Raw genomic sequence first — 904,261 nt, 5'->3', positions numbered from 1 at the left:
AGCTGTCCTTGGGATAGGGCTGCTCGCCCCAGGTCTTATACGCAAGCCCGGCCGCGACGGCCTGCGCAAGCTTCTCCGGCGGCACGTTCTTGTAAAACCGATGCGGCTCGAACAGCATCTTCGGGCGCTTCTGGCCATCCCACGCCCCGCCCGCGGCCTCCACATCCATGACGGCGTGGATCTCGTCCTCGCCGACCTTGATGCGATACCCGATGCGAGGCAGGTCGATGTCGTCAAGCGGCTTCGCGCCGCCGCGGAAGTCGCGGAAGTCGGTCATCGTCTTACTCCTGCGGAAATGAAAAAGCCCGGCGCAATGGCCGGGCTGTCACCGGCGGAGGGCCGGCTCTCGACTCTCTGTGTGACCTATGGTCCCCTGCCCTCTACAACCGGGAGGACACCATGCACCTGTTTCTCGCCCTCGCGCTCTTCGCGGCGCCGGCTCAGCTTCCGTCGATCCTGACGGATCTGTTGGCGCCGCCTGTCATCCCGAACATGAGCACCGCGCCGAGGGTGGCGGACTCCTGCTGCAAGCACTGCTCGAAGGGGCAGCCGTGCGGCGACAGCTGCATCTCCCGCAACAAGCAGTGCAACAAGGGTCAGGGCTGCGCGTGCTGAGGTCCGATCAGGGGCCGCCAAAGCGGCCGCGCGCGTCGACCCAGCCGTCGACCATGATGTAGAGCTGCCCGGTTGAGCCGCCTGACCCGCGCGCCCTGATCTGGCCCGACGTGTTGGTCCGCAGGGTCTTCTGCCCGCCGGAGCCTGTGCCGTACTTGTCCGCCCGCCCGGCAGTCGCTGAGACGCCGAGATCCGGGACGAGCGGGCTCGACATCCAGACGATGTTGTTCGAGTTCGTGTCGGCCCACCAGTAGGTGTAGACCACATCCACGCCGATTCCTGTCGGCACCGGTAGCGACAACAGCAATCCGTTTGCGCTTGGAACGTTGGTGTTCGACACCGAAGGCATCGGGTTGTTCGTATACCAGAAGCGGTCCCCGTCCTGCACGAACAGGAGCACCGCCCCGCCGCTCCTGACGACCGACCCGATCCGGCGTCGCCGGTTGTAGCTTCCCGGCATCGTCGGCGACGTCGCCGAGGTCGACAGCAGCACGTCGACCGCGCCGTTGTCCGTGCGCATGATCGCGAAGACATGGTAGGTGCCATCGGCGGCCGACCCCGCATCGAGCCCGCCGGCGCCGGAGCCAGCAGACCACGGGCCGAAGCTCTTCGTCATGTTCGAGCTGAGCACGATGTCGCTGGTGATGTCGAAGGATCGGCAGCGGCCCGTCGTGACCGTCACGTCACCTCCCGACGTGGCCAGCGTCATGCCGTACAGAGAGCCGGGAGGCAGTTCAGTGGTGATGCCGAGGGTCGCGCGGGCCGCAGCACCGTCGGCGGCGCCGAGGATCGTCTTTGCGAAGGCCGAGACCCCGAGCGTCGTCAGCGCGGTTCCGGCATCCGCGTCATCGAGCAGCGTCTTTCCGAAATCGGAGACGCCGAGTGTGCTCAAGGCCGACGAGCTGCCGGGGCTGACCAGGAGAGTCTTGCCGAAATTGGTGGCGCCGAGTGTGGTGAGCACGGTCCAGCCATCTGCGTCGTCCAAGAACGTCTTGGCGAAATTGGACACCCCGAGCGTCGTCAGAGCGGTGGAGCTGTTGGCATCGTCGAGCAGCGTCTTGGCGAATGAAGATACGCCGAGGGTGCTCAACGCTATGGAGGCGTTCAGGTCGTCCAGTAGCGACTGCGCAAAGCTCGACACCCCGAGCGCCGCCAGCGCCGTGGCGCTATCCTCAGCGTCAAGGAACGTGCGGGCGAGCGGCGAGAAGTCGGAGAGGATCGCGATCGTCTCGGCGAGCCGCTGAGCCGTCGTGATGGCAAAGGCCGCCTCGGCTCTGCCCATGTCGATCGCATAGGCGCTGGTTCCGGTCGTGTCCGGCCATGGGTAGGCGAGCGTCAGCTGCGTGTCCGACTCGACCGAGAGGATCGGGATGGACACGCCGCCGCTCGAGAACAATCCGCCGTTGACCAAGCTGATCGCCCAGGTCGTGCCGGTGCCGGTCACAATAGCGCTGCCCGCCGTCACCGTGGCGGTGCCGGTCGTGTAAGGTGCCTGGATCGGCATGGAAAGTCCTTGATCTAGCCCGCGAAGATGAAGATGCCGATGCCGACATGCGGCGGCATCGGGAGTGCCACCGGCTGCCCCTGCCCCGCCGCGGCAGTCGTCTTGCTCGCTGCCGACGAGGTCAGGCCGTTGAGCAGCGGGGCCAGCCCGCTCAACAGCCCGCCTGATTGGCTCGTCGCCACCGCGGTGCTGTCGGTGTAGCCGTGCGCATGTGCTGGCAGATGCTCGACCCCCAGCGTAACCGTCGACCCACCGCTCGCGGCGCCGACGACTGCACCCGCCGAGACGCCCGCCGGCAGCCGGCCCCGGAAGTCGGGGAGCTGCGCAGTCGGGTTCGTCCATCCCATCGCCTGAAACAGCAGCGGGAGGTTGGTCTTGGCGACTGTTCGACCATCCAGGAGAAGCCAGCCGTCGTGGTCATTGCTGCGCAGGCTGAGCTTGCAGTCGCCCGGTTGAGCGATGCGGCGATAGCGCTGCGGCACCGTCACGGCCACAGATCCCCTGAGGTGACGTCCATGATCCGCTCTCCGGCCGCGAGGCGGTCCTTGATTTGCCGGGCTGCGAAGATCAGGCCCTGCTTGTGCATCATCGCCGCGTAGCCCATCGCAATCATCTGGTCGGCGTCGAGCGTGACGCGGGTGTTGTCCGCCATGATCCAGAGGAAGACTTCGGTGCCTGTATCTGGCGCGAGCAGTCGCTGCCACGCGAGATCGCCAGGCACGGCGCCGAGAAGCTTGGCGTCCTGCGCTGCCATGGCCGCGCCCGCAATGTTTTCGCGCGCATCCTGCCCGGAATCGACCGGATGGCCTTGGAAGACGAAGCCGGCCCCGATGCGCCGGTCGCGCTCCGCGTTCACGTCGTCCGAAGTCGGACGCGGCTTGCTGCCGGTGATGCGCATGTCAGGAGGCCCTCGCGGTGATGCTGAAGGACGTGTCGAGGAACGGCCACGCCCTGACGGTGATGAGGTATTCGCCCGGATCCTCGGCCGCAAAGTCGAAATGCCCGTCCTCGACGTCGTATGACGTGTCGTCGACGAACACCGTGCACGGCGCGGGCAACCCGGTGATGCTGATCGTGCTCTCGCCATCGGCAATGACCGCGGTGGAGGAAAGCTCGAATTCGATCGCCTCCCGCTGCCGCACCACCGTCGCGACGGACTCCAGATGATCCGCGTACTGCTGATCCGAGATCATGACCTCGGTGCTGCCGACAAGTCTTGTCACCCGGAAGCCTTCGGGCATCGGAGGAATGACGACATCCTGGGAGCCGTCCTCCCTCACGATGGTGTAAGGCTCCGGTACGGGCAGGCTGTTCGCCTCAAGGGCGGTCGCCTCGGCAAGATGCTGGGGCAGCGATGCGAGATCGACGTAGCGGGAAAAGAGGTCGACTTCCGGCACGAAGTCGTCCGGCACCCGCACCACGCCCAAGCCGACGTTCTGCATGCGCTCGACATAGGTCATATCGACAGGGTCGTGCACGGTCTGCTGAATGAAGCCGTCTGCGAGACGATAGCCGATGAGCATCAGGCGGCACTCCGGGTTCTGAAGAGGATGTATTTGACCGTCTTCGCGCCGGACGCAGAGTTATACATCCGAATGCTGGTCAGATCCTGCTTGAACGAGACGTTCATGGACGCGTCCCTGTTTGGCCACGGCAGCGGGTACGCCCACGACAGAATGTAGAAGGTGATGACGCCCGGGTCCGGCACCAGGATTTCACCGAAGGACGTGGCGGGAACGGTGACCATGCCCTTCACCCCGGCGGCCAGGCTGTCTCGGTATTCGGCGAACATGAGGTCGAAGTCGTTCGTCGAGTCAGCCTGATATCCGGGCTTCGCCACGCGGAAGAAACCCGGGCCGGCCCATACCCTGAGTGCCATGGCTCAACCCGAAACCACGTTCCAGATCGAAATGTACATCAAGACCTCATCCCACTCCTCGTTGATGTCGCTCGAATTCCAAGAGTAGAACAGCTCGATCTTGTCGTTGTAGGTCTTAAACCTCACGTAGGATTGGCTACCGTAGGTCGACGTGAAGAAGTACGGGATGTTGCCTCGTTCCGAGTTCTTCAGCCGCATTTCCAAGGTGCAGAAGGGGATGAACGGATAGACCCGCGGGAACTGCGGGGCGGCGTAGCCCGAGACGACGACGGTGTAGTAGCCGCCACTGTCCGCTCCCGGTGGCGGCGGCTTGTAGCTGGACGACCGCTGGACGGTGAGTGAGCAGACGATGACCGGGTCGAGCCGCTGCAGAAACTTCGCTTCCGAGCTGAAGAGTAGCCGTCCTCCATCCACATCGTGGCCAGGCGCCGAGACGCGGAAGCCTCGGCTCCCGTCGGCCATCTGTCCGATGACGAGCCGCTTACTCATATCGCCAGGATCATCCAGAAGAGGTCCTGCACCTCGTAAATGTTGTTGTAGGAATGGAACCGCTGCACCGTCAGGAGGCCCGGCGTGTAGCTGATGAAGTTCGACAGCGTCATGTAGTCCATCGCGACCTGCGTGACGTTCTTCGTCTTCCAGCTGCCGTCGTAGTAGTAGAAGTCGCCTCCACGGATCATGATCCGCACGAACGGCTGGAACTCGGCGGGTCCTAGAACCGGCATACTCGTGACGATCTGATGCGGACTGCTCACGTTCGTCGTGGGCACGCCGTTGTTCGTTCCGGTCTGCGGCGCCGGGTCGTAGTAGAAGCCGGCGTCGACGATCGTGCCGGAGACGTTCCAGTTGCTGTCGAAGACCTTCAGGTGCTCCTGAAGCGACGGGCTCGCGTCGTAGCCGGGCTTGCTGATGATGATCCGCCCGGGGGAAATCAGGGTGCGGAGCGCCATCAGTCGTAACTCGCGATGGTTCCGGTCGTGCCGTTGATCACGAGCTTGCTGCTGCCGCCGATCAGCTGGTTGAAGTAGGCGATGTTCAGCTTCACGACGCCGTTCTCGATCGCGAAAGGGACCGTGCCGTCCGTGAAGATCAGCTTCTGCGCCGCCATCACGATGCGCCCGTCCCCGTTCGCCATCGCGTCGAGGTAGATCCCGGCCTCGCTGTAGCCGGCGCCGGTGGAGGCCCGAACCTGGAGCGACATGCGCGCCGAGACACCCGAAGGCGCGGCAACGGCCACCACGCGGAACGTGCCCTGTGCCGTGGCATCGCCGACCTTCGCCGTGACGTCGGTAAGCGCAGAGGCCTGCGCGCTGATCTGTCCGTTCAGGCTGCTGACCGAGCTGTTGAGGCTGTTGATGGAGTTTGCCTGCCCCGCGACGGTCCCTTGTAGCGTCGAGATGGCGGCCTGCGCTGAGTTGATGTTCTGCGCCGCGGTGACGATGCCCTGCTCGTTCACTGTCACGCGGGAGCTGAGCAGCTGCGCCGCCTGGCCCTGCGCTACGAGGTCGTTCTTCGCGTCGGTCAGCCCCGCCTCGACCAGCACCAGCCGATCCGCCGCGGCGCTGTCGGCCGCCAACCGGACTTGCTCCTCAACGAGGATGCGCCCGGACAGCTCGACGGCACCCACAGTCAGGCGCTGCGTCTCCACCGCGCTCGTGGCACCGAGAACCGAGACCGCTTGCGCAAGATCCTCGATGGCGGTCCCGGCGTCGACGTAATCCTGCACGCCTTTCGCCATAACCTCCCGGGCCTCGGTCGCAAGGTCCGAAAAGTCGATGCCGCGGCCGCCGAACTCGGATGGCGTGATTGTCCGCTCGACCCACGGACCCTGCTCCTTGCCGATACCGGCGACACGGACCGTCAAGGTGTCGCGCGCCGCGGGCGTCGACCAGCGGATCTCCGGCCCATCATGCACGAGGGTCCATTGATCACTGTCGTCGTACCGGAGCTCAGCGATGTAGCGCTCGGCGCCCTCGGCTCGCTGGTGGCTCACGATCAGCTGGTAGGAGCCGCTCGAGCTATCGATGTAGGCGGCGAGGCCGTAGATGACGGGGCGAGTGACCTGCGTGACCCTGACGACGGTCGGTCCACCGACGATCGGTCCGACGTCGGCGATGTTGATCCCCGGCGCGTCATCCACGACCGAGATCTCAGCCGAGAAGTCCGGCCCCGGCTTGATCGAGAGAACGCGGAAGGCGCCCGTCTCCTGGCCGGCGAGGCCGAACATGAACAGATCACCCGGCGCCGGCGCGCCGCCGAGCACCGTGATGGAACGCTGCCACCCGGCGACCGTGACGACGGGAAGGACGACGGAGGCCGGCGCGCCATCGACGATGCGCCGGACCCGAAGCCCATAGCTCCGTCCGGCGGTCATCAGCACCTGCTCGTCCAGCTCGACGACGTTGCCGCTGACCGCCTTGATGCGCCCCTGATGCAGTCCCTTGCGGATGACGTCGTAGCCGATGACGACTCGGTCGCCGCGCGTGCAGACGATGTGCTCGATGTCCGCGCTGAAGGAGTAGACGGCCGGGCGGAGTTTCGCGTCGGCGATCCGGTAGCGACCGAACCTGTAGATCAGGTCGTGGTTGGTGATGCCGGGAAACTCGGCCTGCTCGTAGACGGTGGCGTTGGTCTTGTCGTAGCCGTCGTCGAAGACCAGCATCTCGTCTTCGCCGTAATCCTCTTGGGCGTTGACGAACTTGCAGCGCAGCCCGTGCGGCAGATCCCGATAATCCTGATGCCAGGTGAAATCGAGGGCGTTGCGCGGCGTGAAGTGCTGGACGATCGGCGCATTGTCCTCCTCCCACGCCACCGACCACATTGCGTCGCGGAAGAGCGGGATGGCCCGGCCCGCCGCGCAGACGTCGCGCAGGGTCTCCATCACCGACGCGCTGAAGTCCCTATACATATCGAAGGTCCAGCCCTTCGCGGCGCAGACGGCCGCCCACCGCTCGATCGTCGGCAGGTCGATCTGGGCATCGGACCGCGGTCGCACCGTGCCCGGCCCCTGCAGGATCAGCCTGTAGAGGTCGCCGGGGTTGCGGGTGGGCTGGTTGTCGACCCAGGCCGAGCCGTTCCAGCTGGTGGCCTTTGAGGAGCATAGGCCGTTGAGGTCGTCCGGCACGCCGTTCAGCTGCTTGGTGGCCCTGATCCGGATCGCGGTCATCGCGAGGGGCTTGTCGTAGAGGACCGGCTTGCCCGCGCGCAGGGTCCGAAGGGCCGTCCAGGTGACGCCGTTCGTCACGTCCGTGTCAGCCGGCGGCGAGTTCACCCGGGTGAGCCGCAGCGTGTACCGTCCGCCGCCGACCTTGTAGCTGAAGGTCCGGCGGATCGGGTCCGCACTCTTCGCCTTCAGCACGATGTCGTCGAGGTACTGGTAGGCTGAGTCCGGCGCGCCGTAGAGCTTGTATTCGAGCCGGTTGGTGACCGTGACGCTCGTCTTCCCGCCGGTCTTCGTGTTGATGTTCTGCAGCCCGCTCGGCGCGATGAGGTCGAGCTGGAACTCGACGCAGTCATCCTCCGTCGAGCGGACGATCGACGCGTTGTACTCCGTCTCGGCGTTGACGTCGCTCTGCAGGACGTTGCCCGGGTAGAGCGTTTGCTCGCCATCTCCCGGGTACCCGCTGAACGTCTCGATCTGGACGTCCTGATAGTCCGAGATCGAGGTATCGCCGAAGCGGAGGTCGGTGATGTCGAGCGGCCCCTGCCCCCAGACAAACAGCATCCGGAGATACTGGTCATCGCCGACGAACTCGGTATAGGGCGGCGCCGCGTATTTTGGCTTCACCCGGATGCTCCCGAGGACGACCGGGATCGGCCCCCACTTCGAGATCTCGTTGCGGACACCGGCGATCGAGTAGACGCTCTTCTGCTGCTCTGCCTTCGTGCTCGACGGCGGGAAGAGAGCGTTAAGCGCGAAGCTGCCGGCGAAGATAATGCCGCCGGCAACCAGCGACGCGCTGAGGCCGAGCGCCGTCCCAATGCCCGGCGCTAGGACGCTGGCGACGACGACGAGTGCGATCTGCAGGATCGAGCGCAGGAGCCCGCCCGCACCCTTGCCCGCTAGCGCACGGATATGCACGTGGGCGCCGGCCTTAACCCGCACGCGGTGCCAGATAGCGAACGGGATCTCGTGCCCATTGATCTCCACCCGCGCGCCATCAGCCAGTCGGGAGAGCCCGCCCTCGACGGCGCATAGCTCGACGATCTCCAGAACGCTGGATCCGACCGGCGCTTCGAAGATGTCGTGCTTCGCCTTCAGCGGGTGCAAGGCCGCGACGACCTTCAGGACGTCGCACGGCCTCAGCAGTTCGCCTTGCAGCGGGGAGTTGGCGAGGGCATTCATAAGGCGTTCGGATTCCGCTTTCGGAGGAGGCAGTCCATGCGGTCTGCTGCGGTTCTTGTTGTTGCGCTGGTCCTGCTGTCTGGTTGCGGCGCCGCGGTACGGGGCGGGCTACTCGCAAGCCAAGGCGCTCTGAGCATCGAGCCGTCCATCCGACCGGATGCCGATTACGACGTGGCGATGCTGAACATCTTCGATATCGGCTTCGACGCCTCAAAGCCGGAGGATCGGCGACCTGTGATGCTTGAGAAGGCACATGAACGGTGCCAACAGCCTCGTTTGGTGGCGGAGCGCGAGGTGCCGAACGGCACGACGCCTATAGGCAGGAGGCGCGTCACATACATTGCGAGCTTCAAATGCGGCTGACGTGGCGGTAGAGGCCGCTGACGCGGGAAGCGTGCCGGCCGGTGGTGTAGGGTTCGACGACGCTCGTCTTGCCCTCCGGCATGTGCAGCATCCGGCCGCGCTGCACGACGAGACCGAGATGCCACGGACGTTCCCGCAGAAGGACGACGTCGAGGGGCTGCTCGGTGCCCTTCTCGACCTCACGCCAGGCGCCCGGGTCTACCTCACGAGCAAGCTCGAGCCTCAGCATCTCGTCGTACACGATCGCGACCAAGCCGTAGCAGCTCGCCCCGCTCCGGTCGTGGCCGCCGGCGCGGTATGGGATGCCGACGAAGCCGTCGAAGATCACGTCGTCCCCCAAAGGCTCGGGAACGACGCCGGCGTGAAGTTGTCGGCCGGGAACGGCTCCTGCATCAGGGGATCGACGGTGAGGCTGAGCGTCACCTGATGCGCATCGACATCGACCGAGGTCAGCTGCATTTCGGGCAGCGTCATTTCCACGACATCCGGTGAGGACGCGGCGACGACCTCAATCGTCACGATCGCCGGCGACGTCGTCGACTGCAGCAGGTCCGTCATTTCCTGACCGACGTTGTCCAGAGCGATCTGAACGACCGGCGCTGCATCCTCAGCGTCCTCCGGCAGCGCCGGCGCCATCGGGAAGAACCCGTAGGCCTTGCCGCGGCTGAGCGTCCCCCTCGCCTGAGTCTCGAAATCGAGCATGTCCCGGTTGTCGCTCGACAAGAGGATGGTCTGTGTGAGGTCGGGATGCACGATGGTCAGCAGCATCACCGCGACCTCGCCGCTGTTCTCCCGAAACAGCTCGGCGAGAAACGCTGCCGACATCGATCTCATGGCAGCACCACCAGTTGCATCGTCACGGTCCACCGAAGCCCGCCGATCGGGTTCTTCCGAGGCATTCCCTCCCCCATCTGCACGACCCACGTGCCATTCAGCTGCTGCCACACCGGTAGCGGCGCCGGCATCTGAAACGGCAGCGTGCCGCCCTTCAACGTCGCCTCGACGAAGTCATCGAAGATGGCGACCTGCTCCGGCGATGCCTCGAACGAGCAACCCACAGTGTGGGGCGCGTAGGAGAACCGCCGACGGACCTTGGCTCCGCCGGCATCGTTCTGGCTCCGCAAGCGCCCCTCGCCAGTCGTGGCCTGGAAGCCTTGCACCGACATCCGTTGCGGCAGGGTGGCCGGCCAGACGATCATCGGCGCACGACCTGCGGGGTGACGCCGAAGTTGCTGCGGAGCGTACGATTGCCGCGGCGCCCGGGCGTCGTCATCTCGTCACGGGCAATGTCGCGGACCATCACCTCGATCTTGCGGTTGCCGGACGCGTCCGTCGTCTCTCGGGTCTCTACCGGTGCCGCTTGCGATCCGCGCTGATCGATCACCTGGACGCTGACGTTCCCGCCATTCCCGGCGTTGGCCGGCCGCTGCATCCGCGCATAATCAGGGATGCGCGGGACATAGCCGCCATCGGCATAGCCGCGCAGGCCGAGCCGCATGCCCTCCACCGCGCCGACGCCGCCGGCTCGCGCGATGTCGTCTTGGCTCCACACGATCTCGCCGCGGTGGACGATGCCCGCCGGCGCGTACCGGCCACCCGCGCCGGTGTAGCCGCCGCCGTCGAAGAGACCAGCGGCACCGCCGGCGATTGCCGCCGCCGTCGAGGACGAGATCCCACCGCCACCGCCGCCGAAGAGCGACCCGAGCAGCCCACCGCCGCCCGGCTGCTGCATGCCGTTCAGCAGCTTCGTCAGGATGCCGCCGAAGCCTGGCACGAACTGGTCCGCGACCTGGCCGATGCCGGCGTTGATGGAGCCGGTGATCTGGCCGAAGTCGTCCGTGAAACCGGAGGCTGACGAAGCGAGTTGCGTCGATGTCGTCCCCAGCTGCGACGCCGCCTGTTGCATCTGGCCGACCGCGACGGTGTGCGCGCCGCTGAGGCCCTGCCAGTCGCCGATGCCGGCCTTGCCCGCTCCGTACCACGCGCCCCAGCCATTGGTGGCAGCGTGGTTGAGCGCATAGTCTACGCCGGCATATGCGTTGCGTGGGTCCGACGGGTTGAGCCCGCTCGACCTCATGAACGAGTTGCCGAGGCCGGTGCCGAATCCGGTCCCCGGCCCGCCCATCAGCAGCTGGAACGGTCCATAGGACGGCTCGCGGTAGCCGCCGCGCATGTAGTTGGACTGCCAGATGCCGGCGCCGAGACCTTCGGAGCGTGCGACCCGCAGCGCGATATCCGGATCGATGTCGCGCGCGATCGCCGCCTGCCGGATGTAGGCGGTCATCTCGTCGACCGGGACGAGCCCGACGTTGTCGTTGGCGGCTAGCGCATTGACCGCGCCGAGGGCGCCGCCGCGCTGCACGGCCCCGACAGGTGCGTCTCCGATCAGATCGCTCAGGACACCTGCGCCCCCGGCCATCCGCACCCACATCGCGGACTGTTCGGTCGAGCCCAACGCTGAAGATTTGCCGAGCACTGCCGAGAGCGGGTTGTCTGCACCGCCGAAGACGGCACTGAAGAGCGCATCGGCACCCTCGGAAATGGCCTTGTCTGTCAACTCGCCAGCGAGGCGCTGGAGCGCATTGCCCACAGCATCGAGCGGCTTCGTGCCGTTGGCGATGTCCTGCCCGATGCCCGTCCAGACCTCTCGGTTGAGATCGCGATACTCCTTCAGCCGGTCGCTCGCGCGCTGATAGGCGGCGTATTGGACGCCGAATGCGGATGACGGGTCGACACCAGCGCTGCGAAGGGTGGTTGCAATGCGCGCCTCGCCATCGCTCATGAACAACTGCTGCCGCTCAAAGGTCGCATCCTGCGCCAGCTTCTGCGCAGCCAAGGCATCGGTGAGTTCCCCCACGACTGCCGCATGGCGCTTGATGCGTGCAATTTCATCCTCGCCGAGATCTCGCCCCTCTTCGTAGGCCGCCTTCTTCGCCTGATCGAGCAGCTGATACGATGTGGTCAGCCGGGCGGCTTCGCCGGCCGTCTTTCCGAGGACGTCGATCTGCAGCTGCAGCGCGCCCGCAGCGTCCTGCTCCGCCTCTACACGTCTGCGCAGCGACTCGCTCTGAGCGTACGCGCTTTGCGCCAGGGAAAGCTCACGGGACTCGCTGGCTCGCCGCTCAACCTCCTCGCTGCCGTAACCCTCAGCCCTCAAGCTGATGCGCGTGCGCTCAGCGGCGATCTCGGCCTGTAGGGCCGCCGATCGAACTCCGATAGAACGGATGTCCAACTGCCAGCCGGCTCGGCGCGCTTCTTCGGCTCGAGCGGCCTCCTTGGTGATCAGTGTGAGAGCCGCCTCCTTCTCAGCCTGCAGGGCCTGCAAACCAACGACGTCGCCGACCGTCCGCTTGTAATCGGCGAGCCGTCTATCGTAGTCGCGGGTCGCCTCCGAAAGCTGCCGCTGAAGGGGCGACAGATCGAACTCGTTCAGCTGGCCCTGCACATCCGCGAGGCTTTCGCGCGTGCTCCGCGAAAGCTCCTGCACGCCGCGCTGAAGCTCTTCCCAAGCCCGTTCCCCCATGCCGCTGATGGCGCTCGGACTGTTCGTCGCGGGGTTGAGCCGGCTGATAGCCGACATCTGTCGCTGGTAGTTTCGGACCAGATCTTCGTAATCGGTCGTCTTCTTCGGGAGCATGTGCTCCTGCTCGTCGCGAAGCTTCACGAGCTCCTGCTGCGCGATCTTGCTGGTCCTTGCCATGCCGTCGAGAACTGTCTGCGTCTCGCGGATGCCACCCTGCAACTTGACGAGGATCCCCACCGAATCTTGCAGCGTCTCGATGAATGCTCTGAGCTCACGGTTTGGTGTCGCGCTGCCCAGCTTCGCCAGGTCGTCCTGCAGGCCGCGGGCATCGAGCGACTGACGGAACTGGTCCACGATCGGCTGAAGCTCGCGGAAGCGCGCGACGTACTGGTAGACGCCACCGCCGTTCAGGTCGGGCGTGAAGGCTTCCGGTGCGATCTTGTTCGCGACCCCGGCTGCCTCAAACAGATACCGAGTCGAATCTCGACCGAGCCCCTGCCGCGCCTGAAATTCCAGGGCCGACTTAGACGAGCGCCCATAGTCCTCTGCGGACCTCGCGGCGACGCCGTACGCGTCGGCGATGTCCTTGATCCGCTTTTCCTGCTTCTCGAGCACGTCATCGATCGGCTGCAGGTTTCGGCGCGCGGATGTCGCCATGTAGTAGATCCCGCCGGCCAACGCTGCGGCGGCGAGGACAGCGAGGTTGAGCGGGTTCGTGATGAACGAAATCACGCCGGCGCCGACAGACTTCAGCGCCCCTTGAACCGAAGCACCCGGCCCGAACAGCTGGGTGATCTGCGCGCCCTGCTGCAGCATCACCGTGAACGGGTTCTGGCCGCTCGCCAGACTCACACCGATGTCGTTCAGCTGGTACTGCAGGATCTGAAGTTCCTGCGCGCCGAGCTTCGTCGCGCTGCCGACGCCTGCAAGCGAGCGAGCCGTGTACTCGTAGCGCTGCGCTGCCACCTGCTGCGCCTGCGCGAGCTGCTGCTGGGTCAGGTACCCCTTCTGCGCCAGCGCCGCATACTCGGCGAGCTCCACGTTGAGACGATCCTGAGCAGCCGTCAGCGGATCAATCTCAGCTATGATGCGGGCAAGACGAGCTTCGAAGGCAGCAGCCTCCCTTTCAGCCTCCGCTGCCTGTCGAGCGAAATCCGTGTTGAACACCTGCGCCGAATCCGCGGCAGACTTGCCCGGCGCCGCGCCAATGCCAAGCCGATCGTCGATCCCGGCCTGAAATTGCCGACCGATCCGCTCCTGGTTGGCGAACATCTCGTTGAAGGAAGCGGCGGCCTCCTGTGCAGAGCGCGCAACTCGGTCGAGACCGAGGCGCTCGTTCAGATCCTGCCGGAAGGCCTGCCCAACCTTCTGCTGATTCCGGAAGAGCTCCTCGAAGGCGTCAGCTGCGTCACGTGCAGAGCGCTTTGCGTGGTCGAAATTGAAGCTGTCGCGCACCTGCTGCCCGAAGGCCGCAGCCTCTCGAAACGACTGCTCGAAGATCTTAGCCGACTCGCGCGCTGAGGTGCCGATGTCGTCCATGCTGGCGCGGATACCGAGCAAACCGTTCAACGCCGACTGGTCGACGATGCCGGTCACCTTGAAGCTCTGCAGGCTCTGCTGGATCCGCCGGATCTCAGACGCGAACTGGCCGGCTGACAGCTGCCCGGTAGCATGCGCGTCCGAGACAGTCTTGAGGTCGCGCGCGTACTCGCGCATCGCCCGCGAATTGGTGACGGTGCGCTCGGAATAGCGGTCGAAGGCACGTGCGCTGTCAGTCGCCTTCCGCCCGCTCTGCTCGACGGCTGCCGAGGCGCCATCGACCGCCGTGCTCATCTGCTGAGCGGCGCGAGTGACGTTCGTCAGCCGATCATAGACACGCTGCGCGCCCTCTTCCCGGATCTCGACCGATTTGACGACACGATCAGCCATAGGTGTCCTCAAACGAGACGGCCCGCCGATTGGCGAGCCGTAGAGGTTCCGTTAGGGTGCCCTCACAGGGAGAAGGCAATGGTTCTTCGATTTCTTATCGGGGCGGCGTGCATCGCGGTGATTGCTGCGACCGGCGGGTTCTTCTTGGATCGACAGCAGGCGAAGGTCACTGCCGATGATCAACGTCGAGCTCTGCTGGATCAGAGGCTCAACGACGAGTGCTCGAACGCGCTCCTTCAGGTCCGTGAAGGCGGCGACTTCCTAGAGGCTCGGGCGCAACTTGATCTCTGCGAGGCGTCGGGCTGGAAGGCGCCGTAGTCGACCCGACACATGGCGCATCATCTCTGCGGTGTCTCCTCGGCGGCCTCGCGCTGCCGGTGCCGTTCCTCAAGATAGGCCTCGTCCATCGCCCTGATCACGCGGAGGAAGTCTCCCCGCTCGTCGACGTCGTTGACGCCGAACATCTGGCAGTAGGCGAGGATCTCGGAAAGAGGGATCGGCCCCTCGCCGCCCATGACGAGCGAGCGCGAGGCCGACAGGTCAAAGAACGCCTGCATCAGCCATGCGAGATGCGGCAGCGCTTCGGTCCTGTTCAGCCAAGCCTGCGTCGGCTTCCCCTCTGCAGCGAGATCTGCGAACCAGTCAGCCTGCGCGCCCCATTGGAGGAGCCAGCGCAGGCTCTCGGTTAGTTTCCCTCGACGGCCTCTGCGGCGTCGGCGAGGAACAGCGACCGGTCCTGGGCGGCACCCTGGATGTCGCGGAAGAGTTCCGGGAGGTCCAGCAAAAGCTTCGTCGCGTTCTCGACATTGAACTGCAGCGGGTTCCCCTCACGATCCGTGACGCCCTCCCATCCGACGATCACGGTTTCGGCGTAGAGCTCGGCCATCAGCTGACGGCTCACCTCCTCATCCATCGTGCCGTTCTGGATCTGCCGCGTGTACGGCTTCGTCTTCGCCTCGTAGCGCCGCAGGAACTTGCGATTGGCACCGCCTGCCCGGTGGATCGTGATGTTGATGCCCTCGCCGTAGCGGAGACTGATGCCGCGGCCGCTCTCCGCATCCTGATCGGTCGAGAACTGCTCATACAGGTTCATGTCTTCGGTCCTTGTTCGGGAAGGTGGCGGCCGGAGTCCCGAACCCCCCGGCCGCCGTTCTGCGCAGAAGGGTTCGGCCTCAGCCGGCCTTATCGGGATTCGTGGAAGCCTTCGGCGACGGCTTGGAGCGGGCGAGCCCGGCTTCGCGCATCTGTTCGGCGCGCTCCGCGGGAACCGCGATTTCGTCGCCCTTGGCGTGATGCACCTCGACGCCGTCGACATACTCGCTGAAGCCGGCGAGCACGGTCATCTTCTCGCCCATCGTCAGACCGCCCGGGTGATCTGCATCGTCGCGGCGATGCCGTCGGCGTAGAGCGCTTGGAAGTTCAGGTCAGCCATGACCTCCTGATCGTTCCCACCCGCAGTGATGGTGCCGCTCGTGATCTTCACCTTCGGCAGGACGACGGTATAGCGGGAGCCCGCCGCAGTGCCGAGCGTGAAGCTCAGCGACAGCGCCGAGTGGTCGATGAAGGCGTCGTAGAGCCCGCCGCCTTCGAAGTAGGCGTTGAGCGACCCGGTCACCTCGAAGCGGCCGTCGCCGATGCCGTAGGAGTCGATGGAGCCGACCCCGTCCTGCTGACGGAGGTTGTTGGTCGTGTTGATCGTCAGCCCCTTGATGATCGGGACGGAGGACAGCTCGGGCATCGTCAGGCTCGCGAAATCTGTCGCCGCCGACAGCACGGTGTTGCTGTTGGCATCCGCGTAGGTCGCGCCCGTGATGGCAGTCGTGGCGGCAGCCACCCCCTTGCTCATCACGTTGAAGACGAGCCCGATGGTCTGCTTCGACGTCACCGAAAGCTGCATCGTGTTGACCACCGCGCCCGGGAAACGGTGGAAGACGCTCGAGCCATCCGCCTTCTTGAACGTCTTCTCGAAGGTCATGGCCTTCTGCAGGATACCGTTCTTCAGGACGTCGGTCGCGAAGGCGCCGCCGAGCGCGCTTTCGAAGAGCGCGTCGAAGGTGCCGTAGCTGAACTCCGCGTTGATGTTGCCAGCCGCCGAGCGCCCCACCTGGATCACATCCGACACGTTCCGGTCCGGCCGGATCTCGTTCGACGTGACCGTTTCCTTGTCGGCGTTCAGACCTTCTCCGGTGAAGCGCAGGTTCTTGAAGGCCGGGGTCGCCGGCGTGGTGCCCCACGTCACCTCCGGCACATAGGCCAGGCGCGTCTTGCTCGAGTTGATACCAACCATTTCGGTCAGCTCCATCTGAGGGATGCGCTTGCCCAGGGCGCAGATACGAAAAAGCCCCGGCTGGGCAGCCAGGGCTTACGATTGCGGAAGGCGCTGAGCGCTCTACCCGAAGAGGTCGAACTGGTAGGGGCAGACCCACGCCAAGCGGTAGTAGCTGCCGGTGTCGTTCTCATCGTCCGTCACCGGGGACGTGGGCGCAAAGGTGAGCACCCCGTCGAAGCGATTGCCGCGAAAGAGGTTGGCGATCTCGGCGGCCCACTGCCGCCCGCTCTCGATGGCCGGCCGGTTCCGCGGCACGCTGAGAACGAAGCGAGCGGCCCCCTCCTCCCGATAGACGTTGTTTCCCGGATCGCCGACCGAGATCTGCTCGCTCGTGGAGAACGGGAACTGGAGAACGAGGAAGGCGCTGCCGTCAGTCGGCGCGGTCGCCATTCCCTCGGGATAGATCTGGCAGCCGCTAAAGCTCGACTCAAGCTGGGCCCTGAAGGCTTGGTCGACGATCGGATGGGCCATCAGTACGATCTCACAGAAATCGAGGGCTGCCGGCGGAGCCAGTCGTGCCGCTCGCGATCGCTCATCCGGCGCCGGCCCACCTTGAACATCGTGGTACGCTCCGCCCAGTTGTTCAGCGCGGACGCGCCGGTGAGCGGACGAAAGCTGAACCTGACGTCGGCGAGATTGCCGAAGCGCCGATCCGCCACGGCAGCGACGGCCTGAAACACTCCCTGCGGTGCCTGAGCCGAAAGCCCGCGTTCGAGCTTGCGCGCATACGGCTGTGAGTTGACGAACACGGCCTCGTCGAAAGTCTCCGGCAGGGCGCCCTTCGGATCATACTCGACGTCGTCGATGATCAGGAGGTGCGATTGCGAGAAGCGTCCGCTCCGCACTGGCGAGGCAGCCACCAGCGCGGCGCTGATCCACTGCAGTACCTCGCCGAGGAAACGCCACTCGGCGAACACCAGACCGCCAGCGCGAACCGTCTCGACCGGCGCGCCCTTCCGTCCGTCCACATACTGATCGAACGGCACCTCGGCGCCGGCGACGCGATTGTTCGTCTGCCGCGCGATATCGACCTCCGCACGCGCCACATCCGCCAGCCGCTTCGCCCGACCTTCTGGCGAGACCACGTCATCCATGAAAGCCGCCACCTGGCGGCTGAACGGATCAACGCGAGAGACTGCGGAGCGCGCCATCAAGCACCCGTTGCCACGAGCTCGTAAGCGAGAAGGATGCCAGAGACGCGGTGGGTCGAGTCGTCGACGCTAGCCACCCGCAGCGTTCGCGCCGACGGCGTTACTGGGCGGAGGACAATCTGATCGCCCTCACGGATGCCGTCGGCGAAGGTGACGTCCTCGGCGAAGATCTGAATCTTGCGGTCCCCGACGTCTACGCCGCCGACGACCTCGTCCGCCGAGTAGCCGCTCACGATGGCGCGCACCATCTCCTCCTGTGCGCCTGCGTCAAAGTCGTTTCGCTGCAGCACGACGATCTCGCCGGTGCGCATCTTCTGCCGCCACTCCTCCCGGGCGCGTGCCGGATCCGCCTCGCTCTCCACGGCGATCACCGTGACGCGACGCTTCAAGTCCTCGTCCCGGTCGATCGACGAGATGTCGAACACCTTGCCGCCGATGCGCAGGCGCATGAAGTCGGTGACGGCTATGCCGTCCATCCAGGCGAACTGCAGCGAGTAGACCTTGCGCGACAGCTCGACGCCAAAGCGCATCACTTGGTCGGCCTGCCGTGTCTCGGCGCGCGCCCACAACGTCGTGACGGTGGACCATTCCTCGGTCGGCACGCCATCGACGCGCACGTCCACAGACTGCTCGACCAGCACCTCGGTGTTCCGCTCGCCGGCCGCGTCGTCCATCAGACCGCCTCGTTCACCGGCATGTTCGCGTTCGGGATCCGATAGCGCGAAATGAAGTGCTCGGCCCCGTAAGGGATCGCCTTGCCGATGCCGCGGGCTCGTGCGTCGAAGGTCGCCTCTTCGCGATTGCTGTAGAAGTGCGAGGCCAGCAGCAGGACCGCCTGCTTCACACCGGCAGGAACCGCTTGCGGATCGGCGACGCCGGTCTTGTAGACGATCTCCATTGACCCGCTGTCGATCTCGCGCACCTCGTCAAAGCGCACAATCGGCAGCATGGACTCCACACCAAACGTCGCTGCCGAGGCGTCCAGATCGGTGGTGAAGCCGCCCATCGTCGTCTTCGCCGACACGATGCTCAAGATTTCGCCTTCCATGGGCGGGCGGAAGAGCGTGACGGTCGGACGCACCATGCTGACCGTGAGCTTGAAGGTCTGCTCCATGATCGATCGATTGGTGCCGAGCTCGATGATTTCCTCCGCGGCTCGGATCCAGCCTTCGATCAGCGTGTCCTCCGAAGTGTGGCTGACGCGCTTATTTGCCTTGACGGTCGAGACGCTCACGCTGAGCACGGTGGGAGGCGCGATCCTGGTGAGGTGCATCGCTCTTTGTCTCCTCGCGCGGCTGCGGCGCGCGGTAGTCGCCGCGGTCGGCCTGCATGTCCGTCGAATGGTATGCACCGGCCATCGATCGACGACGGCCGGGCCAGTTGCTCTTGGCGGTCATTGGACCGCTACTTGGTCTTGCGGGTCGGCAGCGGCGGCGCCGGCGGCGTGGCCGGCGTCTTGTCATCGTGCGCTTCGGGATCGTCGACCGTCGCCTTGTCCGAATCCTCGGCCGCCTTCGGGCTGTCGGGCGCCTCCGGTGCAGCGGAAGGCGTCAGGATCTCGGTCTCGCTGAGGCGGTTGCGACCGGGCAGACGGTCGCTGGCGAGAGGCGGCAGATGGCGATCGCCACCCAGCGCCGGCGTCTCGGGGACCGCCTGCAGCGACTCGTCGTCGACCGTCACCGTCTCGACGCCCTTCTCGGCCGCGACTTCCTCGATCACCGCCGTCTTGCCGGCCTTCAGCCGCTTGACCATGGCCGGATCGAGGCCGGCGATCTGACCCTCCGAATAGGGGCCATTCGCGCGCAGAAACTTCACCGGGACGAGCCCGGTGCTCTTCACCATCTTCATTTTCAGCTCCGTGTGGAGATGAGGCTGGCTGAGCCGCGCCTCGTTCAGAGGAGGCCGGCCCGGAAGCCGGCCAGCAGGCTCGTCAGAACTTCACGCCGGTGAGGACGTTTACGGACTCGACGTAGCGGGCGTCGAAGTCGTGCTCCATCATGAAGCGGAAGCCGGTCGAGTCGGTCGACCACAGCGACTGCAGGTCGCCGTTGCCGTCGCGGTAGGACGCCTCGCTCGAGATGTCGATCGAGAGGCCCTTCGCTTCGCCGAACAGCACCGACCCGAACGAGATGAGTGCGATGTACGTCTCGTTCGTCCCGGCGCCGAGGTTCGTCGGGAAGGTGCCCGCCTTGCGCGCCGGCAGACCGCGCCACATGCCGTTCGCCATCTCCGGATAGACGAGCTCGTCGTTCACGTTGCGCAGCGTGCTGAGGTAGAGCCAGGAGCGCGGCGCGAAGCGCCACTCGGCGCCGATGCCGAGTGCGGGATACAGATTGATCTTCCCCAGCAGCTTGTTGGCATCGGCCTCGATCTGCGCGAGGGTCGGCGTGGCGGTCGTGGCCGAGGCGACTGCGATCTTGTTGATGCCCGACAGGTTCATGATGCCGGTCGGGACATCGCCGGTCCCGGAGCCGAGATAGGCCATCTGGTCCATCTTCAGCGACATCGCCATGGCACCGTCCGCGCGGATGAACGACCCCGCCTCGTTAAGCGAGTAGCGCAGCAGCTGGTTGGTCACCGGCACGATCGCTGACAGCAGATGCGCGCTCATGTCGATCGAGCGGAAGGTGGGATTCGACGTCGCGATGTCGTCACCCTCGCCGCGGTACTGCGCCGTCGCGCCGGTCAGCGCCCCCGCCTGCCGATAGTTGCCCTCCGGCATCGGGATTCGCCGCGGGTTGCCCGCCATGAAGCTCGACTGCACGTAGAGCAGGTCGATGAAGGTGCGGTCGAAGTTCTCGGCCACCAGGAACCCACCGGACGCGCCGGTCAGGGTGGTGTTGGCCTTGTTGATCGCGCCGAACTCGTCGGCGGCCTTGCCGTAGCCGAGTTCCTGCATCGCCTTCAGCACGTTCTTCGCCGAGGTGCTGCCATACTCGCTCTTGGCGAGAAAGAGCGACTGGCAGGCCAGCGCCAGCTTCTCCTCAGCCGTGTTCGGCGCCTTCACCTGCGCCGGCGCCGACCCGCGCTCCTGCCCGCCATCGGCCGGCTTGGCGGCATCGGCGAGACGCTTCTCGGCACGCTCGGCAGCCTTCACCTGCTCCTCGATCACGTCCAGCGTATCGAGATGCTTGTTCAGCGCATCGAGATCCGCCTGCGTCGCCCCGTCCGCGAACGCCTTTGCCTTCAGCACGGCAAGCTGCGAAGTGCCAGCCGCCAGCTTTTCCTTCAGCTCCTTGAGCATCAGAAAACTCCTCGTTCCAAAGAAAAAGGCCGCCCACATGGACGGCCCCGTGATGCCCTTGCGGGCGATGCGCCGGCGGCTATGCCGGTTCGGTGACGCGCCGTTCGGTGGCGCGGATTCGGTTCTGTACGCGCTCGTCGATCGCAGCCTTGTCCTCGACTGAGAGCGAGATGGGCTCAGGAGGGGCGGCATCCTCAACGACGGGATCGCGCCACGCGACCGGGATGTTCTCCTTCGGCATCAGCGCGCCGAGGAGCTTCGACCACAGGCCCGGTTCCGCCGACTGCCGGGCGTGCTCGCGCACGACCGCAATCGTCTTCTGCTTCTCGTCGGACGCTGGATCAGGCTTTTCCACGCCCTGCTCTTCCTCGGTCGGCTTGGCCGGCTTCGCGGCGCCACGCTGAGCCTCGGCAGCGACCAGGCCTTCGCGCACGCCTCGGACTATGGTCTCGATCTGCGCGTCAGAGATGACGATCGCCGTACGGTCGCCGGTCGTCTGGCGGTACTGCGCCTCCAGCGTGTCGCGAGAGATGACCAGCCCGGTGCGGGGATCCAGCGCGAAAGTGTCGAGCGTCATCTCGATCAGCTCAAGCGCCTCCTTCGACAGCATGCCCGGTGCAATCGCCTTCATGGTCGCTGCCGGCAGCGCCGGCACCGGCACCAGGCTGCACTCGTAGAGCTCAGCCTGCAGGAAGCGGTACCCGGTGAAGTGGCCCTCGTCGTCGCGGATTGCTTCGACCGCATCCCAATCGGGGCGGAAGCCGATGCTGACGGTCCGCATCGTGCCCGCGGCGAGATGAACAGCGGCGCGGTCAGAATCGGCGTCATCGCCCTTGGCCAGGAGCATCATCGTGCCCTCGGTCCGCTTCGGACGCCCGGTCAGGTTCTTCTCCACGTCCACCCATTTACCGATCGGCCATGACCGCGAATTGTGGAAGAGCAGCGCCTGCGGGTTGGCCGTGAAGTTCGTCGTGTCGAGTCCCTCCTGGACAACCACATCGCCCATTCGGTCGGTCACCTCCGCCGACATGACGAACCGAGCCGAACGGGTCTCGGCGTTCCACGAGACCGCCTTCGCGATCTCCGGTGTCATCGGCACGCCCTTCACCAGCGTCCCGGTGGCGTCGATTGAATCCTTGCGCGCCGTCTGAGCCTCATCGGCCGAGACGCGGATGAACTTGGGCATGTGCCTCTCCTATTGCAGCCGATCGGGAACGAGGTGGCCGATCTCAGGCAGCTCCTTGCCGGCGTTCGCCCCAGCCTCGTCCTGCGGCGCCTGATCACCTTCGGCGCCAGGCGCATTGCCGCCGGCGCGCATGACAACCTTGTTCTGTCGATCGACCAGCACGAAGTTGCCGCTGATCATCCGCGTCTGGCCGGCCTTGCCGCCGTAAGTGTTCAGGCCCTGCTTCGCCCGCGCCTCGTCGAGCTCGAGCAGCCCCGCCTTCCACTGCGACGTGACGATCTCGTTCCTGGTCTTCGGATCCTGCGCGTAGGCGAAGTCGCGATCGAACCGGAAGAAGAGGTCGGCGTCAGCTTCACTGGAGACCAGCAACTGATCAAGCGCGTCCTCGATGCACTCGAAGACCGGGACCAGCGTGTCATCGACGTAGGCCCGGTTGATCGGGTCGATGTTGTCGTACTTCACATTCTCGTAGATGCCGACCTTCGTCGGCGGCATCCGATAGTAGCGCAGCACTTCGTGCATCGCCGCGACGTTCGACTTCACGAAGTCCTGGTCGACCGCCGACATCGAAAGCCGCTTCACTTCCGGCACGACGCCGCCGGAGCCTTCGAAGAGGATCGGCGTACCGTTCACCCGCGCCTTCTCGAACGCTTGCTGGAAATCATTCTTCAGCCGGGCATACTGCTCGTCGGCCAAACCGTCGGGGAACGTCACCGCCACTACACCGACGCCGCCGCCCTTGAAGGTGTTCGACTGGTACTCGTTCATCTTGCCGAGCAGGTCGAGCGCTTCCCGCGCCACATCCGCGTTTCCGATGGGATCGATCCCGTTCAACGAGCGCAGGCGCATCGGGACGATGTCGTCCGACGAAAGCGGCTCGCTCATCCACGACCACTGGATCTGGTCATGATCCGTCTGCGGCCACACCCGGTAGAAGTAGCGGCCGGCCTCAACGTTCATGAGCGTTTCGACCTGGCCGGACGGCACGCCCTGCACCTCGAGCACGCGGCCGGTGCGTGTGCGCCGCGCCGCCGCATAGTAGATCCGGGCAGCGGCAAGGTAGGCGCCCGCCATGCGGAGCCATTCCCTCCATCCGTAATAGACACTGGGCCGGCGCCAGAGCAGGTCCGCCACCGGATGTTCCTCCGGCTGCACCAGTACCGACCCATTTCGCGTGCGGCGGCGAAGTTCCAAGGGCGTCTTGGAGACGTCTTGGGAGATCACCTCCCAACACGCCAGCGACACACTCACCCGCACGATGTCCGAATGGCGAGCAGCGATGAAGTGCCCTTTAGAGAACAACTCGCCGAGCTCAACCCCCGTCCACGGGCCCTGACTTATCGAGCGCACCCGTGGTGCCCCCTCCCCAGCGGCCGCCTTATCGACACGGGCAATATTGGTGCTGGTCGCGTCGGACATCAGAGGATCCTCATGCCGCGTTGCGCCATCGGGTTCGGTCCACGCGGCTGCTTGATCTCGACCATCTGCAGCCGAGCAGCGTTCGCCTGCACCAGCGCATCGAACCCGTCGATCTTCTGCGTCGAGTTCGGTGCTGGCTTCTTCCCGAGGATGCGATCCGCGGTGTCAGTGCCGCCGATCACGTTCGCCATGTTCCATGCCAGCACACCGTTGCCGTCGTGGAAGAGCGATTGCTCCTCGCCGTTCACTCGCGCCATCAAATCCTTCGTCGGATCCGAGTGGTTCGACGCATTCTTGCGGTAGGCCACCACCGGCTTGTTCGCTTCCTGCAGGGCGGCAAAAAACTCGTTCGCCTGCTGGTCGTCGATCACCACCGCCTGAATGTCGTGCCCTGCATCGAAGAGCGCGAACAGGTCGCGGCGGAGCTGTGCATAATTGTGTCGGCTGCCTGGCGTAACCGTCAGCCAACCCTTCTCGCGCCACGCCTGATAGGGTCCGGCGAGATCTTCGTCTTCGACCCAAGGGCCGAGCTGCGGCACGTAGAAGCGACCGAAGGCATATAGGTCCGTGTCGGCGATGAAGCCGTCCTCGGTCTTCACCAGATCGCCCGTCTCGCGCTCGAACAGCGCCACCATGGCGACCATGTCGTTGCGCGAGGCGAGGTCGAGGCCGACCCAGCCGCGCAAGCCGAGACAGTGTTCGATCCGCATGCTCGGCCGCGACGCCTGCTCCCACTTCTCCGGCGGGAACAGGACGTTCTCGCCGAAGCCCCACAGGTTCAGCGCCGTGCGCAGGAACTCTGACTTCTTCGCCGGGTTCGCCTTCGCTGCCTGAGCGTCCTGCATCGTCTTGCGCAGGTCGACAGAGACGCCGAGGCCCGGCGAGGCCTTGCGGATGACGTGTTCCTTGTCCCAATCGCGAACATCCTCTGGGTCGACCGTGTAGATCGCCGCGAAGAGGTTCAGGCGGCTCGTCCGCCCCTCCAGCGTATCGATCGCCGCTCGGCGCTCGTCCCAGCCCGTGCCGAACGTGTGCCGGCCAGCTGAGCCAATCTTCAGGAACAGCGACTCCGGGCGGGCGCGCTGGGCCGACTGCATCACGTTGTAGATGTCCGCCGGGATCGCGTGAAACTCGTCGCCGATCACCGTCTTCGGATCGTGCCCGTCCTGCTTCTCGCCGATCGAGGAAAGCACGACCACCTGCGTGTCCGTCCGTTCGACGTAGCTCGCCTTCTTCGTGCTCTGGATGCCGAACATCTGCTCGAGCGGCCGGTTGTGCGCGACCATCTTCTGGTAGGGCTCGAGGATCTTGAGCCCCTGATCGAACTTCGGCGCGATGATGTAGAGGTCGTCCCCCTGGTTCGCGAGGACCGTTGTCTCGTAGAGGCCGATGCCAGACGCGAGTAGCGACTTGCCATGCTTCCGGGGCAGCTCGGCGTAGACATCGTTCACGACCCGCAGACCGTCGGCGTCCCACCGGAAACCGTAGATCGCGCACACCATCCACATCTGGTAGGGCTCGATCCGAAAATGCTCGCCGGCCAGAGTCCCTTTCACATGGTGCAGCGTCTCGATGAACGCGCAGGCCTCGATCGCATCCTCAGCCGAGAAGTAGATGCCCTCCGCGTCCTGAAATGACCGCGACAGCATCCGTAGATACCGTTCGCAGGCGAGGATGATCAGCCGGCACGCCGGTACCTGGCCGTCTGCCACCGCCCGCGCATAGCGAAGCGCCATCGCCGGATAGTCGGGATAGCGCCTGCCCTCGATCTCAACCGTGGCGCCGCTGTCGAGCGCGCTTCGCGAAACCGAAATGGGCGTACGGGTTTTCCGTCGCGCCGCCGGCTTGAGGCGTGTGACCGACATCGAGCTTCTCGATTTTCCGAAGGTACTTGGCCTTCTGCTCCATCGGGTAGCGGAGCGACTTTTTCTGCTTGAGGGCGACGGCGAGGTCGTGCACCGCCATCGCTAGCATCTCCACCCATTCGCGGGTGATCTCGGTCAGCGCGCCAGACGCCTGCAGCGTCCGTGACCACCTTTCATAAGCCTCCACGCCAGCCTCGTTCAGCGGCAGGCTCGGTGGCGGGATCTCCTTGAGGATCGGATGCGCCAAGACGCTCGCGCCAACGCTCTCGTCATCCTCGTCATGCACCAGAATCGGTTTAGCGGAAGGTGCCATCGGCGTTGATCGGTCCCGTCCGCGTGATCTGGAATCCGGCCGGCCGCGTCTCGGCCTGCTTGATCCAGATCGGCAGCATTTCCACCTGGCGCGTCTGCTCGGCGAACTGCTCCAGCCTGCGCTTCCACCCGTTGTGGTGGTCGTCGCATAGGGAATCGAGGTTGCTCGCGTCCAGCCTGCGGGCCGGATCGCATCGTATCGGCACCATGTGGTCGACGACGACCGCCGGCCGCAGGAAACCGCGCCGCAGGCACTCCTCACAGCTCGGACGCTCGCGGATGTAATCGTCGCGAAGCCTGTCCCACTCTGTGGTGTAGCCGCGGCTCCGGGCCGAGCCCCTGAAACGCTCCCTTGCCTGCTTCGGCGCGCGCGGCCGTAGCGACTGAGGCTTGGCGCGGCGGAAAGAAGGGACGGTCACGGGCACCCCTGACATGCGGAACCCGCCTTGGAGAGCGGGTTCCTCGGACGCAATTCAGCAGCCTGAGTCGCTATCTGACTCACTTTCTCTTATCGCGCAATCCCGCCCGATAGGTTTTTCTGATTGGGCGTGGCGTCGGTCGGCTCGGAGGCAGCCGGCCGCGTGAACTTCGCTCGAGCGTCCGCCTGCTTCTGAAGGGACATATGGGCAGCACGCAGCACCTCGAGGCGCAATCTCTTCAGCGCGATTTCCTCCGGCGAGCGAGCCGGGCGCCCTTTGACCGGCCTCTCGATCGTCTCGATGAAGGCCTCAGTCTCCTTCACGCGCAGGAGAACCTCATCGGCCTGCTGCTGGATTGTCGGCGCAGATGCTCCCATTTTCACCCCTCCTTCGGCGCCGGCAGAAGCGGCTGCATCTTGTTGTCGCGATAGCTCTCGGCGATCCGCGGCAGCACCTGCTCGGAAACGGTCGATCCGTCTGGCAGCATGATGTGCGGCATGAACGCCTGTTCGAAGCTCTCGATGCCGCTCTCGACGCTCTCCAGCTTCGCCTTGATGCACAGCAGGAGCGCCCGCCAGCGCGATCGGCAAGCCTGTTCCCAGGCGGCAAGGCGGCGATCAGCGGTCCTCGCCGCGCCACGGCCGTCCAACCGGAACTCCTTCGCATCGCGATCGGGGAGCGGAAGACGGAAGACGATCCGGCGATCCTTCATCTCGAAAGCGATCATCGCTTGCCCCGGCTGCTCCCCCGCCATCATGGCCGTCGCCCCATACCTTCGCAGGAGGGCTTTGATTTCCGCCTCGGTCTTCTCGACGGAGACGGTGGTTTCTTTGGCGTAGGCCATCACCCGTCCTTCCGCCGGATGGCGGCCGCGACCCGCGCATCCACGAACGCGGCGATGGCGGTGGCGATGCTTGCTGCGGTTTCTCGGGTGATCGTCGCTTCATGCTCGTCTGCATCGAGCGTCGCCGCATAGACGGCTCCCGGTCCCGGCATGTACGGCTGGCCCTTCTTGGTGTTGGGACCGCTTGCATCGGTGAAGCGCTGCTCCGCGAACTCGGCCGCTTCCTCCAGCGCGTCACGGCGGGCCGCCCCCAGCGCCTTCCTCGCAGCGTCCAGCTCGGCGCCCAGCCGCTCGTTCTCGGCGCGGAGTTCGTCGAACGTCATGCCGGACGCTCGCGCTGCTTGGCCCACCACTGCTCAACATGGCCCGGCTCGTCGTGCAGGGGATTTCCCGCGAACTCGCGCCGGTAAGTGTCCCGGGCCTGAACGTGGCTAACGATGCGGCCGCCGATCACGTTCGCCGTCGAGCCCGGTTCGGCACCCGGCGCGTACCAGCCGGCCTCGCGCTCCTGTTCCGAGAGCGGTCGGTTCTCGTCGTAAGGACCGATTTCGGAGGCTAGGCAATTGTCGCAGTGGTAGGGTCCGCACTGCGTGTAGCCGATACCGACGTCGACGAAGTCGGCGCGGCAGATCGTGCCGCAATAGGGGCAGGGCCTGGTGGGTTCGTGCTCCCCATGGGAGTAACCGCCGCTCATTCGAACACCGATTCTTTTTCGCCGCTCATAGCTGCGGCTCCTGCGGCGCTGCGGGCGCGGCCGCGAGCATGGTGCGGTACACTTCTTCCATGTCCGCGCCCTCTTCTGTCGAGAGCCCAGCGACAAGCACTGACCCGCCGGCTTCAATCATCGCCTCGGTCGGCTTCTCCGGCACGAGCCGCCACCCCTCCGGCACTCGCGCATCGGAGAGGGCGGAGCGGATGCGCTCCTCGAAGTCGGCCTGACACGCTGCCCTTGCGGCCTCCTCGGAGGCTGCATAGCCCTCCTCGCCGCACGGCAGATCCCACGGGAAGCCGCCTTCCCGCTCGCGGGCCACGTGATACGAGCCGACGACGCTGATGGCGTAACTGTCTCCGTCGCCATGATCGTTCCACTCCAGCGCCTTCACCGCCACAGGGGCGGGCGCCGGCTGAGCGACGAGGCATTGCGCGGCCATCTCCGCGATTTCGCGAGCCGCGTCGATGTGCTCGTCGGCGATGTCCTCGGCAGACATGCCCTTGAGGCTGCTGACGTGCTCGTCGAGGTAGTTCGGGAGCCACGCCTTGAAGTACGCCGGGGTTCTGTCGCGAGCGTCGACCTCCGCAGGCTGTTCCATCATTGCTTTGGAGAGGGCGGCAAAGGCACCGAGAGCGAGCGGCTTAATGTCCGCCAGCTTCTCGTCCTGGCGTCCGAAGTTTGCTTCGTGGATTTGCGCGATCGCTGTCAGCGCTTCAAGCGCGGCCTCTGCCACTGATCGCAGGTCAGTCATGGCTGCTGCCCTTCGTTGAACGGGCGAGGGCGGCGCGGGCCGCGCGAATGTCCTCCGCGCAGTGATCGCACCCTCGGCTCACAGCCCTGTTCAGCGCCTCCCGCAGCCGCTCGACTTCCGCCTCCAGCTCGACAATGCGCGGGTCGGGGGTGGCGCGGGCTGCGTAGGCGTCGAACGCCTCAGGCAAGGTCCGCATTGCTGGGTGATCGCCGCCGCCCTCCACGTAGCGACGCGTGCGGATGCCATAGTCCTCCAGCCAGGCGCGTGCCGCCGATTGCGCCGGCGTGTCGACGGCACGTGTGAAAGTCTCGCTCGTGCTCATGCTGTCTCCTGTGCCGCCGGCTGATGGGCGGGGGCGGGCAGTGCATCGATGTTGCAGCGATGCGGCTCAAAGCTGATCGCGACGACCCATGGGTTGTCCGCCCATGCGCAGCCGGGGCGCTTGCCGTTGATGCTGTCCCAGAGGGTGCGATAGCTCTCGCGCGCAGTCTGGCAGCACTGCGTCGATGGCATCAGGTAATCGCGCCATCCGTCGCTGTCGCACTCGACACCCTCGGCGACCGCATCCGCCTCGCTGATGTCTTGGAGCCGCTGGACCCGAACGTCGGTGACGATCAACGTCAGGCGGGAGAACTCGCGCGGCATGTGGATCGACGACCGCCACGGATAGCCGCGTGCCTCGGCGTCAAGGTCAGCGCAGGGATCTGTAGCCGCGTACCGGACTTCGCAGACGGAGCTCTTCGTCGGCAGGTAGTCGCCGAAGGATAGACCTTGCCACGTCTCCTGAACCCACAGCGCGTCGCCGATGGCGTAGGGCAGTACCTTGCGCAGTCTGCTATCGCGCAAGTCGTGCCATCGTTTGCAGGCATCGCGAAAATGCCAGTCGTAGCCAGCGGTATCGCTTGTCCCGAACTCAGTGATCGGACCAAATCCGGCCAGCCGCTTGATCGTCCGCCGGTCCTGCGTCTTCCTCCCGTTGAGGGTCGCCCGCACCATCGGCCCGCTGAACAGGATCGGCTTATCCATGGCGCACCTCCTGCGCTGGGGAGGCCATTACCCTGACGGCCGCATAGACCTGCCTGGCCTCCTCAACGGATCGGATCTCAGCGGTGTGGTACTCTTGCTTCCCGAGCGCCGCGGCGAGTTGCTTATAGACCTCGCTCCGATCCGCCCGTCCGCTCTGCCAGAGCGGGTCCAGGATGCGGTGGATGTGCTGGCGTGCGTTCTTGATCTCCGGTGTCGGGATGCATCCGAGCGGGCGCGTCCGGTCGCGGGTCTTGTGGTGGCACCCCACGAAGTTGCCGCATCCGTCGCAGCGCCAGAACGGCAACCGAGACAGGTCGGCCCGATGGGGATAGATCTCCCGACCGCTGGTCAGCCGTGCGAGGACGTCGGCGTTGCAGCCGCAACACCAGATGGAGCGAGGGCTAACCACGGCGCACCTCCGGGAAGCCGTCATGCGTCACGCCGTCGAGGAGCCGGCCTGCGGCCGTCTTGCTGACCCGGACAAAAATCTTGTCGCCTAGAACAGTAAGGCGAGCCTTCCCGCCAGGTCGGCACTGTGCGTCGCTGATCCGTGGATCGTCATCGCCGAGGGTATCTCGCGCGCACTCGACCTCAAGCCATTCGCCCCACTGCTTGAAGAGGAAGGGCACACCAGCATCGTCGCACTGGCTACGAATCTCGCGGACCCATTCCGGGTTCGTCGGCCGGGCGCCGGGGCCGCTCTCGCCGCCGACGATGATCCAGTGCAGCCGCTCTGCAGGCACGATGAACTCCCCTGGCCGGGGGCCGTCCAGCATGGGAAAGCTTGTCCCGCCGATGTCTGCAGAGGCCCAAAGGTACGGACGGAAATCGATCGGCCCGAGCAGCGGCTCGGCCGAGACCCACCGCACTGCCGCCGGCGTGTCGAGGAGGACCGGCACGCGCTCGTCGGCGCGCTTCTGGTCCTCGCAGGAGACGCCGAGCCAGACGTTCGGGAGGGGCAGGTCTACAGTGACGTCATCAGGGTCATCGACGACGCCGATTGATCGTACCGGCCAACGGTCGCCTGCCATAGCGGCGCGCGCATGCTTCTCGCCCCCGATCCATAGATCAAGGATACGCCGCGCAATCCGTCCGATCGATCGAGGGTCAGTCAGATAGTCCCGCATCCGCTCCGGCCGCTTCGTTAGCACCTGGAAGGTGTGCTGCGGGCAGAGCGCCATGACGGCGAAGATCCGGTCGAGCATGGCGTCGGTGACGCCCTCGGCGAACAGGTCGCCATGGGCGCAGACGCCATAACGGAAAGACTTCCGAGTGCAAAGCGGAGCCGAAAGCGTTGCTTCAGTAGGAGCCCACGTGCGATCAAAGAGCATGGGAGTCTCCAAAAATCGCGGTGCCGCAAACGGCCGGTTTATTCCGCGGCAGATCGACAGCACGAAGGAATGCAGCCGCTGCAGAGAAGCGAAGCCGCTGACCGAATTCGCCAAAGATCGAACGCGGTTCGACGGCCACGCCTATGTCTGCCGCCCTTGCCGGAATGTGAGAGTGGCTCCCGGACCTTCCAAGACAGACAGGCAGCAGGCGCGCGATAAGGGTCAGGCATGGTGCCGTGGATGCGAGGCGTGGCTGCCGTCGAGCACGGTGACTCGACAAGGCGTTTGCCAGCCCTGCGCTAATGCAGAAATGCGCAACCGATACGCGACGAGCCCAGAATTTCGCGAGAGACGAAGGGCGCGGACAGTTTTGCGCAGCAGGGGTGTTGAGATGGTCCCGTCGAGCGCGCACGCGCTCATCATGGAGGAGTTCGATGGGCTGTGCGCCTACTGCGACAAGCCAGCCAAAACTTGGGATCACGTTATCGCCGTTCGCCATGGCGGGCTGACCGAGCCCGCGAACATCGTCCCAGCTTGCCTTCGCTGCAACAGCAGCAAGCGCGACCGAGATGTTTGGGAGTGGCTGGCGCAGCACGGCCGACCCCCGACGGATCGGCTTATCAGACGCCTTGAGCTTGCGGATGTCTCTGTTGTCCCGCCGGAAGGTCCGACCGCCATCTGAGGTCGCGTCGGTCCATTCGATCTTCGTGCCGTCGGCCATCATGCAGATCCCTTCTGCTGCGACTGGCCCTCCCACCGAGCGATGATCTCCTTCATCGCTGCGATGGCGTCCTGCCGATCGATGTTGCTGACGTAGTTGGTCTGGGAGCCGGCCGGCCCTTTCGGGTCGAACGTCAGCAGGATGAAGCGGCTCGGAGCGACGCCCGGCCCGATCACTCGAGCAAGACCCTGCAGTCGCTGGTTCGTTCGGCTGAGATCGATCGCCATCAGCGCCCTGCCCGGCGCCTGCGGCGCTTGCCGACCTTCTGGCGGCCCATCTTCGTCGGCCCGAACCGCAGCGTCTTGCCCTGATGCTCGGCAGCGACAGCTTGGCGCGCCTCCTCCGGCGTGCTGGTCGCCTTCTCGATCACCGTGCGTTGGCCATCGATTTCGACGTGCACCCGGAACAGCGGCAGCACTGCATCACCACCTGCCTCGACAGGCGGCAAACTCACGATCGCACCCAGACGACCAGCCCGACCAACGCGAGCACCACGACCAGGCACACGAGCAAGGAGATCACCTGCTGGCGAGCGTCCGCCTCGAAATCATCCTCGTCTCGAAAGTCCGTATCAAATTCACCTGGATCCCACATGGACCGCCCCTGGCGTCGGTTTAAGACGACACCAGTGCTACCGTTAATTTCCGTCAGCCGCAATATGCCGGCACAGCAGTTGTCGTTTTTTTACTGCGTCAGAGAGATTGGGAGTCCGAAGTTTCTGACTGCCCCGACCGGTCCGGTCCCCCTCGACGGGTTTTAACCCGCTCCCCGGTAGGTCTGTTCTACGAGAAGGCTGCTAGACGGGTCTGCGCAGCAAGATCATTTTTATTCAGTCGGAGCGACGCGGAATGAATTTGCGCGTGGCGGTAGCTTTAGGCGTTGGTCGTCGACCTCGGCCGCGATGGGCTGGCTTCCACAGGCTGCCCGCGCATTGACCGAGATCAGCGCCTATCTCCTACTGTCGCCGCGCGCTCGGTTCTGGACGCCATTGGGTGGCTGCGATGGCAGAAGCCTATGGGAACGGGCGCCATCGTAAGCGGGCGGACGCTGGGAGGTGGGGAGAGGCTGGCGCCTCTATATGCCAGGCCAGGCGGGGCGACCCTCTGCGGCGCGGCGATCTGCGGCGAGCGACTGAGGTCGTCGAGCTGCGGCGCGGGCGCGCGCTTCAGCGTGATAGAGCGCAATGCCGTGCATGTCCCTCGCCCTCGTAGTATCCCGCTGTCGTTTTTTTCCGTCATACGTCTTGACCACAAGGTGATTCGGGCGCATTTTGACGACAGATGCCAATCGCGGCGTCTACTTCCCCGCCAATCACGGCGACCAGCACCAGGAGGGACATTCAGATGCGCACGCACCACAACGACAACCATCGTCGCCCGGACAACGACAACGACGCTTTCGCCAAGGGCGAGCGCGGGCGTGTCCGTCGCGGCGAGCGTCGGGCGGCGATCGCCCGCAAGATGGAGTCCTTTGCCCTGTAAGACGGGGCGCCTTCTACTGAACACACAGCGCCAAGCACGGCGCGCCACGACAGGAAGACGACGATGCACACCATTACCATCGGCACGCCGGCGCTCGACCAGTACGGCACCAGCGGCTTTGTTGCCGCAATCGAGAAGCCAGAGGCTTCTGGCTTCACAATCGGCGGCTCAGGCCTGCAGCGGACGCGGGAAGCATACTTGATATGCTGGGAAAGCGGACGGACGTCGAAGCTTCCCGACAGCATCGCGCGCCCGTTCTTCGACCGCGCGGCAGCCGCCAATCTTCCACTTGTCGATGACGTCGACGAACGCCGGGCACGCATTGAGCGCATGGAGGCAGACGCTAGCGCCGCGCGCATGGCTGAAGCGGAAGCCGCGCGCCAACGTGTCGCCGAGTTCAGAGCGGACGCCGTCGGCCGCGTTCCATCCTGTGCGCAAGCCGTGATCGTCGCCGAGCTGATCCAGGACGACTCCGACTCGATGTCCGACTATTACGGGTCGAAGACGCTGCGGACCGTCATCCTCGCGTTTTCCAAGCACAAACGCGACCTGTTCCCGGAGCTGCGCAAGGCGGCTGCAACCTTCCCGGAAACCGCCGAGCTCGCCGCGGCGCCGGAGAGCGCCGAGCATCGCGAGAAATACAGCATGGGCGGCGGATACTATCTGAAGGCTGGATTTCGCCACTCTTCCGGCTGGCAGGTGCGCAAGGTGCGCCTCTACCAGGGCGCCGAATCTGTACCGTTCGGCGAGTGGCACCTCGCCGAGGATGTCGCGGCAGCGGCGCCGATCGAGACGCCCGCCGGGATCCGGATCGAGGAACACACTCACACGAAAAAGGGCTTTCAAATGTTCGTTGCGGTCCTGGCGGATCGCGTCGAGCGTGACGAATTCGAGCGCTTGCGAGATCGCGCGGAGTCGCTTGGCGGCTGGTATTCACGACCCTGGGGGAAGACGCCGGGCGGCTTCGCGTTCAGGGATCGCGCGTCGGCCGAGGTCTTTGCCGGCGCTAGGGCGGACACGGCGCCCGCGGCCGATGCGCCGGCAGCGCGCGGCAATGACAAGATCGCCGAGAAATTCCGCGCGATGGCGGACAAGCTCGAATCCGAAATCGCTGGCAAGTTCGCAGACCGCCGGACTAACACGCCGAAGCAACAGCGCGAAGCGGCGAGCGCTCGCATGGACGGATGGCACCTCACCAGGACGCGGGACGCTCTTCGGGCGCTTGCAGACATGCACGAAGCCGGCACGGTTCCGGTGCTGCTCGCGCGCCTGACGAGCAAGGCGGCAATCCATGAGCTGACGCGGTCTTGCATCGATCGCAGCGGCGCCGGCTATTACGATGCCGGAATCGACACGAACAAGCCGGCGAACAACACGGAAGAGGCGCGCGCGCTGTGGGTGCTGCTCGGCGGGAAGTCGGCGGCCGATGTCGCGGCCGAGGAGCTGCGGACGAAGGTCGAGGCTCTGAAGCTCGCCCGGATCCCGGGTTACTTCCCGACGCCCGCCCCTATAGTGGCGGACATGCTGGAAGCGGCGGACATGCCGGCCGGACCGTGCCGCGTGCTCGAGCCGTCGGCCGGCAGCGGCGCCATTCTCGACGGGATCGCGGCCGCCTATCCGCAGGCGCACGCCGATGCCTTCGAATGCTGGCTTTCGCTCCGGGACGTCCTGAAGCTGAAGGGCGCGAACCTGATCGGCGACGACTTCACGGAACCGGAGCCGACTCCTGTTTACGACCGCGTGCTCATGAACCCGCCTTTCGAGAAGGGGCAGGACATGCTGCATGTCCGGATCGCCTTCTCATGGCTGAAGCCGGGCGGCCGGCTGGTGGCGATCATGTCGACGGGGCCGTTCTTCCGCTCAGACGCCAAGGCCCGAGCGTTCCGCGACTGGTTCGAGGAACTCGGCGGCTGCGCACGTGACTTGCCAGCCGGCTCGTTCAAGGAAAGCGGCACGGGCGTTGGTGTCTCACTCGTCATCCTCGACAAGTCGGAGGCGTGACCATGCGCGCGTTTCCCGATCCGACAGACCGCGTAACGCTGCGCGTGATCGCCGAGGAAACCCTGCGGTTCGCCGGCATGGTCGCGGCGGTTTGCCTCTTCACTCTTGCCGCGTGCGCATGGGCGCCGGTCCTCGGAGGCTGATCTATGGCTCTTGTGTTCGACTCCCTCGGTTATGCGAAACGACTTGAAGAGGCTGGCGTTAAACGCGAGCATGCCGAGGCGCACGCCTCCGCAGTTCGGGAATTCGCCATGCTCGACCTTGTCACGAAATCGGACCTTGCTGACGCGCTCGACAGGCAGACGTTGCGGCTTACCGTTCGGTTCGGTGCAATGCTTGTTGCCGCAGTTGGCGCTCTGGCAACGCTTCAACGTCTCCTGCTCCCGTAGCGTCTTGCGTGACGGGCGCCCTCGCCGCGCCCGTCATCCGGCCGCTATGAGCCGAACAGCGCCAATCACGGCGCGCCTGAAAGGAACGAACATGCAGATTCAGAACACCATTGCCGCCGCTCGCCCGTCCGCCGTCATCGAACGTGCGGAACTCGCCGGCGCCTTCGCCAAGCTGACGACCGTCGTCGAGAAGCGGCCGCACCTCCCGATTCTGGCGACGGCTCGCGTCGTCGCTCATGGCGAGTTCGCCAGGCTTTCCGCGACCGATCTCGACACGGAGATTCACATCGATATTCCGGCCGCCATCGACGCGCGCTTTTCGCTCTGCCTGGACGCGCACAAGTTCGCCGATCTCCTGAAGAAAGCGCCGGCCGCTGATATGGTCGCATTCGAGGCGCCTGAGGCGGACGACGAGAAGATGGCGGCCGACTTCGAGCGGATCCGTTACTCCCTCCCGGTTCTGCCGTCGGCCGACTTTCCGGACATTTCGCAGGACATGGTTGCCGCCAAGGTGTTCGAGCTCGACGGAAGGACGTTCCGCGACAGCCTTGCGGCGGTCGAGGGCGCGATCTCGACCGAAGAGACGCGTTTCTACTTGAACGGCGTGTTCATCCACCGGCCGGACTGGACTGCGGACGGTTCGGCTCAGCTCGTCATGGTCGCGACGGACGGCCATCGCCTCTATCGGCAGACGATCACGGCGCCGGAAGGCACCGAAGGCATGCCGGGCGTTATCCTGCCGCGCAAGCTGGTCGGCGTGCTGCTGAAGCTCTGGAAGGGCAAGGCGGCGCCGGAAACCGTCCGGCTGCGGGTGACAGGGGAGCGGATCGAACTCACCTGGCAAGGCGTCCGCATCGTCGCGAGGCCGATCGACGGCACTTTCCCGGATTACACCCGCGTCATCCCCATGCACAACGACAACGTCGCCGAGTTCAGCGCGGCCGCCATGCTTGAAGCAATCAAGGGCTTGGCTGCGATCTCGCCGGAGCGCGGGCGCGCCGTGCGCATCGAGGCAGCCGAAGGCGAGCCGTTGCGCCTCTCAATGATCGATCCGGAGAACGGCACCGCCGAGACGACGCTCGCGGCGGTCTATACCGGCGCGCCCATCGAGATCGGCTTCCGCGCCTCGCAGCTCGCCGAGATTCTCGCCGAGGTCGGCGAGCCGGCGCGCGCTGCCATGAGCGATGCGAGTGGACCCGTCGTCATCACCGGCGATCGCCCGGGCTGGACGGGCGTCCTTATGCCGATGCGAGTCTAAGGCCCTCCCACCGTAGCGACATTAGGAGGGGCGCCGGCCGCCCCTCCCCTTGTGCGGGCGTCTGAAGGCGCCTGACCATCACCAGCGCCACCCTCGGCGCGCCATTGAGGAAAAACCGTGACACCTGAACAATACGATCGTTGGAAGGATTTCGCCCTCCGCATGGCGAGGCACGCTTTCCCCGAAGCAACACCAGCCCGCCGCGCCAAAATCGAGGCGAGCGTCGAGAACTTCTTCTCTTGGCACGAGAGGGACAGTTCCGAGACTGCCGCCGTTGTCGACTGGGATAGTGGCGAAGAATACGAGGTGAACGGCTACAAGTACCGGCCTTGCATTTGCGATGACGTCTCTTCCCACCTGAGCGAGCACTACCACGAACGCGAGACGCGCAGCGGCTTCGAGCCGCGAGGCAACAAGTTCGAAAGCCAAGTCTCGTGCTGCATCCGCGCAGGTCTCGATCTCGCCTCATCGCCCTCGGCCGGCGTGCTCGGCTTTACTATTGGCGACCTGCGCCGGATGTATCCCGAGGGCCTACCGAGGTGGGTGATCGAGGGATTTGAGCCGCCGATCACAACAGAGACGCCGGACGACGCTGGCGTATGGCTCTGAAAGTGGCAGATGGGATGCTGAAGAAATTCGCAGAACGGGATCGGGCAGCCGTCGAACCGGCCGCCGAGGAGATCCAAGTCAAGGGCACACGCTGGGCTGCTGGCGAGCTCGTGCGGCTTCGCGAAGTCGAGCGCCAGTCGCTGAGGCTCAATCGCGTGTTGACACTCGGGCGGGAGCGGCCGTCCTAGCCTATCCCACTGTAGCGGCGTTGGCAGAGACCCACTGTAGCGGACATACTGCCGGCCGGCGCGCCCGTCGCGCCGGCCAATGCCGAACACGGCGACCAGGAAAGGAACGCGCATGAGCGCACGATACAGGCACAAGCCCATGACAGGTCGGGAGCTCTCGCAGGCGCTCAACCGGGTGCAGCTGTCGGTCCGGCAGTTCTCGCGGCTCACCGGCTCGCAGCCGCGCACGATCGAGAAATGGCTCGACGACCCGACGGCGCAGACGCCGCATTGGGTGCGCGTCCTCCTCGCGTTGCTCGCCCAGCCGGCGAACATGGAGGTGGCGCGGCACATCAGCGATGCGGCGCTGATTGAGGAAGAGGACAGGGGAGACACCCCCCATACCGTGGGAATTTGAGGCCCCATTGTAGCGACATTGGAGAGGAGCGAACCAATGGATGACAGCAAGACCGGCGAGCAGACGCCGAAGATCACCATCTGGCGATCATCGGGCCTCGGGCGACCCTATCAGTGCGATATCGACGAAGGCATCGGCCACCATGGCATTGGGAAGACGCCGGCCGAGGCGCTATATAACGCCGCAGCCGCGTGGCGCCGCGCCACCTATCTCGACGAGGGACATCCTGCCGATATCATTGATCCCTTCGACCATGCGGGCAGAGTGAAGCGTGCCCAGCTAGGCGAGTAGCGCCGGGATCCTGTAGGGAATAGTGCGGGCGTCCGGAGAGCGCCGCGCCGGCCGATCATTTCGCCCGGCGCGCCTCGTCGAGAGCCGGCCGCAGGATCAGCAGGTCGCGGACCTGCTTCCACCGGCGCAGCAGTCGCGCCTCCGGCAGTTCGCCCAGCGCCCAGGCCGCGAAGTCGAGAGCCAAACGCATGTCCTCGAGGAGGACCTTGCGCGCCTCCTTGCCCTCGACTGCGATCACGTCGAAGTCGTCGTTCAGGATCGCGCGATCGAGCAGATCCATGCACACCGGTGGCACCTTCGCTCGCACGCGCCCGACGACACTCATGGCGCCGAGGCGCGCGTCGGAGACAGTGCCGGGCCGACGGCCGCCGGTCGGCTCGCGTTCCAGATCGACGCTCTTGAGCGGGCTGCCCTCGGCCGCTTCGTTGAGATCGCGCAGGCGCACCATCACGCGGCGCCGGATCTCGCCGTAGTAGTGCGCGTTGTTCTTCACGCGGTCGGAGTCGGCAAAGCTGATCGGATCGTTCAGCTCGTTCGTGACGGTGAAGAAGCCGACAACGGACTGCCGCAGGTCGCGCAGCACGTTCGAGCGCCGATCGGGCTTCAGCAGTTGGCGACGGCGCCCGCCTCGACCGGCCGCGGGCGTCACCCCGGCAAGCGGCTGGACGGGGAGCCTGGTCATCGAGGCGAGGTCGACGTGGCAGTGCGGGCCCCATGCGGGGATCTCGATTTTCGCGAGACGCCAGTTTTCAAAGCCGAACTCCACAGACATCGTCGCGTAGAACTTCGCCCGGCGCCGCTCGTGCGTCCGGTCTCTGGCGTAGAAGGCCGAGAGCGGCAGCACGACCGGAACCCCCACCGTAGGGGCATGTGGGGGGACTGTGGGGGAGTCGGAGATGAGGTCGTCGAAGGCACTCATGCGGGCTCCTCGACGCGACGGGGGGCGAGGTGCTCGCGGAACCGGTGGAGGCGGGCCTCATCGAGCGGACGGAAATGCTCGGCGCTCCACCACGCTTCACTCACCTCCCACTCCGTAAGCGAGAGAGCGACTTCACCTTCCATGTTGTTGATGAGCCGCAGGCTTTCGACGGTATAGATCAGCCCCAGCACAGGGGCGGTCTGCGGGAGCACTCCGTTGTGGGTGCCCCAATCGTCATCAATGCAGACGACGCGCTGGCCGGTTACGATCTGGCATCTCATCGCACGCCCCTCGCATCTCGGCTGGCGGCGCGGAACGCGGCGGCCGGCAGCACGCCGTCATCGAGGCGCTTCTGCGCAAGCCGATCCAGCCATGTCTGCCGCTCAGGATCGGAGAGGCCGCGGAAGGGCGTCTGGTTGATGATGCCGCTCACCTTGCCCTTGGTCATGAGGCAGACGCCGGACTCCGTCATCTTCTCAGCAACGAGCCGCTCGCTCAGCCCATGCAGGAAGAGCACGCTTGCGACGTAGCGGACGCGATCGGTATGCTTGCGCGGGCGAGACTTCATGCCTGAGCCCTCCGCCGCCGCCGCCGCTCGACCTTCACCTGGTGCGTGCTCCCTCCCCTGCCCTTGGCGTAGATCACACCGAAGGCGGACTCCGGCGTCACCTCATCTCGTTGCGCGGCGGAGCCAAACACCTGCGCCTGCAGCTTCTCGTGCTCGCTCAGCTGGCGCTCGTAGCTCTCGGCGTAGATCGGCGAGTTCAGTAGGCCGAGGATGTGCTCGTGCGCGGCACGATCGGCCGCGCCGCGCGTCGGATAGAGGATCGGTTTGCCGTCCTTCTTCAGGCTGTAAGGTTCGGCCAGATGCGCCACGCACACCATCGCGAGGAAGGACGTGCCCTCCGGCCGCGCGTAGGCGCGCCACTGGTTGGCGCCACTATTCCGCATGATCAAGCTCCAGCTTTCGGCCCGGGCGGTGGATGCCCGTCCAGCAGTGGTCGTTTCGGTGAAGGGTGGTGACGACTGCGCCGTCCACGACGATGAAGCGCGCCTGGCCGACGATGATCGCGTAGCGCGGCGTGTGCGGGACGAAGCAGCGGGACAGCAGACAGAGCAGTTCGGCTTCGATCTCCGCCGCCACAGACCGGTCAATTCGGCCGGTGCCGTGCAGGACGAGCTCGCGATAGCGCTCTATGGCGGTCGCGGTGATGCGGAGCCGCTCGACCATCTCAGATATCCCTGAACGTTGTGGTTTCGCCGTCGAACCGAAGCTCGCGACGGACACCGCCGGCCAAGCCGCGCGTCTTGTCGGAGAAGACCCAGGCCTGCCCTGCCTCGCGCTCGAGCCGGCGCTCCCACGCCTGGTGCGGTGTGTCGCCGTCCTCGTCGCGCTTCTTCGCCGTCTTCGCAGGCTCCTTCTTACGGGTGACGAGTTCCGGCCGATGGATGAAGAAGACGACGTCGGCGTTCTGGACGATCGAGGCACCACCGAAGAGGTCGGACGCGATCGGCCAACCGCTCGGACGCTCCAGCAGGTTCTTCTCGTTGATCTGCGCCAGCAGAAGGATCGGGATGCCCAACTCGCCGGCCATGATCTTGGCCTCTATGACCGCCTCCATGACGCGATCCATCAGCGAGTCCTTTTTGCCGCCGCGGATCAGCAGGATGTGGTCGATCACCGCCATCGCGAGCCCGTAGCGGTTCTTCACCTGCATCATGCGCGACCGGATCTTCTCCATGGTCATGCGCCGGCGCTGGTCGATCAGAATCGGGTACTGGCTTGCCCACTCCCGCCCGCGGCTGCCGATGGCCTCGACCTCTGATCGGTTCAGCGCGGCCCGCTCTATCTTGAAGGACGGGATGCCGAGGTAGTCGGAAAGAGCGCGCGCTGCATGCTCTTCACCGTTCATCTCGAGCGAGGCGTTGTAGAGCCAGCCTTGCCTCTTCCGCTTGGCGTCGAGAGCGGCCGATTCCATGATGCTCTTCGCCAAGGCCGATTTGCCGCCGGAGGACATGCCGGCGAGCACGTAGACCTTCCCGCCGATCAGGGGACCGATCACCTCCTCGACCGCCTTCAGGCCGGGGCTAAGGCCGATGCCGCCGTTCTCCTCGTCAGCGATGGCGCGGTTCACCCGCTGCCCGAGAGCCTCTGCCCACTGCCCATAGGTGCGCATGTCGCGATCGAAGTCGCCAACGCCGGCGGACGTGAGCGCCCTCACCCCCTCGTCGACGAGATCTTCGATCGCGGTGCCGACATCGGCCGCAGCGACCTGAACGCGGGCCTGGTCGAGAGCCGCCAGCAGCGCACGCTTCTGCGCGAGACGGATGATGGTGTCGGTATAGGCGAGGAGGTCGAACCCTTCGATGTTCCTCGTGACGTCGTGGATGAGGTTCGCGATGTAGATCGTGAGCGGCGTGTCGTCCTTCTTGTCGAGGGGGTCGATGAAGAGGGCGACCATGCGTCGGTCAGGCGACTTGCCCTTCTCGACCGCTCGCTGCATGGCGGCCCAGATCCGCATGATGCGAGAGGTGCTGAAGTGCTCAGACTGCAGGCGGTCGTTGATCTCGAAGAACTGCGAGGGGTTCGCGAGGATGTAGCCGGCGACGGCGCGCTCTGCCTCTTCGGAGATGATCTCGGCAGGCGGCGGCGCTCGCTCCGGATATCGGCGGCGGTCGGTCATTCCGCCGCCTCCCGCACCGGCTCGGCGGCGAGCCCGGCGCAGTTTGCCGCCACCAGCGCGGCGGCGAGCGGCGGGCAGACGGAATTGCCGCAGCACGAGCCTTGCACGGTCGCCGAGATCGCCGATCCGTCGGGCCTTCGGTCGATCACGTAGCTGTCCGGAAAGCCCTGCGCCCGGAAGCGCTCGCGCGGCGTCAGCATCCGCATGCCGATGTCGGCGATGGCGAAGGTCTCGCCGTCGATCTCGACGGTGACGAGTCCGTGGCGCGGCTTCGTCGTCACCGTGTGAACCGGCTCGGCGAGCGACTGGCTGGGCAGGCCCTCCCCATAATATTTCGTCAGGAAGCCGGCGATCAGCGCGGCATGGTTGCCGCCGGCGCAGAAGGTCTTGGCAGGAAGGTCGAGATCGCCCTCGCCGCCGCGCGTGTTCGACGTGTAAGCCCAGTTGAGATGCGCCGCGACAACCGCCTGCTGTGCCCCGGCTGCCGTGATGGTCGCGATCGGCTCGTCCGCTCGCCGTCCCGGATTGACGCCGCCGACGCGCCGGCTGTCGTTGTTGTGCTGCGCCAGGAAGGCCGCGACGACGGCATGCTTGGCCGCGCCGCCAACCTGTGTCCCGATCGGCCGGTCGATGTCGAGCGCGCGAGGTGCCTGCCCTTCGCGCTCGCCATAGCCGGTCTGCACCATGGTCGCCGCGATCACCGCGTTCTGGTCCTTCGGGCTGGCCGTGATGGTGTGGATCGGCGCATCGGCGGAGCGGACGGACCCGCCTTGCTGCGCGGCCGTGATGACGGGAGCGACCAGCGCGTGATTGTTGCCGCCGGCGTGAACCGTGCCGAGCGGTTCCTCGATCGAATATTCGCGCCGCCCGCCTGAGTAGCCGTGCGCAAGCGCGGCGATCGACGGCACCACGATGCCGATCGGCGCGGCGCCGCCCGGGCGCTTGACGAAGCCGTTGGCGGTCACCGTCGCCAGCGGTTCGTCGAGCGCGTGCCCGGTCGAGCCGGTCTGGAACTTCACCACGAAGGGCTTCGCCGTCTCCAGCACGTAGCGCACCACGCCCCGCGCGATCCGGCGCATCGTGGCGTCAGCGAGCGGGCGCACCGCCCGCACCCCGTGCTTGGCCATGATCTCGGCCGACGTGTCGAAGATCGACGGGCACGGCAGCGACCAGTCGATGATCTCGGCGGCCGTGCGCCACGGCTTCGTTGCCTTCGAATAGTCCGGCTTACCGTTCTTGCGTTCACGCTTTCGGATCGGTCTCGGCACGTACGCCGGATCGTCCGGATTGCCGTAGCCGTCACGAAGCAATTCTTCCGAGGGGTAATGCGTTGGCGCCGGCCAGACGATCGGTTTGCCGTCGCGCCGTGCGATCAGGAAGAAGCGCTTGCGGATCGTCGGCGCGCCGTAGTCGCAGGCCCGCAGCTCCCTCCACTGCACCCGGTAGCCGGCGCGCTTCAGCCGCCGCACCCAGTCCTGGAACGTCTGGCCGCGCAGCTCAACGATCGGCGAACCGTCCTCGTAGAGCGGCCCCCAGGTGACGAACTCCTCGACGTTCTCGAGGATGATCACGTCCGGCCGCGCCTCCTCGGCCCAGCGCACCACGACCCAGGCGAGGTCGCGGATGTTGCGGTCGAGCGGCTTGCCGCCCTTGGCCTTTGAGAAGTGCTTGCAGTCGGGTGAGGCCCAGAACAGCCCGACCGCCCGCCCGCCCGTCACCTCCAGAGGCGAGACGTCCCAGATGTTCGAGTTGAGGTGATGTGTGTCCGGATGGTTGACCGCGTGCATGGCGAGCGCATCGGCCGAGTGGTTGATGGCGATGTCCGGCGAGCGGCCGAGCGCCATCTCGATCCCGGTGCTCGCCCCGCCGCCGCCGGCGAAGCTGTCGACGATCAGGGGCCTCATGCCGTAGCCCTCCGCCCGGTGAGCGGCTTCGCCTCATAGCCGTACTCGGCGGCGATGCCCGGCCAGACCTTCAGCGAGTTGCTGATCGTCGAATGATCGCGACCGAAGGCCTGCCCGATCTTCGTGATCGAGATGTCCGGCCGCAGCCTCGCGACCTCGTAGACAGCCCGATGGCGCGCGATGACGATCGGCTGTTCGAGGCGGTCGGACAGGATCGCATCCGCCGGGATCTGCATCTCGGCGGCGATGTCGCGAACGATGGTGATCGGCTTCGCCCGGCGATAGTCCTCGTCCTTCGTGCGGTTCTTGTACCGCACGTCGCGGATCTCGACGCTGCCCTGCGGCAGGATGCCGACGAGCATCCCGGCCTCCTTCGACGAGAACGCCTTCCGCATCAACGCGTCGTAGGCTTCCTTCTTGTCCTCCGGTACGGAGAAGCCGCGTCGGGTGTCGTTCCCCTTTTTTGCGAGCTCGGACCTGCTGACGCGGTCATGATGCGCCCGCTGCTTGGCGACATATTCAGGCCGCCGCCACCGCGCCCGAGCCTTCTCCCGCATCTTCTGGAGAGCTTCCTCAGAATGGCGACTGCCCTTGCGCTGTGCCGCCATGATACGAGTACCGCGCTGCCGATCGGCGAGCCCCATCTCGTCCGCCATATGCCGGACAGCCTCGATCGTGCAGTTGAGCGCCTTGGCGATCTCCTTGCGCGGCATCTCGCGCCGGTACATGGCCGCGAGCTCGTCCCGCCGCGTCTTCGTCCAGAACCGACGCGCCGGCGCCTTTTTCCCACCTCGGCCCGCCCGAAACTTCGCGCCGACCTCTGTGCGGTTCACGACTGCTGCAACCGCGCGCCTGGAGACGCCGTACATCTCGGCGATCTCGCCATAGTCGTAGCCGTCCTTCAGCAACAGGAAGACGTTCCGCAAGACGTAGTCCGTCCAGATCCGCGCCGTCACCGTGCGCGCTCCGGCCGACGGACCTGCGGGCGATCCCAACCCTTCGCGACAGCGATCTCAGCCGCATTGTCGAGGTCGTCCCGCAGACGCTGCGAGATGCAGGCCGCAGCCACCGCAAGCGGGATGAAGGGGGGGATGTCGTCCGAATGATCAATGCAGGGCTGCATGTGCCGTCCCGATATCCTTTTGTCGTCTATGAACGACAGATATCGGCTTAAGATGGGTTATTCAAGCCTCTATGTCGTTTTTGAACGACCTAAGCGTTAGGCTCGCTTCACCGCCTGCAGAGCGTCGAGATAATCGCCTTCCCTCGGAGGGTCGATGATGGCGGAGGGCTTGTGTTCGCCGACGAGCCGCTCCTTCAACACCAGCGCGGCCCTCATGCCGGGCGCCTCGTGCACCTTACCGTCGCGGATCTTCGCGATGTCGCCGTCGGGATAGATCAGGACCCGACGCACGAACGGCGGCGGGACGAACGTCATGATGCCGGAAGTAGATAGGCCGGCCCAAATCGGATGCCGGCGGTCAAGCTCGTGAGCGGCCAGCGCGGTCTCCACACCCTCCGCGATTCCGACGACTGGCCCCTCACCGCCGAGCCGCACCGCGCCGCCTTTCACGTTGCCGAGGCCGAGCTTCGCGTTCTCGACCTGAGCTTTGCCGCGGCCGTCGGGCGCGAGGAAGATCCGCCACACGCCGATCCCCTTTCCGTCCGGCCCCTGCACGCGGGCGACAAGCGCCGGATGCTTGCCTGCTTTCGGGTACGGCAGCGACGGATGGAAGCGCAGGTTCGGCTCGTCGATAAGATCGATGCCGCGGGCCCGCAGGTAGACTTCGGCGAGCGAGCCTGCCAGGAGCTGCGTGCTTTTCCAGATGCCGGCGGCGGTCTCAAGCTTGCGTTCGCTCTCCCGGACGGCGCGGGCGAGATCGGCCTGCTTCTTCCTCTCTAGGTCAGCAGCACGGCGCCGTCGCTTCTCCTTCTCGGCCGCGGTCTCCTCGCTAGCGCCGAGCAGCGGCACGCCGGCGAGCTGCGCCGCCATCTCGACCGCCCGCGGAAACGAGAGTCCGTCGACATCCACGAGGAACCGGAACACGTCGCCCGAGGCCCCGCAACCGAAGCAGTGATATCTGCCCTTCTGATCTTCGCAGTGGAACGACGGGCTCTTCTCGCCATGGATGGGGCAGCAGGCCCAGAAGTCGCCGCGGCTGGTGTTCGTCTTCCTGCTGTCCCACGTCACGCGAGAACCGACCACCGTTGAGATCGGCAGCCGGTCGCGGATGTCGTCGAGCAGTTGCTGGTCGAAGCGAGGCACGGCGCCTACACGTCCATGCCGGCCAGAATATCGCTTTCGAACAAGGTCGGCGAGGCCTCGCGCTCGCGGATAGCAGCTGCGCGGCTCCACCAGATGCCAATCGCGTCGGCGGCGTTGTCATCGCCGGGTTCGTAGCCGAGCGCGCGGCAGCGCTCGATCGTGGCGGCCTTCACCCACTTGCGGCGCTCGGGCTTCGGTACACGCTTCGGCGCCTGCGTTGGCACGCCGAACTCGCTGCGCCAGGTGCTCATGTCGACGTAGACGAGATCGACGCCGATCCGAGCGCACGTCAGGCCGATCACGGTCGCCTTGCCCGCCATGGCGATCATCGCGTCGAAGGACGTGACGCGGGGCAGAATAGGCTTCTCAGCGTACACGCGCTCAACGCGGTTCGCCTTGATCATGTCGAGCAGCATGGCCTCGAGCGCGAGCGCCTGGCGCGAGAACCGGCCCTTCGGAAGCCGGTGCGTGCCGTAGATCGGCGTGCCGTCGTGCTTGCCGAGGCAGAACCCCATCTGTTGCGATGGATCAAGAGCCAGCAGCATCATTTCACGACCCTCAGCTGCGTCGTCGCCGCGGCGTCGGCGAAGGCGATGTGATCGGGATAGCGTCGGCTTGCCACTGCAAGAATCTCTTCCGGCACGCCGCGGATCTGGCCCCAATGCGTGACCGTCACCCAGCAGATGAAGTCGATCATCGACTCGTTCTCGGCGTCGGTGTGCTCCGAGTCGAAGAAGAACGAGCCGTTGGGGCGGAGCATGATCCGCCCGGTCTTCTCCTCATAGAGGCGGATGATTGCCTCCTCGCTGGCGCAATGCACGATGAAGCGGTGCCACGCGGGCGTGAAGATGTCGTCGATCATGCGGCCTCCCCGAACTTCCCGACCTGATCCCCGAAGGACTGCCAGCCGTCGCGGCGCTCGCGGGCAAACACGTCGGCGCGCCGAGCGTGCGGCATCACCCTGTCGCAGATGGCATAGAACTCGTCGGGCTTGCGCGAGTGCTCACGAGCGACGCCGTCGAACACGGTTGGGGGAGCGTAAGCCTGCCGTGGGTTCCCGAGAGTGGCGACAACGACGAGCTCGCCCGAGCTGCGGACGCGGTATCCGGTTCCCCAGCGCATCCGACCGCTCGCCGTGGTCTTCCGCCAGATCATGAAGCTGCGATAGACGAACCCCCAGGCCTCTACGCTGGCGATCGCCAGCGGCAGCTTCGTCGCGGTTGCCCAGAGGTAGAGAAGGCAGTCCGCGGAAGCGAGATGCCCGATTGGCAGGTTAAGGATCTGCGCCTCGGACATCGTCTGATAGTGCGCTGATGCCGATTTCTTCGCGCCACCCGGCCCGTAAAGCTCAAACGGCCAGGGTGGGTCGATCACCAGCAACTCGTAGTGCAGAGGCAGAAGCGGATCGAACAACCAGGAGGAACTCACCGCGACCTCCTCGACTGGCCGCGGCGGATGCTGTCCCGCGTCGGCGGTCGCGCCGGAGCGCCGCTCCGTCCGTCGCGGTGGCCCTGTTCGTAGGCGTGCAGCAGCAGACGGTCGAACTCGGCGGTGAGGCTATCGTAGGCCGCCCATGCTGCCTCGGCGCGCCTGCGATCCTCCGCCTTGCGTTGTTCGTCGCGCGGCGTGGGCGGCACCTTCGGCGCCACGGGATCAGCCGGCCGCCCTTGCGGATAGCTGATGCGCGTTGGGCCGGTCCTGCGGATGCTGTAGGCCATCAGGCGGTTCGCTCAGATCTGCGGGTAGACGCCGACGAGGTGATCGCCGTCGTCTGCCAGCTGGCCGTCAAGGTAGTGGTGACCGTGGTCGCACGCGACGAACAGCCCGCCCTCATCCTCGGCAACATCGACGCGGGCACCGGCAATGCCGCAGGTGAAGCCGTCGTCGAGCCGAACCTGGCTGCCAGCTTTCAGATCCGACAGCCGAGCCCACTCGGTGCCACGCGTGTCGAACTTGCTCATGGCGCTGCTCCGTCTGATGGGGTGCCCGCTACTCTCCCGGGCTGGTCACGCCGTTTGCGCAAGCGTTCGCGTAGGGTTCCGCCTCGTTTGCGTGGTCGACAGTCACCCTCAACCGGCCACTCCACCTCGTGCCGCCGATCAGGCGGTGATGTGCTTGACCGCCCACATGACGGCCTCCTCGACGCGCTCGGCGGCGATGGAGAGCTCGCGGTCGTAGTGGCCGTAGGCGACGTCCATGTCGTTGCCGCCGTCGTCGATGATGTCCTGCGGCCGAGTGCGAAGAGCGTCGATCAGGCTGAGGAACTCTGCGCCCATGTCCTTGACCTCCTGCATCCGCGCTTTCTCAGCATGGGACAGGATGCGATACTGGTGACGAACCGCGTTGTTTGCCGTGCGGTCATCCGACGTGCTGTCGACCGTGTTCATGAGGCTGCTCCTGTCTCTGGAAGACGCGCCCGTTCCGAAGGGAGAACGGTGCCGAAGCCCCTCCGCGTCCGCCCGCGGCAAGCCTACTTGCAACTCCCGACGCATCGGTCGCTCCTGCGCGACTGGTGATGCCGTTGTCCGTGGTTGCTTTCGCTCTGGGATCTCAGGCCGCGTCCGGCGCGGCGCGCTCCCATTCCTCGTCTTCGGTCAGCGCCGGAGGCGCGGAAGGAATGCCATCGTCCCCGCTGTCGCCGGTTCCGTCCGGTTCGGCTTCATCATCGACCGGGACGACAGGCGGAGCCGGAGGCGCGGGCGGCGCCGGAGGAGCGGCCGCATCGTCGACAGCCGCCGGCTTCTCCTTCGGCGAGCGACCGCGGCGAGCCTTCGGCGCATCGTTCTTTGCCGCCTCCGTCACGGACCGCCCCTTGCCGTCCTTGATGCCGGAGAGGTTGCGCTTCTGACCGGCCTCGTAACCGCGCATCCATGCCTGGAAGCCGGGGCTGTCGGGCGCATGCGGGCACTTCTCGCGATCGACGGCGGTGAGGCCTGCGGTGAAGCCCTCATCCTCCCACTTCTGCTCGCGCTCCTCGTCGCTCATGTTCGCCATGTCCGGCGGCAGGTCGAGCATCTGAAGCTGCGCGCCGACCGGCGCCTTCAGCCACCGTGCATACTGAAGCTCGCGGTTTCGCTGGGCGATGACGTCGCGCGGATCGGCGCCGACGAGCTTCAGAGCGGCCTTCAGGTCGGCCATGTCGATGCCGTCGTCCTCGGCCTTCTTCTTCAGCGTCTTCTGCTTCGAGCGGACGCTGCTCGCCTCTTTCTCGAGCCGGATGTGCTCGTTCAGGATGCGGGTGAACACCTCCTCGGTGACGCCGCCGTTGTCGTTGCTCTCAAGGACTCTGCCTGCCATTGGTCCCGTCCTTCTGGTTCGGGGTCTGAAGGGGGTGAGGACGACGCTCTTGGGAGGACCAGCGTCGTCCTCTTCACCCGGCCGCCGAGGGGGCAGCGCCCGGGGTCGCTACTCGTCAAGCCGCAGGGCGGAACCTCTCGCTGGAGGCGATGCCGCGGCGAAGCTGTTCGGTGAAGTCGGCGATGATCTGGTCCGGATCAGCGCCGGTCTCTGCGGCAAGCGTCAGGATCGACGGCACCGTCATGTCGGCGATCAGCCTGATCGACTGCTGCTGGTAATGGACCTCGCCGAGATTGGTGCGGACGTGATCCTCAAGGTTCAATGCGGTGCGGAGCGTCGGGGATCTTCGCGCCCCATCCCACAGCCTGAAGGTCTTCACCGCGTCGGCATTCTTGAACACGTCGCGCGAGATCCCGCTGTCCGACCAGCCGAACTCCTGCCTCGCGCTATCGATCAGGCCGAGGATGAAGATGTTGCCGAAGCGCAACGTGAACGAGGGCGCGTGTTCCATGCACTCGTTTATGTCGTCTTTTAACGACGACGGCAATAGCCTTACGTCGTTTTTATTTGCATAGCGACCCTACGCAGCATCTGCGCAAAACGAAAGGAGCGAATCACCCTACGAAAGGAGGTTCACATGAATATCGACCCGGATCGGATCCGCAGTCGTCTGAAGGAGACCGGCCTCAACATGAGCACGGCGTCTCAGAAGGCTGGACTTCAGCGCGCCTGGTTGTCTCAGGTCATGAGCGGAAAGACACGAAACCCCGGCTTCGCCTCGATGAAGGCGCTTGCCGAGGTGCTGGGCTGCGACGTCGACTACCTCACCGGTGAGCAGGAGGAGCCGCGGAGCGTCCAAGGCGTAACCGTGCCGCGGCCGACGGGCACGCTGCAGGTGCAGGTGGCCGGTCCTGTCCAGGCCGGCCTCTGGCTCGAGATCGATGAGATGCCGCAAGTCGGCGACAACATCACCATCGACATCGACCCGAACTTCCCGCGCGCTGAGAAGGTGGCGTTCGACGTCCAGGGAGATTCCATGGATCTCGCGGGCATCCTCGACGGCGACCGCATCGTGTGCTGGCGGCTTCCCGACTACCCCTTCAATCTGCGCGATGGCGACGACGTCGTCGTCGAGCGCAGCCGTGACGGCGGGTTCCTGCGCGAGCGCACGGTGAAGCGTCTGTTCCGGCATCCGGATGGGATGCAGGAGCTGCGGCCGGTGTCGAGCAACAAGGCCCACAAGAGCCTGCGCATCATGCCGAACAACGACCCCGACGGCGACGAGCAAATCGAGATCATCGCTGTCGTTGAGGACATCGTGCGCAAGCACCGGCGGCGCTTCGACGTGTGAGGCGCCGTCAGGCGGCGCCGTCCCCGTCGACTTCAGAGAGCCCCCACGCGCGCCGGCGCCTGGTGATCTCTGTCTCGACCGCGATCTCGAACTTGTTGCGCTGCTCGACCGCCTTCTCCGGGGGCACGCCGACCGCGCGGAACTGGTTCTCGATCCCCTCGTAGATCTGCTCGCGCCAGCGCGCCTTCTGCTTCGCAGTGCCAGGCCCCATGAGGCGTTGGATGGTGTACTCGACCTTGTGCACACGGGCGAGCGAGGGGAACGGGATCACCTCAGCGACGCAAGCCGGCGCATCTTCGATCGGCCGCGGGTTGTTGTCGAAGATGCTCATGTGCAAACGACCTCCATCTCACGATCGGCAGAAGCCGCTTCGAACTTCGTCCTGGTCGCGGCAAACGCGAGATCCTTCAATCGCTGCCGCTCATCCAGGGGAAGGCGCTTGAAGCTGCCGGGACCGTGAATCTCATCGTAGCAGGGCATAGCGTTGCAGGCGGATAGGCGCCTGAAGCTTTCGATGAGGCTGCCATGCTCTGCAACGGCCGCCTCGTAGGACGCCAGAGAACCGCTTCCTCGAAAGATGGCCTCTTCGAAGAGATCATCTGAAGGCCGCGCGTCAGCGCGCTCGCTCAGGGTAATCTGATTCAGGGTATTTCTTATCAAGGTAGTTGGCCGCTCAGTGCGGCCTTCGGTGGAGCTACGCTGAGCAACCTTCGGTGAGCCACGCAGAGCGGCCTTCGGTGCATCCACCGACGGTTGCTCTATGCATCCTTCGGCGTGTTCGTCATCGCCGAGGACCGCGAGCATCGCGTCCAGTTTGTTCGGCGCCCCATCGGGCAACGTCAGAACGATGACACGTTTGCGACCGGTGATCATACCCTTCACCCGGGTCACCTCGGTCGTCCAGCGGATGCAGCCGCGCCGAGCGAGGACGTCGAGCCCGTCTTTCACCGTAGACAGGCCACAATGAGCGAGCGCCGCAAGCTTCTCGTTCGTTACCCAGCATTCGAGGCTCACGAGATGCGTCTTGGCCTCGATCGCCCGCAGCAGGCGTAGCGCTTGGATGTCTCCGCTGCAGATGCCGGCCGCCAGCAGCCCCCATGCCTCTCGCATCTTCCGCCGATCGGCATCGTCCTTGGGCCACATCAGATTGTTGGCTTCTGCCGACGGTAGGCTCTTGCTTTTCCGCACGCCCTTTGGATACTGAGCGACAGGGCTTGCCGTCCTGATCCTACCCCGGTTGCCGTCTTCAGCGGCGCCGGGGTTTTTCTTTGCGATCGCTTGCATGTGTCATCCGCTGGTTCGGTGATGCCGGCAGAAACGCCGAGCGAAAGCAGTTATCCTGCTGCGGGACGCTGAGGTCAATGCAAGAGGTCGTTCGATGACGACGGCGTCAACTGCTGATGTTATAAAAAAGCGACACAGCTCATTGACTGTCGTCTAAATACGACGCACATTGCTTCCTGCAACACGAAAGCAGGAGCGCAGCGCGATGAGCACTGTGACCGACTACCGGGTCGACGATTGGACCTGGTGGCAGACAGCCGTCGAAAATCCGCAGCGCGTGATGGACGGCACTCTTCCCGTCCATGACGGCGAGCCAATGACCGGCTTCTATCGCACCACCACCGAGAAGGGCGGCGAGTACAAGCCTGTCGCCTTCTGGTACGTCGGCGGCGCCCTCCAGGCAGCGGTGGATGGCAAGGTCGCAAGCGAAGACTTCGCTCGCAGCATCTGGACGCACGCATGCAAGCGGCCGGTGTCGCACGAAGCCTATCTCGCGAAGACCGAGAAGGGTGTGTGGCCGGACGAGGTCGTCGCCGAGATCAAGGGGGAGCGGCAATCGCTACAGGCGAAGCCGAAGACTGAGCCGGCCCCCAAGCGTCCGGTCCGGCAGCCGAGCGCTGAACCGAACCCGCGGGCGGTGATCGGCAACAATGCCGGCCCCGCGGAGAGCGCCGAGTTTCAGCAGCTGAAGGACGAGATCGACGAGTGGCGCCGGCGGCTCGACAAGGAGCTGAAGGACGGCGATCCGGCCGACGAGGACTCTGCGTCGCGCGTTTCGGACATCGGCACGAAGCTCAGCGAGCTCGAGCGGCAGGCTGACCAGATGCGTGTCGCCGAGAAGCAGCCGTTCCTCGACGGCGGGCGCGAGATAGACGCGAAGTTCAAGCCGCTCACGAACATGGCTGAAGACGGCAAGCGCAAGGCGAAACGAGCAGTGACGCCGTACCTGCAGAAGAAGACGGCGGAGGAACAGGAACGCCTGCGTCAGGAGGATGCGCAGCGGCAGCAGGAGCGCCGCCTCGACGACGCCGCGGGCTCGCGACGGGAGCCGAAAGCGCAGGTCGGCAATCGCAAAGCCGTGTCGCTGGTGAAGCGGAAGGTGGCCGTAATCGACGATCCGGTGACGCTGGCGACGTTCATGCTCACGAAGTGCGATCCGCCCCTGCCCGACTTGATCGAGGTGATCAGGACGGCGGCGCTCCGCATGCTGAAGGCCGGCGTCGCGGTGACGGGGGCGCACCTCGAAGAGATCGAGGAGGCGCGCTGACCATGGTCGAGATCAAGGAGGGCGGGATCTACCGCACCAGCCGCAACCGCAAGGTCGGCCCCATGAAGCGTTATCACGAACGCACGGACTGCGGCATGGCGTTCATCGTGGCTTTGGGCGACGGCCGCGGGTGGACTGCAGATGGGATCGGTCTGGCGAACGCGACAGGGGAGGACATCGTCTCAGAACGGCTGGACGATGTCGGCTTCGCCGATGGGTATCCCGACTTCGCCGAGGTCGAAGGTGCGCCAGACCAGCGGCTGCAGCTGGAAGCTGGGAAGATCTACCTCGATTCCAACGGGTACGTGCATGGCCCGATGCACGTCTTCGATGCGGTGCCAGGCGACGAGCGCCGTATCGCCTATGCAGGAAATCGCGGCTGGTACGAAGATGGGGAGCCGAAGAACCCTCATCTGGGAGATGGGGCGCTCGTCGCTGAGTGGACCTCGCCGGTGCCGAAGATCGCGATCGAGGAGAACGAGCGGCTGCGACAGGAGGTGCAGAACCTGCAGGCGCGTGTTGGCATCTTCAATGGCTTGACGCGCTCCGATGCAAACCACCTCGCCATGCGGCTGGGAGTCGAGAAGGTCGGTCAGAACCGTCACCGTTCAACCGTCTTTCACGAGTGCCTGCAGGCGGTCGATCGGCTGAAGCACGACGTCGAGATGCACCGCGACGCGGCAATTAATGCCATCGCGGACATGAAGCAGGCCGAGCGCCGCCTAGACACGCTCTGCGTCCCGCACTCGTCCTATTTCGATGGGTCTGTCGCAGCCGTTTTCGTGCCGAAGGCGAAGCTCAACGAGTTCAGTGCCTCCTGCTCCGATCTCGCCTGCTGGATGCGCGGCTTCGTCACCGCCCTACCCCCGGACGATCGGCTGACCTTCGCGCCGATGGGCCAGTACGTCGTCACCGAACTCAACATCCTCCTGAAGGCCGCACTCGATCGCGTCGAAGCGGCGGAGAAGAAGTCATGAGCAATGCCCTCGTAGCGAACGAGCCGCGTTCGGTCCTCAACACGATGTCCGAGCGCTACGGCATGGAGCCAGCTGCCTTCGAGGCCACGGTCCGGGCGACGTGCATGAAGCCTCAGGGGGGAAAGGAGGCGACACGCGAGGAGTTCGCCGCCTTCCTGCTCGTCGCCAAAGAGTACGGGCTCAACCCTCTGACGAAGGAGATCTACGCCTTCCCGGCAAAGGGCGGCGGGATCGTGCCGGTCGTCTCGATCGACGGCTGGGTCAACCTCATCCAATCGCACCCGGCTTGCGACGGCTTCGAGTTCGAGGACGAGCATGATGCCGACGGCAACCTGATTTCGTGCACCTGCACGATCTATCGGAAAGACCGCAGTCGGCCGGTCAGGGTCACCGAGTATTTGGTCGAGTGCATCCGCGCGACCGATCCGTGGAAGATGAAGCACCGGATGCTGCGCCACAAGACGCTCATCCAGGGCGCTCGCTATGCCTTTGGATTTGGCGGCGTCTACGATGAGGACGAGGCGGCGAAGATCGCCGAGATCAAGGACGTCACGCCGCCCACACCCCCTGCGCCCCCAGCCCCGCCCAAGCCCGAAGGCAATCAGAAGTCCTCTCCGTCTGTTGAGCACAAGCCTGAGCAGGAGCAACAGCCGAACGAGCAGAAGCGGGCCAATCCACCGGCGCCGCCGAAGGGCAATGGCAGCAAGACCATCGAGCACGACCCGTTCGACGATGTCGTGCAGAAGCTCGACTCCGCGCTGGCGAAGTGCGGCAACAAGGACGAGCTCGGCGCTGTCTGGAAAACGGCGCCGGCTGCCGCCAGTCTGACGAAGGAGCAGGACGATCGGCTTATCGCTCTGCGCGACAAGCACGTCGCTCGGATCAAGGCGCCGGCGGGATCGGCAACGGCGGTCGAGCAGAAGACTGAGGAGGCGGGAAAGCACCCTCCTGCCGACGTCGAGGCTAAGCCTTTCGACCTGACGACCTTCAAGGCTGAGATCCTGCAGCGCCTCGAGAGCGCGCAGTCGGCCGATGAGGCCGACCAGATCCTGATGGAGGTCGACGGCGCCATCGAGGAGGGCTTCCTCACCGAAGCGCAGAAGGAGGAGCACTTCGTCGACGCCATCTCGACCGCTTTCGAGAGGCTGAGCTGATCGATGCCGATCAAGTTGCTCATGGTCAGCGGCGGCGGGGTACTCCGCCCCGCCGCTCCGGCGGATGCCGACCGCCTCGAGCGTGTACCGGTCCGCACGCTGGTGACGACGACCATCACTCGCAGCCCATCGGATCGCATGCGCGCCTGGTATCGCGCTCTCGTGGAGCGTCTCGTCGAGATGACCGACCGATGGCCGGATGCCGACCAGGCGCACCGGGAACTGATGATCAAGTGCGGGTTCTTCGAATCCGTCGTGATCAACGGCCGCGGCGACGTTCGCTTCACGCCGCAGTCCACCGCCGAGTGGGATGCCTTCCAGTGGCGGAGCTATGTCGACTCGCTCCTCCTGAAGCTCGCCACCGACATCATTCCCAGCATCGACAGCGCCGAGGTCCGCGCGACGGTCGAGGCGATGGCCGGAATGTCTTTCGAAACCGCTGCACGGGAGGTCGCCTAAAGGCGCGCCATGATCCACGAACTTACGCCCGCATCCGACGCTACCGCACTTGACGTCCTCAAGGCCCTCGGCGTGGACGAGCTGTCCGAAATCACCTGGCCGCTGCCGAACATGGAGCCGGTGAGCGCCAACGTCTACTGGCAGGCCTTTGCCGAGGGCGCGCCGGACGCGCTGATCGAGATCGGCATCCGGAAGGTCGGCTACCGCGCCTGCCGCGTCTGGGCGACGTTCAACGAAGGGAAGCGCGGCGGCGTCGTGATCGCTCAGGAAATCGGTTCGCTCGAGCCGCAGTTCTTCACCTGGTCGGCGTGCGCGCACGAATGGGATGCTCGGCACGATCGGCTGATGTCCGTCTACCAGTGCACGAAGTGTCAGGTCGCATACCGCGTCGAGGTCGAGGGCTAATCCGTGGCGACGCTCATCTTCGACGTCGAGACCACAGGCTTGGTCAAGTTCGACCGGCCGCCTTCCGACCAGTCGCAGCCCCGGCTGGTGCAGATCGGCGCGGTGCTGTTCGACAGCAAGCGCGCCGAGGCCGGCAGCATGTGCTTTTTAGTCCGACCTGATGGCTACGTGTCGCAGGACGGTGCGCGGAAGGTGCACGAGATCTCGGCGCGCCGGGCGGAACTCTACGGGATCCGCATCAGGGCTGCTCTGTCGGTCTTCATGGATATGGTCCGCTCCGCCAGTGACCTCGTCGCCTTCAATCTCGAGTTCGACGAGTGCATCATCGACATCGAACTCAACCGCATCCGTGCTCAGCCGCCGGAGTGGAAGAGGGCCGGCCTGCGCCGGTCCTGCGCCATGATCGAAGCCGGCCAGGTCGCCAACGGCGGCAAGAGCATGAAGCTGCCGGCCGCGCACCTCGCGCTCACTGGCGCAGCGTACGTGCCGACCCACAACGGGCTCGACGACGCGCGGGCGGCCGCGCGCATCTGGTGGGCCATCTGCGATCGGAGGGCCGCAGCGTGAGCCAGATCGACACTCCGGGAACCGCGTTCTCTCTCGAGCGATCCGACGACCATGCGCCGCGGCAGCGCGACGAGCGGCACCTCGCCTTCATCCGCACCCTGCCCTGCGTCGTCACCGGCGTCTACGGCGTCGAGGCGGCGCACGTCAGCTACCGCGCGGCGGCCGTCGGCAAGCGTCAGCGCGGCCTCGGCGAGAAGGCCGATGATCAATGGACTGTGCCGCTGGCGCCGGTAGAGCACAGGCGCCAGCACTCGATGAACGAGCGCGCCTACTGGCAGAGTGTCGGCATTGACCCGATCGCAGTCGCGCAGGCGCTCTATGGCGTCTCCGGCGACGAGATGGCAGCCACCATGATCCTGACGACGGCGAGGATGGGCCTGCTATGAGCGCCAGGCGGCAGATCGAAATCCCAAGCGGCTCCTGGCCCATTCGGATGCCGGAAACCCTCGCCGCAGGCTACGTCGGCGAGCGCACGGTCGAGGGCTTCCTGAAACGCGTCGGATCGGAATATCCTCGCCCTGTTGTCGATGAAGGCAGCGGCAAGGGGCGTCGTCGCCTATGGCTGAGAGCAGACTTGGAGCGGGCCGTCCTGATGCGCGGGGGCGAGGAAGAGGACGAGGTGGCGTGACCGTTCGGGTCGAGATGCCGCGCTACGTCACGCCCAAGGCGTTGAGCGGCGGCCGCACAGGCTTCTACTGGACGTGCCCCTCGGCCTACCGGAAGGAGGGTTTCCCGATCAAGGCGAAGCCGCTCGGCATCAATCTCAGCCAGCGCGAGCTCGACGAGGCCGCCATCCCGATGAACGCCATGCTCGACGAGTGGCGCAGGCAGCGGAACGCCGATCAGCCCCTCGCCCCTGTGTCGGAATACGGCACCGTCGCATGGCTCTTTCGAACCTACCTCCGCGAGGACGCCTTCTTGGAGCGCGTCGACGCGCCCAACCGCGCCGACTACGAGCGCGCCTTCAATCGCATCGGCAACCTGCCGATGAAGAGCGGCAAGAGCTTTGGCGAGGTGGCCGTGTCGGCCGTCACGGTGAAGATGGCGATCGGCATCTATGGCAAGCTCGCCGACAGCGGTGCCCTGCGCGGCGCAGAGAAGGCGCTCACCTACTGCAAGGCCGCCTGGAAGCGGATGAAGCCTATCTACCCGTCCGTCTTTCCGGAGGGCGACAATCCGTGGGAGGGCGTCACGCTGCGCCGGCGCGAGAAGACGGTGAAGACCGCAGTCACCCGTGACGAGGTCTACCAGTTCGCCCGCGGCGCGCTGAAACTTGGCCGGCCGCAATGCGCCGCGGCTGCCGTGATCTGCTTCGAATGGCTGATGCGGCCGCGGAACGTTTCCGCGGGCCTCATCACCTGGTCCGACTATCGAGGCAGCATTGACCCGCAGGGGATCCGCGTGCGGCACAAGAAGAACCGGCAGACCCGGATCCACCCGCTCGAGTTCGACGACGCCGGAACCTCTGTCAGGCTCTACGCCGAGGCCGAGGAGATCTTGGCGCAGGTGCCGCGCTGGGGTTTGGCGATCGTCTGCAATCCCGACGGCAAACCCTACGGCGAGAACTCAAGCCGGCTGACGCAGATCGTCTCCCAGACGGCGAAGAAGCTCGGCATGGACGGCTTCACGATGGATGCTTGCCGGCACGGCGGCATGACCGAGCTCGAGGAGTCCGAGCTCACCGATGGTCAAGGCCGCGCCCTCTCCGCACACCAGACGCGCAGCTCCTATGCGGGGTACGCGAAAGAGACGCGGGAGCGGATGCTGACGGCCACGCTCCGTCGGCGCGAGGCGCGTCTGAAGCTGCTGGAGGAGGATGCCGAAGCCCATGCGCCAGCTGCTCGATCGGCGATGAAGAACGCCTGACGACGGAACGGCTCGCGAACGCTTTTTCAGAACGACGAGGGGAGCGTTTTTCAGAATGGCGGAAAGGCCTCTTGCAGAACCCCTTGCGCCTCAGTAGGTAGAGCGCCGTCGGGGCCTCGTGGCGGAGTGGTTACGCAGAGGACTGCAAATCCTTGCACGCCGGTTCGATTCCGGCCGAGGCCTCCAACAATTTCCTGAGGCCTACTCAACGCCTCAAAACGACTAGGCGCCGACGAACCCACTTGAAAGCGTGTCGCGTTTTGTTGCAGCGACTTCCATTGATTTACAACGCGTTTTTGAGACGTGCGGTAGCTCCACGCGACACGCAACGCGACATGGCTCCGCGGCGCCCGCAGCGATCCTGCAAAGCGGGTCCCTGACTTGCTCCAATCAAGTACACCCTCGCCGAGGACGCCTGTGTCTCCCGCTTGATAGGCTTTATGGGGCAAGCGGGGCTATTTGCACGCGTCGATTGAATTAGCCGGTTCTGCGTGGAATCGTTGCCTCCGGTTACTCCGGGGGAAGTGATGGCTGAAAAACTCAGTCTCGTGTTCGATGGCAAGCTTGCAACGTCAGGCGAATTGCATTTCTACGAGTATAGCCGAGCAGCATACGGCTTCGCGCGCTTCGTCTCGACGATCGAGAGTTTCCGCAGAACGGGGCGAGTGCCGAAGCGCATTGTTCAGGCAGCCAACATAGATCTTTTAATTAAGGCTCCGCGACAGGGCTCGTTCCCGATCGACATCATCGCGCCCGTTGCTACTGCTCTAGGAACAGAGCTCGCTGGCCTGCCTTTAAAGATCCTGATGGAGTACGTCATGCAGCAGGTTCAACGGCTGCTTCCGGGTCAAGAAAACGCGCTCCTTCGTGCCGCTGAGATACAGTTGGAGGTCGAGAAACAGCGAACTACTCAGTTGATATCCCGCGATGATGCGGAGACAGCAAGACTGGAGCTAATCCAGAAGATGTTTGCGGATCAAAATGTTACTACTCGGGCTTCTTTGTCATTAATTGAACAGGCGCAAAAAACGAACTCTATAGCACTCGACACCTTGCGAGAACAAGGCGGGGAGATCGTCGATTTACGGGATCGCTTGGCACTAATAGAAAAGCGGGAGGCTTCTTTCCAGGAATATTTGCCTGAGATCGAAAGCGTAGACGACAATTTGATGTTGAAGCTTTCGTCAAAGGTTAGGCCGCAGATTGCGGAGATGGCGCTTCCACTGCGCAAGTCGGCCAGTACAATGGCACTGACTGCTGGTGACGAACGAGTAGTTTCAGCTCGCTTGAACAGAGCTGAGGCCCAAGATATCAATAGTCGACACCTTGATGCTGAATCGATGCGTCAGAAGATCAGACTAGCTGCTTACGACCGTGATACAGGCGTAGGTAAGCTGGATCTTCTAGAATCAGATCTGAAACGTCTGAGCTTTTCAGTGCCCCCAGGTGCTCGCACACGACTCCGTTCAAAGATCGCCAGTGCGATCGATCAAGAAGAGGTGCACGCATCTTTCCGCCTATTCCGCAACCAGAGCGGCGAGATAACATCTGCTGTACTTGACGAGATCCCAGAAGCGGTAGCCGCCGCTGATGGGCCAGAGGAGGATCCTGGCCGCAGCGAGTAACATTGATGTGACGTCAGAGTTGCCTCGATCTGGGCGACCCGCCTCTCAGTCCTTACCCCATCAGATCATACTGGTACGGCACCAGCCAGGTCAGCGAGTAGAACCCCACCATGGTGTCCTAGATCTACGGGAACAAGCAGACAGTGTCAGATGTTCTCCAATTGGATGCGGTGTTCCCCCGGGAGGTACCAATGGGAAAGAAAGGCACCACACAGCAAGGCTCTGGCGGAGGCGGCAACCGCGGCAATGGTAATCAGAATGGATCAGGTGGCGGTACTGGGCAGCAGACCCGCACCGGATCCCGCGGAAAGTGATTCTTGGTAGGCCCGGGCTGTCCCGGGCCTTCTTTAAGTCGCTCAAGCCGCCACCCAGACTTCTCCAGTGATGCGGAGACCTTGTTGCACGGCCATGAAATCGAAGCGCGATGGCGCGGTCGTGCGCTGCGCGATCTGAAGCCCGAGGGCGAAAAAGCGATCTTACACGCGGGCAGTCGCCGTCTGCGGAAACTTGTCGGCGTCGAGCCTCGCCTGCGCCTGGTAGCACCAACTCGAGCAGAACTGCGCATTCTGCGATGTGATCTAGAAACCGCCCCGCAGAAGCTGCATTCGAGGCTGGTGATGACTCGCGCGTGATCCTCCACCGCCCCTTGCCGAGCTGCTGCGACATGCCCCTCGTCGATCATGTGGTGAAATGCGCCGGGCGGGCTGCTCCTGACGCGCGAACGGCGGGCGCGTTCGTGGGACCCACGGCCTGCAGTACGGCCGCCGCCACGTCGAGTTCGCGCGTCTTCGATTTCGTGATGACGAAGGTCACTCGCCCCGCAAGGTCCGGCGCGACGTCGTAGGCCGAAAAGACGATGACAGGCGTGCCGGCTGGAACATCAGACAGAAGATCGAAGCCGGACCCGTCCGGCAGCTTCTGGTCCAGGACCACGGCATCGAAGTCCTGCGAACGAAGCCGGCGCCGGGCCTCCTCGACGCTGCGCGCCGCGACGACCGCGCCCTTGTCGCCGACGGCTTGCGCGAAGACCTCGAGTACCGACATGTCGTCCTCGACGTGCAGGATGGAAACCCGGCCTCCGGCGTTCCTCTTGACGATGGCGCTCAGCGCCGCGCGAAGCCGGTGCTGGTCCAAAGGCGCCGTCAGCCAATCCAGGACCTCGCTCGCAAAGCCCCGGTGTTCGGCCGTCGCCGCGCCGTCGCTGCACAGCATGATGACCGGCAGCGTTCGACCCACCTCGCCGCCCCGCAGCGCGGTGAAGAAGTGGGCGGCGCACTCCTCCAGCAGCGCGCCGTCCAGAACGAGAGCCGCATAGGGCCGCTCGCCGACCAGCCGAAGACATGCGTCGAGATCGGGCGCCAGATCGCTGCTGAAGACGGTCGATGCGAGGGCCTCTCCCACCTGTCCGTTCAAGGTGCGATCGGAGCCGCAGATCAGAATGCGGTGGTTCTCGAGCGGTCCCGAAGCAGCGCTGTCATGTGTCGCGGGTCCTGGCGCAGCCACGACCGCCGGCAGGTCGATCGTGAAGGTCGTGCCCGTACCGATCGCCGAGGTGAAGTCGATGCGCCCGTCCATCCTCTCGACGATCGCGCGCGTGATGTTGAGACCGAGGCCGGTCCCGCCGCTCCGTCGCGTGCTTGCCGCCTCCGCCTGCTCGAACCTGCCGAAGATGCGCGACTGGAACTCGACCGGGATGCCCGGCCCTTCGTCGCGGACGAAGATGCGGATCGCACCGGCGATCGCGACGCTGCCGACGGTGACGGTCGATCCATCCGGCGAAAACTTGAGGGCGTTCGACAGGAGATTGGACAGCGCCTGGTGGAGGCGATCCGGATCGACCGACACTGCGGCTCCCGGCGCATCGTCCAGGAGAACGAGCTTGATCTGCTTCTCGGGCAGATAGTCCGCATGCGCCGCGAGAGCGTGCTGGAGCAAGGGACGGAGCTGCACGGGGCGCATCTCGATCGCCATCTTGCCCGACGCGATTTTCTCGATGTCGAGAATGTCGTTGACCAGCAGAATCAGGCGCTCGCAGTTGCTGTGCGCGATCGACATGAGACTGGCGGCGCGCGGCGGCAGTTGGCCGGCGACACCGCTGCTGATGAGGCCGAGCGAGCCGCGGATCGACGTCAGCGGCGTGCGAAGTTCGTGGCTGATGAGGGCGATGAAGTCCTTCTTCGCCTCCGCGCTCTGGCGCTCGTCGGTGATGTCGCGATTGTGGGTGATGATCCCGAGCAGCCTCCCGGACCCATCGGTCAGGGGCACCTTCAACGTGGAAAGCCATCCACTGCTGCCGTCGGGCCGCTTGAACGGCTCCTCGATCCGGGACGGGTTCCGGCTTTGCAGGACCGCTTCCTCGTGCTGCCGGTACGCTTGGGCGAGATCCTTCGGGTGGAAGTCTTCATCGGTGTGCCCGACGACGTCCTCGACGCGTTGCTGGCCGAGCGAGGTGGCCGTCGCCGGGTTGACGATGACGAAGCGACCGTCAACGTCCTTGAAGTTGAGATTGTCGGGCAGTTGCTCGACCATCGCGCGGTAGATCAGGTTCGTCTTCTCAAGCGTGCGGCGTCGCTCCACGCCGTCGAGCGACAAGCCGATGATGGCGGTGCCCCCGAAGGTGAGCACCACGAGCGGCAGCACAGCCGACGCAAGGACCGCGCTGAACACCTGGTCCGGCAGGGCGAAGATGCTGACGAGATTTGCGGCGGCCAGCAGCGCCGCCAGTGTCATCACGTCGAGGACCGAGCGCCCTCGCAAGCGACGGAGACGGTAGACCATCAAGCCAGCCCCTGTCGCGAGGACGAGGCTGAGGAGCCCGGCGGGGGCACCCTGCCCTCCGAGATGGAACCGATATGCGCCAGACATTGCCCCGGCGACGAGAGCACCCGGCACGCCGCCGAACAGACCCGCGGCACCCACGAAGGGCACGCGCAGGTCGATGAAGACGCCCGGCATGGGAGGCGGAAGCATCCCCATCGCGATGACGGCGCCGATGCCGAGCAGCGCGCCGGTGGTCACGCCGGGCCATGGTTCGCCGAAGCCGGCCGTCCTCGCTGCCGCCATGTCGAACAGATTGACCATGATCGCCACGAGCGCCAGATTCGCCAGGAGGGGCTGCCAGATCATGATGGTCTCGATCGATCTACTTTGCCCTGACGATCCTTGCGCGCAACGACGCACAGAGCGTTGTCGGCTCACTGTCCACATCGAGACGCTACGGCACGTCGGTTAACGCGCCATCAAAGGCTGCGGCGGCGGGCCTTACGCGTCAGGTCCGGGAGACGCCGCGCTCTGACACGCAGAAGCACCTGCCGATTCGGTCAAGGAGCGGCGGCCCGATGACGCGGGGGTGAGACGTCTCGGGTGCTGGCGAGAGCGCCTTGGTCCTGCACTCCGGCATTGCGGTGCGGGAGCGGCACGCCTCGGCCGAGCCGCCCCTGCTCGACCGGGTCAAAGGGGTCGGGCAGGCCAGGATGCGGAAGCGGCGCGGTCGCGCGAGCGGCTTGCGGCGTCCTGCCGCCCCGCACGCCGAGGCGCATCATCGGCTTGCGCGCGGACACCGTTGCGTTACAACCCTTGGCCAGAGCGACTGATGTTCACGCGCTGTGATTGCGGGTGACCGGCATCCGGGGCGAATGGGGTTGGGGACGATGGACGACGACAGATCGGCAGCCGCGGGTCTTCCCTTCGGCGCGGATCGCAGCGATCTCGACCGCTCGCCGCTGGAGGTCGAGCAGCTCCTGTCCAGCAACTGCTGGCGTGAGCTCCGGACCTTTCTGGCGGTCGCCAAGGGACGGTCCTACGCAAGAGCCGGCGAGATGCTGCAGATGAGCGCCCCGACCGTCAGCCGGGACATCAAGCGCCTGCAGTCGCTGTTCGGATCGCAGCTGGTGATCGCGACCCATTCGGGCACTGTGCTGACAAGCAAGGGACGCGAGCTCGCCATCCATCTCGCCGATCTCGACTTCCGCCTCTACTCGCTCGCCGCCAACTTGCGGCAGGAGCAGTCGGCCATCGCAGGTCAGGTCAGCGTCAGCGTCACCTCCGGCCTCAGCGTCGCCTTCGTGGCGCCGGCGGTGGCGCGACTGACACGCGAGCATCCGCGCATCCGGATCGACCTGAAGGAGCAGATGTCGTTCCTCGACCTCGACAAGAATCAGACCGACGTGATGCTCGGCCTGATGCCGATCCATCGCGCCGACGTGCATTGCGAGAAGGTCGGGGTTCTCCACCTGATCCCGGTCGCGGCGCGAAGCTACATCGAGGCCGAGGGCGTGCCGACGCGCCAGGGCGCGCACAGCCACCGCTTCATCCAGTGCAGCTACTACGTGTCCGAGACGCCGTTCTGGCAGCCCTGGAACGACCTCTTGGACAGCGGGACGTCGCATGTGTGCGAGAACTCCCTCGCCTACTTCTCGCTGATCAAGTCGGGCGCGGGAATCGGTCTTCTCGGCAACTACGTCCTGATCGAGCCGCATTTCGTGCCGGTCGATCTCGGCGTGCACCTGGCGATGCCGCTCTACGTCATCGCCTTGCGCGACCGGCTGCGCTCCAAGCCGGTGCGCGTGGTGCTCGACTGGCTGCGGGCGATTTTCACGCAGAACGTCTTCTTCGCCGACCGGCTGAACCTGACGGCCGGCGCCTCCGCACCGGAAAACGACTTCCGCGCCTTCTTCAACCTGGCGCCGAACCCGCCGAGCCGCGCCGCCAACGAGTGATCTCCTCGACATGATCGAGGTAGACGTTGGCAACATCCTCCAGGAACTCGGCGAGGTCTGCGGGCGGCGCCTCGATGCCGTTCAGCATGCGGCAGACCATTTCCGCATGCATCCGGGTCCGGTCGAGAATGTCGGCCATCGCCGACTGGGCGGCGACGTCGCCGCCCGGAAAGCGGATGACGTTGCTCATCGGGCGGGCTCGAAGGCGCTCGGCTTGTCCCAGTCGCCTTCCACCCGCAGCAGCACGGCGCCATCGGTCTCGAGCGTGATCGCGTCGTCGCGCGGCGCGATGGTGCCGACGACCGTCAGATACGGCTCGGGATGGCCCGCGATCTGCACCGGAGGCCGGTCGAGGACATCGAACTTGAACAGCTTCGTCCAGAGCGCGGTGAGGCGAGGCTCCGACTGCGTGGCGACGATCGTGTAGCCCTTGCGAGCGACATGATCGAAGGTCGTCTGGATGCAGCGCTTGATGACGAAGGGGTTGCGATAGGCCTCGCGGAAGCAGGTGCGTTCGTACTTGGCGAAGCCGGCGAACCAACGGATGCGCAGCGAGCCGATCGGATCGTCGCCGTCATAGAAGACGACGTGCGTCGCCTGATGGTCGTTGCCGTCGAAGATGAAGGCCGGCGAGATGCCGAGCTCCTGCACGAAGCAGATGCTGCGCAGGATCATGGAATCGCGAATGTGCTCCGGCGCAGTGGCGATAACGCAGCGCAGGGAGTTTCCGCGGCGGGCAGCTTGTGGTGTCATGGTGGCTCCGGCGACGAGGTGACCGGACCGTTTTGGCAGTTGACCAAAGCATTGCGAACGCTTCGTATTTTACGGGGAGCTTCAAATCTGAAACGCCATCTCGATGCCCTCTCTCTGCTGGCCGCCCTCTCGGCGGAAGGCGTCCGGATCTACGGCGACGATCCAAAGCGCGTCGCGGCCTTCGTCGATGCGCGCATCGCCGAGCTGCCCCCCGCAGAACGAGCTCGGCTGCGCGAACAGCTCTCGCTCGTCGCGGGCGATGGCGGGTCGACCCCCCGCCACTGAGCCGCACCCGGCGCCCAGACGGCGGGCCGCGTCTGGCGCCCAAACCCTCGTGACCGACTGGCATCACGCCGTCCAGCCCCGCGCGCGGGCATCGGGCGGCGCGCGAAGACGATGCCCCGATCGATCGAATGCGAGCCTTCGCTTTGAGAAATCTGCAAGCCTGCAAGACTTCTACTTCGACGCCTCGGATCATTGAAGATGGAGAGTCGGCCGTGCAGGATCCCGTCGATCGCCATGTCGGACAGCGCTTGCGGATCGCGCGGCTCGAGCGGCGCCTGTCGCAGACGAGTGTCGCCGAGGTGCTCGACATCACGTTCCAGCAGCTGCAGAAATACGAAAAGGGCCTCAACCGCATCAGTGCGAGCCGGCTCTACCGGCTGTCTCGAGCGCTCGACGTGCCGGTCGGCTATTTCTTCGAGGGGTTCGAGGCGCAGTCCTCCGACAACGTCAAGCCGGCGGCGGCGATGCGGCGCGCCCGGCGCCGCCACGCCATCGATTCCGTCACCGATCCTGGCGTACGCCGCGCGCTCCAGCAGCTGGTCGACACCTTGTCGAGCGACACGTCCCCCTGACGCCGGACCCCGCGTCCGGGGTCAGAGGTTCGCGGTCGAGAGCGCCGCCGGACCGCGGACCGGCAGCCCGCGCACCAGCGGCGCGATGTCCTCGACATTGCCCGGCCGGCTGAAGTGGAAGCCCTGGAAGAGGGTGCAGCCGGCCGCACGGGCAAGTGCGAAGTGCTCTTCCGTCTCCACGCCTTCCGCAAGCACCCGCAGGTCGATCGCCCGACCGATCTGGGCGAGCGCCGTGGTCAGCGCCCGCGAGAGCTCGTCGCTCTGCATCTGCTGAATGTAGCTGCGGTCGATCTTGATCAGATCGATCGGCAGGCGCTGCAGGTAGGAGAAGCCGCAATTGCCGGTGCCGAAGTCGTCGAGCGAGACGCGCAAGCCCATCTCGCGGATCGCCTTGATGCGCTGGATCACTTCGGCGCTCGCACTGCCGGCGAAGGTCTCGGTGATCTCGATGCACAGGCGGCTGCAATCGACGCCGGTTTCATCGATGACGGCTCGCAGCGTGCTGACGACGTCGTCGCGGCGCAGCTGCGCTGCCGATACGTTGATCGCGATCATGATGCCGCAGAACTGGCTGGCATCGAGGCAGACCCGGCGCATCACCCATTCGCCGAGGAGGTCGATCAGCGTGGACTCCTCGGCGATCGGCACGAACTCGCCCGGCGGGATCCAGCCGCGGATGGGGTGGTTCCAGCGCACCAGCGCCTCCACCGCGACGACCTTCTGGTCGATGTCGAGGATCGGCTGATACTGAACGGCGAGCTGATCGAGCAGAATGGCCGCACGCAGCTCGCGCTCGATGAAGCGGCGCTGGCGCTGATGGCGCAGCATCTCGGTGTCGAACATCGTGAGGCGGCCGCGGCCGGCATTCTTGCTCTCGTAGAGGGCGAGATCGGCAAGCGCGCGCAGCTCCTCGGCCGAGGTCGAATGCTCGGGGAAGCACGCCACCCCCAGCGAGGCGCTGAGGCGCAGCTGGCGTCCCGACATGACGCAGGGCTCGCGCAGGCGCGACAGGAACAGCTGCACGTTCTGGAAGAAGGCCTCGTCGGCCGGACTTTCGACCAGGATCGCGAACTCGTCGCCGCCGAGCCGGCCGACCAGCGCTGCCGGAAACACCGCGTGCGCGAGCTGGACGAGATGCACCAGCGCGAGATCACCGACCTTGTGGCCGAAGGCGTCGTTCAGGCTCTTGAAGTGGTCGAGGTCGACCAGGAGCAAGCAGTGGGGCGTGGCTGCAGGATGACGAAGCCGGTTCCGCAGACCATCGAGAAAGAAGCGACGCGCCAGAGCGTCCGTCAGCTCGTCGCGCTGCAGCAGCTGCAGCTTGACCCGTGCCGCGCGCTCGGCGGCGTCGAGGCGTCGACGCACCAGCCGCCGCATCCCGACGAGGACGACCAGGGAAAGCATCAGCGCGGCCGCGGCGACCCAGGCCGTGCTCGTCCGCGTCGTCGCCATCTCGGCCGGCAGCATCGGCTGTGCCACGACGCAAGCCATCGCGACGAGCATACCGGTCATCGTCGCTTGAAAGCCCCAGCGGCTGCGGCGTCGGCTTGACATGAAGAAGGTCATAGGCGCTCCCGATCGGGCTGCCCGGCACCTACCGTCACAGGTCATAAGATGTGGTGAACGACCGAACCAGAATCCGTGCAAAGCCTTATGCGTTCAATGACTTAACGCACAGAGTGCGCATGCGGCGCGGCAAGTCGGGGAGTGTGGCGTGGGGCTGCGGACGGCACTCCGTCCCCCGCGGGATCGTCCAATCGGCAATTGACGATGTTCATCTTATGTTCCATGAGCATCGGCATGGCGACTCTGATCGGATCACTGCGGCAGGCGGCTGCCCGAGGGATGCTGGTGACGGCGACCTGCCGCAGTTGCGGTCATGCCGCCTCGTTCCTGGCGAGCGATCTCGTGGCCTTCGCCAATCCCGGCAAGCCGATCGAGGCGATCCGCTTCCGCTGCCGGGAGTGCGACCGGCGCGACTGCGAAGTGGTGGCGGCCGAATTCGATCGGGATCGTCGGCCGGACATCATCATATGGCGCCCCTCCCGCCTGAGGTAGGGCTGCCGGACGGTGGACGTGAGCGCCTGCCCCCTCGCCGGCCCCATTGCAGCGTCGCGCGGCGGCGCCAGCGGCGCACGACGGCGAGATCCTGCGACAGCACGAAAAGGCCGAGCGGGATCATCCAGAAGCCGAGAATCGGCAGGAACCCGAGGATGCCGCCCGCCACCAACGCACAGCCGAGCACGATCCGCCGCCCGCGCGTCGCCGGAAGCGGCAGCCGGCGTCCGAAGACCATCGGACCGACGGCCGGCCGGCGGTCCGTCCCGCTCGGCAGGCCGGCGCTGTGCGGCTCCTTCGTCTCGACGGTCATGCGTTCGCCATCTCGCTGCGCAACTCTTGCGACCGAGTTGGTGACGAACCTTGCCCGGCGCCAGCGGCGCCGCACCATTTTCCCCGGCGAGCCGCTTGGCAAATGCGGCAGGGCTGCGCTATAGGCTCGCTCGCACCGATTCATTCGCGTGCCGTTCCCCGGTAGCTCAGTGGTAGAGCAATCGACTGTTAATCGATCGGTCGCTGGTTCGAATCCGGCCCGGGGAGCCATTACAGCACATCGTTGTTGCTCGCGAAGCACCGCGCCTTCGGTGCGCGGTTCTGGTGTGCTTTCAGACGAGAGCGGCGTTGATGTCGGTTCGGAAGAAGTCATCCCCGACGAAGAGCAGCGCGCACCCTTCTATATTGGCCAATTCGTACGCGAAGCAGTCTCCGAAACTGAGCGACGCCGGGTTAACGCCTTTTGTCCATTTGCCATAGCCAAGGCGACCCCGGCGCTTCGTAGCATCCGTCACGACGACGATCTCGAGGCCAAGCCCGCCGATGAGGCGAGCGACCTCCTCCCTCGCATGCCGCCGCGCGGCTACGATCGAGACTTCCGCCGGAGTTCCGGCCGAAATCAACACGCGGTCCACAGTCGCGAGGATCGCTGTGCACGCGTCCGCCCTCCGGCTCGTTCAGAACGATCGCCATCAGCGCCGACGTATCGACCACGATCACTCGGGAAGCCCGTCATCACCGTAGAGAAAGTCCTGACTTCGCGCCGCATCCGGTCCTGCCGTCGCTTTCCCGGACGCTGAAGAGCAAACCGCCTCGATCAACGCCTTTCGTGCGGCGGGATCGCCGGTCCGCTTGATCGGCACGAGGCGCACGGCAGCTTACCCGTGGCGCGTCAGGATGACTTCGTCTCCCGCTTCGGCGCGACGGACGAGATCGGTAAGCCTGCCTTTTGCCTCCGTGACGGAAATCTGCATGCCCCGCCTCGCTCTGATTTTTTGGCTTCGATAGCTGGACCATCCAATAGTCCAGAACAACACTGGACACGGCTGGAGGCTGACAGCTCACTCGCCTCCCCTAGCTAACGGCTCGTCCTTCCCCCGGTAGAGGCCGATGACTTCGCACGACGACCGCTCGCCCATCCTTGTCTGGTTCCGGCAGGACCTGCGCCTCGACGACCATCCGGCCCTCGCCCATGCGGCCGAAACCGGGCGACCCGTCGTCCCGCTCTATGTGCTCGACGAGGAGAGCGAAGGCCTGCGGGCCTGGGGCGGAGCGCACCGATGGTGGCTGCATCACGCCCTCGACGCGCTCGGCACGGCGCTGAAGGAGCATCACCTGCCGCTCGTTCTGCGGCGGGGGCCGGCCTTGCGCGAGGTCGTCGACGTGGCGAAGGCGGCCGGCGCCGGCGCGCTGTGGTACAATCGCCGGTACGGGCCGGGCGAACGAGCGGTGGATGAGGCCGTCGCCGAGGCGCTCGGCGACCTCGACTGCCAAGGCTTCACCGGCACCATTCTGCACGAGCCGGAGGCCGTTCAAACCGGCAGCGGCGGCTTCTATCGCGTCTTCACGCCGTTCTTCCGCAAGCTCCAGTCGCTCGGCGACCCGCGCGATCCGATCGACCCGCCGAAGCACCTCAAGACGAACGACACTTCGGTGCGCTCCGACCGGCTCGCCGACTGGAACCTCCTGCCGAAAAAACCGAACTGGTCCGGCGGTATCGACGAGGCGTGGCAAGCAGGCGAAGACGCCGCGCATCAGCGCTTTGCCGCATTCCAGGAGGAGATCCTCGCCGGCTACAAGGACAGCCGCAACCTGCCGGCGGAGGACGGGACGTCGCGCATGTCGCCGCACCTCCACTGGGGCAGCGTCTCGCCCTATCGCCTCTGGCATGACGCGCAGGCGCGCGGCAAAGGCGCCGAGGGTGCCGGCGCCTACCGGCGCGAGCTCGCCTGGCGGGACTTCAACTACCACCTCCTCTTCCACGTCGCAGACTTCACCCGCGCCAACTACGACAAGCGTTTCGACCGCTTCCCCTGGCGCAAGTCCCCGAAGGATCTGGAAGCCTGGCAGCAGGGCCGGACCGGCTACCCGCTGGTCGATGCCGGGATGCGCCAGCTCTGGCAGACCGGCTGGATGCACAACCGGGTTCGGATGGTCGCCGCCTCGTTCCTCACCAAGCACCTCCTGATCGACTGGCGTGCCGGCGAGGCCTGGTTCTGGGACACGCTGGTCGACGGCGACGCGGCCAACAACGTCTCGCAATGGCAGTGGGTCGCCGGCTGCGGAGCCGACGCGCAGCCCTTCTTCCGCATCTTCAACCCGATCGGCCAGAGCCGGAAGTTCGACAAGGGCGGCGACTACATCCGCCGCTTCGTGCCCGAACTCGCAGCCCTGCCGGACAAGGCGATCCATGCGCCGTGGGAAGCCGGAGAGGACGTGCTGGACGAGGCCGGGGTGGCGCTGGGCAAGACCTATCCGAAGCCGATCGTCGACCACGAGGAGGCGCGCAAGCGCGCGCTGGACGCCTTCGCTATGATCCGCGGCTGAGCCCGGACCGTATCGACCGCGCGCGCCACCACGGCCGGTGCCTCGTGCTTTACTTGCCCCAGCCCGAGCCATAGGTTCGCCGCTGACTCGTCCCACAGGTCGTCCGCCTTCATGTCCAGGTACCACTCCGTCATCGATGCCATCGGCAACACGCCGCTGATCCGCCTGAAGAAGGCGTCGGAGCTGACGGGCTGCGAGATCTACGGCAAGGCGGAATTCCTGAACCCCGGCCAGTCGGTGAAGGACCGCGCTGGCCTCTTCATCATTCGCGACGCCGAGGCCAGGGGCCTGCTGGAGCCCGGCGGGATCATCGTCGAAGGCACCGCCGGCAACACCGGCATCGGCCTTGCGATGGTGGCCGACGCGCTCGGCTACCGGACCGTGATCGTGATCCCGGAGACGCAGACGCAGGAGAAGAAGGACGCCCTGCGGCTCTACGGCGCGGAGCTGATCGAGGTGCCTGCGGTGCCCTACCGCGACCCGAACAACTACGTGAAGCTGTCCGGGCGCCTCGCCGCCCAGCTCGCCGCGAGCCATCCCGCCGGCGCCATCTGGGCGAACCAGTTCGACAACACCGCCAATCGTGACGGCCACGTCGTCACCACCGCCGAGGAGATCTGGCACCAGACCGGCGGCCAGATCGACGGCTTCATCTGCGCGGTCGGCACCGGCGGGACGCTCGCCGGCACCGCCGCGGGCCTCAAGAAGCATTCCGGCCACATCAAGATCGGCCTTGCCGACCCGTTCGGCGCCGCGCTCTACAGCTATTACACCACCGGCGCTCTGGCCTCGGAGGGCTCTTCGGTGACGGAGGGCATCGGCCAAGGCCGCATTACCGCCAATCTCGAGGGCTTCGAGCCGGACTTCGCCTATCGCATCTCCGACGACGAGGCGCTGCGCATCGTCTTCGACCTCGTGCCCGACGAGGGCCTCATGCTCGGCGGCTCCTCCGGCGTCAACATCGCCGGCGCGATCCGCATGGCCCGGGAAATGGGACCCGGCCACACGATCGTGACGGTCCTCTGCGACTACGGCAACCGCTACACCTCCAAGCTCTTCAATCCGACCTTCCTGCGGTCCAAGGATCTGCCGGTGCCGGAGTGGCTGGAGCGCAAGCCGGCTTTCGACGTGCCGTTCGTGCCGGCGGGTGAGACGCCATGACGAACCCGGTCTACCAGGAAGACGCGTATCTCTCGACGATGGAGGCGAGGCTCGAGCGCATCGAGGACGGCGGCCGGCTGATCTTCGACCGGTCGAACTTCTTTGCCAGCGGCGGCGGCCAGCCGGGCGACACCGGCATGATCGAAACGGCCGACGGCCGGCAGATCGCCATCGCCGACACCGTCTATTCCGACGACCGGCGGGACATCGTGCTGTTGGCGCCCGAAGGCGCCGAGGGACTGACGCCGGGCGATATGCTGGTGCTGCACGTCGACTGGAAGCGCCGCTACAAGCTCATGCGGATGCACACCGCCTGCCATATCCTGTCGGTGGTGCTGCCCTATCCGATCACCGGCGCGGCCGTCGGCGAGGACGAAAGCCGGGTCGACTTCGATCTGCCCGACGCCGAGGCCGACAAGGCCGAGGTGACCGCGCGGATGATGGAGGTCGTCGCCGCCAACCACCCTGTCTTCATCCGCTGGATCACCGACGAGGAACTCGACGCCAATCCCGGGCTCGTCAAATCGGCCAACGTCAAGCCGCCGCGCGGCACCGGGCGGATCCGCCTCGTCTGCATCGGCGAGGACGGCAGCATCGACACGCAGCCCTGCGGCGGGACGCATGTCGGCGAGACGCAGGAAGTCGGCGAGATCCATATCGGCAAGATCGAGAAGAAGGGCCGCAGCAACCGGCGCTTCCGCATCCGCTTCGGCCCGCTGCCGGCCGCCTGATCCCCTGGAGTTCTACCCTTGAGCTGGACACCCTTGCTGATCACGCCGCAGGAGCTTGCGGCTGACTTCGGTGGCGACCGCCTGTCGATCGTCGACGCCTCCTGGTACCTGCCGGCGCAAGGCCGCGACGCCAGAGCCGAGTTCGCCGCCGCGCACCTGCCGGGCGCCGTGTTCTTCGATCAGGACGCGGTGGTGATGCCGGACGCCGGCCTGCCGCACACCCTGCCCTCGCCCGAGATCTTCGCCGCGGCCGCCGGCGCGCTCGGCATCCGCGCGGGCGACACGATCGTCGTCTATGACGGCATGGGCCTGTTCAGCGCGCCGCGCGTCTGGTGGATGTTCCGGACCTTCGGCGCATCGGACGTGCGCATCCTCGACGGCGGCTTTCCCGCTTGGCAGGCGGCCGGCCTGCCGGTCGAAAGCGGCGGCGCCTTGCCGGAGCCAGCAACCTTCGACGTCCGGTTCGACCCGGACGCCGTGGTCGGCCTCGCGGAGATGCGCCGCATCGTGGAGGCGCGCGCCGTGCAGATCGCCGACGCCCGCCCCGCCGAGCGTTTCAAGGGCAGCCAGCCGGAGCCGCGGCCGGGCGTGCGCGCCGGCCACATGCCCGGCGCGCGCAGCCTTCCCGCCGCGGCGCTTGCGGCGGACGGCAGGCTGAAATCCGAAGCCGATCTGCGGACGCTCTTTGCCGATGCCGGCCTCGATCCGGCGCAGCCGGTGGTCACCTCCTGCGGCTCGGGCGTCACCGCCGCAGCGATCAACTTCGCGCTCGCCGCGCTCGGCGAGCATCCGGCCCGCCTCTATGACGGCTCCTGGACGGAGTGGGGCTCGCGCGGCGATACGCCGGTGGTAACCGGCGATGCTTGACCGGCCGGAGCCGCAGCTGGTCAAGGCGCGCGTCACCTATCTGGAGCTGCGCCGGCCGCCGGCGCGCGCGCTGTCCCTCACGCTGCCAGGACATACGCTGGCGCTGTTCCGCGTGCCCGAAATCCCGCTCGCCTACTACCGATTTCTCTACGACAGCGTCGGCCGGCCGCACCACTGGACCTCGCGCCGGCTGCCCGACCAGCAGCTCAGCGCCATCATCCACGCCGATCCGGTCCGCGTTTACGTGCTCTACTGCGACGGCGCACCCGCCGGTTGGTTCGAGCTCGACACGGCGCGCAGCGAGGGCGAGACACGGCTCGTCCACTTCGCGGTGATGCCGGAGTTCCGCGGCTTCCACCTCGCCCCACTGATGCTGTCGCACGCGATCGCCGCCGGCCTCGCCGCACGGCCGCAGGTCTTCTCGCTCGAGACCAACTCGCTCGACCACAAGGCGGCATTGCCGCTCTACCAGCGCTTCGGCTTCGAGCCCGTGTCGACGCGCGATGTCTGGGTGCCGGCCCTGACCGGCTGAGACCTGCGGCGGGCGAATCTACGGGTCAGCGCGCGCAAGGGCGGTCGGCCCGGCGACCGATCGCCTCGGCCGGATCGCTTGATCTCGTGGTCGAAACGGCTAAGGCTCGCCGCATCCTCAGCGCCCAGGGCTCCGCGTGACCATTCGCATCCTTCTCGCCGTCGTCGTCCTCCTCGTCCTCGCCGGCATCGGCCTCTGGGTCTTCGGCCCGCGCGAGCCGGTCGATACCACGGTCAGCTTTGATCGTTCGGCGATCGGCAGCGACCCGGACGCCTATCTCGCGCGCACCGAGGCCGACGTGCCGAACCTGCGGCCCGACGCGCAGAAGGCGATCGTCTGGGCCTACCCCGCCTCGCGCGCCAAGACCCCGCTCGCCATCGTCTACGTCCACGGCTTCTCCGCCTCCAAGGAAGAGGTGCGCCCCCTCCCCGACGAGGTCGCGAAGGCGCTCGGCGCCAACATCTACTTCACACGCCTGACCGGCCACGGGCGCAACGGTCCTGCGATGGCCGAAGCGCGCGTCAACGACTGGATCAACGACTTCGCCGAAGCCCTTGCAATTGCAGATAGGATCGGAGAACGCGTGGTCGTGGTCTCGACCTCGACGGGCGGATCGATCGCCACGCTCTTCGCGGCGACGCACCCGGAGCTGATGGGCAAGGTCGCGGGGCTGGTGGAGATCTCGCCGAACTTCGCGCTGCGCGACCCGAAGGCGTGGATGCTGAACCTGCCCTTCGCCCGCCGGCTGATGCCATGGGTGCTCGATGCGGACTATGGCTTCGAGCCGGTCAATGCCGGGCAGGCCGATCACTGGACGACGCGCTATCCGAGCAGCGCGCTCCTCACCCTCGGCGCCGTCACCAAGGCGGCACGCGAGGCCGATGTCGGCGTGATCCGCACGCCGGCGTTCTTCATCACCTCGCCGGCCGACGCGGTGGTCGATCCGGACGTCGCCGAGGCGGTGCTGGCGCGTTGGGGCGGCCCGCACCAGGCGCTGCAGATCCCGGTCAGCGGCGATCCGGCGAACCACGTGCTGGCCGGTCAGTACCTCTCGCCGCAGACCACCGACGAGTTGGCGCAGCGGATCACCGACTGGATCAAGCAGCTGCCGGCGCCCGTCGCGCTCGCGCGCTGATCGACGCGGAGGGCGGCGCGGCCGCCCTCGTGTCGCCGGGGAGTCAGATCAGGAGATCCGCCATGATGCGGTTCTCGGTGATGTCCTGATAGACGAACCCCTGCGCGTCGAGGCGCTCGAACAGCGAAGCGAAATTCGCGGCATCCGTCGTCTCCAGGCCGAGCAGGATCGAGCCGAAGTCGCGCGCCGACTTCTTCAGATATTCGAAGCGGGCGACGTCGTCGTTCGGCCCGAGGAGATGCAGGAAGTCGCGCAGCGCGCCCGGGCGCTGCGGCAGGCGCAGGATGAAGTACTTCTTCAGCCCCTCGTAGCGCAGGGCCCGCTCCTTGACGTCGGGCAGGCGCTCGAAGTCGAAGTTGCCGCCGGAGACGACGAGGACGACGCTCTTGCCGCGCACCGCCTCGCCGAGGCTGCGCAACGCGTCGATCGCGAGCGCGCCCGCCGGCTCGAGCACGATGCCTTCGAGGTTGAGCATTTCCAGCATCGTCTGGCAGAGCCGCCCCTCCGGCGCCAACAGCACGTCCTCGGGCCGGAAGCGGCTGAGCGTCTCCAGCGGCAGCGCGCCGATCTCCGCGACGGCCGCGCCGTCGACGAAGCCGTCGATCTGCTTCAGCTTCACCCGCTCGCCGCGCTCGAGGCTGGTGCGCAGGCTCGGCGCGCCCTCCGGCTCGACGAACAGGAGCTGCGGCGCAGAGCCGGTGCCCTCCGACACGTAGCGCGTGACGCCCGAAGACAGGCCGCCGCCGCCGACCGGCAGGACCATCAGGTCGGGCATTGCGCCGAGCTGCCGCTCGACCTCGAGCGCCACCGACGCCTGCCCCTCCACGATGTCCTCGTGGTCGAACGGCGGCACCATCGCCGCGCCGCTGTCGGCCGCATAAGCCTTGGCCGCGGCGTAGCAGTCGTCGAAGAAGTCCCCGGTCAGCTCGATCTCGACCGCGGAGCCGCCGAACACGCGGGTCTTGTCGATCTTCTGCTGCGGCGTCGTCACCGGCATGAACACCCGGCCCTTCAGGCCGAAGTGCCGGCAGGCGAAGGCGAAGCCCTGCGCGTGGTTGCCGGCCGAAGCGCAGCAGAAGCGGGAGGTGGTGTCGCCGCCGGCCAGCCGCTTGCGCATGAAGTTGAAGGCGCCGCGGATCTTGTAGGAGCGGACCGGCGTCAGGTCCTCGCGCTTCAGCCAGATCTGCGCGTCCCAGCGCTTGGACAAATGCTCGTTCAGCTGCAGCGGCGTCTCCGGAAAGAGCTCGCGCAGCGCGGCTTCCGCGTCGGCGACGCGGGTGCGGAAATCGGTCATGGTCGGTGGATCTTCATCTCGGACGGTCCGCCGCATCTGGGGGCCGGATCGCATCATGTCGGGTGGCCGGTGAGCACAGGCCGGTCGTTCGAGGCATGGCGTCTCCGGCTACGGGACGCGGCATGCGCCGGTCGCGACCCGGGGTCAGCGCCTTCGAGCGCTGCGCCGGGCGGCGCCGGCGCTTGTAATCAGGGACGCCGCTCCGCCGATCGTCAGCAAAACCCGCATCGCACGCCCCCTTCCCGATCCCGATCGTTCCCAATGCCATCCGCATCGGCCATCGCGGCGGCTTTGTAAAGAGACGAGGCGCCGGCCGCTCGATTCAGACGAAGAGATCGACCACCTCGAAGCGATCGCTGTCGACGATGCCGCGGTCGGAGATGCGCAGCGCCGGGATCACGACGAGCGCCAGCAGCGAGTGCTGCATGTACGCGTTGTTCAGCTCGCAGCCCGCCTCGCGCATGGCAGCGATCAGGCGGTCGGCCTTTTCTGCGACGACCTCAGCCCGCTCCTCCGACATCAGGCCGGCGATCGGCATCTCGATCAGCGCCCGCTCCTCGCCGTCCTGCATGAAGACGACGCCGCCGCCCACCGCGCCGAGGCGGTTCGCGGCGCGCGCCATCTCCTCCCGGTCCGTGCCGACGACGAGCATGTGGTGCGAGTCGTGCGCGACCGTCGAGGCCATGGCACAGCTGGCGCGATAGCCGAAGCCGGAGACGAAGCCGTTGACGACGGCACCGCTCGCCCGGTGCCGCTCCACCAGCGCGATGTGGCAGACGTCCTGCTCGCGGTCCGGCTGGACCAGCCCGTCACTCACCCGCAGCGTGCGCACCAACGCCCGCGTCGGCGCCTGGTTCTCGACGACCCCGATCACCCGCGCGGTGACGCCCTCGCCGGCCCCGGCCGGCGCATCGACGGCGAAGTCGGCGGCCTCGAGCCGGCGCCCGAGCCTCACGGTCGCCTTGGCTTCGGACGGATAGGCGTGAGCCGGCATGTCGATGACCAGCCGGCCGTCCTCGGCCAGCCTCTCGCCGCGGGCGAAGACGGCATCGATCGACAGGTCGGAAAGGTTCGATGCGAGCAGGAAGTCGGCGCGCCGGCCCGGGGTGATCGATCCGACCTCGCGCTGCAGGCCGAAATGCTCGGCGGTGTTCAGCGTCGCCATCTGGATCGCCGTCACCGGCGGCAGCCCCTGCGCGATCGCGTGGCGAACGACCCGGTTCATGTGCCCGTCGCGCACCAGCGTGCCGGAGTGGCAGTCGTCGGTGCACAGGATGAAGTGGCGGGGATCGAGCCGCATCTCGGTGACCGCCCGGATCTGCTCGGCGACGTCGTACCAGGCCGAGCCGAGGCGCAGCATCGCCTTCATCCCCTGGCGCACGCGGGCGGCCGCATCCTCCATGCGGGTGCCCTCGTGGTCGTCCTCCGGGCCGCCGGCGACATAGGCATGGAAGGCTCGGCCGAGATCAGGCGAGGCGTAGTGACCGCCGACCGTCTTGCCGGAACGGCGCGTTGCGGCGATTGCCCCGGCCATCACGGGATCGTTGGCGGCGACTCCCGGAAAGTTCATCACCTCGCCGAGCCCGATAATGCCGGGCCAGGTCATCGCCTCGGCGACGTCCGCCGGTCCGAGGGTCGCACCGGCCTCCTCGAGGCCCGGCGCCGACGGCACGCAGGACGGCATCTGCACCCAGACGTTCACGGGCTGCGCCAGCGCCTCGTCGTGCATCAGCCGCACGCCGGCAAGGCCGAGCACGTTCGCGATCTCGTGCGGATCGACGAACATCGAGGTGGTCCCGTGCGGGATCACCGCGCGGCAGAATTCGGTGACCGTCACCATGCCGCTCTCGACGTGCATGTGGGCGTCGCAGAGACCGGGCACGAGGTAGCGCCCGTCGGCCTCGACGACGACCGTCTTCGGTCCGACGGTGTAGCCGGCGTCCGGCCCGCAATAGGCAAAGCGTCCCGCAGCGACCGCGACATCGATGTTCGCGAGGATCTCGCCGGAATGGACATTCACCCAGCGCCCGTTGCGCACGACGAGGTCGGCGGGCGCGCGACCGGCCGCGACATCGACGAGGCGCGGTGCGACGGCTTCGAAGGGTTGGACGGGATGCTGGCTCATCGATTCTCCGGCTGCAGCGTGGTACGCGCTATCGCAGCCCGGGAGTATGAAGTGGAATCGACCGCCGTCCAACCGAACGCCGCACTTCGGCGGTCTCGGGAGGATGGTGCGGACGGCGGGACTTGAACCCGCAAGCCCAGTGGGCGAGGCATTTTAAGTGCCTTGCGTATACCGATTTCGCCACGTCCGCAGCCGCCCCCAGGCTCTGGCAGGCAGGTGCCTCCGCGCGTCGGTTCAGCAGGCCATCCCGGCCCGGATGCACGTCTGGCTCGATAGCTGATTTCCGTGGTTGCGCCAATCATCGCGGCCTGCGATCGTGCGCGGAAGCGGGAGGGCCGGGCCGCCACGTCCGTGACACGGGGCCCGCGCGTCGGCGGACCATCCGCACCACCGCGCAAGTTGCACGCCGGACGCGAAGCATGCGTTCACCACGACCACGATGTCGCACCCCGGACGTGCGTCAGGGCTTTTCCTCGCGCCGATCCTCTTCTATGGAGTGCTGCAGCTGCAGCTGCCGACAGCAATGATCAGAGACGCTACGCTAATTCGATATTATCGTATTGCGTCAATGTCCTACCCGGAAAATTGACACACGCGCTGCTATAGAGTCGTCCACTCAACAGAAGTAGGACCAATGGCCGAAGTTCATCCCGTCGATTTTCACTGCGGCGCGCGCCTGCGACAGCTTCGCATCTCGGCTGGTGTCTCTCAGGAGGCACTGGGCAATGCCCTGGGCGTCACCTTCCAGCAAATCCAGAAGTACGAGAAGGGCACGAACCGGATCAGCGCCAGCAGGCTCTACGAGATCTGCTGCTTCTTCGAAGTGTCGTCGACCTACTTCTTCGAGGGGTTGGCGCGGGAAGCTTCCGAAGACAATCCACAGCCGCGGATCCAGGCGAATGCCGCCTATCTGCGTGACCAGCTCACCGCCTCGATCCCGGACAAGAACGTGCGCCGCGCGGTCACCGGCCTCATCGCCGCGCTGGCCCGCTCGGAAGACGCGAGCGACGCGGCCTGATCTTCAAACGGCGGGACCGCGCCTCGCGCGCCGGACCGCGATCGTGAAGCTTAATAGCTCCTCGAACCGGGCGGCCGCGCCGCCCGCAGCGGATCGATGACGACGACGTGCTTTGCGTGAGCATGGCGCGGCGTTGCGATCCGTGCTTGAGTGTGTCCGGAAGTATCGTGTGCCCCGGCTCTCAAGCAGCGAGGTCCTCCGATGCCCTTCGACAGGCGCATGACACCTGTCCCGGCAGGTGATCCGGAAACATCCGAGCCGCAGGCCCGGCTGCTCGCGCATCTGCGCGGACAGAACCGGGCGATGGAAAACCTCCTCAAGGCCCTCGTCGAAGAGGCGCCCGAAGGCGCCGTCGGCCCTGATTCGCGCCGGCTGGAGAGCCGGAACTAGAGCGATCGGGTCGACCCGAGGCGGCGTATGCCGATCGTAGCCCGTCGTGTGAACGCGCCGGCGACGCTTCCAAGGCGCACGACGCAGGACGCGTCGTGCAGGTGCTTCTCGCGGAAGGGCGGCCCGGTGGCGGCCGTCAAGGCCGCCGCTGATGCCGTCGCCGGTCAGCCGACAAGCTTGGCGGCGACGCGTGCCGCGTGCTCTCCCTGGAAGCGGGCGCCCGCCAGCTCGGCCGGGGCCGGCTGACGCGACCCGTCGGCTCCCGCGATGGTGCTCGCGCCGTAGGGCGAACCACCACGGATCTCGTCGACCCCCATCTGGCCGCCATAGGCGTAGGGAAGCCCGACGATGACCAGGCCGTGGTGCAAAAGCACCTTGATCGCCGAAATCAGCGTCGTCTCGTTGCCGCCATGCTGGGTGGCCGTCGAGGTGAAGGCACCGCCGACCTTGCCGACCAGAGCGCCCTTCGCCCAGAGCGGCCCCGTACGGTCCCAGAACGACTGCATCTGCGACGACATGTTGCCGTAGCGGGTCGGGACGCCGACGAGGATCGCGTCGTAGTCGGCGAGCTCCATCGGGTCGGCTTCGGGATGGGAGGTGTCGGCGACGAAGCCCGCGGCCGCGACGACTTCCGGCGGCGCCGTCTCGGGCACCCGCTTCACCGTCACCTCGGCGCCCCCGGCCCGCGCGCCTTCCGCGGCCGCCTCCGCCATCTTGGCGATGTGCCCGTAGCTCGAATAATAGAGAACCAGAACCTTCGTCATGTCTCACCCGCCATTTCTTGAGTCACTCGAGCGCGACATTCGACGCGCCGATAAGGACGTAGAGCAAGACCGAGGCAGATGCAGGACGGCAGACCGGTGACGCAGCGTCTCCGTTGGGCAGACGACGACCGGCATGGAAGCGAGGACAGATCATGACGAGCACCGCGGCGATGCTGGCAATCGGCGACGAGCTTCTTTCGGGCCGCACCAAGGACCGCAACATCGCCCACCTCGCGGAGGTGCTGACGATGGCCGGCATCGATCTGAAAGAAGTGCGGATCGTCGGCGACGAGGAGCCGCCGATCGTCGAGGCGCTGAATGCGCTGCGCCAGCGCTGGGACTTCGTCTTCACCTCGGGCGGCATCGGCCCGACCCATGACGACATCACCGCAGACGCAGTGGGCTCGGCCTTCGGCCTGCCGGTCGGACCGCACGAGGCGGCCATGCGGCTGATGGGCGACCATTACGCGGCGCGCAATCTGGAGTTCACCGAGGCGCGCCGGCGCATGGCCCGCACGCCGCAGGGGGCGAGCCTGATCGACAATCCGGTCAGCGTCGCCCCGGGCTTCCGGATCGGCAACGTCTTCGTGATGGCAGGCGTGCCGTCGGTGTTCCAGGCGATGCTCGACGGCGTGCTGCCCCAGTTGCCGACCGGCGTTCCGGTGCAGAGCACCGCGATCCCCTGCGCCTTTGCCGAGGGCGTCATTGGCGGGCCACTCGGCGAGATTGCCAAACGTCATCCCGCCGTCTCCATCGGATCCTACCCACGCTCGGGCGGCGGCGGCCCTTATACCGAGCTGGTGGTGCGATCGCGCGACGCCGCGGCGCTCGAGGCCGCGGCGGCAGAGGTTCGCGCGATGCTCGAGGCGCTGGAGGCAGGCGCCTGATCGCTCGCTCAGACCGCAATCGCTGACTTGCGGCTGGAATCGAGGCTGAGCGCACCCGGGCCGGTACAGGCGATGAGCAGGAAAGCAAAGCAGAACAGGATCGCCGCGTCGCCACCGTTGCCGGCCGGGAAGACGCCGCCCGGCGCGTGGAACAGCCAGTAGGCGACCGCCATCTCGCCCGAGCAGACGAAGGCCGCGATGCGCGTGAACAGGCCGAGCGCGATGAGCACGCCACCGACGATCTCGATCAGTCCGCCGACGCCGAGCAGCGAGAACAGCTCGACGCCCGGACCGGGGATCGGGAAATTGAGTAGCTTCTGGGTGCCGTGCTCCAGGAAGAGCAGGCCCGACACGATGCGGAGAGCCGCAAGAGCATAGGGCGTGTAACGAGAGGGGATCATAGGCTCCGGGTCCTTCAAGGTTCGTCCCGCGCCTTGTGAAGCATCGATGCCGCGTGCGGGGAAAGCGCGGGCGCAGCGAACGGATCGTCAATGCCGCGCCTCTTGCGGAAGACGGGCGTGCCGACAGCCGGCTTGCACGACTGAGCGCTTTCGATCTATCGCAGCCCTTCAGCTGACAGAGGATGCGCTGCGATGTCGACGGCCGAGAAGTCCTTCCCCGTTTCCTGGGACCAGTTCCACCGCGACGCACGGGCTCTCGCATGGCGTCTCGCAGACCAGGGCACCCAATGGCGCGCCATCGTCTGCATCACCCGCGGCGGTCTCGTGCCGGCGGCGATCATCGCGCGCGAGCTCGGCACCCGGCTGATCGAGACCGTCTGCGTGGCGTCCTATCACGACTACGAGAATCAGGGCGAGCTGAAGGTCATCAAGGAGGTTTCGCCGACGCTGACAGAGGGCGGCGGCGAAGGCGTTCTCATCGTCGACGACCTGACCGACACCGGCAAGACGGCCGCGGTGGTCCGCGCGATGCTGCCGAAGGCGCACTTTGCGGCGGTCTACGCCAAGCCGAAGGGCCGGCCGATGGTCGACACCTTCGTCACCGAGGTGTCGCAGGACACCTGGATCTATTTTCCCTGGGACCTCGGGCTGTCGTTCCAGGCGCCGATCGGCAAGGGGTCGGCCGGCTGACTCCGCGGCCTTCAGAGCGGCCTATCCCGGTCGCCGCCGGGCTGCGTCACGCAGCGGCATGTCGGCGGAGAACACGAGGCCTCGAGGTGTCCAGTCGCGCTCCAGCCGGCCGCCCATCTGCTTGGCGATGAGAAGGTCGAGCAGCTGTGTTCCGAAGCCGCCGCCTGCCGGTTCGCGCTCCGGCGCGCTCGCGCCGCCGGCGCTGGCCACCTCGCGCCAGGTGAACTGCAGACGCCGGGCCGGCGCATCCTGCGCCTGCCACTCGACCCGCAGCGTCCCCTCCGCCCCCGGCCGCAGCGCCCCGTGCTTCACCGCGTTGGTGGCGAGCTCGTGCACGATCATGCCGACCGCCAGCCCGTCCTCGGCCGACAGTGCCAGCTCCCCTCCGACGAGGCTCGCCTGGCCAGCCTCGACGAAGGGGCCGAGTTCGCGGCCGAACAGCTCGCGCAGCATCGCGCCGCCGCTGCGTTGCAGAAGGCTCTGCGCATTGCCGAGGGCAGCGAGCCGGTCGAGGATCGCGCGGCGCGCCTCGGCCTGCGGCAGCGACGTGTCGCGCAGCACCATCCAGACGATGCCCTGTGCCGTCGCCAGGAGATTCTTGACCCGGTGCTCCATCTCGCGCGCAACGAGACGCGCCGTCTCCTCGGCAGCCGTGCGGCGGCGCACCTCCTCGCGCAGCACGAGTTCGGTCTCAAGACCGGCGACGAGATCCTCCATCGCTGCCCGATCCGCCGGGGTCCAGGCGCGGGGCGTGCCATCGATCGCGCAGAGCGAGCCGATCAGGGTGCCGTCCGGCGCAGCGATCGGCACACCGAGATAGGCGACGACGCCGATGTCGTCGATCGCCGGGTTGTCGCGAACCAACGCGTGACGGCGGGCGTCCTCGACCACCAGCGCCTCGCCGCTCGCCACCACGTGACGGCAGAAGGAATGCGAGAGCGGCGTCTCGCGGCGCGCTGACCAGGGCTCCGGCAACCCGAGCTGGCTCTTGAAGAACTGCCGGTCGCTGTCGAGGATCGAGACGAGCGCCACCGGCACGCCGACGAGTCGCGCCACCAGCCGGGTGATGCGGTCGAAGGCGGCCTCCGGGCCGGTGTCGAGGAGGTCGCTCGCGCCGAAGTGCAGCTGGCCATCCCGCTCTGACGATTCGCTCACCCGCCTGCCTTTCCTGCGATACCGGTGCACGTTGTGTGCGAGCCGGACCTGCTGCGCAAGCGCTCTGTGCGCTTGCGTGGCGCCGCCGGCCCATCGCGTGCACCGCAAGAGCCCCCGCGTTGACCCTTCCCGCCGACTCGCCCTAGCGTCCTCTCAACCGCTCGCAGGCGCTCGCGTGCTTATCCACAGCACCCCTGCCGCCGCCGGGGAAAACCGTGATCCGGCTGGGGACGAGCGCGCGTTAAGGCTCGATTAAGCCTGGCAACTGCACTATATCTAGCGTCGCAGGAGCCACACACCACAAGATGAGCTGGTGTCGCGGCGTCTTACGGCGGACGTCCAAGGCTCTCGCCGACAAATCAGAGACATACGAGGGATGTGACCGGCATGGGTATCAAGATCGAACGTCGCTACACGACGGCAGGCGCCGGAGCCTATGCCGGGGTCGAGTTCCGCAAGGCGACCAGCGAAATCAAGAATCCCGACGGCTCGGTCGTCTTCCGACTCGCCGACATCGACGTGCCGGCCCAGTTCAGCCAAGTCGCGTCCGACATCCTGGCGCAGAAGTACTTCCGCAAGGCCGGCGTGCCGGCGCGCCTGAGGAAGGTCGAGGAGAACGACGTTCCCGCCTTCCTGTGGCGCTCGGTCGCCGACGAGAAGGCGCTCGCCAAGCTGCCCGAGAACCAGCGCACCGGTTCGGAGATGGACGCCCGCCAGGTCTTCGACCGACTCGCCGGCACCTGGACCTATTGGGGCTGGAAGGGCGGCTATTTCGACAGCGAGGAGGACGCGGCTGCGTTTCGTGACGAGCTCGCCTTCATGCTGGCGACCCAGAAGGTCGCGCCGAACTCGCCGCAGTGGTTCAACACCGGCCTCTTCTGGGCCTATGGCATCGACGGTCCGAGCCAGGGCCACTACTATGTCGACTACCGCACCGGGCAGCTGACCCGATCGAGCTCGTCCTACGAGCATCCGCAGCCGCATGCCTGCTTCATCCAGTCGGTTGCCGACGACCTCGTCAACGAGGGCGGCATCATGGACCTGTGGGTGCGCGAGGCGCGCCTGTTCAAATACGGCTCGGGCACCGGCTCGAACTTCTCCCACCTGCGCGGCGAAGGCGAGAAGCTCGCCGGCGGCGGCAAGTCGTCGGGCCTGATGAGCTTCCTGAAGATCGGCGACCGCGCGGCGGGCGCGATCAAGTCGGGCGGCACCACGCGCCGCGCCGCCAAGATGGTGGTCGTCGACATCGACCACCCGGACATCGAGGCCTACATCAACTGGAAGGTGCGCGAGGAGGAGAAGGTCGCCGCCCTCGTCACCGGCTCCAAGATCGTCTCCAAGCACCTGAAGGCGATCCTGTCGGCCTGCGTGAACTGCGAGGGTCCGGACGGCGACTGCTTCGAGCCGATGAAGAACCCGGCGCTGAAGCGCGCCGTGAAGGACGCCAAGTCCGCGCAGGTCCCCGAGAACTACGTCAAGCGCGTCATCCAGTTCGCCCGCCAGGGCTACACCGACATCGAGTTCCCGGTGTTCGATACCGACTGGGATTCGGAGGCCTACCTCACGGTCGCCGGCCAGAACTCGAACAACTCGGTCTCGCTGAAGGATGACTTCCTGCGCGCTGTCGAGAGCGACGGCGACTGGAACCTGATCCGCCGCACCGACGGCAAGGTCGCCAAGACGCTCAAGGCCCGCCAGCTCTGGGACCAGATCGGCTATGCCGCGTGGGCCTCGGCCGATCCGGGCCTGCACTTCAACACGACGATGAACGACTGGCACACCTGCCCGGCGGCCGGCCCGATCCGCGCGTCGAACCCGTGCTCGGAGTACATGTTCCTCGACGACACGGCCTGCAATCTCGCCTCCCTGAACCTCATCCAGTTCCAGGAGACGGTGGCGGACGCGCAGGGCAAGGAGGTGAAGCGCTTCGACACGGCCGCCTTCGAGCATGCCGTTCGCCTGTGGACGGTGGTCCTCGAGATCTCCGTCCTGATGGCGCAGTTCCCCTCGAAGGAGATCGCCCAGCTCTCCTACGACTACCGCACGCTCGGCCTCGGCTTCGCCAATATCGGCGGCCTGCTGATGACCGGCGGCATCCCCTACGATTCGGCCGAGGGCCGCGCGATCTGCGGTGCCATCTCGGCGCTGATGACCGGCATCGCCTACAAGACCTCGGCCGAGATGGCGCGCGAGCTCGGCGCCTTCCCGGACTACGAGCGCAACGCCGAGTCGATGCTGCGGGTGATGCGCAATCATTCGCGCGCCGCCCATGGCATCGCCAACGGCTACGAGGCGCTCTCGGTCGACCCGGTGCCGCTCGACCATGCGAGCCTGAAGGACAAGCGCCTGTCGGGCCGCGCCAAGGTCGCCTGGACCGAGGCGGTCGAGCTCGGCGCCGAGCACGGCTACCGCAACGCCCAGGTCTCGGTGATCGCGCCGACCGGCACCATCGGCCTCGTGATGGACTGCGACACCACCGGCATCGAGCCCGACTTCGCGCTGGTTAAGTTCAAGAAGCTCGCCGGCGGAGGCTACTTCAAGATCATCAACCGCGCGGTGCCGGACGCGCTGCGCACGCTCGGCTATTCGGAGAGCCAGATCGCCGAGGTCGAGGCTTATGCGGTCGGCCACGGCAACCTGAACCAGGCCCCCGCGATCAACCCGGGCTCGCTCCGGGCGAAGGGCTTCACCGACGACAAGATCGAGGCGCTGAACGCCGGGCTGAAGTCGGCCTTCGACATCAAGTTCGCCTTCAACAAGTGGACGCTCGGCGAGGACTTCTGCCGCGACGTGCTCGGCTTCACCGACGCGCAGCTGAACGACTTCTCCTTCGAGATGCTCCCGGCGCTCGGCTTCTCCCGCAAGGACATCGAAGCCGCCAACGTCCATGTCTGCGGCGCGATGACGCTGGAGGGCGCGCCCTTCCTGAAGACCGAGCACTACCCGGTCTTCGACTGCGCCAACCCGTGCGGACGGATCGGCAAGCGCTACCTCTCGGTCGAGAGCCACATCCGGATGATGGCGGCGGCCCAGCCCTTCATCTCCGGCGCGATCTCCAAGACCATCAATATGCCGAACGAGGCGACGGTCGAGGACTGCAACGCGGCCTACATGCTGTCCTGGAAGCTCGCGCTGAAGGCCAACGCCCTCTACCGCGATGGCTCAAAGCTCTCGCAGCCGCTGAACGCCTCGCTGATCTCCGACTCCGAGGAGGACGAGGACGAGGTGGTCGAGGCGATCGTTTCGGCCAACACCCCGGCGCGCGCCGCCGAGGTCGCCGAGCGCGTGGTCGAGCGGATCATCGAGCGCACCGTCGAGAAGGTGGTGCGCGACCGCGAGAAGCTGCCGAACCGGCGCAAGGGCTACACCCAGAAGGCCATCGTCGGCGGCCACAAGGTGTATCTGAGAACCGGCGAGTTCGACGACGGCCGTCTCGGCGAGATCTTCATCGACATGCACAAGGAGGGCGCCGCCTTCCGTGCGATGATGAACAACTTCGCCATCGCGATCTCGCTCGGCCTGCAGTTCGGCGTGCCGCTGGAGGAGTACGTGGAGGCCTTCACCTTCACCCGCTTCGAGCCGGCGGGCATGGTGCAGGGCAACGAGGCGATCAAGAACGCCACCTCGATCCTCGACTACGTGTTCCGCGAGCTCGCCGTCTCCTATCTCGGCCGCAGCGACCTTGCGCACGTCCAGCCGGAGGACATCACCGCCTCCACGGTCGGGCGGGGCGTCGAGGGCGACAAGCCGGCGCCGCTGCCGATCTCGTCGGGCATGGTGCGCGGCCAGACGGCGAAGTTCCGCCTCGTCTCCAGCGAGCCGGCTGGTTCCGCCGAGGCCGCTCCCCGCGGTGGACGTCCCGTGTCGGCCAACGCGCCGGGGATGAAGCCGATCGCGGCCGCTCCGGCCACCCGGCCGGTCGCCCAGCTCGCGACCGCCGCGCGTCCGGTGACGACGATGGGCAGTGCTGCTGCGGCCGCCACACCCCTCGCCTTCAAGCGCGAGGCGCCGCTCGCCGATCCAGCGCCGGTCGCCGACGTGTCGCCGGCGCAGGGGCTGTTCGACCAGCCGCTCGCCTACTCGGCCACCAGCCGCGACACAGCCAATGTCGAGGAGAAGTCGGTCAGCGCCGAGCGCCGCGCCGAGGCGCTGATGAAGGGCTACACCGGCGAGAGCTGCTCGGAGTGCGGCAACTTCACGATGGTGCGCAACGGCACCTGCCTGAAGTGCGACACCTGCGGCTCGACCAGCGGCTGCAGCTGAAAAGATCTAATTATTCGTAATGACGAAGTCCGCTTGTGAAGGCTGAACACCAGGAGCCGAACCAATGACATCTCCCAGTGAAAACAAACCCAAAGGTTGGCCTTAATCAAGCAAAGTCTGCCGCTATGACAACCTTAGTATCACGCGCCACAGCATCTAGGTGTGCCGACATACAAAGATCACTCGAACGACAATGAAAATTGACTCTGCCTCAGGGTCGTCCAAAGACGCCGTCGTGGCACGGTAGGTGTGCCGCAGTTTCAAAGAGGGGCTAAGGCCTCTCCAAGTGCTCAAGACCTGCGCGCCGTCTGGCGCGCAGGAACGCAATCAAGAACAAACGAGCAACTCGGTTCGTGCCTCGAGTGTCCGGCATGAACGATCCGCCTCGCACAGATGCCCAAGCGTGCGGATCCGAACGGCAGGAGAGCCACCGTGGCAAACAACTGGAAGCATGATCGTGCGAAGTCGGCCATCGATGCTCGTATTAAGGACGTCGAGACGGTCACCATCGTGGACTACAAGCGGGAGACGTCGCTGGAGTCTATCCCAACTAACAAGGCGTACCGGATGGACGCGGTCCATCTCTACGTCGACATCCAAAATTTCGAGGCCATCCTCTCATCGACCGAAGTCGACGGTGTCACTGCCCACAAGCGCGCGCTTCGCTTCCTCGACCTCCACCAGCGGGCGGTTCACCGCATCCTTCAGAAGACTGACACGCGTCGGGTCGACTTTCACGGCCAGCGCCTTCATGCCGTAGTGGCAAAGCCGTATGGCGAGTCCGACGAGGCGACGCGGGTGCACCGTGCTGTCGCGATCGCGCAGCTCGTCACCGACGTCCTCTCCGAGACAGGCGATGACGAAGGAAAGATCCCGAACGCCGAAGTTCGCGTCGGCATCGACACGGGTCGAGCCTTGGTCGTCAATAACGGCCGAAGCGGATACCGTGAACCGCTCTTCCTCGGCCGGCCGGCCAACATGGCCGCCAAGCTGGCGTCTAGCGACGGTGCCGTCGGCATCTACCTAACGAACGACGCCCGCCGCGCAATCGATCTGGACGAGCTCGATGAGGACGACGTCGCGGACACGGCCCTCACCGCTGACGAGATCGACGCCTCGGTCGAGGCCGCGAACCTCGAGGTGTCGAAGGACGCGATCGTGAAGGGTTGGCGGAAGGACAATGACGATTACCCAATCGGGTCCTTCGTGTTCTCGCGGACAACGCCGCCAATCCGGCATCTCGACATCCCGTCGCTCACGCCCGGCAACTCTCGACGCATGGAGACGGTCTCAGTCTACGCTGACATCAACAACTTCACCGCCTACGTCGATGCCCACATCGACGACGATCCCGAAGACGTCGTCCGCTGCCTCCACGTGATCCGCGCCGAACTCGACCGCGTGCTCACGTCGGACTTCGGCGGGCGCCGCGTCCGTTTCATCGGCGACTGCGTCCACGGCCACCTGCTGGAGGGAACGGCGGCCGCAACAAACGCGACGGCGACGGTGTCTACGGGGGCGATCTGCGCAGGGGCCCTCCGGAGCAGCTTCGACCTCGCGCTGGAGCGCCTCGCCGACGCCGGGGTGGAGATCGACGAGCTGGGGCTCGCCATAGGATTCGAGTTCGGCCAGACCGCGCTCTCTCGGCTCGGCGTCCAGGGTTCAAGGACCCGCTGCTCGATCGGGCGCACCGTCATCGGCGCCGAGAACGAGCAGAAGCGGTGCGACGGGTCCGAAACCGCGATCGGGAAGGCAGCATACGACGCGGGGCCTGCATCGGTGCGTACGCTGTTCGGCGTGAACAGGCTGAAGCCCGGACTGACCTACGACGTCGTGATGGAGAGCCTTGAGGCCGACAACAACGCCGCGGCAAAGGCCATCCGTGCGGCCAGCGCTGTCTTGTCCACCCCGGCCGCCGCCCGCGCCGCCGAGACCACGTTCCGGCCTTATGCCGAGGACGGTGTCTGAAGATGGCGCTCCTCGACCTGGTGAAGCAGGTCGCCGAGGCCAACGACGGCGTGGTCGAGGCCGAGGACCGGGGTCGGGTGCGGATCGCCGTGCGGCCGACGCTCGACTCCGGTGCACTGGCTCCGACATACCGAATCGAGGTGTCGGTGGTTGGCGGCACACTCCGGGCCCGAGAGCACGGGACGCGCCTCTTGCCCGCCTACTGCCCCGAGCGCCACATCAACGTGGATGGATCCTTCTGCCTGCACTGGGCGGAGGAGGAAACGCTCGAGTTCTCAACGGAGGACAACGTCGTGCTCTGGTGGGGCAAGCTCCTCACCTTCCTGCGGCGCCAGATTGCGGTCGACAGCCTCCGACGGTGGCCGGGCAAAGGCGATGCCCGCGCCCACGGGCCGGAAGCGGCGCGCCAGCAGGCGTCGGCGGAGCGGGCGGCGGTTGCTCTGGGCGGTGGGTTCGCCGTCGCCCTTAACGAGGGTCGCCTGTCCGCGAAGCGTTCAAGCAATGCGGGCCACAATCGGGTCCGGCTTTTCCTTGACGGGCAGCGCGTGGTCTCGGTCGGCGTCGAAACAGGACGGGTCCTGACCCTCCGGTCCCGCTGCCCGTGCGGCCGACGAGACGGCAAGCCGCTCCCGATCATCGCCTGCGCTGACCATGCGTCCGCCCTAGCGACGCTGGCGCTGTCGCTGGAGGGCTCGGCGTCCGCCGAGCGGGAGTTCTTCGAGTTTGCCGCCGCGCGCGGCCATCTCTGCTGCGGTTCGGTCGAAGGGTGTCCGTTGCCCCGGGCCGTGCACGAGGCCATCCGAGAGGCAGCCTGAGAACCATGGCCAACGACGACCAGCAAGAGAGCTACGAGAGGATCCTGTCCGCGCACCACGGACGGATGATCGACTTCGTGAAGTTCGCCGAAACGAAGAACGCCGCCCTCCTGACGTTCACGTCGGTCTGGATCGGGTCGATCATCGGTTTCATGCGAGCCCAGACCCCGCTACCCCTAGGCTACGACACGGCGTTCCTGTTCGCGTTGCCGCTGCTCTGTGTGGCCGCCCTCGTGTCGCTGGCGTCCCTGCTGCCCCGGCGTCTCCACCATCATCACCGTGATGACGACGGGGCGAAGAATTTGCTCTTCTTCGGGGACATAGCGCAGATGGAGCCGCGGCAGTACGGCAACCGCGTCCGCGGACGCTACCTCCCTCTGGAAAACGTCACGTTTACCGACCGCTACCTTGAGGACCTGACCGTACAGATTGCTGTGCAGGCTCACATCGCCGACCGGAAGTTCAAGGCGTTCAACGGCGCTGCAAGGCTGGTCCTCGCTGCCTTCGGCGTGCTGACCGTCCCTATATTGAAGACGCTGGCCTCGCTCGGAGCTCGGTATGCCATCGCTCGCGGCTGGCTATAGACGTTCCGAAGGTCGGAGGGGGAGGCTGTCGAGATGGCCGTCCGCCTACGCCCGGCCATCGTCACCGCCGAGGTGGCCTTGGCGGACGGCAGTTTCGGGATCGACGCGGCCGACACGATCGTCCCGATGACCGACGCGTTGCCGATCTTCGTCACGGCGTTTTCCGAATGCCAGCCTTCGCGCCGCCTCGTGCTCTCGGAGCACCGGGATGATCTGTTCTTCCGCGAACCGCTTCCGCTTCATCGGTCCGGCTGACGTTGCCCCCGCGGCTTGATCCAGTTGAAGTTCGTTCTGGCCCATCGACAAGGACCAGGACATGAAGCGCAGTCGTTTCTCCGACGAGCAGATCATCGGCATCCTGAAGGAACAGGAGGCCGGTGTGCCGGTCGCCGAGCTCTGCCGCAAGCACGGCGTCAGCGACGCCAGCATCTACAAGTGGAAGGCCAGGTTCGGCGGGATGGACGTCAGCGAGGCCCGCCGGCTCCGCTCGCTGGAGGACGAGAACGCCAAGCTGAAGCGGATGCTGGCCGAAGCGATGCTCGACAACGTCGCCTTGAAGGATCTCCTGGGAAAGACGTGGTGACGCCCACTGCCAGGCGGAAGGCCGTCGCGCATCTCATGCAGCGCCACGAGATGAGCGAACGGCGGGCGTGTAAAGCCGTCGGCTGCTGCCGCATGACGATCCGCTATCGGTCCACCCCGGCCCGACGATCAGGATCTGCGCGAGCGGATGACCGCTCTCGCCCGAGAGCGCCGGCGTTTCGGGTATCGGCGCCTGCATGTCCTGCTCCGGCGCGAGGGCTATCGGGTCAACCACAAGAAGCTGTTCCGCCTCTACCGGGAAGAGCGGCTTGTGGTGCGCCGCCGCGGCGCCCGCAAGCGGGCGATCGGCACGCGGGCACCGATGCTGGTGCCGCTGGCGCCGGGCCGGCGCTGGTCGCTGGACTTCGTCTCTGACCAGCTCGAGGATGGCCGTCGCTTCCGGATCCTCACCATCGTCGATGACTGTACGCGCGAGAATCTGGCGCTGGTCGCCGACACCTCGCTGTCCGGTGTCCGCGTAGCCCGCAAACTGGATCGGCTGGTGGCCGAGTATGGCAGGCCCAAGATGATCGTTAGCGACAACGGCAGCGAATTCACCTCGAACGCCATCCTCGCCTGGCCTGACAGGAGCCGAGTCGAATGGCACGACATCGCACCGGGAAGCCCATGCAGAACGGCTTCATCGAGAGCTTCAACGGCCGCTTGCGCGACGAACCTCTCAACGAGACGCTGTTCGCGTCTCAACCCCCCGGCAATGCTGGCGTTCCGGCGCGCCGGCTACAACACGGCGCGTCCGCACTCGCAGCTCCGCTGGAGCACTCCGGCGGAGTTTGCCGCAACCATCAAACCGCGACGGGCTCTGGCGCTGCGCTCATTGAATGGCTCCGCGCCGCCGCCCGTCGCTCATCCCGCCCGTGAGGCCACCCCACCCGCCGGAAACGATCTCTCGGCTGAATAATTCTTGGGGGCAACGTCAGCCGACTTGTATCGCCGGCGTCGCAGCGAGCAAGGTCGTCCCGGCCCGGCCCGGCCCGGCCCGGCTCGTTCGGTCGGCGGGTCCGGCGATCCGCGACGGCAGTCCCGCGCAACGCAAAAGCCGCAGTCGCAGCGTAAGCCTGCGATGGAGCCGGCTGCCTCAGCAGGGTCCCGACACGGTCGAGACGTCGGAGCACGCGGGGACAGGGGCCACGAGATGCCTGTCGCATCCGGGGGCGTCTACTCCCCGGCTCCAACCGCGCCCGCGGGCGAGGCGCTTTTCTTCGGCTCGATTTGGAGCCTCACAACTCCTTCCACTCGCTTCGGACCTGCACCGGACTGGTGGCCCCGCCGGCGGTCCTGATCGTCCGCAGTTGCACCACCTGCGCCGGGCGCGCGGAACCGGTCTGGACGGCAGGTGCGCGCTGCGCGGAGCTTTCGCGAGCATGGGTTCGCGCCTGTCCCCCGGTCTTGAACTTGCCCGTCAGCTCCTCCAGTTCCTGCGTTTCGCCGAGCAGCGACTGCGCGGCGGCCGTCGTCTCCTCGACCATCGCGGCGTTCTGCTGGGTCATCTTGTCCATCTGGTCGGCGGCGACGGAGACCTCCTTCAGGCTGACCGCTTCCTCGCGCGCCGAATGCGCCATCTCGGCGATCAGCCTCGCGACGCTGCTAACCTGACCGACGATCTGCTCGAGGCTCTGGCCGGATGCCGATACGAGACTGACGCCCTGGGCGACCTGCTGGCTGGACATGGCGATCAGGTCCTTGATCTCCTTGGCCGCTTCCGCCGAGCGATGGGCGAGGCCTCGCACTTCCTGCGCGACCACGGCGAAGCCCCGTCCCGCCTCGCCGGCCCGCGCGGCCTCCACCCCAGCATTCAGCGCCAGAAGGTTAGTCTGGAACGCGATCTCGTCGATCACCCCGATGATCTTGCCGATCTTGTCAGAGGACGCCTCGATGTCACTCATGGCTTCGATCGCCTCCGCGACCACCGTACCGCCCCTTTCCGCCTCGTTCTGGGCGACGGTAGCGACCGCGCGGGCGTCGTCAGCACGCTGCGCCGTCAGGTTGACACCGTGGGTGACTTGAGACAAAGCCGCGACCGTTTCCTCAAGGCTCGCCGCCTGCTGCTCGGTGCGCTGCGACAGGTCGCCCGCCGCAACCGTGATCTCGTTCAAGCCGTCCCGCATCTTTCCGACCGCCCCAACGATCGCGCTGATGGTTTCCTCCAGTTGCGCGACCGAGTCGTTAAAGTTCGTTCGCAGCGGCTCCAGCGCCGGCGTCATCGCCCTGTCGATCCGCTGTTGCAGGTCGCCCCCGGCCAGGTGCCGCAGGGATGCGCCCAGTTGCTGGACCGCGGCGACGCGGGCGGTGATGTCAGTTGCGAACTTCACCACCTTGATGACGCGATCGTTCTCGTCGAAGATTGGGTTGTAGGACGCCTGGATGTGGATCTCCCGGCCGCCCTTGCCGATCCGGCGGAACTCGTCCGCGATGAATTCGCCGCGGCCGAGCCGGCTCCAGAACTCGGCATAGGCGGGGGACTGCGCCTCCGTCGGATCCATGAATATCCGGTGGTGCCGGCCGCGGATCTCGTCGAGGCTGTAGCCGACGGCGTTGAGGAAGTTCTCGTTGGCCGCCAGGATCGTGCCGTCGACCGTGAACTCGATCGTCGCCTGGGCGCGCGAAACCGCGCTCAGCTTGCCGATCGCCTCGAGCGCCGTTCGCTTCGCCGCCGTGATGTCGGAGGCGATTTTCACGACCTTGTACACCTTGCCGGAGCCGGCCTTGACCGCGTTGTAGGAAGCCTGGATCCAGACCTCACGTCCGCCCTTCGCCAAGCGCTTGAACTCGCCGGCGACGAACTCACCTGATCCGAGGCGGGCCCAGAACGCTTGGTATTCGGGCGACTGGGCGTAGGCCAGCTCCGCAAACATGCGATGGTGCTGGCCGACAATCTCGCGGAGGTCGTAGCCCATCGCGCGGCAGAAGTTCTCGTTCGCCGACAGGATCTTGCCGTCGGGGGTGAACTCGATGATCGCCAGCGACTGGCCGAACGCTGCAAGGACGTTCGCCGGGTCCGAGTTCATGAAGTTGAGCATTGCACTGACGCTCCGCCGACCATGACAAGAAACAACCGTTCACGCGATCGGCTTTGGTGATCCGGCACCCTGAACATAGGTGAATCGTTTTAACGAAACGGAAACACGTTCTCGAAATATGGAAAGCGGAGATCTTATAAAAAGAAATCCTGCAAAATTATTGTGATGAACACTGCTGTCAGCCTCGCCAAGCGGCTAACCATACCTCGGAAAGCCGCGTGATGGGCTTGACGCCGTCGCCTACGGTCCTGGCATGTGTGAGGCCCTGTTCCCGACTCGTCGGAAGAAGGACAAACCGCCGTCGATCAAGCGTTTCATGGCAACGTTCCCGGACGACGCCGCATGGGCCGAGCACCTTGCGCGAACGCGGTGGCCCGACCGCTTCGCCTGCCCGCACTGCGGCTCACGCAGGGCTGGCGCCTTGAGATGCGGCCGTGGCTGTTCCAGTGCGCGAGAAAGGGCGAGGAGCCAGGCGGCCGAAGGCAGACCTCGGTGACCGCGGGAACGGTGATGCACACGGCACGCACCTGCCGCTGCGCATTCCAAGCACTCTCGCATTCGGCCCGAAGACCTATTCTTTTGGAAACCGCTTCCGCTTCATCTGGCCATCCTTCAATCAAGGCGACTCTAATTCCAGGTGAAGGGAAAACTCAGCGGCAGGTCTGCACGTTACAAGAAAGCTGAGCAGACGGCTGCCCTAGCATTCGAGGGGCACGAAGCTTCGCCGCGGCGGCCGCGGTCCTCAAAGAAGGACGACCGATTGGCCTTCAGGAAGGCGATGACCTCATCGATGTGCTGGGTTCCCGCACCCTCTCGTCACACCAGCGAAATCGCCATCACCTAGCCTTGGCAGTCGACCACACGGGACGAGTGCGCCGGCGCGCATGGCCAGCGCCGTGCCACGACGGGGCCAGACGATGCCGCCGCCCGCGACCGTGGCTTCGACGATGGCGTTGGCGTCGTTCACGACGATTACCGGGCAGCGTCATATCCGCTCATATAATAATCACCTGACACTAATGACCGAAGACTGAACATTAGCCAAGATCCCGAGCACCGAGCGTATCCAAACGGCGATCACCGCCCGCCGCTCCAGAACAAGAGCTGGAGCGGCGATATCTTTACTTGATCCCGCAGCTCGGTCGAATCAGATGCGTCGAGCGCGACGCTCCGCTTCAGCCACGTTGCAGCTCATCGCGCAGCTTCTGCGCTTCTAGAACAGTCTGAGCGTACTGTTCCCAAGTTGCCCGGACCCAAAGCACGTTAGACGTAAGATTTTCGGCGACGTTTTCAAGCTCCTCAAGGCCGGCAAGGTTCTTGGCGAACAGGTTAGAGATGTCGCCCGGCGCCTCTCCCGCCTTCGTGCTTTCGAGCGCACTCCGCAGCACCTTTCCACTCTCTTCGGCCTGCGCAACGACGCGACCCAACTTCGAGTACAACTTGTCCCGCTCAGACTCCGCGATCTCAAGCTGCGGCCGAAGCTGTTCCAGAAGTCGGACCATATTCTTCCAGTCTCGCGCTCTACGATCCAAGTCGTCCTTCACCGAGCGGAAACCGCCGGGAATGCGCTGCGGCAAACGCGTCAGCGCCTCGCCTGAGACTGCGGGCGGCCGAATGGCCGGGCGTACCTGATGCGCAGGAGGGGAACTCACTCGGGCGGGTTCAGCGGCCACAGCGTCAGCTGCTTCGGGATTGGCACCATCCATTTCAGAGATACTCATTACACTACTCCGACTGCATAAGTTTCAGCTTGTGCAACTTACATATGACGGGATCTCCGAAACGTTCCACGTCCAAATTAGTAAGTGGTTAACTCTGCTGGCGGCAGACAGACAGCTCACCCGGCGCCTGAGTTATCCACGTGATAATTTTCTGCACCCCTGCGACTGCGGAATTTTCGATGGTAAACAGGGCGTGTTGATTTTTGGGGACAAACACATGCGAGATGAGCTGGACACCACCGATGACGCGGCGGCTCTGGCCGGGGCTGCCGCGAGGCTCTGGCTGCTGACAGCCGACTACATGCGTTGGGGTCTGGTAGCGCAGGCCGCAGTGGTGAGAGCTAGCGCGGTAACGGCCGAGGTTGAAATCCTGAAGCGTGAAGCACTAAAGCTGAGCCGCAATTAGCTGTTCCCTCAAGACCAGGACTTGAACATTGGAGGATGATCTTATCGAGAGGATTTCTGGGATCATCCTACGGGGCGTGTTCGCTTATCAGCCTACGGCAACGATCGCTGAGCAGGTTCTAAGTGTAATAAGTGAGGCACACGTGATCTTGCCGCGCGATCAGTTTAGCGGCCTACAGCGAGATCTCGATGAGGTGATGGCCGCTGTTCTCGCACTTTCGGAATCGCCGCAGCGAGGGCCTTCAACGGATGCATAATCAACGACGTTGTATAAAATTGTTAGCATCTGATATTTAACCATTTATTAGCAATCCGCTAGACCTTCCGGCGATTACAGATACTTACTGGGGCATCGGAATGGCTAGGAGAGTGAAATGCCGACCGCTACCGCAGACGAACTTGACATTGTCACCGAAGCTTCGCTCGAGAGGGAACTGTCGAGAGCGTTCAATCAAGAGCCAACTCGCAACCGCGTTCGCAGCGTCGGCACGGCAGTGCCCGCAGGACTAGATCGTCCAGCACGCCGACACGGAGCAGCTTTTAACACTGTCAGCGAAGACATTGACCGTCGCCTTCGAGACTGGAAGAGCATGCTGCGTGTGATGGAGCAGCAGAGGCCGCAGCTTGAGACGGCAGAAAACGAGCGGGACAAACTCTACAGCGCGCTTGCTCGTGTCCTGCCGGAAGTGCAGGAGAGTGGTCGGGTGGTGAAAGCCTTGATCGACGGAATTAAGAACGGTGAGGCGGCAACGGATCTGGCCACACAGTTCACGAAGAACCAGCGGGCTCTCGATCAGCTGGAGAGCATCGCTGAGGCGCTGAGTGCGAACCTCCTTTGGGTGCGCTCAGCCTGGGAGCAGTATTCCCGCTCCGTAGGCCAAGCTCAAGCGATGCGCGACGACATCAAATCCACATTCTGATCCGCAACCTTAGGGCCCGGCCGTCGGCGCCGGGTCCTATGCGTGCTCGTTGATATCGACATGACGCCGGTCCGTAGATACTGCTGAAGTCGCCAGTGAAGCCGGTGCACGACAACCCTGATACTCTGCTTGCACAAAGTGTAAATGGGCGGCGGCAAGCCCGTGCAGGCCTCAAGCGGCAGCGCGCAGCAGAACGTAGGAGTTGATCGCGGACCGAGGGATGCGCCCGAGTATCCCAACTTCATAAGCAAAACAAGCTGCTTCGGCACGGCTTCGATCAAGGCCCGGTGCCTTGATATCCTCAAGGGTAAAGATTGTCCCACCGTGAATAAAAGGAGCTTCGTAGGCGGCACGCGACGTTAAGCCGATGCTGATCTTGGAGGCAACGCTCTGCGAGACGATAGCCTCTACAGCACGAGCGACACGACTCGGGATCGTGGCCACTGCACTAGCCGCTAGGCACCAGTCACGACCGCGCCGACCGTGCTTGGCGTCTGACGCCAACAGCATCTCGGTTGCAAGAGCCGCATAAGCCGAGAGCGGTGAGAAGCGAAGGGGAATGATCGCCCGGTCTGACAGGCGAGCGCCCGCTTTGATGAAGTCGGCTCTGTCGCCGCAGTCCAGTATCATCAGGCTGCCGTCGCGGCGACCCGCTCTTACCAGCCGTTCCATTGCACCGACGTCTCCCACGCGCTCCACCGTTATAAGACTTGGACGACCTGCAAGAGCGGACCAAGTAAGAAGATCAGCGTCACGTGCACCATCCACCAGAATCACGGGAATTTCTGCGGCCGCGGCAACACTCGCTAGAGTGAGGGCCAGAGTTGTGCTTCCAGCAGTTTTAAGCGATCCTACAGCCAAGACAGAAGCCATCTGCAATTCCCCACATCATGCGATTACGCGTTAGCCCGCAGACATCAGTTGGAAACTCTTGTGTACTCTCTGGATATGTTTAACCACATTTTAACAGATAGATAAATATGGACGCGATACGCGGGTAAGTTTCGCGCAACCTTGGTTCTTGCAGGACATGAGCGCCACCTTCACCTTCTCCGGCAGGCGCCCTTTGATGGGAACTAGGGTTTTCCCGGAAGATTGGCTGCTCGGGCTCGTTATCGGTGGTCATAACATAGCGGCGCCGGGCATTGAGCCCTTGTGAACCGCACCGGCTTTCCGGAGACCTCAATTTCTGAGAGAGAGTTGGGTCGTCATGACGAAAGCGACATCGAAGAGATATTCGACGGAGGTCCGTGAGCGGGCTGTCCCAATGGTTTGAGAGCATCAGAGGGACTATGCTTGCAGTGGGAGGCGATTGCCTCCATCGCGGCGAAGATCGGCTGCTCCGGTGAGACGCTGCGCAAGTGGGTGCGTCAGGCCGAGCGTGATCGGGGCGTGCGCGCCGGGCAGACGAGCGAGGAGCGCGACCCGATCAAGGCGCTCAAGCGTGAGGTCCGCGAGCTTCGCCAGGCGAACCTGCGTGAGGCATCAACGTGTTTTGCCTTGGCCCCTTTCGCCGAATGCGAGCATTCGGCTGCTGGGCAAGGGGAGCTCGACCGCCAGTTCAAGCCATGACGGACCGCCGCTCCGCCGCGCAAACCAGGACATGGCAGCGGCGGCCGCCAGCGCCAACGGTAGGGAGCCAGGGCCCGGCATCTCGACGCGCCCCCGCCGTAATTGGTTCGGGCTCCGCGTCCAGCGCCGGCTACTGCCGGCTACTGCCGGCGCACCGCGCGAGCCCCCAGCCCCACATCGTTCCGATAGCTGTCGAGGGCGTCCATCTCGCCCGCCTCCACGATGGCACCGACATAGCCGTCGGGCCGGATCAGCATCCAGCTGCCGCGCTTCAGACCGTAGGCGGCGGCGAAATGCCCGGCATCGTCGCGCAGGTCGCCGTCGGCGCCGATTCGCACGACCCGGACGCCCTTGGCCGCTGCGGGGCCGGCATCCCGCGCGGTATCATAGCCGACCAGCGTCCAGTGAGGTCCCGTCAGCAGCTGGAACAGCCGCACCGGCTGGCCTGCCGCGCCGGTCAGCGACGCGTCCGGCGCGCGGTCGCCCGCTAGGATGCCGCCCGACCGCTCGGGCGCCTCGACCGCGAGCCGCGAGCCCGGGTAACCGATGTCGAGCTGGTGGACCTCGCGGCCGCGACGGATGATGCCCTCCTTGGCGGCGTCGAGGAGCCTGGTGGCGAGCCCCAGCATCTGTGCCGCGACCGGCCGGCGCTCCTCCTCGTAAGTGTCGAGCAGGTCGGGCGGCGCGCCGCCCAGCACCGCGGCGATCTTCCAGCCGAGATTGTAGGCATCCTGCACGCTGGTGTTCAGCCCCTGGCCACCCGTCGGCGGATGGGTGTGGGCCGCATCACCTGCCAGGAAGATGCGGCCATTGCGGTAGCGGTCGGCCAGGCGCGCGTTCATGCTGTAGGCCGAACCCCAGGACACCGACTGGACGACAATGTCGCTACGGCCGGTGCGCTCCTGGATCATCCGGGTGAGTCCCTCGGCCGAGACGTCGACATCGCCCTCGAGCGGGACGGGCGCCTGCACCTGGAACATCGCCGTGCCCGGCAGCGGGCAGAGCGACATCTGGCGCGCCATGTCGCCCTCGTTCCAGCGATGCCACGCGTCGCGGCCGACGCCGGTCAGTGTCACGTCGGCGACGACCGCGCGCACGGCCAGCGTCCTGCCCGGGAACGCGATGACGAGCGAGCGGCGCACGAAGCTGCGCCCACCGTCGGTGCCGACCAGGAGGCGTGCCCGGACCGTCTCCTCGCCCTCGGCCGTCGCGAGCCGGGCGGTCACGCCGTCCGCGTCTTGCTCAAAGCCGAGCAGCTCGACGCCATACTCGACCGCCCCGCCCAGCTCGGCCAGCCGCTCGCGCAGCACGCGCTCGGTCAGGAACTGCGGCACCAGGAGCGGGATATGGTAGGGCTCGTCCGGGGTCGGTGCGACCGGCTCCACCACGAAACTCTCCTCGTAGCTGCCGTCGGCGCGGTATTCGCGCTGCGGCGGATACTCTCCCCCGATCGCGACCAGCCGGTCGAGCACGCCCAGGTCCTCGAAGATCTCCTGGCTGCGCGGCTGGATGCCCTTGCCGCGCGAGCCGTGGAACGGCTCAGGCAGCTTCTCGACCAGGCGGAACGAGACGCCGCGTCGCGCCAAGTCGATCCCCAGCGTCAGGCCCGCGGCGCCCGCGCCGACGATCAGGACTTGGGTTGTACCACCTTCCATTTGAGCCTCCTTGTGTGTACGATACATACATACCTGGAGGAGCATCGGCGTGTCAATAAACAAAGTGCAGAGCGCACATATTCGGGAAAACCTTCCCGACCTGCACCGCTCGCTGATCGACATCGTCAGCGAGATGAACCGGCCCGAGCGCGACGAACAGATGCTCGCTGCGGCGGGGCTGAGCCTTGAACGCGCGCTGTTCCCGCTCCTGGTGCTGGTGGAGCGGCTCGGGCCGATCGGCGTCGTCGACCTCGCCAGCCGGGTCGGGCGCGACTACACCACGGTCAGCCGCCAGGTCGCGCGCCTCGACGAACTCGGCCTCGTCACCCGCCGGGCGGGCACGACCGACAGGCGAGTTCGCGAGGCGATCATCACGCCGCAAGGCAGGACCGCGACCGACGCGGTCGACGCCGCGCGCGAACGGATGGCGCAGGCGCTGTTCGCCGACTGGAGCCGGCAGGACTTCGACGACTTGAGCAGGCTGCTGCGGATGCTCGCCGACGGGCTCGACGGCCCGGAGGCGGCAGCTTAGGGCGGTCTTCGCCCAATGCGAGTCGGTGAGGATTCACACGAAGCAGGTTTTCTGATTAAGCCTGCCTGCGATCCGCTGGCGGCAGCTGGCGCTTCAGCACGGCACGCCGGCTGCACAGCCGCAAGGTGGCGATCGTCGCTCCGGCAAGATCAAGGACCATGCGGGGCACATCCACGCTGCCATCGAGAAGCAGTCTGACATCACGTTGGACGAGTTGCGCACGATGCTGAACGGACACAAATTCCGCGCGCGGATAGCCCTGTTCGAGAATGACCGGTGCCATGGATCGCCGGCGGCGGCGGGCTCGGAAGGGAAGCGGTCAGCATCGTATGAGCGGAGCCGGCGTTCAACGCGATTAAGAGGCTAGGCAAGCGCGCCAGCAGGTCTCTCGCCTGCGAAATCCTGCTGCCGCTTGACAGGACGCTTCCCCTGCGAACAACATCTGTAATTATGGAGGTTGATACATAATAGGGGAATATGCCGATGAAGAACTGCCTGTCCCTCGTCCTCGCCGCGGCGCTCGCCTCGGCCGCTCTGCCGGCCACCGCCAACGAGGTCATCAACGTCGCCATCATCGGCGAGCCCGACACGCTCGATCCCATGGTCTCCACCAAGGACGTGGTCTCGATCGTCACCCAGCACGTGGTCGAAACCCTCTACACCTTCGACAGCTCCTGGGCCGTGGCGCCGCTTCTCGCCGAGGATCTTCCGACGATCGCCGACGACGGCAAGACCTATGACATCAAGCTGCGCGAGGGGATCAGCTTCTCCGACGGCTCGGCGATGGACTCGGCCGACGTGGTCGCCTCGCTGCAGCGCTGGCTGAAGGTCGCCTCGCGCGGCAAGGTGGTCGCCGACAAGGTGAAGTCGGTCACCGCAAAGGGAATGTACGAGATCGAGATCAAGATGAGCAGCCCATACGCGCCGCTGCTCTCCCTCCTCGCCTTCTCCAATTCGGCCGCCGCGATCTATCCGGAGGAGATCCTGCCGCAGGGCGACGGCCAGATCGCCGAAGTGGTCGGCACCGGCCCCTACAAGTACGGCGAGCACGTGCCGGACCAGTACCTGCAACTGGTCCGTTTCGACGGGTTCGTGCCGCGCGACGAGCCTGCCAACGGCGGTTCGGGCAAGCGCGGGCAGGTTCCGGACGAGATCCGCTTCGTGCCGGTTCCCGATCCCAACACACGCGTCGAGGGCCTGCTCTCCGGCCAGTTTGACTTCGCTGATTCACTGCCGGCGGAAAGCTACGACCGCGTCGCGTCCAGCGACAAGGCAAAGCCCGTGCTGCTCGAGCCCTTCGGCTGGCCGATCTGGGCGATCAACCACAAGGCGGGCCTTCTTAGCAACCAGAAGATCCGCCAGGCGCTTCTCACCGCCCTGCCCTTCGACGACATGCTCTTCGCGGCCTTTGGCAACGACAAGTTCTTCAAGGTCGACGGAGCCATGTATCCGCAGGGCTGGGCCTGGAACACCGACGCCGGCACCGAACTCTACGACCAGAACGACCCGGACAACGCCGGCGAACTTCTGGAGGAGGCGGGCTATGACGGCACGCCGCTGCGCATCCTCACCTCGCGCCAGTACGAATTCCACTACAAGATGGCCGAGGTGGCCAAGCAGGCGCTGGAGGCGGCTGGCTTCAAGGTGCAGATGGACGTCGTCGACTGGGCGACGCTCGGCCAGCGCCGCGACGATCCGAGTCTGTGGGACATCTACATCTCCCACTCGCCCTTCCTGCCGGAACCGGCGCTGACCGACATGTGGTTCGCCTCCTCGCGCGTCGGCTGGTCCGAGCCGGAGAAGGACAAGCTGGCCGACGCCTTCGTTTCCGAGACCGACCCCGAGAAGCGCAAGGCGATCTTCGCCGAACTGCAGAAGAAGAACTACGAGGACGTCGGCTTCATCAAGGTCGGCAACTTCAATGCCCTGCTCGGCGAAGCGAAGTCGCTCGAGGGCGTCGACCCCTCCCCGTGGCCGTATTTCTGGAACGCGGCAAAGAAGTAGTCCGGGGCGGCAACGCCACCTGACTGACAGCTCCCGTCGCGGTTCCAAGGCCGCGGCGGCCTTGTTCTCCTCCGGCAGTCCCCGATGCGCAACTACATCCTGAAGCGCCTGTTCGGCATGGTGGTGGTGGTGTTCCTGGTGCTCACCATCGCCTTCGTCCTGGTGCGCCTTGCCCCCGGTGATCCGGCCGCGCTGATGCTCGGGCCGGACGCGACGCCGGCAGAAACGGCCGCGCTGCGGGCTCGCCTCGGTCTCGACCAGCCGATCCTCGTCCAGTACGCCACCTTCATCGGCCATGCCTTGCGCGGCGATCTCGGCCGCTCCCTCTTCTTCGACCAGCCGGTCCTGTCGGTGCTTGCCCACCGGGCCGAGCCTACGACCTTCCTGGCCTTGTTCTCCCTGATGTTCGCGGTGGTGATCGCCGTGCCGATCGGCATTTTCGTCGCCTATCGGCGCGGCACCGTCGCCGACCAGACCGCCGTTTCCGCCGCCATGCTCGCCGCCTCGGTGCCGTCCTTCTGGACCGGCCTCATCCTCCAGCGCTGGTTCGCCACCGACCTCGGCTGGTTCCCCGCCTCCGGCTATGGCGGCCCTGAGGCCTCCTACCTGGACCGGATGGGCTACCTGATCCTGCCCTCGATCGTGCTCGGCATCGTCAATTCCGCACTGATCCTGCGCTTCAGCCGCGCCTCGATGCTGGACGTGCTCGGCGAGGACTTCATCCGCACCGCCCGCTCCAAGGGTATGTCGGAGGCCCGGGTGGTGCTGCGGCACGCGCTGAAGAACGCCGCGATCCCGATCGTCACGGTGATCGGCTTGACCTTCGCCCTCCTTGTCTCCGGCGCGGTGGTAACCGAGCGCGTCTTCAACATCCCCGGGATGGGCAACCTCGTCGTCGGCGCGGTCCTGCGGCGGGACTATCCGGTGATCCAGGGCACGCTGATCGTGGTGGCGACGCTCTACATCCTGGTCAACCTCGCCGTGGACCTCCTCTACCTCCTGATCGACCGACGGGTGCGCTACTGATGGCCGCCGCCGCGATGTCGGAGGATCCGGGTCTGCTGCGCAACCTCGTGCAGCGTCGGGCGGTGCTCGTCGCTCTCGTGATCTTCAGCGTGATCCTCCTCGCCGCCCTCCTCGCGCCCTGGATCGCGCCCGCAAGCCCCGCCCGGATGTCGGTGCGCGCCCGACTGTCGCCGCCGCTCGGCCACTATCTTCTCGGCGCCGACGCCTTCGGCCGGGACGTCCTGTCGCGGCTGCTCTACGCAGGCCGCATCTCGCTGCTGATCGGGCTCGGCACCGCCCTCGTCTCGACCGCGGCGGGCATCGTGATCGGCCTGGCCGCCGGTTTCTTCCGGCGGCTCGACGCGCCGCTGTCGCGGCTCATCGACGCGATGATGGCCTTCCCGGACATCCTGCTGGCGATCGCGCTCGTCGCTGTCCTCGGCGGTTCCGTCGCCAACGTCGTCCTGGCGCTCTCGATCGTCTACACGCCGCGCATCGCCCGCATCGTAAGGGCTGCGACGCTGGTGATCCGCGAGCTGCCCTTCGTCGAAGCGGGGCGGGCGCTCGGCTCGTCCGACCTCTCGATCATGATCTGGCACATCCTGCCGAACATCGTCTCGCCGGTCACCGTGCAGGCCACCTTCATCTTCGCCTACGCCATGCTGGCCGAAGCCGGGCTCTCCTTCCTCGGCGTCGGCGTCGACCCTTCGATTCCGACCTGGGGCACCATGATCAACGAGGGGCGGCAATACATCGACCAGGCCCTCTACCTCATCCTGTTTCCAGGCATCGCCATCTCGCTCGCCGTCCTCAGCCTGCAGCTGATCGGCGACGGCCTGCGCGACGCGCTCGACCCCCGCCTTGCCAAGGACGTCTGAGACAATGGCTTTCACGCTGACCAACTTCCGCCCGATCGGCTTCGAGACGGCACCCGCCGCGCTTCATGTCGGCGACGACGGACGGCTCGCCGCCAGCGCGCCGGCCGGCGCGGCGACCGTCGACTGCCGCGGCAGCTACCTGTCGTCCGGCTGGTGCGACCTCCACGTCCATGTCTGGCACGGCGGCACCGACATTTCGGTGCGCGCCGCGGAAGCCGGCCGCGGCACCGGCGTCACCGCCATGGCCGATGCCGGCAGCGCCGGGGAGGCCACCTTTCACGGTCTCAGGGAGTACGTCATTCAGCCGGCGGCCGAGACCGTCCGCGCCTTTCTCAACATCGGCTCGATCGGTCTCGTCGCCTGCAACCGCGTGCCGGAGCTGATCGACATGCGTTCGATCGACGTCGACCGCACCCTGGCGGCGATCGAGAGGAACCGGGACGTGATCTGTGGCGTCAAGGTGCGCGCCTCCGGCGTCATCGTCGGCGCCTGGGGCATCACGCCCGCCAAGATCGCCAAGCGCGTCGCCGAGATCGCCGGCCTGCCACTGATGGTGCATGTCGGCGAGCCGCCGCCGCTGATCGAGGAGGTCTTCGACATCCTCACCGAAGGCGACATCGTCACCCACTGCTTCAATGGCAAGAAGGCGGGCTCGATCGCCGACACCGAGGCGCTGTGGCAACACGCGATCCGCCTCGCAGGCGAAGGCGTGCGCATGGACATCGGCCATGGCGCGGCCTCCTTCGACTTCGGCGTTGCCCGCAAGGCGCTCGAGCGGGGGTTGAAGCCGTGGTCGATCTCGACCGACCTGCACCTGCACAACATCGAAGGTCCCGTCCACGATCTCGCCACCACCGTCGCCAAGCTTCTGGCCGTGGGCCTGCCGCTCGAGGAGTGCATCCCGGCGATCACCCGTCGGCCGCGCTCGGTGCTCGGCCTCGCCACCGGTATCGAGACCGGCGCGAAGGCGGACTTCACGCTGTTCGACGTCGTCGACGCGGCGATCGACGCGACCGACGCCATGGGCAACCACCTGCGCCTCGACCGCATGATCGAGCCGCGCAGCACGGTGATCGGCGCCAGCCTGCAGGAGGCGGCGCGCCGGACATGACGGAAGCGCCGATCCTGTCGGTCGAGGCGCTGCGCGTCGCCTTCCGCTCCGGGCGCGGCGCGGTTACGGCGCTGCGCGACGTCAGCATCAGCCTGGCGGCGGGCCGCACGCTTGCGCTCGTTGGCGAAAGCGGGTCGGGCAAGTCGGTTACCTCGCTTGCGCTGCTCGGCCTTTTGCCGCCGAACGGACAGGTGACCGGCGGGGCGGCGCGCTACCGCACCCGCGCCGGCGGGGCCCTCGACCTCACGACGCTGCGGCCGAAGGACTTCCGCGCCGTGCGCGGTCGCGAGATCGCGATGATCTTTCAGGAGCCGATGTCTTCGCTGAATCCGCTCTTCACGGTCGGCGACCAGATCGGCGAGATGTTGCTCCTGCACGCCGACCTCGACGCGGCGGCGCGCCGGCGCCGGGTGGTCGAGATGCTCGAGCTGGTAGAGATCCCGGCTGCGGCGAGCCGGCTGGGCAGCTATCCGCACGAGTTGTCCGGCGGCATGCGACAGCGGGTGATGATCGCGCTCGCGCTCGTCTGCGCGCCGCAGCTCCTGATCGCCGACGAGCCGACCACGGCGCTGGACGTAACCGTGCAGGCGCAGATCCTCGACCTGATGCGCCGTCTGCAACGCGAGATGGGCATGTCGATCCTGTTCATCACCCACGATATGGGGGTCGTCGCCGAAGTGGCCGATGACGTTGCGGTGATGTACGCCGGCGCGATCATCGAGCAGGCGCCGGTCTCCGATCTCTTCCGCAAGCCGGCGCACCCTTATACGCGCGGCCTCCTCGCCTCGATCCCGCGCACCGACCGACCGGAGGGTGAGCGGCTGCAGGCGATCCCCGGCGCGGTGCCGCCGCTGACCGCGCTGCCGCCCGGCTGCGCCTTCGCGCCACGCTGCCCGCTGGCGATCCCGCCCTGCGACGAGCCGGTGCATCTGCGCGAGGTGCTGGCGAGCCACCGCGCCGCCTGCATCCGCGCCGAGGAGGTGCTTGCCCATGCCTAGCGAAACCACGCTGGAGGCGAGCGCGCCAAGCCCGCAGTCGGCAACCACAGCCGAACCGCTGCTGCGGATCTGCAACCTCACCAAGCGATTCCAGACGCCGCGAGGCACCATCCACGCCGTGGAGGACGTCTCGCTCGACATCGCTCGGGGCTCGATCACCGGCCTCGTCGGCGAGAGCGGCTCGGGTAAGACCACCTTCGGGCGCACGCTCTTGCGGCTGATCCAGCCCACCTCCGGCTCGATCCGCTTCGACGGCATCGAACTCACCGCCCTGTCGGCGCGCGAGATGACGGCGATGCGCAGGCGCATGCAGATCATCTTCCAGGATCCGGTGTCGTCGCTGAACCCGCGCCTCAAGGTCGAGCATATCGTCGCGGAGGGACTTCGGGCGCACGGCATCGGAACGCGGCGCGACCGGCGGGACCGGGTGGCGGCGCTGCTCGAGGAGGTCGGCCTGTCGGCCGACCAGATGCCGCGCTACCCGCACGAGTTCTCCGGCGGCCAGCGCCAGCGGATCGGCATTGCCCGGGCGCTGGCGCTGGAGCCGGACTTCATCGTCGCCGACGAGAGCGTCTCGGCCCTCGACGTGTCGATCCAAGCGCAGATCCTCAATCTCCTCCTCGACCTCAGGGTGAAACGTCGTCTGACGATGCTGTTCATCGCCCATGATCTCAGCGTGGTGGACTACCTCTGCGACCGGATCGCGGTGATGTATCTCGGCCGGGTCATCGAAAACGGTCCAGCGCGGCCGCTTGTGCGCCAGCCGGCGCACCCTTACACCCGGGCGCTGCTATCTGCCGTGCCGCAGCCCGATCCGGCCGCGACCCGGCAACGCGACGTGCTGGAAGGTTCGATCCCGAGCCCACTCGACCCGCCGTCCGGCTGCGTCTTCCGCACGCGCTGCCCGCGCGTTCTACCTGCCTGCGCCGACGCCTTCCCCCCGCCCGTGCCCGTCGGGCCGGAGCGGATCGCCCACTGCATCAACCTTTGACGGACTCATGAAATCAATCGACTTCTCGCCTGCCCGTGACGCTGCAACTCCCGAAGAGCGGCTCGTCGCTGTCGGCATCGTCCTGCCGGCGGCGCAGCGCCCGATCGGGGCCTTCACCAATGTCCGCGAGGTCGGCGGCCTGCTCTATGTTTCCGGCCAGGGGCCGATCCTGGAGGATGGGCGGACGATGCGCGGCAAGGTCGGCGCCGACATCGACGCCGAGGCCGCCCGCGGCCATGCCGAGCTAGCGGCGATCAACATCCTGGCGGCGCTACGCAGCCACTGCGGCAGCCTCGACAAGGTGCGCGGCATCGTCAAGCTGCTCGGACTGGTCAATGCGACGCCCGATTTCGAGCGCCATCCCTTCGTCGTCGACGGCGCCTCCAACCTGCTCGCGCGGGTGTTCGGCGAGGCCGGGGTGCATGCGCGCTCGGCCTTCGGCGTCGCCTCGCTGCCGAACAGCATCACCGTCGAGATCGAAGCGATCTGCGAGCGAGTCTGAAATACTGATGCCCCCTGCCCAATCCATCTCGGCGCCTTCGGGCGGCCTACTGCCAGAGCGAGCGCTCCACAGCCTCGGCTGCCGTCTGGACGGCACGGCCGAGCTCGGCCTGCCGCTCCTCCGCCTTGCGGTCCGGCAGTACGATGGAGATCGTGGCGACGCAGGCGCCCTCCTCGTTGCGGATCGGCGCTGCGATGCAAGCGACGGAGAATTCGCTGGCGTTGAACTGGAGCGCCAGGCGGTTTTCAAAGTCGGCTCGCGCCTGTGTCGCGAGGCGCTGCGGATCCGTCTCCGCCATGCCGGTCGCGGACGGGCGCGCCGTTTCGGCGAAGGCCGCGAGGCGGGCCGCGTCGTCGAGATGGCCAAGGAGCAGCCGGCCCGACGCCGTCCAGTTCAGCGGAACCCGCGTGCCGACATGCGAAGCGACGCGGAAGTGCCCCTCGCCCTCGATCATGCCGATCACCAGCATCATGCCTTCGTCACGGGTACAGATCTGGACGGTTTCGCCCGTTGCCTCGACGAGGCGGTGCATCTCCTGCTGTGCGAGGCCGAAGAGATCGAGTTGCGAGCGATAGACCAGCCCGTAGCGCATCAGCCGGGAACCCAACCAGACGGTGTTGTCGCGCCCGCGCGACAGCATCTCGCGGGCAACGAGCTCGTCGACCAGGCGGTAGATCGTCGAGATGGGCGCGCCGGCACTCTTTGCCAGATCGTAAGCCGACATCGGCACGCGCCGCTCGGCCAGGATGTCCATGACCTGCAGCGACCGGTCGATGCCGCTCGTCCTGTTGCGTGCCGTCGCGCTCATGCCGCCTCTCCCGTCCTGCTCTTCCATAAAACGGGAACACGCAGCCGGGTCAAGCGACAATCCCGCGACGGCCGGAGGATCGGTTTCGCGGGGCGCGCTGTTCCTGCCCTCTCGGGCCTGTCGCGACCGCGGCTGCCACCCCGTTTCCGCACCACTCAGGAGCTGCCATGACTGCCCCGCTTCGCCACAACTCCGAAATCCGCACCCGTCTCGGCCTGCGCCAGGTGATCAACGTGTCCGGCACGATGACGTCTCTGGGCGCCTCGATCATCACCGAGCCCGCGATCGCCGCAATGGCCGAAATCGCCCCGGAATGGGTCGAGATCGACGACCTGCAGCGCCGCGCCAGCGCCACCATCGCGCGGCTGACCGGAGCGGAGGCCGGCTTCGTCACCGCCTGCTGCGCCGCCGGCATCTCGATGACGATCGCCGGGGCGATGACCGGCATCGACCTCCTCGCGATGGAGCGGCTGCCGAACGATACGCGCGGCCTGAGGACCGAGGTGCTCCTGCAGGCCGGCCACGCGGTGAACTACGGCGCACCAGTGGACCAGTCGGTCCGGCTGGTCGGCGGCAGGGTCGTCACCGCCGGCACGGTCACCGCCGTGCAGCGCCACCATGTGGAGAACGCCATCACCGACAACACGGTCGCGCTGCTGCACGTCGTCAGCCACCACACGGTGCAGTACGGGCTCCTCAGCCTCGAGGAGGTGGTGGAAATCTGCCGGCCGCGCGGCGTACCGGTGATCGTCGACGCGGCCTCCGAGTACGACCTGCGCGGCTTCCTCGCGCGTGGTGCCGACATCGTGATCTATTCCGGCCACAAGTTCCTGTCAGGGCCGACCAGTGGCCTCGTCGCCGGCCGCAAGGACCTGGTGCGCGCCGCCTATCTGCAGAACAAGGGGATCGGCCGGGCAATGAAGGTCGGCAAAGAGTCGATCGCCGGTGTCATGGCGGCGCTCGACGCCTGGGAGACGCGCGACCACTCCGCCGTCCGAGCCCGCGAGACGGGGGCGCTCGGGCTGTGGCATGCGCGGCTGAACGCGCATCCCGGCCTGCATGCTCGGATCACGCCCGATCCGACCCACAATCCGCTCGATCGTCTCGAAGTCGCAGTGGCGCCGGAGAGCGGGTTCACCGCCTATGGGCTGGCAAAGACCCTCTCAGCCGGGGAGCCGCCAGTGATCGTGCGCGATCACGAGGCCGAGCTCGGCTTCTTCTATCTCGACCCTTGCAACCTGCATGACGGCGAGGCCGAGGTTGTCGCCGATGCCTTCGAGCGGGTGATGGCGGCGCCACGGCCAGAGGGCGCGATGGCCGTGGCGCGTCGCAGCCTGGCGTCGACGCTGCAATGGCCCGACTGACGGCGGAACGCCGGAAACGCGCGGTCGACGCTGGCAATGTCCCATGCATCCTGAGATTTTCTGGCGACCGGGTGACATGCCCAAGATTTTCCGTGTGGAGTTGGAGTCCCGGTCCATCACGTGCTCCCGTCTGTTGGCCACCCCACTGGGAAATATGCGAGGTGGTGTTCAGGTTGGCGAATTGCCCTCCGGAGGATGCAGAAGAACGTCTTCACCCCTGGTTGGGCGTAGTCTCCTTGGCATCTGCGCGGTTGGGGAGGCGCTCAAGGAAGCAACGACGCTTTTGAAGGCCAGCTTCTCTGCTTACTGTAGCCCGACTACAATATCGAGCCGCGAACAGCGCTTGTGTGTTGAAGACTTTGAGTGCTCCACGAAACGGAGCACCAAGATCACAGACCGAAACGAACGGGTTGTGTCCCGTTGATTGGTGTAGCTCGGCAGTCGCGCCACTGATGATGCCCGCGCCTTTTATCGCACTGTAGGGCGTCATCAATGGCGCGGTGGTTACCGGCGATCTCCGGTAGGGTCTGGTTGCTGACCTCAACCCGGACCGGAAAGACCAACGATGACCGACGAGATGATGAACCTGCGGGCGCTCGTGGAGAAGACGCCTGATGCTGATCCTCTGCGCGAGATGATCGGCTTTGCCGCCGAGCGGCTGATGGAGTTGGAGGTGGGAGCCGCCACCGGCGCGGCCTATGGCGGGAAGAGCTCGCTGCGGCTGCCCAGCGCAACCGCTATCGTGAGCGGGACTGGGGGCATGGCGCCTTGCCCATCGCGCCTCCGCTCGCTACCGCGGCACGGCGAGACGAGGGCGCCTTCGCACCACAGGGCGAACGGTCGGTAGCAATCGTGGAGACCATTGCGTTCATCGCGGAAACAAGCGATAGTAGTGGCATGACCTACCCGGGCGGCAAGGGCCGAATCTTCCAGCAGATCATTTCCCTGATCCCGCCGCATCGCGTCTACATCGAGACGCATCTCGGCGGCGGGGCGGTCATGCGCGCCAAGCGGCCTGCGGAACTCAGCTTCGGCATCGAGCGCGACTCGGCGGTCGCGGCTCAGTGGCGAGATGAGGGCTTTCCCGGCCTGTCGATCGTAGAGCAGGACGCAGCGGCCTGGATACGAAACCATGCCTTTCGTGGCGACGAGTTCGTCTACTGCGACCCTCCCTATCTCCCGTCGACGAGGCGCCGTCCGAGGGTGTATCGGCACGACCTCGGGGAAGCGGATCACATCCGGCTTCTCGCCCTCCTGCGCACGCTCCCTTGTCCCGTGATGATATCCGGCTACCCCAGCGATCTCTACGACCGGCATCTCGAAGGCTGGCGGATCGTCGACCTAAAGGTACCGAGCCAGACAGGTCTTCGTGACGAGAGGCTATGGCTGAATTACGATCCCGACGTGGTCCTTCACGATCATTCCCATATCGGAAGGTCGTTCCGCGACCGCGAGGCGATACGGCGCCGCCGGGCGACGATCGTGAAGAAGGTCGAGCGGCTTTCGCCGGTGGAAAAGTCGGCCGTTCTGGCGGAGATAGCCGCCGGCGATCCCCGGGCGTTCCTTTGGGTCGCCGCTCTCGTAGATGGTTCCGGCGCCGCCCGGAGTATCCGAACCGGGTATGGCGCCGTTGAAGCCTCCGGGGTCGCATCGTGACGCCCTTCGTCCGTTCCCCCGCGGCAAGACTGACCCTAGAACTCGGCTGGCCCGACCAGGATGCCGTCTTCGACCCGCAGAACGAACTGGTGCGGATCCATGCCGACCTAGTCCGCCAGAAGATCGAGCGCCCCCTGATCCGACTGGTTGGCGAGGGAATGGTCAGGACCGGGGTGCTGACGTCGCAAGGACCTGCGGGAACCGGTGTGGAGCTGCGGGCGATCGTCTGCGAATTCGCGCGCCCGGCTTCTGCCGATCTCCTCGACCAGGCGCATCGACTCGCTTGGAACTTCTGCCACGCGCCGACCCTCGTCACCATCGATCCCACCGAGATCAGGGCGTGGACGTGCTTCGAGCGTCCGAGGCTCTTCATGGGTGGAATGACGTCGCAAGCCGCGGAGCTTTCCACCGTACGCGGCGATCTGGGTTCCGACATTTCGCTGTCGGATCAGGCGGCCGTGGCGCTCGATATCGTCTCGTTCGTCACCGGACAGATCATTGAAGATCACGCCAATCGCTTCTCGTCGGATGGACGTGCCGACCGGCAGCTCCTCGAAAACCTAAAGACCGTGCGGCGTCGGCTGGTCGAGGGGGCGGCGCCTCTTCCGACGGACGTCGCACACGATCTCATCGCACGGCTGATGTTCGTGCAGTTCCTTTTCGACAGGAAGGATGCCTGCGGACGATCGGCGCTCGACGCGGATCGACTCGCGTCGCTCTTCGAGGACGGCACGCTTCGCCACAGGCACCAGGGTTTCTCGTCTATCCTCGAAAGCAAGGAGGAGACATACCGGTTCTTTCGTTGGTTGAACTCGCGATTCAACGGCGATCTCTTCCCCGGCAAGTTCGCTGAGGAGGCAAGGAACGAGGCCGAGTGGAAAGCCGAGACGGACGTCGTAAAGCGCGAGCATCTCGACGTGCTGCGGGATCTGGTCGTTGGAGACCTCGAAATCGCTTCCGGGCAGACGAATCTCTGGCGGCTGTATTCGTTCGAGACCATCCCCCTCGAGTTCGTCAGTTGCATCTACGAGGAATTCGTCTCTCCCAGCGCCATCGCAGCCCAGCTGACGAAGGAGGCCTCGACGAAGTCCACGGGCAGCCACTACACGCCGATCTATCTTGCCGACTTCGTTCTGGACAGCGTGCTGCCTTGGACGAGCGACGAATGGGACATTCGGATCATCGATCCCGCGTGCGGCTCCGGCGTCTTCCTCGTACGGGCGTTCCAGCGGCTGATCCATCGCTGGCGCAGGGCGAACCGGGCATCTGCGGTTCCGCCGGAAATCCTCGCATACATGCTGACGCACTGCGTATTCGGCGTCGATCTGAACCCGCATGCCGTAAGGGTCGCGTCCTTCAGCCTGTATCTGGCTATGTGCGACGAGATAGATCCGCGGGAGGACTGGATGCAGGTCCGCCTTCCCTCCCTGCGCGGCGACCGGATCGTCGCGGCGGACTTCTTCTCGGAAATCGAAGGCTTCGATACCGAAGGGAACGCGGAGCGCTACGACATCGTCATCGGCAATGCCCCGTGGGGCAAGAACACCGCCGCGCCAAAGGCCCGCGAGTGGTCGGAGATGCATGGCTGGCAGTTGTCGAAACTGGACGTAGGCAGTCTGTTTCTTGCGAAGTCGCTGACGCTGCTCCGTACCGGCGGGCGTCTCGCCATGATTCAGTCCGCGGGGACCCTGCTGTTCCACGAGGGTTCGGTCGAAACCCGCAGACGGATACTCGAACGGGCGAGCATCGACGAAATCGTCAATTTCTCGATCCTCCGCTTCCACCTCTTTCCGAGCGCGATATCTCCCGCCTGCAGCGTGACCCTCACGAAAGGAGCCGGACGGGACGAGCCCACGATCTACGTCTGCCCCAAACTACAGTTCGGCGAAGGCGATGCGTTCCGGATCGCCATCGAGAAGAACGACGTTCACGCCGTCGCGCCTGACGAGATGGACGACCCCGCAGTCTGGACCGTCCTCATGACTGGAACGCGTCGCGATCTGACACTCTGCCGCCGCATCGCTCTGTCCGGCGCGTACAACCTCCAAGATCTCGAATCGACCGGCTCGGTCGTGAGCAGGGAGGGTGTCATTCCCAAGGGCGATCGAAAGGAGCACAAGGCGCTCGCCGGCTTCCGCTACCTCGACACGCGGGACTTCCCCGAGGACGCATGGCTGACGCTCCGGTCCAAGGATCTGCCCCTGTTCGGCGCGACCAGGATCCATCGCCGCACCAAACCCGAGGCGTTCGCTTCCCCACAGATGATCGTGAAGCAGGGCTGGGCCAGTCGGCGCCGACGCTTCCGCGCCGTTCTCCCCGTCGGTCCGGCGACCGTTTGCACGCAAAGTTACCTTAGCGTGCACGCTCGCGACGAGATCGGGAAGGACGCGCTCCGCGATGCCTGCCTGTTCATCAACAGCCGCCTTGCCGCATATTTCCTTGCCCTCACCAATGGTAGGATGACCTATCGCCCGGAGCCGCTCGCGGGCGACTTCATGCGATTGCCGATCGCCAGATTCGACGATGTGGAAACGAAGGATCTACCGAACGAGGCCGCACTCGACGATCTCGTCGAGCGACGCTTCTCAGTTCGCCCTTCCGAGCAGGCCCTCATTGAGGATGCGCTGGAATTTTCCCTTCCCGAACTTTTGAGGGATTCCCACAAACCCGGGCGTGGCAGCACCAGCAAAGAAGGTACCCGCGATGCTCTCGATGCCTACTGCGAGAAGTTCCTGGATGTCTTGGAGGCCTCGACAGGCGGAGCCGATTTCTGCGCGACGATCGCGGACAAGGGACCAGATGAAGGAAGAGCGTCGCATCGGGTCGCATTCGTGCACTTCGCTCGGGTCGGCAAGAGCCGCATCCGAAGGTTCCCCGCGGACGAAGGCGCGCTCGCGGAAAGTCTTGCCCGATGGAAGCCGGTGAGCCGGACGGGAAGCGGCGTGCTCACAGGCAACCGTGTTGCCACGATCTTCGAGAACTTCCGATGTGGCGAATCCGGCGACCTCGTCCCAAGCGTCATGCTGATCCGCCCGGACGAGAAGCGTTACTGGACGAGGGCGCAGGCCATGCGCGATGCCGACGACATTCTCCTCGCCGGCTGGACATCCGGCCTGGCCATGGAGCGGACTGCCCCGGAAGCGGCCAGTCCGTGACGCGGCGCTTCACTCCGAGCGAGATCCTGTGGCCGAGCGATACGGGATTCCTGGAGGTGTCGGCTCTCTTCGTTGAGGGTGCGCAGCAGCAGATCCTGAACGCCCTGTGGTCCGGCTATGACAGCCTCATGGCCGTGGTCGCAGGCAGCGACCTCGATACGCGCATGGAAGACGTCGAACGGACGCTCACGCAACTACTGGAACCACATGTCAGGGACGCCCTGACGGGAGACGAGACCTTCTACTGCCAGCATGGCGTCCACGAGCACGAAACGCGACTGCCAGCACCAGCTCAGCCACCTCTCTACGATATCGGCTTCGTGCTGCGGGCCAATCCGCGGATCGTCTGGCCGGTGGAAGCGAAGGTCCTGAAGACCGAAAGATGGGTCGCCCCTTATGTCGCGGATGTCAGGGACCAGTTCCTCACATGCCGGTATGCTCCATTCACGGGCAGCGGTGCCATGGCAGCATATCTTCTTTCAGGCTGCACCGGCACCGTCCTTGAGAACATCTCGCACGCACTCGGCGCGACGATGGGTAGTCATCCGAGATTCCGGGCCGATCGGCACGGGGTAACTGACCACCTGAGAGCCGTTCCCGACGGAAAGCTCTACCCTTCGGCGTTCCGGTGCCACCATCTGATCATGCCGATCGGGACGAAGACCGGTCCCGGATGAGCCTCAGCAAACGATCGTGCCCCTTGTCCTTTCGAGGATCTGTGTCAGCGATGCCACACTTGCGAGCACGGCAGGCAGGTCTACGCACTCCTGCCGCGAGATGTGCCGTGCCACAGGGCGAGCGCGGGCGTGCAACCGAGCAGCAAGCACCCTAAGCGGCTTGGGAGCGACGTGGCGCTGCCCACAATCGAATCACATGATGATCTGGATTGTCAAATCCTGTGGAAGCAGCGCAATAGGGCGGCACCACCGGCGCGGTGGTCACCGGCATCCCCGGTAGGGTCTGGTTGCGACTGGAAGCGTCGATGAATGCTCTCATGTTGGCGAGTGCTTCCCTTTCTCCTCCACTAGAACTGGAGTCCGAGTTCGGGGTTGACATGGCGCGAACGCGGGGGCGGGGTCGTGCAACCTGCTTGGCGGCGTCGGCGGGCGTCAGCCGCCTACCTTGATGATTCGGCAGTAACAGAGTCCTCCCATCAGGTCGCTGCACCAGGCGGGGTATAGCTAAGCGAGGCGAACAGCGTCTCATTGAGGCGCTAGTAGCTTAGGCGGCCGTCGGTGAGGTGAGGCCCACTCCCGGCAGGGCGTTTAGTAGCACGATGCCGTTGCGGCCCATCAGCCTAGAAGCCGCTCTATCAAGGACCACAATCGGTCTCGACCTCGCCGAGCATTGGTTCTAGTTCGCGGAGTCGATGCGTGATGCCAGCTAGTGTGCACATGCTGCCTCCTGCGTGACGACGTCGCTCGCTTCTGTTCAGCTCCCCTGCCCTACCTTATCGGCGTGGAGGCATGCTGCGACGCCCATCATTGAGCACGAGCGCTGCAGGCGCTGGAGATTACCATCGAGCTGATGCCGCGCGATTACGTGAAGCCATACGTGAAGCGCAATCGTAGGACGGTGACGCGGCGCTTCACGCGCTTGAAGGCCGACTCTCCGCTTGGTGCAGTCCTATCACAATATCGAGCCGCGAACTGCGCTCGTATATCGGAAGACTTTGAGTGCTCCACGAACGGAGCAACAAACTTACGGATCGAAACGCGCCTTGGAGTGTAATGTGGTGATCGCAGGCGAAGGTCCTGTGGGCCCGCAACCGCGCCGGCCAGTCCCTGACCGTTGCGGACGTCAAGGCGCTAGTGCGTCGAGAGGCTGAAGCTCAGGTTGCGGCGGGATTCAATCAATTTTCCTAAACCGTGCGTTGCGGTCCCCTCAAGATGCCTTTGTCGAGGCGTCGGCCGTATCATGCTCGGTCGCGACCACCCTTAACCGGCTGCCGGCGCGAGACGTTTACTTCCGCACCCATTTCTGACGACCAGCGTGGACCGATCGCAGACGAACACCCGAATGAAGAGGCGGTCACACTGACCATCGTTGCCAACGGTACACTGTCGGCATACCTTGAACCACGATCCGACAGAATTCAGCTTTAGCTTCCATTCGTCGTGCTAGAGGCTCTGACATCGTGCCCGGCAATTTCGATGCGATCGGGATTGAGTATAGGTTCGCCTCGTGTGGAGAGAGCGCGCTGGCCGTGGTGTTCGGCGAGGGTATCGACCCCATCATCAGCCGCCGCGTAATGGCGCTGACGCAGTCGCTGCAGGATGCGCCCCTGCCGGATGTCGTCGAGGTGGTGCCGACCTACGGGTCGCTGCTGGTAATGTTCGACGTGGAGCGAGTCGACGGCACCATGATCGTGGCCGCGCTGCGTGAAAGGCTGGCGACGTGCGCCCAGTTGGAACATCAGCAGCCGCTCGTTACCGTGCCGGTGATGTACGAGGGGGAGGCGTGCCTCGATCTTGAGGCTCTAGCTAAGGCCAAGGATCTGACGGTTGAGGCGGTCATCGCACTTCACCTCGAGCCGGAGTACCGGGTCTACATGATCGGCTTCGCGCCAGGCCTTGCCTATCTCGGCGGCCTCCCGGAAGCGCTGCACACGCCGCGCAAGCCGGCGCCGCGCCAGCGCGTGCCGGAGGGCGCCATCGGCATCGGCGGCGCGCAGGGCAGCATCAACTCGGTGCCCGGCCCGAGCGCCTGGCACTTCATCGGACAGACTCCGCTGCGCCTGTTCGAGCCCCGGCGGCCGCAACCGTTCCTGCTCACGGCCGGCGCCCGGGTCCGCTTCCGACGGATCGACCGGGAGGAGTTCGCAACCCTGCGCGCGACGGCCGAAGCCGAAGGCGAAAACTACATCACTGAGGCGGAGCGGACATGACCGGGCAACTCCGCGTGCTGACGGCGGGACCGATGACGACGGTGCAGGACCTCGGCCGCTTCGGATTCCTGCGCTTCGGCGTCTCGGCCTCCGGCCCGATGGACAGCGCGGCCCTGGCTGTGGCCAACGCTCTTGTCGGCAACGCTCCCGGTGATGCCTGCCTTGAATTCGCGCTGACCGGCGGCAGCTTTGCGGTCACACGCCCGGCGCTCGTTGCCGTCACTGGCGGCACGGTGGAGATCTGCCGTGACGGACGGCGGCTGCCGGCCTGGGAGGCCCATCCGGTCGAGCCTGGATCGCGAATCACCGTCAGTGGGCTTGCCGGCGCTGTCTGGGGCTATCTCGCCGTCTCCGGCGGTCTCGCCACCCCACCGGTGATGGGCAGCCGCGCCACGCACCTGCGCAGCGCCGTCGGAGGCCTCGAAGGCCGGTCGCTGCGGGCCGGCGACGCGTTGCCGCTGGGCGACGACCCGCACGCCGTGCCGAAGCGGCTGGTTCTGCCCTTCCGCCCGCAGCGCGGACCGATCCTGGTGGTACCCGGACCCCAGGAGGATCACTTTGCTCCGGCGGTGTGGCGCACCTTTCTCGGCGGCGATTTCGCCGTCACCGCGATGCGCGATCGCATGGCGATGACGCTGGACGGACCCTCGCTGCCCGCGACGCGCGGCCACGACATCGTGTCCGACGGCACTGTGATGGGCTCTATCCAGGTGGCGCCGACGGGGCGGCCGATCGTTCTGATGGCCGACCGTCAGACCACCGGCGGCTTTGCGAAGATCGCGACGATCGTCTCGCACGAGATCGCCCGGCTGGCGCAGACGCCGGCGGGCCGCCTGGTCCGCTTCCGAGCGGTCGACGCCGAAACAGCCGTGCAGCGCGAGCGCGAAGCGCGAGCCCGTCTGGACGAGGCGATTGCGACCCTGCGGCCGGCCTGACTCGCTCCCGCCGCGGGTGCGCGGGGCCGGCGTTGCGTCAGTTAAGCTCGGCCAGCCGGCGCTCGAGCCGGGCGAGCAGGCGCTCGACTTCCGCCAAGGCTTCCGGCGCCAGCTCCGCCCCGGGCCGACGCAGCGCCGGCGAGGCGATGGCGCCGCGTTTGGCTAGGACGTGCTTGCGCACCGAGAGCCCGACCCCCGGCTGCTGCTCGTAACGCACCAGCGGCAGATAGGCGTCGAAGAGGTCCTGCGCCCGGTCGAGATTGCCAGCCTGCGCCAGGCGTACCACCTCGACCAGCATTTCGGGGAAGGCGAAGCCCGTCATCGCGCCGTCGGCGCCCCGGGCCACCTCCTCGGGCAGGAACAGGCCTCCATTGCCGCACAAGATCGACAGCCGGCGAGCGCCCGCCGCCTCGGCCGAGCGCAACGCGGTGATCTTGGCCAAACCCGGCCAGTCCTCGTGCTTCAGCATCACCACCTGCAGCAGATCGCGGGCAATGTCGAGGATGACCTTCGGGTGGATCTGAACGGAGGTGGAGAGCGGGTAGTCCTGCAGCACGATCGGCACGCCGGAACCGATGCTCTCCGCGACGTCGCCAAAATAGCCGCGGATCTCGGCATCGGTGCGCAGCGAAGGGGTCGGTGCCACCATCACGCCGGCGGCGCCGAGATCCATAACCGCGGCCGACAGCTCCGCGATGGCGGCTAGACCGGGCGCCGAGACCCCGACCACGACGGGAACCGCAACGGCCCGGCCGATCACCCGCTCGGCGACTTGGCGTGCCTCGGCCTGCGTCAGCTTGGGCGCCTCCCCCATCATGCCGAGAATGGTGATGCCGCTCACCCCGGCGTCGAGATAGAAGTCGGTCATCCGGTCGAGGCTGTCGACGTCGATGGCGCCGGTGGCTGTAAAGGGCGTCACCGCGATGACGAAGACGCCGCTTGCCGATGCGGTCAGAAGGGCCATGAGGTGTCCTTGTACTTCGGCCGGCTGGGGATCGGCCGCTCCGGGATCATGCCGCGGCGGGACAAACGAAGAGCTGCCGCGGGAAGGTGGTCAGCCGCTCGGTTCCCTCGGCTGTGACCGCGACGGTCTCGGACATGCCGAAGCCCCGGGCCAGGACATAGGTGTGGAACACCATCCCCGGCTCGAACGACCAGTCGGCCTGCGGATGCGCCTCCAGCGGCTCCCCGCCGTTCGGCTGCAGCATCAGCCCGACCGAATAGAAGGTCTTGTTGGTGTAGGTCTCGCGCAGGCCCGCCGACAGCACGCCGTCGCGGTAGATCGCGTCCGGCACGCGCGCCCGAACGCCCGGGCGGACCTCGGCGATCGCCGCGTCCTGGATCCGGATCAGCGTCTCGACCGTGCGGTGGTCGGCTTCCGTCGCCTTGGCAACGCGAAACGGCCGCATGAAGCGGGCGTGATAGTGCCGGCTGTTCGGCGTCACCTCCAGCTGGACGACGTCGCCGCGCTCCAGCACCCGGTCGCTGTAGCCGCCATGCAGGTGGAAGGCCCGCTCGCCGGAGGACAGGACTCCGGGGCCCGGCAGGTCCGACCCCGCCCGAACCATCGCCGCGCAGACCTCGGCCGCCAGCCGCCGCTCGCTGACGCCGACCCCGATGCAGTCGACGGCAGCGCGCATCCCGGCCTCGGCCGCCTTGGCCGCCCGCCGCTGATAGGCGATCTCGGCCGGCGACTTGATGAATCGCATGGGAGTGACGAGATCGCTCTGATTGACCAGGCGCGCCTCCGGCAGGCCGGCCTTGATCGCTTCCCAGCGCTCAGCGTTGAGGACCCAGGCGTTCATCTCGACGCCGAGGGCTGACGAACGTCCGACACGCGAGCGGATCGCCTGCAGGGCAACCGCAATCCGGTCGTCGCTGTCCGACCACATCACCCGGTCGGCGAAGACGCAGGTCGAGTCGAGATAGTACTCCTCGACGTCCCGGCAGAACAGCGTCGGCTCCCCATCCGCCGGGACGATGGCGAACTGGAAGGTGCCGTAGCCGCGGGTGAAGTAGCCGGTCAGCCAGGTGACCGTCTCGGGCAGGAAGGCGAGCAGCGCGTCGAGCCGCCGGCGACGCAACTCCGCCTGCACGCGCGCCAGCCGCGCCAGATACTCCGAGCGGTCGAACCAGTAGGCCGTCTGCACCACAGTCCTGTCTCCCTTACCGTTGGCCGTTCAGCCCCGCTGGACGAAATCGCCGAAGCGGGTCAGCATCGTCTTGGCCTCCGCCGCCTCTTCGGCGGCCGCGATGAACTGGTCGACGTCGCCGCCGTCGGCTTCCATCCGGGCGCGATTCTCGCCGAACCAGACCGGGGCTTGGGCTCGCGTCACCTCCGGATGACCCTGGATGCCCCAGGCGGGCACCCCACGGTGCCGCCACACCTGGTTCGGGCAGTCGTCGGAGGCGGCGAGGATCAGCATGTCCGGATGGTCGTGCCGCACCTCGTCATTGTGCCAGACGAACATCCGCACGGTGTGGCCCCAGTCGGCGGCGAGCGCGTCCTGCGCTGCTGCGGCGCTGACCGCGAGCGGCTTGTAGCCGATCTCGCAGCGGCTGCGCCGGAACACTTGGTCCCGCCCGCACAGAGCCGAAGCGAGAATCTGGCTGCCGAAGCAGATGCCGAGCATCGGGATGGCGCGCTCGGCGGCGTCACGGATGAGTTCGTGCTCCCGCAGGATGAACGGAACGTCTTCGTAGGCACCGTGTGGACTGCCCGACAGAAAGATGCCGTCATAGCCGTCCAGAGACTGCGGGAACTCGCCGCCGAAGGCCCAGCGTCGGTCGACGGCGAGACCCCAGCTCTCGAACCGCTCGTCCAGCCTGGCCACCGACTGCAGGCGCCGCCCGTTGCCGAGATAAAGAAGTCGTTTCGCCACCGCCGTCACCGTCTTTCCTGTCGTAGGCCTTTGGTATACCAATGGTCTTCCAGATGACAACCGGTTTCTGATCTGTCGCCTCCGGGCATTTGGAGGCTTCGAAGGCACGCACGTATGCAGATCGATCTGAACGCCGACCTCGGCGAGGGCTTCGGTCCCTGGAGCATGGGAGACGACTCGGCGATGCTGGCGATCGTCACCACCGCCAATATCGCATGCGGCCTGCACGCCGGCGATCCAGCGATCATGCGCAGGACCGTCGCAGCCGCGCGCGAACGTGGCGTCGCGGTGGGTGCCCATCCCGGCTATGCCGATCTGGCCGGGTTCGGCCGGCGGCCGCTCGCCGGGGTGACCGACCGCGAGATGGAGACGCTCGTCGCCTATCAGGCCGGCGCACTCGCTGGCATCTGCGCCCTAGAAGGCCATTCGATGACACATGTGAAGACGCATGGGGCGCTTGGCAACGCCTGCGCGGACGATGACGCGCTGGCGCTGGCGGTGGCTCGCGGCATTCGCGCCGTCGACCCCGGCCTCGCCTTCATCGTGATGCCGGGCACAGCCACCGAGCGCGCCGCCGAGCGGCTCGGCTTGCGTCCGATCCGCGAGGTCTATGCCGACCGGACCTATGCCGACAGCTTCAACCTGACGCCCCGCAGCCGGCCGGACGCCGTCCTGCACGACCCGCAGGAGGCGCTGGCGCGGGTGGTGGCGATGGTGCGCGAGCGGCGCATCCTGTCCACCACCGGCAAGGCGCTCTCGGTCGAGATCGATTCGGTCTGCGTGCATGGCGACAGTCCGAACGCGGTGGCGATGGCTCAGGCCTTGCGCGACGGGCTGGAGGCGGAGGGTTTTGCGGTTCGCCCGTGCCGGTCGGGCGTCGACTGACCAGTCCGCCGACGGGCAAAGCCGTCGGCCGAGCCTCCACTGTCTAAGGCTGCGTCGGACGTTTCAGGCTGCGCCGAGCGCTTCCACGACCGCCTCGGCCACGGCAATGCCGGTGCGCCGCAGCGCCTCCTCGGTGCTGCCGCCGATGTGTGGCGTCAGGATGAGATTCGGCGCGCGGCAGAGCGGACTGTCCACCGGCAGCGGCTCCTGCCGGAACACGTCGAGCGCCGCGGCGCGCAGCCTGCCGGAGGCCAGTGCCTCGACCAGCGCCGCCTCGTCGATCAGCGCGCCGCGGGCGGTGTTGATCAGGATCGCCCCCTGCCGCAGCCGGGCGAATTCGGCAGGGCCCAGCAGCGGCGCCTCGGCCGGTACGCCGTGCAGCGACAGGACGTCCGCCACGTCGAGCAGCGTGTTGGGATCCGGTGCGGCTTCCATCCCCGCCGCGCCGAGCGCCGCCGGATCGGCATGTGCCGACAGGACCATCACGCGCATGCCGAGCGCCTGCGCCAGCCCGCCGAGCCGCTCGGCGATCCGCCCGTAGCCCCACAGGCCGAGGCAGCGGCCCTGCAGCTCAAGCCCCCCGACCCGCTCGCGAAAGCCTGCATCGCCGGCGCGCAGCGCCGCGTCGGCCGTTGGGATCTGCCGCGCCGCGGCGAACATCAGGCCGAGCGCGTGCTCGGCGACGCTCTGCGCATTGGTGCCCGGCGTGTTGACGATGCGGATGCCGCGGGCGGCGGCCGCCGCCCGGTCGATGTGGTCGGTGCCGGTGCCGTGCGAGCCGATCACCCGGAGCCGCGGCGCGGCGGCCATCGCCGCCGCCGGGAAGCCCAAGTTACGGGTGACCACCGCGTCGGCGTCGCCGAGCAGCGGCGCCAGACAGTCCAGACTCGCGGTCGCGGCGGAGCGCACCTCCAGCCCGGCTTTGCGCAGGATGCGGATGCCGGCCGGATCGATCGGCTGCACCAGCACGCACACCGTCACGGTGCGGGCCGCAGCTCGCGCAGGCAGAAGGCCGCCAGGATCCGGCAGGCGGCAGCGAAGTCGGCCATCTCCATCGCCTCGCGCGGATTGTGGCTGCCGTTGCGGTTGCGGATGAACAGCATGCCGGTCGGAATGCCCGCTTGGGCGAACACCGCCGCGTCATGGCCGGCGCCGCAGGGCATCACCAGGGTCGGCACGTCGTCCCGCTCGGCCAGAGCAGCGAAGGCCTCGATGATTTCGGGATCCATCAGCGCCGGCTGGCTGGAGGTCTCCTCGCCAAGCTCGAAGCGCACCCCCTGCTCCCGTTCGATCGACGCGACGGCGCGCGCCAGTTCGGCGCGCATCAGCGTCAAGGTCTCGGTGCTCTGGCTGCGCACGTCGAGCGAGAAGTCGACCCGCCCAGCGATCTTTGAGAAGGCTGCCTCCGCCGCGTCGGTGGCGAGCTGGCCGAAGGTGACGACGAGATCGTGCCCGGCTTCGGCAAGTCGGAACCAAGAGTCGTCAAGCGCCACCATCAGCCGGGCCACGGCCAAGGCCGCGTCGCGGCGGCTCCGGCGCGGCGTCGCGCCGGAGTGGGCGTAGACGCCGAGGCAGCGGGCCTGTCGGTGGCGGAAACTCCCGCGGATGCCGGTGACAATGCCGACTGGCCGCGCCTCGTCGACCAGCGCTGGCCCCTGCTCGATATGCGGTTCGATGAAGACGCCGACCCGCCTTTGATCGAGAAACGCCTCCCGGCGGCGCAGCGCGGCGGTGTCGCCGCCGGCGGCGTCGATCGCGGCGCCGAGCCGGATCAGGTCGCCGGCGCGCAGCACGCCATCGAGTTCACTGCCCTCGAGGCGCCCCAGCGCCGCTCGGCTGCCGATATAGGAGGCGCCGAACCAGGTGCTCTCCTCAGCCCGGATCGCCGCCACCGTCAGATCCTGCGGCGGCAGGATCCCCGCGCGGCGATAGCCAGCGGCGACCGCGAGCCCCGCCAGCACCCCGGCAGCGCCATCAAAATTGCCGCCGAGCGGTACCGAGTCGAGATGCGAACCGACGAAGATCGCCGGCCGCCGCTCCGCACCGTCGGGGCCGGTTCGTAGCGTGGCGTAGAGGTTGCAGCCGGCGTCGGTCTCGCAGGTCATGCCGAGGCGGTTCGCCTCACGGCGCACCATGTCGTGCGCGATCTGCTCGCCGAGACCGTAGGACGCACGGGTGATGCCGGCCGCCGTGCCGGTGCGCTCGCGTAGCTCGGCGAACAGCTTCTCGGCGAGCGCGATGTCCGGCTCGGGAACGGCGGCAGGGTTCGGTGCGGGCCGGATGGAGGCGATCATGTGCGGGTCAGTCTCCGAACGATGCTGTCGCGCACCCGGCTGAGATGGGCACTCATGGCACTCGCGGCGGCCTCGCCATCTCCCGACTCGACCGCGGCGATGATCGTCAGATGCTCCTGGCAGGTGTCGGCGAGCCGCTCCGGCATGCTGCGCAGGTCGAACATCTGGGTCTGGCGGCGCAGCGTGCGAATGATCGTGGCGAGCTGTGGGTTGCCCGACATGTCGGCCAGCAGGCCGTGCAGACTCTCGTCCACCTCGCGCACGAGCGCACGATCGGCGCGCTCGGTCTCCGATCGCTTCAGGATGTCTTCAACCTCCGCACGCAAGCGCTGCGTCACCGTGGCGTCGACCCCGCCGGCGGCCATGCGCGCCACCGCGGGCTCGAGCAGCAGCCGGATCTGCAGCGCATCCATGTAGTCCTCGATCCGCATCTGCTTGATCTGCAGCGCTCGCCCCTGCCGCAGCAGCAGCCCCTCGCCCTCCAGCATCAACAGCGCATCACGCACCGGCGTGCGCGACATGCCGAGCTCGTCGGCCAGCCGGCGCTCATTGACCACCTCGCCGGGACCGGCCCTGCCGCGCAGGATCAGGTCCAGGATCTGCTCATAGGCCTGGAGCGCCAGACGCTTCTCGGGGGTACCCAACATGTACTGTGCTTCCTGATGATCCCGCCGGCAAAAAAATTCGGCTCTTCTTCTCACGCCGGGCCGCGCCCTCCCAGCCCTTCCTCAAGACGGTCCGAATTTTCCCGCGCCGCTTCGTATTCCAACGGTTGACGATTGGTATACCGACTCGTACGGTCAGTTCAACCGGACCGGCAAGACGCTTTCGCGACGGTCGACGGATCCTGCCATGTGTTGAAGGACGCTTCGATTGGTCGCCGCACCGGGCTCTCAGCTGCCGTTCGCCCGCACCGAGCATCTGGATCGCCAGAAACGCCTGCGGGCCGCGCTCGCCGAACGCGGCTTCGATGCGATGCTGGTGTTCTCGCAGGAGAGCCTGTTCTGGCTGACCGGCTATGACACCGGCGGCTTCGTCTTCTTCCAATGTGCCGTGGTGACCGCGGACGAGCGGCCGATCGTCCTCCTCACCCGACGTCCGGATCTTCTGCAGGCACGTCAGACCTCGACGATCGAGGACATCCGCATCTGGTGGGACGCCGACGACGCCAACCCCGCCGCCGATCTGAAGGCGATCCTCGCAGAGCTGGGACTCGCCGGAGGACGCATCGCGATCGAGCTGAACACCCACGGCCTCACCGGCTGGAACCTGTGGCGCTGCCAGGCGACCTTCGGTGACTGGTGCCAGCTGGAGGACGATGGCCACCTGATCCGACGGCTGCGCGTGGTGAAGTCGCCGGCCGAGATCGCCTACATGCGCAAGGCGGGCGAGATCTGTGACCGGTCGCTCGACCAGGTGATCGAGCTGGCGCGGCCCGGCCTCCTCGACAGCGAGATCAAGTCCGCCTACCTCGGCTCGATCCTCGCCGATGGCGCCGACATGCCACCGAACGCGCCGATCTTCAACTCGGGAGAACGGGCAGTCTACGGCCGCGGCGTCACCGCGCCGCGGCGCCTGGAGGCGCAGGACCAGCTGCTGGTCGAGTATCCGGTTCCCTATCGCCACTACAACGTCAAGACCGAGTGGACGATCCTGTTCGGGGCGGTGCCTGATCGACAGCGCCGGATGTACGACGTGGCGCGCGAGACCCTCGCTAGGATGACCGAGCTCGCCCGGCCGGGCACGACCCTCGGCGCGATCTTCGACGCCTATGCCGACGGGCTCGACGCGGCCGGCTATCGCGCCTCGCGCTATGGCGCCACCGGCTACTCGGTCGGCATCTCCTTCGCGCCAACCTCGATGGACGTGCCGCCGATGATCTACGCCGGCAACGCCACCGTCTGCGAGCCGGGTATGACGCTGTTTTACCACGTGATGAACGGCGACGGCGACACCGGCCTCGCGATGGGCGTCGGCCACACCCTGCTCGTCACCGACTGTTCGCCGGAGCTGCTCACCGGGCTGCCGGACGAACTGACCGTAGTTTCCTGATCCACCGAGCGGCCGCGACGGCCGGTGCCGAAGAGGAGTGCCTGCGATGACCCACTTCACCCTGACCCGCCGCCACGTCTTGCTGGGCGGCCTTGCGGCGGCGGCGCTGCTGCCGCATGCCGGCTTCGCCCAGACCGGCACGACCGCGGCCGGCACGCCCAAGTCCGGCGGCACGCTGCGCATCAGCCATTCCACGCGCATCGCGACGCTGAACGTCCTCAACCTGTCGGGACCGGCGGAATATCCAGTCGCCGACATGATCTATTCTGGGCTGACCCGCATCGGCCTCGACAACAAGCCGCACCCGGATCTGGCGACCAGCTGGGAGGCGTCGGACGACGCCAGCGAATTCACCTTCCATCTGCGCGACAACGTCACCTTCCACGACGGCCAGCCCTTCACCGCGGACGACGTCGTCGCCACCTTCAAGGCGATCCTCAACCCTGACGTACCGGCCGCCGCGCGCTCGGTGCTCGACATGGTTGACGCGATCGAGGCGGTCAACCTGCTGACCGTGCGTTTCAAGCTGAAGACGCCGTTCGCGGACCTGCCCTTCTCCACCGCCCACGCCAATGCGCGGATCCTGTCCAAGGCGGCGCTGGAGAAGCCGCTGACCGAGCTCGACACCAAGGCGAACGGCACCGGCCCGTTCAAGCTCGAGACCTATGACAGCGCCCGGATGGTGCGGCTGGTGAAGAACGAGACCTACTACCAAGAGGGCAAGCCGTATCTCGACGCCGTCGAGATGCTGCTGTTCCCCGACCTGACGGCCGAGACCGCCAACTTCCTGTCCGGCCAGACCGACATTATGCTGACCGTGCAGCAGGCGGACTTCCAGCGCATCGCCGGCGCCGCTGGCGTTGAGGCCAAGCGCGTGCCGGCCGGGCGCTACGTCTGCGTCGTCATGCGCCAGGACCAGAAGCCGTGGGACGACGTGCGGGTGCGCAAAGCGTTGTCGATGGCGGTCGACCGCGGCCTGCTGGTCGACGTGATCTTGGAAGGCCTCGGCCGCCCGGCCTATGACAGCATCGTGGCGCCGGAGCTGGAATTCGCCACCGACAAGCCAGAGATCGCCTACGATCCGGAGGGCGCCAAAAAGCTCCTCGCCGAAGCGGGCTATCCGGACGGCCTCAAGCTCACCCTCGTCGCCTCCGATCGCCCGGCGATCCGCGCCCAGACGGCGATCGCGCTGAAGCAGACGGCCGCCGCAGGCGGCTTCGACCTGACGATCCAGACCATGCCGCACGACACCTACCTCGCCAATGTCTGGCAGAAGGGGGCCTTCTACATCGGCTATTGGGGCATGCAGCCGACCATCGACGCGACCTACAACCTGCTTCTCACATCGGACGCCTCCTACGAGGACACCGCGTGGAAGAACAAGGAGTTCGACGCGCTGGTTGCGAAGGGCCGGGCGACCGTCGACCCGGCCGAGCGCGCCAGGATCTATGCCGAGGCGCAGGCGCTCGAGCTGGAGGACCGGCCCTACATCGTGCCGTTCTTCGAGGACGTGCTCACCGCAAACCGCGACGGCACGGAGAACTGGAGCGTGGCCCCGATCAGTCGCTACTTCTACGTCGAAGATGTCTGGCTCGACCGAGCCTGAGGTCTCCGCGTGAGTCTTGCCTACCTCCTGCGCCGGCTCGGCGGCATCCTGATCGTTCTCGCGATCGTCACCCTGGCGGTGTTCGCGGTGACGATGGTGCTGCCGGGCAACGCCGCGCTGATGATCCTCGGCGAATATGCGACGCCGGAGTCGCTGGCCGCCATGGAACGGCAGCTCGGCCTCGACCGGCCGGTGCCGCTGCAGTATCTCGACTGGGTGTCGGGCGCGCTGCACGGCGACTTCGGCATGTCGCTGCGGCTTTCGCTGCCGGTGTCGCAGGTGGTGGGCGAGGCGTTCTGGAACTCGGCCGCGCTCGCCGGGACCGCACTGGCGGGCGTCATCATCGTGGCGATCCCTCTTGGCGCGGTCGCCGCACTGCGTCGCGGCACGCTCTGGGACCTGCTGATCGGGCTGTTCTCGTACATCGGGACGGCGATGCCGGAATTCGTCACGGCGACGCTGCTCCTCATCGTCTTCGCAGCGCCGAGCGCGCCGGTCTTCCCGGCCGGCGGCTTCGTCTCGCCCGTCGAGGACATCGGCGGCTTCCTCTCCCATGTCGTGCTGCCGGCAACCACTCTCGGGCTGATCCTCGTCGCCCACATCTCACGCCAGGTGCGCAGCGAAATGTCGGAGGTGCTGTCCTCCGACTACATCCGCGCCGCCCGGCTGAAGGGCTTGCGCCCGGGCCGGGTGATCCGCCGGCACGCGCTGCCGAACTCGCTCGCGCCGGCGATCGCGGTGATCTCGCTCGACGTCGGCTACCTGCTCGGCGGCATCATCGTGGTGGAGGAAATTTTCGCCTGGCCCGGCCTCGGGCGCCTGCTGATCTATGCGCTGCAGAACCGCGACCTGCCGGTGATCCAGGCCGTGACCCTGCTGATGGCCGTGGTCTACGCCCTGTCCAATCTCGTCGCCGATCTGGTCATCGCGGCGCTCGACCCGCGGGTGCGTTATGCGTGAGATCCTGCGCAGCCCGACCGGCCTCGCCGGCTCGCTCCTGCTCGCGCTGGTCGTCGTGGCGGCCCTGTTCGGCCCCTGGCTCGCCCCCTACGATCCGCAGGCCTTTCATGCCACAGCCCGGCTGCAGGGGCCAAGCTGGGAGTTCCTGCTCGGCACCGACCAGTACGGCCGGGATCTGCTATCGCGGCTCCTGAACGGCGCGCCGGCTACCGTCTCGTTCGGCCTCGGCGCAACGATGCTCGGCGTCGGCGTCGGCGCCATCATCGGTGTCGTGGCCGGCGTCGCCGGCGGCACGGCGGATGCCGTCATCATGCGCATCCTCGACGGCGTCCTGGCGATGCCGGAGCTCCTGTTCACGCTGCTGATCGTCACATTGTTCGGCGGCGGCACCGGCCAGGCGATACTGGCGGTGGCGATCACCTTCGCGCCGGGGATGGCGCGCATCGCCCGAAGTGCCGTGCTGTCCGTGCGCACCCGCGAATACGTGCTGGCGGCGGTCGCCCGCGGCGAATCGCGGGCCTGGATCGTCGGCCGGGAGGTGCTGCCCAACGCGCTCGGCCCGATCATCGTTGAGGCGACGATCCGCGTCAGCTTCGCCATCATGATCGGCGCCACGCTCGGCTTCCTCGGTCTCGGCGCGCAGCCCCCCTCGACCGAGTGGGGCCTGATGGTCGCCGAGGCGCGGCAGTTCATGTTCCGCAACGCCTGGACCGTCGCCGTCCCCGGTGTCGCCATCGCGATCACCGCCATGGGCTTCAACCTCTTCGGCGACGCGTTGCGCGACGCGTTCGACCCGCGCAGGAGCCGCTGATGGAAAGCTCCAACCAGCGTCCCGTCCTCGAAGTTACGGACTATTCCCTCGCCTACGACACGCCCGACGGCCGCCGCGACGCGCTGAAGTCGGTGTCGCTGTCGATCCAGCGCGGCGAGACCCACGCGCTGGTCGGCGAGAGCGGCTCCGGCAAGTCGACGCTCGCCTGGTCGATCATGCGCCACCTGGCGCCGAACGCGGTGGAGCTGAGCGGGGCCATCCTCCTGTCGGGGGAGGACATGGTCGGCTCCACCACTGCGGAGATCGAGCGCGTGCGCGGCCGGCGCATCGCCATGGTGTTCCAGGACCCGAGCGCCTCGCTCAATCCCACCATGCGGCTCGGCGACCAGCTCGCCGAGGTGCTGATGCGCCATCGCGGCCTCGGCCGCGCGGCGGCCCTGCGCGAGGGTGAGGCGGCGCTGGCGCGCACTGGAATCGCCGATCCGGCGGCGCTGATGCGCCGCTACCCGCACGAGGCCTCCGGCGGCGAAAAGCAGCGGGTGGTGATCGCCACCGCTTTCGCCTGCAATCCGGAGCTGATCATCTTCGACGAGCCGACCACCGCGCTCGACATCCTGATCGCCAAGCAGATCCTCGAGCTGTTCGTGAAGCTGCGCGAGGAGACGGGCGTCGCCGCCCTCTACATCTCGCACGATCTCGGCCTCGTCGCCCGCATCGCCGACCGGGTGTCGGTGATCCACCGAGGCTCGATCGTCGAGAGCGGCCGGGCAGCGGAGGTGTTCCGCACGCCCCGACACGCCTATACCCGGGACCTTATCGCCGCGGTGCCGCGACCGGACGCCCGCATCGCTCTGCCGGTGCCGACCACCGACGCCGCCGTCTTCGCCGCCGAAGGCGTCGGCGTGCGCTACGGCGAGCCTGGCTGGCTCACCCGCCTGCTCGACCGCTCAGCCACCGCCCGTTACGGCGCCGAAGCGGTGAGCTTCACGATCCGGCCGGGCGAGCTGCTCGGTCTCGTCGGCGAGAGCGGGTCGGGCAAGTCGACGATCGCCAAAGCCGCGACCGGCCTCGTCGAGTTCGAGGGCCGCTTCGCCTTCAACGGTCGGCGCTTCGACGGCCGCCATGCCTTCGGCCCGAGCTATCGCCGGCACGTTCAGATCGTCTTCCAGCATCCCGATGGCAGCCTGAACCCGCGCCAGACCATCGGCGGGATCCTGTCGCGGCCGCTGAAGCTCTACGGCATCGTGCCGCGCCAGGCGGTCGGACGGCGGGTGGGCGAACTCCTGGAGATGGTGCGCCTGCCGGCCGACTACGCCAGCCGCTATCCGCACCAGCTCTCCGGTGGCGAGAAGCAGCGGGTAGCAATCGCCCGGGCTTTCGCGGCCGAGCCGAAGCTGGTGATCTGCGACGAGATCACCGCTGCGCTCGACGTCTCGGTGCAGGCGACGGTGGCCCGGCTGCTGGTCGACCTGCAGCGCGATTTCGGCGCCGCCTGCCTATTCATCACCCACGACCTCAACCTGATCCGGCAGCTGGCGCATCGCATCGCCGTGATGCAGCGCGGACACCTCGTCGACATCTTCGACGCCGCCGAGGCCGATGCGCCGGACCGCCACCCCTACACGCGCGCGCTGCTCGACGCGGTGCCGACGCCGGCAGAGATCGCGAAAGGACACTCCGCATGACCAGCAGCCCCGACCCGATCGCCCTCGCCCGCGGCATCGACGCCCGCGCCTGTCTGGCGACGCTCGCCGAGATGGTCCGCCACAAAAGCTACTCGCAGACGGCAGGCGAGCGGGCGCTAGCCGAGCGGATGGTCGAGATCATGCAGGACATGGGGCTCGACGAGGCCTACCTGATGCCGGTCGCCGACGGCCGGGTGAACGCCATCGGAGTCTGGAAGGGCACCGGCGGCGGCAAGAGCCTGCTGTTCAACGGCCATCTCGACACCAACCCGGCGACTGAGGGGTGGACGGTGGATCCCTGGGGCGGGCTGATCGACGACGCTTTCATCTACGGCATCGGCGTCTCCAACATGAAGGCCGGCGACGCCGCCTATCTCTGCGCCGTCCGCAGCCTGATCGAGGCGGGCGTGCGGCTGAAGGGTGACGTCATCCTGACCTTCGTGATCGGCGAGCTGCAGGGCGGCATCGGCACCCTGGCGGCGGTCAACGCGGGCCTGCGGGCCGACTACTTCGTCAATGCCGAGCCGTCCGACCTGCAGGCGATCACGATGCACGCCGCGGCCTTCACCTTCGTCATCGAGCTCGAGGGCGTCACCCGGCACCTGTCGAAGCGCGAGGCGGCGGTGGATGCGATCCGGGCCGCCTGCGACCTAGTGCCGGAGCTGACCGACCTTACCTTTTCCGACGCCCCGAGCGACGAGCACCGCTCTATCAACCGGGTGCATGTCGGGGTGATCCACGGCGCGCTTGGGCGCGACCTGCACGAATGGCGGCCGCCGCAGGTGGCCGATTTCGTGCGGCTCAAAGGCTCGGGCCGTTATGGCCCGGGCCAGACCGAGACCAACGCGCTGGCCGACCTTCGCCGCGTGCTCGACGGGCTGGAGGCACGCTGGCCCGGGCTGAAGGCCAGCCTGCGCACCGAGAAGCAGGAGGGGCGGCCGACGATGCCGGCCTTCGAGGTCACCAAGGACAGCCGCATCGTCACCGCGATCAACGCCGCCTACCAAGCGGTGCGCGGCGAGGCGCAGCCGACCGGCGCCATTCCGCCGCCCGGCTTCTTCGGCACCGACGCGGGACATCTCTACGCCGTCGGCGGGATGAAGGGCGTCGTCTGCGGCCCAGGCGGGCGCTACAATACCATGCCGGACGAGCGGGTCGACATCCCCGACTATCTCGACATGATCCGCATCTACCTCCTCACCCTCTGCGACATCTGCGAGCTGCAATGATCGACCTTGCGCAGGAGCATACCGGCCGAACCGGCTCCGGTCGGGCCGTCAGCCTGCGCTTTCCGGAGGCCGAGCACCGGGCGCGCATCGCCCGCACCCGGGCCGTCCTTGCCGAACGCGGTCTCGACGCCCTGCTCGTCTTCGCGCAGGAAAGCCACTACTACCTCACCGGCTTCGACACAGCCGGCTACGTCTTCTTCCAGGTTGGCATCGTCACCGCCGCGGACGAACTGGTGCTGCTCACCCGCACACCTGACAAGCGCCAAGCTGAAGTCGCCTCGCTTTACGACGATGTGCGGATCTGGCTGAACGCCGAGGACGCCGACCCGGCCCTCGACCTGCGCGCGCTCCTCTCCGAGCTCGGTCTTCAGGGCGCCCGCCTGGGTGTCGAGTTCGCGACGCACGGACTGACCGCCGCCAACGGACGCGCGGTGGAGGCGGCGCTCGCCGGCTTCGCCGTGCTGGAGGACGCCTCGGACGTGATCCGCCGTCAGCGGCTGGTGAAGTCGCCGCTCGAGCTCGACTACGTGCGGGCCGCCGGCCAGCTTGCCGACGCGGCGGTGGAGGCTACGCTCGCCGCCGCGGCGCCGGGCGTCTTCGACACGGCGCTGTCCGGCGCGGCGGTCACCGCGATGCTGGCCGGCGGCGCCGACATGCCGTCAGGTGGCCCGCTCCTCAATGTCGGGCCGCGGGCGCTGTTCGGGCGCGGCATCGGCGGTCCCCGGCGGATCGCCGAGACGGATCAGGTGCTGGTCGAGCTCGCCGCCTCGGCCTGCCGCTACCACGTGGTGATCGAGCACACCTTCGCGGTCGGGCGGGTCGACCCGCGGCAGCAGCGGCAGATGGCGGTGGCGATCGAGGCGCTGGAGCGGATCAAGGCGGCGGCGGTACCAGGCGAGCGGCTTGGCACGCTCGACGACATCCACCGCCGGGTGCTCGACACCGCCGGTTTCGCCCATGCCCGCTACGCCGCCTGCGGCTACGCGCTCGGCTGCACCTTCAAGCCGACCTGGATGGACGTGCCGCCGATGATCTACAGCGGCAACCCGCTGCTCCTGGAGCCGGGCATGGTGTTCTTCGTCCACATCATGATCCCGGACGCGACAACCGGCCTCGCCGCCGGCGTCGGCCAGACCTTCGCCATCCGTGAGCAGGGCATCGTCGAAACCTTCAGCGCTCTGCCGCTGCAGCTCTGGCAGGTCTGACAGGCGGAGCACCGCCGGGCGGATCGCGTTCGAACGCAACGCCCAAGCCGCTCCTCCGCCGTCCACGACGTCCGCAGATCCCCGCCGCCCGCTGAGGGTGACGAACCCCCTCGCCACGCCCTCCTCTCCATCGACCGTCCGCATGGCCCCACGCGAAGAGCCGATCGCTGGCGCCTCCACGGGGCGTCGGCGGCGGTCCGGTGCCGCTCCTGCCCAAGCGGACTCCAGCCTGCCGTCTGGCCGTGCAGCAACTGCCACGCGCTTCGGCAGCGAGGCCGCCGCTTACAAGGAACAGGGCAGCCCTGAACAATGCCGTCCGCCCGTTTCGGTCCTAATCTGCGTGGTGCAGCGCGTCATGCTGCCGAACGGACACCAGCTTGGAGAGGACCATGACCGAGGCGAAGACGAGAACACGGCAGGCGACGCTCGGCACCGCGGCAGCGGCGGGCATGCTGGCGGCACAGATTGCGGCCGCCGCCGGCCTGTCGGTTACGGGTGCGGCCGCGGCCGCTCCCGCGGCGCCCGCCGGCTGTGCGGCATTGCGCGACAAGTATCCCGAGCTCAACGGCAAGACGCTGGTCAACGCCATCAACCCGCACACCCCCGGCTACGAGGCGCTCGATCCTAACGATCCGTCGAAGTACATCGGTTTCGACATCGATCTCGGCGAGACGATCGGTGAGTGCCTGGGCTTCACGCTGACCTACAAGCCGGTGACCTTCGCCGCGCTGCTGACCACGCTTTCCGCCGGGCAGGCCGACATCGTCATCTCCGACATCTACGCCACGCAGGAGCGCGCCAAGGCGGCCGACTTCATCACCTACTCGAAGGTGTTCGACGGCGTGCTCGTCGCCAAGGGCAATCTGAAGAAGATCGACGGCATCAACATGTCGATGTGCGGCACGACGGCGGCCGAGAACACCGGCTATGTCGAGGTGCCGCTGATCCAGGACCTTGCGCCGAAATGCGAGGCGGAGGGCAAGCCCAAGCCCGAGATCCAGCTCTACGACAACAACGCCAACTGCATCCAGGCCATCCTCGCCGGCCGGGCCGACGTCTACATCAACGACGTCAATACCGTCGACCAGGCGGTGAAGGCCTACCCCGATCAGCTCGAGAAGGCGACGGCGGTCACCCTGCCCTACTCCGTCGGCATCGCGGTCCCGCGCGGCAACACCAAATTCCGCGACGCGGTGCTCGCGGCATTGACCGAGATCCAGAAGGCCGGGATCGAGACGGACCTCCTGAAGAAGTGGTCGCTGGACGCTGGTACACTGGAAGCGCCGAAGATCCTCTCGGTCGACTGATGGAGCTCTTCCTCCATTACCTGACAATGCCCTACCTGTTGTGGGGCATCGTCTTCACCATCGAGGTGACGGTGCTCGGTCTCCTCGGAGGCCTCGTCCTCGGTGTCGTCCTCGCGGCGATGCAGCTCAGCCGCTTCAAGGCATTGGCCATGCTGGCCCGCGGCTATACCATCATCTTCCGCGGCACGCCGCTGATCCTGCAGCTCGTCTTCGCCTATGATGCGCTGCCGCATCTCGGGCTGAAGCTGAGCGCGCTGGCCGCCGCAGGTCTGGCACTTGCGGCGAACGAAGCGCCGTTCATCGCCGAGATCGTGCGCGCCGGGGTCAGAAGCGTCGATCGCGGTCAGGTGCTCGCCGGCGAGGCGCTCGGGATGCGACCGTTCACGCTGATGCGCCACGTCGTGTCGCCGCAGGCGATCCGCTTCATGGTGCCGGCCTTCGGCAACGAGACAATCAGCGCTCTGAAGAACTCCTCGCTCGCCTCGGTCATCGCCGTGCAGGAGCTGACGCTTCGCTCCACCCAGCTCGCATCCTCGACGTTCGACTTCTTCTCGATCTTCTTCGCCTCCGGCCTGATGTATCTGGCGCTGACCGGAGCGGTGGCCGCGGCCCAGCTCATGGCCGAGGTGATGCTCGACCTCGATCATCCCACCCCGCAGGCCCGCTTCGCCCGTCTCATGCCCTGGCGCCGGGTCGCGGCGGAAGAACCGGTGATGCCGGCCGATGGCGAACCGCCGACCGAGACGGACGTGCCGTCGCAGGCTCCGCCCCATCTCGCCGTCGACCGCGCGAAGCGAGTCGAACGGCTGGCCGATGCCGCGGCGGCGGTCGAGATCTTCCGGTTGCGCAAGACCTATGGCCGACAGCTCGTCCTGAACGACCTGTCCCTTACGGTGCGCCTCGGCGAGGTGGTCGCACTTTTGGGCCCCAGCGGCTCCGGCAAGAGCACGCTCCTGCGCTGCATCAACCACATCGAGGAATGGGACGCCGGCACCATCCGGGTCACCGGCCGGCGGCTCGGCTTCGACGCGGCCGGACGAGCGCTCGGTCCCAAGGCCGTCGCCGACGAGCGCGCCAGGGTGGGGGTCGGCATGGTGTTCCAGCAGTTCAACCTATTCGCTCACCTGACCGCCAAGGAGAACATCGCCGGGCCGCTGCGCTGGGTGCATGGCATGCCGGCGGACAAGGCGGAGCGCCGGGCGATCGAGCTCCTGGAGCGTGTCGGCCTCGCCCATCGCGCCGACGCCCTGCCCCGCCACATGTCGGGCGGCCAGCAGCAGCGCGTCGCGATCGCAAGGGCAGTGGCCCCCGGCCCGAACGTGCTCCTGCTCGACGAGCCGACCTCGGCGCTCGACCCGGAGCTCGTCAGCGAGGTGCTCGACGTCATCCGCCGCCTCGCAGTCGAGGAGGGGCTCACCATGATCATCTCGACGCACCAGCTGCGCTTCGCCGAAGAGGTCGCCGACCGGGTGCTGTTTCTGGCCGGCGGGTCCATCGTCGAGGAGGGCCCGGCGCAGGAGATCCTTAGCAGGCCGAAGAACACCCGCACTAGGCGATTCCTGCAGATCATGGGCGCAAGCGAAGCCGTCTGACGCTGTCGTCCCAGTCCTTTTTCGGCCAGGCCCTCCACGCGGGCTATCGCCGTCGATCCCCTTCCCGCCCGAAAGCGCCAGCCGACAATTGGGAGAACCCTGATGAAACACCACTCGCTTCCGGTGTCGCCGCAGACCGTCCACTGGGGCTACTTCTCGAAGGCGGTGGCACCCGCGCTGACCGTGACGTCCGGCGATCGCGTGACGATCGAGACTCTCACCCACCACGCCAATGACGACTACGAGCGAATGATCGCCGGCGACTCCGCGGCGGAGGCGATCTTCCACTGGACCGCGGAGGAGAAGACGATCGCGCGGCGTGGCGCGGGCCCGACCGAGGGCCCCTTCCGCTACGGCTCCGGCGAGGGCGTGGGCGTCCACCTGATGACCGGCCCGGTGGCGGTCGAGGGCGCCGAGGCGGGCGACATCCTGGAGGTTCGGGTCCTCGACGTCAGGCCGCGCCCATCCGCCAGCGCCTGCTATTGCGGCCGCTGCTTCGGCTCCAACGCCGCCGCGTCCTGGGGCTTCCAATACAAGGACCTGATCGAAGAGCCGAAGCCGCGCGAGGTCGTCACCATCTTCGAGCTCGACACCAGCGGCGAGCCCTTCGCCAAGGCCGTCTACAACTATGTGTGGACGCCGCAGACCGACCCGGACGGCATCGTCCACCCGACCATCGACTACCCGGGCGTGCGGGTCGACCACACGCTGGTCAGGCGCCGCGAGAACATCCTGCAGAATGTGCGCGTGCCCGCCCGTCTGCACTTCGGTACGATGGGCCTCGCCCCCGCGGAGAGCGACTACGTCAGCTCCATTCCGCCCTCCTACACCGGCGGCAACATCGACGACTGGCGGATCGGTAAGGGCGCGCGGATGTATTATCCGGTCGCCGTCGACGGCGCCTTCTTCTCGGTCGGCGACCCGCACGCGGCGCAGGGCGACAGTGAGCTTGGCGGAACTGCGATCGAGACCTCGCTGACCGGCGACTTCGAATTCGTCCTCCACAAGCGAGCCGATCTCGGGGGTACGATCCTCGAAGGCCTCTGCCACCCGATGCTCGAGACCGCCGAGCAGTGGTCGGTCTACGGTTTCACCTTCGCCAACTATCTCGCCGAGCTCGGCCCGGCGGCGCAGACCGAGGTCGGCAACCACGCCAGCATCGACCGGGCGATGCGCGACGCCTTCCGTAAGCTGCGGCGCTTCCTGATGACGGCCCACAAGCTCAGTGAGGACGAGGCGATCGCGCTGATGTCGGTCGCCGCCGACTTCGGCGTGACGCAGGTCGTCGATGCCAATTGGGGCGTGCACGGCTCGATCCGCAAGGAGATCTTCCGCTGCACGGGGGTCTGAGACAGGGACTCGCCATCGCTTCTTCGCAGGTGCAGTATGGGTTCGGCCGCCGCGACATGCGGCCGCACGCATCACGGCTCGAGGCGGAGCGTCGACGACGGGCGCGGCCCGCCCGGCCCGCTTCGGGACGCGGCATGACGGTCCGGCATTATGCAAGCGAGTCCTACACCGAAGTCGCGCGCGGCGGCGCCTGGCGCGAGGTCCTGGCTGAGCTCGGCCTGCGCTCGGGGATCGACGCCGGACTGGCCGACGGCTACGCCACGGCGGTGCTGCGCGGGGCCGGCGACCGGCTGATCGTCGGCCGCCTGACCGCCGCTGCCCAGAGCTTCAGGCCGGCCCGCGGCCGCGGCCGTCTGTCCTGCCTGGTTCTTCCGCTCGACGACGGCGCCAGGCTGACGCGGGCGCCAGGACTCGAGGCGACCGCAGTCGAGCCGGGAAGCCTGGTGCTGCTGCCGGCCGCCGCCGATTGGAGTCTGACGCTCGACAAGACCCTGCCGGCCATCGTCCTGTGCGTCGGTGAGGCCGTCTTCAACGGCCGCCGGACCGGGCTCGCGGGCGTCGGCCAGGCGGAGATCGCGCCGACGAGCGGGCTTGTCGCGATACTGGCGGGACTGCTGCGCGCCGTCAGCGACGAAGTGGAGCACCTGTCGACCGTGGAATGGCAGTCGCTCGAGCAGAGCTTGGCCGAGCTCTATCTGACCGTGGTGCTGAGCGCGCAGAGCCGGCATGCCGCGGACGCTCCGGCCGTTGGGTCGAGCGGCCTCCTGCACCGGATCACGCGCACCATCGAGCAGCGGCTGGCCGACCCGGATCTCAGCGCGGTGCGGGTCGCGCGCCTGGAGGGCATTTCCGAGCGGTATCTCCAGAAGCTGTTCGAGGAAACCGGCGAGAGCTTCGGCCTGTACCTGCGCGAGCGGCGCCTTCAGGCGGCGCGCGCCACCCTCAGCGAGCCACGCGACGTGGGCCTGGCCGTGTCGGACATCGCCTATGCCTGCGGCTTCAGCGACCCCGCCAACTTCAACCGGCTGTTCAAGGCTCGCTTCGGCCAGTCTCCGGGCGTCTTCCGCAAACAAGCGACACGGCCGGACGCCGTCGCTGCGACCAGTCGGGCCGACCAGCGCGGCTGGCCGGTCGAGGCGCTCACGGCCAAGGCCATGCGGCCGCCGCCGCGCTCGATGCCCGTCCCTGAGCAGGCCGGGACCGCCGAGCGGCCGGAGCCTGCCGAGGGGCCGGTGCATCATCACCTCCCGGTTCGCGCCGCGCACGTTCATTGGGGCTTCTTCAGCCGCTCGCTGTCGCCGGTCCTGGAGATCGCCTCCGGTGACACCGTCACCGTCGAGACGATGACGCAGCACGCCTCGGACGACCACGAGCTGATGATCCGCGGCGATCCGGCCGCCGAGGAGATCTTCCGATGGGGGCCGACGGGCAAGACGATCGACCGGCGCGGCGCCGGCCCGATGGATGCCTCCATCTTCGGCCGCGGTGCCGGCGAGGGCTTCGGCGTCCACATCTGCACCGGCCCGATCGCCATCCGCGATGCCGAACCGGGCGACGTGGTCGAGGTGCGCATCCTCGACATGCAGCCGCGGCCGAGCCTGAGTCCGGGTCGGGAGGGCCGCTGCTTCGCCTCCAGCGCCGCCGCCTGGTGGGGCTACCACTACCGCGATCTGGTGGAGCGGCCGAAGCCGCGCGAGACGATCACCGTCTACGAAATCTTCCCCGATGCGGAAGACCCCTACGCTACGGCACTCTACGCCTATCGCTGGGCACCGCAGACCGACCCCTTCGGCATCGTCCACCGGATCTACGACTACCCGGGCGTACCGGTGGACACGCGCCGCATCGAACCGGTTGCGGACGTTCTTACCGGCATCCGCATCCCGCTGCGACCGCATTTCGGGGTCATCGGATTAGCACCGCGCGAGGCGCCGCTGGTCGATTCGGTGCCTCCGGCCTATTTCGGCGGCAATCTCGACAACTGGCGGCTCGGACGCGGCGCGGCGGTCTATTTGCCGGTCTCGGTGCCGGGCGGGCTGCTTTCAATCGGCGATCCGCATGCCACCCAGGGCGACGGCGAAGTGGCTGGCACGGCAATCGAATGCTCGATGACCGGCCGGCTTGCCATCCGCCTGCACAAGAAGGCGCAGTTGCCCGGTCGACCGATCGCCGACCTCACCTATCCGATCATCGAAACTCCGACCGACTGGGTGCTGACCGGCTTCAGCCACCCCAACTACCTGGCCGAGTTCGGCGCCAAGGGGCAGAGCGAGGTCTACAGCAGGTCCTCGCTCGACCTTGCGATGGCCGACGCCTTCCGCAAGACGCGGCGCTTCCTGATGAGCACGCAGGGCCTCAGCGAGGACGAGGCGGTCTCGCTGATGTCGGCGGCCATCGATTTCGGCGTCACCCAGGTTGTCGACGGCAACTGGGGCGTCCACGCCATCATTCGCAAGACGCTGCTGCGCCGGGCGGCGGACTGAAGGGGGATTGCGGCGGCATGCGGCCGTCGGCGCACGGTCCGCCCGGCTGCCGCGCGCGGCAGGGTGGGCCTTGTCGAACAACCGAGACAGCGAGGCGTGTTGCATGGAGTTCCACATGATCTCGAGCGGACCGAAGCCGGTCGCGCCGTTTAGCCACGCCGTCGAGACCGATGGCCTCGTCTTCCTCACCGGCCAGATGCCGGACACGCCGGAGATGCCGGGGGTGCTGCCGGAAGGCATCGTCGCCCAGACGCACGCCGCGATGGCGAACCTCCAGCTGGTGCTTGGCGGTCTCGGCCTCGGGTTCGAACACGTGGTAATGGCGCGGGTCTATCTTACGCGCTTCAAGGAGGACTACGCCGCCATGAACGCCACCTATCGCGACTACTTCCCGATCGACCGCCTCCCGGCGCGCACCTGCGTCGGCGTCACCGGCCTCGCCTACGACTCGCTGATCGAGATCGATCTCGTGGCCCGGCGTCCCTGAACCGGCCGCGCCGGCTCAGCCGGACGGCGTCGCCGGCGGCACCCTCACCTTCGGCGCGGCGCCGAGCAGCATGCGGGCGTAGTCGCTCTGCGGCGCGTCGAAAATTTCGCGCGTCGGCCCTTCCTCGACTAGAACGCCGCTGTGGATCAGCGCAACGCGGTCGCAGAGATATCGCACCACCGCGAGATCGTGGCTGATAAACAAGTAGGTCAGCCCGAGACGGTCCTGCAGGTCGATCAGGAGGTTGAGCACCTGAGCCTGGACCGATACGTCGAGTGCGGAGGTCGGCTCGTCGAGGAGGAGGAGCTCCGGCCCGGCGGCCAGGGCGCGGGCGATGCCGATCCGCTGCCGCTGCCCGCCGGAGAATTCGTGCGGATTGCGGGCAAGGTGCTGGGTCGAGAGGCCGACAAGCGCGAGCAGTTCGGCGGCCCGGTCACGCCGCCCGGCGCGGTCGAGGCGCAGGATGTCGCGGTGGACCAGCATCGGCTCGCTGACGATCTCTTCGACCGTCATCCGCGGGTTTAGTGAGGCGTAAGGGTCTTGAAACACGATCTGGATCCTGGCCCGCAGCGTCCGCAGCGCCTTCGGTCCCAGCCGCGCCATGTCCTCACCCTTGAACAGAATGCGGCCGGCGGTCGGGGCTTCGAGCCGCAGGATCGACCGGGTCAGCGTTGTCTTGCCCGAGCCGCTCTCGCCGACCAGGCCGAAGCTCTCGCCCGGAGTGACCGCCAGGGAGACTCCTTTCAGCGCATCGACGGCGGCGCTGCGTCCAAACAGACTGCGGCGGGCGGGATACGTCTTGCGGACGCCCTGGATCTCGAGGATCGGCTCAACCATCGGCGATCTTTGGCTGCCGCACGGGATGATAGCAGGCGACCGCGTGCCCCGGCGCGACCGGGCCGGTCCCCGGAAAGCGGGCCCGGCATTCCGCCGTCGCACGGTCGCAGCGGGGCGCGAAGCGGCAACCGGGGGGTGGACGGATCAGATCCGGCACGACCCCGGGCAGTCCCTGCAGTTGCCCGCGCGGCGTGTCGCGCATCGGAATCGCCGCCATCAGGGCCCGCGTGTAGGGATGCGCCGGCCGCTCGATCACCGCGGCGACCGGCCCAGTCTCGACGACATTGCCGGCGTACATCACCGCCACGTGGGTGCAGGTCTCGGCGACAACGCCGAGATTGTGGGTGATCAGGATCACGCCGATGTCGTGATCCGCGACCATGCTTTGGATGAGCTTCAGGATCTGCGCCTGCACCGACACGTCCAGGGCCGTGGTCGGCTCGTCTGCGATCAGGAGATCCGGCCGCCCGATCAGCGCCATCGCGATCAGGACGCGCTGGCGCATGCCGCCCGAAAACTCGTGCGGGTAGCTCGCAAGACGGGCTTGCGCATCGGGAATGCCGACCCGCTCCAGCAACCGTGCCGCAAGGTCGCGCGCCTGGCGGCGGCGGCCGAACTGCTGCGGCGTCGCATCGTCGAGGAGCGAGGGATCGTGCGACGCGGCGGCGAGCGCGACGTCGACCAGTTGCTCGCCGATCCGCACGGTCGGATTGAGATTGGTGGTCGGATCCTGGAAGATCATCCCGATCCTCTTGCCGCGCAGCGCCTGCATCCGGTGCGGCGCGAGCCGCATCAGATCCTCGCCCTCGAAGCGGATGCTCCCTTGCGGGTAACGCGCCGGCGGCGTCGGCACGAGGCGCGAGATCGACAGGCCGGTCAGCGACTTGCCGCAACCTGACTCGCCGACCACACCCCAGACCTCGCCCCGGCGTACAGTCAGGTCGACACCGTTCAGGACATGAGCGAGGCCGTCGAAGCTGGACATCGTGAGGTGAAGATCGCGGATCTCGAGCAGCGCCTCGGACATCAGCGTCGTCCCCTTGGGTCAAGCACGTCCCGGAGGCCGTCGCCGAGGAGGTTGAAACCGAACACGGCCAGGAACATCGCCATCCCCGGCGCCATCGCCGTCCACCAGTAGTCGGGCATGTAGGACCGGGCGGTCGACAGAAGCGTTCCCCATTCGGGCGTCGGCGGCCGGACGCCGATGCCGATGAAGCCGAGGCCAGCGACGGTGAGGATGGCGAAGCCCATGTCGAGCGACATCTTGACAATGATCGGCGACAGGCAATTGGGCAGGATGTGCCGAAACAGGACGCGCGCTGGCGACGCGCCGATGGCGCGTGCCGCGGTGACATAGACCTCCTCGCGCGCCGCCAGCACCTCGCCGCGCACCAGACGCGCGTAGCCCGGCCACCAGGACAGCGAGATCGCCAGCACCATGTTCTCGAAGCCGGGCCCGAGGGCCGCGGCGATCGCCATCGCCAGGATCAGGCTCGGGATGGTGAGCACCAGATCGGTGAAGCGCATCAGCGCTTCGTCCACAAGCCCGCCCGCGAACCCCGCCACGGCACCGACCAGCGTGCCGAGGAGGGAGCCGATGATCACGACGCCGAACCCGGCCAGCACCGAGACGGTGGTACCCGCCATGGTCAGCGACAGGACGTCCTGGCCGACCTCGTTGGTGCCGAAAGGATGGGCTGCCGAAGGAGCGAGAAAGCGCGCTGCGGTACTGACGCTGCCGCGCACGTCGTCCGGGTAGGGCGCGAGCACCGAACCTAACAGCGCGAAGAACAGGACGAGGGCGACGATCGCCGCGCCGAGCAGCGACAGCCGACTCTGGCGGAAGCGGAAAAGCGCCCGGGCGAGCTTTTCGCGGCGCACAGGACCTGCGGCCGTCGCTGCGATCGGATCGGCGAGCTTGCTCATGCGTAGCGGACCTTGGGGTTGATCAACCCGTAGGCGGTGTCGATCAGAAGGTTGGCGACCACGAAGATCAGCCCGGACACCAGCGCAACGCCGATCACCGGCATCATGTCCTGGGACACGATCGCCTTGGTGGCATAGAGTCCAAGCCCTGGCCAGTCGAATACGGTTTCGACCAGCACCGTGCCGCCGAGCAGCCAGCCGAAATACAGGCCGATCACCGTCAGCGTCGCCGAGAAGGCGTTGCGGGCGATCACCTTGGTGACGATCTTGCGGCGCGGCAGCCCGAGCGCCCGCGCGGTGGTGACGTAGTCCTGCCCCATCACTTCGATTGCCGACGCCCGCATCATCCGCATGATGGTGGCGAGCGGGGAGAGCGACAGTGCGATCGTCGGCATCGCGAGATGGCGCAGCGCCGTGACGAAGATCGTCCCGTTGCCGGAGAGCAGCGCGTCAATCGTGAGGAAGCCCGTCACCTTGTGCGGCGGAAAGACGATAATCGGCAGGCGGCCGCCGAGCGGCAGCCACATCAGCCACATGGCGAAGACGAGCTGCAGCAGGAGGCCGAGGAAGAAACGCGGCATCGAGATCGCGCCGATGGCCACGACCTGCGAGAGGTAGTCCGGCCATCGGTTGCGCCACAGCGCTGTCAACAGGCCGAGCGGCACGCCGAGGATAACGGCAAGCGCCAGAGCGGCGAGCACCAGTTCCAGCGTCGCTGGCAGGTAGGTCGCGATGTCTTGCGCCACTGGCCGGCGGGTCAGCAGCGAGCGCCCGAGATCGCCGCGGGCGAGCCCCGCCACATACGTGCCGTATTGCGCCCAGATCGGCCGGTCGAGGCCGAACTCCGTCGCCAGCGCCTGGCGCTCGGCCTGCGTCGCGTTCGCGCCAGCGGCAAGTCCGACGGGATCGCCCGGCAGGAGACGAGCGATCACGAACATGATGATCGTCAGCCCAAAGATTACAGGGATCAGCAGCAGAATCCGCCTGAGGATGAACTGGAGCATGGTGCTGGTCCGGGCTAGGTCGTGCCGCTTGAAGCGCGCCGACGGGATGCATGGGAGGCTCACCGATGATCGAGATGGTCGCCCGACGCGGACAGACGGCCCCGTCGAGCGGCTCGGCGGTCACCCGGGGGCGAGCGGGCGGTCCTCCGGGACCGCGGAGGCCCGGAGGCGGTTCGCGTCAAGCCAGGGACAGCGGCCAGCACTCGATGGCGTTAGCGGCTACCGGCGAGAAGGCGTAGTTCTCGACCGCGTCGCGCAGCCCGAGCTTGCGCTTCTCGAGGACGCCGAAGATATCGGGCGCGTCGGCGACAATGGTTTTCTGGAACTGCTTGTAGAGGTCGACGCGCTCGGCTTTGTCGGTCGCTGTTCGCGCCGCCTCAATCAGCGCGTCGACCTTCGGATCGTGGAACACCGGGTTCTGCCAGCTGCCATTGTTGGCCGAATGGTAGGCTGCGAAGGCGATGTTGTCGGGATCGGCATAGTTGGCTGTCTGGTAGACCGGGAAAAGGTCGGGGACCGTTTCGGTGCTGGCGCAGGCCGCCACCATGTCTGGCCAGGCGAGCGGCTGGATGTTGAGCCCGATGTTCAGCGCCTTCAAGCTGTCGAGCATCACGAGGGCGAAGCGCCGCTCCTGCTCAAGACCGGTGACATAGACCATCTTCAGCGTGAAGCCCCCGTCCGGCTTCTCGGTCTTGGCCATGAAGGATTTGGCCTTTTCGAGGTCCATCCGCGGCACCTCAAGGTTCGGATCATGCCCAAGGATGCCGTTCGGCAGCGGTCCGACCATCAACTCAGCATAGCCCGCCGTGTCCTTAAGCGCCTCGTAATTGGTGGCGTAGGAGATCGCCTTGCGCAGGTTCACGTCCGCGAGCGCGCCGTGGCCGGTGTTCATCTTGATCGAGAAGGTGCGGTATTCCGGCTCGATCACGCGGACCACGCTTGCAGCGCCGTCCAGTGCGTCCATGTCCTCCGAGGTCAAGTCGACGGCGATGTGCGCCTCGCCCCGCTGCAGCATCAGCCGCTGGGTCGCCGTTTCGCGCACGATCTGCCAGACGACACCGTCGAGATCGCCGCCGCCAGGCTGCCAGGCCGTTTCGGCGCGGCCAAGCTGGTAGAGCGTGCCCGGCTCAGCCCGCATGACCGTGAATGGTCCTGAACCGGCGAGGTTTGTCATCAGCCAGGTCTGGCCGTTGTCGCTGCCGAGATTGGCCTCCACCGCCGCCTTCTCGACAATGAAGAACCACGGGAGCACGGCAACGAAAGCCGCAAAAGGCTTTGCGAGGGTAAAGGTGACGGTGCCCGCGTTGGTCGCCTTGACGCTCTCCGGCGTCACGATGTTGCGGAGCATCCACGAATTGCCCTTGGCGAGCGTCATCGCGCGGCCGAAGGAGTAGACGACGTCCTCGGCCGTCACCTGGCTGCCGGACTGGAACTTGGCAGCGGAGTTCAGCTTGAAGGTATAGGTGGTGCCGTCCTGGCTGACGGTCCAGCTTTCGGCAAGTCCGGGAACCGAATCCGGCGGATTGCCGGCGACGCGAACCAGCGGATCGTAGACGTTGCGCAGGAGGAAGGCAGCCGAATAGCCGGAAGCGGTGTGTGGGTCGAAGTTCGGGATATCCTGGTTCGATGCGATGATCAGCACCTTGCCGGACTGAGCGAAGAGCTGCGGGGGGAACGACGCCGTGGCAAGCCCCGCGCCTGCCATGGCCAGCAGGCCACGGCGCGTGATCGAAAATGCGGACTGCGTCATCTCAATGCTCCTGGCTGCTTGGTCGGGACGGAGATCAAATTACCGGTTCGGCGTCGCTTCGGGCGGCGGGCGTCTTGGCGCGGTAGTGGGACTCGACATGGGCGGGGGTGACAAAGCCGAGCGCGAGATCCAGGGCCACATCGTCTGGATTGCGCTCCTGCGGCGAACCAAACCCCGCCCCGCCCGCCAGCACGACCTCGATGATCTCGCCCGTGCGCTTCAGCGTCAGAAGTTCACCGTGGCCGCAGTCCCTGAGGACGGTACCGTCCGCGTCCAGAACCCGGCCGGAGGCGGCACCGCCCGGCTTGCCCCCGAACAGGCCGTCGATCGGATTGTCGACGCCCTCGGGATAGATAGAGACCAGCATGTCGAGCCCGTCCTCGTCGCGCTTGCGTAGGCGCACGCGCTGGCCGAGGCCGCCACGGTGCCGTCCGGCACCGCCGGAATCCGGCTGGAAGGCCTTTTCGAGCACCAGTAGCGGAGCCCGAGTCTCGATCAACTCGACCGAGGTGTTGGCCGCCGAAGTCGGCCAGAGCAGCGCCGAGTGGCCGTCGCCACGTGCCGAGCCGCCCTGCCCGCCGCCGCAGAACAGCATGTCTGAGTAGAGGCGGCCGTCAGCGTCGCGTCCGTAGATGTTGGTCGGCGTCGGCAGGCCGGTGAAGGACTGCACGGCGTGTGAGGCCGCGCCGGACAGCGCGGTGAAGATGTTGGGCGCCAGGTACCAACCGGTGCGGGTGCGCATGTTCACCGCGGCTGGATAGGTCGGGTTGAGGATCGAGCCTTTCGGCGCCTGGACGGTGAAGGCTCGGTAGCAGCCGGCATTGCCGCGCACCGTCGGCGTCAGCATGCACTTCAGCGGATAAGTCGCATGCGCCGCCGTATAGTTCAGCGTCGAGTTGAGGCCGCCTTGCGGCAACTGCGGCGGCGCGCCGGCGAAGTCGATGGCTATGCGGTCGCCCGACACGGTCACGGTGACCGGATAGGTCAGGGTTTCGCCGAGCGGGTTGTTGGTGATCGTGCTGCGATATTCGCCGTCCGGGATCGCCCGAATGGCGTCGCGCATCGCCTTTTCCGAGAGGCCCTGCACGACTTCGCTGAGCGCGCCGAGATCGTACATGCCGTAATCGCCCATAAAGGCGGTGAGACGCTCGGCGCCGAGGCTGTTGGCGGCAACAAAGGAGAAGACGTCGCCGAGCACCTGCTCGCCGTTGCGCACGTTCTTGCGGATCAGCTCGATCAGCGTCTCGTTCGGGCGGCCCTCATCGAACAGCTTCATCGGCGGGATCTGAAGTCCCTCCTCATAGATCTCGCGGGCGTGCAGCGAGTCCTTCGTGCCCCCGATGTCGGAGACGTGGCCGACCGTTCCCATCAGCCCGACCAGCCGCCCGTCGCGGAAGGCCGGCGTGACGAGGGCGATGTCGAACAGATGACCGGCGCAAAGCCAAGGATCGTTGGTGATCAGGACATCGCCCGGTCGCAGCGTCTCGGCGGGGTAGCGGGCGAGCAGCGCCTTGACCGCCAAGGGCAGCGTCAGGTTGAACACCGGCATCGCCCGCGGCGAGTGGGCAAGCGTTTCACCCTGCCTGTCGAGCATCTCGCAGGCGAAGTCTTGCGCCTCGGCGATCACCAGCGAGAAGGCGGTGCGGCAGACGGTCAGCCACATCTCCTCGACGACGTTGACGAGGCGCGACCACATGATCTCAAGGCCGACCGGGTCGGCCGTGATGCGGGCGACTGCGGTCGCGCGGTCCATGCGCTCAGTGACCAGGGCCTCCGCGGCCGGCAGCGAGCCGATGGCGATGCACAAGGTCAGACTCGCGTCGATCGTCACCCGGTCGGACGGACCGATCACCGTCGTCGCCTCGCGCTCCTCAATGATGGCGGGGCCGGCGATCTCCTCACCCGGCTGCAGCGCGTAACGGTCGTAGACGGCCGTGTCGAAGGTCCCCTTCTCGAAGACGCAGCGACGCGTCCCCTTGATGCGACCGCCGGCCGAACCGCCGCCGGCCGCGCCGGTGAGCGCGAGCTTGGGCGTCGGGCCGACCGCCCGGACGCGGAAGTTCACCGCCTCGAAGCGCGCCCCTGAAAACGGCGCCGCGTAGCGGGCGGCATAGGCGGCGACGAAGGTGTCGCGGATCGCATCGAAATCCGACTGCGCCAACGGCCCGGCCGGCAGCGGGACAGCGATCTCGTGCATCTGGCCCACCAGTCGCATGTCGGCGCTGCGCTCGACCACCGCGTCGCCGGCTGCCACGCCGGCCCGCAGCAGGTGCTGCATCGCCTCGACTTCAAGCGCGGCGAGCGTGGCGTTCAGCGCGGCCGCGTCGAAGTCGGGCGCGAGTTCGACCCGTTGCGAGCGCACGCCCTCAAAGGACAGCGGCGCAGCGAGGAAGCCGAGCGCCGAGGCCGCGCCGGAGGCCGGCGGCACCAGAACAGAAGCGATGCCCATGGCCCGGGCAACGTCGACCGCATGTGCCGGCCCGGCGCCGCCGAAGCCGACCATCGCGTATTGCCGCGGATCCTTGCCGCGCTCAACCAGATGCACCCGGGCTGCCGAGGCCATGTTCTCGACCACGACCTTGTGGATGCCGAGCGCCATCGCATCGATACCGAGACCAAGCGTCGTGCCGAGCCGGCCGACGGCGGCTCGCGCTGCCTGGAGGTTAAGCGGCATCCGACCGCCCAGAAAAAAGCCCGGATCGTAGTAGCCGAGCACCAGATTGGCGTCGGTCACCGTCGGCTCCACACCGCCCATGCCGTAGCAAGCAGGTCCCGGATCGGAGCCCGCAGAGCGCGGCCCGACCTTCAGCAAGCCCACCTCGTCGGTTGCAGCGATCGAACCACCACCGGCGCCGATCTCGATCATCTCGATCACCGGCACCCGGATCGGCAGGCCGGATCCCTTGGTGAAGCGATGCACCCGCGCAGCCTCGATCTCGGGCGCGACCTCGGCCCGCCCGGCCTCGATCATACAGGCTTTGGCGGTGGTGCCGCCCATGTCGAATGAGATGACATCGGACAACCCGGCAGCCGCGCCGAACAGCGCCGTGGCAAGGCCCCCGCCGGCTGGTCCGCTCTCCAGGAGGCGGATCGGGAAGGCCCGCGCGGTTTCCAGCGACACGAGCCCACCTGCCGAATGCATCAGCCGGAGCGCACCCCCAAAGCCGGCACCGGCAAGCGCCGCCTCAATCTTCGTCAGGTAGCGGTGCATCAGCGGCTGCACGAAGGCGTTAGCCGTGGTCGTCACGGCGCGCTTGTACTCACCGATCTCGGCCACAACGGCGCTGGAGACCGAGACGGCGAGGTTGGGGAACGCGTCGCGAATGATCGCGGCGGCCCGCTCCTCGTGCGCCGGGTTGGCATAGGCGTGGAGAAACACGACGGCGATCGCCTCGCAGCCCTGCGCCACCAGCGCCTCCGCGGCCCGCCGAACCGCCGTCTCGTCGAGCGGGGTGACAATTCGGCCGAGCCCGTCGATCCGCTCGGGCACCTCGAGGCGCATGTCGCGCTGCACCATGGGCTCTGGAAACTGCACGAACAGGTCGTATATGTCGTAGCGCTGCTCGGTTCCCATCTCGAGAATATCGCGGAAACCCTGGGTAGTAATCAGGCCGACCGGCGCCCCCTTGCGCTCGATCACCGCGTTGGTGACAAGCGTCGTGCCATGGACGATCTCGGCGACGTCGGCATGGGTGATGCCGCCCATTTCGAGAAGCTCCAGCAGACCGATCAGCGCCGCCTCGGAAGGGTCGTGCGGCGTCGTCAGCCGCTTGTGCAGGATCACGCGCGCGTCTCGGGCATCGTAGAGGACGAAGTCGGTGAAGGTGCCGCCGATGTCGAAGCCGATGCGCCAACGGTTTTCTAGAACAGTCATGTCAGCACCTTGTTAATTAGCTTCGGCGGCTGGAAGGCCTCGTCACCAACCGCGTCGGCGATCTGCGCGGCCCCTCTGGCGAGCGCGGCGATCATCGCGTCGCGCTCCTTCTCGCTGACGGGCGAGTGCGGATAGACGATACAGAGGCTGACGGCCTCTTCGGTCATCGGATCAGCCACCGCGACGGCGATCCCGTCGACGCCGGCCGCCGCCTCCTGGTGCGACAGCGCATAACCCTGAGACCGGACGGCCGCGAGTTCGCGCCGTAGCGCCGGCGGCGCGTCCACCTCCGGATAAAGCGCCGCAAGCTGCTCGACGGAGAGTCGGGCCAGAAGCGTTCGCCCCGTTGCAGTCTGGTGCGCGGCGTGGCGCCGCCCGATCGTCGACACCACCCGGAGAGCGTTGGTGCCCTCGAAGTCGGCGACCGCGGTGACCTCGCGACCGTCGAGAATCGAGACGTATCCCGTGTGCCCGAATTCGCGACTGACCCGAAAAACCGCCGCGCTCGCCAGGCCGATGATCCCGGATGAGCGCCGAAAGGCCGCCGCGAGGTCGAGCATCGTCCGCCCCGGCCGGTAGCGGCGTGTGCCGGCGATGGTCTCGAGCATCCCGGCCTCCTGCATCGCCCGCAGCAGTCGCGAGGCTGATGCTTTTGGCAGGTCAAGACGCTCCGAGATGCCGGTCACCGTCAAGTCGACACAACCGGTGCCGAAGCAGCGCAGGACATTGGCAGCATTTTGCAGGATCGACATGCGGTTGTTCCGTTATCGGATACCGAGTTCCATTTGGCGAGACTGACAGACCCTCGCGCTCCCCGTCAATCCACCCTGCACAAAAAAGTAATAAGGCGAAAGATTAGGCATTCACCGCGCTTTGTCGATAGTGAGGCAGGTGACGCCGCGAGCGCCGGTGATACAGGTTGCGTGAAGACACTCGGTTTTGGCGCCGTCCAGTGGACGAAGTCGCAGTTGGCTCAGGGTTCGTCGCGGCGGCAGGGGTCGAGGGCGCGCCGGAGCGGCGCGTCGTCTGGCTGCATGAGCTATTACTCAGGCAGTGCTTTCTCGACCTTAACGCAGCCCGGGCGGCACCACCGTCATCAGCGTCGCCTTCATAGCCCTCACCCTGTTATCCAAGCTTCTGTACACCGTCGTCGACTCGAGCGGCCATCTCCCCTTCGGCCGGGGCACCGCCCGGCCGCGACTTGCGGGGGTCGCTGACCAGCGACACGCGTCGGCTCGCGGCTGCAGCAGACGGAGGTCCTCCACCTGCTGGCGTGTCTACGGGAGGAGTGAGCCCTCACCTCCATACTCGTCAGCCACAACCTCGCAGTGATCGACCACATGTGCGAACGGCTTCTGGTGATGCGCGGCGGCCAGCGGTTGAGGCAACTGAAGGCTCTGCGCTCGCCCATCGCCGGGCCGGTTCCGACTACACCCGTCCCTCCTTAGCCGCGGGCAGGATTCGCGCCGAGCGAAGCTGCAGCCGTTGCATAAGGGACTTGAAAGGAAGCTGCGTTTTACCAGTGATGGACTACGGCCCCTGCCGCGCCGCCGACCGAAAGGATTGCGCGCAGGAGACGGGCGCGGTTGGGCTCAGTGGTCAAGGCAACAACCTCTCGCTCACCCCGGACCAGATGCAACCCAATTTCGTCGAACGCGGCCACTACCGCAGCTGGTTCGAAAGTTGAAGGAACGTGAGGACGGCACTTTCGAGCGTCAATGCATTTCCAACCCCAGCGGAAATAGCTTCAACCGGCCCGGCCCTGCAATGGGACCTCCAGCTTGATTATGACGCCGTCGGCGGTGAATCGGCGTTCCAAGTGTCCGCCAAGGTCACTGACCGTTGCGAGCTGAAGCACCGAGCCGAAGCCCTCTCGTTCAACATGCTTCGGTGGCGACGGTACCTTCGATTCCAACCAAAGCATAAGAAGGCTTTCGCCAGTGCTTTGCAGTTCCACCGTCAAATTCCCACCAGAGCCGGACAGCGCTCCATACTTGACAGAATTTGTCGCCAATTCGTTGAGTAGCAGAGCCATTGACATAAGCGCTTTTCCGGCAATATCCGTGTCGGATAACGATATTATCCTATGGGAGCACTCATTTTTCACATAGGGCTCAATTATTGCCTTCAATAATGTAGCGACATCCGTTGGACGATCTACTCCGGTAAGACCGGAAACGTCAGGCGTTGTAAGTTTGTGAGCCCTTGATAGAGCGTGGATGCGTGATCGAAGATCTTCCGCAAGATCGGTTACACTAATTGCGGACTTTGCGCTAAGTGTAACTAAGCCTCCCATAAGGCTAAATAAGTTGCTGACGCGATGGTTCATTTCACGCAGCAAAATTTCCTGTCTCGCGACAGCGCGCTTCTGCTCAGTTATGTCGCGCGCGATTTTGGACGCACCGAGGATCGCGCCATTCCGATCGCGTACCGGAGAGACTGTGACGGAAATTTCCACCAACTCCCCGTTCTTCCGGCGGCGCACGGTCTCGAAGTGGTCCACCCGATCCCCAGCGCGTACCCTCCTTAGGATGTCGTCCTCTTCGGACAAGCGGTCCTCTGGAATTAGCATAGTTATCGGGCGCCCAACTGCCTCATCCTGGGCATACCCGAAGAGGCGCTCAGCGCCAGGGTTCCATGTCGTGATGACGCCATCCAATGTCTTGGTGACGATCGCATCGTCCGAGTTGTCAACGACGGCAGCTAGCCACGCGTTTGCTTCAGACGCCCATCCGCCTTCTACCGGAGCGCTCACCATGGCCGCTTGGCATCCGACCTCCTGGGAGGCGGTGTTCTCGATCATCTCGCACCTCTAAGGGCCTGTCGCGCTCACGAGAGAGCCTCGCCGCCTCGAATAAACCTGAATTCGTAAGAGAGTCGACCCTTAGCTTGCACCAGCCTAGCTTGGCGCTGATTGCGGATACCTCGCTGTCCGGCGCCCGCGTCATTCCGGGGACGGACCGGCTGGAGCCTGCCGCGAGCTACTTCCGACTGCGGCCCCCTCCCGGCAGGGCGATGCAGAACGGCTTCGTCGAACCTTCAATAGCCAAATGCGGGCCGAGCTGGTGAACTAGAGCCGTTTCTCGGCCTCGAGCATGCGCGTAATCTGCTTGCCGCTTGAAATCCAGGACTTCTAGAGTCGACGGCCGCACTTCTCGCTCGACTACCTGACCTTTGCGGACTTCGCCAAGACGATTCACCGCAAACACCTCCGGCGCTCAGTCATTGGCTTCGCGCCGACGCCGATTGTGGCGGTAAATCCGACACGTCGCAGCTGCGGCCTTGGAGCAAGCCCCGAAGGCCCGATGCAGTGACCTCTCAGCGGCTAAACGACGCAACGAGCTTCTTGCGCAGATCGTGCGGTTGATTAACGGCGCGCGAAGTCGACGGTTTACCTGTCTTAAAGTTGCTCAGCATTGCGGACAACCTCGACGATTCGCCTGCGAGTTCAGCGCTTGCCGCAGTCGATTCCTCTACCATCGCAGCATTCTGCTGCGTCGCCGTATTAAGGGTGCCAATCGCAATGTTGATTTCATCTAGTCCTGTCGACTGATTCCGCGCGCTCTGCACGATAAAGCGAACGTTGCGATCTATTTCGATGACTTCCGAAACGATCTCCTGCAGGGTGCGCCCGGCTTCATTGACCAGATCAACTCCCGCTTCGACCTGCTGTCGCGACTTCGAAATAAGCTCCTTGATTTCTTTTGCAGCTTCGGCAGAGCGCTGAGCCAAGCCACGAACCTCCTGCGCCACTACGGCGAAACCCTTGCCGGCCTCGCCCGCGCGCGCCGCTTCAACGCCCGCGTTCAGGGCGAGGAGGTTCGTTTGAAACGCGATTTCGTCAATGACCCCGATGATCTTGCCGATCGCATCCGAGGATTTCTCGATCTGGCTCATGGCATCCACCGCACGGCTGACTGTCACGCCCGACCGCTCGGCGCCGGACTTCGTCCTGGCAACGAGTTGACCCGCCTCCTCAGCCTGCTGTGCCGCCGATTTTAGCCCGCGGGTCAGCTCGGAGAAAGCCCCGGAAGTCTCTTCCAGTGCCGCTGCCTGCTGCTCAGTGCGCTTCGCAAGGTCGTCCGCCGCCATACGGATCTGCTCCGATCCGCTGGCTATTCCTCGGGCATTCTCGCCCACCGACTGCATGGCCTCTTGCAGACGATCCATCGAGTTGTTGAAATTGAGCCGCAGAGAGTCCAGCGACGGGATAAATTCGTGCTCTATACGCTGCTGAAGATCGCCATCGGCAAGGCGGCCGAGAGCCTCGTTAATTTCTGCAACGGCCTGCACACGTCCAGTAACATCGGTCGCGTATTTGACTACCTTAATGACATCTCCACCCGGCCCAAACACCGGATTATAGGAAGCCTGAATATAGACTTCGCGACCACCTTTCCCGATCCTCTTGAACTCATCCGCAACGAGACCGCCCTTCCGAAGCTTATCCCAGAATGCCGCGTAGTCTGCTGATTCCGCATAGGCGGGATCGACGAACATGCGATGCTGCCGCCCCACGATCTCCTCAAGCCGATATCCCATGGCGCTGAGAAAGTTCGAATTAGCTGTTATTACCTCACCCGTTACACTGAACTCGATGCTGGCTTGCGCACGGTTGATAGCATCAAGCTTCGCGTTATGCTCAAGGGATGTTTGGGTCAGTTTGGTTATGTCGTTCGCAAACTTCACGATCTTGATGACTTTACCGCGACGGTCCCGGATTGGATTATAGGAGCCGCGAATAAAGACCTCGCTCGCTCCCTTACCGATCCGCTTAAATTCGCTGGAGATGAACTTTCCCTCGCGCAACTGCTTCCAAAAGGCGTCGTAATCGGAGGAAGCAGCATATTCCGCTTCCACGAAAATGCGGTGATGCTGGCCTACGATTTCAGCAGCGGCATACCCCATCAACTCGCAGAAATTCACATTCGCATCGAGGATCTTACCGCTGAGATCAAAGTCAATGCGTGCCATCGAGCGATCGAGAGCTGCCAGAATAAGATCGCCACTAGACATGAACATGATTGATACTCTCCGCCTTCAGTTCACGGCGACACACCCTTGCCTTACAACAGGCTACGATCTACCTATTAAAATATCGAAAATCCGTAAGCGGCCAAAAAGTAAGCAAATCATATTGACGTACTCGCGGTGCATTTACGATTACATAACGTTGTCTTTACATACTTCCCGATTGTGGTCGGTAGCCCCGCCCCTCGCTGCCTCAGGCGTCGCCCCTACTCTTGAGATTGGGCTTCTAGAGACAGCTCGTAACCGTCACGCCGGCCCCACCTTTCGTGTTTTGGCCAGACGGGCGAGTCTGACGATTCAGAAGAGGATCGTTCTGTGCCTGGTTTTGACATTTCGCATAAGCCGATGCGCCGGATCGAGGTGATCAACGGCGCCGGGGGACGCCGCCGGTGGTCTGCTGACGACAAAGCGCGGATCCTGGAAGAGACGTTGGTTCCGGGCGTGGCGGTTTCGGAGGTGGCCCGTCGCCACGGGCTGTTACCGCAACAGGTTTTTGGATGGCGGCGTGAGGCGCGCCGGGAGGTCGATGCGGGCTTGGCGGCATCATCGGCTTTTGTCCCCGTCATCGTCGAGCCTCCCTCCGCGGCCGTGCCGCGAGATCAGCCGATGCCGCCGCGCCGCAAGTGGGCTGCGCCTCGAGCGAGCGGCGGGATCGAACTGGAACTCGGCGGTGTCGTCGTCCGCATCGGACCCGATGCGAGCCCGAAGTCGATCGCGGCGGCAAGCAAAGCCCTGAAGGCCGGCGTCTGATCGGTCCGACGGGTGCAGTCCGGGTGATGGTGGCCATCAAGCCGGTCGACTTCCGCAAAGGTGCCGAGGGGTTGGCGACCCCTGGTGCAAGAGACGATGGGCGCCTACCCCGACAGCGCAAGCGAAGGGAAGTCGGGCAGCACCGCCGAGCGCAACCAACCAGCCGGTCGCAGTACCACCATCCGGATGCCGAACACGTCGGCGAGTTGCCCCCCCGCGAGTAGCGGTTCCGGCGCCTCGTCGGCGACGATCCTGCCCGACTGCATTAGAAGAACCCGATCGGCAAAGCCTGCCGCGAGGTTCAGGTCATGCAGCACCGCGACCACCGCGCCGCCCGCATCGGCGAAGCGCCGGGCGACGGCGAGCACGTCGACCTGGTGGCGCACGTCGAGGCTCGCGGTCGGCTCGTCGAGGATCAGGAGCTTGGCGCGGCCGGTCTCGACCGGGGCGCCGATCTGGCAGAGCACGCGGGCGAGCTGCGTGCGCTGTTGCTCGCCGCCGGACAGGCTCGGATACAGCCGGTCGCCGAAGCGGGCGAGGTCGACGATCGCGAGCGCCTCCGCCACGATCCGCCGCCGCGCGCTGGCGTCGAGGCCGCCGCGTTGGCGCAGTCCGAGCTGCACGATCTCGAAGACGGTGAAGGGAAAGGCGATGGCGCTCGCCTGCGGCAGCACCGCCCGGCGGGTGGCGAGGATCGCCGGCGCCAGGGTGGCCACGTCGTCGCCGTCGAGGCGCACCCGGCCCGCCGCCGGGTGGATCTCGCCGCTCATCGCCTTCACCAGCGTCGATTTGCCGGCACCGTTCGGCCCGACTACGGCGGTGAGCGTGCGCGGCTGGAGCGCGATGGAGACCGGGCCGAGGATCTGTTGCCCATCGGCGCGCACGCAGACGTCGTCGAGGGTCAGCAGCATGGCTTAGACTCCCGTCAGCGCACGGCGCTGAAGCAGCAGCCAAAGGAAGAACGGCGCGCCGAGTGTTGCGGTGATGATGCCGATCGGCAACTCGGCCGGCGCGACCAGCGTGCGCGCACCCATGTCGGCGAGTACCAGGAGCACGCCGCCGCCGAGCGCGGAGGCCGGCAGGAGGAAACGGTGGTCGGCGCCGACGGCGAGGCGCAGGAGGTGCGGCACGACGATGCCGACGAAGCCGATGCTGCCGGACACCGCGACGGCGGCGCCCGTCGCCGCCGCGACGAGGAAGATCGCGAGGCGCTTCAGGCGCTGGACCCGGAAGCCGAGATGGAACGCCTCGGCCTCACCGAGCACCAGGGCATCGAGGCCGCGCGCCAGGACCGGCGCGGCAACGAGGATGGCGAGCATCACCGGCGCGGTGACGAACAGCTTCGTCCAAGTCAGCCCGCCGAGCCCGCCGAGGCTCCAGAAGGTGATGTCGCGCAGCTGCGTGTCGGTGCTGCCGAAGATCATCAGCCCCGTCAGCGCTGCGGCGAAGGCGCCGAGTGCGATGCCGGCGAGCAGCATCGTCGCGACCGATGTCAGGCCACCGCGCGTTGCAATGACGTAAAGCACCAGCGTGGCGAGAAGGCCGCCAACGAAGGCGGCGACGAGCAGCGCATAAGGGCCGAGAAGCAGCGCGACCGGAGCGAGCGGACCGCCGCCGAGGACGATCATCGCGACCGCGCCGAGCGCGGCGCCGGACGACACGCCGACGATCCCCGGATCGGCCAGGGGGTTGCGGAACAGGCCCTGCATCACCGCACCGGCGAGCGCCAGCGTCGCGCCGATGAGTGCGCCCATCAAGACGCGCGGCAGGCGGATCTGCCAGACGATCACGGTGTCGCCGAGTGGATAGGCGGTACCGTGCGGCCCGGCGGCGAGGATGGCAAGCACCCGGCCGGGCGGGAGGGCCGCGGGTCCGACGCCGATCGCCAGGATGCAGACGAACACCAGCGCAGCCGCCAGCAGCGCGATCGCGACCGCCTGCTGGAGCGAGCGATCACCGGCCGGCCGGTGCGCCGCCACCGACGCTTCGCCGGCGCTCACGGTGCCGGTTCGATCGCGCTCGGGTAGAGCTTGGCAGCGAAATCGCGCGCCGCATCCGCCGTGCGCGGACCGAAGCCGAGCAGATAGGCGCCATCCATACGGATCAGCGCGCCGGCCTTGCCGGCCGGGGTCGCCTTCAGCGCCGGCACCGCGAACGGATCGGCATCGTGCTGCGGGCCGGCGCCGGTCATCATCACGATCACGTCCGGCGCGAGCGTCGCCGCGGCCTCGGCGGACAGTGCCTTGTAGCCCTTTACGCCGGCAAGGACGTTGTCGCCGCCGGCGAGGCGGATCATCGCATCGGCCGCCGTGTCGGTGCCGGCGCCCCGCGCCTGACCGTCGACTACCGACAGGACGAAGAGCACGCGCTTGTGCGCGGGAAGCTTTGCGAGTTCGGCCTGCAGCCTGGCGAGCTTCGCCTCGACCGTCTGGGCCAGCGCCTCGCCGGCCGCGTCCTTGCCGACCGCCTTCGCGACCGTCTCGATCTTCTCGGCGAGTTCCTCAGCGCCGTGGCCGCTCGGCACGGACACCACCGGCACGCCCGAGGCCTTCATCAGCGCCAGGGCGTCGGGCGGACCCGACCCATCCTCGATCAGGATGAGATCCGGCGACAGTGCAAGGACGCCTTCGGCCGACAGCGCACGCATACAGCCGACATTCGGCTTCGCCTGAGCTTGCGGCGGATACAGGCTGGTCGAGTCCACGCCGGCGATGCGATCATCGGCGCCAATCGCATACAGCGTCTCGGAGACCGCACCGCCGACGGCTACGATCCGGCTCGGCTCGGCCGCATGGCCCGCAAGCGGCGCAAAACAGGCGAGAAGCGCCGCCAGCGTGGCGCACGTCAGCGCCGACCGGTAGGCGCGGAAGGTAAACGGACATTCGGGCATCACGCACACTCCTACTTGGTCAGGATGAGCTTGCCGGCGCGCGTCAGCCGCAGCCGGTAGCTGGTTTCGCCCAGGCGGATCTCGACCTCCTGCGCCGAGCCGAAGAGCTCTTCGGCGATGAGGACCCGTCGCGCCGCAACGAACGTCGCGGTCGTCGAGCGATCCTGCAGCGGCGGCGGTCGGTCATCACCCACTTTAGAACTGCTCCAATTTCCTCAACGAAATCAGTGTCATAGGGGAGTTTATTATCATATTCAGTCGGCGGGTCAACGCTTCTTCTCACGCGGCGAAGCCGGTTCCGGACGCGACCTCGAGCGCGGGCCTGCGCACGACTGCGAACATCGCACCGCGCATAAAAATTCATGCCGCCCGCGCGATCCCGTCACGGTCCAAACCAAATTCCGCCGCCCATGCGCCTTGATTGTTGACTTGGAAGTTCAACTTTTCTACAGCTCAATCGTCGGCGGCACTCTCCCGCGGACCAGCCAGCCACCGTGAGCGTGCGTCTTCGCCGCCGGCAGCCAGCCCTCCCTCCTCCTCATTCTGTCAGGTCAGCGTCATGACGATCGATCATGGCCGGGGGCTGCGCATTGCGACCTCGGCTCTCCTTCTCGCGTGCGGCAGCAGCGCAGCACGAGCGCAATCACCCGGCGACGACGCCGGCGCCGACGGCGCGATCCCGCTCCAGACGGTCGTGATCCAGGGCGGCACGCCGGCCAAGATCACCGGCGCAAGCGTGGTGACGGTGGACAAGGCGGAACTCGACGACAAGCAGGTCCAGAGCCTCGAGGAGCTCGGTCAGCGGATCGATCCGAGCGTCGACTTCAACCCGTCCAGCGACAGCGTCAACATCCGCGGCCTCGACGGCTCGCGTGTGCTGACGACCATCGACGGCGTGCCGATCCTCTGGCTCAACGAGCCGATCTACGGGGCCGCGGGCGGCATCAGCACCTTCGACTTCGACTCGCTCGCGCAGGTCGACATTCTGAAGGGCGCCGACTCCAGCCGCTACGGCTCCGGCGCGCTGGGTGGCATCCTTGGCCTCCGGACGCTGGATCCGGACGACCTGATCGAGCCCGGCCGGACCTGGGGCGGCCTCAGCACCTTCACCTATGACTCCCGCGACACCGACATCGACGTCAGCCAGGCCGTCGCAGCGCGCTACGGCGGCACCTCCGTGCTGTTGCAGGGCGGCGGTCGCTGGGGCAACGAGGTCGACAACCAGGGCGATGTCGGCGGTACCGGCACAACGCGCACGGAGCCCAATCCGGTCGACTACGACCAGTACAACTGGCTCGGCAAGATCTACCAGGAGGTCGAAGGCGGCCATCGCTTCGGCTTCACTGCCGAGCGCTACAAGCGCACGAACGAGATCGACGCGCTCACCAACATCGGCAGCACCTACTCGGACTTGGACACCGAGGAGCAACGCGAGCGGACCCGGCTGTCGCTCAGCTACGACTACGAGGGCGACGGCAGCGCTTGGCTCGATGAGGCATACATCCTCGGCTACTGGCTGGACACGAAGATCGGGCTCGACGACCAGTCCGTCCGGCTCACCACCCCAATCGGCGCGTATGGCCGCACCGACACGCTGGAGAAGATGGGCTTCGGCGGACATGCCGACGCCCAGAAGCAACTTGCGCTCGGCGGCTTCAGCAACACTCTGCGCTTCGGCGCCGACGTGTTCGGCGGCGAAAGCACGCAGTATCTCGCCGGCGACGACGCCTGCAGCATCGTGTTCAGCTATTCATGCTCGTTCTTCCACGTCAACCAGTCCTACCAGCCGGACGTCGACAGCCGCACCTTCGGTGGCTTCCTGGAGGACGACGTCAAGCTCGGCGGTGGCTTCACCCTGACGCCCGGCGTGCGCTTCGACTGGTACGACCACGAGCCGAAGGAAACCGCCAGTTACGAGGACAACGACGCGGCGCAGGACTTCGACGAGAACACCGACTCGCAGCTGTCCGGCAAGCTGCGCGGCGCCTATGACTGGGACGGTGGACGGGTCTACGCGCAATGGGCGCAGGGGTTCCGCGCGCCCACCTCGGACGAACTCTTCACGACCTACGGCTCGTCGACGACCTACCTGAACATCGGCAATCCCGATCTGAAGCCCGAGACCAGCAACAGCTTCGAAGTCGGCACGCTGGTCGGCGACGAGGCGCTCGGCGTCGGCGCGACCGCCTTCACCAGCTCCTATCGCAACTTCATCGACACCGAGACCTTCACCGCGGCCGATCTCGGCCTCACCGGCTATCCCTTCGGCGTCTTCGCCTATATCAACCGCGCCCATGTGCGGATCCAGGGCATCGAAGCCAACGCCCACTGGCAGTTCTACCAGGGCTGGAAGGCCTCGGTGGCGCTCGCCCTGGTCCGCGGCCGCGACACCGACATGGACGAGACCATCGACTCGATTCCGCCCTACCGCGGCATCTTCGACCTCGCCTACCAGGCCGAGACTTGGGGTGGGGGCGCGACTTGGACGGTGGCCGGCAAGCGCGACGACGTCGGCTTGCACAAGGGCTATACGTCCGGCTACGGGTTGCTCGATCTGCGCGCCTCCTGGACGCCGGACGAGGTGAAGGGCCTGAAGCTGACGGCCGGCGTGTTCAACCTGTTCGACCAGACCTACTACAACGCCCTTCATATTCCCTCGACGGCGACATCGCTGCCGCAGCCGGACGAGTTCTACTCGGAGGCGGGACGCACCTTCAAAGTCACCGCGGCCTACAAGTTCTGAGGCCGAAGGATGTCTCACGGCGGGCGGCGCGTGCGAACCGCGTGCCGCTGGACCCGAAACGATCCGCCGCTCCGGCGGCGCTGCCCCACGCGCGCCGCGCGCCCTTGTTCACGAGACGATACGGGGCGGCTAAGCGGCTCTGGCCCTGCATGGAAAGAGCTGATGATGAACGAATCCACGCAAAACGGCTTCGGCGAACCGGCAGTCGAGAGCCGAGCCAAGCGGCTGAAGGCTGCAACGCACGCGACTCACGAGCGCCTCGACAGCAGGATGATGGCAGCCGACTCCTTCGCCAGCCGCACGGCCTATGTCAGCTATCTCGCAGTCCAGTATCAGTTCCATTGCGAGATCGCCGCGCTCTACGTCGATGAAAGGCTGGCGGCGATCATTCCCGATCTCGGCCGCCGCCGCCGGCTGGAGCTGATCGAGAAGGATTACGACGATCTCGGCCATGCACTACCGGAGCCTGCCGGCCACGTTCTGTCCCCCGCAGATCGGCCGGTGGCACTCGGTTGGCTCTACGTCGCGGAAGGCTCCAATCTCGGCGCCGCGTTTCTGTTGAAGGGAGCGGCCGCTCTCGGCCTTAGCGAGGCCCACGGCGCCCGGCACCTTGCCGCCGCGCCGGAGGGGCGCGGGCTGCAGTGGCGCAGCTTCACCACCGCGCTCGATGCCGTGATCCTCGACGCGGCGGACGAAAAGCGGGTGATCAAGGGCGCGCATGCTGCATTTGCGCGGGTGCTTGAACTCGCGACGATTCATCTAAACAGAAGTCACAATTCTTGAACTTGAATGCACGGAGCTCGACTCGATCCGGCTCCTAAGCTCGATAGTTGAGGCCAGACGAAGTTGATCTCGGGACCGGGCCAAAATTCAAGAAGCGGGTTGTGGACGCGGTTCCGATAGCCTACCTGCCGACTTCGGCGAGGAAGTCGATCGCCCGAGCCTTCAGATTGATCATCGCGACCAGCCTGAGCGTCTTGGAGATCAGTAAACAATTTGCCCCGAAGGTTCCGCTGCTTCGGCCTAAGGCAAGCCGAGAAGATATTCCCTCACAGAAAGATGCAGCCGGCGGAGACGGTGAGCGCGTCGAGAAGGAGACCTATTCCGGCATTATCCGGTATCCGATATGCCGGATCCAAGGAACGTCTCGTCTGGTCGCGGCATGGAAGCTGCTTGCATAGGTAGAGCGGCAGGAAGAGACGTGCCGCTTCGATATCATCATCTGGCGCAGCCGCAGCTCAGAACTCCTCCCAGCCTTCCTCGGCGGGTGCGGCCTTGGGCGCCGCACTGCCGGTGCCAACCACCTTCAGCTGCGGTACGGCATGAGGCGTGGGAGTTGCCGGGCGGGCGCTCGGTCGACTTGCTGCGCGTTTCGCCTGATGCTGGTGGCCGGCCGAGGCCGCCGTCCTGAAGCGGGCGATCAGCCGCGCCAGCTCGTCGGTCTCGTTCGCCAGCGTCTGCGCCGCCGCCGTCGCCTGCTCCACCATCGCCGCGTTCTGCTGGGTCACCTTGTCCATCTGGTCGGCCGCAGTCGAAACCTCCTTCAGGTTCGCCGCCTGCTCCCGGGCGCTGCGCGCGATCTCCGACACCTCCGACGACATCGCCGCAACCTGCGCCACGATCTCCTCGAGCGACTTGCCCGAGGCCGAGACCAGCTCGACGCCCTCCTCCACCTGGCTCGACGAGGTCGAGATCAGGTCCTTGATCTCCTTGGCGGCCTCGGCCGAGCGTTGCGCCAGACCGCGCACCTCCTGCGCCACCACCGCAAAACCCTTGCCCGCTTCGCCGGCCCGGGCCGCCTCGACGCCCGCGTTTAGGGCGAGAAGGTTCGTCTGGAAGGCGATCTCGTCGATGACCCCGATGATCTTGCCGATCTGCTCGGACGACTGCTCGATGGCGTGCATCGCTTCCACCGCCCGGCCGACGATCGCGCCGCCCTTCTCGGCGTTCTTCTGCGCGGTCTGGGCCGAGGTTTGGGCCCGTGCCGCGCCCTCCGCCGTCTGGTTGACGCCGCGCGTCACCTCGCTGAGCGCAGCCACCGTCTGTTCCAGGCTCGCGGCCTGCTGCTCGGTGCGCTGGGCGAGGTCGTTGGAGGCCGTGTTGATCTCGTCGAGGCCCGAGCGGATCGACGACACACCGGTCATGACGCCGCCCAGCGTCTCCTCCAGCGCTGCCGTCGACTGGTTGAACTGCGCCCGGATCGGCTCGAACTCAGCCGCCACCGGCCGGTCCATGCGCACCGTCAGGTCGCCTTCGGCCAGCCGACCGAAGCCGCTCTCGATGTCGGCCACAAAGGCCGACAGCTCCTGCGACTTCCGCCGTTCGGTCGCCTGCTGGCGGGCCTCCTCGGCAGCCTGCTTCTCACGCAGCGCCTTGGCTTCCGCTTCCAACTGGGCCTGCTTGATCGCGGCCTGTTTGAAGGTCTCGACCGTGCGGGCCATCGCGCCAACCTCATCCCCACGATCAAATCCGGTTATGGAAACATCGAGCTGTCGGGCAGCGAGACGCTCCATTTGCCTCCGCAACGCATCGAGCGGACGAGTGATGCCACGAGAAGAAATTAGAAGTGCGCCCATCGTGCCAAAGACGCCGATCATCGATGACCCCACAAGGTTCAGCAAGATCATGGTCCAAATTGTAGTGCTCTGCCCAGCTGAGCGTCGTTCGTTCTCGCTAAAGGATGATTCGACCGTGGATTTTGCTAGATCGACGAAGGCCTCGATGTCCTTGTCCGCACGTGCGAGAAGCCCCTTGGCCTCGTCGTTCCTATTCACCAATCCAAGTGCGACGGCATCTCTCGATGCCCGATCGATCTGATCGAGCATCGCGCTCAGCTTGCCAAGCGCCTCCTGTGCTTCAGGAAGCCCGTTCGCTGCTGCGGCGAGACGCTCGCGCCCATTCTTGACCTGGGTCTCGCGATCGGTAGCAGAAAGTCGAGCTTCATCCGAAGCTCCGTCGTAAGCCATGACCTTGTAGCTGTCATAGCCGATACCTGCGATCGAGCGCTGAGCACGAGACAGCGCGATGAGTGCCTCACCGCGTACATCCAACAACTCGCTGTAAGAAGCGTCGACCTCCGACAACTCACTGGCCAAGTAACACGAGAAAGCAAGGCCGGTAAGACTAATGCCAATGACAATTGCAGCGATCTTGCTGCCAATCCTGATGTTTTTTAGCACGGTGAAACACTTTTAAGGGAGGTTACGGACATGAGTATGTGCTCAGTTTGTTAAAACATTGCTCATGTTGCCTCGGGAGATAGTTCGAAGGTCTGTTGAGCTCCCGTAGAGGGATTAGGCTTCTGCGTTGAGCGGGTTTTCGATTGCCTCAACGGTCACCGGTCCCTGTCGCGCAGCCGCACAAGCTGCTTGGTGTGCTTCTCGAGACGTCGCCGACGCCAACACCAGCTCCGCGTTCTCAAAGCTTCGCGGGGCTGCGCACATTAGAAATGAATAGCCCTCGACGAGGACGCGGGACACGTTCTTAGGCGATACATGCGGATGACCCACGTTGATCTTGTGCTCATGGCAGATCCGGACGATTGCCGCCATGGCGTCGAGCACAGCAGGATGCTCAGTCTGCCGCGGAAACCCGAGCTCCTGCGACAGGTCGCCTTCACCTATGAGGACGACGCCGATGCCGGGCACCTCCTTCAGCATCTGGGGCAGGTTGTCGATCCCGTGCGTGTCCTCGATCTGGATGACGACGAGGATCTCCCCGTCCGGAGCAAGCGGCCAGACATCGGCACGACGATAGTATTCGCTCTGGCTCAGGCCCCAGTAGCGCGCCGCTTGCATTGGTCCGTCGCCGCGGATGCCGGCCGGTTGGAAGCTCGGCTTGTCCGGAAGGCGTGCATAACGGCAGGCCGCAACAGCGTTGTGAGCTTCCTCCGCCGTACTGACATGCGGCCAGACGATGCCGTAGGCACCGATGTCGAGCGCCTGCTTGGCCAGGAACTGGTTCATCTCGCAGCCGTTCGCCGGCACCCGCGCGAGCGGCGTCACGGCCGGGGCCGGCCCGTTCTGCGTGACGATCTGCGCGCGGTTTAGGAGATATTGCAGGCTGTCGCGCAAGGCGGCGATATCCCAACCGCGATGTTCCCCTTCAAAAACAATTCCGTGGTAGGGCGAGGCTTGCAGTTCCACGGCGATGTCCGGTACTGCCGGCGCAAACAATGAGAGCGCCGGCTCACCCCTCTCAAGGCGCCCGATGAGACCATTAAGACGCACGGGCGTAACCTCCTGCGCCCCTCGTGTCCGCCGGATGCCCGGACTGCTCAAGCCGACGGTCAAGGCGAGGATAGACCCGCCGCGCGTTGCCCTCGAAGATCTTGTGCCTTGCCGCCGGATTGAGGAAGTCGAGCTGATCGACGTAGCGCTTGGTGTCGTCGAAGTGGTGGCCTGTCTGCGGATCGACGCCCTTCACGGCACCAAGCATCTCGGAGGCAAACAGGATGTTGTCCTCGGGAATGACCGTAGCGAGAAGCTCGATGCCCGGGAGGTGGTATACGCACGTATCGAAGAAGACGTTGCCCATCAGGTGGTCGGCGAGGAGCGGCCGCTTCATCTCCTGCGCCAACCCCCGATAGCGTCCCCAGTGATAGGGCACGGCGCCGCCGCCATGCGGGATCACGAACTTCAGCGTAGGGAAGTCGCGAAAGAGGTCGCCCTGGATGAGCTGCATGAACACCGTGGTATCGGCATTGATGTAATGTGCGCCGGTGGCGTGGAAGTTGGGGTTGCAGGACGATGACACGTGGATCATCGCCGGCACCTCCAGCTCGCTCATCGCTTCGAAGAGGGGATACCAGCTGCGATCGGTGATCGGCGGCCCCTGCCAATGGCCGCCGGACGGGTCGGGATTGAGGTTGACGCCGACGAAGCCGAGCTCCTCGACGAGCCGGCGCAGCTCAGGAACGCATTCGGCCGGATCGCGGCCGGGGAACTGCGGCAGCTGGCCGACCGGCGCGAAATTGTCCGGCAAGAGCGTGCAAATCCGGTGGATCAGGTCGTTGCTCACCCGTGTCCATTCCGCCGAAACTTCCGCGCTTCCGACGTGGTGAGCCATGCCTGACGCGCGGGGCGAAAAAAGCGTCAGGTCACCGCCGCGCTCGGTCTGCAGCCGGATCTGCGGCTGCACGCTAGTGACGAGCTCCTCGTCGCCGATCTCCGGCAGGCGAACGCTCGCTCGTCGTGTGCCGTCGACCAGGGCCGCCAGCTGCTGGTCCCGGAAGACGCGCAGGGCCGAGGGTTCGGTGGTGTAGTGACCGTGAATGTCGATGATCATGGTCGTCGTCCTTTCGCTGCGCTTATTCATCCTCGGTGTGGCGCCAGGGCGCGACCCAGTGCTCGAAGCGGATGGCGATGGCGGTGTAAACGACACCCATCAGCATCAGGCACAGGATGGGCACGAACATTGCCGCGGTCTCGAATTGGTTGCCGTATTTGATGATGAGCGCGCCGAGCCCATTGATGGCAGTGAAGAATTCGGCGACCACCATGCCGATGATCGCGCGCCCGATGCCGAGCCGGATGCCGGTCATCATGTAGGGGAGCGAGGCCGGCAGGATTACCTTGGCGAAGATCTCTCGCTCGCTGGCCGCAAAGGCATTGCCGACGTCGATGAGCTGGCTCGGCACATTGCGCACGCCGCTCGCCGTGTTGATCAGCACCGGGAAGATTGCCAAGATGAAGACGATGAAGAGCTTGGCGCTGAAGCCGAGGCCGAACCAGAGAACCACCAGCGGCGTGATCGCCACCAGCGGCGTCGAGTAGAGTGCATTCACCAGCCAGTCGGTTGCCGCATCCACGTAGCGGTAGCGGCCGATCAGCAGACCGAGGAGCACGCCAGCAATCGTTGCAAGCAAGAATCCGAGCGTCAGTGTTTCCATGCTGGAAAGGAAGGCGCCCCAGAGCTCGCCGCTGGCCGTCAGTTGAACGGCGGCCCGCGCGATCGCGCTCGGGTAGCTCATGAATAGCGGGCTCACCTGTCGTCCCACCACCTCCCACAATGCCAGGATCAGCACGATGGAGATCGCCCGAACCAGCCAGTAGGGTTTGCGTGCGGCCTTCGAACCACCGAGCTCCTCCAGCTCCGTTTCCCGCGCCGCATCGTCGACCTCAGTCGTCAGTGCCATTCTTCCCTCCCCCGCCGAACTCAAAGGGTCGGCCGATTGCTGATCAACTCCCAGATCCGGGAGCGAAGCGCCTGAAACCGCGGATCGCCACGCAGAAGTGGCAGCTCCGGCCGGTTCGACCCGAACGGCACCTCGATTATTTCCTTGACCCCTCCGGGTCTGGCACCGAGGACGATGATCCGGTCGGAGAGATACAGCGCCTCGTCGAGGTCATGCGTCACGAAGACGATCGTCTTGTGCGTTTCGGCCTGGATGCGCAGCAGCTCCTTCTGCAGAACCTCGCGTGTCTGAGCATCCAGGGCGCTGAACGGCTCGTCCATCAGCAGAAGTGCCGGCTCGATAGCCAGAGCACGCGCCAGGCCGACGCGCTGCTGCATTCCGCCGGACAGCTGATGCGGAAACTGTTCCGCCGCATCCCCGAGCCCGACGAGCTGTAGAAGTTTTCGCGCCCGCGCCGCCCGATCGGTTGCGGACATGCGCTGCAGCTCGAGACCGAACTCCACGTTCTCCTGAGCGGTGCGCCAAGGCAGCAGGCTCGGTTGCTGAAACACGAAGCCTCGATCGCGCCCCGGACCGGTGACGGGCTGCCCCTCGACCAGCAGTGTGCCGCTGTCGTGGTGGATGAGCCCCTGAATGATGCGCAGCAGCGTGGTCTTGCCGCAACCGCTCTCGCCGATCAGCGAAACGATTTCGTTGTTGTAGACCTCGAAGCTTATGCTCTTCAGCACCTGTAGAAGCGCGGCTGGCTGACTCGCACCCTTTCGGATACGGAATGCCTTGCAGACATTGGAGACGGACAGGCGCGGGGCTTCCCCTGCGCGATTTGGCACCGAGGCTGTGGTTGCGACATCGATCTGCTTCATGTGCAGATCTCCCGGACGCGAGGATCAAAGAGGTCGGCCGGTGCGAGGCTGCTTGGGATTAGCCCCTGCTCCCGGGCGATCTCGATCAGGAACTGCAGCGACGTCTCCAGCGCCTCGAAGCCGATCGGGTTCATGTCGATCCCTTGTTCGACACGACCGCCGCCATCGGCCTTCGCGGCCATCGCCAGGCGATAGAAGTCGCGCACCTTGTCCGGATGGCGATCAAGCATGCTCTCGCTGACCACCATCACGTGATTGATGGGCACCACACCCGTCCGTTCATACCAGGCGAAGGCGTCCGCTTCGGGGTTGGCCAGGATCGGCTGCAGGCGGGCGTCGTCTTTGGGCAGTTCATTGCCGATGATGGCCGCGTCGACCTTGCCCTCCTGCAGGAAGGCCGCGACCTTGCTTCCTTCAGGAGCGCGCGTGACCCCGGCAGGATCGCGAAACTCCGCGACGTGGGCGTCCTCGAAGCTGATCCAGCGAATCTTGCGGAGGTCGACGCCGTAGTTGTGCGACAACAGCCCGCGCACCCATACCCCGGTCGTTTGTGCATAGGAGCGCACGCCGACCGTCTTGCCCTCAAGCTGGGTGACGTCGGGCACGCCGAAGTCGGTGTTCCCCACCAACGTCCTCTGCTGGAAGCGAGCCAGCATGGTGATGGGCAGCATGTGGACCGGGTGGCCGTAGACCTTGCCCTGGAGCAGCGTCACGCTCGCCATCTCGCCGATATCGTAGGCTTGATGATCCAGCATCGGCTTGAAGGTCTTGGTCACCGGCTTGACGTCGACGAATGCGAATTCCTGGCCCGCAAGGTTCCGGAGCTTGGTCGCCAGAGGATAGTCCCCGAACGCCACGGTGAAGGGTTTCTCAGTCACGGGCTGCGACCTCCCTTTTGCCGCCCGCCTCGGCCAGCGCGGGATAGAGTGCCAGCGCGGTTCCGGCAAAGATCTGGTCAAGCGTATCCGACGGCAGGAAGGAGAGCCCGTCCTGCGCCGTCTCGAGCAGCGCCTTGAGACCGCCGGCGGAGGCGGGATGGTTCGAGCCCCAAGCGATGCGGTTTGCGCCATAGGCGGCGATCAGCCGCTCGAAGAACGGCTCCGGCCGAGCGCCGGCCGCCTTCAGGGCTTCGAAAGCGCGCACCGTCAACTTGAGGTACACCGCCGGGTAGCGGGCGAAGTCGAAGAGCTTTTGCGCCTGTGGAAACGCCTCGCCGCCGGAAAGATCCGGACGGGCCAGATGATCCAGAACGATCTTCACCCCGGGAAAGCGGCCGAGGATCTCCTCGAGGTCCGTCAGGCCGTCCTGCGTCATCTGCATACAGACCGGCAGACCGGTCTCCTGCGCGTAGGTCCAGACAGGGGCCGTACGCGGATCGGTGAACCACGTCGCCTGTCCCGGCATGGTGCTGCCCGTTGTGAAGAGGCGCAGGCCCGTCATGCCGCGCGACTGCCAGTACCGGATACGCTCCACCGCATCGTCGCTGAGGGCGTCGACAGACCCGACTGCCGTGAAGCGATCGGGCGCCGCCGCCACCGCATCCGTCACGTAGCTGTTGTCATAGCCGTAGCAGGTCGAGGCCTGCACGATGGCGGCCTGGTCGACGCCGGCCTCCTTCATGTCCGCCAAAAGCTGCTGCCACGATACCGGCCGCTCCGCGGACCAGTTCGACTGGTGGCCGCCGAGCGGCGCCATCGGGTAGCGGGCTGTATCGGATGCAATCACATGCGGATGGATGTCGATGATACGACGGGGCATCGGGTACCTCTTGTGCGGATGACTTGTGCGGGTCAGCGGGGATCGAGGAACAGCGCCTCGATCGGAGGGCGTTCCGGGATCAGACCCTGCTGCCACGCGTAGGTAACGAGCGCTTCGAGCGTCGCACGATTGGCGTCCAGCCCGTTCGGCAGCGGGTCGTCGACGACGAGGGGAAGAATATCGGCATACTTGCCGTGATCCGGCGCGGCCGGACCATCCGTGCGCAGCCGGTCAAGCCAAAGCGTTTTGGCCTCCTCGAAGGCCTCGAACAGCGACCGTGCTAGGAACGGATGCTCCTCCAGCAGTGCCGTTTTGACCACGATGCAGCCATGGACGGGGTAGATCCCCGTCCGCCGGTACCACTCCGCCTCGAGCCGGGGCGCGTCCTCGAACAGTTCGCGATAGGGCGGAGGCTCGCTCGCCTTGGCTTCCCAGCCGGAGGTGGGCGCCCCCTTGCGGCCGATACCCGCCCGGGCCCCGAAGCCGCCATCCAGGCGGCCCTGCGCCAGCATGTCGGCAAGCGACATACCCTCCGGAACAGGCTGGACGTTGTCAGGCAGCCGCAGCGACTGGACGTGCTCCTCGTCGTCGACGAACCAGGTGATGGCGTCGTTGTCGACGCCGTACTCGTTCATCAGGATGCCCCGGGTCCAGACGCCCGTCGTGACGGAGTAGGCGCGCACGCCGAGCCGCTTGCCTTCAAGATCCTTCGGCTCTCCGATCCCGGAATCCGGCCTCACCAGCAGGCCGGAGTGGTGGAAGCGGCGGCTGACGAAGATCGGCAGCGCGGTTATCGGTACGCCGGCGAAACGAGCGACGACATAGGTCGTCGGAGCCAGCTCGCAGATGTCGAACTCGAGGTTGCGCACCATGCGCCGGAAAGCGGCGATGATCGGCTGCACCTCAACCAGACGAAGATCGATCCCCTCGACCGGGACGCGACCGTCCTTGATGGCCTCGCTGCAGCCGTAGGAGCCGACTGCCATGCTCAGTTGCGGTCGTGGCCTCATGCCCGCCCCTCGATCAGCGCGACCGCGTCCTTGGCGAGTGACAGGTCTGCGACCTTGTCGAAGGGGAGCTTGGTCTTCTGGATGCCGAACTCCAGGTTCAGGTTCTCCATGTAGTCGATCTGCGCCGGGGTCAGCATCAGGTCGCGGGCATAAGTTTTCTTCTCGCGCGTGAAGCGGATCATCATCTCGCCCTGATCCTCTTCGCCCATTCCGATGACGCTGCGGTACGCATCCATGAAGGCCGGCTCAGCTCTCGGATCGTCCATCATGAAGCGGTACATCTTGCCGTAGGCAGCAAGCACCCGCACGAGGCCGTCGCGTTTTTCGTCGATTGCCTGCTGCCCAGCATAGGAGCCCTGATAGGGATATTCTGGGAGTTCGCTCCAGAAATCGGCGATGGCGCGTACGCCGTACTTCTCCTGCTGATCATAGACGTCGGTCATCGCCGGACCGGCATCGACGCGGCCGGCTACCACCGATTTGAAGACCGCGCCGCTCGAGCCGATGTTGACGAATTGCACTTCCGACGGATCGACCCCATGCTTGCGCAGGAGTGCCACCACCATCTGATGGAGAAGAGCTCCGATCGCGCCTGTACCGATGGTCTTGCCGCGAAGATCCTCCACCGACTTGATGTGGGGGTTCGACGTGTACAGCGCCTGCGCGATCAGGATGTTCGCGCCGGCGACGAGCTTCAGCTGGGCGCCCTTCTCGATCGCGGGAAGCACCTGCGAGAAGCCCGACAGCATGCAGATGTCATTTTCACCGCTCAGAAGGCTGCCAATCAGCTTAGAGCCGTCCTGCACGTTGATGGTCGCGGTCTCGACACCAAAGTCTCTGAAGTAGCCGAGATTTTCGACCAGCTTCTGTAAGACCAGCGTGGCGTTCGATCCGGTGTTGACGATGTTGACGGGATAAGAAAGCTTGGCAGGCGCGCCCACCGAGCCTTGCGCAAAGGCGCGCTCTGCGCCCAAAGCCATTGCAAGACTTCCGCCGGCGCCGAGCTGCAAAATGTGTCGACGCGACAGCACGAATGCTGCATCCTTCATCAGTAACCTCCCGTGTTGGCCAGCATCCTCCAGCCGGCACCGGCGGCTCTCCCAAACCGCCTGAGCGTCACGATCAAGACGTTGACGCCCTTCTACAGTCGTTCAATTCTGAATGGACACCAAATGAATTACACGCGGGCGGGTATAAGTTTTGCTTGTTGCGGCCATTAAACCCAACCGGGGGAACCTGAGCCTTCGGCAGCTTCACTACTTCGACGCCATCGCCCGACTCGGCAGCCTCAAGCGGGCAGCGGAGGAGCTGCACATCACCCAGCCCGCGCTGACCTACAGCCTCCACCGCTTGGAACAGCGGCTCGGCTGCCAGCTCTTCGACCGACAGACCGGCGGGAGCTTTCCGACGCCGGAGGGACAAATCTTTCGCCTGCGGGTCGAGCGCTCGCTGCGATTTCTGCGTTCGGCCTTCGATCCCATCCAAGCCAAGGACGCGGACGTGCATCGCGCTCCGATCCTGCGCAGCGCGACCGGACCGCAGCTGGCGGCTCTCGTCGCTATCGACGCTCAGCAGTCGTTCCGGCATGCGGCGGAGCAATTGAACATCTCGCTCTCGGCACTGAACAAGCATGCGCGCGACCTCGAACTCGTCGTCGGACAGCCCCTGTTCATGGCCATGCCGAGCGGGCGCACTACCAATCGTCGGGGAAAGCAGATGGCGGGCCGCATCCGCCTGGCGCTGCGCGAGGTCGATGCAGGGCGGGAGGAGGTCGCGAACTTCAATGCGACTGCCGCGAGTTCGATCGTCATCGGCATGCTTCCGATTTCAGCGGCACGGCTGGTTTCGCTCGCTATCGAGGGGATGGCGCAACGCTTCCCCAGCGCCTGGATCAAGGTGCTCGAAGGCCCGTTCGAAAGCCTTGAGCACTGGCTGCGATCCGGGCAGATCGACATCATCGTCACGACGCTTCGCAACGATCGCGACCTTCGCGACCTTCATCAGCACGGTCTGTTCAATGTGCCCTACAGCCTCGTCGCGCGCCGGGGACATCCCCTTGCCGGGCAGCCAGAAATTGCCGCGCTCGACATCTGCGACTACGAGTGGATCCTGCCGCGGCAAGGCACGCCGCGGCGTGCAGCGGCCGAGGAGCTGTTTGCCCGGCTCGGGTCTCGCCCGCACGTCCAGGTCGAGACGAGCTCGCTTACCTTGACGCAGCGACTGCTCGTGGCCGGAGACCGCATCACGATCTTCTCCCGAGAGCAGTCACTGCATGGGGACGAAGCCGGCGCCTTGACCACCCTGCGATACCGCGTCCCGGACAGCGACCGGATGCTCGGGACGATCACCCGGATCGACTGGCTGCCTACGGCGCCGCAGCAATATCTTCTGGAGATGCTTCGTGCTCGACGCTACGAGGATCTTTAGGCGGGCTTGCCATCTCGCCTGTGTGACTGCGCCACGCGCGCTCGTCGCGCTAATGCGAACAACAGACCTCCGTCTTCTAGTTCCCGCGTCAAGCCGATGCGCGACGATCTTCAGCACCGTGTCACCGACTACGCCGGTCGCCTACAGGAATGATCATCATTCAGCCTCAAGAGCACTTCCGCATTCTCAGCGGGCCGGCGCGTAGCGTTGAGCTGGCACACCGAGGCCCGCCGCCCATCGTAAGGCGCGGCGGACCTACACTGTCCAAACGGGAAACGTGCCAGTCAATATCTAAAGGGCGCATGCCACCGAAGACGCTTCTCTTGCTGAAGGCCGCCGGTTGGGGAGGAAAGTCACCCAAGCCAGAGTTCGCTGCCTTATCGTCTGCCTGGCTAATCCTAGGTGCTTGGCTGCATGACCATGTCTCGTTCGAAGCCGAGAGAGGCGCGGCAGCGCTTACTAAGTGGCTGCGATTCGGTCACGCAAGATACTCCTCTTTGCAAGACGTCCACCCGTTCAGCATCTCTGACCTGCTGTATGCGCGGAGCCTGAGCGTCCGGTGATGAATGCCTGCTCGAAGTTTTCTGCATTCTGAGGCTTTCCAAACAAGTAGCCCTGTCCCTCTGAGCAGTAAGCTTTCATGAGAACGGCCTGATCTTCCGTCTCGATACCCTCGGCAATGACCTCGAGCTCGAATCCCTTCGCGAGCTCCGCGATGGCGTTGACGATTGTCTGATCCCTGGCGCTTTGGTCGACCGTGCTGACGAACGAGCGGTCGATCTTGAGGCGCGTGACTGGATAATCCTTGAGCATCGTCAATGAAGCGAAGCCGGTACCATAATCATCGAAGGCGATACCGACACCCATCTCCCGGAGCTTCGCCAAATCTAGTTTGATGCCTTTGTCGCTATGGAGAATGATATTTTCGGTGATCTCCAGCTCAAGAGCTTCGCCCGGCAGACCAAAATCGCGGAGGGCCTGATCGACGACATCCGGAAGGTCCCTTGTCCGGAACTGGGCCGTGAAGAGGTTCACACCGACGCGGAAACCGGTGTGGCCCTGGGAACGCCATATGCTGGCTTGCTCACATGCCGTACGCAGGATCCATTCCGAGACCGGCACGGCCAAGAGGCTTGCCTCAAGATAAGGAAGGAAAGCCGCAGGAGCGATCAGTCCTCGATCGGGATGATTCCAGCGAATTAGGGCTTCCGCTCCGCTCACCTCTCTATCGGAGAGACGGACCTGCGGCTGGTAGTACATCTCAAGTTCCTGCCGCTCCCAAGCTTCCCGGATTCCGGAGCTGACGGACGTTCGAGTTTGCACGACGCTCCGCAGTTCCGGCGTGAAGAGACGCACATGGCTGCGGCCTGTGGATTTAGCGGCATAGAGGGCAAGATCCGCGTCCGCCAGAAGGTCATCGGCACGCCATAGAAGCGCCTCCGCTACGGCGACACCGGCGCTCGCGCCAACATAAACGCAGCGCTCATCCAGTTCGACCGGCTGCTCGATCGCTGCAATCAGCAAATCTCCGAGCGAAGTCGCTGAGATCGGATCGGCGGCTCCCTCGATGAATACGGCGAACTCGTCGCCGCCTAGGCGGGACAGCAGACCGGCGTCACCTATCCCCGCGCCAAGCCGCTGCGCGACGATCTTCAGCACCCTGTCACCCGCGGCATGCCCTAGGCTATCGTTTACATCCTTGAAGCCGTCGAGATCAATGAGCATTAGAGTAGCGGGAGTGCCGCTTTGCTCTGCGGCGCGCATGTGCTCCGTCAGTACTTTCCGATTGGCGATCTCGGTCAAGTAGTCGAAATCTGCTTCCCGTTTTAGGCGCCGTTCTGCTTCCTGCCGATCGGTGACATCACGCGCAATGGCGCCAAACCGCAATTTACCGCCTTCGGTCCAGTGGGAGAGCGAAAGCTCGATCGGAAACTCCGTGCCGTCGCGGCGCAGCGCGGGGACCGTAACAAGCTTTCCAATCAGCCTCGGTGCGTGGCCGGCGGCGAATCTAGCTATTCCGGCTTCGTGGCTCGCCCGCAATGCGAGCGGCACGATGATCGTCAAGGACTGGCCGATCGCTTCCGCGGCCGTGTAGCCAAAGATGTGCTCGGCCGCTCGGTTCCACGAGATAATGCGGTAGGATGCATCCGCGCATATTATCGCGTCCGCGGAGACCGCGGCGATTGAATCGAATTGCTTGCGGCTGTCGAGACCCCGTAGAGCGATCTTTCGAGCCTCAAGACGCTCCATGGCAAGACGGGCCAGGTCTTGAAGTGTCTGCTGTTGGTCGTCTGAGAATGCTGAACGGCTGTCAGTGTCTTTGATGCAGAAACTGCCGATGATGAAGCCATCGGGTGTCGTGAGAGGCGCGCCTGCATAGAAGCGGATATGAGGCTCGCCAGAAACGAGGGGCGAGGATGCGAAGCGCTCATCCGCTGCGGCATCAAGTACGACGAGAACGTCGTGTCTCTTGACTGCGTGAGTGCAAAAAGAGCCGTCCCGGCTTGTCTGGCACAGGTCGAGGCCGATGCGCGCCTTAAAGTACTGGTGATCTGACGCCACGAGAGAGATGAGGGCGATGGGAGCGGCGAATATCCGCCTCGCCATCGCGACCAGATCGTCGAATTCCTTTTCCGGCTCCGTACCGAGAACCGCATATTCATCAAGAGCCTGGAGCCGCTTCGCCTCATTCAGGCTTTCAGATGTATCGCGCTGTTCGGGCATTGATTTCTTTGTCCATACAGGGCTATGGGCGCCGCCGGCAACCACTGAGCACAATGCACTGCAACTCTTGCTTTTTTTCTAAGTCGGAGGTGCAACGCATAAAACTGGCATGTCGCTCTCTGCGAGAGCTGCCGCTTCTCACTGCCTGACGGCCAGTTAGCAGCCACTAGAGCACGTTTCCTGATCGATCGATTGGATGTGAAGAGACGGTTGACGCGGCGTCTGATTCAAAGTTTGGCTCGATGGAGGTGGATGATGGCCAGAGCGCTGAGCGAAGATCTGCGGTCGAGGGTTCTGAAGGCGTCGTCGGATGGCGTGTCGGCACGCTGGCTGTGGCCCGGTTCGGGCTTGGCATCTCCACGGCGATCCGGTGGATCGGGCGGGCGAAGATCGGAGAGCGGACGCCACGAGCACAGGGATGGCGGCGCGGGTCGGCTCTCGATCCACACGAGGCCTTCATCACCGGGATGATCGACGAGACAAGGATATCACGCGATGAGATGGTGAAGCGCTTGGCCGACGCGGCGGGTATTCGGATCGGCCGCAGTGCCTTGAGCGTGTGGCTCCGCCGCCGTGGCTGGACCTACAAAGAAAGTCGGCATACACACTGGAGCAGAAGCGGGCCGACCGCCTGAAGCGGCGCCAGGCTTGGTTCGACAGCCAGCCTGACCTCGATCCGGTCAAGCTCGTCTTCGTCGATGAGGCTGGCCTGTCCACAACAATGGCGCGCCTGCGGGGCCGAGCACTTCGGCGCCTGCGGGGCCGAGCACTTCGCGGTGAGCGTTGCAGGGCTGGGATCCCTCACGGTCACTGGAAGACGACGACGTTCACCGGGGCATGACGGCTGATGGGGATGACCGCGCCAATGGTGCTGGACGGGGCGATGAACGCCATCGCCTTCCGAGCCTATATCGAGCAGGTCCTCGTGCCGACGCTCGCGCCAGGCGACATCGTCGTCATGGACAATCTACCGGCGCACAAGGCCGAAGGCGTTCGCTCGGCGATCGACAGGGCCGACGCGCAGCTGCACTACCTCCCGCCCTACAGCCCTGACTTCAACCCGATCGAGATGGCCTTCGCGAAGCTCAAGTCGCTGCTGCGGGCGAGCGCCGAGGGATCGGTCGACGGCCTCTGGGAGGCCGTTGGCGCGGTCCTGCCGTTCTTCAAGCCTGAAGGGTGCGCCAACTACTTCGCCGCCGCCGGCTATGAGCCGGCTTAAGCCGGACGCGCTCTGACGCGGCAGGGTTGGCGTTTGAGCGCCTTCGTTACGTGGCAAGGAACCGACCGTTTGACTGCGCTCCAGGTAGCCGCTCAGAGGTGCGGCTGCTGAAAGGCCCAAGACAATCATATCTTTCTGGAAAACAGGCACTTAAACTTTCATGGCTACATCTCCTATGCGGAGATGATGATGATACAGCCGATAGTGACCTGCTTACAAAACCAGCATGACGCAGGCCTCTTGCTGCTGGCCGCCCTCGTGTGCACCATCGGTGTTTACGGCGCGTTGTCCGTTCAAGATCATACGAGCCGTGCCAAGGGCCAGGCGCGGATCAGGCTGATGATGACGAGCCTGGTGACAGCTGGATGCACCGCCTGGGCAACCCACATGATCGCGCTTCTCGCGTTCGATCCAGACATGCCCGCTGCTTTCGAACCCATCCAGACTGTGTTGTCGCTCATCCTTGGCATGATTGGGATCGGAGCCGGCCTGCTGGTCGCCACCGGACGCCAGCGGCGTCCTCGGCGAGCCGGCGGCGGCGTGCTTCTGGGCGCGGGAGTCGTCGTCCTCCATTATTTCGGCCAGACCGCCTACGTCGTGAGGGGCCGTGTCGAGTGGGATGCCGGCCTCGTGGCATTCTCGGTGCTGGCGTCCTTGCCACTTTTCGCCCTGTCACTTCTGCTCGCGGGCGAACGCAATCGCACCTTCCGCGTGGCGGCCGCTCCTTTGCTACTTCTGGCGATCGCCATTCTGCATATCTCGGGGATGGCCGCTCTCCGACTTACCTATGATCCTCGCATCGCCCTTCCGCATTGGTCGATCTCTCCCCAACTTCTCGCGCCCGTCGTCGCCGCCATCTGCATCGGGTTGTTCGGGGTCGCGCTCTTGAGCGTGAAGCTCACATTGGACGCGAAGGCCCGGGTGCGTGAAGATCAGCAGCGGCTTGGCGAGCTCGCAAATCTAGCGGTCGAAGGTCTGGCAGTCTGTGAGGAGGAGACCATCGTTTCCGCCAACGAAGGGCTGGCTCGTCTGGCGGGGCAGCCGCGAGATAAACTCGCAGGCCAGAACCTCTCCACACTGCTCCCGAGCACCCCTCTCGCTGACATCCCGGAAGGAGAGGAATTGGACGCGGCGCTCGTTCGGCCGGATGAACAGGTAGTCCCTGTCCGCGTCCTGCGCAGAACATTTCAGGTGGGGGCCGAAACACGCGCCGTGATCGCTTTCCGCGATCAGCGTGAGCGGCTGCGGGTCGAAGAGAAGATTCGTACCTTGGCATACACGGATAGTTTGACCGGCCTGGCGAACCGCGAATGGTTCAACACGATGCTGTCTGCCCGCGTCGCCCACTTCAAAGAGACCGGCAGGCCGTTTACGCTGCTGCTCATCGACTTGGACGGCTTCAAGTCGATCAATGACAGCTGCGGGCACGCTGGTGGCGACGAGGTCTTACGCGCCGTCGCGGAACGTCTCGTCGCAGTCGCAGGTCCCGAATACGAGACAGCGAGGCTAAGCGGGGACGAGTTCGCAGTCCTCATCACCGACAGAGCGGATCCCTTGGACGCTTCGAGCGTAGCCGAGCAGATTATTCGGAGGATCGAAGAGCCAATCCTACTGCGTGAGCAGATCGTCCACGTTTCTGCAAGCATCGGCATCCTTCCATCGGAACAGAACCATGCAACGGTGGAGCAGGTCCTGATGAACGCGGATCTGGCGCTCTACGACGCCAAGGCGAACGGACGCGGCCATGGGCGTCTCTTCCGCCAAGACCTACGACATGCGGCGCTCGCTCGCGTCGATACGGCTGTTGAGCTGCAGAGCGCATGGCAGGACGGGGATCTCGAAGTCTATTACCAGCCTCAAGTGCGTCTGGCGGACGGCGCTCTCACCGGAGCCGAGGCACTTATCCGCTGGAACTACCCCTATCGCGGCATCCTCAGCCCGGCCGCATTTCTGCCGGTGCTGGAAGCCGGGCCGCTGGCGGTTCCCGTTGGCGACTGGATTTTGAGGTCGGCCTGCCGACAGGCTGCACACTGGCGTGCCGCCGGGCTCAGGGACTTCCGCATCGGCGTCAACCTGTTCGCGGCGCAGCTGCGCTCGCCGCATTTTCCTGAACTGGTGCGGGAGGCTCTGGATCAGGCTGGACTGCCTGCCGACGGCCTCGAGCTGGAAGTGACTGAGAACATTCTCCTTCGAAATGAAGGTGACACGCTACGGCACCTGGCAAGCCTTCGTGGCTTGGGGGTGGGCATCGCCTTCGACGACTTCGGGACCGGGTACGCCTCCTTGACCATGCTGAAGGAGATTGCGATCACCCGGCTCAAGGTCGATCGGTCTTTCGTTCTGGACGTCGAAACAAGCCGAAAGGATCAAGCAATCATCGAAGCCATCGCCACGATGGCCAAGGGTTGCGATCTCGCTGTCACTGCGGAAGGCGTCGAGACCGCAGAGCAGGCGCGGTTCATGGAGGCCTATGCCATAGAAGCACAAGGCTACCTGTTCGGGCGGCCGATGACGGCTACTATGTTCGAGGAACAGTTCTGTCCCGCCACGCAAGTGGCGAGACAACTGCAACGATCCAACCGTGAGGCGATACAGGTTCGTCAGACTGCGTAGCACGTAGGCTCCATGTCGCCCGACGGCTCTGCATCGCCGCGAGGGCGACTGCGACTCGGCACCGGAGCATTCTACTCTTTATAGCGCCCCAACATGTCCCGCCGGCCCCTTTCGCTCCGCTGTCGCTCGCGGCTCTGCACGCCGTCTAGCCTCACGATGAGCAGCGTCACGGCACTTCATGTCGCTATACGATCGTCGCAAAAACTGACGTTTTCTCGTCCGTCCCCGCTTCAGCCCCGACATCACGGTTTTGAATTCGCGCCGCGCAGACCCGGCTGCAGGGTTCCATTGGATCGCAGCGGGGTCTAGTGTAGTTCCATGGAACTCGAAACTGCGGCCGGGATGCTAAACGCTCTCGGCAACCCGACGAGGTTGCGGATCTTTCATCTCCTGGCCCAAGCGGGTCCTGAGGGCATGGCGGTTGGAACGCTCGTCGAGACAATCGGCATACCGGGTTCGACGCTGTCGCATCACATAGCGAAGCTGGCGAAGACAGGCCTTGTTCGGCAGGACCGGCATGCGACGACGCTGATGTGTCATGTCGAGGAGAACGCAGTCAGCGAGCTGTCCGCTTATCTAGTTGCGAAGCGTATCGCATCACGACGTTAGCGCACACCGGACCTTCCTTCGCGGCTCGGCAAGTTTTGCAAAGGTCCCGCTCGCTTCGAGAGTTCCGTCTTGTTCGAGCTTTCGAAAAGTGCGTCTTGCCGCTTGAGTCTCACCTTTCGCGGGCGGGCAATGACCGGCGGCCGGAGAATTTCCATCGCGCCGAGGCTGCGGAAGAGGAGCAATCGGCCTCCCGCCGGTTACTCCGTGCGATGATCAAATCTTTACCATAAGACGGCATTTCTGCTGCAGCCCCTCGATCATCACAATATTTCGATTATATTCGAAATAGAAAGCGGCTCGGATCCTCGTGTCGCTCCCGAACAAGTCGGGTCGCATCGAAACCGGGACCGTAAACATGCTGGATACCGCCCCTCTTCCCCGCTGCCACGCCAGCCGACGCTATCGTCTGGAGAACGTCCTGCGTCGCGAGCGCCGCGTCAGCGAGGTGGGCATCGCCCTCATGAAGTCGGCCATGTCCGCGCCCGGCGAAAGCCTGACCCTCGACATCGTTATCCAGATTTTGGCGAACGCCTGCCCGGCCCCCTACGACGTCGTCTCGCGTGCCGTCCGCCAAGGACTGTTCGTCGTTGAGTTCGAGCCCGAGGCACTTCCCTTCCCCTTTCGTGACATCCTCGTCCGGCGCCTTTGACGCCTTGCCCTGGTGGCCAGGAGGTGTGTCCTGATCCGCACCATGATCGCTAACGATGGCGGATCCTAACGGGGGCTGACGTGACTGAAGAAACGAGAAGAGCCACCGAACTACGGCCCGGACGGAAAACTGCTGACGTTTTAACGCTCGACGGCGCGACCATCGTCGCATTTGCGATCCGCACTTCAGGTCGCCTGTCCGATGCGGAGCGTCACGCCGTAGCCGGATCGCTGTGCCGCCTCGCCTCGCCCGACGCAGCGGCCGGGCGACTCGTTGCTGCCTGGATCATGCATCGCCCCTGACGCGCCTGACGCGTCGCGTCGTGATTCGTCGACCGACGATGCTCCGCTTGCACGACCGAACGTCCGCCCGATCAGGCCGCAAGAGCAATCCGCGTTCCTCGAGAGGTCCTCCCGCATGAGCCGATTCCCTACTTCGTTCCCAGCGTCCCGTCCGGCGAGGAGCGCCGCGACCTCAAGACGCTCGAGGCGTTGATCCGCGAACCGCGCCGCTATGCGGACGGCGGCCTGCCGAAACCGAACTCGCGGGCGCTCCGATCGTCTCCGCTGGCTGACGGTCGGCGACGCGTTGTCTGTCCGCATCGCCGGCGAGGTGTCGTCGCACACGTGAATTGGACCCGGACCCGGCGTCACGTCGCGCATCTACGCGATGGGGCACCACCCCAACTGGGTCCGCCCGCATTCGCGGCTTTGGCGCCATGGACAGCCGCTGCCAGCGCGACGACGCCTGAGATCGCCTCCGGCCGACCGCCCGCGGATACGATTGCCTTTCCCGCATCCATGTAGAGAAGGAACACGCGCATGCTCGAACCCGTGATCGACAAGGTCGAACTCCCCACCCCGCCGGCCGATCCGCGCTCTTCGGCGCCCGTCGAGAGCCGTGCCGCCGGCACGCTCGCCCGTCGGTTCGTCGAGCTGCTGCTCGACGACACGGGCAGGGCCAAGGCCGTCGCGACCGGCCGGACGGCCGCGACGAAGACGATCTTCGACGAGTTCGGGCTCGCCGACGATCCGGAGGACGATGAGGTACCCAACAGGACGCTGCCGATCGACGAGGTGGCGGTCGCCGTCCTCCTGGCGGCGCAGATGGAAGACGACCCGTCGATCCTCCGCGCCATGCGCAAGGAGGCGCCAGTGGTCGTGGTCCAGGCGCCGGACGCTCGCACGACCAAAGCCACCGATTACGTAGTCAGAGTGTGCTGCTTCGGCCGCACGACGAGCATCCTGTCAACTGGAACGCTTGCTGACCTGAGCGATTCTGACCTGGCGAGCTCTGACCGTCGCCAGGGTGTGATCCTGTCCTGCGACGTTGACAAGCGGGGCCGGCAGGAATTGGAGCAGCGCGCCCTCTCGGCTCTCTCGCTCGCAGTGCCCGTCTGCGTGATCTCCGTTGACATCGGCCGCGCCGTTCCCGAGCAGGTCCGCGTCGTCGCGGATCGGACCATCGTGCCGGGCGGCTGGAACGCCCCGCTGCTGGCCGTCCTGATCGAAGCGGTGACCGGCACCGCCGTGACGGTCCCGGACGAGTCCTGGATTTCCAGCACGACCTTGGACGACTTGCGCATGAGCATCTCCCGCCACCGCGGCGCGGCAGGCTCGCTTGAGCGTCTGCGATCGACGGTGCAACGTCGCGTGTCGAGGGGCGAGGAGCTTCCCGACGTCCGCGACCTCCATGGCTACGGCGCGGCGAAGGCGATCGTCGAGGCCATGCTCGCCGACCTGAAGGACTACCGCGACGGCAAGGTCGCCTGGAGCGCGATGTCCCGCGGCCTGGTCCTCGCCGGTCCCACGGGAACGGGCAAGACCTTCCTTGCGCGCTGCTTCGCCCGTAGCGCCGGCCTGCCGCTCGTCATCGGCTCGATGGCGCAGTGGCAGTCGGCCGGCGACGGTCACCTGGGCGACTGCCTTTCGGCCATGAAGCGGACCTTTTCGGAGGCTCGCGCTTCAGCGCCGTCGATCCTGTTCATCGACGAGCTCGACTCGATCGGCGACAGGGCGACGTTCCATTACAGGCACCTGAACTACAGCTCGCAGGTCGTGAATTCGATGTTGGAAGAGCTGGACGGAGCGAGCGACCGCAGCGGCGTCACGGTCCTCGCGGCGACGAATCACGTCGACCGGATCGACCCGGCGATCCTGCGTCCCGGACGTCTCGACCGCGTCGTCACGATCGGCATGCCGGACGCGCTCGAACTGGCGGGCATCCTCCGCACGCTGATCGGCGTCGACCTACCCGGCGTCGACCTGATGCCCGTGGCGCTGGCGGGCCGCGGCGGCAGCGGCGCGGCGGCGGCGTCCTGGGTCCGCCAGGCTCGTGGCATCGCCCGTCGCGCCGGCCGCGACCTCGAGATCGCCGACCTGCTGTTCGCCGTCCGCGAGGGCCGCGAGATCCTGCCCGAGACGGAAAGACGCCGCATCGCCATTCACGAGGCGGCGCACGCCGCCGCAGCCGTGGCGCTCGACATCGGCGTCGTCGGCGGCGTGTCGATCCACGACGCCGGCGGGACGACGCTGGTGAAGCCGGCGGCCAGGGCTACGACGCGGCACGAGGCGGTCGCCGTCCTCGTCCACCTCCTCGCGGGCCGCGCCGCCGAGCTGCGCTTCCTAGGATCGGTCTCGGCCGGTGCCGGCGGACAGGCGTCGTCGGACCTCGCGCTTGCGACGAAGACGGCGATCGCGGTCGAGGGAAGCTGGGGTCTCGGTGAGAACGGTGCGGTTTGGTTCGGCGACGTCGGCAGTGCCGACTTCCCGTCGCTGGCGCTCGTCCCCGGCCTCCTCGGCTCCGTCCGTCGTCTGCTGCGTCACTGCGAGGCGGAGGCGGGCCGCTTCGTCGCGGCGAACGAGCAGCCGATCCGGCGCTGCGCGGGACGCCTGCAGGCCGCCGGCCATCTTGACGCGAACGAGGTCCTCGCCGCGCTTGGGCCGATCGACACGTTCGTCCCCGCGATCGACGTCGCCGTACCGCCGGACGGAACCAGTGTCACCTGACTCCGCCGGGACGCGACCCGGCATCCCCCGTTTCCCGAAGTCGCATGCCGGCCGCCTTCCGGCCGCCGTACCCCTCCGCACGGACACGAAAGAACAGCATCCATGCAGGCAGCCTTCCTCTTCGATCAACATTCCTCCGACCGCGCTTCCGACCTCGGCGCCGTCAACGCCCCCACACACTCGACGTCCCCGGCCGCGACCGCGGCGGAAGTCTCCGACGAGGCCGAAGTCCACCGTTTGCAGGCGACCGGCCGCTTCCGTGTGCTGCGCCGCCTCAAGCCGCGCCCCATTCGTTCCGACGCGCCGAAGCCCGACGGCGACCTGCTGCGCCTTGGCATCATCGTCGACACGGAGACGACCGGCCTTGATCCGATGTCCGACGAGATCGTCGAACTGGCGGCCCTGGCGTTCACCTACGATTCGAGCGGCATCCGCGATGTCGTCGGGACGTTCGAGGGGCTGCGCCAGCCGTCCCGGCCCATGTCGGCCGAAGCGGTCCGACTGACGGGCCTGACCGACGAGGCGCTCGCCGGAAACGCGATCAACGCCGCCTCGTTGGAGGCGTTCGTCCGGCCCGCGTCGTTGATCGTGGCTCACAACGCCGCCTTCGACCGCTCGTTCGCCGTACGAGCCTGGCCCTTCTTCTCAGGATCGCCTTGGGCGTGTTCCTTCGTCGACGTCGACTGGAAGCGGCTCGGCACCGACGGCGCCAAGCTCGGTCACCTGCTCGGCTCGATCGGAATCTTCCACGACGCGCACCGTGCGCTCTGGGACTGCCACGCCTTGCTCGAGGTCCTGGCGGCCCCGCGATACGCGGGCGCCGACGGCGCGTTCGCCCAGATTGTCCGGGCATCGTCCGCCGAGATGTTCGAGATACGGGCCGAGGGTTCCCCATTCTCGGCTCGCGACGTCTTGAAGTCCGCAGGCTACAGATGGGACCGGGGAGGGCCGGGCCGCAAGAAGAGCTGGTTCAAAATCGTGAATTCCTCGCAGGTCTCGAGCGAGGTGCACTTCTGCAGGTACGAAATCTTCCGCGACACTGCCGTGCCCGTCGTCAGGAAGCTCAGAGCTGCCGACCGCCTCCGTCGCTGAACGGGCGAAGGCCGCGGGGCATGGAGCGATGGTGCGTCCCATCGATCTCCGGGACGGGGCGAAGACGCCGAACCGTCCGCCTCGCCTCGGCGGGTCGCCCGTCGCACGACCCGCCGTCCCGCGGGGCGTAGAAAACTGACCCCGCCGCGACTGTAAAGCACACGAATCAGTAACCGGAAATTAACAAAAGGAGTCAACGAGTTGCGCTAACCCGTTGTTTTTGGACTCCGATCGCCCGTTCAGTCAATCGGATTGTTTGCCGACGTCGCCCTTGCGGTAAGGCGCGATTCGTTGATTCGTGTCGCGACGACAACGAAGAAGATGATTCGATGACCTAGATAGCCGAAGAGGAAAGGCGCGCCCGATTAGCCGTCGGACGCGCCTGATCGAAGGAGCCCTGCCAGGCCCCGTTCATTGACCACAGGACCAACCCGAGTCGCCGATGAGTGTCGCCGATCGCCTTCGCGCGGTCAAGCGGCGACGTCGAGCGTCGGGGGCGTTCGCAATCCCGACAGGACCATGTCCCACCCATTCTCCGCCTATCCCGTCCACGTGTCGTCGGACGATCCCGACCTCTGGATCCCGCCCCGTGGCTCGACCGCGTGCCGGCGACCCCCGATGAAGGGGGCCCGAACGTTCCGCACGGCTTTCGTCGACCCCGTCACGCGTCGCGAGAAGCTCGCCGAGAGCAAGCTGGAATCCGACGTGCGCGACGTCGCGCTCGCGGATCGCCGCATTGCCGCCGTCCACGACCAGCCGACCGTCATCCGGTACCGCGACCACGCCGGACGCCCGCAGCGCCACTACCTGGACTTCCTCTTTGTGCTGAGGTCCGGCGTTCGCATCGGCGTTCTCGTGAAGCCGTTCGCGAAGGCCGAACGCGACGGCCTGGAGCGTCTCGCCCGCGTCTTCGACGAGAAGGCCGCGGACGTCGCCGAACGCTTCGTCGTCATGACGGAGCGCCACGTTCCGCGGACCCGCGTCGCCGACGCCAAGCTGATCCTGAGGGCGCGTCGACACTCGTGTCCCGAAGCCCGCGCCGCTCTCGAGACCGTTGCTACGCTCCTGCGCGGCGACCTGACGATCCGCTCGCTCGTCGCCGCCGCCGGTCTACCCGCCGGCCGCGGCTTCGTCGCTGCGGTGGCGCTGCTCGATGTCGGAACCCTCGTCAAGGTCGGTACGACGCCGATCAACCCGGACACCGTCGTGCGACGTGCAGGCCGCCCGAACGGGGGACAGGGAGGCCGCGACTGATGCCGTATCGTCTCTCTCCCTCCGACAAGGTCGTCGTCGACGGCGTCGAATACGTGCCGGCCGCGATCGACCGCAGCGGCTATACCCTCCGCCGGCTCGATCCCCCGGACATCCACGAATCCTTCACCCTCGAGGCCTTCGGGGCCGGCCTGCGCGACGGGACCGTCCAAGTGTTCCGCGACCACTTCTCGCTGCGCAAGACCCGGCGTCGACTGACGCGCTGCGCCTTCTCGCTCGCCGACCTCGCGCCGCACAAGCGCGACAAGACCCTCTACCGCCTCGACGTCTGCAAGGGGTTTGAGGAGATGCGGGATCAGGGACAGGCGAAGCTGTCCGACGTCTCGATGAAGAAGGCGATCGCACGGATCGCCGGCCGGATCACGGAGGTCCAGGCGCTCCGTGAATCCGCCGACGGTCGCTGCGGCACGAAGGTGACGATCTGGCGGCCACCGAGTCCCCGGACGCTCCGCCGCTGGCTCGCGGCCTACGATGCCTTCGGCGTAGAAGGGCTCGTCGACTGGTACGAAAACTCAGGCAACCGCAAGGACCGCCTCGACCCAGAGGCGAGGAGCATCCTAGCCGAGTTCGCCGCGAAATACGTCGACCGTCGCCGGCCAACCAAGAATCAGATCCACCTCGACATGAGCGCCGAGTTCCTGCGCGTGAACGTCGAAAGGAAGGCTGGAGGGTTACCTTCGCTTCTATGTCCTTCGAAGGCCGCGCTCGCCGACGAGATCGCCGAACTCGACCCGTGGGAGACGTACGTCGGCCGGCACGGACTGGACAAGGCGAAGAAGAAGTACTTCCCGCGCAAGGGCGGTCAGACCTTTTACCGGCCCCTCGAGATGGTCGCGATGGACGAGCACCGGATCAAGCTCGTGACCGTGCTGATCCGGATGGGCGTCTACGAAAGCCTGTCGCCGGACATGCGGAAGAAGGTTAAGAAGGCGCGTCTCTGGGTCAGCTTCGCGCTCGATCTGGCGACAAGATACTGCCTCGCGGCGAAGATCGTCGCGGCGCCGTCCGGCGCGAGCGCGATGGCGACCCTCCGCGAAGTGATCGCAGGCGACGACGACATCGCGGATGCGGACGGCGACGGTCGCGTCGAACGCGGGTCTCCAGAAGCCGTCGCGACCGACAACGGCGCCGGCTTCATCGAAGAGATTTTCCGCATCGCCTTGGCAGAACTCGAGATCGAGCATGTGCTGGGTCCCGCCGGCGTGCCGCAGATGCGCGGAGCGCTCGAGGCGTTCCATCGCTTCTTCCATTCGAGCTTCGCGGCGCGTTTCGACGGCCGCACGCACGGCAACGTCGTCGCACGCGGTGACTACGACGCGATGGCGCATGCGGTTCTCGATCCCACGATGCTGAACGAGCTGCTGCAGGACTGGCGTGTGAACTTCTACAACCGAAGGCCGCATGCGGGCCTCGGCGGCGAGTCGCCCCTGGGCGCGTGGCGCCGTCTGGCGGCGGACGTCGACGTCCTGCCCCCGCCCCATCCGACGGTGATGCGGCACGTCCTCGGCCGACCGTCCGGCGCGACCGTAGGAAACAACGGCGTCCGCGTGGAGGGGTTGGACTACAACTCGCTCGCGCTTCAAAAGGCGCGCCCGGACATCGGTAATGCTCCGGTGCCCATCAGGATCGAGGATCGCGATCGCGGACAGGTATCCGTCCGCGTGCCGGCTGGCTGGCTTACGGTCCCGTGCGTCCGCAAGGAGATGGCCGGCGTCTCGTCCGCCCAACATGCAGCCGGGCTCGACGTGCTCGCCGCCCGGAACGCCGTGGACGCGTCCAGGAACGAGAAGACCATGCTCGAAGCGGTCAGACGCATACAGTCCGCGTCGGACGAAGCTTCCAAGCGCGTCGGCCTCTCACCGCCGCGTCCAGACGCGGCCGCCCTCGCCTGCATCTGGGACTGGCAGGAACGAGCCTTCGCGGTCGCCGAGCGGGACGCGGACGACCAGCCGTTCCTCGATCTCGACGACGACCCGACCGAGGCGCCCGTCGACTGCCCGAACGCCCCTGAAATGCCGTCGGATCGCGACGGCACCGGCCGCGATGGCGCCGCCGGCTTCTTCCTGGAGGAATGAGATGGAAAACCAGCAGAACGGATGCGGCGGGCCGCGCCTGCCGATGACGGACCTGTCGTCGGTCGATCGGATCCGAATGCACAGGTCGCAGGCTCGCGCCGACGTTTCCCGCCGCATGGCGAAGCTGAACGCGGCCTACGTCGGATCCGACCTGGATGCGCGCCTGAACTACGAGATCGATCTTATCCTCGACGGCATCCTCGAACGCGAGGACGCCGCCCTGAGCGGTGGAACGGCGGCGGTCGGACGCAACGCCGAAGGCCGCGGATTCGCCCTTCTCGGCGAAAGCGGCTTCGGAAAGACGCGTGCCCTGCGGCGCACGTTCGTCAAGCGTCCCGAGTTCGCCGGCTTCGGCACGCCCGAGTGCCTCCTGGTATCGGTCACCACTCCCTCGCCGTGCACGCCGCGCCTTCTCGCCGAGACCGTCCTCGCCGCTTCGGGTTACGTCCCCACGCGACGCCTCAGGGAGAACGAGGCATGGGACTTGGTCCGCCATCACCTGAAGATCGCGGATATCCGCATAGTCCACATCGACGAGCTGCAGCACGTCGTCCAGACTGGCGACGAGCGGGTGATCCAGAAGGTCCGCGACTCCTTGAAGGATCTCATGGCGCCGGGATCGGGCGTGAGCATTATCGCGTCGGGACTGCCCGGCTGCGAGACGCTCATCGACGACGACACCCAGATCGACCGTCGCTGCCGCGTCATCCGACTGGAAAAGCTCAAGTTGAGCACCGACCTCGATCACGTCCGGGAGACTGTGATCGCGTTCGCGACTCTCGGCGAAATCGCCTGCGACGAGGTGGTCGCCGACGAGTTCCTCGCCCGACTCTGCCACGCCGCGCAGTACGCCTTCGGAATTCTCGTCGAATACGTTCAGGACGCGGTCCGCGTCGCGCTGCAGTCTGCTTCGTCCGCGCTCGCGCCGCAGCACTTCGCCGCGGTCTACGTCGCCCGCACGGGATCGCGGTCGGACAACGTCTTCCTGATGTCGGCCGGCTGGAACGCGATCGACGTCGCCCGTGCCAAGCCGTTCCTCGAGCCGACGCTGCCGGCCGACCGGACGAGCGTCCCGAAGAACTGGAGGAACGCCTGATGCGCGTCCACCGAAACGCGGTCCCGCCTCTCGGCGTTGGCGAGACGGCTGCCGGCTATTGCAGCCGCATAGCCGCGCAGAACGGCAGGACCGCTCGCCAGTTCTGCCTCGACATGGGCACGGCCTTCCAGCGCGTCGTGGACGGTTCGCCGGTGGCGCTCGCCCGTCTGGCCGAGGCAATCGGCGACGAACGCCGCGGCTTTCCCGGGATCGCGCTGCGGTCGATCGGCTCGCGCATGTTCGATGTCGATGGCGAGATCCTCTCCCGAGCGTGCCTCCGGCGCGAGACCGTCCGCGTCTGTCCATTTTGCTTGGCCGAGGACATAGGACGGCACGGACTGCGGTGGGTGGCGCCGGCGCACCTGCGTCTCGGCTGGATGATCAGGGCCGTCCGCTCGTGCGGGAAGCACGGCGTGGCGTTGGTCGGGCTGGATGCCGAACCGTCGAGACGCGCGCTCCACGATGCGGCGGCGAGCCTCGCCGGCGCTCGCGACGCCTTGCCCCGCCTGATCGCGGACGCCAGGCCGGTACCGGAGTCGGCCTTCGAGACGCACGTCGCGGCTCGCCTCGGCGGCGAAAACCGGGGCGGCTGGCTCGGCAGGCTGCCCCTCTACGCCGACATCGGCGTCTGCGAGATTCTGGGTGCGGTGGTCTCGCACGGGCCCGACGTGGAACTGACCGGCCTCGACGAGACCGAGCGCCGTGCCGCTGCCGCCGTCGGCTTCCGACACGCATCCGAAGGCCTGGCCGGCATCCGGACGTCACTGGCGGAGATCGCACAACGCCGGCCGGCAACCCGACGCGCTGTCGGGCCGAAAGGCGCGTTCGGGCGTCTCTACGACTGGCTGGCGCACGAGACGGATGATCCGGCATACGATCCGCTTCGCGACGTGATTCGCGACTATGCAATCGAGAACATGCCGCTCGGGCCGCAAGATACCGTCTTCGGTGTCCCGGTGCCGGCTCGCAAGGTCCATTCGATCAGGTCGGCAGCGATTGGGTCGGCGTCGCACCCGAAGCGGCTCCGACGCCTGTTGAAGCAGGCCGGTCTGCTCGATTCCGGGGACGCCGCGTCGGGCGATCGCGTCCTCTTCCCGGTCGACGCGTCCGCCGCCTTCCTGAAACGGATCGCGGATGCCATGTCGCTGAAGGAGGCGGCTGCCTATCTTTCAATCCCCCGTCCGCACGATCGACTGCTAATGGAAGCCGGCCTTCTCGTGCCCGTCCTGCCCGGCGGCTACGCGGCCGGAATCTTTCACGCCTTCGCGCGTTCGGACCTCGACGGATTCCTGACGAGGCTGCTCGGCGGGGCGGCGGAGGTCACGGTCGAGCGGCAGTCGCAGCTGCGCGACATCCGCGGCGCAATGAAGGCTTGCAACTGCTCGGCGGTGGAGGTCGTCACGTTGATATTGGACCGTCGTCTACCCACGATCGCCGTCAACCCGAACGCCGCAGGTTACATGTCCGTACTGGTCGATCCGGAGGAACTGCGGCCGCTGGTCCGCGGCGAAGAGGTCGACGGGATGACGCTGAGGGAGGTGCAGACCCGCCTTTCGCTTCCGACGAGCGTCGTTAGGGGTCTGGTCGACGGGGGTGCCATCGCTTCCTTCACGGCGCTGAACCCAAGCAAGCGATGTCCCCAGACCTACGTGAGGAACGAGGAGGTGTCTCGGTTCCAGGAAAGCTACGTCATGCTTGGTGAGATATCGGCCCGGCTGGGTGTTGGGACGAGAACTGCGATGGTCGAACTCGAACGAGCCTTTATCCGCCCGGTCCTCGATCGCGAGTCGATTGGTGCGTACGTCTTCGATAGATCGGCGTTCGAGGCGCTCGCTTCGCGCCGACCAACGGCGCCGTGAATTCCTGATCGCTGACCGAGGCCGATCGAAGCCCGACCACCGAGGTCGGGTTTTTTTGACCATTCCGCAAAACGCGGCGTCCGATGACCCCGAATTTCACTGTGGAAGCGGTAATACACTCAGAATATCCATTACAAAACAATGGATTATGATGCCTACGCGGCATCCTTTGGCTTCATTTTCACCCACGCTGACCAAGTTCGGCTCGCTATGCCGTAGCATCCGAAGCAGGAGGGGTGTCCGCATTATAGAACAAGCAAAGGCTCTCGCTTGTGATGTTTCTGACGTTTCATCATACGAAACGGGGATCCAGACGCCGCCTCTAAATTATATACGACAGTTTGCAGAATGGACTAGATTGGATCTTGTCGAACATCAGTCCTTGATTAGCGCAGCGTACAGCAAAGGTAATGTTGTACCCTTCGACACAGCACGAAAGCGCGCCACGCCTACACTAAAGCTATACAGGAAGATACATGAACTAGCCCCGCGTGATATCCGTAATCTCGGCCTCAAATCAGAGGATAAACCGCAGTGACCACGGACTACTTCAGTTCACCCATGAGTCGCGTTGACATCGAGCAGAAAGCGTACGCGTGGCGTGAAGCGCTAAGTGTGCCTGTCGATCGACTTACGCCGGACCTCTTGAACATCCTTGAGCACGAACTACCGTCCATTTTCCCTGAGTTTGTCCTCTGTATAGAGGGTAATTCCGCGGATGGTATCGAGGCCTACACTCAGTTCGATCCCCCCTCGATCACAGTTCGTAATCTTGTCTATGAGAATGCTGCTGTACATGATGGTCGAGCGAGGATGACCCTGAGCCATGAGCTAGGGCATCTGGTTTTACATAAAAGTGCAGTTCCGATGCATCGCGCGCCGGTCAAATATGCGCAGCTCCAGAAGCTGCCGATCTTTGCGAGTGCTGAGTGGCAGGCAAATACCTTTGCATCAGCATTCCTCATGCCTGATTGGCTTGTAAAAGAGTGTTCGAGCGATACTGAAGTATCTAGCTGCTTCAAAGTCAGCTTATCTGCTGCCCGCGTCCGAAGGCAAGTACTGGGCCTCACTGATATCCGACCCATGAATCAAACCGTGGCAGATGACCTACGTACGCTGCGAGGCAGCGCTAGTAGGTTCTGAGCAGATTCCGCGCCATTGACTGCTCGGTCACAGTTCTAGCGGGTCACCCTCGGACGCTCGCGCGATCAGGCATTAAGCTCTGGTCGACGGTCGCCGACGTGTCGCCGGCGCAGGGGCTGTTCGACCAGCCGCTCGCCTACTCGGCCACCAGCCGCGACACGGCCAATGTCGAGGAGAAGTCGGTCAGCGCCGAGCGCCGCGCCGAGGCGCTGATGAAGGGCTACACCGGCGAGAGCTGCTCGGAGTGCGGCAACTTCACGATGGTGCGCAACGGCACCTGCCTGAAGTGCGACACCTGCGGCTCGACCAGCGGCTGCAGCTGATCTCCGGCACCAGCCGAAACGAAGACTCATGTGAGGAGCCCGGGCGAGATGGCCCGGGCTCTTTGCATTTGAGGTGTGGCGGCCACGGCCTCGCGCGCCGGGCGGCAGGCGGCGGGACGTTGCGGCGCAGCCGCTTGACGCTCTGTGGAGAACCGGATCCGTCGGGTCTGCGCTGCCTTTCGCAGGGGCGTCGAGCGGCTCGCACTTCAGCTGGCCTTTGCAATGCTGTGCCCGGCCGCTTCCACCAAACCCCACGCGTGACAGCGGCGTGCGAGGACGCTTGCAATTCGCTGATATATTACAATACTAGACCTCGGGTGTCGGGGAGGCATCCGTCACACGGGAGGATTCCATGAAGCTCGCCTTGGCGCAGACCTTGGCGGCGGCGGTCATCGCCTTCGCTGCCGTTCCGGCCCTTGCCGCCGACTACACCCTCAGCATCAACACCGCGCTCACCACCAGCGACCCGCTCTACAAGGGCCTCGAGAGCCTGCGCGACGAGGTCGCCAAGCAGTCGAACGGCGCGCTCGAGATCAAGCTGTTCCCCAACTCGCAGCTCGGACCCGACGAGGACGTCCTGGAGCAGGCGCGCGCAGGCGCGCCGGTGGCGGTGGTCGTCGACGGCGGCCGTCTCGCCGTCTTCCAGAACGAGTTCGGCATTCTCGGAGCGCCCTATCTCGCCACCGGCTACGACGGCATCCGCAAGGTGGTCACCTCGCCGCTCTTCGAGGAGTGGGCGAAGAAGCTCCACGACGGCTCGCAGCTGCAGGTGCTCTCCTTCAACTGGTGGCAGGGCGAGCGCCAGCTCTGGACCAACAAGGAGATCAAGACGCCGGACGACCTCAAGGGCGTACGGATGCGCACCCCGGGCGCGCCGGTCTGGACCAAGAGCATCGGCGCCATGGGCGCGACACCGACCCCGATGCCCTATGCCGACGTCTACTCAGCGCTGCAGCAGAACGTCATCGACGCCGTCGAGGCGCAGCTGCCGGCGGGCCAGGGCTCGAAGCTGTTCGAGGTGACGAAGTACCTGACCAAGACGCACCACATCAACCTGATCACCGGCCTGGTGACCAGCGGTCCGTGGTTCGACAGCCTGCCGGCCGACCTGCAGACGCTCCTGCGCGACGAGGCGCTGAAGGCCGGCGACGTCGCCTCCTACGGCACGCGCGATTCGCTCGACCGGATCGAGGCGGAGCTGAAGAAGGAGGGCATGACGGTCGAGGACATCGACACCGCCCCCTTCGAGAAGGCGACCGCGGGCGTCTACGACGAGCTCGGCTACGGCGACCTGCACCAGCAGGTCAAGACGCTCTTCGCGCAGTAACGATCGTCGCGGCCGGCCCTGCCCGGCCGCTCCCTTTCCGGCTTTCCGGTTGCGGATGTCCATGCTCAAGCGTCTTGCCCAGCTCGAACTGGTGGTCGCCGCACTCCTGCTGGCGGCGATCGTCCTCCTCGTCTTCGCCGCCTCGATCCTGCGCTTCTTCGACCATCCGCTGGTCTGGTCTGTGGATCTCGCGCAGCTGCTCTTCATCTGGCTGTGCTTCCTCGGCGCGACCCGCGCCCTGCGGCAGAAGGGCCATATCGGCATCGACCTCCTCGTCCGTTTCCTGCCGCGCCCCTGGCGGCTCGCCTGCGAGCTCGCCGTCTCCGGGGTCGTGCTGGTCTTTCTGGGGGCGCTGATGCAGCAGGGAATCAAGCTGACGCTCCTCAACAGTGCCCGGCAGTTCGGCGACAGCGGCCTGTCCTACGGCTGGGTCACCGGCGCGGTACCGGCCGGCAGCGTGATGCTGATGCTCGCGCTCCTCTCCAACATGGCCGTCGCCTGGCGGGATCGCGCCGACGGCCAGACCCTCGTCTACACCCGCACGTCCAGCGAGACGGCGCCGGCTTCGGAGCTCTGAACCTTCCATGCTGCTCGTCGGGCTCGCCTTCGTCGTCCTCATGGGGATCGGGGCGCCAGTGGCCTTCGCCATCGGCATCTCCGGCTTCGTCTTCTTCGTCACCAACCCGGTGATGCCCGCCTCCATCGGCGTGCAGAAGATCGCCACCATGAGCCAGAGCTTCCCGCTCCTGGCGGTGCCCTTCTTCGTGTTCTCCGGCCACCTGATGAACGAGAGCGGCATCACCGCACGCCTGTTCAAGTTCTCGCACGTGGCCGTCGGCTGGATGTCGGGCGGGCTCGCCCAGGTCGCGATCCTCCTCTCGACGGTGATGGGCGGCGTGTCGGGCTCGGCGGTCGCCGACGCCGCGATGGAGGCGCGCATCCTCGGGCCCGACATGGTGGCGCGCGGCTACGGCAAGGGCTTCTCGGCCGCGGCGATCGCGGTCGGCTCGCTGATCACCGCCACCATCCCGCCGAGCATCGGCCTCATCCTCTACGGCTATGTCGGCAACGTCTCGATCGGGCGGCTGTTTCTCGCCGGCGTCATCCCCGGCCTCCTGATGATGGCGGTGCTGATGCTCACCACCTTCCTGATCGCCCGGCGGCGCGGCTATGTCGTCGCCGACGCCCGGAAGCCGACGCTCGGTTCGCTCGGAACGGCGGTGTGGGGCGCCAAGTGGGCGCTCCTCTTCCCCGTCGCGCTGGTCTTCGCCATCCGCGGCGGCGTCTTCACCCCGTCCGAGGTCGGCTCCTTCGCCGTCGTCTACGCCGTGGTGATCGGCGTCTTCCTGCACCGCGACCTCAGGTGGGAGGGCATCAAGCGCGCCTTCGAGCACACGATCTCCGACATCGGCATGATCATGATCATCATCCTGATGTCCGGCATGATCGGGTTTGCCATCATCTTCCTGCAGGTGCCCCAGTCGATCTCGACGTGGATGCTGACGGGCGTCACCAACCCGCAGATGATCGTGCTCCTGATCATGGTCTTCCTGCTGGTCGCCGGCTGCTTCATCGAGAGCACGGTGCTGGTGCTGCTGCTGACGCCGATCTTCGTGCCGGTCGTCCAGCACATCGGCATCGACCCCGTGCATTTCGGCATCCTGATGATGAGCATCGTGACGCTGGGCGGCATGACCCCGCCGGTCGGCGTCGCGATGTTCGCGGTCTGCTCGCTGATGGACGTGAAGATCGAGGAGTACACGGTCGAGGCGCTGCCCTTCTTCTTCGCCGTGCTGGCGCTCCTCGTCGTGCTCCTGTTCCTGCCGCAGGTGGTCCTGTGGCTGCCGGACCTCGCCTTCGGATCATGAGGATCGCGCCACTCAGCGACCTGCGCTGCGAGCTCGGCGAGAGCCCGGTCTGGCACGAGACGCAGCAGCGCCTCTACTGGTGCGACGTCCACGCCTGCACGATCCACGCGCTGGATGTCGCCTCGGGCGAGGCGCAGGTCTGGCGCTTTCCCTCCAGCGTCGGCAGCTTCGGCCTTGCCCGCAGCGGCCGGTTGGTCGTCGCGCTGCGCGACGCGGTCGTGCTGTTCGACCCGTGCTCCGGCACGAGCACGCCGATTGCCCGGTTCGACTTCACCGTGCCCGGCATGCGGCTGAACGACGGCAAGGTCGGACCGGACGGGGCCTTCTGGATCGGCAGCGTCCACGAGGTCGCCTTTGAGAAGATGCAGCACATCGCCGCGCTCTTCCGGGTGAGCGGCGACGGCAGCGTCAGCACGCACGTGACCGGCCTCAAGGCGTCGAACGGTCTCGCCTGGTCGGCCGATGGGCGGACGATGTTCCACAGCGACTCCTGCGGGCCCTGGATCGACCGCTGGCGCTTCGACCCGGCGCGCGGCGCGATGGCCGACCGGGTGCGGATCGCCGAGCCCACCGAAAACTCGGGCCGGCCGGACGGCGGGGCAGTCGATCGCGAGGGCGCGTACTGGAGCGCCGGAACCTCGGCTGGCGTCCTCAACCGCTATGGCCGCGACGGCGCGGTTCTGCAGACGATCGCCTTGCCGCTGCCGAAGCCGACGATGCCCTGTTTCGGCGGCCCGGACATGCGCACCCTCTTCGTCACCAGCCGGCGTGACATGCTGACGGACGAGCAGCGGACGGCGTTTCCGCTCTCCGGCGCGGTCCTGCGGCTGGAGGTGGAGGTGCCGGGCGTGCCGGCCTTCCGCTTCGCCGACTGACCTTCACGGTCGGCGGACACCCCGCCGGCCGGGGCGTCTCGCCTCACCCGCACAACCGGCATGAGGCTCTGCAAGCTCGACGCCCGTGGAGACTCAGCGCCCGTTCGCTGCGCGCCACCGCGCAAAGTCCTCGAGCGACTTCGGGTTCGTCGCCGGATAGAGGCCGACGATCGAGCGCCCCTTCAGCACCTCCTCGGCGACGAAGTCCTCGTAGGCGGTCATCTCGACGGCCTCGGCCGCGATTTCCTCGGCGAGGTGCGCCGGCACCACGATCACGCCCTCGTCGTCGCCGACGATCACGTCGCCGGGCCAGACCGCGACGTCGCCGCAGCCGATCGGCACGTCGAACTCCAGCGCCTGGTGCAGCGTCAGGTTGGTCGGCGCCGAAGGCCGCTGGTGATAGGCCGGGATCTCCAGCCGCGCGATGTCCGGGCTGTCGCGGAAGCCGCCGTCGGTGACGACCCCGGCGACGCCGCGCGCCTGGAGGCGCGAGATCAGGATCGAGCCGGCCGAGGCGGCGCGCGCGTCCTTGCGGCTGTCCATCACCAGGACGCAGCCCGGCGGACAGGCTTCGACGGCGGCACGCTGCGGGTGGCTCGGGTTCTTGAAGACGTCGAGCGTGTTGAGATCCTCGCGCGCCGGGATGTAGCGCAGGGTGAAGGCTTGCCCCACCATCACGCGGCCGCGCGGCGCCACCGGGCGGACGTCCTGGATGAACTGGTTGCGCAGGCCGCGCTTGAACATCGCCGTCGCCAGCGTCGCCGTCGACACGCCCTCGAACTTCTCGCGCGTCGTCTCGTCCAGCCCGTCGTCGGTCATTGCCGCCCTCCCCTCGGATCCAAAAGTCATGAGATCAGTAGATGTCCGGCTCGCCGGCCGTCGGGCCGAAGTCGGTGCGCAGGAAGTCGAAGTCGACGCCGGTGTCGGCCTGGCCGACATGGCGCGCGAACATCCAGCCATAGCCGCGTCCGAACTTCTCCGGCGGCCGCGTCCATTCGGCCCGGCGCCGCTCGAGCTCCGCCTCGTCGACCAGCATGTCGAGCCGGCGGTTCGGCAGGTCCATGCGCACGATGTCGCCGGTGCGCAGCAGCGCCAGCGGGCCGCCGACATGCGACTCCGGCGAGACGTGGAGCACGCAGGCCCCGTAGCTGGTGCCGCTCATGCGCGCGTCCGAGATGCGCAGCATGTCGCGGTGGCCCTGCTTCAGAAGCGCCTTCGGCAGCGGCAGCATGCCCCATTCCGGCATGCCCGGCCCGCCATGCGGTCCGACATTGCGCAGCACCATGACGGTGTCCGGCGTGACGTCGAGATCCTCGTCGTCGGCCGCCGCCTTCATCTCCGGGTAGGTGTCGAAGACCAGCGCCGGGCCCTCGTGCACGTGGAACTTCGGATCGCAGGAGGCCGGCTTGATCACCGCGCCGGTGGGCGCGAGGTTGCCCTTGAGAACCGCGAGCGAGCCCTCCCTGTAGATCGGGTTGTCGAGGCTGCGGATGACGTCCTCGTTGAAGCACTCGGCGCCCTCCAGCGTCTCGCCGAGAGTCACGCCGCTGACTGTCATCGCCGAGCGGTCGAGCTTGTCGCCGAGCCGGGCCATCAGGGCGCGGAGCCCGCCGGCATAGAAGAAGTCCTCCATCAGGTAGGTCTTGCCGACCGGCCGGATGTTGGCGAGCACCGGCGTCACCCGGCTCGCCGCATCGAGATCGTCGAGCGTCAGGTCGACGCCGCTGCGCCGTGCCATGGCGATCAGGTGGACCACGGCGTTGGTCGAGCAGCCGGTCGCCATCGCGACGGTCGTCGCATTGTCGAATGCGGCGCGCGTCAGGATCTTGTTCGGCGTCAGGTCTTCCCACACCATCTCGACCGCTCGCCGGCCGACGGCCGAGGCCATGCGGATGTGGTTCGCGTCCGCGGCCGGGATCGAACTCGCCCCGGGCAGCGTCAGGCCGAGCGCCTCGGCGATCGCCGTCATGGTGCTCGCCGTGCCCATCGTCATGCAGTGGCCGTAGGAGCGGGCGATGCCGGCCTCGATCTCCACCCAGGCCTCGTCGTCGAGATTGCCGGCGCGCCGCTCGTCCCAGTACTTCCAGGCGTCGGAGCCCGAACCGAGCGCCTGGCCACGATAATTGCCGCGCAGCATCGGACCGGCCGGCAGGTAGATCATCGGCAGGCCCATCGACACCGCGCCCATGACGAGGCCCGGCGTGGTCTTGTCGCAGCCGCCCATCAGCACCGCCGCGTCCACCGGATGCGAGCGCAGCAGCTCCTCGGTCTCCATCGCCAGCATGTTGCGGTAGAGCATCGTGGTCGGCTTGACGTAGCTCTCCGACAGCGACAGCGCCGGCAGCTCGATCGGGAAGCCGCCGGCCTGGAAGATGCCGCGCTTGACGTCATCGACCCGCGACTTGAAGTGCGCGTGACAGGGATTGGCGTCCGACCAGGTGTTGAGGACGGCGATCAGCGGCTTGCCCATCCACTCCTGCGGCGCGTAGCCCATCTGCATCGTGCGCGAGCGGTGTCCGGAGCTCCTGAGATCGTCGGGTGCGAACCAGCGCGCGCTGCGCAGATCGTCTTTCGTCTTCATCTTGTCCGGCATCGCTGGCCTGGCCCGCTCCCTGCGTTACAAGGGTGCACCGCAGCACGACGCGCCCGGAAACATCCTAATATATCAGAGTGGCGGCGAACAAGTGTATGATGTTGACTGCGCGACGACGAGGAGAGCGAGGAATGCGAGCTGACGAGACCGAAGCGGCACGGCCGACGGCGGCTGCGGCCCTGGAACGGCGGTTCAATCTCGACCGGCGCCGTCCGGCCGCGCTTCAGGTCTACGAGGATCTGCGCGACCGGATCCTGACGCTCGACCTGCAGCCCGGCGAATCCCTGTCCCGGCCGGCGCTCGCCGCGTATTACACCGTCAGCCAGATGCCGGTGCGCGACGCCTTCCTGAAGCTCGAAGCGGAGGGCCTCGTCGACGTCTTCCCGCAGTCGAAGACACTGGTCGCGCGGATCGACGTGCGGCAGGCGCGCGAGACGCAGTTCCTGCGCACCGCGCTGGAACTCGAGATCGTCAGCGCGATCGCCGGGCGCGGCGGGCGCGACGCGGTCGTGTCGCGGGCGCGGCGGCTGCTCGAGGGGCAGGAGCGGGCCCGGGACGAAGCCGACCTTGCGCTGTTCGCCGAACTCGACCGGCAGTTCCACGCCACGCTCTACGAGGCCTTGGACCAAGGCGCGCTCTGGGACCTCGTGCAGGCGCGCTCCGGCCATATCGACCGGCTGCGCAAGCTCGACCTTCCGACCCCCGGCAAGATCGCCCGCGTGCTCGACGAGCACGGCGCGATCCTTGCGGCGTTGGAGGCGGGCGACGGCGGCGCCGCGACCGCGGCGGTCCGCACGCATCTGTCCGGCACGCTCGCCACCGTGGATCGCATTGCCGCGGCCCACCCGCACTACTTCTAGCAGTCGCCTCCCGATCTGCGCGCCGCAGGAGGGGCGGCAGGCCGGCCGCGAGTCCGCCCGCTCCCGTCGACGCCGCGGTGCCGTCGAGCCTGGCCTCCCACCAAAGTCGGGGATGCCGCTGTTTCGGCTGGAGAGGCTTGTTTCTTCGTGTTAGCTACGATCCGTCATGCGCGGGCTCTGCGGAGGACGCGGCCGGTCCGGCTGCGGTGGAGGCGACGCAAGGCTCGAACCTGGGAGAACGTCCGTGAGACATTCCATTACCGTGCTGGGCGCTCTGACGCTTCTGGCCGCATCGACGTCGCTTGCCTCTGCCGAGGACGTGATCAAGCTCGGCGCCTCGGTGCAGCTGACCGGGCCGCAGGCCAACACCGGCCGCTACTATCGCGACGCCTATCAGCTGATGGTCGACAAGATCAACGAAGGCGGCGGCGTCAAGGTCGGCGACACGAGCTACAAGCTCGAACTGAACGTCCTCGACAACCAGTCCGACGTCAATCTCAGCGTCCGCCAGTACGTGCAGCTGATCTCGGCCGACAAGGTCAACTTCCTGCTCGGACCCTTCGCCTCCAACTTCGCGCTGAACGACTCCTCGATCGCCGAGAAGTACCAGGTGCCGATGGTCCAGGGCGGTGGCGCCTCGACGGAAATCTACACCCGAAACTACAAGTACATCTTCGGTACGCTGCCGCCGGCCGACGACTACTACTTCTCGACCATCGAGATGCTGCAGAAGCTCGACCCGGTGCCGAAGACCGTGGCGCTCGTCGCCGCCGACGACAGCTTCGACGTGTCGGTCGCCAAGGGCACGCGCGAGCACCTGAAGAAGGCCGGCATGGAGGTGGTCGTCGACCAGTCCTTCCGCGACGGCGCCGGCGAGTTCGCCTCGATCCTGTCGCAGATCAAGTCGGCGGGCGTCGACGCCATCCTGTGGAGCGGCCACGAGACCGACGCGCTCAACTTCATCCGCCAGATGAAGAGCCTCAACGTCGATCCGAAGTCCTTCTACTCCTTCACCGTCGGCGTGCCGACCTCGGACTTCCGCAAGGCGCTCGGCTCCGACGCGAACTACGCCTTCGGCATGACCTCCTGGCTGCCGGACGAGTCGCTGAAGGACAAGTGGTACGGCGACGCCGCCCAGTTCGCGAAGGCCTACAACGACAAGTTCGGCTACCAGCCGGACTATCACGCGGCCTCCGGCGCCGCGGACGTCGAGACCTTCGTCTACGCCATCGAGAAGGCAGGCTCGCTCGACCCGAAGGCGGTGCGCGATGCCATCGCGCAGTCCGACTTCGACAGCCTCTATGCCCACATCAAGTATGGCGACAACGGCCAGATCGTGCTGCCGCAGATCGTCGTGCAGATCCAGGACGGCAAGCTCGTCCCGGTCTACACCGACAAGATCCTGAACCAGCCGCAATACCCGGTCCCGGCCTGGGGCAAGCGCGGCTGAGGCCGCGCGAGCGGACACCTTCTGGGGGCCGCGGCCACTGCGGTCGCGGCCCCCTCCTCGTTCGATCATCGCGGCGCGCGCACCGGTGTCCCCGGCCGCACCGGCATAGGAGGCTGCGTCCCGTGCTCCTGGCACAGATCCTCACCAACGGCGTGCTGCTCGGCGGCCTCTACGGCCTGATGGCGCTCGGCATGGCGCTGGTCTGGGGCGTCCTCAACATCGTCAACCTCGCGCATGGCGCGATGATCATGCTCGGCGGCTACGCCGTCTACTTCCTGTTCACCGGGGCCGGCATCGATCCGTTCCTGGCCCTGCCCATCGCCATCGTCGGCATGTTCGCCTTTGGCTACCTGCTGCAGCGCTTCGTGCTGAACCTCATCGTGCGCTCGGCGATGCTGAACACGCTGCTGATCACCTTCGGGCTGAACGTCGTCATCACCTATCTGGCGCAGCTCGCCTTCAGCGCCGACTTCCGCACCATCAATCCGAGCTATGCCGGCTCGAACGTCGTCGTCGGCGGCATCACCGTGCCGCTGGTCAATCTCGCCGCCTTCGTCATCGCCCTGGTGCTGGCGGGCGCGGTCTGGCTGCTCCTCAACAAGCTGGCGCTCGGCCGCGCCATCCGAGCGACGGCGCAGAACCTCGTCGCGGCGCGGCTCTATGGCGTCGACCCGCGCCAGCTCTACGCCGTGACCTTCGGCATCGGCGCCGCGCTCGCCGGCGCGGCGGGCGGCCTCTACGGCACGATCGCCCACCTGACGCCCTACATCGGCGCGAGCCTGACGGCGAAGTCCTTCGTCATCGCCATCATCGGCGGCCTCGCCAATCCCTTCGGCGTCATTCTCGGCGGCATCTTCGTCGGCGTCGCTGAATCGCTCACCGCCCTCTATGCCGGCCCGACCTACAGCGACGTGATCAGCTTCGGCCTCCTCGTCGTGGTGCTGATCGTGCGCCCCGCCCGCTCGCTGAGGGCCGCCTGATGAAGTCCCTGCCCTACGTCATCGCCCTCGTCGTGGTGGTGCTCCTCGTCTTCGTGCCGTGGGTGGCGAGCGACGTGATGATGCAGTTCGCCATCGACGCGCTGCTCCTCGCCGTGCTCGCGCAGGCCTGGAACATCCTCGGCGGCTTCACCGGCTACGTCTCCTTCGGCAACTCGGTGTTCTACGGGCTCGGCACCTACGGCACCGCGATCGCGATGGCCCAGTACCAGCTGCCCTTCTGGGTGGGCCTGGTGCTCGGCGTGATCCTCGCGGTGGTCTGCGCGCTTCTCATCGGCTTTCCGATCCTGCGCCTGCGCGGCCCGTATTTCGCGATCGCCACGCTCGGCCTGTCGGCGGCGATGGGCGCGATCGTCTCCAACATGCCGATCGCCGGCTCCAATATCGGCCTCGTGCTGCCGCTCGTGCGCGCCGACACGATGTTCTACGAGCTGTCGCTCGGCCTTCTCGTCGTGTGCACCCTCACCGTCGCCTGGATCTCGCGCAGCCGCTTCGGCATGGGGCTGGTCGCGATCCGCGAGGACGAGGACGCGGCCGGCACGATGGGCGTCAACACGACGACCTTCAAGATCACCGCGCTGGTGCTCTCGGCCTTCTTCACCGCCCTTGCCGGCGGCATCCACGCCTACTGGATCAGCTTCATCGACCCGGCCAGCGCCTTCGACCCGACGCTGAACGTGCGGATGGTGATCATGGCCGTCTTCGGCGGTCCGGGCACGGTCTTCGGCCCGCTGGTCGGCTCCTTCATCCTGTCGACCATCTACGAGTATCTGGCGAGCAGCATCTCGACCGCGGCGGCGCTGCTCTTCGGGCTCGTCATCGTGCTGGCGGTGATCTTCATGCCCCGCGGCCTGGCCAACATGGTGGGCGGCGTACGCGCGCATGGGCCGCGCTTCTTCCTCCAGAACATCCGGGAGAACCGGCTTTGAACGCGGCAGCGGACACGGCGGGCGGCACGCCCATCCTGCGCGCCGAGAGCGTGACCAAGCGCTTCAGCGGCCTCGTGTCGGTGGATCAGGTCTCGTTCGAGATGCGTAAGAACGAGATCCTCGGCCTGATCGGCCCGAACGGCGCCGGCAAGACGACGCTCGTCAACATGATCTCCGGCACGCTACGGCCGAACGAGGGCGCTCTGTACTTCGAGGGGCAGCCGATCGACGCGCTGGCGCCCTACAAGCGGGCGCATCTCGGCATCTGCCGCACCTTTCAGGTGATGAAGCCCTTCCCCGGCATGTCGGTCCTCGAGAACGTCACCGTCGGCGCCCTCTTCGGCCGCGACGGCGGCGAGACGGCGATGGCGAAGGCGCGCGAATCGGCCCGCGACTGGCTGGACTTCACCGGCCTGTCGCACCGCATCGACGCGCGCGCGGACTCGCTCGGCGGTCCGGACCGCAAGCGGCTCGAATTCGCCAAGGCGCTGGCGATGGGGCCAAAGCTCCTGTTGCTCGACGAGGTGATGGCCGGCCTCAACTCGGTCGAGGTCGAGGAGGTGATCGAGCTGATCAAGAAGATGCGCGAGCGCGGCGTGACGATCCTCGTCATCGAGCACGTCATCAAGGCGATCCGCAGCCTGTCCGACCGCGTCCTGGTGCTGCATCACGGCCAGAAGATCGCCGAGGGCGACCCGGCCGCGGTGCTGGAAGACCCGCAGGTGGTCGAGGCCTATCTCGGACGGAGGCGGCATTGAGCGAGGCGCTCCTCACCATCGCGAACCTGCGCGCCGGCTATGGCGCGGTGCCGGTGCTGTTCGACGTCGACCTGACCGTCGGGCGCGGCGAGATCGTCGCGCTCGTCGGCTCCAACGGCGCCGGCAAGACGACCCTGCTGCGCGCGGTCTCGCGGGTGATCAAGTCGGCCGAGGGCACGCTGCGCTTCGACGGCGACGACCTCCTGCCGCTGGCGCCCGAAGCCGCCTTCACTCGCGGCCTCGTGCAGGTGCCAGAGGGCCGTCAGCTCTTCGGCAAGATGACGGTCGAGGAGAACCTGTCGATGGGCGCCTTCCGGCGCACCGACAAGGCCGGCGTCGCCGAGAGCTTCGAGCGCGTCTACGCGCTGTTTCCGCGGCTGAAGGAACGCCGCCGCCAGCTCGCCGGCAACATGTCCGGCGGCGAGCAGCAGATGTGCGCCATGGGCCGGGCGTTGATGGCGGCCCCGAAGCTCCTCCTGATCGACGAGATGAGCCTCGGGCTTGCGCCGGTGGTCGTCGACCAGTTGCTCGAGGTCCTGACCGACATCCGAAGCCAGGGCGTCACCGTCCTCCTCGTCGAGCAGGACGTCTTTGCCGCCTTCTCGGTCGCCGACCGCGGCTACGTCATGGAGACCGGCAAGATCGTCGGCCAGGGGCCGATCGCCGAGCTGCAGAACGATCCGGCGGTGCGCGAGGCCTATCTCGGCGCCTGACCGGCGGCACGGGGCCGCCGCCCGCCGCGCCTATAGCCCCCTTTGCTGCGCCGACGGCGCCAACGATCAAGCGGCGCTCTCTCCTCAAGTCGTGATTGCGGCGCCAAGCCGAAGTGTCCCGTACGGTCGCAAGCCTGTCTCCGCCGCGGCGCTGACCTGTGGTCGAACGCCGTTCCGTTACGGCCAATCCGATCAAGCTGCATACATTTTCACAGCTGCGGCCTCTGCTCATCGCTCTTCACTCGTTAGAGCAGCTGCCCCTCTCTGCGATCCGGCGGTACATCACCGTACGAGACTTGCGACGCACCGCAGGAAATGTATACATAGGCAGGGGCGTAGCTGGGAGGATGCGCCTCTGATCGTCAAACGCTCCCGGGCCTGTCCCGATGGCAACGACCGACGCGCCGTCCGGCGAAACACTCATCATGCATGACCGCGGCGCCGCCGACCGGCTGCCGCTGCAGTCGCAGAGCGCGGCGATGGCGCTGCGCGACCAGATCGTCGGCGGCGCTTTCGCGCCTGGCGAGCGCCTGACGGAGGTCCGCCTCGCCGCGCGCCTCGGGATCTCCCGCACGCCGCTGCGCAGCGCTCTGGCCGAGCTCGAGCGCGAGGGGCTGATCGAGCGCCTGTCGACCACCGGCTTCGTCGTCGCCCGCTTCACCGCCGCCGACGTCGCCGACGCCATCGAGCTGCGCGGCGTCCTCGAAGGCACCGCGGCGCGCCTCGCCGCCGAGCGTGGGATCGACGCCGACGGCGCGCGCCGGCTGGACGAAGTGCTGGACCGGCTCGATGCGGCCTTCGGGCCCGGGCCCGGCGATCTCGACATGGACGCCTACGCTGCCGGTAACGCGCTCTTCCACGATCTCGTGCTCGATCTTTCGGCCAGCCCGATGGTGCGCCGGCAGGTCGAGCATGCGCGGCGCCTGCCCTTCGCCTCGCCCAGCGCCTTTCTGGAGGGGCAGCGCGACGTCGCCGCCTTCCGCCGCTCCCTGGTCGCCGCGCAGGCCCAGCACCGCGCCATCGCCGAGGCGATCCTCGGGCGGGAGGGTGCCCGTGCCGAAGCCGTGATGCGCGAGCACGCGCGCGTCGCCCGCACCAACCTGCAACACGTCTTGACCCGGGATCCCAGCCTCAGGCGACGGGTCCCCGGCCTTGCGCTGGTCGTCGCCTGAGCGCGGCGTCGATCGGCTTCTGGGAGGAACCGCAATGCTCGGACAACTGGACTTCGCGCCGCTCGACGAGGCGATCACCATCGACGCGCTGACGCTCGATCCCTACCCCATCTACAAGCGGCTGCGGGCCGAGGCGCCGGTGCTGCGCGTCAAGTCGGTCGGCCGCACGCTGCTGACCAAGGCGGCCGACACCAAGCACGTCAAGGACAACCCGGCGCTCTTCTCCTCGAACGATCCGAAGACGCCGATGCAGCCGGCCTTTCGGGCGCACACCCTGATGCGCAAGGACGGCCCGGAGCACGTTTCCGAGCGCATGGCGATGAACGCCAGCTTCATGCCGAAGGCCATCAAGGAGCACTGGGGCCCGCTCTACGAACGCCTCGCGGAGGACTACATCGGGCGGCTGCCCCGCGGCGAGACGGTGGACATCTTCAAGGCGCTGTGCGGGCCGATCGCAGCCCGGATCCTCGCCCACATCCTCGGCATCCCCGAAGCCACAGACGAGGAGATGCAGCGCTGGTCGCAGACCCTGATGGACGGCGCCGGCAATTTCGGCTGGCGGCCGGAGCCCTTCGCCCGCACCGACGTCGCCAATGACGAGATGGACCGGCACTTCGACGCGATGGTGGAGCGGCACAGGGCCGAGCGCGGGCCGTCGGCCTTCGCGATCATGCTGAACGCCGAACGGCCGATCCCGATGAGCCAGATCTACTCCAACATCAAGATCGCCATCGGCGGCGGCATCAACGAGCCGCGCGACGCGCTGGCCACCATCATCTTCGGCCTCCTGACCGAGACCGAGCAATTCGAGGAGGTGAAGCGGCAGGGCGCCTGGAGCGCCGCCTTCGAGGAGGGCGTGCGTTGGGTGGCGCCGATCCAGGCGAGTTCGCGCCTCGTCACCGAGGACACCGAGATCCGCGGCTACCGGATCCCGAAGGGCGACACGGTGATGACGATCCAGGCCTCGGCCAATCACGACGAGGAGCTCTTCGAGCATCCGGAGCGCTACGACGTCTTCCGCGCCAAGAACCCGCACCAGGCCTTCGGCAGCGGTCCGCACCACTGTGCCGGCGCCCACATCGCCCGTCGCACCGTCGGGCAGATCATCCTGCCGCTGCTGTTCGAGCGCTTCCCGAACATGACGCTGCCGGATCCGGACGTCGTCCAGTGGCGCGGCTTCGGCTTCCGCGGCCCGATCAACCTGCCGGTCCGGCTCGCTTGAGCCGGACGCGCACGCAACGACCGTGCGGGCTCAGCGCCCGCATGACCCCCCACACGATCCTGGGAATGAACCGATGACGAAGATCGTTTACGTCGCGACCGACGGCAGCCGCACCGAAGTCGAGGCGCGCGACGGCGACAGCGTGATGCGCACGGCGCTCGCCAACGACGTCGAGGGCATCGTCGGCGAGTGCGGCGGCTCGATGATGTGCGCCACCTGCCACGTCATCGTCGACGAGGCCTGGGCCGAAAAGGTCGGCCCGCGCTCCGACGGCGAGGAGGATCTCCTGGACGGTGCGGCCACCGAGCCGCGGCCGACCAGTCGCCTCTCCTGCCAGATCACCGTGCGGCCGGAGCTGGACGGGCTGGTGGTTCATCTGCCAGAGGCGCAGATGTAGGCCATCACGCGAGGAAGCGATGCAGAACCAGCGGATCGTCATCGTCGGCGCCGGGCATGCGGCGGTGCAGCTCGTCGCAAGCCTGCGGCAGGAAGGCCATGCCGGCGAGATCCTTCTCGTCGGCGACGAGCCGGGCCTGCCCTATCAGCGCCCGCCCTTGTCGAAGGGCTTCATGAAGGACGGCGATGCCGATCGCCTCGCGCTGCGGCCGGCGAGCTTCTACGAGAAGAACGCCATCACCCGTCTGGACGGCGTTCGCGTGACGGCGGTCGACCGCGCGGAGCGCGTGCTGACGACGGCAGACGGCGAGCGAATCGGCTACGATCAGCTCGTGCTGGCGACGGGGGCGCGCAACGTGCGGCCACCGATCGAGGGCGCCGATCATGCGAGCGTCGTGGAGTTGCGCACGCTTGCCCATGCCGAGGATATCCGCAAGCGGCTGGCACGGGCGCGCCGCGCGATTGTCGTCGGCGGCGGCTTCATCGGCCTCGAATTCGCGGCGATGGCCGAGGCGGCGGGCGTCGCGACGGTGGTGCTGGAGGCCGGCGCCCGGCTGATGGCACGCGCCGTCTCGCCGGCGATTTCCGAGCGCTTCCTGTCGCTGCACCGCGCGGCCGGCACCACGATCCGGCTCGACGCGGCGGCCGCGCGCATCGAGGCGCCGGGCGGCGGCGCGCCGGACCGCGTGACGCTCGCCGACGGTGAGGTCCTCGAAGGCGACGTCGTGCTCGTGGCGACCGGCGTGCGCCCCAATGTCGAGCTCGCACAGGCGGCCGGGCTCGCGGTCGACAACGGCATCGTCGTCGACGGACAGCTCGCGACCGCCGACCCGGCGATCTCGGCGATCGGCGACTGCGCCTCCGTCCCCGGACCGCTCGGCACGCACATGCGCCTCGAATCGGTGCAGGCGGCGACCGACCAGGCCCGGCATCTGGCGCGGCGCCTGCAGCATGGCGCGAGCGAGGCCTTCGAGGCGGTGCCCTGGTTCTGGAGCGACCAGGGCGACGCCAAGCTGCAGATCGCCGGCCTCACCACGGCAGCGGACGCCTGGCAGCCGGTGGGCGAGGACGTCGTGATCGGGCTGAGAAGCGGGCGGCTGATCTCGGTGGAGACGATCAACCAGCCGGGCCCGCACATGGCCGCGCGCAAGCTCCTCGCCGCCGCCGAGCCGGTGAGCGCGGCGGAGCTGGCGGCCGCGGACTGGGACCTTCGGGCACTGGCCAAAGAGCGCCAGGGTGCCGCGGGGCCCGCGCGTCCCGAAGCGGCGCGCACCGCGCCGTGAGCACACGGACTGCAAAATCGACGCGTGCGACATCGGCCGATCGCAAGGAGCTGCGTCTCGCCGAAATAACCCTCTTCGACGACGACCATACCGCCGGCAGACGGAATCTGCTTTAAACGCAGGGCGGGCTGGGGGGCCTGCCCACGAACGGGAGGAAGACATGGTTCAAACGAGACGCAGCATCCTGCGGGCGGCGCTCGCCGCATCCTTCGGCGCGGCGGCCGTCGCGCTCGCCGTGCCGGCGGCGATGGCGCAGGACACGGTGAAGATCGGCATGATCCAGCCGATGACCGGGCCCTTCGCCTCGACCGGCATCGAGGCGGTCGCCGGCGCCAAGCAGTACATGGCCGACCACGGCGACACCGTCGCGGGGAAGAAGATCGAGCTCGTCGTCAAGGACGATGCGGGCTCAGCCAACGACACCCGCCGAATCGCGCAGGAGCTGGTGGTCAACGACCATGCCAACGTCCTGATGGGCTTCGGCCTGACGCCGCTCGCCTTCGCCGCCGCGCCGATCGCCACGCAGGCCAAGGTGCCGATGGTCGTGACCGCCGCCGCGACCTCCTCGGTGGTCGAGAAGTCGCCCTTCATCGTGCGCACCAGCTTCGCGACGCCGACGGCGGCCGCGACGATGGGCAAGTGGGCGGCCGACAACGGCATCAAGACGGCCGTTACGCTGGTCAGCGACTACGCGCCGGGCAAGGATGCGCAGGACTGGTTCGCTAAGGCCTTCACCGACGGCGGCGGCAAGGTGGCCGAGCAGCTGACCGTGCCGTTGCAGAACCCGGACTTCGCGCCGTTCCTGCAGCGCGTCGCTGACGCCAAGCCGGATGCGCTCTTCGTCTTCGTGCCGAGCGGCGTCGGCGCGCCCTTCATGAAGCAGTTCCGCGAACGCGGCCTCGCCGACCAGGGCATCAAGCTGATCGGCACCGGCGACGTGGTCGACGACCAGATCCTGAACAACATGGGCGACGCGGCGCTCGGGCTGATCTCGGCGCATCACTATACGGCCGCGCATCCCTCCGAGATGAACAAGGCCTTCGTCGCCGCCTTCAAGACGGCGAATGGCGGCATGCGGCCGAACTTCATGGCGGTCGGCGCCTATGACGGCATGGCGCTGGTCTACCAGGCGCTGGAGAAGACCGGCGGCGACACCGACGGGACAAAACTCGTCGATGCCATGAAGGGCATGAAGTGGGAGAGCCCGCGCGGCCCGATCATGATCGACCCGGACACGCGCGAGATCGTCCAGAACATCTACATCAACAAGGTCGAGCGCCAGGACGACGGCGAACTCTACAATGTCGAGCAGGACACGGTGGAGAACGTCAAGGATCCGGCCAAGGCCAAGTGATCCAGGCGGCGGGGGTGCGATCCACGGACGCGCCCCCGCCGCCCTCTCGCATCCCGCTCCAGCTGCCGCTTGCCTGCCGACGGGCGCGCGGCGCAGACAGGCGGCGGCATCCACCCCGGCGGATCCACCTCGCATGACGATCATCTTCGACGGCATCGCCTATGGCATGCTGCTCTTCATCCTGGCCTGCGGGCTGGCACTGACGCTGGGGTTGATGAACTTCATCAACCTCGCGCACGGAGCCTTCGCGATGGCCGGCGGCTACGTGCTGGTGGTGCTGACGCAACGCGCCGGCGTGCCCTTCCTCGCCTGCCTGCCGCTCGCCTTCCTCGTCACCGCGCTGATCGGCGCGCTGCTGGAGCGCACGCTCTACCAGCACCTCTATGGCCGCAGCCATCTCGACCAGGTGCTGTTTTCGGTCGGCATCATCTTCATGGCGATCACGGCCGTGCAGTACGTCATGGGCTCCAGCCAGCAGATCGTCCGGCTGCCGGACTGGCTGCAGGGCCGGGTCGAGATCGCCGGCATCGGCATGGGCGTCTATCGCCTCTTCACGATCGCCATCTGCGCGGTCGTCGCCATTGCTCTCCAGGTCGGACTGGTCAGGACGAGGTTCGGCAGCCAGCTGCGCGCAGCGGTCGACGATCCGACGGTGGCGCGCGGGCTCGGCATCAACGTCTCGCTCGTCTTCGCGGTGACCTTCGCGGTCGGCTCGGGCCTTGCCGGCCTCGGCGGCGCACTCGGCGCCGAGCTGCTCGGCCTCGATCCGGTGTTTCCGCTGCGCTACATGATCTACTTCCTGGTCGTCGTCGCCGTCGGCGGCACCACGACGATCACCGGGCCGCTGCTCGCGGCCCTGATCCTCGGGATCGCGGACGTTCTCGGCAAGTACTACGTGCCGCAGCTCGGCGCCTTCATCATCTACACGCTGATGGTTCTCATCCTCCTCTGGCGGCCCAACGGGCTGTTCTCGCGCGCGGTGGCCCGATGAGTGCGCCCTCCCGTGCCGCGGACCAATCGTCCGGCGCCATCCCGGCCGACGGAGGGGTCCTCGCGCACACCCTGTCGCGCCCGCCGCTGCCGCTCGCCGCCGAGATCGCGATCTGGATCGTCGCCGTCGGCGCCTTCTTCGTCGTTCCCGACCGCGCCCTGCTCCTCAACGAGATCGCGATCCTCGGCCTCTTCGCCATGTCGCTCGACCTCGTCCTCGGCTATGCCGGCATCGTCTCGCTCGGCCATGCCGCCTTCTTCGGCGCCGGCGCCTACGTCGCGGGAATGCTGGCGGTCAACGGCTACGCGACACCGCTCCCGGGACTTCTCGCCGCCGGCCTCGCCGCGGCATTGATCGGCTTCCTGTCGAGCTTCCTGATCCTGCGCGGCTCCGATCTCACCCGCCTGATGATCACGCTCGGGGTCGCGCTGATCCTGCTCGAGATCGCCAACCGCTTCGACGATTGGACGGGCGGCGCCGACGGGCTCTACGGCGTCGCGATGGACCCGGTGCTCGGGCTCTTCGAGTTCGACCTCTACGGCCACACGGCCTACTTCTACAGCCTGTCGGTGCTGTTCCTGTGCGTCCTCGTGGCACGACTGGTCATCGCTTCGCCCTTCGGCCTGTCGCTGCGGGCCATCCGCGGCAACCGGCTGCGCGCCGCCCACCTCGGCATCGGCACCAGCCGCCACCTCGTCGCGGTCTACACGCTGTCGGCGTTCATGGCGGGCCTTGCGGGAGCGCTGAACGCCCAGACGACGCAGTTCGTCTCGCTGGAGGTGCTGGACTTCCACCGGTCGGCCGACGTCCTCCTGATGCTGGTGCTCGGCGGCACGGGCTACCTCTATGGCGGGTTGATCGGCGCCGTCGTCTTCAAGGTGCTGCAGACGCTCATCTCCGACCTCACGCCGCAATACTGGCAGTTCTGGATCGGCCTGTTGCTGGTCGTCCTCGTCCTCGTCGGTCGCGACCGGATGAGCGAGCGGCTGGGCGCCCTCCTGCCGGGGCGCCGCCGAGGCGTCGAGGGAGATCCGGCATGACCGCCGCGCTCGAGACGCACGGCCTCGTCAAGCGCTTCGGCGGGCTCGTCGCGACCAACGACGTGAGCCTGTCCGTCGGCAAGGGCGCACGGCACGCACTGATCGGGCCGAACGGCGCCGGCAAGACGACGCTGATCAACCTTCTGACCGGCGTGCTGGCGCCGACGTCCGGCCGAATCGTGGTCGGCGGCAAGGACGTCACCGGGCTCACCGCGCATCAGCGGGCCCGCCGCGGCATCGCCCGGACCTTCCAGATCAACCAGCTCTTCCCCGACATGACGCCGCTCGAGACCGTCGTCCTGGCGCATGCGGCCGCGCACGGCCGCGCCGGCACCTTCTGGCAGCCGGCCTCGCGCGAGCGCGCGAGCGTCGAGCGGGCCGGTGAGCTCCTGTCGCGCTTCGGCCTTGCCGACGTGATGTCCCGCCGCGTCTCGTCCCTGCCCTACGGCAAGCAGCGCCTGCTCGAGATCGCCGTCGCGATCGCCGCCGACCCGCAGGTGCTCCTCCTCGACGAGCCGGCGGCCGGCGTGCCCGAGGACGAGCGGCACGAGATCCTCTCGATCGTCGAGAGCCTGCCGGCGGACGTGACCGTGGTCCTGATCGAACACGACATGGACCTCGTCTTCTCCTTCGCCGGGCGCATCACCGTCCTGGTCGGCGGTGCCGTCTTCACCGAAGGCAGTGTCGCCGAGATCGCAGCCAACCCCGACGTGCGCCGCGTCTATCTCGGAGAAGGCTGATGGCGGATCTTCTGGTGGTCGAGAACCTGTCGGCCGGCTACGGCAAGGCGGTCGCGATCGAGCGGATCGGCTTCTCGCTGAAGGCCGGCGGCGCACTGGCCCTCCTCGGCCGCAACGGCGTCGGCAAGACGACGCTGCTGAACACGCTCATCGGCGTCACCACCTTCAAGGGCGGCCGCATCACGCTCGACGGCGCCGACGTCACGCCGCTGTCGCCGGAGCGCCGGGCACGCGCCGGGATCGGCTGGGTGCCGCAGGAGCGCAACATCTTCGCCTCGCTCACGGTGGAGGAAAACCTCACCGCGATCGCCCGGCCGGGGCCCTGGGACGTGGCGCGCGTCTACCAGATGTTCCCACGGCTCAGGGAGCGGCGCTCGAACATGGGCAACCAGCTGTCGGGCGGCGAGCAGCAGATGCTCGCGCTCGGCCGTGCGCTGATGATCAACCCGAAGCTCCTGCTGCTCGACGAGCCGCTGGAGGGCCTTGCGCCGGTGATCGTCGACGAGCTTCTGGCGGCGCTGCGCCGCATCGTCGTCGAGGAGGCGATGACCGCGATCATCGTCGAGCAGAAGGCCCGCAAGATCCTGCCCTTCACGGACCACGCGCTGATCCTCGAGCGCGGCACGGTGAGCTTCGCCGGTCCGAGCGCGCAGCTCCTGGAGGAGCCCGGCGCGCTGGAGGCACGGCTCGGTGTCGAGCGCGCCTGACGGCAACCGGACCCGCTCGGATCAGAGCAGCACGTCGACGAACAGCTTGGTCGCGAGCAGCCCGAGCAGGACCAGGATGACACGGTCGAAGGCCTCCTTCGGCAGCCGGCGGGCGATCCGCGAGCCGACGGGCATGAAGGCGACGAGCGGCACCAGCGCGGAGACGCTGGCGAGGAAGCTTGTCGTCGTAAGGAGGCCGAGCGCGCCGAGCGCCGGCACCTGGAAGCCCGAGATCGCCACGAAGAAGATCGAGACGGTCGCGATGAAGGCCGCACGGTCGAGCTTCATGGCGTTGAGGAAGGACAGCGACACCGGCGCGGAGATGCCGGAGGCGCCCTGCAGCAGGCCCGCCACGAAGCCGACCGGCGCGCCGACGCGACTCGCCACCTCCAGCGTCACGCGCCAGTCCGGCCGGAGGAATCGGAACAGGATGAAGCCGTAGACCGAGCCGGCGACGATCAGTGCCAGGGCCTCCTGCGGCAGGAGGGCGAGGATCGCGGTGCCGAGGATGACGCCGGCCGCCCCCGCACTTGCAAACAGCCAGGTGAACGGCCCCGGCAGGATCGCCTTCCGATACTGCCAGGCCTGCCAGAGGTTGGTGCACAGGTTCGGCATCACCATCACGGCGACCGCGAACTTGGCGTTGAACAGCATCGTCATCGCCGGCACCGCGAGCACCGGTGCGCCGGCGCCCGTTGCGCCCTTGAGAATGCCGCCCGCCGCGAGGCACAGGAAGACGAGCGCGTATTCGGTCAAAGGCATCAATCGATTCCGAGAACTGTGTCGCCGCTCCCGGCGGGCGGCTCCGGCGCAGCAGGAAGGGCATCCCAATGACGGTCGCGGGTCCGGCGGCCGGGGTCAAGCCCGCGGACGCCTGACGCCTCCCGTATCAGGAGACGCGTCCCGCCTCCGCCGCGATCGTCGCGGCTGCGCCGTCGCGCAGGAAGCCCGCCAGAATCGTCTCGACGTCGCCGACGAAGCGGGAGGCACCGAGGAGCTCGACCGGAAACAGCCCGGGCAGGGCCAGCAGGCCGACGGTCAGCGCCGCGGCATCGCGCGGCCCGCTGCGCACGGCCATCTCGATCAACGCCTTGCGTGGGTCGCGCAGGTCGTAGCGCTCGCCGGATTCGGTGCGGCCGACGCAGTAGCGCATCCAGGCGGCGACGGCGAAGGCGAAGGGCCGCAGCGACTGCCCTGCCCGCAGCGCGTCCACCGCCGGTGCGACGATGCGCTGCGGCAGCTTTTCGGTGCCGTCCATGGCGATCTGGTAGGTCGCATGGGCGATGGCCGGATTGGAGAAGCGCTGCAAGAGAGCCTCCGCGTAGGCGGCGAGGTCAATGCCGCCGAGCGTGCCGAGCGTGGCGGCAGCCGCCGACAGATGGCGGCGCACCAGGCCGGCGAGCGCCGGATCGGCCATCACGTCGCGGACATGGACGTGGCCGGCGAGAAAGCCGGCATAGGCGAGCATGGAGTGCGCGCCGTTCAGCATGCGAAGCTTCATCGCCTCGAACGGCGCGACGTCCTCGACGAACAGTGCGCCGCCCGCCTCCCAGTCCGGCCGGCCCGTCGGGAACCGGTCCTCGATCACCCATTGGCTGAACGGCTCGGTCTCGACGGCGGCCCTGTCCGTCCGACCGGTCAGGCGTTCGGCGGCGCCGAGCGTCGCATCGTTCGGCGCCGGCGTGATCCGGTCCACCATCGAGGACGGAAAGGCGACCTCGCGCTCGATCCGCTCGGCGAGGGCTGGATCGATCCGGCGCGCCAGCCCGACGACGCCCATCCTCACGAGCGCGCCGTTGTGCGGGAGGTTGTCGCAGCAGAGCACCGTGAACGGCCGCAATCCCGCCTCGAAGCGACGGCGAAGCCCCTCCACGAGAAGCCCGAGGACGCCCGTGGGCGCACGCGGATCGGCGAGGTCGGCCGCGACGGACGGATGCGACGGATCGACCTCGCCCGCGCGGCGGTCGATGCCATAGGCCTTTTCGGTGACGGTAATCGTGACGATGCGCGTCGCGGCCGCCGCGAGCGCGTCGAGGATCGCCTGCGGCTCGCGGCTGCCCGCCAGCACGCGGGCGATGGATCCGATCACCCGCGCACGCTGCCCTTCGGGCCCGGCCTCGACCAGCGTGTAGAGCCCGTCCTGCGGATTGAGCGCGTCGGCGATCTCGGTCGAGCGCAGGCTGACGGCGGTGATGCGCCAGTCGCCACCGGACCGGGCAAGCGCTGCGTCAGTGTAGACCGCCTGATGCGCGCGGTGGAACGCGCCGCAGCCGAGATGGACGATCCCAGCCGCGTGCGCGGCCGGATCGTAGCCGGGCCGCGCGACCGAAGCCGGCAGGTCGTCGAGCCCGGCGCGGCCGAGGCGCGTCACGCCGACAGGCCCACGGCCGGATGCTCGAGCGCGGTCATCACGCCGCGCAGCTCGGCGAGGCCCTTGAGGCGGCCGATCGCGGGATAGCCCGGCTGCGCCTTGCGGCCGAGATCGTCGAGGATGTCCTGGCCGTGGTCCGGCCGGAACGGGATCGAGTAATCCGCCCGTCCCGCCGCTTTGCGCCGCTTCTCTTCACGCAGCGCCGCCGCGATCAGCGCGACCATGTCCGTGTCGCCGGCCAGGTGCTCGGCCTCGTGGAAGGAGGCGTAGAGCCCGGACGTCTCAAGCTTGGTGTTGCGCAGGTGCAGGAAATGCACGCGGTCGCCCAGCCGCTCCATCATCCCCGGCAGATCGTTGTCGGCGCGCGCGCCGAGTGAGCCGGAGCACAGCGTGATGCCGTTGGCGGGCACGTCGACCGCGTCCATCACCGCCTTGTACTGCGCCTCGGTCGACATGATCCGCGGCAGGCCGAGCAGCGGGAACGGCGGATCGTCCGGGTGACAGCAGAGCCGCATGCCGAGCGTCTCGGCGACCGGCGCCACCTCCTCCAGGAACGCGACGAAATGGGCCCGCAGGCGGTCCTCGTCGATGTCGCCATATTCGGCGAGATGCCGGCGCACGTCGGCGAGGCTGAACCGCTCGGCCGCGCCCGGCAGGCCGAACACGACGTTGCCGGCGAGCTCTTCCTTGCGCGCCTCGTCCATGCCGGCGAAGCGCTCGCGCGCACCCTCGACGATGTCGGCCGGGAAGCTCTCGGCGGCGCCCGGCCGCTCGAGGATGAAGATGTCGAAGGCGGCGAAGTCGAGGATGTCGAAGCGCATGCAGGTGCCGCCGTGCGACACGCGGTGGGCAAGGTCGGTGCGCGTCCAGTCGAGCACCGGCATGAAGTTGTAGCAGATGGTCTCGATGCCGGCCGCCTTGAGGTGGCGCAGGCTGACCTTGTAGTTGGCGATGTGTTCGCGCCAGTCGCCGCGCTGCTTCTTGATGTCCTCTGAGACCGGCAGGCTCTCGACCACCTCCCAGGCGATACCGGAGGGCGTTCCGTCGCGGCGCGTCGCGATCGCCCGCTGGCGCTCCCCGATCGCCTCAGGCGTCCAGATCGCGCCGGTCGGCACGTGATGCAGCGCCGAGACGACCCCTTCGACGCCCGCCTGCAGCATCGCATCGATGCCGACCAGATCCTTCGGACCGAACCAACGCCAAGTCTGCCGCATGCACTCTCACCTTTCCCAAGTTCGGCTCCGGTCTACCAGAGGGCCGACCAGTTGACTAGTATGGTAGTATCCACTTAGGTAGCGCCGAACCGGGTGGGAGGAAGGCCGTGCTGGCATGGGCGAGCGACAGCGAGGAGGCATGGGACGCGGCGGCGCCGATCGGCCCGCAGCTCCTGCGCAGCCTGCGCGGCCGCATCGTGCGGACCGAGCTGTCGCCGGGCGCCCGGCTATCGGAGCAGGACGTCGCGGCGATCTACCGGCTGTCGCGCCAGCCGGTGCGCGAGGCCTTCATCCGCCTCGCCGAGGAGGGTCTTGTCGAGATCCGCCCGCAGCGCGGCACATTCGTGCGCAAGATCTCCGAGGACGAGGTCATGGATGCCCGATTCGTGCGCGAGGCGATCGAGGCCGACATCGTGCGGGCGGCAGCCCGACAGGCCGATCCCGCCCTGGTCAGGGAACTGCGCCACCTCGTGGAGCGGCAGGCGGCGACCGCGGATGGCGACGCCTTCGCCTTCATGCGGCTCGACGAAGCCTTCCATCGCCTGATTGCCGACGCCGCCGGACGGCGCCGCGCCTGGACGATCCTGCAGACCATCAAGGCCCAGATGGACCGCGTGCGCTACCTGACCGCCGCCGAGTTCCCGAAGGATCTGCTGATCACCCAGCATCTGGCGATCGTTGCCGCCGTGGAGACGGGCGACGCCGACAGTGCGGAGGCGGCGATGCGCCAGCACCTGCGCAAGATTCTCCAGGATCTGCCGGCGATCGTCGCCGCGCATCCGCTCTTCTTCGAGCCCGGCGCATCCGCCGCGGCCGTCGAAGCCGATTGACCAGAAGCCTGCAAACGGGAGGAACCACGCATGCTGAAACAGATCGTCCGAAACGCCGTTATCGCCGGAGCCGCGGTGATGCTTCTCGCCGGCACCGCGAGCGCGCAGGAGCGCGTGCTCAAGCTCGGCCATCTCGCCAACGAGCAGAACCCCTGGCACAAGGCCTCGCTGAAGTTCGGCGAGGAGCTGTCGAAGCTCACCGACGGGCGCATCAAGGTCGAGGTCTACCCGAACGACTCGCTCGGCAACGAGATCGACCTCATCAACGGCATGCAGCTCGGTACCGCCGACATGACGATCACCGGCGAGAGCCTGCAGAACTGGGCGCCGAAGGCCGCGCTCCTGGCGATCCCCTACGGCTATTCCTCGCTCGAGGACGTCGATAAGGTCGCCGGCGGCGAGATCGGCAAGGAGATCGAGCAGCAGATCGTCGAGAAGGCCGGCGTGCGCCCGATCGCCTACTTCCCGCGCGGCCCGCGCGACCTCACCTCCAACCGCCCGATCAAGACGCCGGACGACCTGAACGGCCTGAAGCTGCGCGTGCCGAACGTGCCGCTCTTCGTCGGTGTGTGGAAGGCCGAGGGCGCCTCGCCGACACCGATGGCATTCTCCGAGGTGTTCACCTCGCTGCAGAACGGCACCATCGACGGCCAGGAGAACCCGCTGTCGCTGATCGACTCGGCGAACTTCAACGAGGTCCAGAAATACGTGAACCGCACCGAGCACGTGCGGTCGTGGATTTACCTGACGATCTCCGAGCTCGTCTGGCAGCAGCTCTCGCAGGACGACCAGAAGGCCGTGATGCAGGCCGCCAAGACGGCGCAGGACTACGAGCGCCAGCTCTTCCTCGACGACGAGGCCTCGCTCGAGAAGAAGCTGAAGGACAAGGGCATGACCTTCGTCGACGTCGATCAGGCCGCATTCAAGGCGAAAGCCAAGGACGCGGTGCTCGCCAACGTGAACGACGAGATCAAGCCGATCGTCGAGAAGCTCTTCGCCAACTGAGCCGCCGACATGGCATCGCGGCGCGTCGATCCGGCGCGCCGCGGCGCCCTTTGCTGAACCGGAGGACCGGATGATCCGCAAGCTTGAGGATGCCTTCGTCGCGATCTGTCGCGTCGGGACGGGAGTCGGGTTCGCCGTCCTGATCGGCTCGGTCCTCGTCCAGGTGGTCGGGCGCTCCATCCTGAACGCCTCGCCGCCGTGGACCGAGGAGCTGACGCGCTTCGCCATGCTCTGGATGGTCGCCTTCGGCACCGGCCTGTCGCTGCGCTCGGGCGACCTCGTCAATGTCGACCTCTTCTGCGAGGCGATGCCGGGCCGCGGGCCATGGATGCTGCGGCTGGTCTCGGCCGCCCTCGTCACCGCCTTCTGTGCCGTCCTCCTCTATCCGGCCTGGTTCTACGCCTCGATCGGCGCGCGCCAGACCTCCCCGGTCCTGCGGCTGCCGATGGACTGGATCTACGTCTCCATCCTCGTGCTCCTCGCCGTCCTGATGCTCTTCGCGCTCCTGCGCGTCGTTTCGATGCTGGCCGGCCAGAGCGACGGGCTGCCGCGCCTCAACCCCGAGAAGCAAGAATGAACCTCGCCATCCTGCTCGGCGTCTTCGCCGGCGGCCTCGTCGTCGGCGTGCCGGTCGCGGTCACGCTCGGGCTCGCCTCGCTCGCCTACATCCTCGCGGCAGGGCTCCCGCTCGCGGTCATCCCGCAGAAGATGTATGCCGGCATGGACGTCTTCGTGCTCCTGTCGATCCCGGGCTTCATCCTGGCCGGCAACCTGATGAACCACGGCGGCATCACCGAGCGAATCGTGCGCCTCGCCAACGCGATGGTCGGCTGGCTGCGCGGCGGACTCGGGCTCTCCAACGTCGCCGCCTCGATGCTGTTCGGCGGCATTTCCGGCACCGCCGTCGCCGACGCCGCCTCGATCGGCTCCGTGATGATCCCCGGGATGCGCAAGGCCGGCTATCCCGCCGACTTCTCCGCCGCCCTCACGGCTGCGGCCTCCACCGTCGGGCCGATCATCCCGCCCTCGGTACCGATGATCATCGTCGGTTCGATGTCGGGCATCTCGGTCGGCCAGATGTTCATCGCCGGCGCCATTCCCGGCGTGCTCCTCGGCCTCGCGATGATGGTGACCACCTATGTGGTGGCGGTTCGACGTGCCTTCCCGCGCCAGCCCTGGGAAGGGTTCGGCGAGCTGGCGCGCGGCTTCCTCGGCGCCTTTTGGGCGCTGTTCATGACCGCGCTCATCGTCGGCAGCCTGCTCTGGGGGATCATGACGCCGACCGAGACGGCGATCGTCGCCTCGGCCTATGCCTTCGTCGTCGGCGCCTTCGTCTACCGTGAACTGCCGCTGCGCCAGGTGCCGGCGATCCTGATCAACTCGGCCATCGCCTCGGCCGGCATCCTCGCCCTCGTCGGCTTCGCCAACGTCTTCGGCTGGATCCTCGTCTCGCAGCGCATTCCGCAGACGATTGCGGACGGCGTCCTGTCGCTGACCGACAACAAGTATGTCGTGCTGCTGCTGATCAACGTCTTCCTGCTGATCGTCGGCATGTTCATGGAGACGATCGCGGCGCTGATCGTGCTGTTCGTGCCGCTGCTGACGCTGGCGCAGGGGGTCGGCGTCGACCCCCTGCACTTTGCCATCGTCGTCGTCCTCAACCTGATGATCGGCCTGACGACGCCGCCCGTCGGCGTCTGCCTGTTCCTGTGCGCCAACATCGCCCGTCTGCCGCTGACCCCGGTGATCAAGGCGATCGCGCCCTTCCTCGTCTGCAACATCCTGATCCTGTTCGTCGTGACCTACGTGCCGCCTATCGCCACCTGGCTGCCGGGTCTCCTCTTCAAGTGAGCGCATCCGCATGAGCACCACCATCACCGAGACCCGCGTCTGCCGGCTCTATGGCCAGGGCGACCTCCGGCTCGAGACGGACACCGTCCGCGCGCCCGGCCCGGGCGAGGTGCAGGTCGCGGTGAAGGCCGGCGGCATCTGCGGCTCGGACCTCCACTACTTCCAGGATGGCGGATTCGGCCCGATCCGGGTGCGCGAGCCGATCATCCTCGGCCACGAGGCGGCGGGCGTCGTGGCGATGCTCGGGAACGGCGTGACCGGTCTCACCGTGGGCCAGACCGTCGCGATCAACCCGAGCCGGCCCTGCGGCCACTGCCGCTTCTGCCGCGAGGGCCACCCGAACCACTGCCTCGAAATGCGCTTCTTCGGCTCGGCCATGCGGATGCCGCACGAGCAGGGCGCCTTCCGCGACCGCATCACCGTCGATGCCGCGCAGTGCGTGCCGCTCGGCGCCGACCGCTCGCCCGCCGAAGGCGCATGCGCCGAGCCGCTGGCGGTCTGCCTGCACGCGGCAAACCGCGCCGGCGACCTCGAGGGCAAGCGCGTGCTGGTCACCGGGGCCGGCCCGATCGGTGCTCTCTCGACCGCCGTCGCCCGCCATCGCGGTGCCGCCGAGATCGTCGTCACCGACCTCCAGGATCACGCCCTTTCGGTGGCCCGCGCAATGGGCGCGACCACGACCGTCAACGTCGCCGCCGAGCCGGAGCGGATGGAGGCCTACACCGCCGACAAGGGCAGCTTCGACGTCGCCTTCGAATGCTCGGCCGCCGCGCCTGCCATCGCGCAGGCCATCGCCTGCGTGCGTCCCCTCGGCCGGATCGTCCAGGTCGGCGTCAGCGGCAACCAGCCTGTGCCGATCAATGCCCTCGTCGGCAAGGAGATCGAATTCGTCGGCACCCACCGGTTTCATGCCGAGTTCGCCGAGGCGGTGGACCTGATCGACCGCGGCGCGATCGACGTGCGGCCGATCATCACCCACAGCATCGGGCTGGACGAGCTCGGCACGGCCTTCGCCATCGCGGGCGATCGCAGCCAGGCGGTCAAGGTGCAGCTGCGCTTCGACTGACACAGGCGCTGCCAGCAAGTAGAATACTTCATATAAATCAGATACTTGTGTCACTGTTTTCTCACCTCGCCTGAGGGGTGAATGCCGTGTCCGGCCCGGTCTCGAACGGGCGGGTCATCAGCAAACCCTGGCTCGCGCGTTCCCGATAGAGGTGAACGCCGCTATGGTCGGGCCATGGCGCCCGGCATCGTCGCGACCGGCCGAAGTCCGAACCCGTCGGGCAGGCCGAACGCGCGTTCCGGCCGGCGCCGCCAGGGAGGAGACCGACCATGTCCGCTCGCCATGCCGTGCCCGACCCGGCGCCTGCCGCTTTCGACTGGGCCGAGCCGTTCCGGCTGGACGACCAGCTGAGCGAGGACGAGCGGCTGATCCATGAGACGGCGTGCGCCTTCGCGGAGGAGACATTGCGTCCGCGCGTCGTCGACGCCTACGCGCGCGAGACCAGCGATCGCTCGCTGTTCGAGGCCATGGGAGAGCTCGGCCTGCTCGGCGTCACCCTCCCCGAGCATTACGGCTGTGCCGGCGCCTCCTATGTCGCCTACGGTCTCGTCAACCGGGCCGTCGAGGCGGTGGATTCCGGCTACCGCTCGATGATGAGCGTCCAGTCCTCGCTGGTGATGTATCCGATCTGGGCGTTCGGCGACGAAGCGCAGCGCAGCCGCTATCTGCCGAAGCTCGCCCGCGGCGAATGGGTCGGCTGCTTCGGCCTCACCGAGCCCGACGCGGGCTCCGACCCGGCCGGCATGGCGACGAGGGCCGAGCGCGTGGCCGACGGCTGGCGGCTTTCCGGCAGCAAGATGTGGATCTCCAACGCACCGATCGCCGACGTCTTCCTGGTCTGGGCGAAGGTGGTCGACACGGGCCCGCCGGACGACGGCAAGGTGCGCGGCTTCATTCTCGACAAAGGCACGCCCGGCCTGTCGGCACCGAAGATCGAGGGCAAGCTGTCGCTGCGCACCTCGGTCACCGGCGAGATCGTCATGGACGGCGTCGTGGTGCCGGAGGCGGCCATGCTGCCGAACGTCACCGGGCTGCGCGGGCCGTTCTCGGCGCTCAACCGGGCGCGCTACGGCATCGCCTGGGGCACCATGGGCGCGGCGGAGGACTGCTGGCACCGCGCGCGCACCTACACCCTCGAACGCCGGCAGTTCGGCCGGCCGCTCGCCGCGACGCAACTCGTCCAGAAGAAGCTCGCGGACATGCAGACCGAGATCGCGCTCGGCCTGCAGGCGGCGTTGCGCGTCGGCCGGCTGTTCGACGAGGGCAAGCTCGCCCCGGAGATGATCAGCCTCGTCAAGCGCAACAACAGCGGCAAGGCGCTGGAGATCGTCCGCACCGCGCGCGACATGCATGGCGGCAACGGCATCATGGGCGAGTACCACGTGATGCGCCACGCCCAGAACCTCGAGACGGTGAACACCTACGAGGGCACGCACGACATCCACGCGCTGATCCTCGGCAAGGCGCAGACCGGGCTGCAGGCCTTCGGCTGACCGCGCCAAGCACCGCGGTGCGGATGCGGGCGGCACCGCATGCCGCCGTCCGGCTGCGCCTGCAGCACAGGTCGGCGTGGGCACCGCGCCGCCTTGACCGCTGCACCGCACTCCTTAGGTACGGGACCCACCCCGAGCCGAGCGCGCGCCGCTCGTAAGAGTTCATTCAAACTTATCCGTTCCCATAGGCAGCAGTCCCTCGTCAGTATCCTCGGCTGTGTTCGTATAGCATACGAACTTCATCCCCCTGATCCCTGACGACCGAGCAGAAAGCGCCACTACAGCGTCTTCTGCATTCTTGAGACTGTGCTTTGGAGGACGATACGATGCTGAGTCGGACGCCAATGTCAGAGCTGATCAACCGCCGCAGCCAGGGCAAACGCCACATCGACGACTACGCGCTGATCGGCGACTGCCAGAGTGCGGCGTTGATTTCGCGGGCCGGCTCGATCGACTGGCTCTGCTTTCCCCGGTTTGATTCTCCGGCCGTCTTCGCCTCGCTGCTCGGCACGCGCGAGCAGGGCTACTGGCAGATCCGCCCCTGTGACGATTTTCACGTCACCCGCGGCTATCGCGACGGGACGCTGATTCTCGAAACGACCTTCGAGACGCGCACGGGCTGCGCCACGGTCATCGACTTCATGCCGCCGGACGACGGTCTCGCCAATGTCGTGCGGATCGTCGTCGGAGAGCACGGCAGCGTCGAGTTCGACTTCGACCTCGTCATGCGCTTCGACTACGGCCGGACGATCCCCTGGGTCAGCCGCGTCGACGATCACACGATCACCGCCATCGCCGGCCCGGACCTGATGACGCTGCGCTCGCCGGTCGAGCTGCACGGCGAGGATCTCCACACCGTCGGCCAGTTCAGCGTGGCGGCCGGCCAGCGGCTGATCTTCAGCCTGACGCACCAGGCCTCGAATCTGCCGCCGATTCCGGCCACCGATCTGGAGCACGCCCTCACCGACACAGAGGCCTTCTGGACGCGCTTCTCCGCGCGCTGCCCCGACGTCGGTCCCTACACCGAGGACGTCAAGCGCTCGCTGATCACGCTGAAGGCGCTCACCTACAGGCCGACCGGCGGCATCGTCGCCGCCGCGACGACCTCCCTGCCCGAGACGATCGGCGGCGTGCGCAACTGGGACTATCGCTACTGCTGGCTGCGTGACGCGACGCTGACGCTGATGGCCTTCATGGACCTCGGCTACTACGAGGAGGCCGAAGCCTGGCGCGACTGGCTGATGCGGGCCATCGCCGGCGACCCGGCGCAGATGCAGATCATGTACGGCGTCGCCGGCGAACGGCAGCTGCAGGAGTGGGAGGTGCCATGGCTGCAGGGCTTCCGCGAGTCCGCCCCCGTGCGGGTCGGCAACGGTGCCGCCTCGCAGTTCCAGCTCGACGTCTATGGCGAGGTCGCCGACATGCTGGCGCAGGCGCGTGCCGGCGGTCTCGCGCCGCACCCACGCACCGCCGGCATGGCCGAGGCGATCGTGCCGTTCCTGAAGAAGGTCTGGCGCCAGCCGGACGAAGGCATCTGGGAGGTGCGCGGCCAGAGCCGGCACTTCGTCCATTCGAAGGTCATGGCCTGGGTGGCGTTCGACCGCATGGCGCGGATGCTCTCGACGAGCGAGAGCGGCGCCGAGGACGCAGCGAAACTTCGGATCGTCGCCGACGAGATCCATGCCGACGTCTGCGCCAACGGCTTCGACCCGGAGCTGAACAGCTTCACCCAGTCCTACGGCTCGAAGGCGCTCGACGCGAGCCTGCTCCACATCGTTCTGACCGGCTTCCTGCCGCCGGACGACCCGCGCGCGATCGGCACGGTCGACGCGGTCGAGAAGCACCTGATGCGCGACGGCTTCGTGCTGCGCTACGACACCGGCGACACCGACGACGGGCTGCATGGGGAGGAAGGCGCCTTCCTCGCCTGCTCGTTCTGGCTGGCGGATGCCTGGATCAAGCTCGGCCGCTACGAGGACGCGACGCGCCTGTTCGAGCGGCTGCGCGTCCTGCAGAACGACGTCGGGCTGCTCGCCGAGGAGTATGACCCGAAGGGCCAAGAGCAGCTCGGCAACTTCCCCCAGGCCTTCAGCCATGTCGGGCTCATCATCACCGCGCTCAACCTGGTGCGCAGCAAGGGACCGGCGGACGAGCGATCCGAGGGCGACCATTGTGACGGGAAGGCCGAAGCCGCGCTCGAGCTGACCTGACCGCCCGTCGCGGGATCAGCGCTCCGGGTCGCTGCGCGAGGAATGCAATGCATTGACGCCGGCGGGAGCGGCCGGCGCCGGAGCGGGCTCAGTCCTTGGCGCGCTCCACATAGGAGCCGTCGGCGGTCATCACCACGACGCGGGTGCCGGCACTGATGTGCGGCGGCACGGTGGTCTTCACCCCGTTCGACAGGATCGCCGGCTTGTAGGACGACGACGCGGTCTGGCCCTTCGTCGTCGGCTCGGTCTCAACCACCTCGTAGGTGGCGCGCTGCGGCAGCTCGATCGAGATCGCGACGCCGTTGTGGACCGCGACCTGAACCGGCATGTTCTCCTGCAGGTAGGGCGCGGCATCGCCGACGACGCTCTCCTGCACGGCGACCTGATCGAAGGTCTCCGGGTTCATGAAGTGGAACCCCTCGCCGTCGCTGTAGAGGAAGGTGTGCTCGCGCTCCTCGACATAGGCGCGCTCGACCTGCTCGGTCGTGCGATAGCGGTCGGACACCTTCACGCCGTCGGAGATGCGCCGCATGTCAAGCTGGGTCACGGGCGTGCCCTTGCCGGGGTGGATGTTCTCCGCCGACAGAATGACGTAGAGCTTGCCGTCGTCGCGCTCCACGACGTTGCCTTTGCGGAGCGAGCTGGCGATCACCTTCACCACGAGCGTGTTTCCTGCGTTTCGATGTTGACGAAGCGGCCGGAACCGCCTTTTGGGGACCGGGCCTAACCCATCTTTCGCGCCTTCGCCAGCACCTTCGCGCGAATCCGGACCTGCCGCATGACCTCAGCTTCCCCCTTCTGGGCCCCGCACGTTCACGCCGACCGCCGGCCGCGCCTCCTCGCCCGCAACCGGCTGAAGGCAGCGCTGCGCGCCTGGTTCGAGGCGCAGGACTTCGTCGAGGTGGAGACGGCCGCCCTGCAGGTGTCGCCCGGCAACGAGGCGCATCTGTCCGCCTTCGCAACGCAGGCCCTGCTGCCCGATGCCATGGGCCAAACGCTTTACCTCCACACCTCGCCGGAGTTCGCCTGCAAGAAGCTCCTCGCCGCCGGCGAGACGCGGATCTTCAGCTTCGGGCCGGTGTGGCGCAACCGGGAGCGCGGCGCCCTGCACCATCCCGAGTTCACCATGCTCGAATGGTACCGGGTTCACGAGGGCTACGAGGCGCTGATGGAAGACTGCGCCACCCTCCTGCGCCGCGCCGCCGACACCGCCGGCACGGAGCGTTTCGCCTTCCGCGGCCGCGCCTGCGACCCGCGCGCGGCGCCCGAGCGGCTGACCGTCGCCGAGGCCTTCGATCGCCATGCCGGCATCGACCTCCTTGCGACCGTGAATGGGGACGGCGGCACCGACGCCGCGGCGCTGCGCGCCGCGATGCAGTCGCAAGGGCTGCGCGCCGCGCCCGACGACGGCTGGGCGGATCTCTTCTCCAAGGTGATGGTCGAGAAGGTCGAGCCGGCGCTCGGCATCGGCCGGGCGACCATCCTGTGCGACTACCCCGTCGCCGAAGCCGCCCTCGCTCGCCGCTCCGGGCGCGACCCCCGCGTCGCCGAGCGCTTCGAGCTCTACGCCTGCGGCGTCGAACTGGCCAACGGCTTCGGCGAGCTCACCGACGCCGCCGAGCAGCGCCGCCGCTTCGAGGCGGAGATGGACGAGAAGGAGCGCGTCTATGGCGAGCGCTATCCGCTGGACGAGGACTTTCTTGCCGCGCTTGCCTCGATGCCGGCCGCGAGCGGCATCGCCCTCGGATTCGACCGGCTCGCGATGCTGGCGCTCGGCGCGGCGCGCATCGAGGACGTGATCTGGACTCCGGTCGCGGGAGGCGCAGCGTGAACCGGCCGCTGCGCAGCCCCGCCGACCTCGTCGCGGCGGGGCTGACACCCGAGACGGCACTGTCGGCGCTGGAGCATGTCGCGTCCCGTTACGCCGTGGGCATCACGGCCGACATGGCGGCGCTGATCGAAAGCCCGGACGACCCGATCGGCCGCCAGTTCGTGCCACGCCCCGAAGAGCTGGACACGCAGGACGAGGAGCGTTCCGACCCGATCGGCGACGCGGTGCATTCGCCCCTGCCCGGCATCGTCCACCGCTACCCGGACCGGGTGCTCCTGAAGCCGCTGCACGTGTGCCCGGTCTATTGCCGCTTCTGCTTTCGCCGCGAGGTGGTGGGACCGGAGGGCGCGGGCAGCCTGACCGAGGCCGAGCTCGACGCGGCGCTCGGCTATATCGCGGCCCACGACGAAATCTGGGAGGTCGTCGTCACCGGCGGCGATCCGTTCCTGCTGTCGCCGCGCCGGCTCGGCACGATTGCCGCACGGCTGGCGCAGATCGGGCACGTGAAGGTCCTGAGGCTGCATACGCGGGTCCCGGTCGTGGAGCCGGCCAAGGTCGACGAAGGCCTAGTCGCGGCCCTCAAGCGGTTCGGCGGCGCCGTCTTCGTCGCCCTGCACGCCAACCACCCGAGGGAGTTAACCGAGGCCGCCCGGGCGGCCGTCGCCCGACTGGTCGATGCCGGCATTCCCATGGTCAGCCAGTCGGTGCTGCTGAAGGGCGTCAACGACGACGTTGCGACGCTCGGCGCTCTGATGCGCTGCTTCGTCGAGAACCGCATCAAGCCGTACTACCTGCACCAGGGCGACCTCGCGCCGGGGACGAGCCATCTGCGCACGGGTATCGACGAGGGCCAGGCGCTGATGCGGGCGCTTCGGGGCCGCTATTCCGGCCTCTGTCAGCCCGCCTACGTCCTCGACATTCCCGGCGGCCACGGCAAGGTGCCGGTCGGCCCTCTTTACGCGGAGGCGACGCGGGCCGGTGGCTGGGCGGTGGTCGACCCCTCCGGCGGACGACACCACTATCCGCCGCCAAGCGGCGGCAACGACGACGGCCGCAGCGGGCTCTAGCCGACATGGAGCCGACGGGTCGGAAGGCTCAGGCGGCCCACACCGCGAGGCAGCCGGGTCGCTCTCCCGTGAACGGGTCGCGCTCCGGCAGACGCAGCGTCTCGATGGCCTTTACGGCCTCCGCCATGTCGATCTCGCCGGGACGGGTGATGGCGCCGCTCTGGCCGGGTGGGTAGCCGCCCACCACGGCGAAGTCCGACGTCCCGGACAGACGTTTGTGTCCGACGCCGGCGGGCACGACGACGCCGACGCCGGGGACCATCGCCAGCACGATCCCGTCGTCCCCGCCAAAGCCGATATCTGCCGAACCCGCGACGCAGATCAGCACCTCGTGGCCGGTGACGTGGAAGTGCCAGAAGTCGTAGACGGTGTAGGTCCACGTGCCCTGCCAGCCGTGGGTCCGCAGGAGTGCGTGCGTCGCGTCTGCGGCCGGATCCGGTACCGCGTCGCGAACCACGACGAGCGGCAGCGCGCTGTTCGGGACGTCCGCGGCGGGTGGCAGAATGTGGTGTTCGGCTGACATGGCGGCTCGCTGACGGCTTGGACCTGGTGACGGATTCAGCTACGTCGCTCAGCCAACGATGGTTCCGAACGGTCAAATCATGGCGACCCGCGCCAATTCCCCTGCTCCGCCCAGCCGTTTCGAGCTGCGCACCGTCCTCAAGCGCGACGTGTTCAGCGAGGTGTCGTACGGACACTTCGTCGACGATCCGCAGACGGTCGTCACGCGTCGCCGGGTGTCGCATGCCCGCCCGTGGATCCGCTGGCTCGCCTGGTTCCTGGCCCGGCGGGAGATCGCCGCGCTGCGTCGTCTCGACGGCGCCGAGGGCACCCCGCGCCTGCTCGGGGTGGATCGCGACGGGCTCTATCGCTCCTGGATCGAGGGCGCGCCGCTGCACGTCGCCAAGCCGATGGGGAACGAGGCCTATTTCCGCGACGCCAAGCGGCTGCTGCGCCAGTTGCACCGACGCGGCATCACCCACAACGACCTCGCCAAGCCGCAGAACTGGCTGATGACCACCGAAGGCCGCGCGGCGCTGATCGACATGCAGCTCGCGACCGTGTTCAGGCACCGCGGCAAGCTCTTCCGCCTCCTGGCGCGCGAAGACCTGCGCCATCTCCTCAAACAGAAGCGCAGCTTCTGTCGGGCGGCGCTGACGCCCGCCGAGAAGCGGATGCTCGCCGCCAAGAGCCTGCCGGCGCAGGTCTGGATGAAGACCGTCAAGCCGCTATACAACCTCGTCACGCGCGGGCTCTTCCGGTGGTCCGACGGCGAAGGCACCAAGGATCGCATGGACACCGACGGCAAGGTCATCCGGGCGCGGCTCGAGGCCGAGCCGGCGGTGCAGGCCGCCGCGCTGTCGGTGTTCCCCTACCCCAAGCGCGCCGGGGTCGGCCTCTACGCCTTCGTCGAGCCCGCCGGTGCGATGATGGCGAGCGCGGTGGAGAAGCGGATCGGCGGCTGGAGCGATCCGAAGCCGGATCTCGTGCAGTGTGTCGCTGCGCTGCCGCGTGACGCCGACGGACGGATCCGCGAGGATCTCCTGCGCCTCGTCGCGATCAACCAGGTCGACGAACTCGACCGTCTGCGCGAGCGCGATCCGCAGCTGCACGCGCTGATGCGCGCGATCGCGGCCGACCGGCGCAACCTGACGGACCGGCGCCTGCGGAGTTGACGCGCCGGGAAGCGAACTTGCGGCAGACGTGGTGTCGACCTGTCGACCTCGATCGATCAGACGGCGCCGCCACCCCGTATCGCCTGCCTCTTAGCGTCGGGAGAGACGCGGCAGACAGCAGCAAAGCCATGCTTGCGAAACAGTCAGAGCCGCAGACATCAGCAAATCGACGGCCCGCGTTGCTGCCAGCGTAACATCTTGTCTGTACTTCTGCCGATGGAAGGAGACGAGTGATGTTCTCGATCGGCGGAACCATCTCATATGTGCTTTGGCTGCTCTACGGCGGCAGCGCCACCACGAGCTCGACCAGCCCCTCCCCCTCGACATCGACGGCTCCGGCGTCCGACCCCGAGCCGGCCGCCATCGCTGCCGCGACCGAGCCCGCGACGGAGAGTGTGCCCGATGTGGCGGCGACCACCTCCAACGCAGCGGCGGGGTCTGCCGCGACGGCCGCGACCACCTATACGTCCGCGCGCGGCACCGTTGAGAGCGTCGCGAACGGCAGGATCGTCGCCGCGTTGTTCGGCACCGGCGAGACGCGGGACGCCGAGGTCGCGCAGGCAGAGGTCGCACGCAACATGGCGCGTTCGGCCCGCGCGGCGCGCCGCTTCGAGTTGATCCTCCAGGACCTCGGGCGCGCCGACACGGCGGCCGCCGCACAGGTGACGCCGCTGTTGACCGCACTGGCCGACAACGCCGATCTCGACCGGTCGGCCGCACAAGGACAGGACGCGTCGATCGAATGGCACCATCTGGAGAAGGACCGCGGCTACTCGCTTGCAAGACAGATGTATCGGGAGAACTCCGGGTAACCCGCACGACGGGCGATGGCCGACGCGCAGGTCAATGCGAGCAACGGACGGTGTTCCGGCGGACCGGCGCCAGATGACGCTGCGGCAGCACAAGCCGCTGACTTGCCTGAAGCTTTTCACGCCGGAAGAGCATCGAGGACAGACTGCCGCCTCCCGATTGTGCGCTTAGCAAGCCTCTGTTACGACCGATCCTGCAACGCAGGATGGTGAATCTCAGAGCCGGCATGGACAACGCCAGGAAGCATATCGTGATCGTCGAGGACGCGGATCTTCAGCGGGAGGCCGTCGCAGAATATCTCACCCGCGCAGGCTTCGAGGTGTCGCAGGCCGCAAGCGGCGCGGAGCTTCGCGCGGTGACCAGGGCACGCAGCGTCGACCTTGCCATCGTCGACCTGCAGCTGCCGGACGAGGACGGATTCAGCATCGTGCGGCACCTGCGCGAGGCGCAGCGTTGCGGCATCATCATGCTGACGGCCAACGACGATCCGACCGACCGGGTGGTCGGTCTCGAACTGGGCGCCGACGACTTCCTGGTCAAGCCGCACCCGCCGCGCGAACTGCTGGCGCGGGTGCGAAGCGTCATTCGTCGCCTGGCCGAGGCGGCGCCGGCCACGACCCCGACCGCGCAGTCCCCGCTCGGCGCCGTCGGCGACTGGCACCTCGACGGCACCCGCCGCTGTCTGGTGGGACCGGACGGCGGTTCGGTGGACCTGACGGCCGCGGAGTACGCGCTGGTGCGCGAACTCGCCGGACGGCCGGGTGAAGTGCTCGACCGCGACCACCTGATGCGCGTCGTGTTCAACCGCGCCTGGCAGTACGAGGACCGCAGCATGGACGTCCTGGTGACGCGTCTGCGCCGCAAGCTCGAACCGACCGGCCAGGCCGGCCGCATCAAGTCGGTACGCGGCACCGGCTATGTCCTCAGCGGCCAGGACCTGCACTGACTGCGGCCGGCGCTTCGGAGCCGGCTCTGACGTCGCCCGCCCGCGCGTTCGACAGCAGCCGCATCCGCGCCAGTGCCCGCGAGCAGGTTTCAAGCACGGTCTGCAGCGCCGCCTCGACGTCGCCACCCTGTGTCTTGCACGCGCGCTCCAGTTCCCGGCAGGCCAAGGCAAGGCCGGTGAAGCCGATGGCACCGGCGGAAGAGATCAGCCGGTGCGCGGCTTCCGGCAGCGCCGCGTCTCGATTGCGGCCAAGGCGCTCGAGCGTTGCGACCATGGCCCTCAGCTCCTCGAAAGCCCTGTCGATGCGCGCCGGCCCGAGAACCTCCAGCATCTCGCCATAGGTCTCCGAGTCGAACTGGGGGTCAGGGGCCGCCTCCGGCGACGGGGCAGCCGTCGGTCCCCCGTCCGAGCCAGCGGCCGTCTCGGGCAGCCACATCTGCAGCGTGGCGAGCAGGCAGTCCCGTTTGATCGGTTTAGCGATGACGTCGTCCATGCCGGCGCCACGAAAACGCTCCACCTCCTCGCACAAGACGTTGGCCGTCAGCGCCAGGATCGGAGTCGGCCGGACGCCGCGCTCCCGCTCGCTCGCGCGCAGCGCGCGGGTTGCGGCGACACCGTCCATGCCCGGCATCTGGATGTCCATCAGGATGAGGTCGAACCTGCCGTTCTCGAAGGCCGCGAGGGCCTGATGCCCGCACACGGCCTGCGTCACTCGGTGACCGCCGGCCTCCAGCATGGCGGTCGCGATCTCGCGGTTGATCGCCAGGTCCTCCACCAGCAGAACGTGACCGGTCTTGTGGCCGCCGGTCCCGGAGGACAGCACGGCGCGGGCACTCTGCGGCGCCGCGGACGCCGGCAGATCGAGCGTCAGCAGGAAGCGCGACCCGCGCCCGAGCTCGCTGCTCACCTCGATCCGGCCGCCCATCATGACCGCCAGCTGCTGTGAGATCGCCAAGCCGAGCCCGCTGCCTCCGAAGCGTCGCCCGATCGAGCTGTCCGCCTGTGAGAAGCGCTTGAACAGCAACTCCAGCTGCTCGGGCGACATGCCGAGGCCAGTGTCGGCCACTTCCAGTGTCAGCGCGTCGGCGGATCCTGACAGACGGCGGCGCACGTTGATCTCGACGCCGCCGGCGCTGGTGAACTTGACGGCGTTGTTCAGCAGATTGAGCAAGATCTGACGCAGACGGCCCTCGTCGCCGCTGACATGCTGCGGCACGTCGCCGAAGGTGCACACCAGACTGAGGCCCTTGCCGGTGGCGCGCGGCTCCATCATCGCGACGCAGGTCAGCACCAGCGCGTGCAGGTCGAAGGGCACGTCGCAGATCTCCACCCGCCCTGCCTCGATCTTCGACCAGTCGAGAACGTCGTCGATCACGGTCGTCAGCGCAGAGCCGGCCGTCTGGATCAGCTGGACGCGGCGCCGCACGTCGGTCTTCAGGTCCGGCACGTCGAGGATCAGGTCGGCGAAGCCGAGAATGGCGTTCAGCGGACTGCGGATCTCGTGCGACATGGTGGCGAGGAAGTCGGTCTTGGCCTGCATCGCCGCTTCGGCCTTCTGCTTGGCGTCCTCCAGCTGCCGGGTTCGGGTCGAGACGCGATCCTCCAGGCATTCGTTGGTGCGACGGAGCTCGTGCTCGCTGCGGCGGACGCGCTCGAAGGCCTCGTTCAGCGCGGAGGCAAGCGTGCGCGCCTCGCGGTAGGTCCCGGCCGCCGGCGTCGCTGCGGCGTCGCGTCCGAGCAGGCCGGACCCGGCGCTCGTTGCCAGCCGCTGCAGCGGCCGGGCGATGAGGCTTGCGATGAACCGGCCGAGAAAGCCCGACAGGATCACCAGAGCGATGCCGGACACCATGATGACCGCTTCGGCGCGACGCACCGGTGCGAGGGCCGTCTCGACCGGCTGGCGCGCGACCACCGACCAGCCAAGACCGGCGAAGCTACGAAAGCCGCGGGTGCGCGAGCTCGCGCTGACATACGCCGGATCCTTGGGGTCGAGCCGCGTGTCGAGCAGCGATCGCGGGCCGAGGATGACGGTGCCGTTGTCGGCGGTGATCAGAAGGTCGGACAGATCGAGCGAGGGCACCGTGTTCAGGACCTGGCGCCGGACATCGTCCGCCCAGCTCCAGCTGAGATGTGCCGCGAGAACCCCCGAGAGGTTTCCGTCGACGTCGTAGACAGGCGCAGCGACATCGACGAACCGCAGCATCTCCGCATCCGGCGGCGCGAGGTATTTCTGCAGCAGCTTGGCTTCGTGCACGTCGAGCCCGACGGGCGCCCTGCGGCCTGCGGCGAACCACTCGCGCTGCGACACGTCGGCCCCCTCGAGAAGACCGCCGGTCGACACGATCACCTTGCCGTCGAGCCCGGCATAGCCGATCCAGGCATAATTCGTATCCTCGCGCTGCAGGCTCTCCAGATAACGGCGCTGGCTGTCCTCCCGCCCCGGCGTGAACAGATGCGGCAGCGCCGCCGCCTGCACGATGTCGTTGAGACGCTCGTACATGTGGAAATCCAGCCGCTCGCTCATCTGGTCGGCAGCCTGCGAGAGTTGGCGCTGCACGCCCTGCTCGAGCGCTGCGGAGGTGACGAGGTGGGCGATCAGGGCCATCGCCGCGATGAGCGCGACAGCGAAGGTGGCGAACAACAGGAACAGGCAACGCCGCAACGACATTCGAGAACTCCCAAAGCGCCGTCAGATTACCCAGCATGTCTTAAGAAGCCGGTTGTGCGGCTCGACCCGGCACACGCCAACCCAGCAGATCGACGCACTCGCCCAAGCACCCGTTGCGTTACATTCTGAAACAGACAGCGCTCGACAAACCCGGGAAAGACATCTTCTGTATCCATGCGTGGACGCATGACACAGTGAAGGAGGTTTTGGTCTCTGAAGCTTGCTTCCTTCAACAATGATACGGAGTCATTGCGGCAATTGCTCATCGCCAGACAGCTTCGACTTCAGGTTCTCAGGGCCATTGTCCTCCTGCAGCCAGACACGGCAGACACGAGAGGAAGCAACAATGGGCCTCATCACCAGTTCGCTGAAGAGCAGCACCCCCGTCCTTGCCGCTGCCGCGAGCCAGACGACCGCAACCGCCAGCACCGCCACCACCGGCACGACCCAGACGGTCGGCAGCACCGTCCAGGCGACCTCCCCCACCGCCTACACCGGCGTGTCCAGCGCCGTCTCGACGATCTCGCCGCAGCTGGCATCGGCGATCGGGATGACCTCGCCATCCACCGCCTCCACTTCGTCAACCGCCTCCACGTCTCCGGCGTCTTCCACGCCGTCGGCCACCGGCGCCGCCTCGCCGAGCAGCGAACCCTCTGCCAGCTCCGGCACGTCCACGCCGCCCGCCTCCACGACGACATCCCCGGCAACGGCCTCGACCACCACGACCGCGGCGACCTCCGCTCCGGCAACGAACGAGATGCAGGGCGCGGCCACGACGCCGCCTGCGGCGAGTGAAACACCGAGCCCCGCGCCGACGTCTGCCCCCGCAGCCGCTACCGCCGAGCCGACGGCAAGCGCCGCCCCCACCACCACGCAGGCTCCCGTCGCGGCCGCCGAACCCGTGACGACCGCGCCCGCCACAACCGAAGATGCAGCGCCCGACGCTGCTGCCACGCCGACTGCGCCGGCCGCTCCGTCTGCTCCTACCGCTCCTGCGGCCGATCCGGCCGAGACGCAGAGCGCTGCCACGGCCGCCGAAGAGCCGGTGGCGGCGGCACCGGCCGCGCCGGCGGAAGCGGAGGCGACGGTCTCTGCGGCGCAATCCGCTGCCGCGCCGGCCGTGGCCGATGCCGCAGAACCGGCTGCGACGGCGGCGTCTGCCGCCACCCAGGCGGTCGCGGCAGAGGAGGCGAGCGTGAAGGATCTGATCCGGGCGCTGGAGACGCTGGCCGCGCCGCGCAGCAGCCGCACGAGCTTCGAGGTGCCGGAGGCCGACGACCAGGCGCAGGACAAGGTCCGCCGGATGGCGCTCGGCGTGCAGGCCGGCAACCGCTTCGAGGCCATGCTCCGTTCGATGGACGGCGCCGCCACGACCGCACGCGGCACCGACGCTACCGCCGAAGACGATCCCCGTCCCGGCATCGATACCGCGGAGGCCGGACGCATGAGCGGCAACATCGACTGGAACTGGCTGCAGAGCAGCGCCGTCAGCAGCCAGGCTCGCCAGGCCTACCTGGAGAACGCCGCATGAGCGCCGTCACCACCAGCCAGAACCTGTTCCTCGATCCGGAAGAGGAATTCGATCCCCTGCTGGCCAACGCGCTGGCCGCACTGATGGCGATGGAGGTTTCGCTGATCCTGATCCACGCGCTGGTTCACACGCTGTGACCCGCCCGGCCCGCCGGTTTCAACCGCGGGCCCGGGCGCCGTTCGGCGCGGGCCGGGTGCGCCGGGTCAGCCCGCAAGCTTCGCCTTGAGGAACTCCACCGTCCGGCGCCAGGCGAGATCGGCAGCGCCCTTGTCGTAGCGTGCCTCGGAGGTGTCGTTGTTGAAGGCGTGGTTGGCGCCCTCGTAGACGAAGATCTGATGCTCGACGCCGGCCCCCTCCAGCGCCTCGCGATACGCCGGAATGCCAGCATTGATGCGCTGGTCGAGCCCGCCATAGTGCAGCATCATCGCCGCGTGGATTTTCGGGACGTCCTCCGGGTCGGGTTGCCGGCCATAATAGGCGACGCCGGCCTGCAGGCCCGGCGAGAAGACGGCGAGGTCATTGACGAGCCCGCCCCCCCAGCAGAACCCGATCGCGCCGACATTGCCGTTGCTGTCCTTGTGTGCGGTCAGGAAGTCCACCGCCTTCGCGGCGTTGCGGGTCGTCGCAGCGCCATCGAGGGCGGCGATCGCCGCGCGCGCCTGATCCTCGTCATCGGGCGTGCCGCCCGAAGGCGACAGGAAGTCCGGCGCGAGCGCCAGGAAGCCTTCGAGCGCGAGGCGACGCGCGATGTCCTGGATGTGGGCGTTGAGGCCGCGATTCTCGTGGATGACGACGACCGCGGGAAACGGCTTCGCCCCAGCCGCCGGCTCGGCGAGATAGGCCTTGATCTCGCCGGTGTCGCCCGGAACGGTCGTCCAGACGGAGCCCACCCGCCCATCGTCCGGCGCCACGATCGCCGCCCTGGCCCGGTTCGCCCCGAGCACGGGAGCGATGGCGGCGGCCGCCGCTGCCGAGCCGGCAAGGCCGGTGAGCCGCGCCATGAAGCCGCGCCGGTCGAGCGTCAGATGCGTGTACTCGTCATAGGCGTCGATCATCGCCTGAGTGATCTTCGGCGTGTCCTGCATCAGGTCCTCCGGTCGTGCCATGCCTCCCGCGTCGCGCTCGGGCACGCCGCGTCTCACGACAAGATGACGCGTCGATGATCCCTGTCGAGCCGGCGCGAGCTGTGGAGAGGCCGCCTGCCCGCTTTCGCCCCGGACCTCGTTCCTCTAGTGTTCTCAGCGGAATCCCTTAAGTAGGCGGCATGAACGACTTCGATGAGCGCGCGGGCGCTGCGCCCGCTCCCCGCACGGGCGGCATCGCCGCAAGGGCGCTGGCGGCGCGCGGCCAGGCCGCCCAGACGGCCACGCCGGACTACCTCGCCGGCCTCAATCCGGAGCAGCGTGCCGCGGTCGAGACCACGGAAGGGCCGGTGCTGGTTCTCGCCGGCGCCGGCACCGGCAAGACACGCGTGCTCACCACCCGCATCGCCCACATCCTCGCCACCGGCCGCGCCTATCCCTCGCAGATCCTCGCCGTCACCTTCACCAACAAGGCAGCGCGCGAGATGAAGCAGCGCATCGGCCTCCTCGTCGGCGAGCAGGTGGAGGGCATGCCCTGGCTCGGCACCTTCCATTCGATCGGCGTCAAGATGCTGCGGCGGCACGCCGAGCTTGCGGGCCTCAAGACCAACTTCACCATCCTCGACACCGACGACCAGATCCGGCTGATCAAGCAGCTGATCCAGGCCGAGAACCTCGACGACAAGCGCTGGCCGGCCCGTACCTTCGCCAACATGCTGGACGGCTGGAAGAACAAGGGCCTGACGCCGAAGGACATCCCGGAGGGCGACGCGCGCGCCTTCGGCAACGGCAAGGGGCGCGAGCTCTACAAGGCCTATCAGGACCGTCTTCTCAGCCTCAACGCCTGCGACTTCGGCGACCTTCTCCTGCATCCGATCGCGATCTTCCGCGCCCATGCCGACGTGCTCGCCGAGTATCACCGGCGCTTCCGCTACATCCTCGTCGACGAGTATCAGGACACCAACGTCGCCCAGTATCTTTGGCTGCGGCTGCTCGCGCAGCGGCCGGAGACGGCGCGGAACGCCGCTTCCCCCTCATCCAGCCCTTCGGGCCACCTTCTCCCCGCCGGGGAGAAGAATGGCGCGAGCCTTCCAGCTACGGAGCCCGGCACCGACTTGGCTGCGACATCGACGCCGCATTCTTCTCCCCGCCGGGGAGAGGTCCCGGCAGGAGATGAGGGGTCGCGCGACAGACCAGCGCGTCCCACAGCCACCGTCAATGTCTGCTGCGTCGGCGACGACGACCAGTCGATCTATGGCTGGCGCGGCGCCGAGGTCGACAACATCCTGCGCTTCGAGAAGGACTTTCCGGGCGCGACGGTGATCCGGCTGGAGCGCAACTACCGCTCCACCGCCCACATCCTCGGCGCCGCCTCGCACCTCATCGCGCACAACGAGGACCGGCTGGGCAAGACGCTCTTCACCGACCATGCCTCGCCCGAACACGACAAGGTCGAGGTCAACGCCGCCTGGGATTCGGAGGAAGAGGCCCGGGCGCTCGGCGAGACGATCGAGCAGCTCCAGCGTCAGGGTCACGCGCTGAACGACATGGCGATCCTGGTGCGCGCCTCGTTCCAGATGCGCGAGTTCGAGGACCGCTTCGTCACGCTCGGCCTCAACTATCGCGTCATCGGCGGCCCGCGCTTCTACGAGCGCATGGAGATCCGCGACGCTCTCGCCTATTTCCGCGCGACGGTGCAGCCGGCCGACGACCTCGCCTTCGAGCGGATCGTCAACACGCCGAAGCGCGGGCTTGGCGACGCGACCGTCCGGCTGCTGCACGACCATGCGCGCCTGAAGAGCATCCCGCTGCTCGCCGCGGCCGGCGAACTGGTGCAGACCGAGGAGTTGAAGCCGAAGGTCCGCGCCACGCTGAAGAGCCTGACCGAGAGCTTCCGTCGCTGGGCTGAGCTGTCCGAGACGGTGCGCCACACCGAGCTCGCCGAGACGATCCTGGAGGAAGCCGGCTACACCGAGATGTGGCAGAACGACCGCTCGGCCGAGGCGCCGGGGCGGCTCGACAACCTCAAGGAGCTGATCCGCTCCATGGAGGAGTACGAGTCGATGCGCGGCTTCCTGGAGCACGTCGCGCTCGTCATGGACGCCGAGCAGAACGAGGACCTCGACGCGGTCTCGATCATGACGCTGCACTCGGCCAAGGGACTGGAGTTCGAGACGGTGTTCCTGCCCGGCTGGGAGGAAGGCCTGTTCCCGCACCAGCGGGCGCTCGACGAAGGCGGCCGGTCCGGCCTCGAGGAAGAGCGCCGGCTCGCCTATGTCGGCATCACCCGCGGCAAGAAGCGGGTGAAGATATGGTTCGTCTCCAACCGGCGCATCCACGGGCTTTGGCAGTCGACGATCCCGTCGCGGTTCCTCGACGAACTGCCGGAGGCGCATGTCGAGGTGGTGGAGCCGTCGACGTCCTATGGCGGCTACGGCGCGTCCGGCTTCGGCGGCTACGGCGCCAGCCGCTGGGACCAGAACGCGTTCTCGACCTCGTCCTACAACACGCCGGGCTGGCGCAGGGCGCAGGGTTCGGGCGCCGGCGGCCTCGGCAACTATGGCGACCGCTCCGGCCACCGCGACCGCTCGATGCGCTACGACGAGGACGGGGTGAAGGCGAAGGCCGACCGCTATGCCGCCGGTTCGGGTTTGGGCGGCGGCGCATCTGGCGGAGCGCGGAGCGCGGCGGCCGATGCGCCAGGTTTTGCCGGCCGCATGGGCTCCGCCGGACGCGGTCACAACCAGCCGCCGAAGAAGGGCGCCGGGCTCTACTCCGCCGCCAGGGCGGGCGGCCCGCGCGAGATCGCCGGCGAACTTGTGGCGAAGTCCGTCGCGACCGAGGCCAGCCGCTTTTCCGAGGGCGACCGGGTGCTGCACCTGAAGTTCGGACCGGGAACGGTCGCCAATGTCGAGGGCAACAAGCTGACCGTCGACTTCGACAAGGCCGGCCAGAAGCGGGTGCTCGACAGCTTCGTCGAGCCGGCGTGAGGGACTGAGGGCGGGCTGAACGAGGACGGGCTGAACGACGGGCGCAGCTCTCGCCTCGTCATCCCGGCCTGAGCCGGGATCCATGCATATCCTCTCCGATGTTGCGGCGGTGGAAGAAGCGCTCCGGCGAGACGTTCGTCGTTGATGCCCTGCCGCTGCAAAGCCGATGCCTGGATCACGGCTCAAGGCCGGTGCGATGATCTTCCCAAGGTCCCGGCGCACCTGCGCCGCAGGTGACGCGGCCACCCGCCGATGGATGGCGACGCACGATCGGGAAGGCCGAAGCGGAGGCCTGGATCGGGTCCGCCGTTGCGCAGCGACCGCCAGCGAGGTGCAGACAATCTGCTCTGTTGCGCTTACTGATTCTACACTCTTCACGGCTTAGTGTCCGCCTCCGGCACACGCGCTGCGCGTGATGACGGCAGCCGCGAGGGGCGGTTCATGCCGCCTGCCGCGGAGGGCCCACATGCGTCCTGTTGCCGTTCTGGGTGCCGGCATTGCCGGCCTGACAGCCGCCGCCGAGCTTCGCCGCCGCGGCATTCCCGTCATCGTCTTCGAGGCCGGCAAGGCGGTCGGCGGCATGGCGTCGTCCTTCAAGGACAAGGACGGCTTCACCTACGATGTCGGCGCGCACTTCGTCACCAACCGCCTCGCTCGCGCGCTCGGCGCCGAGGATGTCTGCCGCACCGTCGGCTACTACGGCGAATCCGTGCGCATCGGCGGCCGGACCTACGGCTACCCGTTCGGACTGATGCGCTCGCCCCGCTACCTCGCGAGCGCCGCCGCGGCGCGGCTGAAGGACGGGGCGGTGGCGAATGCCGCCGACTGGTTCCGCCGCACCTATGGCGAAGCGCTGGCCGACGAGGTCGCGATTCCGCTCGCCGAGGCCTGGTCCGGAGCGCCGGCCGAGATGCTGGCGCCTTCGGTCGGCGCCAAGATGGGGCCGAGCGTCTTCAAGTCGCTCTATCTCAAGGCCGCGTCAAAGGTGACCGGCCGGGCCGTCTCCAACGGCTATTCGCATGAGATGCCGGAGAGCGCGGCGGTCTGGCACGTCTATCCCGAAGGCGGCATCGCGCGCCTGCTCGACCCGACCATGCGCCAGGTCGAGGACGTCATCCGCTTGGAATCCCCGGTCGAGAAGATCATTGCCGACGCCGGGCGCGCCGTCGCCGTACGCGTCGACGGCCAGGACATCGCCGTCTCCGCGGTGATCTCGACGGCACCGGTCAACGTGCTGCCGAAGCTCGTCGAGGGCACCGGCGCCTTGGAGGATCTCGCCCGCTTCCGCTACCGGCCGATGGTCTTCGTCAACCTGCGCTTTGCCGGTCGCAACCTGCTGCCCGACACGATGCTCTGGGTGCCCGATCGCGACCAGCCCTTCTTCCGCCTCACCGAAGCGCCGATCTCGATGCCGTGGCTGGCACCCGACGGCAAGACGCTCATCACCTTCGACCTCGGCTGCCAGATCGGCGACGCCACCTGGACGGCGCCCGAGGAGGAGCTTGCGGCGCGGTGTCTCGACGGACTGTGCCAGATCTTCCCGGCCCTGCGGGAGCGCTACCTCGGCCCTGGCGGTGTCGTGAAGACGGCCACCGCCTATCCTGTCTATCGCCTCGACTACGAGCCGACGCGGCAGAGCTTCGCACGCTCGACCGGCGTCGACGGCCTCTACAGCATCGGACGCAACGGGGAGTTCGCGCACATCCTAATGGAGGACATCTACTGGCGCACGCTGAAGCGGTGCGCGGAGATGGCCGCCTACGTGGAAGCGCTGCCGGACCGCAGGATCGTCCCCGTGGCCGCCTGAGCGCGACGGCCGATCAGCTTGCGACGCCGAATACCTCCGCGCACCGCGAGAGGCTCAGCCCCTCGCCGTCGCTGTCGCGCGTCATGCGGATGGCGTTGATGATGCCCTGCGGACTGACGGTGATCTGCGCCTCGCAGCCCAGCCGCTCGACGCGCGATGGGGACATCAGCACCTGGCCCGGCCGCGCCGGATCGGCTGGCGCCGTCTCGCCGTAGGTGCCGATGTTGATCACGGTCTAAGGCGACGAGCGCGCGCTCTTGCGCTCCTGCTTGGTCATCGGGCGGTAGGTCGCCGCGATCTGTCGCTCGGTGTCGCCACCCCGCCAGGTGTAGAGCGTGCTGCCGTCGTTCAGCGCGAACTCGCTCGCCGGCGGGCCATAGGCGGAGAAGAAGGCGTCGCTCGGCTGACCGATCCAGCGGCTCTGGATCGCCTGGCTGGCCTCCTCCGTCGTGGTGCATCCCGACAGGAGCGCGAGGCCCATCATCCAGCAACCGACCAGACGCAACCGCATGTTCCACCCCTCCCAAGTGTCCGGGTCGCATGAAGCCTGCCGTAGCGTCAGGCGTCAACCCGGCGGACGCGTGGACGCATCTTCGTCCCCGCAGACCTTGGATTTGCGCGTGACGCGGCCTAATCCTCCCGGATCCTGTCGGCCCGCCGGGTCGATCAAAGAACCGGAGGACCTCATGACCAACCCGCTCTTCGACCTGACTGGCCGCACCGCTCTCGTCACCGGCTCCTCGCGCGGGCTTGGCCACGCGATGGCCGAAGGTCTTGCCGAGGCCGGCGCACGCCTGATCGTCAACGGGCGCGACGAGGCCACGCTGGCAGAGGCCGCCGAGACCCTCCGCGGGCGCGGGTTCGACGTCACCGAGGCGGCCTTCGACGTCACCGACGAGGCCGGCGTCGTCGCCGCCTTCCAGAGCTTCGACGCCGCCGGCATCGAGGTCGACATCTGTATCAACAATGCCGGCATCCAGCATCGCCAGCCGCTGCTGGAGTTCTCCCTCGCCGACTGGAACCGGGTGATCTCGACCAACCTCACCAGCGCCTTCCTCGTCGGGCGCGAGGCGGCCCGGCGCATGGTGCCGCGCGGCCGCGGCAAGATCGTCAACATCGGCTCGCTGATGAGCCAGGCCGCACGCAAGACGGTCACGCCCTACGTCGTCGCCAAGGGCGGCATCAAGCTCCTGACCCAAGGCATGGCGGCGGAATGGGCCGCCGACGGCCTGCAGATCAACGCCATCGGCCCCGGCTACATGCTGACCGAGATGAACGAGGCGCTGGTCGCCAACGAGACCTTCAACGCTTGGGTGAAGGGCCGCACTCCGGCGGGCCGATGGGGCGAGCCGCGCGAGCTCGTCGGCGCAGCGGTCTTCCTCTCCTCGTCGGCGTCCGACTACGTCAACGGCCAGATCCTGTATGTCGACGGCGGCATGCTCGGGGTGCTGTGAGACATCCCTGCGTCGGCCTTCAGGGCGGAACTGATCCGACCGCATGCACTGCAGGAGAGCGGCGGCGGCCGCTCGTCCCGTGCTACCGCGCCGAAGCGAGCACCAGCACGGCGATCTTGCGTCCCGTCCCGTTCGCCTGAAGGGCGAAACCGACGTCGGTGACCGCGGGGTCCAGCAGCCGCTGGCGATACTGCGGGTCGTTCATCCACTGTCGGCGAAAGGCTCGAAGATCCGCCAGCGTCGGCTCCGTGCCGCAGCCGCCGCAGGCTGCGGAGACGACGCCGACCGAACGCCAGCGACTGCGCTGCTCGGCCGGAATGGCCTCGAGGAGGCTCTGCTGGAATTCGAGCGAGGGATCGTCCGCATCCGGATCCGGCAGCAGGCTCCGCGCCGCCGCGACCAGCGCCGCGTTCGCCTCGACGGCTGCGACGCCTTCTTCGGAGCGCGCGCGATTGATGACCGTCGCCGCGCGTGTCGCGACGTCGTCCTGCGCCAGAATGGTCGGCGCCTCGTCCTGCGGACCGCGAGGCGTGCCAGGGCCGGCGAAGGTCTGCACCGCGTAGAGGCCCTGCTGCGGGTCGAGCACGATCCCGTACCCGAAGCGGGCGATCCCTTCACGCAGGATGTTCTCCCGATGATGCGGACTGTTCATCCAGCCCGTCTCCAGCCGTTCGAGGGTCTCGGGCGTGATCGGCGGGCGGCATCCGGCGCAGCGCGCGATGTTCTCCTCGACGAGTTCCCACCGGCTTCCGCCGGCATCCCTGTAGCGATCCTGCACGTCGTCGCCGTCCGGCGAGGTATGAGAGTAGTAGTTGCGTGCAAGCATGTCCTCGGCGTGCGACTGCGCCGCCGCATTGAGGTCGTCGCCGAGGGTCAGCACCGAGCGGTCCTGCGACTGGCGATCCTTGTTCATCAAATCCAGCGCCTGCTGGCGCCACGCGTCCAGATCCTGCGCCTCGCCGGCGGAGGTGGCGGCCAAAGAGGAGGCGATTTCGAGCCACGCGCCGAAAACGAGGCGTCGAAGGTCGGTTCTAGCGGGCTGGCGGAGCCTGAGCCGGGCGATGGACATGCGGGCCTCCCTTCGATCGTCAGGCACGAAGGTGGTCCCGGAAACCGCGCAGACAACCACTGGATGAGCCTGCGCGGCAAGCGCTTGCCCTGGAACAGCCTGCTGAAACGGCACCTCGGCGATGCAGAGGCGATCGGCTCTGCTGCTTGTGCCGATGGGCCGCCCGTCTATAGAGGGAGCCATGACCTCCCTGCCCCACGGCCTCTACGGCGTGCCGCCCGCCGATCTCGTCGACCTGCCGCCCGACGCCCTGCAGTTCTCGCCCCTGATGCCGGGCGCGGTCGATCTCGCCGCGCAGCCGGAGGCGAGCCTTGCGGCAATCACCCTCCTTGCCCCGCACGGCACGATCGAGCGGCGCTGCGTTCTGGCGGCCGCCCTGCGCGCCCTCGCGCCCGGCGGCGCCCTCACCGCGCTTGCGCCGAAGGACAAGGGCGGCTCACGCCTCGCCAAGGAGCTGGAGGCCTTCGGCTGCGACGTTGCGGCCAGCGCACGCAGCCATCACCGCATCGCCGAGACGGCGAGGCCGGCGAGGCTGGACATCATTGCCGAGGCGCTCGCGGACGGCGCGCCGCGCTTCGACGAGGCGCTGGGCCTGTGGACGCAGCCCGGCATCTTCAGCTGGGACAGGATCGATCCCGGCAGTGCCCTGCTGCTTCAGGTTCTCCCGCCACTGGCCGGCCGCGGCGCCGACTTCGGCTCCGGCCTCGGCGTCCTTGCCCATGCGGTGCTGCGTTGGTCGAAGGTGAGCGACCTGACGCTGGTCGACCTCGACCGCCGCGCCATCGAGGTCAGCCGTCGCAACGTCGCCGACCCGCGCGCCCGATTCCTCTGGGCTGATGCCCGAACCGCAGAACTCGACGGCCTGGATTTCGTGGTGATGAACCCGCCCTTTCATGCAGCCGGCCTCGAGGATCGCGGCCTCGGCCAGGTCTTCATCCGCCGTGCGGCGGCAGCGCTGCGCAGGGGCGGCCGGCTGTGGATCACCGCCAACCGGCACCTGCCCTACGAGGCGCCGCTGCGCGAGGCCTTCGCCCGCGTCGAGCCGCGCGCCGACGAGGGCGGCTACAAGGTCTACGAGGCGGTGAAGTGAAGTCCATCCGTCTCGACAAGCTGCTCGCCAACATGGGCTACGGCTCGCGCCGCGAGATCCAGATGCTGGCGCGTCAGGGCCGCGTCCGCCTCGGCGACGACGCCCTGACGAGCGCCGAGGAGCGGGTCACGCCGACGCCGGACTGGGCGGCCGATCTCACCGTCGACGGCGAGCCGCTGGATCCGCTGCCCGGCATGGTGCTGATGCTGCACAAGCCGCTCGGCGTCACCTGCTCGCACAAGGAGGCGGGTCCGCTCGTCTACGGCCTCCTCCCTGCCCGCTGGCGGCGGCGCGACCCGGCGCTTTCGACCATCGGCCGGCTCGACAAGGAGACCTCCGGTCTGCTCCTGATGACCGACGACGGCGCGCTCCTGCACCGTGTCATCTCGCCCAAGCACCATGTCGAGAAGCGCTACCGCGTCACTCTCGCCCGCCCGCTTCGCGGCAACGAAGCCGACGTGTTGGCTGCGGGCACGCTGCTGCTGGAGGGCGAGGAGAACCCGCTGCTGCCGGTGGCGATGACGGAGCGCTCGCCCACCGAGGTGGATGTCGTCCTCACCGAAGGCCGCTATCATCAGGTCCGACGCATGTTCGCCGCGCTCGGCAACCACGTGGAGGCGCTGCACCGCGACCGCATGGGCGGGCTGGAGCTGCCGGCCGACCTCGAGCCCGGCGCGCTCAAGGTGCTGGACGGGGCCGACATCGAGGCGCTGCTGCCGTCGCGGGCGGCTTAGCCTTTTCTTCGCGGCCGCCCGATACGATGTAAGGGGCCTTGCTGGAAAAAACCGGCAAAGCCCCTTAGACAGAGCCTGATTTGCCAGGATGCCGCACCACGAGCCGGCGTCCGCTCCGTTCACGACAGGTCCAGAACATGGATACCACCGAGACCTTCACGGCCGAGGCGCCGATCGACGGCGGGCCCGAGGGCCCGTCCCGCGCGGCGCTCTTCGATGCGGCGACCGGCTACACCCGCCGTCGCACCTTCGCCATCATCTCGCACCCGGACGCCGGCAAGACGACGCTGACCGAGAAGCTGCTCCTGGAGTCCGGCGCGATCCGCCTCGCCGGCCAGGTCAAGGAGCGCGGCGAGCGCCGGCGCACCCGCTCGGACTGGATGGAGATCGAACAGAAGCGCGGCATCTCGATCTCGTCCTCGGTGATGACCTTCGAGTATGACGGGCTGGTCCTGAACCTCCTCGACACTCCCGGCCACGCCGACTTCTCGGAAGACACCTACCGCACGCTGACCGCCGTCGACTCGGCGATCATGGTGATCGATGCGGCGAAGGGCATCGAGGCGCAGACGCGCAAGCTCTTCGAGGTCTGCCGCCTGCGCGACATCCCGATCATCACCTTCGTCAACAAGATCGACCGCGAGGGCCGCGACCCGCTCGAGATCCTCGACGAGATCATGTCGGGCCTCGCGCTCGACGTCGCGCCGATCACCTGGCCGATGGGCATGGGCACCGACTTCCGCGGCCTCGTCGCCTTCCAGGACGGCCAGCCGGTGACGCTGACCCGCAACACGCGGGCGCGCGAGACCTTCGACGACGTCGAAAGCTTCCTGACCGAGCCGAGATTGACCGGCGACCCGGTCTTCGGTCCGGCGATGGAGGCGATGGACATCGCGCGCGCCTCGCTGCCCTCCTTCGACCTCGAATCCTACCGGCAGGGCCACATGACGCCGGTCATCTTCGGCTCGGCGATGCGGGAGATCGGCGTGCGCGAACTGCTCGACGCCGTGCGCAGCTTCGCGCCGCCGCCGCTGCCGCAGCCGGCCGAGCCGAAGCCGATCGAGCCGGCGATGAACGAGGTCTCGGGGTTCGTCCTGAAGATCCAGGCCAACATGGACCCCAACCATCGCGACCGCGTCGCCTTCGTGCGGCTGACCTCCGGCGTCTTCAAGCGCGGCATGAAGCTGAAGAACGTGCGCAGCGGCAAGGAGCTGAAGATCGCGAGCCCGATGTTCTTCTTCGCCCGCGAGCGCGAGGTGGTGGACGAGGCGGTGGCCGGCGACATCGTCGGCATCCCGAACCACGGCACGCTGTCTGTCGGCGACACGCTGACGGAGGGCTCGACCTTCAGCGTCACCGGCATTCCGAGCTTCGCGCCGGAGCTGATCCGCCGCGTGCGCCTGCCGGACGCGATGAAGGTCAAGCAGATGACCCGCGCGCTGAACGACCTCGCCGAAGAGGGCGTCACACAGGTGTTCCGGCCAATGCTCGGCTCCTCCTGGCTCGTCGGCGTCGTCGGCGCGCTGCAGCTCGACGTCCTCGTCTCGCGGCTCGAGGTCGAGTACGGCGTGACGATCATGCTGGAGAGCGCCGCCTTCGACACGGCCCGCTGGGTCAGCTGCGAGGAGCCGGCCGAGCTCGAGCGCTTCGTCAACGCCAACAAGGGCGACATGGCCTTCGACCGGGCCGAGCGGCCGGTCTTCCTCGCCCGCAGCGCCTGGGACATCTCGTACGCCCAGAAGAACTACCCGCAGATCGTCTTCTCGACGACGCGCGAAATCGGCTGAGCCCGCCGCTCGGCGGGCACGCCGGCCTCAGCGGAAGAGCAGCACCGGCACCTTGCAGGAGCGGATCATCTCGGTGGTGGTGCTGCCGATGATGAGCTGCCGGATGCGCGAGTGGCCGTAGGCGCCCATCACGACGAGGTCGACGCCGTCGCTCTCGACGCGTTCGGCGATGACCTCGTCTGGATCGCCCGGCACGATGCCCGACTTGATCTCGAAGCCGAGGTCGCGCAGCGTCCGGTCGGCCTCCCACAGCTTCGCCTCGGCGCCGCTCGAGGGATTGCCGACCATCAGCAGCTGGCCGGAGGCCCCCTTCAGGAGCTCGGTGCCGGCGATGAAGTCGATCGCCTTCATGCAGCTCGTGCCGCCGTCGAAGGCAACGAGGAACGTCGTGATCGGCTGGAAGGCCCGGGAGGCGACGAGGATCGGCTTCGAGCTGCCGCGCACCACCCGCTCGAGGTTGGAGCCGAGATGGGCGGAGGCGAAGTCCGCGGCTTCGCCGCGCTTGCCGATGACGACGAAGTCGGTGGTTTCCTCCGCCTCGATCACCGTCTCCACCACGTCGCCGTGCCGCAGCCGGTAGACGATGTTGTCGATCCCCTCGCCGCGCAGCTTGGCCTGCGCCTGTTCGAGCAGGGCGCGCCCCCGCTGTTGTGCAAGTCGGGCGCGCTGCTCGGCGAGCTTCTCGAGCTCGGCGGCGAGCGTGTCGCGCTCGCCGGTGTCGTGCGCTTCCTCGAAGGCGACCGGCGTGGTGGCGGCCTCCCGGCCGAGCGCGTGGAACAGGAGAACCCCGGAGCCGAGCCGCTTGGCCGCCCAGGCCGCGTGGTCGCAGACGCTGCTCGCGTAGTCGGAACCGTCGATACAGGCCAGAATCTTCGTCATCGAAATCTCCTCCGTGACGGCTGCGGAAGTCCGCAGTCTGGCTTGCTCCTAAAGCTGCAAGCTTGCTCCAATCGTGGAACACGGGAGGTTGCGACGCGGTTTGGACCGCCGCGACAATCGACCTAGTCCGATAAGTAATTTGGTATGGTCAACGTGACGGCGAGGCCATGGTCACTCGCGACGTCCAGCGTCGAGTTCATCTTGCGAGCGCTGCCTTCCACGATGCGCCAGCCGAGCGAGCGGGTGTTACGCAGCGCGGTCTGCGGATCGTCGAGGCCCGGTCCGTTGTCGCTCACCCGCAGCACGAGCCCGTCCGCATCGACATGGGCGTCGATGCGGATCTGGCCGGCGCGCCCGTTCTTGAAGGCATGCTTGGCGGCGTTGGTGACGAGCTCGTTGACGACGAGGCCGATCTCGGTCGCCGTGTCGAAGCTGACGGAGACCTGCTCGACGTCGCAGACGATATCGATGTCGTGTCCGAAGGCGACCGAGAGCTGCTGGGCGAGTTCCTCGACATGCAGGTTCAGCGCGATGCGCGCCACGTCCTCGGCGCGCTGCAGGAAGTTGTGGGCGTTGGCGAAGGCGCGGATGCGGCTGGTCAGCGTTTCGAGTGCGTCGCGCGCCTCGGGGGATCGGAGCTGGCGCGCCTGCATGATGGCGAGCGACTGGATCACCGCGAGGTTGTTCTTGGTGCGGTGGTGCAGTTCGCGCACCAGGAACTCCTGCTGGGCGAGCGAGTCGCGCAGCGCCCGGTTCTGCTCGGCGAGTTCGTCCAGCGGGCTCTCGTGCGAGGCCGCGCTCATCGCGGCCGCCGCCTTGCGGGCAAGCGCCGCGGGGTCGCTCTCGCCGGTGATCGCCAGCCCGAGCGTGACGACGGTGCCGCCGTCGCCGGTCTGCAGATCGAACTCGTCGACGAGCTTGCGCGAGCCGCTGAGACCAAGGCCCATGCCGGTCTGCGACTTGTGGCGGCCGCCGAGGATGCGCTGGGCGTTGTCGATCCCCGGGCCCTTGTCCGCGATGCGAACGTACAACTTGGCACCGCGCTCGCCGCTGCGGTCGAAGGCGTATTCGGCGACGCCGCCCCCGGCATACTGCAGGGCGTTGCGGGCGATCTCGGAGACTGCCGTGGCGAAGCGGATCTGATCGCGCACGCTGCATCCGCTGCTCTGGGCGGCGACGCGGGCCATGCGGCGGGCATGGGCGACGTCGGTGTCCCGCTCGATGCGTACGGAGGTGACGATCAGCTTCATGCGGCACTCTTCAGGACGACGACTCCGCAGTCGTCGGTGCCACGGCGATAGCGCCGGTAGAGCGTGGTTGCGATCGTCAGGGGCCGCCGGGCGTAGAGGCTCTGCGGCTCGCCGCCCTGGCCGTGCGTCTTCAGCCCGTCGGTCGCCAGCACCAGCAGGGAGCCGGCATGCCACTCGTGCTCGATCGCCTTCGAACGCCGTGCACCGCTGCCCAGAATGCCCGGCGCGGAGAGAAGCCCCTGGCGGCGGGTGCCGTGGACGATCTCGCCGCGCACGTTGCCCAAACCGACGGCGCGCAGAGTGCCGTCGCCATGCGGCACCTCGACGATCATCGAGGCTGCGCCGCGATCGCCGACGAGGGCATCGGCCACGGCCGCCTCGAGCTCCTCGAGCGGAAGGTCGGCGGTGTTGTCGAAGGCGTCCCGCCCCTGTTCGGCGATCTCCGCGGCCTTGCTGCCATGGCCGAGAATGTCGAGCAGCATCACGATCGTGCGCGTCGGCTCGACCCGGAACGACCAGATGTCCCCGCCCGAGGCGTGGCCGGGCTTCGGCACGATCAGGCCGGCGCAGTCGCCATCGGGCGCCGGCGGCCCTCCGCCGACGGTGGCGACGAGCGTGGTGCCTGCAGGATCCGAATGGATGTCGAGATCGTCGGACAGCCGGCGGATCGCCCCGAGCCCGCCGCCGATGCCCCCCGGGCTGTCAGTGGCGGTCGAGAAGCCGTCGGTCAGCGCCGCCTCGATCGAGGGCAGGCCCGGGCCGCAGTCGGTGCCGAGGATGTGCAGCCCGGCTATCGGCCCTGCCGCCGGAGACAGAAGGATTTCGCCCTCGCTGGCGTGACGCAGGAGGTTGGTGGCAAGCTCGGTGACGATGATGGCGATCCGATCGCAGCGCTCGTCGTCGAGGCCCAACCCCTGCGCCTCCTGTACGGCGCGCCGGCGCGCGGCGCCGACCTGGCTCGGTTCGTTCACCGGCAGCAGGATCATCGTGCGCCACACTCCATGATTACCGTCGTCCCCTCTCCCGGCAGCGTCTCGATCGCGAAGCGATCCACCAGCCGCCGCGCGCCGCTGAGGCCGAGGCCGAGCCCCTTGCCGGTCGTATAGCCGTCCTGCAGCGCCCGATCGACATCGGCTATGCCAGGCCCGTGATCGACGCACTCGGCAAGCACCGAAGGCCGGCCGGCCAGCTTGTGCAGATGGAAGGTCATCACGCCTCCGCCGCCGTAGATTAGGGCGTTGCGCGCGATCTCCGATACGGCCGTGACGAATTTCGTCCGCTTGATCGCGCTCGCCCCGATCCGGTCCATCGCATTCATCGCCGCCTGGCGTGCGAAGACGACATCGTTCGAACGCCGGAGGGCGATGGTCCACACATCATCGGGCACGGGAGGTCGAAGCCCGCCCGCTCAGGATGAGTCCCATCGCCTTGTCGGCGTTGAGCGCCGTCTCGACGCCCGCAAGCGTCATGCCGAGCTCGACGAGCGTCATTGCGACCGCCGGCCGCATCCCCACCACGATGGTGCGCGCGTTCAGCATGCCCGCCATCTCCGCCATCGCGCCCAGCATGCGCCCGACGAAGGTGTCGACGATCTCCAGGCTCGAAATGTCGATGATGACGCCCTTCGCCTTGGTGCGGGCGACCTCCTCCACCAGTTGATCCTGAAGCATCATCACCGAACGGTCGTCGAGGTTGTCGCGGATGGCGACGATGACGCAGCCTGTGATGGTGATGACGGGCGACGCGCCCATGCCCGACGCGTGCTCCACGCTCTCAGCCCCCGATCTTCACGCCGAGGCGTTCAAACGCGTAGGACAGGCCGCTCTGCAGGTCACCGCGGGTGACGACGTTCGGCAGATCGACGCCGAGATGGACGATGGTCTGCGCGATCTTCGGGCTGATGCCGGAGATGACGCATTCGGCCCCCATCAGCCGCACCGCCGCCGCGGTCTTCAGGAGATGCTGGGCGACCATCGTGTCGACCGTGGAGACGCCGGTGATGTCGATGATCGCGACCTCGGCCTCGCGCTCCACAATCGCCTGCAGCAGATTTTCCATGACGGTCTGCGCGCGGAACGAATCGACGGTGCCGAGCAGCGGCACGGTGACGATGCGGTCCCAGATCTTCACGACGGGTGCGGAGACCTCGGTCATCTCCGACTGCTGGCGTTCGATGATCGCCTCGCGCTGGTCGACATAGGCCGAGATCGCGTGCAGCGCCATCTGGTCGACGATCTTGGTGACCATCCAGACCTGGTCGATCAGGAGCTTCGGATCGTCGGCGTTGCGCTGGCTGAGGATCGTGAAGATGCTTTGCTTGATGGAGGCGATGAACCAGGCCATCTCGGTTGGCGACACGCCGCTCTCGGTGCGCGTCTGGCTGATGTGCTCGAGCGCCTCCCGCACCGGGTCCCAGCCCGGATTGGAGAAGTCGAAGGTGTCGTCGGACCGGGTGTCCCGCAGCGCCCGCGCCAACGCCTGCAGAAGCTCGCGGCTCTGCGCCTCGCTCTCCCGCGCCGAGACGACGTCGGTGCGACGCACGCCCTCGCGGCCCTGGTCCCGCATCCAGTTCGCGAGAATCTGGTCGAATTCGTTCTGGATGATCGTCGCGAGTGCCAAGTCCTCAGTCTCCTACCATTCCGCGTCTCATGCGCCCGGCCGCGGGACCGGCTCGGCGATGATGTTCAGCGCGTCATATCAGGATCGACGCGCAGGGAAAGCCCGCTCCGCATTCCAAGCCTGCGTTTCCCTCAGCGCGATGCGCAATCGCTACGCCCACCGCCGCCGGCCGCCGGAGCGGCTCGCATCAGCGTGATCGGCCGACAGCGGCCGAGCGCCCGTGTTCAGGAACCGTTCAGCTGACACCCTGTTAAGTCCGTGAAACGATCAGAGAACGGAGGAGGCTCGGATGACCTCGTACTTCAAGTCGCTGGTGGCCCTGCCGCTCGCGCTCGGCCTCGCATTCGCGCCGGTCGGCGTGTCGTCGCAGTCGCCGCTCGCGTCGATTTCCGGAGCAAGTGCCGCGCATGCGGAAGGCCGCCCGAAGCCGGTGGGACGCAGTCATTACTACCGCTATCGCGGCGACCACGGGCATTATCGGGGCCATTATCGCGGCCATCGCCGGTACTACCGTGGCCACCGCCGCCACAACGGCGGCGCGGCGCTGGGCGCGGCCATCATCGGACTCGGCGTCGGTGCCGCGATCGCCTCCTCGCCGCGCCACTATGAGCGGGGCTATGCCGGCCATCCCCGGCCCTGGACGCGGGAGTGGTATCGCTATTGCTCGGCCCGCTACCGCTCGTTCGATGCGCGCAGCGGGACGTTCCAGCCTTATCACGGACCGCGCCAGCTCTGCCGCTGACCGGTACAGAAAGAGCTCGAGACGATCGACGGGAGCGGCCATGGCCGCTCCCGCTTTCGTATCGGCTGGTCAGAGCGGTGCGGTCACCTCGCGCAGCCATGCTGCGACCTCCGCCTCGACGATCGGAGCGACGATGTCTGCAACGCGGGCGTGATAGTCGTCGAGCCAATGCCGCTCTTCGCGTGTGAGCAGATCCAGGTCGATCAGCTGCCGGTCGATCGGCGCGTAGGTGAGCGTCTCGAAGCCGTGCATCGGGAGATCGCCCCCCTCGATGGCGGCCGCGTCCTCGACGACCAGCAGGTTCTCGATCCGGATGCCGAACGCGCCCTCGCGGTAGTAGCCGGGCTCGTTGGACACGATCATGCCGGGCTCCAGCACATGGAAGCCGCGCCGCGAGATCGACTGTGGCCCCTCGTGGACCGCAAGGTAGGCGCCGACCCCGTGACCGGTGCCATGACCGAAGTCCAGCCCCGCCTTCCACAGCGCGATCCGCGCGAGCGGATCCAGTTCGAGGCCGCGTGTCCCCTTCGGGAAGCGTGCCGTCGAGATGGCGATCATGCCTTTCAGGACGAGCGTGAATGTCCGCCGCATCTCCGCGGTCGGTTCACCGATGGCGACCGTGCGGGTGACGTCGGTGGTGCCGTCCTCGTATTGCGCCCCCGAATCGAGCAGGAAGAGCTCTCCGTCGCCGAGCAGCCGGTCGGTGTCGCGGGTGACGCGGTAGTGGATGATTGCGCCGTTCGGCCCCGACCCGGCGATGGTGTCGAAGGAGATGTCGCGCAGATCGACGCCATCGCGCTCGCCCGCCTCCATCCGGCAGGCCTCGAGGCGCTCGGCCGCGGCGATCTCGCCGATCGTCCCAGGCGCTTGCAGCGACAGCCAATGGAAGAAGCTTGCGAGCGCGGCGCCGTCGCGTCGGTGCGCGGCGCGCGCGCCGGCGAGTTCGGCCGACGTCTTGCGTGCCCGCGGCAGGCGGGCAGGATCGGCCTCCTCCACCACCGTGCCACCGGCCTCCGTGACCACCGCCGCGAGGCGCGCGGCCGTCAGTCCGATGTCGAGCGAAACTTTGCGACCCGGGGCAAGCGTGCGCAGCGAACGCTCGAGTGCTTCAGGCTCCTCGAGGGTGACCAGCGTTTCGAGATGCGCGCGCGCGGCGTCGTCGAGCTTGCGGGGATCGATGAAGAGGCGCCCCCCGCCCCCCCGCTCGACGATGGCGAAGGACAGCGGCAGCGGCGTGTGCGGCACGTCTCCGCCGCGGATGTTGAAGGTCCAGGCGATCGAGGACGGGTCGGTGAGGACGACGAGATCGGCGCCTTGCCGTTCGAGAACGCCGCGAATTTCGGCGAGCTTCTCGGAGGCCGGACGTCCGGCGAGATGCTCCGGATGCACGACCACCGGGGCGCTCGGCGGCGCCGGCCGGTCGTTCCAGATGGCATCGACGGGGTTGGCCGGCAGTTCGATCAGCGCACCGCCCTCGGCTTCCAGCGCCTCGCGCAGCTTGCGCACGTCGCCGACCGTGTGGAGCCAAGGGTCAAGGCCGATCCGTAGCCCTTTCAGCTCCTCGCTTGCAAACTGGGGCAGCGGCCGCTCGACCGAGGATTCGACGGAAAAGACTTTGCCGTCGACCTGCTGGCGGGCCTGGATCGTGTACCGCCCGTCGACGAAGAGCACCGCCCGGTCCCGCAGCACGAGTGCGACGCCGGCCGAACCCGTGAACCCGGTGATCCAGGCGAGGCGCGCAGCCGAGGCCGGAACGTATTCGCTCTGATGCTCGTCGGCGCGCGGCACCACGAAGCCGTCGATGCCGAGGCTGTCGAAGCGATCGCGCAGGCTCGCGACACGCCGGGCGCTGTGCTCGGAGGATCCGGGGGACTCGAAACTCTGGAACATCCGCTGCCTCATCGTGACCGTTGTCTCAGGGCCGGACCACTACGCCCATGCGCCTCCGGGCGAAAGCTGCCGAGCCGAATCGACGCCGGCCTGCTGCATTGCAGCAAACGCGCAGGACCTATGCATGTGCCCCGGTGGCTCGTGCGGGAGGCAATGGGCATATTTCGGTCATCGGGAGGACTTGGACGAGATTTGATCAGGAGCCAAACGATGACGACTTCAGCCGATGTGACCCTTCGCCCGCGTTCCAAGAGCGTCCTTCGCGTCGCGTTCGAGCGCTACATCGAAGCGCGCCAGCGCCAGGCAGATGCCTATGTCGCGTCGCGCGTTGCGATGTGGAACGCCGACCACTTCAGCGGCTTCGACCGCAGCAATCACGCTGACGGCAGCAGCCCGATCCGCCGCTGAATCCAACCGCGGCCTCGGCGTTGCGGCACACTCGAGACCCAGTATGCAAGGGCGCCGTTTCGGGCGCCCTTCGTCTTTGCGCCTCTCCTACCGCGTGAGGTGGAGCGTTACCCAGTCGCCGCGCCAGAGCGTGTGGCGATGGAAAAGCCCCTGCACGCGATAAGCGGCAAGCACCGCGTTCCGCTGCCGCCCCAGGATGCCGGACAGGACGAGGTCGCCGTCCCTCGTCAGGGCCCGCGCAATGCCGGGCGCGAGCCGCATCAACGGACCGGCCAGGATGTTGGCGACGATCAGGTCGTACGGGCTCTGGTCGCGGATCGCCGCCGCCGACAACCCGGTCGCGACCGCTGTCTGCACCAGGGTGTGCACGCGGTTGGCCCGCACGTTCTCCTGCGCCACCCTGACCGCCACCGGATCGATGTCGGTCGCCAGCACCGGCACCCGACCCCGCAGCGCGAGTGCGATCGCCAGGACGCCGCTGCCGGTGCCGAGGTCGAGCGCGTTCTGCGGCATTCGCATCGACAGGATGCGGTCGATCGCCTCCAGGCAGCCCGCGGTGGTCTCGTGGTGGCCGGTGCCGAACGCCTGCCCTGCCTCGATCTCGATCGACAGATCGTTGGGTTTCACGCGCGCCCGATCATGCGCCCCGTGCACCAGGAAGCGACCCGCCCGAACCGGCTTCAGGTCGGCGAGCACCTGCTCCATCCAGTCGACGTCCGGAAGATCCTCGCGCTCCACCCGCGCGACGCCCGCGGCGTCCGCCACCTCCTGCGATCGGTCCCCGCCATCGGCCTCAAAATACACCGAGACCTCGTGCTCGCCGCGTGCCTCGTCGATCTCGAAGATCGAGAGCGGCGCGGCCTCGTCCTCATAGGCGGCCTCGAGCCGCCCATAGGCGGCCTGCGCCTCCGCTTTGCCCGCACGCAGGAAGTAACGCACCTGCGTCACGCCCATGCCGGGTGGCGCCTCTTCTTGGTCTTTCACGATGCGGTCAGCCTCTCGAGCTTGTCGAGCGCGGAAGCCTGATCCTCGCCATAGGCGATGGTCCCCTTGAGCCGGCCCTCGGCGTCGAGCAGGAAGACGGAGGCGGTGTGATCCATCGTGTAATCGTCGCCCTGGGGCACCTTGCGGGCGTAGATGCCCCAGCCCTTCAGCATCTCGGCGATGGTCGGGGGATCGCCGGTGATGCCGGTGATGTCAGGAGACAGGGCGCTGGTATAGTCCTTCATCACCGCCGGGCTGTCGCGCTCCGGATCGACGGTGACGAAGTAGACCGGCAGGCGGCGCCCTTCCTTCTGCAGCTCGTTCTGGAAGTTCGCCATCTCGGCGAGCGTCGTCGGGCAGACCTCGGGACAGTGGGTGAAACCGAAGAAAATCGCCGCAGGCCTGCCCCGGAGGTCCTTGTCGCTGATCGGCTTGCCGTCCTGGTCGACGAGCTGGAAGGGCGTCCCGTAGGGCGCCTCGCTCGCGACGATCGGACCGGAGGTGTTCAGGAAGTAGAGAGCCGCCGTCGCGCCCGCGAGCAGTGCGACCACCACCCAGAGGGCGAGGCGGACATAGGCGATCGGTCGCATCGCGGCCTCCTCTTTCGCTTGGACATCGAGCGGGCCTCGGCGGCCGTCGGGTCCCGCCTTTACGCGTGCCTCGTGCGAGACACAAGCGCGCGCTGGCGCCCGAGACGCGGGCGCAGCGTCGCAGCGGAAGTCCCGTCAGAAGCAGCCGGACCAGCCGTCCTGCGCCAGTTGCACGAAGATCTGCAGCCCGTGCCGCATCCACCCGGCGACCGCGAGGAACGCGACGAGGGCCGTCGCGCTCAGACCGAGGGCGGCGAGCGCAGGACGGCCAAGATGCGGTCGCGTACGGAGCATGACCGCACTATACAGGCGCGAGCTGGAAGACCCAAGCGGAGACGGTCATGGTGGACGAGACGAGCGCGGCCGACGCAGCCGACGGATCCTCGCGCTTGCGCCCGGACGAGCCGCGCATCCATCCGACCGCCGAGCTGAAGGAGTGTCGCCTCGGCCGGCACGTCGAGATCGGCCCGCGCACGCTGCTGCGCGAGGTGAGCGTCGGCGACTTCTCCTATTTCGAACGCGGCGGGGAAGCGATCTACACCAGCGTCGGCAAGTTCTGCTCGATCGCGGCCAACACACGGCTGAATGCGCTCGAGCACCCGGTCGAACGGCTGACGACGCACAAGCTCACCTATCGCCCGAACGAGTATTTCCGCTATCTCGGCATCGACCAGGCGTTCCGCGAGCGCCGGCGGTCGAAGCGCGTGACCATCGGCAACGACGTCTGGATCGGCCACGGCGCCGTAGTCATGCCGGGCGTGACGATTGGCGACGGCGCGGTCGTCGGCGCCAATGCGGTCGTCACACGTGACGTGCCGCCCTTCACCATCGTCGCCGGCGTGCCGGCGCGCGCGTTGCGCCCGCGCTTCCCAGAGCGTGTCGCCCGGCGCATCGCCGCCCTCGCCTGGTGGGACTGGCCGCAGGATCGCCTGCATGCGGCCGTTCCCGACATGCAGGCGCTGCCGATCGAGGACTTTCTCGACCGGTGGGAGGCGCGTTAGCGCCCGGCCCTGCGCGGCGCATCCAGCGCCAGGAACGAGACGAGCGCTAAGGCCGGCGGCACCAGGCCCAGAATGCAGATGCCGACCCAGCCGAACCGCTCGAGCACCGGGCTCGTCAGCGCCGAACCGAGCGCGCCGCCGAGAAAGAAGACCGCGAGGTAGACGGCGTTGAGCCGGCTGCGGATCGCCGCATCCAGCTGATAGATCTCACGCTGGCTGATCACCATGTTCGCCTGCACGCCGAGATCGAGAATCACGCCGGCGAAGACGAGGGCGACCAGCGAGGTCTGGCCGAAGAGGGCGGCAACGAAGGCGCCGATCACCAGGAGCATCGCGATCACCGTGCCGAGCACGGTATGGCCGCGGTCGGCAAGCCGGCCGGTGACCGGGGCAGCGACCACCCCGAGGACGCCGGACAGGGCGAACAGCGCCACGCCGCTCGGGCTGAAATCATAGGGCTCGCGCAGCAGGATCAGCGGCGCGGCGGTCCAGAACACGGTGAACACGCCGAACATCGCCGCATGATAGAGCGCCCGATGGCGCAGCACCGGCTCGCGCAGGAACAGCCGACCCAGGGAGACGATGAGCTCGCCGTAGCTGTGGCGGTGGCTTGGTCGGCGGGTCGGCACGAGGACCGCACAGGCGAGCGCGGCGAGCGCCACCGCGCCGGCCGACAGCGCGAAGACGCCGCGCCAGCCGACATATTCGGCGAGGAAGCTCGCGACGGGTCGGGCGAGCAGGATTCCGAGCAGCAGCCCGCTCATCACGTTGCCGACGATCCGTCCGCGTTCGGCCGGCGGTGCGAGGTGAGCGGCGAGCGGCAGCAGCATCTGTGCGGCCGTGGAGGTGACGCCGACGACCAGCATCGCGCCGAACAGGATCGCCACGCTCGGCACGAAGGTGAGGCCGATGAGCGCCGCGACGTTGGCGATCATCGTGACGATGATCAGGCGCCGGTTCTCGAGCACGTCGCCGAGCGGGACGAGCAGCACGAGACCGAGACAGTAGCCGATCTGGGTGAAGGTGACGATCGCGCTCTCGGCGGCCCGGGGCAAGCCGAGTGACTCACCGATCAGCGCGACGAGGGGCTGGGCGTAATAGAGGTTGGCGGCGAGCGCGCCGCAACTGAAGGCGACGAGGACGGTCAGGCCGGCGCTGATCCCGCCGCCCTCCTCTGCGAGGCGGCGGCCGGAGGATTGGGTGATGGTCATAAAAGCTCGGGCTCGGGGGTGCTGCAGCGCGATATAAGCAACGTCGCTGCCAGCGCATAGCCCGCCGCGTGCCAGGCGGTCCTTTGGAGACCGGCGACTGATACCGCCTTCGCCGCGCGCGCTTTCCCGGGCCGGCTTCGGAACGGATCATCCGCCCCGGCAATTTCGCCGGCATGATCTGAAACGGGAGTTCCCGATGCTACGCACCCTCTTCGCCGCGGCGGCGATCGCCACTGCCTTCGCCGGTTCCGCTTTCGCCCAGGCCTCCCCTGATCCGACGACCACCTCGTCCGTCAGTCCCGACGATGCTGTCGAGGTGTCGCTCGGCCAGGACGACATCCGCAGCCGCATCGCGGAGGAACTTCAGGTCGACCTCCCCTCGGTGCCGCTGACGATCCCCGTCTCCGCAGAGCTCGCGGCCGAGGTCTGTCCGGTGAACGACCAGAACCTTGCCGAGCAGAAAGAGGTGAGCCCGGTGCGGACCTGCGCAGCGGTGCACTACTCGGAGGCCCTGCGTGACGTGGCCCGGGCGCATCTCGGCGAGCGCTGACCGGGCGAATGACGGCGAGTTAACGGAACCCCTCGCCCGCGCGCGCGATTTCACCAACAGTTTCAACCGGATCTGGATCATGCCCCGACAGCAGACGATCATCGCCCTCGCCGCAGCGAGCCTTCTCGGGCTCGGCGCGGCAGCGCAGGCCCAGACGAGTGCTCCCGCGCCCGACACGCAGGCGGCTCCCGGTCTCGACGCCGCCCCCCCGTCCGTTGCGCCCGATGCCGGCGCGCCTGGCGCACCGGATCTTCAGGGAACCGGGCGATGCGACCCGTCTGCCTCGGGCGGCGACAACGCGAGCCGTCAGCTCGCCGACTGCGGCGGCGTTTTGACGCCGCCCGGCGGCGTCGATCCGCAAATTCAGGCGCCGGCGCCGGACCCGAACCCCGGCACGACGCCCGTCATTCCGCCTGGCGCGGTGCCGGAGCAGCCCGCCGAAACGCCGAAGTGAGGCATCTGGTGTCGGGATGCGCTCGACACCGGTGCGATCAGCGGACGCTGGCGCTCTTCGAACCATGACAGCCAGTCCAGCGTTGTGGCGAAGAGCGTGGTCGCACAGCTGACGCAGCGATCCGCCGGTGACTGTGGCCGTCCTTGTCGGGCCGCGGCCAACGGCGGGATCGTCCCGGGGGCCGTGACGGGGGTCCCCGGGACACCTCGGCAGCAGCGACCTCAGACGCGGCTCAGAAACAAAAAGGGGCGGCCGTCGGGCCGCCCTAGCTTGCTGGAGTATCAGGTCAAAACGAACCCGATGAGACCGAAATCCTTCGGCCGGCAAAAGGTTGCGTGGCACATCAACTAGATCGCCGCATCTGCGAACGTTCCGCCGACTGATCAAGTCGCAACCAACATCACCCGCTCGCGTTGTTCGCACGGCCGGCCCGACCTCGGCTGCAAGGCCAGCGAGCCCGTATCGACACCGCCACTCTCAGGAGATCTCCATGTCCCGCCACTCCTCCTCTCCGGCCCTCGAACGGCTCAGCGAGGCGATCAGCGACATTGGTGAACGCATCGGCGAGCTGGAGGAGCAGGTGATCGATCGCCTCGACCTGCGTCCGAGCCGGACCGAGCGCATCCGCCGCAGCCTCGAGCGCCACCTGCCGACACTGCACCAGCGCCAAGGCGTATCGCGGTACGTGCCGGAGTTCCTCTCCGGCTGGTCGCTCCCGACCACCGACGATGCCCGCTCCGTGGCGCGCTCGGTCCGCAACGCGATGCCGGACTGGCGTCATCAGACCGACGAACTCCGGGCCGGCCTCGATGATGTGCAATGGCCGAGCCTCTCGCGCCTGCGGCGCCAGACCCACACCGAACGGCGTCTGGACTTCCTGCGGGCTCGTCCGACGATCTCGACGCTTCTGATCGCGGGCGGCGCCATCCTCGCCGTCGGTGCGGCCTACTATGCGACCCGCAAGCTGTCCGAACACACCGAGGAGCCGGACTACGACGCTGTGCGGCAGGACGGTGACGTCGAGATCCGCGACTATGACGGCATGGTCATCGCCGAGACCATCAAGAGCGGCTACCACGAGAAGGCGCGCCGCAACGGCTTCGAGACACTGGCCGACTACATCTTCGCCCACAATCGTCCGGGCAAGAAGATCGCGATGACCGCCCCCGTCATGCAGCAGCTGGCCGAGAGCGAGGGTCGGACCAAGGGCTGGGCCGTGCGCTTCGTGATGCCGAAGAAGTACACCAAGGAGAGCCTGCCCCTTCCCGGCTCCAGTGATGTGACGCTGAAGGAGGTGCCGGCGCGTCGCATGGTGGTGATCCGCTTCTCCGGCACCTTTACCGCATCGCTCGCCAGCAAGAAGCTGATGGCGCTCTACAACTACCTCGCCGACGAAAACCTGAAGCAGAAGGGTGATCCGATCTACGCCTTCTACAACCCGCCCTGGACGCCGGGATTCCTGAAGCGAAACGAGATCCTGATCGAGATCGAGCGATAGATCGTAACACCGGCGCCGCCACGTCACGTGGCGGCGTCTCACGCAGTTCGAGAGGTTTACGCCTCATAGTTGTAATTCGCACCCTTTCGCGTACACTTGGTCTCCGGCGGTACACGGACGTCGGGGTATGGCATGGGGTGGCTGAGCAACGACCCGCAGCGCATACTGATCGTGCTGGCACTCAGCGGACTGATGCCGCTCTCCATCTTCTTCGGGCGCGGCATCGTACGGCGGCGCCGCACGTTTCTTCTCGACCGGCTCAGTCAATGTCTCGTTGATCCTCCTGGGCGCACTGACCTCGCAGAGATGCTCGATCTGGTTCGAGCGCGGTACCACCCGAGGAGCGACCATGGCGGCGAGCAGCGGCTGTTGACCGTGGCGAAGACTGCCTTCTCCTTCATGCTGCCCGCCGTCCTTCTCATCCTGGTGTCGACCCTCGCACTCCTGATCATCTGGGATGCGGGGATCGCCAGCCGGGGAGCAGCCATCCAGCAGCGCCTGTTTCTGGATGGCTTCCAAAGCGGGGCTGCCGCCGCAACCTACCGCAAAGGCACCGTTCTCATCATCGCCGTCGCCTTTGTCAGCGCCTATGTCTGGGTGGTGGATTACCTCGTATTGCGCGTCGCGAATTTCGATCTGACGCCAATCGATTTCGTCCGATGCACCATCCACATCGTACTCAGCGTGCTGGTCGCGACGGTACTCCGCCACGTCCTGGCGGTCGCGAACGACATCACCCAAGGGGCAAGCGTGGCCTTGACGGCAACGGCGGTGCTTGGGCTCGTCTTCATGTCGGGGCGCGACCCGGCCTTTGGGATCCGAACGCTGATCGATCGCCTGCCCAGCGCCTTGCGACTGCGCCGCACGATCCCGCAGTTCAACGCAATCAGCCGTGATCTGCCGCTCGATCTGATCGATGGGATCGACCCGTCGATCAAGTTCCGCCTGACCGGCTACGAGATCAATGACGTACAGAACCTCGCGATGGAGAACGCCATTTCCCTCGTCATATCGACGCCTTACGGGCTCGCGCGCATCGTCGACTGGATCGCCCAGTCTCAATTGCTCCTGACTGTCGGACCGGATGCGTTCCTCACGCTGCGCGGCGCGGGCATACGGACCATCTTCGACTTTCTGGAAGCCGCTGCGGACCCCGCGGCCGCGAACAATATCGGCAAGCTCGCGAGCGGCTGCGACGCCAACCCGCTGATTGGCAGCATCGCGTCGAGCATGCGCCGCAACCCGGCCACCGCCCACCTCCTTGCTTTACGCGATGCCATGCAGGTCGCACCGAGCCGCAAGCCAAAAGATCCAGGCACAGGAGCCCCGAGCCTAGTGCGACAACAGGCGCCCTGGGTTATGCGGAAAACAGGGTGATGCTCAGACAAAGCGAGCCAACGCACGCTGGAACTTGAGCGCCCACGGGCCTTAGTCGACCGGGCCGCAAGCGTCGGACGACGTCCCGGCCTCGCTGGGCCGACCCTCGCGGCCCCGATCCCGCGCCAAACATTCTCCGGCGGAACGGTCCCGTGGCCCTGAAGCGCTCTAGACCTTGATCACATAGCTCTTTCGCGTGGTCTCGACGACCTTCCAGCGCCCTCTGAAGCCTGGACGGATCACCATGACGCTCCCGGCTTCCAGCCGTAGCGTCTCGCCGCCATCCTCCGTCAGCTCGGAGACGCCGCTGATGACGTGGAAGAACTCCCACTCGTCATACGCGACGCGCCACTCCCCGGGCGTTGCCTCCCACAGGCCGGCATAGAGGTCCTGCCCGTCGTCCTCGGCGTTCCAAGTCCGAAAGGTCGGGTTGCCGGCAATCAATCGATCCGGTGCGGGCGCGCCCACCTCCTCCGGAACCGTCGCGGGATCGATGACGAGAAGCCGGGCGAATGTCCGGTCCGCATCCTTGCTCATGCCTCCGCTCCCCGCGTCAGGTCTTCGCCAGCGCCTGATCGAGATCGGCGATGATGTCCTCGACATCCTCGATGCCGACCGACAGACGAACCACATCCGGCCCGGCGCCCGCAGACAGCTTCTGCTCGTCGGCGAGCTGGCGATGTGTCGTCGAAGCCGGATGGATAACGAGCGAGCGCGTGTCGCCGATGTTGGCGAGGTGCGAGAAGAGCTCGAGGCCCTGCACGAGCGCGACGCCGGCGTCATAGCCGCCCGTGAGGCCGAAGGTGAGCACGGCGCCGGCGCCCTTCGGACAGTAGCGCTGCATCAGCGCATGGTGCCGGTCGCTTTCCAGCCCGGCATAAGAGACCCAGGCGACCTTCTCGTGGCGCGCGAGGTGCTCGGCGACCCGTCGAGCATTGTCGGCGTGGCGCTGCATCCGGAGCGGCAGGGTCTCGATGCCGGTCAGGATCATGAAGGCGTTGAAGGGCGAGATGGCCGGACCGAGGTCGCGCAGGCCGAGCACCCGGCAGGCGATCGCGAAGGCGAAGTTGCCGAAGGTCTGGTGGAGGACGACGCCGTTGTACTCCGGCCGGGGCTGCGACAGCACCGGGTAACGGCCTGACGCCGACCAGTCGAAGGTGCCGCCGTCGACGATGACGCCGCCCATCGAGTTGCCGTGGCCGCCCATGAACTTGGTGAGGGAGTGCACGACGATGTCAGCTCCGTGGTCGATCGGCCGGCAGAGATACGGCGTCGCCAGCGTGTTGTCGACGATGAGCGGCAGTCCGTGCCGGTGAGCGATCTCGGCGATCGCAGCGATGTCGGTGACGACGCCGCCGGGATTGGCGATCGACTCGATGAAGATCGCGCGCGTCTTCTCCGAGATCGCCTGCTCGAACGACGACAGGTCGTCGGGATCGGCCCATTTGACGTGCCAGTCGAAGGACTTGAAGGCGTGTCCGAACTGATTGATCGAGCCGCCGTAGAGCCGGCGGGAGGCGACGAATTCGTCGCCCGGCTGCATCAGCGCGTGGAAGATCAGGAGCTGGGCGGCATGGCCCGAGGCGACGGCCAGCGCCGCCGTGCCGCCCTCCAGCGCCGCAACGCGCTCCTCCAGGACGGCCTGCGTCGGATTCATGATGCGGGTGTAGATATTGCCGAACTGCTGCAGTCCGAACAGCGCCGCGGCATGGTCGACATCGTCGAACACGAAGGACGTCGTCTGATAGATCGGGGTCGCCCGCGCGCCGGTCGCCGGATCGGGTTGGGCCCCGGCATGCACGGCAAGGGTATCGAAACCGGGTGCTCTGTCCATGGTGCTCTCCTCCTGTCGCCCGCGCCTCCTCCACCAGGCTCGTCCCTGGCCTGCGCATCTTCCGCAATGTCTATACGCTCGCGTCACGAGCGGGAAGGAGAGCCCATGCTGCCATTGATGGATCGGGATGACGTGGACGCCTTCCTGGCGCTGGAGTTCCCGCAGATGCGCCACGCCGGGCGGGAGATCATCGTGGCGGAGGTGCGCTCGGGGACGGCCGTGCTGCGGTTTGCGCCGGACGAGCGGGACCTGCGGCCGGGCGGCACCGTCTCCGGTCCGAGCCTCTTCGCCCTCGCCGATTATGCGGCCTACGCGGTGGTCCTCGCCCATGTCGGCCCGGTCGCCCTCGCGGTGACGACCAACATGACGATCAACTTCCTGCGCCGTCCGCGCCCGGGCCCGCTCCTCGCCGAGGCGCGGCTCCTGAAGCTCGGCCGCCGCCTCGCGGTCTCCGACATCGCCGTGCGGCCGGAGGGCGACGATGAGCTCGCGGCGCACGCGGTCGCAACCTACGCCCTTCCGCACGAGCGCGGCTGACGAGCACAATTTCTTCTGGTACTATATTACCTCATTAGATAAGTTACTGATTTGACGATACTTTCGCGTCCATGATCGCAAATACGGTGTCTTGACGGTGCAAGGCACAGGCCGTACAAGCCGGCGCAGGAAGTGCGGCCCATGGAGGCCGCCTTTTCTTGTGCGGACCGAGACGTCCGCAGACGTTTCGCTTTCGCAAGGACCTGACATGAAGACCTTCTCGCAGAAGAACGAGACGGTGGAGAAGAAGTGGATCCTGATCGACGCCGAAGGGCTCGTCGTCGGCCGCCTCGCCTCCCTCGTTGCGCTTCGCCTCCGCGGCAAGCACAAGCCGACCTTCACGCCGCACGTCGACGACGGTGACAACATCATCATCGTCAACGCGGACAAGGTGCACTTCACCGGCAAGAAGTACACCGACAAGACCTACTACTGGCACACCGGCTATATCGGCGGGATCAAGGAGCGCAAGGCGCGCGAGATCCTCGAGGGCCGCTTCCCCGAGCGCGTCGTCGAGAAGGCCGTGGAGCGCATGCTGCCGCGCGGGCCGCTCGGCCGTCGCCAGCTGAAGAACCTGCGCGTCTATGCCGGCGCAGAGCATCCGCACCAGGCCCAGAACCCGGAAGTGCTCGACGTGAAGGCACTCAACATCAAGAATTCGAGGGCCGCATAATGGCTGATCTCTCCTCGCTCCAGGATCTCTCGACGGCCTCGGCCGGCGGCAACGAGCAGGCCGCGCCCGTGCACGTCCAGAAGCTCGACGCCCAGGGCCGCGCCTACGCGACCGGCAAGCGGAAGGACGCGGTCGCCCGCGTCTGGGTGAAGCCGGGCTCCGGCCGCATCCTGATCAACGAGAAGGACTTCTCGGAGTACTTCGCCCGCCCGGTGCTGCAGATGGTGCTGCGCCAGCCGATCGTCGCCGCCCAGCGCGACGGCCAGTTCGACATCGTCGCGACGGTCGCCGGCGGCGGCCTCTCCGGCCAGGCCGGCGCTGTCCGCCACGGCATCTCCAAGGCGCTGACCTACTACGAGCCGGGCCTGCGCACGGTGCTCAAGAAGGGCGGCTTCCTCACCCGCGACAGCCGTACGGTCGAGCGCAAGAAGTACGGCAAGGCGAAGGCCCGTCGGTCCTTCCAGTTCTCCAAGCGCTGATCCCTTCGGATCGACACATCATCATCACAGACGGCCGGGCTCACGCCCGGCCGTTTCGTTGTGGGGATGTGGCCAGCTGAGGGTTCGGTCCTTGGGGTGGCCAGAATTATCTACGTCTCACACGAAGTGGCGCATCGGCTTCGGAAGCCCTATCCTCGTCTGAAGGCTCCCGGAGACTGCGCGCATGATCAGCATCGAGGTTGAGATCGACGACGAGACGGCGGGCGCGCTCGACGAGCTCGCGCGGGAGAAGGGGCATGCCGACCGCCCCTCGCTGCTTCTCCAGATGATCGCCGCGTTCGTGCAGCGCGAGACCGAGCCCAAGGGCTACGACGCTTGGTTCCGCGACGAGGTCGAGTCGGCGCTGCGCGAGATGGACGAGCCGGGCGCCGAGTTCGTCGCGCATGAGGATGTGATGTCCGAGGCGCGAGAGCGGCTGGAGTCGCGCCTGTCGCAGGCCGGCAAGCGTGCAGGATAAGTGGTGGAAGCGCGCCCGGAACGATCTCCTCGACATTGTCGATGCCGTCGAGGTCGATCGTCCGCAGGCGGCGCGGCACCTGCTCGAGCGAATCGGCGATAGGGTTTCACGGCTCGGGGCGTTCGAGAAGCTGGGCCGTAGCGGCCGCGCGCCGCAGACCCGCGAGTTGCCGATCACCGGCTCCCCCTATGCCGCGATCTATCGCGTGTTCTCGGGGCACGTCGCCATCGTCCGCCTCCTGCACGGGCGGTAGCGTTGGCCGCGACGCTGATCGGGCCCTTCACGCCGCCTCGCCCTTGCGCTAGCTCGTCGTTGCCTCAGACGCACCGGTGACGCCATGCCCGCCAAGACCATCGACCACGCCTTCACCGCCGAGGGTCTCCTCGGCGCCGCGACCGACCCGACCTATGCCGGCGTGCCCTCCTTCCTGCGCCGCCGCCTCACCAAGAGCGCCGAGGCCGCCGACGTCACCGTCTGGGGCGTGCCCTTCGACGGGCTCGTCTCGAACCGGCCGGGCGCCCGCTTCGGGCCGCAGGCGCTGCGGCGCGCCTCGATGATCTTCGACAACGACCCGCAATATCCCTTCGGACGCGACCTCTTCGAGAAGCTCTCGGTGGTCGACTACGGCGACTGCCTGCTCGACTACCGCAAGCCCGACCAGGCGCACGCGGCGATCCGAGCCGAAGCCGCGGCGATCCTGAGGAAGACCGGCTTCCTCCTGACGCTCGGCGGCGACCATTCGATCACCTATCCGCTGCTGCAGGCCCACGCCGAGACGCACGGGCCTCTCGCGCTCGTCCATTTCGACGCTCACCAGGACACGTGGGAGACGGCGGAGGGTCGCGTCGACCACGGCTCCTTCGTCACCGCCGCCGTGCCGGAGCGGCTGATCGACCCCACCGCGTCGATTCAGGTCGGCATCCGCACCCATGCGCCCGACGATCTCGGCATTGAGATCATCCACGGCAACGCCGTCGAGGACATGACGAGCGTCGCCATCGCCGAACGGATCAGGGCACGCGTCGGCGGCCGCAAGGTCTACCTCACCTTCGACATCGACTGCCTGGACGTCGCCTTCGCACCGGGGACCGGCACGCCGGTCGCCGGCGGGCCGTCCAGCGCGAAGATGCTGGCGGTGCTGCACAAGCTCGGCGCGCTCGACATCGTCGGCGCCGACGTCGTGGAGGTGTCGCCGCCCTACGACCATGCCGACATGACCGCGATCGCCGGCGCGACGGTCGCGATGTACCTCATCGGCCTCCTTGCCGAGCGCAAGGCGAAGGGCTGACATCGCGCCCGCAAGGGATTACATCGCTGCCGGGCTCAGGAGCGGGCTCGTGACAGCGGAGTGCTTTCCATGGCGGACAAGATCAGGATCGGCGTCCTCGGCGCCAGCGGCTATACGGGCGCGGATCTGGTGCGCCTGGCCGCACGCCATCCCCACATCGAGATCGCGCTGCTGACGGCCAACAGCCATGCCGGCAAGCCGATGCGCGCCGTGTTCCGCCATCTTTCCCATCTCGACCTCCCCGATCTCGTCACCATCGAGGCGGCGGACTGGGGCTCGGTCGACGCGGTGTTCTGCGGCCTGCCGCACGGCACCACGCAGGCGATCACCAAGCGGCTGCTCGACGAGCATCCGGGTGTGAAGGTGATCGACATGTCCGCCGATTTCCGGCTGCGCGATCCTGCCGTCTACAAGGAATGGTACGGGCTCGACCACACCGCGCTCGACCTGCAGGAGGAGGCGGTCTACGGCCTCACCGAGGTCTATCGGTCGCAGATCGCCGATGCCCGGCTGATCGCCTGCCCCGGCTGCTATCCGACGGCGGTGCTGCTCGCGCTGCTGCCGCTCGCCGGCGCCGACCTCATCGATGCGACCGACATCGTGATCGACGCCAAGTCGGGCGTGTCGGGCGCCGGCCGCGGGCTCAAGGAGAACACCCTCTTCTGCGAGGCCGGCGAAGGCCTGTCGCCCTACTCGGTCGGCAAGCACCGGCACATGGCCGAGATCGAGCAGGAGGTCGGCAAGGCGGCCGGGCTCGCGGACCTGCGGGTCAACTTCACGCCCCACCTCATCCCGATGAGCCGCGGCGAGCTCTGCACGACCTATGTCCGCCTCGCCGAGGGCGCGACCTGGAAGACGCTACGCGAGCGGCTTGTCGAAACCTACGCGGCCGAGCCCTTCGTCACCATCGCCGAGGAAGGCGTGCTGCCGCAGACGCAGATGGTGCGCGGCTCGAACTACGTCGTCATCAACGTCGTGCCGGATCGCATCCCCGGCCGCGCCATCGTCATCTCGACGCTCGACAACCTCGTGAAGGGCTCGGCCGGCCAGGCCCTGCAGAACTTCAACGTGGCCTATGGCATCGAGGAGACGACGGGCATCGAGCAGCTGCCGCTGTTCCCCTGATCCCGGAGGGCCCGACGGCGGGCGGTCGTCAGGCTCGAAGGATCGCGTCGAGCTCGCTCAGCAGCCGGGCGACCTCCTCGCCGCTCCCGACGGTGATGCGAAGGAAGTCCGCGATCCGCGGCTTGGCGAAATGGCGCACCAGCACCGCGCGCTCGCGCAGCGCGGCCGCGAGCGCCGCGCCCGGCCAGGCGGGATGGCGCGCGAAGACGAAATTCGCCGCCGACGGCAGCACCTCGAAACCGCGCTCATCGAGCCCCCGCCGCATCCTCTCGCGATTGGCGAGGATCGTCGCGACGCCCCGTCGGAACGCCTCGTCGTCGGCGATCGAAGCGATGGCGCCGGCTTGCGCCGGCCGGCCGAGCGGATACGAGTTGAAGCTGTCCTTGACGCGGGTCAGCCCCTCGATCAGAGCCCTGTCACCAATGGCGTAGCCGACGCGCAGCCCGGCGAGCGCGCGCGACTTCGACATCGTGCGCACCACGAGGAGGTTCGGATGGTCGGCGACGAGCGGGATGGCCGTCTCGCCGCCAAAGTCGACATAGGCCTCGTCGATCACCACCGGGACGTCGGGCTGCGCCGCGAGCAGCGCCGCGATGGACTTGCGGTCGAGCGCGATGCCGGTCGGGGCATTCGGATTGGCGAGGATCACCGCGCCCGCCTCGCGCCGGTAGTCGTCGACGCGGATGCGCAGGCCCTCGTCCAGCGGCACCGTCTCGTGCGCGATACCGAAGAGGCCGCAATAGACGGGATAGAAGCTGTAGGTGACGTCCGGAAACAGCAGCGGCCGCTCGTGCCGCAGAAGGGCAGCGAAGGTGTGCGCCAGCACCTCGTCCGAGCCGTTGCCGACGAAGACCTCGTCCGACCTGACGCCGTGATGGGCGGCCAGCGCCTCGCGCAGCGCCGTCGCGGCCGGGTCCGGGTAGAGCCGCAGGCTCTCGGCCGCCGCCGCCGCGATCGCGTCGCGCACCGCCGGCGAGGGCTCGAAGGGGCTCTCGTTGGTGTTGAGCTTGATGAGGCCGGCAATGCGGGGCTGCTCTCCCGGCACATAGGGCTCAAGGCGATGTGTCGTCGCGCTCCAGAAGCGGCTCATTCCTTGCTCCCTCCTCGACCGCGCATCGATGATGACCTGACCTGGCGCGCATCCGTCGGGCTGCGGGCTGCGGGCCGCCGTCCGTCAGCTGCGCACGGCCAGCCGGAACACCTGCGGGTACGGCCCCGCCAGCCCGCGCCAGTGCGCAACGGCAAAGCCGAGCACGAGCAACGCTCCGGCCTGATGCAAGAGCGCCCAGCCGATCGGCACCTGCAAGAGCAGCGTGGTGATGCCGAGGCTTGCCTGTCCCGCCACGAGCAGCGCCAGCACCGTTGCGCGGCGCGCATGCGTGCTTCCCGGCGCCTGCGCCCAGGCCGCGACGGCGTGCAGAACGGCGACGGTCAGCAGCAGGTAAGCGCCGCAGCGGTGCACGAACTGCACGGTCATGACGTTCTCGAACAGGTTGCGCCACCACGGCGACATGACGAAGAGGCCGGCTGGCACGAGCTGCCCGTCCATCAGCGGCCAGGTGTTGAAGGTGAGCCCGGCCCGCAGGCCGGCGACGAGCCCGCCGAGATAGATCTGGCAAAGCGCCAGCAGCGTCAGGAGCGCCCCGACCTTCGCCGAATGGCGCGAGGGCGTGCGGTCATCCGCGTGCGGCGCGAGCCCGCGCGCGACCCAGAGCGTGGCGGTGAAGATGAGGCAGGCGAGCGTCAGGTGGATGGCGAGGCGGTACTGGCTGACTTCGGTGCGCGCCACGAGCCCGGAGGCGACCATCCACCAGCCGACGGCGCCCTGCAGGCCTCCAAGCAGGAGGATCCCCAGAAGACGAGGCTTTAGAAAAGGTTCGATGCGCCCGCTCACCCAGAAGAACAGGAGCGGCAGGGCGAAGACAACGCCGACGCCGCGGGCCAGCAGCCGGTGCGTCCACTCCCACCAGTAGATCGTCTTGAAGCCGTCGAGATTCATGTCGGCGTTCAAAGCCTGATATTGCGGGATCTGCTGGTAGCGCGTGAACTCGTCCTGCCATTCGTCATCCGACAGCGGCGGAATCACGCCGTGAACCGGCTTCCACTCGGTGATCGAAAGGCCGGACTCGGTGAGCCGGGTCGCGCCGCCGACCAGCACGAGCGCGACGATCACCGCCGCGACGATATAGAGCCACAGCCGGATCGCGGTGCGGTCGGCCTCGCCGGAATGCTGGCGTGCCGAGAGGTAGCGGCTGTCGTCGACGGTAGCAGGACTGGTCATGTGAGCATCTCCGGCCGCCATGTGACCGATCGGGCCGCCGACCGCAAGCACCCTCGACGCCGCAGCGAGACTCTGGCATTGCCGGAGCGGCAGGCGAAGACGCAAGCGCTGCGGGACGCCCGCCACTCGAGCCGGAAGACGGGATGAACGAGGTCCTATGCCGATACGGTTGAGAAAGCTGATCGGGACCGTCCTTCTGGTCCTTCTCGTCATCGTCTATGCCGTGTTCGCGACGGCCTTCGCCACGGTCTACCTCGCCGACGCCGGCGGCCTCGTCCATCTCCTCTACTTTGCCGGTTCCGGCCTCCTCTGGGTGCTTCCGGCGATGCTGCTGATCCGCTGGATGTACGGCCCGCGCCGGACCCGGTAACAACTCGAGGTTGATTAACTCCGCCTTAACCCTAACGAAGCCATAAGGCTCGGGTGCGCACTGAATGCGGAGGAGGGAACGGTCGTGGCGACAGGGGTCTGGAGGATCGTGACGGCGCTGGTGGCGGCCGCCGGTTTGCTCGGCGGTTGCGCGTCCTACAAGCCGGTCTCGCCCGCGTTCCACAAGGTGCTCGACGAGCCCTACAGGCTCGACGCCGGCGACAAGGTGCGCGTCACCATCTTCGAACAGGACGGCCTGACCAACACTTACGCGGTAGACAAGTCCGGTTACCTCGCGATGCCTCTCGTCGGCGCGGTCCCCGCCCGCGGCAAGACGACGAAAGAGCTCGAGGGCGAGCTCGCCACGGCCTATCGCAACGGTTATCTGCAGCAGCCTGACGTGTCGGTCGAGGTCGAGCAGTACCGGCCGTTCTTCATCATGGGCGAGGTCGCGACCGGCGGCCAGTACAGCTACGTGCCGCGGATGACGGTGCAGAACGCCATCGCCGTCGCCGGCGGCTTTACTCCGCGTGGCGAACAGCGCTCGGTCGACGTCACCCGTCAGATCAACGGGCGCATCATCACAGGGCGGGTGCCGATCACCGACCCGATCCTGCCGGGCGACACGATCTACGTGCGCGAACGGCTGTTCTGACCGGCCGCCTCAACCCGCGCGGCCGCTTCAATTCTCTTTTAGGGACTGATCGCTAGTCTCAGCGGTCGACTGGCCGCGCCTGCCTCCGCGCAAGTGGCGGCGCCATCCCTCACCGCGGACGCCGATGCCTGACCTCGAGCAACTGCCCGTCACGCGCAAGACGCTGGAAACGCTCCCGGCGCCGCCGCTCGACCCGGCCGAGGTCGAGCTCAACCCGTTCGCCCGCCGCACGGCGCGCCAGTTCCGCGACAAGTCGATCTCGCCGCGCATGCTCACCGGCCTTCTGCGCATGGTCGAGATCGCGCTGATCGCGATGAGCGGCTTCGTCGGCTATCTCGCCTATGTCGGCTACGGGCCCGGGACGCTCGAAACCTATGTCACGCTCATCCTCGCCGGCTCCGTCCTCTGCAGCCTGACGCTGCAGGTCGCCCAGGCCTACCAGTTCTCGACCCTTCGCACCCTCGGCCAGCAGGGCCTGCGCGTTGCGGCTGGCCTTTCCGGGACGCTGGCGGTGATCGCCGTCGCGCTGTTCTTCATGAAGGCCCAGCACGACGTGTCGCGGATGTGGCTCGGCATCTGGATGGCGAGCAGCGCCGCCGTGTTGTTCGGCGCTCGGCTGCTGCTCCGGGCCCGGCTGCGCAGCTGGCGGCGCAACGGCATTCTCGAGCGGCGCGCAGTCATCGTCGGCGGCGGCGCGAGCGCCGAAAGCCTCATCCGCAGCCTTGAGGCGCAGCCCGACAGCGACATCCGGGTCTGCGGTATCTTCGATGATCGCGGCGACCGCCGCTCGCCGCCGATGGTGGCCGGCTACCACAAGCTCGGCACCATCCGCCAGCTCGTCGAGTTCGCGCGTCTTGCCGAGATCGACATGCTCATCGTGACGCTCCCGCTCTCGGCGGAGAAGCGCGTGCTGTCGCTCCTGAAGGAGCTCTGGGTGCTGCCGCTCGACATCCACCTGTCGGCACAGTCGAGCCAGATCCGGCTCCTGCCGCGCAGCTACTCCTATATCGGAGAGGTGCCGCTGCTCGACGTGTTCGACAGGCCGCTGGACGAGTGGGATGCGGTCGCCAAGCGCGCCTTCGACATCGTCTTCGCCTCGATCTCGCTCGTGCTCGCCGCGCCGCTGATGCTGGCGACGGCGATCGCCATCAAGCTGGACACGCGTGGCCCGGTGATCTTCCGGCAGAAGCGGCATGGCTTCAACAACCGGATCATCAACGTCTACAAGTTCCGCTCGCTCAAGCACGAGCAGTCCGATCCGTCGGCCGCAAAGATCGTCACCAAGGGCGACAACCGGGTCACCCGGGTCGGCAAGTTCATTCGCAAGAGTTCGATCGACGAGTTGCCGCAGCTCGTCAACGTCCTGCGCGGCGAACTGTCGCTGGTTGGCCCGCGACCGCACGCGGTGCGGGCGATCTCGAGCCAGAACCAAACGTTCGTGGACATCGTCGACGGCTATTTCGGCCGTCACAAGGTCAAGCCCGGCATCACGGGCTGGGCCCAGATCAAGGGTTGGCGCGGCGAGATCGACGAGCCGGAGAAGCTGAAGCACCGCTTCGAGCACGACCTCGTCTACATCGAGAACTGGTCCCTGCTCCTGGACTTCTACATCCTGGTCGCCACGCCCTTCAGCCTGCTGAGGTCGAAAAACGCCTACTGACGGGACCGCTTCCGAAGGCGTTCAGCCGTTGAAGCCGCCGCGGCCGCCGAGGGGGCGCTCCTCGGCCTCCTCCCGGACGACCTCTTCCAGATCGTCGAGCCCGTCCTCGGTCTCGGCGTCGTCCGTCATCGGAAGCGTTCCGGTGACCTCCGAGGCCGGCTCGGCCGAGACGTCGACGTAGAGGGCGTCGTCGTCGGCCAGCGTTCCCGGCTCCCGATCGGCGGGATCGCGCATGTCGTCGCGCAGCTCGACCTCCACCAGTTCGATATCGGAAGGATCGAGCTCGCTGTTGCCGCGCGTCGCCGTGCCGCGGCCCATGTCGAACTCGCGCTGTTCAGGAAGTTCGCGTGCCATGTGAGGCTCCTGTCAAATGATGATGTGAGAGTGCCGGGCTGCCGGTCAGGAAGCGCGCGGGGGACGGCGCTTCTTCGTGGCCGGCTTGTCCTCGACCTCCAGCGCACGCTGATCGGCGAGCTCGCGCACATTGTCCCAGCTCGGACCCTTGGCGCCGTCGCCGTTGTCGTCGAGACCAGGCATGTCGCCCTGCTCCTCGGCGATGAACTCCGGCTCGTCAGGCTCGTCGATCGTCTGGTCCAGCGGCCGCAGCGTGGTGTCGAAGCTGTCGCGCAGAGCCACGATCTCCTTGGCTTCGGCCCAATGTTCCTCCTGGCGCCCCTCCGGGCGGCCTTCGGCCTCCCAGAGTTCGTAGGCCTTCTGGCGGATTCGCGCCTCGTCGTCGGTCATCGCTCATACTCCTGAACCTCGTGTGCGCCGGTAACCGCGGGCCGGCGCACAGGGTTCCGAGAGGCGAGCGATGCGCCCGGCCTCAGCCGTTCATCGTGCGCGGATCCGAGCCGATCCTTCCGTTCGAATCATCCAATGCGTCGATGCGGCGCAGGTCCGCGTCGCTGAGGTGGAAGTCGAAGATGTCGATGTTCTGCCGGATCCGCTCCGGGGTCACCGACTTCGGGATGACGACGAGCCCGCTGTCGATGTGCCAGCGCAAGATCACCTGTGCGGTCGTCTTCCCGTAGCGTTCGGCAAGTTCCACGAACAGCGGATCGTCGAACACCCTGCCGCGGCCGAGCGGGCTCCAGGATTCCGTCGCGATGTTCAACGCCGTGTGGGCGCGCCGGCTCTCGGCCTGCTGGAAGCGCGGATGAAGCTCGATCTGGTTGACCGCAGGCACGACGCCGGTCGCGTCGACCACCGCCTGGATGTGCTCCGGCATGAAGTTCGAGACCCCGATCGAGGTCGCCCTGCCCTGCTTCTGCAACTCGGTCAGCGCACGCCAGCTCTCGACGTAGAGGCCGCGGCCCGGCATCGGCCAGTGGATCAGATAGAGATCGATGTGCTCCAGCCCGAGCCGCTCCAGACTGGCGTCGAACGCACGTAGCGTCGTGTCATAACCCTGATCCTCGTTCCACAGCTTGGTGGTGACGAAGAGGTCGTTCCGCGCGACGCCGCTCTCGGCGATCGCACGCCCGACGCCGGCCTCGTTGCGGTAGATCATCGCGGTGTCGATCGAGCGGTAGCCCGCCTCGAGCGCGGTCTTCACCGCCTCGCTCGCCTCGTCATCGGGGATCTGCCAGACACCGAAGCCGAGCTGCGGCATCTGCCGGCCATCGTTGAGGTCGAGCATCGGGACGTTGGACATGCGGCACCTTTCTTGAACCGGGAGGGTCCGCGCCTAGCTAGGCTCAGCGGCCCGGTTTGCAAACCGGCGGGTGCCGGTGGGCGATAGGCACAGCGGCGGACGGGCCTCGACGTGACGGAGTTCGAAGTGGCGGAGCAGTCGGACCGGGACAGCGAACACAACGGCCGTCCGGCCGGACGAGTGCCGAGGACCCGCACGGTCCGCGTCGCCTCCTACAACATCCGCAAGAGCGTGGGGACGGACTGGCGACGGCGGCCGGACCAGATCCTCGGCGTGCTCAGCGAGATCGACGCCGACATCGTCGCGCTTCAAGAGGTCGACCGCCGCTTCGGCACCCGGACGTCGTCGCTGTCACCCGAGCACATCGTGCGCGACACGCCCTACAAGGCGCTGTCCTTCGGCTCGCGGCCCCAGAGCCTCGGTTGGCACGGCAACACCATCCTCGTGCGCCAGTCCTTCGAGGTGATCCGTCTGAAGCAGCTCGTGCTGCCGGCCCTGGAGCCTCGCGGCGCGGCCCTCGCCGATCTCGACATCGACGGCTTCGGGCTGCGGGTCGTCGGCATGCATCTCGGGCTCGTCAGCCTGTGGCGCAAGCGTCAGGCGCGCGCGGTGCTCGACCATCTGGAGGCCCTGGAAGACGCGTTGCCGACGGTGATGATGGGCGACCTCAACGAATGGACCACCGAAGGCGGCTGCCTCGTCCACTTCGCCGACGAGCACCATGTCGTGGCACCCGGCGCGAGCTTTCACTCGCACATGCCCTTCGCGTCGTTCGACCGGATCATCACCAGCCTCGACATCGGCGTCGAAGCCTCCGGCGTCCACAAGTCCGAGCGCTCGCGCCGCGCCTCCGACCATCTTCCGGTCTGGGCCCATATCCGCCTCGGCGACACCGAGGGTGCCGCGAAGCGGCGGGCGCTCGCGGCGCGAGCCAAGGCTGATCTTGACGCCATTCGCGCAGCCGGCTGAAAGCGAGCTGCGGCGCGTTCTGCCGCAGGAGCGGCGTCGGTCGGATGGGCATGGACATTCCAAGCGAGGTGCTGGGCTGGAGTTGGTTCGCCGCCGAGTGGGCGATCCGTCTGGCCGCGGTCGTGATCGTTCCCTATTATCGCTCGCCGGATGCGGCCAAGGGCTGGCTGCTGCTATTCTTCGTAGCGCCCTTGCCGGCCGTGTTGCTGTACTTCGCCATCGGGCGTTCGCGCCATCCGCGATGGCGCCGCAAGCGGGTCAAGGCGCTACCCGACGTCATCCACCGGGCGATGCGCGACGCCGATGCGGCGATCAAGAAGGAGCTGGCCGAGTTGCCCGCCGAGCTCACCCGCGCGGCGCATCTGGCCGAGGCGATCGGCAGCCTGCCGTCGCTCGGCGGCAATGCCGTCGAACTCGAGCCACGCTACGAGGCCGCCGTGCGGCGTCTGATCGCCGACATCGACAAGGCCGAGCACCACGTCCACCTCCTCTACTACATCTTCGCCGACGACGAGATCGGCGGAGCGGTGCTCGAGGCGCTGGTGCGGGCCACGGATCGGGGCGTCACCTGCCGCCTGCTGATCGACGCCTTCGGCTCGCGCCGCTTTCGCAAGGGAATCGAGAAGCGTCTGAAGGGGACGTCGGTCGAGATGCGGATCGTGCTACCCTTCCGCTTCTGGAACAGGGCGACCCGCGCGGACCTGCGCAACCATCGCAAGATCGTCGTCATCGACGGACGCATCGGCTGGGTCGGCTCGCAGAACCTGATCAAGGCGGAGAGCGAGCCGGGCCTCGTCAACCGCGAGCTCGTCGCCCGCGTCACCGGCCCTTGCGTTGCGATGCTGCAGACCACCTATATCGGCGACTGGTTCCTGGAGACGCTGGAGCGGATCGACGGGCCCGAGCTGTTCCCGCGCCCCCTGCCCCACTGCGGCGAGACCGTCACCCAGCTTCTGCCGAGCGGTCCCGACTATCCCGACGGGCGCATCGACGACGTCTTCACCGCGCTGATCCATGGCGCGCGCGAGCGCGTGGCGATCGTCACCCCCTACTTCATCCCCAACGAGGCGTTGCTGACCGCGCTGCGCACGGCCGCCCTGCGCGGCGTCGACACGCACCTCATTGTCTCCGCACGCACCGACAACAAGCTCGTCGATCTCGCGGAGCGCTCTTATTTCGCCGGGCTCATCGACGCCGGCGTGCAGGTCGACCTGTTCAAGCCGAAATTCCTCCACGCCAAGCATCTGAGCATCGACAACCGGATCGGCCTCATCGGCTCGTCCAATGTCGACATGCGCTCCTTCGAGCTCAACTCCGAGATCAGCCTCATCGTCTACAGCCGCGAGTTCACGCTGCGGCTGCGGCAGATCGAGGATGAGTATCTTGCGACCAGCGACCGGCTGGACCGCGAGCGCTGGAACGCGCGCCCGCGGCTTCAGCAGGTCGTCGAGAACATCGCGCGGCTGATCAGCCCGCTCCTGTGAGCCGGCATCGCAGCGGCAGCGCGCGGCTGCCCCCGACGATCGTCGGTCAGGCCGCGCGGGCGTGCGAACCGTAGCCGCCGGAGTGGCGAATGTTCGCCGCACCGGTGCGGAACTTCGCCAGAAGCTTGTTGAGATCGCCCGCCTCCGTCGCCAGCTCGTTGCCGGCCGCGGTCGTCTCCTCGACCATCGCGGCGTTCTGCTGGGTGGCGTTGTTGAGCGTCCCGATCGCGACGTTGATCTCGTTGAGGCCGATCGCCTGTGAGCGCGCCGTTTCCACGATCGACGCCACGAGGCCGTCGATCTCGAGGACGCCGGTGACGATCGCCTGCAGCGACTTGCCGGCTTCGCCGACGAGTTCGACGCCGGACTGCACCTGATGATGCGAGGTGGAGATCAGATCCTTGATCTCCTTTGCCGCTTCCGCCGAGCGCTGGGCGAGCCCACGGACCTCCTGGGCGACGACGGCAAAGCCGCGTCCCGCCTCGCCGGCGCGCGCCGCCTCGACGCCGGCGTTCAGCGCCAGAAGGTTGGTCTGGAAGGCGATCTCGTCGATCACGCCGATGATCTTGCCGATCGCTTCGGAGGACTTCTCGATATGGGCCATCGCCTCGACGGCACGCGAGACGCTGACACCGGACCGCTCGGCATCGGCCTTGGTGCGCCCGACCAATTGCCCGGCCTCCTCGGCCCGCTTGCTCGACTGCTTCACCGTGTCCGTCAGCTCGGACAGGGTCGCCGACGTCTCTTCCAGCGCCGAGGCCTGCTGCTCGGTGCGACCGGCAAGGTCGTCCGCAGCGCGACGGATCTGGTCCGCGCCGCCCTTGATCGTGGCGGCATGGGCGCCGACTTCGCGCATCGCCTCGCGCAGATGCTCGATCGACTCGTTGAAGTCGGTCTTCAGCGACAGGAAGTTCGGCGAGAACTCCATCTGAAGCTGCTGCTCGAGGTCGCCCTGGGCGAGTTCCCGCAGGCCTGCGCCCAGCGCCCGCACCGAGGCGATCCGCAGCGTGATGTCGGTGGCGAACTTCACCACCTTGAAGACCTTGCCGTCCTGATCCTTGATCGGGTTGTAGGAGGCCTGGATGTGGACCTCCTTGCCGCCCTTGCCGACGCGCTTGAACTGGTCGGCGACGTACTGGCCACTGCGCAGCTTTGCCCAGAACTGCTCGTAATCGGCGGAGTTGGCGAAGGCCGGCTCGACGAACATGCGATGATGCTTGCCCCGGATTTCCTCCAGGCGGTACCCCATCGTCGTGAGGAAGTTCTCGTTCGCGTTCAGGATCTCGCCCGAAGGCGTGAACTCGATGATCGCCTGCACGCGCGACAGCGCGTCCCGCCAGGCTGCAGTCTCCAGCTCCCCGAGCTTGGTCTCGGTGATGTCGCTCGCAACCTTGACCACCTTGTAGACCTTGCCGCCGCCATCGCGCACCGGATTGTAGGACGCGCGGATGACCACCACACGGCCACCCTTGCCGTAGCGCCAGAACACGCCGCTCTCGCTTTCGCCGCGCGCCAGCGTCTGCCAGAACTGCTTGTATTCGTTGGAGTTCGCGTAGTCCGGCGCGGCAAACATGCTGTGGTGACGGCCCTGGATCTCCGCGAGCTGGTAGCCCATCGTCGTCAGGAAGTTTTCGTTCGCCGTCAGGATCTTGCCCGTCGGATCGAACTCGATCACGGCCAGCGACTTGGAGATGGCGCCGAGTACGTTGGCGGCGTCCGAACGAAAAAGAGCCATGCGCTATCGCTTTCTGCTAGGGGCGCCCGGGGGACGCGGGCACAATGGTGTTTCCACGAGCATTCGCTCATAACCCTTTGAAAAGCGGTTAAGCTCAGTCGTCAAAAAAAGTAGTTACGTACAACTGAGGGTTCTCGCTGGAGATCTCTACTCGCCGATCCGGAAGAAAATCTAGACATGGGACGAGTTGCGCCGACATAAACCGACAGCCATCAAGTGTAAGCCAAGCTGATCGCCCTCTCCTCCGCACGCGTCCGCCTCACGATGTCGTGACCAGTCGCGACCAACGAGTGTCGACCGTCTGCGCCCGGGCGAGGCGCTCCGACCTGCGGGGCACCGCCCACCAATCCGGCGCCGCCGTCGGTTTCATCCATCACACGCGCTAAAGCCGGTGGCGGTTGTAGCCGGCCCCAGCGACCACCGCAGCGGCCGCGTGCACCGCCTCCGGCACCTCGGCCTCGGCCTGCAGTCCGCGCGCCGGGTAGGCCAGCACGCGGTCGAAGTCGCCAACCATCTCCTCCAGGATCCTCTCGGCGCCGAACAGGTCCAACGCCTGCGAAAGGCTGCGGGAGGGCGCCGTGACGCTCCAATCGACCAGCGTCGTCTGGCGACGCAAGGTAAGTGCGAGCCGCAGCCGGGTCTGTGGCTTGGTCACCCAGAGCGTGCGCGACAGCCCGCGCCCGCGCAGAAGTGCCTCGCTCGCCACGACATTGGCGCCGAGATTGGTGGCCGTCGGCTCGAGCAGGATCCGATCCGCCGGCACGCCCTCACGACGCGCCACGGCAGCGAAGCGCGCTGCCTCGGTGTCACCGAACTCGCCAGCGGTCCAGTTGCCTTCCCTGCCGCTGAAGACCAGCCACGGCGCCCGATCCGCCAGCACCAGCTCCGCGGCATGGCGGGCGACGCTGTCGTCGTAGCTGCCGAGACCGACCACCGCATCGAACCGCGCCCCGTCGGGCGGCGGGGCAACGGCGTTGTGGAAGTCCCACAGCGTCAGCGCCGCGGCGAACAGGTCTGGCGACAGCGCGTGCGCGGTCATGGACACCCTTCGTCCGGCCGCGCGTCAGGCGGCGGGTGCCTCGGATGCCAAGGGCTCCGACAGCGTCGCTCCGTCCGGGGCGAAGCGATAGAGCCGCTTGGGGTCGGGTGTCAGATGCAGGACGTCATCGGCCCGGTAGCGGTGCTCGCCGAACAGCCGCACAGCCATCGTGCCGATCCGCTCGCAGTCGACGAAGAGAACCGTATCGGCGCCGAGATGCTCGGCGTGCAGCACCCTTCCCCGCCACTCGCCCGCCTGCGGGTCGACCGCGATGTGCTCCGGCCGCACGCCGATCGCGGCCGCATCGCGGCGGCCCAGCCGGTCGGCCTCGACGAAATTCATCTTCGGCGAGCCGATGAAGCCGGCGACGAAGCGATTGGCCGGCCGGTTGTAGAGCTCCATCGGCGCGCCGATCTGCTCCACCCGGCCGCCGTTCAGGACGACGATCTTGTCGGCGAGGGTCATCGCCTCGACCTGATCGTGGGTGACGTAGATCATCGTCGCCTTCAGCTCGCGGTGGAGCCGGGCGATCTCGATGCGGGTGTTGACCCGCAGCGCCGCGTCGAGATTGGACAGCGGCTCGTCGAACAGGAACAGCTTCGGATGCCGCACGATCGCGCGGCCGATGGCGACGCGTTGGCGCTGGCCGCCGGAGAGCTCAGCCGGACGGCGGTCGAGGTAGTCGCCGAGCGACAGCATCGTCGACGCCTCGGCAACGCGCGCCTTGATCTCCGAGGCGCTGCCGCCCGCCTGCTTCAGGCCGAGGGCCATGTTGTCGCGCACCTTGAGATGCGGATAGAGCGCGTAGCTCTGGAACACCATCGCGATGCCCCGCTTGGCCGGCGGCACGCCGTCCATCGCCTCGCCGTCGATCACCACCTGGCCGGACGTCGCGTCCTCCAGCCCGGCAATGACGCGCAGCAGGGTCGACTTGCCGCAGCCGGACGGACCGACGAAGACCACGAACTCGCCGTCGGCCACATCGAGGTCGATGCCGCGCAGCACCTCGATCGGTCCGAAGCTTTTGCGGATGGTGTTGAGCGTCAGCGATCCCAAGGGGCGATCCTGTGATGAGGGCGGTCAGAGATGGACGGGGCGGCCGGAGCGCACGCTCTCGTCGGCGGCAAGGCAGATCCGGAGCGACTGGACGGCGTCCTCCATGTGCCGAGACAGGTCGGCGCCGGTGCGGATGGCCTCGAGCACGAAGCGCTGCTCGCGCTCGCACAGCTCCTGATGCCCGGGTTCGCCGGCCATCTGCAGCATCTCGTCGGGCTGGGCAAAGCGTCCGTCTGCCGCCGCCGCGCGATGGATGCGGATGCGGGCGGTCCTGGTGTGGGTGTCGATGTCGTCCGACTTCGCGCCCTCGTCCATGACGATCGAGACCGCGCCGTTCGGGGACATCACGTCCTTCACGAAGAAGGCTGCCTGGGAGATCATCGGTCCCCACGCGGCCTCGTACCAGCCGACCGAGCCGTCGGCGAAGATCACCTGCAGGTGGCCGTAATTGTACATGTCCGGCGCGATCTCGTCCGACAGGCGCAGGCCCATGCCGCGCACCTCCACCGGCTTGGCGTCGGTGATCTGGCACATCACGTCGACATAGTGGACGCCGCAGTCGACGATCGGCGGGGTCGTCTGCATCAGCGCCCTGTGGGTCTGCCAGGTCGGACCGACCGACTGCTGGTTGAGGTTCATCCGGAAGACGTAGGGGCCGCCGAGCGCCCGCGCCTCCGCAATCAGCCTCATCCAGGACGGATGGTGGCGCAGGATGTAGCCGACGACGAGCTTGCGCCCGTTCGCCTTCGCCGCCGCGACGACACGCTCGGCATCGGCGACGCTCGTCGCCAGCGGCTTTTCGACAAAGACATGTGCACCGGCTTCCATCGCGGCAATCGCCTGCTCGGCATGGGCATCCGAATAGGTGCAGATCGACACGACGTCGGGGGCCAGTTCGCGCAGGGCCTCGTCGAAATCCGGCCGGATCACGTGGCCGGCGAGCGCCTCGGGCAGCGCCTTCGGCGAGCGATTGACGAGACCGGCGATCTCGAACCCGTCGATCGCCTCGTAGGCGAGCGCATGGCTCATGCCCATGTTGCCGAGGCCTGCGACGAGGACGCGCAGCGGGGGTGTCTCGCTCACTTGACGGCTCCCGAGGTGATGCCGCGGATCAGCTGCCGCGAGAACAGAAGATAGAGGATCATGACCGGCACGATGGCGAGCGACAGAGCCGCCAGAACCGCATTCCAGTTGGTGACGAACTGACCGATGAACATCTGCGCGCCGAGCGTCACGGTCTTCGTCGCTTCCGACGGCGCCAGGATCAGCGGAAACCAGAGGTCGTTCCAGATCGGGATCATGGTGAAGACGGCGACGGTCGCCATCGCCGGCCGCACCAGCGGCAGCACGAGGCGGAAGAAGATGCGATACTCCGACAGTCCATCGATGCGGCCGGCATTCTTCAGGTCGTCCGACACCTGCGACATGAACTCCGACAGGATGAACACCGACAGCGGCAGGCCCTGAGCCGTATAGACGAGGATCAGCGCGGTCAGCGTGTTGACGAGGCCAGTCGCCACCATCTCCTGGAGGATGGCGATAGTGCCGAGCCGGATCGGGATCATGATCCCGAGGGCGAGATAGAGGCCCGTCAGGCGACTGCCGCGGAAGCGGTACTCCGACAGCGCGAAGGCTGCCATCGCACCGAACAGGAGCACCAGCGCGATCGAGACGACGGTGACGATCAGGCTGTTCTGGAAATAGGCGGTGAAGTCGCCCTGCGACAGGACCGTTCGAAAGCCTTCGAGCGAGAAGCTCTCGGCGTCCGGCAGCGCCATCGGCGCGCGGAAGATCGCCTTTCTGGTCTTGAAGGCGTTGACCACGATCAGCAGCACGGGGAACAGCGCGATCGCCGTATAGGCGATCAGGATCGTGTGGGCAGCGATCGTGCGCGGCAGGGAGGACGTGGCGCGGCTCATCGGTTCGGCCTCTAGAACTGGTAGCGCCGCAGGCGCGTCTGGATGCCGAAGAGGTACAGGCTGACGCCTGCAAGGATGATCAGGAACATCACCGAGGCGACCGCCGCGCCCATGTTCGGGTCTCCCACCTGCAACTGGAAGCCGAAGAAGGTGCGGTAGAGGAACGTGCCGAGGATGTCGGTCGAGCCGTTCGGTCCGGCGAGCGCGCCCTGCGCCACGTAGATGAGATCGAAGGCGTTGAAGTTGCCGACGAAGGTGAGCACCGACACGATGCCGATCGACGGCAGGATGAGCGGCAGCTTGATCTTCCAGAACTGCGCGATGCCGGTGATCCCGTCGCACTCGGCCGCCTCGAGAACCTCGTTCGGGATCGACAGGAGCGCGGCGTAGATCAGCATCATCGGGATGCCGACGAACTGCCAGACCGAGATCAGGCTGAGCGCGGTCAACGCGTAGGTCTCGTCGCCGAGCCAGGGCTCGAACAGGACCTTCAGGCCGACGAGATCGAGCAGCGAAGGTGCGACGCCCCAGAGAGGCGACAGAATGAGCTTCCAGACGAAGCCGACGATGACGAAGGAGAGGATCGTCGGCACGAAGATCGCCGTGCGGTAGACGCTCGCGAACCTCAGCTTGGGATGGGACAGAAGCGCGGCGAGCGCGATGCCGATCGGGTTCTGCAGCGCCATGTGGACGATGAAGAACCAGCAGTTGTTCCACAGCGCGTTCCAGAAGCTCGACGACCAGCGCGGATCGCCGAGCAGCGTGCGGAAATTGTCGAGGCCGACGAAGACCGTCTGGTTGTCGACCTCGCGATAGAGCGACTGCTGCAGCGTGGCGAACAGCGGCAGGATCATCACGGCGGTGTAGACGAGCACCGCCGGCGCCAGGAACACCACGATATGCCAGCGGAAGGCGGGTCGGCGGGTGGCGATGGCGGTCATCCCTCGGCGGTCGTCCTTCGATCGGGCTCTGCGAGCCGTTCAATGAAGAAGCCGCGCGACAGTTCGCGCGGCTTCCCTTCGGTCGCGGCTTACTTGCCCGGCTTGTACCAGCTGTCGAGACCCTTCTGCAGGCTCGCGGCGGCCTCCTCCGGCGTCACCGTGCCGTTGATCACGTTGGCGGCGGCGGTCCAGGTCTCGTTCTCGAGGTTCGGCGTGCCACGCGACAGGATCTGGTAGGTCGAGCGCATGGTCGGCTCGCAGCTGTCGCGCCAGGACAGGAACGTCTTGGCGAGCGGGTCGGAGAGCTCGACCTTCTCGTTGGTCAGCGGGAAGAAGCCCGGCAGAGCGTTGCCGTAAAGCTCGGCGAAGTCCTTCGAGGCGACCCACTCGAGGAAGGTCCTGGCGGCTTCGGGGTGGGCGGTCTTGGCGTTCATCGCCAGCGCGTGGTCCGGCTGGTCGGAGATGAAGCACTTGCCGCCCTCCGGCACCGGCGGCGGGAAGGCGCCCATCTTGAAGTCGGCCTGAGCGTTGAACACCGAGATGTCCCACGAGCCAGCCGGGTAGATGGCCGCGCGGCCGAGGGTGAAGAGGTTCTGGCTGTCCGGATAGGCCTGCGCCTGGTAGCCGTCGCCCATGTAGGGCGCCCACTTGGCGAGCGTCTCGAACGGCTTCACCCAGTCCGGATCGGTCAGCTTCTCCTCGCCGGCGATCAGCGCCTTGCGGCCCTTCTCGCCGTCCCAGTAGTCCGGGCCGATGTTCTGGTAGCCCATCGTGGCGGCTTCCCACTGGTCCTTGGTGCCCATCGCCAGCGGGATGTAGGTGCCGTCGTCCTTGATCTTCTGCAGGAGGTCGAAGAACTCCTGCTCGGTCTTCGGCGGCTCGACGCCGAGCTCCTTGAAGGCGTCGGCGTTGTAGATGAAGCCGTGGATCACCGAGGCCATCGGCACGCAGAAGGTCGTCTTGGCGTCATCGGTCTGCCACGCCGCCTTGGCGACGTCGGAGAAGTTCTCCATGCCCTTCACGTCGTCGACCGGGGCGAGGTAACCCTTCTTGTAGAGCTCGAGCGAAGCGTCGAAGGGGCGGCAGGTGATGAGGTCGCCGGCCGATCCGGCGGCGAGCTTGGCGTTCAGGGCGGCGTTGTACTCGGTCGGCGCGGCCGGCTGGAACGTCACCTTGATGTCTGGGTGGGCCTTCTCGAAGGCCGGGATGATCTTCTCCTGCCAGACCTGCAGGTCGTCGTTGCGCCAGCTCTCGATGGTGAGCGAGACATCCTCGGCCATCGCCGGGGCGACGCCCGCGATGATGGTCGAGGCCATGAGCATGGATGCGAATGCGGTCTTCATGCCTGATACTCCCTGTTGGACACGATGTGCTTCAGGATTTCGCGCCGCCATGGCGGCTGGAGGACGACTCTGTGAGGCCGGCCAGCGCCGGGCGCACCCGCATGCCCGCGCGCGTCAGCCGCGCATGCGCGTCGGCCCGGTCGGCGGCACCCGCGGCGATCAGGATCGCGTGCTTGACCGAGCCCCCGGCGCGCCCGATCGCATCGGTCGCCTCCGGTTCGCCCGCGCCGGACAGGCGGGCGACGATGCCGACGGCGCGCGTGCGCAGCTTGGCGTTGTCGGCGGTCACGTTGACCATCAGGCCGTCATGGATATGGCCGAGCTTCAGCGCGATCAGCGTCGACAGGACGTTGAGCGCGATCTTCTGCGCCGTGCCGGCGCCCATCCGGGTCGATCCGGCGAGAAGCTCGGGCGGGGTCGCGAGCAGCACCGGTGCATCGGCGGCCTTGAGCAACGGCGCGCCGGCATTGTTGGCGATGCCGATCGTTCTCGCGCCCCGCGCGCCGGCCGCCTTCAGCGCGGCCAGCGTATAGGGCGTCGAGCCGCTCGCCGAGACGGCGATGACGCAATCCTCAGGACCGATTCCGGCGGCGCCGACATCTGACGCGGCGAGATCGACGTCGTCCTCGGCCCCGCCGGTCATCGCGTTCAGCGTCTGCGGCGCGCCGGCGAAAAGCACGACCACCCGCTCGCGATCGATGCCGAATGTGCCCGGCAGCTCAAGGGCGTCCGCCAGCGCCATCAGGCCGGAGCTGCCGGCCCCGGCATAGACGAGCCGCCCGGGGCCTGCGAGCGCTGCGGCGCCGAGTTCGGCAGCCGCGGCGAGCGCCTCCGCCCCGCCCGCGACCACCCCCGCCGCGGCGCACTGCGCCGTCGCCAGACGCCGCGCGACATCCGCCGGCTCGAGCATGTCGAGCCCCGCGGCCTGGTCGTGCAGCATTTCCGTGCGGTTTGGCGCCATGCCTCAATTCCTCTCACCGTCAGTTGAGACCAAATCGATACCAACTGTCCAGTGGGAATCAGTGCGGCGAAGAAAGTCTTCCGCGGTTTCCGAAGTGATTTAAGGCTTTTCAATGCCTTACGCGTGTAGCTCAGACGCGCCTGCGTTTTCGGCTGTGCAAATGGTCGTAGATTGGTATTATCGCGATCAGGAGGCACGAGATGACCTATGTGGTTGGCATCGACGGCGGCGGCACCAGCTGCCGAGTGGCCATCGGCGACGAGACGGGACGTATCCTCGCGCAGGCGCAGAGCGGTCCGGCCAACATCCGCACCGACCTCGAAGGCGCGCATGCCAACATCGTCGCGGCCACCACGACGGCTGCCGAGCGTGCGAACCTTTCGATGGACGTGCTCGGGACCGCTGCGGCGGTGCTGGGCCTCGCCGGCGGCAATGTCGGCCGCCATGCCGCGGTGCTGCGCTCGATGCTGCCGTTTCGCGAAAGCCGGGTCGTCAGCGACGGGCTCATCGCATTGCACGGCGCGCTCGGTCCGCATGACGGCGTCATCGCCATCCTCGGCACCGGCTCGGTGTTCTTCGTGCGCCGGCAGGGAACCGTCCGCTCCGTCGGCGGGTGGGGCTTTCAGGTCGGCGACCTCGCCAGCGGCGCGCGGATCGGACGGCAGCTGCTGGAGGAGACGCTCCTCGCCTTTGACGGCGTGCGCCCCGGCAGCCCGCTCACCGACAGGGTCATGGAAACCTTCGACGGCGACCCGCGGCGCATCGTCGACCAGGTCCGCGACGCGACGCCCGGCTTCTACGGCAGCTTCGCCCCGTCGATTGTCGAGGCCGCCTCTGCGGGTGACGGCGTGGCCGAGGACATCTTGGAGGCCGGCCGGCGCGACATCGAGCGCATGCTGGCCGTGATCGTTGCGCCGGACACGGACCGCATCTGCCTGCTCGGCGGGCTGGCACCGACCTATGCCGCACGTCTGTCCGACACCTACCTGCAGCGCCTGAAGCCGCCAATCGGCGATGCGCTGCAGGGTGCGGTCGCGATGGCCGCCGCGGGTGCGGCGTCCTCGGCAGGCAGCACCACATGAGCGCCACGCTCGACGCTCTCCTCTCGCCGGGCTCCTTCGCCACAGGAACCGCCGGTCCTCGCTACCTGCAGCTGAAGCGGCTGATCGAGGAGGCGATCCGGAGCGGGCTCGTGCGTCAGGGCGAGGCGCTGCCGGCCGAGCGGGAGATCGCCGCGCGCACCGCCCTCTCGCGCGTCACCGTACGTCGCGCGGTGCAGGATCTCGTCGACGCCGGTCTTCTGTTCCAGCGCCACGGCTCGGGAACCTTCGTCGCCCCGCGGATCGGCCGCGTCGAGCAATCCCTGTCCGAACTGACCTCGTTCAGCGAGGACATGGCCGCGCGCGGCATCCAGGTGCGCTCGGTCTGGCTCGACCGCGGCATCTATCCGCCCTCACCCGAGGAGTTCGTGGCGCTCGGCCTGTTCTCCAACGAGCGGGTGGCGCGGGTGGCGCGACTGCGCGTCGGCAACGGCGAACCGCTCGCGATCGAGCGCGCGGCGCTCTCGACCACGGCGCTGCCCGATCCGGCGGCCGTGGAAGGCTCGCTCTATGCGGCGCTCGCGACGGCCGGAATGCGCCCCGTGCGTGCCATCCAGCGGATCTCGGCCGCACTCCTGAACGAAAAGGATGCCGGGTTGCTCTGCGTGGTGCCCGGTTCGGCGAGCCTCAACATCGAGCGGACCTCCTATCTCTCGACCGGGAAGGTCGTGGAGTTCACCCGCTCCATCTACCGGGCCGACGCCTACGACTTCGTCGCCGAGCTGCGGCTCTCCATGCCCTCCGCGACCAGCACCGACACCCCCAAGCCGAGCGAGGCCCCGAGATGACCGATCCGACCTTCATGCGCCGCGAGATCGCGGAGATCCCCGCCGCCGTCCGCCGCCTCCTGAGCGAGGGCGACGCCGATCTCGCCGCGGCCGGCGCGGCGTTGCGCGAGCGCGATCCGGCGGTCATCGCCACCGTCGCGCGCGGCTCCTCCGACCATGCCGCATCCTACCTGAAATACGCCATCGAGCTGACGGCCGGCGTGCCGGTCGCCTCGCTCGGCCCGTCGATCGCCTCCATCTACCACGCGCCGCTGAAGCTGGCGCGCGGGGCCTGCATCGCCATATCGCAGTCCGGCCAGAGCCCCGACATCGTCGCGCTCGCAGGCGCCGCCCGCGCAGGCGGGGCGACGGTCCTGTCGCTGACCAATGCGCCGGCGTCGCCGCTCGGCGCGGCCGCGGACCGGGTCGTCGACATCAAGGCCGGCCCGGAGCGGAGCGTCGCGGCGACCAAGAGCTTCGTCACCTCCGTCGTCGCCGGCCTCGCGGTGCTGGCCCGCTGGCAGCAGGATACGGCGCTGCAGGCGGCGCTCGCGGCGCTGCCGGATGCGTTCGAGCAGGCGATCGCCTGCGACTGGACCCCGCTCGCCGAAGCGCTCGACGGACAGGAGTCGCTGTACATCCTCGGCCGCGGTCCCGCCCACGCCATCGCCATGGAAGCCGCGCTGAAGTTCAAGGAAACCTGCGGGGTGCACGCCGAAGCCTATAGCGGCGCCGAGGTGATGCACGGACCGGTCGCGATCGTGCGGGCCGGCTTTCCGGTGATCGCGCTGATCGCGCGCGATGCCGCGCAGGCCTCGATGGCCAAAAGCGTCGCGCGGGTCGCCGGCCAGGGTGCGAACGTCTTCGCCACGGCGTCCACCGCCGGTGCGACCACCCTGCCGTTTGCCGCCACGGGGCACGCTCTCACGGACCCTCTGGTGCTCATCGCGAGCTTCTACGGCTTCATCGAGATGCTGGCGCGCCGGCGCGGCCTCGATCCGGACGCGCCGCCGCATCTGAAGAAGGTGACGGAGACGGTCTGATGGAGCGGCCCGCAGCAACCGTCTTCACCGGTGCCCGCATCTTCGACGGCGAGAGCTGGCACGACGATGCGGCCCTCACCGTCACGGCGGACGGGCGCATCCACGGCATTCGGCCCTCGCACGCCCTTCCCGAAGCCATCGAGCACGTGCGGCTCGACGGCGGCTTCCTCGCACCGGGCTTCGTCGACCTCCAGGTGAACGGCGGCGGCGGCGTGCTCTTCAACGCCCAGCCCGACATCGACGGCATCGCGGCGATCTGCCGGGCGCATGCACGCTATGGCACGGTCGCCTTGCTGCCGACGCTGATCACCGACCGCCCGGACGTGACGCGCCGGGCGCTCGACGCCGGGCGCGCGGCGGCCGAGGCCGGAGTCCCCGGCTTCCTCGGCCTCCACATCGAGGGGCCGCACCTCTCCATCGCCAGGAAGGGCGTGCATGATCCGAGTCTGATCCGGCCGATGGAGGAGACCGATTTCGCAACCCTCGCCGATGCAGCGCGGCATCTGCCGGTGCTGATGACGACGCTCGCGCCGGAGACGGTGCCGCCGGCTGAGATCCGGCGACTTGCCGAGGCGGGCGTCCTCGTGAGCCTCGGCCACTCCGACGCGGGAGCGGCACTCGCCCGAGAGGCGGCCGAGGCCGGCGCGCGGCTCGTGACGCATCTCTACAACGCCATGAGCCCCCTCGCCCACCGCGAGCCCGGCATGGTCGGCAACGCCCTCGACCACGGCCCGCTCGACGTCGGGCTGATCGCCGACGGCTTCCATGTCGATCCCGTCGCGATCCGGGTGGCGCTGCGGTCGAAGCGCGGGCCGGGCCGGATCTTCCTCGTCACCGACGCCATGTCGACCATCGGAACGGACATGACGAGCTTCACGCTGAACGGACGGACGATTCACCGCGCCGGCGGTCGCCTGACGCTCGCCGACGGCACGCTCGCCGGCGCCGACATCGACATGCTGGCGTCGATTGTCTTCCTGCACCGGCAGGTCGGCGTGCCGCTCGACGAGGCGCTGCGGATGGCCTCGCTCTATCCGGCCGAGGCGGTCGGCCAGGGCGATGTACTGGGCAGCATAAAGCCCGGCGCACGGGCGTCGCTCGTCCATCTCACGTCCGACCTGGAGCTGAAAGGCGTCTGGATCGACGGCCGGCCGGCCTGACCAGACCCGCGTCAGTCAACGCTCTTCAGCTGCGCGACCTTGTCGGTGAGATCCTTCAGATACGGGGCGGTGTCGAGCCCTCGGCCGGTCGCCCGGTTGAGGATCTCGTCCGGGGTCAGCGAGCGTCCGTGCCGGTGCACGTTTTCGCCGAGCCAGCGGCGCAGCGGCGCGTAGTCGCCCCCTTCGAGGCCAGCCGCCACGTCCGGCACAGCGGAGGCCGCCGCGAAGAGCTGCGAGCCCATGACGTTGCCGAGCGTGTAGGTCGGGAACGAGCCGACCATGCCGGACGACCAGTGCACGTCCTGCAGGACGCCCTGCGTGTCGCTCGGCACCTCGAGCCCGAGATAGGCCTTCACCTTCTCCGCCCAGACCGCCGGCAGGTCGGCGACGGCGAGGTCGCCCGTCATCAGCGCCGCCTCGATCTCCGAGCGCAGGATGATGTGGAGGTCGTAGGTCAGTTCGTCCGCCTCGACCCGGATGAGGCTCGGCCGCGCGGCGTTGACCGCCCGCCAGAACCCGTCCGCGGTAACGCCGGCGAGCGGCTCGGGGAACTCGGCCTGCAGCGCGTCGAAGTTCAGCGCCCAGAAGCGCCGCGAGCGGCCGACCCGGTTCTCCCAGAGCCGCGACTGCGACTCGTGCATGCCGAAGCTCGTGCCGCCGACCGCGTAGAGATTGACGAAGTCGGTGGTGAAGGCCGAGCGGGTGAAGGCGGGGTCGATCCCCTGCTCGTACATGCCGTGTCCGGCCTCGTGCCAGACGGCGAACAGGCCGCCCGGCAGCCAGGTCTCGCGGAAGCGGCCGGTGATGCGCACGTCGCCGCGCGTGAACGAGATCTCGAACGGGTGGACGGTGTCGTCGAGCCGGCCGCGCGAAAAGTCGTAGCCCATGCGCGCGGCGATCGCCTTCGAGAAGCGCTTCTGCCGCTCGATCGGAAAGGCCCGCTCGAGCAGCGCGGTGTCCGGCTGCGGCGCGGCCAGCGCCTCGGTGAGGAGCGGCACGAGCGTCGCCTTCAGCTCGCCGTAGAGCCCCTGCAGCCGCGCCCAGTCCATCCCCGGCTCGTAGGTCGCCACCAGCGCGTCGTAGGGATGGGCCGAGAAGCCGACGGCGTGGGCGATCTCGCGCTGGATCGCCATCATCCGCGTCAGCACCGGCGCAAAGGCGGCGAAGTCGTTTTCGGCCCGGGCCTTCGCCCAGGCGGCATTGCCGGTGGTCTTGAGAAGCGCGGCCTCCGACACCAGCGCCGCGGGAATGCGGCCGAGCGTCTCGATCCCGGCTGCGGCGGTGCGGACCGCGCGCAGGCGCAGGTCATCCTCGCCGGCTGCATGGAGTTCGTCGAGGGCGCCGTCGATGGCCCGGCGCATCGCCTCGCCGGTCGCGATGTCCCGGGCGACGCTCGTGATCGTCGCGATCTGCGCCCCGCGCGCCTCGACCCCGCCCGGCGGCATCATCACCCGCGCGTCCCAGGAGAGGAGATTTGCGGTGCACAGGAGATCGTTCAGCCGGGCGGTCTCGGCTTCGAAGGCGGCATAGCTCACGAAAGAACCCTTGGATCAGAGGGAAAGGGGTGCGGGCGCTGCGACGGCCGCGACCGACGCCGGATCGGCCTGCGGCAGGCCGAAGTCGGTCAGGTGGCAGGCGGCGCGATGCTCCGGGCCGCGCGGCGTCAGGATCGGGCGCTCGGCGAAGCAGCGGTCGAAGGCATGCGGGCACCGCGTGTTGAACAGGCAGCCCTGCGGCAGGTCGAGCGGGCTCGGCAGCTCGCCGCGCGCCGCAGCGACGCGCGTACGCCGCGTCGGATCGAGCTCCGGCGCCGCGTCGAGCAGCGCCTTGGTGTAGGGATGACGGGGCGCTGTGAAGAGCGCCTCGGTCGGCCCGACCTCGATCACCTTGCCGAGATACATCACTGCGACCCGGTGCGAGATATGCCGCACCAGCCGCAGGTCGTGGGCGACGAAGACGACCGTGAGGTGCAGCTCCTCCTGCAGCTGCAAGAGCAGGTTGACCACCTGCGCCTGCACCGAGACGTCGAGCGCGGAGACCAGCTCGTCGGCGACGAGCACGTCTGGCTCGACCGCCAGCGCCCGGGCAATGCCGATCCGCTGGCGCTGGCCGCCGGAGAACTCGTGCGGGAAACGGTCGGCCGCGTCCTGCGGCAGGCGCACCAGCTCGAGCAGCTCGGCGATGCGGCCGGGGATCTCGGCCGGAGGCCGGACGCGGTGCACCGACAGCGCCTCACCGAGGATCTGCCGCACCCGCATGCGCGGATTGAGCGACGAGTACGGGTCCTGGAAGATCATCTGGACGCGCCGGTTGAAGGCGCGCCGCTCCGCACCCCTGTACTCGGCGACGTCCTTGCCGTCGAAGCGGATGCGCCCGTCGTCGAGCTCGTGCAGGCGCACCAGGCAGCGGGCGAGCGTCGACTTGCCGCAGCCGGATTCGCCGACGATGCCGACCGTCTCGCCGCGCCGCACGGCGAGATTGACCCCGTTCAGCGCATTGACGGCCCGAGGCGGCCGACCCGCGAGGCGGTCGAGGATGCCCTGCGGCATCGGGAAGCGCTTCACCGCCTCCTCGATCTGCAGGAGCGGCAGAGGCTCCTTTGCGGCGCTCATGCCGCCACCGCCGTTCCGGCCGCGGCAACCTCGGTGTGATGGTGGCAGGCCACGAAGCGACCCGGCGCGTACGCGGCGAGCGCCGGCCGGTCGCGCCGGCAGACCTCGGTGGCAAAGGAGCAGCGCGGATTGAAGGCGCAGCCGGGCGGGATCGCGGCAAGGCTCGGCGGCGTGCCTTCGATCGACAGGAGCTGCGTGCGCTCCGCCCCACCCCGTGGCACCGAGCCGAGGAGGCCGCGCGTGTAGGCGTGATGCGGCTCGCGGAAGAGATCGACCACCGGCCCGCTCTCGACGATCCGGCCGGCATACATCACCGCCATGCGATCGCAGGTCGCGGCAACCACCCCGAGGTCGTGGGTGACGAGGACGACGCTCATCGCGAAGCGGTCGCGAAGGTCGAGGATCAGCTTCAGGATCTGGTCCTGGATCGTCACGTCGAGCGCCGTCGTCGGCTCATCGGCGAGCAAGAGTTTCGGATCGCTAGCAAGCGCGATTGCGATCATCACGCGCTGGCGCATGCCGCCTGAGAACTGATGCGGATAATCGTCGAGCCGGCTGGCGGCCGCCGGAATGCCGACGAGGTCGAGCAGTTCGATGGCGCGCTTCCGGCGTGCGCTCCGGTCGAGACTGGTGTGCGCCTTGAGGTTCTCCTCGATCTGCAGGCCGACGGTCAGCACCGGATTGAGGGCGCTCGTCGGCTCCTGGAAGATCATCGCGATCTCGCCGCCGCGCACCTTGCGCAGCTCGGGTGCGGACATCGCGACGAGATCCCGCCCCTTCCAGCTGACCGCGCCGGACACCGTTCCGGGCGCATGGACGAGGCGCATCAGCGAGCGCAGCGTGACGCTCTTGCCGGACCCCGACTCGCCGACGAGCCCGAGGACCTCGCCCGGCATGACGTCGAAGGAGACCGCATCGACGGCGGTGACCGGTCCCCGCGGCGTCTGGAACGTCGTGCTGAGGTCGCGCACGGAGAGGGCCGGCGCAGAGCCGGTATCGAGAGCGGCGCTCATTTCTTCGTCCTCAGGAGTTCGGCGAGCCCGTCGCCGAAGAGCGAGAAGCCGAGGCCGGTGATGACGATGGCAACGCCGGGAAAGACCGAGATCCACCAGGCCGTCGACATGAAGTTCTTGCCGTCGGCGATCTGCACGCCCCATTCGGCTGCGGGTGGCTGCGCGCCGAGGCCGAGATAGCCGAGGCTCGAGCCGAGCAGGATGGCGAGCGCCATGTCGGTCATCCAGTAGACGATCGCCGGCGTGATGGCGTTGGGCAAGAGGTGGCGGAAGATGATCCGCCCCGGCGTGTAGCCCATGGCCCGCCCGGCGGCGGCATAATCCAGCCGCTTCTGGACGTTCACCTCGCCGGCGACGAGCCGGCCGTAGAACACCCAGCCGATGACGCCGACGGCGATGTACATGTTCCCGAGCCCGGGCCCGAGCACCGCCACGATGGCGATGACGAGGACGAGGAACGGGAAGGAGATCACCGCATCGACGATGCGGCCGAAGATCGCCTCGGCCACCCCGCCGGCATAGCCGACGAGAGCCCCAACGATGACGCCCACGATCAGCGGGCCGGTCGTTGCGAAAACCGCGATCTGCATGTCGATCGTATAGGCGTGGATGACACGGGCAAGGACGTCGCGCCCGAAGCTGTCGGTGCCGAACGGATGCGCCCAACTCGGCGGCGACAGGATCGCCATGTAGTCCATCGCGATCGGATCGTAGGGCGCGAAGGCCGACGGAACGATGGCGAGAACCAGGCTGGCGAGGAGGATCAGACCGCCGGCGATCAGCGTGACCGGCAGGCGGCCAAGACGCAGGCGCCGGCGACGTCCGGTGCCGGGTGAAGAAACGGTCGTGCTCATCGCGCCACCCGCGGATCCAGCCAGGCCTGGACGATGTCGGTCAGAAGGAAGGTGAGCGACACGATCACCGCGAGCGCCAGCGCGAGGCCCTGCACCACCGGATAGTCGCGCCCGTAGATCGAATCGATCATCAGCCGTCCGGCACCGGGGATCGCGAACACCGTCTCGGTGATCACCGCACCGCCGAGCAGCGTGCCCACCTGCAGGCCGAACAGCGTGACGGTGGAAATCAGGGCGTTGCGAAGCACGTGACGGGTCATGATCAGGCGCGAGCGCAGGCCCTTGGCCCTGGCGAAGTCGACATACTCGGCATCGACGACCCCGATGATCGCGGCACGCAGGTTGCGCATCAGGATCGCGGCGAGGCTGAGCGCGAGGGTCAGCGCCGGCAGGAACAGATGATAGAGATGGTCGACGAAGCTCGATCCGAAGCCGCCCACGGGAAACCAGCGCAGCTGCGCACCGAAGACGGTCAGCAGAATGAGGCCCACATAGAAGACCGGCATCGACAGCCCGACCTGGAAGGCGCCGCGGATCGAGTTGTCGGCGACCCGTCCCTGCCGGGTCGCGGCGACGAAGGCGAGCGGGACGGCGAGCACCAGCGCGATCAGCGCGGCCATCGCCGTGAGCATCAGGGTCACCGGCAGGCGATCGGCGATCAGGCTGGCCACCGAGACCTTCAAGTGGATGGAGTTGCCGAGATCGCCGGTGGCGATGTTCTTCAGGAAGATCCCGAACTGCACGGGGATCGGCTGGTCGAGGCCGAGTTCGGCGTTGATCCGGGTCACGTCCGCGTCCCGCGCCCGGTCGCCGAGGATGGCGCTTGCAGGATCGCCGGGGAGCATGCGGACGAGAACGAAGATCACCACCAGGATGAAGGCCAGGGTGGGGATCAGTTGCAGGAGGCGGCGGAAGATGAAGCTCAGGAACGCCAAGTGGCCGGGTCCGATCCGTCTGACTCAGGAAGGTGCGGCGGCGGAGCGTGCGCTCCGCCGCCGATGCCCCGTTACTTGTCCATCCAAGCCGCGCGGAAGACGTTGTTGCCGAGCGGGATCTGCAGGAAGCCGTGGACCTTCTCGTTCAGAGCCACCGGATACGGCGTCTCGTAGAGCGGGATGATCGGGCCCGTGGCGTTGTAGATCTTCTGGATCTCGGCGTACTGGTCGGCGCGCGTCTTCGGATCGGTTTCCTTCTGCGAGGCTTCGAAGAGCTCGTCGGCCCGGTCGCTCTTCCAGCCCGAGTGCACCGCCTGAATGTTCTTCGAGTAGACATAGTAGGAGGTGATCTCGTTCGGATCGGCGATGTCGTCAGTCCATGCGCCGGCGCGCATGTCGAACACGCCATCACGATACTTCTGGGTGCGGGTCGCGTTGTCGACCTGCTGGAGCTCCAGCTTGATGCCGATCTGCGCCCACATCTGCTGCAGCGCGGTGGCCGTGCCGATCTCGTCCTGGCTGCCGGCGAGCACCAGGATGGAGGTCGAGAAGCCGTTCTCGAAGCCGGCCTCCTTCATCAGCTGCTTGGCCTTGTCGAGGTCGTATGGGAAGACCGCGCCCTCGCCGGTGTGCAGCGGGGTCGCCGAGGACATGTAGGACGACATCGGCGTGCCGACGCCATGGGTGACGATCTGGATAATCGCCTCCTTGTTGGCGGCGTAGTTCATCGCCTGGCGAACCTTCTCGTTCGACAGGGGATTGTCCTTGCCCTCGATCTGCGGCCGCACGTTCATGATCACGTCGGCGATGCGGGTCGACGGGAACATCTCCATGTTGATGCCCGAGGCGTTCTTCAGCTCGTCGACGCGGGCATAGGGGATCAGCTCGGCGCCGTCGATCTCGCCCGACTGGAGCTTGAGGATGCGCGTGGCGTCGTCCGGCAACAGCTCGAAGGTGATGCCGTCGAGATAGGGCAGCGGCTGGCCGTCCTCGCCCTTGGCCCAGTAATGCTCGTTCTTCACGAGCTCCATCGTCGAGCCGCGCTCCCACGACTTCAGGACGAAGGGACCGGAGCCGACCGGATGCTCGGCGAAGGCCTTCGCCTTGTCGGCGTCGGTCGCGCCTTCGGAGGCTTCGAACTGCTTCTTCGGCATGATCGCCGCGTTGAACACGGTCAGCGCAGCGAGGATCGCCGGATCCGGATGCTTCAGCTTGATGGTGATACCCTTGTCACCGTTGGCGACGACGTCGTCGACGGCGACCAGGAGGAAGTTCCAGATGCCGTTGTCCGGGTTGGCGGCGCGCTTCAGCGACCAGATGACGTCGTCCTGCGTGATCGGCGAGCCGTCGGAGAACATGATGCCGTCACGCAGGGTCAAGTCGACCGCCATGCCGTCGTCGGCAACCTTCCACTCGGTCGCGAGGCCCGGCACAAGCCCCTTGCCGTCGTCGGACGGCAGGATCAGAGTGTCGTAGAGGTTGGACAGGATCCAGATGTCGACGTTCGCGTCGTTCAGCACCGGATCGAGGAAGAGGCTGTCGGCATACCGGCCATAGGTCATAGTGCCGCCCCGTTCGACGGCGAGCGCGGCGGAGCTGGCGCCAAGGAGAAGTGCGGCGGCGAAAGCGGACTTGATAAGGGTGTTCATGGCGCTGCCTCTGCGAGGTGAGTGTCATAGCACACTGTAACGTTAGGCGGCTCAGCGGCCCGGAGTCAACGGAAGTTCGGATGCATCCGCTGCCCAGATTTTGAGCTGTTAAGCCCGTTATTTGCGCATTTTCGGCCGGACCAGCTGCCTTGTGAAGCACGCGAAGACCGTGCTACCGCTCCATAACAGTTGGAGCGCTTCGATGAACTTCCACATCGATCGGGATCTGCCCGTCCCCATTCGGCTGCAGCTGAAGGGGCTCATCGAATACGGCGTCGCCTGCGGCGAGTTGAAGGCGGGCGAAGCCCTGCCCTCCGTCCGCGACCTCGCCGAGCGCATCTCCGTCGCGCCGATGACGGTGAGCCAGGTGTATCGCGAGTTGAAGGCCGCCGGCGTGATCGAGGCGCGGCCGGGCTCGGGCACCTTCGTCGCGAACACGCGCCAGGCTCGGCTGGCCGCCCGGCCCGAGGCGGTGCAGCTGCGCCAGCACATCGATTCGCTGATCGACGAGGGTCTGGCCATGGGCATCCGCGCCAGCGACCTCGCCTCGCTCGTCAACGCCCGGATGTTCTACCGCGCCAGTCTCGGGCGCCGCGTCTCGGTGATCATGGTCGGGCTGTTCCCGGAGGCAACCGCGAGCTACGCCCGCTTCATCGCCTCCCGGCTCGGCGAAACTGCCACAGTCGAGCCCCTGACGGTCGAGGCGATCCAGCGACGGCCGGAGGTGAAGGTGCGGGCCGAGGCTGCCGACCTCGCCATCACCTTCGTCAATCGCCAGCGCGAGGTCGCAGCGCTCCTGCCGAACACCAAGGTCGTCTCGATCCGCTTCATCCCATCGGAGGAGACGCGGCGCGCCCTCGCCTCGCTCGACCCGCTCCTCAAGCTCGGCGTGATCTCGCGCTTTCCCGACTTCCTGCCGATCATGAAGGCAGGCGTGCAGCGCTTTGCCCCGCACGTGCCCGACATCACCGCCGCCACGCTCGACGCGCCCGAGATGGAGCCCCTGATCGAGCGCTGCGACGTCATCGTCTATGCGAGCGGCGCGGAAGGCGTCTTGCAGCGCTTCGGACCGGAGCGCCCGGCCATCGAATATCGCCACATTCCCGATCCCGCCGACATCGAGCGGATCGTCCAGCCGCTGCTCAGGGGCAGCGACGACCCATCTTCCGAGGAAAGGCAAGCATCATGAAGATTTCCGACACCAACTGGCATCAGATCGAGGCCTATCTGAAGACCGACGACCGCGCGATCCTGCCGCTCGGCTCCACCGAGCAGCACGCCGGCCTGTCGCTCTCGGTGGATTCGATCCTGTCGGAGAAGGTGGCGCTCGATGCCGCCGAGCCGCTCGGCATTCCGGTCTTTCCGGTCCAGGCCTACGGCGTCACGCCGTACTTCCTCGCCTATCCCGGCTCGATCTCGCTGCGCATCGAAACCTATGTTCGGGTGGTGCGCGACATCCTCGACTGCCTGAAGCGCCAGGGCTTCAAGCGCATCCTCATCGTCAACGGCCATGGCGGCAACCAGCCGGCGGGCAGCCTTGCGATCGAGTGGATGGCCGACAATCCGGGCTGCGCGGTGAAGTTCCACAACTGGTGGAACGCGCCGAAGACCTTCGCCAAGGTGCAGGAGGTCGACACGGTCGCCTCGCACGCGTCCTGGATGGAGAACTTCCCCTGGACCCGGCTCGAGGGGGTCACGCAGCCCTCGCAGATGAAGCCGATGATCGAGTTCGACCGGATGCGGGTGATGGACCCGCAGGCGGTGCGCAGCTATCTCGGCGACGGCAATTTCGGCGGGTACTACGAGAAGCCGGACGCCGAGATGCTGGCCATCTGGGAGGTCGCCGTCGCCGAGACGCGCGCGCTGATGGAAGGGCCCTGGGCGTGAGCGAGCCGATCCTGATCTGGGGTGCCGGCGCGATCGGCGGCACCCTTGGCGCGGCGTTCCTGCGCGCCGGCGAGGAGGTGGTCTTCGTCGACAACGCCGAGGCGCACGTGCAGGCGATCAACGCGAAGGGCCTGTCGATCGCCGGCCCGATCTTCGAAGACACCGTTCGGGCTCCGGCCGTCCTTCCTTCGGACCTCGAGGGCACCTTCTCCCGTGCGTATCTGTGCGTGAAGGCGCACCACACCGACGCGGCCGTGCGCGATCTCCTGCCGCATCTCGCCGCGGACGGCTACGTCGTCTCGGCACAGAACGGCCTCAACGAGCAAGTGATCGCCGAAGTCGTCGGGCTCGAACGCACCATCGGTTGCTTCGTCAATTTCGGCGCGGACTACCTCGAGCCGGGCCTCGTCCACTACAGCGGCAGGGGCGCGGTCGTGATCGGCGAGATGGACGGCTCGAAGAGCGTACGCGTCGAGGCGATCTTCGACCTCCTCAAACGCTTCGACGAGCGCGCGATCCTCACCGACAACATCGAGGGCTATCTCTGGGGCAAGCTGATCTACGGCGCGCTTCTCTTCGGCACGGCGGTCACCGACGACAGCATTGCCGACATCCTCGACGACCCGCGCCACCGCCCGGTGCTGACGCGCCTCGCGCACGAAGTCGGCGCAGTCGCGCTGGCGGCCGACATCCGGACCGAGGCCTTCAACGGCTTCGACCCCACGGCCTTCCTGCCGACCGCTCCGGCAGAAGAGACCAGCCGCTCCTTCGACGAGATGGTGGCGCACAACCGGCGCTCGCTGAAGTCGCATAGCGGCATCTGGCGCGATCTCGCCGTGCGCAAACGCAAGACCGAGGTCGATGCGCAGCTCGGGCCGATCCTCGACTACGGCGCGATGCACGGGGTCGCGACCCCGATCACGACACGGCTGATCGCCATGATCCACGAGATCGAGGACGGAACGCGCCCGCTGGTCCGCGAGAACCTCGACGAGCTTGCGACGATCGGGACTGCACGGGAGACGGCAGCATGAGCTTCAATTTCGACGGCCGGACCGCGCTCGTCACCGGTGCGGCCCACGGGTTTGGCCGAGCCATCGCCGTCGCCTTCGCCGCACGCGGCGCCAGAGTGATCGCCTGCGACATCCTCGAGGACAAGCTCGCCGAGACGGCGTCGCTTGCCGGCGAGGCCTGCAGCGCCCACCGGCTCGACGTCACCGACCGGGCGGCGATCGGCCGGCTGGCGGGCGAACTGACCGGTGCGGACGGAGCGGTCGACATTCTCGTCAATTGCGCCGGCGGCGTGCTGGGGCAGGTCGGGCGGCCGCTGGAGGAAATCTCGCAGGGCGACTGGGAGGCGATCTTCGCGGTCAACCTCTCGGGCGCCTTCTACCTGTCCCAGGCGCTCGCTCCCGCGATGAAGCGTCGGCGCTTCGGCCGGATCGTCAACATCTCCTCCGGTGCCGGCCTCGGCATCAGCCTCACCGGCATCCAGGCCTATGCCAGCGCCAAGGCCGGCCAGATCGGCCTCACCCGCCAGCTGGCGCACGAGCTCGGTGCCTGGAACATTACGGTCAACAACGTCGCGCCCGGCTTCGTGCGCTCCAACCCGACGACCGAGCGGCAGTGGGAGGCGATGGGCGAAGAGGGGCAGGCGAAGCTCATCCAGAACATCGCGCTGAAGCGCCTCGGCACGCCCGACGACATCGCAAACGCGGTGATGTTCTTCGCGTCCGAGGCGGCTGGCTGGATCTCGGGTCAGGTGCTCAGCGTGGACGGCGGCAAATGAGCGACGCGGTCGAGGCCTATCTCCTGGAGCGCGAGGCGGAGTCGATCGAGGAACTGAAGATCCTCTGCCGCATCCCGAGCGTCAGCACCGATCCCGCCTACCGCGACGGCATAGCCGAGGCGAGCAACCTCCTCGCCGAGCGGCTGCGGCGCGCCGGCTTCCCGATCGTCGATCTCGTCGAGACCGGCGGCCACCCGGCGATCGTCGCCGAATGGTGCACGGTGCCGGGCAAGCCGACGGTGCTCGTCTACGGGCACTACGACGTTCAGCCGCCCGATCCCCTGGACAAGTGGACGACGCCCCCCTTCGAACCGGATATTCGGGACGGTCGCCTCTATGCGCGCGGCGTGTCCGACGACAAGGGCCCGGCGCTGATCCCGATCCTCGTCGCCGAAGCCTTCGGCAAGATCGAGGGCGGCCTGCCGCTCAATCTCAAGATCATCCTCGAAGGCGAGGAGGAGTCTGGCAGTCCGAACTTCGAGCCGACCGTCGCGCGTCTCAAAGAGCGCCTCGCGGCGGATCTCGTCGTGTCGGCCGACGGCGCGATGTGGCGGGCCGACCTGCCGTCCGTCACCGTCGCGAGCCGCGGGCTCGTCGCGCTCGACGTGACGCTGAGCGGCGCCGCCAAGGACCTCCACTCCGGCCGCCACGGCGGCAGCGCGCCGAACCCGATCCGCGCCCTGACCCGGATGCTGGCATCGCTGCACGACGCCGACGGGATGGTCACCGTGCCGGGCTTTGCCGACGCGGCGACGCCGCCCGATCCGGCCATCCTCGATGCCATCCGGGCCGCCGGCTTCGACCCCGGCGCCTATTTCGACGGCATTGGCGCGCCCCGCCCGGACCCGCTGCCGGACGCGGAGACGCTCCTCATCCGGCAATGGCTGATCCCGACGCTCGAGTTCAACGGCATCGGCGGTGGCTACCAGGGCGCCGGCACCAAGACCGTGATTCCCTCCTCGGCCTTCGTGAAGATCACCTGCCGCCTGGTGGCAGGCCAGGAGCCGGATGCGGTGATCGCGGCGATCAAGCGACACCTCGAGGCGGTCAAACCGACCGGCTATACGCTCGAGGTGAAGCGCCACGGTCCGGGCAGCAGGGCCTTCGCCCTCGATCCCGACCTGCCGGCGCTGCGCGTCGTCGAGGATCTGTTCGGGGAGCTTCTCGGGGCGAAGCCGCTTCGTGTCGCCATGGGCGCGACCATCCCGATCGGCGCGGTGTTCCGCAAGCACCTCGATTGCGGCATGGTGTTCTTCTCGTTCTCGACCTCAGACGAGGATTACCACGCGCCGAACGAGTTCTTCCGGCTCGAGAACTTCCGCAAGGGGATGGTCGGCTGGGCCCGTCTCCTGCAGCGGCTCGCGGCGACGGAGATGCGGGCCGCATGAGCGAGAACACGGCCGGTCTTGGCGTTCGCGCGCTCGGCGAGGCTTACCGTACCGGCCGTCTCACGCCGCGGGCGGTCGTGGAGGCCGCCCTCGCCCGCATGGCGCGGCTGGAGCCGCGGCTGAACGCCTTCGCCGAGCCGATGCGCGAGGCGGCGCTCGCCGAGGCCGATGCGCGTGCGCAGGAGATGGCCGACGGGCGCGACCGCGGCCCGCTGCACGGCGTGCCGATCGCGATCAAGGACCTGATCGAGGTCGCGGGCACGCCGACCGGCTATGGCAGCCAGGTTCGCCAGCCGGCGATGGCCGCCGATGACGCCTTGCTGGTCGCCCGACTGCGGACCGCCGGCGCCGTGATTCTCGGCAAGACCAATCTCCTCGAATACGCCTATGGCGTCGCCCACCCTAAGATCGGCCAGACCAACAATCCGCACGACCCCAGCCGGACCTCGGGTGGCTCCAGCGGCGGGTCTGCCGCGGCCGTCGCCGCCGGCATCGTGCCGCTCGCCATCGGCACCGACACCGGCGGGTCGATCCGCATTCCAGCCGCTTATTGCGGCATCGTCGGGCTGAAGCCGAGCTTCGGCCTCGTGCCGCTCGGCGGGGTGTTTCCCCTGTCCTGGTCGCTCGACCATGCCGGCCCGCTGGCCCGGTCGGTCGACGATTCGGCATTGGCGCTTGCCGGCCTTGTCGGACAGCCGATGCCGCTCGCGCCTCTCCCGCTCACCGGCCTGCGCATCGGCGTCGTCCGCCGTCACTTCGATATGGCGGTGGTTTCGCCGGGCGTGCGGCGGGCCGCCTCCGAGGCACTCGGGGCGCTGTCCGAGCGGGGTGCGACATTGGTCGACATCTCGCTTCCCAGGCTCGAGGACGCCAACCGCGACCTCGTCACGGTGCTCTTGCCGGAGGCGACGCTGATCCATGCCGACCTCTACGCCGAGAACCCGGACGGCTACGCGCCGGGCACCCGCTCGCAGATCGAGGCCGGCTTGCGCTTGCCCGCCATCGATTATGTGCGGGCCCAGCGTCGCCGTGCGCAACTGCGCGAGTCGGTGGAGGCGCTGTTCGCAACGGTCGACGTTCTTGCCAGTCCGAGCGTGCCCTTCGTCGCTCCCCACGAGGACCCGGAGTTCGTCGAGGGCGAAGAGGGCGAGGTCCTGGCCAGCGGCCTTGCCAACATGACCGGCCATCCCGCGATCAGCCTCCCCTGCGGCCTCAGCGACGGTCTGCCGGTCGGCCTGCAGCTGATGGGGCCGCTCGGTGCGGATGCGCGGCTGCTGTCGATCGCGGCTGCGGTGGAGGCCGTGATCGACGGTTGTCCCCCGCCGCCGCTGGACTGAAGCGCGCCGCCGCCCGGCCGTGACTTGCCGCGCCCCGCGTTCCGGATCAGCCGATTCGGCTTGCGTCCGATCCCTGTTTTCACTAGGTGTTTGCGGCGTCGGAGCGTAGCGCAGCCTGGTAGCGCACCTGAATGGGGTTCAGGGGGTCGGAGGTTCAAATCCTCTCGCTCCGACCAGTCTCACCAAAATCGGAAAGCCTCTTTGCAAGCCGGGCAATCGGCCGTGGTCACGCAGCGCTCTCGACCGTCAGCGTCCGCACCATCTCGCTTCGATTGCGGCCGAGCCGTTTTGCCCGATAGAGCGCCTGGTCGGCCGCAGCCACCAGATCGCTGGCACTGCCGTGACCATCGGAATCGGCACGCCAGGTTGCGCCTCCGATGCTGACGGTGACATAGGCCTGCCTGTCGACGGGTTCGCGCTGCAGCCGCAGCTCCAGCACCGCGAATCGGATGCGCTCTGCGACCACGCGGGCGCTGAACTCGCCGGTGTCCGGCAGGATCACGGCGAACTCTTCGCCGCCGTAGCGCGCGACGAAGTCGGCCGGCCGTTGCAGACAGCGCCGGAAGGCCTCCCCGAGCGCCTGCAGACAGGCATCGCCGGCCTGATGGCCGTGCGTGTCGTTGAACAGCTTGAAGTGGTCGACGTCGATCAGGAGGAGCGAGAGGGGGCGCTGCAGGTTGCCGGCCCGCTCCCAGCTGGCGCGCAGCTCCTCGTCGAAGCTGCGGCGGTTGCTGAGGCGTGTCAGCGCATCTTCGCCGGCAAGGACGGAGTAGCGCTTCTCGGAGGAGCGGGCTTCGGCCACCTGATCGATCAGCCGGAAGCCGCAATACGCGAGGAGGCCTGCGATCGCCACGCTGATCGCCATGCCGACGACCAGCTCCCGCAGCCAGTGCGACAGGACGCTCGACGGAGTCACGCCGGTGAACACGATCGCGGGAAACGAACCGGCATGGCTGAAGCCCCACAGGCGCTCGACGCCGTCGATGGGCGAGTTGAGTCGCAGCGTGCCCGAGGTCTGCGGCAGCACCTGCGTGCGCCAGACGTCGTCCATGACGCTGCGCCCGATGTCGCCGGGTATGGTCGGATAGCGGGCGAGAAGCGTTCCGTCTCCGGAGAAGAGCGAGACGATCAGGCCAGGCTGGCGCGCGAACACCTTGTAGAAATCGGCGAAATAGGCACTGCGGACGGTGGCCACGAGCACGCCCCCAAAGCTGCCGTCGCGCCGGGTCAGGCGCCGGGCCACCGGCAGGATCCAGCGGCCGTCGCCGGCGCTTTCGATCGGCCGGCCGAAGACGATGTCGGTCCCGTAGCCGTCGCGCAGCTGCGCGAAGAAGTCGGTCTTCGAGACGTCGTACCAGTCCGGGACCTGCAAGTCGGACGACAGCTTGAGCTTGCCGCTCTGGTCGAAGGCGGCGACGCTGCGGATGCGGGGCGCCTGGCGGAGCTGCGCGGCGAGCGACTGGCCGAGCGCCCAGATGTCGGGCGATCCGCCGTCAGCGGCATCCAGCGTCTCGGCGAGGCCGGTGAGGACGACGTCGATCGTCTCGAGCGTGTCGTTCGCATGTTGCGACAGGGCCTGCGCCGTCAGCTGCGCGCCTTCTTCGGCCTTCCCCAGGGTGCTGTCGCGGACGTTGAACTCGTAGGCGAGGACGAGCAGCGGAAAGGCCACGCAGACGACGCACACGAAGACACGCAGCCCCACGACGAGCGGGTCCGTTCCGCGCGAGACCACCTGCTTCGACTGCATCCCGTCCCTCCGATCCCAATCAGGCTAGCAAGGAGAACGAAAACACTTTCCTAAGATGCTCAATGACGCTTTCGATCAGCTCCGAGAAAATTGGCGCTGGCTTTCGAAGAACCTGCGCGAATGGCCGCTGCGGGCCTGTCCGTGCGCACGACCGACGCTGGACAAGACTTCCCCGAGCCGGACGAACCGGCTTTGCAGCGATAGGGATGGCGAAAGGCGCGCCTCAGCGGACCTGGTCGAGCAGCCGCTTGCATTCGAGGAGGTCCATGATGACCTCCTGCAGCTTGTCGGTCGCCTCGCGCGGAAGAGTTTCGGCGCCCCGCTCGCGGCGCATGAGGCTGGCAAAGCTCTTGCGGCGTTCGGCCGGCGGAAGCGCGTCGGCCGCGAGAAGATCGGCGTCCGCTACGCCGCTCGGGGCGGGGACGTCGGCTGCGGCCGGCTCGTCCGTATCTGCGGAGGCGGCCGGGGGCGGCGTCTGCACGCGGTCGAGAAGACCGAAATCGCCGGCGCCGATCGCCATGACGAAGCGGTTGCCGTTTTCCTTCAGGATCCGCTGGACACCGCGGATCGTGAAGCCCTTGACGTAGAGAAGGTGGCGAATGCCCTTCAGCAGTTCGACGTCGTCGGGCCGATAGTAGCGTCGACCCCCGCCCCGCTTCATCGGCTTGATCTGCGCGAAGCGCGTCTCCCAGAAGCGGAGCACGTGCTGCGGCAGGTCCAGATCCTCCGCGACCTCGCTGATGGTGCGGAAGGCGTCGACGCTCTTGTCACTCATGTTCGTGGGTCAACCGACTGTCGTCACTCGGCCGCGCGCAGAAGCTCGGCCGCTTCGCCGTCGTCCTCCGGCTTGCGCTCGCAATGAGCCGAAAGGATCTTTTCCTTCATCACGTTCGACGGCTTGAAGATCGCCACGCGCCGGGGCGAGATCGGCACTTCCTCACCCGTCTTCGGGTTGCGTCCGATCCGCTCGTTCTTCTCGCGCACGAGGAAGGAGCCGAACGAGGAGATCTTCACGGACTCGCCGCGTGCGATGGTGGAACAGATCTCCTCGAGCACTGTTTCAACGAGGTAAGCTGATTCGGTCCGCGATAGACCGATCTTCCGGAAGACCGCCTCTGCCAAATCGGCTCGCGTGACCGTCTTGTCTCCCATACGTGTCCCCTACCACCAGTGCGCGTCCATGCAGCACCGCCCCCGCGGCTGCAGCGGACAAGGCCAATCAACCATACGCCAACGCCGACCTTAATCAAGTTTCAAAAACTCACCAGCGCAGCAGGACCGCGCCCCAGGTGAAGCCGCCGCCCATCGCCTCGAGCATCACGAGATCGCCGCGGCGCACGCGCCCGTCGCGCACGGCCGCGTCGAGCGCCAGCGGAATGGAGGCGGCCGAGGTGTTGCCGTGCCGGTCCACCGTCACCACCACCTTCTCCATCGGAATGCCGAGCTTCTTGGCCGACGCTTCGATGATCCGACGGTTCGCCTGGTGCGGCACGAACCAGTCGAGGTCGTCAGCCGCCACGCCGGCTGCCGCGAAGCAGTCCTCGATGACGTCGGTGATCATGCCGACGGCATGCTTGAAGACCTCCCGGCCTTCCATCCGCAGCTTGCCGACCGACCCGGTCGTCGACGGCCCGCCGTCGACGTAGAGCTTCTCCTCGTGCGACCCATCGGCGCGAAGCCGGGACGCGATGATGCCATGGTCGCCGCTCTCGGCCTGCAGGACCACCGCGCCTGCCCCGTCGCCGAAGAGCACGCAGGTCGTGCGATCCTCCCAGTCGAGGATGCGCGAGAAGGTCTCGGCGCCGATGACCAGCGCGCGCCGCGCCATCCCGCTCTTCAGGTACAAATCCGCCGTGGTGAGCGCGTAGACGAAGCCCGAGCAGACCGCGGCGACGTCGAAAGCAAAGCCGCCGTGGATGCCGAGCCGGTGCTGGACCTGCACGGCCGAGGCGGGAAAGGTGTTGTTGGGAGTCGCGGTGGCGAGCACGATGAGGTCGATGTCGTCAGGCACGAGGCCGGCGGCCTCGAGCGCGCGGCGGGCCGCGCCTTCGGCGAGCGACACCGTCGTCTCGTCCTCGCTCGCGATGTAGCGGGTCCGGATGCCGGTGCGCTGCTGGATCCACTCGTCGGACGTCTCGACGACGCCCTCAAAGTCGAGATTCGACATCATCCGCTTCGGCAGCACCGAGCCGGTGCCGAGGATGACCGATCGGAGGTCACTCATTCAGCGGCGCTCCGATGCGTCCGGGGCAGCGCTGTCGGACAGACGCAGATTGAACTCATGCAGATCCTTCTCGATCTTCTGCCGCAGGCCGTGCCGGGCCATCGCATGGGCGAGGTCGATAGCCGCCGCGATGCCCTCGGCGTCGGTGCCGCCGTGGCTCTTGATGACGACGCCGTTCAGCCCGAGGAAGACGCCGCCATTGACCTTGCGCGGATCCATCTTGTCGCGCAGGCGGTCGAAGGCGCTCTTGGCGAGTATGTAACCGAGCTTGGCGAGCAGCGTGCGGCTCATCGCCGCGCGCAGATAGGCGGCGATCTGCTTGGCCGTCCCCTCGGCGGTCTTGAGCGCGACATTGCCGGTGAACCCTTCGGTGACGACGACGTCGACGGTGCCCTTGCCGAGATCGTCGCCCTCGACGAAACCGCGGTAATCGAGACCCGCGATCTCCGATTCCTTGAGAAGCCGGCCGGCTTCGCGGATCTCGTCCTGACCCTTCACCTCCTCGACGCCGATGTTGAGGAGACCGATGGTCGGCCGCTCGATCTGAAACAGCGCGCGAGCCATCGCCGCGCCCATCACCGAGAAGTCGATCAGCTGCTGTGCGTCCGCGCCGATCGTCGCGCCGACGTCGAGTACGATGCTCTCACCGCGCAGCGTCGGCCAGATCGCCGCGATCGCCGGCCGCTCGATATTCGCCATGGTGCGCAGGCAGAATTTGGCCATCGCCATCAGCGCGCCGGTGTTGCCGGCCGACACCGCGACATCCGCCTCACCGAGCTTGACCGCCTCGATGGTGCGCCACATCGAAGACTTGTTGCGCCCCTGACGAAGCGCCTGCGACGGCTTGTCATCCATCCGCACCGCCACGTCGCAGTGCTGGAAGGTGGAAGCCTCGCGCAGCTTCGGGTGCCGGTCGAGCACCGGCATGACGGCATCCTCTCGACCGAAGATCACGAAGCGTAGCTCCGGACGGCGCTGCAGGGCGATCTCGGCGCCGGGAATGACGACGCTCGGGCCGTGGTCGCCGCCCATCGCATCCAGGGAGACCGTGATATCGGAAGATCGCTGCACTGAACTCACTCTCGGGTCGCCGCCACCGGCAGCGGCGCGAAGATAGCCGCTTTGCCGCACGTGGCAACCATCGCCATCTCAGTCGTCGGGGGTATCGCCGCTCTGGAGCCGGGCGAGGCCGGCAAAGGGCGAAACCTTGCCGCCGTCCGGTTCTGGATCGGTATCGACCGCCTCGAAGTCGACGCCGGCCGCGCGCGGATAGGGATCGAGGGCGAGCGCCAGAAGCTCGGTCAGGATCTCGCCGAGCTCGATGCGGTCGCCGGTGAAGTGCTCCGGTGCGTCGTCGCCCTCCGGATCGAGATCGAGCTCGGTGCCGCCCAGCGAGTCGAGCCGCTTCGGCCGGCCCGGCTCGGGCAGGAAGCGCAGGTCGACGGCCTCGTCGATCGACTGCGGCACCGGCTCCAGCGTCACCACACACGTCTGCACGACCTCAGCCCGCAGCCGGCCCATGACGCGCGCGCCCTCCCCCCGCCAGGGCTGCGCACGCAGATCGGCCGTCATCCGCTCGACCTTCGGTATGCCGAGACGGGCGGCGAGCGCTCCACGCTCGTCTTCGTCCGCCTCGAAGACCACCGGCGCGCCCTCCTTTGGAAGGCTGCGCACCCGTACATGCACGTCGAGGGGCGTGCCGGTTTCGGCAGATGCAGAGGACGACATCGCTCAGACCTCGCTCGACAGATGGCCGCTCAGGATCCGGTCGTCGCCGAGCGCCCTCAGTTCGCTGTTACGCTTCAACATATAGGATGCGATGTCGCGGGCGGCATCCGGGCTCGACTCCGGCACGGCGATCCGCGCGGCGAGCGCTCGAGCCAGCGCGTCCCGGTCCTCGGCTTCCAGCGGAGAATCATAGGCGTCGGCCCGCGCGTAGAACATCGCCGCCAGCCGCTTCATGCGCTTGGGCACCGATTGGTCGCCGATGCCGAGTTCGCGGATGGAACCATCGAGATCGGTCATGAAGCGGTCGACGAGGTCCTGCGCGAGAGGCTGCAGGGCCGCTACGCGCTTGCAGCGGAACAGCACGAGGAAGACGTGGATCGAGAGGGCCTCGAAGCGCCCCATCACCGTGTCCGGAATGGCCATCTGCGTGAACAGGCAGGGCTGACGCGACTGCTCGACGATCTGCGCGTAAAGCGCGTCGACGATCTCGCGATTGCGCCGCCTGATCCTGAACCGCTCGAACATTCCACCCGCCGTCGTGCCGAGCGCCTCGCCTCGCACGACCGCCCCGCGATTGCAACGCGTGCCCGACTGCTTTACTCAAGCCCTGCCCTTTTCCCGGGCACCCGTTGCGCCGCCGACCCGTTGCGGTCGCTGACGCCAAAAGGACGCATTCGCGTCGATGGTAATCCCGGCCGTGTTGGTGAGGACCTGAGGAGATGTCGAGCGTGTTCCGTGCTGTTCGTATCCAGTTGCCGCTGCTCGCATCCTCGGCCTTGGCGATGTCGCTCATGATGACCGGCTGCAACACCGCCGAGACCTTCAACCAGGGCTATGTCATCGACGAGCAGCAGCTGTCGCTCGTCCCCGTCGGATCAAGCCGGGAGCAGGTCCTGCTGGCACTCGGATCGCCATCGACCACCGCCACCTTCGACAACGAGGTGTTCTACTACATCTCGCAGAAGCGGGTTCGCCCGGTCGCCTTCATGCGGCCGCACATCGTCGACCAGCACGTGCTGGCGGTGTATTTCGACAAGGACGGCAGGGTCGAGCGGCTGGCCAACTACGGCCTGCAGGACGGCAAGGTCTTCGACTTCGTCTCGCGCACCACCGCCACCGGCGGCAAGGATGCCAGCTTCCTCGGCGGCCTCCTCTCCGACGAAGGCCCGAACAACAGCAGCATCGTCGACACGCTTACCAACCAGAAGCGCTGAGCGTCGAGCCCAGAGCGCTCGCGCTGCATCCGCTCCAGGCACGGGCCGCCAGGCCCGCGCCGGTGTCGGCGGCGTTCGACCTCAGCCGTGCGCGAGCACGGCGAGAAGCAGGAGCGCGACGATGTTGGTGATCTTGATCGCCGGATTGACCGCCGGCCCGGCGGTGTCCTTGTAGGGGTCGCCGACGGTGTCGCCGGTCACCGAGGCCTTGTGCGCATCCGAGCCTTTGAAGTGCCGCGCGCCCGAACTGTCGACGAAGCCGTCCTCGAAGCTCTTCTTCGCATTGTCCCAGGCGCCGCCGCCGGAGGTCATCGAGATCGCGACGAAGAGGCCGGTGACGATGACGCCGAGCAGCATCGCGCCCAGCGCCGAGAAGGCCTCGCTCTTGCCGGCAATCAGGTCGACGGCGAAGAAGACCACGATCGGCGCCAGCACCGGCAGCAGCGACGGGACGACCATCTCGGCAATCGCCGCACGCGTCAGCATGTCGACGGCACGGGCATAGTTCGGCCGCTCGGTCCCCTCCATGATGCCGGGCGCCTCCTTGAACTGCCGCCGCACCTCGATCACCACCGCCTGCGCGGCCCGCCCGACGGCGGTCATCGCGATGCCGCCGAACAGGAAGGGGATGAGACCGCCGAGGAGAAGGCCGACCACCACGAAGGGATTGGTCAGCGCGAAGTCGGGCGTCACGTCCCTGAAGTAGGCAAAGCCGTTGCCCGCCTGCGCCTCACGCACGAAGTACTCGAGATCGTAGTTGTAGGCGGCGAACAGGACGAGGGCGCCGAGGCCGGCTGAGCCGATGGCGTAGCCCTTGGTGACCGCCTTCGTGGTGTTGCCGACCGCGTCGAGCGCGTCGGTGGACTTGCGCACCTCCGGCGGAAGACCCGCCATCTCCGCGATGCCGCCGGCATTGTCGGTGACGGGCCCGAAGGCGTCGAGCGCCACGATCATGCCCGCGATGCCGAGCATCGAGGTCACCGCGATCGCCGTCCCGTAGAGCCCGGAGAGCTGATAGGTCGAGACGATGCCCGCGACGATCACCAGCGTCGGCAGCGCCGTCGCCTCCAGCGAGACGGCGAGGCCCTGGATGACGTTGGTGCCGTGGCCGGATACCGATGCCTGGCTGATCGAGCGCACCGGGCGGAACCCGATGCCTGTGTAGTACTCGGTGATCCACACGATCAGCGCCGTCACCGCAAGACCGATGACGCCGCAGATGAAGAGGTCGAGCCCGTTGATCACGGTGCCGGCGCTGCTCTGGCCGACATCGCCGAAGCCGACGGTCTGCCAGGTGGCCAGGCCGAGGCCGAGGATCGACAGGAGCGAGGTCGCCCACAGGCCCTTGTAGAGCGCGCCCATGATCGAGCCGTTGGTGCCGAGCCGCACGAAGAAGGTGCCGACGATCGAGGTGACGATGCAGGCCCCGCAGATGGCGAGCGGATAGACCATGGCCGTCTCCACCCGGTCGCTGCCGGCAAAGAAGATCGCGCCGAGCACCATCGTCGCGACGACGGTCACCGCATAGGTCTCGAACAGGTCCGCCGCCATGCCGGCGCAGTCGCCGACATTGTCGCCCACGTTGTCGGCGATGGTGGCCGGGTTGCGCGGATCGTCCTCGGGAATGCCGGCCTCGACCTTGCCGACGAGGTCGCCGCCGACGTCGGCGCCCTTGGTGAAGATGCCGCCGCCGAGGCGGGCGAAGATCGAGATCAGGGATGCGCCGAACCCGAGCGCCACCAGACCGTCGATCACCGACCGGTCGGACGGCGCGAGGCCGAACGATCCGGTCAGCACGAAGAAGTAGGCGGCGACGCCGATCAGCGCGAGACCGGCCACGAGCATGCCGGTGATGGCGCCCGACTTGAAGGCGATGCCGAGGCCGGCGGCGAGCGAACGCGACGCGGCCTGCGCGGTGCGCACGTTCGCCCGCACGGACACGTTCATGCCGATGAAGCCGGCGAGGCCGGACAGAACGGCCCCGATGAGGAAGCCGGCGGCGGCATAGGCCGAAAGCAGCGCCCAGCAAAGCACGAAGACGATCGCGCCGACCACCGCGATGGTGGTGTACTGGCGCGTCAGATAGGCGGTGGCCCCCTCGCGGATGGCCCCGGCGATCTCCTGCATGCGGGCGTTGCCCGCATCGGAGGCCAGCACCGACTGGGTGGCCCAGACGGCATAGACGATCGACAGGACCCCGCACGCGATCACGAGCAACAGAACTGTACTCATAGGCCTCCCTCACCCTCCTCGGCCGGTGCATTGCCGGCCGTTCGCTTTGCCTCCACCGACGGCTCGAAGGAGCCTGCAGGCGACAGCGAGGGGAGGTTACCTGAGGGTAAACCCTCGTCAAGCTGACGTAAGGTTCTATGCCGCCCGTGCGAGACGGCGCCGAGCGGTGGCATACTCCGCGGCGAGAACGACGAGGCAGAGGGCGGCGATCGGGTAGACGGCGAGGTTCATTGCCGCCCAGCCGGCCGCGCTCAGCACGCGCCCGGAGAGAAACGAGGCGGCGGCGACCGAGCCGAACAGGACGAAGTCGTGAAACCCCTGCGCCTTGCTCTTCTCCGACGCGCGATAGCTCTCGGCGACGAGCGCGGTCGAGCCGATGAAGCCGAAGTTCCAGCCGAGGCCGAGCAGGATGAGACCGACCCAGAAGTTCCAGACGGCCAGGCCCGACAGCGAGACCGTGGCGCTGGCCGCGATGAGCACGAGGCCTGTCGCGATCACCGCGTGCTTGCCGAAGCGCTGGATCAGCCGGCCGGTGACGAAGCTTGGCGCGAACATTGCGAGCACGTGCCACTGGATGCCGAGGAAGCTGACGTCGACCGGCAGGCCGCAGCCGACGATGGCAAGCGGCGCGCCGGTCATCACGAAGCTCATCAGCGCGTAGCTGCCGACCGCGCAGACGAGGCCCGCGACGAAGTGCGGCTGGCGCAGGATCGCCCCGAGCGGGCGGGCCGGTGCGAGATTCTCGCCCGCATCGGTGTCGGCCGCCTCGGGCACGCGCAGCAGCGACAGGATCAGCACGCCGGCGAGCGACAGCGCGACGAGACCGGCGAACGCACCGGCGAACGGGATCGGCAGGAAGGCATCCCGGAAGAGGCGCACCAGCTGCGGCCCGATGACCGCCGAGAACAGGCCGCCGGTGAGGACGATTGAAACGGCGCGCGGCCGCAGCGGCACCGCGAGGCCGTCGAGTGCGGCGAAGCGGTACTGCTGCACGAAAGCGGCGCCGAAGCCGATCGCCATCAGCGACGCGGCGAACGGCCAGAAGCCAGCCGCGAAGAGCGACAGCGCCGCTGCCAACCCGCCGATTCCGGTGACCAGGGCGCCGGCCATCAGCCCGTAGCGCCGCCCGATGGCGCGCATCAGTGCGGCGGCCGGCAGCGCCCCGAGCGCGACGCCGAGGTTGAAGCCCGTCACGGGCAGTGTCGCGAGGTCCTTCGCATCGCCGAGCAACCAGAGGCCGGCGAGACCGCCCGAGGCGATCGTCACCGGCGCGGCGGCGCCGACGACGGCCTGCGCGGCCGCAAGGACATAGGCGTTGCGGTAGGCCCCGCGGCCGGCCAGCGGCGCTCCCGGGGCGCCCGGGACCGCGGTCACGAGGTGCCCCGGCCCTCGCCGCGCACGCGCCGTGCGATCCGGTCGAGCACGGCATTGACCAGCGGCGGCTCGTCCTCGGTGTAGAAGGCGCGGGCGATGTCGACATATTCGGTGACGATGACCGCCACAGGCACGTCCTTGCGGTGGCCGATCTCGTAGGCGCCGGCCCGCATGATGGCCCGCAGGGTCGTGTCGAGGCGCGCCAGCGGCCAATCGGCCGTTAGCGAGGTGTGAATCAGAGGATCGATTTCGGTCTGGTTGCGCACCACGCCGGACACGACGTCGCGGAACCACGCGGCATCCGCCTCGCGGTACTGGTCGCCGTCGACCTCGCGGCCGAGCCGGAAGCTCTCGTATTCCGACACGGTCTCGAGCAGCGTCGTGCCGCCGACATCCATCTGGTAGAGCGCCTGAACGGCGGCGAGACGCGCGGCGCCCCGCTTGTTGGCGGGACGCGGAACGCGAGGCGCGGCATCCGACATGGCGTCAGGCTCCCAGCTTGCGGCGGAGCGCGATCATCGCCAGTGCCGCCTCAGCGGCGCCACCGCCCTTGTCCTTGTCGCCACGGCGGGCCCGCACCAGCGCCTGCTCCTCGCTCTCGACCGTGAGGATGCCGTTGCCGATCGCCAGGCTCTCGTCGACCGACAGTGCGGTCAGCGCCCGGGCCGACTCGTTGGCGACGATCTCGAAGTGGTAGGTCTCGCCGCGAATGACGCAGCCGAGCGCGACGAAGCCGTCATAGTCGACGCCGTCTTCGTTCGCGCCGTCGAGTGCGAAGCTGATCGCGGCGGGAATTTCCAGCGCGCCGGGCACCGTCACGACGTCATAGGTGGCGCCGGCCGCATCGAGCCGTGCCGTGGCACCCTCGAGCAGATGGTCGGCGATGTGGTCGTAGAAGCGGGCCTCGACGATCAGGAGGTGCGGCTGGGTGGACATGGCGGACTTTCGAAACAGCGGACGGCGGCGCGACGGACGCGAGGCGATCCGAGCGATGAGCGGGCGGGCGAATTACGGAAAGCGACGGCTTCTCAACGCGAGGTGTCGCCGAACAGGCGCTCGGCATAGCGCGCAATCTGATCGACCTCAAGATTGACGCTGTCGCCGACCTGCCGCTCGCCCCACGTCGTCACCTCCAGCGAGTGGCGGATGAGGAGCACGTCGAACCGGTGGCCCTCGACGGAGTTGACCGTGAGCGAGGTGCCGTCGAGGCAGACGGAGCCCTTGCGGGCCACGAAGCGCGACAGCTCGGACGGTGCCTCGATGCGGAAGCGCACCGCCTCGCCTTCCGGCTCGACCGCAACGATAGTCGCCGTACCGTCGACATGACCGGAGACGAGGTGGCCGCCGAGCTCGTCGCCGAGCTTCAGCGAACGTTCGAGATTGATCCGCGTGCCTTCGGCCCACCCGCCGGCGGTCGTCAGCCGCAGCGCCTCCTCCCAGGCCTCGACCTCGAACCAGCGATCGTTCGCGCCGGCCTCGGGTAGAGCGGTGACCGTCAGGCAGACGCCGGCGCACGCGATCGAAGCACCGAGCGCGATCGTATCCGGCTCGTAGGTGGTCGCAACGCGGAAGCGGCGGCCGACATCGAGGTCTCGCACGCTCGCGATGCGGCCGATGTCGGTGACGATGCCGGTGAACATCATCGATCCTTTCGTGTGAAGGCATACATGCGATCGGCCCCGTAGCAGGCTTCCCGCTCGAGCCGGAAATCGCGACGGGCCGACGTCAGATCAAGTGGCGCCGCGATGCCGCCTGGTCCGATGGCGTGCGGACCGACGAGGAGCACCAGCCGATCGACCAGTCCCTGATCGAGGAACGCCGCGGCGGTGCGGCGTCCGCCCTCGACCAGCACGCTCGCGATGCCGCGCGCGGCGAGATCCTCCAGGAGTTCCGGCAGCGCCACCAGGCCGGTGGCGGGGTCGGCCTCGCAGGCGATGAAGTCGCAGCCGGCGGTGGCGAGCGCCCGGCGTTGCGCCGCCGGAGCCGCGCCGAGCGTCGCGAAGGCGGTGGGCACTTCGCGCGCCGTTGCGGCGAGCCGTGACGTCGGCGGGGTTCGCAAGCCGGGGTCGATGACGATGCGCAGCGGCGAGCGGTCGGCCAGCCCCGGGAGCCGGCAGGTCAGCTGAGGATCGTCCTCCAGCACGGTGCCGACCCCCACCAGCACCGCGTCGTGCCGCGCCCGCAAGAGATGCGTCTGGGCGTTGGCGACCGGACCCGTGATCGCGATCGGCCCGGCCCCGATCCGGCCGAGGCAGCCATCGGACGACAGCGCGAGCTTCAGCGTGACCTCGGCGCGCTTGCGGGTCAGCCGGCAGAGATAGCCGGACATGGGACGGCCTGCGTCGGCCGCCATCACACCGGGTGTCACCGCGAGTCCGGCCGCGGTGAGGATCGCATGGCCCCGGCCGCTGACTCGCGGATCGGGATCGGCCGCCGCCGAGACGACGCGCGCGATGCCGGCGGCGACCAGTGCTTCGGCGCAGGGCGGCGTGCGGCCGTGATGGGCGCAGGGCTCGAGCGTGACATAGGCGGTGGCGCCGCGGGCACGCGCGCCGGCCTCGGCGAGGGCCTGCGTCTCGGCGTGCGGCCGGCCGCCCTCGGCCGTCACGCCCCGCCCGACGATCACCGGGCCATCGCCGTCGTCGCGCACGATCAGCGTCGCGACCGAGGGGTTCGTGCCGGTCAGTCCGACATGCCGCTCGGACAGACGGATCGCCGCGGCCATGAACCGGCGGTCCAGCTCGGACGGACCCTCAGGCATCGCGCATCGGTTCGCCAGCGGCCTCGCGCGGATCCTCCTCGTCCGGATCCACCGGCGGTGCGCGTTGAGGCCCCTGCGACAGCTCGCCGATCAGGGCGGCAAAGTCCCGCGCCTCGCGGAAGTCCCGATACACCGACGCGAAGCGCACATAGGCGACGTCGTCGAGGCCTCGCAGCGCCTCCATCACCAAGAGGCCGATCTGGTCGGAGGTCACCTCCGCCTCGCCCGTCGACTCGAGCTGGCGCACGATGCCCGAGATCAGACGCTCCACCCGCTCTGGATCGACCTGGCGCTTGCGCAACGCCACCTGAACCGAACGGGCGAGCTTGTCGCGGTCGAACGGCACGCGCCGGCCCGACTTCTTCAACACCGTCAGCTCGCGCAGCTGCACCCGCTCATAGGTCGTGAACCGGCCGCCGCAGTCTGGGCAAACGCGACGCCGGCGGATCGCCCCGCCGTCCTCGGCGGGGCGCGAGTCCTTCACCTGCGAGTCCTGTGACCCGCAATAGGGGCAGCGCATGGCGGTCCGATCAGCCGAGCGTGGCGTAGATCGGGAAGCGTGCCGTCAACCGCTCGACCTCTTCCTTCACGCGTGCCTCGACGAGCGTGTTGCCGTCCTCGGAATTGGCGGTCGTCAGGCCATCGAGAACCTCGACGATGAGCCGGCCGACCTGTCGGAACTCGTCCGGGCCGAAACCGCGGGTGGTCGCCGCCGGGGTGCCGAGGCGGACGCCCGAGGTGATCGTCGGCTTCTGCGGGTCGTTCGGCACGCCATTCTTGTTGCAGGTGATGCCGGCCCGTCCGAGCGCGGTCTCCGACGCCTTGCCGGTCAGCGACTTCGGGCGGAGGTCGACGAGCATCAGATGCGTGTCCGTGCCGCCGGAGACGATGTCGAAGCCGCCCTCGCGCACCGTCTCGGCCAGCACCCGCGCGTTGTCGACCACCTTCGCGACGTAGTCCTTGTAGGACGGGCGGAGCGCCTCGGCGAAGGCGACCGCCTTGCCCGCGATGACGTGCATCAGCGGGCCGCCCTGCAGGCCGGGGAAGATCGCCGAGTTGATCTTCTTGGCGATGTCCTCATCATTGGTCAGCACGAGACCGCCGCGCGGCCCGCGCAGCGTCTTGTGCGTCGTCGACGTGACGACGTGGGCGTGCGGGAACGGGCTCGGATGCTGACCGCCGGCCACCAGACCCGCGAAGTGCGCCATGTCGACCCAGAGCCAGGCGCCGACCGCATCCGCAATCTGACGGAAGCGGGCGAAGTCGATCCGGCGCGAATAGGCCGAGCCGCCGGCGACGATCACCGCCGGCTTGTGCTCCTCGGCGAGGCTGGCGACCTGATCGTAGTCGATCAGCCCGGTCTCGAGGTCGAGCCCGTACTGGACCGCGTTGAACCAGCGCCCCGAAAGGTTCGGCCGGGCGCCGTGCGTGAGATGGCCGCCGGCATCGAGGCTCATGCCGAGCAGCGTGTCGCCAGGCTTTGACAGTGCGATGAGAACCGCCTGGTTCGCCTGGCTGCCGGAGTTCGGCTGGACGTTGGCGAACCCGCAGCCGAACAGCTGCTTCGCCCGCTCGATCGCCAGCGTCTCGGCGATGTCGACGAACTCGCAGCCGCCGTAATACCGCTTGCCGGGATACCCCTCGGCGTACTTGTTGGTCAGCACCGAGCCCTGCGCCTCGAGCACTGCCCTGGAGACGATGTTCTCAGACGCGATCAGCTCGATCTCGTGCTGCTGGCGATGCAGCTCGCCGGCCATCGCCTTGGCCAGCTCCGGATCCACGGTGTCGAGCGATGCGGAGAAGAACGGATCGGTGGCGGCGGTCTCGCTGCGGACGGCTTGCGACATGAGGCGGCTCCTGGATCGGCATGACGTCGGCGTGCGGGTGACGTCGGCACAGGCTACGTTCGGATGCGCGGCCCGATAGCACAGGACCGCGGCCGGTACCATCCAATGTCCGGCGGTCGAATGGCTTGCGCAGAAACGACGAAGCCGGAGACGTTTCCGCCTCCGGCTCGCCTACAGTCGGGTTCTGCGACGGAAGCGATCAGAAGGGGATGTCGTCCACCTGTTCGCCGCCGGCATAGGCCGTGGCCTTCAGATCGCCCATCGCCAGCTGCTCGGCGCCGTCGCGGTGGTAGATGTCGTCGCGGAACTGGACGACCGTCGGATCGGTGGCCCAGGCGGTGATGTAGGTGAAGTACACCGGCACCGGCTCGGCGAGGTCGACGTTCTGGTTCTGCCGCGAGGCGATGACCCGCTCGATCGCCTGACGATCCCAGCCGCCGGTGTCACGCGCCAGCCAGACGATGAGGTCGCGCACGTTCTGGACGCGCACGCAACCGGACGATTCGAACCGCATCAGCTCGGAGAACAGGCTCTGCTGCGGCGTGTCGTGCATGTAGACCGCATAGGGATTCGGGAAGTTGATCTTCACCGACGACATCGCGTTGTTCTTGCCCGGCTCCTGCCGGAACAGGTACTGGACGGCGTCATCGCTGTTCCAGTTGATCGACTCCGGCGGGATCTCGGTGCCGTCCTTGGCGAAGATGTGGATGTCGTTCCGCTTCAGATAGGTCGGATCCTTCTGCATGAGCGGGATGATGTCCTTCTTTACGATGGACGCCGGTGCATGCCAGTAGGGATTGAGCTGGAGGTTGGTGATCTTGGAGTTCAGGATCGGCGTCTGCCGATCGATCTTGCCGACGATCGCGGTGTGCCGCTGCACGACGCGTCCGCCCTCCACCGCCTCGATCGAGGCCGCCGGGATGTTGACCATCACGAAGCGGTCGCCGAGATAGCCCGACATCGACTGCAGCCGGACGACATTGGTCTGCAGCTGACCGAGCCGGATGTTGGCCAGAACGTTCAGTGCCTTGAAGGTATAGGTCGAGACGACGCCATCGCCCGGCAGGCCGTGGCGGGCCTGGAACCGCTTCACAGCAGCATCGACGAAGGTGTCGAAGGCGGGCGCGGTGCCGGCCGAGGCCGGCAGGTCGCCGGAGACGATCAGCCGCTGGCGCAGGATCGAGACCGACTGGCTCTGCACGCCGAGCTGCAGCTTGGCGTCCTCCGGCACCATCGGCCAGCCGCCGTTCATGACGATCTGACGGTAGGTGCCCTCCGCCTGCTGCATGTCGGCGACGGTCTCCGGCGAGAACACCGGCTGGTTTGTCGCGACCGTCCGCTGGCCGGTCGAACGCGTGTCGAACTGGTCGTTCCAGTTGCCGCGCGTCGGCGCGAAGAGAATGTCGTTCAGCGCTTCCTGCGCGAAGGCCGCGCCGGGCAACATCACAGCCGCGCCTGCGGCAGCGGCGCCGGCGAGCAGCGCCCGCCGCGAAATTGCGTTCGTCGCGGAGCCGCCGTTACCCATCGCCATCCGTCATCCTCGTCGCTCGGTCCCGCTCCGTGCGCCGCACACTGCCGCACTATGGTTAACGAAACGGAAATTTCGGGAGGCGGATCGACACATGTCCGCCGCCTTGTCCTCAAGCCACACCAATATGGCCAAAGCGTGGATGTAGCGAGGGTTTGGGCGGTCACAAGGCCGCGACGAAACGGCGACGAGCCGCCGCACCCCTCGTCGAGGGCGCGACAGCTCGTGAGAGCAACTGCGGAGCCGAAGGCTGCCGTCAGAGACGGTAGAGGATCTGGTCGTTCCAGAAGCGGTCGAGGCGCTGCAGGGCCTTGTTCATCTTCTGGAACTCCTGCTCGTCGAGACCGCCGACCTTGTCGATCGAGCCGATGTGGCGGTTGTAGAGGTCGCCCACGATCTCGGCCACTTCCTGGCCGGCCTTGGTCAGCGAAACGCGGACGGCGCGGCGGTCGACGCGGGAGCGCTGGTGGTCGATGAAGCCGAGATCGACGAGCTTCTTCAGATTGTAGGAGACGTTGGAGCCGAGGTAGAAGCCACGCGAGCGCAGTTCGCCGGCGGTCAGCACCGCGTCGCCGATGTTGAACAGGAGCAGCGCCTGCACGGCATTGATGTCGGTGCGGCCGGCCCGGTCGAACTCGTCCTTGATGACGTCGAGCAGGCGGCGATGCAGACGCTCCACCAGCTGCAGGGTCTCGAGGTACAGGCCCTTCAGCTCGGTCTTCTCTTCCGCGACCGCGACGGGCTCCCGGATGCTACGATTGGCGCTCATAGTATTGTCTCCGCTGTTGCTTTTGATCAGTGTTCTATTTCGACCCGATCTTGAGAGCAACAATAGCGCGCCCGGCTAAAATTCGACTTAAAGTCCAGCCTTAACAGTGAGTTTAACTGACGAAGCGCATTTCGTGTTTAACGCTTCGTCTCACCCGTTAAGGCTTGTGCTTCGGCGTCGATGCATCGCGAGCCGCAGCACGACGAGGCCGAGGAGGCCCGCGGCGTTCAAGGCAACGGCAAGACGGCCTCCGCCGAAGAGCGTGGGGAAGCCGAGATGCATCACGGCCTCGACGCCGGCGACGAGAACCCACAGCACGACGCCCCAGGACACGGCCATCCAGAGTCCGACGCCGGCCACCGGATAAAGCACGGCGAGCGTCGCCGCCGCCGCCTTCCACCACGGCGGCATCAGATCGAAGCGCCACAGCGGGCCGTCATAGAAGCCGACGATGCGGATCCAGAAGCCGATCCCGGCGGCAAAGAGCGCCAGCCCCGCAAGGCGGCAGAAGCCGGCGACCAGGCGCTGCGGCAGCATCGGCCGCGGACCGGCCCGCTCCGCCGCGCCGGCGGCCTGAGGCACGCCCGCCGCGCCGGAGCGCGGTTCGACGCGAGCGGCGCGTCCAACTGTCGCCGGTACATCCGCCATCCGCTCGTCCTCACGCATCGTACGCCCGGCATCGACCACGAAACGCCGGCGCGGCGACGCTACCGGCGCAGAGCCGCGAGCGTCAATCGCGCAGCGCAGCGGACCAACAGCCTTCTCACGGCAAGCCGCCGATTGTTTGGCGCGCCGGCTCCGCCTATGGTCCCGCGCACTTCAAGGACGGCGCGGACGACGGACATGCAGAACCCACTTGGTCTGGACGACATCAGCGGGCGCATCGACACCGCGACCGGCGGCCTGCGAATGCGCCGGCTGCGCCAGCACGACTGGTCGCGGCGGCTGGTGCGCGAGACCGAAGTGTCGGCAAACGACCTGATCTGGCCGATCTTCGTGCGCGAGGGCGACGGGAACGATCAGCCGGTGCCCTCCATGCCCGGCGTCTTCCGGATGAGCGTCGCGCGCTGCGTCGAGGCGGCGCGCGCGGCACGAGACCTCGGCATACCGGTGATCGCGCTGTTTCCCTACACGGAGGGCACCCGCCGCGACGCGGCGGGCAGCGAGGCGTTCAACCCGGGCAATCTCGTCTGCCGGGCGTGCCGGGCGATCAAGGAGACCGTGCCGCAGATCGGCATCATGACCGACGTCGCCCTCGACCCCTACACCTCGCACGGCCATGACGGCATCCTCGTCGATGGACGCATCGACAACGACCGGTCCGTGGAGGCGCTGATGCGCCAGGCGCTGGTCCAGGCGGAGGCCGGCTGCGACATCGTCGGGCCGTCCGACATGATGGACGGGCGCGTCGCACTGATCCGTCAGGCGCTCGATGCCGACGGTCTGCGCGACACGCTCATCATGTCCTATTCGGCGAAGTACGCTTCGGCCTTCTACGGGCCCTTCCGCGACGCGGTCGGCTCCGGCGGCATCCTGAAGGGCGACAAGCGCACCTATCAGATGGACTTCGGCAACGCCGACGAGGCGCTGCGCGAGGCCACGCAGGATCTCGCCGAAGGCGCCGACATGATCATGGTCAAGCCGGGCATGCCCTATCTCGACATCGTCTCGCGCCTGTCGCGCGAACTCGGCGTGCCGACCTTCGCCTACCAGACTTCGGGGGAGTACGCGATGATCATGGCGGCCGCCGGCAACGGCTGGCTGGACGGGGACAAGGCGATGATGGAAAGCCTCGCGGCGTTCAAGCGTGCCGGGGCGGCCGGCACCCTCACCTACTTCGCGCCCCGCGTGGCGGAGGCGCTGGGGCGCCGCTGACCGCACCGATGTTGCGCGCGCTCGCATCCGCCCCCATCTTGGACGGCAGCCCATAGTTCACCCAGAGGCGACCCGACGATGACGCAGACCGACGCCGCTTCCCTCCACCACCCGCTGCGGAGCGACCTCGACGACGTGCGCCTGTATCGCGGCGTGCGGACGCGGCGGATCTTCGCCTTTCTCTTCGACTACACGCTGCTCCTGGTCCTGACGGCTGCCGCCTATGTCGTCGTGGCACTTCTCGGGATCGTCACGCTCGGTCTGTCCTGGCTGCTGTTCGGCATCCTCTGGCCGCTGATGGCGATCCTTTATGTCGGCCTCACGGTCGGCGGCTCCGAGCAGGCCTCCCCCGGCATGCGCCTGATGGGTCTCCGGCTGGAACGGCTGGACGGCGGACGGGTCGACCCGCCGCTGGCGGTCCTGCACGGCGTGCTGTTCTGGGCCGCGCACTCGCTGCTGACCCCGCTGCTCCTCCTCGTCGGCCTGGTGACGGCGCGCAAGCAGCTCCTGCACGACCTCCTGCTCGGCACAGTCGTCGTACGCGACCGGTAAGGCTTGGCTGCGCGCCCGCAAGGCGCGTCTGGCCCTCGGCTTTTCCAGCGCCCGGGAGCGTCGCCTCGCTCGCCCTGAGGGCTCCTTTCCAGGCGGTGCCCTGAGCGGCTCACCACGGCGTTGAAGCGGTGCGGGCGCTGTGATTTAATCCGAGCCCTGTCGGCGACGACACGAGACTCGTGTGAGGACGATCCCGCACCGATGACAGTACAGCCGCAGACGCCGCAGTTCTTCCTGACCTCTCCGTCGCCCTGCCCGTACCTGCCCGGCCAGCACGAGCGGAAGGTCTTCACCCATCTGATCGGCGATCGCGCACCGGATCTCCTCGACCTCCTCACCCAGGGCGGCTTCCGCCGCAGCCAGAACATCGCCTACCGCCCGGCCTGCGAGCGCTGCCGGGCCTGCGTCTCCGTGCGGATCCTGGTCGACGAGTTCCAGCCGTCAAAGTCCATGAAGCGGGTGCTCGCCCGCAATGGCGACCTCGTCGGGCGCATGCTCGACAACGATCCGTCGAGCGAGCAGTACGCGCTGTTCCGCCGCTATCTCGAAACGCGCCACGCCGGGGGCGGCATGTCCGAGATGTCGGTGCTCGACTACGCGATGATGGTGGAGGACAGCCAGGTCGACACCCGGGTCATCCAATACCGTCGCAGAGGTCCCGATTCGTCGTTCACGCCGCGCTCGGATCGCGACCTCGTCGCCGTCGCGCTCAGCGACGTCATGGGCGACGGGCTGTCGATGGTCTACTCGTTCTTCGAACCGGCCGAGAGCGACCGCAGCCTCGGCAGCTACATGATCCTCGACCACATCGAGCGCACGCGTCAGCTCGGCCTGCCCTATCTCTATCTCGGCTACTGGGTCGATGGCTCGCAGAAGATGGACTACAAGATCCGCTTCCAGCCGCAGGAGCACCTGCATCCCAAGGGCTGGGAACGCTACGGCGCGAGTTGAACAACGCCGAGCTTCAGCGAGCTGTAAGTCTTTCCAGACCCGCTGCATCGAAATATATGGCGAAGTCGCGCCGGGACTTCGGACCATCGTCGTAGCGAGCGGGCTCGCACGCCCAGCCGCGGCTGGACGCCTTGATCGTTGCGCGCGGCATCCAAGCCGTCATGAGCGGCGCGGCAGCACTTGACGACGTGAAGAAGGGAATCGCGAGGATCATGTCCTCGTGCAGCGCCGTCAGCGCTCCAACATAACCGTAGCGAGCCTTCGCAGTCTTGCCGTCGCTCGCGTACTTGCCTTTGACCTGAACCGGACGGACCACGCAGACACCCTCGTCCTGCCGACTGACGATCATGTCGAAGCTTTGTCTCGCCTCGGGAAATAGATATCCCACCCGCGATCGGCCAAGACTCCTGCGACGTACATCTCGGCAAAGTAGTCGCGAAGTTCGGACACCTCAGCCGAACCGGCCGGTCTTCGGGAAGCCCTTCGGCACCATGCGGCCGGCCTGGGCCCGGTCGCCGCGCCATTCGACGAGCTCGGCCTCCGAGCGGGTGAACAGGCGGTCGGCCGCATCGCGCCAGGTCAGCCCGTCGCCGAGTTTGAAGACTCGCACGTCGGACACCCCGCCGTCCTTGAAGCGCTGCAGGCGCACGCCGCGGCCGCGTGCCATCTCCGGCACCTGCACCAGCGGGAAGACCAGCATCTTGCGGTTGTCGCCGACGATCGCGACGGTGTCGCCCTCGCTCACCGGCTCGGCGCGATGGACGGCAAAGCCCGGTCCGACGTTCATGACCTGCTTGCCCTTGCGGGTGCCGGAGACGAGTTCGCTCTCGGCGACGATGAACCCGGTGCCCTCCGTCGAGACGAGGAGGCGCCGCGCCGCCGGATCGAGCACGAAGCCGAGGGCGATGTCCTGGTCGGCCTCGATGTCGAACTGCAGGCGGATCGGCTCACCCTGCCCGCGCCCGCCGGGCAATTTGTCGGCACCGAGCGTCAGCGCCCGACCGCCCGTGGTGAGGAAGACGATCTTGTCGGTCGTCATCGCGGTGAAGGCGAGCTTCAGCCGGTCGCCCTCCTTGAACGTGAGCCCGGAGGTGTCGGTCAGATGGCCGCGCAGCCCGCGCAGGAAGCCCTTCTCGGACAGGACGACCGTCACCGGCTCGCGCTCGATCAGCGCCTCCGTGATATCGTCCGCACCGCGGTTCGGCGCATCGGCGAACATCGTGCGGCGCTTGCCCAGTGCCGTCTTCTTCGAGAAGGTCTCGCGCACCTGGCGGATTTCGCCGGCGACGCTGTCCCACTGCCGCCCCTCGGAGGCGAGCAGCGCCTCCTTCTCGGCCTTTTCGGCGGTCAGCGCCTCGAACTCGCGCCGAAGCTCCATCTCCTCGAGCCGGCGCAGCGAGCGCAGGCGCATGTTGAGGATCGCCTCGGCCTGCACGTCGGTCAGCTCGAAGGTCCGCATCAGCTCGGCCTTCGGCTCGTCCTCCTCACGGATGATCCGGATGACCTCGTCGAGGTTGAGGAAGGCGACGATGTAGCCGGCCAGCACCTCGAGCCGCCGGTCGATCTGCGCCAGGCGGAAGCGCGCGCGCCGCACCAGCACCTCGCGCTGATGGCCGAGCCACTCCGACAGCACCTCCTTCAGCGACAGGACCTTCGGGACCTTGCCGCCGGACAGGACGTTCATGTTCATCGGAATGCGGGTTTCGAGATCCGTCAGCCGGAACAGCGATTCCATCAGGAGTTCCGGATCGACCGTGCGGCTCTTCGGCTCCAGGACCACCCGCACGTCCTCGGCCGACTCGTCCCGGACGTCGGCGAGGAGCGGCAGCTTGCGGGCGGTCAGGAGGTCCGCGATCTTCTCGATCAGCCGCGACTTCTGCACCTGGTACGGGATCTCGGTGACGACGACGACGTAGCCGCCGCGCCCCTGCTCCTCCTTGTGCCAGCGGGCACGCAGGCGGAACGCGCCGCGCCCGGTCGCATAGGCCTCGCGCATCTGCGCCTGCGTCTCGACCACGACGCCGCCGGTCGGAAAGTCCGGGCCCTGCACGAAGCGCAGCAGGTCGTCGGTGTCGGCGTCGGGCTTGTCGATCAGCTTCAGCGCCGCGTCGCAGAGTTCGGCGGCGTTGTGCGGCGGGATCGAGGTCGCCATGCCGACAGCGATGCCGGAGGCGCCGTTGGCGAGGAGGTTCGGAAAGGCGCCGGGCAGCACCACCGGCTCCTGGTCCTCCTCGTTGTAGGTGGGGCGGAAATCGACCGCATCCTCGTCGATGCCGCGCAGCATCAGGACGGCGACCTCGGTCATCCGCGCTTCGGTGTAGCGCATGGCCGCCGCGCTATCGCCGTCGATGTTGCCGAAATTGCCCTGCCCGTCGACCAGCGGATAGCGGACCGAGAAGTCCTGGCTGAGACGCACCAGCGCGTCGTAGATCGAGGCGTCGCCGTGCGGGTGGAACTTGCCCATCACGTCGCCGACGATGCGCGCGCACTTCTTGTAGCCCTCGCCGGGATCAAGCCTGAGCACGCGCATGGCGTGGACGATGCGCCGGTGGACCGGTTTCAGCCCGTCGCGCACGTCGGGCAAGGCACGGCCCGTGATGGTCGACAACGCATAAGCGAGGTAGCGCTCCTCGAGCGCCGCCTTCAGGTCGACCGGTTCGATCTCGCCTCCGCCGTCCGGCGGCTCGACTGACTTGCCCATGCCCGAGGGTTAACGTGCCGTCGCAGCCGGAACAAGCGGTGAACGGCGTTTTACCCAGGGCAGTCCCCGCATTTGCAAGCGCCGCGCGCCATATCGCCCTGTCGTGGAAACCTGCTACACAGCCGGCGAACGGTGCCCGACCCGCCCTGTCCGGACGTCGCGGGCACCATAGATAGTGCGCGTCAAACTGGCTCCCTGAGCTTGTTGCTCTCGCTCTCGTGCTGAAAGGCCTTCCCATGCGTATCTCGCTTGCGCGACGTGTTGTTGCCGGCTCGCTCCTTCTTGCAGCCTTGAGTTCCTCGACGGCGCTGGCCGCCGATGCCGACGCTTTTGGTACCCGTCTGAAGGACGTCGCGGCCAAGCAGGGCCTGACCGTGACCTACACCGGTACCGAAGCCTCGGGCGACGACGTCGTGCTGAAAGGCCTTGCCGTCGTCGACAACGGCGAAACGGCGACCCTCGGCGACATCACCTTCGAGGGCGTCACCGGCTCGGACGCCGAAGGCTGGACGGTGAAGCGCGTGCCGTTCGACGACATCGACGTGACCAAGGACGACGTGCACACGGTGGCGAACGGCATGGTGATCGAAGGCCTGCAGATCGCCGGCACCGGCGCCAAGACGGTGGCACCGGTCTACTTCGACCGCGCCGCCGTCGCCAACGTGGCGATCGAGGAAGCGGGCGAGCAGGTGTTCACCCTCGAGGGCACGGAGATCACCAACAGCGCCGACGGCGACGGCTATGCGACGGATTTCAACCTCGGCAGCTTCAACGCCGACTTCACCGCCGGCAAGTCCGATGAGGGCGCCGAGGTGATGAAGGAGCTCGGCTACCCGCAGCTGAGCGGCTCGATTTCGGGCTCCGGCAGCTGGAATCCCAAGAGCGGCGAGCTGACGCTCGACCCCTTGGAAATCGACGTGCCGCAGGCCGGCACCTTCACCTTCAGCTACCTGCTCGGCGGCTACACGCCGTCCTTCATCCAGTCGCTGGCGCAGATCCAGCAGCAGATGATGTCGAACCCCGAGAGCAACCAGGCCTCGGGCATGGCGATCCTCGGCCTGATCTCGCAGCTGAACCTCGGTTCGCTCGAACTCGCCTATGTCGACCATTCGCTGACGCCGAAGCTGCTCGACTACTACGCCAAGCAGAACAACCAGTCGCACGACGAACTGGTGCAGTCGCTCACCGGCGCGCTGCCGATGGTGCTCGGCTACCTGCAGAACCCGGAGTTCCAACAACAGGTCACCAATGCGGTCACGACCTTCCTCAACGACCCGCAGTCGCTGACGATTTCGATCGACCCGGACAAGCCGGTGCCGGCGACCCAGATCATCGGCGCGGCCATGGGCGCGCCGCAGACCTTGCCGACGGTGCTGCAGCTGCAGGTGACGGCGAACGACGCAGACGCGGAGTAAGACGGAGTGCCCAGGCCGCCGCGCGACCCGTGCGGCGGCTTGACCGCGGCCTGCCCGTTGGACGTTAGCGCCCCGCTGATCATGACGCTCGCGCTCGACGAGGCGAGCCTGACGCGGTTCGAGGCGGCCCGCAGGCGACTGTTCCCGCCGGAGCGGAACCGTGTGCCTGCGCATTTGACGCTGTTTCACAAGCTTCCCGGTGCCGCGCGTGCGACCGTCGTGTCGGTGCTGCATGCTTCAACGGAGCAGACGCTGCCGTTCGACGTCGATGTCACGGGCGTTCGTTTCATCGGGCGCGGCAACGCCTTCGCGCTCGACAGCCCTCGCCTTCTCGACCTGCGCCTGCGGCTGGCTCAGCGCTTCGCCGAATGGCTCACACCGCAGGATCGCCAGCCCTTCCAGCCGCATGTGACGGTGCAGAACAAGGTCGACGCCGGCCGGGCGAGGCAGGACCACGCCGAGCTGCGCGCCGCGTTCTCGCCATGGACGTCGCGCGCCATCGGTCTCGACCTCTGGCACTACAGAGGCGGCCCGTGGGAGCGGGCCGCGTCGTTTCCGTTCGGGGGTGGTTGAGCCGACCTACTCCGCCTTCTTCGCCGGCAGGGCGACGCGCAGGCCGAGCTCCTTCAGCTGCTCCGGCATTGCCGCCGACGGCGCGTTCATCAGGAGGTCGTAGGCCTGCTGGTTCATCGGGAACATGGTGATCTCGCGCAGGTTCTTCGCCCCGCAGAGCAGCATGACGATGCGGTCCACGCCGGCGGCCATGCCGCCATGCGGCGGCGCGCCGTACTGGAAGGCGCGATAGAGCCCGCCGAAGCGCTCCTCGACGTCCTGACGGCTGTAGCCGGCGAGCTCGAAGGCCTTCACCATCGTCTCCGGCTGCTGGTTGCGGATGCCACCCGATGCGATCTCGAAGCCGTTGCAGACGATGTCGTACTGGAACGCCTTCAGCGACAGCGGCTCCTGCGTCTGGAGCGCCTCGAGGCCGCCCTGCGGCATGGAGAACGGGTTGTGCGCGAAGTCGACCTTCTTGTTGTCCTCGTCCCACTCGAAGAACGGGAAGTCGACGATCCAGGCGAGCGCGAAGCGCTCGCGGTCGACGAGGTTCAGCTCCTCGCCGACGCGGGTGCGCGCCTCGCCGGCGAACCGGTAGAAGGCCGAGGGCTTGCCGGCGACGAAGAAGCAGGCATCGCCCGCCTCGAGGCCGAGCTGGGTGCGGACGGCCTCGGTCCGCTCCTCGCCGATGTTCTTGGCGAGCGGGCCCGCGCCGCCGAGCGCGCCGTTCTCCTCGCGCCAGAAGATGTAGCCGAGGCCGGGCTGGCCCTGCTGCTGCGCCCAGGCGTTCATCCGGTCGCAGAAGGCGCGGCTGCCGCCGGTCTTGGCCGGGATCGCCCAGACCTCGACCTCCGGATCGGCGGCGATCATGTTGGCGAAGACCTTGAAGCCCGAGCCGGCGAAGTGCGGCGTCACGGCCTGCATCTGGATCGGGTTGCGCAGGTCCGGCTTGTCCGAGCCGTATTTGCGGATCGCCTCGGCATAGGGGATGCGCGGGAAGCTCTGGGTGACCGGCTTGCCCTCGGCGAAGTCCTCGAAGATGCCGCGGATCACCGGCTCCATCGTCTGGAACACGTCCTCCTGGGTGACGAAGCTCATCTCGAGGTCGAGCTGGTAGAACTCCCCGGGCAGGCGGTCGGCGCGCGGGTCCTCGTCGCGGAAGCAGGGCGCGATCTGGAAGTACCGGTCGAAGCCGGACATCATGATCAGCTGCTTGTACTGCTGCGGCGCCTGCGGCAGCGCATAGAAGGTGCCCTGATGGATCCGCGAGGGCACCAGGAAGTCGCGCGCGCCCTCCGGCGAGGAGGCGGTGAGGATCGGCGTCGAGAACTCCGAGAAGCCGGACTCGGTCATGCGCCGGCGCATCGCCGCGATGATCTGCGTGCGGCGGACGATGTTCTTGTGCAGCGAGTCGCGGCGCAGGTCGAGGAAGCGGTACTTGAGGCGCACGTCCTCCGGATAGTCCGGCTCGCCAAACACGGGCAGCGGCAGTTCCTTGGCGGCCGACAGAACCTCGATCTCGCGGGCGAAGACCTCGATCTCGCCGGTGTCGAGCTTGGCATTCACCGTCTCCGCCGAGCGCGCCTTCACCTCGCCGTCCACGCGGATCACCCACTCGCTGCGCAGCGTCTCGGCGGTCTTGAAGGCCGGCGATTCCGGATCGGCGACGATCTGCGTCAGCCCGTAGTGGTCGCGCAGGTCGATGAACAGCAGGCCGCCGTGATCACGCACCCGATGCACCCATCCGGACAGGCGCACGGCCGAGCCGACATCGGCGGTGCGGAGAGCGGCGCAGGTGTGGCTGCGATAGCGGTGCATGGTGACGGGTCCCAGTGTTGCCGGCCGGGCGCGCATCTCGCGCGAGCTATGACCGGAGAGCGTTCGGAATTGCGGCGGAAAAGCACATGGCGTCCGCGCCCTGTCAAGCGCGCGAATGTTCCGCGCGTCGGCCATTAAGGAGTTCCCGCCGCCCCCGCGCGTGTTTATGAAGAGCCCATGAAGCTGATCACCACCACCGGCGCGCTCGAAGAGGCGTGCGAAGACCTCGCCCGAGCCGAGTTCGTCACCGTCGACACCGAATTCATCCGGGAGACGACCTTCTGGCCGGAGCTGTGCCTGATCCAGGTCGCCTCGGACGCGCTCGCGGTGCTCATCGATCCGCTGGTCAAGGGCATCGACCTCTCTCCCTTCTTCGCGCTGATGGCGGATCCGTCGGTCATGAAGGTGTTCCACGCCGCGCGGCAGGATCTCGAGATCGTCTACAAGCTCGGCGAGCTGATCCCGCAGCCCTTGTTCGACACGCAGGTCGCCGCGATGGTCTGCGGCTTCGGCGAATCGATTGCCTACGACCAGCTCGTGGCGCGCACCACCGATGCGCGGATCGACAAGACCTCGCGCTTCACGGATTGGCGGCACCGGCCGCTGTCGGAGCAGCAGCTGAGCTACGCGCTCGCCGACGTGACGCATCTGCGCGACGTCTACCGGGTGCTGAAGGCCTCGCTCGAACAAGATGGGCGAAGCGATTGGCTTGCCGAGGAAATGGCGATCCTGTCCGACCCCGCGACCTACGACCTCCACCCCGACGACGCCTGGACGCGGCTGAAGCTCCGGGTGAAGAAGCCGATCGAGCTCGCGATCATGAAAGAGGTTGCCGCCTGGCGGGAGCGTGAGGCACGCAGCCGCAACCAGCCGCGCGGCCGGGTCTTGAAGGACGATGCGATCTACGAGATCGCCCAGCAGGCGCCGAAGGATGAGCAGGCGCTCGGGCGTCTGCGCACGATCCCGAGGGGGTTCGAGCGCTCGCAGACCGGCCAGGAGATCCTTGCCGCCGTCGCGCGGGCGCTGGCGATCCCGAAGGGTGAGCTGCCCTCGATCCCCCGCCCGCCGCAACTGCCGGAAGGCACCGCGGCCGGCGTCGAGTTCCTGCGCGTGCTTCTGAAGATCGTCGCCGAGGAGGAGCGGGTCGCGGCCAAGATGATCGCGTCGGGCGACGACCTCGAGCAGCTCTCGGCCAAGGGTGCCGACGCGGACGTGCCGGCGCTCTCGGGCTGGCGCCGTCAGCTGTTCGGCGAGCGGGCGCTGGAGCTGCTGGACGGCCGCACCGCGCTGTGCTTCCGCGACCGCAAGGTGGCGGTGGTTCCGCTGGACGCGCAGGTGGCTGCGGCGGAGTAGCGCCCGGCATGCCATAGGGAGGTCGTCACCACGGCGACCGCTCTCACACCACCTCGACCTTCAGCTTCAGGCCGACCACCTTGGCGAAGGCCTGCAGGCGGCTTTCCGGCCGGCCCTCTGTCAGAGCCGCCAGATCGCGCGGGACGGTCAGGGCGAAGCCGCCGCGTCCGGCCTTCTTCCAACGCAGGCGGTCGAGGACGCCCGGCATCGAGGCCGTCAGCAGGTAGCCGACCCGGAACAGCGCCGCGAGCACCTGGGCGCGGCGCAGGAGGTCCTTGTCGGCCAGCCGCTCGATGTCGGGCACCGCGCTCTGTTCGAAGTCGCCTTCGTGCCGGTAGTAGTTGGCCAGCCCCAGATAGGCACGGCCGGGATGGCTGATGCCCGAGAACGCCGCGTGGGCGACGATCGACAGGCTCTGCTGTCCGCGATAGTCCGGATGGGCGCGCCACCCGATATCGGCGAGCAGCGACGCCGCGTGCCGCAGGCGGACGTGGTCCTCGCTCTCGGCGATACCGAGCGTCTCGAAAGTGTGGTCGCTCCACGCGATCATCTCCTCGGCGTGACGGGGCGAGCGTGCACGCAGGATCGCGAATTCGCGCGCCGCCTCGATCAGCGGATCCTTCGACTTGTCCTCCTCGCCGAGCAGCGAGTGGAGGTAGCCCTCGCGCACGCCGAGCGCCGAGATGAAGACCGTCGACGGCTTCACGTGCTTGACCACCGCCTGCATCGTCACCGCACCGAAGGCGAGCAGCGCGCGGCGCGCCTTGGAGATCGAGACGATGCCCGGCATCTTGTCCGGATCGTTCTTGGCCACCCGCTCGAGGAACGGGCCGAGCACGTCGAGCGTCATCTCGTAGCCGTGCATCACGTGGAGCGGATACTTGGTCTGCTCGATGTGCAGCTTGGCGAGGTTGCGCCAGGTGCCGCCGACGGCGAAGAACGGCCGGCCCTTGCCTCGCCCTGCAAGGGCACAGGCGGCCACGTGGCTGTCGGCGATGTCGCGCGCCCTGGCGATGTCGTTGCCGGAGAGATCCTGCAGACGCAGGCCGCCGAGCGGCAAGGTGAGGCCTTCGCCGATCGTCGTCCTGTCGATGTCGACGAGTTCGAGGCTGCCGCCGCCGAGATCGCCGGCGATGCCGTCGGCCAGGTGGAACCCGGCCACCACCCCTTCGGCGGCATAGCGCGCCTCGTCGGCGCCGGACAGGATGATGATCGGCCGCCCGATCGCCGCCTCCGCCGCGGCGACGAAGTCCGGGCCGTTGGCCGCCTCGCGCGTCGCCGCAGTCGCCAGCGGATAGAGATCCACCACGCCGGCCTGGTCCGCGAGCTTGCGGAAGCGACGCAGCGCGGTCAGCGCGCTCGCCACCGCGTCGTCGTCCAGCCGGTTGGTCTGGGTCAGCCCCTTGCCGAGCCCGCTCAGCACCTTCTCGTTGAACAGCTGCGTCAGAGCGCGGCTGTTGCCCTCGTAGATGACGAGGCGCACCGAGTTCGACCCGATATCGACGACGGCGACGGGAGCGCGCTCCCGGAATCGCCCCTGCGCATCGGGATCAATCGAAGCGCGAGTGCTGTGCGCGCTGCTTGGCGATAAGCTTTGGAGCATCCGACTTCAGTGCTTTTCCTCGTCCCGAGAGGCTCGGGTTCGTCATGAAATAGCGCTGGGCGTTGAATGGTTCATCCCCCTTCGGCGCCACGAGGCGGCGGGACGTGCCGTCGGACAGGATCGACCAGCTCTGCTGGTTGTCCAGAATGTTGCCCAGCATGATCTGGGAGAGGATCTGGCTGTGCACGGTCGGATTGGTGATCGGCACCAGCGTTTCCACCCTTCGATCGAGGTTGCGCGGCATCATGTCCGCCGAGCCGATATAGACGAAGGCATGCTCGGACGGGAGTCCGTGACCGTTGCCGAAACAGAAGATTCGGCTGTGCTCCAGAAAGCGGCCGACGATCGACTTCACCCGGATGTTGTCGGACAGGCCAGCGACGCGGGGGCGAAGGCAGCAGATGCCGCGCACCACGAGATCGATCTCCACCCCCGCCTGACTGGCGCGATAGAGCGCGTCGATCACCGTCGGATCGACCAGCGAGTTCATCTTCATCCAGATCTGGCCCATCCGGCCGGCCTTGACGTGCTCGATCTCGCCGTCGATGCGCTCGAGGATCCGGCTGCGCAGCGTCAGCGGCGAGATCGCGATGCGCTTCATCTCCACCGGCTCGGCATAGCCGGTGATGTAGTTGAAGATCAGCGACACGTCGTGGGCGATCGCCGGGTCGGCGGTAAAGTAGGACAGGTCCGTGTAGATCTTGGCGGTGATCGGGTGGTAGTTGCCCGTCCCCAGATGCGTGAAGGTGACGAGCCCCGCCTCCTCCCGCCGCACCACCATCGACAGCTTGGCGTGGGTCTTCTTCTCGATGAAGCCGAAGACCACCTGCACCCCTGCCCGCTCCATGTCGCGGGCCCAGCGGATGTTGGCCTCCTCGTCGAAGCGTGCCTTCAGCTCGACCAGCGCGGTGACCGACTTGCCGGCCTCGGCCGCGTCGATGAGGGCCCGCACGATCGGCGAGTCGTTCGAGGTGCGGTAGAGCGTCTGCTTGATCGCGATGACGTTTGGATCGGAGGCGGCCTGACGCAGGAACTGCACCACCACGTCGAAGGATTCGTAGGGGTGATGGACGACGATGTCCTTCTCGCGGATCGCCGCGAAGCAGTCGCCGTTGTGCTCGCGGATGCGCTCCGGAAAGCGCGGCAGATAGGGCTCGAACTTGAGGTCGTCGCGCGGCAGCTTGACGATTTGCGACACCGAATCGAGCGCCAGCATCCCGTCCATCACCGAGATGCGGTTCTCCGGCACGCCGAGCTCGCCGGCGACGAAGTTGCGCAGGCTCTCCGGCATCACCGAGTCGAACTCGATGCGGATCACGGAGCCGCGGCGCCGCCGCTTCAGCGCGGTTTCGAACAGGCGGACGAGATCCTCCGCCTCCTCCTCGACCTCAATGTCGGAGTCGCGGATGATCCGGAAGGTGCCGCTGCCGCGCACCTTGTAGCCCGGAAAGAGGCGGCCGATGAACAGCGTCACGAGGCTCTCGATCGGCACGAAGCGGGTCTGCCCGGCGGCGTTCAGCGGCATCTGGATGAAGCGATCGAGCGCCACCGGCAGACGCAGGAGCGCGTTCATGGCCTGCTGGTCGCGCTCGCGCACCAGGGAGAAGGCCATCGAGAAGCCGAGATTTGGGATGAACGGGAACGGGTGCGCCGGGTCGATCGACAACGGCGTCAGCACCGGGAAGATCGTCTCGTTGAAGTGGGTCTCGAGCCAGGCCCGGTCGTCGCCCTTCAGGTCGCCGGCGCCGACGATCAGGATGTTCTCGGCCCGCAGCTCCTTGACGAGTTCGGCGAGCGAGGCCTGCTGCTCGTCCTGCAGCACGCCGACCTCGAGCAGCACGAGCTCGAGCTGCTCCTGCGGCATCAGGCCGTCGACGCTGCGCACGGCGATGTTCTGGCGCACCTGACCGGCGAGGCCGGCGACGCGCACCATGAAGAACTCGTCGAGATTGCCGGCCGAGATCGACAGGAAGCGGACCCGCTCCAGCAGCGGATGGCTGGTGTTCTGCGCCTCGTCGAGGACGCGGCGATTGAACTGCAGCCAGGAGAGCTCGCGGTTGATGAAGCGGTCCGGCGGCAGCTCGGCGTCCGACCCGCCCGAGCGGGTCCGCCGCGGACGTCGCGCGGTCTCGTCGGCCTTCGTGTCGGGTCCGGCCGCGACGTCGGCTTCCTCTGCCTCGTGCGCGTCCGCCGGTCGCTCGGCCGCAACGGCCTCCGGAGCGTCGAGCGCGGCTTCGGGCACGGGCGCTGCGGCAGATGCCGCATTGCGGTTCGATGAGCGGCGGGACGTGGCGGCTGTCTTGCGGGCAGGTGCGTTCACGAGTCTAGTCCTCCATGCCATCCGGATAATCGGCGGCAATAACCGTTTCGTGACGGCCGGGTGCGCCGCCGCCGGCGCGCTCGGCCTCGATAGAGTCGAGCACCCGCTGGAACAGCGCGCGGGAGGGCTTCTCCTTGCGCGCCAGCGCCTCCCGGTCGACCCGTGCAACGATCTCGCGGACCGCGCCCAGCGAGCGCTCCATCCGAAGCACCAGCCAGCTCACGAGCCGTGGATCCACGCCGAGCTGGCGATCGGCGAACTGCTTGACGAGCACGGCCTGCAGCAGCGCATCGTCGGGCGGTCCGAGTTCGACCGCCGCCGCTGCCTTCAGCCGGCTCTTCAGATCCGGAAGCGCGACATCAAGCGCTGCCGGCCACGTGCGACTGGTGACGAGCACGTAGCCGCCGCCGAGGCGTGCGGTGTTGATCGCAGCAAAGGCGTCGGCCTCGTCCCAGGAGCCGCGATCGACGTCGTCGATGACGAGCCGCAGGCCACCGCTGCGCCCCGGCGCCGGGACCTCAAGGCCGGCCGAGGCGCCGGCCCTCTCGCGCCACACGGCGGCGAGATGGGTCTTGCCCGAACCGGGCGGCCCGACCACGACCAGCACCGGATGGCTCCAGTCGGGCCAACGCTCGACCGTTTCGACCGCGAGGCGGTTGGAGGTCGAGACGATGAGGTCGTCGCGGCTGAACGAGGCGCGGTGCGGCAGATCCAGGGGTAGCTGTGCCGCCACGTCAGCCGTCCCGGCCGACGCGCGGGTCGAACTGGCGTGCGAGCGCGCGCCGCAGCCCCAGATCGCCGTCACCGGCAAGACGCAGCGGCGGAGCATCGGCCACCCGGCCGTAATAGACCTCGCTGTTGAGGTACTGGTGGGTCGCAAAGCGCACCAGCACGCCGACGGCCGCGGCGGCGGGCACGGCGATCAGCAGCCCGACGAAGCCGAACAGGGCACCGAAGGCGAACAGCGCGAACATCAGCCAGACCGGGTGCAGGCCGACCGATGCGCCGACGAGCTTGGGCTGCAGGATGTTGCCCTCCAGGAACTGGCCGCTGAAGAAGACCGCAAGAGTCGCCACGATCCACACCCAATCGCCGCCGAACTGCACGAGCGCCACGCCGACCGACAGGATCAGCCCGACCATCGAGCCGATGTAGGGCACGAAGGAGATCATCCCGGCGAAGAGCCCGATCAGCAGTCCGAAGTTGAGGCCGACGAGGCTGAGCCCTCCGGCATAGTAGGTGCCGAGGAGCAGGCAGACGCTGCCCTGCCCGCGCAGGAAGCCGGCGACGGCCCGGTCGATCTCGCGCGCCAGCTTGCGCACCGTGCCCGTGTGCTGGCGTGGCACCAGTCGGTCGACCTCGGCGATCATCCGGTCCCAGTCGAGCAGCAGGTAGAAGGCGACCACCGGCGTCACCACGAACAGCGACAGGAAGTTGACCACCGCCAGGCTCGACGTCCAGAGCGAACCGATCACCGATGCGACAATGCCCGAGGCGTCGCTCATCAGCTGTCCGACATCGCTGCCGAGCGGGGTGCCGCCCTCCGGCAGATAGGCGGCGAGCGGCCCCTGCCGCAACGTGGCGAAGAGTCCCTGCAGCCGGTCGACATAGTCGGGAATGTGCTCGACGAAGGCGCGGACCTGGCCGCCGACCACCGGCACCAGGACCAGCAGGACCGCCGCGAAGACGAAGGCGAACAGGAACAGGATGGCCACCGTGGCGAGCAGCCGCGGCAGTCCGCGCCGCTCAAGCCAGTCGGCGATGGGATCCAGGAAATAGGCGATCACCGCACCGAGGACGAAGGGCAGCAGGATGCCGCTGAACACCCACAGCAGGGCGACGAAGACGAGCGCGACGAGGCTCCAGAAGAACACCTGGCGCCGGAACAGGCGCGATCCCTCGATGGTCATGTCGCCTCTTCCGGCTCGCTCGGCGCCGACGACCGGCCCGACGGCGGGTGCCGTTCACACGCAGACGGTGGGCACCGGCCGGAGAGCGCGCTCCGGCGGCGTCCGCCCGGACCGCCCGTCCTGAATTAGTCAGGCCCGGCGAAGCCGGTCAAGGGCGCCGATCCGGCCAGCGCGCAGCAGGGACGATGCGTGACCGCCGCTTGCCCGGATGCGCCGAACGTGCAAGTTCCGCGCATCCGGAAAGGGCCGACGATGACCAGCGAGACCACGCCTCCCCTCACCTATCGCGACGCCGGCGTCGACATCGACGCGGGCAACGACCTCGTGCAGCGGATCAAGCCGCTTGTGCGCTCGACGGCGCGGCCCGGTGCGGATGCGGAGATCGGTGGCTTCGGCGGGCTGTTCGACCTGAAGGCGGCCGGCTTCACCGACCCGATCCTCGTTGCCGCGAACGACGGCGTCGGCACCAAGCTGAAGATCGCCATCGATGCCGGCAGGCACGACACCATCGGCATCGACCTCGTCGCCATGTGCGTCAACGACCTCGTCGTCCAGGGCGCCGAGCCGCTGTTCTTCCTGGATTATTTCGCGACCGGCCGGCTCGACGCGGCGCAGGGCGCGGCGATCGTGGCCGGCATCGCCGAGGGCTGCCGGCAGGCGGGCTGCGCCCTGATCGGCGGCGAGACGGCGGAGATGCCGGGGCTTTACGCCGAAAAAGACTACGACCTCGCGGGCTTTGCGGTCGGCGCCGTGGAACGGGGCCGCCTGCTGCCGTCGCAGACGCTGGAGAGCGGCGACATGCTGCTCGGCCTCGCCGCCTCGGGTGTCCACTCGAACGGCTATTCGCTGGTACGCCGGATCGTCCAGCGCAGCGGCGCCGACTGGGACGCCGCCGCGCCCTTCGATGCCGCGCAGAGCCTTTCCGAGGCGCTGCTCACGCCGACCCGGATCTACGTGAAGTCCCTGCTCGGCGCCCTGAAGGCCTCCGGCGGCATCAAGGCGCTCGCCCACATCACCGGCGGCGGTTTCACCGAGAACATCCCGCGCGTCCTGCCGGAGAGGCTGCGCGCCGACATCGATCTGTTCGCCGTCCCGGTGCTGCCGGTCTTCTCGTGGCTGCAGCGCGAGGGCGGCGTTGCCGAGGCCGAGATGCTGCGCACCTTCAACTGCGGCGTCGGCATGGTCGTCGTCGTTTCCGAGGCCGAAGCCGCGACGGTGTCGGCGCTCCTGCAGAGCGCCGGCGAGACGGTGGTCCCGCTCGGCCGGTTGCGGCCGCGCCAGGGCGAGGCCGTCACCTACAACGGCGCGCTGGCGCTGTGAGCGCCACGCCCCGCCAGCGCGTCGCGGTGCTCATCTCCGGCCGCGGCTCGAACATGGGCGCGCTGATCGCCGCCGCGATGGACCCGGGCTTTCCCGGCGAGATCGCCCTCGTCCTGTCGAACCGGCCGGATGCGGCCGGCCTCGACACCGCGCGGCGCTACCATGTCCGTGCCGAGGCGATCGACCACAAGCTCTATCCCTCGCGCGAGGCGCACGAGGCGGCGATGACGGCGCTCCTCGACGAGGTGCGGCCGGATGTGATCTGCCTTGCCGGCTACATGCGGATTCTCACCCCCGGCTTCGTGCAGCGCCATCTCGGCCGGATGATCAACATCCATCCCTCGCTGCTGCCGCTGTTCCCGGGCCTCCACACCCACGAGCGGGCGCTCGCCGCCGGCATGAGGATCCACGGCTGCACCTCGCACTTCGTGACCGAGGTGATGGACGAAGGTCCGATCATCGCCCAGGCGGCGGTGCCGATCGAGGCGGGCGATACACCGGACAGCCTTGCCGACCGGCTCCTGCGCGCCGAGCATCGGCTCTACCCGCATGCGCTGCGGCTCGTGCTGACCGGGGCGGTGCGGATGGAGAATGGACGCGCGGTGTTCGCACGCGGCGAAGCGGCGGACCTCCGCCTCTCGCGGGGCGACGGCACGCCGATCCTCCTGTCCCCGGAAGCGCGGCTCGCTTGACGCGCTCTGCGGCTGGTGCGAGCGGTCAGGCGGCATCCTCGGCGTGCTTTGCCTCGGTTCCCACGGGCTTGCGGTTGATCAGCGCAATCGAGGCCGGGCCATCGCGCCAGCCGCATGCCGCGACCCGCAGTTCGACCCGCACCGGCTCACGGGCGTTGAGGATCTCCAGTTCGGTGCTTCGGCCGGGTGCGACTGAGAAGCCGAGATTGTGCCCGAGAAGCTGCTCGCGGGTCTGCCCGAGGAGGCTGCAGGCCGCGTCGTTGACGAAGAAGACTTCACCGTCGTGTCCGGCCACCAGCACCGCCTCGATGGTGTCTTCGAGCAGACCGAGCAGCGGATCCGGCTCCTGCCGCAGCGCGGACAGTTGAATCATGGCCTCGACGCTGCCGGGGATCTCGAGCGACGCCCGGCCGTTCTTGCCGACCACATCCATCACCGAGGCGGCATGCGCTGCGTCACGCCAGGCCACGCCGTGCGGCGCGCCCGCGTAAACGACGAGCGGGACGTGCGGAAATCGCGCCGTGACCTGCTTCAGCGACGCCACGCCGCTCGAATCCGGCAGGTTGAGATCAAGAAGCACGCCGTCGAAGCGGCCACGCGCAAGATGACTCAATGCCTCCTTCAGCGTCGCCGCATGCACGACCTCGACGTCCACGCCGGAAGGTCTGCCCAACCATTCCTCGACGAGTTCTACGTCACCCGGATTATCCTCGACGATGAGTATCTGCCGACGTTGCTTTGACTCTTCCTGCATACCGCGCAGCTCGCGCCTCACAATTGCTCAGCGTTCACATCGCGATTTTAATACATGATTGCCCGCGCCGTGGAAGATGCTTTCCATGCGCCGGCCCGAATTCACGGCGCTCGCCGAGGCGGGTTCGCGAACCATGCGAGACGGGCTCGACTTCCACGCGGCGGACTGCACATCATGGCTGCCTTTTTGCGCTGCGGAACCTCATGGCCGTCTTCGAAACCATCCTCGTCATGCTGGCAGTGGCGGTGCTGCTGCTCGGCGCCGCCCGACGCTGGCACCTGCCCTATCCGGTGCTGCTCGCGATCGCCGGCGCTGCCGTGGCGTTCGCACCGATCGACCTCGGTCTCGCGCTCGACCCGGATCTCGTGCTCGCGCTGTTCGTCGCGCCCGTTCTGCTCGATGCCGCCTACGACACCTCGCTGCGCGACCTCAGGCACCACTGGAAGCCGGTGCTGTCGCTCGCGCTGGTCGCCGTGGGTCTCACCACGGCGGCCGTCGCCTGGGTCGTGCAGTGGATGACGCCCGGCCTGCCGACCGCTGCCGCGATCGCCATCGGCGCGATCGTCGCGCCACCGGACGCGGTCGCCGCGACGACGGTGCTTCGAGACTTGAAGCTGCCGCATCGTCTGGCGGTGATCCTCAACGGCGAGGCGCTGCTCAACGACGCGTCGACGCTCCTGATCTACCGACTCGCCGTGGCTGCGGTGGCCGCCGGCGGCTCGGTCGGCGCCGAGGTGGTGGCGCCGGCGTTCCTGCTCTCGGTCGTCGTCAGCACAGCCGCCGGGCCGCTCCTCGGCTGGGTCACCGGCCGTCTGATCCCGCTGATCGAGGATCCGCCGACCTCCATCATCCTGCAGTTCGTCACGACCTTCGGCGTCTGGGTGCTGGCCGAACGGCTCGGACTGTCGCCGATCCTGACAGTCGTCGGCTACGCCATGTATCTCGCCCGCTCGGGCCGGGCCTACATGCCGGCGCGCATGCGGGTTCCCTCCTATGCCGTCTGGGACACGACGGTCGTCGTCCTCAACGTCCTCGCCTTCCTGCTGATCGGCCTGGAGCTCGGGCCGGTGATCGCGCAGGCCAAGCCGGGGGAGATCGGGCGCTGGATCGAAGTCGGCGGCGCGGTGCTGGCGACGGTGATCCTCGTGCGTCTGCTCTGGACCATGGCCGCCGCGCTCTACGCCCAGCGCTACACCCGCCGATTGCCGGGCGAGCCGCGCGACGACGGACTGCCGAGTTGGCGCACCGGGCTGGTGATCGGATGGGCAGGCACACGCGGCATCGTCACCTTCGCCACGGCGCTCGCGCTGCCCGGCGACTTTCCCGAACGCGGCATGCTGCTGTTCGCCGCCTTCGCGGTGACGCTCGGCACGCTCCTGATCCAGGGCCTGACGCTGCGCCCGCTGGTGATGATGCTGCGCTTTGCGCCGGACGACACGGTGGATGCGGAGGTGCGCCGGGCCCGCGTCCGCACGGCCGAGGCTGCGATGAAGGCGCTGGAGGCGCGCTCGGACCAGGAAGCGGCGGCGGTGCGCGCGGAACTGGTAAGGGAGCGGGACTTCGCCGCCGATGCGACGGCGGGCGACGGACGCCCGAGCTTTCCGATCAAGGCGCTCCGGGCGGAGGCACTCGCCCGGCGGCGTCAGAAGCTCCTCACGCTGCGCCGGAATGGCGAGATTGGCGACGAAGCCTTCCATCGCCTGGAGGAGGAACTCGACCTCGCCGACATGGCGACGGCGACGCGGATCTGACCGGGTGGCCGCAGCCGCACCGGCAGGCAATCGGCCTCCGGGAAGACGGGCGATTCGGCGGCGCACGAAATCCGCACGCGAAACCGCGGGCGGCGGACCAAGGCCTATCGCGCGTCACACCACCACCGCGTCCCGATGCGAGGGGACACAGCGAAGCCCGACAGGCGATGATGACGAACGCGAGGACGCGCGTCTGGAAGCGGCGTCCCCGAAGGTCCGCTGTCTTAACGGCCGCGGCCGGGCGCTGCCTTGCGCTTCGGCCCCGGAATCAGGCCTTCGCGCTGCGCCTGCTTGCGCGCGGTCTTGCGGGCGCGACGCACCGCTTCCTGCTTCTCGCGAGCGCGCCGCTCGGACGGCTTCTCGTAGGCGCGACGCGCCTTCATTTCGCGGAACACGCCCTCGCGCTGCAGCTTCTTCTTCAGGACGCGCAGCGCCTGATCAATGTTGTTGTCGCGAACCAGAACTTGCAAGTCGTCTCCTTAGTGGCGCCGTCCGGACTGATCCGGACGCGGCACCGGTTTGATTGCGCTCCTCCACGGGGCGCAGTCGATCCATTCGGATCCTGCTCAGGCGCTCTGACGCGCCTTGGATGCGCGCGGACGGCGCGCCTTCGGCTTCGGTTCGGCCGCCGGCGCCGCGGCGTCGCGCGCGATGCGCAAGGCCTTCAGGCGCGCCGTCTTGGCCTGCGTCGCTTCGGCATCGGCCTTGATGAGCCCCATCGCAGAGCCCTTCTCGTGCCGGTCCGACTGCTGCGGAAACACCCCGGCCGCGCGGCCGGAGCCGGACGTCTTGTCGCTCATGGATGCTACCTCTCTTCTGTCTGTGCCTCGCCGGAGCTGCGCATCGCCAGTTCATCCGTGGTCGATCCGCATCCGGCGCGGCGGCCCGCGGCGCAGGGCCGCGGGCAAAGGATCAGCCGGCGAGCGCCAGCTTGTCGGCCGACAGCTTGCCGGTGCGCCGATCGGCGACCAGCTCGAAGGAGACCTTCTGCCCGTCCTTCAGCTCGCCGAGACCGGCGCGCTCGACGGCGCTGATATGCACGAACGCATCGGCGCCGCCGTCATCGGGGGCGATGAAGCCGTAGCCCTTCGTTGCGTTGAACCACTTCACGGTTCCCGTAGCCATGGGAAACCCTTTCTCGAACAAGTAGCGACTGGCCCACGCGAATGGACCGTTTTTCATCGATTAAAGAGGAGAGACGTCTTGAACGGAGCACCGGTGAACAGTGCGAGGCCCGGAGATCCGGCCATCTCATCGATACCCCTAATATGGAGCGTTTTCGCCGGACTCGCAAGGCCACAGCCAGAACCGCTGCACTTCGGCGGCTCGCGCGGCTCCCCGCGCCCGCCATCCCTTCCGAAATCCGCGGCGTGACAGGCGCGGCGGAAGGCCTTCGGGCGGGGCGCACCGGCAGCACAGGCTCCGATGCGGCGCCGGATCTCGGACTCGTCGACCGGCTCAGATCGCTTCGAGCGCGAGCGCGTCATCCGCGCCGACGTGCGATCTCACCGGCCGCACCCACACGGCCGTGTCATGCAGCGCCGCGCCGCCGTAGGGCGCCACCGGGTCGGCCGAGGTGAGGACGTTGATTCCCTCGCCGCCCTCGAACGCGGTGTTCGGCCAGAGGCCTTCGTGCACCAGCGTGCCCGGCCGGACCACCTCGGTGAGACGCGCGTGCAGGCGCAGGTCGCCGCGCCGGTTGCCGATCTCGACGAGGCCGCCGTCCTCGACGCCGAGCGCGGCCGCGTCCTCCGGGTGGATCATCAGCTCCGGCCGGCCCTCGCGCCGGCGCGAGCCCGGCGTCTCGGCAAAGCTCGAATTCAGGAAGTTGCGGGCCGGCGCGGTCGCGAGCTTGTAGGGGTGCGCCCCGTCCACCGCCTCGCACAGCTCGACGTGATCCGGAAAGGTCGGCAGCGCCTCCGCCGGCCCCTGCAGCCCGAGCGCGGCCGGCGGCTTGTTCGGCGCCGGGCTCTCCGCCCAATCCGGCCGAAAGCGGTAACGCCCGCGCGGCCAGGGGAAACCGTTCAGGAAATGCGCGGTGTCAAAGTCGGGCTGCCGATCGGTGAAGTGCTCCGATTCCAGCGCGACGAGGCCTTCGTAGCCGCTTGCCTTCAGCATGTTGTCGATCAGCTGGCGCTCGGTGAGGCCGAAGCCCGGCCGGTCGGACACGCCGAGCCGGCGCGCCAGCGCCTCGATGACGAAGTGGTTGGTGCGCGCCTCGCCCGGCGCCTCGATCAGCTTCGGCCCGAACAGGACGTGGCTGTGGCCGCCGCCGCGGTAGATGTCGTCATATTCGAGGAAGGTCGCCGCCGGCAGCACGAGATCGGCGAGTTTGGCCGTATCCGTCATGAACTGCTCGTGGACGCAGACGAAGAGGTCGTCGCGCGACAGTCCCTCCACGACGCGGCGCTGCTCCGGGCAGACATTGGCCGGATTGGTGTTCTGCACGAGCATCGCCGTCACCGGCGGGCCGTTCGACAGTGCCCCGGCATCGCCGGTGAGCACCGCGCCGATGCGCGACTGGTCGAGCCAGCGCACCGACGGGTCGGCCAGCGCCGCGCCGGTGATCTCGCGCTTGTCGAGCTTGAAGATCCCGGAGTTCGAGTGGAAGGCGCCGCCGCCTTCGTGCCGCCAATGGCCGAAGACCGCGGGCACCGACAACGCCGCGTGCATGGCGACTGCGCCGTTGCGCTGGCGGGTGAAGCCGTAGCCGAGCCGGAAGAAGGTCTTCGGCGTGTGGCCGACCAGCGCAGCGAAGGCCTCGATCTCGGCGACGGACAGGCCGGTGATCGCCGCCGCCCAGTCCGGCCCGCGGCTCGACAGATGGGCCTCGAGCCCGGCCGGATCGTCGGTGAAGTCGGCGAGATAGGCGCGATCGGCCGTGCCGTCGCGAAAAGCGACATGCATCACCGCGCAGGCGAGCGCGGCGTCGGTGCCCGGCTTCAGCTTCAGCGCGAGGTCGGCCTGCTGCATGGTGGCGTTGTCGTAGATGTCGACGACGACGATCCTCGCGCCCCGCTCCTTGCGGGCCCGCACCGCGTGGGTCATCACGTTGACCTGCGTCGCCACCGCATTGGTGCCCCAGATCACGACGCAGTCGGACTTCGCCATCTCCCGCGGGTCGACGCCGGTCATCGCGCCCGCGCCGGCGAACCAGCCGGTCCAGGCCGGATTGGTGCAGATCGAATCGAACTGGTTCGAGTAGCCCTTGGCGTGCCGCAGGCGGTTGATCCCGTCGCGCTGCACCTGTCCCATCGTGCCGGCATAGTAGTAGGGCCAGACGGCTTCGGCGCCGTGGCGGAGTTCGGCCTCGAGGAACTTCTCGGCGACGAGGTCGAGTGCGTCGTCCCACGAGATCGGCCGCCATTCACTCGCGCCCTTGGCGCCGACACGCTGCAGCGGGGTCAGGATGCGATCGGGGTGATGCACCCGCTCGGCATAGCGGGCGACCTTCGCGCAGATCACGCCGGCCGTGTAGCTGTTGGCGGCGGATCCGCGCACCCGGCCGATCGTGCGCTCGTCGAGCAGTTCCACCTCGAGCGCGCAGCTCGAAGGGCAGTCGTGCGGACAGGCGGTGTGGCCGAAAGCGGTGTCGAGCGGCTTGTTCATCAGCCAGCATTACCGCGAAGCGCGGCCGCGGCCCAATTCTTTTGCGTTGTCGCAGCCATCAATCCCGCTGAGGCAATGAACACCGTGGGCCGGCCGCGACGCAGAAGGGGCCGAAGCATTGTCCGGCCCCTCCCGATCCTCGCGCTTCGCCGGGTCAGGCGGCGTAGCGCGCGATCTCCTCGGGCGTCAGCGCCGGATAGTCGGTGTAGCCTTCCGCGCCGCCGCCATACCAGGTCTCGCGCGGACCTTCGGCGAAGGGCGCGCCAACCTTCAGGCGGGCCACCACGTCGGGATTGGCGATGAACGGCCGGCCGAAGCAGACGAGGTCGGTCTCGCCCTTCTCGATGCGATCGAAGGCGAGCTGCCGGTCATAGTTGTTGTTGGCCATGTAGAGGCCGGAGAAGTGCTGCTTCAGGTCCCAGGACTTGAAGCCCTTCGGATCGCGGTCGCCCTGCGTGGCGCCTTCGATGACGTGGAGGTAGACCAGTCCACGCTTCGACAGCTCCTGCGTGTAGGCGGTGAACAGCGGGCCGGGATTGCTGTCGTCGATGTCGTTGGCCGGGCTGACGGGCGAAATCCGGATGCCGGTGCGCTCCGGGCCCCACACGCCGACGACCGCGTCCACGACCTCCAGCGGGAAGCGCATGCGGTTCTCGATCGAGCCACCGTATTCGTCCTCGCGCTTGTTGGTCTTGTCGGCCAGGAACTGGTGCAGGAGGTAGCCATTGGCCGAATGGATCTCGACACCGTCGAAGCCGGCCGCCTTGGCGTTCTCGGCCGCCTTCACGTAGTCGTCGACGACGCGCGGCAGCTCGCTCTTCTCGAGTACGCGGGGCGCGACAGCGTCCTTGAAGCCGTCCTCGGTGAAGGCCTTCATGTCCGGCCGCACCGCCGAGGGGGCCACCGGCATCGCACCGCCCGGCTGCAGGTCCGGGTGCGAGATGCGCCCGACGTGCCAGAGCTGCACCACGATCTTGCCGCCTTCCGCGTGCACCGCGTCCGTCACCTTCTTCCAGCCCTCGACCTGCTCAGGCGAGAAGATGCCTGGGGTATAGGCGTAGCCGCGGCCCTCCGGAGAGATGTTTGTCGCCTCGGTGACGATCAGGCCGGCGCTGGCGCGCTGGCGATAGTATTCAACATGGAGATCGTTCGGTTTACCGGCCTCATGGGCGCGGCTGCGGGTCAGCGGCGCCATCACCACGCGGTTGGCCAGGCGGATGGGGCCGAGATCGATCGGCTCGAAGAGCTTCGAGGTCGCCATCGGGAAGTCCTTATCTTGAGATCGGTGGCCGCGGAGGCGACCCGCCTGCTACATGGGAGGCTGCGACGGGTGGTTCGCCGGCGATGCGGTGAACAGTCCGTTCAGCGTTCGCCGGAGCATCTGTTGAATTACCGCCACGCCTTCCATGCCGGAAACTTCGCCGACGTCGTCAAGCACGCGCTGCTGACCCGGCTGATCGAATATCTGAAGACCAAGGACAAGCCGTTCCGGGTGTTCGATACCCATGCCGGACGCGGCCTCTATGACCTCACCGCCGAGGAGGCCGGCCGAACGGGCGAACACAGGGCGGGGATCGGCGCCCTCCTCGCCTCGCCCGCGGCCGCGGATCCGCTGCTGCAACCCTATCTCGACGTCGTCCGCTCGCTCGGCAACGACCGCTATCCGGGCTCGCCCCTGCTCGCCCGCCGCCTGCTGCGGCCGCAGGACCGTCTCTCGGCTTATGAGCTGCATCCGGTCGACGCCGGCGCGCTTGCGGCTGTCTTCGCCGGCGACCACCAGGTCAAGGCGATCGAGCTCGACGGCTGGCTCGCTCTCGGGGCCCACCTGCCGCCGAAGGAGCGGCGCGGCCTGGTGCTGGTCGATCCGCCCTTCGAGCAGCCGGGCGAGTACGACCGCCTCGTCGACGGGTTGGTCGGAGCTCAGCGGCGCTGGGCCGGCGGCGTCTATGCGCTGTGGTACCCGATCAAGCGCGCTGCGGAGCACCGCCGCTTCCTCGACCGCCTGTCGTCGAGCGGCATTGCGAAGATCGTGGTCGCCGAGTTCCTGCGCGAGGCCCCCTCGGCCGACGAGCGGCTGGTCGGCTCCGGCCTCGTCGTGGTCAATCCGCCCTACACCTTCGCCGCCGAAGCTGAGGCAACCATGTCACGCCTCAGCCCCGTTCTCGCCAAAGCAGGCGGCGCGACGAGCCGCGTTGTTGCCCTCGCCGGAGAGCAATCGTAAACACGGCCGGAAGCGCCGGCCGCGGCGCGGGCTCCACGGGAAGATCCGTTCATGCGTCATCGCAGCCTCCTCGCCCTCCTGTCGCTTGCGCTGGCGAGCGCCACCTCGTCCGCAGCCTCGGCCGCCGACATGCTGCAGGCAGCGCCGCCGCCAGAGGTGGTGATCGCCGCCAAGGTGCCCGCCTGCGACGATCCGAAGGTCCTTGCCGAGGTCGAAGACCAGTTCGAGTACGGCGCGCGCGGCATGCTGCAGAGCGACCTGCAGGTGCTGGAGTTTCGCAACCTTCTCGAGAAGGCCTACTTCCCGGAGGACGAGGAGCACGCCGTCGAGCGCCGCTACTGTCAGGGCGAGGCGGTGGTCGCGCAGGCTGGCACCCAGCCGGGCTACGGCCAGACCCACACCATCTACTACGTCATCGAGCATCCGCTCGGCTTTGCCTCGATCGGCTGGAAGGCGCAGGGCTGCTTCCTCGGCCTCGACCGCTGGCATGTCTACGGCGCCAACTGCTCTTCGCTGCGCCGGTTCTGAGCGCCGCCTCCCTCCGTTCCGTCATTCCTCGCCTGGATCTCTCCCGATGCGCCTGCTTCAGTCCTCCGCCTCGCCGTTCTCCGCCAAGGTGCGCCTCGCGGCACGCCATTGCGGCGTCGATCTCGAACTCGTCGCGACGGCCACCGGCGAAGAGCCGGAGCTCCTGATGACGAACAACCCGCTCGGCAAGATCCCGGTGCTGCTCACCGACGAGGGCCTCGGCCTCTACGACAGCGCCGTGATCACCGACTATCTGGACACGGTCGGCGAGAAGCGTCTGTTCCCGGCGGACGCGGCCGGGCGTGCCCGGGTGAAGATCCTTGAGGCGCTCGCCGACGGCATCGCCGAGGCCGTGGTGCTGATCGTCTATGAGAAGCGCAACCGGCCGCCCGAGATGCAGTACCAGGCGGCGATCGACAAGCAGCGCGACCGGGCCTGGCGGGGGCTCGCCGCGCTCGAGACCGCGCCGCCGGCGCAGGATTCGGAGTTGACCGCCGGCGACTTCGCCGTTGCCGCGGTTCTGAGCTATCTGGAGCTTCGCCTGCCGGAGTGGCGCGCGGATTTCCCGTCGCTGGCCGCCTTCCATGACGGGTTCGCCGCCCGCTTCGCGGCGTTCAACGAGCTCAAGTCGCGGGCCGCTTGAGGCACATCACCGCCGTCTTGGCGACGCTTCACGACGCGTGACAGTCGACATCAGGGCATCGGCAACGTCGGTCGGACATGAAGTGCGGCCGGTCCCTGACCCTGAGACATCGGCACATGCGCGACAGTGCGATTTCGCCTCTCCGATGTCTCCGGGGAGCCTGCGCTTGCGCCGGGGTCAGAACTTCAGCGCGATGCCGGCGCGGATCGACTGCTCGTTGAAGCCGCTCGATACCACGGTCCCCCCGAGGTCGTAATCCTGGCTGTTGTAGTCGGAGTAGCGGTACTCCAGCCGCGAGGTGATGTTGTCGGTCACTTGTGCCTCGACCCCGGCGCCGACGGTGTAGCCGACATGGGTGTTGCTGTCGCTGGCGCCGCCGAACGACAGCTCCTTGTTGGCGACCGCGACACCGCCGGTCGCAAAGACGAGGAACGGGTCGTAGGCGACGCCGACCCGACCGCGGAGCGAGCCGAAGGCGTTGCCGTCGTCCGCGGTCACTGCGCCGCCCGTGGCCGACTGGTAGCCGCCGGCATCGAGACCCGAATAGCCGATGTCGCCTTCCAGGCCGTACACGAAGTTGCCGCTCTGGAAGTTGTAGCCGCCGTAGACGCCGCCGACCCAGCCTTCGCCATCGAAGTCCGGACCGCCGCTCTGGTCGAAGTTCGAACTGTTGTAGCCGACGAAAGCGCCGGCATAGGGACCGGACCAGATGTAGACCGGCGCTGCCGGCGCGATCGCGACCGGCGGCTCCTCCTGCACGAGATCGGCCGCGTGGGCGGATGTCGCCAACGTGATCGCCGCCGCGGCAGCTGCGAGCAGCAGTCTCATCTCGATCTCCGATCCCTCTGCATCGTTCCGGTCGCGTGCGGAACGCCCGGTAGAACCAACTCCTTGTCGGGGTCCTTGTTCCGCAAGACAAGTGAACAGATGGTTAGTCTGCGTCCCCCGCGCCAGAGCCATGGCCAGTCGCCCGCGTTGCTGTTGCCGATCTGCGACGGTCGCAGGATCGACACCAGCCGCTTATATGAGGACGACCGGCCCGATTCGGCGGCTCCTGCGGCACGACCGAGACATGACGAGGGCCAGACCACAGCGCTTCTCCAGACACACCGGGCGAGGCCTGACGCCGCGCCTGCCGACAGACGACGACATGACAGCAGACGCCGAACCCGATTTTGATCCTGAGCTCGAACCCGACGACGACGCGGAGGATCTCGAATCCGAGCCGACGGGGGATGTGTCCGCGGCGGCCGCGGCGCTCGTCGCAGCGATCGAGTGGGACGACGGCGGCAAGTCGGTCGACCAGACGCTGACCGGCGCCGAACTGATCGCCGCCTTCGTCAAGCGTCTGCCCAACGGGCCCGGTGTCTACCGCATGTTCGGCAAGGACCAGGAGGTCCTCTATGTTGGCAAGGCGCGCTCGCTGAAGAAGCGGGTGACGAGCTATGCCCGCATCGGCGGCCACTCCAACCGCATCGCCCGGATGATCCGCGAGACGCGGCACATGGAGTTCGTCACCACCCGCACCGAAACCGAGGCGCTGCTCCTCGAAGCCAATCTAATCAAGCGCTTGCGGCCGCGCTTCAACGTCCTGCTGCGGGACGACAAGTCGTTTCCCTATATCCTCGTCGGCGACGACCACGAGGCTCCTGCGATCATGAAGCATCGCGGCGCACGATCGCGGAAAGGCAGCTATTTCGGCCCCTTCGCCTCGGCCGGCGCCGTCGGGCGGACGATCAACTCGCTGCAGCGGGCCTTCCTGCTGCGCACCTGCACCGATTCGGTCTACGCGACCCGCACCCGGCCCTGCCTGCTCTACCAGATCAAGCGCTGCTCGGGCCCCTGCACGCGCGAGATCTCGCTGGAGGACTACGGCGCCCTCGTCGGTCAGGCGGAAGCGTTCCTGTCCGGCAAGAGCAAGCAGGTCCAGGCCTCGCTCGCGACAGCCATGCAGTCGGCTTCCGATGCGCTCGACTTCGAGCGCGCCGCGCTCTACCGCGACCGCATCGCGGCCCTCTCCATCATCCAGGGGCATCAGGGCATCAACCCGCAGGGCGTCGAAGAGGCGGATGTCTTTGCCATCCATCAGGAGGGCGGCCTCACCTGCATCCAGGTGTTCTTCTTCCGCACCGGCCAGAACTGGGGCAACCGCGCCTACTTCCCGAAAGCCGACCCGTCGATCGAGCCCGGCGAGGTCATGGGCGCCTTCCTGTCGCAGTTCTACGAGGACAAGCCGGTGCCGCGGCAGCTGCTCCTGCCGATCGAGGTCGAGGACGGCGATCTTCTGGCGGATGCCCTGTCGATCAAGGCGCAGCGCAAGGTGCAGATCGCCGTGCCGCAGCGGGGCGAAAAGAAGGACCTCGTCGACCACGCGCTCGCGAACGCGCGCGAGGCGCTCGGACGCCGACTCGCGGAGACCTCGACGCAGGGGCGGCTCCTTAAGGGCCTCGCCGAGACCTTCGCGCTCACGCGCCCACCGCGCCGCATCGAGGTCTACGACAACTCGCACATCATGGGCACCAACGCGGTGGGCGCGATGATCGTCGCGGGTCCGCAGGGCTTTGCCAAGAACCAGTACCGCAAGTTCAACATCCGCGGCGCCGACATCACCCCCGGCGACGACTTCGGCATGATGCGCGAGGTGATGACGCGGCGCTTCTCGCGCCTCCTGAAGGAGCACGGCGAGACGGCGCCCGCGTCCGAAATCGCCGAGCCGGAGGATGCCGATGCGGCGGACGACGCCGAGATGCCGGCCTGGCCGGACCTCGTGCTGATCGACGGCGGCAAGGGGCAGATCTCGGCGGTGCGCGCGATCCTCGCCGAGCTCGGCATCGCCGACCGCGTCACCACGATCGGCGTCGCCAAAGGCGTCGATCGCGACGCCGGCCGCGAGCGCTTCGTCACCGAGGGGCGCGAGCCGTTCTCGCTGCCGCCGCGCGACCCCGTGCTCTACTTCGTCCAGCGCCTGCGCGACGAGGCGCACCGATTCGCCATCGGCTCGCATCGCGCCCGGCGGAAGAAGGAGCTGGTGAAGAACCCACTCGACGAGATCGCCGGAATCGGGCCGAGCCGCAAGCGCGCCCTCCTCCACCATTTCGGCACCGCCAAGGCGGTGTCGCGTGCGGCGATGAGCGACATCGCCAAAGTCGACGGGATTTCCGAGCAGATTGCCAAGCTGATCTATGACCACTTCCACGAACGGTAGGCTTCGATCGGCCGTAACGCCCTGCGGGATGTTGACGGGCGGACCCAGCCGCGATTGAAGAGGCGGCCTTTGCGTACTCGCGGACCCTGTCCATGTCCTCTCCGGCGTTGAGCCTCCCGAACCTCCTGACCTATGCGCGCATCGTGGCGGTGCCGCTGGTGGTGTTGTGCTTCTTCGTCGAGGGCCGGCTGCAGGGCACCGACTTTGCCCGCTTTTCGGCGCTGGGCCTGTTCGTCGCGGCCAGCATCACCGACTTCTTCGACGGCTATCTCGCGCGGGCCTGGCAACAGACCTCGACCATCGGGCGGATGCTGGACCCGATCGCGGACAAGCTGCTCGTCGCAGCCTGCCTGCTGCTTTTGGCCGCCGACGGGACCATCGCCGGCTGGACGCTGTGGGCGGCGATCGTGATCCTCTGCCGCGAGATCCTCGTCTCGGGCCTGCGGGAATACCTCGCCGAGTTGAAGGTGTCGGTGCCGGTCACCCGTCTCGCCAAGTGGAAGACCACCGTCCAGATGATCGCGATCGCCTTCCTGCTGGCGGGGCCCGCGGGCGACAAGCTGGTGCCGCACGTCACCCAGGCCGGCATCGGCCTCCTCTGGTTCTCGGCGGTGATCACGCTCTACACCGGCTACGACTATTTCCGTGCCGGGCTGAGGCACATCGGCGACTGACCAGCGGCAGCCGGGCGTCGCCGCGGTGACGCCGTCGTCCGATCGCCATGGCGGATCGCCATCTGGCACCCTATCTCCGCCGCGAAGGAGCCGCGCCATGAAACTCGTCTATTTCGCGTGGGTGCGCGAGCGCATCGGGCTTGCCGAGGAGACCGTCGAGCCGCCGGCCGAGGTTCGTTCCGTCGAGGACCTGCTCGGCTGGCTGAAGGGCCGCGGCCCGAACTACGACAGCGCCCTCGCCGCGCCGGAGGTCATCCGCGTCGCCATCGACCACGAGCATGTCGACCACGCCGACCCGATTGGTGCGGCGCGCGAGGTCGCGCTGTTTCCGCCGATGACCGGAGGCTGACGAAGATGGCGCCCGAGCCCGTCGTGCCCCTCGTGCGCATTCTCGCCGGCCGCATCGAAATGGCCGCGGAGATCGCCGCCCTGTCCGGCAGCGGAGCCGTCGGCGGCGTCGTCACCTTCTCCGGCTACTGCCGCGACGAGGGTGGACGGCTGGAGGCGCTGGAGCTCGAGCACTATCCCGGCATGGCGGAGCGCGAAATCGAGCGCATCGCGGCGCAGGCGGCGGAGCGCTGGCCGCTCACCGGCTGCCACGTGCTCCACCGCTACGGGCTGGTGAAGCCGGGCGAGGAGATCGTCTTCGTCGGCTGCGCCTCGGCCCATCGCCAGGCCGCCTTCGAGGCGGCGTCCTTCCTGATGGACTATCTGAAGACCCGCGCGCCCTTCTGGAAGCGCGAGCACCTGAAGGACGGCACGACCGGCGGCTGGGTCGAGTCCAAGGACACCGACAGCGCCGCGGCGGATCGCTGGCACCGGCTTTGATTGGGAATCAAGCCGACGCGGCCGACCCTGCTCCCGCCCGAATGGCAGCGCCGGCGAGGTGATCTCGGCTTCGGAGCGCGAGCTGCCCCCGCATGACTTGCCCGCGCGCATAAGCAAACGCCGGCCCGAGGGCCGGCGTCGTGTCATCCGTACAGGATGTGGGACGCGTGCGGCCTCAGCCGACGATCTCGGTCTCGGAGAACCAGTAGGCGATCTCCTGCTTGGCGGTCTCCGGCGCGTCGGAGCCGTGCACCGAGTTCTCGCCGATGGAGAGGGCGTGCTGCTTGCGGATCGTGCCCTCGGCCGCGTCCTTCGGGTTGGTCGCGCCCATGATCTCGCGGTTGCGGGCGATGGCGTTCTCGCCTTCCAGCACCTGCACCACGGTCGGGCCGGAGGACATGGACTCGACGAGTTCGCCGAAGAACGGCCGCTCCTTGTGGACGGCGTAGAAGCCCTCGGCCTCGCGCCGGCTCATCCAAACCCGCTTGGAGGCGACGACCGTCAGGCCGGATTCTTCCAGGATCTTGGTGATCGCGCCGGTGAGATTGCGGCGCGTCGCGTCGGGCTTGATCATCGAGAAGGTGCGTTCGATCGCCATCGTCGGTCGGTCCTTGAGCTGGGCAGGGAAAGTGCCGGCTCTATAGCCGCCGCGGGGAATGGCGGCAAGCCGCCGCACCCGGTGCGACGGCGGCGCCCGGTCGCTCAGGCGGCGGCCGCGGGCACTTTCCGGCCGAGCCCGTCATAGAGGTCGAGGCAGGCCTCGAACCACGCGGCGATCGGATCGTCCGCCTCCAGCACCGCGAAGGACGAGGCGACGCGAAGCCACTGGAAGGCGCCGAACACGATGTGGTCGGCAAAGAGCGGCGTCTCGCCGCCGAGGAACAGCTGCCTGTCGAGCACCGCCCGCAGCGGCTCGAGGCTCTGGCGGAACGCCGGCAGGCGCTCCTCGCGACCCTGCGGGACCTCCTCCAGCGGCCGGCCGAAGCGCTGCTCGCGGCTCTGCCGGAAATAGGCCTGGTCCGTCGGCGCGAGCACTGCATGGATGTCGGTGAGCGCGCTGCCGCCGATGAAGGGGTGGATCACCCGCATGGACCACGCCTCCACGAAGCGGGCGAGCGCTCGGCCGCCCTCCCCGCCGAACAGCGACGGGCGATCCGGATAGCTGCGCTCCAGATACTCTGCGATGGCGAACGAGTCGGACACGACCGTGTCGCCGTCGCGCAGGATCGGCACGATCTTCGATACGCCCCCCTCGACGGCGCCGATCCCGGTGAAGGGCACCGGCCGCGTTTCGTAGGCGAGGCGCTTGTGGGCGATGGCCATGCGGACCTTCCAGCAATGCGGCGAGAAGGGCCGTTCGGCATCCTGGCCGACGAGTTCGTAGAGCAGCATCGGCATCACCCTCTCCCCGATTGGTCAAAGCCGCAATAGCGCACCGGCCTCAGGTCGCCAACCATGCGTGTGCACGCTCCCGCACCGCCCCTTTTCCGCTGCGCCGCCGCGTGGCAGAAGCCGGGCATGCTGCAGATCACCGACCTCACCGCGCGCGTCGCCGGCCGCCTCCTGATCGAAGGCGCCAGCCTCACCTTACCCGCCGGCACCAAGGCCGGGCTCGTCGGGCGCAACGGCGCCGGCAAGTCGACGCTGTTCCGGATCGTCACCGGCGAACTCGCGCCGGAGAGCGGCGGCGTGTTCGTGCCGAAGAACACCCGCATCGGACAGGTGGCGCAGGAGGCGCCGGGCTCCGACGACACGCTGATCGAGGTGGTGCTGCAGGCCGATGCCGAGCGCCTGGCGCTCCTCGCCGAGGCCGAAACCGCCACCGACCCCGGGCGCATCGCCGAGATCCAGCTGCGGCTGACCGACATCGACAGCCACTCGGCCGAGGCCCGTGCCGCAGCGATCCTGTCCGGCCTCGGCTTCGACGCGGCGGCGCAGGCCCGCGCGGTCGGCTCGTTCTCGGGCGGCTGGCGGATGCGCGTCGCCCTGGCCGCCGTCCTGTTTTCCCGCCCGGACCTCCTGCTCCTCGACGAGCCGACCAACTACCTCGACCTCGAAGGCACGCTCTGGCTCGAGAACTTCGTGGCGCGCTATCCCTACACGGTGCTCCTGATCAGCCACGATCGCGACGTCCTCAACAACGCGGTCAATGCCATCGTCCATCTCGACCAGAGGAAGCTCGTCTTCTACCGCGGCGGCTATGACGGCTTCGAGCGCCAACGGGCGGAAAAGATGGAGCTGCTCGGCAAGGCGATCGCCAAGCAGCAGGCCGAGCGCGCCCACATGGAGGCCTTCGTCGAGCGCTTCCGCGCCAAGGCGACGAAAGCCCGACAGGCGCAGTCGCGGCTGAAGGCGCTGGAGCGCATGCGCCCGCTCGCCGCCGTCGTGGAGGAGAGCGTCTCGCCGTTCAGCTTCGAGGCGCCGGACAAGCGCGCCGCCTCGCCGATCATCCGGATGGAAGGCGTGTCCGTCGGCTACGCGGCCGACCGGCCGATCCTGTCGCGACTCGACCTGCGCATCGACACGGAGGACCGCATCGCGCTTCTCGGTGCCAACGGCAACGGCAAATCGACCTTTGCCAAGCTCGTCGCCGAACGGCTCGGGGCGCAGGCGGGGACCGTCACCCGGGCGCCCGGCCTCAAGGTCGGCTTCTTCGCCCAGCACCAGATCGACGATCTGCGCCCGGCCGAGAGCGCAGTTCAGCATGTGCGCCGCCTGATGCCGGACGCGCCCGAGGCCAAGGTCCGGGCCCGCGTCGCGCAGATGGGCCTGCGCACGGAGAAGATGGACACCGCCGCCGACGATCTGTCCGGCGGCGAGAAGGCCCGGCTGCTGATGGGCCTTGCCACCTTCGGCGCGCCCAACCTCCTGATCCTCGACGAGCCGACCAACCACCTCGACATCGATTCGCGCGAGGCGCTGGTGCATGCGCTGAACGACTATCCGGGCGCCGTCATCCTGATCAGCCACGACCGCCACCTCGTCGAGGTGACGATGGACCGCCTGTGGATCGTCGGCGACGGCACCGTGCGCCGCTACGACGGCGACCTCGAGGAGTACAAGCAGCTGGTGCTCGCCGCCTATCGCGGCGGTGGCGACAAGGGGGCGACCGGCGACGACCGCGCCTCACGCGCCGACCAGCGTCGTGAGGCCGCGCAGCGGCGCGAGGCGCTGGCGCCCCTGCGCAAGAAGATCAAGGACGCCGAGACGAAGATCGCCAAGCTGCAGGGGACGATCTCAGGGCTGGATGACAAGCTGGCCGACGGAGGCCTCTACACGCGGGATCCGGCGAGGGCGGCAAGCCTTGCAAAGGAGCGGTCGGACGCCGAACGCCTTCTCGCGGAAGTTGAGGAGAGCTGGCTCCTGATGTCAGCGGAGCATGACGAGCTGGTGTCCGCCTGATCCGCTTGAACTCCCTTCTGCGCGAGCAGTGAGCTCACGGATCCGCAGCGTGTCCACCCGCTCAACCGTTCATAAGCCGAAGGGATTCTCAACAAAGCATTAGGTTCTTCATGCCACTTATGGTGGACGAACAACCGCATGCAAGGACGCCGCGTGCTCGCACTCTCGCAATCAGCGGATGTCTCCGTCGGATGCGGGCGGGTATCGCTCCACTGGCACGCCCCCTTCGGCGGTGGGCGTCCTCGAACGCTCGACCCGCTCGGCGTCTGGAGCGACGACTTGCCGCGACGCGATGCGGCCGCCGCGGTCTTCGTCGCCCGCGACGACGTGCGCGGCAGTCTTGCAAGGCTCAGGCTGCTGATCGGCGCATGCGCGGTCATCGTGGTCGTTGCGGACGAGCCGCTCTCGGCCGATGACGTGGACGCGCTGTTCGAGAGCGGCGCGGACGACGTGGCCGCCTCGCTCCAGCCCGACGACCTCGCCCTGGCGCTGCGGCGCGCGGTTCGGCTGGCGCTCGAGCGTACGACCCGTCCTGCGGACGGCGCCGATCTCGCGGCCCAGCGCGGCTTCGTCCAGGCCAGCATCGACAACCTGCCCTCGCCGATCTTCTTCACCGGCTCCGACGGCCGCTATGTCGGCTGCAACAAGGCGTTCGAGCGGCTGATCGGACGACCCTCGGCGCAGATCGTCGGCGCCACCGTCTACGACATCCAGCCGATGAACCTTGCCCGGATCTACGAGCAGGCCGACCAGATCCTGCTGCGCACCGGTGGCACGCAGGTCTACGAGACCCGGGTGCGGTTCGCCGACGGCAGCCTGCGGGACGTCTGCATCCACAAGTCCGCGGTGGCCGGCCCCGACGGCGCGCCCTCCGGTATCGCCGGCGCACTCCTCGACGTCACCGAATACAAGCGGCTGGAATTCCGGCTCAAGGATGCCGCCGACCGGGATCCGCTGACCCAGGCCTTCAACCGCCGCAAGTTCATGGAGTTGGCCGCGGCGCTGGAACGCTCGGTGCAGGAGACCCGCCAGCCGCTCTCGGTCCTCGTCATGGACCTCGACCACTTCAAGAGCATCAACGACGCCTACGGACACGCGGCGGGCGACATCGTCCTGTGCGGCTTCGTGGACGTGCTGCGCAGCGAGATCGGCAAGGACAACATGTTCGCGCGCGCCGGCGGCGAGGAGTTCTACGCCCTCTGCCCCGGCAGCACGGTCGAGGCGGCGGCCGCGATCGCCGAGCGGCTGCGGGCGAAGTTCGAAGCGCTTGGATTCGCCTGGGAGGGCACGACGATCAAGGCGACCGCGAGCTTCGGCGCGGCGGAACTGCGGGTCGGCAACGAGACGATCCTGCAGGCGGTGAGCCGGGCCGACCGCGCGCTGTACCAGTCGAAGCGTGCGGGCCGGAACAAGGTGCACGTGGCGAGCGCCGCGTCGGCTGGCGACGGCCCGCACCTCTCCACCCACGGCGCATCCACCGACACACTCTGAAGCCATCCAGCCTCCGACCCGGCCGTTGGCCGGGCCGTGCATTCAGGCCTTGCGCACCCAGCGACGGTCCTCGGTCTGCTGCCAGTAGGTGACGACATGCCCGGCGCCCCTTTCGGCGGTCCAGCGCTTGCGCGCCGCCTCGACCTGGCTGTCGTCGTGGCCGTCGAACAGGTAGACGCCGCGCTCGTAGCCCTCGAGCGAGTCCGGCACCGCGCCCTCCAGCATGAACCGGACGTTCGGCTGGTTCGCGCGCTGGTCGGGTGAGACGGTCAGCAGCACCGGCTGCAGTGCGGCGTTCGCCTCCGCGTCCGTGCCGTGCGGCAGGAAGGCGTCGTCCCTGAACACCCAAAGATGGTGGTCGAGTGCATCGCGGCGCTCCTCCGAGGCCAGTTGGACGACCGCGCGCCATCCCCGTGCGAGGCTGCGTGCGAGGAGATCCGGAAGTGCGTCCTCCAGCCGGCTTTCGGTGAGATGATAAAACAGCACCTCCGCCATGACGGGATCAGCGGGTCTCGTAGTGGTCCGTCACGAGACGGTCGAGCAGCCGGACCCCGAAGCCCGAACCCCAGGACTGGTTGTACTCGTTCGCCGGCGAGCCCATCGCGGTGCCGGCGATGTCGAGATGGGCCCAGGCCACCGTGTTCACGAAGCGCTGAAGGAACTGAGCGGCGGTGATGGATCCGGCCGCGCGCCCGGCGCCGACATTCTTGATGTCGGCGAACTTGCCCTCGATCAGCTTGTCGTATTCGGGCCCGAGCGGCATGCGCCAAACCTTCTCCCCCGTTACCCGGCCAGCCGCAGCCAGCCGCTCCGATAGCTCGTCGTCGTTGGAGAAGAGGCCGGCGTGATGGTTGCCGAGCGCGACGATGATGGCCCCGGTGAGGGTCGCGAGATTGATCATGAAGCGCGGCTTGAAGCGGTCCTGGCAGTACCAGAGCGCGTCGGCGAGCACGAGGCGACCTTCCGCATCGGTGTTGTTGACCTCGATCGTGGTCCCCGACATCGCCTTGACGATGTCGCCCGGCCGCTGCGCGTTGCCGTCGACGGCGTTCTCGACCAGCCCGACGATGCCGATCGCGTTGACCTTGGCCTTGCGGCCGGCGAGGGCCAGCATGAGACCGGACACGGCGGCTGCGCCGCCCATGTCGCCCTTCATGTCCTCCATGCCGGCGGCCGGCTTGATGGACACGCCGCCGGTGTCGAAGACGACACCCTTGCCGATGAAGGCCACCGGCGCCGCGTCGCCCTCAGCGCCATTCCAGCGCATGACCACGAGCCGCGGCGGACGCGGCGATCCCTGCGCCACCCCGAGGAGCGCGTTCATCCCGAGAGCGCGCATCTCGGCCTCGGTCAACACCTCGACCTCGACGCCCTGCTTCGACAGCTCCGTCAGACGGTCGGCGAACTCGACCGGTCCCAGCACGTTGGCCGGCTCGTTGACGAGATCGCGCGCCAGCGCGACGCCATCGGCGACTGCGGCGGCGGTGGCCAGGTGACCCCTCGCCGCCTCTGGATCGGCGAGCGCCAGCGAGACGCTGTCGGCCTGCGCGTCCGATTCGTCTTCGCTCTTCACCGACTTGTAGGCGTCGAAGCTGTAGGACCGCATCTGCAGGCCCTGCGCGAACCATGCCGCCTCCGCCGCGCCGACCGATCCGGCCGCGCGGTCGAGCCAGACGGTGACCGCTCCGGCGCCCTTCACCCGCCCGGCGACGGCACCGCCGAGCTTCAGCCAGTCCTCTTCGGCGAGCGGCTTGTCGGCATCGAGCCCGATCACCAGGATCCTGTCCGGACCGATGCCCTCGGGCGCGAGGAGATCCATCACCGCCAGCGACTTGCCCTTGAACTTGTAGGCTGACCCGGCGCGCGCGACGTGACTGCGCACGGCTTCGGGCAGCGACGCGGCGGTGGCGGCATCCGCGCCGGCGAGGACCACGAGGGTGCCGGTCCGCGGCATCTGCAGGGGCACGAGAGAGAGGGACGGAAGGGCCGGCATCATTTCTCCATCGGGATCTGTCGCATCGATGTCACCACGGACGTCGCCATCTTGTGTAAGTGACGCGCCCGGCGATGCAAACCGGCATCGTAGATGGAAAGTCACACTCCGCCGGCAAGAGCGCTAACCGGTTGTTAACCGCGCCTCTTCGCCCTTCTTTAGCCAAGCTGTTTCAGTGTAGGCTAAGCATGGGCCTTCTCGTGCGGGGCCGCACCCGAAGGGCCGTGCCTCTCGGCCTCCAACCGTCAAGTGTGGAACGTCAGCCCGCGGATGAGCCTCCTCGAACGATACATCTTCCGGCGGGCGGCCCTCTACTGCGTCAGCTCGCTGGCGTCGCTGGTGCTCATCGTGTGGATCGTCCAGGCGCTGCAGCGGATCGACATCGTGCGCACCAGCGCTTCGGCCGCCGGCAACATCTTCTGGATCGCGCTGATGCTGCTGCCCAATCTGGCGGCCGGCGTGCTTCCCTTTGCCGTGCTGATCGGTTCGATCCAGGCGCTGAACGCGCTCAACGGGGATTCCGAACGCGCCGTCATCGCCGCAGCCGGTGCGCCGCGGTGGACGGTGATCAAGCCGGTCCTGTATCTCGGGCTGGCGGCCGCCGCGGCGATCCTCATCAATTCGCACGTCATCGGCCCGCTCGCGCAGAAGTCCTTCTTCACGGGGCTGCGCGGGGTCAACGCCGACGCGATCACGCTGTTTCTGCAGCCGGGCCGCTTCGAGCGGGTCCAGGACGGGCTGGTGATCAGCATCGGCAATGCCCGCGGCTCGCAGATCGACAGCCTGTTCATCTCGGACCGGCGCGATCCGCAGCTCGACCTCACCTATTTCGCCAAGAGCGCGCAGATCGTGCAGCGCGAAGGCCAGTCCTTCCTGATGCTGTTCGACGGGCAGCTGCACCGCCAGTCGAAGACGGACGGCTCGGTCTCCATCATCCAGTTCCACACCTACGCCTTCGATCTCGCCGACCTGCAGCCGAGCAATGGCGGCGACTGGATCCGCACGTCCGAGCGGTCGACGAGCGACCTCCTGGCCCCAAATCCGAACGACCGCGACTATCAGCGCCGCCCCTATGACTTCGCCAAGGAGATCGTGCAGCGCTTCTCGGACTGGCTCTATCCCATCGCCTTCGCGCTCTGGGCCCTCGTGGTGGCCGGACAACCGCGCACGCATCGCCAGAGCTCCGGCTGGACCACCGGCGTCGGCCTTTGCGGGGCGCTCGCCTTGAAGGCTTCCGGCTTCGTGGCGATTTCGCTGATCAACGCGAACGCGCAGCCGGTCTGGCTGGTCTACGCCCTGCCGATCGCCTCGATCGTCTCGAGCGCGGTGCTGCTGGTGCTCAACGTCGACCTGGCGCGCGTCGCCCCGCTGGCGCGTCTCGGCGACGGACTGCGTCGCCTCGGCCAGCGGATGCGGCCCTCGCTAGCGGCGGCCGATGCCGGCCACGGTCCGGGAGGGCGGACTTGAACGCCACCCTCAACGGCTACTTCTTCCGCCGCTTCGTCTCGAGCGTCTTCTCGACGCTCGTCGCGATCTTCGCGCTCGTCTATCTGATCGACATGATCGAGGTGGGTCGTCGCGGCCAGTTCGCCGATCTCAGCTTCTCCGTCGCCGCGCTGCTGTCGGCCTTGCGGGTGCCGTCATTCGTGGAACAGGCCTTCCCGTTCATCATCCTCTTCTCCTCGATCTTCACGCTGCTCTCGCTCAACCGCAGACTGGAGCTCGTGGTCGCACGCGCCGCCGGCGTGTCCGTCTGGCAGATCGTCGCTCCGTTCGTGGCGGCATCCGCGCTGATCGGCGTCTTTGCCGTCTGCGTCTACAATCCGCTCGCAGCTGCGGCCATCGCCAAGGGGGCGGAGCTCGAAACCCGCATCACCAGCGGCGGTCACGTGGAAAGCAGCTCGGACCGGATCCCGTGGCTGCGCCAGTCCGCCGACGGGGTCGAATCGATCCTCGGGGCAAGGGCGATCTCGAAGGGCGGCCTCGAGCTCGCCGGCGTCACGGCCTACGTGATCGGCGACAACGGCACGGTGCGCGAGCGGATCGATGCACCGCAAGCCGACCTGATCGAGCACAGCTGGGTGATGGAAAACGCCGTCGTCACGCGCATCGGATTCTCGCCCGACCCGCCGAAGACGATCGAGCTGCCGACGACGCTCAAGCCGGAATATGTGGAAGAGCGTCTCGCCAATCCCGACAGCATCCCGCTCTGGCAGCTGCACTCGAAAATTCAGGCGGCGCGCAGCCTCGGCTACAACGCCGACGCTTTTGCCATGCAATACAACACCTTGCTGGCCCGTCCTGCACTGTTCGTTGCGATGACGCTGCTCGCGGCGACGGTATCGGTCAAGTTTGCCAGAACCGGCCAGTCTGGTAGGACCATCATCGGCGGAATCACGGCTGGCTTCGTGCTATACGTTGTCACCTTTCTGGCGCAGGCATTGGGTAGCAATGCGATCATCCCACCGGTGATCGCAGCATGGTTTCCGGCGGTGGCAGCAGGGCTGTTTGGGGTAACGGCACTGCTGTATCAGGAGGATGGTTAGTATGAGAGCGAGGGGGACCTCTCGCCGCGGGACCCGTTCTCCCGCGCGATCGGCCGCGCATCTCGCCGGCACGCTGGCGGTCGTCCTGGTGACGCTCGCCCTGCCCGCGCACGCGCAGCCGAGCGTGACGAATTTCGGGTCGAACGTCGATGTGCCGAAAGACGCACAGATGTTCCTCGAAGCCGACACGGTGACTTACGACAGCGACACCGGCATCGTCACCGCGTCGGGCGGCGTGCAGATCGACTATGGCGGCTACAAGCTCGTCTCGCGCGAGGTGACCTACAACCAGAAGACCAAGCGGCTTTTCGCGCGCGGCGACGTGCAGATGCAGCAGCCCGACGGCAACAAGGTCTACGCCGACGTGGCCGACATCAGCGATGATTTCGCCGATGGCTTCGTCAAGGCGCTGCGCATCGAGACCCCGGAGAACACCCGTTTCGCCGCCGCGACCGGCGTGCGCCAGTCCGGCAGCGTCACGTCGTTCGAGCAGGGTGTCTACACCGCCTGCGAGTCCTGCCGGGAACACCCCGAGCGCGCGCCGCTGTGGCAGGTCAAGGCCCGGCGGATCGTCTGGAACCAGCAGGAAAAGGTCGTGCGCTACTACGGCGCGCGCTTCGAGTTCTTCGGCGCCCCGATCGCGTACCTGCCGTACTTCCAGTCGCCCGACCCGACGGTGAAGCGCAAGAGCGGCTTCCTCGCGCCCACCTACCGGCAGTCCAAGAAGCTCGGCTTCGGCGTCAAGGTGCCGTATTTCTGGGCGCTGTCGGACAGCCTCGACGCGACGATCACCCCCACCTACTTCACCCGCCAGGGTCTCCTCGGCGAAGTCGAGGTGCGACAGGCCTTCGAGAACGGCTACTACACGCTGAAGCTCGCCGGCATCGACCAGCGCGAGCCGGACGCGTTCCTCAGCGACGGCGGGACCGTCGACACCCCGAGTTCCACCTCCGACTCGCGCGGCATGATCGGCACCACCGGCCGCTTCGAGATCAATCCGAACTGGACGTTCGGCTGGAACATCCTCGCCCAGACGGACGAGAACTTCTCGCAGGTCTACGCGATCGAGGGCTTCGACCAGACCTATCACACCTCGGAGATCTACCTCACCGGGCTCGGCGACAGGAGCTTCTTCGACCTGCGCGGCCAGAAGTTCGAAATCCAGAGCAAGAGCGGGACGGAAGAGAACTACCAGCCGATCGTCACGCCGACGCTGGACTACGAGTACATCGACCAGAACCCCGTGTTCGGCGGCGAGGCCGGCCTGGTGGCCAACGCCGTGCATCTGTCGCGCGGCGATGCAGCCCTGTCAGCCGTGTGCTCGTCGCCTGAATTCTACGTCAATGCGCAATGCTCGGTGCCTACGGATATCTACCGGTACACTGGTCTTGAAGGCGACTACACGCGCGCCTCGGCACGCGCCTACTGGCAGCGCGCCTTCACGACGGACGCCGGCCTGGTGATCACCCCGGGAGCCTCGCTGCGCGGTGATGTCTACAGTTCGAGCATGGATTTCGACGACCTTCCTAAAGATCCGACACGAGATCTGGATCCCGACGGATCGGGTGGCCGCGTCATGCCGACAGGCTCGCTGCTGGTGCGCTATCCGTGGCTGCTGCAGTCGCCGCACAGTTCGCAGGTCATCGAGCCGATCGCGCAACTGCTGGTGCGGCCGAACGAGATGCAGGTCGGACAGCTGCCGAACGAGGATGCGCAGAGCCTCGTCTTCAACACCTCGAACCTCTTCAGCGAGGACAAGTTCTCCGGCTTCGACCGGGTCGAGGGTGGCACCCGCCTGAACGTCGGCCTGAAGTATGTCGGGACCCTCGACACCGGCTACACGCTTGACGCGATGTTCGGCCAATCCTACCATCTCTTCGGCGAGAACTCCTTCGCCCAGACCGACGACTTCGCCCTGGTCGGCTATGACTCCGGTCTGGAGACGGACGTGTCCGACTATGTCGGCAGCCTGGCGCTCACCCTGCCGATCGGACTGACGCTCGGGACCCAGGGGCGTTTCGACGAGGAAAGCTTCGAGAACCGGCGCACCGACGTCAGCGCCACGTATGGCAGCAGCCGCTTCAGCGCCGGTCTCACCTATTCCTTCATCGGCGCCCAGCCGATCTACGGCGTCCCCGTCGACCGCCGGCAGATCAACGTCAGCGGCAACCTGAAGCTCACCGACAACTGGAGCGCGTTCGGCGGGCTCGGCTACGACCTCGAGAACGACGCGATCATCAACCGCTCCTTCGGTGTCGGCTATGCCGACGAATGCTTCACCTTGACGGCGACGTACCAGGAGACGAACGATCGCTATCAGCAGACCGAGGCGGAAACGACGCTGCTCTTCACCATCGGCCTTCGCACCATCGCCGACACGAAGTACAGCTACGACCTGAACAAGAAAGAGAACGGCAGCTGATCCATCACGCTTTCGCCAAGAGCGCCCGCTATCGAGCGCCCAGGATCATGCTCGAAGGATCGGACGGAGCCCATCGATGACCCCACGCAGTTTGTTCATCCGGTCCGCCGTCGCGGTCGCGCTGGCGGCCGCGGCCGTCGCGGCCGGGCCGGTCGCGGGTGGTCCGGCTCTGGCGGCGTCCTCGGTGAAGGTCGCGGTCAACCGCGAGCCGATCACCAGCTACCAGATCCAGCTGCGGGCCGCCTTCCTGAGGCTGCGGCACGTCAAGGGCGACCTCCAGCAGGCGGCGACCGACGAGCTGATCGACGAGGCGCTGAAGAAGCAGGAGATCCGGCGGCGCGGCATCCAGGTGCCGGACGCGATGGTGGACGAGGCGTTCCAGAAATTCGCCTCCGACAACAAGCTGACCCCGGCGCAGCTCTCCGAGATCCTGTCGCGTGCCGGTTTCTCGGCGGATGCCTTCAAGGATTATATCCGCGTGCAGATCGGCTGGGGCCAGGCCGTGCAGGCCAACATGCGCCAGCGCGACCGCCTGTCGGATCAGGACGTGGTGCAGCGCATGCTCGCCAATGGCGGCGAGAAGCCGAGCACCACCGAATACACGCTGCAGCAGGTGATCTTCGTCATCCCGGATGCGGAGAAGAAGGCCAAGACCCCGCAGCGCACAGCGGAGGCCAATGGCCTGCGGCAGCGCTTCCGCGGCTGCGACTCCACCTATGACGTCGCCAAGGGTCTCATCGACGTCACCGTGCGCGATCTCGGCCGCGTCGCCCAACCGGAGCTGCCGCCGCGCTGGAAGGACGACATCGTCAAGCTGAACCCGGGCCAGACCACTCCGGTGAAGCCGACCGAGCGCGGCGTCGAGTTCATTGCCGTCTGCGACAGCCGCACCGTGTCCGACGACGTCGCGGCCAAGCTCGTGTTCCAGGCGCGCGACCTCGAGAAGCTGGGGCAGGAAGAGCCCGACAAGGACTTTCTGAAGCAGCTGCGCGACAAGGCGCGGATCGTGAAGAAGTGACGTCCCCCGCAGGCGCATCAGGCCTGCTCGCGGTCACGGTCGGCGAGCCGTCGGGCATCGGCGCCGACGTCACCCTTGCGGCCTTCGCCGCGCGCGACACGCGTTCGCTGCCGCCCTTCGTGATGCTGGCCGATCCGGCCATGCTCCGAGGCCGCGCGGACCGGCTCGGGCTCGACATCCGACTGATCGAGATCGGTCCGCTCGAAGAGGCGGTCGGCGCGTTCCAGGATGGCGTGCTCCCCGTGCTGCGGCTGCAAAACCATCAGGTCGAAGGCCCCGGGCGCATCGATCCGGCCAACGCCGCCGGCACGATCGAGGCGATCGATCGCGCCGTCGCTCTTGCCTTGCGCGGCGAGGTGAGTGGCGTCGTCACCAATCCGATCGACAAGAAGGCGCTCTACGACGCCGGCTTCCGTCATCCCGGCCACACCGAATACCTCGCCGAGCTCTGCGCCCGTGCGGGCGGCGATCCGGTGCTGCCGGTCATGCTCCTGACGGGACCCGAACTCGCCTGCGTGCCCGTCACCATCCACATCCCGCTCGCCGAGGTGCCGAAGCAGCTGACGCGCGAGCTGATCATCGAGACCGGCCGCATCACCGCCCGCGACCTCGTCGCCCGCTTCGGCCTCGCGGCCCCCCGCCTCGCCGTCTCGGGCCTCAACCCGCATGCCGGGGAGCGCGGCGCGATGGGGCGCGAGGACGAGACGGTGATCCGTCCGGCGGTGGAGGCCCTGCGGGCGATGGACATCGACGCGGTCGGGCCGCTGCCGGCGGACACGATGTTCCACCGCCAGGCGCGCGAGCGCTACGACGTCGCGCTCTGCATGTATCACGACCAGGCGCTGATTCCGGCCAAGACGCTCGCCTTCGACGAGACGGTGAACTGCACCCTCGGCCTGCCGATCATCCGCACCTCGCCGGACCACGGCACGGCCGCCGACATTGCCGGCACGGGCCGGGCGCGGCCGGACAGCTTCGTCGCCGCGCTCCGGCTCGCGGCCCGCATGGCCGCCGGCGGCCGAGCCACGGCATCCGCCGAAGCGTGAGCGCCATCGACGATCTGCCGCCGCTACGCGAGGTGATGGCCGCCTTCGGCCTCGACCCTAAGAAGGCGCTCGGCCAGAACTTCCTTCTCGACCTCAACCTGACGGCCAAGATCGCAAGGCAGGCGGCCCCGCTCGAGGGGGCGACGGTCGTCGAAGTCGGCCCCGGCCCCGGCGGGCTGACGCGCGCGCTGCTCGCAACCGGCGCGGCACGGGTGATCGCGATCGAAAAGGACCGGCGCTGCCTGCCCGCGCTGGAGGCGATCGTGGCGCGTTACCCGGGCCGGCTCGATATCGTTTCGGCCGACGCGCTGACGGTCGACCTGCGAGCGCTCGCGGGAGGGCCGGTGAAGATCGTCGCCAACCTCCCCTACAATGTCGGCACCCAGCTTCTCCTGAACTGGCTGACGGTGCCGGACTGGCCGCCTGGCTGGAGCGACCTGACGCTGATGTTCCAGCGCGAGGTGGCCGAGCGCATCGTCGCCGCACCGGCCACCGACCACTATGGCCGCCTGGGCGTCCTGACAGGCTGGCGCACCCGCGCCCGCATCGCCTTCGACGTGCCGCCGCAGGCCTTCACGCCGCCGCCCAAGGTCACGTCCTCGGTGGTGCGGATCGAGCCGCTGGCCGAGCCGCTGCCCGCGCCGCTCGCCGGGCTGGAGCGGATCACCGCCGCCGCCTTCGGCCAGCGCCGCAAGATGCTGCGCCAGAGCCTCAAGGCCCTCGGCGGGGCGACGCTGCTGGAGAAGGCCGGCATCGACCCGCAGCGCCGGGCCGAGACGCTGGAGGTCGCCGAGTTCGTCCGGCTAGCGAACTGTCTCTGAAGTCCCGACAGCCAGTCCCTCGCCCTCTTCGCTTAGAAGGCTCGACACGAAGTCGAAGAGACCCGGCCGCCGGTCGCGGCGCAACCGCTCGGCCGCCACGATCGAGCGCACCGCCTGGAAGGCGCGGTCGAGGTCGTCGTTGACGACGACATAGTCGTAGTCGCTCCAGCGCTCGATCTCGAGCTTGGCATTCTTCATGCGCGTCGCGATCGTATCGCGCGAATCCTCGGCGCGGCGCAGGAGCCGCGCCTTCAGCTCCTGCATCGAGGGCGGCAGGATGAAGACCGAAACGATGTCGGCCTTCGCCTTCTCCTGCAGCTGCCGCGCCCCCTGCCAGTCGATGTCGAACAGCATGTCCCGGCCGGCGCGCATCGCAAGCTCGGCCGGCTCGCGCGGCGTCCCATAGAGGTTGCCGTGCACCTCGGCCCATTCGAGCAGCGCATCGCTCGACCGCAGTCGCTCGAACTCGGCCGGCGTCACGAAGTGGTAGTGCACGCCCTCGATCTCGCTGGCGCGCTTCTTGCGCGTCGTGACGCTCACCGACAGGGCGAAGGTGGGATCGGACTCGAGCAGGTTGCGGGCGATCGTGGACTTGCCCGCACCCGACGGCGAGGACAGGACCAGCATCAGTCCGCGGCGCGGAATGGTGATGACCGACGGGGTGTCGTAGGACGACCTCATTCGAGATTTTGTACCTGTTCGCGAAACTGGTCCACCACGACCTTCATCTCGACGCCGATGGCCGTGAGCGAGGCGGCATTGGATTTCGAGCAGATCGTATTCGATTCGCGATTGAATTCCTGTGACAAAAAGTCGAGGCGCCGGCCGATCGGACCGCCGCTCGACAGCAGCGCGGCCGCCGCGTCGAGGTGGGTGCGCAGGCGATCGAGTTCCTCGCGGATGTCGGCCCTGGTGGCGAGGAGCGCGACCTCGGCGTGGAGCCGCTGATCGTCGAGACCCTCGGCCGCCTGGAGGATCTCCGCGACCTGGGCGGCGAGGCGCGCCCGGATGGTCTGCGGACGGCGGGCGGGATCGGCCTCGGCACGCATGACGAGGTCGTGCAGCTCGGCGATCCGCTGATCGAGGATCGCCTTCAACGCAGCGCCCTCCTCCCGTCGCGCTTCGCACAAACGCTCGAGCGCCTCGCCGAAACGGGCAAGCGCGAGTTCGTGACGCTCCGCCAGTGCCTCGGCGCCGACACTCGAGTCGGCGACGTCGATGACGCCGCGGATGGCGAGAAGCCCGTCGGCCGTCGGCGGTGCGGCATGGCCCCCATCCACCAGCCGGCGGGTCAGGGCGAGCATCTGCTCGAGCATCGCCTCGTTCAGCGAGAAGTCCGGCCGCTCCTCACCCCGTCGCACCTGAAGCGAAATCTGCACGTTCCCGCGCGTGAGCCGTGCGGCGGCCAGGCGGCGAACCTCGGACTCGATCGCCTCGAAGCCCTGCGGCAGACGGATCTTGAGATCGAGCCCCTTGCCGTTGACCGAGCGCAGCTCCCAGACGAACGAAACATCGTCGGCGCCGCCTTCGCAGCGGGCGAAGCCGGTCATGCTCGCGACGCTCATCGCCAGAGCCTCCGGGCGGTCTGGTGGGGCACGGCGCGGATCATTGCGCCGGCGCCGCGTCGTCTGCGGCACCGGCGTCGTCCTGGCGTTCGCGCTGGCGCAGCCGTCGGACATTGGCGTTGTGCTCGTCGAGGCTGGCGGAGAAGGCATGGCCGCCGCTGCCGTCGGCGACGAAATAGATGTCGTCGCTCTTCATCGGCTTGGCCACCGCCTCCAGCGCCGCCCGTCCCGGATTGGCAATCGGTCCCGGCGGCAGGCCCTTGATGACGTAGGTGTTGTAGGGCGTGTCGCTCTTGATGTGCGACTGACGGATCGGCTCGTCCGCCGGCTTTCCGTCGCCGCCCCAGATGCCGTAGATGATCGTCGGGTCGGACTGCAGCCGCATTCCCTTGCGCAGCCGGTTGATGAAGACCGATGCGACGTGCGGGCGCTCCTCGGGAACGCCCGTTTCCTTCTCGACGATGGAGGCCAGCGTGACGAACTGGTTCTCGTCCTTCAGCGGCAGGTCGGGCGCCCGTTGCTTCCAGATCTCGTCGACGAGGCTCGCCTGAGCCGACTTCATCTGCGCCACGAGATCGGCTCGGCTGAGGCCCCGCGTGAACTTGTAGGTTTCCGGCCGCAGCGATCCCTCGGACGGCATCGCCGGCAGATTGCCGGTGAGCGTTTCCTCGCTCGACAGCCGGTCGAAGACCTGCTTGACCGTCCAGCCCTCGGGGATCGTGACGCTGTGCAGGATCGAGTTGCCACTGCGGATGGTGTCCATCACCTCGCGCATGCTGACGCCCGGCTGGAAGCCGTATTCGCCGGCCTTCAGGTCGCCGGCCGCACCGGCCAGCTGCACGCCCTTGGTGAAGATCCAGCTGTTGGAGACGATGCCCGCGCTCTCGAGGCCGGCAGCGATCGATTGCAGGCCGGCGCTCTTCGGAACCAGATAGGTCGTCTCTTCCGTCAAGGGACCGCGGCCCTCGAAGGTGCTCTTGCTCCAGTAGGCCACCGCGCCGGCGCCGAGCACCGCCACGAAGGCCAAGGTGAAGAGGAAGTTGATGAAGACGATGACGAAGCTGCGGGCACTGCGCGAGCGTCTTGTCGGCTGCGGCACCGCCTTGGGGCGCAACGCCTCGCGGGCCGACTGCGGCGCCATCCGGTGCTGCGACCGGTCGTCGTCCGTCTCAGGATCCGTCACGCTTCACCCCTCGTGCGTTCGAGCCTGAACAAACAAGCAGAGCCCCGGCAGAACCCACGCCTGCGCCGCTGACACAGCGACGACGATCGTCTGCCATGGCCTCCCGGCGCTCGACGAAGCACCACGCTTTTGTGGCGAAATCGGTTCGTACGGCGCCTGCGACCTAGGCGTCCACCCGCCGCAACACCAGCGAGGCATTGGTGCCGCCGAAGCCGAACGAGTTCGACAGCGCCACGTCGATCCGCTTCTCGCGCTTGACGTGCGGGACGAGATCGATCGGCGTCTCCACCGACGGGTTGTCGAGATTGAGCGTCGGCGGCGCGACGTTGTCGCGGATGGCGAGCGTGGAGAAGATCGCCTCGACCGCGCCCGCAGCGCCGAGGAGGTGGCCCGTCGCCGACTTGGTGGAGGACATCGTGATGCCGGACGCCGCCTCGCCCACGAGGCGCTCGATCGCCCGCAGTTCGATCTCGTCACCAAGCGGCGTCGAGGTGCCGTGCGCGTTGATGTAGTCGATCTCCTCCGGCCGGATGCCGGCCCGCTTCAACGCCGCCGTCATGCAGCGATAGGCGCCGTCGCCGTCCTCGGCCGGAGCGGTGATGTGATAGGCGTCGCCCGACAGGCCGTAGCCGATGATCTCGGCATAGATCTTGGCGCCGCGTCGGAGTGCATGCTCGTAGTCCTCGAGCACGACGATGCCCGCACCCTCACCCATGACGAAGCCGTCGCGATCGCGGTCGTAGGGCCGCGAGGCGCGCTGCGGCGCGTCGTTGAAGTGGGTCGAAAGGGCCTTGCAGGCCGCAAAGCCTGCCAGCGACAGGCGGCACACCGGCGACTCGGCGCCGCCGGCGACCATCACGTCGGCATCGCCGAGCGCGATCAGCCGCGCCGCGTCCCCGATGGCGTGCGCACCGGTCGAGCAGGCCGTCACCACCGAATGGTTCGGGCCCTTCAGGCCGTTGCGGATCGAGACGTGGCCGGAGGCAAGATTGATCAGGCTGCCCGGGATGAAGAACGGGCTGACGCGGCGCGGCCCCTTCTCGGCGAGGATGAGGGAGGTGCGCTCGATGCCCTGCAGGCCGCCGATGCCCGAGCCGATCAGAACGCCCGAGGCGATCTGGTCCTCGTAGCTCTCCGGATGCCAGTTTGCGTCGTCGAGCGCCTCGGCCGCAGCCGCGACCGCATAGATGATGAAGTCGTCGACCTTGCGCTGCTCCTTCGGCTCCATCCAGAGGTCCGGATCGAAGGTGCCGTCGCTGCCGTCGCCGCGCGGGATCTGGCAGGCGACCTGACAGGCCAGGTCCGAGGTCTCGAAGCTCTCGACCTTGCCGGCGCCGCTGACGCCGGCGATGAGGCGCTGCCAACTCGTATCGGCGCCGACCCCGAGGGGGCTGACCATGCCGATGCCGGTGATCACAACTCGTCTCATGCCATACTCTTCTGGGCATTGCCCCGCGCCGTTCGAAGGCGACGGGCGGGATCGATGCGTCTCCTGAAACGGTCAGCGCGGATCGTCACCGCGCGCCGTGAGGCCCGGCTGCCGCCCGAAAGCGGCGCGCCGGCGCCGGATCAGGACTGGTTCTTCTCGATGAAGCGGACAGCGTCGCCGACCGTCAGGATGGTCTCGGCGGCATCGTCCGGAATCTCGACGCCGAATTCCTCTTCGAACGCCATCACGAGCTCGACCGTGTCCAGGCTGTCGGCGCCGAGATCGTCGATGAAGCTGGCGTTCTCGGTGACCTTCTCCTGCTCGACGCCGAGATGCTCGACGACGATCTTCTTCACCCGTTCAGCGGTATCGCTCATTGTTTGTCCTCTACCGGATTGGCTTCGTCGCTCTCGTTAGACGCGCGAAGACGTTTGATCAAGCTGTCGTGGCATTGCGCCTCCCGCAAGCCGTTCCCCGCGCCGCGTCTTTTCCACCGCTTTCGGGGCGGCGGAAGGCGCGGCCCGCGGGTCAGATCATGGCCATGCCGCCATTGACGTGCAGCGTCTGGCCGGTCACGTACGCCGCCTCCTCCGACGCCAGATAGACGGCAGCGGCGGCGATATCCTCCACGCCGCCCATGCGCTTCATCGGGATCGCCCCCATGATCGTCTCCTTCTGCTTATCGTTGAGCTTGTCGGTCATCGCCGTCGCGATGAAGCCCGGTGCGATGCAGTTCACGGTGACGTTGCGCGAGGCGATCTCCTGCGCCAGTGACTTGGAAAAGCCGATGATGCCGGCCTTGGCCGCGCAGTAGTTGGTCTGGCCGGGATTGCCGGTGACGCCGACGATCGAGGTGATGTTGACGATGCGGCCATAGCGGCGGCGCATCATCTGATGGGTGAAGGCGCGCGTCAGGCGGAAGACCGCCGTCAGATCGACCTCCAGCACCGCATCCCAATCCTCGTCGGACATCCGCACGAACAGGCCGTCGCGGGTGATGCCCGCGTTGTTGACGAGGATGTCGACGCCGCCGAGCGCCGCGTCCGCGGCTGCGGCGAGCGCGCTCTGGTCCTCGCGCAAGGACAGATTGGCCGGCAGCACATGGGCCCGTTCGCCCAGCGAAGCGGCCACAGCCTCCAGCGCGTCGCGCCGGGTCCCGTGCAGGCCGACGATGGCGCCCCGCGCGTGCAGCGCGCGGGCGATGCCCTCGCCGATGCCGCCACTGGCGCCGGTCACGAGGGCCTTGCGGCCGGTGAGGTCGAACATGGGTCTGGTCTCCAACAACACGAAGGGCGGCCGATCGGCTGCCGGCCGCCGATTGCGGTCACCCGTTCCAGGGCGCCGCGTCGAGATCGGCAGGCGTGCCGAGCGAGTGCGTCTTCAGGTTGCGGTCGATCCGCCTGGCCAGGCCCGCCAGCACCTTGCCGCTGCCGACCTCGATCAGCGTGTCGACGCCGGCGGCGGCGAGGAACTCCACGGTTTCGCGCCAGCGCACCTGGCCCGTCACCTGCTCGACCAGGCGGCGGCGAATCTCGTCCGGCGCGGTTACCGGCTGCGCCAGCACGTTGGCGACGAGCGGCACCTCCGGCGCACGGATCTCGGCTCCGGCGAGCGCCTCGGCCATCCGCTCGGCCGCCGGCTGCATCAGCGAGGAGTGGAACGGCGCCGACACCGGCAGCGGGATCGCCCGCTTGGCGCCGCGATCGCCAGCGAGCGCCATCGCACGGGCGACCGCCGGCGCGGTGCCGGAGATCACCAGCTGGCCACCGCCATTGTCGTTGGCGATCTCGCAGACGCCGTCGCCAGCGGCTTCCGCGCAGAGCGCCGCCACCGCATCCGTCTCGAGCCCGATGAGCGCGGCCATCGCGCCCTCGCCCGGCGGGACCGCCGCCTGCATCGCGTCGCCGCGGGTGCGCAAAAGCCGGGCCGCATCGCGCACCGTAAGCGCGCCGGCAGCGGCCAACGCGGAATATTCGCCGAGCGAGTGCCCTGCGACATAGGCCGCGGCAGACAGCTGGAACCCACGCTCCTGCATCGCGCGGATCGTCGCCAGCGACACCGCCATCAGCGCCGGCTGCGCGTTCGAAGTCAGTGTCAGCCGATCCTCGGGCCCGTCCCAGATCAGCGTCGAGAGCGGCTCGCCGAGCGCCTCGTCGACCTCCTCGAAGACGCGCCGCGCAGCGGCGGAGGCCGCGGCGAGTTCGCGGCCCATGCCGACGGCCTGGCTGCCCTGGCCCGGAAACATCAATGCGAAGGTCATTCCACCTCGGTTCGTGCGTTCGATCGCCGCAGAACGCTGCAATGGTTGTCGCGGTCGCGAGTGTCAAGGGCGGCTGCAGGACAAGGAGGCATCGCTCGGCGGGTGAATATCTGCATTGCGTTTTGTTGGCCGCGCTTAAGGAGAGCGAAAGATCATAGATGCTAGAGGTTGCAGAGGCACAGCTGCGCAATGCAGGAGTTCGGCGGGCAACGGAGCCCCGGAAATGGACAGCATGACCATGACCTTGCCGTCGCCGGACCTGCGCTCCCTCCTCGACGGCTCGACCAAGGCGCAATTCGCAGTCGGGCGCGACGGCACGCTCCTCTACGCCAATCGCAAGGCGGCCGGTCTGCTCGGACCCGACAGCCCGGACGGCGGGACGCCGCTGGCCATCGAGTCGCTTCTGAAGCGGATCGCGGCCAGCGTCTTCGGCCACAGTCCGGACCGGATCTGGGCCGACGAGGTGCGGCGGGTCGCCAGCGGCGTCGCCGTCGGCTCCGGCGACTTCGACCTGCGCATGGGCCGCGAGCTCGCGCGCATCCGCGTCTTCGAACTCGGCAGCCAGCAGCGCCTGATGGAGATCGAGCTCCTGCCGCTCATCGGCGGCACAGGGCGCGACGACGAGGGCCACGACCTGCTGCTCGAGACGCTCGAGCATGTCGAGGAGGGCGTCGTCCTCTACGACAGGGACGCCAATGGCGAGGACGTCGTTCGCCTCTGCAACGGCAAGGCGGCGCGCCTGCTGGAGCTGCCCGACGACTTCCTGCGCCCCGGGCGGCGGCGGCGCGAGGTCATCCAGCTGTGCCAGGAGCGCGGCGACCATCCGGAGCGCTTCGATCCGGACGACTACATGGAACGGGCGGCCGACGGGCGGCGCGTGCAGGTGCTGGCGCGCCGACCGTCCGGGCGCTGGGTGATGCACTCGTCCTACCCGCGGCCGGGCAGTTCCGGCTCGCTCGCCTTCTATGTCGACATGAGCGAGACCATCGCCTTCCAGCAGTCGCTCGAGGACAGCCGCGCGGAATACGAAGCGCTGGTCGAGACCGCGCCGACCGGCATCGCGAAGATCGACCAGAGCGGCCGCGTCGTCTTTGCCAACGCCGCCACCACGATCCTTTTCGATCGCCGGGCCCAGACGATCGACCTTCTTGCACAGGTGGTGCCGCTGGACGGCCGGCCGCTCGCCTTTCACCTCGAAAGCAGCGGCCGCTTCGAGGCCGAGATCCGCCGCAGTCACGGCGACCGCCAGGTCATCGTCTCGGTCTCGGAACCGGTCGGCCGCGGCGACAGCCTGACCCGCATCCTGACCTTTGCCGACGTGACCGCGCTGAACGAAGCGCGCAGCCGGATCGAGCATCTCGCCCGGCACGATCCGCTGACCGGGCTCGGCAACCGGTCGCTCTTCGCCATGACCTGGGAGGAGATCGAGAAGGCCGCCGAGGCCAACCCGAGCCAAGTTCACCTCGTTGCGCTCGATCTCGACCACTTCAAGGGGATCAACGACGAGCACGGCCATGCGGTCGGCGACGCGCTGCTGCGCGAGGTGGCCGCACGGCTGCGCGCCACCGCCGAAACACCGGACATCTTCCGCCTCGGCGGCGACGAGTTCGCGGTGATCCTGCGCAACGGCTCGCGCCGCGACGCAATCGAGACGGCGCGCCGCATCGTCGCCCGCCTCTGCGACATCTTCGAAGTCGACGAAGACGCCCTGTCCATCGGTTGCTCCGCCGGCATCGCCTCCATGCCGCTCGACGGCTCGACCGGTGAACAGCTTCAGCGCGCCGCCGACATCGCGCTTTACCAGGTCAAGCGCAACGGACGGCGCGGCGTCGCCTGCTTCGATCCGGAGCAGGAAAGCGAACTCGTCGAACGCCGCCGGCTGCAGACCGACCTCGCGATCGCCGTCGCGCGCGGCGACTTCAGCCTCGCCTACCAGCCGGAGATCGACCTCAACCGCGACAGCACGATCGGCTGGGAGGCGCTCCTGCGCTGGCACAACAAGCGTCTCGGTCGCGAGGTGCCGCCGGCGGTCCTGATCCCGCTCGCCGAGGCGAGCGGCCTCATCGGCTTGATCGATCTCTGGGTCATCCGGAACGCCGTCGCCCAGATCGCCGCCTTCCGCGAGGCCGGCTGCGAGGAGACGCGCATCTCGATCAACCTGTCGGCGATGACGCTCGCGGGCGGCGACGTCGTCGGGTGGCTGCGGGATGTGCTCGCCGAACACGGCGTGCCGGGCAACCTCCTGCAGGTCGAGATCAGCGAGCGAACGACGGCGGGCCAGATCGCCGACATCGTGCGCGCGCTGCGCGAAATTCACACCCTCGGCGTACGGATCGCCATCGACGACTACGGGAGCGGACAGAGCAGCCTCGTCTACATCCAGGAACTTCCGATCAGCCGCCTGAAGATCGACCGGGCGCTGACCGCGACCCTCGGCCGGGAAGAGAGCGCGCAGGCGATCGTTGCCTCGATCTGGCACCTGTGCGGCCGGCTCGGCCTCAGCATGACCGTCAAGGGCGTGGAGACCGCCGAGCAGTGGAAGCAATTGCACGCGATCGGCCGCATCGACGCCCAGGGCTATTACGCCGGCGCGCCGGACACGGCCGAGATCGCCCTCGGCCGGCTGCGCAGCGAGGGCCGCATCCAGGCCGCTCGCCGGCTCCTGCGGGCGCGCGACATCGCCTGAGCGGTCGAGGGCACGCCACCAGCCGCCTCGGCACGACGGCGCCAAGCGAAAGCGGAAGTCTCTGTGCCAGGTGAAACACCGCTGCGACATCGAGCGACACGGATTACAAGAGCGGCATGAACCCGCGCTTTCTGAGAACCTTCCTGCATGTCGCAAACTGCCGGAGCTTCACCCGGGCAGCGCGTGAGCTTCACCTTGCCCAGTCCAGCGTCAGCGACCAGATGCAGTGTCTGGAGGATGAACTCGGGACAGCCCTTTTCCTGCGTTCGAGGCAGGGCCTGCAGTTGACGGCCGCCGGGGAGGCGTTGGTCGCGCCCGCGCAGCAGGTTCTCGCGGCCCTCGATGCCGCCCGCGACGGCGTTGCCCTCGCTCGCCGCTCGCTCGAGCAGCACGTGACCATCGGTGCCCTCGAAACGATCGCGTCCGAGCTTCTCCCGTCGCCGCTCGCCAGCCTCAGACGCGAGCATCCGGAGCTTCGATTGCGGGTCGAGGTCGCGGGCAGCGCGGACTTGCTGCAGCGCCTGCGCGACGGCAGGATCGACGTGGCCTTCTGCTTTCGCCGCGGCGCCTTGGACGGACAGCTGCTTCGCCGCGTCTACGCCACCGAGCCGCTGATCCTGATCGGCCCGCCTGCGACGGAGGACGCGGCAGCGCTTCCGCATCCCGGCGCGCTGGCCACCATGCCCTTCGTTGCGACCGAACCGGGCTGCGTCTACCGCCACCTCTTCGACGAGGCGTGGCGGCAGGCCGGCTCGGAGCCCCCGCGACCCGTCGCCGAACTCGGCAGCATCGGTGCCATCGTGCGGCTCGTCGAAGCGGGCAGCGGCTACGCCCTCGTCCCGCGACTGGCCGCCAGCCGGAAGCTGGAGTCCGGTGCGCTCACCCAGCACCGATGGCCCCGCCACGAGACCGTGGCGACGCTCGACATGATCTGGCGCCGGCGCCGCGTCCAGCCGCCGGGTCTCGCGCTCTTCCTGGCCCTCATGTCCGATGCCCGGAACTCTCTCAAACGAGGCGGTGTCCGCCCTCCACGTGCAGCACCGTGCCCGTCGTGAAGCCGTTGCCGATGACGAAGGCGAGCGCGTCCGCAATGTCCTCCGGCCGCCCCACCCGCCCGACCGGCAGCCGCGCCGCCATCCCGTCCAGGACCTCCGCCTTTCCCTCGCCCGCGACCACCTGCCAGATGGGGGTGTCGACCCAACCCGGCGAAACCGCATTCACGCGGATCGGCGCCAGTTCCACCGCCAGCGCCCGCACGAGACCCTCAAGCGCCGCGTTGATGGTCGCGACCACTGTGCCCCGCGGCATCGGCCGGTAGGCGGCGATCCCGGACACGAAGGTCAGTGATCCACCGGTGGCGAGGGTCGGAGCACCGTGCTTGGCGATGTGGATGGGGCCGACAATCTTGCTCTCGATGGCCCGTCTGGCGGCGGCGAGATCGAGTGCGGGAAGACGCGCGTAGGCGCCGGTGAACTCGGCTGCCGTGCAGACGATGTGATCGAGCTGGCTGCAACGCGCGAACAACGCCTCGACCTCCTGCTCGATCGTGATGTCGGTGACGATCGTCGCGGGCCGGTCCGGCCCCGCGCAGTCCGCCCGCACGCGCTGAAGCTTCTCCGGATCACGCCCGACGACGGTGACGTGATCGCCGGCCCGGCTCAGCTTTTGCGCCAGCGCGAGCCCCATGCCGGAGCTGCCGCCAATGATGAGGACGCGCCGGCCGTTTCATGTTCGCCCATCGTCTTTCGCTCCTTCGAGACGCCCGCACGTTCGCAGGAGTGCCGGCGCGGCGAAAACGGAAGCAACCGATGCCGCCATCGGAAGCGCCGATGAGGCCTGACGCTGCGGGGAGGCACCGCACCTGTCACCCTGCGACCGCTACCGGAGCGGCACTCCGACCGCGGAGCGCGCCGAGGGCCCAGCCGGCAGCGCTTGCCTCGCCGATAGGTCCGGCTCGCGCGCCTTGTGCCGGCGAGCGAAATCGTCTATGTGGCGCCCTCATTGTCCGGTCCTGCTGGGGGCTGAACGGAAGGCGGCCGGTTCTCCGGCGCATGATGCGGCAGCGCATCTGCTTCCCGTGTTCCCGCTCTCGACCGTCTCTAGGACGCGCCTTTCCATCGACGGCCCGCTCGGGCCACCGGAGAGTCGCAGAGGCTTAGCCGCTGGGCCGGACGATGCGAAGTGAAACGGAAAGGCGAACTCTATGGCTCTCTACGAGCACGTGTTTCTCGCCCGCCAGGACATCAGCGGCCAGCAGGTCGATCAGCTCGTGGACCAGTACCGCGAGCTGCTCGAAGCCAATGGCGGCAGTGTCGGCCGGGTCGAGAACTGGGGTCTGAAGACCCTCAGCTACCGCATCAAGAAGAACCGCAAGGCGCACTACGCGCTGATGAACATCTCGGCGCCGGCCGCGGCGATCCAGGAGATGGAGCGGCAGATGCGCTTCAACGAAGACATCCTGCGCTACATCACGATCCGCGTCGAGGAGCACGAAGAGACGCCCTCGGTGATGATGCAGAAGCGTGACGATCGTCCGCGGCGCGGCCGTGACGACGAAGGCCGCGGCGACCGCCCGCGCCGTCCGCGCGATTCGGAGTAAGCCGCCATGGTCGATGTCGCCCAGCTCCCCACCCGCCGGCCGTTCCACCGCCGCCGCAAGTCCGACCCGTTCTCCAGCGGTGAATCGCCGAAGATCGACTACAAGGACACGCGCCTCCTGCAGCGCTACATCTCCGAGCGCGGCAAGATCGTGCCGTCCCGCATCACCGCCGTGTCGCAGAAGAACCAGCGCGAGCTCGCGCGCGCCATCAAGCGCGCCCGCTTCCTCGGCCTCCTGCCCTACGTCGTGAAGTGACACGCCTGCGGCGGGCCCCGGCCCGCCGCATCGCCCCTCCGATCGGGTCGGAGCCGGCATCGAACAGACTTCCGAGTTGGGGCGAGCCCGCCTCTAACTGCCCCCGTGCAGGACAGCGAATGATCAGACCCTCCGCCCTTCTGGTGGCGCTCGTGGCGGGCGTCACGTCCGCCCTGCTCTTCGCCGGGCTCGTTGTCGAGTCGGCGACGGCCATCGGGCTGGCGCTGGTCGCGCCGATGCCGATCGTGATCGCCAGTCTCGGATGGGGCAGCGTCGCGGGCTTCGCCGCCGCCGCGCTCGCGGGGCTGACCATCGCCGCTCTCTTCGGGGATGCCGCGAGCGGCCTGTCGATCATCGCCACCATCGCGCTGCCCGCCGCCGTCGCCGGCCATTTCTGCGGCCTTGCGCGTCCGGCCGCAGCGCAGCCGGCAAACGACATGCCGTCGCCCCGGCTCGACTGGTACCCGCTCCCCGGTATCCTCTTCGCCGTCATCGCCTCCGTGACGCTCGGGTGTCTCTTCTACGGCTGGCTGGCAGATTTCGACCCGGCGGCGCTGAACGACGCCCTGTCCGATGCCCTCCGCCAGCAGGCGGGCATGCAGGCCGAGCTGACGGATGCCCAGCTGCAGCAGCTCAGCCAGCTCGTCGTGCGGCTGGTGCCCTTCGCCCAGCCGGCCCTGCTGGTGCTGGTGCATGTCGTCAACCTCTATGTCGGCGCCGCGGTGACACGCGCCTCCGGTCGCCTGCCGCGTCCGAAGGACGACGTGCCGGCATCGGCCGGCCTGCCCTGGATCGCGATCGTCCTGCTGGCCGTCGCCGCGCTTCTGTGCCTGGAGGGCGGTCTCATCGGCGCCGTGGCGGCGGCGGTCGCCGGTGCACTGACCGCCGGCTTCACGCTCGTCGGGCTCGCCGCAATGCACCGGCGCACGCGCGGTCGTGCCGGTCGGGGGCTCGTCCTCTTCGCTGCCTACGCGGCGATCCTCCTTCTCACCTTTCCGATCCTCGTCTTCACGGTGATCGGGATCATGGAAACCGCACGCGTCCGGCGAGCCGGCAAGCGGCACTGAATTATCGTCAAGGAAAGGAAGAACGTCATGGAAGTCATTCTTTTGGAACGCGTCTCCAAGCTCGGCCAGATGGGCGAGACGGTGCGGGTGCGCGACGGCTACGCCCGCAACTACCTGCTGCCGACCGGTCGCGCGCTGCGCGCCAACGAGGCCAACCGCGCCCGCTTCGAGGCCCAGAAGGCGCAGCTCCTCGCCCGCAACGAGGAGCGCCGCACGCAGGCCCAGGGCGTCGCCGAGACGCTGAACGGCAGGACCTTCGTGGTCATCCGCTCGGCCGGCGAGACCGGTCAGCTCTACGGCTCGGTGTCCACCCGGGACATCTCCGAGATCCTGAAGGGCGAAGGCTTCAAGGTCGGTCGCAACGAGATCGAGCTGAACCAGCCGATCAAGACCATCGGCCTGCACACGGTCGTCGTGGCGCTGCATGCCGAGGTCGAGGTCGAGATCGCGTTCAACATCGCCCGCTCGCCGGACGAGGCCGAGCGCCAGGCGCGCGGCGAGGACCTGACCTCGGCCGACGCGATCTACGGCGTCGACGAGGAGGAGGCGGAGGACGTCGCGGATGAGGGCGAGGCGGATGCGGAGGCCGCCGGCGAGGCCGAACCGGCAGCCGCGACCGAATAACACACCCCGCTCGTACGCTCGCGCGGATTTTTGGAGCCCCGGCCTCGGCCGGGGCTCTTTTCGTTTTGACCGGGGCTCTTAAACTTGCCTTAGTTTCGCCTCTTGCGTCCGCAGTCCGGAGTTCGCGTCATGAATGCCCTTCTGAAGTTCTACGTCACCCGTCTCATCACCAAGGGAACGATGATCATCACGGACGCGGCGGGGCAGACGACGGAATTCGGTGACGGCGGCGGTGAGCCCGTCCACATCCACATCAAGACCAAATCGGCCGAGCGTCGCATCGCCACCAATCCGGCGCTGCAGTTCGGCGAGCGCTACATGGACGGTGAGGTCGACCTGCTGAAGGGATCGATCTACGACGTCCTCGCCCTCGTCTTCGAGAATGCCGGCAACGACGCCGCCACCGAAAGCTGGATGCGCGCGATCGAGCGGCTGCGCCTGCTCTATCGCCGGCACATCCAGAACAACACGCCGATGCGCGCGCGCAGCAACGTGCAGCACCACTACGACCTGTCGTCGGAGCTCTACGACCTCTTCCTCGACATCGACCGGCAGTATTCCTGCGCCTATTTCGAAACGCCGGACGCGACGCTCGACGAGGCGCAGCTCGCCAAGAAGCGGCACATCGCCGCCAAGCTCTACATGGACCGGCCGGCGCTGAAGACGCTCGACATCGGCTGCGGCTGGGGCGGGCTCGGGCTTTACCTGGCCGACCATTGCGAGGCCGACGTGACCGGCATCACGCTGTCGGACGAGCAGTTCAAGCTGGCCAACCAGCGGGCCGCCGACGCCGGGCTCGCGGACCGCGCAACCTTCAAGATCGAGGACTACCGCAAGACGGAGGGGCCCTTCGACCGCATCGTCTCGGTCGGGATGTTCGAGCATGTCGGGCGCGAGTTCTACCGCGACTTCTTCCGCCAGGCGGCTCGGCTCCTCGACCGCAACGGGGTCATGGTGCTGCACTCGATCGGGCGCTTCGGCCCGCCGGCCAACACCAATGCCTTCATCGCCAAGTACATCTTCCCCGGCGGTTACATCCCGTCGCTGTCGGAGGTGACGCCGATCATCGAGGAGTCGGGCCTGATGATGACCGACATCGAGATCCTGCGCCTGCACTACGCGGAGACGCTCAAGAACTGGCGCGAGCGTTTCGAGGCAAGACGGGACGAAGCGAAGGCCATCTACGACGAGCGCTTCTGCCGGATGTGGGAGTTCTACCTCGCGGCATCGGAGACCTCCTTCCGCTGGCAGGAAATGATGGTCTTCCAGATCCAGCTCACCAAGCGCAACGACGTCCTGCCGCTCACCCGCGACTACATGATCGAGGCCGAGGCGAAGCTGCGCGAGGCCGAGCAGCGTTCGCCGGCTCTGGAGCTGTGTCACGCCGCCGAGTGAAGCGGGCCGGCGAACTTATCCCCGCAGTCCCCGCTCGCGGCTGTGGACAAGCTGTGGACGGCCGAGCCCGCAGCCCGGCTGTCGTCATCGCGCTTTGATCGACTCGCCTGCTCCTGTATAAGGTATATTCACCTTTTGTTCCAGGAGACGGCATGGCCGAGGCGGCGCGCAAGTTCGAGGAGGAGCAGCAGCTCTATCGCGAGGCCCCGAGCAACATCGAGGCCGAGCAGGCGCTGCTCGGCGCGATGCTCGTCAACAACGACGCCTACTACGTCGTCCACGACTTCCTGAAGCCCGACCACTTCTTCGATCCGCTGCACCGGGAGATCTTCGCCAAGACCTCCGAGATGATCCGGATGGGCAAGATCGCCAACCCGGTCACGATCAAGACCTTCCTGCCGGCGAAGGACCGGGTCGGCGACCTGACGGTCGCGCAGTATCTCGCGCGCCTCGCGGCCGAGGCGACGACGATCATCAACTCGGCCGACTACGGCCGCGCGATCTACGACCTCGCGCTGCGTCGTTCGCTGATCCGCATCGGCGAGGACATGGTCAACGTCGCCTTCGACGCGCCGCTCGACATGGAGCCGAAGCAGCAGATCGAGGAAGCCGAGCGCTCGCTCTTCGCGCTCGCCGAGACCGGCCGCTACGACGGCGGATTTCAGTCCTTCACCGACGCCGTGACGCTGGCGGTGCAGATGGCGACCGCCGCCAAGGATCGCGACGGCGGCCTGTCCGGCACCTCCACCGGCATCATGGAGATGGACCGGCGGCTCGGCGGTCTGCAGTCCTCCGACCTCATCATCCTCGCGGGCCGACCGGCGATGGGCAAGACCTCGCTGGCCACCAACATCGCCTTCAACATCGCCGCCGCCTACGAGCCGGCCGAGCAGGCGGACGGCAGCTACAAGGCACGCAATGGCGGCGTCGTCGCCTTCTTCAGCCTCGAAATGTCGGCCGAGCAGCTCGCCACCCGCATCATCTCGGAGCAGACCGAGATCTCCTCCTCGAAGATCCGGCGCGGTAACATCAACGATCAGGAGCTCGTCAAGCTCGTCGCCTGCTCGGAGACCATGCAGCGGCTGCCGCTCTACATCGACCAGACCGGCGGCATCTCGATCGCCCAGCTCGCCGCGCGCGCCCGGCGCCTGAAGCGCCAGCGCGGCCTCGACGTGATGGTGATCGACTACGTTCAGCTGATGCAGGGCTCGTCCAAAGCCTCGGCCCAGAACCGCGTGCAGGAGATCACCGAGATCACCACGGGCCTGAAGGCGCTGGCGAAGGAGCTGAACGTCCCGATCATCGCGCTGTCCCAGCTGTCGCGCCAGGTCGAGGCGCGCGAGGACAAGCGTCCGCAGCTCGCCGACCTGCGCGAGTCCGGCTCGATCGAGCAGGACGCCGACGTCGTGCTCTTCGTCTATCGCGACGAGTACTACCTCTCCAACCGCGAGCCGAAGCCCGGCACCGACGAGCACCTGAAGTGGGAGCAGGCGATGAACGAGGCGCGCGGCAAGGCCGAGGTGATCATCGCCAAGCAGCGGCACGGACCGACCGGGACGATCCCCCTCGCCTTCCAGGCCGAGTACACGCGCTTCAGCGACCTCGCCGACGACAGCTACCTGCCCGAGCGCTTCGAGTAGCGGTGATGTCGAGCCTTTTCGTGCCGGCCCGGGTGCGCTCCGACCGCCAGTCCGTCGTCACGATCGACCGCGGCGCGCTGGAGGCGAACTGGCGCGCCCTCGCCGCTTTGCAGCCGCAGGCCCGAACCGGCGCCGCGGTCAAGGCCGACGGCTACGGCCTTGGCGCCGCCGAGGTGGCGCGTTCGCTCGCCGCCGCCGGCTGCCGCGACTTCTTCACCGCCTGGGCCTCGGAGGGCGCAGCGGTGCGCGAGGCGCTCGCCTCCGCGCATGAAGGCTCGCACGCGCGCAGCGGAATTCGCATCTTCGTCCTGCAGGGCCTCGACGCGCCGGCCGTGCCGACACTGCTCGAATTCGGTCTGACGCCGGTGCTCTCGACGCCGGAGGATGTCGCGGTATGGCGCGAGGGCCTGCGCGAGGCCGGCACGCGCGCGCCGGCGGCGCTGCAGGTGGAATCCGGCATGAACCGGCTCGGCCTCGACCGCCGCGATGCCGAAGCCGCCGCGGCATTGGTCACCGACGGGTCGCTCGAGCTGTCGCTGGTGATGAGCCACCTCGCCTCGGCCGACGAGCCGACGGGCCAGAGCGAGGCTCAGCGGCGGCGGTTTCTCGAGCTGGCGGCGCTGTTCCCCGACGTGCCGCGCTCGCTGGCGAATTCCGCTGGCGCCTTCCGCGGCGCGGACTACGGCTTCGACCTCACCCGGCCCGGCATCGCGCTCTATGGCGGCCATGCCGGCCCGGCGTCCGACGGCCGGCTGCGCCCGGTCGCGACGCTGACGGCCACCGTCCTGCAGGTGCGCACCGCAAACGCCGGCGAGGCCGCCGGCTACGGCGCGGCCGCGCCGCTCGATCGCGACACCCGCATCGCCACGATCGGCATCGGCTATGCCGACGGCTACCCGCGCGCGGCCTCGGGCGCCGGCGTGCCGATGCGAGAGTCGAGGCCTGGCGCGATGGCCTTCGTGGCCGGCCGGCACGTTCCGGTGCTGGGGCGCGTGTCGATGGACCTGACGCTGATCGACGTGACCGACCTGCCGCCTGGCGCGGTGACGCCCGGCGATAGCGTCGAGCTGTTTGGGGCGAACGTCCCGGTCGACGCGGTCGCGGCGAGCGCCGGCACCATTGCATACGAGCTGCTGACCGGGCTGGGGCCGCGCGTGCGCCGGCAGTGGAACTGACAGTGGCCAAAACGAAGACCTCCTTCATCTGCCAGAACTGCGGAGCGGTCTACACGCGCTGGCAGGGCAAGTGCGACGCCTGCGGCGAGTGGAACACCATCGTCGAGGAGAACGCCGCGGGCGGCATCGGCGGCGGGCCGGCCCGCGCCCGGCGCAAGGGCCGCGTCGCCTCGCTGCTGCCGCTGTCGGGCGAGCTCGAGGAGGCACCGCGCATCGTGTCGGGAATCGGCGAGCTCGACCGGGCGACGGGCGGCGGCATCGTGCGCGGCTCGGCACTGCTGGTCGGCGGCGACCCCGGCATCGGCAAGTCGACGCTCCTGATGCAGGCCGCGGCCGCGCTCGACCGCAACGGCCACCGCGTCGTCTACGTCTCCGGCGAGGAGGCGGTGGCGCAGGTGCGGCTGCGGGCGCAGCGGCTCGGTGCCGCCTCCAGCGGCGTCCTCCTGATGGCCGAGACCAACGTCGAGGACATCCTCGCCACCCTCGCGGAGGATCGCCGGCCGGATCTCGTCATCATCGACTCGATCCAGACCCTCTGGTCGGATCTCGCCGACTCGGCGCCCGGCACGGTGACGCAGGTGCGCAGCGGCGTGCAGATGCTCATCCGCTACGCCAAGGCGAGCGGCGCGGCGGTGATCCTCGTCGGCCACGTGACCAAGGAAGGGCAGATCGCCGGCCCGCGCGTCGTCGAGCACATGGTCGACGGCGTCCTCTACTTCGAGGGCGAAGGCGGCCATCACTATCGCATCCTCCGAACCGTGAAGAACCGCTTCGGGCCGACCGACGAGATCGGCGTCTTCGAGATGAGCGACATCGGCCTGCGCGAGGTGCAGAACCCGTCCGAGCTCTTCCTCGGCGAGCGCAACGACAAGGCGCCGGGTGCCGCGGTCTTTGCCGGCATGGAGGGCACGCGGCCGGTGCTGGTGGAGATCCAGGCGCTGGTCGCGCCGACCGCGCTCGGCACGCCGCGCCGCGCGGTGATCGGCTGGGACGGGGCGCGCCTGGCAATGGTGCTCGCCGTCCTGGAGGCGCATTGTGGCGTACGCCTCGGCCAGCACGACGTCTATCTCAATGTCGCCGGCGGGTTTCGCATCAGCGAGCCGGCGGCCGACCTTGCGGTCGCGGCAGCCCTCGTCTCGTCCCTCAGCGGCCTTGCCCTGCCTCCCGATTGCGTCTATTTCGGCGAAATCAGCCTGTCCGGCGCCGTCCGGCCGGTCGCGCATGCTGCACAGCGCCTGAAGGAGGCGGTGAAGCTCGGGTTCCAGCGGGCGGTTCTGCCGTCGGCGGGCAGCGATCTTCCCAAGAGCCGCGATGTCCTCACCCACGAGATCGAGACCTTGCCGCATCTCGTCGCGGCGGTCGCCGGCGGCGAGGGCCGCTCTTGATTTCGCCGCGCCGGACGGGTGTAGATCGCAGGCAGACGAACGGTCCGCAGGCAGCGTCGGTAAAAGGGTTCGAGTGCGATGACCATCACGCTTCTTGACGCGATCCTCATCGGCATCATGCTGATCTCGGCGCTGCTGGCGATGGTGCGCGGCTTTTCGCGCGAGGTGCTGTCGGTGGTCTCGTGGGTGGCGGCCGCAGCCGCGGCGTACCTCTTCTACGCGCCGCTGACGCCGTACGTTCAGCCCTATATCCACAACGAGAAGGTCGCGATGGCCGCTGCGGCGCTGGCGATCTTCGTCGTCACGCTGATCGTCGTCTCCTTCATCACCCTGCGGATCGCGGACTTCATCATCGACAGCCGTGTCGGCGCGCTCGACCGGACGCTCGGCTTCATCTTCGGCGCGGCGCGTGGCCTGCTCCTCGTGGTCGTCGCGATGCTGTTCTTCAACTGGCTGGCGCCGCAGAACCAGCCGGCCTGGATCGCCCAGTCGCGCTCCAAGCCGCTGCTCGACGATCTCGGCCAGAAGCTCGTCGCCGCGCTCCCGGACAACCCCGAGGAGGCGATCCTCGATCGATTCCGCGAGCCGGGGAGCGAGACGGCCTCGCCGCCCGCCGAGACCGGCGACGCGCCGGCGGCGAGTGCGCCGTCCAGCATCGAGGACGCCATCCAGGGTTCGGAAGATCCCGACGAGGCGCCGGCCGATTGAGGCCTCCGGCCGGTCGCCCGCGGCTGGCGCTTGACGGTGGATTTGACCGAGTTTCTTCGTGATTTCGGCAGCATTGCGGTATATTGAATGCGGACCTTGCCGTCCGTATGTGCACCGACGGTATTCCTGCCGACGCAACCGAGTGACCTGATGGACGAAACGCCTTTCGGCGCAGCGGACGACGACACGCTTCATGAAGAGTGCGGCGTCTTCGGGATCTTCAAGCGGGCGGATGCCGCCGCGCTCGTGACGCTGGGGCTGCACTCGCTCCAGCACCGGGGTCAGGAGGCGGCGGGTATCGTCTCCTACGACGGCGCGCAATTTCACGTCGAGCGCCATTCGGGCCTCATCGGCGACACCTTCACCAAGCAGGCGGTGCTCGAGCGTCTCCCCGGCGAGGTCGCCATCGGCCACACCCGCTACGCCACCACCGGCGGCGGCGGTCTGCGCAACGTCCAGCCCTTCTTCGCCGAGTTGTCGGCCGGCGGGTTTGCCGTCGCCCACAACGGCAACATCACCAACGCGCTGACCGTGCAGCGCGAGTTGCAGCGGCGCGGCTCGATCTTCTCGTCGACCTCCGACACCGAGACGATCCTGCACCTCGTCGCCACCAGTGCGGCCCGCCACTTCAACGACAAGCTGATCGACGCGCTATCGCGCCTCGAGGGTGCCTTCTCGCTGGTCGGCATGACGCCGAAGAAGATGATCGGCGTGCGCGATCCGCTCGGCATCCGCCCGCTGGTGATCGGCGAGTTCGAGGGCGCCACGATCCTCGCCTCGGAGACCTGCGCCCTCGACATCATCGGCGCCAGCTTCGTGCGCGACGTCCAGCCAGGCGAGATGGTCGTCGTCACCGAGGACGGCATCGAGAGCCTGTTCCCCTTCCAGAAGCGCCGCCCGCGCTTCTGCATCTTCGAGTATGTCTATTTCGCGCGGCCGGATTCGAGCGTCGAAGGGCGCAACGTCTACGAGATCCGCAAGCGGATCGGCGCCGAGCTCGCCCGCGAGAGCCAGGAGACGGCCGACATCGTGGTGCCCGTGCCGGATTCCGGCGTTCCGGCGGCGATCGGCTACGCCCAGGAGGCGGGCCTGCCCTTCGAGCTCGGCATCATCCGCAACCACTATGTCGGCCGCACCTTCATCCAGCCGACCGACTCGATCCGCCACATGGGCGTGAAGCTGAAGCACAACGCCAACCGCGACGTGATCGAGGGCAAGCGGGTGATCCTCGTCGACGATTCCATCGTGCGCGGCACCACCTCGCAGAAGATCGTGCAGATGGTGCGCGACGCCGGCGCCAAGGAGGTGCACATGCGCATCGCCTCCCCGCCGACGCGCGCCTCCTGCTTCTACGGGGTCGACACGCCCGAAAAGACCAAGCTCCTCGCCTCGCGCATGTCGATCGAGGAGATGGCCGAGTTCATCCAGGTCGATTCGCTCGGCTTCCTGTCGATCGACGGGCTCTATCGTGCCGTCAATGAGCCGGGCCGCAACCCGGTCGCGCCGCAGTTCTGCGACGCCTGCTTCACCGGCGACTACCCGACCGCCCTCACCGATCTCGACGGCGCAGACAACGTGCGCCCGCTCTCGGTGCTCGGAGGCGCTTTGTGACGGGCCGCCTCGACGGTCGCGTCGCGCTCGTCACCGGCGCCTCGCGCGGCATCGGCTACCAGATCGCCCGGCAGCTGGCGGCCGAAGGCGCGCATGTCGTCGCCGTCGCGCGCACCGTCGGCGGGCTCGAGGAACTGGACGACGCCATCCGCGCAGGCGGCGCCGGCAGCGCCACACTGGTGCCGCTCGACCTCACCGACATGGCCGGCATCGACCGGCTCGGCGGCGCCATCGCGGAGCGCTGGGAAAAGCTCGACATCCTCGTCGCCAATGCCGGCCTGCTCGGCGTGCTGGCGCCGATCGGCCACATCGAGGCGAAGACCTTCGAGAAGACCATGACGGTCAACGTCACCTCCACCTGGCGGCTGATCCGTTCGGTCGACCCGCTGCTGCGCCGCTCCGACGCCGGACGGGCGATCGTCATGTCCTCGGGCGCCGCCCACAGCGCCCGGGCCTTCTGGTCGCTCTATGCCGCGTCGAAGGCTGCGGTGGAGGCGCTGGTGCGCTCCTGGGCGAACGAGACGCAGAGCCTGCCGCTGCGGGTGAACTCGGTGAACCCCGGAGCCACCCGCACCGCCATGCGGGCACAGGCAATGCCCGGCGAGGATCCGAAGACGCTGCCGACCGCCAAGGAGGTCGCGGCCAGGATCCTCCCCCTCGCCTATCCCGAGCTGACCGAGACCGGCCAGCTCTTCGACGTGCGCGAGAACCGCTTCCGGACGTATCGCGAGCCGGAGTGAGGTCGAGCCGGCCGAGGCCGGTCGCAACGGCCGCCGACACCATCGCCCGAAGGTCGATGCCGATCCCGGTATCCGCAGGATGGCCTCGGCTTCGTCGCTTGCTCAGGCCACCGCGCCGCCGTCCACCGTGAGGATGGTTCCCGTGATCTGCCGGGCCGCCGGAGTCGCGAGGAAGGCGACGGCCGCCGCGACGTCGGCTGGCTCGCCGTAGCGCCCGAGCGGGATGAGGCTGCGCTGGAAGTCCGCGAACTCGCCGTTGGCCGGGTTCATGTCGGTGTCGGTGGAACCCGGCTGCACGAGGTTGACCGTGATGTCGCGCGGTCCCAGTTCCCGGGCCAGCCCGCGGGTGAACGACTGCAGCGCCGACTTCGTCATGAAGTACACCGTGCCGGTCACCCCGACGATGCGATCGGCGCCCGCCGACCCGATGCTGACGATGCGCCCGCCCGCCGGCAGATGCGGGATCGCCGCCTGCGCGGCGAGGATCGGCGAGCGCACGTTCACCGCCAGCAGCGCGTCGATATCCTCTGCCTTGAACTCGGCGATGGTGTCGTAGAGCGCGATGGCGGCGTTGTTGACGAGAATGTTGAGCCCGCCGAGCAGCCGAGCCGCCTCGTCGACCGAACGTTTGATCGCCGCGGGATCGACGCTGTTCGCCTGCAAGGCGAAGCCCCTGCGCCCCATCGCCTCGATCGCCCGAACAACCGCCGCCGCGCGATCCGCCGACCGGTCGAAGGTAATCGCAACGTCAGCACCCTTCTCAGCCAGCGCCAACGCGATGGCCGCCCCGATGCCGCGCGAGCCACCCGTAACGAGAGCCCGCCTACCATCCAGCTCAAGCATTCCATCACCCCATATCTGTATCGAACGATACACATATCGTCGACTTGCTCGCGGCCGTCAACGGCTTATGTAGTGACCGATGCAAAAAGATGATGAGAGTGACCGGGAGCCCAGCAGGCCGGCTCGTGCGCGCGGTCGGCCGCGCGCGTTCGACCGTCAGGCCGCGCTGGACCAGGCCATGCGCCTGTTCTGGGAAAAGGGCTACGAGGCAACTTCGATCGCCGACCTCACCGGGAGGATGGGTATCGGTGGACCGAGCCTATACGCTGCGTTCGGTTCGAAGGAGGCGCTCTACGCCGAGGCGTTGGGGCACTACCAGACGACGAACGAGCATCATGTCTGGGAGCGGTTCTCCGCTGCGCCGACCGCGCGAGGGGCCATCGAAGCTTTCCTCATGGATTCGGCCGCCGTGTTGACGGGCTGCGTGATCGACGCGCCGCTTGGCTGCATGGTCACGCTGTCGACCGTCGCCAGCGAGGGCTATGCCGAACTTGGAGAGCTGGTGCGCGCCAGTCGCGCCGTGACGCTCGAACGGCTGACCGTGCGGATAGACCGGGCCGTGGCGGACGGCGAAGTGCCCGCGTCGACCGACGTCCACTCCCTCGCCCGTTTCGTCCAGACCGTCCAGAACGGCATGTCGATTCTCGCCCGCGACGGGGCGAGCCGAGCAGAGCTGGAGGCTGTGAGCGAGCTTGCCCTTGTCGGCTGGGACGCCCGGACGCGCCGGCAATAGATGCGGCGTCCCTGCTCCCGTCAGTCGCCGTCGAGCGCCATCGCCTCCTTGCGCGCTCGCCGGCGATAGGACCGCACCGAGAAGCCGATCGACACGAGATAGGCCAATCCGGTGAAGACCAGCGTCTGCCAGAGGTAGCTCGACAGCAGCGCGACATAGGCGACAAGCACCAGGATCACCGGCGCGACGTAGTCCCGGCGAACCCGCACCGCGATCGTCTTGCCCGACCAGGTCGGGATCTGGCTCGCCATCAGCCCGCCGATGACCACGAGATAGACTGCGGAGAAGCCGGCGCTGAGCTGGGGATAGCCGGTGTCCGGGCCGACGAAGCCGAGATAGGCGGGAAACAGCGCAAGGCCGGCGCCGGCGGGTGCCGGCACGCCGACGAAGTAGGCCGTCTGCCACTTCGGCCGGTTCGGGTCGTCCAGCATCGTGTTGAAGCGGGCGAGGCGCAGCGCGCAGGTGGTGGCGTAGAGGAGCGCGGCGATCCAGCCGAAGGCGCCCGCCTCGTGCAGCGTGTAGGCGTAGAGCACGAGCCCCGGCGCAACGCCGAAGTTGACGATGTCGGCGAGCGAATCCATCTCGGCGCCGAAGCGGCTCTGGCCCTTCAGCATCCGCGCGATGCGCCCGTCGATCCCGTCGAGGAAGGCGGCGCCGAGAATCATCAGGACGGCGAGCTCGAACCGTCCCTCGAAGGCGAGCCGAATCCCGGTCATCCCCGCGCAGATGGCGAGGATCGTGATGAGGTTCGGCACGATCTGGCGGAACGGGATCCAGGCGCGCGGCTGGACACTGGCGTCCTGCGCCGTCTCGTCCTCCTCCGGCTCCGGCTGGACGATCGGCCCGCCCATCAGTCGCGCCGCGCCGGCCACGTGGCCAGGCTTTCGCCGAACTCGGCGATCACGGTTTCGCCGGCAATGGCCATCTGGCCCTCGGAAACGCGCGGCTTGCAGCCATCGGGCAGGTAGACGTCGAGGCGCGATCCGAAGCGGATCAGGCCGATGCGCTCGCCCGCCTCGATCCGGTCACCGCGTGCCACGAACGGCACGATCCGCCGCGCGACGAGCCCGGCGATCTGGACGACGCCGAATTCGCCCTTCGGCCCGTCGATGACGATGGAGTTGCGCTCGTTCACCTCGCTCGCCTTGTCGAGCTCGGCATTCTTGAACTCGCCCTCGCGGTAGGCCATGCGCGCGATCCGGCCGCGCATCGGAGCGCGGTTCACATGGCAGCTGAAGACGTCCATGAAGACCGAGATGCGCAGCATCGGCTCGAAGCCGAGTTCGAGCTCCTTCGGCGGCACGACGTGGCCGACCAGCGACACGCGGCCGTCGGCCGGGCTGACGACGAGATGGTCGGCCATCGGCGTGACGCGCTCGGGATCGCGGAAGAAATAGGCGCACCAGCCGGTGAGGATCAACAGGATCCAGAACAGCGGCTGCCAGAGGAAGCCGAGGACGACGGCGGCGACGAAGAACGCCGCGACGAAGGGCCAGCCGGCGCGGTGCACCGGGACGAGAACGTTGCGGATCGACTGGAAGATATGCATGTCCGCGAAAACGTCTCCGATGGTTCTGGTTCCCGATCGGGTCGGCTTAGGACGTGAGCGCGTCCGTCACAAGCCGTGCCGTCAGGTGACGTTCTCCGGCCGCCGCCGTTCGATGACGCCGAGCGCGTCGGACTGGCGGGCGCGGCGCAGCGCCTCCTCCGCCTCGCTCGCCTCGCGCTGCATCGCCCACATCTCGGCGTAGAGTCCACCCTTGGCGAGGAGCTCGGCATGCGCCCCGCGCTCGACGATCTCGCCGGCGCGCAGGACGATGATCTCGTCGGCGCCGATGATGGTGGACAACCGGTGGGCGATCGTCAGCGTCGTGCGGTTCTTCGACACCTGGTCGAGCGCCGACTGGATCTCCTGCTCGGTGTGGGTGTCGAGCGCCGAGGTCGCCTCGTCGAGGACGAGGATCGGCGGCGCCTTCAGGATGGTGCGCGCAATGGCGACGCGCTGCTTCTCGCCGCCCGACAGCTTCAGGCCGCGCTCGCCGACCATCGTATCGAAGCCTTCGGGCAGCTGTTCGATGAACGGGCCGATCTGCGCCAGTTCCGCCGCCGCCCGCACGTCCCCGTCCGCCGCGTCCACCCGCCCGTAGCGGATGTTGTAGGCGATCGTGTCGTTGAACAGCACCGTATCCTGCGGCACGATGCCGATCGCCGCGCGCACGCTCTCCTGCCGGCGTTCGGCGATGTCCTGGCCATCGATGGTGATGCGACCCGAGGTCACGTCGTAGAAGCGGAACAGGAGCCGCGAGATGGTCGACTTGCCGGCGCCGGACGGTCCGACGATCGCCACCGACTTGCCGGGCGGCACCTCGAAGCTGATCCCCTTCAGGATCTGCCGGTTCGCCTCATAGGCGAAGCGCACATCCTCGAAGCGGATGGCGCCGTCAGTGACGACGAGGTCCGTCGCGTCCGGCCGGTCCTGCACCTCCTGCGGCACCTCGAGGATGTCGAACATCTGCTCGAGGTCGGTCAGGCCCTGGCGGATCTCGCGGTAGACGAAGCCGATGAAGTTCAGCGGCACCGAGAGCTGCATCAGCATGGCGTTGATGAAGACGAAGTCGCCGAGCGTCTGCGTGCCGGCCCGCACCTCGAGCGCCGACATCACCATGGCGAGCGCCATGCCGGCGGAGAAGATGACGCCCTGGCCGAAGTTCAGCCAGCCGAGCGAGGTCCAGATCCGCGTCGCCGCCACCTCGTAGCGCGCCATCGAGCGGTCGAAGCGCTCGGCCTCCATGCCCTCGTTGCCGAAATACTTCACGGTCTCGAAGTTGAGGAGCGAATCGATCGCCTTGGTGTTCGCCTCGTTGTCCGAATCGTTCATCTCGCGGCGGATGCCGATGCGCCAGTCGCTCGCCCGGATGGTGAACCAGCCGTAGAGCCACACCGTCACGGCCACGACGACGAGGTACCAGATGCCGTAGGAGACGCCGAGGATCACCGCCGTCAGGGCGAATTCGAGGATCGTCGGCACGGTGTTGAGGATGGTGAACCGGACGATCGTCTCGATGCCCTTGGTGCCGCGCTCGATGATGCGCGACAGGCCGCCGGTGCGCCGCTCCAGGTGATAGCGCAGCGACAGGACGTGCATGTGGACGAAGGTGCGGAAGGCGAGCCTGCGCACCGCATACTGCCCGACGCTCGCAAACAGCGCGTCGCGCAGCTGGTTGAGCGCCACCGAGACGATGCGGGCGATGTTGTAGGCGACGACGAGCGTCACCGCGCCGGTGATGATCAGCGGCAGCACGTCGCGCGCGCTGTTGGCGCCATCGAGCGCGTCCGTCGCCCATTTGAAGAAGTACGGGATCGCGACGGTGAGGAGCTTGGCGAGCACCAGGAAGAGGCTCGCCCAGAGCACCCGCATCCTGAGGTCCGGCCGGTCGGCCGGCCACATGTAGGGCCACAGGTTCGCGAGGGTCGAGACGGTCGCGCCGCTCTCGCCCGATACGGTCTTCTTCGGTGTCTTGGCCAAGCCGTCCTGCCGTCGTCTTCGATCCCGCCGCAGCCGCAGCCGCAGCCCCCGGCGGGAGTCGTTCGAGCGGAGGCTTACAGGGGAATGGCGCTCTATTCCACCGCAACCGCGCCATCGGCGCCGCTTTCCGCACCCCCGCTGGCCGGCATGCGGAACACCTGGCCGGGATAGATCCAGTGCGGATCGCGGATCTGGTCGCCATTGGCAAGGTAGATCACCGTGTAGCGGCGGCCGAGGCCGTAGGTGTCGCGCGAGATGCGCCAGAGCGTGTCGCCCTTGCGGATGATGACGCGCCCGCCGCCCGGCACCAGGGCCGGCTGCTCCAGCGTTGCAACGCCGCCGGATTCGCCGAGGGAGTTGTCCTGGCCGGACACCACGGCTCCCGCCCCGTCGGGCGGCGCACCGGCTAGGCCGGGCGCGGCCTCGCCGTCGGGTGTCGCACGTTCCGGCGCGGGAGCCTCAGCGCCGCTCGGCTTCCGGCCGTCGGGCACACCCTCCCCTGCACCGCGCCCGTCATAGGCGGCGGTCGCCAGACGATCGAGCTCCGGCCGGGCGGGCGGCGGTGGAGTCGCGGCGGGTGCCTCAGACTGCTCGGCAGCCGTTGGTGGGGCGGACGCAGCCGCAGCGGCAGCGGCAGCGGCAGAGGCGGACGCCGGCGCGGCCGGATCACCGCCCGCCGCAGGCTGCCCCGCTGCGGCCCGCTGCGGCGGCGTCGCCTCCGTCCCTGCCGCGGGCGTGCGCGGCAGCGCCTTGGCCGTCTCGTCCTGCGGCTCGGGCTTGGAGGCTGCGGCGTCGGGCGTCGCCGGCAATGCGAGGGTCTTCGGCGCGGGTGCGATCGCCGACATGCGCTCGCCCTCCGGCCGCATGAACGGCACCTCCGCACGGGCGAGCACCGTGCCACCGGCACCGATCGCGTCGGCCCGGATGCGGTGGCGCCCGACGGTCAGCGGCAGCGTTCGGCTGATCAGGAAGCGCGAGGCGTCAGTGGCCGGCGTCTCGGCGAGATAGACGTCGTCGACATAGATGCGCACCTTGGCGGACGCGGGCGCGCGGCCGGCGATATAGACCGTGTCGTTCTCGATCTCGACGGCCTCCACCGCGACGTCCGCCGCCCGTGGCAGCGTCTGCGCGTCCGACGCGGCACCGGCCGGGCCGGTCTTGGTGCGCGGCAGGGCCGCATCCGGCGGCGTCGCCTCGGCATTCGCGGCGGGCGGCGCGGCGGGCGCCAGTTCCGCCGCCTGCGGGTTGGCGTTGCCGCGCGCTGCGTCCTTCAAGGAGGCTGACGAACCCGCGCCCGCCCGTATGTCGGCCGGCCGGTCCGGGGAAGCCGCGGACGGCGTCCCCTGATCGCGCTGCTCGGGCAGTGTGATCAGGCGGGAGGGCTGGTTCGGTGCCTCGATCATCGCGAGGAGATCCGCTTCGTGGCCGCGCGCCGGCACGTCCACCACCGCCGTCTCCTCGGAGCGCGTCCGGCGCCCCTCCGGTGTCGTTGCCTCCAACTGAAGGGAGTGCGTCCCGGCCGGCAGACGATCGCCGAGCACCACCACGAACTCGCCGCTGGCGTTGGCCGTGTCGCTGCCGAGTTCGCGCGTGCCATCGGTGAGAGCGATGCGGGCATGGGCCGGACCGCGACCCGCGAGCACCGTCGAGCCGTCGGGCTCGACGCGCAGGAGGTCGAAATGCGGCCGTTGCGGGTCGGCACCGGCTTTGCCAGGCGTGCGTGGCAGTTCGCGGGCGGCGGTCTCGTCGTGGGCGTCCCCCGGCCCCGGTGCGGTGCGCCCCGCTTCCGGCGTCGCGGGCGCCTCACGCCGAGCCACCATCGCCGGGCGGTCGGGCGACGTGGCCTCGGCCGGAGTGGCGGCGTCTGCGGGCCGCGGCGGGTGATCCGGCAGAGCCGCGCCCGCAGCGGTTTCGCGCGCGCCCGTGGCGCCGGCGCCGGCCTCGCCGTCCGCTTCCGCGCGCGGCAGCCTCTCGTGCGCGTCGGCACCGGCCCCGGCAGCCTCCGGCTGCGGCGCTGCCGCCAGATCCTCGGTCGCGGGCCCGCCGCCCGCATCGGCTGCGGAGTCCGACGCCGCCGAAGCGTCAGGCGCGGCGGCCACAGCGCTCGGGTCCGAAGAGGACCCAGCGGCCGGTTGCGACCCGGAGGCGGTCGACTGTGCCGGCGCGGGCGACTGGCCCGCGGATGCGGTCGGTGCCGGCTCGACCGAGGTCGATGCCTGCCGCTCGCCGGGCGGGGACGCGGGTGCGGCGGTCGGCGCGGATGCGCCCTTCGCATCGGCCGCGGTGCGCGAGACCACCGCACCGCCATCCGCTTCGTCCTTCCGCAGAACCTTCATGCGTTCGGAGCTGAGCATGTCCCAGTAACCGGCCAGGATCGCGCCGAAGAGGGCGATGCAGACGGCGAGGGTCAGGAGAGCGCGGCGCTTCATCGAGGTCCAATCCAGTCCGGTGCGCGGACGACGTCACAATTCGCTTGACAGGCTTTTGCGACATTTAACGAAGGGTTAACCCGGTCACAAGCACACGTGCCGAACCTTGCGGAGGATTGGTAAATCCATCGTGGCGATGGCCCGCCGCCGACCCCCACGCCATTCGTGGTCGCTCCGCCGTCCGTTGCGCGCCCTTACGCCGAACGGCTTGAAATCCGCCCTTCTTCTGGTAGGAAGGCCCGACCGGAGAGGTGGCCGAGTGGTCGAAGGCGCTCCCCTGCTAAGGGAGTATACGTCAAAAGCGTATCGTGGGTTCGAATCCCATCCTCTCCGCCATTCCGAAAGCGACGCTTCATCTCTGCCCTGCTGAACGGAACGCCGCGCGGCGGGACGCGGCTTGAACACAGCTGGTCGATCAGGGAGAAAGGGGGCCGGTGGAGCCTCGCCGTTCCTCTGCTGTGCAAGACGCCGAACTCCCCGCGCCTGCGTCCACCAGAGCCGGCAGGACTGCAGAGACCGGCAGCGCCCCGATGGCCGTTCGCAAGCAGGCTTCAAACCGGCGCAAGGCGATGACCGAGCGGCGCCCACGCGGCCCTCCGGTGGTCTTGGTGCGAACGTCTCGGACAGCCGACGCCAATCCGACCCCGTACCGGCCACGGTTCATCGGCGGATCTCGTGGCGGATCGAGGCGACCGGCGGCCCTGTCAGTTCCCTTGCCTGCGGACCGCCCTCGCATCGACATCCGCTATGCGTCTTTTCCGATCGCCCCGGAGCGCAGCGGTTGCAGACCGCCCGAGGTCGATTTAAGCCTAAGGATGACTGGGGGTTCGGGGAGGTGGAGCATGGGGTTCGGCGGTGACTTGCTCACGAAGCTCAAGCGCTTCGGCGTGGCGCCCGGCGCGCGGCTCGGCGACTGCGGATCGCAGGACTTCGCCGCCAGCCAGATGGGGCAGATCAACGCCAGCCTGCGGGATGAATACCAGAGCACCGCGCGCTTCGATGGCATCACCCCGGCCGCAGAAGTTCTGCGAGCGGCGGGCTTCGACTACACCTGCTTCGACGTGGATTATCGGGAGGACACGGTCTATGTCGACTTCCACGCCTTCGAGTTCCCGCGCGCGCTCTACGGCACCTTCGACGTCACCTTCAACAGCGGCACCAGCGAGCACCTGATCGCGCCGCACGGTCTGATGTGCTTCGCGCACCAAGTCACGAAGGTGGGCGGCCTGATCTGGCATGCCGTCCCGATCTTCGGCTACGAGAACCACGGCCTCAACAACCTCACGCCGAAGTTCTGGCACCAGCTGGCTGCCTACAACGGCTACGAGATCGTCCACGCCGAGATCGTCCCGACGGACAAGTCACTGCACGACCCGAACAACTTCTTCGGCTCGCACCTCTCTTTCATCAAGGGCCTCGAGTCCTACGACGCGCCGTCGGCCCTGATCTTCATCGTCTTCCGGAAGGTGATCGACCGCTGCTTCATCCCGCCGTTCGACATCGTCGATCCAAGCCCGTCGCCTCGCACCGAGAAGCTGATGCGCGATGCGCTCGAGCCCTTCGTCGCGGCCGGATCGCTGACGCATGAAGAAGTCGGGCACGCGATGGATTCGCTGTTTGCCCGCACCCAACCCGCCGACCGGGTCGTCCACACGAAAGATGGACGGGCGCCGATTCAGGAGGTGTGCGACCGCGCTCTCGCACTCAGTCAGGCGGGCGATCATGTCGCGTCCGCTGCGTTGTGGGAGACGATCGTCGAGCAGCATCCGGACCATGCAGAAGCCCGATTCCAGCTGGCGCAGGAACTCACGATAGTGGCTCGCGATCGCGCCAGCGACCTCGTACGGCAGGCTGCGGATCTCGATCCAGGCAATGGCGCGTATCGACAGGTCAGGGACACGGCGACCATCCCGTCTCAGCGGCAAGGCATCGTCCGAAGGATCGCGCGGTCCATCACCGGCTGAAGCCGGACTGCCCGGCAGTTCCTCGCTTGCCGGTGCCTGGACGCGCTACCCAATGAGGCAGCGCCACCTCAAGGCCGACGCTTCACCGCACCTCGTCCCACCGCCCTTGTACCGCGCCTCGACCGTGGCGTTCACGCCCCTGGCCGCGCGGCGCTCGCCGCCGATGGTTCAGGCCTGAGCCGAACGGAACAATGCCCCGCCCCGCCGGCAACGCCTCGCCCGGACAGCCTGTTTTCGACGACGTCAGACGTATTGCGCGATGCCGTTGCCGAAGGACCAGTTCTCCTTCTTCACCTCGACGAGGTTGATCATGAGGTCTTCGCGCCGGAGGCCGATCCGGTCGTGCAGATTGTCGGCGAGCGTCTTGTAGAAGGCCTGCTTGAGCTCGACGCTGCGTCCCTCGCTCAGCGTGATCTGCACGATCAGCGCGTCCGCGCTGCGCTCGATGCCGAGATAGGTCGGGTCGATGATGAGCCCATCCCCGACCTGATGCTGCGAAACGATCTGGAAGCGGTCGTTCTCGGGCACGTTCAGGACGGCGCGCAGCGTCTCGTAGACGACATCCGCAACCGTCCTGCCATAGGCTGCGGGCTTGCCGTGGGGAATGTCGATGCGTGCGATCGGCATGACCGGTCCCCAAATTCGAGGCGGACGCTCTCGCCGGACGGCGGCCGTCATCGAGCGGCTCATCGCCCGTCGCGGCAACGGACCATCCGGCCGGTATCGGTGACGCCTCAGCCAAAGCCAAAGCCAAAGCCAAGCCGTCGCCTCCAGACGGGCATATCCGAAAGTCTGGTGACACGCCACGGGTTTGCCGATCTCCGGCTTCTCCCCGCACCCTCGGTGGTCTCGATGGCGGCCACCGTCAGCTCCATCGTCGGGCCCGCGCGAGCGGCAGCTCGGCTTCGCCCGATCCCGGCGGTTCGCGGACAGGCCATCGCGGTCGGTCGCCAGCGGAGGGGCATGACGGCGCCGGTTCCGGCGCTGCGGCGGACCGAGGATCGCCTGCCCGGCGAGCACGAGGACGAGGGCGCGCATCATCCCGTCGGCTGCGCCCTCGTCCGGAGATCGGGGGCGTTGGCTGGACGGCGATGCCCTCGCGGCACCTGCGCCGGTGGGGCGCCAGTCCGACGCCCGATGCGCGGGACCAGCCCGAGCAAGACGCAGGCGTGGATCCGCATGGTGCACCGCCGCGGCCCGGCCCGACGGCCTCAGTCGGACTTGACGAGGTCCTTGAAGATCAGCCGGCCCCAGCTGTTGCCGCGGCCCTGCACCAGTGCACCGCCCTCATCGAGCTTGCCGAGCTTGATGGCCGCAAAGCCGAGCCGCTCGACCAGCGCGCAGACCGTGTCCGCGGCAGCCTCGTCGTCGCTCGTCACGAAGATGACCCGGCGCCCGCCGTCGCGCGAGGGATCCTGCGCAAGCAACCGGGCGGGGAGATGATTGAACGCCTTGACCAGTTGCGCGCCAGAAAAAGCCTGTGCGACGACGGAGGCAGGCGACGCACCGCCGAGCTCCTCCTCCGGCACGCCATAGCCGTTGGTCACGTCGATGACCGTCTTGCCCCGCCAATCGCACGCGGCCGCGGCGACTTCGACGTGGCCGCGGAACGGTACGGCGAGCAGGATTGTGTCGGCCGCGAGCGCCTCCTCCAGCGTCACCGCGCGCACGCCTGGTCCGATCGACCGCGCCTCGGCCGCATGTGTCTCCGGCGGCCGGCGGGTGGCGACCATGACGTCGATACCCTTGCGGGCGAACATTGCGGCGAGCGCTTTTCCGATGGCGCCGAATCCGATGATGGCATCACTCATGACGTGTCTCCGATGCTGATCCACTGCCTCGCGGTCCCGCGCCGTATCTCGTCCCGGAGATGCGGAGCGTCCCGACGCTGAGGCAGATGGGGGCCACACCGCCCCACTGGGACGGGCAACGTTTCGACATCGGCTGTGCATATTTGCACCGGGGTGAGCCGGTCCGCGCTGCCGACCGGGCAACGGCCGAGCGCAGGCCGCGCCGGCGACGACAATCGGGCGCCCCGAGCCGCGCGCGGCGCAGAGCAGCGGCCGCAGGCCCGCGCGGAGCCGCCAGGATCGGCCGCCCGGCGCTGGCTCAGCGGGTCGTGCTGTCGTCGTTCACCAGTGCCGGGTCGGTCGTCAGGTTCAGTCGGATGCGGGTCAGCACATCGAGAGCTGTGTCGAGATCCGCGTCGTCGATGCCAGCAACCATGCGCTCGTACATCGCCAGCACCACGGGCCGGATCTCGTCGAAGATGACCGCCGCCTGCTGGGTGACGACGACGATCTTCGCGCGGCGGTCGGATGGGTCGACCTGGCGCTCCACCAGCCCCTTCATCTCAAGCTTGTCGAGGAAGGCCGAGACGGTCATCGGCTCGATCCCCATGCGCTCGGCAAGCGCCGCCTGGCGCGATCCGCGATAGCGCGCCGCGTGCGCCAGCGTGCGGATCTCGCCATAGGTCAGCTGCAGGTTGGCCTCGCTGAAGCAGCGCTCGCTTTCCTGCCGCGCCAGCCGGCTCGCGTCGGTGAGAAGGAAGCCGAGAGAGTTACCTGGTAGCAGCTGCGGCATCGTTTGCCTCCCTTTAATTATGATCTTGAATGCGAAGTCCTTACGGGATCTAGGCGATGTTCCGCTTGATTGCATCACTGAGCCTTACACGAAGCTGATCCTTGGTATCCGCCAGCTTGCGGCCCTCGTGCGGATGGTCAGGACACCCGGCTTTTGCCGAGCTTGCGCGCGAGCGTGCGCCGATGCATCCCGAGACGGCGCGCGGCCTCCGAAATGTTGAACTCGCATTCGGCGAGCACCTCGTGGATCCGCTCCCATTCCAGCGTCTTGATCGAGGTCGATCGCGTCGCCAGCGGGATCGCGGTATCGCCCTCCCCCTTGGCGAAGGCCGCCTCGATGTCGTCGGTGTTGGACGGCTTGGCGAGGTAGTGGCAGGCGCCGAGCTTGATCGCCTCGACAGCCGTCGCGATGCTCGCATAGCCGGTGAGGACGACGATCTTCATGTCCGGATCGTGCGCGTGCAGCGCCTTGACGCATTCCAGCCCGGAGCCGTCGGCGAGCTTGAGGTCGACCACCGCGAAGTCGGGCGTATCGCGCGCGAGCGCCGCGCTGGCTTCCGCCACGCCGGCCGATACGGTGACGACGTAGCCACGCCGCTCCAGCGACTTGCGCAGCGTGCGTGCGAAGGTCGGATCGTCCTCGACGATCAGCAGCGACGGCTCAAGATCCATGCGTCCCCTCCACCGAAAGGCGCCGCAGCGGCAGCGTCAGCGTCACCTCGGCGCCGCCCTCCGCGCGATTGCCGGCCGCCACGGCACCGCCGAGCTTGCGCATCACGTTCACGACGAGGAAGAGGCCGAGACCGCTTCCGGCGCGATTCTTGCTCGATCGATAGGGTTTGCCGAATTCGGAGAGCATGATCTCGGAGAAGCCTGGGCCACGATCGCGCACGGTCAAGACCAGCTGCTCGTCCTGCCGCCGCGCGGTGATGCCGATCCACCGCGGCGAGGCCTCGAAGGCGTTGTCGAACAGGCTCTGGATCACCTGCTTCAGGGCCAGATCGGACCAGATCGGCTGGTCCGGCACGAAGCCGTTGTCGTAGACGACGTGACTGGGCGCGCGCCGAAGGCGCCACTCCGAGACGAGATCGTCGAGGAAGGCGCGCACCGTCGTGCGCACCACCTGCTCGCCGCGTGCCTCGCCCGAGGACAGGAGGATGCCGGTGACGATCGCCTTGCAGCGATCGAGCTCGCCCTGCATGTCGGCCATCTCCTGCGCGATGTCGGGGTCGCTCCGGAAGCTCGGCATCTGGCGCCAGTCGTTGAGGATCACCGAGAGGGTCGCCAGCGGCGTGCCGAGCTCATGCGCAGCGCCGGAGGCGAGCAGACCCATGCGAACGATGTGCTCCTCCTCGCTCGCCTGCTGGCGAAGATCGGCGAGACGCCGGTCGCGCAGGCGCAGGTTGCCGTTGATCTTGTTGATGAAGAACACGAGCAGTCCAGCCGCCAGCGCAAAGCAGATGAACATGCCCTCGATCTGAAGGTGCGAGCCGCCGATCGTTTGCCCAGGCGGTCGGTCGAGCGGAAAGGTCTCGCCCATGAGCGCCAGGAAGCACAGGCTGGTGATGCCGACGAGCACCCAGGCCGACCACGCCTCGAGCAGCACCGCGCTGAGGATGATCTGGAGCAGAAACAGGGAGATGAAGGGGTTGGTCGCACCGCCGCTGAGATAGAGTTGTGCCGTCAGCGCCGCGACGTCCATGAGAAACTGCGCGAGCAGCTCGTTGTTGGACACCGGCCAGTCCTGCCGCCAGCGCCAGAGGCTGAGAAGGTTCAGACCGAGCAGGAGCAGGATCACGAGGCCCATCCAGCCGAGCGGCAGCGGGATCCTGAGGACGACGTGCACGAACAGGATCGTCGCCACCTGGCCGCCGGCGGCGATCCAGCGCAGCTGCGTCAGCAGGAGGAGGTTCTGCCGGCTGGCCGCCTCGCTGACGGGTGCGCCGCGCTCGGGCCTGTCTCTCACATCCATCGGCCGGTTCCTTCGCCTGCGCCATCGCCGACGAAGGCGGCTGCGGGCGCCGCGCGCCGCAGTCGCAGTTCGTGGCGGATGAACACCACCGTCGCGGCGAGAAGTCCGAGCGCAAGGCCGAACCAGGTCAGCGCGTAGGTGAGATGGCTGTTGCGGAAGGCGACCACCGTCAGCCCGCCGACGGGGTCGCCCGGCCGCGGATCGGGCGCCGCCTCCGCATCGACGAAGAACGGCGCCACCCGGCCGAGGCCGAGCGCGGCGGCGATGGCGCCGACGTCGCGCGAGTACCAGCGGCCGGCCGCCGCATCGTTGCTGCGCAGGAATGCACCGCCCGGCTCGGTGAGTCGCAACAGGCCGGTCACGGTGGCGTCTCCGGACGGCGGTCGGCGTGCCGCGGCTTCGTCCCGTGCCTCGCTCGGCACGAAGCCGCGGTCGACGAGCACGGTGAAGCCGTCATCGGTGACGAAGGGGGCCATCACCCACCAGCCCGGACCGAGGGCCGTCACCGCCTTCACCAGCGCCTCGCCTTCGCCGAAGCGGCCGCGCAGCCGGACGTGGCGATACTCGACGTCGGCGGGCTCCAGCGTCGGCCAGGCCGACGGCGGCGGCACGGGGACCGGCGCAGCGGCGACCCGCCCGTCGACGCGGGCGATGAGGTCGAGCTTCCAGACCCGGCGCTCGAGCTGCCAGACGCCGAGCGTCACGAAGATGGCGACGCCGAGCAGCATCAGGCCGCTGAAGATGGGGAACAGGCCGGGTCGCAGCGCCTGCCCGTCCCCGGCTCGTCTCACAGACCGTCGCTCATCGAATGAACGGGCATCATGTTGGCGTTGAGGTGATACATGACCCAGAGGGTGCCGCTCAGCGTGATCACCACGACGATCAGCGTGAACACCAGCGCCAGCGCGGTCCAGCCGCCTTCCGAGCGCGGGTTCATGTGCAGGAAGAAGATCATGTGGACCACCACCTGCACCGCCGCGAGCGCGACGATGAGGAAGCCGACGAGGCGGGCCGACAGGCCGGTATCGGCCATCACCAGCGCGAAGGGGATCGCCGTCAGCAGCACCGACAGGCCGAAGCCCCAGAGGTAGCTGCCAAGCGTGCCGTGCGCCGGCTCGTCGTGTCCGTGGTTTGCGTGCTCTCCGTGCCCCGGGTGGTCGTGACGGCCGCCCTGGTTAGCCTCGTGCGTCGTGGCGGCGCTCATCGCAGCACTCCCAGCAGATAGACGAAGGTGAAGACGCCGATCCAGATCACGTCGAGGAAGTGCCAGAACATCGACAGGCACATCAGGCGGCGGCGGTTCGCCTCGATCAGCCCGTGGCGCGACACCTGCACCATCAGCGTCACCAGCCAGATCGTGCCGAAGGTGACGTGCAGGCCGTGGGTGCCGACGAGCGTGAAGAAGGCCGACAGGAAGCCGCTGCGCTGGGGCGTCGCGCCCTCGGCGATGAGATGGGCGAACTCGTAGAGCTCGATCGACAGGAAGCCGAGGCCGAAGAGGCCGGTCACGGCGAGCCAGGCGAGCGTCGCGCCCTGGCGGTTGCGGGCCATCTCCAGCATCGCGAAGCCGTAGGTGATCGACGACAGGAGCAGGAAGCTCGTGTTGACCGCCACCAGCGGCAGCTCGAACAGGTCCTTCGGCGCCGGTCCGGCGGCGTAGTTGCCGCCGATGACGCCGTAGCTGGCGAACAGGATCGCGAAGATGAGGCAGTCGCTCATCAGGTAGATCCAGAAGCCGAGCATCGTCGAGCCACCATCGGGATGGTGCGGCTCCTCGGCGAGATGGAAGCGGACCGGGTCGGCCACCCCGTGCGTCACCGCGCTCATGCCGGAACTCCCGCGGCCAGCCGGGCGGTGCGCTCGGCCTCGGTGCGCGAGACCTCGTCCGCCGGAATGTGGAAGTCCCGGTGATAGTTGAAGGTATGGGCGATCGACACGGCGAGGATGCCGAGGAAGCTGAGGCCCGCAAGCCACCAGATGTACCAGATCAGGCCGAAGGCGAGGCCGATGCTGAGCCCCGACAGGATCACGCCGGTGCCGGTGTTGGCCGGCATGTGGATCGGCCGGAAGCCGGTGAGCGGACGCTCGTAGCCGCGCTTCTTCATGTCCGCCCAGGCGTCGTTGTCGTGGATCACAGGGGTGAAGGCGAAGTTGTAGTCCGGCGGCGGCGAGGAGGTCGCCCACTCGAGCGTGCGCCCGCCCCACGGATCGCCGGTCTCGTCGCGCAGGCTGTCGCGCCGCAGGATGCTGACGGCGATCTGGATCAGGAAGGCGGCGATGCCGCAGGCGATCAGCACCGCACCGAAAGCGGCGATGACGAACCAGATCTGCAGCGACGGGTCGTCGAACACCCGCATCCGCCGCGTCACGCCCATCAGCCCGAGCACGTAGAGCGGCGCGAAGGCGAACCAGAAGCCGACCACCCAGCACCAGAACGAGACGTGGCCCCAGAACGGATCGAGCTTGAAGCCGAAGGCCTTCGGCCACCAGTAGGCGATGGCCGCGAAGAGGCCGAACAGCACGCCGCCGATGATCACGTTGTGGAAGTGCGCGATCAGGAACAGCGAGTTGTGGAGCACGAAGTCGGCCGGCGGCACGGCGAGCAGCACGCCGGTCATCCCGCCGATCACGAAGGTCAGCATGAAGGCGACCGTCCACATCATCGGCAGCTCGAAGCGGATGCGACCGCGATACATCGTGAACAGCCAGTTGAAGATCTTGGCGCCCGTCGGGATCGAGATGATCATCGTCGTGATGCCGAAGAAGGAGTTCACGCTCGCGCCCGACCCCATCGTGAAGAAGTGGTGCAGCCAGACGAGATAGGACAGGATGGTGATCACCACCGTGGCGTAGACCATCGAGGTGTAGCCGAAGAGCTTCTTGCCCGAGAAGGTGGCGGTGACCTCCGAGAAGACGCCGAACAGCGGCAGGATCAGGATGTAGACCTCCGGGTGACCCCAGATCCAGATGAGGTTCACGTACATCATCGGGTTGCCGCCGAAGTCGTTCGTGAAGAAGTTGGTGCCGACGTAGCGGTCGAGCCCGAGCAGCGCGAGCACCGCCGTCAGCACCGGGAAGGATGCGACGATCAGGATGTTGGTGCAGAGCGAGGTCCAGGTGAAGACCGGCATCTTCATCAGGCTCATGCCGGGCGCACGCATCTTGATGATGGTGCAGACGAGGTTGATGCCCGACAGCGTCGTGCCGACGCCGGCGACCTGCAGCGCCCAGATGTAGTAGTCGACCCCGACATAGGGGCTGGCGCCGAGGCCGGAGAGTGGTGGGAAGGCCAGCCATCCGGTCTGTGCGAACTCGCCGATGAACAGCGACATCATGACGATGATGGCGCCCGCGGTCGTCATCCAGAAGGAGAAGTTGTTGAGGAAGGGGAAGGAGACGTCGCGCGCCCCGATCTGCAGCGGCACGACGTAGTTCATCAGGCCCGTGACGAAAGGCATCGCCACGAAGAAGATCATGATCACGCCGTGCGCGGTGAAGACCTGGTCGTAGTGATGGGCCGGCAGATAGCCGTCCGAGCCGCCGAAGGCGATCGCCTGCTGCAGGCGCATCATCAGCGCGTCGGAAAAGCCGCGCAGCAGCATGACCAGGCCGAGCACCATGTACATGATGCCGATCTTCTTGTGGTCGACGCTGGTGAACCACTCCCGCCAGAGATAGCCCCAGAGGCGGAAATAGGTGAGCGCGCCGACGACGGCCGCTCCGCCCAGCGCGACCGCGATGAAGGTCACGACGAGGATCGGCTCGTGCAGCGGCAGCGCTGCGAGGGTCAGACGCCCGAAGATCGGGCTGATCGGGATCGATGGTTCGGTCATGGACGGTTCAGAGCGCATCGAGGTCGAGGGGGGTGGCAGAAGACAGCGTCATCGCGGTCGACGGCGGATCGGCGAAGGGGCGCGGCAGGCCGTGGCCGATCAGCGGGGTCGACGCGTCGCGCAGCGGCGGATCCTTGCGGTCGGCGGAGGCGATCGCCTCTGCGCGCGAACAGATGCCGGCGACCATCCGCGGCTCCGGCCCGAGCACCGAGCCGCGGCGGGCATACTTGTCGTAGGTCAGCGGCAGCGTGTTGCGGATGCCCTCGAGGCCGAGGCCACCCTTGGCGTCGATCGCCATCATCTCGCCCATGCACATCTTGCCGGGCTCCGGGCACATGTTGACCACCGCGTCGAAGAGCTCGGGGTCGACGCCCGAGAAGTGGCGCACCGGATCGCCTTCGCTCGGCTGCTCGAGCTTCAGGTAGGTGGCACGGTCGAGCATCCCGTCGGCCTGCTTCACCTCGTTCACCCACTGGTCGAAGCCGGCCTGGTCGAGCCCGTGGAAGCGGAAGCGCATCTTGGAGAAGCCGTGTCCGCTGTACTGGGCGGAGAAGCCGACGAAGTCGCCGGGCTCGTTGATCACCGCGTGCAGCTTCGTCTCCATGCCCGGCATGGCGTAGATCTGGCCGGCCAGCGCCGGGATGTAGAACGAGTTCATCACCGAGGACGAGGTGATGCGGAAGCGCAGCGGCCGGTCCACCGGCGCGGCGAGCTCGTTCACCGTGGCGATGCCGTATTCGGGCAGGATGAACAGCCACTTCCAGTCGAGCGCCACGACGTCGACCTCGAGCGGCGAGTGATCGGCCGCCACGGGCTTGCCGGAGGCGACGCGGCCGATCGGGCGGTAGGGGTCGAGGAGATGGGTGCCCATCCAGGTGAAGGCGCCGAGCGCGATGATGATCAGGAGCGGCACGGCCCAGATCACCAGCTCGAGCTTGGTCGAGTGGTCCCAGTCCGGATCGTAGGTGGCCTGCGTGTTCGACTGGCGGTAGCGCCAGGCGAAGAGCACCGTCAGCGCCATCACCGGCAGGATGACGAGCAGCATCAGTCCGGTGGAGATGAGGACGAGGTCGCGCTGCTGCATGGCGACGTCGCCGGAGGGATTGAGCACGACCATGTTGCAGCCGGCGAGCGGCGCGAGCAGGATGGCGGTCAGGGCGAGGCGAAGGCGTTTCATCGATCTCGAGCGTGGCGCTGTCATAGCCGCAGCCGCTACATCCGACGGCTCGGAGAGGACATTGGACAATTTGCCCAATGCCCCCGCCGGCCGTTGCCGGGCATTAGGCGAGCATCTTGCCGCACCGCACGCCATGCCCTCAGACGCAGCGCGCGCGTGGCTGCGGCGCCCCACCGGGAAGAGCCATGCCGAGCGAAACCACGGCCGAGCACGATGCCAGGGTCGTCAACAGCGGCCCGCACGACCACGTCAATCCGTCCGACATCGCGGTCGGCGTGATCATCGGGCGCACCTCCGAGTTCTTCGACTTCTTCGTCTACGCCATCGCCTCGGTGATCGTGTTCCCGAAGCTGGTCTTCCCCTACGCCGACCCGCTCACCGGTACGCTCTACTCCTTCGGCATCTTCGCCCTCGCCTTCGCCGCCCGGCCGTTTGGCTCGGCGATCTTCATGGCGATCGACCGCGCCTACGGCAAAGGCACCAAGCTGACGCTCGCGCTGTTCCTGCTCGGCTCCTCGACAGTGGCGATGGGGTTCCTGCCGAGCTACGAGTCGATCGGCGACTGGGCGGCCGTCGTGCTGATGGCGCTGCGGATCATGCAGGGGCTGGCGCTCGCCGGCGCCTGGGACGGGCTCGCCTCGCTGCTCGCGCTCAACGTGCCGGACAACCGGCGGGGCTGGTACGCGATGATCCCGCAGCTCGGCGCGCCGATCGGCCTCCTCGTCGCGAGCGCCCTCTTCGCCTTCTTCGTTTCCAACCTGTCGACGGACGACTTCTACGACTGGGGCTGGCGCTATCCCTTCTACGTCGCCTTCGCGATCAACGTCGTGGCGCTGTTCGCCCGGCTGCGCATCGTGGTGACTCCGGAGTACGAACGGCTCTTCCAGGCCAAGGAGCTGCAGCCGGCGACCATCGGTGCGACGCTGCGCGAAGAAGGCCGGCACGTTGCCGTCGGCGCCTTCGCCCCGCTCGCGAGCTTCGCGCTGTTCCACATGGTGACGGTGTTCCCGCTTTCCTGGATCTTTCTCTACACGCGCGATCAGCCGGCGCGCTTCCTGACCGTGGAGGCGCTCGGCGCGGTGGCCTTCGCCGGCGCCGTGCTCCTGTCGGGCGTCCTCGCCGACCGGATCGGCCGCCGCACGCTGCTGATGGGCTGCGCCGTGGCGATCGCCGTGTTCAGCGGCTTCGCGCCGCAGCTCCTCGATGGCGGCCTCGCCGGCGAGACCCTGTTCATGCTGACCGGCTTCGTGCTGCTCGGCCTGTCCTTCGGCCAGTCCTCCGGCGCGGTGGCCGCAAGCTTCTCGATGGCCTTCCGATACACCGGCTCGGCCGTGACGTCCGATCTTGCCTGGCTGTTCGGCGCCGGCTTCGCGCCGCTCGCCGCGCTGCTGCTGGCCACCCATTTCGGCCTGATCGCCGCCGGCGCCTATCTCCTGTCCGGCGCTGTCGCGACGCTCCTCGCCCTGCGTCTCAACGCGCACTGGGACCTTCGGAACGGCTGAGCGGCCGGCGGCCGGCGCGGTGGCGGCCGCTTCTTAACAAAGTCTAAATGCTTGCGCGGCATGGTCGCCGGCGACCGCCGCTCTCGCTTCGGACCGTCGCCATGGACGCGCTCACCGCCACGTTCGCCCACGCCGCCGCCGCGCTGTCCGACGCGGTCCTGATGCTCGTCATCCCCACCGTCGTCTTCGGCGGCGTGGCGCTCCTCGCCAAACGTCGGCGGGCGGTCGCCGACGCCTTTCGCGCCGCCGACGAGGTCCGGCTCAACCTTCTCATCCACTTCTTCGATGCGCTGCTGGTCGGGCCGATCCTCGCCCTCCTCGCGGTGGCGATGACCGAAACGATGCAGGCGCACGGACTGCAGCTGATCGGCACGGAGGCCTGGGGCGGCGTGCCGGCGGTGCTCGTCGGCTTCGCCGCCGTCTTCGCCGGCGACTTCGTCGGCTACTGGCGCCACCGGCTGGAGCACACGCGCTATCTCTGGCCGTCGCACGCCGTCCACCACAGCGACACCGAGATGACCTGGACGACTCTGTCGCGCTTCCATCCCATCAACCGGCTGTCGACCACGATCCTCGACGGCGCCTTTCTGGCGCTGCTCGGCCTGCCGCCCTACGCCATCGTCGTCAACGCGCTGGTGCGGCACTATTACGGCTATTTCGTCCATGCTGACCTGCCCTGGACCTACGGGCCGGTGCGCTGGATCTTCGTCTCGCCGGCCATGCATCGCTGGCATCACGCGCTCGACCGGCGGGCCTTCGACACGAACTACGCGACGGTCTTCTCCTGCTTCGACATCGCCTTCGGCACCTTCCGCGTGCCCGGGCCCTGCGACGCGCCGCTCGGCGTCACCGACGACATGGGCAAGGGCCTCCTCGACCAGCTGACCTACGCGCTGAAGCCGCGCGCCTATCGCAAGTGGTGGCGCAAGAAGAAGCCGGCTGTCGCCGCCGCGGCGCTGCCCGTCACGACGCCCGCGGAGTAGCGCTTGGCGGAAATGGACAGCGTCCGTCGCGAGGCTTAGGAAGCGCTGCGGTGCGGCATCAGCCGGCGCCGGAGCACTGTCGGGCGTATCGGATGCTGTCGCAGTTCTTTGCCTATTACCGGCCTTATCGAGGCCTGTTCCTGCTCGACTTCGGCTGCGCGGTGCTCGCCGGCCTGCTCGAGCTCGGCTTCCCGATGGCCGTCGCCGGGTTCGTCGATCATCTCCTGCCGAGCCGCGAATGGGGGTTGATCCTCCTCGCCTGCGCCGGGCTCCTGGCGCTCTATCTCCTGAACACCGGGCTGATGGTGGTGGTGAACTACTGGGGCCACATGCTCGGCATCAACATCGAGACCGAGATGCGGCGGCGCGCCTTCGACCACGTCCAGAAGCTCTCCTTCGCCTATTTCGACGAGCACAAGACCGGCCACCTCGTCGCCCGGCTGACCAAGGATCTGGAAGAGATCGGCGAGGTCGCCCACCACGGGCCGGAAGATCTGTTCATCGCGATCATGACCTTTGCCGGCGCGTTCCTGCTGATGCTCTCGGTCAACGTGCCGCTGGCGCTGATCACCGGTGCGATCGTGCCGCTCGGCACCTTCCTCACCGCGCGCTACGGCAACCGGATGACGCGCACCTGGCACGCGATCTACGGCAGCATCGGGGAGTTCAACGCCCGGATCGAGGAGAGCGTCGGCGGCATCCGAGTGGTCAAGGCCTTCGCCAACGAGGACCACGAGCGCAGGCTGTTCGCGGAGAACAACCGGCTCTACCGGCTGCGCAAGCTCGACGCCTACCGCATCATGTCGGCGAGCCTGTCGCTCAACTACCTCTCGATGCGCCTGACCCAGGTCGTGGTGATGGTGGCGGGCACCTTCTTCGTGCTCGAGGGCACGCTGACCAACGGCGGCTTCATCGGCTTCCTGCTGCTCGTCGGCGTCTTTTTCCGGCCGGTGGAGAAGATCGCATCGGTGATCGAGAGCTATCCGAAAGGGATCGCCGGCTTCCGCCGCTACGTCGACTTCCTGGCGAGCGAGCCCGACATCGTCGACCGCCCGGCGGCCAAGTCCGTCGACCACCTCGCCGGCGATATCCGCTTCGATCGGGTCGACTTCGCCTACCAGCCGGGCAAGCCGGTGCTGCAGGGCGTGTCGCTCACTGTTCGCGCCGGCGAGACGGTGGCCTTTGTTGGCCCCTCGGGCGCCGGCAAGACCACGATCTGCTCGCTGATCCCGCGCTTCTACGACGTCGATGCAGGGTCGATCACCATCGACGGAATCGACATCCGCGACATGACGCTCGCCTCGCTGCGCCGGCACATCGGCATCGTGCAGCAGGACGTCTTCCTGTTCGGCGGCACGCTGCGCGACAACATCGCCTATGGCCGGCTCGGCGCGAGCGAGGCGGAAATCGTGGAGGCGGCGCGCCGGGCCCATCTCGAGGACACCATCGCCCGACTTCCGGACGGGCTCGACACGCTGATCGGCGAGCGCGGCGTCAAGCTCTCCGGCGGCCAGAAGCAGCGCGTGTCGATCGCGCGGATGTTCCTGAAGAACCCGCCGATCCTCATCCTCGACGAGGCAACCTCGGCGCTTGACGTCGAGACCGAGCGGGCGATCCAGGCGGCGCTCGCCGAGCTTTCACGGGGGCGCACGACGCTGGTCATCGCCCATCGCCTCTCGACCATCCGCAACGCCGATCGCATCGTCGTCGTCGGCCACGAGGGCATCGTCGAGGAAGGCAGCCACGGCGAGCTGATCCGCACCGGCGGCGTCTACCGCCGCCTGCACGACGCGCAGTTTGCCTGAGCGAGCAGCGGAGCTGCGGTGCTGCTGCTGCTGCTGCTGAGCATGGATCTCGGTGTCGGCGGCGATCGTCTCTTGATTCAGGCTCTTCGGCGCGGCTTGCCGACAACACCCCCTCTCTGCCTTGCCAGGCATCTCCCCCCTCGAGGGGGAGATCAGCGGGGAGGACGGCCGGCTTTTTTCCGCGGTCGATCAGGGGTTTTGAACCACGGGTCATGCGCCAGACCCATCGTATCCGCTCGAGTGGCGGTTTCCGAACACGCAGTGTCTTTCGACCCGCGTGATCTCCCTCCTCGAGGGGGAGACGCCGGGAGGCAGAGGGGGGTTCGGATCCGAGACGAGGACGAGAGACGAGAGACGAGAAAGCCCGTATCAGCACCGCGACGCCAGACCGCACCGGCATTTCCGCTTGTGCGGCTGCACACGGACGGTAAGCTCGCCTGATCGACCCTGCCCGTGGCCGGCTCCGCCGGCGCCGCGCGCCGAAAAGGCCCCGCCATGCAGCATCACCTCCCCGCCTCGCCTGACACCTGTGCCTGGGGCTTCTTCGACCCGAAGCGTGAGCCCGTGCTGACCATCGCCAGCGGCGACACGGTCACCATCGACACCGTTTCTGGCGGCCCGGACATGCTGCCCGGCGAGGGCTTCCACGTTCCGCCGGAGCTCCACGAGATCCACCGCCATCTGAAGCAGGAGATGCCGGGCCACCTCCTCACCGGCCCCGTCGCGGTAGACGGGGCGCAGCCGGGCGAGGTGCTGGAGGTGCGGATCGACGCGGTCGAACTGCGGCAGGACTGGGGCTACAACGTCATCCGTCCGCTCGCCGGCACCCTGCCCTACGACTTCGACGCCATGCGCAAGCTGAATATCCCGCTCGACCGGCAGACGAATGTCGGCAAGATGCCCTGGGGCCTCGACCTGCCGCTCGCGCCCTTCTTCGGCGTCATGGGCCTCGCGCCGCCTCCGCATTGGGGTCGGATTTCCTCGATCCAGCCGCGCGCCCATGCCGGCAACATCGACAACAAGGAGCTCGTCGCCGGCACCACGCTCTACCTGCCGATCTTCAACGAGGGCGCGCTGTTTTCCTGCGGCGACGGCCACGGCGCCCAAGGCGACGGCGAGGTCTGCATCACCGCGATCGAGACGGCGCTGGCGGGCACCTTCACCCTGACGGTGCGCGACGACATGCAGCTGACCTATCCGCAGGCCGAGACGCCGACGCACTACATCACGATGGGCATGGACCCCGACCTCGACCAGTGCGCGGTGATGGCGCTGCGCGACATGATCGAGCTTCTCGTCGCCAAGGCCGGGCTGTCGCGCGAGGACGCCTACACGCTGTGCAGCCTCGCTGGCGACCTGCACGTCACGCAGACGGTGAACGGCAACAAGGGCATTCACATGATGATGGCGAAGACGCTGGTCGACGGCACGAAAGAATAGGATTCGGGCGGTAAGTCACCTTCGAGCCTTCGCAGCGTTAGCCGGTGATGCAGATCGTTTCTCCGCCGCCTGGCCGCAGGCGCTCCCTCACCCGACGCGTCGCGACTGTAACCCTTGCCCTCGCCTATCTCGCCGCCGGGATCATCCATCTCGGCTGGCCGGACGTGTTCCTGCCGATCATGCCGGGCTGGGTGCCACTGCCGCGCGAGATGATCCTCGTCACCGGCGCCTGCGAGATCGCCGGCGCGATCGGCCTCATGCTTCCGCGAACCCGAAGGCTCACAGGGATCATGCTCGCGCTCTACGCCGTCTGCGTCTTTCCCGCCAACGTCACCCACGCGATGAACGACCTGTCGACGGGGACGGGCCTCGGCTGGTGGTATCACGGCCCGCGCCTCCTGGCGCAGCCGCTGATCGTCTGGTGGGCGCTTTATGCCGGCGGCATCGTCGACGGGTTCGGGCGGCGCGGGGGCGTGATCAAGCCGCCGACCTGAAGACCGCACCCGCGCAGGCCCAAGAGGTCAGTTCTCCCCGCGCGCGACGAAGGTCGCGACGGCGTCGCGCAGCGCCCGCACGTCCTCGTTCAGGCGCTGCAGGCGCTCGGGCGGCATGCCGGAACTCCGCACCAGCCGTTCGCCGAGGCAGGCGCTGGCGCGACGCATCGCCTCGCCCTCCCCGGTCAGCGCCACGACCACCTGTCGCTCGTCCGCAGGATTGCGCTGCCGCGTGACCAAGCCCGCGGTTTCGAGCCGCTTCACGAGCGGCGTCACCGTGCTCGGCTCGAGCCCGAGGCGCTCGGCTATGGTCCCGATCGTGCGCTCGCCCTCCTCCCAGAGCACCGAGAGCACGAGATATTGCGGATAGGTGATGCCGAGTTCGTCGAGAACGGGCTTGTAGGCACGGCCGACGGCCATCGAGGCCCCGTAGAGCGCAAAGCACAGGTGCTGATCGAGCGGGAACAACATGGCGCAGCCTTCTTCAAACCGACGAGATCACGGCATTGTTTATCACGATAAGGGATTGCGTGCGAGCGGCGCTGGGGATACAGGATTGTTTATCGCGATAAACATCGCGCCCACTCTGATGAAGGAGGCTCACATGCCTGTCGACGTGATCTACAAGACGAATGCAACGGCCACCGGCGGACGCGACGGCGCGGCCCGTTCGGACGACGGCTCGGTCGACGTGAAGCTGGTGGTGCCGAAGGAGATGGGCGGCCCCGGCGGCGTCGGCGCCAATCCGGAGAAGCTCTTTGCCGCGGGCTATTCCGCCTGCTTCCTCGGCGCGATGAAGGCGGTGTCGGGCAAGGTCGGCGTGAAGGTGCCGGCCGATGCGACGGTGACGGCCGAGGTCGGCTTCGGCCCGCGCTCGGAGGGCGGCTACGGCATCACCGCCGCGCTGACGGCGAACCTCCCGGGCGTCGAGCGCGAGGCCGGCGAGAGGCTGATGGCGGCCGCGCACGAGGTCTGCCCCTACTCCAACGCGACGCGCGGCAATGTCGACGTCGCCCTGACGCTCGCCTGAGCAGGTCGGACGGGCCCCTCGCTCAGAAGCAGGGGGCCGCTCCCTCCTGATTACCCGCGGGTGGCGACAAGTGCCGCCGCCCGCTATCTTCCGGGGGAGAGGCCTTCCTCCTGCCGGAGACGAAGATGAGCATGGCGCGCGAGCATGGCTGGACGCTGTCGGACTTCCTCGCCTGGGAGGCCGGACAGGAACGCCGCCACGCCTTCATCGATGGCGAAGTCGTCATGATGACCGGCGGCACACAGGCGCACGCGCTGATCGCGGCCAATCTGCTCGCGTTCCTTCGGCCAGCCCTCAGGGGATCGCTTTGCCGGCCGTTCGGCTCCGATATGCGCCTGCCGATTCCGGACACCGGGAATTCGCGATATCCTGACGTCATGATCGATTGCGGTCGCTTCCAGCAGCCCGAGATCAATGCTTCCGAGCCCACCGTCATCTTCGAGGTGCTGTCGAGCTCGACCGCTTGGTACGACCAGACGCGCAAGCTTCGAGACGACGAAAGCCTGCCCTCGCTTCGCCAGTATGTCTGCGTCTCGCAATCCGAGCGGCGCGTCAGCGTCTGGACCCGCGACGCGACCGGACGGCTCGTGCCGGAGCCGGACCTGACGGGGGAAGACGACGCGCTGCTCCTCGCGATTGCCGACATCCGGCTGCCGCTCGCGGCGATCTACGAGGACATCGGCTTCTAGGATCGGGCGCACTCGGCGCCCGATCCTCTTCAATCTGCATCATCCCTTCGTCACGCCCTTCAGGCTGATCAGCCCGGTCGGCAGCGGCGTGAAGCCGTGCACGTCCTTGGCCAGCACGAAGGGCCAGGGCTGGTGATAGACGTAGATCAGCGGCAGCTCGTCCTGCAGGATCGCCTGCGCCTGATCGTAGAGATCCTTGCGCGCCTCGACGTCCGGCGTCACCTTGGCCTTGTTGAGAAGGTCGTCGACCGCCTGGCTGCAGTAGCCGGCATAGTTGAGGCCGGCGCCACAGGTGACGAACTGGTGCAGGTTGCCGTCCGGGTCGTAGCGGCCGGACCAGCCGACCTGGACGACGTCGTAGTCGCCGATCTTGGTCGCCTGCAGCATGGACGCGAACTCGGTCGCCTTCAGCGTCACGTCGAACCCGGCCTCGGCAACCATCGCCTGGATCAATTCGGCAATCTGCTGGCCGGTGGTCGAGTTGGCGAAGATGAGCTCGAAGGGCACCCGGTCGTAGCCGGCCTCCTTCAACAGGGCTTTCGACTTCTCGACGTCCCGCCCGGTCACCGGGAAGGCATCGTCGTGATAGGGGCTGTCCGGGCCGAAGGGCTGCTGCGCCGGCTGGAAGGTGCCGGCGCCCACGACCTCGTTGATGACGTCGCGGTCGATCGCATATTGCAGCGCCTGACGCACCCGCTTGTCCTTCAACGGGCCGTCGGCCCGCACGCCGTTGCCGACATTGATCGTCAGGCCCTGATAGCCGACGCTCGTCACCAGCGCGAGCTGCAGGTTGGGATCGTCCCGCACCGCCGGGATGTCGGCCGGGGCGAGGCGCTCCAGCATATCGAGATCGCCCGAGCGCAGGTTGGCAAGGCGCACTGTCGTGTCTGGGATCGGCAGGAAGACGACGCGGTCGAAGTGGTAGTCGCCAGCGTTGCGGTACTGGTCGAACTTCTCCAGCACGATCTGGTAGTTCTGCTGGCGCGAGACGAACTTGTAGGGACCGGAGCAGACCGGCGCCTGGCTGAAGTCCTTGCCCTCGGCGAAGGCCGCCGGCGAGGCAATCATGCCGGCCCGGTTGGAAAGCTGCGGCAGCAGCGTCGGGTCGGGTTGCTTAAGCGAGATCTTGAAGGTCAGGTCGTCGACGACGTCGATATGGTCGACCGACTGCAGCTCGGTCTTGCGCATCGAGTCCTGCAGCGTGCGGGCGCGATCGAGATTGGCCTTCACCGCCTCCGCCGTGATCGGATTGCCGTCATGGAAGACCATGCCGGGGATCAGCGACATGGTGAGGACGGTATGGTCGTCGTTCCACGACCAGTCCCTGGCGAGTTCCGGCGTCGCCTTCAGGTCAGCCCCGACGGCGACGAGGCTGTCGCAGAGCGACTCGAACACCACCTCGCCCACGAAGGTGCGCGAGCGGGCGGGATCGAGCAGGTCGATGTCGTCCTGCAGGCCGATCCTGAAGTCGGCGGCAAAGGCGCTGGTCGCACTCAAGGCGGCCAGCGTCGCAACGATAAGCGGGTAACGCATGCCAGAACTCCTGTCGCGCCGGTGGCGCTGGGGTGGCGGGCGTCCCTTTCCCTTTGAGCGCCAGCCGGTCGCTGCCGGCTGGTCCTTGAACGCGTGTGCGAACCGGTCCCTCGCGCCGCCTCAGCGGGCGATGGCGTAGGCCTGCATCAGGCGCGGCGTTGCCGCCGCGCGCAGGAGGCCATCGGCCTCGCGCGCCACGGCCACGAGCCGCCCCACCGTCCACTCCGGCGCAACCTCGAGGTCATGCCCGCGGCGACGCAGCTCCTCCAGCACCGCGGGCGCAAAGTTCGCCTCGGCGATGAGGTGCCCCGGCACGCGGTTGCGCGGATAGAAGGAGGTCGGGAAGTGTGTCGTATGGCTCATCGGCAGGTCGATCGCCTCCTGCAGGTTGAGCTTGTGGTGGACCTTGCGCAGGAAGAGCAGCAGCTGCCACTGCTCCTGCTGGTCGCCGCCCGGCGAGCCGAAGGCCATGTGGGGCTTGCCGTCGCGCGTCGTCAGCGTCGGCGTCAGCGTCGTGCGCGGCCGCTTGCCCGGCTCCAGCGAAGTCGGCAGGTCCGGCTCCAGCCAGAACATCTGGGCGCGCGAATTCAGCATGAAGCCAAGCTCGGGGATCATCGGCGAGGACTGCAGCCAGCCGCCCGACGGCATCGCCGCCATGACGTTGCCCCAGCGGTCGGCGGCGTCCACGTGCACGGTGTCGCCGCGCCGCGCGGACTGCATGGCAGCCGTCGTCGGTTCGTTGCTCTGACCGGCGCTGCCCTTGGCCGACAGGCGCTCCAGGACGGCCATCACGCGGTCGACCTGCGCCTCGTAGCCGGCGATGCGGCCCGGCCGAAGGTCGAAGGACGCCGTCTCGGCGATCAGCTTGCGCCGCTCGTCATTGTAGGCATCCGACAGCAGCGTCTCGAGCGGCACGTCGACGAAGGCGGGATCGCCGTAATAGGCCTCGCGGTCGGCGAAGGCGAGCTTCATCGCTTCGGTCACGAGATGGATGAACTCGGCCCCGGAGGGGTCGGTCGCGTCGAGATCGAAGCCCTTGAGCAGCGCCAGCGTCTGCAGGAAGACCGGCCCCTGCCCCCACGGCCCGATCTTGTTCACCGTCTGGCCGCCATAGTCATAGGTCAGCGGCGCCTCGTAGCCCGCCTGCCAGCCGGCAAGGTCGGCGGCGGTGAGCACGCCCTTGTGGCGCGAGCCGCTCTCGTCCATGGCCTCGTTCTTGCGCACGAAGCCGTCGATCGCCTCGGCGACGAAGCCCTTGTAGAAGGCGTTGCGGGCCGCCTCGATCTGCCGCTCGCGATCGCCGCCGGCCGACTCGGCCTCGACGATGACGCGGGTCCAGGTTGCCGCGAGCGCCGGGTTCTTGAACAGCGACCAGGGCTCCGGGGCCGCGCCGTTCGGCAGGAAGGCGGCGGCCGAGGTCGGCCACTCCGTCTCGAAGAAGGTCTTGAGGCCATGGATGGTGGCCGACACGCGCGGCAGCACCGGATGGCCCTTCTCGGCGTAGTAGATCGCCGGCTCGAGCACGTCGCGCACGCTCATCGTGCCGTGGTCGCGCAGGAGCAGCATCCAGGCGTCGAAGGAGCCCGGGATCACGGTCGCAAGGAGACCGTTGCCCGGGATCAGCGTCAGTCCCTCGCGCTTGTAGTGCTCGATGGTGGCGCCGGCCGGCGCCGGCGCCTGGCCGGTGATCACCTCGGTGCGGCCGGTCTTGGCGGAGTGGAAGATGATCGGCACGTCGCCGCCGGGACCGACGAGATGCGGCTCGACCACCTGCAGGACGAAGGCGGTGGCGATGCCGGCATCGAAGGCGTTGCCGCCGCGCTCCAGCATCGACATGCCGACCGCCGTCGCCAGCCAATGAGTCGACGCGACGGCACCGAAGGTGCCGAGCAGTTCGGGACGGGTGGTAAACATCGTCATGCCTTTCAGACAGATGGAAGCGTCAGTTCTCGCGCGGGTCGAGCGCGTCGCGCAGGCCGTCGCCAAGGAGGTTGAAGCCGAGGACGAGAAGGAAGATCGCGATGCCGGGGAAGATCGACATCCACGGCGCCTGCTCCATGAAGTTCTTGGCGGTGTTCAGCATCGAACCCCAGGAGGGTGCGGGCGGCTGCTGCCCGAGGCCGAGGAAGGAGAGGCTCGCCTCGGCGATGATCGCGGTCGCCACCGTCAGCGTGCCCTGCACGATCAGCGGCGGCAGGATGTTGGGGAAGACGTAGCGGATCAGGATCCAGCGGTCCGGCAGGCCGATCGCCCGCGCGCCCTCGACGTAGTCCTCCGCCTTGACGCTCAACGTCTGGCCGCGGGCGAGGCGAATGAAGATCGGCGTACCGGAGAGGCCGATCGCGATCATCGCATTGGTCAGGCTCGGACCGAGGAAGGAGGCGAGCGCGATCGCGAGGATCAGGAACGGGATCGCCAGCAGCGCGTCGGCAACGCGCGAGATCACCATGTCCACCCAGCCGCCGAAGAAGCCGGCAAGCAGGCCGAGCGGCACGCCGACCGCAACCGCGATCGCCACCGACACGACGCCGGCGAGCAGCGAGGCGCGTGCACCGAAGGCCATGCGGCTGAGGATGTCGCGGCCGAGCTCGTCGGTGCCGAACCAGTGCGCCGCCGACGGCGCCTTGCGGATCGCGGTGAAGCTCGTGGCGAGCGGATCATAGCCGGTGAGCAAGGGCGCGAGGATGGCGACCAGGATGAAGAACAACACCGCGCCGCCGCCGACGATCGCCGGCTTGTTGGCGAGGAACTTGCGCAGGGCGCGATTGCGCTTCGGCGGCACGACCTCGCTCGCCGCGTCCGCCGCGGCGACCTTGACGTCGACCGGTCTCGCCTCGGCGTCGAGCCCGGCGGGCGCGTCACGGGTGTCGTCGAGGGTGGTCGCGGCCATCAGGCGCCCCTCAGTCGCGGGTTGATCAGGATGTAGAGCACGTCGGCCAGAAGGTTCATGGCGATGAAGCCGATCGCCGTGCACAGGACGATCCCCTGCACCACGGCATAGTCACGGGTGAAGACGGCGTCGACGACGAGCTTGCCGAAGCCGGGGATGGTGAAGATCTGCTCGGTCAAGACGGCGCCGCCGAGAAGCTCGCCGAAGAGCAGCGTCAGGAGCGTCACGATCGGCACCAGCGCGTTGCGCAGCGCGTGCTTGTAGACGACCTTGCCCTGCCGCAGGCCCTTGGCCCGGGCGGTGCGGATGTAGTCCGAGCGCAGGACGCCGATCATCGCCGAGCGGGTGTGGCGCATCAGCGTCGCGGCGAGCGCCGTGCCGAGCACGAAGGACGGCATCAGCATGGTCTTGATCGACAGCCAGAGGTCCTCGCCGGGCGGGACATAGCCCGAGGCCGGCAGCCAGCCGAGCTTCACCGAGACGAGGAAGATCAGGAGAATGCCGAGCCAGAAGTTCGGGATGGAGAGTCCCGAGAGCGCCACGACGTTGGCGCCGTAGTCGACGAGCGTTCCCTTCCGCACGGCGGAGAGAATGCCGGTCGGCACGCCGATTACAACGGCGACGATCATCGCCATGATGGCCAGTTGGATCGTGACCGGCAGCTTCTGGGCGACCAGCGTCGTCACCGGCGTGTCCGTCCGAAGCGAGATCCCGAAATCGCCCTGCAGCACGTGCGCGACCCAGTAGCCGTACTGCACCGGCAGCGGGTCGTTCAGGTGATACTTCTCGCGCAGGAACTCGATCACCTGCGGATCGCGCTCCTCGCCCGCCATGACGAGCACGGGATCGCCCGGCAGGAGCTTCTGCAGCGAGAAGACCAGCATCGAGACGATGATGATGGTCGGGATGGCGACGAGCAGGCGCCGGAGGATCAGCTGAGCCATGACGGTCCTTGTAGCGGAAGAGCCGGGCGACCACTGGGCCGCCCGGCGGAAGCGACCTCAGTCGCCGAGGCTCATGCCCTTCAGGCGGATCATGCCGTCCGGATAGGCTTCGAACCCCTTCACCTTCTGGGACAGCACGAAGGGCCAGGGCTGGTAGTAGGTGTAGACCAGAGGCAGGTCGTCCTGAAGGATCGTCTGCGCCTCGTCGTAGAGCGCCTTGCGCTCTTCGACATCGCTGGTGCGGCGCGCCGCGTTGAGAGCCTTGTCGACCTCCTCGTTGCAGTACTTGGAGTCGTTGAGGTTGCCCTTGCAGGTGGCGAACTGGTGGATGTTGCCGTCGGGGTCGACGCGCCCGGACCAGCCGATCAGTGCCGCGTCGAAGTTCCCCTGCTCCATCTCCTTCTGCATGGCCGCAAATTCGGTGGCCCGCAGCTTGATGTCGAAGCCGGCTTCGGCCGCCATCGCCTGCACCAGTTCAGCGAACTGCTGGTTGGCGCTGCCGGTGCCGAAGTCGAGCTCGAAGCTCGGATGCTCGACGCCGGCCTCCTTGAGCAGCGCCTTGGCCTTTTCGACGTCGCGCGTGACCGGCGGGAACTTGTCCGAATGATACGGGCTCGACGGCGGGAACGGCTGCTGCGCCGGCGGGAAGATGCCGTTGCCGATGATCTCGTTGATGACGTCGCGGTCGACGGCGAGCTGGAAGGCCTGCCGCACCCGCTTGTCCTTGCCGATCGGGTTCTCGGCGCGCGACCCGTTGTTGGTGTTGAAGCGGATCGAGCTGTAGCCGAGGCCGGTGACCGGCACGAACTGCAGCGCGGCGTCGCCCTTGACCGAGGGCACGTCGTTCGGCGCGAGCCGCTCGAGCATGTCGATGTCGCCGGAGCGCAGATTGGCGAGCTTCACCGTCGAGTCGACGATCGGAAGGAACGTCACCCCCTCGATCGGATAATCCTTGGCGTCCCAATAGCCGTCATACTTGGTCAGCTCGATCCGGTCGTTCTGAACGCGCCTGACGAACTTGTAGGGGCCGGAACAGATCGGGTTCTGCGAGAACTCCTTGCCCTCGGCGAAGGCTGTGGGCGCGAGCATCATGCCGGCGCGGTCCGAGAGAGTCGCGAGCAGCGTCGCGTCCGGCTGCTTCAGCACGAACTTGACCGTCGAGGGATCGACGACCTCGACGTGGTCGACCGAGGACAGCTCGCTCCGGCGGTTGGAGTCGGGCAGCGTCATCGCCCGCTCGATGTTCGCCTTGACCGCGTCGCCGTCGAACTTGGATCCGTCCTGAAAGGTGACACCGTCGCGCAGCTTGAAGGTCAGCTCGGTCTGGTCGTCGTTGTAGGACCATTCGGTCGCCAGTTGCGGCACGAAGTCCAGCTTCGGCGAGATGTCGACCAGCTTGTCGCAGAGCGAGGTGAAGACGATGCGCCCGACATAGGTCCGCGCCTTGTGCGGATCGAGCGCATCCGGATCTTCGGCGAGGCCGACGCGCAGCGTCTGGGCGGAGGCGGCGGCCGTCGTGGCGAGAAGGCCGGCGGCGAGGACTGCGAGCTTGAGACTGTTCATCGTGACTCCTTCGACAGGGAGGAACAGAGCGGGATCGACGGTGAGACAGAGGATGCGGCGCCGCGGACGGCGCCGCATGGAGCGTTACTGGCTGAGGGTCATGCCCTTGAGGCGGATCATGCCGTCCGGATAGGCCTTGAAGCCCTTGACCTTGTCGGACACGACGAAGGGCCACGGGAGGTAGTAGGAGTAGAGCCAGGGCAGATCGTCCTGCAGGATCGTCTGCGCCTCGTCGTAGAGCGCCTTGCGCTTCTCCGGATCGCTCGTCTGGCGGGCCGCATTCAGGGCCTTGTCGACATCGGCATTGCAGTACTTACCATCGTTGAGGTTGCCCTTGCAGGTGACGAACTGGTGGATGTTGCCGTCGGGATCGACGCGGCCCGACCAGCCCTGGATCGAGACCTCGAACTTGCCCTGCTGGAGATCGGCCTGCAGCGCCGCGAACTCCTGCGGCTGCAGGTTGATGGTGAAGCCCGCCTCGGCGGCCATCGCCTGCATCAGCTCGGCGACCTGCTGGGTCGTCGTGTTGTTGGCGTAGCCGAGCGTGAAGGTCGGGTTCTCGACGCCCGCTTCCTTGAGCAGTGCCTTCGCCTTGTCGACGTCACGCTCGACCACCGGGAACTTGTCCGAGTGGTAGGGGCTCGACGGCGGGAACGGCTGCTGCGCCGGCGGGAACGTGCCGTTGCCGACGACTTGGTCGATGATGTCGCGCCCGACCGCATACTGCAGCGCCTCGCGCACGCGCTTATCAGCGTTGATCGGCAGCTTGGACGGCTCGCCGTTGGCGACGTTGAACTCGATGCCCATGTAGCCGAGCCCGGTCACCGGAACGAGCGTCAGCTTGCTATCCTGCTTCACCGACGGAATGTCGGACGGGGCGACCCGCTCGATCATGTCGACGTCGCCGGAGCGCAGGTTGGCGAGCTTCACCGTGTTGTCGGGGATCGCCACGAAGGTGACCGCCTCGATGGGATAGTCCTTCGCGTTCCAGTAGCCGTCATACTTGGTCAGCTCGATCCGGTCGTTCTGGACACGGTTGACGTACTTGTAGGGGCCCGAGCAGACCGGGTTCTGCGAGAACTCCTTGCCGTCGGCGAACGCGTCCGGCGCGAGCATCATGCCGGCACGGTCCGAAAGCGTCGCGAGCAGCGTCGCGTCCGGCTGCTTCAGCACGAACTTGACGGTCGAGGGATCGACCACCTCGACGTGGTCGACCGAGGACAGCTCGCTCTTGCGGTTCGAGTCCTTCAGCGTCATCGCGCGCTCGATGTTCGCCTTCACCGCGTCGGCATCGAACGTCGAGCCGTCCTGGAAGGTGACGCCATCGCGCAGCTTGAACGTCAGCTCCGTCTGGGCCTCGTTCCACGACCACTCCGTCGCCAGCTGCGGCACGAAGTTCAGGTCGGGCGAGATGTCGACCAGCTTGTCGCAGAGCGAGGTGAAGACGATGCGGCCGACGAAGGTGCGCGCCTTGTGCGGATCCAGCATGTCCGGATCGTCCTGCAGGGCGATCCGCAGCGTCTGCGCCGATGCGGTGCTGCTGGCGAGCAGCCCGAAGGCCAGTGCTATCCATCTCAACTTGGTCATTCCAACTCCCTCTTGGTTGTGTCTCAAGGTTGCTTCAGCGGCGCAGCGCCGCCGCTCTGCCGGGCGCGGTAGAGCGCCAGGCGTGTCTCGAAGTTCGCGCTCGCCGCGATCGGTGCGCGGGCACTCGACCCCGCCGCCTGGATCTCCCGCCAGAAGTGGCAGGCGACCTGCCGCCCGCCTTCGTCGGCCCGCTCCAGCACCGGGCGCACCTCGGAGCAGATCGGCTGCGCGTGCGGGCAGCGGGTGTGGAAGCGGCAGGCCTTGGGCGGGTTGGTCGGGCTCGGCACGTCGCCGCGCACCGGCGCCTGCGCGCTGCGGGCGCGTGGACTCGGCACCGGGATCGCGTCCAGCAGCGCCTGGCTGTAGGGATGAAGCGGCGTCTCGAAGAGGTCGTCCGTCTCGGCGAGCTCGACCACCTCGCCAAGATACATCACGGCGACCCGGTCGCTCATGTGCCGGATGACGGCGAGATCGTGCGCGACGATGATCAGCGTGAGGTCCAGCCGCTCCTTCAGCTCCTCGAGCAGGTTCACGATCTGCGCCTGGATCGAGACGTCGAGCGCCGAGACCGGTTCGTCGCCGAGGATCAGCTTCGGCTCGCCGGCGAGCGCCCGGGCGATGCCGATGCGCTGGCGCTGGCCGCCGGAGAATTCGTGCGGGAAGCGGTCGGCCATGTCGGGCCGCAGCCCGACGGTGCGGAAGATGTCGAGCACCTTCTCGCGCCGCTCCTTCTTGCCCGCCGTCTCGTGCAGCCAGATCGGCTCGCCGACGATGTCGGCGACGCTCATGCGCGGGTTGAGCGAGGCGAACGGGTCCTGGAACACGATCTGCAGCTCGCGCCGCAGCCTGCGCATCTCGGTCGCCGACAGGCTCGCAAGATTGCGGCCCTTGTAGATGACGTCGCCGCCGGTCGGGTCGAGCAGGCGGATCAGGAGCCGCCCGAGGGTCGACTTGCCGCAGCCGGATTCGCCGACGATGGCGAAGGTCTCGCCGTCCCGCACCCGCAGCGAGACGTCGTTGACGGCGTGGACGACGGGCGAGCGGCTGAGAAGCTGCCGCCGGCCGCCGAACTGCTTGACGAGACCGACGGTCTCGATGATGGGGCGAGCGTCCTTCACGCGACCTCCGCGAAATGCTTCTCGAGCGGCGCATACCAGCAGGCGGCGCGGTGGACGCCGTCCCCCACCGGGGCGAGCGGCGGCACCGCCTCGGCGCACTTGTTCTGCGCAAAGGGACAGCGCGGCATGAAGCGGCAGGCATCCGGCATCCGTTCGATCGGCGGAACGGTGCCGCGGATGGTGGCGAGCTTGCCGGACCGCCGGCCGAGTGAGGGCATCGCCCCCATCAGCCCGATCGTATAGGGGTGCTGCGGATCGTCGAAGATCGCCTCGACCGGACCGGCTTCGACGACGTGGCCGGCGTACATCACCGCGACGTGGTCGGCGACCTCCGCGACGACGCCGAGATCGTGGGTGATCATGATGACCGCCGTCCCCGTCTCCTCCTGCAACTGAGCGATCAGCTGCAGGATCTGCGCCTGGATGGTCACGTCGAGCGCGGTCGTCGGCTCGTCGGCGATCAGGAGCTTCGGGGCGTTGGCGAGTGCCATCGCGATCATCACGCGCTGGCGCATGCCGCCCGACATCTGGTGCGGATAGTCGGTCATCCGCTTCTCCGGCGCCGGGATCCGCACCTTCTTCAGCATGTCGAGCGCGACTGCACTCGCCTCGGCGGCAGGCAGGCGCCGATGACGCCGCACCGTTTCGGTCAGCTGGTCGCCAACGGTGAAGGCCGGGTTCAGCGAGGTCATCGGCTCCTGGAAGATCATCGAGATGCGGTTGCCGCGCAGATCCGAGAGTTCGGCCTCCGACAAGCGGAAGAGGTCCCGCCCCTCGAACAGCGCGGTGCCGCTGACGATGTCAGCTGGCGGAACCGGCAGGAGCCCCATCAGCGCCAGAGCGGTGACACTCTTGCCGCAGCCGGACTCGCCGACGATGCAGAGCGTTTCTCCCGCCCGCACTTCGAAGCCGACGCCGTCCACGAGATTCTTGCCGGGCGCGAACCGCAGCGAGAAATCCGACAGCGCCAGCACCGGATCCGATTCCATGCCGCTCAACGCCGGCGCTCCCGCAGAGACGCCTTCGCACCGCTTGTTGCGAAGCGACGCCGGAAAAAACATTCAGAGCGCGATCTGGCGCAATTCCCAAACCCGTTCGCCATCGGCATTCCCCGCCCCTCATCCTCTCGCGCCCGCCCGTCCTCTGGCGGAGCTTGGAACGCACCGCGCCTGCCGATGCCCTCACGCCACCGGGATGCAAAGCATGTGCCAGCCGCAGGATGTCCGCGGAAGACGTGTATTGCAAGGTGGGACCACATGGCGCGATTGTACACAGACTAACCAGCGCCTCCGCCGGGTGTGTGCTTTTTAGGCGAAGGCTTCGAACGGCTATGGCGGATACGCCCGTTCCCGGATAAATCATCCCGACAGCCCAAGCAGGAGTGTCATGGAGCAGCACAGCAAGCCGAAGCGCCAGCGGGCGGTCCGCAGCGAGGCCATCGCCGACCAGCTCGAGTCCGATATCGTCGAGGGGCTCCTGCCGGCGGGTGCCAAGCTTGACGAGACTGCGATTGCGGCTCGGTTCGGCGTCTCCCGCACTCCGGTGCGCGAGGCCTTCCTGACGCTCACCTCGCGCGCGCTCGCCGAGCGCGTTCCCTACCGTGGCGTCATCGTCTGCGATCTCTCGATGGAGCGGGTCGACGCGATGTTCGAAGCGATGGGCGAGATCGAGGCGCTCTGCGGCCGCCTCGCAGCCGGCCGGATGACCACCGCCGAACGCGCTCACCTGCAGGAACTGCTCGCCCGGATGGACACGCTGACCGACGACGGCGACTTCGCGGGCTACGAGCGAGCCAACACCGAGCTGCACGACGCGATCTACAACGGCACCCACAACAGCGACCTGATCGACATTGCCGCAGCCATGCGCCTGAAGCTCGCGCCCTTCCGCCGCTCGCAGCTGCAGAACCGCGCCCGGATGGAGCAGTCGCGCCGCGAGCATCGCGAGATCATCGACGCGATCCTGGAACGCGACGGCAGCTCGGCCGAGCGGCACCTGCGGCGCCATCTCCTCGGCTCGGCCAAAGCCTTCCTCGCGGGTCGCAGAGCCGCCGCGGAATAGCTTCGCACGTCGCATCGGCGCCCGGGCTGGCGGAGTCCTGAGGCGGGCATGGCTAAGGCGCCGCGTGTCCGACCAGCGCCAAGGCCAGCGGCAACGTGAAGAAGGCCGCCAGCGTCGCAAGCAGCATCGCTGCGGCGCACAGTCGTCCGAGACCCACCGCGGCACCGAAGATCGGATAGACGCTCAGCATCGGCACGCTCGCCATCAGGATCGCGGCGGTGACGAGCTCGGGCGGGACCGCTCCGCCCGACAGGCCGAGCGCGCCGGCGACCAAAAGCGGGTGCATGACCAGCTTGCCCACCACGATGATCGCGACGTCCGCGCCGATCGCGCGGCGGCCGAGGCCGTAGAGCGTGCCGCCGATGACGAACAGCGCGACCGGCGCGGACGCCGCCGCCGTCATGCTGAGCGCCTTGCCGAGCGGCGCCGGCAGCGCCAGACCGGTGAGCGACAGCACCAGGCCGAGCAGGATGGCGATCACGATCGGGTTCCTGGCAAGGCGCGAGACGAGGTTGCGCATGAGGACGCCCGGCCGCGCGCCCTCCTGACGGCCGACCTCGGACAGCGCCAGTGCCAGCGGCAGCATCATCAGGTTCTCGACCAGCATGTTCAACGACATCGCGACCGCGGCAACCTGGCCGAGCACGAGCACCAGCAGCGGGTAGCCGATGAAGCCGCTGTTGGACGCCGCCGTTCCCAGCGCCAGGATCGAAGCCTGCGGCAGGGGGTGCCGGCGCAGGCCCAGCATGACCGAAAGGGTGACGAGGAAGGCGACGAGCGAACCGGCGCCGTAGCAGAGGAGATAGACGAGGTCGGAGCCCTCGCTCAGCGAGCGCTGGGACACCACCGTGACGATCAGTGCCGGCAGCGCGAAGCGGATGACGTAGCGCCCCAGGCCCCCGACGTCCTCCGGCGACAGAAGACGAAATGCCACCGCCGCATAGCCCGCGCCGATCAGAAGGAAGATGGGCGCGGTGACGACGAAGAGTTCGAACACGAAACACTCTTGCAAGGTGCGGCGGACAGCGCGGTCCGGCAATCACGGCGGCGGGCGATCGGATTGCGCCGCAGGCTTATCAGGCGGCGGCGCGATCCTGCAACGCCGGGCGAATCTCCGCGAAGGCCTCCTGCAGCACCTCCGGCCCGGCTCCGGCACGCGCAGCGGCGTCCGAAAGACGCTGCCGCCAGCGGCGGGCGCCGCCAAGACCGGCGAACAGCCCGACCATATGACGGGTCACATGGCCGAGCCGACCGCCGGCGGCCATGTGGCGCTCGGCGTAGGCGGCCATCGTCTCGATCACATGGGCATAATCGACGGACGCGTTGGCAACGCCGTAGAACCGCGCGTCGACCTCCGTCAGCTGCCCCGGCGTCTGATAGGCCGCCCGCCCGAGCATCACCCCGTCGAGATCGCCGCATTCCCGCGCCGCCGCCTCGATCGATCCCAGGCCGCCGTTCAGACCGATGAACACGTCCGGAAGCCGCGCCTTCAGCCGTCGCACCCGGTCGTAGTCGAGCGGCGGGATGTCCCGGTTCTCCTTCGGGCTCAGCCCCTTCAGCCACGCCTTGCGGGCATGCACCCAGATCGCCGAGACACCGGCCTCGATCGCCGCGTCGGCCACGGCGTCGAGCGCCGGTTCAGGATCCTGGTCGTCGACGCCGATCCGGCACTTCACGGTGACCGGCACGTCGACCGCCGCGCGCATCGCCGACAGGCATCGCCCCACCAGACCGGGATCGCGCATCAGGCAGGCCCCGAAGGTGCCTGACTGGACCCGGTCCGACGGGCAGCCGACATTGAGGTTGATCTCGTCGTAGCCGAACGCGGCGCCGATTTCGGCGGCACCGGCGAGCTTGTCGGGATCGGAGCCGCCGATCTGCAGCGCCACCGGATGCTCTACCGGGTCAAAGGAAAGCAGCCGCTGCCGATCGCCGTGAAGAATCGCGTCGGCGACCACCATCTCGGTGTAGAGGAGCGCCCGCCGGCTGAGCTGGCGATGGAAGAACCGACAGTGGCGGTCGGTCCAATCGATCATCGGCGCAACCGCGAAAACACGATCGCTCAAGAGGCCCGTATAGCCAAGCTTTTCAGGCATTGCGGAGCTGAGACGGTTCGTAGTCAAGTCGTGCGTGTCCTCGAAAAGTCCTGCGGCAGTACGAGCGATGCCGCACCACCTTCCCTGTCCCGTCCCGTCCCGTCCCGTCCCGGGGAAACTATAGGCACCATCATAGCGAGGCAGCGGCGCGATGCACTACGGCGCGAGGACGACGCACCGATCAGCGACCGGAGCGTCCCGAATACCTCTTACGCGGGCGCCATAGAAAAAGGCCGGGGTGCGGTTGCACCCCAGCCTCCTGAGTAACGCTGAGCTCTTGCGCTGAAGCCAGCCCGAGCCGCTGCTTACTTGACGACGTTCGACGTGCCGACCGTGCCCGAGCTTCCCTCGCAGGCGCCGGTGGCGCTGCCCGGTACCGTCGAGTCGCAGCGGGCCGTCTTGCCGCCCTGCTGGGTTTCACCTGTCGCGCCGTTGCCGGAAGCGGCCTGACTGGTGCTTCCGCCGCCCTCGACGTCCGATGCGCTGCTCTCGGAGCTCTGGGACGAGGCCTCCGGACCACCGGATGGCGTACCACCGGTGTTGCCGCCGGTGTCGGAGGCGTTGCTGCCGCTGCCGGAGCTGCCGCCGCTGCTGCTGCCGGCCTGCGCGAAGGCGAGACCGGACACCGTCATTCCAGCAGCAAGCACTGAAGCCACCAGGACGCCGCGGATGATTTTCGTCTGACTTTCAAGAACCGGCATGATCCATACTCCCTGTGAGCAAAGAAGCTCCGGCACAAAGCGCGACGAGGGCAGTTGCGTTCCCGAGCTTATAATCGCGTTGTCGTGATCGTGCCCTGAGCAGCGGCGGACGTACGAGCCGGCTGCTCGCCATTTGTCACGACGCCCAAGGCGACGGTGCACCCCCTCAGGCGTGCGATTCGGCACTCGCTCAAATCTTAAGCGACCGTGAAGGAGACATGCTCCGGGCGCATACCCCCCTTGAAAGCGATTGCACTACAAATAAGCAGCGACTGACGATAAATGAGGCACCAGATCAAACACTGGAAACAGACCGATGTTCTCCGCCTTCGCCAGCCGCTTCCGCCGTTACCAGCAGATGCGCGACACCATGCGCCAGCTCCAGTCCATGGATGACCATCAGCTCGCCGATATCGGCGTGCAGCGTGGCAACATCCATCACGCCCTGCGTTTCGGTCGGTTCTGACCAGAAGCCGCGGACGGCTCGATCAGGCGCTCGCCTGGTGAGCGGCGGGAGCCAAAGCTCCTCGCACTGTTGAAATGAGAGGCGTCCGTGAGGGCGCCTTTTGCGTTCGTCCGGCGCCCGATCCCTTTGCCCCGCCCTTGGTCGCGTCGTGCAATCGGGCCAAGGCGAGCACGGCTCGTGGATAGCCGGCGCCGGCAAGCGGCGGGTCGTGGCAGCGTGGAAGCCGCACGCCACCGGCGTCACGGCCCCTGCCGCCAGACGTCTGCGACGAGCGTCAAGGATACGGACGCGCCGCCCCGTCCTCGGCGGGCGGCGAGACGGCCAGCGCAGCGCGCAGGCCGGGCTGCATCGGCCCCACGGCCTCGACCTCCGCGACCCCGAGCCAGTCGGCCATCCGGCGCAGTTCGACCGCCAGGTGCTCCAGCGTGTCCGCCGGGGCGCCGTCCTCCATGCCGGTCGCCAGCACGAGGAGACGGCCGCTCCGGCGGTCGGTCTTCAGGTCGACGCGAGCGACCAGCCGGTCGTTCAGCAGGAACGGCAGGACGTAGTAGCCGTGCTGGCGCTTGTCAGCCGGTGTGTAGATTTCCAGCCGATAGCGGAAGCCGAACAGGCGTTCGGTGCGCGAGCGCTCCCAGATCAACGGATCGAAGGGCGCCAGAAGCGCCCGTGCGTGCACCCTCCGAGGGCGCCGCGCGGAGGCGTACAGGAACGCGGGCTGCGACCATCCGGGAACGCTGACCGGTAGCAGGTCCCCGCTTTCGACAAGCTCCGGCAGGCGCGGCTTCACCTGGTCGGGCGCGAGCCTGAAATAGTCGCGCAGATCGCTGGCCGTCGCGATCCCGTGCGCTCGGGCAGCGATACGGATCAGTTCGCGATGAGCATCCTGCGGCTGCGGCGTCGGCTGCGCCAGCACCGCCTCCGGCAGCACCCGCTCCGGCAGGTCATAGACGCGCTCGAAGCTGCCGCGCCGGGTGGCGGTCGTCAGTCGGCCGGCCCAGAACAGCCATTCCACTGCGCGCTTGGCATCGCTCCAGCCCCACCAACCGCCTTCGCCCGGATCCCCCTCGAGATCCGAGGCCGCCAGCGGACCGTCCGCCTCCACCCGCCGCAGCACCGTCTCTACGAAGTCGCGCCGCTCGACGCCGAAGCGGGCGAGTCCGGAATAGATGCCGTGGCCGTCCGCCGCCCGCGCCATACGCCAGCGCAGCAGCGGCTGCGTCTCCACCGGCAGCAGCGAGGCCTCGTGCGCCCAGTACTCGAAGAGGCGCGGCCTCGGGCCCCAGGCCGCCTGATCGAGCAGCCGGCGCGGATAGGCGCCGAGACGCGAGTAGAGCGGCAGATAGTGAGCGCGCGCCAGCACGCTGACCGAGTCGATCTGAAGGAGCCCGATGCGGCCGAGGACACGCTGCAGGTGGCGACGGTCGACAGCGCCGGAGGGCGCCGGGTCGACGAAGCCCTGGGCAGCGAGCGCGATGCGGCGGGCCGTCGCGAGAGGTATGGTTTCGGTCATGCTGCCGGCGTGCCGCAAATCGGCGTTCGCCGCAATCGTGCGACGCCCAAGCGCGGCAACCGCGCTCAGTCGCGTGCGTCGAAGCTGCGCAGCAGGCCGAGGAGACCCAGACAGAGGTTTCGCCTCTCCTCCTCGGTCAACCGGGCCAGCACCGATTCCTCCACGTCACGCACGTGTGGTACCAGCGTCGCGTAAGCCCCCTCGCCGTCCGGCGTCAGCGACAGGAACTCGTAGCGACGGTCGGTCTCGGCGCGCACCCGCTGCAGCCAGCCCCGTGCGGCGAGTGAGGCCACGGCACGACTCACCTTGGTCTTGTCCATGGTCGTGGCGGCCACGATCTCGCTCGACGTCGCCCGTCGCGACGCAGCGGCGCCCAGGATCTGTATGACCGCAAATTCCGGACCCGAGAGCCCTGCTTCGCCCCTGTAGACCTGCGCGACGGCACGTCCGAACGCCGTGGCGGCCCGCGCGAGCGCAAACGAGATCAGCGGCTCGCCATCGAGATTTCGCGCATCGTCCACACCACGCTCCCGGGATCGTCTTGCCCTTGCTCCACGCCGAACCAGATCTGCAAGCAATGCTTAGTGTTCTGTGATATCCCATTGATCCGAGAGGCTGAAGGTCTCCGGCAGGCGATTAAACGTGGGTCGGCTAAGGAGCCCGGCCGATCGGGATCACGGGGGCGTGCGCCGGCTCGCTTTGCTTTCGCCGATGAATTCCCTATAGCGTTTCGCCAGTGCAGCAGTTTCGAACGACCACGGGGACCGCATTGTCTTCAACTTTCGACCGGGTGGCGGATATCATCGCCGAGACCAGCGAGATCGAGCGCGACCGGATCACGCCGGACAGCCACACGATCGACGATCTGGGCATCGACTCGCTCGACTTCCTTGATATCGTCTTCGCCATCGACAAGGAGTTCGGGATCAAGATCCCGCTCGAGAAGTGGACGCAGGAGGTCAACGAGGGCAAGGCTCCGACGGAGGAGTACTTCGTGCTGAAGAACCTGTGCGCCAAGATCGACGAGTTGCGCGCCGCCAAGGGCGCCTGACCGCCGCCGCAGGCCGGCCGCGCCGCAGCTGTTGCCGGCGCCCGGTCGACTGGGCCATGGAAGCCGTATGAAGAAGACCGCACAGGACGTGCTGATCACCGGGATCGGGTTGGTGTCCTCGCTCGGCGAGGGCATCGAGGCCCATCTCGATCGTCTCGGCCGCGAAGCCCTGCCCCAGCCGGTGATCGAGACGGACGCCTATGCGCCCTACTTCGTTCACCCTCTCCCGCCGATCGACTGGACGGCGCAGATCCCCAAGAAGGGCGATCAGCGGCAGATGGAAACCTGGCAGAAGCTCGGCACCTTCGCGGCCGGCCTCGCCCTCGCGGATGCGGAGATTCCAGCCGACGAGACCGTGCGTTCGCGCATCGACATGATCGTGGCGGCGGGCGGCGGCGAACGCGACCCCGCGGTCGACGCGCTGGTGATGCAGCGAGCGCGTGGACTTGCAAGTCCGCAGGCCGTGGTCAACGAAACGCTCGCGAACGAGCTGCGCCCCACCCTCTTCCTGGCGCAGCTCTCCAATCTTCTGGCCGGCAACATCTCCATCGTCCACAAGGTGACGGGCTCGTCGCGCACCTTCATGGGCGAGGAAGGCGCCGGCATCTCGGCGGTCGCGACCGCTGCCGCGCGCATTGCCGCCGGCCAGAGCCGCATCTGCCTCGTCGGCGGCGCGTTCTCTGCCGAGCGCAAGGATCTCCTGCTGAATTTCGAGCTCGGCGGCTTCCTGCTGCGCGACGAGTGGCGCCCGGTCTTCGCCCGCACCCCCGGCCACGACGGCTTCGCCCCCGGCAGCGTCGGCGCCTTCCTCGTGCTGGAGGCGGCCGACCATGCCGCCGAACGCGGTGCCACCGCCTACGCCCGTCTTGCCGGCACACACGGCGACAGAGGTCCGCGCGAGGAAGGCGCGACGCGCGCCCGGCTGGCCGAGATGCTCGATCGCACCGGCCTGCGCGACGAGGACCTCCTGATCCTCTCCGGCGCGGCGGGTCTCGCCGAGCCGACGGGATGGGAGCGGGCGCTCCTGCGCGAGCGTTATCCGGAGGCGACGCAGCGTGCCTATGGCACCCTCTTCGGTCACGCCTTCGAAGCGCATTTCACCGCCGGCATCGCACTCGCGGCCGGAACCCTGTCGCGGCGTCTCTCGCTGCCACCCTTCGATCGAGGCGAAGAGCGTGCGGCCCGCGGCGAGCCGTCGCGCGCGCTCGTGACCACCGTCGGCCACAGCCAGTCCGAGGGCCTGTGCGTGCTCGAGCGGCTGGGCGGACGATGATGGAGGCTCGGCTCACATGAGCACCGACACCGATTTTCTCGGACGGCCGCTGGTCGCCATCACCGGTATCGGCGTCGTGTCCTCGCTCGGCCGCGGCGTCGAGGCGAACTGGGACGCCCTGACGGCCGGTCGCTCCGGCATCCATGCCATCACCCGCTTCTCCACCGAGAACCTGCGCACCACCATCGCCGGGACGGTGGACTTCATGCCGGTGGAGCCGCTCACCTCGAGCGACCTTTCGCATGCTCTCGCCGAAGCGGCCGGCCTTGAGGCGCTGGCAATGGCGGGCACGAAAGCCGGCGCGTTCGGCGGCCCGCTCTTCCTGGCCGCGCCGCCGATCGAGCTGGAATGGCAGCACCGCTTCGCGCTCGACCGGGCCGACGGCGCCATCGATGAGCCCGGCTACGACCGGCTGCTGGAGATCGCCCGCCGCAACCACTCGGCCGACATCTACGCCTTGACGCTGTTCAACCGCATTTCCGAGCGCCTTGCCGACCGCTTCGGCACGCGCGGACTGCCGGTGACGCTGTCGACCGCCTGCGCTTCCGGTGCGACCGCGATCCAGCTCGGCGTCGAGGCGATCCGGCGCGGCGACTGCGAGCGCGCGATCGCCATCGGAACGGACGGGTCGGTGACGCCCGAGGCGCTGATCCGCTTCTCGCTCCTCTCGGCCCTGTCCACCCAGAACGACGAGCCCGCCAAAGCCTCCAAGCCCTTCTCAAGGGATCGCGACGGCTTCGTCATGGCCGAGGGCGCCGGCGCGCTCGTGCTGGAATCGCTGGCCTCGGCGCGGGCGCGCGGCGCCGAGGTGCTCGCGGTCCTCGCCGGCTGCGGCGAGAAGGCCGACGACTTCCATCGCACGCGCTCCAAGCCCGACGCCTCGCCCATCATCGCCACGATCCGCGCGGGCCTCGACGACGCCGGCCTCGATGCGGGGGCCATCGACTACATCAACGCACATGGGACCTCGACGCCGGAGAACGACCGGATGGAGTTCACCGGCCTGTCCGCCGTCTTCGGCGATCGGCTCGCCGAGACCCCGATCTCCTCCAACAAATCGATGATCGGCCACACGCTGACGGCGGCCGGCGCAATCGAGGCCGTCTTCTCGGTGCTGACGCTGCGCACAGGCGTGCTGCCGCCGACGATCAACTACGCCAACCCCGACCCCGCGATCCCGCTGGACACCGTGCCGAACACGGCGCGCCGCCAGCCGGTCCGGGCCGTCCTGTCGAACTCCTTCGGCTTCGGCGGGCAGAATGTCAGCCTGGTGATCGCTGCCCCTCCGCAGTGAGGCGCCGGCGCACCCCAATCGACCTCCGTCGCCCGGCGTGACTTGCGGGCGCCGGCGACATCGGCCACAAGCACCCGCTCCCGCGATCCCAACGCCTCAAGGACCTCCATGCGTGCACTCCAACTCGTCGGCGACCGCGACCTGCGGCTGACCGAGGTCGAAGCGCCGGGTGCGCCCGGCCCTGGCGAGGCAACCGTGGCGATCCGTGTCGTCGCGCTCAACCACATCGACGTCTGGGGCTGGCGCGGCATGGCCTTCGCCAAGCGCAAGCTGCCACTGACCATCGGCGCGGAAGCGGCCGGCGTGGTCGAGGCGATCGGACCGGGCGTGTCGAGCGTCCTTCCCGGCCAACTCGTGTCGATCTACGGCGCACGCACCTGCGGGCTCTGCCGCCCGTGCCGGGAAGGCCGGGACAACCTGTGCGAACACGTCGCCGGCGTCCACGGCTTCCATCTCGACGGCTTCGCCTGCGAGCGGATCAACCTGCCGGCCCGCCAGCTGGTGCCCGCACCGCCCGGCTGCGACGCCCTCGGCGCGGGGCTGGCGCCGGTGACCTTCGGCACGGTCGAACACATGCTGTTCGACAATGCCCGCCTCGAACCCGGCGAGACGGTGCTCGTCCATGCCGGCGGATCGGGAATCGGATCGGCCGCCATCCAGCTCGCCAAGCGCCACGGCGCGACGGTGATCACCACGGTCGGCTCGGACGAGAAGGCGGACCGGGCCCGCGCGCTCGGCGCCGATCACGTCATCAACTACCGCGAGGAGCGCTTCGAGGGAGCGGTGCGCAAGCTCACGAAGAAGCGCGGCGTCGACGTCGTGTTCGAGCATGTCGGGGCCGACACCTGGGCCGGCTCGATGCTCAGCCTCAAGCGCGGCGGCCGGCTCGTCACCTGCGGCTCGACCTCCGGCGTCTCGGCGCCGACCAATCTCATGATGCTCTTCCAGCAGCAGCTCAAGCTGCTCGGCTCCTTCGGCTGCACCATGGGCAACATGCGCGACGCCATGCAGAAGATGGCGCGCGGCCTCGTCGCTCCGGTGATCGACACCGAGATCGGCTTCGACGACATCGCGGTCGCGCTCGACCGGATGGAGAGCCGCCGGGTCTTCGGCAAGATCGTCCTCAAGATCGAAGACGCAAGGACCCGATGAACCCGAGGATCGCGCGGCTGTGGAAGCGCTGGCGCAAGGCGCAGCAATGGCTGGTGGCGCAGGCGATGTTCACCATCCTGCGGGTGCTGCGGCTGCTGCCCGCGCGGGCGGGGCTGGCAGCGGCCGAGGCCCTGGCGCGTACGCTCGGTCCGCTCAGCCCGCGCCACGGCCTCGCCCTGCAGAACCTTCGTCACGCTTATCCCGAGAAGCCCGAGATCTGGGTCCGTCGGATCGCGCGCGCCAACTGGGGCCAGATGGGGCGGCTCGCCGCCGAATACGTCTTTCTGGACGAGATCTTCGACTACGATCCCACCCGGACAGAGCCTGGGATCGTGGAGGTCGAAGGCGTCGAGATCTTCGAGGAGCTGCGCGAGCGCAAGGGACCGTTCATCTTCTTCACGGCCCATCTCGGCTGCTTCGAACTGTTGCCGATCTGCGCGGCGACCTTCGGGCTGGAGGTCACCGCCCTCTTCCGCCCGCCCAACAACCGCTACATCGCCCGCGAAGTGCTCTCGACGCGCCGGACACGCGGCGGCCATCTCGTGCCGTCCAAGGCAGGCGCCGCCTGGTCTCTGGTCGGCGCGCTCGACAGCGACGGATCGGTCGGGATGCTGGTCGACCAGAAGTTCGCCAAGGGTGTGCCGACGACCTTCTTCGGACGCGACTGCCGCACCAACCCGCTGCTGGCCAAGCTGGCACGCCAGTTCGACTGCGAGGTCTATCCGGCGCGTGCCCTGCGGCTTCCCAACGGACGCTACCGCCTCGAGCTGATGCCGCGGCTCGACCTGCCGCGCGATGCCACCGGAGCGGTCGACGTCGCGGCGACGTGCCAGGCCCTCAACGACGTCGTCGAAAGCTGGGTGCGCGACTACCCAGACCAGTGGATGTGGTTCCACCGGCGCTGGCAGACCTGAGGCGCCTGCACGATCCAAGGGCCGCCCTCCCCATCGAGGCGACATTGCGATCGCGCGTCAGCGGGTGATGACGATGCGCGCGTTGCTCGGACCGACCCGCTTGACGTAGTCGAAGAGGACCGCCGCGTTGCGGGGATCCAGCCGGACACAGCCATGCGAGGCCGGGCGGCCGAGATTGCGCAGCGCATCGGTCCCGTGCACGGCATAGCCGCCGCGGAAGAAGATCGAGTAGGGCATCGGCGAGTTGTCGTATTTGCGCGAATACCACATCCGGTGCATGCGCGTCGGCCGGTACGTGCCGACCGGCGTGACGTAGCCCCTGCGTGCGGTGGACACGGCCCAGCGGTGCACGAGTTCGCCGTCATAGGAAACGGTCATCGTCTGCGAAGACAGATCGACCCGTGCAACCAGACGAGGTGCCGCCGCCCCGGCGGACCCGACGGCAAGACCCAGGGCGCAGACGGCGAGAGCGAACAGCTTTGAAAGGTGCGTCATCGTATTTCCCCCTCAATATCGGCTCTTTTTTGCCACATATTGCTACCTGTAGCCGGCTCAGTGGTCAAATGCCGTGCGAGTGATGATCGGGGAAGCGGACGATCGCGGTTAATGCCCCGCAGCAGGAAAAGGACCGCCGGCCCAAATCGAGGCGGTGGTCAGACGCTTTGTTTACCTTCGGTTGCTAGGGTCGAGCCGTGAAGTGAGCATTGAGCATGCTGCGAAAGCTAAAGCGATATGGCGGGACCATCCTCGGCGGTGTGCTGCTCGCGAGCGTGGTCGCGTTGGCGGTCATCACACTTGCGTCTTTCACCGTCGGCAGCCTGGTCGAGACGGCGATGCGCGAGAAGGGCCGCCAGCTCACCGACCTGCTGATCGCCAATCCCGACACGCTCGACGCGCTGCTCACCGGCATCGCGCGCGACAGCGACGCCGAAACCACGATCCGCAAGGTGGCGGGTCTCGCCGACATCCGCAGCTTCGCTGTCTTCGATCGCACCGGCAACGAGGTCTTCCGCTCGCGCTCGGAGCGCTACAAATGGTTGTTGCGCGATCGACCCGGCGGCATCAGCTCCGGCGACAAGCTGTCGACGGCAATCATGCAGCAGCCCGGCTTCTGGCAGGTCGTCTACGATGACGGCCGATCCAATCCGTCGGTCCTCACGCCGCTGATCCGCGGCGGCACGGTCGTCGGTTACGTTTCGGTCGTCGCCGACATGATCGATGATCGTGCGGCTTACGTGCGCACGCTGACCAGCGCCTCGGGGCTGCTTCTCGCCATCATCCTGTTCGCCACCGGGACGCCCGCGCTGCTGTTCTTCCTGCGCCAGCGCAACGTCGCCGAGGCCAACGACCGGATCTACTTCCTCGCCAACCACGACCCGCTGACCCAGCTCCTCAACCGCACGCGCATGCAGGAGGAGATGGACAAGATCCTGGCCCAGGTCCGCGCGACGCGCGAGGCCCTCGCCTATTTCTTCATCGACATCGACGGGTTGGCGGCGGTCAACGACACGCTGGGGCAGGCGTGCGGCGACGAACTGCTGCGCGTGGTGGCGAGCCGCATGGCGAGCGTCGTCGACAAGGCCGATCTCCTCGCCCGCATCGCAGCGGACGACTTCGTGCTCGTGCACCGACGTCTCGGCGGGCGCGAGGAGATCGCGGAGATCGCCCGCCGGATCACCGAGGCGGTGAGCGAGCCGGTCAAGATCGGCGATCAGGTCATCCGGCCGCGCGTCTCGATCGGAGTGGCGACACTGCCGGAGGACGGCCGCACCCGCGACGAGCTGATCAAGCACGCCGAACTCGCCCTTCTCTATCACAAGCAGGAAAAGGTCGGGGAGTACGTCCTCTTCCAGCCCTTCATGGACGAGGAAACGCATCGCCGTCGCGAGATCGAGGCGAAGGTGCGCGAGGCGGTCGAGGCCGACGGTTTCAGCCTCTTCTACCAGCCGATCGTCAACGGCGACGGATCGCGCCTGCTCGGCTTCGAGGCGCTGCTGCGCCTGCAGGTCCCGACGGGCGAATTCATCTCGCCCGCCGAGTTCATTCCGATCGCCGAGGCGCGGGGCTACATCAAGGCCATCGGCACCTGGGCCATCCGGGAGGCGGCACGCCAGATCGCCGCCTGGCCCGATCCTCTCTTCGTTTCGGTCAACCTGTCGGCCGTGCAGTTCCGCGACGGCGATCTCGTCGGCATCGTCCGCGAGGCGCTGGACGCGGCCGGCGTGAGTGGGCGGCGTCTCGAAATCGAAGTCGTCGAGTCGCTGCTTCTTGACCGTTCCGATGAGATCCTCGGCCAGTTGAACGAGTTGAAGGCGCTCGGCGTGTCGATCGACATGGACGACTTCGGCACCGGCTATTCCTCGCTCGGCTATCTCTGGCGCTTCCCGTTCGACAAGCTGAAGATCGACCAGTCTTTCATGTTCGCCTTCGAGAATGGCGAGCCAAACGTGTCCGAGATCATCGCCACGATCGTCTCCCTCGCCCACCACATGCACATGAAGGTCACGGCAGAGGGCGTCGAAACCCAGCAGCAGCTCGATCTTCTTCGGTCGGTGGGATGCGACCAGATCCAGGGCTACCTCTTCGGCAAGCCGATGCCGGCCGACAAGGTGGCGAGCGAAGTGCTGAACCGGTTCCGCAGCCGGACCGGCGCACCGGGCAACGAGAGCGGCACCCGCCTCCGCCCGGCGGCTGAAGTTAAACCGGCACGGGACGCCCTCGCCCTCGGCTGACGGCTTTTTGCCAAGCCGGCCGGCTAATGCAGCCGGCAGATGGCACTCCCGATCGACGGCGACCTCCGACGCGGCTGGTGCCGTTGAATATGGCTCAACGGACACAGGCACTTACACACCGCAGTGCAACCACAGCCGCAATGTGATCACAAACTTTGACAGCCACCTAAACATCATAGTTTACAAGGCGTTACAACTAAATTTTGCGGATAATCCACATCATGCGGTGCAACTCCTCGCTGGTCCGCGCATTGCTTGCCAGACTGAAGGGACATCGCCATGCGCATCTTAATTCTTGAAGACGAACCGATCATCGCGTTCGATCTCGAGGACATCGTCAGCAGCAACCTCGATGCCGAATGCCTGTTGGCATCCAATCTCGACGAGGGACTGGAACTCATCGACTCGGGCATCGACTTCGCGCTGCTCGACGTCTCCCTCGGGGACAGTGGTGAAACGTCGCTGCCGATCGCGGCGCAGCTCATCCAGCGCCGGATCCCGTTCTGCTTCGTTTCGGCAAGCCTCGGCTCGCTGCCGGCCAGCTACCGGCACGTGCCGCAGGTGAGCAAGCCCTTTCGGCCGAACGAGGTGACGCGGGTGCTGCCTCTCGCCGCCTGACCCGGCGGCACGCCGAGGTCGCGCGAGTTGAGCCGATATGACAGCGGCAAGGCTGTCATATCGCCCTCGCCTCTACTCCACCGGCCTAGAGAAACTGGAATTTCGGGCGAAGAGCCTGCCCGGTACGCAGTACCTGTCCGGGACTTTGCGACGGCTCTTCGTCACACCCAGACTGTAGCGCGCACTCGTTACCGGACGGCTAACGCAGCTCCGCATGAATGGCGTCTTCGACTGAAGCGTGGTGCTCGCATATCCGCTGGAACCCCTCCGGCGAAATCGTGATCTTCATCGTTCGCGATTTGTGCTAACGACGGCGCGTCGTGAGACGGACGGCGGATTCGCTCCGCCTGTCCGCTTCCGGCTGTCAGCTGCAGCTTCGGCGTTCCGGACGTCGACTGGCCACGGAGACCGTCTTGGACTGGGTGCTCGAGTTTCCGCAGATCGACGGCACGACTCTGCGTGCGCTCGCGCGGACAATCGACCAGCAGTACCGGGCCTTTTCGAGGGCCTGGGGTGATGCCATCGAGGCGGCGTTTCGGCCTCTCCTCGAGTTTCTCTTGTGGTTCGAAAAGCTCCTGATCGCGACGCCTTGGTGGGTGGTGCTCGGCGTGGTGGTCGGCGTCGTCTGGCTCGCCAGTCGGTCGCGGACGATCACGCTCGGAACGGCCGTCGCGCTTGTCTTGATCGGTGTCTTCGGGATGTGGGAGGACACCATGCGCACGCTGGCGATCATCGCGGTGTGCACCCTCCTCTCCGTGCTGCTGGGTCTGCCGATCGGCATCGCGATGTCGCGCTCGGACCGCCTGCAGGCCACGATCAATCCCATCCTCGACGTGATGCAGACGATGCCGTCCTTCGTCTACCTGATCCCGATCGTCATGCTGCTCGGCATCGGCCTGGTGCCCGGCCTTCTCGTGGTGGTGATCTACTCGATGCCGCCGATCATCCGCCTGACCAATCTGGGGATCCGGCTGGTCGACGCGGAGGTTCTCGAGGCGGCCGACGCGTTCGGCTCCAGCGGCTGGCAGAAGCTCCTCGACGTCCAGCTGCCTCTGTCGCTGCCGACCATCATGGCGGGGCTCAACCAGACGATCATGGCGGCGCTCGCGATGGTCGTCGTCGCCTCGCTGATCGGGGTGCGCGGTCTCGGCCAGCCGGTGCTGCAGGCGATCAACAACCAGTACTTCACGCAAGGCGTGCTGAACGGTCTCGCGATCGTTGCGATCGCGATCATCTTTGATCGCACGAGCCAGGCCTTCGGCAAGCGGCTGCAGCGGCACCGGGACGCCGAGCATGGCTGATCCGGCGATCCGCATCCGCAACCTCTTCAAGATCTTCGGCCCCCGCGACAAGGCGCTGATCGAGCGCGTCATGGCCGGCATGACCAAGGCGGAGCTCCAGTCCGACCCTGCACATACGCTCGGCCTGCGCGACATCAACATCGACATGCGCAAAGGCACGATCCAGGTGGTCATGGGCCTTTCCGGCTCCGGCAAGTCCACCCTCGTGCGGCACATCAACCGCCTGATCGAGCCGACGGCCGGCGAGATCCTGATCGAGGGCGAGGACGTGACCGCGATGACACCCGACCGCCTTCGCGCATTCCGGCGGCGCCAGGTCTCGATGGTCTTCCAGCGCTTCGCGCTCCTTCCGCACAAGACGGTTCTCGACAACGTCACCTACGGCTTGCGCATCGCCGGCGTGGGGCGGTCCGATCGGGAGCGCGCTGCGGGCGAATGGGTCGAACGGGTCGGCCTCTCCGGCTACGAGAACAGCTTTCCGGCGCAGCTCTCCGGCGGCATGCAGCAGCGGGTCGGGCTCGCCCGGGCCCTTGCCACCGATGCCGACATCCTCCTCATGGACGAGCCCTTTTCGGCGCTCGATCCGCTGATCCGCAGCGACATGCAGGCGATCCTGCTCGAGTTGCAGAAGGATCTGAAGAAGACCGTCGTCTTCATCACCCACGACCTCGACGAGGCGCTTCGGCTCGGCGACCGGATCGCGATCTTGCGGGACGGCGCGATCGTCCAGCAGGGCAACCCGCAGGACATCGTGATGAGTCCGGCTGACGATTACGTCGCCGCCTTCGTCGCCGAGGTCAATCGGGGCAAGGTCGTCAAGGTCGAGACGATCATGCGGCCGCTGTCGCCGGACTCATCCGCGCTGAGCGCGCGCTCCGCGCTTGTCGAAGGCACGTCGCTCGAGGCCGCCGCAAGGAGCATGACCGAGGCGGAAGCGACGGAGGCGGTGGTGCTCGACAGCGGCGGCCACCCCGTCGGCACCGTCACGATGCGCGATGTGATCGGCGCGATGGTGCCCTCGGGCGACGAGGGGCGCGGCCACCGCGGCGCGGCGGCTCTGGCGGCAGAGGCCATCGGGTGAAGCGGACCGGGTGCACGCGACCTGTCGGCGCGGGCCCTTCCCGGCTCAGGCTGCTTGCCGGTGCTGCGGGTTCGCCTGGAAGCAATCCGACAGGAGATCGAGGTCGACCGGCCTCAGATTGATCAGCAGGCGTTCGATGGCAGCGCGGTCGAGGGCCTGCGCGAGCATCATGTCGACCACGGCACGCAGAAGCGCCGGGTCGTCAAGCCGGTTGGGCAGTCGTTCCAAGTCAGCGGGATCCGGCACCACATCCTCCCGAAAGAGATCTTCAGCAATTTGAAACCGGATGGTTAATGCGCGGTAAACGGGACCGGCACGTGCGGTCGACAGGTGCGGGTCGGACGGTCGCTTCGGTGACTTACGCCGCGCAGAGGGCTGCTTCCGGACGGCGGCGGCGCAGGAGGATGTGCCGGAAGTCGGCGGCCTCCAGCGGCGGCGCGATGAAGAAGCCTTGCACGCTGGCGATCTCCTCGTCGAGCAACCGCAGCCGCGCCATGCATTCGGCGGTCTCGACGCCCTCCACCACGACCTCGCGGCCCGAAGCATGGATCATCCGGACCGCATGCTCCAGGAGCAGGGACTTCAGGCTGCCTTCCGGTGCCATGGCGAAAGCCCGATCGAGCTTGACCCCGTCGACGGCGAGGTCACCCAGGAGGTTGATCGTGGAATAACCCGTGCCGAAATCATCGATGAAGGTGCGAAAGCCGAGGCGGCCGAGCGCCTCGATCTCGCTCTGCGCGTTGGCGAGGAGCGCCTCGTGCTCGATGATCTCGATCACGATGTCGAACCGCGGATCGACGAGGAAGTCACGAAAGACCTCTGCGAGGAAGGTACTGTCGAGATCGCGCGGGAAGATGTTGAAGGCAACGCTGAGCCGATCTCCCGCCGGCACGATCTCCGACAACTCGTCATAGGCGCGCACGGCCACGAACCGTGTCAGGTCCCGGGTCAGCTCGAAGCGCTCGATGACCGGCAGGAAAGCCGCCGGCGGCACGATGCTGCCGTCGACATCGCGCCAGCGCGCCAGCACCTCGCAGCCCTCGATCTGGCCGCTCGTGAGTTCCATGACGGGTTGATACCTGCAGGCGATCGTGTCCTGCGAGAGGCGACGCAGAAGGCGACGCTCGAACGACCAATATGACACGGCCGTCCGGTCGAGGCGCATGGCGGCCGAGGCCGCGATCGCAAGCGAAAGGACGAAGCTTGCAAGAACGACCGGCGACCAGCGCCCGGCCAGGGCGAAAAGGTCGGCCTCGGCGATGACGCAGACGAAGCCTTCCGCCGCACAGCGCATCCGCGTCAACGTTCCCGCCAGGACCGAGGTCGCGGACTGGGCGGGGTGTTTGAGATGATGGAACAAGCCGATGGTGCCGCTTCGATGCGCCCAGCCACCCTTTCGATCGACCAGCACCGTCTCGCTCGCCAGCCACCACGGCACCTCGACCGTCGTCTCCGCCGGTGGCACCACGACGACGAAGGGGTGCTCGTAGACGAGCGTCGCGGATCGGCCCGCAAGACCGATGAAGGACAGGTCCCGATCCAGCCAGATCGAGGCGTCGGGCAGTTCGAAGTCCGGAGTCCCCAGTTGGACCTGCTGCACGGCAAGACCGCCTGTGGAGCACAGCGGCACACGATCCGGCGCGTAGATGAATTCGCTGAGACCGTCCGGAAGGTAGGCGATCTCGTGCAGTTGCCTCTTGAACTCGTCACTGCACGGCAAAGCGGTCACGTCCGACTTCAGCTTGGCGAATACCGACTGCAGCGTCTTGGCGATGGACGACGATCCGGCAAGGCGACTGTCGAGATAGGTCTGGGCCGCAAGATCGACTGCGTGGATCTGCATCCAGAGGGTGGCGCAGAAGATCAACGCGAAGACGAGCAGTCCCATGCCGTAGCGGGTTGCAGGGCGGTGCCGATCAGCGATGAAGATCTTGGCCAGTCTGCTCACGCGTCACCCCTCCGACGCTTTGCCTAGCAGATAAACTTCAACCAGAACTTAAGCTGGCTATCGACAGTCGAGCCGCGGATCCTTCCTGTGGGGCCGCCGCGCGAGACACATGAAGCTGACGCGCACAGGCGGCAGTCGAGCTGCCGCATCCTCTTGCCGCTGTTCGATCCGGAGAAGAACCTGGAGACACGATCCTTGAAGGGAGCCGCATCACGCCCTTGGGTAGAGCGCCCTACACCCCGACAGTTGCTGCCAAGCGCCAAGACGCACGTCAGGAACGCTGATCCTATGCTCGCCTGACCTGCGGCATTTGCTTTGGCCTTTTTGCGATGCTGTGAGGCGTTCCGTATATCCTTCTTCATACGCCTCGGCAGCGCCAGGATCCGAACAGCGAAGCGTTGGCCATAAGCGAATTGCTTGGCCGCCAACATGGGTCCGGTGCCCGGCTCCGAGCACGGCTGCTGAAAGCCGGGCAATGCAAAGGAGATGTGAATGGACACGGCCATCATCTTCGACAGGGTCGAGGATCCCTCGACCCCTCAAGCCGTCACCTTGACGATCCGCAGACGCGGCGCCCTCGTGCTAGCACAGGCGACGTGGCCCGCGGTCGAGCTCGGCGGCCTCCATCAGGAGCCCGGGCTGGAGCCGGAACGCCCTGTCCCGGACGCTCTGCGCAGCGCGATCGAAGTGGTCAACCGCTTTCGGTTCGACCGCATCGTGGTCGACATCGAGGATGCCGGATTGTGGGATGAACGGTGGGGGGTGCTTCGCGACTGAGGCGAAGCGAATGGCGGGCACCCGGACATGGCCCGGATGCCCACACGTTTTTACTGCACGGAGTCCTGCACCGCATCAGCAGTCGAATTCACGTCCCGGCCGACGCCGCGAACCGTGTTGGCGCATGCGGAGAGGAGCAGCGCGGTGGCCAGAGTGAGCGTTAGGACGGCAAAGCGGCGTGGCATGACGGTCTCCGTATCGGATGATGTGTCGAAAAAACGGCAGCCTTCCAAACGAGTTCCTTAGCCGATCAAATTTCGCCCGCAGAACCCCCGCCTCGGCCGCCCTCGCCTGCGCCACCTCGCGCAGTCGTCACGCAATCCTCAATCTCTTATGGGAAAGAGGATGCTGCAGCACTCACCGTCCGAAAGTACCGCGTGTCCTCCTCGCCTGAAGTCTCCCCTCCTCGCCGTGCACTTCGTCGCGGCCGGCCGCAGCTTCGGATTTCCGCCATCCTGCGGGCGCTTTCGGTCAGCCGCCGGCCCGGCATCCCGGTCGAGGACTTTTCCGAGGCTTTCGGCTCGCGTGCCTTCGGCGCGTTCTTGATCCTGTTCGGCGGGATCAACGCGATCCCGTTGCCGCCTGGCGTGCCTGTGGTTCTCGGCAGCGGCCTCATGTTGGTGGCGTTCCAGATGGCGATCGGCCGCCGGCGGCTCTGGCTTCCAAATCGTGTCCGCCGGCTCAGCCTCAGCCCGCAAACGCTCCGACGGCTGATGGAACGCCTGGGCGGCCCGCTGCGACGCGTCGAACGGCTGGCACGGCCGCGCTACTGGCCGACCGCGGACTTCGTCGCTCCGGCGATCGGATGGATGGCGCTGATCCTGTCGTTCCTGGTGATGCTGCCCTTCCCCTTCACCAACATGATTCCCGGCCTCGCCATCGCCCTCTTCGGCGTCGCGGTGACCGCGCGCGACGGGCTCTGGCTGCTTGCGGCGATCCTGCTCGGCCTCGGGGCGGTGATCTTTCTCGCCATCCTCTATGGCGGCGCCGTCCTGGCCCTCCTCGCGGTTCTCGGCTGAATCTCCCATTCCGTCCCGGCCCTCTGGCGGCGTGCGGTCGCGCCGCCATATGCTGCGGTACAGCATTTTCCTCCGCCCCCACAGGAGCTCCTCATGTCCGGCAGAACACGCAGTGGAGCATTTCCCGCCGCATCCGCCAGCGCGACCCAGTTGACGGCGCTGATGATCGGCGTGCCCTTCGTCGTCACCGCGCGCCTCGGGCGTCTGTGGTTCGACGCGGCAGCTCCGGGGACACCCGACCCTGTCGAACTTGCGCGCATGGTGACCGAGAAGGCTCAGGCAATGGTGGAGAGCGCCATAGCGGTCAACTTGGCGGTGACGCGGATCACAATAGACGCGGCCGCGGCCGCCGTGCGGGGCCGTATCAGAAACTCGCAGCGCGATGCGGATGTGCTGCTGTCGGCCGCGCTGAGGCCCTACGCGACGCGCGTGACGGCGAACCGCAAGCGCCTGTCGCACTGAACGCGTCGAGGACCCTGCTCTTGATGACGCCATAGTTTCGAGCGACAACCAACGTGTCGGTTACGGCGCCGAGGGTGCCTGGGAGGCGGTTTTGCAAGTGACAGGGGGTTCGGTCCGGGCGAAGGTGCTGGTGGTGGACGACGACGCCCTCGTCGCGATGAGCATCGTCGACATGCTCGAGGACTTCGGTCACGAGGTGTTCGAGGCCAATTCGGGGGCGCGCGCGCTCGAGATCCTCGACTCCGGGCAGCCACTCGACCTGATCATCACCGACCAGTCGATGCCCGGAATGACTGGAACGGAGCTCGCTCTGGCCGTTCGCCAGAAGCAGGCGGACCTCCCGGTGTTGCTGGCGACCGGCTATGCCGATCTTCCGGAGGGAGATGCCTTGCAGTTGCCGCGGCTGGCCAAACCCTATGACCACGTCGAACTCGCCGCCCAGCTCGCACAGCTGCTGAACGTCTGAACGAGACGCCGGCCAATCACCGGCAGCAGACCGTCTGGCTGGGGGCGACGACGCCCTCGGTCCACGCGTGCGCGCAGGCCGCCGATGGTCCGGCGCCTCACGCCGATCGGAAGGCATCCGGCGCCGAGCCCGACGCAGAGCCGCCACCTGTCCGGTGCACCGCTGCATCGGGCGCCGCGCGGTCGCTGTTGGTGCTCGGACGCAAGAGCCGTCTGCCGCCGCCAGCCCGAGGTCGTCGCATCGACCGCGGTGCCGATGTCCTGCAAGCTTCGAGCAATTTGCGCCAGCCACGCTGATCTCGCGTTCGACTGCGGGACTGCGACACATGATGAAGTTCAAGGTGATCGAGGGCGGTCTTGCCGATGGGCCCGCGGGCGGCCCGGAGGCGGCGGCTGGGGGGCCGGTGCGACCCGATCAGGTCGCTTACGAAGCGGCCCGGCGCATCCGGGCGATTGGCTTCGACGCCTGGCGTATCCGCGAATTTGCCACCGGCCGGCCGATGCCACGGGAGATCCGGTATCTTCAGCTGCAGATCAGCTTCGTTGGCGAAGCCTTGGCCCGTCTCGATCCGATCCCCGAAGACTACCGCGCCGACCGGTATTGGCCAAAGCTGCACTGACCCGGACCGCCATCGGGCGCGGGAGACGCGAGGGGCGAGGACAAGACGCTTCGCCCGGCAAGACAGTCACTGAGCCTAGTCGGTTGATTCGTCGTCTGTTTACATGTTCATGGTGAAACCTGCGGTCGGCGCTCTCCTCTGGAGGCCTGCGGCGCAGGGGGATTGGTCAGGCCAGTTGCGGAACAGCCGGGACACGCCATAGTCACGGCGTGCAGGCGCCTCGACGGGCTCTGCGGCGGGAGGGGTCGGTGGCGTCCCCACCTCCGAGCCATGCACCAGAGAGGCATCAGATGAGCATCGCGCAGCCCTTCGAGATGTCCTGGACCGAGGAAGAGCGCTACCGACTGCTCGTCCATGCGATCACGGACTACGCCATCTACATGCTCGACACCGATGGCGTCGTGACGACATGGAACCCTGGGGCCCAGCGGCTGAAGGGCTACAGGACGCGCGATATCGTCGGTCGGAACTTCTCCCAGTTCTACAGCGAGGAGGACCGCCTGCGGGGCGAGCCGCAGCGGGCGCTCGCCACAGCGGCGCGCGAGGGCCGCTTCGAGAGCGAAGGCTGGCGCTACAGGAAATCCGGCGAGCGATTCTGGGCGAACGGCGTGATCGACCCGATCCGCGACAAGCGCGGCATGCTCATCGGTTTCGCGAAGGTGACGCGCGACATGACGGAGCGGCGGGAGGCGCAGCTCGCTCTCGAACGCGCCCGCGAGGCGCTGTTCCAGGCGCAGAAGATGGAAGCGGTGGGCCAGCTCAGCGGCGGCATCGCGCACGACTTCAACAACCTGCTCATGGCGATCTCCGGCAGCCTCGAGCTTCTCGGCAAGCGGCTGCCGCCCGATCCGCGTTATGCGACCCTCCTCGAAAATGCGAGGAAGGGCACGGAGCGTGGCGCCGCGCTGACCAAGCGGATGCTGGCCTTCGCCGAGCAGCAGCCTGTCGAGCCGCGATCCCTCGACCTCCAGAAGATGGTCGAGGGAATGGCCAGCCTGCTGCAGCGTTCGCTGGGCCCGATGATCTCGATTTCGCTCGACATGCCGGCCGGGCTGGACTTCGTCCACGCCGACCTCAACCAGCTCGAGCTTGCGTTGCTCAACCTTGCCGTGAACGCCCGGGACAGCATGATCGAGGGCGGGGTGCTCCACATTGCGGCGCGGCAGGTGGAGCATGCCTCTGCCGATCTCCGGCGCACCCTTCCGCCCGGGCGCTACATCCGTCTCGTCGTGCGCGAAACCGGTGCCAGTCCCGCGACGTCGCAGCCGCCGCTGCTGGCGAGCGGCCCCTTCTTCGCGAGCAAAGGGGCAGGACAGCCCAGCGGCATCGGCCTCTCGATGGTTCATGGCATTGCCGAACAGGCCGGCGGACGGCTGTTTCTCGACAGCCGACAGGGACAGGGCACGACCGCCGAGCTCTGGCTGCCGGCGGTTCCCCGTGTCGCGGCGGCGAGCGAGGCGCTGCGTCTCGTCCCCGACCCGGCGGCGCGAGGCGCGCAGCCGCTGACGGTGCTCGCGGTGGACGACGACAGTCTGGTGCTCACCAACACCGCAGCCATGCTGGAGGATCTTGGCCATCGGGCGATCGAGGCGACGAGCGGCGTGGAAGCCCTCGCGGTGCTGCAGCGCGAAACCGCCGTCGATCTCGTGATCACCGATTACGCCATGCCGCGCATGACCGGCCTGCAGCTCGCCACCACGATCAGCGCGCGATGGCCAAACCTGCCCATCATCATCGCGACAGGCTATGCCGAGTTCGGATCGGGTGGCGCGAGCATGCATCCCGTCCTGTCGAAGCCGTTTCTGCAGCGCGAGTTGGCCGACGCGATCTCGAACGCGATCGAGTCCGTGTGAGGCAGGACGCGGCGGCCGCGGCGCGCGATCGGGCACGACCTGCTCGCGCGTGAGACGAACGCAGCGGGGCCCTTGCTCAGACCGCGGCCCGCAGGCTCACCTTCACGCCACCCGCGGCGTGCTCATAAGCCACCTCGGTGCGCAGGCTCGACGCCATCGCGCGCACGAGCTTGGCACCGAGGCCGGTTCCCCGCGCTTGAACGTTCGTGGCGAAGCCGGCGCCGTCGTCCTCGACCCGCAGCACGAAATGCTCTTCGCCGTCGCGGCACAGACTCACCCGAACCTCGCCGCCCGCCGGGGTGTCGTAGGCGTACTTGCAGGCGTTGCTCACCAGCTCGTTGACGATCACCCCGAGCGACACCGCCTTGTCGGTCTTCAGCCGGATCGGATCGACGAGGAGCCGCAGGGTCCGCGGCGACCCCGGTGTCGACCAGGTGTCCTCGAGCTCGCGCACCAGCGAACTCAGGTAATCGGCCATGTCGACCGAGGCGACGTCGCTGCCGGCGTAGAGCTTGCGGTGAACCTGCGCGATGGCGGTGATGCGACGCTGCGTATCGGCGAGCGCGGCGCGCGCAGCCTGATCCGTCAGCGAATTGGACTGCATCTGGACGAAGGCGAGGACGAGCTGCAGCGAGTTCGCCACGCGGTGATTCACTTCGCGCAGCAGCGCCTCGAGGTGCGCGTTGCTCGCCCGCAGCGCCTCCTCGGCCTCGCGCTTCGCGCGCCGCAGCTGCACGCGCTCGAGAGCCTGGCCGAAGGCCGTCTCGAGGAGGTTGAAGAAGTCGTCGCCGATGACCTTCACGACATAGTCGGCCGCACCGGCCTTCAGCGCCGCGACGGCGACGCGGCTCTCCTCCGAACCGGTGACGTAGATCACCGGCGGCGGATCGGGCAGCGCACGCAGACGCGCCAGTGTTTCAAGCCCGTCCTGCCCGGGCATGTAGTGGTCGACCACGATCAGGTCGAAGCGTTCGGCAGCGGCGCGCGCGACGCCCTCGATCCCATCCGCGGCGGTCGTCACCGTGAAGTTGCGGCGCGTCAGAGCGCGCTCGGCCAGTGTGCGCAATCCCTCGTCGTCATCGATGTAGAGAACCCGGGGCGGGTTGCTCATCGCGCATCCTCGGCCTGCTCCGGCAGCTGGATCACCGACAGGAAGAGCCCGAGCTGGCGGATCGCGGTGGCAAAGGACTCGTAGTTCACCGGCTTGGTGATGTAGACGTTGGCGCCCAGGTCGTAGCACCGCTGGATCTCGACCTTGTCGTCGGTGGTGGTGAGAACGACGATCGGCGTGCGACGCAGCGGGCTGTCCTCCGCCTTCATCCGCATCAGGATCTCGGTGCCGCTCATGTCCGGCAGGTTCAGGTCGAGCAGCACCAGAGCCGGGCCGTTCATGGCCGGACCCTGCGGCGACTCATAGAGAAACGCGAGCGCCGAGGTGCCGTCGGTGAAGTGGATGATCTCGTTGGAGACGCCTGCGCGACGGATATTCTTCTCGATGAGGCGCGCATGCCCCTCATCGTCCTCGATCATCACGATGTTAACCGGCCGGTGCTGGTTCACGGGCGTTGTCCTTATGATCAGCGAAGCTGAGAGGAAGTGAAAGTCGGAAGACGGCGCCGCGGTCAAGCTCGGAGTCGCAGCCGACGATCCCGCCGAGGCGGTATGCGAGTGCGCGCACATGGGCAAGGCCAATTCCCTCGCCCGGCTGATCCTGGGTGCCGGAGCGCCGGAAAAGGTCGAAGATGCGCTCATGGTCGCGCGGGTCGATGCCGCGGCCGTTGTCCTCGACCTCGATGACGGCACGCTCTCCGGTGCGGCGCCCACGCACCACGACGCGGCCGGGCCGTCCGGGCTTGAGATACTTCACCGCATTCTCGACGAGATTGGACACGATCTGCTCGAGCGCCAGCCGATCGCTGACGAGGTTTGGCAGCGGAGTTTCGACGCGAACCTCGGCGCCGATCTCGTCCAGCCGATGGCGCAGGCTGTCGACGATGCCGGCGACCATCGCATCCATGTCGAGCCGTTCGGGCGTGATCGTCCGCCGCCCCTCCCGGGACAACCGCAGGATCGCATTGATCAGCCGATCCATCTTCTGTGTCGACGAGCGGATGAAGCCGATCGCTTCGGGAAGATCCTCGCGCACGGCGGTGGCGGCGTCTTCGCTCGCCAGCCCGGGGGCCTGCGCCTCGACCTTGTCGAGCAGGCCCTGCAGCGGGACGAGCGAGGCGCTGAGCTCGCTGGTGAAGCCCATGACGTTGACGAGGGGCGAGCGCAGGTCGTGCGAGACGATATAGGCGAAGCGCTGGATCTCCTCGTTGGCGCGCTGCAGGTCGGACGTGCGTTCGCGCACCGCGCCTTCGAGGTTCTCGTTCAGCCGTGCCAGGGCGTTGCGTGAAGCCGTCAGTTCACGCGTGTTGCGCATGGTGATCCAGATCGTGCCCGCCGCGACGATCACCAGGAGCAGGCCCGCGCCGATCAACACGGCGTTGGAGCTGCGGATGCTCTCGTCCTGGAGGGCATCGCGCTCGGCGAGGAGACCGCGCTCGACGCGCGCCATCTCCTGCGTGGTCTCACGCGTTGCCTGAAGCAGCGCATCGCTCCGCTCCCGCTCGCCAGACGAGATGGGGGGATTTCCGTTGCGGCCTGCATCCGCGAGGCGGCGCAGCAGGCCCATGCGCTCGTTCAGCACCTCATGGAGGCGCGTCAGCCGGATCACCTGATCCGGATTGTCGGCGACCAGCGCACTCAGACTGTCCAGCGTCGCCGGCAACTGCTGGATGTTGGCTTCGAACACCTGACGGAGGCGCGGGTCCTCGGCCTCGAGGAGACCACGATACGCCGCCTCGGTGCGTTCGGACTGGATCGTGAACCGCGCAAGGCCGAGCTCGACCTGATAGGTGTGCTCAACCCAGCCGGAGTGGTCCCGGGTGCGGCTGATCAGATAGCCGCCGGCCAGCGAGGCCGTGATCAAGGCCAGAAAGCCGACGACAACCGCTCCGAGCACCAGGCGCCCGAAGGACTTCTGCACGATCGTCATTCAGCCTTGGCGCTCCGCCGCACGATCTGCAGGCCATACTCCAAGGCGGAGCAACTTGCCACAGGCGGGACAGGAGCCGAGGCGGCCTTCTCGACAGCAGACTTAAGAGGGTATGGCCGAGCTTCGCACGAGCATGTCACCTCGCTTAAAACTTGACGTGGATGGTCACCTTTTGTAGCACACGTGCGACGCTTCGAGCTCCCGAAGGATCCGCCGATGCCGGCACAGCCTGCGATCGACTTTGTCCGCGACACCACCGCCGTCCTGCCCTTCCCCGCCGGAAAAATGAGGCGTCAGGACGAGGCCGACGACCTCGACGAGCGCGCGCGACGGGATCTCGACCGGCTGCGCTGGCTCGCGATGAAAAGCCGGCTCGTACCCAAGCCGGATCTGGAGCGCGCCTGCTACCTGCTCGCCGGAGAGCCCGCGGCTTCCCTCGACCGTTACGCCGCCGCCTTCTTCCGCGGGCTCGACCTCAAGTCGCACCAACGCATGGCGTTGTACCGGCCGGGCAGCCGCACCGCGAGCGAGGACGAGATCTGGCTGCTGCGCCTTGTCGGCGCCTGGCGGTCCGACGATGCGGCGGGCGCCGCTGCCCTCGTCGCGTTCCGCATCCCGCCCGAAAGCCGTCGCTGGCTCCGGTTTCTATCGCGCGGGCTGCAGCAGGCGCTCGACGCGGCGCTGACTTGAAGTCTGTTTAGAACCCTTCTAAATCATTCTGAAGCCACGTCGCGGCAAACCGCCGCAGAGGAGAACGAGATGGGACTTATCGCTGCCAAGATCGATCCGACTGCCAAGGAGGAACTCGTGGGCGGGCTGACGCAGGCACTGTCGGAGACGGCAGTCGAGACGACGAAGGCCCAGAACTTCCACTGGAACGTCGAGGGCGCGAGCTTCGGTCCGCTTCATGCGCTGTTCCAGGAGATCTACGAGGATCACTTCGAGGCGCAGGACACGCTCGCCGAGCGGATCAAGGCGCTCGACGCGCATGCCGAGGGCCGCTACTCCGCCTTCCTCGAGCGCAGCGCCGTCACTGAGCACGACGGCCACGCGAGCGCCGGGCAGATGGTGCGGATGCTGCTCGAGGATCAGGAGACCCTGTCCTCGACCCTTTCGGCGCTGGCGCAGGTCGCGGAGAAGTGCGGCGACTGGGCGACCAACGACATGGCGACCGGCCGCGTCGAGACGCACGACAAGTTCGCGTGGATGCTGCGTGCCCATCTTCGCGGCGCCGATCCGCTGAGCTGATCGCCGGTCCGCGGTTCGATTGTCGCGCGTCCTGCTCTCGCAGGACGCCGATCCATCCTCGCCGCCTTGATGTGAACGCGCCCATCACCGGGTTTCGGCGATGGGTCTGCCCAGCACCGCAGCGCAGTCCGGACGGCGGCGGATGACTACCACATATCAGGAGGCGGGCTCCTCCGCCGCCTCCAGCTTGTCCAGCGGACAAGGCACGTCCCGCCGCTCGCACTTCTTGCGATAGGCCGTCGCCCAGAACGCGAGTCCGCCCTGCTCTTCAAGCCGTGACACGAGCATCCGGAAGAAGGCCTTCTTGTCGGCCTTCTCCTCCAGGCGAACGAACGCCTTCTTCTCGTCCTTCGTCATCGAGCAGCCGATGCAGCGGCCCTGGCGCTTGTACTTGCACACGTCGATGCAGGGCGACGGCGCGTCTCTCCACGTCTTGGCCAACCGAATCCTCGTTGAAGTGTCTTGGAGCGCCCGACCGTCTGCGCACACGCGCGGCGCCGCAGGGCGGAGCGCAAGGATGCGCTGCATGTCGGTTTTGCCGCCAGGATGTCAATGCGCCGGGAGCCGGGGCGAGACAAATCGGACGTGACGCCGGGTCGGCGAGCGCTCAGTTGCCCCAGCGGTCCTGCTGCTGGTTCCACATGGATTCGCCGATCATGCAGTTGACGTCGGGCTCGGCCTGCGCGCTGAGCACCGGAGGAGCCGCCGACCTCGGCGCGGGCCACCCGCCGGCAAGTTCCAGCACCAGCTTGCGCCGGACGGCTTCCGGAAACTGCTCCCAGTCGTTGACCGGGATCATGAAGGCGCCGGGCCCGCCGATCACGCACTTGCTGTAGTAGCGGTCGAGGTCGCGGATGCTGCCCCAGGAGGCGTAGCCGTAGCTGTTGCCGGAGGTCATCAGCGGCAGGCCGTTGATGGTGATGCCCTTCGCCGCGGCGTCGTCGCGCGCGTCCGCCACTGGCCGGCCCTGGTTGTTCGGGCCGTCACCCGAAATGTCGATGACCCGTCGCAACCCGTTGAAACCGTTGTTGTCGAACATTGGCACCACGAAGTCGATGGCGGCGGCGATCGAGGTTCTCCGCTCGCGCTCCGGCTCCTCCGTCACCAGCTGGTAGGCAAAGGCGTCGGCGCTCTCCTTGGAATCGATCAGCGTCCAGGGAATGACGATCGTCTGCGAGAAGGTGCCCGCCCATTCGACGTAGGCAACGGCCACCTTGCCATAGCCGCCTTCGAGGATCGCCCGCTGCACCGGCTCGCTGCGAAAGGCCGCGGCATAACCGGCTCGCTGGATCTCCTGCTCGCTCTGGTCCATCGACCACGACACGTCAACGGCCAGCACCAGTTCGACGTCCACGCGCTGCCCGTCGTCCTTCGCCGGCGCGCAGTCCGCACCTTCAACCCCAGCCGGAACGAGAGCGAGACCAAGCGCGATCACGCGCGACCATGAGTCGGAGCGGTTCATTTACTGAGACTGCATTGGTCGTGCCTGCCCAGGCAATGCATAAAGTCATTAGCGGACCAATCACCTTCGGTTTACCAAGACGGTCGTAAGCATATCTTCATGACCGATGCTTGTCGCAAGAGATGATGTTGCCACCGCCGGCAACCCAGACGCTAAATTCATTCATCGTGCGAAGAACCCGTGAAGATGCGAGGATGCCGCCGGGCGCGGATCTTCGGGTGCGATGGCCCTCAGCCTTTCTTAACAACGCGACCCTACAGTCGGCGGCCGACTCCCCTTTCGGGACATCGCCGCAGCGTCACCATCGGAGACGACATGTCATTTTCGACCGAGCGTCTCGATCGCACCGCGCTCAATGCACGCGGTCTTGCACACCCGCTGGTTGTTCTCGTGCTGGCACTCGCCGCGCTGACCGTTGCGGTGATGCTGACGCGGACGCTGCCGCTCGGACCGATGTACTGGGATCTCTTCATCTATTTTGACGGTGCGAACCGCATCTTCGACGGCCAGGTGCCGAACGTCGACTTCTTCGCTCCGGTCGGCGCGCTCGGCTACTGGCTCTTCGCCTTTGCCCTGAGGCTGTTCCCGCACGCTCAGCCCCTGCTGCTCAGCCAGTGGTCGTTGTTCCCGGTGACGGCGCCGCTCATGGCGCTCGTCCTGTGGGACGTTTCGCGACGCTCGCAGCCGGTCGCCCTCGCCCTGCTCGTGCCCTTCCTGTTCTTCGCCATCGTGCCGATGAACGTCGAGGAGTTCTATTCCTATCCCGGCTTCGACGGCTTCGGCATCTACAACCGCCAGGTCGTCCACGTGCTCTACGTGCTGACGGCGGGTTTGGTCTTCATGCGCAGCCAGCGCCTGCTCGCCCTCCTCGTGGGCGGGTCGATGAGCGCACTGTTCCTGCTGAAGATCACCGGCTTCGTCTGCGCCGCGCCGCTCTGCATTTTCGCCTTCCTGGCGGGGCGCGTCGCATTGCGGAGCGCCATCGGCGCCCTCGGTCTCTTCGCCGCGGTCCTCGCCGGCCTGGAGATCGCCTTCGGGCTCATCAGCGGCTACGTCGGCCAGATCGGCCAGCTGGTCGGGATGAACGAAGGCGAGTTGCTGCCTCGGCTGGTGCAGTCCGCCTCCATCCACTTCGCCACCTTCGCGACCGGCTGCGCGCTGGCGCTGCTGCTTCTCCTCGTCGACCGCAAGGCGCTCCTCGGCGCGGTGCGGGCGCTCGCCGCCGATCGCAGCCCTGCCCGTCTGGCGCAGTTCCTCGACCGGGACGCGGTGTGGCTCGCGCTCGTGCTGGCGGTGGGCCTCGTCTTCGAAAGCCAGAACACCGGAGGCCAGGCGTTCGTCTTCATCTGGCCGGTCCTGTTGCGTGCCCTCCTGTCGAACCGCCGCAGCACTGCGCCGCGCACCTCGCTCGTCGTCGCGGTGCTGATCGCCGCGACGGCGCTCCCCCCGGCCGTCAACATCCTCCACCGCACGGCCCGGGCGCTGGTCGGGCAGTTGAACTACGTCGATCTGCCGAACGCCAACCTGAAGAGCCTCGGCCAGGTCTCGCAGCGCACCGAGATGATGGAGCGCGCCGGCCAGATGCTCGAAACCTACGCGCGGTTTCCCGAGACCTATCGCTTCCTCGCGGACCATGGACAGCTGCCGAGCTTCACCCTCTACACCGAGCCGGACTTCCAGCTGGCCTGGCTGGAGTCGATCGATCGCGGCGTCGACGCCATCCGCGCCTGGGAAACGAGCCACGGCACCCGCTTCGACACCATCATGAGCCTCAACTTCGTCAACCCGTTCCCGTGGCTGATGCAGCGCCACGCGCCGCTGCACATCGCCATCGGTGCAGATCCGTTCCGGGCGGTTCCGCCGCCGGACGCAGCGGTGCTCGACGCGGTTCGCGCAGCCGACCTCGTGCTCTACCCGAAATGTCCGGTCACCACCGCCAACGAGGCGCTCCTTGCGCTCTATCGGCCGGCGCTGGCGGGACGCACCCGCGTCGAGCTCTCCCCCTGCTGGGACGGCTTCCTGCGCTGACGTCCGTGGGCGTTAGCCTCGCACCAGTTAAGCGCCGTACCGTCAGCTCCGGATCGTCGCGTCGCGCGAGAAGTGGAGAGGGTGGGATGGGGATGGTCGCGAGGCCACTGCTGCCGCTGGCAGTCTGCGGCATCATCTGGCTGGGCGCGCCCGGCGCCGCCGAGGCCGGCTCCTTCGGCATTCGCGAACAAGGCGCCCGCGCCCAGGGCATGGCCTTCGCCGGCGTCGCCGCGGGCACCGGCGGGCTCGCCTCCATCTACTTCAACCCGGCGACCCTCACCGCCTTCGACGGCAACACCGTCAGCCTCAACGCCAGCGGCATCTTCCCCACCAGCGAGGTGCGCGTCGAGACGCCGACGCCGACGCTGCCCTTCGGCAGCGCCGGGGACATCGCCGAATGGGGCGTCACGCCCGCGGGCTATGCCGCCCATCAGATCGACGACCGCCTGTGGATCGGCGCCGCGCTCTCGGTCCCCTATGCCGCATCGAGCTCGGCTCCGAAAAACTGGGCCGGCCAGGTCTATTCACGCGATTCCGAAATCACCGGCTTCGCCCTCGACGCGATCCTCGGCTGGAAGATCAACGACCAGTGGTCCGTCGCGATCGGCCCCTCGTTCCAGTACTTCGACGTCGACCTCGAGCGCGCTCTGTCGCCGCTGCCCGGCGCCCCATCGGCGCGCATGACGGGCGACGACACCGGTGTCGGCCTGGTGGCCGGCGTCACGTGGCAGCCGCTGACCGGCACCGAGATCGGCGTCGGCTACCGTTCGCCGGTGAAGTTCGGCCTGTCAGGCGACCTTGAGACGCCGCTGGCGAGGCTGCCGGTGCGTGCCGACATGACGATGCCGGAGACGGTCAGCCTCGGCGTCAGCCAGGCGGTGACACCGGACCTGACGCTCGCCGCCACCGTCGAGTGGACCAACTGGAGCCGGCTGCAGGACACCCCGGTGCTCGATCCCTACGGCAATCCGGCCACCAGCATCGAACTGGACTATCGCGACGGCTGGTATTACGGCCTCGGCGCATCCTATCGCTGGAACGACGCGCTGACGCTGCGGGCGGGCATTGCCTACGAGCAGTCGCCGATCGATGACGGCAACCGCACGACCGAGCTGCCGGACGGCGACCGAGTGCATCTCGCCGCGGGCTTCGGCTATGCGGTCAACGACCATCTCACCTTCGACTTCGCCTACGCCCACATCTTCATCGGCGACGTCGACCTGAAGATCGACCCGGGCCATCCGAGCTACGCGGGCCTGCCCTTCTACGGCGAGGCGACGACGTCGGTGGACACGGCCTCGGCCGCCATCCAGTACCGCTTCTGACGCCGCGCCCTCCCCGGGGCCTTGGAATGCAGAAGGCCGGAACGAGCCCGGCCTCCGGCGTCTCCCGTGAGCGATCGCTCAGCCCAGCTTGGACGCGACGAAGTCCTTGACGATGCCGGTGATGCCGCGTCCGAGCAGCGCGTCGAGCGCGTCGCAGAAGCGGTCGACATGGGCGGGCTCGCAGATCAGCGGCGGCTCGAGCCGGATGACGTTGCGATTGTACTCGGTGAAGGCGACGAGGACGTCGTAGTCCTTCAGGAGCAGCGCGCCGACGAAGCCGGCGGTCGACCCCTTCAGCTTGTCGTCGAGGAGCGAGATCATCGGGCGCACCGCGAAGGGGAGCGCCCGCGAGATGTCCTGGAACTCGAGGCCGACCATCAGGCCGAGGCCACGGACCTCCTTGATGATCGACGGATACTTCGCCTGGAGCCCCTGCAGGCGCTCGAGGAGATAGGTGCCCGTCTCGGCCGAGTTGCCGATGAGATCCTCGTCATAGAGCGTGTTCAGCGCCTCGATGGCGGTGACGCAGGCCTCGCCGATGCCGCCGAAGGTGGCATGGGCGTGGATCATCGCCGTCTGCTTGCTGCCATAGGCCTTCATGTAGACCTCGCGCCGCGCGACCATCGCGCCGATCGCCGCCTTGCCGCCGCCGAAGCTCTTGGCGAGCGCCGTGACGTCGGGGATCACGCCGTAGTGCTCGAAGGCGTAGAAGCGGCCGGTCCGGCCGTAGCCGCACTGCACCTCGTCGGCGACCCACAGCACCTTGTGCTGGTCGCAGAGCGCGCGCACGCCGCGCCAGTAGTCGGCCGTCGCCTGGATGATGCCGCCGCCGCCCTGCACGGTCTCCAGCACCACGACGCCGATCTCCGGATCGGAACGCAGCACCGCGGCCAGCGCGTCGAGATCGCCGAACGGCACCTTGTAGGTGTTCTCGACCAGCTTGAACTCGCCCTTGTAGAGCGGCGAGTCGGTCAGCGACAGGACGCCCTTGGTCTTGCCGTGGAACGAGTTCTCGGCATGGACGATCTTGCAGTTCTTGCGGCCCGAGGCGCGTTCGGCGACCTTCACCGCCGCCTCCATGGCCTCCGAGCCGGAGGAGCCGAGGAAGACCATGTCGAGGTCGCCCGGCGAGCACAGCGCCAGATCCTTCGCCAGCGCCGAGGCGTATTGGGAGAGGAAGGCGATGGCGATCTCGTGCCGCATCTCCTCCTGGAAGCGGCGGCGCGCCTCGAGGATGCGCGGGTGGTTGTGGCCGAAGGCGAGCGAACCGAAACCGCCGAAGAAGTCGAGGATCTTCCGGCCGTTCTGGTCGATGTAGTACATCCCTTCGGCACGCTCGACCTTCACCTTGTGGAAGCCGAGCAGCTTCATGAAATGCAGCTGGCCGGGGTTCACATGGTCGCGGAAGAGGTCGGCCATCGTCGCGACGTCCATCGCCTTGGCGTCCTCGACGGTGAGGAGCTTCGGCTTGGCCGGGCCGCGGCGCGGCGTGCGTTCGAATTCCGGCGTGTCGAGAACGGGCGCCTCGAGGGTCGGCAAATCAGGCATGGGGGCGGTCCTCATTCGGCCGGTTGCGCGTAGGGCGCAGTGCCGGCGGCCGTGCCGGTGCGCTTGGCCCGATATTCGGAATAGGCGGCGATCAGCATGTCCTCGTCGCGGTACTGCGGCACCCAGCCGAGGTCGCGTGCACCCTTGGAGACGTCGAGCACGCACTCCTCGTCAGCGATGAGGTACTGCTCCGGGTCCATCAGCGGCCTGTTCAGGAGGTCGAGGACGTCGAGTGTGCGCTTGACGGCCCAGCCCGGCGTCGGGACCAGGATCGACTTCGACCCGGCATGGCGCACGAGGTCGCCGAGCAGCTTCTTCACAGGAGGGGGATTGAGCGAGCCGAGATTGTACGCCTCGTTCGGCACCCCCGCCTTCCAGGCGAGACGGGCGGCTTCGGCGCAGTCGAACACCGAGATGAACTGGTAGGGGTTCCGCCCCGAACCGATCATCGGCACCGGCAGGTTGGCGTCGATCAGCTTGAACAGCTTCTCCAGGATGCCGAGCCGCCCGGGACCGATGATCAGGCGCGGCCGGAACAAGGAAATCCTCATGCCGCGCTCGCGCCACTCGGCGGCGAGATGCTCGGTGTCGAGCTTGGACTGGCCGTACTCGCCGAGGGGGGCCACAGGGTGATCCTCGGTCATCGGCGTGGTCACCGTGTGGCCGTAGATCATGTCGGTCGTGAAATGCACGAGACGGGGCGCGCCGACGGCGTCCATGGCCTCGATGATGTGTTTGGTGCCGTGGTAGTTCACGGGATAGAAGAAGTCGTGGCGCTTCGCGCGCACCTGGATCGGCGACAGCATCTTGGCCGACAGGTTGTAGACCATGTCGTCGGCCGTCATCGGCACCCGGCGCACGGCCGCGGGATCGGTGACGTCGGTCGCAACATGGGTGCAGCGGGCGTAGTGCGCGAGATCGCTCCTGGCGATGTCGGCGACGATCACCTCCTCGCCGTCGTCGACGAGCTTCTGGGCCAGGTGGCGACCGACGAAGCCGTCGCCGCCGAACAGGATGTGTTTCATCGGGTCACCTCGTTCGATGCCTTGGTCGCGAGTGCGGCAACATCGCCCTCGCCGTGAATCTTGGAGCCGCTCTGGGCGATGAAGACCGTGCCGAGGCAGATCAGCGCGATGCCGGCGATCCGCAGCACACCGATCTCCTCGCGAAACAGCAGGAAGGCGAAGAACGCCACCGCCACATAGGCGAGCGACAGGAAGGGATAGGCGAAGGACAGCTCGACCTTCGACAGCACGAAGAGATGGGAGGCCATCGACAGCACGAAGGTGCACAAGCCGAAGAAGACCCACGGGCTGAAGACGATCTGCAGGATCTTCAGCACGGGGTTCACGCCCGCGAAGGACAGCGGCCCGAGCTGCATCATGCCGTATTTCAACATCAGCTGCGCCGCCGCGTTGGTGAACACGGTGAACAGGATGAAGGGTATGAATTTCATCATCACGTCGCCTCGCAGGCTGCCCGCCGAACGTTCGCGGATCGAAATCTACAAGCCAGCCATAGGATATGGGTTAAGCGTCGGGCATTCAGTGGACACGAAGCGGTCGCTCATGCAGGCACGGTGAATGCCGGGTTAATGCCGCGGCGCATCAGACATAGGCGGACACCAGCAGCATCAGCGCACCGAGCGCGATCATGATCTGGCTGCGCCAGTCGCGCAGGATGAACACCACGGGGTCGTCGTGCATCTGGTCGCGCCGGGCGAGGATCCAGATCCGGACGATGATGTAGAGGACCAGCGGGCAGAGCAGCCACATCATGCGCGGCTCGCCGTAGAGGTGACGAACCTCGGAGCTGTCGACATAGAGCGCGAGCACCGTCACCGCAGCGAAGCCGGACGCCATGCCGGCCTGGCCGATGGTCTCCAGATCGACGTCGACATAGCCGCGGCCCGTCTTGGAGCGATGCGCCCCGCCGCCGAAGTCCTGCAGCTCGGTGAAGCGCTTCACCAGCGCCAGCGACAGGAAGAAGAAGATCGAGAAGGCGAGCAGCCAGAACGACACCTCCACGTCGGCCGCCATCGCGCCGGCGATGATGCGCACGGTGTAGAGCGCGGCGAGCACGATCACGTCGATGAGCAGCATGCGCTTGATGAAGACCGAGTAGGCCGTCGTCATCACGAGGTAGCTGCACAGCATGGCCAGAAACGCGACCGGCAGCAGCGCGGCGATGGCGAAGGAGGAGCAGAGCAGGCCCGCCGCGAGGGCCAGACCGCCTGGAATGGGGACAGCGCCCGATGCGAAGGGCCGGTTGCGCTTGGTCTTGTGGCGCCGGTCGGCCGTCAGGTCGAGGAGATCGTTCACCAGATAGACCGACGAGGCGGCAGCCGAGAAGCTGACGAAGGCGAGCAGCCCGTCCAGCACCATCGGCAGGTTGAGGAATTCGTGCGCCATCACCAGCGGCACGAAGATCAGCAGGTTCTTCATCCACTGGTGCGGACGCATCGCCTTGAGGTACGGGCGCAACCCGCCCCCATCCCTGGCGATCACCGGCGCGCCGGAGCCGCGCTGCCACTGCGCCACCTGCCGATCCGGCGCGACGACGACCGGTGCGGCCGCCGCATCGAGCAGACAGACGTCGTCGTGTGAATTGCCGTAGTAGCCGAAACCGTCCGGATGCTCGATCGACGCGATGCGCTCGAGCTTGCGCTCAGCCGTCAGGTTGACCGCATCGTCGCTCGCCATCACCGCATCGAAAAGGTCGAGATGTTCGGCGACCGCATGCGCCAGAACCTCGTTCGCCCCCGTGGCAAGGACGATCCTGCGGCCGTCCGCCCGCGCTCGGCGGAGCTCCTCGACCACCTCCTGGCGATAGGGCAACAGGCTCGCGTCGAACTCGATGCAACGCGCCAGTTCGGCCTTCAGGACGGCCTTGCCCTTCATGGCCCACAGCGGCAGGCGCCAGAGCGAGAGGGGATTCTGGCGGGCGAGGAGGAACACCGACTCCCAGAGAAGGTCCGTCCTGATCAGCGTCCCGTCGAGGTCGACATAGATCGGCTGATCGGTGCGAACGACGCGAACGTCCATTCGGCTGGTCCTCCAGTCGCATGCAGAAGCGGGGTTTCGTGAAGCCACCCTGCCGCCGCCGATGTTTCGCTTGAGTGAACAAATGCCCCGCTTGCCGTGCCGGCGAGCGGAATCGGACCGCAGGGTTAAGCAGGCGCTTCCAGAACCGGTGCAATCCACCCTTCATCCACGCGCCGTCGCGGCTCGTGCCGCCGTGCCCCCGCCGGTGCGTTGCGGAAAGATGCCGCCTCCCCCTCGCGGAATGGGGTGGACAGCTCGTCACGGTCTCGTTATAGAGGCGCCGGTCAACGCCGCAGTGCGTTGCGGACGCCTCGGCGTCGTGGGTGTGTAGCTCAGTTGGTAGAGCAGCTGACTCTTAATCAGCGGGTCCACAGTTCGATCCTGTGCACACCCACCACTCTCCTTTCGATCACGGGGACGAGACGGATCGGCGCGGTGGCGGACCGCTCTATAGGCGGCGCTCCGCTCAATCAAACAGTGACGGCTGCGATGGCGCGGCGGCCGGCGCCGCGTAGCCCTCCAGTTCGAGCATCCTTGCCTTCGCGCCCGTCCCACCTGGTGCCGAGAAGCCGCCGATGCGGTTGCCGGCGGCCAGAACCCGATGGCAGGGGATGAGGAGCGGCATCGGGTTTTTCGCCATCGCGACGCCGACCTCGCGCGCCCGCTCCGGCCCGGCGCCGACCGCTCGGGCCAGCGCGCCGTAGGTCGTCGTCGATCCCCAGCCGACCCCACGCAGCTCTCCATAGATGCGCCGGAAGAACTCGGGCTGACCGCCGAGGCCGATCGCCAGGTCGCCGAAGTCGATGCGCTCGCCCTCGAAGTAGGCCCGCGCCCGAGCGAGCGCGCCGGCCACCAGATCCCGAGGTTCCCCTTCACGCCCGCCGGGCATGCGCGTCAGCATCAGCCGCGTCGCCGCGTCCTCGCGATCCGCGGGGAGCAGAAATCGGGTGATCAGGGTCCCGGACCAACCGATGCCGCAATAGCCGGCTCTGGTGACGAAGACGTGGAAGAGTCCCGGTGCGGGCAACATGGCGGCGATCCTTGCAGACACTCTCTCTAGCAGCCCGCAGGCGACGTGGCAGTCCAAGCGGAAGACGCGGCGTCCGTCACGTCGGCAGTCGAGGCGCGGCCACCGGGAGCCGCAGACGCCGGAACGAGCCGCTGGACGGCACGGCCAAGCTTCTGCCAAAAGCCGGCCCGATGCCCCCTTCAACGCCCGGCGAGCGTGCCCTCCGCACGAGCGCCGACCGGCAGGCGAGGTCCGCGTATGACAATGCGTATCCCACAGTTGAGAGACGGATCGGCGGAGGCAGACGGTCCAGGCGCGCTCTCCACCCTTCCTCCGCGACTTCGCCGCAGCGCCGCGCCGCCGGCTTGCACGCATCGGCGCAGCGGTGCGACTTCCGCCGTCCGATCCGTCGGCTCGGGGCGCCTTCACCGGCTACACAGGCTGGGCGCTCTTTCAATGGCCCTTACGTAATGGTTGTATCGGCATCAGCCCGTCCGTGTGCAGCATGAGGTCCCTGATGCATCTTCCGCACTACAACATGCGGACCCTCTCCCTGCGCGGCATCGCTCTCAGCCATGACGTCCTGATGGGATCGGCGGCATTCCTGCTCGCACTCCTGTTGCGGCTCGAACCGGAATTCGTGCTCGCCAACATCCAGGCCTACGCCCTGGCGACCATCGGGTTCGGCGTCGTGGTCGGCGTCGTCGGCCTGGTGATCGGCATGAACCGCGGCGTCTGGCGCTATGCCTCGCTGCCCGATCTCATCGCCATCCTGCAGACGGCGTCGATCGCCGTCCTCATCTTCACGGCGACGCACTTCCTGGTTGCGCGGCTCGAGGACATTCCCCGCTCGACCCTCGGCATCGCCTGGGCGTTTCTCGTCGTCTTTCTCGCCTCACCCCGCGCGTTCTATCGCATGTATCGAAACCAGCGCGACCTGCGCCGGCGCCTGACCGACGATTCCGACCTCAAGCGCGTGCTGCTGGTCGGCGCCGGCGACAACGCCGAGACGTTCATCAAGGTGCTGGGCGAGCGCGGCGGGCCGTCCTTCGCCATCCTCGGCATCATCGACGAGCGCGGACGCCGGATCGGCCGCTTCATCCGGGGCGTGCCGATCCTCGGCACGCTGGACGACCTGCCGCAGATCATCGACCGCTTCGCCGAACGCGACAAGCGGCCGCATGCGGTCATCCTCACGCGCGATCGCGACGACTACGAGAAGCATGCGCGCCTGCCCGATCTCGTCGAGGCGGTGCGCTCGCAGCAGCTCGAACTCATGCGCCTGCCGAGCGTCCTCGACGCGGAAGACTTCGTCTCCGGCACTCCGGTCCGGCCCCTGCAGCTGAAAGACCTGCTGCAGCGAAAGCCGCTCGAACTCGACATGCCGCGCATGGCATCGCTGATCGGGGGCAAGGTGGTGATGATCACCGGCGCGGGCGGGTCGATCGGCAGCGAACTCGCGCGCCGGATCGCGGCTCTGAAGCCGCAGCGGCTGGTGCTGCTCGATGCCAGCGAGGCCAATCTCTACAACATCGACATCGAGCTGCAGTCGTCCCATCCGCAGGTGACGGTCGTTTCGATCATCGGCAATGTCCGCGAGAAAGCGCCGATCACCCGGATCGTCGACCACCACAAGCCGGACATCCTGTTCCACGCCGCTGCGCTGAAGCACGTGCCGATCGTCGAGGCGCAGCCGCTCGAGGGTCTGCACACAAACGCGATCGGCACGCGCAACGTCGTCCAGGCGGCCGTCGCGGCGGGCGTCGGGGCGATGGTGATGATCTCGACCGACAAGGCGGTGAATCCGGTCAGCGTCATGGGCGCCAGCAAGCGGCTCGCCGAGATGTACTGCCAGGCAATGGACTTCAACTCCCCCACGCGCTTCGTCACGGTCCGCTTCGGCAACGTCCTCGGCTCGGTCGGATCGGTGGTGCCCCGCTTCGAGCGGCAGCTGAAGGACGGCGGCCCGCTCACCGTGACCCACCCCGAGGTGGAGCGCTTCTTCATGACGATCCAGGAGGCCTGCCTGCTGGTGCTTCAGGCGGCAGCGCATGGCGTCGTGGCAGAGATCGGTCGCGGCCGGATCTTCATTCTCGACATGGGCGCGCCGGTGAAGATCGCCGATCTGGCGCGCAACATGATCCGGCTCTCCGGCCTGCGCCCCGATCACGACGTGCGGATCGTCTACACCGGTCTGCGCCCGGGGGAGAAGCTGTTCGAGGAGCTGGCGGACGTGCGCGAACAGCTCAATCCGACCTCGGCCCCCGGCATCCTGTCGGCCTTCCCCCGGCCCGTCGAACTCGGCGTGATCTCGCGCATCTTCGACGAGATCAAGAAGGCGATCGACGCCGATGACAGGTCGGCGGCGCTTCGGCTGCTCGGCTCCACCGTCGCCGGCTACAAGCCGGCGGACCTGGCCGGGCCACAGGCGGCACCGGCGCTCGAAGTCGTCAGCCTCAGCGAGGACGTCTGACTGCGGCGCACCGGCCACACGCCGCGCAACCCGGGCGCGGCGGACGGCCGTGCGCAACCGGACCCCAAAAACCCCGCGCTCAAGCCGACGCGTGCGGACACGACGCGCTGCGCACGAACCTGTCGATCGCCGACCCGCCGATCGTCGACTGAGGCGGCTATTCCACCGTCACCGACTTGGCGAGGTTGCGCGGCTGGTCGACGTCGGTGCCCATGTGGACCGCCGTGTAGTAGGCCAGCAGCTGCAGCGGGATCGCGTAGACGATCGGCGTCAGGATCTCCGGCATCTCCGGCAGCACCAGCGTCTCCGAGGCAATGCCCTTGGCGTTCGCCGCGCCCCTCTCGTCGGTGACGAGGATGATCCGCCCGCCCCGCGCCGCGACCTCCTGCATGTTCGAGAAGGTCTTTTCGAACACGCGATCATAAGGTGCGATGACGAGGACCGGCATTGTCTCGTCGATCAGCGCGATCGGCCCGTGCTTGAGTTCGCCCGCGGCGTAACCTTCGGCATGGATGTAACTGATTTCCTTCAGCTTCAGCGCGCCTTCGAGAGCCAGCGGGTAGCTGAAGCCGCGCCCGAGGAAGAGCGCGTGGCGATAACCCGTCATCTCGCGCGCCAGCGCCTCGATGCGATCCTCGAGCCGGATCGCGAGGTTGGCGAGCCGCGGCGCCTCTGCGAGCGCCCGCGTAAATTCGAGCTCCTGCCGGGCGTCGATAGTGCCGCGATCGACACCGGCACGGATGCTGAGGGCCGCGAGCGCCATCAACTGGCAGGTGAAGGCCTTGGTCGAGGCAACGCCGATCTCCGGTCCCGCCAGCGTCGGCAGCAGGATGTCGGACTCGCGTGCGATGGTCGATTCCTGCACGTTCACGACGGCCGCCGTCTTCAACCCCTCGGCCTTGGCGTAGCGCAGCGAGGCGAGCGTGTCGGCCGTTTCGCCCGACTGTGAGACGAACAAGGCGAGGTCGATGTCGCCGAGCGGGCTTTCGCGGTAGCGGAACTCGGAGGCGACGTCGATGTCGCAGGCGAGGCGCGCGAAGCGCTCGAGATAGTAGCGCCCGGTGAGCCCGGCGAGATAGCCGGTGCCGCAGGCCGAGATGGCGACGCGGCGAACCGTCGAGAATTCCAGCGCCTGGCGGTCGGGGATGCGGCTGCGGCCGCTGGTCATGTCGACATAGGCGCCGAGCGTGTGGCCCAGCACCTCGGGCTGCTCGTAGATCTCCTTCTGCATGAAATGGCGATGGTTGCCCTTGTCGACGTAGAAGGCCTTGCCCTTGCTGCGCCGGACAGGCCGCTCAACGGTATGACCCTCGGCGTCGAAGATGGTGGCGCCGGCATGGGTGACGACGGTCCAGTCGCCGTCTTCCAGATAGGTGACCGCGTCGGTGAAGGGCGACAGCGCGATGGCGTCCGAGCCGAGGAACATCTCGCCCGATCCGTGGCCGATCGCGAGCGGCGAGCCCCGGCGCGCGCCAATGAGGAGGCTCTCGTCGCCGGCAAAGAGGAAGGCGAGCGAGAAGGCGCCCTCAAGCTTGGCAAGCGTCGCCGCGACGGCATCCTGCGGGCCGGCGCCCCGGTCGATCTCGCGGGTGACGTAGACCGCGACGGTCTCGGTGTCGGTCTCGCTCTCGAAGCCGTAGCCGTCCGCCTCGAGCTCGGCGCGCAGTTCGCGGAAGTTCTCGATGATGCCGTTGTGGACCACCGCCAGCCGCGCTGTCGCATGCGGATGGGCATTGGCCTCGGACGGAACGCCGTGGGTCGCCCAGCGGGTGTGACCGATGCCGATGGTGCCGGCGAGCGGCTCGGCCTTCAGCCGCGCTTCGAGATTGGCAAGCTTGCCCTCCGCGCGGCGGCGGCGCAACGTCCCGCCCTGGAGCGTCGCGACGCCGGCCGAATCATAGCCGCGATATTCCAGGCGCTTCAGCGCATCCACCAGCCGGTCGGCGACCGGCTCGCGGCTGATGATCCCGACGATGCCGCACATGTGGTCCTCCAACCTTCAAAGGTTCTGCCCGCCGCGGCTGGTGCGCCGCCGTCTCGTCCTTGCCGTGCCGTGCCGTGCCGTGCCGTGCCGTGCCGTGCCGTGAACGATACCGCAGCGCCGCTGAACGAATGTTTCACTTCTGATTGCAGCGCGTGACCGCTGCCTCACTCGCCCGCCGCGCGCCTTTGCGCCTTGGCCGCCTTGCCGCGTTCCCGAATCGATCGCGCTCGCTCCGGCTTGTTGACTTGGCGGGCACGAGCGATCGCCAGCGCATCGGCCGGCACGTCCTCGGTCAGCGTCGATCCGGATCCGACATAGGCGCCATCGCCGACCCGGATCGGTGCGACCAGCGCCGTGTCCGATCCGATGAAGGCGTCGGCCCCGATCTCGGTGCGGTGCTTGAGGAAGCCGTCGTAGTTGCAGGTGATCGTGCCGGCGCCGACATTGGTGCGCGCACCGACCGAGGCGTCGCCGATATAGCTGAGGTGGTTGATCTTGGCGCCTTCGCCCACCACCGCGTTCTTGACCTCGCAGAAATTGCCGACCTTGGCGCCGTCGGCGAGGCGCGTCCCCGGCCGCAGGCGGGCGAACGGGCCGATCGAAGCGCCGGGCCCCACCTCGGCCCCTTCGAGATGGCTGAAGGCGTGGATCACCGCGCCCTCGCCCACCGTGACGCCCGGCCCGAAGAAGACGTTCGGCTCGACCAGCACATCCCGCCCGAGCACCGTGTCGTAGGCGAAGGTGACGGTGTCCGGCGCGATCAGCGTCGCGCCGGCGCGCATCGCCTCCATCCGCCGGTCCGCCTGCCAGACCGCTTCGGCCCGCGCCAGCTTCACCCGGTCGTCGACGCCGAGGACCTCCTTCTCCGCCGCCTCGATGGCCCTCACGGACAGCCCGTCGGCGCACGCGATCTCCACGATGTCGGTCAGGTAGTATTCCCCCTTCGCGTTGGCATTGCCGATCCGGCCGATCAGGTCGAGCGCGCGCCGCCCGTCGATCGCCATCACGCCGCCGTTGCAGAAGCCGATCGCCTTTTCCTCGGCGCTCGCGTCCTTCTCCTCGCGGATCGCCTTGAGCGTGCCGCCCTCCTCGATCAGCCGCCCGTAGCCGGTGGGGTCGGCGGGCCGGAAGCCGATGACGCAGATGGCGGCGCCCTCCGCCAGCACCGCGCGCGCCGCAAGCAGCGTCTCGGGCCGGATCAGCGGCGTGTCGCCGTAGAGGATCAGCAGATCGTCGTAGCCGGCGCCGATCGCCTCGCGGGCGGCGAGCACCGCATGGGCGGTGCCGAGCCGCTCGCTCTGCAGGTGGACGCTCGCCGCATGGCCGGCTCCGGCCACGGCCGCAGCCACCGCCTCGGCATCGCGCCCGACCACCAGCGCGCTCGCCTGCGCCCCCGCCGCCGCGGCCGTGGCCGCGACATGGGCCACCAGCGGCCGGCCGCCGATCGGGTGCAGCACCTTGGTCACGGACGACTTCATCCGGCTGCCTTCGCCGGCCGCGAGGATGATGGAGAGACAGGTACGGCTCATGAGGGGTCGCTCGCTCTTCGCACGGTCCGTCGGCGACGGTCACGTTGCTCCGGCTCTTACCCGAAGGGAGGCACTCCGGCAAAAGCCCGGCCGTGCGCTGCTGCGGCATCGCCCGAAGCCGACGCCTGCGGGCGGTTCGGCATCATCCTTGCTTGGGAGAAACCGCGCTCGCATCCGCCGCATTTGATGCTAGCACTATATCGATCATGCGGGTGCGGAGGGCATCGTGACTGCTTTTGATGAAATGCTGCTCGGGACGGAGGGGGTGCGCCCCCCTTACGAGAAATTCCAGGCGTGGTTTCGAAAGCAGGATCCGGGGACGCTGATCGACAAGTCCGGCGAGGCCGAAAGCTTGTTCCACAGGACCGGCATCACCTTCGCCGTCTATGGCGACGAGGCTGCGGCGGAGCGGCTGATCCCCTTCGATCTCGTGCCGCGCATCCTCGCGCGCGCCGAATGGGACCGGCTGGCCGAGGGCATCGAGCAGCGGGTGCGCGCCCTCAATGCCTTCCTCGACGACATCTACCATGACCAGGAGATCGTGAAGGCCGGCAAGGTGCCGGCGCGGCTGATCGAGGGCAACGAGGCCTTCCTGCCGCAGATGGTCGGCTTCCGGCCGCCCGCCGGCGTCTACACCCACATCATCGGCACCGACATCGTGCGTGTCGGCGAAGGCGAGTTCTACGTGCTCGAGGACAATGCCCGGACCCCGTCCGGCGTGTCCTACATGATCGAGAACCGCGAAACGATGATGCAGATGTTCCCGGAGCTGTTCGCGCAGAACCGGGTGCGGCCGGTGGAAACCTATCCGACCGACCTGCGGCGCTCACTCGCGGCCGTGGCGCCGCCCGCCTGCAAGGGCGAGCCGACGATCGCGGTGCTGACGCCGGGCATCCACAACTCGGCCTTCTACGAGCACGCATTCCTCGCCGACCAGATGGGCGTCGAGCTGGTGGAGGGCTCCGATCTCAAGCTCGTCGACGGACGCATCGTGATGCGCACCACGCAGGGCTACCAGCCGATCGACGTTCTTTACCGAAGGGTCGACGACGCCTTCCTCGACCCCCTCGCCTTCCGCCCCGAATCGGTGCTCGGCGTCGCCGGCATCTTCGAGGTCTACAAGAACGGCGGCATCACCATCGCCAATGCGCCTGGCACGGGCATCGCCGACGACAAGGCGATCTACTCCTACATGCCGGACATCGTCGAGTTCTACACGGGCAAGCCGGCAATGCTGCAGAACGTTCCGACGTGGCGCTGCGCCGAGGAGGACAGCCTCGCCTACGTGCTCGACCATCTCGAAGAGCTGGTGGTCAAGGAGGTGCACGGCTCCGGCGGTTACGGGATGCTGGTCGGCCCGACCGCCTCGAGGGCCGAGCGCGAGGCGTTCGCGGTCAAGCTCCGCCAGCGCCCGACGAACTACATCGCGCAGCCGACGCTCGCCCTCTCGACCGTACCGATCCTCGTCGACGGCGGGCTCGCGCCGCGCCACGTCGACCTGCGCCCTTTCGTGCTGGTGTCCGACCAGGTCCGCATTACGCCGGGCGGCCTCACCCGCGTGGCGCTGAAGGAGGGGTCGCTCGTCGTCAACTCCAGCCAGGGTGGCGGCACCAAGGACACCTGGGTGCTGGAGGTCTGACGATGGCGCTTCTCGGACGCACCGCCAACGGCCTCTTCTGGATGCACCGCTACATCGAGCGGGCGGAGAACATGGCCCGCCTCATCGATGCGGGCCTCAGGATCTCGCTGACGAACCTGTCGGCGGGGCCGGAAGAGTGGCACTCCGTGCTCACCTCCGCCGGTGTCGAGGCCGGCTACAGGGCGAAATACGCCGCCTTCGAACCAAGTTCGATCATCGACTTCCTGCTGCGCGACCCGGACAATCCGTCGAGCGTCGTCTCCTCGATCGACACCGCCCGCATGAACGGACGCATGGTGCGCACGGCCCTCACCCGCGAGGTCTGGGAGGCGCTGAACGAGGGCTGGATCCACCTGAAGCGCCGGCTCGGGCGGCCGGTGAGCGAGACCGAACTGCCGGGCGTGCTCGACCTCGTGAAGCGCCAGACAGCCTATGTGCGCGGCGCCTTCCACGGCACCATGCTGCGCAACGAGATCTTCGACTTCGCCAATCTCGGCACCTTCATCGAGCGCGCCGACAACACCGCCCGCATCCTCGACGTGAAGTACTGGGTGCTGCTGCCAAAGCACTCCTCGATCGGCTCGCCGCTCGACCACTTCCAGTGGATCTCGATCCTGCGCTCCGTGTCGGCCCACCGGGCCTACACGTGGGAATACGGCGCAGACTTCCGTGCCCCCGACATCATCGATTTCCTGGTGCTGAACCGGCGCATGCCGCGTTCGCTCGCCTACAGCTACGGCATGATCGAAGAGAGCCTCGGCTATCTCGCCCGCACCTATGGCGTCGAGCACGAGTGCCACCAGATCGCACGGGCGCGCACCGCGCAATTCAGCCGCTGCCAGAGCATCAACGACATCATCGAGGGCGGCCTGCACGAGTTCCTGGAGAGCTTCATCATCGAGACCAACGGCCTCGCCAACGAAATCGCCCGGAACTACAGCTTCTACCCGATCTGAGATCGGGAGCCCTTGTTCCGTCTCAGCTCGAGCCGTTCACCTCGACCAGCGATCGCCGCTTCTCGGCGGCGATCAGCCAGAGATTGCGCACGTAGATGAACAGTCCGGCGCCCTGGCCGAGGATGAAGACCGGGTCGCGCCGCTGAATCGCATAGACCAGGAGCAAGGCGCCGCCGCCGAGCGAGAACACCCAGAAGGTGACGGGCACGACGCTGCGCCGGGCGCGCTCCGAAGCGATCCACTGCACCAGGAAGCGGGCGGTGAAGAGCAGCTGCGCGACGAAGCCGAGGGCGATCCAGAAGTCGAACTGCTCGACGAAGACGTGGTGCAACCAGGTCACGAGATGATCCACGTCAGTCCCTCAGAGCGATTTCTTGAACGGCCGGCAGGACGCGGCAGCGCTTGCGCAGCCACCACACGCCGTAAAGATCGAGGATGCCGCGCAGCCCCCGGTCGAGGATTCCATAGTTGGAAGCGCCGAAACGGCGCTTTCGGTCGGCGACGTCGATGTGGACGACGTCGTAGCCCTCGCGCAGCACCAGCGCCGGCAGGTAGCGGTGCCAGCCGTCGAAGAAGGGCAGCCGGCGGAACAGCGCAGTCGGCATCGCCTTCAACCCGCAGCCGGTGTCGCGAGTCCTGTCCTTCAGGACGGCGGTGCGCAGGTTGTTGGCGAAGCGCGAAGACAGCTGCTTCAGCCGCGTGTCGGTGCGGCGCGTGCGCTGGCCTGCGGCGATGCCGGTGCCCGGGCCGGCGGCCTCAAGGGCGGCGACGAGCGGCGGGATGAAGGCCGGATCGTTCTGGCCGTCGCCATCGATGGTCACCACCAGATCGCCGGACGCGGCCATCACGCCGCTGCGGATCGCAGCGCTCTGCCCGGCGGACCGGTCATGGCGCACGTGGCGCACGGGGAGACCTTCGGATGCGAGCCGGGCGAGGACGTCGGCGGTGCTGTCGGTCGAGCCGTCGTCCACCACGAGCACCTCGTAGCGACGCCCGTCGAGCGCCACGCCGATCTCCCGTACGAGCACGTTGAGGTTCTCGGCTTCGTTGCGCGCCGGGATGACGACGGTGAGGAAGTTGAAGGTCATAGGGCGATTTCGTGGATGCCGGCTCGTAATGCGCGGGGCCGTCGTTGGCAAGGGCCGGCTCACGGCGGCGGTATGCGGTCGGCGGTCGGCACGGGCCCCCGTGAAGAGGTCGCGCTCGCGCGAACGCTCGACGATTGATCGGTGCTCGATCTCCGGCGACCAGGGCAGGCGCAACGCCAGCCGGTCGGGCAGGTCGAGCAGGAAGAAGCGGTCGATCGCGGCGGCGCGCGGCAGAATGGCCTTGCGCAGCGTGAAGATCACGATGAGGACGATCAGCCAGGACAGGAGGACGTCCGACAGGAAGTGGCCACCGAAGGCGATGCGGTTGAACGAGAAGATCGCAACCAGCGCGAAGATCGCGAGGCCACCCGAGAGGCGCAGCCGCTTCGGCAGGACGAAGGTCACCGCCATCAGCGCCATCGCCGAGGCCGCCTCACCGGAGGTGAAGGAGCAGTTGCGGGCGCAGGCGTCCGAGAAGATCCAGACGGCGCTAAAATCGAAGCTGCCACCGAAGTCGAGCACGTCGCGTGGCCGGGCCCGGCCGAAGGTGTTCTTGAAGATGGCGTTGACGATCAGTCCCGGCCCGAGGGCATAGACTGCGATCAGGAAGACCGCCTGGCTCGGCCACAACAGCACGCGGCGATAGAACGACAGCGGCAGGAGCAGCGAGAGGGCGGCCACCGCCAGCACCGTCACGGTCAGCCAGCCGTTCGCGGCGCGGATCGCGAGGAGCAGCGGCGCCTTCTCGGAGGGAAATCCGATGCCGTCGCGGTAGAACAGGCGACTCGTGGCGATGTCGGTGCCGGGCAGGATCGTAAAGAGCAGGCTGAGAAGGATGAGCGCCCCGATGAGAAAGCGCCCGGGGCGCCGGGCCGCCGCAGCTTCCGCTCGGCGCAGCAGCGCCTTCGGTGTCCAAACCTCAGCCACTCTCGTCTCGACCCGCCGCTTTACCGTCTCCACAGGATGCCCGCCGCGCGGGCGGGCGGTGCTTCTCTTAAGCGGCAAATGTGCCTATGGGTAGCCCGCCCGCGCCGGACCCGACACGAGATACAAGACGCCACCATGACGCTGCCGACCACCACAAGCCTCGGGCCCGCCATCCGGTGGGAGGCACGGGGGGCGGAGCGGCGGCTCGGTCTGCCGCTGTTGACGGTCCTGCTGCTCGCGCTGACCGCCCTGCGCGTCGGCGCGCTGTTCCTGTCGCCGAGCGAACTCGGCTTCGACGAGGCGCAGTACTGGGCCTGGTCGCGCCACCTCGCCTTCGGCTACTTCACCAAGCCGCCGCTCACCGCCTGGGTGATCGCCGCCGAAACCGCCGTCTGCGGTGATGGTGCCGCCTGCGTGCGCGCGGCCTCGCCGATCGTCCACATGGCGAGCGCGCTCCTGCTCTACGGTTTGGGCACCCGACTCTACGACCGCACCACCGGCTTCTGGAGCGCGCTCTTCTATGCGCTGATGCCCGGCGTCGCAGTCTCGTCGGTGCTGATGACGACGGACGTGTTCCTGCTGTTCTTCTGGAGCGCGGCGCTGCTCGTCCTTGCGGCCGACCTGCGCGCGCCTCGAGCCGCGACCGCGCTCGGCTTCGGTCTCCTCGTCGGCATCGGGCTCTATGCCAAATATGCGATGATCTACCTGCCGGTCCTGGCGATGCTCTACGGACTGGCGACGCCGGGCGCCCGGCGCGTCGTCTTCCGGCCGGCCTTCCTCGGCGGCCTGCTTGTGGCTGTCGCCATCGCCGTCCCGAATCTATGGTGGAACGCCACGCACCACTTCGCCACCTTCGAGCACACCGGCGACAACATCGGCTGGAGCCTGTCGCGCCTGAACTGGCGCAAGGGGTTCGAGTTTCTCGGATCCCAGTTCGGCGTCGCCGGACCGATCGTCTTCGGCGCGATGGTCAATGCCTTCCTGTTCCGGGCGCGCACCGAGGCGACCGGTGCCGACCGCCTCCTGCTGTGGTTCTCGGTGCCGATCGTGCTCGCGATCACCATCCAGGGGTTCCTGTCCCAGGCGAACGCCAACTGGGCGGCCACCGCCTACCCCGCCGGCGTCGTCCTCGCGACGGCGCTGATGCTCCGCTCGCCCACCCGCTTCTTCGCCGTCGCCAACCTGGCGATCGGCCTCCTCGTGGCCGCCATCCTCGTCGTCGGCACGGCCGTCTACGATCCGGCCGGAGCGTCCGGCCCGCTGGTGCAGTTGCGCCAGCTGAGCGGCTGGAAGACCACAGCCGCAAACCTCGAGCGGGTCGCGCGGCAGGTCGGTGCGCGCAGGCTGGTGCTGCAGGGCCGTGCGCTCACTGCGGGGCTCCTCCATCCGCTGCGCCGCTCGCATCTCGACATCCGCGCCTACCTGGCGCCAGGCGACCAGCCGACCGACCAGTTCCAGCTCGATCGGCCCTGGCGCGATGGAGACTCGTCGCAGGACACGCTGATCTTCGGCATCGGCAGGGATACGGCGGAGCGGCTGAACGCCGTGCCGATCGCCACGATCGATGCGCCGATCTACTCCGCTCGCGACGGCCGGATGACGGTCTACCGTCTTTCCGAGGATGCTTCTGCTCCTGCGGCACCGGGCGGCTGAGGCAAGAAAGCGACAGCGCCTGGGGAAAGCCTGTGGACAACGCGCGGCCTCTTGCCCGCGCGACCGATATTGGCGCCAGTAAAGCTTCGTAACAGCGTGCCGCCTTAGTCTTTGCTGCCTGAGATCAGCCGGAAGCGGCGCCTTCGAGGACACGGATCATGACCTATTGCGTCGGCCTCTCCGTCGACCGCGGCCTGGTGTTCATGTCGGACACGCGCACCAATGCGGGCGTCGACAACATCTCCGTCGTCCAGAAGATGCGGACCTGGGAGGTGCCGGGCGAGCGCTTCCTCTGCCTGATGAGCGCCGGCAACCTCGCCACCACCCAGGCCACCATCTCGCTGCTGGAGGAGCGGGTGCTCGATCCGGCCAACCGCGAGCCTGCGCTTCTGAAGCAACCCTCGATGTTCCAGACGGCGAAGCTGATCGGCGACACGTTGAAGGAGGTGATCGCCGAGACGTCTCCGACGGGACAGTCGGCGGATGCGCGCTTTGCCGCGTCCTTCATCCTCGGCGGCCAGGTGAAGGGCTTCAAGCCCTGCCTGTTCATGATCTATCCGGAGGGCAACTTCATCGAGGCCGGCCTCGACAACCCGTTCTTCCAGATCGGCGAGCACAAATACGGCCGTCCCATCATCGTGCGGACCTACGACCCCCGAATGTCGCTGGAGGAGGTCGCAAAGCTGCTGCTCGTCTCCTTCGATTCGACCATCCGCTCGAACCTTTCGGTCGGGCTGCCGATCGACATGCAGTTCTACGAGACCGACAGCTTCAAGGCCGGCTACCGTCGCCGCTTCGATCGCACCGACCCCTACTACAACCTCATTTCGGAAGGCTGGTCCGAGGCGCTGAAGAAGGCCTTCGACGACCTGCCGCCCTTTGTGGCCGCCTAGGTCAAGGGACACCGTATCGCCTTACCGTAGGCACCCGGATCGAGACCGCGGCACCGGGTCCGTTTCCGCGGACTCCGCGCAGAGCCGTTCGGATTCGTCGGACCTGAGGCATCGTATTTTCGCCGGCGGCGGCGGCCTCGCGCCCCGGAGACTGCGCCTCCCCGGCATCCCCTTTTTTTGCAGGCGCACGCTGGCCCTCCTCGGGCTCCGACCTCTCGCCGCACCTGCAATGCTTCAGGCTGCAGCCGCCCGAAGGAAGGGTCTTGGCACGCGCTGTCGTTAACCATGTAAATCTTTAGACGAGTTTTCTGTTAATCGATCGCTTGCCAGCCGATTAACTTGGGTTAAAACTTATAGTCAACGAGGCGTTAACAGTAAAATTTTACCGATGCTGCGAGATGCGGCGGCTCGAGCGTCCGAGGCCGGAGGGCCGAAGACGCGCGCCGGCAGCAGGAGCCAAGCGAGAGCCGACATGAGCACCACGCCCGCCTTCCTCGAAAACTCCGTCATCATCGCCGCCCATCCCGATGACGAGATGCTCTGGTTCACCTCAATCGTCGGCAAGGTCGACCGGGTCGTCATCGTGTTTCGCGACTTCTGGGCGTCGCCCGAACTCGGCAAGGCGCGCGAGAACGCGATCGCACATCTGCCGCTGCGCGACGTCACCTGCCTCGACCTGCCCGAGCCGGGCACCTACGGCTGCGCCGACTGGCGGCACCCGCGCCCCAGCGCCTACGGCTTGCGGCTCGGCCTGGAGGAGACACGCCGCGAGGCCATCCGGCTCGGCCGCAGGGTGGCCGGCGCGATCCGGCGCTCCACGCGGGCCGTCGGTCCGCAGCGCGTCGATCGGCACTACCGGGCGAATTTCGATCGCATCTGCGCCACGCTGGAGCCCATGCTGAAGCCGGACATGAACGTCTTCACGCACAATCCGTGGGGCGAGTACGGCCACGAGGATCACGTGCAGGTCTTCCGGGCGCTCGACCATCTGCGCCGGAAGATCGGCTTCAGGCTGTGGATCTCGAACTACTGTTCCGAGCGCTCGCTGCCGCTCGCCATGCGCTATCTCAGCAAGACGCCGGACGCCTACATCCGGCTGCCGTCGGACACGGCGTTGGCCCGCGAGATCGCCGACGTCTATCGCCGCTTCGGCTGCTGGACCTGGGCCGAGGACTGGGCCTGGTTCGAGGACGAGTGCTTCATGGAGGCGCCGCGCGAGGAGGCCGGCGGGGCGCAGGCGCGCTTGATGCCGCTGAACTTCTTCAGCATCGAGAACGCCGTGCGGCGCGCGTGGCCGAAGCTGCCGCTGATGGCTTCCTCGGCCGTCGGTGCCTCGGTGCTGGCGGTGGCGCTTCTGAGAGGGTTCCTCTGAACCAGGCTCGGACCGCCGCAGGGGCGCGCCCGCCGCCTGCCGGTTTCATCGTGCGACAGGCGCGACCTAGCGCTCGCGCTTCAGGCCCTTGGCCTCGAGTTCGGCGAGATAGGCGTGCCAGCGCTCGTCCTTGTGCTGGCCGAGCTCGGCAAGATAGCGCCAGGTGAAGAGTCCGGTGTCGTGCCCGTCATCGAAGACGATGCGGATCGCATAGTGCCCGACCGGCAGGATGTCGCGGATCGCGACGTCCCGCTTGCCGCCGACGGTGACGCGCTGATCCGGGGCATGGCCCTGAACCTCGGCGGACGGCGACATCACCCGGAGCATCTCGGCGGTGAAGCTGTCGGCCGCACCGCCCTTGAGGCGGACCGTCAGGGTGCGGCGGTCGGACGAGACGCGGATCTCTTCGGGAGCGGTCTGGGGTTCGGACACGTGAAAAGGCTCGCAACGGGTTCGGGTCGCAGGCACGGGTCGGTTGACCCGCGGCGGTGCCGCTTCCACATTGTCAGGGAACGAGAGCAGGAGATGCGGCTTCGGCCGCACTGTCATGAGTTTGGCTTCCGATATCAAGATCCCCGCAGCGGCCTCCACCGACGTAGCCCCCGCCGGCCGCATGATCGACCCGTTCGGGCGGCGCATCTCCTACCTGCGCGTGTCCGTCACCGACCGCTGTGACTTTCGCTGCGTGTACTGCATGGCCGAGGACATGCAGTTTCTGCCCAAGCGCGACCTCCTGACGCTGGAAGAGCTCGACCGCCTGTCCAGCGCCTTCGTCGCCAAGGGCGTGCGCAAGCTTCGCCTCACTGGCGGCGAGCCGCTGGTGCGCAAGAACATCATGTACCTGATCCGCTCGCTGTCGCGGCACCTCGACTCGGGCGCGCTCGAGGAGCTGACGCTGACCACCAACGGCTCGCAGCTGAAGCGGTTCGCAGGCGAACTCGCCGACTACGGCGTGAAGCGGCTCAACGTGTCGCTGGACACCCTCGATGCGGACAAGTTCAAGGCGATCACGCGCTGGGGCGATCTCGCGCGGGTCATGGAGGGTATCCGCGCCGCGCAGGCGGCCGGCATCCACGTGAAGTTGAACGCCGTCGCGCTGAAGGGCTTCAACGACGCCGAGATCCCCTCGATGATGGAGTGGGCGCACGGCGAGGGCATGGACCTGACCCTGATCGAGACCATGCCGATGGGCGAGATCGACGAGGATCGAACCGACCGCTACCTGCCGCTCAGCCAGGTCAAGCGCGATCTGGCGGAGCGCTACACGCTGACGGATCTCGCATTCCGGACCGGCGGCCCCGCCCGCTATGTCGAGGTGGCGGAGACCGGCGGTCGGCTCGGCTTCATCACCCCGATGACGCATAACTTCTGCGAGAGCTGCAATCGCGTGCGCGTCACCTGCACCGGCACGCTCTACATGTGTCTCGGGCAGGAGGATGCTGCCGATCTGCGAACGCCGCTGCGCGCCTCCGAAGGCGACGAGGCGCTCGCCCGGGCGATCGACGATGCGATCGCCCGCAAGCCGAAGGGGCATGACTTCATCATCGACCGCGCCACGCGCAAGCCAGCCGTGGGACGGCATATGAGTGTGACCGGAGGATAAGCCATGGCACGTTCCAGTGCAGTCATCGCAGCGGCGGGTCTCGCCGCCCTTCTGATCGGCGCCGCCGGATCCGCGTCGGCGGAGGATCTGACCTATCGCAACGAGCGCTTCGGCACGTCGGCGACCTTCCCGCACGAGGCGTTTCCGACGGCCCTTCCTGCGCCGACCAGCGGCGACGGCCGCGCCTGGGTCTCCGACAATGGCGCCGAGCTCTACATCTACGCCCGGCACAACACGGACGGCGAGACGCCCGCCAGCATCATCAAGTGGCGCGCCGGCGACGACACCGTGACCTACGCCAAGCACGGCAACAGCTGGGCGGTGGTGTCCGGCTACCGCGACGGCAAGATCTTCTACGAGCGTTACATCTTTCGCGGCGACACGATCCATTCGGTGGCGATCCGCTACCCCGAGCGTCTGCGCTCCCGCTACGATGACCTGGTCGGTCCGGTGACCATGACGCTGCGCGGCGGCAGCTCGTCCTGAGCTCCCTCACGCGGTGCGCCTGCTGCCCGGCCGGAACGCTGCGGGACTTCGGCCGTTGACTGCCCGCTCCGTCAAAGGAGCTGACCGTCACTTCTACCGGAGACCCCGCATGCGCGCCGTCCTCACCACCCTCTCGATCCTCACCCTCGCAGGGCTGGCGACGGCCGGCTGCACGCACGACCAGAAGACCCTCGGCGGCGCCGCGGTCGGCGCCGGCGGCGGCGCGCTCATCGGAAGTGCCGTCGGCGGAACCGGCGGTGCGGTCATCGGCGGCGTCGGTGGCGGCGTCGCGGGCGCGGTCGTCGGCAGCCGCCTCTGAGGGCGACGCAGCGCCCGTCGACTCTCGCCGATGTCGCCCTGAGCGCTGTTCGTGAACAAACGGCTCGCCTTGCACAGGCGGGCCGATTAAGGATCGGGCGCAATGTCCCGGTTCTACTCCCGATTCACCCGTCGCTTCGCCGTTCTCGGCGACAACCTCCGCGGCAGCCTGCTGATGATGCTGGCGATGGGTGCCTTCGTCGTCAACGACACCTTCGTCAAGCTCGCCTCGGACGACATGCACCCCGCCCAGATCATGGCGGTGCGCGGTGTCATGGCGACCGGCCTCCTGTATCTGCTCGCCCGTTCGCGCAAGGCGCAGCGGCCGCTGCGCGACATGCTGCAGCCGAGCGTGATGCTGCGCGCCGGTGCCGACATCCTGGCGACCATCACCTACATCCTCGGCCTCGCAAACCTGCCGATCGCCAACGCGTCGGCGATCTTCCAGGCCCTGCCGCTCACCGTGACGCTCGGCGCCGCCCTCTTTCTGCGCGAACCGGTCGGCTGGCGGCGCTGGCTTGCGATCATGATCGGCTTTGCCGGGGTCCTTATCGTCGTGCAGCCCGGGGCCGACGGCTTCAACGTCTACGCGCTCTGCGTCCTCGCCTCGGTGGTGTTCGCCGGCACCCGCGACCTCGTCACCCGCACCATGCCGAGAACCCTCTCCGCCCTGTTCGTCTCGACCACCACTTCGCTGCTGGTCACCCTCACCGGCTGGGTCATCCTGCCCTTCGTCGGCTGGTCGGACATGCACGTGACGGACTGGGCCCATCTGTGCTGCGCCGCCGTCGCCATCATCATCGGCTACATCGCGATCGTCGAGGCGATGCGCATCGGCGACATGGGCGTTGTCGCGCCCTTCCGCTACTCCGTGCTGATCTACGCGCTGCTGATCGGGTTCGTCGTGTTCGGCGACGTGCCGGGCCTTACGGTCCTCTTCGGCGCGTCGATCATCGTCGGGAGCGGCTTCTACACGCTCTACCGCGAACGGGTCCGGGGCGGCAGCATCGCGGCCAAGGCCTCCGTCCACACCAAGACCGTCTGATGAGCGTCTCGCGCCTTCCCCCGATCGCGGCGGTGATCCTGGCCGGCGGGCGTGGCTCGCGCATGGGCGGCCCCCTGCCGAAACCGCTCGTGCCGCTCGCCGGGCAGCCGCTGATCGCGCGTGTGCTGGCAAGGCTCGGACCAAGCCTGCGCCCGGTGCTGATCAGCGCCAACGAGCCGCAGCTCTACGCGGGTTTCGGCCATCCGGTGCTGGCCGATACGGTGGAGGGCTTTGCGGGACCGCTCGCCGGTCTCGACGCGGCGGCGGCATGGCTGGCCGCGCGCGCGCCCGGCGTGGAGGCCGTCCTGACCCTGCCGGCCGACACGCCCTTCCTGCCCGCCGATCTGGTGCCAGAACTGTGCGCTGGGCCGCCCGGGCGGGTGTGCGTCGCCAGCTTCGAGGGCCACCTGCAGCCGACGATCGCCGTGTGGCCACTTGCGAAGCTGCGCGGGCTGCGGGCGCTTCTCCGCCAGGCCGGGAACCGGTCGATCCGTACGCTGCTGGAGCGCACCGGCTTCGAGACGGTGACGTTTCCACCGGACCCGGCGGCACCGGGCGGCGACCCGTTCTTCAACGTCAACACGCCGGAGGAGCTTGAGGTCGCGGCGGCGTGCCTGTCGAAATAGCCGCGGTCAGGCGGCGGCGCGCGGCTGGATCGCGACGCGGTTTCGCCCCGCACGCTTGGCGGCGTAAAGGGCGCGGTCGGCGGCCGCGAAACCCGACAAGAGAGGCACGTCCGGCGCCCACGCCGCAATGCCGACGCTGATCGTGACCTGCGACCCATCCGCGAGACGCAGTTCCATCGCCCTCGCGACGTCGATGCGGATCGCGTCCGCCCGGGCGCGCGCCTCCGCCAGGTTGCATCCGACCAGAAGCGCTGCGAACTCCTCGCCGCCGACGCGGCCATAGACGTCCCGCTGGTCCATGAAGAGGCCGAGATGCCGCGCGACGGCGCCGATGACGTCGTCACCGGCGAGATGGCCGTACCGGTCGTTGATGCGCTTGAAGTGATCGATGTCGATCAGCAGGAGGACGGACGACTCGGCCTCTCCCCGCCGCGCCTGCGCCGTCTCGAAGAAGCCGCGGCGGTTGAGGATGCCGGTCTGCAGGTCGGTGCGACTGAGGCGCTCCATCTCGCTCTTCAGCTTGTAGAGCCGGAAATTGGCCCGGCAGATCGCCGTGATGAAGATCAGCGAGATAACCCCGGCGGTAAAGCTCGTCTGCACCATCGAGGGCCAGAGCCGAGCCGGCTGGGTGAGGAGATTGATCGTCGCATCGGTCACGTCCGCCGCCAAGACCGCGAGAAGGGTCAGCACCCCGACGCGTCGCAGCAAGGCGCGGCGGTCGCGGATTTCGGTGAACCAGTCGAAGATCTTCGACCATTGGAACGGGGGTGCGCTCATCTCAAGCGCTCAGTAAACCCAAAAACTCTCCAGATCCGTCACCGCCTGCACATCATTTTGTCTCAACTCCTTAGCAGCCGCTCGGTGCGCCGCAGCGGCCCCCGGTTTTGCCCCACACGCATCCTCCGCTACCTTCTTCGCAACAGGGAGATTCTGCGACATGGCGAAGACGGCATTCATCGGCCTTGGGGTAATGGGCTATCCGATGGCGGGGCATCTGTCCGGCCGCGGCGGGCACGCGGTGACCGTGTACAATCGCACCGCCGGAAAAGCCGAGCGCTGGGCCGAGCAACATGGCGGCAAGGCGGCCGGGACGCCGCGCGAAGCGGCCGGAGGCGCCGACTTCGTCTTCGTCTGTGTCGGCAACGACGATGACGTCCGCTCGGTCGTCTACGGCGAGGACGGCATATTCGCCGGCATGCAGGCGGGCGCCACGCTGATCGACAACACCACCGCTTCGGCGGAGCTTGCCCGCGAGCTGGATGGCGCTGCGCGCGAGAAGGGCTTCGGCTTCCTCGACGCGCCGGTCTCGGGGGGACAGGCCGGCGCCGAGAACGGCGCGCTCACGGTGATGGTCGGCGGCGACGAAGCGACCTTCGAGACGGCCAAGCCGGTGATCGCGGCCTATGCCAAGATGGTCGGCCGCATGGGCGAGGCCGGCGCGGGCCAGCTCGCCAAGATGATGAACCAGATCTGCATCGCCGGCCTCGTCCAGGGTCTGTCGGAGGCGATCCACTTCGGCAAGCGCGCCGGCATGGACATCGAAACGGTGGTGGATGTCATCTCGAAGGGTGCCGCCGGCTCCTGGCAGATGGAGAACCGGCACAAGACGATGGACAGCGGCCACTACGAGCATGGGTTCGCGGTCGAATGGATGCGCAAGGACCTGTCGATCTGCCTTGCCGAAGCGCGTCGGAACGGGGCGACCCTGCCGGTCGCCGCGCTTGTCGATCAGTTCTATGCCGAGGTCGAGGCGATGGGCGGCCGGCGCTGGGATACGTCGAGCCTGCTGGCGCGGCTGCAGCGCTGACGCCCGCCCCGCCGCGGCGCGCGCTCACGCCTCGCCGCGCGGCTCCTTTTCGAGGATGATGTAGTCGAGGGGCAGCTCGGTCGTGTACTTGATCTGCTCCATCGCGAAGGACGAGGACACGTCGCGGATCTCGATCTTGGCGATCAGGCGCTTGTAGAAGGCGTCATAGGCGGCGATGTCCGGCACGACCACCCGCAGGAGGTAGTCGACGTCGCCGCTCATGCGGTAGAACTCGACCACCTCCGGAAACTCGCCGACGACCTCCGAAAACCGCTTCAGCCATTCGACGGAGTGCGAGGCGGTGCGGATCGACACGAAGACGGTGACGCGCACATTGATCCGGCCGGGGTCGAGCACGGCGACCCGGCGGCGGATCACCCCCTCCTCCTCCAGCTTCTGGATGCGGCGCCAGCAGGGTGTCGTCGACAGGCCGACACGCTTGGCGACGTCCGCGACCGCCAGGGTCGCATCCTCCTGCAGGAGCCTCAAGATCTTCTTGTCCAACCGGTCCATGTGCCCATCCCCTTCGCAGGACCGTTAGCATCTTTCCCGACGCCCTGCGACGGAGCGGCGCCGCGCTATCGGGCGCACGGACGGGTATTGCCCGCATTGTCCGTTTCTTAAGCCAAATATTTAAACATTCCGAAAGAGGATGCGCCTGTCTGGTCCCCGTGCGTTGAAGGCAGCCCTGTCGCGATGTCCGCCGTGCTTCCGTCCACATACGACAAGAACGTCGTCGACCGGCGTCGCAAGCCGCGCGATGCCGATCTGTCGAAGACGCTGCGGGCGGCGCGCGAGCGGCTGGTGTCGCGCAACGGCCTGCCGCCGCGCTTCGACCGCGAGCTCCTGACGCAGCACGCAGCGGCCTTAAAGGGCGTCGCCCTCTTCATGCCAGTGCCGATCATCGCGACGGCGCTCGCCGCCGCGTCCTTCGTCGGCCCCCTTCCCGTCGTCTTCTGGTCGCTCCTGACCTTCTTCGTCTATGCGGTGCTCGTTGCGGTGGCGCACCGGTTCCAGACGCTGCCGACCGAGAAGGTCGACCCGAAGCGGTGGCGACAGCTCTTCCTTCTGGCGCATCTGTTCGCTGGCTCGACCTGGGCCTACTACGCCAGCATCGAATGCGCCGACTGCGCCGGGCCGAGCTTTCAGTTGCTCCAGTTCGCGGTTCTGCTCCTGATGATCGCTCTGACGGCGATGATCTCCTCCACGCTGAAGGGCGTCACGCTGGTCGCCTTCCTGCCGCTCGGAGTGGTGCTCCTGCGCAATGCGGCTCTGGCGCCCGACACGGTGGCGGCGGCCATGCACGGCATGCTGCTCGGCGCCATCGCGCTGTTCGCGCTGATCGCCGAGCGGCTGCGCCGCATCGCCGTGGAGCGGCTGCACCACCAGGCCGAGAAGGACGAGCTCATCGCCGAGCTCGAGACCGCACGGGTGATGTCGGACGAGGCGCGGCACCGGGCCGAGGAGGCCAACCTCGCCAAGTCGCGCTTCCTCGCCACCATGAGCCATGAGCTGCGCACGCCGCTGAACGCCATTCTCGGCTTTTCCGAGATCATCCAGCACCAGATCCTCGGACCGGTCGGCAACCCTACCTACATCGAGTACGTCAACGACATCCACACGTCCGGCCAGCACCTCCTGGACGTGATCAACGAGATCCTCGACCTGTCCCGCGTCGAGGCGGGGCGCTACTCCCTGCACGAGGAGGCGGTCGATCTCGTCACGATCGCACGCGATGCGCTCTCGTTGATCCGCATCAAGGCCGAGACCAAGAACATCGACGTCGTCCAGCAGTTCGAGATGCACCTGCCCCTGCTCTGGGCGGACGAACGATCGATCCGCCAGATCATCCTCAATCTTCTGTCGAACGCGGTGAAGTTCACTCCGAGCGGGGGCCAGATCCTGGTGCGCGTCGGCTGGACGGCCGGCGGCGGGCAGTACGTGTCGGTCAAGGACAACGGGCCCGGCATTCCCGAGGAGGAGCTGCCGATCGTCCTGTCCGCCTTCGGGCAGGGCTCGATCGCCATCCGCGGCGCCGAACAGGGCACCGGACTCGGCCTGTCGATCGTGCAGGCGCTGGTGCAGCTGCATCGCGGCTCCTTCCAGCTGAAGTCCAAGCTGCGCGAAGGCACCGAGGCGATCGCCGTCTTCCCGCACTCGCGCGTCCTCGAGGTCATGCCGGCGGTCGGCGAGAGCTACGCGCGCTGAGGCTGGTTGCGCCTCGTCCCGTCCGGCATACCTATGCGAGGCGTCCGCTCCGGGCGCGGCGAGGAAAAGAGTCCGGATGGCGATCGACAGTCCCTGCACCCGCGTCTGCGTGATCGACCCCGCATCGGGGCTCTGCAGGGGTTGCCGGCGCACGATCGAGGAGATCGCGAGCTGGACGCGGCTGACCGAAGCCGGGCGCCGCGCCGTGCTGGCCGACCTGCCGAACCGGCTGGTCCGGCCGAAGGCGGAGGGCTGAAAGAATGCGCGCGCTCGCCATCCTCATCGGGCTCATCGCGATCTGCGCCGTCGCTGCACTGCTGATGACCTCGCCGGATGCCGACGGCGTGTTCGCCGGGCTGCAGCAGCAGGACAATGCGCGGCTGGTCTATTACGGCATCTGGGCCGCGGTGCTCGGCGGCGGAGTGATCGCCGCGGCCCGAGCGAACCTCGGCGCCGCCCTGCGCAACCTCCTGATCTGGACCCTCGCCTTCCTCGTCCTGATCGGTTTCTACGCGTTCAAAGACGACCTGCAGTTCGTCGGAAACCGAATGCTGGCCGTCCTTGTGCCCGGGCGGGCGGTCGAGACCGCCGGAGGCGACGGGCGCGAACTGATGGTGACGCGCGGCCGCGACGGCCACTTCCATCTCGACGCGAAGGTCGACGGGCGGAGCGTGACGTTTCTGGTCGACACCGGCGCCAGCACCGTCGCGCTCGACCGGAACGTCGCCGAACAGATCGGCATCGACACGGCTCAGTTGCGCTTCGTCGATCGGGTGATGACCGCGAACGGCGTGGCGCGCGCCGCACGGCTCCGGCTGGACAGCATCGCCATCGGCGGGATCGAGCGGCGGGACGTCGAGGCGACGGTGATGGAGAACAACGCGCTCGGCGAGAGCCTCCTCGGAATGAGCTTCCTGTCGCAGCTATCCGGCTTCGAGTTCAGCGGCGATCGGCTGATCCTGAAGGATTGAGCGCAGGCCTGGGTGTGCCCTCTGGCTCGGCATCCATCCGGAGTGGCTCGCGCTGCATGACCGGCGACCCTCGCGCCGCGCGGCCGGTGTCGGAGCGTCGCCGGTCGCAAGCGGCCGCGCATCGATCGCGTCAGGACGCGGCGGCGCACGGCCGCCGCGTCGACGCTCGATCAGAACCAGGCGAAGTTGCGCCGCAGGGCGGCCGGCAGCACGCGATGCTGGATCCGGACGATCTCGGAGGGAGCGAACTCGACCGAGGGCGCCGCCGCAGGGCCAGGCGAGGCAGCCGGCTGCGAAGGGCCGGCCTCCTCGTCGATGTCGGTGAAGCGGATGCCCGCGAACATGCCCCGGCGGTAGACGAGCTTGGCCGGTCGATGGTCCTTCTCCTCGCCGACGCGCACGTCGAAGGCCTTCGGGAGGTGCACCGACTCGTCCAGGGTCAAGAGGGCGCCGGTGTCGGAGATGTTGCGGACGATGCAGTCGATCGTCGAGAAGTGATTGTTGAACAGGATCTTGGCGCGCTTGAGCGTGCGCGTGCGCAGGGCGGTGCGACGCTCGGCACCGTCGGGCTCCATGCTGGGTAGAGCGGTCATGGTCGACCTCCGCGTGGTATCAGATCGGAAGTGTGAGCCGAATTGGTTGCGAAAGCGGTAACGCTATCGGATGGATCGAAAGCAATATCAGGTTGCACGGCGGTCGGCGGCATCGGCCAACGGAGGCGGCTAACCCGGACGTGAACGATCGCCGCTCGGGAGGGTGCCGCCCCTCGCAGGTCGAACGAAAAAGAGCCGGCGCGGGACGCCGGCTCTCTCACCTCGACCCGTCGGTGAAGACCTCAGTTGCGGGCCTTGTCGACCAGGGCGTTGGACTTGATCCAGGGCATCATGGCGCGCAGCTTCTCGCCGACCTCCTCGATCTGGTGCGCGTCGTTGACCCGGCGGATGCCCTTGAAGCGCGCGGCGCCCGAGCGGTACTCCTGCATCCACTCGGAGGTGAACTTGCCGGTCTGGATGTCCTTGAGGACGCGCTTCATCTCGGCCTTGGTCTCGGCGGTGATGATGCGCGGGCCGGAGACGTACTCGCCCCACTCGGCCGTGTTGGAGATCGAGTAGTTCATGTTGGCGATGCCGCCCTCGTAGATCAGGTCGACGATCAGCTTCACCTCGTGCAGGCACTCGAAATAGGCCATTTCCGGCGCATAGCCGGCCTCGACCAGGGTCTCGAAGCCGGCGCGGATCAGCTCGACGAGGCCGCCGCAGAGCACCACCTGCTCGCCGAAGAGGTCGGTCTCGCACTCTTCCTTGAAGTTGGTCTCGATGATGCCCGAGCGGCCGCCGCCGACGCCGCAGGCATAGGAGAGCGCGAGCTCGAGCGCGTTGCCCGAGGCGTCCTGGTGGACCGCCACGAGGCAGGGCACGCCGCCGCCCTTCTGGTACTCGCCACGCACCGTGTGGCCCGGGCCCTTCGGCGCGATCATCACGACGTCGACCGAGGCCTTCGGCTCGATCAGGCCGAAATGCACGTTGAGGCCGTGCGCGAAGGCGATCGCCGCGCCGTCGCGGATGTTGGGCGCGATTTCGTTCTTATAGATGTCGGCCTGCAGCTCGTCCGGCGTCGCCATCATCATGAGGTCGGCCCAGGCGGCGGCCTCGGCGACGGTCATCAGCTTCAGGCCGTCGGCTTCCACCTTCTTGCCGGTCGCCGAGCCGGACTTCAGGCCGACAGCGATCTCGCCGGCGCCCGAGTCCTTCAGGTTGAGCGCATGCGCCCGCCCCTGGCTGCCATAGCCGATGATGGCGACCTTCTTGCCCTTGATCAGATTGAGATCGGCGTCGCGATCGTAATAGACGCGCATCAGCGTGTTCCTTCCTGCTGCAAGTGATGGGCGTTCTGCCCGGTGCCCGCCCCGTAGAGGGCGAGGAACTGTTGCGTGGCCCGCATGGCCTCGCGCCGGATTTCCGTCTCGCCCGGCGCCAGCCGGTCGCCGAGGAGGAGGCGGATCTGGAGGTCGCGCACGACGAGCCCGAAGAAGGTCCGGAAGGCCGTCTCGACGTCGTCGCAGGCGATCAGCCCAGCCGCCTGCCCGGCCTCCAGCACCGGCCGCAGGCGTCGCCCCATGGCGACCGGCCCGTTCTCCAGCACGATGCGGCCGAGATCGCCGCGCAGCGTCTGCGCCTGTCCAATCGCCAGCCGGTTCAGGGCGACCGAGGTCGTGCCTGAGAGAACGCGCAGCCAGTCGGCGGCGAACTGCTCCAGCGCGCCAGCCAGCGCCGTGCGGTCGAGCCCGGCTTGCGGAAGCTGGACGGCGCGGACCTTTGCTGCCTGCCACTGGACGGTCGCGGTCAGAAGGCCGTCGCGGTCGCCGAACCACTTGTAGAGCGTTTCCTTCGAGCAACTGGCGCGCCGCGCGACGCTGGTCATCGTCAGGGTCTCGTTTGGATCGACGAGAAGGGCCAGCGCCGCATCGAGGACCGCGCGCTGACGCTCCGTCGGCGCTTCCAGCCCCTCTTGCGCTATCGTCTGCGCCGCCTGCATCCGTTCAAACACCCTCCAGCCGTACCGTAACGTACGGTACGCTCCTTTATCGGCATCGAGATCAAGCTGCAAGTCTCGGCGCAAGATCGGGTGCGCAGCCGAGACGGGCGCGGTCGAGGCGGCTCACGTTGGGGATGCTCGGCTTGCGGCCAACTCGGAGGGCCAGGCCATCCCGACGGGATGATCCCGGTTGGCTCCCAAGCGCTCCGGAAGCGAAGCGTGGAACCGCCGGACGGACACGGGAGGTCTCAGCCGGCGTGTCCGCAGGCCTCGAGAAAGCGCCGCACGGTTCCGGCCATGCCATGCTCCAAGGCATCGGCGATCAGCCCATGGCCGATCGACACCTCGGCGAGATCGGGAATGCGGCGCACCAGGGCCGGCAGATTGGCAACCGTCAGATCGTGCCCGGCATTGACGCCGAGCCCCTCGGCTACAGCCGCATCGGCGGCAAGACCCAGCCGCTGCACCTCACGCGCCGCGGCCTCGGGATCATCGAAGGTGCCGCCATAGGGGCCGGTGTAGAGCTCGATGCGGTCGGCGCCCGTCGCGGCGGCCGCCGGCATCTGCGCGGCATCCGCGTCGGCAAAGAGCGAGACGCGCGCCCCTCTCCCCTTCAGCCGCTCGACGATCGGCTTCAGCTGCTCGCCCTGCTCGGCGAAGTTCCAGCCGTGGTCGGAGGTCGCCTGGCGCGGATCGTCCGGGACGAGGGTCACCTGTTCCGGCCGGATCGGTTCGATCAAGGCCAGGAACTCGGCCGACGGGTAGCCTTCGATGTTGAACTCGGCGTCAGGAAATTCGGCATCGATCAGCTGGCGCAGATCCGCGAGATCGGAGAAGCGGATGTGGCGCTGGTCGGGCCGCGGATGCACCGTCAGGCCGTGGGCACCGGCTTCGAGCGCGATGCGGCCCATGCCGGTGACGCTCGGCCATGGCAGGTCGCGACGGTTGCGCAGCATGGCGACGGCGTTGAGGTTGACGGACAGCTCGGTCGGCATGCGGTGCATCCTGGGAACGGGTGCGGCGGAGATAGCGCGCCGCGCGCGCTCCCGCCAGCGCCCGCGAGGCCATGGCCGTGCCGTGTGCCGCTGCTGCCGAAAGATCGCTTGCCGCGCCTCCGGCTCCTGACGCACTCTTGCGGCGAAGGCCGGGCCAACCGGCCCGCACGGGAGAGAGGCACCATGACTGCAACGCGGTTCATTCCGTTTCTGATCGCCGGCTTCGTCGGCTTCCTCATCGGCTGGATGCTCGGACCGGACGTCGCGGACGTCGAAGCCAGCCTGTCGCAGCGCATCGACGCGGTCGGCACCCGGGTCGGAGGGCTGGAGGCGCCGCTCGCCGATCTCAAGTCGCAGGTGACCGCGATCGGCGATCAGACCAAGTCGCTGGCCGACCATGTCGGCACCCTGCCCGACCCCTCCGAGGGGCTTGCGGCCCTCAACGGAAAGCTCGACCAGCTGGCGCAGAATCTCGGCAAACGCGGCGACGCACTAGAGGCTTCGGCGGAACAGCAGCAGCAGGCACTGCAGCCGGTGACCCAGCAGCTGACGGCGCTGGGCGAGGCGGTGAAACAGCTCGGCCAGCGGCTCGACACGGTCGACCAGAGGCTTGCCTCGCTTGGCTCCGGATCGCAGTCGCCCGCCTCGCCGTCCGCCGGTACGGCCGGGCGCGCATCATCTCCCGAGCCGGCGAGCGGGCAGCCGGCAGCCACCGGCCAGAGCGCCAGTCCCGGGACCGGGACACAGGCGAGCGCAGCGACGGGCAGCGTGGCCGCCTTGGGATCGACCCGCGTCTTCGTCTCGGGCCTCGACGCAAACGGCGCTTGGCTGGTGCCGAGCGGCGGCAGCCGGCAGCGTGTCGCCGTCGGTTCGGCGATCGATGCCGGCAACGGCTGCAGGGTGACGCTGACGGCGATCGAGACCGGCGCAGCCGAGCTCACAGGCGCCGGATGCGACGGGGGCCAGCACGGCAATACGGGCGCAGATCAGGCGCAGCCGGCGGACCAGCCCTCGTCCACACAGCCGGCAGCCCAGCAGAGCGATCCGCGCGCAGGAGGAGACACCGGCGCCACCGCGGCGGGTCAGGCAGCAGCCGCGCAGCCGGCGCCGGGCGATGGCGGTCAGACCCCTGACAAGGGCGCGGCCGCGGTCGACGCGTCGGGCGGCGATGGCCTGCAGACGGGCCAGACCCGCAGCTTCGGCTCGCAGAAGGTCTTCGTCTCGGCCACCCACGACAATGGCGCGACCCTCTTCGTCGTCGGCAGCGGACGGCGTGAGCTCGTCGCCGGAGACACCGCCAAGATCGACGGCAGCTGCTCGATCAAGCTCGATCGGGTCGAGAACCGGCGGGCCTACCTGTCGGCGCAGGGCTGCTGAGCGGTCCCAGCCGCAGCATGCCGGCGCGCACGGATCTCCCGCCGCGCCGGCATCACTTCACGATCGTCAGCCGCTCGGCGGCGCGGGTGATCGCGGTGTAGAGCCAGCGCTCGCGGGTGTCGCGGAAGGCGAAGCTCTCGTCGAACAGCATCACGTCGTTCCACTGCGAGCCCTGCGCCTTGTGCACGGTCAGCGCATAGCCGTAGTCGAAGTCGTCGAAGCGCTTCTTCGTCGCCCAGGGGATGTCCGCGTCCGGATCCTCGAAGGCGGCCTTCAGGAGCTTGATCTTGGCCGCGCCCTTGTCGATGTCGTCGTCGTCGGGCTTCACGATGAGGTTCGTGCCGGGCTTGGTCGTCTCGGGCGAAGCGGTCATCACCTGCCAGAGCGAACCGTTGAGGAGGCCCTTGGCGGGGTCGTTGCGCAGGCACACCAGCTTGTCGCCGGGCAGCGGCAGCGGCCCCTGGAAGCCCTTCAGCTCGCGCAGCCGCGCGTTGTAGCGCCGGCGCGTGCGGTTGGTGCCGACCAGCACCTGGTCGGCCGCCATGACCGCGTCGCGGTCGACGTCGCGCTTGGAGATCACGCGGGCGCCGGTGCCGTAGTCGCCATACATGATCTCCTTGCCCTCGCGCACCTGGAGCGCGAGATCGATGATCGGGTTGTCGCGCGCCTGACGATGGATCTCGGTCAGGAGAAAGTCCGGCTCGGCCTCGGTGAAGAAGCCGCCGCCGGAGACCGGCGGCAGCTGCCCGGGATCGCCGAGCACCAGCACCGGCGTGCCGAAGGACAGGAGGTCGCGCCCGAGCGCCTCGTCGACCATCGAGCACTCGTCGACGACGATGAGCTTGGCCTTGGCGACCGGGCTCTGGCGGTTGAGCGAGAAGGTCGGCGAGACACGGGAGGTGCCGGCCGTCTCGTCCTCGACCGTCTCCTCGCCGCGCGGCCGGTAGATCAGCGAATGCAGCGTGCGGGCGCTCTTGGCGCCCTTCGAGCGCAGCACCTGTGCCGCCTTGCCGGTGAACGCGGCGAACTGCACGGCGCCGTCGATCCCCTCGGCGAAGTGACGAGCGAGCGTCGTCTTGCCCGTGCCGGCATAGCCGAACAGCCGGAAGATCGGCTTGTCCGGCGCCTCGAGCCACTGCGCGACGGCCTTCAGCGCCTCGTCCTGCTGCGGGGAGAGCTTCACCGGGCCGGGCCTGCATTGCGATTCTTCATGGGAGCATGAATGGCAGGTGGCGGCAGCGAAGGCAAAGGCGGCATCCGACCGGATGAGTCGAGCGCCTTACCAGCGCGCGCTCCGTTGCTAGATGCTGTCGCAAGTCGCCAATGCGGCATGCCGAAGACGATCGACGGAGATCCATCATGGACATCAAGCGCAGCGGCTTTGCGGCTTCCAAGCCGGGGCCGGCCGACTGGTTCACGGGGACGGTGCGCCTCGACTCGCCGTTCAGCGGCAGTGGCGCGCTGAGCGGCACCACGGTCACCTTCGAGCCGGGCGCGCGCACTGCCTGGCACACCCACCCGCTCGGTCAGACGCTGCTCGTCGTCTCCGGCCTCGGCCGGGTGCAGAGCGAGGGCGGCCCGGTGCAGGAGATCCGGCCCGGCGACGTCGTCTGGTTCGCGCCAGGCGAGAAGCACTGGCACGGCGCATCGCCGGACTGCGCGATGTCGCATGTCGCCATCGCCGAAATGAAGGACGGCTCTGCCGTCACCTGGATGGAGAAGGTCAGCGACGCCGACTACGGCGGTGAGGTCGGCTGACGATCCGGCCAAGGCTCGAGGCAACTGCGGCGCCGCACCCGACGAAGCCTCCCGTCGTCACCCATCCCGCACCACCTGGCGCTCGCCGAACGACCGGACGGCTCAGGCCGCATCGACCGGAGGTCCTCATGAAGCCGCACGTCATCTGCCACATGATCGTCTCGCTCGACGGGCGCATCCACCCGAGCCGCTGGACCTCCAGCCCGGACGGCGCGAGCAAGGCGTGGTCGGAGGTTTACGAGGCGATCCACGAAGAATTCGGCGCCGATGCCTGGCTGGTGGGCCGGGTGACCATGGCAGAGATGACCAAGGCCAAGGCCAACCCGCCGGGCGCCGGCACGCAGCCGCCGCGACCGCGGCACATCGCCCGGCGCGATGCCGGCAGCTATGCCGTGACGATCGACCGCTCGGGCAAGCTGCAGTTCGACAAGCCCGACATCGGCGGCGACCACGTTGTCGTCCTTCTCGGCCGCGACGTGCCCGACAGCCACCTCGCCGGGCTCGTTGCCGCTGGCGTCTCGTACATCCTCGCGGAGGACGAAGCGATGTCGATCGACCCGTTGCTCGAAGTGTTGGAGCGAGATTTCGGCATCCGAACGCTGCTGCTCGAGGGCGGCGGGGCCACCAACGGCCGGCTGATGGCTGCAGGTCTCGTCGACGAGATCAGTCTCCTGATCGCGCCCGCCATCGATGGCGCCGACGGAGTGGAGGGCGTCTTCGACGCCGGCGAGCGGCTGGCGGGCAAGGCCGAACTGAGCCTTCTCTCCACCGCGACTCGGCCGCATGGCCTGGTGCATCTGCGCTACGCGGTCGCGCGGTAACGTGACACCCGCGCGCGGTCGGCGGGGCGCGACATCGGATCGCGGGACGCCTTCGGGCCTCCAGTCGATCCCGCGGCTATCGGGGGAGGCGTTCCGCCACCGTCACAGCAGCAGCGGAATCAGCGTCAGCGCCAGAAGGACCCCCATCGCGATGTTGAACCACTTCAGCCGGACCGGATCGGACAGAAACTGCCGCAGCATCAGCCCGAAGCCTGCCCAGGTGGAGACGGAGGTGGCGCTTGCGATCAGGCAGACGGCGACGACGACGGCAATCGAGGCGACCGGCTGCAGCGGGTCGGCGTAGAGCGCCACGATGGTGATGGCGAAGACCCAGGCCTTCGGATTGACCCACTGGAAGGCCGCCGCCTGCAGCAGCGTCATCGGCCGCTCGCCGTTCGGGCCGGCGGTCGAGAGCGTCCGTGCCGTGCCGATCTTCCAGGCGAGGTAGAGGAGGTAGGCGCCGCCGGCGACCTTGAGCGCGAGATGCAGCGCGGGAAAGGCGGCCAGCAAGGCCCCGAGGCCGGCCCCCACGGCGACGAGCAGAACCGAGAAGCCGATGGCGATGCCGAGCATGTGCGGAATCGTCCGGCGGAAGCCGAAATTGACGCCGGAGGCCAGCAGCATGACGTTGTTCGGCCCCGGCGTCAGCGACGCGACGAGGGCGAAGCCGAGAGCGGCGAGAGAGGTGTCGGCGGTCACGGGAGAGAAGCTCCGGCGGTGAGGAGGTCGTCCGGCCGCCGGACGGCGGCGGGTCGAGGACAGGCTGGGAGCCCGCGGCCGGTGCAACGGCCGACGGGCGATCGGCGACGGAGAGGCGGCTACATGCCGTCCTTGCCGCGGGTGAGCGCGGCCACGCCGGTGCGGCAGATCTCGACCAGCCCGAGCGGCGCGACGATGGCGATGAACTGGTCGATCTTGGAGACGCGGCCGGTGATCTGGAAGATGAAGTGCTCGGTCGTCGCGTCCACCACCTCGGCCTTGAAGGCATCGGCGAGGCGCAGGGCCTCGAGCCGCTGCTCGCCCTTGCCCGCGACCTTGACGATGGCGAGCTCCCGCTCGATTGCGCCGTCCTGGCCGTGCGCGCGCGCCGTCAGCGTCAGGTCGACGACCCGGTGCACCGGCACGATGCGCTCCAGCTGGCTCTTGATCTGGCCGAAGATGTGCGGGGCGCCGCTGGTCACGATCGTGATGCGCGACAGATGCTTCTCGTGCTCGGTCTCCGACACCGTCAGGCTCTCGATGTTGTAGCCGCGGCCGGAGAACAGCCCGATGACGCGGGCGAGCACGCCCGGCTCGTTGTCGACGAGGACGGCGAGCGTCCGCGTTTCGCTCGGCTCCTTCTCCTCGGTGATGAAGTAGGCCGAGGCGGGCGGCTGCAGGGGCTGGTTCATCGGGTCGTCCTTCCGGGCGCTCATCGCGTGGGCATGAAGAGGTTGAGTGTCGATCGAGAGTCAGCGAATGGGCGGCATCGTCATATGCCTCCCATCATCGACTGCCAAACTTCGCGGCGACAGGGGATGATGTCGCGCGGACCCCGCAACAGCAAAGGGATGACGATCATGACGGGTACGCGACTGTTGATGATGTCGGGCCTCGCGCTCGCCGGCGTGGCGGCCGGAACAGCCGGTGCGCAGGCCGCGCGCTGCACGCCGGCGACCAGTGAGGCCGGCTTCGACCTGGTGATCCAGGTGCAGGGCCAGGAGGGCGACTACCGCCTCGCCTGCATCGAGGGCGAGCTGACGGCCGTGCCGCTCGGCGCCGACTCGACCACGGCCGAGATCGCCGCGCCCCGCCCGGACGCGGGCAACGAGGCAGCCGGCAGCGACGCGCCGGGCGAGGCCGCGCAGGTGCCCGCCGAGCCCGCGCTCGGCACGACGCCGGAGGCCGGCGCGGCCGTGGCCGAGGCGCCTGCGACGGGCGAGAGCGGAACGGACGACGGCGCGACCGTCGCCGAGCAGATGCAGACCGCGGCAGGTGCCGACGGCACCCCAGGCACGACGAAGCCCGCCACGCCCGCAGCCGAAGCGGCGAGCCCGGTTGCACCGGGAGTCGATGCCACGGCTCCAACCGATCAGGGCCATGCCGGCACGAGCGCTGAACCGGCTCCGCCGGCCGAAAGCGCCGAGGTAGCGGGGACTGCGCCCTTGCCGCCCACCGAGGCCGCCGCTGCGACAGCGCCGGCGGAGCCCGCGCCCGGAGCCGTCGCCGAAACGCTCAGCGCTACGACGGAGCAGGGCGAACCCCCGCAGGTTGCGGCCGAGCCTGCTACGGGGAGCACGCCGGCTGAAGGCGAGGCGAGCGCGAGCCCTTCGGCCGCCGGCGAGCCGACGCCCGCAGCAGCCGGTGCCACCGTCGCCGAGCAGTTGCAGACCGCTGCCCCAGAGAACGGCGCCGAGAGTGGTGCTCCAGAGACCACCGAGGCGGTCCCCTCGACTGGAACGCCGGAGCAGCCGGCGACCGAGCCCGACGCCGGCGACAAGGCGCCCGTCGCGGCCGAGGCGGCCGCGCCGGAGGGTGCCGCGCGCGTCACCGGCGCGCCGAAGAGCGGTGAACGGATCGAGGGCGAGACGGCGGCCAACGCCGGGTCCGACATGGTGCCGGTGCCGGTCGCGGCCCTCACCGCGGCCCGGCTCGCCGTGCCCGAGGCACGCTTTGCCTCCGTCGCCGTGTCCGGTGAAGGCGAGACCGAGGTCTACGGTCTCGCCGGAGCGACCGATGAGGGCGACGCGGTGCGCGTCGACGTCGAGCGCGATGGCCGGATCGTGCAGATCGACCGCGAGATCGCAGCCGACGCCGTGCCGCAGCGCGTTACCCGGATCGCCGACGCGCTCCTCGCGGGCTTCGACGTCGAGCGGGTGACGCTGTCGATCCGCGACAACTATCGCGGCTACTACGTGTTCTGCGGCACCGACGACCGGCAGCAGCGCTTCGAGCTCGAGATCCGGTCGGACGGCCGGGACGTGCGCTTCGACCGCTGACCGGGGCCGAACCTTCGGGCGCCGGCCGAATGCCGGCGACCCGATCGCAAGCCGCGATGCGTCAGACAAGCGCCCTGCCCTTGGCGTCGATGGCGGTGGCGACGGCTTCGTCCGTCGCCTCGTCCGGCAACAGGATCTCGTTGTGCGCCTTGCCCGACGGGATCATCGGGAAGCAGTTGGCGAGATTGGCGACGCGGCAGTCGAAGAGCACCGGCCGGCGCACGTCGATCATCTCCTGGATGGCGTCGTCGAGGTCGCCCGGCTTCTGGCAGCGCAGGCCGACGCAGCCATAGGCCTCGGCCAGCTTGACGAAGTCCGGCAGCGCCTCGGTGTAGGAGTTCGACAGGCGGTTGCCGTGCAGCAGCTGCTGCCACTGGCGCACCATCCCCATGTACTGGTTGTTGAGGATGAAGATCTTGATCGGCGCGTCGTGCTGCACCGCCGCCGACATCTCCTGCATCGTCATCAGCACCGAGGCATCACCGGCGATATCGACGACAAGCGCGTCCGGATGGGCGATCTGCACCCCGAGCGCGGCCGGCAGGCCGTAGCCCATGGTGCCGAGCCCGCCCGACGTCATCCAGCGGTTGGGCTCTTCGAAGCCGTAGAACTGCGCGGCCCACATCTGGTGCTGGCCGACCTCGGTGGTGATGTAGGTCTCGCGGTCGCGGGTCAGCTCGTAGAGCCGCTGGACCGCGTATTGCGGCATGATGACGTCGGCATTCGGCTTGTAGTTCAGGCAGTTGCGCCCGCGCCAGAGCGCGATCTGGCGCCACCAGTCGGCGAGCCGCGCCGGCTTGGCATCGCCCGCCATCTGGCGCCACGCGCCGACGATGTCGGCCAGAACGGCGCCGACGTCGCCGATGATTGGCAGATCGACATGCACCGTCTTGTTGATCGAGGACGGATCGATGTCGATGTGGATCTTGCGCGATCCCGGCGAGAAGGCATCGAGCCGGCCGGTGATACGGTCGTCGAAGCGTGCGCCGATGCAGACCATCAGGTCGCAGTCGTGCATCGCCATGTTGGCTTCGTAGGTGCCGTGCATGCCGAGCATGCCGAGCCAGTTGTCCCCGGACGCCGGGTAGGCGCCGAGACCCATGAGGGTCGAGGTGATCGGGAAGCCGGTCAGGCTGACGAGCTCGCGCAGCAGCTGGCTCGCCTGCGGGCCCGAATTGATCACGCCGCCGCCGGTGTAGAGGATCGGGCGCTTCGCGGCGGCCATCAGCTCGATCGCGGCGCGAATGCGCTCGATCTCCGGGCTGCGCTTCGGCTGGTAGGTCTTGTGCGCGTCGGTCGGTGCCGGCGGCGTATAGGTGCCGGTCGCGAACTGCACGTCCTTCGGGATGTCGACCACGACCGGGCCCGGGCGGCCGGAGGTCGCGACATAGAAGGCCTCGTGCAGGATGCGCGGCAGGTCGGCGACCGACTTCACCAGCCAGTTGTGCTTGGTGCAGGGCCGGGTGATGCCCACCGTGTCGCACTCCTGGAACGCGTCCGAGCCGATCAGCGTCGTCGGCACTTGGCCGGTGATGCAGACCAGCGGAATCGAGTCCATCAGCGCGTCCTGCAGCGGCGTCACAGCGTTGGTGGCACCGGGGCCGGAGGTCACCAGCATGACGCCGGGCTTGCCGGTCGACCGGGCATAGCCCTCGGCCGCGTGGCCAGCGCCCTGCTCGTGCCGGACCAGGATGTGCCGGACGTCCTCCTGCTGGAACAGCGCGTCGTAGATCGGCAGCACGGCGCCGCCGGGATAGCCGAACAGGTGTTCGACACCATGATCCTTGAGGGCCTGCACGACCATTTCGGCGCCGGTCATCTGCCGTTGGCTGTCGGTCATTGCGTCTCGTCCGTCTTCTGGTCTGAGGGGGCTGCTCGGCGGCCTCGGCACGCTGTCGCAGGAATTTGAGCAATAAAAAAGGCCCTCTCGGGGGCCTTTGGATCGCGCACACGTGGCTATAGCCGGGCGGTCAGTCGACCGCCACGCGTGTGCGCCTTCTTACGAGGAGAATGATTCCGCTCATGCCGGAGAGGTTAAGCGCAGGAGGACCATCGCGTCAACGTCAAAACGCGATGGGCGGGACGGCGAGGAACCTAGGGCGACCGCAGCAGCTCGGCGGTCGCAAGCTCCCACGCGTCGCCCAGCCGCCGCCACGAGGCGTCGAGCTGGTGCCGGAACCAGGTCTCCTGGCGCTTGGCATATTGCCGGGTGCGGGTGATCGAACGTTCGAGCGCATCCCGAAGTCCGATTTGGCCGTCGAGATGAGCGCCGAGCTCAGCGAGGCCGATCGCCCGGCTCGCGCCGCCGGTCGTCGCGCCCGGCCGCTTGCGAAATTCGGCGACCTCTTCCAGTGCGCCAGCCGCCACCATCGCGGCGAAGCGCTCGGCGATACGCCGACGCAGCACCGCCCGGTCGGGCGCCAGCACGAGCTTGAGCGCCCGTTCGCCGTCGATGAGCGGCGTGCCGGCGCCGGTCTGAACGCGCGAAAGCGGCTCGCCGGTGGCCTCGATGAGTTCGAGCGCGCGCAGGATGCGCTGTGCGTCGCTCGGCCCGATGCGGGTCGCCGCTTGCGCATCGCGGTTCGCAAGGACCGCGTGGAGCGCTGCGCTCCCCTCCACCTCGTGCCGCGCCCGCCAGCGCGCCCGGACCTCGTCCGGGACCACGGGCATCGGGTCGAGCCCGCCGGCGACCGCGCGGAAATAGAGCCCGGTACCGCCGCACAGGATCGGCAGACGGCCCGCGGCGCGGACCTCGGCGACCACCGGCTCCAGATCGCGCAGCCAGGCCCCGGCGGAATACACCGACGCGGGGTCGACATGGCCATAGAGGCGGTGTGGCGCGGCCGACAGATCCGCCTCATCCGGCCGCGCGGTCAGGATCGACAGCCCGTCATAGACCTGCATGGAATCGGCATTGATCACCGTGCCGGCGAAGCGCTGCGCCAGCTCGAGCGCGAGGCGCGACTTGCCGCTCGCGGTGGGCCCGGCTAGGAGGATCGCGCTCCACCTCTCGCTCACCGCAATCGCTCCATGCCCGTCGTCACCCTCGTCTCCGCCCGTGCCCGCGCCGACCTTGCCGATGACCTTGCCGCCATGGCCGCTCGGCTCGTCGGCGGTGCGGTGGACTGGCTGGAGCCGGCGGTCGCCTGCGATCTGCACCTCGAGGCAGCGCCGGACGCGGCGGTGCTGGCCGAGCTGCGCGCGCGCTGCGGCGAGGTCGCGATCGACTGCGTGGTGCAAGAGGTGGCGACGCGGCGCAAGCGGATTCTCCTTGCCGACATGGATTCCACCATGATTGAGCAGGAGTGCATCGACGAGTTGGCCGCCGAGGTGGGGATCAAGGACCGCGTCGCGGCGATCACCGCTCGGGCGATGAACGGCGAAATCGCCTTCGAGCCCGCGCTCCGGGAGCGGGTGGCGCTGTTGAAGGGCCTGTCCGAAGGCGTCGTCGACGCGGTCATCAAGGGCCGCATCACGCTGGCGCCGGGCGGCCGTGAGCTGGTCGCAACGATGCGGGCGAACCGCGCGCATACGGCGCTGATCTCCGGCGGCTTCACCGTGTTCACGACCCGCATCGCGGCGATGCTCGGCTTCGACGAGAACCGGGCCAACCGGCTGCGGATCGCGGCGGGCACCCTCACCGGTGAGGTGGAGGAGCCGATCCTCGGCCGCGAGGCGAAGCTCGCCGCACTTCTCGAGATCGCCGAACTGCGCGGCTTGACGCCGGCCGACGCGATCGTGGTCGGCGACGGCGCCAACGACCTCGCGATGATCGAGGCGGCCGGCACCGGCGTCGCGCTGCACGCCAAGCCGGCGGTCGCCGCCGCCGCGCCGCACCGCATCGATCACGCCGACCTGACGGCGCTGCTGTTCATGCAAGGCTATCGCGGGAGCGAGATCACCGGCTGAGCCGTCGGACCTCCGGGAACCCATTCGGCCGCCGTTGCCCATCGGCGAAATACCGAATGCCCTCGCCGCCTGCAGGGATCGCGAGGCGGCCCGGGACCTTAGGGGAGCCCCGGCAGCCGGTACTCGAGCGTCGCAGGCTTCAGTCCAGCCAGACCGGGTTCGACCAGGCGTGCTTGCCGGCGGCATCGCGCACCACGACGCGGAACCAGTCGCCGGCAAAGCGCTCGAGCGGCAGCCGCGCGCGGCTCGTCTGGCGCGCCTGCACCGTCTCGGCCCGCGTGCCGCGGCCGAGGATGGCGACGCTTGCCGCCGGGGAGCACTCGACCTCGACGTCGTCGCCATCGACCGCGATCGAATGGATGAGCGGTCCGGTGCTGGAGTAGAACGCGCCCTCGCGCATCGCGGCGAGGATCGCCTCCGGCTCGTTCGCCCCGGCTTTGACCATCATCCAGCCGCCGCAGGCGTCGGCCCATCTGAAGTGCGCGTCGTCGGCCGCATAGGCGTTGAGCCGATGGCCCTCGTTGAGGAGCTGATCGAGCAGATAGGTGCCGTCCGGGCGGGCGCACTCGATGTCGCAGGTGTAGTTGTAGATCTCGACGGCGTGGGCGATCGCGGCGAGCGCGCGTCCGTCCTCGATCGTCAGGCCCGACCACTGCGGATGCGCGATGCCGACGAAGGCGCCGGCCTCGGCGCAGCGCCGTGCGAGCTCGACGCCGCTCTCGCCCTCGCCCGTCGGCTCGAAATCGAGCGGCAGGCCGGCCGCCAGGATGTGCCAGGCCTCGCCGTGACTGTTCGCCGGCGCATGCACCTCGGCGCCCATGATCGTGGTGAAGCGGTTGGTGCGGTAGGGCGTCGTGTCGACGATCGGGAAGCCGTAGGCCGGCAGGAAGTGGTCGGACAGGCAGAGAAAGTCGTACCCGGCCTCCGCGTAGGTCTGCGCCACCTCGTCCGGCGAAAGGGCGCCGTCCGAACGGGTCGAATGCGTATGGATATTGCCGCGCAGAAACCGCCCGTCGCGCGTGAAGGCTGCCAGGGTCATATCGTTCTCCTCAAATCAGCGGCAGCGCTTAGCCGCGGAGCATTGCAGGCAGATGACGCGTCTCACGCCTCGAAGGACAGTTCCACCCGTTCGGCGAGAAAGCGCGTCTGCGAGGCCTGAATGGGGCGTTCGTCGAGATCATAGTTGACCGTTTCGGCGATCATCACGATCGCGTCGGTGGCGCATGCGAGGTGGCGGGCATCCTGCGGCGCCACCCGATCCGCTCGAAGCTTGGTGTGGTGCCGGCGATAGTCGGTGACGCCGCAGAGCCGCAGCGCCTTTGTGATGGAGCCGGTTTCGGCATAGGCGGCCACGATGGTCGGAAAGCGCTCCTGCGAGAACCAGTTGCTCGACAGCGAGAGCGGCACGCCGTCCGCGACGCCCATCACGTCGAGGCGCTGCAGCGGGGCGCCGGGGCGCAGGCCGAGCGCCGCGCCGCGCGCCGCGTCCGCGAGTTCGCGGGTGGACTGGATCAGCCGGCCGGAGGGCTGGCGGTGCTCGCGCGAGATGTTCTCGGTGAAGCGCGTGCGCGCGCCGACGGGATAGACGAGCCGCGCCGGCATCGGCTCGACGAAGGTCCCGCGGCCGCGCTCCGACCGTACCAGCCCTTCGGCCGCGAGCGCGGCGATGGCACGGCGCACGGTGTGGCGATTGACCCCGAAGCGGGCCGCCAGCTCGCTCTCGACGGGCAGCTTCTCCACGCCCGTCGCAGCGAGGTCGCGCAGCTGGTCCGCCACTCGCCGCCAGACGGCGACCCCGTCGGATGCCTGGCTCAAGATTTCCCTCCCGAATGCGCCGCAGCGTCATTCCGCTGTCATGCGCAAGGGTGTAGATAGCATTGGTAGATCGAGTTGTCTAATCAACTAGACAACAAGGAGACGCCGATGTCGAGTTCGACCGAGACAGCACCGAACGCCGCTCGCCGCCGCGCCATGGAGGCCTTCGCTGCCGCCGATACACAGGCTCTGCTTGCCGCCTGGCAGCGGATCGCCGGGCGTTTGGAAGCCAGCGCACTGCGGGGTCCCGAGGCTGGGCTCATCATGCTGCGGGGACGGATCGGCGGCGGCGGTGCACCGTTCAACCTCGGGGAGGCGAGCGTCGCGCGCGCTTCGGTGCGGCTGGCGTCCGGCGAGGTCGGCCACGCGATGGTGCTCGGCCGAGACGCCGAGCACGCCCGGCTCGCGGCGCTGTTCGATGCCGGCTGGCAGCGCGCCGACTGGCGCGGGCGGATCGAGACGGAAGTGATCGCGCCGACACTCGTTGCCCTGGCCGAAGCCGATCGTCTGTCGGCCGAGGAGACCGAAGCGACGCGGGTCGATTTCTTCACCATGCTGCGGGGGGAGGACGACTGATGGTCGCTGCCCCGATGCAGGACGCCGCTCTTCTGGACGGCGGGTTCGCCGATCCGGTCTTCGACGCACAGGCCGCCTTCGTGCGGATCATGAACGCCTTCGCCCGTCCCGGCACGATCGCCGAACTCGGCGGCCTTGCCCGCCCGCCACGGCCGGTTTCGCCAGCCGCCGGCGCGGCCCTCGCGACGCTCGCCGACTACGACACGCCGGTCTGGCTGGATGCGGCAGCGCGGCAGGCGGGCATGGCGGACTGGCTCGCCTTCCACACCGGCGCAGGGGTCGTGGACGTGCCGGACGCGGCGCGGTTTGCCTTGTGCTGCGACCCAGCTGCGCTGCCCGCCCTCGGGCAGTTCGCGCAGGGGATCGACGCCTACCCCGACCGCTCGACCACCATCCTTCTGACCGTCGACGCGCTCGACGGCGGCCTGCCGCTGCGGCTCGCCGGCCCCGGCATCGAGGCCGAGACGCGGGTCGAGGTCGCCGGACTGCCCGCGGACTTCGCCGCGCAGTGGCACGAAAATGCCCGGCGCTTTCCCCGCGGCGTCGATCTTCTCCTCGTCTGCGAGGACCGGGCGATGGCCCTGCCCCGCACCACCCGCGTGATGGAGGGCTGACGATGTACGTGGCCGTCAAGGGTGGCGAGGCTGCCATCGCGAACGCCCATCGCCTGCTCGCCGACCGCCGGCGCGGCGACGCATCGGTGCCGGCGCTGACGCTGGAGCAGATCGCCGGGCAGCTGGCGCTCGCCGTCGACCGGGCGATGGCCGAAGGCTCGCTCTACGACCCGGAGCTCGCGGCCATGGCCGTGCGCCAGGCCCGCGGCGACCTGATCGAGGCGATCTTCCTGATCCGCGCCTACCGTACCACCCTGCCCCGCTTCGGCAATGCCGTGCCGGTGGACACCGGGCGGATGCGGATCGAGCGGCGCGTCTCGGCCACCTACAAGGACCTGCCCGGTGGCCAGCTGCTCGGTCCGACCTTCGACTACACGCACCGGCTGATCGATCCGTCGATGACGGGCGACGTGCCGGTCGAGCCGCCGCTGCGGCGCGCGCGAACCGACGCGGGCTGCCCGCGCGTGACTGACATCCTCGGCCAGGACGGGCTGATCGAACCGGACCAACCGGACGACCGGGAACCGGGCGACCTGACGCGCGAGCCGCTGGAGTTTCCGGCGGGTCGCGACCTGCGCCTGCAGGCGCTGGCGCGCGGCGACGAAGGCTTCCTGCTGGCGCTCGGCTATTCGACCCAGCGCGGCTTTGCGCGCACCCATCCCTTCGTGGGCGAGATCCGCATCGGCCTCGTCGACGTCGAGGTCGAGATGCCGGAGGTGGGCTTCCCCGTCACCATCGGCCGCGTGCGTCTGACCGAATGCCAGATGGTCGCCCAGTTCAAGGGCTCGGCGAAGGAGCCGCCGCAGTTCACCCGGGGCTACGGTCTCGTCTTCGGCCAGTCCGAGCGCAAGGCGATGGCGATGAGCCTCGTCGACCGGGCGCTCAGGGCCGACGAGTTCGGCGAGGAGCGCAACGCCCCGGCGCAGGACGAGGAGTTTGTCCTCGCCCACTCCGACAACGTCCAGGCGACCGGCTTCGTCGAGCACCTGAAGCTGCCGCACTACGTCGACTTCCAAGCCGAACTCGACCTCGTGCGCCGGATGCGCCGGGCGCAGGCGACGCAGGCCGCGGCGAGCGACGAGAGCGCGTCCGGCGACGACCGCGAGGCCGCAGAATGAGCGCCCTTCCCACCTACAACTTCGCCTATCTCGACGAGCAGACCAAGCGCATGATCCGCCGCGCGATCCTGAAGGCGATCGCGATCCCCGGCTACCAGGTGCCCTTTGCCAGCCGCGAGATGCCGATGCCCTACGGCTGGGGCACCGGCGGTGTGCAGGTCACCGCCGCGATCATCGGGCCGCACGACATCCTCAAGGTCATCGACCAGGGCGCCGACGACACCACCAACGCCGTCTCGATCCGCGCCTTCTTCGAGAAGACCGCGAAGGTCGCGGTGACGACGCGCACCCGCGAGGCGACGATCATCCAGACCCGCCACCGGATGCCGGAGACGCCGCTCGCCGAAGCCCAGACCATCGTCTTCCAGGTGCCGATCCCCGAGCCGCTGCGCTACCTCGAACCGCGCGAGACCGAGACGCGGGTGATGCATGCGCTCGAGGAATACGGGCTGATGCACGTCAAGCTCTACGAGGACATCGCCCGGCACGGCCACATCGCCACCACCTACGCCTATCCGGTGAAGGTCGAGGGGCGCTACGTGATGGACCCCTCGCCGATCCCGAAATTCGACAATCCGAAGATGCACCGCTCGCCGGCGCTGCAGCTCTTCGGCGCCGGGCGAGAGAAGCGCATCTACGCGCTGCCGCCCTACACCGACGTCGTCAGCCTCGACTTCGAAGATCATCCCTTCGCGGTGCAGCACTTCGAGCAACCCTGCGCGCTCTGCAGCGCGAAAGGCGTCTACCTCGACGAGGTGGTGACCGACGACCGGGGCGGCCGGATCTTCGTGTGTTCGGATACCGACCATTGCGAGGAGCGGCGCGCGGCCGGGTTCACGGGCCCGCAGGATGGCTCCGGCAAGGCCGATAGCCCGAACGGGCCGGCGGCGAGCGAGGGAGACGCCTCGTGAGCAAACTCTCCTTCCGCAGCGATGGGAAGGCGAACATGCCGACCATTCTCGCACTGATCGGCCAGCCGGGCTGCAATGGCGCAGCGATGGACGTGACCGGGGCACGCGGCATCCTCGCAGCCACCGACGAGCCCAGGGTCGGCCATCCGGGTCTCACCATAGGCGTATCAGCGATCGGCGTAGACGAATGCCGTGTCGAGCTCGAAGATGCGCCTCTTCGACATCCAGCCACGCTAGGCCGGCTCGAAACGTCTCGCCAGCACCTCGCATCGGTGTTTTGCCCGACCCGGCCGAGCCTGCGGAGGGCCCGCCCATGACCTCCCCTCTCCTCTCCGTCCGCGACCTGACCAAGCGCTACGGCGACCGCATCGGCTGCAAGGCCGTTTCCCTCGACGTCTGGCCGGGCGAGGTGCTGGCCATCGTCGGTGAGTCCGGCTCGGGCAAGACAACGCTCCTCAACTGCATGGCGACGCGCCTCGAGCCGACGAGCGGCAGCGTGTCCTACCGCATGCGCGACGGTGCGATGCGCGACCTCGCGAGTCTCGGCGAGGCCGAACGGCGGCTCCTGATGCGCACCGACTGGGGCTTCGTCCACCAGCATGCGGCGGACGGCCTCAGGATGCGCGTCTCGGCCGGCGCCAATGTCGGAGAACGCCTGATGGCGGTCGGCGAGCGCCATTACGGCCAGATCCGCGACACCGCACTCGACTGGCTCGGCCGGGTCGAGATCGCCGCGGACCGCATTGACGACCGGCCCGTCGCCTTCTCCGGCGGCATGCGCCAGCGGCTGCAGATCGCCCGCAACCTCGTCACCGCACCCCGCCTCGTCTTCATGGACGAGCCGACCGGCGGCCTCGACGTCTCGGTGCAGGCGCGCCTGCTCGACCTGATCCGGACCCTCGTCGCCGAGATGGGCCTCGCGGTGGTGATCGTCACGCACGACCTCGCCGTCGCCCGCCTCCTGTCGCAGCGCATGATCGTCATGCAGCGCGGCCGGGTGATCGAGACCGGCCTCACCGATCGCGTCCTCGACGACCCGCAGCACGCCTACACGCAGCTGCTCGTCGCCTCGATCCCGGAGAGCTGAGATGACCGTGCCCCTCCTCTCCGTCCGCGGCGTTCGCAAGTCGTTCACGATGCACCTGCGCGGCGGCGTCCACCTGCCTGTCGTCGACGACGCCCGCTTCGACGTCCTCTCCGGCGAGTGCGTCGTGCTCGGCGGCCCATCCGGCGTCGGCAAGTCGTCGATCCTGCGCATGGTCTACGGCAACTACGCCGTCGATGGCGGAGCGATTCTCGTCCGCCACCCGGACGCGAGCGAGCCGGTCGACCTTGCGAGCGCCGAGCCGCGCGCCATCATCGAGTTGCGTCGCTCGACGATCGGCTATGTCAGTCAGTTCCTGCGGGCGATCCCGCGCGTCGCGGCACTCGACGTTGTCGCGGCACCGCTGATCGAGCGCGGCAGGCCGATGGCGGCGGCGCGTGACGAGGCGCGACGCCTTCTCGTCCAGCTGAACCTGCCGGAGACGCTGTTCGGTCTGCCGCCGGCGACCTTCTCGGGCGGCGAGAAGCAGCGGGTGAACATCGCTCGCGGCTTCATCACCGACCACCCGGTGCTCCTTCTCGACGAGCCGACGGCTTCGCTCGATGCCTACAACCGCGACGTGGTCTCCGGCATGATCGAGGACAAGCTCGCGAAGGGCACGGCGATCCTCGGCATCTTCCACGACGAAGTCGTGCGCGAGCGGGTGGCGACCCGCATCGTCGACGTCTCCGCCTTCTCGGCGCGGCGGGCGGCATGACCACGAAGCTGTCCGACACGCCCCTCATCCACCCGACCGCGTCGGTCGAGCAGTCCGTGCTCGGCCGCTACACGGAAGTCGCCGAGCGCTCGCGCCTCTCCGAAACGACGCTCGGCGACTATTCCTACGTGATGCAGGACTGCAGCCTCTGGTGCGTCGAGGTCGGCAAGTTCGTCAACATCGCCGCGGCGGTGCGCATCAACGCCACCAACCATCCGACCTGGCGGGCGAGCCTCCACCACTTCACCTACCGCGCCGGCGACTATTTCGAGGGTGAAGCCAACGAGGCGAGCTTCTTCGACTGGCGGCGCGAGAACCGCGTCACCATCGGCCACGACGTGTGGATCGGCCATGGCGCGACGCTGCTGCCGGGCGTGTCGGTGGGCAACGGCGCGGTGATCGGCGCCGGTGCGGTCGTCTCCAGGGATGTCGCCCCGTACACGATCGTCGGCGGCGTGCCGGCGCGCCTGATCCGCGCACGCTTCGCCGACGGGATCGGCGAACGCATGGACGCCCTCGCCTGGTGGGACTGGCCGCACGAGCGACTGCATTCGGCCCTCGCCGATTTCCGGGCGCTCGACGCGGGCGCATTCCTCGACCGCTACGACGCGTCCTAGCGGATCCGTCGGACGCGGCGATTGTCATGGCAGCGTCATCCGCACGTCATCGCACGCACATCTGATGCTCCTAGAACCCTGATAATCCACGAACTGAGGAGGCCTGCGATGACGGCCGTCGACGTCAAGGATCTCTCCAAACGCTTCAACCGCAAGCAGGCGCTCCGGGGCGTCAGCCTGAGGATCGCGGCCGGGGAGATGGTGGCGCTGATCGGCGCCTCCGGGTCGGGCAAGTCGACATTGATCCGCCATCTCGCCGGGCTCGAGCGGGGCGAGGCCGAGGGCTCGGCGATCGAGATCTTCGGCCGGCCGTTGCAGGCGAACGGTCGTCTCGCCGCAGACGCGCGGCAGATGCGACGCGAGATCGGCGTCATCTTCCAGCAGTTCAACCTCGTCGGGCGCCTCCCGGTGATCACCAATGTGCTCGTCGGCCATCTCGGCCGCATCCCGGACTGGCGCGGCACGCTCGGCGCCTTCACCCGTGAGGAGAAACTCGAGGCGCTTGCCGCTCTCGCCCGGGTCGGCATCCCCGACGTCGCTTGGCAGCGCGCCTCGACCCTGTCCGGTGGCCAGCAGCAGCGCGCGGCCATCGCCCGCTGCCTCGTCCAGCAGTCGCGTCTGCTTCTCGCCGACGAGCCGATCGCCTCGCTCGATCCCGCCTCGGCCCGCCGCGTCATGGACGTCCTTGCCGACATCAACCGGCGCGACGGGATCACCGCCGTCGTCTCGCTCCACCAGGTCGAATATGCACGGCGCTACTGCGCGCGCACCATCGCGCTGCGCGCCGGATCGATCGTCTATGACGGCCCCTCGGCAGCGCTGACCAACGACTTTCTCACCGAGCTCTACGGAGCCGACTCGGAAGAACTCGTGCTGCCGGACCAGCGTCCGGCCGGCGGGCTCCGGCTCGACCCGTCGAGGGCGCCGTGGATGGGCGAACCCAGTCCCGTTCCGGCGTAACCCGCCTCCCCACGACCCCAACAGGGAAGACCCCAGAATGAACGCGTTCCTGAAGACCATCGCGGCCCTGACGCTTGCGTCCGGCCTGACCAGCTCGGCCTTCGCCGAGGACCTGAAGGAGATCAATTTCGGCATCATCTCGACCGAGAGCCAGCAGAACCTCAGGCCGAAGTGGGAGCCGTTCCTGGCCGACATGGAGAAGGAGACCGGCCTCACGGTGAAGGCCTTCTACGCCTCCGACTATGCGGGCGTCATCGAAGGCATGCGCTTCGACAAGGTGCAGGTCGCCTGGTTCGGCAACAAGTCGGCCATGGAGGCGGTCGACCGCGCCAACGGCCAGATCTTCGCCCAGTCCGTCGACGTCTCGGGCAACCCCGGCTACTGGTCGCTGATCCTGGTGCCGAAGGACTCCAAGCTCCAGAGCATCGACGACCTCCTGACCTGCGACAAGTCGCTGAACTTCGGCCTCGGCGACCCGAACTCGACCTCCGGCTATCTCGTGCCGATGACGTTCGTCTTCGGCGCCAACGGCGTCGACCCGAAGCAGTGCTTCAAGAACGTCACCAACGCCAACCACGAGACAAACGCGATGGCGGTCGCCAACGAGCAGGTCGACGCGGCGTCGAACAACACCGAGAACCTCGCGCTGATCGAGAAGAACCAGCCGGAGGCCTTCAAGAACATCCGCATCCTGTGGAAGTCGCCGCTGATCCCGTCCGATCCGATCGTCTGGTCGAAGGACCTGCCGGATGCGGCCAAGGAGAAGATCAAGACCTTCTTCCTGACCTACGGCACGGACCAGTCCAAGGGCGACGTGCAGCACGAGAAGGACGTCCTCGCCGGCCTGCAGTGGGCTCCTTTCAAGGCCTCGAGCGACGACCAGCTGCTGCCGATCCGCGTGATGGAGGCTTCCAAGAGCATCGCGCTCATCCAGGCCGACCCGAACAAGTCGGACGAGCAGAAGAAGGCCGAGATCGAGCCGCTGCAGAAGCAGAAGAGCGAGTACGAGGCCAAGCTGAAGGCTGCCGGCCAGAGCTGAGCCCGCCGCCCGATCCGGACGCACCGACGTCCGAGCCGGTCGCCGCTCCGGCGGCCGGCACCGACTGCCCCCTGCCCTTCGCCGCCCGTTTCTCGCTGGATGCTCCGCCATGACCGAGACCTCCCAGTCGCTGCCCGCCGCCGCGCCGAGCCTCAATGCCGGCCGCGACTGGTCGCGCTCGATCGGCAACGGCGCGATCCTCCTCGGCCTCGCCGTGGCGCTCGTCCTCAGCTGGGGTCCGGCCGACATGGCGAGCTGGACGCATCTCTTCACCGATGCCGGCAACATGGCGAAGTATGCCAGCGGCTTCCTGCACCCGAAATTCGACGACTGGCGCTTCTATGTCGAGGAGATGATCGTCACGCTCCAGATCGCGCTCTGGGGCACCTTCCTGTCGCTGATCGTCTCGATCCCGCTCGGCATCCTGGCCGCCCACAACATGGCGCCCGCCTGGATCGTCCATCCCTGCCGCTGGCTGCTGAACGTCTTCCGCGCCATCCACGAGGTGGTCTGGGCGGTGCTCTTCGTCGTCGCCGTCGGCCTCGGCCCCTTCGCCGGCGTGATGGCGCTCTTCGTCCACAACACCGGCATCATGGCCAAGCTCTTCTCCGAGGCGGTCGAGGCGATCGACGCGCGGCCCGTCGAGGGCATCCGCGCCACCGGGGCCACCCGCGTGCAGGAGGTGATCTTCGGCGTCATTCCGCAGGTGATGCCGCTCTGGGTGTCCTACTTCCTCTACCGCTTCGAAACCAACGTCCGTTCGGCGACCATCCTCGGCGTCATCGGCGCCGGCGGCATCGGCCAGGTGCTGTTCGAATCCATCCGCGGCTTCTACTATCCGGAATCGGCGGCAATCCTCATTGTCGTCGTCGTCACCGTCAGCCTCACCGACATCCTGTCGCAGCAGCTGCGGAAGTTCTTCCTGTAAGAGACCTGATGCGCGTCGCCATCTACTTCACGCCGCCCGCCGGGGCGCCGCTCACCCGCGCCGCCGCCGAATGGCTCGGCCGGAGTGCCTTCGACGGCGAGCCGACCCGTGCACCCGAGCCCGTGCTCGACGCGCTGGTGGCCGAGCCGGCCCGCTACGGCTTCCACGCCACGATGAAGGCGCCATTCCGCCTTCGCCACGGCGTCCAGCTCGAGCAGCTCGACGAGGCGCTCGCCGCCTTCGCATCGACGCGGCAGACCTTCGCGATCGACGAACTCACAATCGCCGCGCTCGGTTCGTTCTTCGCCTTCGTGCCGAAGGCACCGCCTGCCGCCCTCTCGGATCTCGAAGCGGCCATCGTCACCGCCTTCGAGCCGTTCCGCGCGCCCCTCACCGAGGCCGAGGTCGCGCGCCGCCGACCGGAGCGGCTGACCGAACGACAGCGCGACCACCTCGAGCGCTTCGGCTATCCCCACGTCCTCGACGACTTCCGCTTCCACATGACCCTGACCGGAGCGGTGGACGAGGCGCGCCGCAGCGAGGTCCGTGCCCGGCTCGGCGCGCAGTTCGGAGCGCTGGACGGCCAAGCCTTGCTGATCGACCAGCTGGCGCTCGTCCTCGAGCCGGCGCCGGGCGAGCCCTTCCGCGTGCATTCGCTGCACCCCTTCGAACCCGCAGAGACCCAATGACCGAAACCGTACTGACCAATGCCCGCATCGTCCTGCCCGATATCGAGATCGAGGGGCACCTGGTGCTGCGCGAGGGGCGCATCGCCGCGATCGGAGACGGTCCGGCAGCCGGCGAGGACATGGCCGGCGATACGCTGATCCCCGGCCTGGTGGAGCTCCACACCGACCACATCGAAGGACACTACATTCCGCGCCCGAAGGTCCTGTGGAACAAGATGGCGGCCATCCAGGCCCACGACGCACAGATCGCCGGCTCCGGCATCACCACCGTCTTCGACGCCTTGCGCGTCGGCACCGATGAAAACGCCACGCTCACCTCCGCCGACATGGCCGAGATGGGCCGGATGATCGGGCGCGCCGTGGACGAGAACCGGCTGCGGGCCGACCACTTCATCCACTTGCGCTGCGAAGTTTCCGCCGGCGACGTGGTCGACGGCTTTCGCCGGATCGAGGACAATCCGCGGCTGAAGCTCGTCTCGCTGATGGATCACGCTCCGGGCCAGCGGCAGTTTGCCGATCTCGGCGCATACCGCACGTACTACCAGAAGAAGCTGGCGCTTTCCGACGCCGAGTTCGAGGCCTTCAGCAACAAACGGCTGGCCGACTCCGCAGCCTTCGCTCCGATGAGCCGCAAGGAGATTTCCGAGGCCTGCCGGGCGCGCGGCATCGCCGTCGCGAGCCACGACGACGCGACGCCAGAACACGTCGCCGAAGCGATCGAGCTCGGAACCTCGGTCGCCGAGTTCCCGACGACGATGGCCGCTGCCGAGGCCTCGCGCCAGGCCGGCCTGCACGTCCTGATGGGCGCGCCGAACATCGTGCGCGGCGGGTCCCACTCGGGCAACATCTCGGCGATCGAGCTCCTGCGCCGCGGCGTCCTCGACATCCTGTCATCGGACTACGTGCCCTTCAGCATGGTGCAGGCGGCGTTCCTGCTGGCCGAGAGCGGCGAAGTCGCGCTGCCTGAGGCGATCCGGCTCGTCAGCACCAATTCGGCCGAGGCCGTGGGCCTGACCGACCGCGGCGCGATCGAGACCGGCCGGCGTGCCGATCTCGTCCGCGTCCATGCGGTGGACGGCGAGCCGCCGGTGGTGCGCTCGGTCTGGCGCGAGGGTCGGCGTGTCGCCTGACGCACCGCCCGCGATCGGCCGGACGGGCTGCTTCGTGGCCGTCGTCGGCCCGAGCGGCGCCGGGAAGGACACGCTGCTGCGCCTGGCCGGGCGCGCATTGGCCGGACGGGACGACGTCGTCTTCGCCCGCCGCACGGTGACGCGCGAGGCGGTCGTCGACGTCGAGGATCACGACGTGCTCGACCCCGAAGCCTTCGAAGCCGCCGAGCGGGCGGGCGCCTTCTGCCTCTCCTGGCGGGCGCATGGCCTCGCCTACGGCATCCCGCACGAGGTCGATGTCGCACTGGATGCAGGAGCAACCGTCGTCGCCAATCTCTCCCGGCGCGCGCTGGCGGAGGCCGCCAGCCGTTTCCCCCGCTTCGCCGTGGTCGAGATCAGCGCACCCAAAGCCGTGCTCGTCGCACGCATCGCCGCCCGGGGCCGCGAAAGCCCGGAGGAGATCGAAGCGCGCCTCACCCGCGCGGTCGCTCTCGAGGTGCCCGCGACGGCCGAGCGCTTCTGCCGCATCGACAACGACGGATCGCCGGACGACGGCGCCGCACGTCTGGTGGCATTCCTGACGAGCTGACGCAGCGGCTTCAGGCTCGGGCGGAGGGTCCGCAGTTCTCCCTCACCCGCCCATGATCTCGCGCGCCTCGCGCTCGGCCGCCTGGAGGCGCTCGAAAACGGCAAACTTGCGGGCGTGAAACGCCTCGACCTCGCCACCCTGCGGCTTGATCGCCGGACCCGTGCGGCCCATCGCGGCGGCGGCGGCCTTGATATCCGGATAGGCGCCGCCCGCCACCGCGCCGACGATCGCGCTGCCGAGGAGCACCGGCTCCGGCGTTGCCGGCAGTGCCACGTCGATCCCGGTCGCATCGGCGAGGATGCGCCGCAGCAGAGGCGACCGGGCGGCGCCCCCCGCCGCGACAATGGTACCGAAGGTCACGCCCTTCGCCCGGTTTGCCGCCACGATCTGGCGGGTGCCGTAGCACAGGCCGCAGAGACCAGCGACGAAGAGGCGTGCGAGGCCGTCGAGGCCGGTGTCGAGCGTCAGGCCGGCGATCGCTGCCGTCGCCTTGGGATCGGCCGCCGGGGAGCGGTTGCCGAGAAAGTCCGGCACGACGTGAAGCCCGACGGCCAGATGCGCTGCCGCCTCCGCCGTGCCGGCCATTGCGATCGCCCGGCGCTCCAGGAGATCGAGCACCGAGCATCCTGCCGCGGCTGCCCGCTCGGATGCCTCGGCATGGGCCGGATGGGACTGCACCAGGTGGTCCAGCGCGGCACCGAAGGCCGACTGGCCGCCCTCGAGCAGCCAGTAGCCCGGCATCATCGCGCCGCAGTACGGTCCCCAGACGCCCTCGACGAAGACCGCGTCGTGCGTCAGCGACATCGTGCAGGACGACGTGCCCATGATGAAGGCGAGCTGCGCCAGCGGATCGGCGACGCGGCCCGATCCGTCCCGCCCGCCGAGCGTGCCGACACCGCCGGCGTGGGCGTCGATCAACGAGGCGCCGACCGGGGTGCCGGGCGAGAGGCCGAGTTCGGCCGCGGCCGCCTCACTCAGTCCCGCACCGAGGGGCGTCGCGATGTCGAGAACCTCGGGCCCGATCCGCGCAAAATCCTCCGCGACGAAGTCGCCGAGCCCGACCGTGCGGAAGAAGCTCGCATCCCAGCGCCGCTGATGGGCCAGATAGGTCCACTTGCAGGTGGTCGTGCAGACCGAGCGGGTGGTCGATCCGGTCGCCCGAAAGGAGAGCCAGTCGGCGAGGTCGAAGAAGTGCCCGGCGCGGGCAAACGTGTCCGGCAGCTTCTCTTTCAGCCAAAGCAGCTTCGGTGCCTGCATCTCCGGCGACATGCGACCGCCGACATAGCGCAGCACCGGATGGCCCGAGGCGTTGATGCGCGCCGTCTGGTCCAGCGCGCGGTGGTCCATCCAGACGACGACGTTGCGGTTCGGATCGCCCGATGGCCCGACCGGCAGCGGCGCGCCATCGGCATCGACGACGACGAGCGAGCACGTTGCGTCGAAGCCGATCCCCCTCACCGCGCCGGGTGCAAGCCCGGCCGTCGCCATGGCTTCATGCACGGCGGCGGCGACGGCCCGCCAGATGTCGTGGGAGGACTGCTCGACGATCTCGCCGGGCTCCCGCCAGATCCGGATCGGCCGCCGGGCGCTCGCGAGCAGCGTGCCGTCCGGCGCAAACAGGCCGGCGCGCGCGCTGCCCGTGCCGACGTCCACTCCCAGAAACGCGCTCGCCATCGCCGCTCCCGATCCCGATCCCCTCGGAAGCGACCTAGCCGATTTCAGGGGCGGAGGGGAAGCTCACCCCGCCATTGCTTGACCTGCGGTGGCAGGATTCAGCCCTCGCCGAGGTAGCTCTTCAGCGTCTCGGCCGTGCCCTTCTCGGCCAGCATCTTCAGCCAGGCGGCGAAGGGCTCGGCGAAGCGCGGTTCGCTGGCGAGATTGCCATAGACGTCGGTCATCGACAGCCAGGCCGACGGGTCGGTTTCAGCCGCCTTCGCCCGCTCGACGAGGCGGTCCCAGTTCGGGTCGTTCGGCTCGATCACCGCGCCGGAGTCGGTGACGCCCCGGCAGTAGCGGCACCACAGCGCGCTCTCGAGCGCCAGGCCGACAGGCTCACGCCCGGCCTTCAGGTTGTCGAGGATCGAGGGCACGATGAACTTCGGCTGGCGGTTGGAGCCGTCGAGGCAGAGCCGGCGCACGGTGTCGCCGATCTTCGGATTGGCGAAGCGGTGCTTGATCAGCTGGAAGTAGTCGCCGAGGTCCGTGTCCGGCACCGGCGGCACGATCGGCAGGATCTCCTCGGTCTCGACCTTCTCCAGGAAGCGCGCGACGAGATCGGTCTCCATCGCCTCGTGGACGAAATGGACGTCCATGAGGCCCGCCGGATAGGCGATCACCGCGTGGCCGCCGTTGAGGATCCGGATCTTCATGTGCTCGTACGGCGTCACGTCCGGCACGAACTCGACGCCGACGGTCTCCAGCGCCGGACGGCCGGAGGGGAACTTGTCCTCCAGCACCCACTGCTTGAACTCCTCGCAATAGACCGGCCAGGCGTCCTCGATGCCGAAGGTCTCGCGGCAATGATCGATCTCGCGCTGGCTCGTCGCCGGGGTGATGCGGTCGACCATTGCGTTGGGAAACGCCACCGTCTCGGCGATCCAGTCGGCAAAGGCCGGATCGGAGAGGCGGGCGGTCCCGACCACCGCGGCTTTCGTGACGTGGCCGTTGTGGGGGATGTTGTCGCAGGACATCACGGTGAAGGCCGGAATGCCGGCCGTGCGCCGCGCTTTCAGGCCGGCGACGATGAGGCCGAAGACGGTCTTCGGTGCGCCCGGGTTCGCTCCGTCCGCGGCGATCGCGGGGTGGGTGGGATCGAACACGCCGGCGGAGTCGATGAAGTAGCCACCTTCGGTGATCGTCAGCGACACGATGCGGATGGCCGGGTCGGTGAGCTTCTCGATGATCGCCGCGGCATCGCCCGCCGGCAGCATGTCGATCATCGGTCCGGTCACGCGCGCGGCGGTGCGGTCATTGTCCTGCTCGACCACGGTCGTCAGGAAGTCCTGCGCGGCCAATCGCTCGCGCATTACCGCGTCGGACGGCAGCATTCCGGCACCGACGAGGGCCCAGTCGTGTCCCTCGCCGGTGTTGAACAGGTCGTCGAGGTAGACCGCCTGGTGCGCCCGATGGAAGTTGCCGACGCCGAAATGCAGGATGCCGGCCTTGAGCTTGGCGCGGTCGTAGCCCGGCACCGTGGCGCCTTCGAGCTTGGGAAGGGTGGCAGCGGACAGCTTGACGCTCATGATGGAGACTCCTCGAAGTCGAATCGTTGTCGCCGCGCGGACCGGACACAAGCGGTCCGGCCTTTTGGCGCGGGGTCTTTCGGGCCTGCGATGGGATGAGCCGGAGCTCCCGTCAGCTCATCCAGTTGCCGCCGTCGACGTTGTAGGTCTGGGCGACGACGTAGTCGCTGTCGGCCGAGGCCAGGAACACGGCCATGCCGGTCAGGTCCTCTGCGGTGCCCATCCTCCCGAAGGGCACGGCCTCGCCGACGAGACGCTTCTTCTCGCCGATCGGTCGATTTTCGTACCTGGCGAACAGCGCGTCGACGCCGTCCCAGTGCTCGCCGTCGACGACGCCCGGCGCGATGGCGTTGACGTTGATGCCATGCTGGATCAGCGCCAGGCCCGCCGACTGGGTCAGGGAGATCATCGCCGCCTTGGTGGCGCAGTAGACGGTGACGAGCGCCTCGCCGCGCCGGCCGGCCTGGCTCGCCATGTTGATGATCTTGCCGCGCGTGCCCGCCGCGATCATCGCGTTGGCCGCCGCCTTCATCACGAAGAGCGGTCCCTTCACGTTGACGGCGAAGAGCTTGTCATAGGAGGCCTCGGTCACCTCGGTCACCGGCGCCATGTCGAACAGCGCGGCATTGTTGACGAGGATGTCGATCGGCCCTTCGGCGGCGAGCGCGGCGATGACCGCTTCGATGCCGTCAAGATCCGTGACGTCCAATTGCCGTGCGCTCGCCCGCGGCCCGATCTCGCGCGCCGTCGCCTCGGCACGCTCGAGATCGCGGTCGAGGATGACGACCGAGGCTCCCTCGCGGACATAGGCCTCGGCGAAGGCGCGGCCGATGCCGCGCGCCGCGCCGGTGATCAGCGCGCGCTTGCCCGCAAGGCGGGTCATCAGAGGCCGGATCCTGCGGCGCGCAGCTTCGGTGCGGCTTCGCGCATCGCAAGGCCCTTCTCGTCGAAGCGGTGCAGGCGGCCGTCCTCCGGCGTCAGCCACACCGTGTCGCCGTGGCGCACGGCCATCTCGCCGGCGCAGCGCGCGGTCACCTGCGTGCCGTCCTCGAGCTTGACGTGGACGAAGGTGTCCGAGCCGAGATGCTCCGACACGCCCGCAACGCCCTTGATCGCCCCGCTCTCCTTCGACAGCGTCGTGTGCTCCGGGCGGAAGCCGACCGTCGCCGCGCCGTGCTCCTTGGCGTAGGCGCCCTTGATGAAGTTCATCTTGGGCGAGCCGATGAAGCCGGCGACGAAGAGGTTGTCCGGGTGGTTGTAGAGGTCGAGCGGCGAGCCGACCTGCTCGACCCGCCCGCGATTGAGGACGACGATCTTGTCGGCCATCGTCATCGCCTCGACCTGGTCGTGGGTGACGTAGATCATCGTCGTCTTCAGCTGGGCGTGCAGCTCCGACAATTCGAGGCGCATGTTGACGCGCAGCGCCGCGTCGAGGTTCGACAGCGGCTCGTCGAACAGGAAGCCTTCGGGCTCGCGCACGATGGCGCGGCCGATCGCGACGCGCTGGCGCTGGCCGCCTGAGAGCTCGCGCGGCTTGCGGGCGAGATAGTCGGTGAGGTTCAGCGTCGCGGCCGCGGCCTTGACCTTCTGGTCGATCGCCGCCTTGGACTGGCCGGCCATCTTCAGCGGGAAGCCGATGTTGGCCGCGACGCTCATGTGCGGATAGAGCGCGTAGGACTGGAACACCATCGCCAGGCCCCGCCGGGCCGGCGCCGCATCGGTGACGTCCTTGCCGCCGATCGAAATGGTGCCGCCGCTCACGTCCTCGAGCCCGGCGATCAGGCGAAGCAGCGTGGACTTGCCGCAGCCCGACGGGCCGACGAAGACCACGAACTCGCCGTCCTGGATGTCGAGGTCGATGCCGGGGATGACCTCGGCGTCGCCGAAGCGCTTGGCGACGTTGCGCAGCTGGATCCCGCTCATGCGAAGGCTCCCTTGAGAGTTCGTGTCATTTCACAGCACCGAAGGTCAGGCCGCGCACCAGCTGCTTCTGCGAGAACCAGCCGAGCACCAGGATCGGCGCGATGGCGAGGGTCGAGGCGGCGGAGAGCTTGGCCCAGAACAGGCCTTCCGGGCTCGAGTAGGAGGCGATGAAGACGGTGAGCGGGGCGGCGTCGTGCGTCGTCAGGTTCAGCGTCCAGAACGCCTCGTTCCAGGCGAGGATGATGTTGAGGAGCACCGTCGAGGCGATCCCCGGCACCGCCATCGGCGTCAGCACGTAGAGGATCTCCTTGCGCAGGTTCGCCCCGTCCATGCGTGCCGCTTCGAGGATCTCGCCCGGGATCTCCTTGAAGTAGGTGTAGAGCATCCAGACGATGATCGGCAGGTTGATCAGGAACAGGACGACGATCAGGCCGAGCCGCGTGTCGAGCAGGCCGAGCTTCTGGAAGATCAGGTAGATCGGGATCAGCACGCCGACGGCCGGCAGCATCTTGGTCGACAGCATCCAGAGCAGGATGCCGCGGGTGCGCTTGGTCGGCGAAAAGGCCATCGCCCAGGCCGCCGGAACCGCGACGAGGAGGCCGAGCAGCGTCGAGCCGAAGGACAGCCAGACCGAGTTCATCATGTAGAGGAAGTAGTTCGAGCGCGCCTGCACCTCGTGGTAGCCCTCGAGCGTCCAGTCGAAGAACAGGAAGTGCGGCGGCGTCATGATCGCCTCGCCCTCCGACTTGAACGAAGTCAGGATCGTCCAGAGGATCGGGAAGAAGATCAGGAGACCCACGGTCCAGGCAAGCACCGTGAAGAACACCTTGCGCCTTGTGGAAACGGCACGGGCCATGGCTCAGGTCTCCAGGTTCTTGCCGACGAGGCGGACGAGAAAGAAGGCGACGATGTTGGCGAGGATCACCGCGACGATGCCGCCGGCCGAGGCGCCGCCGACGTCGAACTGCAGGAGCGCCTGCGCGTAGACGAGATAGGGGATGTTGGTGGTGGCGTTGCCCGGTCCGCCGCCGGTCGTCACGTAGATCTCGGCGAAGATCGACAGGAGGAAGATCGTCTCGATCAGGATCACCACGGTGATCGCGCGGGCGATGTGCGGCAGGGTGATGTACCAGAAGATCGACAGGAAGCCGGCCCCGTCCATCTCGGCCGCCTCCTTCTGGTCCTCCGACAGCGACTGCAGCGCCGTCAGGAGGATCAGGACGGCGAAAGGCAGCCATTCCCAGGACACGATGATGATGATCGACAGGAGCGGCACCTGCGACAGCCAGTCGACCGTGCCGAGGCCGAGCGCGCGGGTGAACTGCCCGATCAGCCCGTAGACCGGGTTCATCATCATGTTCTTCCAGACCAGCGCCGACACGGTCGGCATGACGAAGAACGGGGCGATGACGAGCAGGCGCACGATGCCGGCACCCCACATGGCCTGGTCGAGCAGGAGCGCCAGGAGGATGCCGCCGATCACGGTGATCGCGAGCACGCCGAGAACGAGGATCAGCGTGTTGGTCAGCGCCGTCAGGAAGGCCGGATCGGTGAGGAAGTACTCGTAGTTGAGGAAGCCGATGAACGGCGTCTCGGCCGGGTTGAACAGGTTGTAGTTCAGCGTCGAGAAATAGATCGTCATCGCCAGCGGCACGATCATCCACAGAAGCAGGATGATCACGGACGGCGCCATCATCACGCGCGCGGTCGCCTGGGTGTTCGTTGTGGCCATGACGCTGGTTCCCCGACGGACGATCGCTCCCGCCGCACCCGCGACGAGAGAAGAAAACGCCCGACGCTCGAGAGCGCCGGGCGTTGCGGCTTGGGAGGCCTTACTTGATGTAGCCGGCCTTGGTCATCTCGCGCGTGGCGGTGGCCTGGGCGCCCTGGAGGGCCTGGTCGGCGCTCATCTGGCCGGAAACGGCGGCAGCGAAGATCTGGCCGACGGCGGTGCCAAGGCCCTGGAACTCCGGAATGGCCGCGTACTGGAGGCCGTTATACGGCTTGTCCGGGCCGGAGGACGGATCGGCGGCGTTGATCGCGGCAAGCGTCTGCTTCGCGAACGGCGCGGCCTTCTGGTAGTCCGGGTTGTCGTAAAGCGAGGTGCGGGTGCCCGGAGGCACGTTGGCCCAGCCCTCCTTGCCGGCGACGAGCTCGGCATAGTGCTTGGACGTCGCCCAGGCGATGAACTTCTCGGCCGCATCCTGCTTCTGCGAGCCGGCCGGAATGGCGAGCGACCAGGCCCAGAGCCAGTTCGCACCGTCGTTCGGGCAGTTCTCCTCGCCGCACGGCGCCTTGGCGAAGCCGACCTTGTCGGCCACCTGGCTCTGCTTCGGGTCCGTCACGAAGGAAGCCGCGACGGTCGCATCCATCCACATGCCGCACTTGCCCGAGCCGAACAGCGCGAGGTTCTCGTTGAAGCCGTTCGAGGCGGCGCCCGGAGGACCGTAGTTCTTCATCAGGTCGACGTAGAACTCGATCGCCTTCTTCCAGCCTTCGCTCTCGAACTGAGGCTTCCAGTTGGCGTCGAAGTAGTTGGCGCCGTAGTCGCGCGCGAGGTTGCCGAGGAAGGCCATGTTCTCGCCCCAGCCCGGCTTGCCGCGCAGGCAGATGCCGTAGACGCCGGCGTTCTTGTCGGTGATCTTGGAGGCGGCGTCCTTGATGAAGTCCCAGGTCGGCTTCTCCGGCATCGTGACGCCGGCCTTGTCGAACAGGTCCTTGCGGTAGAGCGTCATGACGCTCTCGCCGTAGAACGGCGCGGCGTAGAGCGTGCCGTCGGCCGACAGGGCGTTGCGGATCGGCGGCAAGAGATCGTCGACGTCGTAGTCGTCGCCGAGATCGCCGAGCGACACCAGCCAGCCGTTCTTCGCCCAGATCGGAACCTCGTAGGTGCCGATGGTCATGACGTCGTACTGGCCGCCCTTGGTGGCGATGTCCGTGGTCACCTTCTGGCGCAGGACGTTCTCTTCAAGCGTCACCCAGTTCAGCTGAATGTCCGGGTTCGCCTTGGTGAAGTCGTCGGTCAGGCCCTGCATGCGGATCATGTCGCCGTTGTTGACGGTCGCGATCGTCAGGGTCTCGGCCTTGGCATAGGCCGTAAGCGCGAGGAGCGACGCCGCCCCCGCGAGAATCGTCTTCGCTTTCATATAAAGCCTCCCAGCTCGTGTATGAGCAAATGATCATTACACGGGCAAATACTCATCCCCTGACAGCGGGCGTGTCAACGAAATATCGTGACGCACTGCAGCATTTTTGAGCGATGCCTGAAGCACTCTGCACGCATCGGGAGCAACTGCCAAGCCGATGCGCGCGCCGGAGCCACGACCGGCTCACGCTTCCAGCAGCGCCTTCGCCGTCGTCTCGTCGGTGATCAGGCCGTTGACGAGCCGCCCTTCAAGCGCCGCGAGCATGCCTGGACGCTTGGCCTCGCCCATGGCGACGGCAACGACTTCGCTGCCGGCCGTCGGGGGCAGCGGAGCGCTGGCGACGCGGTCGTTGTGGGCGCAGTCGATGATCCGCCCGGTCTCGTCGAACACCCAGCCGACGATCTCGCCGATGCCGCCCGACTGCATCAGCCCGTCGAGTTCGGCGGGCGTGATGAACCCATCGGCCAGCAGCGGCGCGTTGTGGCCGAGTTCGCCGATGCCGACGAAGGTAACGTTCGCCTGGGCGGCCAGCGCAAGGGTACTCTGGACGACCTTCTGGTCGTGCAGGAGCAGCCGCTCCTCGGGCGAGGACACGACCACCGGCAGCGGCATCGGGTAATGCCGAGCCTGCACCGCGTCGGCCATCGAGAAGATGACGTTGTAGACCGAGGCCGAGCCGTCGGGCGAGATGTTGCCGGTCAGCGAGACGATGCGATGCTGCGGGCAGACCATCGGCGGCAGGTTCTCGACCGCCGCCTTCAGGGTCCGCCCGGTGCCGACGGCGATGACCAGACCGTCCGGCTGCGACAGCCGCTGCTCCATCTCGGCCGCGCAGGCCTCCGCGATGCCGAGCGTCGTCGAGGCCGAGCCCGGATCGGCCGGCACGACCTCCGCGAGGCGCACGCCGAAGCGCTCCCGCAGCCGCGCACCAAGCTCGAGACAGGCGGCGATCGGGTGCTCCAGGCGCACGCGCACGAGCCCGGCGCTGACCGACAGCGACACCAGCCGCTGCGCCGCCTGGCGCGAGATCTTCAACTTGGCGGCGATCTCTTCCTGGGTGTTGCCGGCGACATAGTAGAGCCAGCCGGCCCGCGCCGCGTCGTCGAGACGCGATCCTTCATTGCGCGCCGATGCCATGCCTTCCTCCCGTCCGGCGGGAGAACGACCTCACACGCCTGCGGCGGCGGCACGCCGCAGCCTGCCCTCCGCCTCCTCCCGCGGACGCCCGTTGTCGCCGATCCACGGCGCGCTTGGCAACCGCCGCCGCTCTTGCCCCAGAGATGCGCTCCGGCCACCATGGAACTGCGGCCTTGCCGGCGCACCTGCGCGAATCGAAGATGATATGAGCGAGATGATCTCGCTGCTCCTTGCGCTCATCCTTGGACTTGCCGCCGCGGCCATCGTGCTCCGGGACGCCAAGCGGCATCCGCCTCGCCGGGTTTCAGGCGACGTCGAGCATGCCAAGAGCGCCGGGTAGCCTCAGGCGCGCGCGCGCCGCTCCGCCGTCACCGACAGCGCGAACACCCCGAGCCCGCACACCGACAGTGCCGCGCCGACCCAGCCGGTGGCGGCATAGCCGAAGCCCCAGGTGATGGTCAGGCCGCCGAGCCAGGCGCCGAGCGCGTTGGCGATGTTGAAGGCGGAGTGGTTCAGCGCCGCGGCCAGCGTCTGCGCGTCGCCGGCAACGTCCATCAGCCGGATCTGCAGCGCCGGGCCGATGGCGACGCCGCAGCCGATCAGGAACACGCAGAAGGTCAGCATCGCCGGGCTCGCCGCCGTCAGCGAGAAGAGGCAGAGGACGAGCGCATTCGCCGCCAGCACCGAACCGATGGTTCGCATCAGGCCCTTGTCGGCGATCCAGGCGCCGACGAGGTTGCCGGTGACCATCCCGAGACCGAAGGCCGTCATCAGCACCGGGGCATAGGCTTCGGACAGGCCCGCCACCTGCACCGCCGTCGGTACGATGTAGCTGAACACGCAGAACATGCCGCCGAAGCCGATGCCGGCGATGCCGAGCGTCAGCCAGACCTGCTTGCGCCGGAAGGCACCGAGCTCGCGCAGCGCTCCGGCCCCTTCGAGGACGCGGTCGCGCTCGAGATAGAGGGCGAGCAGCCCGATGGTGATCGCGCCGATGGCGCCGACGAAGACGAAGAGCGAGCGCCAGCCGAAGTACTGGCCGAGCACAGTCGTCAGCGGCGTGCCGACGAGGGTGGCGACGGTGAGGCCGAGCATCACTCGCCCGACCGCCTGCGTGCGCTTGTTCGGCGCCACCATCGCCGCTGCGACGAGTGCCGCGACGCCGAAATACGCGCCATGCGGAAGCCCCGAGAGGAAGCGGAAGAGCACGAACACGCCGTAGGTCGGTGCCATCGCGCTGGCGAAGTTGGCCAGCATGAACACCGCCATCAGCCCGAGCAGCAGCGTGCGGCGCGACAGCTTTGCCGCCAGGACGGCAATCGTGGGGGCGCCCACCACCACGCCGAGCGCATAGGCGCTGATCGCGTGACCCGCCTCCGGCGTCGTCACCTGAAGTCCGCGTGCCACGTCGGGCAAGAGGCCCATGATCGCGAACTCGCCGGTGCCGATGGCGAAGCTGCCGACCGCAAGCGACAGCTCGATCAGCGCGGCGTGGCGGCGAGGGCGCTGCGTGAGGCTCGCCCGCTCCCGGTCGGCGATGTCGAGGCTGGCCATGTCAAGCTCCAAAGCGCGGCATGATGCTGCGCTGCATTCTAAGGCCTGCATAGGTCCGGCGGAGGTGCCTGCCAAGCCGGTCCGGCGAATGGAAGGCATGCACCGCGTGGGCTTCTCGCACCCTTTTCGCGCCAGCGGCGTCAGAGCGGTTCGTTGCCGACGTCGATGCAGAGATATTTGAGGTCGAGATAATCGTCGATACCGTAAAGCGAGCCCTCGCGGCCGAGGCCCGACTGCTTCACCCCGCCAAAGGGTGCGACTTCCGTCGAGATCAGGCCGGTGTTGATGCCGACCATGCCGACCTCCAGCGCCTCGGCCACCCGCCAGACGCGGCTGGCGTCGCGCGTGTAGAGGTAGGCCGCGAGGCCGTATTCGGTGGCGTTCGCCTGCTCGACGACGTCCGCTTCGCGCTCGAAGCGGAAGAGCGGCGCGACGGGGCCGAAGGTCTCCTCCCGTGCAACCGCCATGTCGCGGGTGACGCCGGTCAGGATCGTCGGCTCAAAGAAGGTGCCGCCCTTCGCGTGCCGCTTGCCGCCGAGAAGCACCGCAGCGCCCTTGGCGCTCGCATCGGCGACATGCGCTTCCACCTTTTCCACCGCTTCCGGCGTGATCAGCGGGCCGATGGCGGTTCCGGCCTCGAAGCCGTCGCCGACCTTCAAGGCGCGCACCCGCTCGGCCAGCTTCGCCGCAAAAGCGTCGTAGATGCCCGACTGGATGTAGAGCCGGTTGGCGCAGACGCAGGTCTGGCCGGCCGCCCGGTACTTTGAGGCGATCGCGCCCTCCACCGCCTTGTCGAGATCGGCGTCGTCGAAGACGAGGAAGGGCGCATTGCCGCCGAGTTCGAGGCTGATCTTCTTGATGCCCTCCGCGCTCTGGCGCATCAGGATGCGTCCCACTTCGGTCGAGCCGGTGAAGCTGATCTTGCGCACCTTCGGGTCGGCGCAGAACGCCTCTCCGACCGCTGCAGAGTTCTGCGAGGTCAGCACCGACAGGACACCGGCCGGCACGCCCGCCCGCTCCGCGAGCACCGCCATCGCCAGCGCCGACAGCGGCGTCTCGGCCGCCGGCTTGACGACGAAGGCACAGCCCGCGGCGAGCGCCGGCGCGACCTTGCGGGCGATCATGGCATTCGGGAAGTTCCAGGGGGTGATCGCGGCGACGACGCCGACCGGCTGCTTGACGACAACGATGCGCTTGTCGCGCTGGTGCCCGGGGATGACGTCGCCATAGACGCGCTTGGCCTCCTCGCCGAACCACTCGATGAAGCTCGCGCCGTAAAGCACCTCGCCCTTCGCCTCGGCGAGCGGCTTGCCCATCTCCGCCGTCAGGATCGCCGCGAGGTCGTCGGCGTTGTCGACCATCAGCCGGTGCCAGTCCTTCAGCACCGCGGCGCGCTCCTTGCCGGTGCGGGCGGCCCAGTCCTTCTGCGCGGCATAGGCGCGATCGATCGCCTCGCGGGCGTCGGACGGACCGAGATCGGGCACGCAGGCGACCAGTTCGCCGGTCGAGGGGTTGCGCACCTCGAAGACCTCCGCCGAGTCGATCCAGCGGCCGGCGATGAACGCGGCCTGCTTGAGAAGGGTCGGATCGTTCAGTTGCATGGCTCTCTCCCCGCGCACTCTGCGTTTCGGTACGATCTAGACGCGGAGCCGGCGGAGTTAAAGCCGATAGGTCACGGCTGCGTGCGCCGAGGAGGCAGCGTGATGCCTTGACTATCGGCGCACGCGAGGCGCGCCTGCGGCCGTTGCGCCTCGCGCGTGACATCGGCCGGAGCTCCCCGTCTTCGATGAGATCGGCGACCTCAGGGGGCCGGCGCCGGCTTCCGCGAGGCAGCGAGTCGGGCCGCCAGGCGAAGCGCAGCCGTCAACGCGCCGGGATCGGCCACGCCCTGTCCCACGATGTCGAAGGCCGTGCCATGGGCTGGCGTGGTGAAGATCGTAGGCAGCCCTGCCGTCACCGTGACGCCGCGGTTGAAGCCCTTGAGTTTGGTCGCGATCTGGCCCTGGTCGTGATACATCGAGAGCACGCCGTCATAGGCGCCCGAGAACGCCTTGAGGTAGAGCGTATCGGCCGGAAACGGGCCTTCGCAGGGGTAGCCCTTGGCTGCCATCGCCTCGACGGCGGGGCGGATGATCTCGATTTCCTCCCTGCCGAACAGGCCGTTTTCGCCCCCGTGCGGGTTGAGCGCCGCAACGGCGAGCTTTGGGCTCAAGATGCCGGCGCTGCGCATCGTCGCGACCGCGAGGTCGACCGCCTCGCAAATGCGCTCATGGGTGATCTGGTCGAGCGCTTCGCGCAGGGAGACGTGCGACGTGACGCGCGACATCCACTGCTCGCCGAGGACGTTCATCTCGCTGAAATAGGTGCGATGCCCGAGCAGGTGCGCGAACATCTTGTGCTCGTCGGGGAACTTCCAGCCCCCATCGTACATCGCGCGCTTGTTCAGCGGCGCGAAGCTCACCGCATCGACCTCCCCCGCCATGGCGAACTCGATGGCGGCGGCGAGCGTCGCACCGGTCAGCCGCCCCGAATCCGCGCTGACGGCACCCGCCGGGTAGAGGTCGGGGTCGGTGTTGCCGAGGTCGACCAAGGGGACGGCCCCATCGGTCCAGTCGATCCCGGCCGGGCTTTCGTAGGCGCGGACCTCAAGCGTGCAGCCCGCCTGCCGCATCCCGAGCTCGAGGACGCGCCGGTCGCCGACCACGACGACGCGGCCGACATCGGCGAGTTCCCCGGCAGCCAGGACCTTGGCCACGAGTTCCGGCCCGATGCCCGTGCAGTCGCCGGGCGTCAGCGCGAGGATCGGTCGGGGGTCGATCATGATCGTATTCCTTGTTCTGACGGAAGGGACCGCTCGTTGCATGGTCGATCCGCTTCCCGCAGTGCCGCCCACCTGGCGCCGAGGCTGCACCATAGACCACATCCTAACCCGATATTGTCAATTACAGACTGTTGACAATTTGTTTGAACGGGTGACCATTGCCGTCGGGCGAAGCTCTGGGAGGAGCAGATGAACTCGATATCGGGATCCGGCTCACAGGCCGGCGCACCGAGGCGCGGCACCATCATCGAAGGGTTCCGCGTCGAACGCGTTGCGACCGCCGGCGCGGAGATCCACGTTGCGATCGGCGGCAGCGGTCCGCCGCTCCTGCTCCTCCACGGCAACCCGCTCACCCATGCGAGCTGGCACAAGATCGCGCCGGACCTCGCACGTGACTACACGGTCGTCGCTCCGGACCTGCGCGGCTATGGCGACAGCTCGAAGCCCGAGAGCGGTGACGACCACGCCGCCTATTCCTTCCGCGCCATGGGCGAGGACAATTTCGAGTTGATGCGGCACTTCGGCTTCGACCGTTTTCCGGTAGCGGGTCACGACCGCGGCGCTCGTGTCGCGTTCCGGATGGCGCTGGACAGGCCTGAGGCGGTCGAGAAGCTGTGCGCCCTCGACATCATCCCGACCTACAACCTCCTGTCGAAGATCAGTCTCGGCTGGGCGCTCGAGAGCTATCACTGGTTCTTCATGGCGCAGAAGGCGCCGTTTCCGGAGCGGCTCATCTGCGCCGATCTCGATTATTACATCAACTACAAGCTGAACAAGAAGGGCGTGGGGCTGTCGATCTTCGCGCCGGAGGCCTTCGCCGAATATGTCCGCTGCACCACGCCGGAGCAGATCCATGCCGTGTGCGAGGACTACCGTGCCACGACGAGCCTCGATTTCGCGTTCGATCAGGCGGATCGCGAGGCCGGTCGGACGATCGCCTGCCCCGTTCTGACGCTGTGGGGCGACAACAGCCATGTCGGCCGTCATCTCCGGCCGATGGAGAACTGGCGCGAGTGGGCCTCGGACCTCACCGGTTTTGCGCTCCCCACCGGCCACTATCCCGCCGAGCAGCGGCCCGACCTCGTCTACCAGGCCCTCAGCTCTTTCCTGAGGGGCGAGACGGTCCAACCGCCGGCAGCGTGACCGTGCCGGGCCCTCTCTCGCCAGACGCCGCAAAGGCCCTCGCCCACTCGGCGGGCGAAGTGGCGATGCTCGACGTGCGCGAACATGGGCAGTATGGCGAAGGCCATCCGTTCCTCGCCGTACCCTGCCCGTTCAGCCGGCTCGAACTCGTCGCACCGGCGCTGGTGCCGCGTCTCGACGTGCCGATCCTTCTCGTCGACGACGGCGACGGCATCGCCCAGCGGTCGGCCGCTGCACTGGGTCGGCTCGGCTACGCCGACGTCTCCTGGATCGAAGGGGGCGCCCGGGCCTGGCAGGCCTCGGGCTACACGCTGTTTCAAGGGGTCAACCTTCCCAGCAAGACGCTCGGCGAACTCTTGGAGGAGCGCTGGCACGTGCCGCAGATCGACGGCGACACGCTCGAGCGATGGCAGCGCGACGGCCGGCCTCATCATCTGTTCGACGGACGGCCGGCGTCCGAATTCGCCAAAATGACCATTCCCGGCGCGCGGTCCATGCCGAACGGAGAGCTGCCGCACCGCTTCGCGGCGCTCGTCAGGGACGGCACGACACCTGTGGTCGTCCACTGCGCCGGGCGGACGCGCAGCCTGGTCGGGGCGGCCGGACTTGCGCTCGCCGGCATAGCCAACCCGATCTACGCGCTCGAGAACGGCACGCAGGGATGGACCCTGTCCGGCCGAGCGCTGCGCCATGGCCAGAGTGCACCGCCGCTGGCGCGGCTGGACGAAGCGGCCTTCGCCGCCAGCGCAGCCCGCGCCGCGAACGCTTTGGAGCGCCACGCGATTCCACGCATCGACCGGGCCGAGCTTCTCCGCCTCGTCGAGGATCGGACGCGCACGCTCTACCTCCTTGACGTGCGCAGCGCCGAGGAGCATCGCCGCGAGACGCTCGCGGACGCGGTGCATGCGCCGGCCGTGCAACTCGTTCAGGCCACCGACCAGTGGATCGGCGTGCGCCGGGCCCGGGTCGTGCTTCTCGACGACACGGGATTGCGCGGCGCGCTGACGGCAATCTTCCTGCGCGCGCTCGGCTACGAGACGCACGTGCTCCGGATCGCCGATGCCGGCGACCTGTCGCAGGCGGTGCCCGGCCTCGGCGTGAGACAGCCGGAGCCATCAAGCGTTCCGCAGATCGATGCCGGCGCCGCAGTGGCGCTCGCTCTTGAAGGCGCACCGCTCATCGACCTGCGTTCCTCCGCCGACTATCGCTCGGCCCATCTCGAAGCGGCCATCTGGTCGATCCGCCCGAGGCTGACGGACGCCGTCGGACCAGCGACCGGTGCGCTGATGCTCATCGGCGACGCCGGCACCGTGGCGCTCGCCGCGTCGGATCTGACGGCTGCGGGTCTGACCGACCTGTACCGTGTCGCCGGCGACGTGGCGGACTGGCGACGGGCCGCACTGCCGCTCGTATCGACGCCGGATCAGCCGTCCGACGGCGAGGCGATCGACTACCTCTTCTTCGTCCACGATCGCCATGACGGCAATCTGGAGGCAGCACGACGCTATCTCGCCTGGGAAAAGGGCCTGGTTGCGCGGCTCGACGAGGCCGAAGCCGCCGAATACCGGATCGGGCCGAGCCCGTTTCCGCCGCAGGCCGCCTGAGTTCGATCAGGCGGCCTCGATGGCCGCCACGATCCCGCGCGTCATGTCGTTCGTCCCGCCGGTGCCGCGGATGTCGCGGGTCCGCGTCGCCGGATCGGCCAGTGCCTTCTCGATGCCGCCCTTCATCAGACGAGCGGCCTCGACCGCCGGGGCGATGCCACGATTGTGGCCCAGCCATTCGATCATCATCCGCGCCGACTCGATCATCGCGAAGGGATTGGCGATCCCCTGCCCCGCGATGTCGGGCGCCGAACCGTGCGTCGCCTGCGCCATCGCGAGCGCGCCGTCGCCGATGCACAGGCCCGGCGCCATCCCGAGGCCGCCGACCAGGCCCGCCGCCTCGTCGGTGAGGATGTCGCCGAACATGTTCGTCGTCACCACCGTGTCGAAGCTCTGCGGGTCGCGGATCAGGCGCATCGCCATCGTGTCGACGATCACCTCGTCCACCGTCACGTCCGGAAACTCCTCGGCCACCTTGCGGCACTCCTCGACGAACATGCCGCAGCCGAGCTTGAACACCGTGTTCTTGTGCACCAGCGTCAGCCGCTTGCGGCGCTGCTGCGCGATCTCGAAGGCGGCGCGCGCGACCCGCGACGACCCGGTGCGGGTGATGACACGCACCGAGATCGTGACCTCCTCGGTGGGGCGGAATTCGCCCGATCCGGCGACGACGTTGCGGTCCGGCTGGAAGCCCTCGTTGTTCTCGCGCACGATCACGAGGTCAATCCCCTCGTGGACGGCTCCAAGGCCTGGAAATGACCGCGTCGGGCGGACGTTGGCGAAGAGGTTGAAGTGTTTGCGCATGATCGGGTGCGGATTGATCGCGCCCGGCTGCTTCGGATAGGCCTGATGGCCGATCGGCCCGAGGATGAAGCCGTCCATCGTCGACAGGGTCTCGAGCGTTCCGGCCGGCAGCGTGGTTCCGAGCTCGTCGAGCGCCTTGCGTCCGATCGGCATCGGGCGCCAGTCGATCTCCAGGCCGGTGCGGGCCGCGGCCGCACGGGTCACCTCGACGGCCGCCGGCACGATCTCATGGCCGATGTCGTCGCCATTGAGGATCCCGACAACAAGATGCTTCTGCATGGTTCTGATCCGTCCTTGCTGGCGCGTCAGGCGGCCGCCGCCGCCGCGACCGGGGCGGCCGCATCGGCCGTGTCGATGGCCCAGGCGAGATCGGCGAGCCGCTGCGCGGTCTCGCGGCCGATCACCGGCTCCGACTGGTTGACGAACTTCGTGGTGATCGCCGCGTCGGACAACGGGTGCTCGAGGCTGCCGATGGCATGGTCGACGCGGCGCTCGATGCGGCTGCCGTCGTCGAGGGTCAGCACGATCACCACGGCGTCCTCGTCGATCCCGGCGTCGCTGCGGGCGCTGACGCGGTCGCGCAGGTCGATGATCTCGGGGGCGCGGACCATCTCGTCGGTGAACGCCGTGGGCGAGCCGTCACCGCGCAACAGGGCCGCGGCCGCCGCGTGATAGACGCTGAACTTGCCCTCGAGGCCAGTGCGCGGCGTCTTCTTGCCGGTGAGCTCGAGCACCAGCGGATGGGTGACGAGGTCCACCGAGCGGATCGCAGCGACGCGGTCGCCCAGCTCCTCGCGGAGCTGCTGGCAGCCGTCGATCGCCGGATGGATGACGATGCCGCAGGCAAAGGGCTTGTAGGTGTTGAGGCCGGCCTCCCAGCGCTCGCCGAGGCCATCGACGATCTCAGCGTAGTCCTGCTTGGTGGAGAGGACGTTGGCAAAGCCCCGGGGCGCCTCGATCGCCCGCTCCGAGCTGTCGAAACCGGCCTTGGCCAGGAACGCCGCCATGGCCCCGTTCTGCGCGGCCCGACCCGGATGGAAGCTCTTGCACATGGTGCCGAACATCTCGCGCAGGCCCGAGGCCTGGGTGGCCGCGATGCCGAGCGCATAGGTCATCTGCCGCGCGTCGAGACCCAGCAGCTTGCCGGTCGCGGCCGCCGCGCCGAAGACGCCGGCGGTGCCCGTGATGTGCCAGCCGCGGTCGTAGTGGTCCGGATAGACGGAGTTGCCGATCCGGCACTCGGCCTCGACGCCGGCAATCAGCGCGGTGATGAAGTCTCGCCCGCTGACCGGGTGGGATTCGGCGACGGCGAGGATTGCGGATGCCACGGGCCCGGCCGGATGGATGATCGTCTTCAGGTGCGTGTCGTCATAATCGAGCACGTGCGAGGAGATGCCGTTGATCAGCGCGGCATGCAGTTCGTCCAGGCGCTCGCTGCGACCGATGACGTGCGCCCGGGCCGGCCCGGAAAAGGGCGCGACGGCGGCAATGGCGCAATCGACCGTCTCGTGCCGGGCGCCGCCGACCGCGCATCCGAGCCAGTTGACGAAGGTGCGGACCCCCTCGGCGCGGACACTCGGCGGGATCGCTTCGCCCGTCAGGCCGACGATCCAGGTCGCAAGGCGCTTGGTGATGTCGTGTTGGGTCATGGTCTCAGTCATCCAAGAAAAAGGCCCGGAGCCGACCGCCGCGGCGGCCCCGGGCGGAAATCGGAGCCTCAGGCGACGATCAGCAGCTCGGCGAGTTCATCCAGCGAGGCGAGGCGGTCGACGCCGTGCACGAGCTCGACGATGCGGCTCGCCTTGTCGGCGGCCATGCCGGCGAACTCGGCGTTCTCGCGGAACTTGCCGGCCACCTCGTCGTAGCTCATCGGGAAGGCGGGGCTGCCCTTGCCGAAGTCGGCGCGCCCGGAAATGGTCCGCCCGTCCTTCAGCGTGATGTCGATGATCGTCGTCATCAGGTGGTAGCCGGCCGCTTCCGCTACGTCGTCGATCACGAAGTCCACCTTCTCGATCATCGCCTTGACGTCCTCGCGCTCGACCGCGGCGTCGGTGAATTCCGCGAGGCCGGCCCGGTGGTCGAGCAGCAGGATCGCCATGCAGAATTCCATCGAGAACTTGGCCTGGAGCTCGTCCTTCGGGCGATGGTGGATCAGCGCGTTCGGCATGTTGGAGTTGGTGCCGACCCGCACCCGCACGACATCCTCCGCCCGGATGTCGTTGGCCTTGATCAGCCGCAGCATCTCGGTCATGCCCGGATGCGTCAGCGAACCCGACGGGTGCGGCTTGATCGAGATGCCGGGCTCGACGAAGGTCCACGGCGCCCCGAGCTTGCCGTAGATGGCGTTGACGTCGTAGCCGCCGCCCGCGGCGTTGAAGAAGCCCCGCGGCGCCTCCAGGATGCGTCCGGCCGCCGTCCAGCCGTAGGAGGCGAACTGCGCCGCCGCCACGCCGCTCTCCGACGAGCGCCCGGCATGGAACGGCTTGGTCATCGTGCCGAAGTTCTCGCGCAGGCCGGCCGACTGGCTGCCGGCGATGGACAGCGCGCGGCGCGTCGCGTCGACGTCGAGGCCGAGGAGCTTGGCCGTGGCGGCCGCCGCCGCGAAGGTGCCGCAGGTCGCCGTCGCGTGGAAACCCGTCTGGTAGTGGCGCGGCGCGATCGCCTCGGCGATCTTGCACTCGACCTCCACGCCGAGATGATAGGCGAGCATGAAGCTCCGCCCGTCCGCACCGAGCGTCTCGGCCATCGCGAACGCGGCGGGAAGCGCCGGCGCCGTCGGATGGGTCAGAAGGCCGTAGACGCGGTCCGGCGCCACGGCGAGCTGGGTGTCGTCGTAATCGTCCGCATGGATGCCGACGCCATTGGCGAAGGCGGCGAAGCGCGGGGCGACCTTGCGGCCGCCGCCGATCACCGTCGCCGAACCCTCGGCCAGCCCGAGATCGTCGAGATGACGGCGCACCAACTCGCCGCTGCGGGCCACCGAGCCCGAGAGCGCCAGGCCGAGACCGTCGAGGATGTGCTTCTTGCCGAGCTCGACCACTGCGTCGGGCAGGTCGCCCGCCTGCGTGCCGACGACGAAGTCAGCGACGGACCGTGTGAGTTCGACGTCGCTCGAGCCGCTCGATGCCATGCAAAATCTCCTCCCCGTGCCCATGACGGCACAAGCAGGAAATGACGAATCGATTGTCGATTGTCAACAATTATCTGCCGACCGACCGAGGGTCGATCTTCGCTTTCGCCGGCACTGAGTCGCCCGGCTGCCCGGCCTCCCACGTTCGCTTGATTCCATTGAGGATATGGCCCCGCGCGGCGACCAGCGAGACGAGCGGATCACGGGCCTCCAGCGCGTCGACAAGGGCCCGGTGCTCCTTGTTCGACACGTGCAGCGTGTCACCGGTCGAGAGTGCCCGATATCGCTGGATGTGCAGCTCGCGCACGAAGCTCTGATAGAGCGATGCTAGGCGCTGGTTGCCCGCGGCCTGGCTTATCTGGCGGTGGAACTCGAGATTGATCGGGTAGTACTCGTGCACGTCGCCGACGTCGGCGAAGGCCTCCATCTTCTCCAGGAGACCCCGCAGCATCGCGATCGTCTCGTCGGTGACGGTCTCGGCGAGCATCATGGCGAGCGAGCCGAAGATCGCGGCCCTCGCTTTAGAAAGATCCAGCGCCTCGTCGTTGGACAGCGCGCGGATGAAGAAGCCGCGATTCGGGATGATCTCGATCAGCCCCATGGCGCCGAGGGCGCTGCAGGCTTCGCGGATCGGCCCGCGGCTGACTCCGAGGCGCTGCGACAGAGCGTTCTCGTTCACCCGCTCGTTCGGCTTCAGCTCCCCCTCGATGATCATCCGCTCGATCTCGGCCTGCACGACGTTCGCCAGCGAGCGGGTTCGCAGGAAATCGATCGCGGAAACGCCCTCGGGCTCTTTCATCGTCGTCGTCGCCTTTTCAGCCGGTGAAGCGCACCTCGCACCTGCGGATCGTCGGCTTCACGGGGGATCATCGAAGGATCCTTGATACAAGTCGCTGTTCAAAAGGCAAGATTCCGGCCAGCCTACCCCCTTGTCGTCGACACGCTTCCCCCGCCCCCGAGGACCGGCATCCGGTTGACGGCGAAGACGACGAGGAACGAGACCACGAGAAGGATCAGGCCGAGCACACAGATCGCGCCCATGTCGCCGCTTTCGTTCAGGTCGTAGATGATGACCGACACGAGCTTGGTGTTCGCGGTCGTCAGGAGGATCGTCGCCGACAGCTCGCGGATGGTGCCGACGAAGACGAAGCACCACGCCGCCACCACGCTCGTGCGCAGCATCGGGCTGGTGATCAGCCACAGGGTCTTCAGCCGCGAGGCGCCCAGGATCCGGCTCGCCTCCTCCAGCTCCGGATGGACGCCGTGAAAGGCCGAGGAGATCTGCTGGTAGCCCGCCGGCAACTCGATGGTGACGAAGGCGATGAGCAGGATCCAGATCGTTCCGTAGAGCTGGAAGGTCGGGTTGGCGTAGCTGAGGAACAGACCGACGCCGAGGACGATGCCGGGGATGGCGACCGGCGCCGTCGCGAGCATGCCGAGAATGCCGGCGCCGCGCACCAGCTTGCGGGTTGCGATGTAGGCGACGATCATTGCCACCACCGCCACCGTCGTCGCCGACAGAAACCCGAGAACGAAGGTGTTGTAGAGCGCCAGCCGCGTCGCCGAGAAGTCGAAGAGCACGAAGTGGAAATGGCTGAGCGTGATGGTCGACGGCGTCAGCGCATCGCCGGCATTGGGAACCAGGGCCGTCTTCAACAGCGCCAGATAGGGAAAGATCACGGTCAGGCAGAGCACGAACAGGGCAAAGGCGAAGGCCGGCCAGCGCCACGCGCCGAGCGCCACGATCCGCGGCGCGCCGCTTTTCCCGCCGAGCACGGTGTAGCCACGCCGTCCGAGGATCGCCTTCTGTCCGCGCAGGAGGAGAACCGTGATCACGAGGAGCGGCATCGCCGCCGCCGCCGCAAGGCCGAGTTGCGGGGGGAACTGGAAGAGGCTCCAGATCTTGGTCGTGATGACGTGGAAGCCGGCCGGCAGGGCGAGGATCGCCGGCGATCCGAACATCGTCAGCGCCTGCAGCACCGCGATCAGCGTGCCGGCCAGCATCGACGGCAGCACCAGCGGCAGGGTCACGCGCCACAGCGTCGTCGCGGCGCGGCCACCGAGGATGGCGGAGGCGTCCTCCAGATCGCCGGGCACCCGGTCGAAGGCGTTGGCGACAAGGGTGAAGACGAAGGGGTAGGTGAAGCAGCCGATGACGAAGACGAGGCCGGGAAAGGTGTAGATGTTGAAGAGGCTGTCCGATCGCGGCAGTCCGAACAAGGTGCGGTAGAGGACGTTGATGATGCCGCTGTTCGGAGCCGCCAGCAGTTCCCAGGCGATCGCGCCGAGGAAGGGCGGCGTCACGAAGGACGCCGTCACGAGCGCGCGGATTGCCCGGCGCCCGGGCAGATCGGTGCGTGCCACCAGCCAGGCGAGCGGTGTCGCCAGCAGGCAGGACAGGACACCGACGCCCGCCGCCATCGCGATGGCGATGCCATAGGCCCGCAGCATGGTGTCGTCGGTGACCAGCTGCACGAAGTTGCCGAGGGTGAAGCCCCCGGCATCCTCATGCACGCTGTACCAGACCAGCCAGAAGAGGGGCAGGATGACCAACACGCCCAGGCCGAGAGCGAGCAGGACGAAGACGGGAACGGACACGTCGATGCGTCGCACCCGTTCCGGCATGAGAACCGCGTCGGTCATCGCCTAGCCTCAGGTTCCGAAGTACTGCTCGTACTTCTGCTTGATGGTCTGCACCTGCTTGATCAGCTCGCTCGGATCGGACTCGAGCAACTTGATCTGCGACAGCGGGGTGCGGCCTTCCTTCTCCTGCACATCCGGATTGAATGAGCGGAGGCCGCCGAAATCGCTGTTCAGCTGCTGCGCCTTGGTCGAATACAGGTAGGCGTAGTAGAGCTTGGCGGCGTCGGGGTGCGGGGCATCCTTCAGGATGCCGGCGTTGCCGATGGCGATCGGCGTGCCCTCCGGCGGGTAGACGATCTGAACCGGAACGCCCTGATCCTGCAGCCGGAAGATGTTGTACTCGTTGCCGTCGACCTGGATGGCCCGCTCGCCTTCGGCCAGCTTCTTCGGCGGCTCGGTCGAGGACTGCACCTGCATCACGTCCTGCTGGCCGAGCTTCTCGAACCACTCCCAGCCGAGCAGGTTCGACAGGACGCCGGTGGCCGTCATGATCGTGCCGCTGTAGCCGGGATGCGCCTTGACCATCCTGCCCTTGTACTCGGGCTTCAGGAGGTCTTCCCAGGTCTTCGGCGGCTCGACGTCCTTCAGGAGGTCGGTGCGGTAGGCCATCACGGAGAGATGCGCACGATAGGCCGCGAACTGGCCGTCCGGATCCTTCTGATCGTCCGGCCATTCGTCGGCGACGATCTTCGGCACGGCCGGCTCGAGCCAGCCCTGCTGCTTGAAGTAGATGAAGTTCACCGCATCCGAGGTCTCGATGATGTCGGCATTGTGGATGCCGCTCATCTGCTCCTGCCCGATCCGCTGGAAGACGCGCTCGGAACCGGACCGCTCGACCTGCACCTTGACGCCGGGATACTCCGCCTCGAACTCGGCCGCGAGCTTCTCGGCCACGGTGAGGTCGGTGGCGGTGTACCAGACGACCGTACCGTCCTTCTTGGCCGCGGCGATCAGGTCGGGGGTGATGTCGTAGGCGGCCGGCGCCGCAGCCCAGGCCGCGCCTCCGGACAGGAGTGCAACCGCGATGGTCGTCGCGGCAAGTGTCGTCTTCCACGTCATAGGTTTCCTCCCTTTAGTGCGTGAGCGCCCGGCAGTGCTCGGGCGGGAAGTGCAGCCAGACCTGCTGCCCCACCGGGATCGCCACGTTGACGGGCGCGACGGCGCGCACCCTCTCCCCGCCCGAAAGCTTGACGAGATAATCCCGGTGCGAGCCGAGATAGATCTGTCGCTCGACCACGCCGGACGCCTGGTTGCTGCCGTCACCGGCCGGCGGGGTCGTGCCGATCCGGATGTCGTGGTGCCGGATCGACACGGCCGTCTCGCCGCCCGGCGAGACGCGGCCGCTGCCGCAGCGCAGCACCACGCCGTCGGCGCAGACGACCGTGTCGCTCCCGTCCGAGCGGCCCTTCAGGATGTTCGTGCCGCCGATGAAGCGCGCGACGAACTCGGTCTCGGGACGCTCGTAGATGTCCTCCGGCGTGCCGCACTGTTCGATGCGGCCGGCGTTCATGACCACGATCAGGTCGGCCGTCGTCATCGCTTCCGACTGGTCATGGGTGACGTAGACGGTGGTGTAGCGGAACTGGTCGTGCAGACGACGGATCTCGAAGCGCATCTCCTCGCGCAGGTTGGCGTCGAGGTTGGACAGCGGTTCGTCGAGCAGCAGGATCTGCGGCTCGACCACCAGCGCGCGCGCCAGCGAAACGCGCTGCTGCTGGCCGCCGGACAGTTCGCTGGGGTACCGGCCGGCGAGCGGCCCGAGATGTGTGGATTCAAGGATGCGGCCGACGCGCTCCTTGATCTCGGTGGCCGGGAGCCGGCGCAGCTTCAGCCCATAGGCGACGTTCTGAAACACCGTCATGTGCGGCCACAGCGCGTAGCTCTGGAAGATCATCGACATGTTGCGATCTTCGGGAGGCACGTTGCGGCTGGCCGAGGAGACCACTTCGCCGCCCACCCTCACCTCGCCGCCGCTCGCGTTGGCGAAGCCGGCGATCAGGCGGAGCGTGGTGGTCTTGCCGCAGCCGGACGGACCGAGCAGGCAGACCAGAGTGCCCCGGTCCACGGCGAGGTCGACGCCCTTGACGACCGTGAGGGCGCCATAGGCCTTGACGAGCCCGTCAAGTTCGAGAAACGACATTGCTCCTCCCAAAGCAATAACATCCAAAAGCGTAAGACCTGATGACGTTTTCTGTCAACGGAAGATTGTCGACAATTTGAGCCGCGCTGCTCCTTCCCGTCGTTCATTTGCCGCTTCGACGACTCCACCTTGGCCTGCGCCCTCCTTTTTTCCGCCGTTCAGGCGAGAAAGAGCCCGCCATTGGCGTGGATTGTCTGTCCCGTGAGATATCGGGCAGATGGCCCGGCGAGGTACCGGACGAGCCGCGCCACGTCCTCCGGCTGGCCGCGCCGTCCGACGGGCGGCTGATGGTCCTTGTGATGGGCAGGTTCCCCTCCGGTCGTCGCGGCAAGGCGTGCCGTGGCGATCATGCCTGGCGCGACGCAATTCACCGTGATGGCGCGATCGGCGAACTCGATCGCGAGCGCGCGCGTCAGTCCGACGAGACCGGCCTTCGCCGCCACGACGTGCGCTCGCCCAGCTGCGCCAGTGTGCGCCGACAGGCCGCCGATGTTGACCACCGCTCCGGCGCCCGACCGCGCCAGCATCGGAAGCGCGGCCCTCGTCAGGAGGTAGGCGCCATCGAGAATGATCGCCATCACCTCGCGCCATTCCGCGTAGGCGAGATCGGCGAACGCCGTCTCGCGCCGGATCGCGGCGTTGTTCACGAGGATGTCGAGGCCGCCGAGCGCATCGCAGGCGGCGGCCACGATCGCGTCGACCGCCTGCGGATCGGCCACATCACCGCGCACCAGCACGGCCCTGCGGCCGGCGGCCTCGATCTCGGCTACGACCGCCGCACCGGCCTCCACGGAGTCGCGCACGTGGACGGCGACGGCGGCGCCCGCTTGCGCCAGTTCAAGCGCGATGGCGCGCCCGATGTTGCGGCTGCTGCCGCTGACGAGCGCGACGCGCCCTTCGAGGTCTCGATCGCTGGTCATGCACAGACCTTTCGCATCGCGTTCAATCCATCCGGCTCGAACAGCCCGGCGGCTGCGTCGAGGAGGTGCTGGCCCCGGTCGGATGACCAGCCGCCGAAGGCGGCGTTGTCGAGAAACTTCCGCTCAATCTCGCCGGCGGTCAGCGGTGCGTGGGCGCCGCCGCGCATATGCGGCTGGCGCGCCTCCTCGACCGCGCCGTCCTTCAGTCGCACGCGGATGAAGCCGGTGAAGTTTCGTGGATATTCGTCGTCCGGATCGACCTCGTAGCGAACCTTGCCGGCGAGGGAGAGAATGGCCGGGTCGGCGATCATCGCATCGGTGAACTCGGCGAGCCCCGCCCTGCCCCGCAGGAAGCCGACCGCCACGCAATAGGGCGTCGAAAACTTCGCGGCGTAGGCCGTGGGCGGGCGCCGCTTGAGCGCCAGAGGCTCCCACAGCCGGTGAACCGTGCCCTCGCCGACGCTGCAGACCATTTCGGCGACGTCCTCGGCAGCGATGCCGCGCGCCGCGAGCGCCACGGCACAGTCGATGAAGGGCTGTGTCATCGTTCCGCAGGCATAGGGCTTGAAGGCGATCGTCTCCATCACCCAGCGCGTGCCCAGCTGGTCGAACAGCGGGACGAAGTCGGGATCTCGGGAGGGTGCGAAGGCCTTGAAGAAGCCGTGCGTGCCCTCGAGCACCGTGCGCGGACCGACGAAACCGCCGCGCGCCATCAGCGCCGCCCGGATCCCCGATTGCGCCGCCCAGCCGGCATGCATGCGCTTGGTCCAGCTGCCGTCGGCGAGATACTCGATGATGCCCGCCGACATGCTGCCGGCGATGCCGAGCGCCGACGCCGTCTGCGCCGCATCGAGGCGGAGCGCGGCGGCGACGCCGCCCGCAGCCGCCAGCGCGCCGAGCGTCGCCGTCGGGTGGAAGCCCGCCTTGTGGATCGCCTTCGGCGCCACGAGCGCCAGCCGGCACATCAGCTCGACGCCGACCGCAATGCCGGCGAGCAGCCGATCGCCGCCGAGCCCCTCCCGTTCGCAGGCGGCGAGAACGGCGGGGATGACGACGGCGCCGGAATGGACCGGACCGCCCTCGAAGGTGTCGTCGTAATCCTCGCCGTGGGCGGCCGTGCCGTTGACGAGCGCGGCACCGAAGGCGTCGAAGCCGGCACCGTGACCGAGCGCGGTGCACACGCCGCCGCGGTCCACGGCCGCCAGCGTCGCCGCGACGTAATCCGCCTCGCGCGCTGCCAGGCAGAGGCCGGCGACGTCGACGAAGAGCTTGCGTGCCGTCTGCACGGTGTCGTGCGGGAGCTCTGCCGGGACAACGGTCGAGAGCCACTTGGCCAGCCGCTCGCTGACGGAGGCCTCCGGGACATCGTGAAGGGTCAAGTCGTCACCTTTCCTGAAACCGAGGCGCGCTTGCGGAAGCGGCCGACGGCGGAGCTGAGAATGAAGAGCGCCGAAACGGACAGCAGTCCCGCCGAGATCGGATCGTGGACGAAGGCCGTCAGATCGCCGCCGGACAGGACCAGCGCGCGGCGGAAGTTCGACTCGACCATGAAGCCGAGCACGACACCGAGCACCATCGGCAGCACCGGCATGCGCAGGTACTTCATGACGAAGCCGAGGGCGCCGAAGGCGAGCACCAGCGACACCTGGAACAGGCTGTTGCCGATCGCGTAGGCGCCGGACAGCACCAGCGCGTAGATCGCCGCCGAGAGGTAGGGCTTCGGGCGGTTCACCAGCCAGATGCAGGGCGGCATGATGAGGTAGCCGACGATGAGCAGCGCGACGATGCTGACGGCGAGGCCGACATAGAGATCGAACACGATGTTGGCGTGCTGCACGAACAGCATCGGACCCGGGATCAGTCCCTGGATCAGGAAGCCGCCCAACAGGATGGCTGCCGAGTTCGACCCGGGGATGCCGAGGCTCAGCATCGGGATCAGCGCCGTCTTCGAGGTGGCGGTGTTGGCGGCCTCCGGCGCGGCGACGCCCTCGGGCGAGCCGTGGCCGAACTCCTCCTTGCGCCGCGACCAGCGCCGCGCCTCGCTGTAGGCCAGAAAGGCCGCGACCGTGCCGCCGGCGCCCGGCGTGCAGCCCTCGACTAGGCCGACCACGGAGCCGATCGCCTGCGGCATGGCGATCCGCTTCCACATCGCGGCGTTCGGGAAGACGATACGCGCCTTCGACTGGTCCGCCCGCTCCTGCACGCCCGTGCCGCGATCGGTGATCAGTTCGGTCACCGCATAGAGGCCGACCATCACGATGATCGGCGGGATGCCCGACAGGAGGTCGGCATTGCCGAAGATGAAGCGCCCGCCGCCGGTGACCGGATCGCTGCCGATCGTGGCGATCATCAGCCCGAGCACGCCGGCCATCAGCCCCTTGAGGAGCGAGTCGCCGGCCAGCGACGCGATGACGCTGAGGCCGAGGATTCCGAGGGCGAAATAGGAGGAGGGTCGGAAGGCCAGCGCGACCTGCGACAGCGGCTCGGTGAGCGCCACCAGCATGACGAGGCCGACGGTGCCGCCGACAATGCCGGACATCAGCGAGATGCCCAGAGCTTCGCCGGCGCGCCCCTGCTGGTTCATCGCATAGCCGTCGATCAGCGTCGCCGCGGCCGAGTTGGTGCCCGGGGTGCGGATCAGGATCGCCGGGATCGAGCCGCCGTACTCCGCCCCGAAATAGGTGGCCCCGAGCAGCACCACGGCCGCGGACGGATGCATGCCGTAGGTGAAGGGCAAGAGCAGCGCCATGCTGATCGAGGGCGAGATGCCGGGAAGCGCACCGCCGAGGATGCCCCAGACGATGCCGCCGAAGGCGGCGGGCACGACCGGCGTCGTCAACAGCAGTTGCGTAAGATAGGAGAGGTCCATGTCGCGCGCCGCCGATCAGCCGCCGAGGCCGGTGAAGACACCCATCGGCTGGGGTATCTGCAGGATGTAGACGAAGACGAGCCAGAGCACGGCTCCCGCGCCGACGGCGACCGCGGCCACCGCGGCCGGCCTGCGGCCGCCACGAAACACGATCGTGGCACCGACGAGGAGGGCGATCGCGACGGGATAGCCAACCCACGAGACGACGGCGAGATAGACCGCGCCGATCGCCAGCATCACAAGCGCCGGCAGGAAGGCTCGCCCGCCGTCCTCTGGTCCGGCATCGTCTGGCTCTTCCACCGCCTCGCTCGGACGCGGCGCACCATCGACGGCGGCATTGCGGCCCGCAAGAAGCGTGCGGGCGATCAGCAGCACCGACAGTCCGCCAAGGACCAGTCCGTAGGCTTGGGGCAGTCCGCCCGGGCCGACGCTGTCGGCGAGCCGGCTGACCGGGATCGCCGCCGCCGCCAAGGTGTAGGCAACGGCGAGGACGAGCATGACGACCCCGCAGATCAGGTCACGCGACATGGGGACTCCTCCAGACGGCGAGGTTTACTTGACGACCCCGCTCTCCTTCAGGAAGCCCTCGGTCTTCTGCGCGAAGTCGTCGATGAACTTCACGTACCGGTCGTGCGCGATGTAACCGGGTTGAAGGTTGTTCGCCTCGTAGATCTTCTTGTAGTCCGGATCCGCGACGAGCTCCTGCGCCGCCTTCTCCCAGGCCGAGATGACCTCCGGCGGCAGGTTCTTCGGCCCGGCAAGGCCGCGGAACTTGACGACCGACACGTCGACGCCCTCCTCCTTGGCGGTCGGCACGTCGGGCAGAAGGTCGAGACGGTTGTCGCCGATCACCGCCAGCACCCGGAGCTTCTTCGCGTCGAGCTGCGAACGGATCTCCTCGACCTCCCCGACGCCGATGTCGAGGCTGCCGTTGAGGACGTTGAGCAGCATATCGCCGCCACCCTCGAAGGTGACGATCGATGCATTCGCGCCGGTCGCAGCCTTGATCTCCTCGAGCGCCTCGCGCTCGAGCGAGGCCGGGTTGGCCGCGCCCCACTTGCCGCGGCCGGACTTGGCTTCGGCGATCACCGACTTCAGGTCGCTGAACTTGGAATTGGCCGCGGTGTAGATGACCTCGGGGTCGTAGAAGAGGTTCACCAGCGGCTCGAGATCCTTGTAGGTCTTGGTCGGATTGGCGAGCAGCGAGGTGTAGATGTAGGTCGGCGTCGTGGCGTAGAACATCGAGCCGTCGGGCGTCGCGTCGGCGACCGTCGCGACCGCCTTGGCGCCACTGCCCCCGGTGACGTTCTGCACGATGAGCTTGCCGCCGAGATGCGGCTGGAGATGCGGAATCATCTCCCGCCAGAAGACGTCGCTGCCGCCGCCGGGACTGGAGTGGGTCACGACCGTGACGACGCCGCTCGGATAGGTCTCCGCCGCGTTGGCAGCCGCGACCGTGGCGCCTGCCATGCCGGTCGCAAGAGCGATGCTCCCGAACGATATCCACTGCGATATCAGCCGCTCAGCCATGTCCGATCCTCCCAGTTCAGCTCTCGGCGACGCTCCAGCCGCTCCGACGCGGAGTGCATGGATTCGGTGCCGCCTCCTCCCGAGCCAGCATCCGAGCGCTTTTCACCGTAACCGGAAGCCTCATCCATTTACTGCATATTGTCAACAGATTACAGATTACAGATTGTTCGAGGACCCTGCCATGCCCGATCCCTCCCCTTCTTCACTGCCGCCGCCGCGGCCCCGCCCATCGTTAGGCGAGCTCTTCCTCACGCTCGCCAGGCTTGGTCTCACCAGCTTCGGCGGCGGCGTCAGCGGCCTCCTCCATGCCGAGTTCGTGCGGCGCCGCCGCTGGATCGACGAGGACGAGTTCATCGCCGGCCTGTCGGTGTCGCAGGCCCTGCCCGGCGTGAACGTCGCCAATCTGGCGATCTGGCTCGGCTATCGCTGCCAGGGATTGGCCGGCGCGATCGTCGGTCTCGGCGCGGTCGTGGTGCCGCCGGCGATCCTGATCGTGCTGATCGGATCGCTGATCCTGCAGCTCAGCGCCAACCCGGCTGTCGGGACGTTTCTGGCGGGCATCGCCGCCGCGGCGATCGGGCTGTCGCTGTCGGTCGGCCTGCGCGCGGCGCGGCACGCGATGCGGCACGTCGTGCCGATCGTCATCTTCGTGCTGACGCTCGTGGGGTCGCTGGTCCTGCATCTGTCCGCGCCGGTCCTGGTCGCGACGTTCGGCCCCATCGGCATCGCGCTCGCCTGGCGGAGGTACAGTCGTGAACAAGGATAGCCTCCTCCTTGCGCTGATCGCCACCTTCGCGCCGCTGTCGCTGATGACCATCGGCGGCGGCGTCACCGTGCTGGCGGATATCCAGCGGGCGGTCGTCGGCCACTACCACTGGTTCACCGATGCCGGCTTCCTCCAGATCTTCGCGGTGTCCCGCGTGGCGCCCGGTCCCGGCACGCTGCTGGTGACGCTGATCGGCTGGCACATCGCCGGTCTCGCAGGCGCCCTCGTGGCGACGCTCGCGATCTTCATCCCGTCGTCCCTGCTGGTCCTCGCCGTCGCCTATGTCTGGCACCGCTATCCCGGCCTCGTGTGGCAGAAGGCCGTGGCCACCGGGCTCGCTCCGATCGCCGCCGGTCTCATCATTGCCAGCGTCGTCTCGCTGCTCGCCTCGGCCCGCGGCGGCTGGATCGCCTGGCTCGCGGCCGGGGGTGTCGCGGCGGCGACCTTTCAGGCGCGCATCGGGCCGATCGCGCTGCTGGTGCTCGGCGCGAGTGCCTACTGCCTCCTGAGCGTCGCGACCATCTGGCTCGGGTGAAGCGACGAGGCACGCGGCCCGCCCTGCTCCCGACGCGGATCGACGGCGCGCGGAAAGGCATTCGCCGCGCGCCGACACGTCCCGACCGGGCCCGCTGACGGACGTCAGATGTTCGAGCTGCGGATCGCCTCGCAGACCGCCTCGGTCACCTCCATGGTCGTGGCGCTGCCGCCGACGTCCGGCGTCTTGATCCCCTCGCCCGACACCTTCTCGACCGCCGCCATCAGCCGCGCGGCCGCTGCCGGCTCGCCGAGATGCTCGAGCATCTGGGCAGCCGTCCAGAAGGTCGCGACCGGATTGGCGATGCCCTTGCCGGTGATGTCGAAGGCCGAGCCGTGGATCGGCTCGAACATCGAGGGAAAGCGCCGCTCCGGATCGATGTTGGCGGTGGGTGCGACGCCGAGGCTGCCGGCCAGGGCGCCGGCGAGATCGGACAGGATGTCGGCGTGCAGGTTGGTCGCGACGATGGTGTCGAGGCTCTGCGGTTTCAGCGTCATGCGGACCGTCATGGCGTCGACCAGCACCTTGTCCCAGGTGACGTCCGGATACTCCTTCGAGACCTCGGCCGCGATCTCGTCCCACATCACCATGCCGTGCCGCTGGGCGTTGGACTTGGTCACCACGGTCAAAAGCTTGCGCGGGCGGGCCTGCGCCAAGGCGAAGGCGTAGCGCATGATGCGGGTGACGCCGACGCGGGTGAAGATGGCCGTCTCGGTCGCCACCTCCTCCGGCAGTCCGCGATGCGCCCGGCCGCCGTGCCCGGCATACTCGCCCTCCGAGTTCTCGCGCACGATGACCCAGTCGAGGTCGCCGGGCCCGACATTGGCGAGCGGCGAGGAGATGCCCGGGAGGATCTTGGTCGGCCGCACGTTGGCATACTGGTCGAAGCCCTGGCAGATCGGCAGGCGAAGCCCCCACAGGGTGATGTGATCCGGCACGTCCGGCGCCCCGACGGCTCCGAAGAAGATGGCGTCGAAGGGCTTCAGCTGGTCGGTGCCGTCGGCCGGCATCATCACGCCAGTCCTGCGGTAGTAGTCCGAGCCCCAGTCGAACTGCGTGACCGAGAGACGGAAACCGCCGTCCCGCCGCTCCAGGGTCTCCAGCGCCTGGAGCCCGGCGGCGATGACCTCCGGTCCGATCCCGTCTGCCGGAATGGCGGCAATTCTGTACTCGCGCATGATGCTGATGTCCTTTTCGATGCCGAGGATGCGTGCCCGAGGCAAAGCGTCGCCGCGGCGCGATCGGGCGCGCATTCCGTCCGCGGTGGCGTCGCCCGGCGGCATCGGCCGGGCGCTGGAAGATCAGTCGACGAGCTTGCGCAGCGTCGCGTAGAGAGCGCTCTTGGCCTCGAAGCCGACGCCCGGCAGGTCCGGCAACCCGACATAACCGTCCTCGACCGGCACGCCGTCGGCAAAGCCGCCGAAGGGCTGGAAGACGTCCGGATAGGACTCGTTGCCGCCAAGTTGCAGGCCGGCCGCGATGTTGAGGGACATCTGGTGCCCGCCATGCGGCACGATGCGCCGCGCCGACCAGCCCTGATCCGCCACGACGTCGAGCGTGCGCATGTACTCGACGAGGCCGTAGGACAGCGCGCAGTCGAACTGCAGGTAGTCCCGGTCGGGCCGCATGCCGCCATAGCGCAGGAGGTTGCGTGCATCCTGATGCGAGAAGAGGTTCTCGCCGGTCGCCATCGGCCTGTCATAGTGCTCGGCGAGCGCCGCCTGCAGCGCGTAGTCGAGCGGGTCGCCCGCCTCCTCGTACCAGAACAGCCCGTAGGGCTTCAGCGCCTTCGCATAGGCGATGGCGGTGTCGAGGTCGAAGCGCCCGTTCGCGTCGACCGCGAGCCGGTCGCCGGAGCCGACGACATCGAGCACCGCCTCGACCCGCTTCAGGTCTTCGGCGAGCGGGACCGCGCCGATCTTCATCTTCACCACGCGGTAGCCGCGGTCGAGATAGGAGCGCATCTCGTCCTGCAGCTGGGTGTAGTCCTTGCCCGGGTAGTAGTAGCCGCCGGCCGCGTAGACCCAGACCTTCTCGTCCGCGACGCCGCCGCGGAACCGGTCGGCGAGCAGCCGGTAGAGCGGCACGCCCGCGATCTTGGCGACGGCGTCCCAGACGGCCATGTCGATCGTCCCGACCGCCACCGAGCGTTCCCCGTGCCCGCCCGGCTTCTCGTTCGACATCAGCGCCTTGTGGATGGCGAAGGGGTCGAGGTTGTCGTAGGCCTCGTCGACGAAGGTCAACGGGTCGGCCTCCAGCACGCGGGGCAGGATCCGCTCGCGCATCAGCGCGCCGGCGCCGTAGCGCCCGTTCGAGTTGAAGCCGAACCCGACGACCGGCTTGCCGTCGCGAATGACGTCCGTCACCACGGCGACCGTGGAGCAGGTCATCTTGGAGAAATCGATGTAGGCGTTGGCGATCGGCGAAGCGATCGACACCGTCCGCTCGCGGATGTCGACGATGCGCATGGGTCTGTCTCCTCGATGAACGTCAGATGGCGGCTGCGATCGTCCGGCCGCAGCTCTGCGTGTCGGCCGTGCCGCCGAGGTCACGCGTGCGGCTGGCCGGATCGGTGAGCGAGCGCTCGATCGCCTCGATCATCGACGCGGCCGCCTCCCGATGGCCGAGATGGTCAAGCATCATCGCGCCCGCCCAGATCTGACCGATCGGGTTGGCGACGCCCTTGCCGGCAATGTCGGGCGCCGAACCGTGGACGGGCTCGAACAGCGACGGGAAGCGACGCTCGGGATTGATGTTGCCGGACGGGGCGATGCCGATCGTGCCGGTGCAGGCCGGACCGAGATCCGACAGGATGTCGCCGAAAAGGTTGGACGCCACCACGACGTCGAAGCGGTCCGGGTTGAGGACGAAGTGCGCGGTGAGGATGTCGATGTGGTACTTGTCCGTCGCGACCTCGGGATAGGACTTCGCCATCTCCGCGAAGCGCCCGTCCCACCAGGGCATGGTGATGGCGATGCCGTTGGACTTGGTCGCCGAGGTCACCTTGCGACGCGGCCGCTTCATCGCAAGCTCGAAGGCATAGCGCAGGATGCGGTCCGTGCCGGTGCGGCTCATCACCGTCTCCTGGATGACGATCTCACGCTCCGTCCCCGGATACATGACGCCGCCGACAGAGGAATATTCGCCCTCGGTGTTCTCCCGCACGATGTACATGTCGATGTCGCCGGGCTTGCGATTGGCCAGCGGCGACGGCACGCCCGGCATCAGCCGGGCCGGCCGAAGATTGACGTATTGGTCGAAGTCGCGCCGGAACAGGAGCAGCGAGCCCCAGAGCGACACGTGGTCCGGCACGGTGTCCGGCCAGCCGACGGCGCCGAAGAACAGGGCGTCGTGGTCGCCGACCTGCGCCTTCCAGTCTTCCGGCATCATCTTGCCGTGCTTGGCGTAATAGTCGCAGCTGGCGAAGTCGAAGTGGTCAAAGTGCAGGTCCAGATCGTGCTTGGCGGCGACCGCCCGGAGCACGCGCACGCCCTCCGGCACCACCTCCTTGCCGATGCCGTCGCCGGGAATGACGGCGATGCGGTGGGAGCGATTGGCCATGGTCTTACCCTTCTTCGGTCGAGCACGAGACGCGGACCGAACCGAGCGGTCCGCGAAGATTGCAGAGGCCTTCGGCCTCAGAACAGCGCGCCGGGCGGCATGCGCAGCAGGAGCACCTTCGCCATCAGCAGATAGAAGCCGGCGACGAGCACGAGCGTGGCGATGGCGTAGCCGAGGAGCGTCTGCGCCTGCGGGCGATCCCAGCTGGCGGCGGCGATCATCAGGATGAAGCCGAGCAGTCCGGCCGTCGCGAAGCCGGTGACCGGAATGGCGAGGATCCAGACGGCCATCGCGAGGGCCGCGGCGATCCGGCGCCAGCCCACGGCTTCTCGAGCCGGTGCCAGGGCGGCGCCGGCGACAGGACTCGGCCGGCCGGGGCGGCGCAGGTGCATCGCCACGAGCACCAGCGAGAGCACGATCAGCGCGGCCGAGATCGTCGTCGGGAATACGGAGCCCATCGCCGTCATTCCGGCGGTCTCGAGATAGGCGAAGACGCCGAGCACGATGAACAGGGCCGCCATCACGAGGCTCGCCGGATCGCGGTAGCGGCCGGCCTCGGGTGCTGCATCCTCGACCGCGTCGAGCGGAACGGCCGCACGGCTTCGGCGCTTGGCAAGATAGGTCGACACGAGCGGATAGAGCAGCGTGAAGGCCGCCGCCACGATGATGGCAAGGCTGATCGGCCGGCCGAAGAACATGCCGAGCACGGCCTTCTGGGCGTTGCCGATGAGGTAGCTCTGCACGAAGCCCTGCTCGGCGATCTGGCCGAGCACGAGGCCGAGCACGATCGGCGACGGCGCGAAGCCGAAGCGGTTCAGGATCCAGGCGAGGATCCCGAGCACGAACATCATCTGCGTGTCGTGGATGTTGCTGTGGATCGCGAAGCTGCCGATGATCGTCAGGAAGGCGACCGTCGGGACGAGCACGGGCTTGGGGATCGAGATGATCGAGCGATAGGCGTACTTGCCGATCAGAAGCCCGGCCGGCAGCATCAGGACCGTGGCGATCAGCAGCCCGAAGATGAAGGTGTAGACGATGTTGCCCTGCGCGCTGAACAGCGTCGGGCCGATCTTGATGCCCTGCACCAGCAGGGCGCCGAGGATGATGGCGTCCGGCGGCGTGCCGGGAATGCCGAGCACCAGCGTCGGAATGAAGCCGCCGCCCACCGTGGCGTTGTTCGCCGCCTCGGTGGCGATGACGCCGTCCGGCTCGCCCTTGCCGAAGCGCTCGGGATGGCGCGAGGCGCGCCGCGCCTCCGAATAGGACACGAGCCCGGCGATGGAGCCGCCGGCGCCCGGCAGGATGCCGATCACCGTCCCGATGACCGAGCTGCGGATGACGTTGAACTTGCGCGCCCAGCTGATCGACAGGGCCTCGCCGAGGCGGATGCCCTTGAGGTCGTCCTCGACCGTCAGATGCTGCGCGCGGGTGGCGACGAGGTCGATGACGACCGGCACGCAGTAGAGGCCGATCAGGGCGGAGGTGATGTCGATGCCGCCGAGGAGCACCTGGGTGTCGAGCGTGTAGCGGATGTCGCCGCCGACGACGGCCACGCCGACCATCGACATCAAGAGGCCGAGGCAGGCGCCGATCAGGCCCTTCACCGTGTTGCCGACCGACAGTGCCGAGATCAGGGTCAGGCCGAAGATCGCGAGCCAGAAGTACTCGGGCGGGCCGAAGGCCAGCGCGACGCGTGCGAGCGGGGGCGACAGGAACAGGAGGAACAGCCCCCCGACCAGCCCCCCGACCACGGAGGACAAGGTCGCGAGGGTGACGGCGAGCCCGCCGTCCCCGCGCTTGGCCATCGGGTAGCCGTCGAAGGTTGTGGCGATCGACGACGGCGTGCCCGGCGTATTGACGAGGATGGCCGCGTAGGCGCCGCCATAGATGGCGCCGGTGTAGATGGCGCCGAGGGCGATCAGCCCCGACGCCGGGTCCATCGTGAAGGTGAAGGGGACGAGGACGGCCACGGCCATGGTCGCCGAGAGGCCGGGCAGCGCGCCGATGACCGTTCCCAGGACGACGCCCACCAGGGCGAGCAGGAGGTTCAACGGCGTCAGCGCGCCGAGGAAAGACTCGAGAAGCACCATGTCCGTGATCCGTCGGTGCCGCTTACTTGGCCGCGATGCCGAGCTTGGCGGCGCCGGCCTCGTATTCCTTCTGCTTCTCGGCCATGAACGTGCCCATCTTCTCGTAGGGCAGGTCGGTCAGCACGAAGCCGGCATCCTCCATCTTCTTCTTGAAGTCCGGGTCGGCATTGACCTTGCTGACCGCGTCCGACACCGCCTTGCGGACCTCTTCCGAGGCAGACTTCGGCACTGCGACGCCGCGATAGGCGCCGCCGACGAGGTCGTAGCCGAGCTCCTTGAAGGTCGGCACGTCCGGGAAGGCCGGCAGCCGCTCATCGGCCGCGACCGCCAGCATCTTCAGCGCGTCACCCTGGCTCACGCCCGACGTGACGTAGTTGAAACCCGCGATGGTCTGGCCGCCGAGCACTGCCGTGATGGCCGGGCTGGTGCCCGAGAAGGGAATATAGGTGGTGGTGATGCCGGCGAGGTCGTCGAGGCGCGCCTGCGCGAGGTTGTTCGAGGAGTTCGAACCCGAACCGCTGAAGGTCACGAGCCCCGGATTCTGCTTGGCGTAGTCGACGAGATCCTTCAGCGTCTGGAACTGGCTGTCCTTGCCGACGAAGATCGCATCCGGCGTGTAGTGGAAGTAGTTCACCGGGGTCAGGTCTTCGGTCTTGTAGCCGACGTCCTTCTCCATCGGCTGCAGGACGGTGTGGGGCAGGTTGATGCCCATGATGGTGTAGCCGTCGTCCGGCAGCGAGTTCAGCTGCGACCAGGCCTGGGCACCGCCCGCGCCCGCCATGTACTGTATGACCAGCTGCTGGCCGAACATCTTCTCCCAGGTCGCCTGCTGGAACCGGGCCGAAACGTCGGATTCACCCCCGGCGTTGAACGGGATGATGTATTCGACCGACTTGGTCGGATAGCCATCTGCGGCTTGCGCCGTCGCCGCCGGAACGACGCCGGCGAGAAAAGCGACGGTGATCGCGGTCAGTTTCAAGGACATGGTGTTACCTCCCGTGTGTTGGCGCCGCCCGGCGCCTGAAGCACCGACGACACTGCGCGGACGACTGCACGACTGCAGCCTCGACGCCTGCTGAGGGACGAAGGGCGCGCCGATCGCGCCTCCGGCCGGATGTCCTCCAACATTCGAACCGGTCCTCCCGACGAGCCCCGCGCATGTCGAGTGCGCGCGGCATCGCCGCCATGCCGTCGCCGGCTGGCAGAACCGACTATAATTCGTGATCAAAAGGAGAGAATATCGAATTCGGCAAATCATCATGTCCCGAGGAGACACAAAGATGGTGGACAGCGACCTGGCGTTCTTCGCGCTGCTGGCCCGCAAGGGCAGCCTGTCCGAGACGGCTCTCGAGCTCGGCCTGACCACCTCCGGCGTGAGCAAGCGTTTGGCAAAGCTCGAGAACCGCCTCGGCGTCCGGCTGCTGAACAGGACCACCCGACGCGTCAGCCTGACGAGCGAGGGGGAGGCCTACCGCGAGCATGGCCAGGCGATCCTCGCCTCGATCGCGGACTTGGAGCAGATGCTGCGCAAGGCGGGGGAGCGTCCGCAAGGGCTCCTGCGGATCAACTCGACCTTCGGCTTCGGCCGGGAATACATCGCGCCGATCGTCTCGGAATTTGCCCGTCTCCACCCGGAGATCTCGGCACAGCTCGTCCTCACCGACGCGCCGATCAATCTGGTGGAAGCCGGCTACGACATCGCGATCCGCTTCGGCAGCCCGCCGAACTCCCGGCTGATCGGGAGGCGTCTCCTGCGCAATCGCCGTTACCTGTGCGCGGCGCCCAGCTACATCGAGCGCCACGGCCAGCCGCACCGGCTTCGCGACCTCGCCGATCACGAATGCATCGTGCTTCGGCAGGACAACCAGACCTATGACGTCTGGCGGCTGCAGCGCAATCAGGCGACGGAATCGATCAAGGTGCAGGGGCGTCTGAGCAGCAACGACGGCGAGATCGCCCTGCGATGGGTCCTCGAAGGACATGGCATCATGTTGCGGTCCGAGTGGGACATCCGCCGTCACATCGAGGCCGGCCGGCTCTCGATCGTGCTGCCGCGATACGCCCAGATCGACGCCGACATCTATGGCGTCTACCCGGAGCGCGACAACGTCTCCGCCAAGATCCGCGCGTTCATGACCTTCGTGTCCGACAGGTTGCGCTCGCTCGGCGGGTCGGACAGCGACCTGCTCGAGGCCTGAGCGGCAGGACCCGTACTCCGACTGCCGCGTCGCCCGGGCGCAGGACGGGTGGCCGGCTGCGAAGGGATGACCTCAGGATGCTGTACGGGCTGCCGCCACGAGCCTTTCCTCAAGGTAGGCTTTCGCCGTGCGGCATGCGTCGGGAAGCCCAGCGCCCCTCGCCAGTTCCACCGCGATCGCCGTCGCCAGCGTGCAGCCGGTGCCGCGCATCGAGACGGCCAGCCGCGGCGCCTCGAACGCGGCGCACGCGACGGCGTGATGGACGGCGGCGCGTTCCGCGCCATCAGACGGCCGGAACAGCCGGTCACGCGCTACGGCTCCTTCGGCATGGCCACCCTTGACCAGGACGGCCCCGGCGCCGGCCGAGAGCAGACCCGCCGCGATGTCCTCCTGCCCGGCGGCGGAAACGTCGAAGCCAAGAGCGGCACCGAGGATCGCGAGTTCCGGCAGGTTCGGCGTCAGGAGGGTGGCGCGGGGAAGGAGTCGCAGCAGGAGGAGCGCGAGTCCGTCCGCGTCGAGCAGACGCCCGCCCGATGTCGCGGCGAGCACCGGGTCGAGCACGACCGGCACGAGCGTACCGGCGAGAGCGTCGGCGACGGCCGCCACGGCTTCGGCGGTGCCGAGCATCCCGATCTTCACCGCGCCGACGTGCTTGTCGAGAAGCGCCGTTGCGACCTGTTCGGCAAGGATGTCCGGCGGCACCGGCAGGACCGATCGCACCGACCGCTCGGACTGGACGGTGACGGCGGTGAGCGCCAGCCGGAGATCGGCACCGAGGTCGTGGGCGGCACGGATGTCGGCGGCGATGCCGGCGCCGCCGCTGGAATCGGACCCGCCGATGGCAAGCACCAGCGGGCGCATCGACGCCGCCGCTCGCGCGTCCACGGATGCCGATGCGGCCCCTGTCACCGCGCCCGGATCAGGCGGCATCACCGGCGCGGGGCGAGGCAGGCGTCGGTTGCCGATACGGCGCGGTCGCCGCCAGCCACTCCCGGGTGCGCCCTTCCGGGTCGGCGTGGCGCGTGATGTCGGTGACGACGGCTGCCACGTCGGCCCCGTTGGCGAAGACCTCCGGCAGGCGCTCGACGGTGATGCCGCCGATCGCCACCAGCGGCAGGTCGCCGACGCGCCGACGCCAGTCGCCGAGGCGCTCCGGCGTCTGCGGCGCCCACTTCATCGCCTTCAGGATGGTCGGCCAGATCGGGCCGAGCGCGAGATAGTCCGGATCGGCGGCGAGCGCGGTGTCGAGCTCGACGTCGTCATGAGTGCTGAGGCCGAGCTTCAGCCCGGCGCGGCGGATGGCGCCGCGATCGGCTTCGGCGAGATCCTCCTGCCCGAGATGGACGCAGTCGCAGCCCTCCTCGATCGCCAGACGCCAGTGGTCGTTGACGACGAGCTGCGCGCCGTGGGCGGCACAGACGACCCGCCCCCGGCGGATCTCCTCGCGCAGGACGGCCGCCGGGCGGTCCTTCACCCGCAGCTGGACGAGCCTGACGCCAAGCGGCACCAGCCGCTCGATCCAGGCGGCGTTGTCGACGATGAGGTAGAACGGGTCGAGCCTCATGCGAGCGCCGCCTTGCCGAACACCGGCGTCGACGGCGCGGCCATGTCGCGCGCCTCCATCGGCCCCGCCTCGAAGCCGAGCCGGCCGGCCTCGATCGCCTGCGCGAACGCCCTGGCCATCGCGGCGGGATCGCCGGCCCTGGCGACGGCGGTGTTGAGGAGTATGCCGTCATAGCCGAGCTCCATCGCGGCGGCGGCGTGCGACGGCAGCCCGATCCCCGCATCGACGATCAGCGGCACGTCCGGGAAGTGGGCGCGCATCGCTCGGAGCCCGTAGACGTTGTTGAGCCCGCGGGCCGAGCCGATCGGCGCGCCCCAGGGCATCAGCACCCGGCATCCGGCCTCGAGCAGCCGCTCGGCGGCGACGAGGTCCTCGGTCGTGTAGGGCAGCACATCGAAGCCGTCCTCGGTGAGGATCCGGGCGGCCTCGACGAGGCCGAAGAGGTCGGGCTGCAGGGTGTCCGCCTCGCCGATCACCTCGAGCTTGATCCAGGACGTGCCGAACACCTCGCGCGCCATCTTCGCGGTGGTGACCGCCTCGCGCACCGAGTGGCAGCCGGCGGTGTTCGGCAGTACGGCGACGCCGAGGTCACGGATCAGGCTCCAGAAGGCCTCGCCCGCGCGCTCGATCCCTGCCTCGCGGCGCAGCGAGACGGTGACGATCCCGGCGCCCGACGCCGTCACCGCCTCGGCGAGGATCGCCGGCGACGGGTACTGCGCCGTGCCGAGCATCAGGCGCGAAGCGAAGCTGCGACCGTAGAGCTCCATCTCAGCCTCCCTGCATCGGCGACAGGACCTCGATCCGGTCGCCCTCGTTGAGGATGGTGGCCGCGCGCTCGTCGGCCGGCACGAAGTCGCGGTTGAGCGCGGTGGCGACGAGCCGGTCGTCATAGCCGAGTTCGGCGAGTGCCATGGCGAGCGTCGCCGCCTCGATCTCGGCGGCCTTGCCGTTCAATAAGATCCTCATGCGGCCGATCGCCTGTGATGCTGGCTGCCCTCGACCAGCGCCGCCGCCTCGCCCGCGAGCGCCGGCGACAGCAGGAAGCCGTGGCGGTGGAGCCCGTTGATCGAGATGACCCGCCCCGCCCCGGTGACGCGGGGCAAGTTGTCCGGAAAGGATGGGCGCAGCCCCGCCCGCATCTCGACGATCTCCGCCTCGGCGAAACCCGGATGCAGCGCATGGGCGGCGTTCATCAGCTCGACGGCAGAGCGCAGGCGCATCCCCCCGGTCTCGCCGCTCTCGATCATCGTCGCGCCGACCATGAAGCGGCCCTCCCCGCGCGGCACGACGTAGAGCGGACTGCGCGGATGCAGGAGCCGCACCGGACGGGAGAGCGTCACCTCCGGCGCGTGCAGGATCAGCATCTCGCCGCGCACCGGGCGCAGGCCGGAAGCATCGGAAGCGATGCCCCGTGCGTCGATCGCGACGTCCCCGGGCGCCGAGACCGGATCGGCCTCGCGGCCGAGTTGGATTGTTCCGCCGAGCCCGCGCAGCCGATCCGCCAGCGCGGCAAGCGCCCGCCGGGGATCGAGATGCGCCTCGTCGCGGAAGAACAGTCCGCGCCGGAATCGGCCGGCAAGGTCGGGTTCCAGCGCCCCGACCCCGCTCTCGTCCACGGTTTCGCCGCCCTCGGTCAGGCGGGCGAACCGCTTCACGTCGGCAGCATCGCGCGGCGGCGCGACCACGAGGGTGCCGCGCCGCTCGACCGGCACGCGCGCCGCCCACCAGTCGATCCCGGCGAGACCCGGAGCGACGATCGAGGCGTCGGCGCTCTCGGCCTCGCAGCGCGGCGCGAGCATGCCGCCGGCAAGCCAGGAGGCCGCGCCGCCGCCGAGCTCGGCCGCCCGCTCGTACACCGTGACGACATGGCCGCGTTCGGCGAGCGTCACCGCCGCCACGAGGCCGGCGACGCCGGCGCCAAGGACGCAGACCTGCATCGCCCTACTCCGCCGGCTCCGCCGCGCCGGCCTCGGCGGCCGGGACGTAGAGATCGCCGCCGGCGCGGTACTTCGCCGCCATCGCCGCCATGCCCTCCTTCTGCGCCTCGGCACGGATGTCGTGAGAGATCCGCATCGAGCAGAATTTCGGGCCGCACATGGAGCAGAAATGCGCGACCTTGTGCGCCTCCTTCGGCAGCGTCTCGTCGTGCAGGGCGCAGGCCGTCTCCGGGTCGAGCGAGAGGTTGAACTGGTCCTCCCAGCGGAACTCGAAGCGGGCGCGGCTGAGGGCATCGTCGCGCAGCTGCGCCGCCGGGTGGCCCTTGGCGAGATCGGCGGCATGGGCGGCGATCTTGTAGGTGATGACGCCGACCTTCACGTCGTCGCGGTCGGGCAGCCCGAGATGCTCCTTCGGCGTGACGTAGCAGAGCATCGCTGTGCCGAACCAGCCGATCATCGCCGCGCCGATGCCGGACGTGATGTGATCGTAGCCCGGCGCGATGTCCGTGACGAGCGGCCCCAGCGTGTAGAACGGCGCGTCGCCGCACAGCTTCTGCTGCTTCGTCACGTTCACCTTGATCTTGTGCATCGGCACGTGGCCGGGGCCCTCGATCATCACCTGGCAGTCCTTCGCCCAGGCGATCCTGGTCAGCTCGCCCAGCGTCTCCAGTTCGGCGAACTGCGCGGCGTCGTTGGCGTCGGCGATCGAGCCCGGCCGCAGGCCGTCGCCGAGCGAGAAGGAGACGTCATAGGCGCGGCAGATGTCGCAGATCTCCTCGAAATGCTCGTAGAGGAAGCTCTCCCTGTGGTGATGCAGGCACCACTTGGCCATGATCGAGCCGCCGCGCGAGACGATGCCGGTCACCCGGTCGACGGTGAGCGGGATGTGCGCGAGCCGCAGGCCGGCATGGATCGTGAAGTAGTCGACGCCCTGCTCGGCCTGCTCGATCAGCGTGTCGCGATAGACCTCCCAAGTGAGGTTCTCGGCGATGCCGTCGACCTTCTCCAGCGCCTGGTAGAGCGGCACCGTGCCGATCGGCACCGGCGCGTTGCGGATGATCCAGTCGCGGATGTTGTGGATGTTGCGCCCGGTGGAGAGGTCCATGACGGTGTCGGCGCCCCAGCGGATCGCCCAGACCATCTTGTCGACCTCCTCGGCCATCGAGGAGGTGACGGCCGAGTTGCCGATATTGGCGTTGATCTTGACGAGGAAGTTGCGCCCGATCGCCATCGGCTCGAGCTCGGGGTGGTTGATGTTGGCGGGGATGATGGCGCGGCCGGAGGCGACCTCCTCCCTCACCCACTCGGCGGTGATGACGTCGGGGATCTCCGCCTCGAAGGGTTCGCCGTCGCGGGCAAGCGCGGCCTTCGCCGCCTGCCGCCCGAGATTCTCGCGGATCGCCACGAACTCCATCTCCGGGGTGACGATGCCGGCCCGGGCATAGGCGAGCTGCGTCACCGGCTGTCCGGCTCTTGCCCGCAGCGGCGGGTGCTGGACCGGGAAGGCCGGCGTCAGCTTCTCCGCCGGCAGGTTGCCGTTGTCCTCCGGCTTCACCGCCCGGCCCTCATAGGCCTCGACGTCGCCGCGGGCGAGCGTCAGTGCCGCGCGAGACCGTGGCAGGCCGCGAGCGATGTCGGTCTCGACGGTCGGATCGGTGTAGGGACCGGACGCGTCGTAAACCGTGACCGGCGGCTCGCCGGCGGTCGGGTGCACGGCGATCTCGCGCAAGGGGACACGGATGTCCGGATGGGCGGTGCCGCTGAGATAGATCTTGCGGGAGGCCGGCAGCGGGCCCGCGGTGACGATGGGTGTGTGCGCGTTCATTCGGAACTCCCCGCTTCGACAGCGTTGGAGATCCAGTCCGTGCATCGGTGATCAGAAGTGGGCCGCGGGACTCCGACTCGGGGATCGGCCGGCGGCTCTTTCCATCCCTACGCCAGTCTGAACTGGATCAGGTTCGAAGGGTCGCCGCGCGCTAGCGGCCTCTCAGTTCCTTCACCGGAACTCCCCTTGGACGAGCGCGAGGGTACGCCAGCGACGGGTGCTGTCAAGCGCCTCGTACACAAAGCCGGCCGCCGCGCGTCATCTTGTCCGGAAATCCAGCGCCGAGAACGCCTTAGCGAAAACTCTCCACATCCGTCTCAAGCGGGCTGTTGGCATTCGCGGCCGCCGTGCTATGAAAATCACCATGCCTTAAGCTCAGGCGGATGCGAACCGCGTGCGCTTCGGCCGGGTGTGCAGTGCGAAGGGGCGTAATGGAATATTTTCTCCAGCAGCTGATCAACGGGATCACGCTCGGATCGATCTACGGGCTCATCGCCATCGGCTACACGATGGTCTACGGCATCATCGGCATGATCAACTTCGCCCACGGCGAAATCTTCATGATCGGCTCGTTCATCGCGCTCACCACCTTCGTCGCCCTCGCCCTTCTCGGCATCACCTTCCTGCCCGTCGTCCTCCTGATCATGCTGATCGTCGCGATGGGCTTCACCGCGCTGTGGGGCTGGGCGGTCGAGCGGGTCGCCTACCGGCCGCTGCGCGGCTCCTTCCGCCTGGCGCCGCTGATCACCGCGATCGGCATGTCGATCTTCCTGCAGAACTTCGTCCAGGTGACGCAGGGCGCGCGCGTCAAGCCGCTGCCGCCGCAGATCCAGGGTGGCATCACGCTGATGCAGGGCGAGTTCGTCAACGTGCAGCTCTCCTACGTGCAGATCCTGATCGTCGTGACGACCGTCGTGCTGATGGCGGGCTTCACGCTCCTGATCTCGCGCACCTCGCTCGGCCGGGCGCAGCGCGCCTGCGAGCAGGACGCCAAGATGGCCTCGCTGCTCGGTGTCAACGTCGACCGGACGATCTCGCTGACCTTCGTCATGGGCGCCGGCCTCGCTTCCGTCGCAGGCCTCATGTTCCTGCTCTATTACGGCGTGATCGACTTCTACATCGGCTTCCTCGCCGGCGTGAAAGCCTTCACCGCGGCGGTGCTCGGCGGCATCGGCTCGCTGCCCGGCGCCATGCTCGGGGGCCTTGCCATCGGCCTGATCGAGACCTTCTGGTCCGGCTACTTCTCGGTCGAGTACAAGGACGTCGCGGCCTTCTCGATCCTCGCGATCGTCCTGATCTTCATGCCCTCGGGCCTGCTCGGCCGTCCCGAAGTCGAGAAGGTCTGAGCCGATGTCCGCGATCGATCCGACCGCCGTCGAGGCGCGCCCGGAGGGTGCCCAGCTGAAGAACGAGGAGCTGCGGGAGACCGCCCGCGGCGAGCCGCCCTTCGCGCCCGAGCCGATCCTCGAAAGCCGCCTGCAGCGCTCGCTGCGCGAGGCTGCGCTGACGGCGGCCGTCGTCGCCGGCCTGACGCTGTTCTTCTTCGCCTTCCGCACCGACATCGGCATCGGCGGCCTCGATCTCATCCTGCAGTGGCCGCTGTGGTTCGTCTGGATCGCGATCGCCTTCGCCGCGCGCTTCGTGCTGAGCTATTTCGTCTACGTGCCGGGCCGCAAGCTCAGCGACATCGTCAAGCGGGACAAGACCGCCACCAGCCCCGGCGCTGCGACCGGCGCCCGCTGGCTCGGCAGGGCCGTCGGCGTCGTCATGCTCCTGATCGCGGCCACCTTCCCGTTCCTGATCGAGACGCTGCTGCCCTCGCAGGACCGTTACCTGATCGACCTCGCGATCCTGATCCTGACCTATGTGATGCTCGGCTGGGGCCTCAACATCGTGGTCGGCCTCGCCGGTCTGCTCGACCTCGGCTATGTCGCCTTCTATGCGGTCGGGGCCTATTCCTTCGCGCTGCTCGCCACCAATTTCGACCTCGGCTTCTGGGTCTGCCTGCCGATGGCCGGGCTCTTCGCCGCCGGCTGGGGCATCGTGCTCGGCTTTCCGGTGCTGCGGCTGCGCGGCGACTACCTCGCCATCGTCACGCTCGCCTTCGGCGAGATCATCCGGGTCATCCTGATCAACTGGGGCAACATCACCGGCGGTCCGAACGGCGTCCTCGGAATCCCCAAGCCGACCCTGTTCGGTCTCGACTTCGGCCGAGGCGAAGGCTCGTTTTCCGATTTCTTCGGGATTCCATACAGTTCGATCCACCGCTTCATCTTTCTCTATTACATCATCCTGCTGCTGGCACTCCTGACCAACTTCGTGACGCTGCGGCTGCGCAAGCTGCCGATCGGCCGCGCCTGGGAGGCGCTGCGCGAGGACGAGATCGCCTGCCGGGCGCTCGGGCTGAACACCACCAACGTCAAGCTGACGGCGTTCGCCACCGGCGCGATGTTCGGCGGCTTCGCCGGCTCCTTCTTCGCCACGCGTCAGGGCTTCATCTCGCCGGAGAGCTTCACCTTCATCGAATCGGCGATCATCCTCGCGATCGTCGTCCTCGGCGGCCTCGGCTCGCAGCTCGGCGTCGTCTTCGCCTCGGTGGTGATGATCGGCGGCATCGAGCTCCTGCGTCACCTGACGATCCTGCAGGCAGTGTTCGGATCCGACTTCGATCCGACCCAGTATCGCATGCTGATCTTCGGCCTCGCGATGGTCGGGATCATGGTCTGGAAGCCGCGCGGCCTGATCTCGTCGCGCTCGCCCTCCGCCATCTACAAGGAGAAAAAGGTCATCGGCGCCGATCTCGTCGCGCAGGGAGAGGGCCACTGATGAGCCAGACCCCGAGCAACCTGGCGGCCGGCCCCGCGGCCAGCGCCGCCGCCCTCGACCGCTGGCACGACGACCCGGTGCTGTCGGTCGAGCACCTGACGATGCGCTTCGGCGGCCTCACCGCCATCGACGATCTGTCGTTCTCGGTCGGGCGCGGCGACATCACCGCGCTGATCGGCCCGAACGGCGCGGGCAAGACGACGGTCTTCAACTGCGTGACCGGCTTCTACAAGCCGACCGAGGGGCGGATCGCGCTGCGGCGCGGGCGCGGCATCGCCGACGAGACCATCCGCGACCTGACGGCGAGCGGCGCCCAGCACGGGCGCGACGCCAATGGCGAGGTCTTCCTCCTGGAGCGGATGAGCGACTTCCGCATCACCGCGACCGCAGGCGTCGCCCGCACCTTCCAGAACATCCGCCTGTTCGGCGGCATGACGGCGTTCGAGAACCTTCTCGTCGCCCAGCACAACGTCCTGATGCGCGCGTCCGGCTACACCATCGGCGGCCTGCTCGGCCTGCCCGGCTACCGCCGCGCGCGGGAGGCGGCGCGTGAGCGGGCGATCTACTGGCTGGAGCGCACCCGGCTGATCGAGCGCGCCGACGACCCGGCCGCCGACCTGCCCTATGGCGCGCAGCGGCGGCTGGAGATCGCCCGGGCGATGTGCACGGGGCCGGCGCTGCTCTGCCTCGACGAGCCGGCCGCCGGCCTCAATCCGCGCGAGTCGGCCGAGCTCAACGACCTCCTGAAATACATCCGCGCCGAGCACGACGTCTCGGTGCTCCTGATCGAGCACGACATGGGCGTCGTCATGGAGATCTCGGACCACATCATCGTGCTGGACTACGGCAAGAAGATCTCCGACGGCACCGCCGAGCAGGTGCGCACCGATCCGCGCGTCATCGCAGCCTATCTCGGCGTCGACGACGAAGAGGTCGACCAGGTCGAGGAGGATCTCGACCACGAAGAGGACGAGGCGGCGGCTCGCAGCGCCACGGGAGGCGCCCGATGAGCGCCCTGCCCGCCTCCACCCCCTCGGCGCCGGCCCCGGCGCGCGTCCCGCTGCTCACCGTGCGCGGCCTCGACACCTTCTACGGCAAGATCCAGGCGCTGCGCGGCGTCGACATCGACGTCAACGAAGGCGAGATCGTCACCATCATCGGCGCCAACGGCGCCGGCAAGTCGACGCTGATGATGACGATCTGCGGCAATCCGCGGGCGGCGAAGGGCCAGATCACCTACCGCGGCGAAGACATCACCCGCCTGCCGACCCACGACATCATGTCGAAGGACATCGCCCAGTCGCCGGAGGGCCGTCGCGTCTTTCCGCGCATGACGGTGATGGAAAACCTGCAGATGGGCGCGGTGCTGACCGACCCGGTTCATTTCGACGACGACCTGAAGCGCGTCTTCTCGCTGTTCCCGCGCCTCAAGGAGCGCGCCGGCCAGCGCGGCGGGACGCTCTCGGGCGGCGAGCAGCAGATGCTGGCGATCGGCCGCGCGCTGATGAGCCGGCCGCGCCTCCTGCTGCTCGACGAGCCGTCGCTCGGCCTCGCACCGCTGATCGTCAAGCAGATCTTCGACGTCATCCGCGAGCTCAACCGAAACGAGGGACTGACGGTGTTCCTCGTCGAACAGAACGCGTTCCATGCCCTCCGCCTCGCTCATCGCGGCTACGTCATGGTCAACGGCGTCATCACCATGACCGGCACCGGGCGCGAACTCCTCGCCCGCAAGGAGGTGCGCAGCGCCTATCTCGAGGGAGGAGCGCACTGATGCAGCCGGAGATGGGGCTTCTTTGGGAAGTATCGGTGGTCGAGTTCCTGATCGTCACCGTCGTCCTGGGCGGTGCGGCGGCCTGGATGATCGGCCGCTCGACGGCGATCACCTGGGGCGGATGGGGAACCTGCGTGTTCTATGTCCTGCTGCTGACGGTGGCCGTCCGCTTCATCCACTTCAGTCTGTTCGGCGGCAGCTTCTTCCTGCCACCGGCGACCTTCGGCACCGCGCTTCACTACGCGGTCGTCGACTTCGTCGTCCTGATGGCCCTCGCGGCCGGCGGACGGCACGTGACGCGCTCCGGGCAGATGGCCCGGCAGTACGGTTTCCTGCACCGCTCCGCCTGACGATCGTGCATCGTCAGGGTTTCATGCGGTCAGGGCCGCTGCCGGACTTCCGTTCGGGCTCCACCTGGTCTTTACTTCGGCAGGCGTGAGGGTCTCCTCGCCGGCCGCGGTCAACGACGGTTCAACCAGTGTATCAAGAGGGAAGGTTGTCATGAAGAAAGCACTTCTTGCCGGCGTGGCGCTGAATTTCGCCTTTGCCGGAATGGCGTTCGCGGACATCACGATCGGCGTCGCCGGTCCGATGACGGGCCAGTATGCGACCTTCGGCCAGCAGCTGAAGATCGGCGCCGAACAGGCGGTCGAGGACATCAACGCCAAGGGCGGCGTCAACGGCGAGATGCTGAAGCTGTCGGTCGGCGACGACGCCTGCGACCCGAAGCAGGCGGTCGCGGTCGCCAACCAGTTCGCCGGCGAGGGCGTGCCCTTCGTCGCCGGTCACTTCTGCTCGGGCTCCTCGATCCCGGCCAGCCAGGTCTATGCCGAAGAGGGCATCGTCGAGATCTCGCCGGCCTCGACCAACCCGAAGTTCACCGACGAGCGCCCGGGCGACGGCATCTACCGCGTCTGCGGCCGCGACGACCAGCAGGGCCAGGTGGCCGGCAAGTACATCTTCGACAACTTCAAGGACGCGAAGGTCGCGATCCTGAACGACAAGTCCGCCTACGGCAAGGGCCTCGCCGACGAGACGCAGAAGGCGCTCGAGGCGGCCGGCAAGAAGGCCGATGTCGTCGAGTCCTACACGGCTGGCGAGAAGGACTACACCGCCCTCGTCACCAAGCTGAAGCAGGCCGGCATCTCGCTCGTCTACATCGGCGGCTACCACACCGAGGCCGGCCTGATCGCCCGCCAGATGAAGGAGCAGGGCATGAGCGCGACGCTGATGTCCGGCGACGCGCTCGTGACCGACGAGTACTGGTCGATCACCGGCGATGCCGGTCAGGGCACGCTGATGACCTTCTCGCCCGACCCGCGCAAGAACCCGGCCGCCAAGCCGGTCGTCGACGAGCTCGACAAGAAGGGCGAGACCGCCGAGGGCTACGTGCTCTACACCTACGCCGCGATCCAGGCCTGGGCCGACGCCGTCAAGACCGCCGGCTCGACCGAGCCGGACGCAGTGACCAAGGCGCTGAACGACGGCACCTTCTCGACCGTCATCGGCGACCTGTCCTTCGACGACAAGGGCGACGTCACGCTGCCGGGCTACGTCATGTACGAGTGGAAGGACGGCAAGTACGCCGAGAAGGAGTAAGCTCCTCTCTTCACGATAGGCTTTGCCTGATCTGAGGGGGCCCCGGCGCGTGCGCCGGGGCCCTTTTCGCATCCGGACTTCAGATCCCCCGCAGCCGCGCCATGATGAGCGCGTCGCAGTAGGTGCCGTTGCGCATGCCATAGCCGCGCAGGCGCCCCTCCTCCTCGAAGCCGAAGCGCCGGTAGAGGCCGATGGCGACGGCATTGTCGGCAAAGACGGTCAGCTCCAGACGCCGGACGTCCAGCCAGTTGTCGGCGGCATCGATGACGGCGGTCAGGAGCGTCGTGCCGATGCCCCGGCCGACATGCGCATCGGCGACCGCGATGTGGAGCGACGCGCAGTGGCGCCGCCGACCGGTCAGCCTGTGCAGGCCCGCCTGGCCGAGCATCGTGTCGCCGCTGACCGCGACGATGGTGAGATCATCGTCACTCAACGCTTCAATGTATCGCCGTGTCTGTGACGTCCTCTGAAATGGAGGACGCAGCGTGCCTTGCCGCGTACCAGGCTGGTTGAGCAACGCGCACAATGCGTCCGCATCCTCGACGCGCAACGGACGGAGTAGGACATGGGGTTCGTCGGGGTCTGCCGGGTCTTCGCTCATGCGCTCTCTTCCTGGTCTGTTGCCGGTCGGAAGAGGCTGTCGCAGACCCACCGCCGGCGGGTCTGCGTGGTGATCGCGGCACGCTAGCCCGTGACGCCACCCGCACACCCGGCATTGCCGAGCATGGTGCACGTATTCGCGAGGAGGCCGAACGCGATCATGGGCGGATTTTGAAGAAGCGCTGCCCTGCCGTCAACGCCGGACGACAGGCGGCCAGCGCGACAGTCGGCAGCGGCTGACGGTCAGGCGGCCGAGAGGGCGCCCTTCACCGCCGGATACAGCGCCCGGTACCGCCGGTATGCCGCCTCGAACTCGGCCTTGAACTCCGGCTGCGGGGCGAAGCTCTCGGCGAGCGGTGGGACGGTGATGACCTCCTTCGGATCCGCGCCCGCCGCGGCGCAGATGCCGAGCCGGGCGGCACCAAAGGCCGCGCCGAAATCGCCGGCCGCCGGCAGGGCGATCTCGGTGTCGAGCACGGTCGCCATCAGCCTCAGCCAGTAATGCGAGCGCGAGCCGGCGCCGACCGCGATCAGCCGGTCGACCGTGTGCGTGCCGCCGCCGGCCTCCAGGCAGTCGCGCATCGAGAAGGCGACGCCCTCCAGCACCGCCTTGACCATGTCCGCGCGATCGGTGTCGGCTTCGAGGCCGGCGAAGACGCCGCGCATCGCGGCGTCGTTGTGCGGGGTCCGCTCGCCCGAGAGATAGGGCAGGAACAGGAGCCGCCCCGGTCCCTGCAGGTCGTCGCCGAGTCTCGCGGTGAGCTCGCCCGGCTTCTCCTGGAGGAGCTTGGACAGCCATTCGAGCGACCCCGCGGCCGAGAGCGTCACGCCCATCTGGTGCCAGAGGCCCGGCAGGGCGTGGCAGAAGGTGTGGAGCGCCGTCTCCGGCGCGGGCGTGTAGCCGGCCGTCGCAGTGAAGACGACGCCCGAGGTGCCGAGCGACAGGAAGCCGGTGCCCGGCGCGACGACGCCGACGCCACAGGCCGAGGCGGCGTTGTCGCCGCCGCCGCCCGCCACGACGATGCCCGCCGGCAGGCCCCAGCGGGCCGCGAGTTCGGCCCGCAGCGTGCCGCTCGCCTCGGATCCCTCGACGAGGCGCGGCATGGTGTCGATCGATAGATGCGTGCGCTCAAGCATGGTCGCCGACCAGTCGCGCTTGCCGGTGTCGAGCCAGGCGGTGCCGGCCGCGTCCGACATCTCGGACACGGCCTCGCCGGTCAGCCAGAGCCGCAGGTAGTCCTTCGGCAAGAGGACGCGCCGGACCTTGGCGAAGATCTCCGGCTCGTGCCGCTCGACCCAGACGAGCTTCGGCGCGGTGAAGCCGGGGAAGACGATGTTGCCGGTGATCGCGCGCGACTCCGCGTCGTCGAGCTCGGCGGCCTCGGCATGCGAACGGGTGTCGTTCCACAGGATGCAGGGACGCAGCACCGCATCGCCTTCGCCGAGGAGCGTCGCGCCGTGCATGTGGCCGGACAGCCCGATGCCGGCAAGCGCAGCCATGGCCTGCGGCTGCTCGGCCTTCAGCTGGTCGAGCGCCTTTTCGCAGGCGGCGATCCAGCTGGCGGGGTCCTGCTCCGACCAGCCGAAGTCCGGCCGTTCGACCGTCAGCGGCAAGCTGACGCTGGCGATCGGCGACTGGGTTTCGTCGATGAGGAGCGCCTTCAGCGAGGAGGTGCCGAGGTCGAGGCCAAGAAAAGTGGGCATTGGTGAGCCTTTCGGATCAGGCGGTGTGGCTTGGACCGATGCCTCACGGAACAAGGCTCGGTCGCAGTTGCAGGTCTACCAGCCGCGACGATCGAGGCGCGGCTCTTCGTCAGTGTCGTCATCCCGGCCTTGAGCCGGGATCCATGCCAAGCCTTTGCCGCCGTCGCCGCCGCTTGATCATACCGGCAAGCCGCCTTCCAGCATCGAGAAGAGCCGGGACGCCGACAAATGAACCCGGCTCAGGGCGGGATGACGACCGCATCAGCGCGATAGCACCTACCGCTGAAGCATCTCGCGCCGATAGTTGCGCAACGGGCCCCTAGTCCCAGCAGCATTGAGCCAGCGGAAGGCGAACAGCTCTCGAAGAGGAAGCGGGGACGGCAGCCGGGGGGAACGTCTAGTGCTCGACTTGCCCCGCTTCGGAGTGCGCCCTCCCCCGCTTCAAGCGGCTCAGACGTATCGGTTGAGGACACCCTCCAGGTATTCCTGCCGGCCCGAGCGCGGCTGCGGGTCGAGCCCTGCCATCGCCTTGGCCGCGATGGTCTCGAGATCGCTCTCGCCACGCAGGATCGCCTGGTTGTCAGGGCTCGCCCAGCCGGAATAGCGCGCGGCGAGCGGACCCTCGAGCGCCTTGTCGGCGATCATCGCCTCGGCGGCGAGGAGCGCGCGGGCGCACGCATCCATCGAGGCCACGTGGGCGATCAGGAGGTCCTGCGGGTCAATCGACTGGCGCCGGATCTTGGCGTCGAAGTTGAGACCCCCGGTGGTGAAGCCCCCCTGCTTGAGCATCTCGTGGAAGAGCAGCGTCAGTTCGGAGACGTTCATTGCGAACTGGTCGGTGTCCCAGCCGAGGAGATCGTCGCCGCGATTGATGTCGAGCGAGCCGAAGACGCCCAGGGCGTAGGCGAGCCGCACCTCGTGGTCGAAGGAGTGGCCGGCGAGGATCGCGTGGTTCTGCTCGATGTTGACCTTCACGTCGGCAAGGAGGTCATACTTCTGCAGGAAGCCGAAGACGGTCGCGACGTCGAAGTCGTACTGGTGCTTGGAGGGCTCGCGCGGCTTCGGCTCGATCAGGATCGGGCCGGAGAAGCCGATCTTGTGCTTGTAGTCGACGAGCATCGACATGAAGCGTCCGAGCTGGTCGAGCTCCTTCTTCATGTCGGTGTTCAGCAGCGTCTCGTAGCCCTCGCGCCCGCCCCAGCAGACATAGTTCTCGCCGTTCAGCTTCTTCGTGGCATCGATCGCCGCCTTCACCTGGCCGACGGCGTAGGCAAAAACGTCCGGATCGGGATTGGTGGCGGCGCCGGCCATATAGCGGCGATGCGAGAACAGGTTGGCGGTGCCCCAGAGGAGCCTGGTGCCGGTCTGCCCCATCTTCTCGGCGAAGATGTCGGTGATCGTCTCGAGGTTCTTCACCGACTCGGCGAGCGAAGCCCCTTCCGGTGCGACGTCGACGTCATGGAAGGTGAAGAAGGGCACGTCGAGCAGCTTGAACATGTCGAAGGCGACGTCGGCCTTGTCGCGCGCCATCTGCAGCGGATCGCTGCCGTGCATCCACGGGCGCAGGAAGGTCTCGCCGCCGAACGGGTCGCCGCCCGGCCAGGTGAAGGAATGCCAGTAGCAGGCGGAGAAGCGGAGGTGATCCTCCATCCGCTTGCCCATCACCTGCTTGTTCTTGTCGTAGAATCGGTAGGCGAGCGGATCCTTCGAATCCGGCCCGGCGTAACGGATCGGCGCGTCGAGGCCAAAGAACGACATGATGTTTTCCTCCCGGATGCGAGCTGCCCATGAACTGGACAATCTGCCTATGAGGTACGTACCTCATCATCGCCCTGCGCAGCAAGCGGTGGCGGTGGACGCGGCAGGTTGTCGGCAAGAAGAATTTCGATCCTGATGTCTTCCTCGTCCTCGAACAGCGGCGCCGTGCCGAGGGCCGAGACGAGGATCCGCAATGCCGAACGCGCTTCGTGCCCCGGGCTCTGCGCGATCAGCGCGTCCAGCTTGCCGGACAGGAGCAGCGGCCGGGTTTCGTCGGTCAGCTCGTGGCCGATGACGATCGGCCGCCGGAACCCTTCTCCGAGTGCGGCCGCGACGCCGGTATTGGCGGCGCCTGCGTTGTAGATCCCGACGATGTCGTTGCGCTCCGAGACAAGCCCCGCGACCACCTCCCGCGTCGCCTCCACGTCGTCGCGCCCCTCCACCAGCGAGACGATGGCGACGTGCGGGAACCGCTCGGACAGCACCTGCTGGAAGCCGGTGAGGCGGTCGAGATGGTCGCTGAGGCCGAGCGAGCCGACGAGCACCGCGATGCTCTGGTGACCGGGTGGAATGAAGCGGGCCATCAGCGAGCCGGCGACCCGGCCGGCGGCCTTGTTGTCGATGCCGACATAGCGCAGGCGCCGCGAATCCGGCACGTCGGACACCAGCGTCACGACCGGCAGGCCGGCTTCGCTCACGGTGTTCACCGCCTCGCGCACCAGCGGATGGTCGAAGCCGACCATCGCCAGGCCGTCGAAGCGGCCGGGCAGGTCGAGGAGGCTTTCGGAGAGGAGCCGCGGCGAGAAGACGTCCGCCTCCACGACCTCGACGGCGACGCGGCGCTGGCGGAACTGGCCGGCCGCCTTGTGCGCCGCTGCGGCCAGTTGGCGCATGAACGGGTTCTCGCCGCGCGGCAGGACGACGCCGAGCCGCAGCGCCGCGTTGCCGCCCTTGGCCAGCGCCGCCGCGCTGTGATTGCGCTGGAAGCCGAGCCGTTCGATCGCGGCGTCGATGCGCGCCCGCGTCAGCGCCGAAACCCCGGCGCGGCCGTTGATCGCGCGGTCGACGGTGGCGAGACTGACGCCGGCCTCGCGGGCGACGTCGGACAGGGTCGGGAACTGCGCCTCGCTCATTGCACCTGCGCTCCCTCGCGCCTGCTTCCTTCGGCGGCCACGGCCGTCGCGCCCTCCGCCGCCGACTGCCGCTCGCCCGTCGTCAGCGCGGCCGCCGGCTGCCCGGGAGGCTGCGTTTCGGGCTGAGCCGGATACCAGTAGCGCGCCTGCGGCTTGTCCCGCTCGATCAGCACGAAATTGTTGGCAAAGACCCGGTAGGGATGGCTCCAGTCGCCGTCCGGCCACTGGATGCGGATCTCCGCCCGCTCGGCCGTGCCGACGCCGACATGCACGAAGCCGGCCTCGCCCGATGCGTGCCCGCCGCCGACATGAATGGTGCGGTTGAGGGTGCGCGTGCCGATCTTGACGTTGACCCGCGCGCCGATCGCATCCGGGTTGGGGCCCTTCTGCGACACCGCGATCTCGATGAAGTTGCCGAGCGGACGGTGGCCCCAGTCGGTCGCCGCGCCGAGATTGCGGAACAGGCTCGCCGGCTGGCCGCGGTTGACGACGAGAAGGTCGAGCGCGCCGTCCATGTTGAAGTCGGCGACGACCGCGCCCCGCCCCTTGGTCGGCAGGGCGATGCCCGCTGCCTCGCCGCGCTCGACGAAGTGACCGTCGAAGCGGCCCATCAGGAGGTTGTCGGGGTCGTAGGAGGCAAAATCCGGCATCGCCTCGACATTGCCCTTGGCGATGAAGAGGTCGAGCGCGCCGTCATTGTTGAAGTCGGCGAACTCCGAATGCCAGCCGGTGGACGGTCGGCCCTCGTCGTGGACGTAAGGGCGGTGCGCCGTCGCGCCGCGCTGATAGGCTTCGTCGCGATAGGTCGGCTCGTCCTCGAACTCCCGGTCGAGGAACTGCAGCTTGGTGTCGCCCATCGAGGTCAAGGCGTATTCCGGATAGCCGTCGCCGTCGATGTCGCCCTCGGCGATGCCCATGCCCCAGATCGTCAGATGTTGCCAGCCATCGGCCTTGCGATAGGGTCGCGGCGCCTCTCCGGGATCCAGCCGCCAGAGCTGCTCCTCGCCGCCGCGGTAATACTGCCGGTCGTTGGCGACGCGCAGCGCCCACTGCCCTGACTTGTTCCAGTCGGTGAACAGCATGGAGAGGGCGCAGAAGCCCGGCCGAAGCGCGGTCGTCTCGCCATAGTCCGGCGTCCCGCCCTCCTTCGGGCGCAGGAGGTCGTTGTCGGCGCAGGTGCCCCAGGGCGAACCGGGCGCGGCCCGATCGACATAGTTGCCGAAGGCGAGCGTCGGAAAGCGCTTGCCGGCCTCGAAGATCGCCGAGAAGGCCGTCGTCCAGGCCCGCCCGCCCTCGTAGTTCCAGAGCGTGTTGGCCTTGGTGAAGCTGCATCCGGGTCCGCCCTTGAGCAGCAGATTGCGCCCGACGCGCAGGAGCACGAGGTCCTTCCAGCCGTCGCCGTCGATGTCGAGCGGATAGGCACCGGTGACGTCCACGAGGTCGCGCGCCTCGACGTCGATGGCTTTTGCGGCAAAGCGCAGCGGTCCGCCGATCGCGCTCGCGTTGACGTAGAGCGTCGCCGGCGACTTGCCGCCGGCAAGGAACACGTCGGGCAGCCGATCGCCGTTGCAGTCGAAGCTCGCGGCGCCGCCGCCGACGAAGAACTCCCACGGGCCGGTGTACTGGTGGTCGATGCCGGCCGCGACCGCCTCCTCATGGAAGTTCGGCGTGTCCATCGGGAAATCGGCAGGCGCCGCATCCTCGGCCCGAGCGGCGGCGGGCGCGAGCAGGAGGAGCAGCAGGAGCACGGCGGCGCGGTGTCTCATGGCTCGATCCTCAGCGTCTTCAGCCAGGCGATCAGGGCCGAGCGGTCGTCGTCAGGAAGCGCCGCATAGGCCTTGGCGCTGTCCGCCGCGTCGCCGCCATGCGCCCGGATCACCTCGTCCAGCGTCGTCAGGTCGCCGCGATGGCCGTAGGGCGCCGTGTCCGCGACGCCCCACAGTTCGGCGGTCATGAACACGTCGCGCTCGACGAAGCGCTGCGCCAGCGTCTCGTTGCCGAGCGCGGCGACGCGCTGGTCGGCGATGCGGTGGCGCTTGAGATCGCCGAACAGCGGCACGAGCACGCGGCCCTCGGCGTCGCGCGGCAGGCTCTTCGCCCAGTCGAGGCTGGCGAGATCGAGCGTCGGCGGCTCGGCGACGTCGCCGCGCCGGAGCGTCCCGGCCATGTCCACCGGGCCGGGATCCTGGAAGGCGAGGCTGTCGAGCGGCAGCGCCGGCTTATGGCAGCCGGTGCAGCCGGCCTCTGCGAAGACCGCCTCGCCCCGCAGCGCCGCGGCCTGCCAGCGCGCATCGTCCGGGACCTGCTGCCGGGGCGGCGGCAGCGTCGCTTGGAAGGCGACGAGGGCGGACACGTCGCCCTCCTCGATCTCGTCCGGCTTGCCGTCGCGGTCGTGGTCGCTGGTGCCGGTCCAGCGCCCGCCGAAGCGCTCGTCCGCCTGCATCCCGTGATGCTGGTTGAGCGCGTTGTCGGTGAACTGGCGCAGCGAGGTCATCACGCCCTTCTGCGTGAAGGGGCGCACGACGAGATCGTCGTCGACGCCGTCGAGCTTTGCCAGGTCGACCGAACCGTCCGGCAGGGCGGTGATGCTGCCGAAGGCGACGCCCTTGCTCGACAGGGGCCGCGTCACCGGCGCGCCGCCGGCGCGCGCCTCCCGCAGGGCGGCCGCACGGATGCCGGCGAGATCGGCGGACATTTCCCGCGCCAGGAGTTCGATCAGCCCGGAGCCGAAGAGATGGACGGTGCCGCGCTCGTTCGAGAACTGCGGGTCGAGGCTGTCGAAGTCGGCGCTCTCGAAGCCTTCGGTGACGAAGGCATTGACCACGAAGCCGCCGGCCCCGCCGCTGACCGGCTCGTTGTGGCAGGAGGAGCAGGCATTGGCGTCCGGTCCGGCCAGCCGCTGGAACGGGAACTCGACCGGGCGCTTCCGCTCCGTCGGGACGATGGCCATCGTGGCGAACGGCCGTCCCGCTCCATCGTTGACGGTGAAGCGCGCGTCGAACAGCGCCCGCCCCTGCAGCGCGAAGGCTCTCAGATCCTCGCCGGACAGCGTGCCGTGCAGGCGGGACTGATCGATGTGGCCGCGAACCGCATGCTCGCTCCAGGGCACGTCGTCCTGCGCGCCCGCCGATGACGCGAAGCTGAGGAACAGCGCGAAGGTCGGGATGAAACGTCTCATTCGGCCGCCTCCTCGACGGGTCCGCTCGCGGCGGTCGAGAAGGCCTCGTCGAGCGCGGCGAGCGCCAGCGTCGTGGAGGCTTCCAGCGTCACCTTGTCGACGTCGGACATCACGACGAACGGCGTGTCGGCGCCGATGCCGTCGATGGCGCTCGCCTTGATCGCCCGGCGGATCGAGACCTCCAGGAGGTCCATCGCCTCCGCGCCGGAGCCGATAAAGACCACCGGCAGCGGATCCATCAGCGTGAACAGCCGGCCGAGGCCGTAGCCGATCGCCTCGCCCGCCCGCTCGAAGGCAAGGACGGCCGCCGTCTCGCCCTCGCGCGCGGCGTCGGCGAGGTCCTTCATCGCCGCGTCCGGCACGCGCTTCTCGAACAGCGAGGGTGAGGCGCCCTTGGCCGCGCGCCAGATCGCATAGTCGCCGGCGTAGGCCTCGATGCAGCCGCGGTTGCCGCAGCGGCAGAGATCGCCGCCGGGAATGTGGTTCAGATGCCCGAACTCGACCGCCGAGGACTGGGCGCCGCGAAAGGTGCGGCCGGACAGGCGCAGGCCCATGCCGACGCCGAAGCCGATGAACAGCACCGCGAAATCGGGCGACCCGATTTCGTTGCCCCATCGGAACCGCTCCGGCATCACCCCGCAGTCGTTGAGCACCCGCACGCGGGCGCCGGTCAGCGCCTCGAGCGGGGTGGCGAGATCGATGCCCCTGGGCTTGAGGATCGGCGACCAGATGATCCGCCGCTCCGCGCCGTCGGTGACGCCCTGGACGGTGGCGACGACCTGCCGCAAAGGGCCATGCTGCGGCGACAGCGTCTCCAGCCCGTCCGACAGCACGGACCGGGCGAGTGCCACGAAGGCGTCGGCCGACAGCGCCGACAAGTCGACGTCGCGGCGCAGCGCGGCCAGCACCTGCCCCTGGTAGTCGGCGAGGCTGACGGCGATCTCGCCGACGCTGATCTTCAGCACGGCGACACTCGCGGCCGCGCCGCGCAGGTGCAGCCCCACCTCGGGCCGGCCGCGGCTGCGCTGGCGATCGACCGGCTCGCTCTCCGACAGGATCCCGACCCGCACCAGATCGCTCGCGATCGATGACGCCGCCGACAGCGACAGACCGGTGACGGCGCTCATGCGCCGGCGCGTCGACACGGGCTGGTGGCGGAAATGATCGATGACGAGACGCCGGTTCTGTGCCCGCACAGCCTCGGCATCGGCCTTGGACAGCATGTCGTTCCTCCCACGCCGCGCGTTGCCCGCTCCCACAGGCCGCGACGCCATTTGCAGCCACGTTGACACGGATCGGAGAACCTGTCACGATTTTTTCCGAGGCTTGGAATAAGTCTCCTCGTCCGGATGGGAGAGTTCGGATCCATTTTATCGAGGCGCTGCCTCTGGGAGGATTTGCGATGAACGTTCTGAAGACTGCGCTTGCGGGCGCGGTGTTTTCGCTCGCCATGATCGGCGCCGTGCAGGCGCAGGACGGCAAGGTGGTCGGCGTGTCCTGGTCGAACTTCCAGGAAGAGCGCTGGAAGACCGACGAAGCGGCGATCAAGAAGGCCCTCGAGGCCGCCGGCGCCAAGTACATCTCGGCCGACGCCCAGTCGTCCGCCGCCAAGCAGCTGACCGACGTCGAGGCGCTGATCAACCAGGGCGCCGACGCTCTCATCATCCTGGCGCAGGACTCGACGGCCATCGGCCCGGCGGTGCAGACCGCCGTCAACAACGGCATCCCGGTGATCGGCTACGACCGCCTCATCGACAACAAGGACGCCTTCTACATCACCTTCGACAACAAGGAAGTCGGCCGCATCCAGGCGCGTGAGGTGATGAAGGCCCAGCCGGAAGGCAACTACGCCTTCATCAAGGGCTCCTCGGCCGATCCGAACGCGGACTTCCTGTTCTCGGGCCAGATGGAGATCCTCAAGGACGCCATCGATTCCGGCAAGATCAAGAATGTCGGCGAGGCCTACACCGATGGCTGGCTTCCTGCCAACGCGCAGCGGAACATGGAGCAGATCCTGACCGCCAACAACAACGAGGTCGACGCGGTCGTCGCCTCCAACGACGGCACCGCCGGCGGCGCGATCGCGGCGCTCGAGGCGCAGGGTCTGGCCGGAACGGTGCCGGTGTCCGGCCAGGACGCCGACTTCGCCGCGCTGAACCGGATCGCCAAGGGCACGCAGACCGTGTCGGTCTGGAAGGACTCGCGCGAGCTCGGCAAGCGCGCCGCCGAGATCGCGCTGCAGCTCGCCGACGGCAAGACGATGGATCAGGTCGAGGGCGCCAAGACCTGGGACAGCCCGAGCGGCCAGTCGCTCGAGTCGATCTTCCTGACCCCGGTGGCGATCACCAAGGACAACCTCGGCACCGTCATCGACGCGGGCTGGGTGAAGAAGGACGTCGTCTGCCAGGGCGTCGAGGCCGGCAAGGTTTCGGCCTGCAACTGACGCAGGAGAACACGGGCGGCCGCGCATCCCGCGCGGCCGCCCGCGCCGTTTCCAAATGGCCGCTGCGCAGCGGCCATGTGCAAGACGAGCCTCGACCGGCCGGGGCCATTTCCGCTCGCCACCCTGCGTGCGGCAACGAGGAGCGGACGGGAGCGCCCGACCCGCACCGAAAGACCCGCCAGGGAGGCGGCCATGACTGAAATGACCTCCGAAGCGCCGGTCCGCACCAAGACGGTGAAGGGCGAGAGCGGCTTCAAGCGCGCCCTGCGCGCCACCGAGATCGACACGCGCATGCTCGGCATGATCGGCGCGCTGCTGGTGATCTGGATCGGCTTCCACGTCCTGTCGAACGGCAACTTCCTGACGCCGCGCAACCTGTGGAACCTGTCGGTGCAGACCGCCTCGGTCGGCGTGATGGCGACCGGCATGGTGCTCGTCATCGTCACCCGCAACATCGACCTGTCGGTCGGCTCGATCCTCGGCGTCACCGGCATGGTGATGGCGGTCGCGCAGACCCAGTATCTCACGCCGATGCTCGGCTTCAACAACCCGGCCGTCTGGATCCTGACGCTGATCGTCGGCCTCGTCTGCGGCCTCCTGATCGGCGGGCTGCAGGGCTTCATCATCGCCTATCTCGGCGTGCCCGCCTTCATCGTCACGCTCGGCGGCCTCCTGATCTGGCGCGGCGCGGCCTGGTGGGTCGCCTCGGGCAAGACGATCCCGCTCACCGACGACAACTTCAAGCTCCTCGGCGGCGGCAGCGACGGCTCGATCGGCGAGACCTGGAGCTGGATCTTCGCCGCCGTCGCGCTCGTGGTGGTGCTGTTCGGCGCCTGGAACGCGCGCCGGCAGCGCCAGCGCTTCCAATTTCCGGTGAAGCCGGTCTGGGCCGAGGTGACGACGCTCGTCGTCTCCGCCGTCGCCATCATCGGCGCCACGATGGTCGTCAACGCCTATATGCTGCCGGGTCCCCTCGCCCGCCGTTACGCCCAGGCGAACGGCATCACCATCCCCGAGGGTGGCCTCGACATCGCCTTCGGCTGGGCGGTGCCGGTGCTCCTCTTCATCGGCGTCGGCATCGCGATGACCTTCGTCGCGCGGCGCACCCGCTTCGGCCGCTACGTCTTTGCCATCGGCGGCAATCCTGAGGCCGCCGAGCTCGCCGGCGTCAACACCCGCCGCGTCACCATGATGGTGTTCATGCTGATGGGCATGCTCGCCGCCGTGGGCGCGGCGATCTCGACCGCGCGCCTCTCCTCGGCGACCAACGCCCAGGGCACGCTCGACGAGCTCTACACCATCGCCGCGGCGGTCATCGGCGGCACCTCGCTCGCCGGTGGCGCCGGCACCATTGCCGGCGCCATGCTCGGCGCACTGGTGATGCAGAGCCTGCAGTCGGGCATGGTGCTGCTCGGCCTCGACACGCCGCTGCAGAACATCGTCGTCGGCGCCGTCCTGGTGGTCGCCGTCTGGCTCGACACCGTCTACCGCAGGAGGGCCGCATGACCGAAGCATCGATGGCGGAAATCGCCGATCACGGCCCGGGCCATGCCTCGGTGGTCGACCGCTCCGGTCCGGCGCTGGTCGAGATGCAGGACATCTCGATCTCCTTCGGCGGCATCCACGCCGTCGACGGGGCCTCGATCGACCTTTATCCCGGCGAGGTCGTCGCCCTGCTCGGCCACAACGGCGCCGGCAAGTCGACGCTGATCAAGATCCTGTCGGGCGCCTACAAGCGCGACAACGGCGAGATCCGGGTGAAGGGCGAGACGGCCACGATCACCAACCCACGCGACGCCAAGGCCTATGGCATCGAGACGATCTACCAGACGCTGGCGCTGGCGGACAACGTGGACGCCGCGGCCAACCTCTTCCTCGGGCGCGAGATCATGACCGCCTGGGGCACGCTCGACGATGCGGCGATGGAGGCCGAGGCGCGCAAGGTGATGGGCCGCCTCAATCCGAACTTCCGCCGCTTCAAGGAGCCGGTGAAGGCGCTCTCCGGTGGCCAGCGGCAGTCGGTGGCGATCGCCCGTGCGATCCTCTTCAACGCCCGCATCCTGATCATGGACGAGCCGACCGCCGCGCTCGGCCCGCAGGAGACCGCGCAGGTCGGCGAGCTGATCAAGCAGCTGAAGGCCGACGGCATCGGCATCTTCCTGATCAGCCACGACATCCACGACGTGTTCGACCTCGCCGACCGCGTGGTGGTGATGAAGAACGGCCAGGTGGTCGGCAGCGCGATGACCTCGGACGTGACGAAGGACGAGGTGCTCGGCATGATCATCATCGGCAAGGTGCCGCCCGGCGCGACGCCGGGGCCGGGTGCAAGCCGCGACTGACACGCCCGCCGGCCGCCTGCGCAGGCGGCCGACCGGGGCTGAGCCGACGCGGCCGCTGTGCTGGAAACGGCGCCTCCGGCCGGGCGGTGACCGGCGGAAAGCAGCGCAGGAGGCCTGTGTGGATCACGAACATCTCGGCCGGCTGATCGACCACATCCACGTTCGCTGCCGGGACTTCGCAGCGGCGAGCCGCTTCTACGCCGCGATCCTCGCCGCGCTCGGCCGCGACCTTACGGTCGAGGGCGACCACGCCTTCTGCGACGAGTTCTTCCTTGATGCCGGCCCGACGCCAAGCCGCATCCACCTCGCCTTCCAGGCAGGGAGTGAAGCACAAGTCTCCGCCTTCCACGCCGCAGGACTCGCCGCAGGCGGGCGCGACAACGGTGCGCCGGGGCCGCGCGACTATCATCCCGGCTACTACGCCGCCTTCCTGCTCGATCCCGACGGCAACAACATCGAGGCCGTCTGGCACGGTCCGCGCCGGCGCTCGGCAGAGGCCGTTACGGTGACGCGGAGCTGAGCCAGCCGGCGCACGGTCGGCAAGACGGCCGTGTGTCTGCGGCTGCGTCGCCTCCTCATTGCCTGCCGGTGTCTCCCACAAACAAAAATGGCTTCTCCCTCCGGCAATGACGTGCATCGGGCGTCGCGTGCCGGCTCGCTGTAGTCTTGCCAGACACGGCCACTCCTCTCCCCGCGAGGCGAAGGACCGGCGACTGCGGAGTTGGGGACGTGAACCAGCGCGCGCGCCGCCCGCGTAGCCGCGGCTGTTGATTGCGAGCGGTCGAACGCGCTAGTGCTCGCGCCGAAGGGCCGGAACGCTGCGATCATCGAAGCCCCGGCGCATGCGAGGGCTGAGCCATGAGCCGCACCGTCTACGTCAACGGGCAGTACCTGCCGGAAGGCGACGCCAAGATCTCGATCTTCGACCGCGGCTTCCTCTTCGCCGACGGCGTCTACGAGGTCACCTCCGTGGTCGGCGGCAAGCTGATCGACTTCTCCGGCCACATGAAGCGGCTGCGCCGTTCGCTCGGCGAACTCGAACTGACCTCGCCCGCGACCGACGAGGAACTGCTCGTCATTCACCGCGAGCTGGTGGCGCGCAACGCCGTCGACGAGGGCATGATCTACATGCAGGTGACGCGCGGCGCCGCCGACCGCGACTTCGCCTTCCCGCCCGAGGGCACCCGCCCCTCGCTCGTCCTGTTCACCCAGGCCAAACCGGTGCTGCAGAGCGCCTCCGCGACCCGTGGCTTGAAGGTCGTCTCGGTGCCCGACCTGCGCTGGGCGCGGCGCGACATCAAGACCGTGCAGCTCCTCTACCCCTCGATCGCCAAGATGGAGGCCAAGCGCCGCGAGGCGGACGACGCCTGGATGGTCGAGGACGGCTTCGTCACCGAGGGCTCGTCCAACAACGCCTACATCGTGACCGAGGACGACGTCATCGTGACCCGGGCGCTGTCTCAGTCGATCCTCCACGGCATCACCCGCGCAGCCGTCCTGAAATATGCTGCGGAGGCCGGGATGCGTGTCGAAGAGCGCGCCTTCACGATCGAGGAGGCGAAGGCCGCCAAGGAAGCGTTCGTGACTTCCGCGTCCGCCTTCGTCACCCCGGTGATCGAGATCGACGGCGCGCGCGTCGGCGGCGGCCAGCCCGGCCCGGTCGCGCGGCGGCTGCGCGACATCTACATCGCCGAGAGCCTCGAGCGCGCCGAATAGGGCGCCGTTCCCGATCTGGAGTGTCGAGCGTATGACCACCCGGGACATCGTCCACATCGCCCTGTTCGCCGCGCTGACGGCGATGCTCGGCATCTTCCCCCCGCTGACGATCCCCGTACTCGCCGTGCCGATCACGGCGCAGTCGCTCGGACCGATGCTGGCGGGCGGCGTTCTCGGCGCCAAGCGCGGCACGCTTTCGACGCTGCTTTTCCTGGTGCTCGTCGCGGTCGGCCTGCCGCTCCTGTCGGGCGGGCGCGGCGGGATCGGCGTCTTTGCCGGACCCACGGCCGGCTTCCTCGTCGGCTGGGTCTTCACCGCCCTCACGGTCGGCTTCCTGACCGAGCGCTTCTGGAGCCGCCTCACCTTCGTGCTCGCCTTTCTGTTCAGCGTCGTCGGCGGGATCCTGGTGCTCTACCTGATCGGCCTCAACTGGGTGGCAATGGTCGCCGGCATCCCGCTCGGCCGCGCCTTCCTCGCCTCCGCCGCCTTCATTCCCGGCGACGTGATCAAGGCCGGCATCGCTGCAGCCGTCATCGTCACGGTGCGGCGGGCCTATCCGATGATCCAGCCGGCCGCGGCCCTCGGACGCCGCTGACCCTGTCGAGCGCAGGCACACTCATCGAGCCGAGCGATCCCGCCTCAGCCATCGTCATGGAGACGGTCGCGCTCGAGCGCGGCGGCCGGCCGGTTCTCGCTCGCCTCGACCTCTGCCTGACCGAGCGGCGCATCGGCGTCATCGGCGCCAACGGCTCGGGCAAGAGCAGCTTCGCGCGGCTGCTCAACGGCCTGCTGGCGCCGACCGGGGGGCGCGTCACCGTCGACGGGCTCGACACGGTCAAGGACGCCAAGGCGGTGCGGCGGCGCGTCGGTTTCGTCTTCCAGAACCCCGACAGCCAGATCGTCTATCCGACGGTCGGCGAGGACCTCGCCTTCGGCCTCAAACCGCTGAAGCTTGAAAAGGCCGAGGAAGCCCGGCGCATCCGGCTAATCCTCGAACGCTACGGCCTCGCCGGAGCCGAGGATCGCCTGGTCCACGAGCTCAGCGGCGGCGAGCGGCAGCTGGTCGCGTTGGCCGGTGTGCTCATCATGCGCCCGTCGATCCTCGTCCTCGACGAGCCGACGACGCTGCTCGACCTGCGCAACACCCGGCGGCTGATGGCCGCGATCGATGCCCTGTCGGAGCGGGTGGTGATGGTGACGCATGATCTCGATCTCCTCGCCGGCTTCGACCGTGTCCTGCTCTTCGACGAAGGGCGTCTCGTCGCCGACGGCGCGCCGGCGACGGTGATCGAGCGCTACCGCGCGCTCCTTGCATGATCGGCAGTCTGTATCTGCCGGGACGGAGCCCGCTGCATCGCCTTCCAGCCGGGCTGAAGGCCGCGGCCCTGCCGGTCTTCGGCACGGTCCTCTTCCTGGTCGAGCGGATCGTGCCGCTCGCCGCGGCGCTCGCGCTGGTCATCGCCCTCCACGCGCTCGCCCGCGTTCCGCCGCGCCTCGTGCTGCGCCAGCTGCGGCCGGCCGCGGGAATTCTCCTCGTCTTGTTCCTCAGCCAACTCTGGCTCGCAGACCTCTCCGAAGCCACCGTTCTCGTCCTGCGCTTCGTCGTGCTGATTCTCGCCGCGGCGCTCGTGACGTTGACGACGCGCAGCGCCGATCTCGTCGCCGCGCTCGAGCGGGCCCTCAGACCGCTCGGCATGCTCGGCGCCGACCCGCGCAAGTTCGGCCTCGCGATCGCCCTCACGCTGCGCTTCATCCCGGTGCTCGCCGTGGTCGCCGAGGAGGTGCGCGAGGCGCAGCGCGCCCGGGGCCGCGATCGCTCCATTCTCGCGCTCGCCGTTCCCCTGATCGTGCGCACGCTCAAGCTCGCCGACGAGGTCGCCGAGGCGATCGACGCCCGGGGCGGGTGACGGCGCCCGTTCGTTCGTCTGCCTGACGAGGTGACGCCGGCGACGGAAGAGCATAAGCTTCTCGCGGTGGGCACGGCATGACGTTCAGGGAGGATCGTCATGATGCGCCTGCTTTTGGCCGCTCTCGTCGCGGCCGTCACGACGATGGCGTCACCGCCTTCAGCCGGTGCCGCCGACACCACCATCCGGGTGGGTGTTCTGAAATTCGGCACGGTCAACTGGGAGCTCGACGCGATGAAGCGCGCCGGGCTCGACGAGAAGCACGGCATCGACGTGGATATCGTGCCCTTCGCCGGCGAGGACGCGACGGCGGTGGCGCTCCAGGCCGGCGCGGTCGACGTCATCGTCACCGACTGGCTCTGGGTCTCGCGACAGCGCTCGGAGGGCTCAGACCTCACCTTCGCCCCCTATTCGACCTCCGTCGGCTCGATCATGGTGCCGCCCGACGGCGCCGTGAAGACGCTGGCCGACCTCAAGGGGAAGCGGATCGGCGTCGCCGGCGGCCCGCTCGACAAGAACTGGCTGCTGATCCAGGCGCTCGCCAAGCGCGAGACCGGGCTCGATCTGTCGCGCGAGGCGGACGTCGTCTACGGCGCGCCACCGCTTCTCGCGGAGAAGATCCGGCAGGGCGAGCTCGACGCGGTGCTCGACTTCTGGAACTACGCGGCGCGGCTGGAGGCCGAGGGCTACCGCACGCTGATCAGCGGCGAGGATGCCGCCGAGGCGCTCGGTACCACCGGTCCGGTGGCGGCCATCGGCTATGTGTTCCACGAGGGCTGGGCAAAGGAGCATCCGGACCTTGCGCGCGGCTTCGTCGCGGCTTCGCGCGAAACCAAGGCGCTGCTGAAGACGTCGGACGCGGAGTGGGATGCGCTGGCGCCGCTGGTGAAGCCCGACAACGACAGGACGCTGGCGGTGATGCGCGATCGCTATCGCGAGGGTATTCCGGAGCGGCCGATCGGCGAGGAGACGGCCGACGCCGACCGGCTCTACGCGATCCTGCGCAAGATCGGCGGCGAGCGACTGGTCGGCAAGGGCGAAACGCTCGCCCCGGGCACCTACTGGTCCGGCCTCGACAACGGCAGCTGAGGCGATCGGGTGCCGCTCGTGATGCCCCGCTCGCGACAGCAGCGGCATGGATCTTCTGCGCCGCTGACGCTCCTGTCGCTCGCCGCACTGGTTCTGGTGTGGTGGGCGGCGGCGGCGATCGCGCACAGCCGCGTGTTGCCGCCGCCGTCGGCGGTGCTCGAGGTCGCGCTCGCCGACCTGCGCAGCGGCGAGCTGCCGTTCCATCTCGCCATGACGCTGATGCGCGTCGGCCTCGCCTTCGCCGTCGCCATGACCGTCGGCTCCGCCGCCGGCATCGCGCTCGGCCTCAACCGCACCGCCGATCGGATCTTCGACCCGTGGCTGATCCTGTTTCTCAACGTCCCGGCGCTGGTGATCGTGGTGCTCGCCTACATCTGGTTCGGGCTGAACGAGGCGGCTGCGATCGGCGCGATCGCCGTCAACAAGATCCCGAACGTCATCGTCACGCTGCGCGAGGGCGCCCGCGCGCTCGACCCCGCCCTGTCGGAGATGGCGCGTGTCTACCGCTTCGGCCGGATGAAGATGCTGCGCCACGTCGTCCTGCCGCAGCTGCAGCCCTATGTCGCCGCCGCGTCGCGATCCGGCCTCGCGCTCCTCTGGAAGATCGCGCTGGTGGTCGAACTGCTCGGCCGCTCCAACGGCGTCGGCTTCCAGATCAACCTCTACTTCCAGCTCTTCGACGTGGCCGGCATCCTTGCCTATACCCTCGCCTTCGTCGGCATCATGCTTCTGATCGAGTTCCTGCTTGTCCAACCCCTCGAAGCCCGTGCCACGCGCTGGCGCCTCCGGCCCGCTTGACGTCCGCATCGACAGCAAGGTCTATCGCGCCGCCGACGGCACCCGGCTGACGGCAATCGACGCGCTCGCCTTCACGGCGGCGGCCGGCAGCTTCACGGCCCTGATCGGCCCCTCGGGCAGCGGCAAGACGACGACGTTGCGGATCATCCTCGGCCTCGACGCCGACTATGCCGGCCATGTCGTCCTGCCGCGGCCGGATGCGCGTGTTGCGGCGGTCTTCCAGGAGCCGCGGCTCCTGCCCTGGCGGAGCGTCGAGGAGAACGTCCGGCTGGCGTTGCCCCCGGATCGCATCGGCGCCGAGCTCGGGCCCCTGTTCGACACGCTCGGCCTTGCGGACCACCGCACCCGCTATCCGGGCGAGCTCTCGCTCGGCCTTGCCCGCCGCGCGGCGCTGGCGCGGGCCTTCGCAGTCGAGCCGGACGTCCTCCTTCTCGACGAACCCTTCGTCTCGCTCGACGAGATGACGGCCGGACGGCTCCGGGTTCTCCTGGCTGAGGTCTGGGCGGCCCGCCCGACGACGGCGCTGATGGTGACCCACAATCTGCGCGAGGCGGTGGAGCTCGCCGACCGCATCCTCTTCTTGACCGAGCGGCCGGCTCGGCTGCGCGGGTCGGTCGAGCTTGCGACGCCGCGGTCCGGGCGTGACGCGGCATGGCGCGAGGCGCGCCTGCGGGAGATCGACGCGGCCTTCCCCGGCATCCTGTGAGCTTCGGTCAGCCCGCCGGCTCGGCGGCGAAACGCCGATAGCCTTCGGCCCTCAGCGCGCAGGCCGGGCAGGCGCCGCAGCCGTAGCCCCAGTCGTGCCGGTGCGCGCGGTCGCCGAGGTAGCACGTGTGCGTCGCCTCACGGATCAGGTCGACCAGTGCCGCTCCGCCCAACTGCTCGGCCATCCGCCAGGTCTCGGCCTTGTCGATCCACATCAGCGGCGTGTCGATGACGAGCCGCGTCTCCATGCCGAGGTTGAGCGTCGCCTGCAGGGCCTTCATGGTGTCGTCGCGGCAGTCGGGATAGCCGGAGAAGTCCGTCTCGCAGACGCCGGTGACGAGATGCTTCAGGCCGCGTCGGTAGGCGAGCGTCGCGGCGAAGGTCAGGAACAGGAGGTTGCGGCCGGGCACGAAGGTGTTCGGCAGGCCGTTCGCCTGCATGGCGATGGCGACGTCCTGCGTCAGCGCGGTGGCGCTGACCTGGCCGAGCACGGAAAGATCGAGCAGCGTGTCCTCGCCGAGCCGCGCGCTCCACGCCGGAAACTCCTCGCGCAACCGGCCGAGCACGACCTGCCGCGCCTGAAGCTCGACCCGGTGGCGCTGCCCGTAGTCGAAGCCGAGCGTCTCGACGCGGTCGAAGCGCTGGAGCGCCCAGGCGAGGCAGGTCGTCGAATCCTGGCCACCGGAAAACAGCACCAGCGCACCCTGTCCATCATCTGTCATCGTCGCTTCTCCAGTCGCCCGAGATCCTGGGCCGTCCCAGCCGTTTTGCCTTGACCGCGCCGCGCGCACAGCCGAGGTTCCGGCGATGAACACGATTCGCTCGATCTGCGTCTATTGCGGCTCTTCGCCCGGGCGTCACCCCGACTACCTCAAGGCCGCCGAGATCCTCGGCACGGCGATGGGCGAGGCCGGCATCCGGCTCGTCTATGGCGGCGGCACCAAGGGGCTGATGGGCGCGGTGTCCGACGCGGTCAAGGCGGCGGGCGGATCGGTCACCGGTATCATCCCGCGCTTCCTGATGGCCAAGGAGGCGACCGAGCGCGAGCTGCAGCGGCTCGACGAGCTGATCATCACCGAGGACATGCACGAGCGAAAGCACATCATGTTCGAGCGCGCGGACGCCTTCGTTGCGCTGCCGGGCGGCATCGGCACGCTGGAGGAGCTGATCGAGATCATGACCTGGGGGCAGCTCGGCCGGCATCGCAAGCCGATCGCGATCGCCGACGTCGGCGGCTTCTGGCGACCGCTCGCCGGCCTCCTCGATCACATGCACGGCGAAGGCTTCATCCACACCGCGCATCAGGTGCGGCCGCTGGTGATCGAGCGCGCCGAGGAGATCGTGCCGGCGATCCTCAAGGCGGCGCCGCCGCCGCCCGCCGAGGGCGACGAACGGGTGATCGAGAAGCTGTAGCGCGCGCTCCGCGTGCTTCTCGGGGCGCCACCTTCAGGACGGTAAAGGTCGCAAGGCCGCCCGGCGCCGCTCGCGGCGCAGCGCGAGCAGCGACCAGATGTAGAAGCCGACGCCGGTCCAGATCAGCGCGAAGGCCGCGAGCTGCCAGGCCGAGAACGGCTCGCCGAAGACGAACACCGCCATCACGAACAGGAGCGTCGGCACCAGATATTGCAGGATGCCGAGCGTCGAGAAGGACAGGCGGCGGGCGCCGGCGGCGAACAGGATCAGCGGCACCGCGGTCAGCGGGCCGGCGCCGACGAGCAGCGCGGTGCGGCTGGTTTCGCCGAGGAAGTGGCCGTTGCCGGCAGTGCCGAGCCAGAGGACGTAGAGCCCGGCCGGGACGGACAGCAGCACCACCTCGACGAAGAACCCTTCGGTCGCGCCGACCGGGAGCAGCTTGCGCAAAAGGCCGTAGCTGCCGAAGGTCAGCGCCAGGACGAGCGAGATCCAGGGCAGGCCGCCCGCCTTCACCGTGAGCATGATCACCGCCAGCGTCGCGAGGCCGACGGCCACCCATTGCAGGCGCGACGGCCGCTCGCGCAGGAAGACGGCGGCGATGACGACGTTCAGCAGCGGATTGATGTAATAGCCGAGCGCCGCCTCCAGGCCCTGATTGGAAACGATGGCGTAGACGTAGACGCCCCAGTTCAGGGTGATCAGCGTGGCCGTCAGCGCGGCGAGCGCCACCCGGCGCGGCGAGCGGAACAGCCGGAGGGCGTCCCCCAGCTTGCCCGCGACGAGCAGGATGAGCGCGGCGAACGGGACGGCCCAGAGGATGCGGTGGGATACGATCTCCGGCGCCGGCACCCGGTCGAGCAGCTTCATGTAGAGCGGAAAGACCGCGCCCCAGATCGCATAGGAGCCCGCCGCGAAGGCGAAGCCCTCGGCGCTGTCTTCGGTTGGGGTGGACATCGGAGAACTCGCCGCTGCAGGGCCGCGCAGGATTGGGCGCGGGAGAGCGCTTGAACGCTTCGGCAGCGGGCGTGTCAACCCGCGAACCGCCCCTCACCCGGCCGCTGCGCATCTCATCCTCACCCGGCCGCTGCGCCGCCGCCCTCTCCCGACGGGAGAGGAATGGCGCCTCGTCTGGGAATCGGAGGAGCACGGCGCCTCAGCGATCCCGCGGCGGCCACTCCTCGGTGTCGTGGTCCGGGTGCTGGTACGAGACCAGCGTCAGCAGCAGCGGGTCGGGATCCTGATCGGTCGGGCGCGCCGGCAGAGCGGCCAGCCGGTCGACGTAAGCGAGCTTCGCCTCCGTGCCGAACTGGATCACCGGCGGCAATGCTTCCGGCGTGTCGAAGGCACCAAGGGCGAGCGCCGGGCCATCGGGCGTTTCGTAAGTCAGCGGCGTGCCGCACTCGGCGCAGAAGCCGCGCCTGACGTGGTTCGACGACTGGAATCGCTTCGGCTCCGCGCGCGTCCAGACGAGATCGGCCGAGCGAACCGACACCAGCGGGGCGAAGTAGTTGCCGAAGGCCTTCTGGCACATCCGGCAGTGACAGATCGACGGCTCGCTCAGCGCGCCGCGGATGCGAAAGCGGACCGCGCCGCACTGGCAGCCGCCGGTCCACAGCGGTGTGTCGTCGAGCGTCATCGTCATCTCCCGTCATGTGTTCCGCACTCAGCGTAAGCTGCCCATCGCAGCGCCGCCAGACCCCGCTCGACAGGCCCCTGCCGGGCCGCTTGCCGATCCCGCGCCGGGAGCCTCTAGTGGCCGCCATGGCTCACGCGCATTTCGCGGCGCGGCCACGCGCGAGGATCTTCAGATGCCACCGCCGCACGTCACGCTCTGCACCCCTCGCCTGACGCTCCGCCCGTGGCGGCCGGATGATCGCGCGCCCTTCTTCGCCATCAACAGCGAGCCTGCCGTCCAGCGCTTCCTCACGCCACTGACTGCCGCGGGATCGGACGCGATGCTCGACCGGATCGACGAGCACTTCAACCGCCATGGCTGGGGGTTTTGGGCGGTTGAGCAGCGCGGGGGCGGACGGCTGATCGGGCTCTGCGGCCTCAAGCACGTCGCCTTGGACCTGCCCTTCGCGCCGGCGGTGGAGATCGGCTGGCGCCTGACCACCGACTGCCAGGGCAAGGGCTATGCCCGCGAAGCCGCGGAGGCATGCCTTGTCTTCGGGCTCGAGATCATGGCGCTCGAGCGGATCGTTGCCTTCACGACGCCGGCCAACGCCGCCTCCTGGGGTCTGATGCGCCGTCTCGGCATGCGCGAGGCCGGCGACTTCGACCATCCGGGCCTCCCGGGTGGACACCCATTGAAGCAACACGTCCTCTACGCGATCGACCGGCGTGAGCCGAAGCCCGCGTGACGTCGTGGGGTCTCAGCCGGCGAACCGGTCGGTGGCAGCGATCAGCTCTTGCAGGACCCCCGGTTCGGAGAAGGCGTGCCCCGCCCCTTCCACCATCCGATAGTCCGCTTCCGGCCATGCCTTCGAGAGCGCCCAGGAGTTCACGGCCGGGGTGACGACGTCATAGCGGCCCTGAACGATCACCGCCGGGATGTGGCGGATGCGGCCGACGTCGCGCAGGAGCTGCTCCTCCGCCAGCCAGGCGTCGTGGACGAAGTAGTGGTTCTCGATCCGGGCGAAGGCGATGGTGGTGTCGGAGACGCTGGGCGTCCCCGGCTGGTCCGCCTTGGTGCGCAGGGCGACCGTCTGCCCCTCCCAACCGGTCCAGGCCTGCGCCGCCTTCAGACGCACGGCCCGGTCCGGGTCGGTCAGCTGGCGGCGATAGGCGGCGACGAGGTCGCCGCGCTCGGCCTCGGGAATCGGCGCGAGGAAGGCCTCCCACTTGTCGGGAAAGAGATTGGCCGCGCCGCCGCGATAGAACCAGTCGATCTCCGAGCGCCGCGCCATGAACACGCCGCGCAGCACCAGTTCGGTCACCCGCTCGGGATGCGTCTCGGCGTAAGCGAGCGCCAGCGTCGCGCCCCAGGAGCCGCCGAACACCTGCCAGCGCTCGACTTCCAGCATCGCGCGCAGCCGCTCGATGTCGGCGACGAGGTCCCAGGTGGTGTTGCCTTCCAGTTCGCCGGTCGGGCGCGAGCGGCCGCAGCCGCGCTGATCGAAGAGGAGCACGTTGTAGCGCTGCGGGTCGAACAGACGGCGGTGGTGCGGGCTGCAACCGCTGCCCGGTCCGCCGTGCAGGAACACCACAGGCTTGCCCTTGGGATTGCCGCAGAGCTCCCAGTAGATCTCGTGGCCATCGCCGACCGCGAGATGGCCGGAGCGATAGGGCTCGATCGACGGATAGGCGCGTGTGGTCTCACTCACCGCTTCAGCTCCCATGTGGTGATCCGCTCGCCGGTAGCGGGATCCTTGCCGTCCTTGAGGAGAATGCCCTCCTCCGCAAGCTCGTCGCGGATGCGGTCAGCGTCCGCCCAGTTCTTCGCCTTGATGAGGTCGAGCCGCGCGTCGATCCGCCGATGGACGTCATCGCCCACGTCCGCTGCGCGTCGGGGATCGAGCCCCAGCAGTTGCAGCGCCGCGAGCGCGGCCTCGGCGCGGCCCTCGTCGTAGGCGCGATGGATCGCCGCGAAGGCCTCCGACACCGCGAGATCATCGGTCAGCGCCTCCAGGACGGCGGCGTCCGCCTGAGCGGGATCGATGCTGCCGGACGGGGAGAGCCGCGCCCAGCGGTCGAGTTCGCGCGCCGCCTCCTCGAGCTTTGCCACCGTGAAGTCGATCGGCTCGCGGTAATGGGTCTTGAGGAGGGCGAGACGCAGGACCTCGCCCGGCCACTTGCGTCCGCCGAAGACCTCGCTCTCCAAGAGGTCGTGGATGGTGACGAAGTTGCCCTCCGACTTCGCCATCTTGCGGCCCTCGACCTGGACGAAGCCGTTGTGCATCCAGACCTGCGCCATAGCCTCGGTGCCATGGGCGCAGCGCGACTGGGCGATCTCGTTCTCGTGGTGCGGGAAGATGAGGTCGAGCCCGCCGCCGTGGATGTCGAAGACCGGGCCGAGATGCACCTCGCTCATCGCCGAGCACTCGATGTGCCAGCCCGGCCGACCGAGCGCATCGATGCCGGCCGGCGACGGCCAGCCCGGCTGCCCATCGCGCGACGGCTTCCACAGCACGAAATCGGTCGGATCCTTCTTGTAGCTCGCGACCTCCACCCGGGCGCCGGCGACCATGTCGTCGAGCGAGCGCCGCGACAGCCGGCCGTAGTCCGGCATCGACGGCGTGTGGAACAGGACGTGATCGTCGGCGACATAGGCGTTGCCGCGGGCGACGAGGCGATCGATCATCGCCCGCATCGCGTCGATGTGCTCGGTCGCGCGCGGCTCGACGGTCGGCGGCAGCGCCCCGAGCGCGGCGATGTCCCGGTGGAACTGCTCGGCCGTGCCCGCGGTCACCCTGGCGATCGCCTCGTTCAGCGCCAGCTCGGGAAAGTCGCGCGCGGCGCGTTCGTTGATCTTGTCGTCGACGTCGGTGATGTTGCGGGCATAGACGACGCGATCGGCGCCGTAGAGATGGCGCAGCAGCCGGAACAGGACGTCGAACACGACGATCGGCCGGGCATTGCCGATATGGGCATAGTCGTAGACGGTCGGGCCGCAGACATACATGCGCACGCGCCGGTCGGCGTCCGCGATAGCGCCATCCTGCCAGTCGAGCGGCCGGAACGCCTCCTTCTGCCGCGTCATCGTGTTGGTCAGCCGCAGCCCGCGGTATCCCTCGTCCATCACCCTCTCCTGGCGCACGTGAGGGACCTGCCCTGCCCTTGCGCATCGCCGACGCCTCGGTCCCGGCTGGCTAGCCGCAAACGCCTCGGAACTCAAATGGAGCAATCGTGCACATCGCGGCGGCAGCTCCCGCACCAGATTGACGCAGCCTTCGGCAGCGACGACTTTTTCTTCCATGCGGCGGAACCATGCCGCTTCGGCACCTTTGACCTCAAGCGATCCAGAGGGCACGCGACGTTACACCGTGATGATGAACGTGTTCGCGCAAGACGCTGGTTCGGCCCCCAAAGCGTCCCAATCGTCGGGATGTTATGGAGACACAAACGCCAGAGGAAACAAGACCATGAAGAGCGACGAGGGCTTCCGTTCCAAGACCGAACGTGATCGGGAGGTCGACCTGCAGCGCAACTACGGGAAGATCGGGATCGCGGCGATCCAGGCGGCCGGCGACGCATGCCGGACGAAGCGGGAGCAGTCGGAGGCCGAGGCCAGGCGGCAGTCGATGGCCGTTTCAGCGCATACCGACTAGGAGGCTCGTCGCGAGCCCGCCCATCACGGCGGCGATGACGAGGTCGAGAATGCGCCAGGCCACCGGCCTGGCGAAGAGCGGGGCGAGCAGGCGCGCCCCGTAGCCGAGCGCGAAGAACCAGACGATCGACGCGGCCGTGGCGCCCGCGCCATAAGAGAACTTCGCTGCGGGGCTGGTGTAGCGCGCCGAGAGGCTGCCGAGCAGCACCACCGTATCCAGATAGACGTGCGGGTTGAGGAAGGTCAGCGCAAGACAGGTCGCGACGGCCGCGTTCAAGCTGACGTCGACCGGCTTTGCCACCGTGAGAGCCTCGCTCTGGACCGCGCGTCGCAACGCCAGTGCGGCATAGACGTAGAGAAAGCCCGCCCCGGCGAGGCTGATCGGGCGGATCAGCCAGGCCTGCGCGGTGATGAAGGCGCCGAGGCCGGCCACTCCCGCGGCAATCAGCGCCGCGTCGGAGAGCGAGCAGACAAGGCAGAGCGCCAGGACGTGGCGACGCACCAGGCCTTGCCTCAGGACAAAGGCATTCTGCGCACCGATGGCGACGATCAGGCTGAGCCCCAGCAGGAAGCCCGCAAGGGCGGCGGCGGACATCGGTCTGAAGCTCCCTGCAGGCACTCAAGGCGGCGAGACTTCGCCCGGCACCCTCATCATTGCAAGCCGTCACCGAGGCCTCGCCGCATCCAATCGCCGGCGGGAGCCGTTGACCCTGCGAACGGCCGGCGCCGGCATCTCAGGCGTCCGGCATCCACCCGCAAAGGAGAACCCGACATGCAGATCCCGAACGGTGCCACGATCGCGGTCGCGGACGGCGCCAAGCTCAGTCTCTTCCGCAACTCCGGCAACGAAGGCCATCCGCGCCTGACGGAACTGCCGGTGCATTCCATCGACACCCACAACAAGAGCGGCGGCGTCGGCCACTCGAGCAGCGCAGCCAACCCCGACGACCGCCAGGTCGACGAGGATGCCTTCGCCGCAGGCGCCGCCGAGCTGCTGAACAGTCAGGCGATGACCGGCAAGATCGGGGACGTGATCATCATCGCAGCGCCGCGCACGCTGGGTGAGCTGCGCAAGCACTATCACACGAAGCTCAAGCAGGGACTCCTGGCCGAGATCGCGAAGGACCTCACCGGCCAGAGCAGCGACGACATCCTGAAGGCGATCGCAGCCGCCTGACGCAGGGGCGGCCACCCCGCATCAGCTTGACGCAAGACTCACGCTGTATTTAATTGTCCTCAGTGCTGCCGGTACCGCAGGGTGCCGCAGCAATATCGGACCCGGCATCTTGCCCGACCACGGATGTACTGGCGGGATCAAGTGCCGGGACCGATACCCCGGCGGATGGGACGGCACGGATGTCGCCGCGCCGCAGGTCCCACCGGTCCTTCACTCAGCGCCTCATGTCTCCACGGCCGCCCCAGTCGGTTCGGCAGGCTTCCAACCGCGGGTTTCGCCGGCACAGTTCGCGGCGCGCTGCATCGTCGCCGTCGCGCCTGTCATACCGGTCGGACCCGCCGTGATGGTCGCGGTCGCGTCCGTCGTGTCGATCGGGCGGAGACCGGCGGTCGTCGCCGCGATGGTCGCCGCGCCGGTCGTGATCCGTCCGTCGATCCGTCCGATCCCAGTCGTGTCCGCTGCGACCGCCCGGGCCGCGTGCCCGGTACGGGTCGACATGGGCGGGTCCAGCCTGGTTCGGCGCAATCGGGCGCGGCCCCTCGGCAACGCAGCCGGCGAGGGCCACCAGGGCGACGCCGACGGCGGCGAAGCGAAGTGCGGGGGATTGGGGCATGGAAGTCCTCCTCTCGTGTAGAAGCAGCAAGCCGCCAGAACGGCGAACGAGCCGTCAGCTCGTTCGCCGTCGCGGTGCGGTGGTCGTCCGGCGTCAGTGCGCGGCGATGATGGCCGTCAGGATCTCGCGCGCCGCTTCCAGATCGCGCTTGTCGATCATCTCGGCGACTGTGTGGATGTAGCGGGTGCCGACGACGATGCCGACCGCCCGGGCGCCGGCCGCCGCCTGCTGCACCGCCGCGCCGTCCTGGCCGCCGCGGGCAAGGATCGTCCGCTGGTGGGGGATCGACTTCTCCTTCGCCAACGCCTCGATCTCACGCACGAGGTCGATGTCGGCGATGAAGGATCCGTCCTTCATGTGCAGGCCGAAGCCCTTGCCCTGCAGCGTCGTGCGATCCTTGTCGGGCACCCCCGGCGTGTCGCAGGCGAGCGTCGTGTCGACGCCGATGCCGATGTCCGGCTGGATGCCGTAGGCGGCCGTTTTGGCGCCGCGCAGCCCGACCTCCTCCTGCGCGGTGAAGGCGACGGTCAGCTCGCAGTCGTGGGTCAGCCCCTCCTCCACCAGCTTGCGCACGGCCTCGAGCCCGAGCCAGCAGGCGATGCGGTTGTCGAGCGCCTTGGAGACGATCTTCTCGCCCATCTCCTCGAAGGGCTCGTTCATGACGACATAGTCGCCGACCTGCACCATCTCCTTGGTCTTGGCGCCGAACCCGATGTCGACGAAGAACTCGTTCGGCTCCGGCATCTTCTTGCGATCCTCGGCCGACTGGATGTGGATCGGCTTGCCCTCGGCGTTCATCACGCCCTTGAAGTCGCCGTTCTCGGTGCAGACGAGCACCCGGCGCGAGAACAGGTTGCGCGGGTCGAAGCCGCCGACCGGATCGATGTTGATGAAGCCTGCGTCGGTGACGTGGCTGACGAGGAAGCCGATCTCGTCCATGTGACACAGGAGCATCAGCTTCAGCGGCTTGTCGCCCTTGCCCCTGCGGGTGCAGATCAGCGAGCCGAGCGTGTCGGTGCGGATCTCGTCGAAAAGATCCTTCGCCTCCGCAGTGATCAGGTCGCGCACGCGCCGCTCGCGACCGGGCACCCCGGGTGTCTCGCACAGACGCTTCAAAAGTTCGGTGTTCAAGAGCTCATCCTTCCTCTGGGTTCAGAACAGTTCGCGCTGTGCCGGCGCCACGTCCGACGCGGCGTCGGGCGCTGCGGCCAATGGTTCGAGTGGCGCTTCATCCGGATTCAGCGGCGTCTGCAGGTCCGGCCCCATGTTGGCGACCTTGTTGACCTTGTCGGAGACGGGAATCGCCTCGAAGAAGGTGTCGTTCGCCGGCACGAGCAGGTCGAGGACGTCGGCCGCAGGATAGGCGCGGGTGTCGAGCCAGCGCTCGTAGCTCTCCGGCTGGATCACCACCGGCATCCGGCTGTGGATCGGCGCAAGCGTGGCGTTGGCGTCGGTCGTCACGATTGCGGCCGAGTCGAGCTCGCTGCCCTCCGGCGACTGCCAGCTTTCCCAGAGCCCCGCAAAGGCAAAGGGCCGAGCGTCGCGCGGCTTGAGGTAGAAGGGCTTCGGCTTGGCCTTGCCCACCCGCCGCCACTCGTAGAAGCCACTCGCCGGCACCAGGCAGCGGCGATACTTCATCGCCGCGCGGAACGCCGCCTTGTCGGCGACGCTGTCGGCCCGGGCGTTGAACAGGAGCGGAAACGCCTTGAGATCCTTCACCCAGGACGGCACCAGCCCCCAGCGGACCAAGGCGGCGACGCGGCCCGAACGGTTGCCCGCGCGCTCGCCCGCCTTGACGATCAGGATCGGCTGGGTCGGCGCGATGTTGTAGCGCGGCGGAAACCCGTCGAGCTCGAGCAGCGCGAGGATCTCGGCGATCTCGTCCGGCGAGGCGGTCAGGGCGAAGCGTCCGCACATCCTTGCGTTTCCACCCGAGGCGCACGGCGCTGTCAAGCGGACGCCTTGCGGTCATGCCGCGCTGCACCAGCTTTGCGGCATGACCGTTCCCTGCCCCACGCTCGGCGTGTCCATCTGCATCTTCCAGGGCGACGACGTCCTCCTGGCAGAGCGCGGCAAGCCGCCCTTCGAGGGGTGTTTCAGCCTTCCCGGCGGGCGGGTCGAGTTCGGCGAGACCCTGGAGGCGGCCGCCCGGCGCGAGCTGCGCGAGGAGACCGGCGTCGTGCCGCAGGCGCTGGCCTTCCTGCAGCTGCATGAGATCGTCGATGCGAAAGCCGGCACGCATGTCGTTATCGCCGTGCATGTCGGCGAGCTCCCGGCGGGCTCGGCGCCTTCGGCCGGCGACGACGCGCGCAGCCTTCGGCTGGCCTCGCCGGAGGCTCTCGCGGAGCTGGAGGCCGCCGGCAGACTGACGCCTGGGCTCGTGCCAATCGTGGTGGCGGCGCGTGGCAAGTTGCGGCATTCCGCGACGACTGTTGCCGCGGATCATCAAAGTGTTGCCGGAAAGGCGCAGTACGCCTGATAGCGTGCAGCGCAGCGAGCGAGACCTTGCAAATCCCCTAACGAGGGCCGAGACCATTTCCATGTCGGCACGTCGTGCATTCCGCTCCCGCCCCGTCCGTGCCTTGCTGGCCGGGATGCTGGTGCTCACGTCCGGCGCACCCGCACTCGCGGCCGAGGAAGGCGCGCAGCCATCCGCCGAGGCGCAGGAGGCGGCCATATCGCCCTCCGGCGCGTCCTTTCTCAAGCCGCTCGACCGGCTCGCTTCGATTCTCGGTTCGGTGCACTTCCTGCGCACGCTCTGCGGCGACCCGAACGCGCAGATCTGGCGCAACAAGATGTCGGAGCTCATCGACGCCCAGGCGCCGAACGAGGCGGATCGACGCCGGCTGGTGGCAAGCTTCAATGGCGGCTACAGGGCGTTCGAATCCACCTATCAGCAATGCACGCCAGCGGCGCGGCTGGCGGTCGACAGGTATCTCGCGGAGGGCGCGACGCTGTCGAGGGAGATCAGCGCAAGGTACGGGAATTAATCTGGCGTTAACGCTCGTGCGAGACCGCCCCACAGTGCGGGCCGCATCGATGATAAGGAAAACTTTACGTTACGCCGTTCTGTAAGATTGGGGGATATGGATGATTGATCTGCACACCGCGGGCCTGGACGACATGATCCTCGCCGAGAAGAAGCAGGTTGCCGTCTCGTACCACAACGAGGCGTGGGCCGACGGCATCTCCGACGGCATCGAGGCCGAGATTCTGGCTGAGACCGCTATCTCGACGGCGCTGTCCGAGCTCGTCCGGCTGCATGGCGAAGACGAGGCGCTCGACCTGCTGGCCGAGCTGCGCCAGCGCATCGAGCATGGCGAATTCCGCTCCGACCAGACGCTCCAGTAGGACGGTCCGTCTTCCAAGAGAAACGCAGGCGCAAGCCCCGGCACGACCTGCCGGCGCATCCGGAGTGATTGGATGTCGACGCAGCATGGCGTCCTGACGCGGCACTTGCCGCTCGCCCTTGTCACCTTCTTGCTGTGCGCCGGGCCGGCCATGGCCTTCTCCCAGATCGAATCCGAAACCGGCGAGAGCACCACGCGCGAGGGCATCATCTCGGTGCCGCTGCCGCCGATCCAGGCACCGGCCGCACAAGCCGCGCCGGATGTGGCCGCTCCAGCCGCCGGGGAGCGTGCCGCGCCGGCCGACGGTGGCGCGACACCCCCGCATGGTCCGGCCGCCGGCGAAACGACCCCTGCCGTGCCGGGCGTGACCCCGCTTCCGGATGCGACGGCGCCTGCGGACGTGCAGGACGGTTCCGGGGACGCGGGCGACGAGGGCGGCATGAACGTCGCGCCCGACGCCGACCCGGAGGTCAGCGAGGCGGCGCCGCCCGAAATCCTCTACGGCGAGGCCGGTCTGCCGCAGCCCGTGCGCGACCTACGCCAGCGGCTGATCGACATCGCCAGGTCCGGCGACATCGAGAAGCTGCGGCCGTATATCGAGACGGGCGAGGACGGGACGGTGCTGTCGCTCGCCGGGCTCGATGGCGATCCCATCGCCTTCCTGAAGAACGCATCGGGTGACGGCGACGGCGTCGAGATCCTGTCCATCCTCCTGGAGACGCTGCAGGCCGGCTATGTCCACGACGACGCCGGCACCGACTCGGACATCTATGTCTGGCCCTACTTCACCCGGGTCGACATCAACGCGCTGACGAAGCCGCAGCTGGTCGAGCTGTTCGAGCTCGTCACCGCGGGCGACTGGCAGGACATGAAGGGCTTCGGCGCCTACAACTTCTACCGCGTCGGGATCAGCCCCGACGGCAAGCTGCAGTTCTTCGTCGCCGGCGACTGAACGGGGCCGCCTCGCGCTGCCATCGGGCTTCCACTGGAGTCCTGCGTTCAGTCCTTGTCGGGTCCGTCCTCGTCGGCGCCCGCCTCGCCCGTCCAGTAGGGAACGTTCGCGCCCTCCTGCTGCATCAGGTCGAACCCGTCCGGCATCGTCGGGCGGGGCTGGGAGGACACCAGGATCTTGCCGGAGTCAGGGTATTCGCAGATGTCGGTGCGGCCGACCGACGAAATCGCGAGATAGCGCAAAACGCCCGTTCCTGTGTTGATCAGGTGGTGGGCGGTGCGCTGGTCGCCGGCCGGGGCGCCGAGCACGTCGCCCGCCTTCACCGCATGGCGCGCGCTGCCGAAGCGATAGGTCCCCTCGCCTTCGAGGATGACGAAGAGCTCGTCCTCGACATGGTGGTTGTGAAAGGGACAGGCCGACTTGCCGGGCGGGACCTCGCAATAGCGCGCCCCGAGGTCGGTCAGTCCGAGGCGCTGGCCGAGGGGCGCCTGCCCGGCTGCATAGAGCGCGCCGCGCGTCCAGTGTTCGAGGTCGAGAGCGCCCAGGCTGACGACGGGATCCGCTTCACTCATCTCTTCACCCTTTCCGCATGTGCGGCCACCGGCCACCGGTCGCCCACGCGACTCTAGCTTGAGGCCGCCGGGAGCGCCTCGATGAACCGCGCCGGCTCGCCGCCGGACGTCTCGATCAGGTCGCCCTCCCACATCACCCGTCGCCCGCGCACGACGGTGCCGACCGGCCAGCCGGTGACGACCTTGCCGTCATAGGGGGTCCACTGCGAACGCGAGCCGATCCAGTCGTTGCGGATCGTCTCCTGCCGCTTGAGATCGACGACGGTTAGGTCGGCGTCGTAGCCGACGGCGATGCGGCCCTTTCCGGACAGGCCGAAGATCCGCTGCGGGCCGGCTGAAGTGAGATCGACGAAACGGGCGAGCGACAGCCGGCCGTTGGCGACGTGGTCGAGCATGATCGGCACCAGCGTCTGCACGCCCGTCATGCCGGACGGCGACTGCGGATAGGGCTTGCTCTTCTCCTCCAGCGTGTGCGGCGCGTGGTCCGAGCCGAGGACGTCGACGATGCCCTGCGAAATGCCGTGCCAGACGCCGTCGCGGTGGCGCGGGTGGCGCACCGGCGGGTTCATCTGGATCAGCGTGCCGAGCCGGTCATAATCGTCGGCGGTCAGCGTCAGGTGGTGCGGCGTCGCCTCGCAGGTGGCGTTCGCCTTGTGCTGCGCGAGGAACAGGATTTCCTCGGCGGTGGAGATGTGGAGGACGTGGATGCGCGCGCCGGTCGCCTCGGCGATCCGCACCAGCCGCTCCGTGCACTGCATCGCCGCCGTTTCGTCGCGCCAGACCGGATGCGAAGAGGGATCGTCGGCCACGCGCTCGCCGAGCCGCTCGCGCAGGCGGAACTCGTCCTCGGAGTGGAAGGCCGCGCGCCGGCGCGTGCGCTTGAGGATCTCGGTCACGCCCGCGTCGTCCTCGACGAGGAGGCTGCCGGTGGAGGAGCCCATGAAGACCTTGATGCCGGCCGCGCCCGGAAGCCGCTCGAGTTCGGCGACGTCGGCCGCGTTCTCGCGCGTGCCGCCGACCCAGAAGGCGAAGTCGCAATGCATCCTGTGACGGCCGCGGGAAACCTTGTCGGCGAGCGCCGCCTCGCTGGTCGTCAAGGGATCGGTGTTCGGCATCTCGAAGACCGTCGTCACCCCGCCGAGCACGGCTGCGCGCGACCCCGTCTCCAGATCCTCCTTGTGGGTCGGACCAGGCTCGCGGAAGTGCACCTGGCTGTCGATGACGCCCGGCAGGAGGTGCAGGCCGGTGCAGTCGATCACCTCGCCGGCATCCTGCGGTGCGATCGAGCCGATATGGGCGATGCGTCCGCCGCAGACACCGACGTCACGGATGCCCTCGCCGTCCTGGTTGACCACCGTGCCGCCCTTGAAGACGCGATCATAGGTCGGCATCGTTCGCCCCCCGCTTGCCCCATACAGGTCCCGGGCTTACGTAACCGGCTCTGCCGATGCAAGCCGAGTCGCCATGCCCTTCGCTCGCCTTCCCGACCGGGCGGTGCTGACCGTCACCGGTCCTGCCGCCGCGGATTTCCTGCAGAACCTCGTGACCGCCGATCTCGACGGACTGGGCGCGGACGAAGCGCGGCCGGCGGCGCTTCTGACTCCGCAAGGCAAGATCCTCTTCGACTTTCTCGCCAGCCGCATCGCCGACGGTTTCCGGCTCGACGTCGCCGCCGGCGCGCGGTCCGACCTTGCCAAGCGGCTGACGCTCTACAAGCTTCGCGCCAAGGTGGAGATCGCGGCGGTCGATGCGCCGGTCGTCGCGCTGTGGGGTGGCTCAGAGCTGCCGGCGGAGGCCCTTGTCGACACGCGCTTTGCCGAACGAAGCACCGCCCGCCTCTATGGCGCTCCGCCGGAGGGGATGGCCGAGGCGGCGCCCGCGGCCTTCGCCGCGCATCGCATCCGGGCCGGCATCGCCGAGGCCGAAGCCGATTTTCCGGCATCCGATGTCTTTCCGCACGACGTGCTCCTCGACCAGAACGGCGGCGTCTCGTTCAGGAAGGGCTGCTTCGTCGGCCAGGAGGTCGTCTCGCGCATGCAGCATCGCGGCACCGCGCGCCGACGCCTGATGCTGATCGAGGCCGAGGGCCACATCACCCGGGGCGTCGAGATCAGCGCGGGTGGCAAGACGATCGGCACGATCATCGCCGCAGCCGGCAGCGAAGGGATGGCCCTGGTGCGGCTCGACCGGCTGGCCGAGGCGCTTGCCGCAGACGCGGTGCTCGCAGCCGATGGCGTTCCGGTGGTGGCGACCATCCCGCCCTGGGCCGGCTACACCTTGCCGCAGGCGGGGTCTTCACCGGCCGAGGGCGAGGCGTGAAGGGCAAGACGCCGCGGGCCTGGCAGCGCATGCTTTCGGGCCGGCGGCTCGACCTTCTGGAGCCCTCGCCGCTCGACGTCGAGATCGGCGACATCGCCCACGGCCTCGCCCGCGTCGCGCGCTGGAACGGCCAGACGCACGGCGACCACGCCTTTTCCGTCGCGCAACATTCGCTGATCGTCGAGGAGATCGTCGCGGCGCAGGACGAGGACCCGCGCTGGCGGCTCGCCGCGCTCCTCCACGATGCGCCCGAATACGTCATCGGGGACATGATCTCGCCCTTCAAGAGTGTCATGGGTGGCGACTACAAGGCGGTGGAGGCGCGGTTGCAGGCGGCGGTTCATCTGAGGTTCGGCCTGCCGCGCGACCTCCCGCCGAAGGTCGCAAAGTGCATCAAGACGGCCGACCGGCTGTCGGCCTACTACGAGGCGACGCTGCTTGCCGGCTTCGACGAGGCCGAGGCGGCGAAGTTCTTCGGCACGCCGACGATGAGCCTCGCCGCAGAGCTCTTCGCGCCCCGCCCGGCCCGGGACGTGGGCGCGGCGTATCTCGCGCGGTTCGACGCTCTCGACCGGCTCGCTCGTGCGCCGCATGCGTGCGCCCCCCTCCCTCTGTCACGGATCGACTGACCGTCATGTCCTATCTCGTCGTCTCCTCGCTTGCCGACCTTCCCGTCGCCGTCTCCTCCCACGGCGCCCTCGACGTCGTCACGCTGATCAACGCCGACACGGTCGTCGACAGGCCGATCTCCATCGCCGCCGACCGCCATCTCTTCATCGGCATGAACGACATCATCGAACCGATGGACGGCATGATCCTGCCGGGCGTCGAGCACATCGACCAGCTGCTGGAGTTCGGCCGACGCTGGGACCGCGCGAAGCCGCTCGCGGTCCACTGCTTTGCGGGGATCAGCCGCTCGACGGCCGCCGCCTACATCCTCGCCTGCGCGATCAATCCGGACCTCGACGAGCAGGCGCTTGCCGAGGAGCTGCGCCGACGCTCCCCCTCGGCGACGCCGAACTCGCTGATGGTCGAGATCGCCGACGCCAAGCTCGGCCGCGACGGCCGCATGGTCAGGGCCATCGAGTCGATCGGGCGCGGCGAGATCGCCTTTTCCGGCACGCCCTTCGTCCTGCCGCTGGAGCTGTGAACGGCGAACGGCGCGCTCCGCCGCTCAGATGCCCTGACCGCCGGAGACCTCGATCCGCTGAGCGTTGACCCAGCGATTGTCCGGCGACAGCAGGCTGGCGATCATCGGGCCGACATCGTCGGGGACGCCGACGCGCCCGAGCGCGGTGATGTCGGCGAAGAACCTGTTGAACTCCGGCGTGTCGCGCACCGCGCCGCCGAAGAAGTCGGTCTCGATCGCGCCGGGCGCCACCGTGTTGACGGCGATGCCGCGGCCGCCGAGTTCCTTGGCCATGTACAGCGTCAGGACCTCGACCGCGCCCTTGACCGCCGAATAGGCGCTCCAACCGGGCGCCGAGACGCGGGTGAGTCCGGAGGAGAGGTTCACGATGCGCCCGCCGTCGGCGAGAAGCGGCAGCAAGGCCTGCGTGAGGAAGAAGATGCCCTTGAAGTGGACGTCCACCAGCCGGTCGAACTGCGCCTCGGTCGTGTCCGCGATGAGGGCGTAGTCGCCATGGCCGGCATTGTTGACCAGATGGTCGAAGGTTTCGCGCTGCCAGGTCGCGCGCAGGACGGTGCGCAGCGCGTCCGCAAAGGCGGCGAAGCCCGCCACGGCGCCGGCCTCGAGCTGGAGCGCGACGGCCCTGCGGCCGAGCGCGGCGATCTCGGCGACGACGGCCTCCGCCTCCTCGCGGCGGCTGTGATAGGTGATGACGACGTCGCCCCCGTTGCGGGCGATGGCGATTGCGGCGTTGCGGCCGAGGCCGCGGCTGGCGCCGGTGACGAGTGAGATGGTGGCCATGACGGGCTCCTGTGTAAGGACCGCTCCGATATCGCCCCTCGACGCCGGCCGATCTTGCCGGATGCTCGCAGGTTCTTGCCCAATCCTACGAACTCCTGTGCGCCGGCCGGCCGAATGCACTAGAATGGGCGCATGATCACGCTGCTCGACGCCGTCCGCCGCCACGCCGACGCCCATGCGGATGCCGACGGGATCGGCCACACGCCCGTCCGAGGCCTCTTCACGGTCCGGGCCTCCGCCGCGAGCGACCTCGTCTTCGCGATCTCGCGCCCGCTGGTGTGTCTGGTCGTCCAGGGCAGCAAGCGTGTGACGATGGGCGGTGACGTCTTCGCCTTCAGTGCGGGTGACTCGCTGATGATAGCCGCCGACGTTCCGACGATCAGCCAGATCACCGAAGCGAGCGTCGGCGCCCCCTACCTTTCGCTGGTGCTCGAACTCGATCCGGCGCTCATCGCCGAGCTCGCGGTCGAGATCGAGGTCGCCGCCGCCCCGGATCTCAAGCCGGTGCACGTCGAGCCGACCGAGGCGGACGTCGCCGGAACGGCGCTGCGCCTGATGCAGCTGCTGGACCGGCCCGCCGCCGTGCCCGTGCTCGCTCGCGACCTCCTGCGGGAGATGCACTACTGGCTGCTCGCCGGCCGGCACGGTGCGGCGATCCGCCGGCTCGGCTGGCCGGACGGGCAAGTTGAGCGCCTCGCGCGGGCCGTCGCGGTCCTGCGGGCCGAATTCTCCCGGCCCCTGCCCGTCGAGCGGCTCGCTGCGGTGGCAGGCATGAGCCCGTCCTCCTTCTACGAGCATTTCCGGGCCGTCACCTCGCTCTCGCCCCTTCAGTTCCAGAAGCAGCTGCGGCTGATCGAGGCACGTCGGCTCATGGTCGCGGAGGGCGCCACGGCGACTTCCGCCGCCTTTGCGGTCGGCTACCAGAGCGTGACGCAGTTTACGCGCGAATATGGCCGGCTCTTCGGTCGCCCGCCCGTGACGGACGTCCGGGCGGCCCGGCAAACGGCGAGTTCGGCCGCCTGAGGCCGCGCGGCGCAGGACACTCGCATCGCTCGCCCGAAAGCGTTGCTGCGACACATCTTCCCGGCCGAATGTCGCGACCGGTTCTGGACAATCTCCCCGCGGGAGCAATCTCGCTGCTCGGACATGCTCGCACGAACGCGAGCAAAACGCGGAGGCTCTCATGCCTGACGATATGCTGAACGCGATGGCGAAACCGACGGTGCGTGTCGACGGCGCGGCCAAGGTCACGGGTGTCGCCTGCTTCCCGTCTGACGAGCCGGTCGAGAATCCGGCCTATGCCTATCTCGTGACGAGCACCGTGGCGCGCGCCGAGATCACCAGCTTCGATCTCGCCGCCGCCACGGCGGTTCCGGGCGTCCTCGATATCCTGACGCATGAGAACGTCGGCCGGGACATCAAGCCGAATCGCGGCTTCGGCATGAGCGCCAACACGACGACCCTCGAGGGTACCCGGGTCTGGCATCAGGGCCAGACGGTCGCCGTGGTGATCGCCGAGACATTCGAGGCCGCGCGCGACGCGGCGGCGCGCGTGGTGGTGCATTACGAGACGCAGGAGCCGAGCGCCGGCTTCGGCTCGCCCGGTGCGCACGAAGAGCCGGCGACGCCGATGTTCGGGCCCTTGCCGCAGAAGGGCGACTTTGACGCGGCCTTCGCCGCGGCACCGGTGAGGGTCGAGGCCGAGTACGAGACGCCAACCCAGCACCACAACGCGATCGAGCTGTTCACGACCACCTGCTTCTGGGAGGGCGACACCCTCACCGTCTACGAGCCGTCGCAGTACATCTACGGCTCGCGCGCCGCGCTGGCGGAGCAGTTCGAGATGGCGCAGGGGAACGTGCGCTACGTCTCGCGCTTCATCGGCGGCGGCTTCGGCTCGAAGGGGCCGAGCGCGCGCACCGGCTGGATCGCACTCGCGGCCAAGCGCCTCGGGCGGCCCGTGAAGCTCGTCACGAGTCGCCAGCAGGGTTTCACCACCGAGACCTACCGGGCCGAGACGCGCCAGACGATCAAGCTCGGCGCCACGCGCGACGGCCGGCTGACCGGGCTGCGCCACGAGGGCTGGGAGCTGACCTCGCGGCCCTCCGGCTACAATGTCGCGGGCGTCGGGGCCACGGCGACGATGTACGCCTGCGACAACATCCAGACGGCCGTCAACGTCGTCCATGCCGACCGCAACACGCCGGGCTTCATGCGCGCCCCGCCCGAGGTGCCCTACATGTTCGCGCTCGAGAGCGCGATGGACGAGCTCGCGTTCGCCCTCAAGATGGACCCGATCGAGCTGCGGCGTATCAATGACACGCAGGTCGATCCGGCGCATGGTCATCCCTACTCGTCGCGCTCGCTGATGCAGTGCTACGACCAGGCGGCCGAACGCTTCGGCTGGTCAGAGCGCAACCCCGAGCCGCGCTCGATGAGCGACGGCGACTGGCTGGTCGGCTACGGCTGCGCCACCGCCACCTATCCGGCCAATGTCGGCCCCGCCTCGATCCGGCTGACGCTGTCGAAGGCCGGCACCGTCATCGCCGAACTTGCCGGCCACGAGTTGGGCACCGGCGCCTACACGGTCGTCGCCATCACGGTGGCGAGGCAGCTTGGCCTCGAAGTGGCCGACGTCACCGTGCACATGGGGGACAGCACCCTGCCGCCGGTGGCGCTCGCGGGCGGCTCGAACAACGCCGCGACGATCTCGAACGTTTCGGCGATCGGCTGCGAGTCCGTCCGCCGGCGGCTTGCCGAGGCCGCCGTCGCCGACATGGCGAGCCCGTTCGGCGGCAAGGATGCGGCGGTGCTGCGCCTGGAAGGCGGCAATCTCGTCGGCCCCGGCAACCTCACCGAGCCCCTCGTCCAATCGATCGAACGCGTCGGCGGCACTCTGACGGTGGAGGCCGACTACGTGCCGGAGGGCCTGCCGCCCGAGGTGATGGATGCGCTGCGCCAGGGCCAGGCGGTGATGCTGCCGGGTCACGGACGACAGGACGCGACGACCGCCGCCTTCGGTGCCCACCTGGTCGAGATCCGGGTCAACCGCCACACTCGCGAGATCCGCGTGCCGCGCATCGTTTCGGCATTCGCGGCCGGCACGATCATCAACCCGATGGCCGCGCGCAGCCAGTATCTCGGCGGCGCGATCTGGGGCGTCTCGTCGGCGCTGCACGAGGCGACCGAGATCGACCGGCGCAGTGCCCGCTACGTCAACCACGATCTCGGCGAGTACCTGGTGCCGGTCAATGCCGACATCCCGTCGATCGAGATCATCATGGTGCCGGAGACGGACACCATCGTGAACCCGCTCGGCATCAAAGGCATCGGGGAGGTCGGCATCGTCGGCATGAACGCGGCGGTCGCCAACGCCGTGTTCCACGCCACGGGCCAGCGCATCCGCAAGCTGCCGATCCGGCTGGAGAAGCTGCTCTGACGGGCGCACGAGGGGCGGCACCCGGCGGTGCCCCCCTCGTCAGGCCGCGTCGCGAAACGGGCCGATGATCCGCTCGTACTCGCTTTCGGCCAGACCATAGCAGCCGTCGGCGATGCCGAGCAGCGCCTCGCGGTCGAGGATCTTGATCAGGCCGCGCGACGCGCGGATCAGCCCTGAGCCCTCGAGCATGTGCGTGGCCAGTGTAACGCTGGAGCGGCGCACCGACAGCATGACTCCCAGGAAATCGTGCGTGAGGGCGATCTCGTCGGTGCCGAGACGGTCCTGACACATCAGGATCCAGCGCGCGAGGCGCTCCTCGATGTTGTAGTTGCCGTTGGCAAGTGCCGTCTGCGCCGTCTGGATCGACATCATGTAGAGCCAGCGGCCGATCAGCACGCGCAGCGCCGGTCGCTCGTCGGCGACTTCGGCCAGGACGCGAGCGGATATGCGCAAGGCAGAGCCCGGAACCTGCACGAAACTGTGGTGCGGCACGCGGTCGATGCCGGCGATGATCGAACCGTCGCTCATCCCCTCGCGCCCGAAGATTCCCACCTCCGTCTGGCGCTGATCGGAGGCGGTCAAAACGACCGAGAAGATGCCGCTCTCGGGAAACACCACGCTCTCGATGGGTTCGCCGGACAAGACGACCTTGTCGCCGCGGTCGAAGGTCAGACGTTCGAGATGCGCGGCGACGGCGGCGAGATCCTCCTTGCCGAGATGCCGCAGGAGCAGGTTCCTGGAGGTGGACTTGGTGATGTCGAGCATCGTCTGCCCCTTCTATCAGGGGCGCGAACATGAGGCTCGCTGCCGCGTGCGCCCGATGCCATCTGCACGCGATCAACCGCACGTGGCCTGCCCTTCCGCAAAGTCAACTTGGGGGAGGGTATCCAAGGCTGCTTTGAGGAAGAGGACGGATGCGCCTCAAAAGACTCCAAGGGTACGGTGCCTGACGCAAGGTCGATCCTTCGACGTCGCGACCCATGTCCGACGTGTCGGTGTCATTTTCAACGTCCGGCTCGATCCCCCGCCATCCGTATCTTGCCGGATGGCGGGGTAACGGTCGTTCATATCTTCACCATCCTGCGTTCATCTCGCTCACTGGAGCGATCAACTGTGCGGTGTCTGACGCACTGGAGCGGCCCTCTTTCCGGCATGCGTGGCGAGGTCGATAGATAATCAAATGAGACGATAGAACGCCTTTCCACACGAGACAGCATTGGCGCCCGGCAATGATCACTTCTCTTTCGCAGCGTAGCCTGGAAGTCCGGCGGGGCGGCACCATCCTCGACAGCGGAAGCCGAAGGGACACGTTCAGCGTGCTGACTGCTGGACTGGCTGCGCGCACGCGGATCCGGGAGAATGGCGCGCGGCAGATCACCGCGATCCTCGTTCCGGGCGACGTCTGCGACTTCTCCGTCCTCTTCTCGGAGCCCTCTCTGCATCGCGTCGAAGCCTTGACGGATTGCGAGATCGCCAGCGATCGGATCGAAGCGGTTCAGGCGCTGATGATCCTCGATCCGTTCCTGACCTGGACAACCTGCCGATCGGCGGCGGCCGAACTCGGGCGCCGCGAGGCGTGGGTGCTGAACGCCCGGCAACGCACGCCGACGCGGCGCGTGGCGCATGTCCTGTGCGAGATCTTCGACCGGACGCGCGGCACCACCTTCGCCGATCGCGACGTGTGCAGTCTGCCGCTCGGTCTGGATGATCTGGCATCGGCGACCGACAGTGCCGAGGAGGACGTCGAGATCGCGATGCGGCTCCTGCGCCAGGACGGCGTTATCGAAGTCGACGCACAGATCCTTGCGGTGCGGGATTGGCCGGAACTGTGCGACATCGGCCAATACGAACCGCTTCGCGCGTCACAGCTGCAGGCATTTCCGGTCAACAAGCAGCAACGGTCTCGCCAAGTCTAAGGCCCCCGCTCGCGGATCAGCCGGCCGCAGGGCCTAGAGCACGTCCGGTGAATACTGGATCGCTCTGTTTGACGGCTCGCCGAGGTGGACCGCGCGAAGGCTGACGAAGGTCGTAGCGGGGCTACGGCCGAGGCGGGCCGACAAAGCGGGCGCCCGGCGACCGCAAACCCGAAGGGCCGGGTGCATTCGGCCCGATATCATCGGCCCTGGTCTGCGGTCGTAGCCCCACTACGACCTTGCCCGGCCCCTCGATCTCGAATCGAATGCCCTCCGGCAGAGCGGTCCGGTATTCACCGGACGTGCTCTAGGATCCGAACGGACCCTTGAAGACGAAGAACACGCCGAGGCAGATGAAGGCGAAGCCGATGCCGTGGTTGAGCGTCAGGCGTTCGCCGAGATAGGTCGTCGAGAACACGGCGAAGACGACCAGCGTGATCACCTCCTGCATCACCTTCAGCTCGGCCGGGTCGTAGACCCGCACACCGTAACGGTTCGCCGGCACGGCCAGACAGTACTCGAAGAAGGCGATCGACCAGCTCGCGACGACGACCAGCCAGAGCGGTCGGTTCTCGAACTTCAAGTGACCGTACCAGGCAAAGGTCATGAACACGTTGGAGCAGGTCAGGAGCAGGATCGGCAGGAGCCAGGACGGGACGAAGGACGACACGGGACGGAGCCTCGACGCAACGGGAACCGCCGCTTCTACGCCTCTCCAGCGAGCGGCGCGAGGCGCTTGGACGGGCAAGACGCCCCGTCCGGTCGCCTGCAGACCAGTGACGCAATGCCGCAGGTTATCTGAACAGTCAATCTTTGCAGTTTAGCTTCATATCTCCTATCTAGGCGACATGACCCGCGTTGCCGACGATGCTTCCCTCACAGCCCTTGCCGCCGAACTCCACGGACTGGTCGGCCGCCTGCGCCGTCGCCTGCGCGAAGAGGCGACGGCCGGCGACCTGACACCTTCGCAGTTTGCCGTGATGCGGCGGCTGGAGAGCGACGGTCCGGCGACGGTCAGTGAGCTGGCCCGGGCGGAGAACATGCGCCCGCAGTCGATGAGCGGGCTGATTGCGGCGCTTCAGGCGCTTGGCATGGTCGAGGGCGCACCGCACCCGACCGACGGCCGGCAGACCCTCCTGTCCCTGACCGACGACACGCGAACGCGGCTGACCAGCGGCCGGGAAATCCGGAAGGACTGGCTCGCCCGCACCCTCGGTGCGGAATTTTCGGCCAGCGAGCAGGCACAGATCGCAGCAGCCGTCGAGCTTCTGAAGCGCATCGTCGACAGCTGATCCGATCCCGCCACCCCACGGCAACACCAACCCTCGACGGCACCGTCGCGGCCGAACGTCCGACGCGCAACGCGACGGGCAGAAAGGTTCTATCGTCATGACGCTCTCCACCCTCGACCCCCGATCCGCACTGATCCTCATCGACCTGCAGAAGGGCATCCTCGGCCTGCCGACGGCCCATCCGGCCGATCGCGTCGCCGCCAATGCCTCCCGACTTGCCGCGGCATTCCGCCAGAAGGGACTGCCGGTGGTGGTCGTCAACGTCGCCGGCTCCCCTCCGGGCCGGGCCGAACGCAGCTTCCGCGCCGACCAGATGCCGGCCGACTGGACCGAGCTCGATCCACGGTTCGGCCTCGAGCCGACGGACCACCGGATCACCAAGCGCACCTGGGGTGCCTTCACGGGCACCGGGCTCGAAGCCTTTCTGCGGAAGGAGGCGGTAACGCAGGTGGTGCTCGCCGGCGTCGCCACCACCGGCGGCGTCGAATCGACCGGACGCTTCGCCCAGGAGCTCGGCTTCAACGTGACCTATGCCGTCGACGCGATGACCGACATGAGCCTCGAGGCGCACGAGAACAGCGTCACGCGCATCTTCCCGCGCATCGGCGAGACCGGCACGACGCACGAGATCGTCACGCTTCTCGATCGGCCGGCCGCATGAGTGCGCGCGGCGGGTCGCCCGCGCGCTCCATCCCGCGACGCTCGCCCGCCGCCGTCTTCCGCAACACCTTCCGCTCGCTCGCCAACCCGAACTACCGGCTCTGGGCGGCGGGCGCCCTGGTGTCGAACATCGGCACATGGATGCAGCGCACGGCCCAGGACTGGCTCGTGCTGACCGAACTGACCGACCACAACGCGGCGGCCGTCGGCCTCGTGATGTCGCTGCAGTTCGGACCGCAGCTTCTGCTCCTGCCGCTGACCGGTTTCGCCGCCGACTATTTCGACAAGCGCAAGCTGATGATGGTGACGCAGGCGGTGATGGGCGTGCTCGCGACGGCACTCGGCGTCCTGACCGTCAGCGGCCAGGCCGAGCTCTGGCAGGTCTACGTCTTCGCCTTTCTCCTCGGCTGCGCCGCCGCCTTCGACGCGCCGGCCCGCCATTCCTTCGTCTCCGAACTCGTCGAGGAAAAGGACCTCGTCAACGCCGTCGGCCTCAACTCGACGAGCTTCAACGGCGCGCGCATGGTCGGCCCGGCGGTCGCCGGGGTCGTGATCGCCTGGGTGGGCTCGGGGTGGGCCTTCCTGATCAACGGCGTGTCCTTCGCCGCAGTGCTGATCTCGCTGTTCTTCCTGCGGGTCGATCTCCTGCACCGGGGCAAGCGGGCGTCGCGGGGCCGCGGCAGCCTGATGCAGGGCTTTCGCTACGTCTGGGGCCGCCCGGATCTCGCTGCGATCTGCGTGATGCTCTTCGTCTTCGCGACCTTCGGGCTGAACTTCCCGATCTTCATTTCGACGATGGCCGCCACGGTCTTCCATACCGGTCCCTCGGGCTACGGCCTCCTGACCTCCGCGCTCGCCGTCGGCACGGTCGCCGGCGCACTCTTCGCGGCAGGCCGGGAGGAGACCGGGTTCCGCCACCTCGTCGGCGGGGCGACGGTGTTCGGCTTCGGCTGCGCCGCGGCCGCGGTGATGCCGAACGAGTTCTTCTTCGCTCTGGCGCTGATGGTGATCGGCGTCGCGGCGCTGACCTTCAACAACGGCACCAACAGCCTGATGCAGCTGTCGAGCGCGCCGGAGATGCGCGGCCGGGTGATGGCGATCCGCCTCGCGATCGCGATGGGATGCACGCCGCTGGGCTCGCCGCTGGTCGGCTGGATCGCCGACCGCTTCGGGCCGCGCTGGGCGCTCGGGCTCGGCGCCCTCGCCGGCCTCGGCGCGGCGGTGATCGGGCTCTGGTACATGCGGGGCGCCGGCCGGCCGCCGGCCGTGCGCGAGCCGGCGATGCAGACGACCGACGCGACCGCGAGCGCGATCTGAGGCGCGATTGCCGGTGCCCGCCGGCGACTCCATATCGGTGTGCGCCGGCGAGGCGGAAGAGCTGTGTCCGTCCGCCTGGAGACTGCCGGGACGGTCCATCGTCTTCCCCGGTGCGCCGGCGATCCTCGAGACGCGTCGTCGACCACGCCGGCGGGACCCTTACAGTCGGGGTCGGTCCTGAGCGGCGCAGGTTTTGGCAGAAGAGCCATAAGCGTTCGCGATCGCTCGCATCAGCCGAAATCGATATTCCTGATCCTGCCCGAGGCGTAGAACGGATGCGTCATTCTGTCAGGAGACGCCTCGTGACCGCCGCCACGCCCGCCGCACCGCGTGATTTTCCCTGGTCCGTGATCCTTGCCGGCTGTGCCATCGCCATGCTGACCTTCGGGCCGCGCTCGGCGATGGGCTTCTTCCAGCTGCCGATGCTGGCGGATACGCACTGGAGTCGCGAGAGCTTCGCCTTCGCCATCGCGATCCAGAACCTCCTCTGGGGTGCCGGCCAGCCGATCTTCGGCGCCGTCGCCGACCGCTGGGGCACGGCGCGCGTGCTCATCCTCTCCGGGCTCCTCTATGCCGCGGGCCTCCTGATCACCGCCTGGGCCGGATCGCCCCTCTGGCTGACCATCGGCGCCGGCATCCTCGTCGGGCTCGGCATCGCCGCCGGCTCCTTCGGCATCGTGCTCGCCGCCTTCGCACGGCGCGTGTCGGCGGAGCAGCGCTCCTTCGTCTTCGGCCTCGGAACGGCGGCGGGCTCGCTCGGCATGTTCGTCTTTGCCCCGCTCAGCCAGAGTCTGATCGGGCGCTTCGGCTGGTCGGACTCGCTGGTCATCCTCGCCGCGGTCATGCTGCTCGTCCCGGCGCTCGCCTTCGTGCTGAAGGGCAACGGCCGCACCGCGGGCCGTGCCGTCGCGGCCGAACTCGATCAGACGATGGGCGCCGCGCTGCGCGAGGCCTTCGCCACGAGGAGCTATCTCCTCCTCACCTCCGGCTTCTTCGTCTGCGGCTTCCAGGTCGCCTTCATCACCGCGCACTTCCCGGCCTACATCGCCGATCTCGGCATCGCGCCGGTCTGGGCGGTGACGGCGATCGCGCTGATCGGCTTCTTCAACGTCATCGGCTCGATCGCCTCGGGGGTCATCGGCCAGCGGTATTCCAAGCCGTATTTCCTGGCGCTGATCTATGTCGGCCGCTCGATCCTGGTGACGGCCTTCCTGCTGGTCCCGGCCTCGCCGCTGACGGTGGTCGTCTTCTCGGTGCTGATGGGCCTGCTCTGGCTGTCCACCGTGCCGCCGACCAACGCGCTCGTCGCGATCATGTTCGGCACGCGCTATCTCGGCCTGCTCGGCGGCCTCGTCTTCTTCTCGCACCAGATCGGCTCGTTTCTCGGCGTCTGGCTCGGCGGCTATCTGCGCGAGACGACGGGCTCCTACGACGGCGTCTGGTGGCTCGGCGTGGCGCTCGGGCTCTTCGCAGCCATCGTCCACTGGCCGATCGCCGAGGCGCCGGTGGCGCGACCGGCGATGATGCCGGCGGAATAGGTCATCCCCGCGCCAGCGCCGCGAGCACGCCGAACCGGGCGTCCGGCTCGGGTATCCCGCGCGGCTCCCAGACGTGGCGCGCGAGGAAGTAGCCGGTCAGCCGGAAGCCGGCGGCGAGCGCGGCGGGATCCGCGTCGCAGGCCGGCTGCGGCGCGAGAAAGCCCGGCAGCGGCAGCAGCTTGTCGGCCCAGGGCGCGCCGGCTTCGCGGCTGACCGCCCGGCCGGTCTTCGGCGAGACGTAGACTAGTTCTTCCCGTCTGCCGGTGGCCGCGCAGCGCTCGAGGTCGAGCCCGTAGCCAAGCTCCTCGAGGAGCGCGATCTCGAAGCGCAGGATCAGCTCGGCCGCGCCGGCCTTGCCGTCGAGATGGTCGAGGATCACGCCGAGCCCGTCATAGAGGCGCGGATGCGGGTCGCGCTCCGGCAGGAGGCGCAGATGCGCGGCGAGGAGCTGCACGCCGTTGAGGCCGAGCGCCGTCTCCATCAGCCGCGCCGCCCGGAAGGCCAGCGGCTCCAGCGTGAAGGCGCCCATGTGTTCGTGCAGGCGTGCGCGCCAGGTGACCTCCACCTGGTTGCCGGGCTGCAGCACCGGCTGCTGCCGGCGCGAGCGCCCGCCGCGCACGATGCCGAGATGGCGGCCGCGCTCGCGCGTCATCACCTCGGCGATGACGCTCGTCTCGCCATGGCGCTTCACGCCGAGGATGATCGCCTCTTCACGCCACTCCATGGCTCAGGCCGTCTTCGCTTCGCCGGGCAGCGCCTCAGCTCGAATAGTCGAGCCCCATCTCGCGGTAGCGCTCGGGGTCGTCGCCCCAGTTCTCGCGCACCTTCACGAACAGGAACAGGTGGACCTTCTGGTCGGCCGCCTCGGTGATGTCCTTGCGCGCCGCCTCGCCGATGGCCCGGATCGTCTCACCCTTGTGGCCGATCACGATCTTCTTCTGGCTCTCGCGCTCGACGTAGATCACCTGCTGCACCTTGGCCGAGCCGTCCTTGCGCTGCTCCCAGCCTTCGGTCTCGACGTGGCTCGAATAGGGCAGCTCCTGGTGCAGGCGCAGGAACAGCTTCTCGCGGGTGATCTCGGCGGCGAGCTGGCGCAGCGGCAGGTCGGAGATCTGATCCTCCGGGTAGTACCAGGGCCCCTCGGGCAGCGCCCGCACGAGATAGTCCATCAGGTCCTTGCAGCCAGAACCGTTGAGCGCCGAGATCATGAAGACGCGCTCGAACTCGACGCCGCGCTCGGTGATCTCCTTCGTCAGCGCCAGCAGCCGCTCGCGCTTGATCCGGTCGACCTTGTTGAGGAGCAGGACCTTCGGCTGACGGATTTCCTTCAGCCGTTCCAGGATCGCCTCGACGTCCTCCGTCAGGCCGCGCTCGGCATCGATGATCGGCAGCACGATGTCGGCGTCCTTGGCGCCGCCCCAGGCGGTGCGCACCATTGCCCGGTCGAGCCGGCGCTTCGGCTCGAACACGCCGGGCGTGTCGACGAAGACGATCTGCGCGTCGTCGTGGACGGCGATGCCGCGCACCAGCGCGCGCGTCGTCTGCACCTTGTGGGTGACGATCGAGACCTTGGTGCCGACGAGCTGGTTGACCAGCGTCGACTTGCCGGCATTGGGCGCGCCGAGGAGGGCCACGAAGCCGGACCGCGTGCCGCTCCCCAGCCCGATCCCGTCGGCTGCGCTTTCCGGCCCCGGCGCGTCCGGCCGGACCGCTGCCTGCGCGTCCGCCTCCAGGTTCCGGTCGTCTTCGATCTCGTCGCTCACTCTGCCTCTTTCCAGATGCCCTCACGCCGGAGGATGTGGGTCGCCGCAGCCTGCTCCGCCAGACGCTTCGAGCGTCCTTTGCCCTCCGCCGGCTCGACGCCCTCGATGGTCGCCCGCACGGTGAAGACCGGATCGTGGTCCGGCCCGTCGCGATCCACCATCACGTAGCGCGGCGTCGTGGCCGCCTTGGCGTGCGCCCATTCCTGCAGCTCGGTCTTCGGGTCGCGCCGGGCGGTGACGGACTCGGCGAGCCGCTCCTTCCAGAAGCGAAGGATGAAGCGGCGCGCGGCCTCCATGCCCTCGCCGAGATAGATGGCGGCGATCAGCGCCTCGACCACGTCGGCCCGCACGTTCTTGGTGTGCACGCCCTTCACCCGCTTCAGGTCGCCGCCGTGGCGGATGAAGTCGGCGAGGCCGATGGCGTCGGCCGTGACCGCGCAGGCGTCGGCACTGACGAGCGCGTTGAAGCGCAGCGAGAGGTCACCCTCCTGCGCGCGCGGGAACATCTCGAACAGCCGTTCGGCGACGACCAGTCCGAGCACCCGGTCGCCGAGAAACTCGAGCCGCTCGTAATTGCTCTCGCCGGCCCCGCCGCGCAGGCTGGAATGGGTCAGGGCCCGCTCCAGCCGATCCTTGTCGACGATCGGCTGGCCGATGCGTTCTTCCAGCTCGTCCAGCGGGCGATCGGGCGCCCTCACCCGAGCCATGTCAGGATGCGGCTCGGGCGCAGCTCGGTCGGCCACTTCCAGACCTCGAGCGGCGAGGAATCGTTCTCGATCGAGAAGAAGATCATCCGAGCCTTGCCGACGAAGTTCTCGAACGGCACGTAGCCGACGTCGAAGCGGCTATCGAGCGAGTTGTCGCGGTTGTCGCCCATCATGAAGTAGTGGCCCGGCGGGACCACGAACTCGCGGGTGTTGTCGCCGGCCGAGTGGGTGCTGAGGTCGAGCGTGATGTAGGACACTCCGTTCGGCAGCGTCTCGCGGAACTGTGGCACGCGCGTGCCGTCGTCGGCGACGTAGTCGCCGGCCGCCTCGCGCGGCACCGCCTTGCCGTTGATGTAGAGGATGTCGTCCTTCACCTGGATGTGGTCGCCCGGCAGGCCGATCAGCCGCTTGATGTAGTCGACGTCCTCCTCGTTCGGCTTGCGGAAGACGACGACGTCGCCGCGCTGCGGCTCGGAGGCGAGGATGCGGCCGGAAAAGAGGTTGGGCGACAACGGGAACGAGTACTTGCTGAAGCCGTAGCTCCACTTCGTCACGAACAGGTAGTCGCCGACCAGCAGCGTCGGCATCATCGATCCCGATGGGATCGAGAAGGGCTGGAACAGGAAGGTGCGGATCACCAGCGCGAGCAGCAGCGCCTGCACCACCACCTTGACGGTTTCGCCGAAGCCGCCCTTCTCTTTCTGCTCGGCCTGATCGACCATCATCGTTCCTTCGGTGTGCGTCAGGCGACGCCTGTCTGGATTGTCCGGCCTTCTAGCCGCTCGCAAGATACGGGGCAATGCGGCGTGTCCTACACCGTCCCGCCATGGTTTTCGCAGGTCAGGTCTTCGGCCGGGCCTCGATGACGACGAAGGCCTGGGCCAGCGGAAAGTCGTCGGTGATGGTCACGTGCACCAGCCCCTCGTGGCCCTGCGGCAGGAGCGCCGCCAGCCGCGCGGCGGCGCCGCCGGTCAACGCCATGGTCGGCGCCCCGCCCGGCAGGTTGACGACGCCCATGTCGCGCCAGAAGACGCCGCGCGCCAGCCCGGTGCCGAGCGCCTTGGCGCAGGCCTCCTTGGCGGCGAACCGCTTGGCGTAGGAGGCGGCGCGCTGCGCCCGTCGATCGGATTTCGACCGCTCGACCGCGGTGAAGACGCGGTGGGTGAACCGCTCCCCATGCCGCTCCAGCGTCTTCTCGACACGGCGGATGTCGATGAGGTCGCTGCCGATGCCGATGATCATCGAGCGGTCACAGGCTGCGGCTGCCGGGCTTGACCGCCGGCAGCGCCGCAAGCTCGGGCGGCAGCGCGTCGGCCGGATAGGCCGGGACCTCGTATTCGGCGAGCGCGATCAGTGGCACGCCCACGTCGGCCTTGCCCGCCGAGCGGTCGATGATGCAGGCCGCCGCGAGCACCTCGGCGCCGAGCTTCTGCATGCAGGCCACCGTCTCGCGGATGGAGAGGCCGGTGGTCACGATGTCTTCGACGATGACCACCCGTGCGCCCGGCTCGATCTCGAAGCGGCGAAGCTTGAACTCGCCGCCCTCGCGCTCGACCCAGATCGCCGGCGCATCGAGGTGGCGGGAGGTCTCGTAGGCGGGGATGATGCCCCCGACCGCCGGCCCGACGAGATAGGCGACGTCGTCGCCGAAGCGGGCCTCGATCTTCTCCGCCAGGGAGCGGCACAGCGCCTCGGTCAGATCCGCATGCATGAAGACGCGTGCCTTCTGCAGGAAGACCGGGCTGCGCAGGCCGGAGGTCAGGATGAAGTGGCCTTCGAGATAGGCCCCGGCGCGGCGGAAGATCTCGATGACGTCGTCGCTTGTCATGGAATTCGGCCTGTCCTTCTGTCGTCGGGCGGTCTGCGGGTCAGCCGTTGAGGCGCGTCACGTCGGAGACGCAGGGCTTGATCCGGAGCTGGTTGATGGTTCGGTTGAGGTGCTGCAGGTCCCAGACCTCGAGGTCGATGACCATCGAGGTGACGTCCGGCGCGGTGCGCTGCATCGAGAGGTCGTGGATGTTGGCGTCGTTGGCGGCGATCGTCTCGGCCACCTCCGCAAGCGAGCCGGGCTCGTTGATGACGGACACGGCGACGCGAGCGGGAAACCGTGCGCTCATCTGCGCGTCGAGATCCCAGCGCACGTCGATCCAGCGCTCCATCTCGTCCTCGTAGGCGGCGAGCGCCGGCGATTGGATCGGGTAGATGGTGATCCAGCGACCCGGCTCCAGGATGCCGACGATGCGATCGCCCGGCACGGCCCCGTCGGGCGCGATGCGGACCGGCAGGTCGCCCGGCGCGCCGCGGATCGGCAGGATCGGACCCTCGGCGGACTCGCCCTGCCCCGGCATGCGGAACACCATGCCGACCGCCGAGGGCAGGTTGAACCAACCGCCCTCGTCCACCCGCAGCGGCGTCTTCGTCGCACGACTGTCCTGGAAGTCCGGGAACGCGGCGCGCAGGACGTCGATCGACGACAGCTCCTGGCGGCCGACGGCGGCGAGCGCGTCCTCGACGTCGCGCTGGCCGAGCTTGGCGAGCAGCGGCTTGAGGCTGTCCTTGCTGAAGGTCTTGCCGGAGCGGGCGAAGCTGCGCTCCAGGATCTGCTGGCCAAGCCCCGAATATTGCCGGCGGATGGCGAGCCGCGTCGCGCGCCGGATCGCCGCGCGCGCCTTGCCGGTGACGGCGATGCTCTCCCAGGCGGGCTGCGGCGTCGAGGCCTTGGAGCGGGTGATCTCCACCTCGTCGCCGTTGTGGAGCTCGGTGACGAGCGGCATGATGCGTCCGTCGATCTTGCAGCCGACGCAGGTGTCGCCGATGTCGGTGTGAACGGCATAGGCGAAGTCGATCGGCGTCGCTCCGCGCGGCAGCGCGATCAGCATCCCCTTCGGCGTGAAGCAGAAGACCTGGTCCTGGAACAGCTCGAGCTTGGTGTGCTCGAGAAATTCCTCCGGATTGTCACCGACCGCGAGCTGCTCGACCGTGCGCCGCAGCCAGGCATAGGCGTTGGATTCCCGCGACAGCCCGTGCGCCTCCGACGCGGCGCCGTCCTTGTAGACCGCATGCGCGGCGATGCCGTATTCGGCGATCTCGTGCATCGGCTGGGTGCGGATCTGCAGCTCGACGCGCTGGCGGGACGGGCCGACGATGGTGGTGTGCAGCGAGCGGTAGTCGTTCTGCTTGGGCAGCGAGATGTAGTCCTTGAAGCGTCCGGGCACCATGCGCCAGCTGCGATGGACGATACCAAGCGCGCGGTAGCAGTCCTCTTCCTCGCCGACGATGACGCGGAAGCCGAAGATGTCGGAGAGCTGCTCGAGCGAGATCGCCTTGCGCTGCATCTTCGAGAACACCGAGTAGGGCTTCTTCTGCCGGCTGGTGACTTTCGCTTCGATGCCCTTCTGGCCGAGCTTCTCGGTGAGATCCGTCTCGATCCGGGCGATGGTGGCGGCATGGCGCTCGCGCAGCTCGGCGAGGCGGGCGGTGATGGTCTCGTAGGCTTCGAGGTTGATGTGGCGGAAGGCGAGGTTCTCCAGTTCCTCGCGCATGCCCTGCATGCCCATGCGCCCGGCGAGCGGGGCGTAGATGTCCATCGTCTCCTGGGCGATGCGGGCCCGCTTGTCCGGCCGCATCGGCCCGAGCGTGCGCATGTTGTGCAGCCGGTCGGCGAGCTTGACGAGGAGGACACGCACGTCGTCGGCGATGGCGAGGAGCAGCTTGCGCAGGTTCTCCGCCTGCTCGGCCTTCTTCGACACGAGATCGAGCCGCTTCAGCTTGGTCAGGCCCTCGACGAGCTGGCCGATCTTCTGCCCGAAGATCTGGTCGATCTCCTTGCGGGTGGCGTCGGTGTCCTCGATCGTGTCGTGCAGGAGGGCGACGGCGATCGTCGCCTCGTCGAGGCGCATGTCGGTCAGGATCGCCGCGACCTCGAGCGGATGGGAGAAGTACGGGTCGCCGCTGGCGCGCATCTGCGAGCCATGCTTCTTCATGGCGTAGACATAGGCGCGGTTGAGGAGCCCCTCGTCGAGGTCCGGCTTGTAGGCCGCGACGCGTTCGACGAGTTCGTACTGGCGCATCATGCTGGTCTGCGATCGCCTCCGACAGAAAAGGGGTGCTCCGCCGCAGCGCAACACCCCTTCATATAGTTACACCCCCGGCCAAGCCGGAAGCCGGGAGAGCGGCGATCAGTAGTCTTCGTTCTTTTCCGGCGGAATGAGGCCCTCGATGCCGGCCAGGAGATCCTCCTCCGACATGCGATCGAAGGCGATGTTGTCCTCCGGCTCGTCGGAGCCGGCCCCGGCGCTCGCGGCCGGCGCGGCCTCCTCGTTCTGCGTGAGCGGCGCAGCCGGCGGAGCCTGCGGCTCCGGCTCGTCCACCTCCACGTGCTTCTGCAGCGAGTGGATCAGATCTTCCTTCAGATCGTCCGGCGTGAGCGTCGGTTCGGCGATCTCGCGCAGCGCAACGACGGGGTTCTTGTCGTTGTCGCGGTCGACGGTGATCTGTTGACCTTGAGAAATTTGTCGCGCACGGTGGCTGGCGAGAAGCACCAGTTCGAACCGGTTCTCGACCTTGTCGACGCAATCTTCGACGGTGACGCGGGCCATGCCCCAGCCTCCTAAACAGCGAATTCGGCGTGTGAAGGGGCTGACTTAACGGGTCCGGCGCACCATAGCAAGGGCGCCCGTCGCGAGTCCCGGGTTTTGATGAACGTTTGGCGCGAGCCGGGGCCGATCCGGCCGCAGCCTTTGATCAGTTGGCAGTAGGACGCCCGGCTCCTAATCATGACCGACTTCCAGCTCGGCGGCAGTGATTCGCCCTGAGCCCGGCGCACCGCGACTGCGCTTCGACCGATTGCCCAGCGAAAGATATTTCAATGTTCGACGCACGCGAGAAGATCGCACTTTTCATCGACGGGGCGAACCTCTACGCCACCTCCCGCAGCCTCGGCTTCGACATCGACTACAAGAAGATGCTCGCCGCCTTCCAGCAGCGTGGCTATCTCCTGCGCGCCTACTACTACACCGCGCTGATCGAGGATCAGGAGTATTCGTCGATCCGCCCGCTGATCGACTGGCTCGACTACAACGGCTACCGGATCGTCACCAAGCCCGCGAAGGAATTCACCGATCAGACCGGCCGTCGCAAGATCAAGGGCAACATGGACATCGAGCTGGCGGTGGATGCCATGCAGCTCGCCGAGACGGTCGACCATTTCGTCCTGTTCTCGGGCGACGGCGACTTCCGCTATCTGGTCGAGACGCTGCAGCGCAAGGGCCGCAAGGTGTCGGTGGTCTCCACCCTCGCCACGCAGCCGCCGATGATCTCGGACGATCTGCGCCGCCAGGCGGACCACTTCATCGACCTGCAGTCGCTGAAGGGCGAGATCGGTCGCAACCCGGCCGAACGCGAAGCGCGACTGGCCCGCCGGGCCGAACCCGACGAGGATGCCTACGCGGACGACGACTACTGAGCGTGCCGGCGATGACCGTGCGTGCCGACGCAGCGGCCCCCGCCGCGCTGCCGGTCGAGCCCGATCGCGACTGCCCGCTGTGCCCGCGGCTGGTCGACTTCCGCGAGAGCTGGCGGACAAAGGAGCCCGCCTGGCACAATGCGCCGGTGCAGAGCTTTCTGCCTGCGGAAGGCCCGGATGCCGTAAGGCTGCTGATCGCCGGGCTGGCGCCGGGGCTGCGCGGCGCCAACCGGACCGGCCGCCCCTTCACCGGCGACTATGCCGGGGATCTCCTCTACGCGACGCTGCACAAGTTCGGCTTTGCCAATGGCCGCTTCGACGCCCGTCCCGACGACGGGCTGGCCCTCTACGGGACCGCGATCGTCAATTCGGTGCGGTGCGTGCCGCCGGAGAACAAGCCGACGCCAGCCGAGATCAACACCTGCCGCCAGTTCCTCGCGCCGAACATCCGCGCGTTCGCGAACCTGCAGGTGATCGTCACGCTCGGCCGCATCGCGCATGACTCGACGTTGCGTGCCCTCGGCGTCCGGCTCAAGGATGCGGCCTTCGGGCATGGCGCGGAACACGAGGTCGCCGGCTTTTCGCTAATCGCCAGCTATCACTGCTCGCGCTACAACACCAACACCGGGGTGCTGACGACCGCGATGTTCGAGGCGGTGTTCGCCCGCGCCGCCGAACGGCTGCAGACCCCGCGATAGGCGGAGCCGGTGACCCAGCCGCTTCAGCGGCTCTCTTTGAGGAGCCGCTGCTTCTGCCGGTTCCAGTCGCGCTCCTTGATCGTCTCGCGCTTGTCCGGTGCGTTCTTGCCGCGCGCCAGCGCGAGCTCGAGCTTGGCGATGCCGCTGTCGTTGAAATAGATCTTCAGCGGCACGAGCGTCATGCCGTCGCGCTGCACGGCGCCGGCCAGCCGGTTCAGCTGCTTCTTGTGCACGAGCAGCTTCCGGCGCCGCGTCGGCGTGTGGTTGAAGCGGTTGGCCTGCAGGTATTCCGGGACGTTGGAGTTGATCAGCCAGATCTCGCCGTCCTCCTCGGTCGCATAGGACTCGGCGATCGTCGCCTTGCCGGTGCGCAGCGACTTGACCTCGGTGCCCGTCAGCACGAGCCCGGCCTCGAGCGTGTCGATGATCTCGTAGTTGAAGCGCGCGCGCCGGTTCTCGGCGACGACGTTCGACTTCGGTTTTGCGGATTTGGCCATCGATCTTCAGCTGCTGCGCGCCGGCGGGAGCGGCGTCGGGCCCCTTGAGATAGGCCCGAGCCGACCTTGCTTCAATTCAGAAGGCCGGCGTGGCGGAGCGCGGCGTCGATCTTCGCCTCCGTCGCGGCCTCCAGGGGCACCATCGGCGAGCGCACCGTCGCGCCCATCTTGCCGAGCCGCGACAGCGCATATTTCGGCCCGGCCGGATTCGGCTCGAGGAAGATCGCCTTGTGCAGCGGCATCAGCCGGTCCTGCAGCTCCAGCGCAGCGCGATAGTCCTGCCCCATGCAGGCGGTCTGGAACTCGGCGCAGAGCCGCGGCGCGACGTTGGCGGTGACCGAGATGCAGCCATGGCCGCCCTGCGCCATGAAGCCGAGCGCCGTCGCATCCTCGCCGGACAGCTGGATGAAGTCGGGGCCGCAGGCCAGCCGCTGCTCGGACACGCGGTCGAGCTTGGCGGTCGCATCCTTGACGCCGACGATGTTCGAGAAGTCGGCCGCCAGCCGTGCCATGGTCTCCGGCATCATGTCGATCACCGACCGCGGCGGGATGTTGTAGATGATGATCGGCAGGCTCACCGCCTGCGCGATCCGCGCATAGTGCTCGTAGAGACCGCGCTGGCTCGGCTTGTTGTAGTAGGGCGTGACGACGAGCAGCCCGTCGGCACCGGCTCGTTCGGCGAACCTGGCGAGGTCGACGGCCTCGGCGGTGTTGTTCGAGCCGGCACCCGCGATGACCGGGACGCGGCCGCGGGCGACCTCCACGCAGAGCTCGACGACGCGCTTGTGCTCGTCATGGGTCAGGGTGGGGCTCTCGCCGGTGGTTCCGACCGGCACGAGGCCGTGGCTTCCCTCCCCGATCTGCCACTCGGCAAAGGCGCGGAACGCCGCTTCGTCCAGGCAGCCGTCCGCGGCAAACGGCGTCACCAGCGCCGGCATCGAACCCTTGAACATGCTTCTCGGCACTCCTCCGGCCTTTCGGCATCGCACGGAGGCCAAGGCTCTGTTATCGCTTATCGTCCGCTGGCGTCATCCCGGCGACCGCAAACCGGCTGCGGTGACCGCGCCCTGAAAACGGCCGCTTTCCCGGCGACTGGCTGGGCACAATAGTGAAGCGTCCGAACGGAAACAAGCCGAGGCGCGCGCCGGGCGCGTCGCGGCCGCCGAGACGGATCGTATTTTACGACTTCTTCACCTCGCCCGTGAGAGATTTGGCAACCATCGCCAAACCTGTTCAGAACGGCACGGCGCCGCGACGGTTGGACCAGAGGACACCATGGCAGCAGCAGCGACCCTCACCCGTGCGATCGGCAGCGCCGTCCTCTCGAGCCTCCTTGCCACCGCGGCTCTCGCGGACTCGATGCTGCCGCCGGTCGGGCCGATGCCGCGCCTGCGGCCGGGCATCACCGGCAGCGGCGTGCAGATCGACCCGTCGCGCTTCGGCGGTCCCGTGCCGACGCAGAACCCGCTGCTGCCGAAGGCACCCTCCGTCGACTCCACGCCGAGCCCTTACACCGCCGCCATCACGGCCTCGACCGCCCGCCTCGCCGACATCCGACCGATCGACGGCAAGCTGAAGGACGGCCTGGATGCCCTGACCCGCGGCGACGTCGACAAGGCCCGGGCGATCCGCGAGGGCATGCTGCCGGGTTCGCTCGACCGGCACATCCTCGCCTGGGCCGTCGCGCTGCACGGCGGCAAGGACGTGCCGTCCTTCGAGATCGCGCAGACGGCGAGTGAACTTCGCGCGTGGCCGGGCATGAAGACGCTGCGCGCCAACTCCGAACGCGCGCTCTACCGCGAGCAGCCGCCGGCGCGCGCGGTGCTCGCCGCCTTCGGCCAGAGCCAGCCCGAGACCGCGGAGGGCGCCATGGTTCTCGCCCGCGCGATGATCGAGGCCGGCGACGTCGGCCATGCCAAGGCGCTGATCCAGAAGGTCTGGCGGACCGACACGCTGGACAGCGGGATGGAGGCCAAGATCCTCGACCAGTTCGGCACGCTCCTGACGCGCGCCGACCACAAGTATCGCATGGACTGGCTGCTCTATCGCGACCGGGTCGCCGACGCCAAGCGCTCGGCCGGCCGGGCCGGCGCCGAAGCCCTGTTTGCGGCCCGCGCCGCGGCGATCCGCGGCGAGAAGACGACGCCGCAGCTGCTGGCCGCCGTTCCGTCCGCACAGCGCTCCGACCCGGGCTACCTGCTGGCGCAGGTCGAATACGCCCGCAAGGTCGGCAATGTCGACGACGCCGCCGCAATCCTGCTCAAGGCGCCGCGCGACCGCACGACGCTGATCGACCCGGACGCCTGGTGGAACGAGCGCCGCATCATCTCGCGCGATCTCATCGACCAGGGCGAGCCGAAGCTCGCCTACAAGGTCGCTGCGGCGCACAGCGCCGAAACGCCGAGCGACGCCGCCGAGGCCGAGTTCCACGCCGGCTGGTACGCGCTGCGCTTCCTGAACGACCCGTCGACCGCCGCCAAGCACTTCTCCCGGATCGCCGAGTTCTCCTCGCGCCCGATGTCGGCCTCCCGCGCCTATTACTGGCTCGGCCGCGCCGCGGAGGCCGGCGGCCCGGGCAACGCCCGCAGCTATTACGGCCGCGCCGCCTCCTATGGCACCACCTATTACGGCCAGCTCGCCGCCGCGCGCCTCGGGGCCCGTCCGGGCGACATCGAATATCCCAAGCCCACCGATGCCGAGCGCCGACGCTTCGAGCAGCGCGAGGCCGTTCGCGCCATCAAGCGGCTGCAGGACATCGACTACGACAGCCGCGCCAACATCATCTACCGCGACCTCGCCGACGAGCTCGACAGCCCGGGTGAGCTCGCGCTGCTGGCGGTGATGGCCGAGCAGAACGACAACCACTACATGGCGCTGAAGGTCGGCAAGCAGGCGGCGTATCGCGGCGTCGACGCCCCTGCCCTCGCCTTCCCGATCGGCGTCATTCCGGCCGACGCCCGCATTTCGGCCGCCGGCAAGGCTCTCGCCTATGCGATCGCCCGCCAGGAGAGCGAGTTCAACCCCGGCGCCCGGTCGCCGGTGGGCGCGCTCGGACTGCTGCAGCTGATGCCGGGCACCGCCAAGAACGTCGCCAGCAAGGCGGGCATGCCCTACTCGCTCGCCCGCCTGACCAGCGACCCCGGCTACAACGCCACGCTCGGCAGCCACTATCTCGGCCAGCAGATCGACGACTTCGACGGCTCCTACATCCTGACCTTCATCGCCTACAATGCCGGTCCGCGCCGCGCGCGCGAATGGGTGGAGCGCTTCGGCGACCCGCGCGGCAAGTCGCTCGACGAGGTGGTGGACTGGGTCGAGCGGATCCCCTTCACCGAGACCCGCAACTACGTGCAGCGGGTGATGGAGAACTACCAGGTCTACAAGATCCGGCTCGGGGCGCCGTTCAGCATCGAGCAGGACCTGCGCTTCGGCCGCCGCAGCTGACGGAACCGCCCGCAGCCGGCGCAGGAGACGCCGGCGCAATACCCCTCGAGGCCGGGCAGACGCCCGGCCTTTCTTTTTGTGCGGTCGTTCCCTGCGAAAGGCCATCGAACCCGGCCACACGGTTCGGACACGGGCCCGGCTCGCGCATCGTCGCTCTCCTCGGACGGCCACGGCCGACCTCGGCGGCGGTCCGGCGCATTTGTGGGACGGTAGGGTCGCGCCGCGCACCGGGCACCGCGGGCACCGGACGGTCTAGAGGCGAGGCGTCAGGTCATCACCACGCGGTCGGGTGTCACGAGGCAGCCATCGCACGTGAAGGCTGACAGACCCGCACTGTGCCGTCGGGATCCCATCGGTCACCGAGAGCCGGATCCCCGTCACTTGCGTCGCCGACATTCAAGCCGTCAGCCGCTGGGCGTCACCGCATATGACGTGGGTCGAAGGGGTGCTGTGAGCCGCAGAATCAGACGGACTGCCTTCCGTTTGAGAGAGGGCGGGTCCGACTCGCCTGCAAAAGGACCTCGCGGCCGCACCCCGTCACAAGGTTTCGCCTCACACGCAAATCGGGGCGGCGATGACGCAGCGGAGCCGTCACAGGAAGCGCCGCCGTCGACGATCGATTGGACTGGATCAGCCGCCAGGCCCGGATTCGCACGAACCACGGCGGACGCATGCGGCCGGCCCAAACAAAAAGGCCCGGCGCTGTGCGCCGGGCCCCGATTTCCGATCGGAGTGATCCGATTAGAAGTTGCGCTGGAAGCGGAGGAAGCCAGCGGTCTGGTCGGCGTCGAAGTCGCCGGCAGCGCGGTCGCCGTCCAGGTAGGTGTAGCGAACCTCGGCCAGGACGTCGAAGTTCTTGGTCAGCTCGTAACCGACGTCGACCGCACCGCGGTAGATGTCGAGCTCGGTGTTGCTGCCGGCGTACGTGAAGTCGAAGGTCTTCAGGTACTGGGCGGCAACCGCCACGCCGACGCGGCCGAAGCCCTGGGCGTAGCCGGCACCGATGCTCCACTCGAGCGGGAGCGGGTCGAAGCTCTGGTTCTCGATGCCGAACTCGGAGATGTCGAACGTGCCGAGGCCGTCATCGGTGTTGTAGACGTTCGGATCGAAGGCATAGGTGCCCTCAACCTTGAACTGCGAGTCGGCGACGAAGAGATCCTTGAGGAGGATGCCGGCCTTCAGAGCGAAGGAGCCGTCGTCGTCGTCAGCGGTGCCGAAGAGGCCATCGACCTGCTCGTCGTAGGCGCCGGTGATGTAAGCCTCACCCCAGCCGCCGGCATAGCCGAGCTGAGCCAGGACGTCCGGGGTCCAGTCGCCCGAGCCATCGTCTTCGAGCGAGATCGTGGCATCGAAGCCGCCGCCGAAGGTGAAGGTGTACGAAGCGCGGTTCGCGGTGTAGTCGCCGACCGCGTAGTCTTCGTCGATCAGCAGGCCGTCACGGGTGGTCCACAGCGAGTCGAGGTAGCCCATGGTGAGGCCGCCGAGCTGGATGTAGGCCTGCGGCATGACGTAGCTGGCGTCGCCACCGAAACGGTTGGTCGCCTGGACGCGGGCATAGGCGCGCAGGGTGCCGAGCTCGGTCTCTTCACGAACGTCGAAGTTCAGACGGGTGCGGACGCGGCTGCTGACACGGTAGTCGCCCGTGCCATCCGGATCGTCCTGCAGGTCCGTGTTGTCGATGTTCGTCGCGGCCTCGACCTGATAGCGGACGTAGCCGCCGATCTTCATGCAGGTCTCGGTGCCCGGGATGTAGAAGAAGCCAGCGCCGTAGACGTCGCAAACGCGGACGTACTCAACCGGCTCCGGCTCGGCCATGACGACCGCGTCAGCAGCGCGGGCGCCGGAAACTGCGACGAGAGCCGCAGCGGAGCCGAGAAGAAGGCTCTTGATGTTCATGGTCCTGACCTCCAGTCAATTTTATAGGTTAGGGTTGGGCCTTGTTTGAAGGACAGCCTTCCCTGCCCCATCCCCTCTTCGAAAGCCCGAAGCGACTTGCCCCGCGTTCTTTCCAAGGTGACCATTATTCAGCTCTCGCCCCGATGCAATCGCACAAATGGGCGTTCGGCGGGGATGGGACGCTTTGAACACACCCCTGTTGCGTGAATGCCACTTTTTCATTAGCGGTCTGTTCATCAAGCTGACCTGAAGCTTAACAAAACCGGACTTTTGCTGGTGAGGCAGACTTGCCGGCCGCTCGAATCAAAGCCGGAAGATCGGAGCGCCGAGACCGCGGAAGTCCCGCTCACGGCAGGTCAGGACGATGATCTGCAGGCCTTCCGCCGCCCTCTGCAGCACCAGATGCATCCGCTCGAGCCGCTTCTCGTCCGTATTGACCAGGGCGTCGTCGAGGATGACCGCCGCAGGATGGCCGCCGCGCTTGAGCACGTCGGCGAGGGCCAGGCGCGTCACCACCGCGACCTGTTCGCGCGCGCCGGCCGACAGGCGCCGGAAGTCCTCCTCGACGCCGCCGCGCTGCAGCCCGCGGATCTCGAGTGTGGTTTCGTCGAACTCGACATCGGTGTCGGGATGGATCAGGCGGAGATAGGGCGCGACGCGGCTCTTGATCGGACCGAGCCAGTGCTCCTTCGCCTCGCGCTGCGCGGCCACGAGGCTGCCGTACAGAAGCCGGGAGGCGTTGGCTTCCAGACGCAGCCGCTCCAGCCGCCGCCCGCCGGCTTCGAGCTCGCCTTCCAGCCGCGCGATCTCCTCGCCGACAGCGCTCGCGCCCTGTCCTTCGAGTTCGCCCTCCAGGCGTTGCACCTCGCCGCGCAGATCGGCGAGCGTGCGGCGGATTTCTGCAAGCGCCTGGCGGCGGGCCCGCAAGGTGAGAGCGACCGCTTCGGGATCGGCCGCAGCGAGGTCCTGCCGACGCAGCTCGACCACCGCAGCCTTGGACGCGCGATCCATCTCGGCCGCGCCGAGATCGGCCGACAAGGCGGCCCGGTTGCGTTCGGCCTCGGCTTCGGCGCGCGCGCGATCGAGCCGGGACGCCTCCTCGCTCCGGTACCGGCGCTCGGCCTCGACCGCCGCCCTGCGGGTCTCCTGCTCGGCCGCCCGCCGCCGCGCCCGCTCGAGCGCCTGCGTCGCCTCATCCAGCCGCCGACGCGCCGCCGTCCGCGCCGCCCGGGCAGCGGCCGGATCCTCGGCGACGTGCGCCACGTCTCCCCCACCCGCCGCCGCGATCGCCTGCATCTCCGCCCGCAACCGCTCCAGCTCGTTCCGTGTGGCCTCCTCGCCGTCCGGCAGGAGCGCCTCCAGTCGGGCGCCGAGCGTGCCGATCTCGATGCGCCGCTCGGCCGCGGCGGCGAGTCTGGTGCGGGCATCGTCGAGCGAGGCGACCTGATACCGAGCGAGCAGAGCCGCGAAATCCTGGTCCGCCGCCTCGCTCTCGCGCCGCAGGGCCTCGGCGTCGCCGCCGGGCTCGATGGTGATCCGGCCGAAACCTTCGAGCACGAACACCGTCCGGGTGGTGACCCGGAGCGGCGCCGTCACATCCACCGGCGCACCCGCCGCGTCGCGCACCCGTGCCGGATCCACCGGTTCGAAACCGATCACGGGCGCGGCCACCGACAGGCGAGCGGCGACGTCGCGGCGTCTGCGCTCGGCAGCTTCGAGAGCCTTGATCGCGGCACCGTCCGGAACGGGCGCGGCCGTCTCGGCCGCGCGCAGCGGACCCAGCGCTGCCCGCACGGCCGAAGCCTCCGCGAGCCGCCGCTGCAGCGTCTCGATCGACCGGTGAAGACGCTCGCGATCGCTGCGGCCGCGCACCGCCTCGTCCGCGGCTTCCGCCCGCTCGGCCGCGGCCCGAGCCGTTGTCTGCGCCGCGTCCGCCTCCGCCACTGCCGCGGCGAGCAGCCGGGCCTCCCGCGTTAGCAGCTCCGCCTCTTCGGCGATGCGCCGCATCGCCTCGTCGGCCTTGGCTGCATCGGCGATCAGCGCATCGCGCCGACGCAGCCGCTCCACGGCGCCCTCGCGCATCGCCTCGACATGGCGCAGGTCCCGTTCCGCGTCCTGACGCAGCGCCTCCAGCCCGGCGGTGCGCCGCGACTGCTCCTCGGCCGCCTCGAAGGCCGCCTCCGCCTTGGCCAAAGCCTCGTCCCGCTCATAGGAAGCGAGCGTCGCACGGCGGCTCTCCAGCCGCTGCAGCTTGTCCTCGAAGGCCTGCCTCAGCTGACGCCGGGTGCCGAGCTCGGCGCCGAGGCTTTCGATCTCCTGCTCCGCCAGCTTGACCGGCGAACTCTTCGCCTCCCGACCGGTGTCGGTGAAGAAGCGGTCCTGCAGGGTCTTGGCCGCGACGATCAGCGCTCGGCCCCGGTCGCCGCCGAGGATCCGGCCGACCTCGCCCTCGAGCGAGGCCGTCACCGCGTCGCGCCCCTCGCCGATGTCGAGGCCGGCGGTCGAGCGCCCCTGCTCGACCCAGAGGAGGCCGAAGGCGCCGGCGAAGTCGCCGTCCTTCGGCTTGCGCGCGGCGCTGTGGGTGAAGCGGAAGAGTTCGGCGAGGCGTTCCTCCACGGCATCGCCGGAGAGGCGTCCGCCGGGCCAGGAGAGCTCGGCTTCCGGCTTCTGGAGGAAGGTCTTGCGCAGCGTGTAGGGCGTGTCGGCGAGGTCGAAGCCGACCTCCACCTCCGGCCGTGCGCTCCGATTGTAGGGCGCCAGCGCGCGAACGGTCTCGCCGCTCGCCCGGTGCTTCTGGAAGAAGGCGGCTCGCAGCGCGGTCAGAAGCGTCGACTTGCCGGCCTCGTTGTCGCCGACGATGACGTTGAGGCCGGGCTCGAGCAACTCCATCTCGGTGGCCGCGACGCCGGCGAAGTCGACGAGCTTCAGCGAGCGCAGATACATCAGGCGCCCTCCTGGCCGAGACGGCGATGCTCGGCATAGGCCAGGCGCAACGCCAGCGCCGCGGCCTTGCGTTCGGGATCGGCGGGATCGGCCGCCTTCGCCCGCAGCGTCTCGACCGCCGCCCGCACGAAGCCGCCGATGTCGATCCGGTCGAGATCCTCCTCGTCCGGTGCATCGAACAGCTCCCGCTCGTCCACCCGCAGATCGAACAGCCGGGCCGCCCAATGCGCGAGCGCCTCGTCTAGGCGAACCCGCTCGCGCAGCGACAGGCTGCCCGCGAGCACGAGGTCGAGCAGCGTGTCGCCCGGGCGCGGCAACCCTCCCAACGCTTCGCCCACCGCCTCGATCCCGCCGTCGACGCGCAGCTCGAGCCGGCGCCAGTCGAAGCGGCCGGTCTCGACACGCTCGACCCGCGGCGCGGCGCCCGGTGCGTCGATCTCCACCAGCGCAACGTGGCCGGGGCGATTGGCGGGATAGCGGTCCGGTTCTGGCGTGCCACTATAGAAGGTGCGTGGGGCGATCTCGACGAAGCCGTGCCAGTCGCCGAGCGCGAGATAGTCGAGCCGCGCCCGGTCGGCGCGATCGTCGGCGATCGGGTTGCCGCTCTCAGCCTTCTCCGGGAGCCTGTTGGCCACCGATCCGTGGGCAAGACCGATCCGGATCGCCGCCGACGGCGTCTGCGCGCCATCGAACCATGCCGTGAGATCGGCTCCCTCGTGGCGCCGGGTCAGCGGCGCCGGCAGCACGGCGGCTTCGCCGTCCTTCAGGAGGATGGGCTCCGGCCGGTCGGCGACACGGATGGCGGCGGCGGCGGTCGCGCGCTGGCGCAGCCGCGTCCAGACGCTGACGCCGAGCGCGGCATCGTGGTTGCCCGGCAGCAGGATCCACGGACCTTGGAAACCGGCCATCGCGTCGAGCGTCCGGTTGAGCTCCCTGTCCGTGATCTGGTTGTCGTCGAAGGCGTCACCGGCGACGAGCACCGCGTCACAGGCGCGCGACGCGGCCAAGGCAGCGATCCGCTCCACGGCGCGGAAGCGCTCGGCCTTCAGCTCGCCGCGCCGGTCCGGCTCGTAGCCGCCGAACGGCTTGCCGATCTGCCAGTCGGCGGTGTGCAGGAAACGGATCACGGGCGCGCAGCATTGACGAGGGGACGGAGGGACCGGGTCAAGGAGACGCCGGAACGGCTCGGCTGTGCAAGCCCTTAGGAGACAAGTCTCGGAAACATCAACAGATTTTAGACGGTCGTTCCGCTGGCGAATCAATTTGATTCGGGAGCGGAACGTCCCGTGGGGGATGACGTTGAGTCAGCGCTCCTTCGCGGCCGGAGCACCTGTGCATGGAGTTCTCGTCATGGCGCCCCGTCCCGTCTGGAAAGGCCAGATCCGCCTCTCCCTCGTCTCGATCCCGGTGGAGATGTACTCGGCAACGAGTTCGGGTTCCGCGATCAGCTTCCGCCAGATCGACCGCAACAGCGGCAAGCGCATCCATTACGAGAAGGTGGTGCCCGGCATCGGTCCGATCGACGCCAAGGACATCGTCAAGGGCTACGAGTACGCCAAGGACGAGTACGTCATCCTGACCGACGACGAGATCGACGCGGTCAAGCTCGACACCAAGAAGACGCTGGAGTTGATCCAGTTCGTCGACTCGTGCGCGATCCCGCCACTCTATTTCGACAAGCCCTACTACATCGTGCCGCAGGACGAGCTCGCGGAGGATGCGTTTCGCGTGGTGCGCGATGCGCTGCGCCAAGCCGGCAAGACCGGCATCGGGCAGCTGGCCCTGCGCGGCAAGGAGTATCTCGTCGCGGTCCGGCCCTGTGGCACCGGGCTCTTGCTCGAGACGCTGCACTACGAGGAGGAGATCCGCAAGTCGGACTCGGTCTTCTCCGAAATCTCGGCCGACGAGGCCGAGGAGGATCTGCTGGCCGTCGCGAGCGAGCTCATCAAGCGCAAGACAGGACCGTTCGATGCCTCGGTCTACAAGGATCACTACATCGACAGCCTCAAGGCGCTGATCGCCGAGAAGCGCAAGAACGGCGGCAAGGCCAAGCTCCACGTGGACGACGAGGACGACGCACCGCCAAGGAAGACCTCGAACGTCGTCGACCTGATGGCGAGCCTCAAGCGCAGCCTCGAGACCGACCGGAGCGTCAAGGGCAAGGCCGCCGACGCCAAGGCCTCTGACGGTACTCCGGCAGCGGACGGAAAGACTGCGGCGAAGTCGACGTCGACCAAGCGCCGCGCGCCGGCCAAGAAGCCGGCGGAGAAGCCCGCTCCGGCCGCCAAGACGGCGGCAGCGCGCAAGCGCAAGTCCGCTTGACCCGCCATGCCTGCCGCCGCCGATGCGCTGCTGAAGCCCTACCGGGAGAAGCGCGACTTTTCCCAGACGGCCGAACCGGACGGCCGCAAGCGCCGCACCAAGGCGAAGACGCTGTTCTTCTGCATCCAGAAGCACGACGCGACGCGCCTGCATTACGACTTTCGCATCGAGTGGGGCGGCGTCCTGAAGAGCTGGGCTGTGACCAAGGGCCCGAGCCTCGATCCGGCCGACAAGCGGCTGGCGGTGCGCACCGAAGATCACCCGATCGACTACGGCGACTTCGAGGGCACGATCCCGAAGGGCCAGTACGGCGGCGGGACGGTGATGCTGTGGGATCGCGGCTCGTGGGAGCCGGTCGGCGACGCGGAGGCGGGCCTTGCCGACGGCAATCTCAAGATGCTGATCCACGGCGAAAAGCTGACGGGCCACTGGGCGCTGATCCGCATGAAGCCGCGCAAGGGCGAGAAGGGTGAGAACTGGCTCCTGATCAAGGAGAAGGACGAGGTCGCCACGAGCGGACGAGACCTGCTCACGGAATTTCCGGACAGCGTGAAGACCGGGCGGGACCTCAAGGCGATCGCTGACGGCAACGGTGCGGTCTGGCAGTCCGACCGTGCTGCCGCGGAGGCGGACGTTCCCGCAAAGGGGACCGGCAAGGCTCGAACGGGTGGCGCGCAGCCGAAGTCCGCTACTTCGACAGGCAAAGCCGCCACGGGCAAGACGTCCGGAACCCCGACCAAGCGCCGGGCGGCGGCCGGCAAGCCGCTGGCCTTGCCGGACTTCCGGCCCGTCCAGCTCGCGACCCTCGTCGACGAGGCGCCGGCCGGCGACGACTGGCTGCATGAGATGAAGTATGACGGCTACCGCGTTCTCATCGCCGTGGCCGGGGAGAAGCATGCGCTCTACACGCGCAACCAGCACGACTGGACCGAGAAGTTCGCCGGCCTCGTTCCCGCCGTCGAGGGCCTGCCCTGCCGCAGCGCGCTGATCGACGGCGAGGTGGTTGCCTTCGACGAGGGCGGGCGCACCGACTTCTCGACGCTGCAGTTGCATCTCTCAGAAGGCGGCGACATCGCCTGCTTCTGCTTCGACCTTCTCGAATTAGACGGAGAGGATCTGACCGGTCTGCCGCTCACCGCGCGCAAGGAGAGGCTGGACGCACTCCTGAAGGCGGCCAACCAGCCGCTGCTCCTCTACAGCGAGCACATCCGCGGCCGGGGCCCGAGCGTCTATCGCAGCATTTGTGCTTCGGACCACGAGGGCATCGTCTCGAAGCGTGCGGATGATCCCTATCGCGGCAGCCGCACCAAGAGCTGGCTGAAGGTGAAGTGCAAGAGGCGCCAGGAGTTCGTGATCGGCGGCTTCGCCCCATCCGACAAGAAGTCGCGGCCCTTCTCCTCCATCCTCCTCGGCGTCAACGAGGGCGGCAAGCTGCTCTATCGCGGACGCGTCGGCTCCGGCTTCGACCAGGACATGCTGGTCGACCTGAAGAAGCGCTTCGAAGCGATCGCCCGCAAGACCTCGCCCTTCGACGCGCTCGATCGCACGGTCGCGCGTTCGTCGAGATTCGTCGAGCCGAGCCTCGTCGCCGAGATCGAGTTCGCCGAGATCACCGCCGACGGCAGCGTGCGGCACGGCGTCTTCAAGGGCCTGCGCGAGGACAAGGAGGCGCAAGAGGTGGTGGACGAGACGCCGGCTGATCCGGGTGACACCGCGAAGACGAAGCAGGCCGCCCGCTCCGGTGGACGCGCCCCCGCCGCGACCGCGAAGGGCGGCCACCCCTCCGCCGCACCCAGGGCCGCGCGCGGCAAGAGCGGCGACGCCGTCGTCGCCGGCGTCAAGCTGAGCCATCCCGACCGGGTGCTCTACGAGGCGCACGGCGTCACCAAGCTCGACCTCGCCCGGTATTACGAGGCGGCGGCGGAGCGGATGCTCACGTATGCCGGCGACCGCCCCGTCTCGCTCGTGCGATGCCCGGCGGGCGGCAAGCAGTGCTTCTTCCAGAAGCACGATACCGGCGGCTTCCCGGACACGATCAAGAAGGTGCCGGTGGCCGAGAAGGAGGGCGGCACCGAGGACTACCTCTACTTCGACTCGGCCGCAGGCCTCGTCGCGGCCATCCAGATGAACACGATGGAGTTCCACCTCTGGGGCGCCCGGAACGATCGCCTCGAGAAGCCCGACCGGCTCGTCTTCGACCTCGATCCGGACGAGGGCCTCGGGTTCGCCGACGTCAAACGGGCCGCCATCGACATCCGCGACGTCCTCGCCGAGATCGGGTTGCAGACCTTCCCGATGGTGACCGGCGGCAAGGGTGTCCACATCGTTGCCCCCCTCGACCGCCGGGCGGACTGGCCGGCGGTGAAAGCCTTCGCGCGCGGCTTTGCGACCACACTGGTCGAGCACGAGCCGAAGCGCTTCATCGCCACGATGTCGAAGGCCAAGCGGAAGGGACTGATCTTCGTCGACTGGCTGCGCAACGAGCGTGGCTCGACCGCGATCGCGCCCTACTCCACCCGCTCGCGCGAGGGCGCGCCGGTGGCAACGCCGGTGTCCTGGGAGGAGTTCGAGACGCTCGACCGCGCCAACGGCTTCGATTTCGAGGCGGTGCTGGAACGGCTGGGCAAGCCCGATCCGTGGGACGGCTATGCGACCGTGAAGCAGGGGATCACCAAGGCGCGGCTGAGGGCGGTCGGCGCCGAGGCCTGAGCCCCGGCTGAAGCGCCGGACCTTTGGCCGACGATGCCGGATCCGCCCGGACCTCGCTCAGAGGTCCAGGATGATCTGCTCGCCGATCACATGGCGCAGCCACCAGTCGCGCGGCGCCACCGGGTTGCCGAGGCGATCGATGATGGTCAACGCGGGTGCGCTGTCGGCCTGGCCGGTGATGGTGATGCGGTCGCCATCGAAGCTCGTGAAGGTCGACTGGATCGGGTCGCCATAGGTCGGCGCCTGTTCGAGCAGGATACCCACCGCCACCCGCTCGCCGAGCCGCAGGCTGTCGTAATAGTCGGAGTAGTAGTGAACGCCAGCCATGTTGCGACCGATGGCGATGTTCGCCGCCAGCTTGTCGAGTTCGCCCTGGATCGTGAGCACGCCCGCGCTGGCCGGATCGTCGATCAGCGCGCTGCCATCGTCCTTCGGGACATAGGCGATCCGCTTGCCTTTCCAGCAGAGCGGCCGCTCGAGGCTGCCGTCGCAGTCTTCGAACATCTCGAAGAACGCCTTGATCATGGTCACGCAACCGCCGGCGACCGTCGCGTGCCCCGCACCATAGGCCGGGTGCATGGGCGAGCCCTCCGGAAAAGCCATGGGCAGGAGCAGGTTGCAGTCTTCGTGCGGTTGGAAGTCGGGTTTGGCAGGCGGCGTGCAGAGGACATGGCGAAGCGCCGGGTCGAGGCCGTTCTGCGCCTTGTTGTGGTCGGTGACCGCCGCTCTCAGCTTCTCCGGCAGTTCGTTGAGGAGATGGCGGAAATCCCGCTCGGCGCAGCCGAGCCGTCCCCCTTCCTTGCAATTCAGCAGCGTCAGCCGGCCGCCGATCGCTTCCGGCCGGCAGCGGCGATGGAAGTTGAACTTCTGCCGGCGCACGGCCTTCAGGCAGCGCGTCGCGACCTCGGTCACGAGCGACAGGATGTGCGGTCCGCCGAAGGTCGCGAAACCGGTGCGTCGGCCGGCGAAGTCGCCGGCGGCGAAGCTCGGCTCGGGGAAGCCCCTGGACGTCGGGATCTTCATCGAATCGAGGATGAGGACGGCGTTAAGATAGGCTTCGTAGAGGGCATCGAAGTGCACGTAGCTGGCGAGGTCGCGCGGCGTCGTGATGAAGCGTCGGTGCGGCACCAGCCAGAGATCCTGGTCGCGGAAGTCGGCGCCGTTCTGCGCGTCCCGCCAGGACCACCACTCCGTCAGATGATCGAGGCAGGGCCGATGCGCCTGCGCCCGTTGGTCGATCACCAGCGTTCCGTAGCGGACATAGCCGTCGGCGATTCCGTAGGTCGTGCTGGGGTGAGCAGCCAAGGTCGCGCCGGCCAGCGAGGGTGAGCCGATCAGCATGAATTGCGACAGGTACGGGCCTCGCAACGCTCCGGGCGTCGAGCCGCGAAACACGGTCTGCGTCGTCAGCGGGGCGGTGAGTTCCGCTGTCGGATCTTGGGTGCGAGCGAAGCGGCGATTGCGCTCGAAGCGGTTGAGGCCTGTCGCGCCCGCCGTGGTCGCCGTCGAGGAGCGCACGCCGACACCTGTGTAGAAGGGCATCGTGTTCAGGAGATCGACGATCTCCTGCCCGGAGAAGATCGCCTCGTCGCCGCCGTCGCAGAGCTTCGTCTTGTCGCCGCCCGCCACGATGGCGGTGAACGGAACGTCGCGCAGCAGCGCCAGCGCATAGAGTTCGGCCACCTCGGCGGCGAGTTCGGACGAGCCGATGCGCGGTGCCGGGGCCATGCCGACCGAGCCGGCATCCGGCCCCTCCAGCTCGTAGACATGTCCGGCCCTCGGGCTTTCCCACCCGCGCCACTTCGGCGGGACCCGATCGGCCGGCTTCGGCGCCTCGGTTTCGCTACAGCCGCCGGGCTCCCGGGTCTTCTTGGGGTCGTGCGGGATGGTACAGTCATAGGTGGCAATCGGCAGCGTGGGATGGCCCTGGAAGCCGATCTTGCCACTGACGAACAGGTTGTTGTTGTCGGAGTTTATCGCCTCGACGAAGGCCGCATAGTCCTGCCCATCCGCCAGGAGTCCGAAGTGATCGTGCAGCAAGCCCTTCGTGAAATTCGAGGGAAACCCGGCGCTCGAATAGTTGATCTCCTCGCCGTTCGCCTGCGTCTCGACATGCGGCCGTGTCCTCGAGATCTCGGTGGCGAGATCACGAAGCCGCTTTGCCCGGTTCGCTTGATCCGTTCCGTTAGGGCATGGGACAGCATGTGGCAGGCGCATCGCGGACCTCCTCTCCTGGATGAACCGCCTAATCTTAGATTGTATTATTTTAAATAACAACCAGAGCGTCTTGAACGGGAGTCTCATCCCGAGTGCGTTGCGTCGCGCGAACGCGGCGACACGCCGGGCACCAGGCTTGCGCAGCGTGTCGAGCTCCGCCAAGAGTCGGCCACCCGTCACGGACGCTCCTGCGATGACCCTCTTCACCCCCCTCGCCCGCTCGCTCCCCGCCACCGTCCCCTTCGTCGGACCCGAGGCGATCGAGCGCCGCACCGGCGCCCGCTTCCGCGCGCGGCTCGGGGCGAACGAGAGCGTCTTCGGACCGTCGCCACGGGCGCTGGAGGCAATGCGGGCCGCTGCGGCGGACAGCTGGTCCTATGGCGACCCGGAGGTGCACGATCTCAGGCAGGCGATCGCCGCCCATCACGGGCTCGATGCCGCGCAGGTGACGGTCGGCGAAGGCATCGACGGTCTGCTCGGGCTGCTGGTGCGCCTGACGCTGGAGCCCGGCGACCGGGTGGTGACCTCGCACGGCGCCTATCCGACCTTCAACTTCCACGTCGCCGGCCATGGTGGCGTGCTGGAGATGGTGCCCTACAGGGACGATCGAGAGGACATTGGCGCGCTGATCGACAGGACGCTCTCGGTGCGGCCGAAGCTTCTCTACTTCGCCAATCCCGACAATCCGACCGGCAGCTGGCACGAGCGGGAGGCGGTGGAAGAACTGGTCGATGCCGTGCCGGAGGAGACGATCCTGGTTCTCGACGAGGCTTATCTCGATCTGGCGCCGGCTTCCGCGGCGCCGCCGATGACCCTGACGCGACCGAACCTCTTGCGCTTCCGGACCTTCTCGAAGGCATACGGGATGGCGGGCGTGCGTGTCGGATATGCGGTGGGCGAGCCGGAGGCGATCCTCCAGTTCGACAAGGTGCGCAACCATTTCGGCGTGTCGCGCATCGCGCAGGCCGGGGCGCTGGCGGCGCTCGCCGACCAGACCTATCTCGCGGCGACCGTCGAACGGATCTCGGCGGCGCGAGAGGCGCTGCAGAAGATTGCGGCGGTGCACGGGCTTCATGCCCTGCCCTCGGCCACCAACTTCGTCGCGATCGACTGCGGCCGCGACGGTGAGTACGCCCGCGCCGTCCTGGCGGGGGTGCTCGATCAGGGGGTGTTCATCCGCATGCCCGGCGTTGCGCCGCTCGACCGGATGATCCGGGTCACCGTCGGACGCGACGAAGACCTCGCACTGTTCGCCGACGCCCTGCCCGTCGCGCTCGATCGCGCGGCACGGCTCGCCGGATGATCGCGATTCAGTGCAGCGTCAGCCACTGGCGGGCGGCGCGCAGCGCCTTGCCGATCTCGGTCTTCGACATCTGCTCGGCCACTTCCTGCCGATAGAACGAGGCGCGCTCGGCACCCTTCTGGTCGGCGAGGTTGAAGTACATGTGAGCGGCGACGAGATCGACCGCGCCGTCGCGGCCCGAGGCGCAGCGCATCCCGAGTTCGAAGAGGATGTCGGCGCCCGGGGCAACGACGCCGCCGGCGGCGGCCATGCTCGGGTCGAGAAGTTCAAAGCGTGCCATGTCTTCATTCCCTGTTGCTCGCCGGCGCCTGGTTTTGCTTGCCGGTCTATGGGAAGAAGAATGCCCTCAGTCTTTGAAAGGCTCGCTAAAAAGCGTGCCTAATTTGAGTTAAAGGCCCCGGTAAGAAGCGCGAAAGACTTGCCGCACGCGCGTGGCGAAAGCCCTGAGAAACCGGCTTTCTCTGAAATTCGGAAAGACCTCTTTAAGGCTGGCGGGCAAGCAAGCGTTCAGCATGCGGCGCGTTCGGGATCGCCAGCCGTTTCCCGTCGCCGGCCGCTTCAGCGGGCCGATCCCGCGTCTCTCGAGGAATTGCCAGCCGATGCCGCACGCCGCGACACGAGGCGATCCGCCACACGTCCCGAGCCCGAGCCCGAGACGTGTGACGTTCCGATCGAGTGACCCGGCTCAGCGGGCCTTCTGGCCGAACAGGACGCTCTGGGCGTTCTTGTCGGTGGCAAGGTTCATCTTCGCGCGCTCGGCCTCGCCGACCTTGACGCCCCGCTCGACCGCCGGACGCGCGAGGATCGCGTCGAACCAGCGCTTGAGGTGCGGGAAGTCCTCGATCTCCTGGCCCTGGTTCTTGTAGGGCCGGACCCAGCCGATGCAGGCCATGTCGGCGATCGAATAGTCGCCGGCAAGGTACTCGACCTTCTCGAGGCGCTTGTTCATCACGCCGTAAAGCCGGTTCACCTCGTTGGTGTAGCGGTCGATGCCATACTGGATCTTCTCCGGCGCATAGTTGCGGAAGTGGTGTGCCTGACCGGCCATCGGGCCGAGGCCGCCGACCTGCCAGAACAGCCACTCCTCGCAGGCGACCCGGGCCCGCTCCTCGGTCGGGTAGAACTTGCCGAACTTGCGGCCGAGATATTGCAGGATCGCACCCGATTCGAACACCGAGATCGGCTCGCCGCCAGGACCCTCGGGATCGACGATCGCCGGCATGCGGTTGTTGGGCGAGATCGCCAGGAAGTCGGGCTTGAACTGGTCGCCGGCACCGATGTTCACGTACTCGACGTCGTAGGGAACGCCGAGTTCCTCGAGCATGATCGACACCTTGAAGCCGTTTGGCGTCGGCCAGTAATAGAGCTTGATTGGACTGGACTGCGTCGTCATGGCGACCTCCTGGCATGCCCGTTGCAATGTCGGGGAAGCTAGCGGCAACCGCCGATGACGCAATCGGGCGGTTTGCGCACGCTTCGTTCAGCTTTATGAACGGGAGCTGAAAATCAGGGTCAGCGCCAGTTCAGCCACAATCGGCGATAAAGGTGGCGCACGAGGAGAGCGAGATGATACTCAGACTGACGATCCTGACGACGCTGATCGCCCTGTTCGCCCTGTCCTTCGCGGCGGTGGTCGGCAACGGCGTCCACGGCACCCGTTCGGCCTGGTCGGGCAGCGACTGCGGCAGCGGCGGCTACGGCACGGCGTGCCGGCATATGTCCGACAACGGCTTGTTCTGACGTTCGTGCGTACGGGCGGCTGCCAGTGCGGCCGGTTGCGCTGCGAGAGCGCCGGCGAACCCCTCGCCCTGCACGTCTGCCACTGCCGGGAGTGCCAGAAGCAGTCGGCCTCCGCCTTCGGCATGTCCCTCACCGTGCCTCGCAGCAGCTTCAGCCTCACGGCCGGCGAGCCAAACGTCTGGTCGCGACCGACCGACAACGGCGGCCGCTCCGAGGCAGCCTTCTGCCCGGCCTGCGGCTCACGCGTCTGGCGTCAGGCGTCGGCGACGTCGGAGACGCTGAACGTGAAGGCCGGCTCGCTGGACAAACTGATCGACCTTGCTTCGGCCGTGCACATCTGGGTGAGCCGCAAGCTCAGGGGCGTCGTCATCCCCGAAGGGCTCGAGCAGCATCCCCGGGAGCCGCCCGCCGGTTGAAGGGCGACGGACGCGCCCGGTGCGGGTTCCCCTCGGGCGCGGTCGAGCCGTTCATGCCTTTCGCGCTTCCTGCGCGCGGACTATCAAGGGTCATGACGCAACCTTCGCCGAGCCACCCCGATCCGAGCTTCGTGATGCCCGAACCGGCCAACGACCGGCTCTTCCACGATGCCGAGGCGGCCGTTGCCGAACTGACCCGCCTGTACGGGCGGGCATCGCGCTTTCTCGCCGAGCATTTCGCCACGGTGCTGGAAAGCGGCGATGCGAGCCGGCGCTATCGCGCGTTCTACCCGGAGATCGCGCTGTCGACGCACAGCCATGTCCGGGTCGATTCGCGTCTCGCCTACGGCCACGTTCCCGGACCTGGGCGCTATTCCACGACGGTGACGCGGCCGGACCTCTTCAGCGACTACCTGACGCAGCAGATCGCGCTCCTCATCCGCAACCACGGCCAGCCCGTGCGCGTCGGCGATTCCGCGACCCCCATTCCGCTGCATTTCGCCTTGCCGGAAGGCAGCTACATCGACGGCGCCCAGGCCGAGCGATTGGCCAAGCCACTGCGCGACATCTTCGACGTGCCGGATCTCGCTGCCACCGACGACCGGATCGTCAACGGCAACTTCACGCCGCAGGCGGGCGAGGCGATGCCGCTCGCGCCCTTCACCGCCCAGCGGGTCGACTACTCGCTGCACCGGCTGCAGCACTACACGGCGACGAGCCCGACCCACTTCCAGAACTTCGTGATCTTCACGAACTACCAGTTCTACGTCGACGAGTTCCGGGCGATGGCGCACGCCCTGATGGCCGGCGGCGGGGCCGGCTACACCGCCTTCGTGGAGCCGGGCAACCGGATCGTTCAGGCCGGCGAGAAACCGGCGACGGGGGGGGCCGAGCCCTCGCGCCTGCCGCAGATGCCGGCCTACCACCTCACCCGTCCGGGCGCGGGGGGCATCACGCTCGTCAACATCGGGGTCGGTCCGTCCAACGCCAAGACGATCACCGACCACGTCGCCGTCCTGCGCCCGCACGCCTGGCTGATGCTCGGCCACTGCGCGGGCCTGCGCAACACGCAGACCCTCGGCGACTACGTGCTCGCCCACGCCTACGTGCGCGAGGACCACGTGCTCGACGCGGACCTGCCGATCTGGGTGCCGATCCCGGCGCTGGCCGAGGTGCAGGTGGCACTCGAGCAGGCCGTCGCCGAGACGACGGGGCTTGAGGGCTACGACCTCAAGCGGATCATGCGCACCGGCACGGTCGCCACGATCGACAACCGGAACTGGGAGTTGCGCGACCAGACCGAACCGGTGGAGCGGCTGTCGCAGTCGCGGGCGATCGCGCTCGACATGGAGTCGGCGACGATCGCCGCCAACGGCTTCCGCTTCCGCGTGCCCTACGGGACGCTCCTGTGCGTATCCGACAAGCCGCTGCACGGCGAGTTGAAGCTGCCGGGCATGGCGACGGACTTCTATCGCACCCAGGTCTCGCAGCACCTCCAGATCGGCATCCGCGCCATGCAGAAGCTCGCCGAGATGCCGCCGGAACGCCTGCATTCGCGCAAGCTCCGGTCCTTCTTCGAGACGGCGTTCCAGTAAGGGGGCCGGCGTTGCGTCATCTGCCGCGTCTGGCCGGCCCTGCCGCCCTGGTCGCCGCCATGCTCGTCGCGGTGGCCGTCCTCTGCGGCTTCTTCGGCAGTCGCCACGCCGCTTTCGATGCGCTGGGGCAGTTGCGCGCCCAACTGGCCGTCCTGCTGGTCTTCCTGTCCCTCGCCAGCCTCGTCGCGCGCTTCTGGGCCGCCGGGATCGCGACGCTCTGCGTTGCCGCCCTGGCGCTGTGGAGCATCGTTCCCTTCATGCTGCCCCCCGGCACTGCGCCGCCGCTGCCCGAGGGCCGCGCCGCCTACACGCTGCTGCAGATGAACCTGCGCTACGATGCGACGGATCCGGCCGAGGCGATCCGCCGGATCGGCGAAAGCGCCGCCGACGTGGTCACGCTCGAGGAGGTCACCTTGGCATGGCGCGCGCGGCTGCAGGCCCTGGCCGACCGCTATCCGAGCCAGACCTTCTGCGGCATCGACGGACTCAAGGGCGGTGTCGCGCTCCTGTCGCGCCGGCCGCTGGCGGCCGACGACGTGGCCGACTGTCAGGCGCGCGAAGGGTATCTCGCCGGCCGCTTCGACCTCAACGGCACATCCCTCACCGTGGTGGCGCTGCACCTGCAATGGCCCTGGCCGTGGCACCAGCCCGCGCAGGCGAGCTATCTGCTGCCGCGCTTTGCCGCCCTGCCGCATCCCTTCGTCGTCGCCGGCGACTTCAACGCCGCGCCCTGGAGCGCCACGGTGCGCAGGATCGCGGCCGCCGCGCGGGCGAAGATCGTCGGCGGGATCGGGCCGAGCTGGATCGCCGCCCCCTTGCCGCCGGCGATCGGCCGCTATGCCGGGCTGCCGATCGACAATCTGCTGGTGTCGAGCGAGGTCGAGGTCGCCGCCGTGACCCGCATGACGGCGACCAGCTCCGACCATCTGCCGGTGATGCTCGGCTTCACCCTGCCGCCGGCCACGCCGCGCCCGACACCGCCCTCGATCGACTATGTCGAGCGGCATCCCGAAGGTGTTTCGCAGTCCGGCCGCCTCAGCCGGCGCTGATCACCACGCGGATCGGGTTCGAGGCCTCCGCTGCAATCAGGCTCCGGAAGCCGTCGAGCGCGGTCGGGCGGCCGAGATGGTAGCCCTGGGCCCACTCGACCCGGAGAGACTTCAGCAGCGCCAGGTGACGCTCGGTCTCCACCCCTTCCACGACGAGACGCTGACCGTGATTGCGGATCAGCCGCACCATGTCCTCGAGCAGCATGTGGCCGGCGCCCAGCGTCGCGCCGTGCAGGAACGAGCGATCGATCTTGACGGTGTCGAAGGCGATGGTGCGCAGGCAGGAGAGGCCCGCAAAACCGGTGCCGAAGTCATCGAGCCAGAGCTGGATGCCAAGCTGTCGGAGCTCGTTGATGCAGCGCAGGACGTCGGCGTTGCCCTCGATCTCGCGCCCTTCGGTGATCTCGAAGGCGAGGCGCTGCGGGTCGATGCCGGTCTCCGAGAGGACCCCGGCGACCATGATGGCAAAGCCCGGCGTCTTCAGCTGGATCGCCGAGACGTTGACGCTGACCACCGGCGCGAGATCGGCGGCGATGAGCTCGAGGCAGGCGGTCTCGAGCGCCCAGCGGCCGAGTTCGACGATCGCCCCGGTGCGCTCGGCGACGGGGATGAAGATATTGGGCGGGATCATCCGTCCGTCGCGGCCGCGCAGGCGCATCAGCGCCTCGGCAGCCTCGATGCGCCCGGTCGAGACCCGGCGGATCGGCTGGTAGACGAGCGAGACGAGATCATCCGCGATCGCGGACTTCAACAGCGTCGCGATGTCCTCGTTCTCTTCGCCGAGACTGCCGTCGTTCTGATCGAACACCCAGGCGCAGTTCCGGCCGCTGCCCTTCGCCCGGTAGAGCGCCGTGTCGGCCTCGCTGATCAGCCGCTCCACTCGCTTGGCGCTGGAATTCGCCGTGCTGGCGGCGCCGATGCTGACGGTCACGACGCCCTCTCCGTCGGGACGACGTTCGTGCGGCAGACGCAGATCCTCGACGGTGCGCCGGATCGATTCGGCGAAATGGGCGATGCCGGCATCGTCCGACACGGCGGCGAGCACGATGAACTCCTCGCCGCCGAACCGTCCGACGGTGCCGTCCCAGCCCTGCGCGAGATCGGCCAGGGCATTGGCGACCAGGGCGAGGCAGCTGTCGCCCTCCTGGTGGCCGTAGTGATCGTTGAAGTTCTTGAAGTAGTCGATGTCGATGAGCACCGCGGCGAAGCTGCGGCGTTCGTCCTGCCAGGCCTGCCAGTAGGCGGCCAGGTCCTCCTCGATCGCGCGGCGGTTCTTCAGCCCGGTCAGCGGGTCGGTGTTCGAGAGGCGCAGCAGCTCCTTGCCGCGCTCGACCACCTCGTCCTCGCGCAGCTTCGCCTTCAAGGCGTTCAGGAAGACGTGGTAGCGCTCGACGTTGAGCTTCCAGTTGACGAGAAGCGTCAGCGTGAAGCTCGAGACGTAGAGAACGAGGCTCGAAACGTAGTACTCCGCCGGCATCGGGAACGACAGCAGCATGGCCGTCAGAAACGCGACCATGATCCCGCACGACAACAGGATGGCTAACCTGATCCTGAAGTTGAACAGGAGGTTGGCGACCATCATGAAGATCACGCCATAGGCCATGTAGTAGGAGACGTTGAAGGCGTATCCACTGGATGTCGCGAAGGCGAGCCAGCTCCCGTAGGCCAGCAGGACGATCGAAGCGCAGGTCGTGTCGATCCAGTCGGCGGCGACACCACGGCGGTACTGCCAGCCCACGACCATGACGAAGATCGCGCTGAGGATCAGGCGCGTGGCCACCAGAGGCGGGGCGACGTCGGGGATGAGGTAGAGGTCGACCAGGCCGAAGGCGCTGTAGGTCGCGCTCGCGAACCACATGGTGAAGTGGCCGTCCTTCTTGCGCGCCGCTTCCCGGCTCGTCCGGAAGCGCGTGGTGAGTTCGGCCGAGCGGGCGGCCCACCAGCGTTTGGCGAGTTCGATCTCCACGATGTCGCAGAGAGGCATGGTCATATCGGCACTCTCTTCACCTGCGCGGTGCCGACGGATCGCCGACAGAACAAGGGCCTTCGCTCCGATCATACCCGCGGCAACCACAAAATCCGCTTAAATGGATGCCGCGATTATGAGTAAAACCCGTGAACGCCGCTGCGACACCTCTCACCACTTCACTACAAGCTCAGTGACTTACTAGGCCGTCCTTTAACTGTGTTTTGCATTTTCTGAAAATTTTACGCACCATCCGTTCATGCTTCGCTAATCTTCTGCGGAGTGGGGCGCTCGGGGGTTCGACGTGAATACACAGTTTGCATTCGACGGTGAGAGTCTGATCACGCCGGAGCAGATCGCAGCACAGACCGAGACCGCGAAGCAGCGGCCGGCCGGCGCCGCCATCGGCGAGGGCGAAGCGGAGCTCATGCTGGTGCTGCAGCGCGCGCAGCAGCGCTTCGAAAACGGCGCAGCGCCGGCTGGCGTCCTGCACGACATCTTCCTCCAGCTCAACCGCCTTCGCCGGACGCTGCCGGCGGACGTCTGGCGCGATCTCGTGCCGCTGGCGCAGGCCCACCCGGTCGCGACCTTCATCCACGAGGATCCGTTCACCCGGTGGTCCTTCGAGAAGCCGCGCGGCTACTCCGGCGATGCGGGGCTGCTCGACTTCATCTACGGCCACGAGACGGCGGCCCCGGCGATCGCCGAGACCTCGGCCAACGGTCGGACCCTTTATGACTACACCAGCAGCGCGCCTGCAGCGGCGGCCGTCAGGGAGCGCCGCGAGCTGCTCGCCCGCCACGTGGACTCCATCGCGTCGAGCCGCGAGACGCCGATCGAGGTGCTGACGATCGCCGCCGGCCACCTGCGCGAGGCAGAACTGTCGCAGGCGCTCGCCAAAGGCCGGATCGAGCGGTGGGTGGCGCTCGACCAGGATCCGCACAGCGTCGGCACCATGACGCGGGACCATGCCGGCACGGTCATCGACCCGATGAACGGCTCGGTGAAGGGGCTTCTCACCGACGCCTATCCGCTCGGCACGTTCGACTTCGTCTACGCGGCCGGCCTCTACGACTACCTCCCGGAGGCGGTCGCCGTCCGCCTGACACGCAAGTGCCTGTCGCTCCTGAAGCCCGGCGGCACGTTCCTGTTCGCCAACTTCTTCGACGACATCCGGGACGACGGCTTCATGGAAACCTTCATGAACTGGCCGCTGATCCTGCGCTCCGAAGCGGAGATGTGGGGCATCGTCAACCGCAGCGTCGACCGCAACCAGGTCGACAGCCGCGTCGAGTTCGGGGCGAACCGCAACATCCTCTACGGGATCATCGAGACGCGCTGAGCGACGACGAAGCGGGACGGCCGGACCTCGGCCGTCTTCGCTGGATCGACCGAGGATCGCAGCCGCCGATCGACGGCCTCACATCACCTGGTAGACCGGTCCCTCACCGCCCTGCGGCGGCACCCACTCGATGTTCTGGTTCGGGTCCTTGATGTCGCAGGTCTTGCAGTGGACGCAGTTCTGCGCGTTGATCACGAAGCGCGGCTCGGCCCCCGCCTCTTCCACCCATTCGTAGACCGCCGCCGGGCAGTAGCGCTGCGACGGCCCCGCATAGACGTCGTGTTCCGACCGCTTCTGCAGCGCCATGTCCTTGACCACGAGATGGACCGGCTGGTCCTCCTCGTGGTTGGTGTTGGACAGGAACACCGAGGACAGGCGGTCGAAGGTGAGAACGCCGTCGGGTTTGTCGTAGGGAATGGGCTGGTGCCGTGCCGCCGGCTCGGTCGCCGCGTGATCGGGCTTGCCGTGGCCGAGCGTGCCGAACAGCGACACGCCGAACAGGCTGTTGGTCCACATGTCGATCCCGCCGAGGAGGACGCCGAGACCGGTGCCCCACCGCGACCAGAGCGGCTTCACGTTTCGCACGGGATAGAGGTCGCGGCCGATGGAGGAGCTGCGCCAGCCCGCTTCATAGGCTTCGAGTGTGTCGTGCGACCGCCCCGCGGCGATCGCCGCCGCCGCCGCCTCGGCCGCCTGCATGCCCGATTCCATGGCGTTGTGGACGCCCTTGATGCGCGGCACGTTGACGAATCCGGCCGAACAGCCGATCAGCGCGCCGCCGGGGAAGGCGAGCTTCGGCACCGACTGCCAGCCGCCCTCGGTGATGGCGCGGGCCCCGTAGGCGATGCGTTTGCCGCCGGCGAGCAGCGGCGCGACGTCCGGATGGGTCTTGAAACGCTGGAACTCCTCGAACGGCGAGAGATACGGGTTCCGGTAGTTCAAGTGAACCACGAACCCGACGTAAACCTGATTGTTCTCAAGATGATACAGGAAGGAGCCGCCACCGGTGGCGAGATCCAGCGGCCAGCCGAAGGAGTGCTGCACCCGTCCCGGCTGGTGCCTGGCCGGATCGATCTCCCACAACTCCTTGATCCCGATGCCGAACTTCGGCGGCTCTCGCCCTGCGTCAAGGCCATGCCCAGCGATCAGCCGCTTGGCGAGCGATCCGCGCACGCCCTCCCCGATCAGCACGTACTTGCCGAGGAGCGCCATGCCTCGCTGGTACATCGGACCGGGCGTGCCGTCGCGCTGGACGCCCATGTCGCCGGTGGCGACGCCGAGCAAGGTGCCGCTCGCATCGGTGAGAAGCTCGCTTGCCGCAAACCCCGGATAGATCTCGACGCCGAGCGCTTCCGCCTTCTCGGCAAGCCACTTGCAGACGAGGCCGAGCGAGACGACGAAGTTGCCGTGATTGCCCATCAGCTTCGGCATCAGCGCGTTGGGCAGGCGAACCGACCCCCCGGCGCCATAGAGGTAGAAGCGGTCGTCGGTGACCGGCGTCTGGATCGGCGTCTCCTCGGTCCGCCACTCCGGCAGCAGCCAGTCGAGCGCCGACGGATCGAGCACGCAGCCCGACAGGACATGGGCGCCCACTTCGGCCGCCTTCTCCAGCACCACCACCGACAGCTCCGGGTCGAGCTGCTTCAACCGGATCGCCGCCGCCAGTCCAGCCGGCCCCGCGCCGACGATGACGACGTCGAACTCCATCGCTTCGCGTTCGGGGAGGTTCGTCGTCTGGCTCATCATTCCTCGCTGGGGTTCGATAGGAGGGTCAGCGTGTGGGAACCGCGGCGCGGCGGCATGACGGCCGCGGCCCTGCCAAGGGTTCTAGACGGATCTGCCGGCGGAGCAACCACGGGCCGGCGGCGGCGGCTTGACCGTCTGGCCGTCGACCCGCGATAGAGCCCCTCGACGCCCTGGGAGCCCGCCGTGAATGCCATCATCCTCCTCGTCGCCATCCTCTGCGAGATCGTCGGCACCACGGCGCTGAAGTCGTCTGCCGGCTTCACCCGGCTGACGCCGTCGCTGCTGACGGTGGTGGCCTATGCCCTCGCCTTCTACTTCCTGGCGCAGCCGCTGCGCACGATGCCGGTCGGCCTTGTCTATGCCATCTGGTCCGGCGCCGGGATCGTCATTCTGGCGACGATCGACCGTCTGTGGTTCCGCCAGCCGATCGACGCGGCCGGACTCGTCGGGATCGGGTTGATCCTCGCCGGCGTCCTCGTCATCAACCTCCTGTCACGCAGCGTCGGCCACTGATGGAGGATCGCCTCGGAGCGACAAAGGCGCTACACCAAGTCCCGATGCACGCCGAGACGTCCCCGCTCTCCCCTCAGGCCGCTGCGGCCCTCATCGCTTGGTTCCGCGACGCCGGCATCGATGCCCTGGTGTCCGAGGCGCCGCGCGACCGGTTCGCCGAGACCGCAGCAGAGGCCGCGGAGCGAGCCGAACGACCCGCCCATCCACCCACTCCGGAAGGCCGGGCGGCGGTGGCGGTGCCTGCGGGCAGCCCGGCGCAGCCTGCGGAGCGGGCGCTGCCACAGGGCGAGGCCGAGGCGGGTGGCGCCTTTCCCGCGACGGCCGTTGCCGTGCCGGACGAGATCGCCATCGCAGACGCGCGCGAGCGCGCCGCATCGGCTGCGACGCTCGATGAGCTGCGCGAGACGCTCGCGGGGTTCACGAGCTGCAATCTCAGGCTCACCGCCTCCAGCCTCGTCTTCGGCGATGGCGACCCCCAGGCCGACCTGATGCTGATCGGCGAGGCGCCGGGCCGCGAGGAGGACCTCGCCGGCCACCCCTTCGTCGGCCGCTCCGGGCAGTTCCTCAACCGGATGCTGGAAGCGATCGGACTCGAGCGCGACAGGGTGCGTGTCACCAACACCGTGCCCTGGCGGCCGCCCGGCAACCGCGCACCGACCCCGGCCGAAACCGAGATCTGCCGCCCGTTCCTGACGCGCCACATCCAGCTCGTGCGGCCCAAGGTGCTGATCTGCCTCGGCTCGCCGTCCGCCAAGATGGTGCTGCAGACGCAGGAGGGCATTCTGCGCCTGCGGGGCCGCTGGACGAGCTACAGCTTCGGCCTCGGTCCGGGCGAGACGATCCCGGCCATGGCCATGCTGCATCCGGCCTATCTCCTGCGCCAGCCGGCGCAGAAGCGGCATGCCTGGCGCGATCTCCTCAGCCTCAAGGAGAAGCTCGACGCACTCGCCGCAGGCTCTGCGTAAGCTTCGACACGCCGCAACCGAATTCCTGTCGGAAACACGACACAACCCGTCTCTATGACGCCAGCCGAACGGTGACAGCTCGCGTACATCCCGGCCTTCGGCGATTCGCTTCGGGATGCGGTCGCCGACGCTTCCAAGGCTTCTTCATCATGTCCGTGCCCATTCTTCCGATCTTCTCGCTCCTGACCTCGACGCTGTTCCTGATGGCGGGCGCCGGGCTGGAAGGCATCCTTCTGCCGGTGCGCGGCTCGATCGAGGGCTGGTCGCCCTACGAGATCGGCCTCATCGGCACGGGCTACGCCGTCGCCTTCACGCTCGGCTGCATCTTCGTGCCGCCGCTGGTGCGCCGCGCCGGACATGTGCGCACCTTCACGAGCCTCGCCGCGCTTCTGGCAATCGCCGTCCTCCTCCACGCGCTGAACGTCCATCCGATCGCCTGGATCTTCATCCGCGGCCTGTCCGGCTTCGCGCTCGCCGGCTGCTACATGATCGTCGAGAGCTGGCTGAACGAGCGCGTGACCAACGAGACCCGCGGCACCGTCTTCTCGCTCTACATGGTCGTGACGATGGTGGGCATGATGGGCGGGCAGTACATCATGCCGCTCAGCCGGCCGGAGCTGACCAATCCCTTCATGATCTGCGCCATCCTGTTCGCCTTCGCCGTGCTGCCGACGGCGCTGTCGAAGGCGCCGGCGCCGAAGGACCTGACCACGGCGACGATGGACCTGCCGCTGATCTATCGCAATTCGCCGGCGGCGGCGGTCGGCGTCTTCCTCGCCGGCATCAACGCCGGCGCCTGGAACTCGATGTCGCCGGTCTTCGGCAACAAGCTCGGCTTCTCGACGGCCGAGATCGCGACGCTGCTCGTCGCCACCATGGCCGGCGGCATCGTCTGCCAGTTCCCGCTCGGCCGCTTGTCCGACCGCTTCGACCGGCGGTACGTGATGGCGCTCGCCGGCACGATCGGCTTTGCCGTCTCGATCCTGACGCTGGTGTCGGGCCTGAACACGCCACTGCCGCTCTTCGGCGCGGCCTTCGTACTGGGCGCCGTCCTCTATCCCGCCTACTCGCTCGCGGTGGCGCACGCCAACGACTATGCCGCCGACCAGGATTTCCTGAAGATCTCGAGCGGCCTCCTGATCCTCTATGGCTTCGGCACGATGGGCGGCCCGATGGTCGCCGCGAGCCTGATGGACGGCTACGGCCCGAGCGGCATCTTCCTCGCCGTCGGCGCGGGCAACGCGGCCTTCGCGCTCTATGCCTTCTACCGCACCTTCCGCCGCAGCGCGCCGCCGGTGGAGGAGAAGTCGGACGTGCCGGTTATTCCGGTCACCCGGCCGCAGACCCCGACGACGCTCGCGCTCGACCCGCGTGCCGAGCAGGTGGCGGCGGAGTAGCACCGGCGCCACAGCCGCCGCCGCGGCGCTCAGCTCTGCGGCGGCGTGACCTGCTTGGCCTTCGACCGGGAAATGCCGAGGCGGCCCTCGCGGAAGATGATGAAGACGCCGGCGCCGATGACGATGGCGCCGCCGAGCAGCGTGGTGATCTGCACCGTCTCGTCGAACAGGAAGAAGCCGATGCCGATCGCGAAGATCAGCGAAGTGTATTCGAGCGGCGCCACCGTCGAGGTGTCCGCATAGCGGTAGGCGGACGTCAGAAGCAGCTGGCCGACACCGCCGCACAGGCCCGACAGCACCAGGAAGAGACATTGCTGCGGCGACGGCATCACCCAGCCGAAGGCGATCGTCAGAAGCGCGATCCCCGTCGAGGTCAGCGAGAAATAGGCGACGATGGTCGCCGTCGTCTCGGTGTGCACCAGCTTGCGCACCTGCACCATGGCGACGGCCGAGACGGCCGCACCGGCCAGCGCGGCCAGCAGGCCGGCCGACTCCGCCGTCCCGAGATCGCCGAGGCCGATGCTGAGATCGGGCACGGTGACGACCAGGATGCCGAGCAGGCCGACGACGACCGCGCTCCAGCGGTAGAGCCGGACGATCTCCTTCAGCAGGAGCGCTGCGAGGATGACCGAAAGCAGCGGCGAGGCATAGCTGATCGCGATGAACTCCGGATAGGGCAGCCGGGTCAGCGCGAAGAAGCCGAGCCCCATCGAGGTGACGCCGATGAGGCCGCGGAAGAGATGACCGATGAAGTCATCGGTCTTCAGCGCCCCTTTCAGGTCGCCGAGCCAGACGAGATAGGCGAAGACGGGGATCAGCGCGAAGAAGGATCGGAAGAAGACGATTTCGCCGGCCGGAATGTCCTCGCCTGCGAGCTTGATGGAGGTCTGCATCCCGACGAAGACGAGAACCGACACGACCTTGAAGGCGATCCCGAGGGTCGGTCGCGCCACGGACCGACCGACCGCCTGATGCTTCTTCATGTCCCCGCCCTTAAGTCAAGCTTAGGTCTCATCCGCCGCACGGCTTGCCCGGGGCTGACCCCGACGCATCCGGCCCTTGCGCACGCGCGATGCGCCGGCGGCGCCTCCAAGCCGCCGCCACCCGCTTATTTGGCAAAGGCAGGCGCGAGGTCTATTGCGAAAGCTCGATCGAGCGACTGCGGACAGGGAAAACAGCAATGCGCACGGACCAGGGCCAGCCGATCCGACTGGAGGACTACCAGCCGGCCGACTTCCTCATCCACCACGTCGACATGACGGTGCAGCTGTTCGATGGCCGCGTGGAGATCGACAGCGTGCTCGAGATGGAGCGTCGGCCCGGCCGCGGCACCGCGGCGCTCCTCGAACTCGAAGGCGACGAGCTCGAGCTCGCCTCGCTGGCGCTCGACGGCAGCCCCCTGTCGACCGACCGCTACCATGCGACGCCGGACCGGCTCCGCGTGGAGGGACTGCCCGCGAGCGGCCGCTTCCGGCTTGCGATCGGAACGCGCCTTGCGCCGGAGGACAACACCAAGCTGATGGGCCTCTATCGCTCCAGCGGCATCTGGTGCACGCAGTGCGAGGCCGAGGGCTTTCGCCGCATCACCTATTTCCTCGATCGGCCGGACGTCCTCTCCACCTACCGGGTGCGGCTCGAGGCCGACCGGTCGCAGGCGCCGGTGCTCCTGTCGAACGGCAATCCTGCAGAGGCCGGCGATCTGCCCGACGGCCGCCACTTCGCGGTCTGGGACGATCCGTTCCCGAAGCCATCCTACCTCTTCGCCCTCGTCGCCGGCGACCTCGACGTCCTCTCCGACAGCTTCCGCACCCTGAGCGGGCGCGACGTCGCGCTCGCCATCTACACCGAGAAGGGCCAGGCCGGGCGCGCGGCCTATGCGATGGACGCGCTGAAGCGCTCGATGCGCTGGGACGAGACGCGCTTCGGCCGCGAATACGACCTCGACGTGTTCTCCGTGGTGGCGATCTCCGACTTCAACATGGGGGCGATGGAGAACAAGGGCCTCAACATCTTCAACCACAAGTACGTTCTGCTCGATCCCGACGCGGCGACCGACGGCGACTATGCCGGCGTCGAAACGGTGATCGCCCACGAATACTTCCACAACTGGACGGGCAACCGGATCACCTGTCGTGACTGGTTCCAGCTCTGCCTCAAGGAAGGCCTCACCGTCTACCGCGACCAGGAATTCTCGGCCGACGAGCGGTCCCGCGCGGTGAAGCGGATCACCACCACGCGCAACCTGAAGGCGCACCAGTTTCCGGAGGACCAGGGTCCGCTGCAGCATCCGGTGCGGCCGGAGCAGTATCGCGAGATCAACAACTTCTACACCTCGACGGTCTACGACAAGGGCGCCGAAGTCGTGCGGATGCTGGAGACCATCCTCGGCCGCGACGGCTTCCGCGCCGGGATGGACCTGTATTTCGAGCGGCACGACGGCGACGCGGCGACGATCGAGGACTTCCTGCGCTGCTTCGAGGACGCCACCGGCAAGGACCTTGCCCAGTTCGCGCTCTGGTACCACCAGGCCGGCACCCCGACGCTCACGGTGGAGGACGACTTCGACCCGGCGCGCGGTCGGCTGACCCTGACCTTGCGCCAGAGCCTCCAGCCCGGCGCCGCCCGCACCGGGACCGAGCCGATGTACCTGCCCGTGCGCTTCGGCCTCGTCGGACACAATGGCGGAGACCTGGAGGCTCGGCCGACCGGAACGGCGGAGGTCGTCGACGACGTCATCCATCTGCGCGAGCGCGAGGCGACGCTCGTCTTCGAGGGCCTCAGCGCGCGGCCCTACCTTTCGATCCTGCGCGACTTCTCGGCGCCGGTGACGCTGCGGATGGACGAGCGGCGCGAGGATCGGCTGGCGCTGGCAAGGCTCGACCCGGCTCCGTTCAATCGCTGGCGGGCGCTCTCCGACCTCCTTGGAGAGACCCTGCGCGACGGCGCACGCGCTATGCAGGCCGGGCGGCCGGCGGCCTTCGGTCCCGACGTCGCCTCGATCATCGCGGCGACCGCGGCGGACGAAGCCCTGGATCCGGCACTGCGGGCCGAGGCAATCGCACTTCCCAGCGAGACGGAGATCGCGCGGCTGATCGAGCGCGACGTCGATCCCGATGCCGTGCATGCGGCCCGCACCGCCCTCCTCGGCGAAATCGGAACACACGACGCACGCCTCTTCTCCGACCTGCGCGAGCGTCTTTCCCATGCGGGTGCTTTTTCTCCCGACGCGGCGAGCGCCGGCCGCCGCGCGCTGCGCAACGTCGCCCTCGGCTATCTCTCCGCAGCCGAAGGCCGCCCGGACGTGGCGGCGCGGCAGCTCGAGACGGCCGACAACATGACCGATCGCTTCGCCGCGCTCGCCGTCCTGTGCCAGCAGTTTCCAGGCCAGCCCGAGACGGAAGCGGCACTTGCCGCCTTCTACACGCGTCACCGGCACGATCCGCTCGTCATCGACAAGTGGTTCGCCATCCAGGCGGTGTCACCGCACGCCGGGACGCTCGACCGGGTGGCGGCGCTCGCAGGCCATGCGGACTTCACGCTGCGCAATCCCAACCGTGCCCGCTCGCTCGTCGGCAGCTTCGCGGCGGGCAACCCGGTCGCCTTCAACCGGGCGGACGGCGAAGGCTACCGCTGGGTGGCCGATCGCCTCCTTGCCATCGACAAGTTGAACCCGCAGCTCGCCGCCCGTCTCGCCACCAGTTTCCGCTCCTGGCAGAGCCTGGAGCCCGCCCGCCGAGAACAAGCCAAGAACATCCTCAAGACACTCTCTGAATCCAATGGAATTTCAGTCGATCTTCGCGATATTGTGGACCGCTCGCGCACCTAGCTTGTTTGTCATCGCTAGATGAGTCCGTGCGATTTCAAGCTCTGGACAAGCTGATTCGCGTCTGATTGATTGCGGATGATTCGGATGTGCGGCGTTTCGAATCACTGCGGCGGCGGATTCCAGAGGAACTGAAACATATGAGCGTGGACGCTTCGAGCGTGCCCGCAGCAGGGAGACGTTTGTCTCGGTTCGAGGACCTGCTGAAGGCACGCGCTGAGGTTGTGGGCAATGCCCGCCTCATCGCCCAACCTGCGTATCAACGTCTCCTGGAAGCGGAGCCAGCCATCCGCCGCACCATCCCCGTCCTCATCGCCCTGTTCCTCATCTTCCTTGCCTGTGCCCGCGGCGCCGCGCTGCTGGACTACCGGCAACGCCTCGAAACAGCGGCCACGGCAACCCTGAAGGTCGCCTCCGCCCTCCTCAAGGCCGAGAGCGCCGCAGTCGACCGGGGCACCATGCCCGTCGCCGATGCCGTGAACGCCCTGCTGACCAGCGGCGTGCCGCCGGAACTGGCCACCAACGGCCGCTTTGCCCTGGTCGTCGACGAAAGCGGCCGGGTGATCGCCTCGCTCCCCGGCTACGAGATCTTCATCGGCAAGAACATCAACGACGTCCTGTCGGGTGCCCAGCCGTTGCTGGTGTTCGGCGAACGCGCCGGCGTGCTCGAGACGACGCTCGACGGCGACCCGGCGCTCGTCGCCGGCGCGACGCTGGCGGCCCCGCTCGGCACGATCGTCTTCATCCAGCCGCAGGCGCAACTGCTGGCGCCCTGGCGCCAGTCGGTGTCGCTGAACGTCAGCCTGTTTGCCGGAACCAGCCTGCTGATGCTGGTGATCCTGTTCGCCTACTTCCGGCAGTCGGCGCGGGCCCGGGAAGCGGACGCGATCTACCTGGAAGCGCACCAGCGGGTCGACACGGCCCTGTCGCGTGGCCATTGCGGCCTGTGGGACTGGGATCTTGCGCGCGGCCGCATGTACTGGTCGCGCTCGATGTACGAAATGCTGGGAATGACGCCGCGCGAGGGCGTGCTGTCCTTCGGCGACGTCGCCCCGCTGCTGCATCCGGACGATGGCAGCCTCTACGACGTGGCGCGCGCGGTGGCCGCGGGCAAGATCAAGTTCCTCGACCGCAGCTTCCGCATGATGCGCGCCGACGGCAGCTTCGTCTGGCTGCGCGCCCGTGCCGAGGTGATGCGCAGCGCCGAGAACGAGCTCCACCTCATCGGCATCGCCGTCGACGTCAGCGAGCAGCAGGCGCTCGCCCGCAGCACCGACGAAGCCAACGATCGTCTGCAGCACGCGGTCGAGAACATCTCCGAAACCTTCGTTCTCCTGGACAGCCGCAACCAGCTCGTCCTGTGCAACTCGAAGTATCAGGAGGTCTTCGGGCTGGCCCCGGAGAACGTGCGCCCCGGCACTCCCTACGACGAGCTGATGGCGACGGCGCGCAAGCCGATCGAGATGCGCACGCTCACCAATCCGAGCTTCGTCGAGGGCCAGCGGGTCAGCGAGGCGCTGCTGCCGGACGGCCGCTGGCTGCAGATCTCCGAGCGGCGCACGATCGATGGCGGCCTCGTCTCGATCGGCACCGACATCACCCAGCTCAAGGTCCACCAGGAGCGGCTGAGCGATTCGGAGCGACGCCTCACGGCCACCATCAGCGACCTGTCGATCTCGCGCCGGGACGCCGAAGCCAAGGCCTTCCAGCTGTCGCAGATGAACGACAGCTACATCCTCGAGAAGGAACGGGCCGAAAGCGCCAACCGGGCCAAGACGACCTTCCTCGCCAACATGTCGCACGAACTGCGCACGCCGCTGAACGCCATCATCGGCTTCTCGGAGATCATGCGCGAGGCAAGCTTCGGCCCGCTCGGCTGCGACAAGTACACCGAATATGCCGACGACATCCATCAGAGCGGCCACTACCTCCTGAAGCTGATCAACGACATTCTCGACATGTCGAAGATCGAGGCCGGCCGACTGATCCTGTCGCCGGAAGACCTGGATCTCGGCGAGATCCTGGGCGAAGCGCTGAAGATCGTCGAGATCGCGGCCGAGCAGAAGGATCTGACGCTGCGCTGCGACTGTGCGCCGACGCTTCGCGCCGTCGCCGACCGTCGCGCCACCAAGCAGATCCTGCTCAACCTCCTCGCCAACGCGGTGAAGTTCACCGATGCCGGCGGCAGCGTGGTGATCCGGGCGAAGACCGTCGGGAGCGCTGCGGTGTTCACCGTCGCCGACACCGGCATCGGCATCCCGAAGGCGTCGCTGAAGACGCTCGGGCGGCCGTTCGAGCAGGTCGAGAACGAACTGACCCGTACAAACAAGGGCACCGGGCTCGGCCTTGCCATCGCCCGCTCGCTGGTGGAACTGCATGGCGGCGCGATCCGCATCGCCTCAGAGGTCGACAAGGGCACCATCGTGTCGCTGCGCATGCCGCTCGCCCGGCCCAAGAGCGAGCCGAACCGGATCCACGAAGCGGCCTGAGACTCCGCAGGACCGCTCCGAAGCGCCGCCGCCGCTCACCGCTCCGCCGGCCGTCGCGGATCCCCGTCGGCGCTCTCGGCACCCAGCGGGAGCAGTGCAGCGAAGGCTGCCCGCACTCGCCCGGCGACAGCATCGAGCGTCGCTTCGAGCCCGTCTGCAGAGGGCAGATCCAGAGCGGTGGCGACCCGTTCCGCCAGACGCGGCGGAAGATCCGCAACGTGCCGCGCCTGTTCCGGCCCGAGCCGCACCAGCTGGACCAGCCGGGTGTAGGTCCGCGCCGCCGCAGCGAGATCCGCCGACGGCACGAGCCGCGCAAATTCCGCCGTTCCCTGCGCCGCAGCGAGCACCTCCGCCGTGGCGCGGCCGACGGCATCGAGGGGCACGACGCCGGCCAGCACCGCCCACTGCGCAAGAAACTCCAGATCGATCACCCCGCCGGCCCGCAGCTTGAGGTCGAGCGGGCCCGACGGCGGCTTGTCGCGGTCGATGCGCTGTCGCATGGCCGCGACGTCACGCCGGAGCGTCTGCGGATCGCGCCGCGCGGCCAGAAGGTCGCGGATCGCAGCCTCCGCCTCCGCCCTCAGATCCGGATCGCCGGCAATGCAGCGCGAGCGGGTCAGCGCCATGCGCTCCCAGGTCCAAGCCTCGTTGGCCTGGTAGCGGCTGAAGGCGTCGATGTGGGTCGCGAGCGGCCCCTTGTTGCCGGACGGGCGCAGGCGGAAATCGACCTCGTAGAGCACCCCCTCGCCCATGCGCGCCGTCAGCGCCGCGATCAGCCGCTGCGTCAGCCGGGTGTAGTAGACGCTCGGCGGCAGCGGCTTCTCGCCGTCGGACTGCTCGGCGTCCGGGTCGTGGTCGTAGAGCAGGATCAGGTCGAGGTCGGAGCCGGCCGTCATCTCGCGGCTGCCGAGCTTGCCCATGGCGAGGAGCGCGATGCGGCCGCCCGCCACGTGGCCGTGCCGCTCGGCGAACTCGGCCTCGGCGGCCTGCAGCGCCGTGTCGACGACGAGTTCGGCGAGCGTGGTGTAGGCGGGCGCCGCAGTCTCGCCCTCGATGCTGCCGCCGAGAAGCCGCGCGCCGATCAGGAAGCGCTGCTCGGACGCGAAGATGCGCAGCCGCGCGAGCGTGTCCTCGTAGCCGGTCGAGACGGCGACGAACGCCTCCAGCCGCGCACCGAGAACCGCCGGGCTCGGCACCTCGCGGAAGAAGGCGGGGTCGATCAGCGCGTCGAAGACATGCGGGCGGGCGGCGATGGTCTGCGAGAGGCGGGGCGCCGCCGTGATGACGAGGGCAAGGAGATCCAGCAGCGGCGGATGCGAGGCGAGCAGCGAGAACAGCTGCAGTCCGGCGGGCAGGCCCTTCAGGAACTCGTCGAAGGCCGCCACCGCCGCGTCCGGATCCCGCCCGGCCGCAAGGGCCGCGAGCAGCGGCCCCAGCACCCGCGACAAGTGCCGTCGTGCGGCTTCCGAGCGCGTCGCGCGGTAGCGACCCGCGCGCCAGGTCTCGACGATGCGCAGAATGTCGGCCGGGCGCTGGAAGCCGAGGCCGGCGAGCCGATCCAGCGCGTCTGGATCGTCGTCGCCGCCGAAGCGCTCGCCGAGTTCGCCGCCCCGCTCGCCGTGTCGCGAGTCGGAGAACATTCCGCCGAAGCAGGAGTCGACGAACCGCATGTGGCCGAGAAGCTGGTCCGCCAGGGCCTCGATGGTCGGCAGGCCGAGCAGCCGGGCGATCCGCAGCAGATCGTCCTCGCGGGCCGGCAGCGTGTGGCTCTGCTCGTCCGCCAGCATCTGCACCGCATGCTCGGCCCGGCGGAGCGCCCAGTAGGCATCGGTCAGACGGGTTGCGGTCGCCGGCTCCACCCATCCGCCGTCCGCGAGCAGCCGCAGCGCCTCCTCGGTGCGCAGGACGCGCAGCTGCGGCGCCCGTCCGCCGGCGATCAGCTGCTGGGTCTGGGCAAAGAACTCGATCTCCCGGATGCCGCCACGACCGAGCTTCAGATCGTGCCCGGCGATGCCGATCGCGTCGAAGCCGCGATGGCTGTCGATCCGCTGCTTCATCGCGCGGATCTCCTCAATGGCCGTGAAATCGAGGTGGCGCCGCCAGACGAAGGGCACGATCTCGCCGAGAAACTCTTCGCCCGCGGGCCTGTCGCCGGCGATCGCGCGCGCCTTGATCATCGCGGCCCGCTCCCAGCCGCGACCGGCGCTCTCGTAGTAGTGCAAGGCGGCCGGCACCGGCACCGCGAGCGGCATCGCGCTCGGATCGGGCCTCAGCCGCAGGTCGGTGCGGAAGACATAGCCGTCGCCGGTGCGCTCGTTCAGCATCCGGACGACCCGCCGCACGATGCGCGAGAATGTCTCGACGCTCTCGAGCCGGTCGATGACGGCGGGCGCATCGGGATCGAACAGGCAGATCAGGTCGATGTCGCTCGAATAGTTCAGCTCGCCGCCGCCGAGCTTGCCCATCGCGAGGACGAACAGGCCGCAGCCGGCTTCCGGCTGTGCGGGATCCGGCAGGCGGATGCGGCCGCGCTGGTGCGCCTCGACGAGGCAGAAGCGGAGCGCAGCGCCCGTCGCCGCTTCAGCGAGATCGGACAGGTCGCGGGTCGTCTCACGGCAGTGCGCCGCGCCGAACAGATCGCGCAGCGCGATGAGAAGTGCCGCCTCGAGCTTGTCCCGGCGCAGCCGGCGCATCATCGTGCCGTCGCTCTCGCCCGGTTCCGGCTGCCCCTCGAGGCCTGCCACGATCGCCCGGATGCGCTCGTCGGCGCCGATGTCGATGAGCTGGTCGAGCCACTGCGGAAACCGCAGGATCGTGCTGCGCAGATAGGGAGAGAGCTGCATCGCCGCACCGAGGCGCGCCCGGTCTCCGTGCCCGTCTCGCTGCAGCAGCCGGGCCAGCCGCGGGAGGCCGGCCCCGTTCGCCGCGTGCTCGAGATCGCGCAGAGCGTCGTCGGCGGCTGCCACGTCGACCGGCCGCAGATCGGCCGCTCCGCCGATCCTCAGGTGCAGTTCGCCGTCATTCGCCATCGCTCTCGTCGTCCCGCGGCAGGTCGAGACAGACCTTAAGCCCCGGCGCGGCATCCTCAAGCCGCAACCGCCCGCCGTGCAGCTGCGCGACCGCCTGCACCAGCGACAGACCGAGGCCGGAACCGGGCTTCGAGCGGCTTTCATCGAGCCGATAGAAGCGCTCCAGCACCCGGCCGCGCTTTTCGGCGGGGATGCCGGGACCGTCGTCGGCGACCCAGAGCACGCAGCGCTCCGCGCTCGCCTCGACGCCGACCCGCACCGTCGCCTGGCGTCCGTCGGCGGTCGCGTATTTCAGTGCGTTCTCAAGGAGGTTCGACAAGGCCTGCGCGATCAGTTCGCGGCTGATCTTCAGCTGGACCGGCGGCGACGGCTCGACCCGCAACGCCGCACCGGCTTCTTCGGCGAGCGGCTCGTACAACTCGGCGACGTCGGCGACGATGGCCGAGATGTCGGCCGGCTCCTTCGCCGCAGGATGAAAACCCGCCTCCACCCGCGCGATCATCAACAGCGCATCGAACGTGCGGATCATCTGATCCGCCTCGCCGATCATCCCTTCCAGCGCCGGCCGGGACGCATCGGCCGGCTCGGCATCGTGAAGCGCGTTTTCGGCCCTGTTGCGCAACCGCGTCAGCGGCGTCTTGAGATCGTGCGCGATGTTGTCGGACACCTGCCGCAGGCCCTCCTGCAGGAGCGCGATCCGCCCGAGCAGCGTGTTGAGGTTGTCCGACAGACGATCGAACTCGTCGCCGGCACCGGTCACCGGCAGCCGCTCGTGCAGGTCGCCGGCGAGAATCCGGGCGCTGGCGAAGGACATTCGGTCGAGCCGCTGCAGGGCCCGGCGCCCGACCACGAACCAGACGAGCAGCCCGATGATGCCCATCAGTCCGAGCGCCAGGATCAGCGCCCGCCGGACGAGGAAGCGGAAGCTCTCGACCTCGGTCTGGTCGCGTCCGACGAGGATGCGCATCCCGTTCGGCAGGCTCATCACCTCGGCGACAGCCAGGTGCAGGCGCCCGTCGCGCTCGCTGCCGGTGAAGCGGCGATAGGCGAAGGCCTCGTCGGTGAAGCCGGTATCGTCGAGCGTGCCGGGCTGCAGGCTCTCGACGTTGCCGGCGAGGATGCGCCCGCTCGGGTCGGTCATCAGGTAGAGCGAGGCGCCCGGCTGGCGGGCCCGGCGGTCGATCGTCCGCACGAGGCCGACGATGCCGCCGCTGCGATAGACGCGCGACAGCTGGTCGATCTCCTCGTCGATGGTGTCGCGGGTCTGCTGTTCGAGAAGACTGGTCGCCGTCCCGGTGACATAGAAGACGAGGATCACCGCGAAGACGGCAAAGAGGCCGAGATAGAGCGCCGACAGCCGGACGGCCGTCATGCGCATCAGCGCCCTCAGACGCTGCATCGGCTATTCGCCCGGGCGCAGGATATAGCCGGCGCCGCGCACGGTGTGCAGCAGCGGCGGGCCGAAGTCGCGCTCGATCTTGGAGCGCAGGCGCGAGATGTGGACGTCGATGACGTTGGTCTGCGGGTCGAAATGGTAGTCCCAGACGTTTTCGAGCAGCATCGTGCGGGTCACCACCTGACCGGCGTGCTGCATCATGTATTCGAGGAGCCTGAATTCGCGCGGCTGCAGGGTGATCGCCTTCCCGGCGCGCTTGACCTCGTGCGACAGGCGGTCGAGTTCGAGATCGCCGACCTTGTAGGCGGTCTCCACATCGCTGCCACCGCCCCGGCGGCCGAGCACTTCGACGCGGGCGAGGAGCTCGGCGAAGGCATAGGGCTTCGGCAGGTAGTCGTCGCCCCCGGCGCGCAGACCGGTGACGCGGTCGTCGACCTGGCCGAGCGCCGAGAGGATCAGCACCGGCACGCGGCTGCCCTTGTCGCGCAACGCCGAGATCAGGGACAGACCGTCGCGCTGCGGCAGCATGCGATCGACCACGAGGACGTCGTAGTCGCGGCTGTCGGCGAGATGAAAACCCTCCTCCCCGTCGGCCGCGAGATCGGCGACGTGGCCGGCTTCCCTCAGAGCCTTCAGGAGATAGGCGGCAGCCTCACGGTCATCCTCGACGATCAGAATGCGCATGGGCTTGGATGTAGCGGAAAGAGCGGACACGGTCATCTCTCCTTGCGGCGAGTACGCTGCGCGACACGGAAACTACAGGCGGCGGCAGGGCAGAACCCCGCCGCGCGCCCCACTTCGAGCGGATGAAGCTCAGCCCTTCTGGACGGGCAGCGCCACGAACCGGTTCTGGTCGTTGTTGCGCAGCTGGAAGAGAGCCGCCTTGCGACCGGAAGTCCCGGCATCGCGCAGGGCCTTCTCGACGTCACCCTGCGAGGCGACCGCCTTGCCGTTGACCGAGACGATCACGTCGCCGGCCTCCACGCCTTTGTCGGCAGCGGTCGAGGACGGATCGACGTCGGTGACGACGACACCCTGGCCGTTCTCGGACGGCGTCAGCGTCAGGCCGTAGCCGGAGAGCGAGGACGGATCGGCCGGAACGCCGCCGGAGTTGTTCTCGGCCGAAGCCGACTCGTCCAGCGTCGAGAGATCACCAAGCTCGACCGAGATGGTCTTGGCGGCATTGTCGCGCCACACCGTCACGTCGATCTTCGTGCCCGGACGATAGTCCGCCACCTTGCGGGCAAGCTCGCGCGGACCCGACACCGTCTCGCCGTTCACCGCAGTGATGACGTCGCCGGTCTGGATGCCGGCTTTCGCGGCCGGGGTGTCCGTCTGCGGCAGCGTGACGATGGCGCCGTCCGTGCCCTTCAGGCCGACCGCCTCCGAGATGTCCTCGGTGACCGGCGCGATCTGTACGCCGAGCCAGCCGCGCTGGACGTTGCCGTGCTCGCGCAGCGACTGAACCACCGACTTGGCGGTCGAGGCCGGGATGGCAAAGGCGATGCCGACATTGCCGCCGGAGGGCGAGAAGATCGCCGTGTTGACGCCAATCACCTGGCCCTGCTGGTTGAAGGCCGGGCCACCCGAGTTGCCGCGATTGACCGCCGCGTCGATCTGCAGGAAGTCGTCATAGGGTCCGGCGCCGATGTCGCGGCCGCGGGCCGAGATGATGCCGGCGGTCACCGAGCCGCCAAGGCCGAACGGATTGCCGACCGCGACCACCCAGTCGCCGACGCGCGCCGCGTTGTCGTCGCCGAACTCGACATAGGTGAACTTGCGGCCCTTGGGATCGACCTTGAGGACGGCGAGATCGGTGCGCTTGTCGGTGCCGATCAGCTTGGCCGGCAGTTCGGTGCCGTCGTCGAGCACGACGGTGAAGTCCGAGCCGTTCTCGACCACGTGATTGTTGGTGACCAGATAGCCGTCATCGGAGATGAAGAAGCCCGATCCCTGCGCCATCGCCTGGCGCGGCGCCTGGCGATGCGGGGTGGCGCCGCGCGGCATGTTGGGGTTGCCGAACTGGAAGAAGCGGCGGAGCGGATGATCCTTCGGCAGGTCGTCGAAGGGCGAGCCCATGTCGCCATCGTCGCCGTCGTCGGCGGTCGGGGTGACCGTCTCCTTCACCCGCACCGAGACGACGGCCGGCGAGACCTTCTGCACGACGTCGGCAAAGCCGGTGTTCTGGACGGGCGTCTGTACGGACACGGGCTCGGCGAAGACCGACGAGGTGTTGGTCATCACGCCGCCGGTGAAGGCGAGGCCGGCGACGCCGGCCGCGAGGGCGCCTGCAATGATGCGGTTGCGCTTGGGGGACTTGGAGCCGAAGTCGGGCATGGTCTTCCTCTCTGTTCGACGAAAGCTTGGTGCGGCGCACATGGGGCATCGCCGCCGTCGAGACAGGAGATAGGGGGTCGCGGCTTACGGGACCTTTGCGGCGGGATGAAACTTTCGTAAGGGCAGCCGCGCTCGGCGTTTCCTAGTCGCCACTGCGCAGGAGGGCTTCGACCCGCGCCGCCTCCTCCGGGCTGAGGCTGCTTGGACCGGCCTGCCGGCGTCGGCCGCGCCAGGACAGGAACGCGAAGCCCGCGCCAGCACACAGCACCACCACCGGCGTGCCCCACAGCGCCAGCGTCTGCCAGTCGAAGCGGGGTCGCAGAAGCACGAACTCGCCGTAGCGCGCGACCATGTAGTCGACCACCTCCTGGTCGCTGTCGCCGGCGACGAGCCGCTTCCGCACGAGCAGGCGGAGGTCTCGCGCGAGATCGGCCTCGGAGGCGTCGATCGACTCGTTCTGGCAGACCAGGCAGCGCAGGCCGGCGGAGATGTCCCGGGCACGCGCCTCCAGCGCCGGATCGGCGAGCATCTCGTCCGGCTGCACCGCATGGGCGGGCGCGGCGGACAGGACCACGGCGAGCGCGGCGACGGCGAGACAAAGTCCTGCGAGATGCCGCAAGAGCCACAGCCTCATTCGGCCGGCTCCGGCTGCAGGAGTGCGCGCCGACGGCTCCTCGCCGGCGCGCCGACGCGCAGCCGCCGGTCGGACAGCGAAGCGATGCCGCCGAGCGCCATCACCACGGCGCCCAGCCAGACGAGCGTCACCAGCGGCTTCCACCAGACCCGCACCACGGTCGCGCCGCCATTCGCCCCGGCGTCGCCGAGCGCGATGTAGAGCTGCGAGAACAGTTCCGTTCGGATGCCGGCCTCGGTCGTCGGCTGCTGCCGGGCCGTGTAGAGCCGCCGCGCGCTCTCCATCGTGTCGACGCGGTCGGTGCCGCGCATCAGCGTGAAGCGCGCCGCGTCCTCCGAATAGTTCGGCCCCTGGCGTTTCTCGGTCCCCTCGTAGCGGATCGCATAGCCACCCGCCTCGACCACCTGGCCCGGTGTCATCGTGGTGATGAGTTCGGTCTGGAAGGTAACGACCGAGACGATGCCGAGGAGTGTGATGCCGAGACCGAGATGGGCAAGTGCGGTTCCGAACGCCGAGCGCGGCAGGCCGGCGAGGCGGCGGAGCGCGACGCCGCGCGCCACCCGTCCGAAGCCCGCACGGCCGGCGAGGTCGGTCAGGCTGCCGAGGATCAGCCAGGCGGCAAGGCCGATGCCGAGGGCTGCGAGGATCTTGCCGCCCCGCGTATAGGCGAGCACGGCGATCACCACCACCAGCGCAAGTCCTGCGGCCGCCCAGAGCCGCTGCGCCGCGGCCATCAGGTCGCCGCGCTTCCAGGCAAGCAGCGGGCCGAACGGCACGACGGCCAGGAGCGGCAGCATCAGCGGCCCGAAGGTCATGTTGAAGAACGGGGCGCCGACCGAGATCTTGGTGCCGGCGAGGACGTCGAGCACCAACGGGTAGAGCGTGCCGACCAGCACCGTCGCGGCCGCCGTCGTCAGGAACAGGTTGTTGAGGACCAGCGCGCCCTCGCGCGAGATCGGCGCGAACAGGCCGCCCGCCTCGAGCGCCGCGGCGCGGAATGCAAAGAGCGCCAGCGAGCCGCCGACGAAGATCGCGAGGATCGCGAGGATGAAGACGCCGCGGGTCGGGTCGGTGGCGAAGGCGTGCACCGAGGTGAGGACGCCCGAGCGGACGAGGAATGTGCCGAGCAGCGACAGCGAGAAGGTCAGGATGGCGAGCAGCACCGTCCAGATCTTCAGCGCCGAGCGCTTCTCCATCACCAGTGCCGAGTGGAGCAGCGCGGTCCCGGACAGCCAGGGCATGAAGGAGGCGTTCTCGACCGGATCCCAGAACCACCAGCCGCCCCAGCCCAGCTCGTAATAGGCCCAGTACGAGCCCATCGCGATGCCGAGGGTGAGGAAGATCCAGGCGACCAGCGTCCAGGGCCGGACCCAGCGCGCCCAGGCCGCGTCGATGCGCCCGTCGATCAGCGCGGCGACGGCGAAGGAGAAGGCGATCGAGAAGCCGACATAGCCGAGATAGAGGAGCGGCGGGTGGATCGCGAGGCCGACATCCTGCAGCACCGGGTTGAGGTCCTGGCCCTCGAAGGGGGCCGGAGACAGGCGCTGGAACGGGTTGGACGTCGCCAGGATGAACAGGAGGAAGGCGGTGGTGATCCAGGCCTGCACCGACAGGACGTTGGCCTTCAGGCTCGCGGGCAGGTCGCGGCCGAAGCCGGCGACGAGCGCGCCGAACAGCCCGAGGATCAGCACCCACAGGAGCATCGAGCCCTCGTGGTTTCCCCACACGCCGGTCACCTTGTAGAGCATCGGCTTGGCGGAGTTGGAGTTCTCGAAGACGTTGAGCACCGAGAAGTCCGACTGGACGTGCGCCGTCACCAGGCAGGCGAAGGACAGCGCCAGCAGGAGGAAGCCGAGGATTGCCGTGTTGGTGCCGGTCTGCATCAGCCGGCCGTCGCCGAGCCGGGCGCCGGCGAGCGGCAGCACCGACTGCACCAGCGCCACCGCCAGCGCAAGGACGAGCGCGTAGTGGCCGGTCTCGACGATCACGTGCCGGCTCCTGCGGCCGCAGGCTCGGCCTGGGCCTTGATCTTGCCGTCCTCCCAGAGGCCGCGCTTCTTCAGATCGTCGACCACTTCCTTCGGCATATAGGTCTCGTCGTGCTTGGCGAGCACGCTGTCGGCGACGAAGACGCGGTCGGAACCGAGCGTGCCCTCGGCGATCACCCCCTGGCCTTCCCGGAACAGGTCGGGCAGCAGCCCGGTATAGGTGACGGGGACGCTGTCGACAGTGTCCGTCACGCGGAAATGCACCGTGTCCGTGCCGTCCCGCTGCACCGAATTCGTTTCGACCAGCCCGCCCAATCGGATCCGCTGGGCGCTGCCCGGCATTTCGGCGAGAAGCTCGGTCGGCGACTTGAAATAGGCCATGCCGCTCGACAGCCCCCACAGCACGAGGCCGACGGCGGTGCCGATCACCGCAAGCCCGCCGGCAATCAGCGACAGGCGCTTCTGCTTGCGCGTCATGGTGTGCGTGTCTCCCCGGCGCCCGTCACGCCAAGATCGCGGGCAAATGTGGCGATGTCGGTGCCTTCCGGCGACTCCGGCGGAAACGTCGCCTGCGCGTCGCGGAGCGCAGCGTTGGCGGCGTCCGGCTGGCCGAGCACGTTGTAGGAGCGGATCAACTTCTTCCAGCCTTCGGCATCCTTCGGGTCGCTCTTCAGCCGCTCGGCGAGCTGCGCCACCATGCCCTCGATCATCGCCTGCCGGTCGCCGGACGACAGCTGCGAGGCCGCCGCGACCTGGTCCGCATCAGGGCCGGGCGAGGTCGGCGGCTCGATCGCACCGGGGCGGGGATCCGGCGCGGCCTCGGCGAGAGCCGGCGCGCCCGTGCGCTGCGCTGCGTCTGCGACGGCGGCCTTGGCCATCGCCATCCACGGCGCGTTGGGCGGGCTGTCGGCGACGACCTGCCGCCAGGCCGGCAAAGCTTCGGCGTAGCGCGCCTCCTGCGAGAGGTCGAGGGCCAGGAAGAAGCGGGCCTGCAGGAGCGTCGGATCGAGCGCAAGGGCCCGTTCAAAGGCGGACTTGGCCTCCTGCGTCACCTCGCCGCCGGCGATCTCGGTCGCGGCCTGCCCGAGCCCTGCTTCGCGCGCGGCGGAGCTGCCAAGCAGGCGGATGGCGTTGCGGTAAGCCTTGGCGGCGTCCTCGTAGCGGCTGAGCCGCAGATAGATCGGCGCCAGCACGTCCCAGCCGCGCCCGTCGTCGGGCGCCTGTTTCAGACGCTCTTCGGCCTGCGCGATCAAGGCGGTCATGCCGCCGGCGGAGGGATCGCTGCCTGCGCGCGCCTCGAGCGGCAGGTCCGGCATCGCCGGAGAGCCGAGCGTGCCGTAGACCGCCAGCGACAGAGCCGGCACCGCCACAGCGACGACCACTGCGACGGCGATCAGCCCACCGCGCCGTGCGCCGGGGCGTGCACGCGCGCCCTCTGCCTGCTCGGCCGCCCGCAGGAGCCGGCGGCCGATCTCCGCACGCGCCGTCTGCGCGTCCTCCGATCGAAGGGCGCCACGCGCAACGTCACCATCCAGTTCGCCGAGCTGGGCGCGATAGACTTCGAGATCGTGTTCGGCGCGCACCGGTGAGGCGCCGGTGCGGGGCCGCAGCACGGGCCACACCGCCGCCAGCGTGACGATCGCGGTCAAACTCGCGGCGACGACCCAGAACAGCATGGGGCTCCTATAGCGGATGCCGAAGCGCACGGAAACTCCGCACCGCACCGGTGCGGCCGGCTGCGCGCATCGGCCGCCACCCGGCCCGTATCAGGCGACGAGCGTCCACTGCCCACCCTCCGTCCGGCAGGCCGTGCCCATCACCTTGCTCTCGGTGCCGCCGGCGACCACCGACTGCACGTAGCCTCGACATTCCTGCGAGCCCACCCGGTAGAGCTGGGTCGGCGTCACGGTGCCGCGCAGACCACCGGCCGACCAAGCGACCACCTGCCCCGCCGTCCCGAACTGCAGCGCCTGGTATTCGGCAAGCAGCGCCTGGCCGCGTGCATTGGTCGGCACCCTCACCCCGGCCACGCGCCCGATCAGTCCGTCGCCGAGACCTGCCGCGCCCTCGGCCGACGCACCCGATGCGGTCAAGGAGCCGCTGGTCTGGCAGCCGGCGACCGCGAGCGTCGCGGTCGCGAGGAGAAGAAACCTGAAAAGTCTTGCCATCGATAAGCCCGGAGCTCGAAGCGCGCGACCCCCGTCGCCACGCGCCGACCCCGTCATACATGACGGCTGCCGCGGCGTGGGCTACAGGCGGTGCAAACTCCGCCATCGACCACAAGACTCAGCTCGCCTGTGGCAGACGCACCACAGCCCGCAGACCGCCGAGCGGCGAGCGGTCGAGGCTGAGGCCACCGCGATACTCGCGCACCGTGTCGAGCACGATCGACAGTCCGAGCCCCGTGCCCGGCTGCGCTTCGTCGAGCCGCTGGCCGCGCTTGGTCGCCACTGCGATCTCGGCATCCGACAATCCGGGGCCATCGTCCTCCACGGTGAGGATCAGCCAGGATCCCGCCTCCGAGGCGGCCGACAGGGCAATGCGGCTCTTCGTCCATTTCGAAGCGTTCTCGAGGAGGTTCCCGACGACCTCCTCGAGATCCTGCTGTTCCCCGGCGAAAACGATGCCGTCCGGCGCGACGAAGTCGATCGTAAGCTCCGGGTTCAGCTTGCCGATCACCCGGACCAGCCGCTCGAGCGTTGCGGCGACCGGCGTGCGGAACACCACGCCCTCCCCTTGCGCCGCGAGCCGCGCGCGCTCGAGATAGTGCTGGACCTGCACCCGCATGTGCTCGGTCTGGTCGGTGACGACCTTGCCCCTCTCGCCGCCGATCGCGGCCGCTTCGTTGCGCAGGACGGCGAGCGGCGTCTTCAGCGAATGCGCGAGGTTGCCGACCTGAGTGCGCGCCCGCTCGACGATGCGTCGATTGTTGTCGATCATTGCGTTGAGTTCGACGGCAAGCGGTTCGATTTCGGCCGCGAAGGGTCCGCGCAGGCGATCGCTGCGACCGGCTCCGACCTCGGCGAGTGCCCGGCGCACCGCCACCAGCGGCCGCAGCCCGAACAGGATCGCTAGGGCGTTGATGAGGATCGAACCGAGACCGAACGCACCGAGATAGAGGCCCAGCGAGCGGTTGAACTGTCTGACGTCCGCCGCCACAAGTCCCGCGTCCCCCATCACGCGGAAGCGGGCGATGTGGTTCTGATTGTCGAGGACGACTTCCGTCTCGACGACGCTCAGCGACTGGCCGTTCAGGCCGTCCACCTCGTATTCGCGGCGATAGTTCTCGTCGAACGGCACCGTCTGCTGCGGGGGCGACGGCACATCGGCAGGCCCGAGCGAAATCGAGGCGAGGCGACCGCTGGTGTTCGCGCTGGCCGGCGTCACTTCCCAGTACCAGCCGGACAGAGGCTGCGAATACCGCAGGTCGCCGAGGTCCGGCGAACCGGTGATCGTCCCGTCCTCGGCGACGGCGACGCTGTTCACGACGTTGTAGAGCTGCGCGACGAGGAGATCTTCGAAGCCGCGCGAGGCGGTCTGGCCATACAGCGTCGAAATGACACCGGCGACGACCACGAAGGCCGCGATGGCCCACAGGGTCGACAGGCCGATGACGCGGACGGCGACGGAATCGAGCCGGAGGGCCGCCATGATCGGGTCAGCCCTGCGGTGGCGTCGAGCGCATCCGGTAGCCGAGGCCGCGCACCGTCTCGATCATGTCGATGCCGATCTTCTTGCGCAGTCGCCCGACAAAGACCTCGACGGTATTGGAGTCGCGGTCGAAGTCCTGGTCGTAGAGATGCTCGACGAGTTCGGTCCGCGATACGATCTCGTCGCGGTGGTGCATGAGGTAGGACAAGAGCCGGTACTCGTGCGAGGTCAGCTTCAGGGGCGCCCCCTCGAGCGTCGCCTTCGAGGCCTTGGTGTCGAGCCGCAGCGGCCCGCACAGAATCTCCGAAGAGGCGTGGCCGGCGGCCCGGCGGATGAGCGCGCGCACCCGCGCCAGCACCTCTTCCACGTGGAATGGCTTGGTGACGTAGTCGTCCGCGCCGGCGTCGATGCCCGACACCTTGTCGCTCCAGCGGTCGCGCGCCGTGAGGATCAGCACCGGCATGCGCCGCTCGTTACGCCGCCAGCGTTCCAGAACGCTGATGCCGTCCAGCACGGGCAGGCCGATATCGAGGATCGCCGCGTCATAGGGCTCCGTATCGCCGAGAAAGTGGCCCTCCTCGCCGTCGAAGGCACGGTCGACGACGTAGCCGGCGCCGATCAGCGCTTCGGTCAGCTGGCGATTGAGATTCTGATCGTCCTCGACCACGAGAATGCGCATGAGCCAACCTGCTGTCGCGGCGCGCGGAACGCGAGCCGCTGCGATCGCGGTCTTATGCCATGTGCCGTCGCCGCACGTCACCCCGGCCTGCGGGGCAACGCCGAAGACGTCACCGACGCAGCGTCACCGTCGTCTTCCGCGGCCGGCCGCCATCCCGTCCGGGCACCAGCACCGTCACCACGCAGACGGTGCCGCCGTCCTGCTGGCGGCTCGACACCGACAGCACCTGCCCTCCCGTCTGCGCGGCCGCCTGCTCGGCGGCACTGGCGCAGTCGGCGTCGGCGACGCGGAAGGGGGCGATCTGGAACGGCGTGATGGCGAGAGGATCGCCGCTCGGCAAGCGGCGGAGCCGCTGGTACGGCCGGCCGCCGCGGTCCGGTGCACGATGATCGTCCCATCCGCCGCGGTCCCGGCGAGTTTCGCCCGGCCCGCCCCGCCAGAACATGTCGGCCGTCGCCGGCATCACGCTGCGCCAGAGCAGCGCGATGCCGAGACCGATGATCGTCAGGCGGGAAGGGGTCGTCATGATGCTTCCGATTGCACGTCGAGGAAAAACTCTATCGCCCGTGGCCTGAATGTCGAATGAATGTCGTGGTTGCCTCTCTCAACCCTTCCGTATCGCGGTGTCGGCGGTCACGCGGCCGATGATGGCCAGCACTGCTCCGACCGCGGTTGCCGCGCTGGTCAGCGCGAGCACCAGGGCGTCGCCGCTGGCGGCATCGACCTTGACGCCCCAGTTGCCGGCCGCTGCCGAGCCGAGGGCGACGATGCCGCCCCAGATGGTCTTCGACTGATACCACGGTTTCTCGTCGATCATCCGCCTGCTCCCTTGCTGAACCATGCTGCTAGTCCTCCCGGCGGAACGCCGCCGACCGGATGGTTCCGGTGCCGAAGGCGAGGCTGACCTGCCCGACATGGGCGACGATCATCGCCGGACCGTCATCGATCAGCCCGCCCACCTCGCTTGCGGTGAGCGCAAGCTGCGGCAGCATCGTCTCGCGCTGCAGCTTTCGTCCATCGGATCCCTCGAGCGTGATCGCATAACGCTCCACGTCCTCGCCGATCGGCACATCGATACCCTCCCAGCCATCGCCGCCGATGCGGGTGCGACGGGTCCACCCGAGCGTGAAACCGCCGTCCGAAGTGAAGCGGCCCCGGAGATGCACGGGAGACAGAGGTCGAACGGCGCGACCGCCGAGACTGGCGGTCAAGGTCACGACAGCCGGATCGTCGAGCGCTCGACCCGTCGGTACGATCCGCCAGCTGAGGTCTCGCCCGATCTCTGCCGCCTTCAGCCCCACCGGCGCGACGGCATCGTCGAGCAAGACGAGGGGTGCACCCTTCGCCGCACCCGACTGCATGGCATCCTCGGTGCCGCCTTGCGCGCGCAGCAGGCTCGAAAGCCGGAAGCGGCCCTCTGCCACCTCTTCGGCCGTTTCGAACTGCAGCACCTCCCAGATGCCGACGCGGCTCATCAGGGCGCATAGGTTCCCGCCGGCCAGAAGCGCTGCGTGCGACTGGCTGAAGAGCGCGCCGCGAGTCATCGCGACCTCGATGACGTTCCCTCGGTCGAGCCGTCCCTCCGGCCCCGACGCGAGGTCCTGCACCAGGCGTCCGAGGGTCGCCGGCCGTGACGCAATCATGCGCGTGGCGAAGTTCGAGCCGGAGGCCGAGGCCTGCAGCACGTGGGGCAGCCATGGCTTGGCGAAGATCGCCGCCCTGGCGCTTTCCTCGGAGGGTTGCCCATCGACTGCGGGAAGGTCGAGGAGATGCACGAGCGGAGTCGAGGCAAGGACCGGTCGGCGTCCCGTCGACGCGGGCAGCGGCTCGCCCCCCGCGCCGGCCCGGCCCCCCGTAGGCGCCTGCCGCGCCTCGACCCGACGTGCCGCGCCGCTCTCGATCCGCGTCACCAGCCACTGCCCGGGCACGCCCGGCAAACGCACGAGGTCGCCCGGTTCGACCTCGATCGCCGTCGGCGACAGAGCGAAGGCGGCATGCTCGCGCGTCGCAAGCCGCAGCGCGAGCAGTTCGGCAGCCAGTCGTCCGGCTTCGCCTTCCTCCAGCGTCACCGGCAGCTCGAGCGTTTCCTTGCGCGGCGTTTCGGCAAAGGCCAGCGCCGCGCTCGCCGTCGCCGGCTGGTGGTCCCGCAGGGGATCGGCGTAGCCGAGCACCACCTCCTGGGGAATTTCGCCCGCCTGCATGCGCCGCAGCTCCAGCTGCGCCGCCTCGTCCGGATCGACCAGATCCTCCCGCGCCGAGACGCTTCGCGCACCGCGCAGCGAACGGAAGACGAAGCGCCGGTCGCTCGCCAAGCCGACGAGACCGCACAGCGTCAGGAGATCCTCAAGGTCCTCGCGCGCCGTCGTGATGCCCGATGTCACGAAGCCGCCGATCTGCGCATCCACGGCCTCGACGTCGACCTCGTCGCTGAAGCCGCGATCGGCGAGCATCGCCCGGATCAGCCGGTCGAGCGGCGCCTGACCGAGCCGGCCGCTGAGCCAGTGCCCCCGCAGCCAGTTGTCGCCATCGCTCCAGACGTCGCGACGCGTCGGGAAAGCCGGAAAGGGCCGGGCGTCCCACGTCCACAGATGCACCGTCCCAGGATCGACCATGCGCCCGCCGTAGACCGGCGAGATCGGGTTGTCGGCCTCCTCGAAGGCCGGGTCGTCCGGATCGAACACCGCAAGCTGGGTCTCGAGCGCGCGGCGCTGGACGAGATCGTCACGCCCGCCGGACGAGAAGTAGGGCAGCCCGCTCTCGGCCGATTTCGGATCGACGAAAAGGTTTGGCTGGTTCGGCCCCTTGTCTATCGCGGGACACCCGAGTTCGGTGAACCAGATCGGCTTGCCGCTCGGCACGTAGGTCGTCGGCGTCGCCAGCTCGACGCCGCCGCGACGTTCGTGATGAGGATTCGACCACCAGTTCCACAGGTCCTTGGCGCGGAAGACCCAAGGCTTGCCGGCCGCCCCGTCGGTGATCGGACGGCGCGCGCCGGCCCGCCGCGCATCGGCGTCGGGATAGGACCAGTCGTAATACTCGCCGCCGCGTACGCCTCTTCGCAGCGCCGCCCGATCATAGGGGGAGCGGGCGCCGTCCGCGCCGAGGTCGGACCAGTCGGCCTCGCGCCAGTCGGCGAGCGGCAGATAGTTGTCGATGCCGATCGCCCCGATCGCCGGATGCGCCCAGAGCGGATCGAGGTTGAAGAAGACGTCGCCCGAGCCGTCCGCCGGCTGAAAGCCCGAATACTCGCTCCAGTCGGCCGCATAGGTGATCACCGCGTCCGGCAGGACGCGTTTCGCATCGGCGGCGAGCCGTGCCAGGGCCGCGACGAAGGGGAAGGCACCGGTCTCGTCGCGAAGGCGCGTCAGCCCCCTCAACTCCGACCCGACGATGAAGGCATCGACACCGCCCGCCGCCTTGGCGAGGTGCGCCTGATGCAGGATCATGCGGCGCAACGACCATTCGGCCGGACCGCTATAGACGACACGCCCGCCGGACAGAGCGAAGTCCTCGACGGCCGCAGTCCCGACGAAGGCGTCGATCGCTATCCCCGCGGCAGCCGTTCGGTCCGGCGAGCCGCCGCGCTCGGGCGCACGGTCGAGGGTGATGCGCCCGCGCCAGGGATAGGCGGCCTGCTCAAGGCCACCATACGGGTCGGGAAGGCCATTGCCCGCCGGCACATCCATAAGGATGAACGGGTACATCGTCACCTTCAGCCCGCGGGCCTTGAGGTCGGCGATCGCGCGGACGACGCCGGCATCCGAGGGCGTGCCGCCGAAGGCCGGGCCGCCGTCGTTGCGGCTGACCAGCCGGGCATCCGCGCGGGTCATTCCGGCGACCTGCCAGCGCTCGCTCTCGTCGCGACGTGCGACCTCGACGCCGGGATGGATCTCGCAGTGGCCGGCCCGCAGGTCGGTGCCGAACCAGGACACCACCAGCGCCGCACGCTCGAGCTTCGGACACAGCGCCTGCAGTTCGTCGAGCGAGGCATCCCAGTCGCTCGTGCCATGCAGGACGTTGCGATTGACCAGCCGGTCTTCGCCCTCGCCGAGCCGCTCGCGCACCGGTTTCGGGTCAAGCCCGTGCTCGCTCGCCCCGGGGATGACCGTCACGCCACGCAGCCGCGCCTCGAGCTCGCCGACCGGACGGATCACCTCGCAGCTGAGCTGCGGGATGCGGTTCCCCCAGCTCTCCAACGGCAGCCGCTCGAACACGATATAGGCAAGCCCGCGATAGGCCGGCGCGTTGCCCGCACCCTGCTTCGCCTCGATCAGCGGGTCGGGCAGCTGGCTGTCGTCGCCGCGGTGAAGGCGCCAGGTGACGCGGGAAAGGTCGAGCTCCTCGCCATCCGCCCAGACGCGGCGGATGCCTGCGACAGGTCCTTCGCAGAGGCCGATCGCGACATTGCCGTAATAGCTGTAGCTGGTGACTTCGACCCCGCCCCCGCCGCCCTTGCCACCCTGCCGATCCGTATCGCTCGCTTCCTCGAGACGAGTCGTCCAGATGATTTCGCCAGCGATACGGGCCGTGCCGTAGAGTCTCGCTATACCCGCGCCCTCGTCGGCCCCGATGATGCGCGAGGCGCCGAGGCGGGCGCCGTCCACCTTCCGCGTCGGCGTGAAGAGACGGCTGTCGAGCGCATAGCCGCCGAGGGCGCCGAGCGCCCGCCCGGCAACTGCGCCGAACGGACCGCCGAGAAGACCTCCGACGAGCCCTCCCGCCGCCTGCAGAACGATCGTGGCCATCGGCTACTCCGGAAAGCGGAAGGTCGCGGCGATGCGCCGCCGCCAGCTCGGCACGAGGGCGGACGACACCACCGCGCTTCCCGCGTAGGCATGGATGACGCGGCCGTCCTCGTCGAGGATGCCGCAATGCTTGGCGAGCGCGTCACGGCGCCAGCGGAACAGCACGACGTCGCCGGGCAATGCAGCGTCCCGGTCGATCGCAGTCAGGTGCCGCCGCGCGGCCAGAAGCAGGCGGTCCGCCCCGTCAGACTCCGCCCAGTCCGGCGCGTAGGGACCCGGCATTTCGGGTTCGCGCTCGTGCAGGATGCGATACACCCCGCGCACGAGCCCGAGACAGTCGCAGCCGATCGCGGCGCGGCTGCCCTGGTGACGGTAGGGCGTACCGAGGAAGCTGCGCGCCGCCGCGAGCGCGCGCTGCGGGATCGTCTCGCTCACGGCACCACCGGCGAGCCGTCATGAAGGCCATCCGTCTTGGCGATGCCGAGCGCCGCGTCGGAGCCTGGAAGATGCGGAAAACCACGGAAGTTCAGGCCGTTGTCGAAGCGCATGCGGCAGGTGGCGAAGCTCTTGTCGCAGCCGGCCGTCAGCTGAAGCCGCTCGCCAGCACCGATCGGGATCTCCGGCATCGCCCGCAGCACCAGGCGCGTGTCGCCCGTCGCGGATCCCTCCTGGAGGTCGACGATCTCGGCGACGACTCCTCGGCCCGCCCCGTCGAGCCAGGTCGCCGTACCCTGCCGGAACAGGGGCCGCCGTGCCGGATCGAGACCGCTCACGAGCACGGTGCCGCCCGCCTCGCCGCGGACCGTGGCGACCTGCGCGCGATGCGCCGGCGCCGTCAGGTCCACCCGGCAGCGTCCATCTCCGAGGACGGCGTCGCAGCGGCGCTGATAGATGCGGCCGTGTCGTTGGTCGAGTTTGGCGGCAAGGCCCCGCAGCTCGCCGGTGAAGGCGCCGGCGCTTCGCCGCACCTCGCCGATTTCCGCCGCCGCGACGAGCAGCGGCACCTCGGGCTGGGTCCAGTCGACGAGGAAGGTCTCCACCGTCGCGCCGTCGTAGCGTCCGGCCCGGATGTCCGCCTCGTCGAGGCTGAGGGAGGACAGCGCGCCCTCCACCTCCTGCGTCGTCGCGGCAAGCCCGAGTTCGGCCTCGGCCTCGCTGGCCGAGAGGCCGCTCGCGGCCTCGCAGCGCAGCCCCTGGACGACGAGCGCCTCGTCGTGGTCGGTGAAGCCGAGCACGGTGCCGTCCGTGCGCGTCAGCCGCCAGCACCAGGCGAGCGTCGTCGCCGGACCGGCGAGGCCGGCGCGCAGCGCGTCCGGGATGGCCTTCATGGCCGCACCTCCACCAGGGGAATCGAAGGAATCTCGCCGGACCGGAAGCCGGCAATGCTGAAGGCGAGCCGGTCGACGTCAAAGCGCACCGGCACGTCGAAGAGGAAGCCCGCTGTCACCGATGCGCCAGCCGCCGGCGGCTGCGCGAGCGTCACCGCGCCCGTCACGCCGTCCACCGCGAAGGCGCCGGCAGCGAGCTCCTCACCGTCGACCGCCACTCGGACACTGCCCGCATCGGGCTTTGCGATCGGCCGGATGTAGCCGTCCTCGCCAGGGCCATAGCGCTTCACCAGCTGCCAGCAGGTGCTCGTCCCGTCGCCTGACCCGAGGCTCTGATCGAACGGGCCCGGTGCCCGCCCGAAGCCGGCCGAGCTTGCGTCCAGCGGATCACGGAAGCGGAAGCCCACCAGCTTGCCGCGCCGCGCCTCGAAGAAATCGACGACAGCCGCCAGGTCTTCGAGGCTCTTGACCCCAGACCCCGCATCATAGCGCCGCACGGCGTGGCGATGGCGCTGGTTGCGGCTCTCGTAGCCGGTGGACAGCCGCACCACGTCGATTCGCCGCTCCGGCCCGCCGGTGGTGCCGAAGGCGAGCCGCAGCGGAAAGCGTTCCTCGCTGAAGGCGGCGACCGGCATGTCAGAGCCCCCGTCGGCCGCGGCCGACGGCCCGGGCCAGCATCGTCTGGATCTGCGTCTCCGCCCGTCTGAAGCTTGGGGCGTCCGGCGTCGTCACGTTGACGACGATGCTGGGGCCGGCACCCGTCACGCCGCGTTCGGCGGCAACGCCGAGCGACCCGTCGGCGCCCCGGCGCAGCGGCAGGATCGCCTCGCCGCCCGCCTCGCCCATCAGCCCGAGCTGCCGCCCGGCAGGGAAGTAGCTGGGACTGGCGACGATGCCACCCTTGGCGAAGGGGATGACGCCCGAACCGTTGCCGCTGAGCCCCCCCGCGATGCCCGGCAGCACCTGCTGCAGGGCCGCGCCGGCCAGCGATTGGAGCGGCTTCAGCGCGGCGTCGAGCGCGAGCGTCGAGATGCGCAGCGCCAGCTGGCTCAGCACCGTGTCGAGCGAGCGTCCGCCCGTCACCGCGCCGCGCAGCGCGCTCGTCAGCGCCGAGCCGAAGCCGTTGGCCCGCTGGGTCAGGTCGTCGAGGGCGCGCGTCAGCCCGCCGGTGTCGGCTGTGACGGCGATCTCTACGGTCTCGTCGGGGTTCATGCTCACCTCATGTCACCGGGTGATCCGGAAAGTGGCGCATCAATGCGTCCAGCGCGCTGCGCTCCGGCGGCCCCGCCACCGGCGGGGTGAAGGCCGAGGCGGCGCTGGCGAGCTCGCGTGGGGTCAGCTGCCAGAAGGATGCCGTGGTATGGCCGAGGAGGCCGAAGCCGAGCGCCATCGCCGCATCCCAGGGAAAGGCCGCCGCATCGCCTCCGGACGTCGCGGCCATCGGCGATGCGGCTCTTAAGGGTTTGCCGTAGCGTCTCCATCGCCGAAGGCCGCACCCAGCAGAGCCGCGGTCAGCGCCGCCGCACCGCTGGCGCCGCCCTCGATGCGCATCGCCGCGACCTCCGCGTCGCTCACCGCCTCGCCGGCGCCGCGCAGACCCGCGGCGATGACCCGGATCAGGTCGCGCGCCGACAGGCTGCCGGTGCCGAAGCGCCGTGCCAGTGCCCCGATGTCCTCGCTCGCGAAGGCGTCCTCGAGTTCGGCGAGCGCCCCGAGCGTCAGGCAGAGCACCCGCTCGCGCCCGTCGATGATCGCGGCCACCTCGCCGCGCCTGCGGTTGACGGCCATCGTCAGAGTGCCGCGAACTGGAGCGCGCCGGCCGATTCCAGCGTCGCCTCGAACGCCACCTCGCCGTTGTGCTCGCCCGAATACTCGAGCGCCGTCACCTGGAACGGTCCGGTCACCCGGCCGAAGTCCGGGATCACCGCCTGGAAGCTCGCCACCTGCCCCTCGAAGAAGAGCTGGCGCAGCTGCGCGTCGGAGGCCGCGTCCTTGAAGATCCCGGTGCCCGCCAGCGCCGCCCGCTGCACCCCGGCGCCGCCGAGGAGCTCGCGCCAGCGCCCGGCGCTCTCGGCATCGGTGACGTCGACCGTCTCCGCGTTGAAGGCGATGCGCGTGGTGCGCAGCCCTGCGACGGTGATGAAGTTGCCGTTGCCGGCGGGGTCGAGCTTGAGCAGCAGGTCCTTGCCGCGTTGCGCCACCATGTCCGTGTCCTCTCGTCGGCGTTTGAAACGAAAAGGGGCGGCCCAAGCGGACCGCCCCTCATGCGTCGATCGATCTTTGTCTTCGCAGGCCGCGCCGCGTGTCTCGGGGCTACGCCGGTTCCGGCCTCACGCGAGCGGCTCGGTCACCGCGCGGAAGCGCAGGATGCCGTGATAGGTGGTGGCGTCGGGCTCGCGCCGCGCCTCGGCATACTGCAGCTGCAGGTTCACGAGCTCGTGGCCGTCCAGCGGCAAATGCTTGTTGTGCAGCTTGGCCGAGACTTCGTCCATGATCGTATAGGTCTCCTGCTTGCCGCCGCCGCGCGCCCAGACGTGCAACGTCAGGATGTGCTCGGCACCGTCCTCTGTCCCGGTCGACCAGTCGACGACCGCAGTGCGGCCGAGCGTCAGATAGGGGTAGCTCGTGCGCTCCGGTGCGCGATCGAACACCTTCGGACCGCCTAGCAGGCGAAGCACCGCCGGGTCGGACGTCAGCGTGTTGAAGATGGTGCTCTGCAGTTCGAGACTCGGATGCGTCATGCGATCGTTCCTCCGACGGCATCGGCTCACGCTTCTTATCGTAACATAATGCCCCGCGAGGCCTGCGTGTAGCTGCCGGCGTGCCTAATCTTTTCGTAACGACCCGATCACCCCCCATCTACCGCGCCGCGGCTGCCGGGCGGAAACCTCCCTGCCGGCGTGCGGGAATTGTGAGGTGCGGGGCAGGCCGGCCTCGAGCGCCGGGTGCTCCTCGTCGACGCTCCGCAAGATCAAGCGGTCGAGCGCCGCGTTCGCCTTGCGGATCACCGCCCGCCGCAACCGCGCTGTCCGCTCGGCGGTGATGGTGATCCTCACGTCGCCTCCTCGCAGCGGCAGACGAGATAGCGGCCGGTCTCGTCCGGGTCGTGCACCGAGCGGATCACCAGGCGCCGCACGCCGATCCGGAACGCCATGCCTCGGTCGACGTCGCTCCGGTGCCGGCAGACGACGCGATGGGTGATCGTCGCCTCCCGCTGTTCGAACCGCTCGCGCGACTCCACCGACAGCGGTTCGACATGCACCGACAGCTCCGCAATCTCCCGCCACGCGTCGCTCGCGTCGCCGGTACAGTCCGCAGCAGGATCGCAGGTCTCCAGCACCGCCCGTCGGCGCAGCAGACCGGGGTCGAGGAACAGCGGCGCCATCAGAGCCGCATCCGGCGGTGCGGCCGCGTGAGGTCCTGCGCCGAAGGCGGCAGGACCGCGGGCCGCCAGCCCTCGCCGGTGGCGCCGCGCACCTCGTAGGACGCGGCGATCGTGCGCTTCAGCGCCAGGAGCAGGTCGCCAGGCGCCTCGCCCGGGGCATATCCGGCCTCGAAATCGACATCGACGCCGTTCGCCGCGACGGCCCGCACTGCCGGCGAGAGGCGGATCGCCTCGATCCCGAGCGCGCGCTCGATGATGGCATCGGCCTCGCCGAACACGATGGGCGCGCCGTCCGAGCCGTAGGCGGTGACACCGACCATCACCTGCAGCGGCCGCCGCGCCACCTCGATCCAGCCGCCGGGAGGCACCGGGTCGAGCGCCAGCCGAAAGGCCCGACGCACCAGCACGAGGCCCGTCTCGGTCTCGACGGCCTGCCGCGCCGCTCGGACCAGGCTCGCGACGAGTTCGTCCTCGTCGTCCCGCTCGATCCGGCACCAGCTCCTGGCCTCCGCCACGGTGACGGGCTCGATCACCGTTTCGGCCAGTTCGATCAGCGTCATGTCCCGCTCCCTTCGAAAAACCACCGGCGGGCCGACATCGCGGCCCGCCGTCTTTTCCGTCCGCCCGTCGCGGCTCAGGCCGCGAAGGCGAGGAACTTGGCGGCATCGAAGTCCTGGATGCCGCCGCCGACGCGTTTGGTCGTATAGAAAAGGACGTAGGGCTTGGCCGAATACGGGTCGCGCAGCACCCGCACGCCCTGCCGATCGACGATCAGGTAGAAGCGGGCGAAATCGCCGAAGGCGATCGCGTTCGCATCGACCGCGATGTCCGGCATGTCCTCGGCCTCCACCATGGGGAAGCCCATCAGCGTCGCGCGGGCCCCCGCGCTCGCCGGCGGCTGCCACAGGTAGTTGCCGTCGGCGTCCTTCAGCTTGCGCACCGCCGCCTGCGAGCGCCGGTTCATCACGAAGCTGGCGTTCTGACGGTAGCCCGCCTTCAGGGCATAGACGAGGTCGATCAGGCTGTCGGCCGCGCCGCCGGCGAGAAAGGCGCCGTCGGCCCCGGTCGGGACCGTCCCGACCTTGCCCCAGATCCAGGCGGTCTCATCCACCGTGTCGTAGGTCATGAAGCCTTTCGGCTTGCTCACCCCGTCGCCGACGACGAAGGCGGCGCTTTCCTGCGCGGCGAACGCCTGCTCCACCTCCTCGCCGAGCCAGCGGTCGATGTCGACGGCCGCGTCGTCGAGGAGCGCGTTCGTGGCCGCCGGCATTGCGTAGAGCTCCATCGTCGGAAAGCTCAGCTCGGCCAGCTGCGGCGCCGCCGTCTCGGGGCGCGCGGCGGTCTCGCCAACCCAGCCGGTCTGGGCGCCGGAGACGGCGAACGGCTTCTTCAGCAGCGACGATGAAACGGTCCGCACGGTGGCGATCGAGCGGATCGGCGAGATCGCCGCCAACCGCCGGCCGATCTCGGTCTCCGTCTCCTCCGGCACCAGGAAGCCGCCGTCGGTGCCGGCAAGGCCCGACATTGCCTTTGCCTCCATCCGCCGCAGCCGGCCTTCGTCGCCGCCGCGCACATAGGCTTCGAAGGCCTGCCGGTGCTCGCTCGGGCGCGCCGCGGCCATCTCGCCGCCACCGCCGAGCGCCGGACGCATCTGCTTCAGCACCAGCTGCTCGAGCCGGCGCTCCTGCGCGTCCACCGCCTGGTTCAGCCGCTCGACCTTCTCCTCCGACAGGACGTCGGCGCTCATCCGCCGCTCCAGCTGGCGCAGGCGCTCGTCGTTCGCTTCGCGGAACCCCTCGAAGGCGTGCATGAAGTCGCCGAAGGCGAGCGCCACCTCCCCGGTCGGCGACCCGCCCGACGGCATCTGCGCCTTGGTCTCCGGCGCTGCATTGATCTCCGGCATGTCCTCTCCTTTCGTGAAGTTGTCTCGTGCGATGTCAGGCGGCGCCGAGCCGTGCGGCCTCGGTGCGCAGCCGGGCAGCGAGCCCGTCCGCGCCTTGTGCCGATGCGGGCCTGGCGATGCGTGCGCCCTCCTGCATCGGGAAGGTCACCACCGAGATCTCCCAGAGGTCGATCTCGACGAGGCGCCGCCCGCCGCCGGCGTCCCGCCGGGCCCGGCGGGTCTTGAAGCCGATGGACAGCCCGTCGACCGCACCGGCGCGGATCAGGGCGTCCACCTCGCGGCCCTTCTGCGTGTCGAGCGCCAGCTGCCCTTCGGCCACCAGCCCGGCGGCATCCTCGTAGACCCGCGTCCACGCGCCGATGGGCTGTCCGGGATCGTGCTGCCACAGCATCTTCAGGCCGCTCGCACCGCGCCGGACGAGCGACGCGGCGAAGGCGCCCGGCTCGATCCTGTCGCCCGCCAGATCCGGCCGGCCGAACAGGCCGGCATAGCCGCGCAGCCGCCCGGCGCCTGTGGCATCGGCGCGCATGACGGCGCTCACGGGGCATCTCCCGGCTTCGGCCCGGCGGCCGGACGGAACAGCTGGTCGGCGAAGCGCGACAGGACGCCGAGCGCCCACCAGGCGCAGAGGCTCGCCGCGGCCGATCCCATCACCGCCAGCTCCGGCGGCTCCAGGATCTTGTCGATCCCGAGCCGGGCCGCCAGCATCAGGCCGGCCGGCACGCCGAAGGTGAGGCCGGTCACCACACCGATCAGGAAGCGCAGCGCCGCCTCGCGCCGCCCGCGCGGCAGGAGGTAGGCAACCGAGATCGCCGATCCCGCCACCGCCCCCGCGAGCTTGGCGCCCCAAAGCGCCAGCACTGAAACCGTCCCGTCCGTCACGCTCGGCCTCCCGCTTCTGCTTGCCGCGGTTGACAATGCCGGTCGCAGCCGACATCCTGCGGCTGGTCCTGAGATTTTCGATTTTGTCGGTATTCCTCGAGGCGGTGCTGCTGGACGGCGCCGCTTCTTTTTTGGTGCATCAGGCGGCATCCCCGCCATCATCCCGCTCCGGCAGATCGCGCGCCGGCCGGCGCCCGTAGCCGACGGCCGACCGCTTCTCGTCCTCGCTCAGGAACGTCGCCGCGCCGACCCGCGCCCACAGGGCTTCGCGTTCCGCGCTGAGCGCCTCGATCCCGTCCGCATCGTACCCCAGCCGCAGCCGTGGCTCGCCGGTCAGGCCGCCCAGCCAGTCGCCGATCGCGCCGGTCAGCCGCGCCTTCAGCGGCAGCACCGCGAGGCGGAAGAAGGCGCGGTTCGCCTCCGCATAGTTGGCATAGGTGTTGTCGCCCGGCAGGCCGAGCAGCATCGGCGGCACGCCGAAGGCGAGCGCGATTTCCCGGGCCGCCTGGTTCTTCGCTTCGATGAAGTCCATCTCCTTCGGCGTCAGCGCCATCGCCTTCCAGTCGAGGCCGCCCTCCAGCAGCATCGGCCGCCCCGCACCCGCTGCGCCGGTGTAGCCGCCGTCGAGTTCGGCCTTCAGCCTGTCGAACTGGTCGGGCGACAGATTGCCGCCGTCGCGCGGCTGGTAGACGAGCGCCCCGGAGGGCCGCGCCGAATTGTCGAGCAGCGCCTTGTTCCACCGCGCCGCCTCGTTGTGGAGGTCGAGTGCGGTCTGCGCCGCCGACAGCGGCGACAGGCCGTCGAGGTCGGAGAGCGGGTGGAACAGCTTGAGGTGCAGCAGCGGCCCGGGCCGCCCGTCCGCGCCGTCGACCGGCAGCCGCCGCAAGCTCGCCCCAACCTGGTATTCGTAGGTCTCCGGCCAGCCGTCGCGTCCCTCCACGATCCGCACCCGGTCGGGTCGCAGAACGTGCAGTTCGCGCGGCTCCGCCTCCGGCCCGACCGCCTCCAGGAAGGCGTTGCCCGACAGGAGCAGGTGGCCGCACAGCGTCTCGGTCAGCGCCGCGCCGTCCACCCCCGGATGCGGCCGGCGCAGGAGATCGAGGAGCCGGTGCTCGGTCAGTTCCCGCTCGCCCTCCATCAGGACAGGCGGGATCGCCGCCACGCTTTCCGACAGGAGCCGGACGCAGCGATAGACGATCGGGTTGCGCAGGAAGCCGGCGCGCGCCAGCCCGCCATAGGAGCGCTCGCTCCAGCGCGCGGCCTCGGCGGCGAGGAGGAAGGCGCCGCCGAGCCCGCTCGATTTCCGTTCGTCGGGCCTTGCCGCCAAGGCTCCGGCCGGTTGAGCCGGTCGGGCGGAGGGCGCGCCGATCCATTCCGCGAGTGCCGTTCGCAGTCCCATTCGATCCCCGCAGCCTGATTGAGAAAACCCTGGCTCGTCCGGCGCCGCCGGGAGTCAGAGCCGCCGCACGCGCGGCTCGCCGCCCCGTCCGGTCAGCGCCGTCACCGCCCAGACGAGCGCGTCGAGCCGGTCCGGCGAACGGCCGCCCGACAGCCCGTCGGGCCCGAAGTCGCTCATCTCGTCCTCCAGCGCCGGAAACAGGCCGGCATGCCGCACCCGTCCCTGCGCATAGAGCGCGGCCACCGGCTCGGCCCGCAGCCACTTGCCGCGGCTCGCCCGCACGCTCGTGACCGGCACCTCGGCATCGATGGTGCGGATCACCGCCTCCACCATGTCGCCGCCCTGGTTCACCTCGGCAACGATCCGGTCGGCCTCGAGCCGCGCGTGGAGCGCCACCGCAGCCCGCGCCCAGTCGGCAGGCTTTGCCGCCGTCCGGCTCTCGTCGGCCAGCACGTAGATCGTCCCGTCTGCCGCGCGGCCCGCCGCGACGATGCCGCAGGCGTCGGAGCGCTGCGTCGCGCTTGCCGGCGGATCCACCGCCACCACGATCCGGCCGAGCTCCGGCGCGACCGCGACCCGCTGCCGCTCGATCGCCGCGCGGCTGAACAACGCATCCTCGCGGTCCTCGATCAGCTCGCCGTCGAGCTCCTGCCGCCCTAGGCGCGTGCCGCCGTATCGCGCCTCGATCGCCGTGACGAAGCCCGGCGCGAGATGCGCCGTATTGTCGGCCGTGCGCATCCGCGTCACCACGCTCTCGCGGTCGGCGATCAGCCGCTTGAGGAGCGGCAGCGGCCGCGGCGTCGTCGTGAACAGCCCGCGCGGCGCTTCGCCGAGCCGCAGCGCCATCTGCAGGTTGTCGAAACAGGACTCGGCGTTGCGCCACTTCGCGAGCTCGTCGCCCCAGGCCGCGTCGAACTGGTAGCCGCGCAGCGCGTCCGGGTCCTCGCTCGAAAAGATCTGCGCCACCGCGCCATTGCCGAAGACCAGGCGCCGGCGCGAGGGCTCGAACACCGGTTTCACCCCGTATTCGACCCGCTTCAGCCCACTTTCGCCCTCGATCATCACCTCGCGCGCATCACCCAGCGTCTCGGCCACCAGCGCGATGCGCCCATGCGCCCGTTCGGCCAGCGGCGCCAGCCCAAGCGCCTGCGCCCGGATCCACTCCGCGCCGGCCCGCGTCTTGCCGGAGCCGCGCCCGCCGACGATCAGCCAGTGCCGCCAGTCGCCGGATGGCGGCAGCTGCTCGGGCCGGGCGAACTCAGCCCAGCCCGGCATCGCCGCGCGCAGCACCCGCGCCGGCACGCCCTCCAGCGCCGCAAGCATCGCGGCGCGTCGCGCGGCCGGGAGATCGTCCTGCGTCAACTCCGCCCTCCCCTGCTCCTCCGATGGCGGCTATCCTGCTTTTGCTCCTATATCGGCGCCGATCCGGGACCGTCCGACTCCGGGCAGTCACCGTCCATCGCGCCGCTCGCTGTCGAGCCATCCGACGGACCCTCGGCTGCCGCTCTGCGAACACCCGGCGTCGCCCCGTTCCGCAAAGCGACAGCGTGAAGTCGAAGAAGCAGCTCGTCGCGCAGCGCCTGCGTCTCGGCCTCGTCATAGGCCCGGGCTGCGAGCAGGGCCTCCGTCTGCTTCAGTTCGATCAGATCCTCGAGCAGCTTGGTCAGCTGCGCCGCCGTCTTCAGCCGTGCCTCGCCGCCGACTGCCGCGCCCTTCGCGGCGACGCGCGTGGGTTTCTGTGCGCCTGTCGCCCCCGTCTTCTCCACACCGTTCGTCTCCCCCGCCGCATCGTTCGCCGCGGCAGGCTCTCCGGCAGGCTGGCGGCTCCGCGAACCCCGCTTCGGCTCGTCCACGGCGAGCGCCGCTTCGAGCACGCGCAATTCGCGTTCCAGGATCGCGATGAGGCGGGCGGCGTAGGAACGGCTCGTCGCCTTCCCCTTGCGCTTCGGCTTCGCCGCCGGCACGCTCTCGGGCTCGCCCGTCATCCGCGCCGCACCCCGCCCAAGCAAAAGGCGGCCGACGCTTTCGCGCCGCCGCCTCGCAGATTTCCGACTGTGCCTGAACCCTACAGGATCACCGTGACGCCGTCAAGGAATATTTTCTTATGGCGCCGAAGTGCCGGATCGCGCCGGCGCTCGGCCCGCCGTTCCGAACGGATCGGCTATCCGGATGCCGACAGCGTCGAGATCCGCCTTCTCCGCCGCCCACCGGGACAGCCGGCTCTCCAGCGCAGCCTGACCCGCTCATGGCTGGAGCGGCGGGCGGGTCAGTCCTCCATCGGGTTCTCGCCCGGCCAGTCCACCAGGTGATCCTCGAGGTCTTCCGGCTCCATGCCCTCCTCGCTGATCGTGCGTCCGCGCACCGAGATGCCGGCCTGGTGCACGGTGTCCGGGTCGCCGGACACGAGATGGTGCCACCAATAGAGATCGTGGCCCTCACCGAGCAGCCGGTAGGCGCAGGTCGGCGGCAGCCAGGACAGGGTGCGGGCCGCATGCGCGTCGAGCGGCACGCAGTCGGGCACGCTCGCCTGCCGGTTCGGATAGTCCCGGCAGCGGCAGCTGCCGTCGTCGAGCAGCCGGCAGGCGACGTTCGTCCAGTAGATCTCGCCCGTGTCCCAGTCCTCGAGCTTGTTCAGGCAGCAGCGCCCGCAGCCGTCGCACAGCGACTCCCACTCGGCGGGCGACATGTCCTCCAGCCGCTTGGTCTGCCAGAATGCGTTGTTGCCCGAATCACTCATGCGCGAAAACTCTGCGTCCTTAAGGGAGTTCTTCTTGTTGCTGCCGTATAGCGGAAGCACCTATGTGGTCGAAGGGCCGACCGAACGACAGGGGTGCAGCGTCTCGTACGCTTGCCTCGCAGCAAAATGATGAGTCGAACTTGCGCGATCCGTTGACCGAAAAGCCGCGACGCAAGATCCCCTCCCGCCTGATCGAGGTCGATGCCTGGATCGACAGCAGCCTCTGGCGCTTCGGCCACGGCTTCTCCCGATTCTGGGAGAGCGTGACGATTTTCTCGCGGCGGTTTCGCGCCCGCGGCCTGAACAAGCTTGCGGTCGAGGTCGCCTGCGAGGGCCTGACCCTCGGCGTTGCCGGCCTGATCGTGATGCTGGCGCTCGCCCAGCCTGCGATGAAGCTCACCGCCAACGGCCTGCCGCAGCAGACCGACTACTCGGTCCTCTTCCTCGACCGGCACGGCAACGAGATCGGCCGGCGCGGCGTCATGCGCGCCGATGCGATCCCGATCGACGAGATGCCGGATCACTTCATCAAGGCGGTGCTGGCGACCGAGGACCGGCGCTTCTTCGAGCATTGGGGCATCGACTTCTTCGGCCTCGCCCGCGCGCTCAGCGAGAACGCGCGCGCCGGCGGCGTCGTCCAGGGCGGCTCGACCCTCACCCAGCAGCTCGCCAAGAACCTCTTCCTGTCGAACGAGCGCAACATCGAGCGCAAGATCAAGGAAGCCTTCATCGCCCTCTGGCTGGAATCGCATTACAGCAAGCGCGAAATCCTCTCGATGTATCTCGACCGCGCCTACATGGGCGGCGGCAGCTTCGGCGCGGCGGCGGCAGCCGAGTTCTACTTCGACAAGGACATCCGCGACGTGTCGCTCGCGGAAGGCGCGATGCTGGCGGGCCTGTTCAAGGCGCCGGCGAAATATGCGCCGCACATCAACCTGCCTGCCGCCCGCGCCCGCGCCAACGAGGTGCTGACCAACATGGTGCAGGGCGGCTTCATGACCGAGGGCCAGGTCGTCGCCGCCCGCCGCCAGCCGGCGACCGCCGTCGACCGCTCGACCACCACGTCACCCGACTACTTCCTCGACTGGGCCTTCGGCGAGGTGCAGAAAATCGCGGGCGACATGCCGCATCGCAACTTCGTCGCGCGCACCAGCATCGACATGGGCCTGCAGCAACTCGCCGACGAATCGGTCGAGTATCACCTGCGCCAGTTCGGCAAGACCTACGATGTCGGTGAGGCGGCAATGGTCGTTCTGGATGACGACGGCGGCGTGCGCGCCATGGTCGGCGGGCGCGACTACGGCGAGTCGCAATTCAATCGCGCCACGAAGGCGCTGCGCCAGCCGGGTTCGTCCTTCAAGGGCTATGTCTACGCCGCCGCCATGGAGGCGGGCTTCAAGCCGGACGACAAGATCTCCGACGCCCCGATCACCATCGGCCGGTGGTCGCCGCAGAACTACGGCCGCAGCTATGCCGGCACGGTGACGCTGCAGACCGCCATCGCCAAATCGATCAACACCGTTCCGGTGCGCCTCAGTCAGAAGATCGGCATGGACAAGGTGGCCGCGCTCGCCAAGGCCATGGGCGTCGAGTCGAACCTGCGCGGCGACAAGACCATGGCCCTTGGCACCTCGGAGGTGACGGTCCTGGACCAGGCGACCGGCTATGCCTGCTTTGCCGCCGGCGGCATGACCTCCAACCGGCACGGCATCCTCCAGCTGTTCGACACCAACGGCAACCTTCTCTGGGATTCAAAGCGCGACATGCCGCCCCGCCGCCGTGTGCTGTCGGAGACGGCGTCGGCCGAGATGAACCAGATGCTCTCGCAGATCCCGATCATCGGCACCGCCCGCAAGGCGCAGCTGTCGATGACCCGCGCCGCCGGCAAGACGGGCACCACGCAGGGCTATCGCGACGGCTGGTTCGTCGGCTTCACCGGCAACTTCACCGCCGCGGTCTGGTTCGGCAATGACAGCTTCCGACCGACCAACAAGGTATCGGGCGGTGGCCTGCCGACGATGACCTGGCAGCGCTTCATGGAGGCCGCGCATCAAGGCATCGAGCTGAAGCCGATCCCGTACATCGACAACACGATGCCCGAGCGCAAGGCACCGAAGGTCGCCGAGGAGGGAGACGCGCCGCCACCGGTCCGCCCCGCGAGCCTGACCACCGCCGCGCAGAAGGTGCTCGCGCAGATCGGCATGCTGATGTCGAGCGCGCCTCCGCTCGAAAAGCCGGAGAAGCTCGCGGCGGCGGCGGGCGATGACAATGCGGTGGGACGGCGGTAGAGCGTATCATCCTCACTCGCTCGCGTTCCGCCCGATGCTGTATCTCGTATCCCTCGCCCTGGCGCTCGCGATTGCGCTCGGCTTCGGCGGCTGGTCCGCCCGCTACGCCCTCGACCGGTCGGAGGATGTCGGCACCGAATCGGTCGGCCCTTGGGAGGCCAATCCCACCGCCGGTTCGGTCGACGCCGACCCCTATTCGAAGGCGCGGCTCGCCCGCGACGGCAACCTGACGCTCGGCATTGGCGAGGGGATCGCCTTCCGCGCCACGCGCGATTCGGCGGGCGCCCCCCTCCTGCGCCAGTGCAGCTACCGGCTGGAAGGCCCGACGCCGCCGGCCCGCGTCTGGACGCTGGCGCCGTTCACGCTGGAAGGGCGGTTGGTGCAGGCGCGGCAGGGACAGCCGGGCTGGCTCGTCTCGACCAACCTGATGCGGCGCGAGGACAACGGCGCCGACATCGCCGTCGGACCGCTCGCCGCCCCGGGGAACTGGCTCTCCGTCTCCGGCACCGGCGCCTACGCGCTGTCCCTGACGCTCTACGACACGCCCGCGAGCTCCAGCAGCGGCCTCGGAGAACTCGAAATGCCCCGGATCGTCGCGACGGGCTGCAACCATGCTTAGGCTCGCACTCGCCGTCCTGATGGGCCTCGTCGGGGCCGCGATCGTGCACATCGCAGTCATCTTCACGATGCCGCAGGTGGCTGAGAACGATGCCTGGGGGCGTCTCCAGCGTCTCGGCTCGATGTTCGAGGTGGTGCGCATCGATGCCTTGCGATCGCGCGCGAATGGGCCCGTCGCACAGGCCGAAGGGTCGGCGCTGCATGACTTCGCCTTCGTCGACCCCGCCTTCGTGACCGTAGGCTGCCGCTTCTCGGTCGCCGAAGGCCCGGTCCGGCTGACCGCCGATGGCGCCGTGGATTTCTGGTCGGCCTCCGTCTACAGCCGCCGCGGCGACAACGTGTACAGCATCAACGACCGCTCTGCGGTCGCAGGTCAGTTCGATCTCCTCGTCGGCACGCCCGAGCAGTTGGTGGATGCCCAGGCGGCCTCGACCGACCCGGGCGAAACCGTGATCCCCGTCGAGGTCGACATCGACGAGGGCTATCTCACGCTGCGTGCGCTGGTCGACGAGGAGAGTGAGCGGCCATCCGTGGACGCCTTCATGCGATCGGTCACCTGCGCGACGGCCGATCCCGCCGCCGGCTGACGCGGGGCATCACCGGCCGGTGGTGCTGCGTCCGTCCAGATACTCCCGCCGAACGCAGGGCAGAATGTGGATCTCGGCCGTCTGCGACGGCTCGCGCACCGGTGCGGGCGCCTCATCGGGGATCGCCGGAGAGCGATCCGGTAGTCTCAGAACGACTGCCATCTCAACCACTCGATTTCATTCCCACCGACGAGGACACTGGTCAGACCGAAGCCCTCACAGAGCAAATAGACGGCGCACAGTTAACAGCTTGCTAAGAATTCCGGCTTAATCCTCCTTTCCATGGAAACCCTTGCGTAAACCTTTCGGAACCTCATGACCGCAGCGCCGCGCCTCTTCCGGTCGCTTGAAAAGCGCCACCTCGACGGCTTCGATGCGATCGTCGATGCGGCGGCGGCCAACTACGGATCGTTGCGCTATCCGAGCTTTCGCCAGGCTGCACAGTTCGGCGAACTGGTCGCCCCCGTGTGGGATAGCCTGTCGGCCGCGACCCGCCGCAATGTGGCGGAGTCGCTCGCAGCGATGCGGGTGGTGCCGCGCTCGGTGACCGAGAAGCTTCTGGCGTCGTCCGCCGAGATCGCCGGCCCCTTCCTCTGCGCCAGCCCGCTGCTGACCGAGGAGGATGTCGAGATCCTGTCGCTGTCGCCCGATCCGGAGCTGCGGCGGATCGCCGATCTGCGCCGTCCCGACTTTCTCCTGCATCCCGAGCCGGAGCAGCCCGCAAAGCCCGGCGACGGCGCACCCGCAGCGGTCGCCCCCGTCGGCGCAGCCCTCGGCCCATCCGACACTGCCGCAATGGACCTTGATGTGGCGGGCGGCGAGCTTGCCGAGCGCCTGCGCGAGATCGAGCCGCCTCCGCTGGCTCCCGAACTCGTCGACCCAGCCGCAGACGCACCCGCCCCCACGCCTGCGAAGCCCTCTGCGGCCGGTGTGCGGGAGGCGCTTCGACGCCTGGCTCAGCCGGGTGGGCGTCAGGCCGTTCTGGACGAACGTGCGGCCGACATCCGCCAGTTGCGCCAGCTTGCGGCCGACGGCAACACCGAGCGCTTCTATCGCCGTCTCGCCGACCTCTTCTCCCTTTCGGACGAGCGGCTCGCGAAGCTCGTGGCCGATCCGGCCGGCGAGGATCTGGCGGTGGCGATGAAGGCGCTGAATTTCGGCGCCACCGACGCGCTGACGATCATGATGATGGTCAAGCCGCAGATCGGGCTCGACATCGCGCAGTTCGACCGCACCAAGCGGCTCTACCGGGCCCTGCGCTGCGAGGAGTGCCGCGAGCTTCTGCGGGAGGCTGCCGAGCCGGCGCGACGCGTCAAGCGTCACCAGCCGCAGGCGCTCGGCCTCGACCGGCCGCAGGCGGCTTCCTTCGGCCGCCGCGCCACCCGTCCGTCCACCTCTCCCGCCTCGACCACACGCCGCACCACGGGCTGACGAAAGCCGCGGGCCGAGGCTCAGACGGCAACGATGTCGAGATAACGCTCCGGCGTTGCGGTCTCGATCTCCACCAGCCAGTAATCCGGATCGAACCGGGCCTCGCGCTCCATTCTCGCGCCCAGCGCGGCCTCGTCCTCGACCTGTTCGGCCATGAAGCGGCGCTCGCCGTCCTCGGCCACATGCGTCTGGCTGGCCGGGCCGTAGAGTTGGATCGTTCCGTCGCGCATGCGGGTCACGACGTAGACGGCACCGGCCGCCTCCGCGCCGCTGCGCAGCACGCTTGCAAATCCACCGTCCGAAAACAGGCGCCGCGTCAGCTGCGAGACGAAGAAGGCGCTGGTGAGCCGGGCGCTCACTCGGCCGCGCCGACCGAGATCAGGCGCTTCAGGATGCGCGGCCTCGGGGCCCCGGTGACGTCCATGCCCTCCAGCGCCTCGAAGGTCGCGATCGCCGTGCGCGTCTCGCGGCCCGCGATGCCGTCGGCTTTCAGCGGCGCAACGCCGGCCGACGCCAGCGCTTCCTGGATGCGGCGCACGAGTTCGTCCTGCGGCAGACCGTCGACCTCGGCGCCGATCGCCGGATCCAGCGTGTCGCTGGCGGCGGACGTGGCGCCGCCGCGGATGGCGCCGGTCCGGTCGTCCGCGACGCCGGTCTCGGCGCTGGCATACTGCGTCCCGCTCGCGGTGGGGACCAGCGCCGCCTGAAGCGTCGATAGCAGCCGCGGCGTCGCCTGCCCGTCGACGGGCAGGGCGTTGGCGGTCTGGAAGCGGCTGATCGCGGCGCTGGTGCGCGGTCCCGGCCGGCCGTCGATCGGCGCGTCGTAAAGCCCGAGGCGGGCGAGCGCCGTCTGCGTCTCCACCACGATCGGCACGGGCGCGCCATCGTCCGCAGGCTGAGCGGTCGCCGTCTGCGTGGTGCCAGCTTGTGCTGCGTCGAGCCGCGTCACGAGCATCGGCTTCGGATGCCGCCCCGGCTGGGCGAAGAACGCATTGCCGGTGATGGCGGCCGCCATCAAGGCAAAGGCGGCCATGCCGCCCGACAGGGCCGGGCGCGCGGCCACGGCACCGCCAGCCACGCCGGCGATGCGCCAGGCGCCTCCCCCGATCCGGGAGAGCAGGCTACGCGATGCGGCGCGTGGACGAAGAGTGCGTGCTGGCATTGGCTGTCTTGCGGGCATGGGTCAGGGCTACGACATTTTCGGTCGGATTGCGAAGATCCTCGCCACCTGTCGAGGCATTGAGCGGCAGGCGCACGGCGACCATCGTGCCGAGCCCCTGCTCGCTGGTGATCTGCATCGAGCCGTGATGCAGCTCGCTCAGGCCCTTGACCAGCGACAGGCCGAGGCCGGTGCCTTCGTACTGGCGCGACAGGCCGCTCGAGATCTGCACGAAGGGCCGGCCGAGCCGGCCGATCGCGTCTTGGGGAATGCCGATCCCGGTGTCGGCGACCGCGAACACGAAGCTGTCTGCCTCGACGCGGCTTTCCAGCGTCACGATCCCGGTCTCGGTGAACTTGATGGCGTTGGCGAGGAGGTTGATCAGCATCTGCTGGCAGGCGCGCCGGTCGGCGACGAGGGTGGCGTCGCCGCACTCGGCCCGCACGTCCAGCGTCAGGCCCTTCTTCTCCGCTTCCGCCCGCATCATGTCCGCCGCGGCGGTGATCAGTTCGGCCCCCCGGAAGGGCTCGAGGAACAGCTCGTAGCGCCCGGCCTCGATCTTGGACATGTCCAGCAGGCTGTTGACCACCGAGAGGAGGTGCTGGCCCGACTGGCGGATCAGGCCGACATACTCCTTCTGCTGGCTGCTCTCGAAGCCGCCGAAGAATTCCATGTCGAGAAGGTCGGCAAAGCCGATGATGGCGTTCAGTGGCGTGCGCAACTCGTGGCTTACCGTCGCCAGGAAGGAGCTCTTCGATTCGGATGCGCTGCGGGCCTGCTCGAGCGCCTCCTGCAGCTGCGAGAGCTCTGCCTGCGCCACTTCGCTCTCGCGCAGCACCGCATGGATGGCCGCCGGAACGCCGGCCGCGCCTCGCGCGGCTGCGAAATCCAGCGTCACGCGCCGCCACTGCCCGGCATCCGCTCCGGCGCGCACACGCACCTCGCAGTGGGCACGCGGCGTACCGGACCGCACGCCGTCGACGGTCTGCAGGAGCACCACGCGATCGGTCACGTGGACGCGCTCGAGCAGCACCTCGATGCGGCGGCGGCCGGCCGATATGGACAGGTGTCCGCCCGCTTCGCTCGACACCAGAACGTCCGTGCCGCCAGGCAGGAGTGTCAGGGTGGCAGGCTTCAGCGCGTGGGCGATCAGGTCCGACAGGCTGGTGTCGGCGGCGGGCGCCTCGTTCCGTGCCGGCGCCGGCGCGGTCCTTCGGACGCTCGCGCCGCCCAGAGCGGCGTAGGCGATGAGGAGCGCCATGGCGATGGGCGCAGTCGCCCCGGGATCGATGACCTGCGCGCAGAAGCCTGCAAGGCTCGCCGCGGCAACCCCGGCCAGCGCGAGGCAGGCCCCGGCAGCGGCAGTAAGGGCGCGGCGGCGGCGGCCGGCAATCGAGGCCTGCAGCGGGCCGATCGCCAGCAGAAAGAGAAGCGGCGAGGCGATGCCGCCGTCGATCATCGCGAGGCCTGCGACGAGCGCCGTCGCACAGGCCATGGTGAAGCCGACGACCGTCTCGAGCCGCCCGCTGGCGGCGAGCGCCGCTGCCGCGACGAAGAACAGACCCGCGACCACGGCAAGGCTCGCCCCGGCGGGAAGTCCGCCGGCCGTCATCGCCACCAGCGGACACGCAAGCGCAGCCGCCAGCCCTGACAGGAGGAAGACCCCGACGGCCCCGGCCTGCTGCCAGCGCTCGCCCTCATCCTCGACACAGGGCGACACCAGCGCCTCGCAGCGGCTGAGCCCGTATGTGAGGGCGGCGACGGCGCGGCTGTCGCTCGGCTCCATCCGCGTGTTGTGCCCGCTCGTCATACGCACCTGCAACTCGATCGACACCGGCGGCCGTCGGCCTTCCAAGCGGAGGCCGCAACCGTCTGTCCCTCATGATGCGGCGAACCATTTAAGGAAGGCATAAACCAAAGCCTTGCAACGGATCGGCTGCGGTATTCCGGCTTCAGCCCCTGCAAACACGGGCGCAGCAGGCGATCGTTCGATTTTGAATTAAATTCCGGGGGCCGGCTCAACGCGGCCTTCGATCCTCCTGTGCAATTGATGGTCTCGGGAACAGGAAGCGGCCGAAGCGACTTTCGGAACCGCAACGGGGATCACGGGGCAACGGGATGCGGTTCATCCTCAAATCAGCGTTTTGGCTCGGTCTCATCGCCTTCATGCTGCCGGGCACCGGCAGCGACGGCAAGAGCACCATGTCGTTCGCAACGGCGCTTGTCGGTGCCGAGGAAGCGCTGCAGGATCTCGGCGGCTTCTGCGACCGCTCGCCCCAGGCCTGCACCGCCGGTCGCGAGTTTGCCGGGTTCGCCGGCGAACGCATCGGCGACGGCCTCGCCATCGCCTATCAGGTCGTCGGCGACCGCATGGCCACTCCCGGCGCCGCACCCGTCGATCTCATGGCCACCGGCGCGGTTCAGCCCGTGATCGATGTCGCAACGGACCCCTCGGCGTCCGTGGCCGCCATGTCCGCCGCTCCGGCCCGTGCGCTGCCGCGCGCCTACACGCCGCCGCAGCCGGACGCCACGCTCGTCGCGGATCGCCCCTCGATGCGTCTGCCGGTCGAGGCGAGCTCCCGTGTCCCCGTTCCGACGCCGGCGCCCCGCGCCTGACGTGACGGCCTGACAAGCCGCCGAGGACCGCCTATATCCGGGCCGTCTTGCGGGCTCCGCCCGCGCCGCGAGCTTCGGATGCCATGCCCCCGATCGAGACCATCATCGAAGATTTCGAACTGCTCGACGACTGGGAAGATCGCTACCGCTACCTGATCGAGCTTGGCCGCCAGTTGCCGCAACTGCCGCCGGAAGCCCTCACCGACGCGAACAAGGTGCAGGGCTGCGTCAGCCAGGTCTGGCTCGTCGGGCGCACCGACACCGCCGCCCCGCCGCATCTGTTCTACGAGGGCGAATCGGACGCCCACATCGTGCGCGGGCTCGTCGCCATCACCCTTGCCCTCTTCTCGGGACGCGACGCGGCTGCGATCCTTGCCACCGATGCCGAGGCCGTTTTCGCCCGCCTCGGCCTGGAGGAGCACCTGACGCCGCAGCGATCCAACGGGTTGCGATCCATGGTCACCCGCATCAAGACCGACGCCCGTCGCGCCATCGATGCTCCCGCCTGAACGCCAGCGTCAGGACACCTTGCCAGCCACTGACGGCCGGTAATCGGCCGCGCCCCACCGCCGAAGGCGCGCCCCTCGGTCGGCCGTTGGCGCAGCCGTGAAGCCGTAATGGCGCGCGAGCGCCGCCAGTCCGGCCTTCAGCAGCAGCTTGGCCGAGCGCACGGGCCATTGCCGCTCGCGCTCCACCGTCTCCAGCCCCTTGAGGAAGCAGCAGACATCGAGGAGCACGCCGGCGAGCTCGGGGCCCGCCGCCTCCACCGCCGCCTCGACCCGCCGGCGCGCGTCGAGGGCGGCCTCGGTGAGATCGCCCGCGCCTCGTGCCCCGCCGTTTCCCCGCGGCGTCGCCTCCCAGCGCTGCGTGATCGCCGGCGTCAGCCCGGCGCGGGTGAAAACACTGCGCAGCCTCTCCCCCGCCGCGAACTCCTCCGCACTCACGAAAGGCTCGCCCGTGCGGCCCTTGCGCATCGCCAGCCGCGCCAGTGGCGATTCGGCGTCGTTGAACCCCGGATGCGCCATCTCAGATCTCCTCGTCCTCGATCTCGCCGCCCTTCGCGAGCGCGCCGCACGCCGCAGCCAGGCGCTCGAGCCGGCAGAGCCTAGCGTCGAAGTCCGGCTCGTCCCGCTGGTCCTCGACCCGGCGCACGGCATGGGCGACTGTCGTGCGATCGCGGCCGAAATCCTGCGCGATCACCATCAACGGCGCCTGGAACGCCACGTGCGCCAGATACATCGCGATGTGACGCGCCCGGCAGATCGGCACCGGCGAGCGGCTCGGCCGCACGATCTCCTCCATCGCGACGTTCTCCGCCAAGCTGACGATCTCGCGCGCCAGCCGACAGCAACGCTCGGCGTAGCGGTCCGGGGCCCTGGGATCGGCTGGCGAGCGGTGGGGCGCCGGACGGGCAGGCGCGACCGGAATGTTGATCTCTCGATGCACGGGTAATCCTCCTGACTGGTCTTCCCTGCTTATCGCTCCCACGGTCATGTGTGAATAAGTTCCTAAATCGCTTTCCAGTTCGTCTTGTTGGCAATCCGCGATTCCGCAACTCTGCCGACAGCCGGAAGGGAAATTATTCCCGCCTTCGCGCCTTGTCCCACCCTTCGGCACGATGAGGACCGGGGACGAGCGATGACGGCGGGCCAGAGCGAACTTGGGCGGTTGGAGGATCGGCTGCGGCAGGCGGCGAAGCGCCATGCGGCGTGCCTGCGTGAGGCGGAGGCGGCCAGCCGTTCCGCCGCACAGCTGTCGAGCGCCTTCCTGCGCCTCGGGCTGAACATCGGTGAAATCGGCCGCCTGGACCTGCGGCAGGGACCCGATCGCGTGCCGGCTGCCCTGCGGGAGGAGTTGCAGACCCGCGCCGCGGCGGACCTGCGCCGTCTCCTCCGGCTGGCACGTGCCGGCCACCCCGCCTACGACCTCAACCGCCACATCGCCGCCCGGCGCCTCCTCGCGTGGCTCGCCGGCGGCACGGACACCGCGAATGGGAAGGCGACTTCGGCGCCGCGGTCGCAGGACGGTTTGGCTTCCGGACACCGCCGCGTCGCCGAAGGCGCGGCGAAGGGTTGGTCGCAGGCTTCAAACACGGCAAGATCGCTTCAAAATGAAAAGCGTAGCTCGCGCGCTGCGGCGTTCGATCCCGGAGGAAACGCGATATGACGATCCGCAATCTCGACGCCCTGTTCCGACCGAGAACCATCGCCCTGGTCGGCGCCGGCAACCAGCCGGGCTCGGTTGGCGCCGTCGTCGCGCGCAATCTCTTCGCCGCAGGGTTCAGCGGGCCCATCATGCCGGTCAATCCGCATGAGCGGGCGATCCGATCGAGCATCTGCTATTCCTCGGTTGCCCAGTTGCCGCTGGACCCCGATCTGGCGGTGGTCGCCTCGCCGGCTCCGGCCGTGCCGGGCCTCCTCGCGGAGCTCGCCGCTCGCGGATGCCGTGCCGCCGTCGTTCTCACCGCCGGCCTCGGCGCCTCGACCGCGCGGGAGGCGATGCTCGATGCCGCCCGGCCATCGACCATGCGGCTCGTCGGCCCGAACTCTATCGGCTTCATCTCGCCGGGCCTCGGCATCAATGCGAGCTTTGCCCATCTGACGCCCCCGCAAGGCGACATCGCCTTCGTGAGCCAGTCCGGCGCGATCGTCACCGCCATGCTCGACTGGGCCGCGGACCGGCGGATCGGCTTCAGCCATGTGGTGTCGGTCGGCGACATGCTGGATGTCGATTTCGGCGACCTCCTCGATCAGCTGGCGGTCGACGCGCACACCAAGGCGATCCTGCTCTACGTCGAGTCGATCACCAATGCGCGCAAGTTCATGTCGGCTGCGCGACTCGCCGCGCGAACCAAGCCGGTGGTGGTGATCAAGGCGGGACGCAGCGAGGCCGGTGCGCGGGCCGCCACCTCCCACACCGGCGCCCTCGCCGGCTCCGATGCCGTCTACGACGCCGCCTTCCGGCGCGCCGGGATGTTGCGGGTGGGTTCGCTTCGCGAGCTGTTCGAGGCCGTCGGGACGCTGGCGACGGGCCTGCGCCCCGCCGGCTCGCGCCTCGCCATCCTCTCCAATGGCGGCGGCGTCGGGGTTCTCGCCACCGATGCGCTGGCCGATTACGGCGGCGAGCCGGCGGTGCTGCAGCCGGAGACGCTGGAGATCCTGGCCAGGGTCATCCCCGGCGGATCGATCGGCACTCCGGTCGACCTCGGGGGCGACGCGGACGGAAGCCGCTACGGCGCCGCTCTCGACGCGGTTCTCGCCGATCCCGGCAAGGACGCGGTGCTGGTGCTGAACTGCCCGACGGCAGTCGCCGACGGTCTCGACTGTGCCGAGGCGACGCTGGCGAGGCTCCAGCGCGACCGGCGCTCCGCGGCCCTGACCTGCTGGCTCGGCGCCGAAGGAGCCCGCGCGTCGCGGCGCCTGTTCTCGGCCAGCGGCTTTCCCACCTACGAGACGCCGGACGAGGCGATCCGCGCCTTCATGCATCTCGTGGACTATCGCCGCAACCAGACGCTGTTGATGGAAACGCCGCCCGCCGTCGACGTCGAGGGCGTCGACAAGGCCGCGGCGCGCGCCATCATCGATGCCGTGCTGGCGGACGGGCGCAGCTTTCTGTCCGCACCGGAGGCGACAGCGCTTCTGGCGGCGTACGCCGTGCCGGTGGTGCCGATCGACGTCGCATCGACGCCGGACGAGGCGGCCGCGGTGGCCGGCCGTCTCGGCGGGCCGGTCGCGCTGAAGATCCTGTCGCCCGATCTGCCCCCCCGGTCGGACCCTGTCGGCGTGCGTCTCGATCTGGTGGGCGAGACGGCCGTGCGCGAAGCGGGCGAGACCCTGCTGGCGGGGCTTGCTGCGGCACGACCGGGCGCGCGCATCGACGGCTTCACCGTACAGCCGATGATCCAGCGGCCACAGGCGCACGAGTTGACCCTCGGCGCGACCGAGGACGCGACCTTCGGCCCGGTGCTCCTCTTCGGCCAGGGTGGCACGGCCGTCGAGGTCGTGGCGGACCGGGCGTTCGGCCTGCCGCCGCTCAATCTCGTGCTCGCGCGGGCGATGATCGATCGCACCCGCGTCGCCCGGCTCCTCGGCGGCTATCGCGACCGCCCCGCTGCCGATCGCGAGGCGATCGCCACGACGCTCGTCAAGCTGTCCCAGATGCTGGCGGACCTGCCGGAGATCTTCGAGCTCGACATCAATCCGCTGCTCGCCGATGCCGACGGCGTGCTGGCGCTCGACGCGCGCGTGGAGGTCAAGGCCCGCACCGAGCGCACCCGAATTCCCTTCGCCATTCGCGCCTATCCGACGATGCTCGAGCGAACGCTCTCCACCCGCGACGGCGCCCGCTATTTCTGCCGCCCGATCCGGCCGGAGGACGAGCCGGCTCTGATCGGCATGCTGCAGAGCTCCGATCCCGACGACATCCGCCTGCGCTTCTTCGCGCCGATCAAGACCATCGGACACGGCTTCGCGGCCCGCCTCACCCAGATCGACTACGACCGCGAGATGGCGCTCGTGCTCCAGCCCGCGGAGGGGCGCACCGGTGCGATCCTTGGCGTGGCACGGCTGATCTCCGACCCCGATGGCGTCGCCGCCGAGTTCGGGGTGATGGTCCGCTCGGACCAGAAGGGCCGAGGCCTCGGCTATGCGCTGATGCAGGAGATTCTCGATTACGCCCGGCACCGCGGCATCCACCGCGTCTATGGCGACGTTCTTGCCGAAAACCGCAGCATGTTGGAGATGGCGCGCCAGCTCGGCTTCGCCCTCAGGCGCGATCCGCACGACCCGCGCCTCGAGCGGATCGAGATCGAGCTGTCCGCCGTCGGCGCCCTGCCCTCGGTCGCGAGCGAACCCCGGAGCTGAAGCGCCCTCAGCTGGACTCGGTCCGCCTCTCGGCGCCGGCAGTCCGCGCGCGCGCTTGCCGCCGCTCTGAGAAGTGCATCAGCAGGCTCGGAATGTCCGAGAACGGCCGCGGCTTGGAGAAGAGGTAGCCCTGCATCTCCTCGCACCCTTCCGCCTTCAGCGCGGCGTACTGGGCCGGCGTCTCCACGCCCTCCGCGATGACGGAGATCCCCATGGCGCGGCTGAGCCCGATCACCGCGCGCACGACCGCAAGGTTCTCCGGCTTGTCCATGTCGCGCACGAAGGACTGGTCGATCTTGATCTTGTCGAAGGGGAAGCGGCTGAGGTAGGCGAGCGAGGAGTAGCCGGTGCCGAAATCGTCCATGGAGACGCGGATGCCCATCGCGCGGAAGGCCTCGAGCACCGCGAGCGTCCCATCGGTGTCCTTCAGCATCAGTGACTCCGTCACCTCCAGCTGCAGTCGGCTGGCTTCGAGCCCGGTCCGCCGGAGAACGTCGCGCACGTCTTCGAGCAGAGTGCCGCCGCGGAACTGGTGCGGCGACAGGTTGACCGAAACACCAAGATCGCGCGGCCAGTGCACCGCGGCGCGGCATGCCGTCTTGAGGGCCCAGACGCCGAGGGGCTCGATCAGGCCGACATCCTCCGCCAGCGGGATGAACTCGCCGGGCGAGACGAAGCCGCGTGTCGGATGGCGCCAGCGCATCAGCGCCTCGAAGCCGGAAATCGCCTGCCGCTCGACGTCGAAGAACGGCTGGTAGAAGAGCTCCAGCTCGTCGTTCTCCATCGCGCGGCGCAGGTCGAGTTCGGTCTGGCGGCGATGCTGCATGTGCTCGCCCATCTCGCTCCGGAAGAAGCGGAACGTGCTGCGGCCTTCCGCCTTCGCCGAATAGAGCGCGAGATCGCCGTTCTTGAGGAGCACGTCGGCGGGTGTGCCCGCGTCGCTCTCCGTCAGCGGTTGCGCACCGAGCACGACGCCGATGCTGACGCCGATCGAGAACTGATGGTGCTCGATCTCGAAGGGACGCGCGATGGCCTTGATGATGCGTGAGGCGAGATCTTCGGCCGCGCGTGGCTGATTGGCGGAGTTCTGGATAATCGCGAACTCGTCGCCGCCGATGCGGGCCACGAGATCGTTGTCGCTGACGCACTCGCGCAGCCGCTCGGCCACCGCCTGCAAGAGGACGTCGCCGACCGGATGGCCGAGCGTGTCGTTGACCGTCTTGAAGTCGTCGAGGTCGAGGCAGAGGACCGCGGTGTTCTCCTGGAGGATCGCCGCCTCGAGCCGCTCGCGGAACTCGGTGCGATTGGCAAGGTCGGTCAGGGCGTCGTGGCGCGCCAGATATTTCAGCTTCTGCTCGGCGTCGTGGCGCTCGGTGATGTCCTCGAAGGTCACGACCAGGCCACCGCCCTCGATCCACTGGCGCGCGATCGCGATCATCCGCCCGTCCGGCATCTCCGAGGTGAAGTAAGGCCCGCCGCTCGGCGCCAGGATGTGGCGCAGGCGTCGGTCGAGCAGGATCTCGCGCGAGGAGACCTTCATGTTGACGTCGCCGAACATCTCGCCGAAGCGCTTGTTGGTGACGACGAGCTTGAGGTTCTCGTCGAACATGCACAGGCCCTGCGTCATGTTCTGCAGGGCCGCCTCGAAGCGCACCTTCTGCACGGCGATCTGCTCGTCGTAGCTCGTCGCCTGCGTCGCCATCAGCTGCTCGATGCGGCGGATCTGCTTGGAGATGCTCTCCTGCATGGTGGCGAGCGCGCCGAGCAGCACGGACGTCTCGCTGCGGCCGCGGCTCTTGATCTCGTTGTCGAGCTTGCCGTCGGCGATCGCCTTGGCGATCTTCATCGCGTTGCGCAGCGGCGGCACGATCGACTGCGCCAGCAGGAAGGAGATCACGAAGGCGAGCGCGACCGCGCCGGCGATCGCCTGCCAGGTGTTGCGGGCGGAATCGGTGATGACGCTTTCGACCTCGTCGCGCATTCCGAGGGCGCCGGTCTCCACCAGGCCCACGGCCGAGCGCATCCGCTCGTCGAGCCCCTGCAGCTCGCGCAACAGCATGCGCGGCGTCAGGACACCGTTGGTCGCCTGCAGCCGGCTCAGACTCTGGCGGATCTCCATGGTCAGCTGCTTGGCCGCTTCCGAGGTCGTCCCGTCGGCGGCGATGTCGACCGCCCGGCTCGCCTCGGCGAGCACGGTCTCCAGCTGCGCGACCCGCTCCGGCGGCAGCGGCGCCGAGGGCTCCATCGCCGTCTCGCGATTTCCCTCCTGTTTCAGGTAGTCCGCTTCGAGCCCGACGAGCGCGTTCTGCGCCTTGCGCAGGTAGCTGACCGGGATCAGACCCTGATCGTAGATGCGGCTCGAGAGCAGCTCCACCCGGCGCTGCGACTGAACCGCAAAGGCGCCGATGAAGACGGTGATCAGGGTCAGGCCCAGGCAGCCGAGCAGGAGCTTCAGTTTGATGGACATCGGCGGCGGCCTCGATCGCTCACGACTGCATCGGACGAAAAGCTTCGGTTCGTTGTCGAGCGGGCCGAGCTCCGCGTACGGCCCCTCGGGAATTTGTATGCAGTGAACTGGTAATTTTGGCTTAAAGGACTCCCTCGCCCTGTTGAGACCCCTGCTTTTGCCGCTTCATGGGGTGGTGCCTTCAGGCACGATGCCGGTTCAAGAATGCGGCCGAGGGCGCACAGGTCGTGAGGCAGGCCTCGAGCCGCTCTCGGTGCCAGGCATTGCTCGACGTCTCAGCCGTTTCCACGACAGAGCCTCGCCGTCGCCCCGCGGCTCATTCCGCCGCGATGGCAAGCTCCGGCGGCGTATGCTCGAGCACCTGCACGTCCGCGGGGGCGAAGTGGATCGTGACGATGTCGCCGCGACCCGGCGGCGGGTTGCCGGGGTTGTTGAACATGTCGACCAGGACGCCGGCCCCGGCAACGGCGACGCGCAGGCGCACCAGCGAACCGAGAAAGTTCACCTCGTCGATCCTGCCGGTCAGCTGGTTCGTCCTGTCCGCCGAGGCTTGCAGCGAAGCCGCTTCCGGTCGAAGCCCGAGGATCACCCTGCCGCGCGCCGGGAACGGCAGGATCACCTCGTCGCCCGCCAGGATGGCCCGTGCGTCGCCTGTGCCCTCGCCTTCCAGAAGACTGAGATTGCCCACGAAACTGGCCACGAAGCGGGTCTTCGGCCGGTTGTAGATCTCGAACGGGGTGCCGATCTGGTCGGCGCGCCCCTCGTTCATCACAACGATGCGATCCGACATCGACAGCGCTTCTTCCTGATCATGCGTCACGAAGATGGTGGTGATGCCGAGCTTGCGCTGCAGCGCTCGGATTTCCTCGCGCAGCGACACGCGGATCTTGGCGTCGAGCGCCGAAAGCGGCTCGTCGAGCAGGAGCACCCGCGGGCTCGGCGCCAGCGCCCTCGCGAGCGCCACGCGCTGCTGCTGGCCTCCGGACAGCTGGTAGGGGTAGCGGTCGGCCAGGTGGCGCAGGCCGATCAGCGTCAGCATCTCGGCGACCCGCTCGCGGATCTGCGCGGCCGGCATCCCGGCGATCTTCAGGCCGAAGGCGACGTTGTCGGCGACGCTCATGTTCGGGAACAGCGCGTAGGCCTGGAACACCATGCCGATCCGCCGACGGTTCGGCGGCTGGGCCGTGACGTCCTGCCCGTCGATCGAAATCGTGCCCGCGGTCGGCGTCTCGAAGCCGGCGACCATGCGCAGCATCGTCGTCTTGCCGCAGCCGGAGGGCCCGAGGAAGGAGATGAATTCGCCCTTCTCCACCGAAAGGTCGAAGCCGCGCACGACCGTGTTGCCGCCGAAGCTCTTCTTGACGCCTTCGATCCTCAGAAAGCTCATGGCGTGACGCTCCTTGCTGACGGACGGATCAGGCGCGGCAGGATGCGCCCGCCCGGTTTGCGCGCCGCAAAGAGCTGCATCAGCACCATGCACGCCCAGATGAGCGCGAAGGACATGATGGCCAGCGCCGCCGGCTCGTAGGCGCGGTCCTGCCCGATCTGGACGAGGTAGGGGCCGAAGGCCGGCCGGTTGAGGAGGCTGGCGATGACGAACTCGCCGAAGGAGATCGAAAAGCTGAGGAATGCGCCGGAGACGATCGCCGAGCGCACGTTCGGGAAAATCACCGCCGCGATGGTGCGAAAGCGCGAGGCGCCGAGGATCTCGGCCGCCTCCGTCAGCGTCTTGATGTCGATCGCCGCCATGCCGTTGTCGACCGCCCGGTACATGTAGGGGAGCGACAGGACGACGTAGCCGGCGACGAGGAGCGTGTTGGTGCCGGCATTGCTCAGCGTCAGCGGCAGATAGGACGTCGAGCCGAACAGCCGGACATAGCCGAAGACGAGCACCACCGGCGGAATGATCAGGGGCATCAGGCTGACGAACTCCACCACCGGCCGCCAGCGCGGCAGCCTCAGCCGGACCCAGTAGGCGGTCGGCACCACGATGAGCACGCCGACGAGGATCGCCGCCAGCGACGCGATGGTCGAAAAGGTGACGGTGGCAGCGAAGACGTCGCTGTTGAACACCGACCTGTAGGCTTCGAAGCTCCACTGGCCGCGCACCATCTGCAGCGAGAACTGGAAGGTCGCGTAGAGCGGGATCAGGAAATAGGACGCCGCCAGGAGGACGATCAGCGTCGAGACGATGGGGAGGGACCTCCTCACGTCCGCCACCGCTCGGCGCGGGTGCGCAGCACGAGATAGATCGTGTTCGACACCGCCATGATGACCACCATTCCGACGGCAAGCGCGTAGCCGAGATTGGGATTGTAGAGCACGTTGCCCTGGATCTGCTGGTACAGCACGATCGGCACCACCGCGAAGCGCGAGCCGGTCAACGCGTAGACCGTCGCTAGCGTGCCGAAGGCGTTCGCGAACAGCAGCAGGAAGCAGCCGAGGATCGACGGCATCAGGATCGGCAGCGCCACGCGCAGCCAGTACTGCCTCCGGCTCGCTCCGAGGATTTCCGCCGCCTCGCGCCACTCGGTCTTCAGCCCGTCCAGCGCCGGCGCGACGATCAGGAGCATCAGCGGCATCTGGAAGTAGAGATAGGTCAGCGCGACGCCCCAGAACGAGAACAGGTTGAAGCCCGCGCCGTAGAGGTTGAAGCCGAAGACGTCGCGCAGCACCATCGTCAGGAGACCGATGCGGCCGAGCGTGGCGATGAAGGCGAAGGCGAGCGGGATGCCGGCGAAGTTCGACGCGACGCCCGAGAAGGTCATGAACACCGGTCGCACCCAGCGCGGCAGGCCGCCGAGGATCACCGCATAGCCGAGCAGCACGCCGGTGATGGTGCCGAGCGCTGCCGAAACCAGGCTCAGCCGCACCGACAGCGAGTAGGCTGCGCGCAGGTTCGGCGTCGCGAGCTCGGCGAAGTTGGCGAGGGTGAACTCGCCGGCGGCGTTCTGGAAGGCGCCGGTCGCCAGATAGAGGATCGGCAGGAACAGGAACAGGAGCGCGAAGGCAAAGAACGGCACGAGCCCCAGCCAGCTGCCGCCGAGCCGCAGGCCGAGCCGCCGGGTGGCCCCCTCAGACGTCGCGCGCATCGGCGCTGGCCCCAGCGTTTCCTCGGCGCTCATCCAACGACGCTCCATCGAACCGGAACAGGAGAACGGATGCCGGCGCTGCCGGCATCCGTCCCGACGCTTTGACGATGCGACTTACTGCGCGCCCATCTGCTGGCCCCAGGTCTCGGCGACCACGGCCTTGGCGGCCGACTGCTCGTCGAGGCTCGGGAACACGGCCTTGGCGTAGCCCTCGGGCGCCGGCATCTTGTCGATCAGCTCCTGCGGGACCTTGCCGTTGGCGGCCAGGTCGTTGAAGCGGATCGGGTGGCAGTAGCCCTTGAGCCAGCCGATCTGACCCTCGTCCGAGTAAAGGTACTCCATCCACAGCTTGGCGGCGTCCGGATGCGGCGCAAAGGCGGAGATCGCCTGCACGTAGACGCCGGCGATCACGGCGTCGGACGGCACCACGACGTCCATCGGCGGGTTGCCGGCCAGCTTGTCGCGCATCGCGAGGATGTTGTAGTCCCAGTCGAACAGGATCGGTGTCGTGCCCTGCGCCATGTTCTGCGCCGAGCCGTTCACCGGCACGAAGTTGCCGTTGTCCTTCAGGTCCTTGAAGAAGGAGATGCCGGCCGTGGCCGCATCCGCGCCGGCCTTGCCGGCGGCCGCGACGCCCGCCCCGTAGACCGTCATCATGGTCGAGTTGCCGGTGCGCGGGTCACCCGGGATGGCGACCGAGTTGGCGTACTTGGAGTCCTTGAGGTCGGCGAAGCTCGTCGGCGACTCCTGGACGAGATCCTTGTTCACGCCCATCGCCAGCACGCCGTAATAGTCGCCGTACCAGTAGCCCTCCGGGTCCTTGGCGCTGTCCGGGATCGAATCCCAGGTCGACACCTTGTAAGGGGCGAGCAGGCCATCCTTCTTGGCCGCCGGGCCGAAGGAGAGGCCGACGTCGATGACATCAGGAGCCTGCGGGCCGGTGTTGCCCTTGTTGGCCTTGATCGCCTCGATCTCGTCGCCCGAACCGGCGTTCGGATTCAGCTCGTTGACGGTGAGGCCGTACTTCGCCTTGAAGCCCTCGATGACGTCGCCGTAGCCGCACCAGTCATGCGGCAGCGCGATCGTCGTCAGCTGGCCTTCCTTCTTGGCGGCCGCGACGAGCTCGTCCATCGACTGGGCCGAAGCCATCGCGGTCGACATCGACAACAGCACGGCGACCGACGCCGCGCGCGCAACGAAATTGTTCATCAGATACCCCCTCGGGAGGCCGCTGCACTGCCGTGCAGGCAGCGGTTCGTAACGCTCTTTCCGCGTCGGAGGGTGACGTAGCACTGCGGCGTGACAGCCACGTGTCGCGTAAAGTCATTGATTCTTCTGATGCCCCACCCACAGGGTCGGAGGCCGTCGGTCGCCGGCACCGACGCCGCCGTCGTGGTGGGTCAGTGACCCGCCACCCAGTGGCCCGGCTGTACCTCGCCAAGCGTCAGCCGCTCCGGCGGCTGCCCGATCGGGCGGACCGGGCTCGGGATCTCGCCGGCCTGCCGGGGAAAGGCGTCGCGCCGCCGTGCGGGATCGGGCACCGGCACCGCCTCGATCAGGCGCCGCGTGTAGGGATGCCGCGGGTCGGCGAAGATCTGGTCGCGCGTGCCGGTCTCCACGATCTGGCCGAGATACATCACCGCCACGCGGTCGGAGATGTTCTCCACCACGGCCATGTCGTGCGAGATGAAGAGATAAGCGATGCCGAACTCGGCCTGCAGTTCGCGCAGGAGTTCGAGCACCCGGGCCTGCACCGAGACGTCGAGCGCCGACACGCTCTCGTCGGCAACGATCAGCTTCGGCCGCAGGGCCAGCGCCCGGGCGATACAGATACGCTGGCGCTGGCCGCCCGAGAACTCGTGCGGATAGCGGCCGGCCTCCCCGGGTGACAGGCCCACCCGCTCGAACAGGGCCGCGACCCGCTCGCGCCGTTCCACGGCCGTCGCGGTCCGGTGGATCGCCATCGGTTCGGCCACCAGCTCGCCAACGGTCATCCGCGGATCGAGCGAGGCGAAGGGGTCCTGGAAGATCATCTGGATGTCGCGCCGCACGGCCTTCGTCTGCGCGCGCGGCAACCCGCCGACGTTGCGCCCGTCAAGCACGATGTCACCGGCATAGGGCACCAGCCCTGCCAGCGCCTTGGCGGTCGTCGACTTGCCACAGCCGGATTCGCCGACCAGCGACAGCGTCTCCCCGGCCCGCAGGTCGAAGGAGATGCCCTCGACAGCGTGGACCCGGCGCTGCACCCGGCCGAGGAGCCCGCCCTTGAGGTCGAAGCCGACCGTGAGATCGTTCACCTCGACCAGCGGCCTCGTCGCCGCCGCCATGCGGGAGGCCACCCGCCCGGCGCCCTCGCCGATCCGCGGCACGGCGGCGAGAAGCTCACGCGTGTAGCCTTCGCGCGGGACGGCAAAGATCGGCCCGACCGCGCCCTCCTCCACCTGCCGCCCATGGCGCAGGATCACCACCCGGTCGGCCACCTCCGCGACGACGCCCATGTCGTGGGTGATCAGGATGATCGCCGTGCCGAGCTCGGCCTGCAGGTCGCGCAGGAGCTGCAGGATCTGCGCCTGCACGGTCACGTCGAGGGCGGTCGTCGGCTCGTCCGCGATCAGAACGTCCGGCTTGAGCGCCAGCGCCATCGCGATCATCACCCGCTGGCGCATGCCGCCGGACAGCTCGTGCGGATACTGGCCGAGCCGGCGTTCGGCCTCCGAGATCCGCACCGCCTCGAGCGCGGCGACCGCCTGCCGGCGCGCCTCTGCAAGCCCGACCGGCTGGTGGGCCCGGATCGCCTCGGTCAGCTGCCGTCCGATCGTCAGCACCGGGTTCAGCGAGGTCATCGGCTCCTGGAAGATCATCGCGATACGGTCGCCGCGCACCCGGCGCAGGCCGCCCTCGCCGAGCGTGGTCAGCTCCGTTTCGCCGAGCCGGATGGAGCCCGCCGCGATGCCGGCGCCCGGCTTCGGCAACAGGCCCATGATGGCCAGCGCGGTCATCGACTTGCCCGAGCCGGATTCGCCCGCGATACACAGCGTCTCGCCCCGGCCGAGCGTGAAGGAGAGGTCCGAGACCACCGGCCGCGGGCCAGCCTCGCCGCCGACGACGATCGTCAGCCCCTCGATGGTGAGGACCGGCTCGCGCGCCGGATCCCTGGCCGGCTCGTCTCGCGTGAGCATGGCCGCCTCGTTCATGGCAGCACGAGGTGGCCGACACCCCTCCCTAGCCCTCTCAGCCCCGGTCGAGGGGCGGACACCTCGGGGGACATCTGGCGCGTCAAGGCCTGCGCTCGCTGCATGAAGTCGACAAAGCAGCGACAATCTCTGCTCAGCACCACGCCCAGCGACTCGCTGATCTCCCCCCTTGAGGGGGAGATGCCCGGCAGGGCAGAGGGGGGTGAAACGCGCCCGCCATGGCGGCAACCCGTTGCCCCTAGCGAGCCGCATTCAGCCGAAGCTCGACCCACGCCCACCGCCATCACTCGAAGACGCAGCGCGGGAAGTAGAACGACACCACCCAGTTCGGCATGTCGACGATTTCCGAGATCCGGAGGTCGCCGCAGGTCGAGACCAGCATGTAGGCGTCGACCGGGTCGAGGTTGTACCGGCTGGCCAGGAGCTCGACCATCTCGCCGACGGCAATCCTTGCGCCCTCCATCAGGTCGGGCCCGACGCCCGTCGTCACCTCGTAGCCCTTGGCGTCGAGATGGCGGGTCACCGGGCCGGCCGTCGTGAAGCGCGGCATCTTCAGGTTGGCGCCCTTCACGAGATCGAGCTTGAGCACGACGTTCATCGGGCTTTCGATCGCCGTGCCGCAGACCTCGCCATCGCCCTGCGCGGCATGGGTGTCGCCGACCGAGAAGAGCGCGCCCGCCACCTCCACCGGCAGATAGAGCACCGTGCCGGCCGACAGGTCGCGGATGTCGAGATTGCCGCCGACGCGGCGCGGCGGCACCACGGAGTGATGCCCCGGCTCGGCCGGCGCGACGCCGATCGTGCCGGCGAAGGGCTTCAGCGGCACGCGGCCATGACTGCCGAAGGCCGAGGGCTCGAGCGAGGACGGATCATAGGACCAGATCGTCAGCGCCGGGTCCTTGAACTGGTCGGCCAGGAGACCGAAGCCGGGGATGTTCGCCGTCCAGCCGAAGCCGGACGGCTTGAACGCCTCGATCGTCACCTTCAGCGCATCGCCCGGCTCGGCGCCCTCGACGAAGATCGGACCCGTCACCGGGTTGATCTTGCCGAAGTCGAGCGCCGGAACGTCGGCGACGGTCGACGTTCGGGTCAGCTGGCCACCCGAGGAATCGAGGCACTCGAACTCGATCGTCGAGCCCGGTGCAGCGTGCTGCACCGGTGCGAAGCTTTTGTCCCAGCCGAAGTGGTGGCTGCGGCCGTGGATCGTGTAGTCGCAGTTACTGCACATCGTCGACCGTCACGTAGCGGTAGTTCATCGGGGTCGCGACCGGATCGACATAGAGCGCATCGCCGCCGCCCATCCGGGCCGAGTGCAGCGTGAAGCGCTGCTCGTTGAAGACCGGCGCCCAAGGCGCGTCCTTCATGATGTCGGTGAAGATGCCGCCCCACACCTTGGCCCGCTCGTCCGCCTTGGCCGGATCGACCATGGCGTCGGCCGCCGCGGCGCGCTTGTCCATGTCCGCGTTGCAGTACCAGGACCAGTTCCAGCCGCCCGGCACGGCGCCGGCGCAGCCGAGGATCGGACCATAGAAGTTCGACGGGTCCGGGAAGTCGGCGATCCAGGCCATGCCGCCCGACCAGATCATCGGCGCCTGGTCCTCGGCGCCGCCGGCGGCAATGACGTTCGCCTGCGCGAGCGACTGGATCGAAGCCTTGATGCCGATCGCGGCGAGATCCTGCTGGATCGCCTGCGCGATGCGCGGCTGCGGATCGACGTTGGCGACGAAGAGCTCGGTCTCGAAGCCGTCCGGATGGCCGGCCTCGGCGAGCAGCGCCTTGGCCTTCTCCGGATCGTAGGCATAGCCTTCGTAGCTCTTGTCGTAGCCCGGCATGGCCGGCGGCAGCGGCTGGTTCGCCGGCACCGCGCGGTTGTTGATGATCTGGACGATGCGCGCCTTGTTGATCGCCATGTTGACCGCCTGGCGCACCCGCACGTCGTCGAACGGCGCCATCTTGACGTTCATGGTGACGTAGCCGGTGTGCAGCTGGCCACCCTCGATGACGAGCTTCTTCAGGTCGGGATTGTTCATCACCTCGACGAACTTGGCCGGCGGAATGCCGTCGCCGGGTACGTCGATCTCCCCGTTCTGGAAGCGCAGCAGCGAGACGATCGGCTCCTGCCCGATCTCGAAGTTGATCTCGTCGAGCTTCGGCGCGCCCTCGCGGTAGTAGTCGGGGTTGCGATCGAAGGTCAGGTGCTGGCCGATCGTCCAGTCGGTCAGCTTGAAGGCGCCGGTGCCGACCGGGTGGTGGCCGAAGTCGGCGCCCCACTTCTCGACCTCCTCCTTCGGCACGACGAAGGAGAAGTTCAGCGCCATCACCGACAGGAAGGTCGCATCCGGGCGCGACAGGGTGATCTCGACGGTCTTCGGGTCGACGACCTTGACGCCCGACAGACTGTCGGCCGTGCCGCCGCTCATCTCGTCATAGCCCTTGATCGAGCCGAGGAAGCCGGCGCCCGGGCTCTGGGTCTTCGGGTTGACGGTGCGCTCCAGCGAATACTTCACGTCGTCGGCCGTCATCGCGCGGCCGTTGTGGAACTTGACGCCGTCGCGCAGGTGGAAGGTGAAGACCGTCCCGTCCTCGGAAATGTCGTAGCTCTCGGCAAGGCCCGGCCGCAGCTTCGCCGTGCCGGGCTCGTAGTCCATCAGCCCGTCGAACAGCGCCTTGATCATCGAGAAGTTCTGCCAGTCGTAGCCGATCGCCGGATCGAGCGTCGACACGTCGTCCTTGTAGGTGACGGTGATCGAGCCGCCCTGACCGTCGGCGGCGAGCGCGGGCGCGGCGGCGGCGAGCGCGATGCCGAGGGCGGCGGCGGCCGTGGTGGTCTTCAGCCAGTGCATCATGGAGGGGTCCTTTCCTTGCGTCGTCGATGGATTGGGTGGTGCGGTCAGCGCAGTCTGATGCGGGGGTCGATGAAGGGCGAGACGATGTCGGCGAGGAGATTGCCGAGGACGATGGCGCAGGCCGAGACCAGCGTGACGCCCATGATGATCGGGATGTCGATCCGCTGGATCGCCTGCCAGGCGAGCTGGCCGATGCCCGGCCAGCCATAGACGCTCTCCACGACCACGATGCCGCTCATGAACAGGCCGATGTCGATGCCGATCATCGCGATCACCGGCAGCAGCGCGTTCGGCAGCGCGTGGCGCAGCAGCACCGTCAGCCGCGGCAGCCCCTTGGCGCGGGCGGTGCGGATGTAGTCCTGGCGCAGCACGTCGATCATCGAGGAGCGCATCATGCGCGAGTACCAGCCGGCGCCGAGGATCCCGAGGGTCAGCGACGGCAGGACGAGATGCCGGAACGTGCCGTAGCCGCCGATCGGGAACCAGCCGAGTCGCACCGCGAAGACGTAGAGGAGCAGGAGGCCGACCACGAACTGCGGCGCCGAGACGGTGACGAAGGAGCCGACCATCAGCGTCTGGTCGGTGGCGCTGCCGCGCTTGACCGCCGCGACCAGCCCCATCGTCAGGCCGATGGCGAGCTCGCAGACGATCGCTCCGGCCATCAGGAGCAGGCTGGCCGGCAGCCGCGCCGCGATGAGGTCGGAGACCTCGGAGCGCTGCAGATAGGAGCGACCGAGATCGCCCTGCACGAGGCCGAGGAGGTAGCGGCCGTACTGGACGAGGAAGGGCTGGTCGAGGCCGAGCTGGCGGCGGATGTTCTCGACCGTCTGCGCCGTCGCCGAGCGGCCGGCGATCTGCCGCACCGGGTCGGCCGGCAGGAGGTAGAGGAGCGCGAAGGTCACGACCGAGACGCCGAGGAGGATCAGCACCGCCTGGACGAGGCGGCGGGCGAGATAGCCGAGCATCACAGCCGTCCCCGCTGCGTCGGGTCGAGGACGTCGCGCAGCGCGTCGCCGACGAGGTTGAAGGCGAGCGCGAGCGCGAGGATCGCCGCGCCCGGCAGGAAGACCAGCCAGGGCGCAGCCTGGAAGTAGGTCTGGTTCTCGAAGATGATGTTGCCCCAGGAGGGCGTCGGCGGCTGCACGCCGACGCCGAGATAGGAGAGCGTCGCCTCGAGCAGCACGGTCGTCGAGATGCCGAGCGTGCCGTAGACGATGATCGACGAATAGAGATGCGGCAGGATGTGGCGGAACAGGATCCGCCCGCTGCCGGCGCCGATCGAGCGCTCCGCCTCGATGAACTCGCGCGCGGTGAGCGAGCTCGTCTCGGTGTAGATGACGCGCGCGACCTGCACCCAGTTCACCAGCGCGATCACCAGCGCCACGATCCAGAGGCTCGGCTGGAACACCGCCGCGAGGCAGATCGCCAGGAGCAGCGCGGGGAAGGCCATCATCAGGTCGGTGAAGCGCATCAGCACGTTGCCGAAGAAGCCCCGGAAGAAGCCGGCGAGGACGCCGACCAGCGTGCCGATCGTCAGAGACACGCCGTTGGCGAGGATGCCGATGATCAGCGAGGTGCGCGCGCCGTAGAGGATGCGGGCGAGGAGGTCGCGGCCGAGAAGGTCGGTGCCGAGCAGGAACTGCCCACCAGGCGGCAGCGGCGCGCCCTCGATCGTCAGCCCTTCGAAAAGCTGTTCGTCGGGTGAATGGGCGACGAGATGCGGCGCGAAGACGGCGCCGAGCACCGTCAGCAGGATGATGGCGAGGCCGAGCAGCGCCAGCGGCCGGCGGAGCAGGCGGGCGAGCACGCCCCGCTCGCGGTGAACCGCGACGGGTGCGGCGGTCGCGGCCTCAGGCACGGTGCGATCGGTCATCGCGGCCCTCCCCCTCGCCCGCTCCCAGCGCGACGACGCGTCCGGCCGCCGCCTCGAGCGTCATCTGCCAGCTCATGGCGAGCGCGCGCAGTTGCGCATAGGCCTGCGCCTCGCCGATTCCGTCTCGCGCCAGCGCCATCACGGCCCGCACGATCGTCTGCCGCTCGCCGATGCGTTCTGTCAGCGCCGCCACCTCGCGCGCCAGCCGATGGCGCTCCTCGAAGCTGCGCTTGGCAATCAGGAGCGCGCTGTAGACGCCGGCGCTGACCGTGCCCTTGACGAGATGGGAGTCGGCGCGATGCGACATCGCCCACTCCACCCGGCCCGGCGCCTCCGAGCCGATGAGCGCAACCAGCGGCATCGGCGCCTCGCCCGGCGTCCAGGGAAACTGCTCGTCGAAGCCGAGATCGGCGTCGAAGAAGACGAAGTCGGCGCCGAGCGCCTCGGCCGGAAGCTCCGGCCAGACGTCGCAGAAGACGAGACCGATCGCCGCGAGCTGGCGGGTGATCGCCGCCACGACCGGATGCGGCCGGTGCAGGATCACGGCGCGTGCGCCGCCGAGGTTTGGGATGCGCCGGCGCTGCCTCATGGCACCACCCGCAAGGCGGGCCGCGTGACGAGCGCATGCGGGTCGTAGCGCGACAGGTAGGGATCGGGAGCGACCGGGGCGTCCGAAACCTGCAGCACCTCGAAACCGGCCCCCCGGATCTGGCCGATGCGGACGGGCAGGCTCGCATGCTGCGTCTGCGGGTCGATCGCGATCGGGCCCATCGGCGTGTCGTAGCGTCGTGCCGTTGCGCAACGGGCGACCGCGTCGGGACTTGCATCCCCGATGCTCCGCACGGCGTCTGCAAAGATGCGCACGGCACTGAAGGCGGCGGCGTAGTAGGAGGAACGGCAGATCGCTCCGCCGAGGGACGGCGCATGCGCTCCGGCGTCACGGAAATAGGGGCCGACCGAAAGGTGCCCCTCGCCGGCCCCGTCCAGCGCGGAGAGCTCGGCCTCGGTCAGGTTGCAGCTGAGGATCGGCCGGCGCTCGGCCCGGAAGTCCGGATCGCCTGCGCCGAGCGCGGCATAGGCCCGGATGAAGGCATAAGAGGACGGGCCAATCAGGTTGTTGAGGACGAAGTCGGGCCGCGTGGCACGCACCTCGGCGATCAGGCGCCCGACGTCGACGTCGCCGATCGGCAGGTAGCGCTCGCCCAGCACCTCGCCGCTGGCGTCCGACACGATGTCGCGGGCGAGGCGATTCACCTCCCAGCCCCAGATGTAGTTCGAGCCGACGAGAAAGGCGCGCCGGCCGAAGCGCGGCAACGCATAGGCCAGCAGCGGCACCAGGTGCTGGTTCGGGCAGGCGTGCAGGTAGACGACGCGGTCGTTCGCCTCGAACCCTTCGTAGGGCGCGGTGTACCAGAGCATTGCGCCGCGCCGCTCCAGCACGGGGATCACCTCCTTGCGGCTCCACGAGGTCGTACAGCCGAAGATGTGGCGTGCGCCCGAGTTCCTGAGGATGTCCTCGCATCGTGCGGCGTAGGCGTCGGCCCGCCCTTCCGGGTCCCGCTCGATCGCCCGCAGTTCCACGTCGAGCGCGGGATCTTCGTTCACCGATGCGATACCGGCCATCACACCCGCATGCGCCTCGTCCGCCAGCAGCGTATAACCGCCGGATCGGGAGAAGAGAACGCCGATATCGAGAGGATCGGACACGGAGCAACTCGCAACAAAAAGCCCCGCGGCCTGCACTCGCGGGAGGAAACGAGGCGGCCTGCGGGGCGTGAATGCCATCCGGCTCTACGAGGCCGGTATGTGAGGCGAGCCTATCACCAGCGACCCGCGAGTCAAGCGACGATGCTGCGAAAGACAGCATGTCTAGAACATAGGCAGTAGTGCTTATTTTGTCGGCGTTCGGACGCTCTAGGCGACGACGCTCCGGCGCGCGATGACGAGATGACCGGGGACAGGCTCGCCCATTTCGTGACGGACGGTGATCTCCTCGAGGCTCAGGACGTCGAAGCCGTGGGACGTCAGATGATCCCGAAGATAGCGCTCCTGGTGCGCAAAGCGCTGATGCGGCCCGACAATGAACGGAGCCTGCGACGCGTCGGCCTCGATCCGCTCGCTCGAGACTCCGAGAAGGCCGTGCGAGGTCAAACAGCGCGCAGCGCCTGCGAAGAAACCGTCGAGATCGCCCAGATACGGCAGCACGTCCGTCGCCACCACGAGGTCCCAACGCTCGTCCGCCTGTTCGAGGAAATTCACGACCTCGCCAACATACAGCTGGTCGTAGATCTCCTTCTCGTGCGCGACTTCGATCATGCCTTCGGCCAGATCGACACCGGTCAGATGCTCGGCGCGCTCGCGCAGCACCTCGCCGGACAAGCCTGTGCCGCAGCCGAGATCGAGCACCCGGCCGAACCTGTCCAAGCCCAACCCGGCCAGCCGCTCGCCGAGGAGTTCCGGCACGTCGTAGCCGAGCTGGTCGACCAGGATCGCCTCGAACATCTCGGCCTGCTGGTGGAACAGCGTCGCCACATACGCATCGGAGGCCTTGGTCGGCGTCGGGCCCTCGTTCATCGCCGCGAGACGGACGGCGGCACCGCCGTGGTCCTGCGGGTCGAGCGCCAGGCATTCCCGGTACAGGGCTGCAGCAGCCTGATGCTTTCCCGACTTCTCGAGCTTCAGAGCGCGGTTGTAGGCCCGCGCGAGTTTCACCTCGTCGATCATGTTGATGCCACCCTCACTGGCAGAGCTCGGAGAGCCGCCAGCCATTGCCTTCGACGTCCGCGACCTTCCAGTCGCCGCTCACCTGACGGAGCGTCCAGACGACCTCCTGCTGGGTGTCGAAGTTCGAAAAGGAGGCCGTCACCCGCGCCTCGCCGGAGCCGGCAGGCTCTTCCGCCAGCCTCAGTGTCCGCGTGATTTCCTCATCGTCGTAATCTTGGCCGTCGATGGCGATGGAGAAGTCGAGACAGCTGCCCTCACCCTCGGTGTTGCCGTCATGAGCCGTCTGGATCACCGCCAGTGCCGGATCGGTATAGCGCGAAGCGTCCAATTCGGCCTCGAACGGTGGCTTGTAGAAGGCGCGCACCGCCTCGACCGGATCGTCGGCCCATGCCAGCGCTGGCATCCATGCGGCAAGGAAAAGGGCAGCGAAGATCTGGCGCATGATCCGTGTCGAACCGTGGGGACTGTCGATGCGACCAGTCATGAGCGCCGTCCCGCCACTTGTCCAGCCGTCCGCGCGGTCTGGTCCGAAGGCTCAGGGCGTCGGCGAGGCCTCCGGCGGCGCGGGATTGAGCTCGGCCAGAAGCGGCGCAACGACGGGCTGGACGGCGTCCGCCGCCTCATAGCGCGCGACGCAGAGGGCGACGTGCAGGCGTCCGTCCACCGCCCACAGATAGACCGGCACCGAGAACGCCGCGCGCGAGGCACGGAAGGTGAACGGCTTCAGGACGAAAGCACGACCCTGCGCATTGATCGCGCGGGCATCGTCGCTCAAGGTCCAGCGACCGCCGCCGAGGATCGGATCCGCCGCGAGTTCAGGGCGAATCATCGTGAGCTTCGCCTGCGCCCACCCCTGGACGCTCGGCCAATCCATGATGTCGGGATCGAGCAGCGCCTTGAGGTCGAGCCGCCGGGAGCCGGGCGGCCGCGGCGGCGCAACTGCGTAAAGGCAGGTCAGCCCGCCTTGCGGGCACCCCGATCCCTTGCACACGAAACGCTGCCCGCGATCCATGGTGGCGTCGGAACTCGCCCCACGAACCCAACTCACCGCCTCCGCCCAAACGCTTCCCGTCATCGACAGGACGATGAGCACGGTCAGAGAGAGCAGTCGGCGCGTCGCAAACGTCTTTTTGCGCATTATCGGTTGGATAGGGTCCTGAGCAGCTGACGTCAACAAAAAGGCCGCCTGCCTTGCGGCAGACGGCCTCGCATCGGATCGGTAGCCCGATATCACTTCGGGTTCTGACCCGGGACGTCGCCCTGCGACGGCGTGTTCATCATCTGCGGGTCGGTCGAGCCGCTCGAGAGCGTGTTGGAGTTCGCCTCCTCGGTGGTCGAAGCGCCCGGGATCTTCGGCAGCGCCGACGTGGTATCGTTGTCGACATCCGTGTTCGGAGCGGAGGTGTAGCTCTTGCCGGTCTGGGCGGCATCGTCGGAAGAGGTCGCGCCCGGAACGATCTGCGAGTTGGTCGCAGCAGCATCGGTCGTGGTCTGCGACTGGGCGAACGCCGGGGCAGCGATGAAGGCAACGAGTGCCGTCGCGGTCAGAAGCTTCTTCATGATCATTCTCCTTGTCATGGTGTCAGTTGCGTGACGGGTTCGGGCAGACAACGGGGCTAGGACGCGAAGGGTTGCGTTAGCCGAGCAACAAATTTGTGAACCCGAAGTTGAGGCGTCCCGTGCAACCCCTGCCGGAGATCCCGGTCAGCGGACCGGAGCCGGCGGTTCGGAGATCGGGACGCCGATGCCGGAGTCGCCGTCACTGGTCGGCTCGAAAGGGACAGGGTTGGAACTCGACGTGTCGGGCGCCAGCGTGCCGACCGCACCGACCCCGTTCTGAAGCCCGCCTGGCCCGCGGGCGGCGTCGGTTTCGGTGTCGGGCTGCGTCGCGGTCCCGACGCCGGGGAGCGCGGGATCGGTCGGAGCGACCTTTTGCGTTGCAGGTACACGGGTCTGGGCGATGGCCGGTGCGGTGCCGATCAGCACCAGCGGCAGAAGGAACAGGGCTCTCACGGATATATCCTCGCGAATTTTCGCCTATGGGCGATCGTAGAGGAAAACTGCCCCGGGAGCGGCGCGTTCCGTGGCCGGCAGCAGGTGTGGCGCGGGCGCCGCCGTAGCGACCTCGGGCCTTCCTGCGCGCCCGTCCTACAGAACTTCGATCAAGGCGCGGGCAGCGCTGCGCAGGCGATCCGCCGCAAGCGTCGTGCAGGGCGACGGCAGCACGCCGGCGGTATTCCAGGCGTCGACGAGATCGTCCGTGAGCGGCACGTGCAGGAAGCCGAAGCGTTCCACGGCGAGCCGGTCGGCGTTCATGGCGAGCTTGTAGAAGGTGTCGTTGCCGAGATACCGGCCGGCATCGCCGGACCAGTCGAACGGCTCCCTTGCGGCTCGCAGCGCCGTTGCGGCATCCGTGAGGGGAAGTCGAACCGCAAAGCGCTCGGGACCGTCGGCCACCGCCGGGCCTGATGGAAATGCACCGACGGCGTCTGGACGCCCGAGCTCGCGTCGGTTGCGCGCCGTCAGCTCGACGCGGAGCCCGGTCAGGCCGGCCTGCAGGGCGAACATCAGGACCACGCGCGGCGCACTCGCCTCGATCGCGGCGCGCAGACGCGGCCACGAGCCCTCCCATTCCACCGGAAGAACCACGCCACGGACGGCCTCGCCCCCTGCGGTCGAGCCGCCGTCGAAGCTTGCCGCGAGGTCCGCCGTCGGATTGATGGGCGCTCCGGGAAAGGCGGAGAACCCGGTGACGAGAATGGTCATGCGCGCCCGGCCTGCCGCCCCCTTCGACCCTGCCGCAGGGGAAGGAGAATAGAAAGTTTCACTTGCATTGCGTTCGGCGCGATAGCATTGAATCGAGGTATCGGCAAAACTGCGTCCGGTCGGCCTGGAGCAGCACGGCGGAACGCAAGCCCGCCGCCTCATCCGGCGAGGCCGGTCGCCGCTTGCCAGGCGCCGCTTGTCCACGCTGGCTGGCGCAGCCGATGATGCGACAGGGAAGCACGTGCATGGCCCAGACTGGTATCGTGAAGTTCTTCAACACGGAAAAGGGTTTCGGCTTCATCAAGCCGGATGACGGCGGTCCGGATGTCTTCGTGCACATCTCTGCGGTTCAGGCCTCCGGTCTGCCGGGCCTGACCGAGAACCAGAAGATCGCCTTCGACACCGAACCGGATCGGCGCGGGAAAGGCCCGAAGGCGGTGAACCTGCAGTTCGCGTCTTAGAGCGCCGAGGCGCCTCCGGCCACACTCGGCGCCGCGTGCTGCCGGGCGCTTTGTCGAACTGACGATCGATTCGAGGATCATCGATCTGGTCGTGGCTGTCGTCCTGCGTTAACATCGGGTTAACAGAAGGACGAAGCCCATGCGCTGCCCGACCTCGCGCCCTGACGATCGAAGCCTCTTGGTTCTGGCGATCCTCGCCGGCACGCTCACCCTCGCTCCCGGCGTGAGCCACGCGCAGGATCCGCACCGAGGCCGGTCCGCCATATGGAGTGGCAGCCACGGCGGCGACCGCTGGCAGGCCGGCCACAGCGACGGGCAGCGGCGTCGCGGGACGCAGGTCGGTCGCGCCGGCGGCCATGCGACCTATGGCATCAGCGCGCCCCACGTGTACGACTGGGACGAGGATCGCGGTCACCGGCATTTCGAGCGCCGCCACCACCGGGATGGCGGTGACGAGCGGTACCTCGACGTCGGAACCGGCTACCCCTCGGGTCTCGGAGGCATTGCCATCGTCGGCGTCGATCCGGGGGGCGTCTCTGGCGGTGGCCCGGGCTACGAGCCGAGGCCGCAGCCGCGTGCGCTGCCCCAGATGAAGGTCATCGACGTGTCGGCGAGCCGCATCGATCGGCGGCCCGTTGCGCCCGACGGCATCGAGATCATCGAGGCCGGCCCGGCTAAGCTGATCCGCATCGGACCGCACTACCGGCTCACCGCAAACGATTGAGCCGGGCGTTGCGGCGCGGCCCCGCCGTCGGCACGGCATCGGAAAGCGAAGTCCGTCTCAGCCGCGCGCCGCCAGAGCCTTATGCCGACGATGCGCCAACGAGGAAGGGATTGCTGCGGCGTTCCTCCCCCAGCCGGCCGCCCGGTCCGTGGCCGCAGATGAAGCCGTAGTCGTCGCCGAGCGGCAGCAGCTTCATCTTGATCGAGGCGATCAGCGCGGCATGGTCGCCACCCGGCAGATCGGTGCGGCCGACCGATCCGGCAAAGAGCACGTCGCCGACATGCACGAAGCGTGCGTCGGGATCGACGAAGACCACATGGCCCGGCGAATGCCCGGGGCAGTGCAGGACGGTGAAGCGATGCGAGCCGAAGCCGAGTTCGTCCCCCTCTTCGAGCCAGCGGTCCGGCGTCGCATTGGCATACGTGCCGGGGACGCCGAACATCTTGGCCTGCTCCTCGATCCGCTCGAGCAGCATCCTGTCGGCCTGGTGCGGCCCGATGATCGCCACACCGCCGAGCGCCTGCTTCAGGGCCATCGCGCCGCCGGCATGGTCGATATGGCCATGCGTCAGCCAGATCGCCTCGATCGACAGACCGAGACGATCGATGGCCGCGACGATCCGGTCGACGTCGCCGCCCGGATCGACCACCACGCCGACACGAGTTTCGTCATCGAACAACAGGCAGCAATTCTGCTGGAAGGGCGTGACCGGAACGATCTCGGCCGTCAGCTGTCCCACGGTCGGCCCTCCTCGCGCCTCACTCGGCTGCCGCGCGCCTCGGCTGCACCGCGTCGGCATAGTCCGAGACGAGCTGGCGGCTGATGTCGCCCGGCGTGAAGCGGTACTCGCCGATCTCCGAAACGGGGGTCACCTCGGCAGCCGTACCGGTCAGGAAGCACTCCGAGAAGCCGGACAGTTCCTCCGGCAGGATCGTGCGCTCCCGCACCTCGTAGCCGCGCCGCCTGGCGAGGTCGATGACCGTGCGACGGGTGATGCCGTTGAGGAAGCAGTCGGCGTTCGGCGTATGGATCACGCCATCCTTGACGAAGAAGACGTTCGCGCCCGTCGCCTCGGCGACGTGGCCGCGCCAGTCGAGCATCAGCGCGTCGGCATAGCCCTTGGCCTCGGCCGCATGCTTGGAGATCGTGCAGATCATGTAGAGGCCCGTCGCCTTGGCCTTGGAGGGCGCGGTGCGCGGATCGGGCCGGCGATACTCGGCCATGTCGAGCCGGATGCCCTTCATCCGCTGCTCCGGGTCGAAATAGCTCGGCCACTGCCAGATCGCGATGGCGAGGTTGATCCGGTTCTGCTGCGCCGACACGCCGAGCGACTCGCTGCCGCGCCAGGCAATCGGCCGGACATAGGCGTCGCTGAAGCCCTGCCGCGCGAGCAGTTCGACACAGGCCGCGTCGATCGCCTCGGCGCTGTAGGGGATCTGGAAGCCGAGCAGCCGGCCGGATTCGACGAGCCGCTCGGTGTGCTCGCGCAGCTTGAAGATTTCGCCGCCATAGGCGCGCTCGCCCTCGAACACGGCGCTGGCGTAGTGCAGGCCGTGGGTCAGCACGTGGATCTTGGCCTCCTTCCACGGCACGAAGTCGCCATTGATCCAGATCTGCCCGTCGCGTTGATCAAACGGCACTGACGTCATCTCGTCTCCACGCCTTCGGCGCGCTCCCTCTCGTGTGCCGACCCGCCGCGATGTCGATCGCCGGAGGTCGATCCTCTTCGGCAGTGTCGGCCTCGACAGTCGCGGATCGCGGGGCGGCGCACCGGCCTCGTGCCTTCACTCGTCTGCAGGGGCGGGCCGATAGCTGCCAATTGTGTTCCATCGGCCCGGCAGTGGTGTAACAATGGGAGAGAGATACGTCAACAGTGCTGACCTTTTTCATGGATCATTCCGCCGAAGACCTCGACCTCGTCACTGACTGTGCCGACCGCATCGTCCGCGACGCCCTGCCGACGCGAGGCGACCTCGACTTCAGGATGATCGAACTCCTGTTCTTCGCCTATCGCGAGTTCACCGCCGACGCGGATTCGATCCTGGAGCGCTACGGGTTCGGACGGGCGCATCATCGGGTGTTGCACTTCGTCAATCGCAATCCCGGCATGACCATCGCTGAATTGCTGGATCTCCTGCGCATCACCAAGCAGTCCCTGGCGCGGGTGCTGAGGCAGCTGGTGGAGAGTGATTTCGTCTGCCAGGTCGCGGGCGAGACCGATCGCCGCCAGCGGCGGCTCTACCCGACCGAAGCCGGGCGTCGCTTGACTCTCGAACTGTCGCGGGCGCAGGTCCGCCGCATCGATGCCGCATTGACCGCCGACTGCGAGGACGCGCGGGACGTCGCCGGCTTTCTCTACCGCATGGCGCACGACCGCAAGTCCGCCCGCGACTGGTTCATGCGGCAGGGCATCAACGGAGGCGCGAGTGGCGGATCCCGATAACGGCGTGGCGCGGCGCGCCTCGCCCGGCGACGACGCGCCGCATCTGCTGGTGGTCGACGACGACCGGCGCATCCGCAGCCTCCTGTCGCGCTTTCTGAGCGAGCAGGGTTTTCGGGTATCGGTTGCGGCCGACGCGGCCGAGGCCCGCAAGATCCTCTGCGGCCTCGATTTCGACCTCATGGTGGTCGACGTGATGATGCCGGGCGAAAGCGGCCTGGATCTCGTGCGCACGATGAACGGCAAGCGCGAAATCCCGATCCTGATGCTGACCGCCCGCTCGGAAACCGAGGATCGCATCTCCGGCCTCGAGGCAGGCGCCGACGACTATCTCGCCAAGCCCTTCGATCCGCGCGAGCTCCTCCTGCGCATCACCAACGTCCTGAAGCGCGGCGTCCCCGCGCCGATCCAGAAGCTCGAGCACGTGCGCTTCGGCCCCTTCACCTTCTCGCTGTCGCGCAAGGAGCTGAAGCGCGGGCCGGACATCATCCGCCTGACCGAACGCGAGCAGGAGATCATGGTCCAGTTCGCCGAGAAGGCGGGCGAGACGATCCAGCGGCTCGATCTCCTCGGCGACGAGGCGGAGGTCGGCGAGCGGACGGTCGACGTGCAGATCAACCGCCTGCGCCGCAAGATCGAGCCGGACCCGGCCAACCCGCTGTGGCTGCAGACCGTGCGGGGCATCGGCTACCGCCTCAACACCGACTGACGGAGGACGTGCGGCATGGCGCTGGTCGACCTGATCCGCACCCGCGCGCCGCGCCGCCTGCCCCGGATCGACCCGTGGCGCGGCCCGCTGCGGCACATTCCGCGCTGGTTCGCCCGCTACATGCCGAAAGGCCTGTATCCGCGGTCGCTGATCATCATCATCGCGCCGATGGTGCTCCTGCAGTCGGTCGTCGCCGGCGTCTTCATGGAGCGGCACTGGCAGATGGTGACCCAGCGCCTGTCGAACGCCGTCGTGCAGGACATCGCCGCGGTCATCGACGTCATCGACACCTATCCGCAGGACGCCGATTACGCGCAGATCGTGCGCATCGCCCGCGACAAGCTCGATCTCAACATCGCCATCCTGCCGCCCGAGCCCCTGCCGGCGCCCGCCGCCAAGCCGTTCTTCAACATCCTCGACGGCATCCTGTCGGAAGAGATCACCAAGCAGATCAACCGGCCCTTCTGGATCGACACGGTCGGCAACTCGCGCATCGTCGAGATCCGCATCCAGCTTCAGCGGGGAATCCTGCGCGTCTTCGCCCGCCGCAATTCGGCCTATGCCTCCAACACCCACATCTTCCTCGTCTGGATGGTCGGCACCGCGCTCGTGCTCCTGCTGATCGCCATCCTCTTCCTGCGCAATCAGATCCGCCCCATCCAGACGCTCGCGGAAGCCGCCGAAGGGTTCGGGCGCGGCCAGCCGATGCCGCAGGATTTCAGGCCGCGCGGCGCTTCCGAAGTGCGCCGGGCCTCGCTTGCCTTCATTCAGATGCGCGACCGCATCGAGCGGCAGATGGAGCAGCGCACCGCCATGCTCACCGGCGTCAGCCATGACCTGCGCACGGTTCTCACCCGCTTCCGGCTGCAGCTCGCCCTGATCGGCGACGTGGAGGATCGCGAGGAGCTGAACCAGGACGTCGACGAGATGCAGCGGATGCTGGAGGGCTACCTCGCCTTCGCGCGCGGGGAGTCGGGAGAGGATGTCGGCGAGCTCGACCTCGAGCCGGTCTTCGCCAAGTTCCGTGGCGAAGCACGCCTGAAAGACAAGCGGCTCGACACCGACATCGTCGGCGATCCGCGGCTGATGGTTCGGCCGGACTCCTTCATCCGGCTCCTGACCAACCTCGTCTCCAACGCCCTGCGCCACGCCGAGCGCGTCCGCCTGACCGCCCGGCACGAGGGGCGCTGGCTGACCGTCAGCGTCGAGGATGACGGGCCGGGAATCGCGCCGGAGCAGCGCGAGGAGGTCTTCAAGCCCTTCGTGCGCCTCGACCCGGCGCGCAACATCGATGCCGGCGGCACCGGGCTGGGGCTCGCCATCGCCCGCGACATCGCTCGCAGCCACGGCGGTGACATCCTGCTGTCGACCAGCGATCTCGGCGGCCTGCGCGCGATGGTTCGGATCCCGGCGTAAGGGTAGACGGCGCGGTCGGAGTCACCGCGCTTCAGGACATCACTAATCCGTCTCAGGCTCAGAACATCCGCCCGCCGTTCGGGACCGCGAGGCTCGGCTGCAGCAGCACCACGGCGCCGTTGGCGTCCGGCACGCCGAGCGTCAGGACCTCGGACATCATCGGGCCGATCTGGCGCGGCGGGAAATTGACCACCGCCACCACCTGACGGCCGACGAGATCCTCCGGCCGGTAGTGCACGGTGATCTGCGCCGAGGACTTCCTGATCCCGATCGGGTCGCCGAAATCGATCGCGAGCCTGATCGCCGGCTTGCGCGCCTCCGGAAAGGGCTCGGCGGACACCACCGTGCCGACCCGGATGTCGACCTTCATGAACTCGTCGAAGCCGATCTCGGCCGCCCGTTCTCCGCTCGCCGCGCCCATCCCGCCCCCCGCTCAGCTTAGCCCTGCGACAGCTCTTCCGCCCGGCGCTTGGCCGCCGCCACCGCCTCGCGCATCAGCGGAGCAAGCCCACCCTCCGCCGCCCTCAGCACGCCGAGCGCCGCCGCCGTCGTGCCGTTCGGCGAAGTGACGTTCTGGCGCAGCCGTGCCGGCGTCTCGTCCGACTGGCGCATCAGCTCGCCGGCGCCGGACACGGTCGCCCGCGCAAGGCGCATCGCCAGGTCCGGGTCGAGCCCTGCGGCGGCTCCGGCCTCCGCCAGCGCCTCGGTCAGGTAGAAGACATAGGCCGGCCCGCTGCCCGAGACCGCGGTGACCGCGTCGATCAGCGCCTCGCTGCCGACCCACTCGACCGGCCCGCAGCCGGCGAGCAACTGCTCGGTCACCGCCTGCTCGGCTTCGCCGACGCGCGCATTGCCGAAGCAGCCGGTGATGCCGCGGCCGATCAGCGCCGGGGTGTTCGGCATCGCTCGCACCACCGCCACCTCGCCGAGATGCCGCTCGATGGCGGCAATCGGTGTGCCTGCCGCGATGGAGACAACCAGGGTGGAGGATCCGATGGCCGGCTTCAGCGCCGGCAGCGCCGCATCCATCATCTGCGGCTTCACCGCGACGACCACGACGTCGGCCGTCTCTGCAGGAACCGCCTGTGCATGGCGCACCGAGCCAGCCTCGACGAGCGGCCGGATCGCATCGCCGAGCTTCGGATCGACGAGCGTCACGTCCAGCGCCTCGCCGCCGCCCGCGAACCAGCCCCGGGCGAGCGCACCGCCCATGTTGCCGCCGCCGAGAAGCAGGATGCGCAACGCGCTCATGCGTGGCCCACCGTCTCGAACACCGCGCAGGCCAGCGCCTCCTCGGCATCCTTGTTCGCCCAGACGACGAACTGGAACGCCTGATAGTACCGCTCGCAGCACTCGAGCGCGCAAGTCAGGAGCTGCTCGGCCTGCTGGCTCGTCGGTTCGGCACCGCCGGACAGGAGCAGCGCGTGCCGGAACATCACGGCGCCCTCCTGCGGCCACAGATCGAAATGGCCGATCAGGAGTTGCTCGTTGATGCGCGACAGGAGCTTGAGAACCTCGGCCTCGCGATGCGCCGGGATCTTCATGTCGAAGGCGCAGCCGAGATGCAGCGCCTCGTAGTCCTCCAGCCAGGAGAAGGAGACCTGATAGCTCGTCCAGACGCCGGCGACCGACACCGCGATCTCGTCGTCGCCGGATCGTTCGAACGACCAGTCGCGGGCCGATGCCACCACCTCGATCAGATCGACGGGATTGGAGTCGCGCTCGACCCCGACCTCTCCCAGATTCATTTCGCCACTCCTCGTTTCCGCCTGATGGGCGGATGCCGCCGGCCGCATCCGGCATCGACCCGCACGACGTGGCGCAGGTCCTGCATCCGCTTCGGGCCGTGTCGCCGCCGCCGACGAATCACCCTTATGAATCAATGTATCGAAGGGGAGTCTGCGAGCTAAGTGGTGAAAGGAATTTATTAAGAACTTCACGTCGCGCCGGATGTGGCGGCTTCTGGGCAAGGCCCGCTAACCGACTCCGGCGCAACGACATTCGTCTTCGCCCTCGGGCGCCTCGGCTGTTGAAAACCCGGTGGAGCGCCTGTGGAAAAGCCCGTCAGGCGGTAGGGGACGCGGCCTGCATCCGGGCTTCGAGCTCGCTCAGGCGCTTCTTCAGCGCCTCGTTCTCGACGCGGGCCTTCACCGCCATCTCGCGCACCGCCTCGAACTCCTCGCGCTGCACGAGGTCGAGTTGGTTCAGCAGGCGCTCGCCCTGGGCACGGAAGGCGGTCTCCATCTCCCGCCGCACGCCCTGCGCAGCGCCGGCCGCGTCGGTCATCATCCGCGCGAACTCGTCCAGAAGTCGGTTCGGGGCCCGGTTGCTGCTCATGCGTCACTCCGTATCTGTGGCCGCCGCGGCGGATCCGCACGGGGCGCTGGCTCGGGCGGTGCTCGCCGTCGTGGAGAGGAGGTATGTCCACAGCGGGTGCTTGGCAATGCCGCCGGCGGTGCTTGACGCCTGCACGGGCGGGGGCCAAGAGTCCGCGCGCCCGCCGAAGGCCGCGGCGGCGATCCCTCGGACGGAGCGACGAACGGCATGTCCAGCCTCTCCCTGATGGCGATCCTGAGCTATCCCAACATCGATCCGGTGCTCCTCCAGCTCGGGCCCGTGAGGCTGCACTGGTACGGGCTCGCCTATGTCGCGGGCATCCTGTGCGGCTGGCTCTATGCCCGCAGCCTGGCGGGCAACCCGCGGCTCTGGGCAAACGGCGTCTCGCCGATCAGCAAGACCGACATCGACGACTTCATCCTCTGGGTGACGCTCGGGATCGTCGTCGGTGGCCGGCTCGGCTCGATCCTGTTCTACGACTTCGGCCGCTATCTGGAGGATCCGCTCGCGGCCTTCGCGATCTGGGAGGGCGGCATGTCCTTCCATGGCGGCCTCGTCGGCGTCGTCCTCGCGCTGATCCTGTTCACCCGTTCGCGTCGACTGCCCCTGTTCAGCCTGATCGACGTGGTCGCCGCCGTCGTGCCGTTCGGGCTGTTCTTCGGCCGCATCGCCAACTTCATCAACGGGGAGCTGTGGGGCGCCCCGTCCGACGTGCCCTGGGCGATGGTGTTCCCGACCGGCGGCGACGTGCCGCGCCATCCGAGCCAGCTCTACGAGGCCGGACTGGAGGGGATCGCGCTGTTTCTCCTCCTGCGGCTCCTCACCCATCACTTCAAGATGCTGCGCAAGCCGCGCTTCGTCGGCAGCGCCTTCCTCGGCTTCTATGCGTGTTCGCGCATCTTCGTCGAGTTCTTCCGCATGCCGGACGTCCAGCTCGGCTATCTCTATGGCGGCTGGCTGACGATGGGCATGGTCCTGTCGGTGCCGATGCTCTTCGTCGCCGCATGGGGCCTCCTGACGGCGCGCGAGCGTACGTATGCTCCGCGGCTCGAGCCGGGCGCCGCGCCGGCAGCCGAATGACGCCTCTCGGCCGGCGCATCGCCGAGGCCATCCGGCGCGACGGGCCGATGCGGCTCGACCGCTTCTGGAACCTCGCGCTGTTCGACCGCGAGCACGGTTACTACAGCCGCCAGATGCCGTTCGGGCGGAGCGGCGACTTCGTCACCGCGCCGGACATCAGTCAGATCTTCGGCGAACTCGTCGCCGTCTGGCTGATCGCCGCCTGGCGCGGGCTCGGGACCCCAGCCTCGGTCACGCTCGCCGAGATCGGTCCCGGGCGCGGCACGCTCATGGCCGACATTCTGCGGACGCTGCGACGGGTGGCTCCCGATCTTCTGCGGGCTGCCCGCATCCGCCTCGTGGAGGTCAGCGACAGGCTGGCGGCGCTGCAGGCCGAGACGCTGGCGCCCTTCGACCTTCCGGTCCGGCGCCTGCGCCGGCTGGAAGACGTCGAGCCGGGCCCATTGCTCCTCGTCGGCAACGAGCTGTTCGACGCCGTCGCCATCCGGCAGTTCGTGTTCGACGGCACCGCCTGGCGTGAGCGCTGCATCGATGCCAGCGCAGGCGGCCGCCTCTCCTTCGTGCTCTGCCCGCAGGCGCTCCAGCCGCCGGGCGACCTCATGGCGCGTCTGCCGCCGCCGGCCGCCGGGGCGGTACTCGAGGTCTCGCCCGAGCGCGAAGCGCTTGCCGGCCATCTCGCAGCCCGGCTCGCGCGCGACGGCGGGGCTGCCCTGTTCTTCGACTACGGTCATGCCCTCACGGAATTCGGCGACACCCTGCAGGCGATCGGCGGCCACGCTTATGCCGACCCGCTGACGCGCCCGGGCGAGATCGACATCACCAGCCACGTCGACTTCGCCCGCCTGGCGGCGAGGTTCGAAGCGGCGCGGCTCACGGTCTCCGCGGTCGCTGAACAGGGCGACACGCTTCTGGCGCTTGGTCTCCTGGAGCGCGCCGGCGCGCTCGGCGCCGATGGGAGCGCGGCGGCCCGCGCGGTCATCACGGCCGCCGTCGAACGGCTCGCCGGCACCGGCCCCGGGCAGATGGGCCGGCTCTTCAAGGTCCTCGCCGTCGCCTCTGCGCCGCTCGCGCTGCCACCCTTCGCGCCGTCACAGGCCGATTGACTTCCCCTCGCCCCTCAACCACGATCCCGCGCAATGTCCGACCCGAGCCCGACCCCCTATCCGTCGCTGACCGAGGCCGATGTCGTGACGGCCGACGCCCTGGCCTTTCCCGGCATCCGGCATGGCTTCTTCACCCGGCGCGGCGGCATTTCGACTGGCCTCTATGCCGGCCTCAACACCGGCATCGGCTCCCAGGATGAACCTGACGCGGTGGCCGAAAACCGCCACCGAGCTCTCGCCTTCCTTGGCTCCGATGCGGAGCGGCTGGCGACGCCCTGGCAGGTCCATTCGGCTGAAGCGATCGCCGTCACCGAACCCTTTGCCGCCGGCGCGCGGCCGAAGGTCGATGCCGTCGTCACCGCGACGCCCGGCCTTGCCGTCGGCGTCGTCACCGCCGACTGCGGCCCTGTCCTGTTCGCCGATCCCGAAGCACGGGTGATCGGCGCGGCGCATGCCGGCTGGCGCGGGGCCACCGGCGGCGTGCTGGAGGCGACCCTCGACGCCATGGTGTCGCTCGGTGCATCGCGCTCGGGCATCACCGCCATCCTCGGCCCGACCATCACCCAGCCGAACTACGAGGTCGGCGCCGACATGGCCGAGCGCATCGGCGCGGCTGAGCCGGAGGCGGCCCGCTTCTTCGCGCCCGGCCACGCATCCGACAAGCGCCAGTTCGATCTCCCGGGCTACATCGTCGCCCGGCTCGGCCGCTCGGGCGTCGCGGCCGGCTTCGTCGGCGCCTGCACCTACGCGAACGAAGGCCACTTCTATTCCTATCGGCGGACGACGCATCGCAGCGAGCCCGATTACGGCCGCCAGCTCTCCGCGATCATCCTGGAGAGCTGAAAATGCTCCACTTCACGCGTGACGAATTCGCCGCCCGGCGCGACCGGTTGATGCTGGAGATGACCGAGCGCAAGCTCGACGCGATGCTCCTGTTTGCGCAGGAGTCGATGTACTGGCTGAGCGGCTACGATTCCTTCGGCTTCGTCTTCTTCCAGTGCCTCGTGGTGAAGGCCGATGGCGAGATGCGCCTGCTCACCCGCTCCGCCGACCTCAGGCAGGCCCGGCAGACTTCGATCATCGACACGATCGTCCTGTGGCGCGACCGGGGCGCAGCCGACCCGGCGATCGACCTGCGCGACATGCTCGACGACATGGGCCTGCTCGGCGCCCGCATCGGGGTCGAATGGGCGACCCATGGGCTGACTGCGGCTGCGGGCAAGCAGCTCGAGGAGCGGCTCGGGTCGTTCGCCACGCTGCGCGACGCCTCCGACCTCGTGCCGAAGCTGCGCGTGGTGAAGTCGCCGGCCGAGATCGACTACGTCCGCCAAGCCGCCAGCCTCGCCGACGACGCCTTCGACGCCGCGATGCCCTTGATCAAGCCAGGCGCGGACGAGGCCGCCATCCTGCATGCCCTGCAGGGCAGCATCCTGGCGGCGGGCGGCGACTACCCGGCGAACCCCTTCATCATCGGCTCCGGCCGCGAGGCGCTGCTGTGCCGCTACAAGTCGGGCCGGCGCGCACTCGACGAGACCGACCAGCTGACGCTCGAATGGGCGGGGGTGAAGGCACAGTACCACGCCGCCCTCATGCGCACCGTCGTCATCGGCAAACCCCTGATGCGTCAGGAGGAGCTTTACGCCGCGGCCCGCGAGGCGCTCGACGCGGTCGAAGCCATGATGCGGCCGGAGCACACCTTCGGGGACGTCTTCGACGCCCATGCCGCCGTCATGGAAAAGCACGATCTCGTGCGGCACCGGCTGAGCGCCTGCGGCTATTCGCTCGGCGCCACCTACGCCCCGTCCTGGATGGACCGGCCGATGTTCATGTCGGGCAATGCCGAGCCGATCCTGCCGAACATGACGCTGTTCGCGCACATGATCATCATGGACTCCGACACCGACACCGCCATGACGCTCGGCCGCACCTACCTCACCACGGACGGCGACCCCGAGCCGCTGTCGCGCCTGCCGCTGGATCTTCCGGTCGTCGCCTGACGAGGCGCCGTTAAGCTTTCGTTTTGCCTGCCGGGCTAGTCAGCCCCCTCAACCTTCGTCGAACCGGTCCAGGGAGCCGCACATGCCGTCGACCGCTTCACGCCTGCTGCTCGCCGTCGGCGGTCTTGTCCTTGTCGGTCTCTGCGGCTGCACGAGCACGGATCCCGGTCTTGGCGTCAAGCCGCGCGCCGCGATCGCCGGAAGCGGCGCTTCGGCATCCTCCGTTGCGGCCGCCGCGGCGCCGGGCGCGACCGGAGCCCTGGCCGAGACCGCACCCGGCGCCGCCGCCCGGGCCGAGGTGCAGTTTCTGCCGGTGATCGGCGCCCCGCCGGAAAAGGTGGCCGCGCTCTCGCGTGCGCTCGCCGCCAATGCCGGAGCGAACGGGGTTGCGATCCTGCCCTCGACCGCGCCGACGCCCCCGCTGCGGCTGAAGGGCTACTTCTCGGCTGTGTCCGAGGGATCGAACACGGTCGTCATCTATGTCTGGGACGTGCTCGATCCGCGGGACGAGCGGGTGCATCGCATCCAGGGGCAGGAGCGCGTCGCGGGGACGGCGGCCGATCCGTGGTCGCTCGTCAGCGACTCCACGCTTGCATCGATCGCCGCCGCAACGCTGCGGCAGGTCGGCGGTCTCACCTCGGCTCGCACCGGATGAAAGGCGCACAGAGCGCGTTAGGCACGTGCCGGGAAACACCCGAGGATCGCTTGAATCTTTTTGTCATATTGCTAAGAGCCCAGCCGTGACGGCCGCTGCCCGATCGACCTTCCCCGTGAGCGAGACGCGATGAAACTCTTTGTCGGAAACTCCAATCGCGTGCTGGCCGAGGCGATCGCCAGATATCTGGAGCTGCCCCTCGGGCAGGCCTCGGTGAAGCGTTTCGCCGACCAGGAGATCTTCCTGGAGATCCAGGAGAACGTGCGCGGCGAAGACGTCTTCGTCATCCAGTCGACCTCCTATCCGGCGAACGATCACCTGATGGAGCTTCTGATCATGATCGACGCGCTGCGCCGCGCGTCGGCCAGGCGCGTCACCGCCGTGATCCCCTACTTCGGCTATGCCCGCCAAGACCGCAAGGCCGGCGGCCGCACGCCGATCTCGGCCAAGCTGGTCGCCAACCTGATCACCGAGGCCGGCGCCAACCGCGTGATGACGCTCGACCTGCATGCCGGGCAGATCCAGGGCTTCTTCGACATCCCAACCGACAACCTGTTCTCGATCCCGCTGATGGCGCGCGACCTCAAGGAACATCAGGACCTGTCGAACCTGATGATCGTTTCGCCCGACGTCGGCGGCGTGGTGCGCGCCCGCTCGCTCGCCAAGCGGCTCGATTCGCAGCTCGCCATCGTGGACAAGCGGCGCGAGCGGCCGGGTGAGTCGGAGGTGATGAACGTCATCGGCGACGTCGACGGGCGCAACTGCATTCTGATCGACGATATCGTCGATTCCGGCGGCACGCTCTGCAACGCTGCCGACGCCCTCCTCGCCAAGGGCGCGCGCAGCGTGCGCGCCTATATCACCCACGGCGTCCTGTCCGGCGGCGCGGTGGCCCGCATCACCAACTCGCGGCTGGAGGAGCTGGTGATCAGCGACTCGATCCAGCCGACGACGGCCGTCTCCAGCGCGCCCAACATCCGTGTCATCACCACCGCCAACCTCCTCGGCGAAGCGATTGCCCGCACTGCGTCGGAAGAGTCGGTGTCGAGCCTCTTCGACTGAGGCGAGATCGGGCTTGCATCTGCACCTACCTGTAGGTAGGCAAGCGGGGTGAGCAGTCCCTCCAGCACCGCCGACGCCATCCTTGCCAGCGCCCGCGATCTCGTCGTCGCCGGCGGGTACAACGGCTTCAGCTATGCCGACATCGCCGCGGTCGTCGGCATCCGCAAGGCCAGCATCCATCACCATTTCCCGGCCAAGGCCGATCTGGTCGAGGCTCTCGTCGCGCGGTACCGCGCGGAGACGCGGGCGGCGCTCGAGTCCCTCGAAAGTCAGATCGCCGGTCCGGCAGAGCTCCTCGGCAGCTATGTCAGCTACTGGCAGGCCTGCATTGCTCGGAGCGATCCGCCGTTCTGCGTCTGCGCCCAGCTGGCGAGCGAGTTGCCCCGGCTGCCCGAAGGTGTCGCCCGGGAGGTGCGGGCCCACTTCCGGGGCCTCGCCGACTGGCTCTCCGCAGTCATCGCGCGGGGCGGACGTGAGGGCGTTCTCGACGCCGCCGACCCCGTCGCCGAAGGCGAGATCGTGATGGCGACCGTGCACGGCGCGATGCTCTCGGCGCGAGCCTATGGAACGCCAGAGGTCTTCGGCGTGATCACGGCGCCACTCCTCGATCGTCTTTCACGCCGGGACTGAACGCCACGCGCCCCGCAGGCACTGCAGTGGCAGCAATGAAGCCGGCGCGCGCCAAACAACACCAGCGTGCGGCAGCCGGTCGCCCCGGACGGATCAGCGGGTAGCCCGGATCACGGCTTCCGGAAACTGAACGGCAGACACTTCACGTTGAAGCGAGGCGTCAAAAGAATTGCCGATGCCCACTTTCGGCTGCGTTCTCTACCTTCTAGTAGGTAGTTACTTACCTGGAGATATCCCGATGTCCCGACGCATTCGCTCAACCATCATCCGCCGGCCGCAGCTGGCTCAAGAGCTACTATTTCATCCGAGCCGCCGTCTCCGTCGCGTGGGTGGCGGCGGCCTTTTCGGTCGGCCATGCCGATCCCGCCGTGGCCGCCGCACTGCTTGTCGCCTACCCGGCCTGGGACGCTGTCGCCAACTACCTCGACGCGCGTCAGAGCGGCGGCCTCGCGCGCAACGGCAGCCAGCGGCTGAACCTCATCGTCAGCATCGTCACCACGGTCGCGATCGCGGTGGCTCTGGGCTGGAGCATGAACGCCGTCCTCGGCGTCTTCGGCGTCTGGGCCTCCCTGTCCGGACTGTTCCAGCTCGTCACGGGCGTACGGCGCTGGAAGCGCTTCGGGGCGCAATGGGCCATGATCCTCAGCGGCGGGCAGTCGGCCATCGCCGGTTGCCTGTTCGTCGCGCGCGCCGCCACAGCCGGCATGCCCGGCGTGACGGACGTCGCGCCCTACGCCGCCTTCGGCGCCTTCTACTTCCTCGTCTCCGCCGTCTGGTTGACCGTGCAGGACCGGCGGGAAGGCGCCCACGCGGCCTGAGTGCCCTGGTCGCGGCACGTCGAGACGACCGCTCCGCAACTGCTGCCGGGCCGATCGCTTGGCGGCGCCACAGCGCCGCCGCTTTCGGCGATCACCAAGCCGAGACGATCCGCCTTCAGCTTGGAGCCCGACGGCGATGTTGTTCTCCGCCGATCGCATCCGTTCCATCGTGTTCGCCTGCGCGGCGCTCGTGGCAGGCGCGCTCTGCGCCGCTCCCGCCTCGGCGGACGCGACGGCGACGCTGACCATTGCCGGCATCCAGCGCTCCTACCGCCTGCACGTTCCGGATCGACCGCCACCGAAGGCGGGGTTCCCGGTGCTCCTCGTGTTCCACGGCCGGGGCGGCACCGGCGAGCGGATGCAGCGGCTGAGCGGCTTCGACGAGATCGCCGACCGGCGCGGCTTCATCGTCCTCTATCCCGACGGCATCGATCGCGGCTGGAACGATGGCCGCACGACGATCCCCCACCCGCAGGACGACGTCGGCTTCGTGTCCGCGCTGCTCGACCGGATCGAGACGACCGAGCCCGTCGACGCGGCTCGAATCTACGCCGCAGGCCTCTCCAACGGCGCGCTCTTCGCACACCGTCTCGCCTGCCAGCTCTCGGAGCGCATCTTCGCCATTGCGGCCGTCGCCGGCACCCTGCCGGCCGACATCGAAGCCGGTTGCCGCCCGCCGCAGCCGGTCGCCGTGCTGCAGATCGACGGCACCGCCGATCGCATCATGCCGTACGACGGCGGCGCGGTGCGCCAGCTCGGCGGGCGTGGCGTCGGTGGGACCGTGCTGCCGGTGGATGACAGCGCCGCCTTCTGGGCACGGCACAATGGCTGCGGCGAGCCCGCCGCGGACGAGCCGCTGCCGCCCGTCGCTCCGGGGGACATCACCCACGTCGTCCGCACGTCCTATACCGGCTGCCCGCCTGGGGGCGGCGTGACGGTGCTGAAGGTGGAAGGCGGCGGCCATGCCTGGCCCGGCGACCGGCGCCGCGCCACCCGCTTCCTGCGCCGCACCAGCCGGCAGATCGACGCGAGCGAGGCCATCGCCGACTTTGTTCTCGCGCTGCCGCCGCGCTGACTCCCGCGGCGATCCGGGTGCGCCCGTCGCGCTTGCCCTCCCCTTCCGCTGCCGCTATAAGCCCGCGATCCGCGTAGACACCCTTGGAGGCAACGCGGAGGAAAGCGGCCGAGGCCGCTTTTCGTCGTTTCCGGACCACTTCGGCCCCGGCTGCGACTCTCCGTTACGATAAAGGACGACAGCCATGTCTCAGACCTTCACGGTCAAGGCCGAGGCGCGCGAGACGGTCGGCAAGGGGGCCGCCAGACATCTCCGCCGCAACGGCATGATCCCTGCGGTGATCTACGGCGGCAAGCAGCCGCCGCTCTCGATCGCCATCCCCTACAAGGAAACCTTCCTGCGTCTGCACGCCGGCGGGTTCATGACGAACGTCGCCGAGATCGAGCTCGCCGGTGAGACCATCAAGGTCCTGCCGAAGGATTATCAGCTCGACCCGGTCCGCGACTTCCTCATCCATGTCGATTTCCTGCGCGTCGGCGAAGGCACCTCGGTGTCGGTCGAGGTGCCGGTGCACTTCGAGAAGCAGGATGCCTCCCCGGGCCTCAAGCGCGGCGGCACGCTGAACATCGTGCGCCACGAGGTCGAGGTGCATTGCCCGGCGACCGCGATCCCCGAGTTCATCACGGTCGACCTCACCGACACCGACATCGGTGACTCGATCCACGCGTCGGCGGTCAAGCTGCCGGCCGGCGTGAGCTTTGCGATCACCGACCGCGACTTCACCATCGCCACCATCGCCGGCACGGCGGCGGGCATGTCCGAAGCCTCCGAGAGCGACGAGGCCGGCGACGAGGGCGAGACCGAAGCGTAAGTCGCCATCGGCGCACGCAACGACACCGGAGGCCGGGACATGCTCATCGTCGCAGGATTGGGCAATCCCGGCCCCCAGTATGCTGGCAACCGGCACAATATCGGCTTCATGGCGGTCGATGCGATCGCCCGCCGCCACGGCTTCTCGCCGTGGGCGCGCAAGTTCAAGGGCGAGATCGCCGAAGGCCAGATCGGTGGCGAGAAGGTCCTGCTGCTGAAGCCGCTGACCTTCATGAACGTCTCCGGCGAGTCTGTCGGCGAGGCCGTCCGCTTCTTCAAGCTCGAGCCGAAGGACGTCGTCGTCGTCCACGACGAGCTCGACCTGCCGCCCGGCAAGGTCCGGATCAAGACCGGCGGCGGTCATGGCGGCCACAACGGCCTGAAGTCCATCGACGCGCATCTCGGACGCGACTATCGGCGCCTGCGCCTCGGCATCGGCCATCCCGGCACCAAGGAAGCCGTCAATCCGCACGTGCTCGGCGACTTCGCCAAGGTCGACCGGCCCTGGCTCGACGACCTTCTCGAGGCGGTCGCGGGGCAGTTCGAACTGGTGGTGAAGGGCGAGGACGCGCAGTTCCTCAACCGCGTCACGCTCGCGACGACCGGCTCCGAGGAGCCGAGTTCGGCCAAAGGCTCGGCCGGCGGCGCAGCCATGCGCGCGGGTGCCCCGGGCGGCGGCGCGACAAAGGGCCAGAGCCACATCCGCCAGGCCCGTTCGGGCGTCCCGCAGGTGAAGATCCCCGAAAAGGGCCCGATGGCCGACATGCTGAAGAAGCTGTTCGGCAAGGAGTAGGGCGAACGGCACGGCTGTTGACCCTCCGCCCTCGAAACGTCACATACCGGCTCTGATCGGCGTGATCGCTCGCGCCTCGAATTCCAAAGGACAGTCATGGGTTTTCGCTGCGGCATCGTCGGCCTGCCGAACGTCGGCAAGTCCACCCTCTTCAACGCCCTCACCAAGACGGCGGCGGCGCAGGCGGCGAACTATCCCTTCTGCACGATCGAGCCGAACACCGGCGACGTCGCGGTGCCCGATCCCCGGCTGAAGGACATCGCCCGGATCGCCAAGTCGGCGCAGGTCGTGCCGACCCGCATCACCTTCGTCGACATCGCCGGCCTGGTGCGCGGCGCCTCGAAGGGCGAAGGGCTCGGCAACCAGTTCCTCGCCAACATCCGTGAGGTCGATGCGATCGTCCACGTGCTGCGCTGCTTCGAGAACGACGACATCACCCATGTCGAGGGCCGCATCGACCCGGTCGCCGACGCCGAGACGGTCGAGACGGAGCTGATGCTGTCCGACCTCGAGAGCCTTGAGCGCCGCGTCACCGCCACCCGCAAGAAGGCGACCGGCAAGGACAAGGAGGCGATGGCCGTGCTGCCGGTGATGGAGGCGGCGCTGGGCAAGCTGCAGAACGGCGAGCCCGTCCGCGTCCTCCTCAAGGACTACGACCCGGAGGAGCGCGCGATCCTGCGCGGCCTCAATCTCCTCACCTCCAAGCCCGTCCTCTATGTCTGCAACGTCGAGGAGGCAGATGCCGCCACCGGCAACGCCTACTCCGAGGCGGTGGAGGCGATGGCGAAGAACCAGGGCGCGGCCAGCGTCGTCATTTCTGCCGCGATCGAGGCAGAGATCGCGCAGTTGCCGGAGGAGGAGGTCGGCGATTACCTGGAGGCGATGGGCCTCACCGAGCCCGGCCTCGACCGGCTGATCCGCGCCGGCTACCAGCTTCTCGACCTCATCACCTACTTCACCGCCGGCCCGAAGGAGGCCCGCGCCTGGACCGTCAAGGCGGGCTCGAAGGCGCCACAGGCGGCCGGCGTCATCCACACCGACTTCGAGAAGGGCTTCATCCGCGCCCAGACCATCGGCTACCAGGACTTCGTCAGCCTCGGCGGCGAGGTGGCGGCCAAGGAGGCCGGCAAGGCGCGCGACGAGGGTAAGGAATACGTCGTCGCCGACGGCGACGTGATGATGTTCAAGTTCAACGTATAGGCGGCGCGCGTCGCATGGCCGTTCAACCCGCCGTCCGCAGCTTCGAGGACTTCCCGCCAGGCGCCAGCTTCCCGCTGGGCCCCTACCCGGTGACGCGCGACGAGATCGTCGCATTCGCGAGCGAGTTCGACCCGCAGCCTTTCCATCTCGACGAGGAGGCCGCCAAGGCCAGCCTCCTCGGCGGACTTGCGGCCTCCGGCTGGCACACCTGTGCGATGATGATGCGGATGATGTGCGACGCTTTCATCCTCGGCTCGACCTCGCAGGGCTCGCCGGGGGTCGACTTCGTTCGCTGGCTGCGGCCGGTCCGCCCCGGGGACACGCTGTCGGGCACCGCGACTGTCCTGGACGCGCGGCGTTCCGCGAGCCGGCCGGGGCTCGGCATCGTCAAGCTGCGCAACGCGCTGTCGACCGCCAGTGGACCCGTGCTCGAGGCGGAGTATACGGTCATGATGCTGACCCGGGAGGGAGCGGCGGAATGAGCTTCTGGAATCTCGTCGTGGTCGGCGAACGCTTCGAGCTCGGCGCGCATCACTTCACCGCTGAGGACATCAAGCGCTTCGCGGCGAAGTTCGACCCGCAGCCCTTCCACCTCGACGAAGCCGCCGCCGAGCGCTCGCTGTTCGGCGGGCTCTGCGCCTCGGGCTGGCACACGGCCTCCGTCTACATGCGGCTGAATGCCGAGCTGCGCGCCGCACTCGCCCGCCGCCACGTCGAGGCCGGCAACCCGGAGCCGAACTTCGGCCCCTCACCCGGCATCCGCAATCTGCGGTGGCTGAAGCCGGTCTTCGCCGGCGATACCGTCACCTTCCGGCAGACCGTGACAGCCAAGCGGGTCTCGAACAGCCGGCCGGGCTGGGGCATCGCCGAGACCCACAGCGAGGGAGTCAACCAGGACGGCACCACGGTTTTCGAGCTCGACGGTTCGTTCTTCGTGCCGGTGGATTGAGGCCGCCTCTGGGCCAGGCAATGCCGGCCCCTGTGGGCCGGCCGCATGACCGTTCGATCGGTTACTTACTGCGCCGCCTTCGGCGTCCACGGCTCCAGCGCGTCCTGCTTCATCGCGCGCTTCTGGTCCGCCGACAGCTTGTAGTCGTTGCCGAAGGCGGTCGACTCCCATGAGCCGTAGGTCGGGTTGGCCAACATGAACCAGTCCGTCGTGAAGTGCGCCTGGTCCTTCTCGAAGGCCGCCATCCGCTCCGGCGCCGTGCCGCCGGCGGCCTTGGTGAAGTCGCCGTAGTTGTCGCCGACCATCGCGACGACGCGGTACTCGTTCGCCACGAACTGTCGGCGTGCCTCCTTGTCGGAGCCCCAGCCGTCCTTCTCCTTGTTCATCAGGAAGGTGTCGACGTTGCCGCCCATCGGAAAGCCGAGCGCCTGCATGTTGGCCCGCGTCGCCTCTTCCTGGTCCGCCGTGCGGTTGCTGACATAGAAGATCTTCACGCCCTTGCCGTCGGCATAACCGAGGTAATCGAGAACGCCAGGCACCGCCTTCGCCTGCTTGGCATCGACCCACTCCGCCCAGGTCTTGGAGCTGTAGTCGGCATTGGTGGTGACGAGCCCGGACTCGTAAGCCGAGTTGTCGATCGCCGTTTCGTCGAGATCGATGATGATCGCGGGCGGCTTGTCCCCGGCGTCGCTCTGGTCGAGGGCGCTCGCGCCTTTGTCCGTCAGAGCGGCGTCCAGCCTTGCTTTGGCGAAAGCGAAGATCCCGACGGCGTTCGCCTTGTACTCGACCGATTCCTGCATCCACAGCGCCGCGTTCAGAAGATCGTTCGGCTTCGCCTCGGTCGAGGGGGCGGCCGCATCCTGCGCGACGGCAGTCAGCGGCGACAGCAGGGCAGCGGCGGCAAGTGTGACGGCAACGGGTGCGCGGCGGCTCATGACAGGCTCCTCTCGGCGTTCAAGCGGCCCGGACTGTCCGCGGCCGGTTGCTAAGGCCGAGGTAGAAGGCTGTCGGGCCCCGTCAATGTCCGGCGAATTCCACCAGCGTTCGGACCGTCACGCCCATCGCCTCCAGCCGCTTGCGACCGCCGAGTTCCGGCAGGTCGATCACGAAACAGGCCGCCACGATGTCGGCGCCGAGCTCGCGCAGGAGCTTCACCGCCGCCTCGGCCGTGCCGCCCGTCGCAATCAGATCGTCGGTCAGCACCACCCGCTCGCCGGGTCGCACCGCGTCCTTGTGCATCTCCATCTCGTCGATGCCGTATTCCAGCGAATAGGCGACGCGTACGGTTTCGTGCGGCAGCTTGCCGCGCTTGCGGATCGGCACGAAGCCAGCGGCGAGCTGGTGCGCCATCGCGCCCCCGAGAATGAAGCCTCGCGCCTCGATCCCGGCGATCTTCTCGACCGTCTCGCCCTTGTAGGGCTGCACCAGGAGATCCACCGCCGTCCGGAAGGCATCCGGATCCGCGAGCAGCGTGGTGATGTCGCGGAACTGGATCCCAGGCAGCGGGTAGTCGGCGATCGTCCGGATGATCGACGCGAAGTCGAAGGCGGTCTGGGTCATGGGCTGTACTCAACTCAAAGAAAAAGGGGCCGTCCAGGCCCCTTCTCGTTCACGCTGCAGGGAGGCTCAATGCGCGCCGGCCCAGACCCGCTTCTTCACCGTGTAGACCAGCCCGGCGAAGACCAGGAGGAAGATGATCACCACGAAGCCGGTCGCCTTGCGCTCGACGAGATGCGGCTCGGCGGCCCACATCAGGAAGGCGCCGACGTCCCGCGCATATTGGTCGGTCGTCTCCGGCGAGCCGTCGTCGTAGGTCACCTGTCCGTCCGACAGCGGCGGCGGCATAGCCAGCGCCGGCCCGGAGATGAAGTACGGGTTGTAGTGGGTGCCCGGCTGGATCGTGATCCCGGCCGGGGCATCCTGGCCATAGCCCGTCAGGAGGGCGTGCACGTAGTCCGGGCCGCCTTCGTTGTACTGGGTGAAGATGTCGAACAGGAAGGTCGGGAAGCCGCGCTCGACCTCCCGTGCTTTCGCGATGAGCGAAAGATCCGGCGGCGCGGCACCGTTGTTGGCGGCCGCGGCCGCTTCCGGGTTCGGGAACGGATGCGGGAAGTGGTCGGAGCCGATCGCCGGTCGATCGAACATGTCGCCGTCGCCGTTCGGTCCGTCCTGCACCGTGTATTCGGCGGCGATCGCCTTGATCTGCCCTTCTTCGTAGCCGAGCGCAGACAGGTTGCGGAAGGCGACGAGATCCATCGAATGGCAGCTCGAGCAGACCTCCTTGTAGACCTTGTAGCCGCGCTGCAGCTGGGCGATGTCCCAGTGGCCGAAGGGTCCTGCAAAGGTCCAGGAGAGTTCCGGCGGATGCTTCAGCGGATAGTGCACCGTGCCGTGCTCACCGCTCGCCGCGGCGTCGCCGGCGCCATGATCGGCCGCCTCGCCGCCAGCCGGGCCGGCCTCGCCGCTCGGGGTCGTCGTCGCCGCGTCCGGCGACGGCGCCGGGGTGACATTGTCCTGCTGCGCGAAGGCCGCCGGCGCAAGCACCACGCCTGCCGCGAGGAGGGCTGCGAAAAGTCGGTTCATGATGGTCCCCCTCGAACTCGCGTCAGGCCACGTTGTGCGGCGCGGCACCGGCGCGCGCCGGCGGGGCGCCCTTGCCGGTTCCGGTTCCGACCCCGAGATCGGGACCGAGAACCGCCTCGGAGATCGAGGCCGGCAGGCGGCGCGGCGTCTCGATCAGCCCGACCACCGGCAGGATGATCAGCCAGTGCGCGAAGTAGTAGATCGTGCCGATCAGCGCGAGCGTCGGATAGATGCCCTCCGCCGGGCGCGATCCGAGCCAGCCGAGGATGATGACGTCGACGATCATGATCCAGAAGAAGATCTTGTAGATCGGACGGAAGGCGGTCGAGCGCACCCGCGAGGTGTCGAGCCACGGCAGGAAGAACAGCACGATGATCGAGCCGAACATCACCAGGACGCCGCCGAGCTTGGAGTCGATCGGGCCGATGTTGAAGGTGATGGCGCGCAGCATCGCGTAGAACGGCAGGAAGTACCATTCCGGCACGATGTGCGCGGGCGTCTTCAGCGCGTTCGCCGGGACGTAGTTGTCCGCGTGGCCGAGGAAATTCGGCATGTAGAAGATGAAGTAGGCGAAGACGAGCAGGAACACGACCATCGCCAGGCCGTCCTTGACCGTCGCATGTGGGGTGAAGGGCACGGTGTCCCTGTCCGACTTGATCTCGACGCCCGTCGGGTTGGTCTGGCCGGTGACGTGCAGCGCCCAGATGTGCAGGATCACGACGCCGGCGATCATGAAGGGCAGCAGGTAGTGCAGCGCGAAGAAGCGGTTCAGCGTCGCGTTGTCCACCGCGAAGCCGCCGAGCAGCAGCTGCTGGATCGGGTCGCCGATAAAGGGGAAGGCGGTGAAGAAGCCGGTGATCACCGTCGCACCCCAGAACGACATCTGGCCCCAGGGCAGGACGTAGCCCATGAAGGCGGTCGCCATCATCAGGAGGAAGATCACCACGCCGAGGATGTACAGCACTTCGCGCGGCGCCTTGTAGGAGCCGTAGTAGAAGTTGCGGAACATGTGCAGGTAGACGGCGATGAAGAAGAACGAGGCGCCGTTGGCGTGCATGTAGCGCAGCAGCCAGCCCCAGTTCACGTCGCGCATGATCGACTCGACCGAGTTGAACGCGAGCGAGGCGTTGGCGGCATAGTGCATCGCGAGCACGACGCCGGAGATGATCTGCACCGCCAGCATCAGCGCGAGAATGCCGCCGAAGGTGTAGGCGTAATTCAGGTTGCGCGGCACCGGGAAGGCGACGAAGGAATCGTAGAGGAGACGCGGCAGCGGCAGGCGCGCGTCGAGCCAGCGCATGGGGCCCTGCGACGGGACATAGGAGGAGTGACCAGCGGACATTGTTCTGAGAGTCTCCCTGTCGTCAGCCGATGCGCACGGTCGTGTCGGAGGTGAATTCGAAGGCCGGAACGGCCATGTTCTCGGGCGCCGGGCCCTGCCGGATGCGGCCGGCCGTATCGTATTCCGAGCCGTGGCACGGGCAGAACCAGCCGCCGAAGTCGCCGGACTCGCCGAGCGGGATGCAGCCGAGATGGGTGCAGACGCCCACCATCACGAGCCACTTTTCCTTGCCGGGCGCCGAGCGGTTCTCGTCGGTCGCCGGGGCGTCGCTCGGCAGATTGGCGTTGCGTGCGACCGGGTCCTTCAGCTCGTCGAGCTTGACCTCCTTGGCCGACTGCACCTCCTCGTCCGTGCGCTGGCGGATGAAGACCGGCTTGCCGCGCCACTTGGCGGTGATCGACTGACCCTCCGCCACCTGGCTGACGTCGACGTCGATGGAGGCGAGCGCCAGCGTCGCGGCGTCCGGGTTCATCTGGTCGATGAACGGCCAGAGCGCCGAAACGGCGCCGACCGCTCCGACCGCCCCGGTGGCAATGTAGAGGAAGTCCCGGCGGGTCGGCTCTGCGGTCTCGTTGACGCTCACGGAATGGCGCTCCTTCCCCATCTGGATCGGACGCGGCGCTGCGCGTCGTCCTCCACCCGCCGAAGCGTGGCGATGCTGGCGCATCGCCGGGCGCACGGCTCCTCATCGGCGCGATTTCTTAGGCGTGCGAGACCTTGTTGTCCAGCCGATGCAAGGGAATCGGGGCAAGATGCCGCTCGAACTGTGGCACTGCGGTGGCGCAGGGCCGAGGATCGCTCGGGTTTCAGCCTTCTGCGACCGCCCCTCATTGAAAGCGTTCGGCTTTCCCGGAAGCTCTGGAACGAATCAAAACTAAGCGTCGGCCGATTGTTCGGCCGCCTTTGCGCCGATGAAGCCGCCCGACTGTCGGCCCCAGAGTTCGGCGTAGAGCCCGCCCCGCGCCACGAGTTCGGCATGGGTGCCCTCTTCGACGATCCGGCCCGCATCCAGCACGATCAGGCGGTCGAGCGCGGCGATGGTCGACAGACGGTGGGCGATGGCGATCACCGTCTTGCCGCGCATCATCGTCGTCAGATTGTCCTGGATCGCGGCCTCGACCTCCGAATCGAGTGCGGAGGTCGCCTCGTCGAGGACGAGGATCGGCGCGTTCTTCAGGAGGACGCGGGCGATGGCGATGCGCTGGCGCTGGCCGCCCGAGAGCTTGATGCCGCGTTCGCCGACATGCGCGTCGAAGCCGCTGCGTCCGTTCGGATCGCGCAGCGCGGGGATGAAGCCTTCGGCGCTCGCCTGCCGCGCCGCCGCCGCGATCTCCGCCTCGCCGGCGCCGAGCCGGCCATAGGCGATGTTGTCGCGGATCGAGCGGTGCAGCAGCGAGGTGTCCTGCGTCACGACACCGATCTGCGAGCGCAGCGAGGTCTGCGTGACGCCGGCAATGTCCTGCCCGTCGATCAGGATCCGTCCGCCCTCCACCTCGTAGAGGCGCAGCAGCAGGTTGACGATCGTGGTCTTGCCGGCGCCGGAGCGCCCGACCAGACCGACCTTCTCGCCGGGACGCACGTGGAGGGACAGGTTCTCGATGACGCCGCCGCCCTTGCCGTAGTGGAAGGTGACGTTGTCGAACCGCACGTCGCCCGCGACCCGTCCGAGAGGCGCAGCGTCGGCGCGGTCGATCAGCGTCGGCGGTACGGAAATCGTCGCGACCGCATCCTGCACCGTGCCGTAGTTGCGCACCAGGCCGTTGATGTTGAACATCATCTGACCGGACATCTGGTTCAGCCGCAGGACGAGGGCGAGCGCGGTCGCCACGCCGCCTGTCGTCACACCGCCGTCGAGCCACCCGTCGATGGCGATCGCGCCGATGCCGGTCATCATCAGCCCGTTCACGGCCGCCACCGCGAACCGAACCGTGGTGATTTCGCGCGTCAGCCGGCGCACCGCCTCGACGTAGCGCGAAAAGCCGTCCTTCACGAAGGCGTCCTCGTGCCGGCTGGAGTCGAAGAGCTTCACCGAGAGGATGTTGGTGAAGCTGTCGACGACCCGCCCGGTCCAGACCGAGTTGGCGTTCGCCCGCTGGCGCCCGTATTCGCGGATGCGCGGCAGGAGGTTGCGCACGATCCACCAGTAGCCGAGCGCCCAGGCCGCCAGCACCGCCAGCATCCAGAGGTTCAGTGCCGCGAGGATGCCGGCGGCGAGCAGGATGAAGGTGATGAAGGACCAGAAGGTCTGCAGGACGGTCGTGACGAAGTCGCCCACCGCCTGCCCCACCTGCTGCACCTTCTGCGCCAGCCGACCGGCGAAGTCGTTCTGGAAGAAGGTGTAGGACTGGTCCATCAGCCGGCGGTAGCTCTGCCACCGGATGAGGTTGTAGAAGCTCGGCTCGATGACCTGCTCTTCCAGGATCGAGGCGGCGAAAACCACGGCCACGCGGCCGATCAGCGCCACGAAGGCGAGCCCCGCGAGCAGCCAGAACTGGTCGGTGAGGAGCGTTTCGCGGCTGTCGCGGCCAAGCGCGTCCACCACCCAACCGACACCGGTGAAGAGGATCGCCTCGACGCCGCCAGAGAGCCCGCCGGTGATCAGGAGGCCGATCAGCGGCCACTTCGCCTGCCGCGCGAAATGCCAGATGAAGCGGTTCGTGTCGGCCGGCAGGGGCGCGATGTGGCCTGTGAGGTCGGCCCGGGCAGCGGTCGCGGGCTCCTCGCCGCCGAACGGATCGACGATCCCCTCGAAGCGCTTCAGCAAGCGGCGGATCATCGCCGCACCGTTCGCCGGCGGAATGCGATGCTTCCGAAGCCGGTCGAGCCGCATCCGCTTCGTTTGGAAGACGATCTGGCAGCGGATGCGCGGGACGACAGGCCGACCCGGTTCACTGCGCCGCCTCCAGCGCGCCGTCTTCGCTGGCGTCGATGAAGCCGCCGGCCTGCCGCGCCCAGAGCTGGGCATAGAGCCCGCCAGCCGCGATCAGCTCGGCATGGCTGCCCTCCTCCACGATCCGGCCTTCGTCCAGCACCACCAGCCGGTCGAGCGCGGCAATGGTCGACAGCCGGTGCGCGACGGCGATCACCGTCTTGCCCTCCATCAGGGCGTAGAGGTTCTGCGCGATCGCTGCCTCGACCTCGGAATCCAGCGCCGAGGTCGCCTCGTCGAGAAGCAGGATCGGTGCATCCTTCAGCATCACCCGGGAAATGGCGATCCGCTGGCGCTGCCCCCCCGACAGCTTGACGCCGCGCTCGCCGACCTCGGCATCGAGCCCCTGCCGCCCGTCGATGTCGCTGAGCGCGTCGATGAAGTCGGCCGCCTGCGCCCGCTCGAGCGCGCGCCGCACGTCGGCTTCGTTCGCATCGGGCCGGCCGTAGAGCACGTTCTCGCGGATCGAGCGATGCAAGAGCGAGGTGTCCTGCGTGACGACGCCGATCTGCCGGCGCAGCGAGTCCTGCGTCACCGCCGCGATGTCCTGGCCGTCGATCCGGATACGCCCGCCTTCGACGTCGTAGAAGCGCAGGAGGAGGTTGAGCAGCGTCGACTTGCCGGCACCAGAGCGACCGACGAGCCCGACCTTCTCGCCCGGCTTGATGTCGAGCGAAAAGTCGCGCAGCACCCGGCCCTTGCGACCGTAGGCGAAGGTCACGCGTTCGAAGCGGATGCCGCCCTCCTGCACGACGAGTTCGCGCGCATCGGCCGGGTCGGTGACGGCGACGGTCTTGGCGAAGGTGCCCATCCCGTCCTGCACCGTGCCGATGTTCTCAAACAGCGCCGCAACCTCCCACATCACCCACTGCGACATGCCGTGCAGGCGCAGGACGAGCGCGACCGAGGCCGCGACCGCGCCGATCGTTGCGGCATTCGATACCCACAGGCCGATGCCGAGGGCGGCGACGGAGAAGAGCAACAGCGAGTTGAGGAGGTAGAGGCAGAGGTAGAAGCCGCTGACATAGCGCATCTGCTTGTGCACGGTGCCAAGGAACTCGGTCATCGACGTGCGCGCATGCTCCGCCTCGCGCTGCGTGTGCGCGAAGAGCTTCACCGTTGCGATGTTGGCATAGGCGTCGACGATGCGCCCGGTCATCACCGAACGGGCGTTGGCCTGCTCGCCGCCGACCCGGCCGAGCCGCGGCAGGAACCAGCGCAGCATCACGACGTAGAGCGCCAGCCAGCCGATGAAGGGCAGCGCCAGCACCCAGTCCGCGGCCGCCACCATCACCACCACGCCGGTGAAGTAGACCGCGACGTAGAGCATCACCTCGATGCACTTCAAAAGGCCCTCGCGCAGCGCGAGCGCCGTCTGCATCAGCTTGGTGGCGATGCGCCCCGCGAACTCGTCCTGGAAGAAGCCGAGCGACTGGCCGAGCATCCAGTTGTGCATCCGCCAGCGCACCTGCATCGGGAAGTTGCCGGCGAGCGCCTGGAACTGGTTGAAGCCCTGGATCAGCACGGTACCCGGCAGGAGGATGAGGATCACCGCGGCGAGCCCCGCGAGCATCCATCCCTTGTCGGCGAGGAGCGTCTCGCGCGGCGTCGCCGCGAGCCAGTCGACGATCCGGCCGAGGAAGCCGAACAGCGACACCTCGATCACCGAAATCAGCGCCGTGGTCAGCGCGAGCAGCGCCAGCATGCGCCACATCGGCCGGGCATAGTGCCAGACGAAGGCGAAGAAGGTGGCAGGCGGGCGGCCGGGCCGCTCCTTGGGGAACGGGTCGACCAGCCTCTCGAAGAAGGCGAACATGGCGGCTCAGGCACTAGCAGGTATGGGTCGGACGAGGCACCACGCGAGCCCGCTCATTCCCAGTCGAGAGCCGCATATAGGGAGGGCGCCGACCGGAGTCAGGGGCCCGCCTGGCTTTGCCGCCAGCGCCCCCGGACTTGGATCCCGCCCGCCGGCATGCGATGGCGGTCACATGTCGCTCGCCATCGCCCTCTACCAGCCGGACATCGCCGGCAACACCGGCACGATCCTGCGCCTCGGCGCCTGCCTCGGCCTTGACGTCCACGTCATCGAACCAGCCGGCTTCGACATCTCCGACCGGGCGCTGAAGCGCGCCGGCATGGACTATCTCGAAACGGCACGCCTGGTACGGCACGTCAGCTGGACGGCCTTCCTCGCCTGGCGGGAGGCCGAGACGCGCCGCCTCGTCCTCTTCACCACGCAGGCGACGACCGGCTACACCGCGTTCGCCTATCGCGACGACGACGTGCTCCTGTTCGGCCGCGAGAGCGCCGGTGTGCCGGAGCACGTCCACGCGACAGCGGATGCGCGCGTGCGAATTGGCATGATCGAGGGCGCACGCTCGCTCAACCTCGCCGTCTCTGCCGGCATGGCGGCCGGCGAGGCGATCCGGCAGGTGAACGGACATCCCGCGACAAGCCGTTGAACGTCGAGCGCCGCAATCACGTCGGCTCGTGGATCGGGCAGCCGTTGAAGCGCTGCCGAAATCCCGCCGAATGCTGGTAGGGCGCGCGTCGGGCACGGTTGATGTTGCCGAGCGGCTGGTGCGCGGCAAGGCCGGTCCAGACCGAGAAGCGCATCGCCTCGTCCACCGCCTTAACGCGCTCGGCATCCCAGCTGTCCTGCGGCTCCACCGTGATCGTCGCGACCGTCGCAAACGGCGCCTCGTCCTCCGACCACTCCACCGTCGGATCCTCGACCGGCTGCTTGTCGAGGTCGCGGCAGAGCTGGACCCGGAACTCCCAGACGGCCGTCGCCTTCGCCATCTCGGCCTGCACCGTCTCCCGGATGGCGTCCGGCCGGCCGCTGGCGTCGATCACGTGGCCGCCGCGCGCGGTCAGATCGGGTGACGCCGGCCTGAGGCTGAACTTCGCGATGAAGTCGCCGTAGCGGAACGGTGTCACGCTGTAATAGGTCTCGCCGAGCGGATCGACGTTCGGCGCACCACCAAGGGCGTTCAAGGCCGGACTTTCGATGCCAACCGTCTTCAGCGCGGAGGAGACGCCGCGCAGCACCCCCGACATCACCGTCTTGGTGCCTTCGAGCCGGTCCGTGGTCTTCGCCAGCAGTTTCAGATTGCCGAGGAACTGCTCTGCGGTCTTGGCCTGGAACACGGTGCCGTTGACCATGACGAAGTCCTGGCTCGTGCCCTCGGCGCCCATCAGCCGCTCCCCCGGCACGCCCTCGACCTTCAGCGCCAGGCCGCGCGGCAACGAGATCGCATCCGGCAGGATATCGCCGGCATTGGTCGAAAGCCGCAGGTCCACCCGGTATTCGCCCGGCGCCGCGAACAGGCCCTGCGCCAGTTCGCTCGGCAGCCCCTCCTTCACCGTCATCACGCCCTGCAGGACGCCATGCGCCTTGGCATGCACCGCCCGCACCGCATGACCGTAGTCCTGCGCGGTCGTCTCGAGGATCGTGTCGAACGCCTCGTTCAACTGCTGGATCGTTACCGCCTCGTCGGGCCGATGCTGCTCGACGTCAGGGGAAAAGGGGATGGGAGGTGGCAGGGACATGGATCGGCTCCTGAGCGTTCAGGAGGCTAAGCACGCCGGTGGGCGCCGGTTCCACGTTCGCATGCGCACAACGCGTCGCGACACGGAAAGGCCGCTGGCGCGAGCCTCTCAGTCGGCGCTCGGCAGGCGGCGCATCGTGAACTCGACCGCGTCGCCCTCGATCACCCGCCAGCTCTCCACCGAGGTCCAGTACGCCGCCTTCGGATAGCGCTCGAACCACTCGCGCGCCTTCACACGCGCCGCCTCGCGCGGCAGCGTGAAGGTCTCGCGCACGAAGCTGTCGCGCCCGGCGAGGCGGCCCTCCCGGCCGTCCTTCAGCCGGCGGCGGAGCCCTTCGAGCGGTGGGGCGGGAAAGCGGGTCATCGGCAACCCCGGTCGAACTCCAACATGGCGGTCTTAGATAGCGTTCTGGCCTCGCATTTGCGAATCCGGGTTACGGTCATGGCCTGTCGTCATCGGCGGACGGCTGGTAAACCGTCGCAGGACGGCGCCCTTCAAAGCCCCTGCCGATACGAGTGAGAGAGTACCCCATGCAGCGTCCCGAGTTACCCGAAGGCCTTCCCGCGGATATCGGGACCAAGAAGGAGACGGCGCGGCTCTGGTTCGAGGCGCTGCGCGACCGCATCTGCAAGAGCTTCGAGGATCTCGAGGACGCCTATGGCGATCCTGACGCGTCCGCCGGTCGCTTCGTGCGCGAGACCTGGACGCGCGAGGCCGGTGGAGGCGGTGTGATGTCGATGATGCACGGCCGCGTGTTCGAGAAGGTCGGCGTCCACACCTCCACCGTGCACGGCGAGTTCTCTCCGGAGTTCCGCAAGCAGATCCCCGGCGCGGAGGAGGATCCGAGCTTCTGGGCCTCGGGCATCTCGCTGATCGCCCACACGCTGAACCCGCATGTTCCGGCCGTGCACATGAACACCCGCATGGTGGTGACCTCGCGCCAGTGGTTCGGCGGCGGTGCCGACCTGACGCCGATGCTCGAGCGCCGCCGCGGGGCCGACGACCAGGACACCCTCGCCTTCCACCGCGCGCTGAAGTTCGTGTGCGACCGCCACGCCGGCGTCGCCGACCACGACAAGTTCAAGGCTTGGTGCGACGAGTACTTCTACCTGCCGCATCGCGGCGAGGCACGCGGCGTCGGCGGCATCTTCTACGACTGGCTGCACTCGGCCGACGAGGCCGGCGGCTGGGAGACCGACTTCGCCTTCACCCAGGACGTCGGCAAGGCGTTCCTCGTGGTCTACCCGCACCTCGTGAAACAGAACGCCGCGACGCCGTGGACGGACGAGGACCGTGAGGAGCAGCTCGTGCGACGCGGCCGCTACGTCGAGTACAATCTCCTCTATGACCGCGGCACGCTGTTCGGGCTGAAGACCGGCGGCAACGTCGCCTCGATCCTCTCCTCGATGCCGCCGCTGGTTCGCTGGCCCTGAAGGCACTGAGGGACCGCCTGCGTCTGCGATTGCCCGAGGCGGTTCGCCTGAACCCGCTAAAGAACCGATGCTCGGCCGACGGTTGTTAACAGCTCACGAACGCGTTATCCGGGAATCGGAACATTGGACTTTCGTATGGGTTGAAGTAGGCTGCTCGTGAAGAACCCATTGGGAGGCAAAGGGTCATGTACGAACTCGATTGTGCGACGGTCATTCCCGGGTGCCAGCGTGTGATCCGGGCGGAGAGCCAGGCGGAGGTCATCCGCCGCGCGGTGGCGCAGGCTCGGCAGTTCGGCGTGGAGAGAATCACGCCGTCGATGATGGACTCGTTCAGGTCCAAGACCACCGAAACCACCAACGCGACTTCGCACTGATCATTGTCGGTGCGGCGCGAACGAGGCGGGCCCCAGCGGCCCGCTTTTTTGTTGGCCGAACGCGCCTTCGCATCGAACCTCCTCGTCTGCGCGCGTTTGCCGGCACACGCGTCTCTCAAAGCTTTTCGAGCAATCTCTCCTTCGAGAGGACGAAGCCGCTGTCGACCCACGCTCGCTCGAGCCTCGCGAGGGTGTTGCCAAGCTCGGGCCCCGGCTGTGCGCCCGCTGCGATGAGATCGCGCCCGGACAGCGGAAAGGCCGGTGGCTCGAACCGCTCGGCGACCGTCAGCTGGCGCCGCAGAGCCGCCACCGTTCCAAGCGCTTCCGCATCCGACGGGTCTTTCGCCGCCGCGGCAGCGAAGCCGAGCCGCAGCCGGTCGACGAGCCCCTGCGGCTCACCGAAGTAGAGGCGCGAACGCAGGCCGAGGTCGCTCTCGCCCAGACCCGGCATCTCCGCCGTCGCCCAGGCGAGCAGCCGCTCGCGCTCGCCGTTCGAGAGCTTCAGCCGGCGCGCCAACTCGTCCATGCGCGCCGCGTCCGGCGGCACGATCGCCATCAGCCGCAGCATCGGGTCCGCCGGCCAGCCGTGCAGCCCTTCGGCCGCGGTCAAGCCGTGGATCGCATCGATCCCCCAGCGCTCGCTCTCCGGCAGCACCGCCGTGAGCACACCGGTCTGACGCATCCAGAGGAGCGCCCGGGACGGGTCGGGCGCACCGAGGAGCTTGCGCAGCTCGGCCCAGACGCGCTCGACCGAAAGCTGCGCCAGTCCGTCCTTCAGGCGCGTCGCGGCCCGCAGTCCCGCCGCATCCGGCCGGCCTGTGCCGTACCAGGCGAAGAAGCGGAAGAAGCGCAGCACCCGCAGATAATCCTCGCGGATGCGCGTCTCGGCATCGCCGATGAAGCGGACCGCGCGCGCCTCGACGTCGGCAAGGCCTCCGACGAGGTCGATCACCGTCCCGTCCGCCTCGGCATAGAGCGCGTTGATGGTGAAGTCCCGCCGCTCGGCGTCCGCCTGCCAGTCCCGGCCGAAGACGACCCGGGCGTGCCGCCCGTCGGTCTCCACATCGCGGCGCAGCGTCGTCACCTCGAACGGCCGGCCTCTGGCGACGACGGTGACGGTGCCGTGCGCGATCCCGGTCGGCACCGGCTTCATTCCGGCCTGCGTGACCCGCTCGATCACCGTCTCCGGCACGGCGGTGGTCGCGACGTCGATGTCGCTCACCGCCCGGTCCATCAGGCCGTTGCGCACCGCGCCGCCGACGATGCGTGCCGTCTCGCCGTCGGCGTTCAGCACGGCCAGCAGGTGCTGCAGCTGCGGATCGGCGATCCAGTCGGCGGTGATGCGCACCGTCATCGGTAAAGCCTTTCGTAAAGCGTGCGAATGATGCCGGCGGTGATGCCCCAGATCATGCGTGTCTCGTAGGGCATCGTATAGAAGAAGCGCTCGCGTCCCTTGAAGATGCGGCTCTCGCACCGGTGGTTCGCCGGATTCATCAGGAAGCCCAGCGGCACCTCGAAGCTGTCGGCCACCTCGTCCGGGTTTGGAATGAGGGTGAAGCCCGGCGTGACGACCGCCAGGATCGGCGTGATGCGAAAGCCGGTCGTGGTGAGATAGCGCGGCAACCGACCGACCGTCTCGACATGCTCGGCAGGCAGCGCGATCTCTTCGAAGCTTTCGCGCAGGGCAGCCGCCTCCGGTGAAACGTCGTCGGGATCGATCGAGCCGCCGGGAAAGGCGATCTGGCCGGAATGCTTGCGCAAGGTCGCCGTGCGTGTGGTCAGAAGCACGCTCGCCCCCTCCGGCCGGTCGACGACGGGCACCAGCACCGCAGCCTCCCGGGCGCCGGCACGGTCGATGAGCGCGTCCATGTCGGGATTGAGGAGGTGATCGCCGATCTCGACCTCGAGGTCCGTGGCGCCCCGCAGCGCCACGCGGCGGCGGAAGTCGGCGGCGGTGAAGCCGCTGAGATCAAGGGTCATGACGCTTCTATGTCAGCCGATTGCTTCGGGAGGCAGGACGAAGCGCGCACCGCCAGAGCGGATCACCCAGTCCTCGCCGTCCGCCTCGATGCGGTCCGCGAGCTCGAAGGTCAAGCCGCGCGACAGCCGCGCCTCCAGCCGGCCGCGCACGGTGACGTACGGCTTGAGGCCTCCATTTGCGGGGTCCAGCACGAACCGCAGGGGGTGGTCTGCATCGGCCGCCACGACCTCGCCGAGGCTTGTAGCGAACGCGAGGGTGGCGTCATCGCCGCTGCCGCGCACCTGCATGTCGACCGCGACGAACGGCGCATCGACGACCTCGATCCGCAGCTTTTCGACGGGCGTGACGAGATAGGTTTCGCCATCCGCATCCTTGCGCAGGATCGAGGCGAAGAGCCGCACCAGCGGCGCGCGATAGATCGGACGTCCCTCGTGCAGCCACCGCCCGTCGGCCTCGATGCGGATGTCGATCGCACCGCAGGACGACGGGTTCCAGCGCTCCACCGGCCGGGCGGCGAGCGATCCACCGCCGAGCTGGGCCGCAAGCTGGTCGAGGCTCGATTTCGAGGCGCCCACAAGGGGTTGGGTCGTCATTGCGCAAGCCTCGCTCGAAGGATCGAAAGGCCGCTCGGTCTTATTTTGGCCGGCCTTCGCAGTCACGAAATAGTGGTTGCAGGCGCGCTTGCCAGCATCGACCACTTGTTGCTGACCTCGCAGATGCTAACCATGCCCGGATGCACGCTCGGCTCCCTCATCGGGTGAGCTACGTTTCTCGACGGAGAACAGTCATGACCCTGCTCGCGCCCCAGGATCCGCTTCTGGACGCCGATGCGATCATTGCCGAGGCGGAGAGCGCGCTCGCCGATATCGCAAAGGTGAAGCACTCCGTCGGCCGCGTCATCTTCGGTCAGGAAAGCGTGGTCGAACAGAGCCTTGTCGCAATCCTTTCAGGCGGACACGCGGTGCTCGTCGGGGTGCCGGGCCTTGCCAAGACCAAGCTCGTCGACACCCTCGGCACGGCCCTCGGCCTCGACGCGCGGCGCGTCCAGTTCACGCCCGACCTGATGCCGTCCGACATCGTCGGCACCGAGGTGATGGACACCGACGAGAATGGTCGGCGGTCCTTCCGATTCGTCCGCGGCCCGGTGTTCGCGCAGCTTCTGATGGCCGACGAAATCAATCGCGCCTCGCCGCGCACCCAGTCCGCCCTCCTGCAGTCGATGCAGGAGTACCACGTGACCGTCGCCGGCGAGCGTCACGACCTGCCGGCGCCGTTCCACGTGCTCGCCACGCAGAACCCGCTCGAGCAGGAGGGCACCTATCCGCTGCCCGAGGCGCAGCTCGATCGCTTCCTGATGCAGATCGACGTGTTCTATCCCGATCTCGAGGCCGAACGCCGCATCGTGATGGAGACGACGAGCGGCGGCGAGCAGCACGCCGAGGCGGTGGTGACCGCCGAGCGGCTGCGCGAGATCCAGCGGCTGGTGCGGCGCATGCCGGTGCCGGAGACGGTGGTGGAGACGATCCTGTCGCTGGTCCGCTCGGCGCGGCCCGGCAGCGGCCATGCGGAGGCCGACGCCCACATCTCGTGGGGCCCGGGCCCCCGGGCCTCGCAGGCGCTGATGACCTGCGTTCGCGCCCGCGCGCTCTACGAGGGCCGCCTCGCGCCGTCGGTCGACGACGTGATGGCGCTCGCCGAGCCGATCCTGCAGCACCGCATGGCGTTGAACTTCGCTGCACGGGCCGAAGGCAAGAGCGTGCGCGACGTCATCGCCGTTCTCAAACGAGACGCGGCGTAAGGGGCGGCCGCATGGCGCCGATCGGCTCGACGGTCGAACTCACCGCAAGCTCCGATGCGCTGGTGCGCGCGCGCCAGCGCGCGGCGCTGATGCCCGATCTCCTGATCGAGGCGCGGCGCGTCGTCACCACGGTGATCGCCGGATGGCATGGCCGGCGCCGCCGCGGCACGGGCGAGAACTTCTGGCAGTTCCGCCCCTTCGTCGACGGCGAGCAGGTCGCCCGCATCGACTGGCGGCGCTCGGCCCGCGACGACAGCATCTATCTGCGTGACCGGGAATGGGAGGCGGCGCAGACGGTCTGGCTCTGGGCCGACCCCTCGCCGTCGATGCTCTACCGCTCGTCCTATGCCCAGGTCTCGAAGGACTCGCGCGCCCTCGTCATCGTCCTCGCGCTGGCCGAGCTCCTGTCGCGCTCGGGCGAGCGCGTGGGGTATCCCGGCGTCATCGAGCCGGTCTCGGCGCGCAACGCCGCCGAGCGCATTGCCGCCGCCCTCCTCACCCGTCGCCCGGAGGTCAGCTTTCCGCCGGACGACCGGCTGAAGCGCTTCAGCGAGGTGGTGATCGTCAGCGATTTCCTCGATCCGGTGGAGGAGCTCGTGGAGAAGGTAGACCGCATCGGGCGGCGCGGCATCCGCGGTCACCTGATCCAGATCGCCGATCCCGCCGAGGAAAGCTTCCCCTACAGCGGCCGGACCGAGTTCCGCGATCCGGAGACCGGCGGCAAGCTGACGGCCGGCCGCGCGGAAGCGCTCGCCGACGAGTATCGCCGCCTCTACGCCGCGCGGCGGGAGTATCTCGGCGAGCACTGCCGGCGCCTCGGCTGGAGCTTCATCCTGCATCGGACCGACCACCTCGCCTCGGAAGTCCTCGTCGCCGCCCATGCCCGGCTCAGCGGCGCGCCACAGTTGGCGAGGACACGCGCATGATCGGCGGCCTCGCACTCTCTTTCGGCACCCCGCTGGTGCTTCTCGGCCTGTTGTCGCTGCCGGCGATCTGGTGGCTCCTCCGCCTGACGCCGCCGCGGCCGCAGACCGAAGCCTTCCCGCCGCTGCGCATCCTGCAGCGCGTGATCAAGCCCGAGGAGACCCCGTCGAAGAGCCCCTGGTGGCTGACGCTGCTGCGCCTGCTCCTCGCGGCGCTGGTCATCCTTGCGCTCGCTGCGCCCGTCCTGAATCCGCGTCAGACCCTTCTGTCGGGCGACGGGCCGCTCGGGATCCTCGTCGACAATGGCTGGGCCAGCGGTCGCGACTGGGACACCCGCCGCGCCACCGCCGAAACACTGATCCGCGAGGCCGGCGATGCCGGCCGCCCTGTCGCGCTCGCCTTCACGGCCGAGGGTGCCGGCGACGACGCGACGCCGGTGGAGGCGAACACGGCACTCGAGCACCTCGCAGCCGCCCGGCCCCGTCCCGTCCCGCCGGACCGCGACGCCGCCGTGGCGCGCCTCTCGACGGCTCTTTCGGGCACGACACCCAGCCTCGCGCTCCTCACCGACGGTCTCGACGACGGCGACGGCGCGGCGTTCGACCGCCTGTCGGCCCTGCGGCCCCAGCAGGCCCTTCTCTACCGCCCCGGTGTCGACCGCGTCGTCGGCCTCACCGGCGCCGACAATTCCACCGAGTCGCTGGCGGTGCGCGCCGTGCGGCCAGAAGGCGTCGCCGGCCCCGACTCCTATGAGCTGCGCGCGCTCGACCCGCAGAGCCGGGAGATCGGGCGCGCCGCGCTGGAGTTCGCTGCGGGATCGTCGACCGCCGAGGCGGCGTTTCCCATCCCGGTCGAGTTGCGCAACGACATCGCGCGGCTGGAGGTCGAGGGCGGCGAGAGCGCCGCGGCGGTGCGTCTCGTCGACGACAGCTTCCGCCGACGCCGCGTCGGCCTGATCTCCGGCGAGGCGGCCGACCTCGCCCAGCCGCTGCTGTCGCCGCTCTATTACATCACGCGTGCGCTGCAACCCTTTGCCGATCTGGTGCGGGCCGAGAACCGGGATCTCGCGACGGCGATCCCGAACCTCATCAAGCAGAAGCCGTCGGTGATCGTGATGGCCGACATCGGCGTGGTGCCGCCTGCGGCCGAACAGGCGCTGCAGGCCTTCGTCGAGCAAGGGGGCTTCCTCGTGCGCTTTGCCGGCCCGCGCCTAGCCGCGACCACCGGCGAGGACCGGCTTGTTCCGGTGCGCCTGCGCAGCGGCGAGCGCCAGCTCGGCGGCGCGATGTCCTGGTCGACCCCGCAGGCGGTCGCCCCGATCGCGGCGACCAGCCCGTTCGCCGGCATCGCCATGCCGGACGACATCACCGTCTCGCGGCAGATCCTCGCCGAGCCGTCCTCGGATCTTCCGGAGAAGACCTGGGCGAGCCTCGCCGACGGCACGCCGCTCGTCACCGCCGGGCGCCTCGGCGCCGGCACGATCGTCCTGTTCCACGTTACCGCCGAGGCGACCTGGTCGAACCTGCCGATCTCCGGCGCCTTCGTCGACATGCTGCGGCGCATCGTGTCGCTGTCGCGGGCCGCAGTCGGAAGCGCGGTGGAAAGCGGCGCCACGGCAGCCAACGTCGAGAGCCTGCCGCCCTACCGCGTGCTCGATGGTCTCGGTCGGCTGACCGTACCAGGTCCCGAGGTTCAGCCGCTGGCCGTGGCCGCCGGCCGGACGCCGCCGATCGCGCTCGCCAATCCCCCGGGGCTCTACGGCACCGAAGACGGCTACGCCGCCCTCAACCTTCTCGACGCGAAGACGGTGCTGCGCCCGCTGCCGGCGCTGGATCTCGGGGCACCCGTCACGGCACTCGGCTATGGGCGGAGCGACATCCTCGATCTTTCGCCCTGGCTGTTCGCAGCTGCGCTCCTGCTCTTTGCCCTCGACGCGCTCGCGATGCTCTGGCTGAACGGCGGCCTGCGCCAGCTCCGCCGGCGGCTGCGACCGGCGGCGACCGCGCTTCCCGCCCTGCTCCTGGCGCTCGCCTTGCCGCTACTCATGGCAATGCCTGCCCGCGCGCAGGCACCGACACCGCCGCAGGATCCCGTCGATCTCCAGCGCGCGATCGAGGCGACGGACACCACCCGCCTCGCCTATGTCGAGACCGGCGACGCGGCGACGGACGAGAATTCGCGGCGTGGCCTCGACGGGCTCTCGCAGTTCCTGGCGCTGAAGACGGCGCTCGAGCCGGGCGAGCCGCTCGGCGTCGACATCGCCCATGACGAACTCGCCTACTTCCCGCTGCTCTACTGGCCGGTCGACGCAGCCGACCCGATGCCGAGCGACGACGCGATCAGCCGGGTCGACGCCTACATGAAGGAAGGCGGCACGGTCCTGTTCGACGTCCATGACGGCGATCCGCTGTCGGGCCTCGGCACCGGGTCGGTGTCTCCCGGTCAGCGCCGGCTGCGCGACATCCTCGCCGATCTCGACATACCGCCGCTGGAGCCGGTGCCGCCGGACCACGTCCTCACCAAGGCCTTCTACATCATGAAGGACTTCCCCGGCCGCCACACCGGCTCCGACCTGTGGGTCGAGGCCCTCCCGCGCGAGGGCCAGTCGGCCGACCGGCCGGCCCGGGCCGGCGATGGCGTCTCCTCGATCCTGATCACCTCGAACGACTTCGCCGGGGCCTGGGCGGTCGATGCCGGCGGAATGTTCGTCTATCCCACCGACAGCTCCGATCCGGCGCAGCGCGAGCATGCGTACCGGGCCGGGGTGAACATCGTGATGTACGTCCTCACCGGCAACTACAAGGCCGACCAGGTGCACGTCCCGGCCCTCCTGGAGAGGCTCGGCCAATGAGCTGGTCGCTCGACGTCGCCCCCTTCTTCTCCTGGCCGGTGCTGGCGCTCGTCGCGGCGCCCGCGGTCATCCTCGCCGCGCTCCTGCTGCTTTCCGGCACCCGCGGCGCTGCGCTGCGCGTGGTGGCGATCGCCGCCCTCCTCCTGGCACTGATCAATCCGGTGGTGCTGCGCGAGGAGCGCGACCCCTTGAAGAGCGTCGTCGCCCTCGTCGTCGACGGCAGCCAGAGCCAGTCGATCGGCGAGCGCAAGGCGCAGGCCGCCGCGGCCGAGGCGCAGCTGAAGGAGAGCCTCGCCCGCTTCCCGCAGTTCGAGGTCCGCACGGTCGAGACCACGCCGACAGTCAGTCCCGACAGCGATGCCACGACCGCTCTGTTCGGCGCCTTGTCCACCGCGCTGAAGGACGTCTCGCCGGCCCGCGTCGGCGGGGCGATCTTCGTCACCGACGGTGAGGTCCACGACATTCCCGCCGATGCTCAGAGCCTCGGCTTCGACGCGCCGGTGCATGCGCTCGTCACCGGCCGACCCGACGAGTTCGACCGGCGCATCGAGATCACCAGCGCCCCGCGCTTCGGGCTCGTCGACCAGGACCAGCAGCTGAGCTACCGCGTTCTGGAGGACGGAAAGGGCACCGGCGCGCCGGTCGACGTGCGCGTCTTCCTGAACGGCGACCTCGTCACCCGGCAGCGGGCCGAGATCGGCGGCACCGGCACGGTGACCTTCCAGCTGCCGCGCGCCGGCAAGAACATCCTCGAGCTGTCGGTCGCGCAGGACCCGAAGGAAATCACTGTCGTCAACAACCGGGCGATCGCGGTGGTCGACGGCATCCGCGAGAACCTGCGCGTGCTCCTCGTCTCCGGCGAGCCGCACGCCGGCGAGCGCACCTGGCGCAACCTCCTGAAATCCGATGCGGCCGTGGACCTCGTCCACTTCACCATCCTGCGACCGCCGGAAAAGCAGGACGGCACGCCGATCGACGAGCTGTCGCTCATCGCCTTCCCGACGCGCGAGCTGTTCGTCGAGAAGATCGACGATTTCGACCTCATCATCTTCGACCGCTATCAGCGGCGTGGCGTGCTGCCGACGCTCTACTTCGACTACATGGCGCAATACGTCGAGAAGGGCGGCGCCATCCTCATCGCCTCCGGACCGGAATACGCCGGCAACGATTCGGTCGCGACGACGCCGCTCGCTTCGATTCTGCCGGCGATGCCGACCGGCCAGGTCGAAGAGACGCCATTCCGCCCGGAAATCTCCGAACTCGGCCGCAAGCACCCGGTGACACGCGACCTGCCGGGATCGGAAACCGAGCCGCCGCAATGGAGCCAGTGGTTCCGCTCGATCGATGTCGGCACGCCGCGCGGCGAGACGGTGATGACCGGCCCGGACGGCAAGCCGCTCCTGGTGCTCAACCGCGCCGGTGAAGGCCGCGTGGCGCTGCTCCTCTCCGACCAGGGCTGGCTCTGGTCGCGCGGCTTCGAGGGCGGCGGCCCGCACGTCGCGCTGTTCCGGCGCCTGGCGCACTGGCTGATGAAGGAGCCGGAGCTCGAGGAAGAGGCGCTGGATGCCGAGGCTCGCGGCTCCGACCTCGTGATCACCCGCCAGACCGTCGGCGACGACCCGGGACCGGCGACGGTGATCACACCCTCCGGCTCGGCGGTGCAGCTGCCGTTGAAGCAGACGGTGCCCGGCCGGTGGGAAGGCGTTCTGAAGACCGAGGAGCTCGGCCTGTTCCAGGCCGCGAACGGTGATCTGAGGGCGCTGGCCAATGTGGGGCCGGTCAACCCGCGCGAGTTCCGTGAGGCCGTCTCGACCACCGAGAAGCTGCGGCCCGTCGCCGAGGCCTCGCGCGGCTCGGTGCGCCGTCTCGCCGGAGCGGAGGGCGACATCACCGTGCCCCGGATCGTGCCGGTCAACGGGCGCGCGGACGCGGATGGACGCGACTGGATCGGCCTGAAGACCACTGACGAAACGGTGCTGCGCGGCGTCGACCGCACCCCGCTCTTTGCCGGCTTCCTGGGCTTGGCGCTTCTGCTTCTGGCCCTGTCGGCGACCTGGTGGCGCGAAGGTCGCTGACCCGTCCTCGACTGTGCTCCGGATCGATCTGCTGAAGCAGAGAGCGCTGAGTGCGTCGCCGAGCCGCGTCTCCGCTACGGCAGAATCGCAGCAGGGCTTTCGAGTCGAAGAGATCAGAGCGTGATGATATGGTCGCGTTATTGGTTTGGCAACGAATAGTCGCCCAAGGATGAAGATGTTCCCCGTGTCCCTTCCGTTTCGGAAGGGTCGCAACTGCGGCGCCGCCCGTCCCTTGGACGCGCGGCGCCGTTTTTACGCCGAAACCTGCCGTCGCGGTTGCACCGCGCCTGCAAGTTCTGCCTCTGCACCCTCGACCAGCGGCAGCACCAGCACGCGCCGCTGATCCACCGGACCCGGCATCACGATCGTTCCAGGCGGCACCGGGCGATAGCCGAGCGGCTCGTAGTACGGGGGATCGCCGACGAGGAAGATCAGCCGCTCGCCCGCAGCGCGTGCCGCCCGCTCTGCGAGCCGCATCAGCGCCTTCCCCGCGCCCCGGTTCTTGAAGGAGGGGCGTACCGCGAGCGGTCCCAGCATCAGCGCGGGAACGTTGCCGATCGCGACCGGCGTCAGCCGCACCGAACCGATCACGGTGCCCTCGAACAGGGCGACGAAGGACAATGCAGCCGCGTGCGGCGCCATCTCACGCACGCGCTCGGCCGCGCGGGCGAAGCGCCCCGGCCCGAAGGCCTCGTCGGCGATCGCCTCGATCGCGGCAGAATGTTCGGGCGCCTCCGGCAGGAAGCGGACGTCGGACAGGAGAAACATGGGTGGATCCGAAGCGGCGGGCCGCCGCAGATCCCCGTAAAGATCAGCCGGCGACGGCAGTGGATGACAGGGTGGTCGCGAAGCGCCGCGGTCGTCGTCGGTCGTCGGACATCGCGCGCCTCCCAATCTCGTCGCAGATGATCGCTGTGCCCATAGCATTGCGAGGCTGTGCCGTCCATCCGCTCCGGTTGGGTGATTGGACGCGCGCCCCTCGTTGACGCAGCGTTCGCAGTTCCCGAGGCTGGAACGGCGGCGGTGGCATACGATGTTGTGGGCACTCCGGAACGGAAAGGCGGCGGCGATGGGACTTCTGGTCGATGGCAAGTGGCAGGACCAATGGTACGACACCAAGTCGACCGGCGGCAGCTTCAAGCGGACGACGACCGCCTTCCGGCGTTGGATCACGGCGGACGGCTCGCCCGGGCCCGAGGGGCAGGAGGCCGTCGCGGCGAGCCCGGACCGCTTTCACCTCTACGTGTCGCTCGCCTGCCCCTGGGCGCATCGCACGCTGATCGCGCGCAAGCTGAAGGCGCTGGACGCCGTCATCCCAGTGACGGTCGTCGACTACCTGATGGGCGACGAAGGCTGGATCTTCTCCGACCGCGAGGGAGCGACGCCTGACCCGCTCCTCGGTGCCGAGCGCCTCTACGAGGTCTATCTCAGAGCCGATCCGCACTTCACCGGCCGCGTCACCGTGCCCGTTCTCTGGGACAAGGCGGAAGGCACGATCGTCAACAACGAGTCCGCCGAAATCATCCGGATCTTCAACACGGCGTTCGACGCGTGGGGCGATCCGGCCGTCGATCTCTATCCTGAGCCGCAGCGCGAGGCGATCGATGCGATCAACGCGCGCATCTACGACGCGGTGAACAACGGCGTCTACAAATGCGGTTTCGCCACGACGCAAGAGGCCTATGAAGCGCCCTTCGAAGCGCTCTTCGCCATGCTGGACGAGTTGGAAGACCGGCTGTCGCGTCAGCGCTGGCTCGTTCCCGGCACAGCACCCACCGAGGCGGACTGGCGCCTCTTCACCACGCTGATCCGCTTCGACGCCGTCTATGTCGGCCACTTCAAGTGCAACCGCCGGCGGATCGCCGACTACCCCAACCTCTTCAATTACATGCTGGAGCTCTACCAGACGCCGGGCGTCGCGGAGACCGTGAACTTCCGGCATATCAAGGGCCACTATTACCAGAGCCACCGGATGATCAACCCGACCGGCATCGTGCCGCTCGGCCCGGAGCAGGACCTCGAGCAGCCGCACGACCGTGGCGGTCTTCCAGCCTGAAGGCCATGGCGGCGCTGGACCGGCGCCGCGCGGCGTCAAATTCGCCGCCGGCTGGACGGCGACCGTGTGTCGTCGGCCCAGCACGGTCTGTCGCCGCGCCGCTCAGGCCTCGGGAGCATCGTCCTTCAGAAACGGCTCCACCGGGCCCTTCAGCTTCAGCGTCAAGGGTCGGCCCTTGCGGTCGAGCGTCTTGCCCGCCGCGACGCGGATCCAGCCCTCGCTGACGCAGTACTCCTCGACGTTGGTCTTCTCGACACCCTTGAAGCGGATGCCGATGCCCCGCTCCAGCAGCTCCGCGTCGTGGAAGGGGCTGGTCGGGTCGGTCGACAGTCGATCCGGCAGATCGTCATGCATGGCAGGCTCCGATTGTCTGGTCGAGGCTTCTTAAATGGGGGCGCCAGACCTGCCAAGCCGCACACGCTTCGTTCACTCCCACGCACGATGTGCGTGCGTCTTAACAATTCCGAAGCTGTCGAAGGCCCATCACTGAGCCTATCGGGCACACGATGCGACACGGACTTCAAATGACGACCGTCCTGCCGGAACATCGACCGGAACTGCTGAAGGCGCAGGCAGTCGCGTTCACGCGGCAAGTGCCGCTGATGTACTTCATTCTCGTCGCCAGCACGCTCGGCGTCGCCGTCACGCACTTCAACACGGCGCCGATCGCGCTGACGCTGATCTTTCCGTCGGTTTTGTGTGCGCTGTGTCTCTTTCGCCTGTTCGGCTGGCACCGCCGCCGCAACCAGCCGGACGGCGATGCCGAAGCGGTGCGGCTGCTGCAACGCACGATGCCTCTCGCCGTCGTCTTCGGCGTCGGCTTCACCGGCTGGGCGCTCAGCCTCTATCCCTACGGGAACGCCTACGCCCAGGCGCACGTCGCCTTCTACATGGCGATCACCATCATCGGATGCATCTTCTGTCTGATGCATCACCGCGAGGCGGCGCTGATCCTGACCGTGGTGTCGGTGCTGCCGATGGCCATCTTCTTCGCCAGCACCGGCAATCCGGTCTTCATCGCCATCTCGGTGAACACGCTCCTCGTCGCGGTGGCGATCGTCTACGTCGTCCTCCAGCAGTTTCGCGATTTCCAGGCCCTCGTTTCCTCCCGCCTGACGCTCGAGGCGCGGCAGGCCGAAACCGAGCGCCTCAGCGGAGAGAATTTCCGCCTCGCCAACCTGGATGGCCTGACCGGCCTGCCGAATCGTCGCCACTTCTTCGCCCATCTCGAAAAGGTCACCGCCAGGGCGCAGGCGTCCGGCACCCGCTTCGCGGTCGGCGTGTTCGACCTCGACGGCTTCAAGCCGGTGAACGACGCCTATGGCCACGTTGCGGGTGACCGCGTCCTGGTGGAAACCGGACGACGGCTGAGCGGCGCCGGCGGAGACGGCATCTTCGTCGCCCGCCTCGGCGGCGACGAGTACGGCATCGTGATCGAGCGCGACATCTGCGACGCCGACCTCGCCGCGCTGGGGGCCTCGCTCTGCGACTCCCTGCGCGAGCCCTATGTGATGCCCGGCTTTGCCGCCCGTGTGTCCGGATCGCTCGGGCTCGCGACCTTTCCCGAAGCCGCGCCGACCGCCGAGCTTCTCTACGAGCGGGCCGACTACGCCCTCTACTTTGCCAAGGAAAACGGCCGCGGCGCACCGGCGATCTTCTCGCAGGAGCACGAGAACAAGATCCGCCAGTCGAGCCGCATCGAGCAGGCCCTGCGCCACGCCGATCTCGAGCGCGAGCTCGAACTCGCCTTCCAGCCGATCGTCGACACCGAAACCGGCAACACCATCAGCTTCGAGGCGCTCGCACGATGGACGAGCCCGACGCTGGGGCGGGTGTCGCCGGCCGACTTCATTCCCGTGGCCGAGCGCTCCGGGCTCGTCACCCAGCTGACGCCGATGCTGTTGAAGCAGGCTCTGGCGACTGCGCAGCAATGGCCGGAGCCGATCCACCTCTCGTTCAACCTCTCCACGATGGATCTGGCGTCGGACGACCAGGTGAGCACGCTCATCGCCATCATCCAGGAGGGCGGCTTCCCGCCCGCGCGGATCGACCTGGAGATCACCGAAACCGCGGTCATGCGCGACTTCGAGCAGGCCACACGCTCGTTGCGCCGGCTGAAGGAGCTCGGCGTCGGGCTCGCGCTCGACGACTTCGGCACTGGCCAGTCGAGTCTCAGCTACGTCCACCGCCTGCCGCTGCAGAAGCTGAAGATCGACCGCAGCTTCGTCATCGGCCTCGCCCAGCACGGCACCAGCCGCGACGTCGTCAAGACGATCGTCGATCTCTGCCGAAACCTCGCGCTGAACTGCGTGGTGGAGGGCGTCGAGAGCCCGGAGCAGCTCCTGATGCTCCGCGCCCTCGGCTGCCGGGCCGTGCAGGGCTATCTCTTCGCCCGACCGATGCCGTCGAACGAGATCGCAGGCTACCTTGCCGGAGCGCGCGACCACCATGCCGCGGGCCCCGTTCCGACGGCTGTCGCACCGGACGAGGCGGCGATGCCCCTGGCCTCCCGCGCCGTCTGGTGATCGGGTTCACCAGAAGAGCGGCCGGCCGTCGGTGACGTCGAGCTCGCTCAGCCGTCGCCGCGTGGCCGGCGTCGTGCCCTCCGGCAGGGCGTCGCGCGAGAAGAACCCGCTTTCGGCGATCTCCCTGTCGGGACGCTTCGGCTCTCCCTGCCGAAAAGCGCCGCAGCGGTAGAGCAGCACGTGATCGCGCCGCGAGGCGTTGCGGTTCAGGTAGACCCCCAGGAGTCGAGGCGGCTCCACAAGCTCGATGTTGCCCTCCTCCTCGAGCTCGCGCCGGAGCGCCGTCTCCGCCGGTTCGTCCGGCTCGACACCGCCGCCCGGTAGATACCAGCCGTCGACATAGGTGTGGCGCACGAGGAAGATCCGGCCATCGCCGTGGGTGACAATCCCCCGCACGCCGAGCGTCAGCGGCCGGCTGAGAAGATGATAGAGATGCAGCGCGCGCAACAGCGGCGACGGCTTGCGGCCCCCCGGCGTGGTCGAAGCCTCAAAACGCCTCTCTCTGCCGCCTCCGCTGCCCGACCACCGCACGCTCACGCGTCGTCACCCGGCCGATGCGGTTCCATGTCACTGCAAAGCGCCCTACCATTCACAGGATGTTCAAGCTCGCTCATCTCTCCGATATCCATCTCGGCCCGCTTCCGGACCTCTCGCTGCGCGAGCTTGCCTCAAAGCGCGTCACCGGCTTCGTCAACTGGCACCGCAACCGCAGCCGGACGATGTTCGGCGACGTTCTCACGCGCCTCGTCAACGACATGAAGGGTCAGTGCCCCGACCATGTCGCCGTCACGGGCGACCTCGTCAACCTGGCGACCCGCCAGGAGATCACCGCGGCCAGGCTCTGGCTCGAAAGCCTCGGATCGGCGCAGGACGTGTCGCTCGTTCCGGGCAACCACGACGCCTATGTGCCCGGCGCGCTCAAGCGGGTCAGCCACGAGTGGCACGCCTACATGATCGGCGACAATCCGCTGACGGCGATCGAACGCGCCTTCCCCTACCTGCGGGTGCGCGGCAACGTCGCGCTCTTCGGTGTCTCGAGTGCCGAGGCGACCGCGCCCTTCCTTGCGACGGGAACGTTCCGGCGCGGCCAGGCGATCGCACTCGCCCGCCTGCTCGAAAGCTGCCGCTCGACCGGCCACTTCCGCGTCGTGATGATCCACCACCCGCCGGTGATCGGGGCGGCGGCCTGGAGCAAGCGCCTGATCGGCAAGCAGCTCTTCTCCAAGCTGATCCGCGAGATCGGCGCCGATCTCGTCCTGCACGGTCACACCCATCTCGACACGCTGCACTGGCTGCCGGGGCCGGACGGGACCATGGTACCGGTCGTCGGCGTGCCCTCCGCCAGCCAGAGCGCCGGTGCCGAGAAGCCGGCGGCACGCTACAATCTCTTCGAGATCGAGGGCGAGCCGCACCGCTGGACGCTCACCCAGCGCGAGCGCGGCGAGCGGCCGGACGGCTCCGGCATCGACTGGATCCGCGAGCGGGTGATCGAACGAGCGGGGCGACTGATCGACATCCGCCCGCATGTCGATGCGCCACAGGCGCAAATGGAGACATGAGGGGCGCGCGTCTGCCCCGCCGCCGCATCAGTTGAGCGTGAAGCCCCGCCAGGCCGCGATCGCGAACAGGGCGCCTGCGCCGACCACGACGCCGATCATCAGCCAGGTCAATGCGACCACGAACTCCGAGGCTCGCGCAGCGCCGGCCTTGCGGCGCAGCGGCGCGTCGTCGCTGACGACCGCGTGTCGCTCGCGATCGGCGATCCGGGTGGAGATGCCGTCGGTCACGGCATAGGCACGGTCGCGCTCCACGATCCGCTCGGCGACGTAGTCCGTCACGCGGTCGGCGATGATGCGCACGTCGTCCGACTCGGCGAGCACCACACGCCCGATGCGCGTCTCGCGCAACAGGCGATAGGTCCGCCGGTCACGGGCCATCGAGACATGCGCCGTACCGTCCACCCAGTACCGCGGCTGCGGGCCGCGCGCGAGCATGAAGTCGAAGAGGTCGTCCTCGCTCGGCACCTCCTCGGTGACCGGCTGGAGCACTTCCGCGAGGATTTCCAGACGCGCGAGGTCGGCTTCCCGGATGTCGATGACCACGTCGGAGCGATGCGCCGCCGAAATCTTGGCGGCGCGAACCGCATCGGTCAGCCGACGGGCGCCGCCGAGCGACGCGATGTTGTGGCTCCCCTCGCCCATGACGGCCTCGGATTCACTGAACTTAACAAGACGTTAAATTATAGACCCGACCAGGCGGTGTCGGCCAGACCCTTCCAGGCGCCGTCAACAGCGATGTTGCGCCGATGCTCAGTCCAGCCGGCGGGCCGGCGTGATCTGACGCGGATCGGTCTTCAGGTGCAGGACCGCAGGGCGTCCGCTCGCAAGCGCCGCCGCAAAGGCGGCGGGAAAGTCGCTGCTGCGGGAGACCGTCGCGGCAAAGGCGCCGTAGCTCGCAGCCAGCGCGGCGAAATCGGGATTGACGAGCCCGGTCGACGAGACGCGTCCGGGATAGCGCTGCTCCTGATGCATGCGGATGGTGCCGTACTGGCCGTTGTCGGCGATCAGCACGACGACGGCGGCCCCCGTCTGGCACGCAGTGCCCAGTTCCTGCCCGGTCATCTGGAAGCAGCCGTCGCCGGCAAAGCAGATCACCGGCCGGTCGGGATGCCGCAATTTGGCGGCGATCGCCGCCGGCAGGCCGTAGCCCATCGAGCCGGAGGTCGGCGCGAGCTGCGTGCCGTAGCCGCCGAAGCGGTGGAAGCGGTGCAGCCAGCTCGCATAGTTGCCGGCGCCGTTGGTGAGGATCGCCGCGTCCGCCGGAAGTGCGCCCCGCAGATGCGCCATCACCGCGCTCATGTCGGCGAAGTCCGGAGTTTCCGCGGGGCGCGGCTCCGACCACTCCAGGTAGTCGCGGTGCGCCGCGTTGGTCTCGGCCGCCCACCGCGGTGTGGCCGAGGGTGCAAGATCCGCTGCGGCCGCCGCGAAGCTCACGGGATCGGCTTGGATGGCAAGCCTCGGGGTGTAGACGCGGCCGAGTTCACCTGCGTTGACCAGGACCTGGACCAGCCTCTGGCGCGGCTCCGGCACGTCGAACAGCGTGTAGCCCTGGCTCGGCACTTCGCCGAGCCGCGCGCCGACCGCCAACACCAGATCGGCCTCGGCGATGCGCGTCTTCAGCTTCGGCGAAATGCCGAGGCCGACGTCGCCGGCATAGTTCCGATGGTCATGCGCAAACAGCATCTGCCGCCGGAACGAGCAGGCGACCGGCAGGCTCCAGCGCTCGGCGAAGGCGCGGATGTCGGCGACCGCCGCAGACGTCCAGCGCGAGCCGCCGAGAATGACGACCGGCCGCTCCGCGGCCTCAAGCAGCCGCCGGAGCTCGTCCATCGCGTGCGGTGACGGCGGCACCGGCGCCGGCTCCATCCGGACGGGCACGTCGCAATCGACTTCGCCGGACAGGGCGTTCTCCGGCAGCGCCACCACCACCGGGCCTGATGCGCCCTCCATCGCGATGGCGAAGGCCTGCTCGATCAGGTCCGGCAGCTCGGCCGCTTCCGCGGCTTCGAACACCGCCTTGGCCATGCCGCCGAACAACCGGTCGTAGTCAACCTCCTGGAACGCCCCGCGGCCACGGAAGCGGGTCGGAACCTGCCCGACGAAGAGGATCATCGGCGTCTGGTCGTGGCTCGCGACATGAATGCCGGACGCGGCGTTCGTCGCACCCGGCCCGCGCGTGACGAACGCGATGCCCGGCCGGCCGGTGAGTTTGCCGTCCGCCTCCGCCATCATCGCGGCGCCGCCCTCCTGCCGGCAGACGACCGTCTCGATCGCGCTGCCGAGCAACGCGTCGAGAACCGGCAGGTAGCTCTCGCCGGGCGTGCAGAAGACGCGATCGACGCCCTGCGCCTCGAGCGCCTTCACCACGATCTCGCCGCCCGCCAGCCTCACTTGGAGAGGATCCGGTTGGCGGCCGAGACGATGCCCTGCAGCGAAGCCGTCACGATGTTCTTGTTGATCCCGACGCCGAAGATCCGCCCGCCCGCATGCTCCATCTCGACGTAGGACACGGCGCTCGCGTTCGATCCCCGCTGGAGGGAGTGCTCGGAGTAGTCGGCGACGGCCATCTCGAGTCCGAGATGGCGCGACAGGGCATCGACGAAGCCGTCGATCGGGCCGGTGCCGGTGCCGGCGATCTTGGTCTCGACGCCGTTGTCGATGATCGTCGCTTCGATGATCCGCTCGCCCCGCACGTCGGGGTTGGGCAGGGTGTGGTGATCGAAGAAGCGCAGCCGGCCCTGCGGCTGGTCGACATAGGTCTCGAGAAAGCGCTCGTGGATGCGCTTGACCGGCATCTCGGTCCCCTCCTCGTCGGTGATCCGCTGGATCTCCTCGCGGAACTCGATCTGCAGGTTGCGCGGCAGGTTCAGCCCGTAGTCCTGCTGGAGGACGTAGGCGATGCCGCCCTTGCCGGACTGCGAGTTGATGCGGATGATCGCCTCGTAGGTTCGCCCGACGTCCTGCGGGTCGATCGGCAGGTAGGGCACCTCCCAGGTCTCGGCGTTGGCGCTGCGCCGCGCCTTCATGCCCTTGTTGATGGCGTCCTGGTGCGAGCCGGAGAAGGCGGTGTAGACGAGCTCGCCGACATAGGGGTGGCGCTCGGGGATGCGCAGCTGGTTGCAGTACTCGTAGACGTCCTTGATCTTCGTGATGTCGGAGACGTCGAGCTGCGGATCCACCCCTTGGGTGAACATGTTGAGCGCCAGCGTGACGATGTCGACGTTGCCGGTCCGCTCGCCGTTGCCGAACAGCGTGCCCTCGACACGGTCGGCGCCCGCCAGAAGGCCGAGTTCGGTCGCCGCGATCGCCGTGCCGCGGTCGTTGTGCGGATGCAGCGACAGGATGATGTTGTCGCGGTCGTCGAGGTTGCGGCTCATCCATTCGATCTGGTCGGCATGGATGTTCGGCGTCGACATCTCGACGGTCGCCGGCAGGTTGAGGATCAGCTTGTTGTCGGGCGTCGGCCGGACGATCTCGGTGACCGCGTTGCAGATCTCCAGCGCGAAGTCGAGCTCGGTGCCGGTGAAGCTCTCGGGTGAATACTCGAACCGATAGCCGCCGCCGGCCTTGGCCGCCATGTCGGTGATCATCCTGGCCGCGTCGACCGCGATCTGCTTGATCCCGGCCCGGTCCTTCTGGAACACCACCCGGCGCTGCAGCTCGCTGGTCGAGTTGTAGAAGTGGACGATCGGCCGGTGCGCGCCCTCGAGCGATTCGAAGGTCCGCGCGATCAGCTCGGGCCGGCACTGCACCAGCACCTGCAGCGACACGTCGGCCGGCACCTCGCCCTCTTCCACGCACCAGCGGGCGAAGTCGAAGTCGGTCTGGGAGGCCGACGGAAAGCCGATCTCGATCTCCTTGAAACCCATCGCCTTGATGAGCCGGAACATGCGCGCCTTGCGGTCGTGCCCCATCGGATCGACGAGCGCCTGATTGCCGTCGCGCAGATCGACCGAGCACCAGATCGGTGCGGTCTCGATGCGCTTCGACGGCCAGGTGCGATCGCCGAGATCGACCGCCGGGTAGGGCTGGTACTTGCGCGGCGCCTGGGCCATGCCACTGGCGGCCGTCTGCGCGGACGTGGGACTTGCGGACATCGGAAAAACCTTCGCAACTCGCCTGGAGCGGCCCGTCCAGTCTCGGATCAGGCCCGCGTCATCCAGGATTTGTGGATCGGAGTAAAGCGAAAGGGGCTTCGGGCGTGGCAAGGCGACCGGCTCGACCGCCAGACGCCCCTCGTGTCAACGGGTCCGACGGCCGCCGCTAAGGCTGAGAAGCAGGCCGAGGCCGAGAAGCGCGCAGGGAGACGCGGCCGCATCGCGCGGCGCGATCATCGACATCCGGGGGTCGTGGCGCGTCATCATGGGCGCCACAATACCCGAACCGGATCAAGGTTCAAGCCGGCGTCGGTGCGGAATCCTCATCCGGCAGCACGAAGCGGACCACCGCCACCGCGCCACCCTCGTTCCGCAGCGCGACGTCGCCGCGCAGCTGCTGGGTGAGCGAGGCGATGATGCGCATGCCGAGATTGCCGGTGTTCTCCACCGAAAACCCGTCCGGCCAGCCCGGCCCGTCGTCCGAGACGGAAAAGCGGATCGGCGTCCCCTCCACCTCGGCCACGCCGTCCGCCGCATCGCGCCGCAGGTCCACCCTGAGGACCCCGCGCCGCGCCCCGGCAAAGCCGTGCTCGACGGCATTGGCGATGAGCTCGGTCGCGATCAGCCCCAGAGGCACCGCCAGATGCGCCGGCACCCGCACCGGCTCGGCCTCGACCCTGTAGGTCACGTGCCCCGCGTCGGAGGCGCGCAGCAGGTCCGCCCCAAGGCTCTCCAGATAAGGACCGAACTCGACGCTCTGGCGCGAGGGATCGTAGAGCTGGCGCTGGATCTTGGCGACGAGGTTGACGCGCGCGGCGGCCTGGGCAAGCGCGGCCGCAGCCTCGCCGCCGAGGCCGCGGGCCTGCGCCGAGAGCATGGAGGAGATGACCGCGAGATTGTTCGAGACGCGGTGCTGCATCTCCTTAAACAGCGTGTCGCGCTCGGCAGCGAAGCGCGCCGCCGTCTCGCGCTCCTCGCGCAGCCGGTCGGTCACCTGGTGCATCCAGTGGATCAGCGACACGTCGACCGTGACGATCACCACGTAGAAGACGAGCGCCGTCGCCGCGCCGGGGTTGAGTCCGAAAGAGTCGAAGGGCGGGATGAAGAAGTACCAGGCGCACAGGCCGCTCGCCGCGGCGACGACGACGCCCGGTGCGCGTCCGCCGAAGAAGGCGGTGAGAATGACCGCAGGAAAGAAGGTCAGGTACGGGAAGCCGGCCGGCAGGAGATCGTCGGTCCAGAACCGCAGCGACAGGCCAAGTGCGAAGGCGACGGCAGCCAGGCTCCAGCGCCGCCGCGGGCAGTTGCGGATGCGGTCCGTGCTGGCGAACAGCTTGTAGGCGACCCAGAGCGGGCGAGACTGCGCTGCGCCGTCCGGCTTGAAGCTGTTCTGCATCGACCCCTTTCACTCGGCCCCGGGCTTCCGCACGAACAGACCCGACCCTTCCCCAACATCCCGCGCGGTGCGGCAGCTTTTCGCACCTGCCTAACGATCTTAACCGAATTAAGGAGAGCCGGTAGCGGAACGGTGTGTCGTTTCGGATACCCTCAAGGAGTGTTCGCCAACCGAATGCGGGTCGGAGGGCTCTACAGCACCGGGACGCCGACCTGCTTGGCTTCGTCCTCCGGCTCGACATGGATGGTCACGCGTGAACTCTCGAAGGCGGCGTGCAGGGCGTCCTCGATCCGGTCGCAGATGGCATGGGATATTCCGACCGTCATCGCGCTCGGCACCACGAGATGGAATTCGATGAACATCGCGCGGCCGGCGAGCCGGGTCTTCAGATCGTGCACCTCGATCGCCCCATCGGCATTGGCCGAGATCACCTCGCGAACCCGCACCTCCTCCTGCGGGTCGATCGCCTGATCCATCAGGCTGCTCAGCGAGGTCGTCACCACCAGCCAGCCCTCGCGCAGGATGTTGACGGCGACGAGGGCCGCGAGGAGCGGGTCGAGGATCGCCCAGCCGGTCAACGCCGCGATCAGCAGGCCCACGAGGACGCCCACCGAAGTCACCACGTCCGCCAGGATGTGCCGCCCGTCGGCGGTCAGCGCCGGCGAGCGTCGGCTCGCACCGGTGCGCAGCAGAAAGAGCGCCCAGCCGAAGTTCAGGATGGTGGCGACGCCGTTGATCGCGAGCCCCGCCAGAGGCGTGTCGAGGCCGCGCGGGTTCTCGATCGCACTCCACGCCTCGCGCAGGATCAGGAGCGCGGCGACGACGATCAGAACGCCTTCAACGACTGCCGAAAAGTACTCCGCCTTGTGATGCCCGAAGGGGTGATCCTTGTCTGCCGGCTTGTAGCTGACGGTGATCGCCCAGAGCGCGATCACCCCGGTGATGACGTTGACGATCGACTCCAGCGCATCCGACAGGAGCGCGATCGAACCGGTCTCGAGATAGGCGGCGTACTTCAGTCCCATGACGAGGAGCGCCACGGCGATGCTCGCCATGGCGATCCGCTGCATCAGCGCGGCCTTCCCGTGCGGCTTTGACGACAGCTTGCTCACGCGGCCTTTTCGCGCGCACGGCGCGCCAGATGCGCGACGATGTTCTCGATCATCCTGAGGCCGGCCTGGCCGCCGAGGCTCATGATGGACTCCGGATGGAACTGCACGGCCGCCACCGGCTCGCTGCGGTGCTCGAACGCCATGACGACGCCGTCCTCGGTCTCGGCCGTCACCTCGAAGTCCTTCGGCAGGCGCACCGGGTCGGCGAAGATCGAATGATAGCGCCCGACCGTGACCTCGTTCGGCAGGCCCGAGAAGATGATGCCGGGATTGCTGACGCGGATGCGCGACGGCTTGCCGTGCACCGGCACGTGCAGCTGGCGCAGCGTGCCGCCATAGGCCTCGGCGAGCGCCTGCAGGCCGAGGCAGACGCCGAAGATCGGCGTGCCGCGCTTGCGCGCCACTGCGATCGTGCCCTTGCAGTCGAAGTCGGACGGGTTGCCCGGCCCCGGCGACAGCACCACGAGATCCGGCGCGACGCGATCGAAGATCTCGGCCGGCACCGGCGTGCGCACGGTCGAAACCTCCGCGCCGGTCTGGCGGAAGTAGTTGGCGAGCGTGTGCACGAAGGAGTCCTCATGGTCGACGAGGAGGATCTTCAGCCCCTCGCCCACATTGGCGCCCGTCCGCTCGCGCTCGCCCGCGTTGGGCGTGCCCGCCTCGCGGATCGCCGAGCGCATGGCCGAGGCCTTGAGTTCGGTCTCGGCCTCCTCCTCCTCCGGATTGGAGTCGTAGAGCAGGGTGGCGCCGGCCCGCACCTCGGCGATCCCGTCCTTGAGGCGGATGGTCCGCAACGTCAGGCCGGTGTTCATGTCGCCGTTGAAGTGGATCATGCCGACCGCGCCGCCATACCAGGCGCGCGGGCTCTTCTCGTTCTTTTCGATGAAGCGCATCGCCCAGAGCTTCGGCGCACCGGTCACCGTGACCGCCCAGGCGTGGCTGAGAAAGGCGTCGAAGGCGTCCATCCCCTCGCGCAGCCGGCCCTCGATGTGGTCGACCGTATGGATCAGGCGCGAATACATCTCGATCTGCCGCCGGCCGATCACCCGCACCGAGCCCGGCTCGCAGACCCGGCTCTTGTCGTTGCGGTCGACGTCGGAGCACATCGTCAGCTCCGACTCGTCCTTCTTGGAGTTGAGCAGCTTCAGGATCTGCTCGGAGTCGGAGATGGCATCGTCGCCGCGCTTGATCGTGCCGGAAATCGGGCAGGTCTCCACCCGCCGGCCGTTGACCCGCACGAACATCTCGGGCGAGGCGCCGATCAGGAACTCGTTGCCGCCGAGATTGATGAAGAACGAGTAGGGCGAGGGATTGATTGCCTTCAGCCGCTTGGAAATCTCCGATGGCCGCCCCTCCGCGCGCTCGTAGAAGGTCTGGCCGGGGACGACCTCGAAGAGGTCGCCGCGCATGAACTTCTCCTTGGCCCGGCGTACCAGCTCGGCGTATTCGCCGGGCTTGTGGTCGCCGCGCGGCGGGATACGGTCGGCATGAACGAACGGCGCGTCGCTGCCGCCGCCGGCAAGCCCCGCGGTCGTCCGGCCGCCTCTGGCAAAGTCGAAGCGCTCGACATAGGCGGTCGCCGTATAGTGGTCGACCATCAGCACCTCGTCCGGCAGGAACAGGACGAGATCGCGCTGATCGCCGGGACGTGGCAGCGTCTCCTCGACCGGATCGAACTGGAAGGCGAGGTCGTAGCCGAAGGCGCCGTAGAGGCCGAGCACCTCGTCCTCGGCCGCCTTGAAGAGGGCGGTGATTGCGCGCAGCACCGAGAACACCGTGGGAACCCGCGAGCGCTCCTCTTCGGTGAAGGCGCGGTCGGGCCGTTTGACCGTCAGCTCGAGGCGCTGAGCGGCAACGCTCATTTCCGCAACGTCCTCGTGTCCGTCCAGCGCCTCGGAGACGAAGCCGAGCAGCACCTCGCCGCGCGGGTTCTGGGCCTCGATGGTCACGCTGCGCGCCGCCGAGGTCAGCACCAGCGGCGGATCGACGATCGCCGTGTCCCAGCGGGTGTAGCGACCGGGGTATTCGTAGTTGGAGGAAAACACCGCACCGAGCCGGGTGTTCAGCCGCTCGACATAGGGATCGATGGCGCCTGCATAAGGCACCGGATCCCGTCGCCGGGTCACGGCGATGCCGCCTGCCGTCACGTAGCACTCGGCGCCGCTATCGAGCCGTTCCAAAGCCATGGTTCCGCTTCCTCCGAACATCCGCCCGGACCGACCGGCGCCGCAAACGAAAAAGGCCGCCGGAGGTGATCCGTAGCGGCCCTTTCACTCGAACGCGCGCGTCAGTGCGAGGCCGCTACAAGCGGACCCACCACCAGCCATTCAGGTTGCGCGCGATCGACATGGTGAAAGCGATACCCCGACTTGACGGGAAGGGCAATGGCCTTCGACGAACGACCTGAGGCTCAGGCGACGGAGGGTGGTTGCGTCGCCTCCGCGATCAGCGCCTCGTCGATGGCAGTCGCGCGCCCGTAGGCGGGCCGCTCCGTCAGCCGACTTACGTAGCGCTCGAAGCTCGGCCGCTTGTCCATGATGCCGAAGGCCATGGTCCAGTTGAGCAGGGCGCCCAGGCAGAGGTCGGCGGCCGTGAAGCGGTTGCCGGCGACGTAGTCCGTGCCCGAGAGCAGCTGGTCGAGCGTCTCGACCATGTCCTCGTAGCAGCCATAGCCGACCATGCCGCGGCGCTCGCTCGGAACGCTGACGCCGAGCGCCTTGTCGATCAGCGCATACTCGACCGGCCCGGCGCTGAAGAACAGCCAGCGGTAATAGGGACCGCGCGCCGGATCGCTCGCGGTTGGCGCAAGGCCCGCCTCCGGAAAGGCGTCGGCGAGATAGGCGCAGATCGCCGCAACCTCGGTCACGACCGTAGCGCCGTGCCGGATCGCCGGCACCTTGCCCATCGGGTTCACCGCTCGGTATTGCGCCGTCTTCATCGGCGGGCCGAAGTCGAGCACCTCCGCCCGATAGGGCTGCCCGACCTCCTCCAGCATCCAGCGCACCGTCCGCGCGCGCGACTTCGGATTGGTGTAGAAAACGATCTCCTCGGCCATGACCCGGTCCTCCTCCGCTACGCGCTCGGACCTAGCACGGCGCCGCGCGGCGGCGAAGCTCCGGGAGAGTAGCTTCGATCAATGAGGCTGCCCCTAGCGATGCTCCAGGAACGCAAATCCCTCATCGCCCTGAGCGGGAGAATTCCGTTCCTTGGAAACGCCGAGAGTCCGGCCGATCTAGGCGGCAACGATCACCACTCGAAGGCTCTCGCCATGACCCGTCTCCTCGCCGCCCTCACCCTCGCCCTTCTCGCCAGCGCACCCGCCCTCGCCGGCAGCCTCGCCGACGTCAAGGCGGCGGGCACCCTGCGTATCGGCACCGAGGGCACCTATGCCCCCTTCACCTTTCACGACCAGAGCGGCAAGCTCGTCGGCTTCGACGTCGAGATCGGCGAGGCGATCGCCAAGCGGCTTGGCGTCAAGGCAGAGTTCGTCGAGGGCAAGTGGGACGGCCTGATCGCCGGCCTCGGCGCCGACCGCTACGACGCAGTGATCAACCAGGTCGGGATCACCGCCGAGCGCAAGCAGCGCTTCGACTTCTCCGACCCCTACATCACCTCCAAGGCCGTGCTGGTCGTCAAGAACGACGACGCCGCCATCACGAGCTTCGACGACCTGAAGGGCAAGCGGGCCGCCCAGTCGCTGACCTCGAACTACGGCCGCATGGCCGAGGCGGCCGGCGCCTCGCTCGTCGCCACCGAGGGCTTCGACCAGTCGATCCAGCTCGTCCTCACCGGACGCGCCGACGCCACCATCAACGACAGTCTCTCCTTCCTCGACTTCAAGAAGCACCAGCCGAATGCGCCGGTGAAGGTCGTGGCGAGCCGCGAGGACGGCGCGCCGTCGGGCGTCATCGTCCAGAAGGACAACCCCGAGCTCGTCGCCGCGATCAACGCGGCGCTGAAGGACATCAAGTCCGACGGCACCTACCAGAAGATCGCCGACGCCTATTTCGGCGAGGACGTCTCGCAGTAAGCGGCAGAACGCCTAGTTCGATCCTGACCGCGGGCGGCGCGCATGGTGCCGCCCGCGGAAAATCCGTGTTCCGCGTCGCGAGAGATCTGCCGTGCCCGACTGGCTGCAACTGATGCTGACCTCGCTCTGGCCGCTGGTCCGCGCCGGTCTGATCTTCACCGTGCCGCTGGCGATCCTGTCCTTCGTGTTCGGACTTCTGGTCGGCCTCCTGACGGCCGTCACGCGCCTGTTCGCGCCGGGGCCGCTCGCCGCGATCGCGATCTTCTATGTCTGGATCATCCGCGGCACGCCGCTGCTGGTACAGCTCTTCGTCATCTTCTACGGCCTGCCGAGCGCCGGCATCCTGATCGACGCCTTCCCGGCGGCGTTGATCGGCTTCACCCTCTCGGTCGGCGCCTACACCTCTGAGATCATCCGCGCCGCGCTGACCTCCATCAACAAAGGTCAGTGGGAGGCGGCCTACTCGATCGGCATGACGACCCGCCAGGCGATGACCCGCACGATCCTGCCGCAGGCGACGCGCGTCGCCGTGCCGCCGCTCGGCAACTCGTTCATCTCGCTCGTGAAGGACACCTCGCTCGCCGCGGCGATCACCGTGCCGGAGCTGTTCCAGCAGGCGCAGCGCATCGTCGCCGTCACCTACGAGCCGCTGATCCTCTACATCGAGGCGGCGCTCATCTACCTCGTCTTCTCTTCGGTGCTCTCGGTGCTGCAGAGCCGGCTGGAGCAGACCTTCGGCCGCTATGGCGGCTTCATGGAGCGCGCCCGATGATCCGTCTCTCCGGCATCGAGAAGCGATTCTCCGGCAACACCGTTCTGAAGGGCGTCGACCTCGTCGTCGCCAAGGGCGCGGTGACGGCGCTCATCGGCCCGTCCGGCAGCGGCAAGTCGACCCTCCTGCGCTGCGCCAACCTGCTCGAGATCCCAGAGCGCGGCACGGTCGAACTCGGCGACGTCAGCCTGACCTTCGGCGAGACCCGCCGCCCGTCACAGACCGACATCCTGAAGCTGCGCCGGCGCACCGGCATGATCTTCCAGAACTTCCAGCTCTTCCCGCACCGCCGCGTGGTGGAAAACGTGATGGAAGGTCTCGTCACCGTGCAGAAGTGGCCGAAGGAGCGCGCCCGTGCGCGGGCGATGGAGCTCCTGACCAAGGTCGGCATGGCCGAGAAGGCCGAGGCATGGCCGGCGACGCTGTCCGGCGGGCAGCAGCAGCGCGTCGCGATCGCCCGCGCGCTCGCGCCCTCGCCGGCGCTGATCCTCTGCGACGAACCGACCTCCGCGCTCGATCCGGAACTCGCGACGGAGGTGGTCGACACGCTGCGCAGCCTCGCCGCCGAAGGCGCGACCATGCTGATGGCGACGCACGATCTCCGGCTCGCGCGCAGCGTCGCGCAGCACGTCGCCTTCCTCGAGGGCGGCGAGATCGTCGAGCACGGCGCGCCCGATCAGCTGTTCGGCGCGCCGCAGGAGCCGCGCACGCAGCGCTTCATCCAGAGCCTCGGGGCGTAAGCTACTTATCCACCCAAGGCGGTAGTAGCACCGCCTATCAGGCCGCCGACGAAAGCGCCAATTCTGCCATACGCTTCGCTGGATAGATTGCCTCGTTCAACTTCTGATCTAACGGTCTTGCAATTCTCAAACTTTTGACTTTCTACGGCTGCGATACCTGCTCCAGTAAGCTGCACAAATACATAATCACCCGACACTAATTCCGCACCAACCCGAATCAAGCCTTCATCTTTGAGAAATGACATGACGTCGCGAAATAGAATTCTGTCTACTTCTTGCTCGAAATCATGGGCGTGTAGCGGGATCTTCCGCAATCCAGCCTTGATCAGCTTCTCAAAGACTCTACCGATCAGCTCAAACGAAGCATCTAATTCTGATGCCATGCCATTTCTCCATGAAGAGATTGAGCCTCTACATCAGAACAGCCCTTCGATCTGCCCGTCCTCGTTGAGGTAGATCCGCTCTGCCGATGGGCGGCGCGGCAGGCCGGGCATCGTCAGCGTGTCGCCGCAGATCGCAACGACGAAGCCGGCACCGGCCGAGAGGCGGACCTCGCGCACCGGCACGGTGTGGCCGCTCGGCGCCCCGAGCAGCGTCGGGTCGGCCGAGAAGGAGTATTGGGTCTTCGCCATGCAGACCGGCAGGTCGCCGTAGCCCTCCGCCTCCCAGGTCTGCAGCTGGTCGAGCACCGCCGGCCCGATCGAAACGCCGGCCGCGCCATAGATCTCGCGCGCCACGGTCTCGATTTTTTCGGCGAGCGGCATCCGGTCCGGATAGAGCGGCGCGAACGCGGCCTCGCCGGCATCGGCGAGTTCGGCCACGCGGCGCGCCAGCTGTTCGATGCCTGCCGACCCCTCGGCCCAGTGCCGGCACAGGAAGACCTCCGCGCCGAGGCCGGCGACATAGGCCTGCACCGCCTCGATCTCGGCCGGAGTGTCGGAGACGAAGTGATTGATCGCCACCACCACCGGCACGCCGAACTTGCGGATGTTGCCGATGTGGCGGCCGAGATTGACGCAGCCGGCCGTGACCGCCGCGACGTCCTCGCGGCCGAGCTCGCTCTTGGCGACGCCCCCGTTCATCTTCAGCGCGCGCACGGTCGCCACGAGCACGGTCGCCGCCGGCCTCAGCCCGGCCTTGCGGCACTTGATGTCGAAGAACTTCTCGGCCCCGAGATCGGCGCCGAAGCCCGCCTCGGTGACGACGTAGTCGGCCAGCTTCAGCCCCGCCTTCGTGGCGACGACCGAGTTGCAGCCATGCGCGATGTTGGCGAAGGGGCCGCCATGCACGAGCACCGGGGTGTTCTCGATGGTCTGCACGAGATTCGGCAGCATCGCGTCCTTGAGAAGCACGGCCATCGCTCCGTCCGCCTCGATATCCTTGGCGAAGACCGGCGTCTTGTCCCGGCGATAGGCGACGATCATGTCGCCGAGTCGCCGCTGCAGGTCGGCAAGGTCGGTGGCGAGGCAGAGGCACGCCATCACCTCGGAGGCGACGGTGATGTCGAAGCCGCCCTGACGCGGGAAGCCGTTGCCGACCCCGCCGAGAGAGAGGACGACGTCGCGCAGCGCCCGGTCGTTCATGTCGACGACCCGCCGCCAGACGAAGCGCCTGACGTCGATACCCTGCTCGTTGCCCCAATGGATGTGATTGTCCACCATGGCGGCCAGGAGATTGTGCGCGGCCGTGATGGCGTGGAAATCGCCGGTGAAGTGGAGGTTCAGGTCCTCCATCGGCACGACCTGCGCATGTCCGCCGCCGGCCGCGCCGCCCTTCACGCCGAAGCAGGGTCCAAGCGACGGCTCGCGCAGGCAGATCGCGACCTTGCGGCCGATGCGGCTGAGGCCGTCGCCGAGCCCGACGGTCGTCGTCGTCTTGCCCTCGCCGGCCGGCGTCGGGTTGATCGCGGTGACGAGGATGAGCTTGCCGTTCGCGCGCTCGCCGAGCGAGCGGATGAACCCGGCGTCGAGCTTGGCCTTGTCGCGGCCGTAAGGGATCAGCGCGTCGTCCGGAATGCCGAGCATCGCGCCGACCTCCCCGATCGGCCGCTTCTGCGCCGCGCGCGCAATCTCGATGTCCGACTTGATCCCCGTCATTCCGCGCCCTTCGCTCCCGATCTGCGACCGGCGGGACCATAGCGGTTTGCCCAATCGACGCCAAACGGTGCGCGTCGAATAGCCGTGAATGAACGGAAAGACCCGGGCGTGGGAGAGCGCCCGGGTCTCATGTCGAACATCTGCGACGCTTGGGAGGACACATCGACCGTTTCGACCGCAGGCATCGCGAGAAGGGTCAGGGAGGAAGGACCCATGTCCACGTCGGCCTGCAGGAACACTCCCGCACCGAGGGCTGTCGCGAGGCTTGTGAGCTCATTGCGCGCAGTTGTGCGGGCTCACGGCGCCGGCCCGGGAGCCATCCTGTTCACCTCACGCATCGTCGGCCGGTGCGCCTCCGCCGCGCCCGCCCGCAGCCTGCGGTTCGGCGCCTGCAATTTGGTCGAGATTGGCGATCACCCGCTGCAGCATCGCCACGAACTGCGCCGCCTCGGCGTCGCTGAAGCCGGCCAGCGCCTCACGGTTGCCGGCGAGCAGCGCCGCGATGGCGTCCGGCAGGCGGTCTTCGGCGGTCTCGGCCAGCGCGACGCGGCTGCTTCGCCGGTCGGCGGGATCGGGCGTGCGTCGGATGAGGCCGTCGCGCTCCATCCGAGCCAGCATCTGCGCCATCGGCGGCTGCTCGGTCCGCGCGAAGCGGGCAAGATCGCGCTGCGTGTTCGCCACACCCTCCCGCAGGGCCACCAGCACCGGCAGATGCCCGATCCCGAAGCCGAGCGGCTTCAGCCTCGCCTCGCTCAGCCGGGCGAACCCCCGCTGCGCCAACGTGATCAGATGTCCCGGCGTTGCCAGCACCACGAGATCCATGGGTCCCCCTTGTAAGCCGCCTCGGCATAATACATATGCACATATGTAACTTCTGGTCCGCCGACGCAAATGCGGACACAGCCGGAGACCCTATCATGGATGCCGAAACCGATCTCCTCAACCGCCTCTACCGGCGCTTCAACGCGCGCGACATCGACGGCGTCCTGGCCGACCTCGCCGACGACGTCGCCTGGGCCAACGGCATGGACGGCGGCCACGTCCAGGGCCACGAAGGGATCCGGGACTACTGGACCCGGCAGTGGTCGATGGTCGATCCGCACGTCGAGCCCGTCGGCTTCACCCGCCGCGCCGACGACGTCGTCGTGGCCGAGGTCCTGCAGACGATCCGCGACCTCGAGGGCAATCCGCTGGAGGGTCAGACGCACGGGCTGAAGGACAAGACCGTCCTGCACGTCTTCCGCTTCAGGAACGGCAAGGTCGCGCGCTTCGACATCGAGGAGACCGCCTGAGGCAGGCCTCTCGCCGAGCCACCCAGGATCGGGGATGGCGGCGACCGCCGCCATCCGCCGCTCGTCAGCCCGCGTCCATCGCGATGAGGCTGGCATTGCCGCCCGCCGCCGCGGTGTTCACCGAGATCACCTGCTCGCGGGCGAACCGCGCGACATAGTTCGGGCCGCCGGCCTTCGGTCCGGTGCCGGAGAGGCCCGAGCCGCCGAAGGGCTGCGAGCCGACGATGGCGCCGATCATGTTGCGGTTGACGTAGATGTTCCCGACGGTGAGCCGCTCGGTCACCTGGCGGATCGTCTCGTCGATGCGGCTGTGAACGCCGAGCGTCAGCCCGTAGCCGGTGCGCTCGATCGCCTCGCAGACCTTGTCGAGTTCGCCCGCCTTCCAGCGCACGATGTGGAGGATCGGCCCGAACACCTCCTCGCCGAGGTCCTCCGGCTTCTTGATCTCGACGATGTGCGGCGCGATCCAGTGCCCGTCCTGCGGCAGGCCGGCCGGCAACGTGCCGGCGAAGGTGACACGCTGCTCGCGCCGCATTCGCTGAAGATGGGCTTCCAGCATCGCCTTCTGCTCGCCGTCGATCACCGGCCCGATGTCGGTCGCAGGATCGGCCGGATCGCCGACCGTCAGCTCCGCCGCCGCGCCCGCGATCATCGCGCCGATGCGATCGGCGACGTCCTCCTGCAGGAACAGGAGCCGCAGCGCCGAGCAGCGCTGACCGGCGGAACGGAACGCCGACAGGATCACGTCGTCCGCGACCTGCTCGGGCAGTGCCGTGGCGTCGGCGATGAGGGCGTTGATGCCGCCGGTCTCTGCGACCAGCGGCGCGATCGCGCTCGGCCGGGCGGCGAGCGCGCGGTTGATGGAAAATGCCGTCTCGGTCGAGCCGGTGAAGGCGACCGCCGACGTCGCGGGGTGGCCGACGAGCGCCGCGCCGGTCGCCCCGTCGCCGGGCGCCAGATGCAGCACCTCCCGGCCGAAGCCAGCCTCGTGCAGGATGTCCACGGCGGCGGCGGCGGTCAGCGGTGTCTGTTCGGCGGGCTTGGCGACGACGACGTTGCCGGCGGCGAGCGCCGCGCCGACCTGCCCCATGAAGATCGCCAGGGGAAAGTTCCAGGGCGAGATCGCCACGACGACCCCGCGCGAGCGATAGATCAGGCGGTTGTCCTCGCCCGTCGGTCCCGGAAGGGCGACGCCCTGCGCGAACAGCCGCTCGGCCTCGTCGGCGTAGAAGCGGCAGAAATCCACGGCCTCCCGAATTTCGGCGACGGCATCGTCGATCGTCTTGCCGGCCTCGCGGGCGAGAAGCGCCAGCAGCCGACCGCGCTGAGCCTCCATCGCGTCGGCGGCCTGGCGCAGGGCGCTCGCCCGCTCGGCTGCCGGCACCCGTCCCGCCGCAGCCACGGCCTTGGCGGCACGCGCCATCACGGCGGACGCGGCGGATGCGTCGAGCCCGCGGCTCGTGCCGACCTTCGATCCGTCGGCCGGCGAGCGGATCTCCGTCGCCGTGCCGTCGCCCTCGCCGACCGCGAGGTCACGAAGGCGCGCCTGGTCCCGCTCCGACAGGAGCGCCGCCAGCGCCCGCCGGTCGCCGAACTCGACGCCGCGCGAGTTCGTGCGACCGCCGAAGAGCTGCAGCGGCAGCTTGATCGCGGGATGGCGCACCGGCGCCTTCTTCAGGAGATCGCGCGGATGTTCGAGCAGCGCCTCCACAGGCACGTCGGAGTCGCCGACGCGTGCCACGAAGGAGGAGTTGGCGCCGTTCTCGAGGAGCCGCCGCACCAGATAGGCGAGAAGGTCACGGTAGCCGCCGACCGGCGCGTAGATGCGGCAGGCGACCTCGCCCTTGATGCTTTCCCGCACCGCCTCGTAGAGCGCCTCCCCCATGCCGTGCAGGCGCTGGAACTCGAAGCCGGACGGCTTGGCGCCGGCCATTTCGAGAATGGTCGCGACGGTCAGCGCGTTGTGGGTGGCGAACTGCGGATAGAGCCGCGGCCGCTTGTCGAGCAGCGCCTCGGCGCAGGCGAGATAGGAGAGATCGGTCGCCGCCTTGCGGGTGTAGACCGGAAAGTCGTCGAGCCCGCGCTCCTGCGCGTGCTTGACCTCGGAGTCCCAGTAGGCGCCCTTGACGAGGCGCACCATCATGCGAATGCCGGCGCTGGCGGCCAGCGCGTCCACATGGTCGATCACGGCGAGCGCGCGCTTGCCATAGGCCTGGATGGCGAGCCCGAAACCGTCCCAGTCGCGGAAGTCCGCGCGTCGCACCACCGCGTCGATGACGTCGAGTGACAGCTCCAGCCGGTCGGCCTCCTCGGCGTCGACCGTGAGGTTCAACTGGTAGGACTTCGCCTTCTCGGCGAGCTCGGCGAGCTTCGGCACCAGTTCCGCCAGGACGCGCTCGCGCTTCACCGCCGAATAGCGCGGATGCAGCGCCGAGAGCTTGACCGAGATGCCCGGCCGGTCGGGCAGTGCCTTGTTGCCGGCCTTGCGCCCGATCGTCTCGATCGCGTCGGCATAGCTTTTGAAGTAGCGCTCCGCGTCGGCGGCGGTGCGGGCGCCCTCGCCCAGCATGTCGTAGGAGTGGCGGTAGCCCTTCTTCTCGAAGCCGCGGGCCCGCTCCAGCGCGTCCTCGATAGTCTCGCCGAGCACGAAGTGCCGGCCGAGAAAGCGCATCGCCTGCTTCGTGGCGGTGCGCACCGCCGGCGCGCCGATCCGCTTGACGAGGCCGCGCATGACGCCGGACGGCGTCTCGCCCGGCCGGATGATGCGGGCCGAGACGCCGAGCGCCCAGGCCGAGGCGGCGGTCAGCATGCGGTCCTCGGCGCCCTCGCGCGTGTCCCAGCCGCCGGCGCCGATCTTGTCCTCGATCAGGCGGTCCTGCGTATGCGGGTCGGGCACGCGCAGGAGCGCCTCGGCCAGCACCATCAGCGCCAGGCCCTCACGGGTCGACAGGCCGAACTCGCGCAGGAAGTCCTCGACGCCGCCGATCCCGCCGGCCCCCTTGCGGATGGTCTCGATGAAGCCGCGCGCCCGCCGCTCGACCTTCGCCTCGTCGGTGTCCCATCGCTGTGTCCGCTGCAGGAGGTCGGCGACGACCTTGGCTTCGTCGGGCGCGTAAGGGGCGGCAAAGGGCAGCGGTGCGGACATGGCAGGCTCCGGTTCGTCAGGCGCAGATGTAGCAAAAACCGCAGCGGTTGATCTCGCCAATGAAACGGGCTTCAACCGTCGAAATCACCACTAGCACCCCGTTGGGCGAAGAAATTCACGATGCTCGACCCGAAGGACCGCCAGATCCTCCGCCAGCTGCAGGCCGATGGCCGGCTGACCACCCTGCAGCTCGCCGAGCGCATCCACCTCTCGCCGACGGCCACCGCCGAGCGGGTCAAGCGGCTGACCCGTGAGGGCTTTATCCTCGGCTACGGCGCGCGCCTCTCGCCCGAGAAGCTCGGGCGCGGCCTCATCGTCTTCGTCGAGGTCAAGCTCGACCGCACCAGCGACGACGTCTTCGGACAGTTCGCCGAAGCGGCCAAGGCCAATCCGGACATCATGGAGTGCCACATGGTCGCCGGCGGCTTCGACTACCTGATCAAGGCCCGGGTCGCCGACATGAGCGCCTATCGCAGCTTCCTCTCCGAGGCGATCCTCAACCTGCCGGGCGTGCGCGAGACCCACACCTACGCCGTCATGGAGGAGATCAAGAACACCGGCAGCATCAGCCTCTGACGGCAGCGACGTGCACGATACGGGGCCGTATACGCGGCCGCTTCAGCGAAGCTCCGGCGCAGATGTCGGGTGGACAATCGATGATGTCGCCATCATACAAGCGCGGTGGCGACTCCCCGCCAAGACTGCTGCGATCCTGGGCTTGCCCAATCGCACCGCAGCAGCGCGCTCCATTCATGCGGCCTGGCACGCCGCCTGCCCAAAGCCAGCAACGGAGGATCACATGCAGATCAGCAAGACCATTCTGGCGGCCGCCGCCGCCCTCGCTCTTTCGACCGGCGCCAGCATCGCCGACGACGCCTCCTGCTCGCCGGTGCGCTTTTCGGATGTCGGCTGGACCGACATCACCGCGACGACGGCGCTCGCCAGCGAGATCCTGCAAGGGCTCGGCTATGAGACCAACACCAAGATCCTGTCGGTGCCGGTCACGTTCGCATCCTTGAAAAACAAGGACATCGACGTCTTCCTCGGCACCTGGATGCCGTCCATGGAAGCCGACGTTCGGAAATATCTCGACGACGGCTCGGTCGAGGACATCAACACCAACCTCACCGGCGCCAAGTACACGCTCGCCGTGCCGCAATATCTCTACGACGAGGGCCTGCACGACTTTTCCGACATCGCCAAGTTCAAGGACAAGCTCGACGACAAGATCTACGGCATCGAGCCCGGCAATGACGGCAACCGCCTGATCCTCGACATGATCAAGGACGACAAGTTCGGGCTGAAGGGCTTCGATCTCGTCGAGTCGTCCGAGCAGGGCATGCTCGCGCAGGTCGCCCGCGCCAACCGCTCGAAGCAGCCGATCGTCTTCCTCGGCTGGGCGCCGCATCCGATGAACAAGAACTTCGAGCTCGCCTATCTGTCCGGCGGCGACGACGTCTTCGGCCCGGACTTCGGCGGCGCCACCGTCCACACCGCCGTGCGCAAAGGCTACGAGACCGCCTGTCCGAACGTCTTCAAGCTCCTCAAGAACCTCACCTTCTCGCTCGACATCGAGAACGCGGTGATGGCCACCATCCTCGACGACGGCAATCAGCCGGACGCCGCCGCCAAGGCCTGGCTCGGCGAGCATCCGGATCAGCTCTCGACCTGGCTCGATGGCGTCACGACGCTCGACGGCAAGGACGGGCTCGCCGCCGTGAAGGCCCATCTCGGGCAGTCCTGAGCCTCACCCTCTCCTCAAAGCTCAGGCGGCGGCCGTTCCGGCCGCCGCCTGTCCGGTGACACACGCGGAAGGCGCGCTTCCCCTTGCAATGGCTTGAAGACCATCACCTGCCGATCGGCACCTACGCGGCCGCCTTCGTCGACTGGCTGACGCTCAACTTCACCTTTGTCTTCGACGCGCTGCAACGGGCGCTGTCGACCTTCATCGACGGCATCCTGTTCGTGCTGCAGTGGCCGCATCCCTTCGTGGTGGTCGCCGCTTTCGCGCTGATCGCCTTCGCGATGCGGCGCTCGTTCGCGGTCGCCGCCTTCACCGCCGCCGGCTTCCTGCTGATCATCAATCTCGGCTACTGGAAGGAGACGACCGAGACGCTGGCTCTCGTCATCGCCGCCACCGCCGTCTGCATGATCATCGGCGTGCCGCTCGGGGTCGCAGCGGCGCGGCGCGACTGGGTCTACAAGATCCTGCGGCCGATCCTCGACCTGATGCAGACGATCCCGACCTTCGTCTACCTCATCCCGGCGCTGATCCTGTTCGGGCTCGGCATGGTGCCCGGCCTCGTCGCCACCGTCATCTTCGCCCTGCCCGCCCCGATCCGCCTGACGCGGCTCGGCATCGCCTCGACGCCGACCCAGCTTCTCGAAGCCGGGGAGTCCTTCGGCGCGACCTCGATGCAGCGGCTCCTCAAGATCGAGATCCCCTACGCCCTGCCGCAGATCATGGCCGGCCTGACCCAGACCATCATGCTGTCGCTGTCGATGGTGGTGATCTCGGCGCTCGTCGGCGCCGACGGGCTCGGCAAGCCGGTGGTGCGCGCGCTGAACACGATCAACATCGGCATGGGCTTCGAGTCGGGCCTCGCCATCGTGCTTCTCGCCATCATCCTCGACCGCTTCTTCCGCATCGAGGAGAACCGATGAGCGCCCCCGCCGTCCGCTTCGACAACGTCTCGATCATCTTCGGCAAGAAGCCGCAGAGCGCCCTGCCCTACGTCGATCAAGGACTCAGCCGCGAGGCGGTGCGCGAGAAGAGCGACTGTCTGATCGGCGTCGCCGATGCGACGCTCGACGTCGCGGCCGGCGAGATCGCCGTGCTGATGGGTCTGTCCGGGTCGGGCAAGTCGACGCTGCTGCGCGCCGTCAACGGGCTCAACGCGGTCACCCGCGGTCGTGTTCTCGTCGACACCGGCAAGGGGGCAGTGGATCTCGCGCAGTGCGGCCGGCAGCGGCTGCGCGAGTTGCGACGCCACGAGGTGGCGATGGTGTTCCAGCACTTCGCGCTGCTGCCCTGGCGCACGGTCGCCGAGAATGTCGGCCTCGGGCTCGAGCTCGCCGGCATGAGCAAGCGCGATCGGCGCGCCCGCGTGATGGATCAGCTCGAGACGGTCGGCCTCGCCGACCGCGCCGACAGCCGCGTCGGCGAACTCTCCGGCGGCATGCAGCAGCGCGTCGGCCTTGCCCGCGCCTTCGCCACCGACGCGCCGATCCTCCTGATGGACGAGCCTTTCTCCGCGCTCGACCCGCTGATCCGCGCGCGGCTGCAGGACGAGCTGCTGGAGATCCAGGCCAAGCTCCGGAAGACCATCGTCTTCGTCAGCCACGACCTCGACGAGGCGTTCAAGATCGGCAACCGGATCGCGATCATGCAAGGCGGGCGCATCGTCCAGCACGGCACCGCGCAGGACATAGTGCTGCGGCCGGCGAACGACTACGTGTCCGAGTTCGTCGCCCACATGAACCCGCTCAACGTCCTCACCGCCGGCGACGTGATGCGTCCGATCGCCGACGGCGCCGGGCCCTCGCGGGTGGCTCGTGTCGCCGAACCAGGGACGCCGCTGCGCCTCGTCATGGCGGCGATCGGCGACGATCGCGGCGACGTCGTGGTGTCGAAGGGCGGGCGGATCCTCGGCAAGATCGGCCCTGCCGAGATCGTCGGCGCGCTGAACCGGCATGGGCCGGGCGGCTGAGCACGCGCGCAGCACCGGCCTCTTCTCCCGTCCACGGACGTCAGGCGGCGTAGCGGCGGTCCATGATGTCCCAGAGATCCGCGGCCGGCCTCGGCCTGCTGTAGAGGAAGCCTTGGAACTCGTCGCAGCCGGTGATGCGGAGCTGTTGGGCCTGCTCGGCGGTCTCGACGCCCTCGGCGGTGACCGTCATGCCGAGGCCGACGGCGATGTCGTGGATCGCCCGGACGATCACCTGGCTGTCCGGCCGGCTGTCGAGATCGCTGACGAAGCAGCGGTCGATCTTAATCTTGTCGAAGGGGAAACGACGCAGGTAGCTGAGCGAGGAGTAGCCGGTTCCGAAGTCGTCGAGCGCCACGCGCACGCCGAGCGCGCGGATGCGCCGGAGGCTGTCGAGCGCGGCATCGGCATCGTCGATCAGGATCGTCTCGGTCACCTCGAGTTCGAGGCGGCTCGGCGAGAGACCCGACAGCGTCAGCGCCGCAAGGATCCGCTCGGGCAGGTCCCGGTCCTTGAACTGCACCGGCGAGATGTTCAGCGACACCCGCTGCCCGCCCTGCCAGGTCGCCGCCTGCCGGCATGCCTCCTCGATCACCCACGCGCCGATCGGAACGATCAGACCGCTTTCCTCGGCAAGCGGTATGAAGTCGGCCGGCGGAACCAGGCCGCGCGTCGGGTGCTGCCAGCGGATCAGGGCCTCGCAGCCGGTCACGACGCCGGTCCTGGCGTCGATGAAGGGCTGGAAGTAGAGCCGGAGTTCCTCGCGTGCCACGGCGACGCGCAGCGCCTGTACGAGGCGCTGGCGCTCCTGGAGCTGCTGGTCCATCTCCGCTGCGAAGAAGCGAAAGGTTCCGCGCCCGCCCTGCTTGGCGCGGTAGAGCGCGGCGTCGGCGCTCTTGGTGATCTCCTCGCGGCTGGCGCCGTCCACCGGCGCGATGGCGACGCCGACACTGGCGCCGACGGCGACGGTGTAGCCATCGATCGTCAGCGGCTCGGCGATCACCTCGAGGATGCGCCGGCAGAAGCTCTCCACCGACTCCTGGTCGTGCCGGAGGGTCTTGATCGCGAACTCGTCGCCTCCCAGCCGCGCGATGAAGTCGTTGGCGCCGAGCAGTCGGCGCAGCCGCCGCGCCACCTCCATCAGGAGCGCGTCGCCGACCGGATGCCCATAGCAGTCGTTCACCGGCTTGAAGCCGTCGAGATCGAGGCTGATCAGGGCAAAGGCGCGGTTCGCCGCGAAGGCGCGGTCGAGCACCGCCGCGAACTGCGCGCGGTTCGGCAGATCGGTCAGCGGATCGTGGTGGGCGAGGTGGATGACGCGCGCCTCGGCACGCTTGGCGGCGGTCACGTCGGCCATCACGCCGCGATAGCCGATGAAGCGGCCCTCGACGAAGACCGGCCGCCCGGACAGGTTGAACCAGCGTTCCTCGCCCGCCGATCCGCAGCACACCACCATGTCGCGGAACGACTGGCGGGCGACGACCGCGTCGCGCAGCCGCACCTGTCCTACCGCAGCCTCGCCTCCGGACGAGCCGGCGAGCAGCACCTCCAGACTCGAGGCGCGAAGCGCGGCATCGCTCATGGCGAAGGCATCCTGGAACCGTCGCGAGGGCTCGACGAAGCGCATGGCGGCATCGGTCTGCCAGAGCCAGTCGCTCGACTGGTCCTCGTGCTCACGCAGCAGCAGGCCGATGACCTCGGTGTTCTGCTCCAGATCGAGCTGCTGGACGACGGAATGCCGGAACAGCTCCGAGTGCTGGCGGATGATGTGGATCGCACCGCCGACGCCGCAGGCAAACAGCGCCATCAGCATGCCGCGCTGCCAGTCGAGCCCGGCATAGAACCCGGCGGCGACGGCCAGCACCAATTCGACCAGCATGAAGGCGATGGCCGCGCCGAACACCGGGGCGAAGACGAAGCAGCCGCTCCAGAACGTGCCGAGCGCGAGCGCCAGCATGAACGCGAAGCTGAGGCCTTCGCTCTGCATCGACACGAAGACCGGAAGGCTCGTCATCACCAGCGAGGACAGGGCGGCCCAGGCGATCAGCTGGCGCTCGGCTGCCCTCCCCATCGGGCTTGGCGTACGGCCGATGGTCCGGCGCATTACCGCGAAGCGGATGGCACAGAAGCCCAGCACGCAGAGATACCAGGCGAGGATCGTCCCGCCCCACTCGCGGTGGAACAACACCGTGGCGAAGGTGGCGGCGACGCCGAACGAAACGAGGCCCCGCTCGGTGTTCTGCTCGACGGCAAAGATCTGCCGGCCGCGCAGAAGGTCGTCGTGCCCCTGGCCTGCATCGGCCGCAGACCGCTCGTTCACCGGCGCTGGCATGCCGTTTGCAAGGTCCAATGGAGCGCCTCCGGTGACGCATTCGCGCCGGACTGGGCGGGGAAATTGACCTGCAATCTAGATGGCGGGAGCTAATAAAGTGCTCACTTACCAATGAGAATGGTGGGCAAACCACCCGGCCTGTACGAAGGCGTTCTCCAGTCGCCTCGTCAGGAGCGCGAGCGGCCATCCGCGGCGTAGTCGGGCCTGGATTGGATCTGCCGCGCTCGGGCGCCGGACGATCAGAACAGCATCCGGCCGCCCATCCAGAGCGCCATCGCGACCATCATCACGTTCTCGGTCAGCGACACGAAGCCGAGCGGCACGTTGCTGTCGCCGCCGACGCAGGCGCATTTCAGTTCGCGCTTCTGGACGTAGACTGCATAGAACACCGACACCGCACCCACAGCGCCGATGAACAGCGCCACGGGGGCCGCAAGCCAGGTCAGCGCACCGGCGATCATCAGCACACCGGCCAACCCTTCCGCATAGGGATAGACCCGACCGTAGGGCACCCATCGCTGCGCCAGGAGATCGTAGCCGAGGAACATCGTGGCGAAGCTCTCGACGTCCTTCAGCTTCTGCAGTGCCAGCAGGCACATCGAGATGGCGATGAACCACTCGGCCGCGCGCACCGTCAGAAGCGTCCCGAAGGCCGCCCAGCTGGCCGCCAGCGCCATAAGCGCCGCCATCGCGAACAGCGCGATCACCGGCCGATAGGTCACCGCCTTCGGATCGCGCACCGGCTTGCCGAAATGTTGGCGCAGGTCGTCATAGCCACCGACCCGCTGCCCCCCGATGAAGGTCTGCGGCGTCGTCCGGACGTCGTGCTCGGCCTTGAACGCGTCGGTCTCGGCGCGCGTCGTCAGCCAATGGTCCTCGACCGCGTAGCCCTGGCGCTTCAGCAGGTCGAGCGACTTCAGCCCATACGGGCAGGTGTGCTTCTCCATCACCATGCGGTAGAGCACCGCCGTCTTGGCAGCACCCGGCTTTTCCAACGTCTGCAGCATGCCTCGGCCTTTCTGTCTATCCACCGACAGATGGGGCTTCCAGCGGCTGGAAGGTCAAGGGCAAGGCCGTGAGTGCGGTGCTCCGGATCTAGGCTTCGGCATGCTCGCGCGGCGACGGCGGCGGCAGGCGTCCCTCCTCCACCGCGAAGCAGGCGACCATCGTCTTGCCGTGGCGCTTCAGCGTCGGCCGCTCGGTGCGGGTGCGCTCGTCGGCGAACGGGCAGCGCGGGTTGAAGGCGCATCCCTTGGGCGGATTGAAGGGGGACGGCAGTTCGCCCACCAGCTTCGCGCGCTCGCCGCGCTGGCCCGGCCGCGCCGCTGGCGTCGCCGCGAGCAGCGCGCGGGTGTAGGGATGCTGCGGGTCGGTGTAGAGCGTCTCGACGGGGGCGATCTCGATCGGCCGGCCGAGATACATCACCATCACCCGGTCGGCGACGTGCCGGACCACCGACAGGTCGTGGCTGATGAAGATGTAGGTGAGCCCCAGCCGCTCCTGCAGGTCGGCGAGGAGGTTCAGGATCTGCGCCTGGATCGAGACGTCGAGCGCCGAGACCGGCTCGTCGAGGACGAGGATCTTCGGCTCCAGCGCGATGGCGCGTGCGACCGCGATGCGCTGGCGCTGGCCGCCGGAGAACATGTGCGGGTAGCGGTTGTAGTGCTCGGGGCGCAGGCCCACCTCGGCCAGCAGCTTCTCGGCCTTCGCCCGTCGTTCGGCGGCCGACAGGTCGGTGTTGATCTTCAGCGGCTCCTCGATGATCGCGCCGACCTTCTGGCGCGGGTTGAGCGAGCCGTAAGGGTTCTGGAAGACGATCTGCACCGTCGAGCGCAGCCGCTTCAGCTCAGCCGCCCCGGCGGTCGCGACATCGATGCCGTCGATGGTGAGCGTGCCGCTCGTCGGCGTCTCGATCATCGTCAGCATGCGCGCCAGGGTCGACTTGCCGCAGCCCGACTCGCCGACGATCGCCAGCGTCTCGCCGGCCGAGACCTCGAAGCTCGCCTCCTGCACCGCCTTGAGATCGGCCGTCGGGCGGAAGGCACCGCGGGAGATGGAATAGGTTTGGCCGACCTTGTCGGCGATGACGATGGGGCTCATCGAGCCGCTCCCCTCATGTCGGGCGTGATGTCGGACGGGCGGGCGCCGCCTTCGAATCCGGCGAGACCGTCCGGTCCGAAGCCCGGCGGGATGTCCTCTGGCCGACGCGGGTCGGCGCCGAGCGGATAGTGGCAGAGCGCTTCGCCGAGTTCGCGCGGCTGGCGCGGCGGCTGCACCGTGCGGCAGCGCTCGTCGGCCTTCGGACAGCGCGGGTTGAACAGACAACCGGTCGGCCGGTCGCCCTGCCCCGGCACCACCCCCGGGATCGTCGGCAGCCGGCCGCCGCGCGCCCGCTCTGGCATCGCGGCGAGCAACGCCGCCGTATAGGGGTGCCGCGGCTCGTCGAAGAGATCGACCACCTGCTGCCGCTCGACCTGAGTGCCGGCATACTGGACCACGACGCGGTTGGCGGTCTCGGCGATCACGCCCATGTCGTGGGTGATCAGGATCATCGCCATGCCGCGCTCGCGCTGCAGGTCGAGCAGCAGGTCGAGGATCTGCGCCTGGATCGTCACGTCGAGCGCCGTCGTCGGCTCGTCGGCGATCAGCAGCTTCGGCTCGCAGGCGATCGCCATCGCGATCATCACGCGCTGGCTCATGCCGCCGGACAACTGGTGCGGAAAGGCCCGCATGCGCCGCTCCGGCTCCGGGATGCCGACCTTGCGCAGCAGCTCGAGGGTCCGCTCGCGCCGCGCCGCCTTGTCGAGACCGAGATGCTCGCGCAGCGTCTCGCCAATCTGCTGGCCGACGGTGAAGCACGGGTTGAGGCTGGCGATCGGCTCCTGAAAGATCATCGCCATGTCCTTGCCGATGATCTTGCGCCGCTCGCGCCGCGACAGGCCGCGCAGGTCGCGGCCCTGGAAAGCGATCTCGTCGGCGGTGACGGTGGCGGTGGGCGGCAGGAGGCCCATCAGGCCGAGCATCGCCACCGACTTGCCGGAGCCGGACTCGCCGACGATGCCGAGCACCTCGCCGGGCTCGACCGATATGTCGACACCATCGACGGCCTTGAACGGGCCGGAGGCCGTCCGGAACGTGACGGAGAGGTTGCGGATGGAGAGAAGGGACATCGCTCTTACATCACAGACTTGGAGGGCATATATTGGCGACGAACGGAAAGATGCGTCATGACCTCGACGAAGCCTCAACGTCCGAAGCCGATTGCTGGGCCGACGGGTCCGCGGCCGATCTACTAGCCAGCGCGCTGGACCGCGGGTCCAGGGCGAGCATCGCATCGCGCCCCAACGCGGCGGCGTAGCCTCGCAGGGCGAGGTAGTCCTCGATCATCGCAAGCTTCTGCTCCGCCTTGAGCTGCTGGAACCGCTCCGAGCGGAGATCCTCGGCAAATTGCGCGATGACGTTCTGTTGCCGGTAGAACAGGACGACCGGATCGATCACCGCGTTCGGCAAGATCGAGATCTCCTTCACGACGGCCTCATAGAGCGGCGCACCCGGCTCGCGCGGCACGAAAGGCGTGTGTGCGGGATCGGCGGACAGCTGAGACCTCGCGCCGACCATCACCTGCGCCGGATCGTACTGCCCGAGATGGAAGACCATGGAGCGGATCTCGGCGAGCAGCGCCGTCTGGACGTCGCGCACCCGTTCCCGCCGGCGCCGGCGCTCGAGTCCGTTCGCCGTGCGCCAGCTCACATACCAGCCGATCGCGGCGATCAGCGACGAGATGACGGCTGCCGTGACGGCGGGTCCGAGCCATTCGCCCACCTCAACTCCGCTTGAGCTTCGGGTCGAGCGCGTCGCGCAGGCCGTCGCCGACGAGGTTGATCGCGAGCACCGTGATCAGGATCGCCAGCCCCGGGAAGGTCACGACCCACCAAGCGCGCAGGATGAACTCGCGCGCCTCGGCGAGCATCGTGCCCCATTCGGGCGTCGGCGGCTGTGCGCCCATGCCGAGGAAGCCGAGTGCCGCCGCATCGAGGATGGCGTTCGAGAAGGACAGCGTCGCCTGCACGATCAGCGGCCCGAGGCAGTTGGGCAGGATCGTCACGAGCATCAGCCGCAGCGGGCTCGCGCCGACGACGCGCGCCGCCGTGACGTAGTCGCGCTGTTTCTCGGCCATCACCGAGGCGCGGGTCAGCCGGACGAAATGCGGCTGCAGGACGAGGGCGATCGCGATCATCGCGTTGACCAGGCCTGGCCCGAGCACCGCCACCAGCACCAGCGCCAGGAGCAGCGAGGGGAAGGCGAGGATCACGTCCATGACGCGCATGATCGCGGTGTCGAGCCAGCCGCCGACATAGCCGGCGATGAGGCCGACGGCGATGCCGACGGTGACGGCGATCACCACCACGAGAACGCCGATGAACAGCGAATATTGCGAGCCGTAGATCAGCCGCGAGAGGATGTCGCGCCCGACCGCGTCGGTCCCGAGTAGATAGGCCGTGCTGCCGCCATCCTGCCAGAAGGGCGGCACCAGCAGCGCGTCGCGGTTCTGCGCGATCGGCGAGTGCGGCGCGATCAGCGGCGCGGCAAAGGCGATCAGCACGACGAGGCCGAACACCACGAGGCCGACCAGCGCCCCGCGATTCTCGCTGAAATAGGACCAGAACTCGGCCAGCATCTGCCGGCGCACGCTGCGCTTCGCTCGCCTGGTCGGGATGTCGGCCCCGACCCCTTCGGCCGCTTCCTGGGCTTCGATATGGCTCATTTGGACCTCCTCAGCGTGCGCGCACGCGCGGATTGATCACCCCGTAAAGGAGATCCACCACCAGGTTGACGATCATGATCATCATCGCGATCAGCAGGAGCCCGCCCTGCACCACCGGATAGTCGCGGCGGAACACCGAATCGACCATCCACTTGCCGATCCCGGGCCAGGAGAAGATCGATTCCGTCAGGATCGCGCCGGCGAGCAGCACGCCGACCTGCAGGCCGATCGTGGTGACGACGGGAATGAGCGCGTTGCGCAGCGCATGCAGGCCGATGACGCGGTAGGTCGAGAGGCCCTTGGCCCGCGCCGTGCGGACATAGTCCTCGCCGAGCACCTCCAGCATCGCCGAACGCGTCTGCCGGGCGATCACCGCGAGCGGGATCGTCGCCAGCACCACCGAGGGCAGGATGAGATGCGAAACGGCGGAAGCGAAGGCGCCCTTTTGACCGGAGGCGAGCGCGTCGATCAGCATGAAGCCGGTGCCGTTGGTGAAGAAGAATTCGTAGCCGATGCGGCCCGAGACCGGCGTCAGCTTCAGGACGCTGGAGAACAGGATGATCAGCAGCAGGCCCCACCAGAAGATCGGCATCGAATAGCCGACCAGCGCCGCCCCCATGACGCCCTGGTCGAACCACGAGCCACGCTTGGCGGCCGCGATGACGCCTGCGGGAATGCCGAGCGCGACGGCGATCACGATCGCGCAGAGCGACAGCTCGACGGTCGCCGGAAACAGCGTGAAGAACTCGCCGACGACGCCGCGCTTGGTCACGATCGAGGTGCCGAAGTCACCGTGCAGCAGGCCCCACAGGTAATCCAGGTACTGGATCACGATCGGCCGATCGTAGCCGAGCTGGTGCATGATCGCGGCGTGCCGCTCCGGCGCCATCACGCGCTCGCCCGACATCAGCTGCACCGGATCGCCGGGCAACAGCCGGATGAAGGAGAAGGCGACGATGGAAACCCCGATGAAGGTCGGGATCAGCACCGCAATGCGGGAGAGAAGAAAGCGCTGCATCGGTCCTGTCTGACGGCGTCCGGCTCCCCTTCGGGAGAACGTATCGAGCGGTTCGGGAAACGGATCCCAAGGCCGCCCGATCGGGCGGCTGCGGGCGAAGGCCGCTTGAAAGCAGATTTCAGCACGGATTTAAAGCGATTCAAAAGACCGCTTCCGCAGGCGGTCGCATCTGATCCGCAGATTTTTCTCCGGCCGGAACGAGAATGGGGCGGCAAAGGCCGCCCCATCCGGTGATCGTCGCGGAGCCCGCGCTTACTCGGCGATGTCGACGCCGTCGAAGCGGTGGTAGCCGAGCGGGTCCTGCACGAAGCCGGTGACCTGCTTGCGCATCGGCATGAAGACCTTGGAGTGGTCGATCGTCAGCCAGGGCGCCTTTTCCTTGAACACGACCTGAGCCTGCTCGTAGAACTTCGCGCGCTGCTCCTGGTCGGAGGCCTGCTTGGCCTTCTTCACCAGATCGTCGAACTCCTTGTCGCACCACTGCGCGCGGTTGTTGCCGCCGACCGCGTCGCAGCCGAGCAGGGTGTCGAGGAAGTTGTCCGGATCGCCGTTGTCGCCGGTCCAGCCGAGCATGACGGCGCCGTCGCGGTCCTCCGCCTTCGACTTCGAGAGATACTCGCCCCACTCGTAGGAGACGATCTCGGCGTTGACGCCGATCTTCTGCAGGTCGGCCTGCATCAGCTCGGCCGCACGCCGGGCGTTCAGCATGTAGGGGCGGCTGACCGGCATCGCCCAGATCTTCATCGACAGGTTCTCGACGCCGGCGTCGCTCAGCATCTTCTTGGCCGCGTCCGGATCGTAGGCGTCGTCCTTCACCGCGTCGTTGTAGGACCACATCGTCGGCGGGATCGGGTTCTTCGCGACGGTGGCCGCGCCCTGGAACACCGCGTCGACGATCGCCTGCTTGTTGATCGCCATGTTCAACGCCTTGCGCACCTCGACCTTATCGAAGGGCGCGATCTTGGTGTTGTAGGCGAGATAGGCGACGTTCAGGCCTTCCTGCGACAGGACGGTCAGATCGGAGTTCTGCTGCATCGAGGCGACGTCGGCCGCGTTCGGATACGGCATGATCTGGCACTCGCCGGCCTGCAGCTTCTGCGCGCGCACCGACGCATCCGTCGTGATCGCGAAGATCAGGTTGTCGAGCTTCTCCTTGCCGGCCCAGTAGTCGGGATTGGCCTGGTAGCGGATCACCGCGTCCGGCTGGTAGGCGACGAACTGGAAGGGGCCGGTGCCGAGCGGCTGCTGGTTGAGGAGCTCGGTCTTGCCGTCCGCCTCGAGCTTGTCGGCATACTCCTTCGACATGATCGACGCGAAGTCCATCGCGAGGTCGGCCATGAACGGCGCCTCGGGTCGGCTGAGGGTGAACTTCACCGTCAGGTCATCGACCTTCTCGATCGAGGTGATCAGGTCCGGGAAGCCCATGCCGTCGGCATACTCCCAGCTCGCGCCGTTGACGTACTTGTTCCAGGGGTTGTCCGACTTCAGCTGGCGTTCGAACGAGAAAATGACGTCGTCGGCGTTCAGCTCACGGGTCGGGGTAAAGAAGTCGGTGGTCTGGAACTTGACGCCCGGCCGCAGCTTGAACGTGTAGGTCTTGCCATCGTCCGAGATGTCCCAGGATTCGGCGAGGCCCGGCTCGATCTCCGTCGATCCGTGCTTGAACTCGACCAGCCGGTTGTAGACCGTGCGCGAGGCGGCGTCGAAGGTGGTGCCGGCGGTGTAGAGCGCCGGATCGAAGCCTTCGGGAGAAGCCTCGGAGCAGTAGACCAGCGTCTTCGCGGAGGCGGCCGACCCGAGCGTCAGCGCGATCGCCGAGGCCGCAAGCAGCTTCGTCATCATCTTCATGGTGGGTAACTCCCTGGAATAGGCGCGGGAGCTCTGGCTCCCTGCGCGCGCATCCCACAAAATTTGCAGTTGGGATGCAAGCCTAATCGTTTTGCATTCACTCGAATACGATGCGCGGAGCCGCGGCGTGGTTAAGACCCTCGATGCCGGCGAGCGTCTTCGCGGCGATATCGGCGAAGACCTTCGCATGCGGCCCTTCGGGCTCGCACGCGACGATGGGCGAGCCGGCGTCCGACGTCTCGCGGATGCGCATGTCGAGCGGCACCTCGCCGAGGAACGGCACGCCGAGGCGGTCCGCCTCGCGCCGCGCGCCGCCATGCCCGAAGACGTCGTGGCTGGTGCCGCAGTTCGGACAGACGAAATAGCTCATGTTCTCGACGATCCCGAGCACCGGCACATCCACCTTGCGGAACATCGCGAGACCCTTGCGCGCGTCGAGGAGCGCCAGGTCCTGCGGCGTCGACACGATGACGGCGCCCGCGAGCGGCACCTGCTGGGCCATCGTCAGCTGCGCGTCGCCGGTCCCGGGCGGCATGTCGACGACCAGAAGGTCGAGCGTGCCCCATTCGACCTCGCGCAGCATCTGCGTCAGCGCCGACATCACCATCGGCCCGCGCCAGATCATCGGCGTCTCCTCGTCGACGAGGAAGCCCATGGACATCGCCTTCAGACCGTAGGCCTCCAGCGGCAGCATGGTCCGTCCGCCCGCGCTCTTTGGCTTGTCGCGGATGTCGAGGAGGCGTGGCACCGAAGGCCCGTAGATGTCGGCGTCGAGGATACCGACCTTCAGGCCGAGCGCTGCGAAGGCGAGCGCGAGATTGACTGCCGTGGTCGACTTGCCGACGCCGCCTTTGCCGGATGCCACCGCCACGATCTTGTCGATGCCTGGCACGCCGGGCTTGCCCGCCGCAGGCCGCGCCGCGGCCGGAGGAGCGCCCGAGGCGGGCGCCGGACGACCGCCCGGCGCGGCGGGACGAACCGGCGGACGCGGCGGCGGCGCAGTGCGTCCCGCTCCGCCGCCGGCGCGTTCGGCCGTCAGCGCCACCATGGCCGAAGCGATGCCCGCGATGCCGGCCACCCGCTGCTCGATCTCGCGCCGGAACGGCTCGAATCGCTCGGCCTCGTCGCTCGCGACCGACAGCGAGAAAAACGCCTTGCCGTCGGCGATGAAGATGTCGGACACCATGCCGCGCGAGACGACGTCGCCCTTGCCGTCCGGCGGCTGCAGGCCGCGCAGCATCTCGATGATCTCGGTCTTCTGCGCCTCGCTCATGCGCTGTCTCCTTCGGCGTCGGATGCGAGGGCATAGAACCTTTTGCCCCGGGCCGAAAGCGGCCGCCCGACTTTGCCCTGCGGCCGCACGGCCGGTTGTCTTGCGCGGCGACTTCTTGCCAGATGGAACTGACGCGCCTCGTAGCAGGTCAGTGATGAGCGATCCCGAGCTTCGACAAGTCCCAGACGAAACGGTGCGGCGACAGGTTCGCAGCCTCCTGCGGACCGCCAGGGCGGCGACCCTCGCCTCGCTGGAAGCGGGCACCGGCCATCCGCAGGCGACACGCGTCGCCCTCGCGACTGACTTCGACGGCAGTCCGCTGCTCCTCGTTTCGCGGCTGTCCGCTCATACGTCGGCGCTTCTCGCCGAGACGCGCTGTTCGCTGCTCGTCGGCGAGCCCGGTAAAGGCGATCCTTTGGCTCATCCACGCCTGACGGTCTTCGGGCGAGCCCTCCCCGTCGAGCGCGACGACCCGCTGCATGCCAGGGCGCGCCGGCGGTTTCTGGCCCGGCAGCCGAAGGCCGAGCTGTATGTCGACTTTCCCGACTTCCTGTTCTTTCACCTCACCGTCACCCGTGGCGCTCTGAACGGCGGTTTCGGCCGGGCGTCGGACCTGGCCTCCGGCGATATCGTCGACGAGGGCGCGAACGACCTTGTGGACGCGGAGAACGCGGTTTCGGCGCACATGAACGGCGACCATGCCGATGCCGTGGACGCGATCGCTGCGCATCGCGTCGGCATGGCGGAGGCGGGCTGGCGGCTGGCAACGCTGGACATGCGAGGTTTCGAGCTTCTTCGCGGCGACCGGCTGGCGCGCGTGGAGTTTCTGACACCGGTGCGCACCCTCGACGACGTTCGCGCCGCCTTCGTGGGATTGACTGCAGAGGCCAGGGAAACAAAGCGCTCGTGACGAGAGCAGCAGCTCAAACGAAAAGAGGGCCGCCAACCGGCAGCCCTCCGAGCTAGGCAATGAACCGTTATTCGTTCAACGATAGCCTGACGGGCAGTCCGCGACGTACCGACGGCCGCGACGGTCACGATAGACGCACTGGCCCGGATTGCCTGCCGAGGCACCGATCAGAGCGCCAGCAGCGGCGCCGATACCTGCACCCACCAGGGCGCCCGAACCGCGACCCGTCACACCGCCGCCGATTGCGGCGCCGGCAAGCCCGCCGATCGCGGCCCCGGTTCCGGTATTGCGCTCCTGCGTCGTGCAGCCCGCGGCGCCAAGGGTCAATGCCGCCGTTGCGGCGATCATTAGCTTCTTCATCATCGAATGCCTTTCACTCGGTACCGAAGTGTCCCTGGCGTCAAACTTCTGCGTCCGGCGGTTGGTTCCATTGCCGACCAAAGAGTTCGATCACCGGGAGGCGACGACCTGAGGGGCTGCATCGAAGCTGACGAGGAGTTGTCCCGACTTGCTGATCGCCCAGTCGATCGTCGAGGCCCGCTGGAACATGTCCTCGTCGACAGCCTTGCAGGTACCGAACACCTTGTTGTCCGATGCCCCGCTGATCCGGATCTGCATGTTCAGGTCCTGCGTGCACTCGGCCACGCTCTCGTAGGCCGGCACCGAGACAGGAATTTCCTGACAGACAGAAAGATCGCCGTTGCATCCGACGAGCAACATGAACGCTGCCACGTGTTCCATGATGTTCTCCTTCGGGTAGGAAACTGCCGAAGGGGAAGACGGTTCCGCGAGGTCCGCAACTCTTGCTGTGCGGGAGCTTAAGCGATGCTTGTGCAGGGTGGCGTCAGAGAACGCTGTCGCGGGCAGGCCTGGCCGGCGCACCCGGCCGGCCCCCACACAGTCGGGCAGCGGCGGGCGATGCTCGACTCAGCCGTGCAGCGTGCCGCCCGAAATCGACTCGAACTGCGAGTCGGGGATCAGCAGCGTGTAGCGGATGCCGTCGGCGTGATAGTCGAGGCGCGCCTCACCGCCGACGGAGTTCGGGACGATCCGCTCGAGCGTCGAGGTGCCGAAGCGGCTGTCGCGCTCGCCTTTCACCCGTGGGCCCGCCGTCTCCAGCCAAGTCAGTTGAAGATAGACCTCGCTGTCCTTTTCCACCAACCCGGCCGAAATGCTGACGCGACCGCCCGGGACTGACAATGAGCCATAGGACGCCGCATTGACGGCGAGTTCGTGCAGGGCGAGCCCGACATGCAGCGAGGCGGTCGGAGAAAGATAGACATCCGTTCCGGCGAAACCGACCTGCTCCATGCCGTCGGGGGCGTAACGCTCCACCTGGGTGCGCACCAGGCTCATCAGGTCCGCCCCGCGCCAGTCGGCGTCGGTGACGATATCCTGCGAATAGGCCAGCGACTGGATGCGGCCACGGAACCGCACCAGGAACTCCGGCACGGTGATCGAGTGGCGGGCCGTCTGGCTGGCCAGGCTCTGGATGATGGCGAGGAGGTTCTTGGAGCGATGCGAAAGTTCGCGCAGGAGCGTCTTCAGCGTCTCCTCGCGGCGCTTCTGGTCGGTGATCTCAATCGACGTGCCGAGGATCCCGCTGACCGTCCCATCGTTGTCGCGGTCGACGTCCACGCGAATGTCAAACCACCGGGTGCTGGAGCCGGAAATCGTGGAGAGCTCGAACCGCGCTGGCCGCTGCGTGCGCAGAACCTCGCGCTTCAGCACGGTGGCACGCTCGGCAGCAACCCCCGATAGAATGTCGGCGTCTTGCCGTCCTTCCGCATCGGAGGGCAGCCAGGACTCATCAGCGTTGAACACCCAAGTGTATCGCAAATCGCGATCTTGGGCGAACAATGCCAATTCAGTGCCGGCAAGCGCCTTCAACGCCTTCAACGCAACCATCTTGCGACGCTCGGAGCCCTCGTCTGCGGCGCTTGACCTGAAGATGTCCTCCGAGCCGCCCAGTGGCTGCGCGAGGGGCATCTTCACGTCGAACGCCGACGCATCAGGATCGATTGCCATGACGACCGGGGATCGGCGGGGTTGCCACGACGCCCCCCACGCTACGAGAAGGGTGCATGGTGGACTGCAGCACGGCGCTCTCCCGAAGCGGTGATCGGTCGGATGTCGTCACGGCGACATCCGCACTAACGGCCCGACCATCGAGGGGTTCCGCCCTGCCGGGGCGAAAAGCGGTTAACCTGCAACTGCATAGGAGAGGGAAAGCCGTTCGGACGCGCGCCGCTCGGCGCGGCGCGCGTCGACGTGAGCCTGGACTCAGGCCGCGGCCCGCTTATCGACCTCGAAGAACAGCGCCTGGCTGATCAGCGCCTTCACCATGTCGGGGTTGAAGGGCTTCGTCACCAGGAAGGTCGGCTCGGGCCGCTCGCCGGTCAGAAGACGCTCGGGAAACGCGGTGATGAAGATCACCGGGACAGACACCTGGGCGAGGATGTCGTTCACCGCATCGATGCCGGAGCTGCCGTCGGCGAGCTGAATGTCCGCCAGCACCATACCGGGCTTCTGCTGGCCGAACAGCGCGATCGCCTCCTTATGCGTGCGCGCGATGCCGGTCACGCGGTGCCCGAGGCTCTCCACCATCTGCTCGATATCCATCGCGATCAGCGGTTCGTCCTCGATGATCATGATGTCGGTGGAGACCTGACGGCCGATGTCCGCACTGGCCTGGTCGATGAGCTTCGAGAAGCCCTCCTCGTCGACCTGCAGGATGTTGCCCGCCTCGCCCGTGGTGAAGCCTTCGACGGCGACGAGCAGGAAGGCTTGGCGCGGCAGCGGCGAGATCGCCTTCAGATTGCGCGACGTCCGCTCCTCCCAGGCCGAGACGGGAGCATCCTCGCGGATGTTGACGTCGAGGGACTGCCACAGCGACGAGAACAGCCGGTAGAGTGCAATTCGCGGGCTCTCGTTGGTGTCGAACAGGCTGGGATCGGCAATCAGGGCTTCCAGAACGGCAGCGACATAGGCGTCGCCGCTCGCCTGCGAGCCGGTCAGGGCACGGGCATAGCGCCGCAGAAACGGAATATGCGGCGCAATGCGAGATGACATCGACATGAAAACTCCCCTCGTGTCGACCTTACCAAAGGCTGCGGCAGTCGGGAGCCGCATTGGGCTCCAAACGCACTACGGCTTATTTAGTTCCTGCGGCTGGAACCAGAAGGGGGAGCAGGCTGTTTCAATACCTTGCGTCCCACGGTCGCGGTTCGGCATTTCGTAGCGTACGCGATGCCAAGGCTTGCTGCCGCGCCCCATATGTACATCTAGAGGCAACGGACGCGATGGAGGCGGGCCTCCGCCGCGGGGTTGGCAAGGTGTGGCGCAGGCCTGCGTGAGAGGGCGAATGAGCGAACGTAAAACCGAGGATGAGACCTTGCAGAGTACCGTTGCAGACCATCAGTCGCGACAGCCCCAGGAACTGGGCCCGAACTCCGTGATCGGCCGGCGTCTCAAGGCATACTACGACGACGTCGCGAGCGAGCCGGTTCCCGATCGGTTTCTCCTCCTCCTCGACGCTCTCGACCAGGCCGAGAGTGGCTCGTCGAGCGATCGCGGGTAAGCGCCATGACCCAGGACCTCGAGTTCCGGCGCGAACTGATCTCCATTATCCCGAACCTGCGTGCCTTTGCGGCGTCGCTCGCCGGCTCGTTCGATCGGGCCGACGATCTGGTCCAGGAGACCCTGGTGAAGGCGTGGGACAAGCAGCACACCTTCCAGCCGGGCACCAACCTGAAGGCGTGGCTGTTCACGATCCTGCGCAACGAGTTCTACACGCAGATGCGCAAGAAGGGCCGCGAGGTGCAGGATGTCGATGGCATCCATGCCATGCAGATGGCCGGCCATCCCGAGCAGCAAGGCCACCTCGACCTGCAGGATTTCCGCAAGGCACTGGACCAGCTGCCGGACGATCAGCGCGAGGCCTTGATCCTGATCGGTGCCTCCGGCTTCTCCTACGAGGAGGCTGCGGAGATCTGCCAGTGCGCAGTCGGTACGATCAAGAGCCGCGTGTCGCGCGCCAGAACCCGCATCGCCGACCTCCTCGGCATCCAGGGCGACGGCGAGTATGGCCCGGACTCGATCTCCTCGCAGATCATCGGCGTCGCGCCCGCTGCATAAACTCTCCCCACGGCACGCTCACTGGCGTGTCGTGTAATCAGGCAGTGGTTGCGTAGTCGGCTATTTTTCGGCATCCGCTGGAACCGTATCTGTTCCCGGCTATTTCCCTGCCGAACCGTCCGAGCGACTTGCGTGCCGAGCCCCGGACCCTTCCTCCAGTGCAGGATTACATCATGCCGTCCGATCTTCCTCAGAACGATGTCGAAGCGAAGCTGCGCAAGACCCAGGCCGACGCTGAGGTCGCCGGTTCTGATCTGGAGCAGCAGGTCTCGCGGCTGCGCGAGGACGTCGCTGGCGTCGCCGACGCGCTGAAGGCGCTGGCGTCGGAGCGGGCCGAAGATGCCCGCAGTCAGGCCTACGCCCTCCGGGATGAAGTGCGCGAGCGCGGCGAGCGCTACGTCCGCCAGGCGCAGGACGCTGCTTCCGAACTCGAGGCCCAGCTGAGCGAGCGGATCCGTGCCGAGCCGATCAAGAGCGTCCTGATCGCGGCGGCATCGGGCTATCTCTACGCCCGCCTGTTCCGTCGCTGACGCCCGGCGAGGCAGGCGGAGGCACGATGATATCGGTCATTCTCACAAAGGTGCTGACGGGCGAGATCGGGGTCTTCCTCGCTCGGCTCAAGCGCGTGGCGTTCCTCTACGCCGTCATGGCGATCTTCGCCCTGCTGATGCTCGGGTACCTGCTTGCGGCGCTGTTCATCTTCATCGCGAGCTATCTGGGCGGCCTCTATACGGCGCTCGCCTTCGCAGGCGGCTGTCTCGTCATCATACTGTTCACCTACATTCTGCTCGTTCTGGCAAGACGCCCGGCGAAGCGGCGTGCGGATGACCGCCTGCAGCGCGACATCGCGTCCGTTGCCGGCGTCGCGGCCTTGTCCAACGCGCCGCAGATCCTGCGGAGCATGGGAGGCCGGAAGGGCATGATCCTCGTACCGGCCGCTGCCGTCGGAGGCTTCGCGCTGTACTCGGTGATGTCGATGCTGCGCCGCGATCCGGACGAAGACTGAGCATCGCTGGATCGAACGGACAGCCGGTGCGTTCATCGACACTGGCATGGAGTTTCATATGACGCCTCCCCACCTCAACGAAGACGAGGCCCGCCAAGGCGAGCGCGGCACCCCGGTGTTGCGCGTCCTCATTGCGGCGATGGTCATCGCTGCCATCGTCTTCCTCGGCCTGATCCTGTACTACAATTACGCGTTGCCGGACGATACGATTCCCTCGCCGACGACCGGAAGCGACGTCGAGACGGTATCGCCGCAACCTTCGACTCCTGCGGAGAACGGGCAGACGACGGTGACGCCCGACCAGTCGAATGCCGAGCCGGGCGCTGCGCCCGCGACGGCTAACTGATCGGTCCCGCCCCCGCCCGCCCGCTCGGGCGCGTCTTTCCGTCGACAGGAGCATGGTTGATGACGATCGATGACAGCGACCCCGCCGGAAGGCGCGAACCGCATCTGGACGCGGCGACTGCGGCGGAGATCGAGGCGATCGTCGACGATCCGCTCCTGCCCCCGCTGGAGCGGCACGCTCGGCTGCAGGCGATCGCCGACCGCCTCGGCGAAGCGGCAGGAGACGATGTGCAGTACGCGCCGCTGCAGCTGCAGCTCGAGCGTGCATTCGCACTCCTGGCCGAGGGTGGCCATGACTACTCCGGCGCCGCCGGCGCTGAGGCCGAAGCCGAAGCGGACGCAGAGGCACTCCTGCCTACTCCGAACCGGTAAGGTTCTGCGGTCGATGCGGCATCCGCAGCAGGCGTGCCCGCTGCGTTATCGCGCGGAGGCAAATCGCCCCGTTGCAGATGTGCCGGATGCTTGGTCGCGGTTGAGATAGGTCGCGTCCGCCGGCACCACGACGCGAAGGGCTCCCGCTTCAAGCCGGATGCGGGTCACGCGGTAGAGGTTTTCGATCTCCCCGTCCTTGATCATGCGCTTGTGCAGACGCTTGCCGTTGTAGGTGAGCGTCACCTCGCGGCTCTCGTAGACCGTCAGGCACGGGTTGCGCCGCCACGATCCCATCGCAATGTCGAAGGTGAGCCGGGCGATCGACCGCGGGTCATGGCTCTCGCAGACATAGATGCCGAGCGCCCCGCCCTGTGGATCGTCGGCAAACGGCAGGTGCCCATCTCCATACACGTTGTTGGAGATCGCCACGCCGGGTGTGCGCAGCCGTCTCACCTGCCCGTCCACCTCCAGTTCGACGTCGAAGCTCGGCGGGCGACGAATGGCGAGCAGGACGGCGCGGGTCGTCGCCAAAATCTTGCCCAGCCGCGTTCCGTAGTGAAACCGCTCGCGGAACCGCACCATCCGAGCGTGCAGTCCAACGGCCAGCTGATGAACGAAGGGCGCACCATTGGCGGTTGCATGGTCCACCCTCGCCAGCCGACCGCCTGCAAGCGCTGCGACGGCCCGCCGAAGATCCATCGGGATCTGCAGGCTCCGGGCAAAGAGGTTCATGGTTCCCGCCGGCAGGATCGCGAGCGCGATGGGCGTCCCGGCCGTCAAGCTTGCGGCAAACGACACGGTCCCGTCCCCGCCCCCCACGAGAAGACAATCGATATCCTCCCGATCGGCCACCTCGCGCAGTGTTCGGGGCAGCTCGGCCCCGGCGACGACCTTGATCTCGACCGTGTGACCGTGCAGCGAGAACTCGTCCCTGATGAGTTGCTGGAGCCAGTCGAGATCGGTGGTGCGCAGCGTTCCTCCGTCACGGTTGAGGATCGTCACCACCTTCATCACCAACTCCAGTCACCGCCTGCAGGAAGCCGCAACTGCGGCCGCTCCACCGGATATAGGGCATCGACCGGCGAACTTCGCGCCCTCCTTTGACGCGGCACGAAGTCGGGAGGCCATCCTCTGCCCGGCCGGGAACTGGAGGCGCGCCTTGTCCGTTCGTGGATGGCTAAGCAACCTCGCTCCGACGAACGCCAAGGGAGAACTCGTAAAGTGCTGAAATGGATCATCATTCTGCTGATCGTCGCGGCGATCGCCAGCCTTCTCGGCTTCCGTGGCGTCGCCGGCGCGTCGGCAGGCATCGCGAAGATCTTGATCTTCATCGTACTTCTCGGACTGCTGCTGCTCTTCATCTTCGGCGTGATCATCGTCTGAGGAGTGCTGCAGGGCGACTTCGAGCGCGCCGATCGTTCGCCGGCTCGGAACCTTCCGGACCGCCGCGAATTTTACCCACCGTGTAGCCGTCGAATGCTCCGCCCGTTCATCGGAGCGTTCAGGTCGGCGTCTGTTGAACGCAATAGACAAGGAACCCCACTATGATCCGTACGCTTCTTGCCACCACCGCCGTCGCGAGCCTCATCGCCAGCGGCGCCCTGGCTCAGGACACCACGCAGCCGGCTGCGCAGACCCCTGCTGCGACCGATGCCGGGACTGCCAACGACATGGCTCCGGCCGACTCCAGCGCGATGACGCCCAGCAGCGGCAACCAGCAGGCTGCGCCGCAGGGTGATCAGCAGGCTTCTGCGATGCAGGGCGATTACCTTCAGTCGCTGTCGCAGGGCCAGTACCTGGCGACCGATCTCGAGGGCAGCACCGTCTACGCCAGCGACCAGCAGGATGCGGCCGAAGTCGGTGAGCTCACCAAGTTTCTGATCGACGGCGACGGCAAGATCGTCGCGGCGATCATCGACGCCAATGGCGACTTCCTGGGTGGCGACGACAAGACGGTCGCCGTGCCGGCCGACCAGCTCGCCTGGTCGCAGGATCCGAACGATCAGGACGAGCCCCGTGCGGTCCTGAAGGCCTCCAAGGATCAGCTGGCCCAGGCCCCGGCCTTCCAGGAGCCCGAGCAGCAGCAGGCCGCCGCGACCGGCACCGGCATGGCGCCCGCGACCGGCGATGCGACCGGCTCGGCCGGCACCGACATGGCTGCGGCACCCGCGGCTGACGCCACCGCCGGCAGCGCGGCCAACACGAGCACCGCGGCGAATACGTCGACCATGCCGTCGACCGACGCGACTCAGACGGCCCAGGCCGGCGCAGACATGGCGCAGGGCGGCTATCCGGCGACCGTCGCGGTCAACCAGTATCTCAGCGACGACCTGATCGGCACGTCGGTCTACTCCGGTCCGGGCGATGATGCCGAGAACATCGGCGACATCAGCGACCTCGTCGTCGCCTCGTCCGGCACTGTCGATGCGGCCGTGATCGGCGTCGGCGGCTTCCTCGGCATCGGCGAGAAGAGTGTTGCGGTGCCGTTCAAGGAGCTGGCCTTCAACAAGGACCAGAGCGGCGAGCTGCATCCATCGATCTCGGCGAGCTCGGATCAGCTGAAGCAGGCGCCTGAGTTCGACGCCGACGGCGACGACACCAACATGGCCGCCAACACCGCGGACACGTCGACCATGGCTCCGGCCGACACCGCGTCCAGCACGATGGCGCCCGCTCCGGCGACCACCGACACCGCGGCGACCACCCCGGCTCCGGCTTCGACCGACATGGCGGCCAACAACAACACGATGGCAACTGCGCCGGCGGCCGACACCTCGGCAACCACGGCCTCCACGGGCAGCTCTCGTCCGGAGGGCCTCACTCAGGCTCAGCCGAACCAGCTGACGGCCGAAAACCTGACAGGCACCACCGTCTATGGGCCGAACGATGAAGACATCGGCAGCATCAGCGACCTCGCGCTGTCGACTGACGGCAAGGTGGACGCGGTGATCGTCGACGTCGGCGGCTTCCTCGGCATCGGCGCCAAGCCAGTCGCGCTTGCCATGGACAACCTCAGCTTCATGCAGGACGGCAACGGCTCGCTGTATCTCTACACGCAGTTCACCCAGGATCAGCTGGAGAACGCGCCGGAGTACAACCGCGATACCTACGCCCAGAACCGCGACACCATGCGGATCCAGTCGGCTCCGGGTGCGGAGCAGCCGAAGACCGCGCAGTAACAACGGTATCCGAGTGATCGAAGGGCCCGCCATCGGCGGGCCCTTTTTCGTTGAGGCAGATCATCGATATGGGCAGACCGACGGCGCTGATCGATTGTCGACGCGGAGGTCATATTAAAGCCGCCTGACGGAGTACATCTTGCGCTTGCGATGAGAACGGGTGGACATGGCAGTCTTCAAGCAGCTTCTGGTGACGGTGGTCGTCTTGGCGGTCGCGGGTGCCGTCTGGATGAGATACGATCCTCGTCCGGGGCAATACCTCCTGACGTCCTCGCATCTGCCGGATCCTCTGCGCGCGGGCGTTGCCTGGCTCTCGGCGAGTGAAGACAGCGGCACGGCGGACAGGGCTACTCCTCCTGCATCGAACGGTCCCCGGTCATCGACAGCGGCCGTCGCAGGTGCCGCTCGCCGTGGTGGACGCGCTGCACCGCTGGTGGTCGTCGACGCGGTCGTGGCGACCGTCACGCGCAACCGGCTCAAGGCGATCGGCACGGGCGAGGCCGTCCGGTCGGTCGTGGTGCATCCCGAGGCCACCGGCATCGTTCGTGAGGTTCGCTTCAAGTCCGGCGACGAGGTCGAGGCGGGCACCGTGCTCGCGACGCTCGAGAACGACACCGAGGCGCTGGCGGTCGACCGGGCGAAGATCGCCGTGGAAGCCGCCGAGGCCAAGCTGCAGCGCTACCGCCGGCTTCAGAACGCGCGCACCGTGGCGGCGGTCGAGCTGGAGGACGTGCAGCGCGAGGTCGACAACGCCAAGCTCGACGTGCGGGGTGCCGAGCTGGCCCTCGCCAAGCGGAACATCGCGGCGCCGATCGCCGGCCGGGTCGGCATCGTCACGGTCGACACCGGCGACCTCGTCAGCAACGACACCACCATCGCCACCATTGATGACAGGTCCAGCCTGCGGGTGGTCTTCTACGTGCCGGAAGGCTTCGTGCCGGAGGTCGACATCGGCCATCCGGTGGAGGCGACCAGCGTCGCCAACCCGAGCGAGATCTACCGCGGCACGGTCACCGCCGTCGACAGCCGCCTCGACGAGGCGAGTCGAACGCTGAAGGTCGAGGCCTCGATCGAAAACCCGAGCGACACGCTGCGCCCGGGCATGTCGTTCAGCCTCAATCTCGGCTTCGAGGGCGATCGCTATCTGTCGGTCGATCCACTCTCGGTGCAATGGGAACGGGCTGGCCCGTTCGTCTGGAAGGTCGCAGGCGACGAGGGCGCCAAGGTGCCGGTGCGGATCATCGAGCGCAATGTCGACCGCGTGCTCGTGTCTGCGGACGACCTCGCGCTCGGCGATCCCGTCGTTGTCGAGGGCCAGCAGGCGATCCGACCCGGCGTGAAGCTGCGCATCGAGCCGCGGCCGAAGACGGAAGCGCCCGCGCCCGCCGGGACGACGGGCGTGCCGCAGGCCAGCCGCGAGACCCCGCGCGAGGACGGCAGCCTCGGCCGCCTGATCGGATCGGACGCGGCGGCCGCCGAACTCCCCTCCGATGCCGCTGCCGCGCCGGGCGCTCGATGAGCGGCGGCGTGTCGTCCGGCGTCACCGCCTTCACGAGCCTCTTCATCCGTCGTCCGGTCCTGACGATCGTCCTCAACCTCCTGATCGTCGTCGCCGGCCTTGCTGCATTCAACGCGGTCGAGATCCGCGAGCTGCCCAATGTCGACCGGCCGGTCATCACCGTCTCGACCGACCTCGACGGCGCCTCGCCGGAGGCGGTCGACCGGCAGCTGACGAGCCCGGTCGAAAGCGCGGTGTCGCGCGTCTCCGGCATCGCCTCCATCTCGTCGCGCTCGTCCTTCGGCGAGAGCCGCGTGACCGCAGAGTTCTCCGGCTCGACCGACCTCAACGTCGCGGCAAGCGACATGCGGGACGCGGTCGGGCGCATCGCCAACCAGCTGCCCGACGAGGCCGAGAGCCCGCGGATCGTCAAGGCCGACGCCGACGCACAGGCCGTGATGCGCCTTGCGGTCGCGGCGCCCTCGATGCCGATCGAGGCGCTGACCGAGCTCGTGAACGACCGGATCGCCGATCGCCTCGCGGCCGTGGAGGGCGTCGCCGACGTGCAGGTCTACGGCGACCGCGAGCGGCTGATCTATGTCGACGTCGATCCGGACCGTCTGGCGACCCGCGGCCTGACGCTCGCCGACGTCGCAGCCGCGCTCGACAACGTGGCGCTCGACGTGCCCGCCGGCTCGCTGACGAGCCCGTCGCAGGATCTCGTCGTGCGCGCCGACGCCAACGTGACGACGCCGGAGGGCTTCGAGGCGATCGCCCTCAACGACCGCACCCGCCTGCGGGACGTCGCGAGCGTGCGCTTCGGCCCGGACGAGGCGGCCTCGCAGCTGCGCGCCAACGGCCAGACCGGCATCGGCCTCGGCATCATCCGCCAGGCCGGATCGAGCACGCTCGACATTTCCGACGACGTGCGCGCCGCGGTCGACGAGCTCAACGCCTCGCTGCCGGAGGGCGTGACGATGCGCGTCACCAGCGACGACGCCGTCTTCATCCGCGGCTCGATCCACGAGGTCGAGCTGACGCTCGGGCTTGCCGTGCTCATCGTCGTCGCGGTGATCTACGTGTTTCTGCTGAACGTCAGGGCGACGCTGATCCCGGCCGTGACGATGCCCGTCGCGTTGATCGGCGTCATCGCCTTCGTCTATCTGGCTGGCTTCTCCATCAACATCCTGACGCTGCTGGCGCTGGTGCTCGCCACCGGGCTCGTCGTCGACGACGCGATCATCGTGCTGGAGAACATCGTGCGTCGCCGCGATCTCGGCGCCAAGCCCCAGGCGGCCGCCGTGCTCGGCACACGCGAGATGGTCTTCGCGGTCATCGCGACCACGGCGACGCTCGCCGCCGTCTTCGTGCCGATCTCGTTCATGCCCGGCACGGCCGGCGGCCTCTTCCGCGAGTTCGGTTTCGTGCTGGCGATGGCGGTCGGCATCTCCTCCTTCATCGCGCTGACGCTGTGCCCGATGATGGCGGCCGCGCTCCTGAAGGAGCGCGAGGCGATGCGCCGGCCGGGCATCGTCGAGCGCGGGCTGCACCGGATCGGCGGCGCCCTCGCCGGCCTCTATGCACGGCTGCTCCGGCTCTGCCTCGCCTTTCCGCTGCTCGTCGTCGTCGGCTGCGGCATCTTCGCCTTCTCCGCCTGGATCGCCTTCCAGTCGCTGCCGCAGGAGCTGACACCGAGCGAGGATCGCGGCGTCATCCTGCTGCGCATCAGTGCGCCGCAGAGCGCCAGCCTCGACTACACCAGCGCCCAGGTGCGCCGGGTCGAGGACATCCTCCTGCCCTATGTGGACAGCGGCGAGGCGCAGAGCACCTTCGCCATCGTCGGACGCGGCGACGCCAACTCGGCCTTCATGGTGATGTCGCTCGCCGACTGGTCGCAGCGCGAGCGGAGCCAGCAGGAGATCGCCGCCGAGATCAACGGCAAGCTCGCCGACGTGCCGGGCGTGCGCGCCTTTGCCATCCAGCCGAACTCGCTCGGCATCCGCGGCGGCGGCCAGGGCCTGCAGTGGGCGATCGCCGGCACCAACTACGACCGCCTGTCGGATGCAGCGCAGAAGCTGAAGGATGCCATGCAGGCCGACGGGCGCTGGGGCCGCGTGGAGCTCTCCTACGACACCACGCAGCCGCAGCTCTCGATCGTCATCGACCGCACCCGGGCCTCCGATCTCGGAATCGACATCGACGGACTGGCGACCGCCATGCAGGCGCTGCTCGACGGGCGGCAGATCGGCACGACCTACATCGACGACGAGTCGCTGCCGATCCGCCTCGTCTCGACCAGCGACCCCGTCAACGATCCTGGCGACCTCGCCAACATCTTCCTCAAGACCCGCGACGGCCGCTTCGTGCCGATGTCGACGGTCGCGACCACCCAGGAGCGGGCGATCGCGCCCTCGCTGTCGCGGGAGAACCAGTCGCGCGCCGTCTCGCTCTCGGCCGACCTGCCCGAGGGCTACGCGATCGCGCAGGGCTGGGCCGACCTCCAGAGCTTCGCGCGCACCGTGCTGCCGCCGGGCATGCGCCTCGTCCCGCTCGCCGAGGCGGCGACGCTGAACGAGACGTCGAACGGCCTCGCCGTCACCTTCGGCTTTGCCATCATCGTCATCCTCCTGGTGCTCGCCGCGCAGTTCGAGAGCTTCGTCTCGGCCTTCATCATCATCGTGACGGTGCCGCTCGGCCTCGCCTGCGCGGTCTTCGCGTTGCAGATCTTCGGCCTCAGCCTCAACCTCTACAGCCAGATCGGCCTCGTGCTCCTCGTCGGCATCATGGCCAAGAACGGCATCCTCGTCGTCGAATTCGCCAACCAGCTCCGCGACGGCGGTCTCGGCGTGCGCGAGGCGGTGGAGCAGGCCGCAGTGCTGCGGCTTCGCCCGGTGATGATGACGATGATCGCCACCATCGTCGGCGGCTACCCGCTGACCATCTCGGAGGGCGCCGGCGCGGAAGCGCGCCAGGCGCTCGGCTATGTCATCGTCGGGGGCCTCGGCCTGTCGACGCTCGTCACCCTGTTCGTGACGCCCGTCGCCTACCTGGCGCTCGCCCGCTTCTCCAAGCCGCAGGCCGAGAAGCACGCGCGGCTCGAGCGCGAGCTCGCCGAGGCCGAACGCGTCGGGGCGGCGCTCGACGGCGAGACCGCCACGGCGACGCCGGATCGCAACGATCCCCCGCCGCTTCCGGCGCAGTAGCCGCCGGGGGCCCTCCCGCTGCCGCGGCTTTGCCGCTACAAGCCGCGCATGGCTCTCCCTCCCCTTCTGCGCCTCGACGGCGTCAAGCTCACCTTCGGCGGCACGCCGCTCCTGACCGGCGTCGAGCTCGGCGTCCTGCCCGGCGACCGCATCGCCCTCGTCGGCCGCAACGGCTCGGGCAAGTCGACGCTGCTCAAGATCGCCGCCGGCCTCGTCGAGCCGGACGGCGGCGAAGTCTTTCGCCAGCCGCAGGCGACCATCCGCTATCTGCCGCAGGAGCCCGACTTCGGCGATCACGAGACCGTCGGTGCCTACGTGGCGGCTGGGCTCGGCCCGGCCGACGACGCCTATCGCGTCCAGCTCTGCATCGATGCGCTGGGCCTGACCGAAGACGCCCGCACCGCCGACCTGTCCGGCGGCGAGGCCCGGCGGGCGGCGCTGGCCCGCGTGCTGGCACCGGAGCCGGACATCATCCTCCTCGACGAGCCGACCAACCATCTCGACCTGCCGACGATCGAATGGCTGGAAGAGGAGCTGCGGGGCCTCAAGAGCGCGATCGTCGTCATCAGCCACGACCGACGCTTCCTCGAGCAGGTCACCGGCGCGACGGTCTGGCTCGACCGCGGCACCGCCCGCCGCCTGAACGAGGGCTTCGGCGGCTTCGAGGCGTGGCGGGACAAGCTGCTGGAGGAAGAGGAGCGCGACTTCCAGAAGCTCGGGCGCAAGATCGCACGCGAGGAGCACTGGCTGCGCTACGGCGTCTCGGCCCGGCGCACCCGCAACCAGCGCCGCCTCGGCGAACTCCACGCCCTGCGCGCCGAGCGCAGGAACACCCGCCGCGCCGTCGGCACGGTGGAGATGGCGGCCGGCGAGACGCGCGAGAGCGGCAAGCTGGTCATCGAAGCCGAGCGGATCGCCAAGCGCTACGGCGACCGGGTTCTGGTCGAGGACTTCTCCACCCGCATCCTGCGCGGCGACCGGATCGGCCTCGTCGGGCCGAACGGCGCCGGCAAGACGACCCTCCTGAAGATGCTGATCGGCGAACTCGCTCCCGACGCGGGCCGCGTGCGCCTCGGCACCAATCTCGACCTTGCCTTCCTCGACCAGAAGCGCGCCGCGCTGAACGACGCGCTCTCGGTGTCGGACGCGCTCACCGACGGGCGCGGCGACCAGGTGACGGTCAACGGCGAGGCGCGCCATGTCGCCGGCTATCTCAAGGACTTCCTGTTCCAGCCCGAGCAGATCCGCACCCCGGTCGGCAACCTGTCGGGCGGCGAGCGGGCCCGCCTGCTGCTCGCCAAGGTGCTGGCGAGTCCGGCCAACCTCCTCGTCCTCGACGAGCCGACCAACGACCTCGACATCGAGACGCTGGACCTCCTCCAGGAGTTGGTCGCGAACTACCCCGGCACCGTGCTCCTCGTCAGCCATGACCGCGACTTCCTCGACCGCACCGTGACGAGCACCGTCACGCCGGGCGAGGCCGGTCGCTGGATCGAATATGCCGGCGGCTATTCCGACATGCTGGCGCAGCGGCGCGCGGAGGCGAAGGCCGCGCCGCGACCGGTCAAGCTGTCGCCCGCCGCCGAGACCGGCGCGAAAGTGACGACGGCGGCTCCGGCGTCCTCGGGCAGCGGCAAGCTCTCCTACAAGCAGAAGTTCGCGCTGGAGACGCTGCCGAAGCGGATCGCCGAGCTTGAAGGCGCCGTCGCGGCTCTGGAAGGCGAACTTGCCGATCCGCAGCTCTTCAGCCGCAAGCCCGATCGCTTCGCCAAGGCGAGCGCCGAGCTGGACGCCCAGCGAAGCGCTCTTGCTGCGGCCGAGGACGAATGGCTGGAGCTCGAAATGCTGAAGGCCGAGATCGAGGGGTGATGCCCCGATCCCGGCCTTCGGTCCTGTCGTAGCGGCGCGGTGCCGGGCGTCTCAGCCGTGCTGGACCTTGTCCTTCTCGATGTAGTCGAACTGCTCGATCAGGACGTCCTCGACGATGTCCTTCTTGTAGCGCGCGTTCACCGCCTTCTTGATGTCCTCGGTCAGCTTGGCGACGTCGTAGCGCTCCGGCCGGTCGAAATCGAAGCCCTTGGCCGAGTAGATCACCCGGTAGGCCTCGTCGAGCATGAACGGATCGGGCGGCACCGCGAGGCCTGCGACCGTCTTGCCGTCGATCGTGTAGACAAAGCGCGCGAGGATATAGCCGCGGATCTTGTCCTCGTAGATCACCGGCACGGTGATCGGATCGGTCTTCCGGTAATCGAGGCCCTCGAAATAGCTCGGCTCCTGCTTCTCGGTCGGCGTCGACTTGCTCGCGAACAGCGCCATGCCGTAGCTCGAGCCGAGCGAGACGACGCAGACCCAGACCCCGATGGCGATGATCTTGATCATGCGCCGCGCCGCACGCCCTGGATGCCGTCACCATAGGTGCCGTCCGACTCGGCGGCCTCGATGGCGCGGGCGATGAGGTTGGCGATCTCTTCGCTCGCCCCGACATGCAGGCGAAGCGCGGACTGGTTCTCCTCGATGCGAAGCCGCAGGCTGCCGAGCCGGCCGCGCAGCTCCGGACCGATGACGTCCGGCTTGAGGTTGCGGGAGATGCGCGAGAGCTCGAGCAGGCTCTGGTTCTTGCGACCGGTGGTGTCGGCGAGGCCGCTGAGCGAGCCCGACTTCAACGCGGCGGTCTCCTGCACCAGCACCGCTTCCAGCCTTCCGATCGCCTGCATCAGAACGGGTTCCACGATCATCTCCTGTCTAAGATTACAGCTTGACGCGGCTGGTGAGAGCGGCCGCGTCGGCCTCGCCCGCGGCGAGCGCCTTGCGCGCATCGGCCGCTCCGGACGTCGCCGCGTCATGCCCCTTCGTGCCGGGTAGTTCGGCGCGCGACTTTTCCAGCATGTCGGCGATGCCGATGCCGCCGGAGCGCGCGAGTTCGTCACCCATCTGCTCGGCCAGCATCGAACGCCAGATGTTGCCGGCGGTGCCGGTGCCGAAGAAGCTGGACGTCTCGGAGGACGGCAGCATGTCCTCGATGAAGGTGCGCAGAACGAAGCCCTCGAACTTCTGGTAGGGCGAAACCGTCCGGCTCTCGTGCTTGACCACCTGCAGCGACTGGCCGAGCGGCAGCGCGGCGGCGTCGGTGCCGCCCTGCGCGTCCGCGCCCTGGCTCTTCAGCGTCGCCTCGAAGCCGGTCGAGGCAGCCTTCGCCGCGTTCGGCGCCATCAGCTTCAGCGTCGAGGACAGCCGTTCGGCAGCGTCCGGGCCAGCGGCCTTCAACGCTTCGATCGCGAAATTTGCAGGCGGGCTGCTCGCCATGGGCACGGGCCTCGTTCAGTGTTGGTAAAGGTCTTAGCCGGACCGACTTATTCGAAGCTTGCGTCGGTGGTCTGCAGATAGCTCTCGAGCGCTGATTCGAGGCTCACGCGGCTTCCGTGAGCGTCCTGGCTGCGGGCGGCGTCGTGACGTGCCCTCTCGACCTGCTTCTCCTTGCGCCGCTCGGCGTCGAGGCGATTCGAGGCGTCCGTCTGAGCGACGCGGTTGCGCTGCTTCTCGACGTCGTTGCGCTTCAGGCTCTTGACCTTGGCGTCGAGGAACAGGCCCTGCAGCCCGGACTGGTCGCCGAGGCTGGCGATGATCGCCTCCTCCCGGGTCTGCAGTTCCGCCCCCTCCTGGCGCAGATGCGCGAGCCGCCACTCCTGCAGCGCGCGCTTCTGCTGCTGCACCTTCAGGAGTCGTTCGAGGCGCCCGAGGCGCTTGGGGTCGTGCGTCATCCGTTCGCCACCCAGCGCGAGAAGTCCTGCATGAACAGGGTGAGGAAGTCGCCGATCGTGTAGGTGAAGATGAACAGGCCGCCTGCGAGCACGAAGGGCAGCGAGATGAAGTAGATCGGGATCTGGGGCGTCAGCTTGTTGGCGAGGCCGATCGCGAAGTTGACGATGACCGCGTAGAGCACGAAGGGGCTCGAGATGCGAAGGCAGAGAAGGAAGGCCTCGTCGAGGTTGTCGGTCATGGCGACGAGGCTCGGGCGGACCGAGAAGCCGGCCAGCGGGGGCATGGCCGAGTAGGAGGCGACGAGCGCGCGGGCGATCTCGGCGTGCAGGTTGAGGATGAAGATCAGCGTCGTCGCCGTCATGGTGACGAGTGTCACCAGCGCCGGCGCGGGATCGGAATCCTCCATCGGCGTGCCGATCAGCTGGCCCATGCCGATCGCCTGGGCGATGACATGGCCGGCGAACTGCAGCGCAATCATGAAGATCCGGCCGAGCAGGCCGATGAAGAGCCCGTTCAGCACCTCGGTCAGGATCAGCGACAGCTTGGTCGCGTCGTCCGCCGTGCGCACCAGCGGCAGCAGGATCTCGAGCAGTGCCGGCGACAGAGCCAGCGAGATGGCGAAGGCCAGGAACAGGCGGACCTGCAGCGGAATGCGCGCCGAGGACAGGCCGGGCAGCAGCATCAGGCACGAGCCCACCCGGCAGAAGATCAGGAAGACGCCCAGAACCTGGTCGGACATCTCCGGGGTCATGATATCGATCCGAGCGCCTTGATCTCGACGCCGCGCGCGATCTCCAGGTGCGAGAGCACCGGCAGGTTGACGAAGATGCGCTCGATCATCATGCGGACATACGGGCGGGCTTCCGGCGCCGCGACGAGGACGAAGGTCTCGCCCTGATCCATCTTGGAGCGGATCACCCTGCTCGCGTCGGCTGCGAACTCCTCGACGAGGCGTGGGTCGATGTCGAACTCCACGACGTCGCCCTTGGCGTCGCGCTTCAACGACTGGTGGAAGGCGAGATCCCAGCGGTTGCCGAGGCGCAGCACGCTGAGCGCGCCGTTCTGCAGAAGGTCGCCGCAGATCTGCTGCGCCATGCGCATGCGCACGTGCTCCACGATCGGCTCGGACCGGCGCACATGCGGCGCAATTTCCGCGATCGCCTCCAGGATCAGGTTCAGGTTGCGGATCGACACGCGCTCGGCGAGCAGCAGCTTCAGCACCGCCTGCAGCCCGGAGTAGGACATGTGGGTCGGGATGACCTCCTCGATCAGCCGCTTGTATTCGGCGTCGAGGCGATCGATCAGCGAGCGCATGTCCTTGTAGGACAGGAGCTGCGCGAGGTTGTTGCGAATCACTTCCGACAGGTGGGTCAGGAGGATCGACAGGGTGTCCACCGGCTCAAAGCCGGAGCGGCGGACCTCGGAGGCGAAGCTCTGCGAAACCCAGGCCGAACGCAGGCCGAAGGCCGGCTCCTTGGTGAGCTCGTGCGGGACGTCCGGCGCCTTGGCTTCGCCGAGCACGACCAGCAGGTCGCCGAGGCGAAGCTGCTGCGAGGCCACCATCGTGCCGTGGATCTTGATCTCGTAGGACTTGGTGTCGATGGCGAGGTCGTCCGACAGCTTGATCTCCGGCACCACGAAGCCGTAGCGGGCGGCAAAGCGGCGGCGCATCTTCTGGACGCGGTGGGCGAGTTCGTCGCGCTGCATCATCAGGTGCGCCGACATCTGCTTGCCGAGCACCAGCTCGATCTCCACGATGCGCAGCGACTCCTTCACCGAGACGCGCTCGGCCTCCTTGGTCTTCTCCTCCTCGGCGGCCTGCTTGATCTCGCGCTGGCGCTCCGCCTCGGCCCGCTGGCGCGGCACCGTGTAGGCGACGAAGGAAAACAGGATCGCCAGCATCACGAAGGGCAGCATCGGCAGCCCCGGCAGCAGCGACAGGATCGCCATCAGCGCCGCGGCGACCCAGAGGGCGCGCGGGAAGCTGCCGAGCTGGCCCATGACGGCCGACTGGGCGGCACCGCGCGTGCCGCCCTTGGAGACGAGGAGGCCGGCGGCCAGCGAGACGATCAGCGCCGGGATCTGCGTGACGAGACCGTCGCCGACCGAGAGCTTGACGAACACGTCGGCGGCCTTGGACGGGTCCATGCCGTGCCGGGTGATGCCGATGATGATGCCGCCGAAGATGTTGACGGCGGTGATGATCAGGCCGGCGATCGCGTCGCCGCGGACGAACTTCGACGCACCGTCCATCGAGCCGAAGAAGGAGCTCTCCTCCTCCAGCTCGGCGCGGCGGGCCTGAGCCTGGCGCTCGTCGATGAGGCCGGCCGACAGGTCGGCGTCGATCGCCATCTGCTTGCCCGGGATGGCATCGAGGGTGAAGCGGGCGCCGACCTCGGCGATACGCGTCGCACCCTTGGTGATGACGAGGAAGTTGACGGTGATGAGGATGACGAAGACGACGAGGCCGATGACGAAGTCGCCACCCATCACGAACTGCGAGAAGCCGCCGATCACGTGGCCCGCCGCGTTGTGCCCCTCGTTGCCGTTCGCAAGGATGACGCGGGTCGTGGCGATGTTCAGCGACAGGCGCAGCATGGTCGCCAGCAGCAGCACCGTCGGAAAGGCCGAGAACTGCAGCGGCTTCTCGATCCAGAGCGAGACCATCAGGATCAGCACGGACAGCGAGATCGACAGCGCGAGGCCCATGTCGATCAGGAAGGACGGGATCGGGACGAAGAGGACGCAGAGAATGCCCACCACCGCGACGGCGAACCCGATGTCGCGGCTGCTCCGTGCGGCGGGTGCCGTGGGCGGAGCGAGCTTCAGCGTGTCGACGGTCATTCGGCATCTCCCGGGACGTCATGTCCGTTGGCCGGTCGCCGCCCTCCCCGCTTGCCGCTTCGCCCATGGCGACGCGGCCGGACGGCGGGACCGTTCCTGCGCTTGATCGCAGGCGAAGATTGCGCCTGGCTTTCGCCTCGAACGCGAACGGCCGGAACGCTTGCGCGTCCCGGCCGCCGATCGGTGCCGCGTGGCGACCCGTATGGGGATCAGAAGCCCTTCTCGATGCGGGCGTAGGATTCCTGGGTGAAGGCCCAGACCTGCGCGCCGGTGAAGGACGCGGTGAGGCCGATGACCACGAAGATCGCGAGGATCTTGGGGACGAAGGTCAGCGTGACCTCCTGGATCTGCGTCAGCGCCTGGAACAGCGCGATCAGGATACCGACCAGCATGGCGGCGCCGACAGCCGGACCGCTGGCGGCGACGATCGTCCAGATCGCCTTCTGGACGATGTCGATGGCATCAGCCTGGTTCATCTCGGTCAGCTCGCGGTGGTCGGGTAGGCGATCTCGACGCCGCTGTCGAGAACGAGCGTCTTGCCGTTGTTGAGGATGGCCGTCGCGCCGTCGCTGGTGATCTTCACCGCCGTCACCGTGCCGGTGACGCTGCCGTCGCCGGAGGTCGCGGTCAGGCCGATCACCGAGCCGGCCTGCGTCAACGCCGAGACGTTGAGGAGCGAATCGAGCTTGGTGTTGGTCTTGATCGCCTGCTCGACGTTCGAGAAGGTCGCGAACTGCGACATGTACTCCGAGGAGTCCATGGGGTTCAGCGGATCCTGATACTTCATCTGCGCGACGAGCAGGTTCAGGAAGGCGTCGTAGTCGAGCGAGGCGCTGGCCGCGTCGGACTTCGTCGCTGATGTGGGATTGGTGTTCGTGGTCGGCGTGCTGCCGTTGACGGAATCGACGGACATCAGCGTGCTCCTTGCGCTGCGATGCGTGGCGTTTCGAGTTCGATCGCCGTCTCGTGCCGATCGGGCACGCTGCCCATGATGGCGTCCTCGAGCGGGATCAGGCTGCGAAGGCGCTTGAGGGCGTCGAAGGGCCGGTTGCGGCCCACCATGTCGTCGATGTCCTCAAGGCCCGCGAGGATCTCGGGGGTCTTGAACGAGCCGAGGAGAAGCTCCCTGGAGCGTGCGAACATCTCCTTGGCCACCGCCGCATTGGCGGGGTCGATCAGGATCATCTGCACGATGAAGTAGAGCTGGCGCAGCGGCGTCTTGGCTTCGGAGGCCTGCAGGACGTGGCCCTCCAGCAGGAAGGCGACGTCGTTCAGGAACTCGATCGACGTCTTTCGGTCGACGCGCATCACCGCCCCGTTGACGAAGATCCGTTCGCCGGCTCGCAGCGATATGCGAAGCGTGGACATGGTCAGTTCAACCCGTCGCGGACGGCCGTGCAGATGTCGATGACGGCGCGCCAGTTGCTCGATTTGCCGATCCGGATGGCTTCCACTTCCTTCAGCGTCCACACCCCGATCGAGATGAGATCGGCGCGCAGCTTCTCCGGCAGACTGTTCTCCGTGTTCCCGAGGTCGTCGATGAAGAAGGTCCACAGCTGACGGGTCAGGTGGACCGCCTCGATGGTGTCGCGCGAGCGGGGACCGCTCCGCTCGGCCCGCTGCATCAGCTCGATGCAGCGGTCGAGAGCCTGCCGTTCACGCTCGCGGGCGTCGAGGCAGTTGTCGTGCAGTACTTCCGAGTAGGAGAATTGATACATATTGTTTTTTCATCCGAGCGTCTGGGCGGAAGGCGACGGGTGTCGGCGGAAAGATCAGAGATAGTTGAGGAGACTGAGATCCTTGAGCTGCGAGGTCATCGAATACGCGGCTTCGAGCTGCGTGGTCAGCATGGTCACACGTGTCGAAGCCTCGTAGGGATCGACGTCTTCGAGGCTCGAGATCGACGCCTTGATCACCGTCTGCTTGCTTTGCAGACGAGTGTTCGCCGAATCGACCCGGTCCTGTCGCAGACCAATATCGGTCTGCAGGCTTGTGACAGCCTGTTGTCCCGCATTGAGCTCGTTGATCGCCGTCTTGTAGAGCGTCGACCGCTCGTCGGTGCTCAGCGTCGTGTCGGTCGCCAGCGTGCTCAGCATCGAATAGGCGCGTGCGAGGCGCTGGAAGCCGTCGCTGTTGGCGCTCGAGGACACGGTGATGGTCTCGCTCGGCGTGATGCGGTTCTCGACCGTGGCGTCGTTGGCCGACGAGACGTTGCCGCGCCAGACCGTGTCGAAGTTGGCCGCCAGGATCGCCTGGAAGTCGTCGTTGGCCGGGTCGGCGTCCAGCTTGTTGGCACGCCAGGTGTCGAGGGCGTCCGTCGCGTTGTCCGCCAGCGCCGTCTTCGCCGCCGCCGAGGTGTCGATGGGCGAGGTGTCGGTGTTCGTGCCGGAGAACAGCGCGATGCCGTTGACGGTGGTGTTGAGCGCCCCGCTCATCTGCTCCAGCGCCGCCTTCGCCTGGGTGGCGATGGTGTCCGCGGTGGTCTTGTCGCCGCCGGCCTGGATCAGCGCGTTCACCAGGTCCTGCGCCGAGGAGGACAGCGTGCCGAGCACGTCCTGCATCGAGCTGAGCCGCTGCGTGACGAGCGTGTTGGAGGTCAGCTGCGCCTTGATGCTAGTGCTCTCGGCATAGAGCGTGACCGAATGGCCGGTGGTGGCGCCGAGGGTCGTGCCGACATCGGCGTAGCGGCCGCTCGACACCTCGACCTCGGCCTTGCGAAGCTGCTCCTGCGCCCGAAGGATGGTCGAGCGCTGAGCCGAGATCAGCGAAAGGGAGGAGATGGACATCGCGCGTTACCTCACCGAGTTGAGCAGGTTGTCGAGCATCTCGCCGACCGTGCTCATGAGCTTGGCGGACGCCTGGTAGGAGTGTTCGAGTTCGAGGAGCTTGGTCAGTTCCTCATCGAGATTGATGCCTGTCGCGTCCGAGAGCGCTTCCTGCGTGCGCGTCAGGACGGTGGACTGATAATCCGCCTGGTCGCTGGCGTTCGAGCGCTGGGCCTGGAGCCAGCCGACGGACGAAGCGGCAAAGTTGGACAGTGAGGCCGAGGTCTCGATGCCGGCGGCGCCGTCATAGGTGCGCGTCTGGCCGAGCGCGTCGAGGATCGAGTTGATGCGGTCCGCAAAGCCTGCGGCATTGTCGGTGTTGTACTGACCGTTGACGCCGTCACGCAGCGGCGTCGGATTGCTGAACAGGCTCTGGGGCACCATGATGCGCCCGGCGAGCCCGGTGACGCTGTAGTTGGCGGCCGTCTCGCCGGCGAGATTGGAGGCAAACAGGCCGCTGATCGTGTTGCCGGAGGCGTCGACCTCGCTGGTCGCATCGATCAGCCCGGCGGCGATCTGGTCGATCTGGCTCTGGTACGTGGTGGCGATGTCGTCGCGCACCTGCATCAGGCCGAAGATCGAGCCGCTCTGGATGGGCATCGTCGCCTGCGCGCCTGTCACCTGGACGCCGTCGATGGTCACCGCGTTGCCGTCCTGGCCGGGCACGAGCGGGGCCGTCTTGGTGAAGCTGACACCGCGCGGCACCGTCTCGAACAGCGTCACGCCGCTGTCGGTGTAGAGCACCGCGTCGTTGTTCCCGCGCGTCTTCATCGACACGCCGACATACTGCGACAGCTGGGAGGCGACCTGATCGCGCTGGTCGACATAGTCGGTCACGTCGAGCCCGGCGGTGGTGCCGTTCACCACCTTGTCGTTGAGGCTCTTGAACTGGGCGAGCAGCGAATTCATCTGGTCGACGGCATTGGAGATGCCGGTGTCCGCGTCCTGTCGCACGGTCTGGACGACCGCCGACGCCTCGTTCAGGCTGGTGCTGAGGTTCTGCGCCGCCTGCACGGCCGCGCGGGCCAGATCGCTGCTGCCCGGGCTGACGGCATAGGCCGTCAGCGCGTCCTTGAGGGAGCCGAGCCTGGCCGCCGGCGAGGCCTCGTCCGCGGTGTCCCCGACGGTCTGCTGCAACTGCGTCAGGGCGTCGTTGATGGACGTCCAGGCGTTCGAGGCCGACGTGGCGTTCAGCTGGTTGCGGAACAGGGCCTGGTTCTGCGAACGGGCAACCGAGTTGACCTGGACGCCACCATAGGCCGTCGAGGTGACCTGCGCGTACTTGCGTGTGGTCCCCGGCGTGTTGACGTTCTGGACGTTGCGCGAAACGATGGCCGTCTGCGCCGCACTGGCCGCAAGGGACGACTTCGCGCTGTCGAGAGCGGAAGTGAGCGACATGTTGAACCCCTATTGCGTGATGCGGCGCCGGATCAGCGCTTCAGGTTGACGAGCACGTCGAGGATGTCGGCGCCCGTCTGGAACGCCTTGGAGTTTGCGGTGTAGCCGCGCTGCGCCTCGATCATCTCGGTGAGTTCGGAGGCGAGATCGACGGTGGAGAGTTCCACCGCGCCCGACACCAGCGAGCCCATGCCGCCCTCGCCGCCGAAGCCCATCATCACCGCACCCGACTCGGTCGTGGCCTGGAAGACGTTGCCCGAGATCGTGCGCATGAGGTCGGGGCTCTCGACCATGGCGAGCGGGATTTTGAACAGGTTCAGCGTCGAGCCGTTCGCGAAGACCGCGCTGACGATGCCGTCGGACGAGACCTGGACCCGGTCGATGTCGCTCGGCGGATTGCCGTTGGCGCCTGCGTCCATGACCGTGAAGTCGGCACCGAGCTGGGTGATCGACGAGATGTCGAGGGTCGTCTCCTGGCCACCTGGTACCGTGAAGGCGAGGACGCCGCCGGAGGTCAGCTTTCCAGCCGAATCGAAGGTGAGCGTCTGCGTCGTCAGCGCCGGGTTCGAATAGGGGAACTCGCCCGTTCCACCGTCGGCATCGGCGCGGTTGTAGGCGGTCATCTCCCACTGGTTGTCGCCGACCTTCGTCATGTAGACGTCGATGGTGACCGGGCTGCCGTAGTCGTCGTAGGTCACCAGCGAGGTCTTGTTGGTGTAGGTCGAGGCGGCGGTGTTCGCCGAGGGCGGCACGCGGTCTGCGCCGGTCGACAGGGCGGCCGTCGTCAGGCCCAGCGCCGAGGTGGCCGTTCCGTCGCCGTCGGCCGCGACGATGGTGCCGAGCCCGATGGTTCTGTTCGTGGCGCCGTCGGAGGCCGTGCCGAGCGAGATGCGGAAGTCGTTGCCGGACAGGCCGACCTTCACGTCCGTAAGGCCGGAGGTGGCGGTGATCGCACTCTGCAGCGCCGACTTGAAGGCGGAGGCCGAGGCGGTGTTGGCGGCGGTCAGCGTCACGGTGACGTTGATGGCAGCAGCGCCGTCGATGGAGATCGGGAAGGTGAGCCTGTCGCCGATGCTCTTGGAGGAAGGATCGAACGTGCCGATCGAGACACTGGCGAAGTCGCCGGAAGCCGCCGTGGCGCTCGTTGCCGCGCCGAGTCCGAGCTTGCTGGTCGTGACGCCGTCACCGTCGGTGTGGGTGATGCCCGAGAGCTGGATCGAGGCCTGCGAGCCGGTGTCGCCGGTCTTGAAGCTGATCGCCTTGCTGCCGGTGTCGACACCGGCGACGACGGCGTTGGTGCCGAAGGTCGAGTCGAGCGACTTCTGCAGGAGCGTCTGGAAGGCCGACGGGCTGGCGACGGCGCTGTCGCTCAGAACGACGGAGACGGTCTTCGCCGCAGCGCCGTTCAGCGAGATGTCGAAGGTGACGGTGTCGCCGGCGCTGGCGCTCGACGGGTCGAAGACGCCGGCGCTGATCGAGGCCGCGGTTCCACCGGTGGTGGCGCCGCGGGGCAGGTTCACCGACAGCGTACCTTCCGTCGTCGGCTTGGCGACCAGCTGGGTGGTCGACAGGTTGACAGGCTGCAGGCCGGCGAAGCCGTTCGCGACGCCGACGGTGTCGCCGTAAGGCAGCGGGTAGCCCATCAGCGTATAGCCGCCGGCGTTCACGAGGTTGCCGTTCGCATCCTTCACGAAGGAGCCGGCGCGGGTCATGTAGGTGCCGCCGTTGGAGTCGGACACGACCATGAAGCCGTTGCCGTTGATCGCCAGGTCGGTGGTTGAGGTCGTGTAGGAAAGGCCACCCTGCTGGGTGATCAGGTTCCGGGTCTGCGTTTCGACGACGCCGGAATTGTAGGCGCCGCTGCCCGACGGGAGCACCATCGTTGAGAACTCGGTCTGCGCCCGCTTGTAGCCATCCGTATTGGAGTTGGCGATGTTGTCCGAAACGGCGCTGAGCCGGTTGGCCTGCGCGTTCATTCCAGACACGCTGGTCCGCATGATACCGTAGATGCTCATCGATGACCTCAATTTCCATGACAGCGAGGAAGCCGTGCGGGGAAATTAGGTGTCGAGCCTTGCGCGTACCTGATTGAATTAGGCGCAGGAAGATAAAGCGGCAGTCGAGATCAAAAAGACCCGCCCTTCTATCTTAAAGGGCGGGTCTTTTACTTATTATTAACCTTTAGCGGATCGCCGCTCAGGCGACGCCGATTCCGTAGCCCAGGTAGCGCTTGGAGGAGACCGGGTCGTAGCCGAGGCGCATCTTCAGCTTCTTGCGCAGCTTCGAGATGTGGCTCTCGATGACGTTCTCTTCGACGTTCTCGTCGAAGATGCCGTAGATCGCGCTGAACAGCTGCTGCTTGGTGACGCGGCGGCCGCGGTTGGCAACCAGGTATTCGAGGATCCGGCGCTCGCGGCGCGGCAGCGGCATCGTCTCGCCGCCGATCTCGGCGTCGCGGCCATCGGAATAGACGCTGATCTCGCCGACGGTGGTGCGTCCGGTGTCCGGGGTCTCGCGGCGGCGGATGGCGCCGATGCGGGCGAGGATTTCCTTGACGTGCACCGGCTTGGCGACGACGTCGTCGACGCCGGCGGCGAAGAGATCGAGCGTACCGTCGAGGTTGCGGCCTTCGCTCAGAGCGATCATCGGCGCCTTGGTGCGGCTGCGGATCAGACGAGGAGCCACGGCACGCTCGTCGAAGTCACCGAGAAGGAACGCCTCGACGGCAGAGATGTCGCTCTCCGGCGCAGTCTCGACCCAAGAACGGAACTCTTCTGCTCCAAATCCAGCAGCAGACACGCCCTCACGACCAAACAGAGACTGATAACCACTGGTAACCAGCTCACGATTATCAACAACAACGATCATAACACCCCTCCGGACCCGCTTTTTATTTATGGTTAATACCTACAGGCGTCGGATTCCGGTGGATATCCTCAATTTTAGTGAAACGTTAAATTCCGTGGCCGACGTGCTCAACGTGATGAAAATCATGGAAGATTCGTCGATCTGGTCAGGCACGCACCGGCTTCGCGACAGCTAGGCGACACCCACGGGCTTGTCCGTACTCATTTTGTTCCGGCGAATCGCGATTCGCCGGTGGTCCGACACGCGCCGGACCTGTTCGCCGAGTGCGGCAGGCGGGACCCTATAACGACTGGAATACAGTCCTGAAGATGAAGACACCTCGCCGGCGGCTTGCCGCGAAGACGCGACGGTGGCGTTGGCCGGAGCGATGCGCGGCCGCACGAACGGCTTCCGCGTCAGGATGCAGGTGGGCGATCGGAGGATGGGGCGGCGCAGGTCGTTCCCGGGTCCGGGCGGCGCCGCGGCACCCCTGCCGCATCGCTCGACGCTACGGAGCCTGCGCTGCTTATTCCCATGCAGGCGTGGGGCGCGGCACGACGGCCGCGCCGAAGGTCAAAGGAAGACGGATCCGGACGGGGTCGACCGATCGTCGGCGGTGCGTGAGGCCGACTGCGGGCTCTGCTGGCGGGACTGCCCGGACGAGCGGCCCTGCGAGCTCTCCGGGTGCGAGGAGAACTGCGGGTCGCCGCCGCCGTTCGAGCCGGACTGTGCTTGGCCGCCGCCGTCGCTTGCCGTCGATGCGGCGGTGCGCATCTGGCTCGCGTCACGCGCAACGACCGTCACGGCCGCGTCGTCGAGATGGAAGCCTGCGTGCGACAGAAGCTTGCGCAGCCCTTCCTTGTCTGCCGCAAGCTTGCTCGCGGTCTCGGCGACGCTCGCAGAGAGCTCGACGGAGAGGTTGCCGTCCACGAGGCGCATCGACACGTCGACGGTGCCGAGGTTTTCCGGCTGGAGCTGGATGGTCATCGTCTTCAGGGCCGCGCCGCCTGCACGCAGGGTGAAGTTCGCTCCGGCCTGCGTCTGCTGCGGCTGCTGGCTCGGGGCCGCGTCGCCGAGAGCGGCGATGATCTTGCCGGCAACCTGGCCCGTCACGGCACCCGGCTGCGGTGCGGGATCCGGCACGTCACCCGCGGTGGCCGACTTCGGCTTGTCGCCCGCGGCAAGACGCTCGGTGCCTGAGGGTCCGCCGTCGAGCGGCCGCTGGAAGCGCTCGCCGCGACTGCGCTCACCATCGTTCGATCCCGCGTCCTTGCCGGCGGCATTCTGCACCGGCCCGTCCACTCCCGGCGTTTCGACGCCGGTCGCGCCGGCGAGGGACCCGGTCGCCTTCGCGTGGCCCGCCGGCAGCGCGTCCTTCGAGCCGCGGCCGGCGACGCCGTCGCGCGACAGCGATGCCAGAACCTTCTGCATCGCGTTCGTCTCGGGATCGGAGACGGCCGACGTCGGATCGCCGAGCGCGTCCCGTCGGTTCGACCCGGCGTTCTCGAGCACCACCGCCTGGTCGGCCGTCGGCTCGAAATGCGTCGTCATCCGTACGACGTCGACCCGCAGACGCGCCGCCGACTGTGCGTCGGGCTCCGCGTTCTGCATGAGGCGGGCGAGTCGGTCGGCCGGGATCGCGAGATCGTCGAGCGCCTCGCTCGGAAGCGGCATCGCGCCGCTGGGCTCAACCTCGCCCGTCGACGCCCCTTGTGCAGCGCCGAGTTGCTTCGCCTGCTCGGCCGCGGCGGCCGCCGCTGCATCGAGCGAGACAGCGGCCATCGGAACGACGACGCCGGCCGAGGTAGGGTCCGTTGCCGGCGTCTCCTCCTTCTGATCCGCCGGAGAAGACTGCGCATGATCGATAAGTTGCGCCAGGCGATGGCGGAAGGACTTCGACTGCGTGCCCTCGGAGGCCGTGTCGTCCGCGTGGCCTTCGCCCGGCTTCTGCCGCTTGGACTTCAGCTCGCCGGCCTCCCGCAGGGTGTCGCCATAGGCGGAATCGAAGGCATGGGAGATCGCCTGCCTGTTGTGCTTGGCGCTCCGCGCATCGACGGGCTCTGCCGCGTCCAGGCCCGGGGCCGCCGCTCCAACCGCTACGTTCATTGAGAAGCCGCCTTGAGATCGTTCGATACTTCGTTCAGCAACTGCTGGGCGCGGGAGGCGACGGGATCGGAGGCGATCTTGCTGGAGATCGCGCTTCCCCGCCCGTCGTCGTTCACCGCGAGTTCGGCAGGCCGGCGCATCTCGTCCAGGATGGAGTAGGCTGCGCTGCGCAGTTGTAGATCGGCAGGGTGGAGCAGGGCTGGATCGATGGCGTTCAGGGTCGCGCTGGCATCGGCGAAGCTGCGTGAGGTCAGGGTCGAGGCGACCGAGTAGAGCAGCGCGCGCTGGCGATCCTCGGGCGACGCGACGTCGTAGGTCAGCGCCTGCGCGGCCGTCTCGCCAGACAGCTGAAGGTTGCCCATCACCAGCGCCCGGCGGGAGACGGCGAGGAACAGCGACAGCTGTTCTTCGCGCGTCAGGCCCGCCGTCAGGTCCATCATCTTGGCCACGACGTCCTTCTCGGTGCCCTGTGGCCGGCCGGCATAGACGGCGGCGAAGCGGGCCCGGAAATTGGCTGCGTAGGCCGAGCGGGCGTAGCGGTCGAAGTACTGCCGGGCGAGGTCGTCGGCCTTGTCGGTGTCGCCGACCTTTTCGGCGATCAGCACCTCCAGGCGCAGCGCCGCCTCTTCGATCAGCCCGCCCGGCGCCAGAAGCCGCGCGCGGTCGAGATGGGTCATCGCCGACTTCGGGTCGTCGTTCTGGTCGATCTGGCCGAGCACCAGGCTGAGCTGGGCGGCCAGGAGCGGCTCGGTGTCGCGCAGGTCGAGATGACCGAGCTTATCCTTGGCCTGCGCCGTGCGGTTCTCGACATAGGCGAGTGCACCTTCCAGGAGCGTGCGGTCGTGATCGTGCACGACCGTCCCGCCGAGGATGCCACGCAGCACGGCGGGCGGTCCGCCGCTGAGGACGAACATGGCCGCGGCCCGGACATTGCGCGGATCGTGCCAGGTTTCCGGGGGCGCGGCCATCAGCACCGGCGCGAACCGGCGCAGCAGGCCCGCCTGGACCCGGATCGCCTGGCCATTGCCGCGCGCCACCTGGTCCTGCAGGAATTCGATCGAGCGGACGATCTCGAACGGCATCGGCGAACGCGTCGTCGGCCACTGGGCCGCGTCATGCGCACCGGCGTCGCCCCCGTGGTCCGTCGCGCCGGCGTCAGCCGCGCCATGCCCGTCGGCCGCGCCTTCGGCATGCCCGCCATCGTGCGGAGCGTCGCCATGCCCGTCGGCGGCCGGAAGCCCCGGGGGAGTGTTTGACGGCGCGATGTCGATCGGATGGACGTCGATGGTGCGCTGCTCGCTCGTCTCGATCGATGCGGCGCCATCATGGGCGCTGGCGCCCTCGCCGGCCACCGGCGCCGCGGCATGGGGTTCGCCTCCCGGCGTCGTCGCAGACGGTTCGGGTTCGGGGTTGACCAGATCCTCGGGTCCGGCGCTCCATGCGGCATTCACCTGATCGGCATCGACCGCCATGTCCGGAGCGGGCTCGGCCCCGGCACCCGCGTGCGGATCCGTCGACGCCTCGGCCGGCGGAGTCTCTGCCAGCGAGGGCTGATCGTGCGAGGCCGCCGCGTCTGCCTCGCCATGAGGCTCCGTCGCGGTTTGCGCGGCATGGCCCGCCGACGGCACGTGATCCTCCGACGCCGCCGTGGGCGCGTGACCGGCGACGGGCGCCTCGGCGCGCGCGCCAACGGCGGGGAGCGCCAGAACGACGCTCGTCAGCAGCCAGAACTTCAGACGTGTCATGCCTTTGGCTCGGTGAGGAAGATCTCGATACGACGGTTGGCGGCGGCTTCCGGATCGCTCTTGTCGAGCGGATCGCGGTCCGCCATGCCCTCGATCGCCTTGACCCGCGTCTCGTCGAGGCCGCCGCGCACCAGCATGTAGAAGGCCATGTGCGCACGGGCGGTCGACAGCTGCCAGTTGTCGTACTCCTCGCCGCGATAGGGACGTGCGTCGGTATGGCCGCGGATGGTGATTTCGCCCGTGCGCTCGGCCAGGACCCCGGCGATGCGTTGCATCATCTCGATGGCCTCCTTGGTCGGCTTGGACGAGCCGATCTGGAACATGCCAGAGGTCAGGTTGTCGGCGAGCGAGATGCTCACTCCGCCGTCCCCGGCCTTCACCTGGACCTGCGAGGGCAGGTTGGGCGCGAGCGAGGCGATCTTCTGGTCGATCTCCTGCTTCAGCTTTTCGGCGTCGCTCATCGCCTTCTCGGCGCTCTTTCCGTCACCCTTGCCGGCGTCGGCACTCTTCCCCTCGCCCTTCCCGGCATCAGGGGTCTTGCCGTCGCCCTTGCCGGCGTCGGCCGTCGTGCCGTCGCCGCGGTCAGGCTTGTCGCCGGAACCGTCGACGATCTTCTGGACGGTGGTCTTGAACTCCGGCGGGGCCGAGTTGTCGATCTTGCCACCGCTTTCGACGGCGTTCGGCGCGAGCTGCCAGGACGTCGGGTCGAACGGGTCGCGATAGGCTTCGCCGCCGTTGAGGCCGGGAAGACCGCTGCCGTCCGGAACGCCCGGCTGCTTGCGTTCGTCGTCGATTCCCGGTCCGCCTTCCGCGGCGATCTCGGCCAGCACGGCGTAGGGGTCGGTGAAGACGGCCTCCTGCTCGCCGCCGCTTTCCGGACCGGCGATCGGCTTGCCGCCAGGCACGCCGTCGGTCTTCACCTTGCCCTGGTCGCGGTCCGGGATCGGCAGGCTCGCACCGGAATTGCCGTCGTTCAGACCGCGCGCCGAGGGGGTCGAATCGTTCAGCTTGATCGGGTTGAAGTACTGCGCGATCTGCTTCTTGGTCGCGTCGTCCGACGAGTTGGTCAGCCACATCACCAGGAAGAAGGCCATCATCGCCGTCATGAAGTCGGCGAAGGCGATCTTCCAGACGCCACCGTGGTGCGCCTCTTCGTGGTCACCGTGGCGCTTGACGATGATGATCTCTTGCCGATCGTGCGGATCTGCGCTCACGACAGGGCCTCTTCAAGCGCGCGGCGCCAAGCCGACAGGCGGGTTTCGATGACGGTCTTGTCGGCGGCGATGCGGATTTCGTCGCCGCCATCTTCGGTTTCGAACGTCACCAATTCCTTGCGATCACCGAGCTTTTCGGCGAAGTCCGCGAGGAAGTCCTGCGGTCCGCGGGCGACGATGCGGAAGGCCTTGCCGTCGAGCGTCATCGTGCCGACGGCGTCGACGAGTTCGCTGACAGTCTGGCGGCGCCGGGCTCCCGTGGCGACCGGCCGAAGCACGGTCGAGACGGCCGCCTTCACGCTGTCCTCCAGCTGGCTGAGCCCCTGGCTGAAGACCTCGGCGAGATGGGCCGTCTCGTCGCTCACCCACGTCTGCCGCGCAGCCGCGACGGCCGCTTCGATGGCGGCCGCCTGCTTGGCCTGCTCGGCCGCCAGCGTCTCCTTGAAGACCGCCTCCATCTCGGCGCGCATCGACTCGCGCCCGTCGCAGAATGCCGCTTCGCGCACCGCCTCGAGATCGACGGCAGGCTCGGGCGGCGTGATCTCCTCGGCCATCTCGACCGTCAGGAGTTCGGCCGCAAAGCCGTCCTCATCCTCGTCGGCCGCCAGATCGAACGGCGGCGTCCATTCCGGCTCGGCCGACACCAGGCGCTCGAAGACCGGCTGCTCGGCCTTTGCAGGCCGGTGCCTGCCATCGCGCTGGGCCTTGACCTTGCGGTCGTCGAACTCGGACAGGTACTGGGCGAGAGGAATCGCGCTCATGCCGCTTCCTTCTGGTGAATCCACTGCTTCAGGATCTGGGCCGCTTGCTGCTCATCGAAGTCGATGAGCTTCTCGAGGCGCGCCTGCGGCGAGTTCGACTTGCTGCGGTTGAGTTCGTCGAGGAGATCGTCGGTCTGCGGCTCGCCGAAGGCGTCCCCGACCACGTTCGGCCCGTCGAAGTTGAGGCCCGCCAGGAGGTTGGCCGCAAGATCGTTGGACAGTTCCGGATCGCCCTCCCCGGCCTCGCCATCGCCCTCGCCGAAGCCGGCATTGGCGAGCTCGATCGGATCGTCGGAGCCGAAGCCGGCCATCGCGCTCTCGGCCGGGGCTGCGGTGATCGCCCGGATCGCCGGCTTCAGGCCGAACCAGATCAGGAGGACCGCGACCACGAGGGCGGTCAGCGCGTTGATCAGCGTGCCGGACTGGCGCATGAACATCTCGCCGAAGCCGGCCGACGGGACGGGCTCGAGGTCCGTGGCACTGGTGGCGAAGTCGACCGCCGTGACCTGCAGCTGGTCGCCGCGGTCGGGCTGATATCCGGCGGCCGAGGCGACCAGCGCCTGGATCTTCTGCATCGCCTCGTCGATCTGCGCCTCCGTGGCGTTGTCGCCGATGGTCTGCGCGACCCGCTCGCGGTTGACGACCACGGCGACGCTCAGGCGCTCCACCTGATAGCCGTTGCTGACCGTCTGGACCGTCTTCTCGTTGATCTCGTAGTTGGTCAGCTCCTCGCGGCGCTCGCTCTCCTGGTTCTCGTTCTTGCCGGAACCGTTGTTGTTCGCCTCCTGAGGAATGTTCTGGTTGACGGTGGTCGCGTCCTGCGTCGTCGAGTTCGCCGACTTCTGGTTCTCCTTCACCGTGCGCGTGGAGCGCTCCACCCGGCCGTCCGGATCGAAGATCTTCTCGTCGATCTGCTTGCGGTCGGTGTTGAGCTTGGCGATGACGCTGGTCTGGAAGTTGCCGACGCCGAGATAAGGCGCAAGGGTGCGCCGGATCGAATCCTCGATGCCGCTCGAGACCGTCTTCTCGATGCCGAACACCTTGGTCGGCGCGGCCGCGACGGAATCGTCGCCGGAGGCCAGCAGCGTGCCGTCAGAGGACAGGATCGTCACCTCGTCCGGCGTCATGTCGGGAATGGCGGCGGCAACGAGATGGCGAATCGCCTGCGCCTCGGAGGCGCCGTCGGTGCCGTTGTCGGTGCGGATGACGACGCTGGCCGACGGCTTCTGGCGCTCGCGCCGGAAGGAACCCTCGTCGGCGAGCACGATGTGGACGCGCGCCGCGCGGATGCCCTGCATGCTCTGGATCGTGCGCGCGATCTCGCCCTCGAGAGCGCGCACCCGCGTCACCTCCTGCATGAAGGAGGTGAGGCCGATCGAGCCGAGCTCGTCGAACAGCTCGTACCCCGCCTTCTCCGACCGCGGCAGGCCGTTTTCGGCGAGCAGCGCCCGGGCGTTGGCGGTCTGCGAGAAGGGCGTCAGCACCGAGGCGCCGTCGGAGGAGACGTCGAACGGGATGCCCGCTTCGGTCAGTGCCGCGCCGATCTGCGTCACGTCCGCCCGCTCGAGGCCGGAATAGAGCGTCTCCATGTCCGGCCGGCTGAGATAGTAGGCACCGAGGCCGATGATCGCCACGACGAGCGCGCCGATGATCCCGAGCGCGGCCAGCTTCCGCGGCCCGAGCGCGCTCAGGTTTGCCATGATCTGTTGCGCCTGTTCGCGCCCGACGACGACCATAGAGGACCCCTAACCTCATGAGACTTCGGCCGGACTATCGCGGGACAAGCTTGTGCGGGGGTTAAGGGTTTTTAAACCGTAAGGCGGGCGTGGCAGCGGCGGGCGCCCGGCCGGGCCATGGATGGCCGCGGAGGGCGGTCGTACCGGCGGCGCCTCCGGCATAGGAGCGCCGGGTCACCAGGCCTCAGAAAAGCGAACGCCCCCGGAACGCGAGGTTCCGGGGGCAGAGGTCAGGCCGTGCCAGGTTGGTTTGGACTCACCCGGCTAAGCCGGTTGTACTTCCGGCGAGCTCAGGCCTACTGGAAAAGGCGCAGGACGTTCTGAGCCGAGGAGTTGGCGATCGACAGAGCCTGGACGCCCAGCTGCTGCTGGACCTGCAGGGCCTGAAGCTTCGTCGACTCTTCGTTCATGTCCGCGTCCACCAGGCCGGAGACGCCCTGGTCGATGGTGTCCATCAGGTCGGTGACGAAGTTCTGCTGCAGCTCGATGCGGCTGGCGACCGCGCCGAGAGCCGAAGCACCCGCCGTGACGTTGGTGATCGCCTGGCTCACGACCGAGATGTAGGCCGACACCACGTCCTTGCGGTTGGTGCCGTCGACGCCGAGCGCGGACAGGGCCGAGTCGGAGATGTCGATGTTGGCGACCGACATCGTGCTCGCACCGGTGGTGGTGGTGAAGCCCGACAGCGCCACGCTGCCCGCACCGGCGGTCGTCTTGGCGATCGTGACGTTGCCGCCGCTCTGGCTGACCGTCAGACCGGAGACGCTGGCGTCGGACAGCGCCTGGGTCAGCACGCTGGCCCACTTGGCGGCCGTGTCGACGAGACCATCGGAGGTGCCGAGAGCGGCGTCAACGGTGGCCTTGTTGATCGTCACCTTGGTCGGGCTGCCACCGTCAACCGCGAGGTTGAAGGTGACCGCGTCCTGATCGTCCCAGGTCTCGGAGCCGGTCCAGGTGCCGGTGACCGAAGCCGCGACCGCCGGGTTGTTGCCGTTGCCCGCGGCCGTCGCCGTGGTCGACAGACCGAGGAGCGAGGTGGCCGAGCCGTTGCCGTCCTGAGCCGTGATGGCCGAGACCGCGATGCCGGCATTGGCGCTCTGCTCGACCGTGTCGATCGAGATCGCACCGGCCGCGTTGTTGACCGTCAGCACGCCCGCACCGAAGGTGGCGTTGACCGCCGCCTGCAGGTTGGCCTGGAAGGTGGTCGCGTCCGGCGCCGAGGCGATGGTGATCGTCTGACGGTTGGCGACCTGTGCACCCGCCACCGTCGAGTAGACGGTCATGTCGAAGCTCAGGCGGTCATTGGCGTCGTAGCCGGTGTTGCTGTAGGTGCCGAGGGCGAACGTGCCGTTGGTGCCGCTGCCGTAGGCCACAGAGGCCGCGCTCGTGATGCCGAGCGAGGTGGCCGCAGCAGCCGTGCCGCCGGTGCCTTCGACCGCGGTGATGTCGAACATCGACACGTCGGTGCCCGGGCCGCCGACCGTGGTGGCGATCGAGAACGTACCGGCGGTGTTCGACACGGTGACCGCGTCGCCGGCGGCGAGGTTGGTCGAAAGCGCCGTGCCGTCGGTGACCTTGGTCGCAGACTGCAGGGCGAGCGTCAGACGAGCCGCGAATTCATCGCCCGTCGGAGCCGTCGGATCGGCGTAGCCAGTGGCGGTGAAGGTGTACGAACCCTGGTAGACGTCACCGTTGTACTGCACCTTGAAGGAGATCTTGTCCCCGTCGGCGATGCTGTTGGTGAGGTTGGCCGCAGCGAACGTGCCGCCGAGGTTGACCGAGGTCGGGTTGTTGGTGCCGAAGGCCGGGATGCCGCCGGTCGTGAAGCCCAGGACCGAGGTCGTCGTGCCGTCGCCGTCATGCGCGGTGACGCCGGCGACGTTGATCGCCGAGGCACCGCCGGTGGTGGCGGAGGTCAGCTTGATCGCGCCGGTGCCGGCATCGAAGCTGGCGGTGGCGACGGCGCTGCCGAAGGCGTTGGTGATGCCGGTGTTGATCGCGGCGGCGAGGTTGGCACCGGTCGCAACGCCCGTCAGGTCGACGCGGACATAGGTCGACGATCCACCATCAACCGTGAGGTTGAGGCTGATGTAGTCGGCGGTGTCGATGCCGGCGGCGTTGAACGTGCCGAGCGTGGCGACGGCGGGCGAAGCGGTCGTCATGCCCGAGCCGGGGGTGACCGACGCGCTGTCCAGGCCCTGGTAGGCCGGGGCCGCATCCGCCTGGGCGGTGCCACCGACGGTGAGCGCCGTGCCGTCAGCCTTGGTCAGCTGCTTGGCGCCGTCGAGGATGCCCGACTGGTCGTTGCTGTCGTAGAGCTTCAGGCTGGCGGTGTTGACGTCGATCGTGCCGATCGAGATCGAGTTGTTGGCGTCGCGGGTGAAGGAAGCGACGACGTTCTTGGTGGCGCTGTAGCCGCCGACGCCGGAGTTCACCGACAGCCAGTTCTCGCCCGAGAAGGTCGAGGACGAGGCGATCGACTTCAGCTGGTTCTGGAGGGCCGAGATCTCGTCCTGCACGGCCTGGGCGTCGACGCCGTCCTGCGTGGCGGAGGTCAGCTTCTCCTTGATCTGGTTCAGGACGTCGAGGGCGTTGTTCATGCCCGTGTAGGCCGTGTCGACGGTCGCGGCGCCGAGGCCGAGCGCGTCCTTCACGGACGACATCGCCGAGTTGTCGGACTTCAGCGTGGTGGAGATCGACCAGTAGGCGGCGTTGTCCTTGGCTTCGCCGATCTTCAGGCCGGTGGAAATGCGGTTCTGGACGGCGTCGAGCTTGGTGTTGGTGCTCTGGAGGACGCGGAGCGCGGTCGTTGCCGCGGCATTGTAGAGAACGGAGGTCATGTGATCTGTCCCGATTGATTGTTTGGATCTGGGGGACATTCCGGGTCGTGCCGGGATGGCGGCGCGGCATCATGCCTGTGAGCGACGTATGACCGTCGATCGACCCACCATGGGATCGCAATCTAGGCGCGACTGCTTAACGAGGGGTAAACGGGACGGCTCAACTTTGCCCGAAACTTGCAAGGCGGCCCGCCTCGTCGGCAAAGACCGCCGCGAGCGTACGACTGAAGGCACACAGACGCGGGGCATGCGAGACCGGCTGCACTCTTATATATAGAGCGGGCGAGCCGTGGTTAATGTACTGTATCCACATCCCGTAAAATCCGAATATAGATTATCTCGAATTTAAACATAGAATTCTGGGACAAACCAAAACGACATTTCGCTAAAATTGTCGGCTCTCCTGAAGCCAGATCTTGGATGGTTCGACCGTAAGTTCTTCCGTGTTGAAGCACAGCCAACACGGGGAACAACAATGACTGGCATCACCACCAACTACTCGCAGCTTTCCGCTCTTCGCAACCTGCAGTCCGTCAACAAGCAGCTCGACCAGACGCAGAACCGCATCTCCACCGGCCTGAAGATCAACTCGGCCAAGGACGGCGCCTCGCAGTGGAGCGCGGCGACGAAGATGCGCGCGGACATCTCGAGCTACCGGGCGCTGAGCGACGGGCTCGACTACTACAAGTCCACCGCCGACGTCGTCTCCGGCGCTGCCGAGAGCATCGTCAACTCGCTCAACGACATGAAGTCGCTGATCACCCAGTACGCCAATACGAGCGATGCCACCGAGCAGGCGACGATCTACGCCAGCATCCAGTCCGCTGAGGCTCAGATCAAGTCCGCGCTCGCTGCCGGCCAGGTCAAGGGCGCGACCGACTGGCTGAGCGCGACGACCACCGTCACCGCCAATATCGGCTACGACAGCACCGGCGCGGCCGTCACCGATACGCTGACCAAAGTCGACGTCGACACCGCGGTGACCGCGACGGCCATTGGCGGCGGCGCCGCCGGCATCACGAGCATCACCACCGCCGACATCGACACCTCGGCTGAAGTGACCGCCACGCAGACGGCGATCGACACCGCGATCACCACGGTGACCGCTTACGCAGCCAAGCTTGGCAGCTTCGCCGACCGTCTCGGCGACTCGCAGGCCTTCCTCGACAAGATCGCCGACGTGAAGCAGAGCTCTCTGTCCGACATGGTCGATGCCGATCTCGAGGAAGAGTCGGCCAAGCTCTCGGCCCTGCAGGTCCAGCAGCAGCTCGCCATCCAGGCGCTGCAGATCTCGAACGCGAGCGCCCAGAACATCCTGCGTCTCTTCCAGTAAGACGCAAGTCCCCATCAGCAGGCGGCCGGGCGGACGATCTGTTCCCCGTACGCACGCTCGGCAAGCCTGCTGAGCCGCGCCCCCGGCGATCCGTCGCCGGGGGTCTGCGTTTCCGGTCCACCCGGACAGCTAAAAATCGAGACAAATCGCAGCCGGTTCCTTCAGCCGCGGCTGCTAGGGTCACAGACATAGAGCCGGACGCACCGGCCTGGGCCTCGAGCCCCCCGCGACAAGGAGCCGACCATGACCCGCTTTGCTGCCGCGCCCCTGCCCCGCCGCCCGCGCCCCTCCGCGCCGAGCCTGCCCCTGCCGGTGCCGAGCCCGGAGGCTGCGGCGATCCTCGCCCTGATGCGCTGAGGCTCGAGAACCCTCGTCAGAAGAAGGATCGCACCAGCGATCCGACCAGCATGTTCCAGCCGTCGATCAGGATGAAGAACAGGATCTTGAACGGCAGCGAGATGATCGTCGGCGGCAGCATCATCATGCCCATCGACATCGTCAGCGTCGCGACGATCATGTCGATCACCAGGAACGGCAGCACGATCAGGAAGCCGATCTCGAAGCCCCGCCGGAGCTCGGAGATCATGAAGGCCGGGATCAGCACGCGGAAGTCCGGCACGCCGGCATCGCCCTGCTCGGGCGGCTCGACGCGCGTCCGGCTCGTCGACGTCGCGATGTCGCCGAAGAGCTTCAGGTCCTCGTCGCGCACCTGCGTCAGCATGAAGTCGCGGAACGGCTCCGAAATCCTCTGAAACGCCTCCTGCTCGCCGATCTGGTTGTCCAGCATCGGCTTCAGGCCGTCGTTCCAGGCGCGGTCGAAGGTCGGGGCCATGACGAAGAAGGTCATGAACAGCGACAGCGAGATCAGGATCAGGTTCGCCGGCGTCGTCTGCAGACCGATGCCCGAGCGCAGGATCGACAGCGCGATCACGATCCGGGTGAAGGAGGTGACCATCACCAGGAGGCCCGGCGCGATCGACAGCACCGTGACGATGCCGAAGAGCTGCACGATGCGGCCCGAGGCGGCCGCGTCGCCGGACGGGATCAGCGAGGCGAGCGCGCCGGCCGCGTCCTGCGCGAAAGCGGTCCCCGGCACGAGCAGCAGCGCCAGGACGAGGAGGAGCCGCCGGTTCATTCGGTCACCATGGTCTGGATGACGTAGTCGAGGACGGCGGGCGAGCGCAGCTTCGCCCGTTCCTCGAGATCTTCCTTCAGATGCAGGAGGCCGCGCCCGCCCTCGATCTGGGCGAGCTGCACGGTGCGCAGGAAGGCGAGCGTGTCGGCCTGGATCTGCGTCGCCAGCAGCTCCGGCTCCTCGACCTGCTTCTGACGGATGACGACGGCGGCCTGGAGGCGCAGCCAGACGTCGGCCGGCGCATAGAGGTTGGTGATGACCGGTGGCAGCGGCAGCAGCACCGCAGGGCCGACCTCCTCGACGTTGCCGCCATACATGTCGAGATGGGCTTCGGGCGCCGCGGCCTTGCCGTGCGCCTCGGCGCCTGCCTCGGCCGATGCGGCTGCGCCCGGCGTCGCGGGGGCCGCGGCGGCGACGGGCTCGGTCGGCGCGGGGCTGGCCAGCAGCATGCCGATCGCAGCGCCGCCGGCGCATCCGATGACGGTCAGGATCGCCACCGGCAGGATCGTCGCCATCAAGCCGCTCTTCTTCGGCTTGTTCTCGTTGAGAATGGCGTTCAACGCGTCGAGACCGTCAGCGCTCGTGTCGGTCATTCGTCGGACCCCCTGCTCTGTGCATCGTGCCTTTGGAGCCGAGGGGGTCGGGCGCGCATTCGTCGCCGATTTCGCCGCCAGGCTCGTGTCCAGCACTAGCCGGTCAGGCTGTTCCGAGACTTGCTTAACAAAAGGTTACCGGCCCTGCCTCGCGCCCGTCGCCCAAACGCGAACCGGCCGCACGCGGGAAGCGTACGGCCGGCTCTGTCGCGCTCTTCCTGGACGGGTCAGTAAGGCGCGATCACGTCGAAGATCTGCTGGCCCCAGCCCGGCTGCTGCACCTCAGTCAGACGGCCGCGGCCGCCATAGGAGATCCGGGCCTCGGCAATCTTGTCGTAGTCGATGGTGTTGTCGGGCAGGATGTCGCGCGGCCGGATGAGGCCGGCGATCGTGAGCACGCGCAGCTCGAAGTTCACCCGCACCTCCTGCTGGCCGGAGATGAACAGGTTGCCGTTCGGCATCACCTGGGTGACGACGGCCGCGACCGACAGGTCGATCGATTCGGACCGGGTGACGCTACCCTTGCCCTTCGATTCGGACTTGTCGTTGGCGCCGAGCGTGCCGCCGAGGGTGCCGACCGAGACGCCGTTGAGGCTGGCGTCGAAGTCGAGACCGCCGGCGATGTTGGAATCGCGCGAGCGGTTGGTGTTGTTGGCCAGAGACGCCGAGTCCTTGATCCGGATCTTCACCGTGACGATGTCGCCGACGTTCATCGCCCGCGGGTCGCGGTAGAACTCGGCGCCGCGATCGGTCCACAGCGAGTGTCCGACCGCAGCGGGCGCGGCCGGAAACGAGGCGGGCTGCACTGCGGGCTGATACTGGTAGACGCCGGATCCGACCGGCGACAGGCTCGGCTCGGCGAACAGCTCCGGCGGCCGGCTGTTGCAGCCGGCGAGCGCCGTCGCGAGGCCGATCGCGATTGCGGTGCGGGCTGGAATCACGACGGGTTCTCCGGTGTGGCGGCCGCCGTCTTGGCGTTGCCGTTCATGGTCTTCTGGACGATCAGGGCGGCGAGTGCGCCGGCCGTCTCGGCCGGCATTTCGGACAGGATCGCGCTCGAGGTGCGCGACTTCAGCTTCACCAGCACCGCGGCGGCCGATTCGCGGTCGAGAACCGCGAGCTGGGCCGCAGCTGCGTCCGGCTTCATCTTGGCGTAGATGTCGACCACGACCGAGCTCGCGCCGTCGATGAAGGCCTGCCGCTGCGCGAGCCAGTCCTTGTATTCCGCGCGCTTGGCCTCGAGATCCTGGATGCGCTGGTTGATCTGCGTCTCCAGGTTCTTCAGCTGCTCCGACTGGGCGGCATAGCGCGCGTCCTGGGCCTTGTCGGCGATGTTGAGGCAGTAGCGCTCGACCTCGGAGCGATCCCGCTCGACCGACTCGTTGGTGCCGTCCGACCCGACCTTGCGCACCTTCTGCGGCGGCACGGCGGGTTCGTCCTTGGCGGCGGCGGCTTCGGCGACCAGCACCGCCTGCGGCGGCGCATCGACCTGCGCCGGCTTTGCCTCGTCCAGCGGCACCGGCAAGGCGATGGCAGCCCGGCGCGCGTCCTCGTGCGTCGCCAGCATCGGACCGGCCACCGCCGGAACGAGACCCGCGATCGCCACGGCGGCGGCCGAACCGAGCAGGCTGGGGTGGATCCGACGGAGACGGCGGACGGCGGCGAGAGCAGAAGCGATCATGTCATTGCACCACGAGGTCGGCCTGCAGAGCGCCGGCGGTCTTGATGGCCTGGAGGATGGCGATGATGCCGGTCGGCTTCAGACCGATGCGGTTGAGACCGCGCACCACCGTCTCGAGGTCGGCGCCGCCGACGATGGCGAGCGTGCCGCCATCCTGCTGGGCGTCGATGACGGTCTCCGAGGTCACCGTCGTCTGACCGTTCGAAAGCGGCGCCGGCTGCGAGACCGCCGGCTGTTCGGTGATGCGGACCGTGAGGTTGCCGTGGGTGACGGCGACCGTCGAGATCTGGACGTCGGCGCCGATGACGACCGTGCCGGTGCGCTCGTCGATGACGACCTTGGCGGCCTGGTCCGGCGCCACCTTCAGCATGCCGATCTCGGCGATGAAGCGGGTGCTCGAGATCTTTGCGGGCCGCGCCAGCTGAATGGTGCGCCAGTCGGCCTCGCGCGCCACCGGCTTGCCCCACCGGCCACGCGAGTACGCATTGATCGTGTCGACGATGCGGATCGTCGTGGCGAAATCCGGATTGCGCAGCTCGATCGCCATGTTCTGGTCGTTGAACGTGCCGGGCACCTCGCGCTCGACGAGCGCGCCGTTGGCGATGCGGCCGGTTGTCGGCACGCCCTGGGTGAGCTTCTCGGTCTCGCCCGCGCTGGTGAAGCCGGTGACCGCGAGCGGTCCCTGCGCGACCGCGTAGATCTCGCCATCGGCGCCATAGAGCGGGGTCATGACCAGCGTGCCGCCCATCAGCGAGGATGCGTCGCCGAGCGAGGAAACCGTGACGTCGACGCGCGAGCCCGTGCCGATGAAGGCCGGCAGCTCGGCGGTGACCATCACCGCGGCGACGTTGCGGCTGCGCGGCTTGCCGTCGCGCACGTTGACGCCCATGCGGTCGAGCATCGACTGCAGCGACTGTTCGGTGAAGGGCGCGTTGCGCAGGCTGTCGCCGGTACCCTGCAGGCCGATCACCAGGCCGTAGCCGACCAGCTGGTTGGCGCGCACGCCCTTGACGTCGGTGATGTCCTTGATGCGCACATTGCCGGACAGGGCGTAGCCTTGGCCCGCACCGGCGACGGCACCGCCGTCGCCGTAGTCGGAGCCGTCGAGCGAGGCCATGTCCGCTGCGAGCGCGGTGTGCGCGCCGAGAACCAGGGCAAGAAGCGTCGAGAGGATCGCTCTCATCGGGTGGAAACCTCGATGCTGCCGTCTTCGGCGACGGTACCGGTGATGATCACGCCGCTGTCGTCGTTGCGCACCCGCACGACCTCGCCGGCTCCGGCCGAGCGCAACGGCGTGCCGACGCTGGTGATGGTGAGCACGGTGTCGCGGTAGACGATGGCGGTGGCGACGCCTGCCTTGACGAGATCGGGCATCTTCAGGTCGGCGAGGAGGATCGGCTCGCCCGGCAGCAGCGTGCGGCGGGCGAGCTTGCCCTCGAGCATCCGGTCCTCGACGACGTAGGCCGAGAGGCGGTCGCCGGGGACGCGGAACTTGCGCTGCTCGACACCGCGGTCGAGCACCGCCTGGCCGGGATAGATGATCGCGGTCGGGACGGGCAGTTCGATGTCGGCCGCCAGGACGCGACCCGGCGCCAGCATGAGGGCGAGCGCCAGAAGCAGCGCCGCCAGATGCGCCATGCGCTCCATCGGGGCAGTTCCGCGCGAGCCGGCCATGATCAGCGGATGCCCTTCGACACGACGCTCGACATGTCGTCGGCGGCCTGGATGACCTTGGAGTTCATCTCGTAGGCGCGCTGCGCCGAGATCAGCTCGGAGATCTCCTTCACCGGATCGACGTTTGAATCCTCGACATAGCCCTGGTGGATCGTGCCGTAGCCCGGATCGCCCGGCACGCCCGCCACCGGCGCGCCGGAGGCCGCGGTCTCCATGAACAGGTTGCCGCCCTGTGCGGCGAGGCCGGCATCGTTGGCGAAGGTCACGAGGGTCAGCTGGCCGAGCTCCTGCTCGGCGCCGTTCACCGTGGCGTAGACCTGGCCCGACTGATTGACCGTCACCTTGGTGGAGTCGATCGGGACCGTGATCGCCGGCTCGACGAGATAGCCGTCGAGATTGACGAGCTGGCCCTGGTCGTTGGTGTTGAAGGCGCCGTCGCGGGTGTACATCACCTCGCCGCCGGGGCCGGTGATCTGGAACCAGCCGAGGCCGTTGATCGCCATGTCGAGCTGATTGCCGGTCTGGTCGAGCGTGCCCTGGATGTGCACGGTGCGGATCGCCGCGGTGCGCACGCCGAGGCCGAGCTGGGCCCCCTCGGGCACCACGGCCTCGCCGCCGCGCGCCGGCACGCCGGCGGTGCGCTCGACCTGATAGAGCAGGTCGGTGAATTCGGCGCGCGAGCGCTTGAAGCCCGTCGTGTTGATGTTCGCGATGTTGTTCGCGATCACCTCGACATTGGTCTGCTGCGCATTCATGCCGGTGGCGGCGATGGCGAGTGCTCTCATGATGCGGTCCTCGAAACGGTCGGTTCTGGAGCGGCGGCCTCAAGGCCGCCAGGCAGGCGGTCAGGCCCGGTCAGATGGCCATGCGGGAAAGGTCGAGATAGGCGGCGACGACCTTGTCGCGCACCGCGACCGCGGTCTGCAGCGTGCGCTCCGCCGACATCACCGCATCCACCACGGCCTGCGTCGAAGCCTGGCCCTTGACGCCCTGGATGGAGACGGCCTCGGCGTTCTTCAGGCTGCCGATCGCGTCCGACGCGACCTGCTTCATGACGTCGGAGAACTGCGGGGCCTCCACGGTCTGCGCCGCGGACGCCCCGGACAGCGGCCGGGTGCCGAAGTCGCCGGAGACTTTGGAGAGATCGAGGGACGGCAGGCTCGAGCCGATTGCGGGAACCATAGGGCTTAGCTCCTCAGGAGATCGATGGTCATGGAGATCAGGTCGCGCGATTGCTTCACGACCTGCAGGTTGGCCTCGTAGGACCGGTTCGCCTCGCGCATGTCGGCCATCTCGACCAGCATGTTGACGTTCGGCATCTTCACGTAGCCGTCGGCGTTGGCGGCCGGGTTGCCCGGGTCGTGCTCGACGCGAAACGGGGTGCGATCGCCGTCGATGCCGTCGATCTGGACCATCTCGCTGCCTGACACGGCGTCGAGCACGCTGCCGAAGGTCACGATCTTGCGCCGATACGGGTCGCTTCCCGCCGTTTGACCGGTGGATTGGGCGTTGGCGATGTTTTCCGAGACGACCCGCAGGCGCGTCGACTGGGCCTGGAGACCGCTCGCGGCGATCTTCAGTGAGGAGATGATCGGATCAATCATGGCTCTAGCTCTTCACGCTCGACAGAAGCATGCGGTGGAAGGACTTCACGATGGAGGTCGTCAGCTGATAGTCGCGCTGGACCTCGCCGGCCTTGAGCATCTCCTGCTCCAGGCTCACCGAGTTGCCGGAATGGAGAACCTCCCAGCTGTCGCCTTCCGTCGTTTCGACGTTGGCGTCGCCTCGGCCACCGGCGCTCACGAGGTGCATCGGGCTGGTACCGGCCATCTGCAGGCTGGTCGCCTGCATGACCTCGGAGAAATCCTTGACGTCCTTGGCCTGGTAGGCGGGCGTGTTGGCGTTGGCGACGTTCTCGGCGACCACCGACTGGCGCACCGAGAGCCATTCCGACCGGCGCGAGGCGACACCCATGAGGTAGATCTGATCCATTACGTCATCGACGCCCTGTTAACCATGTCCGGAGAAGTACGCGGAGGCGCTTGTCTGAAACTTACGGGCGAGGCCCCTCTCCCGGTGAGCGACGTCAGGCTCCGGTGGCGTCGACGACATGACGCAGCGGCCGCCGCACAGGCCGCGTCGGCAATGCGGAAGCCGGATCGCCGGGGGTCTGAGGCGTCTGAGAGAGTCCCGACCGCTCACCGGAGGGCGCGCGGCTGGAGATCGCGGCGTCGGGCAGGGTCGTGGCGGGAACGGTCCGGGGCGCGGCACCGCGGTCGCGATCGCGGCACGCGTCCGTCGGGCTTCAGATCAGCGGAGAGTCACGAGCAGTCCGCCTTGAGCCGTCGCCTCGCGGCGAGCTGCGCAAGGCAACGGGCGGTTCGTCCCGGCAGGGCGCCCGGAGAGCGATCCGGCGTTCGCCGCAGATGCTCTAGTTCGAGACGGCCGGCCGCAGCGGCACGAGACGCGCCGCGTCGATCGCCATGCGCAGCCGCTCGGTGTTGACGTCCGGATTGGGATCGGGATCGTCGATGGCGAGATATTCGAGATCGACCGCCGCGTTGGCGGCGCCGAGCTCCAGCCGGAAGTGCGCCGAGACGGGCTCGTACTGGAACTCCATGTCGAGCGTGATCAGGGGGCTCGAACTCCAGGTCAGCTCGACGTCGCCGCCGAAGCCGAAGCGCAGTGCGCCCGGTTTCAGGTGCAGCTCGCTCGACGACCGGATGAGGTCGGCGATGTTGGCGAAGCGCTCGAGCCGGATGAAGGCGATGTAGTCGGTGACGTCGACGAGCCGCAGCTCGGCGACCACTTCCTTGATGCCGTCGGCGAGGGCGCGTTCGCGCGCAGCCGTGTGTCGGTTTCTGATATCGAGCATGGGCTAGACCGCGGCGGCTCCCACCTTCGTCCCGGACTGGGAATAGAGATAGTATATGATTTCAGCCACCGCTTTGAAGAACTGCGGCGGAATCATCTGGTCAATCTGGACATGGTCGTACATGGACCTTGCCAACAGCTTGTCTTCGATCACCGGCACGCCGTTTTCCTCGGCGATCTCGCGAATCTTCAGGGCGATGAGGTCGGTCCCCTTGGCCACAACCACCGGCGCCCCGCCCTCCTCGCGGTGATAGCGCAGCGCGATGGCGTAGTGGGTCGGGTTGGCGATCACCAGGGTCGCCCCCGGCACCGCCGCCATCATCCGCTTGCGGGTGCGCTCCCGCGCGATCTGGCGCTGGCGCGCCTTGACCATCGGATCGCCCTCGGCCTGCTTCATCTCCTCCTTGATTTCCTGCTTGGTCATCTTCAGGTCGCGCCGCCAGTGCAGGCGCGAGAGCAGGAGATCGGCCGCCACCAGGAGGATCGTCGCGATCGAGACGCCCGACAACAGCTGCATCGACAGACTGAGGATGGTCTCGGGCAGGAGAAGCGGATCGGAGAACATCGCCTTTACCAGCGCCTCGTACTGCGAGGCGAGCAGCAGGCCGACGACGCCGCCGATGGTGAGGAACTTGAACAGCGCCTTGCCGAACTCGGTGAGGCCGCGCACGCCGAAGGTCCGGCTCCAGCCGCTCGTGATCGAGATGTTGGACAGCTTCGGGCGAATGCGCTCGAGATTGATCTGCGGCGGGTTCTGGATGAGGGAGCTGACGACGCCGCCGAAGATGAACAGCGCTGCGGCCGGCAGCAGGAAGCGCCCGCACTCCAGCCCGAGCATGGAGATGAGATGGAGTGCATCGGCACCATTCTTGAGATCCCACTGCGTCGGGTTTTCGTAGGTGGTCTCCAGTGTGACGAACAGCCGACCTGCGCCCTGGCGAGCCTGAAAGGCGATGAAGGCCATGGTCGCGAGCAGCGAGGCCAGGATCGGAGCTTCGCGCGAGAACGGCAGGTTGCCCTTCTCGATGGTGTCGCGAATCTTCTTTTCTGTAGGCTGCTCAGTTTTGCTGTCTCTGTCAGATGCCTCCGACACGGTATGCCCCACTCCAGGTTAACATCCGGCCCCACGACGCAGCAGAGCGCTAGGAGGCGGGTGGTGAGGCCGCGGAGGATCAAACCCCCGCGGTCGGCATCGACGCACCGCCGGTGGCGGGCGGACTAGGCGTCCTCCTGCTCGCGCAGCTGGATCTTGCCTTCGCCGGCAAGCCGAAGGGCACTCTGCGAGATCAGGCGGCGCGCGGCCGCGATGTCCGCCGCCGGACGTCCGTTCGGCTGCGCGAGCTCGGCTTCCACCATGCGCCGGGCACGGGCGCCGAGCGAGGCGAGCACCGCCTCGCGGATATCCTCCGAGGCGCCCTGCAGAGCCATGATCACCTGCTCGGTCTGCAGCTCGTCGAACAGCACGAACCGCGACTTCAGCGGCAGGTAGACGACATCCTCGAAGGCGAACAGCAGGTTGCGCAGCGCCAGGGCGTCTTCCGGCTTGACCGCCGAGAGCGACTCCAGGAGCTCGTCCGTGTGCCGCTTGTCCATGCGGTTGGCGATGTCGGCGAGCGTGGCGTGCCGGCCGCCGCCCGTCTTCTCGGACGAGGACAGGAAGCCCTGGCGGATGTGCATCTCGAACAGGCGCTGCACCGGACCTGCCAGCGGCTTGACCGACAGCATCCGCCGCATGACCTCGATGCGGAAGGCCGCCTCGAACTTCGACACGATGGAGGCCGCGAGATCGGCGTCGAGGCGGGCCAGCATGACCGCGACGACCTGAGGATGCTCCCGGGCCAGGCCCGGTCCGAGAACGTCGTGGTCGAGTTGGTCGACCTCGGTCCAGACCGCACCGGTGTCGATCTCGAAGGCGTCGTCCTCGGTGTCGCCGTTGCCCTCGACCAGGGCCGCGAGCTGCTCCGGCGTCAGCGAACTCTGCAGGAGCTCGTGCATCTGCTGCGCCGGACCGCTGAGCCCGGGCCCGACCTTGAAGGCCTCCTGGAACTCCTCGACCAGGAGATCGAGCTGCTCGCGCGACACCGGTTCGAGATCGGTGGCGCTCTGACGCAGGGTGCGGATCTCATCCGGCGTCAGATGCTTCAAAACCCGCGAAGCGCCGGGCGATCCCATCGCCAGCAGGAGGATGGCGGCGCGCGCCGCCCCTCCGTGCGGGAGCTCGCCGAGGCGGGTGTCGGTGAGGTAGGCGATCGCCATTCTGGTCTCAGGCCGCCAGACCCTTGGCGCGCGTCTGCTTGGCGCCGGGGGTCACGATCTCGGTAAGGGTGATGCCGAAGCGCGAATCCTCGCGCTCCAGGACGACGATCTCGCCGCGGGCGACGATCCGGCCGTTGACCACGATATCGACCGGCTCGCCGACCTTGGAGTCGAGCTTGACGACGGCGCCGCGGCCGAGCTTCACGAGCTCGCCGACCGGCATGACGGCCGAGCCGAGCACCACCTGCATGGTCACCGGAATGTCCATGATGATGTTGAGGTCGGGCTTGCCTTCGGCAGCGGCCGCGACGGGGGTCTCGCCCGGCAGATCCATCATGCCTTCCGGCATCACCATCGCGTCTTCGTCCTCGTCCGCCTCGCCGCCGATGGCGGCGTCGTCGAACTCGAAGGTCTGGTTCAGGGAGATCTCGTCGTCTTCTTCCATAGCGCTGTTCTCGCCTTAAGCCTGAATTGCCGAAGCGCGGTGAAGCACCCGCACGTCCTGACCTAGCGGCCGGGGCTGGTGCGAAACCGACGCGTGGCGATCGTGGCGATCGCGTCCCACAACCTTCATCGCGGTCGGCTCGGGCGCGACGTCCACGTCCACGTCCGCCGCCGCGCCGCCGCGGCAGTGCCAGTCGGCACGTGCGACCAGCGTCTCGAGACGTGACAGGATCGCCCTTGCTTCGTCGCTGCGGTCCTCGAGCGCACGCAGGGTATGCACGCCCTCGTACTTCAGCGTCACGACCGCATGCGCGGCCTTGTTGATCGCCTGCTCCGAGGCTTCCAGCGCCCCGCCGAAGCCGGCGCTTTCGTCGCGCAGGCGGCGCAGCTCGCGATACATCACGATGGTGCGCCAGCTGGTGAAGCAGAGCGCCGCGACGAGAACGCCGTCAATCAGCAAGGATGTCATCGATGAACTCCTCCGTCGGATCGACCCGCTCCTCCACCTGCACGACGTAGAAGTCGCGCGAGCGGCCGACACGGCCGCGGAACAGGCGCTGGTCCTCGCATTCGATGTCGATCAGGCTGTCCATCGTCTCGTCGAGCACGATGGTGTGGCCGACGGCGAAGCGGGACACCTCGTCGAGCCGCAGCTGTTTCTTGCCCAGCACCGCGCGCACCTTGAGCTCGGAGTGGTTGAAGCCCTTCTGGAACTTCTTCACCCAGCTCTCGTCCGGCGGCGCCTTGACCTCCGGCACGTGGCTGAGGTGGCGGCGGTTGGCGGCGATGAAGCTCTCGGGGATCGCGTAGCGCAGCGAGGAGCGCAGCGCGCCGAGCTTGATGTCGAACGTGACCGACACGTAGCGGGTCTTTTCGCCCGGCAGAACTGCGGCGAGCGCCTCGCCGATGTCGCGCTGGATCAGATCCTTCGCCACCATCTGGATCGGCTCGATGTCGCGGAACGCGGCATTGCCCGCCCTGTTGATGGTCTTCAGCGCGAGCTCGACGACACCCCTGTCGAGATCGGTGAGCACGCGGTCCTTCGTCTCGGCAGTGCCGCCGTCGCCGCCGAAGAAGGCCTCGAGGAGGACGTCGTCGAAGCTCGCGTCGACCAGCACGAAGCCGGGCTCGGACCAGCCGCTCGAATTGACCACCGCCGCCAGCGACGCCTGCTGGTAGTCCTTGGACTGCTTGAGGAAGGTCATCGCCGACATCGAGACCAGCTCGACGATCACCGGCGACACCGACAGTCCGGCCATCGACTCGCCGGCCGCTTCGGCCCACTTCTGGACGATCACCTTGAGACGCGGCAGGCGGCTCGGCTCGACTTCGCTCGCTGAGCGCAGCCTGGCGCCGATGTTGCCGGACGCCACGGTTTCCTGGGGAAGCGCGCTCATCGGATCAGGCCGCCTGGGCGGCGCTGCCGCCACCGATGGTCTCGGTCTCGACCTGGTCGATCGTCGGCCGGTCGTAGGCGGAGATCGTCTTGCGGCCGTATTCGAGCGCCACCTGCGGCATCGCGCCGTTCATGTAGGCGATCAGGGCCTGCTTGATGATGACGTAGAGGCGGACCCGCTTCTCGCGCACCGACTTCACCTTGGTGGCGATCGGGCCGATCACGCCGTAGGAGAAGAAGATGCCGGCGAAGGTGCCGACGAGCGCGGCGCCGATCAGGTGGCCGAGCACTTCCGGCGACTGGTCGAGCGCGCCCATGGCCTTGATGACGCCGAGCACGGCCGCCACGATGCCGAGCGCGGGAAGGCCGTCGGCCATGTCCTGCAGCGCGGCCTTGGGCTTCAGCGTGTCGCGGCTGATGGTGTTGATCTCTTCCTCCATCAGCGCCTCGATCTCGTGCGGCCGGGCGTTGCCGATGATGATGAGTCGGCAGTAGTCGCAGATGAAGTTCATCATCATGGTGTTCTTCATGATCTTCGGGAAGGCCTGGAAGATCTCCGACTCGGTCGGGTTGTCGACATGTGCCTCGACCTCCGAACGCGACTTCGACCGCATCTCGCGCATCAGCTGATGCAGGATGCCGAGGACGTCGAGATAGTCGCGCTGGGTGGGCGCGGCGTTCTTGAACCCTTCCATCACCGCCTTGCCGGTGTCCTTCACGACCTTCATCGGGTTGGCGACGAGGAAGGTGCCGACCGAGGAGCCGAGAATGATGACGTATTCGAAGGGCTGCACGAGCACCTCGAGATGACCGCCCATGGCGACGAAGCCGCCGAGCAAACATCCGAGCGTTACGACAAGTCCAATCAGGATGCCCATGGGTTCCCCTTCAGGTGCGATGCCTCTCCGGTCTGACTAGAAAGGAGTGCTTGTGCGAGCCTGACTGGGTCCGGAACAGGCTGGCGCAAGCTGACTTCTAGATTTTCCGGTCGAGCGGCTGGCCCCGCCCGGAGAGAGTTCATGCTGAGTGCCTCGGCGACCGTCGTCACCCCTTCGCGCCGTCCGGGTTCGGGCGGCGGCAAGGGTGCGCGCACGCCGCAGGCCGCCGCTGTCAGCTCAGTAGACACCGGCAGTGTCGTCCGAGGGGTTAAGAGCATCCGCCGAAATCGACATGATCCCGCCCGCGCCGCGCCGTTTCGGCCGGTGGATCGTGCCGGTCGCCTGAACGCCAACACCATCCGCATCGAGGAATAACCCGCCCATGCAATCCGCGCTGCCCGTCGCACTCTCCGCCCAGCTCGCCACCGAGAAGCGGCTCGAGACGATCGCGAACAACATCGCGAACGCCCGCACAGTCGGATTCCGCGCCGAAGAGGTGAAGTTCGAGCAGCTGCTGTCGGAGGCCGGCAGCACCCCCGTCGCGTTCGCCTCGAAGGGCGAGACCTTCATCTCCACCCGCACGGGCGAGCTGAGCCAGACCGGCAATACGCTCGACATGGCGGTCAACGGCGACGCCTGGTTCGGCATCCAGGGTGCCAACGGCACCGTCTACACCCGGGATGGGCGCATGCGCGTCAGCGAGGCCGGCGAGTTGCAGACCCTGAACGGCGAGGCCATCCTCGACGCCGGCGGCGCGCCGATGCTGATCGACCCGAACGGCGGGCCGCTCAACGTCGCCCGTGACGGCATGATCACCCAGGGCGGGCAGCAGCTCGGTGCCGTCGGCCTCTTCACCATTCCGGCCAACGCCAAGCTGTCGCGCGCCGGCACCTCCGGCGTCGTGCCGGACATCGCCGCCGTGCCGCTCCTCGACTTCGCCCAGGCCGGTGTGATGCAGGGCTATGTCGAAGGCTCCAACGTCAACCCGGTGCTCGAGATGACCCGGCTGATCACCGTGCAGCGCGCCTTCGAGAGCGCCGCCAAGCTGCTGCAGGATAGCGAGGGCTCGCTCAACGACGCCGTCAAGTCGCTCGGAGCGACTTCGTGACGACCGGAGCGGCGATCGGCGCTCTCTCCATGCTCGACGAGCCCTGTCTCGACATCGGCGGCCACATCGTCGACGTCTCGCCCCAGGCGTTCCGCGTCGCCGGGCTCTCGCCCTTCGTCAAGCTCGGCGACTGCGTCGTCTGTCCGGGCGAAGACGGCGACGAGCTTGGCGAAGTGGTTCGGATCGAGGAGGCCACCCTCACGGTCAAGCCTTACTCCACCCGCTTCAACCGCGGCGTAAAGGCGCCGGCGCGGCGCGCCGGGCCGCTCACCGTCGCGCCCGCAGAAAGCTGGAAGGGCCGCGCCATCGACGCCTTCGGCCGGCCTTGCGACGGGCTGGGACCGCTCGAGCGCGGCGACCGGGAGTGCCTGACCGACGCGATGGCCCCGCCGGCGATGCGGCGCGCACGCATCAAGCAGCCGGTGCCGACGGGCGTGAAGGTGATCGACCTCTTCACCCCGCTGATCAAGGGCCAGCGCATCGGCATCTTCGCCGGCTCGGGCGTCGGCAAGTCGACCCTGATGGGGATGCTCGCCCGCGCCAAGGGCTTCGACACCGTGGTGGTGGCGCTCGTCGGCGAGCGCGGCCGCGAGGTGCGCGAGTTCCTCGAGGAGACCATGCACGGCCAGCTCGCCAATGTCGTCACCGTGGTGGCGACCGGCGACGAGAGCCCGATGATGCGCCGCCTTGCGCCGAAGACGGCGACGACGGTGGCCGAGTATTTCCGCGACAGGGGCGAGCACGTGCTCCTGATCGTCGACAGCGTCACCCGCCTCGCCCACGCCGCGCGCGACGTGGCGCTGGCGGCCGGCGAGCCACCGGTGGCGCGCGGCTATCCGCCGAGCGTCTTCTCCGAGCTGCCCCGGCTTCTGGAGCGCGCCGGACCCGGCCTCGACGGATCGGGCACCATCACCGGCATCTTCTCCGTGCTGGTCGACGGCGACGACCACAACGATCCGATCGCCGACGCCATCCGCGGCACGCTCGACGGCCACATCGTGCTCGACCGCGCCATCGGCGAGCAGGGCCGCTTCCCGGCGGTCGACGTCCTGAAGTCGATCTCGCGTCTCGCGGACCTGTCCTGGAGCCCGCAGGAGCGCGAGCTGGTGACGCGCCTGAAGTCGATGATCGCCCGCTTCGAGGACACCAGCGACCTGCGCCTGCTCGGCGGCTACCAGCGCGGCGCCGATACGGCGCTCGATCAGGCTGTCGACCTCGTGCCCGTCATCTATGACGGCCTCATCCAGAAGCCCGGCGACAGGATCTCGACGACCCCGTTCGACGATCTCAGCCGGCAGCTGAAGCAGGGCATGGCCAAGGGCTGACAGCGCAACCGCGGCGCCGGCAACGCAAGGCTTGCCCGCCCTAAGCGCGGGCAAGCCCCTCCCTGAGCCGTTCGGCCTGTTGCCGTCCGCTCACACTCTCAAGCCGATACGATGAACATTCCGGCGATCGCCAGCACCTGTTCCTTCGTCAGCGGCTCGTCGAAGGCTTCGCTGACTGCGGAGGCAGGGACACCGCTCGGCGTTATCCCGAGCTCCACCGTCTTTCCTTCTCCGGCGTAGACCGGCTGCGCCGCAGCTGGCAGGCTGCCGCGAGATGATCCCGTGATCCAGGGCTTCTCGCCGCGCAGCCGCCGAACCTCGGCGGCATGTCGGGCCTCCACCGAGTGGATCTTTAGCGCCGTCGTCAGGATGAAGTCGGCACCCATTAGCTTGGTCGCCTGACCCTTGTAGGCGCGCACGCCGGTGTCTTCGAAAGCCTGCGACAGCGCAACGAAGGTGCGATAGTTCGTGAACACATCGCCAAAGGTGCCGCCAGCGGTGAAGTCGAATTTCGGCTTCTGGACCGCATCGAGGCCAAGCACCGTCTTGAGCAGCGCTACGTGCTCGCTCTCGTGCTTGGATATCTGCTCGAAGACCGGACGAACGCGCGTCGGGATGAGACCCGGTTTGCCCAGCGCGGTCGTGTAAAAGTCGTCCTCCAGGTACTCCAGGGTGAGAGCGAAATTCAGGACCTCAACGACCGTCTTGGGCATGCCGCCGCTGACGAGGCGTGCGGCACAGGCGCCGAGCAGTACCGGCACCGATGCCAGCACCCCCAGGCGAAGCGCGTTTGTCACGATGAGGTCGCGGCGCGAGGCGACTTTGGTTGCGAATGCGGGCTCGATCCCGCCGAGAAGCGTTTGATAGGTCACGAGACTCTCTCTTGCTTGGGCTGGGATCAGGACAGTTGCGGCGCGGTCACAGGCGTACGAATGAAGGGCCTGGCCGCAGATAGGACCTCCGACGGGCTCTTGGCTTCATCGAGGCCGCCGATGCCGACGACGTCGTCACCCGCGAAGGCGGAACTAAAGGGAGCGATCAGGTCGCGTATCGTTGCTGCATGCCGCGCTTCCACGGAAACGATTTTTCCTGCAAGCAGCAGATATTCCGGCTTCTTCAAATACTGCCCGCCGCCATTGTATGCGGCGACGCCAAGGTCTTCGAAGGTGCGAGCAGTCGTGAGGACACTGTCGCGGCTTCCGAAGTCAACCTTGGAGAAGTCCACGGTCAAGGCGGGGATCGCATTTCGTCCGAGTGCGGCACGGAAGAAGTCCCGATGCGCGATCTCGTGATCTCGGATATCCCTCAGTATGTGCCGTTCAGCTGAGCTCATGCGGCGATACGGAGTGCGCGTCACCTGTGTATAGAAGGCGGCCTCGAGCTGCTCGAGCGCGTAGGCGTAATTGAGGATTCCGACATCGCCCATCCCGAGGTCGATGCTGCCGTCTGCCGCCATACGCGACCCTCCCGGGGCCGCCGCCAGAGCATCACCCAGGCTGAGATCCGATATATCAAGCCCAGCGGCGAGCATTCCCACCACTGCCGCGCTCGAAAGTTTCAAAAACTTTCGCCTCTCACTCACGGCTTCTTGACTTGACTGCTGATGGTAATCTTGCATCGGGCGTCTCCTCTTTTCCCCGATCTTCGATCCCTTCATCAGACATGGTCACTGAATAAACGACAGTGCAATCCGGCAACACTTTTTCCCGTTAGCCGAATACATACATCTCGTCTTTGATGATCGCCTGGGACCCTTAGGCAAGCGCTACAGAGCATGTGGCAACCTGAACCTGCGGGAGCGGTGTTACCGACCGAGAGCTGCGGTGTATAACCGCAGCTCTGGTGAGTGGACGAGGAGGATCAGCAAACATGACCACACCGCCTTTCAAGGCCGACCACGTCGGCAGCTATCTGCGGCCGCAGCGTCTGCAGGAGAAGCGCACCGCCTTCGCCGACGGCAAGCTCGAGGCTGAGGAACTGCGCGCGGTCGAGGACGAATGCATCCGCGAGGTGGTGCAGAAGCAGGAATCGGTCGGCCTCAAGGGCATCACCGACGGCGAGTTCCGCCGCACCTTCTTCCACGTCGACTTCCTGGAGCGTCTCGACGGGGTCGAGGTCACCTATGGGGAGTTCAAGACGCACTTCCGCAAGGACGACGGCACCGAGGTGGGATTCGCCCCGCCGACGATGCACGTGCGCGACAAGCTCAAGCATTCGAGCCCGATCCAGGGCGCCGACTTCGACTTCCTGAAGTCGGTCGTCCGCGAGACGCCGAAGGTTTCGATCCCGGCCCCGTCGATGCTGCACTTCCGCGGCGGACGGAAGGTCATCTCCGAGACGGCCTATCCCGATCTGGAGGAGTTCTACGACGACCTGACGGCGGCCTATCGCGAAGAGATCGCCGACCTCGCCGGGCGCGGCTGCCGCTACCTGCAGCTCGACGACACCAACCTCGCCTATCTCTGCGATCCGAAGATCCGGGCCGAGACCGCCGCCCGCGGCGACGATCCGGACACGCTGACCCGCCTCTACTGCCGGCTGGTCAACGATGCGATCAAGGACCGCCCGTCGGACATGGTGATCTCGGTGCATCTGTGCCGGGGCAACTTCAAGAGCGCCTGGGTGGCGCAGGGCGGCTACGAGCCGGTGGCCGAGATCCTGTTCAACGAGATGGCGATCGACGGCTTCTTCCTCGAGTACGACGACGAGCGCTCGGGCGACTTCGCCCCGCTCCGCCACATGCCCAAGGGCAAGACCGTGGTGCTGGGGCTGATGTCGTCGAAGTCGCGCGAGGTCGAGCCCGCCGACCTCGTCAAGAAGCGCATCGACGAGGCGTCCAAGTTCGTCGATCTCGACCAGTGCGCGCTGTCGCACCAGTGCGGCTTCTCCTCCACCGCGCACGGCAACGACCTCACCGAGGACGACCAGTGGCGCAAGCTGGAGCGCTGCGTGGCGGTGGCGCACGACGTCTGGGGCTACTGAGGCGACGGACCCGGCCGGCCGGACGGCCGGGTCCGTCCTCGACGACGCGCGGCGGCGCCCCCGTTGCCGGAAGAGGTCTAAGGGAACCGTTAAGGCGTCGTGGGTAGGCTCAGTGACCCTCGGAGCCGCCGATGTCCCTTCGCAGCCGCCTCGCCTGTATCTTCGCAGCCCTCGCCATCGCCTCGATCGCCGTCACGAGCTTCTTCGCGCGCGAGATGGCAATGGATGCCCTGCACAACGCCGCGCAGCGACAGCTGTCGCAGGCCGCGCAGCTGATGAGCGAGCGGCTGGCGATCCACATGTCGGAGCGGCTGAACGACATCGTCATGACGAGTGCGCTGTGGGAACGGCTTCCCGCCGCGGATCAGACGGTCCGGCGATCCTATCTCGACGATCTCAAGGCAACGACGGCCAACTATGCGTGGATCGGCCTCGCCGACCTGACCGGTCATGTCGTCGTCGCCTCCGGCGGCATTCTGGAAGGCGCCGACGTATCGGCGCGGCCATGGTTCGACGCAGGCCAGCGTGGCCCCGCAGCCCTCGACGTTCACGAGGCCAAGCTGCTGGCGCGATACGTGCCGTCGACCGACGGGGAGCCCGTCCGCTTCGTCGACGTGACCGCGCCCGTGCACGGTGCGTCGGGCGCGGTTGACGGCGTCCTCGCCGCTCATCTCAGCTGGAACTGGGCCGCGGAGGTCCGCCACGACATCCTGTCGACGCTGGCCGACCTCGCTCAGTCGGACCTGATGGTGGTGTCCGCGAACGGCGAGGTTCTTCTCGGACCGCACTCGCTCCTCGGCAAGACGTTCGTCACGCCGGATCCGGCCCTCGAGCTGTCCGCCACCGCACACGTCCCGTCGATGGGCGCCTTCGGCGGTCTCGGCTGGACGGTCGTCGCGCGTCAGCCCGTGGATGCAGCGCTGGCGCCGATGGCCTGGCTCGACCACGCGCTCCTCGGTGCGGTCCTCGTTCTGACGCTGCTGGCCGCGCTCGCCGGCTGGCGAATCGCCGGCTGGATCGCCCGGCCGCTGACGCTTCTCGCCGCCAGCGCCGAGGCGGTGCGTGCCGGAGCGGCCATCGAGAGCCTGCCGACGGGCCGCTTCCGGGAGGCCCGGCAACTGTCGAATGCGGTCGCCTCCGCCTTCTGCCGCCTGCGGCAGAGCGAGGCCGAACTGCGCTCCGTCAACGCCACGCTGGAGGACCGCGTCGCCCAGCGCACGCGCGAGCTGGAGGCGGCCCGCGCCCGCGCCGAGGCGGCCGCCACTGCCAAGAGCGACTTCCTGGCGACCATGAGCCATGAGCTGCGCAGCCCGCTGAACAGCATCATCGGCTTTGCCGACGTCATGCTGGACGCCGCGAATTTGCCGGCCGAGGCCGAACGGCGGCTGCGCCTGATCCGCACCTCCGGCGACGCGCTGAAGACCGTGGTGGACGACGTCCTCGACTGGTCCAAGGTCGAGGCCGGCAAGCTGCAGTTGCAGCCGCAGCCCTTCGACCTGCGCCGGCTGGCCGAGACCTCCCTCGCCATCGTCGGGGTGCAGGCCCAGGCCAAGGGCCTCACGCTGTCGGCCGACATCGATCCGGGCCTGCCGCTGCACGTGGCCGGCGACGAGGGACGGCTGCGTCAGGTGCTGCTCAACCTCCTCAACAACGCCGTGAAGTTCACGCCCGGCGGCAGCGTCACCCTCAGCCTGCGGCAAGGCGCGGGCGATGCGATCGTGGTGGCGGTCGTGGACACCGGCATCGGCATGACGGCCGAGCAGCGCGGCCGCCTGTTCCAGCGCTTTGCCCAGGCCGACGGCTCGATCGAGCGCCGCTTCGGCGGCACCGGCCTCGGCCTCGCCATCTCGCAGAAGCTGGTCAACCTGATGGGCGGCGAGATCACCGTGGCGAGCGAGCCGGACCGCGGCTCGTGCTTCTCCTTCGTGGTGGCGCTGCCCGCTGCCGCGCCGGCCGACGCGACGCCGGCGGCCGATGCACCGCCGGCCGCCGATGCCGCCAGCGCCGCGTCGCGCCACGGTCGCATCCTCGTGGTCGATGATCTTGCGGTGAACCGCGAGATTGCCGCGGCGATGCTCGAGATGGCGGGACACGACGTGGTCACCTGCGCCGGTGGCGCCGAGGCGCTGGAGCTGTTGCCCGCCGGGCGCTTCGACCTCGTCCTGATGGACGTGCAGATGCCGGAGATGGACGGGATCGAGGCGACGCGGCGGGTGCGCCAGCTGCCTGGCGCGGTGGCCCGGACCCCCGTGGTGGCCCTGACCGCCAACGTCATCCCGGAAGAGATCACCCGGTTCCGCGCGGGCGGCATGAACGATCACGTCGGCAAGCCGATCCAGCGCGAGGCCCTGCTTGCGGTGGTCGACCGCTGGCTCGGCCGCAACACCCCGGCGGTGCCAGAGGCGCCGGTGGATGCCGCCGCCTTCGACCGCAGGATCTTCTCCAATCTCCTCGCGCTGCTGGGTTCGGCGCGGGCGCTGCAGGCGCTCACGACGCTGGAGGCCAAGCTGACCGCGCTGACGGTGCCCGATGCGGCGCTCGCCGACCTCCGTCGTCTCGCCCACACGGTGGTGTCGCTCGCGGGCATTCTCGGCTTCAACAGCCTCTCGGCTGCCGCGCGACGGCTCGACGCCGCCGATGATGCGGCCGACGCCGATGCCGCGCTCCAGGCGCTGCGCGGAAGTGGGGTGGAGGCAGCGGCACAGATCGCAGCCCTCATCGCCGAACTGCGCGAGGCGGCGGGAGCCGGTGACGTGCCGGCGAAGCGCGTGGCCTGAGTCCTGAGTCTCGCTGCGGGCGTCTCGCGCGCAGCACTGCGGCGCCGCGCGCCCCGGCTCGCCAGGCCGGTCGGACGCCTGACGACCGCCTTCCCATCGCGCTCCAAAGATCCTACGGAACGGCCGAGGAGGCCGGCCGCACGTCCGACGCTGCGACCGATGCGATCCGCAGGAAGGATCAGGGGAGATGCGCGTTCTTCTTACCGGCTCGTCCGGCTGGCTCGGTCGGCACCTCGCGCCGATGCTGCGCGAGGCCGGCCACGGCGTCGCCGGCCTCGACGTCGCACCGGGACAGGAGACGCAGGAGATCGGCAGCGTCGCCGATCGCGGCGTCGTCGACGCCGTCTTCGCCCGGCACGGCATCGAGGCCGTCATCCATGCCGGCGCGCTGCACAAGCCCGACATCGCCCGGTTCCCGCGCCAGGCCTTCGTCGACGTCAACGTCACCGGCACGCTGAACCTCCTGGAGGCGGCAACCGCGGCCGGCCACGACCGCTTCGTCTTCACCTCGACGACCTCGCTGATGATCACCCAGACCATCCGCGATGAGACCGCGGAGGCGGCCGTCTGGCTCGACGAAGAGTCCGGCCCGCTCGAGCCGCGCAACATCTACGGCGCGACCAAGCTCGCGGCCGAGCATCTCTGCCGGCTGTTTGCTGCTGACACGTCGCTTGCCTGCCTCGTGCTGCGCACCGCTCGCTTCTTCCCGGAGGAGGACGACACCGACCGCCGCCTGCCCGGCCTGAACCGCAAGGCCAACGAGTTCCTCAACCGCCGGCTGACGGTGGAGGACGCCGCGCGGGCGCACGTCCTTGCGCTGGAGAAGGCGCCGGCGCTCGGCTTCGACTGCTTCGTCCTCTCGGCGCCGACGCCGTTGCGGCGCGAGGAGGCCGCCGAACTGAGGCGCGATGCGCCTGCGGTGATCGCGCGGCACTTCCCGGACGCGCCAGCGCTCTACGCGCGCGCCGGCTGGTCGCTGCCGTCGAGCATCGGGCGGGTCTATGACGCGAGCCGTGCCGAGCGGGTGCTCGGCTTCCGCTGCGCGACAGATTATGCCGCCGTGCTCGGCGCCTTGCGGGACGGCTGCGCCCTGCCCTTTGCGCACGACGCGGACTACGCCTCGCCGGTGCTGGCAGGGATGGCCCGGTAGGCCGTCAGGACCACACGCAGGCGCGCCGACCGCGGGCCTACGCGCGAGGCATGACGACTGCGAGGGAGGGCGGAGGCGTCGGAGGAAGCAATCGAGCTTCTCCCCAATTCGTCATCCCGGCCTCCGAGCCGGGATCCATGCCAAGCCGCCGAAGCCGCCGACGCGACGGAGGGCGCGAGCGATGGCCATATACGGCACGTCTCATGGCCATATACGGCACGTCTCATCGACTGAACCGCAGAGGCATGGATCCCGGGTCAGGCCCGGGATGACGAGTGCTGAGGGCTGGGAGTCTGTGACTCATGCGCCAGACACGACAACTGCGAGGGAGAGCGGAGGCGTCGGAGGAAGCAATCGAGCTTCTCCCCAATTCGTCATTCCGGCCTCCGAGCCGGGATCCATGCCAAACCGCTGAAGCCGCCGATGCGCTGAAGGGAGAGCGTAACGTCAGATCTCCGGCACCGTACCACCAGCCGAACCGCAGAGGCATGGATCCCGGTTCAAGCCCGGGATGACGAGTGAGGTCCGCGAACACGCGGGTCTTCCGCCAGACATGACGCCTTCGGAAGCGCTGGCGTCGGAGGACGCCGAACCATCGCCCCCCAATTCGTCCTCCCGGCCCCTCCTCCCGTCGCAGGGCGGGAGGAGGCAGGCTCGGCCTCAGTCCAGCGTCTTCGCCTTGTCGGTGACCGCCGTCGTGTAGGCACCCTCCGGCGCCTTGGAGATGATCTTCTGCTCGGTCAGCATCGAGACGGTGCTGTCGTAGGTCTTGGGGTCCAGCGCGCCATCGCCGCCTTCGGTCAGCTTGTTGACCTCGGCCATCATGTGCTCCTCGTGCTCCTGGCTGATGGCGCCGGCGGTGTCGTTGTCCATGACGATCCCGACCGCCTCGTCGGGGTTCTCCCGGGCGTAGTCCCAGCCCTTCATCGAGGCCTTCACGAAGCGCGCCATCTTGTCGACGAAGGCCGGATCCTTGAGGTTCGGCTCCAGCGCGTAGAGCCCGTCCTCCAGCATCGCGGCACCCTCGTCGCTGTACTTGAAGACGGTGAGGTCCTCCGGCTTCACGCCGGCCTCCAGCACCTGCCAGTACTCGTTGTAGCTCATGGTGGAGATGCAGTCGGCCTGCTTCTGCAGGAGCGGATCGACATTGAAGGCCTGCTTCAGGACGGTGACGTCGCCGCCCTCCTGCGCATTGAGGCCGTTCTTCGACATGAAGGCGAAGAAGGGATACTCGTTGCCGTAGTACCAGACGCCGAGCGTCTTGCCCTTCATGTCGGCCGGCGTCGTGATGCCCGTGTCCTTGCGGCAGGTGAGCTGCAGGCCGCCCTTGACGAAGGGCTGGGCGATGTTGACGAGCGGCACCCCCTTTTCGCGCGCGACCAGCGCGGCGGCCATCCAGTCGACGATGACGTCGGCGCCGCCGCCGGCGATCACCTGCTCGGGCGCGATGTCCGGGCCGCCCGGCTTGATCGTGACGTCGAGCCCCTCGTCCTCGTAGAAGCCCTTGTCCTTGGCGACGAAGTAGCCGGCGAACTGGGCGTCGGCCACCCATTTCAGCTGCAGCGTCACGGAGTCGGCGGCGAGCGCCGGCGCCGTCATGGCGGTGGCGGCGGCGAGCGCGGCGGCAGCGAACAGACCTGTCTTCATCCCCTGAACTCCTTGTTGCGAACGAGCCGGCCTCACCGCTTGCGGTAGGACGGATGCCAGAAGGTCGAGAGCCGCTCGACCACGGATAGGAGGCCGTAGGAGAGCGAGCCGGCGAGCGCCGCGACCCAGATCTCCGCCCAGACCATGTCGGTGTTCATCCGGCCCATCTCGACCGAGATGCGAAACCCCATGCCGACGATCGGCGTGCCGAAGAATTCGGCCACGATCGCCCCGATCAGCGCAAGGGTGGAATTGATCTTCAGCGCGTTGAACACGAAGGGCAGCGCCGCCGGCAGCCGCAGCTTGACGAGCGTCGCGCCGTGGCCGGCGGCATAGGTGCGCATCAGGTCGCGCTCCATCGCGCCCGCCGCGTCGAGGCCGGCCAGCGTGTTCACCAGCATCGGGAAGAAGGTCATCACCACGACGACCGCCGCCTTGGACGGCCAGTCGAAGCCGAACCACATCACCATCACGGGTGCGATGCCCACCACCGGCAAGGCGGAGACGAGGTTGCCGATCGGCAGGAGGCCGCGCTTCAGGAAGGGCGAGCGGTCGACGAGGAGCGCGACGAGGAAGCCGGCGCCACAGCCGAGGACGTAACCGGCGAGCACCGCCTTCAGGAAGGTCTGGGCGAAGTCGGCCCAGAGGATCGGCAGCGAGGCGGCGAAGGTCGCGGCGATCTCGGACGGCGGCGGCAGCAGGATGCGCGGGACGGCGAGGCCGCGGGTGAGAAGTTCCCAGAGGAGGAGCAGCGTCAGGCCGAACAGCAGGGGAACGGCGACGTCGCGAATGCGCGCGGCGCTCCTCGCGCGAAGCGGCATCTCCGCAAGCTGCGCCGCGAGACGCCAGGCGGCCAGCCAGACGAGGAGGGTCAGCACCCAGAAGGCGGCGCCGAGCGCCCCGTTGCCGAGCCAGCCGAGCAGCACCGCCGCGCCGCCGACCGCGACCGCCGCGCTCAGCCAGGGTCTCCGGCGAACCGACAAAGCCGGCCCCGTCATGCCCGGCCTCCCGTCCGCCGCAGCACAATCTGCTCCGCTCGTCCGACGATCCAGACGAGCAGGCCCGCCATCACCGAGGCCGCGACCAGCGCCGCCCAGATCATCGCCGTCTGGCCGTAATAGGACCCGGCGAGGAGCCGCGCTCCGAGCCCTGCGACGGCGCCGGTCGGCAGCTCCGCCACGATGGCGCCGACCAGCGCGGCGGCAATCGCCACCTTCATCGAGGCGAAAAGGAAGGGCAGCGCCGCCGGCAGTCTGAGCTTGCCGAGGATCTGCGCGCGGCTGGCGCTGTAGGTGTGCATCAGGTCGAGATGCATGACGTCCGGCGAGCGCAGGCCCTTCAACATGCCGACGGTGACCGGGAAGAAGGACAGGTAGGTCGAGATCACCGCCTTCGGCAGCAGCCCGGTGATCTGCAGGTTACCGAGCACCACGATCACCATCGGCGCGACGGCGAGGATCGGCACGGTCTGCGAGGCGATGATCCAGGGCATCAGGCTCTTGTCGAGGACGCGCGAGTGGACGATGCCGACCGCCAGCAGGATGCCGAGTCCCGTGCCGATGGCAAAGCCGACAAGCGTCGAGGAGAGCGTCACCCAGGCGTGGAACAGCAGCGAGCGCGGCGAGGTCGGGCGGACGGTGGCGATCGAGGTCCAGAGCTCGACGGCGATCTGGTGCGGCGCCGGCAGCACCGGGCGCTTGGCCGACCAGGTGGCGAGGACGTGGTCGAGCCCCGTGTAGGGCGCGCCGGCCGAGACGAGCCGATCGCCCTCGGTCTGCCAGTTGAGGAGCACCGCCCCGGCGTACCAGACGAGGATCAGCACGGCGACGACGGCGAGGATCGGGAGCGCGCTGCTCTCGCCGAGGCGGCGCAGGACGCTGCGGCCGACGCCGCTGCCGGGCGCAGCGAGGGGCGGGTTCAGGGTCGCCAAGGTGGTGCCGCTCCCCTCATCCGGCCCTCCGGGCCATCGCTTCCCCGTCGGGGAGAAGACGCAGCCTGCGGTTCAGGCGCCCCTCCGTCGAGTGACAGATCTCTCGAAGTGCCCGAGCCGGCCTGGCAATCCGGCATCGCAGAACGGGGCGTCCTTCCTCTCCCCTCCGGAGAGAGGGTGGCGGCGGAGCCGCCGGGCGAAGGACTGTCCCGCCACGCCTCACTCATAGCTGTGCCCGGCCCGCAGGCCCTCGCGGACGCGGTGTGCGATGGCCAGGAACTCCGGCGTCTCGCGGATCTCCAGCGGCCGGTCGGGGCCGAGGTCGCAGTCGATGATCTCGTGGATGCGGCCCGGCCGCGGACTCATCACCACGATGCGCGTCGACAGGAACACCGCCTCCGGGATCGAGTGGGTGACGAAGATCACGGTCTTCTTCGTCTTCGCCCAGAGCTTCAGAAGTTCCGCGTTGAGATGGTCGCGCACGATCTCGTCGAGCGCGCCGAAGGGCTCGTCCATCAGCAGGAGGTCCGGGTCGAAGGCGAGCGCTCGGGCGATCGAAGCGCGCTGCTGCATGCCGCCGGACAGCTGCCAGGGATACTTCCTGCCGAAACCCGACAATCCGACGAGGTCGAGGAACGCCGCCACCCGCTCGCGCTGCTGGGCGCGCGGGTAGTCCATCACCTCCAGCGGCAGCGCGACGTTCTTCTCGATGGTGCGCCAGGGGTAGAGCGCCGCCGCCTGGAACACGTAGCCATAGGCCCGCGCCCGCCGTGCCTCGTCGGGGGTCATGCCGTTGACCGAGATGGTGCCGGAGGTCGGTGTCTCGAGGTCCGCTATGACGCGCAGGAGCGTGGTCTTGCCGCAGCCGGACGGGCCGATGAAGGAGACGAACTCGCCGCGCGAGACGGTGAGGTCGATGTCCTTCAGCGCCTGCACCGGCGCATCGCCGGTCTGGAAGATCAGGTTGAGGGCCGATGCGGAGATGACGGGAGACGGAGCAAGCGCACTCATTTGCATCGCGTAAGCGGACCCCACGTCGTGCCATCGGCAAAGTGGAGCGTGACCGTGCGCCCGGAGCGTTTCGCGCTCGCATGATCCTCCGTTGCGTCCTCCCCTTCGGCTTCACAGCTGAGCTTCAGGTCGAACGTGTCGGCACCCGTCGATTTCACGCCCTTGAGCTCGCAGTAGGAGGCCGCAGTGGTCACCCCCTCCCGGTCGAGCAGGAAAAACGTGTCGGAGCCGGACGATTCGCCCGTTTTCGCGTAAGCACAGCCGTCCTTGTCGCCGTAGGCGGCATCGGGGAAGGCCGGCGCAGCTGCGGCGGTCCCCGCCATCAAGCCGAGCAACGGAGCGGCGAGCGCCGCGCGCAGCAGGCTCACGTCAGACCCCGCTCGCCGGAATGCCAGAGCGCTCGACCTTGCGCGGCGCGACGAGCTCCTTCCACGTCGAGAGCGCCCGGTTGACCGGCGGGTTCGCCGGCCGCTCGACGAAGCGCCCGGTGCCGGTCTCGCTGAGCACCTCGCCGTCGCGATAGGCGACCTTGCCGCGCGACAGGGTGATCGCCGGCAGACCGGTGACCTCGATGCCCTCGAAGACGTTGTAGTCGATCGCCGACTTCTGGCTCTGCGCGGAGATGGTCTTCGTCGCCGACGGGTCGAAGATCACGAGGTCGGCGTCGGCGCCGGGCAGGATCGCGCCCTTCTTCGGGTAGACGTTGAGGATCTTGGCGATGTTGGTCGAGGTGACCGCGACGAACTCGTTCATGGTCAATCGGCCGGTGCGCACCCCTTTCGTCCAGAGGACCGGCAGACGGTCCTCGAGGCCACCGGTGCCGTTCGGGATCTTCCTGAAGTCGCCGATGCCGGTGCGCTTCTGCGCGGTGGTGAAGGCGCAGTGATCGGTCGCCACCACCTGCAGCGAGCCGGAGGCGAGGCCGGCCCAGAGCGAATCCTGGTGCGCCCGGTTGCGGAAGGGCGGGCTCATCACCCGGCGGGCCGAATAGTCCCAGTCGGGGTTGAAGTACTCGCTCTCGTCGAGCGTCAGGTGCTGCACCAGCGGCTCGCCGAAGACGCGCATCCCCTTCTGCCGCGCCCGGCGGATCGCCTCGTGCGCCTGCTCGCAGGAGACGTGGACGACGTAGAGCGGCACGCCGGCCTGGTCGGCGATCATGATCGCCCGGTTGGTCGCTTCGCCCTCCACCTCGGGCGGGCGCGAATAGGCGTGCCCTTCCGGACCGTCATTGCCCTCGGCCATCAGCTTGGCCTGCATCGCCGCGACGACGTCGCCGTTCTCGGCATGGACGAGCGGCAGGGCGCCGAGCTCCGCGCAGCGGTTGAACGAGGCGAACATCTCGTCGTCGTTCACCATCAGCGCGCCCTTGTAGGCCATGAAGTGCTTGAACGAGTTGATGCCGCGCTCGACCACGGTCTTCATCTCGTCGAACACCTGCTCGCCCCACCAGGTGATCGCCATGTGGAAGGAGTAGTCGGTGCGCGCCTTGCCGGCCTTCTGGTACCAGGTCTGCAGCGCATCGATCAGGCCCTGCCCCGGCGCCGGCAGGCAGAAGTCGACGGTCGTCGTGGTGCCGCCGGCCAGGGCTGCCGCGGTGCCGGTGTCGAAGTCGTCGGCCGAGAAGGTGCCCATGAAGGGCATCTCCATGTGGGTGTGCGGGTCGATGCCACCGGGCATCACGTAGGCGCCGGAGGCGTCGATGACCGCGTCGCCGGCAAGGTCCGGCCCGATCGCCGCGATGGTCTCGCCGTCGATCAGGATATCGGCCTTGTAGGTGAGGTCGGCGGTGACGATCGTGCCGCCTTTGATGACGAGGGTCATCGGAGGTTTCCTATGGCAGACAGTATGGCAGCGGCTTGCGTCAGCCCGAGAATGTTGATGATCCCGACCTCGACGCGATCGCGGTCAGACCGGTCGAGGCGACCGATGTGCGTCCCGATCTCCTTCGGCAAGGCAGCGCCCAACCGTTCCAGCATCGCCTCAGAGACCGCCCGCAACCCGTTCTCGGTCGTCGGTTCGATGCGAACCCGCAGCAGGGCCGCGTCGCGCAGGTCGCTCGTCAACGGGCAAACAATGATCGGGAGATCCGAGCGGATGAACTCGTCGGCTTTCAAAACGACCGCCGGACGTGGCTTCGCAACGTCGCCTCGGGTCGAGATCGTGTAGACGTCGCCGCGCTTCATGGCGCCTCGTCGTCCCAAAGATCTCCACGAACGTGTAGGGTCCAGTCGTCGATATCGGGATCGCGGCTGTCTGCATCGGCGGCGGCGGCCAGCTGCCGGGCCACTTCCGCCTTATAGGCTTCGCTCTCGCGATCGATGACCCACACCTCAAGCGCCCGCCAGCCCTTGGCCAGAAGATCCTGGCGCTGCTCCTCGGTCAGTTCGTTCGGCCGTCCCATGTCAGCCTCCTCGCGCGCCCTCGCTGCGTCAGAACCTTAAGCCACCACGCCCGCCGTCTCCACCACGGCGTGCAGCAGTACGTTGGCGCCGGCCGCAGCCCATTCGCGCGTGATCTCCTCGGCCTCGTTGTGGCTGAGGCCGTCGACGCAAGGGCACATCACCATCGCGGTCGGCGCGATGCGGTTGATCCAGCAGGCGTCGTGCCCCGCGCCGGAGACGACGTCGGTGTGCGTGTAGCCAAGCGTCTGGGCGGCCTTGCGCACGGCCGCCACGCAGCCGGGGTCGAAGGTCACGGGGTCGAAATGGCCGACCTCGTCGACCGAGGCGTCGATGTCGAGCGCTTCGGCGATGACGTCGATCCCGTCCTCGATGCGCTCGCGCATCGCGTCGAGGATCGCCTTGTCCGGCGAGCGGATGTCGATGGTGAAGACGCAGCGGCCCGGGATGATGTTGCGCGAGTTCGGGTAGACCTCGACATGGCCGATCGCGCCGACCGCGCTCGGCTGGAAGTCCATCGCCACCTCGTGCACCAGCTCGGTCACCCGCGCCATTCCGAGCCCGGCGTTGCGCCGCTTGTACATCGGGGTCGAGCCGGTGTGGCTCTCCTTGCCGGCGAGCGTCACCTGAAGCCAGTAGAGCCCCTGCCCGTGCGTGACGACGCCGATGTCGATCCCCTCGTCCTCGAGGATCGGCCCCTGCTCGATGTGCAGTTCGAACAGCGCCTTGATCGGCCGGTCGCGCCCGACCGGCTCGTCGCCCTCCCAGCCGATCCGCTTCAGCTCGTCGCCGAAGCGCTTGCCCTGCGCATCGACCTTGTCCTTCGCCCAGCCCTCCTCGTGGACGCCCGCGAAGACGCCGGAGGCGAGCATTGCCGGCGCGAAGCGAGTGCCCTCCTCGTTGGTCCAGTTCACGACCACGATCGGGTGCCGCGTCCTGACGTCGAGGTCGTTCAGCGTGCGCACGAGCTCCAGCCCGCCAAGGACGCCAAGCACGCCGTCATACTTGCCGCCGGTCGGCTGGGTATCGAGATGGCTGCCGACATAGACCGGCGGCAGGTCCGGCTCGGTGCCCTCGCGGCGGGCGAACATGTTGCCCATCGTGTCGACGGCCATCGTCAGGCCCGCCGCCTCGCACCAGCGCTTGAAGAGGTGGCGGCCCTCGCCGTCGGCATCGGTCAGCGTCTGGCGGTTGTTGCCGCCCGCGACGCCCGGGCCGATCTCGGCCATCTCCATCAGCGCGTCCCACAGCCGGTCGCCGTTGATCTGGAGGTTCGTGTCGAGGGGCATGCGAAAGTCCTTGGCTGGGTTCGTCTGGCTGCCGAGCGATGCGAATGCCGCGTGCGCCTGCGCTCAGCAACCGGGTCGGATCATTGCAAGGCCCTCAGAACGCCGCGCAGCGTGTCGACGATCTCGCCGATCTGGTCCTGCGAGATGATCAGCGGCGGCGACAGCGCGATGATGTCGCCGGTGGTGCGGATCAGGAGGCCGGCCTCGTAGGCCTTCAGGAAGGCCGAGAAGGCGCGCCTCGTCGGCTGGCCCGCCACCGGGTCGAGCTCGACCGCGCCGATCAGGCCGATGGTCCGGATGTCGATGACGTGCGGCTCGCCCTTCAGCGAATGGATCGCCTCCGCCCAGACGGGCTCCAGCGCCTTCGCCCGCTCGAACAGCCCTTCCTCCTTGTAGGTCTCGAGCGTCGCGAGACCTGCGGCCGCCGCGATCGGATTGCCGGAATAGGTGTAGCCGTGGGCGAACTCGATCAGGTGCTCCGGCCCGGTCATGAAGGCCTCGTAGATCGTGTCCTTCACGAACACCGCGCCCATCGGGATGACGCCGTTGGTCAGACCCTTGGCGGTGACGATGATGTCCGGCGTCACGCCGAAATAGTCGGCCGCGAAGGCCGCGCCCATGCGCCCGTAGCCGGTGATCACCTCGTCGAAGATCAGGAGGATGCCGTGCTGGTCGCAGATCTCGCGCAGGCGCTTGAGATAGCCCTTCGGCGGCGGCAGCACGCCGGTCGAACCCGCGACCGGCTCGACGATGACCGCGGCGATGGTCGAGGGGTCGTGCAACGTCGCGATGCGCAGGAGGTCGTCGGCGAGTTCGACGCCGTGCTCGGTCTCGCCCTGCGTATAGCCGTTGCGGACCGGGTCGTGCGTGTGGCGCATGTGGTCGACGCCGGTGAGGAGCGTCCCGAACATCTTGCGGTTGCCGACGATGCCACCGACCGAGATGCCGCCGAAATTGACGCCGTGATAGCCGCGCTCGCGCCCGATCAGCCGGAAGCGCGAGCCCTCGCCCTTCACCCGCTGGTAGGCGAGCGCGATCTTCAGCGCAGTCTCGACCGATTCCGAGCCGGAGTTGGTGAAGAAGACGTGGTCGAGCCCGGACGGCGCCAGCGCGGCGAGCTTTGCCGCCAGCTCGAAGGCCTTCGGGTGGCCCATCTGGAAGGCCGGCGCATAGTCGAGCTCTCCGGCCTGCTGCGCGATCGCCTCCGTGATCTTCGGCCGGCAGTGCCCGGCATTGACGCACCAGAGGCCCGCCGTCCCGTCGAGCACGTCGCGACCGTCAGCGGTGCGGTAGTGCATGTCCTTGGCGCCGACGAACATGCGCGGCGCCTGCTTGAACTGCCGGTTCGCCGAGAACGGCATCCAGAAGGCGTCGAGGTTGTTGGCGATGGGTGTCGTGACGTTCATGAAGGTCCGCCGCTGGCGTGTCCGGCTCAAGCCGGACCACTGGCCCGAACGCTATGGGCTGGCCCGTAAGCGGTCAAGCAGAGCTGCCGAACATTCGCGCAGCTACCGTGGGCGCGCAGGGGATAGGCATGAACCGCGGGCCGTTCGACTTCGACCACGTCGGCAGAGGCTGCATCCTCCGGCAGCGCGTGCTCTTGTTCTCGAAGGACACCCGAATTGTCGCGGGCGTCTGCATTGCGAGAAGCCGAAGGGCGGCGCCCGCTCCGGCAGAACGATCTGGGGTGGCCACGTCCCGCGCTAGTTCGCGCGCTTCGGATAGATCTGGCGCGGCGGTATCCGGTGATGGATCGCCGCGACCGCCACCAGCAGGACACCGCCGGCAAGAACGGCTTCGACGAGGGTCGTCGGTGGCATGGCCGTCGTCACTGCCACGATGGGCACGGCACCCGCCGGTGGATGGGTGAGCCGCAGCAGCGACATCAGCGCGATCGCCGCACCGACGCCGATGGCGGCCGCCCACCAGACGGGTGGAAACACGAGCGCCACCGCAAGCCCTGCCGCCAGCCCGACGCAGTAGCCGCCGATCGTGTTCGCCGGCTGCGCCAGCGGACTCTGAGGCTGCGCGAACAGCAGGACGGCGGAGGCCCCGAAGGGCGCGAGAAGAAACGGCATGCCCGTGGCCGCAGCCAGTCCGCCGGCAGAACCGATGCCGAGGAGACCGCCGACCCCCGCCTTCAAACTGACGGCGAGGTCGATGGCTTCCGGCTCGTGGCGGATGATGAAGTGGCGGATGTGACGGAGCATGACTGATCAAAGAGAAGGCTGAACGCCCAATTATTGATCATCAAGCCCGCTCCCGCAACGAACGAGGATCTCGCGCCTCGCCTTCACGGAGATGGTTATTCCTCCGCGACCCTCTCCGGCCGGACTGCTGCGCCTCCGCGCCATCAATCCCTCGCCGGATTGCCTCGCCGGCCGCGCTGCGCCAGTTTGCACCCGGGCGCCGCAACGGTCGCGATGCGACCCGGGAGGGAACCGATGGCCAAGCTGCTCGTGCTCTACAAGACGCCGACCGACGCGTCGGCGTTCGACGCCTACTACACCGAGACGCATATCCCGCTCGCCAAGGCCATCCCCGGCCTGCGCAGCTACGAGGTCAGCCGCGGTGCCGTGGCGAGCCCGGCCGGTGAAAGCGGCGTTCACCTCGTCGCCATCCTCACCTTCGACAGCCTGTCCGATCTCGAGGCCGGACTGGGCTCGCCGCAAGGCCAGGCGGCGGCCGGCGACCTGCCCAAGTTCGCGACGGGCGGCGCCGAGTTGCTGATGTTCGAGACGCAGGACGCCTGAGGTCGGCCATCCAGCGAACGCCGGCGCCCGAAGTGGCCCGTCTCGCCTTACTCCGCCGCGTCGGGCAGCGTCACCGGCTCGGGCGCGAATTGCTGCTTCTCACGCGCCATCGGGTTGTTCGGGTGGGCCGTCCAGTTGCCGTAGCCATCCGGGATCGGCTTGCCGGTGCGCGGATCGACGCCGGCGATCCGCTCCATCGTGATGCAGTCCTCCACGGGGCAGACATTGACGCAGAGATTGCAGCCGACGCACTCTTCGTCGATCACCTCGAAGCGGCGGACGCCGTTCACCTCACGGGTGATCGCCTGATGCGAGGTGTCCTCGCAGGCGATGTGGCAGCGCCCGCAGGAAATGCACGTCTCCTGGTCGATCCGCGCCTTGGTGACGTAATTGAGGTTGAGGTACTGCCAGTCGGTGACGTTCGGCGCCGCCCGGCCGCGGAAGTCCTCGATCGTGCGATACCCCTTTTCGTCCATCCAGTCGGAGAGGCCGGAGGCCATCTCCCGCACGATCTTGAAGCCGTAGGTCATCGCCGCGGTGCAGACCTGCACGGTGCCGCAGCCGAGCGCGATGAACTCGGCTGCGTCGCGCCAGGTGGTGATGCCGCCGATGCCGGAGATCGGGATGCCGCGCGTCTCGGCGTCACGGGCGATCTCGGCAACCATGTTCAAGGCGATCGGCTTCACCGCCGGGCCGCAATAGCCGCCGTGGCTGCCCTTGCCGTCGATGGTCGGCGTCGGTGCGAAGCTGTCGAGGTCGATCGACATGATGGAGGAGATGGTGTTGATCAGCGACACCGCGTCGGCGCCCCCGCGCTTCGCCGCCCGCGCGGGATAGCGGATGTCGGTGATGTTGGGCGTCAGCTTGACGATCACCGGCAGGCGCGCGTGCTGCTTGCACCAGCGCGCGACCATCTCGATGTATTCCGGCACCTGTCCGACGGCCGAGCCCATGCCGCGCTCGCTCATGCCGTGCGGGCAGCCGAAGTTCAGTTCCACGCCGTCAGCGCCGGTCTCCTCGACGAGCGTCAGGATCTTCTGCCAGGGTGCCTCCTCGCATGGCACCATCAGCGAGACGATCATCGCCCGGTCCGGCCAGTTGCGCTTGACCCGCGCGATCTCCTCGAGGTTCGTGTCCAGCGCCCGATCGGTGATCAGCTCGATGTTGTTGAGGCCGATGAGCCGGCGGTCCGGCCCGTGGATCGCCCCGTAGCGCGGGCCGTTGACGTTGACGACGGGCGGATCCTCGCCGAGCGTCTTCCACACGACACCGCCCCAGCCGGCCTCGAAGGCCCGCTGGACGTTGTATTCCTTGTCGGTCGGCGGCGCCGAGGCGAGCCAGAACGGGTTCGGCGAGGCTATACCGAGGAAGCTTGTGGTGAGGTCGGCCATTCGTCTGTCTTCCTCTTCAACACGTCATTGGAGCCTACGCCGGGCGATGCTATGCCTCCACGGTCGATCGACCGAAGAAAGGTGGCCGAAATGTCGCGCGAATTCCGGTTCCTGATCACCTTGCAACCCGAGCCCGAAGGCGGCTTCACGGTGCGGGTCCCGGCGCTGCCCGAGGTCGTCACGTGCGGCGACACGTATGACGAGGCATTGGCCAATGCGCGCGAGGCCATCGAAGGGGTTCTCGAACTCTACAAAGAGCAGGGCTGGACTATTCCATCCGATCAGGAGACCCGTGTCGATCACCTGACGGTCGCGGCCTGAACGGTGTCGCCGCGCGTGCTGCCTGCAGTCTCGGGCCGCAGGACGGTGCGAGCCCTTGAGAAGGCCGGCTTCGTTGTCGACCGCATCAAGGGCAGTCATCATATTCTGCTCCATCCCGGCAGGGCCAAAAGCGCGGTCAGCGTGCCCGTGCATGGCAACAGAGAACTGCCACGGGGCACACTGTCCGGGATCATGGAGCAAGCGGGGCTCTCCATCGACGAGTTCATCCAGTTGCTTCGGTAGCCATACACCCGGGGCGCAATCACGCCCGGAAGGTCACTACCGGCCCGCCACGCCCCGTACCGCCGCTATGGCCTCACCGACCAACTCTCCCGCCGTCGCCAGCACGCCCTTCGGCGCGGTCAGCGCCGCGTGGATGCTGAGCGCCGCGATCTTGCCGTCCTCGACAGCGACCACCGTCAGGTCGTCGCCCACCGAGATGCAGTCGCCGCCGGCCCACACGCCCCTGAGGCTGGTGCGGCGCTCGGCATCGACCCGGATCCGCCCGCGCTCGAAATCGATGCCCTCGCCCTCGCCCGACACGCCGTCGGCAAGGAAGCTCTGGCCGATCGCCTTGAACACCTGGTCGGCCTCGATCAGCACGATCTCGCCGGTGCCGGCGAGCCGGCCGTCCGCGCCGGTCGCCGTGCGCTCCAGCTCGATGCCCGTGACCTGTCCGGAATGGGCAAGGACGCGCTTCGGCTGCAGGTGCGTGCGGATCGCGACGCCGCGCGACAGCGCCAGGTCCTGCTCGTAGGCCGAGGCGTTCATCGCCTCGCGGCCGCGCCGGTAGGCGATCGTCACCTCCTCGGCCCCGAGTGCTTTGGCCTGCACCGCGGCATCCACCGCGGTCATGCCGCCGCCGATCACCACCACCCGCCGGCCAACGGGCAGAGCCCCCAGCTCCATCGTCTGGCGCAGCTCGGCAATCCAGGCGACCGCGTCGCGGCTGCCGCCGTGCTGCTCGCCCTCGGCGCCCAGCGCATTCACCCCGGCGAGCCCCAGCCCGAGGAAGACCGCGTCGTAGTCGGCCCGGAGATCATCGAGATGGATGTCGCGCCCGAGCGCCTTGCCGGTCTCGAGCGCGATGCCGCCGATCTTCAGGATCCAGTCCACCTCGCGCGCCGCGAAACGCTCGGTCGCCTTGTAGGCGGCGATGCCGTACTCGTTGAGGCCGCCGGCCTTGTCGCGCGCATCGTAGAGCGTCACCTCGTGGCCGAGCATCGCCAGACGATGGGCGCAGGCGAGGCCCGCCGGTCCGGCCCCGACGACGGCGACGCTCTTGCCGGTCGGCGCGGCGCGGGTGAAGGGGTGGATCCCGGGCTCGATCAGCCGATCCGTGGCATAGCGCTGCAGGAGGCCGATCTTCACGGGCTTGCCCTCGGCGGCCTCGCGCACGCAGGCCTCCTCGCAGAGCACCTCGGTTGGGCAGACGCGGGCGCACATGCCGCCCAGAATGTTCGCCTGGAAGATGGTCTTGGCCGCGCCCTTCGGGTTGCCGGCCTGGATCTCGCGGATGAAGAGCGGGATGTCGATCGAGGTCGGGCAGGCCTGCATGCACGGCGCGTCGAAGCAGAAGTAGCAGCGGTCGGCCTCGACCAGCGCCTCGTGCGGCTCAAGCGGCGGATGAATGTCGGAGAAGTTCTTGGCGAGGAGATCCGGGTCGAGCCGCGCGGCCGCGATGTCGGGCTGGTGCGGGCGGATCTCGTTCATGCGGACGACCTCCATGTCCGATCCGGACAGAGGCTAACGAACGGCCCGGATCACCTGTTTAGAATGATCCGAGTTTCCGACGATCGTCAAATGGGTGCGCGCGATCGATCCAATCGGCGCGAGGCACTGCACGCGTCGGTCCGGCGGCCGGCGGCGTGAACGCCAATGGCGACCCGGCCGGCGCTGAGGGGATCAGCGGGACGCCATGTTGCGCGGCAGGTCTTCCGGGAAGAACACGGGCCCGACGATGCGATAGCCCTGTGCCGTGCGCCGGATCGGCTCGCCCGGCTGGACAGGTGCGGCTGCTGCCATGCCGAGATCGCTCGGGCGCGGCGTCGGCACCGGCACCGCGGCCTGTCCGCGCGTCACGCCGAGGGACGCGAGCGCCGACGGCGCCGCCGGCGACAGCTCCGCGACCACCATGGATGCGCCGCTGGCCGCCGCGTCCTGCGCCTGCACCGGGATTGCCGTGAGCGCGAGCAAAGCCGCGCCCGCGAGGACTTTCGCCGCAAAAGCCATCATTCTCTCCGCCGAGATCTTGAATTTGCTTCAAGAAGTCAGGAGCGGCCGATGAGTTCCACAGACGCACCGATCGTTTGCCTGGCCGCGTCTGCCCATCGTGAACGAGACGTCGACGCGACGCCGGCAATTCAACGCGACGTGGAGGTGGCGAAGGCCCGGTTCCAGGCGTCGAGGCTGGCGATCTTGTAGGCCTCGGCGAGCGTCGGATAGTTGAAGGTGTTCTCCATGAAATAGTCGATCGTGCCCTTCAGGTTCAGCACGGCTTGGCCGATGTGGATCAGCTCGGTCGCCCCCTCCCCGACGATGTGGACGCCGAGCAGGCGGGCGGTCTTCTTGGAGAAGATCATCTTCATCATGCCGGTCTCGAGCCCCATGATGTGGCCGCGCGAGGTCTCGCGGAAGCGGGCGATGCCGCACTCGTAGGGAATGCCGCGCTTCTTCACCTCCTCCTCGCTCATCCCGACCGTGGAGATCTCCGGCACCGAGTAGATGCCATAGGGAAAATATTCCGGCGGCGGCACCGGCTGCAGTCCGAAGGCGTGGCAGGCGGCGAGCCGGCCCTGCTCCATCGAGGTCGAGGCCAGACTCGGGAAGCCGATGACGTCGCCGGCGGCGTAGATGTGCGGGACCTTGGTCTGCAGCGTCTGCGGGTCGACCTCGACGCGGCCGCGCTTGTCGGCCTCCAGGCCCGCCGCGGCGAGGTTCAGCGTGTCGGTCTCGCCGACGCGGCCGGCCGCGAACATCAGCACCTCGCTGACGACGTCCCGGCCGCTGGCGATGCGGCAGACGGGCCGGCCGTGATCGTCGAACTCGATGCCGGTCACCTCCGAGCCGAGCCGCAGCGACATGTTGCGGTCGCGCAGCTCGTGGGTGAACTCCTCGATCAGCTCCCGGTCGACGAAGTCGAGGAAGGTCGGGCGCGGCTCGACCAGCGTCACCGACACGTCGAGCGCCGAAAAGATCGTGGCGTATTCGACGCCGATGACGCCCGCGCCGATCACCGTCAGGCTGCGCGGCAGCTTCGGCATCGCCAGGATCTCGTCGCTGTCGAAGACATTGGTGCCGTTGAAGGGGATGTGCGCCGGGCGGTAGGGCCGCGTTCCGCAGGCGATCAGCACGAAGCGGGCACTGTGCACCTGCTCCTCGCCGCCCTCGGCCTCGATGCGGACATGGGTCGGATCGACGAAGGACGCCTGTCCGACCGCCGTGCGCACGCGGTTGCGGGCGAACTGGTGGTCGAGCACGTCGACCTCGTGGTCGAGCGTCTTGGTCATCCGCTCCTGAAGGTCGGCGGCCGAGATGTCCTGCTTGACCCGGTAGGCCCGGCCGTAGAAGCCGCGCTCGCGCCAGCCCGAGAGGTTGAGCACCGTCTCGCGCATGGTCTTCGACGGGATCGTGCCGGTGTGGACCGACACGCCGCCGACCCGGTGGCGCTTGTCGACGACGAGCACCTTCTTGTCGAGCTTGGCGGCCTGAATGGCGGCCCGCCGGCCCGACGGACCGCTGCCGATGACGATGAGATCGAAGTCAGCCACGACGCTTCCCCGCGAGATGATCGTCCCGCTTTAGCGGGGGGAGATTGTGCGAGGCAGACCAGGGGGATGGGTTCGAGGAGCGAAGGCCTTAGGCTCAAGGCCTGATCAGGTGGATTGTGCTGCGGCTACAGCCGGCGGAAGATCATTATCGAACTCCCGCCATAACGCAGTTCATTTCGCGCTCAAGTCCGTACGCGCTCAGCTCCGTAATCAAGGAAACAATCATCCACTCCGGTTTGCGAGCTCCAAATTTCTGCACACGGCCGGAGAAGATTGCTTGCGTTCAATTCCAACGCAGCACCCCTCCATGCGGCAAGACGCTCGTCAACTAGACCGGGAATTTGAGGATGACATTGTCTACAAGGTCCTCGATAGCATCGATTACCTTCGACTTGTTAATGGTCACGCCGGACGGGTGAGCACACGAGTTCCGCGTGCCTAGTTTCTGATCAAGAATCTTCCGCACGTCATTTGAGATGATACCCGCGGATCGGCACAGCTCGATAAACTTAGTTTCCTTGATTCCGGTGAAATCGTCGCGCTGCGACACTGACGTGATTTTTAATCCCTTGTCCTTGGATACGGCCACATTAAATTCTGTCAGCTTGTGCGCGAGGATGTACGCGAACAGGTGGTCCATCGCCAACATCCAGGTCATGATGATCGCCGCGCGATTCGCTCCGATCTCGAAGCAGTCTATCGCCTCCTTCAAGAACTCTTTGTCAGCTCCAGCGGGCAGCTTGTGTTCGAGACCCCGAAGCGTGGCACTCGTCTGAGCGGTCACAGTTTCGGCGCCGAGCTTCTTCGACAATGCTTCTCGTGTATGGCGTTGGAGCTTATACGCGCCCTTTGTCTTGATGTACTTGGGTGGCTTGACTTTCAATCCCTCGGACAGCCGCGCGCTGACGTTCGCTGGCGCCGCAAGGTCACACGCCTCAAAACAGTCGGCGATCTGCCTAGGTGTGGCAGTTTCCTGCCCTAGCTCCGCAGTCAGGAAATAGAGGAACAGCTCCACCATGCCGTTCTGGCTCTGGCTGGCTGCACCTTCGATGGAATTGTAGAATCGATTGACTGCGTCGTTCATTCAGCAGCCTTCTGCTTCATCGAATGGTTAAAGTGATTGTCGCCCGAGATGGTGATAGAGATATCGGTTGACGACATAAAATCAATGTAACCGAGCCTGCTGCTGGTATCATAAAATGCCTGAGCGAATGCCTTAGGTATCTTCTCACCCATAGCCTTGAAGCAGGTATAAACCTGATCCGTATTAGGGCGTTCTATCTGTAGCGAATCGGTCAAGAATTTCAAGAAGATAAGAATCTTCTCCGAGTTGTTCTTCGGCTTGAACTGGCCATAGAAGGCGCCAAGGGCAGACGTGTCCAAATTCTTGTCCAGTTTGGGTGAATCTGCGAGTACACCGCTGCCGCTCTCGTCGCCGTTTGTCTTCTTCTTAACAGGGGGACGGCGCTTCGCCCTAGACTTGGATACGGGTGGGGGCTGCTCATCTTTGTCAGCCCCAGCAGCCGCGCCTGACTGAGCTGGAGGCGCTGGCCGAGCGTAATTTACGCCTAAGAGGTGGGTCTTGAAGTCGGCGTAGATTTCTCGAACCAGTTCGGGATCGCCCTCAATGTCGATAAGACCTTGGGAAATATCAATACGCAACTTCGTGGTCACAGGTTCTTCCTTATTCGACGTTTGCTCGAATTGCCCTGTCCGGCATTACTTCAAGCCAAGATATTGCGTCCAAGCAAGTCGTTCAAGAGAAGCGCCAAGAAATGGCTGAGGTGGCGTAATAATTAGCCACCAAGCTTCGCGCGCCGATGCGAATGGAGAGGACAGCCTGGCCCAAGCATCAAAACCCTCTCATCGCTGAGGCTCGTACGCCATGCTGCGCAACGGCTGCTTTCTCCCAGTCGTCCAAAGCCGGCGGGCCTGGAAAACGGCCCGGGCGGGATAAAGTACGGCCTTAGAGTCGGAAAGCCTGCGACCAGCGGCCGCCCGCGCACCGCCCCCTCACCCCGCCACACCCGTCAAAAACCGCACCGCCGCCTGCACCTCCACCGGGCGGATTTCGTGGCCGCCGTCGTGCCAGACCATCTCCACCGCGCTGCCCTGCCGCCCGAAATAGTCGGCGAGGGCCTGGCTGAGCGCCGGCGGGCAGAGCGGATCGCGCCGGCCCGCCGTGATCAGCACGTCGCGGCCGGCGAGGTCGTCGCGCGGCGCCGGTTCCCACGGGATCAGCGGGTGCATCAGCACCGCGGCGTCGAACAGGGTGCCCCGCTCCAGCATCACCGAGGCGAGGATGTTCGCCCCGTTGGAGAAGCCGAGGCCGAGGACGCGGGAGGGCTGCAGGTCCGCGACGCGCTCCCGCACGAACGCCGCCATCGTCGCCGTGCGCTGGGCGAGATCCTCCATGTCATAGACGCCCTCGCCGGTGCGCCGGAAGAACCGCAGCGCGCCGTGCTCCGAGACGTCGCCGCGCGGCGAGACGATGCTCGCCTGCGGCAGCGCCTGCCGGCCGAAGTCGAAGAACTGGGTCTCGTCGCCGCCGGTCCCGTGAAACACGAAGAGCAGCGGCGCACCGGGCGTCGCGGCCCGGTGCTCGCGGTAGACATAGTCGCTCATGGCGGACCTCAGAGGGGTTTCAGGCCGGCTTCGATCTCGGCGCGGCGGCTTTCGAGGAAGGGCGGCAGCGACAGGCTCTCGCCCAGCGTCTCCAGCGGCTCGTCGGTGGCAAAGCCCGGGCCGTCGGTGGCGATCTCGAACAGGATGCCGTTCGGCTCGCGAAAATAGAGGCTCTCGAAATAGAACCGGTCGACCGGCCCGCTCGACGGCAGGCGCACGCTCCGCAGCCGTTCGGCGCAGGCCCTGTAGGTGTCCTTGTCCGGCGTGCGGAAGGCGACGTGGTGGACGCCGCCGGCGCCCGGCCGCGCCGGCGCAAGGCCGGGCTCGACCCGCAGGTGCAGCTCGGCCGCCGGACCGCCCTCACCCATTTCGTAGACGAGCACGGTGCGGCCGCTCGCCTCGAACGTGCGCGCCTTGCGCATGTCCATCACCTGCGTCAGCACCGCCTCGGTCGGCCTCGGGTCGGGCACCGACAGGGTGATCGGGCCGAGGCCGCGGATCTGGTGCTCGGCCGGCACCGGGCTCCTCTCCCAAACATGGCCGTCGCCAGCGCCGCCGTCGTCGACGAGGCCGAGGCGCTGGCCTTCCGGGTCCTCGAAGTCGAGCCAGAGCCGGCCGTCGCGCCGGGTGACGCCGTGATGCTCGACGCCCTCGGCGGTGAGGCGCTCGGCCCACCAGTCGAGCGTCGCCTCGCCGGTGACGCGCAGCGCGGTCTGGACGATCGAGTGCGTGCCGCGGACCTCCGGCCCGACCGGCCAGTCGAAGAAGGTCAGGTCGCTGCCGGGCGCCGCGACCCCATCGGCATAGAACAGGTGATAGGCCGAGACGTCGTCCTGGTTGACCGTCTTCTTGACCAGCCGCATGCCGAGGACCTGCGTATAAAAGCGGTGGTTGCCGGGCGCGTCGGCGGTGACCGCGGTCAGATGATGGATGCCGGTGAGCTTCATGGTGGTCCCTCGCAAGGCTCGGCGGGCGAAGTGCTGCGCCGTCTCGCCGCACCAGATAGGCGTGATCGGCAAGCGGCGGCACAGCCTGACGGTGCACGCACCGTTGCGCAATCATGCGACAGTCCGGTGCAGCAGGCGAACCACGATACGCAGCGGTTTCCTGGTCGCTGGACCGCGTCAGGCGCCGCGACGTGCCGCGGCCACCGCGCCGGCGACGATCGCCAGCCATCCGAGGATCAGGAGCGTTCCGCCGGTCGGCGCGGCATTCAGGAACAGCCGCTCGCCGGTGACGCTGCGGGTGCCGAGGTCGCCGGAGAAGAGCAGCACGCCGGCTGCGAGCAGCGCCGCGGGCAACCAGGCGAAGCGCAGCCTGTCGGCGGGCGCCAGCGCGAGCGCCAGAAGCGCCGGCGCGTGGGCCAGCGCCATCGCCGCGGCCAGCATCGTGAACTCGCCGCCGAGCCCGTGCGCCGCAGCCGCGGCACCCGCGACGCCGAACGCCCCGTAGAGGCCGGCGAGGATCAGGAAGAACGTGGCGGTGCGACGGGTCATGGTGAAGGGCAGGCGTTCCCCATGTCGCACCTCGCGCGAAGCGACGTCCTCACGTCGCGCCGAGGTCGGTCGCCGACTGGCTGACTTTGGCACCCTGCAGGTCCGGCCCGTAGTGCTTCTTGCGGGCGGTATCCGGCATTTCGTCGAGCACCGAGCCCTTCCACATCGGGTAGCCGACGAGGTAGGCGGCGCGGGCAAGGAGATGGGCCGAGATCGGCGCCGTCAGCAGGAAGAAGATGATCGCCCCGATCGCCCGCAGCACCTCGCTCGGCTGGTCCGTCGCGAGCATCAGCGCGATCAGCATGATCGAGGAGCCGACCGCCCCGGCCTTGGAGGCGGCGTGCATGCGGCTGTAGAGGTCCGGCAGGCGCAGCACGCCGAGCGCCGCGACGGCGGCGAAGGCCGAACCGCAGAGGATCAGGAGGCCGACGAGGATCTGGAAGACGGCGGTCATCGGGCCTCGTTCTCCTCGAAGGGTCCGTCGGAGCCCGGCAGGTCACCGGCCAGCGGCAGCGCATCGCCGCGGTGTTCCTCCGCCTCGCCCTGCGTCAGGATGAAGCGCGCGAAGGCGACGGTCGCAAGAAAGCCGACGAGGCCGAGCGCGATGGCGATATCGACATAGAGCGTGAAGCCGGTGTCGATCGCCACCACCGCGATGAAGCCGATCGCGATGGAGGTCAGGACGTCGAGCCCGAGCACCCGGTCGGCGAGCGTCGGCCCCTTCCAGATCCGAAGCACCGTCATCAGGAAGGCGGCACCGAGCAGCACCAGCGAGAGGCGCAGCGACAGCTCGAGGAACAGCGACGCGAGATCCTCGACGCTCATCCGAACGCCTCCATGATCTTGCGCTCGAAGCCGTTGGCGATGTCGCGTCGGGTGCCGTCGGGGTCGGAGCAGTCGAGCGCATGGACGTAGAGGGTGGAGCGGTCCTCCGACACGTCGACCGAAAGCGTGCCTGGCGTCAGCGTGATCAGGTTGGCCAGCAGCGAGATCTCGAAGTCGCTCTGCACCTTCAGCGGATAGGCGAAGATGCCGGGCTTCACGTCGATCCTGCGCCGCGTGACGATCTTGGCGACGGTGAAGGCCGACTTCAGCAGTTCCCAGAAGAACAGCAGCGCCAGCGCCACGAGGCGCCGGGCGCGCTCGACATAGCCGGCGGTGCCGACCTGCTCGCGGATCAGGAACAGCGAGAAGGCGCTGAGCACGAAGCCCAGCGCAAGATTGGACAGCGAGAAGGATCCGGTGACGATCGCCCAGATCAGCGTCAGCACGAGGTTGATCGCAAACAGCGTCATGGCGCGGCTCCGAACACCGAGTGGAGATAGGCGCCGGGGTCGAGGATGCCCGCGGCGGCCGTACGGGTCAGCCCCGCCAGCCATTGCGGCCACAGCCCGGCGGCGAGAACGAGGCAGACGAGGCCGAGGATCGGCAGCATCGCGTCGGCCCCGCGTGGCTTCGGGCCGTCCAGGTGCTCATAGCGCGCAGGCTCGACCACCATCGCCTCATGCTCGGGCTTGCTGCGCCAGAAGGCGAGCGCGAAGACGCGCGCACTGGCGATCGTGACGAGGAAGCCGGACGCGAGCACCGCCGCGCCGAGCCACGGCATGCCCGCCGCGAAGCTGGCACGCACCAGCATCAGCTTCGGCCAGAAGCCGGAAAAGGGCGGCAGTCCCGAGACGGCGAAGAGCAGCACCAGCATCATTGCGGCGAAGCCGACATGGCCGCGCCAGAGCCCGCCCATGTCGTGCAGGGAGGACGAGCCGGCGCGGTCGGTCGCGACGCCGGCGGCGAGGTACAGGCCGGTCATCACCACGATCGAATGCAGCGCGTAGAACAGCGCGCCGCTGAGGCCCACGGCCCCGTCGCCGCCCGCCCCGAGCGCCCCCGGCGCCGCGATGCCGACGAAGATCGTGCCGATGCCGGAGATCACCACGTAGTTGAGGAGCCGCCGCAGGTCGGTCTGCGCCAGCGCGCCGAGAGCGCCGACCATCATCGTCAGTCCGGCCACCCAGGCAAGGATGAAGGCGAGGTCCTGCTGCTGCGGCGCGAGCAGCATCAGGAGCACCCGGATCAGCGCATAGACGCCGACCTTGGTCAGAAGTCCCGCGAACAGCGCCGACACCACGAAGCGCGGCGTATGGTAGGAGGCCGGCAACCAGGCGTTCAGCGGGAAACCGGCGGCCTTCATCCCGAAGGCGACGAGATACAGCGCGGCGATGGTGTAGAGCCCCCCGCCCGCCGGCTGGTCCGCCGCCTTGCGGGCGATGTCGGCCATGTTGAGCGTGCCGAACCAGCCGTAGAGATAGCCCGTCGCGATCAGGAACAGCGTCGTGCCGACGAGGTTCAGGAAGCAGTACTTGATCGCCCCGTCGAGCTGCTGGTGCCGCGAGCCGAGGATCAGGAGGCCGAAGGAGCCGATCAGCAGCACCTCGAACCAGACGTAGAGGTTGAAGATGTCGCCGGTGAGGAATGCACCGGAGACGCCGCCCATCATCAGGAACAGGAAGGGGAAGAAGCCGTAGCGCCGCTCTTCCGCGCTGATCGAGACGAGCGCGAAGAGCCCGCAGGCGAGCGCCACCATCGCTCCGACGGTGGCGAACAGCGTGCCGGCGAGGTCCGCGGTGAAAGCGATGCCGAAGGGCGCGCGCCAGCCGCCCATCATCATCGTCTGCGGCCCTTCGCCCGCCACCCGGCGCAGCAGCAGGAGATCGGTCAGCGTCAGAAGGCAGAGCGCCGGGATCGCGATCCAGCCGTGCCATGCGGTCCGTTTGCGCAGGATGAGCATCACCGCGCCGGCGAGGAAGCAGATCACCACCGGCAGGATCGGCAGGTAGTCGGCGGCCGCAAGCGCCCCGGGCAGCTGCGCCGCGCTCGCGTCGATCGCGGCATGGGTGTCGGAAACGGCCATCGCTCAGTAGCCGAGGGGCGGCAGCCCCTGCTCCTCGGGTTCGGCGACGCGCATCTCGTCCGAGTCGTCGGTTCCGAGGTCCTGGTAGGCCCGGTAGGCCAGCACCAGCAGGAAGGCGAAGAAGGAAAAGGAGATCACGATGGCGGTCAGGATCAGCGCCTGCGGCAGGGGATTGGCGGTGACGGCCTCCAGATGGTCGGCGCCGTCGGGGATGATCGGCGGCGTGATCGCGGGCACGCGGCCGGCGGTGAAGATCAGGAGGTTGACCCCGTTGCCGAGCAGCACCGTCCCGAGCAGCATCCGGATGATGTGCTTGGACAGGAGCATGTAGATCGCGACCGAGAACAGGATCGCGACGACGAGCGAGAGCGCGGCTTCCATCAGTCGTCCCCCTCCTCGAGCGCCAGCGCGATCGAGGTGATCGCGCCGACCACGACGAGATAGACGCCGATGTCGAACATCACGGGGGTCGACAGGCCGATGCCGCCGAGGACGTCGGGAAAGGTCCAGAGGCCGGTGAGGAAACGCCGACCGAGGAGGATCGAGATGCAGCCGGCCGAGACCGAGACGAGGAGACCGGTCGCGGCGATCGCCATCGGGTGGAAGTAGAGCGCCCTGCGCACCGGCGCGACGCCGCAGGCAATGCCGTAGATGGCGAAGGCGGAGGCGGCGATCAGGCCGCCGATGAAGCCGCCGCCGGGCTCGTTGTGCCCGCGCAGGAGCACGAAGATCGAGAACAGCACCATCAGGCTGGTCAGGTACGGCGCAGTGAAGCGGAAGATCACGGTTCTCATTCCGGCGCCTCCGCCATGTCGGGGTGCGGCTCGCCGCGACGCCCGACCCGGATGCGGATCAGCGCTAGGATGGCGAGGCCGGTGGTCATGACGACCGCGATCTCGCCCATCGTGTCGAGGCCGCGGAAGTCGACGATGATGACGTTGACGACGTTGCGGCCGTGCGCGATCGTCCGGCTGTACTCGCCGAAGAAGGCCGTCAGCGCGTTGTCGAAGGGCGTCTGCGTGACCTTCAGGAGGAAGAGACCGAAACCGGAGCCGGCCGCGAGCGCCACCGCCATGTCCGGCAGCACCTCGCGCCACGGCCGGTGATCGGCCCGCTGCAGGCGCAGCCGCGTCATCACCAGCGCCAGCACGACGACCGACAGCGTCTCGACCATGAACTGGGTGAAGGAGAGGTCCGGTGCACCGAGCAGAATGAACAGGAGCGCGATGGCGAAGCCCTGGATGCCGAGCGAGACGATGGCCGTCAGACGGTTCTTGGCGATCAGCACCAGGACGACGCCGACGACGAGGATCGCCAGCACCGTCCACTCGTAGAAGAAGAGGTGCGGGAAGGCCGGCAGCACCGGCAGGCCGCCGCCTGCGGCCATCGAGCCGAGCAGCGCCACCGCGATCACCGCGAAGGTGGTCGTCATGTAGTAGTCGAGCCGCCCCGACTGCAGGCGGTGGGTCAGCAGGAACGCGCCGCGCAGCAGCCCGCGCATCGCCTGGTCGAAGCCCCGGTCCGGTCCCCAGCCGATGGCGGTGAAGCCTCCGTGGAGCACGTCGTGGACGCGGCGCGCGCCGAGATAGAGCGCCACGCCGATCGCGACCGTCAGAAGCGACAGCGCCAGTGGCGCGCCCCAGTGGAATTCGACTGCGGCATGGATTTCGGCCGGCGAACCGAGCGCCGCGGACGCCATCGGATTGGCGAAGGCGAAGTGCGCGAGCGTCGGCTTCAGGCCGGCGAAGAGAGCCGCGAGACCGAGGAGCAGCGGGCCGATCCACAGGCCCGGGGCGCCCTCGTGGGCATGCGCCAGCCCGTCGTGCCGGCGCCCGAGGAACGGCTTCAAGCCGACGAGGAACGCGGCGGAGAACATCAGGGCGTTGCCGGCGACGGCCGCGGCGGTCAGGAGCAGCGCCCGGACGTCGAGCCCGGCGGTGGCCGCGTAGATCTCCTCCTTGGCGAGGAAGCCGTAGAGCGGCGGCAGGCCGCCCATCGACAGCGCCCCGAGGAGACCCGCGGCAAAGGTCACGGGCATTGCGCCGGCGAGACCGCGCAGCGAGGCGATGTCGCGCGTGCCGGCGCCGTGGTCGAGCGAGCCCGCGACCATGAACAAGCCGCCCTTGAACATGGAGTGGGCGATCAGATAGAGCACCGCGCCCTCGATCGCGGCATGGCTGCCGGCGCCGATCAGCATCACCAGGAGGCCGAGCGAGGCCATGGTGGTGTAGGCGAGGACGAGCTTGAGGTCGCGCTGCTTCAGCGCCAACAGCGCGCCCGTGATCAGCGTCACCCCGCCGAACGCCGGCAGGATCGTCTCCCACAGCGCCGTATGGCCGAGCACCGGGTTCAGCCGCAGGAGCAGGTAGACGCCGGCCTTCACCATGGTGGCCGAGTGCAGATAGGCCGAGACCGGCGTCGGCGCTTCCATTGCGTTGGGCAGCCAGACATGGAACGGCACCTGCGCCGACTTGGTGAAGGCGCCGCCGAGCACGAGCAGCAGGATCGGCATGTAGAGGTCGCTGTCACGCAGCACGTCGCCCGCCCCGAGCAGCGCAGAAAGGGATCCGAGCCCGCTCGTCTCGCGGATCAGGATCAGGCCTGCGAGCAGCAGGAGACCGCCGCCGCCGGTGATCACCAGCGCCTGGATCGCCCCCCGGCGCGCCGCCTCGCGCTCGTGATCGAAGCCGATCAGCAGGAAGGAGGTGATCGAGGTCAGCTCCCAGTAGACGAAGAGCGTGATCAGGTCGTCGGCAAGGACCAGCCCGAGCATCGCGCCCATGAACAGGAAGATGAAGCTGAGGAAGCGCCCCTGATGCGGGTGTCCCGCCATGTAGGCGCCGGCATAGAGCACGATCAGCGTGCCGATGCCGCTGATCAGCAGCGCGAAGGCGAAGGACAGACCGTCGAGGCGAAAGGCGAAGCGGATCGAAAGATCGGGAATCCAGTCGAAGCCGAACAACACCGGCTGGGCGAACAGCACCGGGTCGGCGAAGCCCGCCACGATCGCGAAGATGGCGGCCGGAAACAGCGCCAGGATCCAGGCGGCGTGATGACGCAGAAGGCGCGTCAGCGCAGGCGCCAGGAGGGCTGCCACGAACGGAAGCGCAAGCGCGATGAAGCCGGCCTGATGCGCCCCGTCACCCATCCCCTCGTACACCCTCCTTCGACCGCAAGGCGTCGCGATCGGCGCCCGGTCCCCTGTTAAGGAGACCTTGCCCTTACCGCAAGCCGAAGCATTGACAGTTCCGTGAGCTTTCCGCACGTGCATGCCCGGCAAAGCATATTGCGGTCGCGCCCGCCAGTTCCTAGCTGTCGGCTGCCAATCCGTCCTTCGCCGCGGGACTTCAAGACCTCAACGCCTGCTCGAGAGCCCATGTCGAACCCGACTCTTCTGCCAAGCCCGCCCATGCCCGAGCGACGGGAGGTCTCCGATCGTCGGCACGGACGCGAACGCATCGATCCCTTTGCCTGGCTTCGGGCCGAGAACTGGCAGGACGTGTTCAAGGATCCGGCGAGCCTCGACCCCGCGATCCGGGCTCATCTCGCCGCAGAGAACGCCTATCAGGAGGCGGTGATGGCGGGTCTTGGCCCGCTCAGAGCCGACCTGATCGCCGAGATGCGCGGGCGGATCAAGGAGGACGATTCCTCGGTTCCGGCGCCCGATGGTGCCTATGCCTACGGTGTCGCCTATCGGGAGGGGGCGGAATATCCTCGCTATGTCCGCCGGCTGCGCGACGGCGGCGACGGCACCGAGACGGTGCTGCTCGACGGCGAGGTCGAGGCCGCCGAGCGCGCCTACTTCTCGCTTGGCAGCGTCGGCCATTCGCCAGACCACGCGTGGCTCGCCTGGTCGCACGACGACAAAGGGTCGGAGTTCTACGCCATCTCGATCCGCGACCTGTCGACCGGCGAGGATCTGCCGTACCGGATCGAGGACACGTCGGGCGGCGTCGCCTGGAGCGCCCGCTCGCGCGGCTTCTTCTACACCCGGCTCGACGCCAACCACCGACCGAGCCGCGTCTACTACCACAAGCTCGGCAGCGACCCGGCTACCGATGCCCTGATCTACGAAGAGACCGATTCCGGCTTCTTCATGGACGTCGACAAGACGCAGTCGGGCGAGTTCGTGGTGATCGACATCCACGAGCACGAGACGTCGGAGACCTGGCTGATCCCGGCCGGCAATCCCGCGGCCGAGCCGCGGCTTGTCGCCGAGCGCGAGCGCGGCGTCGAGTATTATGTCGACGAGGCCGACGGCACCCTCTACATCCTGACCAACGCCGACGGCGCGCGCGACTTCAAGATCGCCACCGCCTCGACCGGTTCCTCGCGGCGCAGCGAGTGGACCGACTACGTGCCGCACGAGGACGGGCGGCTGATCCTCAGCCACATGGTGCTGAAGCGCCACCTGATCTGGCTGGAGCGGCGCGAGGGACTGCCGCGCATCGTGGTCAAGCGCCTCGCCGATGGCGCCGAACACGTCATCGCCTTCGACGAGGAAGCGTATTCGCTCGGGCTCGGCGGCACCTACGAGTTCGACACCACCACCATCCGTTTCAGCTATTCGTCGTTGACGACGCCGGCGCAGACCTTCGAGTACGATGTCGAGACGCGCGAGCGCCGCCTCCTGAAGACGCAGGAGGTGCCGTCCGGGCACGATCCCGACGCCTACGTCACCCGCCGCATCTTCGCCCCGGCCACCGACGGCGAGACAGTCCCCGTCTCGCTCCTCTACCGCAGGGACACGCCCCTCGACGGGTCGGCGCCCTGCATGCTCTACGGCTACGGCTCCTACGGCATCACCATTCCCGCCGCATTCAACGCCAACTGCCTGTCGCTGGTCGATCGCGGCTTTGTCTGGGCGATCGCCCACATTCGCGGCGGCAAGGACAAGGGCTTCCGCTGGTACGAGGCCGGGCGGCGCGAGCACAAGCGCAACACCTTCACCGACTTCATCGCGGTCGCCGACCATCTCGTCGCCGAAGGCTTCACCCGGCACGAGCGGATCGTCGCGCAGGGCGGCTCGGCCGGCGGCATGCTGATGGGCGCGATCGCCAACATCGCGCCGGAGAAGTTTGGCGCGATCGTCGCGGTCGTGCCGTTCGTCGACGTCCTCAACACGATGCTCGACGACACCCTGCCGCTGACCCCGCCGGAATGGCCCGAATGGGGCAATCCGCTGCAGTCGGAAGCGGATTTCGCGGTCATCGCCGGCTACAGCCCGTACGACAACGTCCAGGCCCAGGCCTATCCGCCGATGCTGGTGCTCGCCGGCCTCACCGACCCCCGGGTGACCTACTGGGAGCCGGCGAAGTGGGTGGCGCGGCTGCGCGAGACGAAGACCGACGACAACCCGATCCTCCTGCGCGTCAACATGGACGCCGGCCATGGTGGCGCCTCCGGCCGCTTCGCCCGGCTGGAGGAGGTCGCCTACATCTACTCCTTCTCACTGAAGGTGATGGGCACGGCCGGCTGACACGGCACGGCGGATGGCGGCGGACCTCTCGGTCGCCTGACGCTGCTACGAGCCCCGTCCGGGCCTGCCCGTCAGGCCGCCATCGGCGCGTTCTGCCGATAGCCGTCCATCTGCTCGGCGAGCGCCCGCTGAAATGCCGGCCTCGCCTCGCATCGCGTCTGGTAGACCTCGAGCACCGGGATGCGCGTCACCAG

The 904,261-nt window shown here is 67.8% G+C and carries 878 protein-coding genes, 6 tRNA genes, 9 pseudogenes and 1 riboswitch (2 of these 894 cut by a window edge); of the genes and pseudogenes, 391 read left to right on the top strand and 502 right to left on the bottom strand.

Features of this window, described 5'->3' with window-relative positions; genetic code table 11:
- Positions 1-277 carry the start of an N-acetylmuramidase family protein gene (locus NPA30_RS06030; protein WP_256801448.1) on the bottom strand. Its footprint begins 728 nt before the window's first position, so the window shows 277 of its 1,005 coding nt (coding positions 1-277); it begins with the start codon at positions 275-277; the stop codon falls past the left edge of the window.
- A 122-nt stretch (positions 278-399) separates the two neighbouring features.
- On the opposite strand from NPA30_RS06030, the gene NPA30_RS06025 reads away from it, so the two are divergent.
- The gene (locus tag NPA30_RS06025) at positions 400-615 is read left to right on the top strand and encodes a hypothetical protein (protein ID WP_256801447.1); all 216 of its coding nucleotides are present in this window, start codon (positions 400-402) and stop codon (positions 613-615) included.
- A gap of 7 nt (positions 616-622) precedes the next feature.
- Here the strand turns inward: NPA30_RS06025 and NPA30_RS06020 are convergent, their stop codons facing one another.
- The 8 genes from NPA30_RS06020 to NPA30_RS05985 are packed head-to-tail and all read right to left on the bottom strand — an operon-like array spanning position 623 to position 8,343.
- On the bottom strand, positions 623-2,119 hold the full coding sequence (locus NPA30_RS06020) for a hypothetical protein (protein WP_256801446.1): 1,497 nt from the start codon (positions 2,117-2,119) through the stop codon (positions 623-625).
- Between the two features lie 14 nt (positions 2,120-2,133).
- The gene (locus tag NPA30_RS06015; RefSeq protein ID WP_256801445.1) at positions 2,134-2,607 is read right to left on the bottom strand and encodes a tail fiber protein; all 474 of its coding nucleotides are present in this window, start codon (positions 2,605-2,607) and stop codon (positions 2,134-2,136) included.
- The gene (locus NPA30_RS06010) at positions 2,604-3,017 is read right to left on the bottom strand and encodes a DUF4376 domain-containing protein (RefSeq protein WP_256801444.1); all 414 of its coding nucleotides are present in this window, start codon (positions 3,015-3,017) and stop codon (positions 2,604-2,606) included. Before NPA30_RS06010 ends, NPA30_RS06015 begins: the two co-directional genes overlap by 4 nt.
- A gap of 1 nt (position 3,018) precedes the next feature.
- Positions 3,019-3,642 (bottom strand): hypothetical protein, encoded by a 624-nt coding sequence (locus NPA30_RS06005; protein ID WP_256801443.1) that lies wholly within the window; start codon positions 3,640-3,642, stop codon positions 3,019-3,021.
- Entirely contained in the window at positions 3,642-3,998 is a 357-nt protein-coding gene (locus NPA30_RS06000) for a hypothetical protein (protein WP_256801442.1), read from the bottom strand. Before NPA30_RS06000 ends, NPA30_RS06005 begins: the two co-directional genes overlap by 1 nt.
- 3 nt (positions 3,999-4,001) lie before the next feature.
- Positions 4,002-4,487 carry a hypothetical protein gene (locus NPA30_RS05995; RefSeq protein ID WP_256801441.1) on the bottom strand — a complete coding sequence of 162 codons (486 nt, stop codon included), beginning with the start codon at positions 4,485-4,487 and terminating at the stop codon, positions 4,002-4,004.
- Positions 4,484-4,948, bottom strand: coding sequence for a hypothetical protein (locus NPA30_RS05990; protein ID WP_256801440.1), 465 nt, complete (start codon positions 4,946-4,948; stop codon positions 4,484-4,486). Before NPA30_RS05990 ends, NPA30_RS05995 begins: the two co-directional genes overlap by 4 nt.
- Positions 4,948-8,343: a host specificity factor TipJ family phage tail protein gene (locus tag NPA30_RS05985; RefSeq protein WP_256801439.1), complete on the bottom strand. Its 3,396-nt coding sequence runs from the start codon at positions 8,341-8,343 to the stop codon at positions 4,948-4,950. The genes NPA30_RS05990 and NPA30_RS05985 overlap by 1 nt, the downstream gene beginning before the upstream one ends.
- A gap of 36 nt (positions 8,344-8,379) precedes the next feature.
- Here NPA30_RS05985 and NPA30_RS05980 point away from each other — a divergent pair, with 36 nt between their 5' ends.
- A complete protein-coding gene (locus NPA30_RS05980) occupies positions 8,380-8,706 on the top strand; it encodes a hypothetical protein (protein ID WP_256801438.1) in 327 nt (108 codons plus the stop codon).
- On the opposite strand, the gene NPA30_RS05975 is transcribed toward NPA30_RS05980, so the two are convergent.
- From NPA30_RS05975 to NPA30_RS05960, 4 genes are read right to left on the bottom strand one after another with little or no spacing between them, the layout of a single operon-like run.
- A complete protein-coding gene (locus NPA30_RS05975) occupies positions 8,693-9,034 on the bottom strand; it encodes an NlpC/P60 family protein (protein WP_256801437.1) in 342 nt (113 codons plus the stop codon). The two genes, NPA30_RS05980 and NPA30_RS05975, sit on opposite strands and share 14 nt — an antisense overlap.
- Positions 9,031-9,531, bottom strand: a complete 501-nt coding sequence (locus NPA30_RS05970) for a DUF1833 family protein (RefSeq protein ID WP_256801436.1) — start codon at positions 9,529-9,531, stop codon at positions 9,031-9,033. Before NPA30_RS05970 ends, NPA30_RS05975 begins: the two co-directional genes overlap by 4 nt.
- Positions 9,532-9,536: 5 nt before the next feature.
- Positions 9,537-9,905 carry a hypothetical protein gene (locus NPA30_RS05965; RefSeq protein WP_256801435.1) on the bottom strand — a complete coding sequence of 123 codons (369 nt, stop codon included), beginning with the start codon at positions 9,903-9,905 and terminating at the stop codon, positions 9,537-9,539.
- Entirely contained in the window at positions 9,902-14,158 is a 4,257-nt protein-coding gene (locus NPA30_RS05960) for a phage tail length tape measure family protein (protein ID WP_256801434.1), read from the bottom strand. Before NPA30_RS05960 ends, NPA30_RS05965 begins: the two co-directional genes overlap by 4 nt.
- A gap of 78 nt (positions 14,159-14,236) precedes the next feature.
- Here NPA30_RS05960 and NPA30_RS05955 point away from each other — a divergent pair, with 78 nt between their 5' ends.
- A complete protein-coding gene (locus NPA30_RS05955; protein ID WP_256801433.1) occupies positions 14,237-14,476 on the top strand; it encodes a hypothetical protein in 240 nt (79 codons plus the stop codon).
- Between the two features lie 20 nt (positions 14,477-14,496).
- Here the strand turns inward: NPA30_RS05955 and NPA30_RS19670 are convergent, their stop codons facing one another.
- The 11 genes from NPA30_RS19670 to NPA30_RS05900 form a co-directional block, all read right to left on the bottom strand.
- Positions 14,497-14,835 carry a phage tail assembly chaperone gene (locus NPA30_RS19670; protein ID WP_456238253.1) on the bottom strand — a complete coding sequence of 113 codons (339 nt, stop codon included), beginning with the start codon at positions 14,833-14,835 and terminating at the stop codon, positions 14,497-14,499.
- 8 nt (positions 14,836-14,843) lie between these two features.
- The gene (locus NPA30_RS05945; protein ID WP_256801431.1) at positions 14,844-15,251 is read right to left on the bottom strand and encodes a hypothetical protein; all 408 of its coding nucleotides are present in this window, start codon (positions 15,249-15,251) and stop codon (positions 14,844-14,846) included.
- A gap of 79 nt (positions 15,252-15,330) precedes the next feature.
- A complete protein-coding gene (locus tag NPA30_RS05940; protein WP_256801430.1) occupies positions 15,331-15,513 on the bottom strand; it encodes a hypothetical protein in 183 nt (60 codons plus the stop codon).
- Positions 15,514-15,515: 2 nt separating this feature from the next.
- Entirely contained in the window at positions 15,516-16,445 is a 930-nt protein-coding gene (locus tag NPA30_RS05935) for a phage tail tube protein (RefSeq protein WP_256801429.1), read from the bottom strand.
- A gap of 102 nt (positions 16,446-16,547) precedes the next feature.
- Positions 16,548-16,958, bottom strand: coding sequence for a phage tail terminator-like protein (locus NPA30_RS05930; protein ID WP_256801428.1), 411 nt, complete (start codon positions 16,956-16,958; stop codon positions 16,548-16,550).
- Positions 16,958-17,581 carry a hypothetical protein gene (locus NPA30_RS05925; protein WP_256801427.1) on the bottom strand — a complete coding sequence of 208 codons (624 nt, stop codon included), beginning with the start codon at positions 17,579-17,581 and terminating at the stop codon, positions 16,958-16,960. Before NPA30_RS05925 ends, NPA30_RS05930 begins: the two co-directional genes overlap by 1 nt.
- A 56-nt stretch (positions 17,582-17,637) precedes the next feature.
- Entirely contained in the window at positions 17,638-18,312 is a 675-nt protein-coding gene (locus NPA30_RS05920; protein WP_256801426.1) for a phage head closure protein, read from the bottom strand.
- On the bottom strand, positions 18,312-18,911 hold the full coding sequence (locus tag NPA30_RS05915; RefSeq protein ID WP_256801425.1) for a head-tail connector protein: 600 nt from the start codon (positions 18,909-18,911) through the stop codon (positions 18,312-18,314). Before NPA30_RS05915 ends, NPA30_RS05920 begins: the two co-directional genes overlap by 1 nt.
- Positions 18,912-19,042: 131 nt before the next feature.
- Positions 19,043-19,486, bottom strand: coding sequence for a hypothetical protein (locus NPA30_RS05910; RefSeq protein WP_256801424.1), 444 nt, complete (start codon positions 19,484-19,486; stop codon positions 19,043-19,045).
- Positions 19,487-19,568: 82 nt separating this feature from the next.
- Positions 19,569-20,882, bottom strand: coding sequence for a phage major capsid protein (locus tag NPA30_RS05905; RefSeq protein WP_256801423.1), 1,314 nt, complete (start codon positions 20,880-20,882; stop codon positions 19,569-19,571).
- 79 nt (positions 20,883-20,961) lie between these two features.
- Entirely contained in the window at positions 20,962-21,912 is a 951-nt protein-coding gene (locus tag NPA30_RS05900) for an HK97 family phage prohead protease (protein ID WP_256801422.1), read from the bottom strand.
- On the opposite strand from NPA30_RS05900, the gene NPA30_RS05895 reads away from it, so the two are divergent.
- Positions 21,911-22,033 (top strand): hypothetical protein, encoded by a 123-nt coding sequence (locus NPA30_RS05895; protein ID WP_256801421.1) that lies wholly within the window; start codon positions 21,911-21,913, stop codon positions 22,031-22,033. The two genes, NPA30_RS05900 and NPA30_RS05895, sit on opposite strands and share 2 nt — an antisense overlap.
- A 44-nt stretch (positions 22,034-22,077) precedes the next feature.
- On the opposite strand, the gene NPA30_RS05890 is transcribed toward NPA30_RS05895, so the two are convergent.
- The 13 genes from NPA30_RS05890 to NPA30_RS05830 all read right to left on the bottom strand — a co-directional run bounded on the left by NPA30_RS05890 (position 22,078) and on the right by NPA30_RS05830 (position 30,747).
- Entirely contained in the window at positions 22,078-23,487 is a 1,410-nt protein-coding gene (locus tag NPA30_RS05890) for a phage portal protein (RefSeq protein ID WP_256801420.1), read from the bottom strand.
- Entirely contained in the window at positions 23,487-25,223 is a 1,737-nt protein-coding gene (locus tag NPA30_RS05885) for a terminase large subunit (protein ID WP_256801419.1), read from the bottom strand. Before NPA30_RS05885 ends, NPA30_RS05890 begins: the two co-directional genes overlap by 1 nt.
- Positions 25,224-25,257: 34 nt before the next feature.
- Entirely contained in the window at positions 25,258-25,665 is a 408-nt protein-coding gene (locus tag NPA30_RS05880; protein ID WP_256801418.1) for a hypothetical protein, read from the bottom strand.
- The gene (locus NPA30_RS05875) at positions 25,649-26,089 is read right to left on the bottom strand and encodes an HNH endonuclease (RefSeq protein WP_256801417.1); all 441 of its coding nucleotides are present in this window, start codon (positions 26,087-26,089) and stop codon (positions 25,649-25,651) included. The genes NPA30_RS05880 and NPA30_RS05875 overlap by 17 nt, the downstream gene beginning before the upstream one ends.
- A gap of 83 nt (positions 26,090-26,172) precedes the next feature.
- Positions 26,173-26,460 carry a hypothetical protein gene (locus NPA30_RS05870; protein ID WP_256801416.1) on the bottom strand — a complete coding sequence of 96 codons (288 nt, stop codon included), beginning with the start codon at positions 26,458-26,460 and terminating at the stop codon, positions 26,173-26,175.
- 2 nt (positions 26,461-26,462) lie between these two features.
- Complete coding sequence (locus NPA30_RS05865) at positions 26,463-26,927, bottom strand: hypothetical protein (protein ID WP_256801415.1); 465 nt, start codon at positions 26,925-26,927, stop codon at positions 26,463-26,465.
- Positions 26,927-27,250, bottom strand: coding sequence for a hypothetical protein (locus tag NPA30_RS05860; RefSeq protein ID WP_256801414.1), 324 nt, complete (start codon positions 27,248-27,250; stop codon positions 26,927-26,929). The genes NPA30_RS05865 and NPA30_RS05860 overlap by 1 nt, the downstream gene beginning before the upstream one ends.
- Positions 27,247-27,621: a sortase family protein gene (locus NPA30_RS05855; protein ID WP_256801413.1), complete on the bottom strand. Its 375-nt coding sequence runs from the start codon at positions 27,619-27,621 to the stop codon at positions 27,247-27,249. The genes NPA30_RS05860 and NPA30_RS05855 overlap by 4 nt, the downstream gene beginning before the upstream one ends.
- A 25-nt stretch (positions 27,622-27,646) precedes the next feature.
- Entirely contained in the window at positions 27,647-28,390 is a 744-nt protein-coding gene (locus tag NPA30_RS05850) for a hypothetical protein (protein ID WP_256801412.1), read from the bottom strand.
- Entirely contained in the window at positions 28,383-28,712 is a 330-nt protein-coding gene (locus NPA30_RS05845) for a hypothetical protein (protein WP_256801411.1), read from the bottom strand. The genes NPA30_RS05850 and NPA30_RS05845 overlap by 8 nt, the downstream gene beginning before the upstream one ends.
- Positions 28,709-29,416 (bottom strand): hypothetical protein, encoded by a 708-nt coding sequence (locus NPA30_RS05840; protein WP_256801410.1) that lies wholly within the window; start codon positions 29,414-29,416, stop codon positions 28,709-28,711. The genes NPA30_RS05845 and NPA30_RS05840 overlap by 4 nt, the downstream gene beginning before the upstream one ends.
- Entirely contained in the window at positions 29,409-29,849 is a 441-nt protein-coding gene (locus tag NPA30_RS05835) for a zinc-finger-containing protein (protein WP_256801409.1), read from the bottom strand. The genes NPA30_RS05840 and NPA30_RS05835 overlap by 8 nt, the downstream gene beginning before the upstream one ends.
- Positions 29,818-30,747: a DUF5131 family protein gene (locus NPA30_RS05830; RefSeq protein ID WP_256801408.1), complete on the bottom strand. Its 930-nt coding sequence runs from the start codon at positions 30,745-30,747 to the stop codon at positions 29,818-29,820. The genes NPA30_RS05835 and NPA30_RS05830 overlap by 32 nt, the downstream gene beginning before the upstream one ends.
- On the opposite strand from NPA30_RS05830, the gene NPA30_RS19600 reads away from it, so the two are divergent.
- Positions 30,746-31,429, top strand: coding sequence for an HNH endonuclease (locus NPA30_RS19600; protein WP_372338747.1), 684 nt, complete (start codon positions 30,746-30,748; stop codon positions 31,427-31,429). The two genes, NPA30_RS05830 and NPA30_RS19600, sit on opposite strands and share 2 nt — an antisense overlap.
- A gap of 38 nt (positions 31,430-31,467) precedes the next feature.
- Here the strand turns inward: NPA30_RS19600 and NPA30_RS05820 are convergent, their stop codons facing one another.
- Both NPA30_RS05820 and NPA30_RS05815 read right to left on the bottom strand, forming a co-directional pair.
- Positions 31,468-31,695: a hypothetical protein gene (locus NPA30_RS05820; protein WP_256801406.1), complete on the bottom strand. Its 228-nt coding sequence runs from the start codon at positions 31,693-31,695 to the stop codon at positions 31,468-31,470.
- A complete protein-coding gene (locus NPA30_RS05815; RefSeq protein WP_256801405.1) occupies positions 31,695-31,886 on the bottom strand; it encodes a hypothetical protein in 192 nt (63 codons plus the stop codon). Before NPA30_RS05815 ends, NPA30_RS05820 begins: the two co-directional genes overlap by 1 nt.
- A 925-nt stretch (positions 31,887-32,811) precedes the next feature.
- Here NPA30_RS05815 and NPA30_RS05810 point away from each other — a divergent pair.
- From NPA30_RS05810 to NPA30_RS05775, 8 genes are all read left to right on the top strand, one after another.
- Positions 32,812-32,949, top strand: a complete 138-nt coding sequence (locus NPA30_RS05810) for a hypothetical protein (protein ID WP_256801404.1) — start codon at positions 32,812-32,814, stop codon at positions 32,947-32,949.
- Positions 32,950-33,012: 63 nt separating this feature from the next.
- Positions 33,013-34,950 (top strand): DNA methyltransferase family protein, encoded by a 1,938-nt coding sequence (locus NPA30_RS05805; RefSeq protein ID WP_256801403.1) that lies wholly within the window; start codon positions 33,013-33,015, stop codon positions 34,948-34,950.
- Positions 34,951-34,952: 2 nt separating this feature from the next.
- Positions 34,953-35,093, top strand: coding sequence for a hypothetical protein (locus NPA30_RS05800; RefSeq protein WP_256801402.1), 141 nt, complete (start codon positions 34,953-34,955; stop codon positions 35,091-35,093).
- Between the two features lie 136 nt (positions 35,094-35,229).
- Entirely contained in the window at positions 35,230-36,597 is a 1,368-nt protein-coding gene (gene dnaN / locus NPA30_RS05795; protein WP_256801401.1) for a DNA polymerase III subunit beta, read from the top strand.
- A gap of 117 nt (positions 36,598-36,714) precedes the next feature.
- Entirely contained in the window at positions 36,715-37,206 is a 492-nt protein-coding gene (locus NPA30_RS05790) for a hypothetical protein (RefSeq protein WP_256801400.1), read from the top strand.
- A gap of 14 nt (positions 37,207-37,220) precedes the next feature.
- Positions 37,221-37,394: a hypothetical protein gene (locus NPA30_RS05785; RefSeq protein ID WP_256801399.1), complete on the top strand. Its 174-nt coding sequence runs from the start codon at positions 37,221-37,223 to the stop codon at positions 37,392-37,394.
- A gap of 139 nt (positions 37,395-37,533) precedes the next feature.
- Positions 37,534-37,791: a hypothetical protein gene (locus tag NPA30_RS05780; RefSeq protein ID WP_256801398.1), complete on the top strand. Its 258-nt coding sequence runs from the start codon at positions 37,534-37,536 to the stop codon at positions 37,789-37,791.
- Positions 37,792-37,827: 36 nt separating this feature from the next.
- Complete coding sequence (locus NPA30_RS05775) at positions 37,828-38,082, top strand: hypothetical protein (RefSeq protein WP_256801397.1); 255 nt, start codon at positions 37,828-37,830, stop codon at positions 38,080-38,082.
- 55 nt (positions 38,083-38,137) lie between these two features.
- On the opposite strand, the gene NPA30_RS05770 is transcribed toward NPA30_RS05775, so the two are convergent.
- The 18 genes and pseudogenes from NPA30_RS05770 to NPA30_RS05685 form a co-directional block, all read right to left on the bottom strand.
- On the bottom strand, positions 38,138-39,001 hold the full coding sequence (locus NPA30_RS05770) for a hypothetical protein (protein WP_256801396.1): 864 nt from the start codon (positions 38,999-39,001) through the stop codon (positions 38,138-38,140).
- The gene (locus tag NPA30_RS05765) at positions 38,998-39,282 is read right to left on the bottom strand and encodes a hypothetical protein (RefSeq protein WP_256801395.1); all 285 of its coding nucleotides are present in this window, start codon (positions 39,280-39,282) and stop codon (positions 38,998-39,000) included. The genes NPA30_RS05770 and NPA30_RS05765 overlap by 4 nt, the downstream gene beginning before the upstream one ends.
- Positions 39,279-39,569: a hypothetical protein gene (locus tag NPA30_RS05760; RefSeq protein WP_256801394.1), complete on the bottom strand. Its 291-nt coding sequence runs from the start codon at positions 39,567-39,569 to the stop codon at positions 39,279-39,281. Before NPA30_RS05760 ends, NPA30_RS05765 begins: the two co-directional genes overlap by 4 nt.
- Positions 39,566-39,952: a hypothetical protein gene (locus NPA30_RS05755; protein ID WP_256801393.1), complete on the bottom strand. Its 387-nt coding sequence runs from the start codon at positions 39,950-39,952 to the stop codon at positions 39,566-39,568. Before NPA30_RS05755 ends, NPA30_RS05760 begins: the two co-directional genes overlap by 4 nt.
- Positions 39,942-40,232 carry a hypothetical protein gene (locus NPA30_RS05750; protein ID WP_256801392.1) on the bottom strand — a complete coding sequence of 97 codons (291 nt, stop codon included), beginning with the start codon at positions 40,230-40,232 and terminating at the stop codon, positions 39,942-39,944. The genes NPA30_RS05755 and NPA30_RS05750 overlap by 11 nt, the downstream gene beginning before the upstream one ends.
- Before the next feature lies 1 nt (position 40,233).
- Entirely contained in the window at positions 40,234-41,685 is a 1,452-nt protein-coding gene (locus NPA30_RS05745; protein WP_256801391.1) for a replicative DNA helicase, read from the bottom strand.
- A complete protein-coding gene (locus tag NPA30_RS05740) occupies positions 41,682-43,589 on the bottom strand; it encodes a DNA cytosine methyltransferase (RefSeq protein ID WP_256801390.1) in 1,908 nt (635 codons plus the stop codon). Before NPA30_RS05740 ends, NPA30_RS05745 begins: the two co-directional genes overlap by 4 nt.
- Complete coding sequence (locus tag NPA30_RS19595) at positions 43,586-44,545, bottom strand: helix-turn-helix domain-containing protein (protein ID WP_256801389.1); 960 nt, start codon at positions 44,543-44,545, stop codon at positions 43,586-43,588. Before NPA30_RS19595 ends, NPA30_RS05740 begins: the two co-directional genes overlap by 4 nt.
- A gap of 263 nt (positions 44,546-44,808) precedes the next feature.
- Positions 44,809-45,108 (bottom strand): annotated as a pseudogene (locus tag NPA30_RS19665) (toprim domain-containing protein); the annotation flags it as partial.
- A 42-nt stretch (positions 45,109-45,150) separates the two neighbouring features.
- Positions 45,151-45,855, bottom strand: a pseudogene (locus NPA30_RS19660) (DUF7146 domain-containing protein); the annotation flags it as partial.
- A 5-nt stretch (positions 45,856-45,860) separates the two neighbouring features.
- Positions 45,861-46,403 (bottom strand): hypothetical protein, encoded by a 543-nt coding sequence (locus tag NPA30_RS05720; RefSeq protein WP_256801388.1) that lies wholly within the window; start codon positions 46,401-46,403, stop codon positions 45,861-45,863.
- A complete protein-coding gene (locus tag NPA30_RS05715) occupies positions 46,400-46,717 on the bottom strand; it encodes a hypothetical protein (RefSeq protein WP_256801387.1) in 318 nt (105 codons plus the stop codon). Before NPA30_RS05715 ends, NPA30_RS05720 begins: the two co-directional genes overlap by 4 nt.
- Positions 46,714-47,283 carry an MT-A70 family methyltransferase gene (locus NPA30_RS05710; protein ID WP_256801386.1) on the bottom strand — a complete coding sequence of 190 codons (570 nt, stop codon included), beginning with the start codon at positions 47,281-47,283 and terminating at the stop codon, positions 46,714-46,716. The genes NPA30_RS05715 and NPA30_RS05710 overlap by 4 nt, the downstream gene beginning before the upstream one ends.
- Positions 47,280-47,573: a hypothetical protein gene (locus tag NPA30_RS05705; RefSeq protein ID WP_256801385.1), complete on the bottom strand. Its 294-nt coding sequence runs from the start codon at positions 47,571-47,573 to the stop codon at positions 47,280-47,282. The genes NPA30_RS05710 and NPA30_RS05705 overlap by 4 nt, the downstream gene beginning before the upstream one ends.
- Before the next feature lie 12 nt (positions 47,574-47,585).
- A complete protein-coding gene (locus NPA30_RS05700) occupies positions 47,586-47,816 on the bottom strand; it encodes a hypothetical protein (RefSeq protein ID WP_256801384.1) in 231 nt (76 codons plus the stop codon).
- Positions 47,817-47,954: 138 nt separating this feature from the next.
- Entirely contained in the window at positions 47,955-48,242 is a 288-nt protein-coding gene (locus tag NPA30_RS05695; RefSeq protein WP_256801383.1) for an Acb2/Tad1 domain-containing protein, read from the bottom strand.
- Between the two features lie 163 nt (positions 48,243-48,405).
- Positions 48,406-49,152, bottom strand: a complete 747-nt coding sequence (locus NPA30_RS05690; protein ID WP_256801382.1) for a hypothetical protein — start codon at positions 49,150-49,152, stop codon at positions 48,406-48,408.
- 115 nt (positions 49,153-49,267) lie between these two features.
- Positions 49,268-49,663: a hypothetical protein gene (locus NPA30_RS05685; RefSeq protein ID WP_256801381.1), complete on the bottom strand. Its 396-nt coding sequence runs from the start codon at positions 49,661-49,663 to the stop codon at positions 49,268-49,270.
- A 126-nt stretch (positions 49,664-49,789) separates the two neighbouring features.
- Between NPA30_RS05685 and NPA30_RS05680 the strand changes: the two genes are divergently transcribed.
- Entirely contained in the window at positions 49,790-50,503 is a 714-nt protein-coding gene (locus NPA30_RS05680) for a LexA family protein (protein WP_256801380.1), read from the top strand.
- A gap of 7 nt (positions 50,504-50,510) precedes the next feature.
- On the opposite strand, the gene NPA30_RS05675 is transcribed toward NPA30_RS05680, so the two are convergent.
- Together NPA30_RS05675 and NPA30_RS05670 are read right to left on the bottom strand one after the other, a co-directional pair.
- The gene (locus NPA30_RS05675) at positions 50,511-50,834 is read right to left on the bottom strand and encodes a DUF6074 family protein (RefSeq protein ID WP_256801379.1); all 324 of its coding nucleotides are present in this window, start codon (positions 50,832-50,834) and stop codon (positions 50,511-50,513) included.
- Positions 50,831-51,787 carry a hypothetical protein gene (locus tag NPA30_RS05670; RefSeq protein ID WP_256801378.1) on the bottom strand — a complete coding sequence of 319 codons (957 nt, stop codon included), beginning with the start codon at positions 51,785-51,787 and terminating at the stop codon, positions 50,831-50,833. The genes NPA30_RS05675 and NPA30_RS05670 overlap by 4 nt, the downstream gene beginning before the upstream one ends.
- A 214-nt stretch (positions 51,788-52,001) precedes the next feature.
- Here NPA30_RS05670 and NPA30_RS05665 point away from each other — a divergent pair, with 214 nt between their 5' ends.
- The 11 genes from NPA30_RS05665 (at position 52,002) to NPA30_RS05615 (ending at position 60,107) form a co-directional block, all read left to right on the top strand.
- Positions 52,002-53,054: a hypothetical protein gene (locus tag NPA30_RS05665; RefSeq protein ID WP_256801377.1), complete on the top strand. Its 1,053-nt coding sequence runs from the start codon at positions 52,002-52,004 to the stop codon at positions 53,052-53,054.
- A 2-nt stretch (positions 53,055-53,056) separates the two neighbouring features.
- Positions 53,057-54,031 carry a hypothetical protein gene (locus tag NPA30_RS05660; RefSeq protein WP_256801376.1) on the top strand — a complete coding sequence of 325 codons (975 nt, stop codon included), beginning with the start codon at positions 53,057-53,059 and terminating at the stop codon, positions 54,029-54,031.
- Positions 54,028-55,185 (top strand): RecT family recombinase, encoded by a 1,158-nt coding sequence (locus NPA30_RS19590; RefSeq protein WP_372338746.1) that lies wholly within the window; start codon positions 54,028-54,030, stop codon positions 55,183-55,185. Before NPA30_RS05660 ends, NPA30_RS19590 begins: the two co-directional genes overlap by 4 nt.
- Before the next feature lie 3 nt (positions 55,186-55,188).
- Positions 55,189-55,644: a hypothetical protein gene (locus NPA30_RS05650; RefSeq protein WP_256801375.1), complete on the top strand. Its 456-nt coding sequence runs from the start codon at positions 55,189-55,191 to the stop codon at positions 55,642-55,644.
- A 9-nt stretch (positions 55,645-55,653) separates the two neighbouring features.
- The gene (locus NPA30_RS05645; protein ID WP_256801374.1) at positions 55,654-56,049 is read left to right on the top strand and encodes a hypothetical protein; all 396 of its coding nucleotides are present in this window, start codon (positions 55,654-55,656) and stop codon (positions 56,047-56,049) included.
- Positions 56,050-56,052: 3 nt separating this feature from the next.
- Positions 56,053-56,616, top strand: a complete 564-nt coding sequence (locus NPA30_RS05640; RefSeq protein WP_256801373.1) for a 3'-5' exonuclease — start codon at positions 56,053-56,055, stop codon at positions 56,614-56,616.
- Positions 56,613-57,002, top strand: a complete 390-nt coding sequence (locus NPA30_RS05635; protein WP_256801372.1) for a DUF968 domain-containing protein — start codon at positions 56,613-56,615, stop codon at positions 57,000-57,002. Before NPA30_RS05640 ends, NPA30_RS05635 begins: the two co-directional genes overlap by 4 nt.
- Positions 56,999-57,244 (top strand): hypothetical protein, encoded by a 246-nt coding sequence (locus NPA30_RS05630; protein WP_256801371.1) that lies wholly within the window; start codon positions 56,999-57,001, stop codon positions 57,242-57,244. The genes NPA30_RS05635 and NPA30_RS05630 overlap by 4 nt, the downstream gene beginning before the upstream one ends.
- Entirely contained in the window at positions 57,241-58,482 is a 1,242-nt protein-coding gene (locus NPA30_RS05625) for a site-specific integrase (protein WP_256801370.1), read from the top strand. Before NPA30_RS05630 ends, NPA30_RS05625 begins: the two co-directional genes overlap by 4 nt.
- A 112-nt stretch (positions 58,483-58,594) precedes the next feature.
- A tRNA-Cys gene (locus NPA30_RS05620) sits at positions 58,595-58,668 on the top strand.
- Positions 58,669-59,009: 341 nt separating this feature from the next.
- Positions 59,010-60,107 carry a DUF7946 domain-containing protein gene (locus NPA30_RS05615; RefSeq protein ID WP_256801369.1) on the top strand — a complete coding sequence of 366 codons (1,098 nt, stop codon included), beginning with the start codon at positions 59,010-59,012 and terminating at the stop codon, positions 60,105-60,107.
- Positions 60,108-60,785: 678 nt separating this feature from the next.
- On the opposite strand, the gene NPA30_RS05610 is transcribed toward NPA30_RS05615, so the two are convergent.
- Positions 60,786-63,233: an ATP-binding protein gene (locus NPA30_RS05610; RefSeq protein ID WP_256801368.1), complete on the bottom strand. Its 2,448-nt coding sequence runs from the start codon at positions 63,231-63,233 to the stop codon at positions 60,786-60,788.
- 524 nt (positions 63,234-63,757) lie between these two features.
- Here NPA30_RS05610 and NPA30_RS05605 point away from each other — a divergent pair.
- Positions 63,758-64,825, top strand: coding sequence for a LysR family transcriptional regulator (locus NPA30_RS05605; RefSeq protein WP_256801367.1), 1,068 nt, complete (start codon positions 63,758-63,760; stop codon positions 64,823-64,825).
- Here the strand turns inward: NPA30_RS05605 and NPA30_RS05600 are convergent.
- Both NPA30_RS05600 and NPA30_RS05595 read right to left on the bottom strand, forming a co-directional pair.
- Positions 64,782-65,015 carry a hypothetical protein gene (locus NPA30_RS05600; RefSeq protein ID WP_256801366.1) on the bottom strand — a complete coding sequence of 78 codons (234 nt, stop codon included), beginning with the start codon at positions 65,013-65,015 and terminating at the stop codon, positions 64,782-64,784. The two genes, NPA30_RS05605 and NPA30_RS05600, sit on opposite strands and share 44 nt — an antisense overlap.
- Positions 65,012-65,500 carry a GNAT family N-acetyltransferase gene (locus NPA30_RS05595; RefSeq protein ID WP_256801365.1) on the bottom strand — a complete coding sequence of 163 codons (489 nt, stop codon included), beginning with the start codon at positions 65,498-65,500 and terminating at the stop codon, positions 65,012-65,014. Before NPA30_RS05595 ends, NPA30_RS05600 begins: the two co-directional genes overlap by 4 nt.
- Positions 65,501-65,617: 117 nt before the next feature.
- Between NPA30_RS05595 and NPA30_RS05590 the strand changes: the two genes are divergently transcribed.
- Together NPA30_RS05590 and NPA30_RS05585 are read left to right on the top strand one after the other, a co-directional pair.
- On the top strand, positions 65,618-65,863 hold the full coding sequence (locus NPA30_RS05590; RefSeq protein WP_256801364.1) for a hypothetical protein: 246 nt from the start codon (positions 65,618-65,620) through the stop codon (positions 65,861-65,863).
- 212 nt (positions 65,864-66,075) lie between these two features.
- Positions 66,076-66,435 (top strand): helix-turn-helix domain-containing protein, encoded by a 360-nt coding sequence (locus NPA30_RS05585; protein ID WP_256801363.1) that lies wholly within the window; start codon positions 66,076-66,078, stop codon positions 66,433-66,435.
- 21 nt (positions 66,436-66,456) lie between these two features.
- On the opposite strand, the gene NPA30_RS05580 is transcribed toward NPA30_RS05585, so the two are convergent.
- On the bottom strand, positions 66,457-68,001 hold the full coding sequence (locus NPA30_RS05580) for a putative bifunctional diguanylate cyclase/phosphodiesterase (RefSeq protein WP_256801362.1): 1,545 nt from the start codon (positions 67,999-68,001) through the stop codon (positions 66,457-66,459).
- Positions 68,002-68,235: 234 nt separating this feature from the next.
- Between NPA30_RS05580 and NPA30_RS05575 the strand changes: the two genes are divergently transcribed.
- Complete coding sequence (locus tag NPA30_RS05575) at positions 68,236-68,493, top strand: hypothetical protein (RefSeq protein ID WP_256801361.1); 258 nt, start codon at positions 68,236-68,238, stop codon at positions 68,491-68,493.
- Here the strand turns inward: NPA30_RS05575 and NPA30_RS05570 are convergent.
- Positions 68,465-68,806 carry a hypothetical protein gene (locus NPA30_RS05570; RefSeq protein WP_372338745.1) on the bottom strand — a complete coding sequence of 114 codons (342 nt, stop codon included), beginning with the start codon at positions 68,804-68,806 and terminating at the stop codon, positions 68,465-68,467. The two genes, NPA30_RS05575 and NPA30_RS05570, sit on opposite strands and share 29 nt — an antisense overlap.
- A gap of 155 nt (positions 68,807-68,961) precedes the next feature.
- On the opposite strand from NPA30_RS05570, the gene NPA30_RS05565 reads away from it, so the two are divergent.
- Positions 68,962-69,036: transfer RNA gene (locus tag NPA30_RS05565), tRNA-Asn, on the top strand.
- A 62-nt stretch (positions 69,037-69,098) separates the two neighbouring features.
- Here the strand turns inward: NPA30_RS05565 and NPA30_RS05560 are convergent.
- Together NPA30_RS05560 and NPA30_RS05555 are read right to left on the bottom strand one after the other, a co-directional pair.
- Positions 69,099-69,486, bottom strand: a pseudogene (locus tag NPA30_RS05560) (type II toxin-antitoxin system VapC family toxin).
- Positions 69,483-69,740 (bottom strand): annotated as a pseudogene (locus tag NPA30_RS05555) (type II toxin-antitoxin system Phd/YefM family antitoxin). Before NPA30_RS05555 ends, NPA30_RS05560 begins: the two co-directional pseudogenes overlap by 4 nt.
- Before the next feature lie 136 nt (positions 69,741-69,876).
- On the opposite strand from NPA30_RS05555, the gene NPA30_RS05550 reads away from it, so the two are divergent.
- From NPA30_RS05550 to NPA30_RS05525, 6 genes are all read left to right on the top strand, one after another.
- Positions 69,877-71,313 (top strand): cryptochrome/photolyase family protein, encoded by a 1,437-nt coding sequence (locus NPA30_RS05550; protein WP_256801360.1) that lies wholly within the window; start codon positions 69,877-69,879, stop codon positions 71,311-71,313.
- A gap of 111 nt (positions 71,314-71,424) precedes the next feature.
- Positions 71,425-72,474: a cysteine synthase A gene (locus tag NPA30_RS05545; protein WP_256801359.1), complete on the top strand. Its 1,050-nt coding sequence runs from the start codon at positions 71,425-71,427 to the stop codon at positions 72,472-72,474.
- A complete protein-coding gene (locus NPA30_RS05540; RefSeq protein WP_256801358.1) occupies positions 72,471-73,205 on the top strand; it encodes an alanyl-tRNA editing protein in 735 nt (244 codons plus the stop codon). Before NPA30_RS05545 ends, NPA30_RS05540 begins: the two co-directional genes overlap by 4 nt.
- An 18-nt stretch (positions 73,206-73,223) precedes the next feature.
- A complete protein-coding gene (gene sseA / locus NPA30_RS05535; protein ID WP_256801357.1) occupies positions 73,224-74,072 on the top strand; it encodes a 3-mercaptopyruvate sulfurtransferase in 849 nt (282 codons plus the stop codon).
- Positions 74,065-74,604: a GNAT family N-acetyltransferase gene (locus NPA30_RS05530; RefSeq protein ID WP_256801356.1), complete on the top strand. Its 540-nt coding sequence runs from the start codon at positions 74,065-74,067 to the stop codon at positions 74,602-74,604. The genes sseA and NPA30_RS05530 overlap by 8 nt, the downstream gene beginning before the upstream one ends.
- A gap of 136 nt (positions 74,605-74,740) precedes the next feature.
- The gene (locus tag NPA30_RS05525; protein WP_256801355.1) at positions 74,741-75,739 is read left to right on the top strand and encodes an alpha/beta hydrolase; all 999 of its coding nucleotides are present in this window, start codon (positions 74,741-74,743) and stop codon (positions 75,737-75,739) included.
- A gap of 43 nt (positions 75,740-75,782) precedes the next feature.
- Here the strand turns inward: NPA30_RS05525 and ilvA are convergent, their stop codons facing one another.
- The 3 genes from ilvA to NPA30_RS05510 form a co-directional block, all read right to left on the bottom strand.
- On the bottom strand, positions 75,783-77,033 hold the full coding sequence (gene ilvA / locus NPA30_RS05520) for a threonine ammonia-lyase IlvA (RefSeq protein WP_256801354.1): 1,251 nt from the start codon (positions 77,031-77,033) through the stop codon (positions 75,783-75,785).
- 322 nt (positions 77,034-77,355) lie between these two features.
- Positions 77,356-79,158 carry an adenine deaminase gene (locus tag NPA30_RS05515; protein ID WP_256801353.1) on the bottom strand — a complete coding sequence of 601 codons (1,803 nt, stop codon included), beginning with the start codon at positions 79,156-79,158 and terminating at the stop codon, positions 77,356-77,358.
- A 104-nt stretch (positions 79,159-79,262) separates the two neighbouring features.
- Positions 79,263-79,348, bottom strand: a tRNA-Leu gene (locus NPA30_RS05510).
- Positions 79,349-79,792: 444 nt separating this feature from the next.
- On the opposite strand from NPA30_RS05510, the gene NPA30_RS05505 reads away from it, so the two are divergent.
- Together NPA30_RS05505 and NPA30_RS05500 are read left to right on the top strand one after the other, a co-directional pair.
- Positions 79,793-80,176, top strand: a complete 384-nt coding sequence (locus tag NPA30_RS05505; RefSeq protein WP_256801352.1) for a helix-turn-helix domain-containing protein — start codon at positions 79,793-79,795, stop codon at positions 80,174-80,176.
- A gap of 219 nt (positions 80,177-80,395) precedes the next feature.
- Entirely contained in the window at positions 80,396-80,566 is a 171-nt protein-coding gene (locus NPA30_RS05500) for a hypothetical protein (protein ID WP_256801351.1), read from the top strand.
- A 164-nt stretch (positions 80,567-80,730) separates the two neighbouring features.
- Here NPA30_RS05500 and wrbA read toward each other — a convergent pair whose 3' ends face one another.
- Complete coding sequence (wrbA, locus tag NPA30_RS05495) at positions 80,731-81,330, bottom strand: NAD(P)H:quinone oxidoreductase (protein ID WP_256801350.1); 600 nt, start codon at positions 81,328-81,330, stop codon at positions 80,731-80,733.
- Positions 81,331-81,482: 152 nt separating this feature from the next.
- On the opposite strand from wrbA, the gene NPA30_RS05490 reads away from it, so the two are divergent.
- A complete protein-coding gene (locus NPA30_RS05490; RefSeq protein ID WP_256801349.1) occupies positions 81,483-82,217 on the top strand; it encodes a competence/damage-inducible protein A in 735 nt (244 codons plus the stop codon).
- 8 nt (positions 82,218-82,225) lie between these two features.
- On the opposite strand, the gene NPA30_RS05485 is transcribed toward NPA30_RS05490, so the two are convergent.
- Entirely contained in the window at positions 82,226-82,618 is a 393-nt protein-coding gene (locus NPA30_RS05485; protein ID WP_256801348.1) for a DoxX family protein, read from the bottom strand.
- Between the two features lie 192 nt (positions 82,619-82,810).
- Between NPA30_RS05485 and gpt the strand changes: the two genes are divergently transcribed.
- The gene (gene gpt, locus NPA30_RS05480; protein WP_256801347.1) at positions 82,811-83,308 is read left to right on the top strand and encodes a xanthine phosphoribosyltransferase; all 498 of its coding nucleotides are present in this window, start codon (positions 82,811-82,813) and stop codon (positions 83,306-83,308) included.
- 21 nt (positions 83,309-83,329) lie between these two features.
- On the opposite strand, the gene NPA30_RS05475 is transcribed toward gpt, so the two are convergent.
- Positions 83,330-84,463 carry a sensor histidine kinase gene (locus NPA30_RS05475; protein WP_256801346.1) on the bottom strand — a complete coding sequence of 378 codons (1,134 nt, stop codon included), beginning with the start codon at positions 84,461-84,463 and terminating at the stop codon, positions 83,330-83,332.
- Positions 84,464-84,850: 387 nt separating this feature from the next.
- On the opposite strand from NPA30_RS05475, the gene NPA30_RS05470 reads away from it, so the two are divergent.
- The 6 genes and pseudogenes from NPA30_RS05470 (at position 84,851) to NPA30_RS05445 (ending at position 93,594) form a co-directional block, all read left to right on the top strand.
- Entirely contained in the window at positions 84,851-88,726 is a 3,876-nt protein-coding gene (locus tag NPA30_RS05470) for a vitamin B12-dependent ribonucleotide reductase (RefSeq protein WP_256801345.1), read from the top strand.
- A 432-nt stretch (positions 88,727-89,158) separates the two neighbouring features.
- Positions 89,159-90,694, top strand: coding sequence for an adenylate/guanylate cyclase domain-containing protein (locus tag NPA30_RS05465; protein ID WP_256801344.1), 1,536 nt, complete (start codon positions 89,159-89,161; stop codon positions 90,692-90,694).
- A 2-nt stretch (positions 90,695-90,696) separates the two neighbouring features.
- On the top strand, positions 90,697-91,509 hold the full coding sequence (locus NPA30_RS05460; RefSeq protein ID WP_256801343.1) for an E2 domain-containing protein: 813 nt from the start codon (positions 90,697-90,699) through the stop codon (positions 91,507-91,509).
- Positions 91,510-91,514: 5 nt separating this feature from the next.
- On the top strand, positions 91,515-92,093 hold the full coding sequence (locus NPA30_RS05455) for a Pycsar system effector family protein (protein ID WP_256801342.1): 579 nt from the start codon (positions 91,515-91,517) through the stop codon (positions 92,091-92,093).
- Positions 92,094-92,126: 33 nt separating this feature from the next.
- Positions 92,127-92,348 (top strand): response regulator, encoded by a 222-nt coding sequence (locus NPA30_RS05450; RefSeq protein WP_256801341.1) that lies wholly within the window; start codon positions 92,127-92,129, stop codon positions 92,346-92,348.
- A gap of 61 nt (positions 92,349-92,409) precedes the next feature.
- Positions 92,410-93,594, top strand: a pseudogene (locus NPA30_RS05445) (IS3 family transposase).
- Positions 93,595-93,913: 319 nt separating this feature from the next.
- Here the strand turns inward: NPA30_RS05445 and NPA30_RS05440 are convergent.
- Entirely contained in the window at positions 93,914-95,713 is a 1,800-nt protein-coding gene (locus NPA30_RS05440; protein ID WP_256801340.1) for a methyl-accepting chemotaxis protein, read from the bottom strand.
- A 253-nt stretch (positions 95,714-95,966) separates the two neighbouring features.
- Between NPA30_RS05440 and NPA30_RS19585 the strand changes: the two genes are divergently transcribed.
- Positions 95,967-96,209, top strand: a complete 243-nt coding sequence (locus NPA30_RS19585; protein WP_372338744.1) for a transposase — start codon at positions 95,967-95,969, stop codon at positions 96,207-96,209.
- 679 nt (positions 96,210-96,888) lie between these two features.
- On the opposite strand, the gene NPA30_RS05435 is transcribed toward NPA30_RS19585, so the two are convergent.
- Entirely contained in the window at positions 96,889-97,434 is a 546-nt protein-coding gene (locus NPA30_RS05435) for a hypothetical protein (protein WP_256801339.1), read from the bottom strand.
- A gap of 31 nt (positions 97,435-97,465) precedes the next feature.
- On the opposite strand from NPA30_RS05435, the gene NPA30_RS05430 reads away from it, so the two are divergent.
- Complete coding sequence (locus NPA30_RS05430) at positions 97,466-97,840, top strand: hypothetical protein (protein WP_256801338.1); 375 nt, start codon at positions 97,466-97,468, stop codon at positions 97,838-97,840.
- A 373-nt stretch (positions 97,841-98,213) separates the two neighbouring features.
- On the top strand, positions 98,214-98,759 hold the full coding sequence (locus NPA30_RS05425; protein ID WP_256801337.1) for a hypothetical protein: 546 nt from the start codon (positions 98,214-98,216) through the stop codon (positions 98,757-98,759).
- 171 nt (positions 98,760-98,930) lie between these two features.
- On the opposite strand, the gene NPA30_RS05420 is transcribed toward NPA30_RS05425, so the two are convergent.
- Complete coding sequence (locus NPA30_RS05420; protein WP_256801336.1) at positions 98,931-99,632, bottom strand: chromosome partitioning protein ParA; 702 nt, start codon at positions 99,630-99,632, stop codon at positions 98,931-98,933.
- A gap of 337 nt (positions 99,633-99,969) precedes the next feature.
- Between NPA30_RS05420 and NPA30_RS05415 the strand changes: the two are divergent.
- Positions 99,970-100,330 (top strand): annotated as a pseudogene (locus NPA30_RS05415) (transposase); the annotation flags it as partial.
- A gap of 141 nt (positions 100,331-100,471) precedes the next feature.
- Here the strand turns inward: NPA30_RS05415 and NPA30_RS05410 are convergent.
- Positions 100,472-101,986, bottom strand: a complete 1,515-nt coding sequence (locus NPA30_RS05410; protein WP_256801335.1) for an FAD-dependent oxidoreductase — start codon at positions 101,984-101,986, stop codon at positions 100,472-100,474.
- A gap of 49 nt (positions 101,987-102,035) precedes the next feature.
- On the opposite strand from NPA30_RS05410, the gene NPA30_RS05405 reads away from it, so the two are divergent.
- On the top strand, positions 102,036-102,518 hold the full coding sequence (locus tag NPA30_RS05405; protein WP_256801334.1) for a MarR family winged helix-turn-helix transcriptional regulator: 483 nt from the start codon (positions 102,036-102,038) through the stop codon (positions 102,516-102,518).
- A gap of 55 nt (positions 102,519-102,573) precedes the next feature.
- Here NPA30_RS05405 and NPA30_RS05400 read toward each other — a convergent pair whose 3' ends face one another.
- Positions 102,574-102,801, bottom strand: coding sequence for a hypothetical protein (locus NPA30_RS05400; RefSeq protein WP_256801333.1), 228 nt, complete (start codon positions 102,799-102,801; stop codon positions 102,574-102,576).
- A 200-nt stretch (positions 102,802-103,001) separates the two neighbouring features.
- Here NPA30_RS05400 and NPA30_RS05395 point away from each other — a divergent pair, with 200 nt between their 5' ends.
- From NPA30_RS05395 to NPA30_RS05365, 7 genes are all read left to right on the top strand, one after another.
- Complete coding sequence (locus NPA30_RS05395) at positions 103,002-104,522, top strand: ABC transporter substrate-binding protein (protein ID WP_256801332.1); 1,521 nt, start codon at positions 103,002-103,004, stop codon at positions 104,520-104,522.
- Positions 104,523-104,606: 84 nt separating this feature from the next.
- Positions 104,607-105,548, top strand: coding sequence for an ABC transporter permease (locus tag NPA30_RS05390; protein WP_256801331.1), 942 nt, complete (start codon positions 104,607-104,609; stop codon positions 105,546-105,548).
- On the top strand, positions 105,548-106,405 hold the full coding sequence (locus NPA30_RS05385) for an ABC transporter permease (protein ID WP_256801330.1): 858 nt from the start codon (positions 105,548-105,550) through the stop codon (positions 106,403-106,405). Before NPA30_RS05390 ends, NPA30_RS05385 begins: the two co-directional genes overlap by 1 nt.
- Positions 106,406-106,409: 4 nt before the next feature.
- Entirely contained in the window at positions 106,410-107,516 is a 1,107-nt protein-coding gene (locus NPA30_RS05380; RefSeq protein WP_256801329.1) for an amidohydrolase family protein, read from the top strand.
- Positions 107,513-108,514, top strand: coding sequence for an ABC transporter ATP-binding protein (locus tag NPA30_RS05375; RefSeq protein WP_256801328.1), 1,002 nt, complete (start codon positions 107,513-107,515; stop codon positions 108,512-108,514). The genes NPA30_RS05380 and NPA30_RS05375 overlap by 4 nt, the downstream gene beginning before the upstream one ends.
- Positions 108,507-109,505 (top strand): ABC transporter ATP-binding protein, encoded by a 999-nt coding sequence (locus NPA30_RS05370; RefSeq protein WP_256801327.1) that lies wholly within the window; start codon positions 108,507-108,509, stop codon positions 109,503-109,505. Before NPA30_RS05375 ends, NPA30_RS05370 begins: the two co-directional genes overlap by 8 nt.
- Positions 109,506-109,512: 7 nt before the next feature.
- Complete coding sequence (locus NPA30_RS05365) at positions 109,513-110,007, top strand: RidA family protein (protein ID WP_256801326.1); 495 nt, start codon at positions 109,513-109,515, stop codon at positions 110,005-110,007.
- Positions 110,008-110,053: 46 nt separating this feature from the next.
- On the opposite strand, the gene NPA30_RS05360 is transcribed toward NPA30_RS05365, so the two are convergent.
- Positions 110,054-110,815, bottom strand: coding sequence for an IclR family transcriptional regulator (locus NPA30_RS05360; protein WP_256801325.1), 762 nt, complete (start codon positions 110,813-110,815; stop codon positions 110,054-110,056).
- A 167-nt stretch (positions 110,816-110,982) separates the two neighbouring features.
- On the opposite strand from NPA30_RS05360, the gene NPA30_RS05355 reads away from it, so the two are divergent.
- The 7 genes and pseudogenes from NPA30_RS05355 (at position 110,983) to NPA30_RS05325 (ending at position 120,812) form a co-directional block, all read left to right on the top strand.
- Positions 110,983-112,179, top strand: a complete 1,197-nt coding sequence (locus NPA30_RS05355) for an aminotransferase class V-fold PLP-dependent enzyme (RefSeq protein WP_256801324.1) — start codon at positions 110,983-110,985, stop codon at positions 112,177-112,179.
- A 565-nt stretch (positions 112,180-112,744) separates the two neighbouring features.
- A pseudogene (locus tag NPA30_RS05350) lies at positions 112,745-112,935 on the top strand (IS256 family transposase); the annotation flags it as partial.
- A 12-nt stretch (positions 112,936-112,947) separates the two neighbouring features.
- Positions 112,948-113,835 carry a DNA adenine methylase gene (locus NPA30_RS05345; RefSeq protein WP_256801575.1) on the top strand — a complete coding sequence of 296 codons (888 nt, stop codon included), beginning with the start codon at positions 112,948-112,950 and terminating at the stop codon, positions 113,833-113,835.
- The gene (locus NPA30_RS05340; RefSeq protein ID WP_256801323.1) at positions 113,832-116,990 is read left to right on the top strand and encodes an HsdM family class I SAM-dependent methyltransferase; all 3,159 of its coding nucleotides are present in this window, start codon (positions 113,832-113,834) and stop codon (positions 116,988-116,990) included. The genes NPA30_RS05345 and NPA30_RS05340 overlap by 4 nt, the downstream gene beginning before the upstream one ends.
- Entirely contained in the window at positions 116,987-117,667 is a 681-nt protein-coding gene (locus NPA30_RS05335) for a hypothetical protein (protein WP_256801322.1), read from the top strand. The genes NPA30_RS05340 and NPA30_RS05335 overlap by 4 nt, the downstream gene beginning before the upstream one ends.
- Positions 117,668-119,127: 1,460 nt before the next feature.
- Positions 119,128-119,877: a 5-oxoprolinase subunit PxpB gene (pxpB, locus tag NPA30_RS05330; protein WP_256801321.1), complete on the top strand. Its 750-nt coding sequence runs from the start codon at positions 119,128-119,130 to the stop codon at positions 119,875-119,877.
- Positions 119,874-120,812: a 5-oxoprolinase subunit C family protein gene (locus tag NPA30_RS05325; RefSeq protein ID WP_256801320.1), complete on the top strand. Its 939-nt coding sequence runs from the start codon at positions 119,874-119,876 to the stop codon at positions 120,810-120,812. Before pxpB ends, NPA30_RS05325 begins: the two co-directional genes overlap by 4 nt.
- A gap of 37 nt (positions 120,813-120,849) precedes the next feature.
- On the opposite strand, the gene NPA30_RS05320 is transcribed toward NPA30_RS05325, so the two are convergent.
- From NPA30_RS05320 to NPA30_RS05310, 3 genes are read right to left on the bottom strand one after another with little or no spacing between them, the layout of a single operon-like run.
- A complete protein-coding gene (locus tag NPA30_RS05320; RefSeq protein ID WP_256801319.1) occupies positions 120,850-121,776 on the bottom strand; it encodes a dihydrodipicolinate synthase family protein in 927 nt (308 codons plus the stop codon).
- Between the two features lie 46 nt (positions 121,777-121,822).
- Positions 121,823-122,965, bottom strand: coding sequence for a M24 family metallopeptidase (locus NPA30_RS05315; RefSeq protein WP_256801318.1), 1,143 nt, complete (start codon positions 122,963-122,965; stop codon positions 121,823-121,825).
- A 27-nt stretch (positions 122,966-122,992) separates the two neighbouring features.
- Positions 122,993-123,694, bottom strand: coding sequence for a type 1 glutamine amidotransferase (locus NPA30_RS05310; RefSeq protein ID WP_256801317.1), 702 nt, complete (start codon positions 123,692-123,694; stop codon positions 122,993-122,995).
- Positions 123,695-123,808: 114 nt separating this feature from the next.
- Here NPA30_RS05310 and NPA30_RS05305 point away from each other — a divergent pair, with 114 nt between their 5' ends.
- Positions 123,809-124,579: a LamB/YcsF family protein gene (locus NPA30_RS05305; protein WP_256801316.1), complete on the top strand. Its 771-nt coding sequence runs from the start codon at positions 123,809-123,811 to the stop codon at positions 124,577-124,579.
- Between the two features lie 63 nt (positions 124,580-124,642).
- Here the strand turns inward: NPA30_RS05305 and NPA30_RS05300 are convergent, their stop codons facing one another.
- Genes NPA30_RS05300 through NPA30_RS05290 form a run of 3 tightly spaced genes read right to left on the bottom strand, consistent with a single transcriptional unit; the run spans position 124,643 to position 127,520 of the window.
- A complete protein-coding gene (locus NPA30_RS05300; RefSeq protein WP_256801315.1) occupies positions 124,643-125,542 on the bottom strand; it encodes an NAD(P)-dependent oxidoreductase in 900 nt (299 codons plus the stop codon).
- Positions 125,543-125,556: 14 nt separating this feature from the next.
- Complete coding sequence (locus NPA30_RS05295) at positions 125,557-126,873, bottom strand: Zn-dependent hydrolase (RefSeq protein WP_256801314.1); 1,317 nt, start codon at positions 126,871-126,873, stop codon at positions 125,557-125,559.
- Complete coding sequence (locus NPA30_RS05290; protein ID WP_256801313.1) at positions 126,870-127,520, bottom strand: GntR family transcriptional regulator; 651 nt, start codon at positions 127,518-127,520, stop codon at positions 126,870-126,872. Before NPA30_RS05290 ends, NPA30_RS05295 begins: the two co-directional genes overlap by 4 nt.
- A 226-nt stretch (positions 127,521-127,746) precedes the next feature.
- Here NPA30_RS05290 and NPA30_RS05285 point away from each other — a divergent pair, with 226 nt between their 5' ends.
- The 12 genes from NPA30_RS05285 (at position 127,747) to NPA30_RS05230 (ending at position 143,601) form a co-directional block, all read left to right on the top strand.
- Positions 127,747-128,925 (top strand): M24 family metallopeptidase, encoded by a 1,179-nt coding sequence (locus NPA30_RS05285; protein ID WP_256801312.1) that lies wholly within the window; start codon positions 127,747-127,749, stop codon positions 128,923-128,925.
- Between the two features lie 46 nt (positions 128,926-128,971).
- The gene (locus NPA30_RS05280; protein WP_256801311.1) at positions 128,972-130,531 is read left to right on the top strand and encodes an ABC transporter substrate-binding protein; all 1,560 of its coding nucleotides are present in this window, start codon (positions 128,972-128,974) and stop codon (positions 130,529-130,531) included.
- Between the two features lie 9 nt (positions 130,532-130,540).
- On the top strand, positions 130,541-131,491 hold the full coding sequence (locus tag NPA30_RS05275; protein WP_256801310.1) for an ABC transporter permease: 951 nt from the start codon (positions 130,541-130,543) through the stop codon (positions 131,489-131,491).
- On the top strand, positions 131,484-132,302 hold the full coding sequence (locus NPA30_RS05270) for an ABC transporter permease (RefSeq protein ID WP_256801309.1): 819 nt from the start codon (positions 131,484-131,486) through the stop codon (positions 132,300-132,302). The genes NPA30_RS05275 and NPA30_RS05270 overlap by 8 nt, the downstream gene beginning before the upstream one ends.
- Positions 132,302-133,948: a dipeptide ABC transporter ATP-binding protein gene (locus tag NPA30_RS05265; RefSeq protein ID WP_256801308.1), complete on the top strand. Its 1,647-nt coding sequence runs from the start codon at positions 132,302-132,304 to the stop codon at positions 133,946-133,948. The genes NPA30_RS05270 and NPA30_RS05265 overlap by 1 nt, the downstream gene beginning before the upstream one ends.
- A complete protein-coding gene (locus tag NPA30_RS05260; RefSeq protein WP_256801307.1) occupies positions 133,945-135,177 on the top strand; it encodes a M20 family metallopeptidase in 1,233 nt (410 codons plus the stop codon). The genes NPA30_RS05265 and NPA30_RS05260 overlap by 4 nt, the downstream gene beginning before the upstream one ends.
- Complete coding sequence (locus NPA30_RS05255; RefSeq protein WP_256801306.1) at positions 135,174-136,382, top strand: M24 family metallopeptidase; 1,209 nt, start codon at positions 135,174-135,176, stop codon at positions 136,380-136,382. Before NPA30_RS05260 ends, NPA30_RS05255 begins: the two co-directional genes overlap by 4 nt.
- A 449-nt stretch (positions 136,383-136,831) precedes the next feature.
- On the top strand, positions 136,832-137,689 hold the full coding sequence (locus NPA30_RS05250; protein WP_256801574.1) for an ABC transporter substrate-binding protein: 858 nt from the start codon (positions 136,832-136,834) through the stop codon (positions 137,687-137,689).
- A complete protein-coding gene (locus NPA30_RS05245) occupies positions 137,689-139,281 on the top strand; it encodes an amino acid ABC transporter permease/ATP-binding protein (protein ID WP_256801305.1) in 1,593 nt (530 codons plus the stop codon). The genes NPA30_RS05250 and NPA30_RS05245 overlap by 1 nt, the downstream gene beginning before the upstream one ends.
- Positions 139,282-139,383: 102 nt before the next feature.
- On the top strand, positions 139,384-140,631 hold the full coding sequence (locus NPA30_RS05240) for an acetamidase/formamidase family protein (RefSeq protein ID WP_256801304.1): 1,248 nt from the start codon (positions 139,384-139,386) through the stop codon (positions 140,629-140,631).
- A 134-nt stretch (positions 140,632-140,765) separates the two neighbouring features.
- Complete coding sequence (locus NPA30_RS05235) at positions 140,766-143,114, top strand: acetamidase/formamidase family protein (RefSeq protein ID WP_256801303.1); 2,349 nt, start codon at positions 140,766-140,768, stop codon at positions 143,112-143,114.
- 103 nt (positions 143,115-143,217) lie between these two features.
- Positions 143,218-143,601 carry a RidA family protein gene (locus NPA30_RS05230; protein ID WP_256801302.1) on the top strand — a complete coding sequence of 128 codons (384 nt, stop codon included), beginning with the start codon at positions 143,218-143,220 and terminating at the stop codon, positions 143,599-143,601.
- A 15-nt stretch (positions 143,602-143,616) separates the two neighbouring features.
- Here NPA30_RS05230 and NPA30_RS05225 read toward each other — a convergent pair whose 3' ends face one another.
- From NPA30_RS05225 to NPA30_RS19535, 9 genes are all read right to left on the bottom strand, one after another.
- Positions 143,617-144,438 carry an ATP-binding cassette domain-containing protein gene (locus tag NPA30_RS05225; RefSeq protein ID WP_256801301.1) on the bottom strand — a complete coding sequence of 274 codons (822 nt, stop codon included), beginning with the start codon at positions 144,436-144,438 and terminating at the stop codon, positions 143,617-143,619.
- Positions 144,431-145,465, bottom strand: a complete 1,035-nt coding sequence (locus NPA30_RS05220; RefSeq protein WP_256801300.1) for an ABC transporter ATP-binding protein — start codon at positions 145,463-145,465, stop codon at positions 144,431-144,433. Before NPA30_RS05220 ends, NPA30_RS05225 begins: the two co-directional genes overlap by 8 nt.
- Positions 145,465-146,364, bottom strand: coding sequence for an ABC transporter permease (locus NPA30_RS05215; protein WP_256801299.1), 900 nt, complete (start codon positions 146,362-146,364; stop codon positions 145,465-145,467). The genes NPA30_RS05220 and NPA30_RS05215 overlap by 1 nt, the downstream gene beginning before the upstream one ends.
- Positions 146,361-147,368 (bottom strand): ABC transporter permease, encoded by a 1,008-nt coding sequence (locus tag NPA30_RS05210; RefSeq protein ID WP_256801298.1) that lies wholly within the window; start codon positions 147,366-147,368, stop codon positions 146,361-146,363. Before NPA30_RS05210 ends, NPA30_RS05215 begins: the two co-directional genes overlap by 4 nt.
- Positions 147,369-147,546: 178 nt before the next feature.
- Positions 147,547-149,118 carry an ABC transporter substrate-binding protein gene (locus tag NPA30_RS05205; RefSeq protein ID WP_256801297.1) on the bottom strand — a complete coding sequence of 524 codons (1,572 nt, stop codon included), beginning with the start codon at positions 149,116-149,118 and terminating at the stop codon, positions 147,547-147,549.
- Positions 149,119-149,152: 34 nt separating this feature from the next.
- Positions 149,153-152,992 carry a hydantoinase B/oxoprolinase family protein gene (locus tag NPA30_RS05200; RefSeq protein ID WP_256801296.1) on the bottom strand — a complete coding sequence of 1,280 codons (3,840 nt, stop codon included), beginning with the start codon at positions 152,990-152,992 and terminating at the stop codon, positions 149,153-149,155.
- Positions 152,989-153,744 carry an IclR family transcriptional regulator gene (locus NPA30_RS05195; protein ID WP_256801295.1) on the bottom strand — a complete coding sequence of 252 codons (756 nt, stop codon included), beginning with the start codon at positions 153,742-153,744 and terminating at the stop codon, positions 152,989-152,991. The genes NPA30_RS05200 and NPA30_RS05195 overlap by 4 nt, the downstream gene beginning before the upstream one ends.
- Positions 153,745-154,739: 995 nt before the next feature.
- Entirely contained in the window at positions 154,740-155,795 is a 1,056-nt protein-coding gene (locus tag NPA30_RS05190; RefSeq protein WP_256801294.1) for a sensor histidine kinase, read from the bottom strand.
- Between the two features lie 515 nt (positions 155,796-156,310).
- A complete protein-coding gene (locus tag NPA30_RS19535; protein ID WP_306228707.1) occupies positions 156,311-158,014 on the bottom strand; it encodes a methyl-accepting chemotaxis protein in 1,704 nt (567 codons plus the stop codon).
- Between the two features lie 324 nt (positions 158,015-158,338).
- Between NPA30_RS19535 and tnpA the strand changes: the two genes are divergently transcribed.
- On the top strand, positions 158,339-158,773 hold the full coding sequence (tnpA, locus tag NPA30_RS05175; RefSeq protein WP_256801293.1) for an IS66-like element accessory protein TnpA: 435 nt from the start codon (positions 158,339-158,341) through the stop codon (positions 158,771-158,773).
- Between the two features lie 104 nt (positions 158,774-158,877).
- Here the strand turns inward: tnpA and NPA30_RS05170 are convergent, their stop codons facing one another.
- From NPA30_RS05170 to hemP, 4 genes are read right to left on the bottom strand one after another with little or no spacing between them, the layout of a single operon-like run.
- Positions 158,878-159,681 (bottom strand): heme ABC transporter ATP-binding protein, encoded by an 804-nt coding sequence (locus NPA30_RS05170; protein ID WP_372338757.1) that lies wholly within the window; start codon positions 159,679-159,681, stop codon positions 158,878-158,880.
- A gap of 6 nt (positions 159,682-159,687) precedes the next feature.
- Entirely contained in the window at positions 159,688-160,773 is a 1,086-nt protein-coding gene (locus NPA30_RS05165) for a FecCD family ABC transporter permease (RefSeq protein WP_256801291.1), read from the bottom strand.
- Positions 160,770-161,663, bottom strand: coding sequence for a heme/hemin ABC transporter substrate-binding protein (locus NPA30_RS05160; RefSeq protein WP_256801290.1), 894 nt, complete (start codon positions 161,661-161,663; stop codon positions 160,770-160,772). The genes NPA30_RS05165 and NPA30_RS05160 overlap by 4 nt, the downstream gene beginning before the upstream one ends.
- 11 nt (positions 161,664-161,674) lie before the next feature.
- Positions 161,675-161,857, bottom strand: coding sequence for a hemin uptake protein HemP (gene hemP, locus NPA30_RS05155; RefSeq protein WP_256801289.1), 183 nt, complete (start codon positions 161,855-161,857; stop codon positions 161,675-161,677).
- Between the two features lie 365 nt (positions 161,858-162,222).
- Here hemP and NPA30_RS05150 point away from each other — a divergent pair, with 365 nt between their 5' ends.
- Positions 162,223-164,406, top strand: a complete 2,184-nt coding sequence (locus tag NPA30_RS05150) for a TonB-dependent hemoglobin/transferrin/lactoferrin family receptor (protein ID WP_256801288.1) — start codon at positions 162,223-162,225, stop codon at positions 164,404-164,406.
- Positions 164,407-164,568: 162 nt separating this feature from the next.
- The gene (locus NPA30_RS05145; protein WP_372338743.1) at positions 164,569-165,189 is read left to right on the top strand and encodes a biliverdin-producing heme oxygenase; all 621 of its coding nucleotides are present in this window, start codon (positions 164,569-164,571) and stop codon (positions 165,187-165,189) included.
- A gap of 455 nt (positions 165,190-165,644) precedes the next feature.
- Here the strand turns inward: NPA30_RS05145 and NPA30_RS05140 are convergent, their stop codons facing one another.
- The 9 genes from NPA30_RS05140 to NPA30_RS05100 form a co-directional block, all read right to left on the bottom strand.
- A complete protein-coding gene (locus NPA30_RS05140; RefSeq protein WP_256801287.1) occupies positions 165,645-167,585 on the bottom strand; it encodes a methyl-accepting chemotaxis protein in 1,941 nt (646 codons plus the stop codon).
- A gap of 114 nt (positions 167,586-167,699) precedes the next feature.
- Positions 167,700-168,635, bottom strand: coding sequence for an HpcH/HpaI aldolase family protein (locus NPA30_RS05135; RefSeq protein ID WP_256801286.1), 936 nt, complete (start codon positions 168,633-168,635; stop codon positions 167,700-167,702).
- Positions 168,625-169,692, bottom strand: coding sequence for an amidohydrolase family protein (locus NPA30_RS05130; RefSeq protein ID WP_256801285.1), 1,068 nt, complete (start codon positions 169,690-169,692; stop codon positions 168,625-168,627). The genes NPA30_RS05135 and NPA30_RS05130 overlap by 11 nt, the downstream gene beginning before the upstream one ends.
- 22 nt (positions 169,693-169,714) lie before the next feature.
- Positions 169,715-170,542, bottom strand: coding sequence for an ABC transporter permease (locus NPA30_RS05125; protein WP_256801284.1), 828 nt, complete (start codon positions 170,540-170,542; stop codon positions 169,715-169,717).
- Positions 170,543-170,562: 20 nt separating this feature from the next.
- Positions 170,563-171,405 (bottom strand): ABC transporter ATP-binding protein, encoded by an 843-nt coding sequence (locus NPA30_RS05120; RefSeq protein WP_256801283.1) that lies wholly within the window; start codon positions 171,403-171,405, stop codon positions 170,563-170,565.
- Positions 171,402-172,283, bottom strand: coding sequence for a substrate-binding domain-containing protein (locus tag NPA30_RS05115; protein WP_256801282.1), 882 nt, complete (start codon positions 172,281-172,283; stop codon positions 171,402-171,404). Before NPA30_RS05115 ends, NPA30_RS05120 begins: the two co-directional genes overlap by 4 nt.
- Positions 172,276-173,163, bottom strand: a complete 888-nt coding sequence (locus tag NPA30_RS05110; protein ID WP_256801281.1) for an amidohydrolase family protein — start codon at positions 173,161-173,163, stop codon at positions 172,276-172,278. The genes NPA30_RS05115 and NPA30_RS05110 overlap by 8 nt, the downstream gene beginning before the upstream one ends.
- Positions 173,164-173,195: 32 nt before the next feature.
- Entirely contained in the window at positions 173,196-174,149 is a 954-nt protein-coding gene (locus NPA30_RS05105) for an ABC transporter substrate-binding protein (RefSeq protein WP_256801280.1), read from the bottom strand.
- A 20-nt stretch (positions 174,150-174,169) separates the two neighbouring features.
- Complete coding sequence (locus NPA30_RS05100) at positions 174,170-175,222, bottom strand: ABC transporter substrate-binding protein (protein ID WP_256801279.1); 1,053 nt, start codon at positions 175,220-175,222, stop codon at positions 174,170-174,172.
- Positions 175,223-175,373: 151 nt separating this feature from the next.
- Between NPA30_RS05100 and NPA30_RS05095 the strand changes: the two genes are divergently transcribed.
- On the top strand, positions 175,374-176,600 hold the full coding sequence (locus NPA30_RS05095) for a LysR family transcriptional regulator (protein ID WP_256801278.1): 1,227 nt from the start codon (positions 175,374-175,376) through the stop codon (positions 176,598-176,600).
- A gap of 516 nt (positions 176,601-177,116) precedes the next feature.
- Here the strand turns inward: NPA30_RS05095 and NPA30_RS05090 are convergent.
- Complete coding sequence (locus NPA30_RS05090) at positions 177,117-179,324, bottom strand: sensor domain-containing phosphodiesterase (protein WP_256801277.1); 2,208 nt, start codon at positions 179,322-179,324, stop codon at positions 177,117-177,119.
- 255 nt (positions 179,325-179,579) lie between these two features.
- Between NPA30_RS05090 and NPA30_RS05085 the strand changes: the two are divergent.
- The 15 genes and pseudogenes from NPA30_RS05085 to NPA30_RS05015 all read left to right on the top strand — a co-directional run bounded on the left by NPA30_RS05085 (position 179,580) and on the right by NPA30_RS05015 (position 200,352).
- Positions 179,580-180,543 (top strand): annotated as a pseudogene (locus NPA30_RS05085) (IS630 family transposase).
- Positions 180,544-180,732: 189 nt separating this feature from the next.
- Entirely contained in the window at positions 180,733-183,156 is a 2,424-nt protein-coding gene (locus tag NPA30_RS05080) for a bifunctional diguanylate cyclase/phosphodiesterase (protein ID WP_256801276.1), read from the top strand.
- A 318-nt stretch (positions 183,157-183,474) separates the two neighbouring features.
- Positions 183,475-183,765: an ArsR/SmtB family transcription factor gene (locus NPA30_RS05075; protein WP_306228705.1), complete on the top strand. Its 291-nt coding sequence runs from the start codon at positions 183,475-183,477 to the stop codon at positions 183,763-183,765.
- Positions 183,766-184,120: 355 nt separating this feature from the next.
- Entirely contained in the window at positions 184,121-184,414 is a 294-nt protein-coding gene (locus NPA30_RS05070) for a hypothetical protein (RefSeq protein WP_256801275.1), read from the top strand.
- An 821-nt stretch (positions 184,415-185,235) separates the two neighbouring features.
- On the top strand, positions 185,236-187,422 hold the full coding sequence (locus NPA30_RS05065) for an AAA family ATPase (RefSeq protein ID WP_256801274.1): 2,187 nt from the start codon (positions 185,236-185,238) through the stop codon (positions 187,420-187,422).
- 102 nt (positions 187,423-187,524) lie between these two features.
- Positions 187,525-188,514: a 3'-5' exonuclease gene (locus tag NPA30_RS05060; RefSeq protein ID WP_256801273.1), complete on the top strand. Its 990-nt coding sequence runs from the start codon at positions 187,525-187,527 to the stop codon at positions 188,512-188,514.
- A gap of 1,022 nt (positions 188,515-189,536) precedes the next feature.
- Positions 189,537-191,861, top strand: coding sequence for a hypothetical protein (locus NPA30_RS05055; RefSeq protein WP_256801272.1), 2,325 nt, complete (start codon positions 189,537-189,539; stop codon positions 191,859-191,861).
- A complete protein-coding gene (locus tag NPA30_RS05050; protein ID WP_256801271.1) occupies positions 191,830-192,957 on the top strand; it encodes an ATP-binding protein in 1,128 nt (375 codons plus the stop codon). Before NPA30_RS05055 ends, NPA30_RS05050 begins: the two co-directional genes overlap by 32 nt.
- Positions 192,957-194,816: a TniQ family protein gene (locus NPA30_RS05045; RefSeq protein ID WP_256801270.1), complete on the top strand. Its 1,860-nt coding sequence runs from the start codon at positions 192,957-192,959 to the stop codon at positions 194,814-194,816. The genes NPA30_RS05050 and NPA30_RS05045 overlap by 1 nt, the downstream gene beginning before the upstream one ends.
- A gap of 534 nt (positions 194,817-195,350) precedes the next feature.
- Positions 195,351-195,959, top strand: a complete 609-nt coding sequence (locus NPA30_RS05040) for an ImmA/IrrE family metallo-endopeptidase (protein WP_256801269.1) — start codon at positions 195,351-195,353, stop codon at positions 195,957-195,959.
- Between the two features lie 98 nt (positions 195,960-196,057).
- On the top strand, positions 196,058-196,282 hold the full coding sequence (locus tag NPA30_RS05035; protein ID WP_372338760.1) for a hypothetical protein: 225 nt from the start codon (positions 196,058-196,060) through the stop codon (positions 196,280-196,282).
- A gap of 352 nt (positions 196,283-196,634) precedes the next feature.
- Entirely contained in the window at positions 196,635-197,609 is a 975-nt protein-coding gene (locus NPA30_RS05030) for a C4-dicarboxylate TRAP transporter substrate-binding protein (protein ID WP_256801268.1), read from the top strand.
- A 61-nt stretch (positions 197,610-197,670) separates the two neighbouring features.
- Positions 197,671-198,186, top strand: coding sequence for a TRAP transporter small permease (locus NPA30_RS05025; RefSeq protein WP_256801267.1), 516 nt, complete (start codon positions 197,671-197,673; stop codon positions 198,184-198,186).
- 7 nt (positions 198,187-198,193) lie between these two features.
- Positions 198,194-199,477: a TRAP transporter large permease gene (locus NPA30_RS05020; RefSeq protein WP_256801266.1), complete on the top strand. Its 1,284-nt coding sequence runs from the start codon at positions 198,194-198,196 to the stop codon at positions 199,475-199,477.
- A complete protein-coding gene (locus NPA30_RS05015; RefSeq protein WP_256801265.1) occupies positions 199,474-200,352 on the top strand; it encodes an SMP-30/gluconolactonase/LRE family protein in 879 nt (292 codons plus the stop codon). Before NPA30_RS05020 ends, NPA30_RS05015 begins: the two co-directional genes overlap by 4 nt.
- A 93-nt stretch (positions 200,353-200,445) precedes the next feature.
- Here the strand turns inward: NPA30_RS05015 and NPA30_RS05010 are convergent, their stop codons facing one another.
- Positions 200,446-201,171: a ribonuclease activity regulator RraA gene (locus NPA30_RS05010; RefSeq protein ID WP_256801264.1), complete on the bottom strand. Its 726-nt coding sequence runs from the start codon at positions 201,169-201,171 to the stop codon at positions 200,446-200,448.
- 34 nt (positions 201,172-201,205) lie between these two features.
- A complete protein-coding gene (araD, locus tag NPA30_RS05005) occupies positions 201,206-202,933 on the bottom strand; it encodes an L-arabinonate dehydratase (RefSeq protein ID WP_256801263.1) in 1,728 nt (575 codons plus the stop codon).
- A gap of 143 nt (positions 202,934-203,076) precedes the next feature.
- Between araD and NPA30_RS05000 the strand changes: the two genes are divergently transcribed.
- The 15 genes from NPA30_RS05000 (at position 203,077) to NPA30_RS04930 (ending at position 217,558) form a co-directional block, all read left to right on the top strand.
- Complete coding sequence (locus NPA30_RS05000) at positions 203,077-203,805, top strand: GntR family transcriptional regulator (RefSeq protein WP_256801262.1); 729 nt, start codon at positions 203,077-203,079, stop codon at positions 203,803-203,805.
- A gap of 244 nt (positions 203,806-204,049) precedes the next feature.
- Positions 204,050-205,255, top strand: coding sequence for an amino acid ABC transporter substrate-binding protein (locus NPA30_RS04995; protein WP_256801261.1), 1,206 nt, complete (start codon positions 204,050-204,052; stop codon positions 205,253-205,255).
- 179 nt (positions 205,256-205,434) lie between these two features.
- On the top strand, positions 205,435-206,235 hold the full coding sequence (locus tag NPA30_RS04990; protein WP_306228777.1) for a branched-chain amino acid ABC transporter permease: 801 nt from the start codon (positions 205,435-205,437) through the stop codon (positions 206,233-206,235).
- A complete protein-coding gene (locus NPA30_RS04985) occupies positions 206,235-207,182 on the top strand; it encodes a branched-chain amino acid ABC transporter permease (RefSeq protein WP_256801259.1) in 948 nt (315 codons plus the stop codon). The genes NPA30_RS04990 and NPA30_RS04985 overlap by 1 nt, the downstream gene beginning before the upstream one ends.
- The gene (locus NPA30_RS04980; RefSeq protein WP_306228701.1) at positions 207,179-207,940 is read left to right on the top strand and encodes an ABC transporter ATP-binding protein; all 762 of its coding nucleotides are present in this window, start codon (positions 207,179-207,181) and stop codon (positions 207,938-207,940) included. The genes NPA30_RS04985 and NPA30_RS04980 overlap by 4 nt, the downstream gene beginning before the upstream one ends.
- Complete coding sequence (locus tag NPA30_RS04975; RefSeq protein WP_372338742.1) at positions 207,937-208,653, top strand: ABC transporter ATP-binding protein; 717 nt, start codon at positions 207,937-207,939, stop codon at positions 208,651-208,653. Before NPA30_RS04980 ends, NPA30_RS04975 begins: the two co-directional genes overlap by 4 nt.
- A 386-nt stretch (positions 208,654-209,039) precedes the next feature.
- Entirely contained in the window at positions 209,040-209,825 is a 786-nt protein-coding gene (locus NPA30_RS04970) for a GntR family transcriptional regulator (RefSeq protein WP_256801258.1), read from the top strand.
- A 34-nt stretch (positions 209,826-209,859) separates the two neighbouring features.
- On the top strand, positions 209,860-211,047 hold the full coding sequence (locus NPA30_RS04965) for a cytochrome P450 (protein ID WP_256801257.1): 1,188 nt from the start codon (positions 209,860-209,862) through the stop codon (positions 211,045-211,047).
- 73 nt (positions 211,048-211,120) lie between these two features.
- The gene (locus NPA30_RS04960) at positions 211,121-211,444 is read left to right on the top strand and encodes a 2Fe-2S iron-sulfur cluster-binding protein (protein ID WP_256801256.1); all 324 of its coding nucleotides are present in this window, start codon (positions 211,121-211,123) and stop codon (positions 211,442-211,444) included.
- Positions 211,445-211,463: 19 nt separating this feature from the next.
- Positions 211,464-212,726, top strand: a complete 1,263-nt coding sequence (locus tag NPA30_RS04955) for an NAD(P)/FAD-dependent oxidoreductase (protein WP_256801255.1) — start codon at positions 211,464-211,466, stop codon at positions 212,724-212,726.
- A gap of 160 nt (positions 212,727-212,886) precedes the next feature.
- Complete coding sequence (locus tag NPA30_RS04950) at positions 212,887-214,080, top strand: ABC transporter substrate-binding protein (RefSeq protein ID WP_256801254.1); 1,194 nt, start codon at positions 212,887-212,889, stop codon at positions 214,078-214,080.
- Positions 214,081-214,213: 133 nt separating this feature from the next.
- Positions 214,214-215,071 carry a branched-chain amino acid ABC transporter permease gene (locus NPA30_RS04945; RefSeq protein WP_256801253.1) on the top strand — a complete coding sequence of 286 codons (858 nt, stop codon included), beginning with the start codon at positions 214,214-214,216 and terminating at the stop codon, positions 215,069-215,071.
- Positions 215,068-216,111, top strand: coding sequence for a branched-chain amino acid ABC transporter permease (locus tag NPA30_RS04940; protein ID WP_256801252.1), 1,044 nt, complete (start codon positions 215,068-215,070; stop codon positions 216,109-216,111). Before NPA30_RS04945 ends, NPA30_RS04940 begins: the two co-directional genes overlap by 4 nt.
- Positions 216,108-216,851 (top strand): ABC transporter ATP-binding protein, encoded by a 744-nt coding sequence (locus tag NPA30_RS04935; protein WP_256801251.1) that lies wholly within the window; start codon positions 216,108-216,110, stop codon positions 216,849-216,851. The genes NPA30_RS04940 and NPA30_RS04935 overlap by 4 nt, the downstream gene beginning before the upstream one ends.
- A complete protein-coding gene (locus NPA30_RS04930) occupies positions 216,851-217,558 on the top strand; it encodes an ABC transporter ATP-binding protein (RefSeq protein ID WP_256801250.1) in 708 nt (235 codons plus the stop codon). Before NPA30_RS04935 ends, NPA30_RS04930 begins: the two co-directional genes overlap by 1 nt.
- 21 nt (positions 217,559-217,579) lie before the next feature.
- On the opposite strand, the gene NPA30_RS04925 is transcribed toward NPA30_RS04930, so the two are convergent.
- The 3 genes from NPA30_RS04925 to uxuA all read right to left on the bottom strand — a co-directional run bounded on the left by NPA30_RS04925 (position 217,580) and on the right by uxuA (position 221,143).
- Positions 217,580-218,320: a sulfite exporter TauE/SafE family protein gene (locus NPA30_RS04925; protein ID WP_256801249.1), complete on the bottom strand. Its 741-nt coding sequence runs from the start codon at positions 218,318-218,320 to the stop codon at positions 217,580-217,582.
- Positions 218,321-218,447: 127 nt separating this feature from the next.
- Positions 218,448-219,929, bottom strand: coding sequence for a mannitol dehydrogenase family protein (locus tag NPA30_RS04920; protein ID WP_256801248.1), 1,482 nt, complete (start codon positions 219,927-219,929; stop codon positions 218,448-218,450).
- Positions 219,926-221,143, bottom strand: a complete 1,218-nt coding sequence (uxuA, locus tag NPA30_RS04915; RefSeq protein ID WP_256801247.1) for a mannonate dehydratase — start codon at positions 221,141-221,143, stop codon at positions 219,926-219,928. The genes NPA30_RS04920 and uxuA overlap by 4 nt, the downstream gene beginning before the upstream one ends.
- 107 nt (positions 221,144-221,250) lie before the next feature.
- On the opposite strand from uxuA, the gene NPA30_RS04910 reads away from it, so the two are divergent.
- The 7 genes from NPA30_RS04910 (at position 221,251) to NPA30_RS04880 (ending at position 229,598) form a co-directional block, all read left to right on the top strand.
- Positions 221,251-221,973 (top strand): GntR family transcriptional regulator, encoded by a 723-nt coding sequence (locus NPA30_RS04910; protein ID WP_256801246.1) that lies wholly within the window; start codon positions 221,251-221,253, stop codon positions 221,971-221,973.
- Positions 221,974-222,003: 30 nt separating this feature from the next.
- Complete coding sequence (locus NPA30_RS04905; RefSeq protein WP_256801245.1) at positions 222,004-222,978, top strand: TRAP transporter substrate-binding protein; 975 nt, start codon at positions 222,004-222,006, stop codon at positions 222,976-222,978.
- 70 nt (positions 222,979-223,048) lie between these two features.
- Positions 223,049-223,555, top strand: coding sequence for a TRAP transporter small permease (locus NPA30_RS04900; RefSeq protein ID WP_256801244.1), 507 nt, complete (start codon positions 223,049-223,051; stop codon positions 223,553-223,555).
- Entirely contained in the window at positions 223,552-224,829 is a 1,278-nt protein-coding gene (locus NPA30_RS04895; RefSeq protein WP_256801243.1) for a TRAP transporter large permease, read from the top strand. Before NPA30_RS04900 ends, NPA30_RS04895 begins: the two co-directional genes overlap by 4 nt.
- Positions 224,830-224,839: 10 nt before the next feature.
- Positions 224,840-225,895: an L-idonate 5-dehydrogenase gene (locus tag NPA30_RS04890; RefSeq protein WP_256801242.1), complete on the top strand. Its 1,056-nt coding sequence runs from the start codon at positions 224,840-224,842 to the stop codon at positions 225,893-225,895.
- A gap of 269 nt (positions 225,896-226,164) precedes the next feature.
- Positions 226,165-227,388, top strand: coding sequence for an acyl-CoA dehydrogenase (locus NPA30_RS04885; protein ID WP_256801241.1), 1,224 nt, complete (start codon positions 226,165-226,167; stop codon positions 227,386-227,388).
- 344 nt (positions 227,389-227,732) lie between these two features.
- Positions 227,733-229,598: a glycoside hydrolase family 15 protein gene (locus tag NPA30_RS04880; protein WP_256801240.1), complete on the top strand. Its 1,866-nt coding sequence runs from the start codon at positions 227,733-227,735 to the stop codon at positions 229,596-229,598.
- 88 nt (positions 229,599-229,686) lie between these two features.
- Here NPA30_RS04880 and efp read toward each other — a convergent pair whose 3' ends face one another.
- Complete coding sequence (gene efp, locus NPA30_RS04875) at positions 229,687-230,256, bottom strand: elongation factor P (RefSeq protein WP_256801568.1); 570 nt, start codon at positions 230,254-230,256, stop codon at positions 229,687-229,689.
- A 120-nt stretch (positions 230,257-230,376) separates the two neighbouring features.
- Between efp and epmA the strand changes: the two genes are divergently transcribed.
- The gene (gene epmA / locus NPA30_RS04870; RefSeq protein WP_256801239.1) at positions 230,377-231,429 is read left to right on the top strand and encodes an EF-P lysine aminoacylase EpmA; all 1,053 of its coding nucleotides are present in this window, start codon (positions 230,377-230,379) and stop codon (positions 231,427-231,429) included.
- Positions 231,426-232,496: a lysine-2,3-aminomutase-like protein gene (locus tag NPA30_RS04865; protein ID WP_256801238.1), complete on the top strand. Its 1,071-nt coding sequence runs from the start codon at positions 231,426-231,428 to the stop codon at positions 232,494-232,496. The genes epmA and NPA30_RS04865 overlap by 4 nt, the downstream gene beginning before the upstream one ends.
- A gap of 28 nt (positions 232,497-232,524) precedes the next feature.
- On the opposite strand, the gene NPA30_RS04860 is transcribed toward NPA30_RS04865, so the two are convergent.
- Positions 232,525-233,019: a hypothetical protein gene (locus tag NPA30_RS04860; RefSeq protein WP_256801237.1), complete on the bottom strand. Its 495-nt coding sequence runs from the start codon at positions 233,017-233,019 to the stop codon at positions 232,525-232,527.
- Between the two features lie 79 nt (positions 233,020-233,098).
- On the opposite strand from NPA30_RS04860, the gene NPA30_RS04855 reads away from it, so the two are divergent.
- The 3 genes from NPA30_RS04855 (at position 233,099) to NPA30_RS04845 (ending at position 235,928) form a co-directional block, all read left to right on the top strand.
- Positions 233,099-234,172 carry a serine/threonine protein kinase gene (locus NPA30_RS04855; protein ID WP_256801236.1) on the top strand — a complete coding sequence of 358 codons (1,074 nt, stop codon included), beginning with the start codon at positions 233,099-233,101 and terminating at the stop codon, positions 234,170-234,172.
- Between the two features lie 233 nt (positions 234,173-234,405).
- Entirely contained in the window at positions 234,406-234,984 is a 579-nt protein-coding gene (locus tag NPA30_RS04850) for a hypothetical protein (RefSeq protein WP_256801235.1), read from the top strand.
- Positions 234,985-235,208: 224 nt separating this feature from the next.
- Positions 235,209-235,928: a response regulator transcription factor gene (locus NPA30_RS04845; RefSeq protein WP_256801234.1), complete on the top strand. Its 720-nt coding sequence runs from the start codon at positions 235,209-235,211 to the stop codon at positions 235,926-235,928.
- On the opposite strand, the gene NPA30_RS04840 is transcribed toward NPA30_RS04845, so the two are convergent.
- The 3 genes from NPA30_RS04840 to NPA30_RS04830 all read right to left on the bottom strand — a co-directional run bounded on the left by NPA30_RS04840 (position 235,906) and on the right by NPA30_RS04830 (position 239,370).
- Positions 235,906-238,596 (bottom strand): ATP-binding protein, encoded by a 2,691-nt coding sequence (locus NPA30_RS04840; RefSeq protein ID WP_256801233.1) that lies wholly within the window; start codon positions 238,594-238,596, stop codon positions 235,906-235,908. The two genes, NPA30_RS04845 and NPA30_RS04840, sit on opposite strands and share 23 nt — an antisense overlap.
- A 246-nt stretch (positions 238,597-238,842) precedes the next feature.
- Positions 238,843-239,061 carry a hypothetical protein gene (locus NPA30_RS04835; protein ID WP_256801232.1) on the bottom strand — a complete coding sequence of 73 codons (219 nt, stop codon included), beginning with the start codon at positions 239,059-239,061 and terminating at the stop codon, positions 238,843-238,845.
- A gap of 24 nt (positions 239,062-239,085) precedes the next feature.
- Positions 239,086-239,370: a hypothetical protein gene (locus NPA30_RS04830; RefSeq protein ID WP_256801231.1), complete on the bottom strand. Its 285-nt coding sequence runs from the start codon at positions 239,368-239,370 to the stop codon at positions 239,086-239,088.
- Between NPA30_RS04830 and NPA30_RS04825 the strand changes: the two genes are divergently transcribed.
- Both NPA30_RS04825 and NPA30_RS04820 read left to right on the top strand, forming a co-directional pair.
- The gene (locus tag NPA30_RS04825) at positions 239,354-240,127 is read left to right on the top strand and encodes a hypothetical protein (RefSeq protein ID WP_256801230.1); all 774 of its coding nucleotides are present in this window, start codon (positions 239,354-239,356) and stop codon (positions 240,125-240,127) included. The two genes, NPA30_RS04830 and NPA30_RS04825, sit on opposite strands and share 17 nt — an antisense overlap.
- The gene (locus NPA30_RS04820) at positions 240,124-240,264 is read left to right on the top strand and encodes a hypothetical protein (protein ID WP_256801229.1); all 141 of its coding nucleotides are present in this window, start codon (positions 240,124-240,126) and stop codon (positions 240,262-240,264) included. Before NPA30_RS04825 ends, NPA30_RS04820 begins: the two co-directional genes overlap by 4 nt.
- A gap of 66 nt (positions 240,265-240,330) precedes the next feature.
- Here the strand turns inward: NPA30_RS04820 and NPA30_RS04815 are convergent, their stop codons facing one another.
- On the bottom strand, positions 240,331-241,233 hold the full coding sequence (locus NPA30_RS04815; RefSeq protein ID WP_256801228.1) for a dienelactone hydrolase family protein: 903 nt from the start codon (positions 241,231-241,233) through the stop codon (positions 240,331-240,333).
- Between the two features lie 158 nt (positions 241,234-241,391).
- On the opposite strand from NPA30_RS04815, the gene NPA30_RS04810 reads away from it, so the two are divergent.
- A complete protein-coding gene (locus NPA30_RS04810) occupies positions 241,392-244,199 on the top strand; it encodes an ATP-dependent helicase (protein WP_256801227.1) in 2,808 nt (935 codons plus the stop codon).
- Positions 244,200-244,665: 466 nt separating this feature from the next.
- Positions 244,666-246,006, top strand: coding sequence for a protoporphyrinogen/coproporphyrinogen oxidase (locus NPA30_RS04805; protein WP_256801226.1), 1,341 nt, complete (start codon positions 244,666-244,668; stop codon positions 246,004-246,006).
- Positions 246,007-246,019: 13 nt separating this feature from the next.
- Here NPA30_RS04805 and NPA30_RS04800 read toward each other — a convergent pair whose 3' ends face one another.
- On the bottom strand, positions 246,020-246,238 hold the full coding sequence (locus NPA30_RS04800) for a hypothetical protein (RefSeq protein ID WP_256801225.1): 219 nt from the start codon (positions 246,236-246,238) through the stop codon (positions 246,020-246,022).
- A gap of 3 nt (positions 246,239-246,241) precedes the next feature.
- Positions 246,242-246,517, bottom strand: coding sequence for a hypothetical protein (locus NPA30_RS04795; protein WP_256801224.1), 276 nt, complete (start codon positions 246,515-246,517; stop codon positions 246,242-246,244).
- Between the two features lie 175 nt (positions 246,518-246,692).
- Here NPA30_RS04795 and NPA30_RS04790 point away from each other — a divergent pair, with 175 nt between their 5' ends.
- Complete coding sequence (locus NPA30_RS04790; protein ID WP_256801223.1) at positions 246,693-247,460, top strand: SDR family oxidoreductase; 768 nt, start codon at positions 246,693-246,695, stop codon at positions 247,458-247,460.
- Between the two features lie 82 nt (positions 247,461-247,542).
- Here NPA30_RS04790 and NPA30_RS04785 read toward each other — a convergent pair whose 3' ends face one another.
- The gene (locus NPA30_RS04785) at positions 247,543-248,529 is read right to left on the bottom strand and encodes a CAP domain-containing protein (RefSeq protein WP_256801222.1); all 987 of its coding nucleotides are present in this window, start codon (positions 248,527-248,529) and stop codon (positions 247,543-247,545) included.
- A gap of 181 nt (positions 248,530-248,710) precedes the next feature.
- Between NPA30_RS04785 and NPA30_RS04780 the strand changes: the two genes are divergently transcribed.
- The 3 genes from NPA30_RS04780 (at position 248,711) to NPA30_RS04770 (ending at position 252,140) form a co-directional block, all read left to right on the top strand.
- Positions 248,711-249,619 carry a class I SAM-dependent methyltransferase gene (locus tag NPA30_RS04780; RefSeq protein WP_256801221.1) on the top strand — a complete coding sequence of 303 codons (909 nt, stop codon included), beginning with the start codon at positions 248,711-248,713 and terminating at the stop codon, positions 249,617-249,619.
- Positions 249,616-250,353: a pseudouridine synthase gene (locus tag NPA30_RS04775; RefSeq protein ID WP_256801220.1), complete on the top strand. Its 738-nt coding sequence runs from the start codon at positions 249,616-249,618 to the stop codon at positions 250,351-250,353. Before NPA30_RS04780 ends, NPA30_RS04775 begins: the two co-directional genes overlap by 4 nt.
- Positions 250,354-250,490: 137 nt before the next feature.
- The gene (locus NPA30_RS04770; RefSeq protein WP_256801219.1) at positions 250,491-252,140 is read left to right on the top strand and encodes a peptide chain release factor 3; all 1,650 of its coding nucleotides are present in this window, start codon (positions 250,491-250,493) and stop codon (positions 252,138-252,140) included.
- Between the two features lie 27 nt (positions 252,141-252,167).
- Here the strand turns inward: NPA30_RS04770 and NPA30_RS04765 are convergent, their stop codons facing one another.
- From NPA30_RS04765 to NPA30_RS04740, 6 genes are all read right to left on the bottom strand, one after another.
- A complete protein-coding gene (locus NPA30_RS04765) occupies positions 252,168-253,019 on the bottom strand; it encodes a universal stress protein (RefSeq protein ID WP_256801218.1) in 852 nt (283 codons plus the stop codon).
- A 122-nt stretch (positions 253,020-253,141) separates the two neighbouring features.
- The gene (locus tag NPA30_RS04760; RefSeq protein ID WP_256801217.1) at positions 253,142-254,269 is read right to left on the bottom strand and encodes an ATP-binding protein; all 1,128 of its coding nucleotides are present in this window, start codon (positions 254,267-254,269) and stop codon (positions 253,142-253,144) included.
- Positions 254,266-255,255 carry an ATP-binding protein gene (locus tag NPA30_RS04755; RefSeq protein WP_256801216.1) on the bottom strand — a complete coding sequence of 330 codons (990 nt, stop codon included), beginning with the start codon at positions 255,253-255,255 and terminating at the stop codon, positions 254,266-254,268. Before NPA30_RS04755 ends, NPA30_RS04760 begins: the two co-directional genes overlap by 4 nt.
- Complete coding sequence (locus NPA30_RS04750; protein ID WP_256801215.1) at positions 255,252-255,656, bottom strand: ATP-binding protein; 405 nt, start codon at positions 255,654-255,656, stop codon at positions 255,252-255,254. Before NPA30_RS04750 ends, NPA30_RS04755 begins: the two co-directional genes overlap by 4 nt.
- Positions 255,646-256,020: an STAS domain-containing protein gene (locus NPA30_RS04745; RefSeq protein WP_256801214.1), complete on the bottom strand. Its 375-nt coding sequence runs from the start codon at positions 256,018-256,020 to the stop codon at positions 255,646-255,648. The genes NPA30_RS04750 and NPA30_RS04745 overlap by 11 nt, the downstream gene beginning before the upstream one ends.
- A 22-nt stretch (positions 256,021-256,042) precedes the next feature.
- Positions 256,043-256,888 carry an STAS domain-containing protein gene (locus tag NPA30_RS04740; RefSeq protein ID WP_256801213.1) on the bottom strand — a complete coding sequence of 282 codons (846 nt, stop codon included), beginning with the start codon at positions 256,886-256,888 and terminating at the stop codon, positions 256,043-256,045.
- Positions 256,889-257,177: 289 nt separating this feature from the next.
- On the opposite strand from NPA30_RS04740, the gene NPA30_RS04735 reads away from it, so the two are divergent.
- Positions 257,178-257,630 (top strand): BA14K family protein, encoded by a 453-nt coding sequence (locus tag NPA30_RS04735; RefSeq protein ID WP_256801212.1) that lies wholly within the window; start codon positions 257,178-257,180, stop codon positions 257,628-257,630.
- Between the two features lie 69 nt (positions 257,631-257,699).
- Here the strand turns inward: NPA30_RS04735 and NPA30_RS04730 are convergent, their stop codons facing one another.
- Entirely contained in the window at positions 257,700-259,520 is a 1,821-nt protein-coding gene (locus NPA30_RS04730) for an aminopeptidase P family protein (protein ID WP_256801211.1), read from the bottom strand.
- A 210-nt stretch (positions 259,521-259,730) separates the two neighbouring features.
- Here NPA30_RS04730 and NPA30_RS04725 point away from each other — a divergent pair, with 210 nt between their 5' ends.
- Entirely contained in the window at positions 259,731-259,928 is a 198-nt protein-coding gene (locus tag NPA30_RS04725; RefSeq protein ID WP_256801210.1) for a hypothetical protein, read from the top strand.
- An 87-nt stretch (positions 259,929-260,015) separates the two neighbouring features.
- On the opposite strand, the gene NPA30_RS04720 is transcribed toward NPA30_RS04725, so the two are convergent.
- The 3 genes from NPA30_RS04720 to NPA30_RS04710 all read right to left on the bottom strand — a co-directional run bounded on the left by NPA30_RS04720 (position 260,016) and on the right by NPA30_RS04710 (position 261,796).
- The gene (locus NPA30_RS04720; RefSeq protein WP_372338756.1) at positions 260,016-260,876 is read right to left on the bottom strand and encodes a 50S ribosomal protein L11 methyltransferase; all 861 of its coding nucleotides are present in this window, start codon (positions 260,874-260,876) and stop codon (positions 260,016-260,018) included.
- Positions 260,877-260,908: 32 nt separating this feature from the next.
- Positions 260,909-261,502: an SCO family protein gene (locus NPA30_RS04715; RefSeq protein ID WP_306228697.1), complete on the bottom strand. Its 594-nt coding sequence runs from the start codon at positions 261,500-261,502 to the stop codon at positions 260,909-260,911.
- Between the two features lie 135 nt (positions 261,503-261,637).
- Positions 261,638-261,796, bottom strand: coding sequence for a hypothetical protein (locus NPA30_RS04710; protein ID WP_256801209.1), 159 nt, complete (start codon positions 261,794-261,796; stop codon positions 261,638-261,640).
- A gap of 47 nt (positions 261,797-261,843) precedes the next feature.
- Here NPA30_RS04710 and NPA30_RS04705 point away from each other — a divergent pair, with 47 nt between their 5' ends.
- Positions 261,844-262,503, top strand: coding sequence for a DapH/DapD/GlmU-related protein (locus NPA30_RS04705; protein WP_256801208.1), 660 nt, complete (start codon positions 261,844-261,846; stop codon positions 262,501-262,503).
- Here the strand turns inward: NPA30_RS04705 and NPA30_RS04700 are convergent.
- Entirely contained in the window at positions 262,500-263,714 is a 1,215-nt protein-coding gene (locus NPA30_RS04700) for an MFS transporter (RefSeq protein WP_256801207.1), read from the bottom strand. The two genes, NPA30_RS04705 and NPA30_RS04700, sit on opposite strands and share 4 nt — an antisense overlap.
- Positions 263,715-263,910: 196 nt before the next feature.
- On the opposite strand from NPA30_RS04700, the gene NPA30_RS04695 reads away from it, so the two are divergent.
- The 4 genes from NPA30_RS04695 to NPA30_RS04680 all read left to right on the top strand — a co-directional run bounded on the left by NPA30_RS04695 (position 263,911) and on the right by NPA30_RS04680 (position 267,593).
- On the top strand, positions 263,911-264,264 hold the full coding sequence (locus tag NPA30_RS04695; RefSeq protein ID WP_256801206.1) for a hypothetical protein: 354 nt from the start codon (positions 263,911-263,913) through the stop codon (positions 264,262-264,264).
- 79 nt (positions 264,265-264,343) lie between these two features.
- The gene (locus NPA30_RS04690) at positions 264,344-264,718 is read left to right on the top strand and encodes a hypothetical protein (protein WP_256801205.1); all 375 of its coding nucleotides are present in this window, start codon (positions 264,344-264,346) and stop codon (positions 264,716-264,718) included.
- A gap of 490 nt (positions 264,719-265,208) precedes the next feature.
- Positions 265,209-266,216, top strand: a complete 1,008-nt coding sequence (locus tag NPA30_RS04685) for an SOUL family heme-binding protein (protein WP_256801204.1) — start codon at positions 265,209-265,211, stop codon at positions 266,214-266,216.
- Positions 266,217-266,348: 132 nt separating this feature from the next.
- Complete coding sequence (locus NPA30_RS04680) at positions 266,349-267,593, top strand: hypothetical protein (RefSeq protein WP_256801203.1); 1,245 nt, start codon at positions 266,349-266,351, stop codon at positions 267,591-267,593.
- Between the two features lie 168 nt (positions 267,594-267,761).
- On the opposite strand, the gene NPA30_RS04675 is transcribed toward NPA30_RS04680, so the two are convergent.
- Together NPA30_RS04675 and NPA30_RS04670 are read right to left on the bottom strand one after the other, a co-directional pair.
- Entirely contained in the window at positions 267,762-268,130 is a 369-nt protein-coding gene (locus NPA30_RS04675; protein WP_256801202.1) for a cupin domain-containing protein, read from the bottom strand.
- 16 nt (positions 268,131-268,146) lie between these two features.
- Positions 268,147-269,427, bottom strand: a complete 1,281-nt coding sequence (locus NPA30_RS04670; protein WP_256801201.1) for an O-acetylhomoserine aminocarboxypropyltransferase — start codon at positions 269,425-269,427, stop codon at positions 268,147-268,149.
- Between the two features lie 66 nt (positions 269,428-269,493).
- On the opposite strand from NPA30_RS04670, the gene NPA30_RS04665 reads away from it, so the two are divergent.
- The 7 genes from NPA30_RS04665 (at position 269,494) to argC (ending at position 274,007) form a co-directional block, all read left to right on the top strand.
- On the top strand, positions 269,494-269,964 hold the full coding sequence (locus NPA30_RS04665; protein ID WP_256801200.1) for a PaaI family thioesterase: 471 nt from the start codon (positions 269,494-269,496) through the stop codon (positions 269,962-269,964).
- Between the two features lie 208 nt (positions 269,965-270,172).
- Positions 270,173-270,637, top strand: coding sequence for a 50S ribosomal protein L13 (rplM, locus tag NPA30_RS04660; RefSeq protein ID WP_256801199.1), 465 nt, complete (start codon positions 270,173-270,175; stop codon positions 270,635-270,637).
- Complete coding sequence (gene rpsI / locus NPA30_RS04655) at positions 270,637-271,116, top strand: 30S ribosomal protein S9 (RefSeq protein ID WP_256801198.1); 480 nt, start codon at positions 270,637-270,639, stop codon at positions 271,114-271,116. Before rplM ends, rpsI begins: the two co-directional genes overlap by 1 nt.
- A gap of 184 nt (positions 271,117-271,300) precedes the next feature.
- A complete protein-coding gene (locus tag NPA30_RS04650) occupies positions 271,301-271,594 on the top strand; it encodes a hypothetical protein (protein ID WP_256801197.1) in 294 nt (97 codons plus the stop codon).
- Positions 271,584-271,847: a type II toxin-antitoxin system RelE/ParE family toxin gene (locus tag NPA30_RS04645; RefSeq protein WP_256801196.1), complete on the top strand. Its 264-nt coding sequence runs from the start codon at positions 271,584-271,586 to the stop codon at positions 271,845-271,847. The genes NPA30_RS04650 and NPA30_RS04645 overlap by 11 nt, the downstream gene beginning before the upstream one ends.
- Before the next feature lie 84 nt (positions 271,848-271,931).
- Positions 271,932-272,882: an agmatinase gene (speB, locus tag NPA30_RS04640; RefSeq protein WP_256801195.1), complete on the top strand. Its 951-nt coding sequence runs from the start codon at positions 271,932-271,934 to the stop codon at positions 272,880-272,882.
- A gap of 69 nt (positions 272,883-272,951) precedes the next feature.
- Positions 272,952-274,007, top strand: a complete 1,056-nt coding sequence (argC, locus tag NPA30_RS04635) for an N-acetyl-gamma-glutamyl-phosphate reductase (protein ID WP_256801194.1) — start codon at positions 272,952-272,954, stop codon at positions 274,005-274,007.
- Positions 274,008-274,035: 28 nt separating this feature from the next.
- Here argC and hisC read toward each other — a convergent pair whose 3' ends face one another.
- Positions 274,036-275,097 carry a histidinol-phosphate transaminase gene (gene hisC, locus NPA30_RS04630; RefSeq protein WP_256801193.1) on the bottom strand — a complete coding sequence of 354 codons (1,062 nt, stop codon included), beginning with the start codon at positions 275,095-275,097 and terminating at the stop codon, positions 274,036-274,038.
- An 84-nt stretch (positions 275,098-275,181) separates the two neighbouring features.
- The gene (locus tag NPA30_RS04625; RefSeq protein WP_256801192.1) at positions 275,182-276,288 is read right to left on the bottom strand and encodes a COX15/CtaA family protein; all 1,107 of its coding nucleotides are present in this window, start codon (positions 276,286-276,288) and stop codon (positions 275,182-275,184) included.
- A gap of 157 nt (positions 276,289-276,445) precedes the next feature.
- Between NPA30_RS04625 and NPA30_RS04620 the strand changes: the two genes are divergently transcribed.
- From NPA30_RS04620 to NPA30_RS04610, 3 genes are all read left to right on the top strand, one after another.
- The gene (locus tag NPA30_RS04620) at positions 276,446-276,658 is read left to right on the top strand and encodes a DUF2842 domain-containing protein (RefSeq protein ID WP_256801191.1); all 213 of its coding nucleotides are present in this window, start codon (positions 276,446-276,448) and stop codon (positions 276,656-276,658) included.
- A gap of 84 nt (positions 276,659-276,742) precedes the next feature.
- The gene (locus NPA30_RS04615; RefSeq protein ID WP_256801190.1) at positions 276,743-277,312 is read left to right on the top strand and encodes a polysaccharide biosynthesis/export family protein; all 570 of its coding nucleotides are present in this window, start codon (positions 276,743-276,745) and stop codon (positions 277,310-277,312) included.
- Between the two features lie 124 nt (positions 277,313-277,436).
- Positions 277,437-278,972, top strand: coding sequence for an undecaprenyl-phosphate glucose phosphotransferase (locus tag NPA30_RS04610; RefSeq protein WP_256801189.1), 1,536 nt, complete (start codon positions 277,437-277,439; stop codon positions 278,970-278,972).
- A gap of 21 nt (positions 278,973-278,993) precedes the next feature.
- On the opposite strand, the gene NPA30_RS04605 is transcribed toward NPA30_RS04610, so the two are convergent.
- The 3 genes from NPA30_RS04605 to NPA30_RS04595 form a co-directional block, all read right to left on the bottom strand.
- On the bottom strand, positions 278,994-279,326 hold the full coding sequence (locus NPA30_RS04605; protein ID WP_256801188.1) for a hypothetical protein: 333 nt from the start codon (positions 279,324-279,326) through the stop codon (positions 278,994-278,996).
- Positions 279,327-279,371: 45 nt separating this feature from the next.
- Positions 279,372-279,716 carry a DUF2934 domain-containing protein gene (locus tag NPA30_RS04600; protein WP_256801187.1) on the bottom strand — a complete coding sequence of 115 codons (345 nt, stop codon included), beginning with the start codon at positions 279,714-279,716 and terminating at the stop codon, positions 279,372-279,374.
- Positions 279,717-279,798: 82 nt separating this feature from the next.
- Entirely contained in the window at positions 279,799-280,629 is an 831-nt protein-coding gene (locus tag NPA30_RS04595; protein WP_256801186.1) for an aldo/keto reductase, read from the bottom strand.
- A 111-nt stretch (positions 280,630-280,740) separates the two neighbouring features.
- Between NPA30_RS04595 and NPA30_RS04590 the strand changes: the two genes are divergently transcribed.
- Together NPA30_RS04590 and cls are read left to right on the top strand one after the other, a co-directional pair.
- Positions 280,741-281,598 carry an endonuclease/exonuclease/phosphatase family protein gene (locus tag NPA30_RS04590; RefSeq protein WP_256801185.1) on the top strand — a complete coding sequence of 286 codons (858 nt, stop codon included), beginning with the start codon at positions 280,741-280,743 and terminating at the stop codon, positions 281,596-281,598.
- 50 nt (positions 281,599-281,648) lie between these two features.
- The gene (cls, locus tag NPA30_RS04585; RefSeq protein WP_256801184.1) at positions 281,649-283,082 is read left to right on the top strand and encodes a cardiolipin synthase; all 1,434 of its coding nucleotides are present in this window, start codon (positions 281,649-281,651) and stop codon (positions 283,080-283,082) included.
- Positions 283,083-283,128: 46 nt separating this feature from the next.
- Here the strand turns inward: cls and NPA30_RS04580 are convergent, their stop codons facing one another.
- From NPA30_RS04580 to NPA30_RS04545, 8 genes are all read right to left on the bottom strand, one after another.
- A complete protein-coding gene (locus tag NPA30_RS04580; RefSeq protein WP_256801183.1) occupies positions 283,129-284,817 on the bottom strand; it encodes a methyl-accepting chemotaxis protein in 1,689 nt (562 codons plus the stop codon).
- Positions 284,818-285,199: 382 nt separating this feature from the next.
- A complete protein-coding gene (locus tag NPA30_RS04575; protein ID WP_256801182.1) occupies positions 285,200-285,856 on the bottom strand; it encodes an ElyC/SanA/YdcF family protein in 657 nt (218 codons plus the stop codon).
- Positions 285,857-285,880: 24 nt separating this feature from the next.
- The gene (locus NPA30_RS04570; RefSeq protein WP_256801181.1) at positions 285,881-286,912 is read right to left on the bottom strand and encodes an ABC transporter ATP-binding protein; all 1,032 of its coding nucleotides are present in this window, start codon (positions 286,910-286,912) and stop codon (positions 285,881-285,883) included.
- Positions 286,913-286,936: 24 nt separating this feature from the next.
- Complete coding sequence (locus tag NPA30_RS04565; RefSeq protein ID WP_256801180.1) at positions 286,937-287,995, bottom strand: Gfo/Idh/MocA family protein; 1,059 nt, start codon at positions 287,993-287,995, stop codon at positions 286,937-286,939.
- On the bottom strand, positions 287,992-288,831 hold the full coding sequence (locus NPA30_RS04560; RefSeq protein WP_256801179.1) for a carbohydrate ABC transporter permease: 840 nt from the start codon (positions 288,829-288,831) through the stop codon (positions 287,992-287,994). The genes NPA30_RS04565 and NPA30_RS04560 overlap by 4 nt, the downstream gene beginning before the upstream one ends.
- Positions 288,832-288,842: 11 nt before the next feature.
- Positions 288,843-289,772 carry a carbohydrate ABC transporter permease gene (locus tag NPA30_RS04555; protein ID WP_256801178.1) on the bottom strand — a complete coding sequence of 310 codons (930 nt, stop codon included), beginning with the start codon at positions 289,770-289,772 and terminating at the stop codon, positions 288,843-288,845.
- Positions 289,773-289,861: 89 nt separating this feature from the next.
- Positions 289,862-291,115 carry an ABC transporter substrate-binding protein gene (locus tag NPA30_RS04550; protein ID WP_256801177.1) on the bottom strand — a complete coding sequence of 418 codons (1,254 nt, stop codon included), beginning with the start codon at positions 291,113-291,115 and terminating at the stop codon, positions 289,862-289,864.
- Between the two features lie 31 nt (positions 291,116-291,146).
- The gene (locus NPA30_RS04545; RefSeq protein WP_256801176.1) at positions 291,147-292,076 is read right to left on the bottom strand and encodes an N-acetylmuramic acid 6-phosphate etherase; all 930 of its coding nucleotides are present in this window, start codon (positions 292,074-292,076) and stop codon (positions 291,147-291,149) included.
- A gap of 200 nt (positions 292,077-292,276) precedes the next feature.
- Here NPA30_RS04545 and NPA30_RS04540 point away from each other — a divergent pair, with 200 nt between their 5' ends.
- The 4 genes from NPA30_RS04540 to nagA are packed head-to-tail and all read left to right on the top strand — an operon-like array spanning position 292,277 to position 296,146.
- Positions 292,277-293,158, top strand: coding sequence for a BadF/BadG/BcrA/BcrD ATPase family protein (locus NPA30_RS04540; RefSeq protein WP_256801175.1), 882 nt, complete (start codon positions 292,277-292,279; stop codon positions 293,156-293,158).
- Positions 293,155-293,964: a GntR family transcriptional regulator gene (locus NPA30_RS04535; RefSeq protein ID WP_256801174.1), complete on the top strand. Its 810-nt coding sequence runs from the start codon at positions 293,155-293,157 to the stop codon at positions 293,962-293,964. The genes NPA30_RS04540 and NPA30_RS04535 overlap by 4 nt, the downstream gene beginning before the upstream one ends.
- Positions 293,961-294,986: an SIS domain-containing protein gene (locus tag NPA30_RS04530; protein ID WP_256801173.1), complete on the top strand. Its 1,026-nt coding sequence runs from the start codon at positions 293,961-293,963 to the stop codon at positions 294,984-294,986. The genes NPA30_RS04535 and NPA30_RS04530 overlap by 4 nt, the downstream gene beginning before the upstream one ends.
- Positions 294,986-296,146, top strand: coding sequence for an N-acetylglucosamine-6-phosphate deacetylase (gene nagA / locus NPA30_RS04525; RefSeq protein WP_256801172.1), 1,161 nt, complete (start codon positions 294,986-294,988; stop codon positions 296,144-296,146). Before NPA30_RS04530 ends, nagA begins: the two co-directional genes overlap by 1 nt.
- A gap of 11 nt (positions 296,147-296,157) precedes the next feature.
- Here the strand turns inward: nagA and NPA30_RS04520 are convergent, their stop codons facing one another.
- From NPA30_RS04520 to NPA30_RS04495, 6 genes are all read right to left on the bottom strand, one after another.
- Positions 296,158-297,681 (bottom strand): carboxypeptidase M32, encoded by a 1,524-nt coding sequence (locus tag NPA30_RS04520; protein ID WP_256801171.1) that lies wholly within the window; start codon positions 297,679-297,681, stop codon positions 296,158-296,160.
- 15 nt (positions 297,682-297,696) lie between these two features.
- Positions 297,697-298,758 (bottom strand): ABC transporter ATP-binding protein, encoded by a 1,062-nt coding sequence (locus NPA30_RS04515; RefSeq protein WP_256801170.1) that lies wholly within the window; start codon positions 298,756-298,758, stop codon positions 297,697-297,699.
- Positions 298,755-299,771 (bottom strand): ABC transporter ATP-binding protein, encoded by a 1,017-nt coding sequence (locus NPA30_RS04510; RefSeq protein WP_256801169.1) that lies wholly within the window; start codon positions 299,769-299,771, stop codon positions 298,755-298,757. The genes NPA30_RS04515 and NPA30_RS04510 overlap by 4 nt, the downstream gene beginning before the upstream one ends.
- The gene (locus NPA30_RS04505) at positions 299,768-300,625 is read right to left on the bottom strand and encodes an ABC transporter permease (protein WP_256801168.1); all 858 of its coding nucleotides are present in this window, start codon (positions 300,623-300,625) and stop codon (positions 299,768-299,770) included. The genes NPA30_RS04510 and NPA30_RS04505 overlap by 4 nt, the downstream gene beginning before the upstream one ends.
- Positions 300,622-301,560, bottom strand: a complete 939-nt coding sequence (locus NPA30_RS04500) for an ABC transporter permease (RefSeq protein WP_256801167.1) — start codon at positions 301,558-301,560, stop codon at positions 300,622-300,624. Before NPA30_RS04500 ends, NPA30_RS04505 begins: the two co-directional genes overlap by 4 nt.
- Positions 301,561-301,631: 71 nt before the next feature.
- Complete coding sequence (locus NPA30_RS04495; RefSeq protein ID WP_256801166.1) at positions 301,632-303,209, bottom strand: ABC transporter substrate-binding protein; 1,578 nt, start codon at positions 303,207-303,209, stop codon at positions 301,632-301,634.
- A gap of 202 nt (positions 303,210-303,411) precedes the next feature.
- Here NPA30_RS04495 and NPA30_RS04490 point away from each other — a divergent pair, with 202 nt between their 5' ends.
- The 7 genes from NPA30_RS04490 (at position 303,412) to NPA30_RS04460 (ending at position 309,786) form a co-directional block, all read left to right on the top strand.
- Positions 303,412-304,398 (top strand): GntR family transcriptional regulator, encoded by a 987-nt coding sequence (locus tag NPA30_RS04490; protein ID WP_256801165.1) that lies wholly within the window; start codon positions 303,412-303,414, stop codon positions 304,396-304,398.
- Positions 304,395-305,096, top strand: a complete 702-nt coding sequence (locus NPA30_RS04485) for a creatininase family protein (RefSeq protein WP_256801164.1) — start codon at positions 304,395-304,397, stop codon at positions 305,094-305,096. The genes NPA30_RS04490 and NPA30_RS04485 overlap by 4 nt, the downstream gene beginning before the upstream one ends.
- Positions 305,093-306,130 (top strand): ketopantoate reductase family protein, encoded by a 1,038-nt coding sequence (locus NPA30_RS04480; protein ID WP_256801163.1) that lies wholly within the window; start codon positions 305,093-305,095, stop codon positions 306,128-306,130. The genes NPA30_RS04485 and NPA30_RS04480 overlap by 4 nt, the downstream gene beginning before the upstream one ends.
- Positions 306,127-306,885 carry an SDR family NAD(P)-dependent oxidoreductase gene (locus NPA30_RS04475; RefSeq protein ID WP_256801162.1) on the top strand — a complete coding sequence of 253 codons (759 nt, stop codon included), beginning with the start codon at positions 306,127-306,129 and terminating at the stop codon, positions 306,883-306,885. The genes NPA30_RS04480 and NPA30_RS04475 overlap by 4 nt, the downstream gene beginning before the upstream one ends.
- A complete protein-coding gene (locus NPA30_RS04470; RefSeq protein ID WP_256801161.1) occupies positions 306,882-308,273 on the top strand; it encodes a dipeptidase in 1,392 nt (463 codons plus the stop codon). The genes NPA30_RS04475 and NPA30_RS04470 overlap by 4 nt, the downstream gene beginning before the upstream one ends.
- The gene (locus NPA30_RS04465; RefSeq protein ID WP_256801160.1) at positions 308,270-309,610 is read left to right on the top strand and encodes an amidase; all 1,341 of its coding nucleotides are present in this window, start codon (positions 308,270-308,272) and stop codon (positions 309,608-309,610) included. Before NPA30_RS04470 ends, NPA30_RS04465 begins: the two co-directional genes overlap by 4 nt.
- A 99-nt stretch (positions 309,611-309,709) precedes the next feature.
- Positions 309,710-309,786: transfer RNA gene (locus tag NPA30_RS04460), tRNA-Pro, on the top strand.
- A gap of 50 nt (positions 309,787-309,836) precedes the next feature.
- Here the strand turns inward: NPA30_RS04460 and NPA30_RS04455 are convergent.
- The 7 genes from NPA30_RS04455 to NPA30_RS04425 all read right to left on the bottom strand — a co-directional run bounded on the left by NPA30_RS04455 (position 309,837) and on the right by NPA30_RS04425 (position 315,834).
- Positions 309,837-311,357 carry a GGDEF domain-containing protein gene (locus NPA30_RS04455; RefSeq protein WP_256801159.1) on the bottom strand — a complete coding sequence of 507 codons (1,521 nt, stop codon included), beginning with the start codon at positions 311,355-311,357 and terminating at the stop codon, positions 309,837-309,839.
- Between the two features lie 223 nt (positions 311,358-311,580).
- Positions 311,581-312,132 (bottom strand): MerR family transcriptional regulator, encoded by a 552-nt coding sequence (locus NPA30_RS04450; RefSeq protein WP_256801158.1) that lies wholly within the window; start codon positions 312,130-312,132, stop codon positions 311,581-311,583.
- Between the two features lie 23 nt (positions 312,133-312,155).
- Complete coding sequence (locus NPA30_RS04445; protein WP_256801157.1) at positions 312,156-312,509, bottom strand: integration host factor subunit alpha; 354 nt, start codon at positions 312,507-312,509, stop codon at positions 312,156-312,158.
- A gap of 109 nt (positions 312,510-312,618) precedes the next feature.
- Complete coding sequence (locus NPA30_RS04440) at positions 312,619-313,581, bottom strand: beta-ketoacyl-ACP synthase III (protein ID WP_256801156.1); 963 nt, start codon at positions 313,579-313,581, stop codon at positions 312,619-312,621.
- The gene (plsX, locus tag NPA30_RS04435; RefSeq protein ID WP_372338755.1) at positions 313,582-314,613 is read right to left on the bottom strand and encodes a phosphate acyltransferase PlsX; all 1,032 of its coding nucleotides are present in this window, start codon (positions 314,611-314,613) and stop codon (positions 313,582-313,584) included.
- Between the two features lie 117 nt (positions 314,614-314,730).
- On the bottom strand, positions 314,731-315,309 hold the full coding sequence (locus tag NPA30_RS04430) for a YceD family protein (RefSeq protein ID WP_256801154.1): 579 nt from the start codon (positions 315,307-315,309) through the stop codon (positions 314,731-314,733).
- 3 nt (positions 315,310-315,312) lie between these two features.
- On the bottom strand, positions 315,313-315,834 hold the full coding sequence (locus NPA30_RS04425; protein ID WP_256801153.1) for a ubiquinol-cytochrome C chaperone family protein: 522 nt from the start codon (positions 315,832-315,834) through the stop codon (positions 315,313-315,315).
- Positions 315,835-316,028: 194 nt separating this feature from the next.
- On the opposite strand from NPA30_RS04425, the gene NPA30_RS04420 reads away from it, so the two are divergent.
- Positions 316,029-316,523, top strand: coding sequence for an outer membrane protein assembly factor BamE (locus NPA30_RS04420; protein WP_372338741.1), 495 nt, complete (start codon positions 316,029-316,031; stop codon positions 316,521-316,523).
- An 81-nt stretch (positions 316,524-316,604) separates the two neighbouring features.
- Here NPA30_RS04420 and NPA30_RS04415 read toward each other — a convergent pair whose 3' ends face one another.
- From NPA30_RS04415 to NPA30_RS04365, 11 genes are all read right to left on the bottom strand, one after another.
- Positions 316,605-318,755: a sodium-translocating pyrophosphatase gene (locus NPA30_RS04415; RefSeq protein WP_256801152.1), complete on the bottom strand. Its 2,151-nt coding sequence runs from the start codon at positions 318,753-318,755 to the stop codon at positions 316,605-316,607.
- Between the two features lie 135 nt (positions 318,756-318,890).
- A complete protein-coding gene (locus NPA30_RS04410) occupies positions 318,891-320,129 on the bottom strand; it encodes an MFS transporter (protein WP_256801150.1) in 1,239 nt (412 codons plus the stop codon).
- Complete coding sequence (gene nusB / locus NPA30_RS04405; RefSeq protein ID WP_256801149.1) at positions 320,126-320,611, bottom strand: transcription antitermination factor NusB; 486 nt, start codon at positions 320,609-320,611, stop codon at positions 320,126-320,128. The genes NPA30_RS04410 and nusB overlap by 4 nt, the downstream gene beginning before the upstream one ends.
- 4 nt (positions 320,612-320,615) lie before the next feature.
- A complete protein-coding gene (locus NPA30_RS04400; protein WP_256801148.1) occupies positions 320,616-321,065 on the bottom strand; it encodes a 6,7-dimethyl-8-ribityllumazine synthase in 450 nt (149 codons plus the stop codon).
- 92 nt (positions 321,066-321,157) lie between these two features.
- Positions 321,158-321,769, bottom strand: a complete 612-nt coding sequence (locus tag NPA30_RS04395; protein ID WP_256801147.1) for a riboflavin synthase — start codon at positions 321,767-321,769, stop codon at positions 321,158-321,160.
- Positions 321,769-322,890 carry a bifunctional diaminohydroxyphosphoribosylaminopyrimidine deaminase/5-amino-6-(5-phosphoribosylamino)uracil reductase RibD gene (gene ribD, locus NPA30_RS04390; protein ID WP_256801146.1) on the bottom strand — a complete coding sequence of 374 codons (1,122 nt, stop codon included), beginning with the start codon at positions 322,888-322,890 and terminating at the stop codon, positions 321,769-321,771. The genes NPA30_RS04395 and ribD overlap by 1 nt, the downstream gene beginning before the upstream one ends.
- The gene (nrdR, locus tag NPA30_RS04385) at positions 322,883-323,410 is read right to left on the bottom strand and encodes a transcriptional regulator NrdR (protein ID WP_256801145.1); all 528 of its coding nucleotides are present in this window, start codon (positions 323,408-323,410) and stop codon (positions 322,883-322,885) included. Before nrdR ends, ribD begins: the two co-directional genes overlap by 8 nt.
- Before the next feature lie 10 nt (positions 323,411-323,420).
- Positions 323,421-324,737 carry a serine hydroxymethyltransferase gene (gene glyA, locus NPA30_RS04380; protein WP_256801144.1) on the bottom strand — a complete coding sequence of 439 codons (1,317 nt, stop codon included), beginning with the start codon at positions 324,735-324,737 and terminating at the stop codon, positions 323,421-323,423.
- 199 nt (positions 324,738-324,936) lie between these two features.
- Positions 324,937-326,268: a L,D-transpeptidase family protein gene (locus tag NPA30_RS04375; RefSeq protein ID WP_372338740.1), complete on the bottom strand. Its 1,332-nt coding sequence runs from the start codon at positions 326,266-326,268 to the stop codon at positions 324,937-324,939.
- A 253-nt stretch (positions 326,269-326,521) separates the two neighbouring features.
- The gene (gene ldtR, locus NPA30_RS04370; protein ID WP_256801143.1) at positions 326,522-327,034 is read right to left on the bottom strand and encodes a transcriptional regulator LdtR; all 513 of its coding nucleotides are present in this window, start codon (positions 327,032-327,034) and stop codon (positions 326,522-326,524) included.
- A 150-nt stretch (positions 327,035-327,184) separates the two neighbouring features.
- On the bottom strand, positions 327,185-327,682 hold the full coding sequence (locus tag NPA30_RS04365; RefSeq protein WP_256801142.1) for a DUF6163 family protein: 498 nt from the start codon (positions 327,680-327,682) through the stop codon (positions 327,185-327,187).
- A 195-nt stretch (positions 327,683-327,877) separates the two neighbouring features.
- On the opposite strand from NPA30_RS04365, the gene hemB reads away from it, so the two are divergent.
- From hemB to NPA30_RS04350, 3 genes are all read left to right on the top strand, one after another.
- Entirely contained in the window at positions 327,878-328,909 is a 1,032-nt protein-coding gene (gene hemB, locus NPA30_RS04360) for a porphobilinogen synthase (protein WP_256801141.1), read from the top strand.
- A gap of 78 nt (positions 328,910-328,987) precedes the next feature.
- A complete protein-coding gene (locus tag NPA30_RS04355; protein WP_256801140.1) occupies positions 328,988-329,461 on the top strand; it encodes an RDD family protein in 474 nt (157 codons plus the stop codon).
- A gap of 201 nt (positions 329,462-329,662) precedes the next feature.
- Entirely contained in the window at positions 329,663-330,412 is a 750-nt protein-coding gene (locus NPA30_RS04350) for an arginyltransferase (protein ID WP_256801139.1), read from the top strand.
- A 13-nt stretch (positions 330,413-330,425) separates the two neighbouring features.
- Here NPA30_RS04350 and NPA30_RS04345 read toward each other — a convergent pair whose 3' ends face one another.
- Complete coding sequence (locus tag NPA30_RS04345; RefSeq protein ID WP_256801137.1) at positions 330,426-330,761, bottom strand: hypothetical protein; 336 nt, start codon at positions 330,759-330,761, stop codon at positions 330,426-330,428.
- Between the two features lie 102 nt (positions 330,762-330,863).
- Complete coding sequence (parC, locus tag NPA30_RS04340) at positions 330,864-333,113, bottom strand: DNA topoisomerase IV subunit A (RefSeq protein ID WP_256801135.1); 2,250 nt, start codon at positions 333,111-333,113, stop codon at positions 330,864-330,866.
- A gap of 236 nt (positions 333,114-333,349) precedes the next feature.
- On the opposite strand from parC, the gene NPA30_RS04335 reads away from it, so the two are divergent.
- Entirely contained in the window at positions 333,350-334,528 is a 1,179-nt protein-coding gene (locus NPA30_RS04335) for a hypothetical protein (protein WP_256801134.1), read from the top strand.
- 81 nt (positions 334,529-334,609) lie between these two features.
- Positions 334,610-335,101 carry a 2'-5' RNA ligase family protein gene (locus NPA30_RS04330; protein WP_256801133.1) on the top strand — a complete coding sequence of 164 codons (492 nt, stop codon included), beginning with the start codon at positions 334,610-334,612 and terminating at the stop codon, positions 335,099-335,101.
- A gap of 6 nt (positions 335,102-335,107) precedes the next feature.
- On the opposite strand, the gene aspS is transcribed toward NPA30_RS04330, so the two are convergent.
- Entirely contained in the window at positions 335,108-336,901 is a 1,794-nt protein-coding gene (gene aspS, locus NPA30_RS04325) for an aspartate--tRNA ligase (RefSeq protein ID WP_256801132.1), read from the bottom strand.
- A 183-nt stretch (positions 336,902-337,084) separates the two neighbouring features.
- On the opposite strand from aspS, the gene rnd reads away from it, so the two are divergent.
- The gene (rnd, locus tag NPA30_RS04320) at positions 337,085-338,254 is read left to right on the top strand and encodes a ribonuclease D (protein WP_256801563.1); all 1,170 of its coding nucleotides are present in this window, start codon (positions 337,085-337,087) and stop codon (positions 338,252-338,254) included.
- 43 nt (positions 338,255-338,297) lie between these two features.
- Here the strand turns inward: rnd and NPA30_RS04315 are convergent, their stop codons facing one another.
- The 4 genes from NPA30_RS04315 to NPA30_RS04300 are packed head-to-tail and all read right to left on the bottom strand — an operon-like array spanning position 338,298 to position 344,087.
- On the bottom strand, positions 338,298-339,857 hold the full coding sequence (locus NPA30_RS04315) for a Ppx/GppA family phosphatase (protein ID WP_306228694.1): 1,560 nt from the start codon (positions 339,855-339,857) through the stop codon (positions 338,298-338,300).
- Positions 339,805-342,177, bottom strand: coding sequence for an RNA degradosome polyphosphate kinase (locus NPA30_RS04310; RefSeq protein ID WP_256801130.1), 2,373 nt, complete (start codon positions 342,175-342,177; stop codon positions 339,805-339,807). The genes NPA30_RS04315 and NPA30_RS04310 overlap by 53 nt, the downstream gene beginning before the upstream one ends.
- Positions 342,178-342,181: 4 nt before the next feature.
- Positions 342,182-342,910 carry a P-loop NTPase family protein gene (locus tag NPA30_RS04305; protein ID WP_256801129.1) on the bottom strand — a complete coding sequence of 243 codons (729 nt, stop codon included), beginning with the start codon at positions 342,908-342,910 and terminating at the stop codon, positions 342,182-342,184.
- Between the two features lies 1 nt (position 342,911).
- Complete coding sequence (locus NPA30_RS04300) at positions 342,912-344,087, bottom strand: AI-2E family transporter (protein ID WP_256801128.1); 1,176 nt, start codon at positions 344,085-344,087, stop codon at positions 342,912-342,914.
- Positions 344,088-344,339: 252 nt separating this feature from the next.
- On the opposite strand from NPA30_RS04300, the gene purM reads away from it, so the two are divergent.
- Together purM and purN are read left to right on the top strand one after the other, a co-directional pair.
- The gene (gene purM, locus NPA30_RS04295; RefSeq protein WP_256801127.1) at positions 344,340-345,407 is read left to right on the top strand and encodes a phosphoribosylformylglycinamidine cyclo-ligase; all 1,068 of its coding nucleotides are present in this window, start codon (positions 344,340-344,342) and stop codon (positions 345,405-345,407) included.
- Positions 345,404-346,099: a phosphoribosylglycinamide formyltransferase gene (gene purN, locus NPA30_RS04290; RefSeq protein ID WP_256801126.1), complete on the top strand. Its 696-nt coding sequence runs from the start codon at positions 345,404-345,406 to the stop codon at positions 346,097-346,099. Before purM ends, purN begins: the two co-directional genes overlap by 4 nt.
- Positions 346,100-346,124: 25 nt before the next feature.
- Here purN and NPA30_RS04285 read toward each other — a convergent pair whose 3' ends face one another.
- On the bottom strand, positions 346,125-346,853 hold the full coding sequence (locus tag NPA30_RS04285) for a response regulator (protein ID WP_256801125.1): 729 nt from the start codon (positions 346,851-346,853) through the stop codon (positions 346,125-346,127).
- Between the two features lie 203 nt (positions 346,854-347,056).
- Here NPA30_RS04285 and NPA30_RS04280 point away from each other — a divergent pair, with 203 nt between their 5' ends.
- Complete coding sequence (locus tag NPA30_RS04280) at positions 347,057-348,604, top strand: Na+/H+ antiporter (RefSeq protein ID WP_256801124.1); 1,548 nt, start codon at positions 347,057-347,059, stop codon at positions 348,602-348,604.
- Between the two features lie 224 nt (positions 348,605-348,828).
- Here the strand turns inward: NPA30_RS04280 and rpsU are convergent, their stop codons facing one another.
- The 5 genes from rpsU to NPA30_RS04255 form a co-directional block, all read right to left on the bottom strand.
- Positions 348,829-349,074 (bottom strand): 30S ribosomal protein S21, encoded by a 246-nt coding sequence (gene rpsU, locus NPA30_RS04275; protein WP_256801123.1) that lies wholly within the window; start codon positions 349,072-349,074, stop codon positions 348,829-348,831.
- A gap of 96 nt (positions 349,075-349,170) precedes the next feature.
- Positions 349,171-349,404 (bottom strand): hypothetical protein, encoded by a 234-nt coding sequence (locus tag NPA30_RS04270; RefSeq protein ID WP_256801122.1) that lies wholly within the window; start codon positions 349,402-349,404, stop codon positions 349,171-349,173.
- A gap of 112 nt (positions 349,405-349,516) precedes the next feature.
- On the bottom strand, positions 349,517-349,729 hold the full coding sequence (locus NPA30_RS04265) for a cold-shock protein (protein ID WP_256801121.1): 213 nt from the start codon (positions 349,727-349,729) through the stop codon (positions 349,517-349,519).
- Between the two features lie 333 nt (positions 349,730-350,062).
- Entirely contained in the window at positions 350,063-352,213 is a 2,151-nt protein-coding gene (locus NPA30_RS04260) for a molybdopterin oxidoreductase family protein (RefSeq protein WP_256801119.1), read from the bottom strand.
- 154 nt (positions 352,214-352,367) lie between these two features.
- Entirely contained in the window at positions 352,368-353,474 is a 1,107-nt protein-coding gene (locus tag NPA30_RS04255; protein WP_256801118.1) for an alkene reductase, read from the bottom strand.
- A 123-nt stretch (positions 353,475-353,597) separates the two neighbouring features.
- Between NPA30_RS04255 and NPA30_RS04250 the strand changes: the two genes are divergently transcribed.
- Genes NPA30_RS04250 through NPA30_RS04240 form a run of 3 tightly spaced genes read left to right on the top strand, consistent with a single transcriptional unit; the run spans position 353,598 to position 355,605 of the window.
- Positions 353,598-354,434 (top strand): 23S rRNA (adenine(2030)-N(6))-methyltransferase RlmJ, encoded by an 837-nt coding sequence (locus NPA30_RS04250; protein WP_256801117.1) that lies wholly within the window; start codon positions 353,598-353,600, stop codon positions 354,432-354,434.
- A gap of 51 nt (positions 354,435-354,485) precedes the next feature.
- The gene (locus tag NPA30_RS04245; protein WP_256801116.1) at positions 354,486-354,962 is read left to right on the top strand and encodes a hypothetical protein; all 477 of its coding nucleotides are present in this window, start codon (positions 354,486-354,488) and stop codon (positions 354,960-354,962) included.
- Between the two features lie 46 nt (positions 354,963-355,008).
- On the top strand, positions 355,009-355,605 hold the full coding sequence (locus NPA30_RS04240) for a glutathione S-transferase family protein (protein ID WP_256801115.1): 597 nt from the start codon (positions 355,009-355,011) through the stop codon (positions 355,603-355,605).
- A 177-nt stretch (positions 355,606-355,782) separates the two neighbouring features.
- Here NPA30_RS04240 and NPA30_RS04235 read toward each other — a convergent pair whose 3' ends face one another.
- Positions 355,783-356,433 (bottom strand): outer membrane protein, encoded by a 651-nt coding sequence (locus NPA30_RS04235; RefSeq protein ID WP_256801114.1) that lies wholly within the window; start codon positions 356,431-356,433, stop codon positions 355,783-355,785.
- Positions 356,434-356,677: 244 nt separating this feature from the next.
- Here NPA30_RS04235 and uvrC point away from each other — a divergent pair, with 244 nt between their 5' ends.
- From uvrC to NPA30_RS04215, 4 genes are all read left to right on the top strand, one after another.
- The gene (gene uvrC / locus NPA30_RS04230; protein ID WP_372338739.1) at positions 356,678-358,810 is read left to right on the top strand and encodes an excinuclease ABC subunit UvrC; all 2,133 of its coding nucleotides are present in this window, start codon (positions 356,678-356,680) and stop codon (positions 358,808-358,810) included.
- Between the two features lie 92 nt (positions 358,811-358,902).
- Positions 358,903-359,484, top strand: coding sequence for a CDP-diacylglycerol--glycerol-3-phosphate 3-phosphatidyltransferase (gene pgsA, locus NPA30_RS04225; protein ID WP_256801112.1), 582 nt, complete (start codon positions 358,903-358,905; stop codon positions 359,482-359,484).
- A gap of 97 nt (positions 359,485-359,581) precedes the next feature.
- Positions 359,582-359,833 (top strand): molybdopterin converting factor subunit 1, encoded by a 252-nt coding sequence (gene moaD, locus NPA30_RS04220; RefSeq protein ID WP_256801111.1) that lies wholly within the window; start codon positions 359,582-359,584, stop codon positions 359,831-359,833.
- Between the two features lie 5 nt (positions 359,834-359,838).
- Complete coding sequence (locus NPA30_RS04215) at positions 359,839-360,312, top strand: molybdenum cofactor biosynthesis protein MoaE (RefSeq protein ID WP_256801110.1); 474 nt, start codon at positions 359,839-359,841, stop codon at positions 360,310-360,312.
- Positions 360,313-360,487: 175 nt separating this feature from the next.
- Here NPA30_RS04215 and ndk read toward each other — a convergent pair whose 3' ends face one another.
- On the bottom strand, positions 360,488-360,910 hold the full coding sequence (ndk, locus tag NPA30_RS04210) for a nucleoside-diphosphate kinase (protein WP_256801109.1): 423 nt from the start codon (positions 360,908-360,910) through the stop codon (positions 360,488-360,490).
- A gap of 104 nt (positions 360,911-361,014) precedes the next feature.
- Positions 361,015-361,710, bottom strand: coding sequence for a glutathione S-transferase family protein (locus NPA30_RS04205; RefSeq protein WP_256801108.1), 696 nt, complete (start codon positions 361,708-361,710; stop codon positions 361,015-361,017).
- A gap of 120 nt (positions 361,711-361,830) precedes the next feature.
- On the opposite strand from NPA30_RS04205, the gene NPA30_RS04200 reads away from it, so the two are divergent.
- Both NPA30_RS04200 and NPA30_RS04195 read left to right on the top strand, forming a co-directional pair.
- Entirely contained in the window at positions 361,831-363,714 is a 1,884-nt protein-coding gene (locus tag NPA30_RS04200) for an ABC-F family ATP-binding cassette domain-containing protein (protein WP_256801107.1), read from the top strand.
- Between the two features lie 279 nt (positions 363,715-363,993).
- Positions 363,994-365,205, top strand: coding sequence for a sensor domain-containing diguanylate cyclase (locus tag NPA30_RS04195; RefSeq protein WP_256801106.1), 1,212 nt, complete (start codon positions 363,994-363,996; stop codon positions 365,203-365,205).
- Positions 365,206-365,247: 42 nt separating this feature from the next.
- Here NPA30_RS04195 and NPA30_RS04190 read toward each other — a convergent pair whose 3' ends face one another.
- Positions 365,248-365,700, bottom strand: a complete 453-nt coding sequence (locus NPA30_RS04190) for a DNA polymerase III subunit chi (RefSeq protein WP_256801105.1) — start codon at positions 365,698-365,700, stop codon at positions 365,248-365,250.
- A gap of 7 nt (positions 365,701-365,707) precedes the next feature.
- A complete protein-coding gene (locus NPA30_RS04185) occupies positions 365,708-367,198 on the bottom strand; it encodes a leucyl aminopeptidase (protein WP_256801104.1) in 1,491 nt (496 codons plus the stop codon).
- Positions 367,199-367,468: 270 nt separating this feature from the next.
- Between NPA30_RS04185 and NPA30_RS04180 the strand changes: the two genes are divergently transcribed.
- The 6 genes from NPA30_RS04180 (at position 367,469) to rsmA (ending at position 375,051) form a co-directional block, all read left to right on the top strand.
- Positions 367,469-368,665, top strand: coding sequence for an LptF/LptG family permease (locus tag NPA30_RS04180; protein WP_256801103.1), 1,197 nt, complete (start codon positions 367,469-367,471; stop codon positions 368,663-368,665).
- Positions 368,662-369,744 carry an LPS export ABC transporter permease LptG gene (lptG, locus tag NPA30_RS04175; RefSeq protein ID WP_256801102.1) on the top strand — a complete coding sequence of 361 codons (1,083 nt, stop codon included), beginning with the start codon at positions 368,662-368,664 and terminating at the stop codon, positions 369,742-369,744. Before NPA30_RS04180 ends, lptG begins: the two co-directional genes overlap by 4 nt.
- A gap of 1 nt (position 369,745) precedes the next feature.
- The gene (locus NPA30_RS04170; protein ID WP_256801101.1) at positions 369,746-372,166 is read left to right on the top strand and encodes an LPS-assembly protein LptD; all 2,421 of its coding nucleotides are present in this window, start codon (positions 369,746-369,748) and stop codon (positions 372,164-372,166) included.
- A gap of 76 nt (positions 372,167-372,242) precedes the next feature.
- Positions 372,243-373,184 (top strand): peptidylprolyl isomerase, encoded by a 942-nt coding sequence (locus tag NPA30_RS04165; RefSeq protein ID WP_256801100.1) that lies wholly within the window; start codon positions 372,243-372,245, stop codon positions 373,182-373,184.
- Positions 373,181-374,230, top strand: a complete 1,050-nt coding sequence (gene pdxA / locus NPA30_RS04160; protein WP_256801099.1) for a 4-hydroxythreonine-4-phosphate dehydrogenase PdxA — start codon at positions 373,181-373,183, stop codon at positions 374,228-374,230. The genes NPA30_RS04165 and pdxA overlap by 4 nt, the downstream gene beginning before the upstream one ends.
- A complete protein-coding gene (rsmA, locus tag NPA30_RS04155) occupies positions 374,227-375,051 on the top strand; it encodes a 16S rRNA (adenine(1518)-N(6)/adenine(1519)-N(6))-dimethyltransferase RsmA (protein ID WP_256801098.1) in 825 nt (274 codons plus the stop codon). The genes pdxA and rsmA overlap by 4 nt, the downstream gene beginning before the upstream one ends.
- Here the strand turns inward: rsmA and gmk are convergent.
- The 7 genes from gmk to fabD all read right to left on the bottom strand — a co-directional run bounded on the left by gmk (position 375,034) and on the right by fabD (position 381,488).
- Positions 375,034-375,732 (bottom strand): guanylate kinase, encoded by a 699-nt coding sequence (gmk, locus tag NPA30_RS04150; protein ID WP_256801097.1) that lies wholly within the window; start codon positions 375,730-375,732, stop codon positions 375,034-375,036. The genes rsmA and gmk overlap by 18 nt on opposite strands.
- Positions 375,729-376,616 (bottom strand): YicC/YloC family endoribonuclease, encoded by an 888-nt coding sequence (locus NPA30_RS04145; protein WP_256801096.1) that lies wholly within the window; start codon positions 376,614-376,616, stop codon positions 375,729-375,731. Before NPA30_RS04145 ends, gmk begins: the two co-directional genes overlap by 4 nt.
- A 40-nt stretch (positions 376,617-376,656) precedes the next feature.
- Positions 376,657-377,757 (bottom strand): endolytic transglycosylase MltG, encoded by a 1,101-nt coding sequence (mltG, locus tag NPA30_RS04140; RefSeq protein ID WP_306228764.1) that lies wholly within the window; start codon positions 377,755-377,757, stop codon positions 376,657-376,659.
- Between the two features lie 205 nt (positions 377,758-377,962).
- Complete coding sequence (gene fabF / locus NPA30_RS04135) at positions 377,963-379,228, bottom strand: beta-ketoacyl-ACP synthase II (protein WP_256801094.1); 1,266 nt, start codon at positions 379,226-379,228, stop codon at positions 377,963-377,965.
- Positions 379,229-379,368: 140 nt separating this feature from the next.
- Positions 379,369-379,605 (bottom strand): acyl carrier protein, encoded by a 237-nt coding sequence (locus tag NPA30_RS04130; protein ID WP_256801093.1) that lies wholly within the window; start codon positions 379,603-379,605, stop codon positions 379,369-379,371.
- Positions 379,606-379,756: 151 nt separating this feature from the next.
- Entirely contained in the window at positions 379,757-380,494 is a 738-nt protein-coding gene (fabG, locus tag NPA30_RS04125; RefSeq protein WP_256801092.1) for a 3-oxoacyl-[acyl-carrier-protein] reductase, read from the bottom strand.
- A gap of 58 nt (positions 380,495-380,552) precedes the next feature.
- Complete coding sequence (gene fabD, locus NPA30_RS04120) at positions 380,553-381,488, bottom strand: ACP S-malonyltransferase (RefSeq protein WP_256801091.1); 936 nt, start codon at positions 381,486-381,488, stop codon at positions 380,553-380,555.
- 223 nt (positions 381,489-381,711) lie between these two features.
- On the opposite strand from fabD, the gene NPA30_RS04115 reads away from it, so the two are divergent.
- Both NPA30_RS04115 and NPA30_RS04110 read left to right on the top strand, forming a co-directional pair.
- Positions 381,712-384,174: a putative bifunctional diguanylate cyclase/phosphodiesterase gene (locus NPA30_RS04115; protein ID WP_256801090.1), complete on the top strand. Its 2,463-nt coding sequence runs from the start codon at positions 381,712-381,714 to the stop codon at positions 384,172-384,174.
- A 116-nt stretch (positions 384,175-384,290) separates the two neighbouring features.
- The gene (locus NPA30_RS04110) at positions 384,291-385,229 is read left to right on the top strand and encodes a LysR family transcriptional regulator (RefSeq protein ID WP_256801089.1); all 939 of its coding nucleotides are present in this window, start codon (positions 384,291-384,293) and stop codon (positions 385,227-385,229) included.
- On the opposite strand, the gene NPA30_RS04105 is transcribed toward NPA30_RS04110, so the two are convergent.
- Positions 385,180-385,860 (bottom strand): SDR family oxidoreductase, encoded by a 681-nt coding sequence (locus NPA30_RS04105; protein WP_256801088.1) that lies wholly within the window; start codon positions 385,858-385,860, stop codon positions 385,180-385,182. The two genes, NPA30_RS04110 and NPA30_RS04105, sit on opposite strands and share 50 nt — an antisense overlap.
- A gap of 517 nt (positions 385,861-386,377) precedes the next feature.
- Between NPA30_RS04105 and rpsF the strand changes: the two genes are divergently transcribed.
- From rpsF to NPA30_RS04050, 11 genes are all read left to right on the top strand, one after another.
- The gene (gene rpsF / locus NPA30_RS04100; protein WP_256801087.1) at positions 386,378-386,773 is read left to right on the top strand and encodes a 30S ribosomal protein S6; all 396 of its coding nucleotides are present in this window, start codon (positions 386,378-386,380) and stop codon (positions 386,771-386,773) included.
- A gap of 6 nt (positions 386,774-386,779) precedes the next feature.
- A complete protein-coding gene (gene rpsR / locus NPA30_RS04095) occupies positions 386,780-387,028 on the top strand; it encodes a 30S ribosomal protein S18 (protein WP_256801086.1) in 249 nt (82 codons plus the stop codon).
- Between the two features lie 119 nt (positions 387,029-387,147).
- On the top strand, positions 387,148-388,095 hold the full coding sequence (locus tag NPA30_RS04090) for a hypothetical protein (RefSeq protein ID WP_256801085.1): 948 nt from the start codon (positions 387,148-387,150) through the stop codon (positions 388,093-388,095).
- Between the two features lie 27 nt (positions 388,096-388,122).
- Positions 388,123-388,719: a 50S ribosomal protein L9 gene (gene rplI / locus NPA30_RS04085; RefSeq protein ID WP_256801084.1), complete on the top strand. Its 597-nt coding sequence runs from the start codon at positions 388,123-388,125 to the stop codon at positions 388,717-388,719.
- A gap of 129 nt (positions 388,720-388,848) precedes the next feature.
- On the top strand, positions 388,849-390,114 hold the full coding sequence (locus NPA30_RS04080; protein WP_256801083.1) for an SAM-dependent methyltransferase: 1,266 nt from the start codon (positions 388,849-388,851) through the stop codon (positions 390,112-390,114).
- 152 nt (positions 390,115-390,266) lie between these two features.
- The gene (locus tag NPA30_RS04075) at positions 390,267-391,754 is read left to right on the top strand and encodes a replicative DNA helicase (protein ID WP_256801082.1); all 1,488 of its coding nucleotides are present in this window, start codon (positions 390,267-390,269) and stop codon (positions 391,752-391,754) included.
- Between the two features lie 5 nt (positions 391,755-391,759).
- Positions 391,760-392,929, top strand: coding sequence for an alanine racemase (gene alr / locus NPA30_RS04070; RefSeq protein ID WP_256801081.1), 1,170 nt, complete (start codon positions 391,760-391,762; stop codon positions 392,927-392,929).
- Between the two features lie 2 nt (positions 392,930-392,931).
- On the top strand, positions 392,932-394,314 hold the full coding sequence (gene radA / locus NPA30_RS04065; protein WP_256801080.1) for a DNA repair protein RadA: 1,383 nt from the start codon (positions 392,932-392,934) through the stop codon (positions 394,312-394,314).
- Between the two features lie 78 nt (positions 394,315-394,392).
- A complete protein-coding gene (locus tag NPA30_RS04060) occupies positions 394,393-395,022 on the top strand; it encodes a CvpA family protein (protein ID WP_256801079.1) in 630 nt (209 codons plus the stop codon).
- Positions 395,023-395,172: 150 nt separating this feature from the next.
- Positions 395,173-396,633 carry an amidophosphoribosyltransferase gene (purF, locus tag NPA30_RS04055; RefSeq protein WP_256801078.1) on the top strand — a complete coding sequence of 487 codons (1,461 nt, stop codon included), beginning with the start codon at positions 395,173-395,175 and terminating at the stop codon, positions 396,631-396,633.
- Complete coding sequence (locus NPA30_RS04050; protein ID WP_256801077.1) at positions 396,630-397,373, top strand: SDR family NAD(P)-dependent oxidoreductase; 744 nt, start codon at positions 396,630-396,632, stop codon at positions 397,371-397,373. Before purF ends, NPA30_RS04050 begins: the two co-directional genes overlap by 4 nt.
- A gap of 102 nt (positions 397,374-397,475) precedes the next feature.
- On the opposite strand, the gene NPA30_RS04045 is transcribed toward NPA30_RS04050, so the two are convergent.
- Positions 397,476-398,216 (bottom strand): SDR family NAD(P)-dependent oxidoreductase, encoded by a 741-nt coding sequence (locus tag NPA30_RS04045; RefSeq protein WP_256801076.1) that lies wholly within the window; start codon positions 398,214-398,216, stop codon positions 397,476-397,478.
- Between the two features lie 79 nt (positions 398,217-398,295).
- On the opposite strand from NPA30_RS04045, the gene NPA30_RS04040 reads away from it, so the two are divergent.
- The gene (locus tag NPA30_RS04040) at positions 398,296-398,949 is read left to right on the top strand and encodes a TetR/AcrR family transcriptional regulator (protein ID WP_256801075.1); all 654 of its coding nucleotides are present in this window, start codon (positions 398,296-398,298) and stop codon (positions 398,947-398,949) included.
- Positions 398,950-398,969: 20 nt separating this feature from the next.
- Here the strand turns inward: NPA30_RS04040 and NPA30_RS04035 are convergent, their stop codons facing one another.
- From NPA30_RS04035 to NPA30_RS04020, 4 genes are all read right to left on the bottom strand, one after another.
- Positions 398,970-399,800 carry a CDP-alcohol phosphatidyltransferase family protein gene (locus tag NPA30_RS04035; RefSeq protein ID WP_256801074.1) on the bottom strand — a complete coding sequence of 277 codons (831 nt, stop codon included), beginning with the start codon at positions 399,798-399,800 and terminating at the stop codon, positions 398,970-398,972.
- Entirely contained in the window at positions 399,800-400,498 is a 699-nt protein-coding gene (locus NPA30_RS04030; RefSeq protein WP_256801073.1) for a phosphatidylserine decarboxylase, read from the bottom strand. Before NPA30_RS04030 ends, NPA30_RS04035 begins: the two co-directional genes overlap by 1 nt.
- An 81-nt stretch (positions 400,499-400,579) precedes the next feature.
- Entirely contained in the window at positions 400,580-402,475 is a 1,896-nt protein-coding gene (locus tag NPA30_RS04025; protein WP_306228687.1) for an ABCB family ABC transporter ATP-binding protein/permease, read from the bottom strand.
- 92 nt (positions 402,476-402,567) lie between these two features.
- Positions 402,568-404,904 (bottom strand): LysM peptidoglycan-binding domain-containing protein, encoded by a 2,337-nt coding sequence (locus NPA30_RS04020; protein ID WP_256801072.1) that lies wholly within the window; start codon positions 404,902-404,904, stop codon positions 402,568-402,570.
- Positions 404,905-405,149: 245 nt separating this feature from the next.
- Between NPA30_RS04020 and NPA30_RS04015 the strand changes: the two genes are divergently transcribed.
- Both NPA30_RS04015 and NPA30_RS04010 read left to right on the top strand, forming a co-directional pair.
- Positions 405,150-405,240, top strand: a tRNA-Ser gene (locus NPA30_RS04015).
- A gap of 194 nt (positions 405,241-405,434) precedes the next feature.
- The gene (locus NPA30_RS04010; protein WP_256801071.1) at positions 405,435-406,868 is read left to right on the top strand and encodes a hypothetical protein; all 1,434 of its coding nucleotides are present in this window, start codon (positions 405,435-405,437) and stop codon (positions 406,866-406,868) included.
- A 243-nt stretch (positions 406,869-407,111) separates the two neighbouring features.
- Here the strand turns inward: NPA30_RS04010 and NPA30_RS04005 are convergent, their stop codons facing one another.
- The 10 genes from NPA30_RS04005 to cyoA form a co-directional block, all read right to left on the bottom strand.
- Positions 407,112-407,495, bottom strand: coding sequence for a tautomerase family protein (locus tag NPA30_RS04005; protein ID WP_256801070.1), 384 nt, complete (start codon positions 407,493-407,495; stop codon positions 407,112-407,114).
- A gap of 584 nt (positions 407,496-408,079) precedes the next feature.
- The gene (locus NPA30_RS04000) at positions 408,080-408,703 is read right to left on the bottom strand and encodes an NADPH-dependent F420 reductase (protein ID WP_372338738.1); all 624 of its coding nucleotides are present in this window, start codon (positions 408,701-408,703) and stop codon (positions 408,080-408,082) included.
- A 274-nt stretch (positions 408,704-408,977) separates the two neighbouring features.
- The gene (locus NPA30_RS03995) at positions 408,978-409,451 is read right to left on the bottom strand and encodes a MarR family winged helix-turn-helix transcriptional regulator (RefSeq protein ID WP_256801069.1); all 474 of its coding nucleotides are present in this window, start codon (positions 409,449-409,451) and stop codon (positions 408,978-408,980) included.
- Positions 409,452-409,588: 137 nt separating this feature from the next.
- On the bottom strand, positions 409,589-410,122 hold the full coding sequence (locus NPA30_RS03990) for a response regulator transcription factor (protein WP_256801068.1): 534 nt from the start codon (positions 410,120-410,122) through the stop codon (positions 409,589-409,591).
- Positions 410,112-411,422, bottom strand: a complete 1,311-nt coding sequence (locus NPA30_RS03985; protein WP_256801067.1) for an ATP-binding protein — start codon at positions 411,420-411,422, stop codon at positions 410,112-410,114. Before NPA30_RS03985 ends, NPA30_RS03990 begins: the two co-directional genes overlap by 11 nt.
- Complete coding sequence (locus NPA30_RS03980; RefSeq protein ID WP_372338737.1) at positions 411,413-412,213, bottom strand: SURF1 family protein; 801 nt, start codon at positions 412,211-412,213, stop codon at positions 411,413-411,415. The genes NPA30_RS03985 and NPA30_RS03980 overlap by 10 nt, the downstream gene beginning before the upstream one ends.
- Positions 412,210-412,626, bottom strand: a complete 417-nt coding sequence (gene cyoD, locus NPA30_RS03975) for a cytochrome o ubiquinol oxidase subunit IV (RefSeq protein WP_256801066.1) — start codon at positions 412,624-412,626, stop codon at positions 412,210-412,212. The genes NPA30_RS03980 and cyoD overlap by 4 nt, the downstream gene beginning before the upstream one ends.
- Positions 412,623-413,249 (bottom strand): cytochrome o ubiquinol oxidase subunit III, encoded by a 627-nt coding sequence (gene cyoC / locus NPA30_RS03970; protein ID WP_256801065.1) that lies wholly within the window; start codon positions 413,247-413,249, stop codon positions 412,623-412,625. Before cyoC ends, cyoD begins: the two co-directional genes overlap by 4 nt.
- On the bottom strand, positions 413,246-415,255 hold the full coding sequence (cyoB, locus tag NPA30_RS03965) for a cytochrome o ubiquinol oxidase subunit I (RefSeq protein ID WP_256801064.1): 2,010 nt from the start codon (positions 415,253-415,255) through the stop codon (positions 413,246-413,248). The genes cyoC and cyoB overlap by 4 nt, the downstream gene beginning before the upstream one ends.
- A 7-nt stretch (positions 415,256-415,262) precedes the next feature.
- Positions 415,263-416,432: a ubiquinol oxidase subunit II gene (gene cyoA, locus NPA30_RS03960; RefSeq protein WP_256801063.1), complete on the bottom strand. Its 1,170-nt coding sequence runs from the start codon at positions 416,430-416,432 to the stop codon at positions 415,263-415,265.
- A 185-nt stretch (positions 416,433-416,617) separates the two neighbouring features.
- Here cyoA and NPA30_RS03955 point away from each other — a divergent pair, with 185 nt between their 5' ends.
- The 5 genes from NPA30_RS03955 (at position 416,618) to NPA30_RS03935 (ending at position 422,656) form a co-directional block, all read left to right on the top strand.
- Entirely contained in the window at positions 416,618-417,934 is a 1,317-nt protein-coding gene (locus NPA30_RS03955) for an MFS transporter (RefSeq protein WP_256801062.1), read from the top strand.
- Positions 417,935-418,035: 101 nt separating this feature from the next.
- Positions 418,036-418,917, top strand: a complete 882-nt coding sequence (locus tag NPA30_RS03950) for a sterol desaturase family protein (protein WP_256801061.1) — start codon at positions 418,036-418,038, stop codon at positions 418,915-418,917.
- A gap of 92 nt (positions 418,918-419,009) precedes the next feature.
- Complete coding sequence (locus NPA30_RS03945) at positions 419,010-420,722, top strand: ABC transporter ATP-binding protein (protein WP_256801060.1); 1,713 nt, start codon at positions 419,010-419,012, stop codon at positions 420,720-420,722.
- Positions 420,723-421,217: 495 nt separating this feature from the next.
- Positions 421,218-422,162 (top strand): acetamidase/formamidase family protein, encoded by a 945-nt coding sequence (locus tag NPA30_RS03940; RefSeq protein ID WP_256801059.1) that lies wholly within the window; start codon positions 421,218-421,220, stop codon positions 422,160-422,162.
- 47 nt (positions 422,163-422,209) lie between these two features.
- The gene (locus NPA30_RS03935) at positions 422,210-422,656 is read left to right on the top strand and encodes a DoxX family protein (protein ID WP_256801058.1); all 447 of its coding nucleotides are present in this window, start codon (positions 422,210-422,212) and stop codon (positions 422,654-422,656) included.
- Positions 422,657-422,683: 27 nt separating this feature from the next.
- Here NPA30_RS03935 and NPA30_RS03930 read toward each other — a convergent pair whose 3' ends face one another.
- Positions 422,684-423,127: a MarR family winged helix-turn-helix transcriptional regulator gene (locus tag NPA30_RS03930; protein WP_256801057.1), complete on the bottom strand. Its 444-nt coding sequence runs from the start codon at positions 423,125-423,127 to the stop codon at positions 422,684-422,686.
- A 133-nt stretch (positions 423,128-423,260) separates the two neighbouring features.
- Between NPA30_RS03930 and NPA30_RS03925 the strand changes: the two genes are divergently transcribed.
- Positions 423,261-423,686 carry an organic hydroperoxide resistance protein gene (locus NPA30_RS03925; protein WP_256801056.1) on the top strand — a complete coding sequence of 142 codons (426 nt, stop codon included), beginning with the start codon at positions 423,261-423,263 and terminating at the stop codon, positions 423,684-423,686.
- A gap of 125 nt (positions 423,687-423,811) precedes the next feature.
- On the top strand, positions 423,812-424,375 hold the full coding sequence (locus NPA30_RS03920; RefSeq protein ID WP_256801055.1) for a Uma2 family endonuclease: 564 nt from the start codon (positions 423,812-423,814) through the stop codon (positions 424,373-424,375).
- 39 nt (positions 424,376-424,414) lie between these two features.
- On the opposite strand, the gene NPA30_RS03915 is transcribed toward NPA30_RS03920, so the two are convergent.
- The 8 genes from NPA30_RS03915 to NPA30_RS03880 all read right to left on the bottom strand — a co-directional run bounded on the left by NPA30_RS03915 (position 424,415) and on the right by NPA30_RS03880 (position 434,999).
- Positions 424,415-425,908 carry an ABC transporter substrate-binding protein gene (locus NPA30_RS03915; protein WP_256801054.1) on the bottom strand — a complete coding sequence of 498 codons (1,494 nt, stop codon included), beginning with the start codon at positions 425,906-425,908 and terminating at the stop codon, positions 424,415-424,417.
- 120 nt (positions 425,909-426,028) lie between these two features.
- On the bottom strand, positions 426,029-427,828 hold the full coding sequence (locus tag NPA30_RS03910) for a gamma-glutamyltransferase family protein (protein ID WP_256801053.1): 1,800 nt from the start codon (positions 427,826-427,828) through the stop codon (positions 426,029-426,031).
- A gap of 22 nt (positions 427,829-427,850) precedes the next feature.
- Complete coding sequence (locus NPA30_RS03905; protein WP_256801052.1) at positions 427,851-428,798, bottom strand: ABC transporter permease; 948 nt, start codon at positions 428,796-428,798, stop codon at positions 427,851-427,853.
- Complete coding sequence (locus tag NPA30_RS03900; protein ID WP_256801051.1) at positions 428,798-429,742, bottom strand: ABC transporter permease; 945 nt, start codon at positions 429,740-429,742, stop codon at positions 428,798-428,800. Before NPA30_RS03900 ends, NPA30_RS03905 begins: the two co-directional genes overlap by 1 nt.
- 57 nt (positions 429,743-429,799) lie before the next feature.
- On the bottom strand, positions 429,800-431,305 hold the full coding sequence (locus NPA30_RS03895; RefSeq protein ID WP_256801050.1) for an ABC transporter substrate-binding protein: 1,506 nt from the start codon (positions 431,303-431,305) through the stop codon (positions 429,800-429,802).
- Positions 431,306-431,389: 84 nt separating this feature from the next.
- Positions 431,390-432,892, bottom strand: coding sequence for an ABC transporter substrate-binding protein (locus NPA30_RS03890; RefSeq protein WP_256801049.1), 1,503 nt, complete (start codon positions 432,890-432,892; stop codon positions 431,390-431,392).
- Between the two features lie 23 nt (positions 432,893-432,915).
- Complete coding sequence (locus NPA30_RS03885) at positions 432,916-434,010, bottom strand: ABC transporter ATP-binding protein (protein ID WP_256801048.1); 1,095 nt, start codon at positions 434,008-434,010, stop codon at positions 432,916-432,918.
- Positions 434,007-434,999 (bottom strand): ABC transporter ATP-binding protein, encoded by a 993-nt coding sequence (locus NPA30_RS03880; protein WP_256801559.1) that lies wholly within the window; start codon positions 434,997-434,999, stop codon positions 434,007-434,009. The genes NPA30_RS03885 and NPA30_RS03880 overlap by 4 nt, the downstream gene beginning before the upstream one ends.
- Before the next feature lie 397 nt (positions 435,000-435,396).
- On the opposite strand from NPA30_RS03880, the gene NPA30_RS03875 reads away from it, so the two are divergent.
- The gene (locus NPA30_RS03875; protein ID WP_256801047.1) at positions 435,397-436,071 is read left to right on the top strand and encodes a GntR family transcriptional regulator; all 675 of its coding nucleotides are present in this window, start codon (positions 435,397-435,399) and stop codon (positions 436,069-436,071) included.
- 52 nt (positions 436,072-436,123) lie between these two features.
- Here NPA30_RS03875 and NPA30_RS03870 read toward each other — a convergent pair whose 3' ends face one another.
- From NPA30_RS03870 to NPA30_RS03860, 3 genes are all read right to left on the bottom strand, one after another.
- Positions 436,124-437,068 (bottom strand): AEC family transporter, encoded by a 945-nt coding sequence (locus tag NPA30_RS03870; protein ID WP_256801043.1) that lies wholly within the window; start codon positions 437,066-437,068, stop codon positions 436,124-436,126.
- Between the two features lie 79 nt (positions 437,069-437,147).
- Positions 437,148-438,167: a tRNA dihydrouridine(20/20a) synthase DusA gene (gene dusA / locus NPA30_RS03865; RefSeq protein WP_256801041.1), complete on the bottom strand. Its 1,020-nt coding sequence runs from the start codon at positions 438,165-438,167 to the stop codon at positions 437,148-437,150.
- Between the two features lie 305 nt (positions 438,168-438,472).
- Positions 438,473-438,868: a hypothetical protein gene (locus NPA30_RS03860; RefSeq protein WP_256801040.1), complete on the bottom strand. Its 396-nt coding sequence runs from the start codon at positions 438,866-438,868 to the stop codon at positions 438,473-438,475.
- Between the two features lie 316 nt (positions 438,869-439,184).
- On the opposite strand from NPA30_RS03860, the gene NPA30_RS03855 reads away from it, so the two are divergent.
- Positions 439,185-439,334: a DUF1127 domain-containing protein gene (locus tag NPA30_RS03855; protein ID WP_256801039.1), complete on the top strand. Its 150-nt coding sequence runs from the start codon at positions 439,185-439,187 to the stop codon at positions 439,332-439,334.
- 274 nt (positions 439,335-439,608) lie between these two features.
- On the opposite strand, the gene NPA30_RS03850 is transcribed toward NPA30_RS03855, so the two are convergent.
- Together NPA30_RS03850 and NPA30_RS03845 are read right to left on the bottom strand one after the other, a co-directional pair.
- On the bottom strand, positions 439,609-440,844 hold the full coding sequence (locus NPA30_RS03850; RefSeq protein ID WP_256801038.1) for a winged helix-turn-helix domain-containing protein: 1,236 nt from the start codon (positions 440,842-440,844) through the stop codon (positions 439,609-439,611).
- A 65-nt stretch (positions 440,845-440,909) separates the two neighbouring features.
- Complete coding sequence (locus tag NPA30_RS03845; RefSeq protein ID WP_256801037.1) at positions 440,910-441,365, bottom strand: MarR family winged helix-turn-helix transcriptional regulator; 456 nt, start codon at positions 441,363-441,365, stop codon at positions 440,910-440,912.
- A gap of 248 nt (positions 441,366-441,613) precedes the next feature.
- Here NPA30_RS03845 and NPA30_RS03840 point away from each other — a divergent pair, with 248 nt between their 5' ends.
- The 5 genes from NPA30_RS03840 to NPA30_RS03820 all read left to right on the top strand — a co-directional run bounded on the left by NPA30_RS03840 (position 441,614) and on the right by NPA30_RS03820 (position 446,528).
- Complete coding sequence (locus NPA30_RS03840) at positions 441,614-441,895, top strand: acyl carrier protein (RefSeq protein ID WP_256801036.1); 282 nt, start codon at positions 441,614-441,616, stop codon at positions 441,893-441,895.
- A 67-nt stretch (positions 441,896-441,962) separates the two neighbouring features.
- Positions 441,963-443,168, top strand: a complete 1,206-nt coding sequence (locus tag NPA30_RS03835; RefSeq protein ID WP_256801035.1) for a beta-ketoacyl-ACP synthase — start codon at positions 441,963-441,965, stop codon at positions 443,166-443,168.
- Between the two features lie 16 nt (positions 443,169-443,184).
- On the top strand, positions 443,185-444,462 hold the full coding sequence (locus NPA30_RS03830; RefSeq protein WP_256801034.1) for a beta-ketoacyl-ACP synthase: 1,278 nt from the start codon (positions 443,185-443,187) through the stop codon (positions 444,460-444,462).
- 108 nt (positions 444,463-444,570) lie between these two features.
- The gene (locus NPA30_RS03825) at positions 444,571-445,614 is read left to right on the top strand and encodes a zinc-binding dehydrogenase (protein ID WP_256801033.1); all 1,044 of its coding nucleotides are present in this window, start codon (positions 444,571-444,573) and stop codon (positions 445,612-445,614) included.
- Positions 445,611-446,528 (top strand): lipid A biosynthesis lauroyl acyltransferase, encoded by a 918-nt coding sequence (locus NPA30_RS03820; RefSeq protein ID WP_256801032.1) that lies wholly within the window; start codon positions 445,611-445,613, stop codon positions 446,526-446,528. The genes NPA30_RS03825 and NPA30_RS03820 overlap by 4 nt, the downstream gene beginning before the upstream one ends.
- 57 nt (positions 446,529-446,585) lie before the next feature.
- Here the strand turns inward: NPA30_RS03820 and NPA30_RS03815 are convergent, their stop codons facing one another.
- Positions 446,586-447,023 carry a L,D-transpeptidase gene (locus NPA30_RS03815; protein WP_256801031.1) on the bottom strand — a complete coding sequence of 146 codons (438 nt, stop codon included), beginning with the start codon at positions 447,021-447,023 and terminating at the stop codon, positions 446,586-446,588.
- Positions 447,024-447,238: 215 nt separating this feature from the next.
- On the opposite strand from NPA30_RS03815, the gene NPA30_RS03810 reads away from it, so the two are divergent.
- The 4 genes from NPA30_RS03810 to NPA30_RS03795 all read left to right on the top strand — a co-directional run bounded on the left by NPA30_RS03810 (position 447,239) and on the right by NPA30_RS03795 (position 452,260).
- Positions 447,239-449,260 carry a putative bifunctional diguanylate cyclase/phosphodiesterase gene (locus NPA30_RS03810; protein ID WP_256801030.1) on the top strand — a complete coding sequence of 674 codons (2,022 nt, stop codon included), beginning with the start codon at positions 447,239-447,241 and terminating at the stop codon, positions 449,258-449,260.
- Positions 449,261-449,539: 279 nt separating this feature from the next.
- Positions 449,540-449,878 (top strand): response regulator, encoded by a 339-nt coding sequence (locus NPA30_RS03805; protein WP_256801029.1) that lies wholly within the window; start codon positions 449,540-449,542, stop codon positions 449,876-449,878.
- A gap of 413 nt (positions 449,879-450,291) precedes the next feature.
- Positions 450,292-451,179, top strand: a complete 888-nt coding sequence (locus NPA30_RS03800; RefSeq protein ID WP_256801028.1) for an ABC transporter permease — start codon at positions 450,292-450,294, stop codon at positions 451,177-451,179.
- Complete coding sequence (locus tag NPA30_RS03795) at positions 451,172-452,260, top strand: quaternary amine ABC transporter ATP-binding protein (RefSeq protein WP_256801027.1); 1,089 nt, start codon at positions 451,172-451,174, stop codon at positions 452,258-452,260. Before NPA30_RS03800 ends, NPA30_RS03795 begins: the two co-directional genes overlap by 8 nt.
- Before the next feature lie 45 nt (positions 452,261-452,305).
- Here NPA30_RS03795 and NPA30_RS03790 read toward each other — a convergent pair whose 3' ends face one another.
- The gene (locus NPA30_RS03790) at positions 452,306-452,488 is read right to left on the bottom strand and encodes a hypothetical protein (RefSeq protein WP_256801026.1); all 183 of its coding nucleotides are present in this window, start codon (positions 452,486-452,488) and stop codon (positions 452,306-452,308) included.
- A gap of 130 nt (positions 452,489-452,618) precedes the next feature.
- Positions 452,619-454,208, bottom strand: a complete 1,590-nt coding sequence (locus tag NPA30_RS03785) for an EAL domain-containing protein (RefSeq protein ID WP_256801025.1) — start codon at positions 454,206-454,208, stop codon at positions 452,619-452,621.
- 492 nt (positions 454,209-454,700) lie between these two features.
- Between NPA30_RS03785 and NPA30_RS03780 the strand changes: the two genes are divergently transcribed.
- Positions 454,701-454,985 (top strand): hypothetical protein, encoded by a 285-nt coding sequence (locus tag NPA30_RS03780; protein WP_256801024.1) that lies wholly within the window; start codon positions 454,701-454,703, stop codon positions 454,983-454,985.
- 50 nt (positions 454,986-455,035) lie between these two features.
- Here NPA30_RS03780 and NPA30_RS03775 read toward each other — a convergent pair whose 3' ends face one another.
- The gene (locus NPA30_RS03775; RefSeq protein WP_256801023.1) at positions 455,036-455,170 is read right to left on the bottom strand and encodes an EncA/B family entericidin; all 135 of its coding nucleotides are present in this window, start codon (positions 455,168-455,170) and stop codon (positions 455,036-455,038) included.
- A 192-nt stretch (positions 455,171-455,362) separates the two neighbouring features.
- Between NPA30_RS03775 and NPA30_RS03770 the strand changes: the two genes are divergently transcribed.
- From NPA30_RS03770 to NPA30_RS03750, 5 genes are all read left to right on the top strand, one after another.
- Positions 455,363-456,004 (top strand): exopolysaccharide biosynthesis protein, encoded by a 642-nt coding sequence (locus tag NPA30_RS03770; RefSeq protein WP_256801022.1) that lies wholly within the window; start codon positions 455,363-455,365, stop codon positions 456,002-456,004.
- A gap of 150 nt (positions 456,005-456,154) precedes the next feature.
- Positions 456,155-456,466: a hypothetical protein gene (locus NPA30_RS03765; protein ID WP_256801021.1), complete on the top strand. Its 312-nt coding sequence runs from the start codon at positions 456,155-456,157 to the stop codon at positions 456,464-456,466.
- Positions 456,467-456,563: 97 nt separating this feature from the next.
- Positions 456,564-456,932, top strand: a complete 369-nt coding sequence (locus tag NPA30_RS03760; protein ID WP_372338736.1) for a response regulator — start codon at positions 456,564-456,566, stop codon at positions 456,930-456,932.
- A gap of 328 nt (positions 456,933-457,260) precedes the next feature.
- Positions 457,261-457,551, top strand: a complete 291-nt coding sequence (locus NPA30_RS03755; protein ID WP_256801020.1) for a hypothetical protein — start codon at positions 457,261-457,263, stop codon at positions 457,549-457,551.
- Between the two features lie 290 nt (positions 457,552-457,841).
- On the top strand, positions 457,842-459,404 hold the full coding sequence (locus tag NPA30_RS03750) for a PAS domain-containing sensor histidine kinase (protein ID WP_256801019.1): 1,563 nt from the start codon (positions 457,842-457,844) through the stop codon (positions 459,402-459,404).
- 76 nt (positions 459,405-459,480) lie between these two features.
- Here NPA30_RS03750 and NPA30_RS03745 read toward each other — a convergent pair whose 3' ends face one another.
- The 3 genes from NPA30_RS03745 to NPA30_RS03735 are packed head-to-tail and all read right to left on the bottom strand — an operon-like array spanning position 459,481 to position 462,444.
- Positions 459,481-460,515: a sensor histidine kinase gene (locus NPA30_RS03745; RefSeq protein WP_256801016.1), complete on the bottom strand. Its 1,035-nt coding sequence runs from the start codon at positions 460,513-460,515 to the stop codon at positions 459,481-459,483.
- Complete coding sequence (locus NPA30_RS03740) at positions 460,512-460,934, bottom strand: response regulator (RefSeq protein WP_256801558.1); 423 nt, start codon at positions 460,932-460,934, stop codon at positions 460,512-460,514. Before NPA30_RS03740 ends, NPA30_RS03745 begins: the two co-directional genes overlap by 4 nt.
- Positions 460,935-460,941: 7 nt before the next feature.
- A complete protein-coding gene (locus NPA30_RS03735) occupies positions 460,942-462,444 on the bottom strand; it encodes a sensor histidine kinase (protein ID WP_256801015.1) in 1,503 nt (500 codons plus the stop codon).
- 216 nt (positions 462,445-462,660) lie between these two features.
- On the opposite strand from NPA30_RS03735, the gene NPA30_RS03730 reads away from it, so the two are divergent.
- On the top strand, positions 462,661-463,134 hold the full coding sequence (locus NPA30_RS03730) for a hypothetical protein (RefSeq protein ID WP_256801014.1): 474 nt from the start codon (positions 462,661-462,663) through the stop codon (positions 463,132-463,134).
- A gap of 69 nt (positions 463,135-463,203) precedes the next feature.
- Positions 463,204-463,692 (top strand): Dps family protein, encoded by a 489-nt coding sequence (locus NPA30_RS03725; protein ID WP_256801013.1) that lies wholly within the window; start codon positions 463,204-463,206, stop codon positions 463,690-463,692.
- 156 nt (positions 463,693-463,848) lie between these two features.
- On the opposite strand, the gene NPA30_RS03720 is transcribed toward NPA30_RS03725, so the two are convergent.
- Both NPA30_RS03720 and NPA30_RS03715 read right to left on the bottom strand, forming a co-directional pair.
- The gene (locus tag NPA30_RS03720) at positions 463,849-464,133 is read right to left on the bottom strand and encodes a DUF1289 domain-containing protein (protein WP_256801012.1); all 285 of its coding nucleotides are present in this window, start codon (positions 464,131-464,133) and stop codon (positions 463,849-463,851) included.
- A gap of 166 nt (positions 464,134-464,299) precedes the next feature.
- A complete protein-coding gene (locus tag NPA30_RS03715; protein WP_372338735.1) occupies positions 464,300-465,046 on the bottom strand; it encodes a DUF1194 domain-containing protein in 747 nt (248 codons plus the stop codon).
- Between the two features lie 423 nt (positions 465,047-465,469).
- On the opposite strand from NPA30_RS03715, the gene NPA30_RS03710 reads away from it, so the two are divergent.
- Positions 465,470-467,182, top strand: coding sequence for a hypothetical protein (locus NPA30_RS03710; protein ID WP_256801008.1), 1,713 nt, complete (start codon positions 465,470-465,472; stop codon positions 467,180-467,182).
- Positions 467,183-467,274: 92 nt separating this feature from the next.
- The gene (locus NPA30_RS03705; RefSeq protein WP_256801007.1) at positions 467,275-468,507 is read left to right on the top strand and encodes an OmpP1/FadL family transporter; all 1,233 of its coding nucleotides are present in this window, start codon (positions 467,275-467,277) and stop codon (positions 468,505-468,507) included.
- Positions 468,508-468,585: 78 nt separating this feature from the next.
- Here NPA30_RS03705 and NPA30_RS03700 read toward each other — a convergent pair whose 3' ends face one another.
- The 4 genes from NPA30_RS03700 to NPA30_RS03685 all read right to left on the bottom strand — a co-directional run bounded on the left by NPA30_RS03700 (position 468,586) and on the right by NPA30_RS03685 (position 473,099).
- Positions 468,586-470,055 (bottom strand): aspartate aminotransferase family protein, encoded by a 1,470-nt coding sequence (locus tag NPA30_RS03700; RefSeq protein WP_256801006.1) that lies wholly within the window; start codon positions 470,053-470,055, stop codon positions 468,586-468,588.
- An 11-nt stretch (positions 470,056-470,066) separates the two neighbouring features.
- Positions 470,067-471,080 carry an NAD-dependent epimerase/dehydratase family protein gene (locus tag NPA30_RS03695; protein WP_256801005.1) on the bottom strand — a complete coding sequence of 338 codons (1,014 nt, stop codon included), beginning with the start codon at positions 471,078-471,080 and terminating at the stop codon, positions 470,067-470,069.
- The gene (locus NPA30_RS03690) at positions 471,077-471,511 is read right to left on the bottom strand and encodes a DMT family transporter (protein WP_256801557.1); all 435 of its coding nucleotides are present in this window, start codon (positions 471,509-471,511) and stop codon (positions 471,077-471,079) included. The genes NPA30_RS03695 and NPA30_RS03690 overlap by 4 nt, the downstream gene beginning before the upstream one ends.
- Before the next feature lie 151 nt (positions 471,512-471,662).
- Complete coding sequence (locus tag NPA30_RS03685; protein ID WP_256801004.1) at positions 471,663-473,099, bottom strand: UbiA family prenyltransferase; 1,437 nt, start codon at positions 473,097-473,099, stop codon at positions 471,663-471,665.
- Positions 473,100-473,420: 321 nt separating this feature from the next.
- Here NPA30_RS03685 and NPA30_RS03680 point away from each other — a divergent pair.
- Positions 473,421-473,496: transfer RNA gene (locus NPA30_RS03680), tRNA-Lys, on the top strand.
- A gap of 69 nt (positions 473,497-473,565) precedes the next feature.
- Here NPA30_RS03680 and NPA30_RS03675 read toward each other — a convergent pair.
- A complete protein-coding gene (locus tag NPA30_RS03675) occupies positions 473,566-474,129 on the bottom strand; it encodes a methylated-DNA--[protein]-cysteine S-methyltransferase (RefSeq protein ID WP_256801556.1) in 564 nt (187 codons plus the stop codon).
- 496 nt (positions 474,130-474,625) lie between these two features.
- Here NPA30_RS03675 and NPA30_RS03670 point away from each other — a divergent pair, with 496 nt between their 5' ends.
- Positions 474,626-476,581, top strand: coding sequence for a nucleoside-diphosphate sugar epimerase/dehydratase (locus NPA30_RS03670; protein WP_256801003.1), 1,956 nt, complete (start codon positions 474,626-474,628; stop codon positions 476,579-476,581).
- Positions 476,582-476,738: 157 nt separating this feature from the next.
- Here the strand turns inward: NPA30_RS03670 and glmS are convergent, their stop codons facing one another.
- Complete coding sequence (gene glmS, locus NPA30_RS03665; protein WP_256801002.1) at positions 476,739-478,565, bottom strand: glutamine--fructose-6-phosphate transaminase (isomerizing); 1,827 nt, start codon at positions 478,563-478,565, stop codon at positions 476,739-476,741.
- 164 nt (positions 478,566-478,729) lie between these two features.
- Entirely contained in the window at positions 478,730-480,094 is a 1,365-nt protein-coding gene (glmU, locus tag NPA30_RS03660) for a bifunctional UDP-N-acetylglucosamine diphosphorylase/glucosamine-1-phosphate N-acetyltransferase GlmU (protein WP_256801001.1), read from the bottom strand.
- A gap of 244 nt (positions 480,095-480,338) precedes the next feature.
- On the opposite strand from glmU, the gene NPA30_RS03655 reads away from it, so the two are divergent.
- Both NPA30_RS03655 and NPA30_RS03650 read left to right on the top strand, forming a co-directional pair.
- Positions 480,339-481,733, top strand: a complete 1,395-nt coding sequence (locus tag NPA30_RS03655) for a circularly permuted type 2 ATP-grasp protein (RefSeq protein ID WP_256801555.1) — start codon at positions 480,339-480,341, stop codon at positions 481,731-481,733.
- A 2-nt stretch (positions 481,734-481,735) separates the two neighbouring features.
- Positions 481,736-482,689, top strand: a complete 954-nt coding sequence (locus NPA30_RS03650) for an alpha-E domain-containing protein (RefSeq protein WP_256800999.1) — start codon at positions 481,736-481,738, stop codon at positions 482,687-482,689.
- 22 nt (positions 482,690-482,711) lie between these two features.
- On the opposite strand, the gene NPA30_RS03645 is transcribed toward NPA30_RS03650, so the two are convergent.
- The 3 genes and pseudogenes from NPA30_RS03645 to NPA30_RS03635 form a co-directional block, all read right to left on the bottom strand.
- Positions 482,712-483,041 carry a lipid-A-disaccharide synthase N-terminal domain-containing protein gene (locus NPA30_RS03645; RefSeq protein WP_256800997.1) on the bottom strand — a complete coding sequence of 110 codons (330 nt, stop codon included), beginning with the start codon at positions 483,039-483,041 and terminating at the stop codon, positions 482,712-482,714.
- A gap of 1 nt (position 483,042) precedes the next feature.
- Positions 483,043-483,777 (bottom strand): glycosyltransferase, encoded by a 735-nt coding sequence (locus tag NPA30_RS03640; RefSeq protein WP_256801554.1) that lies wholly within the window; start codon positions 483,775-483,777, stop codon positions 483,043-483,045.
- Positions 483,778-484,035: 258 nt separating this feature from the next.
- Positions 484,036-484,413: pseudogene (locus tag NPA30_RS03635) on the bottom strand (phosphatase PAP2 family protein); the annotation flags it as partial.
- 426 nt (positions 484,414-484,839) lie between these two features.
- On the opposite strand from NPA30_RS03635, the gene NPA30_RS03630 reads away from it, so the two are divergent.
- The 3 genes from NPA30_RS03630 (at position 484,840) to NPA30_RS03620 (ending at position 488,622) form a co-directional block, all read left to right on the top strand.
- Entirely contained in the window at positions 484,840-486,357 is a 1,518-nt protein-coding gene (locus NPA30_RS03630) for an ArnT family glycosyltransferase (protein ID WP_256800996.1), read from the top strand.
- Positions 486,358-486,515: 158 nt separating this feature from the next.
- A complete protein-coding gene (locus tag NPA30_RS03625) occupies positions 486,516-487,250 on the top strand; it encodes a proteasome-type protease (protein WP_256800995.1) in 735 nt (244 codons plus the stop codon).
- A 472-nt stretch (positions 487,251-487,722) separates the two neighbouring features.
- Entirely contained in the window at positions 487,723-488,622 is a 900-nt protein-coding gene (locus NPA30_RS03620) for a PIG-L family deacetylase (protein ID WP_256800993.1), read from the top strand.
- 66 nt (positions 488,623-488,688) lie between these two features.
- Here NPA30_RS03620 and NPA30_RS03615 read toward each other — a convergent pair whose 3' ends face one another.
- On the bottom strand, positions 488,689-489,054 hold the full coding sequence (locus NPA30_RS03615; protein ID WP_256800992.1) for a gamma-butyrobetaine hydroxylase-like domain-containing protein: 366 nt from the start codon (positions 489,052-489,054) through the stop codon (positions 488,689-488,691).
- Positions 489,055-489,235: 181 nt separating this feature from the next.
- On the opposite strand from NPA30_RS03615, the gene moaA reads away from it, so the two are divergent.
- The 5 genes from moaA (at position 489,236) to mobA (ending at position 492,700) form a co-directional block, all read left to right on the top strand.
- Entirely contained in the window at positions 489,236-490,225 is a 990-nt protein-coding gene (gene moaA / locus NPA30_RS03610) for a GTP 3',8-cyclase MoaA (RefSeq protein ID WP_256801553.1), read from the top strand.
- 3 nt (positions 490,226-490,228) lie between these two features.
- A complete protein-coding gene (locus tag NPA30_RS03605) occupies positions 490,229-490,711 on the top strand; it encodes a hypothetical protein (RefSeq protein ID WP_256800991.1) in 483 nt (160 codons plus the stop codon).
- 109 nt (positions 490,712-490,820) lie between these two features.
- Entirely contained in the window at positions 490,821-491,030 is a 210-nt protein-coding gene (locus NPA30_RS03600; RefSeq protein WP_256800990.1) for a hypothetical protein, read from the top strand.
- 102 nt (positions 491,031-491,132) lie between these two features.
- Positions 491,133-492,074, top strand: coding sequence for a DMT family transporter (locus NPA30_RS03595; RefSeq protein ID WP_256800989.1), 942 nt, complete (start codon positions 491,133-491,135; stop codon positions 492,072-492,074).
- Positions 492,074-492,700: a molybdenum cofactor guanylyltransferase MobA gene (gene mobA / locus NPA30_RS03590; protein WP_256800988.1), complete on the top strand. Its 627-nt coding sequence runs from the start codon at positions 492,074-492,076 to the stop codon at positions 492,698-492,700. The genes NPA30_RS03595 and mobA overlap by 1 nt, the downstream gene beginning before the upstream one ends.
- 6 nt (positions 492,701-492,706) lie before the next feature.
- Here mobA and NPA30_RS03585 read toward each other — a convergent pair whose 3' ends face one another.
- The gene (locus NPA30_RS03585) at positions 492,707-493,477 is read right to left on the bottom strand and encodes a GGDEF domain-containing protein (RefSeq protein ID WP_256800987.1); all 771 of its coding nucleotides are present in this window, start codon (positions 493,475-493,477) and stop codon (positions 492,707-492,709) included.
- A gap of 160 nt (positions 493,478-493,637) precedes the next feature.
- On the opposite strand from NPA30_RS03585, the gene NPA30_RS03580 reads away from it, so the two are divergent.
- A complete protein-coding gene (locus NPA30_RS03580) occupies positions 493,638-494,507 on the top strand; it encodes an NAD(P)-dependent oxidoreductase (RefSeq protein ID WP_256800986.1) in 870 nt (289 codons plus the stop codon).
- A 24-nt stretch (positions 494,508-494,531) separates the two neighbouring features.
- Here the strand turns inward: NPA30_RS03580 and NPA30_RS03575 are convergent, their stop codons facing one another.
- On the bottom strand, positions 494,532-495,020 hold the full coding sequence (locus tag NPA30_RS03575) for an Lrp/AsnC family transcriptional regulator (protein WP_256800985.1): 489 nt from the start codon (positions 495,018-495,020) through the stop codon (positions 494,532-494,534).
- A gap of 183 nt (positions 495,021-495,203) precedes the next feature.
- Between NPA30_RS03575 and NPA30_RS03570 the strand changes: the two genes are divergently transcribed.
- The 3 genes from NPA30_RS03570 to NPA30_RS03560 all read left to right on the top strand — a co-directional run bounded on the left by NPA30_RS03570 (position 495,204) and on the right by NPA30_RS03560 (position 497,686).
- Positions 495,204-496,715, top strand: a complete 1,512-nt coding sequence (locus tag NPA30_RS03570; protein WP_256800984.1) for a sensor histidine kinase — start codon at positions 495,204-495,206, stop codon at positions 496,713-496,715.
- A 76-nt stretch (positions 496,716-496,791) separates the two neighbouring features.
- Positions 496,792-496,971, top strand: a complete 180-nt coding sequence (locus tag NPA30_RS03565) for a DUF1289 domain-containing protein (RefSeq protein WP_256800983.1) — start codon at positions 496,792-496,794, stop codon at positions 496,969-496,971.
- Positions 496,972-496,975: 4 nt separating this feature from the next.
- Positions 496,976-497,686, top strand: a complete 711-nt coding sequence (locus NPA30_RS03560) for a retropepsin-like aspartic protease family protein (RefSeq protein ID WP_256800982.1) — start codon at positions 496,976-496,978, stop codon at positions 497,684-497,686.
- A 170-nt stretch (positions 497,687-497,856) separates the two neighbouring features.
- Here the strand turns inward: NPA30_RS03560 and NPA30_RS03555 are convergent, their stop codons facing one another.
- From NPA30_RS03555 to NPA30_RS03540, 4 genes are all read right to left on the bottom strand, one after another.
- Positions 497,857-498,279 (bottom strand): PilZ domain-containing protein, encoded by a 423-nt coding sequence (locus tag NPA30_RS03555; protein WP_256800980.1) that lies wholly within the window; start codon positions 498,277-498,279, stop codon positions 497,857-497,859.
- Positions 498,280-498,521: 242 nt separating this feature from the next.
- Entirely contained in the window at positions 498,522-499,541 is a 1,020-nt protein-coding gene (gene ilvC / locus NPA30_RS03550) for a ketol-acid reductoisomerase (RefSeq protein ID WP_256800979.1), read from the bottom strand.
- Positions 499,541-500,221 carry a TetR/AcrR family transcriptional regulator C-terminal domain-containing protein gene (locus NPA30_RS03545; protein WP_256800978.1) on the bottom strand — a complete coding sequence of 227 codons (681 nt, stop codon included), beginning with the start codon at positions 500,219-500,221 and terminating at the stop codon, positions 499,541-499,543. Before NPA30_RS03545 ends, ilvC begins: the two co-directional genes overlap by 1 nt.
- A 248-nt stretch (positions 500,222-500,469) precedes the next feature.
- Positions 500,470-501,216 carry a pyridoxine 5'-phosphate synthase gene (locus NPA30_RS03540; RefSeq protein ID WP_256800977.1) on the bottom strand — a complete coding sequence of 249 codons (747 nt, stop codon included), beginning with the start codon at positions 501,214-501,216 and terminating at the stop codon, positions 500,470-500,472.
- 183 nt (positions 501,217-501,399) lie between these two features.
- Here NPA30_RS03540 and NPA30_RS03535 point away from each other — a divergent pair, with 183 nt between their 5' ends.
- Positions 501,400-502,593: a hypothetical protein gene (locus NPA30_RS03535; protein ID WP_256800976.1), complete on the top strand. Its 1,194-nt coding sequence runs from the start codon at positions 501,400-501,402 to the stop codon at positions 502,591-502,593.
- A gap of 52 nt (positions 502,594-502,645) precedes the next feature.
- Here NPA30_RS03535 and NPA30_RS03530 read toward each other — a convergent pair whose 3' ends face one another.
- On the bottom strand, positions 502,646-503,776 hold the full coding sequence (locus tag NPA30_RS03530) for an ATP-dependent DNA helicase (RefSeq protein ID WP_256800975.1): 1,131 nt from the start codon (positions 503,774-503,776) through the stop codon (positions 502,646-502,648).
- Between the two features lie 176 nt (positions 503,777-503,952).
- On the opposite strand from NPA30_RS03530, the gene NPA30_RS03525 reads away from it, so the two are divergent.
- Together NPA30_RS03525 and NPA30_RS03520 are read left to right on the top strand one after the other, a co-directional pair.
- A complete protein-coding gene (locus NPA30_RS03525) occupies positions 503,953-504,351 on the top strand; it encodes a (R)-mandelonitrile lyase (protein WP_256800974.1) in 399 nt (132 codons plus the stop codon).
- Positions 504,352-504,479: 128 nt separating this feature from the next.
- Positions 504,480-505,172: a RibD family protein gene (locus tag NPA30_RS03520; protein WP_256800973.1), complete on the top strand. Its 693-nt coding sequence runs from the start codon at positions 504,480-504,482 to the stop codon at positions 505,170-505,172.
- Positions 505,173-505,274: 102 nt separating this feature from the next.
- Here the strand turns inward: NPA30_RS03520 and NPA30_RS03515 are convergent, their stop codons facing one another.
- Together NPA30_RS03515 and ilvN are read right to left on the bottom strand one after the other, a co-directional pair.
- Positions 505,275-505,871: a LysE family translocator gene (locus tag NPA30_RS03515; protein WP_256800972.1), complete on the bottom strand. Its 597-nt coding sequence runs from the start codon at positions 505,869-505,871 to the stop codon at positions 505,275-505,277.
- 119 nt (positions 505,872-505,990) lie between these two features.
- Positions 505,991-506,563 carry an acetolactate synthase small subunit gene (gene ilvN, locus NPA30_RS03510; RefSeq protein WP_256800971.1) on the bottom strand — a complete coding sequence of 191 codons (573 nt, stop codon included), beginning with the start codon at positions 506,561-506,563 and terminating at the stop codon, positions 505,991-505,993.
- Between the two features lie 168 nt (positions 506,564-506,731).
- Here ilvN and NPA30_RS03505 point away from each other — a divergent pair, with 168 nt between their 5' ends.
- Positions 506,732-508,150, top strand: a complete 1,419-nt coding sequence (locus tag NPA30_RS03505) for a hypothetical protein (protein ID WP_256800970.1) — start codon at positions 506,732-506,734, stop codon at positions 508,148-508,150.
- Between the two features lie 61 nt (positions 508,151-508,211).
- On the opposite strand, the gene NPA30_RS03500 is transcribed toward NPA30_RS03505, so the two are convergent.
- Positions 508,212-509,990 (bottom strand): acetolactate synthase 3 large subunit, encoded by a 1,779-nt coding sequence (locus NPA30_RS03500; RefSeq protein WP_256800969.1) that lies wholly within the window; start codon positions 509,988-509,990, stop codon positions 508,212-508,214.
- Positions 509,991-510,244: 254 nt separating this feature from the next.
- Positions 510,245-511,168, bottom strand: coding sequence for a tRNA (adenosine(37)-N6)-dimethylallyltransferase MiaA (miaA, locus tag NPA30_RS03495; protein WP_256800967.1), 924 nt, complete (start codon positions 511,166-511,168; stop codon positions 510,245-510,247).
- Between the two features lie 12 nt (positions 511,169-511,180).
- Between miaA and serB the strand changes: the two genes are divergently transcribed.
- The gene (gene serB, locus NPA30_RS03490) at positions 511,181-512,059 is read left to right on the top strand and encodes a phosphoserine phosphatase SerB (RefSeq protein WP_256800966.1); all 879 of its coding nucleotides are present in this window, start codon (positions 511,181-511,183) and stop codon (positions 512,057-512,059) included.
- A 139-nt stretch (positions 512,060-512,198) separates the two neighbouring features.
- On the opposite strand, the gene NPA30_RS03485 is transcribed toward serB, so the two are convergent.
- Together NPA30_RS03485 and phnF are read right to left on the bottom strand one after the other, a co-directional pair.
- A complete protein-coding gene (locus NPA30_RS03485; RefSeq protein ID WP_256800965.1) occupies positions 512,199-513,098 on the bottom strand; it encodes a CehA/McbA family metallohydrolase in 900 nt (299 codons plus the stop codon).
- A gap of 62 nt (positions 513,099-513,160) precedes the next feature.
- Positions 513,161-513,874 (bottom strand): phosphonate metabolism transcriptional regulator PhnF, encoded by a 714-nt coding sequence (phnF, locus tag NPA30_RS03480; protein ID WP_256800964.1) that lies wholly within the window; start codon positions 513,872-513,874, stop codon positions 513,161-513,163.
- Positions 513,875-513,982: 108 nt separating this feature from the next.
- On the opposite strand from phnF, the gene phnG reads away from it, so the two are divergent.
- The 14 genes from phnG (at position 513,983) to phnN (ending at position 524,826) form a co-directional block, all read left to right on the top strand.
- Positions 513,983-514,450, top strand: coding sequence for a phosphonate C-P lyase system protein PhnG (gene phnG / locus NPA30_RS03475; protein ID WP_256800963.1), 468 nt, complete (start codon positions 513,983-513,985; stop codon positions 514,448-514,450).
- Positions 514,450-515,064, top strand: a complete 615-nt coding sequence (gene phnH / locus NPA30_RS03470) for a phosphonate C-P lyase system protein PhnH (protein WP_256800962.1) — start codon at positions 514,450-514,452, stop codon at positions 515,062-515,064. Before phnG ends, phnH begins: the two co-directional genes overlap by 1 nt.
- A 2-nt stretch (positions 515,065-515,066) precedes the next feature.
- Positions 515,067-516,182, top strand: coding sequence for a carbon-phosphorus lyase complex subunit PhnI (locus tag NPA30_RS03465; protein ID WP_256800961.1), 1,116 nt, complete (start codon positions 515,067-515,069; stop codon positions 516,180-516,182).
- Complete coding sequence (locus tag NPA30_RS03460; protein ID WP_256800960.1) at positions 516,179-517,093, top strand: alpha-D-ribose 1-methylphosphonate 5-phosphate C-P-lyase PhnJ; 915 nt, start codon at positions 516,179-516,181, stop codon at positions 517,091-517,093. Before NPA30_RS03465 ends, NPA30_RS03460 begins: the two co-directional genes overlap by 4 nt.
- A complete protein-coding gene (locus NPA30_RS03455; protein ID WP_256800959.1) occupies positions 517,090-517,410 on the top strand; it encodes a hypothetical protein in 321 nt (106 codons plus the stop codon). The genes NPA30_RS03460 and NPA30_RS03455 overlap by 4 nt, the downstream gene beginning before the upstream one ends.
- Positions 517,407-518,180, top strand: a complete 774-nt coding sequence (gene phnK / locus NPA30_RS03450) for a phosphonate C-P lyase system protein PhnK (protein ID WP_256800958.1) — start codon at positions 517,407-517,409, stop codon at positions 518,178-518,180. The genes NPA30_RS03455 and phnK overlap by 4 nt, the downstream gene beginning before the upstream one ends.
- Before the next feature lies 1 nt (position 518,181).
- Positions 518,182-518,895 carry a phosphonate C-P lyase system protein PhnL gene (phnL, locus tag NPA30_RS03445; protein WP_256800956.1) on the top strand — a complete coding sequence of 238 codons (714 nt, stop codon included), beginning with the start codon at positions 518,182-518,184 and terminating at the stop codon, positions 518,893-518,895.
- Positions 518,892-519,512 (top strand): DapH/DapD/GlmU-related protein, encoded by a 621-nt coding sequence (locus NPA30_RS03440; RefSeq protein ID WP_256800954.1) that lies wholly within the window; start codon positions 518,892-518,894, stop codon positions 519,510-519,512. Before phnL ends, NPA30_RS03440 begins: the two co-directional genes overlap by 4 nt.
- 108 nt (positions 519,513-519,620) lie before the next feature.
- Positions 519,621-520,472, top strand: a complete 852-nt coding sequence (gene phnC / locus NPA30_RS03435; protein WP_256800953.1) for a phosphonate ABC transporter ATP-binding protein — start codon at positions 519,621-519,623, stop codon at positions 520,470-520,472.
- A 37-nt stretch (positions 520,473-520,509) separates the two neighbouring features.
- Positions 520,510-521,511 carry a phosphonate ABC transporter substrate-binding protein gene (gene phnD / locus NPA30_RS03430; protein ID WP_256800952.1) on the top strand — a complete coding sequence of 334 codons (1,002 nt, stop codon included), beginning with the start codon at positions 520,510-520,512 and terminating at the stop codon, positions 521,509-521,511.
- Between the two features lie 109 nt (positions 521,512-521,620).
- Complete coding sequence (phnE, locus tag NPA30_RS03425) at positions 521,621-522,439, top strand: phosphonate ABC transporter, permease protein PhnE (RefSeq protein WP_256800951.1); 819 nt, start codon at positions 521,621-521,623, stop codon at positions 522,437-522,439.
- 8 nt (positions 522,440-522,447) lie between these two features.
- A complete protein-coding gene (locus tag NPA30_RS03420; protein WP_256800949.1) occupies positions 522,448-523,128 on the top strand; it encodes a DUF1045 domain-containing protein in 681 nt (226 codons plus the stop codon).
- Positions 523,125-524,258, top strand: a complete 1,134-nt coding sequence (locus NPA30_RS03415) for an alpha-D-ribose 1-methylphosphonate 5-triphosphate diphosphatase (RefSeq protein WP_256800947.1) — start codon at positions 523,125-523,127, stop codon at positions 524,256-524,258. The genes NPA30_RS03420 and NPA30_RS03415 overlap by 4 nt, the downstream gene beginning before the upstream one ends.
- Positions 524,248-524,826 (top strand): phosphonate metabolism protein/1,5-bisphosphokinase (PRPP-forming) PhnN, encoded by a 579-nt coding sequence (gene phnN, locus NPA30_RS03410; protein WP_256800946.1) that lies wholly within the window; start codon positions 524,248-524,250, stop codon positions 524,824-524,826. Before NPA30_RS03415 ends, phnN begins: the two co-directional genes overlap by 11 nt.
- A 42-nt stretch (positions 524,827-524,868) precedes the next feature.
- On the opposite strand, the gene NPA30_RS03405 is transcribed toward phnN, so the two are convergent.
- The 8 genes from NPA30_RS03405 to NPA30_RS03370 all read right to left on the bottom strand — a co-directional run bounded on the left by NPA30_RS03405 (position 524,869) and on the right by NPA30_RS03370 (position 534,274).
- Positions 524,869-526,500 carry an FGGY-family carbohydrate kinase gene (locus NPA30_RS03405; protein WP_256800945.1) on the bottom strand — a complete coding sequence of 544 codons (1,632 nt, stop codon included), beginning with the start codon at positions 526,498-526,500 and terminating at the stop codon, positions 524,869-524,871.
- Positions 526,501-526,598: 98 nt separating this feature from the next.
- A complete protein-coding gene (locus NPA30_RS03400) occupies positions 526,599-528,068 on the bottom strand; it encodes a mannitol dehydrogenase family protein (protein WP_256800944.1) in 1,470 nt (489 codons plus the stop codon).
- Between the two features lie 112 nt (positions 528,069-528,180).
- Entirely contained in the window at positions 528,181-528,951 is a 771-nt protein-coding gene (locus tag NPA30_RS03395; protein ID WP_256800943.1) for an L-iditol 2-dehydrogenase, read from the bottom strand.
- Positions 528,951-529,991, bottom strand: coding sequence for an ABC transporter ATP-binding protein (locus NPA30_RS03390; protein WP_256800942.1), 1,041 nt, complete (start codon positions 529,989-529,991; stop codon positions 528,951-528,953). The genes NPA30_RS03395 and NPA30_RS03390 overlap by 1 nt, the downstream gene beginning before the upstream one ends.
- 25 nt (positions 529,992-530,016) lie before the next feature.
- The gene (locus tag NPA30_RS03385; RefSeq protein WP_256800941.1) at positions 530,017-530,847 is read right to left on the bottom strand and encodes a carbohydrate ABC transporter permease; all 831 of its coding nucleotides are present in this window, start codon (positions 530,845-530,847) and stop codon (positions 530,017-530,019) included.
- A 3-nt stretch (positions 530,848-530,850) separates the two neighbouring features.
- Positions 530,851-531,723 carry a carbohydrate ABC transporter permease gene (locus NPA30_RS03380; RefSeq protein WP_256800940.1) on the bottom strand — a complete coding sequence of 291 codons (873 nt, stop codon included), beginning with the start codon at positions 531,721-531,723 and terminating at the stop codon, positions 530,851-530,853.
- A 100-nt stretch (positions 531,724-531,823) separates the two neighbouring features.
- The gene (locus NPA30_RS03375) at positions 531,824-533,137 is read right to left on the bottom strand and encodes an ABC transporter substrate-binding protein (RefSeq protein WP_256800938.1); all 1,314 of its coding nucleotides are present in this window, start codon (positions 533,135-533,137) and stop codon (positions 531,824-531,826) included.
- A 183-nt stretch (positions 533,138-533,320) separates the two neighbouring features.
- Entirely contained in the window at positions 533,321-534,274 is a 954-nt protein-coding gene (locus NPA30_RS03370) for a sugar-binding transcriptional regulator (RefSeq protein ID WP_256800937.1), read from the bottom strand.
- Positions 534,275-534,479: 205 nt separating this feature from the next.
- On the opposite strand from NPA30_RS03370, the gene NPA30_RS03365 reads away from it, so the two are divergent.
- Entirely contained in the window at positions 534,480-534,614 is a 135-nt protein-coding gene (locus NPA30_RS03365; protein WP_256800935.1) for a hypothetical protein, read from the top strand.
- Between the two features lie 2 nt (positions 534,615-534,616).
- Here the strand turns inward: NPA30_RS03365 and NPA30_RS03360 are convergent, their stop codons facing one another.
- From NPA30_RS03360 to NPA30_RS03350, 3 genes are all read right to left on the bottom strand, one after another.
- On the bottom strand, positions 534,617-535,828 hold the full coding sequence (locus NPA30_RS03360; RefSeq protein WP_256800933.1) for an MFS transporter: 1,212 nt from the start codon (positions 535,826-535,828) through the stop codon (positions 534,617-534,619).
- A 140-nt stretch (positions 535,829-535,968) separates the two neighbouring features.
- Complete coding sequence (locus NPA30_RS03355; RefSeq protein ID WP_256800932.1) at positions 535,969-537,429, bottom strand: NAD-dependent succinate-semialdehyde dehydrogenase; 1,461 nt, start codon at positions 537,427-537,429, stop codon at positions 535,969-535,971.
- A 200-nt stretch (positions 537,430-537,629) separates the two neighbouring features.
- A complete protein-coding gene (locus NPA30_RS03350) occupies positions 537,630-538,721 on the bottom strand; it encodes a PdxA family dehydrogenase (protein WP_372338734.1) in 1,092 nt (363 codons plus the stop codon).
- Between the two features lie 117 nt (positions 538,722-538,838).
- Between NPA30_RS03350 and NPA30_RS03345 the strand changes: the two genes are divergently transcribed.
- A complete protein-coding gene (locus NPA30_RS03345; RefSeq protein WP_256800931.1) occupies positions 538,839-539,792 on the top strand; it encodes an alpha/beta fold hydrolase in 954 nt (317 codons plus the stop codon).
- Between the two features lie 2 nt (positions 539,793-539,794).
- Positions 539,795-541,396 carry a rhodanese-like domain-containing protein gene (locus tag NPA30_RS03340; protein ID WP_256800930.1) on the top strand — a complete coding sequence of 534 codons (1,602 nt, stop codon included), beginning with the start codon at positions 539,795-539,797 and terminating at the stop codon, positions 541,394-541,396.
- A gap of 6 nt (positions 541,397-541,402) precedes the next feature.
- Here NPA30_RS03340 and NPA30_RS03335 read toward each other — a convergent pair whose 3' ends face one another.
- The 12 genes from NPA30_RS03335 to NPA30_RS03280 form a co-directional block, all read right to left on the bottom strand.
- Positions 541,403-542,479, bottom strand: a complete 1,077-nt coding sequence (locus NPA30_RS03335) for an isocitrate/isopropylmalate dehydrogenase family protein (RefSeq protein WP_256800929.1) — start codon at positions 542,477-542,479, stop codon at positions 541,403-541,405.
- 26 nt (positions 542,480-542,505) lie between these two features.
- A complete protein-coding gene (locus tag NPA30_RS03330; RefSeq protein ID WP_256800928.1) occupies positions 542,506-543,849 on the bottom strand; it encodes an MmgE/PrpD family protein in 1,344 nt (447 codons plus the stop codon).
- A gap of 68 nt (positions 543,850-543,917) precedes the next feature.
- Entirely contained in the window at positions 543,918-545,330 is a 1,413-nt protein-coding gene (locus NPA30_RS03325) for an MmgE/PrpD family protein (RefSeq protein WP_256800927.1), read from the bottom strand.
- A gap of 70 nt (positions 545,331-545,400) precedes the next feature.
- Positions 545,401-546,129: an FCD domain-containing protein gene (locus NPA30_RS03320; RefSeq protein ID WP_256800926.1), complete on the bottom strand. Its 729-nt coding sequence runs from the start codon at positions 546,127-546,129 to the stop codon at positions 545,401-545,403.
- Positions 546,130-546,251: 122 nt separating this feature from the next.
- Complete coding sequence (locus tag NPA30_RS03315) at positions 546,252-547,973, bottom strand: ABC transporter permease (RefSeq protein WP_256800925.1); 1,722 nt, start codon at positions 547,971-547,973, stop codon at positions 546,252-546,254.
- A gap of 9 nt (positions 547,974-547,982) precedes the next feature.
- Positions 547,983-549,032 carry an ABC transporter substrate-binding protein gene (locus tag NPA30_RS03310; RefSeq protein WP_256800924.1) on the bottom strand — a complete coding sequence of 350 codons (1,050 nt, stop codon included), beginning with the start codon at positions 549,030-549,032 and terminating at the stop codon, positions 547,983-547,985.
- A gap of 13 nt (positions 549,033-549,045) precedes the next feature.
- Positions 549,046-550,113 carry an ABC transporter ATP-binding protein gene (locus tag NPA30_RS03305; RefSeq protein WP_256800923.1) on the bottom strand — a complete coding sequence of 356 codons (1,068 nt, stop codon included), beginning with the start codon at positions 550,111-550,113 and terminating at the stop codon, positions 549,046-549,048.
- 158 nt (positions 550,114-550,271) lie between these two features.
- Positions 550,272-551,033: an SDR family oxidoreductase gene (locus NPA30_RS03300; RefSeq protein ID WP_256800922.1), complete on the bottom strand. Its 762-nt coding sequence runs from the start codon at positions 551,031-551,033 to the stop codon at positions 550,272-550,274.
- Positions 551,030-552,412, bottom strand: coding sequence for an MmgE/PrpD family protein (locus NPA30_RS03295; RefSeq protein ID WP_256800921.1), 1,383 nt, complete (start codon positions 552,410-552,412; stop codon positions 551,030-551,032). Before NPA30_RS03295 ends, NPA30_RS03300 begins: the two co-directional genes overlap by 4 nt.
- Positions 552,409-553,902: a tripartite tricarboxylate transporter permease gene (locus NPA30_RS03290; RefSeq protein ID WP_256800920.1), complete on the bottom strand. Its 1,494-nt coding sequence runs from the start codon at positions 553,900-553,902 to the stop codon at positions 552,409-552,411. The genes NPA30_RS03295 and NPA30_RS03290 overlap by 4 nt, the downstream gene beginning before the upstream one ends.
- 15 nt (positions 553,903-553,917) lie before the next feature.
- Positions 553,918-554,430, bottom strand: a complete 513-nt coding sequence (locus NPA30_RS03285) for a tripartite tricarboxylate transporter TctB family protein (protein WP_256800918.1) — start codon at positions 554,428-554,430, stop codon at positions 553,918-553,920.
- Between the two features lie 24 nt (positions 554,431-554,454).
- Complete coding sequence (locus tag NPA30_RS03280; protein WP_256800917.1) at positions 554,455-555,432, bottom strand: tripartite tricarboxylate transporter substrate binding protein; 978 nt, start codon at positions 555,430-555,432, stop codon at positions 554,455-554,457.
- Between the two features lie 181 nt (positions 555,433-555,613).
- Between NPA30_RS03280 and NPA30_RS03275 the strand changes: the two genes are divergently transcribed.
- Both NPA30_RS03275 and NPA30_RS03270 read left to right on the top strand, forming a co-directional pair.
- On the top strand, positions 555,614-556,198 hold the full coding sequence (locus NPA30_RS03275) for a chromate transporter (protein ID WP_256800916.1): 585 nt from the start codon (positions 555,614-555,616) through the stop codon (positions 556,196-556,198).
- Positions 556,185-556,733 (top strand): chromate transporter, encoded by a 549-nt coding sequence (locus NPA30_RS03270; RefSeq protein WP_256800915.1) that lies wholly within the window; start codon positions 556,185-556,187, stop codon positions 556,731-556,733. The genes NPA30_RS03275 and NPA30_RS03270 overlap by 14 nt, the downstream gene beginning before the upstream one ends.
- 104 nt (positions 556,734-556,837) lie before the next feature.
- Here the strand turns inward: NPA30_RS03270 and NPA30_RS03265 are convergent, their stop codons facing one another.
- The 5 genes from NPA30_RS03265 to NPA30_RS03245 form a co-directional block, all read right to left on the bottom strand.
- A complete protein-coding gene (locus tag NPA30_RS03265) occupies positions 556,838-557,911 on the bottom strand; it encodes a tartrate dehydrogenase (protein WP_256800914.1) in 1,074 nt (357 codons plus the stop codon).
- A gap of 123 nt (positions 557,912-558,034) precedes the next feature.
- Positions 558,035-559,201 (bottom strand): mandelate racemase/muconate lactonizing enzyme family protein, encoded by a 1,167-nt coding sequence (locus tag NPA30_RS03260; protein ID WP_256800913.1) that lies wholly within the window; start codon positions 559,199-559,201, stop codon positions 558,035-558,037.
- A 22-nt stretch (positions 559,202-559,223) separates the two neighbouring features.
- Positions 559,224-560,294, bottom strand: a complete 1,071-nt coding sequence (locus tag NPA30_RS03255; protein ID WP_256800912.1) for a tartrate dehydrogenase — start codon at positions 560,292-560,294, stop codon at positions 559,224-559,226.
- Positions 560,295-560,371: 77 nt separating this feature from the next.
- On the bottom strand, positions 560,372-562,384 hold the full coding sequence (locus tag NPA30_RS03250) for a tripartite tricarboxylate transporter permease (RefSeq protein WP_256800910.1): 2,013 nt from the start codon (positions 562,382-562,384) through the stop codon (positions 560,372-560,374).
- A gap of 22 nt (positions 562,385-562,406) precedes the next feature.
- Entirely contained in the window at positions 562,407-563,369 is a 963-nt protein-coding gene (locus NPA30_RS03245; RefSeq protein WP_256800909.1) for a tripartite tricarboxylate transporter substrate binding protein, read from the bottom strand.
- A 295-nt stretch (positions 563,370-563,664) separates the two neighbouring features.
- On the opposite strand from NPA30_RS03245, the gene NPA30_RS03240 reads away from it, so the two are divergent.
- Positions 563,665-564,582, top strand: coding sequence for a LysR family transcriptional regulator (locus NPA30_RS03240; RefSeq protein WP_256800907.1), 918 nt, complete (start codon positions 563,665-563,667; stop codon positions 564,580-564,582).
- Positions 564,583-564,654: 72 nt separating this feature from the next.
- On the opposite strand, the gene thiD is transcribed toward NPA30_RS03240, so the two are convergent.
- Genes thiD through thiC form a run of 6 tightly spaced genes read right to left on the bottom strand, consistent with a single transcriptional unit; the run spans position 564,655 to position 569,908 of the window.
- Positions 564,655-565,443, bottom strand: a complete 789-nt coding sequence (thiD, locus tag NPA30_RS03235; RefSeq protein ID WP_256800905.1) for a bifunctional hydroxymethylpyrimidine kinase/phosphomethylpyrimidine kinase — start codon at positions 565,441-565,443, stop codon at positions 564,655-564,657.
- Positions 565,444-565,501: 58 nt separating this feature from the next.
- Positions 565,502-566,146 (bottom strand): thiamine phosphate synthase, encoded by a 645-nt coding sequence (locus NPA30_RS03230; protein ID WP_256800904.1) that lies wholly within the window; start codon positions 566,144-566,146, stop codon positions 565,502-565,504.
- Complete coding sequence (locus NPA30_RS03225; protein WP_256800903.1) at positions 566,143-566,913, bottom strand: thiazole synthase; 771 nt, start codon at positions 566,911-566,913, stop codon at positions 566,143-566,145. Before NPA30_RS03225 ends, NPA30_RS03230 begins: the two co-directional genes overlap by 4 nt.
- A 1-nt stretch (position 566,914) precedes the next feature.
- Entirely contained in the window at positions 566,915-567,112 is a 198-nt protein-coding gene (gene thiS / locus NPA30_RS03220) for a sulfur carrier protein ThiS (RefSeq protein ID WP_256800902.1), read from the bottom strand.
- Positions 567,109-568,083: an FAD-dependent oxidoreductase gene (locus tag NPA30_RS03215; RefSeq protein ID WP_256800901.1), complete on the bottom strand. Its 975-nt coding sequence runs from the start codon at positions 568,081-568,083 to the stop codon at positions 567,109-567,111. Before NPA30_RS03215 ends, thiS begins: the two co-directional genes overlap by 4 nt.
- Positions 568,084-568,087: 4 nt before the next feature.
- The gene (gene thiC / locus NPA30_RS03210; RefSeq protein ID WP_256800900.1) at positions 568,088-569,908 is read right to left on the bottom strand and encodes a phosphomethylpyrimidine synthase ThiC; all 1,821 of its coding nucleotides are present in this window, start codon (positions 569,906-569,908) and stop codon (positions 568,088-568,090) included.
- An 87-nt stretch (positions 569,909-569,995) separates the two neighbouring features.
- A riboswitch (TPP riboswitch) is annotated at positions 569,996-570,105 on the bottom strand.
- A gap of 234 nt (positions 570,106-570,339) precedes the next feature.
- On the opposite strand from thiC, the gene NPA30_RS03205 reads away from it, so the two are divergent.
- The 6 genes from NPA30_RS03205 to NPA30_RS03180 all read left to right on the top strand — a co-directional run bounded on the left by NPA30_RS03205 (position 570,340) and on the right by NPA30_RS03180 (position 576,107).
- Positions 570,340-571,254, top strand: coding sequence for an ABC transporter permease subunit (locus tag NPA30_RS03205; protein ID WP_256800899.1), 915 nt, complete (start codon positions 570,340-570,342; stop codon positions 571,252-571,254).
- Positions 571,255-571,258: 4 nt separating this feature from the next.
- A complete protein-coding gene (gene livM, locus NPA30_RS03200) occupies positions 571,259-572,734 on the top strand; it encodes a high-affinity branched-chain amino acid ABC transporter permease LivM (protein WP_256800898.1) in 1,476 nt (491 codons plus the stop codon).
- Positions 572,734-573,744: an ABC transporter ATP-binding protein gene (locus tag NPA30_RS03195; protein WP_306228667.1), complete on the top strand. Its 1,011-nt coding sequence runs from the start codon at positions 572,734-572,736 to the stop codon at positions 573,742-573,744. The genes livM and NPA30_RS03195 overlap by 1 nt, the downstream gene beginning before the upstream one ends.
- Positions 573,741-574,508, top strand: a complete 768-nt coding sequence (locus NPA30_RS03190) for an ABC transporter ATP-binding protein (RefSeq protein WP_256800897.1) — start codon at positions 573,741-573,743, stop codon at positions 574,506-574,508. Before NPA30_RS03195 ends, NPA30_RS03190 begins: the two co-directional genes overlap by 4 nt.
- Positions 574,508-574,858: a DUF6867 family protein gene (locus NPA30_RS03185; RefSeq protein WP_256800896.1), complete on the top strand. Its 351-nt coding sequence runs from the start codon at positions 574,508-574,510 to the stop codon at positions 574,856-574,858. Before NPA30_RS03190 ends, NPA30_RS03185 begins: the two co-directional genes overlap by 1 nt.
- Positions 574,859-575,009: 151 nt before the next feature.
- Entirely contained in the window at positions 575,010-576,107 is a 1,098-nt protein-coding gene (locus NPA30_RS03180) for a branched-chain amino acid ABC transporter substrate-binding protein (RefSeq protein ID WP_256800895.1), read from the top strand.
- A gap of 79 nt (positions 576,108-576,186) precedes the next feature.
- On the opposite strand, the gene NPA30_RS03175 is transcribed toward NPA30_RS03180, so the two are convergent.
- The 7 genes from NPA30_RS03175 to NPA30_RS03145 form a co-directional block, all read right to left on the bottom strand.
- Positions 576,187-576,708: a GNAT family N-acetyltransferase gene (locus NPA30_RS03175; protein WP_256800894.1), complete on the bottom strand. Its 522-nt coding sequence runs from the start codon at positions 576,706-576,708 to the stop codon at positions 576,187-576,189.
- 242 nt (positions 576,709-576,950) lie between these two features.
- On the bottom strand, positions 576,951-578,411 hold the full coding sequence (xylB, locus tag NPA30_RS03170; RefSeq protein WP_256800892.1) for a xylulokinase: 1,461 nt from the start codon (positions 578,409-578,411) through the stop codon (positions 576,951-576,953).
- A gap of 450 nt (positions 578,412-578,861) precedes the next feature.
- Positions 578,862-580,169: a xylose isomerase gene (xylA, locus tag NPA30_RS03165; protein ID WP_256800890.1), complete on the bottom strand. Its 1,308-nt coding sequence runs from the start codon at positions 580,167-580,169 to the stop codon at positions 578,862-578,864.
- Positions 580,170-580,216: 47 nt separating this feature from the next.
- Positions 580,217-581,302 (bottom strand): LacI family DNA-binding transcriptional regulator, encoded by a 1,086-nt coding sequence (locus NPA30_RS03160; RefSeq protein WP_256800889.1) that lies wholly within the window; start codon positions 581,300-581,302, stop codon positions 580,217-580,219.
- Complete coding sequence (locus NPA30_RS03155) at positions 581,299-583,068, bottom strand: CRTAC1 family protein (protein WP_256800888.1); 1,770 nt, start codon at positions 583,066-583,068, stop codon at positions 581,299-581,301. Before NPA30_RS03155 ends, NPA30_RS03160 begins: the two co-directional genes overlap by 4 nt.
- Positions 583,065-584,480 (bottom strand): di-heme oxidoredictase family protein, encoded by a 1,416-nt coding sequence (locus tag NPA30_RS03150; RefSeq protein WP_256800886.1) that lies wholly within the window; start codon positions 584,478-584,480, stop codon positions 583,065-583,067. Before NPA30_RS03150 ends, NPA30_RS03155 begins: the two co-directional genes overlap by 4 nt.
- A complete protein-coding gene (locus tag NPA30_RS03145; protein ID WP_256800885.1) occupies positions 584,477-585,703 on the bottom strand; it encodes an ROK family protein in 1,227 nt (408 codons plus the stop codon). Before NPA30_RS03145 ends, NPA30_RS03150 begins: the two co-directional genes overlap by 4 nt.
- 227 nt (positions 585,704-585,930) lie before the next feature.
- On the opposite strand from NPA30_RS03145, the gene xylF reads away from it, so the two are divergent.
- The 11 genes from xylF to NPA30_RS03090 all read left to right on the top strand — a co-directional run bounded on the left by xylF (position 585,931) and on the right by NPA30_RS03090 (position 595,481).
- Complete coding sequence (gene xylF / locus NPA30_RS03140) at positions 585,931-586,923, top strand: D-xylose ABC transporter substrate-binding protein (RefSeq protein ID WP_256801550.1); 993 nt, start codon at positions 585,931-585,933, stop codon at positions 586,921-586,923.
- A gap of 192 nt (positions 586,924-587,115) precedes the next feature.
- Positions 587,116-588,429 (top strand): sugar ABC transporter permease, encoded by a 1,314-nt coding sequence (locus NPA30_RS03135; protein WP_256800884.1) that lies wholly within the window; start codon positions 587,116-587,118, stop codon positions 588,427-588,429.
- Between the two features lie 83 nt (positions 588,430-588,512).
- Positions 588,513-589,265: an ATP-binding cassette domain-containing protein gene (locus tag NPA30_RS03130; protein WP_256801549.1), complete on the top strand. Its 753-nt coding sequence runs from the start codon at positions 588,513-588,515 to the stop codon at positions 589,263-589,265.
- Between the two features lie 118 nt (positions 589,266-589,383).
- On the top strand, positions 589,384-589,785 hold the full coding sequence (locus tag NPA30_RS03125) for a VOC family protein (RefSeq protein ID WP_256800883.1): 402 nt from the start codon (positions 589,384-589,386) through the stop codon (positions 589,783-589,785).
- A gap of 338 nt (positions 589,786-590,123) precedes the next feature.
- On the top strand, positions 590,124-590,981 hold the full coding sequence (locus tag NPA30_RS03120) for a D-amino-acid transaminase (protein ID WP_256800882.1): 858 nt from the start codon (positions 590,124-590,126) through the stop codon (positions 590,979-590,981).
- A gap of 31 nt (positions 590,982-591,012) precedes the next feature.
- Entirely contained in the window at positions 591,013-591,576 is a 564-nt protein-coding gene (locus NPA30_RS03115) for a biotin transporter BioY (RefSeq protein WP_256800881.1), read from the top strand.
- Positions 591,577-591,632: 56 nt separating this feature from the next.
- A complete protein-coding gene (locus NPA30_RS03110) occupies positions 591,633-592,298 on the top strand; it encodes an energy-coupling factor ABC transporter ATP-binding protein (protein ID WP_256800880.1) in 666 nt (221 codons plus the stop codon).
- On the top strand, positions 592,295-592,888 hold the full coding sequence (locus tag NPA30_RS03105) for an energy-coupling factor transporter transmembrane component T family protein (RefSeq protein WP_256800877.1): 594 nt from the start codon (positions 592,295-592,297) through the stop codon (positions 592,886-592,888). Before NPA30_RS03110 ends, NPA30_RS03105 begins: the two co-directional genes overlap by 4 nt.
- A gap of 99 nt (positions 592,889-592,987) precedes the next feature.
- On the top strand, positions 592,988-593,977 hold the full coding sequence (locus tag NPA30_RS03100) for an ABC transporter substrate-binding protein (protein WP_256800876.1): 990 nt from the start codon (positions 592,988-592,990) through the stop codon (positions 593,975-593,977).
- Positions 593,978-593,998: 21 nt separating this feature from the next.
- Positions 593,999-594,775, top strand: a complete 777-nt coding sequence (locus NPA30_RS03095; protein ID WP_256800875.1) for an ABC transporter permease — start codon at positions 593,999-594,001, stop codon at positions 594,773-594,775.
- On the top strand, positions 594,723-595,481 hold the full coding sequence (locus NPA30_RS03090; RefSeq protein WP_256800873.1) for an ABC transporter ATP-binding protein: 759 nt from the start codon (positions 594,723-594,725) through the stop codon (positions 595,479-595,481). Before NPA30_RS03095 ends, NPA30_RS03090 begins: the two co-directional genes overlap by 53 nt.
- 7 nt (positions 595,482-595,488) lie before the next feature.
- Here NPA30_RS03090 and queC read toward each other — a convergent pair whose 3' ends face one another.
- Positions 595,489-596,202 (bottom strand): 7-cyano-7-deazaguanine synthase QueC, encoded by a 714-nt coding sequence (queC, locus tag NPA30_RS03085; protein WP_256800871.1) that lies wholly within the window; start codon positions 596,200-596,202, stop codon positions 595,489-595,491.
- Positions 596,203-596,287: 85 nt separating this feature from the next.
- Here queC and NPA30_RS03080 point away from each other — a divergent pair, with 85 nt between their 5' ends.
- Positions 596,288-596,893, top strand: coding sequence for an LOG family protein (locus NPA30_RS03080; protein WP_256800868.1), 606 nt, complete (start codon positions 596,288-596,290; stop codon positions 596,891-596,893).
- A 33-nt stretch (positions 596,894-596,926) separates the two neighbouring features.
- On the opposite strand, the gene rarD is transcribed toward NPA30_RS03080, so the two are convergent.
- Positions 596,927-597,847, bottom strand: coding sequence for an EamA family transporter RarD (rarD, locus tag NPA30_RS03075; protein WP_256800866.1), 921 nt, complete (start codon positions 597,845-597,847; stop codon positions 596,927-596,929).
- A 199-nt stretch (positions 597,848-598,046) separates the two neighbouring features.
- Complete coding sequence (locus NPA30_RS03070) at positions 598,047-598,529, bottom strand: GFA family protein (RefSeq protein WP_256800865.1); 483 nt, start codon at positions 598,527-598,529, stop codon at positions 598,047-598,049.
- A 172-nt stretch (positions 598,530-598,701) separates the two neighbouring features.
- Here NPA30_RS03070 and NPA30_RS03065 point away from each other — a divergent pair, with 172 nt between their 5' ends.
- Positions 598,702-599,256, top strand: coding sequence for a GNAT family N-acetyltransferase (locus tag NPA30_RS03065; RefSeq protein WP_256800864.1), 555 nt, complete (start codon positions 598,702-598,704; stop codon positions 599,254-599,256).
- 12 nt (positions 599,257-599,268) lie between these two features.
- Here NPA30_RS03065 and pip read toward each other — a convergent pair whose 3' ends face one another.
- Together pip and cysS are read right to left on the bottom strand one after the other, a co-directional pair.
- On the bottom strand, positions 599,269-600,219 hold the full coding sequence (gene pip / locus NPA30_RS03060; RefSeq protein ID WP_372338731.1) for a prolyl aminopeptidase: 951 nt from the start codon (positions 600,217-600,219) through the stop codon (positions 599,269-599,271).
- Positions 600,216-601,634, bottom strand: a complete 1,419-nt coding sequence (cysS, locus tag NPA30_RS03055; protein ID WP_256800862.1) for a cysteine--tRNA ligase — start codon at positions 601,632-601,634, stop codon at positions 600,216-600,218. The genes pip and cysS overlap by 4 nt, the downstream gene beginning before the upstream one ends.
- Positions 601,635-601,977: 343 nt before the next feature.
- Here cysS and NPA30_RS03050 point away from each other — a divergent pair, with 343 nt between their 5' ends.
- Complete coding sequence (locus NPA30_RS03050) at positions 601,978-602,163, top strand: hypothetical protein (RefSeq protein ID WP_256800860.1); 186 nt, start codon at positions 601,978-601,980, stop codon at positions 602,161-602,163.
- Here the strand turns inward: NPA30_RS03050 and NPA30_RS03045 are convergent.
- Positions 602,146-602,757: a LysE/ArgO family amino acid transporter gene (locus NPA30_RS03045; RefSeq protein ID WP_256800859.1), complete on the bottom strand. Its 612-nt coding sequence runs from the start codon at positions 602,755-602,757 to the stop codon at positions 602,146-602,148. The genes NPA30_RS03050 and NPA30_RS03045 overlap by 18 nt on opposite strands.
- Before the next feature lie 177 nt (positions 602,758-602,934).
- Between NPA30_RS03045 and NPA30_RS03040 the strand changes: the two genes are divergently transcribed.
- Entirely contained in the window at positions 602,935-603,339 is a 405-nt protein-coding gene (locus NPA30_RS03040; RefSeq protein WP_256800858.1) for a host attachment family protein, read from the top strand.
- 222 nt (positions 603,340-603,561) lie between these two features.
- Here the strand turns inward: NPA30_RS03040 and NPA30_RS03035 are convergent, their stop codons facing one another.
- From NPA30_RS03035 to NPA30_RS03025, 3 genes are all read right to left on the bottom strand, one after another.
- Positions 603,562-603,837, bottom strand: coding sequence for a hypothetical protein (locus NPA30_RS03035; RefSeq protein ID WP_256800857.1), 276 nt, complete (start codon positions 603,835-603,837; stop codon positions 603,562-603,564).
- Between the two features lie 208 nt (positions 603,838-604,045).
- Complete coding sequence (locus NPA30_RS03030; RefSeq protein ID WP_256800856.1) at positions 604,046-605,083, bottom strand: M42 family metallopeptidase; 1,038 nt, start codon at positions 605,081-605,083, stop codon at positions 604,046-604,048.
- Between the two features lie 21 nt (positions 605,084-605,104).
- Complete coding sequence (locus tag NPA30_RS03025) at positions 605,105-605,869, bottom strand: SOS response-associated peptidase (protein WP_256800855.1); 765 nt, start codon at positions 605,867-605,869, stop codon at positions 605,105-605,107.
- 79 nt (positions 605,870-605,948) lie between these two features.
- Between NPA30_RS03025 and NPA30_RS03020 the strand changes: the two genes are divergently transcribed.
- The 4 genes from NPA30_RS03020 to NPA30_RS03005 all read left to right on the top strand — a co-directional run bounded on the left by NPA30_RS03020 (position 605,949) and on the right by NPA30_RS03005 (position 608,254).
- Complete coding sequence (locus tag NPA30_RS03020; protein ID WP_256800854.1) at positions 605,949-606,431, top strand: NUDIX hydrolase; 483 nt, start codon at positions 605,949-605,951, stop codon at positions 606,429-606,431.
- Positions 606,385-606,942: a TIGR02301 family protein gene (locus NPA30_RS03015; protein ID WP_256800853.1), complete on the top strand. Its 558-nt coding sequence runs from the start codon at positions 606,385-606,387 to the stop codon at positions 606,940-606,942. Before NPA30_RS03020 ends, NPA30_RS03015 begins: the two co-directional genes overlap by 47 nt.
- A gap of 100 nt (positions 606,943-607,042) precedes the next feature.
- Positions 607,043-607,303 (top strand): hypothetical protein, encoded by a 261-nt coding sequence (locus NPA30_RS03010; RefSeq protein WP_256800852.1) that lies wholly within the window; start codon positions 607,043-607,045, stop codon positions 607,301-607,303.
- 72 nt (positions 607,304-607,375) lie between these two features.
- The gene (locus NPA30_RS03005; protein WP_256800851.1) at positions 607,376-608,254 is read left to right on the top strand and encodes a hypothetical protein; all 879 of its coding nucleotides are present in this window, start codon (positions 607,376-607,378) and stop codon (positions 608,252-608,254) included.
- A 47-nt stretch (positions 608,255-608,301) separates the two neighbouring features.
- Here NPA30_RS03005 and NPA30_RS03000 read toward each other — a convergent pair whose 3' ends face one another.
- The gene (locus tag NPA30_RS03000) at positions 608,302-608,826 is read right to left on the bottom strand and encodes a cupin domain-containing protein (protein WP_256800850.1); all 525 of its coding nucleotides are present in this window, start codon (positions 608,824-608,826) and stop codon (positions 608,302-608,304) included.
- A 53-nt stretch (positions 608,827-608,879) separates the two neighbouring features.
- Positions 608,880-610,217: a dihydroorotase gene (locus NPA30_RS02995; RefSeq protein WP_256800849.1), complete on the bottom strand. Its 1,338-nt coding sequence runs from the start codon at positions 610,215-610,217 to the stop codon at positions 608,880-608,882.
- A gap of 73 nt (positions 610,218-610,290) precedes the next feature.
- On the opposite strand from NPA30_RS02995, the gene ygfZ reads away from it, so the two are divergent.
- The 3 genes from ygfZ to NPA30_RS02980 are packed head-to-tail and all read left to right on the top strand — an operon-like array spanning position 610,291 to position 612,295.
- Complete coding sequence (gene ygfZ / locus NPA30_RS02990) at positions 610,291-611,145, top strand: CAF17-like 4Fe-4S cluster assembly/insertion protein YgfZ (protein WP_256800848.1); 855 nt, start codon at positions 610,291-610,293, stop codon at positions 611,143-611,145.
- Between the two features lie 29 nt (positions 611,146-611,174).
- Positions 611,175-611,774 (top strand): YfbR-like 5'-deoxynucleotidase, encoded by a 600-nt coding sequence (locus NPA30_RS02985; protein ID WP_256801548.1) that lies wholly within the window; start codon positions 611,175-611,177, stop codon positions 611,772-611,774.
- Between the two features lie 5 nt (positions 611,775-611,779).
- Positions 611,780-612,295: a tyrosine phosphatase family protein gene (locus tag NPA30_RS02980; protein WP_256800847.1), complete on the top strand. Its 516-nt coding sequence runs from the start codon at positions 611,780-611,782 to the stop codon at positions 612,293-612,295.
- Between the two features lie 24 nt (positions 612,296-612,319).
- On the opposite strand, the gene NPA30_RS02975 is transcribed toward NPA30_RS02980, so the two are convergent.
- The gene (locus NPA30_RS02975) at positions 612,320-613,075 is read right to left on the bottom strand and encodes an SDR family oxidoreductase (protein ID WP_256800846.1); all 756 of its coding nucleotides are present in this window, start codon (positions 613,073-613,075) and stop codon (positions 612,320-612,322) included.
- Positions 613,076-613,207: 132 nt separating this feature from the next.
- Here NPA30_RS02975 and NPA30_RS02970 point away from each other — a divergent pair, with 132 nt between their 5' ends.
- Positions 613,208-614,098, top strand: coding sequence for an AraC family transcriptional regulator (locus tag NPA30_RS02970; RefSeq protein ID WP_256800845.1), 891 nt, complete (start codon positions 613,208-613,210; stop codon positions 614,096-614,098).
- A gap of 160 nt (positions 614,099-614,258) precedes the next feature.
- The gene (locus NPA30_RS02965) at positions 614,259-616,514 is read left to right on the top strand and encodes a xanthine dehydrogenase family protein molybdopterin-binding subunit (RefSeq protein WP_256800844.1); all 2,256 of its coding nucleotides are present in this window, start codon (positions 614,259-614,261) and stop codon (positions 616,512-616,514) included.
- A gap of 39 nt (positions 616,515-616,553) precedes the next feature.
- On the opposite strand, the gene NPA30_RS02960 is transcribed toward NPA30_RS02965, so the two are convergent.
- On the bottom strand, positions 616,554-617,279 hold the full coding sequence (locus NPA30_RS02960; protein ID WP_256800843.1) for a Crp/Fnr family transcriptional regulator: 726 nt from the start codon (positions 617,277-617,279) through the stop codon (positions 616,554-616,556).
- A gap of 464 nt (positions 617,280-617,743) precedes the next feature.
- Here NPA30_RS02960 and NPA30_RS02955 point away from each other — a divergent pair, with 464 nt between their 5' ends.
- Positions 617,744-618,430: a Crp/Fnr family transcriptional regulator gene (locus NPA30_RS02955; RefSeq protein WP_256800841.1), complete on the top strand. Its 687-nt coding sequence runs from the start codon at positions 617,744-617,746 to the stop codon at positions 618,428-618,430.
- Between the two features lie 304 nt (positions 618,431-618,734).
- On the opposite strand, the gene NPA30_RS02950 is transcribed toward NPA30_RS02955, so the two are convergent.
- Positions 618,735-619,097, bottom strand: coding sequence for a DMT family protein (locus NPA30_RS02950; RefSeq protein ID WP_256800840.1), 363 nt, complete (start codon positions 619,095-619,097; stop codon positions 618,735-618,737).
- 178 nt (positions 619,098-619,275) lie between these two features.
- Between NPA30_RS02950 and NPA30_RS02945 the strand changes: the two genes are divergently transcribed.
- The 4 genes from NPA30_RS02945 (at position 619,276) to NPA30_RS02930 (ending at position 623,234) form a co-directional block, all read left to right on the top strand.
- Positions 619,276-619,719, top strand: a complete 444-nt coding sequence (locus NPA30_RS02945) for a MarR family winged helix-turn-helix transcriptional regulator (protein ID WP_256800839.1) — start codon at positions 619,276-619,278, stop codon at positions 619,717-619,719.
- A gap of 97 nt (positions 619,720-619,816) precedes the next feature.
- Positions 619,817-620,380: an isochorismatase family protein gene (locus NPA30_RS02940; RefSeq protein ID WP_256800838.1), complete on the top strand. Its 564-nt coding sequence runs from the start codon at positions 619,817-619,819 to the stop codon at positions 620,378-620,380.
- Positions 620,377-621,696, top strand: a complete 1,320-nt coding sequence (locus NPA30_RS02935) for an MFS transporter (RefSeq protein ID WP_256800837.1) — start codon at positions 620,377-620,379, stop codon at positions 621,694-621,696. Before NPA30_RS02940 ends, NPA30_RS02935 begins: the two co-directional genes overlap by 4 nt.
- A 302-nt stretch (positions 621,697-621,998) precedes the next feature.
- Positions 621,999-623,234, top strand: coding sequence for an MFS transporter (locus NPA30_RS02930; RefSeq protein WP_256800836.1), 1,236 nt, complete (start codon positions 621,999-622,001; stop codon positions 623,232-623,234).
- A gap of 1 nt (position 623,235) precedes the next feature.
- On the opposite strand, the gene recO is transcribed toward NPA30_RS02930, so the two are convergent.
- The 8 genes from recO to rpoZ all read right to left on the bottom strand — a co-directional run bounded on the left by recO (position 623,236) and on the right by rpoZ (position 630,302).
- Positions 623,236-623,958 carry a DNA repair protein RecO gene (gene recO / locus NPA30_RS02925; RefSeq protein ID WP_256800834.1) on the bottom strand — a complete coding sequence of 241 codons (723 nt, stop codon included), beginning with the start codon at positions 623,956-623,958 and terminating at the stop codon, positions 623,236-623,238.
- A gap of 34 nt (positions 623,959-623,992) precedes the next feature.
- Entirely contained in the window at positions 623,993-624,901 is a 909-nt protein-coding gene (gene era / locus NPA30_RS02920; protein ID WP_256801547.1) for a GTPase Era, read from the bottom strand.
- A 92-nt stretch (positions 624,902-624,993) separates the two neighbouring features.
- Entirely contained in the window at positions 624,994-625,704 is a 711-nt protein-coding gene (rnc, locus tag NPA30_RS02915; protein WP_256800833.1) for a ribonuclease III, read from the bottom strand.
- On the bottom strand, positions 625,692-626,426 hold the full coding sequence (lepB, locus tag NPA30_RS02910; protein ID WP_256801546.1) for a signal peptidase I: 735 nt from the start codon (positions 626,424-626,426) through the stop codon (positions 625,692-625,694). The genes rnc and lepB overlap by 13 nt, the downstream gene beginning before the upstream one ends.
- A 118-nt stretch (positions 626,427-626,544) precedes the next feature.
- Positions 626,545-626,946 carry a holo-ACP synthase gene (acpS, locus tag NPA30_RS02905; protein WP_256800832.1) on the bottom strand — a complete coding sequence of 134 codons (402 nt, stop codon included), beginning with the start codon at positions 626,944-626,946 and terminating at the stop codon, positions 626,545-626,547.
- A gap of 7 nt (positions 626,947-626,953) precedes the next feature.
- A complete protein-coding gene (gene pyrE, locus NPA30_RS02900; protein ID WP_256800831.1) occupies positions 626,954-627,532 on the bottom strand; it encodes an orotate phosphoribosyltransferase in 579 nt (192 codons plus the stop codon).
- A 40-nt stretch (positions 627,533-627,572) separates the two neighbouring features.
- Positions 627,573-629,777 carry a RelA/SpoT family protein gene (locus NPA30_RS02895; RefSeq protein ID WP_256800830.1) on the bottom strand — a complete coding sequence of 735 codons (2,205 nt, stop codon included), beginning with the start codon at positions 629,775-629,777 and terminating at the stop codon, positions 627,573-627,575.
- Positions 629,778-629,882: 105 nt separating this feature from the next.
- Positions 629,883-630,302 (bottom strand): DNA-directed RNA polymerase subunit omega, encoded by a 420-nt coding sequence (rpoZ, locus tag NPA30_RS02890; RefSeq protein ID WP_256800829.1) that lies wholly within the window; start codon positions 630,300-630,302, stop codon positions 629,883-629,885.
- A 269-nt stretch (positions 630,303-630,571) separates the two neighbouring features.
- Between rpoZ and NPA30_RS02885 the strand changes: the two genes are divergently transcribed.
- Both NPA30_RS02885 and NPA30_RS02880 read left to right on the top strand, forming a co-directional pair.
- Positions 630,572-631,168 carry a LabA-like NYN domain-containing protein gene (locus tag NPA30_RS02885; RefSeq protein ID WP_256800827.1) on the top strand — a complete coding sequence of 199 codons (597 nt, stop codon included), beginning with the start codon at positions 630,572-630,574 and terminating at the stop codon, positions 631,166-631,168.
- An 11-nt stretch (positions 631,169-631,179) separates the two neighbouring features.
- Positions 631,180-631,866, top strand: coding sequence for a uracil-DNA glycosylase (locus NPA30_RS02880; RefSeq protein WP_256800826.1), 687 nt, complete (start codon positions 631,180-631,182; stop codon positions 631,864-631,866).
- Positions 631,867-631,889: 23 nt separating this feature from the next.
- Here the strand turns inward: NPA30_RS02880 and smpB are convergent, their stop codons facing one another.
- The gene (smpB, locus tag NPA30_RS02875; RefSeq protein WP_256800825.1) at positions 631,890-632,363 is read right to left on the bottom strand and encodes an SsrA-binding protein SmpB; all 474 of its coding nucleotides are present in this window, start codon (positions 632,361-632,363) and stop codon (positions 631,890-631,892) included.
- 71 nt (positions 632,364-632,434) lie between these two features.
- The gene (gene dapA / locus NPA30_RS02870) at positions 632,435-633,316 is read right to left on the bottom strand and encodes a 4-hydroxy-tetrahydrodipicolinate synthase (RefSeq protein ID WP_256800824.1); all 882 of its coding nucleotides are present in this window, start codon (positions 633,314-633,316) and stop codon (positions 632,435-632,437) included.
- Between the two features lie 322 nt (positions 633,317-633,638).
- Here dapA and NPA30_RS02865 point away from each other — a divergent pair, with 322 nt between their 5' ends.
- Positions 633,639-635,807, top strand: coding sequence for a lytic transglycosylase domain-containing protein (locus NPA30_RS02865; RefSeq protein WP_256800823.1), 2,169 nt, complete (start codon positions 633,639-633,641; stop codon positions 635,805-635,807).
- A 741-nt stretch (positions 635,808-636,548) separates the two neighbouring features.
- Here NPA30_RS02865 and NPA30_RS02860 read toward each other — a convergent pair.
- The 3 genes from NPA30_RS02860 to NPA30_RS02850 all read right to left on the bottom strand — a co-directional run bounded on the left by NPA30_RS02860 (position 636,549) and on the right by NPA30_RS02850 (position 641,773).
- A complete protein-coding gene (locus NPA30_RS02860) occupies positions 636,549-637,703 on the bottom strand; it encodes a porin (protein ID WP_256800822.1) in 1,155 nt (384 codons plus the stop codon).
- 303 nt (positions 637,704-638,006) lie between these two features.
- Positions 638,007-640,646 (bottom strand): AAA family ATPase, encoded by a 2,640-nt coding sequence (locus tag NPA30_RS02855; protein ID WP_256800821.1) that lies wholly within the window; start codon positions 640,644-640,646, stop codon positions 638,007-638,009.
- Positions 640,646-641,773: a metallophosphoesterase family protein gene (locus NPA30_RS02850; protein WP_256800820.1), complete on the bottom strand. Its 1,128-nt coding sequence runs from the start codon at positions 641,771-641,773 to the stop codon at positions 640,646-640,648. The genes NPA30_RS02855 and NPA30_RS02850 overlap by 1 nt, the downstream gene beginning before the upstream one ends.
- Positions 641,774-641,996: 223 nt before the next feature.
- Here NPA30_RS02850 and ku point away from each other — a divergent pair, with 223 nt between their 5' ends.
- Both ku and ligD read left to right on the top strand, forming a co-directional pair.
- A complete protein-coding gene (gene ku, locus NPA30_RS02845; protein ID WP_256800819.1) occupies positions 641,997-642,968 on the top strand; it encodes a non-homologous end joining protein Ku in 972 nt (323 codons plus the stop codon).
- Positions 642,969-642,974: 6 nt separating this feature from the next.
- Positions 642,975-645,677 carry a DNA ligase D gene (gene ligD, locus NPA30_RS02840; protein WP_256800818.1) on the top strand — a complete coding sequence of 901 codons (2,703 nt, stop codon included), beginning with the start codon at positions 642,975-642,977 and terminating at the stop codon, positions 645,675-645,677.
- A gap of 57 nt (positions 645,678-645,734) precedes the next feature.
- Here ligD and NPA30_RS02835 read toward each other — a convergent pair whose 3' ends face one another.
- Positions 645,735-647,894: a phosphatase PAP2 family protein gene (locus NPA30_RS02835; protein ID WP_256800817.1), complete on the bottom strand. Its 2,160-nt coding sequence runs from the start codon at positions 647,892-647,894 to the stop codon at positions 645,735-645,737.
- A gap of 193 nt (positions 647,895-648,087) precedes the next feature.
- Between NPA30_RS02835 and NPA30_RS02830 the strand changes: the two genes are divergently transcribed.
- On the top strand, positions 648,088-649,197 hold the full coding sequence (locus NPA30_RS02830; RefSeq protein WP_256800816.1) for a pyridoxal phosphate-dependent aminotransferase: 1,110 nt from the start codon (positions 648,088-648,090) through the stop codon (positions 649,195-649,197).
- 7 nt (positions 649,198-649,204) lie between these two features.
- Here NPA30_RS02830 and NPA30_RS02825 read toward each other — a convergent pair whose 3' ends face one another.
- Both NPA30_RS02825 and NPA30_RS02820 read right to left on the bottom strand, forming a co-directional pair.
- Positions 649,205-649,477, bottom strand: coding sequence for a sel1 repeat family protein (locus NPA30_RS02825; protein ID WP_256800815.1), 273 nt, complete (start codon positions 649,475-649,477; stop codon positions 649,205-649,207).
- Positions 649,478-649,882: 405 nt separating this feature from the next.
- Positions 649,883-650,590 carry a glutathione S-transferase N-terminal domain-containing protein gene (locus NPA30_RS02820; RefSeq protein ID WP_256800814.1) on the bottom strand — a complete coding sequence of 236 codons (708 nt, stop codon included), beginning with the start codon at positions 650,588-650,590 and terminating at the stop codon, positions 649,883-649,885.
- Between the two features lie 173 nt (positions 650,591-650,763).
- Between NPA30_RS02820 and NPA30_RS02815 the strand changes: the two genes are divergently transcribed.
- From NPA30_RS02815 to NPA30_RS02800, 4 genes are all read left to right on the top strand, one after another.
- Positions 650,764-650,937, top strand: coding sequence for a hypothetical protein (locus NPA30_RS02815; protein WP_256800813.1), 174 nt, complete (start codon positions 650,764-650,766; stop codon positions 650,935-650,937).
- Complete coding sequence (locus tag NPA30_RS02810; RefSeq protein WP_456238250.1) at positions 650,904-651,353, top strand: GFA family protein; 450 nt, start codon at positions 650,904-650,906, stop codon at positions 651,351-651,353. Before NPA30_RS02815 ends, NPA30_RS02810 begins: the two co-directional genes overlap by 34 nt.
- A gap of 134 nt (positions 651,354-651,487) precedes the next feature.
- Complete coding sequence (locus NPA30_RS02805) at positions 651,488-652,948, top strand: AMP nucleosidase (RefSeq protein ID WP_456238252.1); 1,461 nt, start codon at positions 651,488-651,490, stop codon at positions 652,946-652,948.
- An 11-nt stretch (positions 652,949-652,959) separates the two neighbouring features.
- Positions 652,960-653,997 carry an endonuclease/exonuclease/phosphatase family protein gene (locus NPA30_RS02800; RefSeq protein WP_256800810.1) on the top strand — a complete coding sequence of 346 codons (1,038 nt, stop codon included), beginning with the start codon at positions 652,960-652,962 and terminating at the stop codon, positions 653,995-653,997.
- Here the strand turns inward: NPA30_RS02800 and NPA30_RS02795 are convergent.
- A complete protein-coding gene (locus NPA30_RS02795; protein ID WP_256800809.1) occupies positions 653,984-655,987 on the bottom strand; it encodes a putative bifunctional diguanylate cyclase/phosphodiesterase in 2,004 nt (667 codons plus the stop codon). The genes NPA30_RS02800 and NPA30_RS02795 overlap by 14 nt on opposite strands.
- 280 nt (positions 655,988-656,267) lie before the next feature.
- Here NPA30_RS02795 and NPA30_RS02790 point away from each other — a divergent pair, with 280 nt between their 5' ends.
- Positions 656,268-657,305 carry a class I SAM-dependent methyltransferase gene (locus NPA30_RS02790; protein ID WP_256800808.1) on the top strand — a complete coding sequence of 346 codons (1,038 nt, stop codon included), beginning with the start codon at positions 656,268-656,270 and terminating at the stop codon, positions 657,303-657,305.
- 78 nt (positions 657,306-657,383) lie between these two features.
- Here NPA30_RS02790 and NPA30_RS02785 read toward each other — a convergent pair whose 3' ends face one another.
- A complete protein-coding gene (locus NPA30_RS02785; protein WP_256800807.1) occupies positions 657,384-659,048 on the bottom strand; it encodes an electron transfer flavoprotein-ubiquinone oxidoreductase in 1,665 nt (554 codons plus the stop codon).
- Positions 659,049-659,234: 186 nt separating this feature from the next.
- On the opposite strand from NPA30_RS02785, the gene NPA30_RS02780 reads away from it, so the two are divergent.
- The 3 genes from NPA30_RS02780 to NPA30_RS02770 all read left to right on the top strand — a co-directional run bounded on the left by NPA30_RS02780 (position 659,235) and on the right by NPA30_RS02770 (position 661,926).
- On the top strand, positions 659,235-659,564 hold the full coding sequence (locus NPA30_RS02780) for a DMT family transporter (protein ID WP_256800806.1): 330 nt from the start codon (positions 659,235-659,237) through the stop codon (positions 659,562-659,564).
- Positions 659,565-659,608: 44 nt separating this feature from the next.
- Positions 659,609-660,529, top strand: a complete 921-nt coding sequence (locus NPA30_RS02775) for a uracil-DNA glycosylase (protein WP_256800805.1) — start codon at positions 659,609-659,611, stop codon at positions 660,527-660,529.
- A 149-nt stretch (positions 660,530-660,678) separates the two neighbouring features.
- Positions 660,679-661,926 (top strand): MFS transporter, encoded by a 1,248-nt coding sequence (locus tag NPA30_RS02770; RefSeq protein WP_256800804.1) that lies wholly within the window; start codon positions 660,679-660,681, stop codon positions 661,924-661,926.
- Positions 661,927-661,955: 29 nt separating this feature from the next.
- Here NPA30_RS02770 and NPA30_RS02765 read toward each other — a convergent pair whose 3' ends face one another.
- The gene (locus tag NPA30_RS02765; protein WP_256800803.1) at positions 661,956-662,909 is read right to left on the bottom strand and encodes a DMT family transporter; all 954 of its coding nucleotides are present in this window, start codon (positions 662,907-662,909) and stop codon (positions 661,956-661,958) included.
- Between the two features lie 197 nt (positions 662,910-663,106).
- Between NPA30_RS02765 and pepN the strand changes: the two genes are divergently transcribed.
- Positions 663,107-665,752 (top strand): aminopeptidase N, encoded by a 2,646-nt coding sequence (pepN, locus tag NPA30_RS02760; protein WP_256800802.1) that lies wholly within the window; start codon positions 663,107-663,109, stop codon positions 665,750-665,752.
- 137 nt (positions 665,753-665,889) lie between these two features.
- Positions 665,890-668,238 (top strand): PAS domain-containing sensor histidine kinase, encoded by a 2,349-nt coding sequence (locus NPA30_RS02755; RefSeq protein WP_256800801.1) that lies wholly within the window; start codon positions 665,890-665,892, stop codon positions 668,236-668,238.
- Positions 668,239-668,273: 35 nt separating this feature from the next.
- Here the strand turns inward: NPA30_RS02755 and NPA30_RS02750 are convergent, their stop codons facing one another.
- The 32 genes from NPA30_RS02750 to NPA30_RS02595 form a co-directional block, all read right to left on the bottom strand.
- The gene (locus NPA30_RS02750) at positions 668,274-671,267 is read right to left on the bottom strand and encodes a bifunctional [glutamine synthetase] adenylyltransferase/[glutamine synthetase]-adenylyl-L-tyrosine phosphorylase (protein ID WP_256800800.1); all 2,994 of its coding nucleotides are present in this window, start codon (positions 671,265-671,267) and stop codon (positions 668,274-668,276) included.
- Positions 671,257-672,666 carry a sensor histidine kinase gene (locus tag NPA30_RS02745; protein ID WP_256800799.1) on the bottom strand — a complete coding sequence of 470 codons (1,410 nt, stop codon included), beginning with the start codon at positions 672,664-672,666 and terminating at the stop codon, positions 671,257-671,259. The genes NPA30_RS02750 and NPA30_RS02745 overlap by 11 nt, the downstream gene beginning before the upstream one ends.
- A gap of 3 nt (positions 672,667-672,669) precedes the next feature.
- Positions 672,670-673,347, bottom strand: a complete 678-nt coding sequence (locus tag NPA30_RS02740; RefSeq protein ID WP_256801545.1) for a response regulator transcription factor — start codon at positions 673,345-673,347, stop codon at positions 672,670-672,672.
- Between the two features lie 129 nt (positions 673,348-673,476).
- Positions 673,477-675,000, bottom strand: coding sequence for a Do family serine endopeptidase (locus NPA30_RS02735; protein WP_256800798.1), 1,524 nt, complete (start codon positions 674,998-675,000; stop codon positions 673,477-673,479).
- 142 nt (positions 675,001-675,142) lie between these two features.
- Complete coding sequence (locus tag NPA30_RS02730) at positions 675,143-675,634, bottom strand: cytochrome c-type biogenesis protein (protein ID WP_256800797.1); 492 nt, start codon at positions 675,632-675,634, stop codon at positions 675,143-675,145.
- The gene (locus tag NPA30_RS02725) at positions 675,631-677,622 is read right to left on the bottom strand and encodes a heme lyase CcmF/NrfE family subunit (protein WP_256800796.1); all 1,992 of its coding nucleotides are present in this window, start codon (positions 677,620-677,622) and stop codon (positions 675,631-675,633) included. Before NPA30_RS02725 ends, NPA30_RS02730 begins: the two co-directional genes overlap by 4 nt.
- Entirely contained in the window at positions 677,619-678,098 is a 480-nt protein-coding gene (ccmE, locus tag NPA30_RS02720; protein ID WP_256800795.1) for a cytochrome c maturation protein CcmE, read from the bottom strand. The genes NPA30_RS02725 and ccmE overlap by 4 nt, the downstream gene beginning before the upstream one ends.
- A complete protein-coding gene (gene ccmI, locus NPA30_RS02715) occupies positions 678,095-679,297 on the bottom strand; it encodes a c-type cytochrome biogenesis protein CcmI (protein WP_256800794.1) in 1,203 nt (400 codons plus the stop codon). Before ccmI ends, ccmE begins: the two co-directional genes overlap by 4 nt.
- Before the next feature lie 90 nt (positions 679,298-679,387).
- Positions 679,388-679,789, bottom strand: coding sequence for an RT0821/Lpp0805 family surface protein (locus tag NPA30_RS02710; protein WP_256800793.1), 402 nt, complete (start codon positions 679,787-679,789; stop codon positions 679,388-679,390).
- A gap of 118 nt (positions 679,790-679,907) precedes the next feature.
- On the bottom strand, positions 679,908-681,272 hold the full coding sequence (locus tag NPA30_RS02705) for an ATP-binding protein (RefSeq protein ID WP_256800792.1): 1,365 nt from the start codon (positions 681,270-681,272) through the stop codon (positions 679,908-679,910).
- A gap of 7 nt (positions 681,273-681,279) precedes the next feature.
- The gene (locus NPA30_RS02700; RefSeq protein ID WP_256800791.1) at positions 681,280-681,951 is read right to left on the bottom strand and encodes a response regulator transcription factor; all 672 of its coding nucleotides are present in this window, start codon (positions 681,949-681,951) and stop codon (positions 681,280-681,282) included.
- Positions 681,952-682,060: 109 nt separating this feature from the next.
- Entirely contained in the window at positions 682,061-682,477 is a 417-nt protein-coding gene (locus NPA30_RS19525) for a hypothetical protein (RefSeq protein WP_306228656.1), read from the bottom strand.
- Between the two features lie 78 nt (positions 682,478-682,555).
- Positions 682,556-682,768, bottom strand: a complete 213-nt coding sequence (locus NPA30_RS02690; RefSeq protein ID WP_256800790.1) for a hypothetical protein — start codon at positions 682,766-682,768, stop codon at positions 682,556-682,558.
- 28 nt (positions 682,769-682,796) lie between these two features.
- On the bottom strand, positions 682,797-686,696 hold the full coding sequence (locus tag NPA30_RS02685) for a baseplate multidomain protein megatron (protein ID WP_256800789.1): 3,900 nt from the start codon (positions 686,694-686,696) through the stop codon (positions 682,797-682,799).
- A gap of 3 nt (positions 686,697-686,699) precedes the next feature.
- Positions 686,700-687,131, bottom strand: a complete 432-nt coding sequence (locus NPA30_RS02680) for an NlpC/P60 family protein (RefSeq protein WP_256800788.1) — start codon at positions 687,129-687,131, stop codon at positions 686,700-686,702.
- The gene (locus NPA30_RS02675; protein WP_256800787.1) at positions 687,128-688,024 is read right to left on the bottom strand and encodes a DUF2163 domain-containing protein; all 897 of its coding nucleotides are present in this window, start codon (positions 688,022-688,024) and stop codon (positions 687,128-687,130) included. Before NPA30_RS02675 ends, NPA30_RS02680 begins: the two co-directional genes overlap by 4 nt.
- Positions 688,021-688,659 (bottom strand): DUF2460 domain-containing protein, encoded by a 639-nt coding sequence (locus NPA30_RS02670; RefSeq protein ID WP_256800786.1) that lies wholly within the window; start codon positions 688,657-688,659, stop codon positions 688,021-688,023. Before NPA30_RS02670 ends, NPA30_RS02675 begins: the two co-directional genes overlap by 4 nt.
- A 1-nt stretch (position 688,660) precedes the next feature.
- A complete protein-coding gene (locus tag NPA30_RS02665) occupies positions 688,661-689,236 on the bottom strand; it encodes a phage tail tape measure protein (RefSeq protein ID WP_256800785.1) in 576 nt (191 codons plus the stop codon).
- Positions 689,237-689,243: 7 nt separating this feature from the next.
- Entirely contained in the window at positions 689,244-689,465 is a 222-nt protein-coding gene (locus NPA30_RS02660) for a rcc01693 family protein (protein WP_256800784.1), read from the bottom strand.
- Between the two features lie 14 nt (positions 689,466-689,479).
- The gene (locus tag NPA30_RS02655; protein ID WP_256800783.1) at positions 689,480-689,812 is read right to left on the bottom strand and encodes a gene transfer agent family protein; all 333 of its coding nucleotides are present in this window, start codon (positions 689,810-689,812) and stop codon (positions 689,480-689,482) included.
- Between the two features lie 2 nt (positions 689,813-689,814).
- The gene (locus NPA30_RS02650; protein ID WP_256800782.1) at positions 689,815-690,228 is read right to left on the bottom strand and encodes a phage major tail protein, TP901-1 family; all 414 of its coding nucleotides are present in this window, start codon (positions 690,226-690,228) and stop codon (positions 689,815-689,817) included.
- Between the two features lie 126 nt (positions 690,229-690,354).
- Complete coding sequence (locus NPA30_RS02645; RefSeq protein ID WP_256800780.1) at positions 690,355-690,765, bottom strand: DUF3168 domain-containing protein; 411 nt, start codon at positions 690,763-690,765, stop codon at positions 690,355-690,357.
- Between the two features lie 84 nt (positions 690,766-690,849).
- Complete coding sequence (locus NPA30_RS02640) at positions 690,850-691,080, bottom strand: hypothetical protein (protein WP_256800779.1); 231 nt, start codon at positions 691,078-691,080, stop codon at positions 690,850-690,852.
- The gene (locus NPA30_RS02635; RefSeq protein ID WP_256800778.1) at positions 691,077-691,409 is read right to left on the bottom strand and encodes a phage head closure protein; all 333 of its coding nucleotides are present in this window, start codon (positions 691,407-691,409) and stop codon (positions 691,077-691,079) included. Before NPA30_RS02635 ends, NPA30_RS02640 begins: the two co-directional genes overlap by 4 nt.
- The gene (locus NPA30_RS02630) at positions 691,409-691,969 is read right to left on the bottom strand and encodes a head-tail connector protein (RefSeq protein ID WP_256800777.1); all 561 of its coding nucleotides are present in this window, start codon (positions 691,967-691,969) and stop codon (positions 691,409-691,411) included. The genes NPA30_RS02635 and NPA30_RS02630 overlap by 1 nt, the downstream gene beginning before the upstream one ends.
- 74 nt (positions 691,970-692,043) lie before the next feature.
- Positions 692,044-693,312 carry a phage major capsid protein gene (locus NPA30_RS02625; protein WP_256800775.1) on the bottom strand — a complete coding sequence of 423 codons (1,269 nt, stop codon included), beginning with the start codon at positions 693,310-693,312 and terminating at the stop codon, positions 692,044-692,046.
- A 34-nt stretch (positions 693,313-693,346) separates the two neighbouring features.
- Positions 693,347-693,841 carry an HK97 family phage prohead protease gene (locus NPA30_RS02620; protein WP_256801544.1) on the bottom strand — a complete coding sequence of 165 codons (495 nt, stop codon included), beginning with the start codon at positions 693,839-693,841 and terminating at the stop codon, positions 693,347-693,349.
- 8 nt (positions 693,842-693,849) lie between these two features.
- Entirely contained in the window at positions 693,850-694,194 is a 345-nt protein-coding gene (locus NPA30_RS02615; protein ID WP_256800774.1) for a DUF6107 family protein, read from the bottom strand.
- A 139-nt stretch (positions 694,195-694,333) separates the two neighbouring features.
- Positions 694,334-695,593 carry a phage portal protein gene (locus tag NPA30_RS02610; RefSeq protein WP_256800773.1) on the bottom strand — a complete coding sequence of 420 codons (1,260 nt, stop codon included), beginning with the start codon at positions 695,591-695,593 and terminating at the stop codon, positions 694,334-694,336.
- A gap of 54 nt (positions 695,594-695,647) precedes the next feature.
- Positions 695,648-696,916 (bottom strand): DNA-packaging protein, encoded by a 1,269-nt coding sequence (locus NPA30_RS02605; RefSeq protein ID WP_372338754.1) that lies wholly within the window; start codon positions 696,914-696,916, stop codon positions 695,648-695,650.
- A gap of 86 nt (positions 696,917-697,002) precedes the next feature.
- Positions 697,003-697,578 carry a hypothetical protein gene (locus NPA30_RS02600; protein ID WP_256800772.1) on the bottom strand — a complete coding sequence of 192 codons (576 nt, stop codon included), beginning with the start codon at positions 697,576-697,578 and terminating at the stop codon, positions 697,003-697,005.
- 281 nt (positions 697,579-697,859) lie between these two features.
- A complete protein-coding gene (locus tag NPA30_RS02595; RefSeq protein WP_256800771.1) occupies positions 697,860-698,330 on the bottom strand; it encodes a YcgN family cysteine cluster protein in 471 nt (156 codons plus the stop codon).
- Positions 698,331-698,470: 140 nt separating this feature from the next.
- Here NPA30_RS02595 and NPA30_RS02590 point away from each other — a divergent pair, with 140 nt between their 5' ends.
- The 3 genes from NPA30_RS02590 (at position 698,471) to NPA30_RS02580 (ending at position 701,823) form a co-directional block, all read left to right on the top strand.
- A complete protein-coding gene (locus NPA30_RS02590; RefSeq protein WP_256800770.1) occupies positions 698,471-700,618 on the top strand; it encodes a transglycosylase domain-containing protein in 2,148 nt (715 codons plus the stop codon).
- Between the two features lie 34 nt (positions 700,619-700,652).
- On the top strand, positions 700,653-701,237 hold the full coding sequence (locus NPA30_RS02585; protein ID WP_256800768.1) for a DUF1214 domain-containing protein: 585 nt from the start codon (positions 700,653-700,655) through the stop codon (positions 701,235-701,237).
- Positions 701,238-701,358: 121 nt separating this feature from the next.
- The gene (locus NPA30_RS02580; protein WP_256800767.1) at positions 701,359-701,823 is read left to right on the top strand and encodes a DUF1254 domain-containing protein; all 465 of its coding nucleotides are present in this window, start codon (positions 701,359-701,361) and stop codon (positions 701,821-701,823) included.
- Positions 701,824-701,832: 9 nt separating this feature from the next.
- Here NPA30_RS02580 and NPA30_RS02575 read toward each other — a convergent pair whose 3' ends face one another.
- Entirely contained in the window at positions 701,833-701,985 is a 153-nt protein-coding gene (locus NPA30_RS02575; RefSeq protein ID WP_256800766.1) for a hypothetical protein, read from the bottom strand.
- 153 nt (positions 701,986-702,138) lie between these two features.
- Between NPA30_RS02575 and NPA30_RS02570 the strand changes: the two genes are divergently transcribed.
- A complete protein-coding gene (locus tag NPA30_RS02570; protein ID WP_256800765.1) occupies positions 702,139-703,254 on the top strand; it encodes a hypothetical protein in 1,116 nt (371 codons plus the stop codon).
- Between the two features lie 20 nt (positions 703,255-703,274).
- On the opposite strand, the gene NPA30_RS02565 is transcribed toward NPA30_RS02570, so the two are convergent.
- From NPA30_RS02565 to NPA30_RS02555, 3 genes are read right to left on the bottom strand one after another with little or no spacing between them, the layout of a single operon-like run.
- Complete coding sequence (locus NPA30_RS02565; RefSeq protein ID WP_256800764.1) at positions 703,275-703,613, bottom strand: DUF1491 family protein; 339 nt, start codon at positions 703,611-703,613, stop codon at positions 703,275-703,277.
- Positions 703,610-704,332, bottom strand: coding sequence for a peptidoglycan-binding domain-containing protein (locus NPA30_RS02560; protein WP_256800763.1), 723 nt, complete (start codon positions 704,330-704,332; stop codon positions 703,610-703,612). The genes NPA30_RS02565 and NPA30_RS02560 overlap by 4 nt, the downstream gene beginning before the upstream one ends.
- Positions 704,333-704,375: 43 nt before the next feature.
- Positions 704,376-706,223 carry a sensor histidine kinase gene (locus tag NPA30_RS02555; RefSeq protein WP_256801542.1) on the bottom strand — a complete coding sequence of 616 codons (1,848 nt, stop codon included), beginning with the start codon at positions 706,221-706,223 and terminating at the stop codon, positions 704,376-704,378.
- A 308-nt stretch (positions 706,224-706,531) separates the two neighbouring features.
- On the opposite strand from NPA30_RS02555, the gene NPA30_RS02550 reads away from it, so the two are divergent.
- Together NPA30_RS02550 and NPA30_RS02545 are read left to right on the top strand one after the other, a co-directional pair.
- Positions 706,532-707,029, top strand: a complete 498-nt coding sequence (locus NPA30_RS02550; protein WP_256800762.1) for a DUF5330 domain-containing protein — start codon at positions 706,532-706,534, stop codon at positions 707,027-707,029.
- Between the two features lie 83 nt (positions 707,030-707,112).
- Positions 707,113-707,538: a SufE family protein gene (locus tag NPA30_RS02545; protein WP_256800761.1), complete on the top strand. Its 426-nt coding sequence runs from the start codon at positions 707,113-707,115 to the stop codon at positions 707,536-707,538.
- Positions 707,539-707,547: 9 nt separating this feature from the next.
- Here NPA30_RS02545 and NPA30_RS02540 read toward each other — a convergent pair whose 3' ends face one another.
- On the bottom strand, positions 707,548-708,111 hold the full coding sequence (locus NPA30_RS02540) for a DUF6456 domain-containing protein (RefSeq protein ID WP_372338753.1): 564 nt from the start codon (positions 708,109-708,111) through the stop codon (positions 707,548-707,550).
- On the bottom strand, positions 708,056-708,475 hold the full coding sequence (locus NPA30_RS02535; RefSeq protein ID WP_256800759.1) for a helix-turn-helix domain-containing protein: 420 nt from the start codon (positions 708,473-708,475) through the stop codon (positions 708,056-708,058). The genes NPA30_RS02540 and NPA30_RS02535 overlap by 56 nt, the downstream gene beginning before the upstream one ends.
- 192 nt (positions 708,476-708,667) lie before the next feature.
- Between NPA30_RS02535 and NPA30_RS02530 the strand changes: the two genes are divergently transcribed.
- Positions 708,668-709,195, top strand: a complete 528-nt coding sequence (locus tag NPA30_RS02530; protein ID WP_256800758.1) for a hypothetical protein — start codon at positions 708,668-708,670, stop codon at positions 709,193-709,195.
- Positions 709,192-711,891 carry a bifunctional acetate--CoA ligase family protein/GNAT family N-acetyltransferase gene (locus NPA30_RS02525; protein WP_256800757.1) on the top strand — a complete coding sequence of 900 codons (2,700 nt, stop codon included), beginning with the start codon at positions 709,192-709,194 and terminating at the stop codon, positions 711,889-711,891. The genes NPA30_RS02530 and NPA30_RS02525 overlap by 4 nt, the downstream gene beginning before the upstream one ends.
- A 7-nt stretch (positions 711,892-711,898) precedes the next feature.
- On the opposite strand, the gene NPA30_RS02520 is transcribed toward NPA30_RS02525, so the two are convergent.
- The 18 genes from NPA30_RS02520 to NPA30_RS02435 all read right to left on the bottom strand — a co-directional run bounded on the left by NPA30_RS02520 (position 711,899) and on the right by NPA30_RS02435 (position 730,853).
- A complete protein-coding gene (locus NPA30_RS02520) occupies positions 711,899-714,358 on the bottom strand; it encodes a putative bifunctional diguanylate cyclase/phosphodiesterase (protein ID WP_256800756.1) in 2,460 nt (819 codons plus the stop codon).
- A 316-nt stretch (positions 714,359-714,674) separates the two neighbouring features.
- Entirely contained in the window at positions 714,675-715,745 is a 1,071-nt protein-coding gene (locus tag NPA30_RS02515; protein WP_256800755.1) for an ABC transporter ATP-binding protein, read from the bottom strand.
- Positions 715,742-716,569 (bottom strand): ABC transporter permease, encoded by an 828-nt coding sequence (locus tag NPA30_RS02510; protein WP_372338730.1) that lies wholly within the window; start codon positions 716,567-716,569, stop codon positions 715,742-715,744. Before NPA30_RS02510 ends, NPA30_RS02515 begins: the two co-directional genes overlap by 4 nt.
- Positions 716,566-717,450 carry an ABC transporter permease gene (locus NPA30_RS02505; RefSeq protein WP_256801541.1) on the bottom strand — a complete coding sequence of 295 codons (885 nt, stop codon included), beginning with the start codon at positions 717,448-717,450 and terminating at the stop codon, positions 716,566-716,568. The genes NPA30_RS02510 and NPA30_RS02505 overlap by 4 nt, the downstream gene beginning before the upstream one ends.
- Positions 717,451-717,564: 114 nt before the next feature.
- Positions 717,565-718,659, bottom strand: a complete 1,095-nt coding sequence (locus NPA30_RS02500; protein WP_256800753.1) for an ABC transporter substrate-binding protein — start codon at positions 718,657-718,659, stop codon at positions 717,565-717,567.
- A gap of 191 nt (positions 718,660-718,850) precedes the next feature.
- Entirely contained in the window at positions 718,851-720,629 is a 1,779-nt protein-coding gene (locus tag NPA30_RS02495) for an ABC transporter ATP-binding protein (protein WP_256800752.1), read from the bottom strand.
- 298 nt (positions 720,630-720,927) lie between these two features.
- Positions 720,928-721,872 (bottom strand): acetamidase/formamidase family protein, encoded by a 945-nt coding sequence (locus tag NPA30_RS02490; RefSeq protein WP_256800751.1) that lies wholly within the window; start codon positions 721,870-721,872, stop codon positions 720,928-720,930.
- On the bottom strand, positions 721,862-723,490 hold the full coding sequence (locus NPA30_RS02485) for an ABC transporter substrate-binding protein (RefSeq protein ID WP_256800750.1): 1,629 nt from the start codon (positions 723,488-723,490) through the stop codon (positions 721,862-721,864). The genes NPA30_RS02490 and NPA30_RS02485 overlap by 11 nt, the downstream gene beginning before the upstream one ends.
- 44 nt (positions 723,491-723,534) lie before the next feature.
- A complete protein-coding gene (locus tag NPA30_RS02480) occupies positions 723,535-724,455 on the bottom strand; it encodes an ABC transporter permease (protein WP_256800749.1) in 921 nt (306 codons plus the stop codon).
- The gene (locus NPA30_RS02475; protein ID WP_256800747.1) at positions 724,455-725,363 is read right to left on the bottom strand and encodes an ABC transporter permease; all 909 of its coding nucleotides are present in this window, start codon (positions 725,361-725,363) and stop codon (positions 724,455-724,457) included. The genes NPA30_RS02480 and NPA30_RS02475 overlap by 1 nt, the downstream gene beginning before the upstream one ends.
- Positions 725,341-725,952, bottom strand: a complete 612-nt coding sequence (locus NPA30_RS02470; RefSeq protein ID WP_256800746.1) for an ANTAR domain-containing response regulator — start codon at positions 725,950-725,952, stop codon at positions 725,341-725,343. Before NPA30_RS02470 ends, NPA30_RS02475 begins: the two co-directional genes overlap by 23 nt.
- Complete coding sequence (locus tag NPA30_RS02465; protein ID WP_256800745.1) at positions 725,949-727,070, bottom strand: transporter substrate-binding protein; 1,122 nt, start codon at positions 727,068-727,070, stop codon at positions 725,949-725,951. Before NPA30_RS02465 ends, NPA30_RS02470 begins: the two co-directional genes overlap by 4 nt.
- Positions 727,071-727,277: 207 nt before the next feature.
- A complete protein-coding gene (locus NPA30_RS02460; protein WP_256800744.1) occupies positions 727,278-728,087 on the bottom strand; it encodes a methyltransferase domain-containing protein in 810 nt (269 codons plus the stop codon).
- 13 nt (positions 728,088-728,100) lie between these two features.
- Positions 728,101-728,571, bottom strand: coding sequence for a YbjP/YqhG family protein (locus tag NPA30_RS02455; protein WP_256800743.1), 471 nt, complete (start codon positions 728,569-728,571; stop codon positions 728,101-728,103).
- 51 nt (positions 728,572-728,622) lie between these two features.
- Positions 728,623-729,225: a hypothetical protein gene (locus NPA30_RS02450; RefSeq protein WP_256800742.1), complete on the bottom strand. Its 603-nt coding sequence runs from the start codon at positions 729,223-729,225 to the stop codon at positions 728,623-728,625.
- 92 nt (positions 729,226-729,317) lie between these two features.
- Positions 729,318-729,647: a hypothetical protein gene (locus NPA30_RS02445; RefSeq protein ID WP_256800740.1), complete on the bottom strand. Its 330-nt coding sequence runs from the start codon at positions 729,645-729,647 to the stop codon at positions 729,318-729,320.
- A 144-nt stretch (positions 729,648-729,791) separates the two neighbouring features.
- The gene (locus tag NPA30_RS02440) at positions 729,792-730,100 is read right to left on the bottom strand and encodes a hypothetical protein (RefSeq protein WP_256800739.1); all 309 of its coding nucleotides are present in this window, start codon (positions 730,098-730,100) and stop codon (positions 729,792-729,794) included.
- A gap of 135 nt (positions 730,101-730,235) precedes the next feature.
- On the bottom strand, positions 730,236-730,853 hold the full coding sequence (locus tag NPA30_RS02435) for a pyroglutamyl-peptidase I family protein (protein WP_256800738.1): 618 nt from the start codon (positions 730,851-730,853) through the stop codon (positions 730,236-730,238).
- A 245-nt stretch (positions 730,854-731,098) separates the two neighbouring features.
- Between NPA30_RS02435 and NPA30_RS02430 the strand changes: the two genes are divergently transcribed.
- A complete protein-coding gene (locus tag NPA30_RS02430) occupies positions 731,099-731,314 on the top strand; it encodes a cold-shock protein (RefSeq protein ID WP_256800737.1) in 216 nt (71 codons plus the stop codon).
- A gap of 139 nt (positions 731,315-731,453) precedes the next feature.
- Positions 731,454-732,038, top strand: coding sequence for a hypothetical protein (locus NPA30_RS02425; protein WP_256800736.1), 585 nt, complete (start codon positions 731,454-731,456; stop codon positions 732,036-732,038).
- 79 nt (positions 732,039-732,117) lie between these two features.
- Here the strand turns inward: NPA30_RS02425 and NPA30_RS02420 are convergent, their stop codons facing one another.
- Both NPA30_RS02420 and NPA30_RS02415 read right to left on the bottom strand, forming a co-directional pair.
- Positions 732,118-732,777, bottom strand: coding sequence for an MBL fold metallo-hydrolase (locus NPA30_RS02420; protein WP_320109187.1), 660 nt, complete (start codon positions 732,775-732,777; stop codon positions 732,118-732,120).
- Positions 732,778-732,796: 19 nt separating this feature from the next.
- Positions 732,797-733,687: a branched-chain amino acid aminotransferase gene (locus NPA30_RS02415; RefSeq protein WP_256800735.1), complete on the bottom strand. Its 891-nt coding sequence runs from the start codon at positions 733,685-733,687 to the stop codon at positions 732,797-732,799.
- Between the two features lie 239 nt (positions 733,688-733,926).
- Between NPA30_RS02415 and NPA30_RS02410 the strand changes: the two genes are divergently transcribed.
- Genes NPA30_RS02410 through NPA30_RS02400 form a run of 3 tightly spaced genes read left to right on the top strand, consistent with a single transcriptional unit; the run spans position 733,927 to position 736,603 of the window.
- Positions 733,927-734,481: a MarR family winged helix-turn-helix transcriptional regulator gene (locus tag NPA30_RS02410; protein WP_372338729.1), complete on the top strand. Its 555-nt coding sequence runs from the start codon at positions 733,927-733,929 to the stop codon at positions 734,479-734,481.
- Entirely contained in the window at positions 734,465-735,187 is a 723-nt protein-coding gene (locus NPA30_RS02405) for a response regulator (RefSeq protein WP_256800733.1), read from the top strand. Before NPA30_RS02410 ends, NPA30_RS02405 begins: the two co-directional genes overlap by 17 nt.
- A 15-nt stretch (positions 735,188-735,202) precedes the next feature.
- Positions 735,203-736,603 (top strand): ATP-binding protein, encoded by a 1,401-nt coding sequence (locus tag NPA30_RS02400; protein WP_372338728.1) that lies wholly within the window; start codon positions 735,203-735,205, stop codon positions 736,601-736,603.
- A gap of 58 nt (positions 736,604-736,661) precedes the next feature.
- Here the strand turns inward: NPA30_RS02400 and NPA30_RS02395 are convergent, their stop codons facing one another.
- From NPA30_RS02395 to NPA30_RS02380, 4 genes are all read right to left on the bottom strand, one after another.
- Entirely contained in the window at positions 736,662-737,024 is a 363-nt protein-coding gene (locus tag NPA30_RS02395; protein ID WP_256800732.1) for a tRNA-binding protein, read from the bottom strand.
- A gap of 17 nt (positions 737,025-737,041) precedes the next feature.
- Positions 737,042-737,854, bottom strand: coding sequence for a pyrroline-5-carboxylate reductase (gene proC / locus NPA30_RS02390; RefSeq protein ID WP_256800731.1), 813 nt, complete (start codon positions 737,852-737,854; stop codon positions 737,042-737,044).
- Positions 737,851-738,351, bottom strand: coding sequence for a type III secretion system chaperone family protein (locus tag NPA30_RS02385; RefSeq protein WP_256800730.1), 501 nt, complete (start codon positions 738,349-738,351; stop codon positions 737,851-737,853). The genes proC and NPA30_RS02385 overlap by 4 nt, the downstream gene beginning before the upstream one ends.
- A gap of 316 nt (positions 738,352-738,667) precedes the next feature.
- Complete coding sequence (locus NPA30_RS02380) at positions 738,668-738,940, bottom strand: accessory factor UbiK family protein (RefSeq protein ID WP_256800729.1); 273 nt, start codon at positions 738,938-738,940, stop codon at positions 738,668-738,670.
- A gap of 207 nt (positions 738,941-739,147) precedes the next feature.
- Here NPA30_RS02380 and lgt point away from each other — a divergent pair, with 207 nt between their 5' ends.
- From lgt to NPA30_RS02310, 14 genes are all read left to right on the top strand, one after another.
- Positions 739,148-740,020, top strand: a complete 873-nt coding sequence (gene lgt / locus NPA30_RS02375; RefSeq protein WP_256800728.1) for a prolipoprotein diacylglyceryl transferase — start codon at positions 739,148-739,150, stop codon at positions 740,018-740,020.
- Positions 740,017-741,123, top strand: coding sequence for a class I SAM-dependent methyltransferase (locus NPA30_RS02370; RefSeq protein ID WP_256800727.1), 1,107 nt, complete (start codon positions 740,017-740,019; stop codon positions 741,121-741,123). Before lgt ends, NPA30_RS02370 begins: the two co-directional genes overlap by 4 nt.
- A 33-nt stretch (positions 741,124-741,156) precedes the next feature.
- Positions 741,157-741,966, top strand: a complete 810-nt coding sequence (gene pgeF, locus NPA30_RS02365) for a peptidoglycan editing factor PgeF (RefSeq protein ID WP_256800726.1) — start codon at positions 741,157-741,159, stop codon at positions 741,964-741,966.
- Positions 741,967-741,968: 2 nt separating this feature from the next.
- Complete coding sequence (locus NPA30_RS02360; protein WP_256800725.1) at positions 741,969-743,120, top strand: M24 family metallopeptidase; 1,152 nt, start codon at positions 741,969-741,971, stop codon at positions 743,118-743,120.
- An 82-nt stretch (positions 743,121-743,202) separates the two neighbouring features.
- Complete coding sequence (locus NPA30_RS02355) at positions 743,203-743,775, top strand: hypothetical protein (RefSeq protein WP_256800724.1); 573 nt, start codon at positions 743,203-743,205, stop codon at positions 743,773-743,775.
- A 129-nt stretch (positions 743,776-743,904) separates the two neighbouring features.
- Entirely contained in the window at positions 743,905-744,837 is a 933-nt protein-coding gene (locus tag NPA30_RS02350) for a ribose-phosphate pyrophosphokinase (RefSeq protein WP_256800723.1), read from the top strand.
- 48 nt (positions 744,838-744,885) lie between these two features.
- The gene (locus NPA30_RS02345; RefSeq protein ID WP_256800721.1) at positions 744,886-745,467 is read left to right on the top strand and encodes a TetR/AcrR family transcriptional regulator; all 582 of its coding nucleotides are present in this window, start codon (positions 744,886-744,888) and stop codon (positions 745,465-745,467) included.
- Between the two features lie 230 nt (positions 745,468-745,697).
- Complete coding sequence (locus NPA30_RS02340; protein ID WP_256801537.1) at positions 745,698-746,285, top strand: DUF308 domain-containing protein; 588 nt, start codon at positions 745,698-745,700, stop codon at positions 746,283-746,285.
- 136 nt (positions 746,286-746,421) lie between these two features.
- Entirely contained in the window at positions 746,422-747,360 is a 939-nt protein-coding gene (locus tag NPA30_RS02335) for an alpha/beta hydrolase family esterase (protein WP_256800720.1), read from the top strand.
- A gap of 184 nt (positions 747,361-747,544) precedes the next feature.
- Positions 747,545-748,171 carry a 50S ribosomal protein L25/general stress protein Ctc gene (locus tag NPA30_RS02330; protein WP_256800718.1) on the top strand — a complete coding sequence of 209 codons (627 nt, stop codon included), beginning with the start codon at positions 747,545-747,547 and terminating at the stop codon, positions 748,169-748,171.
- A gap of 39 nt (positions 748,172-748,210) precedes the next feature.
- Positions 748,211-748,963 (top strand): aminoacyl-tRNA hydrolase, encoded by a 753-nt coding sequence (gene pth / locus NPA30_RS02325; protein ID WP_256800717.1) that lies wholly within the window; start codon positions 748,211-748,213, stop codon positions 748,961-748,963.
- Positions 748,964-749,059: 96 nt separating this feature from the next.
- Positions 749,060-750,163 carry a redox-regulated ATPase YchF gene (ychF, locus tag NPA30_RS02320; RefSeq protein WP_256800716.1) on the top strand — a complete coding sequence of 368 codons (1,104 nt, stop codon included), beginning with the start codon at positions 749,060-749,062 and terminating at the stop codon, positions 750,161-750,163.
- Between the two features lie 14 nt (positions 750,164-750,177).
- Complete coding sequence (locus NPA30_RS02315; RefSeq protein WP_256800715.1) at positions 750,178-750,645, top strand: MaoC family dehydratase; 468 nt, start codon at positions 750,178-750,180, stop codon at positions 750,643-750,645.
- On the top strand, positions 750,642-751,112 hold the full coding sequence (locus NPA30_RS02310) for a MaoC family dehydratase (RefSeq protein WP_256800714.1): 471 nt from the start codon (positions 750,642-750,644) through the stop codon (positions 751,110-751,112). Before NPA30_RS02315 ends, NPA30_RS02310 begins: the two co-directional genes overlap by 4 nt.
- A 65-nt stretch (positions 751,113-751,177) precedes the next feature.
- On the opposite strand, the gene NPA30_RS02305 is transcribed toward NPA30_RS02310, so the two are convergent.
- The 7 genes from NPA30_RS02305 to NPA30_RS02275 all read right to left on the bottom strand — a co-directional run bounded on the left by NPA30_RS02305 (position 751,178) and on the right by NPA30_RS02275 (position 759,782).
- Positions 751,178-752,047: a 5'-nucleotidase, lipoprotein e(P4) family gene (locus NPA30_RS02305; protein WP_256800713.1), complete on the bottom strand. Its 870-nt coding sequence runs from the start codon at positions 752,045-752,047 to the stop codon at positions 751,178-751,180.
- Between the two features lie 82 nt (positions 752,048-752,129).
- Positions 752,130-752,672, bottom strand: coding sequence for an adenine phosphoribosyltransferase (locus tag NPA30_RS02300; RefSeq protein WP_256800712.1), 543 nt, complete (start codon positions 752,670-752,672; stop codon positions 752,130-752,132).
- Between the two features lie 66 nt (positions 752,673-752,738).
- Positions 752,739-753,695, bottom strand: a complete 957-nt coding sequence (locus NPA30_RS02295) for a cytochrome c1 (protein ID WP_256800711.1) — start codon at positions 753,693-753,695, stop codon at positions 752,739-752,741.
- A 22-nt stretch (positions 753,696-753,717) separates the two neighbouring features.
- Positions 753,718-755,037 carry a cytochrome b gene (locus NPA30_RS02290; protein ID WP_256800710.1) on the bottom strand — a complete coding sequence of 440 codons (1,320 nt, stop codon included), beginning with the start codon at positions 755,035-755,037 and terminating at the stop codon, positions 753,718-753,720.
- A 22-nt stretch (positions 755,038-755,059) separates the two neighbouring features.
- Positions 755,060-755,641: a ubiquinol-cytochrome c reductase iron-sulfur subunit gene (gene petA / locus NPA30_RS02285; RefSeq protein WP_256800709.1), complete on the bottom strand. Its 582-nt coding sequence runs from the start codon at positions 755,639-755,641 to the stop codon at positions 755,060-755,062.
- Between the two features lie 270 nt (positions 755,642-755,911).
- The gene (locus tag NPA30_RS02280) at positions 755,912-757,813 is read right to left on the bottom strand and encodes an ABC transporter ATP-binding protein (protein ID WP_256800708.1); all 1,902 of its coding nucleotides are present in this window, start codon (positions 757,811-757,813) and stop codon (positions 755,912-755,914) included.
- Between the two features lie 112 nt (positions 757,814-757,925).
- On the bottom strand, positions 757,926-759,782 hold the full coding sequence (locus tag NPA30_RS02275) for an ABC transporter ATP-binding protein (RefSeq protein ID WP_256800707.1): 1,857 nt from the start codon (positions 759,780-759,782) through the stop codon (positions 757,926-757,928).
- Between the two features lie 172 nt (positions 759,783-759,954).
- Between NPA30_RS02275 and NPA30_RS02270 the strand changes: the two genes are divergently transcribed.
- Positions 759,955-760,428 carry a tRNA (cytidine(34)-2'-O)-methyltransferase gene (locus NPA30_RS02270; RefSeq protein WP_256800706.1) on the top strand — a complete coding sequence of 158 codons (474 nt, stop codon included), beginning with the start codon at positions 759,955-759,957 and terminating at the stop codon, positions 760,426-760,428.
- A gap of 16 nt (positions 760,429-760,444) precedes the next feature.
- Here the strand turns inward: NPA30_RS02270 and NPA30_RS02265 are convergent, their stop codons facing one another.
- Together NPA30_RS02265 and NPA30_RS02260 are read right to left on the bottom strand one after the other, a co-directional pair.
- Positions 760,445-761,518, bottom strand: a complete 1,074-nt coding sequence (locus tag NPA30_RS02265; RefSeq protein WP_256800705.1) for a catalase family protein — start codon at positions 761,516-761,518, stop codon at positions 760,445-760,447.
- A gap of 108 nt (positions 761,519-761,626) precedes the next feature.
- Complete coding sequence (locus NPA30_RS02260) at positions 761,627-761,881, bottom strand: hypothetical protein (protein ID WP_256800704.1); 255 nt, start codon at positions 761,879-761,881, stop codon at positions 761,627-761,629.
- A gap of 167 nt (positions 761,882-762,048) precedes the next feature.
- On the opposite strand from NPA30_RS02260, the gene hemF reads away from it, so the two are divergent.
- On the top strand, positions 762,049-762,951 hold the full coding sequence (hemF, locus tag NPA30_RS02255; RefSeq protein ID WP_256800703.1) for an oxygen-dependent coproporphyrinogen oxidase: 903 nt from the start codon (positions 762,049-762,051) through the stop codon (positions 762,949-762,951).
- A 185-nt stretch (positions 762,952-763,136) separates the two neighbouring features.
- Entirely contained in the window at positions 763,137-763,325 is a 189-nt protein-coding gene (locus NPA30_RS02250) for a DUF1059 domain-containing protein (protein WP_256800702.1), read from the top strand.
- Positions 763,326-763,440: 115 nt separating this feature from the next.
- On the opposite strand, the gene NPA30_RS02245 is transcribed toward NPA30_RS02250, so the two are convergent.
- The 3 genes from NPA30_RS02245 to NPA30_RS02235 are packed head-to-tail and all read right to left on the bottom strand — an operon-like array spanning position 763,441 to position 765,899.
- A complete protein-coding gene (locus NPA30_RS02245; RefSeq protein WP_256800701.1) occupies positions 763,441-764,679 on the bottom strand; it encodes a CCA tRNA nucleotidyltransferase in 1,239 nt (412 codons plus the stop codon).
- Positions 764,676-765,305: a CoA pyrophosphatase gene (locus tag NPA30_RS02240; RefSeq protein WP_256800700.1), complete on the bottom strand. Its 630-nt coding sequence runs from the start codon at positions 765,303-765,305 to the stop codon at positions 764,676-764,678. The genes NPA30_RS02245 and NPA30_RS02240 overlap by 4 nt, the downstream gene beginning before the upstream one ends.
- Before the next feature lie 12 nt (positions 765,306-765,317).
- Entirely contained in the window at positions 765,318-765,899 is a 582-nt protein-coding gene (locus NPA30_RS02235; RefSeq protein WP_256800698.1) for a DUF1285 domain-containing protein, read from the bottom strand.
- 194 nt (positions 765,900-766,093) lie between these two features.
- On the opposite strand from NPA30_RS02235, the gene NPA30_RS02230 reads away from it, so the two are divergent.
- The 4 genes from NPA30_RS02230 to NPA30_RS02215 are packed head-to-tail and all read left to right on the top strand — an operon-like array spanning position 766,094 to position 772,954.
- A complete protein-coding gene (locus tag NPA30_RS02230) occupies positions 766,094-767,104 on the top strand; it encodes an AAA family ATPase (protein WP_256800697.1) in 1,011 nt (336 codons plus the stop codon).
- 11 nt (positions 767,105-767,115) lie between these two features.
- A complete protein-coding gene (locus NPA30_RS02225) occupies positions 767,116-768,030 on the top strand; it encodes a DUF58 domain-containing protein (RefSeq protein ID WP_256800696.1) in 915 nt (304 codons plus the stop codon).
- Entirely contained in the window at positions 768,027-770,879 is a 2,853-nt protein-coding gene (locus NPA30_RS02220) for a DUF4159 domain-containing protein (RefSeq protein ID WP_256800695.1), read from the top strand. The genes NPA30_RS02225 and NPA30_RS02220 overlap by 4 nt, the downstream gene beginning before the upstream one ends.
- Entirely contained in the window at positions 770,876-772,954 is a 2,079-nt protein-coding gene (locus NPA30_RS02215; RefSeq protein ID WP_256800694.1) for a hypothetical protein, read from the top strand. The genes NPA30_RS02220 and NPA30_RS02215 overlap by 4 nt, the downstream gene beginning before the upstream one ends.
- 252 nt (positions 772,955-773,206) lie before the next feature.
- Here NPA30_RS02215 and NPA30_RS02210 read toward each other — a convergent pair whose 3' ends face one another.
- Positions 773,207-773,722: a GNAT family N-acetyltransferase gene (locus tag NPA30_RS02210; RefSeq protein WP_256800693.1), complete on the bottom strand. Its 516-nt coding sequence runs from the start codon at positions 773,720-773,722 to the stop codon at positions 773,207-773,209.
- 301 nt (positions 773,723-774,023) lie between these two features.
- Between NPA30_RS02210 and NPA30_RS02205 the strand changes: the two genes are divergently transcribed.
- Positions 774,024-775,010, top strand: coding sequence for a glutathione S-transferase family protein (locus NPA30_RS02205; protein ID WP_256800692.1), 987 nt, complete (start codon positions 774,024-774,026; stop codon positions 775,008-775,010).
- Positions 775,011-775,112: 102 nt separating this feature from the next.
- On the opposite strand, the gene NPA30_RS02200 is transcribed toward NPA30_RS02205, so the two are convergent.
- Positions 775,113-775,364 (bottom strand): DUF3297 family protein, encoded by a 252-nt coding sequence (locus tag NPA30_RS02200; protein ID WP_256800691.1) that lies wholly within the window; start codon positions 775,362-775,364, stop codon positions 775,113-775,115.
- A 170-nt stretch (positions 775,365-775,534) separates the two neighbouring features.
- Between NPA30_RS02200 and NPA30_RS02195 the strand changes: the two genes are divergently transcribed.
- Positions 775,535-777,535, top strand: a complete 2,001-nt coding sequence (locus tag NPA30_RS02195; protein WP_256800690.1) for a putative bifunctional diguanylate cyclase/phosphodiesterase — start codon at positions 775,535-775,537, stop codon at positions 777,533-777,535.
- 6 nt (positions 777,536-777,541) lie between these two features.
- Here the strand turns inward: NPA30_RS02195 and NPA30_RS02190 are convergent, their stop codons facing one another.
- Positions 777,542-777,982, bottom strand: a complete 441-nt coding sequence (locus NPA30_RS02190) for an NUDIX domain-containing protein (protein WP_256800689.1) — start codon at positions 777,980-777,982, stop codon at positions 777,542-777,544.
- A gap of 149 nt (positions 777,983-778,131) precedes the next feature.
- Here NPA30_RS02190 and NPA30_RS02185 point away from each other — a divergent pair, with 149 nt between their 5' ends.
- Positions 778,132-779,094 carry a metallophosphoesterase family protein gene (locus NPA30_RS02185; RefSeq protein ID WP_256800688.1) on the top strand — a complete coding sequence of 321 codons (963 nt, stop codon included), beginning with the start codon at positions 778,132-778,134 and terminating at the stop codon, positions 779,092-779,094.
- A gap of 27 nt (positions 779,095-779,121) precedes the next feature.
- Here the strand turns inward: NPA30_RS02185 and NPA30_RS02180 are convergent, their stop codons facing one another.
- The 7 genes from NPA30_RS02180 to NPA30_RS02150 form a co-directional block, all read right to left on the bottom strand.
- Positions 779,122-779,736 carry a hypothetical protein gene (locus tag NPA30_RS02180; RefSeq protein ID WP_256800687.1) on the bottom strand — a complete coding sequence of 205 codons (615 nt, stop codon included), beginning with the start codon at positions 779,734-779,736 and terminating at the stop codon, positions 779,122-779,124.
- A 108-nt stretch (positions 779,737-779,844) separates the two neighbouring features.
- Entirely contained in the window at positions 779,845-781,485 is a 1,641-nt protein-coding gene (locus NPA30_RS02175; RefSeq protein WP_256800686.1) for a thiamine pyrophosphate-binding protein, read from the bottom strand.
- Positions 781,482-783,149 carry a 2-isopropylmalate synthase gene (gene leuA, locus NPA30_RS02170; RefSeq protein WP_256801536.1) on the bottom strand — a complete coding sequence of 556 codons (1,668 nt, stop codon included), beginning with the start codon at positions 783,147-783,149 and terminating at the stop codon, positions 781,482-781,484. The genes NPA30_RS02175 and leuA overlap by 4 nt, the downstream gene beginning before the upstream one ends.
- Before the next feature lie 340 nt (positions 783,150-783,489).
- Complete coding sequence (locus NPA30_RS02165; protein ID WP_256800685.1) at positions 783,490-784,587, bottom strand: sensor histidine kinase; 1,098 nt, start codon at positions 784,585-784,587, stop codon at positions 783,490-783,492.
- Between the two features lie 191 nt (positions 784,588-784,778).
- On the bottom strand, positions 784,779-785,657 hold the full coding sequence (locus NPA30_RS02160; protein WP_256801535.1) for a cation diffusion facilitator family transporter: 879 nt from the start codon (positions 785,655-785,657) through the stop codon (positions 784,779-784,781).
- Positions 785,658-785,695: 38 nt separating this feature from the next.
- A complete protein-coding gene (locus NPA30_RS02155; protein ID WP_256800684.1) occupies positions 785,696-787,885 on the bottom strand; it encodes an anthranilate synthase in 2,190 nt (729 codons plus the stop codon).
- A 224-nt stretch (positions 787,886-788,109) separates the two neighbouring features.
- Positions 788,110-788,754, bottom strand: coding sequence for a glutathione S-transferase family protein (locus NPA30_RS02150; RefSeq protein WP_256800683.1), 645 nt, complete (start codon positions 788,752-788,754; stop codon positions 788,110-788,112).
- 213 nt (positions 788,755-788,967) lie between these two features.
- On the opposite strand from NPA30_RS02150, the gene NPA30_RS02145 reads away from it, so the two are divergent.
- From NPA30_RS02145 to NPA30_RS02135, 3 genes are all read left to right on the top strand, one after another.
- Complete coding sequence (locus tag NPA30_RS02145; protein ID WP_256800682.1) at positions 788,968-789,729, top strand: amino acid ABC transporter substrate-binding protein; 762 nt, start codon at positions 788,968-788,970, stop codon at positions 789,727-789,729.
- Between the two features lie 91 nt (positions 789,730-789,820).
- Entirely contained in the window at positions 789,821-790,501 is a 681-nt protein-coding gene (locus NPA30_RS02140) for an ABC transporter permease subunit (RefSeq protein ID WP_256800681.1), read from the top strand.
- Positions 790,498-791,241, top strand: coding sequence for an amino acid ABC transporter ATP-binding protein (locus tag NPA30_RS02135; RefSeq protein ID WP_256800680.1), 744 nt, complete (start codon positions 790,498-790,500; stop codon positions 791,239-791,241). Before NPA30_RS02140 ends, NPA30_RS02135 begins: the two co-directional genes overlap by 4 nt.
- A 5-nt stretch (positions 791,242-791,246) precedes the next feature.
- Here NPA30_RS02135 and NPA30_RS02130 read toward each other — a convergent pair whose 3' ends face one another.
- The 3 genes from NPA30_RS02130 to NPA30_RS02120 all read right to left on the bottom strand — a co-directional run bounded on the left by NPA30_RS02130 (position 791,247) and on the right by NPA30_RS02120 (position 794,159).
- Entirely contained in the window at positions 791,247-791,624 is a 378-nt protein-coding gene (locus NPA30_RS02130) for a hypothetical protein (RefSeq protein ID WP_256800679.1), read from the bottom strand.
- Between the two features lie 33 nt (positions 791,625-791,657).
- The gene (locus NPA30_RS02125) at positions 791,658-793,337 is read right to left on the bottom strand and encodes a formate--tetrahydrofolate ligase (RefSeq protein WP_256800678.1); all 1,680 of its coding nucleotides are present in this window, start codon (positions 793,335-793,337) and stop codon (positions 791,658-791,660) included.
- 330 nt (positions 793,338-793,667) lie between these two features.
- Positions 793,668-794,159, bottom strand: coding sequence for a MarR family winged helix-turn-helix transcriptional regulator (locus NPA30_RS02120; RefSeq protein ID WP_256800677.1), 492 nt, complete (start codon positions 794,157-794,159; stop codon positions 793,668-793,670).
- 95 nt (positions 794,160-794,254) lie between these two features.
- On the opposite strand from NPA30_RS02120, the gene NPA30_RS02115 reads away from it, so the two are divergent.
- Entirely contained in the window at positions 794,255-794,629 is a 375-nt protein-coding gene (locus NPA30_RS02115) for a nuclear transport factor 2 family protein (RefSeq protein ID WP_306228648.1), read from the top strand.
- Between the two features lie 64 nt (positions 794,630-794,693).
- Here the strand turns inward: NPA30_RS02115 and putA are convergent, their stop codons facing one another.
- Positions 794,694-797,774, bottom strand: coding sequence for a bifunctional proline dehydrogenase/L-glutamate gamma-semialdehyde dehydrogenase PutA (putA, locus tag NPA30_RS02110; RefSeq protein WP_256800676.1), 3,081 nt, complete (start codon positions 797,772-797,774; stop codon positions 794,694-794,696).
- A gap of 120 nt (positions 797,775-797,894) precedes the next feature.
- Between putA and NPA30_RS02105 the strand changes: the two genes are divergently transcribed.
- The 4 genes from NPA30_RS02105 (at position 797,895) to choV (ending at position 801,484) form a co-directional block, all read left to right on the top strand.
- Positions 797,895-798,350: an Lrp/AsnC ligand binding domain-containing protein gene (locus tag NPA30_RS02105; RefSeq protein ID WP_256800675.1), complete on the top strand. Its 456-nt coding sequence runs from the start codon at positions 797,895-797,897 to the stop codon at positions 798,348-798,350.
- Between the two features lie 223 nt (positions 798,351-798,573).
- Positions 798,574-799,518, top strand: coding sequence for a choline ABC transporter substrate-binding protein (locus NPA30_RS02100; RefSeq protein WP_256800674.1), 945 nt, complete (start codon positions 798,574-798,576; stop codon positions 799,516-799,518).
- An 83-nt stretch (positions 799,519-799,601) separates the two neighbouring features.
- On the top strand, positions 799,602-800,438 hold the full coding sequence (choW, locus tag NPA30_RS02095; RefSeq protein WP_256800673.1) for a choline ABC transporter permease subunit: 837 nt from the start codon (positions 799,602-799,604) through the stop codon (positions 800,436-800,438).
- Entirely contained in the window at positions 800,435-801,484 is a 1,050-nt protein-coding gene (gene choV / locus NPA30_RS02090) for a choline ABC transporter ATP-binding protein (RefSeq protein ID WP_256800672.1), read from the top strand. Before choW ends, choV begins: the two co-directional genes overlap by 4 nt.
- Positions 801,485-801,524: 40 nt before the next feature.
- Here choV and NPA30_RS02085 read toward each other — a convergent pair whose 3' ends face one another.
- The 9 genes from NPA30_RS02085 to NPA30_RS02045 form a co-directional block, all read right to left on the bottom strand.
- Positions 801,525-803,831: a putative bifunctional diguanylate cyclase/phosphodiesterase gene (locus tag NPA30_RS02085; RefSeq protein WP_256800671.1), complete on the bottom strand. Its 2,307-nt coding sequence runs from the start codon at positions 803,829-803,831 to the stop codon at positions 801,525-801,527.
- 221 nt (positions 803,832-804,052) lie between these two features.
- Complete coding sequence (locus NPA30_RS02080; protein WP_256800670.1) at positions 804,053-804,820, bottom strand: glutaredoxin family protein; 768 nt, start codon at positions 804,818-804,820, stop codon at positions 804,053-804,055.
- Positions 804,821-804,908: 88 nt separating this feature from the next.
- Positions 804,909-805,913: a dipeptide ABC transporter ATP-binding protein gene (locus NPA30_RS02075; RefSeq protein ID WP_256800669.1), complete on the bottom strand. Its 1,005-nt coding sequence runs from the start codon at positions 805,911-805,913 to the stop codon at positions 804,909-804,911.
- Positions 805,910-806,983 carry an ABC transporter ATP-binding protein gene (locus NPA30_RS02070; RefSeq protein ID WP_256800668.1) on the bottom strand — a complete coding sequence of 358 codons (1,074 nt, stop codon included), beginning with the start codon at positions 806,981-806,983 and terminating at the stop codon, positions 805,910-805,912. The genes NPA30_RS02075 and NPA30_RS02070 overlap by 4 nt, the downstream gene beginning before the upstream one ends.
- A gap of 55 nt (positions 806,984-807,038) precedes the next feature.
- Complete coding sequence (locus tag NPA30_RS02065; RefSeq protein WP_256800667.1) at positions 807,039-807,635, bottom strand: hypothetical protein; 597 nt, start codon at positions 807,633-807,635, stop codon at positions 807,039-807,041.
- Position 807,636: 1 nt separating this feature from the next.
- Complete coding sequence (locus NPA30_RS02060) at positions 807,637-808,578, bottom strand: ABC transporter permease subunit (RefSeq protein WP_256800666.1); 942 nt, start codon at positions 808,576-808,578, stop codon at positions 807,637-807,639.
- A gap of 10 nt (positions 808,579-808,588) precedes the next feature.
- Entirely contained in the window at positions 808,589-809,596 is a 1,008-nt protein-coding gene (locus tag NPA30_RS02055; protein ID WP_256800664.1) for an ABC transporter permease subunit, read from the bottom strand.
- Between the two features lie 252 nt (positions 809,597-809,848).
- The gene (locus NPA30_RS02050; RefSeq protein WP_256800663.1) at positions 809,849-811,444 is read right to left on the bottom strand and encodes an ABC transporter substrate-binding protein; all 1,596 of its coding nucleotides are present in this window, start codon (positions 811,442-811,444) and stop codon (positions 809,849-809,851) included.
- 97 nt (positions 811,445-811,541) lie between these two features.
- Positions 811,542-812,717 (bottom strand): Mrp/NBP35 family ATP-binding protein, encoded by a 1,176-nt coding sequence (locus NPA30_RS02045; protein ID WP_256800662.1) that lies wholly within the window; start codon positions 812,715-812,717, stop codon positions 811,542-811,544.
- Here NPA30_RS02045 and NPA30_RS02040 point away from each other — a divergent pair.
- Entirely contained in the window at positions 812,689-813,627 is a 939-nt protein-coding gene (locus NPA30_RS02040; RefSeq protein WP_256800661.1) for a HugZ family pyridoxamine 5'-phosphate oxidase, read from the top strand. The two genes, NPA30_RS02045 and NPA30_RS02040, sit on opposite strands and share 29 nt — an antisense overlap.
- A gap of 75 nt (positions 813,628-813,702) precedes the next feature.
- On the opposite strand, the gene NPA30_RS02035 is transcribed toward NPA30_RS02040, so the two are convergent.
- The 4 genes from NPA30_RS02035 to NPA30_RS02020 form a co-directional block, all read right to left on the bottom strand.
- Positions 813,703-813,990 carry a glycine zipper domain-containing protein gene (locus NPA30_RS02035; protein WP_372338727.1) on the bottom strand — a complete coding sequence of 96 codons (288 nt, stop codon included), beginning with the start codon at positions 813,988-813,990 and terminating at the stop codon, positions 813,703-813,705.
- Between the two features lie 87 nt (positions 813,991-814,077).
- Positions 814,078-814,368 carry a hypothetical protein gene (locus NPA30_RS02030; RefSeq protein ID WP_256800660.1) on the bottom strand — a complete coding sequence of 97 codons (291 nt, stop codon included), beginning with the start codon at positions 814,366-814,368 and terminating at the stop codon, positions 814,078-814,080.
- Between the two features lie 186 nt (positions 814,369-814,554).
- Complete coding sequence (locus tag NPA30_RS02025; RefSeq protein WP_256800659.1) at positions 814,555-815,655, bottom strand: HWE histidine kinase domain-containing protein; 1,101 nt, start codon at positions 815,653-815,655, stop codon at positions 814,555-814,557.
- Between the two features lie 255 nt (positions 815,656-815,910).
- Positions 815,911-816,705: a response regulator gene (locus NPA30_RS02020; RefSeq protein WP_256800658.1), complete on the bottom strand. Its 795-nt coding sequence runs from the start codon at positions 816,703-816,705 to the stop codon at positions 815,911-815,913.
- 286 nt (positions 816,706-816,991) lie between these two features.
- Here NPA30_RS02020 and NPA30_RS02015 point away from each other — a divergent pair, with 286 nt between their 5' ends.
- From NPA30_RS02015 to NPA30_RS01990, 6 genes are all read left to right on the top strand, one after another.
- Positions 816,992-817,207, top strand: coding sequence for a NepR family anti-sigma factor (locus NPA30_RS02015; RefSeq protein ID WP_256800657.1), 216 nt, complete (start codon positions 816,992-816,994; stop codon positions 817,205-817,207).
- Positions 817,208-817,212: 5 nt separating this feature from the next.
- A complete protein-coding gene (locus tag NPA30_RS02010) occupies positions 817,213-817,764 on the top strand; it encodes a sigma-70 family RNA polymerase sigma factor (protein WP_256800656.1) in 552 nt (183 codons plus the stop codon).
- Positions 817,765-817,892: 128 nt separating this feature from the next.
- Entirely contained in the window at positions 817,893-818,294 is a 402-nt protein-coding gene (locus tag NPA30_RS02005) for a DUF883 family protein (RefSeq protein WP_256800655.1), read from the top strand.
- 26 nt (positions 818,295-818,320) lie between these two features.
- Positions 818,321-818,770: a hypothetical protein gene (locus tag NPA30_RS02000; protein WP_256800654.1), complete on the top strand. Its 450-nt coding sequence runs from the start codon at positions 818,321-818,323 to the stop codon at positions 818,768-818,770.
- A gap of 58 nt (positions 818,771-818,828) precedes the next feature.
- Positions 818,829-819,116, top strand: coding sequence for a hypothetical protein (locus tag NPA30_RS01995; RefSeq protein WP_256800653.1), 288 nt, complete (start codon positions 818,829-818,831; stop codon positions 819,114-819,116).
- Between the two features lie 59 nt (positions 819,117-819,175).
- On the top strand, positions 819,176-819,487 hold the full coding sequence (locus tag NPA30_RS01990; protein ID WP_256800652.1) for a hypothetical protein: 312 nt from the start codon (positions 819,176-819,178) through the stop codon (positions 819,485-819,487).
- Between the two features lie 45 nt (positions 819,488-819,532).
- Here the strand turns inward: NPA30_RS01990 and NPA30_RS01985 are convergent, their stop codons facing one another.
- Complete coding sequence (locus NPA30_RS01985) at positions 819,533-820,498, bottom strand: diacylglycerol/lipid kinase family protein (RefSeq protein WP_256800651.1); 966 nt, start codon at positions 820,496-820,498, stop codon at positions 819,533-819,535.
- A gap of 210 nt (positions 820,499-820,708) precedes the next feature.
- On the opposite strand from NPA30_RS01985, the gene NPA30_RS01980 reads away from it, so the two are divergent.
- The 5 genes from NPA30_RS01980 to NPA30_RS01960 all read left to right on the top strand — a co-directional run bounded on the left by NPA30_RS01980 (position 820,709) and on the right by NPA30_RS01960 (position 829,236).
- Positions 820,709-820,870 carry a DUF1328 family protein gene (locus NPA30_RS01980; protein WP_256800650.1) on the top strand — a complete coding sequence of 54 codons (162 nt, stop codon included), beginning with the start codon at positions 820,709-820,711 and terminating at the stop codon, positions 820,868-820,870.
- 161 nt (positions 820,871-821,031) lie between these two features.
- A complete protein-coding gene (locus NPA30_RS01975) occupies positions 821,032-822,666 on the top strand; it encodes a PRC-barrel domain-containing protein (RefSeq protein WP_256800649.1) in 1,635 nt (544 codons plus the stop codon).
- 451 nt (positions 822,667-823,117) lie between these two features.
- Entirely contained in the window at positions 823,118-824,185 is a 1,068-nt protein-coding gene (locus NPA30_RS01970; protein WP_256800648.1) for an efflux RND transporter periplasmic adaptor subunit, read from the top strand.
- Positions 824,182-827,367 (top strand): efflux RND transporter permease subunit, encoded by a 3,186-nt coding sequence (locus NPA30_RS01965; RefSeq protein ID WP_256800647.1) that lies wholly within the window; start codon positions 824,182-824,184, stop codon positions 827,365-827,367. Before NPA30_RS01970 ends, NPA30_RS01965 begins: the two co-directional genes overlap by 4 nt.
- A 48-nt stretch (positions 827,368-827,415) precedes the next feature.
- On the top strand, positions 827,416-829,236 hold the full coding sequence (locus tag NPA30_RS01960; RefSeq protein ID WP_256800646.1) for an ABC-F family ATP-binding cassette domain-containing protein: 1,821 nt from the start codon (positions 827,416-827,418) through the stop codon (positions 829,234-829,236).
- 51 nt (positions 829,237-829,287) lie between these two features.
- On the opposite strand, the gene NPA30_RS01955 is transcribed toward NPA30_RS01960, so the two are convergent.
- The 20 genes from NPA30_RS01955 to NPA30_RS01855 all read right to left on the bottom strand — a co-directional run bounded on the left by NPA30_RS01955 (position 829,288) and on the right by NPA30_RS01855 (position 851,442).
- The gene (locus NPA30_RS01955) at positions 829,288-829,746 is read right to left on the bottom strand and encodes a hypothetical protein (protein ID WP_256800645.1); all 459 of its coding nucleotides are present in this window, start codon (positions 829,744-829,746) and stop codon (positions 829,288-829,290) included.
- On the bottom strand, positions 829,743-830,096 hold the full coding sequence (locus NPA30_RS01950) for a hypothetical protein (RefSeq protein WP_256800644.1): 354 nt from the start codon (positions 830,094-830,096) through the stop codon (positions 829,743-829,745). The genes NPA30_RS01955 and NPA30_RS01950 overlap by 4 nt, the downstream gene beginning before the upstream one ends.
- A gap of 19 nt (positions 830,097-830,115) precedes the next feature.
- Positions 830,116-830,670, bottom strand: a complete 555-nt coding sequence (locus tag NPA30_RS01945) for a rod-binding protein (protein WP_256800643.1) — start codon at positions 830,668-830,670, stop codon at positions 830,116-830,118.
- 47 nt (positions 830,671-830,717) lie between these two features.
- A complete protein-coding gene (locus tag NPA30_RS01940; protein ID WP_256800642.1) occupies positions 830,718-831,125 on the bottom strand; it encodes a hypothetical protein in 408 nt (135 codons plus the stop codon).
- On the bottom strand, positions 831,122-831,877 hold the full coding sequence (locus tag NPA30_RS01935; protein WP_256800641.1) for a flagellar biosynthetic protein FliR: 756 nt from the start codon (positions 831,875-831,877) through the stop codon (positions 831,122-831,124). Before NPA30_RS01935 ends, NPA30_RS01940 begins: the two co-directional genes overlap by 4 nt.
- Positions 831,874-833,970 carry a flagellar biosynthesis protein FlhA gene (gene flhA, locus NPA30_RS01930; RefSeq protein WP_256800640.1) on the bottom strand — a complete coding sequence of 699 codons (2,097 nt, stop codon included), beginning with the start codon at positions 833,968-833,970 and terminating at the stop codon, positions 831,874-831,876. The genes NPA30_RS01935 and flhA overlap by 4 nt, the downstream gene beginning before the upstream one ends.
- 209 nt (positions 833,971-834,179) lie before the next feature.
- Positions 834,180-834,446: a flagellar biosynthesis protein FliQ gene (fliQ, locus tag NPA30_RS01925; RefSeq protein WP_256800639.1), complete on the bottom strand. Its 267-nt coding sequence runs from the start codon at positions 834,444-834,446 to the stop codon at positions 834,180-834,182.
- A 5-nt stretch (positions 834,447-834,451) separates the two neighbouring features.
- Positions 834,452-834,883: a flagellar hook assembly protein FlgD gene (flgD, locus tag NPA30_RS01920; protein WP_256800638.1), complete on the bottom strand. Its 432-nt coding sequence runs from the start codon at positions 834,881-834,883 to the stop codon at positions 834,452-834,454.
- Positions 834,883-835,338, bottom strand: coding sequence for a flagellar biosynthesis repressor FlbT (flbT, locus tag NPA30_RS01915; protein ID WP_256800637.1), 456 nt, complete (start codon positions 835,336-835,338; stop codon positions 834,883-834,885). Before flbT ends, flgD begins: the two co-directional genes overlap by 1 nt.
- A gap of 2 nt (positions 835,339-835,340) precedes the next feature.
- Complete coding sequence (gene flaF / locus NPA30_RS01910; RefSeq protein ID WP_256800636.1) at positions 835,341-835,688, bottom strand: flagellar biosynthesis regulator FlaF; 348 nt, start codon at positions 835,686-835,688, stop codon at positions 835,341-835,343.
- Positions 835,689-835,742: 54 nt separating this feature from the next.
- Positions 835,743-836,756 carry a flagellar hook-associated family protein gene (locus NPA30_RS01905; RefSeq protein ID WP_256800635.1) on the bottom strand — a complete coding sequence of 338 codons (1,014 nt, stop codon included), beginning with the start codon at positions 836,754-836,756 and terminating at the stop codon, positions 835,743-835,745.
- Positions 836,757-836,762: 6 nt separating this feature from the next.
- A complete protein-coding gene (gene flgK, locus NPA30_RS01900; RefSeq protein ID WP_256800634.1) occupies positions 836,763-838,193 on the bottom strand; it encodes a flagellar hook-associated protein FlgK in 1,431 nt (476 codons plus the stop codon).
- Between the two features lie 32 nt (positions 838,194-838,225).
- A complete protein-coding gene (locus NPA30_RS19580; protein ID WP_372338726.1) occupies positions 838,226-840,208 on the bottom strand; it encodes a flagellar hook-basal body complex protein in 1,983 nt (660 codons plus the stop codon).
- A 181-nt stretch (positions 840,209-840,389) separates the two neighbouring features.
- Positions 840,390-841,061 carry a response regulator transcription factor gene (locus NPA30_RS01885; RefSeq protein WP_256800633.1) on the bottom strand — a complete coding sequence of 224 codons (672 nt, stop codon included), beginning with the start codon at positions 841,059-841,061 and terminating at the stop codon, positions 840,390-840,392.
- 552 nt (positions 841,062-841,613) lie between these two features.
- Positions 841,614-843,146, bottom strand: a complete 1,533-nt coding sequence (gene fliK, locus NPA30_RS01880; RefSeq protein ID WP_256800632.1) for a flagellar hook-length control protein FliK — start codon at positions 843,144-843,146, stop codon at positions 841,614-841,616.
- The gene (locus NPA30_RS01875; RefSeq protein WP_256800631.1) at positions 843,143-844,891 is read right to left on the bottom strand and encodes a hypothetical protein; all 1,749 of its coding nucleotides are present in this window, start codon (positions 844,889-844,891) and stop codon (positions 843,143-843,145) included. The genes fliK and NPA30_RS01875 overlap by 4 nt, the downstream gene beginning before the upstream one ends.
- The gene (locus tag NPA30_RS01870; RefSeq protein ID WP_256800630.1) at positions 844,888-846,105 is read right to left on the bottom strand and encodes a MotB family protein; all 1,218 of its coding nucleotides are present in this window, start codon (positions 846,103-846,105) and stop codon (positions 844,888-844,890) included. Before NPA30_RS01870 ends, NPA30_RS01875 begins: the two co-directional genes overlap by 4 nt.
- Positions 846,102-846,866, bottom strand: coding sequence for a hypothetical protein (locus tag NPA30_RS01865; RefSeq protein WP_256800629.1), 765 nt, complete (start codon positions 846,864-846,866; stop codon positions 846,102-846,104). Before NPA30_RS01865 ends, NPA30_RS01870 begins: the two co-directional genes overlap by 4 nt.
- A complete protein-coding gene (gene fliF, locus NPA30_RS01860; RefSeq protein ID WP_256800627.1) occupies positions 846,863-848,566 on the bottom strand; it encodes a flagellar basal-body MS-ring/collar protein FliF in 1,704 nt (567 codons plus the stop codon). Before fliF ends, NPA30_RS01865 begins: the two co-directional genes overlap by 4 nt.
- A gap of 332 nt (positions 848,567-848,898) precedes the next feature.
- Entirely contained in the window at positions 848,899-851,442 is a 2,544-nt protein-coding gene (locus tag NPA30_RS01855) for a flagellin N-terminal helical domain-containing protein (protein WP_256800626.1), read from the bottom strand.
- Between the two features lie 475 nt (positions 851,443-851,917).
- On the opposite strand from NPA30_RS01855, the gene NPA30_RS01850 reads away from it, so the two are divergent.
- Positions 851,918-852,775: a flagellin gene (locus tag NPA30_RS01850; RefSeq protein ID WP_256800625.1), complete on the top strand. Its 858-nt coding sequence runs from the start codon at positions 851,918-851,920 to the stop codon at positions 852,773-852,775.
- A gap of 373 nt (positions 852,776-853,148) precedes the next feature.
- On the opposite strand, the gene fliP is transcribed toward NPA30_RS01850, so the two are convergent.
- From fliP to motA, 17 genes are all read right to left on the bottom strand, one after another.
- On the bottom strand, positions 853,149-853,910 hold the full coding sequence (gene fliP / locus NPA30_RS01845; protein ID WP_256800624.1) for a flagellar type III secretion system pore protein FliP: 762 nt from the start codon (positions 853,908-853,910) through the stop codon (positions 853,149-853,151).
- On the bottom strand, positions 853,907-854,503 hold the full coding sequence (locus tag NPA30_RS01840) for a flagellar basal body-associated FliL family protein (protein ID WP_256800623.1): 597 nt from the start codon (positions 854,501-854,503) through the stop codon (positions 853,907-853,909). Before NPA30_RS01840 ends, fliP begins: the two co-directional genes overlap by 4 nt.
- A gap of 227 nt (positions 854,504-854,730) precedes the next feature.
- Complete coding sequence (gene flgH / locus NPA30_RS01835) at positions 854,731-855,444, bottom strand: flagellar basal body L-ring protein FlgH (RefSeq protein ID WP_256800622.1); 714 nt, start codon at positions 855,442-855,444, stop codon at positions 854,731-854,733.
- On the bottom strand, positions 855,441-856,184 hold the full coding sequence (locus NPA30_RS01830; protein ID WP_256800621.1) for a MotE family protein: 744 nt from the start codon (positions 856,182-856,184) through the stop codon (positions 855,441-855,443). Before NPA30_RS01830 ends, flgH begins: the two co-directional genes overlap by 4 nt.
- 1 nt (position 856,185) lies before the next feature.
- A complete protein-coding gene (gene flgI / locus NPA30_RS01825) occupies positions 856,186-857,367 on the bottom strand; it encodes a flagellar basal body P-ring protein FlgI (RefSeq protein ID WP_372338725.1) in 1,182 nt (393 codons plus the stop codon).
- Positions 857,364-857,831 carry a flagellar basal body P-ring formation chaperone FlgA gene (flgA, locus tag NPA30_RS01820; RefSeq protein WP_256800620.1) on the bottom strand — a complete coding sequence of 156 codons (468 nt, stop codon included), beginning with the start codon at positions 857,829-857,831 and terminating at the stop codon, positions 857,364-857,366. Before flgA ends, flgI begins: the two co-directional genes overlap by 4 nt.
- A gap of 29 nt (positions 857,832-857,860) precedes the next feature.
- Entirely contained in the window at positions 857,861-858,643 is a 783-nt protein-coding gene (gene flgG / locus NPA30_RS01815; protein WP_256800619.1) for a flagellar basal-body rod protein FlgG, read from the bottom strand.
- A 70-nt stretch (positions 858,644-858,713) separates the two neighbouring features.
- A complete protein-coding gene (locus NPA30_RS01810) occupies positions 858,714-859,040 on the bottom strand; it encodes a flagellar hook-basal body complex protein FliE (RefSeq protein WP_256800618.1) in 327 nt (108 codons plus the stop codon).
- Positions 859,041-859,045: 5 nt separating this feature from the next.
- Positions 859,046-859,462, bottom strand: coding sequence for a flagellar basal body rod protein FlgC (gene flgC, locus NPA30_RS01805; RefSeq protein WP_256800617.1), 417 nt, complete (start codon positions 859,460-859,462; stop codon positions 859,046-859,048).
- Between the two features lie 4 nt (positions 859,463-859,466).
- Complete coding sequence (gene flgB / locus NPA30_RS01800) at positions 859,467-859,850, bottom strand: flagellar basal body rod protein FlgB (RefSeq protein ID WP_256800616.1); 384 nt, start codon at positions 859,848-859,850, stop codon at positions 859,467-859,469.
- Between the two features lie 439 nt (positions 859,851-860,289).
- Positions 860,290-860,733 (bottom strand): hypothetical protein, encoded by a 444-nt coding sequence (locus NPA30_RS01795; RefSeq protein ID WP_256800615.1) that lies wholly within the window; start codon positions 860,731-860,733, stop codon positions 860,290-860,292.
- Between the two features lie 3 nt (positions 860,734-860,736).
- On the bottom strand, positions 860,737-861,825 hold the full coding sequence (gene flhB, locus NPA30_RS01790; RefSeq protein ID WP_256800614.1) for a flagellar biosynthesis protein FlhB: 1,089 nt from the start codon (positions 861,823-861,825) through the stop codon (positions 860,737-860,739).
- A gap of 125 nt (positions 861,826-861,950) precedes the next feature.
- Positions 861,951-862,988, bottom strand: coding sequence for a FliG C-terminal domain-containing protein (locus NPA30_RS01785; protein WP_256800613.1), 1,038 nt, complete (start codon positions 862,986-862,988; stop codon positions 861,951-861,953).
- 7 nt (positions 862,989-862,995) lie between these two features.
- Positions 862,996-863,343, bottom strand: a complete 348-nt coding sequence (gene fliN / locus NPA30_RS01780; RefSeq protein WP_372338752.1) for a flagellar motor switch protein FliN — start codon at positions 863,341-863,343, stop codon at positions 862,996-862,998.
- 105 nt (positions 863,344-863,448) lie between these two features.
- Positions 863,449-863,901 carry a hypothetical protein gene (locus NPA30_RS01775; protein ID WP_256800612.1) on the bottom strand — a complete coding sequence of 151 codons (453 nt, stop codon included), beginning with the start codon at positions 863,899-863,901 and terminating at the stop codon, positions 863,449-863,451.
- Complete coding sequence (locus NPA30_RS01770) at positions 863,882-864,829, bottom strand: FliM/FliN family flagellar motor switch protein (protein ID WP_256800610.1); 948 nt, start codon at positions 864,827-864,829, stop codon at positions 863,882-863,884. The genes NPA30_RS01775 and NPA30_RS01770 overlap by 20 nt, the downstream gene beginning before the upstream one ends.
- Before the next feature lie 4 nt (positions 864,830-864,833).
- Positions 864,834-865,706 carry a flagellar motor stator protein MotA gene (gene motA / locus NPA30_RS01765; protein WP_256800609.1) on the bottom strand — a complete coding sequence of 291 codons (873 nt, stop codon included), beginning with the start codon at positions 865,704-865,706 and terminating at the stop codon, positions 864,834-864,836.
- 141 nt (positions 865,707-865,847) lie between these two features.
- Between motA and NPA30_RS01760 the strand changes: the two genes are divergently transcribed.
- From NPA30_RS01760 to fliI, 3 genes are read left to right on the top strand one after another with little or no spacing between them, the layout of a single operon-like run.
- Complete coding sequence (locus NPA30_RS01760) at positions 865,848-866,081, top strand: hypothetical protein (RefSeq protein ID WP_256800608.1); 234 nt, start codon at positions 865,848-865,850, stop codon at positions 866,079-866,081.
- Between the two features lie 7 nt (positions 866,082-866,088).
- Positions 866,089-866,814, top strand: a complete 726-nt coding sequence (gene flgF, locus NPA30_RS01755; RefSeq protein WP_256800607.1) for a flagellar basal-body rod protein FlgF — start codon at positions 866,089-866,091, stop codon at positions 866,812-866,814.
- Positions 866,815-866,843: 29 nt separating this feature from the next.
- On the top strand, positions 866,844-868,139 hold the full coding sequence (fliI, locus tag NPA30_RS01750; RefSeq protein WP_256801529.1) for a flagellar protein export ATPase FliI: 1,296 nt from the start codon (positions 866,844-866,846) through the stop codon (positions 868,137-868,139).
- A gap of 98 nt (positions 868,140-868,237) precedes the next feature.
- On the opposite strand, the gene NPA30_RS01745 is transcribed toward fliI, so the two are convergent.
- Both NPA30_RS01745 and NPA30_RS01740 read right to left on the bottom strand, forming a co-directional pair.
- Positions 868,238-869,011 carry a ferritin-like domain-containing protein gene (locus NPA30_RS01745; protein ID WP_256800606.1) on the bottom strand — a complete coding sequence of 258 codons (774 nt, stop codon included), beginning with the start codon at positions 869,009-869,011 and terminating at the stop codon, positions 868,238-868,240.
- A gap of 26 nt (positions 869,012-869,037) precedes the next feature.
- Positions 869,038-869,757, bottom strand: a complete 720-nt coding sequence (locus NPA30_RS01740) for a ferritin-like domain-containing protein (protein WP_256800605.1) — start codon at positions 869,755-869,757, stop codon at positions 869,038-869,040.
- Between the two features lie 251 nt (positions 869,758-870,008).
- Between NPA30_RS01740 and NPA30_RS01735 the strand changes: the two genes are divergently transcribed.
- The 3 genes from NPA30_RS01735 (at position 870,009) to NPA30_RS01725 (ending at position 875,048) form a co-directional block, all read left to right on the top strand.
- Positions 870,009-871,121, top strand: a complete 1,113-nt coding sequence (locus NPA30_RS01735) for a 5-methyltetrahydropteroyltriglutamate--homocysteine S-methyltransferase (RefSeq protein ID WP_256800604.1) — start codon at positions 870,009-870,011, stop codon at positions 871,119-871,121.
- 131 nt (positions 871,122-871,252) lie between these two features.
- On the top strand, positions 871,253-873,898 hold the full coding sequence (locus NPA30_RS01730; protein ID WP_256800603.1) for a hybrid sensor histidine kinase/response regulator: 2,646 nt from the start codon (positions 871,253-871,255) through the stop codon (positions 873,896-873,898).
- A gap of 187 nt (positions 873,899-874,085) precedes the next feature.
- Positions 874,086-875,048 (top strand): NAD-dependent epimerase/dehydratase family protein, encoded by a 963-nt coding sequence (locus NPA30_RS01725; RefSeq protein ID WP_256800602.1) that lies wholly within the window; start codon positions 874,086-874,088, stop codon positions 875,046-875,048.
- 660 nt (positions 875,049-875,708) lie between these two features.
- On the opposite strand, the gene NPA30_RS01720 is transcribed toward NPA30_RS01725, so the two are convergent.
- The 11 genes from NPA30_RS01720 to NPA30_RS01670 all read right to left on the bottom strand — a co-directional run bounded on the left by NPA30_RS01720 (position 875,709) and on the right by NPA30_RS01670 (position 885,534).
- Positions 875,709-876,695, bottom strand: coding sequence for an ABC transporter substrate-binding protein (locus NPA30_RS01720; RefSeq protein WP_256800601.1), 987 nt, complete (start codon positions 876,693-876,695; stop codon positions 875,709-875,711).
- 32 nt (positions 876,696-876,727) lie between these two features.
- Positions 876,728-877,693: an ABC transporter permease gene (locus NPA30_RS01715; RefSeq protein WP_256800600.1), complete on the bottom strand. Its 966-nt coding sequence runs from the start codon at positions 877,691-877,693 to the stop codon at positions 876,728-876,730.
- Positions 877,690-878,625 (bottom strand): ABC transporter permease, encoded by a 936-nt coding sequence (locus NPA30_RS01710; protein ID WP_372338724.1) that lies wholly within the window; start codon positions 878,623-878,625, stop codon positions 877,690-877,692. The genes NPA30_RS01715 and NPA30_RS01710 overlap by 4 nt, the downstream gene beginning before the upstream one ends.
- Positions 878,626-878,844: 219 nt before the next feature.
- Complete coding sequence (locus NPA30_RS01705; protein WP_256800599.1) at positions 878,845-879,636, bottom strand: ABC transporter ATP-binding protein; 792 nt, start codon at positions 879,634-879,636, stop codon at positions 878,845-878,847.
- Positions 879,633-880,004, bottom strand: coding sequence for a hypothetical protein (locus NPA30_RS01700; protein ID WP_256800598.1), 372 nt, complete (start codon positions 880,002-880,004; stop codon positions 879,633-879,635). The genes NPA30_RS01705 and NPA30_RS01700 overlap by 4 nt, the downstream gene beginning before the upstream one ends.
- A 1-nt stretch (position 880,005) precedes the next feature.
- The gene (gene hydA / locus NPA30_RS01695) at positions 880,006-881,457 is read right to left on the bottom strand and encodes a dihydropyrimidinase (RefSeq protein ID WP_256800597.1); all 1,452 of its coding nucleotides are present in this window, start codon (positions 881,455-881,457) and stop codon (positions 880,006-880,008) included.
- Complete coding sequence (locus NPA30_RS01690; RefSeq protein WP_256800596.1) at positions 881,454-881,819, bottom strand: type II toxin-antitoxin system PemK/MazF family toxin; 366 nt, start codon at positions 881,817-881,819, stop codon at positions 881,454-881,456. The genes hydA and NPA30_RS01690 overlap by 4 nt, the downstream gene beginning before the upstream one ends.
- The gene (locus NPA30_RS01685) at positions 881,816-882,037 is read right to left on the bottom strand and encodes an antitoxin MazE-like protein (protein ID WP_256800595.1); all 222 of its coding nucleotides are present in this window, start codon (positions 882,035-882,037) and stop codon (positions 881,816-881,818) included. The genes NPA30_RS01690 and NPA30_RS01685 overlap by 4 nt, the downstream gene beginning before the upstream one ends.
- 36 nt (positions 882,038-882,073) lie before the next feature.
- Positions 882,074-883,324: a Zn-dependent hydrolase gene (locus NPA30_RS01680; RefSeq protein ID WP_256800594.1), complete on the bottom strand. Its 1,251-nt coding sequence runs from the start codon at positions 883,322-883,324 to the stop codon at positions 882,074-882,076.
- An 80-nt stretch (positions 883,325-883,404) separates the two neighbouring features.
- Positions 883,405-884,730: an aspartate aminotransferase family protein gene (locus tag NPA30_RS01675; protein WP_256800593.1), complete on the bottom strand. Its 1,326-nt coding sequence runs from the start codon at positions 884,728-884,730 to the stop codon at positions 883,405-883,407.
- A gap of 297 nt (positions 884,731-885,027) precedes the next feature.
- A complete protein-coding gene (locus NPA30_RS01670) occupies positions 885,028-885,534 on the bottom strand; it encodes an HPP family protein (protein WP_256800592.1) in 507 nt (168 codons plus the stop codon).
- Between the two features lie 234 nt (positions 885,535-885,768).
- Between NPA30_RS01670 and NPA30_RS01665 the strand changes: the two genes are divergently transcribed.
- On the top strand, positions 885,769-886,077 hold the full coding sequence (locus NPA30_RS01665; protein ID WP_256800591.1) for an EthD family reductase: 309 nt from the start codon (positions 885,769-885,771) through the stop codon (positions 886,075-886,077).
- 47 nt (positions 886,078-886,124) lie between these two features.
- On the opposite strand, the gene preA is transcribed toward NPA30_RS01665, so the two are convergent.
- A complete protein-coding gene (preA, locus tag NPA30_RS01660; RefSeq protein WP_256800590.1) occupies positions 886,125-887,468 on the bottom strand; it encodes an NAD-dependent dihydropyrimidine dehydrogenase subunit PreA in 1,344 nt (447 codons plus the stop codon).
- A gap of 90 nt (positions 887,469-887,558) precedes the next feature.
- Between preA and NPA30_RS01655 the strand changes: the two genes are divergently transcribed.
- Together NPA30_RS01655 and NPA30_RS01650 are read left to right on the top strand one after the other, a co-directional pair.
- On the top strand, positions 887,559-887,789 hold the full coding sequence (locus tag NPA30_RS01655) for a type II toxin-antitoxin system HicB family antitoxin (RefSeq protein ID WP_256800589.1): 231 nt from the start codon (positions 887,559-887,561) through the stop codon (positions 887,787-887,789).
- Between the two features lie 3 nt (positions 887,790-887,792).
- A complete protein-coding gene (locus NPA30_RS01650) occupies positions 887,793-888,032 on the top strand; it encodes a type II toxin-antitoxin system HicA family toxin (RefSeq protein WP_372338723.1) in 240 nt (79 codons plus the stop codon).
- Between the two features lie 36 nt (positions 888,033-888,068).
- Here NPA30_RS01650 and NPA30_RS01645 read toward each other — a convergent pair whose 3' ends face one another.
- The 15 genes from NPA30_RS01645 to NPA30_RS01575 all read right to left on the bottom strand — a co-directional run bounded on the left by NPA30_RS01645 (position 888,069) and on the right by NPA30_RS01575 (position 901,736).
- Entirely contained in the window at positions 888,069-889,502 is a 1,434-nt protein-coding gene (locus NPA30_RS01645) for an NAD(P)-dependent oxidoreductase (RefSeq protein ID WP_256800588.1), read from the bottom strand.
- Between the two features lie 192 nt (positions 889,503-889,694).
- On the bottom strand, positions 889,695-890,021 hold the full coding sequence (locus tag NPA30_RS01640; RefSeq protein ID WP_256800587.1) for a hypothetical protein: 327 nt from the start codon (positions 890,019-890,021) through the stop codon (positions 889,695-889,697).
- Positions 890,022-890,152: 131 nt separating this feature from the next.
- A complete protein-coding gene (gene sthA / locus NPA30_RS01635; protein ID WP_256800586.1) occupies positions 890,153-891,559 on the bottom strand; it encodes a Si-specific NAD(P)(+) transhydrogenase in 1,407 nt (468 codons plus the stop codon).
- Between the two features lie 328 nt (positions 891,560-891,887).
- Complete coding sequence (locus tag NPA30_RS01630; protein ID WP_256800585.1) at positions 891,888-892,643, bottom strand: hypothetical protein; 756 nt, start codon at positions 892,641-892,643, stop codon at positions 891,888-891,890.
- Positions 892,640-893,233, bottom strand: coding sequence for a hypothetical protein (locus tag NPA30_RS01625; RefSeq protein WP_256800584.1), 594 nt, complete (start codon positions 893,231-893,233; stop codon positions 892,640-892,642). Before NPA30_RS01625 ends, NPA30_RS01630 begins: the two co-directional genes overlap by 4 nt.
- A 339-nt stretch (positions 893,234-893,572) precedes the next feature.
- Entirely contained in the window at positions 893,573-894,184 is a 612-nt protein-coding gene (locus tag NPA30_RS01620; RefSeq protein ID WP_256800583.1) for an alpha/beta hydrolase, read from the bottom strand.
- An 8-nt stretch (positions 894,185-894,192) separates the two neighbouring features.
- Complete coding sequence (locus tag NPA30_RS01615) at positions 894,193-895,131, bottom strand: ring-cleaving dioxygenase (protein WP_256800582.1); 939 nt, start codon at positions 895,129-895,131, stop codon at positions 894,193-894,195.
- A 177-nt stretch (positions 895,132-895,308) separates the two neighbouring features.
- The gene (locus NPA30_RS01610) at positions 895,309-895,680 is read right to left on the bottom strand and encodes a DUF423 domain-containing protein (RefSeq protein ID WP_256800581.1); all 372 of its coding nucleotides are present in this window, start codon (positions 895,678-895,680) and stop codon (positions 895,309-895,311) included.
- A gap of 49 nt (positions 895,681-895,729) precedes the next feature.
- Positions 895,730-896,134 (bottom strand): monovalent cation/H(+) antiporter subunit G, encoded by a 405-nt coding sequence (gene mnhG, locus NPA30_RS01605; protein WP_256800579.1) that lies wholly within the window; start codon positions 896,132-896,134, stop codon positions 895,730-895,732.
- A complete protein-coding gene (locus NPA30_RS01600) occupies positions 896,131-896,505 on the bottom strand; it encodes a cation:proton antiporter (protein ID WP_306228640.1) in 375 nt (124 codons plus the stop codon). The genes mnhG and NPA30_RS01600 overlap by 4 nt, the downstream gene beginning before the upstream one ends.
- A complete protein-coding gene (locus tag NPA30_RS01595) occupies positions 896,502-896,975 on the bottom strand; it encodes a Na+/H+ antiporter subunit E (RefSeq protein WP_256800578.1) in 474 nt (157 codons plus the stop codon). Before NPA30_RS01595 ends, NPA30_RS01600 begins: the two co-directional genes overlap by 4 nt.
- Positions 896,972-898,588: a Na+/H+ antiporter subunit D gene (locus tag NPA30_RS01590; RefSeq protein WP_256800577.1), complete on the bottom strand. Its 1,617-nt coding sequence runs from the start codon at positions 898,586-898,588 to the stop codon at positions 896,972-896,974. Before NPA30_RS01590 ends, NPA30_RS01595 begins: the two co-directional genes overlap by 4 nt.
- A gap of 3 nt (positions 898,589-898,591) precedes the next feature.
- Positions 898,592-898,969, bottom strand: a complete 378-nt coding sequence (locus tag NPA30_RS01585; protein WP_256800576.1) for a Na+/H+ antiporter subunit C — start codon at positions 898,967-898,969, stop codon at positions 898,592-898,594.
- A complete protein-coding gene (locus NPA30_RS01580; protein ID WP_256800575.1) occupies positions 898,969-899,382 on the bottom strand; it encodes a Na+/H+ antiporter subunit B in 414 nt (137 codons plus the stop codon). The genes NPA30_RS01585 and NPA30_RS01580 overlap by 1 nt, the downstream gene beginning before the upstream one ends.
- Positions 899,379-901,736 carry a putative monovalent cation/H+ antiporter subunit A gene (locus NPA30_RS01575; protein WP_256800574.1) on the bottom strand — a complete coding sequence of 786 codons (2,358 nt, stop codon included), beginning with the start codon at positions 901,734-901,736 and terminating at the stop codon, positions 899,379-899,381. Before NPA30_RS01575 ends, NPA30_RS01580 begins: the two co-directional genes overlap by 4 nt.
- 228 nt (positions 901,737-901,964) lie before the next feature.
- Here NPA30_RS01575 and NPA30_RS01570 point away from each other — a divergent pair, with 228 nt between their 5' ends.
- The gene (locus NPA30_RS01570; RefSeq protein WP_256800573.1) at positions 901,965-904,067 is read left to right on the top strand and encodes a S9 family peptidase; all 2,103 of its coding nucleotides are present in this window, start codon (positions 901,965-901,967) and stop codon (positions 904,065-904,067) included.
- Between the two features lie 71 nt (positions 904,068-904,138).
- Here the strand turns inward: NPA30_RS01570 and NPA30_RS01565 are convergent, their stop codons facing one another.
- Positions 904,139-904,261, bottom strand: partial view of a glutathione S-transferase family protein gene (locus tag NPA30_RS01565; protein ID WP_256800572.1) — the end only. Its footprint extends 537 nt past the window's final position; only the last 123 of its 660 coding nucleotides appear in the window; the start codon falls outside the window, past its right edge — the gene reads right to left on this strand; its stop codon occupies positions 904,139-904,141.

Origin of the sequence: Mangrovibrevibacter kandeliae, from assembly GCF_024519155.1 — a bacterium.
Taxonomy (GTDB): Bacteria; Pseudomonadota; Alphaproteobacteria; order Rhizobiales; family Rhizobiaceae; genus Mangrovibrevibacter; species Mangrovibrevibacter kandeliae.
This window is presented reverse-complemented; position numbering and strand designations above follow the sequence as displayed.

Coding starts and splice junctions, on each gene's coding strand:
- NPA30_RS06025 (WP_256801447.1), top strand. CDS start 400: ATGCACCTGTTTCTCGCCCTCGCGCTCTTCGCGGCGCCGGCTCAGCTT.
- NPA30_RS06020 (WP_256801446.1), bottom strand. CDS start 2,119: ATGCCGATCCAGGCACCTTACACGACCGGCACCGCCACGGTGACGGCG.
- NPA30_RS06010 (WP_256801444.1), bottom strand. CDS start 3,017: ATGCGCATCACCGGCAGCAAGCCGCGTCCGACTTCGGACGACGTGAAC.
- NPA30_RS06005 (WP_256801443.1), bottom strand. CDS start 3,642: ATGCTCATCGGCTATCGTCTCGCAGACGGCTTCATTCAGCAGACCGTG.
- NPA30_RS06000 (WP_256801442.1), bottom strand. CDS start 3,998: ATGGCACTCAGGGTATGGGCCGGCCCGGGTTTCTTCCGCGTGGCGAAG.
- NPA30_RS05995 (WP_256801441.1), bottom strand. CDS start 4,487: ATGAGTAAGCGGCTCGTCATCGGACAGATGGCCGACGGGAGCCGAGGC.
- NPA30_RS05990 (WP_256801440.1), bottom strand. CDS start 4,948: ATGGCGCTCCGCACCCTGATTTCCCCCGGGCGGATCATCATCAGCAAG.
- NPA30_RS05985 (WP_256801439.1), bottom strand. CDS start 8,343: ATGAATGCCCTCGCCAACTCCCCGCTGCAAGGCGAACTGCTGAGGCCG.
- NPA30_RS05980 (WP_256801438.1), top strand. CDS start 8,380: ATGCGGTCTGCTGCGGTTCTTGTTGTTGCGCTGGTCCTGCTGTCTGGT.
- NPA30_RS05970 (WP_256801436.1), bottom strand. CDS start 9,531: ATGTCGGCAGCGTTTCTCGCCGAGCTGTTTCGGGAGAACAGCGGCGAG.
- NPA30_RS05965 (WP_256801435.1), bottom strand. CDS start 9,905: ATGATCGTCTGGCCGGCCACCCTGCCGCAACGGATGTCGGTGCAAGGC.
- NPA30_RS05960 (WP_256801434.1), bottom strand. CDS start 14,158: ATGGCTGATCGTGTCGTCAAATCGGTCGAGATCCGGGAAGAGGGCGCG.
- NPA30_RS05955 (WP_256801433.1), top strand. CDS start 14,237: ATGGTTCTTCGATTTCTTATCGGGGCGGCGTGCATCGCGGTGATTGCT.
- NPA30_RS05945 (WP_256801431.1), bottom strand. CDS start 15,251: ATGAACCTGTATGAGCAGTTCTCGACCGATCAGGATGCGGAGAGCGGC.
- NPA30_RS05940 (WP_256801430.1), bottom strand. CDS start 15,513: ATGGGCGAGAAGATGACCGTGCTCGCCGGCTTCAGCGAGTATGTCGAC.
- NPA30_RS05935 (WP_256801429.1), bottom strand. CDS start 16,445: ATGGTTGGTATCAACTCGAGCAAGACGCGCCTGGCCTATGTGCCGGAG.
- NPA30_RS05930 (WP_256801428.1), bottom strand. CDS start 16,958: ATGGCCCATCCGATCGTCGACCAAGCCTTCAGGGCCCAGCTTGAGTCG.
- NPA30_RS05925 (WP_256801427.1), bottom strand. CDS start 17,581: ATGGATGACGTGGTCTCGCCAGAAGGTCGGGCGAAGCGGCTGGCGGAT.
- NPA30_RS05920 (WP_256801426.1), bottom strand. CDS start 18,312: ATGGACGACGCGGCCGGCGAGCGGAACACCGAGGTGCTGGTCGAGCAG.
- NPA30_RS05915 (WP_256801425.1), bottom strand. CDS start 18,911: ATGCACCTCACCAGGATCGCGCCTCCCACCGTGCTCAGCGTGAGCGTC.
- NPA30_RS05910 (WP_256801424.1), bottom strand. CDS start 19,486: ATGAAGATGGTGAAGAGCACCGGGCTCGTCCCGGTGAAGTTTCTGCGC.
- NPA30_RS05905 (WP_256801423.1), bottom strand. CDS start 20,882: ATGCTCAAGGAGCTGAAGGAAAAGCTGGCGGCTGGCACTTCGCAGCTT.
- NPA30_RS05895 (WP_256801421.1), top strand. CDS start 21,911: ATGACGAACCGAGCCGAACGGGTCTCGGCGTTCCACGAGACCGCCTTC.
- NPA30_RS05900 (WP_256801422.1), bottom strand. CDS start 21,912: ATGTCGGCGGAGGTGACCGACCGAATGGGCGATGTGGTTGTCCAGGAG.
- NPA30_RS05890 (WP_256801420.1), bottom strand. CDS start 23,487: ATGTCCGACGCGACCAGCACCAATATTGCCCGTGTCGATAAGGCGGCC.
- NPA30_RS05885 (WP_256801419.1), bottom strand. CDS start 25,223: ATGGCGCTTCGCTATGCGCGGGCGGTGGCAGACGGCCAGGTACCGGCG.
- NPA30_RS05880 (WP_256801418.1), bottom strand. CDS start 25,665: ATGGCACCTTCCGCTAAACCGATTCTGGTGCATGACGAGGATGACGAG.
- NPA30_RS05870 (WP_256801416.1), bottom strand. CDS start 26,460: ATGGGAGCATCTGCGCCGACAATCCAGCAGCAGGCCGATGAGGTTCTC.
- NPA30_RS05865 (WP_256801415.1), bottom strand. CDS start 26,927: ATGGCCTACGCCAAAGAAACCACCGTCTCCGTCGAGAAGACCGAGGCG.
- NPA30_RS05860 (WP_256801414.1), bottom strand. CDS start 27,250: ATGACGTTCGACGAACTCCGCGCCGAGAACGAGCGGCTGGGCGCCGAG.
- NPA30_RS05855 (WP_256801413.1), bottom strand. CDS start 27,621: ATGAGCGGCGGTTACTCCCATGGGGAGCACGAACCCACCAGGCCCTGC.
- NPA30_RS05850 (WP_256801412.1), bottom strand. CDS start 28,390: ATGACTGACCTGCGATCAGTGGCAGAGGCCGCGCTTGAAGCGCTGACA.
- NPA30_RS05845 (WP_256801411.1), bottom strand. CDS start 28,712: ATGAGCACGAGCGAGACTTTCACACGTGCCGTCGACACGCCGGCGCAA.
- NPA30_RS05840 (WP_256801410.1), bottom strand. CDS start 29,416: ATGGATAAGCCGATCCTGTTCAGCGGGCCGATGGTGCGGGCGACCCTC.
- NPA30_RS05835 (WP_256801409.1), bottom strand. CDS start 29,849: ATGACGGCTTCCCGGAGGTGCGCCGTGGTTAGCCCTCGCTCCATCTGG.
- NPA30_RS19600 (WP_372338747.1), top strand. CDS start 30,746: ATGGGAGTCTCCAAAAATCGCGGTGCCGCAAACGGCCGGTTTATTCCG.
- NPA30_RS05830 (WP_256801408.1), bottom strand. CDS start 30,747: ATGCTCTTTGATCGCACGTGGGCTCCTACTGAAGCAACGCTTTCGGCT.
- NPA30_RS05820 (WP_256801406.1), bottom strand. CDS start 31,695: ATGGCGATCGATCTCAGCCGAACGAACCAGCGACTGCAGGGTCTTGCT.
- NPA30_RS05810 (WP_256801404.1), top strand. CDS start 32,812: ATGCGCACGCACCACAACGACAACCATCGTCGCCCGGACAACGACAAC.
- NPA30_RS05805 (WP_256801403.1), top strand. CDS start 33,013: ATGCACACCATTACCATCGGCACGCCGGCGCTCGACCAGTACGGCACC.
- NPA30_RS05800 (WP_256801402.1), top strand. CDS start 34,953: ATGCGCGCGTTTCCCGATCCGACAGACCGCGTAACGCTGCGCGTGATC.
- NPA30_RS05785 (WP_256801399.1), top strand. CDS start 37,221: ATGCTGAAGAAATTCGCAGAACGGGATCGGGCAGCCGTCGAACCGGCC.
- NPA30_RS05780 (WP_256801398.1), top strand. CDS start 37,534: ATGACAGGTCGGGAGCTCTCGCAGGCGCTCAACCGGGTGCAGCTGTCG.
- NPA30_RS05775 (WP_256801397.1), top strand. CDS start 37,828: ATGGATGACAGCAAGACCGGCGAGCAGACGCCGAAGATCACCATCTGG.
- NPA30_RS05770 (WP_256801396.1), bottom strand. CDS start 39,001: ATGAGTGCCTTCGACGACCTCATCTCCGACTCCCCCACAGTCCCCCCA.
- NPA30_RS05765 (WP_256801395.1), bottom strand. CDS start 39,282: ATGAGATGCCAGATCGTAACCGGCCAGCGCGTCGTCTGCATTGATGAC.
- NPA30_RS05760 (WP_256801394.1), bottom strand. CDS start 39,569: ATGAAGTCTCGCCCGCGCAAGCATACCGATCGCGTCCGCTACGTCGCA.
- NPA30_RS05755 (WP_256801393.1), bottom strand. CDS start 39,952: ATGCGGAATAGTGGCGCCAACCAGTGGCGCGCCTACGCGCGGCCGGAG.
- NPA30_RS05750 (WP_256801392.1), bottom strand. CDS start 40,232: ATGGTCGAGCGGCTCCGCATCACCGCGACCGCCATAGAGCGCTATCGC.
- NPA30_RS05745 (WP_256801391.1), bottom strand. CDS start 41,685: ATGACCGACCGCCGCCGATATCCGGAGCGAGCGCCGCCGCCTGCCGAG.
- NPA30_RS05740 (WP_256801390.1), bottom strand. CDS start 43,589: ATGAGGCCCCTGATCGTCGACAGCTTCGCCGGCGGCGGCGGGGCGAGC.
- NPA30_RS05720 (WP_256801388.1), bottom strand. CDS start 46,403: ATGATGCTGCTGGCTCTTGATCCATCGCAACAGATGGGGTTCTGCCTC.
- NPA30_RS05715 (WP_256801387.1), bottom strand. CDS start 46,717: ATGATCGACGACATCTTCACGCCCGCGTGGCACCGCTTCATCGTGCAT.
- NPA30_RS05705 (WP_256801385.1), bottom strand. CDS start 47,573: ATGGCCTACAGCATCCGCAGGACCGGCCCAACGCGCATCAGCTATCCG.
- NPA30_RS05700 (WP_256801384.1), bottom strand. CDS start 47,816: ATGAGCAAGTTCGACACGCGTGGCACCGAGTGGGCTCGGCTGTCGGAT.
- NPA30_RS05695 (WP_256801383.1), bottom strand. CDS start 48,242: ATGAACACGGTCGACAGCACGTCGGATGACCGCACGGCAAACAACGCG.
- NPA30_RS05690 (WP_256801382.1), bottom strand. CDS start 49,152: ATGGCAGGCAGAGTCCTTGAGAGCAACGACAACGGCGGCGTCACCGAG.
- NPA30_RS05685 (WP_256801381.1), bottom strand. CDS start 49,663: ATGGAACACGCGCCCTCGTTCACGTTGCGCTTCGGCAACATCTTCATC.
- NPA30_RS05680 (WP_256801380.1), top strand. CDS start 49,790: ATGAATATCGACCCGGATCGGATCCGCAGTCGTCTGAAGGAGACCGGC.
- NPA30_RS05675 (WP_256801379.1), bottom strand. CDS start 50,834: ATGAGCATCTTCGACAACAACCCGCGGCCGATCGAAGATGCGCCGGCT.
- NPA30_RS05670 (WP_256801378.1), bottom strand. CDS start 51,787: ATGCAAGCGATCGCAAAGAAAAACCCCGGCGCCGCTGAAGACGGCAAC.
- NPA30_RS05660 (WP_256801376.1), top strand. CDS start 53,057: ATGGTCGAGATCAAGGAGGGCGGGATCTACCGCACCAGCCGCAACCGC.
- NPA30_RS19590 (WP_372338746.1), top strand. CDS start 54,028: ATGAGCAATGCCCTCGTAGCGAACGAGCCGCGTTCGGTCCTCAACACG.
- NPA30_RS05650 (WP_256801375.1), top strand. CDS start 55,189: ATGCCGATCAAGTTGCTCATGGTCAGCGGCGGCGGGGTACTCCGCCCC.
- NPA30_RS05645 (WP_256801374.1), top strand. CDS start 55,654: ATGATCCACGAACTTACGCCCGCATCCGACGCTACCGCACTTGACGTC.
- NPA30_RS05630 (WP_256801371.1), top strand. CDS start 56,999: ATGAGCGCCAGGCGGCAGATCGAAATCCCAAGCGGCTCCTGGCCCATT.
- NPA30_RS05615 (WP_256801369.1), top strand. CDS start 59,010: ATGGCTGAAAAACTCAGTCTCGTGTTCGATGGCAAGCTTGCAACGTCA.
- NPA30_RS05610 (WP_256801368.1), bottom strand. CDS start 63,233: ATGATCTGGCAGCCCCTCCTGGCGAATCTGGCGCTCGTGGCGATCATG.
- NPA30_RS05605 (WP_256801367.1), top strand. CDS start 63,758: ATGGACGACGACAGATCGGCAGCCGCGGGTCTTCCCTTCGGCGCGGAT.
- NPA30_RS05600 (WP_256801366.1), bottom strand. CDS start 65,015: ATGAGCAACGTCATCCGCTTTCCGGGCGGCGACGTCGCCGCCCAGTCG.
- NPA30_RS05595 (WP_256801365.1), bottom strand. CDS start 65,500: ATGATCCTGCGCAGCATCTGCTTCGTGCAGGAGCTCGGCATCTCGCCG.
- NPA30_RS05580 (WP_256801362.1), bottom strand. CDS start 68,001: ATGACCTTCTTCATGTCAAGCCGACGCCGCAGCCGCTGGGGCTTTCAA.
- NPA30_RS05575 (WP_256801361.1), top strand. CDS start 68,236: ATGGCGACTCTGATCGGATCACTGCGGCAGGCGGCTGCCCGAGGGATG.
- NPA30_RS05570 (WP_372338745.1), bottom strand. CDS start 68,806: ATGACCGTCGAGACGAAGGAGCCGCACAGCGCCGGCCTGCCGAGCGGG.
- NPA30_RS05550 (WP_256801360.1), top strand. CDS start 69,877: ATGACTTCGCACGACGACCGCTCGCCCATCCTTGTCTGGTTCCGGCAG.
- NPA30_RS05545 (WP_256801359.1), top strand. CDS start 71,425: ATGTCCAGGTACCACTCCGTCATCGATGCCATCGGCAACACGCCGCTG.
- NPA30_RS05540 (WP_256801358.1), top strand. CDS start 72,471: ATGACGAACCCGGTCTACCAGGAAGACGCGTATCTCTCGACGATGGAG.
- NPA30_RS05530 (WP_256801356.1), top strand. CDS start 74,065: ATGCTTGACCGGCCGGAGCCGCAGCTGGTCAAGGCGCGCGTCACCTAT.
- ilvA (WP_256801354.1), bottom strand. CDS start 77,033: ATGACCGATTTCCGCACCCGCGTCGCCGACGCGGAAGCCGCGCTGCGC.
- NPA30_RS05515 (WP_256801353.1), bottom strand. CDS start 79,158: ATGAGCCAGCATCCCGTCCAACCCTTCGAAGCCGTCGCACCGCGCCTC.
- NPA30_RS05505 (WP_256801352.1), top strand. CDS start 79,793: ATGGCCGAAGTTCATCCCGTCGATTTTCACTGCGGCGCGCGCCTGCGA.
- NPA30_RS05500 (WP_256801351.1), top strand. CDS start 80,396: ATGACACCTGTCCCGGCAGGTGATCCGGAAACATCCGAGCCGCAGGCC.
- wrbA (WP_256801350.1), bottom strand. CDS start 81,330: ATGACGAAGGTTCTGGTTCTCTATTATTCGAGCTACGGGCACATCGCC.
- NPA30_RS05490 (WP_256801349.1), top strand. CDS start 81,483: ATGACGAGCACCGCGGCGATGCTGGCAATCGGCGACGAGCTTCTTTCG.
- NPA30_RS05485 (WP_256801348.1), bottom strand. CDS start 82,618: ATGATCCCCTCTCGTTACACGCCCTATGCTCTTGCGGCTCTCCGCATC.
- gpt (WP_256801347.1), top strand. CDS start 82,811: ATGTCGACGGCCGAGAAGTCCTTCCCCGTTTCCTGGGACCAGTTCCAC.
- NPA30_RS05470 (WP_256801345.1), top strand. CDS start 84,851: ATGGGTATCAAGATCGAACGTCGCTACACGACGGCAGGCGCCGGAGCC.
- NPA30_RS05460 (WP_256801343.1), top strand. CDS start 90,697: ATGGCGCTCCTCGACCTGGTGAAGCAGGTCGCCGAGGCCAACGACGGC.
- NPA30_RS05455 (WP_256801342.1), top strand. CDS start 91,515: ATGGCCAACGACGACCAGCAAGAGAGCTACGAGAGGATCCTGTCCGCG.
- NPA30_RS05450 (WP_256801341.1), top strand. CDS start 92,127: ATGGCCGTCCGCCTACGCCCGGCCATCGTCACCGCCGAGGTGGCCTTG.
- NPA30_RS05440 (WP_256801340.1), bottom strand. CDS start 95,713: ATGCTCAACTTCATGAACTCGGACCCGGCGAACGTCCTTGCAGCGTTC.
- NPA30_RS19585 (WP_372338744.1), top strand. CDS start 95,967: ATGTGTGAGGCCCTGTTCCCGACTCGTCGGAAGAAGGACAAACCGCCG.
- NPA30_RS05435 (WP_256801339.1), bottom strand. CDS start 97,434: ATGAGTATCTCTGAAATGGATGGTGCCAATCCCGAAGCAGCTGACGCT.
- NPA30_RS05425 (WP_256801337.1), top strand. CDS start 98,214: ATGCCGACCGCTACCGCAGACGAACTTGACATTGTCACCGAAGCTTCG.
- NPA30_RS05420 (WP_256801336.1), bottom strand. CDS start 99,632: ATGGCTTCTGTCTTGGCTGTAGGATCGCTTAAAACTGCTGGAAGCACA.
- NPA30_RS05410 (WP_256801335.1), bottom strand. CDS start 101,986: ATGGAAGGTGGTACAACCCAAGTCCTGATCGTCGGCGCGGGCGCCGCG.
- NPA30_RS05400 (WP_256801333.1), bottom strand. CDS start 102,801: ATGGCACCGGTCATTCTCGAACAGGGCTATCCGCGCGCGGAATTTGTG.
- NPA30_RS05395 (WP_256801332.1), top strand. CDS start 103,002: ATGAAGAACTGCCTGTCCCTCGTCCTCGCCGCGGCGCTCGCCTCGGCC.
- NPA30_RS05390 (WP_256801331.1), top strand. CDS start 104,607: ATGCGCAACTACATCCTGAAGCGCCTGTTCGGCATGGTGGTGGTGGTG.
- NPA30_RS05385 (WP_256801330.1), top strand. CDS start 105,548: ATGGCCGCCGCCGCGATGTCGGAGGATCCGGGTCTGCTGCGCAACCTC.
- NPA30_RS05380 (WP_256801329.1), top strand. CDS start 106,410: ATGGCTTTCACGCTGACCAACTTCCGCCCGATCGGCTTCGAGACGGCA.
- NPA30_RS05375 (WP_256801328.1), top strand. CDS start 107,513: ATGACGGAAGCGCCGATCCTGTCGGTCGAGGCGCTGCGCGTCGCCTTC.
- NPA30_RS05370 (WP_256801327.1), top strand. CDS start 108,507: ATGCCTAGCGAAACCACGCTGGAGGCGAGCGCGCCAAGCCCGCAGTCG.
- NPA30_RS05365 (WP_256801326.1), top strand. CDS start 109,513: ATGAAATCAATCGACTTCTCGCCTGCCCGTGACGCTGCAACTCCCGAA.
- NPA30_RS05360 (WP_256801325.1), bottom strand. CDS start 110,815: ATGAGCGCGACGGCACGCAACAGGACGAGCGGCATCGACCGGTCGCTG.
- NPA30_RS05355 (WP_256801324.1), top strand. CDS start 110,983: ATGACTGCCCCGCTTCGCCACAACTCCGAAATCCGCACCCGTCTCGGC.
- NPA30_RS05325 (WP_256801320.1), top strand. CDS start 119,874: ATGACCGGGCAACTCCGCGTGCTGACGGCGGGACCGATGACGACGGTG.
- NPA30_RS05320 (WP_256801319.1), bottom strand. CDS start 121,776: ATGGCCCTTCTGACCGCATCGGCAAGCGGCGTCTTCGTCATCGCGGTG.
- NPA30_RS05305 (WP_256801316.1), top strand. CDS start 123,809: ATGCAGATCGATCTGAACGCCGACCTCGGCGAGGGCTTCGGTCCCTGG.
- NPA30_RS05295 (WP_256801314.1), bottom strand. CDS start 126,873: ATGATCGCCTCCATCCGGCCCGCACCGAACCCTGCCGCCGTTCCCGAG.
- NPA30_RS05290 (WP_256801313.1), bottom strand. CDS start 127,520: ATGTTGGGTACCCCCGAGAAGCGTCTGGCGCTCCAGGCCTATGAGCAG.
- NPA30_RS05280 (WP_256801311.1), top strand. CDS start 128,972: ATGACCCACTTCACCCTGACCCGCCGCCACGTCTTGCTGGGCGGCCTT.
- NPA30_RS05270 (WP_256801309.1), top strand. CDS start 131,484: ATGCGTGAGATCCTGCGCAGCCCGACCGGCCTCGCCGGCTCGCTCCTG.
- NPA30_RS05265 (WP_256801308.1), top strand. CDS start 132,302: ATGGAAAGCTCCAACCAGCGTCCCGTCCTCGAAGTTACGGACTATTCC.
- NPA30_RS05260 (WP_256801307.1), top strand. CDS start 133,945: ATGACCAGCAGCCCCGACCCGATCGCCCTCGCCCGCGGCATCGACGCC.
- NPA30_RS05255 (WP_256801306.1), top strand. CDS start 135,174: ATGATCGACCTTGCGCAGGAGCATACCGGCCGAACCGGCTCCGGTCGG.
- NPA30_RS05250 (WP_256801574.1), top strand. CDS start 136,832: ATGCTGGCGGCACAGATTGCGGCCGCCGCCGGCCTGTCGGTTACGGGT.
- NPA30_RS05245 (WP_256801305.1), top strand. CDS start 137,689: ATGGAGCTCTTCCTCCATTACCTGACAATGCCCTACCTGTTGTGGGGC.
- NPA30_RS05240 (WP_256801304.1), top strand. CDS start 139,384: ATGAAACACCACTCGCTTCCGGTGTCGCCGCAGACCGTCCACTGGGGC.
- NPA30_RS05235 (WP_256801303.1), top strand. CDS start 140,766: ATGACGGTCCGGCATTATGCAAGCGAGTCCTACACCGAAGTCGCGCGC.
- NPA30_RS05230 (WP_256801302.1), top strand. CDS start 143,218: ATGGAGTTCCACATGATCTCGAGCGGACCGAAGCCGGTCGCGCCGTTT.
- NPA30_RS05225 (WP_256801301.1), bottom strand. CDS start 144,438: ATGGTTGAGCCGATCCTCGAGATCCAGGGCGTCCGCAAGACGTATCCC.
- NPA30_RS05220 (WP_256801300.1), bottom strand. CDS start 145,465: ATGTCCGAGGCGCTGCTCGAGATCCGCGATCTTCACCTCACGATGTCC.
- NPA30_RS05215 (WP_256801299.1), bottom strand. CDS start 146,364: ATGAGCAAGCTCGCCGATCCGATCGCAGCGACGGCCGCAGGTCCTGTG.
- NPA30_RS05210 (WP_256801298.1), bottom strand. CDS start 147,368: ATGCTCCAGTTCATCCTCAGGCGGATTCTGCTGCTGATCCCTGTAATC.
- NPA30_RS05205 (WP_256801297.1), bottom strand. CDS start 149,118: ATGACGCAGTCCGCATTTTCGATCACGCGCCGTGGCCTGCTGGCCATG.
- NPA30_RS05200 (WP_256801296.1), bottom strand. CDS start 152,992: ATGACTGTTCTAGAAAACCGTTGGCGCATCGGCTTCGACATCGGCGGC.
- NPA30_RS05195 (WP_256801295.1), bottom strand. CDS start 153,744: ATGTCGATCCTGCAAAATGCTGCCAATGTCCTGCGCTGCTTCGGCACC.
- NPA30_RS05190 (WP_256801294.1), bottom strand. CDS start 155,795: ATGATCGAGAACACCGCCTCCCAGGAGGTCGGATGCCAAGCGGCCATG.
- NPA30_RS19535 (WP_306228707.1), bottom strand. CDS start 158,014: ATGTTCATGTCTAGTGGCGATCTTATTCTGGCAGCTCTCGATCGCTCG.
- NPA30_RS05160 (WP_256801290.1), bottom strand. CDS start 161,663: ATGCCCGAATGTCCGTTTACCTTCCGCGCCTACCGGTCGGCGCTGACG.
- NPA30_RS05150 (WP_256801288.1), top strand. CDS start 162,223: ATGACGATCGATCATGGCCGGGGGCTGCGCATTGCGACCTCGGCTCTC.
- NPA30_RS05145 (WP_372338743.1), top strand. CDS start 164,569: ATGATGAACGAATCCACGCAAAACGGCTTCGGCGAACCGGCAGTCGAG.
- NPA30_RS05130 (WP_256801285.1), bottom strand. CDS start 169,692: ATGATCATCGACATTCACGGTCACTACACCACCGAACCCTCGGCCCTG.
- NPA30_RS05125 (WP_256801284.1), bottom strand. CDS start 170,542: ATGGCACTGACGACTGAGGTCGACGATGCGGCGCGGGAAACGGAGCTG.
- NPA30_RS05120 (WP_256801283.1), bottom strand. CDS start 171,405: ATGAAGCAGATCGATGTCGCAACCACAGCCTCGGTGCCAAATCGCGCA.
- NPA30_RS05110 (WP_256801281.1), bottom strand. CDS start 173,163: ATGCCCCGTCGTATCATCGACATCCATCCGCATGTGATTGCATCCGAT.
- NPA30_RS05105 (WP_256801280.1), bottom strand. CDS start 174,149: ATGGCAGTCGGCTCCTACGGCTGCAGCGAGGCCATCAAGGACGGTCGC.
- NPA30_RS05100 (WP_256801279.1), bottom strand. CDS start 175,222: ATGAAGGATGCAGCATTCGTGCTGTCGCGTCGACACATTTTGCAGCTC.
- NPA30_RS05090 (WP_256801277.1), bottom strand. CDS start 179,324: ATGCCCGAACAGCGCGATACATCTGAAAGCCTGAATGAGGCGAAGCGG.
- NPA30_RS05080 (WP_256801276.1), top strand. CDS start 180,733: ATGATACAGCCGATAGTGACCTGCTTACAAAACCAGCATGACGCAGGC.
- NPA30_RS05075 (WP_306228705.1), top strand. CDS start 183,475: ATGGAACTCGAAACTGCGGCCGGGATGCTAAACGCTCTCGGCAACCCG.
- NPA30_RS05070 (WP_256801275.1), top strand. CDS start 184,121: ATGCTGGATACCGCCCCTCTTCCCCGCTGCCACGCCAGCCGACGCTAT.
- NPA30_RS05065 (WP_256801274.1), top strand. CDS start 185,236: ATGCTCGAACCCGTGATCGACAAGGTCGAACTCCCCACCCCGCCGGCC.
- NPA30_RS05060 (WP_256801273.1), top strand. CDS start 187,525: ATGCAGGCAGCCTTCCTCTTCGATCAACATTCCTCCGACCGCGCTTCC.
- NPA30_RS05050 (WP_256801271.1), top strand. CDS start 191,830: ATGGCGCCGCCGGCTTCTTCCTGGAGGAATGAGATGGAAAACCAGCAG.
- NPA30_RS05045 (WP_256801270.1), top strand. CDS start 192,957: ATGCGCGTCCACCGAAACGCGGTCCCGCCTCTCGGCGTTGGCGAGACG.
- NPA30_RS05030 (WP_256801268.1), top strand. CDS start 196,635: ATGAAGCTCGCCTTGGCGCAGACCTTGGCGGCGGCGGTCATCGCCTTC.
- NPA30_RS05025 (WP_256801267.1), top strand. CDS start 197,671: ATGCTCAAGCGTCTTGCCCAGCTCGAACTGGTGGTCGCCGCACTCCTG.
- NPA30_RS05020 (WP_256801266.1), top strand. CDS start 198,194: ATGCTGCTCGTCGGGCTCGCCTTCGTCGTCCTCATGGGGATCGGGGCG.
- NPA30_RS05015 (WP_256801265.1), top strand. CDS start 199,474: ATGAGGATCGCGCCACTCAGCGACCTGCGCTGCGAGCTCGGCGAGAGC.
- NPA30_RS05010 (WP_256801264.1), bottom strand. CDS start 201,171: ATGACCGACGACGGGCTGGACGAGACGACGCGCGAGAAGTTCGAGGGC.
- araD (WP_256801263.1), bottom strand. CDS start 202,933: ATGAAGACGAAAGACGATCTGCGCAGCGCGCGCTGGTTCGCACCCGAC.
- NPA30_RS05000 (WP_256801262.1), top strand. CDS start 203,077: ATGCGAGCTGACGAGACCGAAGCGGCACGGCCGACGGCGGCTGCGGCC.
- NPA30_RS04990 (WP_306228777.1), top strand. CDS start 205,435: ATGGCGCTCGGCATGGCGCTGGTCTGGGGCGTCCTCAACATCGTCAAC.
- NPA30_RS04985 (WP_256801259.1), top strand. CDS start 206,235: ATGAAGTCCCTGCCCTACGTCATCGCCCTCGTCGTGGTGGTGCTCCTC.
- NPA30_RS04970 (WP_256801258.1), top strand. CDS start 209,040: ATGGCAACGACCGACGCGCCGTCCGGCGAAACACTCATCATGCATGAC.
- NPA30_RS04965 (WP_256801257.1), top strand. CDS start 209,860: ATGCTCGGACAACTGGACTTCGCGCCGCTCGACGAGGCGATCACCATC.
- NPA30_RS04960 (WP_256801256.1), top strand. CDS start 211,121: ATGACGAAGATCGTTTACGTCGCGACCGACGGCAGCCGCACCGAAGTC.
- NPA30_RS04955 (WP_256801255.1), top strand. CDS start 211,464: ATGCAGAACCAGCGGATCGTCATCGTCGGCGCCGGGCATGCGGCGGTG.
- NPA30_RS04950 (WP_256801254.1), top strand. CDS start 212,887: ATGGTTCAAACGAGACGCAGCATCCTGCGGGCGGCGCTCGCCGCATCC.
- NPA30_RS04945 (WP_256801253.1), top strand. CDS start 214,214: ATGACGATCATCTTCGACGGCATCGCCTATGGCATGCTGCTCTTCATC.
- NPA30_RS04940 (WP_256801252.1), top strand. CDS start 215,068: ATGAGTGCGCCCTCCCGTGCCGCGGACCAATCGTCCGGCGCCATCCCG.
- NPA30_RS04935 (WP_256801251.1), top strand. CDS start 216,108: ATGACCGCCGCGCTCGAGACGCACGGCCTCGTCAAGCGCTTCGGCGGG.
- NPA30_RS04930 (WP_256801250.1), top strand. CDS start 216,851: ATGGCGGATCTTCTGGTGGTCGAGAACCTGTCGGCCGGCTACGGCAAG.
- NPA30_RS04925 (WP_256801249.1), bottom strand. CDS start 218,320: ATGCCTTTGACCGAATACGCGCTCGTCTTCCTGTGCCTCGCGGCGGGC.
- uxuA (WP_256801247.1), bottom strand. CDS start 221,143: ATGCGGCAGACTTGGCGTTGGTTCGGTCCGAAGGATCTGGTCGGCATC.
- NPA30_RS04905 (WP_256801245.1), top strand. CDS start 222,004: ATGCTGAAACAGATCGTCCGAAACGCCGTTATCGCCGGAGCCGCGGTG.
- NPA30_RS04900 (WP_256801244.1), top strand. CDS start 223,049: ATGATCCGCAAGCTTGAGGATGCCTTCGTCGCGATCTGTCGCGTCGGG.
- NPA30_RS04895 (WP_256801243.1), top strand. CDS start 223,552: ATGAACCTCGCCATCCTGCTCGGCGTCTTCGCCGGCGGCCTCGTCGTC.
- NPA30_RS04890 (WP_256801242.1), top strand. CDS start 224,840: ATGAGCACCACCATCACCGAGACCCGCGTCTGCCGGCTCTATGGCCAG.
- NPA30_RS04885 (WP_256801241.1), top strand. CDS start 226,165: ATGTCCGCTCGCCATGCCGTGCCCGACCCGGCGCCTGCCGCTTTCGAC.
- NPA30_RS04880 (WP_256801240.1), top strand. CDS start 227,733: ATGTCAGAGCTGATCAACCGCCGCAGCCAGGGCAAACGCCACATCGAC.
- epmA (WP_256801239.1), top strand. CDS start 230,377: ATGACCTCAGCTTCCCCCTTCTGGGCCCCGCACGTTCACGCCGACCGC.
- NPA30_RS04860 (WP_256801237.1), bottom strand. CDS start 233,019: ATGTCAGCCGAACACCACATTCTGCCACCCGCCGCGGACGTCCCGAAC.
- NPA30_RS04855 (WP_256801236.1), top strand. CDS start 233,099: ATGGCGACCCGCGCCAATTCCCCTGCTCCGCCCAGCCGTTTCGAGCTG.
- NPA30_RS04850 (WP_256801235.1), top strand. CDS start 234,406: ATGTTCTCGATCGGCGGAACCATCTCATATGTGCTTTGGCTGCTCTAC.
- NPA30_RS04845 (WP_256801234.1), top strand. CDS start 235,209: ATGGACAACGCCAGGAAGCATATCGTGATCGTCGAGGACGCGGATCTT.
- NPA30_RS04840 (WP_256801233.1), bottom strand. CDS start 238,596: ATGTCGTTGCGGCGTTGCCTGTTCCTGTTGTTCGCCACCTTCGCTGTC.
- NPA30_RS04825 (WP_256801230.1), top strand. CDS start 239,354: ATGCAGGGCGCGGCCACGACGCCGCCTGCGGCGAGTGAAACACCGAGC.
- NPA30_RS04820 (WP_256801229.1), top strand. CDS start 240,124: ATGAGCGCCGTCACCACCAGCCAGAACCTGTTCCTCGATCCGGAAGAG.
- NPA30_RS04815 (WP_256801228.1), bottom strand. CDS start 241,233: ATGGCACGACCGGAGGACCTGATGCAGGACACGCCGAAGATCACTCAG.
- NPA30_RS04810 (WP_256801227.1), top strand. CDS start 241,392: ATGAACGACTTCGATGAGCGCGCGGGCGCTGCGCCCGCTCCCCGCACG.
- NPA30_RS04805 (WP_256801226.1), top strand. CDS start 244,666: ATGCGTCCTGTTGCCGTTCTGGGTGCCGGCATTGCCGGCCTGACAGCC.
- NPA30_RS04795 (WP_256801224.1), bottom strand. CDS start 246,517: ATGCGGTTGCGTCTGGTCGGTTGCTGGATGATGGGCCTCGCGCTCCTG.
- NPA30_RS04790 (WP_256801223.1), top strand. CDS start 246,693: ATGACCAACCCGCTCTTCGACCTGACTGGCCGCACCGCTCTCGTCACC.
- NPA30_RS04785 (WP_256801222.1), bottom strand. CDS start 248,529: ATGTCCATCGCCCGGCTCAGGCTCCGCCAGCCCGCTAGAACCGACCTT.
- NPA30_RS04780 (WP_256801221.1), top strand. CDS start 248,711: ATGACCTCCCTGCCCCACGGCCTCTACGGCGTGCCGCCCGCCGATCTC.
- NPA30_RS04770 (WP_256801219.1), top strand. CDS start 250,491: ATGGATACCACCGAGACCTTCACGGCCGAGGCGCCGATCGACGGCGGG.
- NPA30_RS04765 (WP_256801218.1), bottom strand. CDS start 253,019: ATGACGAAGATTCTGGCCTGTATCGACGGTTCCGACTACGCGAGCAGC.
- NPA30_RS04760 (WP_256801217.1), bottom strand. CDS start 254,269: ATGAAGCTGATCGTCACCTCCGTACGCATCGAGCGGGACACCGACGTC.
- NPA30_RS04755 (WP_256801216.1), bottom strand. CDS start 255,255: ATGATCCTGCTGCCGGTGAACGAACCGAGCCAGGTCGGCGCCGCGCGC.
- NPA30_RS04745 (WP_256801214.1), bottom strand. CDS start 256,020: ATGGGCGCGTCGCCCGTCATCACCATCACAGGCTGCGTCATCGTCGCC.
- NPA30_RS04735 (WP_256801212.1), top strand. CDS start 257,178: ATGACCTCGTACTTCAAGTCGCTGGTGGCCCTGCCGCTCGCGCTCGGC.
- NPA30_RS04730 (WP_256801211.1), bottom strand. CDS start 259,520: ATGTTCCAGAGTTTCGAGTCCCCCGGATCCTCCGAGCACAGCGCCCGG.
- NPA30_RS04725 (WP_256801210.1), top strand. CDS start 259,731: ATGACGACTTCAGCCGATGTGACCCTTCGCCCGCGTTCCAAGAGCGTC.
- NPA30_RS04715 (WP_306228697.1), bottom strand. CDS start 261,502: ATGCGACCGATCGCCTATGTCCGCCTCGCCCTCTGGGTGGTGGTCGCA.
- NPA30_RS04710 (WP_256801209.1), bottom strand. CDS start 261,796: ATGCTCCGTACGCGACCGCATCTTGGCCGTCCTGCGCTCGCCGCCCTC.
- NPA30_RS04705 (WP_256801208.1), top strand. CDS start 261,844: ATGGTGGACGAGACGAGCGCGGCCGACGCAGCCGACGGATCCTCGCGC.
- NPA30_RS04700 (WP_256801207.1), bottom strand. CDS start 263,714: ATGACCATCACCCAATCCTCCGGCCGCCGCCTCGCAGAGGAGGGCGGC.
- NPA30_RS04695 (WP_256801206.1), top strand. CDS start 263,911: ATGCTACGCACCCTCTTCGCCGCGGCGGCGATCGCCACTGCCTTCGCC.
- NPA30_RS04690 (WP_256801205.1), top strand. CDS start 264,344: ATGCCCCGACAGCAGACGATCATCGCCCTCGCCGCAGCGAGCCTTCTC.
- NPA30_RS04685 (WP_256801204.1), top strand. CDS start 265,209: ATGTCCCGCCACTCCTCCTCTCCGGCCCTCGAACGGCTCAGCGAGGCG.
- NPA30_RS04680 (WP_256801203.1), top strand. CDS start 266,349: ATGGGGTGGCTGAGCAACGACCCGCAGCGCATACTGATCGTGCTGGCA.
- NPA30_RS04675 (WP_256801202.1), bottom strand. CDS start 268,130: ATGAGCAAGGATGCGGACCGGACATTCGCCCGGCTTCTCGTCATCGAT.
- NPA30_RS04670 (WP_256801201.1), bottom strand. CDS start 269,427: ATGGACAGAGCACCCGGTTTCGATACCCTTGCCGTGCATGCCGGGGCC.
- NPA30_RS04665 (WP_256801200.1), top strand. CDS start 269,494: ATGTCTATACGCTCGCGTCACGAGCGGGAAGGAGAGCCCATGCTGCCA.
- rplM (WP_256801199.1), top strand. CDS start 270,173: ATGAAGACCTTCTCGCAGAAGAACGAGACGGTGGAGAAGAAGTGGATC.
- rpsI (WP_256801198.1), top strand. CDS start 270,637: ATGGCTGATCTCTCCTCGCTCCAGGATCTCTCGACGGCCTCGGCCGGC.
- NPA30_RS04650 (WP_256801197.1), top strand. CDS start 271,301: ATGATCAGCATCGAGGTTGAGATCGACGACGAGACGGCGGGCGCGCTC.
- speB (WP_256801195.1), top strand. CDS start 271,932: ATGCCCGCCAAGACCATCGACCACGCCTTCACCGCCGAGGGTCTCCTC.
- argC (WP_256801194.1), top strand. CDS start 272,952: ATGGCGGACAAGATCAGGATCGGCGTCCTCGGCGCCAGCGGCTATACG.
- hisC (WP_256801193.1), bottom strand. CDS start 275,097: ATGAGCCGCTTCTGGAGCGCGACGACACATCGCCTTGAGCCCTATGTG.
- NPA30_RS04625 (WP_256801192.1), bottom strand. CDS start 276,288: ATGACCAGTCCTGCTACCGTCGACGACAGCCGCTACCTCTCGGCACGC.
- NPA30_RS04620 (WP_256801191.1), top strand. CDS start 276,446: ATGCCGATACGGTTGAGAAAGCTGATCGGGACCGTCCTTCTGGTCCTT.
- NPA30_RS04610 (WP_256801189.1), top strand. CDS start 277,437: ATGCCTGACCTCGAGCAACTGCCCGTCACGCGCAAGACGCTGGAAACG.
- NPA30_RS04605 (WP_256801188.1), bottom strand. CDS start 279,326: ATGGCACGCGAACTTCCTGAACAGCGCGAGTTCGACATGGGCCGCGGC.
- NPA30_RS04600 (WP_256801187.1), bottom strand. CDS start 279,716: ATGACCGACGACGAGGCGCGAATCCGCCAGAAGGCCTACGAACTCTGG.
- NPA30_RS04595 (WP_256801186.1), bottom strand. CDS start 280,629: ATGTCCAACGTCCCGATGCTCGACCTCAACGATGGCCGGCAGATGCCG.
- cls (WP_256801184.1), top strand. CDS start 281,649: ATGGACATTCCAAGCGAGGTGCTGGGCTGGAGTTGGTTCGCCGCCGAG.
- NPA30_RS04580 (WP_256801183.1), bottom strand. CDS start 284,817: ATGGCTCTTTTTCGTTCGGACGCCGCCAACGTACTCGGCGCCATCTCC.
- NPA30_RS04575 (WP_256801182.1), bottom strand. CDS start 285,856: ATGACCGCGCACGCGCTGTCGCCAGACCTGTTCGCCGCGGCGCTGACG.
- NPA30_RS04560 (WP_256801179.1), bottom strand. CDS start 288,831: ATGAGCCGCGCCACGTCCTCCCTGCCGCGCACGATCGCTGCCCACACG.
- NPA30_RS04555 (WP_256801178.1), bottom strand. CDS start 289,772: ATGACCGCCATCGCCACCCGCCGACCCGCCTTCCGCTGGCATATCGTG.
- NPA30_RS04550 (WP_256801177.1), bottom strand. CDS start 291,115: ATGAAGACCGCATTCGCATCCATGCTCATGGCCTCGACCATCATCGCG.
- NPA30_RS04545 (WP_256801176.1), bottom strand. CDS start 292,076: ATGGCGCCAAACCGCACGGAAATGCTGCACGACCAGGCCGCGGGGCTC.
- NPA30_RS04540 (WP_256801175.1), top strand. CDS start 292,277: ATGACCTATGTGGTTGGCATCGACGGCGGCGGCACCAGCTGCCGAGTG.
- NPA30_RS04535 (WP_256801174.1), top strand. CDS start 293,155: ATGAGCGCCACGCTCGACGCTCTCCTCTCGCCGGGCTCCTTCGCCACA.
- NPA30_RS04530 (WP_256801173.1), top strand. CDS start 293,961: ATGACCGATCCGACCTTCATGCGCCGCGAGATCGCGGAGATCCCCGCC.
- nagA (WP_256801172.1), top strand. CDS start 294,986: ATGGAGCGGCCCGCAGCAACCGTCTTCACCGGTGCCCGCATCTTCGAC.
- NPA30_RS04515 (WP_256801170.1), bottom strand. CDS start 298,758: ATGAGCGCCGCAAAGGAGCCTCTGCCGCTCCTGCAGATCGAGGAGGCG.
- NPA30_RS04510 (WP_256801169.1), bottom strand. CDS start 299,771: ATGAGCGCCGCTCTCGATACCGGCTCTGCGCCGGCCCTCTCCGTGCGC.
- NPA30_RS04505 (WP_256801168.1), bottom strand. CDS start 300,625: ATGAGCACGACCGTTTCTTCACCCGGCACCGGACGTCGCCGGCGCCTG.
- NPA30_RS04495 (WP_256801166.1), bottom strand. CDS start 303,209: ATGAACACCCTTATCAAGTCCGCTTTCGCCGCCGCACTTCTCCTTGGC.
- NPA30_RS04490 (WP_256801165.1), top strand. CDS start 303,412: ATGAACTTCCACATCGATCGGGATCTGCCCGTCCCCATTCGGCTGCAG.
- NPA30_RS04485 (WP_256801164.1), top strand. CDS start 304,395: ATGAAGATTTCCGACACCAACTGGCATCAGATCGAGGCCTATCTGAAG.
- NPA30_RS04475 (WP_256801162.1), top strand. CDS start 306,127: ATGAGCTTCAATTTCGACGGCCGGACCGCGCTCGTCACCGGTGCGGCC.
- NPA30_RS04470 (WP_256801161.1), top strand. CDS start 306,882: ATGAGCGACGCGGTCGAGGCCTATCTCCTGGAGCGCGAGGCGGAGTCG.
- NPA30_RS04465 (WP_256801160.1), top strand. CDS start 308,270: ATGAGCGAGAACACGGCCGGTCTTGGCGTTCGCGCGCTCGGCGAGGCT.
- NPA30_RS04455 (WP_256801159.1), bottom strand. CDS start 311,357: ATGCAGTCGAAGCAGGTGGTCTCGCGCGGAACGGACCCGCTCGTCGTG.
- NPA30_RS04450 (WP_256801158.1), bottom strand. CDS start 312,132: ATGAGTGACAAGAGCGTCGACGCCTTCCGCACCATCAGCGAGGTCGCG.
- NPA30_RS04445 (WP_256801157.1), bottom strand. CDS start 312,509: ATGGGAGACAAGACGGTCACGCGAGCCGATTTGGCAGAGGCGGTCTTC.
- NPA30_RS04440 (WP_256801156.1), bottom strand. CDS start 313,581: ATGAGTGACCTCCGATCGGTCATCCTCGGCACCGGCTCGGTGCTGCCG.
- plsX (WP_372338755.1), bottom strand. CDS start 314,613: ATGGGCGGCGACCACGGCCCGAGCGTCGTCATTCCCGGCGCCGAGATC.
- NPA30_RS04430 (WP_256801154.1), bottom strand. CDS start 315,309: ATGTCGTCCTCTGCATCTGCCGAAACCGGCACGCCCCTCGACGTGCAT.
- NPA30_RS04425 (WP_256801153.1), bottom strand. CDS start 315,834: ATGTTCGAGCGGTTCAGGATCAGGCGGCGCAATCGCGAGATCGTCGAC.
- NPA30_RS04420 (WP_372338741.1), top strand. CDS start 316,029: ATGTCGAGCGTGTTCCGTGCTGTTCGTATCCAGTTGCCGCTGCTCGCA.
- NPA30_RS04415 (WP_256801152.1), bottom strand. CDS start 318,755: ATGAGTACAGTTCTGTTGCTCGTGATCGCGTGCGGGGTCCTGTCGATC.
- nusB (WP_256801149.1), bottom strand. CDS start 320,611: ATGTCGGATGCCGCGCCTCGCGTTCCGCGTCCCGCCAACAAGCGGGGC.
- NPA30_RS04400 (WP_256801148.1), bottom strand. CDS start 321,065: ATGTCCACCCAGCCGCACCTCCTGATCGTCGAGGCCCGCTTCTACGAC.
- NPA30_RS04395 (WP_256801147.1), bottom strand. CDS start 321,769: ATGTTCACCGGCATCGTCACCGACATCGGCCGCATCGCGAGCGTGCGA.
- ribD (WP_256801146.1), bottom strand. CDS start 322,890: ATGCCTGAGGGTCCGTCCGAGCTGGACCGCCGGTTCATGGCCGCGGCG.
- nrdR (WP_256801145.1), bottom strand. CDS start 323,410: ATGCGCTGCCCCTATTGCGGGTCACAGGACTCGCAGGTGAAGGACTCG.
- glyA (WP_256801144.1), bottom strand. CDS start 324,737: ATGTCGCAAGCCGTCCGCAGCGAGACCGCCGCCACCGATCCGTTCTTC.
- NPA30_RS04375 (WP_372338740.1), bottom strand. CDS start 326,268: ATGGCGATGGGTAACGGCGGCTCCGCGACGAACGCAATTTCGCGGCGG.
- ldtR (WP_256801143.1), bottom strand. CDS start 327,034: ATGAGCGCCAATCGTAGCATCCGGGAGCCCGTCGCGGTCGCGGAAGAG.
- NPA30_RS04365 (WP_256801142.1), bottom strand. CDS start 327,682: ATGGCGGATGTACCGGCGACAGTTGGACGCGCCGCTCGCGTCGAACCG.
- hemB (WP_256801141.1), top strand. CDS start 327,878: ATGCAGAACCCACTTGGTCTGGACGACATCAGCGGGCGCATCGACACC.
- NPA30_RS04355 (WP_256801140.1), top strand. CDS start 328,988: ATGACGCAGACCGACGCCGCTTCCCTCCACCACCCGCTGCGGAGCGAC.
- NPA30_RS04350 (WP_256801139.1), top strand. CDS start 329,663: ATGACAGTACAGCCGCAGACGCCGCAGTTCTTCCTGACCTCTCCGTCG.
- NPA30_RS04345 (WP_256801137.1), bottom strand. CDS start 330,761: ATGATCGTCAGTCGGCAGGACGAGGGTGTCTGCGTGGTCCGTCCGGTT.
- parC (WP_256801135.1), bottom strand. CDS start 333,113: ATGGGCAAGTCAGTCGAGCCGCCGGACGGCGGAGGCGAGATCGAACCG.
- NPA30_RS04335 (WP_256801134.1), top strand. CDS start 333,350: ATGCGTATCTCGCTTGCGCGACGTGTTGTTGCCGGCTCGCTCCTTCTT.
- NPA30_RS04330 (WP_256801133.1), top strand. CDS start 334,610: ATGACGCTCGCGCTCGACGAGGCGAGCCTGACGCGGTTCGAGGCGGCC.
- aspS (WP_256801132.1), bottom strand. CDS start 336,901: ATGCACCGCTATCGCAGCCACACCTGCGCCGCTCTCCGCACCGCCGAT.
- NPA30_RS04315 (WP_306228694.1), bottom strand. CDS start 339,857: ATGCTCCAAAGCTTATCGCCAAGCAGCGCGCACAGCACTCGCGCTTCG.
- NPA30_RS04300 (WP_256801128.1), bottom strand. CDS start 344,087: ATGACCATCGAGGGATCGCGCCTGTTCCGGCGCCAGGTGTTCTTCTGG.
- purM (WP_256801127.1), top strand. CDS start 344,340: ATGACCAGCGAGACCACGCCTCCCCTCACCTATCGCGACGCCGGCGTC.
- NPA30_RS04285 (WP_256801125.1), bottom strand. CDS start 346,853: ATGCAGGAAGAGTCAAAGCAACGTCGGCAGATACTCATCGTCGAGGAT.
- NPA30_RS04280 (WP_256801124.1), top strand. CDS start 347,057: ATGGCCGTCTTCGAAACCATCCTCGTCATGCTGGCAGTGGCGGTGCTG.
- NPA30_RS04270 (WP_256801122.1), bottom strand. CDS start 349,404: ATGAGCGACAAGACGTCCGGCTCCGGCCGCGCGGCCGGGGTGTTTCCG.
- NPA30_RS04265 (WP_256801121.1), bottom strand. CDS start 349,729: ATGGCTACGGGAACCGTGAAGTGGTTCAACGCAACGAAGGGCTACGGC.
- NPA30_RS04260 (WP_256801119.1), bottom strand. CDS start 352,213: ATGAACAAGCCGCTCGACACCGCTTTCGGCCACACCGCCTGTCCGCAC.
- NPA30_RS04255 (WP_256801118.1), bottom strand. CDS start 353,474: ATGGCGACCTCGAAGCTCTTCGAGCCGATCGATCTCGGCCCCATCCGC.
- NPA30_RS04245 (WP_256801116.1), top strand. CDS start 354,486: ATGCGTCATCGCAGCCTCCTCGCCCTCCTGTCGCTTGCGCTGGCGAGC.
- NPA30_RS04240 (WP_256801115.1), top strand. CDS start 355,009: ATGCGCCTGCTTCAGTCCTCCGCCTCGCCGTTCTCCGCCAAGGTGCGC.
- NPA30_RS04235 (WP_256801114.1), bottom strand. CDS start 356,433: ATGAGACTGCTGCTCGCAGCTGCCGCGGCGGCGATCACGTTGGCGACA.
- uvrC (WP_372338739.1), top strand. CDS start 356,678: ATGACGAGGGCCAGACCACAGCGCTTCTCCAGACACACCGGGCGAGGC.
- pgsA (WP_256801112.1), top strand. CDS start 358,903: ATGTCCTCTCCGGCGTTGAGCCTCCCGAACCTCCTGACCTATGCGCGC.
- moaD (WP_256801111.1), top strand. CDS start 359,582: ATGAAACTCGTCTATTTCGCGTGGGTGCGCGAGCGCATCGGGCTTGCC.
- NPA30_RS04215 (WP_256801110.1), top strand. CDS start 359,839: ATGGCGCCCGAGCCCGTCGTGCCCCTCGTGCGCATTCTCGCCGGCCGC.
- ndk (WP_256801109.1), bottom strand. CDS start 360,910: ATGGCGATCGAACGCACCTTCTCGATGATCAAGCCCGACGCGACGCGC.
- NPA30_RS04205 (WP_256801108.1), bottom strand. CDS start 361,710: ATGCCGATGCTGCTCTACGAACTCGTCGGCCAGGATGCCGAACGGCCC.
- NPA30_RS04200 (WP_256801107.1), top strand. CDS start 361,831: ATGCTGCAGATCACCGACCTCACCGCGCGCGTCGCCGGCCGCCTCCTG.
- NPA30_RS04190 (WP_256801105.1), bottom strand. CDS start 365,700: ATGGCGGAGGTGCTGTTTTATCATCTCACCGAAAGCCGGCTGGAGGAC.
- NPA30_RS04185 (WP_256801104.1), bottom strand. CDS start 367,198: ATGCCGGCCCTTCCGTCCCTCTCTCTCGTGCCCCTGCAGATGCCGCGG.
- NPA30_RS04180 (WP_256801103.1), top strand. CDS start 367,469: ATGAGCCTCCTCGAACGATACATCTTCCGGCGGGCGGCCCTCTACTGC.
- NPA30_RS04170 (WP_256801101.1), top strand. CDS start 369,746: ATGAGAGCGAGGGGGACCTCTCGCCGCGGGACCCGTTCTCCCGCGCGA.
- NPA30_RS04165 (WP_256801100.1), top strand. CDS start 372,243: ATGACCCCACGCAGTTTGTTCATCCGGTCCGCCGTCGCGGTCGCGCTG.
- gmk (WP_256801097.1), bottom strand. CDS start 375,732: ATGAGGTCGTCCTACGACACCCCGTCGGTCATCACCATTCCGCGCCGC.
- NPA30_RS04145 (WP_256801096.1), bottom strand. CDS start 376,616: ATGAGCGTCGCGAGCATGACCGGCTTCGCCCGCTGCGAAGGCGGCGCC.
- mltG (WP_306228764.1), bottom strand. CDS start 377,757: ATGGCGCCGCAGTCGGCCCGCGAGGCGTTGCGCCCCAAGGCGGTGCCG.
- fabF (WP_256801094.1), bottom strand. CDS start 379,228: ATGAGACGAGTTGTGATCACCGGCATCGGCATGGTCAGCCCCCTCGGG.
- NPA30_RS04130 (WP_256801093.1), bottom strand. CDS start 379,605: ATGAGCGATACCGCTGAACGGGTGAAGAAGATCGTCGTCGAGCATCTC.
- fabG (WP_256801092.1), bottom strand. CDS start 380,494: ATGTTCGACCTCACCGGCCGCAAGGCCCTCGTGACCGGCGCCAGTGGC.
- fabD (WP_256801091.1), bottom strand. CDS start 381,488: ATGACCTTCGCATTGATGTTTCCGGGCCAGGGCAGCCAGGCCGTCGGC.
- NPA30_RS04115 (WP_256801090.1), top strand. CDS start 381,712: ATGGACAGCATGACCATGACCTTGCCGTCGCCGGACCTGCGCTCCCTC.
- NPA30_RS04110 (WP_256801089.1), top strand. CDS start 384,291: ATGAACCCGCGCTTTCTGAGAACCTTCCTGCATGTCGCAAACTGCCGG.
- NPA30_RS04105 (WP_256801088.1), bottom strand. CDS start 385,860: ATGGGGCTCGCGCTGGCGCAAAAGCTGAGCCGGGCCGGCGATCACGTC.
- rpsF (WP_256801087.1), top strand. CDS start 386,378: ATGGCTCTCTACGAGCACGTGTTTCTCGCCCGCCAGGACATCAGCGGC.
- rpsR (WP_256801086.1), top strand. CDS start 386,780: ATGGTCGATGTCGCCCAGCTCCCCACCCGCCGGCCGTTCCACCGCCGC.
- NPA30_RS04090 (WP_256801085.1), top strand. CDS start 387,148: ATGATCAGACCCTCCGCCCTTCTGGTGGCGCTCGTGGCGGGCGTCACG.
- rplI (WP_256801084.1), top strand. CDS start 388,123: ATGGAAGTCATTCTTTTGGAACGCGTCTCCAAGCTCGGCCAGATGGGC.
- NPA30_RS04080 (WP_256801083.1), top strand. CDS start 388,849: ATGAATGCCCTTCTGAAGTTCTACGTCACCCGTCTCATCACCAAGGGA.
- NPA30_RS04075 (WP_256801082.1), top strand. CDS start 390,267: ATGGCCGAGGCGGCGCGCAAGTTCGAGGAGGAGCAGCAGCTCTATCGC.
- alr (WP_256801081.1), top strand. CDS start 391,760: ATGTCGAGCCTTTTCGTGCCGGCCCGGGTGCGCTCCGACCGCCAGTCC.
- NPA30_RS04060 (WP_256801079.1), top strand. CDS start 394,393: ATGACCATCACGCTTCTTGACGCGATCCTCATCGGCATCATGCTGATC.
- purF (WP_256801078.1), top strand. CDS start 395,173: ATGGACGAAACGCCTTTCGGCGCAGCGGACGACGACACGCTTCATGAA.
- NPA30_RS04045 (WP_256801076.1), bottom strand. CDS start 398,216: ATGCTTGAGCTGGATGGTAGGCGGGCTCTCGTTACGGGTGGCTCGCGC.
- NPA30_RS04040 (WP_256801075.1), top strand. CDS start 398,296: ATGCAAAAAGATGATGAGAGTGACCGGGAGCCCAGCAGGCCGGCTCGT.
- NPA30_RS04035 (WP_256801074.1), bottom strand. CDS start 399,800: ATGGGCGGGCCGATCGTCCAGCCGGAGCCGGAGGAGGACGAGACGGCG.
- NPA30_RS04030 (WP_256801073.1), bottom strand. CDS start 400,498: ATGCATATCTTCCAGTCGATCCGCAACGTTCTCGTCCCGGTGCACCGC.
- NPA30_RS04020 (WP_256801072.1), bottom strand. CDS start 404,904: ATGAAGCGCCGCGCTCTCCTGACCCTCGCCGTCTGCATCGCCCTCTTC.
- NPA30_RS04010 (WP_256801071.1), top strand. CDS start 405,435: ATGGCCGTTCGCAAGCAGGCTTCAAACCGGCGCAAGGCGATGACCGAG.
- NPA30_RS04005 (WP_256801070.1), bottom strand. CDS start 407,495: ATGCCGATCGCACGCATCGACATTCCCCACGGCAAGCCCGCAGCCTAT.
- NPA30_RS03995 (WP_256801069.1), bottom strand. CDS start 409,451: ATGCCGCAGCTGCTACCAGGTAACTCTCTCGGCTTCCTTCTCACCGAC.
- NPA30_RS03990 (WP_256801068.1), bottom strand. CDS start 410,122: ATGGATCTTGAGCCGTCGCTGCTGATCGTCGAGGACGATCCGACCTTC.
- NPA30_RS03985 (WP_256801067.1), bottom strand. CDS start 411,422: ATGGATGTGAGAGACAGGCCCGAGCGCGGCGCACCCGTCAGCGAGGCG.
- cyoD (WP_256801066.1), bottom strand. CDS start 412,626: ATGAGCGCCGCCACGACGCACGAGGCTAACCAGGGCGGCCGTCACGAC.
- cyoC (WP_256801065.1), bottom strand. CDS start 413,249: ATGAGCGCGGTGACGCACGGGGTGGCCGACCCGGTCCGCTTCCATCTC.
- cyoB (WP_256801064.1), bottom strand. CDS start 415,255: ATGACCGAACCATCGATCCCGATCAGCCCGATCTTCGGGCGTCTGACC.
- cyoA (WP_256801063.1), bottom strand. CDS start 416,432: ATGAAACGCCTTCGCCTCGCCCTGACCGCCATCCTGCTCGCGCCGCTC.
- NPA30_RS03955 (WP_256801062.1), top strand. CDS start 416,618: ATGCCGAGCGAAACCACGGCCGAGCACGATGCCAGGGTCGTCAACAGC.
- NPA30_RS03950 (WP_256801061.1), top strand. CDS start 418,036: ATGGACGCGCTCACCGCCACGTTCGCCCACGCCGCCGCCGCGCTGTCC.
- NPA30_RS03945 (WP_256801060.1), top strand. CDS start 419,010: ATGCTGTCGCAGTTCTTTGCCTATTACCGGCCTTATCGAGGCCTGTTC.
- NPA30_RS03940 (WP_256801059.1), top strand. CDS start 421,218: ATGCAGCATCACCTCCCCGCCTCGCCTGACACCTGTGCCTGGGGCTTC.
- NPA30_RS03935 (WP_256801058.1), top strand. CDS start 422,210: ATGCAGATCGTTTCTCCGCCGCCTGGCCGCAGGCGCTCCCTCACCCGA.
- NPA30_RS03930 (WP_256801057.1), bottom strand. CDS start 423,127: ATGTTGTTCCCGCTCGATCAGCACCTGTGCTTTGCGCTCTACGGGGCC.
- NPA30_RS03925 (WP_256801056.1), top strand. CDS start 423,261: ATGCCTGTCGACGTGATCTACAAGACGAATGCAACGGCCACCGGCGGA.
- NPA30_RS03920 (WP_256801055.1), top strand. CDS start 423,812: ATGAGCATGGCGCGCGAGCATGGCTGGACGCTGTCGGACTTCCTCGCC.
- NPA30_RS03915 (WP_256801054.1), bottom strand. CDS start 425,908: ATGCGTTACCCGCTTATCGTTGCGACGCTGGCCGCCTTGAGTGCGACC.
- NPA30_RS03910 (WP_256801053.1), bottom strand. CDS start 427,828: ATGACGATGTTTACCACCCGTCCCGAACTGCTCGGCACCTTCGGTGCC.
- NPA30_RS03905 (WP_256801052.1), bottom strand. CDS start 428,798: ATGGCCGCGACCACCCTCGACGACACCCGTGACGCGCCCGCCGGGCTC.
- NPA30_RS03900 (WP_256801051.1), bottom strand. CDS start 429,742: ATGGCTCAGCTGATCCTCCGGCGCCTGCTCGTCGCCATCCCGACCATC.
- NPA30_RS03895 (WP_256801050.1), bottom strand. CDS start 431,305: ATGAACAGTCTCAAGCTCGCAGTCCTCGCCGCCGGCCTTCTCGCCACG.
- NPA30_RS03890 (WP_256801049.1), bottom strand. CDS start 432,892: ATGACCAAGTTGAGATGGATAGCACTGGCCTTCGGGCTGCTCGCCAGC.
- NPA30_RS03880 (WP_256801559.1), bottom strand. CDS start 434,999: ATGGAATCGGATCCGGTGCTGGCGCTGTCGGATTTCTCGCTGCGGTTC.
- NPA30_RS03875 (WP_256801047.1), top strand. CDS start 435,397: ATGGAGCAGCACAGCAAGCCGAAGCGCCAGCGGGCGGTCCGCAGCGAG.
- dusA (WP_256801041.1), bottom strand. CDS start 438,167: ATGCCTGAAAAGCTTGGCTATACGGGCCTCTTGAGCGATCGTGTTTTC.
- NPA30_RS03860 (WP_256801040.1), bottom strand. CDS start 438,868: ATGCCGGTTCTTGAAAGTCAGACGAAAATCATCCGCGGCGTCCTGGTG.
- NPA30_RS03855 (WP_256801039.1), top strand. CDS start 439,185: ATGTTCTCCGCCTTCGCCAGCCGCTTCCGCCGTTACCAGCAGATGCGC.
- NPA30_RS03850 (WP_256801038.1), bottom strand. CDS start 440,844: ATGACCGAAACCATACCTCTCGCGACGGCCCGCCGCATCGCGCTCGCT.
- NPA30_RS03835 (WP_256801035.1), top strand. CDS start 441,963: ATGAAGAAGACCGCACAGGACGTGCTGATCACCGGGATCGGGTTGGTG.
- NPA30_RS03830 (WP_256801034.1), top strand. CDS start 443,185: ATGAGCACCGACACCGATTTTCTCGGACGGCCGCTGGTCGCCATCACC.
- NPA30_RS03825 (WP_256801033.1), top strand. CDS start 444,571: ATGCGTGCACTCCAACTCGTCGGCGACCGCGACCTGCGGCTGACCGAG.
- NPA30_RS03820 (WP_256801032.1), top strand. CDS start 445,611: ATGAACCCGAGGATCGCGCGGCTGTGGAAGCGCTGGCGCAAGGCGCAG.
- NPA30_RS03815 (WP_256801031.1), bottom strand. CDS start 447,023: ATGACGCACCTTTCAAAGCTGTTCGCTCTCGCCGTCTGCGCCCTGGGT.
- NPA30_RS03810 (WP_256801030.1), top strand. CDS start 447,239: ATGCTGCGAAAGCTAAAGCGATATGGCGGGACCATCCTCGGCGGTGTG.
- NPA30_RS03805 (WP_256801029.1), top strand. CDS start 449,540: ATGCGCATCTTAATTCTTGAAGACGAACCGATCATCGCGTTCGATCTC.
- NPA30_RS03795 (WP_256801027.1), top strand. CDS start 451,172: ATGGCTGATCCGGCGATCCGCATCCGCAACCTCTTCAAGATCTTCGGC.
- NPA30_RS03780 (WP_256801024.1), top strand. CDS start 454,701: ATGGACACGGCCATCATCTTCGACAGGGTCGAGGATCCCTCGACCCCT.
- NPA30_RS03775 (WP_256801023.1), bottom strand. CDS start 455,170: ATGCCACGCCGCTTTGCCGTCCTAACGCTCACTCTGGCCACCGCGCTG.
- NPA30_RS03755 (WP_256801020.1), top strand. CDS start 457,261: ATGAAGTTCAAGGTGATCGAGGGCGGTCTTGCCGATGGGCCCGCGGGC.
- NPA30_RS03750 (WP_256801019.1), top strand. CDS start 457,842: ATGAGCATCGCGCAGCCCTTCGAGATGTCCTGGACCGAGGAAGAGCGC.
- NPA30_RS03745 (WP_256801016.1), bottom strand. CDS start 460,515: ATGAGCAACCCGCCCCGGGTTCTCTACATCGATGACGACGAGGGATTG.
- NPA30_RS03740 (WP_256801558.1), bottom strand. CDS start 460,934: ATGATCGAGGACGATGAGGGGCATGCGCGCCTCATCGAGAAGAATATC.
- NPA30_RS03735 (WP_256801015.1), bottom strand. CDS start 462,444: ATGACGATCGTGCAGAAGTCCTTCGGGCGCCTGGTGCTCGGAGCGGTT.
- NPA30_RS03730 (WP_256801014.1), top strand. CDS start 462,661: ATGCCGGCACAGCCTGCGATCGACTTTGTCCGCGACACCACCGCCGTC.
- NPA30_RS03725 (WP_256801013.1), top strand. CDS start 463,204: ATGGGACTTATCGCTGCCAAGATCGATCCGACTGCCAAGGAGGAACTC.
- NPA30_RS03710 (WP_256801008.1), top strand. CDS start 465,470: ATGTCATTTTCGACCGAGCGTCTCGATCGCACCGCGCTCAATGCACGC.
- NPA30_RS03705 (WP_256801007.1), top strand. CDS start 467,275: ATGGTCGCGAGGCCACTGCTGCCGCTGGCAGTCTGCGGCATCATCTGG.
- NPA30_RS03700 (WP_256801006.1), bottom strand. CDS start 470,055: ATGCCTGATTTGCCGACCCTCGAGGCGCCCGTTCTCGACACGCCGGAA.
- NPA30_RS03695 (WP_256801005.1), bottom strand. CDS start 471,080: ATGAAACACATCCTGTTCGGCGGCGACGGCTTCGTCGGTCGCCACCTG.
- NPA30_RS03690 (WP_256801557.1), bottom strand. CDS start 471,511: ATGAAATTCATACCCTTCATCCTGTTCACCGTGTTCACCAACGCGGCG.
- NPA30_RS03685 (WP_256801004.1), bottom strand. CDS start 473,099: ATGGACGTTCGCGTCGTTCGCACCGATCAGCCGATCTATGTCGACCTC.
- NPA30_RS03675 (WP_256801556.1), bottom strand. CDS start 474,129: ATGTTGCCCGCACCGGGACTCTTCCACGTCTTCGTCACCAGAGCCGGC.
- NPA30_RS03670 (WP_256801003.1), top strand. CDS start 474,626: ATGCATCTTCCGCACTACAACATGCGGACCCTCTCCCTGCGCGGCATC.
- glmS (WP_256801002.1), bottom strand. CDS start 478,565: ATGTGCGGCATCGTCGGGATCATCAGCCGCGAGCCGGTCGCCGACCGG.
- glmU (WP_256801001.1), bottom strand. CDS start 480,094: ATGAGCCGTACCTGTCTCTCCATCATCCTCGCGGCCGGCGAAGGCAGC.
- NPA30_RS03655 (WP_256801555.1), top strand. CDS start 480,339: ATGCTGCTCGGGACGGAGGGGGTGCGCCCCCCTTACGAGAAATTCCAG.
- NPA30_RS03650 (WP_256800999.1), top strand. CDS start 481,736: ATGGCGCTTCTCGGACGCACCGCCAACGGCCTCTTCTGGATGCACCGC.
- NPA30_RS03640 (WP_256801554.1), bottom strand. CDS start 483,777: ATGACCTTCAACTTCCTCACCGTCGTCATCCCGGCGCGCAACGAAGCC.
- NPA30_RS03630 (WP_256800996.1), top strand. CDS start 484,840: ATGACGCTGCCGACCACCACAAGCCTCGGGCCCGCCATCCGGTGGGAG.
- NPA30_RS03625 (WP_256800995.1), top strand. CDS start 486,516: ATGACCTATTGCGTCGGCCTCTCCGTCGACCGCGGCCTGGTGTTCATG.
- NPA30_RS03620 (WP_256800993.1), top strand. CDS start 487,723: ATGAGCACCACGCCCGCCTTCCTCGAAAACTCCGTCATCATCGCCGCC.
- moaA (WP_256801553.1), top strand. CDS start 489,236: ATGATCGACCCGTTCGGGCGGCGCATCTCCTACCTGCGCGTGTCCGTC.
- NPA30_RS03605 (WP_256800991.1), top strand. CDS start 490,229: ATGGCACGTTCCAGTGCAGTCATCGCAGCGGCGGGTCTCGCCGCCCTT.
- NPA30_RS03600 (WP_256800990.1), top strand. CDS start 490,821: ATGCGCGCCGTCCTCACCACCCTCTCGATCCTCACCCTCGCAGGGCTG.
- NPA30_RS03595 (WP_256800989.1), top strand. CDS start 491,133: ATGTCCCGGTTCTACTCCCGATTCACCCGTCGCTTCGCCGTTCTCGGC.
- mobA (WP_256800988.1), top strand. CDS start 492,074: ATGAGCGTCTCGCGCCTTCCCCCGATCGCGGCGGTGATCCTGGCCGGC.
- NPA30_RS03585 (WP_256800987.1), bottom strand. CDS start 493,477: ATGAGCGCACCCCCGTTCCAATGGTCGAAGATCTTCGACTGGTTCACC.
- NPA30_RS03580 (WP_256800986.1), top strand. CDS start 493,638: ATGGCGAAGACGGCATTCATCGGCCTTGGGGTAATGGGCTATCCGATG.
- NPA30_RS03575 (WP_256800985.1), bottom strand. CDS start 495,020: ATGGACCGGTTGGACAAGAAGATCTTGAGGCTCCTGCAGGAGGATGCG.
- NPA30_RS03570 (WP_256800984.1), top strand. CDS start 495,204: ATGTCCGCCGTGCTTCCGTCCACATACGACAAGAACGTCGTCGACCGG.
- NPA30_RS03565 (WP_256800983.1), top strand. CDS start 496,792: ATGGCGATCGACAGTCCCTGCACCCGCGTCTGCGTGATCGACCCCGCA.
- NPA30_RS03560 (WP_256800982.1), top strand. CDS start 496,976: ATGCGCGCGCTCGCCATCCTCATCGGGCTCATCGCGATCTGCGCCGTC.
- NPA30_RS03555 (WP_256800980.1), bottom strand. CDS start 498,279: ATGACCGCTCTACCCAGCATGGAGCCCGACGGTGCCGAGCGTCGCACC.
- ilvC (WP_256800979.1), bottom strand. CDS start 499,541: ATGCGCGTCTATTACGATCGCGACGCCGATCTCAATCTGATCAAGGGC.
- NPA30_RS03545 (WP_256800978.1), bottom strand. CDS start 500,221: ATGCAGGCGGCGCAGACGATAGCGCAAGAGGGGCTGGAAGCGCCGACG.
- NPA30_RS03540 (WP_256800977.1), bottom strand. CDS start 501,216: ATGCCGACCGAGCTGTCCGTCAACCTCAACGCCGTCGCCATGCTGCGC.
- NPA30_RS03535 (WP_256800976.1), top strand. CDS start 501,400: ATGACTGCAACGCGGTTCATTCCGTTTCTGATCGCCGGCTTCGTCGGC.
- NPA30_RS03525 (WP_256800974.1), top strand. CDS start 503,953: ATGGACATCAAGCGCAGCGGCTTTGCGGCTTCCAAGCCGGGGCCGGCC.
- NPA30_RS03520 (WP_256800973.1), top strand. CDS start 504,480: ATGAAGCCGCACGTCATCTGCCACATGATCGTCTCGCTCGACGGGCGC.
- ilvN (WP_256800971.1), bottom strand. CDS start 506,563: ATGAACCAGCCCCTGCAGCCGCCCGCCTCGGCCTACTTCATCACCGAG.
- NPA30_RS03505 (WP_256800970.1), top strand. CDS start 506,732: ATGACGGGTACGCGACTGTTGATGATGTCGGGCCTCGCGCTCGCCGGC.
- NPA30_RS03500 (WP_256800969.1), bottom strand. CDS start 509,990: ATGACCGACAGCCAACGGCAGATGACCGGCGCCGAAATGGTCGTGCAG.
- serB (WP_256800966.1), top strand. CDS start 511,181: ATGCCCGTCGTCACCCTCGTCTCCGCCCGTGCCCGCGCCGACCTTGCC.
- NPA30_RS03485 (WP_256800965.1), bottom strand. CDS start 513,098: ATGACCCTGGCAGCCTTCACGCGCGACGGGCGGTTTCTGCGCGGCAAT.
- phnG (WP_256800963.1), top strand. CDS start 513,983: ATGTCGAGTTCGACCGAGACAGCACCGAACGCCGCTCGCCGCCGCGCC.
- phnH (WP_256800962.1), top strand. CDS start 514,450: ATGGTCGCTGCCCCGATGCAGGACGCCGCTCTTCTGGACGGCGGGTTC.
- NPA30_RS03465 (WP_256800961.1), top strand. CDS start 515,067: ATGTACGTGGCCGTCAAGGGTGGCGAGGCTGCCATCGCGAACGCCCAT.
- NPA30_RS03460 (WP_256800960.1), top strand. CDS start 516,179: ATGAGCGCCCTTCCCACCTACAACTTCGCCTATCTCGACGAGCAGACC.
- phnK (WP_256800958.1), top strand. CDS start 517,407: ATGACCTCCCCTCTCCTCTCCGTCCGCGACCTGACCAAGCGCTACGGC.
- phnL (WP_256800956.1), top strand. CDS start 518,182: ATGACCGTGCCCCTCCTCTCCGTCCGCGGCGTTCGCAAGTCGTTCACG.
- NPA30_RS03440 (WP_256800954.1), top strand. CDS start 518,892: ATGACCACGAAGCTGTCCGACACGCCCCTCATCCACCCGACCGCGTCG.
- phnC (WP_256800953.1), top strand. CDS start 519,621: ATGACGGCCGTCGACGTCAAGGATCTCTCCAAACGCTTCAACCGCAAG.
- phnD (WP_256800952.1), top strand. CDS start 520,510: ATGAACGCGTTCCTGAAGACCATCGCGGCCCTGACGCTTGCGTCCGGC.
- phnE (WP_256800951.1), top strand. CDS start 521,621: ATGACCGAGACCTCCCAGTCGCTGCCCGCCGCCGCGCCGAGCCTCAAT.
- NPA30_RS03420 (WP_256800949.1), top strand. CDS start 522,448: ATGCGCGTCGCCATCTACTTCACGCCGCCCGCCGGGGCGCCGCTCACC.
- NPA30_RS03415 (WP_256800947.1), top strand. CDS start 523,125: ATGACCGAAACCGTACTGACCAATGCCCGCATCGTCCTGCCCGATATC.
- NPA30_RS03405 (WP_256800945.1), bottom strand. CDS start 526,500: ATGGCGAGCGCGTTTCTGGGAGTGGACGTCGGCACGGGCAGCGCGCGC.
- NPA30_RS03400 (WP_256800944.1), bottom strand. CDS start 528,068: ATGAGCGTCAAGCTGTCCGCTGCCACCCTTCCCAAGCTCGAAGGCGCC.
- NPA30_RS03395 (WP_256800943.1), bottom strand. CDS start 528,951: ATGACCCGCCTTGCGGGCAAGCGCGCGCTGATCACCGGCGCGGCGCGC.
- NPA30_RS03390 (WP_256800942.1), bottom strand. CDS start 529,991: ATGAGCGGGATCCAGCTGCGCAACGTCGCCAAGCGCTTCGGCGACGCC.
- NPA30_RS03385 (WP_256800941.1), bottom strand. CDS start 530,847: ATGGCCCGTGCCGTTTCCACAAGGCGCAAGGTGTTCTTCACGGTGCTT.
- NPA30_RS03380 (WP_256800940.1), bottom strand. CDS start 531,723: ATGGCCACAACGAACACCCAGGCGACCGCGCGCGTGATGATGGCGCCG.
- NPA30_RS03375 (WP_256800938.1), bottom strand. CDS start 533,137: ATGAAAGCGAAGACGATTCTCGCGGGGGCGGCGTCGCTCCTCGCGCTT.
- NPA30_RS03370 (WP_256800937.1), bottom strand. CDS start 534,274: ATGGCATCGGCGCGCAATGAAGGATCGCGTCTCGACGACGCGGCGCGG.
- NPA30_RS03365 (WP_256800935.1), top strand. CDS start 534,480: ATGAGCGAGATGATCTCGCTGCTCCTTGCGCTCATCCTTGGACTTGCC.
- NPA30_RS03360 (WP_256800933.1), bottom strand. CDS start 535,828: ATGGCCAGCCTCGACATCGCCGACCGGGAGCGGGCGAGCCTCACGCAG.
- NPA30_RS03355 (WP_256800932.1), bottom strand. CDS start 537,429: ATGCAACTGAACGATCCGACCCTTCTCAAGCAGGCCGCGTTCATCGCC.
- NPA30_RS03345 (WP_256800931.1), top strand. CDS start 538,839: ATGAACTCGATATCGGGATCCGGCTCACAGGCCGGCGCACCGAGGCGC.
- NPA30_RS03335 (WP_256800929.1), bottom strand. CDS start 542,479: ATGCAGAAGCATCTTGTTGTCGGGATCCTCAATGGCGACGACATCGGC.
- NPA30_RS03330 (WP_256800928.1), bottom strand. CDS start 543,849: ATGACCCAACACGACATCACCAAGCGCCTTGCGACCTGGATCGTCGGC.
- NPA30_RS03325 (WP_256800927.1), bottom strand. CDS start 545,330: ATGGCATCGAGCGGCTCGAGCGACGTCGAACTCACACGGTCCGTCGCT.
- NPA30_RS03320 (WP_256800926.1), bottom strand. CDS start 546,129: ATGAAAGAGCCCGAGGGCGTTTCCGCGATCGATTTCCTGCGAACCCGC.
- NPA30_RS03315 (WP_256800925.1), bottom strand. CDS start 547,973: ATGACCGACGCGGTTCTCATGCCGGAACGGGTGCGACGCATCGACGTG.
- NPA30_RS03310 (WP_256800924.1), bottom strand. CDS start 549,032: ATGACGTGGAAGACGACACTTGCCGCGACGACCATCGCGGTTGCACTC.
- NPA30_RS03305 (WP_256800923.1), bottom strand. CDS start 550,113: ATGTCGTTTCTCGAACTTGACGGGCTCGTCAAGGCCTATGGCGCCCTC.
- NPA30_RS03300 (WP_256800922.1), bottom strand. CDS start 551,033: ATGACCAGCGATCGAGACCTCGAAGGGCGCGTCGCGCTCGTCAGCGGC.
- NPA30_RS03290 (WP_256800920.1), bottom strand. CDS start 553,902: ATGGACCTCTCCTATCTTACGCAACTGCTGTTGACGACGCCGGTCGTG.
- NPA30_RS03285 (WP_256800918.1), bottom strand. CDS start 554,430: ATGTCGCGTGACCTGATCTGCGGGGTCGTCATGCTCGTCCTCGCCGTT.
- NPA30_RS03280 (WP_256800917.1), bottom strand. CDS start 555,432: ATGGCTGAGCGGCTGATATCGCAGTGGATATCGTTCGGGAGCATCGCT.
- NPA30_RS03275 (WP_256800916.1), top strand. CDS start 555,614: ATGCCCGATCCCTCCCCTTCTTCACTGCCGCCGCCGCGGCCCCGCCCA.
- NPA30_RS03265 (WP_256800914.1), bottom strand. CDS start 557,911: ATGCGCGAGTACAGAATTGCCGCCATTCCGGCAGACGGGATCGGACCG.
- NPA30_RS03260 (WP_256800913.1), bottom strand. CDS start 559,201: ATGCGCATCGTCGACATCCGCGAGCGGACGGTGTCGATCGCTTCGCCG.
- NPA30_RS03255 (WP_256800912.1), bottom strand. CDS start 560,294: ATGGCCAATCGCTCCCACCGCATCGCCGTCATTCCCGGCGACGGCATC.
- NPA30_RS03250 (WP_256800910.1), bottom strand. CDS start 562,384: ATGGTGCTTCTCGAGTCTTTCCTCGGCGCGCTGACGCCGTTGAACCTC.
- NPA30_RS03245 (WP_256800909.1), bottom strand. CDS start 563,369: ATGTCCTTGAAACTGACCGCGATCACCGTCGCTTTTCTCGCCGGCGTC.
- NPA30_RS03240 (WP_256800907.1), top strand. CDS start 563,665: ATGGTGGACAGCGACCTGGCGTTCTTCGCGCTGCTGGCCCGCAAGGGC.
- thiD (WP_256800905.1), bottom strand. CDS start 565,443: ATGCGCCCGCTGGTGCTTGCCATCGGCGGGTCCGATTCCAGCGGCGGC.
- NPA30_RS03230 (WP_256800904.1), bottom strand. CDS start 566,146: ATGAGGCTCGACCCGTTCTACCTCATCGTCGACAACGCCGCCTGGATC.
- NPA30_RS03225 (WP_256800903.1), bottom strand. CDS start 566,913: ATGGAGCTCTACGGTCGCAGCTTCGCTTCGCGCCTGATGCTCGGCACG.
- thiS (WP_256800902.1), bottom strand. CDS start 567,112: ATGAGGATCTTATTGAACGGCAAGGCCGCCGAGATCGAGGCGGCGACG.
- NPA30_RS03215 (WP_256800901.1), bottom strand. CDS start 568,083: ATGCAGGTCTGCGTCCTTGGCGCCGGCGTCGCCGGCCTCGTGGCGGCG.
- thiC (WP_256800900.1), bottom strand. CDS start 569,908: ATGAACGCGCACACACCCATCGTCACCGCGGGCCCGCTGCCGGCCTCC.
- NPA30_RS03205 (WP_256800899.1), top strand. CDS start 570,340: ATGGAATATTTTCTCCAGCAGCTGATCAACGGGATCACGCTCGGATCG.
- livM (WP_256800898.1), top strand. CDS start 571,259: ATGTCCGCGATCGATCCGACCGCCGTCGAGGCGCGCCCGGAGGGTGCC.
- NPA30_RS03195 (WP_306228667.1), top strand. CDS start 572,734: ATGAGCCAGACCCCGAGCAACCTGGCGGCCGGCCCCGCGGCCAGCGCC.
- NPA30_RS03190 (WP_256800897.1), top strand. CDS start 573,741: ATGAGCGCCCTGCCCGCCTCCACCCCCTCGGCGCCGGCCCCGGCGCGC.
- NPA30_RS03185 (WP_256800896.1), top strand. CDS start 574,508: ATGCAGCCGGAGATGGGGCTTCTTTGGGAAGTATCGGTGGTCGAGTTC.
- NPA30_RS03180 (WP_256800895.1), top strand. CDS start 575,010: ATGAAGAAAGCACTTCTTGCCGGCGTGGCGCTGAATTTCGCCTTTGCC.
- NPA30_RS03175 (WP_256800894.1), bottom strand. CDS start 576,708: ATGAGCGAAGACCCGGCAGACCCCGACGAACCCCATGTCCTACTCCGT.
- xylB (WP_256800892.1), bottom strand. CDS start 578,411: ATGCCCACTTTTCTTGGCCTCGACCTCGGCACCTCCTCGCTGAAGGCG.
- xylA (WP_256800890.1), bottom strand. CDS start 580,169: ATGTCGTTCTTTGGCCTCGACGCGCCGATCCGTTACGCCGGGCCGGAT.
- NPA30_RS03160 (WP_256800889.1), bottom strand. CDS start 581,302: ATGAGCGAGGCGCAGTTCCCGACCCTGTCCGACGTCGCCCGCGAGGCC.
- NPA30_RS03155 (WP_256800888.1), bottom strand. CDS start 583,068: ATGAGACACCGCGCCGCCGTGCTCCTGCTGCTCCTCCTGCTCGCGCCC.
- NPA30_RS03150 (WP_256800886.1), bottom strand. CDS start 584,480: ATGAGACGTTTCATCCCGACCTTCGCGCTGTTCCTCAGCTTCGCGTCA.
- NPA30_RS03145 (WP_256800885.1), bottom strand. CDS start 585,703: ATGCTGTCCAAGGCCGATGCCGAGGCTGTGCGGGCACAGAACCGGCGT.
- xylF (WP_256801550.1), top strand. CDS start 585,931: ATGATCGGCGCCGTGCAGGCGCAGGACGGCAAGGTGGTCGGCGTGTCC.
- NPA30_RS03135 (WP_256800884.1), top strand. CDS start 587,116: ATGACTGAAATGACCTCCGAAGCGCCGGTCCGCACCAAGACGGTGAAG.
- NPA30_RS03130 (WP_256801549.1), top strand. CDS start 588,513: ATGCAGGACATCTCGATCTCCTTCGGCGGCATCCACGCCGTCGACGGG.
- NPA30_RS03120 (WP_256800882.1), top strand. CDS start 590,124: ATGAGCCGCACCGTCTACGTCAACGGGCAGTACCTGCCGGAAGGCGAC.
- NPA30_RS03115 (WP_256800881.1), top strand. CDS start 591,013: ATGACCACCCGGGACATCGTCCACATCGCCCTGTTCGCCGCGCTGACG.
- NPA30_RS03110 (WP_256800880.1), top strand. CDS start 591,633: ATGGAGACGGTCGCGCTCGAGCGCGGCGGCCGGCCGGTTCTCGCTCGC.
- NPA30_RS03105 (WP_256800877.1), top strand. CDS start 592,295: ATGATCGGCAGTCTGTATCTGCCGGGACGGAGCCCGCTGCATCGCCTT.
- NPA30_RS03100 (WP_256800876.1), top strand. CDS start 592,988: ATGATGCGCCTGCTTTTGGCCGCTCTCGTCGCGGCCGTCACGACGATG.
- NPA30_RS03095 (WP_256800875.1), top strand. CDS start 593,999: ATGCCCCGCTCGCGACAGCAGCGGCATGGATCTTCTGCGCCGCTGACG.
- queC (WP_256800871.1), bottom strand. CDS start 596,202: ATGACAGATGATGGACAGGGTGCGCTGGTGCTGTTTTCCGGTGGCCAG.
- NPA30_RS03080 (WP_256800868.1), top strand. CDS start 596,288: ATGAACACGATTCGCTCGATCTGCGTCTATTGCGGCTCTTCGCCCGGG.
- rarD (WP_256800866.1), bottom strand. CDS start 597,847: ATGTCCACCCCAACCGAAGACAGCGCCGAGGGCTTCGCCTTCGCGGCG.
- NPA30_RS03070 (WP_256800865.1), bottom strand. CDS start 598,529: ATGACGCTCGACGACACACCGCTGTGGACCGGCGGCTGCCAGTGCGGC.
- NPA30_RS03065 (WP_256800864.1), top strand. CDS start 598,702: ATGCCACCGCCGCACGTCACGCTCTGCACCCCTCGCCTGACGCTCCGC.
- cysS (WP_256800862.1), bottom strand. CDS start 601,634: ATGGACGAGGGATACCGCGGGCTGCGGCTGACCAACACGATGACGCGG.
- NPA30_RS03050 (WP_256800860.1), top strand. CDS start 601,978: ATGAAGAGCGACGAGGGCTTCCGTTCCAAGACCGAACGTGATCGGGAG.
- NPA30_RS03045 (WP_256800859.1), bottom strand. CDS start 602,757: ATGTCCGCCGCCGCCCTTGCGGGCTTCCTGCTGGGGCTCAGCCTGATC.
- NPA30_RS03040 (WP_256800858.1), top strand. CDS start 602,935: ATGCAGATCCCGAACGGTGCCACGATCGCGGTCGCGGACGGCGCCAAG.
- NPA30_RS03035 (WP_256800857.1), bottom strand. CDS start 603,837: ATGTCGACCCGTACCGGGCACGCGGCCCGGGCGGTCGCAGCGGACACG.
- NPA30_RS03025 (WP_256800855.1), bottom strand. CDS start 605,869: ATGTGCGGACGCTTCGCCCTGACCGCCTCGCCGGACGAGATCGCCGAG.
- NPA30_RS03020 (WP_256800854.1), top strand. CDS start 605,949: ATGACCGTTCCCTGCCCCACGCTCGGCGTGTCCATCTGCATCTTCCAG.
- NPA30_RS03010 (WP_256800852.1), top strand. CDS start 607,043: ATGATTGATCTGCACACCGCGGGCCTGGACGACATGATCCTCGCCGAG.
- NPA30_RS03005 (WP_256800851.1), top strand. CDS start 607,376: ATGTCGACGCAGCATGGCGTCCTGACGCGGCACTTGCCGCTCGCCCTT.
- NPA30_RS03000 (WP_256800850.1), bottom strand. CDS start 608,826: ATGAGTGAAGCGGATCCCGTCGTCAGCCTGGGCGCTCTCGACCTCGAA.
- NPA30_RS02995 (WP_256800849.1), bottom strand. CDS start 610,217: ATGCCGACCTATGATCGCGTCTTCAAGGGCGGCACGGTGGTCAACCAG.
- ygfZ (WP_256800848.1), top strand. CDS start 610,291: ATGCCCTTCGCTCGCCTTCCCGACCGGGCGGTGCTGACCGTCACCGGT.
- NPA30_RS02985 (WP_256801548.1), top strand. CDS start 611,175: ATGCTTTCGGGCCGGCGGCTCGACCTTCTGGAGCCCTCGCCGCTCGAC.
- NPA30_RS02980 (WP_256800847.1), top strand. CDS start 611,780: ATGTCCTATCTCGTCGTCTCCTCGCTTGCCGACCTTCCCGTCGCCGTC.
- NPA30_RS02975 (WP_256800846.1), bottom strand. CDS start 613,075: ATGGCCACCATCTCACTCGTCACCGGCGCCAGCCGCGGCCTCGGCCGC.
- NPA30_RS02970 (WP_256800845.1), top strand. CDS start 613,208: ATGATCACGCTGCTCGACGCCGTCCGCCGCCACGCCGACGCCCATGCG.
- NPA30_RS02965 (WP_256800844.1), top strand. CDS start 614,259: ATGCCTGACGATATGCTGAACGCGATGGCGAAACCGACGGTGCGTGTC.
- NPA30_RS02960 (WP_256800843.1), bottom strand. CDS start 617,279: ATGCTCGACATCACCAAGTCCACCTCCAGGAACCTGCTCCTGCGGCAT.
- NPA30_RS02955 (WP_256800841.1), top strand. CDS start 617,744: ATGATCACTTCTCTTTCGCAGCGTAGCCTGGAAGTCCGGCGGGGCGGC.
- NPA30_RS02945 (WP_256800839.1), top strand. CDS start 619,276: ATGACCCGCGTTGCCGACGATGCTTCCCTCACAGCCCTTGCCGCCGAA.
- NPA30_RS02940 (WP_256800838.1), top strand. CDS start 619,817: ATGACGCTCTCCACCCTCGACCCCCGATCCGCACTGATCCTCATCGAC.
- NPA30_RS02935 (WP_256800837.1), top strand. CDS start 620,377: ATGAGTGCGCGCGGCGGGTCGCCCGCGCGCTCCATCCCGCGACGCTCG.
- recO (WP_256800834.1), bottom strand. CDS start 623,958: ATGGAGTGGCGTGAAGAGGCGATCATCCTCGGCGTGAAGCGCCATGGC.
- rnc (WP_256800833.1), bottom strand. CDS start 625,704: ATGGCTCGGGTGAGGGCGCCCGATCGCCCGCTGGACGAGCTGGAAGAA.
- lepB (WP_256801546.1), bottom strand. CDS start 626,426: ATGGTCGATCAGGCCGAGCAGAAAGAGAAGGGCGGCTTCGGCGAAACC.
- acpS (WP_256800832.1), bottom strand. CDS start 626,946: ATGATCATCGGCATCGGCAGCGACCTCATCGACATCCGCCGTGTCGAG.
- pyrE (WP_256800831.1), bottom strand. CDS start 627,532: ATGACAAGCGACGACGTCATCGAGATCTTCCGCCGCGCCGGGGCCTAT.
- NPA30_RS02895 (WP_256800830.1), bottom strand. CDS start 629,777: ATGATGCGCCAGTACGAACTCGTCGAACGCGTCGCGGCCTACAAGCCG.
- rpoZ (WP_256800829.1), bottom strand. CDS start 630,302: ATGGCCCGCGTCACCGTCGAAGATTGCGTCGACAAGGTCGAGAACCGG.
- NPA30_RS02885 (WP_256800827.1), top strand. CDS start 630,572: ATGTTCGACGCACGCGAGAAGATCGCACTTTTCATCGACGGGGCGAAC.
- NPA30_RS02880 (WP_256800826.1), top strand. CDS start 631,180: ATGACCGTGCGTGCCGACGCAGCGGCCCCCGCCGCGCTGCCGGTCGAG.
- smpB (WP_256800825.1), bottom strand. CDS start 632,363: ATGGCCAAATCCGCAAAACCGAAGTCGAACGTCGTCGCCGAGAACCGG.
- dapA (WP_256800824.1), bottom strand. CDS start 633,316: ATGTTCAAGGGTTCGATGCCGGCGCTGGTGACGCCGTTTGCCGCGGAC.
- NPA30_RS02865 (WP_256800823.1), top strand. CDS start 633,639: ATGGCAGCAGCAGCGACCCTCACCCGTGCGATCGGCAGCGCCGTCCTC.
- NPA30_RS02860 (WP_256800822.1), bottom strand. CDS start 637,703: ATGAACATCAAGAGCCTTCTTCTCGGCTCCGCTGCGGCTCTCGTCGCA.
- NPA30_RS02855 (WP_256800821.1), bottom strand. CDS start 640,646: ATGTATCTGCGCTCGCTGAAGCTCGTCGACTTCGCCGGCGTCGCGGCC.
- ku (WP_256800819.1), top strand. CDS start 641,997: ATGGCGCCCCGTCCCGTCTGGAAAGGCCAGATCCGCCTCTCCCTCGTC.
- ligD (WP_256800818.1), top strand. CDS start 642,975: ATGCCTGCCGCCGCCGATGCGCTGCTGAAGCCCTACCGGGAGAAGCGC.
- NPA30_RS02835 (WP_256800817.1), bottom strand. CDS start 647,894: ATGCGCCTGCCACATGCTGTCCCATGCCCTAACGGAACGGATCAAGCG.
- NPA30_RS02830 (WP_256800816.1), top strand. CDS start 648,088: ATGACCCTCTTCACCCCCCTCGCCCGCTCGCTCCCCGCCACCGTCCCC.
- NPA30_RS02825 (WP_256800815.1), bottom strand. CDS start 649,477: ATGGCACGCTTTGAACTTCTCGACCCGAGCATGGCCGCCGCCGGCGGC.
- NPA30_RS02820 (WP_256800814.1), bottom strand. CDS start 650,590: ATGACGACGCAGTCCAGTCCAATCAAGCTCTATTACTGGCCGACGCCA.
- NPA30_RS02815 (WP_256800813.1), top strand. CDS start 650,764: ATGATACTCAGACTGACGATCCTGACGACGCTGATCGCCCTGTTCGCC.
- NPA30_RS02805 (WP_456238252.1), top strand. CDS start 651,488: ATGCCCGAACCGGCCAACGACCGGCTCTTCCACGATGCCGAGGCGGCC.
- NPA30_RS02795 (WP_256800809.1), bottom strand. CDS start 655,987: ATGACCATGCCTCTCTGCGACATCGTGGAGATCGAACTCGCCAAACGC.
- NPA30_RS02785 (WP_256800807.1), bottom strand. CDS start 659,048: ATGAGCCAGACGACGAACCTCCCCGAACGCGAAGCGATGGAGTTCGAC.
- NPA30_RS02775 (WP_256800805.1), top strand. CDS start 659,609: ATGCACGCCGAGACGTCCCCGCTCTCCCCTCAGGCCGCTGCGGCCCTC.
- NPA30_RS02770 (WP_256800804.1), top strand. CDS start 660,679: ATGTCCGTGCCCATTCTTCCGATCTTCTCGCTCCTGACCTCGACGCTG.
- NPA30_RS02765 (WP_256800803.1), bottom strand. CDS start 662,909: ATGAAGAAGCATCAGGCGGTCGGTCGGTCCGTGGCGCGACCGACCCTC.
- pepN (WP_256800802.1), top strand. CDS start 663,107: ATGCGCACGGACCAGGGCCAGCCGATCCGACTGGAGGACTACCAGCCG.
- NPA30_RS02755 (WP_256800801.1), top strand. CDS start 665,890: ATGAGCGTGGACGCTTCGAGCGTGCCCGCAGCAGGGAGACGTTTGTCT.
- NPA30_RS02750 (WP_256800800.1), bottom strand. CDS start 671,267: ATGGCGAATGACGGCGAACTGCACCTGAGGATCGGCGGAGCGGCCGAT.
- NPA30_RS02745 (WP_256800799.1), bottom strand. CDS start 672,666: ATGCAGCGTCTGAGGGCGCTGATGCGCATGACGGCCGTCCGGCTGTCG.
- NPA30_RS02740 (WP_256801545.1), bottom strand. CDS start 673,347: ATGCGCATTCTGATCGTCGAGGATGACCGTGAGGCTGCCGCCTATCTC.
- NPA30_RS02735 (WP_256800798.1), bottom strand. CDS start 675,000: ATGCCCGACTTCGGCTCCAAGTCCCCCAAGCGCAACCGCATCATTGCA.
- NPA30_RS02730 (WP_256800797.1), bottom strand. CDS start 675,634: ATGAGGCTGTGGCTCTTGCGGCATCTCGCAGGACTTTGTCTCGCCGTC.
- ccmE (WP_256800795.1), bottom strand. CDS start 678,098: ATGACGCGCAAGCAGAAGCGCCTGTCGCTGATTGCCGGCGGGCTTGCG.
- ccmI (WP_256800794.1), bottom strand. CDS start 679,297: ATGCTGTTCTGGGTCGTCGCCGCGAGTTTGACCGCGATCGTCACGCTG.
- NPA30_RS02710 (WP_256800793.1), bottom strand. CDS start 679,789: ATGGCAAGACTTTTCAGGTTTCTTCTCCTCGCGACCGCGACGCTCGCG.
- NPA30_RS02705 (WP_256800792.1), bottom strand. CDS start 681,272: ATGGCGGCCCTCCGGCTCGATTCCGTCGCCGTCCGCGTCATCGGCCTG.
- NPA30_RS02700 (WP_256800791.1), bottom strand. CDS start 681,951: ATGCGCATTCTCGTGGTCGAGGACGATCAGAATCTCAATCGCCAGCTG.
- NPA30_RS19525 (WP_306228656.1), bottom strand. CDS start 682,477: ATGACGACCCCTTCCCGCCTGACGATCATCGGTCTCGGCATCGCGCTG.
- NPA30_RS02690 (WP_256800790.1), bottom strand. CDS start 682,768: ATGATCGACGAGAAACCGTGGTATCAGTCGAAGACCATCTGGGGCGGC.
- NPA30_RS02685 (WP_256800789.1), bottom strand. CDS start 686,696: ATGGCCACGATCGTTCTGCAGGCGGCGGGAGGGCTCGTCGGAGGTCTT.
- NPA30_RS02675 (WP_256800787.1), bottom strand. CDS start 688,024: ATGAAGGCCATCCCGGACGCGCTGCGCGCCGGCCTCGCCGGTCCGGCG.
- NPA30_RS02670 (WP_256800786.1), bottom strand. CDS start 688,659: ATGCCGGTCGCCGCCTTCAGCGAGGAACGCTTTCCGCTGCGGCTCGCC.
- NPA30_RS02665 (WP_256800785.1), bottom strand. CDS start 689,236: ATGAACCCCGACGAGACCGTAGAGATCGCCGTCACAGCCGACACCGGC.
- NPA30_RS02660 (WP_256800784.1), bottom strand. CDS start 689,465: ATGGCCGCGACGTCCGGAGGCGATGCGGCGGCCTTTCCCTGGGATGCG.
- NPA30_RS02655 (WP_256800783.1), bottom strand. CDS start 689,812: ATGGCCGTCAACCGCAGGCGCGGCGAGGTGGCCGCGATCATCGACGGG.
- NPA30_RS02650 (WP_256800782.1), bottom strand. CDS start 690,228: ATGGTGGCGCAACGCGGCAAGGACCTGCTGCTCAAGCTCGACCCCGCC.
- NPA30_RS02645 (WP_256800780.1), bottom strand. CDS start 690,765: ATGACGCATCCGAGTCTCGAACTGCAGAGCACCATCTTCAACACGCTG.
- NPA30_RS02635 (WP_256800778.1), bottom strand. CDS start 691,409: ATGGCGCCGCTGTTCCTCGACCCCGGTCTGCTGCGCCGACGGGCGGTG.
- NPA30_RS02630 (WP_256800777.1), bottom strand. CDS start 691,969: ATGACGCTGATCGAACTGGCCGAAACGGTGATCGAGCCCGTCACCGTG.
- NPA30_RS02625 (WP_256800775.1), bottom strand. CDS start 693,312: ATGCCGGAGATCAATGCAGCGCCGGAGACCAAGGCGCAGATGCCGTCG.
- NPA30_RS02620 (WP_256801544.1), bottom strand. CDS start 693,841: ATGCGCGCCGATGCCACAGGCGCCGGGCGGCTGCGCGGCTATGCCGGC.
- NPA30_RS02610 (WP_256800773.1), bottom strand. CDS start 695,593: ATGGGACTGCGAACGGCACTCGCGGAATGGATCGGCGCGCCCTCCGCC.
- NPA30_RS02605 (WP_372338754.1), bottom strand. CDS start 696,916: ATGCTTGCGGCGCTGGAGGGCGTGCCGGCGCGGGTGCTGCGCGCGGCG.
- NPA30_RS02600 (WP_256800772.1), bottom strand. CDS start 697,578: ATGACGGGCGAGCCCGAGAGCGTGCCGGCGGCGAAGCCGAAGCGCAAG.
- NPA30_RS02595 (WP_256800771.1), bottom strand. CDS start 698,330: ATGAGTGATTCGGGCAACAACGCATTCTGGCAGACCAAGCGGCTGGAG.
- NPA30_RS02585 (WP_256800768.1), top strand. CDS start 700,653: ATGCTGTATCTCGTATCCCTCGCCCTGGCGCTCGCGATTGCGCTCGGC.
- NPA30_RS02580 (WP_256800767.1), top strand. CDS start 701,359: ATGTTCGAGGTGGTGCGCATCGATGCCTTGCGATCGCGCGCGAATGGG.
- NPA30_RS02575 (WP_256800766.1), bottom strand. CDS start 701,985: ATGGCAGTCGTTCTGAGACTACCGGATCGCTCTCCGGCGATCCCCGAT.
- NPA30_RS02570 (WP_256800765.1), top strand. CDS start 702,139: ATGACCGCAGCGCCGCGCCTCTTCCGGTCGCTTGAAAAGCGCCACCTC.
- NPA30_RS02555 (WP_256801542.1), bottom strand. CDS start 706,223: ATGACGAGCGGGCACAACACGCGGATGGAGCCGAGCGACAGCCGCGCC.
- NPA30_RS02550 (WP_256800762.1), top strand. CDS start 706,532: ATGCGGTTCATCCTCAAATCAGCGTTTTGGCTCGGTCTCATCGCCTTC.
- NPA30_RS02545 (WP_256800761.1), top strand. CDS start 707,113: ATGCCCCCGATCGAGACCATCATCGAAGATTTCGAACTGCTCGACGAC.
- NPA30_RS02530 (WP_256800758.1), top strand. CDS start 708,668: ATGACGGCGGGCCAGAGCGAACTTGGGCGGTTGGAGGATCGGCTGCGG.
- NPA30_RS02525 (WP_256800757.1), top strand. CDS start 709,192: ATGACGATCCGCAATCTCGACGCCCTGTTCCGACCGAGAACCATCGCC.
- NPA30_RS02520 (WP_256800756.1), bottom strand. CDS start 714,358: ATGTCCATCAAACTGAAGCTCCTGCTCGGCTGCCTGGGCCTGACCCTG.
- NPA30_RS02515 (WP_256800755.1), bottom strand. CDS start 715,745: ATGAGCTTTCTGAGGATCGAAGGCGTCAAGAAGAGCTTCGGCGGCAAC.
- NPA30_RS02505 (WP_256801541.1), bottom strand. CDS start 717,450: ATGCGCGCGACGTCTGAGGGGGCCACCCGGCGGCTCGGCCTGCGGCTC.
- NPA30_RS02500 (WP_256800753.1), bottom strand. CDS start 718,659: ATGAACAATTTCGTTGCGCGCGCGGCGTCGGTCGCCGTGCTGTTGTCG.
- NPA30_RS02495 (WP_256800752.1), bottom strand. CDS start 720,629: ATGCTCACGCGAGACGAGCCGGCCAGGGATCCGGCGCGCGAGCCGGTC.
- NPA30_RS02490 (WP_256800751.1), bottom strand. CDS start 721,872: ATGTGCAGTAACTGCGACTACACGATCCACGGCCGCAGCCACCACTTC.
- NPA30_RS02485 (WP_256800750.1), bottom strand. CDS start 723,490: ATGATGCACTGGCTGAAGACCACCACGGCCGCCGCCGCCCTCGGCATC.
- NPA30_RS02480 (WP_256800749.1), bottom strand. CDS start 724,455: ATGCTCGGCTATCTCGCCCGCCGCCTCGTCCAGGCGGTGCTGATCCTC.
- NPA30_RS02475 (WP_256800747.1), bottom strand. CDS start 725,363: ATGACCGATCGCACCGTGCCTGAGGCCGCGACCGCCGCACCCGTCGCG.
- NPA30_RS02470 (WP_256800746.1), bottom strand. CDS start 725,952: ATGAGGCAGCGCCGGCGCATCCCAAACCTCGGCGGCGCACGCGCCGTG.
- NPA30_RS02460 (WP_256800744.1), bottom strand. CDS start 728,087: ATGATCGACGAGGTGAAACTCGCGCGGGCCTACAACCGCGCTCTGAAG.
- NPA30_RS02455 (WP_256800743.1), bottom strand. CDS start 728,571: ATGACTGGTCGCATCGACAGTCCCCACGGTTCGACACGGATCATGCGC.
- NPA30_RS02450 (WP_256800742.1), bottom strand. CDS start 729,225: ATGCGCAAAAAGACGTTTGCGACGCGCCGACTGCTCTCTCTGACCGTG.
- NPA30_RS02445 (WP_256800740.1), bottom strand. CDS start 729,647: ATGAAGAAGCTTCTGACCGCGACGGCACTCGTTGCCTTCATCGCTGCC.
- NPA30_RS02435 (WP_256800738.1), bottom strand. CDS start 730,853: ATGACCATTCTCGTCACCGGGTTCTCCGCCTTTCCCGGAGCGCCCATC.
- NPA30_RS02430 (WP_256800737.1), top strand. CDS start 731,099: ATGGCCCAGACTGGTATCGTGAAGTTCTTCAACACGGAAAAGGGTTTC.
- NPA30_RS02425 (WP_256800736.1), top strand. CDS start 731,454: ATGCGCTGCCCGACCTCGCGCCCTGACGATCGAAGCCTCTTGGTTCTG.
- NPA30_RS02415 (WP_256800735.1), bottom strand. CDS start 733,687: ATGACGTCAGTGCCGTTTGATCAACGCGACGGGCAGATCTGGATCAAT.
- NPA30_RS02410 (WP_372338729.1), top strand. CDS start 733,927: ATGGATCATTCCGCCGAAGACCTCGACCTCGTCACTGACTGTGCCGAC.
- NPA30_RS02400 (WP_372338728.1), top strand. CDS start 735,203: ATGGCGCTGGTCGACCTGATCCGCACCCGCGCGCCGCGCCGCCTGCCC.
- NPA30_RS02395 (WP_256800732.1), bottom strand. CDS start 737,024: ATGGGCGCGGCGAGCGGAGAACGGGCGGCCGAGATCGGCTTCGACGAG.
- proC (WP_256800731.1), bottom strand. CDS start 737,854: ATGAGCGCGTTGCGCATCCTGCTTCTCGGCGGCGGCAACATGGGCGGT.
- NPA30_RS02385 (WP_256800730.1), bottom strand. CDS start 738,351: ATGAATCTGGGAGAGGTCGGGGTCGAGCGCGACTCCAATCCCGTCGAT.
- NPA30_RS02380 (WP_256800729.1), bottom strand. CDS start 738,940: ATGAGCAGCAACCGGGCCCCGAACCGACTTCTGGACGAGTTCGCGCGG.
- lgt (WP_256800728.1), top strand. CDS start 739,148: ATGTCCAGCCTCTCCCTGATGGCGATCCTGAGCTATCCCAACATCGAT.
- NPA30_RS02370 (WP_256800727.1), top strand. CDS start 740,017: ATGACGCCTCTCGGCCGGCGCATCGCCGAGGCCATCCGGCGCGACGGG.
- pgeF (WP_256800726.1), top strand. CDS start 741,157: ATGTCCGACCCGAGCCCGACCCCCTATCCGTCGCTGACCGAGGCCGAT.
- NPA30_RS02360 (WP_256800725.1), top strand. CDS start 741,969: ATGCTCCACTTCACGCGTGACGAATTCGCCGCCCGGCGCGACCGGTTG.
- NPA30_RS02355 (WP_256800724.1), top strand. CDS start 743,203: ATGCCGTCGACCGCTTCACGCCTGCTGCTCGCCGTCGGCGGTCTTGTC.
- NPA30_RS02350 (WP_256800723.1), top strand. CDS start 743,905: ATGAAACTCTTTGTCGGAAACTCCAATCGCGTGCTGGCCGAGGCGATC.
- NPA30_RS02335 (WP_256800720.1), top strand. CDS start 746,422: ATGTTGTTCTCCGCCGATCGCATCCGTTCCATCGTGTTCGCCTGCGCG.
- NPA30_RS02330 (WP_256800718.1), top strand. CDS start 747,545: ATGTCTCAGACCTTCACGGTCAAGGCCGAGGCGCGCGAGACGGTCGGC.
- pth (WP_256800717.1), top strand. CDS start 748,211: ATGCTCATCGTCGCAGGATTGGGCAATCCCGGCCCCCAGTATGCTGGC.
- ychF (WP_256800716.1), top strand. CDS start 749,060: ATGGGTTTTCGCTGCGGCATCGTCGGCCTGCCGAACGTCGGCAAGTCC.
- NPA30_RS02315 (WP_256800715.1), top strand. CDS start 750,178: ATGGCCGTTCAACCCGCCGTCCGCAGCTTCGAGGACTTCCCGCCAGGC.
- NPA30_RS02310 (WP_256800714.1), top strand. CDS start 750,642: ATGAGCTTCTGGAATCTCGTCGTGGTCGGCGAACGCTTCGAGCTCGGC.
- NPA30_RS02305 (WP_256800713.1), bottom strand. CDS start 752,047: ATGAGCCGCCGCGCACCCGTTGCCGTCACACTTGCCGCCGCTGCCCTG.
- NPA30_RS02300 (WP_256800712.1), bottom strand. CDS start 752,672: ATGACCCAGACCGCCTTCGACTTCGCGTCGATCATCCGGACGATCGCC.
- NPA30_RS02295 (WP_256800711.1), bottom strand. CDS start 753,695: ATGAACCGACTTTTCGCAGCCCTCCTCGCGGCAGGCGTGGTGCTTGCG.
- NPA30_RS02290 (WP_256800710.1), bottom strand. CDS start 755,037: ATGTCCGCTGGTCACTCCTCCTATGTCCCGTCGCAGGGCCCCATGCGC.
- petA (WP_256800709.1), bottom strand. CDS start 755,641: ATGGGGAAGGAGCGCCATTCCGTGAGCGTCAACGAGACCGCAGAGCCG.
- NPA30_RS02280 (WP_256800708.1), bottom strand. CDS start 757,813: ATGATCCGCCGCTTGCTGAAGCGCTTCGAGGGGATCGTCGATCCGTTC.
- NPA30_RS02275 (WP_256800707.1), bottom strand. CDS start 759,782: ATGTTCGCCTTCTTCGAGAGGCTGGTCGACCCGTTCCCCAAGGAGCGG.
- NPA30_RS02270 (WP_256800706.1), top strand. CDS start 759,955: ATGTCGCTCGCCATCGCCCTCTACCAGCCGGACATCGCCGGCAACACC.
- NPA30_RS02265 (WP_256800705.1), bottom strand. CDS start 761,518: ATGTCCCTGCCACCTCCCATCCCCTTTTCCCCTGACGTCGAGCAGCAT.
- NPA30_RS02260 (WP_256800704.1), bottom strand. CDS start 761,881: ATGACCCGCTTTCCCGCCCCACCGCTCGAAGGGCTCCGCCGCCGGCTG.
- hemF (WP_256800703.1), top strand. CDS start 762,049: ATGCAGCGTCCCGAGTTACCCGAAGGCCTTCCCGCGGATATCGGGACC.
- NPA30_RS02250 (WP_256800702.1), top strand. CDS start 763,137: ATGTACGAACTCGATTGTGCGACGGTCATTCCCGGGTGCCAGCGTGTG.
- NPA30_RS02245 (WP_256800701.1), bottom strand. CDS start 764,679: ATGACGGTGCGCATCACCGCCGACTGGATCGCCGATCCGCAGCTGCAG.
- NPA30_RS02240 (WP_256800700.1), bottom strand. CDS start 765,305: ATGACCCTTGATCTCAGCGGCTTCACCGCCGCCGACTTCCGCCGCCGC.
- NPA30_RS02235 (WP_256800698.1), bottom strand. CDS start 765,899: ATGACGACCCAACCCCTTGTGGGCGCCTCGAAATCGAGCCTCGACCAG.
- NPA30_RS02230 (WP_256800697.1), top strand. CDS start 766,094: ATGACCCTGCTCGCGCCCCAGGATCCGCTTCTGGACGCCGATGCGATC.
- NPA30_RS02225 (WP_256800696.1), top strand. CDS start 767,116: ATGGCGCCGATCGGCTCGACGGTCGAACTCACCGCAAGCTCCGATGCG.
- NPA30_RS02220 (WP_256800695.1), top strand. CDS start 768,027: ATGATCGGCGGCCTCGCACTCTCTTTCGGCACCCCGCTGGTGCTTCTC.
- NPA30_RS02215 (WP_256800694.1), top strand. CDS start 770,876: ATGAGCTGGTCGCTCGACGTCGCCCCCTTCTTCTCCTGGCCGGTGCTG.
- NPA30_RS02210 (WP_256800693.1), bottom strand. CDS start 773,722: ATGTTTCTCCTGTCCGACGTCCGCTTCCTGCCGGAGGCGCCCGAACAT.
- NPA30_RS02205 (WP_256800692.1), top strand. CDS start 774,024: ATGGGACTTCTGGTCGATGGCAAGTGGCAGGACCAATGGTACGACACC.
- NPA30_RS02200 (WP_256800691.1), bottom strand. CDS start 775,364: ATGCATGACGATCTGCCGGATCGACTGTCGACCGACCCGACCAGCCCC.
- NPA30_RS02195 (WP_256800690.1), top strand. CDS start 775,535: ATGACGACCGTCCTGCCGGAACATCGACCGGAACTGCTGAAGGCGCAG.
- NPA30_RS02185 (WP_256800688.1), top strand. CDS start 778,132: ATGTTCAAGCTCGCTCATCTCTCCGATATCCATCTCGGCCCGCTTCCG.
- NPA30_RS02180 (WP_256800687.1), bottom strand. CDS start 779,736: ATGGGCGAGGGGAGCCACAACATCGCGTCGCTCGGCGGCGCCCGTCGG.
- leuA (WP_256801536.1), bottom strand. CDS start 783,149: ATGGCCCAGGCGCCGCGCAAGTACCAGCCCTACCCGGCGGTCGATCTC.
- NPA30_RS02165 (WP_256800685.1), bottom strand. CDS start 784,587: ATGCAGAACAGCTTCAAGCCGGACGGCGCAGCGCAGTCTCGCCCGCTC.
- NPA30_RS02160 (WP_256801535.1), bottom strand. CDS start 785,657: ATGCAGCGGATCGCCATGGCGAGCATCGCCGTGGCGCTCCTCGTCATG.
- NPA30_RS02155 (WP_256800684.1), bottom strand. CDS start 787,885: ATGGCTTTGGAACGGCTCGATAGCGGCGCCGAGTGCTACGTGACGGCA.
- NPA30_RS02150 (WP_256800683.1), bottom strand. CDS start 788,754: ATGGCCGAGGAGATCGTTTTCTACACCAATCCGAAGTCGCGCGCGCGG.
- NPA30_RS02145 (WP_256800682.1), top strand. CDS start 788,968: ATGACCCGTCTCCTCGCCGCCCTCACCCTCGCCCTTCTCGCCAGCGCA.
- NPA30_RS02135 (WP_256800680.1), top strand. CDS start 790,498: ATGATCCGTCTCTCCGGCATCGAGAAGCGATTCTCCGGCAACACCGTT.
- NPA30_RS02130 (WP_256800679.1), bottom strand. CDS start 791,624: ATGGCATCAGAATTAGATGCTTCGTTTGAGCTGATCGGTAGAGTCTTT.
- NPA30_RS02125 (WP_256800678.1), bottom strand. CDS start 793,337: ATGACGGGGATCAAGTCGGACATCGAGATTGCGCGCGCGGCGCAGAAG.
- NPA30_RS02120 (WP_256800677.1), bottom strand. CDS start 794,159: ATGGATCTCGTGGTGCTGGCAACGCCGGGACATCTGATCACGTTGGCG.
- NPA30_RS02115 (WP_306228648.1), top strand. CDS start 794,255: ATGGATGCCGAAACCGATCTCCTCAACCGCCTCTACCGGCGCTTCAAC.
- putA (WP_256800676.1), bottom strand. CDS start 797,774: ATGTCCGCACCGCTGCCCTTTGCCGCCCCTTACGCGCCCGACGAAGCC.
- NPA30_RS02105 (WP_256800675.1), top strand. CDS start 797,895: ATGCTCGACCCGAAGGACCGCCAGATCCTCCGCCAGCTGCAGGCCGAT.
- NPA30_RS02100 (WP_256800674.1), top strand. CDS start 798,574: ATGCAGATCAGCAAGACCATTCTGGCGGCCGCCGCCGCCCTCGCTCTT.
- choV (WP_256800672.1), top strand. CDS start 800,435: ATGAGCGCCCCCGCCGTCCGCTTCGACAACGTCTCGATCATCTTCGGC.
- NPA30_RS02080 (WP_256800670.1), bottom strand. CDS start 804,820: ATGCTGCAGACGTTGGAAAAGCCGGGTGCTGCCAAGACGGCGGTGCTC.
- NPA30_RS02075 (WP_256800669.1), bottom strand. CDS start 805,913: ATGAGCCCCATCGTCATCGCCGACAAGGTCGGCCAAACCTATTCCATC.
- NPA30_RS02070 (WP_256800668.1), bottom strand. CDS start 806,983: ATGTCCCTTCTCTCCATCCGCAACCTCTCCGTCACGTTCCGGACGGCC.
- NPA30_RS02060 (WP_256800666.1), bottom strand. CDS start 808,578: ATGAGCCATATCGAAGCCCAGGAAGCGGCCGAAGGGGTCGGGGCCGAC.
- NPA30_RS02055 (WP_256800664.1), bottom strand. CDS start 809,596: ATGCAGCGCTTTCTTCTCTCCCGCATTGCGGTGCTGATCCCGACCTTC.
- NPA30_RS02050 (WP_256800663.1), bottom strand. CDS start 811,444: ATGAAGATGATGACGAAGCTGCTTGCGGCCTCGGCGATCGCGCTGACG.
- NPA30_RS02040 (WP_256800661.1), top strand. CDS start 812,689: ATGATCTCGGTCTTCTGCGCCTCGCTCATGCGCTGTCTCCTTCGGCGT.
- NPA30_RS02045 (WP_256800662.1), bottom strand. CDS start 812,717: ATGAGCGAGGCGCAGAAGACCGAGATCATCGAGATGCTGCGCGGCCTG.
- NPA30_RS02035 (WP_372338727.1), bottom strand. CDS start 813,990: ATGATGAAGAAGCTAATGATCGCCGCAACGGCGGCATTGACCCTTGGC.
- NPA30_RS02030 (WP_256800660.1), bottom strand. CDS start 814,368: ATGGAACACGTGGCAGCGTTCATGTTGCTCGTCGGATGCAACGGCGAT.
- NPA30_RS02025 (WP_256800659.1), bottom strand. CDS start 815,655: ATGGCAATCGATCCTGATGCGTCGGCGTTCGACGTGAAGATGCCCCTC.
- NPA30_RS02020 (WP_256800658.1), bottom strand. CDS start 816,705: ATGTCGATGTCATCTCGCATTGCGCCGCATATTCCGTTTCTGCGGCGC.
- NPA30_RS02015 (WP_256800657.1), top strand. CDS start 816,992: ATGAGCGAACGTAAAACCGAGGATGAGACCTTGCAGAGTACCGTTGCA.
- NPA30_RS02010 (WP_256800656.1), top strand. CDS start 817,213: ATGACCCAGGACCTCGAGTTCCGGCGCGAACTGATCTCCATTATCCCG.
- NPA30_RS02000 (WP_256800654.1), top strand. CDS start 818,321: ATGATATCGGTCATTCTCACAAAGGTGCTGACGGGCGAGATCGGGGTC.
- NPA30_RS01995 (WP_256800653.1), top strand. CDS start 818,829: ATGACGCCTCCCCACCTCAACGAAGACGAGGCCCGCCAAGGCGAGCGC.
- NPA30_RS01990 (WP_256800652.1), top strand. CDS start 819,176: ATGACGATCGATGACAGCGACCCCGCCGGAAGGCGCGAACCGCATCTG.
- NPA30_RS01985 (WP_256800651.1), bottom strand. CDS start 820,498: ATGAAGGTGGTGACGATCCTCAACCGTGACGGAGGAACGCTGCGCACC.
- NPA30_RS01975 (WP_256800649.1), top strand. CDS start 821,032: ATGATCCGTACGCTTCTTGCCACCACCGCCGTCGCGAGCCTCATCGCC.
- NPA30_RS01965 (WP_256800647.1), top strand. CDS start 824,182: ATGAGCGGCGGCGTGTCGTCCGGCGTCACCGCCTTCACGAGCCTCTTC.
- NPA30_RS01960 (WP_256800646.1), top strand. CDS start 827,416: ATGGCTCTCCCTCCCCTTCTGCGCCTCGACGGCGTCAAGCTCACCTTC.
- NPA30_RS01955 (WP_256800645.1), bottom strand. CDS start 829,746: ATGATCAAGATCATCGCCATCGGGGTCTGGGTCTGCGTCGTCTCGCTC.
- NPA30_RS01945 (WP_256800643.1), bottom strand. CDS start 830,670: ATGGCGAGCAGCCCGCCTGCAAATTTCGCGATCGAAGCGTTGAAGGCC.
- NPA30_RS01940 (WP_256800642.1), bottom strand. CDS start 831,125: ATGACGCACGACCCCAAGCGCCTCGGGCGCCTCGAACGACTCCTGAAG.
- NPA30_RS01935 (WP_256800641.1), bottom strand. CDS start 831,877: ATGACCCCGGAGATGTCCGACCAGGTTCTGGGCGTCTTCCTGATCTTC.
- flhA (WP_256800640.1), bottom strand. CDS start 833,970: ATGACCGTCGACACGCTGAAGCTCGCTCCGCCCACGGCACCCGCCGCA.
- fliQ (WP_256800639.1), bottom strand. CDS start 834,446: ATGAACCAGGCTGATGCCATCGACATCGTCCAGAAGGCGATCTGGACG.
- flgD (WP_256800638.1), bottom strand. CDS start 834,883: ATGTCCGTCGATTCCGTCAACGGCAGCACGCCGACCACGAACACCAAT.
- flbT (WP_256800637.1), bottom strand. CDS start 835,338: ATGTCCACGCTTCGCATATCGCTGCGAGCCGGCGAACGGATCTTCGTC.
- flaF (WP_256800636.1), bottom strand. CDS start 835,688: ATGTATCAATTCTCCTACTCGGAAGTACTGCACGACAACTGCCTCGAC.
- NPA30_RS01905 (WP_256800635.1), bottom strand. CDS start 836,756: ATGTCCATCTCCTCCCTTTCGCTGATCTCGGCTCAGCGCTCGACCATC.
- flgK (WP_256800634.1), bottom strand. CDS start 838,193: ATGTCGCTCACTTCCGCTCTCGACAGCGCGAAGTCGTCCCTTGCGGCC.
- NPA30_RS19580 (WP_372338726.1), bottom strand. CDS start 840,208: ATGAGCATCTACGGTATCATGCGGACCAGCGTGTCTGGAATGAACGCG.
- NPA30_RS01885 (WP_256800633.1), bottom strand. CDS start 841,061: ATGATCGTTGTTGTTGATAATCGTGAGCTGGTTACCAGTGGTTATCAG.
- fliK (WP_256800632.1), bottom strand. CDS start 843,146: ATGAACGTAGCGGTTGGAGCGGCGGCCCCGGGCCTGGACGCGGCAGAG.
- NPA30_RS01875 (WP_256800631.1), bottom strand. CDS start 844,891: ATGACACGTCTGAAGTTCTGGCTGCTGACGAGCGTCGTTCTGGCGCTC.
- NPA30_RS01865 (WP_256800629.1), bottom strand. CDS start 846,866: ATGAGCGCGATTCCTCTCGCCCAGTACCTGTCCGAGTTCGACGACCGC.
- fliF (WP_256800627.1), bottom strand. CDS start 848,566: ATGGCAAACCTGAGCGCGCTCGGGCCGCGGAAGCTGGCCGCGCTCGGG.
- NPA30_RS01855 (WP_256800626.1), bottom strand. CDS start 851,442: ATGACCTCCGTTCTCTACAATGCCGCGGCAACGACCGCGCTCCGCGTC.
- NPA30_RS01850 (WP_256800625.1), top strand. CDS start 851,918: ATGACTGGCATCACCACCAACTACTCGCAGCTTTCCGCTCTTCGCAAC.
- fliP (WP_256800624.1), bottom strand. CDS start 853,910: ATGAACCGGCGGCTCCTCCTCGTCCTGGCGCTGCTGCTCGTGCCGGGG.
- NPA30_RS01840 (WP_256800623.1), bottom strand. CDS start 854,503: ATGACCGACACGAGCGCTGACGGTCTCGACGCGTTGAACGCCATTCTC.
- NPA30_RS01830 (WP_256800621.1), bottom strand. CDS start 856,184: ATGATCGCTTCTGCTCTCGCCGCCGTCCGCCGTCTCCGTCGGATCCAC.
- flgI (WP_372338725.1), bottom strand. CDS start 857,367: ATGAGAGCGATCCTCTCGACGCTTCTTGCCCTGGTTCTCGGCGCGCAC.
- flgA (WP_256800620.1), bottom strand. CDS start 857,831: ATGGAGCGCATGGCGCATCTGGCGGCGCTGCTTCTGGCGCTCGCCCTC.
- flgG (WP_256800619.1), bottom strand. CDS start 858,643: ATGAGAGCACTCGCCATCGCCGCCACCGGCATGAATGCGCAGCAGACC.
- NPA30_RS01810 (WP_256800618.1), bottom strand. CDS start 859,040: ATGGTTCCCGCAATCGGCTCGAGCCTGCCGTCCCTCGATCTCTCCAAA.
- flgC (WP_256800617.1), bottom strand. CDS start 859,462: ATGATTGATCCGATCATCTCCTCACTGAAGATCGCCGCGAGCGGTCTC.
- flgB (WP_256800616.1), bottom strand. CDS start 859,850: ATGGATCAGATCTACCTCATGGGTGTCGCCTCGCGCCGGTCGGAATGG.
- NPA30_RS01795 (WP_256800615.1), bottom strand. CDS start 860,733: ATGCTCGATATCAGAAACCGACACACGGCTGCGCGCGAACGCGCCCTC.
- NPA30_RS01785 (WP_256800613.1), bottom strand. CDS start 862,988: ATGGCGATCGCCTACCTCACCGACACCCGCCTCGGCGAGCTCCCGCAC.
- fliN (WP_372338752.1), bottom strand. CDS start 863,343: ATGGTGATGCCGGAAGGCATGATGGATCTGCCGGGCGAGACCCCCGTC.
- NPA30_RS01775 (WP_256800612.1), bottom strand. CDS start 863,901: ATGACATCCTTGCTGATTGACGGCGTTCTCGTCGCGGCGCTCTGCTTC.
- NPA30_RS01770 (WP_256800610.1), bottom strand. CDS start 864,829: ATGAGCGCGCTTCCCCAGGAAACCGTGGCGTCCGGCAACATCGGCGCC.
- motA (WP_256800609.1), bottom strand. CDS start 865,706: ATGGGCATCCTGATTGGACTTGTCGTAACGCTCGGATGTTTGCTCGGC.
- NPA30_RS01760 (WP_256800608.1), top strand. CDS start 865,848: ATGCTGAGTGCCTCGGCGACCGTCGTCACCCCTTCGCGCCGTCCGGGT.
- flgF (WP_256800607.1), top strand. CDS start 866,089: ATGCAATCCGCGCTGCCCGTCGCACTCTCCGCCCAGCTCGCCACCGAG.
- fliI (WP_256801529.1), top strand. CDS start 866,844: ATGCTCGACGAGCCCTGTCTCGACATCGGCGGCCACATCGTCGACGTC.
- NPA30_RS01740 (WP_256800605.1), bottom strand. CDS start 869,757: ATGCAAGATTACCATCAGCAGTCAAGTCAAGAAGCCGTGAGTGAGAGG.
- NPA30_RS01735 (WP_256800604.1), top strand. CDS start 870,009: ATGACCACACCGCCTTTCAAGGCCGACCACGTCGGCAGCTATCTGCGG.
- NPA30_RS01730 (WP_256800603.1), top strand. CDS start 871,253: ATGTCCCTTCGCAGCCGCCTCGCCTGTATCTTCGCAGCCCTCGCCATC.
- NPA30_RS01725 (WP_256800602.1), top strand. CDS start 874,086: ATGCGCGTTCTTCTTACCGGCTCGTCCGGCTGGCTCGGTCGGCACCTC.
- NPA30_RS01720 (WP_256800601.1), bottom strand. CDS start 876,695: ATGAAGACAGGTCTGTTCGCTGCCGCCGCGCTCGCCGCCGCCACCGCC.
- NPA30_RS01715 (WP_256800600.1), bottom strand. CDS start 877,693: ATGACGGGGCCGGCTTTGTCGGTTCGCCGGAGACCCTGGCTGAGCGCG.
- NPA30_RS01705 (WP_256800599.1), bottom strand. CDS start 879,636: ATGAGTGCGCTTGCTCCGTCTCCCGTCATCTCCGCATCGGCCCTCAAC.
- hydA (WP_256800597.1), bottom strand. CDS start 881,457: ATGACCCTCGTCATCAAAGGCGGCACGATCGTCACCGCCGACCTCACC.
- NPA30_RS01690 (WP_256800596.1), bottom strand. CDS start 881,819: ATGAAGCGCGGCGACGTCTACACGATCTCGACCCGAGGCGACGTTGCG.
- NPA30_RS01685 (WP_256800595.1), bottom strand. CDS start 882,037: ATGGGACGGCCGAACGAACTGACCGAGGAGCAGCGCCAGGATCTTCTG.
- NPA30_RS01680 (WP_256800594.1), bottom strand. CDS start 883,324: ATGCCCCTCGACACGAACCTCCAGATCAACGGCGACCGGCTGTGGGAC.
- NPA30_RS01675 (WP_256800593.1), bottom strand. CDS start 884,730: ATGAACGTCACGACACCCATCGCCAACAACCTCGACGCCTTCTGGATG.
- NPA30_RS01670 (WP_256800592.1), bottom strand. CDS start 885,534: ATGCTCCGTCACATCCGCCACTTCATCATCCGCCACGAGCCGGAAGCC.
- NPA30_RS01665 (WP_256800591.1), top strand. CDS start 885,769: ATGGCCAAGCTGCTCGTGCTCTACAAGACGCCGACCGACGCGTCGGCG.
- preA (WP_256800590.1), bottom strand. CDS start 887,468: ATGGCCGACCTCACCACAAGCTTCCTCGGTATAGCCTCGCCGAACCCG.
- NPA30_RS01655 (WP_256800589.1), top strand. CDS start 887,559: ATGTCGCGCGAATTCCGGTTCCTGATCACCTTGCAACCCGAGCCCGAA.
- NPA30_RS01645 (WP_256800588.1), bottom strand. CDS start 889,502: ATGAACGAGATCCGCCCGCACCAGCCCGACATCGCGGCCGCGCGGCTC.
- NPA30_RS01640 (WP_256800587.1), bottom strand. CDS start 890,021: ATGGCTTTTGCGGCGAAAGTCCTCGCGGGCGCGGCTTTGCTCGCGCTC.
- NPA30_RS01630 (WP_256800585.1), bottom strand. CDS start 892,643: ATGAACGACGCAGTCAATCGATTCTACAATTCCATCGAAGGTGCAGCC.
- NPA30_RS01620 (WP_256800583.1), bottom strand. CDS start 894,184: ATGAGCGACTATGTCTACCGCGAGCACCGGGCCGCGACGCCCGGTGCG.
- NPA30_RS01615 (WP_256800582.1), bottom strand. CDS start 895,131: ATGAAGCTCACCGGCATCCATCATCTGACCGCGGTCACCGCCGACGCG.
- NPA30_RS01610 (WP_256800581.1), bottom strand. CDS start 895,680: ATGACCCGTCGCACCGCCACGTTCTTCCTGATCCTCGCCGGCCTCTAC.
- mnhG (WP_256800579.1), bottom strand. CDS start 896,134: ATGACCGCCGTCTTCCAGATCCTCGTCGGCCTCCTGATCCTCTGCGGT.
- NPA30_RS01600 (WP_306228640.1), bottom strand. CDS start 896,505: ATGAGCGTCGAGGATCTCGCGTCGCTGTTCCTCGAGCTGTCGCTGCGC.
- NPA30_RS01595 (WP_256800578.1), bottom strand. CDS start 896,975: ATGACGCTGTTTGCGATCAACCTCGTGCTGACGCTGATCTGGGCGATC.
- NPA30_RS01590 (WP_256800577.1), bottom strand. CDS start 898,588: ATGGCCGTTTCCGACACCCATGCCGCGATCGACGCGAGCGCGGCGCAG.
- NPA30_RS01585 (WP_256800576.1), bottom strand. CDS start 898,969: ATGGAAGCCGCGCTCTCGCTCGTCGTCGCGATCCTGTTCTCGGTCGCG.
- NPA30_RS01580 (WP_256800575.1), bottom strand. CDS start 899,382: ATGAGAACCGTGATCTTCCGCTTCACTGCGCCGTACCTGACCAGCCTG.
- NPA30_RS01575 (WP_256800574.1), bottom strand. CDS start 901,736: ATGGGTGACGGGGCGCATCAGGCCGGCTTCATCGCGCTTGCGCTTCCG.
- NPA30_RS01570 (WP_256800573.1), top strand. CDS start 901,965: ATGTCGAACCCGACTCTTCTGCCAAGCCCGCCCATGCCCGAGCGACGG.